The following is a 911295-nucleotide window of genomic DNA, read 5'->3' on the forward strand; positions in this document are numbered from 1 at the left end:
GTGCGACCGTGTCCGCGGTGGCGTCCGGTGTGCCGGGCAGCAGCAGGCCGAACTCGTCCCCGCCGAGGCGGGCCACGACGGCCTGTTCGCCGGTGATCGCGGTGAGCCGCCGGGCGTACCCGGTCAGCAGCGCGTCGCCGGCGCCCGGGCCCAGGCTGTCGTTGATCGACCGGAAGTCCTTGAGGTCGATCAGCACGACGGTGTGCGGGCCCTCGGCGGCGGCCACGGCCGCGGTGAACGACCGGCGGCCGTACAACCCGGTCAGCTCGTCGTGCATGGCCTGATGGGCGACGGTCTCCAGCAGTGTGGCGTTCTCGGCCAGCGCGAACGCCTGCCGGGTCACCACCAGGAGCAGCAGCAGCGTGGTGCCGGCCACCTGGACCGTGCTGAGGTGTCCGGTACTCAAGTAGACCGTCCCCACGAGCAGGCTGGTCATCCCGGTGGCGAAGAGCGGGACGGCCGCGCCGCGGCGGTAGACGGCCGGATGCGCGACCCGTGCCGAGGGGGCGCGGCGCCCGGCCCGGGCCCGCTGCTGGGCGTGCGCGGCCAGTGTCCCGAAGAGCCCGACGAACGGCAGCACCACCGCGCTGCCGTTGAGGTGCGGCCAGGGCAGCAAGGCGGTCATCAGGATCATCGACAGCGGGCCGGCGATCCCGATCGGGGACAGCCACCACAGGGCGGTTCGCGCGGCCGGGCTCCGGCTGGCTGACATGATCTTGACGACGACGGTCACGCCGGCCACACCGATCGCGACCATGGCCAGGTTGAGCCACCACGCCGGGGCCTGTCCGCCGAACCGGTCGACGGCCCAGCCCAGATACTCCGAGGCCGCCACGCCGGCGGTCACCGCGACCACGGCGAGGTCGAGCACGGCGGTGGTGAGCTGGCGCCAGCTGCGGCCGCCGCTGGGCAGGCGCAGCAGCGCGATGATGGCGAGCAGCGTGCCGACGACGTAGCAGAGCAGGGTGCGCGCGCCGAGCGGCGGCATCCCGTCGAACGGGATCACGGCGACGTCGACGGTGTGGCTGACCGACCCGACGAGCACCGCGCCCATCGCCACCGCGACGCGCCGCCAGAACACGGCGAGCGGCCCGTCGGTGTCGCGGGAGGTGACGGTGAACGCGACCACCGCCGTGGCGACGCCGCAGACCGCGGGCACCCACACCACGAGCCGGTGGAAGCCGTACCGGGTGCCGAGAACGATCAGCAGCACGTCGGCCACCGCCATCAGCACGGCGAACGGCACGTACCAGGAACGCCAGCGGGAAGGAGACGTTGCCACTGCCACGTCGCCTCCCCCGTGATGCTCGATTTCCGCCGCAAGTCGAGGATCGGCACGGCTGATTTTGATCTGAGGATTCCGGCACGGCACGGGGGCGGGACGTACGGCACAGCTCGTTTCCGATACAAGTTAGTGCGTGGACAACAACGAGCGGCCGGGCCGGCGACGGGAACCCGGGCCCCAGATCCGGGACGTGGCGGCGGCGGCCGGGGTCTCCTACCAGACCGTGTCGCGGGTGCTGAACAACTCGCCCCGGGTGCGGCCGGAGACCCGGCAGGTGGTGGTGGACGCCATGGAGCGGCTGAAGTACCGGCCGAACCGGGCGGCGCAGACGCTCGGCTCGGGGCGGGCCAACGCGGTCACCGTGGTCACCGCCAACACCACGCTGTACGGCTATGCCGGTGTCCTGCAGGGCGTAGAGGAGGCGGGCCGGCTGCTCGGGCTCGCGGTCGGGGTGCGGGTGGTGGAGTCGGAGGCGGCCGCTGACGTGCGTCAGGCCGCCGACTACGTGAGCGACCCGAGCGCCGGCAGTGTGGTGGTGGTGGCGTTCGACCCGGCGGGCGCGGCCGTGGTGCGCGCGCTGCCGGAGGAGGTGCCGGTGGTGGCCGCGACCGAGGCGGGTGGACTGTCCGGCGCGACCCGCCCGATGCTGTTCCTGGACGAGCGGCAGGCGGCGGCCGAGGCGACCCGGCATCTGCTGGAGCTGGGGCATCGCACCGTGCATCACGTGGCGATCCCGTCCGAGGCGCGGGCCAGCGCGCGGCAGAGCGGGTGGCGTGACGCGCTGCGCGGGGCCGGCCGGGAGGTGCCGGAGGTGGTGGCCGCGGGCTGGGACGTGGTGTCGGCGCATCGGGCGGGGCGGGAGCTGGCGGCCGATCCGGCGGTGACCGCGATCCTGTGCGGCAACGACGACACGGCTCTGGCCGTGCGCCGGGCGCTGTACGAGGCGGGCCGTGACGTGCCGGGCGACGTGAGCATCATCGGTTTCGACGACGTGCCGGGCGCCGCCTTCTGGACGCCGGCGCTGACCACGGTGCGGATGGATTTCCAGGGGCTGGGCCGGGCGTGCGTGTCGCAGCTGGCGGGTGAGCCGATCGTGCAGCCGCAGGTGCCGCACCTCGTGGTCCGGGAGTCGACCGCCACACCTAGGTAACAAAACCGTAACACGCTCTTCCGGTCGCGACGTGTGACCGGTCACACTGTCCTCGTCCTCACGCGTGTGACCGGTCACATGGATAACTGTCAACCCCGGACAGAGGAGCGCCATGAGACGAAAGATGGCAGCCGCGGTCGTCGCCACCACGACCGCGAGCCTGCTCACCGCCCTGCCCGCCCAAGCCGCCCCGTCCACCATCACCTTCGACCTCGCCACGAGCACCGGCGCGCTGCGCTACGGCGCGACCGGGTTCCTCTACGGCCTCGGTGACGAGGGCATCCCCAACGAGACCATGCTCGCCGCGCTCAAGCCCCAGGTCACCGCGCAGAAGGCGCCGGACGGCCTGCAGCACCCCAACGGCGACGCTCTGCGGATCGCGCCGATGTTCAAGCGCGCCGGCGGACGCGAGATCCAGATCTACATGCAGGACGTCTACGCCCAGTGGCCGTACGAGAAGCTCGGCATCAACGACTATCTGGCCAAGGTCGAGACCCAGGTCCGCAAGGTGATCGCCGACCCGTACCGCAGCTCGTACGTCTACGTGCCGTTCAACGAGCCCGACCAGATCTGGTACGGCGGCAACCTCAGCGGCCTGCTCGCCGACTGGAAGACCGTCTACCAGCGGATCCGCTCGATCGACCCGTCCGCGCGGATCGCCGGTCCCGGTTTCGCCGCCTACCGCTCGGCGGATCTGCGGACCTTCCTCACCTTCGCCCGCGACAACAACGTGCTGCCCGACGTGATGGCCTGGCACGAGCTCGGCGACGACTTCTACTCCAGTTGGCACCTGCACTACGCCGACTACCGGGCGATCGAGACGAGCCTCGGGATCAGCGCGCGGCCGATCACCATCAACGAGTACGCACGGATCAACGGCGACCTCGGAGTGCCGGGCAACCTGGTGCAGTACGTGGCCAAGTTCGAGAACAGCAAGGTCGACGGGTGCCTCGCCTACTGGACCACCGCCGGCGGCCTCAACGACCTGGTCACCCGTAACAACCAGGCCACCGGCGGCTGGTGGCTCTACAAGTGGTACGGCGATCTGACCGGCAACACGGTGGCGGTCAGCCCGCCGTCGGCCGGTGGCGCGCTGCAGGGGCTCGGTGCCGTCGACTCGGCCAAGAAGCAGGCCCGGATCATCCTCGGCGGCAACAACCCGGCCTCCGGCACCTACGACACCAACGTCGTGGTCCGGGGTGTGCCCGGTTACCTCGGGTCGACCGTGCACGCGACGGTCTGGGGTGTCGACAACACCGGCACCAACCCGTCCGGCAGCCCCTACGTCGTGTCGGAGGGGGACTTCAGCGCGACGAACGGGCAGGCGACGATACCTCTCACCGGATTGAAGGGGCAGTCGGCGTACCAGATCATCTTGACGCCCAACCAGGACCTGACCGCCGCGGTGACCAACCGCTATGAGGCCGAATATGCCGCCCTCGGCGGCTCGGCGCGGATCGCCTACGGCACCAACACCGGATATTCCGGGACCTACTTCACCGAGGGGTACGGCGCCAGCAGCACCGCCTCGACGAAGTTCGTCGTGACCGCCCCGTCCGACGGCTACTACAACCTGAGCCTGCGCTACAGCGCCGGCCCCTACACCGGCGCGCCCGCCAACCGGTCGATCCGCCTGCGGGTCAACGGCTCGGACCTGACCGACGTGGCCCTGCCCGGCACCGCGAACTGGAACACCTGGAACACCGTCACCACCAAGGTGTACCTGCCCGCCGGGATCAGCCGCGTCGAGTACAACGCCTCCGCCTCCGACGACCGGGACGCGGTCAACCTCGACTACCTGGGCCTCGCCGCCACGAGTGGCACGGTCACCGCCTACGAGGCGGAGAGCAGCGCCAACACGCGCGGCGGGACCGCGGTCGTGACCGCCGACAGCGCGGCCTCCGGCGGCAACCACGTCGGCTGGGTCGGCGCGGGCAGCGCCAACACACTGCGGTTCAACGGGGTGACCGCCCCGGCCGCGGGCCGCTACCGGCTGGTCGTGACCTACGCGAACGCCGAGGTGGTCGGCGACCACGCCTACAACAACAACATCGTCGACCGGTACGCCGAGATCAGCGTCAACGGCGGCACGGCGAGGAAGCACTACTTCCGCAACACGCTGGCCTGGAACACCTACCGCACCACGGTCGTCGACGTGGACCTGGCCGCCGGAGCCAACACGATCACGTTCGGCAACGCCTCCTCCGGCTACGCCCCGAACATCGACCGCATCCAGATCGCCGCCGTACTCGGCTGAACGCCACACCGGACCACATCTTGAGGAGTAGCCAGTGAGCTTGGCCTGGGGTCCGCTCGTCATCGACACCCCCGCCGACGGGCCGGTCACCGCACGTCTCGCGAACGCCACCGGCGCCGCGAGCCAGCCGATCGTCGAGGTGCTCACCGCCGGCAGCGGCCGCGGGCACGTCTCGGCCCGGTTCTCGCAGACCGTGATCGGCCGGCGGTTCCGGCTCGCCCACGGTTTCCCCGGTACGCGGGAACTGCGTCTCCGGCTGCACGACGCGGAGAGCGGGCTGACCGCGGAGGTGGTGCTCAGCGCGGATCCGCGTGGCACGACCACCCCGACCGGTCTCCGGGCCAGGACCACGATCATCAACGACGGCCCGGCGCCGGTTCTGCTGCTCGGCGTGACGACGTTCGCCCTCGGGCTCGGCCCGGTCGACGACCTGGACCTGGTCGCGGGGGACGGCGAATGGCTGGGCGAGGGCCGCTGGACCCGGAGGCCGCTGCGCGATCCGGTGCCCGACCTCAATCTGCGGATGCACGGCCAGGACGGCCGCGGCCGGTACGCGGTGACCAGCACCGGAACCTGGTCGACCGGCGCGCACCAGCCGACCGGGGTGCTCGCCGACCGGGTCACCGGCGCCGCCGTGGCGTGGCAGGTCGAGCACAACGGGCCGTGGCGCTGGGAGACCGGCGAGCAACTCGGCGGGGCCTACCTCGCGCTGACCGGCCCGAACGACATCGACCACCAGTGGCAGCAGCCGCTGGCGCCGGGGGAGTCGTTCACCACGGTGCCGGCCTCGATCGCGGTCGGTGACGGCGTGCACGGTGCGGTCGCGGCCCTCACCAACCAGCGGCGCGCCCTGCGGCAGCCCGATCCGGCGCTGCCGGTGATCTTCAACGACTACATGAACACGCTGATGGGCGACCCGACCACGGTCAAGCTGCTGCCGCTGATCGACGCGGCGGCGGCGGCCGGGGCGGAGGTCTTCTGCATCGACGCCGGCTGGTACGACAACGACACCACCTGGTGGGACAGCGTGGGGGAGTGGCAGCCCTCGACCACCCGCTTCCCCGGCGGCCTCGAGGAGGTCCTCGACCGGATCCGCGCGCACGGCATGATCCCCGGCCTGTGGCTGGAGCCCGAGGTGATCGGCGTGCGCAGCCCGATGGCCGACAAGTTGCCCGCCGAGGCCTTCCTGCAGCGAGGTGGCATCCGGCTGGTCGAGCACGGCCGTTACCACCTCGACCTGCGGCACCCGGCGGCGGTCGCACACCTCGACGAGGTCGTCGACCGGCTCGTCGAGCAGTTCGGTGCCGGTTACTTCAAACTCGACTACAACATCGACCCGGGTACGGGCACCGACCTCGGCACCCACAGCGCCGGGGCCGGCCTGCTCGACCACAACCGGGCCCACCTGGCCTGGCTGGACGGGGTGCTCGCCCGCCACCCCCGCCTGATCCTGGAGAACTGCGCGTCCGGCGGGATGCGCGCCGACTACGCGCTGCTCAGCCGGATGCACCTGCAGTCCACCAGCGACCAGCAGGACTTCCGCCGGTACCCGCCGATCGCCGTGTCGGCCCCGCTGTCGATCCTGCCCGAGCAGGCCGCCAGCTGGGCCTACCCGCAGCCGGACATGACCGGCGCGGAGATCGCCTTCACCATGTGCACCGGGCTGCTCGGGAGGCTCTACCTGTCCGGCCGGCTCGACGCCATGAGCCCGGATCAGCAGCGGCTGGTCCGGGACGGGGTGGACACGTTCCGGGCGATCCGGGCCGACCTGGCCACCGCGGTGCCGGTGTGGCCGCTCGGGCTGCCGGGCTGGGACGACACCTGGCTCGCCCTGGGGCTGCACACCGGCGACACGACCTACCTGGGTCTCTGGCGGCGTCCCGGAGCCGTTGCCGAGATGACCTTCGACCTCGATCATCTGCGGGGGCGACCGGTCGACGTCGACGTGCTCTACCCGGACCGGGCGCCCGCCTGGTCACACCGCTGGACGAGCGAGACCGGCTCGCTCACGGTCGCCGCCGGCCCGGACGAGCCGTATGCCGCCCGGATCCTGCGAATTCGCGTCCCCGCCTCCTGACCCCGTGTCTCCTCTCCCCGCTCCTCGCCCTCTGTCACCACCCTCCCTCTCTCACTGAAGGATCATGATGAAACGCTGGATAGCCCTCGGCGCGGCCCTCACTCTGGGGCTGGCCGCCTGCTCCGACCCGTCCGCCGCGCCCGAGACCGGCGGTGGGGCCGTCACCTGGGCCGACCCGTCCGCCAAGCTGGACGGGGTGAAGCTCGTCATCTGGGCGGCGCAGAACAGCAACACCGTGCCCAAGGCCGTCGTCGACGGGTTCCAGAAGGCCACCGGCGCCACGGTCGAGGTCGTCACGGTGCCCGACCCGTACGAGCAGAGCGTGCAGACCAAGGTCGCCACCGGCGACAAGCCGGACCTGGCGTTCTGGCAGCCCACCGCGTCGATGCTGACCGCGATCAACGCCCGGACCAACCTGCAGCCGCTGACCGGCGCGCCCTGGCTCCCGAAGCTGGATCCGGCGCTGAAGGACATCACCGGCCTGCTCGACGACACCCGGTACGCGGCGCTGGTGACCAGCCCGGCGGTCGAGGGCGTCTACTACAACAAGGAGGTCTTCGCGGCCAACGGCATCACCTCGACCCCGAAGAGCTTCGACGAGATGATCACCGTGGCCAAGACGCTCAAGGGCAAAGGTGTCACGCCGTTCTACGAGATGGGCGCCGACCGGTGGGCCACCCAGTGGTGGGTGCAGGTGCAACTCGCCGACGCCGCCAAATCCGGACTGTGGGAGCGCGTCAACACGGGTCAGGAGAAGTTCAGCGACAAGACGATCCTTGACGCGATCAACACGTATCAACAATTGATTCAGGATGGACTGTTCAATGTTGATATCAAGACGGCCAAGTTCGAGGACCAGGGCACCGCACTGCTCGACGGCAAGGCGGCCATGGTGGTGCAGGTGAACTCGTTCTTCGGACAGCTCCAGGCCAAGGCCGACACCGCCACCCTCGACTCCAGGATCGGCTTCTTCCCGATCTCGCCGTCCGGCAACGTCGGCACGTTCATCCCGGACCAGTCCAACGCCCTGGTCGCGTTCAAGACCGGTGACGCCAAGCGCGAGGCCGCCGCCCGCCAGCTGCTCGCCTACTGGATGGGTCCCGGCTACCAGGCCTTCGTCACCGACCGCAACACCGTGTCGCTGGAGCCCGCCGTGCCCAGCCCGGCCGGTGTGCCGAAGGCGCTGCTCGACGTGCACGCGTCACTGCCCACCGCGGTCGGCTCCATGCAGGCCCTGGCCGTGGCCAACCCCGACCTCTACATCAACCTGGCCGACATGATCGCCGGGACGATGACCCCGCAGCAGGTCGCCACCGCGACCCAGGACCAGTTCGTTCAGCTCGCGAAGGCTGCTGGTTACTTGAAGTGACGACGTTCTCCACGGGCGCGCCGGGTTCCATCACCCGGCGCACCCACCCCCTCTGGTTCCTCGTCCCGGCGTACGTGCTGCTGCTCGTCTTCTTCTTCCTGCCGACGGTCTTCAACTTCGTCTACGCGTTCACCGACTGGTCCGGTTTCAAAGCCGCGATCAACCCGGTCGGGTTCGACAACTTCGTACAGCTCACCTCGGACGGCACGCTGTTCCGGTCGCTGCGGATCACCATCGTCTACGCGGTGCTGGTCGCGGTCTTCCAGAACCTGTTCGGCTTCGGCCTGGCCGTCCTGCTGGAGCGCGACACCCTGGTCAACCGGGTCGCCCGGGTGTTCTTCCTGATCCCGGTGCTGATGTCGGCGCTGGCCGTGGGCTACATCTTCCAGGCGCTGCTCAAAGGCACCGGGCTGCTCGCCGACACCACGTGGACGATCCTGGTCGTCGCGCTGATCCACGCGTGGAAGTGGATGGGCCTGTCCATGCTGATCTACCTGGCCGGGCTCAAGACCATCCCGCTCGACGTGACCGAGGCCGCGCACATCGACGGCGCCTCGCAGTGGCGGACCTTCTGGTCGGTGCGGGTCCCGTTCCTGGCGCCGGCGGTCACGTTCAACGTGGCCACGGCACTGCTCGGGTCGATGAACGGCTTCGACATCGTGCAGGCCACCACCGGCGGCGGCCCCGCCCGTACCACCGAGATCCTCAACATCTTCATCTACCGGACCTTCGGGCAGGGCCTGTTCGCCCAGGCCACCACGATGAGCCTGGTGCTGTTCCTGCTGGTCGCGCTGATGGCGTTCCCGGTCATCCACGTGCTCCGCAAACGGGAGGAGATCCTGTGACCCGCCGCCTGCAACCGGTCGTCGCGCTGCTGCTGGTCGCCGTGGTGATCGGGGTGCCGCTCTGGCTGGTCGTCGCGACCGCCGGCAAGTCGCAGGGCGAGGCCGTCGACCCGGACCTCACCCCGCCGACGTCGTGGCACCTGTGGGCGAACCTGCGCCAGGTGTGGGTGGACGCCGACATCCCGGCCGCGTTCCTCGGCAGCATGATCATCGTGGTGCCGACCGTGGCCATCGTGCTGGTCATCGGCTCGATGGCGGCGTGGGTGCTGGCCCGGCGCTCGACCCGGCTCACCGCGATCCTCTACGCGCTCGGCATCAGCGGGATCATCCTGCCGCCGGCCGTCGTCACGGTCGTCCTGCTGCTGCGCCAGCTCGGCCTGGCCGGCACCGTGACCGGGATGATCGGGGTGTACGTCGGCATCTACCTGTCCACGGTCATCTTCTTCGTGACGGGCTTCGTGCGTACCATCCCCGAAGCTCTCGAAGAGGCCGCGCGCATCGACGGCGCCGGACCGGTCGCGGTCTTCCGGCAGGTGGTGCTGCCCCTGCTGCGCCCGGTGCTGGCCACCGCGACCATCCTGATCTGCCTCTACGTCTGGAACGACGTGTTCTACGCGTTCTTCGTGATCGGCGGGCGCGTCGACACCCTGCCGCTCAACCTGTTCCAGGTGGCCAGTGCCGGCCTCTACCTGAACAACTGGCACCTGATCTTCGCGTACGTGATCCTGATGAGCCTGCCGCTGGTCGTCACCTTCGCCGTGGCCCAACGGAAGATCATCGCCGGCATCACGAGCGGGGCGGTGAAGTAGCGATCTCATCGCTATAAATCTCTCTGTGCTCTCTCACGTGTTGGCAGCTCTGTTGATGCTGCCCGCGGCGCCGATCGCCGCGGAACCGATTCCCGACCCCTACGTCTTCACCGCCGACGACGTTGGCTTCGCCGACGGCGGTGACGCCGACACCGCCGTCGGCCGCATCGCGGACATGGACGAGTACCTCGGCCCGAAGACGCCGATCCTGCGCCTCGACCTGTTCTGGGAGCTCATCCAGCAGCAGCGTGGCGGCGAGATCCAGTGGAACGCCGGACGACTCGACGACCGGGTCAACGCCGCCTACGAGCAGGGCGTACGCGTGCTGCTCATCCTCGACTACGCGCCCGACTGGGCCGGTGGCCACCAAGACGCGCACAACTGGTTCCCGACGAGCGACGACGACTGGCGGGCGATCGTCACCGCGACCGTCGAGCACTTCGGGCCCAAGGTGCAGGCGTACGAGGTGTGGAACGAGCCCAACATCACGACGTTCGGCAACTACGGCGACAACAGCCTCGCCCAGCGGGCCGGTCGCTACTGGCGGCTCGTCGAGATCGCGCACCAGGTGATCGACGCGAAGTGCCCCGACTGTGTGGTTCTGGCCGGCGGGTCCGCGGGGGGCGACGCCGACACCACCGTCAGCCCGATCCGCAACGACAACGAGGCCGCCGACTGGCTCGAACACGCCTACCTCCTCGGCAAGGGCGGCACGTTCGACGCGGTCACCTACCACCCGTATCCCGACATGGGCGGCGGCCACCTGCCCACCTTCTCCCGCACCACCTGCACCGGGACGATCTGGTACCGGTTCTGGTCCGGGTTCGGCCCCGACGGCGACCCGCAGTGCGGTGGCGCGGCCGCCCTGCACGACGTGCTGAAACGGCACGGCCAGGGGAACAAGAAGATCTGGGCCACCGAGTTCGGTTTCTCCACACTCGGGCCGCGTGAGCCGCTGGCACTGCGCTACGTCCGGGACGCCCTGGAGGAGGGGGTCCGCAACTGGCGCACCCGGTCGTACGCCGGCCCGCTGTTCATCTACGCCTTCCAGAGCCCGGACCCGGCCCGGCAGATCTGCACGGACATCCCCGGTGAGTGCGCGTTCGGCCTGCGCGACGCTGGTGGGGTTCCCCGCGAGCCGATGTACACCGACGTCGGCGTGGCCCTGCGCGGCGACCCGTGGCCGTCCACCCTGGCGCCCGGTCGCTCCCTGTTCCGCGGCTCGGCGCTGCGCTCGGACAACGGGAGGTACCACCTGTGGATGCAGGGCGACGGCAATCTGGTCCTCTACGAGGGCAACCGGGTGCTGTGGGCCCGGGGCGGCCAGAAGGCGTACCGGCTGACCAGCCAGGACGACGGCAACCTGGTCCTCTACGACCACACCCGCGACCACACGGTCAAGGCCGGCGACGCCTACGCCAACCCGGCGATCTGGGCCTCCGCAACGGCCGGGAAGGGCCCGGCCACCCTGCGGCTGCAGGACGACGGCAACCTGGTCCTGCGCCGCGACGGCACCCCGCTGTGGGACACCGCCACCTACACGGTCACGCTGACCAGCGCGCTCGGCAAATGCCTGGACGTGCCCGAGTCGAACTTCACGCGTACCGTGCGGCCGCAGACGTTCACCTGCAACAACACCGTCGCCCAGCAGTGGATCCACTCCGGCGAGCGCATCCTCACCCGTAACGACCTGTGCCTCGACGTCCTCGGCGGCGCCACCGCCAACGGGGCGGTGATCCAGCTCGAGACCTGCAACGGAGGCCCCGCGCAGCGCTGGCAGCACACCGCGAACGGCAGCCTGCTCAACCCGCAGTCCGGCCGCTGCCTGGACATCCCCGGCAGCAGCCCGAACAGCAACGTCCGCCCGCAGCTCTACACCTGCAACAACACCAGCGCCCAGCGCTGGATCAAGACGCAGATCTGACATCCTGTGCCGATGTCCGTGCTCCGGAAGGCTCTCGCTGTGCTCCTGACGGCCCTCGCGGTGGTCGGAGCGGTCCGGCTCGTCGCTCCGGCGACGTCGCCGGATCAAGAGCCTTCGGGGGTACGGCTACAACTCGCGTTCCTACGAGAAAGGCTGGAGGGCGGCGCCGACAGTGAAGCGCAGGAGCTCTTCCCCGAGGGCTATCTCTTCCTCAACGCCCTCTACGGCCTGACCTGGGTCGACCTGGGCAAACGCGGCGTCGAGCCGGAGCGGGCCGCGGACGAGGCGGCGTGGGCGCTGTCCCGGATGGAGTCGCCGGCCGGCCGTGCCCCGTTCGACGCGTCGGCGATCCCGCCGTACGGCGTCTTCTACGCGGGCTGGACCAACTGGCTGCGCGGCGGCCTGCTGACGCTGCGCGACGACCCCGCCCAGCGGACCCGTTTCGACGCCGACTCGCAGATCCTGGCCGCCGCCTTCGACGCGTCGCCGTCCCCGTTCCTCACCGCCTACCCGGGCCAGGCCTGGCCGTGCGACTCGACCGTGGCGGTCGCCTCGCTGCGCCTGGCCGGCGCCCGGTTCGCGCCGACCGTGGACCGCTGGGTGACCCGGGCCCGTGGGCTCCTCGACCCGGCGACCGAGCTGCTCCCGCACTATGTGGACCCGGCCACCGGCGCTCTGCTGGACGGGTCCCGCGGCACCTCGCAGGCGATCATCCAGCGGTTCCTGGTGGACGTCGATCCGGTGTTCGCCCGCGAGCAGTACCTGCTGTTCCGGGACGAGTTCCTGGACCGGCCGCTGTGGCTGGGCCCGGCGATCCGCGAGTACCCGCACGGCGTCGACGGCACCGGGGACGTCGACTCGGGCCCGCTGATCCGGGGCATCAGCCTGTCCACGACGGTGGTCGCCCTCGGCGCGGCCCAGGCGCAGGGCGACCACGCGCTGGCCGGGGCGCTCGCCAACTTCGGGGAGCTCGCCGGGCTGCCGGTGACGACGTTGCGCACCAAGCGGTACGCCCTGGGGCTGGTGCCGATCGGTGACGCGTTCCTGGCCTGGTCGAAGACGGCCCGCCCGTGGACCACCACACCACCCGCGGCGCCCGTCGCGGTGATCGGCGCCGGGTGGCGCGTACCCCTGTTGCTGATCCTGCTGGTGATCGGTCTTCTGCCGTGGCTGCCGCTGATCCGCCGCCGGTGGTCCGCCCGGGCCGGGGCGACGTCGTGACGTTTCGGCTGGCCGCCTACGGCGTGTGCATCGAGGACGACCGGGTGCTGCTGGCCCGCTGGGTGTCCCCGCACGACGGCGCCACCCATTGGACCCTGCCGGGCGGCGGCGTCGACCTGTACGAAGACCCGTTCGACGCGGTGATCCGTGAGGTCGCCGAGGAGACCGGGCTGGAGGCCGTGGTCGAGCGCCTGCTGGGTGTCGACTCCCGGGTCATCCCGGCCGCCGAGCGTGTCGAGCGCACCGCCGACCACCAGAACGTCGGTGTCTTCTACCGGCTCCGGATCGTCGGCGGCACGCTGCGCCCGGAGCCCAACGGCGACACCGCCGAGCCGCAGTGGACGCCGCTGTCGGAGGTGCGGTCCCGCCCGCGTTCCGCTCTGGTCGACATCGGCATCACTCTGGCCCTGACGCTCCCGCCGACCGGCCACGTCCCCCCGATCCCGGTGACCGGCCTGCTGCGCCACTGACAGCGGGTTCACGAGCGCAGCGCGGTCAGGACCGCGGTGATCTCCGGGCGCGGGGTGGGCGGGCGGCGGACGGCGGCGATGATGCGCCTGGTCACCGGTGGATTCAGGGGCCGCGTGACGACGTGGTAGCGGGGATCGACGGCCAGGCTCGGCAGGAGTGTGATCGAGCGGCCCTTCTCCACGTGGCCCAGCGCCAGCATGTAGTTGTTGAAACGGCAGATCACCAACGGCTCGAAGCCGGCCTCCCGGCACAGGCGGGTGGCCAGTTCGGACATGTAGGCGCCGGGGCCTCGAAGGTCCAGCGCTGGTCGGCGCACGCGTGCACGGGCACCGCCTCGTATGCGGTGAGCGGATGATCCGGTGGCAGGACCAGGACGATCTCGTCGGCGGCGATCGGGACCAGGTCGATCGCCGGGTCGAGCTCGGCGCCGGCGAAGTCGGTCGTGGTGATGATGACGTCCACGTCGCCGCGGCGCAGGGCGGGCATGCTGTGGTGCGGTTCCAGCTCGTGCAGCACCACCGTGACGTCCGGGTGCAGCGCGGCCAGCCTGGTGATCGCCGGCTCGGCGAGGGTGTGCACGGCGCTCTGGAAGGCGGCCAGCGTGACCGTGCCGGCCGGTTCGTCGGCCAGACCGCGCAACTCGGCCTCGGCCGCGTCCATCAGGGCCAGGATCTCCCGGGCCCGGCCGGCGAGCAGCACCCCGGCGGCGGTGAGCCGGACGCGTCGGCCGGTGCGCTCCAGCAGCGTGGTCCGGGTCTCCCGCTCGAGGGTGGCGAGCTGCTGGGAGACCGCGGACGGGCTCAGGTTGCCGTGCTGGGCGACGGCCCGGACCGTGCCGTAGGTGGCCAGGTCGACGAGCAGCCGCAGACGCCACGGATTGAGGGTCACGAACCGGACTGTACGGCTGCGCTTAACAGCAGCGGCGCAAATGTGAGATGGACGTGACGCTCGGCGGGTTCTTAGCGTCGGAGCATGTCTGATTCCTTCTGGTCCGACGCCGAGCGTCACCTGGTCCGCTACATCGGTGCGAGCAGCTTCGTGCCGGAGATCATCGAGCGCGCCGAGGGCAGTTTCGTGTGGACCGCCGACGGCCGTAAGCTCCTGGACTTCACGTCCGGGCAGATGAGCGCCATCCTCGGGCATTCGCATCCGGCCGTGGTCGACACGATCCAGCGGCAGGCGGCCACCCTCGACCATCTGTTCAGCGGCATGCTCAGCCGGCCGGTCGTCGACCTGGCCCGCCGCCTGGCCGAGTCGCTGCCCGAGCCGCTGAGCAAGGTGTTGCTGCTGACGACCGGCGCCGAGTCCAACGAGGCGGCGATCCGGATGGCCAAGCTGGTCACCGGCAACCACGAGATCGTCTCGTTCGCGCGGTCGTGGCACGGCATGACGCAGGCGGCGGCGAGCGCCACCTACAGTTCCGGGCGCAAGGGGTACGGTCCTGCCGCCCCCGGCAACTTCGCGATCCCGACGCCGAACGCGTTCCGCCCCGACTTCACCACCGCCGACGGGGAGCTCGACTGGCGGCGGCAGCTGGACTTCTCGTTCGAGCTGTTCGACGCGCAGTCGGTGGGCAGCCTCGCGGCGTGCATCGTCGAGCCGATCCTCAGCTCCGGCGGGGTGATCGACCTGCCGCCGGGCTATCTCGCGGCGCTGCGGGAGAGGGTCCACGCGCGTGGTGGGCTGTTGATCCTGGACGAGGCACAGACCGGGTTGTGCCGGACCGGGGACTGGTACGCCTTCCAGCGTGACGGGGTGGTCCCGGACATCCTGACCCTGTCCAAGACGCTCGGGGCCGGTCTGCCGCTGGCCGCCGTCGTGACCAGCCCCGAGATCGAGCAGGCCGCCCACGACCGGGGTTTCCTGTTCTTCACCACGCACGTGTCGGATCCGCTGGTGGCGGCGGTCGGCAACACGGTGCTCGACGTGCTGACGGCCGAGCGGCTCGACGTGCGGGCGGGAGAGCTGGGGTCGTACCTCCGCAAGGGCCTTCTCGAATCGGCCACCCGGCACCGGGTGATCGGTGACGTGCGTGGCCGCGGTCTGCTGATCGGGCTCGAGCTGGTCGCGGACGGGGGCCGTCAGGCGGACGAGATCGGCGCCGCCGTCACCCGTCGCTGTCTGGAGCTGGGCCTGCACATGAACGTGGTGCAGCTGCCGGGGATGGGCGGGGTGTTCCGGATCGCGCCGGCGCTCACCTCGACGACGGGTGAGCTGGATCTGGGCCTGGAGATCCTGGATCAGGCGATCGGCGAGGTGACCGGCTCCTAGGCCACGGGCGGGGCGGGGCGGCCCGAGGACGATGAGCACGACCGTTACCACGACCACCTCCGTCGATGCGACGGCTTCGCCGGAGGTGGCCGTGGGCGGCAGGGCCGAAGGTCCGTCAGGCGTTGGCGCGATGCAGGACGTGGATCTCGTCCGGCTCGTCCGGCACGTCGGTGACGCCGGCGGTGACCGCCTGCTCGTGCCGCTTGCGCGCGCCCGGCAGGAGCAGCGCCGCGACGATCGCGAGGACGGCGACGCCGGCGCAGACCCAGAACCCGTCGGTGAACGCCGCATCGGTGGGCAGGCCCTGCGGCGTGGTGTTCGAGGTGATCACCGCGGCGACCACGGCCGTGCCGATGCTGCTGCCGATGGTCCGGGCGATCGCGTTGACGCTCGTCGCCTCACCGGTCTGGGACGGCGGGACGCTCTCGATGATCGCGTTCGACATGGCGGCGAACGCGAAGCCGATGCCGGCGCCGGTCAGCAGCCCGGACGCGAGCACCTGCCAGATCTCGCCGTGCCCGAGGGCGGGGATGGCGAACGCGGCCACCACCAGGATCGAGCCGAGGAGCATCGGGACCTTCGGGCCGTACTTGCGGTTGAGCAGGCCGGCGATCGGGCCGAACACCACCATCATGACGACCGTGGGCAGCAGGAACAGGCCGGCCTGGGAGACCGACTTGCCGAACCCGTAGCCGGTGGCGGCCGGCAGTTGCAGCAGCGTCGGGACGAGCAGGAACGTGCCGAACATGGCGAACCCGAGAATCAGCGCGACCAGGTCGGTCGCCCAGACGCCGCGGATGCGCATCAGCCTCATGTCGATCAGCGGCTCCTTGACCCGTAGCTCGACCAGCACGAACACGACCAGGCCGACGACTCCGGCGGCGAGCAGGCCGATCGTCTCGGGTGCGCCCCAGCCCCAGGCCTGGCCCTTGCTGATCGCCAGCAGCAGGCCGACCAGCGACACGCTCAGGATCGTCGCACCGAGGACGTCCAGCCTGCCGGGGGTGCGGACCGGGGACTCCTTCATCCCGAAGACCGCGCCGATCAGGGCGATCACGACCAGGATCAGCGGCAGCCAGAACAACCAGTGCCAGGACAGGTGCTCGACGATCGGGCCGGCCGCCACGATGCCGATGCCGGCGCCGACCCCGAAGATCGCCGAGATCATGCCGACCGTGGTAGCTACCCGCTCGCGGGGCAGCTCGTCGCGGACCATGCCGATGGAGAGCGGCATCATCGCGCCGCCGGCACCCTGCAGGATCCGGCCCAGGATCAGCACGGTTAGGTTGGTCGCCAGCGCCGCGACGATCGACCCGACGGCCAGGATCGTCAGCACCACGATCAGCATCCTGCGCTTGCCGACCATGTCGCCGAGGCGCCCGAGGATCGGCGTGAGGACCGACGCCGACAGCAGGTACGCCGTGACGATCCAGCTGACATCGCTGGTCGACACCTTCAGCTCGTGGCCGATGGTGGACAGCGCGGGGGAGACGAGGGACTGCAGACAGGCGAAGGCCAGGCCGCCCAGCGCCAGGTAGAGCACCAGCAGACCGCCGCCCGTGCCGCGCTTCTCGATGGTTGGGGTCATGGTGTCCTCGACGCTAGTAGTAAACAGCTGCTGACTTATTATCGACAGCGTCGAGGCGAAGTAAACGGTTGCTTACATCACATTCCGTTTCACTCTGCCGGGGGATCGGCGAGCGGCCAGCCACCCGCCGCGAGATGAGCCGAGACCCGGACCACGTCCTCCGGACTCGCGTCCTGCAGAACCGTGTTGCTGATCATCTCCTCGATGTCACTCGGCGTGATCGGGTCGTGCTGTCCGGCCACGCTCGCCGCGATGCCACGGATCTCGTCCTCGGTCAGCTTGCGGCGCAGCACGCCCAGCAGCGCCACGTAGTCCTGACGCGGCACGCCCTCCGGATAGCCGGCCCGCAGCCACCCGACGGCGCGTCTCACGAAACTCGACCGCTCCTCGCTCATCGCGGTCACCCCTTGTCGGTGATCGTCGGAAGCACGCCGTCGAAGGAGAGCTGCTTGCCGAGACCGGACGCCACGATGAACGTGATTCCCAACAGCACCCCGAGCAGGACCAGGGCGAAGCAGACGTACCCCGCGATCGTGCCGGCCGGCCTGCGGGTGGGGCCGTCGGCGCCGTACGCCAGCGATCGGATGCCGACGGCGAAGAGGGCCGGCAGTCCCGCACCGAGGATCAGGCCGACGAGCAGCACCTTCCAGGCGCCCTCCAAGGCCAGGGTCAGATTGTGCATGCGCTCTCTCCTCAGCTCGCCGCGCCGGCCGGCTCACGGCCGGAGACGGGCGCGTCCCACTCGTCGTTGACGTTGTTGTGGTCGATCGGGGCCCGGCGCGAGCGCAGCCACATGAACGCCGACAGTGCCAGCAGCACCACGAAGATCGTCACCGCGCCGGCCGTGCCGCCGATCAGGTCGGCCACCGTCCACATCAGCGCGCCGACGACCGCGGCCGCGGGCAGTGTGATCAGCCAGGCGGTCACCATCCGCCCGGCGACCGCCCAACGGACCCTCGCGCCCGGCCGGCCGACGCCGCTCCCCAGAATCGATCCGGTGGCGACGTGCGTGGTGGACAGCGCGAAGCCCAGGTGACTGGAGGAGAGGATCACGGCGGCGGCGGCTGACTCGGCCGCCAGGCCCTGCGGCGGGGCGATCTCGACAAGACCCTTCCCGAGGGTACGGATGATCCGCCAGCCACCCAGATAGGTGCCGAGCGCGATCGCCAGCGCACAGGAGACCTTCACCCACAGTGGGATCTCGCCGGCCCGGGTCCACTCGCCGGCCGCGATCAGCGCCAGCGTGATCACGCCCATCGTCTTCTGCGCGTCGTTGGTGCCGTGCGCCAGCGAGACCAGCGAGGCGCTGCCGATCTGTCCCCAGCGGAACCCGTTGTCGGTGAACCGGGTCGCCACGCCCACGGTGATCCGGTAGATCAGCCAGGTCCCGGCCGCGGCCACCGCCCCGGCGATCACCGGTGACATGATCGCCGGCAGGACCACCTTGCCGACCACGCCGTCGAGCTTGGAGCCGTCGCCGGTCCAGTTGACGCCGGCCCATCCGAGACCGGCGATCGCCGCGCCCACCAGACCGCCGAAGAGCGCGTGCGACGAACTCGACGGCAGGCCGAGCAGCCAGGTGAGCAGATTCCACAGGATGCCGCCGATCACGCCGGCCAGCACGATCAGCAGCAGCGCACTGCCACCGTCCGCGACCAGGTCGGGTTTCGGCGTGCCGTCGGAGCTCTGGATGCGGATGACCGCGTTCGTCACGGTCAGCGCCACCTCCACGGAGAGGAACGCGCCCACCAGGTTGAGGACGGCGGACAGCAGGACGGCCACCTTGGGCCGTAGGGCGCCGGTCGCGATCGACGTGGCCATGGCGTTCGCGGTGTCGTGGAAGCCGTTGGTGAAGTCGAACCCGAGTGCGGTGATCACCACCAGCAGCAGAATGACGGTCGTCTCGGTCACACGGTCATCGTCACGCCGTGGCCGACCGCCCGGAACGGTCGCGCGGAAGAGTTCGGCAGCAATTGGAGCTCATGGATTCATCAATTCATGAAGCCCTCACCGGGGATCAGGTTTCGATCCGGTCCCAGCCGCCCGGCAGCTCACGGGGCAGGGCCGGCCACGCCGGGTCGGGGCGGAAGTCGCGCCACGTGCCGTCGAAGGGGAACCCGCCCGACTCGGCCAGCGCGATCACCTCCCGGCCGGCGCGGCGCACCCGCTCCTCGTCGTCCACCCAGTACGCCCCGGGCATGGTCAGGCGGGACGCGAACAACTCCTCGTCCTTCCAGCGCCACGTGCGGTCCGGCTCGATCACCACGTCCAGATCCCAGTCGGTCGTGTCCAGGCCGGTCAGGTCGCCGTGACGCCACAGTGCGGGTGGCGCCTCCAGATTCGCGTACCACCGGAAGAACGTGCCGTCCGGCCGGAAGAACCAGCGGATCGAGTAGTCGCGCCCGCGCGGATGCCAGCTGAGCACCCCGTGGTCGATGGTGTGCGGCACCGGGACCCGGTCGGAGGCCGACCACTCCGGCAGCGGCACCCGGCCCATGCCGCGGCCGTCGGGCAGAGTGAAATGCCAGGCCGCGGCGTCCGGCGGCGCCCACAGCAGGACCGCGTCGCCCAGGTCGGCCACCGCACGGAACGGCACGACGAGGCCGAGCCGGCGGCGCTGGAGATGACGGAGCCAGACGGTCTCACCGGGCACGATCATGTGCCGAGGCTATCGGAGCCGAAGGCGCGCGCCGGTGAGCGTGAGATACCACTGCGAGTCGGTGAAACCGGGCCCGGTCTCCTCGCCGATGTAGGCGTCCAGGTGCTTGGGGCCGCCGAGTCCCGGGGTGAACTCGTCGGTGATCGTCCAGTCGGCGTCGCGCAGGGCCGAGCACACGGCGGCCGGCGCGGTGGAGCCGTCCTCCTGGCTGCCGCAGCCGGCGATGGTGAAGCGGGTGCCCCGAGGCAGCACACCCGGGTCGGCCGCGGCCGACACGAACGGGACCAGGGAACCGCCGCTGCTGGTGCGCGGCGCCGAATCCAGCCAGTAACCGGTGTCGTACGACCAGTTGAGATATCTTCCCGAGCGGGTGCGCCCGGTGCCCTCGTCGCGGACCGCCTCGACGAAGTCGGCCGGGTAGGTGCCCAGGGCGTCGTCACCATCCGAGCAGTCCATCGTGCGGCAGCCGGTGACCTGCTCCGGCGCTCCGTCATGGAACTCCTCGACCGCCGTGTAGTAGACGGTGATCTCCCAGTCCGAGCTGGTCCGCGTCGCGGCCGACGGGGACCGTGAAGGTGCCACGGACGCCGCGAGTGATCTCGAGGGAGAGCGGGAGGGGGAGGGGGAGGGATCGAGCGAGGGGGACGGACTCGGAGATGCGGAGGCGGACGCGGATGCGGATGTCGGGAGGGTGGGCGCCGCGACCGTCGGGTCGGCCGGCGCCGTGCCGCAACCGGCCACGGTGAGGACCAGTCCGGCGGCCCACACGTGCCGTGCGGCCATCGGTTACGCGGCCGCGGTCAGTTCGGGTAGGCCGGTGGCGGCGGGTTCCGGCACCTCGTCCACACCCCGCACCCACACATGCCGGGGCGGCAGGATCACGGCGACGCGACGGTCCAGAACGCTGGCTTCCGGAAACGCGATCATCTTGAACTTCGGCATGGTGCCTGGCATCGGCACGACCGCCGTCGGCCTTGAGCCTTTCTTGACCTTTCAGCCGTTCGGTCGACCCGGCCCCGCGGTCGTCCCGTGTCGCACCGCTGTCTCGGGCTGCTCGTCCCGGTCGCCGCGTCCCCGGCCGGGCGCCGGACAGCCCGGCGGCTCAGGGCGGGCCCGTCGGCCCACCTGACTGAGCCGCGGCTCAGGCGGGGTCCAGCGGGTTGTCCGCGGTCGCCGGGACCGCGGACGACCCGGGCCACCGGGACCGGGCCGCCGCAGACAGGTGACCGGCCAGTTCGGCGATCCGCGGCCGGTGGGTGGCGAGGCCGGCGACCACGCCGAGGCGGTGCAGCAGCCGTTCCCGGGCGGTGGCAGTGCCCCACTCCCAGTCGCGGCGGGTCAGGCGGTCGAAGTGGTCCGGGCCGTGCCGCTCGGCCCGCTGGACCAGCGCGTCACCCTGGACCAGCCAGGCGATGCAGGCGTCGGCCAGATCCTCGGCCGTGACCGGCCGGAGCGCGCGATAGGCCTCCTCGGCCTCGGCCACATGGCGCGGTGGCAGGGCGCGGACACACCAGCAGGTCGGAAAACCGGTCCGGAGGTACGCCACCTCGAGCGCGCCCGGTCCACGACGGGCGCCCTCCAGGTCGACGAACCGCACACCGGTGCCGGTGACCACGGCGTTGTCGGGGCACGGGTCGCCGTGCAACAGCGCGTCACCGGCCAGCCCGTCGAGTAACGCCTGCACCTCGGCCTCGACGGACCGGGGGACCGGCACGCCGAAACGGGCGGCCAGCCGCAGAAACGCGCCGGCACCGGTCGGCGGGCGGTAGGTGGGGACGTCGTCGCCGGGTGGCACGCCGTGCAACCGGGCCAGGGCGGTCGCGTACTCCACCGACCACGGGCGTGCGGTCGTGCCGCCGCCGAGATACTCCAGGACCAGGAGCCGTTCGGCCTCGTCGGCGGCGAGCAGCGCGGCCACCGGGGCGGGCGTCATCCGTCCGGCCGAGCGCAGCGCCGCCACCTCGATGCGGAAGCGGTCATCGGCGTCGGCGCCGCCGGTGACCCGTTTGACGACGGCGGGCTGGCCGGCGAACTCGACCACGCTCACGTCCGAGCGGGGGCTGCTCTGGATCCGGCGGACCAGCACCGGGTCGCCCAGCTCGGCGCGGATGCTCTCCGGGACGATCACCAGCGGGTGTCCGGCTGGACCACGGTCGGGCCGCCCGGGTGCGGGGTCGCCACGTGGCCGTCGGCGGGCGTGGGCAGCGCGTCGACGCAGGCCTGCGAGCACGCGTTCACCAGCAGCGGCCACACGTCGGTGCCCACGCGCAGGGAGATCCACACCTGCCGCATCTCGTCGCCGACGGGCTGGTCACAGACGCTGCACGTGCGTACCCCCTCGGTGCCGTGCCGGTAGGGGTCGAGGTCGGTGAGGTCGCCGCGGGTGACCGGGCGCAGCGCGGGGAACGGGGGCCGGTGCTTGTAGTTGCCGTAGATCGCCCGGGTGCTGACCGTGCTGTCGGCCAGCGCCGTGCACCGGGTCAACTCGTAGGGGAACCAGTGCAGGCGATACGAGGTGTACGGCTCGAACTGCTCCAGGCTGCGCATGAGCCCGATCTCCGGCGGGATCCGCACGAGATTGCTGCCGTACAGCACCAGGTGTCTGACCCTCGTCAGCCGGCCGATCTCGCGCGGCAGCGTGATCAGCTCCCGGCGCTGGTCGGCGGTCATCTCGACGAGCGGCCGGAACATCTCCCGCCCGTCCGCGGCGGCCTCGTCGATCAGCTCCAGCATCCGCAGCCACCCGGAGGACGCGGTGTCCTGGCGCTCCCCGTGGAAGGCCACCGCCACCGGCCGGGTCCGTTTCGAGTAGCCCACGCACCGGCACATCTGCCGGCTCTGGCGCTGCGGCCCCGGCCCCACCGCACCGGCGAAGCGGTTCACGAACACCCGTGGCTGTGCCTCGTCCGACGTCATGGCGGCAATATATCGACGACAGCCCGGTGAGCACCGTCCCTGGTTTCCTTCAGGTCGGCGTCCGGTTGCCGATGCGGTGGCCCGTGATCGAACCCGCCAGAGCCCCCCTGCCCCGATGGTTGCCGTTGGCCGCCGCGACCGCCGTGGGTGTCGCCGGCCTGGTCGCGGCCGCCGTCGTGGTGTGCCGCCGTGAGCCCGCCGTCGCCGAGGACGTCCCCGCGCCACCACCGCCGGCGGCCCCCGAGGAGACGGCCCGGCCGCGGCGGTCCCGGGCGGTCCCGCTGATGATCGTGGCCGCAGTCGCCGCGGTGTGGGCCCTGGCGGTCATCTACAACGACGCGGCCGAGGAGGAGTGCGCGGAGGCCCGGCGCACCGCCTACAGTGTGGGGTCCAGCCGGACGTTCATCGATATGAGTCGCATTTCGGACGCGTGCGACGACGTCCTCTGGTGAACGACGGGCCACCCGGGGCGGTTTCCTTCAGGTCGGCGTTCGGTTGCCGATGCGGTGGCCCGTGACCGAACCACCTGAACCAGGCCTGCCACGATGGCTGCCGCTGGCCGCCGCGACCGCCGTCGGTGTCGCCGGCCTCGCGGCGGCGGCCGTAGTCGTCACCTGCCGCCGCAGAGCCGACGAGAAATCCGCGCTGTCGCCGTCCCCGCCCGCGGACACGGATCCTCCGCGTGCTCTCGAGAGCTTCGTGAGGGTGGTGTCCGCCGAGCGGCGTGCTCCATCGGCGCAGCCGCCGCGCCGGGTGACGGCGCCGCTGCCGCCGGTGGACCCGAAGTCCCGGCGGAACAACGTGATCCTCCTGTTGATCGCCGCCGTCGTCGTCTGGGCATGGGTGGTCGGGTACATGCTCTGTGCCACGGCAGGTGACACGTACGGCTCCCCTCCCGCGTCGCCCACCGATTTCGATCCCGCCTACCTGGGCGATCTCGGGAGTGTCCGTTCGGACCGGTACTGAGGTGCCGGCCCGAGCCGTCGGCGGGCCGCCGGGGCCTGTCGGCGCCCGCCCGGGACATGGTCCGATGGTTTCCTTCAGGTTGGCGTTCGGTTGCCGATGCGGTGGCCCGTGATCGAACCACCCAAGCTCTCCCTGCCCCGATGGCGCACCCGACCGGCGTCTCGCCGGCTGTCTCTCGCCGCGGTGACCGTCGTGGGCCTCGGCGGCATCGCCGCGGCCGCCGTCGCCTGCCACCGCCGGTCCGCGGCGCCGCCGGAGCCCGAACCGCTTCCGGAGCCGGTGCCGCCCGTCGAGAGGCCGGATCCTCCCCGGTTCCACGCGATCCTCCTGGCGATAGCGGCGGCCGTCGTCGGAGTCTGGTCGATAGCGGTCATCCACAACGAGAAGGCCGTCTCGGAGTGCCCCTCGGCCTACGAATCGCTGAACCGCCCGGAAAGCCGGGGCGTCTGGCCCGACGACTACCGGTACAGCAGCGGGAACACCATAACGAGCACGATCTACGCCGAGGCGGCTGACGAGGGCTGCCGCTGAGCGGCGGGGCCTATCCGGCATGGACGAGGGTGCGGGGTGACGGCGCGGCACGGCGCCGGCGGCGTCGGATCAGCCACTCGGCGACCAGCATGTTGATCATCCAGGCGGCGGCCATCGTGGCGGTGCGGCTGGCCGGGGTGAACGCGCCGACCGCGGCCAGCCATGCCCCCTGGGTGAAGAACTGGGTGCCCGCGCCCATGCCGACGGCGTAGCCACGGATCATCCACGCACGGTGGGCGGTGAAGTCCCGGCGCAGCGCCGTGACGAAGCCCAGGACCAGCGCGATCACCATCCAGGCGACGACGGCGACGCGGATGGCGGCCAGGACGGCGCTGTCCACAGCGGCGGCCGGCAGGAACAGGGTCAGCCACAGGCCGCTGACCGCGGCGATCAGCCCGGCCGGGACGACGATCCGCCCGGAGATGCGGTGCCAGCGACGGAAACGGCGGCGTACGCCGGGCGCGAACTGGAACGCGCCGAGGATCCCGAAGAGGGTGACGCTGACGATGTGCGCGACCAGGGCGACCGGGGACTGGATGACCCGGTCGCCGTCGGGCAGCACCGGGGCGCCACCGGCCATCTCGGACAGCCGCAGCGCGCCGGCGGCCACCGGCACGAAGGTGAGTACGAGCAGTCCGGCCGGGATCAGCCAGTTCGAGGGAGACTTCATGAACTAGATGCTGGCCGTGGGCGGGGCCGTGTTCATCGGAGTGCGGGCCGGGATCGCCCCGGCCGAAAGTGGGGGACGGCGACCGTACTTCAGGCCAATCCGGTGAGCGTGCTCCGTGCGTACCATCGGCTCGTGCTTGAACCGCTCCGGGCGCTGCTCGCCGAGCCCCGCCCGCCGGATCCGCCGGCCCGCAGCCGCCGTGATCTGGCGCTGGTCGCCGTGCTGTTGGTCGTGGTGCCGGTCGAGGGACTGTTGCGGACGGACGTCTCCGACCGTGTCGCCACCGTGATCATGACCGCGGCGCTGGTGCCGGCGCTGCTGTGGCGCCGGGAGCGGCCGCTGCCCACGGTGGCGGTCGTGTTCGCTGGCAGCTGGATTTTCGCGGTGCTCGTCGGGCATCAGCCGGAGCTGGTGTCGGGCGCGTTCGTCTTGCTGCTCGCCCATGCGGTGGTGCGGTGGGGCTCGGGCCGGGAGATGGTGGCGGGGGTGGGCCTGATCCTGGTGAAGGTCGCCGCGACCGAGCGCGGGACCGATCTGGTGGCCGGGTTCCTGGTGATGACCGCGGTGTTCGCGTTGGCCGCGGCCATGCGGTACCGGTCACGGCTGCGGGCTCGTGAGCTGGACCAGGCGAAACTGCTGGAACGGGAGCGGCTGGCCAGGGACCTGCACGACACCGTGGCGCATCATGTGTCGGCGATGGCGATCCGGGCGCAGGCGGGGATCGCGGTGTCGAGAACGACGCCGGAGGCGGCGGTGGACGCGTTGCGGGTGATCGAGGCGGAGGCGGTGCGGGCGCTCGGCGAGATGCGCACGATGGTGCGTGCGTTGCGTGACCGTGAGCCGGCCGAGTTGGCGCCGAGCCCGGCGATCGCGGATCTGGCGGCGCTGGCCGGGCCGTCGCCGGAGGGGCCGGAGGTGACCGTGGAGATCGACGAGGGCCTGGGCGAGCTGTCACCGGCGGTGGGCACGGCGGTCTTCCGGCTGGCCCAGGAGTCGGTGACCAACGCCCGCCGGCATGCCCGGCATGCGACCCGGATCGCCGTGCGGGTGTCGGCGGAGGCGGCCAGGGTGCGGCTGTCGGTGAGCGACGACGGTGACGGCGGCGGCGTCCGGGGCGGCGGGTTCGGGCTGGCCGGGATGCGGGAGCGGGCGGAGTTGCTGGGTGGGATCTGTGAGGCCGGCCCGGCGGCCGGGCGGGGTTGGACCGTGACTGCCGTGTTGCCGCGGGGGCTGGCGTGACGGTGCGGGTGGTGGTCGCCGACGACCAGGAGATCGTCCGGACCGGGCTCACCATGATCCTCAATGCGGAGCCGGACATCGAGGTGGTGGGGCAGGCGGCCGACGGGCTGCGGGCGGTGGAGCTGGCCCGGCGGCTGCGGCCGGACGTGTGCCTGTTCGACATCCGGATGCCCGGCGTCGACGGTATCGAGGCGACCCGGCGACTGGCCGGGCCGGCGGTCGCCGATCCGCTCGCGGTGGTGGTCATCACGACCTTCGACCTCGATGAGTACGTGTATGCGGCGTTGCGTGCCGGTGCGCGGGGATTCCTGCTCAAGGACGCCGGGTCGGCGTTGCTGGCACAGGCCGTGCACGCGGCGGCGGCCGGGGACGCCCTGATCGCGCCGAGTGTGACGACCCGGCTGTTGAAGGCGTTCGCCGGTGCGGGACCGGCGGGGCCGGCGCGGCAGCCGGTCGACGCGTTGACCGAGCGGGAGGAGGAGGTGCTCGGGGCGGTGGCCCGCGGGCGTACCAACACCGAGATCGCCACCGAGTTGCACATCAGTCTGAGCACCGTGAAGACGCACGTGGCGAGCCTGATGGCGAAAATCGGGGCACGGAACAGGGTGGAGATCGCGATGTGGGCGTACGAGACCGACCGGGCCCGTTTCCGGTAGGGACGGCTCAGCTCTGTGCGTTGGCCCGCACGAACCCGTAGACCACGGCCGCGCCGATCATGACGAGCAGCGCGACGAACCGGACCAGTGCGAAGAGGGCGGCGCGTGACTTCTTGCGTGCGCCGGGCAGTCCGGTGTTCGCCGTCTTGTAGTCGCCTCGTGCGCCCTTGCGGGCGTCGAGCAGGCGGGCCAGCCGCATCCCGACGAAGACCGCGACCGCCACGCCCAGGATGAACCCGCCCACCCTGCCTCCTCGCGAAAGTCGAGCCCCAGCCTCGCGGTGGCACAGGCGCATGTCAATGCGCTGATGGGTCGTTCCCCGTCGCCCGGCGGGGTGACCCCCGCCGACCGGCTGGACTCTCTACCGGATTCGTGCCCGGCAGGCTCTGTTTCACAGGGCTTTCACAGGGTGTCGCGTGGGATCGCTTCGGACGGCCGGAGCGGGTCCGGCCACATCGAGGGGAAACGGAATGACTGACGCGCAGAACCGCCGTCGTCGATCGCGCTGGCCGGTGGTCGGCGTCGCGGCGGGCGCGCTCGTACTCGCCGGGGGTGGGGTCGGTGTGGCCGAGGCGGCCGCGACGCCGCCCGCGCTCAGCTTCGTCGCCGCGACCGGCACGGTGACGGCGGAGCGCTACGCCGCGGAGGGGGAGGTGTACGTCTCCCTGGACCTGGGTCTGCACGTGATCGCGGGCAAGGACCCGTTCGAGATCCGGGCCAAGCGGGCCGGCTACGACAAGCCGATCGTGGCCTACCGGACGGTCCGTAAGAAGGGCAAGAACACCCAGGTCAAGCTGCCGGCGGGGACGGCGAGGGACTTCACCGGCCTGGCGGACTTCACCACTATCACCATCAAGGACCGGTCGGGGAAGGTCGTCACCAGCTACAAGACGGCGTTCTGCGGCAACTCGTACAGCTCGGCGCGGACCCGGCGCGACGCTCCGGCGACCAACCCGTACCCGACCCGGTGCGGTGGGGAGAACCCGTTCACGCTCGGCTCGGTCTGGGGTGTGCAGGCCGGCTGGAACGCCCAGGTGGCCGACCAGCCCGCCACGGCGGCGCCGCTGGCGAAGCTGGTCGCCGGGAAGTACACCGCCGAGGCCACGATCAACCCGAAGTACCGCAAGGCGTTCGGGATCCCGGCGAAGAACGCCACCGCCAAGGTCACCGTCAACGTCGTCGACGTCAAGACCGACGCCGAGGGCGTGGCCGCGGCCCGGTCGGTCGACGCGCGGGAGGAGCCGGCGCTGGCCATGGCGATCACCGCCGGCGGCCACGACCGGCACACGGCCGAGGGTGACGAGAGCCGTCAGGTGTCGTCGTTCCGGTCCGAGTTCCGGGCGGCCGCGAGCCGTCCGGCCACGCTGAAGGCGGCCCCGAAGGCCGGCCCGAAGCCGGATCTGCGGTCGCTGCCGGCGTGGGGCATCTCGCTGTCGCGGGAGAACCGGCGGTGGTACGTCAACTTCGGCGCCACGGTCTGGAACGCGGGCACGTCGCCCCTGGTGGTGGACGGGTTCCGCCGGACCGGCACCGAGCTGATGGACGCCTACCAGTACTACTTCGACGCGCACGGCAAGCAGGTCGGCTCGCGGCCCGCCGGCACCATGCAGTGGGACGACCGGGACGGCCACAAGCACTGGCACTTCACCGACTTCGCGCAGTACAACCTGCTGAAGTCGGACAAGAGGTTCGCGGTTCGCAGCGGCAAGGAGGCGTTCTGCCTCGCCAACACCGACGCGGTGGACTACACGATCAAGGGCGCGAAGTGGCGGCCGGACAACACCGACCTGTCCACCTCGTGCGGCGCCAACACCGTCGTCGCGGTCCGTGAGGTTCTCGACATCGGCAACGGCGACACGTACAGCCAGGATCGTCCGGGTCAGTCGTTCGACATCACGAACCTGCCGAACGGCACCTACTACATCCAGGTCGTCGCCAACCCGGCGAAGCGCCTGGGCGAGCTGAGCACCGCCAACAACACGGCGCTGCGCAAGATCGTTCTGGGTGGTACGCCCGGGAAGCGCACCCTCTCGGTGCCGAAGGTGCACGGGATCACCGGCTGATCCAGCCCAGTGGCGGGGACGTTCCCGCCGGTCGGCGGAGTGGCCGGCCGGCGGGAACGCTCTAGGGTGCTACCGGCATTCTCAACGGGGCAGAGCGGCGGTGTACGTGATCCGGGTGGTCGTGGTCGACGACGAGGCGCTGGTGAGATCGGGTTTCCGCCTGATCCTGAACGCGGCGCCGGACATCGAGGTCGTGGCGGCCACGAGCGGGGCGGGCGCGTTCGACGCGGTCCGCGAGCATCGTCCGGCGGTGGTGCTGGTCGACATCCGGATGCCGGACGTCGACGGTCTCACCGTCCTCAGCCGGGTCCGTGAGCTGCCCGAGCCGCCGGTGGTGGCGATGCTGACCACGTTCGACGCCGACGAGTACGTGCTCCAGGCCCTGCACCAGGGTGCGGCCGGGTTCCTGCTCAAGGACACCGAGCCCGAGCACCTGGCCCAGTTGGTGCGCACCCTGGCGATGGGCGGGGTGGTGATGTCGCCGAAGGCGTCGCGGACCCTGCTGCGCAGCCTGCCCCGCACCGACGAGGCCGCCGCCGACCGGGCCGACAGCCGTGTCGAGCGGCTCACCGACCGGGAACGCGACGTGCTCGTGCTGCTGGCCGAAGGGTTGTCCAACGCGGAGATAGGGGTCCGCCTGCACCTGGGCACGGGCACCGTCAAGGACCACGTCAGCGCGCTGCTGACCAAGCTGCGGGTGTCCGGCCGGGTCCAGGCGGCGTTGCTCGCCCAGCGGGCCGGCCTGCTGGACACCGGGCGATGAAGGCACGCCTGATCGAGCTCGCCCTGATCGTCGTGGCCGCCGCGGACATCTGGGTCGACCTGTGGAGCGACCATCCGGTCAGCATCGGGTCGGCGGTCGTGGCGTGCGCCGCTCTCGCGGTCCGGCGGCGGTTCCCGCTGGCCGTCGTGCTGCTCACCCTGCCGGCCGCGCTGCTCGAGGCGGCCCTGGTGGCGCCCTGTGTCGCGCTCTACACGCTGGCCGAGCGCTCCCGTAACCGGGTGCTGCTGTCGGTCTGCGTGGTGCTGGCCGCGGTCGCCTCAGCCGCGCCGTCACCGTTGGAGCCGGACGGCGACCCGATCGGCGACAGCGTCGTCTACTTCGCCTACGCCCTGGCCACCGTGGTCCTGCCGGTGCTGCTCGGGCAGTTGGTGCAGACCCGCCACGACCTGTCGCACCGCCTCGAGGAGATCGAGGAGGTCAAGGAGCACGAGCGGGTGCTGCACGCCCAGGCGATCCTGGCCCAGGAGCGCGCGCAGCTGGCCCGGGAGATGCACGACGTCGTGTCGCACCAGGTGAGCCTGATCGCGGTGCAGGCCGGGGCGCTGCAGGTGTCGGCCGGTGACGAGGACACCCGGGACGCGGCCCGCACCATCCGGTCGTTGAGTGTCGGCACGCTCGACGAGCTGCGCACCATGGTGACCCTGCTGCGCGCGTCCGGTGACGACATCACCCAGCTCACCCCGCAGCCGACCCTCGCCGACCTGTGCACGCTGATCGCCAACAGCGGCATCGACGTGGATCTCACCGGTGACCTGGGCCTCGCGGTCGGCACGCCACGGCAGAGGGCCATCTACCGTACGGTCCAGGAGGCCCTCACCAACGTGCGCAAACACGCGCCGGGCGCCGCCGCGACCGTCGACCTGTGGCATGACGGCAAGTTCGTCGGCGTGACGGTCACGAACGGGCCGCCGTCGCGTCCGTCGCTGCCGCTGCCCGGCGCGCACCAGGGGCTGATCGGCCTCCAGGAGCGTGCCGACCTGCTGTGCGGCACGCTGGAGTCCGGTCCGACGCCGGAGGGCGGTTACCGGGTCCGGATGCGGTTGCCGATCCACACCGACTGATCGGAAGGCGTCTATCGCAGGCGGGGCAGCGCGTCGCGGGCCGAGTGGCTGAGCAGCCGCAGGTCCTCGGCGAAGCGGTTCAGGTGCTCGGGCGGCAGCGGCGTGACGAAGTAGCGACGGATGTTCTCCACGTGCACCTGCGCCGCTCGTACCACCGTCTGCTCGCCCTCCGGCGTCAGCCGGACGAGCGTGCCGCGCCGGTCGGCCGGGTCGGGAGCCCGCTCGACCAGGCTCGCCGCCTCCATCCGGTCCACCAGGCGGGTCGCGCCGCCGGTGGTCAGCACCTGCTCCTGGGCGATCGACCGCATCGGCAGCCCGGCGTCACCGGCACGCCCGAGGATGAGCAGCACCTCGAACATCAGGTGGCTGATGCCGCACTCCTCCTCCAGCGCCCGGCCGAGGATGTACTCCAGCCGGTTCGCCGCTCCCTGCAGACGCCCGAACGCGAGGACCAGCTCGTGGTTCGCCGCGTCACCGGCTGTCGTGATCTCCGCCCCTTCACCCATCGGATCATCATGCCCGAGCCGGGAGACGTCCGGGTGGTCGCAAGTCCTTGCAGCACTATCTGCACGCCATCGAGAAATTTTCATTCATTTCACAATCACAGCTCAGGGTACGGAAAAACCTGGTGAACGCGCTCCCATGAGGCGGAGCTGTGGGCTTAGCCATTGACCGGGCCACGATGCCGGGCCACTCTCCTCCGGGAATGTCACTGATGATTCTTGCAACTCGTGCAAGATCTTGCTGACTGATGGAGGATCGAGATGGAATCGCGTCGGCGCACCTACGCGCTGCTCGTGGCGGCGATGTGCGGACTCGTGCCGCTGGGGGTGACGGGCCCGGCGTCCGCCGCCCCCGTCATCGCCGCCGACGGCCTGCGGGAGGGGCAGACGTACGGCTCTTTCATCGTCACGCCGCAGCCGGGAAGGGCCGCCGCCGTGGCCGGTATGCGCACGCTCGCCACCGGCGCCAAGGTGGTCCGCCCGGTCAAGCCCCTGGACGCGGCCGGGGCCCGGGCGTACATGGCACGACTGGCCGCCGCGCCGGGCGTCGCCGCGGTCGAGCCGGACCTGCCGGTCACCCGCACGTCCACGCCCGGCGACCCCCGCTACGGCGAGCAGTGGCCGCTCTGGCAGGTGTACCCGCAGACCGACAGCGCCGTCCGCGTCGACGAGGCCTGGGACACCGGGGCCGACGGCGGCGGCGTCACCGTGGCCGTCCTGGACACCGGCGTCCGCCCGCACGCCGATCTGGCGCCCGCCCTGGTGGCCGGTTACGACTTCATCGCCGACCCGGCCAACACCGTCGACGGCGACGGACGCGACGGCGACGCCCGCGACCCCGGCGACTGGAACGACGAGGGCGACTGCGGGGCCACCGCCTTCTCGCCCAGCAGCTGGCACGGCACCCACATCGCCGGCATCGTCGCCGCCGCCCGCGACAACGGCATCGGGGTCACCGGGATCGCGCCCGCCGCCCGGGTGCAGCCGATCCGGGTCCTCGGCACGTGCGGCGGCCTGGACTCCGACATCGCCGACGCCATCGTGTGGGCGTCCGGCGCGCCGGTCCCGGGAGCACCGGTCAACACCACCCCGGCCCGGGTCATCAACATGAGCCTCGGCGGGTACGGACCGTGCGGCCCCACCGTGCAGGCCGCCGTCGACACGGCCGTCTCCCGTGGGGCGAGCGTGGTCGTGTCGGCCGGCAACTCGGCCGCCGACGCCGCCGACTACCACCCGGCCAACTGCCACGGGGTCATCACCGTCGGCGCCACCGGGGACGACGGGTACCTGGCGTCGTACTCCAACCACGGCGACACCGTCGAGGTGGCCGCGCCCGGCGGATGGGGCTACTGGCGCGACAACGATCCCGCCCACGGAGTGCTGTCGACCGTCGACGCGGGCGCCCGTGCGCCGGCCGGTGACTCGTACGCCGCCATGCGCGGCACCAGCCAGGCCGCCGCCCACGTCTCCGGGGCCGTCGCTCTGCTGCTGTCCCGGCGCCCCGGCCTGACGCCCGCACAGGTCAGCGCCTACCTGACCGGCAACGCCCGCCGGCTGCCGCTGGGTGGTGGCTGGTACAACAGCTCGTATCCGATCGGCGGTGGCCTGATCGACGTGGCCCGTACCATCCACGACGCGACCGGCACCCCGGGCGGCGAGTGCGCGGTCTGCACCGGATCCGCGGTGATCGTCGACGTGACCGTCCCCGCCGGCACACCCGCCCGGGTCCACCTGGCCGGCACCCTGGCGAGGCTGGGGACCGGCCGCCCCGACTGGGATCCGGCCGGGGTCCCGGCGATGCGCTACCAGCGGAGGTCCTGGGACGGCACCAGCACCACCGCCTGGAAGGTCCAGTTGGCCGGCGTGACCCCGGGCGCCACCGTCGACTACAAGCTCACCCTGGGCGGCTGGCCCACCGTGGAGAAGGCCCGCGACTGCGCCGAGATCCCCGACCGCACCGTGACCCTCCCGGAGGACGGCACCCTGTGGGCGTACGCCACCGCCGAGGCCTGGAACGGCATCGCACCCTGCGGGTGAGCAGGCCGGCGTGACGCTCCGTGCTCCGGCGTCGCGGACGCGCCGGAGTGATCGACGCCCTACTCAGCGGAGCAGGCCGGGTGCCGATAGGGAGTTGGTGAGCTCCATCGGCACCACCGACCGGGTCGCCCTCGACATCCTGCTGCGTGACGGCGGCCTGCACTGCATCTATCAGCCGTTCGTCGACCTGGACAGCGGGGCGGTGCCCGCCTTCGAGGCGCTGCTGCGGCCGCCCGCGGACTCCGGCTGGCAGTCGCCGGTGCAGCTGCTGGACGCGGCCCGCGAGACCGGGCGGCTCGCCGATCTGGAGCGGGCGTCGCTGCGGGCCTCGCTCGCCGACGCGGCCCGGCTGTCGCACGGGCAGCCGGTGACGCTCTTCGTCAACCTGGAGCCGGACACGCTCACCCGCCGGCGCGACGTCGTCCTCGAGGCGCTCGCGACCCGGGCCGCGCACGTCCAGGTGGTCGTGGAGATCACCGAACGGGCGCTGGCCGAGGACCTGGCGGGCGTGCTCACCGGGGCCGAGCAGCTGCGGGCGGCGGGCTGCGCGATCGCCCTGGACGACGTGGGCGTGCACCCGGAGTCGCTGGCCTTCATCCCGCTGCTGCGGCCGGAGGTGGTCAAACTCGACCTGAAGCTGCTGCGCACGGTCAAGGACCCGGCGACCGTGACGGTGGCCGGGGCGGTCCGTGCCTACGCCGAGCAGGCCGGCGCCGAGGTCGTCGCCGAGGGCATCGAGACTCCGGACGACCTGATGCGGGCGCAGGTGCTGGGCGCCAGCCTCGGGCAGGGCTGGCTGTGGGGCCGGGGGAGAGGGCGTTCGTGCCCTCGGTGTCCGCGCCGGAGCGGTTCGCGGCCCGGCCCATCGGCTCGGCGCTGGCGGGTAGCCCGTACCAGCTGATCGGCGCCGACCGGCAGATCCGGCACGCGCCGAAACATCTGCTCGTGCCGGTCTCCAAGACGCTGGAGCTGATGGCGTTGGAGGAGAGGGTGCCGCCGCTGGTGCTGGCCGCGTTCGAGGACGTGCGGTTCTTCCGGCCGTCCACGGTACGGCGGTTCACCGAGCTGGCCGTGCGGTTGCCGTTCGTGGCGGCGCTCGGGGTCGGCATGCCGTCATCGCCCGCGCCCGGGGTCCGTGGCGCCGCGCTCTCGCCACAGGACCCGCTGGCGAGAGAGTGGACCGTGGTGGTGCTGGGCGCACACATGTCGGCCGCGCTGATAGCCCTCGACCTGGGCGACGACGGCGCCGACCCGGACCGGCAGTTCGCGTTCGTGGTCACCTACGACCGGAGGCTCGTCACCGCGGCGGCGCAGTCGATGGTGGGGCGGGTCACCACCGGATAGGCCGGTGCAACCGTCCCGCACTTCGACCGGGCCGTAATCGCACCTCAAGCTGCGCACAGTCGGAAGTCACTGCCGACTGAGCTTCAGGAGCGTACACCCGGTGAAGAAGCGCAACCGTGGAATCCGTCTCGTCGCCGCCGCGGCCCTGACCCTCACCGGCGTCGCGCCCGTGGCCGGTGCCCCGGCAGCGGCCCAGGCCGCGGTGCCCGGTGTCGCGAAGTCCTACGCGAGCCTGATGTACCGCAGCCTCACCGCCGACGCCACGATGGCGAAGCTGCGTGCCACGCTGGTCACGCAGCAGGCCGACCTGAAGAAGCGCAACACCGACGCGGCCAAGGCGCAGAAGGCGAGTGTCGCCGCGCAGAAGACGCTCGCCACGGTGACCGCGGGGCACACCGCGGTCCACGAGAAGCTCAAGTCGGCCGAGCGGGCGCTCTCCGACGCGAAGAACGCGCTGGCCCGCCAGTCGAAGCAGAAGCCCCGCAGCAACGCCGCCATCGCCCGGGCCAAGCGTGCGGTGACCGCGGCGACGACTGTCCGCGACGCCCGCCGGACCCGCCTGCACCAGGCGGCCGCCGAGCTGCGCGCCGCGAAGAAGGTCGCCGGCGCCACCACCTCAGCCGTGGTCGACTCGCTCGCGGCGGTCGGCAGGGGCTCCGCGGCTGTCGAGCAGACCCAGAACCGGATCGCCACGGCGGGCACCGCGGCCGGTTACGCCACCCAGGCGGCCGCGATCAGCCGCAGTGTCGTCGACGAGGTGCGGCCGGTCTTCGCCGTCACCGACACCACCAACGTGTACGGCACGACGGTGCACAAGAACGTCGCGTTCGCCTTCAAGCGCATGATCGACGACGCGAGGGCCGACGGCGTCGTGATGTCCGGCGGTGGTTTCCGCACCAAGGAACGGCAGATCGAGCTGCGGACCATCAACGGCTGCCCGGACGTCTGGACCGCCCCCGCATCGTCGTGCCGGGTGCCGACGGCCATCCCCGGCCGGTCGTTGCACGAGCTCGGCCTGGCCGTGGACGTGACCTCCGGCGGTAGGACGCTGACCCGTAAGAGCAAGGCCTTCGCCTGGATGTCGGCGCACGCCGCCGACTACGGCTTCGTGAACCTGCCGTCCGAGGCGTGGCACTGGAGCATCACCGGCGGCTGAACGGCTGTCCACTCAGGACTCCTTGCTGTGCTTAGCTGAGCGGGTGGATCTGCTGAGTGGTACGGGCGCGCTCGTGGTGATCACGGTGGTGATCGTCGGCGTTCTGTTCGGCGTGATCCTCGGGGACCGCATCGGTCTGCTCCTGCGACCGATCGGGCTGATCGTCGCCCCGATGGTGGTGATCCTGTATGCCGGGGCCGCCCTGCTCATGTCGGCCCCGGCCGATCTGCTCATCGAGGCTTCGCCCAGCACGTCCGCGATCGGGTTGACGTTGCTGGTCGCCGGCGGGGTGGCTCTGCTGACGGCCCGGCGCCTGCGCCCGCGCCGGGCCGAGCCGGCGTCCGCCCTGTGGCTGCGGGCACTGCTCCTGCTGTCCTGCTGTTCGGGCACGAGATACCTGGCCCACGTGGCCGGCTATCCGGTCGACGGGTTCTGGCCGGCGGCCGCGGTCTCGCTCGCCGCGCTGACGCTGACCGCGGCTGTGTTCGCGTTCCTGCGCCTGCCGGGAGTCCTGCCCCTGGTCGTGCGGGCGTTCGCGGCGCTGGTGACGGCCGGGCTGGTCGCAGCCTGGGCGCGGGCCAACGGCGTCCCCGTGTTCGCGGATCCGGCGACTGCCTCGTCGCGGACGCTGTGGGTGATGCTGCTCGTCGAGCCGCTCGGCCTGCTGGCCGCGATCCTGCTGGCGGTCGCGCTGGTGCGGCACTTCGCGCCGGATGTGCTGCCGGTCCGGGAGCGGGTCCCCCGGGCGGGGGAGATCTGGAACGCGTTCGTCACGTTCGAGAACGACGACAGCCTCGGTAAGGACCGGCCGGTGCTGGTCGTCAGCGCCGGCGAGACGGTGAGCGTCCTCAAGATCACCAGTCAGGACAAGGGGCACCTGCCGGGGTACCTCCCGCTGCCCCGTAACCGGGTTCGCGGGGTGCTCGTGAAGGACAGCTGGCTGGAGTTGAAGCCGGTCACGGTCCCGCCGGCCGACTTCCGGTCCTACCGGGGCTCCTGCCCGTCCTGGTTACGAGACGATCTTCGCGGCCGCGAGTTGATGGCCGCCGTCGATGCCCCGGGCCGGCTGCGGGGCTGGCTCGCCGCGATCCGTTCCCGCTGATTCATAGCCGTTTCTCAGGTGCCGTACAGGTTTGCGCGACGTTGTTCCGGGATACCGCGTGTGACGGATTTCCCTAACCCTGAACGTTGCCGTTCCTGCTCGTTAGCCTGAGTGGAGTGAATACCGGAATGCCAGTTCCTGAACGTCGTGTCCTGCGCAGCGTGGCAGTCCTGGCCACCTGCGGCCTGATAGCCGGTCTCGTGGTCGCCGCGGCGTCCTTCCCGGCCGTCGCGATGTCCGGGCTGGCGGCCAAGGCCGGTGCCGAGGAGTTGGGCGAGCTGCCCCCGTCACTCGTCGAGCAGACGTCGCCGCAGGTCTCCCGGGTCTACGCGTCGGACGGCAAGACGCAGATCGCGCTGATGTATGACGAGTTCCGCAGCGACGTGCCCCTGGCGCAGATGTCCAGGAGCATGCAGGACGCGATCGTCGCCGCCGAGGACCACAAGTTCTACGAGCACAACGGTGTCGACCTGAAAGGTGTCGCCCGTGCATTCGTGAACAACAACCAGGGCGGCGGCAAGCAGGGCGCGTCCACTCTGACCATGCAATACGTGCGGATGGCGCTCGCCTATTCGACGACTGATCCGCAGGAGGTGGTGGATGCCACCAAGGACACCGCCCAGCGGAAACTGAACGAGATGAAGTATGCGATCCAGGTCGAGAAAGAGCTGTCCAAGCAGCAGATTCTGGAGCGCTATCTGAACATGGCCCCGTTCGGCAACGGCGCCTACGGGGTGAACGCGGCAAGCCAGGTCTACTACGGCAAGAAGCCGGCCGAGCTGACGATCGGCGAGGCCGCGCTGCTGGCCGGCATGGTGAAGGCGCCGACCGCGTTCGACCCGACCACCGAGACCGGCTATCCGCAGGCGGTGGCCCGGCGCGACTACATCATCGACAACATGGTCGACCTCGGCCAGATCACCGCGGCCCAGGGCGCCGAGGCCAAGAAGGAGAAGGTGGCGCGCACCGCGAAGCGGCCCAGCCGGGGATGCGTGTCGGTCGCCAAGAACCACTGGGGCTTCTTCTGCGACTACTTCTACCGGTGGTGGCTGGACCAGGCGGCCTTCGGCGAGACGACGTACGACCGGGAGCGCCTGCTCAAGAGCGGCGGCTACCGGATCGTCACCACCCTCGACCTGGACGCCCAGTCCGCGGCCCGTAAGCGGGTCACCGAGCACATCGCCGACACCAGCCAGAACGCGTTGATGCTGGCCGCCGTCGAGCCCGGCACCGGCGCGGTCCGGGCGCTCGCCACGAACCGCAAGTTCAAGATCGACGACGCGGACAACCCGCAGAACAGGCTGTCGTCGAACCCGGAGCAGGCCCGGGAGGGGATCCGCGGCACCTACCCGAACACCACGAACCCGATCATCACCGGCAGCACCGGCGTTCCCGGCTACCAGGCCGGCTCGGTGTTCAAGGTGTTCACCATGATCGCCGCCCTGGAGAAGGGGATGGGCCTGGACACCACCATCTACTCGCCGCCGCGCTACAAGTCCCGCTACCTGGACTCGGCGGCCCCGCCCGAGTGCGACGGCCACTACTGCCCGAGCAACGCGTCCGCCTCCGAGCAGGGCAACTTCAACATGTGGACCGGCTTCGGCAGGTCGGTGAACACCTACTTCATCCCGCTGCAGGAACGGGCCGGAGCGGAGAACGTGGTGGCCGTGGCCAAGCGGTTCGGTGTGCAGTTCCGGTCGGCCGACGACGCGACCCGGGCCGATGACCCGGCCCAGGCCCACGAGTGGGGCGCCTTCAGCCTGGGTGTGTCGGCGTCCACCCCGCTGGACATCGCCAACGCGTACGCGACGCTGGCCGCCGACGGCATGTACTGCGCGCCCACCCCGATCCAGCAGATCACCACGGCCGACGGCACCGAGGTCGACACCGGTAAGTCGGCCTGCTCCCGCGCCACCACCGCGGACGTCGCCCGCAAGGCCCTCGACGCGGCCCGCTGCCCGGTCGGCGACCGCGCCCAGCTCGGCGACTGCGCCGGCTCCACCGCCCCGCAGGTCCGCAGCGTGGTCGGGCACCCGGTCTTCGGCAAGACCGGCACCACCGACAGCGACAAGACCGCCGCCCTGGTCGTCGGCACCCGCGACCTGGTCGTCGCCGGCTACCTGGCCAACCCCGACTGGGCGGCGCACACGGACCGCATGTCGCACGGCATCGTCAACCCGGCCGTCTACGAGACGCTCGCCGACTACATGCAGGACCGGCCCGAGAAGGAGTTCCCCACCCGTAGTGGCCCTCCTCGATCGTCAGCGGCGGGTGGCCTCGCGGACGTTGACGAGCAGCACCAGCAGGGCGGCCGCCGAGAAGACGAAGGTGACCACGTAACGGCCCTCGAGCCACAGCACCGCCAAGGCCAGCACCAGCACGAACGCCAGCAGGACCCGCAGCACCACGGCCAGGAACTTCCCGCGGACCAACCCTTCCACGCCGAGCATCACCAGCAGCAGGACCAGTGCGGTCTGCTGGCCGGAGACCGGCGGCGGCGCCACCACGGCGCCGATGGCGAGCAGGATCAGCGGGGTGCTCAGCACCGCCCACCACGATCGGGCCCGCCCCAGGAAGCCGGTGACCTGCTCGATCGGCAGGCGACGGTGCATCAGGTGGGCGTGCGGGTGCTGGGCGACCGGCTCGGTCGTCGTGGCCCGGCGCAGCTCGTCGGCGAGGCGGGTGCGTTCCATCCGCAGGCCGAGCAGCTTCTGCTCCCGGGGCGCCAGCGCCCGGACCTCCGGCGCCGCGGCGGGCAGGCCCGCGGCGGCCACCGTCAGCTCGTGCCGCAGGGTGTCTATCTCGTCGTCGAGCTCGGCGAGACGATCAAGATCACGCTGGGTACGGATGGACACGAGCCGCCGCTCCTCGGACGGATCCGGGACCACCTTGGCCAGCCCGGCCCACCCGACCGGGTCCGACCACGCGGGCCGCACCGTGCCGTCGCGCGCGTAACGTGGCCCGGCCGGTCCACGCTCTCCGCCGAGCCGGTCGCGGGTGTCACGTCCCCACAGTCCGCGGAAGTCACGCACCCAGCCCGTCTCGTCGCCGATCACCACCGGGTTCCACGACTCGGCCCGGCCGGGTCCGACCGCGCGTCCGTCGCCGCGCGCGTAGTCCACGTACGGAATCCCGACGTTGCTCTGATCCTCCGGCGACCAGGGCGCGAGAAGCCGCGCCGACCACCGCAACACCCCGACCAGCCCGCGCAGCCGGGGCGGCTTGACCGTGATGAGGTAGTCGCCGGGCAGGTAGGCCCCGAGTGCGAGCCCGCGCCGACGAACACCACCGGATGCCGCCCGCCGACCGTCGTCAGATCCGGGTCGTCCCAGCGGCGCCGCAGATCGTCGCCGACCTCGTCGTGCGCCGAGAACACCACCCACGACGGCGCCGGCAGGCCGTCCGGCCCGTCCGGGGCGGCCGCGTCGACGAAGACGGTCACCTGCTCCCAGTCGGCCTCGTGCTCGTTGACCCCGCCGAACGCCGACCGCCAGTTGTTGAAGTTGTAGAAGAACCAGTACTGGCAGACGATCCACGACCCGTCCCGGACCACCCGCCCGTAGTAGGTGGGCTCCGCCGTCTCGAGATGATCGCGCTGCAACAGGAACGAACGAGCCGCCGAACCACCGGGCACGCTGCCCGGAAGAGCAGCGAGAACCGGTTGAGCGTGTCGACCATCCGCCCGGTGAGACCGACCGCCCCGAGCCGGCTGGACCGGGACAGGTGCGGTGGCCGGTCGCGCAGCGGGATGTGCGTGAGGTGCTTGTCGCCGGTGCCGATGCCGGACAGCGCGTAGCCGAGGCCCTGCTCGGCGCCGCCGGCCGCGGCCAGCCCGTCGAGGCTCAGGTCACCGGGTGCGACGATCTGCACCGGCCCCTGCCCGGGTTCGTGACGCCACAGGCTGGCGTGACTGACATACCGCTCGACCGAGACGGGGAAGAAGTACTCACCCTCGGTGAACCTGGCCACCGGCTCATAGGCGCGCAACAGCCGCAGGTCGTCCCCGTTCCCCAAGACCTCGTTGCTCCTCTCCGCACGCTTCCCGCGTGCCGAGGTTAGCGCCCGGTCACCGCCCCGCCTGATCACCACCCGCTTCCGGCGGGTCCAGGAGGTGGTCGAGACCGATCACCCGCAACACCCGGTCGACGATGCCCTGGGCTCCGGCCAGCCGAAACGTGACCCCGGCCCGTTCCGCGGCGAGGTAACCCTCGATCAGTGCGTTGATCGCCTCGGAGTCGATGAAGGTCACCCGCTGGAGGTCGACCGTGATCCGCGGACCGGGGTCGTCACCGACCAGGTCGAGCAGGGCCTTGCGCAGGTCCTCGCGGGTGCCGATGTCGAACGCGCCCCCGAGCAGGACACGCGACGTCGCGCTCCCGCCGGCCGGCTCGAGCGCGATGGTGAAGTAGTCGTCCGCCACGAATAGTTGTCTACCAGCAAATAACAACGGTCTTGTCACAGCAGGGCCAATGGACGCTGTCAAACGAACGTTTTACGCTGGCAGGGTGGGGTACGAATGGCTGACCGAGGCCTTGGCGCGTCTGCGTGACATCGAATCGCAGGAGGTCACCCAGGTTCTCTCGGCCCAGCGGCGTCTGCCGCTGGCCGCGGAGAGCGCCGGGGTGCACTTTCTCACGATCAGCGGGCGCACCACGACCGGCCGGCCGCTCGTGGTCGCCGTGCGGCTGCTCGGCGGGTACCGGCAGCAGATCATCGGCGCCCGCGAGATGACCCCCGACGAGTTGGTGCGGTTCAAGGCATGGGAGGCGGACGCGTCATGAGCCAGCAATACAGCGACGACCAGATCTCGGCGGCCGCGGCGGCGTTCGCCGCCGGAGACGTCACCTACCACGAGGGCACGCGGGTGAGCCTGCCCCCGGTCCCCGAAGCCGAGCCGATGGTGCCGCTCGGCATCCGGGTGCCGCCCGCGCTGGCGCAGCGGGTCCGAGCGGCCGCCGACCAGGCCGGCATCCCCTACTCCCAGCTGATCCGCGAGTGGATCGAGCTCGGCCTCACCGACATGGCCGGCGATCTCACGGTGTCGGTCGCGGTGCTGCGCCGGGCGATAGCCCACGCCGCCCAGTCCGGCCACGCCGCCTGATCCCCGCCCCACCTCCGACGGCCCGGCCGGGCCGGTCGGCAAGAACGACAATCCATTCTTTGGTACGGCCACGCCTCACCCGGTCCTGCGGTGTCCGCCAGGCCGCACCCGGTGCTGTGCCGGGATCGAATCCGGGCCCGTCACCGACGCGTGATCGGGTGCGAGTCAGATGGCGTTGATCGCGGCCGGTGCGCGTTCGGCGCGGGCCAGAGCACGGATCAGGGCGGTGTGGCCGTGCCGGGCCGCCGACCACCGGCACAGCAGGGTGAGAACGGTGTCGGCCGCGGACCGGGGCAGCTCCGGGGTCGGGATCCCGAGGCTGACGGCCAGATCGTCGCAGTGCACGGCGATCTCCAGCATCCGGGTCGCCAGGAAGTCGTCCAGGGTGAGAGCCCACGGCCCGAACGGCAGCGCGATCACCCGGCCGCCGGGTTGAGCGGGAAGTCGTTCGCGCAGGTCGGCCAGGACCGCGGCGGTCCGCTCGTGCAGGACCGTGTGCCCGTCGGCGGCGGTCTGCTCCCCGGCCTCACGGATGCCGGTGTTGAGATCGCTGTAGATGGCGCCGTCGGACCACGTCGACCGGGCGTAGTGGTCGACCAGCGAGATCGGCGGCGTGTCCGGGGGTGGCGCGTCCAGCACGGCGGCGACGACGGTGACCTGCCCGGCGAGGTGACCGGCGAGCCCGCGGATCCGGAACTCCCGCAGCGCGCTCGACTGTGCCCACGCCCGGCCCACCGCCGGCGCGGCCAGCAACGTGGTGGCGACCGCGGCCGTCTCCAGGAAGTCCTGCCTGATCATCGGCATCCCCCTCCTCACCGCAGTGTGGCACGGCCCGGTGCTCAGTGGGTGAGGCCGAGGCGGGTGGCGTAGCGCGCGGCCTCGGTGCGGTTGCGGGCGCCGATCTTGGCGAAGGCGCCCACGAGGGCGTTGGAGACCGTCAGCCGGACGCCTGCCGGGAGATAGGCCAGTGTCATGGTCACCGGCTCGCCGGGCGCGTGCCGCGCCGCGTTGGTGAGGGCCTCGCGGGCGGTGCGCAGCAGCGCCACCTCCGTGCCGGGTGACAGGTGTGACGGGCGCCTTCGGTGCGCAGGGTGACGGCGGTCAGGAACGCCCAGCCCATCAGGCTCGGCCGAGGATCTCCCCGGCGATGCGGGTGCCGAGGCTGCCCTGCCGGTCGCCGGTGAGCAGGTGGTCAACGGTCTTCTTTCGGTTGTCGTCCATGGCCGCGACGTTACGGAGAGTGCCGGGTGGAGCGGCACCATCGAGGGGTGGAGATCCGGGTGGAGACGAGCTGGCATGATGAGCGCCGTCGATGCGCACTGTGGACCTGGGGAGGTTGCTCGTGGCGGAACCGACGGCGACGAATCTGGACACCGGCACGCCGCATTCCGCGCGGCTGTGGAACTACTGGCTCGGCGGCAAGGACAACTTCCAGTCCGACCGTGAGGCGGGGGACGCCATCGCCGGGATGCTGCCGTCGATCGTCGCGCTCGCCCGGGAGGACCGGAGGTTCCTGCGGCGCTCGGTGGAGCACCTGGTGCGCGACGGCGGGATCCGGCAGATCCTCGACATCGGCACCGGGCTGCCGACCGCCGACAACACCCACCAGGTGGCGCAGGCGGTGGCGCCGGAGACCCGGGTCGTCTACGTCGACAACGATCCGCTGGTCCTGGTGCATGCGCGGGCGCTGCTCTCCGGCACGGCCGAGGGCGTCACCAACTATGTCGAGGCCGACCTCAACGATCCCGAGTCGATTCTGCGCGCGGCCCGGGAGACGCTCGACTTCTCCCAGCCGATCGCGCTGACCCTGCTGGGGATCGTGCATTTCATCCGGGATGACGAGACGGCTCTCGCGGTGGTCCGGCGGCTCGTCGACGAGTTGGCGCCGGGCAGCTATCTGGTGATCGCGCACGGGTGTCACGACATCAACACCGACGAGGCGCACCGGATCGTCGACTTCTGGAACGAACGCGGGACTCCGAAGATCAAGTATCGGAGCTCGGCGCAGATCGCCGCGTTCTTCGACGGTCTGCGCCTGCTGGAGCCGGGTGTCGTTCCGTGCAACCGGTGGCGGCCGGACGGCGACCCGGGCGCCGACGTGAACCAGTACTGCGGCGTGGGGGTCAAGGAGTAGGAGCGAGCGGGAGTCCAGTAGCTCGAGGGATGGACGCGGTGGCATGGCTTTGCCATCCTCGCGGGCATGATTGTCGATCGGCGGGCGCTCGCCCTCGTAGCGGTGCTGATGCTGGCGGGGTGTGCGGAGGCCACGCCGAGAACCGAGACTCCGGTGTCGGTGCGGTCGCCGATCGTGGAGGCCGTCTCGGTTCCTCCGCGGTCGGCAGCGGTGACTCCGGGAGTAGTGACTTCGGGAGCGGTGACGCCGGGGGCTGTGGAGGCGGGGCGGCAGCCGGCCGTCGTGCAGCACGGGCCGCGTCACGTCAAGCGGGTGGCGCTCACGTTCGACGCGGACATGACCGATGCGATGGCGGCGCGGCTGCGGCGGGGCGAGGTGAGGTCGTACGCGAATCTGCGCCTGCTCGGCATCCTGGAGAAGCGTCGGATCCCGGCCACGTTCTTCGTCACGGGGCAGTGGGCCGAGGAGTATCCCGAGGTCACCCGCCGGATCGTGGGCAACCCGCTGTTCGAGGTGGCGAACCACAGCTATGAGCATGCGGCGTTCACCGGCGACTGTTACGACCTGCCGCGGGTGAGGTCGGCGGACATGACCGAGGACGTGGCGAAGACGTTCCGCGTGCTGGAGCCGTTCGGTGGGCGGCAGACCCGGTACTTCCGGTTCCCGGGTCTGTGCCATGACGGGGCGGCGTTGCGGGCGCTGGCGCCGCTCGGGGTCACCGTGGTCGACGGTGACGTGGTGAGCGGCGACCCGTTCGCGCGTGGTCCGGACCCGGTGGTGAACGCGGTGTTGTCGCAGGTGAAGCCGGGCTCGGTGGTGATCATGCACGTGACCGAGGCGAACGCGCAGTACACCGATGACGCGTTGCCGGCCATCCTCGGTGGGCTCCGCCGTCGTGGCCTGGAGCCCGTCACGCTGTCGGAGTTGCTGGCGGGCTGACGCGCCGCGGATCATCCCGCTTCCGGATGCTCCGTGACGTTCTGCAGGTAGAGCGCCTCACCCAGCTTCTCGATGAGGCCGAGCTGGGTTTCCAGGTAGTCGACGTGGTGCTCCTCGTCGGACAGGATGTCCTCGAAGATCCGCGCGGACGTGACGTCGCCGACGGAGCGCATGTGCTCCAGGCCGCGGCGCAGCCGGTCGACGGCCTCCACCTCGATCTTCATGTCGCACTCGAACTGCTCCTTGACCGTCTCGCCGATCCGCAGCACGGACAGCTTCTGGTAGTTGGGCAGTCCCTCGAGGAAGAGGATGCGGTCGGTGAGGACCTCGGCGTGCCGCATCTCGTCGATGGATTCGTGTTTCGTGTGCTTCGCCAGCACGGTGTAACCCCAGTTCTCCTGCATCTTCGCGTGCAGGAAGTACTGGTTGATCGCGGTCAGTTCCGCGGTGAGTTGCTCGTTGAGGAACTCGATGACACGGGCGTCACCTTGCATGCCAAATACCCCCAGTCATGGCCTGACTGGAGTTGATCGTAACGGGTTTGTGACGCTATGCGACTTTTGATAGGCGCGTGTCGGTGCTCTCCTCCTGGATCAGGTCGCAGATCCGGTCGAGGCAGCTGCCGCACCCCGTCCCCGCGCCGCAGGCGTCGCCCACGGTCTCCTCGGTGCGCGCGCCGGCACGGATGACGGCACGGACCTCACGTTCGCGGACGTGGTGGCATATACAGACGTACATCGAGCGCGGATCCCTTGTTTTGCTTAGGCTTACCTTCGTTAGGCTGCCCTAAAACCCCTGGTCACGCAAGTCCTGCCGGGGAGAGGCGCAGATCACCGCAGTCCCGTGAATTCCACTGTGCGAGCACTGTGCATCGACTAGGAATGACGTAAGGGAGTGGCGGGATTCGTTGACGGTTTCCGCCCGGCTTTTCTACGGTCGTTCCCGACGTGATTCCGGCTCGTTCTCGGAGAGTTCCCATGTCGCTCGCCGTCCGCCAGGACATCCAATTACTCGGTCTTCGCCTGCCGGTACCGCAATGGTTCGCCGAGGAGGCCCCTGAGCTGCGGGAAGACTTCGAGTACGAGTACGACGACTTCGATGAGGATGATGTGGAGGACAATTCGCCGCGTCTATAGGCTCACGGCTGGAACGATTCCGAGGCTCCGGGGCTCGGATCGGTTCCGGCGGCGGCGTCACGGCTGCGGGCCAGCGCGAGTCCGGCTGCCGTCGCCAGGGTCACCATGACCAGCAGGATCGCGAGGAACCAGCGATGGCCCTTGCCCGATGGTGGGTCGTTGCTGTCCGTCACCGTTTCCTCCCGCGTTGGCCTCACTCGCGGCACTCTAGGGCCACGGCCGAGTCGGCAAGATCGACTGCGTGCCGGGGTGGCACGAAGCCGGTAGCGCCCGCGGCGAATCACCAGGGTTACTGACCAGAAATCAGCCGAAAGGTGGAGGCGGCATCGTCCGAACGTCGGGCGACCGTGATGTGCGTCACCTGCAAACATTGCGGCCGGTGGACGCATGATCACCCTCCGGAGGCTGCCATGGTGGACAGGCGATACGGATCAGGATCTTCCGACCGGCACCACGCCCTGCTGAGCCCATCGCAGGCCTGGCCCGCACAGCCCCGGCACGCCGCCCCACCCCGCCAGTTCCGCACCCTGCGCGGCTTCTTCCGCCGGCCCGACGCGCACCGGCGCAACTGGCTGCTGCTGATCCCGATCGTCATCCCTCTGACGCCGATGCTCTACAACCGGGTCGAGCCGACGTTCCTCGGGCTGCCCTTCTTCTACTGGAGCCAACTCGGCTTCGCCTTCCTGGCCAGCATGGTCATCGCCGTCGTGCACTCCAGGAGCCGATGACCATGGGCGATCAGAGGGTTCAACTGATCGTCTTCACACTGATCTTCGGGGTCGTCGCGATCATGGGGTTCGCGGCGTCCCGATGGCGGCGCCCCAACGACATCCACAGCCTCGAGGAGTGGGGGCTGGGCGGCCGGGCGTTCGGCAACTGGGTGACATTCTTCCTGCTCAGTGGGGACGTCTATACGGCGTACACCTTCGTCGCCGTGCCCACCCTCGTCTTCGGCGTCGGCGCCGCCGGGTTCTTCCCGGTGCCGTTCCTGGTGATCGTCTATCCGATGCTGTTCGTGGTGCTGGCCCGCTTCTGGTCGGTCTGTCACGTGCACGGGTTCGTCACGCCGGCCGAGTTCGTGCGGGCGCGGTTCGGCTCGAAAGGGCTGGGCACCGGGATCGCCGTGCTCGGCATCGTGGCCACCATGCCGTACATCGCGCTGCAGTTGATCGGCATCGAGGCGGTCTTCGAGGTGATGGGCCTGCCCAAGGGCTGGCCGCTGACCATCGCGTTCCTGGTGCTGGCGCTCTACACCTTCAACTCGGGGCTACGCGGGCCGGCGCTCGTCTCGATCGTCAAGGACACGCTGGTCCTGTGGTCGGTGCTGTCGGTCATCATGATCGTGTCGATGATGCCGGGCGGCTGGGATCCGGTGTTCCGGCTGGCCGAGGCGAAGTACGCGGGCACAGCACGACTCGACGACGGGCTGCTGCTCGCGCCGGAGAGCCAGCTCAACTACGTCACCCTGGCGCTCGGGTCGGCGCTGGCGCTCTTCCTCTACCCCCACACGCTCACCGGAGTGCTGGCCTCGCGCAACCGGGGCACGCTGCGGCGCAACCTGGCCGTGCTGCCGCTCTACACGCTCACCCTGGGCGTGCTGATGCTCGTCGGCTTCGCGGCGATCTACAGCGGCACCACGGCCGTGGGCGGGAACGCGAACACCGTCGTACCCCAGTGGTTCAACGAGAACGCGCCCTCCTGGACCGCCGGCATGGTCTTCGCCGCCATCGGCGTCGGCGCCATGGTGCCGGCGGCGATCATGTCGATCGCCGCGGCGAACCTGTTCACCCGCGACATCTACCGCGTCTATCTGCGGCCGGACGCCACCGCCAAGGAGGAGACGTACGTCAGCAAGATCGTCTCGCTGACCGTCAAGTTCGGCGCGCTGCTCGTGATCCTGCTGCTCAACACCCAGTTCGCGATCGACCTGCAGCTCATCGGCGGCGTGGTGATCATGCAGACGCTGCCGGCCGTGGCGCTCGGTCTCTACACCAACTGGTTCCATCGGTGGGCGCTCGCGAGCGGGATCGGCGCGGGCCTGCTCGTCGGAATAGTCATGCTCTATCAGATTCCGAAAACCAACGGCAGCACGGTGGTACGGGAGCACTTCGGCGGGTCGGCGTGGCCACTGGACACCATCGGCATCGACAGCGACGCCAGCATCTACGTCGGGATCGTGGCGCTCGCGGTCAACCTGATCGTCACGTTCGCGCTCACACCGGTCTTCCGCAACGCCCGTGTGCCGGACGGCCCCGACGAGACCCGCGACCACGACTACGTGGCCGACGAGGGGGACCCGACGATCCGCCGGATGACCGAGATCATCGACGGGGAGAAGGCTCCGCAGCCGGTGTCGGTGCCGACGCTCGGCGCCCGGTTCACCCCGCTGGGGCGGCCGTCTCGACGTCCGCGATCGTGAGCTCGTAGTCGTAGCCGCAGGCCAGCGGGAAGTCCCAGCTGGAGAACCAGGTGAACCGGTTGGTCCTCAGGTCGAGCACCTCGATCCCGAGGACCGCAGGGCCGGCGGCGTCCGGGCCGCCCGCGTCGGGGGCGCTGATCGACGAGCCGTGGCTGTCGGCGCCGTCGAACGTGCTGGACGAGAAGATCAGCGGGCCCCGGGAGAACGCGGCGTGGTCGGGATAGTCGGCCTTCCCACCGGACACCAGCAGGGCGGTCATGCCGTGCACGCCGGTGTAGGTCGCCTTGACGGTGGCGCGGCCCTCCCGGCAGAGGTCCTCCGCGTCGGCGCTGCGGCGCTGGGTGGCCGTCCAGGTCACCTCACCCGGGTCGGCCGCGCGGGTGGCCGCCGGAGCCGGCAGCACGGCGAGCGCCAGGCCCGCCAGCGCGGTGACGGTGCTCATCATCGTTCCAGGTCACCACGTGGTCGCGAGTACGGGGCCGGATCAGCCGAAACCTGTCTGTTCGGCTGATCCGGCCCCGTGTTCAGGTCGGTGCTCAGATCCGCGGGATCAGGGTCTTCGCGACCGCCGTGGCGTCGGCAAGGTTCCCGGCGTTCGAGGCGCCGCGCGAGTAGACGTCGATCTGCACCGTGCCCTGCAGGACGTACAGGTGACCGGAGTGGGTGTAGGCGTCCTGGCCGACCCCGTCGACCCACTCGGCCTCGTCGATCGTGATCTGGAAGTCCTCGGCGGTGGTACGGCTCAGGAAGACGGCGAGCTGGCCGCCGGACTGCTGCCACTGGCAGTAGCGGGTCGGGTCGCCGGCGTCGCCGCCGTCCTCGTCGATCTGGGTGATCTCACGGCCGGTCAGGTCGACCACCTCGGCCTCGGAGAGCAGCGTGCACGGGTCCGGGATGTCGCCGGTGCCCTTCTTCTTCGCAGAGGGGGTCGGCTCGGCGCTCCTGGTCGCCGGCTGGTTCTCGCTGGTCGAGTTCTTCTCGCTCGCCGAACTGTTCTTGCTCGCCGGGCTGGTGGAAGTGATGTCGGACGCGCCGGCGGCGGCGTTGCCGAGCACGCCGCATCCGCCGGTGAACGCGACGGCTACGACGGCGGTCAGGGCGACGAGGCGGTGCTTCATGGGTTTCTCCTGTGGAAGAAGTGAGGCGGTTGCCGTTGCCCAGAACCATCCGCCCGGCCGCCAAAGAAACCCCAAAGACTCACCGGAGCAGCGCGTTCACTACCTCCGAAAGGGTCAGGGCGTCTGCCTCGCGGTAGATGGCGGCGCGTTCGGCCGTACCCAAGGATGATCTTGCGGTGGCTTCGGCCGACTCCTTGTCGGCGATCTCGTCGGGGGTGAAGCTGGGGGCGCCGAGGGCGGCGCGCTCGCGTTCGGCCAGGGCCAGCAGGCGCAGGCCGCCGGCCGCGTCCCCCTCGGCGATGTCCAACTGTGCGAGACCCTCGACGGCGTCGAGCTGACCCTCCGTGATGCCCAACTCGGTGTAGATCGCCAGCGCCGACCGCATCGCCGCACGGGCCGGGGCGTGCCGGCCGCGCCGCCGGTCGGTGGTCGACAGGTTCGACAGCGCGGCCGCCTCACCCCGCCGGTCGCCGAGCGCGCGGAAGCCAGCGAGCGCCCGGGCGAACAGCGGCTCGGCCTCGTCCAGCCGGTTCATGCAGCGCAGGGTGCCGCCCGTGTTGTTGGAAGCGGCGGCGATCATCCGCTGGTCACCGGCCTGCTCGGCGGCCCGGATCGCCTCCTGCCCGAACTCCAGCGACGCCGGATAGTCCTCCTGCGCCTGTGCGGTGATCAGCAGGTTGTTGAGGGCGGCGAGCACGCCTGTCCGGTCGCTGATCTCACGGAAAGTCACCAGACACTGCTCACCGAGAGTGCGCGCCTGCTCCAGGTCGCCGGAGTTGCGGGCCAGCGCGGCCGCCGCCCGCAGCGCCCGGCCACGCAGTGCCGGGGCGGCCGACGGCGCGGCGTCGAGAGCACGCCCGAGCCACTCCCGGCCCTCGATCATCCGGCCGGCGATCCACCAGTACCACCACATTCCGGAGGCGACGGTCAGGCCCTTCTGCGGATCGCCGGCCCGCAGCGACCAGTCGATCGCCGCCACGATCGTGTCGTGATCAGCGGCGATGCCGCTCAGCCAGGCGGTGTGCTGCGGCCCGTCCGACGGCGGCGGCGCCGCGAGGCGTTCCACCCACAGATCGACCAGCCGCTGGTACGCGCGAACGCGCTCCGGTCCGTCCTGGTCGAGACGCTCCCGCGCGTACGCCCGGATCGTCTCGATGAGCCGGTAACGCCCGTCGCGCCACTCGACCATCGACCGGTCGACGAGCTGCGTCAGCGGATCCAGGGGGTCGGCGGCGTAGACGGCCTCCGCGGCGGCCAGGTCGAAGCCGCCCGCGAAAACCCCGAGCAGGCGCAACAGGTCCTGCTGGGGCAGGTCGAGCAGGTCGTACCCCCAGTCGATCGCGGCCCGCATCGTCTGGTGCCGGGCCACCGGCGACGTGCCGGTCAGCAGGTCGAGCCGCCGGTCCAGCCGCGACATGATCTCGGCGAGCGGCAGCGCCCGCAGCCGCGCTGCGGCCAGCTCGATCGCCAGCGGCAGCCCGTCCAGCCGTCGCACCAGCTCGGCCGCGACGACCTGCTCGGCCGGCGCGAGACCGGCCCCGCCACGCGCCGCCGCGACCCGGTCGGCGAGCAGCCGCACGGCGTCCGCCTGCGCATCGGTCACTCCGGGTGACGGTGTGGTGAGGCCCTCCAGCGTGAAGATCACCTCGCCGGGTAAGCCGAGCTGCTCCCGGCTGGTCGCCACCAGCCGCAGGCCGGGACACGCCGCGAGCAGGACGTGCGCCAGCTCCGCGGCTTCCGCCCGGACATGCTCGCAATTGTCGAGGATCATCAGCGCCCGCTCCTGGCGCGGCTCGGTCGCAGGCCCCCGCATACGGCCGCTGAGCTGCGCTATCACCGTGTCCAGGACGGGGATGCCGGGCTCCTCACGGATGCCGGCGGCCGCGGCGACCCGCACCGTGATCGGCCCGTCACGGTGCTCGGCCAGCTCGACGACGTGCACCGCCTCGTACTCGCCGGCGACCTCCCGGGCCACCTCCAGACTGATCCGGGTCTTCCCGGCGCCACCCGGACCGACCACGGTGAGCAACCGCGCCTCACCGAGCAGGCCGAGCAGCCGATCGAGCTCGGCCCGGCGCCCGATGAACCGGTTGCGCTGCGCCGGCAGACCCGGCACAGGCCGGTCCAGCGTCGGATCCTGCCGCCGCACGGCCGCCGCGAGCGCCTCCAGCTCACCGCCCGGCCGGGCGCCGAGATCCTCGAGGCCCTTCGCCGTACGGGCGAACGCGCTCAACGCCTCGCCGGCGCGTCCCGACCGGTACAGGGCCAGCATGAGCAGCCGGGCCAGGCCCTCGTCGGTGGGCTGCCCGGCCGCCCACCCCGCCAGCTCGGTCGCCGCCGCGACGTGCCGCCCCTGGTCGAGTGCCTGCCGTGCCCACCGCAGCCGGGCCGCCAGCCGCCTCTCGCCCAGCCCGGCCGCGTCCGCCGCGACCGACGGCCCAGCGGCCACGCCCTCGTAGGCGTCTCCGCGCCACAGCCCCAGGTCACCGCCGTCCTCGAACTCGGCCGCGTCGAACTCCGCGCCGGCCAGGTCGAGCCGGTAACTGCCCGGCGCCGTCCGGACCCGGTCACCGACCACCTTGCGCAGCGCCGACACGTGCATCTGAAGGGTCGCGCTCGCCGTCGACGGCGCCCCGTCCGGCCACAACTCGCCGAGCAGCCGCTCCACGGTGACCGGGCGTCCACGCGCGGCCAGAAGGACAGCCAGGAGCGCGCGCGGTTTCGGTGGCAGTGTCAGCTCACCGGAGGCGGCACACACCCGCACCGGGCCCAGCACCTCGAACCGCAGCATCCGCCGATATTACGGCCCACGGCCGTCCACACAGCTCAGGCGCGATCGAGGGTCACCGGGAAGAGCTCGGTGCGGGCGATCGCGGCGTCCCGCTCGGCGGACAGCGCGGCGCGGCGCGGATCGGCGAGGAAACCGTCGTAACCGGCCTGCCCGGCGAACTCGATCAGCTGCGTCTCGTCGGGGGCGCCGTCCGGAGCGTCCGGACGGGTGCGGGCCCGCTGCACCAGGCGGCCGTCGTGGTCGGGGAGCAGCGCGAGAACGGTGTCCTCATAGGCGGCCATCGCGTCAGAGCGGCCCGGCCGTGCCCACAGCAGCACGCAGAGTTGGATCGTCACACCGCCAGACCCTAATGCCTCCCATTTGTACGCTCTCCGAGCCGCCCTGATCCTCATGAGGGCCGACCTCACTCAATGGGATGCCGGACCCCGACGGGGAGTGTCGTACCCCGGCGGTACGGTTCGCCGACCGCCGGGGAGGACGGTGGTCGATCGAGAGCGGAGCGGCATGGGTGATTCAGGGTATGAGAGCGTCTTCGAGCTGCCCCGTGCGTGGCTGCGGCACCGGCGGCCACGGCGCGGCAGTACCGGCGTGCCCGCGTTCACACCCGACCCGAGAGCGCGCGAGCTGATCGCCCGACTGCTCGCCGACCAGCCGGCCACGGTGCCCTGGGTGCTCGACCGGCCGGCCACCGAGGCGCCGCTGCGGGCCGCCGGGCAGGCGTGGCAGGCCGGTGACGCCGGCGCGCCACCGGCCGGGGCGGGCGCGGTCGCCGCCATCACCGAGTTCTACCGCCGCGGCAACGACGACGACATCGGCCTCTTCGCCGACCTGTGGATCAGCGAGCGCGGGCTGCCGTTCGCCGCCCCGGCCGCGGTCGAGTTGGCGTCGATGCTGGTCGTCGACGACACGTTGCCGGCCAACCAGCGCCACCTTCCGAGCCGTGACGTCGGCGTCCGCTACCTGCGTCCCGGCGAGACCCGTCCCGGCTACTTCGCCGACCTGCCGCTGCTGGTGCTCCTGCGGGTGCGTGACGCGCTCGTGGCCGCCCCGGAGACAGAGTTCCAGCAGGTCGTGGCATCACTGGAGGCGTATCGGACACGCTCGGCGTACGCCCGGGTCGCCTGTTCGGTGCTCGTCCCCCGGGCGGACCGGGTCGAGGAGGAGGTCGCCGCCGTGGTGGCCGACGCCGACGGGCCCCGCGCCGCGATGCTGTTCTACGCGGCGTGCACGGGCGAGCAGGCCGCGACCCTGGCCAAGGTCGCCGACGCCTGGATGCTGCTGCGCCGCCCGTCGGCGCTGGTGGCGGTGGCCGAGGCGCTCGGCGGTGAGGCCGGTCCGGCCCTGTTCCACTGGGCCGACCAGGACGCCTCCGCCGTCCTCGGGGTCGAGGGCCGGCGCTGGGTGCTGGAGGTGCTGTCCACGCTGCCGTCCGACCCGGTGATGCGCGGCCTGGTCGCCCGGATCACCGACCGTGACGTCAGACCCGCCCTGATCGAGGCGGCCGGGCGGTTCCCGGAACGGGCCCTGCGGATCCTCGCCGCCGCGACGTCGACCCCGGCCGTGGCCGAGATGCTGCGGGTCCACGTCCTGACCAACCGTGACCTGGTCGACCGGGTGCTTCCCGGGCTGGCAGCCGAGGCCGCCGACCGGATCCGGGCCGTGCTCGCCGAGGCCGACTCGGTGGTGACCGCCCCGCTGTCGCGAGTCCCACCGGTGCTCGCCGACCCGCCGTGGTCGCGCCGCCGCGCCAAACCCGCCAAGCCACCCGTCGTGACCGGCCTGAGCTGCCCGGACGCGGCGTCCGTGGCCTGGCTGCCGGGAGAGCGCGAGCAGTGGGCGGTGACCCCGGTGCGGTTCCACCAGGACGTGCCGGCCGACTGGACACAGGTCGCCGCCAAGGTCACCGCCGGGTCGGCCTGCTGGTGGGAGCAGGCCCAGCTGTTCACCCTCGCGCCGGAGGAGATCGCCCGGCCACTGCTGGAGCACTGGCGACCGTGGCAGTTGTGGGACTTCGACACCTGGATACGTCTCACCGCCGCCAAGTACGAGACCGGCGCCCTGCCCGCGCTGCTTACCGTCGCCGAGGGCAAGCCGGCCGACTACGGGCCGCTGCTGCTTCCGTTCGCGTCGCCGCGGGTCGCCGAGCTGGTCGCCGACTGGCTGGCCCGGCTCAAGTCGATGCGCCGCCTCGCACAGACCTGGCTCGCGCGGCACCCCGCCGCCGCGGCCCGTGCCCTGATCCCGGCCGCGGTCGGCCCGGCGGGACCGGCTCGCCGGCACGCCGAGCGGGCGCTGCGGCATCTGCCTGCCGACGAGGTCCGGACAGCCGCCGCCGGATACGGCCCCCACGCCGCGGCCGCTGTCGAGACGCTGCTGACCGCCGACCCGCTGCTGGCGACGCCGGCCCGGATGCCGTCGTCGCCGTCCTGGGCCGCGCCCGTGCTGCTGCCCCCGGTGCGACTACGCGACGGATCCGGGGCGCTGCCGACCGAGGCCGCGGCGCACCTGGTCGGCATTCTGATGATCTCGCGGCCCGAGGATCCCTATGCGGGCCTGGAGATGGTCCGGGAGGCGGTCGAGCCCGCCGACCTCGCCGTGTTCGGGTGGGCGCTGTTCGAGTTGTGGCAGTCGGCCGGAGCACCCGCCAAGGAGAGCTGGGTGCTCCACGCGCTCGGCCTGACCGGTGACGACGAGACGGTGCGCCGGCTGTCGCCGATGATCCTCGCCTGGCCGGGCGACGGCGGGCACGCCAAGGCCGTCTCCGGGCTGACCGTGCTGGCCACGATCGGCAGTGGCGTGGCCCTCATGCACCTGCACCGGATCTCGCAGCGGGCACGGTTCAAAGGGCTCAAGACCGCCGCCGTCGCCCGGATCGAGGAGGTCGCCGCCGGGCTCGGGCTCACCGCGGAGCAGCTGGCCGACCGGCTGGTTCCCGACTTCGGGCTGGACGCCGACGGCAGTCTGCGGCTCGACTACGGGCCGCGGCGGTTCGTGGTCGGGTTCGACGAGCAGTTGCGGCCGTTCGTCACCGATGACACCGGCAGGAGACTGAAGTCCCTGCCCAAACCCGGAGCCGAGGGTGACGGGGCCTACCGGCGGTTCTCGGCGTTGAAGAAGGACGTGCGCACGGTCGCGACCGATCTGGTGCGCCGTCTCGAGCAGGCCATGGTGACCGGGCGCCGCTGGAGCGGCGCGGAGTTCCGGGAGTACCTCCTCGGTCATCCTCTGCTGTGGCACATCGTGCGCCGCCTGGTGTGGGCCCGTTTCGACGAGGCCGGGGCGGTGACCGGCACGCTGCGGGTCGCCGAGGACCGCAGCCTCGCCGGAGTCGACGACGAGGTCACCGGCCTCGCCGACGACGACGTCATCGGCGTGGCGCACCCGCTTCACCTCGGCGACGCCACGGCCGCATGGAGCGAGGTGTTCGCCGACTATCAGATCCTGCAACCGTTTCCGCAGCTCGGGCGGCCGGTCTTCGCCCTGACGGAGCAGGAGGCCGACGCCAGCCATCTGACCCGGTTCCAGGGGATCACCGTGCCCACCACCCGGCTGCTCGGACTGGAGCGGCGCGGGTGGCGGCGGAGCAGCCCGCAGGAGGGCGGGATGCAGGTGTATGTCGAGCGGACGGTGGCGCCCGGGCGGGTCGTCTCGATCGAGCTGGATCCGGGAATCGTGGTCGGCGAGGTCGGCATCTTCGCTGATCAGAGACTGACCACAGTGTCCCTGAGCGGCATCGGCGGTAGCGGCATCGGCGGTAGCGGCGGCAGCGGCAGCGGCAGCGGCGGCAGCGGCGGTAGCGGCAGCGGCGGCAGCGGCAGCGGCAGCAGCGGATGGGACAGGCCGGGCCGGGGCCGGCTGCGGTTGGGCGATCTCGACCCGATCACCGTCTCGGAGATCCTGCTCGATCTGACCGAGGTCGCCGGCTGACGGACAGCGCTACGCCGGCGCCCTGCCCTTTCCCTCCCTCCGCCGCTGGTCGTGGGCATGATCGGCCCGGCGGTCGGCGGGGATCCGGTTTTGTCGTACCCGGGAGATAGGTTGCGCGGCATGGAAGACACGGGGGTCTCGTTCATCGCTCCGGAGCACGTGCATCCGCGTCGTGGCGGGGCCACGACCCGGCCGTTCGTGGCCGATCCGGGGGCGGGCGTGCGGACCGCTGAGATCGTCCCCGATCGGCGGGGCGGTGTGGGTGGAGCGCTCGCGGCTCCCTCCACACCGGAGACGGTCCGGGCCGCGGTGACGCAGTGGCTGGCCGGCAACCCCGCACCGGTCGGCGCGGCCGCCGTCGCGGCGATCAAGGCCGGCGGCCGCACGAGCGATGACGTCCGCCTCTTCGCCGACCTGTGGATCGGTGAGCACGGCCTACGGTTCGCGGCGACCGCGGCCGTCGAGATGGCGTCGATGCTGCTCATCGACGACCACGCCGCGTCCGGCACCCAGCACTACCCGTCGTCCGACCGCGGTGTCCGGCATCTGCGGCCGGGCGAGACACAGCTGACCCGGTGGCCGGCGACGGCGGTGCTGCTACGGGTCCGCGCGGCGCTCGCAGTGGCGCCGGATGACGAGTTCGAGCAGGTCGTCACCGCCCTGATGCCGTTTAGGGAGGGGCTGCCGACCGCGCGGGCCGCATGCTCGACGCTGGTGCCCCGGCCGGACTGGGTGGATGCCGACGTGGCCGACACCGTCGCCTCCCGCGATTCGTGGCGGGCGCGGTTGCTGCTGCACGCCACCGCTGACGCCGGGCAGGCACGGCTGCTCGCCGAGATCCCCGAGCCGTGGCATCTGGACATCGACCGTGGACTGGTGTTCACCCTGCTCGACGGCGTCGGCCCGTCCGCCGTGTCCACGCTCTTCCACTGGCTCGACCAGAAAATCGCCCAGTTCTCCGGCGCGGGCACCGAGCGGTGGCTGTTCTCCCTGGTGGCCACCATCCCGGGCGACGACGTGATGACCGGCCTGCTGTCCCGTTCCGGCTCCCGTGCCGCCAAGGCGGCGCTGCTGGAGGCGGCCCGCCGGTTCCCCGCCCGGGCCATGCGGATCCTCGCCGAGCATGACGTCGCCGACCTGTTGCGTGGCCACGTCGTCGAGCACCTCGACCTGGTCAACGAGGTGACGCCCCTGTTGAGCCTGCCGGCGGCCGGGCGGGTTCAGGCCATCGTGCGAGCCTGGCACGAGGTGGTGACCGCGCCCCTGTCGGCGGTCCCTCCGGTGCTGGCCGATCCACCGTGGTCGCGCCGTCAGCGGGTCGCCAGACCACCGGTCGTCACCGGCCTGGCCTGCACCGATGTGCCCGCCGTCACCTGGTTGCCGGGGGAGCGGGAGGAGTGGGCGGAGCGCCGGAGGTTCCGGGAGGACCCCGCCGTCGACTGGCCGGCCATGGCGGAGAAGGTGATCAACGGAACGGGCCGATGGGACGACGAGCCGGGTCTGCTCTTCGCCCGTGCGCCGGAGGAGATCGCCCGCGCGACCCTCGTCCGGTGGGAGCCGCGGTCCAGCTGGGATGCGCCCTATTGGATGCCGGTCGCAGCGGCGCGTCTCGGGACCGACATGTTGCCGGCCCTGCTGACGCTCGCCCGGGCCACGCCCGCCGACTACGCCGCGCTGCTGCTCCCGTTCACGTCGACCGAGGTCGCGGTGCTGGTGGCCGACTGGTCGGCACGGCTCAAGACCGTGCGGGGCCCGGCCCGGCAGTGGCTGCTGCGCCATCCGGGCGCGGCCGCCCGTGCGCTGATCCCTCCCGCACTCGGCAAGCCCGGCACGGCCCGGCGACAGGCCGAGCGCGTGTTGCTCCTGCTGCACGGCCACGGCCACACCGAAGAGATCCGGCAGGCCGCCGCGGGGTATGGGCCGGAGGCCGCCGCCGGTGTGGAGGCGCTCTTCGTCGCCGATCCGCTGGCGGCCCTCCCGGCCCGGATGCCGACACCGCCGGTCTGGGCCGCCCCGGGGTGCTCCCGCCGGTGCGGCTGAGCGACGGCGCCGGAGCGCTGCCCGCCGAGGCGATCACCCACCTGGTCCAGGTCCTGATGATCTCGCGGCCCGACGAGCCGTATGCAGGCTTGGAGCTCGTTCGGGTCGCTGTCGATCCCGACGACCTGGCCGAGCTCGGCTGGGCGCTGTTCCAGCGGTGGCAGGCCGCCGGTGGTGCCGCCAAGGACGGCTGGGTGCTCGACACCGTCGCGATGACCGGCACCGACGAGACCGCCCGCCGGATCACCCCGCTGATCCTCTCCTGGCCCAGTGAGGGCTGGCATGCCAAGGCCGTCTCGGGCCTGTCCGTGCTGGTCGGCATCGGCACCGACGAGGCGTTGATGCACCTGCACCGGATCTCGCAGCGGGCCAAGTCCACGCCGCTGCGCAAGGCCGCCGCCGCACGCATCGGCGAGATCGCGGACCGGCTGGGGCTCACCGCCGACGAGCTGGCCGACCGGCTGGTTCCCGACTTCGGGCTGGACGCCGACGGGAGTCTGCGGCTCGACTACGGGCCGAGGCAGTTCGTGGTCGGTTTCGACGAGCAGCTGCGGCCGTTCGTCGTCGGCGGAGACGGTAAACGGCTCAAGGAACTGCCCAAACCCGGGGTCCGTGACGATGCCGAGCTGAGCGAGGCGGCCTATCAGCGGTTCGCCCTGCTGAAGAAGGCGGTCCGCAAGATCGCGGCCGAGCAGGTGCGCCGCCTGGAGCAGGCCATGGTCGCCGGGCGGCGATGGACCGGGGCGGACTTCCGGCGGCTGTTCGTCGACCATCCGCTGATGTGGCACATCGGGCGCCGCCTGGTCTGGGCGCGCTTCGAAGGGTCCGGGTCCGGGTCCGGGTCCGGGTCCGGGTCCGGGTCCGGGTCCGGGTCCGGGTCCGGGTCCGGGTCCGGGTCCGGGTCCGGGTCTGGGTCTGGGTCTGGGGCCTTGGCAGGGGCCGGACCCGGGTCAGCGGCTGGGTCTGGGTCAGCGGCTTTGGCAGGGGCCGGACCCGGGTCCGGGTCCAAGTCAGCGGCTGTGGCAAGGGCTGGGGCCTTGGTCGGCTCGCTAAGGATCGCCGAGGACCGCAGTTTCGCCGGCGTCGACGATGAGCCGGTCGTGCTCGCTGACGACGACGTGGTCGGAGTGGCGCATCCGGTGCAGTTGGGCGCTTCGGCTGCCGGGTGGGCGGAGTTGTTCGCCGACTACGAGATCCTTCAGCCGTTCCCGCAGCTGGGTCGGCCGGTGTATGCGTTCACCCCGGCCGAGGAGACGGTGGGGCGGCTGGCCCGCTTCGAGGGCGTCACCGTGCCCACCACCAAGGTTCTCACCCTCGACCGGCGCGGGTGGCAACGCCACGAACCGGTCAATGCCGGAATCCAGGCGGGCTTCGATCGGGAGGTGAGACCGGGGCAGGTCGTGACCGTCCATCTCGATCCGGGGATCGTGGGGAAAGTGGGGTTCCACGCCAAGCAGAGCCTGGTCGCCGTCTATCTGCACGACGGCAGCATCGGCCCATGGGACATCGCCGAGGCGAGGATGCTGCCATGGGGTGAACTCGACCCGGTCGCCGCTTCGGAGATCCTGCGCGACCTGACCGACGTGACCAGCTGAGGGTTTCGCCGTCCGGCGGGTGTCGCTGCCGGCGGGCCTCGTTGCCGGCGGGTGTCGTTGCCGGTGGGTGTCTGTTGCGGCGTGTGGCGGTTGCGGGCGTGGTGCTGGTCCGGTTTCGGGTGGATCGCAGTTTCGGGTGGTGCTCTCAGGTTCCGGGCGGTGGTGCTGGTCGCGCTTCGGGCGGTGTCGGTCGCGCTTCCGGCGGTGGCGTTGGCGGGTTTCGGGCGGCGATGCTGGTCGGGTTTCGGACGTGGTGCTGGTCGGGTTTCGGGCGTGGTGCTGGTCGCGCTTCGGGTGGTGGTGCTGGTCGTGCTTGGGGCGGGTGGCGGGTTCAGACGGCTCGGGCGGGCGGGACGGCTGTTTCGGTGATCACGCGGGCTCGGCCCGCGTGTTTGCCGGCGTAGAGCAGGCGGTCCGCGTGTTCGAGCAGTTCCTGGGCGGTCTGGTGGCCGTCCCAGCGGGCCACCCCGGCCGAGAACGTCTGGCCGTGCGGAGTCAGGGCCAGCAGGCGTTCGACCACGGCGGCTGCCTCGGTGGTCCGGCCGGTCAGCAGCACGCAGAACTCCTCGCCGCCGTAACGGGTCAGCAGATCCGCGTCGCGCAGACCGGGTGGACCAGGCGGTGGCGGCGCTGGTCAGGAGTTCGTCGCCGGCCTGGGGGCCGTGGGTGTCGTTGTAGCGCTTGACATGGTCCAGATCCAGCAGGGCCACCACCAGCGGCTCGCCGGTTCGTGTCGAGCGGTCCAGGGCGTCGGTCAGATGCCGGTCCCAGCGGCGGCGGTTCGCCACACCGGTGAGCGCGTCCTGATCGACCAGCACCGACAGGCGTCCGGCCTGATGCTCTACGCGCAGCACGAGGCGGCCATCCGGGCGCTCACCAGCAGGAACAGAACGATCGACGCGAGTCCCGCGGCGAGCCAGTTCTGCGCGATACGGCCGGTGGCACCCTGGTAGAGGCTGATGGCCGGGGCGAGCAGGATCGCCATGGACAGAATCGCCATGGACAGAAGGGTGAGGCGTGGGCGTACAAAAGCGAGAGGGACCGTGAGTTGCCGCATCGAAAGATGCATCGTGGCGGCCGCCACGAGCGAGTTCGCCAGGATCAGCGCCACGTCGGCGGCGCCACCCGGCTCGAAGGGCAACGTCCCGCTCGGCACCGTCCTGCTGGAGGAGGTGGCCTTCCGCGGCGTCCTGATGGGCCTGATCAACCGCCACCGCGGTGCCGTCGGTTGAGGGAGGGGTGCTCAGGGGGCTGGAGACGGGGCGAAGCAGGCGTCGATCACGGCGGGGGAGACCTCGGCCAGGGTGGCGGGCCGCCAGCGTGGGCGGCGGTCCTTGTCGATGATCTGGGCGCGGATCCCCTCCGCGAGGTCGGGCAGGCGCAGAAGGGCCGCCGACAGCCGGTACTCCTGGTCGAGTGCCTCTCGCAGGCCCGGCATGGTGGCCGCCGACCGCACCGACCGCAGGGCCACGACCAGGGACGTCGGCGATTTGGTGGCGATCTCCTTGGCGGCCGCCTGCGCGCCCGGGGCGGAGGACGCGGCGAGCCGGTCGACGATCGCGGTCACGTCGTCGCCGGTGTAGCACTCGTCGATCCATGTGCGGGCGCCGGCCAGGTCGCCGGGTGGGGCCGGCGCGGCGAACGACTCCACCACCGAGGCGGCGTCCCCGGTCTGCAGGGCCTCGGCCAGGTCGTCGAGGCGGGCGCTGGGTACGAACACGTCGGCGAGGCCGGCCAGGATGGCGTCGGCGGCGCCGATCGTGCCGCCGGTCAGCGCCAGATGGACGCCGATCCGGCCCGGCGCGTGGGCGAGCAGCCACGATCCGCCCACGTCGGGGTGGAAGCCGATGCCCACCTCCGGCATGGCGAGCCGGGACCGTTCGGTGACGACCCGCAGCGACGCGTGCGCGGAGACTCCGATGCCGCCGCCCATGACGAGCCCGTCCATGAACGCGACGACCGGTTTCGGATAGTCGGCCAGTTCGGCGTTGAGGCGGTACTCGTCGGCCCAGAAGTCCAGGGTCGCGGTGCCTCCGGAGACGGCGTCGGCGTGCATGGCCCGCAGGTCGCCTCCGGCGCACAGGCCTCGCGGTCCGGCGCCGCTGATCAGCACGGCCCGGACCCGGTCCGTTTCCGACCAGTCAGCGAGCCTACGCCGAAGCGCGCCGACCATCTCCGCGGTGAGGGCGTTGATCGCGGCCGGCCGGTTGAGGGTGAGCCGGCCGAGCCCGCCGGTGACCTCGGAGAGTACGGGCGGCGCGCTCGGTTCGGGCATGCTTGCGATCTTCCACGGGCCGGGTCGTCGCGTCGCTACCGGGGTGACGACGCCACGGCGAAGGCGTCGGTGAGTGGCCCGCCGGTGCGGCGCAGTGTGGTGAGCGCCCGGCTGGCCCGGCTCTTCACCGTTCCGCTGGAGCACCCGAGCTGGGTGGCGATCTCCTGCTCGGACAGGCCGGCCCAGTAGCGCAGCACCAGCACGATCCGCTGTCCGGGTGGCAGTTGGCGTAGTGCGGCGAGCACCACCGCGGCGGTGTCGCGAACGTCGAAGGCGTCACCGTCGGCGGCCCGGTCGGGTGGCACCGCCGCGGGCAGCTCACGTCGCCACAACCGGCGTCCGGCGCGCCAGGCGGCCCGTACCATCACCTGCCTGGTGTAGCCCTCCGGATCGCCGTCGGGGTGCAGTCGCCGCCAGGCGCGGTGTGTTTTGACCAGCGCCTCCTGGGCGAGGTCTTCGCCGTGGCCGTGGTCGCCGGTGAGCAGGGCGCCGTAGCGGACGAGCGCCGGGTAGCGGGCGCCGACGAACGTGGCGAATCCGTCGTCGGTCACCGGGCGCCGATCCTGAAGATCGTTTTCAGCTCGGTGACGGCCGTGTCGGTGAGCCGTACCCGTCCGCCGTGTGAGGAGACCGCCTCCTGGCAGGTGCCGAGCGCGATCACCACCCGGAACGCTGCCGGGTCCGACGGCTCGGGGGGCTGCGCGGTGCCGCCGGGCAGGAGCGTGATCTGCAGGGTCTCCTGGGACACGTTCGCGCAGGCGTCGGCGTTCTCCACCACATCGGTCGCGGCGTGCAGGGCCTGCATGAGCCGGGCGATCGCGGTGCTGTCGGCGAGTTCGGCCTGTACGTCGGGACCGGAGAGGTAGGCGTGGGCGGCGGTCTCGGGCAGCGTGAGGACGCCGGCCCGGATCGGGGCGGTACGCGAGGGCCGGAGCAGCTGCCCGTTGCCCGGGTTGTCGGCGAACAGCTCGTAGGTGACGAGCGACCACGGCATCACCATCACGGTCCGGTATTGGAGCTGTCTCGTCCGCGGGTTCCTGCTGCGGGACGGCTCGCCGAGCCAGGCGGGTTCGCCGCCGGGCAGGGTGATCATCGCGGGCGGAGGGTCGGGCATCCGGGGAACACGGCCGGAGACCTCGATGCCGAGGCGGCACCCGTCGACGCCGGTGTGGACGACCACGACGGTGTCCCTTCCCGGGGCCGGGTCGCACCGTTCCCTCTCGCCGTCGTCGAGGGCCTTCCATTCCCCGGGGATCCGCATCTCCAGTGTTCCGGCGGTGACCGTGCCGTCGAGGGTCCGGGGGACGGGCGGGGCGTCGGCGATCGGGCCGGCGGTCTGCGGGGGCTCGGGCGGCCCGGTCTCCGGACGGTTGATAGCCAGTCCGCCGGCGGTGATCGCGCCGACGGTCAGCGCCGCCACCCCGAGCCCCGCGGTCAAGGTTCGCCGCTTCGCGGTCCGTTCGCGTCGCAGGACGGAGCCGACCGGGTCCATGTCCCGTGGCTCGAGCTGGTCGACAGCGTCGTCGAGCAGCCGCCTGATCCGTTCCGTCATGCCTTCGCTCCGTTCGGGGTCCTTCGTCACCCTCCCGAAAGACATCGATCGGCCGAATGGTTCCACGAGTTCGGCCGGCAGTGCCGGTTCGCGTACTTCGACGATCAGTGACCGGTATGGTGACGGCGGCGGAAAGCGATCGCCGCTCGCGGCGGACTGTGAGGACAGGGTGCCCGACCGCGACCCGATGAGCACCGGTCACGAGGTGGCCATCGAGCGTGCCTACCTGCTCATCGAGGCTGCGCAGGGGCACAACGACCCGGCTGCGGTGGAGCGGGCCGAGGTCGAGGCGCGGGCATGCGGCTGGGAGGACGTGCGGCTGCTGCTGCACATGGCGCGGTCGCTGGCCTGCCTGGAGGACGGTGTCGACGACACCGAGCACGTCAACGCGATGCTCGACACGGCCCTGCTGCTCGGCGATCCGGATCTGCTCGCGCTGTCGATCGCGCTCAAGGCGCTGCGCTGCGCCGGTCAGCGCCGGCTCGCGACGACCGGGGAGTCGGCGGCGGCGCTGCTGGTGGAGTCGGTGGTGCTGCTCGACGAGGCGGACGGCAACGGCCTGGTGGTGCACCGGGCCAACGCACTGATCGAGGTCGCGTGTGTCGCGCACGAGCTGGGCTTCTGGGAGCTGGCGCAGGAGTATTACGAGATCACCGAGCGGACCCTGGCGGCCCGCACCGATGTCCGCTGGGCCGAGACGGTCCGCCGGCAGATCCGGGTGGTGTCGATCAACTCGTTCGATCTGGCGCTGGACTGGGCGAGTTGCCTGGCCGCGATCGGCCAGTGGGACGAGGCGGCCGCCCGGGCGCGGACGGCCCTGGCGATCGGTGACCCGACCGATGGCGGCTGGCCGCCGGGCTGGGTGGGGGAGGTGTATGGCATGCAGCACCTGCTGGCCGCGATCGCCGGTGATCCGCCGACCCCGGCCGAGGGCCGCGTCGCCCTGCTGGGCGGGGCGATCGCCGCGGCCCGCGACGGGGACGCCGAGACCGCCGCGCGACTGGCCATGGAGGCCGGCGACGACCTGGGGATCCCGGTGCCGACCGGCACGAAGCTGCTGCGCCTGGGCGTCGCCGCGAGGAGACCGGGCACCAACCCCGAGGCCATCCGGTACGGCGACGAGCTGGCCGTGCTGCGCTGGAACGACCGCCTGGACCGGATGTCCGGCATGCGCGACGCGATCGCCGTGGAGCGCCGCCGCCGTGACCACGAGCAGTTGCGCCGCGATCTGGTGGTGGACGAGCTGACCGGCCTGGCGAACCGGCGTGGCTATCAGGCCTACCTGTCCGGGCTGGGCGAGAGGACCGACGAGCAGGCCTACGCGGTCATGATGATCGACGTGGACCATTTCAAGGCGGTCAACGACACCTTCGGGCACGACGTGGGTGACCTGGTACTGGCCCGGCTCGGGCAGATCCTGGCGCTGCATGTGCGCCCGACCGACCTGGCGGCCCGGCTGGGCGGCGACGAGTTCGTGGTGATCCTGGCCGAGGTCCACACCGAGATCCCGACGGCCCGCGCGCAGCAGATCCTGGAGGCGGTCCGGTCGCATCCGTGGGACGACCTGGCGCTGGGCCTGAAGGTGTCGGTGAGCATCGGCGTGCACCACGGAAGCCGCCGTGAACTGCCCGCCCTGCTGACCGACGCGGACCGCAGCCTCTATCACGCCAAGCATGACGGTCGCGGCCGTGTCTGGGCAAATTGACCAGGGATCAGGACCTTCGACCTGTCGTTCTGGGCAATCTGCCCGGCGAAAAATGTGCTTGTTGTGCAGTGACCGGCGTCTCGTAAGGCTGGGGGCATCGCAAGGCCGCTGAAGGGAGCGCCGATGTCCGTCAACGACACGCTGACCAGCGAGGAACGTCTCGCGGAGCTTGATCTCGACACCCTCAAGCAGCTTGTGGGGCTCGTCGAGTACGACTCCGCCGGCGACCCGTTCCCGGTCACCGGGTGGGACGCGATCGTGTGGGCGGTCGGCAACGCCACCCAGACCGCGCACTTCTTCCAGTCCGCCTTCGGGATGGAGCTGATCGCCTACTCCGGCCCGGAGAACGGCAACCGCGACCACATGTCGTACGTGCTGAAGAGCGGCGCCATCCGGTTCGTGATCAACGGCGGGGTCGACCCGGACAGCCCGATCATCGCCCACCACTCGGTGCACGGCGACGGCATCACCGACATCGCGCTGACCGTCCCGGACGTCGACAAGTGCATCGAACACGCCCGCGCACAGGGCGCCACCATCCTCGAGGAGCCGCACGACGTCTCCGACGAGTACGGCACGGTCCGGATCGCGGCCATCGCCGCCTACGGCGACACCCGGCACACCCTGGTCAACCGGGCGCACTACTCCGGCCCGTACCTCCCGGGTTATGTCGCCCGGACCACGACGCACCGCAAGCGTCCCGGGGCGCCGAAGCGGATCTTCCAGGCTCTGGACCACATCGTCGGCAACGTCGAGCTCGGCGCCATGGACCAGTGGGTCGACTTCTACAACCGGGTCATGGGCTTCACCAACATGGCCGAGTTCATCGGCGACGACATCGCCACCGACTACTCGGCGTTGATGAGCAAGGTCGTGGCGTCCGGTAACCACCGGGTCAAGTTCCCGCTGAACGAGCCGGCGATCGGCAAGAAGAAGTCGCAGATCGACGAGTACCTGGAGTTCTACCGCGGGCCGGGCGCGCAGCATCTGGCGCTGGCCACCAACGACATCCTCGGCGCGGTCGACGCCCTGGTCGAGGAGGGTGTGGAGTTCCTCGCGACGCCGGACTCGTACTACTCCGACCCGGAGCTGCGGGCGCGGATCGGCGAGGTGCGGGCGCCGATCGAGGAGCTGCAGAAGCGCGGCATCCTGGTCGACCGTGACGAGGACGGCTATCTGCTGCAGATCTTCACCAAGCCGATCGGTGACCGGCCTACCGTGTTCTTCGAGCTGATCGAGCGGCACGGGTCGCTCGGGTTCGGCAAGGGAAACTTCAAGGCCCTGTTCGAGGCCATCGAGCGGGAGCAGGCCAAGCGCGGCAACTTCTGACCGGGGACGACGACGATGGCTCATTACCAGAAAGCCGGCAACATCCCGGCGAAACGGCACACCCAGCATCGCGACCCGGACGGGAAGCTCTACTACGAGGAGCTGATGGGGAGGAGGGCTTCTCCTCCGACTCGTCGCTGCTCTACCACCGGCATGTGCCGTCGGCGGTGGCCGCCGCCCGGATCTGGCAGCTGCCCGACCAGGCGACGGAGGCCAACCAGCCGCTGCTGCCCCGGCATTTGCGTCTGCACGAGCTCTTCGACGGTGAGGAGTGGAAGTCGTGCGACGCGGTTCGTGACCGGCGGCTGGTCCTCGGCAACGCCGACGTCCGGATCGGGTACGTGGTGGCCGGCACCGCCTCGCCGCTCTACCGCAACGCCACCGGTGACGAGTGCGTCTACGTCGAGGCCGGGGCGGGCACGGTCGAGACCGTCTTCGGTGACCTCGACGTCGGCAGCGGCGACTACGTGATCATTCCCCGAGCCACCACCCACCGGTGGGTGCCGTCCGGGGACGGGCCGCTGCGGCTCTACACGATCGAGGCGAACAGCCACATCGCCCCGCCGAAGCGTTACCTGTCCCGGTACGGGCAGTTCCTCGAGCACTCGCCGTACTGTGAGCGCGATCTGCGTACCCCCGGCGCTCCTCATGTCGTGGAGGGGGAGAACGTCGAGGTCTACATCAAGCACCGGGGCGACGGGCCGGCCGGGCTCGCCGGGACCGTGCACGTGCTGCCGCATCACCCGTTCGACGTGGTCGGCTGGGACGGGTGCCTGTATCCGTACGCGTTCAACATCGCCGATTTCGAGCCGATCACCGGCCGGGTCCACCAGCCGCCGCCGGTGCATCAGGTCTTCGAGGGCAACAACTTCGTGATCTGCAACTTCGTGCCGCGCAAGGTCGACTACCACCCGCTCGCGGTGCCGGTGCCGTATTACCACTCGAACGTCGACAGCGACGAGGTGATGTTCTACGTGGGCGGCGACTACGAGGCGCGCAAGGGCTCCGGGATCAACGTCGGCTCGGTGTCGCTGCACCCCGGCGGGCACTCGCACGGGCCGCAGCCACGCGCTATCGAGGGCAGCCTCGGCGCGGAACGGTTCGACGAGCTGGCGGTCATGGTCGACACGTTCCGGCCGCTGGGGCTCGGCGAGGCGGGGCGGGTCTGCGACGACGGCGTCTACGCCTGGACCTGGGCACGGAACTCGTGAACGCCCTGTTCGCCGGGCTGTTCGACGACGCGGCGATCTTCCCGCCCGGGAACGTGCCGATGCCCGAGGCCGTTTCGGCCCATCGGGCCCGGCAGGGTTCGCCGCTCGTCGGCCCCTTCGTGTGCTCGCTCGCGCGTTTCGGTGAGCTTGCCGCGTCGGCGGCCGGCACCGGCATCAAGGTGTCGCTGGTGCTGCCCGGGCCGGTCGACGAGCTGCCCACGGCCGGCGGGATCGACGTCGTCGCGGTGGAAGGGCCCCGTCTGAGCACGGACGGGACGCTGACGACGTACGTCGAGATCCCCTGCACGGAGGTGACCGCCACGCGCGTCGCGGCCCTGCGTGACGCCGGTCTGCGACTGAAGATCAGGACCGGTGGGGTACGCGCGGACGCCTTCCCGACCGAGGCCGAGCTGGCCGGCGCGATCTGGGCGGCGGTGCGCGGCGGCCTGGCGTTCAAGTTGACCGCCGGCCTGCACGACCCGATCCGCCACCGCGACCCGGCGACCGGTTTTGAACACCACGGCTTCCTCAACGTCCTGCTGGCCACGGCACGCGCTCTGCAGGGTTACGAGATCGGGCGGGCGCTCGCCGACCAGGACGGCGACCGGGTCGCGGCCGCGGTCGCGGGCATCGACGAGGTGCTGGCCAAGGCGGTCCGCCACCATTTCGTCAGCTTCGGCACGTGCAGTGTCAGCGAGCCGGCCGCCGGCCTGCGACGCTACGGACTCATCTCGGAGGCAGCGCTGTGACCTGGCTCGACATCCCGGCCGGCCACCCGTTCGGCGTCGCGGCCCTGCCCTACGGGGTGTTCAGCACGCCCACCGACCCGCACCCGCGCACCGGCGTCGCGATCGGTGACCTGGTCATCGACCTGCCCGCGACCGTCCGCCGGCTGGCCCCGTCACTGGCCGGAGCGGTGGCCGGGCCGTCGCTCGACGCGCTGCTCGCCGCCGGGCCGGGCACGTGGGCCGAGTTGCGTGAACTGCTGACGACGTGGGTCACCGACGAGGTGCACCGCGCGTACCTGGTGCTCCACGCCGACGCGATCATGCACCTGCCGTTCACGGTCGCCGACTACGTCGACTTCTACGCCTCCGAGGAGCACGCCACCAACCTCGGCCGGATGTTCCGCCCCGACCAGGCGCCGCTCACCCCGAACTGGAAGCACCTCCCGATCGGCTACCACGGTCGCGCCGGCACGGTCGTGGTCTCCGGCACCGAGATCACCCGCCCCAGCGGCCAGCGCCGTACCCCGGACGGTGAGATCACCTTCGGCCCGTCGCAGCGCCTCGACATCGAGGCCGAGCTCGGCTACGTCGTCGGCGCCGGCTCGCGTCTGGGCGAGCCGGTCGAGCTGGGGGCCTTCGACCGGCACGTGTTCGGGGTGTGCCTGGTCAACGACTGGTCCGCCCGGGACATCCAGGCGTGGGAGTACGTTCCGCTCGGCCCGTTCCTCGGCAAGAGCTTCGCCACGTCGATCTCCCCGTGGATCCTGCCGCTGGCGGCGCTCGACCACGCCCGGGTCGGCCCGCCGGAGCGGACCGTGCCGCTGCTGCCCTACCTCGACGACGAGAAGGCGCAGCCGTGGGGCTTCGACATCCACCTGGAGGTCCGGCTCAACGGGCACGTCGTGTCGCAGCCGTCGTTCGCCGGCATGTACTGGACCGGCGCGCAGATGCTCGCCCACATGACCGCCAACGGCGCGTCGCTGCGTACCGGGGACCTGTTCGCCTCGGGCACGATCAGCGGCGGCTCGCCCGGCTGTCTCATCGAGCTGAGCTGGAACGGAACCAACCCGATCCACCTGCCGGACGGCTCGCGGCGGACGTTCCTGGACGACGGTGACGAGGTGGTGATCACGGCGACCGCGCCGGGCCCGGGCGGCTCGATCGTGGGTCTCGGTGAGGTGCGCGGCCGGGTCCGGTCGCCCCTCGGCGGGTGAACGTCTCGTCCCCAAACGGTAAACAAATCGACAGTTCTTAGTTGATCTCGAACTGTCCGGGCCCGGGTTCCGTGTCATGTCGCGACGGTGGGTCGCTTCCACCCACCGCCGCCATGACATGGACGGTCGGCAGCTCCGCCACCGTCGACGACGGTGGGCCGCTTCCGCCCACCCGAGCAGGCAGGGGAAAGTCATGCTCACCACCCGTTCCCGGATCAGTGCTGTCGCGATCGCGGCGGCGATCGGCGCGACCACCGTCGCCGGCCCGGCACTGGCCGGGGTGCACAACGACAGCCCGGAGACCAGCGCCCGCACGGTCGGCGTGCCGCTGATCAAGAAGGAGATCCAGCCGCCCGCCGGGTCCAAGCTGGTCGGCGCGTACGTCGTCGTCAGCGGCACCCAGACCTACACGTGTGCGGTGCCGGCCGGCGCGACGACCGGCGTGTTCACCGGCACCCCGTCGGTGCCGGAGGCGCAGCTCATCGGCACCGGCGGGCGCATCCACCACTTCGGCGGCCCGAGCTGGCAGTCGCTGAAGGACGGTTCGCTGGTCACCGCGTCGCGTGCGGCGGGCGTGAACGTCGACGGCGCCATCCCGGAGCTGCTGCTCAAGGTCGAGACCCACTCCGGCAAGGGCGTTCTCAGCCGGGCCGACTTCATCAACCGGCTGCGCACGTCCGGCGGCGTCGCCCCGGCCGGCAGCTGCACGGCCGGGCAGAAGGCGTCGGTGCCGTACGGCTCGATCTATGTCTTCTGGGACGCTCCGGCGGTCTGAGCAACGTCGCGGGACGGGCCGGAGGCGTTCTCGCCTCCGGGCCGTCTTCCATCACTGCCAGGCGTAAACCTGCGGCGGTACGGCCACCGCGCTCGCGAACCTGCTGTTCACGGTGCGCGCCTCGGTGGCGTTCGGGTTCGCGTTGGTGCAGCTCACCGGCGCGCTGCTGCCGGACATCAGGTCGGCGCACAGGCCCGTGCGGCGGTCCGGGAGGCCGAGGATGTGGCCGAACTCGTGCGCCGAGATCCGGGGCGGGTTGTAGCCCTGGTTGACGGCCTGGCGGCCCATGTACCAGTAGCCGTTGCCGAGCGAGCTGGAGTAGGTGCGCGGCCAGCCGTTGTCGGCGTAGATCCGGATGTTCGGGGTGCGGCCGGCGGTCACCGGGAGCAGGCGCACGTTGGTGACGCTGTTGTTCCAGATCTGGGCGCCCTGGTCGACGACGGCCTTGAACTCCTGGGCCTGGCTGGCGTCGTAATACAGGATGCGGGGCGCCGCGGTGGCGGGAGCGGCGGTGACCGCCTGAACGCCACCGAGGGCGAGAACGGCGAAGACGGCCGCCGCGATCTTGCGGATCAGCATGGCTTCCTCCGGGGACGGGGGTAGGGACACCACCTTTCTATCGAGAAGCGTCGATTGATGCGGCATATCGGATCGGCCCTCTGCGCCGCATGATGCCGGGGTTTGGTAGGAAGAGACCGTGGCAGAACGCAAGGTCGACGTGCTCACGGTGCGGTGGTATGAGCGGGCCGCCCGGTCGCCCGACATCGTCACCCGCTGGCTCGGCGCCGCCCGCGAGCACCTGCCGGAGGCGATGCCCCGCCGGTTCGGTGACGTCGAGCCGCTGCGCGGGCGCCTCGACCGCGACGGCGAGGACGGGTTCCGCCGTGGTCACGAGCAGGCCGACACCCTGTTCTTCCTCGCCGGGACCGCGCCCGTCTACTCCGGCTCGCTGTCCGCCCGCAAGGCCCGATACTTCGGGCCGACCGTCGCGCACAGCCTGCACGCGGTGCTGGAGCCCGGCGACGATCGGGTGCGGCGGTTCGCGCTGGCGCTCACCCATCCGGCCACCGTGTACGTGTCGGCGTCGGTCAACGAGCAGACCCTCGATCGTGGCGAACTGTGGGGCGGTCCGGACGAGCAGCCGTTCCTCGCGCCGCTCGGCGAATGGCTGGGACTGCCACCGACGCCTCCAGCCTGGTGCTGGTTCGGTCCGGCGTACACCCGGATGGTCCGTCGCCGCGTCAGCGGCTCCGAAGTCGCCGGGGGACTGCTGTGGACCGGCGGGACATGGGTGGACGAGCGTCTGACGGCGCGGATGTCCGAGGTGGATCCGGTCCGCCGGCATGCCGCCCGGATGCCCGGTGGTCTGCGCCGCAACACGCTGCAGGTGCTCCTCGGCGCGTTCCGGTAGGCGTGGGTCCGCGGGCCGGCCCGGCTATCGAAACGGTCCCGGCGTCTGGTCGGCCCGTTCCGCGGTGTGGTCCGGCTATCGGACCGGATCCGGCGTCTGGTCGGTCCGTTCCGCGGTGTGGTCCGGGGTCTCGGTGGACGGCCAGAAACGGAACGCCCGGAACGCGTAGCCGTCCTGGCCCGCGGCCTCGAACTCCAGCCCGACCTGCTGGCCGGCGGTGAACGTCGCGTAGCCACGGACGGCCGCGTTGCTGCGGTGCGCCCAGCACCCGCCCGGCGTCTCCGTCGAGTCGAGGACGCCCCAGCCCTCGTCGTCGTTCCACTCGCGGACGAACGCGGTGATCGCCATCAAGTGCTCCTCAGGGGTCTCGTCGCGGTGCGGGGGCCTCAGGTCCGGAACGGCTCGACATGGCTCCACTCCCAGGATGCTCGCCCGCTGTCCACATGGTCACGGATGATCGGCTCGAGCGGGTCGAGCTCGACGCCCGGTGGCACGTCGACCACCACGTGCCGGTCGCCGCTCCACTCGCAGCCCAGACCCATCCGCTCCAGGGTCTCCTCGATCCCGGCGCGCAGGGTGGCGGCCTCCTCTTCGGAGCAGCGGGAGAAGTGCAGGCGGAAGGCCTGGTGCCCGGAGGAGCGCAGCAGCCGTCGCACCCGCCGGCGGTGGTTGTCCAGTCCGACGACGTCGTTGAGCGCCAGGCCGTAGGCGCGGAACGGAACGCACGCCATCGCCGCCGTGGTGCCCGACGGCGGGGTGATCCAGACCTGTTCCATCTCGCCGGGCAGCCCGAACGGCTCCAGGTCGATCATGGCGGTGATATTGGACGGGGCCCGGCGCAGCGGCGCCTCGTGAACGATGTATCGCATGTCAGAATCCAAACCCGCAGTGGCTACCAAAAATGAGCATATAGGACAAATCGCTCCATCGAGGTGCACTTAGCTACACCCTGCCCGGTAGCCTGCCGGCATGTGCTGGTGGGCGGCGCGGCGAAGACTCGGCTCATGACCCGTCACGCGCTCGGCGCGCTGCGGTGTGCCTGCCTCCTCCTGGTCACGGCCGCCGGATTCGCGTACTCCCTCCTGATGTTGATCTCCGTGACTCTCGTCGTGCCGTTCCCCGCGGCAGTCGCCGGGCAACAACGGCTCGCCGCGCTCGGACGGCGGCTCGCCCGCCGCTGGGCCGGCGCCGACCTCCCGGACGTCCCGCGCACGCCGCCGCCGCTCCCGCAGCGGCGCGCCGACGGCTGGTATGCGCACGGCTCCACCCTCTACCGCTCCCCGCGGACCGCCCGCTGGATGTCCGCATTCGATCACTACGGCAATGATCCGCTCGCCGTCGTCGAATGGCGCTGGCTCGCGCTTGCGCCGTTCACCGCCGCGGTCCCGGCGCTGCTCCCGCCCGCGCTGATCGCGGCGGGCCTCCTGGCGCTGCGCGCCGGACCCTGGGGATGGCTTGCGTCAGGCGTGGCGGTCGCCGCCGCGTTGCTGGTCGCGCCCACTTCCCTGCGGTGGTACGGCCGGAGCGCGCGATTCCTCCTGCAGGAGCGATCCCGCCCGCCCCGCACCGGCCGTACCAGCCGCTCCTGGACCGCCGCCTGGCGACTCGGCGGCCTCGCCGGACTCCACCTGGCCTCCCTCGGCGCCACCCTGCTGACCCTCGTCGCCACTGTCCTGTCGTGGGGTGGCCTGCTCCTGAGTGCCACCATGCTCACCCGCCCGTTGACCGAGACCTATCGTCGCCAGGCGCATCGCTGGACCGGTGTGCGCCTGCCCAGCCCGTACCGCCCGCTGCCCTCGCCGCCGACACCCGACGAGGACGGCCGCTACCGGTACGGCCGCACCCTCTACATCGAACCCGACTTCGCGATCAGCCTGCAGCGCCACCGCTGGGTCAGCCACGACCCGGCCACATGGCGCGACCAGCTGTGGGCGTGGGGCGCTCTGCTGTTCGGGCCGTCGACCCTGCTCCCGGCGATCCTGATCTGCGCCGGGTTCTTCGGCCTGGTCTGGCAGCCGCTCACCTGGGCGCCGTGGGCGGTCCCGATCGGCCTGTTCACCGGTTACTGGATCACCCCGTTCTGGCTGTGGCACGCCCTGGAACTGGGTGGCGCCGTCCCTGCCGGAGTCCCCGGCTGGACCAGCCTCCTGACCGGCCTGGCCCTGACCGCGCTGGGCCTGGCCCTGGCCGCACCGCTGACCCGGGCCCGTACCTGGTGGGACACCCTCCTGCTCCGCCCCACCGCCGCCACGGTCCTCGCCGGCCGGGTCTCCGAGCTGGACGCCAGCCGCTCCCGGCTCGCCGGCCGGGTCGAGGAGCTGAACAGCAGCCGTGACGTCCTCGCCGGCCGGGTGGAGCGGCTCAACAGCAGCCGGGCCGACACGGTGGACGCGGCCGCCGCCGAGCTCCGGCGGATCGAACGCGACCTGCACGACGGCGCGCAGGCCCGGCTCGTGGCCGTCGGTCTGGGGCTCGGCGCCGTCGCCCGGCTCATGGAGACCGACCCGGCGCGGGCCCGGGAGCTGCTCGCCCAGGCACAGGAGACGTCCGCGGCCGCCTTGGCCGACTTGCGGGACCTGGTCCGCGGCATTCACCCACCGGTCCTCGCCGAGCGCGGCCTCACCGACGCCGTCCGCGCGATCGCCCTGGACACGCCGCTTCCGGTGACCGTCGACACCGAACTGCCCGGCCGCCTCGACCCGGCCGTCGAGTCGGCCGTCTACTTCGCCGTCTGCGAGACCCTCGCCAACGCCGCCCGCGTCGCCTCCGCCGTCACCCTCAGCCTGCACCATCGGGACGGCGTGCTGCGTATGGTGGTCACCGACGACGGCCCCGGCGGCGCCGACCCGTCCACCGGTACCGGCCTGCACGGCATCGTACGGCGACTCGGCGCCTTCGACGGCACGGTGACCCTGCACAGCCCCGCCGGCGGCCCCACCGTAGTGATCATGGAGGTGCCGTGCGCGTTGTCCTCGCCGAAGACCTCCACCTCCTGAGAGACGGCCTGGCCCTGCTGCTGGAGAGCCACGGCTTCACGATCAGCGCCGCGGTCGCCGACGGCCCGTCCCTGCGCGACGCCCTCACCCGTCACCGCCCCGACGTGGCCGTCGTCGACGTACGCCTGCCGCCCACCTTCACCGACGAGGGCCTGCAGATCGCCCTGGAAGCCCGCCGCACCACGCCCGGCCTGCCGATTCTGGTGCTGTCCGCCCACGTCGAACAGCTCTACGCCCGCGAACTCCTCGCCGACGGCGCCGGGGCGGTCGGCTACCTGCTCAAGGACCGTGTCCTCAACGGCGACCAGTTCGCCGACGCGGTCCGCCGGGTCGCCACCGGCGGCACCGCCATGGACCCCCAGGTCATCGCCAAGCTTCTGAACGCCGGTGGCGCCGCGACGCCGGTGTCCCGCCTGACCCCACGCGAGCGCGAAGTCCTCGAACTGATGGCTCAGGGCCGCTCCAACACGGCCATCGCCCAGCGCCTGTTCCTCAGCGACAGCGCGATCAGCAAACACATCGCCGCCATCTTCGCCAAGCTTGGCCTGCCGGTCTCCGACGACGACAACCGCCGCGTCATGGCCGTGCTGACCCTCCTCAACGCCTCCTGAACCGCATTCACCGCCCCGCGCTACCGCGTTCGGGCGAAGACGTCGAGAAGTCCGTTGCCGTCGTTCGGCACCAGATTCGCGGCGTACGACACGAACGCCACGCGGCTGCCGTCGCCGCTCAAGGCGGCTGAGTTGCTGACACCGTCGCCCTGGACGCCGGAGCCGGCGACACTGACTCGCCGGGTCGAGCCGGTCCACCGGTCCTGCACGAAGACGTCCTCGACGCCGTTGGTGTCGCCGGGCACCAGGTTGGTGGCGTACGACACGAACGCCACGAACCGGCCGTCCCCACTGATCACCGGAACGGAGCTGTCGTCGTCACCCTGCACGCCCGTGCTGGACAGGCCGGCACGACTGGTGGAGGCGGTACGGAGGTCGCGTACGAAGATGTCCTGAACGGTGTTGGTGTCGCCCGCAACGACGTCCGGCGCATCGGTGTGGAAGGCCACGAACCGACCGTCCCCGCTGATCGCGCCGGCTGACCCGAGGTTGCCTCCGGCCGGCGAGCCGGTGCTGGTGACGCTGGCCAGCTCGGTCCGGTTGCGCCGCAGGTCGCGGACGAAGACTCCACTCGCGCCGCTCGGCACGAGGTTGGACGCGAAGGAGCCGAAGGCGATGTATCGGCCGTCCGCGGTGATGGTCGGGCCGATGCTGCGCCCGTCGGCCTCGGCGCCCGCGGTGGAGACGCTGACCCGCTGGGTGACATGGGCCCGCCGATCATGGACGAAGACGTCCTCGGTGGCGTTCGTGTCATCGGGCACCAGGTTGGTGGCGTGCGACACGAACGCCACGAACCGGCCGTCAGCGCTGATGGCCGGGCTGTGGCTGGTGTTGTCGGCCTCGACGCCCGCGCTGGTGACGCTCACCCGCGTCGTGGTGGCTGCCGTCCGGTCCCGGACGAAGATGTCGCCGCGGTCGTTGGTGTCGCCGGGCGCCAGGTCGGTGGCATGGGAGGAGAAGGCGACATACCGTCCGGATCCACTGATCGACGGTTCGGACGCCTCCTGATCGGCCTGTGCGCCGCCGGTGGCCACGCTGACGCGGCTGGTCGTCCGGGCCAGCAGATCCCGGACGAACACGTCGGCGGTGGTATTGGTGTCGCCGGCCACCAGCGACGAGGCCGTCGACCAGAAGGCCACATATCGGCCGTTGCCGCTGACCGAGGGGGCGAAGCTCTCGGCGTCGGACTCGGCGCCGGTGCTGGACACACTGACCCGGCTCGTGGGACTGCCGCGGGCGTGCGCTGGGGTGGCCGTCCCCATGACCAGTAGACCGGAAACCGCTATCAATGTCGTGGTCGTGCCCCGGAAGAGTTTCATCGGGTTCCCATCATTGCCACGGCGGCCGGGGTCCCGGGCCGTGGGACGACCCCAGCCTCCACCGCCCGCCGGACGGTCACAAGGCGGGCGGCATGCCAACCCGCGGCACGGTCGAGCAGCTGCCACCGCCCTCGGCGGTGAGGGCGGGCGGCCGGAATCAGAGGTCAGATGCGCGGGAGGCGGAGGACACTGCCGTCGGCGGAGGCGCCCAGCAGGACGGCGCCGTCGGGGGTGGTGGTCAGGGCGGCGAACTGGCGGGGCACGCCGGGCAGGCCCTCGATCAGCAGGGCCGGCTGGGTGGTGCGGGGCACCGCGATCGGCAGGTCGTCGGCCACGACGCGCAGCTGCGGGGCGGCCTCGACCACGCGGCGGCGACCGGCCTCGACGACCAGGATGCGGCCGTCGGCGGTGACCGTCAGGCCCTGCGGGGCGTGCAGGCCGTCGGCGACGGCGGTGGGCTTGCCGTCGTCGAGGCGGTAGACGGCTCCGTGGGCCTCGTCGGAGACGTGGCAGCGACCGTCGGCGTCGACCGCGACGTCGACCGGGCGGCCCAGGCCCTCGGCGACGACCGTGACCTCGTCGTCGGGCGCGATGGCCAGCACGCGGCCCGCGCCCGCCTCCGCGACGATCAGGGTGCCGTCCGGCCGTACCGTGATGCCCTGGGGTTGATCGAGGTTCTCGGCGCGGGTGCGGGTCTCGGCGCCCGACCGGGTCAGGACCTGGCCGTATTGGGAGGCGAAGTGCAGGTCGTCGCCGGAGGCGGCGATCGCGTGGGCGAACGGCAGGAACGCGCCGTCGATCCGGTAGTGGTCGGCGACGTGCAGCTCGCCGTCGTCGCCGACGGCGATGCCGTAGGGTCCGGCCAGCCCGCGTGGCACCACCTCGCGCAGGCTGCCGTCCGGGCGGACCTCGGTGATGCCGCCGCTGCTGAAGCTGGAGACGAACATCCGGTTGCCGGCGTCGAAGGCGGCGTTGTCGAGCCCGGCGATGCCGGTGACGATCTCGGTACGCCGTCCGCCGTCGATCCGGGTGATGGTGCCGGCCTCGTCGATCGACAGCACGTGGAGCACGCCGTCGCGGTCGAAGCGGACCGCGACCGTCTGCGCGACCTCGGCGACCAGCTCGGGTGCGCCGCCGTCGGGGCTGATCCGGTAGACCTCGCCGGGGAACATGTGCGGGTAGTAGAGGTTCCCGTCCGGCCCGGCCTGCATGGCGTTGCCCAGCATCAGGCCTTCGGTGAGAACGCGTGGTGTCGTGGCCAGTTCGAGGAGCCGCCCGCCGGGGATCATCTCGTTGACGAAGATCCGGTTGCCGATCGCGGCGATGCCGTTGGGGTTGCGGATGCCGTCGGCGGCGACGGTGAGCTCGCCGGACGGGGTGCGCCGCCACACCCGGCCGGGCGCGACGTCGGTGATCCAGAGGTTGCCGTCGGCGTCGAAGACGAGGTCGTCGGGGGACTGCAGCGGCCCGTCCGGCGCCACGATCACCTCGACGTCGCCGGTGGTGACGTCGACGGCGCTGATCCGGCCGGGCAAGTACTCGGCGACCCAGATCCGGCCGTCGGGGCCGACGGTGATTCCGTTCGAGCCGCGTAGCGGGGTGGCGGCGATCAGTCTGTCCACAGCACCTGCTCCATGCTTCCGTCGGTGCGCCATGTGCGCAGGAGGTCGTGGAAGGCGATCGGGCCCGGTCCGAAGGAGAAGCTCATCGGCAGCGGATCGCCCTCGTTGTTGTAGTAGCCGGGTGTGCACTCGCTCTGGAACGCGAGACTGCTGTGGGCGGTCGCGGCGATGGTGGCGGCCCACGCGTCCTCGGCCTCGAGGGTCGGCTCGATCCGGCGGGCGCCGCGTTCCTCCGCCGCGCCGACCATCGCGCCGATGTGCCCGGCCTGCTCGTGAAGGATGTGCACGAAGTTCACGGCGTTGGCGTTGTGCACCGGGCCGAGCTGGAACAGGTTCGGAAAACCATGAGAGGCAAAGCCGTGGAGGGTACGGAACCCGCCCGCCCAATGCTCGAAGATGTGTTTCCCGCCGCGCCCGTGCACCTGCAGGGTCCCGGACAGGATGCCGGAGATGCCGACCTCGAACCCGGTGGCGAAGATGACACAGTCGACCTCGTAGGCGGTGTCCCCGACGACGACACCGGTGGCCGTCATCCGGGTGATGCCGCCGTGCCCCGAGGTGTCGACGAGCGTCACGTTCGGCCGGTTGAACGTCTGCAGGTACTCGTCGCTGAACGTGGGCCGCTTGCACATGTAGCGGTACCAGGGTTTGAGCAGCTCGGCGACGGCCGGGTCGGTGACCACCTCGTCCACCCGGGCGCGGATGCCGTTCATCGTGGCGAAGTCGGCGAGCTCCAGCTGTTCCTCGGTCAGTTCGGCGCGGGTGCCGGCCAGGAACGTGCGCTGCAGCCTGGCGGTGGCGGTCCACCGGTCGTCGATCAGGTCGACGTCGGCGTGCCCGCCGGTCACGACGGTGAGGAAGTTGTCCATCCGCTCCCGCTGCCAGCCGGGCCGCACACTGTCGAGCACCGACTGGTCGGTGGGCCGGTTGTCACGGACGTCGACCGTCGACGGGGTGCGCTGGAAGACGTAGAGGTGCTCGGCGTCGCGGCCCAGATGCGGGACCACCTGGATGGCGGTGGCTCCGGTGCCGACGATCGCGACCCGCTTGCCGGCGAGCCCGGTGAGGCCTCCGGTCTGGTCGCCGCCGGTGTAGGCGTAGTCCCACCGGCTGGTGTGGAAGGTGTGCCCGCCGAACTCCTCGATCCCCGGGATGCCCGGCAGCTTCGGCTGGGTGAGCAGCCCCGACGACAGCACCACGTAGCGGGAGCGGAACACGTCGCCCCGGTCGGTGGTCACGGTCCACTCGCACGTGTCGTCGTCCCAGCGCAGATCGGTGACCCTGGTGTGGAACAGGGCGTGCTGGTACAGGTCGAAGCGCTTCGCGATGGCCACGGCGTGCCGGCGGATCTCGTCGCCCGGGGCGTAGCGCCACTTCGGCACGTAGCCGACCTCTTCCAGCAGCGGCATGTACACCGTCGCCTCGATGTCGCAGTGGATGCCGGGGTAGCGGTTCCAATACCAGGTGCCGCCGAAGTCGCCGGCCTCGTCGACCATCCGCAGGTCCTGGAGGCCGGCCTGGCGCAGGCGCGCCCCGGTGAGCAGGCCACCGAAGCCGCCGCCGACCACTGTCGCGTCGACCCGGTCGGTCACCGGCGCACGGTCCACCCGCTCGGTGTACGGGTCCTTGGCGTAGTAGCCGAACTCACCGGTGGCCGGCCGGTACTGCCCTCCGCCGTCCGGCCGTATCCGCCGGTCGCGTTCGGCCCGATACTTCGCGCGCAGGGTCTCGATCTCGTGCGGGGTGAGGGTCGGCACGCCAACAGTGAAGTCATAGTGACGTACGTGAATCAAGTTTTTTCTCGTGATCGGGTGTGGCAGATATCCGCCGGCCGGACAGGTAGGGGGCATGGACCAACGAGAGCGGTTCCGGGCGCTGCACCGGGACACCTACGCTGACCTGCTGCGATTCGTCGAGAGACGGATCCCTCCGGATGAGGCGGAGGACGTGGTGTCGACCGTTTTCCTCACCGCCTGGCGGCGGCTCGCCGACGTCCCTCCGGACGCCCGGCCATGGCTGTTCGCGGTGGCCCGCAAGACGATGGCCAACCAGACCCGCGGCTGGTTGCGGCGTCAGGCCTTGGACGTACGGCTGACCGCTGCCGGAAGCCACGTGCCGGACGGCTCGGCCGCCACCGCCGAGCGCATCGATCTGGAACGGGCCTGGCGGACCCTGCGCCCCGCCGACCGTGAGGTCTTGGCCCTGATCGCCTTCGACGGGCTCACCTCCGAGCAGGCCGCCACCGTCCTGGGCTGCCGTCGCTCCACCTTCGCGATGCGGCTCACCCGGGCCCGCAAGCGCCTGCAGGACGCCCTCGACCCCACCGCACCCGCCGTCGCCGTCATCAAGGAGCAGCAGTCATGGACGACCGCATGACCGACCTGGAACGTCTCGCCGTCCTCGACCCGGCCCGTGACCGGCAGCCCACGCCGATGGAGTGGGCCCGCACCGAGGCGTTCGTGGAGCGGGTGCTCGACGGCAGTGCCGAGAGTGCCGCCCGTCCGCCGATGCGGCGCTGGCTGGTCGCCGGCGTGGCCGCCACGGCGCTGGGCGCGGTCGCCGCCGTCGCGGTGCCGACCCTTGTCCCGGGGGCGGCCGAGCGGGCCGTCGCGTCGTGGACCGCGGAGCCCGCCGGCCGTACCGGGGAGCAGGTGCTGCCGCAGGCGCGGGCCTGTGCGGCGAACGGTGTCGCGGGGGAGACCGTGGCGAAGGCGTCCGACGTGCTGCTGGCCGAGCAGCGTGGTGAGGCGACCCTGCTGGTCCAGCGCAAGGGCGGCACGATCGTCGAGTGCCTGATGGTCGGCGACGGTGACCGGGCGGCCTCGATGACCCTGATCGACGAGGCCGCGATCGTCGCCCCGCCGGCGGGGACGGTCAGCCTGGAGACGATGAGCTCCTACGGTGACGACGACAGCATGTGGTCGAACATCGTCGGGCTGGCCGCGCCGGACGTGACCGCCGTCGAGGTGCGCCTGGACAGCGGCGCGCTGCTGCAGGCCAGTGTGAAGGCGGGCTGGTGGGCGGCCTGGTGGCCGGGCGCCGAGGGCGGCGAGGTCGACACCCTGACGGTGATCGTGCACTCCGGGTCCGGCACGACCACGCACCGGCCGTCCGACCTGTCCTGACGGGTCAGGCCCGCAGGCCGGCGATGAGGAATCCGACCATCCGGCGGGCGTCGTAACGGCTGTCGTCGCCGTCGCCGATGCACAGGTTGCCGACGCCGCGCATCAGCTCCAGAGCGCCCACGTCGGCGCGGATCTGGCCGGCGTCGGCGGCCGCGGCGAGCAGGTCGGCGCAGACCGGTAGCAGCCGGTCCAGGAAGTACGAGTGCAGTTTCTGGAACGCGGCGTCGTCGGAGTGGAAGGCTCCGGCGAGGCCGTGTTTCGTCACCAGGAAGTCGACGAACAGGCCGATCCACTCGGCCAGCGCGGTGTACGCGGTGTCGCTGCTCGCCAGCAGTGCAGGACCGGCCGCGGCGCACGCCTCGATCTGGTGGTGGTAGACGGCGACGATCAGGTCGGCCCGGGTCGGGAAGTGCCGGTAGATCGTGCCGACGCCCACGCCGGCCCGCCCCGCGATGTCGCGCACCGGCACGTTGACGCCGGACTCCACGAAGGCCGCGGCCGCCACCTCCAGCAGCGTCGCCTGATTGCGGCGCGCGTCGGCCCGTTTCTCCACCACTGAACTGTTACCCCCATCACGCCTCTTGGTAAACGGAACCCTGTTCCGTATGTTGGTGTCAGGCCCGGAACATGGTTCCGCTTAGGCCAGCATGCCAGACAACCAGGAGGAACGACCATGCAGTACCGCAGTCTGGGCCGTACCGGCGTCCGGGTCAGCACCCTGGCGCTCGGCGCGATGAACTTCGGCGCCATGGCTCGCACCGGGCAGGACGAGGCCACCGCGATCATCGACGCCGCTCTCGAGGCCGGCATCAACCTGATCGACACCGCCGACATGTACGGCCAGGGCGAGTCCGAGCGGCTCGTCGGCAAGGCCATCGCCGGGCGGCGCGACGACATCGTGCTGGCCACCAAGGCCGCCCTGCCGATGGGCGAGGACCGTAACCGGCAGGGCGGCTCACGTCGCTGGCTGGTCACCGCCCTCGACGAGAGCCTGCGCCGCCTCGGCGTCGACCACGTCGACCTCTACCAGATCCACCGCTGGGACCCGGCGACCAGCGACGAGGAGACCCTGTCCGCGCTCACCGACCTGCAGCGCGCCGGGAAGATCCGCTACTTCGGCTCCTCCACGTTCCCCGCCTACCGCATCGTGCAGGCCCAGTGGGCCGCCCGCGACCACCACCTGAGCCGGTACGTCACCGAGCAGCCCAGCTACTCGGCGCTGCAACGGGGCATCGAGACCCACGTGCTGCCGGTGACCCGGGAGTACGGCATGGGTGTGCTCGTCTGGAGCCCGCTGGCCTCCGGCTGGCTGTCCGGCGCGATCCGTGCCGGACAGGAGATCAGCACCCACCGTTCCGGCCTGATGCGGCAGCGCTTCGACCTCACCGTCCCGGCCAACCGCGCCCGCCTCGACGCCGTCGAACAGCTCGTCGAGGTCGCCGACGGCGCCGGGCTGACCCTGATCCAGCTGGCGCTCGGGTTCGTCACCGCCCACCCCGGCGTGACCAGCGCGATCATCGGCCCGCGCACCCTGGACCACCTGCACTCGCAGGTCGCCGCGGCCGACACGGTCCTCTCCGCCGACGTCCTCGACGCCATCGACGCCATCGTGCCGCCCGGCCTCGACCTCGCCCCGGACGAGAAGATCGACACCCCGCCGTCGCTGCTCGACGCCTCACAGCGGAGGCGCTGACATGACCCGCTTCGGCATCATGACCGCCCCGATGCAGACCGGCTACCAGGACGTCCAGCAGGTGTGGCGGGACGCCGACGGCATCGCCGAGATCGAGCACGCGTGGCTGTTCGACCATCTGCTGCCGATCGGCGGCGACCCGGACGGCCCGATCCTGGAGGGCTGGACCCTGCTGTCGGCGCTGGCCGCACAGACCCGGAGGCTGCGCCTGGGCCTGCTCGTCACCAGCAACCGGTTCCGGCCACCGGCGATGCTCGCCAAGATCGCCACCACCGTGGACATCGTCTCCGGCGGCCGTCTCGACTTCGGCATCGGCGCCGGATCACGGCCCAGCCATCCCGCCGCCCGGCGCGAGTACGACGCGCACGGCCTGCCCTACCACGACTTCGCGCACTCGGTGGCCGCTCTCGGCGAGGCCTGCACGCTGATCCGCAGACTGTGGACCGAGCGGGAGCCGTTCGACTTCCACGGCGAGCACGTGCGGGTCACCGGGGCCGTCGGCAGCCCCAAGCCGGTCCAGCGACCCCATCCGCCGATCATGATCGGGGGGCGCTCGTCGGCGCTGCTACGGGTGGTCGCCGAACACGCCGATCTGTGGAACATCCCCGGCGGCGGCGACATCGCCGACCTCGCCGGGCGCAGCGCCCTGCTGGACCGTTACTGCGCGGAGATCGGCCGCGACCCGGCGGCCATCACCCGCTCCATCCATCTACCGGTCTCCCACGACCGGCCGGCCGTCACCCGCGACGCGATCCGCGAGGCGGTCGACGCCGGGTTCGGGCACATCGTGCTCGGGCTGACCGCGCCCTACCCGGCCGGCGTAGCCGAGTGGGTCGCCGACGAGCTGATCGGGCCGACCGCGGGCTGAGTCCACGTCAGGCGACCAGGGCCCATTGGCGGCGGCGCGGCGGGTAGAGGCGGGTCACCGTCTCCAGCGCCCACCGCATCCGCGGCACGGCCAGCTCGGGATGGTCCCCGAACTCGGCGGCCATGTCCGCGGCGCAGGCACGGGTCCCGCCGTGGGTGCGGACCGCCGTGCGGATGGCCTCGTCGACGACGTCGAAGGCCGGGCTGCTGCCGGTGGCCAGACCGGTCGTGAACAGGGCCTCGGCGCGGGCGGCGGTGAGGTTGGTGGTCATCGTGGCTCTCCCTCCGGGTGACGTGCTCTACAGATATGGAGACCGGCCGGAGCCCGGTGATTCATCGCCGGCCTGTCAAAAATCTGAACACCACCACCCGGGGGTACGGTTCACGCCGGCTCGTGCCGAACCGGGAAGCTCACCGAACGGGCGATGTAGCAGAGCTCGTGGGCGCGCTCGTGCAGACCCGGCAGCCGAACGGCCTGGGCGGGATCCGCCAGCGTCACCCGGGGACGCAGCACCACCTCCTCGAAGGCGCCACCACCGTCGGCGGCCTCCACCATCACGCCCGTGGGCGCGTCGGCGTAGCCGGTGACCACCACGCCGTCGGCCGCGCACAGGTGCAGGAACCACAGCATGTGGCACTGCGCCAGCGACGCCACCAGCAGCTCCTCCGGGTTCCAGCGGGCCGGGTCACCGCGGAACGCCGGATCCGAGCTGCCCGCGATCGGCGCCTTGCCGGCGGCGGTCACCTCGTGGGCCCGCTCGTACGACCGGTACGAGCGGGTCTCCCCGGTCCAGCTGACCATCACCTCGTAGTGGTGCGAGCGCGCCATCACATCCTCCTCAGACGTACGGGCGTACGTCGATCGTGCCCTTCCACTCCCGGCTGGATCGTACGGCTGACCGTTGATCGTCCAGAGACCACCGCCGAACCGGAAGAAGACGCTGACCCCGCCCATCGAGGGATGGGCGGGGTCAGTGGCTGTGGTGGGTCAGCGGAAGCGGTCGAGGGGCAGCTTGTCGAGGATCTGCTGCCACCGGCTGCGGCGGCGCGACTGGGCGTACCGGCGACCGCCGATCACTCCGGCCGCGGCGACGGCCGCGACGGCGAGCACGGTGGCCGAGGACGCGACCGGACGCTTACGAACGGGCTCCACCGCCTGCTTGATCTTCTCCTGGGCGGCGCTCGCGTTCACCGCCGCCTTGTCGCCGATGTTCGGCCGGGCGCCAACGGTGCTGTCATAGGTCGTCATCGTTTTTGCCTCCTGGCGTTGCCTGTCCTTTCACCCATCGACATGCCCACCGATGGCGATTCCTAACCCGCGCCCCTACTCCGCCACGCGCAGCAGGGCCTTGATCGCGGTCCGCTCGTCCATGGCACGGTAGGCGTCGGCGGCCCGCTCCAGGGGCAGGGCCAGGTCGAAGACGGCGCCCGGGTCGATCGTCCGGGTGGTGATCAGGTCGATCAGGTCGGGCAGGAACCGGCGGACCGGGGCGGGCCCGCCGTGCAGGTGGACGCCGGAGAAGAACAGCTCCATACCGGGCAGCTCGACGCCGTGGGCGACGCCGACATAGCCGACGTGACCGCCCGGACGGGTGGAGCGGATGGCCTGCATCATCGACTCCTGGGTGCCCACCGCCTCGATCGTGCTGTGGGCGCCGTACCCCCGGGTCAGGTCTTTGATCTCGGCGACGCCGTCGTCGCCGCGTTCGGTGACGACGTCCGTGGCGCCGAAGTCCAGGGCGAGCTTCTGCCGGGACTCGTGCCGGCTCATCACGATGATCCGCTCGGCGCCGAGCTGCTTCGCGGCCAGCACGCCGAGCAGGCCGACCGCGCCGTCACCGACGACCGCCACGGTCTTGCCGGGCCCCACCTCGGCGGCGACCGCGGCGAACCAGCCGGTGCCGAGCACGTCCGAAGCGGCCAGCAGCGACGGGATCAGATCCTCGTCGGGGTACGCGCTGGTGGCGACGAGGGTGCCGTCGGCCAGCGGGATCCGTGCGTACCCGGCCTGGGTGCCACTCGCGCCGACCGGTTCGGCGTGCGCGCAGCGAGACTGGTATCCGGCCAGGCAGATCTCGCACGTGTTGTCGGAGGCGAAGAACGAGCCGACCACGAACTGGCCGGGCCGGATCGTGCGGACCTCGCTGCCGACCTCCTCGACCACGCCGACGTACTCGTGACCCATCGGGGTGGGCCCGTCGATCTCCTGAATGCCGCGGTACGGCCACAGGTCGGAGCCACAGACACAGGCCGCGGTCACCCGGATGATCGCGTCGGTGGGCGCGACGATCCGTGGGTCCTCGCGGTCCTCCACCCGGATGTCACCGGGGGCGTGCAGGACGACACCACGCATGATTGCTTCTCCTCGAGTCGTGTGGTTACGCCTTCCAGCACACTCCCGCGACCGTGGACGGAGAAGTCCCTGACGATGGGTGTACCAGCAGTGCATCCCTGTTTCCCGAGCGCGGTCGTACCGTCGAGGGCGTGGACAATCGAGCAGAGGTGCGGGACTTCCTCACCACCCGCCGCGCGAAGATCAGCCCGGAGCAGGCCGGCCTGCCGGCCTTCGGGCAGCGCCGGGTCAAGGGGCTGCGCCGCAGCGAGGTGGCGGCGCTCGCCGGGATGAGCGTGGAGTACTACGCGAAACTCGAACGCGGCACCCTCGCCGGAGTGTCCTCCGGGGTGCTCGACGCGATCGCCCGTGCGCTGCAGCTCGACGAGGCCGAACGGGCCCACCTCGTCAGCCTCGCCCATGAGGCCAACGGCAGCAACGCCATCCTGCGGCCGGCCCGCCGCACCCGGCAGTGGACGCTGCGGCCGAGTCTGCGCTGGTCACTCGATGCGATCACGAGCCCGGCGATCCTGGTCAACAACCGGCAGGACATGCTCGCGGCCAACCATCTGGGCCGGGCGATGTACAGCGACGCCTACACCGATCCGTCCGGGACGCCGAACTTCGCGCGGTTCACCTTCCTGGACAGCGCCGCGCACCGGTTCTACCCGGACTGGGGTGTCGCCGCGGACATGACGGTGGCGAACCTGCGCACCGCGGCCGGCAAGAACCCACACGACAAGGGGCTGCACGACCTGGTCGGTGAGCTGTCGACCCGCAGCGACGACTTCCGCCGCCGCTGGGGGTCGCACAACGTCCGCACCCACGCCACCGGGACCAAGCACTTCCGCCACCACGTGGTCGGTGATCTCACGCTGGCCTGGGAGAGCCTCGACCTGCGGGCCGAACCAGATCTCACCCTGACCGTCTACACCGCAGAGCCGGGCTCGCCGACCGCCGAGGCGCTCGGGTTGCTCGCCTCGTGGGCGCTGCAGGGCGCGGATCAGGCCGTGCGGTAACGCATCACCTGAACCCCGTCGGCCAGGGGAGTGGTGGACTCCAGCCTGAACCGGTGCGGGTGGAAACCAGCCGCGGCCAGCGGGATGCCGCCGCCGGCGATCACCGGCTTGAGCTTGAGCACCAGCTCGTCGACGGCCGGGAGCAGCTGCCCGGCCAGGTTGCCGCCCCGGCCAGCCAGATGTCGCGGCCGGGCTGCTGCTTCAGCTTCTCAGCGAAGGCGAGCGGATCCTCCGCGACGATCCGCGGGCCGGGCGATGCGGAGCCGTCACGGTCGGCCGCCAGCGTGCGGGAGAAGACGATCTGGTCGAGGTGGGCGTAGGGGCTGGTGATCCCCGCCCGCAATGCCGGCTCGTAGGTGTGGCGGCCCATCAGCACCGTGTCGAAGACCCGGTTGGGCACGTCGACGCCGAGGGCCGCCCGCACGTGCGTGGGCAGCGTCTCCGGGAAGTGCTCGACCATGAACGCGATCGACGCGTCCGGGGCGCCGAAGAACTCCCACGTGCCGTCGGGTGCGGCGATGTATCCGTCGATGGTGGTGGCGACGAAGTAGGTGAGCTTTCGCATGGGTGTCCCCTAACCACTATGCCTGTAGTGGTTTAAGGTACAGCATCATGCCGCGAAATCCGGACCGCCGCCGACTGCTCGCCGACGCGGGCCTGAGGGTCCTCGCCGAGAGCGGCGCCCGCGGGCTCACCCACCGGGCCGTCGACACCGAGGCGGGCGTCCCGGCCGGCACCGCCTCCAACTACTTCCGCTCCCGTGACGCGCTGCTCGGCGCCCTCGGGGAGCGGATCATGGAACGGTTCGCCCCGGACGCGGCGGTGGTCGCCGGCCTGGCCACCCGCCCGCCGGGCCGGGAGTTGTTCGTCGACTACCTGCGCTACATCGTCGAGCGCACCACCCGCGAGCCGGATCTGACCCGCGCCCTGATCGAGCTGCGCCTCGAAGCGGCCCGCCGGCCGGGGCTCGGTGACATCCTCGGCGGCACCCTCCGGCAGGGCTACCAGGACGACGTCGCCTTCCACGCCACCACCGGACTGCCCGGCGGGGCATTCGAGATCGCGCTGCTGCACTACGCCCTCGACGGGCTGCTGCTCGACATGCTGGGCGCCTCGATCGGCGCCGACACCGACCCCGACCGGGTGGTCACCGCGTTCGTGGACCGCCTGATCCCCTGGACCACGGCATGAGCCCGGCCGGCTGATCCCCTGGACCACCGCGTGAGCCCGGCCGCCTGATCCTCTGGACCACCGGGTGAGCCCGGCCGCCTGATCCTCTGGGCCGCCGCGTGAGCCCGGCCGGCTGATTTTCTGGACCACCGGAACGGCCCGGCGGTCGCGGTGGGGCCGTGAGCGGGCAGGTCGTCGCGGTGTAGGCCCGGGAGCAGTGGTTCGGCGCGGGGCCGGATGGCCCGTACCCCTCAAAGGATCTTCTCGAGGGTTTCGGTGAGGGCCGTGGTGCAGGGGTGCCGCCGGTCGTCGCGCGGCTCGAGCAGGCCGCGCTCGCCCGCGTCGTAGAGCTCGGCCAACTCGGTGGCGAGCAGCGGCGAGACGCCCGCCTCGATCAGCGTGGCCGCCCACGCCTCCCGCGGGACCAGCGCCACCTCGCGTTTCAGCTGGTCGGCGACCTGCCGCTCGGTGTACTCGGGCGTCTCCAGATCGACGACCTCGCTGTGCGCGGGCGGGCGCGTGAGCGCGTGGGCGACGGCCGCGCCGACGTCCCGGGTCGCGACCATCGGGAGCGGCACGTCGGCGGACGCCCCGAACACCGGATGGACCGGCGCGCCGAGCACGTCCTCGACCTTCTCCTGATGGTGCGGGGAGCGGATCGCCGTCACGACGGCGCCGGTGTTGCGCAGCAGGTTCTCCAGGTGGTGCAGCCAGCGGATCGGTCCGGTGCCCGCGGGCAGGTCGGCGCCGAACGACGACAGCAACACCACATGCGGCACGCCGCTGTCGGTGACCGCCCCGGCGATCGTGGTGGCCACCGTCCGGTGCGCGGCGTCGTCACCGGCCGGGATGGTCGGCAGCAGCACGAACGCGCCGCGGCATCCGGTGAGCGCCGCCGCCAGAGCCGCCCGATCCGTGAGGTCGGCGACGGCTCGCGTGATCGCACGGACCGGTTGGCCCGCGTCCCGCAACGCGCGGACGGTGGCGCAGGCACGGGTTGTGATCACATCAATTGCTGTCTATCCTCGCCAGGAAAGCGCTTTCCCCCCGCTTGAAGGCGCTGCCCAATCCCCACATGAAGGTGAGAGACGCAATGAGACGACCAGTCGCCCTACGGTGGTTGGCGGTCGGCGTGACGGTGACCGCGAGCGCCGCGATCACCCTGTCACTGCCCCTGACCAACGCGATGGCCGCCGACAACCTGAGCCTCAACGGCGGCGCCGACGGCTCCAGCAAGGCCAGCGGCACCAGCTACGGCAACGTCAAGGACGGCAACACCGGCACCTACTGGGCGCCGAACGCCACCACCGGCTACGTCTCGGTGAAGTGGAGCAGCGCCACGTCGGTCTCCTCGGCCGTCATCAAGCAGGCGTCCGGCGGCGGGTCGATCAGCGCCTGGCGGGTGCTCAACGGCGACTCCGGCTCGCAGTTGGCCGCCGGTAGCGGCAGCCCGAGCACCATCAACTTCTCGTCGACCTCGCTGAAGAAGCTCACCTTCGAGATCACCAGCGCGTCCGGCGCGCCGCGGATCGCCGAGTTCGAGACGTACTCCAGCGGCGGCTCGACGCCGACCAGCAGCCCGACCTCCGGCCCGACCAGCCCGACCCCGGGCCCGACCGGCGGCACCGGCACCCCGACCGGCGCGTGGCCGTCCTCGACCGGCAACGTGTCGATCTCCGGCACGGTCAACGTGTCCGGCACCTTCGACGGCGGCATGAAGACCTACTGCTGCATCGGTGACGGCTCGCAGAGCGAGTCCCAGGACCCGATGTTCAAGATCGCGAACGGCGGCACCCTGCAGAACGTCATCCTCGGCTCCCCGGCCGGCGACGGCGTGCACTGCGAGGGCACCTGCACCATCCGCAACGTGTGGTGGAACGACATCGGCGAGGACGCCGCGACCTTCAAGGGCACCGGCGGCGGTACGAGCTACGTCATCGGTGGCGGCGCACGCAACGGTAGCGACAAGACGTTCCAGCACAACGGCAACGGCACGGTCAGCATCTCCGGCTTCTACCTGAGCGGCTCGGGCAAGCTCTACCGGGGCTGCGGCAACTGCACCAACTCGTACCAGCGGCACGTGAAGATCGACAACGTGCTGCTGAACAACATCGACATGGTCGCGGGCATCAACAGCAACTGGGGCGACACCGCCACCATCACCCGGGTCACCCTCACCAGCAGCTCCGGCGCCACGGTCTGCGGCAAGTACCAGGGTGTGGCCAAGGGCAGCGAGCCGAAGTACCTCGGCGAGGGCTGGAACGACAGCAACTGCAAGGTCAGCCAGAGCGACATCACGTACAGGTAAGGATCGGTGAGGGGCGCCCACCGTGCGGTGGGCGCCCCTCAACTCGCCCGCCTGTGCCGCGGCATCATGGGTTCGAGCTCGACATGCGGGACGTCTGTGTGATGGCGGTGCCGCTTTCGCATCGATTCGGCTCTCTCGATCTTCAACAGCGCTTTCTACACTGACACCCATGACCGGCTCGCCGTACACACTGGAAAGCGCGCGAGAAGTGCTCCTCGGTGAGCGACCTAAAGTGATCAAGGTTCTTGATGCTCTGCTGGGTGTCGGCATCCTGGCCGCGGGCCCGGCCGCGCTCCTCACGGGTCAGCCGTGGTTGCTCCTGCTATGGGGATGGGTGGACCAGAAGAACGAACTGGTCACAAGGCTGGACGAACTCGTCGCGGCAGGGCGGGACAAGCTGCGTACGGCCGAGGGAAAGCAGCGCCATGAAGTGTTGGCCGCTACCCATACCGCACTGGTTGCCGAGTCGTACTTCATTGCCCTGCGAAGGACGTTCGGCCCGATTCTGACCGAAATGGGAGTGACGCACGCGGAATTGAAGCGCCTGGCCGGCCAGGGAAGTGCGACCGATGCCGGCGTTGCTCGTGATGCGGTATCTCAACTGCTGGAGGAGGAGATACCGCTGCCTTGGGCGGGCCTCGGCTTCGCCGCGAATCTCAAGAGCGGCATCGAGCCTTATTACAACCTGCTTGCTCAACGGAGCCTGCAGTTCTTTGCCGGGTTCGAGGCATGGCAACGCAAGGTCGGGCATGACGAGGCCAGACTCCGAGCTCTGCAGAGACAGATCGTCGATGAGGCCAGTGGCTGCTACCAGGCCGGTTACAAGAAGCTGATAGCGGATGTCCCGGAGTTCCGGATCTGGTCGATCTTCGGAGAGCACCGTGCGGAGCAGGATGCCCTGGGCCGCCTGGAGGCGCTGACCTCCATGATTGTTTCGCGAGTCGCCGGCCCTGCGGAGCAGGGCATCATCAACGGCATCAACCGCGCGATTCTTTTAAGCCCGATCGTGGACCTCAGTGAGACCGCCGAGGTTACCGCGGTCAGTGTGCCCACCGTTGAGCGTGGATATGTGGAGCCGGGCTTCCGGTGGGCCGAGATGCAGTCGAAGTCGCGTCCGGCGGATGAGGACTGGTGGCGTGAGCAGCCGCGAGGTGCCAACCTGGCCGCTTTCCTCGCCGCGTATTTCGCATCGCCCCAAGCGGCTTCCCGCCCCATTCTGGTGTTGGGTCATCCCGGAAGCGGAAAGAGCCTGCTGACCAAGATCTGTGCGGCTCGGCTCTCGGCTAGTAGTGCTTTCGTCACAGTACGGGTGCCACTTCGAGACGTTTCCGATCCTTCAGTCAGCGTCTACCGGCAGATCGAGGAGACACTGCGGGAATCGACGCACGGGCGGGTCGAGTGGAACCGCCTCTGTGCGAGCACCCATGAGCGAACTCGCGTGGTTCTGATCGACGGCCTGGACGAGTTGATGCAGGCCACCGGGGCGACCGAGTCGCGTTACCTGCGGAATGTGATGGACTTCCAGCGAACCGAGTCGATCACGGGCGGTCCTGTCGCTGTCATGGTCACATCTCGTACGGTGGTGGCCGATCTTGCGGCGGTTCCTGAGGGCTGCCTACTGGTGAGGCTCGAGGATTTCGACGACGACCAGATCGATGCCTGGGCGCAACGTTGGGCCAGAGCCAACGCGGCCGGAATGGAAAGCGGCGCTGTGCGTCCGATCACCGGCCAGGCACTGCGCCGCTATGGCGAGCTGGCCCGCCAGCCGCTGCTGCTACTTCTACTCGCGATAGTGGCGGCCGAACGCGACCTTCCTGCTGGAGACAACTCGGCCTCGTTGTACCGCATCCTCCTGGACGATTTCATCCGGCGAGAACTGGCGCGGCCGGATCGGCAGGCGGCAACGCTGACCGACGAGCAACGGCGAACAGCCGAGTTGTGGAAACTCGGAGTGGTCGCATTCGGGATGTTGAATCGTGGCCGTCAGCACCTCCATGAGCATGATCTCGCCGCAGACCTACTGGCGCTACCGGGACCGGTGGCCGTCCGTCTCAGCGAGGATCGAGACGTAGGACGGATCCTGGATCCAGCACGACGACTTGTCGGGCGTTTCTTCTTTGTCAACACATCGGAGGCGGAATCTGGTCGAGGTGGGCGCAGTTACGAGTTTCTTCATGCGACTTTCGGTGATTTCCTGGTGGCTCACCATACCGTGGAGTTGCTGCGGGCCGCCGCCATCGGTCTTGATCGGCCCAATGTCTTCCAGCCGTGGGACGATGATCTTCTTTTCGCTTTGCTATCCCACACCTTGCTGATTGGATTCGGCTCCCGCACCATCGCTTTTCTCCGCGAGCTGGCAACCGACGATAATTCACTGGCCAGGGTGTTGGAGCATCTCATCGGTGAGAGCGACAAACGTTGGGGTCCGGGCCGGCACGGAGACTACCGGCCCTCTGGGCGTGCCGTGACCCACCGGCTCGCCGCCTACACGGCCAACCTCGTCGCCATCCGACTTGCCGTGACCAGTGGCTCCGTTCCTCTGGCCCGGCTCTGCCCACCGTCGCAGAGTTGGCGAGCTCAAGTCAGGTTCTGGGACAGCATGCTGGGCGGTTCGTCGCTGTGGGAGAACTTCATGAGCATCATCGAAATCGATGACGACTGCGCGCGACTCAATCCGTCATCCCTACTCATCTCCGGCTACCCGGAAGACACACTCGCGCTGCTTGAAGGCGACGTGAACCGGGCCACTCAACTCACCCTCGGCCGTATGCTGATGTGGGGACCAGACTTCGGCGGCGTGATCGACCAGGTGGAACTGCTTCAAGCGCAACAGATCATGCGCATGCTTCTGAGTAGATTCGTGCCGGCATCCGAATTGACGTGGGCGGAGCGGCTCGACGAGATCCCGGTGCGCCTCGTCCCCCTCGCCGCGCTGGCTGCGGCCGCACACGCCTCGGATCTCAGCGCCGACGGAGCGCGCTTAGTGGCGGCCGAGCTCCAACGTCTCTGGACACCGGTGGCGAATGACGCGTTGGTGCGGCTCAGGGCACAGCGCCCCGAGCTCGAAGTGGCTTCGCGGAATGGGCAACTCGCTGACGTCCATAAACTGATGGGCCAATTGAGCGACTTCATCCGGCAGCGCGACGGCTCCCGGTTCGACGATCATCTCATCCGGTTTCTCCTCGACATGCCGCAGTCCCTGGCCTATCGGATCCTCCCGGAAGTGGCGTCATTCCTGATGGCTGAGGGCTCGGGGCTCGGTGAGATCCCACCGGTTTGATGTCTGTGTCGGTCGGGGTCGGCGCTGTCGTCATTCGGGGATCTACAGACACCCGACTGTCTGAGGGCAACGACCTGGACGTGCGCTGAGGAGCCAGGCGCGTGGCGCTCGGGCGGCACCGCTCAGGAAGTTCGCAGTTTCTTCGGGGGGTGGCGCGGTAACCGAAGGAGGTCATGAACAGCACTGGCCGTACCGCATGATCGACGAAGAGATCTGTCCCGCTGATCCTTGGCAGGTTCGCGAGACGCGCCTGGAGACCTCCGTGCTGGGGCCGATGGAGTCGGTTTTCGCGCTGGCCAACGGCTATCTGGGGCTGCGGGGGAACCTGGACGAGGGCGAGCCGTACGAGATCTCCGGGACCTACCTGAACTCGTTCTACGAGGAGCGGCCGCTGCCGTACCCCGAGGGTGGCTACGGGTATCCGGAGCAGGGGCAGACCGTCGTCAACGTGACCGACGGCAAGCTGATGCGGCTGATGGTCGACGACGAGCAGTTCCACGTCGGCCGGGGGACGCTGCACCGGCACGAGCGGGTTCTGGATCTGCGGGCCGGGCTGCTGCGGCGCGAGGTCGAATGGGAGTCGCCGGCGGGCAGACGGGTCACCGTGCGCAGTCAGCGGCTGGTGTCGTTCACGCAGCGTGCGGTCGCGGCGATCGCCTACGAGGTGGAGGCCGGCGACCGGGAGGTGCGGGTCACCGTGCAGTCCTGTCTGGCCGCCGACGAGGAGCAGGTCAAGGTCTCCGACGATCCGCGGGTGGCGGCGGCGCTGCGCGACCCGCTGCAGGCCGTCGAGCAGGACACCGAGCAGCACGGCGCGGTGCTGCTGCACCGTACCCGTCGCAGTGGTCTGCTCCTGGCGGCCGGAATGGATCATCTTGTCGAGACCGGCGGCGACCACGAGGAGGAGACCGACGTCCGCGAGGACTGGGCGCGCACCACCGTGGTCACCGTGCTGCCGCCGGGCGGGCGGCTGCGGATCGTCAAGTTCCTGGGGTACGGCTGGAGCACCTCCCGGTCCACCGAGGCGCTGCGTGACCAGGTCGCCGCAGCGCTGAACGGCGCCCGCTACACCGGGTGGGACGGTCTGGTGGCCGAGCAGCGCGCCTACCTCGACGACTTCTGGGACGCCGCCGACGTGGAGGTCGACGGTGACGCGAACCTGCAGCAGGCGGTCCGGTTCGGACTGTTCCACGTGCTGCAGGCGGGCGCCCGCACCGAGCGCCGGGCGATCCCGGGTAAGGGGCTGACCGGGCCGGGCTACGACGGGCACGCGTTCTGGGACACCGAGGGCTTCGTGTTGCCGCTGCTGATGTACACCACTCCGCGGGCGGCGGCCGACGCGATCCGCTGGCGGCACTCGATCCTGCCGGAGGCCCGGGACCGGGCGCGCACGCTGGGCCTGCGGGGGGCGGCGTTCCCGTGGCGGACGATCGGCGGGCAGGAGTGCTCGGCGTACTGGCCGGCCGGGACGGCGGCGCTGCACCTCAACGCGGTCGTCGCCCGGGCCGTCGAGCGGTACCGGCTGGTCACCGGCGACGAGACGCTGGAACGCGAGTGCGGCCTGGAGATCCTCGTGGAGACGGCCCGGCTGTGGGCGTCGCACGGCCATCACGACGCGGCCGGGGTGTGGCACATCGACGGGGTGACCGGCCCGGACGAGTACAGCGCCGTCGCTGACGACAACGTGTTCACCAACCTGATGGCGGCCCGGAACCTGCGGGCCGCCGCCGACGCGTGCCACCGCCATCCGGATCTGGCCGCGCGGCTCGGGGTGCGGCCGGAGGAACCGGACGTGTGGCGGGCCTGCGCGCACGCCGTGCACATCCCCTACGACGAGCGGCTGGGCGTGCACCCGCAGTCGGAGGGCTTCACCCGTTACGCGCCGTGGGACTTCCCGGAGAAGAGGTCCGACGAGCCGCTGATGATGCACGCCACCTACTTCCAGCTCTACCGGCGGCAGGTGTGCAAGCAGGCCGACCTGGTGCTGGCCATGCACTGGTGCCCGGACGCGTTCACCGCCGAGCAGAAGGCCCGCAACGTCGACTACTACGAGCGGATCACCGTGCGCGACTCGTCGCTGTCGGCGTGCACGCAGGCGGTCATGTGTGCCGAGGTCGGTCATCTGGAGGCGGCGCACGACTACGCGTGGGAGGCCGCCATGGTCGACCTGCGCGACCTGCACGGCAACACCCGCGACGGGCTGCACATCGCGTCGCTGGCCGGTGCCTGGTCGGCGATCGTCGAGGGGTTCGGCGGGCTGCGGGAACGCGATCACGGGCCGGTGCTGTCGCTGGACCCGCGACTGCCCTCCGGGATCAGCCGGTTGCGGTTCAACCTGCGGCACAGCGGGGTGCGGCTGGAGGTCGAGGCCGACCGCGAGGCGGTCCGGCTGCGGCTTCGCGAGGGCGAGATGACCCTCATGCTGTACGGCGAACGCGTGCACGTCTCCGCGCAAGAGGCGGTGACGCGTCCCGTCGTACCCCTGGAGCCGGTCCTGCCTCCACCCTGCCAGCCTCCGGGTTACGCGCCCCGCAAACCGTGAGCGACGCCGTGCCGCTACCGTGCTGTTGTGTCGATGTCCGCCCGGCTGCGCCTGCACGCCGCCCACCTGGACGAGCTACGGATTCGCCTGGGCCGGGTTCGTCTCGTGGTCCAGCGGTTCGAGAAGGACCAGGCCGCGTTCGGGGCGCTCTGCGGGTGGATCCTCACCGGACTGGGTGAGCGGCACCTCCGTCATGACGAGCTGATCGCCTATGTGGAGGAGACGCTCGTCCTCACCGTGAACGGGCTGCGTGATGTGGCCGACGGCCGGCAGAGCCTGGCCCGGTTCGTCGGCGACCCGGACGACGGCCCCCGCTCGGCCACCGAGATCATCGACGGGGTGCTGGCCACCGTGGCCGGCCGCGAGTGGGTGGAGCCGCTGCTGGCCGAGGCGGCCCCGGTCGCCGAGTTCGCGGTCCCGCTCGGCGACGGCGAGTCGGTGCTGCGCTCCCATGGCCTGGACGTGGCGATGGCCCGGATCCCGCCGCTGCGCCGGATGGTCGACGACCTGGCCGGCATGCCGGACGTGGTGGCCGAGCAGGCCCGGCTGTGGGCGGACATGGCCGGTGATCTGCGGGTCATCGGCGCCGACCTGCAGCGTTGCCTGGACGGCGACTTCGCCGGCGAGACCGGCGCGGACGTGCGCGCCTACCACACGCTGATGGCCAACAACGTCGAAGCGCTACGAGGGCTGGTCGCCACGTGCACCGCGATGACGGTGATCACCAAGGCAGCCGGTGATCTGATCCTGCTGGCCCGCGACATCGTCCGCGGCCTGATCGGCGACCTGGTGGCCCGGGTCGGCGGCTGGGTCGCCGACCCGGCCGTGGTGCCGCTGCCGGTGCTGGTGGCCCGGCTGGGCACGGTGGTGGCGACGGCGTGGCGCATCGACGCCTACCTGACGGCGCTGGTGACCAGCCTCGCGAACCTGTCGCGCACCATCGACGGATAGGGTCGGATCATGAGCGACGACTGGGTCGGGCACGTCATCTGGTGGCAGGTGTATCCCTTGGGGTTCGTCGGCGCGGAGCCCGAGGCCGGGCCGTCGACGCCGGTCACGCACCGGCTCGGCCATCTGGAGCGCTGGCTCGACCACCTGATCGGCCTGGGCTGCAACGGCCTCGCGCTGGGCCCGGTGTTCGCGTCCGGCACGCACGGCTACGACACCGTCGACTACCTGCGCATCGATCCGCGTCTCGGTGACGAGGGTGACTTCGACGCGCTGGTGGCGGCCTGCCGGGAGCGCGGCATCCGGATCCTGCTCGACGGGGTGTTCAACCACGCGGGCCGCGACTTCCCGCCGGTGCGGGCGGCCCTGGACGGCAGCGGCCCGCGCGAGTGGGTGAAGTGGAGCGGGGAGCATCCGTATCTGTTCGAGGGCCACGACCGGCTGATCACCCTGGACCACTCGTCGCCGGTCGTTCGTGACTTCGTGGCCGACGTGATGTGCCACTGGCTGGAGCGCGGCGCCGACGGCTGGCGCCTGGACGCTGCCTACGCCGTCGAGCCGGAGTTCTGGGCCGCCGTCCTGCCCCGGGTGCGCGAGCGGTTCCCGCAGGCGTGGTTCGTCGGCGAGATGATCCACGGCGACTACGGCGACTACGTCAAACGCTCCGGGCTGGACGCCGTCACCCAGTACGAGCTGTGGAAGGCCGTCTGGTCGTCGCTGAACGACCGGAACCTGTTCGAGCTGGCCTGGGCCCTGGACCGGCACCGGGAGTGGACCGCCGGCTTCCGGCCGCTGACGTTCCTCGGCAACCACGACGTCACCCGGATCGCCAGCCGGGTCACCGACGGCCGCCACCTGGGTCACGCCGAGGCGCTGCTGTTCTTCCTGCCGGGCGTGCCGAGTGTCTACTACGGCGACGAGCTCGGCTACCGCGGGATCAAGGAGGACCGGCCCGGCGGTGACGACGCGATCCGCCCGGCCATGCCTGACACCCCCGGCCCGGGCGGCGAGGGCTACCAGCGGTTGATCGGCATCCGCCGCCGCAATCCGTGGCTCAACGACGCCCGCATCAGCACCGGGGCCCTGACGAACGAGACCCTGGCCGTCGTCGCCGAGGGCGCGGCCGGTCAGCGTCTGTCGCTGCTGCTCAACCTGGCGGACGAGCCGTTCCGGCACGATCGTCACGAGCCGGTCCCGCCGCACTCGTGGGCGATCGTGGAGGGCTGACAGCCGCCGGCAGCCGGATCTCGAAGGTGGCACCGGCCCCCTCGACGCTGTGCGCCGACACGTCGCCGTCGTGGTCGCGGACGATCTGCCGCACGATCGCCAGGCCCAGACCGCTGCCCCGGTCACGGTAGGGGCGGGCCCGCCACAGCCGGTCGAAGACGTGCGGCAGATGCTCGGCCGCGATGCCGGCGCCGGTGTCGGCGACCCGCAGCACCACCCCGTCCCCGTCGGTGCCCGCCGACAGGGTGATCGACCCGCCGGCCGGGGTGGCGCGCAGCGCATTGCCGACCAGGTTGCCGACGACCTGCCGGATCCGGTCCGGGTCCACGTCGGCGATCACCGGCCCGTCGGCGGCCACCGTGAGCGTGACCCCGGCGGCGTCGGCGGCGGTCCGGTGCGCGACCCGGGCTCTCTCGATCAGCTCGGCCAGGTCGGTCGGGGACCGGTGGTAGACCAGCGCCCCCGCCTCGGCGAGCGCCAACTCCTGCAGGTCGCCGACGATCCGCTGGTTGAGGAGCACCTCCTCGTGCAGGGACGCGAACAGGTCCGGCGTCGGATCGACCACGCCGTCCTGCAGCGCCTCCAGGTAGCCGCGCACGTTGGACAGCGGATTGCGCAGCTCGTGCGCCACGTCGGCGATGAGGCGGCGCTGGTCGTCCTGGGCGGCCCGCACCGAGTCGGCCATCTGGTTGAACGCGCGGGCCAGCTCACTCAGCTCGTCGCGGCCGGACTCCGGCACCCGGCCGTCCCGGTCGCCGTCACGCAGGCGCCGGGCGGCGGCGGTCAGCGTGCCGATCGGGCGCAGCACCCGGCGGCTGACCAGCAGGGCCCGCCGGTGGACAGGGCCGCGACCACGAGGGTGATCAACAGGACCGGGCCGGCGTCGAGGGTGCGTACCGGCTCATTGCCCGCACCGATGGTGAGCAGTAGCGGCGCGGGGGCGACCTTGCCCGTGGCGATCTGCCGCCGGAAGGCGGCCCGCAGACAGTCGGCCTGCAGCGGACCGCACTGCCGCACCCGCGCCAGGTCGTCGGCGCGCTGCCAGGGCGCCGGCCCCGCCGGACGGCACCTCTCGATCGCGCCGGCCCCGCCGGCCACGCCGTGGCGGGGCACACCGTCCAGGCCGGGCGTGACGACCAGCTCGTAGCCGTGGCGGTACAGGCAGGCGGCGCGCAGTGTCTCGGTCCGGTAGATGTCGATGGCGGCGATCGTCGCCGCCCGCCCGTCGCCGTGGTCCGGGACGATCAGCTCGGGCAGCGGGTCGACGAACACCGCGACCGATCCGGGTGGCCGGGCCGTCCGGCGGTCCAGATGGTCGGTGTCGGCGATCACCTGGCCGTACGGGTCGACGAGCCGCAGCCGCTGCCCGGTCATCTCGCGCAGCCGCCGCAGCGACGTGTCGACACCTTCCCAGGTGCCGTTGCGTACCGCCTGCTCCCGCAGCTCCCGCTGGATCAGCTCGGTGGTCTCCCGGGACGCCGACGCGGCCTCGCTGACCTGGTCGCGGGCCTGCCACCAGGTGAGCGCGACGGTGGCGCCGGTCGCGCCCAGCGCCACCAGCGCCATCAGGGCGAACACGCGGATCCGGAAGCTCACGCGGTCCGCACCTCAGCGGTCGGGATCTTGGTCGGCACAGGGCGATCCAAACATCGGCCCGCAAGCCATGGCGTCACCGGCGTTCCCAAGGGGCACGATATATGGATATGAGGAGAGACCCGATCATCGCTCTGGTGGCCTCGGCCGGTGGGGTCAGCGCCTTGACCGCGGTGCTGCGCGACCTGCCGGACGGACTGCCGGTGCCGGTGACGGTGCAGCAGCATCTGAGCGCTCAGGGCAGCACGCTGGTCAAGATCCTGCGGGAGCGCAGCCGCCGCGACGTGGCGTGGGCGGAGAGCGGCGCGGGGCTGCCCGAGGGCCGGGTGCTGGTGTGCCCGCCGCGTCATCGGCTGGAGGTGCTGCCGGACGGCACGCTCGAGCTGATCGACAACGAGCCGGGCGCACGCAGCTACCCGCACGACGGATTCCTGCGGTCGCTGGCCGACGCCTACGGCGCCCGGGCCGTCGCCGTGGTCCTGACCGGCATGGGCCGCGACGGCGCGGCCGGCGCCGCCGCGGTGCGCGAGGCCGGTGGCCTGGTGATCGTGCAGGACCAGGACAGCTCGGAGTTCACCTCCATGCCGAGGGCCGCCACGGCCAGCGCCCACCTGGTGCTGCCGTTGGGCCACATCGGCGGGGTGCTCGCCGATCTGGCCAGGGGCCGTCCGCTGCCCCGGCCCCGCACGGAGATCGAGGCGGCGGCGTCGCTGTTCCGTGGTCCGGGCGAGGTGGAGCGGCTGCTGCGGGCCAAGGACTGGTCGGCGACACCGCTGGGGCCGGTCACCCGGTGGCCGGAGGTGCTGCGCGCGGTCGTGCGGATCACGCTGGACTCCGGGTTCCCGGCGGCGGTCTGGTGGGGGCCCGAGCTGATCCAGATCTACAACGAGTCGTGGCGGCAGTTCCTCGGCTCGACCAAACACCCGCAGGCGCTCGCCGGCCGGGCCGACCAGACGTGGCCGGAGCTGTGGTCGGTGGTCGGCCCGATGATCGCGAACGCCCAGTCGAGCGGGGTGGCGTCCGGCGCCGAGAACATGCCGATGCTGATGGACCGTAACGGGTCGCTGGAGGAGGTCTACGTGACCTTCACCTATTCGCCGATCACCGGCGACCAAGGCTCCGTGCTGGGTGTGCAGAACTCGATCCTGGACACCACCGCCACGATGGTCGCCGAACGGCGGATGACCCTGTTGCGTACGGTCGCGGCCGAGACCGCCGGGGCCCGCCAGCCCGAACACGCCTGCGAGATGGCCGCCGCCGCCCTCGCCAGGTCTCCCGCTGACGTGCCGTTCGCGCTGCTCTACGTGATCGACCACGCTCGACGGGAAGCCCGGCTGGCCGGTGCCGCGGGCTTGGAGCCCGGATCGTTCGCCGCCCCACGCATCCTCGATCTTGTCCACGGCGCCCCGGTGTGGCCGCTGCCGAGTCTGCTCGGCAGGCCGTCCGTGCACCGTGGCGGCCTGCTGGTGACCGGGCTCGACGAACGGCTCGGCGGTCTGCTGGCACCGCCCGTGAGCCCGGCCGGCGCGCTACCGCCGGATGCCGCGCTGCTGCTGCCGATGGTGGCCGGGCCGGACGACACCGTCACCGGGGTGCTGGTGGCCGGCCTCAACCGGCACCAGCCGTTCGACGACGCGTACCGCGGCTTCCTGGATCTGCTGACCGGGCAGATCGGCGCCGCCCTCGCGCTGGCGCACACCCGGCACCGGGAGCGGCAGAGCCTGGACAAGCTGGCCGAGCTGGACCGGCTCAAGACCGAGTTCTTCTCCAACGTGAGCCACGAGTTCCGTACCCCGCTGACGTTGATGCTCGGACCGCTGGAGCAGATGCTGCACCGCTCCGGCGACGCGACCGACCCGGACCACGCCGAGATCGCCCTGATGTACCGCAACGCGCAGCGGCTGCTCCGGCTGGTCGGCACCCTGCTCGACTTCTCCCAGGCCGAGGCCGGCCGGCTGCGGGCCGCATTCGTGCCGACTGATCTGGCGGCGCTCACCACCGACATCGCCTCGATGTTCACCAGCGCCGCCGAGGCCGCCGGCCTGAAGCTGACCATCGACACACCGCCACTGCCCGGGCCTGTCTGGGTCGACGCGGAGATGTGGGAGAAGATCGTCTCCAACCTGCTGTCCAACGCGCTCAAATTCACCTGGCAGGGCGCCATCGAGGTGATCCTGCGGCCGGTCGAGCGGCACGCGGAGCTGATCGTGCGTGACAGCGGGGTCGGTATTCCCAGCGGTGACCTGCCCTACGTGTTCAAGCGGTTCCATCGGGTCCGCGACGCGCGCGGCCGTACCCACGAGGGCGCCGGCATCGGCCTGGCCCTGGTCGACGAGCTGGTGCGCCGCCACCACGGCCGCATCCGGGTGACCAGCCGTCCCGAGGCCGGCACCGCGTTCACCGTGTGGATCCCGATGGCCCGCCGCCCCGCCACCGCCGCCGGTGAGCCGGCGCCGGCGAGAGTCGGCGGCCTGGCCGAGTCGATGGCGCGGGAGGCCGCCCACTGGAACGTGGCGCCGGGCCACGACGACGAGACGGACGGCCTGGACGATCCGGCCGCGCTGCGCGACCTGCCGGTGCGGCCCGCCTCGGACGTACGGGTGCTGGTCGCCGACGACAACCCCGACATGCGTGACTATCTGGCACGGCTGCTCGGGGCCTCGTGGAGCGTCGCCGTCGCCGCCGACGGCGAACAGGCCCTCGACGTGGCCCGGCGGGAGAGGCCGGATCTGATCCTGGCCGACGTGATGATGCCCCGGATGGACGGGTTCGCGCTGTTGCGGGAGATCCGGGCCGACGTGTCGCTCGCCGCGACGCCGGTCGTGCTGCTCACCGCCCGCGTCGGCGAGGAGACCGCGATCGAGGGGCTGCTGGCCGGCGCCGACGACTATGTGGTCAAACCCTTCACGGCGCGTGAGCTGGTGGCGCGGATCGACGCGCAGTTGCAGATGGCCCGGCTGCGGCGGGTCAGCGAACGCCGGTTCCGGACGCTGCGGGACGCCAGCTTCGATGCCGTCTACCGGATGAGCGCCGACTGGAGCAGCCTGGACACCCTCGACGGGCACGGCTTCCTCGCCGACACCACCGAGCCCATCGCGAGCTGGCTGGAAACCTACATCGACCCGGCCGATCAGCCCGAGGTCCTCGCCGCGATCGACGCCGCCATCGCGGCCAAGGGAGTCTTTCAGCTCGAACACCGGGTCCGCCGGCCGGACGGCACCCTCGGGCGGACCCTGTCACGGGCGGTGCCGCTGCTCGACGACGACGGCGAGATCATCGAGTGGATCGGCACCGCCACCGACCTGACCACGGTCAGATCGGTGGCGGACGCCGACAAGAGCTGATCAGGCGAGGTCGAAACGGTCCAGCTCGGTGACCTTCGTCCACGCCTTCACGAAGTCGTGGACGAACTTCTCCCGGGCGTCGGCGCTGGCGTAGACCTCGGAGAGGGCGCGCAGCTGCGAGTTCGAGCCGAAGATCAGGTCGACCGCGGTGGCGGTGAACTTGACCTGGTCGGTGGCGAGGTCGCGGATCTCGTACACGTGCTCGCGGTCCTTCGACGCCGCCCACCGGGTGCCGGGGGAGAGCAGGTTGACGAAGAAGTCGGTGCTGAGCACACCCGGCTTGTCGGTCAGCACGCCGTGGTCGCCACCGGCGATCACGCGCAGACCGCCGACCAGCACGGTCATCTCCGGGGCGGTCAGGTTCAGCATGTACGCCCGGTCGACGAGCAGCACCTCCGGCTGGGTCTTCTCGCCCGGACGCAGGTAGTTGCGGAACCCGTCGGCCCGCGGCTCCAGGACGGCGAACGACTCGACGTCGGTCTGCTCCTGGGTCGCGTCGGTACGCCCCGGGTGGAACGGCACGGTCACCGGCACACCGGCGTCCGCAGCGGCCTTCTCCACGGCGGCGTTACCGGCCAGCACGATCAGGTCGGCCAGCGAGATCTTCGCGCCACTGGACGCGTTGAACTCCTGCTGGATCTTCTCCAGGGTGTCGATCACCGGGATGACCGGCTGGTTGACCTCCCACGAGCGCTGCGGCTCCAGGCGGATCCGGGCGCCGTTGGCCCCGCCGCGCTTGTCGGTCGAGCGGAAGGTCGCCGCCGACGCCCACGTGGCCTGCACCAGCTGCGTGACGCTCAGACCGGAGTCGAGCACCTTCGCCTTCAGCGCCGCGATCTCGGCGTCACCGACCAGCGGGTGGTCGACGGCCGGGACCGGGTCCTGCCAGAGCTGCGCCTGCGGCACCCACGGGCCGAGGAAACGCTCGACCGGGCCCATGTCACGGTGCAGCAGCTTGTACCAGGCCTTGGCGAAAGCCAGCGCGAACGCGTCCGGGTCGGCCAGGAAACGGCGGGAGATCTTCTCGTACGCCGGGTCGACGCGCAGCGACAGGTCAGTCGTGAGCATCGTCGGCTTGTGCTTCTTCGACGGGTCGTGCGCGTCCGGGATGATCGCCTCGGCGTCCTTGGCCACCCACTGCTTGGCGCCGCCCGGGCTGGTGGTGAGCTCCCACTCGTACCCGAAGAGGATCTCGAAGAAGCGGTTGCTCCACTGGGTCGGCTTGTCGGTCCAGGTGACCTCCAGACCGGACGTGATCGTGTCCGGGCCCTTGCCGGTGCCGTGCGTGCTCAGCCAGCCGAGACCCTGGTTCTCCAGCGGCGCGCCCTCCGGCTCCGGTCCGACGTGGTTGTCGGCGACACCCGCGCCGTGCGTCTTGCCGAACGTGTGACCGCCGGCGATCAGCGCCACGGTCTCCTCGTCGTTCATCGCCATCCGGGCGAACGTCTCCCGGATGAAGTGCGCCGCCGCGAGCGGGTCGGCGTTACCGCGCGGGCCCTCCGGGTTGACGTAGATGAGACCCATCTCGGTCGCGCCGACGCCCTCGGACATCGTCTTCTCCGACGCGTACCGCGCGTCGCCGAGCCAGGTGTCCTCGGGACCCCAGAAGATCTCCTCCGGCTCCCACACGTCGACGCGGCCGAAACCGAAGCCGAACGTCTTGAAGCCCATCGACTCCAGCGCCACGTTGCCGGCCAGCACCAGCAGGTCGGCCCACGAGACCTTCTGCCCGTACTTCGCCTTCACCGGCCACAGCAGGCGGCGCGCCTTGTCCAGGTTCGCGTTGTCGGGCCAGCTGTTCAGCGGCGCGAACCGCTGCCCGCCGTCACCGGCGCCACCGCGGCCGTCCTGGATCCGGTACGTGCCGGCGGCGTGCCAGCTGAGCCGGATCATCAGGCCGCCGTAGTGCCCGAAGTCGGCCGGCCACCAGTCCTGCGAGGTGGTCAGGACCGTGACGATGTCGGCCTTGAGCGCCTCGACGTCGAGTTTCGCGAACTCGCTGGCGTAGTCGAAGTCCGGCGAGAGCGGGTTGCCCTTCGACGAGTGGGCGTGCAGCACGTTCAGGTCGAGCTGGTTGGGCCACCAGTCCCGGTTGGTGTGCGGGCGCCCGCCCGTCTTCGGCGTCGGCGAGTCGATCGCCGGGTTCTCGCTCTCACTGCCCTGGGCGGTCGCCGAATCGTGGGCGACCGGGCATTTCTCGGCGATGGTGTTGTGGTCCTGAGCGTCGCTCATTGATTTCCTTCCGAACGGGTGCTCACGCAAGCGGGGCAGATGCCCCAATAGACGACCTCCGCCTCGTCGATCACGAACCCGTGATCGTCGGAGGCGGTCAGACAAGGGGCGTTTCCGGCGGCGCAGTCGACATCGGCGATCGCGCCACACGAACGGCACACGGCATGGTGATGGTTGTCCCGCACCCGCATCTCGTAGCGGGCCGTCGCACCGGCAGGCTGGATACGCCGCACCAGACCGGTGTCGGTGAGCGCACGCAGCACATCGTAGACCGCCTGGTGGGAGACCGTCGGAAGTTCCGATCGCACCAGCGCGATCACGCTGTCGGTGTCGACATGGGGGTGGTCGCTGAGCGCGGCCATCACCGCGAGCCGGGGCCGGGTCACGCGCAACGAGACCGCCCGGAGCCGAGCCTCGAAGTCGGACGTCATGCCACCGACCTTAGCCCTTTTATCTGGAATCATTCCACTTTTGGGGCCGCTGATCACACACACGTGGCACGTCGGGGCCATCCGGCGAGGGGTGCGAGAATCCGACGATGGCGACCTGCAACCTGTGCCCGCCGGAGGACCGCGACGTCCCCGACGAACGGATGGCCGACCACCTGCGCACCGCCCACCCCGAGGTCGCCGCCGACGGCACGGACGAGCATGACGGCAGCTCGATCGTGCAGGACGTGGCCCTCGAGCCGACGACCACCGACGCGTCACCCTCCAGCGAGTGGCACGACTGACCGCCGTGCGCCCGCGTCGCCGGTCATCGCGTCTCCAGGCGCGGGGTCGCGTCGGTGCCCTCCAGTTGGTGGTCGACGTGCCGGCTCAGGGCCTGCCGGTAGTGCATCGCCAGGCCGGTGAGTTGCTCCACCTCGTCGACCAGCTCGGCCCGCCGGCCGGCTATCCCGGCCATCGCCTCGGCGTGCCGCTGCCGGGCGTCGGACTCGATGTCGGCGGCCTTGGCACGGGCCTCGGCGGCCAGCTGCAACGCCTTGTCGCGGGCGACCGAGATGACCTCCTCCGCCTCCCGCCGGGCGTCGTCGAGGTGCTCGTCGGCCGTTCTCTGAGCCATCGCCAGCACCCGCAGATGGCGGCTGTCGTCGACCGGCGCCATCTCCGCCCGCCGGGCCTGCTCGACCTGCGCGGCGAGCTCACGGGCGTGCTGTTCGGCCCGATCGCGGGCCTGCTCCAGCATGCGTAGCCGGGCGGCCAGCTCCCGTATCTCGTCGTAGTCGACATCGACGTCGTAGTCCTCCTCCACGGCGGCCCCGCCGCGGACCCGGCCCTTGAGCGCCGAGTTCTCCGCCATGAGACGGGCCAGTTCGCGTTCCACCTCGTCCAGGAACGCGTCGACCTCCTCCTCGACGTAACCACCACGGCCTGGCTTGGTGAAGGAGACGTTGTGTACGTCAGCAGGGGTGAGCGGCATGCTGCTCCCTAGAAACGCCGTCGCGAGTGGGCACACGTTACGCCGATCCGCGTCCGTCCTCTACGGCTGCATGGCGTGTCTTCACCATTACCCAAAGACAGATCAAGGTCAGGTCAGGAACAGCGCCGCGACGATCATGGCGACGGCGGACGCCAGGGTCGACAGCATGACGACGTCGCGGGCCAGCGAGGATGACTCCCGGTAGCGGAGGGCGAACACGAACACGTTCTGTGCGGCCGGCAACGCGGACGTCACCACCGCCGCGAACAGCTCGTGCCCGTCGAGGCCGATCAGTCGCCCGATCAGGTATGCCAGCAGCGGCTGCACCACGACCTTCAGGGTCACCGCGAGGTAGCGGTCCGGCGCGTCCGGGCCGGAGCGCAGCGGGCGCGCGCCGGGCAGCGACATCCCGAAGGCGAGCAGGGCGGCCGGCACCGCGGCTGCCCCCACCAACGACAACGGTTCGAGCAGCAGTGCCGGTGGGGTCCAGCCGGACGCGGCCAGGGCGACCCCGGCGGCGGAGGCGATCATCAGCGGGTTGCGGACCGGCAGCAGCGCCAGCCGGCGCAGCGACGGACGGCCCTGCCCGGACGCGAGGTCCAGGACGGTCAGCGCGAACGGCCCGGCGAGCAGGACCTGGAAGATCAGCACGGGTACGACCAGCGAGACGTCGCCGAGCACGTAGGCGGCGACCGCGAGCCCCATGTTGCCGGCATTGACGTACGACGCCCCGAGCGCCCCGATCGTGGTGGCTCCGGTGCCGCGTCCCCAGATCAGGCGTGCGACCAGCACATACGCCACGGCCACGAGAACCGTGGACGCGACGAACGCGAACAGTGCCCCGGTGAGGATCCGGTCCAGGCTGGTGTGGCTCAGCGTCACGAACAGCAGGGCGGGCGCCGCCACCGAGAACACCAGGCGCGCGAGGACCTGGGGCGCGTGCTCGCCGAGAACCCGGCCACGCGCGAGAAGGTAGCCGAGAGCGGCGATGGCCCAGACCGTCGTGAACCCGCTGAGCACCCCTGCCATGCCGCCGATCCTCCCCGTCGTCGCGCCGGCTCGCGAAACGACTGTGACCGGTTCGTCAGAATCGGTTCCGCTGCGGGACCCCTTCCCCGGTGAAGGCTCGGCGGGCGGGCGGCGGCGGGTCGCGATCTGGACGATGTCTGGATTTAAGGTCGTCTTAGGAAAGAGTTGGCTACGGTCCTGCCGTCAGTTGTCCGACGAGCCGATCGGAGTGGCTCATGGTGCCGGTAATGGTGGCCGAGAACGGTGCCGGAAGGCGTCCGCGTAAGGGGCGGTCGCTCGATCTCCTGGTCGGGCGGCGACTGGAGTACGTGTGGCTGGGGCATGCCGTCGTGCTCGGGTTCGCGGGTGGGTGCCAGGTGCTCATCGAGGCGGTCGCGCATCTGGACGGGCCCGCTGGCACGGCCGATGTGGAGCCGGGCGACGATCCGTCGGACGTGGTGGCGACGCTGCTCAGTGATGTGGTCCGGTCGGCTCGGGCCCGGGAGACGGGGGAGCTGGAGATCGGGTTCGTCAGCGGCGCGAGCCTGCTGGTCGACGCCGACGCGGACGCCGAGTCCTGGGCGGTGACCGGGCCGGACGGCTATCTGATCGTCTGTCTGGCGCACGGCGAGCTGGCGGTGTGGGGAGACGCCGCGGCCTGAAAAGCCGCCTGAGATGCCGCGGCCTGAAAAGCCGCCTGACACGCCGTGCTCCGGTGCGGTGCCGTTCGCAGGAGGGGGCCGGCCGGACGCGTCGTGACGCGCCCGGCCGGCGGTTTCTCAAGCGGGCTCGTATCCATTCAGGTGCAGGGAGAACGCCCGGATGGAGCCGGTGTCGGCGCCCACCCGGTCGGCGACGTGCAGGGTCCACGTGCCGTCGGCCGGTGACAGGCGCAGGGAGCTCAGCGGGTCGTTGGGCTTCCAGGTGCCGGTGAACGGCGCGTTGGTGGACAGGGCGGACGCGAACGGTGTCGCGGCGGCGTCGTCGAAGACGACCTGGCACAGGTTGTTGCCGCCGCCGCCGGTACGGGAGAACAGCGTCGCCGTCCGGCCGTCCGGCGCTTTGAGTGTGCCGACCAGGTCGCCGACGAACGTGTGGTCGACGCCGACCGTCGTCGCGCCGACCGTGGTGTTGCACTCGGTGCCGTCGATGGAGAAGGTCAGTGACGACGCGTATCCGACGCCGGTGACGTCGACGGTGGCGTTGACGCCGGTGGGGTCGTTGTCCGGGATCGGCAGGACCGCGCCGGCGTAGGCGAAGCTCTGCACGGTCGCCGACGGCTGCCCGGTCGCCACCGGCACGGTGCCGGTGGTGGGTGACAGGGTGCCGGCGAAGGTGACCCGCACGTTGAGGCCGACCGGCCGTCCGAGCGGGTAACCGGCGGCCAGCTTCAGGGTGTAGTCCCTGGTCTTGCTCGCGCCGGCGGCGATGTTGCCGTACGAGCGGGACCGTGGCGTGATGGTCGCGAGCGGGCTGTCGGAGTCCACGACGACACTCACGCCGGTAGCCGTACCGTCGCCGATGTTCTCTGCCGGAAGGGTGACGGTGGCCTGCTCGCCCGGCTCCAGGAAGGGATCGCCGTCCCCGGTCGTCGGGGTGACGACCGGTGTGCCGGCCCGGACCAGCGGTTGCGGTGTCGCGCCGGTGTTGCGCAGCACCAGGTCGGCGCGGATGACGCCGCTGCCGGTGCGGTTGTCGGCGCCGGCCGGGGCGAGGTCGAGGGCGGTGCCGGTGAGGGCGGCCCGGATCTCGTCGCCGGTGAGGCCGGGGTTGCCGGAGAGGGTGAGCGCGGCGATCGCGGCGGCGTGCGGCGCGGCCGCCGAGGTGCCGTAGAAGGGCTGGAACCCGGCGACCGTGGTGCCGACGCCGTCGGCCGCGGTGATCTGCGGTTTGGCCCGGACGAAGCCGCCGGTCGAGGAGAAGTTCCCGGGGTGACGGGCGTGCCGTCGGCGTTGAAGAACACGCGCCGCGGGCCGTCCGAGGTGAACCGTTCCGGCAGGCTCTGCCTGGTGAAGACGTTCGGGTACGGGCCGGCCGGGTTGGCCGGGTCGCCGGTCTCCAGGGCGAACGGCAGCGGGTCCTTGGCCGGGGCGGCGGCCACCGAGAAGGCGTTCACCGCGGAGTTGTGCCCGCGGGTGACGCCGGGGGTGGAGAAGCCCTTGAGGGTGCCGTCGGCGGAGTCGACGAACCGGCCGCGCAGGGCGGAGACCTGCAGATAGCGGTCGGCGCCGGCGAACTTGACGACGGCGAGCCGCTGCCCGGTGGCGTTGGCGGCCTGCAGGATCTCCCACGGGTCGTCGTCGCCGTCCTGCACGTCCTGGGAGAACGAGGTGACGTTGCCCAGCGAGTTGATCAGGTACAGGTCGTAGTCGTTGGCCGAGGAGAGCAGGGCGTCGGCCCACCACAGGGTGACGATGCGGCCGGCGCTGCCCGGCGACAGCGGGTTGAACTCCTGCACGCCCGGGCCGGGGTCGAAGTCGTGGGCGTCGCCGGCGAACTTGCCGATGCCGCGGCCGGAGTCGACGAAGTCACCCTCCCAGTTGCCGGAGGTGCCGTCGAGGGTGTTGCCCTCGTTGCCGGCCGAGCTGAAGTAGTACGCGCCGTCGGCGGTCACGGCGTTGACCGACTGGGCGATGGCGCCGTCCTGGAAGGGGCTTTCGTGGAAGTACAGGATGTCGTCGACGATGATGTCGCAGCCGGCGTTGAACCGCAGCGCACGGACGTTCTCGGCGAAACTCGCCTCGCTGGTGAACGCGGTCGCGAAGCCGAGCTTCGCGTTCGGCACCAGGTCGTGGATGATCTCCAGCATGGCGGTGCCCTCGTCGCCGTCGCCCTCCTGGCCGGGCAGCACGTCGACGTCGGCCGGCAGGTCGCCGCTGGCCTGGGAGTCGGCGAGCGAGTCCACGCCGTCGGAGAGGGCGCAGACCTTCACGCCGGTTCCGGTGACCTTGAATCTGGTTCGGGCGGTGTCGGCGGCGTGCGTGCGGTCGCCCTCGGAGACGACCGATCCCTGGCTGACGGTGACGGCCCTGGTCTTCGGCGCCGCCGCGGTGGCCGCGCGCAGCGCCGTCTCGATCCGGGCGGTCTTCTCGGTTTTGGACTCGCTCTTCGGCGGGGCCTTCGGGTCGGTCTGGCGGGCGGTGATCGCGCCGTGTTTCAGGCTGACGCCGGTGACGTCCTTCCATGCGGCGATCGTCGGCAGTGCGGTGAGCGGCGCCTCGACGACGACGGTGCCGGTCGACGGTGACGGGAAGCGGATGCCGGCGCCGACGGCGCGCAGGCGGCCGAGCAGGTCGTCGCCGACCTTGTCGGCCTGGATCTCCACCTCGGTGGTGCCGGATTTGCTGACCGGTACGCCGGTGGTCAGTGCCGGAAGCGCGTCGGTGGTGGCCTGTCCGGTGCGTTTGCGCAGCTCGATGGCGAGGCGGCTGTCGAGTTTGCGTTCGGCCGGGGTGAGTGACTTCTTGATGTCCTGGAGTGCGGCGATCTGCTGGTAGGCCCGCTCGGCCGGGCCGTCCTGGGCTTTCGCTGCCGCCCCCGGGGCGGTGAGCCCGATGACTGTCGCTCCGACTGCGAGGACCGTCACCGAGCGGCGGAGGTTACCTTGACTGAAGATGTTCAATTCCAGCCCCCATAGAGATCAGTAAATCTCAATGTCAGGGACTCTATCGGTCTCCGTCGATGGTGGACAGATCCTCGACGCGGGTCAGGTTCCGGACGGCGGGGATCAGCAGCAGGGCCACAGCCGAGCACCCCGACCACCACCGCCGCGCCCAGCACCCGTTCCGCGCCGAGCATCAGCGGGCGGGCCCCGAAGCGGTCCGAGAACACCCCGCCGAACAGGATGAACCGGAGGAACCTATGGGTCAGTGGCGTGCGCTCAGCAGGTGGCTCACCTCGGGCGGGCCGTCGGCCAGGGCCAGTGCCCGCTCCTCGACGGCACGGTCGGCGCCGGTCAGACGGCCGGTGTGCTGGCGCAGGTGCTCGTCCCAGCTCGGTACCTCGTACACCTCGACCATCCGCCCGGCACGCTCGCCGTCGTGGAACAGTCCCCACCGGACCGCACCGGTGCGCAGCCGGCTACGGCGTACCCCCTGCATGGCCTCGGCGAACGCCTCCTCCCGGTCGGCGCCCACCGGATAGCTCGCGACGACCACCACCGGCCCGTCGTGATCGTCGGGATCGTGCTCCAGGTGCGGTTCGGGCCAGAAGACGGCCGGGTCACGGTTGAGGTCGCTGGTGTCGCGCAACGGCCACCAGCGCAACGTGACCGCGCCGGCCAGCATCAACGCGACCGCCACCAGGTGTGCGGTGGCCAGGCCGGACACGTCGGACAGCACACCCCACACGAGCGCGCCCGCGGCCTGCGCCCCGGCGAACACGATCTGGTAGACGGCCAGGCCGCGAGCCCGCACCCAGTTGGGCAGGAACAGCTGCATGGCCGCGTTCACACTGGACAGCACCATCACCCAGGCCACTCCGGCCGGCACCAGCGCCACCACCACGGCCACCGGCGATCGGCTCAGCGCCAGCACCGTCAGGATCCCGGCGAACAGGACGCTCGCGATCAGCAGCAGCCGGTTCAGCGACCACCGGGCCCGCAACCTCGGCAGCAGCAGCGCCCCGGCCACCGCACCGGCCCCGACCGCGCCGAGCAGCACACCGTAACCGCCCGGACCGAGACCGAGACCACGGCTGGCGACCAGCGGCAGCAGCGCCCACAACGCGCTGCCCGGCACCAGGAACAGCCCGGCCCGCAACAGGATGCGCCGCACCACCGGCGAGTGCCGCACATACCGGCCGCCGGAGCGGACCGCCGCCGCGAATCGCTCCGGCGCACCCGACGTGATCGCGCCGGCCGGCCGCCACCGCCACAGGACCAGCGCGAACACCGCGAACGACAGGGTGTTCAAGCCGAACACGACACCGGCTCCGGCGCGGGCGATCAGCACCCCGGCGATCGCCGGGCCGACCGCGCGGGCCAGGTTCATGCTGATCGCGCCGAGCGCCGACGCCGACGCCAGCTGGGCGCGCGGCACCAGCTCCGGGATCAGCGACTGCCAGGCCGGGGCGGTCACCGCCTGACCGGCGCCGAGTGCGAACGTCAGCGTCAGCAGCAGCGTCGGTGGCATGTTCCCGGTCAGCGTCAACGCGGTGAGCAGGGCGCCGATCCCGGTCAGGAACGCCTGCACGGCGATCAGCAGGCGCCGCCGGTCGAAGATGTCGGCCAGCGCGCCGGCCGGCAGCGCCAGCAGCACGATCGGCAGGGTGCTGGCGGTCTGCACGACCGCGACCAGCGTGTCGGTTCCGGACTCCTCGACGAGCAGCCACTGCGCGCCGACGGTCTGCATCCACGTTCCGATGTTGCTGGCCAGCAGAGCCAGCCACAGGCTGCGGAAGGCCGCGACACGCAACGGCGCCCACGCCGACGATTCGACACTCACCCGCCGAGGGCTACCCCGGGCGGGCGTCTCCCTACCCTCGGATCCCTTTGATCGTACGATCACCGCGGCGTGCCCGGCCACGTGCGGAGGCGCCCCCACCGGGGAGGATGGGCCGGTGATCGGTGATCGGTGATCGGTGATCGGTGATCGGTGATCGGTGATCGGTGATCGGTGATCGGTTACCGGGATCCGCTGCCCGCGGCGCGGCGGCCGGTGGCTCCTCGGCCGGGCGGCTGTTCCCGAGGGCTCTGGGAGCAGCGCAACCGGGAGTGGGCGGTGGCGATCGCGGCCGACCGGGCGAAGGACGGCCACCCGGAGGATTCCGGGGCGGTCCGGCGGGTATGCCAGCGGTTCGACCGGAAGGGGAACACCGTGGACACAGAACCGGGCACCGGCGCGGGCAGCAGCACCGACCAGCACGTCACCGGGGCCGACGAGACCGAGGACATGCCGGTGGACGCCGAGCCGACCGCGGCGACGCCGTCGCACGGCAGCAGCAACGCCGAGTTCAACGCCGCCCGCTCCGACGCCCCCAGCGAGCCGGATGAGCGGGACTGACCGGGGACGCCTGATCACCGCCGACGGTCTGGGGGCGTGGCTGATCAAGGGCAACGCCGACCATGTCGACCTGTGCGGTCGTTTCGCCCGTGAGCCGCACGTGGACCGGTGGTGTGTGCAGCCCGGCTACCGGCTGGAGCTGACGGCGGCCGGTCAGCCGGTGCTGTTCTGGGGCAGCGGGAGCCGGCGCCGGGACGTCACCTACGGCATCTGGGGCCGCGGGCGGCTGCTCGGGCCGGCCCGCCGGCAGGAGGACGGGCGCGGCTGGGAACTGCCGCTGGACCTGACCATCGCCGAGCCGTCGACGTGGATCGGCCGGGACGAGCTGCGCGCCCACGACGAACTGGCGGGGCTCGAAGTGCTCCGGCAACCGCAGGCGGCCAACCCGTCGTTTCTGACGAAACGGCAGTCGGCGGCGTTGCGGGACGCGTTCGGATGGTGAGTGGGCAACCGGCCCGGCGGCCGCGTCGCGGCCTTGCGCGGGCTGCTGCTCGCGGGGTGCGGGCGGGGCGGGAATGATGCGGTCGAGGGCTTCTCCGGTCGTACGATGAACGGGTTGGCTACTGCATTTGCGGTACATTCCTGCGCTCGTCGCAGCGTTAAAGTGCGCCTATGCGGATGGCGAACTGGCTGATCGCGGCCGGCGTGACCGGCGCGCTGCTGACCACCGCGCTCGCCGGGCACCGCCCGGTGACCGTCCTCGACGTGCTCGGCTGCGTGCTGGTGGCCGCGAGCGGCCTGGTCCTGGCCGTGATGCGACGGGCGCCGGTGCTGGTGCTGGCCGTCACCGGCGTGTGTGTCGTCGGCTATACCGCGCTCGGTCTCGCGGTGCCGGCGCTCGCCTTCCTGGTCGCGGTCTACGGCGGTTTCCGGGCCGGGCGTCGGCGGGTGACGTTCGCGGCGGCCGCCGTGATGCTCGCCGCGCTGCCGCTCGCGGTCCTGGCGTCGCCGGCCGAGCAGGCGGTCAAGGAGGCGTTCGCGCAGGCCCGTGGGGTGCTGGAGCTGGCCTGGCTGGTCGCCGCCGGGTTCGCGGGGGAGGCGCTGCGGCAGGCCGAGCGTCGCGCCGACGAGGCGGAGCGCACGCGGGAGGAGACGGCCCGGCTGCGGGCCACCCAGGAGCGGCTGCACATCGCGCGTGAGTTGCACGACTCGCTGACCCACCAGATCTCGATCATCAAGGTGCAGGCCGAGGTGGCCGTGCATCTGGCACGCAAGCGCGGCGAGCAGCCGCCGGAGGCGCTGGTGGCGATTCAGACGGCGGGCCGGGCCGCGACCCGGGAGCTGCGGGCCACCCTGGAGACGTTGCGGCGTGACGACGACGCGCCGCCGCGCGGGCTGGACCATCTGGACGAGTTGCTCGCGGGGGTGGAGGGCATCGGGTTGCGGACCGAGTTGACGATCGCGGGGGAGCGGGCCGACGTGCCGGACGCGGTGGGGCGCACCGCGTACCGGATCGTGCAGGAGTCGCTGACGAACACGGCCCGCCACGGCGCCGCGTCGACCGCGAGTGTCCACATCGACTACCGGCCGGACACGCTGGCCATCCGGGTCGACGACGACGGTGGCGCGACGCCGGGCGCGGCGCCGGTGCCGGGGGTCGGGCTGCAGGGCATGCGGGAGCGGGTGACCGCGCTCGGCGGCCGGTTGCGGGCCGAGCCGCGCAGCGAGGGCGGCTTCACCGTGCAGGCGGAGCTGCCGTTGGAGCGGACCGGATGATCCGGGTCCTGCTGGTCGACGACCAGCCGCTGTTGCGCAGCGGCTTCCGGGCGCTGCTGGAGGCCGAGGACGACATCACGGTGGTCGCCGAGGCCGCCGACGGCAAGCAGGGCGTCGACCTGGCCCGCATGTGTCGGCCGGACCTGGCGCTCGTCGACATCCGGATGCCGGTGATGGACGGCATCGAGACGACACGGCGGATCGCCGCGGACCCGGATCTCGCCGCTGTCCGCGTGGTGATCCTCACCAACTACGGCGACGACGAGCACGTCTTTCAGGCGCTGCGGGCCGGCGCGGCGGGCTTTCTGGTCAAGGACATCACCCCCGACGACTTCCTTCATGCGGTACGTGTGGCCGCCCGCGGTGACGCGCTGCTGGCCCCCTCGGTGACCAGGATGCTGATCAGCCGTTACGTCAGCGAGCCGCCCGGTGGCGGGGTGAACCGGTTCGTGGCCGAGTTGACCAACCGGGAACGCGAGGCCGTGGTGCTGGCGGCGCGCGGCCTGTCCAACGACGAGATCGCCGCGAGCATGGTGATCAGCCCGTCGACGGCGAAGACCCACGTGAACCGGGCGATGACCAAACTACGGGCCCGTGACCGGGCGCAGCTGGTGGTGTTCGCCTACGAGTCGGGGCTGCTCAGCCCGCGCACCGGGGCTCGCTGAGCCGGCCCTCCGGGATGGCGTCGGCACGCCTAGGACCAGACGGAACGCACCGCGTCGGCGAGTGCCGCCCCCTGCCGGAGCCCGGCCAGCACCGATGCCGGCCGCCGGGAGACGTCCATGAAGTTGGGGCCGAACGCGGTCAGCGACTCCTGGTCCGGTTCGATCAGCAGCGTCTTGCCGGCGCCGGTGGACGCGATCTCCTCGACGATGCGGTCCCGGCCCAGCGCCGCCAGCGGGGCGATCACCACCAGGCGCTCGGCGCCCACGGCCAGGTCGGCCCCGGCACCCAGCCGCACCCCGCCGTCGATGTAACGGCGGTCGCCGATGGTCACCGGGGGCATCAGGCCGGGTACGGCACAGCTGGCCGCCACCGCCTGCAGCAGCGGCACCCCGGACGCCGAGTCGAGCACGACGTCACGCCCGTCGGCTGCGTCGACGACCACGATCCGCAGGTCGCGCTCCGGCCACTCGGGGACCGGCACGAGCTCGGCCATCCGGGTCAGATAGCGGGTCTCGTCCAGACCGGCGGCCAGCGCCATCGCCCCGACCCGCGCGCGGGCCTCCTGTGCCGGGATCGCCGGGTCGAGCAGCACCGTCATCGCGGCCAGCCATGCGGCGCCGCGGCCGGGGCCGCTCCGGGCCGGCCCGGTGGACGACTCGGTGGGCGGCTCCTGCTGCCGGGCGACGGCGGCCTCGACGTCGACGCCGGCGGCGAGCCCGGTGCCGACGACGGATCCGGCGGACGTGCCGATGATCGTGTCGGCGTCGGCCAGGGGGACTCCGGCGCGCTGCAGGCCACAGATCAGCCCGAGATGCCAGGCGATGCCGGTCACGCCGCCGCCGCCGAGAACGAGAATCCTGCTCACGAACCGGAACCGTAGCGAGCCGGGCCGCGATCGGCAACGTGCAGGAGGCAGAACTCGTTGCCCTCGGGGTCGGCCAGTACGGTGAACGGCTCGTCGCCGGTCTGGCCCACGTCGGCCCGGGTCGCGCCGAGCGCCATCAGCCGGGCCACCTCGGCGTGCACGTCCCCGTCGGCGACGACCAGGTCGGGATGGTTGCGGTTCTTGCCGGACTTCGGCGCACCGGCCGGTTGCAGCCACACGCTGAGCCCGCCGTCCAGCGGCCACAGGTGGGCGTCACCGTCGTCGCCGAACTCGACCGTGTAGCCGAGCGCCGCCGACCAGAACTCGGCCTGACGGGCGAGGTCGTGCACATCCAGGGTCCACTGGGTGAATCGGCTGGTCACAGATCCTCCTCGGTCGGCAGGGCACGGTTGGCTGGGCCTGGTCCACTCCGGTTCGGCGCCGGTGATCCGGGCGGCGAGCAGTTGGCCGGCCATCACGCCGGTGCTCATGCCCCAGCCGCCGAACCCGGTGGCCACGTACACGTTGCGGGCCCCGGGGTGCAGCCGCCCGACGTACGGCCGGGAACGGCAGCCCGGTCGCGGTCACGAACGACGCGGGCAGCCCGGCCTGTGCCGCGGCGTCGGCTTCGGCCCGGATCCGGTCGATCTGGTCGGTTGACTCGGTCCAGGTGAACGCCGGTACCCGTTCCAGGTCGGCGTCGATGCCCAGCCGGGCGGTGACGGCGGCGACTCGGTCGATGGCCTGCCGCTGCGAGCGTGCATACAGTGCTGCGGTCGCTGGTCCATGGCTGTCGCGGAGGTCGCTGTAGATGAGGGTGTGCAGGGCGGACAGCTTGGCGGTGGTGTACCCGGTGACGCCGGCGGCGATCGTCGATGTGGAGTCCATCCACCAGGACTCCTCGGTGACCCGGGGTTGCTCTGTCATGGCCGTCGGCTACCCCGATGTGCGGCGACTATTCGAGCGCCCACAGCTGATTGACAGCGGTATCTAGGTTGTGCCCGTGAAGATCAGGTATCTGTTGCACAACGCGTACGGGGTCGGTGGCACGATCCGTACGGTCTTCAATCAGGCCAACGCGCTGTGTGCCACCCATGACGTCGAGATCGCCAGCGTGTACCGGACCGCGGAGACCCCGGCCTTCCCTCTGGATCCGCGTGTACGGCTGGTCTCGGTGACCGACCTGCGCCACGACGGTTCACGATGGACCGGCAAGCCCGATCGTCGCCGCCGGCTGCTGCGCCGCACCCGGATGCTGCCCAACCCCCTGCCACACGGCCGGGACTTCCGGTACAACCGGTGGGACCCCATGGTCGACCTGAAGATCGTTCGTTACATGCGATCGCAGCATGACGGGATCCTGATCAGCACACGGCCCGCGCTGAACCTGCTCTCCGCCTGGTTCGGCCCCAAGCGGCTGACCAGAATCGGTCAGGACCACATGAACTTCAGCAGCTACAAGCCGAAGCTGAAGGCGCAGATCGTCCGCGCCTACCCCCGGCTCGACGCGGTCACCGTGCTGACCCACGCCGACCTGGAGTCCTATCGCGACGCGGTGGGCGACACGGTCGACCTCACCCGCATCCCGAACGGCATCCCGCCCCACGAGGCGGCGCCCGAGGGCGAGCGGGCGAAGGTCGTCGTGGCGGCCGGCCGGCTGTTCCGGCAGAAGGGCTTCGACCTGCTGATCGACGCGTGGGTGCAGGTCCACGAGCGACACCCGGACTGGCAGCTGCACATCTTCGGCGAGGGCAAGCTGCGCAACAGGCTGACCGAGCAGATCGCCGAGCACGGCCTCGGTGACGTGGTCAAGCTCCGGGGCCTGTCGCGCACCCTGGACGCCGAGTTCGCCAAGGCGTCGGTGTTCGTGCTCTCCTCCCGCAAGGAGGGCCTGCCGATGGTGCTGCTCGAGGCCATGGGCGCCGGGCTGCCGGTGGTCGCGTTCGACTGCCCGACCGGTCCGGCCGATGTGGTCGAGGACCAGGTCAACGGGCTGCTCATCCCGGCCGAGGACGTGCCCGGTCTGGCCGCCGGACTGTCCCGGGTGATCGAGAGCCCCGAGGAGCGGGCGACCTACGGCGCGGCGGCCCGGGTGACCGCCGCCGGCTACGAGATGCCGGTCATCGCCGCCCAGTGGGACGAGCTGTTCCAGCGAGTCTCGAGGGAACTCGCCGCCAGCTGACCCCATCCCTCCACTGATCAGCGCCGAGTCCGTACGGGCCCGGCGCTGATCATTTTTGTGCCTTGGAACTTCTGCCAGATGGCGAAAGTTTCAGTGACCGCTTCCGGGGCGTTAACTCATTTACGCACTTGAATTCAGCGATACATCTTTCGTAACGTCACGGCCAGCGCTCTCGCCGTCCCCAGGAAGGAGCTTCCCCGTGACACAGCTCCGCTCGAGAGCCATCGTGATCGCGGCATCGGTCCTCGCCGCCGCGGCCGTGTTCGCCGTCCCCACCACCGCCCGCGCGGCCGCCGTCGAGGACGACGGCGCCGACTGCCCCGTCGCCGCCTCACCCACCGTCGGCACCGCCCAACTGCCCGACCCGTTCACCCGCATCGACGGCAGCCGGATCACCACCACCGGCGACTGGCGATGCCGCCGCGCCGAGATCCGCGAGATGGCCGAACGCCACGTCTACGGCCAGAGACCCGCCCGCCCGGCCGCCGTCTCCGGCACCGTCAGCACCTCGTCCATCACGGTCGACGTCACCGATCAGGGACGTACCACGCGCTTCTCGGCGAGCGTCCAGTTGCCCACGACCGGCTCCGCGCCGTACCCCGCGGTCGTGGTCCTCGGGGGTTTCGGCGCCGACACCACCACCATCCGCAACGCCGGCGCCGCGGTGATCAGTTTCGACCCGCTTGCCGTCGGCAAGGAGGGCACCGGCCGGTCCGGCAAGCAGGGCGCCTTCTACACGCTCTACGGCTCGACCAGCACCACCGGCATCCTGATGGCCTGGGCGTGGGGCGTCAGCCGGCTCATCGACGTCGTCGAACAGGCCGGCGGCTCGGTCCTGCGTGCCGACGCCATGGGTGTCACCGGCTGCTCCCGCTACGGAAAAGGCGCCTTCACGGCAGGAGCGTTCGACCAGCGCCTCGCCCTCACCATGCCGATCGAGTCCGGCACCGCCGGCGTCCCCCTCCTGCGCGGGGTGCCCCGAGAGTCCGGCGCCCAGCCACTGAGCAGCGCCTACGGCGAGCAACCGTGGCTCGGCGACGCGTTCGGCTCCTACACCGGCAACCCCGACAGCCTGCCCGTCGACACCCACGAGCTCGTCGGCCTCGTCGCGCCACGCGGACTGTTCATCATGGAGAACCCGCACGTCGACTGGCTCGCCGCCCGGTCCGGCAGTGTGGCCGCGCTCGGCGGAGCCGAGATCTACAAGGCCCTCGGCGCCGGCGGCAACATCAGCTACTGGTCCGACGTCAGCGACGGCACCCACTGCGCCTCGCGCACCGAATGGCGCGGCCCACTCCAACAGAGCATCCAGAAGTTCCTTCACAAAACCGGGAGCAGCACGGGTACGTTCCGAATCTCCAGCCGCAAACAGGGCGACCTGGCGCAGTGGCGCTCGTGGCCGACCCCGATCCTGACCGGTGCCACCTCCACGCCGCCGTCCTCCACGCCGCCGTCCTCGCCGCCGCCGTCCTCGCCTCCCGTGCCGCCGCCGTCCTCCGGGAACTGCTCGGCCATGATCACGCCGGGGACCGTCTGGGGTGACCGCTACAACACCACCGTCACGGTCTCCGGCGCCTCCAACTGGACGGCGACCGTCGCCGTCACCGCGCCGCAGCAGGTCACCACCACCTGGAGCGGCACCTTCACGTCGAACGGGACCACGCTGACCGTCCGTCCCAACGGCAGCGGCAACACGTTCGGCTTCACGACGATGATGAACGGGAGCAGCTCCGCCCGCCCGCGCATCGTCTCCTGCATTACCGGGTAGAGGGGGCCGGTGCGGCCGGGCGATCCCCGGCCGCACCGGCGTAAACAGCCTCCGCCTCGGCTTCTGCGTTCGTGTCGGCTTCCGCGTTCGTTTCCATTTCCCGCGTTTGCGTTGGCTTCCCGCGTTTGCGTTGGCTTCCCGCGTTTGCGTTGGCTTTCGCTTTCGCTTTCGCTTTCGCTTTCGCTTCCGCTTCCGCTTTGGCTTCTGCTTCGGCTTTTCGGCGTCAGCCGAGGGTGATCTCGCCCTGGTTCAACACGCGCGGATGGAAGTACGCCGACTGGATCTCCGCGTTGGTGTTGCTGCCGCGCAACTGCTCCGACCAGATCATGAAGTACGCCCACCGCGTCTGCGACGTGAGCAGAGCCGCGTTGGGCACCTTCCCCATCTCGGCGATCGCGATCGGCTTGCCCGCCGCGATCGTCTGGATCTGCTGATAGTCAGCGGTCGACGGGTGACCCTTGTACCAGACGTCCAGCGAGACGACGTCGGCGTAGTTCGCGCCCGGGTAGTAGCCCGACCATCCACCGGCCGGGTTGTCCTGCACGTTCCACACCCAGATCAGGTTGGTCAGGCCCTGGCTGTCGAAATAGTCCTTCATCTGCTGGTAGATCTTCGCGCCGCCGTTGGCGCCGGGCCGGCCGCCCCACCAGTTCCACGTCTCGTTCATCTCGTGAAACGGCCGCCACAGCACCGGCACCCCGGCGTCACGAAGCTGCCGCAGATAGGGGACGACCTCGGCCATCCGGCTGCGCCACGTCTGATTGAGCGCCGTGCCGCCGGTGACGATCTGCTGGAACTGGGCGTTCGAGATCTGCGTCTTCACGCCACCGTCGAACTCGCACGTCCGCCCCACGGTGGGGGAGCAGGCGTGCCAGGTCAGCGCCACCAGCGAGCCGTTGGCCCACTCCTGCTTGGCCTGGTCGACGATACGCTGCCGGTTGTTGACGTCGTCGGCGCGGAACATCATGTCGCCGCCCCACAGCCCCGGCCACTGCCCGGTCACGTCGAAGACCTGACGGGTGTACTGACCGGGCGAGGTCGCCGGTTCCTTGTTGTGCTGCCCGGACACGATCTTGTTGCCGGTGATCGACCGCAGATAGTTGAGAACGGTCGCCTTGCCGGTCGCCGGGAAGGCGGTAGCGGGGACGGGGAGGAGGGCGGAGCCGACAAGCAGCGCCGCACCGATCGCCAGGGGGACTCGCACGGGTGTTACCTCCTTGCGTCATTCGTGCCGCAGGGCCGACCAGAGGTCGGTCAGAACCCACGGCGATTTGATCGAGCCCGGGTCGAGCTCGACGGGGGCCCGCACGGCGAAGACGGTGGACTCGCCGGGCAGCAGGGTGGTGAAGCCGCGATCGACGACGGCTTCGGGGTGAATGCGATCGGGTTGCAGCAGCAGGTCCCGGGCCAGACCGGTCGCGTGCACCCGCACGTCCAGTCCACCCGGAACGACCTCAGCCGTCACGGTCAGCCCCGGATCACCGCCCGACACCATCCCGGCAGCGCCCGGCCCGCCGCCATCGGCGCCGGATCGGACCTCATCGATCAGGTTGTCGTCGGCGCGGTGGGTTTGGGTGCGGTCGGCGTTGGTCCGGACTTGGTCGTTCCGGTTGTCGTCGGCGCGGTGGGTCTGGGTGCGGTCGGCGTCGGTCCGGACCTCATCGTTCCGGTCGCCTTCGGCGCGGGTCTGGTTCCGGTCGGCGTCGGTCCGGACCCGGTCGTTCCGGTCGCCTTCGGCGCGGGTCTGGTTCCGGTCGGCGCCGGTCCGGACCTCGTCGGCGAACCAGAATGCACGGCGACCGTCCATCTCGGCGACGATCACCTCTGCGCCGGGCGGCTGGGCTGTAGCGGCGGGTACGGGAACGAGCGCGACCGAGCGGGGCGATGCGGTGACCTCGATGCTCGCGTCGTCGACCTGCAGAATGCCGGTCCACGGGTCGGGGGAGTCGTTGAGCACCGCCACGACGAGGCCGCCGTCGCGGGGCTGGATGGTGAGGGCGCGGTCGGCGTACATCTCGCGCAACGCGAAATACAGCGGCTTGTGCCGTCCGGCACCGTCGATCGCCGCCCACGACGTGACCGGCCACAGGTCGTTGAGCTGCCACAGGATCGTGCCGGCGGTGTGCGGCCAGTGCGACCGCCAGTGCTCGATCCCGGTCCGCACCGCACGCACCTGGTTGAGCTGCGTCAGATAGTGCCAGGCTTCCATTGTGGACGGCACCGGGAAGTGCGGGGCGAGGCCGCGCGCGAGTTTGCCGCTGCCGTCCTCGGCCTTCTGGTGGTGCAGCACACCCGGTGAGTCGGGCCGCAGCGGCTCGTCGGTGACCGCGTCGCGCAGCGTGCGCCAGGCCGGCGGCCCCTGCCATCCGAACTCGGCGACGAAGCGTGGCGTGCTGTCCCGGTAGTGCGGATAGTCCTGCCGGTTCCACACCTCCCACGAATGGAACGTCTGGTGTGCCGGATCGTTCGGCTCGTGCTCCCACGACCCTGACCACGGGCTGCCCGCCTGGTAGGGGCGCGACGGATCCAGCTCGGACACGATCCGCGGCAACACGTCGAGGTAGTACGCCTCACCCCAGCTCTGATCGCCGCCCGGATCGTCGGCCCACCCGTGGGCATCGCGCAGCCACAGGTTCTCGTTGTTGCCGTTCCAGGTGATCAGGCTCGGGTGCGGCGACAGGCGGGTCACGTTCTCCCGGGCTTCGGCGATCACCTCCGACCGGATCGGCTCCTCCTCCGGATAGCAGGCACACGCGAACAGGAAGTCCTGCCACACCATCAACCCGAGCCGGTCGCACAGTTCGTAGAAGTCGCGATCCTCGTAGATGCCACCACCCCACACGCGGACCAGGTTGACGCCGGCCGCAGCGGCTTGACGAAGGCGCAGTTCATACCGTTCACGCGTCATCCGGGACGGGAAGATGTCGTCCGGGATCCAGTTGACGCCCTTGACCAGGACGGGCTCACCGTTGACGTGAACGACGAACCGCGTCCCCGCGTCATCTTGACTGCGATCAATGTTGACGCTTCGGAAGCCGGTCAACTGTTGATAGCGGTCAAGTTCAGTGTCGGCGTCAACATCAATCAATACGACCGTCAACATGTACAGTGCCGCTTCGCCATAGCCGATCGGATTCCACGGAGTCACGCCGGGCACGTCGAGCTCGGCGTGCAGCATGGTCTGTCCAGCGGTGACGTCCAGGACCGCGACCTCGTGATCGTCGATCAGGATCCGCGCCCGCAGCGCACGATCCCGGGTCCGCTCGATGTCGGCGGTCAGGTCGAGCTTCCCGGCGCCGTCGCTGTACGTGGCGAGCGGACGAACCGCGGCGAGCCGCGCGGTGCTCCATCCTTCAAGACGCACGGGTCGCCAGATGCCGGCGGTGACCAACGTCGGCCCCCAGTCCCAACCGAAGCTGCAAGCCATCTTGCGGATGTACTGGAACGGCTCCGGGTACGCATTCGGTCGCGGCCCCACCAGCTCACGAATCCGATCCGCCTCGGCATAGGCCGACGCAAAGTGGACGCTGAGTTCCCGCTCGCCTCTCGTCCGCGCGCCGCTTTCCCGCATCGCACCGGCGTGTTGCTGTGTGGTGGCGGGATCGGCGGCCTGTGGCTGTGTGGTTGCGGGATCGGCATCGTGTGCCTGTGTGGTGGCGGCGTTTGGCTGTGTGATGGCGGGGACGGCGGCGAAAGGCTGTGTGGTGGCGGGAATGGCGGCAGGTGGTTGTGCGGTGGCGGAGGGCGTGCGGATCAGCGCCTCTGTCACGTCGAAGCGGTAAGAGCGGTGCATGTTGCGGGTCTCGCCGACCAACTGGCCGTCGATCTCGATGCGAGCAACCGTGTCGAGGCCGTCGAAGACCAGGTCGATGCGGTCGTGGGCGGGCCCGTCCCAGCTGATCGGGCGGGTGTAGGTCCAAGCGGTACGGCCCACCCAGGCGACCTTCAGCTCGTTGTCGTCGAGGAATGGATCCGGGATGAGTCCGGCGTCGAGCAGGTCGGTGTGTACGCATCCGGGAACAGTCGCCGCAATGCCCGCGTCAGCGCCCGAAAGGCCGGCGTGGTCGGCGGCGAGAATGCCGGAGCGCCCAGGGTCTGAGGCGGAGGGCCCGGAGCGCGCAGGGTCTGAGGCGGAGGGCCCGGTGCGCGCAGAGCCTAAGGCGGAGGGCCCGGAGTGCGCAGGGTTTGAGGCCGAGGGGTTGGAGTGGGCACCGTCTGAAGCGGAGGGCCCGGGGTGCGCACGGTCTGAGGCGGAGGAGCCGGAGTGCGCACGGTCGGGGGTTGACGGGCCGGGGCGGGCAGGGCCCGAGGTGAACGGGCCCGGGCGGGCAGGGTCGGCGGTGGGGAGGCTGGAGTGGGCGTCGCCGGGGCGGTAGATGAGGGGAACGGGTGGGTGGCGCGCAGGGTCCACGTACCGCCGAGGTCTTTGATCATTTTGTTGCTCCCGCGGTGATGCCGTTGTAGATGAGCCGCTGCAGCAACAGGAAGATCACGACCGTCGGGAGGATGACGATCATGGTGCAGGCGGCGATGGTCTCCCACTGGGCTCCGTAAGGGCCCTTGAACCGGAACAGGGCCGTCGAGATCACCCCGAGGTCGGGGGATCGCAGATACAGGAACGGGATGTAGAACTCGTTGTAGATCGCGATTCCCTTGATGATCGCGACCGTGGCGATGGCCGGCTTCATCAGTGGCAGCACGATCCGCCGGTAGACGGTGAACCTCGACGCGCCGTCGATCATCGCGGCCTGGTCGAGGCTCGGTGGTATCGACTGCATGAACTGGATGAAGATGTAGATCGAGATGATGTCGGTGCCGAGGAACAACACGATCGCCGAACCGGACGTGTTGACCAGGCCCATCGATTTGACGATCTGGTATGTCGCGACCTGTGTGGTCACTCCGGGAACGAGGGCGGCGACCAGGAACGACCCGAGAACGAGACGCTTGAACGGGAACTCGAACCGGTTGATGGCGTAGGCGGCCAGGGTGCCGACCAGGATCGTGCCGGTCAGCGAGATCGCCAGGATGACCGTGGTGTTCCAGAATCCGAGCAGCATCCGCCCTTCCGACCAGGCGGTCACGAAATTGTCGAAGTTGAGCCAGTTCCGCGGCGGTGTGAGTGGACCGGACGTGCTGTATTCGGCGCGGGTCTTGAACGCCGCGAAGAACACCACGGTCAGGGGCAGCAGCACCACGATCGACGCCGCGACCAGCGACAGGTATTTGGCGACCGCTTTCATGTCAGCTGCACCTCCTCGTCGGGGACGAGCCGGCGCTGTACCCAGGTCACGATGAGCACGACGATCAGCAGCACCACGGCCATCGCCGACGCGAGGCCGATCTGCCGGAACTGGAATGCTGTCTCGTAAGCCTGGACGACGAACGTGCGGGTGCCGTTCGCGCCGCCGGTCATGATGAACGGGATCTCGAAGACCGACAGGCTCCCGGAGATCGCGAGAATGAACGAGAGACTGATGATCCGCCGGATCCCCGGCGCGATGATGTGCCGGAACTGATGCCACCGTCCGGCGCCGTCGATCTCGGCCGCCTCGTAGATCTCGCCGGGAATCGACTGGATCGCCCCGAGGAAAAGCACGAAACTCAGGCCGGTGAACCGCCACACCGACGTGCCGGCGAGCGAGATGTTCGCGACGTCCGGATCGCCCAGCCAGAACCGGGTGTGCTCGCCGAGACCGACCCAGCCGAGAACGGTGTCGAGTGTTCCGCCCGGCTGGAAGAGGTAGAGGAAGACGAAACCGACGGCGACACCGTTGAGGAGGTACGGAAAGAACAGGATCCCTTTGAACAGGTTCCGGAATCGGGTCTCGAACGACAGGACGACCGCGAAGTACAGGGCGATCGCGATCTGCGCGAACGAGGCGGCGAAGTAGTAGCCGCTGACCAGGAAGACCCGCCAGTACCGTTCGTCGGTGAACACTCGCACGTAGTTGTCGAGCCCGGCCGGCTCCATGGTGACGTCGAGGCCGTCCCACGAGGTGAAGCTGTAGACGAGCATGTTGCCGACCGGCACGTACGTGAAGGTGATGAGCAGCCCGAGCGCCGGAAGCAGATAGAGCCAGGGCATCCACCGACGTTGCGCGAGCGTCACTTCATGACCTGTGACTGTGCCTCGCTCCACCGCTTGTTCAATTCGGCGAAGTAGGACTCCTTGTCACCGGGCGCGGCGCCGCGGGCGATGTCGACGAGTCTCTGCCGGTAGATGTTGCCGGTCAGGTCGATCTCGGCGGTCTTGATGATCTGGTCCTCTTTACCGCTGTTCGTGATCGCGGCCGGGAGCTCCATCAGTTCGACGCCGGTGGCCTGGAAGTCCTTGAGGGCGGCCGGCAGTTCTTGACCGACGGCCGGGGGAATGGACTGCTGGTCGGCGGCGAACCCGGATTCGGTGACGAACCATTCCAGCCACGCTTTCGCGGTCGCCTTGTTCTTGCTGGTCTTGCTGACGGCCGCTTTGTAGTCGCCCTCGATGCGGGCGTGGAACTTCCCGCCGGTCTGATAGGGGAAGGGCCAGAACACGATGTCCTCCGGGTTGGCGCCCGCGCCTTTCGCCGCTTCTCTCATCTGGGGTACGGCCCACGACCCGAGGAGCATCGAGGCCACCTTGCCGGTCCCGAGCATCGGCTTGGAGCCCTCCCAGTTGGTGGTGAGCGGGTCGGGCTCGCTGAGCTTGCCGTGCACGATGTCGAACAGCAGCCCGTCGGTGATGTGCTGGATCTTCCCGGGCTGCCACGGGTTCGGATCGGCCGGGAACGTCTCGTTGGCGTCGGCTTCTCCGAGAATCGCTCGCTGACTGTTCCAGAAACTGAGCGGCCAGCCGTCCTTGTAGTTGGTGTAGAACGGAATCGCGTCGGTCTTCTCGTCGACGGCCTTCAACCCGGCGAGGAACTCCTCGGGCGTCTTCGGTGGTGTGGTCACACCGGCCTGCGCCCAGATCCGTCTGTTGACGACGAACCCGTTGGCGACGCCGCCGAGAGACAGGCCGAAGACCTTCCCGTCGTACGCCTTCTCGTCGGCGAACCGGTACTTCGCGCGGATCTCGTCGACCGTGCCGAGCGGCTCGAAGAACTGGCCGAGCTGGTCGACGGCGACCGTGTTGGGGATGAGCAGCACGTCGCCGTACTCGCCGGAGCCGAGCTGGGTGGTGACGTCGCCCTCGTAGTTGGTGACCGGCTCGAACGTCACCTTGGTTCCGGGGTATCTGGCCTGGAACCTCTTCGCGTACTCGGGCAGGGCGGTGGTGGCCAGGTCGGTGCGGTTGGTCAGCACCGTGATGTCGCCGGTGATCTGGCCGGAGAAGCCGGCCGGCTCCTGCTCGGCCGCGCCGCCCGTGCAGCCGGTCGCCAGGGCCAGCACGGCCGCCGCACCGAACCCGAGGAATCGCCTTCTATGGGTCATGTCGCTCATCCGTTCGTCATCTGATCGATCCGAGCGGAGGTGACGGCCGCCCGTTGAGGGCACAGCTTGGTGCCCCTGTTGCGGCCACGTCAAGGTTAAATTAATAATTTATGTAGTCAGCGCTCCACGTGCCGGGTGGGAGGAGAGGTCGATGGGGAAAGCGTGCAGAGAGCGTCGAGCAGCGTCAGGCAAGACCAGGTCAGGAGGCGGGAGATCGGGTGCTCGACCGCACCACGATGTGCGCCGGCGACGCCTGGTAGACCTCGGCCGGAGCGCCGGCCATCGCCGCCAGCACCGCCCGCGCGGCCAGCTCACCGATCCGCTCGACGTCGTGGCTCATCGCCGACAGCGCCGGCACCGCGAGTTGGCACTGCGGGGAGTCGTCCCACGCGACCACGGACAGGTCGGCCGGCACCTTCAGCCCGCATGCGGCAGCGGCTTCGAGCCCGGCGAGCGCCATCACGTCGTTGTCGAAAACGATTGCCGTCGGCCGTACGGGACCCGAGGTCAGCAACCGCAGAGCGGCGGCGCGCCCTCCGTCGTACGAATAATCGCCCTCGGCGACCAGCAACGTCATGCCGCGCTCGCTCGCCTCGGCCTGCAGCCCGCCGCGCCGCAGTTGGGTGTGCGCGAAAGCCGGCGGCCCGGTGACGTGCCCGGCCACCCGGTGCCCGAGCCCCGCGAGGAACCCGACCGCCTCCCGGGCGAACGCGACGTCATCGGTCCACACCGTCGGGAGCCCGTGCGCCGTCGACGGATCGCCGAGCACCACCGCCGGCAACCCGAGCCGCGCGACCAGCTCGACCCGCTCGTCGTCGGGCCCCAGATCGACCAGCACGACGCCGTCCACCCGCGCCTGCGCCGCCCACCGCTCGTAGGTCGCCGTCTCCGCCGCCCGGTCGGTCACCACCTGCACCAGAACCGACACCCCGGCCGGCGTCAACACCCGCTCCAGACCCTCCAGGAACTCGTGGTAGTAGGGCTCCTCGCCGAGCACCTGCGCCGCGCGCTCCAGCACCAGCCCGACCCGCCGGGGCGCCCGAGTCACCTGTTGCTCCGGGTCTGCTCCACCGATTCCTCCAGGTAGGGTGTCGCTGTCGGCACGAGACTCGGAGACACTACCTCGATGGCACGTCGCGAAACGCCCGCCGCCGGACCGGGCAGCCGGGCCCTCGTCGTCGACGTCATCCGCTCCGCGGCCTCGATCAGCCGGGTCGAGCTGGCCGATCTGACCGGCCTCACCCAGCCGTCGATCTCCAACATCGTCCGCGACCTGATCGCCGACGGGATCATCCACGAGGTCGGCTCGGCCGACTCGATCCGTGGCAAGCCGCGCAAGCTGATCTCGATCAAGCAGGCCTTCCGGTTCGGGATCGGTTTCCACCTCGGGCCGGACACGGTCACGTGTGTGGCCGTCGACCTCACCGGCGGAGTCGTCGGGCGTGAGGTGGTGCCGCGGCAGAGCACCGACCGGCTCGCCGAGCAGTTCGAGGCTTTCACGGCCGGGCTCGATCTGCCCCGCGACCGGGTCGAGGGGCTCGCCATCGTGGCGCCCACGCCGTTGCCCGGCGGTCCGGAGACCCCCGACCTGCACACGTTGCGCGCCGATCTCGCCGACCGGCTCGGGCTGCCGGTCATGGTGGAGAACGACGCGGCGGCGGCCGCCCTCGGCGAGTTCTGGAGCCGGCGCGTGTCACGCGAGCAGGCGTTCGGGTGCATCTACCTCGCCGGCGGCATCGGGGCGGGGCTCGTCTTCGGCGGCGCCCTGTTCCGTGGCGCGAGCTTCGACGCGGGCGAGCTCGGCCACATGTCCATCGACTACGACGGTCTGCCCTGCCCGTGCGGCAACCGCGGCTGCGTCGAGCGCTACGCGTCGATGACCGCGGTGGTCGACGCGGCACGGCGCGACGGCCGTCTCGCCCTCGACCCGGCGGCGACCATCACCAGCGCGTACGACACGGTGGCGCGCGCCGCCGTGCACGGTGACGCCGTCGCGCTGGACCTGCTCGACCGGGCCGCCGGGCACCTCGCGGTCGCCGTCACGTCGATGGTCAACCTGCTCGACCTGGGCCGGGTCGTGCTCACCGGCCCCGGCGTGGCGCTGGCCGGCGCCATCCACGCCCGGCGGCTGCGCGCCCACCTGGAACGCACCGCCCACGCCCGCCAGCGCCACCCGGTGCTGGTCGAGCTGTCCGCCCAGCCCCGTGACGCGGCGAGCATCGGCGCGGCCGCCCTCGTGGTGCAGGCGTCGGTCGCGCCCGGCCACACCAACACCCTGCCCGTCTGACCGCGCCCGAACGAGATCGACAGGCGCAGCGCGGGGAACTACCGTGCGTGCGTGCACAACCAGGTTCCTCCGGACCCCACGCAGCCGCCACCGTACGGCCCGCTCCCGCCCTACACCCCCAGTGATCTCCCACCGCAGGCGTACCCCGGCCCGCAGTCTTTCGTGCCGCCGCCATCGTTCGAGAACCCGCCGCCGTTCGGAAACCCGCCGCCGCCGTTCGAGAGCCCGCAGTCGTTCGGGAACCCGCCGCAGTCGTTCGGGAACCCGCCGCATTTCGGCCCGTTCCCCGGCTATCCGCCGCCTCCGCCGCCCCCGGGACCCAGCGGTCTCGCGGTCGGCGCGCTGGTGGCGAGCATCTGCGGTGGCCCGTTCCTCGGCACCGTCCTCGGTTTCGTGCTCGGGATCGCCGCGCTTGTCCAGTTGAGACGCCGCCCGCAGCCGGGGTTCGGGCTCGCCGTAGCCGCGCTGGTGATCTCCGGCATCACCCTGATCATCTCGATCGGCATCGTGACCGGGGTGGTCCTCAGCGAGGTGCGTGACCGGGTCGCCGGGATCGAGGACGTCGAGGCCACCGATCTGAAGACGGGCGACTGCATCAGCGACCTCGACGACGCCGAACGCGTCTTCGACATGCCGGTGGTGTCCTGCATCCAGCCGCACAGGGCGGAGGTCTACCACGTCTACCAGTTCCCGGCGGGTGACTTCCCCGGCCTGGCGGCCGTCGAGGAGCAGAGCGAGGAGCGCTGCGGTACGGCCTTCGAGCCCTACGACACCGAGGAGAACGCCGACCTGGAGGTCTACTTCCTGTTCCCGGAGAGCGCGCTGAGCTGGCGCCAGGACCGCAGCGTGCTGTGCCTCGTGGAGTTCCCGACGGCCCGGACGACCCCGCTGGTCAAATGACGGTCGACGTGGTGGTGCGTAGGTGCGGGAGGCGGGAGTCGAACCCGCTCAGCAAAAGCAACCGGTTTACAGCCGGTCCCGACTCTCCAACGTCGGCGCTCCCGCGCAGGGTGATCGACGGGACTCGAACCCGTGCCCCCGGATCCACAGTCCGGTGCTCTGCCTACTGAGCCACGACCACCACGCTCCCCGCTGCGACGAACGGGGTGGCTCTCTCGCCAGGACTCGAACCTGGATCTCCCGGTCCAGAGCCGGGCGTCACTGCCGATTGGACTACGAGAGAATGAAGAGCAGGGGTGACAGGACTCGAACCTGCAACCTTCGGATTTGGAAGCCGCTGCGCTACCGAATTGCGCCACACCCCTATGCGGAAATGAAAGAAGCCGCCTTCCCGAAACGGGAGGCGGCGTCGAAGCCGTGCGCGCTAGCTGCGCCTCCCGATGGGAACGGTGTGCTGATACTGCCAGCGGTACATCGGAACCCCCTTCATCGGTGCGGCTTGTGAGACAGACACTAACGGCCGCGTTTCGGCGGCGGCAATCCATTTTCCGACCTGCGGTTCTGGACTTGCCGGTCCATTTCTCGCGAGCCACAGTCGGGCCATGAACGATTACTACCTTCTCGGGCGGTCGGGGTTGCGGGTCAGCCGGCTGGCGCTCGGGACCATGAATTTCGGGGTTGCCGGCTTCCACGCCGCCTACGGCAAGACCGAGGACGAGGCCGAGGCGATCTTCCGGCGGTACGTGGAGGCCGGCGGCAACCTCATCGACACCGCCGACTTCTACACCGCCGGGGAGAGCGAGCGGATCCTCGGCCGGCTGATCGCCCGTGGTGGCGGGCGCGACCGGCTGGTGCTGACCAGCAAGTTCACCAACAGCGTCGATCCGGGTGACCCCAACGCAACGGGCGCAAGCACATGATCCGCGCGCTGGACGACTCGCTGCGGCGGCTCGGCACTGATCACCTCGACCTGTATCTGCTGCACACCTGGGACCGGATCACGCCGGTCGAGGAGGTGGTGCGGACCTTCGACGACCTCGTCCGGGCCGGGAAGATCCGGTACGCGGGACTGTCCGACGTCCCGGCCTGGTACGCCGCCCGTGCCCAGAGCGTCGCCGAGGCGCACGGGCTCACCCCGATGGTCACCGTGCAACTGCCGTACTCGCTGATGGACCGGGCGATCGAGCCGGAGTTCGTGCCGATGGCGCAGGTCCTCGGGATGGGGCTGACCGTGTGGAGCCCGCTCGGCGGCGGCCTGTTGACCGGCAAGTACCGGCGCACGGCCGGCGGGCTCGGCGGGGAAGGGCGGCTCGCCGGGGCCGCCTCGGTCAGCGACCGGGACTGGCAGGTCGTGGCCGCGCTGGAGAAGGTCGCCGACGGGCTGGGCCGGAGCATGGCGCAGGTTGCCGTCAACTGGGCGGCGACCCAGCCGGCCGTCGCGTCGGCGGTGGTCGGCGCCGGCAGTGTCGCCCAGTTGGACGCCTCCCTGACCGCCCTGGACTTCACCATTCCGGCGGACGCGCGGGCACTGCTCGACGAGGCCGCCGCGTGGCCGCTGCCGAAGCCGTACTCGATGTTCACGCCGGAGTACCAGTCGTGGATCGTCAGCCCCGGACTCACCATCGGTGACAAGCCGGCCGGTTACGCTGCACCCGTGGTGAACGGCGCAGCGGAGCCCGTGGCAGACGGCCCGGCGAAGCCCCTGGCAGAAAGCCCGGCGAAGCCTGCGGCGGAAAGCCCCGCGGAGCCCGTGGTGAACGGTGCTCACGCGTAAGGGCGAGCAGATGCGGTCGCGGATCGTCGCGGGCGCGGCCGACGAGATCCGGGAGCGCGGCGTCGACGAGGTACGCCTCGAGGATGTCATGGCCCGGACCGGGACGAGCAAGGGCCAGCTGTTCCACTACTTCCCGGACGGCAAGGAGCAGCTGCTGCTCGCGGTGGCCCAGCATGAGGCCGACCGGGTCCTCGACGACCAGCAGCCGATGCTCGGTGACCTGACCTCGTGGGAGGCGTGGGAGCGGTGGCGGCTGCGGGTCGTCGAGCGCTACCGGGAGCAGGGCCAGGACTGCCCGATGAGCATCGTGATCGGGCACACCGGACGCCGGTCGGCGGGCGCGCAGTCGGTGGTCGAGGGGCTGATGACCCGCTGGCAGGCGGCGCTGGCCGACGGGATCCGGCACATGCAGGCCTCCGGCGAGATGTCGGGCGCGATGGACGCCGACCGGGCGGCCGCCGGGCTACTCGCCGGCGTGCAGGGCGGAGTGCTCCTGTTGCTGTCGTCCGGCCGTACCGAGCATCTGGAATCTGCTCTTGATCTTGCCTTTATCGGATTGCGGGGTTCCGCGACAGATCCGCGGTGATGGACTGGACGGCCTCCAGGGTGAGGTTGGCGGCGGTGCGCAAGGCGGTGACCGCCACCACGGCGGTGTCCAGGTCGCCGGCGCGGGCGGCCTGCTCGACCCGGTCGGCGACGTCGGCCAGGTCCTGGGCGCCCAGGTTGCCGGCCGCGCCTTTGAGCTGGTGGGCGGCGTTGCGCACAGCGGTGGCGTCGTCCATCGCCAGGGCGTGGAAGGCGTCGTCGACCAGGGTCGGGACCTGGGCGATCAGGCGTTGCAGCAGGCCGGTGAGCGCGGTGTCGTCGAGGTTGGGAGCGGCGGCGCGCAGCATGTCGAGGCGCTGTTCGATCTGCCGGCGGGCTGCGGGCTCGGGCGTCGGCGGCCGGTCGGCGCCGCAGCGTTGCAGGGCGTCGGCGATGTCCTGCGGCATGACCGGCTTGGCGACGTGGTCGTTCATGCCGGCGTCCAGGCAGCGCGCCCGGTCCTCGGGCATGGCGCCGGCGGTCATCGCGATGATCGGGATGTGCCGTCCGGGCGGCTCACGACGGCGGATCTCGGCGGTGGCGGTGTAGCCGTCCATCTCGGGCATCAGGCAGTCCATGAAGATGGCGAGATAGTCGTGGGCGGCCGCCATGGAGACGGCCACCCGGCCGTCGGGGGCGACGTCGGCGCTGTAGCCGAGGCGGGCCAGGATGCCGAGGGCGACGGTCTGGTTGATCGCGTTGTCCTCGACGAGCAGCACGTGCCCCTGTTTCTCCAGACTGGCGGGCATGTCGTCGAGGGCGTGCTCGGTGGCCGGGGCGACGACGTCGACGAGCAGGTCGTAGAGCTGCGACTGGCGTACCGGTTTGGCCAGCGCCGGACCGCTGCCCTCGGGTGGCGCGCTGCCCGGCGCGGTGAGCATGACGATCTTCGGTGGTGGGGCGACACCGGTGCCGGCGATCACGGCGGCCATGCCGTTGTCACAGAGGGCCAGGTCGAAGGGGCGCCCGGCGGCCGCGGCACGGATCAGCAGGCGGGTGGCGGCGGTACCGTCCTCGGCGGTGACGGCGGCCATCTTCCAGGCGCCGAGCTTGTCGAGCAGCCCACGGCGTTCGTCGTCGTCGGCGGTGACCACCAGGACCCGCAATCCTTCCAGGACCGGGTGGTGTTGGGGAGCGCTGTCCGCGGGCGGGCCGAGCGGGATGGTGAAGGCGAAGGTGCTGCCCTGGCCGGGCCGGCTGTCGACGGTGATCACGCCGCCCATGACGGCGACCAGTTCCTGGCAGATGGCCAGGCCCAGGCCGGTGCCGCCGAAGCGCCGGGTGGTGCTGGCGTCGGCCTGGGTGAACGGCTCGAACAGGCGGCGCTGCTTGTCCGGTTCGATGCCGATACCGGTGTCGGTGACGGCGAACCGCACCGGGATCTCCGGGCCGGCCGTGTCGGCGACCGGGGTGGCGGTCACCTCGATACTGCCCTGCTCGGTGAACTTGATCGCGTTGCCGAGCAGGTTGAGCAGCACCTGGCGCAGCTTCCCGACATCGCCGCCGACCGGCTGGGAGAGCCGGGAGTCGCAGCGGGCCACCACCGTGAGGTCGCGGCTGCCGGTGGTGTCGGCGACCAGGGCGACCACCTCGTCGAGCAGCCGCCACACCTCGAAGTCGATGCGCTCGGGCAGGACTTTGCCGGCTTCGAGCTTCGAGAAGTCGAGAATGTCGTTGATCACCGAGAGCAGGCCGAGCCCGGCGTTGCGGATGCCCTCGGCATAGCGGTGCTGGGTGTCGTCGAGGGTGGTGTCGAGCAGCAGGCCGCTGAGCCCGATCACGCCGTTCATCGGGGTCCGGATCTCGTGGCTCATCGACGCGAGGAACTGCGACTTCAGCCGGGCCATCTCGATCGCCTGGTCACGGGCCTGTTCGAGCGCGACCTCGATCTGCCTGCGGGCGGTGATGTCGCGGCCGAACGCATGGAAGGTGGTCCGCCCGTCGCGCCGGGTCCGCCAGAGGGTGAGCTCGATGGGAACCTCGACGCCGTCGCAGCGCAACGCGAAGATCTCGGTAGGGCGGTCGAGCAGCCAGCCCCAGCGACCGTCGAGCACCCGGTCGAGACCGGCGGCGTAGCGGACCGGCAGGATCATGTCGAGCACGGGCCGGCCGATCACCTCGTCACGCTGCCAGCCGGAGAGCCGTTCGGCCTGGCCGTTGAACTCGGTGATGCGTCCCTGGGCGTCCATGCTGACGAACGGGTCGCTGGCCGCCGCCATGATGATCTGGAACTGCTCGCGTTCCTGGCGCAGCCGTTGCTCGGCCTCGACCGCGGCGGTGATGTCGTGGGAGATGGTGGAGGCGCCGATGATGACGCCGTTCGGGTCGCGCAGGGGGCCCATGCTCAGCGAGACGTAGATGGTCTGACCGTCGTGGCGGACCCGTTGGGTCTCGTGGTGCCGGATCAGCTCGCCGCGGCGGACCCGGGCCAGCATGCTCTGCTCCTCGGTGGGCCGGTCGGGTGGTAGCAGGACGGTGACGTCACGGCCGATCATCTCGGCGGCGGTGTAGCCGTAGAGGCGTTCCGCGCCGGGGTTCCAGGTGAGGATGACACCGTCCAGGTCCTTGCTGACGATGGCGTCGTTGGAGGCCTCGACGATCGCCGCGAGCTGCGCGTCGGTCCGGGCCTGGGCGAGCCGGTCGGTGATGTCCTGGACGGCGGCGAACACCACCGTCCCGTTGTCGCCGTCGACGGTGGCGAGGCTGACTTCGACCGGGAACTCGGTGCCGTCGCGGCGTACGGCGGTCAGACGCATGCCCCGGCCGGCCCGGTGCGGGGACGGGCTCGCCATGTACTCGCGCCGGTGGGCGAAGTGCCGGGTGCGCAGCCCGCCGGGGACGAGGGTGTCCACCGGGATGCCGAGGAGCTCGTGACGCTCGTACTGGAAGACCTCCAGGGCGCGGCCGTTGGCGAGCACGACGCGGCCCTCGGCGTTGACGCAGAGCATGGCCTCCGGCGACGCGTCGAGCAGGCCCTTGAACTTGCTCTCGGCGATGCGGACCTCGGTGATCTCGGTGATGGCGTGGCAGATCGCGAACGTGGTCCCGTTCTCGTCACGCATCGGGAAGATCGAGGTGACGAACGTACGGGACCCGATCTCGTCCTCGTAGGTCATGGCCTCGCCGCGCTCGAGGACGGCCCGGTCCCGGCGGACCATCTCGGCCAGTTTCTCCGGAGGGTGCAGGTCGTGGTCGGCGAGTCCGAGGACCTGGCCCTCACCCAGGTCGTGCAGCTTCTCGAAAGCGGTGGAGGCGAGCAGGTAACGCCCGTCGAGCCCTTTCACGGAGAAGGCGGTCGGCGTGTGGTGCAGGATGTGGCCCATCTCCTGGCGCTGGCGCAACTCCCGCCGGGCGGCGTCGGCGGCCTCCATCCGGGCGCCGGTGAACAGGCCGATGGCGGTCACCAGGGTGACGTTGGCGGCGACCATGAACGCGAACCGGGTATGCATGCTGTACCACCCGGCGTCCTGGCCCGCGATCAGCAGCAGCCCGATCAGCGGCAGGGCGATCAGTGCGGCGCCCACCAGCCGGCGGGTCAGCACCGAGCTGATCGACCGGTCGAAGAACAGGCGGGCGACCGCGGTGTCGGGACTGGCGGAGAGCGTGGCGAGGGCGAGAAGGAACGCCGTGACGGCCGAGGCGAGCGGTCTGGTCGCGGGCTCGCCGAAGAGTACGGCGTAGCAGTCGACGACACTCAAGCCGCAGGCGGCGAGGGCGAACCACTGGCTGACGACCCGGATCCAGCGCCGGTGCCCGGCGGCGAGCAGCAGCGCCTGCGCCACGGCGAGCGGGAGGAGGGCGGTGGCCCACGCCGGGTCGACGCTCACGGCGGCCACGGTGAGCAACGGGAACAGCAGGGCGGTGCGGCGTTGCCACGGCCGGCTCAGCCGGGCGATGGCGATCATCGCCGCCCCCGCCGAGATCAGGCCCCACGGGGCTACTCCGGAGGCCCCGAGAAGCAGGCCCAGCGCTCCGGCCGCGACCTGGTACATCGCAGGTGTACGCCGTGCAGCTGACGGAGGCATTTCTCTGAGTTACCACTTTCGGGGTGCTTTGAGAGGAAGATTCTGAATAGCGTTACCTATGAGGAGGCCGGCATGGCAACCGTCCTGGTCGTCGACGACGTAGCCGAGAATCGTGACCTGGTGACCATGCTGCTCAGCTGCCGTGGCCACGAGGTGCTCGAAGCCAGCGACGGCGTCGACGCGCTGGACGTGGTGCGGTCACAGCACCCCGACATCGTGGTCTCGGACGTGCTGATGCCCGGCATCGACGGCCTGGAACTGGTGCACCGGCTGCGGTCCGACGACGACCCGGTGACCGCCAGCTCGCCGGTCATCTTCTACACCGCCAACTACCTGGAGCCGGAGACCCGGCCGATCGCCGACGCGTGCGGGGTGTCGCGTGTGGTGCTGCGTGGCGCCGACCCACGGGAGCTGCTCGACGCGGTCGACGAGGTGCTCGCCGCCGGCCCGGTCGACGTCAGCGTCGGCTCGGCCGCCGACTTCGCCCGGGTGCACAGCCAGGCGGTCAACGCCAAACTCGTCGAGAAGGACCGGGCGCTGCGGCACCGGGAACGACAGTTCGAGGCGATGGCGACCGCGTCACCGGTCGGGATCGCCCTGCTCGGCGCGGACGGCGAAGCGACCTACGTCAACCCTCGGCTGGCCGAGATCACCGGGCAGGCCGCCAGACGGCTCGCCGGGAACGGCTGGCTGATCTGCCTGGACCCGGCCGTACGGAGGGAGGTGGTCGACGCCGTCCGCCACACCACGACGACGGCGGTCGAGCACCGTTACCGGACACATCTGATCCGCGAGGACCTGTCCGACCGCTGGCTGCGCGTGCACCTGCGGCCGTTCCCGGACACCGGCAGCGACATGGCCGGCGCGGTCGTCATGGTCGACGACATCTCCGACGTGGTGGCGGCCGAGCAACGGGTCGCCGACGAGGCCCGGCAGAGGCTGCAGGAGGCCGCCGGCCACGACGCGGAGCGCCTGGACAGTCTGCGGCGGATGGCCGGAGGCATCGCCCACGACTTCAACAACCTGCTCGGCTCCATGCTCGGGTTCTCGCAGCTGGTCAGCGACGCGATCAGCGACGAGAAGGAGACGGGGGGAATCGCCGACGCGGTCGCGACCGGCATGCTCGACGATCTGGAGCAGGTGACGCAGGGCGGCCGCCGGGCCACCAAACTGACCGAGCAGCTGCTGGCGTTCGGCCGCCGGGAGATCAACGAGCCGGTGATCGTCCAGCTGAAGGGGTTCATCGCCGCGTTCGCCCGGGAGCTGACCGCCGAGCACGTGAGCGTCACGGTGTGGCTGGCCGACGACACTCCGGCGGCCCGCATCGACCGGCGCGGACTGGACCGGCTGCTGCACATCCTGCTGCGCAACGCCGGCGAGGCGATGTCCGACGGCGGTGTGGTCACGATCAGCGCGTCCCACGACCCGAGGGCCGGGATGGCGGTGATCGAGGTGACCGACACCGGCTGCGGGATGACGTCCGAGGTGCAGCGGCGCGCGTTCGAGCCGTTCTTCTCCACGAAACAGGACGTGCGCTCGGCCGGTCTCGGCCTGTCCACGGCGCACGGCATCGTCACTCAGGCGGGCGGCACGATCGAGCTGTCATCGGAGCCGGGATCCGGCACGACCGTCCGGGTGTGTCTGCCGGCCGTGGCACCGGCCGGGCCGGGCGAGCAGCCCGGCGGCCCCTCGGCCGGGGCGGGCGCCCGGGCCGGGGACGTCACGGTGCTGCTCGTCGACGACGACGAGCCGTTGCGCAAGGCCGCCGAGCGGTTCATCGCCAAGGGTGGGTACCGGGTGCTCTCCGCACCCGACGGGCTGGCCGCGCTGGCGCTGGCCGAAGGACATCCCGGGCCGATCCACTGCCTGGTCACCGATGTGGTGATGCCCGGCATGGACGGCCGTCAGCTGGCGCACCACCTGCTCGGCATCCGGCCGGAGACGAGGGTCGTGTTCATCTCCGGCTTCGCCGAGGCGCTGATCGCCGAGGACGGCACGACCCTGGAACCGGGTCGCACCATCATCGCCAAACCGTTCACCGGCGCCGAACTGCGCGAGGCGATCGGCGCGGTGCTGGCATCCGGCTCGTCCGAGGCGGGTGCCACCCGCTGACCAACCCGGGCAGCCGGCCCGAGCCGAGCCGCCGAACCCGGCCCGAGCCGCCGAACCCGGCCCGAGCCGAGCCGCGGGACCCGTCCCGACCCGCCGGAACCGGCCCGGCCAGGTCCGAGCCGCGGCCGGGCGCCAACCGGGCCGCCGGGGCGCGGGTGCTGCCGGGCCCCGGCCCAAAATCAAGCGGTGATGAGCATCAGGTCCCGGATCACCTCCGAGGCGGCGACCTGGCCCAGCGCGGTGAACGGCTGCCGGCCCGGGGTGCCGTGGACGTGGACGTCCTCCAGTCTCTGATCGCCGAGGAGATCGGGTTCGCCGACGGGGATGCCCGGATCGAGCTCGACCACCACGGTGAGGCCGCCGACGATCCGCTCGATCCGGCCCTGCACCCCGGCGTCCCGCGGCGCCTCCCGACGCCAGCCGCGCCGCTCCAGCCCGAGCACCTTCGTGGAGGGCACCTCGACGCCGATCACCCGGCTGATGTCGCCGGCGGTGTAGGTCTCCCGGCCGAGCTGCGCGAACGGCTGGACGATCTCGTAGTCGGCGAAGATCGCGGCCCACTGTGCCGCGGCGGTCTCGTCCAGGTCGAGCGGGTGCGCCACACCGACCGTGACGTCCGCGGGCGGGGTGTACGGCTCGTCGGCGCCGTCGGCGTAGGTGGAGTCCTCACAGACCCGGAACGAGTCACCGTTCGACACGGCCCAGACCAGCCGCCGCACGATGTGCCGTAGCAGCGGATGCCCGGCGAAATACTGTGCGAACTCCTCCGGTGTCCACCGCCGGCCGCCGGCCATGGCCTGCTCCAGCCGCCGCACCTGATCGACGGCGACCGTCCGCACCTCCTTCTTCAGGGCGGCGAACTGTTTGTACGTCTCCTCGGCGAGTGGCGTCGACGGTTTCGGCAGGGCCGCCAGGCGCTTGCCGGCCGCATCGCTGACATACGGTTTGAGCTGCTCGTCGAAGCCGACGGTGAACTGCCGCGACCCGTAGTCGAGGGTCATGCTCCCGTCGGGGGAGAGCCCGAAGTCGGGCACGAGCCGGTCGGCCAGCTGCTCGGCGGTGAGCCCGAGAGAGTCGGCCACCTCGCTGACCTTCTCCTGGGCGGCGGTCTTGAGCGCCTTGAACCTGGCGCGCTGGGAGATCCCGTAGAGCCGCATCAGCGCCGCGCCGGTGCCGATCGTGGCCAGTACCCGGACCCCGGCGACCGCTTTGGTGTGCCCGCCCTCACCCGGCCACGCGAGGATCAACGGCGTCAGCCGCTGCACGGTCGTGTCGTCGCCGAGCAGCGCCAGCGCGTCGAGCACCCAGCTCTGCTTGGGGTCGGCGCCGGCGAGCTGCCAGGCGTCGAGCAGTCCCCACACGAACGCGGCCAGGTCGCCCGGCTCGCACGCCTCGGCGGCGAGGGCGACGCCCGCATACGGCTCGTCCATGCGGGAGATCGCCAGCATGGTGATCAGCGTGTCGACGGCGGCCGGTGGGAGCGCCCCCGAGCCGCCGCGCAGCCGAATCGGCGGCAGCATCGCGGGCACGGCCCACGCCGGATTCGCCGGGAGTCTGGCGGGCAGCAGCGTCAGCGGGTCACGGGCCAGCAGCGCGTCGACGGCCGCGGCCGCCGCCGGCCCATGCCCGGACGCCGCCGCGCGGACCGTGTCGGCGGGCAGTGCCAGCAGCGCCGTCTCGGCCTGCCGCCGCGCCGGTCCGGCTTTGCCGAGCGCGGCCGGGATCAGCGCCCGCGCCGCGGAACCGGCGTGCCGCAGCAGCCAGGCGAGCGCCGCCGGGCGGGCGCTCTTGACCCGGGCGTAGCGGTCGGCCATGAGCGTGGCGATCGCCGGTGAGGTGTAGGGCAGCAGCACGTCGGCCAGAGTGGGCACGCGCTCCGCCGCGGCCTGCAGCAGTGGCAGGGCGTCGAGCCCGAACCGTGCGGCGGCGACCTTCACCCACTGGTCGTAGACCGCCGCCCTGCCGGGCCGCCACGTCGACAGCAGCGGCTGGACCAGCTCCTCGGGGCCGCCGGTGAACAGCGTCGCCGCCCACCAGTCGTGTTCGCCCCTGGGCAGGCGCTCGGCGAGCTCCTCCCAGGTGGCCCAGGGCCGTCCCCAGTCGCCCGGGGTGTTGAGCCATCGGTCGCACTCGCCGTCGCGCCACTCCATGGTCGCCGGATCGTCGCAGCTCAGGCCGGCGATGACGACCGGCTTCGGGGCTTTGGCCCGGCCCAGCCACGGCGGGCTCGCCAGGACCGGGGGGACGGCGCTGATCGGGGCGTACTCGATGGCGGCAGCGGCGGCGGCCAGCTCGCGCACCCGCTCGGCGGCCTCGGCGCTCAGCGACGGCACGACCTCGTCGACCAGGTCGGGATGGGCCAGCACGTGGGCGCGTAGCAGCGGGGACCCGGCCTCGGCGAACAGCCGCATCGCCCGGGCGGGGAAGCGGGCGGCCGCGTCGAGCACGGCGCCGGGCACATACTTGCGGTCGAGCCGGGCCAGCAGCTCGGTGATGACCTCGTCGCCGTCGAGCTCGACGAGGACCGCCAGGATCCGCTGCTGGACGTCGGCGGTCTGGTTGGGGATGTCGAACCAGGTCAGCAGCGCTCCGGCGGCGGCCGGGCCGACCCCGTCGGCGACGGTGGCGATGAAGGGCAGCGTGGCGCGCCACCACCAGGCGCCGATGTGCGGGGCGAGCCGGTCCGCCTGCTGCTTCGTGCCCGCCGCGAGGAGCAGGTCCTCGGCCGACGCCGATCCGGCGTGGCCGGCGATGTCCTGCTCGACCCAGTCGTGCTCGCCGGGCAGCAGGACGGAGGTGGCGACGCGAGCCGTCCAGCCCAGGTCGCGGTAGGGCCGGATCACCTCGACCACCCGCGCATAGTCGCTGTCGGAGGCGACGGCCACCGCGGCACGCACCCGCAGCAGGATCTGCTGCACCGGGCCGGTGTAGCCGCTCACGCCACGGTTGCTGGTCAGATACAGGGCACCGCGGTGGAACCCGCCCTGGGGGCGTTCGCGCTCGTTGCAGATCATCAGGGCGTGCTCGACAGCGGCCCGTGCGGCGAAGACCAGGCCGCGCCGGGCGATCCAGGCGTCGGCGATCGGCGTGAGGATATCCTCCGCCGACTCCGGGTGGTCGATGTGGATGCCCAGCGCCGGGATGATCGCCGCCGCCCCGATCGGCGCCGCGTCGGGATCGCCGTCGAGCCAGGCGCGGGCCGCTGTGGCGATCTGCCCGGACGTCCCGGGCTCGTCGAGGATCGGCTGCAGAAGCGAGAGGCCGTCAGCGATCCGCTTCTCGGCGGCCGCCCCGCCGCTCGTGTCGATCACGAACGGCGGAGCGTCCACACTGCCCCTTCGTACATACCGGTTCCGTTTGACGATCGCCGGAGCTACGCCCACCTGATCCACCTCTCCCCGTGAGAACAGCCCGAAGAGTAGTGGCGGGGTACGACAAAGAATCAGGCGCCGGCGCAGACCGTTCCGTTGAGCGTGAACACGGTCGGCAGCACGTTGGGCCCGCTGTAGCTCCCGACGAACCCGACGTTGGCGGTCGCGCCCGCGGCCAGTGCGCCGTCGCTGGCCACCCGGACGGTACGCCCGTCCTGGCTCCAGTTGGCACTCCACCCGCTGCTCACGTTCTGCCAGCCGGTGGGCCAGGTGAACGCCAGGGTCCACCCGTTGATCGGGGCGGTCGAGTTGTTGGTGATGTCGATCGTGCCGACGTACCCGTTGCCCCAGTCGTTGGTGTCGAGGAACTTGACCGTGCAGGACGAGGTCGCCGGCGCCCCGGTGGTGAAGGTGACCGGCGGTGACGCCTGCGAGCGCCGCCCGGATCCGTCACGCGCGAGCACGTTGACCGTGTACCGGCGGCCGGGCTCCAGGTTCCCGACGGTCAGTGACGTCGCGGTGGTCTCGCCGAGCTGCTCGCTGATCCCGCCGTTCTGCCGGTACACCTCGTATTTCAGCCCGGCCGCGCCGGCCGGCCAGGAGATGGTCGCGGTCCGGTCGGTCACGGTGGCCGTCGGCTGCCCGGGCGCCTTCGGCGATCCCGACTCGGTACGCCCGGACCGCACCGTGACCAGCGAGATGGAGTAGGGCTCCAGCGTCTGCGCGGTGGCGCTGCCCACGGCCCCGGTGCTGACCCCGTCGTCGCCGTTGCCGAAGGACGCCACCGCGGGCGCCCCCGATGCCGGCTCGAACCCCTGGTAGTTGAGCGCGACAGTGTGCGCGCTGTCCGGGTCCTTGTTGACCAGCAGCACCGCGAGGTCCCCGTTGGCCCGCCGCACCGCGTGGGCGCTGACCAGCCCGTTGTCGCTGCCGGTTCCGACGAACCGGTCTCCGGGCCGGGCGAGGTCCCCGACCAGCGACAGCGCGTGATAGGGCGCGAACGGCGTGTTCAGCGGCGGCTGGCAGACCGTGTTGTCGGCGTTGCAGTTGCCGCTGGACAGCAGCCCGTAGTCGCCGTAGTCGGTCTCGCCGGCCACCTCGGAGACGGTGCCGAGGCCGTTGTGGACGTTCCACCACTGGACGGTGAACACGCCCTGGGCGAGCAGCCCGCCGTAGACGTCGGCGAGGAAGAGCGCGCCGGGCTGGGTGTTGCGGCCGACCTCGACATTGGTCTCGGTCATGCTGATCCCGATCCGGCTCGCTCCGGCTCCCGCGTACTGGTCGATCTGCCGGCGCAGCAGGTGGACGGCGTCCGGGATGTGCGCGGTCCGGGTGAGGGTCTCGGCGGGGGTGCCGCCGCCCGGATACCAGTGAACGTCGACGAAGTCGATGGCCGACCCGGCGCGGGTCAGCACCTCCTGGTTCCAGGTGCCGGTGTCGCCCGTGCCGACGATGCCGTCCGGCCAGTTCCCCGGCATGGTGAGCACGGCGCCGACCTTGATCGTCGGGTCGACGGCCTTCATCGCCCGCGAGTAGGCGACGACCTCGGCGGCATACTGCTTGGGGCTCTTGTCGGCGTGGTCGTCGGCCTCCCAGGCCGAGCCGTAGTGACCGTTGCCGTAGTTCTCGTTGCCGATGGTCCAGTAGGTGGCGTCGTAGCCCTTGGTGACGTTGGCGTACCGCACCCAGTCGGCGGCCTCCTGGGCGGTGCCGGTGCCGTAGTTCGCGATGATCATCGGCTCCGCGCCGGTGCGCTGCGCCCCGGCCATGAAGGTGTCGAAGTCGGTGTTCGGGGCGACGTAGCCGCCGGGCGCGGTGTGGTCGCGCCAGTGGTAGATGTCGGCGTAGGAGCCGCCCGGATAGCGCAGCATCGTCACGCCGGCGTCGCCCAGCAGGTCGGCGACGGCCGGGGTGCCGAGCTGGGAATCCCAGATGGCGTGGTTGACGCCGACGGCGGTGGCGCCGACGGTGGCGAGCCCGGCACGTACATCGATGTCGACGCGGGTGTCGGCGGCCGCGGCGGCCCGGGCGCCGCTGGGCGGGGGGAGGACGGCGGTGACGGCGGCGAGCAGGAGCGCGCCCGCAAGAGAGGGGATCTTCTTCACAGTGTCTCCACGAACGAGGGGGATGTTGGGAGCGCTCCCATCTTTGACGTAACAAAAGAAAGATGTCAATGAAACAAAACGGCTGCGGCATGCTGGACCGGTGAGGAATCAGCATGTGCTCGTGATCGTCCCGGAGGAGCCGCTGCGGGTGTCGCTCACCGACCGGCTCATCGCGGCCGGTTACCTGGTCACCCCGGTCACGACCGGGACCGAGGCCATGGCCCACGTCGACCGCGCCGACCTGATCGTCGTCGACGTCGACATCCCCGACCTGTACGACCTGGCCCGCGCGCGCCCGTTCCTCACCGACCGGCCGCCGATCATCTGCATGACCACCTGCGACGCCCTCGACCTGCTGCTGCCCGAGATCGGCACCGAGGTCGAGGACTGGGTGACCAAACCGTGCCGCATCCCCGAGCTGCTCGCCCGGGTCCGCGTGCAGTTGCGCCAGACCGTGCTGCGCCACGGCGACCTGACCCTCGACGAGGTCGTCTATCAGGCCTGGCGCGGCGACCGTCCACTCGACGTCACCCCCGCCGAGTACCGGCTGCTACGCCACCTGCTGCTCAACGCCGGGCGTGTGCTGTCCAAGGAGCAGCTGGCGCAGGGCGTGTGGGGTGAGTCCCGCGACCTCAACACCATCGAGCGCCTCGTCTCCCGGCTCCGGCAGAAGGTCGGCCCCGCGCTCATCCACACGAAGAGGGGCTTCGGCTACCGCTTGGAGTGACCTGGGTCACGTCCGGGTTCTGTCAGGTTCGTGTCCGGCTCCTGTCAGGCGACCTTGGTTGCCTGACGGGCATGTCTGACACGCCCTACTATCCGATGACACGCGAGGCCGGCTGCCCGTTCGCGCCGGCCGCCGCCATCCGCGAGGCCGAGCCGGTCAGCCGGGTCCGGATCTGGGACGGCAGCACCCCGTGGTTCATCACCCGGCACGCCGACCAGCGCGATCTGCTCAACGACCCCCGGCTGAGCATCGACGAGAAGAAGCCCGGCTACCCGCACATGACCCGCTCCCGGGCCGCGCTCGCCCCGCACATCCCCGAGCTGATCACCAACACCGACCCGCCCGAGCACACGCGGCTACGGCGTACCGTCAACGGGCCCTTCATGGTCAAACGGGTCGAGGCGCTGCGCCCGCGGATCCAGGAGACCATCGACCGCCTCGTCGACGACCTGCTCGCCGGCCCCAACCCGGCCGATCTGGTGCAGAGCATCGCCCTGCCGGTGCCGACCCTGGTGATCACGCAGATCCTCGGCGTCCCCTACGAGGACCACGAGTTCTTCCAGGCCGCCAGCCGCCGCGCGATCAGCCACGACACCGACCCCGAAGACGGCGCCCAGGCCGGTCAGGGCCTCGGTGAATACCTCGGCGCCCTGCTCACCCGCAAGATCGCCGAACCCGCCGACGACGTGCTGTCCGAGATGGGCGCCCGGGTCACCGCCGGGGAGATGACCTTCGCCGAGGCCGTCACCATGGGCAGCGCCATCCTCATCGCCGGGCACGAGACCAGCGCCAGCATGATCTCCCTCGGCACGCTCGCCCTGCTGCACGACCCCGACCAACTGGCCCTGCTGCGCGAGCACGGCGACGACCCGAAGTTCGTCGCCAACGCCGCCGAGGAACTGCTGCGCTACCTGACGATCGTGCACACCGGCATCCGCCGCATCGCGATCGAGGACATCGAGCTGCACGGCACCACCATCCGGGCCGGCGACGGCGTCATCTTCGACCTGGCCGGCGCCAACTACGACCCGGCCGCCTACCCCGAGCCCGACCGGCTCGACCTGGCCCGCCCGGCGCGCACCCACCACGCGTTCGGCTACGGCGCCCACCAGTGCCTCGGCCAGTCGCTCGCCCGCGTCGAACTGCAGGTCGTCTACGGCACTCTCTACCGCCGCATCCCGACACTCGCGCTCGCGGTGCCGTTCGAGGAGGTCGAGTTCGCCATGGAAGGCGTCGCCTACGGCCTCAAGTCACTCCCGGTCACCTGGTGAGAGGAACCGTCATGCGGATCGAGTTCGACGAGCCCAAGTGCGTCGCCGCCGGGCAGTGCGCCATGGTCGCGCCCGGCGTCTTCGACCAGCGCGAGGACGACGGCGTCGCGATCGTCCTGGACGAGACACCCGGCGACGACCAGCACGAAGCGGTCCGGGAAGCAGCGGCGGTCTGCCCGGCGGCGGCGATCCGGCTGGTCGAGGAGTGAACCGGATCGTCGTCGTCGGCGCTTCGGCGGCCGGGCTGGCCACGGTGGAGACGCTGCGCCGGGAAGGGTTCGGCGGCACGATCACCGTGGTCGGCGAGGAGACCGAGGCGTTCTACGACCGGCCGCCGCTGTCCAAACAGATCCTCGCGGGGGAGTGGGAGGCCGACCGCATCCGGCTGCGCACGCCGGAGCAGATCAGCGCGCTCGGGCTCGACGAACGACGCGGCGTGCGGGCGACCGGACTCGACACCGCCCGGCGGCTGGTCACCCTGAGCGACGGCACTGACGTGCCCTACGACGGGCTCGTCGTGGCCACCGGGGTGCGACCACGACCGCTTTCCGAGGATTCGCAACCTTTCATCCGTACGATCGAACAGGCTCTCGAATGGCGCAAGAGGCTGCGTCCCGGCACCGCCCTGGCCATCGTCGGCGCCGGGTTTCTCGGCGCGGAATGCGCCGCCGTGGCCACCCGCCTCGGATGCGCCGTCACCCTGCTGGAGCCCGCGCCCGTGCCGCTGGCCCACGCCGTCGGCGAACCGGTCGGCCGGATGCTCGCCGGCGTGCACCGGGAGAAGGGCGTCGACGTGCGCACCGGTGTCACCGTGGAATCGCTGGTCGACGGGGGAGTGCGGCTCGACGACGGCACGACGGTCGCCGCCGGCGAGGTGCTGGTCGCCGTCGGCTCGATCCCGAACACCGACTGGCTGGCCGGCTCCGGACTGACCCTCGACGACGGCCTGGTCTGTGATCGGTACTGCGCGGCGGCCCCCGGCATCTACGCGGCCGGTGACGTCGCCCGCTGGCACAACCCGCTGTTCGGCGTCTCGATGCGCCTCGAACACCGCACCAACGCCGCCGAACAGGGCATGGCCGCCGCCCGCAACCTGCTCGGCGCGAACCGCCCGTTCGCCCCGGTCCCGTATTTCTGGTCCGACCAGTACAACCTCAAGATCCACGCGTATGGCCACCTGCGTGGCCACGACGAGTTCACCGTCGTCGAAGGCGCCCTGGCCGACCGCCGTCTCCTCGCCACCTACCGCAGCAACGGCCGTCTCGTCGGCGTCCTGGCCGTCGACATGCCACCCAAGGCCGTCCGCCCCTGGCGTCAGGCCATCGCTTCCGGGGGTCGACCATGAACACACCCGATGTCGTCGTCGTGACCGGTGTCGGGGGCATGGGCGCCGCCGTCGCCCGCCGCCTCGGCAGCGGCCGCACCCTGCTGATCGCCGACACCGTCCCGGACCACCTCGACCGCACCCTCACCGCCCTGCGCGCCGAAGGCTACGACGCCCGCGGCCGGATCACCGACATCGCCGACCAGCCGGCGGTTGCCGAGCTCGCCGCCTCCGCCGCCGAGCTCGGCCGTCTCGCCGCCGTCGTCCACACCGCCGGCGTCTCGGCCGCCGGCTCCACCGTGGACACGATCATGCGGGTGGACCTGGCCGGAACTGCCTATCTGATCGACGCGTTCGAGCCACTCGCGGGCCACGGCACCGCGATCGTCTGCGTGGCCAGCATGGCCGGGCACTACGCCCGGCTCGGCGCCGACGACGAACACACCCTGGCCACCACCCCCACGGCCGGGCTGCTCGACCTCGACCTGATCACCGGCTTCACCGGCGACCCGGTCGGCGCCTACATCCTCGCGAAACGCGCCAACCAGGTGCGCGTCCAGGCCGCGGCCCTGGCCTACAGCCGTCGTGGCGCCCGCATCAACACGATCAGCCCCGGCGTCGTCTCGACGGCGATGGCGCGGGCCGAACAGCAGTCGTCGTCGGGTGAGCACATGATGGCCATGCTGCAGGCGTGCGGGGCCGGCCGTACCGGAACACCCGCCGAGATCGCCGACGCGGCCGCCTTCCTGACCGGCCCGCACTCCCTCTACATCACCGGAACCGACCTGCTCGTCGACGGCGGCCAGGCCGCCTGGTTGCGCCACCACCGGCCGAGCTGAGCCGCGCCGTATCCACCGGGCCGACCGGCCGGTCGCGCTATATCACTTTCGGTCCCGCTGAGCCGCGCGGTATCCCGCCGGGCGGTCCGGCTGTTCTTCTCAGATCGGTGCGGCGGTCGCCGTTGTAGGGGCCGTGACGAGGTCTCTGCGTGCGCGCTTGTCGGCAGTGATCGTCGTCGCGGCCGTGTTCCAGCTGATCGTGCCGTTCGTCTCGCCGCCGGCCGGACGCAGCCTCTCGGACGCGATCATCGTGTTCCTGGCCGGCGCCGCCGCCGTCGGGTTCGGCCGCCGGATCCGGGCCGAACAGGGCCGTGGCCGGGCCGCGATGACGGTGGCCACGGCTTCCACCGCCATGTGGGCGACGGCGAACGCGCTGTTCCTGGCCGGCGAGACCCATCCGCTGCCGGTCGCCGGCGTCGCAGGGGCCGTGCTCTCGGTCGCCGCGGCGCTGCTGTTGCCGGTGGGCATGCACCTGAGCAGTCCGCCGCTGGGAGCCGCCGAAGGCTTTCGGGGCCTGTTCGACGTGGCCGCGGTCTCCGGCGCTGTCCTGGCCCTGACCTGGCTGTACGTCCTCGATCCGGCGCGCGGTGCGGTCGCCGGCATCACCGACAGCGGCTACACCGCCGCCCTGATCGCGCCCGAGGTCGTCGCCGCCACGGTCGCCCTGGTGATGATGTCCCGCAATCTGCCCGAGGCGTCCGGCGACGGCCCCCGGCTGCTCGGTTCCGCCGCTGTCGTGCTGGCGATCGCCGCGCTTCTGGGCCTGCGCAACCAGGTGGTCGGCCAGCCCTGGCACACCGGTGGGGCCGGAGCCGGGTTCGTCCTGGCCGCCGGCCTCGTCATGATCGCGAGCCGGGTCCGCGTGCCCGAGTCCGCCCCGACCGGCACCGACCGTCACTTCGCCGGCCGCTGGGTGATCCTCCCGTACGTCCCGATCCTGCTGGCCGTGGTGACGACCGCCGCCGAGCTGCTGCGCGACGACATGCTGCCCGCCCCGGTCGTCTGGATCCTGCTGGTCACGTTCACGCTGATCCTGGGCCGCCAGTTCATGACGGTCGCCATCGTCGGCCGGCTGGCGGTCACCCTCGAACAGCAGCAGGCCGCCCTCGCCTACCAGGCGCACCACGACGCGCTGACCGGCCTGCACAACCGCGCCGCGTTCAACGACCTGGGCCGCCGCATGGTCGAGACCGCGGGTGCCGGAGCGGTCCTGCTGCTCGACCTGGACGGCTTCAAGCCGGTCAACGACCGCCTGGGCCACGCCGCCGGCGACGACGTCCTGGTGACCGTGGCCGCCCGCCTGACCGAGACGGCCCGTCCCGGTGACCTGGTCGTACGCCTGGGCGGTGACGAGTTCGCGCTGGTTCTGACCACACCGGCCACCGACGGAACGGCCCGCGAGTTGGGCGACCGCATCCTCACGGCGGTGGCCGCCCCGATCGGCACCCAGGGCGAGCGGGTGACGGTCGGCGGCAGCATCGGCCTGGCCGCCGGCGCCCACCCCCTGAGTGAGCTGTTGCGCAGAGCCGACATAGCGATGTACGAGGCGAAGGCCGCGGGCAAGGGCACGATCCGCCCCTACCGCGACGACGCCGCCGACCCGATCGCTCTCGCCCGAGCCGGCTGAGCCGATGCGGGATCGTGCTACGGCCGGCGCCACCGGAACAGCTCCGCCACAGCCTTGATGATGCCCGGCCGGTCCTTGGGCTCGGAACCACGCAGGGCGACCGCCGTGATGATGATCTTCCCGACCATGGGTATGCCGATGACCAGCGCGATGGCCCAGGGGCCGTGTTCAACGACCGGGGCCAGATCAGGGAGTCCCACGTTCCGCCTCTCGACCTCTGGGGCCGAGCCGATCACGGATCGCTGGTCGAGGGCGATCCGACATCAACCCGACCAGCTTCACGAACTGGTCTCGCGTTGACACGAATCGCACTCGTTTGCCGCCGAGAGCGATTGCTTCGGTGTGACACCCGGCCGCCGCGTCACCGGAGGCGGGAAACTACCGGGAGTCTATGCCACGACTGCGCTGAGTCGCCACCCTCGGCGATGCTCGGCCCAGTCGTCGCGCCGTCTGGGCATCCACCATGGCCGGTCCGGCCCCGCTCACCGGGGCGGCAGGCCACCGGGGACCGGGGTGCGGACTTCGCCGACGATGTCGCCAAGTCCGGCCAGGACACCACGCCGTGGAGGGAACTCGATTTCTCATCGGGTCCCCTAGAGTGACCTCCGTGCTCGACGTCCCTGATCCGCCGCTGGAGGAACCGAGACGGCGACCGCCGCTCCGGGTCCGGTTCTGAGGAGCGACCATCATGGCGTTCCGGGTCGAGATCGAGCGACGGTTCCCAGCCGTTCAGGGGCTGCCGTCACCGGTGCGCGCCGCCCGTGGGCGATCGCTGATCCCCGCCGGTGACAGCATCCCGGTCGTGCTCGTGGTCGCTGTCGACTTCGGGGAGGAGCAGCTCACCGAGCGGGGCTGGTTCTTCGACACCGACGCGACCGGGGAGATCGTCGACCGGTGCTGCGCCGAGCTGAGCGCGGCACCGTGGACGGCGCTGTTCGATTTCCGGCCGACCTTCGAGCTGGTGGCCCGGCATCTGTTCCGGCGGTTGGCAGACCGGATCCCGCAACTGGCCTACGTGGAGTTGAGGGACGAGACGTTCGGTGTGACCACCCGCTACTCACCGGCGGCCGGGCCGGGGCGGTGACCGGCCGCCGGTGGCGCTCAGTGGCGGACCGGCACGTCGAGCCCGGCCGCGCCCAGCACCTCGTCGGCCTCCACCTCGGCCACGGTGAGTCTCGGCCGGCGGGCTCGTGGCAGCAGCAGGCCCACGGCGGTGGCGGCGGCCGCGGCCAGGACGGCGCTGACCACGAAGACGGTCACCAGCTGTGACTCGTGCGGCAGCGGCAGCGGGCCGGGGATCGGGTTGCGGGTCGTCATGGTCACCACGAACGCGGTGCCCAGGGACATGCCGACGGAGCGGGCGATCGAGTTGACGCTGTTGGCGATGCCGGTCTCGGCGGGCTCGACGTGGGCGATGAGCAGGGCGGGCAGGGCGGCGTACCCGAAGGTGACCGCGGTGTTGACCGCCAGCGCCCCGGCGATGACCTGCCAGGTGGCCGCGTGCAGCACCGCGAGCCAGGCGAAGCCGGCGCCGGCCAGCACGGCGGCGATCACCAGCGTGGCCTTGGCGCCGAACCGGGCGACCAGCCGGCCGCCGAGTGGTGCCGTGATCACGCCGCTGGCGGTGCCGGGGAGCAGGTAGATCAGGCTGGTGGCGAGCACCGAGGCACCGAAGCCGTACCCGGCCACCGCGGGTGGGGTCTGCACCAGAGTGGAGACCGCCAGGAACACGGCGAACATCGAGAAGCCCAGGTACAGCCCGGCGGCGTTGGCCACCACGATCGGGCGATGGCTGAGCATCCGGGTGCTGACCAGTGGATGCGTGACGCGCCGTTCGAGGAGGACGAACAGGGTCAGGACGACGGCGGAGCCGGCCAGCAGGCCGAGCACGCGCGCCGAGCCCCAGCCCCAGCTGTTGCCCTCGGCCAGGGGGAGCAGGAGCAGCACGAGGCCGAGGCCGAGCAGGGCGGCGCCGGCCCAGTCGATGGTGCCGGTGGCGGCTCCGGGGCGGGCGGTCAGCAGCCAGGCCCCGGCCAGGCCGATCAGGGTCAGCAGGGTGGCCAGCCAGAACAGCCGGTGGTAGTCACCGCCGGGGCGCATCAGCAGGCCGGTGATGACCAGGCCGAGCCCGGCGCCGACCGACAGCATGCCGCTGACCATGGCCATCGCGCCGGTCAGGCGATGCGGTGGCAGCTCTTCGCGCAGCACGCCGATGGCCAGCGGGAAGAGCCCGAAGCTGGCGGCCTGGGCGACTCGGCCGAGGAGGAGCAGCGGAAGGCTGGAGGTGGTGGCGGCGAGGATCGAGCCGAGCAGGACGACGGTGAGGACGCCGAGCATCACGGTGCGGCGGCCGTACAGGTCGCCGAGACGGCCGAGCATCGGCGTGAGCACCGCGGCGGCCAGCAGGTTGGCGGTCACCACCCAACTGGCGGCGGTGGTGGAGATCCCCAGGTCGGCTTGGATGTCGGCGACGACCGGGACGACGAGGGTCTGCAAGGCGGAGACGAGCAGGACGACGTACGAGGCGACGGGCAGCGCCAACCGCGTTCTGAAGGGCATGCGCCGAACGTAGACCCGCCGCCAAGGATTTTCAACACCGCGTCAAAAACCAAAGATGCGGCGTCAATTACATTTGATGGCCTGTAGAGTCGGCGCCGTGCCAGCCATCAGAAGCCGCCGTGCCCCCACGAAAGGCGACCAGAGGGAGCAGACCCTGGTCGACGCCGCGCGGGCCGTCTTCCGCGACAAGCCGATCAGCCAGGTCACGATCGACGAGCTGGCCACCGCTGCCGGAATCACCCGCTCCGGCTTCTACTTCTACTTCGAGTCCAAGCAGGCGCTGCTCGCCGCGATCGTCGATCAGGGGATCGCCGAGGCCGACCTGGAGATGGCCGAGTGGATGGCCGCCGACGGCCTCGACCGTGAGGCCCTGCGCCGCAGCCTCGCGGCGGGTCTCGCCCGGTGGCGGGTCGACGGCCGGTGGCTGCGCGAGGCGTTCATCGCCCCCGATCCCGGCCCCGACGTGATGCAGGTCCGCGACCGGCTGCTGGACCGGGGCTGCTCACTGTTCAGCGAGCGCATCAGGCGCGACGCCCGAGCCGGGCTTACCGTCGGCGGCCCACCCGACCTGCTCGCTCGCATGGCCGTCAACCTGCGCGCCACCGTGTTCGCCGACGTCTACGCCGACCCGGACGGCTACGACGACGACGAGGTCCTCGACACCCTCACCGACGCGATCCTGCGCCTGGTCTACGGCGCGTCCGCCCGCTGAACCGGTGGTGCGGGCATGTACCGGAACCGTCCGCCGGGCAGGTTACGGTCCCGGGCATGACACCACGACCGAGCGGTGACCCCGACATCGGGGAACGCATCCGGGCACGCCGTCAGCTGCGCGGATGGAGCGTGCGGTTCGCGGCCAGCCGGGCCGGGATCTCCCATGCCACGTGGAGCCGGATCGAGCGGGGCCGGCAGGCCGCCGACAACCGGTTCACGCTTGCCGACATCGCGGCCGCACTGGACTGCGCGCCCGCCGAGCTGACCGGGGTGGCGGTCCCGGCCGCGGATCGGGACGTCGTCGCCGCGCACGCGTACGTGCACGCCATCCGGCAGGCGCTGGTCGACGTCGACCTGACCGAGCCGGCCGTCCCGTCGTCGACGCCGGTGACCGAGCTGGCCCGTACGATCACGCTGGTCGACACGCTCCGCCAGGCGTGCGACTACGCCGGTGCCGCCCGGCTGATCCCCGCCCTGCTGCGTGACCTGCACGCGGCCGCCGCCGGCCCGCAGCGGCAGACCGCTGTCCGGCTGCTGTGCGACGTCACCTTCATCGCCTCGTCGGTGCTGCGCAACCTGGGCCGTCCCGCCGACGCGTGGCTCGGGGCCGAGCGCTGCCGTGATGCCGCCGCGGCCTCCGGCGACCCGGCACTGTTGGGGTACGCCGCCTACGCCCGTGCCTGCGCAGCCACCGGCTGCGGCTCCTACCAGCGCGGACTCACCCTGGCCGAACGCGCGGTCGACGAGCTGCGCGCCCATCCCGGCCGGGCCGGCGTCACCGAGGTGCTGGGCTCGTTGCTGCTGATCTGCGCGCTGGCCTGCCGCGGGTCCGGGCGTCCCGACGACAGCCGAGCCTGGTCGGCCGAGGCCGCCGAACTGGCCGCCCACACCGGCGAGACGTCGACGATGGGCCTCTACTTCGGTCCCACCAACGTGTCCATCTGGCGGATCGGCATCGAAGCCGACGGTGGCGATCCCGACCTGGCCGCCGCGATCGCCGGTGGCACCGACCCGGCGGCGCTGCCGGTCGGCTTCCGGCAGGTCTTCTACTACGCCGACACGGCGCGGGCACTGGCCCGGCTGCGCGGCCGTGACCGGGAGGCGATCCGCTTCCTGCTCACCGCCGAACGGCTGGCGCCCCAGCACGTGCACACGTCCGCCCTGACCCGCGAGACCACCCGGACCCTGCTGGACCGCTCGAACCGCAGCGCCGGCGGCACCGAGCTGCGCGGCCTCGCCGAGCGCCTGCAGGTCACGGCATGAGCTCGTCGATGCGCCGCTGCTCGGCGTCGCGCAACCGGCGGTAGTGGCCCGACCGTTCCCGGTCGCCGACGCGGACGGCCGCTTCGGTGGCGGCCTGCAGCGCGACCAGTGACAGGTCCGGCACCACGGCCGCCTGCCGGTGGGCCTCGGCGAACACCACCCCGGCCAGGTCGTTCCCGGCCGCGCCCGCCAGCAGGAACAGCTCGTGGACGAACATCCGGCCCAGCCCCACCTCGGCCCAGTCGGACACGTCCTCCAGCGCCCGGCCGCACTCGCGCAACGCCTCCCAGGCCGCCGCGTGGTCGCCGGCCCGGCGTTCGAGCTCGGCGAGACTCACCCACGCAGACGCGCGGTCCCACGCGCTGACGGCGAACGCCAGCAGCTCCCGCTTGGCCGCGGCCGCCGCGGCGAAGTCGCCGAGATCGGCGAGCTGGTAGCGCAGCTGCGTCAACATGTCCTCGTCCCGCGGACGATCGGCGGCCCAGCGGTCCAGCCACTGCCGCGCCAGGTCGTCGTCGCCGGCCAGTTTGGCGCGTTCGATCCAGGTGAGCGGATCCTCGCCGGCCGGGTCACCCGGGAAGTCATGTCGCCGGCTCTGCGCCCACTCCGCCACGTCCTCTTCGGAGGACTCCGGCCGCCCGTCGTCGCCGAGGAGACGATCAAGGACCTCTCGGCGGTACGGGTGACCGCTGTCGCGTACGAAAGCAAGGGTCGTCTCGACGCCCGCGGCGAGCACGTGCTCGATGTCGTAGCCGCACCACGTGTCGAAGTTCGCCCGTTTCAGGTCCCACTGCGTCCAGACGTCCTCGACCTGCCGATACTCGGCGAGCAGGAACCCGGCCAACTCGGTCTCCCGGGTCAGCCCCTGGAACGGCGCCTCCCGCCGGCACTGCGCCTCCGCACCGGCCACCCACCGCACGAGCGCGAGATCGCCGGGCCGCCGGTCGTACTGCAGAGCCCACAGCACCTGCGCCCGCCGTACGGCGTTCACGTCGAAGTCGTAGCCGTCCGCCCCGGTACCTCTCTCGTACCGCAGCTCCCGCCACGCCTCCGGCGTCTCCCGCATCCGCTGCAGCTCCCGGCGCGCCTTGTCGATCATCGTCACAGGCTGCCCGACTCGGGCCGGAACGACCAGTGGGTATTCGCGCCCGGCAGGCGGGTAGCGGCTCAGTCGGCGTAGACGGGGCGGCCGTCGATGCTGACGCCGTTCTTCACCCGGCGGTACTCGGCCAGGTCGGCTTCGGAGCGTCGCTCGTGGGCGCGGACGAGCAGGTCACGGTCGCCCTCGTAGGACATCAGCGGGACCGCGTAACCACAGGAGTCGCTGACCCGCTCCACGGCGACGTCGATCACCGAGCGGACGCCGTGCGTGTCCGGCGGCGACGGGAACAGCGCCAGCATCTCGGCGAACTCCGGTGACGTCACCGGCACCGTACGGCCGTGGCCGTGCAGGCGCACGATGTTCGGCGGGCCCTGGAAGGCGCAGAACATCAGCGTGATCCGCCCGTTCTCGTCGAGGTGGGCGGTCGTCTCGGCGCCGCTGCCGTGATAGTCGAGGTAGGCGACCCGGTGCCCACCGAGCACCACGAACGTGCCCGACATGCCCTTGGGGGAGACGTTGACGTGCCCGCCCGGCCCGGTCGGCGCGGTCGCCACGAAGAACATCGGCTGCGCCTCGATGAACGCCCGGAGCCGTCCACTGATCTCGTCATGCACCTTCATGCCCCGATCGTGCCCGGCCACCGCAAGACGCCGGGACGGGATTCCCACCCACCGGTCGTCACGCGGACGGGCGAACCGGGGGACCGGCCGGGCCGTGCCACGGTGCTGCGGGCCCGCGGCAGCCGATGATGAGCCGATGCCGTCTTCTCTCGCTCTGCGCCTGACCTGCCTGGTCGCCACCGCCGCCCTGATCACCACACTGACCACGCCCGCCCGGAGCGAGCCGGGCCCGGCGAAAGGGCCGGGTGCGATTCAGGGCGGGCCCAGCGCGACGGGAGGTGTGCCGGGCGCGGCGGGAGACGGGCCGGGCCCGGTAGGGAGCGCGCCCAGCGGTGATCCGGGCTACACATCGCACACCGCGCTGAAGCTGACGCCGACGGCGGTCGGGTCGGTCAAGGTCGGCGGGTCCGCCAAGGCCGCGGAACGGATGCTGCGCCGAACCCTCGGCGCACCGGACCGGGCGGTCGACGGCAAGGGCTGCGAGCTGGATGCTTCGGCGAGCCCCCGTCGTACCCTTACCTGGGGTGCGCTGACGGTGAGTCTCGTCCCGGCCGGACCGGACCGCCTGGTCGGATGGACCATCGGCGCCGGCCGGATCCCGGCGCGGGTCACGCTGCCGCACGGCATCACGACGGCCACGACCGTCGACGAGGCGAAACGCCTGATCCCGGGGGCGACGACCCGCTGGGACGAGGTGTTCCAGATGTACTGGATCACCACGGCGGCCCAGCCCACGATGGTGTGGGCCGGCGATCACGAGGACGGCTCCGGCAGGATCGCCTACATCACCAACGCGTTCGAGCCCTGCGAATAGCGACCAGGACCCGGAGGACTGTCAGGGCGGGCTGCCCGGCCGGACCAGGCCGGACTCGTAGGCGAAGACCACCGCCTGCACCCGGTCGCGCAGCCCCAGCTTGTTGAGGATCCGGCCGATGTGGGTCTTCACGGTCGCCTCGGCCACCTGCAGGCGGCCGCTGATCTCCAGGTTCGACAGGCCCTGCGCCACCAGCAACAGCACCTCCCGCTCCCGGTCGGTGAGCCCGTGCGATCCCGGGTCGCTGTAATCGTTCGCGGCCAGCCGCCCGGCGAACCGGTCCAGCAGCCGGCGGGTCACCCGGGGTGCCACCACGGACTCTCCACCGGCCACCACCCGGATCGCCTTGAGCAGGTCGTCCGGCGGCACGCTCTTGAGCAGGAACCCGCTCGCCCCGGCCTGCAGCGCCGCGAACGCCTCCTCGTCGGTGTCGAACGTGGTCAGCACCAGCACCCGGGGCAGAGGCCCGCCGGCACAGATCCGCCGGGTCGCGGTCACCCCGTCCATCACCGGCATCCGCAGGTCCATCACGACGACGTCGGCGGGGGTGTTCCGCAGCAGCCGTAGCGCCTCCTCGCCGTCGCCGGCCTCGCCGACCACGGCCATGTCGTCCTGGTAGTCGAGGACCATCCGGAACCCGGCCCGGACCAGGTGCTGGTCGTCGACGAGCACGACCCGGATCATCCGGTCACCGCCCGTGCGCCGGTCAGCGGCAGGCCGGCGTGGACGCGCCAGCCGCCGTCCGGTCGTGGCCCGGCCTCGAAGGTCCCGCCGTAGAGCGCCACCCGCTCGCGCATGCCGACCAGGCCGAGCCCGCCGCCCGACGTCGGTTGCACGCCGGTGCCGGAGTCGGTCACCTCGATCTCGATGCGGTCCGGCCGGTAGTCGATCATCACGGCGGCGACCGGGCGCGGGCCGGCGTGTCTGCGGATGTTGGTCAGTGACTCCTGCACGATCCGGCAGACCGCGAGGGCCACCCCGCCGGGCACGTCCGGAGGCGTGCCCCGCACGGTGAGGGCGGCGGCCAGGCCCGCGTCCCGGGCCCGCTGCACCACCGCCTCGATCTGATCAAGAGCAGCGGGGGTACGGTCGACCGCCCCATCGTCACTGCGGAGCAACTCGACGAGCTGGCGGATCTCGTCGAGGGCGTCCGCCCCGGTGGCGCCGATGATCCGTAACGCCTCGCGGGCCCGCCCCTGATCGCGGTCGAAGGCGTAGGTCGCCCCGTTGGCCTGCAGGACGATCACCGACAGCGAGTGGGCGACGATGTCGTGCAGTTCCCGGGCGATCCGGGCGCGTTCCTCGGCGATCGCGATCCGGGTGTTGTCCCGGCGCTCGCGTTCGGCGCTGATCCGGCGCTCGGCCGCGTTCGCCCGGAACTGCCCGAGATAGCGCACGCTGAGCCCCACCGCCCAGATGACGCCGCCGTAGCCCACGACGAGCCCGGCTGCGCTCCCGATGTCCCACAGCCTGATCTCGGCGAGTCCGGCCGCGACGTTGTTCTGCAGGGGCAGCACGAGTGCGGCGGCCAGCGAGGCGATCAGTCCGCCGGCCACGGCGCGCCGCAGTGTCACGGCGTGCACGATGACCGCATACATCGCGCACGCCAGCGTCACCAGCAGCATGCCCTCGTGCAACTGGCTCTCGTTGACCTTGATCGTGGCCGTCGCCGTGGTCAGCGCGACCACGGCGGCAAGCACGGCCATCGGATACCGGCGGCGCCACAGCAGCACCGTCCCGGCGAGCAGCCCGAAGGCGACCCCACCCGCGCGGAACTGATGCCACCACCATGTCGACAGGCCGGCCACCGAGATCGAGACGAGCAGGTCGACCGGGGAGATCCCGCCGACGGTCGGTACGCGTACCCGCATGCCGGTCAGCCTAGGACGTTCACTCACTGCGCAGCTCCCGGACCTGTGACAGCCGGAACAGCAGCGGCAGTCCGGCCCCGGTCACCGCCATGATCATCACGGCGACCGCGGCGGCCATCAGCGTGATCGCCGGCCAGTCGACCACGACCGGCGCGCGGGTGGCCGCGAGCAGCACCGCCGACAGGCCGCTGCCGACCGCCACCGCCAGCAGCAGGCCGACCGACGCCGGAATCGCGATCTGGTAGAGCACCGACGCCGACAGGGTCCGGCGCCGGGTGCCGAACGCGGCGAGCACCGCCAGCAGCCGGCGCCGTTCCCGCAGCTGCTCGGTAACGTTGACGAGCATGCTCGCGCCGATGAACAGCAGCAGCAGGACCGCACACCCCTGCGCCACCTGCCGGGCCCCTGCGAACTGGTCGCCGATCCGGTCGTCGCCGAACAGCTGCACCGGCGCGGCCGGGGCGAGCCGCGTCATGGTGTTGCGGACCCGCTCGACGGCATCCGGATCGGCCGGATCGAGGCGGATCAGGTAGCCGTCCACGTTCAGTCCGCGCAGGTCGGGCCGGATCTTCAGAGCGGCCGGCGTCGCCAGGTACGACATGGGCCCGGCCTCGCTCGGGTAGAGCGTCACCTCGGGCAGCCCGGCCGGGACCGTCCACCTGGAGAGCGGGACCCTGTCGTCGGTGCCGTAGAAGGCGTCCCCGGTGACCTCCTCCGTGTTCTCCCAGCCCGTCATCACGGTCGCGAAGCTGTCGCCGTCGGCGCACGAGGGCAGCGGGGCGTACTGGCGCAGGACCTCGCAGTCGCCCACCCGTACCGAAGCGCCGCCTTGATCCTCCGAACCGCCCCGCAGATAGCCGTAGCCGGACGTCTCCACCGCCTTCACCCCCGGCGTGCCCGTCAGGGCCTCCGCCCAGCCGGTGCCGTCGGCGCCGTTGGTGTAGACGACGATCTGGAACCGGTCGTCCGGAGGCTGCGCCCCGCTCGTGGCCGCGATCGACGCGCCGAGCAGCCCCTGAACGGCGATGATCCCGGCGACCGAGACGGCGATGCCCGACACCGACCGGACCGCGGTGTCGCTGTCCAGCTGCAGCCGCCGCACACCCAGTTGCCACCCGACGCTCCCGGCGCCGAGCCGCCGCACCAGCGCCTGAACCAGCCAGGGCAGCAGCACCACCACTCCCACCAGCAGCAGGATCGCCCCCGCCGCCAGCTGGGCACGAGTCCCGTCACCGACCTCCTCCGGCAGTCCGCCGAGCAGCGGATACAGCAGCGCGGCACCGGCCGCCGGAGGGACCAGCCGCCACCAGAGCCGCCGACGGCGGGCGGTGCTCTGCCGGACGACGCCGAGCGGCTCGATGACGACCCGGCGCAACGCCGCGAACGTCACCAGGACCGCGCCGGCCGGCACGATCAGCAGGATCAGCGCGAGAAGCAGCGGCGCCGGGCGCAGATCGGAGGGGTACGGGCTGAAGTCCGCCGGAACGACAGTGCCCACGACGTGGCGCAGCCCGAGGAAGACCGCCCCGCCGACGGCCAGGCCCAGCATCGCCCCGACCAGCGCGTCCCCGGCCGCGATCCGTCGCGTCATCGCGCTGTCGGCGCCGACCAGCCGGATCGCGGCGAGCTGCCGTTCCCGGCTCTCACTGCCGAACCGCACCGCGGTCGTCACGAACACCAGCACCGGCATCAGCATGACGGCCGCCCCGATCACGGCGAGCACCACGATCATCGCGTCGGTCGTCGGCTGCCGGTCCGCGCCGAACGACGCGATCCGGGTGGCTCCGCCCTCCACGGTCAGGGTCGCCGAACCGGCGTAGAACCACATCTCGTCCGGGCCCGACAGCCCGTCCGGCGCGATCGTCCCGGCCACCCGTGCCGACCAGCGCTCGGCCAGCACCGCGCCACCCGGCCCGTCGATCAGCTCGGCCAGCGCGGGCGAGACGAACAGCTCACCCGCCGCCGGCAGCCGTGTCAGTCCCGGCGGCGCCGGCGCGCGGTCACCGTCCGGGCGCAGTATCCGGCCGCGGACGGCCTCCTCCCGGAACCGGGTCTCCACGGTCAGGGCCAGCAGCGTCCCCGGACCCGGCTGCTCGACGGCCGCGCCCGCCTCCCGGTCGTTGCGCCGCTCCTCCCGTGCGGCGACGGCCGTCGGGGCCGCCGCCAGCACCAGCAGCATTCCCACGCCGAGACCCACACCGGCCGCGATCAGGGCGAGCCGCAGCCAGCCGCCGCGGCCACCGGCCACGCTGAGCCGCACCCCGAGCAGCAGCTCTCTCATCAGGCGGCCGCCGGGTTCGGTCGCTTTCGGGTGCGGCTCTCGCATCGGGTGGCCGCCGGGTTCGGTCGCTTTCGGGCGCGGCTCTCTCATCGGAGGGCCGCCGTGGTCACGTTCGCGCCGTCGTGGAAGGCGACCACCCGGTCCGCGCAAGCGGCGATCCGTTCCTCGTGCGTGACCAGCACGACCGCGCTGCCACGCTCCCGCGCCGCCGCGACCAGCAGCCGGATCACCTGGTCACCGTTGCGCGAGTCGAGCGCGCCGGTCGGCTCGTCGGCGAAGATCACCCGCGGCGTGGTGATCAGCGCCCGGGCCACGGCGACCCGCTGGCCCTGGCCGCCGGACGCCTGACCGGGACGCTTTCCGGCCACGTCGCTCACCTCCAGCCGGGCCAGCAGCTCACCGGCCGCCTGCTCGGCCGGACGACGGCGTACCCCGGCGAGCCGCAGCGGCAGCGCCACGTTCTCCAGGCAGGTCAGCTCCGGCACCAACTGCCCGAACTGGAACACGAACCCGAACGCGCCCCGCCGCAGCGCGCTCCGCTCCCGGTCACCCATCGCGACCAGATCACGGCCGTCATAGGTGATCCGACCCGCGTCGGGCGCGAGGATCCCCGACAGGCAGTGCAGCAGAGTGGACTTGCCCGACCCGGACGGCCCGGTCAGCGCGAGGACCTCACCCGGATGGACCTGCAACGACGCGCCGGCCAGGGCTCGCGTGGCGCCGAACGACTTGCTCACCTCATCGGCGACGAGAAGGGGTGACGATGACACGGACGGCTCCCGAAGGTGGACGATCAAGGACATCCACGACGCTATGGAGGTACGGTCCCGGCGGCGTCCACCCCGATGATGAACCCGGGCGTACGACTTGAGGCGTACTCGTAGCCTTCGCGCATGACCGACTCCGCCCCTGTCGTGTGGCCACCCGACCCGATCCGGACCGCCCGGTTGGTGCTCCGCGAGTCACAGGCCGGAGACCGGCCGGCCTTCGTCGAACTGCTCGGCTCTCCGTCGGTGAACTCCTACCTGGGCGGCCCGAAGTCCCCGGAGACCCCGAGGCCTGCGAGGCGGCCCTGTCCTGGTTCGCCACCACGCATCCGGGCGAGCCGGTGGTCCTGGTGACCCGGTCCGCCAACGTCGCGTCGATGCGCCTTGCCGCGAAGCTGGGCTTCACCGAGGTCGAAAGGTTCCACAGGTTCGGCGCCGACCAGTGGTTCGGCGTGTGGACACCCGGGGAGCGGCTTTCTACCGTCGAGTCATGACCGGATCCGGCGGCTGTGCGAAATGATCGTCCAATGGGGTATCAAGGGTCTGTCGCTCCCCGACGATGGCAGGGCGAAGGCGATCATCGATGCTCGTGAGGGCATCCAGTCGAAGTGGTGGCTGCATAAGGGAACCATCACTCCTGCGGAGGTCTCCGAGGTGCTGACCGCTGCGAATCTGGATCTGCATGTCAACCACTTCGACGCGATCGAGCCGTCCTCGGGTGAGAAGGTCTCCCAGGTGACACCGTTCATCTCGATCGCATGCGGAACGATCCAGCGGGACACCGTGGCGCGCACCAACTACGTGCACACTGCCTTGGAGACCGCGCTCATGTACGCCACACGGTTCGGGGCGTCATCGGTCGGATACCTCTACCACTGCTGGGTGCTGGTGGGGTCACGGCCCGCGGTCGGTATCGAGGGAGTCGCCGAGGAGGTGCGTGATCTCAACGCCTATCGGCGATACTCCGCTTATCAGACCGACGGTGAGGTGACCGCCAAGATCGCGATCCCGGTCAGTCAGATACGGCGATGCGAGAAGTGGGTGTGGAATCGTCCGGCGAAGGTGTTCTCCATCGAATGGACGCACGACAATCCCCTTTTTCTCGACCCGACGACTCTGAGCAACGTTCGGGAGGTGATCTGAGTGGCCGTCGACCCGCTGGCGGAGCTGTCTCTCGAGGAGGAACAGGTCGCGCGGTTGGTGGACTTCTATGAGTCCTACGCGTCCTTGGCCCTCGGCTGGGCGGACGTCGCCGCCGACTCGGGCCGCCACAGGATGGAAGCCGCGTCCGCACTGCGGAGTGCCGGGCAATGGGCCATGCTGGTCGACCCGTCGCACGCCCTCGACCTGCTGACTGAGTCCGGGGTCATCTGGCATGACCTGGGCCACGGGTTCGGCACTTTTCTCCTGACAGCATTCGGACGACGGCCTCTGGACGACGACGAGCTCGCACAGCAACGCGAGGTCTTGGTCATGGCGTTGACGAACAGCCCTTCCGATGATGTCCCACCTCCTCTTCGCCACCCCCAGCAGCAGGCATACCTCTTTCTCGCGCTGGCGCAGATGCGGAGACGGTTCACCCCGTCCGCAGCCGGTCAGTTGGAGGAGGTCGCCGAGGGGTCCGCGCATCGGCAGGGCGTCATGCCGGTCGGATCGCTCGGCAGTCCTTTGCACACCTATTGGGACATCGGTCTGCGGCTCCTCCGGAACGGCGATGACTATGCGCCCGTGGTCGGCCACGTGGCGTCCATGTCGGGCCGATACGCGGAGTCGGTCGTGTCGGCCAAGGCCAATGAGCACCTCTGGACAGCCGGCGCAGCGCCGGTGGACGTGAGCGACTCCGATCTCGCCGCGATCACCATGGCGGGCAGGCGTCGCTGGGGACTTCGGTTCACGGAGAGCGTGGATTCGGTGACCCAGAGGGTGTCCGGCCTGGCCCGCGTCCCTGTGACTCTATCCCGGGTCATGGATGGCGAGGTCCGCGCGGGGGAGCACGATCGGGCAGCTCGAACAGACGACCGCTGGCCCAGGTCGAGTGATGAGTCCAAGCCGAGGCGCCGTATCAGTCCGAAGGAAGACTTACCTCGTCGCCTTGACGACCCCCGTGCGACGCCAGGGGACGATGACCATCCCCGTGCGACGCGAGGGGACGATGACGACCCCCGTGCGACGCGAGGGGACGATGACCATCCCCGTGCGACGCGAGGGGACGATGACGACCCCCGTGCGACGCGATGGGACGATGACCATCCCCGAGGGGGACGGTGAGTCGGCGGGCGTCGGCGCTTAGCGTGCGCAGGCCTCCACGATGAGCTCGTCGAACTGGTCTTCGATGTCCAATCCGAAAGCGGCAGCGACAAGAGCCATGCTCTCCGCCGCCTCCAGCCGTAGCCGGCGAACTGCGAAGGCTGTCCTAGGATCGAGCCGCTGTGTCCCGTCGACGGCTAGGAGACCCTGCCGGTAGGCGTCGGTGGGCGCCGCATCGAGCAGACCCAGGCATGCCTTCCTGATGCAGCGAGCCGGGCCGGCGAGGGCATCCGGTGTGATCTGGTCGCCGATGACCTCGGTCAGATAGGTGCGTATCTCAAGAATCGACTTGACCACGTCGCCGGTGATATCGCGGTCTGGATTCTGGTACAGCACCCGGCGGCCTTCCAGAAAGCTGATGAAATGCCGGGCCTTTGCCCGTTCCTCAGCCTCCGGACGAAACGTGCGCCGGTATATCGGTACGTCGTCCCTCCTGAGGACCTCGACAATCGTGTCGAATCTCATTCCCGATCCTCCTCAGCCGGCCAGCAGAGCCACGAGTGACAAAACGATGGCGACCGCACCGCAGCCGGCCGCGACGAGAAGCAGCCACCACGCCGACTCGCGACCATCGTGCACTTGAACGATGCGCTCCGGGATCCGCCGGTCGCGGCGCTGCCAGACCAGACCGGCGGCGTCGGTGAAGGTGACCTCGATGGAGAGACCGTCGAGGTTCAGGTGTCCGGGCATCCCACCCTGCTCCGGCAGGACGATCTCCTGCTCGGCGTGCTGGGTGACGACCGACAGGGCGAGGTCACTGTCGACATGCCTCTCACCGGCACGGATCCGGGCCCGGACGTCGAAGATCGGTGCCGTGCCGTGGTTGTTCACCGTCCACGTGATCGCTGTGGGCCGACCGCGCGACATCGATATCGTGGTCACGTCCGGGAGGACCAACCGCGCGGCGGTGGCCTCCGCATCACGCCGGAGTCGGATCTCTGAGCGCAGCGTCCGCACGGTCAAGAGCACGGCGATCGCCGCGATGGGAGCGGCGAGGATGGTTCCGATGCCCTGAAGCCAATCGGTGATGGTCGGTGACTCCTGCGCAAGCACACCGACAGCGTAGACACCATGACATCAGCCGGGTTCGATGGCGCGCCGTGGGAGACCTACCGCCGGTAGGCCTCCCACGGCGCGCGCACGGCGTACCGGAAAAGGGGTCTCAGGCAGTGCCACCGACTTCGGCGAGGTAGGCGGCGGCCTTCTCCGGGTCCACGAACCAGTTGAGGAAATCGTTGGGGTCGACGAATCCGGCCGCGAAGCGGCGGGCGATCCGCTCGTTCTGGGAGGCGGCGCCGAGCAGTTGCTGCACGTGCGGCGGCAGCGGCTGCAGCATCGCGTTGGTCCAGCCGGTGACGGCCTGGCCGTGCGCCGTCCAGAAGCCCTCGAACGTGTCGGTCATCCACTGCTCGTCGAACGGCTGGTCGCCGCGGGCCAGGATGGCCTTCAGGTAGTGGTCGGCGGCCTTGGCAGCGGTGTTGCTGCCCTGCCCGGTGATCGGGTCGTTGGCGATCACCACGTCGGCGAGACCGAGGACCTTGCCGCCGCCGGGCAGGTGGGCGACCGGCCGGCGTACGGTCGGGGTGTACCGACCGTGCAGGGTGGCCTTGGCGTCGGTGAGCTGCACGTTCGCGGCGCGCTCGTGGACCCAGGGGAGGTTTTCGCGGATCAGGCCGAGCGTGAGGGCCAGGTGCCGGCCGGGCTCCATCCGGCCGCTGTTGCCGGCCCACCGGTCCAGTGGTCCGCCGGGGACGGCCTCCCAGAACAGGATGTCGCACGGGCCGCTGTGGGTGAGGCCGGGGATGACGAACAGCTCGCCCAGGCCGGGGACGGCGTGGAAGCCGACGTGCGGGACCGGCCACTGCGGGTCGGGTTCGAGGCCGTGGACGTAGGCGACGGCGAGTCCCCGCTGCGGTTCGGTGTAGGGCGACCGGCCCGGATCGCGGTCGAACATCGCCACCAGGTCGCCCTTGCCGGCCGCGACCACGGTCAGGTCGTAGCGGCCCAGCTGGGTGATCGCGTCGAGGTCCTGGGTGGTGACCGCGTTGTAGATGACGTCGACGCCACGCTCCTGGGCGTCCTCCAGCCAGCGGGCCATCTTGACCCGCTGGTCGGTGGACTGGGCCGGCTTCTCCAACGGCGCGGTGATCGACAGGGCCAGCTCGCCGGGCGGTGCGGACAGGGCGACACGCAGGCCGTGGATCGGCGGGGTCTCGTCCTCCCAGTGGTTGAGGCCGTAGGCGCGTTCGGTCCCCAGCGCCATGTCGAACATCGCCTGGGTCGACATGACCCAGCCGCTGCGGATCTCGTCGGGGGTACGCGCCGACATCAGGGTGACCTCGTAGCCCTCGGCACGCAGGCTGAGGGCGAGCTGGAGGCCGGCCTGACCGGCCCCACGATGAGAATGTTGCGCAAGACACTGCCTCCTGTTGAGCTGCTCGTTCTATCCGATGGCCTGTTTCGCCGCGTGGTCGACGACCGCGAGCAGCGCCCGGGCTACCTTGCGGGCGTCGCGGATGTCGGCGGCGATCAACGGCACATGTGCGGGCAGAGCGAGCGCGTCCCGCACCTCGGACAGTTCGTGGGTGGCTACTCCGTGGAACAGATTGACGCAGACAACCCACGGTACGTCCGCGTCGTTCTCGAAGTAATTCACCGCGGCGAACGAGTTCGCCAGGTTGTTGGTGTCGACCAGGACCAGCGCGCCGACCGCGCCCCGGACCAGGTCGTCCCACATCGGCCAGAAACGGGGCTGACCGGGCGTGCCGAACAGGTAGAGCACCAGGGCCTCGTCGATGGTGACCCGGCCGAAGTCCATGGCGACCGTGGTGGTCACCTTGTCGATGCCGGGATCGAGGCGGTCGATCTGGGCGGCGGCCGCGGTCATCCAGGACTCGGTGCGGATCGCCGGGATCTCCGAGATGGCGCCGACCGCGGTGGTCTTGCCCACCCCGAAACCGCCCGCGACGACGATCTTGGCCGAGGTCATCTGGCTCATCCGCATGCCGTCGGGCGAAGCCGGGGTCATCTGGCTCATCCGCATGCCGTCAGGTGAGTCGGGCGAGGCCGGCACGGAGTCTCTCCAGAAGCGCTAGATCTTGTGAGGAGCGGGGGTCGTGAACCTCCAGCTGACCGATCTTGAGCAGATCGCTGATCAGCAGGCGGGTCAGGCCGAGTGGCAGTCCGCAGTTGGCCGACAACTCGGCCACCGAGCACATCCGGCGGGCCTGCTCGTAGAGTGTCCGCGAGGTGGGGGCCAGGCTGGCGGCGAGCACCGGGTCGTAGCGGTTGCCGGTGGAGACCAAGGTGTGGATCAGCAGCGGGCTGCGGCTGCCGGTCCGCCCGCGGGCGGTCATGTACGGGCGCACCTTCCAGTGCAGCCCCGGCCTTCGAACCATGCCGGGCCTCCTAGCGGCGTGCCGGTGCGGGCAGTGTGTTCTGGTGCAGCGCGTGGCGGGTCTCCGGGGTCAGGGCGTGACCGACGGACTGGCTGAACGTGGTCATCGCGTACCCCAGGTGGCCGATCTGGGTCTGTGGTTGTGCCGCGACCAGCAGCGCCGCGACGAAATCGCCGGACGGGTCGTCGATGCGCAGGAACGCCAGGTGGCCGTGCGGGTAGCGGATGCTGAGGTTCTCCGGGGCGCCGAGCTGGAGCAGGCCGCCGAGCTGGCCGGTGATGCCGAGGAACCCGGCGGCCAGGGCGGCGACGCTCTCGGCATGGTCGCGGCTCAGGTGTCCGGAGGAGGCGAGTTGCAGGCCGTCGGCGGAGACCAGCACGACAGCGGTGATCGTCGGCACCTCGCGGACGAGCTGGTCGATCAGCCAGGTGACGTCCGGCTGGTCGCCGTCGACGGGGGAGCGGTAGTCGGTCATCGGGGTCCTTCGACTTTCTGGGGGCGCTCGGTGCTGTGCGGGGCCTTGGCGCGGGCGGCGTCGACACCGGCGTTGAAGTCGGCGGCGTCGTCGTGCCAGGCGGTCTGGTGGACTCGGGTGGTGACCGGGGGCGGCGGCGGTTCGATGCCGCGCACGCTGGCCGGCACCCGGCGCGGCATCGCCTTCTGCACCGGGAGCACCATGGTCACCTCGTCGCCGGCGATGGCCCGGCGGCGCTGCTCGGGCACGGCGTCGAGGGCCGCCATCGGCTCCGGCTCCGCCGGGCGCGGCGTCTCACAGAGCAGGTCGGCGCCGATCAGCAGCATGGCGACGGTGCCGCGCGGCCGGCGGGGGACCAGGCGTACGCGCAGCGACCGGTGCCGGTGGGTGAGAACGGCCGCCACGGACAGTCCCAGGTGGGCCGGCTTGAGCTCGCCGGCGGCCGGCCCGTCCGGGCTGTCCAGCAGCCGCTCGATCCACGGGACGTGTGCCGGGTTGAGGCCGATCCCGTTGTCCTCGACCCTGATCACCACGTCGCCGTCGCCGGTCAGGTGCGCGGAGATGGAGACCGGCTCGGTCGGCGCGGAATAGCGGTCGGCGTTGTCGATCAGCTCGGTCAGGATGCGGATGACGTCGTCGGCGGCGACGGCGGCGACCGCGAGATCGGCGATCGGGCCGAAGTGCAGGCGCTCGTAGTTCTCCACGGCGGCGCCGGCCGCGTGGGTGATGTCCTGAAGGGACGTGACCTGCTGGTCCGGGTCGTCGAGTGGCTCGCCGGTGAGGACGCGCAGGTTCTCGGCGAGGCGGCGGACCCGGGTGACCGAGTGGTCGATGCGGAACAGGACCTTGCGGCGCTCGGCGTCCTGCTCGCGGAACTCGGCCTCCCCGATGTGGTGAACCGCCTCCCACGTGAGGGTGAGCAGCCGGAGGGCGAACTCGCCGGCGACCGGCCGCCATGGGTCGGGTGTCTCGGGTGCCGGTTCCGGGTCCGGGCTGGGCTCCGGCGGGGCCACGACCTCGACGGGTTCGGCTTGCTCCTGCTGCCGCCTGCGCCACCAGTTCGTCCAGCGGCCTGCCGCAGGCATCGATTGCTCCCCAATCAGCCTTGTGTCGTATCGGAACGGAGGAAGATCACCGAGTACGAAGTCTGTACCGTACCTGCCGGATTGCCCGACTGGCTATCGGCTCGATTCCGTGACCTTCTCCAGGGCTGCGGGGTCCTGAACGAATCCACAGTGGAACGCTCCACCGCGGGGGAGAGCCTAGCGACTTGCGTGATCTTGACGAGTGTCCAGTCGCCCGCTCGCCGAGCATGGCGCTGCGCTGCTAGCCGGTGACGGACTGTGCGTACGTTGCCAGGGTCATCGACGAACCGGAACCCGGCTCGGCGGTGAACGTCACGAGCGACTGATCCGGCTCCTGCGGCACGCGCAGCGTCTGCTGGATCACCTCCAGACGGCCCGCGACCGGGTGATCCAGCTCGTAGACGTCACGCCCGCACGGTTCGACGACGTGCTCGGCCCACATGGTGGCGAACTCGGGACTCTCGATCGCCAGCTCGCCGATCAGAGCCGTCAGACCCACGTCGCCCGGGTTGCGAGCCGTCATGATCCGCAGATTGCCCACCACGGCCCGGGCCTTCGCGGCCCAGTCCCGGTAGAGCGCGCGGGTGGGCGCGTCGAGGAACACCATCCGCGGCATGCTCGGCCGGTTCTCCGGATCGTCCGGCGCGGCGACGTCGACGTGCCCGGCCAGCAGCGCGTGCCCGGCGCGGTTCCAGGCCAGGACGTCGTTGCGCCGGCCCAGCACGAGCGCCGGCACCGTCGTCATCGCCGCCAGCAGCGCGCGCAGGTCGTCGGACGCGTGCTCGGCCGGCGACGGCGTGACCCGGGCCCGATGGCCGGCGCCCGCCGACAGCACGTGCAGGTGCTCCCGCTCGGCAGTGGTCAGCCGCATGGCCCGGGCGATCGCGTCCAGGACCTCGGGGGAGGCGTTCAACGACTGCCCCTGCTCCAGCCTGGTGTAGTAGCCGGCGCTGACCCCGGCGAGCATGGCCAGCTCCTCCCGGCGCAGGCCCGGGACACGGCGCCGGTCGCCGTAGTGCGGCAGGCCGACCGCCTCGGGGGTCAACTGCGCCCTCTTGGCCTGCAGGAACTCGCCGAGCGTCGACCGTACGTCCATGTCGTGAAGTATGGGTCGGCCCGCCCCGGCATGCCTGCACCTGTCAGGGGTAGCCACGAGCGGGCCTGGATAGCCGGCCGCCGGTTTCCCAGGATCATCGGCATGACTCACCACAAGGCCCTCGGCCTCGCCGCCGCCGCGGCACTCGCCGCCGCCGCGCTCCTGCCCGGCCTGACCGGCGCCGCGGGCGCGGCCACCCATCCGATCCGGGCCTCGTCCGTCCTGGTCCACCTCGACCTGGCCGCCGGCCAGATGCCGGAGAACATCGTGGCCGGCCGCCACGGCGGCATCGACGTCACCTTCGCCGGGGCGCGCCAGGTGGCCCGCATCGGCGCCGACGGCAGCACCCGCGTCCTGGCCACCCTGCCCGCGCCGGCCGACCCGGCCGCGGTCACGCCGCTGCTCGGCTTCCCGCTGGTCACCGGCCTGGCCCGGGTCGACCGGACCTTCTACGTCCTGTACGCCACCGGCTCGGCTCGCGAGACCGGCGTCTGGACCTTCACCGAGGGCGGCGCGCCCCGCAAGCTCGCCGACCTGCCCGCCGGCGGGCTGCCCAACGGCCTGGCCCGCGACCTGCGGACCGGCACGCTCTACGTCACCGACTCGGCGCTCGGCGCCGTCTACGCGGTCACGGCCAAGGGGCGGGTCAGCGTCTTCAGCGACAGCGCGGAACTGGCCTCCACCGGGTTCTTCGGGGTCAACGGAGCAAAGATCAAAAACGGTCGGTTGTACGTGTCCAACCTCGACAAGGGCACCATCCTGCGCACGCCGCTGACCGGTCCTGGGGCCGGCACGTTCACGACCGTCGCCACCGGGCTGACCGGGATCGACGACTTCGACTTCACTGGGCGGGGCGAGCAGATCCTGGCCGGTCTGGTCACCGAGAACCGGGTGGTGCTGGTCGACGGCGGCGCCGGCAGGACGGTGCTCACCGCGAGCGACGGCCTGTCCAACCCGACGTCGGTCCTGGTCCGCGACGGCAAGGTGTACGTGTCGAGTGCCGCCTACGTCACCCGGAAGGACCCGAACGTGGTAGTCGCTCAGCGCTCGAAGATCTCGTAGACCAACTCGTCCATGGTCATCGGCCGGGCGGCGAGCACGGCGGTCTCGAGGAGCTTCTCGTCGACCTCCGTGCTCGCCGCGGCCTTCACCACAGTGGCGCCGACCGTGCGGACGTACTCGTGTGCGCCCGGCCCGCGCCGGTAGTACAGGAACTCGCCACGCGGTTCGCAGCTGATCTCTTCCGGTCGCGGATCTGCTCGCGCACCTGGCTCATGACCCGGTCCCGGTCCTCCGAGAGCTGCTTTGCGGTGCGTCTGCCGCACCGCGTAGCCGCCATAGGCGCCGCCGGCCGCGAGCGCGAGGAGAGCGACGATCGCGACGAGGCGGATCCGGAGGCCGGTGAAGAGCGCGGCGACCAGGAGGTACGGCACCCCGGCGGTCGGCGCCCAGGGGACCATGGCGCCGTACGACACACCGAGATCGCGGGCGATCCACACCGCGACGATCACGCCCGCGGTTCCCCCGAGTGTCACCGACGCGGCCCACCGCCAGCGCTGCCGTCTCGTGGCCGGGGGAAACCCGGTCGCTGCTCCCACCACGGAGAACAGGCCGGTCGACGCGGCGAGCAGCGCGAGCAGACCGAACCCCGCCGTGGTGGTCCCGAAGGACTCCAGGATCACGAACAGGCCGACGCCGACGGGCAGCGTCAGGAGGCTGATCAGGTAGACCGCGGCCAGGTGGGCCATGGCCGGGCCGCTCTTGACGGGCACGCGGATCCTTTCGCGACGGTGGCATTCGAGTCTGCCGTACATCGACAAGGCCTGTCGTCCCGTCCACGACCGCGACCGCGGGTCCTGACCGCGAGCGCCCGGAGTCCTCGCTACATTGGCAGGCATGGTGGTCAGCAGCCGGGACGTCGAGGTGTTCGAGCAGGCCCGCCCTCGCCTCGAAGCGATCGCCTACCGGATGCTGGGCTCGGCCGGTGACGCCGAGGACGCCGTGCAGGACACGTTCCTGCGCTGGCAGGCCGCCGACCGTGAGCTCGTCGAGATCCCCGAGGCGTGGCTGACCCGGGTGCTGACCAACCTTTGCCTCAACCAGCTCACCTCGGCGCGGGCCCGCCGGGAGGCCTATGTCGGGCAGTGGCTGCCCGAGCCGCTGCTCGACGGCGACCGGATGCTCGGCCCGGCCGAGACCGCCGAGCAGCGCGACTCGGTGTCGATCGCCGTGCTCACCCTGATGGAGCGGCTCACCCCGAACGAACGGGCCGTCTACGTGCTGCGGGAGGCGTTCGGCTATCCGCACGCCGAGATCGCCGGCTTCCTCGACCTGACCGAGCCGAACTGTCAGCAGATCCACCGGCGGGCCCGGCAGCACATGGCCGACGGGCGTGCCCGTACCGAAACGGATGTCGCCTCCGCCCGCCGGATCGCCGAGCAGTTCCTCGCGGCGGCCCTCAGCGGTGAGGTGGAGCCGCTGGTGCGGATGCTGACCGGTGACGCGGTCGGCGTCGCCGACGGCGGCGGCGAGGTCCCGGCCCGCACCACCCCGATCGTCGGCGGGCTCCAGCTCGCCCGGCTGCTGCGCGGCATCCTCCGGCCGGGCGCCATCGACCGGTTCCTCCCGTCGAGCGACCTCTCCCTGCATGCCGCGGTCGTCAACGGCGGCCCGGCGCTCGTGGCGGTCGCCGGTGACCAGGTCGTCGGCGTCATCTGCATCGAGGTGACCGCCGACGGCATCGCCGCCCTGAACATCCAGGGCAGCCCGTCGAAGCTCCACCGGATCACCCGTGAGTGGGCCACCGCCCAATCGCGGTGACCCAGCTCACTGTCAGGGATCGTGAGCCTGTCCGGTTCAGGGTGTGATCGCAGCCCCACCGGACAGGAGCCCGCCATGAAGCACCGCATCGTCGTCCTCGGCGCCGGATACGCCGGCATCCACGCCGCCGGCCGCCTCGCCCGCCGCCTGCACCCCACCGACACCGAGATCACCCTGGTCAACGCCGAAGCGCACTTCGTCCAGCGGATCCGCATGCACCAACTCGCCACCGGCCAGCAGGTCGCCCGCCGCCCGCTGCGCGACGTCCTGGCCGGCACCGGCGTCACCCTGCGACAGGCCCGCGTCGTCGCCGTCGACGCCGACCACAACACCGTCACCTGCGAGGACGGCCCTCAGATCAACTTCGACACCCTGGTGTACGCGCTGGGCAGCACCGCCGCCACCGACGGCCTCAACATCGCCGGCGAACAGGGTGCGCTGGCCGTCCGGGACCGCCTGCACGCGCTGCCGGACGGCGCATCGGTCCTGATCGTCGGCGGCGGACTCACCGGCATCGAGGCGGTCACCGAGATCGCCGAGTCCCGCCCCGGCCTGGATGTGCGGATCGCCGTCCGGGGAGGTTTCGGCGACTGGCTCGGCGAGCGCGCCCGCACCCACCTGCACGGGGTGGCCGACCGCCTCGGCATCACCGTCCTCGAGCACACCGACGGTTCTTCCCGACACGCGGATCTCACCGTGTGGGCGACCGGGTTCAGCGCTCACCCGATCGCCGCGGCCAGCGGTGTCACCGTCGCCGACGGCCGGATCGTCGTCGACGAGACCATGCGCTCGGTGTCTCACCCGCACATCTACGCGGTGGGTGACGCCGCGCTCGCCACCGGCCCCGGCGGCCGGCCGCTGCGGATGTCGTGCGCCTCCGGCACCCCGATGGCGTGGCAGGCCGCCGACGCGATCGCCGCCCGTCTCACCGGAGGCCCGCTCCCGAAGAACCACATCCGCTATGTGGCGCAGTGCGTCAGCCTCGGCCGCCGGGACGGGATCATCCAGCTCGTCACCGCCGACGACCAGGCCAAACCGACGGCGATCACCGGCCGCGCGGCCGCCCGCATCAAGGAGATGATCTGCGCGGGCGCAGCCTGGAACATCGCCCACCCGCCGCTGCTGCTCCCCACCCGCCGCCGCCACGTCACCCCGGCGAACGATCTGGCCGCCGCGCTGAGGGTCGCGGAGTAGCGGCGATCGCATCGTCCGGTTCTCACCGCCGGGTCCCGGGCGCCCGAGACGACAGTGAGAGCCGGACGGATCAGGCCAGACACCTCTCGAAGCCAGGGTCTGCCGCCGCACAGCCGGGTCGGGGACGGCGGCGTCCCAGGGCGCCTACGCCGGTGTCTCGGTGATGCGGTCGAGCCACTCGATCAGCAGGCGGCGCTCGGGGTCGCTGAGGGCCGTCAGTTGCGGCGCGACAGCACGCAGGGCCACGGCCGTCGCTCGGGGGCCGGCCGGGGCCGTGGGTGGGGCGTCGCTCAGGATGCGGCCCAGAACGGCCTCCAGCATCGAGTCGCCCAGTGCCTGGTCCCGGCGCTCCGGTGGTGTCGCGAGCAGCAGCTGGACGGTGCCGACGCCGGCGGCCTGGATCACGTCGACCGCATGAGGCTCGGGGACCCGCAGCCGCCCCGCGGCCGCCAGCCGGTGGACACGTGTCTGCAGGACTTCCCGCCCGATGCGGGCGGCCGCCGAGTCCAGCACCCGGTCGGGATCGCTGAGCAGGCGGAACACGGCCGGGTTGGCGAGGCCGAAGTCGATCTGGCGTCGCCAGCTCTCCCGTAGGTCGTCGAGCGGGTCGACGTGGGCCGCCGTGGCCGCCGCCATGCCGGCGACCTTGCCCGCGACGAAGGTGGCCATCACGTGCTCGGCCACTGCTTCGAGCAGGCCGTCCTTGTCGCCGAACAGGCGGTAGATCGCCGGGGCCTGCACGCCGGCCCGCTCGGCGACACCGCGGGTCGTCACGGCGCCGGGGCCACCCTCGCGCAACAGCGCCGCGGCGGCCTCGACGATCGCGGTCCGGTTGTCCGTCCGGCTCTTGACGACCTCAGTCATGAATCAAAGATAACACTAACTTGCTATCGCTGGTCACGCGCGCTACGGTCGAGATGTTTCCACTGATAGCGTGAAAGGCGTATCAATGATTATCGTGACTGGAGCGACCGGAGCCCTCAACGGCGCGACCGTCGACCATCTGCTGGAGCGTCTGCCCGCCTCGGAGATCGCGGTGGCCGTGCGTGACACCGCCAGGGCCGACCGGTTCGCGCAGCACGGCATCGAGGTTCGTCGTGCCGACTACGCCGACGCCGAATCCCTCTCGGCCGCCTTCGCCGGGGCGGATCAGCTGCTGCTCGTGTCCTCCAACGATCCCGGCGCGGACGCGGTCGGACTGCACCGCACCGCCGTCGACGCCGCGGTCGCCGCCGGCGTGAAGCGGATCCTCTACACCAGCCATCAGGCCGCCTCCGCCGACAACCCGTTCGCCCCCGGGCGGACCCACTTCGCGACCGAGCAGCTGTTGGCCGCCTCCGGAGTCGCCTGGACCTCCCTGCGCAACGGGTTCTACGCGCACAGCCTCCAGTGGCTCGCCGGCCCGTGGCGCGAGACCGGCGTGATCGCCGTGCCCGGCGACGGCCCGGTGTCGTGGACGGCCCGCGAGGACGCCGCCGAGGCCGCCGCCCTGATCCTGACGTCGCCGGGCGCCCACGACGGCCCGGTCACCCTCACCGCGGACGCGGCGCCGACCTTCGCCGAGCTCGCCGCCGTCGCCTCCGAGTCGGCCGGGCGCACCATCCGGTACCAGCCGATGGACGAGGTGGACTGGATCGCCGCACAGTCGGCCGCCGGGCAGCCCGAGCACATGACCCGATTCCTGCTCGGCTTCTATCAGGCCGCGCGGCAGGGCTTCTTCGCCGGCGTCGACCCGCTACTAGGCAACCTGCTCGGCCGTCGCCCGCGTACCGCCCGGGAAGCGCTGTAGCCGTCGGGCGCGCTGACTGCCTCAGCCGACGGTGACGGCGGCGGGCAGGGCGGCGGCGTTGCGGAAGTCAGCCGACGGTGGCGGCGGCGAGCAGGGCGGCGGTGGGTAGTGCGAGCAGGCCGTCGGCGTCACGGAAGGCGGCGGTGTGCCGGTCGTACTCGGTGCGGATGCGGTCGACGGTGGCGGGGGCCTGTCGTCGTAGGAGTGCGCCGGCGGAGCCGATGCCGGCGGCCGGGCCGCTCCACCAGGTCTCCGGATCGACGCGGTGGGTCCAGGTGACGGTCTCGCAGACGGCGTCGAGCAGGCCGGCCCGGTGAAGGAGGCCGGTCAGACCGTCGGCGGTGCGGGGGAAGTCCTTGTCCGGGGCGACGCGGGGCAGGTCGGTGAGCCGTTGCACGCCGGCGGCGTCGAAGATCGTGGTCCAGAGCTGCTGGGCGGGCGGCTGAGGGTACGGCCAGATGGTGATCGCGACCCGTCCGCCGGGCCGGGTCACCCGCCGCAGCTCGCGGACCGCGGCCACCGGGTCACCGACGTGGTTGATCACGAAGTTGGCCACCACCGCGTCGAAGGCTCCGTCGGCGAACGGCAGCCCGGGCAGGATCGCCTCGTGCACCTCCGCCGCGGGCACCCGGTGGCGGGCCGCCTGCACCATGCTGGGCTCGGCGTCGACGGCGGTGACCCGCGCGCCACGGGCGCAGGCCAGGGCGGCGACGGTGCCGATGCCGGTGCCGACGTCGAGGAGCCGGTCACCGGTTCCGGCCCGCGCCGCGTCCAGCAGGGCGCCGGCGGGATGGGCGCAGAGAGAGGCGAAGCTGCCCTGGTACGCCGCGGCCCGTCCCGCCCACTGCTCCCGCTCGTATTCGTCGAACGCCGTCACCCGTGATCCCCTCGTCGCCGACCTTGATCGACAACGTAGCGCCACCGGTCGAGGGGGAGTGGTCGCGGGCGGTCCGAGAGTCGGGCTGTCGGCGTCACCGGTCGAGGGGGAGTGGTCGCGGGCGGTCCGAGAGGCGGGGTGTCGGCGTCACAGGTCGAGGACGAGGCGAGGGCCGGCGGCTCGGGAGACGCAGAGGAAGATGGTGTCGTTGGCGGCTCGCTCGTCGGGGGTCAGCAGGGCGTCGCGGTGGTCGACGACTCCGGACAGGACCGTCGTCTCGCAGGTGCCGCACGTGCCCTCCCGGCAGGAGGACAGGATGGCGACGCCGGCCGCCTCGACGACCTCCAGAATCGAGCGGTCGGCGGGGACGGTCAGGGTTCGGCCGCTGGCGGCCAGCTCCACCTCGAAGGGGGCTTGCGGTCCGGCCGCGGCGGCGGGGGTGAAGCGCTCGACGTGCAGGGGACGGCCCGGCCATCGGGCGCAGCACTCCTCGACGGCACGCAGCATGCCCTCCGGGCCGCAGCAGTAGACGTGCGTGCCAGGGGCGGAGCGGCTGAGCAGGGCGTCCAGGTCGATGCGGCCGCGTTCGTCCTCCGGATACAGCGTCACCCGGCCGTCGGCCTCGAGCCGGTCGCGGAACGGCATGGAGGCGGCGTCGCGGCCCGCGTAGTGCAGCTCCCACGGTGCCTCGGCGGCGGCCAGCATCGGCAGGATCGGGGTGATGCCGATGCCGCCGGCCAGGAACAGGTAGCCGGGAGCGGGTTCGAGCGGGAAGTGGTTGCGGGGCTCGCTCACCTCGATCACGTCCTGGGCGGACAGGCCGTCGTGGACGTGCCGGGAGCCGCCTCGTCCGGACTCCTCGCGGCGCACGGCGATCCGCCACGCCGACCGGTCGGCCGGGTCTCCGCACAGCGAGTACTGCCGGGTCAGGCCGGGGGCGAGCAGGACGTCGACGTGGGCGCCGGGTGTCCAGGCGGGTAGGCACGGGCCGTCCGCGCTTCGCAACTCCAGCGCGACGACGCCTCTTGCGACCTCGGTGAGCTCGTTGATCCGTACCCTCATGTCGATCTCACCAGGTGCGCCGGAGGCCGTGAGGCCGGGGGATCGGGGGTGACCGGACCGCCGGCCGGGTGTTCGGGGTGGGCGAGCAGCCACTCCCACATGGCGACCGGCTCGTCGGCCTCGGCCTGCGCGCCGCAGTGGCATCGGCCGCGCAGGCGGTCGTCGCCGGGCAGCCAGGTGATCCGCAGCGTCGCCGGGCTCATCCGCGCATCCGGTCGATCAGGCGGCGCGCGGCCAGGCCGCCGGTGTCGATGTTGATGGAGAGCTCCTGGTAGCCGTCGGGTTCGCCGGAGATGACCCGTTCCAGGACGTCGAGCGCGGCCACGTCCTGCAGCACGACGGTCCGGTTGCTGGCGGCGAGGTAGTCGCTGACGTCCTGGTCGTCGAGGGCGAAGTCGCGGGCCACCGCCCAGAAGTCGTGGGTGGTGCTCTCGGTCTCCGGCGTGATCGCGTAGACGACCTCGACGTGGAAGGCGTCCGGGTCGGTGCCGTCGTCGTTCGGCAGGACGCCGGCCGGCGCGATCCGGCTGTGCAGCAGGTAGAGGCAGGGTGGGGTGAACTCGATGTCCTGCCAGCGGGTGATGCGCCCGGTGATGCCGGTCGAGTTGGCGTAGAACGGCGGGCAGGCGGCGTCGGCCATCCGCCGTGACACGTAGACGATGCCGGCCTCCTCGTCGACCGTGGTCTCGATCGGCGTCTCGGCGACCTCCGGCGTGCCGATGTAGCCGCCGTGCAGGTAGGTCTCGTGTGACAGGTCAAGCAGGTTGTCGACGAGCAGGCTCGCCCGGGCGGCCAGCGGTTCCATGCCGGAGACGGCGGTCCAGCCGGGCAGGTCCAGCCACGGCGCCCGGGGGATGCGGGTGGTCGCGGCGCGCTCGGGGTCGCCGATGAAGACCCAGACGAAGGAGTCCTGTTCGACGACGGGGTAAGCGCGCAGCCGGGCGGTGCGCGGGACCCGAGTCTGGCCGGGGACGGCCACGCATACGCCGTCGGCGCCGTAGGTGAAACCGTGATACCCGCAGACGACGGTGTCGCCCACCAGGTGGCTGGGCTTCTCGGCCAGCGGGAAACGGCGATGCACGCACCGGTCCGACATCGCGGTCACGGCGCCGTCGCCGGTGCGCCAGAACAAGATCGATTCACCACATACGGTACGGGTGAACAGCTCCCTGTTGATTTCGCGGGTGTAGGCCGCCACGTACCACTGGTTCCGAACGAATGCCGTCGTCATGCCCGCCAGTTTGTGACCTGGGTCGCAGCGGGTCATCCTGGCTTTCCGACATACGGAAGGAGCCGGCGATGACGCGGCGCGTGGCGACCGGCCCGGTGCTCGGCCGGGCCCTGCGGATCCTGGAGGCGTTCGGGCCGCGGCACACCGTGCTCACCCTCACCGACGTGGCCCGGCGTGCGGGCCTGCCGCTGTCGACGGTGCACCGGCTGGCCGGCGAGCTGGTGGCGTGGGGCGCCCTGGAGCGTGACACCGCCGGGCGGTACAGCGTGGGACTGCGCCTGTGGGAGGTCGGCTCGCTGGCGCCGCGCGGCCTCGGCCTGCGGGAGCGGGCGCTGCCGTTCCTGGAGGACCTGTCCCAGGTCACCCACGAGAACGTGCAGTTGGCGGTACGGGAGGGCGCCGAGGTGGTGTTCGTCGAGCGGATCGCGGGCCGCCGGGCCGTGCCGGTGCACACCCGGGTCGGCGGGCGGTTCGCGCTGTCGGCCACCGGCGTCGGCCTGGTCCTGCTCGCCCACGCGCCCGCGGAGCTGCAGGAGGAGGTGATCGGCTCGGCGATCGAGCGGTTCACCCCGTACACCGTCACCGATGCACGGGCGCTGCGCCGTCTGCTGGCCGATGTGCGCTCCAACGGCTTCTCGGTCAGCGATCGCCAGGTCACCGAGGACGCCCTGTCGGTGGGGGCGCCGATCCGGGACTCGCACGGCACGGTGGTGGCGGCGTTATCGCTGGTCGTGCGCTACGGCACGGTCTCGCCGCATGCGCTGGCGCCGCTCGTGCTGTCCAGTGCGCGGGCGATCTCGCGCACGCTGACCTAGGGCCCCTCCGGGCCGACGGCGCCGGCCGGGGAACCTGCCGGGCTCGGGCCCGCCCGGCCGTTTGTGCCCGAGCCCATTTGCTGACACACATCGGGTGTGTGGCGCCTCGTGACCGGGAAGTGAGGGGAGTGAGTCACGTGGCGTAACGAGGAGAGTCATGAGCTGGGCGCAGGTGGTCCGCGAGCGGGCCCGTACCACTTTGGCATCGGCGGCCAGCCGGAACGTGCCGCCACCGTTCGTGGTCGGGCCGGAGCTGCAGGATCCGGGTGCGCCGGTCGTGGTGGTGAACAACCAGCCGGACAGCGACGACGTGCTGCCGCAGGGAGTACGGACGGCGGGCGCCTGGGCCTGGCGGTTCATCCTGTTCGTCGTTGCCACGTACCTCTTCCTGCGCCTGGTCTCGCTGCTCAGCGTCGTGATCATCCCGGTGGTCGTGGCGATCCTGCTGGCGGCCCTCTTCCAGCCGGCCAGCGCGGCGCTGGTGCGGTGGGGCGTCAAACGGTCCCTGGCGGCGGGGCTCGTGCTGGTCGGCGGCCTGATCGTGGTCTTCGGCGGGCTCAGCCTGATCGTGCGCACCTTCATCTCCCAGCTCGACGACCTGTCGGCTCGGGTCACCGAGGGCATCGACGAGATCCAGACCTGGCTGTCGCGGGGCCCGCTGCACCTGACCGACGCGCAACTGAGTCAGTACGTCGAGCAGGCCCGCACCGCGTTCACCGCCAACCAGGGCGCCGTCACCAGCGGGGCGATCAGCACCGCGGCCACGCTGGGCGAGGTGGTGACCGGGTTCTTCCTGGTGCTGTTCACCCTCTTCTTCTTCCTGCGTGACGGCGCCCAGATCTGGTCGTTCCTGTGCCGTCTGCTGCCGCGGGAGGCGCAGGTCTCCACCGCGCGCGCCGGACACTACTCGTGGCACACGCTGGTGTCCTACGTGCACGCCACCGTGCTCGTCGCCTTCGTCGACGCGGTGGGGATCGGGATCGGCCTGGCCGTGCTGCGGGTGCCGCTGGCGCTGCCGCTGGCCGCCCTGGTGTTCCTCGGCGCCTTCATCCCGGTGATCGGCGCGGCCCTGACCGGCACCGTGGCGGTGCTGGTCGCTCTGGTCGCGAACGGCCCGGTGACCGCCGTGACCGTGCTGATCATCGTGATCGCCGTGCAGCAGCTGGAAGGCCACGTGCTGCAGCCGCTGATCATGGGCCGGGCGGTGGCGCTGCACCCACTCGCGATCATCCTGGCGATCGCCGGCGGCATCGTGGTGGCCGGCATCGTCGGCGGTCTGATCGCGGTGCCCCTGCTCGCCGTGCTGAACACCGCCATCCGATACCTGGTCCGGTACCCGTCGGGCGAGCCGACCCCGGACCGGGAGCCGCCGGGCACCGAGCCGACCGACGACGAGCAGGCCGAGCGGGAGAACCGGGTCGAGGAGGCGCAGCTCGCCGCCGACCCGGCGACCCCGCCGCCGGCCCACACCTCGGTGTCCTGACGCGGCCTTGTCAGGATGGGGCGACGACCCCGCCGATGCCGGTGCGGCCGGCCGGGGTCGCCACCAACTCGACCGTGACGCCGTCGCGGACGCGCTCGCCGAAGACGTCGGCGAGCGCGTCGGTGACCACGGTGACGAGCCGGGCCACGATCTCGTCGGCGTCGGGACGGCTGAACGCGGCCTCCTTGATGCCGAACGTGACGAACGGCGGCGGCTGCTCGGCCGGCTTGCCGCCGATGCCCCATCGGTGTGGCGGCAGGCCGATCAGCCTGATGTCGACCAGGCCGCGGGCCCACTCGCCGTAGACGGTGACGACCGCGTCGGTCAATGCGCTGATCAGGGCGGTCTCGCGGCCGGACAGGTCGCTCTCCAGCACGTGGACGCTGAGGTGTGGCATACGATCCCCCGTGGCTTTGACGACAAAATAGCTTTGACCTCAAAGGTATTTGGAGGGTGCGGCGATGTCAACGGACGATGCTGTCCGGGAACTGCTGCTGGTGATGCCACGGATGGTCGGCCGGATCAAGCGCCTGCCCCTGCCCGAGCGGTTGCAGTCGCTCGACCTCGCGCCCCGGCACCTGTCGATGCTGTCCCTGCTGCTGCTCGACGGCCCGCAGACCGTCTCCCGGCTGGCCGAGGTGCTGGGCGTCGCCCCGACCACGGTCAGCCTGATCGTCAGCGATCTCAGCCGCCGGGGCGTTCTGGTCCGCCGCGAGGACGACGACGACCGCCGGCGCCGGATCGTCGACATCAGCCCGGACAGCCGCGACGCGATCGCCCAGTGGCTGTCACCGGGCGCGCAGGCGTGGCGGCAGGCGCTGGCCCCGCTGTCCCCTGCCGAGCAGCGCTCCTTCGTCGACACGCTGCTGCGCTACGAGCAGGCGGTCACAGCAGCCCGCGAGCGGTGAGGAAGCGTCGTAGCTCGTCGTCCTCGGCATCGGTCATCGCGCCGCGGGGCAGGTCGAGCACGATGCCGCCCTCCTGGCGCATCAGGTAGGCGTCGGGGCTCGCCGCGACGGCGACGACCGCCGTCCACCGCCAGGTGCGGGCCGAGCCGGGGCCGGTGACCCGGATCCCGTCGTCGGTGATCGTCCAGTGCCGGGTGACGGGTTGCGTCTCGTTCAGGCTCGTGTCGAGCCGCCGCCACGTCCGAACGCCGATCACGGCCGGCAGGAGAAGCAGCGCGACACCGGCGACGGCGAGCGCCAGGCTGCCCGACGCGGCGGCGACGGCCCCGGTCACGGCCGCCGGGGCCGCGGCGGCGATGAGTCGCCACCAGGGCATTCGGGCCATGATCTGGTTGCGGCGGTCGGATGCGGGCACGTACAACGGTGGGCTACCGGCGTCCACTTCGATCAGCATCGGTCACCGCGTGTTCCGCGCGCCCAGCAGGCCGCGTGCCGAGAGGAAGGCGTCGAGCTGCGCGTCCTGCTCCGGACTGAGCGGCCGGCGTGGGATGTCGACCATCACGTGCCCCTCTTGGAACAGCAGGAAGGCCTGTTTCGTCGCCTCGCCCGAGCGGAACGTCGACCACGCGAACTCCGCGGACGTCACCTCCGAGCTGGACTCGACGCCGTCGTCGGTGAGCAGCCACCGGCGCGGCGACTGCCAGGCCAGCGGGACGGTCATCATCGCGGCGAGACGCACCTGCCAGACGATCAGCACCGCGACCCCGGCGACCACGACGAGCGCACCGAGGAGGATCCGATCCAGCAACGCCATGACGGCGAATCCCGCTGCGACGGCGATCAGCCCGAGCAACAGCAGCGGGAACGTGGCGCGGCGCGCCCCGCGGGCGAGTTGCCCCCGGAAGTATTCGGCGTCCCGGCCGAAGGTGAATTCGATTCGCACCGATGGATCCTATGGCCCGCCGGTGCCTCGGCACCTCAGTCTGTCGGCCCACTGTGGGCGTGGGTGACCGGCGGGGACGGTGGGTGCACCCGGCGCCGGGTCCGGTTTCGTTCACCGCTTGAAGCGGGGCCGAGCGCGTCCGGACCCGGCCCGGGGCACGCGTGCCGCCTCAACCGGGCAGGGCCAGGCGCAGCAGGGCCTCGGTGGCCGGGCCGGCCGGGGTCGCGGCGGGTAGCGCGACCGCCACCCGCCAGTCCGGGACCGGGCCGGTGACCAGGGCCGCGTGCAGGCCCTTGGCGTGTGGCTTGCGGGTCACCGGGGCCGGGACCAGGGCCACCCCGAGGTCCTGGTGGACGAAGTCGAGCAGGGTGTGCACGTCGTTGACCTCGACGGCCACCCGGCGCTCGGCGCCGGCGCGGGTGAAGGCCAGGTCGTTGACCCGGCGGGCGCCCCAGTCGGCGCTGAAGTCGATGAACTCGCTGCCGGCCAGGTCGGCGACGGCGACGGTCTCGCTGTCGGCCAGCGCGTGCGACGGGTGGCAGAGCAGCATCATCTTCTCGGCGGCGACCGGCAGCAGGCGTACGCCGTCCGGCGCCGGCCCCGGCAACGCCACGAACCCGGCCTGTAGCAGCCCGGCCCGCACCAGCTCGACCAGATGTCCCGAGCCCGCGTAGCGCAACTGGACCTCGACGCCGGGATGCGCGCGCCGGAACGAGGCGACCAGCGGCGCCATGTCGATCACGCCGAGGCACTGCTCGGCGCCGATGGCGAGGTTGCCGCGCAGCAGCCCACGGACGGCGGCGACGGCGTCCCGGGCGGCGGTCGCGCTCGCCAGCGTCCGGTGCGCCTCGGTGAGCAGCGCGCGGCCGGCGTCGGTCAGCTCGACCCGGCGGGTGTGCCGGATGAACAGGTCGGCGTCGAGCTCGCGTTCGAGGGCGCGGATCGAGGCGGACAGGCCGGACTGGGCGACCCGCATCCGCTGGGCGGCCCGGGTGAAGTGCCGCTCCTCGGCGACCGCCACGAAGTATTCGAGATGCCGCAGTTCCACGACCGATCACCTTAGCTGCTTAATTCGAGCGGTTTCTTCTGTTGGACGGCGCGGAGGAGGGCATACCAGGGTGGAGACCGTACACATCTTCGGGAGGAAACCATGCAGAGCCGTCGCATCGGTGACGTGCAGGTCAGCGCGATCGGACTCGGTGGCATGCCGATGTCGATCGAGGGCCGGCCGGACGAGGAACGCTCGATCCGCACCGTCCACGCCGCGCTGGACGCCGGTATCACCCTGATCGACACCGCCGACGCCTACCACATCGGCGCCGACGAGGTCGGGCACAACGAGTCGCTGATCGCCCGGGCGCTCGCCTCCTACGGCGGTGACACCTCCGATGTGCTGGTCGCCACCAAGGGCGGTCACCTGCGGCCGGGTGACGGCAGCTGGACCCTGAACAGCTCGCCCGACTACCTCAAGCAGGCCTGCGAGGAGTCCCTCAAGCGGCTCGGCGTCGACGCCATCGGCCTGTACCAGCATCACCGGCCGGATCCGCGGGTGCCGTACGCGGACTCGATCGGCGCGATCCGGGACCTGCTGGACGCCGGGAAGATCCGGATGGCCGGCATCTCCAACGCGAACCCGGAGCAGATCCGCGAGGCGCGGGAGATCCTGGGCGGCCGGCTGGTGTCGGTGCAGAACCAGTTCTCGCCCGCGTTCCGCTCCTCCGAGCCGGAGCTGGAGCTCTGCACCGAGCTGGGCATCGCCTTCCTGCCCTGGTCGCCGCTGGGCGGCATCCAGGCGGCGGGCTCGCTGGGCGGTGCGTTCGCCCAGGTCGCCGAGAAGTACGGGGTGAGCCCGCAGCGTGTCTGCCTGGCCTGGCACCTGGCCAAGTCGCCGGTGTCGATCCCGATCCCCGGTGCGAGCCGTCCCGAGACGATCACCGACTCGTCGGCCGCCGACACCCTCGAACTGACCGCCGACGACCTCGCCGTCCTCCCGTAAGGAACCCCATGGAATATCGACGCAGCGGCCGTAGTGGCCTGAAACTGCCCGAGATCTCGCTCGGCCTGTGGCACAACTTCGGTGACGACAAGCCGCTCCAGACCCAGCGTGACATCCTGCGCCGGGCGTTCGAGCTGGGCATCACCCACTTCGACCTGGCCAACAACTACGGCCCGCCGTACGGGTCGGCGGAGGAGAACTTCGGCCGGATCCTGGCCACCGACTTCCGGCAGCACCGCGACGAGATGGTCATCTCGACGAAGGCCGGCTACGACATGTGGCCCGGCCCGTACGGCAACTGGGGCTCCCGCAAGTATCTGACCGCTTCGCTGGACCAGTCGCTGAAGCGGATGGGTGTGGACTACGTCGACATCTTCTACTCGCACCGCCTCGACCCGGAGACGCCGCTCGAGGAGACGATGGGCGCCCTGGACGCGGCCGTGCGTGCCGGCAAGGCCCTCTACGTCGGGATCTCGTCGTATTCGCCGGCGCGCACGGCCGAGGCCGCGGCGATCCTGCGTGACCTGGGCACGCCGCTGCTCATCCATCAGCCGTCGTACTCGATGTTGAACCGCTGGATCGAGGACGGCCTGCTCGACACCCTGGAGCAGGTGGGCGCCGGGTGCATCGCGTTCTCCCCGTTGGCGCAGGGCATGCTCACCGACCGCTACCTCAAGGGTGTGCCGGAGGACTCGCGGGCCGGGGCGGACAAGTCGCTGAGCACCGACCTGCTCAGCGCGGAGAACCTGGACAAGATCCGGGCGCTCGACGCGATCGCCGGTCGCCGCGGTCAGAGCCTGGCGCAGATGGCGATCGCCTGGGTGCTGCGCGATCCGCGGATGACCTCCACGGTCCTGGGCGCCAGCAGCGTGGCCCAGCTGGAGACCAACGTCGCCGCACTGGACAACCTGTCGTTCACCTCCGACGAACTGGCCGAGATCGACAAGTACGCCACCGAGTCAGGCATCAACCTGTGGGCGGGCTCCAGCAGCCAGTGACAGCGGCGGCAGCGTGAAGGTGAAGCAGGAGCCGCCTCCGGGGTCGTCGACGGCGGTGATGGTGCCGCCGTGCCGTTCCACGATGCGTTTGCAGATGGTCAGGCCGAGCCCGGTGCCCCGGTAGCCGCCGTCGGCGTGGGCCCGGTGGAAGTTGCCGAAGATCGCCTCGTGCTGGCCCTCGGGGATGCCGATGCCGTTGTCGACGATCCGCACGGCGACCATCCCGTGGTCGTCCTCGGTGGTGATGCGCAGCTGCGGGGGCACTCCGGGGGCGGTGTACTTGACGGCGTTGCCGATCAGGTTGTCCAGCAGTTGCCGGATCAGGACCGGGTCGGCCTGGACCGGCCGCAGCGGGCCGATCGTGAAGCGGGGCATCGGGTTCCCGGCGGCCGCCGCGGCGTCCGCGCGGGCGAGGGCGATCTCGGCGACCACCTCGGCCAGGTCGACCGGCGCCGGGGTGACCATCGCCTGCCGCGCGGTCGCGTAGGAGAGCAGACCGTCGACCAGGCCCCGCATCCGGGCCGACGACCGGGCGACACGGGTGAGGTCGGCGTGCGCCTCACCCACACTCGGATGGTCCGGCGCCTCCTCCAGCGCCTCCATCGCGGCCGTCGTCCACCCGTCCACGCTGGCCAGCGGGTTGAGCAGGTCGTGGGCGACCACCCCGGCGAAGCCGGTCAGCTCGTCGCGGTGCCGGCGTTCGGCGGTCACGTCGTGGAAGAGCACCACGACGCTGTGGGTGCCGTCGGGGTGCGGCAGCGCGGTGGCGGTCACCTGGATCACCCGTCTCTCCGTCTCGTCGGGGTGGTTCACGACGATGTCGCTGCTGGAGACGCCCTGGTCGACGAGGGCGCGCAGACGGGCCAGATCGTCGTCGACCATGCCGGTGACGGCCGGGTTCCGCAGTGTCACCCGGTTGTCCGGGCCGATCACCGCCAGCCCGTCGGGCATCGAGTCGATGATCGCGGCGAGCAGGTCGGCCTGGTGTTTGACCTGCTCCTTCTCCTGGGCCAGGGCGGCCAGCAGCGCGTGCCGCTCCTCGCGGCCCAGTGCCAGGGCCAGCCCGACGAGGGCGACCAGGGTGACGAAGAGCTGCACCACGACCGCGCGGAGCGGCACGTCACCGACCTGGGCGAACGGCCCGTACCCGGCCAGCGTGTACCGCAACGCGACGAAGCTGACCACCAGGTTGTGCAGCAGCACCCACGGGGTGCTGAGCCTGACCCCGACCAGCACGGTGATGCCGAGCAGGGCGAACGACACCGGGAACTGGTGCTCGTAGGCGAAGACGGCCGTGTGCCCGGCGATGCTGAGCGCCCCGATCCCGGCGGTCTCGGCGATCCGCCGGGGTGCGACGGGGGAGAGGGCGACGCCACGGCGGCTCAGGGCCGCGCCGGCGCAGATCCCGGCCGATCCGAGGATCAGGATGCTGGCGGTGTGCCGGGCCACCGACATGGCCGTGACGGTCAGCGGCAGGGCGCCGGTGACCAGCCAGCGGCCCACCAGGCTGACGGCGCTGGCCGCTATCGTCGCCCCGAACCCGGCTTTGAGCAGCGCCCACAGATCCCGTGGGGACCGCAGCGGCGCGTCACCGCCGGCGCCCCAGAGATGCGGGCCCCAGTGGCGCAGCAGTCGCAGGAAGACCTCGATCTGCACCAGCCCGACCAGCCCGGCCACGACACCGACCGCCGGTGGTGAGCCGGTAAGCCAGTTGATCACGCCCAGGATCAGGGTGAGCAGCAGCTTGTCGAGGTGGCGGGTGGGCGCCCGCCGGTGGGCGCAGAACCAGATGACGGCCACCCCGGCGGCCGGCCAGGCCAGATTGTGGTTGCCCACCACGACGAGGCTCCGTCCCGCGTAGCACGCGGCGGCGTAGGCGAGGGCGAAGCACACGGTCCGGGCCAGGGAGATCCGGTAGGCAGCTTTCACCGCTTCCTCCCGCGAGACGGTCGACCTCCCTCCATCGGCCGGTCTCGGGCGGAACTGAGGAATCAGGCGACGGTCAGTGCCGTCCAGGAGACCGGGGGCAGCGTGATCGTCACGACGTTGCCGCTGATCGCGACGGTCTCGTTGGCGCGTGGGCGGACCCGGTCCGGTTCGTCGCGGGTGTTGGCCGCGTACGGGTCGTCGTCCCAGATGCCGGTCGCGGTCGCCGACGAGTGGGCGGGGAAGCCGTTCAGGTCGACGGTCACCGTGGCCGGTGCGGTGACGTCCCGGTTCTGCAGGAACAGCCGGATCGTGCCGTGGTCGTCGACGGTGGCGGCCGCGGCCACCGCCGGGACCTCGCCGTACCGGCTGGTCGTGACGGTGTCGGCGTCGAGGTGGACGGCGAGTGACGTACCCCCGGCTGATGCGGAGGTGAGGGAGAACGGGAAGAAGGTGGTCTGGCGCCAGGCGGGGCCGCCGGGCTCGGTCATGATCGGCGCGATGACGTTGACGAGTTGCGCGAGCGACGCCGAGGTGACCCGGTCGGCGTGGTTGAGCAGGGTGATGAGCAACCCGCCGACGGTGACCGCGTCGGCGACCGTGTAGACGTCTTCGAGCAGGCGCGGCGCGACCGGCCACTCGTCGATCGCGAAGGTGCCCTCCTGCGCGTTCCAGCGGGTGAAATACCAGACGTTCCACTCGTCGAACGAGATGTCGATGCGTTTGGCCGACCGTTTGACGGCCCGCACGTGGTCGGCGGTCGCCACGACGGCCCGGATGAAGGCGTCCATGTCGGCCCCGGAGGCGAGGAAGCTGGCCAGGTCGCCGTCGTGCTCCTGGTAGTAGGCGTGGCAGGAGATGTAGTCGACGTCGTCGTAGGTGTGCTCCAGCACCGTGCGCTCCCAGGTGCCGAAGGTCGGCATGTCCCGGTTCGACGAGCCGCACACGACCAGCTTCACCCCGGTGTCGACGAGCCGCATCGCCTTCGCGACCTGGGCGGCGAGCTTGCCGTAGTCGTCGGCGGTGCGGTGCCCGACCTGCCATGGGCCGTCCATCTCGTTGCCCAGGCACCACATGGTCACGCCGAACGGCTCCTCGCGTCCGTTGGCCCGGCGCTGGTCGGAGCGGGTGGTCCCGGACGGGACGTTGGCGTACTCGATGAGGTCGACGGCCTCCTGCAAGCCGCGGGTGCCGAGGTTGACGGCCAGCATCAGCTCGCTGCCGACCAGGTCGAGCCAGTCCTGGAACTCGTGCAGCCCCACCCGGTTGGTCTCGGTCGAGTGCCACGCCAGGTCGAGCCGGCGGGGCCGCTGGTCGACCGGGCCGACGCCGTCCTCCCACCGGTGGTTGGAGACGAAATTGCCGCCCGGGTAGCGGATCGTGGTGACGCCCAGCTCCTTGACCAGCTCGATCACGTCGCGGCGGAACCCGCCCGGCCCGGCCGTCGGATGCCCCGGCTCGTGGATCCCGTCGTAGATGTGCCGGCCCAGATGCTCGACGAAGCCACCGAACAGCCGCCGGTCGACCGGGCCGACCGCGAACGACGGGTGCAGTGTGAGATCGGCACGGGTCACGCGGGAACTCCTTCACGTCGGGCCTTGATCAAGAAAGACTATGTACCCGTGACATCGTTTCGCACCGAACTGGCCTCCCCCCAGCCGGGCCGTGGCGGTCTGCCCGCCCGCGCCCACCTGCGTTCCGACGCGCCCCGCCAGGTGCTCGACGGCACCTGGCAGGTGCGCCCGCACGACGGCGGCGACTGGTCGCCGATCCGCGTGCCCGGGCATCTGCCCTTGCAGGGCCACGGCTCGCCGATCTACGCCAACGTGCAGTTCCCGTTCCCGGTCGACCCGCCGTTCCCACCGGACGACAACCCGCAATACGACCACCGGCTGGAGTTCGAGGCCGACCCCGCGGTGCTCGCCCACCCGTCGGTGCTGCGGTTCGAGGGCGTCGACGGCGCCGCGACCGTGTGGCTCAACGACGTCGAGCTCGGCACCCTGCGCGGCAGCCGCCTGACCACCGAGTTCGACACCACCGGCGTGCTCCGGTCGGGCGGCAACGTGCTCGCGGTGCGCCTCGCGCAGTGGTCGGCGCACAGCTACCTCGAGGACCAGGACATGTGGTGGATGCCCGGCATCTTCCGCAGCGTCACCCTGCTCGCGCGGCCCGAGGGCGGTATCCGCGACGTCTTCGTGCACGCCTCCTACGATCACCGCGACGGCTCCGGGACCCTTCGGGTCGACGTCGACAGCGATGCGGTTTTCACCGTCGACGTGCCGGGTCTCGGCCGCGAGGACCTGGGCGCGGGCGAGTCCCATCACTTCCGGTCCGTGGACCCCTGGACCGCCGAGACCCCTTTCCTGTACGCCGTACGCGTCCACACTCCCGCTGAGGTCGTCACCCTGCGCGTGGGTTTCCGCACGGTGCACGTCGAGGACGCGACCCTGATGCTCAACGGCCGTCCGCTGCTGCTGCGCGGCGTCAACCGGCACGAACACGACCCGCTGCACGGCCGGACCGTCGACCTGGACACCGCCCGCGCCGAGCTGCTCCTGATGAAACGACACAACATCAACGCGGTACGGACGTCGCACTACCCGCCGCAGGTGGACTTCCTGGATCTCACCGACGAGCTGGGCCTGTACGTGATGGTCGAGAACGACCTGGAGACCCACGGCTTCGAGCTGAACGGCTGGCGCGGCAACCCCAGCGACGACCCACAGTGGCGCGACGCCTACCTCGACCGGATGCGGCGCACCGTGGAACGCGACAAGAACCACGCCAGCGTCCTGTTCTGGTCGCTGGGCAACGAGGCCGGCACCGGCGCCAACCTCGACGCGATCGCCCGGTGGGCCAAGCAGCGTGACCCCGCACGGTTGGTGCACTACGAGGGTGACCGGCGTTCGCTGCACGTCGACGTGTACTCGCGGATGTACGCCACCGCCGCCGAGGTGGAGCGGATCGGCGCCGGGACCGAGCCGGAGGACGAGCACCGCCGTGAGCTGCCGTTCCTGCTGTGCGAGTACGCGCACGCCATGGGCAACGGGCCGGGTGGACTGTCCGAGTACCAGGAGCTGTTCCACCGCTATCCGCGTCTGGCCGGCGGGTTCATCTGGGAGTGGGTGGAGCACGCGCTGCACGCCGGGACCACCGACGACGGCCGGACGATCCAGTGGTACGGCGGCGACTTCGGCGAACGGGTGCACGACGGCAGTTTCGTCATCGACGGGCTGGTCCACGCCGACAAGACGCCGGGGCCCGGGCTCGCCGACGTGGCCCGGGTGTTCGCGCCGGTCGAGCTGACCATCGACCCGGCCCGGTCCACGGTGACGATCGTCAACCGCTATCACAGCCTGGACCTGTCGCACCTGGACGCGGACTTCCCGCTGCCTCATGTCCCGGCGGGGACCAGTTCGACCGTACCCCTGGAATTGTCTTCGCCTTTGACCCTGTCCGTTCGGGATCGTGAGCAGGGGCATGAGGTGGCCTGGGCGCAGTACGTCGCGCCGCGTCCCGCACCCGCGGTGGAGGCCACCGCCATGCCCTCGCCCGACCTGCGGCTTGGCCCGGCGGTGTTCGATGCACGGACCGGGATGCCGGTGCGGCTCGGTGACCTCGACCTGCACGATGTGGCGGTGAGCCTGTGGCGGGCGCCGACCGAGAACGATCGGGGCCGGGGCTGGGAGGAACACGACCTGCCGTCGATGGCCGAGCGCTGGGCGACGGCCCGGCTCGGCGATCTGCGGAGCCGCCTCGTCGACATCGTGGCCGACGGCCCGGCGCTGGTCGTGCGGACCCGCAGCGGCCCGCCGGTGATCGACGCCGGGGTGGACGTGACGTGGCGCTGGACCAGCGACGGTGACGCGCTGGCGCTCGATCTGACGATCGAGCCCTACGGCGAATGGCCGTGCGAGTGGGCCCGTGCCGGGATCGACCTACGCGTCGACCGGCCGACCTCGCGGGTCACGTGGACCGGTTGGGGTCCCGGCCCGCAGTATCCGGACACCGGCCAGGGCGCCCGCTACGGCACGTTCACCGCCGACCGCGACACCTACGCGGAACGCACCGTCCGTCCGCAGGAGCACGGGGCCCGCCGCGTCGACGACGCCACCGTGGACCTCGGCGGTCCGGCGTTGCGGGTGCGTGGCGTCGGCGTGCCGCTGACCGTGCGACCGTGGTCGAGGGAGACCGTCGCGGCGACCGCCCACGACCACGAGCTGCCGGCCGCCACGTCCACGTGGATCTCGGTGGACGCGGCGGCCTCCGGCGTCGGCACGGCGTCGTGCGGGCAGGGGGTGCTGCCGGCCTACCGGCTCACACCCTCCACCCAGCGGCTGCGGGTCGTGCTTCAGCAGCCGATCCGGGAGGTGCCGGCCGCCACGTCGTCATACCAGAGCGTGTCGGAGCCCTCGCCGTAGCTCTCCCAGCCCAGCTTCAGGTCGGTGAGCCGCGGCCGGTACGTGCGGTTGAGCCACTGACCGTCGACGTCGTGCGTGGCCACCCCGTCCTGCAGCAGGCCCGGCACCGACACGCCGTCGAGCCAGGTCTCCATCGTCCCGTCCGCGCCGTTGACCTTGAACTCGACACAGTTCCAGGTGTTCACCGGCAGCGGGCGGGACAGTGCGACCCCGGCCGGGCTCTGCTCGGGCAGGGTCGCGTCGTCCGAGGCCCGGTTCCACTGCAGAGCGCCGTTCTGCCCGCCGAACCGCAGATCCCGGTCGCCGTCGTTGGCGTCACGGAGGGCGACCATGGTGATGTGCGAGGCGGGCAGGGCGGTGGTGTGCTTCACCCAGTAGCGCACGTAGGTGGCGTTGCCCAGGATCGCGGCGTTGCGGACGAAGACGTGGTTGCAGTAGCCGGTCGCCCCGTTGACCCGCAGCGAGGTGCCGCCGGTGTGCGCGGCCGTCTTGTCGATCGTGGCCGTGCCGGCGCCCTGGCAGTCCGGGTAGGTGACCGCCCAGTCCCCGCCCGGCGTCCCGGCGGCCTGGCCCTCGAAGCCGTCACAGCGGATCCCGGTCCCACACGTCGGCGCCGGCCCGGTGGACGTGGACGGGCTCGGGGAAGCGCTCGACGACGGGCCCGGGCTGGACGGGCCCGGGCTCGACGGCGGCAGGCCGCCGGCGCAGGAGACGCCGTTGAGCGCGAAGTCGGTCGGTTTGGCGTTGGTCCCGGAGTAGGTCGCCTGGAACCCGAACGAGGCGGTCGCCCCGGTGTTGAGCGAGCCGTTCCAGCTCAGGTTGGATGCGGTGACCTTACTGCCGGACTGGCTGATCTGAGCGTTCCAGCCGTTGGACACGGTCTGGTTGCCGCCGAAGTTCCAGGTCAGCGACCAGGAGCTGACGGCCGGCCCGGTGTTGGTGAGCTTGACGTCCGCGGTGAACCCGGTGGCCCACTGGTTGACCGCGAAGTCGACGGAACAGACGGTGGCCGCCTGAGCCGCGGGAACGTGCAGCCCGGCGACGATCCCGCCGGAGGCGACGGCAACCGCCGCCACGGCGAGCAGAGGACGGAGACGCATGGGGGAGGCTCCTTCGTGAACGGGAATGGGAGCGCTCCCAAATATAGATGATGACGAGTGTCTCGGGGGTTTCGTCCCTAGACCGACTGGGCGATGGACCTGGCGATGGCCGCCCACCTCGACCGGCGACCCTTACCCGGCCGGTTGCGCAGCGCGTCGCGGGCCGTCGTGGCGTCGTAGAGCGGCGTCCGGTCGTCGAGGTGGGCGACGGGTTCCAGCCCGACGCGCCGCACCGCAGTGCGAGCCGACGCCGGGTCGAGGCCGAACTCCTCGCCGAGCTGACGGGTGGTGAGCGCCGCCCGGCCGTCCACAGTGATCACTATCTCGGTCATGAATGACACGCTAGGGAGCTTCCGAGGTCAGGGTCTGTGCCAGGTCACCGCCGCCCCCGGCCGGCCAACCTGCCGGGTTCGGGTGTTCTCGCCGCCGTCTACGGTCGGTGACCGAGCCCGGGTTCCCCTACCGGGTGCACCGGACGGCTCCGGCGATGGGCCTTGTGCCCACCCGAACCGCTGCTCGGGTGCGACTGCGGCGCGACACCAGCGTCGGCGACCCGGCCCCCGCGTGTCGGTAGTCCATACCAGCGTCGGCGACCCGGCCCCCGCGTGTCGGTAGTCCGTGTAGTCGATCTTCTCTGTGGTCGCCGGCGGTGATGGGCGCACACGTAGCGGTTGCGTGTGCGCTGGTCGTCGCCCTGGCGTTGGTGAGAGCCCACGATCGGGGTTGCGTGTGCGCTGGTGGTCGTGGGGGCGTGGCTGGGGTCGCACGATCGGTGTTCGTGTGCGCCTGTCCTCGTCCTCGTCCTCGTCCTCGGCGAAGGCAGGGAACGTCCTGGTGACGTAGTCCCCCGGGGCAAGGGCAGCGGACGTCTCGGCGACCAGCCCTTCGGGGCAATGGGCCGGAGACGTCCTGGTGGCCAGTCCCGAGGGCCGAGGGCAGCGGACGTCTCGGTGACCAGTCCGTGAACCGCGGCGTGAACGGGCTTGCGGCGACGTCATGACTTGGCTGAGCTATGGCCGGCCGACGCCGGCGCAGACCCTGATCCCGAAAGCTCTCTAGTCTAGATTCGGCGTGACGTGAGCGGGGTCGACGTGGAACACGGAGAGCGATGTCCTGGGCCCGCGCCAGATGGACCACTCATCCCGGGCCCCTTGTGGGTTCTGCGCTTCGACGGCCGTTTCATGAACCTCGCACGTTCCGGAAGTCGTTCCACAGCCGGCCGACAGCCGAACCGGCGAAATTACCCCGAAACCACTCGCAAGATCACGAGCGCTGAAGTGGCGTCGCCGTGACACGCCCCGCCAGACTGGTAGGCCACCCGTCCATCCCCACCGATTCGTTGGGAGGCGACATGTCCGATCCGGCCCCAATGACCGCTGCTGCCGAGCAGGCCGGGCTCGGCCCGCACGTCGCGAGTGCCTTCGTCCGTGAGCGGCCCACCGGGCGAGAATGGCTCGCGCTGGTGATCGGTCGCGGGCCGGCCCGACGGTGGTTCGGTCATTACGACGGCGGGCTGGTCCGCTATGTCGACGGCAACAACAGAGCCCGCGCATGGAAATGGGCCGAGCTCGAGTTCGTCTCGATCGACCCGCGGACCGAGTGGGTCCGGAGCAAGCCCCGGCAGGTACATCGGCTCGTGGTGCGGGTCGCTGGGCGGGTGTACACGAATGAGAGTCGAGCCAGGAAGTTCCGGTTGTTCGCGGTGCGCGTGGCTGTCGCATTCGCCGACGACCGCGCGGCGAGGGAGATCTCCAGGATCAAGGGCGATGAGATTCGGCGGTACGGCCCATACGCCGTTGACCTTCATGGCATCGAGGCACACGGGGAGCGCCTGCCCTGGAGCTCGGTGAACGAGATCTACCTTCGTGCTGGGACGATCGCGGTATACCGCCGAGGCGACGAGGCACGCCCGTGGTCGGAGGAGAACTGGTGGGGCGAGGTGGACGTGATGACCTTCATGTCCGTCGTCGCTGAGTTCGTGGAGGATCGCTCCTAGAGGGCGCCTGATTGCCGTTACGGCATCCGACGCGTCCGCGTACGGACTGCGGCGGTCGTGGTCAGATCGTTCTCGGTGAACCCCGGCGAGCGCCGGGCGAACCGCGCCACGTCGGCCGGCAACAGCGCAGGTACCAGCGCACCGCCATCCCGATCGCCTCGGGCGGTAACCGGAACCCCACGAACGCCTATGACGGAGCAGCTCAGTTCGTGCACGCGTATCGTCGACAAGCAGCCGGTGGCTATCTCCGTCGTGCAGTTCTCCCGGTTCGGGTCGTCGCGCCAGAGGCAGACCTGGATCGTCACCGGCTGGCCGCCGATCGTGGTCGAGACGGCCGGGGAGTGGACGTAGCCTCGTTCCGCCAGCGGCAGCGGCGACGCGCAGCTGTGCCACGGCCCGTCCGCGATCCTCCATCGGCCAGGCGAACGCCACGCCAAGCCACCTGCCACTGCGGCCAGTGCACCCACCATCGCGACGCCGCGGACCGGCACCCGGCGGCGCCGCTGCGACGGCCGGGGAACGGGTCTGGCGTCCACGATCAGGCCGGCCGACGCGCGCGGGACGGGCAGCAGGGCCGGGGCACGGACGTCGGCCTCCCTCGCCTGGGCGATCAGAATGGTGAGATGCTCGACCGCGGCGGTGAGACGCCGGGTACGGATCACCTCGGCGAGGTGTCGCAACGATGGCGGACGGCGCCGGCGGCGAGGATCCGGCCGGCCGGGCGGTGGTGTGTAGACGCCGTCCTTGCCGGCCTTCGCGGCGGCCGCGTTCACCGTCGAGACGAGAAGCTGCGCCGCCTCGTCGACCCGTTGCCACCACGGATCCGTTCCGTCCACCCCGCTCGCCCCCAGCCCATCGACCGGGGTCACTTTACTGAGCGTCGGAGTCGCGGTCACTCCCGCGTCCACAGCAACCGATCCACCGGGCCACCGCACGCGACGAGCACGCTTTCGGATTCCTCGCCACCAGCGGACCGGCACCGCCCTGATCCTGACCCCGAAAGATCAGTAGCGCGTCAATTCAAGCCGGGCTGCTCACAAGGCGTCGTATGCCTCCTCGGTGCCGGGTAGGCACCGCCGGCTGAGGTCGACGAAGACCGGACCGTACGGCGTCTCCACGCGCCAGTGCGCGAACTGATCCAACTCGAGGTCGGCGAAGCGCTTGAGCAACGTGACGAACTGCCGGATCTCCGCGTCGCTCATGCTCCCGGCCTCGCCGGACGTCCCGGTGTCGACGTAGGGGCGTTCGACACCCCGCTCCGCCAGCGTGTGCTCGTAGAACTCGAGCAGTAGGGTCATCTCACCGATGGCGTAGTCGAGGTCGTCCAGGGCCTCCGCGTCACCCGGCGCCTGTCGCAGCCGCCCGGCGGCGCCGGCCAGCGCTGCCCGCAGACCGGCGAACGTGTCCCCTTGAACGTGCACCCCCGGAAAGGCCCGCCCATCGAGATGCGTCACGGCCACGTTGCCGCCGACCGCCAGAACCCGAGCCTCGTTCTCCATCATCCGGCGATGCTCTCATTCCGGCGGCGGGTTATCGCAACCCCGAGCGCTGTCAGGGGTCGACGAATGGTTGATCAGGCGCCGAACACATACTCCAAGGTGTACGCGCCGGCGTCCAACACCATCTCGTTGACCTCGACGCACCGCTGGGTGCTGGTGTATGCGTACCTGGTCACCGCGACGACCGGCGTGCCGCGCGGCAGGCTCAGCACCTCGGCCTCGGCGGAGGTGGGCATCCGGCAGACGACCGTCTCCCGGAACGTCTCCGGTCCCAGGCCGGCCTCCGCCATGCGGGCGTACATGCCGCCCGGCCCCGGGCCCGTGTAACCCACAGCCGGGGCTGCGGCCACCACGTCCAGCGGAATGTGGCTGGTCGCCGTCTGGACGATGCGATCCTCGATGGCGAATCGGCGTGCCCGGGTGAGCACGGCCGCTCCCGGAGACATGCTGAGCGCCTCGGCCACCTCCTCCGAGGCGGGAGCCTCCTGCACGACGACGTGGACGACACGGAGCCGTCCGTTGGTGTGGTGGTCCTGGATCGACTTCCCCCGGCCCACCATGCCCGCGAGAGCCGGTCGGGCGACGACCGGACGACGCGTGCGAACGAGCGGACGTAGAGACCCCGGCCGTGGCGGGAAACGATCACTCCGTCGGCGCGGAGGATGTCGATGGCTTTGGCCACGGTCCCGGTCGGCACCCCGAAGCGCTCCGCAAGCTCCCGCACGGTCGGCAGCCGGGGGAGAACTCGGCCGTCAGGCCGCCCGTCCCTCAGGGTGCCGTCAGGTTCGGGGTCATTGCTTGAGCAGGGGTACGGCGATCTCGAGGATGCGGTCGACCGGGGCGCTGTGGGGCTGGCCGCAATCGTGGACGGTCACGGTCCATCCCGGGGCCGCCACCTCGTACTCGTAGCCGTCGTTGCAGGTCGGCAGCTCCGGCTTGCCGGCCTGGCCGGTGAACTCCGTCGAGGTGACCAATCGGCTCAGCTCCGCCACGGTGGCGGCCGGCAGGGACGTCTTCGCCGGCGGGCGGTCTCGGCTCGTCACGACCACCGAGCCGTTCGCCGCGATCTCGGCGCGGTCCTCCACGCCCGCGAAACCGCCCCGGCGGCTGATCGCCAACGGGAAGGCCGAGGCGGCCGGAGGCGCGGCCGGTGACGCCACCGTGGTGGAGACCGTCGGTGCCGGGGACGCCGTCGTCGACGACGGAGCAGGGGACACGGGCGGTGGTGTGGCGGACGACGACGGCGTGGACTCCGGGGTGGCGGACGTGCATCCAGCCAGGCCGGCTAGCAGCAGCGCGGCCAGGACTGTCGATGTGTATGACTTCTGCACCGGGATTCCTCTGCTGTCGACGACATCGGCAATGGTAAGTAATCACCCGCAGACCGCCAGCATCCACCCATGGCAACCACAGGTTCAGCACAGAGACAGTGCCGACTCTTCTCCGAAGGAGGTTCGGCGTCCGGCCGGCCCCGCCAGTCGGAGGAGAGTCACGTGAAGAAGGTCGGTTTGCTCGCCGCGGGTGCCGTCGTCGCCGGTGGTCTGGCCCTGGGCGGGGCGACCATGGCCGCCGCCGCCCCGGCGACACCCACCCCGAGCACGTCCGCCGGCGGCCCGGGCGGTGAGGCCGGCGGTCCGGGCGGTAAGGCCGGCGGCCCTCGGGGTGAGGCCGGCGGTCCTGGCGGGCGGCCGGGTGGGCACGGTCCCGGCCGCGGGACGGTGGTGACCGGTGACGAGGCGGCGAAGGTGACCGCGGCGGTGACGGCCGAGGACGCGGCGGTCACGGTCTCCCGCGTGGTCAAGGGTGCCGCCGGCGCGTACCACGTGTTCGGGACCAAGGACGGCGAGCGAGCGCATTTCACCGTGAGCGCGGACCTCACGACCGTGACGGAGGGCAAGGCGGGCCCGGGGCGGGGCCACGGCAGACCCGGCGGCGGTACGGTGGTGACCGGTGCCGAGGCGGCGAAGGTGACCGCGGCCGTGACGGCCGAGGACGCGGCGGTCACGGTCTCCCGCGTGGTCAAGGGTGCCGACGGCGCGTACCACGTGTTCGGGACCAAGAGCGGTGAGCGGGTGCACTTCGAGGTGAGCGCCGACCTCAAGACCGTCACCGAGGGTAAGGCCGGCCACCGGCCCGAGCGCGGCGACCGTCGTCCCGCACCGTCGCCGAGCAAGACCAGCTGACCCCACCCGGTAGGCTGACCGGCCGCGCACGCGAAGGAGCCGGTGAACCGATGTCGACAGCCCGCCTGCCGTACCCGGAGGAGTTGAGCTGGGCGGACGTCGACCCGGGCGGCCGGAGCTTCGACCGGGCGTCGGTGCCGGGGGTGGTGTCCGCGCTGGCCGTCGACACCACCGCGCCGTACCCGCTGCTGCAGGGGGTGTCGGCCGGGCTCGCCGAGCGGTACGGGGTGTGGACGGTCGGGTGGCGGTGGTCGTCGGGTGAGGACTCCGGTGGCCCGGTCACCGCCTGGTGCTGCCAGTCGCATTCGGTGACGAAGCCGGAGGCGACGGCCGCCGGGATCACCGCCGCGCTGCTGGAGTGGCACGACTGGCTGCTCGACACCTGTCGAGGAGGTCCGCGACGCCGCCGCAGACCTGGCGATCCGGGTCTCCCTTGACCGCGACTGATCACCTGGCGATCTGGCAGCGGGTCCGCGACCAGGTGCCGTGGCACGACGTGGTCCCGCATCCGGTCACGCCGGTGTGGGCGGTCCACGACGGATATGTGGACTTCGCCCGGCGCAGACCCGGCCTGCCGGACGCCTACGACGACGTCCGCGCCCGGGCCGGCGCCGGTGCGACCCTGACACCGGATCTGCTGGCCCGCTGGAACGGACTCACCCGCGGCATTCCGGCGCCGGGTTTCCGGCGCGGCACGGCCTACGCCAAGAACGGCCGGGAGCGGTACGCCCTGCGCGCCGACACCGAGCACGGGTTCGCCGCCTGTGTGGCGCAGGCGGCCGACCGGCGGATCCCGGTGACCGCCCGCGCCGCCCGCGTCTACCTCGACGTGGCGTTCTTCCACCCGTTCGACGACGGCAACGCCCGTCTCGCCGGCCTCGCCCTCCAGTTCGTCCTGCAGCGCGAGCAGGTGTACCTCGACGAACCGGTCCCGATCCTCACCGCGGTCCGCCGTGCCGACGACGCGGACGGGGCGGCCGGACTGGCCCGCCTCGTCCACGGCATCGCCGGCGCCACCCACCGCCGATGGATGCGGCAAAGGCCGTAGTCAGCCGCTGCCGATGGATGCGGCAAAGGCCGTAGTCAGTCACCGCCGGTGGATGCGGCGAGCGCCGTAGGCACCCGCCGCCGTCCGGACGTGGTCTATGCCCTGGTGCAGGGCGTGCCATTGAGGGTGAACGCGGCCGGCGCCGGGTTGCTGCCGGTGTGGGTGGCGTTGAATCCGAAGCTCACCGTGCCGCCCGCCGGCAGGTTGCCGTTCCAGGACGTGTTCGTGGCGGTCACCTGGGTTCCGGACTGGGTGACCGTGGCCGACCAGCCCTGCAGGACCTTCTGACCGGCGGTGTACGGGAAGGTCAGCGTCCACCCGTTGACCGCGGCCGGCCCGTTGGTGATCGTCACGGTGGCGGTGAAGCCGGAACTCCAGTCGTTGGTCGTGTAGCCGACGCGGCACCCGGCGGCCGGTGACTGCGAGGGGGACACCGACGGTGACACCGACACGGAGGGAGACGGTGACGGGGAGACGGAGATCGACGTCGAGGGCGACGGCGAAGGGGACGACCCGCCGGGCTCCGAGCCCCACACGAGTGTCGTTCCGTCGTACAGCGCAATCCTGGTGTTGGGGCCGGAGGCCGTCTGATAGGACGGATCATTGGCCGGGTTCCACACGCCACCCTCGGCGACACCGATCTTGAGTTGCACCTCCATCCGGTGTGCCGACTGGCCGGCGGGCGCGATGCGGTAGCCGGTGCAGTCGACCTCGACATACCAGATGTCGCCGGAATGCTGCTTGGCCGCGGTCGGACCGGGGCAGCCCTGGGTGTAGGGCGAGCTGACCTGCAGCGCCGTGTTGTCGTCCCGGGTGAAGTAGTACCGGAGCTTACCGGCGGTGAGCGCCCGCGCCGGGAACGCCGACTTGTTGTAGACGATCACCTTCACGCCGGTCGACCGGGTCTCGTTCTGCATGATCGTCGACTCGACCGACAGTTCCGGGATGTCCGGCGTCTCGGCGACCGGGAAGCCGGTCAGCGCCGCCCCGCCGAACTCGCCGTAGAGCCGGGCCAGCGCGGACGTGAACCCGGCGTTGTAGTCGGTGGCGACCTCGTTCATCACGTAGTCGCCACGGCTGTCGGTGTACTTGTCGTCGGGTGAGGACGGCCCGCCGACCAGGGCGCCGTAGAGCACGTGCCGGGTCTCGACCGGGACCTGCTGGCTGTCCCACCAGGAGCCGTGGGCCGTACGGTGATGGGGATTCCTGGGAGAGTTGTCGCCGAACCCGATCACATAGCTGGAGCTGCGCGGGTTGTCGCCGAGCGCGTAGTTGATCTGCCGGACCGCGAAGTCGTGATAGCGCTGCTTGCGCGTGGCGTCACCGAGGTGGTCGCTGTGCACGAGCGCGACGAACGCGGTGTTGGCGGCGTAGCGCAGCGCGCCCCACGAGTCGACGACGACCATGCCGCCCGGTGAGGTGCGCACCTTCTCGCCGTTGACACCGACGGTGAACCAGTCGAGCCACCGGTTCGCGTCGTCGAGGTACTTCTGCTTGCCGGTCAGCCGGGCGAGCAGCACGTAGTTGCCGTACTGCTTGTTGTCCCAGGAGATCGTCCACTTGTACATCTTCGTGGTGGTCTGGTTCTCGTTGCCCTGCGCGTCGTAACCGGCCTCGGCCTTCGCCAGGTAGGTGGCGTCGCCGGTGGCCCGGTGCAGCCAGATCGCGCCCCAGACCAGCTCGTCGGCGTAGCCGCTCCACGACTTGTAGAACGCGGTCGCGTCGGTGATGCACTCGTGGTAGCTCTTGCGGACCCGGTCGGCGAACGAATACAGCTGCTTGGCGTGGCTGAGCAGGGTGTCGGCGTACTGCGGGTCGGTGGGTTTGAAAACCATCGAGCTGGCTGCCATCGCGGCCGCCGTCTCCGCCGCCAGCTCGCTGCCGCCACAGGTCGCATCGATCTTGTACGCCGGGCGCGCCATCGGGAGCACCTCGGCCGGTCCCCACCACTTGTGGTCGTCGTCGCCCTTGCCGACCTGCCCGTAGAGCACGTCGGCCGAGGGGTGCGCCTTGATGAAGTAGTCGTTGGGCACCCGCAGGTTGTTCAGCAGATGGGTCAACTGCCCGGAGCTCGCGTACGCCTCCCGGTTCTCCACGGCGCCCCAGGCGAGCATCGTGGTGGTGAACGCCATCGGCAGGCCGAACTTGACGTGGTCGCCCGCGTCGTACCACCCGCCGGTCAGGTCGAGGCCCGCGTCGGCGCCGTCGGTCATCGCCGAGTCGCCGCGCCAGGACACCCGGTTCCACGACGGCTTCTTGCCGGACACCTGTGCTTCGTAGAAGAGCAGCGACTTCTGCAGCGCCTCGCCGTAGCGGTAGGGCGCGGCGGCGGCATCGGAGGGTACGGCGGTCCAGAGCAGTCCGGCGCTGAGTGCGACGGCTGTCAGGACGGTGGCGAGCTTCTTCAACTTTCACCTCTTAAGACAGTGACCAGTATCGTTACATGGGAGCGCTCCCACTTCAATGGTGTGTCGAGCCTGTTACGGAGCAGATTTCCCCCGACGGTTCCCGAGCCCGTTCGGATGGCAGCTCAGCGGCGATTGAGAGGCAGATCTCCGCCGGTCTCCCGAGAACGTGCCACCCACGGCGACATGGCCATACTTCGATCGCTTCGCAGGTCAGCCTTCTCCCCGCCGCGACGATCATGAGAGTGAGGGGCACACATGGATGTCTCCGTACCACGGCTGTCGGTGGTGGTTCCGGTCTTCAACGAGGAGGACGTGCTGCCGCTCTTCGCGCAGCGGATGCGGCCTGTCCTCGACGGGCTCGGCGTGACCTACGAAGTGCTGACCGTCGACGACGGCAGCCGCGACGCCACCCCGGCAGTGCTGCAGCAGATGCGCCGGACCTGGCCGCAACTGCGCGTCGTCCGGCTGCGCCGCAACAGCGGCCACCAGAACGCGCTCACCGCCGGCCTGCACCGCGCCCGCGGCGAGTACGTGGCGAGCATCGACGTCGACCTGCAGGACCCGCCCGAGGTCATCGCCGAGATGCTGGCGCTGGCCGAGAGCGCGAAACTGGACGTGGTCCACGGCGTCCGCACCGACCGCAGCACCGACAGCGCCTTCAAACGCGGCACCGCCGGGCTCTACTATCGCCTCGTGCGCCGGGTCGTCGGCGCGAACGTCCCGCACAACGCCGGCGACTTCCGGCTGCTGTCACGCACCGCCGTCGACGCGCTCACCGAACTGCCCGAGCACCAGCCGGTCTACCGCCTGCTCGTGCCGTGGCTCGGCCTGCCCAGCGGCGAGGTCACCTACACCCGGGAACGCCGGGCCGCGGGACACTCCAAATACCCGCTGGCCAAGATGATCCGGCTCGCCCTGGACAGCGTCACCGGCTTCTCCGCCGCGCCGCTGCGGGTCGCCACCTGGCTCGGCTGCGCGGGCATCGCCCTGTGCGTGGCGATCGGTGGGGCGGCCCTCGCGGCGTACCTCTGGGGCACCGTCGTCCCCGGCTGGACCTCGATGTTCGTGGCGCTGATGTTCGTCGGCGCCCTGCAACTGCTCTGCCTGGGACTCCTCGGCGAATACGTGGCCCGGATCTTCACCACCATGCAGGGCCGACCGCGCTACGTGGTCGCCTACGACTCGGCGGCGACCGGCCGCCCGCTGGTGGAGAGCGGCACCGGGAGCACGCCGTGGAGACTCTGACCCTCGCACCACCCCGCCCGGTGACCGCGCCGGTGGTCCGTCAGCCGTGGCGGACGGCGACCCGGACCGGCTTCGCGGTCTGGGCCACCCTCACCGTCCTGCACCTGGCGGTGAGCGCGCTCGCCGCACTGTCCCGCGGCGAGAACGACGCCCCCGGCCTGTGGTCGATCGGCCTCGCCTGGAACGGCTGGGACGCCGGCCACTACGTGCGGATCGCCGAGGAGGGCTACCACATCGGCCCCGGGTTCCCGGCGTTCTTCCCGCTGTACCCGCTGCTGATCCGCTCCTTCGACGTCATCCTGCCCGGCGGGCCGCTGATCAGCGCGCTGGTGGTCGCGAACCTCGCCGCGTGGGGCGCCCTGGTCATGCTGCACCGGCTGGCCGACCACGAGTTCGGGCCGAAGGTCGCCCAGCGCGCCACCTGGTACCTGGCCGCCTTCCCGATGGGCTTCTACCTGTTCATCGGCTACAACGAGTCACTGTTCCTGCTGCTGGCGATCGGCGCGCTGTACGCCGGCCGCCGCGGCCACTGGTGGCTGGCCGGCGTCCTCGGCGGGCTGTCCTCGGCGACCCGCCTCTTCGGGGTGCTGCTCGTGCTGCCACTGGCGATCGAGTACCTACGCCAGGTCGGATGGCGTCCGCGTCTGCTGCGAGCCGACGTGCTCGGGATCGCGGTGGTGCCGCTCGGAGCCGTCGCCTACAGCGTCTACTGCGCGATCGAACTGGGCAGCCCGCTCGCCTTCAGCATCGCCCAGGATCAGTGGGGACGGCAGTACACGGTTCCCGGTGGAGCCTGGGTGACCGCGATCCAGCAGGCCGGCGGGCATCGCGTCCTGCATCCGGCCACCATCGGCGCGGTCCTCGACGCCGGGACCGTCCTGATCGGGGCGGTGCTGCTGATCCTGTGCGTGGTGGGGCGCTTCAAGTTCCGCCGGGACCAGGTCTATCTGGTGGCACAGGGCGCCGTCACGCTCGTCATGCTGCTGTCGACCGAGGTCGGTGGCCGGTCGATGCAGTCCGCCGCCCGGTACACGATGGAGGCCGTCGCGATCTTCCTCGTCCTGGCGCGCATCGGCTCGCGACCGACGGTCGATCGGGCCGTCGTCGTCATCGGCGTCGGGTTGCAGGCCGTCCTCCTGGTCGTGTTCATGTCAGGCGCCTTCCTCGTCGCCTGACCGCCGGCGGCCCGGCACTCGGCATCGGGGGTGGCGAGTGCGCGGGTCACGGTCGCGGCACCTCGACCGTGGTGGTGATGCGGACCAGCGCCGGTGACCGCGGGGCCGAGCCGAAACCGAACCGCACCGGCGGGTCGACCGGGGCGAGATCACCCAGGTCGGCGCCGTCGAGGACCGCGCCGGCGGCGGTGACGTGGTGCAGGTCGCGGACGGCATACCACTCGCGGCGGCCGTTGCCGGCGGAGCCGAACGTGCGGACACCGCGCAACAGCCGGGCGGGCAGGTCGATCAGCCGGACCCACAGAAGGTTCTGCGCCAGCGGCACCGGCACGGCGTGCAGCAGGTTCCCCAGCATGCCACGGCCCCCGGTGGTGAACCGCAGTTGCAGCGGCCCGGCGGACACCGTCCAGTCCCGCGGTGACCGGTCGACTGTGATCGGCACCACCCGTACCTCATCGAAGGAGTAGGTCTCGGCGACGAACCCGGCCAGCTCGGCGGTCTCGGCCAGCAGCAGACGATGCCCGTCGGGTCTCTCGACCATGACGTCGGTGACCGGCCCGAACGGCGAGCCCGGCCAGTGCCCGACCACCAACCGGGTCCCCCCGGTCGTACCCATCCCGGCGATCCATCCGTCGAAACGCCACCGCACATGATCCATGCTTCTGTCATACCCGGCGGTTAGCGTTTACTCATGAGCCGATTCACCGTCAGCCGCGATGTGCGCGCCACCGCCACCGACACGTGGAAGATCCTGGTGGACTGGCCACGGCACGGCGACTGGGTGCCCTTGACCGTCCTCCGCGTCGAGAGCGAGCGGCCCGATGGGGTCGGCGCCCGGTTCGTCGCCCGGACCGGGGTGGGGCCGCTGGCCTTCGACGATCCGATGACCGTGGAGGCCTGGGAGCCACCCGGCGGCGACGCGCCGGACGACCGGCCCGGCCACTGCGCGATCCTCAAACACGGCCGGGTCGTGCACGGCAGTGCGTCGTTTTCGGTGACGCCCCTTCCCGGCGGCCAGTGCCGGGTCGAGTGGACCGAGGACGTCACCGTGTCCCCACGCCGCCTCACCCGCTACGCCGACCCGCTGGTGACGCTGATCGGCCGCGCCGGCTTCGCCGCCACTCTCCGCGGCCTGGCCCGCGACGTGGAGAAGCGCTGAGCCGATCGGCCGGCTCAGCCCGCGATCGTGAGAAGCCGCCGGTCGGCGGGGTATCGGAGCGCAAGGCGGGGCTTTGAGTCGGTTCAACCCGCGATCGTGAGAAGCCGTCAGCCCGCCGGGCAGCCCGGCGGTAGGCGGGGGCCGTGAGTCGGTTCAGCCCGCGATCATGGGAAACCGTCAGTCGGCGGGCAGCTCAGCGCAAATCGGAGGGGCCGTGAGTCAGTACTTCAAGGTGGCCGGCAGGTCAGTGTGGAATCCGGCGACCACGGCGGCGCAGCTCTTCTACCGGACCGCCGAGGCGATGACGGTTGTCGCCGGCCGGCCATCCGGCATTCTCGACCTGGAGTTCGACGAGTATGACATCGGCCTACCGGCCTACCGGGCCTTCGTGGAGGAGCTGACGCGGCGATATCTGACCAGTACGCATCCGGTGATCGTCGAGCTGGTCGGCGGGTTTCTGCCGCACGCGGTCGCCCTGCTCCGCGCCGCCGGTGGTGACCTGCCACTGCTCGATCAGGTCGCCGCCGGGCAGAGCCTGCCCCGCGGCGTCTCCGCCGCCGAGAAGGCGCGGCGGGTGCTCGCCTCGGCCGCGGACCTGGCCCCGTCGATGGCGGCATGACCCGCTGATCATCCCGCCATTGCCGAAAACAGGGGGTCGCCGCCGGCGGGATGATCCGCTGGCCGCCATCTTGCCGCCACCGGTCAGCGCCGCCGGTTTCGGCGCGATCCGCCGGTCAGTGCCGTCGGTTTCGGCGTGGCCCGCCGGTCAGCGCCGTCGGTTCAGCGTGGCCTGCCGGCTAATGCCGTTGGTTTCGGTGTGGCCTGCCGGTCAGTGCCGTCGGTTTCGGCGGGATCCGCCGGTCAGGCCTCGCCGGCGATGTCGATCCGCAGGGCCACCGGAAGGCCGTCGGCGTCAACGTCGAGGTGGACGGGGAAGAAGCCGTCACCGACCGAGGTCATCGCCATCAGGATGTCGGCTCCGGCGACCCGGATCACGCCGGCGTCGTGCTCGGACTGCCGCACCTGGGCCATCGCCTGCCAGTGATGCGAGTGCGGCCGGAAGTCGGCTGTGAACTTCGGCGCGCCCGGTTCGTCGCGGCGTGCCTCCAGGGACATCGCCCGCTGGTAGGCCTCCTCGACCGGCAGGTCCAGCCACCCGTGGAGGCTGTCGTCGAGGCGCGGCGCGCCGAACTCGGCGGCGACCTGCTCCTCGTCGCGGCCCCAGAGGACCAGGTCGGCCAGGCCGTCCAGCGGGAGGACGTGCTCCCACGAGTTGAGCGCGTCGGCGTCGGCGAAGACGAAGCGCGCGTGGTCGATCCCCAGCTCGCAGAATATCCAGGAGTCGGCCACCGGCTCGTCGCTGAACGCGATCCGCATGGAATGCCAGCCGTGCTCGCCGGGGATCGCGGTGACCGGCAGCGGCCGGTCGGCCGGCACCTCCATCGGCAGCACCGGCACACCCATGACGATGAACTCGTGCTCCCGGGCCTCGACCGCGTGCCGGACCCGTTCCCGGTGTGGGACCTGCTGCTCGAAGGCGCGCAGACTCGCGTTGTGCCCGTGCTCGCGGCAGTGCTCGCCGAACGTGGCGAGGACATCGTCGACGGCGTGGTCGGGAATGTCGTACAGCCGGGTGCCGGTCTGCCGGTCGAACGTCTCCGCGGCCTCCTCGGCGTCGGGGCCGATGATCTCGAAGTCGGTGGCCGGATGCTCCTCGTCGTCCGGCACCCGGTCGCCGGACCACATCTCCAGGTAACCACCATCCGTGATCACCAGGTGCCCGGATGGGCACGTCACCTCGCCGAGCACCACTTCGGTCGTCACGATCAAGCAGTGTACGACCGGAACGGCTTCTCGAAGACGGCGGCGAACAATCGGGCCGTGACCAGGCACAACGGCACCACCAGAGTGACGATGACCGCGAAGGCGGCCGGTCGGGAGCCGATGAGCGGCGTGACGACCAGGGTGCTGACCAGGGCGACGACCGGCATGTGGATCAGGTAGAGGCTGTAGGAGAAGTCGCCGAGGGACTGCAACGGCCCGCTGCGGAGCAGCCGCACCAGTGGGGCCGGGCGCCCGGTGGCCACCGCCGCCAGGAACAGGGCGATCGCCGGTCCCACCGCCAGGTCCACCCAGTAGTAGTTCGTGACCGTCCACACCGATCCCTTGACGGCGATCACGGCGAGCACCGGCGCGGCGGCGAGCGCGGCCAGGCCCGGCCACGGCAGCCGCCGGACCCGCTCGCCGGCCGCGACGACCCCGGCCGCCAGCACGCCCACGGTGAACAGCGGCGCCAACTCCAGGGTGTAGCCGACCGCCCGTGATCCGGTGGACAGGGCCGGGAAGAGCAGGCCCGCCACGACGACCGGCACGGTGACCACGGCCAGGGTCACCACCGCCCCGGCGCGCCGGCGTAGCAGCAGGACCAGCGGAAACGCCAGGTAAAGGCCGGCTTCGGCGGCGATCGACCAGAATGCGCCGTTCGGTGCGGGCGCCGCGACGGCGTCCTGCAGCAGCAGAGCGTAGACGGCGAACGAGCCGAACGTCGGTGGTTCGCTGTGCGGGAGGTACGGCACGAGGGTCGCGATCAGAGCGCTGGCGATGAGGGCCGCCCAGTAGGCGGGCAGGATTCGCCGGGCCCGCCGCAGGGTGTAGCGCCGGGCGCCGCCCAGCTGCCACCCGTGGCGGGCCGGCGCGATGGCCAGCGAGAACCCGGACAGCACGATGAACACGATCACCGCGAGCCGGCCGTGGACGAGCCAGCCGAGCCAGGCGGGGCCGGTGTTGGCCGGGTAGCCGGGGAACGACAGCAGCCAGCAGTGGTGCACCACCACGTAGAGGGCGGTCAGGCCGCGGATGCCGTCGAGTCCGGCCACCCGCCGGTCGTCGCGTGGTGGCTCGCCGATGGTGGCCATGCGGTCCACGGTCGATACGCTCAAGATCCGGGCCTGCCTTTCGGGCGCACGCCGGTCACCGGGCACGGCCTACGGCCGGTCCGTTACGCGGTGTGAAGGTGGGGGTTAGGGGAGGCGGACCTGCTGCCAGGTCCTTCCGTCCTTGGAGAGGTACGCGTCGGACCCCGACGACGGCATCAGGTATGGCTGGTCGGCCTGTCCCGTGGTGATCTGCACCGTCCGCATCGCGGCTTCGGGGATTCCGGACAGGGTGACCGGGGCGTACTCGCCGTCGCGGCCGGCGGTGGCCCCGGTGTCGGTCGGGATGATGTGGGAGCCGTCGGCCGCGACGTAGCCGGGCAGGAAGCCGATGCGCTCGACGGTGTCACCGGACCGCCAGGTCGTCCCGCCGTCGGTGCTGTAGTGGGTGTCGAACGCGCCGTCGTCCCGGTAGGTCAGGGCGTACGCCGTCGTCCCGGTGCCGACGGCGATCTTCGGCACGTGTGAGGTGACCAGCCATTCCTTGCCGGCGGGGGCCGCCTCGCCGTCGGTGAAGACATGGGTGCGCCAGGTGCGGCCGGCGTCGGAGCTGGTCGCCACCGCCGGCTTTCTCGTGGCCGGATCCAGCCCCGGGACCCAGAGGCGCCCGTCGATCGGCGCGCTGACCTGACTCGTCCAGCCGGGATCGACGGTGATCCCGGTGGGCTGGGCGGCCAGTGGAGCGAACCGGCCGGTGTCCGGGTCGAGCACACCGACCTTGCAGGCCGGCATCTCCACGAGGTCGCAGTCGGCCGGTCGCGCGCCTTGCGGGACGGCGGCGGCCGGTCCGGTGCCGGCCGCAGCCCGCACCCAGGTGCCGCCGCCGTTGCGGGACACCCACGTCTGCAGGATCGAGACCTGCGCTGTCGGGTCGGCCGTCGGGCCTCCCGTGCTGTGCGTCTGAACCACATCGGGGACGAACGTGCGCTGCTCACGCCAGGTGAGAAGCCCCGGGCCCTGAGCGGCCAGCGACGCCTCGCGGGAGTTGGAGGCGCCGGCCGGCGCGGGTGGCACGGTGCGCTGCTGCCAGGAGCCGCCGCCGTCCGACGACGCGTACAGCTCGGAGGCGCAGTCCTCGCAGCGCCGGACGAGGCCGTAGAGCTCCGACCCGGTGCTCGCGGACGCCGTCATCCATGGCCAGCCGCAGTCGGTGGAGCAGGTGACCTCGGGGACGGGATCGAGCGATCCGTAGTCGGGTGGGGCGTTCTGCACGGTGTATCCGAAGCTGGCCGCTGCCAGGGCGGTCACCACGAACACCGCGCTCGACGTGGCGATCCGGCGGCGGCGTATCCCGCCGGCGCGCTGCCGGACGGTGCTGAACTCGGGTTGCCGTACCGCGTCGGCGACGTCGGACCGCAGCCGGTCGAACTGTGGTTCACGCATGGCGTACCCCCTCGGGCATGGCGGCCGGCGCGTCGTCGGACAGGAAGGTCGCCAGCGCGGCCCGGCCCCGGGCGAGTCTCGCCTTGACCGTGCCCACCGGAACGCCGAGCGTGGCCGCGACCTCGGTCACCGAGAGGTCGGCCAGGTGATGCAGCACCACCGCCTCCCGTGTGGGCGGGGCCAGCCGCCGTAACGCGGCGACCAGCGCCACCCGGTCACCGGAGACGCCGGGGGCCGAGGCCGGGGTGGCCTCCACCCGGCCTGAACGGACGAGCCGGTCGAAGAGCCAGCGCCGCCGGTAGCGGGTGCGGGCGACGTTGAGCGCGGCGACCCGCAGCCATCGCTCGGCGTCGTCGGCGCGGAGGAAGGACCGGGGCGAGGCGACCACCCGGGCGAACGCCTCGTGGACCGCGTCCTCAGCTTCGGCGAGGTCACCGACCAGCCCGAAGACCTGCGTCACGAGCCGCCGGTAATAGGCCTCGTACGCTTGCCGGACCGCGTCCTCGGCCTCCACGCACCCTCCCCGTCGTCGGCGCTCGTCCCAGGAAGGACCAACACCTCAACGGTACGGTTGCATCGGGCTTGAAGATTTTCTCGGCGGCGGTGGTCAGTGCCGCGATGACGGCCCCATCTCAGGCCTGCGGCGTGGTCCCGTGGATGCGGACGAGGCCGTCGACGCCGCGCAGGAAGGTGTCGCAGATCTGGTCGGGGTCGAAGAGGCAGCCGGCGGCCATCGCGCCGTCGCGGAGCATGACGAAGTGCTGGGCGGCGGGCTCGGCCTTGGTCGCCTGTAGCTCGGCCATCAGGGTGTTGACGGTGTCGAGGAACCACTGGCGGTGGGCGAGGACGGCCTGGTGCACGGGGTGGGCGGGGTCGGGGTATTCGGCGACGGCGTTGAGGAAAGCGCATCCGCGGAAGCCGGGTGACCGGATGCCGTCGGCGATGGCGGCCGCGATCGCGCGGATGGTGTCGCCGGCCGGGGCACCGGGGGTGACGGCTGTCTCGATCTGGCTGCGGATGGCTTGGTCGGCGCTCTGCAGGTAGGCCAGGACCAGGTCTTCCTTGCCGGGGAAGTGCCGGTAGAAGGTCGCCCGGGTCACCTTGGCCTCGGCGATGATCCGGTCGACGCCGACGGAGTGGATGCCCTCGGCGTAGAAGATCCGGCTCGCGGTGGACAGCAGCCGCGTTCGTGCCTCGGAAGTCGCCATGAGCCGATCATAGCCACGCTGAGAGATAGAACGTTCGGTCTTGACAGCGAAGGCAGCGGCTTGCCATCTTTAGCGAGACAGAACGTTCGTTCTACCAATGAGGGACCGCCATGACCACCGTTACCGCTCCCGGCATCTCGACGACCGCCGCCGCGCTGCGCCGGCTGTACTTCGTCCGGTTCGCGTTCGCCATCGTCTGGGCCGGTGTCACGACCGCGGTCGCCGGCGAGCTCAACCCGCTCGTCGCCGTGCTCTTCGTCATCTACCCGCTGTTCGACGTGGTCGCCGCGGTCGTCGACGCCCGTGCCTCGCGCAGCACCGGCTCGCCCACCCTGCTCTACCTGAACATCGCGGTCAGCTCGCTCACCGCGATCGGCCTGGGTGTCGCGAGCCTCTCCGGCGTCCCGGCGATGCTGCGCGTGTGGGGCGCCTGGGCGATCGTGGCCGGCGTGGTTCAGCTGCTCGTCGGCGTGAGCCGTCGCAAGATGGGTGGCCAGTGGCCGATGATCTTCAGTGGCGGCCTGTCGGTGCTGGCCGGTGGTTCCTTCGTCGCCTCGGCCTCGGCCGCCGCGCCGTCGCTGGCCAACGCGGCCGGCTACGCCATCCCCGGCGCGATCTTCTTCCTCATCGCGGCCATCCGCCTGGGCCGCGCGGCGAAAGGCTACTGAAAATGACCAATCTGACGTACGACGTCATCGTGCTCGGCGCCGGACCGGTGGGGGAGAACGTCGCCGACCGGATCGTGCAGGGTGGCTTGACCGCCGCCATCGTCGAGCGGGAGCTGGTCGGCGGCGAGTGCTCCTACTGGGCGTGCATGCCCACCAAGGCTCTCCTGCGCAGCGCCGCCGCTCTGCGGGCGGCCCGGAGCCTGCCCGGCGCGCGGGAGGCGGTGACCGGTGACCTCGACGCGGCCGCCGTGCTCGCCCGCCGGGACGCCTTCGCCTCGCATTGGAAGGACGACGGGCAGGTCGCCTGGCTCGAGTCGGCCGGCATCGCCCTGCATCGCGGCCACGGCCGGATCAGTGGCGAGCGGGTCGTCGAGGTGACCGGTGACGACGGCGTGGTCACGGTTCTCGCCGCCCGGCACGCGGTCGTCGTCGCCACCGGCAGCGGCGCGCTGGTCCCGGACATCGCCGGCCTGCGTGCGGTGTCGCCGTGGACCAGCCGGGAGGCGGCCGCCGCGACCACGGTCCCGGCCCGGCTCGCGATCATCGGTGGGGGCGTGGTGGCCACCGAGATGGCCACGGCGTATGCGAGTCTCGGCTCCGCGGTGACGGTGCTGGCCCGCGACGGTGTGCTGCCGCAGGCCGAGCCGTTCGCGGGGGAGCTGGTCACGGCGGCTCTGCGGGAGTCGGGCGTCGCCGTCCGGATCGGCGCCGAGGTGGCGTCGGCCCACCGCGACCGCGACGGTACGGTCCACCTGACGCCCGTCGACGGCGACCGGATCGAGGTGGACGAGGTCCTGGTGGCGATCGGGCGGACCCCGAACACCCGGGACATCGGTCTCGACACGGTCGGTCTGGAGCCCGGGTCCTGGCTCACGGTCGACGACACGTTGCGGGTCGTCGACGGCGGCGGCTGGCTGTATGCGGCGGGCGACGTGAACCGGCGGGTGCTCCTCACCCACCAGGGCAAATACCAGGCACGTGCCGTCGGCGACGTCATCGTGGCGCGCGCCGGAGGCGGCATCGTGGAGGACGGCCGGTGGGGCCGGCACGCCGCGACCGCCGACGAGCGGGCCGTACCGCAGGTGGTCTTCACCGATCCGGAGATCGCGTCGGTGGGGCTGACCGCGGCCGCCGCCGAGGCCGCCGGCCTGCGGATCCGGGTCGTCGACCACGACCTGGCCGCGGTCGCCGGGTCGGCGCTGCACGCCGAGGGCTACCGCGGACGTGCGCGGATGGTCGTCGACGAGGACCGCCGGGTGATCGTCGGGTTCACCCTGGCCGGCCCGGACGTGGCGGAGCTGCTGCACGCCGCGACGATCGCGGTCGTCGGCGAGGTGCCGCTGGACCGGCTGTGGCATGCCGTCCCGGCGTTCCCCACGGTCAGTGAGGTGTGGTTGCGGCTGCTGGAGGCGTACGGCCGCTGACCGGCTCAGATGCTGACGGCGTCACCGGCCAGCTTCGCCTCGACGAGCGGGCCGGTGGCCAACGGGAACTCAAGTCGGGTGGCTCCGGCCTGGATGGTGAGCACGTGCACGCCCTCGTAGCGGCGGTGCGGCTCGACCCGGATGTCGGTGATCCGCGCCCGTGGCAGGACGGTCCGGGCCAGGGAGAGCTTGTCGCCGTTGCCGGTGAACCAGTCCCGGCGGTGGATGATCTGGATCTCGCGCTGGTCGGCCACGGTGATCGAGGCGTGCAGGGTGGTCGGCCACGGGTTGCTCCACAGCCGGTCGGTTCGGTTCAGCTGGGTGACCACCTGGCGGTCGGCGATGTTGACCAGGCGCATGCTCGGCTCCTCGGCGATGAGCCGGTGGTAGTCGGTGAGCAGGCCGGTGTCCACCGGGTCCATGGTCGGGTCGGTGCCCCGGTGCGGCTCGGCGTCCGCCGTGGAGGTCTCCGGCAGGTAGTAGCGGCGCAACAGCAGCAGCAGGTCGCGGACCGGGGCGCTCGCGGAGGCGTTGTAGACGACGGTCACCACCGGGCCGTCGACGGTGTGCACGGTCAGGCGCCCGTTGAGCAGCCGCACGCTGTCGACGATCGCCGCGATCCGGTCGAGGGGGACGTGCACCGTGTAGAAGGCCTCGTCGCGGCGGGCGAGGACGGTGAACGTCTCCTCGTTGACGGCGAGCAGGTAGTCGTACAGATGCATGGTGGGGTGGGTGTTGCGCCCCTCGATGTCCCGGGGGACCTTGAGGACCTTGCGGTACGCCGCCGGGTCGATCCCCGCCTCGCGGTAGAGCCGCGGCAGCTGGTCGACGGTCCGGACCTCGTCGATCCACGGTCCGAAGCGGTCGTACTCCGGAGTGCTATCGGTGCTGGTCACAAGGCGTGAGCCTAACAACTGAAACCGGTTTAAATCCGCGTATTCGGTGCGGGGGCCTCGCCGGCGGCGAGGTCGTCGAGGAAGCGGCTCATCGTCGTGACGTAGTCGGTGATGAACCGCTCGGCGTGGGCCAGCGCCTCGGGGGAGTGGCCGGCCATCATGGCCTCGATCCGGGCGACCAGCGGCGCGAAGAAGCAGTCGACCATCGTGTCGACGCCGTCGGCCGCGCGCAGGGTGACCACGCGTCGGTCGGCGCTGTCCCGGATCCGGATCACATGGCCGGCTTTCTCCAGGCGGTTGAGCAGCGAGGACGTCGCGCCGGCGGTGAGGCCGACCCGGTGGCTGAGGGCGGCCTGAGTCAGCGGCTCGCCACGGTCCTGTGCCGAGAGGATCTCCACGAGCGCGGCGGCGTCGGTGGTGTGCAGGCCGGTGCGGGCCCCGAAGAGCCGGCCGAGCTCGGTGAAGGCGGTCCCGTGTGCCCGTAGCGCCTGCAGCAGCCGGTCACGTTGCCCGTCGGCGTCCTCAGGTGTGCTGATCACGCGACGACCGTACCATCATCAAAAGGTTTGACGATGTAACTGTTTGACGGTAGAACTATCGCATGACGTCTCCACGCGCCCTCGTCTCCGGCGCCGGCATCGCCGGCCTGACCACCGCCTTCTGGCTCGCCCGCGCGGGCTGGGAGATCACCGTCATCGAGCGTTTCGGCGCGTTCCGCGACGGCGGGCAGAACATCGACATCCGCGGCGCGGCCCGCGACGTGCTCACCCGGATGGGGCTCGAGGACGCGGTGCGGGCCCTCGGCACCACTGAGGAGGGCACCGCCGTCCTCGACGGCGGCGGCCGCGTCATCGCGCGATTCCCCGTCGAGGACCCCGACGGGCCCACCGCCGAGCTGGAGATCCTTCGCGGAGACCTGGCCCGGGTCATTCTCGGCGCGCTTCCCGCCGGCGTCACCCTGCGTTACGACGATCAGATCGAGGGGGTACGCGATGACGGCTCCGACGTCGAGGTGACGCTGTCGTCGGGTGCCACCGAGCGCTACGACCTGCTGATCGTCGCCGAGGGAGTCCGGTCGCGCACCCGCGATCTCGTCTTCGGGCCCGCCGCCGGCCGCCGTGAGCTCGGTGTCACCATGGCCTACGGGACCATCCCCCGTGCCGGCGACGACGACCGCTGGTGGCGGTGGTATTCGGCCGAGGGCGGCAGGCAGATCACCCTGCGTCCCGACCGCACCGGCACCACGCGCGCGACCCTGGCCTTCACCACCGATCGTGACCTGACCGATCTGCCCCTGGAGCAGGCCCGCGCCGAGCTGCGCCGGACCTTCCACGACGCCGGGTGGCAGGCGCGGCGTGTCCTCGACGGTTTCGCCGGCTCCGGCGACGTCTATCTGGATCGCCTCACGCAGATCGACATGCCGTCCTGGTCGTCCGGCCGGGTCTGCGTGACCGGTGACGCGGCCTGGTGCGTGACTCCGCTGGGTGGCGGAGGCACCTCGCTGGCCATGGTCGGCGGTTACGTCCTGGCCGCGTGTCTGGGTCGGGCCGAGGTCGGCGACGCACTGCGTGGTTACGAGCAGTGGATGCGCCCGCTGATCGAGGACGCCCAGAAGCTGCCGCCCGGCACTCCCGGCCTCTTCTACCCGCGCTCGGCCCTCGGGTGCGGGCCCTGCGCCTGGCGGCTCGTGTCGGCAGCCTCGGAGTCCTGCGCAAGCTGACCTCCCGCATCGGCCACGTGGCCCGGACCGCCCGCCCGCTGCCGGAGGCGGCCGGTTAGCGCGGTGGGCCCGCGGCCGCAGCCGTGGGCCCACCGCTGAGAGGTCAGAGGTTCAGCGACCAGCTGTTGATGTAACCGGTGTCCAGGTTGGCGGCGTCCTGGACCCGCAGCTTCCAGGCGCCGTCGGCCACCTCGCCGCCGAGGTTGACCGTGTAGGTGGCGTCGATGTTGTCGGCGCTGCCGCCGCTGCGGGCGCGCAGGGAGTAGACGGAGCCGTCCGGGGCGACCAGCGACACTGCCAGGTCACCGACGTACGTGTGGACGATGTGCACCTCGACCGTGCTGCTCGACGACGCGTTGCCGGCGCAGCCGTTGATCACGATGGTCGACTCGACCGTGGTGTTGTCCGGGATCGCGACGTCGGAGGCGTTACTGCCGGAGCAGCCGGGCAGGCCGTTCACCGTGAGGGCGACGTTCGCCCGCCGGACCGTGGCCGGCGACGTGCCGGTGACCACCACGGTGTACTGGCCACTGTCGGCGTCCTCGCCGGCCGTGAGTGTCAAGGTCGAGGTCTCGCCGGCGGTCACCGACGGCGAGCTGAAGGTGGCGGTCACGCCGGCCGGCACCCCGGTCGCCGTCAGGTCGATGGTCTGGGCCTCGCCGTCGACGCTCGCCGTGGTGACCGTGACGGTGGCCGAAGCGCCCGGGTCCAGGGTCAGAGCCGTGGGGTCGACCGCGACGGAGAAGTCGTTGGCGACCGGGCACTCGAGGTCGTTGCCGGCGACGTTGACCGCGGTCCACGCTGCCTGGACCGCCTTGTACTCGGTCGAGCACAGGCCGTACAGGTCGGTGGCGGCGGACAGCGTGTAGGCGCGGGAGGTGTTCGCCGGGGTGGTGGCGTTGACGTAGCGGGTGTTGGAGGTGAAGTACACGTCCAGTGCCCGGAACCAGATCTTCTCGGCCTTCTCCCGGCCGATGCCGGTCACTCCGGCGGCGGTGCCGCAGACCGGGGAGGTGCCGTACGCGGTGGCGCCGGTGCCCTCGGCGAGGTTGAAGAAGAAGTGGTTGCCCGGGCCGGACGAGTAGTGCACGTCGACGCTGTTGGTGCTGGTCGACCAGCAGCCGTGCGACGAGCCGTCGAGCGTCGGGTTGTACATGTACCGCAGCGGCGCCCCGGTGCCCCGGATGTCGATCTTCTCGCCGATGTCGTAGTCGCCCGGGTCGCTCGTGGTGCCGGCGTGGAACTCGACCGCAGTGCCGAAGATGTCGCTGGTGGCCTCGTTCAGGCCACCGGACTCGCCGGAGTAGGTGAGACCGCCGGACACCACGTTCTCGGTGACGCCGTGGGACATCTCGTGGCCCGCCACGTCGAGGGAGACCAGCGGCTTGGCGTTGCCGGAGCCGTCACCGTAGGTCATCTGGGCGCCGTCCCAGAACGCGTTGACGTACGCGTTGCCGTAGTGCACCCGGGACGGGACCCCGCGCCCGTCGCCGAAGATGCCGTTGCGGCCGTGCACGTTCTTGAAGTAGTCGTAGGTGACGGCGGCGCCGAAGTGCGCGTCCACGGCAGCCGACTGACGGTTGGTGTTGGCGCCGGTGCCCCACACGTTGTCGTCGTCGCTGAAGGTGGTGCAGGTGCCGGTTCCGTTGTTCATGTCGCAGGTGCGCCCGTTGCCCCGGGTCGGGTCGATCAGGCTGTAGGTGGAGCCGGACAGCGTGGTCTCGACGGCGACCGGGCCGGAGTAGACGCTGGCGCCGGTGCCCGCGATCGACTCGATCTCGTCGTACTCGCCGATGTGTGCCCCGGTGATCGCGTCGGTGATGACATGCAGGTGGGAGGGGGTCTGCTTGTCGGGGGCCCAGCCGTGGACCACGGTCTCCCAGGCGAGCCGGCCGTGGCCGGTGCTGGCGTCGACGAAGAGCTCCGGTTGGTCGTTCGCGGTCCGGGTGCCCTCGAATCGGGCCTTGGCCGCCGTCAGGGCCTTGGCGCTGGAGACCTTCGGGGTGGTCGCCAGTGTCAGGGGTGCGGCGAGGCCGACCGAGGTGCCGGTGAGTGCCCCGGCGGCGTCGGTGTGCACGGCGAAGTCGCCGCCGTACACGCGCAGGCCGTGGTAGGTGCGGGTGTAGCGGACGTGGGCGTCGCCGTCGGCGTCGACCTTGGTGCGGTAGGCGGTGTAGGACTCGCCGTCGGCCGCGGCGATCGCGGCCGGGCGGGCGTCGATCAGGCTGTCGGACCGGCTGACGGCCTGGGCCTCGGTGGGGGGCTTGGGTTGCGGCGGGGCTGCCGAGGTGCTCGCGGCGGTGGCCACGAGGGCGCTGCCGACCAGCGCGGTGACGCCGGCAAGCGCGAGGGTCTTCTTCACGCGGTTCCTCCCGAACCAGACATGTACACATGGCAATGTGTAAATGAATTATGGCCCGAATATAGTGATGATCTTATATATCTTTCGGGTCATACCAGAAGGCCCCGCCACCCACGGAAATGGGATGGCGGGGCATCGGCGGTGCGATCCACTGCGACCGGCGCCGCACAACGAGGGCGTCCGGCCGTCGGCGGTCAGGTCGTGAACACGGTGAACGCCACCTCGCGGATCGCGCCGTCCGCCCGGAACTGCAGGAACATCCGCTTGTCGCCGCGCTCGGCGAACGCCGCGTGGAACGACAGGACGCCGTCGGCGGGGGCGCCGCCGGTCGCGTCGGCCGGCAGCGGATGCAGATGCTTGAGGCCCTGGGTGCGCACCTCGAAGTTGGACAGGTGGGCGTACGCGCCGAGGTACGGCTCCAACGTCGCCGGGCGGCCGTCGCGCAGCACCTGGAACTGCAGCGCCGTCTGCGTGCCGGAGGTCAGATCGGCGATCCCGTCGAGGCGGCGCACAGTGTACGGGCCGGAGCGGTCCTCGGCCTGCGGGGCGGGCACCGGCACCATCGTGGTGTCACCGGCGATCACGAACGGCACGCCCAGCACCGTGGGCTCCGGGCCGTCCGGGCCGGCGGGCCGGCCGTGTGGCACGAACTCCAGGTACACCCGGTAGGCGCCGCCGTCCGTGATGGTCACCGGTGCCGTCCACGTTCCGTCGGCCACGTCGGGGTGCAGGTGCTGATAGCCGGACAGGTCGTCGCGGAGGACGTACATGTGCACGGGTTTGGTGTGGATCCTCTGGAAGTCGGTGGCCGGGCCGCCGGGGCCGGTGACGCGCAGGGAGACCGTCGTCGTGCCGCGGTCCGTGGGCAGCGACAGCGGCTCCACGCGGAAGCCGTCGTAGGCGTCGGAGAGCCCGTCACTGTGATAGACGGCCGCTGAGGGGGCCGGTGACGGTGGTGCGGCCGGTGCGCGGCTGTCGAGGAACAGGTAGGCGGCCCCGATGAAACCGGCCAGCGTCACCGCCGCGGTGAGGCGGCGGTGACGCGTATCGTGGCCGGTCAGCTCACTGCCGCCGCGCCGGTGGGCCGGACCAGGAACAGCCCGACGCCGATGCTCTGCACGGCGACCACCCCGTTCTTCAGATACGGCAGGGCCATCCAGCTGCCGCTGTAGCCGCTGGCGTTCGAGCTCGGGTCGACGTCGAAGTAGCCGACCTCGGGCAGGCTGGCCAAGGCCGCGTTCGTGGTGTCGAGGATCCGCAGGCCACCGCGGTACGACGCCTGGAAATGCCGGTTGCCGACCGTGTAACCGTTGTGGTTGACGAACGTGCCGCGCGTGCCGACGTCCTTGCCCACGAACCGGGCGGCGTCCAGCTTCTCGATGTTGTAGACGAAGTCCGGGCTGCCACCGGCGGTGCTGATCGTCTCGTCGTTGACGATCATGTGCTTGTAGTCGCTGGTCGCGAAGCCCTGGTGGATGAAGCTCGCACCCGGGTGCGTGACGCTGGACAGCACCACGATGTTCGACTTGTTCGTCACGTCGAGGATCTGGAACCGCTTGCCCTGGCCGGTGTAGTTGAAGGCGATCTCCCGGCCGGTGTAGCGGGTGTCCGGACCGGCGTAGTTCACCACGATCGACTCGTGCGAGTACACCTCACGGCTGTAGCAGGCCGCCTGCTTGAGGGTGAGCGGCGTCTTGATGTCGTAGATCGTCAGGCCCTTGCTGCAGGTGTTCGCGCCGGAGACGTACAGGAAGCCGGTCGCCTGGTTGATCTGCAGCGTGTGACTGTTGGTCAGGCCGGTGAACCGCGCGTCGGCGGTGAACGTCTGCGTGGTCGTCACGCCCTGCAGCTTGTTGAGGTTGAAGACCTGGATGCCGTGCGACACCGAGTCCTTGCCGATGTAGGCGTAGTTCTTGTACGTCCGCACGTCGCACCAGGACGAGCTGACCCCGTTCGACGACGGCAGGTTGCCCAGGTAACGCGGGTTCGACGGGTCGGTCACGTTGACGAACGAGACACCGTTGGACCGGCAGTACAGGATGTACTCGTTGCTGTCACGGGTGTCGGTCCAATACCACATGCTCGACGACCCGCCACCGCCCAGCGACGACTGCGGCAGGAAGCTCAGCAGGTCGACGTTCTTGCACGGGTACGTCCCGGCCTTACCGTTCACACAGGTCACCGGCGCGGCGGCGACCAGCGGCGTGCCACTGCGCCAGGCGGGTTCGTAGATCCGCAACATCTCGGCCTGTTCGGCCTTGCCCTCCGCGGTGTCCGGGTCGTGCGCGGTGGCCGGCGGACCCGCCAGAGCGAGCAGGAGGACCGCGGTGGCGGCGAGTGTGATGCGACGTACTCCTCGGAGCATGGGTGGGCCCTTTCGCGCGGAGTATGCAGCGCGCGCGGGGGTCGGCACGCGCCTCGGTGCGTGCCGCAACGCTAGACACAGCTTCGATGGGCGTCAATGTGTTCGGGCATTCATCCGGCATACCGAACAGCGGATGCCAGCGATGCTATGTGCCCTTGCGGTAACGTGCGTATGTGCTTCCGGTCCTGACGCGATACCTGTCCGCCGCGATCGGGGCCCGCCTCGCCGACGAGGGCGCCCGCGTGTCGATCGTGCTGCTCGCCATCGAGAAGACCGGCCACGCCGCCACCGGCGGACTACTCGTCGCCGCCCTGATGGTTCCGCATGTGGCCGCCGCCCCACTGGCCGGCGCCCTCGCCGACCGCGCACGCCGCCGCAAGCCGCTCTACCTGACGGCCTTCGTCGTCTACGCGTTCAGCCTCGGCGGCGCGGCCCTGCTCGTCGGCCCCGCCACCTGGGCCGCCGCCGTCCTGCTCCTCACCGGCGGCTGCCTCGCGCCGCTGCTCTTCGGCGGCCTCAGCAGCCTGCTGCGCGAGCTCGCCCCCGCCAACCTGGGCCGAGCCTTCGGCTACGACGCCACCACCTACTCGGTGGCGGGCATCGCCGGGCCCACCCTCGCCGCCGTGGTCGCTGGATACGCCGGCGCCGCCTGGTCCCTCATCACCCTCGGCGGATTCGCGCTACTCGGCGCGGCAGCCTTCCTCACCCTCCCCTTGGCGACGAGACCCCCGGCGGTACGGACGACACGCGCCGTGCAGCCGCTGGCCGCCTTCACCGTCATGGTGCGCCGGCCGCGACTGGGCGCCGTGACCGCCGCCACCGGGATCAGCCAGTTCGGGTTCGGGGCACTGCCCCTGGCCGCCGCCGCCATCGCCACCACCCGGCACGACCCACCCCTCACCGGCGTCATCATGGCGGTGTGCGCGACCGGCAGCCTGATCGGCTCCCTGCTCACCACCCGCATCCCCCTCGTGCACCGCCACCCGGAACGCACCCTGCTCCTCTGCATCGCCCTGATGTCCGTGGCCTTCCTGCCCGCCGCGCTCCTGCCGGACGCGTGGCCGCTTCTCGCGGTGGCCGGCCTGCTGATGGGGCCGATCACGGTAGCCCTCTTCTCCGTCCGCGACCGTGAGTCCCCACCCGACGTGCGCACCCAGGTCTTCACCCTCGGCGCCGGCATCAAGGTCACCTCAGCTGCGGCCGGCGCGGCCGTCGGCGGCCTGATGTCCAGCGCCGGCCCGGCCCCGCTGCTGACTGTCATCGCCGCCGGCCAGTTGCTGGCCGCCACGACCGGCGCCCTCATCCTGCGCCGCGCCGGTCGGCCCGCCGACGTCCGTCCCCCGGTGCTGACACCCGAATAGGCCGCCTCCGCCGTGCAACGCCGGCCCCGCGGTGGCCCCATCCGACCGGGCCGCCTCGGTTGGGGTTACGTCGGCCCCGCGGTGGTTCGCGTGAGTGGGCGGTTTCGGCTGGGGTTACGTCGGTCTCGTGGTGGTTTCGCGTGAGTGGGCGGTCGTCGGTTGGGGTTACGTCGGTCTCGTGGTGGTTTCGCGTGAGTGGGCGGTCGTCGGTTGGGGCTACGTCGGTCTCGTGGTGGTTTCGCGTGGGTGGCCGGTCTCGGCTGGAGTTACGTCGGTCGCGCGGTGGTCTTGCCTGCATGGGCGGTCTCGGCTGGGCGGCGCCGGCCTCGCGGTGGTTTTGCCTGCATGGGTCGTCTCGGCTGGGCAACGTCGGCCCCGCGGTGGCTTCACCCGGATAGGTCTCCTTGGTTGGGCTGCGTCGGGTTTCGGTCGCGTGATCTCTCCACGCGGGTGGGTCTTTGGTTGGGCTACGCCGGACTCCGGCTGTGTGACCTCTCCCGCGGTCATGGAGTCGACGCCTGTCCTCCGTATCTCCTTCCGGTCTCCGCGCACTGCATCAGCCGTGACCGACCGAAGCCGAGGCGGGTCACTGTGCGACCAGCCGCAACGGCGCCAACCCGCGTAGCGCCTCAGCGGTGGACTCGTCGGCCGGAAGCTGCACGATCAGGCGCAACCCGTTGTCGCCGGGCAGCGTCATCATCTCGTAGCTCAGCCGCAGCGGCCCGGCCAGCGGATGCTGAAGCCGCAGCAGCCCGTGTGGTCGGGGCAGCCCTGGCACGCGGTCGGCCCGCTCGGCGAACTCGTGCCCGGCCACCGTGGTCAGCCAGTCCGCGAAATCGGGCCGGGGTGGGCCGTCCTTCAACGCCGCGACCTGCTCGTCGGCCACGTGCGCCCAATCCGGGTAGACGTCACGGGCCCGCGGATCGGTGAACACGAACCGGTTCAGATTGGGCGGATCGCCGTCGAGCAGGCCGATCGGCCCGGCCAGCCGACGGAGGCCCGAGGTGAACGCCAGCACGTCACCGACCTGGTTGACCAGCATCGCGGCGGCGGGCTCCAACTGGTCGAGCAACGCCTGCAGACCCGGCCGCACGGTGCGCAGCGGGTCGGTGACCAGCGCGCTGCAGGGCCCGGCGGACGCCCGGGTCAGCCGATACAGATGGGCGCGCTCGGCAGCGGTCAGTCGCAATGGGCCGGCCAGCGCCGCCAGCACCTCTGGCGACGGATGACGGTAGCGGCCCTGCTCGAGACGAGTCAGATACTCCACGCTGACCCCGGCCAGCATCGCCACCTCGGAACGGCGCAGGCCGGGCGTGCGGCGGCGCACCCCGATCGGCAGCCCCACCTCGGCCGGTGTCACCTCACCGCGGCGCACCCGCAGGAAAACGCCCAACTCGTTGTCGCCCACCGCTCGACTGTATCCACGCCCGAAGCGCCGAAGGTGGCCGTGTCACTACCACCCTTGCGGCTACCACCCCCACCGCTACCAGCCCCATCACGGCCTCCCTCACGGCCGCGCGCCGCAGCAGAGTCGAAGCCAGCCGAGGAAAGGTGAGTCCCGAAAATGGCTGCGAAGGTAATTGTTGTGGGCGGTGGCTACGGCGGCATCGTGGCCGCCCGGACCCTGGACGACGTCGCGGACGTGACGCTGGTCGACCCGCGTGAGACGTTCCTGCACCACGTCGCTCACCTGCGGGCGGCGGCCGACCCGGCCTGGGCCGAGCGGATCATGATTCCGTATGACGGCCTGCTGTCCCGCGGCCGGGTGGTGCGTGACACCGCGACCGTGGTCCGGCCCGACGCCGTGGAGCTGGCTTCGGGGGAGCGGCTGGAGGCCGACTACATCGTGCTGGCCACCGGTTCGACCGGCCCCTTCCCGAACAGGATCGCCGGCACCAGCCGGTCCGAGGTGACGCGTCACCTGCACGAGCTGCACTCCGCGCTCGACCAGGCCTCCGGTGTGTTGCTGCTCGGTGCCGGGCCGATCGGCCTGGAGTTCGCCGGTGAGATCGCGGCAGCCTGGCCGGGCCGTCCGGTGACCGTCGTCGACCCGGTGCCCGAGCTGCTCGTCGGCCGGTTCCCTGACCGTCTGCGCAGCGACCTGGCCCGGCAACTCGACGATCTCGGTGTGCGGATGTTGCTCGGCACGAAACTCGACACCCCGCCGGACACTCCAGCAGGCACGGTCCGCCCGTTCACGGTGACCACCGGCGACGGCACGACGATCGCCGCCGATCTGTGGTTCGCCTGCTACGGCGGGACGACACCGAGCGCCTACCTCGGCCCCGAGCTGGCCGCGGCCCGACAGCCCTCCGGACGGCTCGCGGTCACCGAACATCTACGGGTGGCCGGGCAGGAGCGGGTGTTCGCCGTCGGCGATCTCAACGACACCCCTGAGCTGAAGACCGGCCGTGCCGCCGCCCGTCAGGCCGAGGTGGCAGCGGCCAACATTCGCGCGCTGATCGAGAGCGGGCCCCTCACCACCTACGAGCCGTTCCTAGACGCCATGATCTTCTCGCTCGGCCCGTCCGGCGGCGCCGGTTACGCGCCCGAGTTCGGCTTCCTCGACGCCGAGGCGACCGCCCAGTTCAAGGGTGACTTCCTACTGGGCCACTTCCGGGCGCAGCTCGGCGCCGACTCCTGACCACCGCGGCGGCGCCCGCCGTCGAGTGCACCGTCGCACGATCGTCGACCGAACTGGTGGTGCTGGTTGGTTGGTGGTGCTGGTTGGTTGGTGGTGCTGGTTGGCTGGTGGTGCTGGTCGGCTGGTGGTGCCGGTCGGCAGTGTGCGTCGCCTGACGACCGGACCGAACGGCGGGTGGCATGGGCTGGCGGCCACGTTGCCGCATGACTGTCGCCTGGATCGCGGCGCTCCGGGGCGGACAGCCTGCAGCGTCCATCCGCTTGACGTCGGCGGTCAGCTTGGCATGCCGTTCCTTGGACGTCTTGAGCGCAACACGGCCGCCGGCCCGGAAGCCTTCGCCTCGGCGGTGAGTCGGAAGTCAGCCGCCGGTCAGTGCGTCGAGCACCTCGCGCGGGGCGGGTTTGCCGAGCATGCGGCAGGTGGCCACGGTGTCCGCGGCCGAGACGACCCGCCGGAAACGGGTGGCGCCCTCGGTCGGTGTGGTGTCGCCGATGTTGGCGGTGGCGTCGGTGACCGCGCTGCGGCGTCCGTCGGCTGTCGTCACGGCGTTGCTGTGATGTCCCAGGGTGTCGCCACCGTGGCCCCACACGGTCCCGCAGGGCGAGTCGGTCCGCATCAGGCCCAGGCCGTAACCGCCTTTGCCCCAGTCCTCGGGCAGAGCAACGGTGGTCTTCATCTGCCGCAACTGCCGTGCCGAGATCAACTTCCCGCTCAACAGGGAGGAGAAGAAGTGGGACAGGTCTTCCGAAGTGGAGATGATCGCCCCTGCCGCGCCGGCGAACCCGCCGAGCGGCCAGGTGGACACGTCGGTGTAGACGGGTTCGGGCCCGGCGAACGTGATCGAGTATCCGTGGGCGTATCCCCGGCCCGTGTTGGTCGCCCGTGGATCGGCGACGTAGGTGCGGTGCAGACCGAGCGGCGCCGCGATGCGCTGCCGTACCAGCTCCGCGAGGCTCTTGCCGGTGATCTCCCGGAGCAGCACCCCGATCACCGTGTAGTTCGTGTTGGAGTAGGACCAGTCTGTTCCGGGGGCGAAGAGCGGTTCGTGCCGGAAGGCCACGTCCAGCAGTTCCTGCTCGGTGTGGAGGCGTTGCGGGTCCCGCAGTACGGAGGTGACGAAGTCCGGATCCGCGGTGTAGTTGAACAGGCCACTGGTGTGGTTGAGCAGCATCCGCACCGTGATGTCGCGCCCGTTCGGGACGACGCCCGGCAGGTATTGCTCAATCGGAGCGTCGAGCTCCAGCTGTCCACGATCGACCAGTTGAAGCGCCAGGACCGCGGTGAAGGTCTTGGTGTTACTGCCGATCTCGAACTGGTCCCGCCCGGCCAGTGGCCGCCCGGTCCGGCGGTCGGCCACTCCGGCGGCCGTCACCGTGGTCCGCCGGCCGTCGTCGATTCGCGCCACGTATCCGGGAGCCCCGGCACCGAGCACATGCCGGGCCACCTCCCGCATCTCCGGGTCGCTCTGCGCACCGCCGGGCGCCGTGACGGGCCGGTCGGCTGCCGCGGCGGCACCGGCACCCGAGCCGGCCAGGGCGACGGTCGCCGCCAACAGGAGCGCCGGGCCTCGCAGAACGCGCATGGTCTTCGGAGCATTGACGATGTCCGTTGTCATGCATCGATCGTTGCGAGATTCCGGGGCCAGGTCATTCCGGCAGGCGCCCCTAAATCAGGTGGTGCCAGCTCTACCAGACGAGCGGCCGCGGGCCGTGTGCGGCGACCCGGTCGAGGTCAGCCCGGCCGTGGGCTCGTTTGCGGCGGCCCGGTCGAGGTCAACCCGGCCGCGGGCTCGTGTGGGACGGCCCGGCTGAGGTCAGCGCTCCCGCCGCTCGAGGTACTCGCGGATCTGGTCGGCCAGGTCGCGGGCCTTCTTGCCGCTCTCGTCCCGGGCGACACCGTCGAGTATCTCGAGCAGCGCGGGGCCGACCTCGACCGGCTCGGTGCCGGGGGACGGCCATTCGAGACGGGACTGATATCCGGTGTCCTGGGCCGACAGCTGGATGCGGACTGTGTCGCCCGCCTTCGACAGCTCGAATTGAGGCTTGGCGACGGTCGGGAAGGCGTCGATGAAGCTGTCCGGCCCGACCTGTGTCTCCTCCAGTGGCTGATCGAGGAACACGAAACGCGAGCTGATCTTCTGGTCGGTCAACGTGACCTCCTTCGTCCGGGTGCCGGCACATACGGCGGGCCCATTGGCGGCGAAGGTCGTCTTACCCCCGAGCCGGCGCGACAACCGTCGTCCGGCGGCGTAGTCGCGGGCGTGAGACGTACATCGGCGTTGGGCGCGTCGAGCACGTGGGCCGGCGACCGCGGTTGGAGAGCCGGCGGTCCCGCGACCGCGGTGGACCGATCGTGCCGGGACGGCGGTGGACCGATGGCGCCGGGACGGCGGTGGACCGATTGTGCCGCGACGGCGGTGGACCGAGGGTGCCGCTACCGCGGAGGACCGAGGGTGCCCCTGCCAGGAGCTGACCACAACAGCTCCTGGCAGGCGCGAAGAGAGCGGCACCTGCGGCGGTTCCCGCGTGACGGGCGCGGTCGCGGGCGCGGGCCTTCAGTATCCGGCGGGCGCGGAGGCGATCGGTGCCTCCGGCGGTTCCGGATGATCGTGCGGGTGGTCAGCTTCCGCGGGTGCGGGGGAATCCGGTGCGGGTGGTCAGCTTCCGGCGGGTGCGGGGAGACCGGTACCTCCGGTGGGGTTCTGCTTCCGCGGACCGCGCCGACGACCAGGTCGATGACGAGGAAGGCGAGCAGCGGAATGCCGAACAGCGGCAGCGCCCAGCCGAGCGCGAACACCACCGGCACGCCGACGACGATGCCCCACGACGGCAGCTGCTGCCAGGCACGGCGTGCCGGGGGAGCACCGGCGAGAGCCTGCCTGCCGGCGCGGGTGGGACGGCGCTGCCACCACATGCGGTAACCCCAGATGATCACGGTGATCAGCCCGATCGCCAGCGCGGCGAGGATGACCTGATTGAACAGCCCGAACAGGAGGCCCATGTGCGCCTGGACACCCCAGGAGGTGAGCTTGGCCAGGAACGGCCAGTCGGCGAAGTCGACCCGGTCGGTGACCTTGCCCGTGTTGTCGACCGCGACGCTGTCGAAACGTACCGGCCAGACGTTGTCGGTCTGGGTGACCGTCCAGGCGCCGGCTCCGTCGGTGGGCGGGCTGACCTGCACCGGACCGTCGATTCCCGTGGCGCGGGCGCCGGCCAGGACGGCGTCGACGGTGGCCGGGTCGACGGCGGGGACGGCTGCTGCGGCGCCCTCGCTGTGATGGCCACCGGACGCGTCAGCCGGTGCGGCGGTCAGTTCGGTGGCGACGTAGGGCCGGTTGCCCTTGAGCGAGTCGAGGGCGGCGCCGAAGTTGGCGCCCGCATACCCGGACCAGGTCAGGCCCGTGGCGGACAGGGTCAGCAGGCCGATGGTGATCCACAGGCCGGTGGCGGCGTGCCAGCTGCGGGTGCGGCGGACGCCCTTCTTCGCGGCCAGCTCCGGGGTGAGCATGCGGCGGGCCGTACGGTTGCCGCGCTGGCGGCGCCACCACAGCACCACGCCGCCGAGGGCGAGCACCCACAGCCAGCTGGCGGCGAGCTCCGAGTACAACTCGCCGGTCGTGCCGAGGTGCAGGTCGCGGTGGAACTGGTCGAGCCACGTGTTCAGCGGGGTCGCCGTCCACCACGTCTCGAGCTGCCCGGTGACCTTGCCGGTGTACGGGTCGACGTACACGGTGTGCAGGTGCTCCTCCGGCAGCCCCGGCGAGCTGAAGTCGACCTGGGTCGTGCTCTCGCCCTCGCCCGGGCGGACTCCGATGAAGTCCCCGTCGGGGTGGGTGGCCCGCGCGGCCGTGATCTGCTGCGACACCGGCAGGGTGGTGTCGCCGGGGTCGGCGACGACCAGCTCGGCGCTGTACACGACCTTGTCGAGGGTCGGCACCATGGTGAACAGCAGGCCGGTCGTCGCCGCGATCAGGATGAACGGCGCGACCAGGACACCGGCGTAGAAGTGCAGGCGCAGGAGCAGGGGTCCGAACGTGCGGGCGCTCGGGGCACGCCGGGCCGAGACGGTCTGCGGGACCGGTTTCTCGGTGAGCTCGGGTGTGGTGGCCATCGGCTGTCCTCGTCGAGGTGTCGGCGGCGCGCGGTAGGCACGCCGGCATCCGGGGGTTGCAGTCGACGTGCCGGTTCACCCGGTGGTACGCCGAATGGCCCCGCCCGTGTGAGCGGGGTCATCACACCAGTCGTCGGCCGATCACGAAAAGTTCCCAGGTTCTTCTCAGTCGCTGACGCCGGCAGTCCGCCGGTGACGGAGCGCGCCCACGGCGATGTCGACAGCCGGGAACGCCAGCAGCGGGACGCCGAACAGCGGCAGGAACCAGCCGACCGCGACCACGACCGGAACTCCGGCGGCGATCAGCCATGCCGGAAGCCGCAGCCACATCCCTCGCGCCGGGGTCTTCAGCGGCACCCGGGTCGGGCGGCGCTGCCACCACATGCGGTAGCCGAGCACGAGAATCGCCGCGAGGAGGGCGGGCACGATCTGGTTGACCGGGCCGAACAGGGTGCCCATGTGGAAGTCGACAACCCGGTGCGCGGTGGCTATATCCGGGCGTCAGGCCCCGGCCGGCGAGGCGGGAGAACGCGAGGGCTTCAGGCTGGCGGTCCGGCGTCGGGGAGGCGGGAGAACACGATGGTGTCAGGCTGGCGGTCCGGCGTCGGGGAGGCGGGAGAACACGAGGGCGTCGGCCCGTCGGGACGGGAGGGACAGGAAGGAGCGAAGGCGGCCCTCGTAGGCGTAGCCGCAGCGTTCCAGCACGCGGGACGAGGCGACGTTGCCGGGCTCCACCCAGGCCTCGACGCGGGCCAGAGCCGCTCCGTCGGCGGCCAGGCCCCAGGCGGTGAGCATCGTGACTGCTCGGGAAGCGTGTCCGGCGCCGCGGGCTGCCGGGGCGAGCCAGTAGCCGATGCCGGCGACCCCGCCCTGGGGGCGCCGCAGGAGCACGGCGCAGCCGAGTGCCTCGCCGGTCTCGGCGGAGCTGATGGCCAGCGACCAGCCCTGGCCGTCGGCCGTCCGGCTCCACTGGCGTTCGATGTACTGGCGGCCGGCTTCGTCGGTCCAGGTCGCCGGCACCGTCGTGCCCTCCGGGATTCTGCCTTCGCGGCTTGCCTCTCGCACGCAGGCGAGATCGTCGTGGGTCCATCGGCGCAGCCGTGTCACGCCGTCGGTCAGATCAGGAGCGGTCACGACCGTCCATTCTGGTCGGGCAATCGGATCGTGCGGGAGACGGGTCAGGGTGGCGTTGCGGCGGCCAGCCGAGCTCACGATCGGTTCGCGCGGGGGAGCGGTCAGGGTGGCGATGCGGCGGGCGGCCGGGGTTCCATCGTCGGTGGGGCGGGTCTGCCGGACTTCATCGAGCGGCTCGCACCGAACGGGCGGCTGGTGCTCGTCGGTGTGGTGGGCGGGATGCCGCCGGCCGACTTCGGGATGCGCCTGATGGCGGGGTTCCAGCCGTCGCGGTCGGTGGCCACGTTCAGCCTCGACACGGTCCCGGTCGTGGCGCGGGACGCGGTCCGGGCGGATCTGCTCGCCGCCGCGGTCCGGGGTGAGTTGCACGACGTGCTGCCCCTGGAACGGGCCGCCGAAGCCAATCGCGCATGGACGACGGCGAGGTGTTCTGGCGCTTCGTCCTCGTACCCTGAGCTGCCGGTCGTCGTCCGGTCGAGGACGGTGCGGGTGGCCGTACATCCGCGGGGGTGTTCTCTCGATGAGGGGCCTGGGCGCCGGACGGCGGAGAGGTCAGTCGGCGTCCTTGGGCTTCGTCTTCTTGGGCTTCTTCTCGGCCGCCGGCGGCGCGGGTGGGTCCTTGGGCTCCGGGACGGCGGCCGGCGCGGACTGTGCCGCCGCCGGGGCGGCCTGTGCCACCGCCAGCGCGACGCGGCATGTCGTGCCGTCGAGGTGGAAGTCCCGCGGCGGGGCGGAAGTGCCCCGCGAGGTGCCGCGGACGGTGGCGGTGTGGTCGTGGCCGGGCGCGAGGTCGGTGATGCGGGAGGTCACGGTCCGGCCCTTCTGCCGCCAGACGCCGGGTGCGCCGGCGGCCAGCCGCTGCTCGGCCGGCAGGGTGAAGGTGAGCGAGGCCGCCGGAATAGGCACGTCGCCGGTGTTGGCCACGTTCACCTTGGTGGTGAATCGCCCGTCCGCGGTGGCGACGACGAACCCGACGGTGCATTCCGGCTTCTTCACGACGACCGAGAGAGAGAGGGAGGGAGCGGGCGCGGCGGCCGGTACGGCAGCCTGCGCCACGTGTGTGGGGGAGTGCGGGAGCAGCGTCACCGCGGCGGCCGATCCTGCCGCCAGGACCGCGACCCCGGAGAGGACCAGGAGTCGCCGGTGCGGGGCGGTGGAGATCGCGACCGTCGCGGCCGGCCGGGCCGGGCGGTCCGGGACCCTGGCCGGAGCTTTACCGGGAAGTGCGAGGATCGCCGGGTCCAGGGAGACCGCGGCCGCCAGCGTCGCCGCCGCGGAGGCCGCGTCGGGTCGCTGATCGGGATCCTTGGACAGGCAGCGGCGGCACAGTCGGGCCACCTCGGCGGGCAGCCCGGCGACCGGTGGCAGACCGTGCGGCTCCTGGTAGCGGTGGGCGCGGACCATCTCGGTGGCCGTCGACGCCGCCCACGGCTGCCGCCCGGCGAGCGCCCGGTAGAGCAGCAGCCCCAGCGCGTACACGTCGGTCGCCGGGCGGACCACACCGTGTTCGAGACGTTCCGGCGCCAGGTAGGCCGGCGTGCCCAGCAGGTGTCCGGCGAAATGGTCGTCGTCGCCGGACACCGCCGAGATGCCGAAGTCGAGCAGCTTGACCCTGGCGCCGGAGACGACCACGTTGGCGGGTTTGACGTCGCGGTGCACCACGCTGCGCTCGTGGGCGGCGGCCAGCGCGGCGGCCACCTGGGCGGTGATGACGACGGCGGTCTCCCAGGGCAGGGGCCCGCCGGTCAGCAGTTGTGCCAGGGTGCGGCCTTCGGCGACTTCCATCACGAGGTACGGCAGCCCGCCCGCCTCGCCGTAGTCGTATACCTCGACGATGTTCGGGTGCCGTAGCCGGGCGACCGCCCGTGCCTCGTCGCGGATGTGCGCCAGTCGTGCCGTGTCCCGGGCCAGCGCCGGGGAGAGGACCTTGACGGCCACGTCGCGCCCGAGCACCTGGTCGTGGGCGCGCCACACCACCGACATGCCGCCGGCGCCGAGCCGATCCCGCAGCCGGAACCGCCCGTCGATCAGGTCTCCGCTGTTCATCGGGATCTTCGATGCCCCGATATCGAGGGTCGGAAACCCCGCGGTCAGGCCGCCGGACCGGGCCGCGGTCGGTGCCGGTCGATTGTCGGGCCGGAGAAATTCGGCTGTCACCTCAGTCGCAGGCCGGGTGCTGCCGAATAGTCAGACGGGACTCGGGGAGGGCCGGGGTTGGACGGGAAACGGCGTATAGGGCAGGCGGACCGGCTGGCGGCCGTGGTGTCGACCGGCCTGCTGGAGCTTCCGGCGGCGCCGGGACTGGACCGGCTGACCAGGCTGGCGTCTCGGCTGCTCGGCGTGCCGACGTCGCTGGTGTCGCTGGTCACCGACGAGCAGCAGGTGTTTGCCAGTCAGCTGGGCCTGCCGCAACCGTGGGCCGACGCCGCCCGGACGCCGCTGTCGCACTCGTTCTGCCAGTATGTCGTCGACGACGACGCGCCACTGGTGGTCACCGACGCCCGCGACGACGAGCGGCTGCACGACAACCGGGCCATCGACGAGATCGGTGTGATCGCGTACGCGGGGATGCCGATCCGGATGGACGGTCACACACTCGGCGCGTTCTGTGCCATCGACGGGCAGCCGCGGAAGTGGACCGCCGCCGAGCTGGAGACCCTGGAGGATCTGGCGGCCGCGGTCGAGTCGGAGATCGCCCTGATCAAGGCGGCCGACGATGCCCAGCGGGCCGCGGCGACGATGCGCGCGGTCCTGGAGGCCTCGCACGACGCGTACGTGTCCAGCGACGCCGACGGTCGGGTGCGGGACTGGAACCATTCCGCCGAGGTGCTGTTCGGCTGGACGCGGGCCGAGGCGATCGGCGCGCCCGCCACCGAGCTGATCATCCCGGAGGAGTATCGGGCCGACTACAACGCCGACATCGCCCGGGTGCGTGCCGGCGGCCGGTCCGAGCTGGCCGGGCGCCGGATGGAGATGCCGGTGCGCCACCGGGACGGCCACTGTCTCCCGGTCGAGTACACCGTGCAGGTCACCGACGTCGGCAGTCCCGTCTACCACGCCTTCCTGCACGACATCAGCGCCCGCCGGTCGGCTCAGCGGCAGTTGCAGCGGCAGGCCGAGCTGATCGACGCCGCACCCGCGGCGATCATCGTGCGCGGTGACGACGGCACGATCCGGTTCTGGAACAACGGCGCCGAGCAGATGTACGGGTGGCCCGCCGCCGCCGTCGCTGGACAGGACATCCACCGGCTGCTGGGCACCGAGTTCCCGGAGAGCCTCGCCCGGGTGGAGGAGGCGCTGGAGACCACCGGGACGTGGGAGGGCGAGCTGACGCACCGGCACGCGGACGGCCACACCATCACCGTCCTCAGCCGGCACGCCCGCCGGCCCGCGCCGGACGGTGGCACCGAGATCATCGAGACCAACGCCGACATCACCGGACGGTTGCAGGCGCAACGCGAGCTGCAGCAGCGCAACCGTCAGCTGGAACAGGCCAACCTGCTGAAACTCGACCTGATGGGGATGCTGTCGCACGACATCGGCACGCCGCTGGCCGCGATCGCCGGTTACAGCGAGCTGCTGAGCGAGGAGCCGTTGCCGGAGTTCGTGCTGGGTCTCATCGGCCGGATCCGCAAGTCCACGCACCGGATCGACGAGCTGCGGCACAACGTGCTGGCGATGTGCAGTCTCGACTCGGGCACGCTCACCGCCGCACGTCAGCCGGTGCTGCTCGGCCCGGCCCTGCGCGAGGCAGTCGACGCGGTGGAGACCGAGGTGCCGATCGACTGCCCCGACCACGTACGGGTGCTGGTCAACCCGGCCCACCTGACGCAGATCGTCGTCAACTTCATCACCAACGCCGCGAAGTACGGTGGTGGCGCCACCGCGATCACCGTGCGTAACGGCGACGGGGCGGCGACGGTGGCCGTGCACGACGAGGGCCCGGGCGTGCCGGCCGCGCTTCGCCCACGGCTGTTCGACCGCTACACGCGGGCCCACGAGACCGGCGGCGCCAAAGGTCACGGCCTGGGCCTGCACATCGTCGCGAGCCTGGCCCAGGCCAATCACGGCGCCGTCTCGCACCGCGACAACCACCCCCGGGGCAGTGTCTTCGAGTTGACGTTGGAGACGACACGACGCGGCCGCTCAGAAATCGACGGTGGCGAGCGTTGACAACCGCCGGTATTTAAACCGTTCGGCGCCATTTGGAACCTGTGCTACGGTTGCCGAGTTGCAGTTTTGATTTCCGTGGACGTTCCGACGCCTGGTGGGGTTACCTGAGCCCGCCGGGCTTTTTATTTTTCTGTGCCGGGGATCGGTGTGGATCATAAACATGCTGGTCAAGGGCCACATGGGCGCCCCGAGCAGCGCAGCAAGGAGTTAATGAATGGCTACCGAAACCCTGCAGTGGTTCAATGATCACCAGGATTTGCAAACAATCGGTCAGGATGGCGGCGCCGACGTGTCCGCTCATTTCTCCGCGATGGTGACGAGTGGAGTCGCCGATGATCAGCCCGTGAATTCGGCGGTGATCTCGTCCCCACCCGTGATCAGCATGGTTCGTTTCCTCGCTCCGCCGGCCGTGGAAGGCGAGCGGGCCACGCGCCACGAGCACGACAGCGGCCCGGTGTCCATGCACCGGCTGATTCATCCGTTCCGGGTTCCCGCGGCCCGCGGCGAGCCGGATCGTGCCGACGACACCCGCCGGACGTCCGGCGTCCGATGACGCCACGGCGTCTTCGCCCACGTCGTCAGAACGCTCCCACCAGTCGTCAGGACACCAGTCGTCAGGACGCTCCCACCAGTCGTCAGAACGCTCCCGCCAGGAAGGCATCGCTGTGATAGCACCCATCGAATACCCCGCCGACGTCCGTCACCCGCGCCGCGACCGCCGTCCGGCGGCACCGAGAGCCGTCGCGGTGGACCTCGGCAGCAGCACGACCGGGGTCTGGGCCAGCCATCACGGCATCGTGAACGGCCCCAACGACGACACCGTCGGCGGCCGCACCCTGATGCGTCGTGGCCGGGTCACCGATGTCGAGGGCTGCGTCACCCGGCTGGAGGAGCTCATCCGGCAGTATCCGCAGCCGATGCACGCTCCCGACCTGGTGGTGGCCTGCCGGCCGGTGCTGTCCACCGACGCTGATCTGGCCCTGCTGCGGCAGGTTCTCGACACCGCATTCGCGCCGCGCCGGACGCTGTTCATCGACACCGTCCGTGCCGCCGCGATCGGTGCGGGCGCGACGGCCGGCAGTCTCCTGATCGCCGATGTCGGCGCCGAGCTCACCGAGGTCGCCCTGCTCGAGGACGGGCACGTGACCGAAGCCCGCCGCACCGACGTGGGCACCCGTGACCTGGACGGTGGAACCACCACGAGCGCGCTCGCCGACATCGTCGCCGGGCACCTCGGGGAGTTGCGGGCGAGCTGCCCGGGCACCGTGTTCCAGCAGGCCACGGCCCGCGGCCTGCTGCTCGTCGGTGACGGAGCCGCCCATCCCCGCCTGTCGACCGAGCTGGCCACCGGCCTGGGGATGCGGGTGCACCTCGCCGTCGGCCCGCGCGCCACCGCCCTCAACGGCGCCGGTCTGGCCGCCGCGTCGGCCCTGCGCCACCCCGGCCTGAACTGATCCCTCGGACCCGGCGCCGCGAGTGTGACCGGCCGTCGGTGGACTCACTCGCCGTCAGGACCGAGCGCGACCGGCCGGCGGCTCACGGTGCGGGCAACAGGCCCGGCGCCGGGTTGCTGACCTGCTGGAAGATCACGGAGGTACGGAAGCCGGTCACCTCGCGACGTTTGCTGAGCCGGTCGAGCAGGAACGCGTGCAGCGCGTCGAGGTCGGGAACGCCGATGTGCAGCAGGAAGTCGTCACCGCCGGCGAGCACGAACACGTGCAGGACCTCCGGCATCTTCGCGGCCGACGCCTTGAACGTGTCGATGACGGCCCGGCTCAACGGTCGCACCTGCACGGACACCATCGCCTGGACGCCGCGGTTGAGCGCGACCGGGTCGATGTCGGCGTGGTAGCCACGGATCACCCCCTGCCGGGTGAGCGCCCGGACCCGTTCGAGGCAGGTCGACGGGGCGATGCCGAGCCGCCGGGCGAGCTCACGGTTCGACAGCCGTGCATCTGACTGAATCAGGCCGATGATTCGCGCGTCTAGTTCGTCCATCCACCCATTGTCGCGCTCGATTCCGGTCAAACGTTCGGCGGCAAGCTGACCACACCGAACAGATGCCTAGCTTCGTACGCATGACAAGGCATCGTTTAGGGGTGTGGCAGGGCACGGCGACCGTTCTCGGCGGCGTGCTCGGGCCGGGCATGCTGGTGCTGCCGCACCTGGCGGCGGAGACGGCCGGACCGGCGTCGGTGCTGGCGTGGGCGGCGCTGCTGGTCGTCAGCGTCCCGGTGGCGTTCACGTTCGCCCTGCTCGGGCTGCGTCATCCGGACGGCGGCGGGGTGGCGCACTTCGCCGGGGCGGCGCTGGGACGGTGGGCGTATGCGGCGGTCGGCTGGTGGTTCTTCGTCGCTGTTCCGGTCGGCACGCTCGCGGGCGGCCTGGCCGGCGGGGTGTACGCGGCGGACGCGTTCGGCTGGGACGGCCGGGCCGCCGTGCTGATCGCGTTCGGTCTGCTGACGGCGGCCCTGCTCACCAACGCGGCCGGATTGCGGGCCAGTGGCCGTACCCAGGTGGTGATGGTCGCTCTTCTGATCGCGGTGTTGACCGCGGCAATCGTGTCGAGCCTGCCGGCGGTGCGGGCCGAGCGATTCGAGCCGTTCCTCCCGCACGGCATCGCCGGGGTGGGCAGCGCGATCGGTGTGCTGATCTTCGCGTTCGTCGGGTGGGAGGCGGCGAGCCACCTGTCGGCGGAGTTCGAGGGACGGCGGCTGCTGACGGCCACCACGCTGACCCTGGTCACCGTGACCGTCATCTACGTGAGCGTGGCGATCACGGTCGTCGGCTCCGGCGCGGGGGCGTCGCCGGTGCCGCTGACCACCATGATGGCCACGAGCATCGGTACGGCCGCCGAGCCGGTGACCGGGATCGCGGCCCTCGTGCTGACGTTCGGGGCGGTCAACACCTACATCGCCGGGGCGTCGCGGCTCGGGGTGGCGCTGGCCGGGCAACGTCTGCTGCCGCACCGGATCGCGGCGCCCCACCGCAGTCTGATCGTGCTGGGCCTGGCGATCGCGGTGCTCGGTGCGGCGACGATCGCGCTGCCGATCGGGCTGGACCCGCTGCTGCGCGCCACGTCGGCGTGCCTGGCCGCGGTCATGTTCGTCGGCACCCTCGCCGCCGTCCGACTGCTGCCCGGCGGATGGATACGTGCGGTCGCGGTCACCGGCAGCGTCCTGACCTCGGCGACGCTGGTGCTCAGCGGGATCTATCTGATCGTTCCGGCCGGCATCGCGCTCGCCGGGTTCGCCGCGCGGGCGGTTCGTGCGGCGCGGGCGGTTCGTGCGGCGCGGGCGGTTCGTGCGGCGCGGGCGGTTCGTGCGACGCGGGCGGTTCGTGCGACGCGGGCGGTTCGTGCGACGCGGGCGGTTTATGCCGCGCGGGCCACCGGAGGTCATGCCGCGCGGCTCATCCGAGCGGCGCGGCTCATCCGAGCGGCGCGGGCCATCCGAGCTGCGGGGGCTACCCGAGCGGCGTCGGCCTCCCATGCCGCCGGAACCGCCCATGCCGCAGCTGCCGCGGAGGCCGCTCGGGGCGCTGGGCCAGGCGATGTCGTGGGGGCCGTGTCCGCCGGTCATGCGGGTGGTGTGTCGTCGGTGGTGGCCGTCCCGCCTGATCCGCCGGCCGAGGCGCCCTCCGTCGGCACTCAAGCATCGGTCTGAACCATGCGTACCCCCGCTCCGGACCGAGCGTGGGTACGCATGGTTGTTGATACAACTTTCGGACCGGAGTCGGCGTGCTTCGGTCAGTGACCGTACGCATGGTTGTTGATACAACTTTCGGACCGGAGTCGGCGCGCTTCGGTCAGTGACCGTACGCATGGTTGTTGATACAACTTTCGGACCGGAGCCAGCGTGCTTCGGTCAGTGACCGCCTGGTCCGCCGATGCGGCCGGACCGGTAACCGCTCTCTCACCAGGGCCTCGGCTTCCTCAGGCACACACGACGGCGGTAATCGTTATCCGACACCACCGGAAAAGCAGCGCCGCCATTTCGTTGACACTCTCGAACAGACGGTTAACTTATCGACACCGCCTTCTCAACATCCACATCGGGCGATATGCTTGCTGCGGCATCGCTCCCGTGGGCGTGCGGTGCCACTTTGTTCCTGGGGGGAATGATGTTGGCACGGGATGAAGTGCCGCCCATGTACCAATTGCCAGGCTACTGCTGTGCTGTGGGCCGGCCGTGTCACTGACGTCGTTCCAGACGTCGGTGGACGGCATTGAGACCGGCACGCTTTCGCAGGGGTAGGACCGACGCCGGTGTTCGCCGGGCGCCTCGGCCTGCCATGCCTATGACCAGCGCCGCATGCGTCCGTCAGATCGTTTCATTCCCGTCGGGAATGTGACGTGATGATTGCCGTATTGCATTCATGTGTACGCCGGCCCGGAGGGTTGTCGGGTGCTGGTATACACGGCTCTGGCATTGCGGGTCGACTGTCGTAGATCCGTACTCGGATATCGGTCATGGTGTGGTAGGTAAAGGCGCGAGTGACGACGAATAGACGACAAACGATTACTGAAGAGGGTATTTGTCCATTTTCACCACTCCGGAGCTGTGTTCTCTTTCATAGTGAGCGCCGTTGCTCATACCGAACCGCTCTGATAGATATTGTGCCGTCCAGTTCGGAGAGTCGAGTCCGAGTCGATTCCGCCGTTTAACTGGACGCATTCCATTTTGGCGAAGATCCGTTGTTCCCCATGTGCGTGATCACTGCGGCGCCCGGTGTATCAGGGCGCGTAGCCGCGTGATCTGTGAGGCGACGTCAGGGGAACAACGGCTGCTTCCCAGGGGCGGATCAGGTCGCCCGGGTGGTTCGAGCCGCCCGAGCAATGGTGACCGGAATCCACTCGACAACTCAATAGATCGCCGCATGCTGCTGGGCCGAACGGCCTATGCAGCGCAGGTCGGATCGATCGTTCGGGGGGAAATTGATGCGATTCCGTATGTTGGGGCCGTTGGAAGTCCGGGATGGGGACCGGGTCGTTCCGCTGGGCGGCACCAAGCAGCGCGCGGCGCTCGGCCTGCTCCTGCTCTGCGCCAACAAGGTGGTGGCCACGAGCAAGCTGCTCGATGCCCTGTGGCCCAACGATGATGCGCCGGCGTCGGCGCGCAAGATCCTCCAGAACGCGGTCTGCGGTCTGCGCAACGCGCTCGCGCGCAGCGACCGGACCGCGGGGGAGACGGCGCTGATCACCCAGCCGCCCGGCTACCAGCTCATGGTCGACCCGGAGGAGATCGATCTGTTCGTCTTCTACCGGCTGGTCACCGAAGGTCGCGCCGATCTGGGCCAGGGCCGTCCGGATCGCGCGGCGGCGGCGCTGCGTCAGGCGCTGGACATGTGGCGCGGGCCGGTGCTCGGCGACCTGGTGGAGATCGGGATCTCCTGGCCCGAGCTGACCACCGTGGAGAACGCCCGGCTGGACGTCATGGAGGACTATTTCGAGGCCGCCATGGCGTGTGGCCGTCAGGACGAGATCCTGCGTGAGCTCGAGACCATGGTGGAGTGCCATCCGCTGCGGGAACGGGCATGCCGGCAGCTGATGCTCGCGCTGTACCGCAACGGCCGGCACGTCGAGGCGCTCGAGGTGTACGCCCGGATGCGTACCGCCCTGGTGGATGAGCTCGGTCTGGACCCGGGCCGCGACGTCCGGCTGCTGCAGCAGGCGATCCTCAATCACGACCCGGAGCTGGCCGGCGCGCCGGTCGCCGCCGGGGAGCCACCCCCGCCTCGACCTCCGGTCCAGCCGGGCCCGGTGCGCAACACGGTGAGCGTGCTGCTGGTGCGCGGGCAGACGGATGCCGGATCTCCGTCCGAGCAGGCCGACGCGCTCCTGGACGAGACCAGTGGGCTGATCCACAAGACGGTGCGCTCCTTCGACGGGGTGCCGACGATCTCGTTCGGGTCGATGTCGATGGCGGTCTTCGAGGTGGGCGAGGCCGGCGACGGGCCGACCCGTGCGGTTCGGGCCGGGCTGGAGATCCAGCGGCAGCTCGACGCGGGGAAGCGGATGACCCAGATCGCGGTGGCGACGGGGAAGGCCTCGGTGCGTAGCGACCCGGCGACCAACGGCTGGCTGACGGTCCGCGGCTCGGCGGTGGACAAGTGCCAGGACCTGCTGACCGCGGCGGCCGGGGGTGAGCTGCTCGTCTGTCCCGACACCCGCCGGGAGTCGGAGTCGAGGTTCACCTTCCGCCGGCTCTCCGACGAGTCGGCCGGCTGGCTGGTCAACGGCATGACCGAGGACCTGCTGTCCAGCCATGCGGTGCCGCTGGTGGACCGGGAGAGTGAACTGGCGGTGCTGAACGGCCTGCTGGACCGGACGGGCTATCGGCGCCGGCCGCATCTGGTCACCGTCCTCGGGGAGCCGCGGATCGGGAAGTCGCGGTTCCTGATGGAGTTCGAGCGCCGGATCGCGAGCCAGCCCCAGATCGTGGAGTACCTGGTGAGCCGTGATCCGGCCGGCGGGCTCGTGGTGCAGGGCCCGTCGGGGTCCGCGTCGCGGCGGGAGGAGGTGTCGGCCCGGCTGCGGGAGCTGTTCGACGAGCCGGGACCGGAGCCGGACGAGGCCGGGCGGATGCAGCGGCTGTGGAAGGAGTTCCTCGCCGACACCCCGCTCGAGCGGCCGCTGATCATGGTCGTCGACGACCTGCACCGGCTGCCGGATCCCCTTCTCGACTTCGTCGAGGCGCTGGCCGGCTTCTCCGGCAACGTCCCGCTGCTCGTGATCGGAGCGGCCCGCCCCGAGCTTCTGCAACGGCGGCCGGACTGGAGCGGCGGCAGCCCGCACTCCACCACGATGACGCTGGACCCGCTGTCGGACGCCGCACTGGGTCAGCTGCTGGAGTTGCTTCAGGGCAAATTACCCGGCAATGACCCGGCGCTTGCCCGCCGCAGTTTCCGGGCGATGACCGGCTGATTCTACGGCTGTCGTTACGTTCGTCTGGCAGAACCGCGGCATCCGGCCGAAGCGTCGCGGAATCTGCGACGAGCAGAAACTGCGCGCTGAGGAGAGAAAATGAGCAGCGGTAAACCAACAAGCGCTGTCGTGCTTGGCGGAGGAATTGCGGGATTGTTCGCGACCCGCGTACTGGCCGATCAATTCGACAAGGTCACCCTCGTCGACCGCGATCACCTGACCGGTCCGAATCTGCTGCGGCGCGGTCTGCCGCAGGGACACCACCTGCACGGTCTGCTCTCCCGGGCCAGCAGATCACCGAGGAGCACTTCCCCGGCATCACCGATCAGATGGTCGCGGACGGCTCCGCGGTCGGTGACGCGTCCAATGACGTGCGATGGATCATCAACGGGAAGCGGCTGGTGCAGACCGAGTCCGGGCTGGTCTGCCTGACCGCGTCGCGGCCGTTCTTCGAGTCGCACATCCGTGACCGTGTCCTGGCGCTGCCCAACGTCGAGCTGTCCGAGCTGACCGACATCAGCCGGCTGGAGGTCAGCGAGGACGGCAAGCACGTCGGTGGCGTCTGGGTGTTCCCGGAGGGCCGGCACGAGACGCTGCTGCCGGCCGACCTGGTCGTCGACGCCTCGGGCCGCGGGTCGCGTGCTCCGGTGTGGCTCGAGGACCTCGGCTACGGGCGGGTGCAGGAGGAGAAGCACAAGATCGGCATGGGGTACGCCACCCGCTACTACCGGATCCCGGAGGAGGCGTTCGAGGGCAACATCTCGGTCAACACCGTCGCCTCCCCGGCCGTGCCGCGTGGTTGCATCTGCCAGAAGATCGACGGTGGACGGGCCATCGTGACGGCTTACGGCATCCTCGGCGACCACCCGCCCACCGACCCGGCCGGTTACCTGGACTTCATCAAGTCGCTGGCGGCCCCGGACATCTACGAGATCCTGCAGACCGCCGAGCCGCTCAACGACCCGGTGGCCTACAAGTTCCCCACCAACCAGCGCCGGCATTACGAGCTGATGACCGACTTCCCCACCGGGTTCCTGGTCATCGGTGACGCGGTGGCGAGCTTCAACCCCAGCTACGCCCAGGGTATGACGGTGTCCGCGCTGGACTCGATCGTGCTGCGCAAGCACGTCGCCGGCGGTGGCCCGGTCGACCCGATCGCCTACTTCAAGGACCTGTCGACGGACGCGATCGACGGGTGCTGGGACATGGCGGTCAGCTCGGACCTCAACTTCCCCGGCGTGGAGGGGGAGCGGACCCCGGAGATCGTCGAGACGCACGAGTTCATCTCGAAGGTCCAGGACGCCGCCGCCCGCGACGCCGAGGTCTCCCGTGCCTTCCAGCGGGTGATCGGTCTGGCCGACCACTACACGGTGCTGCACGAGCCGCACCTCGAAGCGAAGATCTTCCAGGGCTGAGGCGGCGATGACTCTTCAGCGAATCCCGCTCGGCGGCCTCACGTTCGACGTGGACGTCGACGGCCCGGCGGACGGCGCGCCCGTCCTGCTCCTGCACGGTTTCCCGCACAGCCGCCAGTCGTGGTCGGACGTCGCGCCGGTCCTGAACGACGCCGGACTGCGCACGATCGCCCCCGACCAGCGTGGATACTCCGACGGCGCGCGGCCGGCGAACGTGGCCGACTATGCGCTGCCGCTGCTCGCCGCCGACGCCCTCGGCATCCTCGACGAGCTCGGCATCGAGTCCGCGCACGTGGTCGGGCACGACTGGGGTGCCGCCGTCGCGTGGTATCTGGCCGCCCGGCACAAGGACCGGGTGCGCAGCCTGGTCGCGCTGGCGATCCCGCACCTGGACGCCTACCAGCATGCCTTCCAGGTCGACGAGGAGCAGAAGCACGGCTCGCAGTACGTCGAGATGCTGATGGCCGACGGCTCGGCCGACGTGTTCCTGGCCGACGACGCGGCGCAGCTGTGGGCCTGGTTCGCGCAGGCCGGCGAGGGCGTGCTCACCCGTGAGCAGGTCGAGCGGTACGTCCACAAGCACTCGCAGCCGGGCGTGCTGAACGCGGCGCTGCACTGGTACCGGGCGAACAACCTGCTCGGTGAGCCGTTCGAGTTCGGCACGGTGTCGGTGCCGACCACATTCGTCTGGAGCCCGTCGGACACCGCGGTCAGCAAGCTCTCGGTGGAGAAGACCGCGGAGTACGTGACCGGGCCGTACCGCCTGATCACGCTGACCGAGACGTCGCACTGGCAGCCCCAGCAGGCGCCGCGTGAGGTCGCCGGGGAGATCGTGCGGCTCGCCGCGGAGCAGGGAGATGCGCTATGACCGCGGTCGTCACCGAGGAACTGGCCGAGCCGTACCTGCTCGGCGTGCTGGCCACGGCCGGTCTCGACGTCGAGTACGTCCGGGGTGAGGGCGACACGCTCTACTACCGACGGGGCGACGAGGAGGTCCCGGTGCTGGACTTCGTCGGGGGCTACGGGTCGACGATGCTCGGGCACAGCAACCCGGAGATCATCGGGTACGCGCGGGAGCTGCTCGCCGGCGCGACGCCGATCCACGCGCAGTTCTCCCGTCACCCGTACGCCAACGAGGTCGCGGCCCGGCTGAACCGGATCATCAAGCGGGAGACCGGCTCGGACGAGTCGTACTTCGCGATCTTCGCCAACAGCGGCGCCGAGGCGATCGAGGCCGCGATGAAGCACGCGGAGTTCGAGCGCTTCGTGCGGATCGCGGGGCTGCGGGCCGAGATCGACGCGCACATCGAGGCGGTCCGGGCGGCGGTGGCCGACGGCACGGTCGCCGCGCCCGAGGCGAACGCGCTGATCGCGGACGTGACCGCGCACAACGAGGCGCTGGCCGGCCGTACGCCGTTGTTCCTGGCGCCGGTCGGGTCGTTCCACGGCAAGCTCGCCGGCAGCACGCAGCTCACCTACAACCCGATCTACCGGGCGGTGTTCTCGGCGCTCGCCGCGCAGGCCCGGTTCGTGCCGGTCGACGAGCCCGGCGCGGTCGACGCCGTGGTGGAGGCCGAGCGCGGCTGGCTGCACGACCTGGTGATCGAGGGCGGGCGGGTCACGGTCGTGCAGCGGCCGTTCCCGGTGTTCTGCGCCGTGGTGCTGGAGCCGATCCAGGGCGAGGGCGGTATCCACGAGATCCCCGAGGCGTTCGTCCGCGATGTTCAGCGGGTGGCGGCCGAGCTGGAGATCCCGGTCGTCGTCGACGAGATCCAGAGCGGGATGGGCCGGACCGGCTCGTTCCTGGCCAGCACTCGTCTCGGGCTGCGGGGCGACTACTACGCCCTGGCCAAGAGCCTGGGTGGCGGCGTCGCGAAGGCGGCGGTGATGCTGGTACGCGCTTCGCGTTACCTGCGTGACTTCGAGATGATGCACAGCTCGACGTTCGCCAAGGACAGCTTCTCGTGCCTGATCGCGGCCCGGGTGCTGGACCTGATGGAGGCGGGCGACGGCGAGGTCTACCGCACCGCCGAGTCGCGCGGGACGGAGCTGAGCAACGTCCTGCAGGACCTGATGAAGGAGTTCCCGGAGGTCGTCAAGGACGTGCGTGGGCGCGGCCTGATGATCGGGCTGGAGTTCCACGAGCAGGGCGAGGCGGGCTTCGCCATCCTGCGGGAGCTGCACGGCTCCGGGTTCTTCGGCTACTACATGTCCGGCTTCCTGCTCCGCGAGCACGGCATCCGTACGTTCCCGACGTCGAGCGCGGTCTACACGCTGCGTTTCGAGCCGTCGGTGAACATCGGCAGCGCCGACATCGCGAAGCTCGCCGGGGCGCTGCGCGATCTGTGCGAGCAGATCCGCGACACCGACGGGCAGCGGCTGGCGCCGGTCGCCTGAAGCCCACGAGCGGCACGTTCGACACCACCATCACAGGCGAGGATTGCATGCACAGTTCCCACGTCACGGTCGTCAAGCCCGGCGACGAACGCTACGCAGCACTGACCGCGAGTTTCAACGGCAGATGGGTCGGCACGCCTGATTACATCCTGCTGCCGGTCACCGCGGACGAGGCCGTCGACGCGGTCCAGCACGTGATCGACAACGGGGATCGGTTCGCGATCCACAGCAGCGGCGCGGGCTACGAGGATCTGCTCACCAACCGGAGGATCCGGGCGGTCATCAGCACGTCGCAGCTCACGTCGGTCGAGTTCGACCCGCAACGGTCCGCGTTCGCGGTCGGATCGGGTGTGTCGACCGTGGAGCTGTACCAGAAGCTGTACGACGGCTGGCAGGTGACGGTGCCCGCCGGCGCCGGCCCGCCGGTGGCGCTGGCCGGTCAGATGACCAGCGCCGGTTACGGGCCGCTGGCCCGGCAGCTCGGCCAGCTCGTCGACTATCTGGAGGCGGTCGAGGTGGTCGTCGTCGACGGCGACGGCCGCGCCCGCAAGGTCGTCGCCGGCCGGGACGCCGACGACGAGAACCACGACCTCTGGTGGGCACACACCGGTGGTGGCGGCGGAACGTTCGGGCTGGTGACGAAGTTCTGGCTGCGGTCGCCGAACGCCCGGGGCGACGACCCGGCCGCGCAGTTGCCCGCCGCGCCGCGGGAACTGATCGTCTCCGAGGTCGCCTGGTCGTGGGACGAGCTGACCGAGGAGGGATTCACCCGGCTGCTGAAGAACTTCAGCACCTGGCACGCGGTCAACAGCACCCCCGCGTCGCCGTCGGTCAACATCTTCGCCGCGCTCAAGCCACGGCACGTGTCGGCGGGGGAGTTCCTGATGTCGACGGAGCTCGACGCGGCGACGCCGGGCGCCCAGCGGCGGCTCGACGAGTTCCTGGCCGCGGTCAACGAGGGCACCGGCGTGAAGTACCGGGAGGAGCGCTCGACGGTCGGCTGGATCGAGCACGTGACCGCCTGGCGCGGTCTCGGCGGCGACGGCTGGGAGGGCAAGGGCCGGTTCAAGGCGAAGTCGGCGTACCAGCGCACGGCCTTCACCGACGAGCAGTTGCGGGCGATCCACCAGCACCTGTCCGACCCGGACTTCGACAACCCGGCGACCATGGTCGAGATCGGCGGGTACGGCGGCGCGGTCAACGTGGTCGACGCGACGGCGACGGCCACCCCGCAGCGTGACTCGATCATGCGGCTGCTCTATCTGACGATGTGGGCCGACGAGGCCGGTGACGACGCGCACCTGGCGTGGCTGCGTCGCTGGTACGCCGACGTCTACGCCGTGACCGGGGGAGTGCCGGACCTGCGGGGCTCCTCCGACGGCGCGGTCATCAACTACATCGACGCCGACCTGGTCGACGAGACGCTGAACACGTCGGGCACCGCCTGGCACGACCTGTACTTCGGCAGCGCGTATCCGCGGCTGCAGCAGATCAAGGCGAAGTGGGACCCGCGTGACGCGTTCACGCACGCGCTCGCCGTACGGCCATCCCATTCCTGAAGGAGCGACATGTCGACCGTAGAGCACATCGACTACCTCGGCGACACCTACAGCAAGGTGCGCGCCCAGCTCGGCGGGTCCCTGCCGGCTGATCTCGACGGATTCCTGACCCGCTGGTTCGCGGCGGTCAACGCGCAGGACATCGATGCGCAGCTCGAGTTCGTCACCGACGACATCTACGTCGAGGACCCGGCCATGCAGGGCCGCTTCACCCGTGGCAAGGACGAGTTCCGCCGGTTCGCCGAGATCACCTACAAGGCGTTCCCGGACATGCGGTTCACCGAGATCGGCGCGCCGTACATCGCGCTGGACGGTGACAGCCTGGCGCTGCGCTGGCGTGGCACCGCCACGCTCACCGGTGACATCTCGGGCTGGCCGCCGGAGAACCCGGGCCCGGTGGTCAAGGCCACCGGTAAGGGATTCGACCTCGAGGGGTTCGACATCTACCGGTTCACCGGCGGCAGGATCTCCACGTGGCTGATCCGCTACGACAACCTGGAGATGGGCACGCAGCTGGGCCTGGCCGGCGGGTAGCAGCCGGCGTGGCGTGATGACCGGGCTGGATCCGCGGCCCGGTCATCGGCGTGTCAGCCCTGCAACGCCTTCTGTAGCAGTGCGGTGAGTTGCTCGCGCTCGGCGTCGGTGAGGTTGGCCGCGGCCGCCCTGGGGAACTCGAAGGACTCCTCGAACTCGCCGTAGAGGTCGTCGCCGCTCGGGGTGCGCACGATCTGCCGAGAGCGCCGGTCGTCCGGGTTGGGCTCGCGGTGGACCAGCTCGCGGGCCTCCAGGCGGGCGACGATCTGGGTGATGTTGGAGGCGTCGCAGCGCAGCTCCTCGGCCAGCTCGCCCATGCTGCGGCGGGTCTCGACCCGGCCCAGCACGCAGGCGTGCGCGGTGCTGAGGCCGTGCTCGGCCGCAGCGGCCTCCCAGGCCTGGTTGTAGCGGTCGACGAAGGTGAACATCGCCTGCTCGAGGGCGGTCGCCGCGCTCGCGGGCACAGAGGGCACTGCCATGGTCAGAGTGTAGGTCAATCACTTGATTCGATGAAGAATCGAAAGGTGCTTGATTCGCTCAAGCAACCGTGCCAGGATATCCGTGATTCAATCAAGTAACTCTTGTTGAGGCACATGTTCGCCGTCAGTGAGGAGAAATTCGTGAGCACCCTGTTCAACCCGGTAACGGTGGGCAAGCTCGAGCTGCCGTCCCGCCTGGTGATGGCACCCATGACGCGGAACAGGGCGACCCCCGACGGCGTCGTCACCCCGCTGACCGCCGAGTACTATGCCCAGCGCGCCAGCGCGGGCCTGATCATCTCCGAGAGCATCCAGCCGAGCGTCCAGGGCCAGGGCTACATCCTGACCCCCGGCCTGCACAGCGCCGAGCAGATCGCCGCCTGGCGCGTCGTCACCGACGCGGTGCACGCCAAGGGTGGCCGCATCTTCGCGCAGATCACCCACTGTGGCCGCATCGGCCACCCCTCGCTCTACCCGAACGGCGAGCTGCCGGTCGCGCCGTCCGCGGTCGCCTCCGGGGAGCAGATGATCAGCTTCCAGGGCCCGCTGGACCACCCGACGCCGCGTGAGGCGACCACCGCCGAGATCGCCGGCATCGTCGAGGAGCACGTGCAGGCCGCCCGCAACGCCATCGAGGCCGGCTTCGACGGCGTCGAGATCCACGGCGGCAACGGCTTCCTGGTGCACCAGTTCCTCGCCGACAACACCAACCTGCGCACCGACCAGTACGGCGGCTCCGTCGCCAACCGCATCCGCTTCGCCGTCGACGTGGTCCGCTCGGTCGCCGACGCGATCGGCGCCGACCGCGTCGGCATCCGGGTGTCGCCGGGCAGCCCGTACAACAGCATCGTCGAGGCGGACCCGGTTCCGGTCTACACGGCGCTGGTCAACGAGCTCGCCCCGCTCAACATCGCCTACCTGCACGTGATCGAGATGGGCACCCGCGCCATCACCAAGGCGCTGCGTGACGCCTGGTCCGGCACGCTCATCCTCAACCCGCACGAGACCATGGCGATCTTCCCGGCCACCGCCGACGTGGCGCAGGAGACGGTCGACTCCGGCATCGCCGACGCGGTCGCCCTGGCGGTGCTCTGGCTGGCCAACCCCGACCTCGACGCGCGCATCAAGGCCGGCGGCCCGTACAACACCCCCGACCAGGCGACGTTCTACGGCGGCGACCACACGGGCTACACCGACTACCCGACGCTGGAGGAAGCCGGCAAGTAACCGACAGACATCGGGGCCCGGCCCGGGCCGGAAGTCTCAACCGTCCCGGACGGGCCCCGACCCCCACCCGCATCACCACCCCCCAGGCGGAGGTGATCAGGTTGCCACCCCCCAGACCTGCGCCTCCTTTACTTGTCAGCCATCGAGCAGGAGACCTTGACGACGTGATGGGTGAAGCGACAGTCCGCAAGGACGACGCCCGCTATCCGGGACTGATCAGCGGTGCGAACACCCGCTGGGTCGGGGCTCCGGAGTACGTACGACTGGTCTCGTCCGCGGACGAGGTCGTCGCAGCCGTGCAGGAGGCCGTCGATCAGGGCCTGAAGATCACGGTGCGCAGCGGCGGGCACTGTGACGAGAACTTCACGACCTCCGGGGACGTCCAGGTCGTGATCAACCTGGCCGGTCTCGACGCGGTCTACTACGACCAGGGGCGGCGGGCCTTCGTGGTCGAGCCCGGCGCGATGCTGGGCCACGTCTACGAGACGCTGTACCGGGGATGGGGTGTCACCCTTCCCGGCGGGACGTGCCCGACGGTCGGCGCCGGTGGACACATCGTCGGCGGTGGTTACGGCGCACTGTCGCGCCTGCACGGGCTCACCGTGGACCACCTCTACGCCGTCGAGATCGTCGTCGTCGACGAGGACGGGCGATGCCGCACGGTGGTCGCCACCCGCGAAGCCGACGATCCGCATCGTGAGCTGTGGTGGGCGCACACCGGCGCAGGCGGCGGCAACTTCGGCGTCATCACCAAGTACTGGCTGCGCTCTCCGGACGCCGGCGCGTCGGCGGGCCCGGGCGGCCAGCTGCCGCCCGCTCCGGCAGAGGTCCTGGTCTCCGACATCGCGTGGTCCTGGTCGGACCTGACCGAGCAGAGCTTCACCCGCCTGGTGCGCAACTTCAGCGAGTGGCACGAGGCCAACTCCGCGCCGGACTCGCCCTGGACCGGCCTCTACAGCCAGCTCAAGACCCAGCACAAGGCCGCCGGCATGTTCCGGATGAGCACGCAGATCGACGCGAGCGTGCCCGACGCGCAGAGCCGGCTCGACGAGTTCCTCGCGGCGGTCAACGAGGGCACCGGAGTCGACTACTCGGTCAACGACCGCAGTGTCCTGCCGTGGTTCTACGTCGTGCGGGAATGGTTCGGATTCGTCGAGCCCTCGCTGCCCCGCTGGAAGGCGAAATCGGCGTATCTGCGCAAGGCGATGCCGGCCGACCAGGTCGCCGCCGTCTACCGGCAGCTGACCCGCGACGACTACGACAACCCGTTCTCGATGGTCGCGCTGGTGTCCTACGGCGGGCGGATCAACGCGGTCGGCACGGACGCGACGGCGGCCGCCCAGCGTGACTCGGTGCTGAAGCTGCTCTACGTGACGTTGTGGACCGACAAGACCGAGGACGAGCGTCACGACCGGTGGATCCGGGAGTGCTACGCCGACGTCTACGCCGCGACCGGCGGTGTGCCGCGGCCCAACGACGTCACGGACGGCTGTTTCATCAACTACGCCGACGCCGATGTCGCCGATCCGGCGCTCAACGACTCCGGGGTGCCGTGGCACGAGCTGTATTTCAAGGACAACTACCGCCGCCTGCAGGCGGTCAAGAAGCAGTGGGACCCGCGGGGCGAATTCAGCCACGCGCTGTCCATCCGCCCGCCGCTCGACTGAACCGAGAAGGGCCGAACCGATGAGCCGTACCGTCTTCGTCACTGGAGCCCGCGGAAAGACCGGCCGCGAAGTGGTGGCGCAACTCGCCGAACGCGGCGACACCGAGGTCCGTGGTGGGTCCTCGCGCAGCCCGCAGAAGCCGACGACCGTCGCGTTCGACTGGCGCGACCGGTCGACCTGGCCGAAGGCGGTGGACGGGGCGCACGCCATCTACCTCGGGCGCCCGGACGTCGAGGACTCCCCGGAGCTGGTCGCGGCGCTGATCGCCGCCGCGCCCGGCGCGCACATCGTCCTGGTCTCCGAGCAGGGCGCGGAGAAGGTCGGCGCCGACGGCTGGGTGCAGCGCGTCGAGGCGGCCGTCATCGACAACGCGAGCCGCTGGACGATCCTGCGGCCCTCGTGGTTCCAGCAGGTGCTGACCGACCCGCGCTACTTCCTCGACACGATCCGCCGGGACCGGACGATCACGCTGCCCACCGGCGGCGCGCCGATCGCCTGGGTGGACACCCGCGACATCGCGGCCGTCGCCGTGCAGGCAATCGTCGACCCGGCCACCCATCACGGGCAGTTCTACACCGTGACCGGCCCGGAGGCGGTCACCACGGCCGACATCGCGGCCGAGATCTCCGCGACGATCGGCACCAAGGTCAACGCCGTGGTGCCGCCGCTGGAGGGCTCCTTCGCCGGCGCTCCGGCGTGGCTCGCCGATGTCGTCGGCGGCATGTTCGGCCGGGTTCACGACGGGACGTTCGCGCGGGTCAGCGACTCCGTGGAGAAGGTCGCGGGTAAGCCCGCGCGCACCGTCAGCGACTTCATCGCCGAGCACGCCGACCTGTGGCGCGCCTGAGCGGTCCCCGACGCAACCGGCACACACGCAGATCGGATTGACGATGGAAGCACTGGTTCACCACCGGACCGGACAGCACATGCTGCGCCTGGGCACCGCACCGGACCCGCAGCCCGGCCCCTCGGAGGCGCTGATCCGGGTGGTCGCGTTCTCCTTCAACTTCGGGGAGGTCGCGTTCCGTACGCCGGATCTGCCGGACGGCACGATCCCCGGATGGGACGCGGCGGGTGTCGTGGTCACCGCGGCCGCTGACGGCTCCGGCCCGGCGGCCGGAACGCGCGTGGTCAGCTTCGGCTGGGCGGGGGCGTGGGCCCAGCTGCGCGCGGTCGACACCAAGGAGCTCGCGGTCGTCCCGGACGGGGTGGACCTCGGCGCCGCGGCGGCGCTGCCGGTCGCCGGCGTGACCGCGCTGCAGGCCGTCCAGCGACTCGGCTCCCTGCTCGGCAAGCGGGTGCTGGTCACCGGCGCGTCGGGTGGCGTCGGCCGGTTCGCGGTGCAGCTGGCCAACCTGGCCGGGGCCGAGGTCGTCGCGTCCGTCGGCTCGCCCGAGCGTGGCAAGGGCCTGCTCGAGATCGGCGCGGCGGAGGTCGTCGTCGGCCCGCAGGCGATGACCGGCCGCGTCGACGGCGTGGTCGACAACGTCGGTGGACAGCAGCTGGCCGAGGCGTACCAGCGTCTCAACTCCGGCGGTGTCATCTCCGCGGTGGGCATGGCGTCCAAGGAGCCGACCACGATCGACTTCGAGCAGGCGCGGATCAATCACGATCGCGGGCGGATCGAGACGTTCAACATCTCCGTACCCCTCGGTGGTGATCTTCAATATCTCGTCCGTCTCGCCGACCAGGGCCGGCTGGAGATCCCGATCGGGTGGCGCGGCGACTGGCGCTCCTACGAGGACGCCGTCGGCCGGTTGCTGAGCCGGCAGGTCGCCGGAAAGGCCGTCCTCGACGTTCAGGCCGCCTGACCCTCGAACGCGCAGCCGGGCCCGGGATCCCTCGATCCCGGGCCCGGCTGTCGCCTTTCCGCTGGGCTTGACCGGCGGTTACGTCGTGTTACCGAACGATGGGCGGATGGTGGCCCGGCCCTGGCTAGCCTTCGGGCGACCTTTCGACGGTCGACGCATCGGCCTCGTGCCGTGCGGCATGACGTGACCAATGAGGAGCTGGTTGTCGTGTCCCACCCTGTCGGAGAACCGCCCGAAGTGCTCGGCGAGAGCCGGTCCTACCTTTCCCAGCCACAGATCGTCGGCCTGGCCGCCGCGAGCATGATCCCGGCCGTGGGCCTCGCGGCCGTGCCCGCGCTGCTGCTCGGCTCCGCCGGCACCGGCAGCTGGCTCGCCGCGCTGATCTCGGCGCTGGTCACCGTCGCCGTCGGGTTCTCGGTCATCGCCTTCGCCCGGCGGCACGTGGTGACCGGTGCCCTCTACTCCTACGTCTCCACCGTGTTCGGCCCGTGGGCGCGGATGGTGACCGCCGCGTCGCTGCTGCTCGGCTACGCGTGCATGGTCGCCGGCCTGACCATGGTGATCGGCGTGTACGTCGGCAGCTTCCTGCTGTCCATCGGTGTCGCGGGCGGCCTCGGCGTCGGGGTGCAGATCGCCGTCTACATCGCCGCCATCGCGATCGCCGTCTTCTGCGCCCGCCGTGGCATCGACCTGTCGGCCCGTACCGCCGTGATCCTGATGGTCGTCTCCATCCCGGTCGTGGTCGTCGTCGTGGTCGCCAGCGCCCTGCACACCGGGTTGCACCTGGGTGACCAGCTGACGTTCGCCGGTGGCTTCTCCGCTGCCGGGATCTTCTCCGGGGTGGCCGCCGGCACCACGTTCCTGGTCGGGTTCGAGAGCTGCGCGGCGCTGGCGCTGGAGACCCGGGATCCGCGCCGCAGCGTGCCCGTCGCGGTCCTGGGCATCCCGCTCGTGCTGGGCGTGGTCTACCTGGCCGCCACCGTGCTGCAGGTGCCCGGTCTGATCGCGGCCGCCGACGACCTCGCGACCGGCGCCTCACCGGCGGCCGCGCTGGCCCGCAGCGCCGGGCTCGGCCAGACGTTCGCCACCGCCACCGACCTGGTGCTGGCGGTCGCCACGTTCGCCGGGCTGATCGGCTTCGTCAACTTCGGGGCCCGTTTCGTGGCGACCATCGCCTCGGAGGGCCTGCTGCCGCGGGCGCTGGGCCGGATGCACCCCCGGTTCAACGGCCCGTCGACCGCGGTCGGTGTCCTCGGCGGGGTCGGGCTGGTCACGCTGATCGCCCTGGTGACGCTCTTCCCCGGCTCGCTGCTGGAGATCTACTCGGCCGTCGCGACGCTGATCGTGTACCTGTGGGTCGCCCCGTACGTGCTGATCTGCGCCGCCCACGTGGTCCTGATGGTCCGTGAGCGCGCGGTGCGCCCGCTGCCGATCCTGGCGGCGGTGCTCGGCGGCGCGGCGATGCTCTGGCTGTACGTCAACGGGCTGGTCAACCGTCCACCGGCGCCGGTCGACGCGATGTCGTACGTGTCCCTGGCCCTGGTCGCGGTCGTGGTGATCGGGCTGCTGCTGGTCCGCCGGGCGAGCCGGTCGCCGGAGCCGGCCGTCACATCGCAGGACACCGCCGACCGCCTCTGAACGGCCCGGCGGTTACCGCCGATTACCGGACGACCATCGGCCGGTAAGCATCGGAACCGCCGGCCCGGTCCCTGCTCGTGTGGCCGGCGGAAGACCGTCGCGTTACCCGCGGTGACCACAGTGATGCCGCCGGACGGATAGAACCGAAGGCGGCCGAACCCCACTCGAACTCGCTGGAGTGCCGATGTCCATGCCCCCGTTCTCCGACGACGTGGTCCTGCGCCTCGGCGCGGGCCCGCTGAGCGCCGAGGAGATCGCAGCGGTGACGGTGGCCGTGCTGGCCACGACCGGCCGGTCCGGCTCCGCGCCCGAGGTTCGGCCGGCGGCCCGCTGTTCGTGGCGGGGCCCGGCGACGGGTGGCCGGTTCCGGTGCCGGTGCGGCCGCGGTTGGCACTGACATCAGGGCCGGCCGGCTCCGGCATCGGTAGCGGCCGGTACTGACATCGGGCCGGCCGGCTCCGGCATCGAAAGCCGGGTGGCACGGCCGTCGGAAGCCGGGCCGTGCGGCGGCCGGCACTGACATCACAGGCCGGACCGGTGCGGTCCGGGTGGGCTCCGACCGAGGAGGAACGACGAAGTGCGCAAGGTGCTGATCGCCAACCGGGGCGAGATCGCGGTACGGGTGGCCCGGGCCTGCCGGGACGCGGGCCTGGAGTCGGTGGCGGTGTACGCCGACCCGGACCGGGACGCGCCGCACGTGCGGCTGGCCGACGAGGCGTACGCGCTGGGCGGCACGACCCCGGCGACGAGCTATCTCGACGCCGACCGGATCCTGCGGGCCGCCGCGGCGACCGGGGCGGACGCCGTGCATCCGGGCTACGGGTTCCTGGCCGAGAACGCCGACTTCGCCGAGCGGGTCGCGGCGGCCGGTCTGACGTGGATCGGCCCGCCGCCGCAGGCCATCCGGGACCTCGGTGACAAGGTCGCGGCCCGTGCCATCGCCCGGCGTGCCGGTGCGCCGCTGGTGCCGGGCACACCCGGACCGGTCGCCGGCGCCGAGGAGGTGACCGCCTTCGCCGTCGAGCACGGCCTGCCGGTGGCGATCAAGGCGGCGTTCGGCGGCGGCGGGCGCGGGCTGAAGGTGGCCCGGACGCTGGAGGAGATCGGCGAGTCCTTCGAGTCGGCGGTCCGTGAGTCGCAGGCGGCGTTCGGGCGGGGCGAGTGTTTCGTCGAGCGCTACCTGGACCGGCCGCGCCACGTCGAGACGCAGTGCCTGGCCGACCGCCACGGCAACGTGGTGGTCGTCTCGACGCGGGACTGCTCGCTGCAGCGGCGGCACCAGAAGCTGGTCGAGGAGGCGCCCGCGCCGTTTCTCACCGAGGCGCAGCGGGCCGAGCTGGTCCGGGCGTCCAAGGCGATCCTGCGCGAGGCCGGGTATGTGGGTGCGGGCACCTGCGAGTTCCTGGTCGGGGCGGACGGCACCATCTCGTTCCTGGAGGTCAACACGCGGCTTCAGGTGGAGCACCCGGTCACCGAGGAGATCACCGGGATCGACCTGGTCCTGGAGATGTTCCGGATCGCCGACGGGGAGGAGCTCGGCTACGACGACCCGGCACCGCGCGGTCACTCCATCGAGTTCCGGATCAACGGCGAGGACCCGGGCCGTAACTTCCTGCCGGCGCCCGGTGTGGTGACCCGCTTCCGGCCCGCGGCGGGTCCGGGGGTACGCGTCGACGCGGGTGTGGAGTCGGGCACGGTCATCGGCGCGGCCTGGGACTCGCTGCTGGCCAAGCTGATCGTGACCGGGCGCGACCGTACCGAGGCGTTGCGGCGGGCCGCTCGGGCGCTGGCCGAGTTCGAGGTGGAAGGCCTGCCGACGGTGCTGCCCTTCCACCGGGCGGTGGTGGCCGATCCGGCGTTCGCGCCGGCCGACCCGGCCACGCCGTTCAGCGTGCACACGCGGTGGATCGAGACCGAGTTCGCCGGTGGTCTGGCACCGCAGGAGCCGCCCGTCACCGATGCCGAGGCGGCGCCCGGGCGTCGCGACGTGGTGGTGGAGGTGAACGGCCGGCGGGTGACCGTGTCGTTGCCCGACGACCTGGGCGGCGGGCAGGCGGCTCCGGCCGCACGCCGCCGGCCGGAGCCCCGGCGGGCCCGGCGTGACGGCGGGCGGGCCGCGGCGGCCGGCGGCGCGGCGGTCGTCTCGCCGATGCAGGGCACCGTGATCAAGGTGGCGGTCGGTGACGGTGACCGGGTGGCGCAGGGTGATCTCATCGCGGTGCTGGAGGCGATGAAGATGGAACAGCCGATCACCGCGCACCGCGACGGTGTGGTGGGACGCCTCGATCTGGCCGTGGGCGCGTCGATCGCTCCCGGCGCGGTGCTCTGCGAGATCTCCGAATCCGCGTGAATCAGCCTCCCCGGCGGCCGGTAACCCCCTCACCGGCCGCCGGGGTCTCCCCGTGCCGGGGTCATGGACGGGTCATCGGGTGTCCGCCGTGGAATGTGGCCGGCTGATTACCCGGCGGCCGTAGCGTTTCGGCCGGGCCGGCCCGCGCCGGGCAGTGACCCACCGGGGCTCTTTCGAGAGAGAAGAGGGTTGCACAGTGAGCGAGCGCATCGACCGTACGATCGCCGTCGCGGAGCCGCCGACCATGGCGGACCTGCGCGAGCGGCGACACGAACTGCGCGCCGGGATCGTCGGTGACGCGGGTGCCGCACGGCAGCGGGCACTCGGTAAGCGCACCGCCCGGGAACGCCTCGACCTGCTGCTCGACGAGGACTCGTTCCTCGAGGTGGACATGTACCGCCGTCGGCCGGGTGGTCCGTACACCGACGGTGTCGTGGCCGGGTCGGGCACCATCGACGGCCGTCAGGTGTACGTGTACGCCCAGGACTTCACCATCTCCGGCGGCTCGCTCGGTGAAGCGCACGCCTCCAAGATCCACAAGGTGATGGATCTGGCGATGAGCACCGGCTCGCCGATCATCGGCCTCAACGACAGCGGCGGCGCCCGGATCCAGGAGGGTGTGATGGCCCTCAACGGCTACGGCGGCATCTTCCGCCGGCAGGTCGAGTCGTCCGGAGTGATCCCGCAGATCAGCGTGGTGCTGGGGCCGTGCGCCGGCGGGGCGGCATACTCACCGGCGCTCGCCGACTTCACCTTCATGGTCCGTGACGTGGCCAAGATGTACCTGACCGGGCCGGACGTCGTCGCGTCGGTGACCGGCGAGCAGGTCAGCCACGACGAGCTGGGCGGCGCCGACGTGCACGGCCAGCGGTCCGGGGTGGCCACCTTCATCCACGACGACGAGGAGAGCTGCCTCGCCGACGTGCGCTACCTGGTGTCGCTGCTGCCCCGTAACAATCTGCAGCCGCCGCCCTCGCTGGGGCCGTGCGGCGCCACCACCGACGACCGGCCGCTGCTGGCCGACATCGTGCCGGCCGAGTCGAACAAGCCGTACGACATGCGTGACGTGATCGCCGAGGTCGTCGACGACGGCGAGTTCCTGGAGCTGCACGCGGCCTGGGCGGCGAACGTCATCTGCGCGCTGGCCCGCATCGACGGCGAGGTGGTGGGGGTCGTCGGCAACCAGCCGATCGCGTTCGCCGGGGTGCTGGACTCCACGGCCTCGCAGAAGGCGGCCCGGTTCGTGCGGCTGTGCGACGCGTTCGGCATCCCGCTGGTCACGCTGGTCGACGTGCCGGGCTTCCTGCCCGGCACCGATCAGGAGCACGGTGGCGCCATCCGGCACGGGGCGAAGCTGCTGTACGCCTACTGCGAGGCGACGGTTCCGCGGGTCCAGGTGATTCTGCGCAAGGCGTACGGTGGCGCGTACATCGTGATGGACTCCCGGTCGATCGGCGCCGATCTGTCGTTCGCGTGGCCGACGAATGAAATCGCGGTGATGGGCGCCGAGGGTGCCGTCAACATCATTCACCGCAAACGTGTGGCGGCGGCCGACGATCCGCTGGCGCTGCGGGCGGAACTCGTCGCCGAGTACCGAGACGAATTGATGCATCCGTATTACGCCGCGGAGCGTGGACTGGTCGACGAGGTGATCGATCCGGCGCAGACCAGGGCGGTTCTGGCCCGGGCGCTGCTGTCGCTGCGGGACAAGCGCAGGGTCCTTCCGCAGCGTAAACACGGCAACGTGCCCCTGTGAGCCGCTGACGTCACCCGCCGACAAAGGGGCCCTGTCCATTAGTGGACAGGGCCCCTTTCTTCCCGCGGTAATCGTCGGGGTAATCGAACGCCCATCGGTTGCCATGATTCGCTGGATACCTTTCACTGACCGCCTCGCTGATAGAAAAGTCTGCGGAGTTTCCGTGAGTGAGAGCACGAAGAGAGGCAGTCCAACGCGATGACGAGTGAGCACGCGATCGCGGTTGTCGGGATGTCCTGCCGGCTGCCGGCGGCCCACGACCTCGACGCCTTCTGGGAGCTGCTGCGCACCGGCGCCAGTGCCGTCACCGAGGCCCCGCCGCAGCGGCAGGGGCACGTGCCCACCGAGCCCGGCACAGCCCTCGGCACCCGGTCCGGGGCGTTCCTCGACGCCGTCGGAGAGTTCGACGCCGCGTTCTTCGGCATCTCGCCTCGCGAGGCGGTCATGATGGACCCCCAGCAACGGCTCGTGCTCGAGCTGACCTGGGAGGCGCTGGAGAACGCCGGGATCGAGGCCGGCACGCTGCGGGGCACGTCGACGGCGGTGTTCGTCGGCACGCTGCGCGACGACTACGCGAGCCTGCTCCACCAGCAGGGCCCGGCGGTGCTCACCCAGCATTCGGCGGTCGGCGTGCACCGCGGCATCATCGCCAACCGGGTGTCGTACGTGCTCGGCCTGCACGGCGCCAGCCTCACCGTCGACACCGCACAGTCATCGTCGCTGGTCGCCGTGCACCTGGCGGCGGAGGCGCTGCGCTCGGGCGAGGCCACCGCGGCGATCGTCGCCGGGGTGAACCTGAACCTGCTCGCCGAGGGCGCGGTCAGCGCGGAACGCTTCGGTGGGCTCTCCCCGACCGGGCGCTGCCACACCTTCGACGCCCGCGCCGACGGCTACGTGCGCGGCGAGGGCGGCGCGGTCGTCGTGCTCAAACCGCTGGAGCGGGCGCTCGCCGACGGCGACCGCGTCCACGGGGTGATCCGGGGCAGCGCCGTCAACAACGACGGCGCGACCGCCGGACTGACCGTGCCCAGCCAGGACGCGCAGGAGCGGGTGCTGCGGGAGGCGTACCGGCGCAGCGGCGTCGAGCCGGGCGACGTGCGCTACGTCGAGCTGCACGGCACCGGCACCCCGGTCGGCGACCCGATCGAGGCCGCGGCCCTCGGCGCCGTCCTCGGCTCGGCCCGCCGCCCCGGCGACCCGCTGCCGGTCGGCTCGGTCAAGACCAACATCGGGCACCTGGAGGGCGCCGCCGGACTGGCCGGCCTGGTCAAGACGCTGCTGTGCATGTCGCACCGGCAGTTGCCGGCCAGCCTCAACTTCGTGTCGCCGAACCCGCGGATCCCGCTCGACGCGCTCAACCTGCGCGTCCAGCAGGAGCTCACCGGCTGGCCCGGCGACGACGGCCCCCTCGTGGCCGGGGTCAGCTCCTTCGGGATGGGCGGCACCAACTGTCACGTCGTGCTCGCCGAGACTCCGGTGGCCGGGCATCGGCGACATGCTCCGGACGGGGCGGGTGGCCGTACCCCCGTGTCGCCTTTGATCGTGACCGCGCGCAGCGCGACGGCCCTGCGCGGGCAGGCCCGCAAGCTGCTCGCCCACGTCTCCGCCGACGGTGGACCGTCCGTCATCGACGCCGGATGGTCGCTGCTGGACCGGACGCTCTTCGAGCACCGCGCGGTGATCACCACGACCGCCGGAATGGAGGCGCTGGCCGACGGCCGCGCCGCCACCGGCCTGGTCACCGGAACGGCGACGCCCGACAGCGCCCGGGTGGCGTTCCTGTTCACCGGCCAGGGCGCCCAGCGCCCGCAGGCCGGATATCAGTTGTATCAGCGGTTCCCCCGGTTCGCGGCGGCTGTCGACGAGATCTGCGAGCTGGCCGATCCGCTGCTGGACCGGCCGTTGCGCCCGATCCTGTTCGCCGAGCCCGGCTCGGCCGACGCCGCCCTGCTGGACCACACCGCCTACACCCAGATCGCGACGTTCACCGTCGAGGTGGCGCTGGTCCGGCTGCTCGCCTCCTGGGGTGTCCGCCCGGACGTGGTGGCCGGGCACTCGATCGGGGAGATCGCGGCCGCCCACGTCGCCGGCGTGCTGTCGACGGCCGACGCGGTGCGTCTCGTCGTGGCCCGCGGCGCGCTGATGGGCGCGCTGCCGGCCGGCGGCGCGATGGCGTCGATCCAGGCGTCCGAGCACGAGGTGACGCCGCTGCTCGACGCCGCGGACGGCCCGGTCGCGCTGGCCGCGGTCAACGGGCCGGCGCAGGTGGTCGTCTCCGGCGCCGAGCCCGCGGTGGCCGCCGTGATCGCCGCCGCCGAGACGCGCGGCTGGAAGGTCCGCCGCCTGACCGTCTCGCACGCCTTCCACTCGCCGCTGATGGACCCGATGCTCGACGAGTTCCACGAGGTGGTCGCGGACCTGACGCTGGGCGAGGCCGGGGTGCCGGCGGTGTCGTCGGTGACCGGCGCGGAGATCAGCGTCGAGTGGTCCGACCCGCGCTACTGGGTGGAGCAGGTCCGTGAGCCGGTCCGGTTCGACGACGCCGTCGCCGTCCTCGCCGGCCGGGGGATCACCACGTTCCTCGAGGTGGGACCGGGTGCGGTGCTGGCCGGGCTGGTCGCCGACGGCGTGCCCGAGCCGGAGCGGGTCGCCGCGGTCGCCGCGCTGCGGTCGGGCCGCCCCGAGGCCGAGACGATCCTGGGCGCCGTCGCCGCCGTCTTCGTGCGCGGGGCCGACGTCGACTGGCGGGCCCTCTACACCGGTAGCGGCGCCCGCCTGGTCGACCTGCCGACCTACGCCTTCCAGCGGGAGCACTACTGGTTCGACAGCACCGTCCGCCCGCCCCGTCCCGCCCCGGCGGTCGCACCCGTGCCGGACAGCGTCGTGACCGAGACGCCCGGCTGGCTCACCGGTGTGCCCGCCGAGGGCCGCCGCCGTGCCGTCACCACGTTCGTCGCCGAGCATGTGGCCGCCGTGCTGGAATATCCGGCGCACCGCCCGGTCGAGCTCGGCGTCCCCTTCCGTGACCTCGGCTTCGACTCGCTCATGGCGGTGGAGCTGCGCAACCGGCTCGCCGCCGCGACCGGTCTGCGCCTGGCGAGCGGCCTGCTCTTCGACCACCCGACGCCCACGGCGCTCGCCGCCCACCTGCACTCGCTCGTCGACGGCGCACCGGACCGGCCCGAGGAGACGGGCGTCGCGCCGGCCGCCGACGGTGAGCCCATCGCCATCGTCGGCATGGCGTGCCGCTATCCCGGCGACGTGGTCTCGCCCGACGACCTGTGGCGGCTGGTCGCCGGCGGCGTCGACGCCATCACCCCGTTCCCGGCCGACCGCGGCTGGGAAGAGGCGCTGCGCGACGGCAAGAGCTACGTGACGCACGGCGGGTTCCTGCACGACGCGGGCGAGTTCGACCCGGGGCTCTTCGGCATCTCGCCGCGGGAGGCCCTGGCCATGGACCCGCAGCAGCGGGTGCTGCTCGAAGTCGCCTGGGAGGCGGTGGAACGCGCGGGCCTGCGACCGGACAACCTGGCCGGGACGCGCACCGGCGTCTTCGTGGGCGCGACCCATCTGGAGTACGGCCCCCGCATGCACGACGCCCCGGAGAACGTCGAGGGGCATCTGCTGACGGGCAGCACGTCCAGTGTCATCTCCGGGCGTATCGCGTACCAGCTCGGCCTGGTCGGCCCGGCCGTGACCGTCGACACCGCCTGCTCGTCGTCGCTGGTGGCCCTGCATCTGGCGGCGCAGTCGCTGCGTCAGGGCGAGAGCACCCTGGCGATCGCCGGCGGTGTCACCGTGATGGCCACACCCGGCATGTTCGTCGAGTTCTCCCGCCAGCGCGGCCTCGCCCCGGACGGGCGGTGCAAGCCGTTCTCGGCCGACGCCGACGGCACCGGCTGGTCCGAGGGCGCCGGCCTGCTCGTGCTGGAGCGGCTCTCCGACGCGCGCCGCAACGGCCACCGGGTGCTGGCCGTCATCCGCGGCTCGGCGGTCAACTCCGACGGCGCCTCCAACGGGCTGACCGCTCCGAACGGCCCGTCACAGCAGCGGGTGATCCGGCAGGCGCTGGCCGGCGCCCGGCTCGTCCCGGCCGACGTCGACGTGGTCGAGGCGCACGGCACCGGCACCACCCTCGGCGACCCGATCGAGGCGGAGGCCGTGCTGGCCACCTACGGCCAGGACCGTGACGACCCGGTGCTGCTCGGCTCGCTCAAGTCGAACATCGGGCACGCCCAGGCCGCCGCCGGTGTGGCCGGGGTGATCAAGATGGTGCAGGCGATGCGGCACGGTCTGGTGCCCGCCACCCTGCACACCGGCGAGCCGACGCCGCACGTCGACTGGTCCGGCGGCGCGGCGACCCTGGTCACCGAGAACCGGCCGTGGCCGCAGCGGGACCGTCCGCGCCGGGCCGCGGTGTCGTCGTTCGGCATCAGCGGCACCAACGCCCACATGATCATCGAGCAGGGCCCGCTCGCCGACGTGGACGAGCCGGCACCGGACGTGGCGGAGACCGGCGGCCCACTGCCGTGGCTGCTCTCGGCCCACGACGACGCCGCGCTGCGTGAGCAGGCCACCCGGCTGCACGAGTGGGTGAGCGCGCGGCCGTCGCTGCGGCCCGCCGACGTGGGCCGGTCCCTGGTGACCACCCGCGCGCTGCTGGACCGCCGGGCCGCGGTCGTCGGCCGGGACACCGGTGAGCTGCTGGACGGGCTGGCCGCGCTGGCGGCCGGCACGGTGACCGGCGAGACCGCACGGGCCGGGCGGACCGCGTTCCTGTTCACCGGGCAGGGCGCTCAGCGGGCCGGGATGGGCCGGGAGCTGTACGAGACGTTCCCGGTCTTCGCCGCGGCCCTCGACGAGGTCGTCGCCGCCCTGGACGAGCACCTCGACCGGCCGCTGACCTCGATCGACGGGGCGGACACGCATCGCACCGAGTACGCCCAGCCCGCCCTGTTCGCCATCGAGGTGGCACTGTTCCGGCTGCTCGGGCACTACGGCCTGACGCCGGACCTGGTGGCCGGGCACTCGATCGGGGAGCTGGCGGCCGCGTACGCCGCCGGGGTCCTGTCCCTGCCCGACGCCGCGAAGCTGGTCGCCGCGCGAGGCCGTCTCATGCAGGCCGCCCCGGCCGGTGGCGCGATGGTCGCGGTGCAGGCCACCGAGGCCGAGATGACCGCCGCCCTCACCGGCCTGACCGGCCGGGTGTCGATCGCCGCCGTCAACGGCCCGGCGTCGGTGGTGATCTCCGGAGACGAGCAGACCGTCGACGAGCTGGCCCGGCGCTGGCGCGACGAGGGCCGGCGCACCCACCGGCTGCAGGTCAGCCACGCGTTCCACTCGCACCACATGGATCCGGCGCTGGAGGGGTTCCGGGCCGTCGCCGCGTCGATCCGGATGCGGCCGCCGACCGTGCCGATCGTGTCCACCCTCACCGGGCGGGTGATCGACGACGCGGAGATCACCTCCGCCGACTACTGGGTACGCCAGTTGCGCGGCACCGTCCGGTTCCACGACGCGGTCCTGGCGCTGCGCGACGCCGGCACGACCGTGGCGGTCGAGCTCGGACCGGACAGTGTGCTCACCCCGCTGGCCCGTGACACCCTCGACGGGCAGCCGGTGACCGTGGCCGGGCTGCTGCGGGCCGGCCGCCCGGAGGCCGACACCCTGATCACCGGGCTGGTCCAGGCCCACGCCGGCGGCGCGACGCTCGACCTGACCGCGTTCTTCCCGGCCGCCGCCACCGTGGATCTGCCCACCTATCCCTTCCAGCGGCAGCACTTCTGGCTGCTCCCGCAGGCGCGTACCGACGCGGGCAGCCTCGGCCTCGACCCGGCCCGGCATCCGCTGCTCGGCACCGCCGTCACCCTCGCCGACCGGGACGAGACCGTTCTCACCGGACGACTGTCGGCGCGCAGCCACCCGTGGCTCGCCGACCACACCATCGACGGCCGGGTGCTGCTGCCCGCGACCGCCCTGCTGGAGCTGGCGCTGACCGCCGGTGACCGGGCCGGCCGGCCGCGGGTCGAGGAGCTGACCCTGGAGGCGCCACTGACCCTGCCGCCGGACACCGCCGTCCGTGTGCAGGTGACGGTGGCCGCGCCCGACGGCGCCGGCGTCCGCCCGTTCACCGTGCACTCCCGGCCCGACGTGCCGGACTCCGGCTGGACCCGCCACGCGGCCGGCACCCTGACCACCACGACCGGCCACCCGCCGGTCACCGGCACCCCACAGCCCTGGCCCCCGGCCGGCGCCGATCCGGTCCCGCTCACCGGCGTCTACGACCGGCTCCGCGATCTGGGCTACGGATACGGGGACGCCTTCCGCGGGCTCACCGCGGCGTGGCGGCACGACGGGGACCTGCTGGTCGAGGTCGAGTTGCCCGCCGGGACCCGGGACTCCGCCGGGCAGTACGGCGTGCACCCGGCCCTGTTCGACGCGGTCCTGCACGGGGTCGTTCTGGACGCCGCCGACCGCAGCGGCGCCGACGAGATCCGGCTGCCGTTCGCGTGGAGCGGGATCGAGCTGTACGCCGTCGGCGCGGCCGCCCTGCGGGCCCGGATCACCCCGTCCGGCGCCGACACCGTCACCGTGGCCCTGTTCGACCGTGCCGGTGACCCCGTCGCCGCCGTCGAGGAACTGGCCCTGCGGCCGGTCACCAGGCAGCAGCTCGCCGCCCCGGCCCACCACGACGGCCTGTACGCCCTGGACTGGACCCCGGTGCCGGCCGCTGAGCCGGACCCCGCCGCGGACGTGCTGATCATCCGTACCCCGGCCGTCACCGGTGACGTCCCGGCCGCCGCCCACGAACACGCCCGGCGCACCCTGCACCGGGTCCAGGATTGGCTGGCCGACGAGACCGGCGCCCGCCTGCTCGTCACCACCACCCGGGCCGTCGACACCGGCGACGGCAGCCCGGTCAGCGGTCTCGCCCAGGCGCCGGTCTGGGGCCTGCTGCGGTCCGTCCAGTCGGAGCACCCCGGCCGGGTCGTGCTCGTCGACACCGACGATGACCGGGTCGCGACGGACGTGCTGCACGCGGCGCTCGCCACCGGCGAACCGCAGCTCGCGATCCGCGACGGGCGCCTCCTCGCGCCGCGCCTGACCCGGCAGCGGGCCGCCATGACCGACGGCACGGTCCTCGACCCGGACGGCACCGTCCTGGTCACCGGCGGCACCGGTGGCCTCGGCGCCCTCCTGGCCCGGCACCTGGTCGTCCACCACGGGGTGCGCAACCTGCTGCTCAGCAGCCGTCGCGGGCCGGACACCCCCGGCGTGGACGAGCTGATCACCGAACTGACCGGCCTCGGCGCCCGGGTCACCGTGGCGGCGGCCGACGCCGCCGACCGCCAGGCGCTGGCCGACCTGCTGTGGCGGGTCCCGGCCGGGCATCCGCTGACGGCTGTCGTGCACACCGCCGGTGTGCTCGACGACGCCACCGTGGGCGCGCTGACCGGCGACCAGCTCGACCGGGTGCTCACGCCCAAGGTGGACGCGGCCTGGCATCTGCACGAGCTGACCCGTGACCTGCCGCTGCGGGCGTTCGTGCTGTTCTCCTCGGTGTCCGGCATCCTCGGCACGGCCGGGCAGGCCAACTACGCCGCCGCCAACACCTTCCTCGACTCGCTGGCCGCGGCCCGTGCCGCGGACGGGCTGCCGGCGACCTCGGTGGCGTGGGGACTGTGGGACTCCACCCACGGCATGGGCGCCACCCTGTCGGCCGGCGACGTGGCCCGCTGGGCGCGGGCCGGGGTGACACCACTGCGGCCGGACCAGGGTCTCGCCCTGTTCGACGCGGCGATCGCCGGGGACCGGCCGCTCGTGGTCCCGGTCCTGCTCGACCCGGCCCGCATCGACGGCACGGACGAGCCGCCGGCGCCGCTGCGTGCGCTGGTCCGCGCCCGCCCGCGACGCGTCGCCGACGTCACGGCGCCCGCGTCGGACTGGGCGGCCGGGATCGGCGCGCTGCCGGCCGACGACCGGTTTGCGGCCGTGCTCGACCTCGTCCGTACCATCGCCGCGGTCGTGCTCGGCCATGCCACCGCCGCCGGTGTCGACGCCGACCGGGCGTTCCGCGACGCCGGCTTCGACTCGCTGTCCGCCGTCGAGCTGCGCAACCGGCTCGCCACGGCCACCGGGCTGCGCCTGTCCGCCACCGTCGTCTTCGACCATCCGTCCCCGGCCGCCCTGGCCCGCCATCTCACCGAGCGTGTCTCCGGCGAACAGCGGACGGTCACGGCGCGACGTGTCACCGGGCCCGTCGACGAGCCGATCGCGATCGTGGGCATGGCCTGCCGCTATCCGGGTGGGGTGTCGTCGCCGGACGAGCTGTGGGATCTCGTGGCGTCGGGCACCGATGCGGTGAGTGGGTTCCCGGTGAACCGTGGCTGGGATCTGGAGCGGCTGTACGACCCGGATCCGGAGCACGTCGGCACGTCGTACAGCCGGGAGGGTGGTTTCCTGCACGACGCCGACCTGTTCGACCGGGAGTTCTTCGGCATGTCGCCGCGGGAGGCCACCGCCACCGACCCGCAGCAGCGGCTCCTGCTGGAGACCGCGTGGGAGACGTTCGAGAGCGCGTCGATCGACCCGGCCACCGTGCGGGGCAGCAACACGGGCGTGTTCGTCGGCGTCATGTACGACGACTACGCCTCCCGGCTCGACCGGGTGCCCGACGAGTACGAGGGCTTCCTGCTCGCCGGTAACACCTCCAGCGTCATCTCCGGGCGGCTCGCCTACACGTACGGCCTGGAGGGCCCGGCGGTCACCGTCGACACGGCCTGCTCGTCGTCGCTGGTCGCGCTGCACCTGGCGGCGAACGCGCTGCGCGCCGGAGAGTGCGACCTGGTCCTGGCCGGCGGCGTGACGGTCATGTCCAGCCCCAACACGTTCGTCGAGTTCTCCCGGCAGCGCGGGCTGTCGGCGGACGGGCGCTGCAAGTCGTTCGCGGCGGCAGCGGACGGCACCGGCTGGTCCGAGGGTGTCGGTCTGCTGCTGGTGGAGCGGCTCTCCGATGCGCAGCGCAACAATCACCAGATCCTTGCGGTGGTACGGGGCACAGCGGTCAACCAGGACGGCGCGTCGAACGGGCTGACCGCCCCGAACGGGCCCTCCCAGGAGCGGGTGATCAGGCAGGCGCTCGCCGGCGCCGGGCTCACCACCGACGACGTGGACGCGGTCGAGGCGCACGGCACCGGCACGCGGCTGGGTGACCCGATCGAGGCGCAGGCGCTGCTGGCCACCTACGGTCAGCGTCCGGCGGACAAGCCGCTGTTCCTCGGCTCGCTCAAATCCAACATCGGTCACGCCCAGGCGGCCGCCGGTGTCGGTGGCGTGATCAAGATGATTCAGGCGATGCGTCACGGTGTCCTGCCGCAGACGTTGCACGTGGACGAGCCGTCCCCGCACGTCGACTGGGAGGCCGGCGCGGTGCAGTTGCTCACCGAGCAGCAGCCCTGGCCGGAGACCGGTGACCCGCGCCGCGCGGCGGTGTCGTCGTTCGGCATCAGCGGCACCAACGCCCACGTCATCCTGGAGCAGCCCCCGGCCCAGCCGCAGAGCGAGCCGGTGCAACCGTCGACCGTCGTGCCGTGGGTGCTTTCGGCGCGCAGCGAGGCAGCGGTCCGCGAACAGGCACCACTGCTGCAGACTGCGGCGGCCGACCTGAACCCGCTGGATGTGGGTTGGTCGCTGGTCAACGGCCGCGCGTTGCTGGACCACCGCGCGGTGCTGCTGGGCGACGAGGTCATCGTGGGCGCCCGGTCGGCGGGTAAGACGGCGTTCCTGTTCACCGGTCAGGGTGCCCAGTCGGTGGGCATGGGCCGTGAGTTGTATGAGCAGTTCCCGGTGTATGCAGCCGCGTTCGATGCGGTGTGTGAGCAGTTGGATCCGGTTCTGGATCGTCCGTTGTCGTCGGTGGTGTTCGCCCCGGAAGGTTCGGCGGACGCGGCGCTGATCGACCAGACCGTCTTCACGCAGGCCGCTCTGTTTGCGGTCGAGGTGGCGCTGTTCCGTCTGGCGGAGTCCTTCGGTGTGGTGCCGGATGCCGTGCTGGGGCACTCGATCGGTGAGGTTTCTGCTGCTCACGTGGCCGGTGTGCTGGACCTCGCGGATGCGTGTCGTCTGGTGGCGGCGCGTGGCCGGTTGATGCAGGCCGCTCGTGAGGGCGGTGTGATGGTGGCGGTCGAGGCGTCGGAGCAGGAGATCACTCTGGCTCCTGGTGTGTCGGTGGCGGGGGTGAACGGTCCGCGTTCGGTGGTGCTGTCCGGTGATGCCGATGCGGTCGACCGGGTGGTCGCGGGTTGGCGTGGCCTGGGTCGCCGGGTTCGGCCGTTGGCTGTCAGTCATGCGTTCCATTCGGCGCACATGGATGAGGTGATCCCGGAGTTCGTGTCGATCGTGGCCGGGCTGCGGTTGTCGCCGCCGCGGATCCCGCTGGTGTCGAACGTGTCCGGACAACTCGCCGGCGACGAGATTCTGACCGCTCAGTACTGGGGCGATCAGATCCGGCAGGCCGTTCGTTTCCACGACGGCGTGAACACCTTGCACGAGCAGGGCGTGACCCGGTTCGTCGAACTCGGGCCCGACGCCGTGCTGTCGGCGCTGGTTCAGCAGACCCTGGAGACCACCACCGTCGTCGCGCCGACGATGCGCAAGGGGCGCGCGGCCTTCCTGACCGCTCTCGCGTATCTGCACGTGACCGGCCGGGATGTCGACTGGACACCGCTGCTGGCCGGTGGACGCCGGGTCGATCTGCCGACCTACCCGTTCCAGCGGCAGCGTTACTGGCTGGAGGCGCCGTACACGCCCGGTGACGCCGCCGGCCTCGGGCTGGCCGCGACCGACCACCCGCTGCTGGGTGCGGCGGTGCGCCTGGCCGACCGGGACGGCCACCTCTTCTCCGGCCGCCTGTCCCGGCACACCCACCCGTGGCTGACCGACCACGCGGTCGCCGGAACCGTGCTGGTCCCCGGTGCCGCACTGCTGGAGCTGGCCCACTGCGCCGGCGACGCACTCGGCCTGGACGTGGTCGAGGAACTGACCCTGTCGGCCCCGCTGGTGCTGCCCGAGCGCGGCGGTGTCGCGGTGCAGTTGGTGACCGGCCCGGCGGAGGACGACGGACGGCGTACCTTCGAGATCTTCTCCCGAACCGATGAGGGGGAGTGGGTACGGCACGGCACCGGAGCGCTCGTCGCCGGTGAGATCGCGCCGGCCGAGGTGGGGGCGTGGCCGCCGGCCGGCGTGACCGAGATCGATCTGACCGGCCTCTACGACCGGCTGTCCGACGCCGGGTACGGCTACGGGCCGGTGTTCCAGGGCCTGGGCCGGTTGTGGCGGCGCGACGGCGAGATGTTCGCCGAGGTCGGGCCGGTGGATCAGTCGCGGTCGTTCGGGTTGCATCCGGCGCTGTTGGATGCCGCGTTGCATTCGCTGCTGGTGGACGGACGTTCGTGGCTGCCGTTCTCGTTCGCCGGTGTGCGAATCCATGCCGCCGGCGCCGCGAGCCTGCGGGTGCGTCTGTCGGTGGTCGCCGATGAGGGTGACTCGCTGGTGGTGTCGTTGACGGCTGTCGACGGTGCGGGCCTGCCGGTGGTGTCGGTGGAGCGGCTGGTGCTGCGGCCGTTGTCGGCGGAGGCGCTGCGGGCCGGACGCCGGACCGGTGACGGCCTGACCGAGGTGACGTGGGTGCCGGTGGACTCGCCGGTGGCGGTCGGTGACGGCGATGTGGTGGTGCCGTTGGTCGCTGATGGCGATGTGTCGCCGGTGGAGCGTGCGCATGCGCTCACGGCCCAGGCTTTGGAGTTGATGCAGCAGGCAGGGCAGTCGCGGTTGGTGTTCGTGACGCGGCGGGCGGTGGCGGTGGGTGATGAGGATGTGCTGGATGTGGCCGGGGCTGCGGTGTGGGGTCTGGTGCGTTCGGCGCAGTCGGAGAACCCGGACCGGTTCGTGCTGGTCGACGTCGACGAGTGGCCGACCAGCCTCGAAGTAGGCGAGCCGCAGGTGGCGATCCGGGGCGGGAAGGTTCTCGCGCCGCGCCTGACCCGGGTCGAGGCAGCCGGTGAGACCCCGGACTGGTCGCACGGCACGGTGTTGATCACGGGTGGCACGGGTGGTCTGGGTGCGGTCGCGGCGAGGCATCTGGTGGCGGCGCATGGCGCGTCGCATCTGGTGCTGCTGAGTCGTCGTGGTGCGGATGCGCCAGGTGCTGCAGAGCTCTCCGACGAATTGCGTGGCCTGGGCGCGACTGTCGATGTGGTCGCGTGTGATGTGACTGATCGTGAGTCGTTGGCGGCGGTGATCAGCGATCATCGGCCGTCGGCGGTGGTGCATACGGCTGGTGTGCTGGATGACGGTGTGGTGTCGGGGTTGACGCCGGAGCGGCTGGCGAGAGTGTTGCGGCCGAAGGTGGATGCGGCCTGGTTGTTGCACGAGCTGACTGCTGAGCTGCCGTTGCAGGCGTTCGTGGTGTATTCGTCGATCGCGGGTCTGCTGGGTACGGCGGGGCAGGGTAACTATGCGGCGGGTAACACGTTCCTGGATGCGTTGATGCAGCACCGGCGTGCAAGTGGTCTGCCGGGTACGTCGCTGGCGTGGGGTCTGTGGGAGCAGGCCAGTGAGATCACCGGTCACCTGAGTGACGTGGATCGTAAGCGGATGGCCCGCTACGGTCTGCTGCCGCTGGCCACCGAGGACGCGATGGCCCTGTTCGATGCGGCGACCGCTTCGGGCGTACCCCTGCTGGGGGTGACCCGGTGGGACACCGCGGCCTTGCGCGGCCTCGGCGAGCAGGTGCCGGCAGTGCTTCGCGGTCTTGTTCCGGCGGCCCGCCGCGCGCCGCAGGCCGCGCCGGCGGGTGGCGACCTGGCGCAGCGACTGGCCGGAGTGCCCGAGGCCGACCGTGACGGCATGCTGCTCGACCTGGTCCGTGGGCAGGTGGCGGCGGTGCTCGGCCACGCCGACGGCAGTGCCATCGCGGCCGATCGGTCCTTCCAGGAGCTGGGCTTCGACTCGCTGACCGCGGTCGAGCTGCGCAACCAGCTCAACACCGCGACCGGGCTGCGGCTGCCGACCACGCTCATCTTCGACCACCCGAGCCCGGCGGCGATCGCGGCACTGCTGCGCGACGAGCTGACCGTGGCGGAACCGGCCGCCGCCGACCTGATGACCGGCCTGGACCGGCTGGAGGAACTGGTCCGTTCCGCGCCGGAGGACGAGGCGACCCGATCCCGGGTCGAGTCGCGCCTGCGCCGGCTCCTCGACCTGCATCAGGGCGCGTCGCGGCAGGCCACCGAGCAGGAACTGGAAGCGGCCAGCGACGAGGAGCTGTTCGCGCTCGTCGACGGCCTCGACTGACCCTCACCCGAACGGTGGCCGGGCCTTGCCGGGCTCGGCCACCCATTGACCGACCGACGAACGACTGCTGGGGAGCTGAACGAACGTGGCTGACGGGGACAAGCTTCGCGAATATCTGAAGCGCGCCATCGCCGACGCCCAGGACGCGCGCAAGCGCCTGCGCGAGGTCGAGGACCGCGAGCAGGAGCCGATCGCGATTGTGGGCATGGCCTGCCGTTTCCCGGGCGGTGTGTCGTCGCCCGAGCAGTTGTGGGACCTGGTGGCGTCCGGCACCGACGCGGTGAGCGGTTTTCCGGTGAACCGGGGCTGGGACACCGACGCCCTGTTCGACCCGGATCCGGAGCAGGTGGGCCGGACGTACTGCCGGGAGGGCGGTTTCCTGCACGACGCCGACCGGTTCGACCCGGAGTTCTTCGGCATGTCGCCGCGGGAGGCTCTGGCCACCGACCCGCAGCAGCGGCTGCTGTTGCAGACCGCGTGGGAGGCGCTGGAGCACGCCGGGGTGGATCCCGATGCGGTGCGCGGCAGCCGGACGGGCGTGTTCACCGGCGTCATGTACAACGACTACGGCTCACGTCCGAAGCTGCCGGCCGAGGAGTTCGAGGGCTACCTGTTCAGCGGCAGCGCCGGCAGCGTCGCGTCCGGCCGGGTGGCGTACGCCCTCGGTCTGGAGGGCCCGGCCGTCACCGTCGACACGGCCTGCTCGTCGTCGCTGGTGGCGCTGCACCTGGCCGCGACGGCGCTGCGCCGCGGCGAGTGCGACCTGGCCCTGGCCGGCGGCGCGACCGTGATGTCCACGCCGGTCGCCTTCCTGGAGTTCTCCCGGCAGCGCGGCCTGGCGGTCGACGGCCGGTGCAAGTCGTTCGCGGCTGCCGCTGACGGAACGGGCTGGGCCGAGGGTGTGGGCCTGCTGTTGGTGGAGCGGCTCTCCGACGCGCAGCGCAACAACCATCGGATCCTTGCGGTGGTACGGGGTTCGGCGATCAACCAGGATGGCGCGTCGAATGGTCTGACCGCCCCGAACGGTCCTTCGCAGCAGCGGGTGATCCGTCAGGCGCTGTCGGCCGCGGGTCTGGACGTGTCGGACGTGGACGCGGTCGAGGCGCACGGCACCGGCACGCGGCTGGGTGACCCGATCGAGGCGCAGGCGCTGATGGCCACCTACGGCCAGCGTCCGGCGGACAAGCCGCTGTTCCTGGGCTCGCTCAAATCCAACATCGGTCACGCCCAGGCGGCCGCCGGTGTCGGTGGCGTGATCAAGATGGTCCAGGCGATCCAGCACGGCATCCTGCCCCAGACCCTGCACGTCGACGAGCCGTCCCCGCACGTCGACTGGGAGGCCGGCGCGGTCAGGCTGCTCACCGAGCAGCAGCAGTGGCCGCGGAGCGAGGCTCCCCGGCGGGCGGCCGTGTCCGCCTTCGGCATCAGCGGCACCAACGCCCACGTCATCCTCGAACAGGCGCCGGCCGCCGACCGCCGGCCGGCAGCGGAGCCCGGCGCCGTGCTGTGGCCGCTGTCCGCCCGCGACGAGACGAGCCTGCGCGAATCAGCCGGTCGGCTGCACCGGTTCGTCGCCGACCGCCCGGACATCGACCCGGCCGACGTCGGGTTCACCCTCGCCACCGGGCGGGCCCGTCACGCCGCGCGCGCCGCGATCACCGGCGGCACCCGTGACGAGTTGCTGGCCGGGCTCGCCGCCCTCGCCGACGACGGGACCGTTCGCACGACCGAATCGGCGCGCATCGCGGTGCTGTTCACCGGTCAGGGCGCGCAGCGTCTCGGCATGGGCCGGGAGCTGTACGAGGCGTACCCGGTGTTCGCCGAGGCGCTCGACGAGGTCGCCGGCCACCTCGACGCCGGCCTCGCCCGCCCGCTGCGCGAGGTGCTCTTCGCCGCACCGGGCAGCACGGAGGCGGCGCTGCTGGACCGTACCGACTTCACCCAGGCCGCCCTGTTCGCCGTCGAGGTCGCCCTGCTGCGGCTGCTCGGCTCCTGGGGGATCCGGCCCGACCTGCTCGCCGGGCACTCGATCGGGGAGGTCGTCGCCGCGTACGCCGCCGGAGTCCTCTCTCTCGCCGACGCCGCGACCCTGGTGACCGCCCGTGGGCGGCTGATGCGGGATCTGCCGGCCGGCGGCGCGATGATCGCCGTCGAGGCGGGCGAGGACGAGGTGACCGCTCTGCTCGCCGAGCACGCCGACGTGGCCGGTATCGCCGCCGTCAACGGCCCCACGGCCGTGGTGATCTCCGGCGCGGACCAGGCCGTGACCGCGGTCGCGGACGCGCTCGCCGGGCAGGGCCGCCGGACCCGGCGACTCACCGTCAGCCACGCGTTCCACTCGCCTCTGATGGAGCCGATGCTCGCCGAGTTCCGCCGGATCGTGAGCGGTCTGTCCTTCGCCCCCGCGCGCCTGCCGATCGTCTCGACCGTCACCGGCGAACTCGCCGACGCCGCGTCCTGGTCGTCCCCGGACTACTGGGTGGAGCAGGTGCGCCGGCCCGTCCGGTTCGCCGACGCCGTGCGGACCCTGGCCGGCCGGGGCGTCACCGTCTTCCTCGAGGCGGGGCCCGACCCGGTCCTCACCGGGCTGGTGGGTGCGGTCCTCGGCGACGGCGGGCACACGGCGGTCGCCGCTCTGCGGTCCGGGCGTCCCGAGGCGCGGACGGCGCTCACCGCCGCCGGCGCCGCCTTCACCGCCGGTGTCACGGTGGACCTGGCCGCGCTCGCCCCGGCCGGCAACCGGATCCCGCTGCCCACCTATCCGTTCCGGGCCGAGCGCTACTGGCTCGTGCCGTCGCAGCAGCAGGCCGACGTCGCCTCGGCGGGGCTGCTGGAGACCGGGCACCCGCTGCTCGGCGCCGGTGTCGAGGTGGCCGCGGACGGTTCGATGATCTTCACGGGCCGGCTGTCGCGGAGCGCTCACGACTGGATCACCGAGCACGTCGTCGCGGGGACCGTGCTGGTCCCGGGCACCGCCCTACTGGAGCTCACCGCCCGCGTCGGTGACGTGCTCGGCCTGGACGTGGTCGAGGAGTTGACCCTGTCGGCGCCGCTGGTGCTGCCGGAGCGTCGCGGGGTCGCGCTGCAGGTGGCGGTCGGCCCGGCCGAGGACGACGGGCGGCGGACCTTCGAGATCTACTCCCGCGCGGACGAGGGGGAGTGGGTCCGGAACGGCTCCGGCTCGCTGATCGCCGCGGATGTCACGCCGCCGGAGGTCGGTGTGTGGCCGCCGCGGGAGGCGACCGAGGTCGATCTGACCGGCGTCTACGAGCGGCTGTCCGAGCAGGGTTACGGCTACGGGCCGGTCTTCCAGGGCCTGCGCCGGATGTGGCGTGCCGGCGGTGAGTTGTATGCCGAGGTGACGTCGGCGGACCAGTCGCGGTCGTTCGGAGTGCACCCGGCGCTGCTGGACGCGGCGCTGCATCCGCTGCTGGTCGACGGCAGCTCGTCGTTGCCGTTCTCGTTCGCCGGTGCGCGCCTTCACGCTGCCGGGGCCGCGAACCTGCGGGTGCGTTTGTCGGTGGTCGCTGACGAGGGCGACTCGCTGGTGGTGTCGTTGACCGCGGTCGACGGTGCGGGTCTGCCGGTGGTGTCGGTGGAGCGGCTGGTGTTGCGGCCGTTGTCGGTGGAGTCGTTGCGGACCGGTGACGGGTTGTCCGGGTTTTCGTGGGTGCCGGTGGCTGATCCCGTGGCGGTCGGGGCTGATGACGTGGTGGTGCCGTTGATCGGTGACGGTGATGTGTCGCCGGTGGAGCGTGCGCATGCGTTGACCGCGCAGGTGCTGGAGTTGATGCAGCGGTCGGGGCAGTCGCGGCTGGTGTTCGTGACGCGGCGTGCGGTGGCTGTGGGTGACGAGGATGTGCTGGATGTCGCCGGTGCGGCGGTGTGGGGTCTGGTGCGCTCGGCGCAGTCGGAGAACCCGGACCGGTTCCTGCTGGTGGATGTCGACGAGTGGCCGGCCGAGATCAAGGTAGGCGAACCGCAGGTCGCGATCCGCGATGGGAAAGCCCTGGCTCCGCGCCTGACTCGGGTCGAGGTGTCCGGCCAGGCTCCGGATTGGTCGCGGGGCACGGTGTTGATCACCGGTGGTACGGGTGGTCTGGGTGCGGTGGCGGCTAGGCATCTGGTGGTGGAGCACGACACTTCGCATCTGGTGTTGCTGAGTCGTCGTGGGATCGATGCTCCCGGTGCCGTGGAGTTGCGCGACGAGCTGCGTGGTCTGGGCGCCACGGTGGATGTGGTCGCGTGTGATGTGACTGATCGTGGGTCGTTGGCGGCGGTGATCAGCGAGTACGAGCCGTCGGCGGTGGTGCATACGGCGGGTGTGCTGGATGACGGTGTGGTGTCGGGGTTGACGCCGGAGCGGCTCTCCCGGGTGTTGCGGCCGAAGGTGGATGCGGCGTGGTTGTTGCATGAGTTGACGCGTGATCTGTCGTTGCAGGCGTTCGTGGTGTATTCGTCGATTGCGGGTCTGCTGGGTACGGCGGGGCAGGGTAACTATGCGGCGGGTAACACGTTCCTGGACGCGTTGATGCAGCATCGGCGGGCGAATGGTCTGCCGGGTACGTCGCTGGCGTGGGGTCTGTGGGAGCAGGCCAGTGAGATCACCGGTCACCTGAGTGACGTGGATCGTAAGCGGATGGCCCGCTACGGGCTGCTGCCGCTGGCCACCGACGAGGCGATGGCCCTGTTCGACACGGCCACGGCCACGGATGTGCCCGTGCTCGCTGTCACCCGCTGGACCAGCCCCGCGCCGGCACTCGGCCGGAGACTCGTGCCGGACGGCCGGCGGACGGCCACGGTGGGCAGCCCCCTGGCGCAGCGGCTCGCCGGGCTGGCGCCGGCCGACCGCTCACTTGCCGTGCGTGACCTCGTCACCGGCCAGTTGGCCGCCGTGCTCGGCCACACCGACGCGAGCCGGATCGCGGTCGACCGGTCCTTCCAGGAGCTCGGCTTCGACTCGCTGACCGCGGTCGAGCTGCGCAACCAGCTCAACACCGTCACCGGGTTGCGGCTGCCGACCACGCTGATCTTCGACCACCCCAGCCCCGCCGACCTGATCCGCCACCTGACCGCTGAGCTGGGCACGACCACGGCGGCCCCCGCGGTCGCCGCGGCGGCACGCGCGCCGAAGGTGACCGACGATCCGATCGTGGTCGTGGGCATGGCCTGCCGCTATCCGGGTGGGGTGTCGTCGCCGGACGAGCTGTGGGATCTCGTGGTGTCCGGGACCGATGCGGTGAGTGGGTTCCCGGTGAACCGTGGCTGGGATCTGGAGCGGCTGTACGACCCGGATCCGGAGCACGTCGGCACGTCGTACAGCCGGGAGGGTGGTTTCCTGCACGACGCCGACCTGTTCGACCCCGAGTTCTTCGGCATGTCACCCCGCGAGGCGCTGGCCACCGACCCGCAGCAGCGACTGCTGCTGGAGACCGCGTGGGAGACGTTCGAGAACGCGTCGATCGACCCGGCCACCGTGCGGGGCAGCAACACGGGCGTGTTCACCGGCGTCATGTACCACGACTACGGCACCAACCTGGACCGCATCCCCGCCGAGCTGGAGGGCTATCTGGCCAGCGGCACCGCGGGCAGCGTGGCCTCGGGCCGGGTGTCCTACGCGCTCGGCCTGGAGGGCCCGGCGGTCACCGTCGACACCGCCTGCTCGTCGTCGCTGGTCGCGCTGCACCTGGCGGCGAACGCGCTGCGCGCCGGAGAGTGCGACCTCGCGCTGGTCGGCGGCGCCACGGTCATGGCGTCCCCGCAGTCGTTCGTCGAGTTCTCCCGGCAGCGGGGCCTGGCGGTCGACGGCCGCTGCAAGTCGTTCGCGGCGGCAGCGGACGGCACGGGCTGGTCCGAGGGCGTCGGTCTGCTGCTGGTGGAGCGGCTCTCCGACGCCCAACGCAACAACCACCACATTCTTGCGGTGGTACGGGGTTCGGCGATCAACCAGGACGGGGCGTCGAACGGTCTCACCGCCCCGAACGGGCCCTCACAGCAGCGCGTGATCCGTCAGGCGCTGTCGGTCGCGGGCCTGGACGTGTCGGATGTGGACGCGGTCGAGGCGCACGGTACGGGTACGCGGCTGGGTGACCCGATCGAGGCGCAGGCGTTGCTGGCCACCTACGGTCAGCGACCCGCCGACAAGCCGCTGCTGCTGGGCTCGCTCAAGTCGAACATCGGCCACGCGCAGGCGGCGGCGGGTGTCGGCGGGGTCATCAAGATGATCCAGGCGATGCGTCACGGCATCCTGCCTCAGACGCTGCACGTGGACGAGCCGTCGCCGCACGTCGACTGGGAGGCCGGCGCGGTGCAACTCCTGACGGAGCAGCAGCCGTGGCCGCAGACGGGTGGCCCGCGCCGCGCGGCGGTGTCGTCGTTCGGCATCAGTGGCACCAACGCCCACGTCATTCTGGAGCAGCCCCCCACCCAGGCCCGGCCCGAACCGGCCGAAGCACCGGAGATGGTGCCGTGGCTGCTCTCGGCTCGCAGCGAATCGGCCGTACGCGACCAGGTGCAGCGCCTGCTCGACGGCGCAGCCGACCTGAACCCGGTGGACGTCGGCTGGTCGCTGGTCCACGGCCGGACGCTGCTGGACCACCGCGCGGTCCTGCTCGGCGACGACGTCATCGTCGGCGCCCGGTCGGCCGGGAGGACGGCGTTCCTGTTCACCGGTCAGGGCGCGCAGTCGGTCGGCATGGGCCGCGAGCTCTACGAGCAGTTCCCGGTCTACGCCGCGGCGTTCGACGCGGTCTGCGAGCAGCTTGACCCGGTTCTGGACCGGCCCCTCGCCTCGGTGGTGTTCGCCCCGCAAGGGTCAGCGGATGCCGCGCTGATCGATCAGACGGTGTTCACGCAGGCGGCGCTGTTCGCGGTCGAGGTGGCGCTGTTCCGTCTCGCCGAGTCCTTCGGCGTGGTCCCGGATGCGGTGCTGGGTCATTCGATCGGTGAGGTCACGGCTGCTCACGTGGCCGGGGTGCTCGACCTGCCCGACGCGTGTCGTCTGGTGGCGGCGCGTGGCCGGTTGATGCAGGCCGCTCGTGAGGGCGGTGTGATGGTCGCGGTCGAGGCGTCGGAGCAGGAGATCGTGCCGACGCCCGGGGTGTCGGTGGCGGGGGTGAATGGTCCGCGTTCGGTGGTGCTGTCCGGTGACGCCGATGCGGTGGACCGGGTGGTCGCGGGCTGGCGTGGTCAGGGTCGCCGGGTTCGGCCGTTGGCGGTGAGTCACGCGTTCCACTCGGCGCACATGGATGAGGTGATCCCGGAGTTCGTCGAGATCGTGGCCGGTTTGCGGTTGTCGCCGCCCAGGATTCCGCTGGTGTCCAACGTGTCCGGGCAACTTGCCGGTGACGAGATCCTGACCGCCGAGTACTGGGGCCGGCAGATCCGGCAGGCGGTGCGGTTCCACGACGGTGTGGTCACTTTGCAGGAGCAGGGCGTGACCCGGTTCGTCGAGCTGGGTCCGGACGCGGTGCTGTCGGCGCTGGTCCAGCAGGGCTTGGAGACCACCACCGTGGTCGCGCCGGCCATGCGCAAGGGCCGCCCTACGTTCCTGACGGCTCTCGCGCATCTGCACGTGACCGGACGCGACGTCGACTGGTCTCCACTGCTGGCCGGCGGGCGCCGGGTCGACCTGCCGACCTACCCCTTCCAGCGCAAGCGCTACTGGATCGAAGCGTCCACCACCGCGGCGGGCGGCGCTGACACGGGCCATCCGCTGCTCGGTGTCGAGATGCCGGTGGCCGGCGCCGACGAGACGTTCTTCGCCGGACGTCTGGCACCGTCAGCCTGGCTGGGCGCCCACCGGATCGCCGGGCACACGGTCGTCCCGGCGTCGGCCGTCGTCGACCTGCTGATCCGTGCCGGTGACCAGGTCGGCGCCTCGACGCTGGCCGAGCTGACCATCGTCGCCCCGCTGCTGCTGCCGGAGGGCTCCGCACTGGCCACCCAGGTCCGGGTCGGTGCACCCGGCTCCGGCGGCCGGCGGCCGGTGACGCTGCACGCCCGCCCTGACGGCAGCGCGAACGCGTGGACCCTCCACGCCGAGGGCAGCCTGCAGGTCGAGACGGACGACTCACCGGAGCCGTTCGGAGACGACGGCGTCGAGGTGACCCTGCCGGAGGACCACCGCGCCGAGGCCGCCGCCTTCGGCGTGCACCCGCTGCTGCTCGACGCGGCAGTGGCCGGCGCGGTCGACCCGGCCGACGGCGACGCGGTCCGGGTGCCGGTCACCTGGCGTGGGGTGCGGCTGCACGCCACCGGCGCCACCGCGGTACGCGTCCGGGCCCGGGCCACCGATGACGCGACGATCAGCCTGCACCTGGCCGACGAGAGTGGCCGGCCGGTGCTGACCGTCGCTTCGCTGGAGTTCCGGGACGTCCCGTTGGAGGCGTTCACCGAGGTGGGGGCGGCGCAGGTCGTCACCTCCGCACCGGCGCGGGTACGGCCCGCGGCGCGTACCGAGAAGTCGGAACCGCTCGCCGGACTCGAGCCCGCACAGCGGCGCGAAGCGGTGGCCCGGATGATCCGTGCCGAGGCCGCCGCGGTCCTGAGCCACCCCGATCCGGACGCCCTCGACGCGGACCGCTCCTTCCAGGAGCTCGGCTTCGACTCGATGACCGCCGTCGAGCTGCGGCAGCGGCTCAACGCGGTGACCGGCACGCGGCTGTCGGCCACCGCGGTCTTCGACCACCCGACCCCGCAGGCGCTGACCGAGCACGTCCTCGCCCAGCTCACACCGGCCCGCCCGGTGCTGGCCGAGCTCGACCGGCTGGAGGCCCTGCTCACCGGGGTCGCCGACGGCGGGGAACGGGACGCGGTCACCGCACGACTGGAGGCGATGGTGTCCCGGCTGACCGGGCCCGCCCCCGCCGAGGACACCCCCGACCTGCAGAACCGCATCGCCTCGGCCTCGGCCAGCGAGATCTTCGACCTGATCGACAACGAGCTCGGGCGCCTGTCGAACTGACGCCGTCCCGACCTCGACACCCGCTCGCGCTCCCGGAAAGACAGTGACCAGTGGCTGACAACGAAGCGAAACTCGTCGAATACCTGAAGTGGGTCACCGCCGACCTGCAGAAGACCCGCGAACGTGTGCGGGAACTGGAGTCGGCCGGGCAGGAGCCGATCGCGATCATCGGGATGGCCTGCCGCTTCCCGGGCGGGGCCGGATCGCCGGAGGAGCTGTGGCAGCTGGTCCTGGAGGGCCGCGACGGGATCACCCCGTGGCCGGCCGACCGTGGCTGGGATGTGGAGCGCCTCTACGACCCGGACCCGAACGGCACCGGCACGTCGTACACCCGGGAAGGGGGTTTCCTCGACGGCGCGACCACCTTCGACGCCGGCTTCTTCGGCATCTCGCCGCGGGAGGCGCTGTCCATGGACCCGCAGCAGCGGGTGCTGCTGGAGACGGCGTGGGAGACGTTCGAGAACGCTGGCATCGACCCGGCGACGCTGAAGGGCAGCCGGACCGGGGTCTTCGCGGGCGTCGCCGGGCAGACCTACCTCGACCTGGACGGTCCTGAGGAGCTGGAGGGATACCTGACCACCGGGCGGCTCAACAGTGTCGCGTCCGGCCGGATCTCGTACTTCTTCGACTTCGACGGCCCGGCCGTCACCCTGGACACGGCCTGCTCGTCGTCGCTGGTGGCCCTGCATCTGGCGGTGGAGTCGCTGCGTCGCGGCGAGTCGACGCTCGCCCTCGCCGGTGGCGCCACGGTCAACGGGCATCCGGGCGGGTTCGTCGACTTCTCCCGGCAGCGCGGGCTGTCGGCGGACGGGCGCTGCAAGTCGTTCGCGAAGGCCGCCGACGGCACCGGCTGGTCCGAGGGTGTCGGTCTGCTGCTGGTGGAGCGGCTCTCCGACGCGCAGCGCAACAACCACAAGATCCTTGCGGTGGTACGGGGTACAGCAGTCAACCAGGACGGGGCGTCGAACGGGTTGACCGCCCCGAACGGGCCCTCGCAGGAGCGGGTGATCCGTCAGGCCCTGGCGTCGGCCGGGCTGAACGTGTCCGAAGTGGACGCCGTCGAGGCGCACGGCACCGGCACGCGGCTGGGTGACCCGATCGAGGCGCAGGCACTGCTGGCCACCTACGGTCAGCGACCCGCCGACAAGCCGCTGTGGCTCGGCTCGCTGAAGTCCAACATCGGGCACTCCGTCGCCGCCGCCGGTGTCGGCGGGGTCATCAAGATGGTCCAGGCGATCCGGCACGGCGTCCTGCCCCGGACCCTGCACGTCGACGAGCCGAACCCGATCGTCGACTGGGACTCCGGGGCGGTCCGGCTGCTGACCGAGCAGCAGCCGTGGCCGGAGTCCGGGGCGCCCCGGCGGGCCGGTGTGTCCGCCTTCGGCGTGAGCGGCACCAACGCTCACGTCATCCTGGAACAGGCCCCGGCCCAGCCGCAGCCCGAACCCGCCGACGCGCCCGAGGTGGTGCCGTGGGTGCTCTCGGCGCGGAGCGAGGCGGCGCTGAGCGAGCAGGCCCAGCGGCTGCGTGACGCCGCGGCCGGCCTGAATCCGCTGGATGTCGGCTGGTCGCTGGTGAACGGGCGGGCGCTGTTGGATCACCGGGCGGTGCTGTTGGGTGACGAGGTCGTCGTGGGTGCCCGGTCGGCCGGGAGGACGGCGTTCCTGTTCACCGGTCAGGGCGCGCAGTCGGTGGGTATGGGCCGTGAGTTTTACGAGCGGTTCCCGGTCTATGCTGCGGCGTTCGATGCGGTGTGTGAGCAGTTGGACCCGGTTCTGGATCGGCCGCTGGCCTCGGTGGTGTTCGCGCCTGAAGGGTCGGCGGATGCCGCGTTGATCGGTCAGACGGTGTTCACGCAGGCGGCGTTGTTCGCGGTCGAGGTGGCGCTGTTCCGTCTCGCCGAGTCCTTCGGCGTGGTCCCGGATGCGGTGCTGGGTCATTCGATCGGTGAGGTTGCCGCTGCTCACGTGGCCGGTGTGCTCGACCTGCCCGACGCGTGTCGTCTGGTGGCGGCGCGTGGCCGTTTGATGCAGGCCGCTCGTGAGGGCGGTGTGATGGTGGCGGTCGAGGCTTCCGAGGACGAGATCGCCCTGGTCGCTGGTGTGTCGGTGGCGGGGGTGAATGGTCCGCGTTCGGTGGTGCTGTCCGGTGACGCCGATGCGGTCGAGCGGGTGGTCGCGGGTTGGCGTGCTGAGGGTCGCCGGGTTCGGCAGCTTGCGGTGAGCCACGCGTTCCACTCGGCGCACATGGACGAGGTGATCCCGGAGTTCGTCTCGGTGGTGGCCGGGTTGCGGTTGTCGCCGCCCCGGATTCCGCTGGTGTCGAACGTGTCCGGACAGCTCGCCGGTGACGAGATCCTCAGTCCTGAGTATTGGGGCCGGCAGGTCCGGCAGGCGGTGCGGTTCCACGATGGTGTGGTCACTCTGCAGGAGCAGGGCGTGACCCGGTTCGTCGAGCTGGGTCCGGACGCGGTGCTGTCGGCGCTGGTCCAGCAGAGCCTGGAGACCACCACCGTGGTCGCGCCGGCCATGCGCAAGGGCCGCCCGACGTTCCTGACCGCTCTCGCGCATCTGCACGTGACCGGACGCGACGTCGACTGGTCTCCGCTGCTGGCCGGTGGCCGCCGGGTCGACCTGCCGACCTACCCCTTCCAGCGCAAGCGCTACTGGATCGAGGCGTCGCAGGGTTCGGCCACACCGGCCGGTGGAGCCGACACGGGCCATCCGCTGCTCGGTGTCGAGATGCCGGTCGCCGGTGGTGACGAGACGCTGTTCGCCGGCCGGTCGTCGGCGGACGTGAGCGCCGCGGCCGTCATCGACCTGCTGATCCGTGCCGGTGACGAGGTCGGCGCGGGCGTTCTGGAGAACCTGACGATCACCGTCCCGCTGGTCCGGCCCGCCGCGGCCACGCTCGCCACCCAGGTCCGGGTCGGCGCGCCCGCCTCCGACGGCCGCCGTCCCGTCGCGCTGTACGCGCGTCCCGACGGCAGCCACAACCCGTGGACCCTGCACGCCCACGGGCACCTGCACACCGGCGGCCCGGCGGGCTCCTTCGACCTCACCGAGTGGCCGCCCTCCGGGACCCGGCCGGGGGAGACGCACGCCGAGGTGGCCCTTCCGGAGGACACCGACCCCGGCGCGTACGGGCTGCACCCGGCCCTGCTGGACGCGGCTCTGCGGACCGTCGGCGAGATCCGGGACGTGGTCCGGGCCGAGCTGTACGCCACGGGAGCCACCGCGCTGCGGGTTCAGGTGCTACCGGCCGGAGCCGGCACTGTCACGGTGCGGCTCGCCGACCGTACCGGCTGTCCGGTCGCCCTCATCGAAGGTGTCACCGTGCGCCCCGCCGACGCCGGGGAGCTGGCCGACGCCACCCACCGGCCCGGCGACAGCATGTTCGCGCTCGCCTGGACACCGGCGGCCGCCCGTGCCGGGGGCCCGTCCCGCTGGGGTGCGGTGCGGGACGGCGCCGGACACCACGTGGCCACCGGCGCCGAAGCCGTCCACGCCTATCTCGAACCGCCGTCCGGTCCGCTGCCGGCGTCGGCGCACGAGGCGGCCGGGCGGGCGCTGGCACTCGTCCAGGACTGGCTCGCCGACTCCCGGCTCGCCGCGGTGCCGCTGGTGGCCGTCACTCGTGGCGCGGTCGCCGCCGTCGACGGGGAGATCGTCGACCCCGCGGCCGCGGCGGTGTGGGGTCTACTGCGATCCGCGCAGTCCGAGGCGCCCGGCCGGATCGTCCTGCTCGACACCGACCGGTGGCCGCTGCCCACCGAGACGCTGACGGCCGCGGTCGCCACCGGCGAACACCAGCTCGCGGTCCGCGGCGAGACGCTGCTGAAGCCGGAACTGACCCGGACCGCGCCCGGCGCCCCGGCCGTGGCCTGGCCGTCCGACGGGACCGTGCTGATCACCGGTGGCACCGGAGCGCTCGGAGCCGTGGTCGCCCGGCATCTGGTGACGCGTCACCGCGTACCCCGGCTGCTGCTCACCAGCCGTCGCGGCCCGGACGCCGCCGGAGCCGATCAGCTCCGCCAGGAGCTGCGCGACCTCGGCGCCCACGTCGACATCGTGGCGTGCGACGTCGCCGACCGGGACTCGCTGGCGGCGGCCCTCGCGACGATCCCGGCCGGCCATCCGCTCACCGCCGTCGTGCACACCGCCGGTGTGGTCGACGACGCCCTGATCGGCTCGCTCACCCCCGGGCGGCTGAGTGCCGTTCTGGGCCCCAAGGCGGACGCCGCCTGGCACCTGCACGAGCTGACCCGGGACCGGCCGCTGACCGCGTTCGTGCTGTTCTCCTCGATCGCCGGTGTGATCGGCGGCGCGGGGCAGGGCAACTACGCCGCCGCGAACGCGTTCCTCGACGGCCTCGCCGTCCACCGGCGTGCCCGTGGGCTGCCCGCCACCTCGATCGCGTGGGGCCTGTGGGAGCAGGACACCGGTATCACCGGGCACCTCACCGAGGCCGACCGCCGCCGCATCGTCCGCGCCGGCTTCCCACCGATCGCCGTGCCGCACGGCACCACCCTCCTGGACGCCGCGCTCCGCGCCCCGCAGCCCGCGCTCGTGGCCACCCCGCTCGACGTGGCCGCGCTGCGGGAACGCCGCGACCAAGCCACCCCGCTGCTGCGCGCGCTGATCGGCGGCATCGGCCGGCCGGCCGCCCGCAACACCGACGGCGACTCCCGCGCCCTGGCCGATCGGCTGGCCGGGCTGACCGACACCGATCGGGAGGCGCTGGTCCGTGAGGTGGTCGTCGGCGCGGTGGCCGGGGTGCTCGGGCACCGCGACACCGGCACCGTCGACGCCGGGCGATCCTTCAGCGACCAGGGCTTCGACTCGCTGACCGCGGTCGAGCTGCGCAACCGGCTCACCGCCGAGACCGGACTGGCGCTGCCGCCGACCGTCGTGTTCGACCACCCCACCCCGGCCGGGCTCGCCGGCTTCCTGCTGGGAGAGCTGAACCGGACCCCCGGGCAGGCGGACGCGGCGGGCTCCCGGATCGACTTCGCCGCGGAGGTGACCCTCGCCGACGACATCCGCCCCGCGGCGACCGTCGTGACGGTCGCCGACGACCCTCGCGAGATCCTGCTCACCGGTGCCACCGGGTTCCTCGGCGCGTTCCTGCTGCGGGACCTGATGCGCGACACCGGCGCGCGGATCCACTGCCTGGTCCGTGGGCGCGACGAAGCCGATGCGCTGGCCCGCATCCGCGAGAACATGCGCTGGTACCGGGTGTGGGACGAGGTCGACGAGGCGCGGCTCTCCGTCGTGGTCGGCGATCTGGCCGCGCCGGGCCTCGGCATCGATGCGGAGACCTTCGACCACCTGGCCCGTACGGTCGACGTCGTCTACCACGCCGGTGCGACCGTCAACTGGCTGCGGCCGTACGCCGAACTGAAGGTCGCCAATGTCGGCGGCACCCAGGAGATCCTGCGGCTGGCCGCCCGGCACCGCACCGTGCCGGTGCACCACGTGTCGACGGTCGGCGTCTTCGCCGGCCCGGTCACCGCCGGGGCGCCGCTGGCCGTCGACGACCCGACCGGCCCGCCCGAGGCGCTGCCCAGCGGCTACCTGCGCACCAAGTGGGTCGCCGAGCAGATCATCGGCCTCGCCCGCGACCGGGGACTGCCGGTGTCGGTGTACCGGGTCGACGTGATCTCCGGCGACCAGCGCAACGGCGCCTGCCAGACCCGCGACTTCGTGTGGCTCACCGTCAAGGGCATGGTCCAGGCCGGCGCGGTGCCCGACCAGCTGGCCGGCGCGTACCACCTGGTGCCGGTCGACCACGTCAGCGCCGGCATCGTCGCGCTGTCCCGCAAGGCCGACGCCGCGGGGGAGACGTTCCACTTCTACAACCGCAGCTCGCTGCCGCTGACCCGGATCGTCGAGCTGCTGCGCTCCTACGGCTACCCGCTGGCCGAGACGGAACCGGCGGCCTGGAAGGCGGCCGTGCAGGCCGACCGGGACAACGCACTGCTGCCGCTGCTCGACGCCTTCGAGATGATGATCGCCGACAGTGGCTCGTTCTATCCGCCGATCGACGTCAGCGGCACCGAGCAGGCCCTCGACGGCACCGGCGTCACCTGCCCGGAGCTCACCGCCGACCTGTTCGAGCGATACCTCGACTTCTTCGTGAGCGCCGGATACCTGCCGTCGCCGCACGCCCTCACCGCATCCGAGAGGACCACGCCGTGACCACGCCGGTCGAACCCGGCCGCTGGCTGCGCCGCCTGCACAGTGGCGCACCCACCGCCGTCCGGCTCGTCTGCCTGCCCCACGCGGGGGGCTCCGCGAGCTTCTTCTTCCCACTGTCCAAGGCACTCGCCCCCGACGTGCAGGTCCTCGCCGTGCAGTATCCCGGCCGGCAGGACCGCCACCGTGAACCCGCCGTCGACGACCTGCACACTCTGGCCGACCTGATCACCGAAGCCCTGGTCGACGACGGTCCGGGGCCGGTCGCCCTGTTCGGGCACAGCATGGGTGCCGTCCTGGCGTACGAGATCGGCCTGCGCCTGGCCGAAGCCGGGCGCCCCGCCCCACTGCGGATCTTCGCGTCCGGCCGGCGCGCGCCGTCCCGCTACCGCGAGGAACGCATCCACCTGCGCGACGACGACGGCATCATCGAGGAGATCCGGCGGCTCAGCGGCACGAAAGCCGACCTGCTCGCCGACCCGGACCTGTTGCGGATGTTCCTGCCCGCCCTGCGCGCCGACTACCGGGCCATCGAGACGTACCGGCACCGGCCCGGCGCCCGCCTCGACTGCCCGCTCACGGTCCTGATCGGCATGGACGACCCGGTGGTCAGCGGCCCCGAGGCGACCACCTGGCGTGAGCACACCACCGGCCCCGTCGAGGTGCGCACCTTCAGCGGCGGCCACTTCTTCCTCATCGACCACGCCGCCGAGATCACCGCCCTGCTCGCCGCCCTGCCGAAGTCACCCGCCGTTTCCGACCCGGTCTCGCACCCGATCTCGCACTCGGTCTCGCACCCGGTCTCGGAGCTGGCTTTCGACCCGATTTCACACCCGGTTTCCGACCCGGTTTCCGACCCGGTTTCCGACCCGGTTTCCGAACCGGTTTCCGACCCGGTTTCCGAACCGGTTTCCGACCCGGTTTCCGACCCGGTTTCCGACCCGGCCTCCGACCCGGCCTCCGACCTGATGGAGCAGCACTGATGTCCCACCTCGCCCTGCCCGCACCCCGGCTCGTCCTGGCCGACCTGCTGACCACCCGGCGTTCGGCGGTCCGTGACGTGCTGCTCGTCGCCGGGGCCGCCGCGCTCATCGGTGTCAGCGCCCAGATCAGCGTGCCCGTGCCGGGCAGCCCGGTCCCGGTGACCGGGCAGACGTTCGCCGTGCTGCTCGCCGCCGCGGCCCTCGGCCCGTGGCGTGGCCCGGCAGCGAGCCTGACCTACGTCCTCGCCGGCCTGGCCGGTGTGCCCTGGTTCGCGGGCGGCACCTCCGGCCTGCCCGGCGCCACGTTCGGCTACCTCGCCGGCATGGTGCTGGCCTCCGCCGTCGTCGGGGCGCTGGCGAGTCACGGCGCGGACCGCACCCCGTGGCGGGTGGCGCCCACGATGCTGCTCGGCAACCTGGTCGTCTACGCCGTCGGCGTGACCTGGCTGGCGGTCACCCTGCAGCTGAGCCCGCAGCAGGCGATCACCGTCGGCCTGGTCCCGTTCCTGCTCGGCGACGCCCTCAAGATCCTGCTGGCGGCCGGCCTGCTGCCCGGGGCATGGCGTCTGGCCACCCGACCCGGCCGCCACTGACGGGGGTCCACGGCCGGGGTCTCACGGCCGGGGCGTACGGTCCGGCGGGGTTTCGCGGGGTGGAGGCGCCGCCTCAGGCCGGACCCGGGAGACGATCCGTCTCGTGCTCGGCCGCACGACAGGCGGGCGCCGGGACGCCGTGCCCGGCTCCCGCCTATGACGACGGCCAGGACCGCAGCGTCATCTCGGCGATCGGGTGGAGCTGCTCGCGAGGGGTGCCGCCGGCCGCCTGGACGGCGATGCCGTTCGCGACCGTCATGAGGTATCGGGCGAGCAGGGCGGGGTCGGCGCCGGACGGGAGGTCACCTTCGTCGACGGCCCGACGGAACCGGTCGCGCAGGTGCGTCACTCCTTCCTCGCGCCAGGCGGCGAGCAGGTCACGCGCGAGGCGGCCGGAGTCGCCGGCCGCCAGGGAGCCCTGCACGCCGAGGCATCCGGTGGGGCGGTCCGGCAGGGTGGTGCAGCGGACGGCGCCGTCGAGATAGGCGGTGGCCACCTCCCGGGCGGTCGGCTGCGCCAGGGCGCGGGCGAAGTAGGACGCCGGTCCTTCGGTGTACCAGTGCAGCGCTTTGCGGAACAGCTCCTCCTTGTTGCCGAAAGCGCGGTACATGCTCATGCGGGTGATGCCCATGGCAGCGGTGAGGTCGTCGAGGCTTGCGCCCTCGTAGCCCTGCGCCCAGAAGACCCGCGCCGCCCGCTCCAGAGCCTCGTCGGCGTCGAACCCGCGCGGCCTGCCGATCGGTGCTGTGCGCTTGCTCTCCATGGTCCCAGCATACGACTTCGGTAACGATCGGTTCGGAAGTGCTACGGTTGCTTCGGTACCGATCGGTATCAAAGTTGCTGGAGGCAAGCATGGATAAAGTCGTCCTCATCACCGGGGGAACCTCGGGTATCGGCCTGAGCCTGGCGGAGGCGTTCCTCGCTGACGGTGCCGCCGTGGCGGTCTGCGGCCGGTCACCGGAAGCGCTGGCCCGCTTCACCCGGGCCCACCCGAAGGCGCTCGCGGTCCAGGCCGACGTCACCCTCCCATCGGCGCGCGACGCTCTACTGAACGCGGTCACGGAGCGCTTCGGGCGACTCGACGTTCTGGTCAACAACGCCGGTACGTTCGTGGAACGCGACTTCACCAGCGGCGACACCACCGAGACCCTGGATCAGGAGGTCGCCCTGAACCTGACGGCTCCCATCCACCTGACCGGCGACGTGCTGCGGCGGTGGCCCGCCCTCGACGCGGTCGTGTTCGTGACCTCCGGGTTCGCGCTGGTCTCTCCGACCCGCGCGCCGACGTACGGCGCCGTCAAGGCCGGACTGCACGGATTCGCCGAGGCGCTGCGCCGCCAACTCGGCTCGCGTGGCACCCATGTGCTCGAGGTTCTCCCACCGACCACCGACACCCCCATGAACGCGGCCACCACCGGGCCGAAACTGCCGCCCGCCGTGGTGGCCGCGGCGACCATCGACGCGCTGCGCCGTCGACGGCCGATGGCGCTCCCGGGTCAGACGAGGCTCATGCCGGCGATGCTGCGCCTCGCGCCGCGCTCTCTCGAGCGCATGGTCGCCAAACTCTGACCGTGCGAATGGTGCCGCTCGGGAGGCCCGCAGCCGGGCTGCGGACCTCCGTTGCGAGCTCGAACGGCGGACGGCGTCAGAGGTTGTTCAGGTCGAACTTCTCCCACGAGCCGCCGACGGTGTCCCGGTTGGCGATCAGCGGGTCGGCCCCGGCGTTGTCGGCCGTGACGAACTTGCCGTTCACCACTGCCTTGAAGCTGACGCTGCCGTCGGCGTTGCGGACGAGCAGGAACTTCTCCCACGTTCCGCCGACGTGGTCGCGGTTGGCGATCAGCGGGTTGGCCCCGGCGTTCTCGGCCGTGACGTACTTGCCGTTGACGTGCGCCCGCAGGGCGATGACGCCGTCACCGAGCTCGAACGCGTCGAACTTCTCCCACGAGCCGCCCACGGTGTCCCGGTTGGCGATCAGTGGGTTGGCACCGGCGTTGTCCGCGGTGACGTACTTCCCGTTGACCCGGGCGCGCAGGCTGACCGACTTCGCCGGCGTGACCGACAGGACCCGGAACCCCGTGCCCTGGGCACAACTGCTGGCCCCCGAGACGGTGTAGCCCGCGATGCTCAGCTTCGCGCCCACCATGACGACGGCCGGATCGCCACCGATCGGACGGTACGTCACGCCACCGGAGGACAGCAGGACGCAACCCTCGGCGCCCCGCGTCACCGTTCCGATCACGGTCTCCACGGCGTACGCCTGGGTGATCTGGATCCGGACGCCCTGGGTGCAGGAGCCGGCCGGGTTCGGTGCCCGGTAGCCGTAGACGTGGACGGTCTGGCCCGCCTTGACGACCGCGGCGTCGCCCCCGGCAAGCTGATAGGTGGTGGTGCCGTCGTTGACGACCAGGCAGCCGGTCCCGCCGGCGGCCTCCACGCGGCCGGTCAGCTCGAACTCCTTGAACTGGCCGACCCAGTCGGCGAGGCCGTCGACCCGGGTCGCCGTGGCGTCACGTCGCGTGCTGGTCTCGCCGAGACATCCGCCCTGCCAGGAGGTGCTGAGCACGGCGACCAGCTCGGCCGTGCCGTCGCTGTTCTCGCGGATCACGGGGCCACCGGCGTCGCCCTTGCAGATCGTGCCGTCACCGAGCGGCGTGACCCCCAGACCCGTCGCCGAGGCGTCCTGCACCGAGACCTGACCGGTGTGGGGCAGGGCCGGAACCCATTCGGTCGAGGTACGGCCGAAGCCGAGGACCCGTAGCGTGTCGCCGGCGACCGGGGCGGAGGCCGACACCGGAGCACTGCCCCGCACGCCGTTCACACTCTTGGCCAGATGCGCCACGACCAGGTTCCGGTCGTCGCGTACGTGCAGATAGTCGACCGCCACGGTCTGCGCGGCCGCGGGCTGGTCCGAGCGGGTCGTCACGGTGCTGCCGGACGGCGGCGGCCCGGTGACCGGCGCGGCCGATCCGACGGTGAAGCACTCCTTCGACGTGGCCACCAGGTGCGGATTCACCAGCACCCCGGTACAGCTGCGTTCCGTTCCGACGCCCACCTTGACCACGTACCCGTAGGCCGCGTCGGCCGTCGGTCCGGCCATCGCGACCGCCTGGTCGGCCGCGGCCAGACCGGCCAGCCCGACGGCCGAGGCCGCCAGCACCGCCATCACCCGGCCGCGGAGCAGCCTTCGTCCACTTGCAACCATCACTTTCCCCCGTTGTGTGTCGAGTAAATCCGCACAGGACAGTAATGGCACTCGTCGATATCCGGAAGAACGACCGGGATAGTTGGCATCCCATTACGGAGCCCGCCATTCCCGTCCGGAGTCGCATCCGTGGGCGACCGCCACGCTGCTCCCGATCGCAACCTCGTCTCCAGCGCCGTGCGTCGATACCTCATCCGAGGTCGGCCGAGCTCATCGGGGCGAGGGGGAAATATCTCTAGAATGCTCGTTATGACCTTCTGGCTCGATCCGTACACACGGTTCAAGTCGCTGACAGGGGTCGACCCCGTGCTGTACGAGCGCATGAGCTCCGTCTCCACGGAGGTGGCTGAGCGCGTCACCCGCTGCTTCGCCGGTCAGGCGTGGCTCAGACGCCGGTTCCCCGCCCACAGCCATGTGAACATGCGCCTGCTGCCGCAGAGCGACACCGCGGCCGGCGTCGAGCTCGTGAAGACCAGACGCGGCGCAGGACCGAAGACGATCCGCTGCGACCTGCGCATCCCCATTTCCTGGCTGGCCGAACCCGGCGACGGGCTGCTCAGCCTGCGCCTTTTCCAAGCGATGCTGCACGCCCTGCACGTGATCGGCGAACGATACGACATCGGCGCCCCCGCGGCCGTCGGCCCAGGTGGCCACCGCGGCGACCCCGGGGTACGCGATCCGTTCGGCCCACCGCCGCCACCGCCTTCCTACGCCGACATCAACGCCCACCTGACCCGTCTGGCCACATCGCTGGGCCCCGATCAGCTCGTGCTCGCCGTCAAGGAGCCCACCTCGGCAACCGTCGCCCGGCAATGCCGCAACGTCCGCCAGGCGCTCGGCACCGTCGTCGACCAGCACACCCTCATCGCCCCCCACGCGAAGGCGACGGCATGGACCATCCAGACCCCATCGTGACCCTGAAGGCGGACCCCGCCGGCCTCACCGCCGCGAAGGCACGGAAGCTGCAGACCGCCGTCACCACCGTCGAGCACTGCCTGGGCCTGTGGCAGCCGTTCGTCGCCGCCGCAACGACTCACGCGCTGCACATCACCGTCGGCGCCGCGGACGACCCTGAAGAGGCCACCACACCGACCGTGAGCGCCCACCTCGACGCAGACGGGGGACACCTGCGCCTGCGGGTGCCGCGCAGCCTCGTCGATGACCCACCGAGCAGGCTCGCCGCCCGGATCCTCGACATCGCCGTCCCGGCGCTCGTGACCCACGCGGAGACCCACCCGCACGAGCGACCGCCCGCCTTCTGGGTGAACACGGACATGGAGCGGCCACCCCCTGACGATCCAGAACCCGGCATCGTGCTCGACGACCTACTCGACGGCGACGTCCTGCTGATCGCCCGCCACGACGGCACACCCGCCGGCGCGGACCTCCGCCGACGCACCCTCGACGACTTCCTCTGCGATCGACTCGAGGCCCCCGGCATCGCCGGACGGGATGGCGCCGTCACCACCGACTCCGCTGTCTGCTTCACCCTGGAGCTGCTCCACAGCGATTAGCACTCAGCGCGGCGGGTGGCGAAGTCGGTCGGATCCCGGCTGGACCCGACCGGGGCCATCCGTTCTCTCGGCGGGGAATGTCGCCTGTGTGATGGTGGCGGTTCCCGTCGGAGGAGCCTGTTCGTGCATGGTGATCCGGTCGCCGGGCCGCAGGTGCCGCCATCCCTCGGGGCTGAGCGGAGCGAGGCGGACCGGTCCGTGTGCGCCTGGTTCGAGTTCGGGTGCCCGTTCGACCCAGATGCGGGCGACGCGCAGGTCGGGGTGCCCCTCCGGCATGACGATCCCGATGTTCCACAGGGGGCGCAGTATGCCGTCGCCCGGTATCGCCGTCCGGCGCCCACCTGGCTGAGCAGGACTGAGTAGTTGGAGGTCCGCGCGGATGATGCCGTGCACGGTCTCTGCCGCTCTCCAACGGCACCAGGCCTTGGCGCGGTGCAGGTTCATCTCGGCCGCCGCGTCTGCCAGCAGGTTCCAGAACGAGGTCTCGGCGGCGTAGGCATCGCCCAACTCGGTGAGGATGTCGAGCGCGATCTCGTACTCGTTGTGGTCGAGGTGGTCGACAGCGTCCGCCGCGGTGGTCCCGGCCTCGCCGGCGGCCGATCGAGGGACCATGACGGCCGCCTGGCGCAGTGGGTCGGGGAATTCCATGCGCATGATTCTTCAGTACGGCTCGATCGCGCTCTTCCGACGCTGCTGTCAGCGGGCCGGACCAGTGCGCACGGCTTCTGAGATGGACCCGTGCCGCAGCCGCTCGGCGGGGTGTGGGGCGAGTCCTCGCCCCGGCACCCCGCTCGTGGATCAGCTGCGGCCGAGCATCTCGGCGGTCAGGACATTGCCGCCCAGCCCCCAGCCGCCTTCGGCGACCTCGTCGACCAGGACGAGGGTGGTGGCTCGGGCGCGTTCGCCGTACACGTCGGCGTAGGCGTCGGTGACGGCGTCGATGAGCTTCTTCTTCGACTCCGGGGTCAGGGTGTCGGCGGGGACTTTCAGATTGGCGAACGGCATGACGGGTGTTCCTCTCGGATGGGGTGGTGCTGTCTCGTCGGCGACCGACTGTGCGTCGGCATCCGGAGGGATCAGGTCGGCAAGGCGCTGGTTGATGTCGGTGCGCAACCGGCCGTAGTGGTGGTCGTAGGCGGCCTCTCGTTCCCGGTCGTCGGGGCGACCGGCGTGGAGGAAGTGGTTGGTGCCGGAGGTGAAGGCGCCCGGATCGCTGTTCTCGCAATACCGGCAGGGCGGTACGGTTGACCCGCTGGGCACCGACGGATTCCGGCGACGACCGTGTGGCCGCCGCGGGCCGGCGCGTGCGCGGTCAACCGGCCGAAGCCGCTGGATGCGCCGGTGAGCAGGATGACGGCCATCAGATGATCCCGCCGTTGGCCCGCACGACCTGGCCGTTGACCCAGCGCCCGCCCGGCCCGGTCAGGAACGCGACGACCTCGGCGATGTCGGCCGGGGTGCCGAGCCGTTCCAGCGGGGGCTGCTTGGCCAGGTGCTCGATGGTGGCCTGGTCCTTGCCGTCGAGGAACAGGTCGGTGGCGGTGGGGCCGGGAGCAACCGCGTTGACGGTGACGTCGCGACCGCGCATCTCGCGCGCCAGGATGAGGGTCATGGCCTCGACGGCGCCCTTGCTGGCAGCGTAGGCACCGTAGCCGGGGAACTGCAGGCCGACGATCGAGGTGGACAGCATCACGATCGCGCCGCCCGGACGGATCCGGCGTGCTGCCTCGCGGGCCATGACGAACGTGCCGCGGATGTTGGTGCGGTGCAGCGCGTCGAGGTCGGCGAGGGCCAGGTCGGCGATCGGGGACAGCGACAGGCGGCCGGCGGAGTTGACGACGACGTCGACCCCGCCGAAGGACCGCTGGGCGGTGTCGAACATCCCGGCGACCGCATCCTCGTCGGCGATGTCGGCTTGAACGGCCACGGCCTGCCCGCCGGCGGCGGTGATCTCCTCCACGACCTGCTCCGCCGCGGCGTGGTCGCCGGCGTAGCCGACGACGACGGCCTGCCCGGAGGCCGCCAGGGTGGTGGCGATGGCGCGACCGATGCCTCGTGAAGCGCCGGTGACGATGGCGACTCGTTGGTTGGACAAGAGTCTCGCCTCCAAGATCATTAGTGGCGATAGCCATCTGGCTTATCGCTGATACGGCAACCGTAACAGACATCCCCGATCACCGCTAGCGCCGTGCCGTAGCATTGATTCATGAGCGATGCCTCCCACCGTCAGCGCGGCTCCAGCGGCCCTGCCAATGACGCCACCGTCCGGGCGGCGCTGATCGCGGCCGCCGAGCGGCAGCTGGCCGCGTCGGCGGACGGTGACATCGCCACCCGGGCGGTCGCCGACGAGGCGGGAGTGACCCAGCCGGTGCTCTATCGGCTCTTCGGTGACAAGCGGGGCCTGCTGGACGCCGTCGCCGACACCGGTCTCGAGCGCTACGCACTGCGAAAGACCGAGCTCGAGGTCACCGACGATCCCGTCGCCGACCTGTACGCCGGCTGGGACGACCACATGGCATTCGCCGCCGACAACCCGGCGCTCTACCAGCTGATGTTCACGCCCCGCCCACAGTCGGCCGCGACGACCTACCAGCGCATCCTGCAACTTCTCGAAGCCACACTTCTGCGCTGCGCCGCCGTCGGCGCTCTGACGACGACGCCGCGACTCGCCGCCCAGTTGATCCTGCCCGCCAACATCGGCGTCGCCCTCGGCCGCATCGCCCAGCCCCGGCTGTTCGACGACCCCACGCTGTCGCACCGGGCCCGCGACTCCGTCTTCTCCGCCGTCCTCACCCACCCGGCAGCGCCGAGCGGTCCGGACCCCGTCCGTGCCGCCGCCCGCCGGCTGCGCGCCCAGCTCTCCCTCACCGGCACCGACCGGTTGGAACCGGTCGAGGCCGCGCTGCTGGACCGCTGGCTCGACCGCCTCGACCAGCCGGACCCGGCGGTGACCACAGCCGTGGACCCGACCACTCCCCGGGCCGTCGACGCGCTGTCCCCGCTGCCGGACCGGGGCTGACCGTGCCGACCGGGGTGGCCGAGGGCGCGGGCGCCGATCCGGTCAGCCGATGATCTCCAGGTTGCGCAGCGCGACCCGGTAGGGCGCGGGGCCGCCGGCCGGGTCGCCGTGACCGCCGATCCACACCGTCCCGCCGCCCGGGGGCACGCCCTTCTCCAGGTCGACGACGGCGATCTCGTCGGCGTCCCGGTAGAACGCGGCGGTACGCCCGCGGACATCGACGGTGACTCGGTGTGTCTCGTGCAGCCGGATCCGCTCGGGCAGCAGGTAGATGCCGAGCTGCTCGACGCTGTCGCCCTCGTACCAGTTGACGATGTAGGCGTGGGCGCACACGTTCACGCCGTACGAGCCCGGCTCGGCGCTGAGGAACTTGATCGACGCGCAGCCCCCGGCGGTACGCAGCTCCGCGTCCACGGAGATCCGGTGGTCGCCGGTGTGGTCGCGCCCGGTGGACCCGCACTCGTAGACGCCGTCCCGGTCGACCGTGACCGTCAGCTCGCCGTCGTACCGGCATGAGCTGCTGCCGTCGCTGTTGGCCCGGATCACCTCGGGCCCGGTCAGCGGGTCGGCGACGTCGGCGTCCGGCGCGAAGCGGAACGAGGCCCGCGGCGACGGCGACGTGGACGGCGACGAGGACGACGACGGCGACGAGGACGACGACGGCGACGAGGGCGGCAGGGATGCCGGGGTGTCGTGGCGGGGCCGCAGCGCCAGCCCGAGCGCGGCCATCGCGACCACCGCGGTGAGTCCGGCGGCGAGTGCCCACCGGCGGCGTCGCGGGCGCGCAGGCCGGCGCCCGGTGAACGTGGTCTGTGCCTCCTGGGCCGCCTCGCGCAGCGCCGGCTGGGCCACCATGGCCGACTCGGCGCCGACTCCGGCGCTCAGCAGCAGGTCGAGCAGCTGCCGTGCGTCGGGCCGGTCGGCGGCGCGTTTCTGCAGCGCCGCCTCCACCAGATCACGCAACGGCCCGTCCAGGCCGGTGAGGTCGGGTGGCTCGGTCATGATCCGGGTCGCCGTCTCCAGGGGCGTCGCGCCGCCGAACGGGCTGCGGCCGGTGCCGGCGTAGGCGACGACGGCACCCCAGGCGAAGATGTCCGCGGCCACCGTCAGCGGCTCGCCGGGGACGCTCTGGAAGCGTTCCGGCGCCATGTACGCCACGGTGCCGACCATCTGATCGGCGAGGGTGTGCTGGGTGGAGGCGTCCATCGCCCGGGCGATGCCGAAGTCGATGACCTTGGGGGTGCCGGGCGGCAGCAGCACGTTCGCCGGTTTGAGGTCGCGGTGGATCACCCCGGCGGCGTGGATGGCGGTCAGCGCGGTGGCCACGCCGATGGCGACGCCGTGCAGGTTGGCGTGGGTGAGTGGTCCGCGGTCACGGACCACGTCGGCCAGGCTGGGGCCGTCCACGTACTCGATGACCAGGTAGGGCGGCTGGTGGTCGGGGTCGGCGTCGAGGACCTCGGCGGTGCAGAACGGCGGCACCTGCCGGGCCCGTTGCACCTCGGTGCGGAACCGGCGGCGGAACGCCTCGTCGGACGCCAGAGCCGGGCGCACCACCTTGACCGCGACCAGCCGGCCGTGGACGTCCTCGGCGAGGTAGACCGTGCCCATGCCGCCGGCGCCCAGCCTCCGCAGCACGCGGTAGTCGCCGATTCGATGCGGGTCCGGGTTGATGGTCACCGCATGGAGCTAACCCGTTCGGGCGGGCGTTGACAAAACGAGAGGTCCGGGGGCGCCGGCAGCCACCGGGCGGTGACTGCCGGCGGGTGTCACCGGGTGGCGTCGTGCTGGTCCAGCCATTTCAGGATCGCCCGGGTGGTCTCCTCCGGCAGCTCCTGCTGGATCCAGTGGCCGCAGTCCAGGTCGATCACTTCCACGCCGGGCACGAACTCCGCCAGGCGTGCCGATTTCTGGACCGCGTCCCGGTCGCCGTGGATCATGAGCGCGGGCTTGCGGATGATCGGGTCCGCGTCGGCCAGCAGGTGCCAGTTGCGGTCGAGGTTGCGATACCAGTTGATGCTGCCGGTGAATCCCGTCTGCTCGAAGGCGGAGACGAGCACGGCCAGTTCGCTGTCGCTCATCACGGGCTCGCCGAGAGGTGTGTCCGCCCGGGCGAGATCGATGAGCGCCATGCCGGGCCGGGGCTCCGCGGGTGGCTCGTTCTTCCGGTAGAGGTTGCGGAGGAACGGGAGGGTGTTCTCGTCGAACACGGCGTCCGCGACGCCCGGCTGCCGGTTGAAGTGGACGAAGTAGTAGTCACCGCCGAGCACCTGCTCCATGACCTCGATCCAGGGCGTCTCGCCGCGCTCGATGTAGGGCAGGCTCAGGTTGATCACCCCGTTCACCCGGTCGGGGTGCAGCAGCGCGAGCCCCCAGACGACCATCGCGCCCCAGTCGTGTCCGACGAAGGTGGCGTCCTCGTATCCGTAGTGGTCGAGCAGCGCGACGAGGTCACCCGTCAGGTGCTCGATGTCGTACTCCGTCACCTCGGCCGGGCGGGACGAGTTTCCGTAACCCCGCTGGTTCGGGACGATGACGTGGTAACCGGCTGCGGCGAGGGCGGGCATCTGATGGCGCCACGAGAAGGCGTGCTCCGGCCAGCCGTGACACAGCACGATGGGCTTTCCCCCGTTCGGCCGGCCGGCCTCGAAGACTTCGAGTTGCACACCGTTGACCGGGATGAGGGTGGGCTCGGGGAAATCGGCTGGATCGAACATCGTTCCTCTTCATCTCTTCGGTGGATCGCTCGGCGTTGTGCCGTGCGGCCATCCTGCCGACCGAAACCGGTCATCCCGTGACCTGTTTTCCGGGAAGAGTTGCCGGAGTGCGAGCCGACCGCCTGATGGCCATCCTCCTGTTGCTGCAGAAGCGTGAGCGGGTGACGGCAGCCGAGGTCGCGCGGGAACTGGAGATCTCCGAGCGCACCGCCCGCCGCGACCTCGACGCGCTCGCCATGGCGGGTGTGCCCGTCTACTCCCTGCAGGGCCGGGGCGGTGGCTGGCGTCTGATCGGCGGCGCCCGTACCGACCTGTCCGGCCTGACCGCCCCGGAGGCCCGCGCCCTGTTCCTGGTGGCCGGACCGGCCTCGGCGGCGACGCCGGCCGTGAAGGCGGCCCTGCGCAAGCTCGTCCAGGCCCTGCCGGAGCCCTTCCGGGCGCAGGCCGAGGCGGCCGCGTCGTCGCTGGTCACGGACCCGCGAGGATGGGGAGCGAGCCGGGTCGAGCAACGCCCGCCCCGCTTCCTCGACGCACTCCAGGACGCGGTGATCCGTGGCGTGCAGGTGCGGCTCGGCTATGTCGACAGCCGTGGCGCCGAGACCGAGAGGACGGTCCACCCGCTGGGCATCGTCGCCAAAGGCCTGGCGTGGTATCTCGTCTCCGGCACCGAGGCCGGCCGGCGTACCTTCCGGATCGACCGCGTGTCGTCCGCCGACCCGACCGGCGATCCCGTCCACCGGCCGGCCGACTTCGACCTCGCCCGGAGCTGGCGGGAGATCGCCGACGAGGTCGACCGCAGACGAACACCCCTCGAGGTTCAGGCGGTGTGTGCGCCCGACTGGATCGGCAACCTCCGGATGGCGTTCGGCGGCCGCCTCGAGGTGGGCGGCCCCACGGCCGACGGCCGTATCGAGGTCGTCATCCGCGGCCGGGACGAGTACATCGTCGCCGGTGAGATCGCCGGCCTGATCGCATGGCTGGAGGTGACCGGCCCGCCGGGCGTGCGTGACCACCTGGCCGCGATCGGCGGCGCGCTCGTCCAGCGGTACGCATCGGTGTTCGAGTGCGATCGGAATTGAACAGTGCCGATCGACCGGTGGACGTGCCGGGCCGGGCTGCCGATATTGCGGTGATGGACCTGCGGAGCAAACGGACTGTGCGAAGAATCCTCATGGCGGCGATCGGTGTCGTCGCGTTCGTCCTCGGTGGCCTGGCCGTTCCCCGGCCGGCGGCGGCCGCCACGACGCTGATCTACGCCACCTTCAAGGGCGACGGCGCCGCCGATCAGGAGCTGTGGATCTATCAGTCGACCAACGGCGGCACCAGCTACAGCGTCCTGTACGACACCAACTTCCGGGGCCCGACCGGGGTGCTGCGCGATCCGAGCATCATCAAACGGGGGAGCACCTACTTCATCGCCTACACCTGGCAGTCCTGGACGACGAACTCGACGTACTTCGCCGTCGCCCGCAGCGCCGACCTGCTGAACTGGACGAACATCGCGACCGTCCCGTCCGGGATCAGCAGCACGAAGTTCACCTGGGCGCCGGAGTTCTACATCGAGGGCTCCACCGTCAACATCATCGCCAACGTCGCACAGACCACCTGCTCCAACTGCTTCCGGCCGTACGTCTACACCGCCCAGAACAGCGACCTCACCTCGTGGAGCGCGCCGCAGCAGATGTGGGGCCTGGGCTTCAACCACATCGACGCCTACGTGGTGAAGTCGGGCGGCACGTGGCACTCGTTCGTCAAGAACGAGACCACCAAGTACATCGAGCACTGGACCAGCACCGATCGGCTCACCGGCGGCTGGATCAACCGGGGCAACCTGTGGAGCTCCGGTTACGAGGGCCCGTCGCTGGTGCGCCTGGACAACGGCCAGTACCGCATCTACGTCGACAAGTACACCAACGGCGGCCTCTGGACCGCGACCAGCTCGGACCTCAACACCTGGACCGGTCTGAGCGCGGTCGGCTGCTCCGGTTGCCGCCACGGCACGGCTATCGCGCGATGAGAAGGCCATTCATGCGGGGGTACGGCAGACCCGGCGCCCACGTCGACCAGGCGCCGGTGTCGATCAGTTCCCGGGTGGCGCGATCGACCAGCCCGTACGCCGCCTGAGCGATCGCCGTGCCGACGCTGACCCGCCGCACGCCCGCCTCGGCCAGCTCCCGGACGCTCGGGCCGCCGGGCCCGGTCATCGCGTTGACCGGCACGCTGATCGAGGCGGCGAGTGTGGCCAGGGCCCGGAGGTCGAGCAGCCCGGGCACGAACAGGCCGTCCGCGCCCGCCTCGATGTAGGCGCGGGCGCGTTCCGCGACGTCGACAGCGCTCTTCCCGGCGTCGAGCAGGAACACGTCGGTGCGGGCGTTGAGGACGAACGCGGGCACCCCGGCCTGCTCGGCGGCGGCCCGGCCGGCGCGGATCCGGGCGGCCTGGTGCTCGGGGGACAGCAGGCCGCGGCCGGGCCGGGAGTCCTCCAGGTTGATGCCGACCGCGCCGGCGTCGATGGCTGCCCGGACGGTTGCCGCCACGTCGGCCGGATCCGGCCCGTAGCCGCCTTCCATGTCGGCGGTGACCGGCACGTCGACCGCCTCCACGATCCGGCGCACGGCGTCCGCCATCTGCTCGCGGGTGAGTCCTTCACCGTCGCTGCGGCCCTGTGACCAGGAGATTCCGCCGCTCGTGGTGGCGATGGCGGGCGCACCGGCATGGGCCATGACGGCGGCGCCGGCCGCATCCCACGCGTTCGGCAGGACCAGTGGCCGGTCGTGGCCGAGTGCGCGGAACCGGAGCGCCTCGGTGTTGAGAGCGGTGTTCGACATGCCGGGTTCTCCTCTGTTCGGCCGGATGCCGGACGAGTGTCGCGTGGTGACGGGCGCCGGGTCTGGCGTGAATCGGACGTGACCACTCCCCGTCGGCCGTGGGAGTCGGCCTCTCGCATCGGGGCGCGGAAGACCCGAGGTGCCGTTGACCTACCTTCATTGACATCGAAGTTTCTCAATGCATAGGCTCGTAGTGTCCTTGTGTCATGAAACGATTCATCCCCCTCGTCTCATGACCTGCCGACCACACCGCATCCCCTGACCACCGCGGCCCGCCGGCAGACGTGCATCCCCACACGGAGGAACCATGCGCATGCTCCGGAGACTCATCGTCACCGCTCTGGCCGTACCCCTGATCCTGACCGCGCCCACCGCCGCACCCGGACTGCCCGGATGCGCCGAGCGACCCGCCGCCGCCGCGGCAGCCGCCGCGACCACCACCGTCTGGCTGGCCGGCGACTCCACCATGGCCAACCCCTCGGCCACCTGCCCGGTCGGCTGGGGCTCCCAGTTCGACGCGCTGTTCAACAGCGACGTCGTCGTCAACAACCTGGCCCTCGGCGGCCGCAGCATCCAGACCTGGCTCTACGAGGGCAACGTCACCTCCACCATCGGCTCCAACGGCGAATGCGTCCTCAACGCGACCACCGCCTCGGCACGCTGGCAGCGGGTGCTCGACGGGATGAAGGCCGGTGACTACCTGTTCATCCAGTTCGGCATCAACGACGGCTCGGCCACCTGCCCCCGGCACGTCGGCACCGCCCGCTACCAGCAGCTGATGACCATGATGGCGCAGACCGCGAAAGCCCGCGGCGCCCATCCGGTGCTGCTCACCGCGGTCGCGGCGATCACCTGCTCGGGCGGCACCGCCGTCAAGAACCGCGGCTACGTCACCCAGACCACCGCGGCCGGCGCCGCCACCGGATCACCGGTCATCGACCTGCAGACACTCAGCGTCAATCACTACAACGCGGTCAGGCTGTGCCCCAACAACGGCGACTACACGTCCGGGCTCGTCGGGCAATACTTCTGCAACGACCACACCCACTTCGAGACGTACGGCGCCCAGCGCATCGCCGGTCTCGTGGCCGGCGCCCTGCGCACCCAGAACATCCCCCTCGCCGGATACCTGCTGTGACGGCGCGCCGCCCGGCCGCGCTGAAACCACAGGTGATCACCGGCACCGGCGCCCGGACGCTGCTCGGCGACGTCAGCGAGGATCCGAACCCCACGTCGTAGTGTTCGGTGGCGGTGCCTCGTCCCGTACCCGGCAAGAATGGCGCTCACCGCACTTCATGGTCGGTGGGCGCCTTTCGCTTGTCGTGGGCGCGGTGGCTAAAGGTCACCGGCCGCCCCATTTCCGGATGTCAGCATGCCTATGGCTATCGCAGGCCGATTCTGCACATGAAATCAGATCTTCTAGTCAGAAGAATCTATCGGCGCAGGTAGAAAGCTGCCAGATATCTGCCAGACCCCCGTGTGACCGTGTCCGGCAAATAAGCCGACGATCGGGGGAAATCATGAAAATCAAAAGAACGGCCGCCGTTCTTGCAGCGACCGCCATGGCGGGATTCGGATCGATCTTCGTCGCGTCTGGTCCTGCCTACGCGGCCCCGACCTGTTCCACCACCAAGCTGTCCGAGACCTGGCTGGGAACCGGCGGCGGCTGGAGCTTCAGCTGCTACAACAGCACCAGCGGCGGCGTGTGGGTCTCCATCGCCTGTGCGAGCAGCGTGAGCACCAGCAACCGCACGTCCCGGCGTGAACACCGGCCGGTCGGCTACCCGTGGTCGTGGGGCACCTCGATTCGTTGCAGCAACCTGGAGTACGCCGCGAGTCCTCGCTGGGGAGCCCTCTGATCGACCGTCGGCCGGACGTGTCCGGATGGCGCCGTCCCCGATTCGAGGAGGATCCGCGCGGATCACGGTGACCGGCTGCGCCGGCCGGGCCCGGCACCCGATGGGCAATCACACGGCGGCGACCGCGTCGATCTCCACCAGGAAGTCGGGCCCAGGCCTGCGGCGATGTGGACCATGATGGCGGGCGGCGGATCGGCGGGGTCCCACACCTGCCGGAACGCCGCCACGCCCTCGTCGACCTGGGTGCCCTGTTCCGGTTCGATGCGGGCGCACCCTGCCTCGACTTCGTCGACTTCGGCGGTGCGGGCCGCTACGCCGTCTTCGCGACCCTCCACCAACCGGCCGACCTAACCGCCTGGTTCGCCGAGCCACCGATCGCCATCACCCTGACCGAGCCTGCGACCGCCTGCGACCTGACCGCGGCCCGGGCGCTGGCCAGGCCGTCTGGGAGATCGCACACGCCGGCGCGGACCTTCGGCCGCTCCCGGCCGCGGCGATCACGACCATCAACCGGACGGCCGTGAGCGAACTGTCGACCGGCCCACTCACCACCCGGATCCGCCAGTGCTCGGGCGACGACTGCCCGCCGGTCTTCATCGACGCGTCCCGCCCGGGCGCACGCCGCTGATGCGCAATGGAGCGCTATGGAGCGCTGCGGCAACCGCCATAAGCCGCGCACCCCAACGCCCTCACCGCACCGCGCACCCCAACGCCCTCACCGCACCGCGTCGCGCCTGCCGCGCCCGCCGCCCTCACCCCGCCGCAGTCACCGCAGTCACCGCGCCCGCCGGGTGGCGTCCGGGCTTCAGCCCTTCGCCTCGGCGAGGGTGTGCGCGACGAGCGCGTTGGCGTGCCCGTGGCCCAGTCCGTGCTCGGCCTTGAGCCACGAGACCAGTTCCCCGTGGCGGGTCAGCGGTGACGAGCGGATGAGCTGCTTCCAGTGGGCGATCGACTGCCCGTACTTCTTCTCGATCGAGGGAAAATAGCTGGCGGGGCCCTTCACCGGTTCTGTCATGCAGGGTGGACCGGCGCCGTGGCCGAAACTCATCGGTGCCCGGAGGATCAGTTGGTGGCGTGTGATCCGTGGTCGCTGACCTGGGCGTCGAACCAATGGTGCAGAGCCTCCCGCAGCGCGGTGTCGCCGGTCGTGTAGGTGACCCGGCCGCCGTCGGTGGTCGGCGCGTAGTCGATCGTGATGCGCCCGTCGTGGTCGCGGAGCTGCTGCAGGCCGGGCATCCGGGAGCCGTGGATGGCGGCCGGGTCGGTGAAGTCGCCGCGGCGGAAACGCTCGGCCTCGGCGGCCAGGTGAGCGCGGATGAGGGTGACCTGGGTGGCGTCGTGCGGGTCGTCGGCGACCACGGTCTGCACGCCGCCGGTGTCGTTCCTGGTGAACCGGTGGGTGGTGCGCTCGAGATCGAAGGGCATGACCGAGGCGCCTCGCGCGGCGATCTCGGCCTGCCGGCTCGCGGTGGCGGCCGGGGCGACCGGGGCGACGTCCTCGGCGCAGCCGACGAGCAGCAGACCGGCGGTGGCGGCGAGCGCCAGGATCCGGCGGATGTCAGGGCGGGTCAACGGCGGCCTCCGCGAGAATCTGCAGCGCGGCCACGACGGTGTCGCGCTGGGTGGCGGGAATGCGGTCGAGGACGGCGGCCAGTCGGGCCCGGCGGGCGTTGGCCTGCCGGGCCGCGGCGGTGGCGCCGTCCTCGGTGAGCAGCAGCAGGACACCGCGACCGTCCTCGCCGGCGGTCTCGCGCCGGATCCAGCCGCGAGCGGCCAGGTTGGTGACCAGCCGGCTGACGGTGCTCTTCTCCAGCCGCAGCCGGCGGGCCAGGTCGACCTGTCGGAGGCTGCCGTCACGGGCGATCTCCACCATGGCGTGCGCCTCGGAGACCGGCAGCGGCTGTCCGCACGGGGTGCGGTCGGGCTGATGGAGGCCGAACTCGCGGACGAACCGCATCAGTGCTTCCTGAGCGGCGTCCACCTCATCGGGCTGCATGGTTCGACCGTACAACCAAATGGTTCGACGATGCAACCAACCGCCGTCAGCTCGCCGTCAGCGGAGGATCCGGCTGCGGACCATCAGCGGGCTCGATTCGAGGACCTCCAGCCGTACCGGATCACCGCCCGGATTGTCGAAGAGCCTCACCCCGTCACCCAGCAGCACCGGGGTGAGGTAGACGAGGATCTCGTCCAGCGCGCCGATGGCGATGCACTGGCGGGCGACGTCCGCGCCGAGCACACTGACCAGCCTGTCCCCGGCCGCCTCCCGCGCCAGCGCGATCGCCTTGCCGAGATCGTCGACGAACGTCACGCCCGGCGGGGCGGTCGGCGGCACATGGTGGGTGAGCACGATGGTCGGCCCGGTGTACTGCCCGTCGTAGCCGCCCTCCTGTTCGGTCCCGGCGTTCGGGTCGTCGCCGCGATACGTCCGGGCGCCGCTGAGCACTGCGCCGACCTGCGCCACCAGCGGATTGGTCTCGTCGAGTGCGGTTCCGGTGTCCAGCCACGACATGTCACCGCCGCGGCCGGCGATGAACCCGTCGAGCGACATGGCGCACTGATACTGCAACGTCGTCATGCCTGCGACCCTACGGCCGGCAGCAGGCGCAGGCGGTCGTGGCTGTCGGTGCCGGGCGTGGCGGTGTAGACGCCGGCCGTATGAGCCATGCCTCCCGTCACAGGGCCGGCGGCCACGGTGTCAGCCGGTGAAGAGGGCGGCGAGCGCGTGCGGGGCGCCGGCGCCGAAGATCAGTTCGATGGTCTCGGCGGCGGCACGGGCCTCGGCCTCGCTGCGGGCGAACATCGTCTGCTCGTACGCCGCGAGGGCTTTTTCGGGGTTGCCGGGGTTTGTGGCGAGGGCCTGGCCGAGTTCCGCGCCGTCGAGCATCGCGATGTTCGCGCCCTCGCCGCCGGGCAGCGTCACGTGGGCGGCGTCGCCGAGCAGGGTCACGCCGGGAGTGCGGTTCCATCGGTGGTCGTCGGGCAGCCGGTGGATGCTGCGCAGGACCGGGTCGGTGTCGCTGTCGGCGATCAGGGAGACGAGCTCGGGGGCCCAGCCGTCGAACTCGGCGGCGATCCGTTTCCTCGTGGTGACGGCGTCGGTGAAGTCGATGCCGGTGAACCAGGGGAGTGGCCGGTCGAGGACGACGTAGGTGTGGATGACGCCGCCCGGCTCCCGGTGGGCGAGGAAGCCCTGGCCGGGGACGAGTGCGTACATGGCACCCCGGCCGACGGCCCGCGCGGCGTCCGGGTGTCGGGTGTCGACGTCGTGCAGGTGGGTGTCGATGTAGCTCATGCCCGCGTACGTCGGGGTGTGGTCCGACAGCAGCGGCCGGACTCGTGACCAGGCTCCGTCGGCGCCGACCAGCAGGTCGGAGACGACCGTCGAGCCGTCGTCGAAGCCGAGCCGGTGACGGCCCCCGCCGAGTGGGGTGGCGGAGAGCAGCCGGCGGCCCCACTGGACGGCGCCGTCGGGCAGCGAGTCGAGCAGGATGCGCCGGATGTCGCCGCGCAGGGCTTCCGGGCGGGTCAGGGAGCCGTCGTCGGGTAGCTCGGCGAGGACCGTGGCGTGCCGGTCGAGGACGCGTTGGGCACCGCCGCCCCGATGGATGATCCGGCGGTACTCGCTGGTGAGTCCGGCGATCTCCAGGGCGAGCTGGCCGTTGTGCTCGTGCAGGTCGAGTTGGCCGCCCTGCGTGCGGGCGGTGGCGGAGGAGTCGGCTTCGTAGACGGTGACCGGTGTGCCGTACCGATGAAGGACCCGCGCGAGGGTCAGGCCGCCGAGGCCTGCGCCGATGACGGTGACGGGTGTGGTCATGGGTCGATCCTTCGTCAGAAGTTTGGACCGCTGGTCCATTGCCCTCAACATTGGACCACCGGTCCAACTGTGTCAAGATGACGGCATGACCTCTCCGGCGCAGCGAAGCCCCCGGCGCACCGACGCGCTCTCCCGGGAGCGGATCGTCGAGGCGACCGTGCACCTCCTCGACACCGCGGGGGAGGACGGGCTGACCGTCCGGGCCGTCACCGCCCACCTCGCGACCGGGCGCGGTGCGATCTACCACCACGTCGCAGGCAAGGACGAGCTGCTCGCCGCCGCCGCCGACGACGTGATCGGCCGGGTGACCGCCCACACCGGCCACGACGATCCGCGGCAGGCGATCCGGGCGCTGGCGCTGGGCATCTTCGACGCGATCGACGCGCACCCGTGGGTGGGGGCCCAGCTGTCGCGCGAGCCGTTCCAGCCCGCGGTCCTGGGCATCTGGACGAGTCTCGGGACGCAGCTGAGCCGGCTCGGCGTCACCGGCGCGGCACTGTCCTCCGCCGGCTCAGCGCTGGTCAACTACGTGCTCGGCGCGGCAGCACAGCATGCGGCCGGCGCACGCCGGGCCCCCGACGAGACGGCTCGCCGCGACTATCTCGAAGCCCTCGCGAAGCGGTGGGCGCAGCACGACCCCGATCAGGCCGTCCGGGAGTCGGCGGCGCTGCTGCCCGACCACGACGACCGCGAGCAGTTCCTCGCCGGAGTGGACATCTTCCTCATCGGCGTCACCCACCAGCGGGCCGGCGGATGATCAACTCCGTGTGCTGCCCGGCGTGCCGGGTGGCGCGACCCTCTCGTCCATGCCGACGGTCTGTCCGGACAGAGCACGCAGGCTGTCGATCAGCGGCGGCAGGCGCTCCCGCTGGTCGATCGAGGTGAACCAGGTCCACAGTTCGAGGGCGTGGAACATCCGGTACAGGTCGATGCGCTCGGCACCGTACGCCGGCAGCGGGCCGTAGCCGTCGAGCAGCGCGGCCCGCTTCTCCGGCGCGTCGTCGAACTGCAGCGTCTTGGCCAGGTCGGTCATCGGGTCGGCGGCCTCGGCGTTCTCCACGTCGATGAAGCCGGTGACGGCTCCCGCCTCGTCGACCAGGACGTTGCCCTCGTGCAGGTCGTTGTGGCACAGCACCGGACCGGTGCAGGCGGCGAAGCAGTGATCGGCCGCGGCCACCCGCTTCGCGACGGCGTCGTGGAGGTCGACGGGGCCACCCGCGTCCAGGAACGCGGCCGACCGGCGGGCGAACTTACGGCGCACATACGTCGTGTTGTCGGCCACCGGATCGACGATCTCGGTGGTGAGGGAGCCGTAGGCCGGCAGGCGGATACGGTGCAGGGCGGCCTGGAACTCACCGATACGACGGTAGGCGGCCCGCACGGCGGCGGGATCGGGGGCGCGTTCCCACATCGGCTTTCCCGGCAGCAGCGTGAGGACCGTCGTCCGGGTCTCGCGGTCGACGTGCACGATGCGGGGCACCTGCGCCACACCGGCCATCAGCCCGTAGACGTACACCTCCTTGGCCTGCGCTGACCGGTCGTCGGAGGCGTACCGCTTGACGATCAACCGCTCGCCGTCGGCGAGCCGGATCTCGTGCACCGTGTGCAGCGATCCGCCGGTGCGCTCGACGACGTCGACGACCTCGAAACCGTCGGGGATCACCGGGCGGCCCGTGCGGTGACCGGCCCGCGGGCATCGCCGCCGCGCAGGCTGCGGGGAGACACCCCACGGACCCGCTTGAACGCGGCGCTGAGCGCGAACGGGCTGGCGTAACCGACGTCGCGGGCGATCGCCTCCAGTGTCGCGTCACTACGGACCAGCATGTCGGCGGCACACGACAGGCGCCACTCGGTCAGGTAGGTCATCGGCGGGACCCCCACCAGCTCGGTGAATCGACGCGCCAGCGCCGCGCGCGAGCAGCGTGCCTCGGCGGCGAGGGACGCCACCGTCCAGGCCCGGTCGGGCCGGGCGTGGATGCAGGTGAGGGCGGCGCTGACGAGCGGATCGTCCTGGGCGGTGTACCAGCGCGGCGGACGGGCGTCGGGCCGCGCCAGCCACGTACGCACGGCGGTGATCAGGATCAGGTCGAGGAGCCGGTCCAGCACGACGTCCTGGCCGGGGGCGTCGCGGTCCACCTCGTGCATGACGTGCCGGATCAGCACCGAGTCCCACTCGCCGGGCCGCAGCACGACCAGCTCGGGCAGCGCCGACAGCAGCGACCGGCTGATCTCGGCGGGGGAGTGGTAGGTGCCGGTGAGCAGCATCGTGGCGCCGTCGGCGTCATTGCCCCACGAGCGCAGCCCGAGCGGTCCCATCGGGCGGGCGCCGACCACACCGGCGAGCGGCCGGCAGACCTGGTCCGGACCGATCGCCACCTGCGGCGCCGTCGTGGCGGAGTCGGCCACCGTGTACGGGTCCGAGCCGCTCACCACGGCCACATCGCCCGGCACGATCTCGGCCGTCGCCGCACCCGACGTGAGGTATGCCGACCCCCGCACGACCGCCACCAGCGTCAGTGGAGCCTCGTCCTCGATGCGGATCGACCACGGCGCCGACAGCAGCGAGCGGAGGATGAACGCTCCCCGCGCCCGCGGATCGAGCAGGCCACCGACCGGATCCATCCTGGCAGCGTAGACGCTCGCGTATGGAATCGGGTGCCTGCCGCATGGATAAGCTCATCGACCTGCGGTGACATGGAGTCATGACTCGCCCCTGGGAAATCCTCACCGCAGCGACCGTCGCCGGGAGCGGGCTGCTCGCCGGCGTGTTCTTCGCGTTCTCCGCATTCGTCATGAGTGGCCTGCGACGGTTGCCGGAACAGGACGGCTCGGCCGCGATGCGCTCGCTCAACGTCACCGCGCAGCGTCCGCCGCTCATGATCGCCCTGTTCGGCGTCTCGGTGCTGTGCGTAGTGGTGATCGTGCGGGCGATCGCCGGGTGGCCGCGACCCGGTGCCGTGTGGTTGCTGGCCGGCGCGATCGTGACCCTCGTCGGAGCGGTCGGCGTCACCGCCGCGATCAACGTGCCCCTGAACAACCGCCTGGACGCCGGCACGGTCCTGTGGTCGCAGTTCCTGGCCGCCTGGGAACCCGCCAACCACGCCCGGACGATCCTCTGCCTGCTCGGATGCGCCCTCCTGTCGGTCGGCACGATCCGCTGGCACTGACCTCGCCGCACCCGGTGGACCATCCGTGGCCTCGAACGCCGACCCGTCTCCATCGCCGTTCGATGCGGGACCGGCGGCTGCCGTACTACAGGGTCGCTTTCAGGCAGGCGATACCCGCGGTGGCCGAGTCGACAGAGGTGGAGATCAAGCCTGCGGTGCAGGCGGCGATCCGGGCATAGCGGCCTGGGAAGGGCAACGATGCCGCTGTGCAGAAGCCCGACCGCACGCCCGTGACCTCATAGCCCAGCCTTCTCAGTTCCTCGGTGCAGGCTCCGCGGCTCAGGACCGTGATGGAATCCGCTCTCGGGGTCGCGGGTGATTCGCTGCCCGCCGCCCAGGCTGACTCGGCGGGTAGCAGCAGCGTCCCCGCGGCGACCACAGCGGTGACGATGCGGCGCGGAGCGGTGCCGCGACGCGGCGGACGCGGCCGGCGACCCGGTGCTTCAGGGGCATGCTGGGATCGCTGCATCTGGTCGCCGCGCTGGCAAGCCGGTTCCGGAAGCGGCTCTTCAGCGATCGGACCTGCGTGACGGCAGACGAGTCCTGCCGAGGGGTCACCGCTGGTTTCCCGCGCGCAGCCAGGTGATGTAGTCGGCGGCGGCCGCGGCGGTGTCGTACCGGGGCTCGAACCCGGTGTCCTCGCGCAGTCGTGTGATGTCGAGCCAGCTCACCGGGCGGTCTCCGGCCGAGGGGAGCTCGCACCGGAAGTCGGGCTCGACCGAGTTGATCGCGGCGATGACGTCGGCGTTGCTCGTGGCGCGGCCAGAGGCGATGTTGTACGTGGAGTGGTTCAGCTTTCCGGCGAGCTGCAGCAGCGCGAGTGCGCGACCGGTGTCCTTGACGTAGAGCAGGTCGAGGGCGTCGTCGGCGTGCGGCGGTGCGACGAGTCCGGACAGGTCGGGCTCGCTGCGCCGGGCTGCGGCATGAGCCAGGGACGGGGCGGCGAAGAACGGGTCGGGCAGGTGGCCGCCGGGACCCCAGGTGCCGGAGATGCGCGCGTTGACGATGTCCACGTCGGTCACGTCCGAGAGGTGGCCGGCGAGAAGCTCGGTGATCTTCTTGAACGTCGGGATGGCGTGGAAGTGTTCTAGAGGGATCGGCGCGTCCTCGGTGAGCGCGCCTTCGGAGGCGAAGCCGTACACGCCGATGGTGCTCGCGGTCACGACACGGCGCACACCCCAGATCTGCGCGGCGCGGACGATGTTGAGGAACGCCTCCAGTGCGCCCCTCGTGGCGTCGATGGGGTCGGTGTCGGTCACCGGCCACGGCAGGGCGACGGCGAGGTGCACGATGCCGGTGATCGGGTACCGCCGGCCCACGGCGAGCAGGGCGTCGAGATCGGCGACATCGGCCTGTACGGCGTGAACGGGCAGGTCGGCCAGGTGCGGCGGGACCTGTGGGGTGCGGCGCTGAAGCAGAACGCACTCCTCGCCGGCGTCGGTGAGGGCCCGGACGGTGTGGGAGCCGATGAAGCCGAGCCCCCCGGTTACGAGGATCATGGCCGTACCTTTCGCAGTTTCTCTGATCATCAGTAGTACTGACGATCAGGCTACGCCTAAGATGAGGGCCGTGTCCACCGAGCCGAGCACCACCGCTGACCCGCACGAGGTCCTGGGGTACCTCCTCAAGCACGCGACCCTGAAGCTCACCGCGCTGACGGACGCGGCGCTCGCACCACTGGGGATCGACAGCAAGGACCTCGGGGCACTCCGGGTCCTGGCCCACCGGGAACCGACGTCGCAGCTGCAGGTGGCGCAGACACTCGGCATCGACCGCACCACGATGGTGGCCCTACTGGACGTGCTCGAGCGCAAGGGCATCGTCACCCGGCGACCCGACCCCACAGACCGGCGTAGGAATGTCGTCGAGCTCACCGAACAGGGGTTGCAGACGTACGACGCGGCGCAGGTGGCGCACGGGAAGGCCGAGAGCGTGTTCCTGGCCGCGATCAGTTCGAGTGCGACCGATCAGCTCCGCCGGACCCTGCGAACCCTCGTGGAGGACCGGCCCCGGTAAGGCACCTTCCGCCGACACGACGATGGAAGGCGCGCCGAGGGCATCGCCTCGGATGGCGGCCGTCATATGACCGCCATCCCCGGCAAGGTGTGCCCATGACTCTTGACCGTTCGGGATCCAGAATCGACCACCTCAACATCGCGGTGCCCGACCTCGCCGCCGCTGTAGCGTTCTACGAGCCCGTGCTGGCCGCCATCGGGATCACGAAGATGCTGGAGATCCCACCGAATGCGACGCCGAACCAGCCGACCGCTATGACCGGCTTCGGTCTGGCGGACGTCAAGCCGTATTTCTGGCTCATCGACGGGGGCACCGTGGGCACGAACATGCATCTGGCATTCACCGTCGACACCCGCGACGACGTGGCCACCTTCTACCGCGCGGCGCTGGAGGCCGGCGCTGTCTCGCTGCTGGAGCCGGCGATTCATCCCGAGTACCACAGCGACTACTACGGTGCTTTCGTGCAGGACCCTCACGGCATCAACCTCGAGGCAGTCTGTCATCGCACCGGAGCATGACTAGTTTCGGATGATCGGTGAACCTCATGGATGCAGATCCATTAGTCGCAACCGGCGAACGTGGGGCAGACGGTGTTCAATTCCTGGGACTGAGCGCGCCTACCAGATGATGACGCCTCCCTGTATCGGCCTGGCGCGCTCCACCGCGTACAGCATGGTGGTCAGGTATCGAAGGATGCGTTCCGCATCGAGACCGGTCCCGGTGGACAGCTGCTCGATGTTCGCGGCCAGCAGCAGGCACTCCTGCTCGAAGGCATCGAGTCGGTCGGGGGGAATCTGAAGGTTCCCGCGGTTCTCCTCCGTGACGTCGGCGAGCTGCGGCAGGAATGTCGCACCGAGACGTCGAGCGGTCGCGGAACCCCACAGCTCGTAGCGGAAGCTCTCGGCTCCCACGCCGGTGCTCGTGCCCGGCGGGGCCGTGACGACGTCCCGCCCGGCATAGGCTTGGTCGTTCGGGATCCAGACCGCGATGTCCAGGCTCATTGCCGCGCCCCCGCACCTCTCGCATGACGGCCCCCGCAGCGGCGATCATAGGCGCTGACGCATCACGACGTGGCACACGATCCGTAGCGGCCGACGAGCGCGCTCAGCCCTGGTCGATGGTGGCCGGCCAGACCGGTTGCAGCACGTGCCAGTCGTGTGGATGCCGGCGGACCGCGTCCGTGAAGACGTCGGCCAGCTCCTGCGTCATCGCCGCCGTCCGGGTTCGGATGGTGCCGTCACGGTCCGGGACGATCTCCGGGTGGATGCGGACCCGTAGCCGCGCACCGTCGTACCAGAGTGACACGGGCATCAGCGCGGCGCCGGTGCGCAGTGCCAGCCGGGCGGGCCCGGCCGGGAATGTCGTCGGCGCGTCGCAGAACCGTACGCCGATGCCGGCCGCCGATGTGTCGCGGTCGGCGACCAGGCACACCACCTTGCCGGCCTGCAGCCGTCGGGTGAGCGTGGTGACCGCCCGGCGGGTCTCGTCGGCGGGCAGCACCTCGATGCCGAGGGCCGTGCGGTGGTTCACGAACCGCTGGTAGAGCCCTTCCGGGCGCAGGCGTTGCGCGACGGTGGTGAACTCGTGCCCGCTGAGCACCAGCGCGGCTCCGGCCAGGTCCCAGTTGCCGCAGTGCGGCAGCGCCAGCAGCACCCCGCGGCCGGTGTCACGGGCGGTGGTCACCCGGTCCAGCGACTCGAAGACCACGGTGTCGCGGATCCGGTCCCGGCTCCATCCGGTGAGCCCGAAGAACTCCCGCCAGTAGCGCAGGTAGGAGTGCACGCCCCGGGCGGCGGTGGTGGTCACGGCGGGACTGTCCGCGGGCCGGCCGAGCACCTGGGCCAGGTTGGCCCGCAGCTGGCGCATCCCACCCGCGCCGGTCCACCGCATTCCGATGGCGATGGAGTCGAAGACGAGCGCGGCAATCGGGTCCGGTAGCCGCGGCGTGACCCGCCAGGCGAGACTGTAGAGCCGGCTGGTCAGGTCCTCTTCCACGCCGGGATGGTAACGGTCGCCGCTGAGCGGACGATTGGCCGACCGGGGCGTGCGCCGAGAGGCCTGTCGCCCACTGACACGCTTCAGCGACGGTTACCGGGTAGCGGAGCTCAGGCCGCGGCGTCGGCTTCGCTCTGCCGCCCGGAGATCGCCCCACGACGCCGGCGGCGGTGGGGTGTGCGGCCGAGTCGACGGGCCGGAGGCTGGCGGTGGGGCCGGATCATGGGGGTGTGGATGACCAGGAGGATGTCAATCGGCTCTGCCGGAGGGTGTATTTCGGGGCGCAGGACGTCGCGGTGGACCGGGCGGACGCGTTCGATCTGGCCGGCTTGGTGCTCGCGTCGTGGCCGGGCGACCAGGATGCCACCGAGCTCGCCTCGATGAGCATCGACTACACGCGGGCCGACTGGTCGCGGATGGCGGAACTCGCCCTCGCTCTGCTGGCGGCGATCCGCTTCGAGCCGGCCTTTCCGCAGGAGCCGGGGTGGCTGCTGGGTCTCGAGGACGCCATGCGGCTGGTGAATCACGACCTGGCCGCGAGTGGCCTGTCCCAGGGTTGCCGGCTTCGGTTCCGGGAATGGGGCGACGGGCTCGGCGGCACCGTCTACGCGCAGAGCTGGGCCGGTGACGCGGGTACCGGATCGGGTATTCCGGCTGACGCCGGCGCCGACCCGGTCTCCGCGGTGGTGGCGGTGGCCGACGACGCGCAGGATGCGGTGGTGCACACGATCTGGTCGGCGTGGCCGCTGTGTCCCGTGCACCGGTTCGGTGTCCACGTCCGCGAGCACGACGGCGCGGGCGTCTGGTGGTGCACCGGCGACGGCGGCCATGTCGCGGCCGCTGTCGGGCGGTGGGCAGGGCCTTGAGCGACGGCCGGCCGACCCGGTCTCGGCCTGCCGGGCCCGGATCCGACCACCCGTCGACACGGATGGGTGAACCTGTCTGACGCGATCCTCGTCAGTGCGCCCGGTGACCCTCGCCTAGGGCAGGCGGTGTGCGGCTTCCGGGTGGACCCGCCGAACGCCAGCCCTTACTCGGGCCCGGCGGGGCGCACCCACGGTCGGTCCGGCGCGCCGCCGTGTGGCGGGCCCGGATCGAGTTCGCGGGGGGAGGTCCACCCCGCTGGCTTGATCTTGATTCCGTGTCTGGTTGTCGTGCCGCTATAGTCACCGGTGTGGCCGAGCCGATTCGCCTGATGGGCGCACACGAGATCCGTATCCGCCTCGGTGGCGTCAGCCGCCAGCGTGCCTACCAGATCACCAGCCGCGCCGACTTCCCCACTCCCGCTGCCGACCTGTCTCAGGGCAAGGTGTGGTTCACCGAGGACGTCGAGGCGTGGATCAAGGAGCGCCGACCGCATCAGGACGACGTAGACGAGTAGTCGATCCGTTCCCATCGCGAGCGTCTCCCGCGCCGGGCCGAACGTGCACGCCACGCCCGGCTGCAGGGGGACGATCCGCTGTGCGCGAGGCCGGGCGCAGGGGGACGATCCGCTGTGCGCGAGGCGGGGCGGCTCACGGCGTACCGGGAGAGGGTGGGGGAGGGGCCGCCGTGCTGGCGCGGATCACCAGGCAGGTCGGCAACAGGACGTGTCGGGGTGTCGTGTCGCCGGTCGTGCGTGACTGCGCGATGGCGGCGGTGAGTGCGGCGGCGGCCGCGCGGCCCTTGGCTTCGACGTCCTGGCGCACGGTGGTGAGCGCGGGCTGGACCTGGGCGGCGATCGGGTTGTCGTCGAAACCGACCACCGAGAGGTCGTCGGGGACCCGCAGCCCCAACTCGGCGGCGATCTGAAGGACGCCGTGGGCGACCACGTCGGAGAAGCAGAGGACCGCGGTGGGACGGTCGGAGCGGTCCAGTAGCAGGCGGGCGCCGCGGCGTGCCGGGTTGAGGCCGGTGCCGTCCTGACGGACCGCGATCGGGGTGATGCCGGCCGGGTGCAGCGCGTCCTGCCAGCCCAGCAGGCGCTGGCGGGAGGCGTGGCCGTCGAGCAGGCTCACGTCGGCGTCGACGACGCCGTGCGGGCCGTGCAGGCCCGACAGCAGCAGGCCGATGTGGCGGTGACCGAGATCGATCAGGTGTTGGGCGGCGGCCCGGGCGCCGGTGCGGTCGTCGACGTTGACGCTGGAGATCTCCGCGACCGGGTCCTGGTCGACGTAGACCAGGGGGAGCCGGCGGCGGGTCAGCACGTCGACGACCGAGGACGTCGGGTCGCAGGAGTAGACGAGGGCGCCGTCCATGGCGAGGTCGCGGGCGGGGACGATGGCGCCGCTGTCGGCTGAGGTGAGCAGGGTGATGGCCAGGCCGGTGGGGGCGAGCTGCTCGGCGATCGCGCCGAGGAAGCTGGTGGCGATCTGGTCGGTGAAGGCGTAGCGCAGCGCCGACGTCAGGACGATGCCGATGGTGCCGGTGGTGCCCTTGGCCAGGGCGCGGGCTGTCGGGTCGGGACCGACGTAGCCGAGCTCGTCGGCGGCGGCCAGGATGCGTGACCGCAGCGCCGCGGAGAGCTGGTCGGGTTTGGAGAAGGCGTTGGACACGGTCATGCGGCTGACGCCGATGCGGTCGGCGATGGTCTGCAATGTCACGCGTGCCGCCACGTCACCGCCGGTTTCCTGTGTCCCCTCGCCGTTGCTGGCCACGATAGCGCTGTGGTGGCCGCCCGGCTGCGGGGAGGTCAGGCCGGGGAGATGACGTGGGCGGCGCGGATCAGGCTGCGGGCCACGCCGGCGCGGATCGTGCGGGTGCGGCGGGGGCGTTCGGTGTGCGCGACGACCGGGGCGTCCGGGCGGGCGCTGCCGATGTTGTCACGGGTGGCGGCGACGGCGGTGACCAGGGCGACGGGGAAGTTCATGGCTGACTCCTTGGATCGGCTTCTATACCGGTACAGTAACGCTGCCTTCTTTACCGGTCAAGAGCCCTCGGCGGACCGGGCTGCGCCGCCCGGTCCGGCATTCCCGGCGCCGGCTTCCAAGAAGATCGCGGGGGTACGGTCGACGCGCTCCCGCATGTCGCAAGAGGCCGCCACGGCTTCAGGAGATGGTCGGCGCGCCGTCGATCACGGGGCGGACCCGGGTCAGCATCAGGTCGAGAAATCGCCCCGGCTCACGGAACGACGCGAAGTGGCTCGCCCCGCTGATCAGGGCGAAGTCCTTGACCGGTGCCGTGACGTCGTCGAAGAGCCGCCGGGCCGGGCCGGCCGGGGTGATCACGTCGTGCTCGCCCTGGAAGACGAAGAACGGGATCGTGAACGTGGTGCCCTCGGCCCACTCGTCGATCGTCGCCGACTCCAGCGTGAGCGGCTCGGAGAATCCCATCGCCCTGGTGTAGGCGCCCACGTCACGCAGCGTGTGCAGCGGTGAGGTCAGCAGCGAGCCGAGCACCACGGTCCGCAGGGTGTGCGAGGTCAGCGGGTCGGAGCCGCCCAGCAGCCGGTGGTAGCGCGACCACTGCTCGGCGCTCCACGCCGCCCGGTCCGGCCCGAACGCGGTGACCTCGGCCAGTTGCCTGCGTCTGCCGGCGGTGGTGAGCCGCTGCATCAGCGCGTCGTAGGCGGTGTGGTCGCGGCCGCCGGCGTTGATGTTCTGGTCGGTGCCGACGTAGGCCGAATACCGCTCGGGATGGCTGCGGGCCAGGCGCAACCCGAGGAACGTCCCGAACGAGTTGGCCACCAGCACGACCCGGTCGACGCCGAGCCGGGCGCGGACGTGGTCGGTCACCTCCAGGGCGTCGCGGGTGAGCCGGTCCAGGCTGAGCTCGCCCTGACCGCCGTGCGCGAAGGTCCGGCCGGCGCCGCGCATGTCCCAGCGCACCACGGTGAAGTGCCGCTCCCAGTCGCGGGTGCGCGGGATGAACGGCAGGTTGGAGGCGCCCGGCCCGCCGTGGATCTCCAGCATCACCGGGTTGCGCCGGTCGTCGCCGCGCACCGAGATCCACTGGTCGAGGCCACCGATGCGGACGAATCCGAACTCGTCGATGCCGTGCGGGCCGGTGACGCGTAGCCGGCGGGCGTTGGCGTGACGCCGGAGCGCACGGTGACCGAGAAGTCCGGCGGCGGGCGCGGCAAGGAGGGACGCGGCGAGGACCGTACCCAACATGGTTTTGCTCCTAAACTGTTTATGACTTAAGCGATTTCGCTTACGGTATAAACAGTTAGTGGTGGCCGTCAACCCGGCCGTGTGCCGACCCGAGGAGAGCAGCCGTGGCCAAGACCGAGAAGGCGCGTGATGCCGGCGCGGCCCTCGCGTTGCTGTGGGATGAGACCGAGCAGCCCACCCGCGGTCCGAAGCCCAGCCTGAGCCCGCGCCGTCTCGCCGAGGCGGCCGTGACCATCGCCGACGCCGAGGGCCTCGACGCGGTCTCGATGGCCCGGGTCGCCGCTGTCTTCGGCGTCTCCGGGATGGCGCTGTACCGCTACGTGCCGGGCAAGGCCGAGCTCGTCGAGCTGATGGTCGAGGCGATCCTCGCCGACCGCCCCGATCTGTCGGCCGCCGGTGACGACTGGCGCGCCCGGATCGTCGAGTGGGCCCGCCGGTCCCGGGCCGTCTACCAGGCGCACCCCTGGCTGCTTCCGGCGACCGGGATGCGCCGGCAGGCGATGGGCCCGAACCAGCTCGGCTGGATGGACGCCGCCCTGGCCGCGCTCGAGCCGACCGGGCTGGGTGCCGGCGACCGGCATCAGACGTTCCTGCTGGTCGCCGGGCTGGTACGCACCATGGCCCAGCAGTCGGCCGACTACGACGCGGAGCAGGATCGCGAGTGGAACCGCCTCAACGGCGAGCTGCTGGAGCGGCACGCCCACCGCTTCCCCGCCCTGACCAGGGCCATCGTCGGCGGCGCCTTCGATCCGATCGACGACCCGCTGGGCTTCGGCCTGGACCGTCTGCTCGACGGGGTGCAGGCCCTCATCGATCGCGCGCGTTGATCGTGCCGGGTGCGATTGGGGGAAGCGCGGGAGGCGTCAGGCGCGGTCGTGCAGGGTGATCCGGTAGCCGTCGGGGTCGGCGAAGGTGAACGTCCGCCCGAACGGCCCGTCGATCGGCGCCGCGACGATGGTGTGCCCGTCGGCGGCGAGGGCGTCGTGGATGTCCTGGACGTCGGTGGCGTGCAGCCAGATCGCGACGCCGATGCCGGGCTGCGCGGCGGCGGCCAGGTCGGTGCCGGGGACGATGTCGCGCAGGGCGAACGCGATCGGTTTCGTCTCGAAGACGACGGCGTGCGGCGGTCCGGCCGGCGAGCGGACCAGGCCGAGGTAGTGCTCGTAGAACGCGCGGGAGGCGTCGAGGTCGCGGGCCTGCAGCGAGATGAAGTCGGGGCCGGTGACGGGCATGGCGATCTCCTTAAAGGCATGTCAGTTTTCTGACACGAGGAAATGTATGTCAGAATGCTGACATGAGTCAAGACGGTGCGGGCATCGACCTCGAAACGTCCCTGGGCTACCTGCTGAAGGAGGCGTCGAGCGCCCTGCGGGTCGCCATGGAGGAGGCGCTGCGGCCGTTCGGGATGAACGTGACCCGCTACTCCTGCCTGGAATTGCTCGCCCAGCGGCCGGGGCTGTCGAACTCCGAGCTCGCGCGGGGCGCGTTCGTCACCCGGCAGTCGATGAACGTGCTGTTGCAGGCCCTCGAGCGGGAGGGCTACGTCACCAGGCCCGCCGAGGCGCCCGTCGGCAAGGTCCTTCCCACCCGGCTCACACCTCGCGGTCGGCGCAGTCTCGAGCAGGCCACCGTCGCGGTCCGATCGGTCGAGGTCAGGATGCTGGCCGGCCTGACCGGGGCGGAGCAGTCGGAGGCGTTCCGGATCCTGCAGAGCATGATCCGTTCCCTGCGCGACGGTGACCGCGCGGAGGACGGCACGCCGGGGTCGGGTGACGCTGTGATGCCGAACGGGTGACTCTCCGTGGACTCGCGGGCTCGGCGGGTAGCCGAGGGTGCACAGCCCCCGCAACGAAGGAGCCACAGTGATCACTCGGGAGAAGATCGATTCCCTGCACGGGTACGACGTGTACGACTGCACCGGAGACAAGGTCGGCAGCATCGGCGCGGTGTGGACCGACGGCGCCGGAGAGCCGGCCTGGGCGAGCGTACGGACCGGATGGTTCGGGCTGGGGGAGTCGCTCGTGCCATTGCGTGACGCCGACCTGCAAGGCGATCGGGTCGTGGTGCCGTTCGAGAAGGCCTACATCAAGGACGCGCCAGACGTCGACGCCGACGCCGACGAGCCGCTGACCAGCGACGAGGTGGTCCGGCTGTACCAGTACTACGCGATGAGCTGGGACGGCAGCGCCCGCACCGGCCACACCGGCCGCTCGGCGCCACGGCACAGCCGGGGTGCCGACGCCGACGACGCGATGACCCGCTCGGAGGAGCGGCTGGCCGTCGGGACCGAGCGGGAGCCGGTCGGGCGGGCACGGCTGCGCAAGTACGTGGTGACCGAGCAGCAGCAGGTCCGGATCCCGGTCGTGCGCGAGGAGGCCCGGATCGAGCGCGAGCCGGTCACCGACGCCAACCGGGCCCGGGCCGTCGACGGCCCGGACATCACCGAGTCGGAGCACGAGACCACCCTCTACGCCGAGCGCCCGGTCGTGGACACCGAGGTGGTGCCGGTGGAGCGGGTGCGCCTGGGCACGGAGAAGGTCACCGAGCAGCGCAACGTGCAGGGCCGGGTCCGTAAGGAGCAGATCGAGGCCGACCTGCCCGGCGACGGCCCACGCCGGATCAGCTGACCGACAGCCCGTCCGGCGTCACCACACCCGGTGGCGCCGGCCCGGCCGTTCTCAGAAGCCGGGGAAGACGGCGCGCAACTCGTCCAGGCTGATGTTGCCGGTCACGTCGGTGCCGGCCGGGGTGTGCGCCGGGGCCAGGCGGCCGTAGAGCAGCCGCAGGACCGACTCCAGCGAGCCGGTGAAGGTCGCCGTCGCGGGCAGGGCGTCGGTGGTGAACCGGACCGACTCGTCGATCACGAGGCGGTACGGCGTACCGCTGATCTCGACGACCGCGGGCTCCGGCGCCTCCTTCGGCTTGCCGATGAACCCGAGCAGGAAGCCCAGCCCGCCGGCCAGGTGCTCGGCGAGGATCTCGGCCGACTCCCCGGCGAGTGTGGCGGCCGGGTCGACGCCGACCCGGACATCCCAGGTGTGCTGGGCGACCTCGCTGAGCCGCACCGCCGCGAACAGGGCCAATGGCACCGGCTCGGGCAGGAACGTCTTGACTCGCAGCTGCTCGTGGCGCTCCTCGGGCACCGACTCCAGACCCGTGACCAGCTCCTCGTTGGCGGTGATCGAGCCGCTCGCCTGCTCCTGGGGGGCCAGCGCGTTCCACCGGTCCCAGACGCTCTGGTTGAAGTCGGGGCCGGGCTCGGCCGCCTCGCCCACGGCGGCCCGGAACCCGGCCCGGGTGATCTCGGCACCGCTGCCCAGGTGCGACAGGACGTCGGCGATCGTCCATGCGGAGGCGCCGGACGGGCCGGTCAACTGCTCGCCGGTGAGCGACGGGACGAGGCCCGCAAGGCCGTCTTGCTCGCTGCGCAGGGCCGCGATGGTGCGGCCGGCAAGGGTCGTCATGGCCTCGAGCCTAACTCGACTCCCGTCCGGTGCGGCGTTGCGTCGGGCCCTGGCCGGGGAGGGTCTCGGGGCACCCGGCGGATCATGTCCGGCCGGAACAGAAAGCGAGGGCCCACGGGGGACCCTCACTTCCTTTGACTATCCATCAACCGGGACTCGAACCCTATCCTCCTGCAACATCGGTGAGCCGAAGCACCCCGTCGCGACATTTGGATCAAGCACCAATGCTTTACTGGCTGTACACCCGATCCTACTCGTCGCGCTGATTAGTTCAAGGCTTGTTTCCGACCACATCGACGTGGGTGGCCGAGCCCTTTTTCAAACTGGTGTCCACGCAGGTCTTGGCCTTGACGGCGATGTTGTCGGAAACGCGCCACAAAGACGACGAGCCGGCCTCGATATTGTTCAGCGCCGCGGCTCGGACACCGGAGTCGAAGAAAATGAGATGGTTGCGGGAGATGAGCGCCGATCGGCCGTAGAAGCCGTAGACGCGGATGCCCTCCACCGCCAGCCGGGACGCGGTCCGAATGCGTTCGACGCCCACCATGTTGCCGTCGATCGACAGGCTGGCGTGGTTGCCGACGAAGATGCCGTGCCGGCCGCCGGTCACCGATTCCGGCGCCAGCAGGATGTTGACGATGTTGTCGGTGACCACCACTCGGCCCGCGGAGTTGCGGGGCGTCCCCTCGAGACCGGCCGGTTTGCGGACACCCTGGGTGCTGATCCCGACGCTGATGCCCCGTACCACATCGCCCACCGTGTTACCGCTGATCCGGACGTCGCGGGCGACCGCCCCGCCGACCACGATGCCGCGTGCTCCCGGCATCCGGATCCCGGTGCTCGTCGTGGCCGCACTGAGCAGTTGCTGCTGGATGAAGGTCCGGAACTCCGGCGACGTGTGCACACCGACGGTGCCGATGCCGCGCAGCAGGCTCTCGGCCAGGTTGTCGAGGAAGTCGCCGATCGCCAGGTAGTCACGGCGGCGGGGCGGCAGCTTGCGCCACTTGGCCACCGTCTGCCAGGCGTCGTTCGTCAGATCGGAGCGCAGCCAGACGCGTACGTCGCCGATTCGGATCTCCTTGAAACCCGGCTTCTCGGTGAGGCTGTGGCCGTAGAGCAGCGCGGTGCGCATCTGCCTGAGGAAACGGATGTCCTTCAGCCATTCGACCGGGAACTTCGCGTTGGCGGGATCGGCCCGCACCGTGTTGCCGGTGATGACGCTGCGCCCGTAGTTGACGACCTGCAGGCCGATCTGGTTGGCGCCGACGGTGATGTCGCAGTCGGTGATCCGTGCGGTGGTCCGCAGCGCCGACGACTGATCGACGGATCGGGTGTGCAGCGAGACGGCGGCCGAACAGGTGACCGGATCGGGAGCGCAGCCCGCGACGACGCGGGAGACGGCGACCCGGGTGCAGTCCAGGGCGGTGATCGCGCCGTCGACTGCGACCTCGGATCCGGGCCGCGGCCCGGTGACGTCGCCGCGCACGGTGAGGTCGGAGACGTCCACCGACTCGCAGCCGACGAATCGGAACACCGCCTTCAACTGGCGGCCGAAGATGCGGCTGCCGGCGCCGTCACCGTGCAGCCGTACGGTCCGGTTACGGAACTCGATCGTCCGGTCGGTGGTGTAGTCGCCGGGCTGGAAGCAGACGCAGACGTCGGCCATGCCGGCCAGCGAGTCCAGGGTGTGCTGCCAGTTCGTCGACGGTGACACGGTGACGCAGCATCCACGGCTCCGGGTCAGCGGCTCCACCGTGGGCCGGCAGTCGAAGACGGTGTGTGTGCCGCCGGGCCGCCAGTGCACGATTCCCAGCGGCGCATAGAAACGGCGGGGGCCCTCGGCGGGCATGCCGGACTCCAAGCGCCACGGCACCACTCGGGCGGGGCTCTCCGGCCGGGCCGCGATGATCCAGAAGTCGCCGGGCCGGAGCGGACCGCCGGTCAGGGTGACGGTCAGACCCGTACCGGCCAGCGGCAGCGGGGTGCCCGGGGTGAAGGCGATCTCGCCGGACGACGCGGTGTCCGTGCCACGGTTCCACACCCGCAGGTAGAAGTAGCTGTCGGCGACGGTGCTGAGGTCCGCCGCGTCGGACCGGCTCTGCCAGGTCGCACCGAAGGTGGACGGAACGGCAGGGGTGACGGCGACGGACTGGTCGGCAGGGTCGTACGAGGCGGTCACCCTGGCCAGGTGCCCGCCGTGCGTCCCGGCCACCTTCTGACCGTTCGGCAGCACCGCCGACCAGGGCAGCAGCTCGACGGTCTGCTGGGCGAGCGGCCAGTGCGCCTCATCCTTCGGCGGCTGCAGGAACCGTATCCTCTGTACACCGGCGACGTTGTTCACGCGTACCCGGTAGAGCGGTGACGCGTTGTCGTAGCTCCACAGCAGCCTGTCGCCGTTGCCGCCGATCTCCACCCGGATCGCCTGGTTCTCCGCGCCCAGGTAGCCGTCCTGGGCGGAGGGGCTGCACAGGTTGCCACCGGAACCGGCGTTCGGCTCGAACCCGACGGTGAGCAGACCCGTACTGAGCAGCTCGTGATCGTCGCTCAGGGTGCCGAGCGCGGCCCGGACCGCGGTCCAGGCGGTGGCGCAGTTCTCGGTGCCGACGCCGGGCAGCACCCGGACGCGGCGCATGAGGCGCATCCGCACCGAGGTGTCCGGGCCGCCGAGCGCGATCTCGGTCAGCTCGGCGTCCTCCACCGCGGTCACCGGTTGCTCCCACACCTCCAGGTAGACCGCGTCGATCCGCTCGGCGGCGAGGTCGGGCCGTTCCGCGGCGGGCTGCTGGAGCCAGTCCCGTTGCAGCGCGAACGACTCGGGCCGCTCCAGCGTGACGCGGTGGCCGCCGACGTACATGGTTCCGGGTTGAAGATCGAAGTCGATTCTGCCGTTGGGTGCCCGTGGCGCGGTCACCCGGAAGCCGGCGTCCGGCGAACCGGCCGGCCCGATGACCTGGGCCCGGGTACGCCGGATGTCGTCGCTCCCGATCGCCTCGGCCTCGTTCCAGTCGTCGTCGGACAGCAGCCGCCCCTGCTGCGCCCGCACCCCGGTCCAGTGTTTGGGTGCGTGCGGGTCGAACGCCGAACGGGTCACATCGTGGGCCATGGCTATGTCTCCGTGGTGAAGAGAGGGATGAGGCCGAACGGCATGAACTCGGCGACCTTCGCCTGCAGGCTGTCCAGCTTGATCGGGCTCAGCAGACGGTGGAAGGCGCCGATCTCGGTGCCGTTCTCACCGCCTCGGGTCACGGCCGGGGGAGCGACGTCGGAGAGCTGGCCGTAGCCGGAGTCGCCGAAACGCTGCGAGGTGAACAGCGACCGCGGGTCGGTGATCTCCACCGACTCGTACGGCTGCGGCACCCGGCCACCCGGACCGACGGCGCTGAATCGCAGGCAGCCGGTCTGCACGTCCTCGATCGTGACCGGTCCGGTGCAGAGCAGCTCGGAGGCCTCGATCCGGTGTGCCCTGAGCTCGCCGAGCACGGTGACGCCCCGGATGTGCAGCACACCGTCGGCATGCCGGAGAGCGACCGGCGTGGCGGCCGGATCGGTGGTCTGCACGATCGAATCGGTGATCGTGAGGGAGCCGGCGAACCCGGCCGGCGTGACCGTCACCGGGCCGGTCACGCACGCCTCGATCCGCAGGTCGTCGACCTGCGAGTCGACGGAGAGCGTGATCGGGCCCAGGGCCCCGCCGTCCACGTCGGCGCCGCCCGGATCGAGGGTGCAGTGCGTGATCCGCACCGAGGCCCAGCTCCCGTTCGCCACCGCGGCCAGCCGTATGGTGCGGGGCCCGCGCGCGCCGAGCCACCATCCGTCGAGCACCAGTTCGCTGTCCGGGGCTTGCGCCGTGAGGACCAGGTCGGCGCCGAGCTCCACGTAGGGACGCTGCTCGCCGCTCGCCTGCAGCACCAGCCGCGGGTTCGCGGCCATGTCCTCCACCGGCCCATAGGTGGCGGAGTCGGCGAGCTCCACCGCGGCGTCCGGTCCGGCCGGTGGCGCCGCGACGGGCCCGCCGCCACGGCGTTCGGCGGCCACCGGCAGGTCCACCGGCCCGGCCGCCCGATAACCGCCGGCACCGATCGGACCGCAGAGCCCATAGGCGTAACTGACCGCGACCCGGGCCGGCTGGGCGCCGGCCGCGAACACGCCGAGCCCGTTCTCCGCGTCGATCACCAGCCGCATCCCCGGCGGGCTGACGCTGCCGCCCGCGAGGTTCCCGGCGGCGGTCACCTCCTGCGGCGCCACCGACAGCGGGCCCGCGGCCGGTCCGGACTCGACCCGGATCGACCAGCGGTCGGTGCCGGCCGTCCCGGTCCCGGTCCCGGTCCCGGGCAACAGTGCCGCCTTCCCGCACGCTGGCACGATCGTGTCGGCCAGGATCCGGTTGGTGGCGGCCGTGCCCGGAACCGGCACTCCCGCGGCGGCGAAGAGATCCGCGACCCGGATGCGCAACGCGGCCTCCGAGATCAGCGGCACACCACGCAGCCTCCGCAGCACCGCGGCCTGCGCGGCGGTCACCGTGGCGTCGGCCAGCCAGACCAGAACGGCGGCCTCGGTGACCAGGTACTCCGCGTGGGCGAGCACCTCGCACCGGATCGGCGCGGGCAGCTCCCACTCCCGCGCCGGGCGCCACCCGTCGGTGAAGTCCGGCCGGCTGTGCGTGGCGAACAGCGTCACGGCACGCCCGGACGGGTCGAACGTGAAACGCCGACGGCCGCCGGCGTCCACGGCCAGCACCCGCGGCGTGGCCCGCAGCACCGGGAAGGCACGCAGCCGGTACAGGTGGAAGACCAGTTTCGTGATGCCGTGCCGGCCGTCCACGCCGCCCCGGTGACGGCGGACGTCGGGCAGGTGGGCGAACTCGTCCCACGGTCCGCCGGCGGGCGTTGCCCCGCGGGCGCGGCGCAGATCGGGCAGGCCATGGGCGGGGGTCCCGGTGTGCCGCCCTCTCGCGGCCGGCGTCGCATCCAGGCCATGAGGGGTACGGGCGAGTCGCCGGAACTGTTCGACCACGGTGCCCTCCCAGCCGGTGACGTCCGCGGTCAGCCCTTCCAGCACCGCCACCGTGCCGGCCCGACGCCGGTAGTAGATGGTGTTCGCCACGTCGACCCGCCGTGCCCGGGTGTCGAGCGCCGACACCATCCGGGTGCCGACGAGATCACCGAGGTAGGGCACCGCCCAGTCGTCGCACAGGTCGATGAAGACGTCCTCCCACAGCCGGTCGGTGCTGCGGCGCAGAACGGCGGCCTGCCCGGCGAGGGTCTCGACCAGTGCGCGCAGCACACCATCGCGGTCCTCGTCGCGATAGAGCGGCGGGATCAGCTCCCACAGCTTCTCCGCGTAGTACCGCGGCAGCCGGTCGTCGATCTCAGGCACCGGTCTCCTCCGTTCCGCTCACGGTCAGCGCCACCTGGAACCATCGGCCGGGGCCGGGCTGGTAGCCGTACTCGCTGAAGCCGCCGCCCTGCCAGGTCAGCCCGGCGACCCCGGCGACGCCCGGGACGGCCGTCAGCGCTGCCAGCAGGACGCTGCGGAACAGCGGCGTTCCCACCCCGATCCGTTCGGGGCAGAGCATTCCGGTGACCGGGCCGGTCAGGGCGTCGAGCACGTCGGCGAGTACTACGGCCCGCTGGTGGCCGGCGCGGATCCGCAGGTCGGCGTGCAGGTCGGTGGGCATCGCCTGCGCCGGCGTCACGGTGATCGGGGTGGCCGGCGCGGTGGCCGCACGCAGCGCCGCCGTGATCGGCGCGGCCAGGGTCGGCGGCCCGATGTACCAGATCCGGACGGCGGGCAGCTGACGTTCCGCGTCCCACGCCCACTGCGCCTGCACGCTCGGTACGCCGGGCTGCCCGGCTGCCAGCGCCTCCATGTCCTGGATGGACACGGCCCGGCCGAACAGCAGCGCGGACCGCGGCGCGTACGTGCGGATCCGGTCGGGTGACTCCGGGTCGGCGCCGCCGGCCGCGGGCACCGGGTTGCGGACCGCGGTGATCCCCTTGACCGGCCGGGCGAGCTGGGTGATCCCGCCCGCTGGGGGAGAGGCCGCGCCGGCGCCGAAGCGGTAGGCGGCGACGACCGGGGCCCCGGACGGCAGGCGGGCGCCGCGGGTCCCGTCGCCGAAGGTCACCGAGGTGTCGCCGGCGTCGTCCTGGCGCAGCACGTACACCCGGGCGTCCGGTGCGACACCGAAGAAGCTCGGCACCTCGGTCCAGCGGATGTCCTGCACCCAGACGGTGAGGGTGCTGCGCACGCCGCCCGGGTCGGCGCCGGTGAGCACGGACAGGTAGGTGAGCGGCTTCTTGCGCAGGGTGAACGACTGCTGGGCGACCGCGGCGTCGCCGATGCCGAGGAGCTCGGCGGGCACCGTCTCGCCCCGGGACACGTCGACCAGGTTGGCGTGCACGGTCGCCGGCGGGTTCAGGGCGACGGGCAGAGCCTGACCCTGATCCGGCAGCAGCGTGCCGGTGGTGAAGTCGACCGTGCCGGACAATTCGGCCGCGGCGCCGTCGGCGTCCTCGAGCAGGAACGCTGTGGGGCGGGAGCCGTCCGGGGGCGCCTCCACCGGTGGACGCAGCCGTAGCACGGCGCCGGGGACGATACGGCTGTCCAGTGGCAGCGTGAGGGTGCCGGCGTCGCTCAGTGCGTACCCGATGATGATCTTTCCCGGGTCGGTGCCGAGGGTCGCCGCCGGCCAGGACGGGCTGATGGTCAGGACGGTGACCGGCGTGCGCAGGTCGGGGGTGGTCACGTCGCCGACCTTGCTGCCCGCGGCCAGTCTGCGGGTCGCCTGGGCGACCGCCATGACGGTCAGTGCGGCGGTCGCGGCCGGGCCCGCGGCGATCACCCGGGCGCCGGGCCGGATCGCCGGGACCGTGCCGGTCAAGGCCACCGTGGTGGTCGTGGCGGTCAGCGTCTGCGGTTCCAGCGGTCCGTTCCACAGCGTCGTCGTCTGACCGGGCCGGGACAGCCGAGCGCCGGCCAGCGGCACCGCGACCGGCACCGTCCGGTCGAGAGTGACCAGTTGCCCGTCGCCGGTGCGGTCGACCCGGGCCGCGGTGAACACACCCACGGCCAGCCCGGCCGACTCCAGGAGCAGGTTGTCACCGGTCCGGACCCGCGACGACCGGCGTTCCACGAGCAGGCTCCGCGACCCCGGCGTGATCGTCGCGGGCCGGGTCGGTTCGAGGGCCCAGCCGTTGAGCAGCGGATGCACGGTGTGGTCGGCGCCGGCCTCGAACACCTGCGGGGCCTCGGCGCCGAACGCGGCCGAACGGAACGCGGCGCCGGCGGGCAACACCAGCGGGATCCGGCCGCCGGCCCGGACCGCGAGCCGGGCCCGGGCCGCGACCGCGGGGCGCGGGCGGTAACCGAGCAGCCCGACGAGGCGGCGCACCGACGGGGTGAGCCGGGCGGTACGCAGGTAGCACTCGTGGGCGATGGTCTCGTCGTAGAACGACACGATCTCGCAGGCGTACGCCCACATCTCCAGCAGCATGACGCCGAGGTCCTGGTCGCCGCGGGCGCGCCAGGCGGCCAACGGCGCGCTGGCCGGCAGGGCGGCGAGCATCTCCCGGCGGAAGTCCGCGAACCCGGCGATCTGCCGGGGGATCCGGGTCAGCCCGGCGTCGACGGCCAGGGCCCGCGGGTGGCCGCCGGGGTCGCACCCGCAGTGCTGCCTTCTCATGCGCCACCGTCCGTGACGAGCCGGTACGACCCGCGGCCGGGGTGCAGGGGATCGTTCTCCACGCGGATCACCTCGTCGAGACCCGGCCGGTACGCGGCTGGAAGCTCGCGCCACGCGAACAGCCCCCGCCGCCGGAAGGAGATGGACCGCACCGCGCGGACACCGGCGACGCCCTGGACGGTGGCCTCCAGGCGGGACCGGTCCAGGGCGGTGTCGAAGGTGAACCGGTCCGGGTCGAAGAAGGCGTCCAGCACGCGAGCCACCTGGACTCTCACCTCCGCGGCGTACGCGTCGGCCGCCACACAGACACCGATGATCAGGTCGAGGTCGGCGTATCTCGGGTCCAGCGCCGACGTCTCCCGCCCGGCCTGCCGGAACCGGTCGAGCTGCTCGGTCAGCTCGGCGCGTTCGGCCGCGGTCACCTCCACCCGCGACCGCGGGTCCGGGGTGACGAACGCGGTCAGCCACGACCCGGTCCAGCGGAACGAGCATCCGGCCCGCTGCACCCAGTCGAGCCGGCCGGCGGCTTCGGCGTAGTCCTCCGGCCGTACCGCCCGCAACGTGGTGGCCCGGAACGCCTCCGGCGCCAGCTGCCGGATCTCCGCGGGCGTCTCCGGGTCCACGCCGTTGTCGACCGGGAACGGGTTCTCGACGGCCGTGATCAGGGCCCCGGCGCCGTCGGCGTACCGGATCGCGCCGGCCGGAAGGTTACCGGGCCGGCCGTTGCCGACCAGATAGCTCGCCCGGAACCGGGTGCCGCGCGCCGGGATCAGCCCGAACTCGCCGTCACCGAACCGGATCGTCACGCCCGCGCCGGTGGCGTGGTCGACGTGCACGAACTCATGGTCCACCCGCTGATATCCGACGATCCGCCGCCAGAAGCCGTCGTCGAGCACGTAGTCGCGGCTCTGCGGCCCGGAGGCGGGCGCGTCCAGCAGCGAATGCCGGGCGGTCCACGGCCTGCCGTCGACGAAACCACCGGCGCCGTCGGGAATCCGTTCGGTCAGCCGCAGCTCCGGTTCGGCCAGCCGCGGGTCGTCCGGCGCCGCGGCGGACCGTCGCCGGACCAGGCCGTCGGTGTCGGTCCGGTAGAGGCTGAACAGCAGCGCGCGGCTGCCCCGCGGGCCGGTGCGTTCGACAGCCCAGGCCGGCTCCGGAGGCTCCGGCGGATCGGCCGGGTCGTCACCGGCCGCCGCCGGCAGTTCCGCGGCCCGCAGCGCGGCGGGCGCCGGCACCGAGCCGTCACCCGGGCCGATGACGAAGGTACGGGCCACGTGCTCACCGGCGACCGCGGGCAGCACGTTGCCGTACACCCGCAGGGAGGCCAGGTCGAGCGCCTCGGTGAGCGCCTGGTCCGCTGCCCATCGCACGTGTGTCGTGTCGCGCCCGAGCAGCGGATCCCGGACCACCTCGGCGGAGGTGATCCGGACCAGCCGGGCCCGCACGGGTGCCGCCGGATCGGCGGGTTCGGTGCGCAGCAGCAGCCAGCGCCCGGGCAGGTCACCGGCCGGTTCGTCGTCGAAGGGGTGCAGCGCGTCCACCACCGCCTGGCCGCCGTCCAGCGACAACGAGGTGGCACCGACCGGCAGGCACACGTCCTGCTCGTCCCACTGGTAGGGGATCAGCCGGTCGGCGTTGCGTGCCGGATCGACCGGGTAGGCGCTGCCGGCCAGGATGTCGTCCAGGTCGCGGCCGACCGAGAACCCGATCCGCTGCCCGTCGCGGAACGCGTGCAACCCGGTTCCGGCCGGCACCGGCCCGGGAGCCTTCGCGGTGACCACGATCCGGGTGTCCGCACCCAGCCCGTCGTGGATCCGGTAGTCGACCAGGCGGGCGTGCCGCCGCAGCGACCGCCGCTGGGTGGCGGTCTCCAGGTGCGCCTCCCGCCCGATCCGGTCCTGCTGGTAGGCGAGCTCGTCGGCGAGTGCGGCCATCGCCTCGGTGAGCATCACCGCGGCGTCGGCCTCGAGGCGGTCGGCCCACCTCGGGTAGCGCTGCGCCGCGAAGTCCAGCAGCGTGGTGCGCATGCTCCAGAAGTCGCGGGCCTGGTAGTCGACGGCGAGGTCCGGCGCCGGCGTGTCGTCGCATCGGTGTGCGGTGTGCTCGCAGTCGACCCCGGTCGGGCAGCCCGCCTTGAACGAGAAGTCGACGCCCGCCAGGTACGGGTCGAACAGGGGGCCGCCCGGCGGATCGGTGAGGGTCATCGTGTAGCGGGTGAAGCCGCCCGGCAGTGCCGTGGTGACCCGGAGCACGACCTCGCCGTCCACCGTGGGAAAGCCGATGCCCTGGACCGGCACCGGCGCGGCGTCGCCGGCGGTGGCGGTGATCGCGACCTGCGCGGCGGTCAGCCGGGCCTGCTGCTGCGCGGAGGGTTCGGCGAGGAAGTGCACGTCGAGCGTGGTCTGGGTGGCCGGGTCGACCGTCAGGTGATCGATGCCGAGCACCGTGTTGCCGGCGTGCAGCCGGCCGCGCCGGTCGATGCCGCCGATCACGGCGTCACCACCAGGTTGAGGATGCGGCGTGCGGCGCGTGCGTTGATCAGGTACGCGACGGTGACGTCGAGTCGCGCGCCGGTGGCCGTGACCCGGACATGGTCGACGGTGATCACCCCGGGCAGCCATCGTTGCAGCGACTCCAGCACCATCACCTGCAGCAGCGCGGCGGTGGCCGTGGAGTTCGGGGCGAAGACCATCCCGCGCAGGCCGCAGCCGAAGTCCGGCCGGTTGATCCGCTCCCCGGGCCCGGTCAGCAGCACCTGCCGGATCAGCTGGTCGACGTGCGCGGCGTAGTCCGGCTCCTGCGCCAGCCGCCCGGCCTCGGGGTCGATCGCGAACGGGAAGCGCACGCTGTCGCTGACCGGTCTCATCGGGTGCTCACCCGGCTCTGCGTGGCGACCACCGAGACCGGTCCCTGCGGCACGTTCAAGGCGTTCATGCAGAGCCCGGACGAGGACGCCGAGAGGGTCGGCGAGCCCGCCGACACCCGCAGGTCGCTGACCAGCCAGGTCACCGACAGGCACGGGCTGGGCCCGGCCGTGGTGCTGAACGCGCACCCGGCGACGGTGAAGGTGTCGCCTGTGGTCAGCAGGTAGGCGTCGCTCCCGGCCCGGGTGTTGGCCGGGGTGGCCCGCACCTGACCGCCGTGCGGGCACTGCATGGTGGTGTTCACGGTCAGTGTGTCGCCGGACATCACATCACCTCCAGGGCGCCGTCGTCGATCGAGACGCTGGACTGGGTGACGGCGACGCTCTGGCCGCCCATCTCGCTGCGTACGCCGTCGGTGGAGACGGTGTGCGTGGCATCGTCGCGCCGGGTCACGACCTCGTCGCCGACGATCAGCTCGCCGGCGTCGTCGACGGTCAGGCGTAGCTCGGACATGTCGTCGTCGAGCACCAGCGTCGACGCGAGGGTCCGCAGCACCTTCGCCGGTGCGCCGGTCGCGTCGTCGGGGAGCTCGTCGTCGGCCCAGAAGAAGCCCGACCAGATGGGGTACGACGGGTCGCCGGCCTCGAACTCGACCCAGACGCCGGTGCCCGTCTCCGGCATCAGGAACAGGCCCACCTTCACCCCGGCGTACGGGACACACGGCATCGCCCAGCTCTCCAGCTCGCCGAGCACCGCGGGCACCCGGACCTTCAGCCGTCCACGGCTGGTCGAGTCGACGTTGTCGGTCACCGTGCCCCGGAACTTGCCGAAGTGCCGGTGCCGTACCCAGTCGACGAGCTGCTCCAGCGGATCGACGTCCATGTCACACCCCCCACGCGTTGCGAAGCAGTTCCAGCTCCATCCGATGGCTACCGGCCTCGATCGTGTGCCGCACCCCGGCAACCAGGTAGGCGCCGCTGTGCCGCGAACCCGCGCCGGCCAGCTCCACGACCGTGTGCGCGCGGACCGGGTCACCGACGGCCTCGCGGGTGGTGACCGCGGTGGCGCGGACGAAGAACGACGACTCGGTCAGCGCGCCGGCCGACCGGGCCCCCAGGTCACCGGCGTCGTCGACCGGCGCGGACAGGAACATCGATCGCGTGTCACCGGTGATCGCGGCCAGGTCGTCGGCGCCGAGCGGATCCGGTGGCGCGCCGGTCGCCGTACCGGCCAGGTCGGTCTTGGTGTTGAGGTCGAGCTGGGCGCCCTCGACGCTCGTCGGCCGTTCGACGTCCCAGGTCAGGTCGAGCGATCGCAGGTGTGGTGGCTCCTTGTTGATGGCCAGGGTCACGGTGGGGCGATCGCCGGTCGGCGGCCTGCGGAAGTGCGCGGTGTGCAGACCGGCGGTGTCGGTGGTGATCCAGAACGCGTATCCGTTGCGCCGGGCCAGCCGCCGTACGAACGACAGGTCGCTCTCGCGTTGCACCAGGGTGTGCTTGTCCTCGAAGTGGCCGGCGTCGGTGGACTCCACGTCACCGGTCATGCCGTAGGAGGCGATCACACTCGCCGCCGCGTCGCTGTCGGTGAGATCCGCCCAGATCGCCGAGCGTGCCTGCCGGTCCATCACGACCGAGGTGTCCGTGCCGCGTACCTCGACGTAGCTGCCCGAGCCGCCGTGCTCGAAGTGGATCCGCTGGGCGCCGACCGGCCCCGCCACCAGGCACTGGGTGCCGGCGGCACCGGGCACCAGCACCGACAGCTCGGCGCCCGGGCCGAACCGGTCGTCGACGAGCACCCCGAAGTCGCCGTCGGCCGCCTCGAACTCGAACCGCAACCGATACACCGCCGGACGGCCGAGGCGCTCGTGGACCTCGACCCAGGTGGCGGACGCCAGCGACTCGTCGACGGTTCCGCCGACCGCGATGGCCACCCCGAGCGGCATCAGGGCCTCCGCACCGGAACGATGATCTCCCGGCGTTCGGTGAGCCACTCCGCCTGCATCGCGTCGTTCGCTTCGGCCAGCCGCCAGAAGCCGGCCGGGTCGCCGAGGTACCGCGCGGCCAGATGGTCCGGCCGCTCGCCGTCACGCAGCAGGTGGACGCCGGCCTCCGGCTGTCGCGGCGCGGGCGGCACGGCGACCACGCTGACCGGCCGGCCCTGACGATCCGGGACGGTGTAGGCGGGGGAGTCACGGTAGCGGCTGCGGTCGTCGTACTCGGACAAGGCTCTTCTCTCCTGACCTGTCAGAACGGCAGCGTGGCGAGCACGCTCTCCACCGTGGAGGCGACACCGACGGCGGCGAGGACCTTCTTCTGCTCGACGGCGGCGCGGTAGGCGGTCGCGGCGATCGACTCGGCGGCGGTGAGTCTCGCGCCCTTCTCGGTGAGCTTCGAGGTGAAGTAGTCGGCGGTCAGCACCCGGATCCCGACGGTCACCTTGGCCCTGATCGGATAGAGCGCCGAGTTGAACGCCTGCTCCTCGACGGAGAAGGTGGTGATCTTCACCGGTACGATCCGGCCCGGCCCCCACACGAACAGGACGATCGGGACCTCGGTCGTCGTGGGTACGGGATCGGCGCCGCCGCCGATCCCGAGCGCCCCCGCCAGCGCGCCCACCGCGGAGGTCAGCAGCGACGGGGTGGCCGGCGGGTACATGAGCATCTCCAGTGCGGAGATCCGGTCGGCGACCCCGCTGATCACGGTCTGCGGATGCCGGTCCGGTTCCGCCAGGTCGTCCATGGCGTCGAAGGCGATGGCGACGTCCATCTCCTCCTCGGGGTCGTAGGGGGCGGCGCGGGCGGCCGGATCCTGCGGGGTGCCCTGTTTGTCGGCCGGCTGCTCGTAGGGTTTGAGCTTGCGGGTGAGCGTCTCCGGGTTGTACTGGAAGGCGATCACCTGCGGCACGACCCCGATCCCGATCTCGTCGAGCCGCACGAACGCTCCACGTACCACCTTCGGTGCCAGCGGCGAACCACTACTCACCGTCACCCGCCTCCTCCGTGTCGAGATCGGGAACGACCGCGAGCGGCAGGTCGTCGGGATACCAGCCGAGGAATCCGAGGGGCGCATCCGGCGGGTCACCGACGAGCCGGCCCGCGGCCCTGGCGAAGCGCTCGCTGACCACCAGGCCGGTCGGTCCCAGCTCGCGGGTGTGGCAGACGTCGGCGGCGGTCCCGGGCCGGCGGTACATCGGGAAGTAGGTGGGGCCCTGCAGCGGCGCGTCGCACTCCGGGCAGCGGCGCCGGTACTGCGGCCCGGCGGGCAGGCCGAGGTCGACGTGCGAGGTGAGCAGGACGTAACGGTCGTCGCGGGTGGGGATCGTGACGGCGCCGGTCATCAGGGCCTGGGCCGTCAACGTCGCTGTGGCCGTGGTCCGGGCGAAGGTGAGCAGCCCCGATTCGGTCGTGAAGATGTCGGGCAGTCCCGAGGGGATGGTGACGTCGATCAGCGCCGCCGGAACGAGCCGGTAGTACATCGTGCGGCACCCGGGGCAGGGCTTGCGCTCGACGATGCCGCGCTCGTTGATCGCCGGCCCGATCGGTGGTGCGAACACACAGAGCCGACCCTGTCCGAAGTCGTCGCGGGTCCAGGTCGTCTCGCCGGTGACCAGCGGTGTCAGGCCGCTGTCGATCATCGAGCGGTATTGCGTACGCGCGGCGTCGATGTCCTCGGCCGGGAAACGTGAGCCGGCCGAGGCGTCGGTGGTGAGGACCAGTCGCCGCTTCATGTCGCACCGGCTTCCAGCTGTTTGAACTCCTGCTCGATGGTCTTCCTGACCTCGTCCAGCAGCCCCGGCGTCCGGGCACCCTCCCACTCGGCGTAGGCGACACGGAGGGCCGCCTTCAGCCGCTTCTGGTTCCCCGGGTCGGCGGCGAGCCAGCGTCGTACGCTTGCCTCGCCGTTGATCCGGGGTTTGGTGGCATCGGATCGGTCGTCCTTCTCGGCGAAACCCAGCCGGTCGCGCAGGACACCGTTGAGGACCTGGTGGAAACCGGGGTCGGTGGGTCCCTCGCCGAAGTTGTGCAGGATGCGCGGCACCCACAGCTCGACGTCCGGCGACTCCCGGCCGGTCAGCCATTCCGGCACGACATGGTGCATCTCCAGCTGGACGATCAGGTTCTTCCAGTTGTTCAGTGAGTCGATCAGGTCCTTGCCCGGCACGCTGCCCAGCGGTGGTTTGCCGTCGATCGCGTCCTGGATGATCTTCACCAGGTCGTCCTTCTGTGACAGCACCAGGGTCAATCTGGCCGGGCTGGAACCCAGGTCGGAGTGCAGCGTCGGCGGTATCGCCTTGAGCGTGGCGACCAGGGCCTGACGCACCTCGGGCGGCAACGGCTCGGGCCGGATGTCCGGCATCCTGATCAGCCCGTAGGTCTCGTTGTGCTCGTAGACGATGCCGGGGATGGCCTTGACGTTGCGGGGCGAGGTGGCCTGGCCGGTGGCGAAGTCGCGGGCTCTGGCGGCCGCCGCGTTGCCGGCGGCCTCCTGGAAGGCCTTCTTGAACGGACCCCCGCGGTCCTCGAGGAGTTCCTTGAACTCGGTCCGCGTGTGCGCCCGGATCTCGTGTGCGGCGTATGCGGCGGTCAGGAAGTCCCTGCCGGCCTTGGTGGCGTCGGTGATCAGGTCGAATTCCTTGCGGTCGTGCCAGAAGTACACCTTGTGCTTGTCGATCACCTCGCCGGCGGTGTTGTCCTTCACATCCGCGGTCCACTCCGTCGTCAGAATGCGAAGCCGTTCGTCGCCCAGCTTCTCCACCACCGTCCACGGCACCATCGGCAGCAGACCGAAGGCGACGTCGGCGGTCGCCTCGTCGATGCCGCCGCGGACGGTGAACTCGTGCTCCGACTTGGTCAGCCGGACGGCGGCCAGTCCGCTGCCGTCCACGATTAGCCGTCCCAATGCGGTGCCCGAGCGAGCGCCGGCGAGTTCGCCCGCTGACGCCAGGACCAGACGCAGCATGCCGCTGTCCTGGTCGAAGGTGGCGCCGGATCCGTCGCGAGCGAGCAGCCTCGCCACGTAGCCGGTGCCGGTCGCCCGGTCGATCAGCAGCTTCGGCCCGCGGTAGCCGAGGATCTCGGCGCCGAGCTCGACCGTCAGCGCGGTGATGTCGACGGGTGTCCCGGCCACGCTCAGGGCCCGGACCAGCAGCGGCTTCTCGCCGAAGAGGTCGCCGAGCTCGTCCAGGGTGTCGCGCAGTGCCTTCTCCCGCTCGGCTGCCGTCTGTGCCAGAGCCGGGTCGGGCGTTGCGGCTGCCTGCCCGGCCGCACCGGCCGTGGCGGCGGCCGAGGCGGCCTTGTCCGCGGAGCTGTCCGTCGCCGCCGCCTGGCCGCGGGCCCGCGTCAGCAGGGCGCCGGCACCCTGGGGCACCTCGGAGTCACCGGAGCCGGTCACCTTCTTCTGCAGATGGTCGAGCCAGCCGGTGACCGTCATCGGGGTGCTGGCCACCATCACGGTCGCGCCACTGCCGGCGACGTCGATGTAGAGGTGGTGGGTGTTGTCGCCTTCGGTGAAGGCGAGCCTCTCGCCGATCCCGCCGCCGGCCGGCTTCTTGTCGTCGTCGCCCTTGATGCCGAGTTTGGCGAGCAGTTTGCGGCCCATGTCGACGAGCCACTTGATGACGCTGCGCAGGACGCCCTCGACCCAGCCCTGCAGGCCCTTGATCGCGTCGGCCACCTTGCCCGGCAGCCCACCCAGGCCCATGTAGTCGGCGAGGAAGTCGATCACCGGCGAGACCAGCAGGGCGAGCGCCTTCTCGACGGTCTTGGCGACGCCGGCCACGTTGCCGGAGATGACGTCGGCCAGGCCGTTCACCACCGCCTCGACGAAGTGGAAGATCCGGGACGCGTTGGTGAAGACCCATTTCAGTACGCGGTAGATCGCCTCCAGCGCGGCCAGGATCGCGCCCGCCGGGTTGAGCAGCATGATGATCTTCTGGGCGACCTTCACGATCAGCGTCTCGCTGATGAACCGGATCGCCGCGTCCACGATCGCGTCGACGATGGTCTTGGGGTCGAGCATCTTCTGGATGTCCTCGAAGATGCCGTCCAGGCCCTTGGTGGCCACCGCGTAGATGACGCCCGCGGTCTTCTCGATGATCGCGACCGGTTTCTCGCCGAGTTGCTCGACGAGCAGTTTCCGGATCCGTGCCCACGAGACGCCCAGCAGTTGGAGGCAGAACACCACCACGCTGCGCAGCGAGATCTCCTTCGGGATCTCGATCGTGATGCCCTCCTGCTTGAGCCCGGAGAGCAACCATTCGAGCAGCCCGGTGATCAGGTGTTTGCCGACGTTGTCGAAGAACAGCTGGAAGCCCTGGCCGATGCCGTCCATCAGGTTGTTGGCGAAGGCCAGCGGCGCGTCGACGATGTCGGCCGCGACCTGCTTGACCTTCTCCAGTACGGCCCAGAACGCCGGCGGTGAGATGCCGAGGACCTCCAGCAGGCCGTCGATGACGAACTTGACCGGATCGTCGAGGAACCGGCCGACCGCGTCCAGGAAGCGGCCCCACAGTCCCTGCGCCTCCTTGCGCAGCTGCTGGATCTTCTCGCGGGCCGCCTGCACGGCGGTGCCCGCGTTCTCGATCAGCTCCTTGGTGAACGCGGTCTTCGCGGCCGTGGCCCGGTCGTGCAGCGCGTCGAGTCTCCGGCTGAACCCGGCCAGCTGTTGCGCGGCCCAGTCCCGCTGGTCGGCCGGCAGCTCGTCGGTGAAGATCGCGGTGATCCGGGCGCGGGCGCCGGCGATGATGTCGTCCGCGATCTTGATGATCCCGTTGACGTAGCTGGAGATGTCCAGGATCAGCTTGCACACGCCGTCGCCGAAATTCGACTCCGCCTGGTCGTACGCCCTGGTCACCCACTCGGGCAGCCCGGTGACCGCGTCCCAGCCGGCCACGAACCAGCCGGTGACCCCCTCGTGCCGCTCGCCGACCTGGTCCTTGACCACCTTGAGGTCGGCGTTGAACTGCTCGGTCAGCGGCGGCAGGCCGGTGTTCCACCTGCCCATCGCGGTCTCGGGCACCTTGTCGAGCAGTTCCTCGACCCGGCTCTGCGCGTCGGCGTACGTCGTGTCGGCCTCCGCGGACAGCCGGGCCCGCAACTGCTCGCCCGTCTCCTTCTGCCTGTCGTGCTGATCGCGCACGCCGCCGGTGTGCGCCGTGCGCGCCTCGGCCAGTGACGCCACCGCCCGGGCCTGCAGCGCGGCGAGGTCCTCGTCGGACTTGGCCAGCGCGGCCCGCTGCTGCTCGAGTGCCTGCGCCGGGCCGTCGGCGGCCAGCGTGGTCAACTCGTCCTGGGCCGCTCGCGCCTCGGCCACCGGGCCGCTGGTCACCAGCCTGGCCGCGTCGGTGTCGAGGCCGGCTTCACCGGCCCTCGTCCTCATCGTCGCGGTGTCCTCGTCCAGGCTCACCTGTTCGGCGGGCACCGGATCGGGGGTCGCGGTGGTGGCCGAGATCGGCGCGCCGGGTACGGCCGCCGGGATCGGTTCGACACCCGGGGCGGTGGCCGGCGCCGGTCCCTGCGGGTGCCCGCCGATCGGCCCGTAGGCGGCTTTGGTGGCGTCCACGTTCTGCTGCACGCCGGTCTGCACGCCCGCGCCGGCCTGCTTGGCGACCTCTGCCGGGCGGGTGTCGATGACGGCTTCCTCGTCGGCGGGACGTTTGCCGGCGATCAGTTCGCGGATCCGGGCGCATAGCTCGACGACCTCGATGCTCGGCTTCTCGGCGGTGGCGAGTGTGGTGACGACCTGTTCGGCGGCGCGGGCGTCGCTCTCCGCCTGGGGCACCTGCACGGCCTGCTCGCCGGCGGTCGCGTTCGCCCCGGCGTCCGGCACCGCCGTGGCGCCGGACGCGGTTGTCGCGACCCGTTCGCGTACGCCGGTGAGGCGGGACTGCTCGGCGCCGGAGAGCTCGACCGCCGGTTCCGGCATGATCGGGACGTCGGCCGGTGGCGCGGCGGGCTCCTGCTGCCCGACGGCCGGGATCACCGCCGCTGCGGCGACCACCGCTGCGGCGAGGGCCGCGGGCCCGGCGTCGGTGTCGGTGTCGGTGTCGGCATCCTCGGCGGTGGTCTCGTCGAGGAGCGAACCCTCCTCGTCATCGGCCGCGGTGTCGGCGGCCTCGGCTTCGGCGGGAGCGGCGGCGGTCATCAGGTCGGCGGTCCGGTCGGCGGCCAGCTCCAGCGGTGTGGCCTCCGTCGGTGCCACGGCCAGGAACGCCGGCCGGTCCAGCAGCCCGCGGTGGGCCTGGGCGACGTGCGCCACCTCGTGCGCGATGATCCAGTCGCCGGCGGGGGTGCCCGGCCGGTACCGGCCCGCCGCTAAGTAGATGTCGGCGCCGACCGTCACCGCGTGGGCGTCGCAGCCCGCCGCATACGCCTCGGCTGCCGCGTCGGTGTGCACCCGGGCCGCCTCGGCGACCCTGTCCCCGACCAGTGGCGCGACCCTACGCCGTACCGCTGCGGGTAGTGGACGTCCGACCGACGCGGCCGGAACCGGACCGGCATGCCGGTGATTGCCGCCCGCCGGGTCTTTGGCGGCGCCCGCCGCGGTGTGCCGGACGCCGGCGGGCCGGGGAGCTGCCGGGGTGCGCTGGACGCCGGCGGGCCGGGGAGCTGCCGGGGTGCGCTGGACGCCGGCGGGCCGGGGCGCTGCCGGGGTGCGCTGGACGCCGGCGGGCCGGGGCGCTGCCGGGTTGACGGCTGCGGCGGCAGTTCGCGCGGCACGAACGCTGGTCATCCGGCCACCTCCGCTTCGCCCCGGCGCCGCCATGAGGTGCGGACATCGCCGGATGGCCCGCTCGCCGGCGCGCTCATGGGATCACCGCCCGGAGCACCGCGGTCGCGACCGACTCGATCAGCTCTTCGCGGCTCGCGCCCGGGCGTGCCTCGATGACGATGTCGACGGCACCCAGCGACCTGGCCGGCAGCGCCGTGCTCAGGCCGTGGCCGATGCGCGCGGCGACCGCCAGCGACACCTCGCGTGCGACCTCCGCGCTGATCGCCGGCAGCCGCAGGAACAACTCCTCGATGATCACCCGGTCATGGGCCATCGGACACCAGCCGGTCCAGGATCCGCTCGCCGAGTGGGCGGCCGTCCTTGATCAGTTCGGTCTGTACGCCGTACAGCAGGTGCGGCATTGCCATCTCGGTCTGCTCCCGCCGGGCCGCGAAGGTCGCGCTGAGCACGGCGAACTTGATCTGCGCGCCGCTCATCGGCACCGCAGTGGCGAGCGAGGCGATCCGGCCGGCAAGCTTCTCCGCCCGCTTCGCCCCGGCGAGCGTGCTGACGATCGTGGTCCACAGCCGCAGCCGTTCGGCCGGGTCCGGCAGGGAGTAGTCCAGTACGTAGCGGATCCGGCGCAGGAAGGCCGGGTCGATGTCGCCGCGCCGGTTCGTCGACATCAGGGCGATGCCCTCGTAGCTCTCGATGGCCTGCAGCAGGTAGCCGGTGTCGGTGTTGGCGAAGCGGTCGTTGGCCTCCTTGATCTCGGTACGCCGTCCGAACAGCGCGTCGGCCTCGTCGAACAGCAGGATCACGTCCTGGGTGGCGGCCCGGCGCAGGAGTCGGTCGACGTTGCGGCTGGTCTCGCCCACCCATTTGCTGACGACGGTGGCCAGGTCGATGCGGAACAGGTCCTGGCCGAGTTCGGCCGCGATCACCTGCGCCGACATGGTCTTGCCGGTTCCGGGCGGCCCGCAGAGCAGCGCGAGCAGCCCGCGGCCCTGCGGGAACAGCCGCCGGGCGGCCGGCGACTCCCAGAGCGCGGCCCGGTCGCGGGCCTCGAAGAGCAGGTCGTCCAAGGCTTTGTCGACCGGCTCGGTGACGACCAGGTCGGCCCGCTCGAACGGGCAGTCCAGCCGGCGGGCCAGGTCACCGAGGACGTTGCGGCTGCCGTCCCGCAGGATCGCCCCGGCGTCCGCGGCGGTGCCGGGCCCGCGCCGCTGCAGCAGCGCCAGGTCGGCGGGCCGGGTACGGTGCTGGGTCACCAACTGTTCCAGCTCGGCGACGGGCCAGTCCCGGCTCCACGGCGCGTACGAGCGCCACAGCCGTCGCCGGGTCGTCAGCGACGGCACCGGCAGCTCGACCAGGTGGTCGACGGCGCGCCCGGGTGGCGGTGTCCACACCGGGTACTCGGCGATCACGAACTGCAGCGGGTAGTGGCTGCTCAGAGTGCTGTTCTGCCGTACACCCGTCGCCGGGTCACCGAGGAAGGCGAGCGCGCACCGGCCCAGGAACGCGCGACGTTGGGCGTGCCGGTAGACGGCCGCCTGGCGATCCGGGGACACCTCGGTGAGGTCGACGGTGAGCAGCGGCAGCCCCATCCGGTCGGCGAGCACGGCGGCGAACGAGCGGCGGCCGCTGCCCGGCAGCCCGCCGACCCGTACCCGAACCGGGGTCGGTGGCGTGTTCTCCAGCCAGCCGCGTACGGCGGTCTCGGCCTGCTCCAGCGGCCAGTCGGCGAGCGGTTTCAGCACCGGCTGGAGACGGGCGATGCCTGCCAGTTCGGGGTCGAGGGCGTCACTGCCGAGCAGCCAGTCGCGGATCGCCGGGTCGAGGGCGCGTTCGGGTGGCCGGCCGGCGTCGGTGGCTGTGCCCGGCAGCACGTCCCAGGACGTCAGCGCCGAGGCGGGGTCGATGAGCAGCGGGGCGCGGTGGTCGTACAGGCGGGCGACGAGGTGGTCGGTGACGTAGCCGCGGTGGGCGTCGTCCTGCAGGTAGGCGTACACCCGGGAGAGGTCCGGGTCGATCGCCGCGGCCAGGCAGGTATGGACCAGGTCGCGGGCCGCGGCGTCGAGGTCGAAGACCCGGCACAGCAGCGCCAGCCGCGAGGTGTCGTCGGCGGCCAGATCGGCTTCGACGGCGGCCAGCAGGGCCAGCACCTCCGGGTCGGTGTGCCGTTTGATCCACCGGGCCGCGGCCGCCGGATCGTCCTTGCCGCCGAGATACCGGTCCACTTCGGCGTGGCTGATCGCCCAGCCGGGTATGCCGCCGGGATCGTCCCGCCACAGCGAGCGCAGCCATGCGGCGCGCAGAGTCGCACGCAGCCGGACCCGGCTGACCACGGCACGCAGGATCGGGTCACCTCTCATGGGATGAACCACCAGGTCGGGGACTCGGCGCCCAGCACCGCCACCCGCAATGACACCGCGGCGCGGGGGACGAGCCCGGCGGGCAGCAGGAACCTGAGGGTGTCGGCGGCGTCGGCACGGAACTGTCCCGGCAGCAGCGGATCGCCGGATCGGCGTTGTTCGCGCAGCACGATGCCGCCGATGCTGAGCTGGATCGAGTCCGGCGGGAACAGGCCGCCGCCGACGGCGCGGAACGGTCCGCCCGTGACCGTGCCGGCGTCGGCGACCAGCGCCGGTGCGGTGACGCGTGCGGCGACCGAGAACGGGGTGCTGTTGGACAGCACCGGGATCTCCCGTACCGACCCGTCGGGCAGCGTCCGGCGGTGGATCACCCGGATCCGTGCCGTGTACGTTCCCGGCAGTACGGTCTCGGCTCCCGCCGTCTGTTGAACGGTGGCCGACAGGTGATCGCCGGTGCCCAGGACGGACCAGGTCTCGTCCACGGTGACCGGCCCGGCCCACGACGCGTGCTGGAGCACCAGCCGGCTGTCCAGGTCACCGGCCAGCCCTGTGCCGTGGAAGGTGATCCGGCCGCCGATCGGCACCTCGGCCGGCCTGGTCACGACGTCCTGCGGCGGCAGCCCGGGCACGTTGATGTGGACCGTGTTCTCCGCGCTGTCCAGCCGTGGCGCCGACCCGGCGAAGGTCTGCACGCCGTAACGCAGCACCCGCCCGGTGGCCGCGGTGGGCTTCTCGGGCTCCAGCAACACCGCCGTCACCTGGTAGTAGAGCGCGAGCCGGGTCGACAGCGGGCCCGAGTTCCAATACGCCGACGCCTCGGCCGGGATGATCGGCTGCAGGCTGATCCGCAGGCGGTTGCCGGCCCCGTCCAGGCCGGCCTGCTGGAGGACCTCCAGGGGCTGGTGCGGCGGCTTCTGGGGCAGGACGGTGTCGTCGTCGATCACCGGATGGTCGTGCAGCGCCCGCGCCGCGCAGCCGATCAGCCGTTGTTCCAGCAGGGTCGCCTGTTCGACCTGGCCTTCGCCGAGCGCGGTCACCAGATAGTGCAGCGAGACGGCCATCGGGATCAGCCGCACGGGGACGGTGCCGGGGCCGGGCGGAGGCGCGTTCTTCAGGTAGCCGTCCTCACTGAGGTGGTACAGGTAGATGCCGAGCGACCCGGCCGCGAGCTGATCCGGGGGCAGCGCACTGACCACCGGCGGCTGCGGCAGGATCCACGCGGGTGACATGCTGATGTGTGCCCTGACCAGCGACGTCAGGGCGGTGGTCACCATCGACAGATCGAGTAGCGCCATCGTTCACAACTGCCCGAGGCCGAAGTGGCGGGGCCGGTCGGCGGGCGCCGGCGCCGGGTGAGCCGGGGCCCTTGGGGCGGGCGGCGCGGCGCGGCCCGGAGCCGGTGCGGGATGTGGCGGCTGGACGACGACCGTCACGCGGCCGATCACGATCTCGGCGGGTCCGGGCGCCGGTGCCGGCGTCGGCGGCGCGGGTGCGGGCGACCGGGCCGGGCGGGGTCGCAGGACCGTCGTGGACGGGGCGGGCCGGACGGCGGGTGCGGGCGGATCCACCGGGTACGGCCGGAGCACCGTGATCGCTGCCGGCTCCCGCGCGGGCGTCGTCCGTACCGTCTGAAGGGTCGTCCGAAGGTGCTCGGTGTGCAGGTGGCTGAGGACTTCGGTGTGGGACACGGACGTGGGGGCCGGCCGTCCCGGCTCCGGCCGGGCCGGAAGCGGGGGCATCGGCGCGGGGTGGGACTCGGGCGCTGTCGGCGGCGGCGGGGCCGGCCGAGTCGTGCCGGGCCGGGTCGGGGTGGGAAGAGCCGGTGGCCGTGCCGGGGGTGGCGGGCCGGGCCTGTCGGACGGTTCGGCGGGTGCCCGGACCGCTGCCGGCGGGGTTTCCGGAGGCGACGGTGTGTGAGGTGCGCCGGGTGCGTCCGGTGTGGCGGGCCCGGTGAGGTCCGCCGGCTGTTCCGCGGTCGCGGACGCCTCGAACGGGTCGGCGATCGGGGACGGCGGCCGGGCCGCGGCCGGGCGCAGGGTCCCGATCGGAGTCCCGGACGACCGCTGGACGACCCGGCGCAGGTAGCCGGTCACGAGCGTTCCGCGGTGCGGGGGATCGGCTCGCCGTCGAGGAGCGCGACGAACGCGCGGCGGCTGCCGCGCGGCAGGGACAGGATCTCCGTCAGGCTCCAGCCGTACGCGACGGCGATGCGGTGCACGTCGTGGATGAGCGTGGCCCAGTCGCACCGGATCGTGGCGAGCAGGTAGTCCTGGATCTGGAAGCGGATGTCCGCGCCGTGGCCGCATTCGGGACAGGTCGCCGCCAGGTCCAGGTCGATGCCGGCGCCGGCCATCGCCTGCTCCACCCGCGGTCCGTGTGTCTCCGGTGCGCCGCTGATCAGGCAGCGGGCCAGCAGCGCCCGTTCCGCCTCGTCCGGGGGCAGACCGAGCACGGCCGCCTCGTCCTGGGCGGTGGGCAGCCGGAAGGTCACGCCGTCATCGAGGGTGACGACACCGGCGGGGGCCTCCGCGCGGACCCGGTCGGCCAGGTCGGCGAGACGGAAGTCGAGGTCGAACGGCGCGGCGCACGCGGCACAGGTGACCACCCCGGAGATCCGCGGACCCCACCCGAGGCGGTACGCCGCGGCAAGTAGCAGGTCCCGTTCCACCACGGTCAGTGTCGCGGCGTCGCCGGGCCGGACCGCGGACGCCGGGTCGTCGGTCAGCAACCGGTCCAGCAGCCGTACGGCGTCCGCGGTGGTGGTCCCGCCGACGCTCTGCTCGTCGGCTCCGGCCGGTTCACGCAGCATCGCCCGGCGCCGCCCGGACGGGTCCAGAGGCACCAGGTGCACGGTGTCCGGTCCGGCCGCCGATGTCATCACGGCTCCGCTTGCTCGGCCACGGCGAGGTCCCGTACCCAGCCCTCGTTCTGCAGCACGATCTTCTCAATGGCCACCACATGCGCGTTCGAGTCGAGCTCGGGCAGCGCGCTGTACTCCGAGACCCAGCAGCGGAACACGTTGTAGGCCTTCGCCACCTGGCCGGCCTCGTTCAGCAGCTCGATGGTGATCTCGCGACGGAACTGGGCCAGCGCCATGCCGGCGTCCCCGGTCATCGTGTTCACCTGGTTGGCCCAGGCCTCGAAGTCGACGTCCTGTGTCACGCCGCGCTCGATCGTGATCGGGTCGTACTTCCAGGTGCTCGGCGACAGGTACTGGACGCTGTTGTCGCCGCCGCTGCGGAACGCGACCGGCTCGGTGGCCTTCTTCAACGTGCTGATCTTGGAGACGCCGGCGATGTAGCGGCCGTCCCACTTCAGCCGGAACTTGAAGTTCTTGTACGGGTCGAACCGGGTGGCGTTGACCGTGAACGCGGGCACGGGTCCTCCTCTCAGACGGCGATCTCGCCGGCCATCTGCTGTAGGTGAAGCACGACGAACTCGGCGGGCTTGAGCGGCGCGAACCCGACCCAGACGTTGACGATTCCCTTGTTGCGGTCGTCCTGGGTGGTGGTCTCACCGTCACAGCGCACGAAGTACGCGTCGGTCGACTTCTGCCCCTGGAACGCGCCCTGGGTGAACAGCCCGTGCAGGAAAGCGCCGACGTTGAGGCGGATCTGTCCCCACAGCGGCTCGTCGTTGGGCTCGAAGACGACCCACTTCAGGCCCCGGTAGAGGCTCTCCTCCAGGAACAGTGCCAGCCGCCGGATCGCCACGTACCTGTATTCCGAGCCGGTCGAGTCGTCGCCGTCCATGGTGCGCGCGCCCCACGACACCACGCCGGTCGGGAAGATCCGGACGGTGTTGACCGCGACCGGGTTGAGCATGCCGTTCTCGCCGTCGGAGAATCGACGTTCGAGCCCGGTGATGCCACGGATGTCGGCCTCGGTCCCCGCCGGTGACTTCCACACCCCACGGGCGGTGTCGATGCGGGCCATCAGCCCGGCGATCGAACCGGAGGCGCCGATCTGCTGTGGCAGTCCGGTGAGGTTGACCGTGAGCCGCGGGTAGTAGAGGGCGGCGTGATCCTTCACCAGGCCGATCCGCAGCGCGGCGATGCCGCTCGCGGCCTCGGACGCCGACCCCCAGACCGGCGCGTCCATCACCAGGAACGCGCGTCGTTGCAGGCAGAAGACGCTTGCCGCACCCCACAGCAGCGTACGGTCGACGCCGTCCGCGTCGGGCAGCACCATCAGGTTGAACAGGTCGATCTCGCGATCGGCCACCAGGTAGGCCGCCGCGTAGTCACCGACCGCGGGCGCCACCCCGTCGTCGCCGGCCACCCCCGCGCCCTGGTAGTCGCCGGTGCCGCCGGTGCCCAGCCGGTAGCGGCGGGGTGCCAGGTCGACCCGGCTGTCGGGCGGTGTCCAGTCGACGAAGCTCGGTTTCGTCCCGGTGGCGTTGTCGTCGCCGGTACGGCGGATGAAGTTCAGCCGATGACCCCAGACGCGGGCCAGCCACGGATAGGCCGGGTCGGAGGCGGCCGCGTCGTTGACGTAGCCGGCGATCAGGTTCAGCTTCTCCCGCAGCCCGGCGTTGTTGCCGTTGCGGCTGGCCGGATCCGCGTCCCGGTACATCGCGGTCTTCCCCGGACCGGTCTGCAGGGTGCCGGCCGCCCCGCCGGTCGCGAAGTCCACCTTGGTCCCGTCGGTCAGGGTCACCGATTTGACGCGGGCGGGGTCGAGGGCCGCGAGGGTCGTTCCACTGGTGCCCTTGATCGCGTCGGGCGTTATGGAGATGCCGGTCGGTGCCGGCCGGGCGTCGGCGAAGGCGCCCTTCTCCAGCCCGCCCTGGGCGGTGCCCAGCATCATCGGGACGGCCAGGTCGTTGCTCAGCGCCGGCCGGATGAAGACGTCCGCCGCGCTGTGTTCCACCTGCAGCCACTTCGCGCCCGGCCCGCCGTCGGTGGTGGCGGGCGGGGCGGCGACCGTGGTGACCTTGATCCCGTTCCCGATCGCACCGAGCGGCGCCAGCGCCGCCTTGACCGCCGTGGTCAGCGCTGCGGTCATGGTGGTCTCGTCGGTGATGCCGTTGGTCGGCACCGTCACCGTCACGTAGCGGCCGCCACCCACGCTGATGTCGAACTGGTTGCTGGCCGGTGTGACGATCGCACCCCACGCCGCGGCGAAGTTGGCGTCGGTCATGTCGAACGGACGGCCGGCCTGGGAGAACCCGGTCGCGGCGGCGGGCGCCACCGCGACGGTGGCCGAGACGAGCCGCGAGTTGCGGCGCAGGAACTCCGGCGCGTAGGCCGGTGAGGCCGGGTTCATCGACAGGTTGCGCCATGTCTCGCCCAGCACCTGCGCCGGGGTCCCGGCCTGGTCGACGTCCTCGCGGAACAACTCGACGGTGAAGGTCGCCTCCGGCTGATCGGTGTCATACGTGACGAGCACCTTGATCCGGTCGCCGGGCACACCGGGGTTGACGGCGGTCAGGGTGAGCGCGGGCGCCTTGTTCTCGCGCATCAGGGTGACCGCGGCGGCCGTCGTGCCACCGGCGATCCGCATCACGTACGCGGTGCTGCCCCCGTTGAGGAAGAACTGCCGGACCTGCAGCGGCAACTCGCTGAGCGTGCCGTCCTCACTGAACGACGCGGTGAAGTCGGTGTAGCTGACGCAGCGCACCGGCAGGTTCAGCGGACCGTCGGCGCATCTGCCGACGATCAGCGCCGTCGACGTGCTGACCCCGGTGATCGTGCGGACCCCGCTGGGGACTTCCTGGACGTACACACCTGGATACGTGGGAGTGATCGGCATCGCCGGCAGTCCTTCCTGGACGTCACCGCTCGGGGCAGTGCCTCGAGTCTTCGTGGCCCTGCGGTGCCGGTGAATGGACCGCCGGGGTCGACGCTCGATTCATGCGGGCCCGGGCCCGGTGGATCCACCGGCACCCGATGGCATGGATCGCGCCGGCTGCCTCGGTCCTGTGCCCGACAGACTGATAGGCGGTGTTCGGGCCGGTCGTTACGTTGAGTTCGGCGCCGGCGGTGGAAGGGGACGGAATGGAGCCACACCAGAGCCCCGTCACGTCCGTCTACATCGCCGCCGCGATGCAGCTCTATCGGGAGGGCCTGGCACTGGGCCTGCGGGATGCGCCGGGCCTGCGGGTCCTGGAGTCGGCTCCCGGGCCGTTCGACTTCGTCGCCGAGCCCACCGGCCGGTGTGCCGTGCTGCTGCTCGACGTGGCCGTGGCGACCGGACCGGAGACCCTCGACGGTGTGCTGCGGGCATATCCGGGCATACGGGTGGTGATGCTCGGCCTGTCCGAGGTCACCACCGAGATCCTCGGCTGGATCGAGGCCGGCGCCTCCGGGTTCGTGACCCTGCACCACTCGATCGCCGATCTGGTGGAGGTCATCGGCGACGTGGCGCGCGACGAGTTCAGCTGCTCACCGCAGTTGGCCGCCGCGCTGATGCACCGGGTCACCGCCCTGGCCGCGACCCGCCGCCAGGAGTGGGCCGGTGACCTGCTCAGCCCTCGGGAGCTGGAGGTCGTCGCCCTCATCGAACGGGGCCTGTCGAACAAGCAGATCGCCACGCAGCTGTTCATCACGCTCGCCACGGTGAAGAACCACGTGCACAACATCCTCGACAAACTGGACGTGCGTGCCCGTGGTGACGCCGCCGCCTACCTGCGGCAGCGTCGCCACGATCCGGCCCCGCATCAGCGCCCCCGGATCGCGGCGCGCAGTGTCACGGGGGAGAGCACACCCGAGGGCGCGCAGAGGTAGGCGGAGCGCCCGTCCGGCGCGATGACGACCACACGTGGGGGTCGCGGGCCGGTCAGCAGGGAGGCGAGCACCTCGGCGGCCGTGCACACGACCACGTCGGCGTTCGTGGGGGCGGCCACGACGCGTACGCCGGCATCGTCGTCGAGCAGGGCCCGCACGATGTCGTCGAGCAGAGCGGGCAGGCCGACAAGCGCCACGTGTACCGGGTCCACGACGCCTCCTCGAACGCCGAGTCTGCGCCACGGCACCACCCGGGGGAAGAGGACCCGGGATCCACTTCGGGTCGTCCTGGATCCAGGAGGATCAGGTGCCCGGCGCGACGGGTGGACGGGCCGGCCCGGACTCGGCGGTGGCTCTCCGGTCGCCGGCGTCGAGCAGGAGACTGCGTGGCCACTGCTCCCAGCGGGTGCCGAGGACGTCGCGGTGCGGCCGTCCGGTCCGGACGAACGTGGCGATGCCGTCCATCATCACCCCCGACAGCTGCAGCCGGCCGGGGCGTTGCGGCGGCTGAAGGCGAACGTGAATATTCCGCGGTCGAAGGTGCCGAACACGAACGGCAGGTCCATGGCGTGGCTGGCGCCGTAGACGACGTCGAACGGCGCCGGCTCCTGGTTCCAGCCGAACCGGTAGTGGTACAGGTTCCTGTTCCCGGCGGCCTGCATCGCGTTCATCGAGTCGTGGGCGATGCCGGTGAAGATGGCGTCGGTCAGCGCTTGTGCCGTCTGGTTCCATCCGCCGGGCGCGTCGACCGGCAGGTACCGGTCGTTCAGGAAGTCGCTCACCTCGTACCGCGAAGGTCTGTCGGGGTCGAAGAGGTATTGGCGGGTGAAGCGCTCGTAGTCACTCGGGCGGTAGGCGCCGACCAGGGCCCCGAACAGCTTGCCCTCCTCGAGGGTGTTGCCGGCCAGGACGGGGATCCCGGCGAACCGTCCGGTTCGGATGGCGGCGTGGTAGTCGGTGGGCAGGACCGTGCCGTCGGCGATCACCGCGGGCGGGTCGCCGACGGCGGCGCCGCGGGTGACCTGGGCGCGGATGACGTCGGCGGCGGGCAGTCGCCGCAGCCGGCGCACGTCCTCGTCGCGGTTGCCAGAGCTGCCGACGGCCGCGGTCACGAGGGCGTCGGCGTAGGTGCGGGCGCGCTCTCCGGTGGAGAAGAGCAGGCCGCCGCTGAGCGGGATCACCTTGTCGATCAGGCCCTCGGCCAGCGGCGACACCATCAGCGCCCAGACGTCGACGGCGCCCGCGGACTCACCCATGGCCGTCACGTTCGACGCGTCGCCGCCGAAGACCGCGGCGTTGCGGTGCACGAACCGCAGCGCCTCGATCTGGTCGAGTGTGCCGAAGTTGCCCGAGTCGTTGACCGGATCGCCGGTCTTGAGCTGGGGCAGGTCGAGCCACCCGAACGAGCCGAGCCGGTAGTTGACGGTGACGACCACGGCGTTGGCGCGGCGGGCCAGGGTGTCGCCGTCGTACATCGGGTCGGCGGAGTAGCCGACCACGTTGCTGCCGCCGTGGATGAACACGATGATCGGCAGCTTCTTCTGCGCGGTGGCGGGACGGTAGACGTTGAGGGTCAGACAGTCCTCGGCACCGACGGGTTTGCCCAGGCCGTCGCGGATGTCGAGGCCGTAGTGCGGGCCACTGGGCGCCGGGCTGAACAGGCGGCCCTGCTGGATGCAGCCGTCGCCGTACGCGGTGGTGTCGCGCACGCCCTTCCACCGCCGGTGGGGGACCGGCGCGTGCCAGCGCAGGGCGCCGACGGGCGGCTGCGCGTAGGGGATGCCCAGCCACGAGAACGTTGCGGCGGAGCGGGTGCCGGTGATCGTGCCGAGGTCGGTGTGCCGGACCACCGTGCTACCGGCATCTGCCGGCGCGATCGGCACGACCGCGAGTGCCAGGCCGAGCAGCGCGGACAGGACACGCCGGGCCGTCATCGGACATCCTCCAGAATCGGGCCGGCCGTGAGCTTGCGGTCCTCGGTGCGGACCGCGTAGGCCAGCAGTGGAAGCAGCAGCATGCCGAGCACGGCCGCGCCCAGCAGGACGGCGTGACCGCCCGCTTCGCTGCCCCGGCCTTCGGCGTAGCCGTACAGATAGGGCCCGGTGAAGCCTCCGAGGAGGCCGACCGTGTTGATGAACGCGAGGCCGGCGGCGGCCATCAGGCCGGTCATCCGGGCCATGGCCACCGACCAGTAGAGCGGCAGGACGCCGATGAGCAGCATCATCGCGACGTCGATCAGCAGGATGCGGGCCACAGCGCCGTCGGTGACGGTGTAGATCGCGGCCACGACGGCGGTGGCGACCGTGACGCCGGTGAGGACGGTGAGCTCTCCGGTGGCCCGGCGGTGCAGCCACGGGATCACCAGCACGCCGATGAGAGCGCCGATGCCGATGCTGCCGCTGACCACGCCGATGTTGAACGATCCCTCGATGCCGAGGCTCTGGACGATCGACGGGAAGTTGTACTGGATCGCCACGCTGTTGATCTGGTTGGCGAAGTAGATGACCGCGAGCGCGAGGATGAAGGGCCTTCCGAACGCCACCTTCAGGTTGCCCTTCAGGGAGGCGTGCGACGGCGCGTTCCCGGCCGCGGCTCGTTCGTTCAGGACCTCGGCTTCCCGCTCCGACAGCCACGGCGCGTCCGAGGGCCGGTCGGGCACCATGCGCCAGAAGACGGCGGCGACCACGAGCGTGATCAGGCCCTCGATGAGGAACATCCACTGCCAGCCGTACATCCCGCCGGCGCCGTTCAGTTCCATGATGGCGCCGCCCAGCGGGGCGCCGAGCCCGAGGCCGGCGCAGACGGCCAGGTACAGGACGCCGACGACGCTGACCCGCTGTTTCTGGGAGAACCAGAGGGTGACCACGTACATCAGGGCGGGATACAGGCCGGCTTCGGCGGCTCCGAGGAGGAATCGCAGGATGTAGAAGGAGACCTCGCCCTGGACGAACATCATGCAGGCGCAGATCGTGCCCCAGGTCAGCGCGATGCGGGTGATCCAGCGACGCGGCCCGACCCGGTACATGATCAGGTTGCTGGGCACCTCCAGCAGCGCGTAGCTCAGGAAGAAGATGCCGGCGCCGGCTCCGAAGGCGGCGGCGCTGATGCCGACGTCGGCGCCGAGCGCGGTCTTGGCGAGGCCGACGTTGGTACGGTCGACGAACGCCATGAAGTAGACCAGGCACAGGATCGGCAGGAGTCGCAACGCCGCTTTCCGGCTGGCACGCGCATGTATCTGGTCGGGGTCGTCCCTCACGTCTACTCCTCTGTCAAGCGGTTCTCCCCTATGTGGTCGCCATCACTTTAGGGAGCGGCTCATGCGCTTCAGAGGTGAGTTTCATCCGCTCTTGACGGCAGTCCGGTGGAGGGAACGACCACCAGGCGTCGCAGGCTTTCCAGCCGGACCGCCAGCCGCAGGGCGAGGTCGTCGGCCGCTCGCCAGTCATGGCCCAGCACGCCGGCGACCCGGTCGAGCCGTTTCAGCAGCGTGTTGAGGTGCACCCGGAGGGCGCCGGCGGTCCGGCGCAGGTTGCCGTCATTGCCGAAGTACGCGTCCAGCGTGGCCACCAGGTCGGTCGACCGCCGGGCGTCGTAGTCCAGCAGCGGGCCGATCGTGTCGGCGAGGAAACGGTCCAGTTCGTCGCGGCGGTCGGCGTCGAAGGCCAGCGCGTACAGCGCGAACCGGTCGGTCGTGGTGCCCAGATCCCGTGCGCCCAGATGCCGGGCCACCGCCGTGCAGCCGGTGGCCCGCGAGACCGCCCGGGCCCAGTCGTGCCCGGCGACGCGTTCGCCGACGACGGTGACCGGCAGGCCGGTGGCCGCGCGCAGCCGCTGGTGGACGGTCCGGGCGAACGCGCCGGCGTCCGCGGCCGGGGCGATCAGCACCGCCCGGCCGAGGTGCTCGCCCGCGAGGCCCGCCTCCTGCCGGGCGATGGGATGCAGATGCCGGGCCAGGCCCGCCGCGGAGACGCCGTCGGCACTGGCGACGACCACCACATCAAGGGCATCAAGATCAACACCACGGGACCGGGCGCGGGTACGCTGCGTCGCGCTCACCTGAGGACCGGCGACGATGAGCTCGGTCAGCAGCTCACCGCTGAACCGTTCGGCCGCGTCGGCCACGGCGTTGTCCTTGAGGATCAGCAGGCCCACCACGTGGGAGGCGAGCTCCAGGCTCCGGACGTCCACGGCCGACGGCTCCTGGTCCTGGCTCCACACCACCGTGCCCAGCAGGCTGTCCCCGGCCCGGATCGTCGCCGCGCTGTGCCGGCGGCCGTCCGGCCCCGGCGCGGTGACCGCACGCCCGGTGCGGCGGGCCTGCTCGACGACACCGGCGATCACCGTGTCGTCGCCCGGATCCTCGCCGGTGCCGCCGCGGGCCAGCACGGCACCCCCGCTGTCCAGGATCTCGACCCGGCCGCCCAGCTGCCCGGCGAGTTCGCCGGCCACCACGGCCGGGCCGCCGCCGGCCAGCACGACACCGGTCAGGGCCTCGTGCACGGCCTGGGCCCGCTGCATGACGGCCATCTGCTCCTCGATGGTCCGGTACGCGTCCCGCAGCTCGGCCAGCGCGCCGCGGCTCTGCTCGTACAGCCGGGCATTGTCCAGGGCGATCGCGGCATGGTCGGCGAACGCGCTGAGCAGGGCTATCTCGTCGGTGCGGAACCGGCGCCGGCTGCGATGGGCGGCGAACAGGGCACCGATCACCCGGTCGCGCACGAGCAGCGGCACGCCGAGCAGCGCGACCAGACCCTCGCTGTCGACCACCGCGTCGAACTCGGGATCGTGGCGCAGGTGCCCGCCCTCGAAGTAGTGCTCGACCCAGTGCGCGGCCCGCGAGTCGACCACCTTGCCGCCGAGCCCGGTGTGCGGCGGGATGCGCGCGGACCGGAACGCCGCCGAGATGGTGCCCTCGCTGGCCGTGATGCTCAGCGTGCCGTCGTCGCCGAGCAGGGACAGGTAGGTGAAGTCCGTCCCGATCAGGTCATGGGCGTGCCGCACGACGGACCCCAGCACGTCCTCGACGTCGCCCAGCGCGGTCAGGGCCCGGGCCGTGGCATACAGCGAGGCCAGTTCGCGTTCCCGTCCGGGCCGGGATCCAGGTTCCGTCACGGTAGATGTTTCCTCCACCTTCGACACCGCAGATGGGGGTGGAGCGTACCTCCCTGCGCGCCTTTGCGGGCTTCTACGGTTGGCCGACCAGTGATGGCCGACGAAGGGGCTGGACATGGACGGACTCATGCAGCCGCGGCCGTTGACGATCGCGCACCTGTTCGAGCGGGCCGAGACGCTGCACGCGGACAAGCACGTCATCGACGCCGACGGGACACCGACCCCGTACCGCGCGTGGGCGCACCGGGTCCGCCTCCTGGCCACCGCACTGACCGCGCTGCACGTCGCGCCCGGCGCCCGGGTGGCCACCCTGGCGGCCAACCACCGGCGGCACCTGGAGGTGTACGCCGCGGTCCCGATCAGCAAACGTGTCCTGCACACCCTCAACGTCCGGCTGCCGGCCGAGCATCTCGTCCACATCGTCGAGCACGCCGGCGACGACGTCGTCTTCCTCGACCGGCGGCACCTGCCCCTGATCGAGACGTGCCTGGACCGGCTGCCCGGCGTACGGCACTGGGTGGTCTTCCCCGACGGCACCGGCCATGCCCTGCCGGACGCACGGTTCCACCACTACGAGGACCTGATCGCCGCGGCCGAGCCGTTCGAGGGCTCGTTCGAGGAGACCTTCAGTGGCCCGGAGGAGAACCTGGCGGCGGGGCTCTGCTACACCTCGGGCACGACCGGGCGTCCCAAAGGCGTGCTGTACAGCCACCGGTCGACGGTCCTGCACTGCCTGGGGACGATGGCGGCCGGGCTGATCGGCATCAGCGAACGCGACGTGGTCCTGCCGGTGGTGCCGATGTTCCACGCGAACGCGTGGGGGCTGCCCTACGGCGCCCTCATGGCGGGTGCCGACCTGGTGCTGCCCGGCCCGTCGGCCGGCCCCCGTCACCTGGCGGACCTGATCGCGCGGCACCGGGTCACCGTCGCGGCCGCCGTGCCCACCGTCTGGACCGACCTGCTGCCCGCGCTGGAGAACCGGGACTGCTCCTCGCTGCGCCTCCTGCTCGGCGGCGGGTCGGTGGTCACGCCACAGCTGTCGGCGGCCTACCAGGCCGCCGTCGGGATTCCCCTCACCCACTCGTGGGGGATGACGGAGGTCAGCCCGGTCGGTGCGATCGGCGGTCTGCGCAGCCTTCACGACCATGCAGACGAGGAGGTACGGCGCAACGCCGCGGCCGCGCAGGGTCGGCCCGCACCGCTGGTGAACCTGCGCATCGTCGACGTCGACACCGGAGAACGGCTGCCGCACGACGGGCAGTCGGTCGGTGAGCTGCAGGTCGCCGGACCGTGGGTGGCCGGCGGCTACTTCGCGGGCGAGGGAGCCGACAGTCTCACCTCCGACGGCTGGCTGCGCACCGGTGACCTGGCCACCATCGACGAACACGGCTACCTGCGGCTGGTCGACCGGATCAAGGACCTGATCAAGTCCGGAGGCGAATGGATCTCCTCGGTCGAGCTGGAGGCGGCCATCGCCACCCACCCCGACGTCGAACAGGTCGCCGTCGTCGCACGCGACCACCCCCGCTGGGTGGAACGGCCGGTCGCCTTCGTCGTCCTGCGCGCCGACGCGGACACGGCGGTGGACCAGTTGCGCGAACACCTGTCCGGCCGGATCGCCTCCTGGTGGATGCCGGACGACTTCATCGTGCTCGACAGCATTCCCCTGACGGGCACCGGCAAGCTGTCCAAACAGGCCCTCCGCGAGTCGCTGCGCACCGCTTGACCGCCGCGTCGATCCGCGGTTCGTACTGGCCATCGACCGGCGCTGCGCGTGATACTCCAGTAGCGGCTCGTGTTCGTCGATGGGAGGCTGCGCTTGGCACAGGTGCACTGGGTGCTGACGACCACGCGCAAGAACGGCGAGCCGATTCCCGACTACGTCCGCCGGACCTGGGATTGGTACGCCCGGCGGGCCCGCGCCTCGCGCTGGGCCCACCACGGCCTGGAGCTGGTCAATCTACTGATGGCCTCGGCGATCCCGGCCACTCTGGCGCTGGGCCTGCCGCCGGCGATCGCGGCCGTGCTCGGAGCGGGTGTCGTGCTGTGCGGCGGGCTGCGGCAGATCTTCGACTGGCACCAGAACTGGATCCGCTTCGCTCAGGTCAGGAGCGAGATCGAGCAGCAGGTGGCGCGGTTCGGCGCCGGGCTGGTGCCGTACGCCCGTGCGGAGGCGGCCGACCGCGCACTGGTGGCGTCCGTCAACGACATCGTGCAGGCCGATCTCGCTGGGTGGGCGGTTCGCACGCGCACCCGGCCGCTGCCACCGGAGGCGGAGCAGCCGGGCGCGTGACACCGGTCAGCCGAGACGGCTGCGGAACCTGTCGCGCAGGTCGCGGGTGATCCCGGCCGGATCCGACCGCCGTCCACGGACGACCTCGAGCACCGAGCCCATCGTGTGAATGTCCACGATCACCCGCGCGCCACCGTGTCCCGGCCTGTTCAGCGACCGGATCAGGCCGCGCGGGGAGAATCGGGCGCACCGGAAGAGGACGACGAGCGCGGAACCGTCGGCCTCGCCGAGGATGCGGGCCGCGCCGTCGTACCACGGGGCCGTCAGGGCGTTGCCGATGCCGCCGGTGGGAAAGACGACGACCGCCCGACCGGTGCTGATCAGCCGGCTCGCCCGCGTCACGGTGTGCCGGTTGAGTGCGGTGAGCTCGTCGGTGGTGGGCAGGGCGTCCCGGTGCCGCAGGCGTGCGAGCAGGTCCCGGGTCCGGATACCGGCCCGGTCACGGGCCAGCGTGCGGGGGATGACCGGCAGAACCGTCTCCGGATCGTGGCGCCCGACCATGCTGAGGATGCGTGCCGCTCGTGAGTACGGCTTCGCGATCAGTGTCGCGCTCGGTCGCCCGGTGCGGGCGAGCAAGGCGCACAGGGTGATGAACTCGTGTCGGCAGCGGTGATCGCCGACCAGGAGAAGCCCGGCGGCCGGGTCGCGCCAGCGATCGTCGCCGGTCGCCCGGACCGCGATGCCGGCCTCGTCGAACGTGGCGGCGAAGGCTGCCGTCACGCTGCCGGTGCGGGCGGCTGCCTGACGGGCCCGCCGGGCGTAGGGCGGCAGGTGGAACTGATCGGGGGCCCAGGTGGACGGTGGTGTCCTCGGGTGGGAGGCGAGCATCGGGATCACGTCCTCAGTGGTGCGGTCCGTCCCGGCGGGGCCCTCGCCCGGACGGCGGGCCGGTCGCCCGCGGGGTGGACACTGCCGCCGCACGGGGCGTCTCGGCAGACGATCCGCTAGCCTGCGAGACGTCCTCGGCGTCGCCGCTCCTGGTGCCCGCGCGCCGCGGCCGGTCTCACGAGACGGGCGAGAGGTGCGAGATGAAACCGCGCTATCCGGCGCTCAGCACCGCGATCCAGCATTTCCTGACAGCTCACTGGTCCGGGTCGGATCATCAGTTCGCCGAGGCGCTGCACGCGGCGATCGAGAAGCACAACCGGATGGCGCCGATCCCCGAGCGGATCACGACCGGGACATCCGCGCAGACCCTCAACCACTGGAAGAAGGGACGGTACCGACCGCAGGACCCGCGGATCCTGACCCTGATCGGCAGGCACTGGAGATGCGCGTGCCCGGACCGGTCCGGGAAGCCGCTACTGGAGGCCGCCCGCGCCGAGAGCACCGTGGCCCAGCAGGCACCCGACGATGAACCGGCCGACCAGAAGGTGGAAGCGTGGCTGCGGGTGCAGCGGCTCACCGACATGACCGTCAGCACGTGCGACCGCGTCGGATCCCTGACCTCCCGCCGTTCCATCAATCTCCGGGACGTCTATGTGACCCGGCAGGTGGAGAAGGAACTACTGGACCGGCTGACCGAGCCGTCCCTGACCGCGATTGTCGGTGAGGCGGGTTACGGCAAGACCGCGCTGATGTGGAACCTGCACCGATCAGCGCAGACGGTGGGTGTCACACCTTTCCTGGTACCCGCGACAGCGCTGCTGTGGGGACTGAACGACCGGGGCGGTGAGGACAGCGTCAGCATCGGCGATCTGGAGGCCGCGCTGAGCGCCGCCCGGCGCCGGCGTCGGCGGCCCGCCCTGCTCGTCGACACTCTCGACCTGCTCACCCACAGCCCGGCGGCGCGAGGCGCCGTGGATCAGGTTCTCGGTTTCGCCGGCCGCCTGGGGGTGCCGGTGGTGGTGGCATGCCGGCCGGCAGAGGCGCTCTGGCTGGGGCTGCGCGACGACGAGAGCGACGAGACGGGCGACGACGGACCGGCGGCGCTGTCGTTCGGGCTGCCACTGCGCACGATGACCTTGACACCGTTCCAGAGCAGCGGGGACCACGACGAAGTCAGCGACGCGATCGAGCGGTACACCCGCCACTGCTATCCCCGGGAGATGCGCGAGACGGTGGCGGAGACCGTGAAGAACGCGACCATCCAGGGGCGGGCGCTACGGGAGGTGGTCAGGAACCCGTTGAGCCTACGGGTCCTGTTCGAGCTCCACGCTCCCGACGATGTTCCGGCACAGGACGTCGACAGCCTCGCCCTGAACGACCGGCTCTGGCAGTGGCGAGTGGTGACCGACCGCCGGGACCACGCGACGCCGGTTACCGGGGCGGACCTGAGCCGACTGGTCGAGCGGACCGCGCTCGCCATGCTCGAGCAGGGCCGGATCAGTATCAGCTACAACGACCTGCGGGCCTGGCTGGGTGCCGCGATGGTCGAGGACGACGACGCCGTCGACTCCTTACGCAGGCGGAGCCTGTTGGTCGTACGGGCGGAAGCAGATCTGTTGTGGTTCTTTCACCAGACCCATTTCGAGCACGCCGGCGCCAGGGCGGTGGCCGCGTGTGGCCCCGACGCCGCCGAAGACCTGGCCGCCTTCGTCGCCGAGGACCCCCACGACCTGCTCTACGGCGAGGTGGCCAGCCAGGTGATCCTGCTCGCCGGCCGGCACGCCGGGAGCGGCATCCCGGTCGAGGAGGCCGAACGGCTGCTCGCCGGCTGGCTCACCGACGAGCAGCACGGCATGCAGGTCCTGGCACTGCGCACCTATGCGCGGTTCCGGGCGCCGTCACCGTGGCTGAGATCCGTCGCCCGCGAAGCCCTCGTCACCTGTGACGAACGGGTGGGACGCGACTTCCTGCGCCTGCTGCCGTCCGTCACCCATCCACGGGCCCGGCGCTGGCGCGACGATCTCGCGGTGGCCTGGCAACGTCCCGGGCTGCGTGTCGAGGCCGTCCGGACGCTGATGCGGCTGGCGAGCCAGCATCCGGGCGACGCGATCGAGTTCGCGGACGAGCAGGAGGTCATCACCTGGCTCGTCGAACAGCCGGCGTCACAGCTGCGCGCCCACGACAGCCTCTACCTGCAGCTGCTGAACGCGCTGGTCCCCGCCGACGGGGACTGGTGCCGGGAAGAGGCGATGCGGTTCTGGGCGCGGTTCGGCGAGCTCGGTGTCACCGCCGGCCTGACCGGCATCCTGCGGTTCCTCTGCGGGCACGGGCTGCGTGACCCCGTGGATCGTCCGGCCATCGAGGCGACGCTGCGCGACCTGGTCACCGACGACCTCACCGGTGACCTGCAGCGGGCGTACGTGGAATACACCGGTGTCCGGCCGGACGACGCCGAGCGGCTCACCGCGGCGATCGCCGGGCTGCTCGGTGAACGCGACGGCACGGAGTTGTGGAGGCGCATTCGGATGCGGCAGATCGGCGCCGCCCTTCTGCGGCTGCCCCCGGCGGACGCGGACCGGGTGCTCGACGCCGTCCAGGCCACGCCGTGGGAACCCGGCGCCTTCGAGATGGCCACCACGCTCGGCACCGAACTGCTGGCCGGGGCGGCGGAGTCACCTGACCTGCCGTACGCGGCACGGGTGACGCAACGATGCCACGGGGATCTCGCCTCGACCGGGACCACACGCCGTTTCTGGGTGCTCGCCCTGCGTAACGTCGAGCTGGGCGATGCCGGCCTCCGGCGTCTCACCGACGGCGTCGAGGAGGATCTGCGGGTTTGGCTGTCCCCCGACGGGCTCGGGCCGGTCGTCGCCGCAGCAGCGGCCGCGGGGGTCGAGCGCGCCTGGCAGGCTCTCGAATGGTGCTTCACCGCCGACGGCAACGCGGCGGTTCAGGCTGTGGACCAGGGTGAGAAGGCGCTGGCCCACCTGCGCACGACGATTCAGTTCCGGGTCGTGCTCAGCCCGCGGATGCTCCGGTTGCTGAGCGCCGACGCGCTGGTGACCCGCAACGCCGGTGACCTGTGCGGCGCCGTCGAGAAGGTCTCCGCGGCCGAGCTGCACGAGTTGCCCGAGGTTCGGTCGGGGCTCGTCGAGGTGCGCCGCGCCATGATCGCTGAACGGGATCCGCGGCTGCGGCGACAGGGTTACAAACTCTGGCGGCTGCTGGTGAGATACCGCGCCGACGCCCCGCCGTACCCGGACGAGCTGGCCGCCGTGCTGCGCGACACACACGACGCCGAGCTGATCAACGCGTTGCTCGCGTTCGCCGCACTACTGGTCGAGCACCTGGAATGGCAGGATCTCGAGGCCCCTGAGCTGCGCCGGGTCCTGAGGGGATATGTGGCCGACGGCGTCGCGGCGCAGCGTGACAGGGATCTTCCGCGCCAGACCGCACAGCGGCTGACCAACCGCGAGGACCTGTCCCGGCAGATCCTTGTCGGACTGCTGGCCCGCGTCGTCCCGCTCTCCGAGGACCGCCGGCAGCGTGACGAACTACGGGCGGAGATGGAGGCGCTCGTCTTCGACGCCGGATACGACGTGCGGCAGCCCGAACAGCTGCAGGCGTTCACCCCGGCCATGACCGCCCTCGGGTGGCTTCCGGAGCGGCTGCTGGCGATCGACCGGCAGGAGGCGCTCGACTCGGTCGTGTCGTTCGCCCGCCGGGTCCACGCCTGCCACCCGGGCGCCGTGAAATGGAAGGTCACCGCGGCGACGAAGTGGCGGCTCATGGTGAGCAACCTGGTGGTCGCGGCCACGTCACGCCAGCGCCGGTCCTTCGTCGAGGCGCTGCTGCCGCTGGACAGCAACCTCGCCGGTCATGCCCTGGTCGCGCTCATCACGCGCACGCCGCACCGCCCGGCCTGGTTGTACGCGGCAGTGGAACGTCTCACCGGCACGGCGCATGGATCGGTGCGATCCACCCTGTTCGAGCGTGATCGGGAGTGGAGCCGGCGTCACTGGCCGGCCGCGCACGGCTACGCGGCGCGGCTCGCCCGGCAACCGTGACCGGGTGGCCGGACCCACCCGCAGCGCCGGGACGGTCCAGGCCGAACGCCGCACCGGTCGGTGTCGTCGTGGCGGTCCCGGCCGTGATCCACTGCCGGCCGGCGAAGGACCAGGTCCCTGCCGGTACGGTGCTGCTGTGAAACGCAGTGATACGACTCGGTGGACCACGCAGGCCTGGTTCGCCTGGGTGCTCGTCGGCATGGCGGTGCTGGTCGTCGCCGGGGTGGGCCTGGGCACCCAGGTGCTGGCCGACACGACGGCCGTGTCGAACCGGCTCAGCGACCGGATCTCGCCGGCCCGCGCCGCCGTCGGGGAGCTGGACGCGGCCCTCGACGCGCAGATCACCGGCATGCGGTCCTACGTCCTGAGCGGAATCCCGGAGCTGCTCGACCCGTACCGTGACGGCATCGCCGCGGAACAGACGGCCGACGCCCGGCTACGCACTCTGCTGGACGGCGAGCCGGCCCTGCTCGCCGAGCTCGACACGCTGCGCCGCAGTGCCGCACAGTGGCGCAGCGAGACAGCCGACCCGCTGGTCGCGAACCGTCGGGCGGGCGACGTCACGACGGTTCCGGCGGGGGAGGCGGCCGCGGGCGTCGCGGCCTTCGAGGACGTACGCGCCCAGCTCGACCGGTTCGGCGCCGCGCTCACCAGCGAACGCGACCGCGGCCGTCGGGCCCTCGACGACTCCCGGCAGGTCCGTAACGCCGCCTTCATCGGCATCGCCATCCTGCTGCTCGCCGCGGTCGTCGCCATCGCGATCCTGGTGCGCCTGGTCGTGATGCGCCCGCTGGCCCGGCTGGGCGCCGCCGTGCGCATCGTCGCCGCCGGAGACTTCGACCACCGGTTGTCCCCGCACGGGCCCGCCGACATCGCCGCGCTCGGTCACGATGTGGAGGCCATGCGCGGCCGCCTCGTGCAGGCGCTGACCGCGGCCGGGGAGACCCGTGACGCCCTGGCCCGCTCGAACGCCGACCTGGAGCAGTTCGCCTACGTCGCCTCCCACGACCTGCAGGAGCCGCTGCGCAAGGTCGCGTCGTTCTGCCAGATGTTGCAGCGCCGCTACGCCGACTCCCTCGACGACCGGGCCCAGCAGTACATCACCTTCGCCGTCGACGGCGCGACCCGCATGCAGCGACTGATCAACGACCTGCTGTCGTTCTCCCGGATCGGCCGGGTCTACGACAGCAGCAAACCGGTCGACCTCGACGCGGTCCTGGATCAGGTCGAGCTGACCCTCGCCGGCACCATCGAGGAGACCGGCGCCCGCATCGAGCGGCCGCCGCTGCCACAGGTGCACGGCGACACGACTCTGCTCACGATGCTGTGGCAGAACCTGATCGCCAACGCCCTGAAGTTCCGGCACGCCGACCGGCCACCGCACGTGAGCATCACCGCCGCCGACGACGACGGGATGTGGACCTTCACCGTCCGGGACAACGGCATCGGCATCGACGCCGAGTTCGCCGACAAGATCTTCGTGATCTTCCAGCGCCTGCATCCGCGGGAGAAGTACTCCGGCACCGGGATCGGTCTGGCCATCTGCAAACGCGTCGTCGAGCACCACGGCGGCACCATCCGGCTCGGGGCCGCCCCGGAGCAGGGCGCGGTCTTCGTCTTCACCCTTCCGCATGCGCCCGCCGGTCACCCGGCACGCTGATGGCCATGACGGCGGCGTCGTCGTCGAGGCCGTCACCGAAGGCGTCGAGCAGGTCGGTGAAGGCGCCGATGACGGTGGTGGCGTCCGCGGGGGCGATCGTCCCGGCCAGGCGGGCCACGGCATCGATCCCGAAACGGTGGTCGGCGCTCTGAGCGTCCCCGGTGCGGGCCTCGGTGATGCCGTCGGTGTAGAGCAGCAGGGTGTCGCCGCCACGCAGGGTCAGGACGGTGTTGGTGTAGGCGGAGTCGGGGAAGACACCGACGAGACGGCCCCTGGTCCGATGATGGTGCGCCGTCCCGTCGGCACGCAGCACCAGGGGCTCCGGGTGCCCGCCGCTGGCGATGACGGCGGTGAACCCGTCGGGCTGCGGGGTGAGGATGCCGAAGACGACCGTGCAGTACCGGGCGTCCGCGCGATACTCCTGGTAGAGGACCTCGTTGAGGTTGAACAGCACGGCGGCGGGGTCGGGATCGTAGACGGTGGCCGCCCGCAGGGTGTAACGGGCGAGGGCCGTCACGGCGGCGGCCCCGACACCCTTGCCGCTGACGTCGCCGAGGAAGAAGCCCCAGCGGCCGTCGCGGAGGGGGAACAGGTCGTAGAAGTCGCCGCCGACCTGATCGATGGAGGCCATCCGATAGTGGGCGGCGGTCTGCAGGCCGGGTGGTGTCGGCAGCACCGACGGCAGCAGACTCAGCTGCAGTTCGGAGACCAGATGCCGCAGGCGCACACTCTCCCGTTCGGCGGTCCGGCGAGCGGTCTCGGCCGCCTGACGGGCGTGCAGCAGCTCCTGCTCGTAGGCGCGGCGCTCGCGGCCGTCGAAGACGATGGTGCGGACCAGCCGGGGCCGCCCGTCGCCGCCGTTCTCGACGATCGAGCTCATCAGGCCGGGGAAGGTGCTCCCGTCCGCGGTGCGCAGGTTGACGGCGACACCGCTGATCTCACCCCGCATCACCAGCAGTGGAGCGAGATGGGTCTCGTAGTGGATCCGCGCCCCGACGGTGAGCAGATCGCGGAACCGGCGTCCGGCGAGCTCGTCACGCGCGTAGCCGAGCCAGCCGAGCAGAGTGGCGTTGACCCTGGTGATCGTGCCGTCCGGCGACAGGGTGAGGTTGCCGCACGGCGCGTTCTCGTACAGGTCGTCGAGGCTGTCATCGAGCAATGCGGGCAAACCCCTGCTTCAGCGTGGCCGGGCCCTGCAATTTCACCAGAAAAACGTCCTTCAAACGCTCCGGGTGAAGCAGGCAGATCAAGAGCATCCTTGCGTACGCTCTGACGGCCGCTGGAGCCTGTCTTGAGGCGGCCCGCCCATCGTTGCCGACATGAACGCAACCCGCCTGGACGCGCAGCCGTCGACCGACTCGCTCACCCACCCGACCCTGGGGCGGTCGGTCGTCGACAGTGTGCTCGCCTCCGGGCGCAGCGCCCTGGTCGCGCTGACCGGGTTCGGGTTGATCATCGGCGTGGCGGTGGTCATCGCGTTCGCCCTCACGACGGCGATCGACATCCCCGGCTACGACGCGTCCGCCGACTACTGACGCCTGCTCCGGCGCCGTACGAGCACCGCCGCCAGCACGACGGCCAGCGCGACCGCCCCCAGCGCCGCCAGCAGCGGGGTGCGGTTCGGGCCGGCGTCCATCTCGCCGGTGATCCACGCGGTCAGGACGTCCGTGCGCGCGCCGAGGTCGGCTCCGGTGTGCGGGCATTCCGGCCCGGTGCTGACCAGCGCGACCAGCTCGGGTGTGCCGTCGGGACGCTCCCGGAAGTACGGGCCGCCGGAGTCGTGCGGGCAGGCGCTGGTGTCACGCCGCGGGGCACTGCCCGAGACCTCCAGCAGTGAGTCGCCGATGTGATCGACGACGAACCGGCCCGTCTGCAGCCGCGATGACGTCCCGTCGCCGCTGCTCTCCGTCCGGCCGTACCCGGTGAGCCTGATCGTCTCCCCGGCAACGGGTGGCCGGGTGGCGATCGGCAGCGGCGCGACGTCGGTGACGGCCGTCGCCAGCTCGGCGAGCGCCACGTCGCCGGTCCCGGCCTGCCGGACCCCGATGACGTCGATCTCGTGCCCGCCCCGGCTGTGCAGGTCGGTACGCCCGACGGTGGCCGTGGTGGAGCGGGCGACGGTTCGGCTGACGTGCCGCCCGTCGCCGTCGCGGAAGCAGTGACCGGCCGTGATCACCCAGCGGGGCGCGACGAGTGCTCCGGAGCACGAGCTGTCCCGGGTGCCGCCGTCGCCGTCGGGTAGCCCGGTCATGGTGAGCCGTACCGAGAAGGGGTAGTCGCCCTCGGGCACGTCGTCGCCGTAGGCGATCGCCGCCGCCGGACGAGCGCCGCCCACCACGGCGACGATGACCACCACCAGCACGTTCAACAACTTCGACACCGCGTTTCGCACCCGGCCATCGTGTCGGCCGCCCGGTCGGCGCAGCGTCAGCAGTGTCCTTATGGGATCTTTATCCCGCGGTGTGCGGCCGGGGCAGGCGCAGGCCGGACATACCGCCGTCGACCGCGAGCGACATGCCGGTGGTGGCGCCCGCCTCCGGTGACGCGAGATACGCCGCCGCGGCCGCCACCTCCTGCGCGGTGACCAGGCGGCCGGTGGGCTGCCGGGCCGCCAGCCGGGCCCGTTCTGCGTCCGGGTCGTCGGTGCGCGCGAGCAGCCGCTGGACCCAGGGCGTGTCGACGGTGCCCGGCGCCAGGCAGTTCACCCGGATGCCCTCACCGACCAGGTCGGCGGCCATCGCGAGGGTGAGCGAGTGCACGGCGCCCTTGGACGCGGAGTAGAGGGCCCGCTGCACCAGGCCGGCGTTCGCCGCGATGGAGGAGAGGTTGACGATGGCGCCGTGCCGGCTGCGGCGCAGGTACGGCAGCGCCGCCGTGGTGGCTCGGGCGATGCCGACCACGTTGACGTCGAGGACCCGGTGCCATTCGTCGTCGTCGTTGCCCTCGACCGGGCCGACCGCGCCGATCCCGGCGCTGTTGACCAGGATGTCGATGCCGCCGAACGCCGCGGCCACCTCGGCTGTCGCCGCCTCCAGGGAGCCGCGGTCGGTCACGTCGGCGGTCACCGGCAGCAGTCCGTCGGCGGGTGTGCCCGGGTTCAGGTCGAGCACGCCGACCCTCGCGCCGCGGGCCCGGAGCTCGGCGGCGACCGCGGCGCCGATGCCGGATCCGCCGCCGGTGACGACCGCGACCAGGGAGCCGAAAGAAGACATGATCAACCTTTCTCGACGGGGAATCGGTCCCGGCTCACCGGGATCGGGCCCATTCAGGGCCGTCCGGGTAGGCGAACCGGTGCAGCGTCTCGGGTCGCATCCGGGCCGAGAACCCCGGTGCGGTCGGCAGCCGGTACGCGCCGTCGCGGATCACCACCGGGTCGGTGAAGTGCTCGTGCAGGTGGTCGACGTATTCGATGACCCGGTCCTGCAGGCTGCCGGAGACGGCCACGAAGTCGAACATCGACAGGTGCTGCACGAGCTCGCACAGGCCGACCCCGCCGGCGTGCGGGCAGACCGGCCGTCCGAACTTCGCGGCGAGCAGCAGGATGGCCACGTTCTCGTTGACCCCGGCGACCCGGCACGCGTCGATCTGCACGATGTCGACCGCGTCGGCCTGCAGCAGCTGTTTGAAGACGATCCGGTTCTGCACGTGCTCGCCGGTCGCGACCCGGATGCCGGCCGGGCGCAGGGCGGTACGGACGGCGGCGTGGCCGAGGATGTCGTCGGGGCTGGTCGGCTCCTCGATCCACCACGGGTCGTACGGGGCCAGCGCCGTCATCCACCGCACCGCCTCGCCGACGTCCCAGCGCTGGTTGGCGTCGACAGCGATCCTGATGTCGCCGCCGACTGCCTGCCGGGCCAGTCGCATCCGCCGCAGGTCGTCGTCGAGGTCGTGGCCGACCTTGAGCTTGATCTGCCGGTAGCCGTCGGCGACCGCCTCGCCGGCCAGGCGCACCAGCTTGTCGTCGGGGTAGCCGAGCCAGCCCGGTGACGTCGTGTAGGCCGGGTAACCGTCGCGGCGCAGCAGCTCGATCCGCTCGTCGCGGCCGGGCCGGGCCGCTTCCAGCAGGTCGAGCGCCTCGGCCGGGTCGAGGGCGTCGCTGAGGTAGCGCCAGTCGACCAGGTCGACGATCTGCCGCGGGGCCAGGTCGGCGAGGAACCGCCACACCGGTTTGCCGGCGGCGGTGGCGGCCAGGTCCCAGGCGGCGTTGATCAGGGCGGCCGCGGCCAGGTGCATCACCCCCTTCTCCGGGCCGAGCCAGCGGATCTGCGAGTCGTGGGTCAGGCGCCGGGCGAACTCGCCGAGGTCGTCGACCGGCTGCCCGACGACCAGGGGCGCAAGCGCTTCGATGGCGGCGCGGCAGACCTCGTTGCCCCGGCCGATGGTGAACGTGAAGCCGTACCCCCGCGGTCCGGTGTCGGTGGAGAGCACGACGTACGCCGCCGAGTAGTCGGGGTCGGGGTTCATCGCGTCGGAGCCGTCGAGCTCGCGTGAGGTGGGGAAGCGTATGTCGTACGTCTCGATCGCCGTGATCCTCATCAGGCCAGCCGCAGGACGTTGCGCTGGGCGCCGAGCCCGTCGATCTCGACCTCGACGACGTCGCCGTCGGTGAGGTACGGGAAGCGGCCGGACAGTCCGACACCCTCCGGGGTACCCGTGTTGATCAGGTCGCCCGGCTCGAGGACGGTGTACTGCGACAGATGCCAGACCAGGTACGCGACGTCGAAGATCATGTCGGTGGTGGTGGAGTCCTGCCGCGGCTCGCCGTTGACCCGGCTGCGCAGGCGCAGACCGCCCGGGTCGCCCACCTCGTCCGGGGTGACCAGCCACGGGCCCAGCGGGTTGAACGTCTCGCACGACTTGCCCTTGGACCACTGACCGCCGGAGTGGTCGAGCTGGAACTCCCGCTCGGAGACGTCGTCGGACAGCACGTACCCGGCGATGTGGGCGGCCGCGTCGGCGGGGGAGTCCAGGTAGCGGGCGGTGCGCCCGATCACCACACCCAGCTCGACCTCCCAGTCGACGCGGGTGGCGCCGCGCGGGATCAGCACGTCGTCGTACGGGCCGATCACCGTGTTCGGTGCCTTGTAGAAGATGATCGGCGTGGTCGGCGGGGTGGCGCCCGACTCGGCGGCGTGCGCCGCGTAGTTCTGCCCGATGCACAGCACCACGCCCGGCCGGGTGATCGGCGCACCCAGGCGCTGACCGGTGATGTCGATCCCGGGCAGTCCGGCCGTGGTCGTCACCCCTCCGGCTGCCAGGAATGCGCCGGTGATGTCGCCGGTCACCGCCGACAGGTCGTAGTGACGCCCGTCGGACTCGGCGACCGGCCGTTCCGCGCCGGCCGGTCCGACTCGCAGGTATCTCACGTGAGCTCCAGGTGGTAGGTGCTGATGGCGGTGCCGGCGAACACATCGGCCGGGGCGCCCCCGAGCAGCCCGGTCATCGCCTCCTTGACCTCGAGGTAGGTGGCGGCCACCTCGAGGACCGGCCAGTCCGATCCGAACATGAGCCGGCCGGTGCCGAACAGGTCGACGGCGATGTCGACGTACGGCTCCAGATCCTGTGGGGTCCAGGCCGCCCAGTCGGCCTCGGTGACCAGGCCGGACAGTTTGGCGATCACGTTGGGCCGGGCGGCGACCGGCGCTATCAGCTCGCGCCAGCGCCGCAGGTCACCGGCGGCGATCCCCGGCTTGCCGAGGTGGTCGAGCACGAACACGGAGTCCGGCAGGGCGGCGGCCGCGCGGGCCACCGACGGCAGCTGCGGGGTACGGACGACGAGCTCGTTGACCAGCCCGGACGCGGCCACGGCGGCCAGCCCGGCGCGGACCGGCCCGCGGTCGAGGAAGTCGTCGGCCCGCCCCTGGACCTGGTCGCGGATCCCGGCGAGCAGGTGACCGCCCGGCCCGGCCCGGAGGTCGTCGATCGTCGCGGCCAGCCCCGGATCGAGCAGGCTCGCCCAGCCGACCACGCCGGCGATCTCCGGGGTGTCCCGGGCGATCCGCAGGAACAGGCGGGTCTCGGCGGTGTCGCAGCGGCCGCCCTCCACCAGCACGGTGCGGTCGACACCGGCCGGGCCGATCACCGCGCGCAGGTCGTCGACGGTGTAGTCGCGCCGGATCCGGGTCAGCGCCGCGTCCCGCAGCCACGGGTAGTCGGCGGTCCACAGGTGGTGGTGCGCGTCGACGATCATCGGAGGAGTCCTTCCGAGCGCAGGTCCGGCCAGAGCGCGGCCGGCACGTCGACGGCCGCCATCCGGACGGCGTCCTCGACCTCGGCCGGGTTGCGGGCGCCGACCAGCACGCAGGTGACCGCCGGGTGGGTGAGCGGGAACTGGATCGCGGCGGCGCGCAGCGGCACACCGTGACGCCGGCACACCTGGTGGATCGCGAGCGCCCGGTCGACCAGGTGCGCGTCGGCGGGCGCGTAGTCGTAGCGGGCGCCCGGCCGCGGGTCGGCGAGCAGGCCGGAGTTGAACACGCCCGCGGCGATCACGGCGACCCCACGGTCGGCGCAGAGCGGCAGCAGTTCGTCGGCGCCGGACTGGTCGAGCAGGGTGAACCGGCCGGCGAGCAGCACGGCGTCCAGGTGACCGGTGCGAACCAGGTCGGTGAGCATCGCGGCCTGGTTCATCCCGGCCGACACGGCCCCGATCCGGCCCCGCTCGCGCAGCTCCACCAGCGCCGGGAGGGCCTCGCGGACGGTCTGGTCGTAGTGCTCGTCGGGGTCGTGCAGATGCAGGATGTCGGCCCGGTCAAGACCGAGACGATCAAGGCTTTCGGCGTACGAGGTGAGCACTCCCGTGGCACTGAAATCGAAGACCGGTGTCACGCCGCTGGGCTCGGCCCAGATGTGCTGGCCACTGTCACCGCCCGGCCGCAGCAGCCGGCCGACCTTGGTGGACAGCGCGAACGCGTCGCGTGGCTTGCCGGCGAGCACCGGCCCGGCCCGGCGCTCGGACAGCCCGTTGCCGTAGAGCGGGGCGGTGTCGAACAGCCGGATGCCCAGCTGCCAGGCGTGCTCGACGGTGCCGCGGGCGGTGTCGGCGCCGACCGGGGTGAACAGCCCGCCGAGCGGGGCGAGGCCCAGCCCGAGGCGGGTGACGTGCACGCCGGTGCGGCCGAGCCGGACCCGTTCGACGGGGTTCAGCACGACCTGCCGGCTGCGTGCCGCTTCATGCGGTCCCCTCCGGTTCGTGGATCCTATAGGATCCCATCGATGTCTACCCGCTCGCGGCGGAGCACGTCAAGAGGTGCGGGGAACCGGGCGAACCAGGAGGGTGACGATGACGAAGCCCCTGCCGGTGGCTCGCCTGCACCGGCCCACCCTCGGCGACGACGTGTACGAGACACTGCGGTCCGCCGTGCTGGAGCACATCCTCGAGCCCGGCGACCGCGTCAACATCGACGCCCTCGCGCGCGAGCTGGAGGTCTCACCGACCCCGGTGCGCGAAGCCCTCGCCCGGCTGGAGTCCGAGGGCCTGGTCCGCAAGCGCCCACGGGCCGGCTACACGGTCAGCCCGCTGCTCACCGTCGCCGAGTTCAACGACATGTTCGACATGCGGCTGCTGCTGGAGTGCGCGGCCGCCCGCTGGGCCGCCGAACGCGCCACCGCCGCCCAGTGCGAGGAGCTGACCACCGAGGCCACCCGCACCGTCGAGGGCGGCGACGACCGTGTCTGGCACGCCGCGTTCACCGCGCTCGACGCCCGCCTGCACGACCTGGTGGCGCACCTGTCGGCCAGTCCGCTGCTCCGTGAGTCGATCAACCGGTTGCACTCGCACCTGCACCTGCATCGCCGCCACTTCCCGTACGACCAGACCGCCGTCGCCAACGACGAGCACCGCCTCCTGGCCGCCGCCATCCAGGCCCGCGACCCGGACCGTGCCGAGGCGGCGATGCGCCTGCACCTGACCCGGGCCCGCGCCCGCCACCTGGTCGCCTTCGAGACGTGAGGCGCGGATCGCCGCCTCCGAACCTCTCCGGGAGTCTGCCGACCACGGCGACCGCGAGCGGTCGGTCGCGACGGTTACGAGGGTGCCGAAACGCGGCTGAGCGAGGGCTTGCGCTCTCTCCCGGCAGCGCGCGCGTCGGGGGTGGCGGCTGTCTGGCGGGCGGCTGCGGAAGCCGCCCCGGGCGTGGCGGCGGGAGCGGAGGCTGTCCCGTGTGTGGTGGCGGCCGGCCGGTGGGCGCCTGCGGAAGCCGCCCCGGGCGTGGTGGCGGCGGAGGCTGTCCGGTGGGTGCCGGCGGTAGCGGTCTGGGGTGGGCGCGGCGGTGGGATCGTGGTGCGCAATGCCCGGGCCCGGTGGGGTTCGGAGTGGGCGAGCAGGCGGTGCCGGTGGCCGGCGCCGATGGCGGCGAGGAGGGTGGCCGCCTCGTTGAGCGGCAGGGCGGCCAGGACGGCGGTGGCCGTGGCGGTGGGCAGGGCGGTGAGCAGGGCCGCCGCGTCGCGGGGGTCGGCCTCGGTGAGGATGCGGCCGGCCCGCTCGGCCGGTATCCGGGTCAGCAGCTCGCAGGCGTGGCCGGAAGACAGGCCGCTGAGCAGCCCGGCGGCCGCATCGGGCGGGAGCGAGGCGATGATCTTGCCGGCGCGGGCCGTCCCGATGGTGTCGAGCACGCTGGTGGCCCAGGTGTAGTTGGCGCTGAACAGCACCTCGATGGCCAGTGCGGTGGGCAGCGCCGGGTCGGCCATCAGCGTGGTCTTCCAGCCGGTCGGCATGCCGGCGACCAGGGTGAGCGCGTTCTGGCGGGGCATCTCGTACAGCAGGCGCGCGGCGACGGCGCAGGGCAGTGCCGCGAGCACGGCCTGACCGGCGGACGGTGGCATCGACTGCAGGTGGTCCGCGGCGACGACCAGGTTGTCGGCCTGCAGCAGCCGTGCGGCGGTGGCCGGGGCCATGGCGGTGAGGCAGTCGAGAACGACGTGGGCCGGCATGGCGCGCAGGCAGTCGGCGGCGGCGTCGCCGGGCATCGCGGTCAGATACCGGCTGGCCTGGTCGGGCGGCAGCGTGGTGAGGTAACTCGCGGCCACGGGCGTCGGCATGGCGGTGAGGATGGCGGCCGTGCCGGCGGCGGGCGCCGGGAGCGCGGCCGTGGCGGGGGCGGCCGATGCCCGGCGGCGGGACCGCCGGCTGTCCGCGGCGCGCTGGCGGGCCTCGGTCCACGCCGTGACGTCGTCGTCGGGCAGTCCGCAGGCGCGGGCGAACAGGTACACGACCCGGGTGCCGGGCAGGATGCGGCCGGAGAGGGCGTTGGAGAGCGTGGCCAGCGGCACGCCGGTACGGTCGGCGAGTGCCCGCAGGGTGGGCGGGTCGTCGGCGGCTGACGGGCGGGCCCATCGGCGGAGCTGTCCCAGCGCGGCGGCGAGCTCCGCGACGGTGTTCACCGACAGCGCCGACGGCGGGGCGGACACGGAGGCGGGCGGGTTCGGCACGTATCCATCCTGTTCCACGTTCTTCGATATTGTTCCAAGATTCAATCGATCGGGTGACATCGGCGGCGCTGGTGACCGCAGCCGTTGCGACCTCCTGCCGGACCGCACAGAATGTGCGACCGTCCCGGTGGGGATCTCTGAGACGATTTCGATGAATTTCACTCCGGCTGTCATGTGGCCGGTTCTATCCGGATGCGAGAGGCAGGGCTCCGATGCCCCCGACGGGCGGTGTGCCGGGCACGACCGAGCCGGATGACAGGATCGAGCGGCCGACGCTGCTGGCCGAGGCGGTCACGCTGTGGGAGCTGCACGACGAGCTGACCCTGCACGTGCTCGGCCTGGACAGCGAGGACGAGTTCCCGGCGACGGTGCACGACTTCGTGCAGGCGGTCGCCGAGCGGCTCACCGGCTCGGCCGCGGCGCCGGGCGCGGATCCGGCCCCGGCGCGGCCGGTGTGCGAGGAGGTGCCGGACGGCCGCCGGGTCGCGTTCTGGCGCCGGCGGCGCGGGCTGACGCGACAGGAGCTGGCGCGGCGGGTGGGCCGGTCCGACGCCTGGGTCGCCGCCGTCGAGGAGGGCCTGGACCGGGTTCCCAGCGCCGCCTGCGCCCGGGAGCTCGCCGCGGCCCTGCAGATCGACGTGCCGCTGCTGATGGGCCGGGACCCGCACCCGCAGCCGCTGCCCACGGGTGATCCGGTCGGCGACAACCTGGAGCGGATCCGCGAGTTCCTGGAACGCTGTGATGCGCTGGGTCCCGCCCCCGACACGGTCGCCCCGTCCCTGGCCGCGATCGCCGTCGGGTTGCGGGACGCGTGGCGGTGCTACCGCCAGGCCGAGTACGGAAGCCTGACCGGAGCCCTGCCGCGGCTGCTGCAGGACGCGGTGGTGTCCGACGGGGCCCGCGCGGGCGGCCCCGACGGCCCCGAGGCGGCCCGGCTGCTCAGTCAGGCCTACCAGGTCACCGCCGCGGTGCTGCGCAAACTCGGCGAGTATCAGCTGTCGTGGCTGACGGCCGACCGGGCGATCGAGGCCGCCGGCCGGGGCCGCGATCCGCTGCTCACCGCGGCGGCGTCCCGGTTCGCCGCGGCGACGATGCTGGCGATGGGCCGTACGACCCCGGCGCTGAACCTGAGCATGACGGCCACCACGAGCCTTCCCACCCAGCAGCGCCCCCACCACACCCAGCTGGTCGTCGAGGGAACGCTGCTGCTGCAGGGCGCGGCGGCGGCGGCGCGGATGGCCGACACCGTCACCATCGGGACCCTACTGGCCTCGGCCGACAGTGTGGCCGCCCGCCTGGAGCAGGACACCGGCCGTTACTGGACCCGGTTCGGCCGCACGGTCACCGAGCTGTCGCGGGCGAGCATCGCCGTCGAGCTGGGTGACGGTGCCGAGGCCATCACCATCCATCGCCGTCTGCAGCAGGCGCTGCCCAGCCTGCCGCGGGAGCAGCACGCCGGTCACTATCTGACACTGGCACGGGCCTATCTGCAGACCGGGGCCACCGAGGAGGCGGCCGAGGCGCTCGCCACCAGCACCCGTCTCGCACCGGCGGAACGGCGCAATCCTCTGCATCAGGCGCTGCGGCACCAGATCCAGGCGGCCTGAGCCGGGTAGATCAATCGAAGTACTTGCCTTCACAAATGCGCCGTCCGCCCGCAGCATGGGGTAGGGACTGGTGAGGCGGAGGCCCGACGATGGCAGGTGACGAGTCCGCGGGAAGGTTGCCGCCGGTCGAGTGGCGGGGACGGGTGACCGACTACCCGGCGACGTCATCGATCGTGGATCTGTTCGTGCGGCGGGCGGTGTCGTGGTCCAGCGCGACGGCGGTGGTCGACGGTGATCGCCGGGTCACCTACGCCGAGCTCGATCGGTGGTCCGACGCGCTGGCGGCACGGCTGGCCGAGGCCGGTGTCCGGGCCGGTGACCGGGTGGGACTGCTGGGCGGCCGGTGTCTGGAGGCGCCGGCCGGGATGCTCGCGATCATGAAGGCGGGCGCCGCCTACGTGCCGCTGGACCCCGACGACCCGCCCGGGCGGCTGGCGACCCTGATCGAGCAGATCGGCATCCGGCACGTGGTCGCGCTGCCGGGTGCGCCGGGCCTCGCGGACGGTCCGACCACGATCGACGCGGCGGACCGTCGTGACGGCCCGGCGTTACGGGAACGACCGGTGACCGGCGGCGACGATCCGGCGTACGTCCTGTTCACCTCCGGATCGACCGGAGTGCCGAAGGCTGTCGCCGTACCCCATCGTGCCGTTGTCCGTCTCGTGGTCGGCGCGGATCAGTATCGGATCACCGCGACCGACCGGCTGTCGCACACCGGGCATCCCGCCTTCGACGCGTCGGTGTTCGAGATCTGGGGCGCGCTGCTCAACGGCGCCCGGCTGGTGATCGTCGACGGGCCCACCCTGCTGGACCCGGCCGCTCTGCAGCGGTTGTTCCAGCGCGAGGCCGTCACCGTGGCGTGGCTGACCGCGGGGGTGTTCCACCAGTGCGCGCGGACGCTGCCGGCGATGTTCGCCGGCCTGCGCTGCCTGATCGCCGGTGGCGACGTGCTCGACCCGGACCTGGTGCGCCGGGTGCTGGCCGGCGGCGCGCCGCAGATGCTGCTCAACGGCTACGGGCCGACCGAGAACACCACCTTCTCCACCGTCCACCACATCACCGCGGTGCCGGTGGAGGCCGACCGGATCCCGATCGGGCGCCCGGTCGCCAACTCCACCTGTCACATCCTCGACGACGAGGGCGAGCCGGTGCCGGTCGGCGCCGAGGGCGAGCTGTGGGTCGGCGGCGACGGCGTCGCGCTGGGATACGTCAACGATCCCGCTCTGACGGCCGACCGGTTCCGGGCCGATCCGTTCGCCCGCCGGCCCGGGGCGCGCCGGTTCCGTACCGGCGACCGGGCCCGATGGCTGCCGGACGGCAGCATCGACTTCCTCGGTCGCCGGGACCGGATGGTGAAGATCCGTGGCTTCCGGGTCGAGCTCGACGAGATCGAGACGGTCATCGCCGGTTGCGACGGGGTCGCCGCGGCGGCGGTCGTGGTCACCGGCGACGACCCGGACACCCGGTCGATCGTCGCCTACTACCAGCCGGCGCGCGACGGCTCGGCCGCGCCGGTGGCGCGGGTCCGCGCGCTGCTGGCCGAGCGGCTGCCCGCGTTCATGCGGCCGGCCCGCATCGTCGAGCTGGAGCGGCTGCCACTGGCCGCGACGGGCAAGGTCGACCGGGCGTCGCTGGCCGCGACCGGGCCGGACACCGCCGGCGGCACGCCACCGGCAACACCGATCGAGGTGGGGGTCGCCCGGCTGTGGGCCGACGTACTGGACGTGGACGCCGACGAGATCAGCCGCGAGACCGGCTTCTTCGATCTGGGCGGCAACTCGCTGCTGGCGGCCCGGCTGTTCGTGCGGTTGCAGACGATGTTCGGCGTCGATGCGGCACAGGGCCGGTTCCTGACGTCGCGGCTGCTGGCCGATCCGAGCCTCGCCGCCAGCGCCGCCGCGGTGCAGCAGGCGCGTACCGGTCTGCTCGACGGGGATCTCGCCGCGCTGGACGCCGACTTCCGGCGCGAGAGCGGGCTCGACACCGGCGCGGTGCCCGCGCTGGTGGTCCGGCCACGGTCACCGGCCGACGACGACGCGCCCACCGAGGCGCTGCGGCTTCGCGGCGCGGCGGTCCTGCTGACCGGCGGCACCGGTTTCCTCGGCGGCTACCTGCTGCGCCGGCTGCTGACCGAGACGGAGGCGACGATCCATTGCCTGGTCCGGGCGCGCGACGAGGATGCGGCCGGGTGGCGGCTGGCGCAGGGTCAGCGGCGGTACGGGCTGGGCGAACTGCCCGCCGACCGGGTACGGCCGGTGCCCGGCGACCTGGGACGACCGCATCTCGGACTGTCCGCGGCGGCGTTCGACGATCTCGGCCGGCGGGTGGACCTGATCGTGCACGCCGGCGCGTACGTGAACTTCACCTACCCCTACTCGCAACTGGCGCCGGTGACCGTCGGCGGCACCCGGGAGGTCGTACGGCTCGCGATGCCGCGACGGGTGCCCGTGCACTACGTGTCGACGCTGGCGGTGCTGGCCGGGTTCGGCGCCGCCGGGGTTCGCGAGGTCTCGGAGAACACGCCCCTGGCCTATCCCGAGCACCTGTTCATGGGATACACGGAGGCGAAGTGGATGGCCGAGTCGGTGCTGGCCCACGCGTCCCGTGACGGGCTGCCGGTCGCGATCCACCGGCCGTACGAGGTGTCCGGCGACGTGGTCCACGGCGCCTGGAACCTGGAGAACGCCACCTGCGCGCTGCTGCGGCTGATGGTCGACACCGGCACCGCGCCGGACGTCGACCAGTCGCTGGATCTCGTGCCGGTCGACGTGCTGGCGGCGCAGATCGTGCACATCGCGCTCACCCGGACCCGTCACGGCGGCACCTACCATCTGACCAATCCGCGGCCCGGCACGCTGCGTGACATGGTCGAGGTGCTGCGGGGGCACGGCTATCCGGTCCGGCTGCTGCCGTTCGACGAGTGGGTGACGGGGGCGGTGGCGTATGTGGCCGAGCATCCTCAGCACCCGTTCGCGCCGTTCGTGCCGCTGTGGGTGGACCGGTGCCCGCGCAGCGGCCTGGTCGTCAAGCAGATGTACTTCGCCGACCGTTTCCCCCACTTCGGGCGGGGCGCCGCCGAACGGGCGCTGGCCGGTTCGGAGGTGGCCATGCCACCGGTCGACGGCGCCCTGTTGGACCGGTACGTACGGTTCTTCCAGCGCTCCGGCTACTTCCCGGCCCCGACGGCCGCCCGCTCATGACGGCGGCGCTGCCCCGGCTGGCCGTCGTGTTCGACTTCGGCTCGGCCAGCCCGATGACGATTCTGGCGTCCGCCCGCAACCTCGCCGACGTCGTCTTCCTCTGCGACCGGGACCTGCCGCACGTGCGGCCGCTGATCGACGAGATCCGTGCCCTGGCGCGGGTCGCCGACATCACCGGCCTGACCGACGACGAGATCCTCGCGCACCCGGACTGCGCCGCGCTGGCCGGGATCGTCACGTTCAGTGAGAGTCAGATCAACCGGGCGGCCGCCCTGGCCGCCCGTCTCGGTCTGGCCTTCCTCGATGTGGACACGGCGGCCGCGGTGACCGACAAGTACACGCAGCGGCGAATGCTGGCCGAGGCGGGCGTGCAGGACACCACGTGCCGGATCGTCCGTGATCCGGCGGGCCTCGGTCCGGCCCTGGACGCCGTCGGCCTGCCCGCGATCCTGAAACCCCGGTCGGGTGCGGCGAGCGCCCGTACCTGCACGGTGCACAGCCTCGCGGAGGCGGCCGAGCGGTGGCGCAGTTTTACCGAGCCGGACGCCGGCCCGGGCGCGGTTCCGCCGAGCCGGACGCCGGTGCGGGCGCCGGCGCCGAGTTCGTCGTCGAGCAGCTGCTGCCCGGCGATGCGTCGGTGGCCGGGCCGGACTGGGCCGACTACGTCTCGGTCGAGTCGATGACCTCCCACGGCGAGGTCCGGCACGTCGAGGTGACCGGGAAGTTCCCGCTGGCGCCACCACTGCGCGAGACCGGGTACGTGGTCCCGAGCACGCTCGGCGACGACTGCCGTGACGAGGTGCTGGCGCTGACCGGGGCGGCGCTGGCCGCGCTCGGCGTGCGGCACGGGATCACCCACACCGAGGTCAAACTCACCCCGGACGGTCCGCGGATCATCGAGGTCAACGGCCGGCTCGGCGGTTACGTGGGTGATCTGGTGCGGCGGGCCCGCGGATTCGACCTGGTCCGGGCGGCGCTGACGATCGCACTGGGCCGCCCGTGCCCGCCACCGGCTGCCGGCCACCGGCGGCACGCGTTCCAGTATTTCCTCACCCCGCCGATGGAGGCGGTCGAACTGCGGCGGCTCGACGGTGTCGACGACCTCGGCCGGGTCGACGGCATCCGGCTGGTCGAGGTCTTCGCGCAGCCGGGCGCGGCGCTGGACTGGCGGCGCGGCACCCTGGCCTACGTCGGCATCGTGCACGGGTCGGCGCGCTCGCACCACGAGGTGCGCACCCTGGTCGGCATCATCGATCAGACCCTTCACCAGGAGTACGGGTACGCGCCCGACCGTACCGAAACCCGAATGCCCTGATCACTGCCAGTGGTAGCGTCGGTGCTCACCGTAGTTCGTCGCATCGGGGGCAGCCGTGTCAACGACTTCTACGGTCAGCGCGCCGCCACGGCCGTTACGAGATCTCGGCCTCCGCGGGCTCCTGCTCGTCCGTGACGCGGTCGCGGCGCGCCGGCTCCTGGCCGCCTCGGTGGCGGTCGCCGCCGTACCCGGCTGCCTACTGGCGCTACGCCGGGCCGACCGGCCGGCGGCGGTGGTGGCCGGCCTGCAGGCCGCACTGCTCGCCGGCCTCGCGATCCACGTGCGCAACGTCCTCGCCCGCGCCGAACAGGCCCGCGAGGAAGCCCGCGACGAGGCCGCCGCCAGCCACAACCAGCTCCAGAAGCTCATCGACAACACCGAGTCGAACATCTACATGAAGCGGGTCGACAACGGCCAGTACCTGCTCGTCAACAAGGAGTGGGAACGACTGTTCGGCGTCACCCGCGATCAGGTGATCAACATGACCGACCACGGCGTGTTCCCCGCCGCCCTCGCCGACCAGCTGCGCGCCAACGATCTGCGGGTCGCGGCGGCCGGGCGGACGGTGCAGTACGAGGAGACCGCCGACGGCGTGGACGGCGTCCGCACGTACATCTCGGTGAAGTTCCCCGTCCTCGGCACCGACGGCGAGCCCTACGCCGTGTGCGGCATCTCCACCGACATCACCGAACGTAAACGGGCCGAGGACGAGATCCGCCGGCTCAACACCGGCCTGGAGACCCGGGTCCGGCAGCGCACCGCCGAGCTCGAGGCCTCGAACAAGGAGCTCGACGCGTTCGCCTACTCGGTCTCGCACGACCTGCGCGCGCCGCTGCGCTCCCTGCACGGGTTCAGCGACGCGCTGCTGGAGGACTACGCCGACGTCCTCGACGACGTCGGCAAGGACTACCTCAACCGCCTGCAACGCAACGTCGGGCGCATGGGCCGGATGATCGACGACCTGCTCAACCTGTCCCGCGCCACCCGCGCCGACCTGGAACGCCGCGAGGTCGACCTCACCGCGATGAGCCAGGACATCCTCACCGAGTTGCGGGCCGCCGACCCGTCCCGCGACGTCACCCTCGTCGTCCCGGACGACCTCACCGCCGAAGGCGACCCGCACCTGCTGCGGCTCGCCCTGCAGAACCTGCTCGCCAACTCGTGGAAGTTCACCGTCCGCCGGCCCGCCGCCACCATCGAGGTGGGACGCACCGTCCGCGACGGGGAGGACTTCCTCTTCGTCCGCGACGACGGCGTCGGCTTCGACATGACCTACGCCGGCAAGCTCTTCGACGCCTTCCAGCGGCTGCACACCACCTCCGACTTCGAGGGCAGCGGCATCGGGCTCGCCATCGTGGCCCGGGTGGTGCGCCGGCACGGCGGCCGCATCGTCGCCGAGGGCGAGATCGACCACGGCGCCACGTTCTACTTCAACCTTCTCAGCACAGCAAAGGCAACGCCATGACCGTCGGTGACCGGATCCTGCTCGTCGACGACAGCCCCGACGACGTCGCGCTCACCCTGCGCGCGCTGAAGAAAAACAAGATCACCAACGCCGTGGACATCGCCACCGACGGCGAGGAGGCGCTGCGATACCTCTTCCCGCCGGACGAGCCACCCGACGGACGCGGCGACAACCTGCCCGCCCTGATCCTGCTGGACCTCAACATGCCCAAGGTCAGCGGCCTGGAGGTGCTGCGCAGCATCCGGTCGCACGACCGTACCCGCTATCTGCCGGTCGTCGTGCTCACCACCTCGACCGAGGAACGCGACATCGTCAACACCTACGACCTCGGCGCCAACAGCTTCATCCGCAAGCCGGTCGCGTTCGACGAGTTCCTCGACGCGGTCCGCCTACTGGGCATGTACTGGCTGCTGGTGAACCGCCCGGCGGGCCGGCTCCATGACTGACGAGCCGGACCGGATCCGGCTGCTGCTGATCGAGGACAGCGACGACGACGCCGTGCTCGTGGTCGACCGGCTGCGCCGCTCCGGCCTGCAGGTCACCTACGACCGTGTGCAGACCGCCGAGGCGATGTCGGCGGCCCTGCACGACCAGCAACCCGACATCGTGATCTCCGACAACGGGATGCCCACCTTCGACGCGGCGGCGGCGCTACGGCTGCTGCGCGAGACCGGCCGCGACATCCCCTTCATCGTCGTCTCCGGTCAGATCGGCGAGGAGTCCGCCACCGCGCTGATGCGCGCCGGCGCCCACGACTTCGTCCTGAAGGACAAACTGACCCGCCTGGGACCGGCGGTGCAACGCGAGCTGCGCGAGGCCCGCGACCGCCAGGAACGGCGCCGGGCCCAGTCGGCGCTACGCGACAGCGAGGAACGGTTCCGGGTCGAGCAGGTCGAGGCCGCCGAACAGCGCCGCGACCTGGAACGCAAACTGCACCAGGCGGAACGGCTCGACTCCCTCGGCCAGCTGGCCGGCGGCGTCGCCCACGACTTCAACAACATCCTCGGGGTGATCGGCGGCTACACCGGCTTCGTACTCGACGAGCTCGGCCCCGACCACCCGTGCCGCCCCGACCTGGAGAACATCGCCCACGCCGCCCGCCGGGCCACCGCCCTGACCCGCCAGCTGCTCATCTTCAGCCGCCTGCAGCCGTCCCATCCCGAGGTGGTCGACCTCAACGCCGTCGTCGGCGAGATCGAACGGCTGCTGCGCCGCACCATCGGCGAGGACATCGAGTTCCGCATCGACCTGACCCCTGGGCCGGCGTTCGTCACCATCGACCCCAGCCGGCTGGAGCAGATCATCATGAACCTGGTGGTCAACGCCCGTGCCGCGATGCCCGAAGGCGGACACCTGGCCATCTGCACCGCCGCGGACACCACGGTGCCCGACAGCGCCATCGGCGCCCCGCCCGAGCCGGGACGCTACGTGCACCTGACCGTCTCCGACAATGGCTGCGGCATGGACGAGGAGGTCCAGCGCCGCGCGTTCGAGCCGTTCTTCACCACCCGCAGCACCGGGCAGGGCAGCGGCCTCGGCCTGGCGACCGTCTACGGCGCCGTCCAGGAGGCCTCCGGCGCCATCGCGGTCGACTCGGCCCCCGGCGTGGGCACCCGGATCAGCGTCTACCTGCCCGCCGCGACCGCCCCGGCCCACGCCGGCACATCACCGGAACCGGACGGCGAGGCGCGGGCCGGCCTGGGCGAACGGATCCTCGTCGTCGAGGATGACGACGACATCCGCGCCATCACCCGGCGGATCCTGACCCGCGCCGGATACCAGGTGACCGACGCCGCCACCCGCGAGGAGGCGCTCGTGCTGGTCAACGACGACACCCTGACGTTCGACCTGCTGCTGTCCGACGTCATCATGCCGGGCATGCCGGTCCTCAAGTTCATCCAGACGGTGCTCGCCGCCCGGCCCACGATCCGCATCGTCTTCATGTCCGGCTACACCGCCGACAGCGACCGGCAGCTTCCCGAAGGCGTGCCCATCGTCGACAAGCCGTTCAACGGCGCCACCCTCCTGCGCCAGATCCGGGCGACCCTGACCGCCTGACCGCCTGACCGCCTCGTCCGGACCGCCGGGCCGCCGGGCACTGCGGACGGCCCCGGACGCGCCGAGGACCTTGAACGCGAGCAGGCGTGAGCCGGTTCAGAGCGCGGCGGCGACGGCGTTCGCGACGGCGACACGGACCGGGTCCGGGTCGGCCCAGCTCCAGTTCGGGTGGGCGCGGTTGGTGAGCAGCACGAGCACCAGCTTGCGGCGCGGCTCGACCAGCAGCGACGTGCCGGTGAACCCGGTGTGCCCGAACGTCGCCGGCCCGGCCAGCCTCCCCATGAACCACGGCTGGTTCAGGGTGACGCCGAGACCGTGGTCCGAGGGGCGGCGGGGGCGCTCCGCGTCGTACGCCTTCTTGCCCTTGTTGGCGTTGGTCAGCATCCGCGTCACCATCGCCGTGGAGAGGATCCGTCGGCCGTTGTAGGTGCCACCGTCGAGCAGCATCTGCCCGATGGCGGCGACGTCCCTGGCGGTGGCGAACACTCCGGCGTGGCCCGCGACACCACCGAGGACGTTGCAGACGTCGTCGTGGACGATCCCGCGCAGCAGGCCACGGGAGCTGCGGGCATCCGTGGCGACGAGCCGCTTCGCCTTCGCCGGGGCGCTCAGCCACTTCAGCGGCAGGAAGCCGGTGTCCGTCAGGCCGAGCGGGGTGGTCACGTTGTCGGCCAGCGCCCTGTCGAGTGACGTGCCGGTCAGCTTCTCCACCAGCTGACCCAGGACCATCAGCCCGGTGCTCGAGTAGCGGAACGCGTCGCCGGGCCTGGCGCCGGACAGCAGCGGGGTGGTGAGAACCGCCTTGCGCCGGGCGGCGTTGCTCGGCAGCCCGGTCACCTTCGCGCCGACCGGGAGCGCGCCGGTGTGCGCGAGCAGCATCGCCACCGTGACCCGGTTCTTCCCGGCGCCGGTGAACCCGGGCAGGTAGGTCTGGACCGGAGCGTCCAGGTCGAGCCTGCCGCGGTCGGCCAGTTGCAGGACGAGGATCGCGGTGTAGACCTTGGTGAGGGAGGCGGTGTCGAAGACCGAGTCGGGTCGCATGGCGACCCGTCTGCCCGCGGGCAGCTCCCTCGGGCCGGCCGCGTAGCGCAGGGCGTGCCCGACGGCGGTGTGCATGGTGACCTTGCCGTCGACCATGGCCAGCGCCACGGCCCCGGCGTACCCCGGATGCTTCGGATTCTGCGGGGTGGGCTTGAGATTCCTGGTCAGGATGCCGGTGACGGCCGTGGTGTACTGCGGTCCGGCGGCGGGCGCCGCCGCCGGGCCGGGGACGGTCCTGAGGGCATCGGGCCTGACCACCTGGGGCCTGGCGGCACAGCCGGCCAGCGCGGCGGTGGCGGCGAACCCGGCTCCGAGAAACGCACGACGGTCGACGGTCATCCCGGAGATGATCCCAGACGTTCTTCCTGCGGGGAGTTTGCCCGGGGCTGGAGGTCCGCTTGAGGTGACGGGCGGATCGTCATCGTCATGAGCGCATCGAGTGTCGACCTCCCACCGTTCCGGCCCACCCCGATCGTCTACCCGAGCCTGGGGCGCGCGATCCTGGACAGCTCGATGACCGTCGGACGTACGATCCTGGTCACCGGGGCGGGTCTCGGGTTGCTGATCGGCTTCGCGCTGGTCATCGCGTTCGGGCTGACGACGGGGGCGGGCCTGCTGGGGTTCGAGGCCGCGTCCCGTCACTGACCCGAGCCGACCGCGGTTCCCGCCGCCGTGCGGGAGGACGACGGCCGCCACTCGCGCCTGAGCAGCCCGAACACCCACGAGTCCGAGACCTCGCCATTCACGACGCAGTCTTCCCGCAGCGTCCCCTCGCGAACGAACCCGAGCTTCTCCAGCACACGGGCGGATGCCACGTTGCGTGTGTCGGTCTCCGCCTGAACCCGATTCAGATCCAGGTTGTCGAACGCCCACCGCAGCACGCCACCCGCGGTCTCCGTCGCATAGCCGTGACCCCATGCCGCTTCGCGGTAGCAGTAGCCCAGCGCCGCGCTGCGATAGTCCGGATTCCACCGGGTCAGGCCGCACCAACCGATGAACGCCCCATCGGAGAGACGATCCACGGCCAGCCGCGCCCCGGTGCCCTCCGCTGCCATCTGCCGGCACGCTGCGATGAACCGCTGCGCGCGCGCCGGGTCGGTCCAGGGCGGCGCGTCCCAGTAGCGCAGCACGGAGACGCTGCTGTGCACCGCGAAGAGGGCGTCCGCATCGGCGTCGTCGAAGGGACGTAGCCGGAGCCGAGCGGTGTGCAACGTCGGGGTGACCAGTGCCATACGCCTCATGCTCCTCCGTGACCGATGGCCGAGCCACCGGATATCCGGCGCCGGCGACGTGGCGGCCGCCGTCGATGCCGTGCGCCAGGCCTGCCCGGGTGTGCCGTCGGCGTGACCACCTGCCTGTGGATCAGCGACCGCGACCCCGCCCGGCGGCTGGCGGCCGTGTCGGGCTGGACCGCCCTGCCGACGGCGGCCCGGCCCGACGACGGGATCCTCGCCGCCCTCGACGAGGCCCGGCGAGCCGGTCACCGGCAACGCCGACCTGGTCGGCACGCCCTTCGCCGGAGGTCCCGCTCGTGGTCCGCCGGCTGATCACGATGGCCCCGGCGATGGCGGTTCTGCTGGCCGGCGCCGACCCCACCCAGGCGCTGGTCTGGTCACAGGTGGTGCTGTCGTTCGGGGTGCCGTTCGCGCTGGTCCCGTTGATCTGGCTGACCCGCCGCCGCGATGTGCTCGGCGATCAGGTGAACCGCCCGGTCACCACCGCGGTGGCGTCGATCGTAGCGGCACTGATCATCGCCTTGAACGCGTTCCTGCTGGTCAGAATGGTTGGTTGAGCCGCGTGGACAGGGGAAACCGGGCTCCCATGCCGACTCACAACAAACCGGCCCGTCCGGCCAGCGCCGCGGCCTCGGCCCGGCTGGACACGTGCAGCTTGCGCAGCAGCGCGGCGGTCAACCGTTTGACGGTACGTTCGGACACGTGCCGCTGGGCCGCGATCTCGATCGTCGACGCCCCGGCCGCGATCGAGCGCAGCAGTCCCAGCTCGTCGGCGCTCAACCCGGCCGGCACCGGTGCCGGCGCACGGTGCCGGCCGGAGTCCAGCAGTGCGGTGAGCAGGCTGTCGGGCAGCACCACCCAGCCGTTGATCGCGGCGAGCAGCGGCTGCAGGAGATCGGCGGCGTCGCTGCTCTTGGGCAGGAAGCCGTTGGCCCCGCGCCGCAGCGCCGTGACCGCCACAGCCGGGTCGTCGTCGCCGGACATGGCCAGGATCCGTGCCCGGGGCGCGGCACGGCGCACCGACTCGATGGCGTGCAGCCCGCCCGGCGGTGGCATGTGCAGATCCACCAGCACCACGTCGGGCACGCTGTGGCGGACCACGCTCGCCGCGTACGCCTCATCGCCGCTGCTGGTCACCACGGTCGCGCGGCCGTCGCTCACTTCGGGCAGCAGCAGCTCGAGTCCTCGTACGAAAAGGTCGTGGTCATCGATGACCGCGACTCTGATCCCGGTGCGCATGGCGTCGGTTTGCCCTGACCGGGCCGAGTTGACCCGGCTGGCGGCCGAGCACGTGGCCTATGCCGAGGCGATCCTGGGCCAGGCCGCCGGCACCGTGTCCGGTCTGCCGGACCGTCCGGTCGCGGCCGTCGCGCTCGGTGATCTTCTGCCGGCGGTCGCGGTGACCGCCCCGGCCGACGCGCTCACCGTCTCGGCCAGCCGCGCCGCGCTGCGCTGGCCGGTGCATCCGCGCAACACCCAGCAGATCCTGATAAACCTGGTGAGCAACGCGGTACGCCACGCGCCCGGCCCGGCCCGGCTGGTCGCCCGGGTGCGGGCCCGCCACGTCCGCATCGCCGTCACCGACCGGGGCGATCTCACCGACGGGCTGCCCACCGCCCTGCGACGGCGGACCGCACCGCCCGACGATCGTGGACTCGGCCTGTGGGTGGTCCGGCAGTTGGTCGCCGAACTCGGCGGGACCATCCGTGCCCGGCCGCTGGCCCCCACCGGCCTGGCGATGGAGGCGACGTTGCCGCGATACCGCACCTGACCCGTACAGGCCGCCGCTCGGCTCGATCGGGTCACCTCGAAGGGAAGGAGAACCCCATGAGACCGGAACTCACCGTTCGCACTCTGATCCTCGCGATGTGGCTGACCGCCCTGATCCTCGCCGGGGCCGGCGCGCTGACCGTTCCACTGGCGCTGGCGATCATTCTGACCTGGGCCGCGCCGATGGTCCGCGACCGCCGCCGACCCGTACCGGTCGTGGCCACATGACACCGGACGCCGACGTCACGTTCATCGGCAACGCCACCGTCCTGCTGCGCCTCGGCACGTTCACGGTCCTCACCGACCCGGCGTTCGGGCCGGCGGGCAGCCGCGTCCACCTCGGCTACGGCGCGTGGACCCGACGCCGCAAAGACCCGGCGATGGCGTACGCCGACCTGCCGTCCCTCGACATGGTCCTGCTGTCGCACCTGCACGGCGACCACTTCGACCGCGCCGCGCGCCGGGCGCTGCCGTCGACCCTGCCGATCGTCACCACCCCACAGGCGCAGCGCCGCCTGCGCCGCCGCGACTTCACCGCCACCGGGCTGCCCACCTGGGACGCCCGGGAGTGGCGCCGCGACGGGCAACTGCTGCGGGTCACCGCCCTGCCCGGCCGGCACGGCCCCGGATTCGTCGACCGGCTGCTGCCCGACGTGATGGGCTCGCTGCTCGAGTGGGAGGTCGACGGCGAGCAGCGGCTGCGGCTCTACATCACCGGCGACACGCTGTACCGGCCACATCTCGGCGAGATCCGGGAGCGGTGCGGCGAGATCGACGCGATGCTCATCCACCTCGGCGGCACCCGGCTGCTCGGCCTGCTGCTGACCATGGACGCCCGCCAGGGTGCCGACCTGACCGGCCTGATCCGCCCGCGGCTGACCCTGCCGATCCACTACGACGACTACTCGGTGATGAAGTCCCCGCTCAGCGATTTCCTCACCGAATGCGACAACCGGTCGCTCACCAGCATCCAGGTCCTCGAACGCGGCCGGGTGGCGAGCCTGTCCCCGGTCGCCTGACCGGCCGTGCCGCCCATCGCCGCCGACATCGGTCGGGGTGCGGCCCGATGGGATCGACATACGAGGCGGTGCTAGACATACGAGGCGGTGCTAGGAGCCGCGGACCTCGACGCGACCGTGACAGCGCTGCGCGACGCCGGGTCACCGCGACCGTGGTGCCGCGGGCGCTGACCAGCGCGTATCGCCACTGCGCCCCGGCCTCCCGGCCACCGTGGTCCCGCGGTGGCCCGGACGTCTCACCGACGTCTGAGCGAGGCGTGGAAGAACCGCCAGCCCACCGTGGCGATGTCGGTGTCCCAGCCGAGAGCGCCGAGGCTTGCCCGCAACTCGTCGGGGGAGTGCAGGACCTTGACGGCACGGAAGGCCTGACCGGTGGTGAGCTCGCGGCGGACGGCGGGTGCCGGCTGTCCCGGCGCGGGATGCTCCACGGTGGCCACCGCCGGCAGCTCGTCGATCACGAACACCCGGCCGTCCGGGGTCAGGCAGTCGGCGACGAGCGCCCAGAAGTCGTCGAAGCGCTGCGGCGGGACGTGCGACAGCCAGGCCGAGAAGAACACGAAGTCGTAGCGCTCCCGCGGCCGCCACGTGAACAGGTCGGCCTCGACGAGGTGCACCGCGGCGCCCTCGACGCGCCGGCGGCAGATGGCCAGCGCCTCGGGGGCGGCGTCGACGGCGGTCACCGTCGTGGCGTGGCGGGCGAGCTCGGCGGTCCACTGCCCGGTGCCGCACGCCAGCTCCAGCACCCTGCCGTAGGGCGCATGCCGCTCCATCGCGGCCAGCAGCTGAGCACGGGAGCCGGCGTCGGCGTGGGTGTCGAGGGGATAGGTGGCGTCGTACTCACCGGCGCGGGTGCGGTAGTAGGCGATCTGCTCGGCCAGGAGACCGTCCAATTCGCTGTCTGCCATCGGCCCAGCATGCCAGGCCGAGCGGCCCCCGGGATGCCGTGCGCCTCCCGCTTTCCCGATCCCGCCCGGCACATGCCGTGCGCCTTCCGCTTTCCTGATCCCGCGATCAGGCGGCGCGGGCGCTGTCGACCTCCGGGAGGACGGGCTGGTGAGGGGGTGTGCGAAGGCCGAGGCGGCCGCCGGTCACGACGAGCAGGAGCGCCGCGGCGGCGCCCGCGCCGATCAGGTTGACCAGGTTGGCGTCGCCGCCGTCCAGGGTGGTGAAGACCTCCGCCCAGACCAGGGTGTACGTGGTGTTGATCGCGGCGTGGAAGAACATGACGATCGGCAGGCTCTGCCCGGTGCGGTTGAAGATCCAGGTCATCACGATGCTGAGCGGGATGCAGCAGAGGACGAAGAGCACCGGGTGCGTCCACGACTTGTTCGTCCCGCCCCACTCGGTGAGGAACAGCGGCAGATGCCAGCAGCCCCACAGGAAGCCGAGGATGACCGTGCCGGGCAGTGGCCCGTACCGCTCCTGCAGCCGGGGCAGGGCGAAGTCACGCCAGCCGGGCTCCTCGGCCGCCGCCGTGGTGATCAGCTGGACGCCGAGCATCGGCAGGAACGCGACCAGGATCTGCCAGCCGGGCACGGACAGACCCGCCAGCGCGCCGGGAACGGGCAGTGTCGCGAGCATGATCGTGGCCGGGACCAGTAGCAGGATCGCGACGTACCAGCGCCAGCCGACCCGCCAGCGGACCAGGCGCTGGGCCCACTGCCGGAGACCGGCGCGGCCCTCGACGAGCGAGGTGACGATGAACGCGGCGCCGAGCGGCCCGAGGTAGGCGCCGGGCAGCATGCCGACCACTTGGCCCGCAGCCCCGGTGGGGAGCTGGAACTCCGGTTCCCAGTCGAGGCCGGTGTTGCCCAGCACGTACGGCGTCCACGCGGCCCAGCTCAGCCCGAAGGCGAGGGCGAAGAACGTCAGTACCGGGTATCGGCGGACGAGTGCGCGAACCGTCTCCACGGCTTCTCCGATCGGGACGTCAGAAGTTGCTCTGCCGAGTTGTCTCGGCGGTTCCGAGTCCATCAGCCGGAGACGGTTCGATCACTCCCGGAGACACCCGAATCGGGGTACAGCAGGCTGTACCGGTTCTCGGTGCCGCACCGATCAGTCGCTGTCCGTGATGTTCATTTCGTAGGTGTAGCCGCACGAGAACGACCATTCGTTGACCGACGACGTCAGTCGCTCGTTGCTGCCGGAGTCGTAGGAGGCGACTCCGTAGGCGGTGCTGCCGCTGGCGTCGAAGGTGCCCGACGCATACGTGCGGCTCGCGCTCAGGTACCCGGAATTGAAGCCGTCGGTCACCGATTTGAGGTCGTCATAAACGGAGTAGGAGGTGTAAGTGCTGTTGTTCATCCGAACGATGACCTTGTAATCGCCGCTGTAATTGATGACGATGCCGGCCTTGTCGTTGTTGCACTGCGAGGCGGAGTCGCTGCTCTTGTACGACGTCCAGGCCCAGTTCACGGACCCGTCGCCGGCCGAGACACCGACCGGGGAGGCCGGGCGGGCCGTGGTCGCCGCGGCGGGAGCCGCCGCCACCAGCATCACCCCGCCGAGAATCCCTGAAACTGCCGCCGTACGGCGCCATCCGCGCTTGTTGATGATTTTCGTGGTTGACATGGTCGATCCTTCTGGTCTGATTGACGAGACGTGATGCGCGCGATATCGACATCGGAATACGCAACGCCAATCCGACCACGTGGGCGCGAATTCGATGGCACTTCCCGGGATCGCCAGCCGTTCAACCGATGACGGCGATAGGCCGTTCGGGTGATGCGAGCACCGGTGGGCTGTCCGCGCTGCGCCGGGTGGCGGATCGCCGCGACGACGGTCTCAGTGGCCTCCGCTGATCACGGCGGCGGGGACGGCGAAGCGATCGCATCCGGCAAGGTGTCGCTCAGATCAGCCGGCGTCGCCGGGCAGGACCACGATGCCGTCGTCGTCGCTGACGATGTGGGCGCCGGGGGTGAAGCGGCAGCCGCCGATCTCCAGTTCCACGTCGCGCTCGCCGGCGCCGGTCTTGCCGCTCTTGCGGGGGTTGGAACCGAGGGCCTTGATGCCGATCGGCAGCTCGCGCAGGGCGCCGACGTCGCGGACGGCGCCGTTGATGATGACGCCGGCCCAGCGGTTGCCGACGGCGAGGCCGCCGATGATGTCGCCCATCAGGGCGGTGTGCAGCGAGCCGCCGCCGTCGACGACGAGCACGCGGCCGTCGCCCGGTTCGGTGAGCACCGATTTGAGCAGGGCGTTGTCCTCGAAGCAGGAGACGGTGACGGCGGGGCCGTGGAAGACGGTGGCACCGCCGTACTGGCGGAACTGGGTGTCGCAGGAGCCGAGGCTCTCGCCGTGCTCGTCGTACAGGTCGGCGGTGCTGTTCATGGGTTTCCCTTCGGTGGGGCCGTGGGCGCCGCGCGACCCGGCGGTGGGCGAGGGGCGCAGGAACAGGATGGCACCGAGCCGCAGCCCGGTCTGTCTCAGGGCGTGCCCTCGATCGTGCCGGCGCGGGCCCCGGGCTCGCCGTGCTTCAGCAAGCCTCATCGAGTAATAGAGGTCTCCATTAGTTCGCGCGCGCCACCAAGGGGGGAGTAGTGGATCCCGAAACGGACGGTGGGATCGACTCCTGCCGACGGGAGGCCGCTCCGTTTCGGCGACGTTTCGGCGACATTGATAGGACCTACCGCCCTCGCCGGCGGGCAGTGTGACCTCACCCACTGGCCAACATTTCATGGTGAAATCAAAGAGACCGGAAGGTCATCAGAAATTAACGCGCCCAGAGGGTTAGCGGCAGCTCAAGGGCGATGCAAAACAATATAGGAAGATCATAAACCCGCGCGGGAGGCGGCAATTTTATGAATTTGTAACCCGTGCTGAATATAAACGTTCAGGGCGATGGGTCGCATGTCGGCAGATCTTCCTGTTCCCTGGTCTACGGCACCGAATCCACGGTGCTGGATATCGATGGCTTTCGGGAGCATCCATGACGGCACCGCCAGTTCCGCCGGCCCGGGCAGCCCGCCTGGCATGGCGGCCGCTGCAGCGCTCGACGCGCGTAGCCATCATTGCGGCGCTCGCCGCCACGCTGTTCTACCAGCTGTTCCTGCTCAACCCGGCGTACCGCGGGCCCGGCTGGCTCTGGTTCGCCATGCTGGCTGCCGAAGGCCTGACCGCCCTGCACCTGATCGGCACGTGGTGGACCATCCTGGCCCACGACGACCGGCCCGAGACGGTGGACGCCACGGTCTGGCGCAACCGGCTGCGGGCCGGGTCGGACGTCCCGTCCATCGACGTCTTCATCACCGCGTACGGCGAGGAGCCGGCGCTGGTCCAGCGCACCATGGTCGCGGCCCGCGACATGGATCTGCCACACCGGACGTTCCTGCTAGACGACGGCGACAGCGACGAGCTGCGCGAGATCGCGGACCAGGTGGGCATCGGCTATCTGCGCCGCCCGGGCGGCGCGCACGCGAAAGCCGGCAACGTCAACGCCGGGCTGGCCCGCACCAACGGGGAGTTCGTGGTCATCTTCGACGCCGACCACGTGCCCGACGCGAACTTCCTGCTCAGCATCCTGCCGCACTTCCACGACGCGGACGTGGCCTTCGTCCAGTCCCCGCAGTTCTATACGAACAACGTGAATCTGGTCGCCACCGGCTCCGGCGAGGCTCAGCGCATCTTCTACGAGCTCGTCTGCCCGGGCAAGAACCACTTCAACGCCGCCTTCTGCGTCGGTACGAACGTGATGTTCCGGCGGGCCGCGCTGGACAGCATCGGCGGCATCTGGACGGGCAGCAACTCCGAGGACATCTGGACGTCGATCGAGCTGCACAAGCGCGGCTGGAGGTCCATCTACGTCCCGCAGGTGCTGGCTCGCGGGCTGGCCCCACAGGACGTCCCGTCGTATCTGAAGCAGCAGTTGCGCTGGGCGAGCGGTGGTTTCGAGGTGCTGCTACGCGGTCGGCTGTTCAAGCGCGGCATCGGCCTGACCATCGACCAGCGACTGCAGTACCTGTTCTGCGGCACGCATTACCTGCTGTCCGTGGCGATGCTGACCTTCATGCTCTTCCCGGCGCTCTACCTCCTCTTCGCGCTGAGCCCGATTCGCGCCGACGGCCTCGCCTGGGCGACCCACTACCTGCCGTTCCAGGCTGCCGTGCTGCTGGTCACCTGGCTGCAGTCGGGCGGGTTCAAGCTGTCGGCGATCGTGGCCAGCATCGGCGCGACGCCGGTGCATCTGCGAGCGCTCGGCGGCGTGCTGCTCGGCCGCCCGGCGAAGTGGAAGGCCACCAACGCCGGCGGCGACGGCACCCGGTCGCTGTGGGCCGTCATGCCGTTGTTCGCGCTGTTGGTGCTGAACGTCACCGCCATCGTGGTCGGTGTGCTCGTCATGGCCGATCCGGGACCGACCTGGCTGTCCGTCGGCTGGGCCTCCATGATCGTCCTGATTCTCGGCCGGATGATCCTCGAATCGGTCACCGGCGGCCGGCTCCGGCAGGGCGCGAAGCCACCGGCCGGATCGTCGCAGGCCCCGCGCCCGCCCGTCGGCGGACAGACCACGACCCGGCCGCAACAGGTCACGGCGACCGCCTGACCTCTCCGTCCACCCCATCCGCCGCCTGATCCGGTCCACACCGCCGAGAGGGTACGACCATGAGCGCCACGATCGACAATGTCAGAACCTACGACAACGACTCGACCAGGGTCATTCAGCTTGCCGCCCCGGCGGACCCGCCGCCGAAGCGCCGAGGACGCAGTGCGCTGCGAGTCGTGCGTACCAGCCTGGTCGTACTGATCCTGCTGGCGGCGGCCGGTGCGGGCGGCACCCACATCGTGCGGCAGCGCCTCGCCGAACAGAACATGGTGGATGCCGGTACGGCCGTTCTCATCGCGCAGCCGATAACCGTCGGCTCGGCCGACGCCGCCGTCGTCACCGACATGCTGACCACCGAGCGGACCAGCGTCACCGCCGGCGCGGTCCTGGCCACCATCACCCTGACCGCGGACGGCGACGGCAACGCGCGACGAGTGCAGAAACTGCAGGCGCCCGCCGCGGGCATCATCACCAAGATCAACGTTGCTCCGGGGCAGATCGCCCGAGCCGGTGAGCCGATCGTCACCCTGTACGACCCGGCCAAGGTCGCCTTCGCGGTCGACGTGCCGCTCGAGAAGCTGCGCAAGTTCCGGCTCGGGATGACCGCTTACGTGACAGGTCCCGGCCTGTCCAGCCGGATAACCGCCACGCTGGAGAAGGTCGAGCCGAAAGTCGATGCCGACCGCCCGGCGAGCGCTGTGGACGAGTTGACCATCGTGCTGCGGCCGGACCCGGCGGCCCGTGCCACCGTGCGGACGCTGGTGCCGGGACTGCAGTTCGCGGTGGTCGTCGACACCACCACGGCCGTCGGCAGCACCCCCGCCGTGAACAGCGCATGAACCGCCGCATCCTGGCGATGACCGCGATCGCGGCGCTCATCGCACCGACGGCGTGCACCTCCACTCCGGACGCCGCGCCGCCGGACCCGGCTCCGGCCGCGCCGGCACCGAACGCCGGAACGGTCATGGAGGACGCCGCCGCGTCGCCGCTCACGCTTCCCGTGGTAGCAGGCAGCGGAAGCATCGCCAAGGAACTGCCGGCCGGCTCCGCACCGGGCAAGGCCCCCGCACAGGCCGGCGACCTCACCGGCCAGGCGGTGCCGACCAACCAGTGGTGGAGCTCCGCGCTGACCGGGCCCCGCACCCAGCCGATCTGGACCCACCCGCTGGCCGTGCAGGCCGCCGCCGGCGGTCTGCAGATCAGTGGCGCGTCGCTCACCGCCTCCGCCAACGCCGTCATCACCCCGTTTCTGCCCGCCCTCACCGTCGGCGCGGCCACCGGCGCCGTGAGCGTCGTCAGCTACGGCGCCTTCCACGTCGTCCTGCGGGTCGGCCTCGCCGGCGGCGGCCGGGTCGATGTCACCCTCGCGCAGGGCAGCCCGGTGGTGTGGCTGCGCTTCGACGGGGCGGCGCCCACCCTGACCGGCACCTTCCGCGACGTCGGTAGCTCAGCCACCCGGGCCCGGTTCGACATCGCGGGCGGGCGCTGGGACGTCCTGGGCACCGACCTGGCGCAGTCCGGGACCACCGTCACCGGGTCGGGCGAGCAGATCGCCGTCGCCAGGGTCCCGATCGGCGCCGAGCAGGCGAGCTGGGAGAAGGCCAGCACCGGCGATCCGATCGTGCAGACCACGGCCACCACGGCGTACGACGCCACGGCCGGGACGGTCACTCAGACGCTCACCGCACGCCGGGCCGCCGGTGGGTCCGGAGCGTGGGCCCTGCTGCCGCACCACCAGGTGGGCCTGGTCGCCGGGCCGGTGCCACTGGCGGGCACCTTTCCGGACGCGCGGGGGACGATGTCTGTGGTCGCGGCCGGCGCGGTGCAGGTCAGGACCTCGATGCCCGGCCTGCTCACCGCCATGCCGAAGGTCTCGCTGAGCAAGGCGGCGACCAGGGCCGTGCTGGCCGACCTGGACCGTGACCTGGCCGATCCGCCCGGCGCGGGCGGCAGCTACTTCGGACTCAAGGAACTCGGCCGGCTGTCCACCGTCGCCGAGATCGCGGCCGCCTCCGGGGCGGACGGACAGCGCACGGCGGCGCTCGACCTCTTGCGGCCGCAACTCGTCGACTGGCTCACCTACACGGGGCCGTCCGACGGGCGGTACTTCGGCTACGACCCGACCTGGGGCGGGCTGATAGCCGTCCCCGCCGAGTTCGGCGCACAGGACTACAACGACCATCACTTCCAGTACGGCTACCTGGTCCGCGCCGCAGCCGTGCTGGCGACGGCCGATCCCGCATTCGCCCGGGACTACGGCGACGTGGTCGACCTGATCATCCGCGACTACGCCGGCTCGCTGGCGATCGGCCCCGCGAGCGGACTGCCGCCGTTCCGGGCCTTCAACGCCTACCTGGGAAGCTCGGCCGCCTCGGGCTTCGCCCCCTTCGCCGACGGCAACAACCAGGAGTCGTCCAGCGAAGCGGTGGCGGCCTGGGAGGCGGTGGTCCGCTGGGGAGTCGTCCGCGACAACACGCAGATGACCGGGTACGGCATCGCCCACTACGCTCTGGAGGCGGCGACGGCCCGGATGTACTGGCTTGGCGAGGGCTTGACCCGCGAGGCCGGATACGCGCACACCACCGCGGGCATCGTCTGGGACGCCAAGATCGACTATGCGACCTGGTTCGACCCCAAGCCCGAGTCCGTCCTCGGCATCCAGTTGCTGCCGTTGACCGCCGGTGCGTTCTACCGCGGTCCGTCGGCCGCCCGCCAGAAGGAGCTGGGCGACAAGCCCACGGTCTGGGGCGACCTCTTCGCCGCCGACCTCGCCCTCTCCGACCCGGAGGCCGCCCGCCGCCGACTCGACGCCGGAGTCTCCCGAGAGGAGAGCACCAGCCGGGCGATGGTCCGCTACTGGGTCGAGGCCCTGGCCGTGCTGGGACCCCCACAGCCGAAAGCCGCCGCGCCGGTGGGGTCGCTGGTGTTCGGGCCCGCGGACGCCCCCGGATCCTGCGGGCGCCCGGACGTTGACCGTCGACACCTTTCGCGGTCAGGGGCCGGCGTGGCGCTCTCGGCCAGGGATCGCACCCAGGGCCCGCCCTGGGTGCGAGCCCCGTCTTCAGCGGGGCGGCAGGAGTCCCCGGACCGACTAGGACCAGGCGTACGGATTGCGGCGGGCCGACCGGGACGTCAGGGGGTCTTGCGGCGGCGGCCGACCAGCAGGGCGAGCGCACCCACACCCACGACGACCAGCAGGCCGCCGACGACGAACGGCAGCACTCCACTGCCCTCGTCGCTGACCTTCTCGAGGTTGGGGGCCGCCTCTCCGATGATGGTCTTCTCCGGCTCCGGCTCGTCCACCGCCGCGAGGGGGCTCGCCTTCGCTGCGGGTGAGGACGATGTCCTGGTGGGCGCGGCCAGCGCGGTCAGAGTCACCTGCACGCTCGCGGTGTCACCGGCCGCGCCCTGGACGGTGGCACGGGCGGTGCGGTAGCCGTCCTTGGCCGCGGCGACCTTGATCGACCCCACGCTGATCGGCTTGGCGGCGGTCGACTTGATCGTGAACCGGCCGTTGGGCTCGCTGGTCGTACGGTATTCGTGTCCTTCGCTGTCGCGGACCGCCAGGGCCACGCCGCCGACAGCCTTCCCGCCCGCGTCGCGGACCCGGCCGGTGACCCGGTCGACCGGCTTCTCCGTCTCGGGAGCCCCGGCGCCCGAGCCGTGGACGTAGACCATCTTGAAGTCGAAGCTGTTCTGCCCGCCGAGACGCACGGCGACGGAGATGTTGAGCCCGCTCGTCTCACCCGCGGCCGCGGCGGGCGCGACGACGGTCGCCTCGAAGTCGCGGCTCTTGCCGGCGCCGAGGTTCGGCTCCGCCCGGCATCCGGTGGTGCATTTCAGGCCCGCGCCGACGACCACGATGGCCGTCTCGGCCGCGGACCCGGTGTTCGTGACGCGGAATCGCACCCGGACCTTATCGCCGGGCTCCACGTTCTCCGCCGACACGCTCAGGATCTTGATGGGGGCCGGTGCGCCGGCCGCGGGAGTAGCGGCCACCGCGAGCGTCCCGCCGGTCAGCGCGAGCAATGCGGCGGCTCGGGCCCATCGGGCACGTAGGCGCGTCGTCACGTCACATCCACCTTGAGCGCGTCGTCACGTCACAACCACCTGAAGCGCGTCGTCACGTCACAACCACCTTGAGTAAGGACAAAGCGACACCGGCCGATGACGCCGCGGGCCACTATGCCCTGTCGGGGTGGGTTCGCGCGACCCGAAGGGGCAACCGGGTCGCGCGCCACCGGCCGACAGCGGCTGTCACGCCTGGTGGGGCGCGGGCTGAGCCGCTGCGGGTTCGGATCCGCCGCATCACGGCCCCGCACAGGGCAGGAACTGTCCGCGATGGTCGTTCAGCGGCGGCGGATCGCAGGCCGCGGGGACGGGCTTGCCCACAGCCGTACCCGGGCGGGTCGATGTCTCACCGCAACCGGAGGCTGTCCAGGAGGTTGACGGTGTCGAGGGTGACGTGCGGGGCGATCGCGTGGTACGCCCACACGTGAACCCAGGCGTTGCCGGTGCGCTGGGTCAGCACCGCCTTGATGATGCCCGGCCCCAGATACTGCAGGAACAGAAGGATCACCGAGAGCAGCGCGGCGTCCGCGGTGTCGTAGACCGCCCACGACTCGAAGACGTGGATGACCGCGTAGGCGACACCGCCGAGGATCGCGGTGGTGGCCGGGGAGCCGGTCAACCGTGCGAATCGGGGCAGCAGGATCGCGTAGATGAAGATCATGATGGGCAGCACGGTCCCGAGGAAGTTGACCGTGAACGCCAGCGGGATGCCGATCATCAGCTCCCGGGGGCTGAGGTCGAAGATCGCGCTGCTCAGCCCGCCCAGTTCGGCGAGCGACTCGATCGCCAGGATGACGGCGATCAGGATCGCGTCGCCACGCCGGTCGGAGGACCGCAGGCTGAGCTGTGTGGACGTGTAGCCACGGCGGCGGAACACCAGATACGGGACGACCGCAAAACCGACCAGGTTGTACGCCACCCAGCCGATCACCCAGCCCGCGTGCAGGGTCTGGCCGTGCAGTCCGTAGATGGTGCCCGGCAGGTGCAGGCTGTACGCGTGCTCGCCGGCGAGCTTCCCGACCGCCAGGCCGCCCAGGCTGACCAGTACGCCGTACGCGATGAGGGTGAAGGTCTCGCGGCGGGCGACCGCCGGCTCGGGTGAGCGTTGCGCGAGGTCGATGCGGGGGCGCCGCCGGGTGATGGCGAAGGTGACGGCTACCAGGATCAGCGGCACCACCAGATTGATCTGCCCGCTGATCACCGCGCCGGAGGCGGTCTCCGGGTGGTGGCCGCGCTGGAACGGCAGTCCGTCGGGTGCCAGCAGGAAGACCGCGGCGCTGGCGAGCACCCAGAGGACGGCGGTGATCTGCACACTGCGCTGCCGGAGGAGTCCGCGGGCCGCTCGGGTTTCGGTTGTCATGACACTCCGTCTAGTGGCTGTAGAGTTGTCTACAACCTATAGAAAAGTGGAGTGCTGTCAAGATGGCTGGATGGGTGCCACAGGATCGCCGCGAGCCAGATACCGCGAGCAGCTCCGCGAAGAGATCAAGCAGGCGGCCAAGGGGCAGCTCGACAACGCCGGCGGGGCGGCCGGGTTGTCACTGAACGGGATCGCCCGAGAGCTCGGCATGCGTGGGCCGTCGCTCTACCACTACTTCGCGTCCCGGGACGCGCTGCTGGACGAACTGCTGCTCGACACCTACCGCGAGGTGCTCGACGGGATGCGCGAGACAGTCGCCGCCGCGCGGGCCGACGGGCTGCCGGCCCTGCAGATCCTGCGGCGGGTGGCGCTGGACTACCGCGGCTGGGCGATACGGCAGCCGGCACTCTTCGATCTGCTGTACGGGCGACCGCTGCCCGGATACCAGGCGCCGCCGGAGACAGGGCCGCTCGCCCGCGAGAATCTGATGATCATGATCGGGCTGATCCATGAGGCCCGTGGCTCCGGCGGCGACGAGTTGCGCGAGATCGCCGTGCGGTTCCTGGCCCGGCTGCACGGCCTGATGACACTGGAGGTCAACGGTCATCTGGCGCTGATGGTCCCCGACCCCGAAGGCGTCTACACCCGCGAGGTCGACGCGGTCCTGGCCTGGACGGTGTCACCCGACGCTCCGTGACGCGTCCGCGCCACGCCCTCCGACCGACATCGGCGCAGCGTGACCGGCTGCCCATGCGATCATCTCGCCTGTGGCGGTCGAGTACCACCGACGGTCTCCGACCGACAACCCGAGGACGGCGTCGCCCATGTGACCCCGTCACTGCGCGAGTGGCTCTGGACCTGGGCCGAACGCGGGAACGTGTGGGACCCGGTCCTCGAGAGCCAGGAGCTATGAGCCTTGAGCCCGCTGCGCGGCGTGCCGGCGGGAAATAGGCTGAGCCGGTGACCGGCGAGTCTCCGATCGATCGACAACGTCAGGATCCCATCGAGATCGTTCCGTACGACAGCGGCTGGCCGGCGGCATTCGACCGGCAACGGGCAAGGGTGGAAGCGGTGCTGAAGCCCTGGATCGCCGGTCCGGTCGAGCACATCGGAAGCACCTCGATCCCGGGAATGTCGGCAAAGCCGATCATCGACATGGCCGCCCGGACTCCCGACTACCAGCACACCGTCGGCCTCGCCGAAGCCATGGCGGGCATCGGCTGGGTCCACGCGCCCGAGCCCGGTGACGAACAGGCCCGGAAATGGTCATTCTGCTTCCCCGACATCGCTCGGCGCACCCATCACCTGCACATATTCGAGGTCGATGCCGACAGCTGGCAGTCGCTACTCACCTTCCGCGACCACATGCGAACCCACCCCGGCGACGCCGCCGAGTACGGACGGCTCAAGACGCTCCTCGCGGCCGCAGACGCCCACGACCGTCCTCGCTACCGCGCTGCCAAGGCGCCGTTCATCAGAGACCTCCTGAAGCGCATCGAGTCGTCAGACCCATGACCACCGGCTTCGCGTACGCCGGCCGGCGTCACCGCGATCGCCGCGGCCACACTGCCGCGCGTACGGAGCCCGGCGCTCGGTGTCCTCATGGCGCTCCGTGGGAGACCTGGCAAAATGGCCGGCGTGACGTACCAGGTGCGGCCGCTCGGGCCGGGGGATCAGCAGCTCGCGTGGGCCCTCGGAAGCCTCGCGTTCGGATACCACGAACGACCCATGCCGGAGGGTTGGGCCTCGGATTCCCCCGGCCGGCGGACGCTCGGCGTCTTCGACGCGGCCGGACGGCTGGTCGCCAAGGCGGTGGACCGCGAGCAGGGCCAGTGGTTCGGCGGCCGGGTCGTGCCGACCTGCGGCGTCGCCGGCGTGGCGACCGCGGCCGAGCTGCGCGGGCGTGGCCTGGGCAGGCTCGTGCTGACCCGCCTGCTGCAGGACGCCCGGGAGCGCGGCGCGGTGATCAGCACGCTGTTCGACACCACTCCGGGGCCGTACCGGGCTCTGGGCTGGGAGGAGGTCGGTGCGCTGGTCTACTACACGGTGCCGACCCGGGTGCTGGCCGAGATCCGCTCCGATGAGCAGACGACCCTGCGACCGGCGACCGAGGCCGATCTGCCCGCCGTCGACGACGTCTATCGTGAGGTGGCCCGGACGGGCACCGCCATGATGGAACGCTCCGGGCCCGCCTTCGCCACGACCCCCGCGCAGCAGCTGACCGATTACCACGGGTTCACCGTCGCCGTCGACGGGTCCGGCGCCGTGGTCGGGTATGCCAGGTGGGATCGCGGCCCGGGCTACGACGCGAGCGGCAAGCTCACCGTGGACGACCTGATCGGACTGACACCCGGGGCGACGCGCGCGTTGCTGGCGATGCTCGGCGGGTGGGCCAGCGTCGCGCCGACGGTGGTGATCCGGCTGGCCACCCCCGACCCGGTCTGGTCGCTGCTGGCGCGGGGCGACGCGAAGCCGGAGTCCACGCAGCCGTGGATGCTGCGCGTCGTCGACGGGTCCGGCGCGATCGCTGCCCGTGGCTGGCCGCGGCACCTGACCGGCGAGGTCGACTTGGAGTTGATCGACGACGTCTGCCCGTGGAATCAGGGCCGCCACAGGCTGGTGCTCTCCGGCGGCGACGGGCGGCTGGAGCCGGGCGGCGCGGGCACTGTCCGGCTGACACCACGCGGCCTGGCCGCCTGGTATGCGGGCGCCGCCACGCCGCAGCAGCTACGGCGCAGCGGTCTGCTGACCGGCGGGGACGCGGACACCGACGAACTACTGCGCACCGCCACCGCCGGCCCCGCGCCGACACTGCACGACTACTTCTGAGGACCGGCCTCCGGTGGGCGCCGGCCCACCGCACGGCCGAACATCGGCAGCCGGCGCTCAGGGGAGACCGGTCACATCGCTCTCGGCGACACGAAAGACGTTGCGACCGCTCTGGTCCTCGAGGTGGAAGTGCAACCGGGAGGCTCGGCGTCAACCCACCGCACGAACCGGACCTTGACGTGGTTCACGCGGCCCATGGTGAGCCCGTGCCGCGTCGCGCCGCAACAGGGACGGCTCGTGTCGGGGTGGCGGCGGCCAGGACACCGAGCAGGGCCAGCCCGGCGACGGGGCCGAGGACGGCGAGTGGAGCGCGTTCGAGGTAGGTGACGCTTGCGGCGAGTTGGACGCCCCATTCCGGGGAGTCGTGGCCGGCGCCGAGGCCGAGGAAACCGAGACCGGCGATGGTGAGCGCGGTGGCCGGCACCCGTGCCAGCGCATGCCGGGCCACCGGGCCGGACACGGCGGGCAGCAGGTGCCGGCGCAGCAGGTGGCCGGGGCCGGCGCCGCAGAGCTCGGCGGCGCGGTGGTAGCCGCTCGCGCGTACCTCTTCGGCGAGGCTGCGGGTGTGGACGGCCAGCGGGACCCATGCCACGAGACTGGCGGCGAACGCGGCCGCCGCCAGGCCGGCCCCGAGGACCGCCGCCACGACCAGGCCGACGAAGACCGGCGGCAGGGCGTTGAGGATGTCGGCGGCGCCGGTCCGGGCAGCACCGCCGCGCAGCCCGATCGCCAGGCCGGCCAGCAGGGACACGACGGTGACCGCTACGGCGGTGCCGACGGTGGGCACAGCGCCGTGACCGAGCTGGGCCAGCACGTCGCGGCCGACCGGGTCGGTGCCGAGCGGGTGGGCCCACGACGGCCCGGCCAGGCGCGCGTCGAGCCGCACCCGGTCGGCGTCGCGCAGCAGCCCGGCGACCACCCCACCGAGCAGCATCAGCGCCGCAGCCGCCGGGAGAGCCGGCCGTCCGTGATGCCGCGATGCGGGAACGGCCGGGATCAGGCCGGCGGCCGGTCCGGCGGGACCGAGGAGCAGCCGGTGTACGCCGATGCCCAGCCCACCCGCGGCCACACCCACCAGGGTCAGCAGCAGCACACAGCCCTGCACCACGGGAAGGTCCTGAGCCAGTCCGGCGTGCAGGGCGATCCGGCCCAGCCCGGGAATGGCGAACAGCTGCTCGACGGCGACCGCACCGCCGAGCAGGCCGGTGAACAGCACCGCCACCTGCGGGACGACCACGGTCACCGCCCGGCGCAGCAGGGCCCGGGCGAGCTCGGCGCGGCTGCTGCCGGCGGCGCGCCAGGTGTGCACCCACGGTTCGGCGGCGGTGGCCTCGACCGCGGTGATCAGCAGCCGGGCCAGCAGCCCACCGGTGGGTACGCCCAGGGCGAGCGCCGGGAGCACCAGATGCGACGGACCGAACCAGCCGGCGGTAGGCGCCAGCCGCCAGTTCACCGCCACGACTGTGATCAGCACGGCGGCCAGCACGAACTCCGGCAGCGCCGTCAAGGTCGCCGCGACGAGACCGGCACGAGGCCGCCGTCCGGTCGTGGCGGTCCAGGCGGCGGGTGCGGCCAGCAGCAGGCCCACGACCGCGGCGACCAGCGCCGCGACGCCGCCGAGCAGCGCCGACACCCCGGCGGCGGCGGTCACCGTCTCGGCCACCGGCGAACCGTCCACCCACGAGCGGCCCAGGTCACCGGTCACCGCGCCGGACAACCACTGGACCGCGCCGTGCACCGGTCCGGCGGGCAGGTCGAGCTCGGAACGGACGGCGGCCAGCGCTTCCGGGTCGGGTTCGCGTTCGCCGAGGCGGGCGCGCAGCACGGAGCGGGCCGGGTCGTCGCCGCGCAGCCAGGGCAGCGCGGCGACGAGCACCGCCAGCCCGCCGACGGTGGCGGTGAAGGCCACCCACCGGCGGGCGGCGGTCAACGCGGCCCACCGGCGGGTGGCGGTGAATGTGGAGGTCATCGCAGGGTGGTGGCCGCGGTGACGAGGGTGCGCTCGTACGGGTCCCCGGCGAGCCCGCCGACGCCGGCAGCCGCACCGATGCGGGCTCGTTCGTGGCCGATCGGGATGGTGATCGCGCGCCCGGTCAGGTCGGCCTCGATCTGCAGCGCGGCGCTCTGCCGGGCGGCGATGTCGGTCAGCGCGTCGGCGGCGTCGAGCCGGGAGTCGACGGCCGGGTCACAGAGGCGGGCCAGGTTGTAGCCGCCCTCGCAGGAGAAGTCGGAGCGCAGGTAGCCGATCGGGTCGGCGGCGTCGAGCAGGTAGGAACGGGTGCCGAGGACCGCGTCGAACCTCCCGGCGAGCAGGTCCGGTTCGAGCACCGTGTATTCGCGGACCACGGTCTCGACCTCGAAGCCGCGGGTCCTCCAGGCGGCGGCCACGGCGGAGGCCACCTCGGGCAGTTCCGGTCGGTCGGTGTAGGTGGCCAGGGTGACCTTGCGGCCGGCCGGTTCGGCGGCGGCGGACGAGGGCGCGGCGGACCGGGCGGTCCCGGCCCAGGCCGACGCGGGACCGAACAGTCCGCCGGGTGCGTCGGCGTGGTTCTCGTAGATGGAGGCGGTGATGGCAGCCGGGTCGATGGCGGCCTTCGCGGCGGCACGCAGACCGGCGTCGGCGAACGTCTTACCGCTCGTGGCGACCAGGTGCAGGCCGATCGTACGCGGCAGAGGGATCTCGATGATCTTCTGCTGGGTGATGTCGGGCAGTTGCGCCACGGGCACCGCGGTGACGACGTCGACCTCCCCGGCCCGCAGCGCACCGGCGCGGGCGGCTCCGTCGGTCAGGAACCGCACGTCCAGGCCGGCCAGCTGCGGGCGGCCACCCCAGTAGGCGTCGAAACGGTCGAGGGTCGCCGCGCTCGCCCCTTGGACCCGGACGATCCGGTACGGGCCGGTGCCGTGCCCGATCGGGTCCGGACGGCCCGGGTCGGCGGTGTACGCGGCGGGGGCCAGGATCACCAACTGTGGGCTGGCGAGCCGGTTGAGCAGCACAGGATCGGGCTGCTCCGTCCGTACCTCAATGGTCCTGGCATCCAATGCGGTAGCGGTGAGTCTCGCCTTCGCGATGGCCCGCGGAACGGGTGCCGCCCTGGTCGCGTGGGTGAGCGTGGCAGCGGCGGCCTTGGCCGTCAGCGTCGTCCCGTCGTGGAAGGTGACGCCGTCGCGCAGGGTCAGCCGCACGGTCCGGGCGTCCGGCTGCGTCCAGCTCGCGGCGAGGGCCGGCTCCACCGTGCCGTCGGCGGTGAGCCGCACCAGGGGTTCGGCCGCGCCGAGCTGGGTGACCAGCGTCGCGTCGTCGGTGTAGGGCGACAGCCGCCCGTCCGGCGCGAACGCCGAACCGATCCGCAGCCGCTTCTCGCCCGCGGGCGCGGGCGTGCCCGCCTGCTCGGCGAAGCAGCCGGCGCTGGTCATGCAGGTGGCGGCGGCCACGGCCGCCAGCAGGATCCGTCGTTTCACAGGATGCCTTTCGATGCCGACGGCACGAGCTCACGCCGGGCCGTCGTGGGGGTGATCAGCCAGAGCGCGGCGGCGCCCAGCAGGGGTACGGCGGACAGGACCGCCCAGGGCAGCGGCGACGACGGTGGCGCCGTGTCCATCAGAAAGCCGGTGAGGGTGCTGCCGGCCAGGACGGCCAGGCCACCGGTGGCCGCCAGCACGCCGTAGTGGGCGCCGAGCCGGTGCTCCCCGGCGAGCCGTCCGGCGACGTCGGCGGCGACCGGGGCGGCGAACATCTGGCCCACGGTGAGCAGCACGACCAGCACGACGGCCGGCAGCAGGGAGGAGGTGCGCGGGACGAGGACGGCGACCACGGCGAACGCCGCCGCGATGGTCACGAATCCGACGGTCAGGGCCGATCGCGGGCCCAGCACGGTACGGGCCAGGGAGGCGATCGGCATCTGCCCGGCGACCACCATGATCGCGGCGAGGGCGAACAACCAGCCGAGCGCGCCGTCCGCGCCGACCCGGCCGAGTTCCAGCGGCAGCGCGAGATACAGCTGGTTGTAGGCGAACAGGTGGGTGCTGTTGGCGGCGGCGAAGGCCAGGAACCGGCCGTTGCCGAAGACGGCCCGCAGCCCGGCGCCGACCGGCTCGCCGACGTGGGCGCCCGGCCCGGCCGGCAGTCGCCGCCAGTGCAGGGCCAGGATCGCCGTGAACACCACGGCGGCGGCCACACAGGTGGCCGGGAACCCGACGGTGAGCAGAAGGACACCGAGCAGTGGGCCGGTCACGGCGCCGACCTCCCCGGCGACGGCGAACATCGCGAACAACTCGGTACGGGTCAGTCGCCCGGCCCTTTCCAGAAGGATCCCCTCACGGGCGAGCGCCGACTCGACGGCGGGGGAGAACAGGGCTGCGGCGACGCCCGTGAGCATCGCGCCGGTCAGCACCGAGGGCAGGCTGTCCGCGACCGCCAGCACCACGAAACCGGCCACCCGCACCGCGCATCCGGCCAGCACGACCGGTCGTACCCCTAAATGGTCGGCGAGGAACCCGCCCAGCAGGAACAGCCCCTGCTGGCTGAAGGTCCGCAGCCCCAGGACGAGGCCGACGGTGGCGGCCGCCAGGCCGAGATCGTCGGCGAGATGCCCGGCCAGGAACGGCAGCACCAGATAGAAGCCGATGTTGAAGGCCAGTTGGGTCAGAACCAGCAGGCGGGGTACGGCGGGCAGGCGCACGATCTCGGCGAGTACCAGCCAGCGGCGTGGAAGTCGTGTCACGACGGTGTGGCCGGTAGGCGTGGCACGGGTTCCGTCCCGGTGATCCGGCCACCGTCGAGCACCGCCACGCGGGTGCAGATCCGGCGGACCGCGGCGACGTCGTGGGAGACCATGACCAGGGCGGCGCCGGTGTGTTCGCAGACGTGGCGCAGCAGGTCCAGGACGGTGACGCGGACGCTTGCGTCGAGGGCGCTGACCGGTTCGTCGGCGATGAGCACCTCGGGGCCCGGGGCCAGGGCGCGGGCGATGGCGACGCGCTGGCGCTGGCCGCCGGACAGCTCGGCGGGCCGGCGGTGGGCGAGGGCCGGGTCCAGGTCGACGGCGGCGAGCAGGTCGTCGACGCGGGCCCGGTGGTCGCCGGGGATCGCCAGGCACTCCAGCGGTTCGGCGATGATCCGGGCGACGGTCATCCGGGGGCTCAGCGATCCGTACGGGTCCTGGGGCACCAGTTGCACGGCGCGGCGGAACCAGGTCAGCGTGCCGGGACGGCCGGGCCGGACCGGTCGGTCCCGGAGCAGGATGTCGCCGTGGTCGGGGGCTTCGACGGCGAGCAGCAGGCGCAGCAGGGTGGACTTGCCGGCGCCGGAGTGACCGAGGATCCCGAGCCGGTCACCGGCGGCGATGTGCAGGTCGACGCCGTCGAGGACACGGCGGGGGCCGTACGACTTGGTGGCCCCGGTGGCCACGAGCAAGGCGGTCATGCGGCCAGGGCCCGTGCCGAGGCGACCAGTGCCCGGGTGTACGCGTGCCGGGGCGACGCGATGATCTCGGCCGTCTCGCCCTGCTCGACCAGGCGGCCGGCGTGCATCACGGCGAGGCGGGTGCAGACCCGGCTGACGACGGCGAGGTCGTGGCTGATCAGCAGCAGCGCGGGCCGGGTGCCGCCGTCGGCTGCCGGGAGGTCGCGCAGCAGGTCGAGGATGCCCGCCCGGGTGCGGGGGTCGAGGGCGCTGGTCGGCTCGTCGGCGATCAGCAGGCCGGGCCGGCCGGCGACGGCCAGGGCGATCGCGACGCGCTGGCGCTGGCCGCCGGAGAGCTGCGCCGGGTACGCCCTGGCGGTGTCGGCCGGTAAGCCGACGCGGGCCAGCAGTCGCGTGGCGGCGTGGTCGGCGTCCTTCCGGGACAGTCGGCGGCGCAGCGGGATGCGCAGGTGGCGGCCCACAGTGGCCAGCGGGTTGAGGGCGGCGAGGGCGTCCTGGCCGACGAAGCCGATGCGCGAGCCCCGGACGCCCCGCAGCCGCCGGTCGACGGCGCCGCAGATCTCGGCGCCGTCGACGGTGATGCTGCCGGCGGCGGTCGCCGTGTCGGGCAGCAGGCCGAGCACGGCCAGGGCGGTCAGTGTCTTGCCGGAGCCGGAGCCGCCGATGAGGCCGACGGACTCACCCGGCCCGACGGCGAGACTCACCTCGTCGACGGCCACGAGGCTGGGGAAGCGCACGGTCAGGCGCGACAGTCTCAACACGCCGAAGATGATAACCGTTTTCATTATCAGGTCAGCAGGCGACTCCGCCCTCGTCGCGAATTCCCGTCAGCACGCCCCGAGGTGGTCAGAGTCGACTGGTCAGGTTGAGCATGTTGCCGTCCGGGTCGAGCACGTGCGCGACCCGTTGACCCCACGGCATGTCGTTGGCCGGCCCCTGCACGGTGCCGCCGGCCGACTCGACCGTCGGCAGCAGCGCGTCGACGTCCTCGACATCGGCGCTGAGGATGACCCGTACCGGTGCCCCGATCTCGGTGCTCTCGTTCTGGGCGAGCCCGAGCGCGGTCTCGCCGATCCGCAGCTCGACGTAGAACTCGGGGCCCTCCGCAGGGACCCGCAGCGTCTGCGTCGCGCCGAGCACCTCCTCGTAGAAGGCGCGCAGCCGCGGCAGGTCGGGCGTGCTGGCGATGGGCTGGATCGAGGTCATGGTCTCTCCCTGGCAGTCGGTTTCCCAGGGTGGACCGCGCAGCTCCGGAAGACTCATCGGTGCCGGGAGAGCAGGCGTCCGCTTGGCATGGGAGGACGCCGCCGGACTCCGCCGTCCCGGTGCGGCCGGCCGGGCAGCCGGTTGGCCGGCTGTCGATCCGCCGTTCGCTCCGGGCGCGGTGACGTCTAAGTGGCGGCGATCGCGCTGGGAGAGGTCAGCAGGTGGGCCGCTCTGCGCCGGATGACGGTGCGCTGGATGTGGTCGAGCTCCGGGAAGAGCCGGATGGCGGCGTGCAGGGCGCGGTGCCGGGCCGGTTCGGTGCGGCAGAGCCCGGCGAGGTCGACCAGCGCGCAGCCGCGGTGATATTCATCGGTCATCGTCTCGGCGATCGTCATCGCCGTTGCCGTCAGCCTGGCGTGCAGTGTGGCGCCGGCCGCCGAGACGGCCAGCGCGGTGGTCATGTCGAGCAGGTTGCCCGGGTCCACTCCGGCGAGGGCGGGCAGCGTCGCGGCGACCTCGATCTGATCGTCGTCGAGGAACGGCGCCAGTGCCCGGATCAGCGTCGCCCGATCGTCGAGCGGATGCAGGCGGTCGACGATACGGAGCGCCGCATCGCGTTGAGCGCGATCGAGCCTGTGCGCCAGGGTGATCAGACCCACGGCGTCGCCCATGGGCAGCGTGAACGCGAACGGAGTCAACGCCTGATACTGCTCCTCCCGAAGCAGTTCCGCGGTGGGGAGCAGGTCTCTCCGTTCGCTGATGCCGTCGTACTGGTGGTCGTGGAGCGGTCCGATGAACTTCGGCAACGGCCGGATCGACGCGAGCCTCCTCATCTGCTCGACGACCCGGTCCTGAACCGCGGTCCGCAGCGGTGCGGACAGGTGCGGCAGGCACAGCGCCGCGGCGTCGAGCCAGTCGTGCGGGTAGGGGCCGCTCTCGCAGAGCTGCAGGACCCACGCGAGCCGGCTTTCGTCGAGCAGCGGCAGCAGCGGTCGGAGCGTCTCGGTCGGAATCCGCGGGGTCAGAGGGAAGCTCAGTCTCCGCAGTTCGGGCAGATCCTCCGCAGGTGGAGAGGCCAGCACCGTCAGCAGCTCGCTGCGATCGGCCGGCGACAGCGCCTGGGCGACCGCCGGAATCATGCGGCCCGTTCCGCGACCGTGCCGCAGGGCGTCCAAGGCGGCGGGGGCGGCTTCCGGCAGAACGGCGGTCAGCGCCGGCAACAGCTCGGCGCGCGCGTTACGGTCGAGGCCCGCCGCCAGCGGCAGCAGTTGCCGGGCCTCGTCCGGACTGAGATGGGCGATCCACTCGTCTGCCAGCGTGCGAGCCAGTGCCCAGTCGCTGGAGCAGGCCGCCCGCACCAGCGGCAGAGCGGCCCGGCGAGTCTCGGCGGGCAGCAGCGGAATCCACGGCCGGAGTGCCTGCAGCGCTCGTTGCGGGTCCTCGTCGGCGAGCAGCAGGCGCCCGATCCGGCTCACCTGGTCGGTGGAGAGCAGCGGTCGAAGCGCGACGAAGCAGGCGACATCCCGGTGGCCGGCCTCGGCCTCGGCGAGCAGCCCCTCGATCAGTTCCTGCTGCTGCTGTTGCTTGAGCCTCGGTATGAGCACGAGCTGCAGGCCGGTTCGGGTGGCGGCCGCCTCGGTGACCGCGGCGAGTCGTCGTCCATCCAGGTGGGGTAGCAGTCCCTCGATCAGGAGCTCGCGGGAACGCTCGTCCGGCATCTCCATGGCCAGGTCGAAGACCCGGTCCCGTTGCCCGGCGTCGAGATGGGGCAGCAGGTCGGCGATCGCGTGTGCGCGGTCCCGCAACCGCTCCTCGGCCGCGGCTGAGGCCAGCAGCGAATCCACGGTGATCGAAGTGGCGGGCGGGTGCACGGAGATGATCATGCCATTGCGGGCCACCGACCGTGATCCCGTCCGGCCCGAGGGTGACTCCATGGATCGAAGGTCTTGACGATCAACGCGAGACCATTGAGGATCTTGTCGACCATATGATCAGCATCGGTCGAAGTTCGAGGGCGGCCCCGCCGCTCTCACCAACGGGGAGATCTACCTATGCACCTACGTACGCTCATCGCGTCCGCAGCCACTGTCACCGCCCTCGCCACCGGCCTCGTCGCCGGCCCCGCGCAGGCGGCGGAAGACATCGCCGGCTGCCCGGACGGCGGCCTCTGTGCCTACACCGAACAGTGGTTCAACGGCACCCGTGGCGTCGTCTACGCCAACAACACCAACCTGCTGCAGTACTACGCCTTCAACAACGCCCAGTCGGTGTTCAACGACGGCCAGGACTGCAATGTGCGGATCTACTCCGGCAGGAGCTACACCGGTTCCGGCGTGACGATCCCGCGTCAGCACTACTTCCAGGCCTTCGCCCCCAGCTCGCCCTACTACAACAACATCGCTTCGAACAAGTGGTGCGTGTGACCTCATGCGTCACCTCAGCTCGCTGATCGTGGCGATGCTGGCATGGAGTGTGGCCGGGTGCTCGTCGGCGCCCGGCCCCGCCCTGCCCTGTCTCCGGTCCCAGGACCCCGGCCGTTCGGCGGCATCAGCTATCCCGACCCCGCCGAGCAGCGCCTCGTCCACACCGCGACCGAGATCATGGTCCGCGACTGCATGCGTGCCACCGGCCACGACTACCAACCGGTCCCGGCCGCCGACCTGACCCGGGTCTCCGCCGCGAACCCGTACGCGTTGCTCGACACCGCGCACGCGCACGCCGACGGGTACGGCATCGTCGGAGAGGCGCTGAGCGGATCGTCCGGATCGCCGCCCAACCCGAACAAGGCCGCCCTCGCACAGCTCAGCAAGCCGGACCGGGAGAAGTGGGAAGTCGCACTGACCGGCACACCGCGACACCGGCGCACCGTCGAGCTGTCCGACGGCGGGAAGATCATGTTCAACACGGACGGTTGCCTCCACACCGCCCGGCGCTCCCTGCTGGGTGACGACTGGGACCGGCTGTCGGCGCAGGCCGAGTCGAACACCAACCAGGTCATCGCGCGGGTCACCGAAGCCGCCACGGTGAAGAGCGCCGTTACCGACTGGTCGTCGTGCATGAAGAAGGCCGGATACGAGTACGCCGACCTGCAGGGCCCGCGTGGCGACATCGCCGACCGCTGGCAGGCCGCGACGACATCCGAGACGCGCAAGAGCGTCGCGCAGTTCGAGCTGGCAGTCGCGAAGGCCGACAGCCGCTGCGAAGAGTCCGTGAGACTGGCGGACGTCGTACGGTCCGCGCAGGAGCAGGCCGAGGCGGAACTGACCACGCCCGGCGTCACCGCGGACCATGACGCGCTCCGAAAGGCCTGGACGTCGGCCAAGGCGCACGCCGCCACCATCGCCGGCGCCTGACCGGCAGTCACGCACCCGGGCGTCTCGACGCGATCCGCCGCCACCCGGATCCTCCCGGTCAGTGAAGGATCGATCTCAGGGGTGGCGGCGGACCGGCATCGGCTCGAACGTCAGGGTCACCGTGAAGGTCGCGCCGGCGCCGGGGGTGCTGTCGACGGTGATGTCGCCGCCGTGCGCCTCGGCGATCTTGCGGGCGATCGGCAGGCCCAGTCCACTGCCGCCGGTCGAGCGGGTACGCGACTCGTCCGCCCGCCAGAACCGGTCGAACACCCGCTGCACATCCCCGGCCGCGATGCCGGGCCCGGTGTCGGCCACGGCGATCGTCATCCGCCCGGCCCCGGCTGACGCGTTCACGGACACGGTGCCGCCCGGATGGCTGTGCCGGATCGCGTTCGACAGCAGGTTGCCGACGAGCTGACGCAACCGCACCGGATCGGCGACCACCACCGGGTCGCCGCTGAACGAGGTGGTCAACGACACCCCGGCCGCCGTGGCGCTGGGGGTGTGCGCCTCGACGACCTGCTCGATCGCGTCGTCGAGGTGCAGCGGCTCGGGGTGCATGCGCAGGTTGCCGGCGTCGGCGGCGGCCAGGTCACGCAGGTCGTCGACGATGTGCTGCAGCTGCACGGTCTCGTCGTGCAGCAGTGTCAGGACCGGACCGTCGATCGTGGCCAGCCCGTCCTGCGCCGCTTCGAGCCAGTTGCGGATGTTGGTCAGCGGATTGCGCAGCTCGTGCGCCACGTCGTCGACCATCGCCTGACGCAGCTCCTCGGACCGTTCCCGGTGCTCGGCGAGCTCGTTGAGCGCGGCGGCCAGATAGCCGATCTCGTCCCGGCCGGTGACGGGCACCCGCTGATGATCCGCGGGCCGTCTCGCGGCCTCGGCCAGCGCCCGCAGCGGCCGCACGAGCCGGCCACCCACCACGACGGTGACCAGCACCGCGAGGACCAGCACGACGGCCGTGGTCGCACCGGTGCGAACGATGTTGGTGCGGGAGAACGGGGACGCCGGCGCCGCGGTCGGATCCGCCGGGTCGGTCACGAACAGCAGCACCGGGGGAGCGACGTACGGCTTGAGCTGGGCGTACCGTGCGTTGTCGAGGCAGGCGGCGGCCCGCTCGGTCCGGTCCGGGATCGGCGCGCCCTTGACCGGGTCGAGGACCGTGACGGTGAGATCGGGCGTCACCGTCACGTCCGGGTCGTTCGCGCAGCTGGCGATGAGTGTGCGCAGCGCCTCGATCGGGGCCCGTTCGCTGCGGGCCACGTCGGGGCTCAGCGGGCAGGCGTACGGCACGACGCCGGCCCTGGTGACGGCCAGCCTGGGACGGGCGTGCGGGCCGGCCGTCACGATCGCCTCGCTGCCGTACCCGCGGACGCACTCCAGCGACTCGTCGAGCTGCCGGCGCATCGTCTGCTGCTCCTTCGGCGTCAGCTGATAGGGGCCGACGATCCGGGGGTCGATGCGTTCGGTGCGCCCGGTCAGCACCAGGTCCACCTGGAGCGGGTCCACGGTCGCCGACGGCCGGGCCAGCTCCAGCGAGGGGCCGCTCGTCGAGTCCACGATCAGCCGCCGGTTCTCGGTCATCAGCGTGATCCGCCGGCCCAGCGCGCTCGCCCGGTCGGCGATCAGCGGCTGCACCCCCGACCAGTCCCGGTGCGTGGCGGCGTAGGTGAGCAGCTCGTCGTACACACTCTTGTCGTCGCTGAGTGTCTGCCCGATCTCCTGCCGGATGGCCCGTGAGGTGGACTGCGCGGCCAGCCAGGACGTCGCCACGACCGCGATGATCGCGATCGTCACCGACGTCATCAACAGGCGGAAGATCAGACTGCGGTGCAGCGGTACGTGGGTCACGCCGCGCCCGCGGTCAGCCGGTACCCGATCCCGTACACCGTGAGCAGCCGCGCCGGCCGTTTCGGGTTCGGCTCGATCTTGCGCCGCAGGTTGAGCACGTGCACGTCGATGCTGCGCTCCACCGACTCGCGTTCCACGCCGTTGGTGTGCTCCAGCAGCTGCGCCCGGGTGAACACCCGCTCCGGCTGGGCCGCCATCGCGGCCAGGATCGCGAACTCGCCGGGCGTGCACTCCACCGGTTCGCCGTCCACCCGCACCTGGTGCCGGCCGACGTCGACGACGAGCGCCCCGACCAGCAGGACCGTCTCACCCCGGCTCCCGCGGCTGCGCCGCAGTAGGGCCCGGGCCCGGGCCGTCAGCTCCCGGGCGCTGTACGGCTTGGTCAGGTAGTCGTCGGCGCCGCCGTCCAGCCCGGCCAGCAGATCGTCCTCGGCGGCTCGCGCGGTCAGCATCAGGATCGGCACCTCCGACTCCGCCCGCAGCACCCGGGCCACGGTCAGACCGTCCAGCCCCGGCATCATGACGTCCAGCACGAGCAGATCCGGCCGGCGCCGCCGCACCTGCTCCAGCGCGGCCAGCCCGTCGTGCACCACGACGGTGTCGTGGCCGTCGGCGGTCAGATACCGTCGCAGGACCTCGGCCTGGCCCCGGTCATCCTCGGCGACCAGCAGATATGCGCACACGGCGACGACCATAGCCGCGCCTTCGGGGCCGTGCGGTAAACCTAATGAGTTCCTCACACGGCCCCGCGTCGACGGTCAGCTCTCGAACGCCGTACGCCGGCACTCCTGCATCTTCTCCGACCCGAAGTCCCCGTTCGGGCCGACCTCGGTGATGCCGAACTGGCCGGTCTCCGGGTCCGGGGCGGTCAGCTTGTACCCGGCGGCCTGCGCGCACCGGTACCACTCACGCTGGTTGTCCTTGAACTCGGTCGGGTCGGTGCGCAACTGGTTCTGCTCGAACGACTCCGGCTGCTGGGGCAGGCAGGCCTTCCACGCGGCTTCCTGCCTGCCCAGGTCGGCCGTCTGCAGGTCCTTGGAGGTGCCGCCCTTGAGGACGAGAGCCAGGGCCTCGTCCGGTTTCTGCACGCCTTCGGTGGCCAGGCAGTCCGTCCACGGCTTGGCGATGGCCTTGATCTCGTCCTCGGTGGCGTCCATCCGGTAGACCGGCCGCTGCGGGCCGGCGGAAGCGCCGGCGGCCGGCGCGCCGCTCTGCAGGGTGGCCACCGACGGTGTCTCCTGCTTCTCACCCGCTCCGGAACATCCGGACAGCGCGAGGGCGAGGCTGACGGTCACAACGGCGAGACGGGTTCTGTACGACATGGCACGTACCTTGACAAACCAATGTTCAGATCTTGCTAGTGTTCCGGGATTCTCAGAGCGCCAGCGCGGTGGTCGGTGGGAGTGCGGCCGCCCGCATCGACGGGTACAGGCCGGCCACCACACCGACCAGTAGCGCGCCACCCAGCCCGGCCAGGGTCGACGACAGCGGTATCACCGGGGGCCACTGGTGGTATGCCGCGTAGCCGAGCGTGGCCAGCGCGCCGAGCAGTGTGCCGGCCAGCCCGCCCAGCGCCGACAACGTCACCGCCTCGGTCAGGAACTGGCCGCGGATCTGGCCCCTGGTCGCGCCCAGCGCACGCCGCAGGCCGATCTCACCGCGTCGCTCCAGCACCGAGATGACCATGGTGTTGGCCACGCCGATGCCACCGACCAGCAACGCCACCGCGGCCAGGCCCAGGAACAGGGCCGAGAACGCGTTCTCGGTGGCCCGTTTGGCGGCGAGCGCGTCCGAGGGCCGGGTGACCGCCACGTCGGCCGGCCGGGCCGGGTGCACGGTCTCCGGCAGCACGGCACGGACCTGTTCGATGGACGGTTCCGCGGACTGCACGTACAGGACCGTGGGGTGGCCGTCGAAGCCCAGCAGATCCCGCGCCACCGGCCAGCCCACCAGGACCGCCCGGTCGATCTCCGGCAGCAGCGGCGTCGTGGCCAGGATGCCGACGGCGGTGAACCATCGGTCGCCGATCATCAGCTGCTGGCCGCTGCCGGTGACGCCGAGCCGGGCCGCCGACACCGCGCCGAGGACCACGGCCGGGAAACGCGAGGTCGCCTCGTTGAGCCACTGTCCGTGCGCCACCCGGGCGTTGATGGCCGGCAGCAGGTCGAGGCGGGTGGCCAGCACGGTCAGCCCGGAGCCGTCCTGTGCGTCCGTGCGGTCGGAACGGCGTACGAAAGTGTGGGTGTTGGCGACCGCGCTGGCCCGTGTCACCGGCCCGATCCGCTGGACCATGCCGACGGACTCCTCCGGCAGCCGCACCGGCGGCTGCTGATCGGGCAGCGCGCGTACCTCCAGCATGTTGGTCCCCAACGCGGACAGCTCGCGCATCAGCTGAGCCTGACTGGACGCCGGGATGCCGGTGACAACGATCATGGTGGCCATGCCGATGGCGATGCCCAGCGCCGACAGCGCCGCCCGCATCTTGCGGGTCCGCAGGCCCAGCAAGCCCAGCGCGAGCAGATCGGACACGGCGAGCCGGACCGGCCGGACCGACCCGGCAGCGATGCGCACCGGCCCGGTCACGAGGCCGTCACCACCCGCACGCCCTCGGCGATGCCCGCGCCGGTCACCTCGACCAGTCCCTTGGCGAACATGCCGGTCTCGACCGCCACCAGACCACCGCCGGGCACCTGCACCGCGTAGCCGCCCTCACTGAGCGCCACCAGCGCACCGACCGGAACCGCCAGCACCCCCTCACGGGTCTCCCCGGCCAGCTCGATCCGCACCTGCGCGGAATCGATCCCGTGCAGCTCCTTCGTGCTGTCCAGGGTGACCGTGACGGTCCGCTTCGGCTCCGCGCCGCCGTCCTCGCCCGGCTGCACCTCGGTCCCGACGGCCGACACCTCACCCGGAACCGACGCGTCGCCGGGCAGCAGCACCGTCACCCGGTCCCCGGCACGGATCGTTCCCGCGACCTCGACCGCGACCGGCGCCGTGACCACCTTGGCGGTCGACGTCACCGTCATCAGCGGCGTGGCGGCGCTGTCACCCTTCAACGCGGTGACCGACTCGACCCGCACCGCGCCGGGCAGCACCACCACGTCACCCGGCCCGATCGTTCCGGTCACCGGCAGGTTCCGGTCCTGCTGCCACCGCTTGAGCGCCGCGATGAGACCCGAGGTCAAAACCCCTTCCCCCTGGCGTACGGTCGACCGCTCGATCGTCGTGCCGGGCGCGGCCGACGGCGCCGTGGCGGGGACGGCAACCGTGCGGGTGACCGTCTCCCCGACGCCCGGCTGCCGCCCGACCGGATAGCCGAGCGCTTTGAGATTGGCGGCGACGATCCGCACGTCACGGCCCACCATGTTGGGCGTCGCCAGGTCCCGGTAGAGCGGCATGGCGCCGTAGAACAGGGGCACCGGCCGGTCGTCGGCCCGGAACAACTGCTCGCCCCGGTCGATCCGCGCGCCCGACCGGGGCAGCCAGGTGACGATGCCGTCCGGGCCGCCCTTCACCGGTTGCGCCCCGCCGTATCCGAGGGAACCGGTCAGCGACTCGGTGACCGACAGATCGGTCCGCACGACGGGCGCGGTCTGCACCGCCACGGCGTCGTCGGCGACCGGAGTGGCCGTGTCGCGCCGCTCGAACCAGAGGTAACCGGCTGCGGCCAGGACGGCCGTCACTGTCAAAGCCGCGATGATGATCCAGCGGCGTTTCCGGCCCGGAGCCGGTGATGGTTGAGGCTGCTGCACGCCGAGGGATTGTGACCGTCGAATGTCAGCATCTGATTAGTCCGGCACGGTCCGACGATGCTCACGGCTTCCTGACGACCCGGTGGCATCATGCCGGACCCATGACCGTCCTTTCCGTACGCGATGCCTCGGTGATCTATCCCGGCGGTGTCGCCGCGCTGGCCGGCGTGTCGCTGGACATCGCCGAGGGGGAGATGCTGGCGATCGTCGGGCCCTCCGGTTCCGGCAAGTCGACGCTGCTCAACATCATGGGGACCCTGGACCGCCCGACGTCCGGCGGCATCGAGATCGGCGGGCTGGACGTCACCGGCCTCTCCGACCGGCGGCTGTCCGCGCTGCGCGGCCGGTGGCTCGGCTTCGTGTTCCAGCAGTTCCACCTGAGCGCCGGGCTGAGCGCCGCGGAGAACGTCGCCACCGGCCTGCTGTACGCCGGGGTGCCCCGTCACCGGCGGCGGCCACTGGCGATCGAGGCACTCGACCGGGTCGGCCTGGCCCACCGGGTGTCGCATCGCCCGCACGAGCTGTCCGGCGGCGAACGACAGCGGGTGGCCATCGCCCGTGCCCTGGTCAACCGGCCCGCCCTGCTACTCGCCGACGAACCCACGGGAGCGCTCGACACCCGTACCGGGCAGACGGTGTTGCAGTTGCTGTTCCGACTTCACGAGGAGGGCACGACGATCGCGGTCATCACCCACGACCGTGACATCGCCGCCGGGATGCCGCGCCGTGTCGAGCTACGTGACGGCCGGCTGGTCGCCGACTCCGCGCCCGGACGCCGTCCCGGAGTGGCGTGACGTCGTCACCGGAAGCGGGTCGTTCCCGCCCGGACGGCCGGGCGCCTCGACCCGGTGCTGACCGGGCTCGTCTCACCGCACGTGGCAGTCGACCTCCACACCGTCGAGTCGGGTGTCCGAGACGAGGACGGGTGCCTCCGCCCGGCAGGAGGGCCGCCCGGCCTCCGCCGGGATGCCCGTGACCACGTACTGGCCGGGCGGCACCGCGATGCTGAAACTCCCACCGGCGCCGAGAGCAGCGGTGATGGTGGTGCCCGCGGCGTCCTCGAATCGGACCGAGCCGCTCATGCCGACCGGCGGGGTGCCCATCGGTCCGCCGACCCGCTGGACCGTCCCCGTGACCTCCACGGCCACCATCGGCTTCCGGGGCCCCGCCGGGTCCTCCGGTGTCGGCCCCCGCATCACCGTGCCCGCTCCCACCGCCAGGATGACGACCGCGACCGATCCGGTGATCCTCCGGTGCCGCCGGCGGCGCTTCGCCCGCGCCCGCACGAGCTGCCGGAATTCGGGCTGCCGGGCGGGCTCCAGCCGGATCGCTGCCGGGCCCAGCAACTCGCTGATGTCAGGCATGGGTGGCCTCCTCGGAAAGGTGCAGGGCAAGAACGGCCCGGCCCCGGCTGAGACGGGACTTCACCGTTCCGGGGGCGACCCGCAGGGCACGGGCGATCTCCTCGACGCTGAGGCCGAGCAGGTGGTGCATGACCACGGCCTGCCGCTGTCCCAGCGACAGGTGACGCAAGGCATGAGCCACATCCACGCGGTCGGCGCTGGGCTCCGGCGCAGGGTCGACGGTTCCCTGTGACGACCCGGAAAGTTCGGCCGGATCACGACAGGTCCGAGCGGGCCGAAGACGAATCTACGGATCCGGGGTTGCGGGGACGCCGCATTCGGCACGTCGTCTTGACTCATCCCGGGTTCCCTCTTCGAGGGCCGGATGGGGAGTCCCATGACGACGAGACCCTTGCCGCGGGACTGCCGCGCCTTTCGGCGCTTCTGCCTCTCGAGCAGCCGTCGTGGGCCTTCCCGGATGCTCGAGGAGAATCGCCTGGGACGTCGTGACCATTCTTGTTCCTCTATGATCCGGGCGTTCGGCTCGTCGAGGGGATTCGTTCGATGTCACGCGCGTTCGGGCCGATCCGTATCGGTCTCGTCCTGATGCCCCTCCTCGCGGTAGCCGCTGTGGCCGGACCGGCGGCGGCGTCATCATGGGGCTACGCCTCGGCGGGCGCCACCAACGTCACCTTCGAGGCCGACCATGGGGTCGTCAACAAGGTCGTGATCACCCTGTCGGGGCGCACCGTCGTCATCGACGACCGGGTCAGGATCAAGCCGGGCAAGGGCTGCAAGCAGGCGGCGGGCGACAAGACCAAGGTCCGGTGTACGACCAGGAAGGCCTCGACCACCGTTGTCGTCCATGTCGGGGACCGCAACGACTCGGTGATCAACAAGAGTGACCTGAGACTGGTGGCTGACGGCGGGGCAGGCGCGGACACGCTGGTCGGCGGGCCGAAGGCCGACAGGCTCTACGGCGACCGGTGGAGCAAGACCGGCAACGACAGGATCTACGGCCGGGACGGCGACGACTACATCGATGCCGGCGACGGTGCCGACTTCGTCTCCGGCGGCAACGGCGACGACACCATCGACGGTGACACGGACATCGTCACCGAACGAGGCCGTCCCGGTGACGACGTCGTCTACGGCGGCAACGGCGACGACACCATGTGGGGCTTCGGCGGCGACGACCGGCTGTTCGGTGGCAACGGCAGCGACGGCCTTCGCGGTGGAGACGGCCGTGACGCACTCGAAGGCGGCGCGGGTGACGATGTGCTGATCGGTGACCCCGGCCCGGCCAGACTCGCAGCCGATGTGATGCGTGGCGGCGCCGGAGTGGACGAGGTGAGGTACTCCCACTACACCAAGGCCGTCACGGTCGACCTGGACGGTGCCTCTCGTGATGACGGAGCCGCCGGGGAGCACGACTCCGTCGGCGCCGACGTCGAGGTCCTCACGGGCACGAGCGGCGATGACACCCTGATCGGCAACGCCGCACCCAATGAGATCGACGGCTATGGCGGTGACGACGCGATCACCGGTGGCCCCGGCGACGACCACCTGCTCGGGTCGGACGGCGACGATCGCTTGTGGGGTTCGGAGGGCAACGACACGATAGAGACCCGCGGTGGCGTCAACCGTGCTGATGGAGGCCCCGGCAGCGACGTGTGCGTGTCCCGGGTCGTCGAGGACACTCTCGTCTCCTGTGAGGTCCATCGGCCCTGGTGACGCCGGCCCTGAAACAGCGTGCCGCGTGCCCGTCGCGGTGGTGGTGGGTCGTTCTGATCCGGAGCCGCCTGCTGCCGTCCGCCAGTCAGGCCTGGGCCGGGGAAACCGGGTGGGGGTGATGGGCCCTGTTCGCCGGTGGATCGTCCTCCTCGCCGGCGTACCTTGAGCGGGATGGGAGGCATCGAACGGTTGCGGCGGGCCGTCACCGTGTATCCGACGGCCGCGGATTCCGTGCTGGCTGCGGTGTTGTTCGCAGCGAGTCTGTTGCCGATGCATCCGCCCGGTGGGCCGCCCGTGGAGCCTCCGGCGATCGGCGCCGTGCTGTTGTCCGTGGCCGGGTGCGCGGCACTGGTCCTGCGACGCCGGCACCCACTGCCGGTTCTCGCAGTGGTGTGTGCTGCCGCTGCCGCGGTGTTGCTGACTCAGCAGTCGCGTGGGTTCTTCGTGCTCACGGTGGGGGTCGCCGCGTACACGGTGGCGACCCGGACCGATCGGCGGACCGCGGCCGCGGTGGGAGCGGCCAGTGCTGTCGCCCTCGGCATGTGTGCCGTGGTCGCGCTCGGTATCGGCTGGCTGGATCCGGCTGTCGTGGTGCTGCTGTTGTGGTTCGGCCTGGCAGTGGCGGCGGGCAGCGCGGTGCGTACCCGGCGTGCCTACATCGCGGTGCTGGAGGAGCGGGCAGTGCGGGCGGAGCAGACCCGCGAGCAGGAGGCACGCCGTCGGGTCGCGGAGGAGCGTCTACGGATCGCCCGGGAGTTGCACGACGTGGTGGCGCACCATATAGCGGTGATCAATGTGCAGGCCGGGGTAGCCGGCCATCTGGTGCGTCGACAGCCGGACGCCGCTGAGGACGCCCTCGGCCACGTTCGTGTCGCCGCCAGGACCGCGCTGGAGGAACTGGCGACGCTGCTGGGTGTGCTGCGCCGCGACGACGAACCGGATACGCCCACTGAACCGGCGCCCAGCCTCACCCGGCTCGATGGTCTCATCGACAGCTTCGCCGCGAGCCAGCCGATCCGGTGGACGACCGCCGGACGCCCGCGGGCGCTGCCGAGCGCCGTGGATGTGGCGGCGTATCGCATCCTGCAGGAGTCGTTGACCAATGTCTGCCGGCACGCGAGCGGCGCGACGGTGACGGTCCGGATCGCCTACGAGACGGCCGGTGTCACCGTTGAGGTGTGCGACGACGGCGGTACCGGACCGGCCGACCCTGGTTCGTCGGGTAGCGGCTTGGGCCTGATCGGCATGCGGGAGCGCGCGGAGTCGGTGGGTGGCACCTTCTCGGCCGGCCGGCGGGCGGAGGGCGGGTTCCGGGTGCGGGCCGTACTGCCCGCACCCCTCGTGGACGAGGTGGCGACATGACGGTGCGTGTCCTGCTCGCTGATGATCAGACTCTCATCCGGGCCGGGTTCCGTGTGCTGATCGACTCGGCGGCGGATCTGACCGTGGTGGGCGAGGCGGCCACCGGCGGTCAGGCCGTTGCTCTGGCGCGCGACACCGGTGCCGACGTCGTGCTGATGGACATCCGGATGCCGGAGATGGACGGGCTGAGCGCCACCCGATTGATCACCGCCGATCCGCAGCTCGGCGGAACCCGGGTGCTGATCCTGACCACTTTCGAGGTCGACGAGTACGTCTTCCAGGCGTTACGGGCCGGGGCCAGTGGTTTCCTCGGCAAAGGTGTGGAACCGGCCGAGCTGCTCGATGCCATCCGGACCGTGGCCGCCGGGGACGCGCTGCTGTCACCGAAAGCCGTCCAAGGGCTGATCAGCCGGTTTCTTGCCGAACCCGAACCGCAGCCCCGCGCCACGCCCGAGGTGCTGCGGGCGCTCACCGAACGGGAGCTCGAGATCATGACCCTGGTCGCCGCAGGTTTGAGCAACGAGCAGATCGCGGCGCGGCTGGTGATGTCGCCGCTGACCGCCAAGACCCACGTGAACAGGGCCATGGCCAAGCTCGGCGCCCGTGATCGCGCGCAGCTCGTGGTGATCGCCTACCAGACCGGACTGGTCCGCACCGACCCGCCGGTGCGGTAGAAACCGCGTCGGAGTACCGCGGCCGCGGTACGCCCAGGAGCCCGCAGCCGCTGGATGCGGCGGGCGCGCTACGCGGGCGACCGTGGTATCCATGATCGAAGTAGTCGAGCTGAGCAAACGCTACGGCGACAAGACGGCCGTCGACGGATTGACGTTTCAGGTCAGGCCCGGCGTCGTGACCGGCTTCCTCGGCCCCAACGGCGCCGGGAAGTCCACCACCATGCGGATGATCCTCGGGCTGGACGCACCCACGGGCGGACGTGCCACGGTCAACGGCCGCCGCTACGCCGAGCACGTCGATCCGATCCGCCAGATCGGCGCGCTGCTGGAGGCGAAGGCGGTGCACACCGGCCGCTCCGCCCGCAACCATCTGCTGGCGCTGGCCGCCACTCACGGCATCGGTGCGCGCCGGGTCGACGAGGTGATCGACATGGTCGGTCTGCGCGAGGTGGCCGCCCAGCGTGCGGGCGGCTTCTCCCTGGGCATGGGACAGCGGCTCGGCATCGCCGCCGCCCTGTTAGGCGACCCGGCGGTGGTGATGCTCGACGAACCGGTCAACGGCCTGGACCCCGACGGCATCCGCTGGATCCGCGACCTGCTCAAAGGCCTGGCCGCCGAAGGCCGGACCGTGTTCGTCTCCTCCCATCTGATGAGCGAGATGGCACAGACCGCCGAGCATCTGATCTTGGTCGGCCGGGGGCGCCTGCTCGCCGACGTCTCGCTGACCGAGTTCACCCGCCAGGCGGCGCAGGCCACCGTCCGCGTGCGCTCACCGCAAGCCGTCGCCCTGCGTGACCTGCTCGTCGGCGCCGGCGTGACGGTCACCAGCGGTGAACCCGGCCTGCTGGAGGTGACCGGCCTGAGCCTCGAGCAGATCGGCGACCGGGCCGCCGACGCCCACCTGACCCTGCACGAGCTCAGCAGCACGGAGACATCCCTGGAGGAGGCCTTCATGTCCATGACCCGCGACACCGTCGAGTACAGCGGCACCGCACCGGTGGTCGCGCGATGACGCCGCGAACCGCCGCCGAGGGGATCCCTGCTTCTGCCCGGGTCACCCTCGCCCGGGTGATCCGCTTCGAGTGGATCAAATTCCGGTCACTACGGTCGTCACTGATCATGCTTGCCGCGTCGGTGGCCGTTTTCGCCGGCCTCGGGCTCGGGTTCTCCGCCTTCCTGGCCGGCACCACGATCGAACCCGGTACCCCGGCCCCACCAGGCGGCCCTTCCTCGCTGGACCCGCTCGGCGCCAGTTTGGGCGGCGTCAACCTGGCGCAACTGCTCATCGGGACCCTCGGTGTGCTGCTGGTCGCCGGCGAGTATTCCACCGGGATGATCCGCTCCTCGCTCACTGCCGTGCCTCGCCGATGGCCGGTTCTCGTCGGCAAGGTCGCCGTGCTCGCCGGAGTCTCGGTGACGGCCCTGACACCGACGGCATTGCTGACCTTCCTCGGCGCACAAGCCGTGCTCGGTGACAAGGGCATCTCACTCACCGACGACGGGGTGCTGCGGGCGGTCGTCGGCACGGTCGGCTACCTGGCCGGCGTCGGTGTGCTCGGCATGGCCCTCGGCTTCCTGCTGCGCAACATCGCCGCAGCGCTCACCACCGTGGTCGCCGTTCTGCTGATCGTGCCCGGTGTCGCGTCGCTGCTGCCCGAAAGCTGGTCCGATACGGTCACGCCGTATCTGCCCTCCAATGCCGGGCAGGCCTTCATGAGCCTCGGCGCCGATCCCGACCTGCTTTCACCGGCAGTCGGCGCGGTGGTCTTCTCCTGCTGGCTCCTCATCCTGCTGAGCCTCGCGACCATCCAGCTCCGGCGCCGGGACGCCTGAGCAACCCTGAAGGTACGCCGGCTCGCGAAGCAGTGCGGAGCTTCGGCGTCGGGTCGCCGGCGGCACGGCGGCGCCATCGTCACCAGGGACGGCACCGGTTTCAGGGACGCCGCACGGGAAGGTCGCGGGTCAGTGTGTGGGCCACGTCGCGCCCGGCGGTACGCCGTAGTCGCTCGCCGATCGCCCGCGCTGCAGGGGCGTGCGCGAGGGCCTGCTCGATACCGGCGGCGATGTCGTCCGCCGTCGCCGTGTTCGGGTCCAGTGCCACGCCGACTCCGGCGGTCTCGATCGCCGCTGCGCCCGCGAACTGATCGGTGGAGAAGGGGAGTGCGAGCATCGGCACCCCCGCGTTGAGGGCCTCCGTGACGCTGTTGTTGCCGGCATGGGTGACGGCGAGCGAGGACCTGGCCAGCAGGGCGGTCTGCGGGAGGTAGGGGCGGACGAGCCAGGTGTCCGGCATGGGAGGCAGGCCTTCGGCCGACCCGGTGGCCAGCGCCACTCGCCGGCCCGAGCGTTGCAGAGCTGCGATGACGGTACTCAGTACGTCCGCCCGGGCGGACAGGAAGCTGCCGAAGCTGACATAGACGAACGACCGGTCCCCGGCATCCAGCCAGGACTGGACGTCGGCCGGGACAGACTCCTCGCGCACGGCCGAGCCGAGAAACGCGTGCGGCACCGGCAGCGCCGTACGGGCCGGATCGTGCAGCGCTGCGGGGTAGTTGTAGAGCACCAGGTCGCCGTGTTCGGTGAAGGCGTCCGTCGCGGGAACGGCGTTCGGCGCGAGCACGTGCAGCGCGGCGTTCCATTCGGCGGTGAACTCGTCTCGTACGGTGCGGCAGATCCGGTGCAATCCGGCGAGCTCGGCCTCGGACGGATGGAATGCGGCCGGCCATGCTGTCGGGTAGCCGTAGACCTCGTCACCGACGGGCAGGGCCGACGGGTGACCGAGCACGACATCGACGTGCGGGACGGCACCCGCGGTCAGGGCGAGCCGGGCGCTGAAGGCGAGATGGTCGACGAGGATCCGGTCCGGCTGAACCTGCTCGACCAGCTTGAGCACCGCCCGTGCCCGGTCGATCGGCTCCCAGAGCAGGTCGTTGCGCCGGGCCTCGGCCTGGAAGCGCAGCGTCTCGACCATCCCGCGGTACGTCGCGGCGAAGAAGCCCCGCAACGCGTCGTCCTCGCCGGCCGGCTGCTGCTCGGCCCGGATGACGCCCGGGTTGGAGCCGCGCCCGAGCGAGAGCTCGCTCCGCTCGAAACCGAACGAGTCGACCAGCGCGGCGGTCGCCGGGCCGGTCGCCACCACGACCCGGTCGCCCGCCAGGTGCCACGCGGTGGCGAGGGTGGCCAGCGGCAGCAGGTGGGAGGCGTAGTCGGGGGTGATCACCAGCAGGGTCATCGGGGAAGCCTCTCCGCCGTCACGGACGCGTAGATGCCCGTCAGAGTAGTCGCCATGGAATCCACGGTCAGGCCGTCGCTGATGCGGCCGCGGGCCCGCTCGACCCGCGACGGCGCGGGCCGGCCGGCCAGCTCGAGGGCGGCCCGGAAGGCGGCGGCCAGCTCGTCCGGATCACCGGCCCCGGCGAGCAGGCCGGTGACCCCGTGCTCGATGTAGGTGGCCGGACCGCCGGTATCCGGCCCGACCACGACCAGGCCGGCGGCGAGGGCCTCCACCAGAGCGAGGCCGAACTCCTCCTTGAGGCTGGCGCACACATACACGCCGCCGGCGGCGATCCGTGGCGCGTGGCCCACGTGTGCCGCGGCGAGCCACCGGGCCACCACGTCGTTGGGCCGGTGGCCGGGCATGAGAAGTCCCGCCGCGGCTTCGGGGTGCTCGCGCAGCACCCCGGCGATGAGCTCGAGCTGCTCCCGCTCGTCCGGCGAGGGATCGGCCAGGTCGCCGCCCACGATCAGCAGGTTGCACCGCTCGCGCAGGGCCGGATCGCGGGCCCACGCCTGCACCAGGGTGGCCATGCCTTTGACCCGGTGCAGGCGGCCGACACTCATCGCCAGTGGCAGTCCCTGACGGTGCGGCGGCAATGCCGCGACGAGCACGTTCAGTTCGGCCAGGGCGGGCGGGACCGCCGACCGCCGCAGCTCGGCAGCAGCCGCCCGGCTGATCTTCACATCGATGCCTTCCGCGACGACGCTGTAGCGTCCGGCGTCGCCGTCGATGTCGATGCCGGTGAGCGATGCGAGGTCGCGCGCCAGATGCGGGCGGGGGAAGAGAACGACGTGGTCGGCCTGTGCCGCGAGTCGTTGCACCAGCCGCGCCCGGAACCAGTAGTGCTCCCGTTCGTCGATCAGGCCGAAGTTGTCGCGGCGCAGACCGCCTGCGCGTTCCAGGGCCTCGATGGTCGCGTGCGGGTCGGGGGCGAGCGTGAAGACCACCGGGATCTTCATCTCCGCCGCCACCTCGGCCGCGGCCAGGCTGCCGACCTCGGCCATCCGCAGGTGGAGCACGTCCACCCGATGGGCACGCAGCAGGCGCCGGATGCCACGGCGTACAGCGACCCGGGCGGGCCACGCGTCGGCCGCGCTCACCGCCGGACCCGGCAGGGGTACGGGCGCCAGCACGTGCTCGTCGCCGCGGGCCAGGGCTGCCACCGCGTTCTGCGGAGCACCCCGGGAGATGGTCAGCACCCGGCCCACGCCGGGCTGGGCGGCGAGGGCGTCGCCGAGCCTGAGGAGGAGAGTGGCGATGCCGCCGTTGTCCCCCGCGCCGGCCCGGCTGAGCTCCCGGTCGATGTCCGCGTGCAGGAAGAGCTGGGCGATCCGCAGGCCCGGCCGGGCGGGTGCCGGTGGATCAGCGGCGACCAGGCCGAGGTCGGCGGCGGCCAGCCGGACCATCGCCCCCAGTTCCCCGTCCTCGGCGTAGAGCGACTCGATCGCCTGAACAGCCGATCGGCTGCCATGCCGGTCGCCCAGAGCGGCCACGGCACGGGACCGGGTGGCCCGGCTCTCGCCAGGATCGAGGGCGATCAGGCGTACGGCCCGGTCGGCCGACTCGGTGGAGAGCAGGCCGAGGGTCTCGACGAGGCGGGCCCGGGCCTGCGGGTCGTTCGTCCCCGCCAGAGCCCTCAGCAGAGCGGCGGTGATGTGGTCGCCGGCGGGAGCACCCCAGCTCTCCAGGGTCCGTTGCGCGAGCATGCCGGAGAACCCGCCGGTGCCGACGACCCGGATGAGGCGGTCGATGGCGTCGAGCCGCGGCAGACGCGACTGAAGCACCCAGGCCGCATTCTCGCGTAGGAAGGACCGCGGATGTGACAGCAGCCGGGAGAGTACGGCGTCGGCCTCGTCGTCGACGACCGCTCCGATGGCGTGCACGGCGGCCAGAGCGGCCAGCTCGTCGGGTCCCTCCACGGCCGCGGTCAACTGCCGCATCGCCGCCGGCGCCTGGGCCCGGGCTGCCTCATCGGCGAGACCGTGATCGTCACGGAGGACATCGAGCAGGGAGGCGCTGTGGCGTACCTCGTGCAGGACGGCGTCGACGGTTGGCGTCATAATCCTGCATTCGCTCGCGCGGCGGTCGTTGGATGCAGAGCGCGGTCGCGAAAAGGAGTGCGCTATCCCACACCGAGGCGGCGGGTGTCGCGGCATGGGTGCGGCGCGCTCGGGCCGGTGACGTGTCCGGGTGGACAGGGTGGGCCTCACCGTCGATGTGACCGCCCCGGAGGAAACGGTTGCGGGACGTCGGAGCAGCATGGGGGCATGGACGTGGAGGAGATCACCACTGAGACGGTCCGCCCGGTGGCCCGAGCGGTGCTTGGGCAGCGCTGGACCGATCTCGCGTTCCTGCACTGGGCGGTGGACCCGGCACGGGTGGCGCCGCTGCTACCGGCCGGCACGGTGCCGGACGTGCTGGACGGAGTCACCTATGCCGGCCTGATCGGGTTCCGGATGGAGCGGATCGGCTTTCTCGGTGGCGTCGCCGTGCCCTACCTCGGGACGTTCTACGAGACGAACGTGCGGCTCTACAGCGTGGACGCGCAGGGACGGCGGGCTGTGGTGTTCCGCTCGCTGGAGGCGGAGCGACTGATTCCCGTACTGGTGGCGCGGGTGGCTCTGGGGTTGCCCTACATGTGGGCGCGGATGCGCCTGACCCGCCACGGTGACGAGCTCGCCTACGTCTCCCGCCGTCGGTGGCCGGGGCCGCGGCCCGCGGCCAGCCGCATGCGGATCAGGGTCGGCGAGCCGATCGCGTCGCCCACCGCGCTGGAGCATTTCCTGACCGCCCGATGGGGCCTGCACACCCGGGCCTGGGGAGCCACCCGGCATCTGGCCAACGATCACCCGCGCTGGCCGCTGCACCGTGCCGAGCTGCTCGACCTGGAGGATTCCCTGCTGACGGCGGCCGGCCTCCCGGGTCTCGACACACCGCCCGACAGCGTCCTGTACTCCCCGGGCGTACCGGTGGTCTTCGGCCCGTACCGGCGGAGCCCCGCACCGGCGGCCTGACACTGCGGCGAGCCGGGGTCGAACAGCCGCCGCGACGCCTCATTCAGTCGCCGGTTCCTGTCGGGCGTCCTGACAGTCACCGGCCGCTAGGCTGCGGGCGTGCCGCATCGCCGAAGCCCGAAGCTCATGACCAAGCGAACCCTGGTGGGTGTCTCGCACGCCCTGGAAAGGGCCGCCGAAGCATCGGCCGAGGACGGGCCGATGCTGGTCGTCGCCCTGTTCCAGCGACTGCCCTATTTCGAGCGTGAGCGCCGAGCCTACGAGCGTATCGCTGAACTGGCCGCGGTCACGGTCGTCGGGCTGGCCGCCGACCGTCCGCCGGAGCCGCCGGCCGGCCCGCATGTCGTCCTGCTCGGTGAGGACGAGCCGCTCGCGCGGGAATGGACGCTGGTCGTACTCACGCCACGCTTCGGTGCCGTGCTGGTGGCCCACGACCGCGAGCAGGTCAGCGCGGCGGAGGACACGCTGGAAGCCGGCCGGCTGTTCGACGGGTGGTGGAGCCTGCGGCGCGACGACGCACTGCATGAGGCGTTGCGCCTGCGTGACGCCATGGCCGACCGGTTGGCGCCGCAGGCACTGGACCGGATCGCCGACGTCGTGGCCCATGTCCGCGACGTGCCGTCGGCGGCCGGGGAGAGCCGGGCCGACGCCGTCGTCGCGCTCCTTGTCGAACAGGCGGAGCGGGCCTCCGGCCGCCTGGCCGAGGCGCGTAGTCGGATAGCCGCGGCACAGGACCGGCCCGCGGTGACCGGCGACGAGGAGATCCGGCGGTGGTCCGGAGCGGCCGGGGTGACCGCGTCCGGCACCCTGCCGATGGCTTTGCTGGCCGTGCGCGTACCGCAGGCGCAGCAGTTGCCGCAGCACACCGGACGCCGCAGCGGCGCGCTACGCAACGAGGGCCTCATCGGTGTGCTGACGGCAGCGCTCACCGAGACCGGTCGGCTGTCGCGGCTCGGCGACGACGACTTCCTGCTCCTGCTGCCGGCGCTGACCTACGCAGACGCGGTGAAACTGGCGCACCGGATACACGGCGACCTTGCGGACGCCAGTCGGCACAACCCGTTCCTGTCGGCCGGTGCGCACGTGGTGGTGACGGTGAGTCGGCAACGTCCGCTGCCCCTGCAACAACTGCGGGAGGCGCTGCTGTGGGCCGAGCGGTCCGGCGTACCGGTCGCGCAACTGGACGGCGCCTGACGCCTCCGCTCCCGACCGTGAACCGCACGGGCGTCAAGGCCCCGCCTGTACGCTAGGGAGCTTCCGAGGTCAGGGTCTGTGCCAGGTCGCCGCCGCCCCGGCCGGTCTACCTGGCGGGTTCGGATGTTGTCGCCGCCGTCTGCGGTCGGTGGCCGAGCCCGGGTTCCCCTACCGGGTGCACCGGACGGCTCCGGCGATGGGCCTTGTGCCCACCCGAACCGCTGCTCGGGTGCGACTGCGGCGCGACACCAGCGTCGACGACCCGGCCACCGCGTGCCAGCAGTCCGTACCAGCGTCGACGACCCGGCCCACGCGTGTCGGTAGTCCGTGTAGTCGATCTTCTCCGTGGTCGCCGGCGGTGATGGGCGCACACGTAACGGTTGCGTGTGCGCTGGTCGTCGCCCTGGCGTTGGTGAAAGCCCACGATCGGGGTTGCGTGTGCGCTGGTGGTCGTGGGGGCGTGGCTGGGGTCGCACGATCGGTGTTCGTGTGCGCCTGTCCTCGTGCTCGTCCTCGGCGAAGGTCTCGGCGAAGGCAGGGAGCGTCCTGGTGACGAGTCCCCCGGGCAAGGGCAGCGGACGTCTCGGTGACCAGTTCGTGAACCGCGGCGTGAACGGGCTTCCGGCGACGTCATGACCTGGCTGAGCCATGGCCGGCCGACGCCGGCGCAGACCCTGATTCCGAAAGCTCTCTAGAGGGTGCCCAGGCGGCGGCGGACCCCGGTCGCCGCGGGTGGCGCCGGCGATCAGGAGCAGCAGGCACGGTGACCGCCGGGCGGATCCGTGCGCGCAGGCGGCCCAGGCCGGCCACCGCCACCACGGTGAAGCGGTCGGTGTGGACCGGAAGGCTCATGCTGGCAGTCGTGTACATCTTCAAGATCGACGACCGCGGCGCCGTCGGGCACACCGTCGACGACCTCGACCGGCTCCTCGCCGAGGACGCCGGCTTCGTTTGGGTCGACATCCCGCACTGCGATGACGACGCCGTCAGGGTGCTGTCCGAGACGTTCGGGTTCCACCGGCTGGCCGTCAAGGACATCCGGGAACGTAACCGCGTGCCCAAGATGCACGTCTACGCCGACCACGTCTTCGTGGTCCTGCACGCTCCGGAGCGTGGCGAGCGCGGGCATGTGCACTACCTGGAACTCGACCAGTTCATCGGCGGCAACTACCTGGTGACCGTGCACGGCCCGAACAATCCGGCGGTGTCAGAGGCGGCGGCCGAACGTGAGACCCGCGCGGTGCGCGAGCGTCTCGCCAACGGCCGGCTGCGCCCGGCGAGCCCGGCCGCGTTGTCGCATGCCGTCGTGGCAGCGCTGATCCGCAACCAGGAGGAGTACGTCGAACTCGTCACTGCCGACGTATGGGCGCTGGAACAGCAGGTGACCGGCGGGCAGGTCGCCGAGCCCGAGGCGTTTCTGACCGATTTGTTCCGGGCCCGGCACGGCCTGCTGTCGGTGCGGACCATGGCCGCGCTCAGTGGCGCCCTCTATTCCCACCTGGCTCAGGTGGCGGATCTTCCCGGAGGCCATCGAGGATCCGTCGACGACATCGCCGACCGGTTCACCAGGGTGCGCCGCATCACCGACGGGCAACGCGAGTACCTGCAGGGCGTGATCGACTTCTACCAGAGCCTGCTCACCCTGCGGTCCACCGTGGTCGGCCAGACCCAGAACGATCGGGTCCAGGAGCTCACGGTGGCCAGCTATGCCCAGAACGAGGAGGTCAAGAAGATCTCGGCGTGGGCGGCTATCTTCTTCGCGCCGTCGTTGGTCGCCGCGGTCTACGGGATGAACTTCATCCACATGCCGGAACTGGAGTGGATGTTCGGTTACCCCTTCGCCGTGGTGCTGATGGTCCTGGCGGGCATGGCGCTGCACTGGGCCTTCAAGAGGCGTGGCTGGCTGTGACGCCGGCGGCACTCGCCGTCAGATCGACGTTTGAAGGATAGATCTCGCCTCGAAGGCGGATGGGTGGCGGGCGTAGGCTGCTGCCATGACCGCTGACGGCCATGGCCGGTTTGACGAGCGCGGCGACGAGGCTCACCGGCGGGCAGAAGGAGCCGGCGCTCGGGTGGAGGAGCTTGCCGCGCGACGTGCCGAGTTGGAAGAGCAGGTTCGTCGTGGCCGGGGCTCCGATCGTGAGCAGGCGGATGTGGCGGGGGACAGGCTCGAGCGGGCCCGGCGCGCGGCAGAGCTGGCTGCTGAGCTGGCCGCGACGGCGGCGGACTTCTCGGCGCGTGCTCACGACGAGGCTGCCGTGATGCATGACCAGCTCGCCGATGCCGATACGGGCGATGTCGCCGTGCATCGGCTTCGGGCGCAGGAGCACCGCCGGGCCGCGGACGCCGATCGGGCAGTGGCCGAGGAGCGAGGGCGGCGCGGCTGACGGTCGTCGGAAAGGCGGCAGCGATGGTCGCCCTCGGGCAGGCATGACCGATCAGTTCCTGGGTAGCCGGCCGCACGGCAGGCGATCGTCGGCCTGCACGAGCGGAGGCCCGCCGGGGCGGATGGGGGATCACCAGTGACGACGAGTGTGCGGGGTTTCCTGGCCGATCATCGGGATGCCGTGGTCGCCGGGTTCGCGGAGTTGGTTCGGATACCGTCCGTCGCCGGGGTCCCGGAGCATCTGGTGGATCTGCGGCGGTCGGCGAACTGGCTGGCGGCGGCGTTGCGCGAGACGGGCTTTCCGTCGGTGGAGGTCTGGAACACCGAGGACAGCCCGGCGGTGTACGCGGAATGGTGTGCCGAACCGGGCGCGCCCACGGTCCTGATCTACAGCCATCATGACGTACGTGCCGCGAAGGACGAGGAGTGGGACGAGACCGCGCCGTTCGACCCGAAGGTCCGTGACGGGTATCTGTACGGGCGTGGTGCGTCGGATGCCAAAGGACAGGCTCTCGCGCACGTGTGGGGTGTCCGGGCTCATCTGGCCGCCACCGGCCGCGCCAATCCCGCAGTGAATCTGAAGCTGCTGGTGGAGGGTGAGGAGGAGACCGGGTCGGCGCACCTGCGGCAGCTGCTGCAGGACAACCGCGACCGGGTCGGCGCCGATCTGATCGTCTTCTCCGACACACTGATGTGGCGGGCGGACCATCCGGCGGTGTGCGTGAGCATGCGCGGCACGATGCTGGCGAAGCTGGAGATCCTGGGGCCGTTGCAGGACGTGCACAGCGGGGCGGTGTCCGGGCCGGCACCCAACCCGGTTCTGGAGATGAGCCGGCTGCTCGGGCAGTTGTACGACGACAAGGGCCGCATCACCGTGCCCGGCTTCTACGACAGTGTGGTGGAGCCGTCGCAGCGGTTCCGCGACGAGTTGGCCGCGCTGCCCTACAGCGACGCCGACTGGCTGGAGCGATCCCGGACCCGCAGCGTGGGTGGCGAGGCCGGGTACACGGTGCTGGAACGTCTGTGGACGCGGCCCGCGATCGAGGTGACCAGCATGATCAGCGGTGATCCGATCGGGCCGTCGCGGGCCGCGGTGCCGTCGCTCGCCACGGCTGATCTGAGCATCCGGTACGTCTGCGATCAGACCGGTGCCGAGATCGCGGAGCAACTGCGACGGTGGGTCGCCGACACCGTGAGCGAGCGTTTCGACCACCGGCTCACCGTGACACCCGAGACGGCGCAGGACCCCTATCGGACACCGGAGGACCTTCCCGCGGTCGTCGCTCTTGCGGAGGCCATGCAGGAGGGTTTCGGGCGACCGGCAGGCCGGATGGGCAACGCCGGCGGTGGCCCCGCGGTTTGGCTGACGGAGGGCGTCGGCGCGCCGGTGGTGTACTTCGGCACCGGGCTGCCGGAGGACCACTGGCACGACAGCAACGAGCGGGTCTCGATCGACGTCTTGCTCGCCGGCGCGGCCACCCTGGCCGCTTTCTGGGACCGGCTTCCCTCGGTTTGACCCTGTCCCGGCGGGGGAGGGCAGCCGCTTGCCACGTTCATCGCATGGTGGCGGCCTGCAGGCTGGGCTGCGTCTGAGCGGTGACGGCTGCAGTCGGCACGCCGTCGGCTGCGATGGGCCGTCGACCGAAATCGGGCTCGGCGACGGGACGGCTGAAGTGGTAGCCCTGCAGCAGCGTGTAGCCGAGCCGGTGGAGCGCGTCCGCCTGCTCGGCGGTCTCGACACCTTCGGCGACCGCGGTCATGCCGAGCTCGGTGCTGATCCGGATGAGCGCCTCGGCGATCACGCTGTGCCGGCCGGCCTCCGTGACGTTGTCGACGAACGACTTGTCGACTTTGAGGATGTCGACCGGCACCGTCTGTAGCAGGCCGAGTGACGAGTGTCCGGTGCCGAAGTCGTCCAGCGCGATCCGTACGCCGAGCTTCCGCAGTTCGTGCAGCGTCGTCACCGCCTGGCCGCCCTCGAAGACGGCGGTCTCGGTGACCTCGACGGCGAGGTGGTGCGGTGAGAGGCCGGTCTCGGCCAAGATGTCGGCGACGGTCATGGCGAAGTCGGGCCGGACCAGTTGCCGGGCGGAGACGTTGACGCTGATCTTGTCGGGGGCGCTGCCGGCGAGTTCGGCCCGCCATTGTGCCATTTGCCGGCAGGCCGTCCGCATGATCCACGCACCGAGTTCGACGATGAGCCCGTTCTGCTCGGCCACCGGCACGAACTGCCCCGGGCTGACCGTGCCCCGATGCGGGTGTTCCCAGCGCACCAGCGCCTCGACAGCGGCGACCCGGCCCTCCGGGAAGGCCACGATCGGCTGGTAGACCACCCGGAACTGACCGGTGTCCAGAGCGATCCGCATCTCGGCGCCGAGCCTGGCGTGCCCCGTCGACTGCTCGTCCATGGCCGGCTCCCAACGTCGGTACGCCTGCCCGGCCCGCTTGGCGGCGTACATCGCCGCTTCGGCCCGGCGCAACACCTCCATCGGGTCGCCGCGCTCGCCGCCGGCGAGACCTATACCGACGCCCACGAGCAGATCGTGGCCGCACGCGTGAACGGGTTCACGCAGCTGGGCGGCGAGCCGGGTGGCCATGGCCCCGGCTTCCGCGGCGTTCCTGCCGGGGAGCAGGACAGCGAACTCGTCGCCGCCGATGCGGGCGAGCAGAGCGTCGTCCGGCACCGTCCGCGCCAGTCGACGGGCGAGCGACGAGAGGGCACGGTCGCCGACCGAGCGCCCGAGCTCGTCGTTGACGTTCTTGAAGCCGTTCAACCCGAGCAACGCCACCTGTGCCGATCCGTCGGCCATCGCGGCGCGCAGTGCGCTCTCGAATCGTCGCCGGTTGGCCAGCCCCGTCATCTCGTCCTGCATGGCGAGCTCTTCCATGCCGTGCGACTGCGTTTTCAGTTGCGTCAGGATCAGGGCCATCCGGACGACGGTGAGCACGATGAGGACGATGGTGCCGTAGGCGATGACCGTGCTGTTGAGGGTGTTCTTCCCGGCGTAGGGGGTAAGAAGCAGCGCCGGTCCGAGTAGCGAGCATGCGGCCGGCGCGCACAAGCGGGCCACACTGTGTTCGGTGCTCGGGAGTCGTACGCCGCCGGTGTCCGTCGCCATCGTCGGGTGTAGGGCGGCCGCTGCCCAGAGCAGCGAGGAGGCGATGAACATCGCGTCCAGGGCGAACGGGTCGGCATCGAAGTAGACGATCATCACCGAGTAGCTGGTGTCCGCGGCCAGCAGTGTCGCCGCTGCGGCGTTGAGCAGCCTGCTGCTGGGGGTGCGGCCGCGCCGATCGGTGAAAAGCCATGCCAGCATCACCAACAACAACAGGTCCGCTACGGGATACACGGTGCTGATCACGCGGGCCAGGGCCGGGGCCGAGCCGTCGGCGACGGTCGGATGCAGGACGAACGTCCATAGCACCAGACCGAGCCCGATGGCGGCGATGGCCGCGTCGATGAGGCGACCGATCTCGCCGCCCGGCTGCCGGTGGCGCGACAGCAGGAAGAGACCTATGAATCGCAAGGGGTAGGAGGCGAGGTAGAAGACATCGGCGATCGAGGCGTACGGCACGCTGCCCATGCCGTACAGGTAATAGTCGTACGTGATGTCGCCGAGCACCGCCAGAACCTGTCCGGCCGCGAACCAGTACCACAGGCCGGGGCGCCGCGGCCGGTACAGCCGCACGCCGATGAGGAGGGCCCCCGCGGCCGCCAAGCCGATGACGTTGTAGCAGATCCTCGCCGCGAATGAGGAGGCCGGCAGCAGGAAATACACAGTCGTCGCCAGCACACCGGCCGCGAGCCACCAGCTCCATATCCGCGTAGAACCCACGACAAGCAATCGGCCCCATTACGACGGAATCTGAGCCCGAATACGAGGTCATTCGCAATATGTAGAGCAGCTCACTACGGTAATCGGATCGCGGCCTTCGGAATCCGGATAGCCGAATGATCCCCGAACCAGGGATGGCCTCCGGCAGCTCAGAGAATGTGGCGTCACGATTGCTCACATAGAAGAGGAACGCGATCCGGCTACCGATATAATAATGTCGAGGTGATGCAGTATGTCCGGGTACGATGTCGACGGGGCCTGCCCTGTCACGTTGCACAGCTCTGACCTGGACGAGACCCGGGTGGTGCTCGCCGAGCACTTCTACTCCAATTTCGTCGACATGCTGGAGCCCTCCGAGGATCTCGACACACAGCTCAGGGTCACCAATCTCGGCCCGGTTACGATCGGAGACGTGCGTTTCGGCACGGACCTCAAGCTGAGGCTGCACGAGCTCGGCGCCTACCACGTCGACGTGATCCTGTCCGGCCGGCTCGAATGGCAGCAGGGCAGGGATGAGCCGCGGGTCGCCACCGAAACCAGCGGGGCGGTGTTCCAGCCGGTCGGCGACACAGTCCTGCACCGGTGGACCGGCGACTGCCGGCTCCTGGCAGTGAAGATCGACCGCGCTGCCCTCGAAATGCAGTTGTCCCGCATGCTCGACACGCCTGTCGGTTCACCGATTCTACTCGGCCGCCGGCTGGATCAGTCTCACGGGCCGGGCCGTACCTGGACCAACATGGTCCGTACGCTCGCCTCGGACGCGCTCGGCGAGAACCGCGGCCTGACACAGAACCCGTTGCTCGCCGAACCCCTACAGGAGGTACTCCTGCGAGGTCTGCTGCTCGCCAGCGACCACCCGTACCGGGACCGGCTGGCCACACCCGGCAGACCCTATCCAGCGGCCCGCGCGATCCGCCAGGCGATCGACCTTCTGCACAGCCATCCCGAGCAGCCGATCACCATCGCCAAACTCGCCGACAGCACCGGCGTGAGCGAACGGGCGCTGCAGGCCGGCTTCCAGCGATACGTCGGCCTCTCGCCCACCACGTACCTGCGGCAGGTCCGGCTCGACCGCGCCCACGACGAGCTTCGGCAGGCGGAGCCCGGCCGGACGACGGTGGCCGACGTCGCGCACCGCTGGGGCTTCGCGCATCTGGGACGTTTCGCGGGCTCCTACCGTGATCGGTTCGGCGTGACACCGTCCCAGACACTCAACGCCTCCGCGTGACACGATCTGCCGCTGCCCGTGCCAGAGCAGCTGCAGATCGTGTCAGGCCTCCGCCGCTGCGGTGGCCGGATACCACGGCGGTCAGGGTTTGAGGACGACCTTCTCGCAGTCGTCCTGCTTGTTCTTGAACATCTCGAAGCCGCGTGCCGCGTCGTCGAGCGGCAGGGTGTGGGTGATGATCCGGGTCGGGTCGAGTTCGCCGCGTTCGATGCGCTGTAGCAGCGGCTTCATGTAGCGCTGGACGTGACATTGGCCGGTGCGCAGGGTCAGCGACCGGTTCATCCACGCCCCGGCGGGGAATTTGTCGAGGAAGCCGCCGTAGACGCCGATGACCGAGACCACGCCGCCGCTACGGCACGACATGATCGCCTGGCGCAGCGCGTGCGGGCGGTCGGTCTCCGACCGTACGGCCTGCTTGATCCGGTCGTAGGCGGAGATGTGGGCGCTGCCGTGGGTGGCTTCCATGCCGACGGCGTCGATGCACTTGTCCGGTCCTCGTCCGCCGGTCAGTTCCAGCAGCCGCGATCGTACGTCGACCTCGTCGAAGTTGACCGGTATGTGGCCGGCCTGTTCGGCCATCTGCAGCCGGTAGGGCTCCTTGTCGATGGCGATGACCTTCGCGGCGCCGAGGAGGCGGGCGCTGTCCATGGCGAACTGGCCGACCGGGCCGGCGCCCCAGACCGCCACCACGTCGCTGGGCTGGATGTCGCACATCTCGGCGCCCATGTAGCCGGTGGGCAGGATGTCGGACAGGAACAGCACCTGCTCGTCGCTCAGGTCGGACTCGATCTTGAGTGGGCCGACGTCGGCGAACGGAACCCGCGCGTACTGTGCCTGACCGCCGGCGAAGCCACCGGTCAGATGCGAGTATCCGAAGATCCCGGCGACCGGGTGGCCGAACATCTTCTCCGCGATGCCGGCGTTGGGGTTGGTGTTCTCGCAGCAGGAGTAGAGCTCGGCTGCGCAGGCGGCGCAGGCACCGCAGGCGATGGGGAACGGCACGACGACCCGGTCGCCGACGCGCAGTCTGTCCGCGCGGACGCCGGAGCCGACCTCGATCACCTCGCCCATGAACTCGTGGCCCAGGACGTCGCCGTCCTGCATCGTGGGCACGTAGCCGTCGACCAGGTGCAGGTCCGAGCCGCAGATCGCGGTGGAGGTGATCCGTACGACGGCGTCGCGTTTGTTGAGGATCCTCGGGTCCGGCACGTCGCGGACCTCGACGGAGTTGCGGCCCGTCCAGGTGTTCGCCCTCATGCGTCCGCTCCCTTCGCGAAGTCGGCGTCCGACAGCGGCTGCGCCGGGCGCTGCGGAAACTCCTTGCGGGCCCGTTTGCCCCACGGGGCGCCGTCGGAGCGGACCACCTCGCCGGTCTCCAGGACCTGCTTGAGCCGGCGTAGATCGTCGTCGAGTTGCTGGTGCGGTTCCTCGCCGAAGTACTTGGCGACCGCCTTGCCGATCGTGCCGCCCGGGATGTCGTAGATCAGCACGACCTGGACCTCGGTGCTGACGCCGTCCGGGGCGGGGACGAACCGGACCGTACCTGCGTTGGGCACGTCGGCGTTCCCGGTCGACCGCCACGCGATCTTCTCGCCGGGCACCTCGTCGATGATCTCCGCGTCCCACTCGACGTTCTTGCCGAACGGAGCGTCGGCTATCCAATGACTCGTCCGGTCACCGGTGGTGCGGACCTGCTCGAGATGCGCCATGAACGTCGGCAGGTTCTCCAGATCGCGCCAGTAGGTGTACACCTCGGATGCGGGCTTACGGATGGTGGTTGTCGCCGTCAACTCCATGGGTCCTCCTTCGCGTACGCCCCGCACCGTCGGCGCGACACCGGTTTCGTCGGCCTGGGTTCACACCCAGACGCTCTTGCGCCGACCTCCGTAGTCGACCGGACCCTGCCCACGTGACCGGGAGTGCGGCTGGTCCAGACCCGGCTTCCCGCGAAGAAAATGCCTAAACCGCCCTGGTCGGCGTTGGCCCTCGCGTTCCTCGCGGTCCACTCACGCCACGCGGCGATCGACGGCGCCGGCAACTCCGGCGGCATCGGCGGTACACCGGGGTATGTATGCGTGGCGATGGGGAAAGCGCCGGCACTGGAACACGTCCCCAAGCCGGCGAGGAGCTGCAATGACCCGTAGCGATCACCACCACGACCGTCCGGAGATCGTCGTCGGGCTGGTCGCCACCCCACCCGACCACCCCGCGCGGGTCACGGGGCGCCTCGCCGCCGAGCTCGCCACCCTGCTCGCCGAGCAGGTGGGCGCCGAAGTGCGATGGAAGGTCCGGCAAGGCTGGGGTGAGGTGACGCCGCCTCGCGACGGCGGCGCGGAGTCACTGCTCGACGATCTGGCCCGACGGCGTACCGAGGACCAGTGGGACGTCGCGGTCTGCCTGACCGATCTGCCGTTGCAAACCGACCGGACACCACTGATCGCTCAAGTCTCCACCCGGCGCCGAGCCGCGATGGTGTCCCTGCCCGCGCTGGGCCTGAGCCAGTTACGAACCGTCCGCGCGGTTGTCCCGGACATCGTGGGCGCCCTGCTCGCCGACACACCCGTCCATCCGCGACCGCTGGGCCGATGGGCACCGGAGAACCTGACGAGCCGGGTCGCTGTCATCAAGCGGGTGATCGGCGAGGACGACGCCGGAGAAGTGCGGTACGTCGCCTCACGGGGAGCCGGGCGGGCGCGGTTGCTGACCGGAATGGTCAGAGCCAACCGGCCGGGCCGCGCGCTGCTCGGCCTGTCCAAGCTATTGGTGGGCGCGTTCGGCACGGCCGCGTTCGCGCTCACCACCAGCACCATCTGGCAGATGGGCGATGCGCTCGGCGGTTGGCGCCTCGCCGTCATCATGCTGTTGGGGCTGTCCGGACTGGTGGCCTGGCTGATCATCGCCCACGACCTGTGGGAGAAGCCCGACGGTGACACACCGGCCGAGATGGCACGGATGTTCAACCTCGGCACGATCCTCACCCTCGCGCTGGCCACAGCAGTGTCCTATGTCGTGCTGTTCATCGGGACACTGCTCGCCGCGGCGTTGTTGATCGACACCTCAGTACTGGAACAGACCCTGCAACGGCCGGCCCACGCCTCCGACTATCTGACACTCACCTGGATCATCAGCTCGCTGGCCACCGTCGGCGGAGCGATCGGGTCCGGGCTGGAGGACGAGGCGACGGTCCGGACCGCCGCCTACGGACACCATCCCGAACCCTCCGAGCGGGCCGACGACGACCGGTGACCCGGCGTCCCGCCGACCCGGATCGGGGCCGGGTGCCTTCTCACCGGCCACCAGGTCATACCCGGCCCGCGGCGCCGGCGGGCTGCGGGGCTTTGGCGAACTCCTGCACGATGCGTTCGCAGAAGGCCGGCAGGTCGTCGGGTGACCGGCTCGTGGTGATGTTGCCGTCGGTGACGACCGGCTCGTCGACCACCTCGGCACCGGCGTTGCGCAGGTCGGTGCGCACGCTGGGCCAGGAGGTCAGCCGGCGCCCGCGTGCGACGTCGGCCTCGACGAAGTTCCACGGGCCGTGGCAGATCGAAGCGACCGGTTTACCCGACTGGACGAAGTCCCGGACGAACCGCACCGCGGCGGGCTCCATGCGCAGCTTGTCCGGGTTCACCGTCCCACCCGGCAGCAGCAACGCCTCGTAGTCGTCGACCGAGACCTCGCCGACCAGCCGGTCGACCGGGAACGTGCCGGCGTCCTCCAGGTCGTGATCGCGGGCCTGGATCTCGCCACCGTTGATGGAGACCAGGACGGTACGGGCGCCGGCGTCGTCCAGCGCCTGCCGCGGCTGCTCCAGTTCGACCCGTTCCACCCCGTCGGTGGCGAGGAGGGCGATCCGGCGTCCGTCCAGCTTCGTGGCCATGTCAGGCACCTGTCCCTGTCGTCGCCGGGTGCAGGACGACCTTCGTCCAGCCGTCGTCGCGCTTGTCGAAGTGCTCGTAGGCCTCCGGCGCCCGGTCGAGGGGCAGCTGGTGGCTGACGATGAACGACGGTTCGGCCTTGCCGCCGGCGATCAGGTCGCGCAGCTGCCGGTTGTACTTCTTCACCGGGGCCTGGCCGCTGCCGATGTGCTGGCCCTTGAACCAGAACATGCCGTAGTCGAAGGCGAGTTTGCCCTGCTTGGCCAACTCGTCACTGGCCCCGGGGTCCTGGGGCACGAAGACGCCGACGTTGCCGATCCTCCCGGTGAAGCGCACCGAGGCGACAAGCCGGTTCATCGTCAGTTCGGGCTGCTCCTGACCGTCGGGCTCGTGCGCCTGGTATCCGACGCACTCGCAGCCGTTGTCCGCCCCGAGTCCCATCGTCTGCTCGAGAACGGCCTCCACCGGATCGACCTTGGAGTCGTCGATGGCGATCGCGCCGATAGACTCGGCCAGTCGCAGCCGGTCGGGGTGCCGGTCGACGACCATCACCTTGCTCGCTCCCCGGATGGTCGCCGAGAGCGCGGCCATCAGCCCGACCGGGCCGGCGCCGTAGACGACGGTCTGGTCGCCCGGTTTCACCCCGGCCATCTCGGTGGCGTGATAGCCGGTCGGGAAGATGTCGGCGAGCATCACATAGTCTGTCTGGCGCTGCTCGGCGTCCTCTCCGAGCCGCAGGCAGTTGAAATCACCCCACGGCACGCGCAACAGTTCGGCCTGCCCGCCGCCGTACGGGCCCATGTCGGCGAAGCCGTACGCCGCACCGGCCATCTTCGGCTCAGGCTGCGCGGTCAGACAATAGTTCGTCAGCTGACGCTCGCAGTTCTTGCAATGCCCGCACGAGATGTTGAACGGCAGGACCACCCAGTCGTCCACCCGGACCTTGTCGACGCCGCTGCCGACCTCGACCACCTGACCCAGATTCTCGTGTCCGAACCACCGACCGGGCTCGAAATCGGTTCGCCCCTCGTACATGTGCAGATCGGAGCCGCAGATGTTCGCCGACGTGATCCGCACCAGCACATCGGTCGGCCGCTCGATCCGCGCATCGGGAACATCCTTGACGCTCACCTGCCGCGGACCCTCATAAACCACTGCCTTCATCACTACCTCCTCGTCGCGGACACCTCTCTTCGCCCAGAATCGGGCCAGGCTCTCCACTGAATACACTCGACGGAATGCCCGAAGTCGACATGAGCTTTCGCGTCGACTCGGCCCCCGCGTGCCGGATCCAACACCGGCACCGATACACAGACCACGCCCTTGTCGACACCGAGTACAGGAAATAGGTCGAGCGGCAACTCGGTTGCGGCGTTGCCGGTGACCGTGGCACGGTGCGGATCCTGACCTTTTCCGTTCCGAGGCTCTGGTGACGATCTACTTCTACGGTGCCGACGAGGTTCCGTACGGCTGCTTCTCGAACTTCTCCGCGCACGGCTTCGATCTGGACGGCCACTGGTGGCCGACGTCGGAGCACTACTTCCAGGCGCAGAAGTTCGCCGATGCCCGCCATCGCGACCTGATCCGCCGCGCGGCCACGCCGCTACGCGCCGCGCAGTCGGGTCGCGACCGGTCCCGGCCGCTGCGCCGTGACTGGGACCGGGTCAAGGACGACGTGATGCGTCGGGCGGTCGCGGCCAAGTTCGCCGCCCATGCCGACATCCGCGCGGTCCTGCTGGGCACCGGTGACGAGGAGATCGTCGAGGACACCGACACCGACCACTACTGGGGACGTGGCCGGTCCGGGGTCGGCAGGAACATGCTCGGCCGGATCCTGATGCGCACCCGTACCCGGCTTTGCGCCGACCAGGCGAACATCGGCGACAAGGGTCATCGCGGCGTCCGCTGATCGGCATGACAATGGCCCAGAGAACGGGGGAGCTCACCGGAGCCGAGAGTGCCTCAGACGTCGCGCCGTTCGACCAACGACGACGTCGCAGACTTTCTCATCGACCTCTAGGAGAGTTCGCCGGAAGCGCGTATGGAAATGGTCGGCGGCGTCCTGGAATGGGTGGCCAAAGCGCCGGAGGACGCCCCGCTTTCTTCCGACGCCTGACGAGCCGTCGCCGATGCGGCATTGATCGCCGCGCAATATCCCGGCGGTGCCGGAGTCCCGTCGACCTAGGGTTCAGCTGGCGGGCGATCGGCAGGCCGAGGCCGGTGCCGATGTCGAGGAACTGCCGGATCCGGCGCCGGCGGCCAGATGGTGAACCCGCGGACGAGGCATCGATTGGCATGGCTGGAGTCAGAGCCTCCCGGCGGGGTTGCCGGGGAGGCTCTGACCATTGGGGGGCCGGATCAGAGTCGCGGGTCCTCCTGGACCTTCAGGGCGTTGAGGATCGGGTCGCCCTCACCCTTCTCACGGTTGAACACGATCGTCAGATCGCCGCCGGTGTGCTCGACGGTGACCATGTTCGTGTCCGCGGTCAGCGCACCGACCTTCGCCTGCACGTCGTGGTCGTAGAGCAGGACCTTGCCGCCGGCGAGCACGTCGAAGGCACGCTTACCGGGCTTGACCTTCTCGAGCTCCGCGAAGTCGAGGTCGATCCGGTACGTCCCGGCCGGGGCGCTCTTGAACACGTAACGGAACGTCCTGCCGGTCCGCTGGGTGCGGAACAACGCGTCGTCCCTGGTGCCGGCGATGTCGGCTCGGGTGGTGTTCGCCTTGCCGCCGACGTGGCCCCAGGATCGTGAACCGAGCGCCTGGTCAGCTGACCAGAAGCCGCCGGAGCCGACGTATCCCGGCCCGCCGGCGTCGACGGCCCTCCCGTAGGCCGACGTCGCCAGGCGCACCGGCTCGAGGCGGCTCTCGCCCTTGCCTGCGTTCGACGCCACGAGCAGGTCCCCGACGAGCACGCCGGGTTTGACGCCGGTGTTGTCCGCCGTCACGGTGACCGTGGTGGCGGTGCCGGCCGCGAGCGTGACCGTGCCGGTCGTGGCCGATCCGGTGAGGGTGAGCCACGGCAGGTCGGCGGCCTCGCTGATGCGTACGTCGAGCGGTGCGGACCCGCTGTTGGTGACGGTCACGGCGGCCGTCGCCTTCCGGCCCTCGTCGAGCAGCCAGTCGAGGCTGCCCGCGGTGACGGTGGCGATGCCCGTGGTCAACGCCGTGTCCCGTACCTCGGCCTGGTCCTTCCTGGTGATGGCCACCGGGTGGGCGGCGGTGACGTAGTTCGGTGCCTCGACCTGCACGGTGTTGTCGCCGACCAGCGCCTGGGCCTTCCACCGGCCCTTCGTGTCGGTCGAGATGACGCGCTCGCCCGCGGGCCCTCGGAGCGTGACGATCGCGCCGTCGATCGGCTTGCCGTCGTTGACGTCGGTGACCGTGCCCTCGATCGTGCCCGCGGCCGGGAGGCGGTACTCCAGCCCCAGGCCGTTCTTCAGGACAGGCTGGTCGACGGAGTACTGACCCGCGGGGTTGCGGTTCAGGCTCTGTACACCGACCGTCGCCGACGACCCCCGGGTGAGCGGGTTGTCGCCGCCGACGCCGTCGCCGTAGCCGATCTGGATCCGGCCGTCGGCGATCAGGGTGACCGAGAAGCTGACGCGAGCCGTCCGGTCACTGTAGAAGGCGACGTTGCGCCATTCGACGACCTGCCCGGCGACCCCGTCCACCTCGGTCTTGCCGAAGTAGACGCCCGCCTCGTCGTCGACGACCAGGTCGTCCCAGAACGGGTGGATCGCGTCGATCGGGGCCGGGGACGGCAGCGCCGTGTTGCTGCCCGACGTGTCGGCGCGGTCGAAGGCGAGCGTGCCGTTCGTCGTCACGCACACGCCGTCCCAGGCGCTGTCGTAGAACGGCTGGAGGTAGTCGGCGTCGAACCACAGCACCCCGCAGAGGTCGTCGCCGTGCCAGCCGGACTCCTGCGTGCCCTGCCGGTAGAGGCCCTCGGTCACCGTCATCGTGTACGAGCGACCGGCCGGCGCCACCGGTACGGGACCCGGGTCCGGCTGCTCCGGCTGAGGCTCCGGCTCCGCCTGGTCGGCGCGCGGGTCGAGGGTGACCCGCAGCGCGGCGATGCTCGGGGGCTGCAGTCCCTTCGAGCCGCGCAACTCCACGGTCAGCGGGCCGCCCTCGTGCTGCACGACAGCCTTGCGCCAGTCGGCGGTGCTCGGCCCCACGGCCGCGGTCGGGTCGTAGGCGTAGTCGGTCAGCTTTCCGTCCACGAGCACGTCGAACACCCGCTTGCCCCGGGCCGTCCTGTCGATCTCGGCGAACCCGAAGTCGATCGCGTAGGTGCCCCGGGGCGCGTCCGGGAAGCGGTAGAACAGCTGCTTGTCCGTCGTGGTGCGCTGCGACTGGAACAGCGCGTCGTCGGTCGTGCCGGCGATCGGGGCCTTCGTCACGGCGACCTTCGTCCGGCCCTCGTAGCCCCACGACTTCGTGCCGGCGGCCTGGTCGGCGGACCAGGTCCAGCCGGAGCCGTCGGTGAGCTTCGCGCCGCCCGCGTTCACGCCGACCTGGTACTTCGTGGTCGTGAGAGTCACCGGGACGTAGCTCTTGGACTGACGCCCGGAGTCGGAGCGGACCACGATGTTCGCGCCCTGGACTCCGGGTGCGGCGTTCTTCGCCGAGATCGAGACCTTGACGGTCGCCGACTGGCCGGGGGCCAGCGTGCCACCGGTCGAGGACAGCGACAGCCACGGCAGGTCGGTGAGCAGGTCGTCCTCGACGTCGACGAGCACGACGTCGTCGGCGATCTGGTCCGCCGCCCACAGCGCCCCGGTGGCGTCGGTCTCCAGGCCGCCGCCCTGGCCGGCCTTGCGGCCCGGGAACCACCACGCGTTGACCAGCGAGCAGTCGACGGGGTCGACCTGCAGCAGGCGGGTGGGCCGGTTCGCGGTGAGGTCGGTGTACCAGATCGTGTCCGAGGCATGGTTGTAGGCCAGGCCCATCACCTCGGGCAGCGGGGGAGCGCAGAACGACAGCAGCGCGCCCGGGTTGTCGTGCGACGTACCGGCGACGGTCCCGATCATGCCGTTGCGGCGCCCGCCGACGTAGAAGACGTCCCGGGCCGGGTTGTACGCGAGACCGGTCAACTGCAGCGTGGACCAGTCACCCTTGACCTGCCTCGTCTCCTTGCCGGTCGTCCGGTCGAAGCAGTGGATGTAGCTGGCCGGGCTGTCCTCCATCTGGCACATGTCACCGGTCCTGGTGTCCAGGGCCATGTCGAACGCCCGGTACGCGGGGTTCCACGACGCGTCGAAGGCCTTCCCGGTCCGCTTGCCCGTCACCGTGTAGGCGGTGTTGGTCCGCGCGTTGTAGTCGTGGACCCAGACGTCGCCGTCGTAGCCGATGCCGGAGGGCTCCTTCTCCGCGATCGTGCCGGGGATGGGGATCCGGGTGACGACGTCACCGCCGGAGGTCGCGCCGACCTTGGCAGCCGCCCGCGTCTCCGCGGCGCTCGACGTGGCGGGCGTGCCGTCGACGGTCGACGGTCTCATGCCGCTCGCGCCGGCCTTCCACGCGGCGAGGTCGACCGTGCCGGCCGCACCGATGCCGGTGCGTGCGGTGGCCCCGGCGGCGTCGAGCTCGGGATGCCGCGCGGCTTCGCCCAGGTGGTACGTCAGCGGCGCGGAACCGTTGTTGGTCAGCGTGAGCGAGCCCACGCCGTTCTGGCCGGTCCCCAGCAGCGCGTCGAGGCCGTCGGCCTTCAGTCCGGCCGTACCCGTGGTCAGACGCGCGTCGATCGTGGCCTTCGCGTAGAGCTGCTTCAGCGCGAAGGGGTACGCCGTGGTCGTGTAGCGCGGCGCCTCGACCGTCATGGTGTAGTCGCCGACCGGCAGCTGCCGGTGCACGATGCCCGTCCCATTGGTGGTGACGGTCTCGACGAGCCCGTTCCCGGTGCTGAAGGAGACCTTCGCACCGGCGATCGGCAGCCCGTCGTTGCGGTCGACGACGGTGGCGTCGAGGTACCCGAAGTCCGGCATGTCGTAGGTCACGATCATGCCGTCGTGCAGCACCGGAGCGTGATCGGAGAACCGGATGCCGTCGACACCGGCCCAGCCCTGGATGCCCGTGACGGCGTGCGTGCCGGCGGTCACCGGGTCGTCGGTGCCGACGCCGTCGCCGTACCCGAGGATGATGGTGCCCGAGCGGGTGAGCGTGGCCGAGAAGCTGACCGGCTCGGTGTACTCCGACCGGCTCGGATAGGCCCACAGCCTGGCGTTGCGGTACTCGACGACGAACGCGTCCTCACCGTTGACCGTGGTGGCCGCCGTGAAGACGCCACCACCGGGAGCGAACTCGACGGGGGTCTCCACGTAGAACGGGAAGATGCCCGCCCCGCCGTAGCCGGGCCCGGTGCTGCCGTCCGGGGCGATGACGCCGCGCAGGCCGACACCGAGGGTGTCGTGGCTGCCGTTGTAGAGCGCGATCGGGAACGGCAGCTTCACCGTGGACCACACACCGCCGGTGAAGGTGACCGGGTCGGTGCCGCGCAGGTGCTCACCCTCGGAGACGGCGCAGCTGTAGCCGCCCTCGTCGACGACGAGCCCGACCGGGATCTCGGACGGCTGGTTCTGCGCGCCGACGGTCAGCGGGATCGTCGTGGGTGAGAAGCAGGCATCGGGTTCGACGGTCAGCCCGTACGCGCCCTCGGGGACGGCGGTGATCGTGAACGCGCCGGCGGCGTCCGTGCGTACCGGCTTCAATGGCGTGTCCTTGACGGAGACGTCGGCGTTGGCGACGGGCCGCCTCCTGTCGTCGACGACGCGGCCGCTGATGTCGTGCCTCGCGGCGGCGGTGAGCGGCAGTGTGACGGAGGTGTCCCGGCCGAGGGTGATCGTGACGTCGGCGGTCGCGGTCAGGTAGCCGAAGACCCGGGTGCGCAGTCGGTAGTCGCCGGCCGGGAGGCTGGTGGTGAACCGGCCGTCCTCGTCGGTTCCGATCGACCGGCTGAACGGCCCGCTGATCGTCACGTCCGCGGCCGGGACCGGCTTGCCGCCGGCGGTGACGACACCGGTGAGGGTGCCGCCCTTGCGGGGTGCGAGCTGCAGCAGGCGTACGAGGTCGAGCCGGCCCTCGCCGTACTTGTTGTTGACCTCGGCGGTGCCGCCGCACTCGGTGTCGTCGACGTCGACGGCCGACTCGCCGAGCAGGCGGCGGGTCTCGTCGACCTGCCCGATCAGGGTCGGGTCGTAGCTCCAGAGCGCCGCGACGGCACCGGCGACGTGCGGCGCCGCCATCGACGTACCGGACATCTCGATATAGCCGTCGTTCGGATAGGACGATCGCACGCCGTCACCCGGGGCGGAGATCTCGGGCTTGATCCGGCCGCCGTCGCCCTCGCCCTTGCGGGAGAACGAGGCGAGCGTGCCGTCGGACGAGGTGGCGCCGACCGAGTAGGCGCTCGTGGCGGCGCCGGGCGAGGAGACGGTGTCACAGGCGGCGTACGGCGAGGTGTTACCCGACGACCAGACGCTGAAGATGCCCGCCGCGCTCCAGGCCTCGTCGATGGCCTGGAAGAAGCCGTCGAAGTCGTGTTCGACGTTCTGACCCCACGAGTTGTTGACGACGTGGGGGCGCCGGGACGGATCGGGGTTGTCGCCCTTCACATCGGTCGGTGCGAGCAGCCACCAGCCGGACCGCAGCAGCGACTCGACACCGGTGGCGGCGCAGCAGCCGTCCGTGGCGATCCACTGTGCGTCCGGTGCGACGCCGACGTGGTCGGTGCCGTCGTCGCCGACCATGGTGCCCATGGTGTGCGTGCCGTGCCCGTTGTCGTCGCACGGCGCGTCCCCGCACGACCCGCGCGTGGCCATCCAGTTGTAGTTGTGATCGACGGTGCCGTCGGGCTTCGTGCCGCGGTACTGGCGCCGCAGGGCGGGGTGGTCGAACTGCACGCCCGAGTCGAGGTTGGACACGGTGATGCCGGCGCCGGTGGCTCCCATGGCCCATGCCTGCGGGGCGCGGATGGCCTCCAGGCCCCAGGTGACGGTGCCGGCCTCACCCGCGGCCTTCGGGGCGGCGGGCCGGGCCGGCCGGTCGGCGGGGACCTTCTCGTCCACCGGCTCGACGAGGGCGACCTGCGGCGTCGCGTGGATCTCGGCGACCTGCACCCGTGCCGCCACGTCGAGGGCGAGCTTCTCGGTGCCGCCCTTGACGAGCACGGCGTTGGCGATCGGGAAGGAGGTGTACTCGACGCCGGCCCGGTCGAGCTCGGTGGAGACCGATGCCGTGGAGCTCTTCGCCGCGGCGGTCAGCGCGTCGTAGACGAACCGGCCACGAGCGGTCCAGTCAGTGATCCTCTTCGCCGGCCCGAGGTCGGCTCCGGTCTCGAAGGTGATCCAGAAGTCGGCGGACGGCTGCGTGCGGAAGCGGTCCTTCAGGTCCGGCGCGATCTTGCCGGCGGGCGTGCCGGGATCCGGCTCCACCGCGGACACCGGTAGTGGCTGGAGCATGCTCAGGCCGACCACCGCGGCGAGCGTTGCCGCGAAAGCTTTGAGTCTCATGGGGGTCCCTTCCGCCTACAGAGGTTGGTAGGGGTCGTGGCTGTGGTGATCGGCGGCACCGGCGGCGTCGTGGGCGTCGGAGTCGTCGCGGGCGCTGTCGTGCGGATCCCGCGACAGCTCGACGGGAGGCGGATGCTCTACGGCGGAGTCGTCACGCACGACGGGTCGCTCAGGCATGCATCGCCGATGGGCTATGGATCATGCAGCCATGCTCGGGCGAACCGAGGGACCCTAGCTATCCGGCGGATACGTCAATCTTCACGAGGCGCCGTCGAGAGGGTCCTCTTCGGCGAACACACCCGCCTCCACCGCCTTGACCGCGAGCGCGGTCCGGGAGCTCACCTTCAGCTTGCGCATCGCCGCGCGCAGCTGCTGATCCACCGTGGCCGCGGACTTGGCCAGGATCCGGCTGATCTGCCGGTTCGTCTTGCCGGCGACGACCAGCTGAACCACGTCGAGCTCACGAGGTGACAGCTGGTCGCCGTACCCCCGCCGGCCGCCACGCCACAGTCGCGGGACCTCGGCGCCGTGCTCGCGAAGCCGCTGGGCGACACGGTCCGCGTCGCCGCGGGCCCCCAGCCGGAACAACTGCTCGTACTGCGCCGACAGCAGCTCACGGCCCTGATCGAGCAGCCCCGGCTCGGTCCGGCCCTGCGCCAGCAGCGCCTCGGCCTGCCGCTCGCGGGCGCGCATGGCGTCGTAGGGGCGCGGCAACGCACTCCAGGCGCGCGCCGCCCGGTCGTACGCCGTCGCCGCCCGGGAGTGGTCTCCGGCCGCGGCGAGCAGCAGGGCACGGCACACGGCGAGAGCGGCACGAGGCGCGGGCGCCGTACGGCCACGCAGTCCCCGGGCGAACCGGCCGACCAGGCGTGTCGCGCCCGTCAGGTCGCCGGCGGCGAGCAGCGCCTCGACCCGGGCGGGAACGAGGTCCGTCGCCCAGACCCAGATGCCCTTGCGTCGTACGGTGTCCATCGGCTCGTCGGTGACCCGCAGCGCCCGTCGGCTGTTGCCGTCCGTCAACCACAGCCGGGCCAGTGCGGCGGCGGCCTCCATCGTGTCGTCGACCGCGCCGAGACGGGCGGACTCCTCCAGGACCAGCCGGAACTGCTCCTCCGCGGCGCGCCGCCGGCCGGCCGTGGCAGCCAGCCGGGCAGCGAGGCGAATGCTGCCGAGGTAATGTGCCGGCCGGTCCCGGTCGGCATCGGCGAGTACGGTGCTCGTCTCGGCGAGACCGTCCCACCGTCCGGTGTTCCACGCCAGGTTGGCCTGTTCGAGTCGCACGTTGTGCTGCAACCGCGACGCCTGCTCGGCCTCGGCCAGGCGCAGGGCCACGTCGAGGTGCTGCTCGGCATCGGCGTACCGGCCCCAGATCAGCGCCCCGGTACCGATGTTGACGTGGATGCGGGCCACGTCGAGGCGCTCGGCCGTCGTCGTGCCGTCGACGGGCAGGCCGGCGACGACGTCCCAGGCCTCCTCCTCACCGAGCATGAGCAGCGCCGCGGCCCGGTTTCCGGCCAGGTTCAGCCGCTGTGCGGGGGAGTCGATCTGCGCGGTCAGCTCGGCGGCGCGATCCAGCCAGCGCCGATGAGTCGAGGCCGGCCACGGTCCCGCGTACGCCCAGCCGAGATAGGTCATCGCCCGCGCCGCCTCGACCGGATCGTGGTCGAGGTTGGCCACCGCCTGCTCCAGCTCGCTGAGCGCGGCCTGCGCCTCGCCCCCCGTGATCAGCAGCCGGCCCAGGGGGTTACGGATCTCGGCCAGCTGCCGGGCGGAGAGGCCGGGGGTTGCCAGGACCGAGCGCAGGGTACGGATCACGCGGTGGTAGACCTCGTCGACCGGTTCCCGGCGGCCCAGCGCGGCGACTCCGGCGATGCGCGCCACACGCGCCCGGTCGGCCGGCGGCAGTACGGTCCACGACAGCAGATCGACCAGCAGGTCCACCGCCTTGGTGTGGTCACCCGAGGCCATGGCCAGTTCGGCGCCCTGCTCGGCGTACCGCGCCCAGGACCGGGTCTCGCGGGCCTCGCGGAAGTGGTGGGCCAGGCGCGCCACGGGCGGCGGACGGAGGTGCTCCAAGGCGCGGCCGGCCAGCAGGTGCAGGTGCCGGCGGTCGGTCAACGGGATCGCCTCGTAGACGGCGGTGGCGGCCAGCACGTGCCGGAACCGCCACCGGTCGCGGTCGTCGCCGTCCAGGACACCGGCACCGGCCGCCTCCGCGACGGCGCCCCGGCACACGGCCGGCGACAGGTCGGCGGTCATCGCGATCGTCGCCACCGAGGAGCGCTCGGCCAACGTGGCCGCCGCCCGCAACACCTGCTGCGCCGCCGGCGACAGGCGGCTCACCCGCTCCCGGGTGGAGTCGCGGACCGTCGGCGGAACCCGGAGCTCGCGCAGCTTCAGCCGGACCCACTGACCGTCGCGGAAGACGAGGTCGGCACGGTCGCACATCAGGCGGACCGACTCCTCCACGGCCAGCGGGACACCGCCGGTCCGCTCGTGCAGGAACGTCGTGAACTCCCGCGAGATCGGGTTGCCGTCCAGCATCGAGGACACCAGCGCCGCCGTGTCGTCGGGTCGCAACGGCGCCAGGGCGATCCTCAGCTGGGTCACGCCGGCGGGCAGCCGGGACGTCAGCCGCAGCAGCAGGGATCCGTCGTCCACCTCCTCCGGCCGGTAGGAGATCACCAGGCTGGGTCCGTCCGACTGCTGCCGGGAGAGGACGAACAGCAGGAACTCCAGGGTCACCTCGTCGGCCCACTGCGCGTCCTCGAGCACGAGAACGTCGACACGCAGAGCCCGCAGCAACTCGTCGAGGGCACGGAACAGCCGATGCCGGGCCGCCTTCGCATCATCCAACGGCGGCAGTACGGGCGGCAGGTCCGAGGACCATTCCGGGAACAGGGGCCGCAACGCGCCCGCGAGCTCGGTCAGCGGCAAGCGTGGCACCGGCCGTTCGATCCCGTGGAACGCGTCGACGATCGGCCCCAACGTCAGCGACTCACGAAGAGGCGGACACACCGACACCAGGGCGGTGCGCTGATCCGGCGCGGCCGACCACTCGCGCAGCAGCCGGCTCTTGCCGATCCCCGCCTCGCCCTCCACCAGCACGATCGCCGGAGGCCTGGCCAGGGCGCCCCGCAGTGCCGTCAGCTCCCGATCACGACCGACGAAACGCGGCGTGGAAATGGCCGGTGAGGTCCCGTCGTCCTCCGGCGAGGGGTCCAGCATGCGTGGTGATCTCGCTTTCCGCGACTCGGGCATTCCGATGATCATCTAATCATCACCATGATTGTTTCCGATACGTACGGTCGTCGAGGCCGGGCTGGACGAGCGTGGGCACAATCGGGGCGTGGCGAAACCCGAAGTGCTCCTGCGCGTGGAGGCCGACCTCGCACGCGGCCACGTCCGCTCGGCGATCCAGCGGCTGGGCAGCCTGCTCGCGGACCATCCACAGGATCTCGAGGTGCGCGCCCGCCTCGCCGACGTCTGCCGCCGGGCCGGTGACGTACCCGAAGCGGGCCGTTGGGGTTTTCTCACCGAGGACGCCGAGCCGCACGAGATCGCAGCCTTCGCCAGGAAGAACCGGTCCGCCACCGACCGGCTGAGCCTGCTGCGCCTGCACGGCGAGGATCCCCGCGGACTCGGGCCACTCGCCGGGCCCCGCTACGCCGACCTGGCCGCCCGCGCCGCCGCCGAGACCCGTCTGCCCGCCGTCAGAGCGCCGGCGCACGACGCCCGACCGCCGGTCCACCGCACCGAACGGGCACCGGTGGCCCCCGCCCCGTCGCCGGGCTGGTCACTCGGCGACCTTCTCACGGCGCTCGCGGTCTTCGGCCCGGTGACCGTGGTCGTCTGCGTCGTCATCTACAAACTCGTCGCTCTCGTGTTCGCGTCCCCGTACCCGTGACGACGCCGGCCACGACTGACCCTGTGCCGGCCGACGGCCGTCACCGCGGGATGCTCTTCCCCGGGGCGCGACTGTCCTGAGCGTACGGTTGCCGCGTGTCGAGGATTGCCGCCGTGCGTGTCGCCCTGCCTGAATACGTCTACCGACAGGAGCAGGTGACCGAGGCGCTGGCCGAGGTCGTCCTCGGTGACGAGCCGCCGGGATCCGCCCGGCGCGAGTTGATGCGGCGGTTGCACACTGCGGCCGGTGTCCGGACCCGGCATCTCGCTCTTCCGCTGGAGTCCTACCGTGACCTCGGTGGTTTCGGAGCCGCCAACGACGTCTGGATCGACGTCGGCGTCCGCCTCGGTGAGCAGGCCCTGGCCGCGGCCGTCGGGGCCGCCGGTCTGGCTCCGGCCGACGTCGACCTCATCATGACCACCTCGGTGACCGGCCTGGCCGTGCCGAGTCTCGACGCGAGGATCGCGTACCGCCTCGGACTGCGCGACGACGTCAAGCGCATGCCCCTCTTCGGCCTCGGCTGCCTCGCCGGTGCCGCCGGCGTGGCCCGGGTCCACGACTACCTCCAGGGCCACCCGGACGAGGTGGCCGTGCTCCTGTCGGTCGAGCTCTGCTCGCTCACGTTGCAGCCCGGCGATGACTCGACGGCGAATCTCGTGGGCTCGGGCCTGTTCGGCGACGGTGCCGCGGCTGTCGTCCTGATGGGGGAGCGGCGCGCGGCCGCCGCCGGGTTCGATCGCGCTCCCCGTGTGGTCGCGACCCGCAGCCGCCTCTACCCCGACTCCGAGCAGATCATGGGCTGGGACATCGGTGCGTCCGGATTCCGGCTGGTGCTCTCGCCCGAGGTCCCGGACGTCGTGGATGAGTACCTGCGCGACGACGTCGACAGGTTCCTCACCGCTCACGGCTCGGCGTTGACGGACGTCACCACCTGGATCTGCCATCCGGGCGGCCCCAAAGTCATCGAGGCGATCGTCCGCGCACTCGACCTGAAGCCCGAGGCCCTGGACGTGACGCGCGACAGTCTGGCGGCCATCGGCAATCTGTCGTCGTCCTCGGTCCTGCATGTCCTTCAGGAGACCTTGGCGGTCCGCGACTCGAGCGCCCCGAGCCGCCCCGCGGTGATGCTGGCCATGGGGCCCGGCTTCTCATCGGAACTGCTGCTCCTGGACTGGTGAGAGTATCCGTCTCCCGGCCGCGGGGTTGCCGAGTTCGTCGAGGTCGGAGACCCTGGCCTCGTCGTGTGTCGGAGGTGGTCGGATGCCGGGGGGATCGGGGAGGTTGCGGCGTGCCGGTGAGCCGGGCCTTATCCTCTGTGCGGCACCGACCACGTGAAGTCGGGCGTGACGGTGCCGACGGCCGTGCGATTCCTCGGGGGAGGGGATTATCGGTGCAACCTGACAACCTAGAGGTCGATGCCGAGGTGCTGCGCGGTGTCGGGCGCACCGTCACCGACGTCGCCGCGACATTGCGGGAGGCGGTGAAGGGAGCCGGCCCCGGCCTGGCGCCCGCCGCGCGAGCGGACTCCGCCGCGGGTGCCGCCGCGCAGGAGGCGCAGCAGGTGTGGCTTGCCGCGTTGCAGGGGCTCTCCGGCCGGATCGAGGAGTACGGCACCGGTCTGACCACCGCGGCCCAGGACTATCGGAGCACCGACGAGGCGAATGCCGACGGGCTGCGGCGCAGTGGGGCGGGGACCGGACGGTGAGCGGCCTGACATTGCAGGACCTGATCGAGTTCGACGCCGGGCCGTGGCATGCCGCCGCCGAGGTCTGGGCTCGGCTGGCCCGGGGCATCGACGACACGTCGGAGGACCTGATCCGGTGCAGCCGCGACGTGGACGCGGCATGGCCACAGGGCCGCGGTTCGAGCACCGCGCTGGAGAAGGGTGTCAAGCTGCGGGCCGAGGTGGACGACACCTATCTGCCGGCCAAGCGCCTCGCCGACGCGTTCGATCAGCACGCGTACGCGATGAGGGGCTATCGCACGCAGGCGGAGCAGATCGTCGCGTCGGCGCGGCAGGCCGGCTACACCGTGGACACGGCGACCGTGTCGATCACCGCGCCCGCGTCGGCGTACATGGGCGGCGACCTGGACCGTACCGGCCGCGAGACCGGCGCGCTGCTCAACGACCTGCGGCTGGTCGTGGATTACGCGCGAGCGCAGGACGACGCGACGGCCGCCACCATCAAGGGCAACGTGCCGTCGGCCCAGAACGGCTTCGGGACCACCCCACCCAGCAAGATCACGAGGGCCCAGGAGCTGGCGAACAAGATCAAGGATCCGGCGTACGAGCCGACGGCCGCCGAGCTCGACGAGTTGCGGACGCTCGTCCAGGTGTACGGCAAGGATCCGGCGTTCGCGCACGACGTGCTCGACAGCCTCGGGCCGAAGGGCCTGCTGGAGCTGTCCGGCACACTGGCGACCTATCAGCTCGACCATCCCGGCAAGGACGGTGCGGACGGGCTGTTCGACCCGGGCACCGCCGACCTGGTGGGAGACCTGCAGAACGGGCTCGGGCTGATGCTGAGCACCGCGACCACGGAGACCGGCAGCACGACGGGCCTGCGCGGCGAGACCTACGTTCCAGGCCGGTACGAGCTGTCCAGCCAATGGGTCGGCGACCTGATGACCGCCGGGCGGAGCAAGATCGACATCGGCGACCCGTCCAGCCCGGCACGGTACGTCGAGGACGTCTACGGCTACCAGCTGCTCGGCCCGCTGCTGCGCAACAACAGCTTCGACTCCGGGTTCCTGTCCACGGTCGGCGGCGACATCGTCGACTTCGAGATGGAACAGGGTAGGGACGGCGCCCTGTGGACCGGGGCGCGCGGCGAGAACATCCGCTTGGACTGGACAGTGGATCACGACGACAACAAGGCGCCGGCCGGCTACGACCCGGTCAACTCGCTGATGAGTGCGCTGTCGCGTAATGGCGAGGCCACCCGGGACCTGCTCACCGGCGTCACGCACTTCACCGGCGACGGCCCCGAGGGCGGTCGGCTGCCCCGGCTGGACTACCTGCTCACCGACCGGGACTGGAACGCGACCCCCGACGTCCCCGGCGGGCCCGGCTGGACCGCCGAGCTGATGGCCCACGGCGAGGACTACAAGAACGGCTCCCTGGACAGGTTCGGTATCGCTCTCGAACGCGCCACGACCGACACCCCGGGCCGGAGGCGCGCCGCCTCGTCGAGTCGATCATCTACGAGACCAGCGCCGACGAGCAGGCCAGGGGATATCCCAACCGCACCGATCCGGCCGCGGGCGGCGACACCGTCGAGTTCAAGAAGAACGATCTGATCCACCCGGAGCTGCGCGACTCGATGGGCAACATCATGTCCGCGTACATCGCGGACGTGAACCACAACCTCGCCGACAGCCGCACGGTGACCGACCAGACCCTCGACGTGAACCGCACCGACCTCACCCGGTTCCTGGCCGACATCGGCAAGGACCAGGGTGCCCACCAGACGATCGCCAACGCCGAGGCCGTGTACGCGGCGGCCAGGTACGACGAGATCCTCTCCGGCCGGCAGAACCCGAACGACGACATCAACGGCAACCTGCGCTCGATGGAGGTCGTCTCCCGCAACTACGGCAGCGTGCTCGGCGCCATCGACTTCGGGGCCAACGAGGCGCAGCACGCGACCAGCGCCGACCTCGACGACAAGCACAACCAGAGCGTCGAGGACCGGTACAAGGTCGTCGGCCCGCTGGTCGAGGGCGTGGTGGGCGCGGCGACGTCGAAGGTTCCCGGCCTCAGCGACCTGGCCAACGGGTTCGTCGGCAACGTGATGGAGGACCTCGAAAAGGGCGCGAAGGTCGACAACACCGGCCGGGTGGCCTACGACATCGGCACCGCGCTCGGCGCCGGCCGTACCACCGCCGTCGATCTCACCGAGGTGGGGCTCTACAACAGCGGCAGACTCGAGGGACTGCCGGCCGGCCTGATCCAGGACGGCCAGCCGAAACCGGTGAGCCAGTGGACCGACGAGGACTACCGGGACTGGCAGACCTACAAGGGTGGGCTCGGTCAGAGCACGCTGGGCAGCGCCGCCGTCCACGCCGGAGACTCCTATCAGAGCGGGTACGAGTGGACCAAGGGCACACTGGCCGAGTGGAAGAACGAGGTGTCCAAGTGAAGCTGCGCGCTACGGCGGTCCTCGCCGTGACGGTGGCCCTGGCGACCGCGGGATGCACCGACTCCGACGAGCCCCCCGCCCCGGGCCCGTCCGCATCGAGCGCGCCGAGCAGCCCGGCCCCGTCCTCGATGACCATCGAGGAGGCGTACCGGAAACTGCCGATCGACGGGCCCACGAACGCCCCGATCACCTGGGAGAGGTCCCAGGAGCCGGAATCGGAGGAGGTTCTCGCCGCCCGGCGGAGCCTGGCGTTCTGGTACTGGCAGGGAAGCTCGACCGACTGGACCCCGATCGTCCCGGTCGGCCGGTTCCTGTTCACCGACCGGTTCTACGAGCAGTCCCTCGCCCCGTTCGCCGACGTGACGGACAACGAGGAACCGTCGAGCGGGCCGCTGTGGGTGAAGACCATGGGCGTGGAGAAGACCGGCCAGGACGAGGCCAGGGTGACCTTCTGCACCGACCGCGGCCACTGGCGCGACGCCGGCGTGACCGGCGTTCCGCAGGACCGGGCGAACCTCGAGTCCTACGTGCTCAAGCACGAGCAGACCGGCGACGGCGAACGCCGCTGGCTCACCGACCGCCTGATCGACAACGCCGTCGACCGCGAGGCCCGGTACGGCGCCGACTGCACGAAGTGGGCGCGGCACCAGCCGTGAACCACCCGCCCGTGAACGGCGGGCGTCGTGCTGTCCTCACCGGAGGCGCACGTCTGCCTGTCGCGTGATGGGCCTCGCCAGCCGGGCCGAGAGCCAATCCAGGGCCGGCGCCTCCATCTGGCGCCAGGTGGCGTGGCTGTGACCGCCGTGCGGGACCACCGCGGTCTGCACTGTCAGCGGCGGCCTGACCGCCTTGACGACCTGCTGGGAGCCGATGCGGGCGTTCTTCTCGTCGGCGGCCCAGCCGATCCACAGTGAGACCTGCGGCTGCGGCAGATGACGCAGCCGCCACGGGATGTTGTTGGTGGTGTCCTCGCTCTTGTCGCCGACCTTGATACCGGGCCCGGCCAGCCCGGACAGCGCGGCGGCCGCCACGTAACGGTCCGGGTGCTTGAGGACGAGGTTCATCGCGCAGTACGCACCGGCGGAGTAGCCGATCAGACCCCACGCCGCGCGGTCGTCGCGTACCCGCAGATTGGCCAGCGCCCAGGCGGGTACGTCCTGGGTGATGTAGGTCTCGGCCTTCGGCCCGCCGGTGAGGTCGAGGCATTCGGTGTCGAGCAGCCGGTCCGGTGTCTGGCGGGGGAGCAGCACCACGGTCGGCGCCATCCGGCCCGCGGCGATCTCCCGATCCAGGTGCCCGGCTATGTCGAGGCGGCGGACCCAGGTCTCCGGGGTGCCCGGATAGCCGTGCAGCGCCTCGATGACCGGGAATTCGACGGTCTGCTGCGCGGGATCGAAGTAGGCCGCCGGAAGGTACACCAGCATCGGCATGTCCAGGCCGCTGGCCGGGCCCGCCACCTGATAGGTCATCAGGCGTCCCCGGTCCGGAGCGGTGTCCGGCAACGCTGCCTCGTCGGGGTCCGGTGGGCGAGGAGTGGCGTCCACGAGCGCGTCCCAGCTGGGGTACGCCTCGGTGAGCTGGTTGAGTCGCAGCGCCGCCGTGCCGGTGAGGCTCACCACGACGGCGAGCGACGACAGGGCACGTCCGAGGATCCGCAGCCGGTCCCACCACCAGGCCAGCCCGACGGTGAGAAGCAGCACCAGCAGCACCGCCAGAGTGAGCGTCCACGCGGAGTCGATGCTCATGACGGCAGTCTCATGGGAGCGGCCAGCGGCGGTGGCGACATGCGTACCGCCTCGTCGAAGGTGGCGAAGGAGGCGTGCTGTGGCCACGCGGCGGTCAGCCGGCGCCACGCGGGGTCGGCCACGACCGCGATGCCGTCGGCGGTGCGGGCGTCCGCGGACAGGACGGCGGGCAGGCCGGACAGGGCGGCGACGGTGGTCTGCCGGGTCGGCACCAGGACGACGGTCAGAACTCCGGTGGCCCGGGCCGCGGCGTCCTTGACGGCCGCCGCCGCGTGCTCGGTGGTCAGCACCATCACGACGGGGAAGCGCCGGTCCGGGTGCTGCGCATAGTCGCGGGTGGCGATCAGCGCCGGTGGTACGGCCAGATGCCAGCCGGTGGCCTCGGCCGGTGACCAGGCGACCGTGCCGGCGTCCAGTGACACGTCGAGCCGGCCCGCACCGGTCGGCTCGGTCACCGCGGCGGCCGTCTCGCTGCCCACGAGCGACTGCCAGGACGGGTAGAAGCCCTCGACCCGGTTGACGATCAGAGCGATCCCGAGTACGGCCAGCACCTCGATCAGCACCAGGCCGCCGAGACGGGCCGGCAGGCGACGCCACAGCCGTACGGTGACGACCACCGCGACGGCCAGCAGAGCCCAGGCGGCCAGGATCAGTGGTAGGCCGGTCAGCCTCATGCGACACCGGAGGGCAGACGCGGCCCACGGGCGGGCAGGAACGACTCGGCGGTCAGCGCGGCGATCGCGATCCGGGGCAGGTCACGTGCGGACGGGAAACACAGGAAACGCGGCTGCCAGTCCGGCTGGTACTTGGCGTTGGCCCGGTACAGAGACTCGATCTGCCACAGCCGCGACGCCGCCTTCAGGATCCGCGACCACAGCCGGATCACCGGCCCGGCACCAAGCTCCTCGGCACGCGCGAAGACCGACCGCAGCACCGCGAAGTTCAGCGAGATCCGCTCCACCCCGAAGCCGGCGGCGGCCTCGACCGCGGAGACGACCATCAGCTCGGTCAGGCCGTTGGGCGCGGTCCGGTCACCGCGCATCAGATCCAGCGACAGTCCACGACGGCCCCACGGCACCAGCTGCAGCAGACCGCGCAGAGTGCCGGCCTCGTCGCGGCACAGCACGAGCAGGCATTCGCCGTCGGCGGGATCGCCCAGACGTGACAGCGCCATCGAGAAACCCCGCTCCACCTTCCCTTCGCGCAGTGCGGTGGCGCAGGCCACCGCCTCGGCGAGGGTTTCCGCGGGCAGGTCGCGCTGGCGTACCACCGTGCAGGTGTAACCGGCCCGCCGCATCCGCGCCACCGCCTGCCGCACGCCCCGCATCGGCCGGCCCTCCAGTGAGAAGCCGGCGACGTCGACGATCGCCTCGTCGCCCAACTCGATCACGTCGAGGCCGGCCTTCTGGTAGCCGCGGCCACCCGCGGTGCCGCACGCCAGCACGGCGGGAGTCCAGCCGTGTGCGGCGCAGTCGGCCAGCCACGCGGCGATCGCCCGGGGCCACTCCGACAGCAGGCCGATAGGGTCGCCCGAGGCGAGACTCACGCCGTTGACCACGCGGTACGCCACGGCGGCCTTCCCCGACGGCGCCCAGATCAGCTGTTTGTCCATGCGGAGCGCGAAGTAGCCGAGGGAGTCGCCGTCGCCGTACCGGTCGAGCATCTCCCGCAGCCGGGGATGCTGGACCGCCGGTGCACAACCGGTCCCGCTGCTGGGGCGGAGCAGCAGCAACGCCCCGGACGCGAACGCCAACAGCCCGAACGTGCCGGTGGTGATCGACACGGTGAGATCACCCAGCGGGTGGGCGAACCGGACCGGCCCGGTCACCCCGATCAGGCCCAGTGCCGCGTGCTCGGCCCAGCTCCACAGGGTGAACTGACCGTCGAGGCGGTTGCCGCGTACCCCGATCTCCGCGAATCCCAGCAGGAAACCGGCACCGAGGAACGTGGCGCACGCCCGTGCCGCCCGCCACCGGTTACGCGGGTCGCCCGGTGCGGTGAACTCGTCGCGTTGCCACATCAGCACCGCGACGATCGAACCGGCGATCAGCACCGGGACCAGACCGCCCTTGACCAGGTGCAGAACGACACTGACCGACGACAGCAGGAGAGCCAACTGCCAGGCGCGACGTTTGCCGCGCCGTAGACCGGCACCGAGGTAGACCAGCAGCACGCCGATCACGGCGGACGCGACCCGCGCGGTGATCAGCCCGGCGGTCGGCACCACGTCGGCGAGCAACGTGACCCGGTGATGGTGGCGTACCGGCAGCACGGACATCATCGCGCCGACCGCGCCGACGAACTGGACCAGCCGGGCGACCATTCGCCGTGGTGACGGAGGCCGCGACCATCGACCGGCCGGTGCCTCCTCGCCCACTTCCACCACCGTGACCGCTTGCCGAGTCGTTGACATTCGCTTCTCCCGTTTCCGTGCACCGTGCAGCATGCCGCCCCGGAGCAAGGGGGTGGAGGTGCGGAGCCCGCTGAGGAGACGAAGAAATGCCTGGTCGCTTTCGCGGCGCCGGCCGGCCGTCGGCCGAAAGGCATAGAGACATCCCCGCCGATCGGCGGGGGTGTTCCCGCCGATCGGCGGGGTGGTCGAAAGGAGCGAAAGCGGTGCTGAGCCGGCGCAAGACGACCGGAAACGGCGGAGACTGCGCCTGCTCACTTCGCCAGGAACGAGTCGGTGGTGTTCGGACCGGTCCACGCCGAGACCGGTGTGAAACCCTGCACCTCGCCGGTCTCGTCCACCCAGGCGACGCCGACGATGTGCAACGAAGCGGGCGTGACGTCCTGATCATCGCCCGGGTCGGCGGTCGGCGGAGTCAGCTCGTAGCTGACGCCGTTACCGTCGGGGCTGTCCGCGGTGAAAGTGGCGCCCGGATCGACCTGCTCACCCTTCCAGGCGACGTCCTGCTTCTCACCGCCGTAGGTGAAGGTCAACAGGTCCTGGAAGGGAACCCCGTACAACTCCTGACCCGCGTTCAGGCCGGGAAGTTCCACCACCGTGACGAGGGCGGACGGCACCTCGGGCTCAGCGTTCGTCACCAGCAGCAGTCGCCCGGTCGCGTCGCTCAGGACGAGTCCGGCGTCGCCGCGGTTGGTCAGTGAGATCCGCAGCTGCGCCCAGGAGGCGGGCTCCTCGTCGTCCCCCTTCTCCGGCCAGTACACCCACGAGTTGTAGTGGTCGACGCGCATCTTGACCGGCCCCGCCGCCCATTGCGCCATCGCCTCCTTCCGGCCGAGCGACACCGGCGACGGAGACGGAGACGGCGACGGCGGCGACGGCGGAGCGGGGCTGATCATGTCCGACGACGCCGAGGTCGGCGTGGTGTCCCGGTGGGTCTGGCCGACGATCAACGGCACGGCCATCGCGGCGGCCACCAGCACTCCCGCAGCCGTGACGGCGAAGACCCGTCTGCGGGAACCGTCCGCTTCCGGGGGCGCAGCGGCGACCGTGGCCGGCGGCGGCCGACGTTGCGCCGCGACGGCCGCCAGCCACCGCGCCGCGGACGGCCGGGGACGCACCAGGCCCAGACCCGCGCCCAGCAGCTCCTCCAGTTCCGGCAGGTGCGGTGCGTCGTCCGGCAGCAGGATCCGGCCCTGGTCCTGATCGACCGAGGCGGTGACGCCGTAGAAGACGCGGTAGAAGAAGACCGCCAGTGCGAACCGGTCACTGTCGATGTCCGGCCGATCGTCCGGGCCGAGCAGCGGATCACGCCAGCCCTCGTTGCGAGCCATCACCGAGCCGGCGTGCGGGCTGTCGGCCGGGCGGGCGTTGTCACAGTCGATCAGGTACACCCGGGGCGTGCCCCGGACCGTCCACAGCACGTTCTTCTCGCTGATGTCGCCGTACACCATGTGGTGGGTGTCGAAGAGCGCGAACAGGGCGGCCAGGTCACGCACCAGCCGCAACCGTTCAGAGCGGTCCGGAACGTCCAGCCCAAGACGCTTGGCGGCGGCGGTGTGGATCAGATGCTGCAGTTCGACGGTGTGCCGCTCGCCGAGCATGTCCGCCCAGAAGACGTCGGGTGCCGGCGTCATCAGGAAACCCGTGGTCCGGCCGTCCCGGTGAACCCGGCGCAGAGGCCAGGCGCAGTGCTCGTCGAGGAAGTCCCGCTCGGACTGCGGCAGCGACCGCCGCCAGCCGATCAACTCGTCGAGAGGGGACGCGTCGTCGACCGGCTCCAGATACTCCTTGAAATAGCAGGACGCGTCGACGACGTACACGACGCCTTTGGCGCCCGGGTCTCCCACCGACTCGCCGGACACCGGCAGCAGGTCACGGTCGAGCGGCTCGGCCGGCCCGGTCCAATCGGTCATCGGTCGCCGTCCTCGGTCCGGAACCACACACAGACCGCGGTACGGTCGTCGGCCTCACCCCTGCGGTCGAACGAGATGTCGTGCAGGAACTCCACGACGGTCGGCGCGTCGCGCCAGCGGTGCGTGAAGTGGTCGGCCACCTCCGGGGACCGCATCGGCACCGACAGCCCGTCGGTCACCACCACCAGTGCGGACCCGGGTTGCAGCCGGCCGGAGAACTCCTCGGCGACCGACCAGGAGCCGGGAAGCGCCGCCGTCTCGGTGAAGTCGCCGCTCCCGCCCGGCCCGGCCGGCTGCAGCCCCGCCGCGGTGAGGGTGAACAGTTCGCCGTCCCCGACCCGGAAGCCGCCGAAGGCCCCACCGGTCGAGACCCACGCCACCGTGAGCGTGGTGGACAGCGACCGATGATCGAACTCCTCGGGCACGAACCGGCCGGCGCCGTCCATCATCGCCGTGCCGATCTGCCGGCACAGGTCGTCCGCGACGATCCGCCACCGATTGTCCAGCGCCGCCGACACCAGCCGGCACGCCTCCACCACGGCCAGCTGGGCGCCGACCGCCGAGAAACGGGCGTCGGCGCTGCCCACACCGTCGGCCACCGCCACCACCACGCCGCCCGCCGCGGGAGTGATCGCGTACGCGTCCTCGCGGCTCGTGCCGACGCGGGCGTGCCGGCGCCCGACCGCGGAGGCCGCCCGCACGGTGAGCGGACCCAGCGAACCGCCGTCGGCGCAGACCCGCGGCTGTGTCGTCCACGAGGTGACGCCCAGGGCGTCCGCCTCCGGTGAGGGCAGGATGGGCTCGCCCACGGTGAACGCCCGGCCCACCTGACGGTCGTCGCGGCCGTCGATCGAGGTCTGCGGGCCGGTTCCCGGCACGCCCAGCAGGTCCAGCATGCGGCGGACCACGCCGGGACCCGGAGGCGGGGCGGTCACCGTTGGATCTTGATGGCGCGCCAGCCGGTCGGCGCGGCCGGCGGGACGACGAAGACGTCGTCCCGGTCGTGCCTGCCCCCGGACATCGAGTTGGTCAGCGAGCTGAGCAGGAAGGTCATGAAGGTGTCCAGCTTCGCCGAGGGCGCGCCCTCCTCCGGCATGTAGGCCGCCTTACGGCCGACCACCTGGATGGTCTCGGCGGTCGCCTCGCCGAACCCGAACGCCACCACGTTCGGCGCGCCGTAGAAGGCGGAGCGGTCGGTCAGCCGGTCCAGCGGAGCGAGCCAGTCGTCCGCCCGGTTGTGCTGGCCGTCGCTGAGGAAGAACACCACCGGGCGGTACGGGCGCCGGCCGGTGCGATACAGCTCGTAGAGGTCCGCCGCGATCGTGGTGCGCAGCAGCTCGAAGACGTACGCGTAGTTGGTGCCCCTGCCCTCCGCGGTCAACCCGGGCAGCTGCATGTCGGCGATGTCGGTCAGCGGTGCGTGCACGGCCGCCGTCTCGTCGAACGTCACCACCGACAGCTGGCAGACCTCGGCCAGTTCGGGTTCGCGCAGCATCTTCGCGCGCAGCCGCGGCAGCTCGTGATTGACCTGGCCGATCGGCTCACCGCGCATCGAGGCCGAGGTGTCCACCGCCAGATAGCAGGGAAGCACCCGGTAGGCCGACGGCACGACTGTCGCGTCCGCCGCCGACCGCTGGCGGCCGAATCTGCCCAGCAGTCCGGATCGTGCGGCGGTCCGGACCTCGACGAGAAGGCGATCGTCGGTCCGCGCCCCCGAAGACGCGAAAGGGGCTCGCTGATCGACCGGGGAGCCATCGTACTTTCGGATTGTCAGATCGCTACCGTCCGGCAGGCCCAATGACCGGGTGATTGTTTTCCGTTGTGCCGAAAGGGAAATATCATCGGCGAGCGCGACGCGCGCGAAAACGCCTTCCGGGCCGAGGAGCAGAATGTGAACCTGGGACATACGACCTTCTCATGTTCTCGTCTCGGATAGACGAACTATGGCGGTTGGAACGACCGAACGGAAGTCTTCAGTATTCTGTTTCAGAATGCTAACGTCCGGACTCGGCAACTTAAATCGCGTACGCCGTCGAAGGGTTATTCATGTCTGACTACGCCGTTTCCCCCGAAGCGATCCGGGGCGTCGCCGCGCAGGTCTCCGCCGGTGCCTCGGAAATCGACGCGCAGCGGGCCAACCTGCTCGCGCAGATCCAGGGACTCGGCGACAGCTGGCAGGGATCCGCCTCCGCGGCGCTGCAGTCGCTCTACGCGCAGTGGGACGCCGACGTGCGCTCCCTGCACGACACGCTCACCCAGATCGGGCAGACCATGCAGTCCGCCGCCGGCAACTACGAGAGCACCGAGTCGGCCGTCCGCGGCACCTTCTCGTGAGCGTCTTCTCCGTCGACCCGGCAGCCGTGCAGGGCATGTCCGCCATGGTGCTGTCGGCGAGCTCCGACGTCGCCCACCTCTGGGGCATGCTCGACCGCGGAGCCAGGCAGCCGGAGTCGAAGGACGTCAGCGGCAGCAGCGAGGCGGCCGGCGACTACCGCGAGGTGCTCAGCTCCGGCGTCGACACCCTCAAGCAGCTCGAGGCGGCCCTCGAAGGTCTCTCCCAGCGCCTGTCCGCCGCGAGCCGTCTCTACGCCGAGACGGAGACCGCGAACACGGTCCGGCAGGAACCGTAGGGCCCATGACTGACGCACCGGCCGGCACCGTCGACGACGATCCGCCGCAGGACATGGAGGTCCCGCACTTCCCCCGGTTCGACGCCGACGCCCTGCGCGCCACCGCCCAGCTGTGGCGCACCGTCGCCGGCGGGCTGCGCGCCACCACGGACACCACACAGTTCCAGGTCAACACGGCGGCCGCGGTGTGGACGGGCGAGGCCCACGACGCCTTCGCCCAGGAGTGGGCGACGCTGGCCGGCACCGTTCAGGAGCTCAGCGTAGAGCTCGACGCCGTCGCCCGGCATCTGGACCAGCTCGTCGAGGAGCTCGAACACCAGCGGCGCGAGTTCGAGCTGCTGCTGGCCGAGATCGGGCTCACCCTGCTCATCGGCGCCGGCCTGTCGGTCTTCACCTTCGGCGGTGCGGCCGCGGTCTCCGGCGTCAAGGCGGCCTTCACGATCAGGCGGCTGTGGGCCATCATCGAGCTGGTCGGCCAGGCGGCGGCCCGGTTCGCCCTGCGCGCCGCGGGCGGCAGCCTGCGCGCCATGTCCACCCGCTTCGTCGTCAACGCCGGTATCTACGGCGGTACGCAGGTGGCCGGCAACGTCATCACCGACCCGGGCGGCAACCCGTTCCGCGACATCAGCCCGGCCGATCTCAGCCTGGCCGCCGTCATCGGCGTCTTCCTGCCCTTCCACGGCGCGGGCCACGCCGTCTTCCGCGGCGCCGCCAACAACGTGACGACCGAGGCGCTGATCGAGCTCTACAAGAACCACAGACTCGACCCCGGCAGCCTGGCCCTCGCCGGCGTCGTGGGCGGCGTCGGCGGCAAGCTGCCGGCCGTCGTCGGCCGGGTCCGGCCCAATAGGGGAACGGCCCCCGGCGAATCGGCGGACGTTCTCCGGTCCGAACTCGCCAAGAATGGAGTGAAACACACGCCGGAAGGCATCGTCGACATCCGCCGAACGTCCAGCGGAAAGATCGTTTTCATGGAAAATGGAAACTCCGTCGCCGGGCTTACTCACATTTTGGAGCGGCACGGACCCGAGTTCCGGGCCGCAGGTATTCCCGATGAGAAGGTTCCGGACCTGGTGATGAGTGCGATCACTGACGGAAAACACGTCGGTGATCAGGTGACCGGCCGGGGTTCCCGGCCGATCTACGAAGTGCTCTTCGAGGGTCAGACCTACAATGTCGCCGTCACGGTTTCCGACAACGGATTCGTGGTCGGCGCGAACCTCAAGGGCGGGACACTGAAGTGACCATCAAAGTCATGTCCGATTACGACTGCTACCCGCTATGGTCCTCGACCTCCGAGGGGACCTTCAACACGGACCCTGCAACGCTGCCGCTTCCGGAGGACCTGGTACGTGACCTGATCGACTGGTCGGTCCGTTACGACGAGACCCTGAACTCCGACGATCCACTTTCCTCAGGTTTTGCGACCGCTCAGGCCGAGGAGCAGTTCGCCATTGACGGGCTGGCTCTCGCGCAGCGCCTCGCGCAGGCTCTCCCGGATGACGAGATCAGGTACTTCGACAGTCGTGTGCGAGCGGACTACGCGGTTCCCCTTGGCAGCGGAAGTTAGCGAGCGGCCACCCCACGATGGCGACTGACGAGCTGGAGCCGGTTCATCGGCGGGGGCGGTGGCTGGGGGCTCTGCCGGCGGTCACGACGTTCGAGCTGCCGGCGCCGCCCACCGTGGAGCAGCCGCAGCCGCCGCAGGCGGCGATGGTGTTCCTGCCGGTGCTCACCACCGGGACGATCCTGGTCTTCGGGATCGTGAGCGGCCACACCCAGATGATCGTGCTCGGGGTGCTCGTCACGGTGGCGGCGATGGCCACGCCGCTGATCATGTACCGCGGCAACCGTAAGGCCGCCGACAAGCGCAACGGCAAACGCGCCGAACGCTACACCGCCATGGTCGACGACGCGGCGGGTCAGGTGGCGACCGCGCAGGGGCAGATCCGCTCGGCCCTGGAGCTGGCCCACCCGGCGCCCACCCAGCTCAACGACTGGATCAACGGCGGCCGGCTGTGGGAGCGGCGCCTCACCGACGCCGACTTCCTGCACCTGGCGGCGGGTGTCGCGGACGTGCCGTCGGGGCTGACCGTCGACATCGGCAAGATCGCCGCCCTCGAGGCGGACGTCATGACGGACCTGCAGGACCGGGCAGAGCAGATCAAAGACGCCGCCGCCACCGTACGCGACGCGCCGTTCGCCGTATCGCTGACCGAGCACGCGGTCATCGGGGTGGAAGGGCCGCGCGCCGCGGCGTCCGCGCTGGCCCGATCGATGCTGCTGGAGGCGCTCGTCTGCTGCGGGCCGGACGAGCTGTCGTTGCTGGTGGCGGCCCCTCCGGTGCTGGCGGGGGAGTGGGCCTGGACGGCCGGCATCCCGCACATGGTGCATCGGGCCGACGCGGCGGCGGGACTACCGGGCATCGCCACCGACGCCACGTCGCTGGCGACCGCGCTCGCCCGGGTCGTCGAGCCGCGCGCGCAGCTGCTCGACGAGACCGGCTGGTCGACCGCCAAGGCCGGACTGACGCATTTGATCATCGTGCTGGACGCCTATCACCCGCTGTCGGAGCTGCAGGAGATCCCGCTGCTGCAGAACGCGCTGTCCCGTGCCGGGGAGCTCGGTATCACGGTGCTCACGATCGCGGAGAGCACGCGTGACAGCCCCGCGGAGGCGTCGGCGGTGCTGGTGGTGGACGGTCGGGGTCACGGCACGCTGCAGCCGGTGCGCAGTTCCGTACCGCCGATGCGGTTCGCCGCGGTCGGCGCGCCGGTCGCCGAGGCGCAGCGGGTGGCCGATGTGATCGGGCGGCGGCAGCTGGTCAGCGACCTGTCGTTCGTCGGTGACTCCGCCGGTGACCTGCTGTTGGACCTGCTCGGCCAGCGTCCGGTCGAGCCGCGCTGGGACCGCCGGGATCCGGCCGGTCTCCTCACCGCCACCTTCGGTGTGCAGGCCGACGGCCGCCCGTTCGTCCTCGATCTGAAGGAGGGCGCCGCCAATGGGGACGGGCCGCACGGTCTGCTGGTCGGCGCGACCGGATCGGGCAAGAGCGAACTGCTCCGCTCCATGATCACCTCCCTGGCGCTGGCCCACGGCCCGGACGTGCTGCAGATGTCGTTCGTGGACTTCAAGGGTGGCGCCGCGTTCGAGCTGCTCGCCGAGCTGCCGCACTGCACCGGCCTGATCACCAACATCCTCGACGATCCGACCCTGATCGAGCGGATGCGCAGCTCGCTCACCGGTGAGCTGCTCGCCCGGCAGCGGCTGCTCGCCGCCGCCGGCCAGGACCTTCAGGGCATCCGCGACTATCGGGCGCTGCGCGAGCAGAGCCCGGACCTGCCGAACCTGCCGTACCTGCTGCTGGTCATCGACGAGTTCGCCGAGCTGCTGGAGGCGGACCCGAAGTTCCTCGACCTGCTGCTGTCGATCGGGCGGCAGGGCCGCAGCCTCGGGATCCACCTGTTGCTCGCGAGTCAGCGCCTGGAGGCGGGCCGGATCCGCGGCCTGGAGACGTACCTCAGCTACCGGATCGCGCTGCGCACCTTCACCGCAGAGGAGAGCAGTGCGGCGATCGGCTCCAAGGCGGCCGCCGAACTGCCCCCGTTGCCCGGTCACGGCTTCTTCCGGGCGGCCGCCACCCTCCGGCGGTTCCGGGGCTCGCAGATCTCGGTCACCACCGAGGGCAGCGGCGCCGGGACGGATCTGGCTCTCGTCGTGGACCGGCTCCGCGGTGTGCCGCAGGCTCCGCCGCTGTGGTTGAAGCCGCTGCCGAGCTCGGCGCGGATGGAGTTCCTCACGCTGGACGACCCGCGGCTCGACCTGCCGGCCACCGCGATCGAGGACGGCCTGCCGGTCGTGGTCGGCCTGCTCGACGATCCGCTGCGACGCCGTCAGGACCCGGTCGTCGTGGACGTCGCCCGTCTCGGCGGTCACCTGGCGATCGTCGGGGCGCCCCAGACGGGCAAGAGCTCGGCGATGACGACCGGGCTCGTACAGGCGGCGCGACGCTTCCCTCCGTACCTGCTGATGTTTCATGTCCTGGACTTCGGTGGTGGTCTGCTCGCGGCGGCGAGCCGTCTGCCGAATGTCGGCGCCTATGCCACCGCGCAGGAGCCGCATCGGGTGGCGCGGATCCTGACCGAGATGGTGACGCTGCTCGACGAGCGGGCGGTCCAGTTCCGCCGCACCGGCGTGAGCAGCATGTCCGGGCAGCGCGGGCTGGCCGCCCGGTCGGCGGACGGCGTCACGCAGGCGCACACCGTTCTGGTGATCGACAACTATGCGGCATTCAAGGAGCGGTACGCCGAGTACGAGCCGGTCGTCGAGCGGCTGCTGATCGAGGGCGCGAACTTCGGGCTGCACCTGCACCTGACGACCGCGCGGTGGACCGACGTCAACGCGCGCAAGCTGGAGCAGATCGCCACCCGGTTCGAGTTGCGCCTCAACGAGCCGGCCGACTCCCAGCACGGCCGTGTCAAGGGCGCGACGCTGGCCGGCGCCGGTCCAGGGCGTGCCCTCGGCGCCGGTGGCATGCAGATGCAGCTCGCGGCACCTCAGATGGGCGCCGGTTCGTCGGCACCGGGTGGTGTCGACGACGTGGTCACCGCGGTCGCCGCGGCTTCGTCGGCGCCGCCGGCCGGGCGTCTGCTGCTTCTCGACGACCTGTCGGCGGGGGAGTTCCGCCGTGCCGAGGCGCAACGCCAGGGTGACGAGGGGATCCTGCTCGGCCTCAGCGAGTCGGGGTTCCGGCCGGCGTCGTTCGTGCCCGGCCGCGACGGTCACCTGCTGGTCTTCGGGGATGCGGAGACCGGCCGCACGTCGACGCTGGCGCGGATGGTGGGGGAGGCGGCCCGGGCCGGCACGCAGACGTTCGTCGTCGACTTCCGCGGCCGGCTGCTGGAACTCCTCGGCCCGGGTGCACCGATCAGTGGTTCCGCCACCTCGATCGGGGAGTTGGAGAGCATGGTCGCCGCTCTCAAGCAGGTTCTCGAGGAGCGGATGACGATCGCCGCCCGCGCCGGGGACCGGCCGCTGCTGGTCGTCGTCGACGATTTCGAGCTGGTGCAGGCGTTGAGTCCGTTGGGCCGGCCCGGCCTGCTGCCGGATCTGTCGGCGTACGCCCTGGTCGCCGAGCGGGTGCGGCTGAGCATCGTGGTGGGCCAGGTCGCTGCCAACGCCGCGATCCGGGCCAGTGACCTGCTGGTCAAGCGGACGCTGGAGTCGTCGGCATGGCGGATGCACTTCTCGGTGGCGGCCCGTAACGAGATGCTTCCCGGCAACATGCGCGGTCGCCCGCTGGCCCCGGTGTGGCCCAGTTGCTGCGTCCGGGGCGGCCGGACACGCTGATCCAGACCCTGTGCCCGCGGTGATCGACCGCCCGGCCCTGCCGGGTTGCCACGTCAACGCCGCCGTCGGTTGCGGTACACAGCCGTGATGATGAGAAACAGTGTGCCGGCCAGGACGATGGTGATCGCCGCGTTGACGATCACCGGCCAGTCCTGGATGAGGTACTGCTTGGCGTAGTTCGCGCCGACGATGATCACGACGTAGACCCACCAGGGCGCCCATCGCCCGTTCGGCTGCTTCCTCGTTGTCATGGTGTCTCCGCCTCCGATGTGGGCCCTTTGCCGGTTTCCCGGCCTGCCCCCATCGTTTCCGGGACCGCCGCTCCTGCCATCCCTCAAGGGATGGACGACCACATCATCATTCAGCCGTACGCCGCCAGGTGTGCCGCCGATCGTCGAGCCGACGCGATCTCGGACCGACGGGCACATCGAGGAGTCCGTGTCCGCATAGGATTCGCGACACATCGATCCTTCCCGGACGGAGTTCCTCGTGCCCTCACCGGATCCCGCGCTGCACCTTGCCGGGCTCGTCAAGCGTTTCGGTCCCAAGACGGCGGTGCACGACGTGACGTTGTCCGTTCCGGCCGGGTCGTTCTACGGTCTCGTCGGACCCAATGGAGCCGGTAAGACCACGTCGCTGTCGATGGCGGTCGGCCTGCTGCGGCCCGACGCCGGGCACGCGCGGATCTTCGGCGTCGACGTGTGGGCCGACCCTCTGCGGGCGCGGGCGCTGGCCGGTGTGCTGCCCGACGGGCTGGCGCTGCCGGAACGGCTGACCGGCCGGGAGATGCTGGTCTACCTGGCCCGGTTGCGTGGCCTGGACCCGGTCACCGCGGCCGCCCGCGCCGAGGAGCTGCTCGACGTGCTCGATCTGCTCGACGCCGAACGCACGCTGGTCAACGACTACTCCACCGGCATGCGTAAGAAGATCGGCCTGGCCACCGCGCTGTTGCACGGCCCGCGCCTGCTGGTGCTCGACGAGCCGTTCGAGGCCGTCGATCCGGTCTCCGCCCTGACCATCCGCGGCATCCTGCAGACGTTCGTCGCCGGTGGCGGGTCGGTGGTGTTGTCCAGTCACGTGATGGCGCTGGTCGAGCAGCTCTGCGACCACGTCGCCGTGATCGACACCGGCCGCGTCGTGGCCGCCGGCACGTTGGCCGAGGTGCAGGACGGCGGCAGCCTGGAGGACCGGTTCGTCGAACTGGTCGGCGCCGCGGACGCGATCCGGAAGGCGCCGTCGTGGCTCGGATCCTGATCGCGATGCGGCTGCGGGTGCTCGCTCACTCGCTCAGCGGAGCCCGCGCCGTCAACATGATCACCGGTGGGATCGCCGGGCTGCTGCTCGCCGCCGGCACCGTGGTGCTGGCGGGCAGCGACCTCGTGCCCGGGGTCGTCCGGGGTGATCTGCTCGCGGTGGTGCTGGCCTGCTGGATGTTCGGCTGGGTCCTCGGGCCGGTCTACACCGGCGGCGACGACAGCCTGCGGCCCGAGCACTTCGCTCTGCTGCCGTTACGGCCGGTGCGTCTGGCGTTCGGTCTGCTCGTCGCCGGGTCGGTGGGGATCGCGCCGCTGGTCAGCCTGATCGCCTTCACGTCGCTGACCGCCTACGCCACCGGGCTCGGGGCGGCCGCTGTCGTGGTGTCGGCGCCCGCGGCCGTACTCGGGCTGGTCTTCGTTCTCGTTCTGTCCCGGCTTGTCGTGGGCCTGCTGGCGGTGGCCGTCCGGTCCCGGCTCGGCGCGATCCTGGCTGCGCTGGTCAACGCCGGCATGGCGGTGCTGCTCAACCAGTCGTGGGTGCTGATCTGGGCAGCGGCCCAATCGGAGCTGTTCACCTACGGCTTCCCGCCAGGTTTCGCCTCCGTGCTGTACTGGCTGCCGTCGTCATGGGGCCTGCTCGCGGTCGAGGCGGCCGGGCGCGGTGACTGGGCGCTGGTCGCGGCGGCGCTCGGTGGCCTGGTCGTGGTGATCGCCGGTGTACTCGTGCTGTGGGCGCGATTGCTGGTCCAGCGCATGACCACCCGTCCGTCCCAGTGGGCGCCGAAGGGCAGCGGCGCGACCGGGACGGTTCTGGACCGCCTCGCCGCCCGGGGCATGGTCGGCGCGGTCGCGGCGAAGGAACTGCGTACCTGGTCGCGAGACTTGATGCGCACGCATCTGTTCTTCTACGCGCTGTTCTTCGGCACGCTCTACACACTCGTCCCGGTGATCGCCGGTTGGTGGGCGATGCTGCCCTGGGCCGGCCTCATCGTCGTGTCGATGGCCGCCGCCACCTCGGCGAACCTGATCGGCCTCGACGGGACCGCGCTGTGGTTGAGCCTGGTCAACCCCGGCGGGGAACGGGCCGAGATCCGCGGCCGCCAGCTCGCCTGGCTGCTGCAGGTCGCTCCGGTCGGTGTCGTGCTCACGGTGGCCGGCACCATCGCCGGTGGGGATGCGCAGACCTGGCCATGGGTGCTGGCATTGCTGCTCGCGATGCTCGGCGGCGGTGCCGGCCTGATCGTCCTGGTATCGGTCTATGCCCTGGTCCCGGTGCTGGAGCCGAAACGCCGCACCGGGAATCCTCTCGAGGCCGGCCAGATCTTCGGCCAGCTCATCGTCACCCTGCTGCTGACCGTTCTCACGGCCGTCCCGGCCGCCGCGGTGGCCTGGGCCGGGACCCACTTCGACCGACCACTCGTCAGCTGGTCGGCTGTCCTCGTCGGCCTGCTGACCGGCGTTCTGCTCACCCTCTGGGGCGGACGCCAGGCCGGTACGCGCCTGCGCGCCACCGGGCCGGAACTGCTCGCCGCCATGCGCGGCGGCGGCACGGTCACCCTGACCGTCGCCAAGCGTGGGGCGGCGGCGTCGAAACTGCCGAAGGGCAAGTCGGCACTGGTCACCGCGATGTGGACGCTGTGCTGGATCCCGCTGATCCCGCAAGGCCTCATTCCGCTGTTCATGATCTTCAACGGCAGCGAGGACCGCGTGTGGTTCGCCGCTCTCTACCTGCCCGACGCGTGGCGCATCCCGGCCGCGGTGGCGTTCATCCTGCTCGGCGTCGCCATGCTCACCGTCGGCGTGACCGTCCCGATCCGCCATGAGCGGGCGCGGAACAGGGTGCCTGCCGAGCAGCCGGAACGCGTACTCGAGAAGGTTTGACAGCCACATCGGGCCGGCACCGCTGCGCTGAGGCAGCACAGCAGTGCCGTTCGATGTGGCCTGCGAGGACTCAACGGCTCCGGATGTCAGGCGACCGGCACGAGGCCGATGTCGACGACGGCCTCACCGGCGTCGGTCACCTCCACCACGGCGCTCCAGCCCCGGTTGTAGTAGTCACCGGTGCTGCCGATGACATCCGAATCGGTGGTGTCGTCACCCGCGTCCGGCACCGTGAACACGTACGGCGTCCCGGCCGCCAGATAGACGTCAACCACGTAGCGGCCCGGCTTCAGCCGCATGGAGTAGGCGCCTCGTTCGTCGAGGTGGCCGCGGGGGACGTCCCAGTCCGGCTCGGTGCCCTCCAGCACGAACTCGATCTTGCCGACCTTTCCGTACGCGCTCGGCTCGTCCGCGTCCCGCCGGCCGTCCCGGTCGTCGTCGAGCCAGGCCCGACCGCTCATCACCCCTTCGGCGTGGTAGACCGTGCCGCCACCGGCGGTGTTGTTCTCGGTGCTCTCCTCCGGGCTCGTCGTGGCGGCGGTGGCGGTGAAGACCAGCGGCCCGTCCGGCGTGCCCGGTCCGGCGACCAGCCGCAGCCGCAGCCAGTTGTACGGCTGGGTCACGTCGTACGCGCTGTCGCGGGCACACTCGACAGCCTGCCCGGCATCCCCACCGACCAGGGCGCAACTCCACCCGGGGTACTCGGGGTCGAGGGATGCCGCCCGGACGGCCGTGGGCAGCGGAACCCGCACCGTGACGTCGTGAGCCGGGCTCCCCCCGACGTTGTCCACCTCGACGAGCACGTCGAACTGCTCGTGCGCCTTCACCCGCTGGGCGGGAACGACGGAGACACTGTTGACCGCGATGTCGGCGGGACGCGGCACGACGTACCGGAACGTCGTCTCGCCGCTGTTGTTGCGCAGCGAGCGCTCGAGTGTGGTGGTGGACACCGATCCCCTCATGGTCACCGTGTCGCCCACGGTCCCGGCGGGGAGCAGGACCGTCAGGTTCAGGCCCTCCAGTTCACCGGCGCCGAGCGTACGCCCGTTGGTGCAGGCCCACGTCGGGGTCGAGGTGTCGCAGGTCCAGCCGAACTGCTCGTTCTCGGCGGGATCCATCGTGCTGCCCGGCGGCGGGGTGAAGTGGAACGTCACCCGGGATGCGGGTCTTGTCCCGACGTTGGTGGCGACCGCCTGCACGAGCGCGCGTGCACCCATGCCGCCCAGGTAGGACACGTCGGTGGAGTCCGGACGCCAGGCGAACTCCAGGTCCGCCCGGGCGGGAGCCGCCCCGGCCACCCCGCCGACGGGCGCGGCGCTGGCCGCTGCGGGAGCCGCGAGGACCTGCGCCGCCGACAGCGCCACCGCCAGAGCCGGCAATGACGCCAGGATCGCTCGTACGGATACCGGTTTTCTGATCATGATTCCCCCGTGGAAGCCGGTCTGTCGATGCACACCGCGCCCGACGCCCACCATCTACATAGGTCATCGGGAACAAGCGCATCGTAAGCCCTCGATCCGTCGGGCACCGGCTCGCCGAGAACTCGTTCCATGATCGCCTTGACGCGCAGAGGCCGGGCATAACCGACACCGGCTGCGCCGCCCTCAACGCCGGCCTCGATCGCTGCGACCACGCCCTCGCCGTCTTCCACGACCGGCTCACGCCACAGCAATGGCACACCTTGCAGCAACTGTTGACCCGGCTCGCCGGCGGCCCCGAACCCGACGAGAAGTCGCCGACGGCGTGAAAGCGGCCGGCACATACCGTGCCGGCCGCCGAGTCGATCAATCAGACGCCGGGTCGCTCGACGTCCCCACGCCACGCACCGGTAGCGGTGCCACGGCTCTCGATGAACTCCTTGAACCGCTTGGCGTCAGCCTTCACCTGGTGGCTGTCGACACCCACGGCACTGCCGACCTTCTCCGCAAGGCCCTCGGGCTTCCAGTCGAGCTGGATCGTCACCCGCGTCTCGGCGTCGGAGAGGCGGTGGAACGTGACCACACCGGCGTGCGTGGTGTCGCCGCCCACGCTCTTCCACGCCACCCGCTCGTCGGGGTGCTGCTCAGTGATCTCCGCGTCGAACTCACGGGTCTGACCGGCGATCTTGGTCACCCAGTGCGTACGTCGGTCGCCGATCTGGGCGATCGACTCGACACCGTCCATGAACTTCGGGAAGTCCTCGAACTGGGTCCACTGGTTGTAGGCGGTGCGGATCGGCACGCTCACGTCCACGGACTCGGTAACGGTACTCACGATTCTTCTCCTCCACTCAGGGTGTTCAAGCACTACCCGGGGCAGGAGCAGCGAAACGAGTGGCGTCGGCCACTCGACGGGCACGCCGGCCGGCTCATCGACGGAGCCGGATCTCGGAGGCGCGATCGGGGGTGACCGGCTCGCCCGTGGCGCTGGGATCGTCATCGGCGGCGATGCGCTGCCGGGCGGCGGCGGTCCGGGCGGCGAGGTCCGCGGCACGCGCGGCGGCCTCGTGGGCCCGGGCGATGCGTTCCTGCCGGGTGGCATCCGCCATGCGCGCGTAGTTGCGCCTCCCACGCCATCACCCGGGAGCCGTCGGGCGCCACGGCGAGCACATCGGCGCGCCAGGGGCTGGGATGGACAGCGACGAACACCAGCAGGCTCCCTCGTCTCGCTGTGCCCCGAGTACGGTCTACTTTCGCGCATCGATGGAATGATCGAGGCCGGGACCGGATCGCGGTGTCGCAGAGAACCGACATGAAGTGGCAGACGGATGGATGTTCCCGAGTGGGCCCGGAAGGCCGTCGAGGCGTCCGCCGGGCCGCCGCTGCGGGATTTCGGTGGCTGGGTGGCCTGCCTGGTTGCGCCGGCGATGTTGAGGTGGTGGGTCGACCGCGGTGAGCCGCCGGAGCGGCGCACCAGCATGAACGACTTTCGGAGGGACGTCAGGCGAGGCCCGGCCGGCGCGGCCGACGTTGCGTCGGCGAACGGAGATCGCGCGTACGCCTGGATGTTCGTCGCCGCTGGTCCATTCCTGCTCTTTGTGGCGGTGACGTTCGTCCCGCGGGGCGTGCCGTCGCTCGCCGGTCCCGCCGGCGTGGTGGCGACGGTTCTCATCGGTGTCACCATGTTCGCGGTCGGTGCCGCCCTGGCGAGTTGTCTGCGCTGGACGCTCACCATTGTTCTGGGTGGCCGACTGGATGACGCATTCGCCCGGGTGTCGCCGGGGAAGCGCCCCGGCGGCCTGGCCGTGTGGTCGTGCATGCCGTCGAACGTCGATCTCTTCCTCGCCCTGACGTGGGCCGCATGCTTCACGCCTGCGCTAATCGACCCGGCCGGCTAGGGGACGCACGGCATCCCGCTCCGAACGGTGTGTCCGCCGTCGATGCGGTAGTCGACGCCCATGCTCCAGGCGTACCGGCGTCCGAAACCGACTTCCTGCGAGGACCCGCAGCGCCGATGTCCATCTCGGTGGGTTCAGCTCACTACGGCAACCGCGTCGACCTCGACGAGCTGTCCCCTGTAGCCGAGCACTGTGACGCCGAGCAAGGTGCTCGGCGCGTCGTGGTCGCCGAAGCGGGCGCGCACGACGTTCCAGGCTGTGACGAGGTCCGCCTGGTCGGTGCTGGCGACGTAGACGGTCGTGCGCACGACGTCTGTCAGTGCGGCCCCTGCCGCCTGCAGCGCCACCTCAAGGTTGTCCATGACCTGTTCGGCCTGCCCGGAGATGTCTCCAAGCGCTACGACCTGGTCGTGGACGTCGATCGGACACGCTCCGGCGGTGTGCACGAGCCGGGCACCGGCGGGTACCACCGAAGCGTAGGCGTACGGGACGGCATCGGTCAGGCGGCTCGCGCGAATCAGTTCGACAGACACGGGGCCGACGATGGCACATCCCCGCCCGCCACACCACCGGATTCACGGCCGCCCCGGCGGAGGCGCACGCCGCGGACCGACCGGCCCGGCTCTCCTGGCCTCGGCGGTGGTCACTGTCCTGCCGGTCCGCCGCGTGCGTTTCATCGCCCCCAAGGACGGCCCGGCCAAGGGCGTCATACGGTACGGCTTCTTCGGCACCGACAGGATCGGCTTCGGGCGTGGGCCGAGGTCGGGCACCCTGATGTCGTCAGGCCGTGGGCCGGTCTTTCCGATAGACGAAATGCCGGCGGTCGTCGATCGGGTTGTCCGGATCGATCTCGCCCTGGGCGACACGAGCCAAGCCCGCCTTCTCCAGCGCCCGCCACGAACGGCGGTTGTCGGCGTGCACCGGCACGATCACGCACTCGGCGTCCTGGTGGTCGCGCCACAGGTGCTCCAGCGCCGAGCGGATCATCCGGGTGCCGATGCCGTGACCCACGTTCGCCGCGTCGCCGATCAGATAGTCGATCGACATAGCGCGCGGCGGCACCGCGGTGAGCGGCGTCAAGTCGTCGACGTATTCGGGGTAGTCGTGCAGGAACGAGCGTTGCAGCAGCCCGATCGGTGTGCCGTCGAGGATCGCCAGGAGGTCCTCGTTCGGTTCCTCGCGGCGCGCGGTGGGCCCGAAGTCGCGCTCCACGGCCGCCGCCGACGTCTCGTGATGCCACCAGCGGGCCACGTGCGGCTGCGCCAGCCAGTGCGCCAGCAGCGGGAAGTCATCAGGAGTGACGTGCCGCCAGGTCATCATGCGGCTGACGGTAGCAGTCCGTCCGTACCGTCAGCATAGAATTATCGGGTGGGTGATGTGGAGCTGCCGATCCTGGGCACCGAACCGCTGGTCGTGGAGTTCGCCAACACGCTGTATGGCGACGACGACTTCCTCGGCACGACCGCTCTGGCCACGCTGTGGTTCACGGAGGCAGGCGCCCAGCCGGCGCGGGACACGTCGGCGGCCAGGGCGCTGCGGGACAGCATCCACACCCTGTTCGCGGCGACGGTCACCGGCACCACGCCACCGGCGGCCGCGATCGTGCACGTCAACGCGGTCGCCGCCGAGGCGCCGACGTCCCCGCAGATGATCCGGCGATCCAGTGGAGCGCTCGTCGCGGACAGCCGCCGAGGCGCCGCGACCGGGGATGCCGCGCTTCTCGGCGGCCTGGCCACCGCCTGCATCGAGTTGCTCACCGGAGGCCGGACCCGGTTGTTGCGCCGCTGCGAGGGCCCGGACTGCTGCCTGTTCTTCGTGCAGCACCATCCGCGCCGGCGTTACTGCCATGAGTCGTGCGCCCACCGCGATCGCCAAGCGAGGTATTACCGCCGACGCGCCACGACCGCGGCGCCGGCCGGCGAGTCGTCGCCGAAGTAGCCCCCGGCAGCCGACACGCGGTCGGGAGAGTGCCCGTGCGCCCCGTCTGGTGACCGAAGAGCTCCAGGGCGGGAAGCTGTGCTCGCCGAGATGCCGCGGCGACCCGACACCGCGAGGACCGGAACGCGCGCCGGCCTGAGCTTTCGGCGCGGCCGCTGAACGGGGCTCCGCGGCCACCGGCTCACCCGACCGTGTCAGACGCGCCCGGCCGCCGCCCACGCCGCGGCGGTGACATCGAACGGCCCCGGCCCGAAGTCTGCCGCGCACCGCTCGCGCAACGCCTCCCGGCGCACCGGGTCGAGGCCGCGCACGTGGTCACCGGCCGGGCCGACGCCGAACGTGTACGGCTCCCACCACTCGTCGAAGCCGGCGAACCGGGTGGTGACCGTCAGCACGGCGCAGCTCACGTCGCGCAGGCCCGCGGCGGTCAGCAGATCGCCCAGCTCCCCCTCCCGGGTGCCGGCGAGCCGTGACTCGTCGCGGGCTCCCGGGTCGAGGTCGTGGACCGCCCGCCAGAACGGTGACAGCGGTCCGCGGCCACCGGCGTGGTCCCACACGCAGGCTGCCACCGTCCCGCCGGGGCGGGTGACCCTGGCCATCTCGCGCAGTCCCGCCACCGGGTCGGCCATGAAGTGCACCACCAGCTGCGCCAGCGCACAGTCGAAGGCGTCGTCGCCGAACGGCAGGTCCTCCGCCGGGCCGAGCCTGATGTCGACACCGGGAAACCGTGCCCGGGCCGCGGCGACGAACGCCTGCGACGGATCGATCCCGGCGACGGCCCCGCCACCGTCCCCGCCGTGCCCGCTGCCGAGGCGCCGGATCAGTTCCGCCGTCAGCGCTCCCGGTCCACACCCGACGTCGAGCGCCCGGCGCGCCGGGCCGATGCCGGCGAAATCGGAGAACGTCGCGGCCAGCGGTTCGGAGAAACGGCCCATGAACTTCCCGTACGCCTCAGCGGCGACCTCGAAACCCATGCTCGCGAGCCTAGCCGCGCTCGGCCCCCTCATGAGTGACACGTTCGGTCGACGACGGAGAGAACACCGCCACGGCGCGAGCCACGTATCCACGGTCGGGGTATTGATGTTCCTGATTCGGTAGGACACTCTTAATAAACCTTACTGATTCGCGCTGCGAGGGAGCTCGTCCATGCGGAAGTCTTTGATCGCGGCCGCCACGGTGCTGGCCGTCTCCCTCGGAGCGTCGCCGGCCCCGGCCGCCGCCGCCCACGGGGAGTGCGCCACCCCATCGATCAACCGCTACCAGCAGTGGCTGGCCAGCGGAGAGGGCACCACCGTGCCGGCGACCGGCAGCCTTCTGGTCCCGGCGCGCGGTCACTCGAAGTACGCCGCACGGATCTCGTTCCTCGGTACCGAGTGGCACGTGGCGGTCCTGTGGCTGGCCAACCGGTTCGAGGCGCAGGCCGACCTGTCCCGCTCGGCCGGCTTCCTGCTGACCTACAGTGCCACCGACGACCTGTACCTCCAGCTGAGGCCGGCCTCGCACTGGAGCGGCGGGGCCCAGTGGGCCACCCGGATCCCGTCCACCCACGGCCGGACGGTGACCCGGTTCTTCAGCCTCCGGCCGCACGCCTGGACCTCGGTGCCGGAGCTCGGCACGCCGGCGCACCCGTTCGCGGTCGCCCGAGCCGAGGCGCGAGGGTTCGTCTTCGTCGGAAAGACGGCCAACGACATCGAGTTCCGCGGTCTGCGGATCGACCGTTACACGCCATCCTGCCTCTGACCCAAATGCCCCGTCCCACCCCGAGGCTTCGCGACCGGCCATGGCGGCCGACGAGGGGGACAGCCTTCGGCCGGCCGGCAAGGGGTCACCGGCCGGCCGAAGAGACGGTCAGGCGTACGGGCTCCGAGTGAGCAGGTGCGCCTTGTACCCCTCGCCGATGCCGGGTTCGGGTGTGCCGTTGTAGTCCTTGATCAGTACGGCGCCGGTGGTGCAGCCCCACGGGCTCCAGGTCCAGGGCAGGTAGCCGATGGCGTGGGCGTCGGCCCAGTCCACCAGCCGTTTCATGTAGTCGAAGCCGCAGTCGTCCTGCCCGAACTCGCCGATCACGACCGGCACCTGTTGCGCGAGCGGGGCGATCTGGATGTCCCAGCACGACTCGGTGGCGCAGGCGTTGAAGCTGTACGCGTGCCAGGACGCGGCCAGGTTGTTCAGCGGATCGGCCGGCCGGTACGTCAGCCATTCGCGCATGTCGTTGGCCCACTCCAGGCCGCCGATCATCAGAACGTTGGTGGCGCCGGTGGCCCGCACCGCGTCGACCAGGTCCTGCATGCCGGCCACCTCGTAGGCGATGCCGGGGCAGGTGCCGCCGTCGCGCAGGCACTGCCAGCCCGCCGTCTTGTTCCAGTCGACGGCGATCTCCGGGTACGGCTCGTTGAACAGGTCGAAGACCACCGCGTCGTTGCCCTTGAACGTGTTGGCCACCCCGGTCCAGAACTGCGGGGTGTACCGGGCGTCGGGCATCGGCTTCTGGCAGGTCGCCTGTTCGTCCTTGCAGTGCCAGTCCGGCCCGGTGGTGTAGGCGCCCCACGTCCAGTGCAGGTCGAGGATCACGTTGATGCCGTTGGCGACCAGCAGGTCCACGTACTCCTTGACGCCCTGTTGGTAGGCGGGCCCGCTGGGCGAGCCGTTGACGCCCAGCCAGCATTCCTCGTTCAGCGGGATGCGTACGGCATGGATGTTCCAGGTCTTCATCGCGTCGACGGAGGCTTGGTCGACCGGTCCGGAGTCCCACAGGCCCTTGCCCTGTACGCAGGCGAACTCACTGCCGGAGCGGTCGACGCCGAGCAGCCGGTACGGTCGGCCCTGCGGGGTGACGATCTTGTTGCCGGCGACCTTGAGCTCGGGAGCGGGTCCCGCGGGCGGCGGGGTGCTCGGCCCCGGGGAGCTCGGGCTCGCGGACGGCGAGGTCACCGCGCCGGTGCAGGCGGTGCCGTTGAGCGCGAAGGAGGCGGGCGACGGGTTCGTGCCGTTCCACTGGCCGAGGAAACCGAGCGAGGTGGTCGCGCCGGTTCTCAGGGAGCTGTTCCAGGTCATGCTCGAGGCGGAGACCCGAGCGCCGGTCTGTGTCCAGGTCGCGCTCCAGCCTTGGCTCACCCTCTGACCGCTGTCGGGGAAGTCGAACGTGAGTGTCCAGTCGGTGATGGCCGAGCCGAGGTTGGTGACGGCCACGTCGGCGGTGAAGCCGGCCGGCCATTGGCTCTGCACCCGGTAGGTGACCGAGCAGCCGGTGGCGGCTGCCGCGGCGGGAAGGGTGGCGGCTGCTGCGCCGGCCAGGGCGAGGGCGCCCGTGGCCGCCGTGGCCAGCAGGGCGTGCCGATGTCTCATGCGAGGTCCTCGTTGCCGTAGGGGATCGATGGGGGATCGACGGAAGACGATATCGATTGACTTTATTCGGCAGGTTACGAAAGTCAAATCAGCTGGTACGGACATGGATGGTGATCGAGGCACGCGTGGGTCGGATTCGCGCCGGCCGGCAAGTAGGGTGGCGTGACACGGAGGCGGACGAGGGAGGGCATGTGGGCACCAGCCCGATCTGGGGCAGCCGGCCGAAGACGCGTGGCCTTGTTCTCGACGTCATCCGCGCGGTGCGGGCGAGCAGCCGGGTCGAGTTGGCGGCGGCGACCGGGCTCACCGGGGCGACGATCTCCGAGGTGGTGCGCGAGCTGATGGCCGACGGCCTGGTGATCGAGGCCGGCCGTGGCGGGCCGACCGGGGGCAAGCCGCGCACGCTGGTTCAGCTCAACCCGCAGGCCCGGTACAGCGTAGGGGTCCAGTTCGAGCGCAACACCTGCGTGATCGTGGTCGTCGACCTGGCCGGGCGGCAGGTGGCCCGGACGTCGTTCCGGGGCCTGGTGAAACCGCCGGAGCAGGCATTGGCGCTGGTGGCGTCGCAAGTGGAGGCGCTGCTGGCCACGGCGGGAGTCGACCGCGACAAGGTGCTGGGCGTCGGCCTGGTCGGCTACGGCCCGCAGGATCGGCGTACCGGAAGCCTGCTGACCCCGCAGCCCACCGACGAGTGGCTGGGCTACCCGGTAGCGCCGCGGCTCGCTGAAGACCTGCGGCTGCCCGTGCTGCTCGACAATGACGCCGCCGCCGCCGCGATAGGCGAGTACTGGCTGGGGGCGGTCGATGCGCGCAGCACCTACGCCTGCATCTACATGGCCACGGGGATCGGCGGTGGGGTCGTGGTCGCCGGTCAGGTGTATCGCGGCAGTTCCTCCAACAGCGTGGAGATCGGTCACATCTCGGTCGACATCGACGGTGACGAGTGCTCGTGCGGCAATGCCGGCTGTCTGGAGAACTACGCCGGTCCGTCGGCCGTGGTCCGTCAGGCCCTGGCGATGCCCGGGCTGGCGCAGCGGCTGGCGCTCGATCCGGCCGGCGATGACTTCCTCATGGAGTTCGCGCGGATCGCGGCCGCCGCGAACGCCGGTGACGGCGAGGCGCGGGGCCTCGTCGAGCGGTCGGCCCGCTATCTGGGGTGTGCGGCCGTCACCCTGGCCGGCCTCTTCGACGTGGACACGATCGTGCTGGCCGGGCCGAGCTTCGCCGTGGCCGGGTCGATCTACCAGGCGGTGATCCAGCGCGAGGTGGACCGCCGTACCTTCGCGCGCCGGGCGCATCCGGTGCGGGTGGTCCCGTCGGTCAACGGGGCCGACGCGGCGGCGATCGGCGGGGCGGCCCTCGTCCTGCAGAGCGAGCTCGTCCTCGGCCCCCCTGAGGAGAGCCTCCGGCCGGCGCTTTCGTGAGGTGACGCTTCCGCGCCCTCGCACCGGCGCGCGTATCCGGCGACCTACTCACGTTCTCCACCATGCTCGCGATGGTGGAGGCCCGTCCGGTAGGTGCCGGGTGACTCGGTGTTCCACTGCGCCGAGGTGGTCCCGGTCACGACGAAACATCAGGCCACCCCGGCGGTCGCCTCCTGGGCCATCGCCCTGTCCGGCATCCTGTCCACCACCGCCCTCGCCGTCGTCACCGCCGTGAGCGCGCTGGCCTCCGACGGCGACGTCCACTGGTACGGCCTCACCGGCCTCGCCGCGGTCATCCTGGTGCTCGTCGTCGGCGTACAGCGCGTCAGCAACGATCCGACGATCGTGGACCCGGTCGCCAGAGCCATCCTCGCCCTGGTCAACCGGCTCCGCCGCCGCCCCGCCGACCACGGTCTCGACCAGGTCCGCGCCTTCGTCGGCCAGCTCGGTGGCGCCCGCCTCACGCCCGGCCGCGGAATCGCCGCCGCCGTCTTCGCCGTCCTCAACTGGGGCCTCGACGCCGTCTGCCTGTGGATGTGCGTGCGGGCCGTGAGCGGCGAGCCGATCAACCCGGCCCAGCTGCTGCTCGCGTTCTGTGCCGGGATGGCCGCCGGCACGGTCACCATCGTCCCCGGCGGGCTCGGCATCATCGACAGCGCCCTGATCCTCGGACTGATGGCCGGCGGCATCACCGCGTCCACCGCGATCGCCGCGGTGGTCCTCTACCGGATCATCAGCTTCGGCTTCATCATCGGCGTCGGCTGGATCTCCTGGCTCATCATGCGCCGCCGCCACCGCCTCCATACGGCCGGGAACTGACCGCTATCCGGGCGATGCCAGAGCTCCACTGCAACACCCGGAGGTGAGGATGCGCATTCCCGGCGGCAAGTCGACCGTGACCCCGTACGGCGGGCGAGGTCGTCGCACGAGGGCTGGACGCCGGCGCCACCCTGGTCACCGAGGTCCGGACCTCCCGGATCGTTCGACATCGAGATGCGTGGCGCTCAGGGGTCCGCTGTCACGCCGGGATGGTGACGAACGCCGGACTCAGAGGGTGTAGACCTGCCCGGTCTGTGCCCCTTCGACCGACCGGACATACGCCTCGGCCACGTCGGCGACATCGACCGAGCCCATGCCCGGGAACAGATTGCCGTAGCTCGCCAGGCTCTCGGTGAACACGGTGGGGCTGACCGCGTTGATCCGCTGCGGGGCGATCTCGATCGCGGCGGCCCGCACGAACGCCTCCACCGCGGCGTTGGCCATCGAGGCGGCGGTGCCGGTGACGATCGGCTCACGCGCCAGGATCCCGGTGATCAGCGTGAACGACCCACGTTCGGCGACGTGGGGGAGACCCTGGCGGACCAGCTCGATCTGGCTGAGCACCTTGCCGTGGAACGCCGACAGATAGTCCTCCGGGCTCATCGCGGTGACCGGTTTGAACGGCACGTGACCGGCGGCGCTGACCACGGCGTCCAGCGGGCCGGCGGCCCGGTACAGGGCGGCGACCGCGGCCGGGTCGGTGATGTCGTACCGCAGCTCCCCACCGCTGCGGGCGACGGGCAGAACGTCATGGCCGCGGGCCGACAGGGCCTTGTGCAGGAACGAGCCGAGAGTGCCGGTGGCCCCGGCGAGCAGAATCCTCATGCCCACGACGCTAGGTCGCCGGCCGGCGGCCACGGAAATGCCGTTCACACAGGCAGTTATGCTCGACGGTTATGAATGTGGAGTTGCGGCACCTGCGGGCGCTGGCGGCCATCGGCGACGAGGGCACCATCAGCGCCGCCGCGGCTGTGCTCCGGATCAGCCAGCCCGCCCTCTCCCGCACCCTCGACCAGCTGGAACGGCGCATCGGCACGACACTCGTGGAACGCACGACCCGCAGGCTCGCCCTCACCGACGCCGGCCGGCGACTGCACGAACGCGCCCACCTGATCCTCAACCAGCTCGACGACGCGCTCGCCGAAGCCGCCGCCGGGCCACAGCCACTGCACGTCGGGTTCGCCTGGGCGGCCCTCGGCGACCACACGGTCAGCCTGCTGCGGACCTGGCGCGACGAGCACCCGGCGGCCCCGGTCCGGGTGCACCGCCGCGACGATCCGGAGACCGCGCTGCGCCGCGGAGAACTGAACGCGGCGATCGTACGCCTGATGCCGTCCCCGCCCGGCGATCTGCTGTCGGCGGAGCTCTACCGTGAGCCCCGACTGGCTGCCGTCCCGGATGGTCATCCCCTCGCCGGCCGGCCGTCGGTGCGGCTGGCGGACCTCAGCGACCAGCGGGTGGTGCTCTGCTCCACCTCGGCCACCACCGGGCAGCTGTGGCCCCGCGACCAGCGCCCGCACACCTTCGACGTGGCGAACGTCGACGAGTGGCTGACCACCATCGCCACCGGCGAGGCCGTCGGTGTCACCGCCCAGGGCACCGAGCGCAGCCATCCGTACCCCGGCATCCGCTATCTGCCCATCACCGACGGCGGCACCGTGACGGTGTGGCTGCTCTGGCCCCGTGTGCCGACCCATCCCGCGACCGGCGCCTTCATCGACCATGCCCGCCGCGCGGTCGCCGCCGTACCGCCGCCGGGTTCTTAGGATGGCCTCGTGGCCGAGATCGAGAGTCGGCATCAGGCCGATGTCGCCCAGGGCGACCGGGAGGGATTCGTTCTGGTACGCCCGGACGGCTCCCTGACCGACGAGGTCGTGCACATGCATTCGTGTATCCGCCGGATGACGGGGTAGCCGCCGCGGGACAGCAATCCGACGTGGAGGACCTCTTGGCGGGCGGTCGGCGAGCCGATCAGCAGCCGTTCAGCCGGCGCTGGTCCAGCCCGCCAGGGATTCCAGCACCACGCGGATGTCGCCGGTCGCACTATGCAGCCGGCGCTGGCGGGACGCTCCGTCCCCGGCGTACCGAAGCCGGGCCAGCCCGTCCATCACCAGGCTCAGATCGCCGCTGGCCAGAAGCGCCGGGCTGACCGTGGCGAAGAACTCGTCAACCAGGTCCCACGCCGGCCGGGCCTGACCGAGCCGCAGATCGATGAGCTGGCCGCTGAGTCCGTCCCGGGCGGCACGCCAGTGCGCGGCGTCGACGACACAGTCCCGCAGGGCCGGCGTGGGACGCCCGTCCGTGACATCAGCGGCGGCGGTGGCGACGGCGGCCCGCACCAGCGCGGCGACGAGGACGGCGTCGTCGACGTCGGTGCACACGTCACCGACGCGGATCTCCACAGTCGGGTAGGTGGGGGAGAGACGGGCGTACCAGTAGACCGATGCCTCGTCGAGGAGAACGCCGGCAGTGACGAGCTCCGTGACGGTGGCGTCGTACTCGGCAGCCGTGTCGAAATGCGGCGTCGGCTCCACTCCGGGCCAGCGCCGAAGTTGCACTGACCGCCAACTGGCGTAGCCGGTGTCGGTTCCCTCAAAGAACGGCGAGTTGCTGGTGAGCGCCTGGATGACCGGCAACCACACGCGCAGATGATTGCAGACGCCCACCGCGAGATCCCGCTCCGGGATACCGACGTGCACATGCATGCCGCAGACCGCCGGATCGAGGGCCACCGGTCCGAACCGGTCGACGATGTCACGGTAACGCGGTTCGGCCGGCACCTCCCGGTCGGGCTCGCCGACCGGGGTGGCGCCGATGGCGACGAGGCGCGCCCCGACCTGATCCGCCACATCGGCTGCGACCTGACGTGAATCGACCAGCTGGTCGCGAAGGTCACGAAGATCGGTGCACACCCCGGTGACCAACTCCATCATGCTGCGGCGCATCTCCTGCCGGCTCCGATCGCGGATCCGCTGCGGCAATCCTGCGCGCACCCTTTCGGCGAGCGGAACGTTGTCGCCGGCCGCCGGGTCGAGCAGCAGGAACTCCTCCTCCACCCCGACAGTCAGCACCGCCATGTCCTGATAACGCGCCGACGCCGAAGCATTGGTGATCATGGAGGTCATCGAGATCGTCCTTTCGCACCGCGCCGGTTTCGGCGCGGGCCACGGCTACCCCCGTCGGATCCCGGCAAACGAGGACGATCGGTGTGCGTGCCGGTGTGCGGCCTCTGTCTTGTCCAGCTGTGCCGGCAGAAGGCATCACCCGTAGCCGGCTTTGCTGGCTCTACGTGGGTCGGCGCCGGCGGCGGTGCTTCGGGTGTCGCCGTGACCGGCGTGCCAGTCGATGACCAGCAGGCAGGCGTCGTCGGGCAGGACGGGTCCGGCGACTTCGAGGACGAGGTCGCCGAGGACTCGGACCACCTCCCGGGGGTGCAGCGCGTTCAGGTGTGACAGCCGCGTGGGCAGGTCCATGCCGGCGGCGCCGCGTTCAAGCATGCCGTCGGTGAGCACCACCAGCCGGTCGCCGGCCCGCAACGCGATCTCACCAGCGCGGTAGGGCTGGGCCGGCCGCACCCCGAGAGGCTGGTTGATGGGCAGGTTCACGGGTTGTACGGCTCCGTCGCGGACCAGCAGCGGTGCGGGGTGCCCAGCGTTGACGGCGGCGAGGATCCCGGTGGACAGGTCGAGCCGGCCGAGAAACCCGGTGACGAAAGAGGACCCGGCCGCGGCGTTGGCAGCGACTGCCTCGTGCGCGGCGTGAGCCTGTTCGAGCAGGGTGGCGCCGCGGCGCCGGGCGTTGCGCAGCCCGCCGACGCACAACGTCGCGGTGAGAGCGCTGTTCACTCCGTGGCCCACCGCGTCGGTGACGCTGAAATGCAGCAGGTCCCGGGCCAGGCTGTAGTCGAAGGTGTCGCCGCCGATGCTGGCCGCCGGCTCGAGCCATCCCGCGAGGGTGAACGAGTCGGCCTCACAGGTGAACGACGCGGGCAGCAGCCGCCGCTGGATCTCCCCGGCAAGGGTGAACGGCATGGTCCGCTGACCCCACTCGAACAGGTCGGTGTGTCGTCGGTTGGCGATCACCACGAACGCCAGCGTGTGCGCCGCGTGCGACACCCGCTGCAGGACCGCATCGGTCGGCGCCACCGGCAGGACCATTTCCAACAGCCCTATCGCCTCACCGCGCTGGGTGACCGGCGCCCGCACCACGTGCCGGCCGCCGATGTCCTCGACCAGGACCTGCTGTGTGCGCAAAGCCTGTTCCTGCGGGCCACCGTCGAACGGCAGCACCACCGCCACGTCCTCGTCCTGCCGGCGGCTGTCAGGCACCTCGCCGATCGGGACGTGGACCAGGCGCACCAGGGCGCGGCCGCTCATGTCGGCCACCAGGAACGACACCCACGACGCGTGCAGGTTCGCCGCCGCGCTGCGAGTCACCGCCTCCACGGCGTCGACCGGGGCGGCTTTCTCCGCCGCGAGCAATACCTCGGTCAGATTCATGCCGCTTCTCTCGATGTCGCTCACTCGGGGCAGCATAAACGGGGGACCGTGTGCCGGCACGGACGACGGCATCCGATCAGCCGGGCCCACGGTCGGGCTTCGGCTGGGCGACAACCGTTCGGCCCTACGTTTCGAGAATGGCCTTGAGAGGTCGTCTGACCTTGACGGTGCTAAATCGGCGCCCGCCTCGGCCAAACTGAGCGGTGAGCATTCTTGACGTCGAGCCTTCGAGTTCGCATCACCGCGGCGCGGGCCGCATGGAGGAATCCCGATGATCACCCTCACTGATGCGGCCGCGCCGCGCATCGCGCAACGCCGTGGCTTCGCCGACCTCAGCGTGAAGATCAAGGTACTCGCGGCTGTGAGCGTCGGGGTGCTAGCCGCCATGGTCGTGGGTGTGGTCGGGCTGAAAGCGTTGAGTAGCACCAGCGCGTCGGCGCAGTTGATCTACACCAGTAATGTGGCCAGCATCAAGGCGATCTCCCGGGTGGACGCGGTGATCCGGCAGGCGCGCCTCGACGCCGTCAACCAGGCGCTCGCGCAGGACGCGGCCTCCACCGCCAAGTTCACCGAAGCCTTCAACGCGGCGGCGGATTCGTTCGACGACGCGATCACGGCGTACCGCAACAGCATGCCGGCCGGCGATCCCACGGTGATCGACACGTTGCAGAAGAACTGGGACGCCTACATAGAGCTCGCTCGGACCAAGCTGCTCGTATCCGGCAAGGCCAAGAACATCGCCGAGTGGCAGAAGGTCCGCGACACCGAGGGCGCACCGCTGCTGGCAGCGATGAGGGAAGCGACCGACACCCTGACGGCGACGGAGACGGCGGACGCCGCGAAGAACGCCGCTTCAGCGATCTCCGTTCACGACAGCGGCCAACTCATGTCGGTCATCGCGATGGCGGTGGGCAGCCTGCTCGCCCTCGCGCTGGGATATCGGGTCGCCACGATGATCGTTCGGTCGCTGGGCCGGGTGAAAGACGTGTGCGCGGCGCTCGCCACGGGCGACCTGACCCGGACGACGGGTCTGCGGACACGTGACGAGCCGGGCCAGATGGGCCAAGCCCTGGACGAGGCCATGGTGCAGCTCCGGCAGACGGTCACCACCATCAACGACTCGGCGGCGTCGCTCGCGGCAGCGTCGGAGCAACTGTCGGGCACCACTCACCAGATCGCCGCTTCGGCTGAGGAGACCTCCGTGCAGGCGCAGGCCGTGGCGCACGCGACCGAGGAGATCTCCCGCAGCGTCGACAGCGTCTCGGCAGGCAGCGAGGAGATGGGCGCCGCGATCCGGGAGATCTCCATGAACGCCAGCGAAGCCGCCCAGGTCGCCGGGCAGGCCGTCACCGTGACCGCCGCGACCTCGCAGACCATGGCCAAGCTGGGCCAGTCGTCGATGGAGATCGGGAACGTCGTCAAGACGATCACGGCGATCGCCGAGCAGACGAACCTACTCGCGCTCAACGCCACCATCGAGGCTGCGCGCGCCGGTGAGCTCGGCAAGGGCTTCGCCGTGGTGGCTTCCGAGGTCAAGGATCTGGCGCAGGAGACCGCCCGGGCGACCGAGGACATCTCCCGGCGAGTCGAGATCATCCAGGCCGACACCAGCGGCGCGGTCGCCGCGATCGAGGAGATCAGCCACGTGATCGGCAAGATCAGCGACTTCCAGACGACCATCGCGTCGGCGGTCGAGGAGCAGACCGCGACCACCGGCGAGATGAACCGCAGCGTCGCCGAAGCGGCCAGCGGAACCGGCGAGATCGCCCACAACATCACCGGAGTCGCCGAAGCCGCCCGGCTCACCAGCCAGGGCGTCACCCAGGCGCAGGAGGCCACCAACGACCTCGCCCGCATGTCCACCGAGCTCAGCGCGCTGGTCACGCACTTCCGCTACTGACGCTGCCGCGCCCGAAAGGGCCCCCGGCCGTACGATCCGCGGACTCGTCACCGCTGTTCGGCGAGGCCGCCGTTTCCGGACCGCGTTGCGCGCGGGGCAGGCAGAGTACGAAGCGGCTGCCATGCGGGACGACATCCTCGTACCAGAGACGGCCCTGATTCACATCGGCGAGGAGCTTGGACAGGTACAGGCCGAAACCGGCGCCCTTCCTCAACGCGCCGGCCTGCTCGTCCTGGGTGAAGCGATCGAAGAGGTGCGCGACGAAGGCCGGTGGTACGCCGTTGCCCTCGTCGCTGACAGCGAACAGGACCTTGCCTCCGGTGTCGTCGAGGGCCGCGGAGATGTGGATGCTCCCGGGGCTGTACTTGACCGCGTTGGTGACGAAATTGGTCAGTACCTGATGGGTGTGTACCGGGTCCGCCCACACCGCTGCGCCCGGTGGGCCGTAACTGGTGACGACCCGCCCGCGGGCCTGGCTGGTCAGGTTCTCGGTGACCCGCGACAGTGCCTGCTCGACGGGCAGGACGACGGGTTGCGTATGGATTTGACCTCGCTCGGCGCGACAGAGGGAAAGCAGATGCGCGGCCATGTCGAGCAATTCGTTGACCCGTCTGCCCAGTGCCTCGACGGAGGCGCGCCGTTCGTCGTCGGTGGCGGTGTCCCAGTCGTGTTTCAACTCCTCGGAGCAGGCCGAGATCACGGCCAGGGGCTGGTTGATCTCGTGGGAGAGGGCGGCGAGGACGTCGCTTTTCCAGGCGCCCGCGGCCTCCAACTCGACATTGGCGGCGGCGAGGTGCTCGGCTCGCTGACTCAGGTCGCGGTGCGCCTGATCGAGGTTCTGATGGGCTGCCGAGAGCCGGCGGTACAGACTCGCGGTCTCGGCGAGCAGCGCCGTCAGAACCACTCCGGAGGAGACCAGGAGGGTGACGCGTGCGGTATAGAAGCCGAGCGTGTAGCGGTGCGGAGCCGCCACGAACAGGATCGCGGTGGCCAGGGACGCGCTGATCGCCACCACCACCCACCGTTCTACCGGTGGCCGGTGGCGCAGGCTCCTGACCACGGCCAGGAGGCTGACCGTCGTGGTCAGCAACAGCACGGACACCATCATCCGGCCGAACGCTGTCGGCGAACCGCTCTGATAGAACGGGGGTAGCCTGTCCGCGGCTCCGACGATGGTGGCGGTCACCGTCACTGCCAGCGTGAGCACCGCGGCGACCGCGGTCGCCACGGCGGCCCTCCGGCGGGTCTGAGCCAGTCGGCTCAACCGGGCCGGTAGCGCCGCCAGAACCCACCGATGCGTCGCCGCCAGCACCGGGAACCCGCCGATGACTGCCAGGGCCATCCACGGTGCGCAGACCTCGGAGAAGGTCGAGTCGGCTCTCGAGCGCTGCATGAGGGTGAAGACGATGGCGTACGGCACCATCACCATGCTGGAGAAGAGATAGGCCATCGACAGGCCGAGCGCCGACAGCCGCCCGGTGGCCAGAAACTGCTGCACCAGCAGGTGCCCGGTCAGCAGCTCAGCCGTCGGCATGAGGACGAGGAAGGCGACGATCAGGTCCGGGTGAGCGGCCAAGCGGAGATCGGCGATCGGCACGACGGCCAGGGAAGCCGCGATCACCGCCGTCGCGTACAGCCACAGGCCTCGGCCTACGGGGTCTTCTTCCGGCGGCACTGCTGCATTTCCTGGGCTCACGACTACCGCCCCCAAAACCGCATGAAATACCCATTTTGAAGCCTAGCGTGGCTGCTGCCGGACGGGTCGGAATTCCGGAACAGGCGGGCTCGCCGGGGCAGTACAGGCCGCAATGCACTGAACCCGCCGCCGGTCGCATGCAACCTTCCAGCCGTCTGCGGAGTAGATGGTGTGGTCGATGAGAGGAGGCTTGGTGGTCCAAGCCGGCTGGGAGGACCAGTTCGTCGAGTACTTCGGCGCGCGTGCGCAGCCGCTGCGCCGACTCGCCTACGCGTTGTGCGGTGACTGGCACACCGCCGAGGACCTGGTGCAGCTCACGTTCGTCCGGCTGTACCGGCGCTGGTCGGGCATCCGCGAGGAGTCGATCGATGCCTATGCCAGGCAGGTGCTGGTCAACGCGTTCCTGACGCATCGGCGTGCCCGGCGGCGAGAGTCGCTGATGGCCGATCCGCCGGAGCGGGCGGCAGGTGCCTCCGACCCCACCGACGGGCTGGCGGTGCGCCGTCTGCTGGCCGACCTCGCGCCGCGGCAACGGGCAGCGGTGGTGTTGCGATACCTGGAAGACCTGCCGGTGGCCGAAGTGGCCGCCCTGCTGGACATCAGCGAGGGCACGGTGAAGAGCCAGACCGCGCGAGGCCTCCGATCCATGCGCGGGACATTCGACGGCGCCGCGCTCACCAAGGAGTAGACGATGAACGAGACGAGGATGCGGGACGCTCTGCAGGCGTTCGTACACGACGGTGAGCCGGTCATGGGTTTGACCGCCTCTGAAGTCCTGGCAGCGGGACGGCGGTCGCGCCGGACCCGGCGGCTCGCCGGTCTCGCGGGGGCGGGCCTGGCGGTCGCCGTGGCCGGGGCAGGCATCCTCATGGTGTCGGCCGGCGGTTCCACCGGAACGGACTACGCGGCGGCAGCCTCGTGCCCCGTCCCGCCGGGGTCGCGTCCGCCGGGGGTGATCGCGGCCGACCGTCCGCTGTCACCGCAGCAGGTGGAGTGGGCGGCAACGAGCCTGACCTGCCACCTCAACCGGCAGGTGCCCCGGTTGCTGCCGACCGCACGTTTCGCGCAGGTGCCGGGTGCACCGGCTGGTCCCCTGGTGGGGTTCAGTCACGGTGGCGAACCGCCGTGGGGCAATCGGGTCGACGCACTGGCGCTGATCCGTGACGCCGAAGGAACCGGCGACCTCACGATCAGTATCGGCGTGGTGGAGCAGTCGGCGGCAGCGCGGGCCGAGGGCGAATGCCGTCGCAGCACCGTGGGCCGATGCTCCGTCCAACGTGGGCCGGACGGGGAGACCGTGCTGCTGAGCACCGAGGCCGACAGCGGCCCTCCGTTGTCGCAGCGCGATGTCATCGTCCGGGTCTACCGGGGACACAACGAGATCAACCTGCAGGCGTCGAACACGGACCGGCAATCGGTGAACGGTCTTCCCCCGGCCGCGACCCGCCCCGACCCGGTGCTCTCCGCGGAGCAGGCTGTCCAGCTGGCACTCTCGCCAGAGCTGTACCTTTTTCCCTAGGGCCGAGCTGAGATAAGGCCGAACTGAGATAGGGCCGAGCTGAGATCGATGATGCCGTGAGCGGACTGCGGTCCGCGAGGTCCTGCCGCCGTTCAGTGCAGCACTGCAGCGGGCGGGTGCGTGACAGGATGCTCAGGTGGTCGACATCTATGATCTGCTGCCCCGCGAGCGCACGCCTGTCGACTACCGCAACCTCGTCAGCGATCCGCGCATTGATCAAGAAGGCTTGCGTCAGCTGGGGCGGAACCCGTTTCCGTTCGTCCGTAGCGCTGTAGCTCGGTCTCCACTCGCCGACGCGACCACGCTGGCCGCTGTCTCCCTCGACGGGCTCGATCGGTGGACCCGGAACAGCATCTTGATCGCGATAGCACGACACCACAACGCAGATCGGTCCACGCTGTCGGGAGTGTTGCGTGAGACCCGTGCGCTGCTCAACCAGCCGAACGAACGCCCCTTCGCTGCGGCATTGGCGTTGGCCCGACGTACGGAGCTCAGCGAGGTCGAGGTGCTCGACCTCATCGACCAGCCCAACGCCTCCCGGAGGATGGCTCGCGGCGTCCGTCGCGCGCTGGCCGAGCGTAAACCGGGTTAGCGGCAGCGGTCCGGCTTGACGTCTGTTCTCTCACGGAACATGGGCAGGTTGAGGGAAGGCGGCATCCGGAGTGGCTTCGGGTACGCCGTCATGGACCAGCCCTCTTGCCCGGACCCGGGGGTGCGGCTCAGGCCACGGCCTCGCTCGCGTCGTCCGCCGTCGGCGCGGAGTCCGACGGCTCCGGCCGGCGAGGTCGCCACAGCACGCTGACCACGGCCGCCAGGGACACCAGGGTGAGGAAGGGGTGGATCAGGATGAGGTCGACCCTGATGTTGTAGCCCTTGCCCTTCAGGTCGGCCTCCCACAGCGCATACAGCGCCCACAGGGCGGCCACCACGAAGCAGGGCCAGGATCTGGACACGATCGGCGGTCGCCGTCGCCGGCCGGCGAGCGCCAGGACTCCCGCCGCCGCGAAGCCGCCGGCGACCATGAGAACGAGGTCCGGCCGCTCCACCAGGAAGGGGTGGATCATCGGGAAACCGGTGAAATCCCCACGGTTACCGCTCCTTCAGGCGAAAGAACCATGACGGTACGGCACACCCGCCCGACTTCATAGGATCCGGCGGGCGTGATCGCGGGTGGGGCGGGGGCGCACCAGGGTCGGCGGAGATTCGCCGGTGCGCGGCACGGTGGTCCGGTCAGCCGCCCTTCGGCATGGGCTTGGCGCTGCGGAGGCGCTCGTCGGAGATCGGGGCGCCGGGGCTCACCCGGTGTTGGGCCGGGTCGGCGGGGGAGGGGGTGCCGGGATCCGGGTCGGTCGCGGGGCGTGCGGCGAGGACGACGGCGACCGTGACGGCGGCAACGGCCGCGGCGGCGGCCAGCCACCTGAGGCGACTCATCGACGAATCCTCCGGAGTAGGGCGGGCGGGGCACAGTCCAGTGTGCCCCGCCGTGGGGTGGGTCAGGTGGTGTAGTTGGCGACCAGGTTGTAGAGGTTCTGGACGTCGGTGTCGAAGTACGGGCTGTAGCTGGTCTCCGGAGGCCCGTTGCTGACCACACCGTTGACGTACCCGAGAAGGCTCGTGTTGTTGTATTCGTAGAGGAACGGGCCTCCGCTGGCGCCGCCGGTCAGCAGGCAGTCGAAGCCGACCTGGTCACTGAACCAGCGGGGGTAGATGTTGCCCTGGCAGTAGTACTGCCATTCGCCGTCGAACGGGTCCTCGGCCGGATATCCGATGACGGTGACGTAGACGTCGTCGGGGTAGTTGAAGGCGAGGCCGTTGCCGCCGACCCGGTCGACGAGGCGGGTGTTGGAGGTGCGCCACACGTTGACGAACGCGACGTCCCAGTCGTAGTCGCCGTCGTCGAACCAGCCGTTGAAGGTGGTGAGCTGGGCCGCGTACCAGGTGCCGTACGGCCGGGCGCCGTGGTCGTAGTAGGGCACGAACACCCAGTTGTCCATCCAGTTGTCGTTGTCCGGGTCGTAGACGCAGTGACCGGCGGTGGAGACGACGTTCTTGGACGTGCTGTTGACGGCCGATCCCGAGCAGACGTAGTCGCTACCGTCGCCGGGGTTGTGGAAGAAGACCTTGCCGACCGTCGGGGACGCGTTGATGGCCGCGGCACTGGCGTCCGGTCGGGCGTTGCGGCCGGCGGTGACCGTCGGCTTCTTGCCGGGTTCGGCCGGAGCGACGCTGCTCACGGGGCCGGTCGGGGCGGGTGCCGGCTTCTCGGATTTGACGGGCACGTCGGGTGCGTCGGCCGGGATGGCCCGGGCCATCCGCTCGGCGGTCCAGTAGGCGCCGACGGTCTTCTGGATGGTCGCGGCGTCGGTGCCGCTGGTTCCGGCGGCCCGCGCCACCGAGGACGCCGGGGTGGCCGGGTCGGTTCCGGCCAGGGCGGGCGCCGGGGCGGTGAGGACGGTGACGGCGGTCAGGGCCGCGGTGATCCCGGCGAGGAACGTTCTGGTTCGCACACGTTCTCCTTCGGACAGAGCACACGAAGGAGAGCGGTCCTCCCCCGTGTGGGGTGAGGTCACGCCTCACCCAGGACTCAGCCGACCGACCATATCGATAGACATAGATCGATTGCCGCGCGCCGGAATACTTTTCGCCATACGGAAAGGTCGAGGTGCGCCTCGTCATGGTCGGGAGGGGGAGGTCGGTGCTGCGCGGCGCAGCCGACGATCCGGCGGCGATGGACTCCGGCGAGTCAGCGCGCGCGGCGGTAGTGCATGGCCACCGCCCCGTTGCGCAGCGGCTCCGCCGAGATCAGGTCGAGCCGGCGCGTGCCGGGCAGCCCGCCCTGGTGCAGCGTCGGGCCGTGGCCGGCGATCCGGGGATGCACGAGCAGCCTGTACTCGTCGATCAGGTCCAACCGGTCGAGCTCGGTCGCGAGCGTGCCGCTGCCGAGGAGGACGCCGGCCGGGGTGGCGTCCTTGAGCTTCTGCACGCCCTCGCGCAGATCGCCGGCGATGTGGTGGCTGTCGTTCCACGGGAATTCGGTGCGCGTCGACGACACCACGTACTTGGGTTTGGCCTCCAGCTTGACCGCCCATTCGCGGAGCGCCGGCGGCGCCTCCTCGTCGCCGCGGGCGACGGCCGGCCAGAAGTCCTCCATCATCTCGTAGGTGACGCGACCCCACAGCATCGCTCCGCTCTCGTCCATGAGGCGCGTGAACAAGGCGTGCGTCTCGTCGTCGGCGATTCCCTCCCGGTGGTCGACGCAGCCGTCCAGGGTGATGTTGAGGCTGAAGGTGAGAAGGCCCATGGCCAGCGACTCTAACGCCCCGACGGCGTCGCGGCCCGAGTCGGCGCAGACCCGCACCCGGCGGGACGACACCCGCAGTCTGGACAAGACTGTAAAGCTACTTAATAATTAGGCCTCCGTCGATCCCTGCGGAGGTTCCCCCTTGCGTACCCGTTCCCTTCTGCTGTCCATGGCCGTGGCGATCGTCGCCGCCGGCCTGGCCCTCTCCGCGGTGAACCCGGCCTCCGCGGCCGCCACCACCGCCACCTTCGCCAAGACGTCCGACTGGGGTTCGGGCTGGCAGGGCGAGTACACGATCACCAACGGCGCCTCGTCCGCGATCACCTCCTGGAAGGTCGAGTTCGACCTGCCGGCCGGCACCGGAGTCGGCTCCTACTGGGACGCGCTGCTCACCACCTCCGGGCAGCACTCCACCTTCACCAACCGCTCCTGGAACGGCACCATCGCACCCGGCGCGACAGTCAGATTCGGCTTCCTCGGTACGGGGTCCGGCGCGCCCACGGGATGCAAGCTGAACGGCGTGTCCTGCACCGGAACAAGCGGCCCGTCGCCGTCACCCTCGTCCCCGACCCCGTCCTCGTCGGTCACCACACCGGTGCCCGGCGCGACTCCGCTGGCCCGCAACGGTCAGCTGCGCGTCTGTGGCCGGCAGCTGTGCAACCAGATCGGCAAGCCCATCCAGCTGCGCGGCATGAGCACCCACGGCCTGCAGTGGTATGCGAACTGCGTCAACGACAGCTCCCTCAACGTGCTCGCCAGGGAGTGGGGCGCCGACGTCCTGCGGATCTCGATGTACATCCAGGAGGGTGGCTACGAGACCGACCCGGCCGGCTTCACCGCCAAGGTCAACGACTACATCCAGAAGGCTTACGACCGCGGAATGTACGCCATCGTCGACTGGCACATGCTCAGCCCCGGCGACCCCAATGTCAACCTGGCCCGCGCCAAGACGTTCTTCCAGCAGGTCGCCGCGAAGAACAAGGACAAGACCAACATCCTGTACGAGATCGCGAACGAGCCGAGTGACGTGCACTGGTCGGCCATCAAGTCGTATGCCGACCAGATCATCCCGGTGATCCGCGCTCAGGACTCCGACGGTGTCGTGCTGGTCGGCACCGAGGACTGGTCGTCGCTGGGCGCTTCCGGCGACGGTCAGGGCGTGGCGCGCATCCTGGCGAACCCGGTGAACGCCACGAACATCATGTACACGTTCCACTTCTACGCCGCCTCGCACGACGACTACTACCTCTCCACGTTCCGTGACGCGATCAGCAAGCTGCCGATGTTCGTCACCGAGTTCGGCACCCAGGAGGCCACCGGCGACGGCGGCGACAACTTCAGCCGAGCCCAGCAATACCTCGACCTGATGGCCCAGAACAAGGTCAGCTGGGTGAACTGGAACTACTCCGACGACATGCGCTCCGGCGCCGTCTTCACCGAGGGCACCTGCGCGGCCGGCGCGTACTCCGGCACGGCCCGTCTCAAGCCGGCAGGCGCCTGGATCCGCGACCGTATCCGTACCCCAGACGACTTCTGACCGCCGGCGCGCACCCCGGCATCAGGGGCGCGGCCGGGTCGGCAGAGGAGGCGTGGCACGAGCCCACGCCTCCTCGCCGGCGAATCAGTGCGGGCAGCGGTTTGCCACGCACAGCGGTATGACGACGCGAGGCCCCGAGCCGTTGTCGCCCGGGGGCAGCGGGCTCGGGTCGTCCGGCATCGGCGGGGGATTGCCGGGTGCGGGACCGTCGACGGCCTGGTTGTTGAACCAGGCGCGGACATCGCCCTGGTCGTCGAGGACCAGGTAGTCGGCGCGCCGGTCGCCGTTGATCTCGGCCAGTTCGACCTGGCGACCGGGGTGCCCGACCCCGGAGGCGATCTGGCCCCGCGACAGCCACGCCGAACCGTCACCACCACGGTTGTTGAGCCAGGCCCGGATCTGGCCGTGCTCGCCCATGACCAGGTAGTCGTCGCGACGGTCGCCGTTGATGTCGGCGAAGAACACGGTGCCGCCGGCTGCGCCCACCCCCGTGGCGATCTCGCCCTGGGATGTCCAGGTCACCTGGTTGCCGGTGCCGGAGTTGAGCCACGCCTTCACCTGGCCCTGGTCGCCGATGACGAGGTAGTCGTCGCGGCCGTCGCCGTTGAGGTCGGCGAATCGCAACTGGTCACGGCCGCCCGCGCCGGTGGCGACATCGCCTATCGAGGTCCAGGCCACGCCGGTGCCGGTGCCCGCGTTGAGCCACGCCTTGACCTGGCCCTGGTCGCCGATGACGAGGTAGTCGTCGCGGCCGTCGCCGTTGAGGTCGGCGAAGCGCACCTGGTCGCGAGGTGCCGAGCCGGACGCGACCTCGCCGCGCCAGTCCCAGGTGACGTCGTCGCCGGCGCGGACGTTGAACCACGCCTGGACCTGCCCCTGACTGCCGACCACCAGGTAGTCGTCGCGGCCGTCGCCGTCGAGGTCGGCCAGTCGCACCTGATCACGGGGGCGCCGGCGGTAGCGATCCGGCCCTGCCAGTCCCACGGATCCGGGCGGCCGTAGCGGTCGTTGAGCCATGCCCGGACCTGTCCGTCGGAGCCGATCACCAGGTAGTCGTCGCGGCCGTCGCCGTTGACGTCGGCCAGGACGAGCTCGGTGCTGGTGGCGCCGACGCCACCGGCCACGCCGCCTTGATAGCTCCACGACCGCCCGCTGCTGCCGCCGATGTTGTTGAGCCAGCCCCGGATGCCTGCCTGATCGTCGACCGTCAGGTAGTCGTCGCGGCCGTCGGCGTCGAGGTCGGCGAAGCGCACCCGATCCTGGGCCGAGCCGACGCCGGATGCGATCTCACCCTGATACCTCCAGGCTGCACCACCGGCACCGTACGCGTTCAGCCAGGCCCGTACCTGGCCCTGGTCACCGACCACCAGATAGTCGTCGCGGCCGTCCACGTCGATGTCGGCGAAGCGCACCTGACCGCGGGTCGCACCCACACCCGTGGCGACCACACCCTTGGCCGTCCACCCCACCGCGTCGCCGCTGCCGGTGTTGAGCCACGCCTCTACCTGGCCCTGGTCGCCGACGAGCAGGTAGTCGTCGCGGCCGTCGCCGTCGAGGTCGGCGAACCTCACCTGCTCGCGCGGCACGGAGCCGGAGGCGACCTCGCCGCGGGATTGCCACCCGATGCCTTCGCCGCTGCCGCGGTTCAACCACAACCGCACCTGGCCCTGGTCGCCGACGAGCAGGTAGTCGTCGCGGCCGTCGCCGTCGAGATCGGCGAACCTCACCTGCTCGCGCGGGCCGGCACCCGAGGCGATCTGCCCGGCGTAGTTCCACCCCGCCGGCCGAGGGGTGCTCGCCGGCGGATTGGCGGGCGCCGGGCCGCACGGCCCGGGGTCACCGGCCACCGCGGGCCGGATCAGGCCGGCGGCGCGTGCCTCGGAAACCGCCTGGGTGAAGGCATCGGCCATCTTGCGATAGCCGCTGTTGCCCGGATGCAGCGAGTCGTTCATGTCGGCCGCCGTAACCGCGCTCATACTGACCAGCCGTACCGGCCGGCCACCGGCACGGAGGTCGTTCACCAGGCGGGTGACGCGGGTGTTGTACTGCTGGATCCGGTTGTTGGTCGCCGGCGTCAGCGACGGGACGAGGGTGGCCACCAGCACGGTCGTCTCCGGCGCGCGGCTGACCAGGTGCTCGATCAACGCCCGCAACCGGTCCGGCGCCGACGCAGCCAGCTCGGCGTCGCCGGTCATGTCATTGGTGCCGATGTGCAACGTGATCACGTTGGGCCGGTAGCGGTGCATCGTGCAGTCACTGATCAAGCTGGTGATCCGGTTGATCCGCCAACTCGGGTGCCCCTCGTGATCGGTGTCGGGCAGCTGCCCGGAGTCCATCGAGCCGACGAAGTCCAGCGAGCCCGGCAGGCCCGACAACTGGTCCCACAGACGAGCCCGGTAGCCGGTCCCGCCCGGGCTTCCGCCGACACCATGGGTGATGGAGTCACCCAGCGGCAGCACTCGAAGGGCACCCAGCTGGGCGTTCGGTCGGGCACTTCGCGCGACCCGGCTGACAGCAGGAGCCAGGTTGTCCATCACCGTGGCGAACTGCCCTACCGGGTCTCGCAGCCAGGCGAACCAGCCGCCCAGCCTCCGTCCCGCATCGGCGACACTCCGGGCGGCGCTCTGAATCAGCCCCGGGAGCGTGCTCTCGGCCCACACGTTGATCCCGGCCTCCCAGGCGGCCGCACCCGCGGCCACCAGGAGGCCGTCGACGATCATCTGGGGCCAGGTCGTCGGCTGGGAGTTGTCTCCGTCGATCGCTTTGACGATCCCGCCTCGGGTGATGTATCCGAGGAACGCGCCGAGGGCGGCGCACACCGGCTTCGCCACGGCGAGCGCCAAGGGCGCCGACGGACCGGTGATCGCCAGGATGCCACCCATGCACAAGGCCCGCGCCACGATGCCGACCAGGACCCCGATCCCGGTGGACACGATCTCCGCGGTCCAGCTGGCATCGTTGTGGACCTCCGGTGTGGTCACCGTGAGGGACAGGGCGGTCTCGGTCACCGCCAGCGTTCCGTCGAAGTCTGGCGAAGGACGCGGCAGGTCGGGGCTGATCGCATGCGACCGCGCCTGGGTCTGCAGCGCCTCGCCGAGCGTGTCGCCGTCGGCGCGGAACTCCCGCACCGCCTCGCGCACACGTTCGGCGTCGAAATCCGTACCGAGTTCGAGGGTGATCACCACCTCGTCGTCCTCGACCGCGACCCGGGTCAGGGCGGGCGCTGAAGCTTCTGCGGCTGCCGGGGGCACGGCCGTGCCGCCGACCAGCGTGATCACCAGGAGCATCGCCGTGACGGCTACCGATCTGGCTGTTGTCGTGAGTTGTGCGGACACCTGATCTCCTCCTCGGGCGGCCGGCAGGCCGCCAGAGCTCAGCAAACGAGACCGGCGTGAACGGCGATCCACGACCCCCTGTATTCAAGGCGATCACTGTCCGATGGGTGCATTCCGAGAGGCGGTGGCGAAAGTCTCCACCGCGCTCCTGTCCGGTTTGCTGGATATTCGCCCCGCCCGAGCGCTGAGCGGTGCTGCATCCGGCCGTGCCGGGCGCCGCCGTGACCGTTGGTCCCTCAGGTTGCCGATCCGCGCGCCGATCCGCATAGGGCCGTGTCCCCGCCCGCTGGAAGACAGATGCCGAACTCTCCCGATTCGTCAGCCCGGCCCACCCTGGCCGACCTGGCCGTCACGATGCCGGTGTGGCCGCCCCACACCGACATCCGCACCGTCGAAGAAGCCCTGCGCGCCGACCCCGCTTCGCCGGGAGTGATCACCGTGCTCAACGACGTGATCTATCTCGTCGACCGGCAACGCTTCGAGTCGGCCCTGACCGGACGGCTCGGCTTCGGACGGGCACTGCTGCACCACCGGCCACTGGCCGACATCGTGTCCGAACCCGCTCTGCTGCTGCCGGAGACGATGACCTGGGACGACGCCGCCCGGGCGGCTCTGGCCCGGCCCACCGGCCGCAAGGCGATCCCGCTGGTCGTCGCCTTCGGCGGTGGCGAACTGGGGATCGCCCCCATCGGTCCGCTGGTCGACTACCTGAGCAGTCGCTACGCGGCGATGGCCCTGCGTGACGACCTGACCGGTCTGGGCAACCGGCGGATGCTCACCGAGCAGGCCACCCGCTTCGGGCCGGCGGGCACGACGGCTGCATTGATGCTGATCGACCTGAACCGGTTCAAGGACATCAACGACACCCTCGGCCACGTTCGCGGCGACGAGCTCCTGCGGCACGTCGCGGCGGCCCTGCAACTGGTGTGCCCGCCCGACACCGCGTACCGGCTCGGCGGCGACGAGTTCGTCATCCTCCTGAACACGACCGATGGCATACCGCCCGCTCACAGCCCGCTGGCCGAACGCCTCGAACGCCTCGGCGGCTACCTGCTGAACGCCATCAGCGGCCCATTCGAGATCGCCGGCGTGCCGATCAGCGTGGAAGCCTCGATCGGCATCGCCCACACCGGGCTGCCCGGCATGGACGGCATCGACGCTCTGATGGTCGCCGCCGACACGGCCATGTACGCCGCCAAACGCGACCGGACCCAGGTCGAGGTCTGGAGCCCTGATCTGGCCTCCACGTCCGCCCCCGACCTGGGCCTGCAGACCGAACTGCGCAGAGCCATCACCGCCGGCGAGCTCGTCCTGCACTATCAGCCGTTGGTCGACGCGCGCACTCACGAGATCATCTCGATGGAAGCCCTCGTCCGGTGGACACATCCCCGGCGTGGGCTGCTCGCGCCGGGTCTGTTCGTGCCGCAGGCCGAGGCATCCGACATCATCCACCTGCTGACCGACCAGGTCCTGTCCGACGCCATCGAGCAGGCCGCACGCTGGCATCACGCGGGCTGGACGGTGCCGGTCGCCGTCAACCTCGCCGCACCCGTGTTGGCCAAGGACCGGATCGTGACCGAGATCGAGCAGCTGCTCGCCCGGACCGGCCTTCCGCCGCACACGCTGATCGTCGAGATCACCGAGAGCGCGGTGATGACCCGGCCGCGGGAGAGCGCACAACGGCTGCAAGCCATCCGAGACCTGGGCGTACGCATCGCGATGGACGACTTCGGCACCGGTTACACCTCACTCGCCCTGCTCAGCCAACTGCCTTTGGACGAGCTGAAACTCGACCGCAGCTTCGTGATGCGAGTGCACCAGCACCACGGTCGTGCCATCGTGGAAGCCGTCGCCCGGATGGCCGGTCAACTCGGCCTCATCTCCGTCGCCGAAGGCGTCGAGGACGAGCAGACCGCCCGTACTCTCGCCGAGATCGGCGTCGATTTGTTGCAGGGCTACCACTTCAGCAGACCTCAGCCCGCCGGGTACTTCGCCCATCCCGCGCTGAGCATCGCCACCGGCGTCTCGACGACATAGCGGATCCTCTGTCGTGTCCATGGTGTGCTCGACCCGGGTGCCGGGTGCCGGGTGCCGGGGGCCACGACCACGTTCCGGTCGGCGGCGGCCGGGTCCCCTGACCGGTCAACGGCGGCGACTCCGGTGGCCCAGCGCCTCAAGAGCCTCGCAGAACCCTGAGCCCGGGCCGGACCTGGAAATGGAATACAAATGGCGAGCATGAATGTCATGTGAACGGCCGGAGTAGCGTGCGTCGTCGACCGGCGATCGGGTAACGGCGGCACATGACCAATACGCCGGGCGGCCCGTCCAACGCCGTTGCCCGCCCTCTGCGGATCCGAAGACGATGACCGAGTCTGCCGGTCACACCCACGACTCTGCGACGACGTGGTGATCTCGCCAAGCGGCCGGCCGTGCCCCTGTCGGTGGCGTGGTTCGCCCGCGCTGAGCACGGCGGCAGTTGATCGCCACACGGATGGGAACCACCACCAGGCGGCGTCAGACGTCGCCGATCCGCTCGACTGTGACCCGGACCGGAAGGTCGGACCGACATGATGCTGTCCTTGGTGATGCTGGCCTTGCTCGGTGGCACCACATGGCTGGCAATGAATCAATCAATCGCCCGCAACGCGGTCCTCAACCATCGCCTCACAGCGATAGGACTGACCCTGTGCGTCACGTCCGGACTCGTCGTGCTGGTCGCATCTGTAGCGGCATCCCGATGACGCCCACAGGCCCGAACCTCCGCTCCGACGAGATGACGAGCGGCTGTCCGCGGGGCATGCGCGACAGCTGAACGAGTCAGGCGCCGACATGCTGACAGCGGCCGGTGCGGAGGAACATCGGCCGCTGTCAGCATGTCGGCGAGAACTGCCGATGAGTGATCGAGGAACACTCCGCTTCGAGGACACCGCGCGGGTGGATGACCAGAAGTGCCGTCGGAGCCGATGGTGACGTCGACCGTGGTGGCCGTCATCTCGTCACCTCTCGTTACCCGATGTTCGACAGTCCTGTCCGTGCGCATCACGACCAGCAAAGCCCTGATGCAGCCTCTGCCGACAGTGGATGCTGAACGGCTCCAATGTGTGACCACCCGTTCATCCAGTCCATCCTCGCGGGTCAGATCCGGAGAGAAAGATGGATGGATTGGCGATCGGGTTCACCCGGGGCGACGGCCGACATCGTGGTCGGCGGGGCTCTACCTGGGGCGAGGGGAGTGGTGGCGGTGACTTCCGTCCTGGTGGACTGGCTCAGCGCCCAACAGGGTGTCGGCAGTCTCATTGCCGCGCTCGTGCTGGCGCTCGGGCTCACCGCGTTCAACCAGTTCCAGGCCCGCCGCAGACGGGTGCTGTCGTTTCGGGTGCGGTTCAACTCGCCGCTGGGGTTCAGTCCCGTTTACGCCAAGCTCGTCGCGCGCGTCATGGACCAGGAGAACACCCACATCGCGGACCCGGCGCTGGTGGTGGCGCGAGTCAAGAACGTCGGCCGCACGGCGATCTCCCGGCGCGACTACAAGTCACTCGAGCTCGACTTCTCCGGGCGCCGCACCATCGCGGCCGGCCTCACCGAGGAGAAGCCGGAAGCACTGATCAAGGAATTCAAGGACTTCCAGTGGCAGCTCGGCCACTCGACTCTCGAGTTGCCGCGTGTGGACCTCAACCCCAACGAGGAGTACAAGGTCGTCGTTCTGCTCTCCAACGAGGGCGCCGGCACCAACCCGCCGGCGAAGGCGATCGGCCGGCTGTCCGAGGGCGGCCTGGTCACTGCGGCCGACACGCCACGAACCCGGCGCACCACCATCGCCGGCGCCGCGGTGAGTACCCTCCTGGCAGGTGCCCTGGTGGCCACCCTGCTGTTCGCCAGCTCGGAGCAGAAGGCGGGCACCTCGGCCAGCGCGCCGGTGTGCGCGTCGGGTGAGCTGACCGTAGAGGGATCCAGCGCCTTCGCCGGAATCGCCGCCCATCTCGCCGGGCAGTACATGACCTACTGCGACGACGCGAAGATCACCGTGGTCGCGGCGGGTAGTTTCGAGGGTCTCGACCATCTGCAGAACGCCGCCCCCGAGCAGCGGCCCCGCCGGCTCGCGCTGGCCGACGGCAAGTTCATCGGGTTCGCTGATCTGGTACCCAGCCGGGGCATTGCCGTCGTGCCGTACAGCGTGGTGGTGAACAACGGTGTCGCCGTCACCGACGTCTCCCTCGCCACCCTGCGCCGGATCCTCCGGGGCGAGGTGGCGGACTGGCAGGAGGTCGACGCCACGGCGGACTCGGCCCCTATCCGTGTGGTGGCCCGCGACGACCGGTCGGGTAGCCGCCGGGCGCTGGAGACATATGTCCTGCAAGGCCGGCAGGCCGGAGCCACCAGCGATTCCTGCGACGTCCTGCGGGAGGGGGTGGTCAGATCACAGCCGGTGATCTGCGAACAGACCACGACCAGCGACGTGCTGGTGAAGGTACGGTCCCGGGCCGGTGCGGTGGGATACGTGGACACTCCCAATGCGTTGCTGACCCCCGGGGTGAAACAGGTCAGACTCGGCGGGCGGGCCGCCACCATCGACGACATCCGGGCCGGCTACCCGTTCTGGACCGTCGAGTATCTGTACAGCTGGGGTGACCTGGACAAGACCGACCCTCTCACCCGGTCGTTCGCCAACTATCTCGTCGGTGCCGAAGCCCGATCGATGATCGCGGCGCAGCAGTACGCGCCGTGCGTACGCGCCGACGGCACACCAGAGCCGCTGTGCACCACACCGCGGGAGTGACGAACCGGCCGATGAACGGCTTGTTTGACCAGCTCGCGGCCGATGGTCGGCAGTTGACGCCCGGTCGCGAACATCGGCCGCTCCTCGATCCGCACGCCGGTGTCGTCATCGCCGGCGGTGCCGCCGTGGACGTACCGGCACGTCGGCGGGTGTGGCCGATTGTTCATCGCCGACTCATGTCGGCGCCGGGTACGCCGCCTACCGTGATGGCCATATCGATGCCCTGCGATGGAGGCTGCGATGATCAAGGTACGCGACCTGGTGACCGTTCTGGTGGTTCTGGCCGTCACGGCCATGCCGGGCGTGGCCTACGCCGGTGATGCCCGGCCGTGGAAGGCGCCCTTCGACCTTCAGGCCCATCGCGGCGGCATCGGCATGACGACCGAGGGGTCACTGGAGGCGTTCGGTAAGGCGATGCGCCTCGGCGTCAGCACACTTGAGCTGGACACCCAAGTGACGCGGGACCTGAAGGTGGTCGTCACCCACGACCGCCAGGTCAGCGCCCAGAAATGCCGGGACACCGGGCCGGTGACGCCGGGTGACCCGATGTATCCGTACGTGGGCAGGTACATCAAGGATCTCACGCTCGCGCAGATCAGGACCATGGACTGCGGCTACCGGCAGTTGCCCGGCTTCCCCGACCAGGAGCAGATCGCGGGCTTCCGGATGGTCGAGCTCCGGGACGTCTTCGATCTGGTCAAGCGCTACCGCGCCGACCGGGTGATGCTCAACATCGAGACCAAGGTCGAGGCGGGCGCGCCGGAGCAGACCGCGCCACGGGAGTTGTTCGTCCGCCGGGTCTTCGAGGAGATCCGCGCTTCCGGCCTGCAGCGGCAGGTCACCGTCCAGTCCTTCGACTGGGGTGCGCTGGCCGTCATGCACCGTCTGGCGCCGCATCTCCCGTTGGTGGCGCTGACCAACTACGACTTCCTGCAGGTCGGCATGCCCGGCGCGTCACCGTGGCTGGGCGGCATCGACGTGGACGACTTCGGCGGCGACGTCGTCCGCGCTGCCGCCGCCGTCCGCGGCGTACGGACGTTGTCGCCGGTCTACGGCTTCCCGCAGAACGGCAAGGTCGGCGACGAGGGCTTCCGGTTCTACCCGGACAGGGCCATGATCGCCGGGGCGCACGCGCGCGGCCTGCGCGTCGTCCCCTGGACCTGCGACGACCCGGCCACCGTCGCGGCGCTCATGGATCTGGGCATCGACGGCATCATCACCAACTACCCCAATCGGGTCCGCGACATCATGTCCGCACGCGGTATGCGACTCCCCAGGTCGTACCAGCCACGGTGATCCACCAGTGGCGCCGAGAGCCCGATCCGGCCAGACGGCCGCACGGCAACCCCGGCTACACGTGGAGAGCGCTGAGGCGGTCCCGATCAGCCGGGCGGAGCGCCCGGGATCGCGCTGACGGCACACCGGCACGGTTTGCGCGGAGGTGAACATATCACCAGATGCCTCAGTTGCGGCCGTGCCTGTGCCGAACAGGCAGTTGCGGACAGGAGGTCAATGGTGACTGCAGGTCGTGGTTTGGGTCAGTGGTGCCGGGACCGGAAGGTCTCCACCAAGGTGCTCGCGGTGGCCGGAGTGGCGATCGCCGGGACGATCGTGACCGGTGTGTTGAGCGTGGCGGGCATCAACGACATGGCGAGCACCCGCAACGCCGAGGTCGGCCAGATGATGCCCTACATCACCAACTTGAACGACGCCGCGCTGTCGCTCAAAGCAGCCGCCAACGACGAGCGCGGCTATCTACTCGAAGGCGACGAGAAATTCGCCGCAGAGGCGCTCGGCCGGCAGGAGAAGGTCGGCGCGTCGTTCGCTGCGGCTCGTGAGGCCGCCGGTGGCCAGAGCGCCACGGTCGACGGGATCGAGGCGGCCAGCGACACCTGGTTCGATGCCGTGAAGTCCGAGTTCGACCTCTTCAAGAGCAAACCCGCCGCCGCGATAGATCTGGCACTGGGAACCAACCGTGACCTGCGCAAGGCGTACGAAGCGCTGCTCTCCGAGGAGATCACGTCGGCCAACCAGGCGATGCTGGCCGGTAAAGGCTTCGACGAGGCGGTGACGCGTACCCGCACTCTGGTGATCGTCGCGCTCGCCGCGGCCCTGCTCCTCGGTGTGGCCAGCGCGCTCTACGTCGCGCGGCTGATCATCGTGCCGTTGCGCAAGGTCAGCCGGGTTCTGGACCAGGTCGCCGAGGGTGATCTCTCCGGTGACCCGGACGTACGACAGCGCGACGAGCTCGGCCACATGGCCGACTCGCTCCGGGCCGCGACCACCTCGCTGCGGCAGACCGTCGCCGACCTCACCGCCCACTCCGACTCGTTGGGGCGGGAGGCCAGCGCGCTCGCCGAGACCAGCCGGCACAGTTCCGGTAACGCCGAGCGGGGCGCCCAGCAGGCCGCGACCGTGGCCGAATCGGCGGCGACGATGTCGCTGAACATCCAGACCGTTGCGGCCGGCTCCGAGGAGATGGGCGCCTCGATCCGCGAGATCAGCGAGAGCGCCACCCAGGCCGTGCACGTCGCCAACCGGGCGGTCGAGGTCACTCAGAACACCAGCGAGGTGATGGCCAAACTGGGCGCGTCGTCGGCGGAGATCGGTGAGGTGATCAAGACGATCACCGCCATCGCCGAGCAGACGAACCTGCTCGCGCTCAACGCCACCATCGAGGCGGCACGTGCCGGTGAGATGGGCAAGGGCTTCGCGGTGGTGGCCAGCGAGGTCAAGGAGCTGTCGCAGGAGACCGCACGGGCCACCGAGGACATCGGTGCCCGGGTCGCGGCGATCCAGTCGGACACCGCGGGCGCGATCACCGCCATCGAGGAGATCAGCGAGATCATCAGCCGGATCAACGAGTTCCAGACCACCATCGCCTCCGCGGTGGAGGAGCAGACCGTGACCACCAACGAGATGAGCCGCAACGTCAGCGAAGCCGCTCAGGCGGGCACCCGGGTCGCCGACACGATCTCCGGTGTGGCCACCTCGGTGCAGCTCACCACGGTCGGCGTCGCCGAGGCCGACAAGGCGGCCACCCAGCTCGCCGGGATGTCGACCGACCTGCGCCACATCGTCGACCGATTCCGGGTCTGAAGCGGCGGGCGGAGGCCGGTACGATCGCAGCCGGCCGTTCTTCGGTGGCCCGGAGGGCTGCTCGGGATCAGAGCAGTGCGTTCTCGTAGGCGTAGATGACGGCCTGGACCCGGTCGCGCAGCCCCAGTTTCGTCAGCAGGTGCGACACGTGCGTCTTGGCCGTCTGCTCCCCGACGTACAGTCGTTTCGCGATCTCGGCGTTGGAGTGGCCGCGGGCCACATCGAGCAGGATCTCGCGTTCCAGGGTGGTCAGCCGGTCGAGCGCGGGAGGCTTGTCCACCGTCACCGGGGCGAGGCCGTTGGCGAACCGGGTCACCAGGCGACGCGTCACCGACGGGTCGATGAGCGCGTCTCCGCGCGCCACCACCCGGATGGCACCGAACAACTCCCTCGACGGGCATGCTCTTGAGACAGAACCCGCTCGTCCCGGCACACAGGCCCCGGTAGACGTATCTGTCGTCGTCATAGGTGGTGAGCAGCAGGATACGGGTCGTCGTGCCGCGCGACAGGACGGTCTCGGCCATCGTCAGGAGGTTCCTCCGCGATCGATGTGGCGCGCTGTGCTTGACGAGATCCATGCTCGGCGTCCGCGGCGGCCACGTCGTCCATCGACGGCGGGAGACCTTCTCCCTCTCGCGGGGGAGATGCACACCCTCCCCGGCGTGACGTTCCACGATCTCCCACTCGACAGCTGGACGGCGCTCGGGTCCTCCCGGTTCGGTTCTCGGGGGCGATGTTCGGGTAGTCGCTGGCGGCAGAGGCCGGCATCCGGTGCCCCTGGCGTGTACAAGTGGAATAAGAATTCAACTTGGAATATTTATTCCACTTGGCTAGGCTGCTGACGTGAGCGATGCAGACCCGCCGTTGCGCAGCGATGCCGCACGCAACCGCCGGCTGGTGTTGCGTACGGCGTATGAGCTGATGGCTGCCCACGGACTGGACGTGCCGTACGAGGACATAGCGCGTGCCGCCGGCACCGGGATGGGCACCGTGTACCGCCGCTTCCCGAAGCGGGAGGACCTGCTCGACGCGTTGTTCAGCGAGCACATCGACACGGTGATCGACCTCGCCGAGCAATCCGCCCTCGACGACGACGCCTGGCGCGGCCTCACCCGGTTCCTCGAGCGCCAACTCGAGATCGAGGCGCAGAGCCGGGGGCTGGGCCAACTGCTGCGCAGCCGCAACCATGCCACCGCCCTGGTGCAGCGGGCCCACGAGCGGATGACTCCACTGATCGCCCGGCTCATCGCGCGGGCCGTGCGTGCCGGGCAGTTGCCGGCCGGGGTCACCCCGGCCGACTTCGTCGCGGTGCACGTGATGGTGGGCAGCGTGCTGGACGCCTCACGTGACTTCGCTCCCCAGCTGTGGCGTCGCGCCCTGACGATCGCCCTGGCCGGCCTGCGTCATGCCGACCTCCCCGGCGACCCACCCGACGAGACAGTCATCAACCGGCTCTACGACAACCCGAAGAAATGAAGGCTCATCTCCTCATGACACTCCCCGCTGACCTGCTCGACGTGCTCCACGCCAAAGCGATCTGCTTCGTCACCACCCTCATGCCCGACGGCTCGCCGCAGATCTCGCAGACCTGGGCCGGCACCGACGGCGAGCATGTCCTCATCAACACCGTCGACACCCACCAGAAGACCCACAACATCAAGCGCGACCCCCGCATCGCGCTCGGCATTGCCGATCCGGCCGCCCCCGCGCGGTACTGGGCATTGCGGGGCCGGGTTGTGGGCGTCACGACAGACGGGGCTCGCGAGAACATCGACGAGCTGTCGCAGAAGTACCTCGGCCGTCCGTATCCCGGCTTCGGCGGCGGCCACCAGCAGCGTGTCCTGCTCACCATCGAAGTCGACAAGCTGCACACACCCTGATGCGGCGAGGTCCGTCCTCCTCGTGTGTCGCAACCCGTTGCGGTCGCGGCGGCCTGCTCCGCATCGTCTAGGTGATCGTCGCCTGGGCCGGCTGGTTCGCGGGAAGGAAGATGGCCAGGCTCCGGCCCCGCACATCGGTGACCACCCACGGGTGACTGACGTAGGTGGGCTGCTGGCGTGTGTCCCCGCTGGCGAGGACGTCGTAGCGTTCCCGCGTCCCGTGGTAGTCGAGCCAATGGATGACGACGGGCTCGTCCCGGTTGTTGACGAAACCGATCTCGGTCCACTGCTCGGCCTTCAGTGAGCGCAGATACCGCTCCCGAAGCGGCGAGAGGGCGGTCACGCCGGCCGGAGCGCCGGTTGTCGTCGGCCCGCCGGCCGCCGTCGGCGACGGACCCGTCCGGTGTGATGGCGCCGACGACGCCCGCGACGGCGGGCGTGAACCAGCCGCGCCGCTGCTCGACCGGGCTGCGGGCGAGAGGGTGTCCGGAGCCGGCTGGCCGGGGACGGGGGCTCCGGCGTCGATCGAGTCGCCGTGCCATTCGCCGGGCTCAGTGGCGGACCGCAGCAGGGTCATGGCGGATCCGGCGAACACGAGACCGGCCAATCCTGCGACCAGGGCCCGGCGCTTGATGGGCGACGGACGTCCGGCCCGCCGCGGCGGGCCGGACGGCGCTGGAGGCGGTGGCGACGCGGGGCCTACCGGCTCGCGGCGGGCGGGCGAGCGGCGACCGGCATGAAGGTGGGCGTCGCCGAGTTGCGCATCCTCGGTCATGGCGGGTAGCCACCGGCCGATGCGCAGACCCGAATTCGGCGGCGCATCGTCGTCGGGCGTCATCGGGCGTACTCGAACAAGGTCGGCCTCACGAAGGTGTCAGGGCGGGAATCGAGCTTGATCTTGCAGTTGGCGGAATGTGTTGTCAACTTCGATTTATCGAAGAGCTTGACCGACTCCGGTGCCTGGAACGCGTCCGACCGTGGTTATGGGTGTGCATTTGTTCAATGGTGCGCGACTGCACGCGGATTGTCCCCACCGTGCTGGGAGGGCTCCCATTCTGCGAGGGGTGACGGCGGCATATCTGTAAACATTCCGTTGAACTAGATCACTTGATCCACAACTCTCTCCGCTGCGTATTGCCGATCAGCAGATCGGTTGATGTCCGCCGTTGAGAGGAGTGGTTTTGTTCTCCGTTGGTCGAATGCCCCGGCGTCGTCGACAATGGACAGCAGCAACGCTGGCCGCCCTGGCTCTGATCCTCCTTGGCCCGCAGAGCGTTCGCGCCGAACCCGGCGTTCCGGAACCCCCGAGTGGGCTGTTGTCCGACCGTGGCAAGGGCGAGGTCTCGGAAGCGGACCGAGACTTTCTCGTCAAGGTACGCCTCGCCGGACTATGGGAGATGCCGGCCGGGGACATGGCGCAGGTGCAGTCGAAGAGCCGGCGGATCCAGTCCATCGGACGTGACATCGCCCTACAGCACGCGACGCTGGACAAACTCGTCGTCGAGGCGGCCGGCAAGCTCGCCGTGACCCTGCCCGACAGCCCGAACAGCGACCAGCAGGGCTGGCTCGAGGAAATGCGACAGGCGCGGGGGAGCGTCTTCGATGGCATCTACATCGACCGGCTCCGCGCGGCGCACGGAAAGATCTTCCCGGCTATCGCAACAATCCGGGCGAGCACCCGCAACGACACCGTTCGGAAACTCGCTCAGCGCGCCAATCAATTCGTCATGACCCACATGACTCTGTTGGAGAGCAGCGGCATCGTCGACTTTGCTGCGCTGCCCACCGCGCCGGCACCGGCGGCGGCTGTGAGCGCGTCGCCCGCGACCGCGCAGGCCTTGCAGGGAGACGATCGCAGCGATGGGTCGACCGCTATCGGAGGGCCCGCACTCGTCACCATCCTCGCCATCGTCGTCGGGGTGGGGTTACTCGTCACCATGAGATTCCTCTCGCCGCGCAGCCGAGTGGGCTCTCGGTATCGCGGCAGATATCGCCATACGCCGCCGCCGGTGGTGACGACTCGTCGAGCGCTGCGGTCTCTCGGCAATCAGGAATTCGCCGGCAGGTCGATCCGGGCCGCCGCGGATTTGTTGAAATCATGGCGTCAGGCGGGTCGCCGGAAATGATTTCTCTGCAGATTCAGAGGCGTGCATCAGTGACCGCCTGCGCATCCGCGAACCTCACCGGTGGACCGTCACGATCTGTTTCCCGAAGGTCTGACAGCGACGACCGCGGCCGGGCGATCGCACCGCACATGCCGAGGCGCAAGATCGGCCTCCGGGTGGCCACCTCCGCTCCGGAGTCTTCGTTGTGACGGGACGTGCGAGCTCCCGCGAGAGAACCGAGGGCACATCGGGTCACGCCGACATCGACCACACGGCCTTCCGCGCGTCCTCGGTACGCACACGAAGCTACGACCGGGACCAGGTCGACGCCTTCGTCGAGGAGGCATCCCGGGAGATCGCCCGCATCCGTGCGGAGAATCGAGAGCTTCGCGCGGCACTGCGGCACAGCGGCCCCTCGAAACGCGAGCTCACCGCCGAACTGGAGCATCTGCAGAAGGCCCTGGCCGGCGCGCAACAGCGCGCCCGGGACGTCCAGGCCGACCTCGATCGCACCCGGGCGATGGCGCGTGCCGAGGCGCCGCCGTCGGGCGAGGCGCCCGGCGATTTCGTCGCCATGGCCCAGCGATTCGCCGACCAGCACGTGCGTGAGGCCGAATGGGATGCGCAGGCGCTGCTCAGCGCTGCCCGCGCCAAAGCCGGCAAAATGCTCGGCGAGGCGGAGTTGCTGGCCTCCACGATCGACAGCGACGCCAGGGCGCGTCACACCGAGGCGGTCGGCCGGCTGGTAACCGACCGAGCCGTCGTCCGCGAGGAGGTCGACCGGCTCACCGCGGAGTTGGCCGATCTGCGTACCTCCCTGCGCGTGCAGATGTCGCGGGAAGTGCCCGCACTGCTCCCGTCGGAGCGGATGTGACAGCTTCTCCCGCCGTGCTCACCGGGACCCCGCCGGCGTTTCGGTACGGCGGCCGTCTCGCCGTCGTACCGGAGAAATCGGCCGCGGCTCACGGCTGGTGAACGTTAACAGTTCTTATTCGGCTCGACGGGCGTAGAGGGGTGGTGCCGCTCCATGTCGTGGGGAAACGCTGATCCTATTGCGCTGGGAGCGCACCCAAAGTGAAATTCTAACTACAGAAAGCGATGTACGCTTCTGCGGCGCTTGAGTTAGCGCTAACATTCCTATCGTCGGATGCCTTCGTGTTGATGGCGAGGCTCAGGACTGCCCAAGACTTCGGGCGGCTCGCCGCTTGCCTGAAAAGCGTCGCATCACCCATGTCCCCGACCCGCCGAGGTGACCTGATGAATTTCTCGATTCGTGCTCTATCTGCCCGTGCCGGCGTCATTGTCGCCGCTGTCGGCGTATCGCTCGGCGTGCTCGCGGCGCCGGCCGCGGCCGCCGACGAGCCGACCTGCCTCCGGGGGCCGAATCCCCGCGTCTATTACAAGATCACCAATGTGGCGACCGGTAAGTCCCTCAACGTCGCCCGTAAGTCCCGGGTGAGCGGCGCACCGATCATCCAGTGGGCGTACGCCGGTGGCACGAACGAGCAATGGCGCGCCGTCTGCGCCGCGAATTGGCAGTACAAGCTCGTCGCCCGGCACAGCGGAATGGTGCTCGAACTGGCCGCCGGCGCCGCCGTGCAGAAGACCTACACCGAGGTCCTGAGCCAGAAGTGGGGCATCTCGCGAGTCGGCCAGGAGGGCGCTCTCGCGACCTTCCACCTGCACAACCAGGGAGCGAACACGGTCATCCAGGCGGCAGCCGACGGCGTCGCCGTGGAGCCGACCGATCCCGAAGACGGCAACCGGCGGCAGCTGTGGACGTTCGAGGAGACCGGAGCGGTGTGAGTCACACCCGCCCGCGGGAGCCACGTGCGACATCGGGTGGGGCGGCGACTCTCGCGGCAACGGTGCCCTCGACGGTGAGCGGACGCGGTAACCGACCCGGCTCGGCCTGCCCCACACGTCCTCGAGTGGCACGGTCAATGGCGACATGGCGGCGAACTCCCACGACGGCGCGCTGTCGGTCAAGGTGGCCCGCACGAGATGGCCGCCGAACTCCAGGGACACCGCGACACCGCCGATGACGGTCGCCGTGTCCGGCGCGACTGCCGGAGGGGCGGAGCGTGAGCCGCCGGGCAGGACGGCCACCGGCGTCACGGCCGCCGCCGTCACGGCCGCCGGCCCATGCGGCCGACGGGTGCGGGGCGCCGCGGATCCGGAACCGTCCGTGACACCGCGTCCCGCATCGCGGTGCTGTCAGGCCCGCACGGCGGCAGTGGACGGATCCCTCGTCGGCCGGGCCAGCACCAGCAGGCCCACCATGGACAGCACCGTGCAGCCGATCATGAGGAGCGCCATCGGTACGGCGGTGTCCTGCCCGCCGAGCCCCGCGATCGGTGCGATGACGCCCGCTGCCACCCAGGTGACGAATCCGAGCATCGCCGATCCGGTGCCGGGGTGCTCGGGCACCTCCGCCGATGCCAGGGCGCCGCCGTTGGGGCCGATCAGGCCTTGCGCGGTCATCAACACGAAGAAACAGACGATCACCAGAAGCAGCGGGGTGCCGAACCACAGCGCACCCACCAGCATCGCCACACCGGCGGCGAGCGCGGCCACCTGTCCGGTCAGGATGATCCTCCGCGTGGCGATCCGGCCGGCGAGGCGGGCCGCGACCAGCGCGGCGATGGTCATGCCGGCGGCGTTGGCGGCGAAATCGATCGAGTACGCCACCGGTGACAGGCCGTTCATCGACTGCAGTACGAACGCCGACGTCGCCACGTACGCGAAGATCGCACCCATTCCCGAGCCGCTCACCAGCACGTATCCCATATATCGGCGCCGGGCGAGGACCTGCCGGCCGGCGACCGCGACCGTACGCAGACCGCCGCCGCGCCGGGACTGCGGCGGCAGCGACTCGGGCACCGCGACCACCACCGCCACCACCATCGCCACGCCCAGCACGACGACGGCCCAGAACGACATCCGCCAGCCGGAGAGCTGCAGAACAGCGGCGCCGAGTAGCGGCCCGGCGATCGGCGCGATGCCACCCACCCCGGCGATCACGTTGAGAACCCGGATCAGCTGGGCGCCGCTCGCCAGGTCGACGATCACCGCCCGGCCGATCACCATGGCCCAGCCGCCGGCGAAGCCCTGCACGAACCGGGCGGCCATCATGACGCCGATCGACGGCGTCAGCGCGCACACCGCGGATGCGAGGGTCATCACCACTACCGCGGCCAGCAGCAGCCGGCGTCGGCCGTACTGGTCGGAGACCGGCCCGCCGATCAGCTGACCCAGCGCCATGCCGACGAAGAACGTGGTCAGGGTGAGCTGCACCTGCGTCGCCGTCGCCGACAGGTGATCGGCGACAGTGGGGAACGCCGGCACGTACATGTCGGTGGCCAGCGGCGCGATCGCGGTCAGGAAGATGACGGTGGCGATCAGCGCCGTGGTGAGCCGTGCTTGACGTCGAACCCGGTCCGGGGCCGACTGCTCGGCGATCGCTGCACTCATCCGCCAACAACACACGCGCCGAGCGGGCCGAGGAAGTCATCAAGAATGGGTGTACCAGCAGTACGTCCCTGTCACCGGACGACGGCGTCGGAGTTGCATCCGGTACCCGGGTACAGGCTTACCGTCGTTGCATGACCACCACCGAAGGCCAGGTGCGGGTGCCCGACGCGTGCACTCTGCCCACCGCCGAGCAGCCCTTGCGGCTGGCCGAGCTCGATGATCTGTTCGTCACCGTGCTGCGCGGGCAGCAGCGCCTGTCGTCCACAACACTGCGTTGGGAGCTCGATCCGGCCGCCGAGGCGACCGTCCGCGAGTTGGCGGCCCGGGAGAGCGACTGCTGCTCGTTCTTCGTCTTCACCGTCCATCCGGGCGATGACGTGCTGCGACTGGAGATCGCGGTTCCGGGCGCACAGGCCGACGTTCTGGATGCGTTGCAGCGGCGGGCCGCCGACCGGATGCGGTCATGAGCGAACTGCGTAGCAGCCAGGTCGCCGACGCGGCCGGGGTCAATCTGCAGACCCTGCGCTACTACGAACGGCGGGGCCTGCTCGCCGAACCGGAGCGCAGCCTCGGTGGCCACCGGCTCTATCCGGCTGAGGCGGTCACCGTGCTGAAGGTGATCAAGGCGGCGCAGCGACTCGGGTTCACCCTCGCCGAGGTCGCCGACCTGCTCGACACCGCCGGCCACCGGCACGGCCGCCCGGACGCCGGCCTTCAGGCGCGAGCGAGGACGAAACTCGCCGAGGTCGAGGCGAAGATCGACGACCTGCACGTGATCGCCGCGACGCTGCGGGCGGCCGTCGACGCGGGCTGCGACGACCTGGTGGCCTGCGCCGGCCAACCGTGCTGCCCGATCCCGTTCGCCACCATCGCGGTGGGAGTGCCCGATGCCGACCCTCGCTGACCGTGCCCGCCGCCTGTTGCCGTCCGGGCTGGCCGGTCTGGCCGGGCTTGCTTGCGCCGCCTGCTGCGTCATCCCGGTGCTGCTCGCCGCGGGCCTGCTGTCCGGTGCCGGGTGGGCTGCTGCCGGTGCCTGGATGCCGGGCATCGCCGTCGCCCTCGCCACGAGCGCCGGTGGCGCCTGGTGGTGGACGGCACGACGCCGCCCCGGTGCCGGATGCGCCGGAGACGGGTGTGCCTGCGCCGGCCGAGGTCAGGCTCGGGCCCACCCGTCACCACCGACGCGTCGATGGGTGTGAGGGGCTGTCGCCCCGACGGCGAAGGTGAGAAAGCCTGGCTTGTTGCAAGTAATTGGCAACTGCCACATCATGGTGGAAGGAATGGGTGTTGCTTGGCCGTGACCCTGTCGTTCCTGAGCTGAAGGGCACGCCGGCCCGCGATGATCCAGCAGCCGGTGTGCCCTTTCGCCGTCTCATCCGCCGCGCGGTAGCCGGCCGCCGGGATGCTGCGGAGCCACTGGATGCGGTACGCGCCGGTGCTGACCCGGGCCGATCCGGTCGACCGGCGACGGACCGGTGCCAGGTCCCATGGCGGTCACCTTCTGGTGACCCAGTCACAAAAAAGTGCGTTCTTCCGCTGCTCCGCCTAGATCTCTTATGGTTTCTCGGTAACCAAAAGAGAGTGCGAGGTACGCGTCATGGCCGTAACGCTGGTGAACCCGAGTGGGCTGCCGGAGATCCCGATCTACCGGCAGGTCTCGGTGGCGACCGGATCGAAGCTGATCCACGTCGCGGGCCAGGTCGCCTGGGACGAGACGGGCAGGACGGTCGGTGAGGGCGACCTCGCCGCCCAGGTCGAGCAGGCCTACCTCAACGTCGGCGCCGCCTTGGCCGGCGTGGGCGCGAGCTTCGCCGACGTGGTGAAACTGACCGTGCACGTCGTGAGCTGGCAGCCCGAGCAGATGCCGCTGCTGCTGGACGGGATCGCCCGCGCCGCGGCCAGGCTGGGTGTCACCCCGGCCGCGCCGGCATCGCTGTTCGGCATCGTGGCGCTGGATGTGCCGGAGCACCTGGTCGAGGTGGAGGCCGTCGCCGTCCTCGACTGATCAGCCGGCTGGTGCGCGGAAACTGCTGCGGGACGCCTCGATGTGGCCCAGGTAGCGCTGGGTCCAGCCGCACATGCCGTCGACAACCGCACGTAGACCAACGCCGGCCTCGGTGAGTGTGTACTCGACGCGCGGCGGGATGGTGGGGTGGACAGTGCGCTCCACCAGCCCGTTGCGCTCCAGCATCCGCAGGTTCTGGGTGAGCATCTTGTGGCTGATGCCGCCGACCTCGTTGCGAAGCTCGCTGAAGCGCATGGTGCGCTGCCCCAGGAACTCGATGATCAGGAAAGCCCACTTGTTGGCGACCTCCGAGAAGATCTCGCGCGCCAGCGAGTCCGCTCGTGCCAGGTCGGCTTCCGGAGGGAGAGCGCTGATCTCCTGTCGCGTTCCCATCGGGCACTCTCCTTTGGTTTCTGACTAACCGGTGGAGAGTAACGCAACGTGGGCCCATGCCGGCACTTCGAGCCTGTGGGGGAGGAGGTCGCCGCTGCACTCGTTCGGCTGAGCCTTTCTGCCGCGGGGATGTCCGCGACGACGAAGCTCTGGTGCAAGACCCTCCCCGTCGACCGGGCGATTACCAGAACGGCATCGGGTGGGGTGGTGCCGTCACGCCGGCGGGCGTCGGACTCGTCCACCCCTCGAGCGCCCGGAAGCTCCGCTGAGAAATCTATGCCGACGGGACTAGACATTCTTGGGAGCATTGGTTAGTGTTTCTCTCGTTGACAACAGAGATCGTTGAAGACGCAGACGATTCAGGCCGAGCGTCAAGCAGGGCCCGGATGGTTTCGTGGCTCGCTCGGGCCGGCGGTGGCACAGCTTCACCGCGAGCAGTTCAGTAAGGCAGGTGCACGACAAGACCTTGACGAAATTCCAGGTCAGGGCAGACGCAGGTGGGGCCGATGCGACTTCGGGGCTCAACCTGATGCAGCAAGATCAGCCGTACGTGTGCGGGGCCGTGAAGTTTGCGTGGGGCTCCGACACCGGCAGGTGGTACGACAGCACCACAGGAATGGCAAGCAGAGGAAAGGGAGGGCCGAGCACCGTTGGATCGCCCGCCGTCAGAGCAGTTCTCGGGCTCTGGGGTGGACACCGCAGTCTCCATCGAACGTGAGGTGGTCTCCGGTCACGCTTATGCGATCCTCGCACCGCAAACCGCGACGAGCGGCAGGTGCGGAAAAGGCAAGCCGACGATCCTGTCGGTAGATGGTGTTGTGAACCCGTAAACCCTGGGCCCCGGCGCTTCCTGCGCCGGGGCCCTCGTCATAGGGAGAGGTGCGTGAATGGCCCAACCTGACGACATGCTCGACGACGAGCACTACCCCGCCTACACGATGGGTCGCGCCGCGGAGATGACCGGCGTCTCGCAGGACTTTCTGCGCCGCCTCGAGAAGGCGAGACTGTTCAGCCCGTTCCGGTCGGCTGGCGGGCATCGGCGCTACTCGCGCCACCAACTGCGGCTCGCCGCACGGGCACGCGTGATAGTCGGTCAAGGCATCGCCCTGGAGGCCGCCTGCCGCATCATGTTTCTCGAAGACCAACTTCAGGAAGCCCTCCAGCGCAACCACCGGCACCAGCGGCCGGCACAGGCAGCCTGATCCGGATCTCCCTTCACGGTCCTTCTCTGTCGAAGAGGAGGACCGTTTCGCAGGGTCAGGCGGCGGGGGAGAGCGCGAGGGAGATGCCGATGCAGTGGGCGGCGAAGGCGGCGATCGTCAGCGCGTGGAAGAGCTCGTGGAAGCCGAACCAGCGCGGACTCGGGTTCGGCCGTTTCAATCCGTAGACCACGGCGCCGAGGGTGTAGAGCGCGCCGCCGAGGAAGATGAACGTGACGACCAGCGCGCCGCCGGACCGCCAGAACGCGGGTATGTAGATCACGGCGACCCATCCCAGGGCGATGTAGACCGGCACGTACAGCCAGCGGGGGGCATTGACCCACAGGACCCGGAATGCGATGCCGGTCAGCGCCCCGGACCACACGATCCACAGCAGGGTGCGGGCCTGCTCGGGCGGTAGGACGAGCACGCAGAACGGTGTATAGGTGCCGGCGATGATCAGGAAGATGTTGGCGTGGTCCCATCGCCGCAACATCCGCTGAGTTCGCTCGGACCAGCGCCCGCGGTGGTAGACGGCGCTGACGCCGAACAGTAGCCCCGCCGACAGCGTGTACAACACCAGCGCCCATCGGGAGCGGGCGTCCGGCGACAGCGCGATCAGGAGCACCCCGACAACGACGGCGAGGGGCAGGGTTCCGGCGTGTAGCCACCCTCGCAGCCGAGGCTTGATCACGGCGGTCACATGGTCCAAGCCCTGACCGACCTGTGCCTCGAGGCGATGGAGCGCCTCGCCCAGGTCGGTGTCAGGACGGTCGCCGGCTTGCTGCTGCCAGGAACGGTCCGTACTCATGCGACGAGATTACTGAGCCGCGGGGTCCGTCGCAGCCGAGTGCTGTCCGCCGGGTGTGGAGCCCGCTGCGGCTGCCGTCCTTGGTGAGAGACCGGCGGAGCATGCGATGCCAGACGAGCTTTACAGTCGTTGCCTTACATGCGTATAGTTACAGCCGTAAGGTAAAACACTGCGAAGGGACAATCCGATGTACGCCATCACCACTGCCGGGCGCTTCGTTCTCGCCACCGCCGTCGCCACCTCGATCGCGGCGGTCCCGGCCATCACCGTGAGCACCGCGGCGCAGGCCACCCCGGCCGCCCAGGTCGCCACCGCCCACTCAGCGATCGCCCACTCCGCGATCGTCACCGCATGGGAGCAGGCGTGGAGCGGCACCGATCCGGCCCGGCTCGGCCGGCTGTTCACGGCCGACGGCGTCTACACCGACCACGCCATCGGCGTCACCATGAACGGCCGCGACCAGATCTCCGGGTGGAAACAGCGCACCGACCAGATGATCAGCGACGTCCAGGTTCGAGTGCTCCGGTCGTTCCGCAGCGGCAACCACATCACCATCGAGTCGATCTACTCCGGTCACATCAAGGGCGCACCGACCCCGTTCGCCGTTCCCATCTGCACGGTCCTCGACCTACGCCATGGCAAGATCGCCAAGAATCAGGACTACTACAGCCTGGCCTCCGTGCTGGCCCAGTCCGGCCTGCCCGCCGACTGGACCCCGGGCCGGCAGTGAGGACAGCCCATGACAGGCCGTACCCGTAACCGCCGCGGCGACGGCGGACGGCTCCGCACCGACATCATCGCCGCCGCCATCGACCTGCTCGACGAGACCGGCGACGAGCACGCCGTGACCCTGCGTGCGGTGGCCCGGCGGGTCGGTATCACCGCACCCTCGATCTATCCGCACTTCACCGACCGGCCCACCCTCATGCTCGCCGTCGTCCAAACCGCCTTCGCCGAGCTCACCGACTGGCTCGAAACCGCCCACCGCAACGCCGGCGACGACCCACGCCGGCAACTCCATGCCCTCAGCGCCGCCTACCTGGACTTCGCGCAAGCCCGCCCCCAGCGGTACCGCACGATGTTCGGCGGCCAGTTCGATCCGACCCCCGGCCTGACCGGCAACACCCTCACCTTCGAGGACGTGGCCGCACTCGGCATGCAAGCCCTCCAACTCTTCACCGACGCGTTGGCCGGCTGCGTCGCCGCGCGCCAGTCGACGAGCACCGACCCCGGCGCCGATGCCGTCGCACTCTGGCTGGGACTGCACGGCCTGGCCCATCAACGTGCCGTCACCCACGCCTTCCCCTGGCCGGCCGACATCGCGGAGCGTCTCATCACGTCCCTTGCCCACCTCGGGCCGATCCGTTGATGATCGGAGTGCCTCGTCGTCCACGCTGCCCGGCGGTCCGGCGAGCGGCGGCCCGGATCGCCCGTCGAGGGGACGTGACGGTGGGCATGCGGTTCCAGCGTCGTCGTCCGGGCACTCACGGCGACGAGCGGTCACCCGTACGCCTGGGTGAGGTTTGATCGATGACCGCATCGCATTGCCGGCAGCCTTCGGAGACGTCCTGCCTGGGGTGGTTCGGTGTGCGGTTCCTGAGGGGCGCCGCCGCCGGCTGGGGGTAGCGTGTGAGGAGTGTTGATCTCTGAACGGCGGCCGATGGGCGCCGCCGCTGCCCGTTGACGCCGCTTGCGGGGTGCTGTTCACGTCGTCATCGCAGAGCGAAAGTCATCGCAGAGCGAAAGTCATCGCATAGCGGGGATCATCGGCAGGGCGGGAGTCATCGGCAGGGCGGGAGTCATTGATGTCCGAGTTCACGCGTGACGACCGGGCGCGCCCCGCACACGAACCCGGCGCGTGGCCCTGGCGTGAGGCGATCGTCGACCTGCTCGCCCGGACGCGGATCGCGCACCCGGACGAGCTCGCGGCGGCGGTCAATGCCGCCGTGGCCGCTCTGGGCATCGTCGCCACCGTCTATCTGATCGATCACGAGCAGTGCCTGCTGCATCCGGTTCCCGAGGCGGGCAGGGAGGTCGGTGGCCCGCTACGGGTCGATGCCACGGTGGCGGGGCGGGCGTTCATGGACAGCGCCGCCCGTACCGACCCGGCCGGTGAGGGTGGTTCGCCGCTGTGGACACCGCTGGTGGACGGTGTCGAGCGCCTCGGCGTCATCAAGATCGAAGCGAGGGACCCCACTCTGGTCGGGAGCGCCGAGTTCCAGCAGCAGTGCGACATGCTCGCCGCTCTGCTCGGGCATCTGGTCTCGATCAAAGCGCGGTACGGGCCACATCTGGCCCGGACCCGGCGGACCCGGCGGATGTCGGTGGGATCGGAACTGCTGTGGCGGCTGCTGCCCCCGCTGACGTTCGCCGACGCCCGGTTCACCGTGTCGGCGATCCTGGAGCCGTGTTACACCGCCGGTGGTGACGGCTACGACTACGCCGTGGACGGCAGCACGGCGTTCATGGCGATCTGCGACACCACCGGGCACGGTCTGCGCGCGGGGATCGGGACGGCGGTGGCGTTGTCGGCGATGCGTACGGCCCGTGTCGACGGCGGTGACCTGTACGCGACGGCCCGGGCGGTGGACGCCGCGTTCGCCGAGCAGTTCACCGATGCCAGGTTCGCCACCGCCGTACTCATGGAACTCGATCTTCGGTTCGGCCGTTTACGGTACGTCAACGCCGGGCACCACCCGCCGGTGATCCTGCGAGACGGCAAACCGGTCGGTCGGCTCGACGGCGGCCGGCGCCTGCCGCTGGGCCTGGACGATCCGCAACCGGCCGTCGGCGAGACCGTGCTCCAGCCGGGGGACCGGATCCTCGCCTACACCGACGGGGTCACCGAGGCCCGCGACACCCACGGCGAGCTCTTCGGCGAACCGAGGCTGCTGGACCTTGCCGCCCGGCACACCCTTGCCGGTAAGTCGGCGCCGGAGACGTTGCGCCGGCTCTCGCACGCGGTGCTGGACCACCTCGACGGTCCACCCGCCGACGACGCCACCCTGCTGCTGGCCGAATGGTCCGTCGACACCGCTGCGGAGCTGCTGCCATGACCTACCCTCTGGCCTTCGACATCCACGAGGACAACGGTGTCGCCCTGGTCCGGGTCGGCGACAGCGTCTTCTCCGACAACCGCGACGAGCTCATGGCCGTACTACTGCGGTTGGCCGACACCCCCGGCACGCGCATCGTGATCGACCTGTCGAAGGTGGCGATGTTCGACTCGGCGGCTCTGAGCATGCTCGTGCTGGTCCATCAACGCACCACCGCCGGGGGCGGGTGGCTGCGTCTGTCCCATGCGCAGCCGCTGGTCCGCAAGCTCCTGCACGTGACCAACCTGGACCGGCTCATCCCCACCGCACCCGACGACGAGGAGGATCCGGGCGTCGACGCCGGCTGACGGTGGGCCGGGTGCGGCTCGGTGCGTCGGGGCGGGGCGGGGTCAGGCGCTGATACTCCGGTCGTGCGGGGATCGGTGCGTGGACACTCCGCTGGGTGCGGTGGTGGCGACGATCAGGGCGATGTCGTCCTCGCGGGGCCGGGCGTCGGCATGGGCGACGAGCAGGTCGGCCAGGGTGTCCGCGGTCATCTGCAGGCGGCCGCCGAGGAGCCGGTGCAGACTGTCGAATCCGTCGTCGATGACGGCGTCGCGGGTTTCGACGAGTCCGTCGGTGTGCAGGAGCAGGCTGGCGCCGGGCGGAAGCCGGTCGCGGCGGGTGGTTCGGGATCGGCGGTGGCGGGCGCCGAGCAGCGGGTCGGTTCCGGCCAGCGTGGTGACGTGTCCGTCGGCGGTCAGGACGCTCGGCGGTGGGTGCCCGGCATTGGACCAGGTCAGCGTGTGGCTGCCGTCGGGTTGCCGGTCGAGGTAGGCCAGGAGCACGGTGGCGATGGTGTGGGCGCCGAGGGCTTGGTTGGCGTGGTCGAGGCGTTCCAGGACGGCCGCGGGAGCCTCGGCGCGGTCGATGAGGATGCCACGCAACATGCTGCGTAGCTCGCTCATCGCGGCGGCGGCGGTGAGGCTGTGGCCGGAGACGTCGCCGATGACCAGAGCGAGCCGGCCGTCGGGAAGGGCGATCGCGTCGTACCAGTCGCCGCCGACGAGGTCACCGTGGTGAGCGGGCAGGTAGCGGGCGGCGAGCCCCACGGTCGCGGCTGCGGGGAGCCGGGTCAGCAGTGCCTGTTGCAGGGTGTGGGCGGCGGTGTTCTGGTTTTGCAGGTGGGTGACGCGTTGCAGGGCCTGGCCGACATAGCCGGCCATGGTGACCATGACGCTGCGCTGGTCGGCGTCGAGCTCGTGGGGATGCTCCCAGGAGAAGGTGAGCGCGCCGAGGCGGCCCTGCACGCCGGGCACGGGCGCGCAGGCGATCGCCTGCCAGCCGAGGGCGGCCACCTCGTCGGCGAGTTGCGGGTAGCCGTCGCGGATCGCCGCGGGGTCCGGCAGAGCCAGTAGCTGCCCGGTGCGGAACACCTCGGCGGCCGGCAGCGGCGCCGAGGCCGGGAAGCTGGGCCAGCGGGCGGTGACGTCGGTCGGTAGCGGTTCGGTGCCGTGGACCTGCAGCCGTTGTTCGTTGTCGAGCAGGACCATCCCGATGTGGGACGGGCTGAACGCCGGCGAGGTGAGCTCGGTTAGCGTGGTGACGATCTGCCCGACGGTCCGGGCCCGGGCCAACAGCTCGCTGGCCTTGAGGAGCAGCTCACTGCGCAGTGAAGCTGCCTGCGCCCGGCGGCCGGCCGCTGCGGCGGCGGCTCGGCCGGTCTCGGCACGGCGGGTGGTGATCCGTAGACGCAGACTGTCGGAGCAGGCCAGCGCCATGTCGGCCAACAGCGACAACTCCGTCGGCGTCCATTGGCGTGGTTCGTGGTCGATGGCGCACAACGCGCCCAGCGCGGTGCCGTCGGCGTCGGTCAGGGGCATCCCCGCATAGCCGACGATGTCCAGTTCGGTGATCGCCGGGTTGCCGCTGCATCGGGGATCGTCGCGGGCGTCAGCGGACACCAGCGGCCCCTGTGCCACCACGACGTGGTGGCAGATGGCGTGGCTCAAGGGAGTCTGCCGGGTGGTGGCCCACGGCTCGGCCAGCCCGGCCTGGCCGGGGAAGAACTGCCGCCGCTCGTCGAGCAGCGATATCAGGGCCACCGGCACGTCGAGCAGGGTGCGCACCAGACCGGCGATGCGGTCGAAAACCGGTTCGCCGGCTGCGTCGAGGCCCGTGTCGGTCACGGCCCGCACCCGGGCGTCGCTCTCGTGGCCTTCGCACCCCGGGGCCGCGACGCCATCGTGACGCTGATCGTTCACACGGCGATCCGGGCAGCGCGGGTGACACCGGAGCACGTGCGGTCGGGATGGATCATGCTGACCGGGACACCGAGTCCGAGCGGAGCCCGCTGGTCGGCGTCCAGGCGTGCTTGCCGGCAAGGTGACGGGCGAATCCGATCTTGGTGCCCATGCCCTCGAGCCTACCGGACGACCATCGCATCACCGGACAGCCGTTGAGCTACAGGTTGATGTCGGCAGGAGTGGCCCTCTATGCCGGGGAGCTTGCGGTCCACGACGCGACCGCCTGCGCGGACGATTCCCCGGATCGTGTCAGCTGCCGGGCCGTCGTGAGCCGGGCCGCCCGGTACGTCGGGGCGCCGATCGGCGCTGCTGTGCCGACTGCTCGTTCGGTGCGTCGACAGCCCCGGGGTTGGAGAACACCATCGGCGGCGCCGCGGGCCGGCCGGCCGCCAGCGGAGCCCAATCCGGCGCCACGATCGCCGCCGCGGTGATCGGGACCGGCGGCGAGATGTGGTCCAGCAGCTGCTGTGCCTGGCCGGCATCGATACCTCGTGCCGGGTCGATACGCACGCCCGTGGTGTCGGCCAGGTCCTCGATGTCGTCGCTGGACACCGCTGTCGGGCTGACCTCGGTGAGCCTGCGGGCGAACTCCTGCACGCTGATCATCAGATTCCTTCCGTGGATACTTCGGCCTTCAGGCCGGGGGGTGGCGAGGAGGTCGCCTTCTTGACATCTCCCCGCGCTGAAGGTGTGGGGTTTCCACTGGGTCGCCCCAGAGTATTTCCTGCCTCATCGCCGGCTGCCCGCCCGGGAGGGGTTCCCCGTTGAGGTCTCGCGTCAGCTCCGCAGGCCGTCACCGCCAGCCCGGCGACCTGAATGTTACGGGCCGCGTTCACCTCCCGATCATGCGAGGTGTCGCACCACCCATCACGACGCGCCTGTAGTGAGTGGTGTGCCCCGCCGATCCGCCGTCCAGTGAATCGGACATCCCCAGGATATTCTGACTCCCCGCCGGTTTGAAGTCCGCAGCGAGGGCCGGCCTTAAGCCCGCAGCGACCGGCCTGTCGGCGGCGTCGTGTGCATCCGGTCAGCGCAGCAGCCGTTCGAGAACCTCGGCCAGTGCGCCGGCCGTGGCGTCCGGTGAGCCGGTGGGCAGCATGATGTGGCTGACGGTCAGGCGGACGATCGATTCGCCGGCGAGCGCGACCTTCGCCGTGTCGGTGCCGGGCAGGCACGTGGCCGCCCATTCCTCGATCACGGCGCCCGCGGTGCTCAGCAGCAGATCGGAGCGGGTGGTGAGATAGGGGAGCAGTTCCCCGGAGCCGCCGGGTGTGCTCGTCAGGATGGATCTGATCAACGGGTTGCGGTCGGCTTCGTGCAGGGTGTGGGAGATCGCCGCGTGTCCGGCGGCCCGGATGTCGTCGCCGTTGTCGAGCAGCAGGACGCGGACGGCGGCGGTGAACCGCTCGATCTCGCGCCTCGCGAGCGCGTCGGCGAGGCCGGCCCGCCCGTCGAACTCGTTGTAGACCGTCTGCCGGCTGACACCGGCGGCCTTCGCCACGTCGGCCATCCGGACCTTGTCCCAGCCGTGGTCCACCGCGAGTTCCCGGGCCGCGCCGATCAGGGCATCACGCAGGCGTGCGCGGCCGGCGTCGCGGTACGAGAGCGTGGATCCCATGGCGGGACCAGCTTAGATCAGCGCGGTGGGCCACCGGTCGCGCGCTGTCCGACGGTGAACGGCCGGTACCCGGCGACGGTGTTGGCGCGGCTGACGTCGCCGCCGTAGTGGGCCAGCACCCGCGGATCCATGACGCGTCGCCAGAGCGGCGGGATCAGGGCGGTCAGCAGCATGGTGGCGTACCCGGCCGGGAGCTGTGGTGAGACGTCGAAGCTGCGCAGCGTCTGGTAACGGCGCAGCGGGTTGGCGTGATGGTCGCTGTGTCGTTGCAGCTGGAAGAGGAACACGTTGGTGGTGAGCCGGTCGCTGTTCCAGCTGTGCCGGGGATCGACCCTCTCGTACCGGCCGGCGGTGTTGCGCTGTCGCAGCAGTCCGTAGTGTTCCAGGTAGTTGACCGCTTCCAGGACCGAGAAACCGACCACCGCCTGAAGGATCAGGAACGGCACCACCGCGATCCCGAAGCCCATGGTCAGCGCGGCGAACAGCACGACGGTCATGGCCCACGCGTTGAGAACGTCGTTGTCGGCGCGCCACGGGCTGCGTCCCCGCAGCCGGTGCCGGGAGGTCTCCAGGCGCCAGGCGGACCGCAGGCTGCCCAGGACGGTACGGGGCCAGAAGCGCCAGAAACTCTCACCGAGCCGTGAGCTCGCGGGATCCTCGGGCGTGGCGACGCGCACATGGTGACCGCGATTGTGCTCGACGAAGAAGTGCCCGTAACCCGTCGGCGCGAGGGCGATCCTGGACAGCCAGCGCTCGACCGTCTCCCGCTTGTGCCCCAGTTCGTGGGCGGTGTTGATGGCGATGCCGTTGACCAGTCCCGCGGTCAGCACCAGCCCGGCGGCACCGGCGACACCCGGGCTGCGCGTCCAGGCGGCGCAGGTCACCACCAGGGCGCCGTATTGGGCGGGCAGGAACAGGTAGGTGATCCACCGGTAGTAGGGCGACGCCTGCAGGGCCGGGACCGCCTCCTCCGGTGGGTTGTCCCGGTCGTCGCCGACGAGCAGGTCGATGACCGGGATGAGGCCGAGGATGACGGCCGGGGTCAGCCACCACGCCCACGACGGTCCGGTGACCGTGCTGAGCCCCAGTGCGGTGAAGGGGAGTGCGGGGACGACGAGGGCGAGGGGCCACAACGGTCGTCTGGTGTCGCGCCAGAGCACATCGGCGTCCATGAACCCATGGTTTACATCTATGCGTCTTGTGTCAAGTGATAGATGTCCAACCTGCGAAAACTGTGGCACTCAGTGGCTGAACTGCTCCGAGACCAGGCGCAGCTGATGCGACAGTTGGGCGAGCTCGACCGCTGCCGCCTCGGTCTGGCGCGCCGCCTCATGGGTCAGCGTCGTGGTCCCGGCCACCCGGCTTATCGAGTCGGCCACACCCTCCGCCGACCGCACGGCCGTCGCCACGCTGGCGACGATCTGGCCGGTGGACGACATCTGGCGCTCCAGCGCCGCGGAGATCGAGCGCTGCAACTCGTCGATACGCCCGATGACCTCGCTGATCCGGCTGATCGCCTCGAACGCCCCGGCGGTGTCACGCTGCATCGCCGCCACCTTGTCGGTGATGTCGCCGGTCGCCGACGCCGTCTCCTGCGACAGGTCCTTCACCTCACCGGCCACGACGGCGAAACCCTTGCCCTGTTCGCCGGCCCGGGCGGCCTCGATCGTCGCGTTGAGCGCGAGAAGGTTCGTCTGCTGGGCGATTCCGGTGATGATGCTGACCACCGCGGAGACCTCCTCGCTGGAGGCGCGCAGCCGCTCGATCGTGTCGTTGGTGGTCAGGGCGAGACCCACGGCCTCCTTGGTCACCGTGTCGGCCTCGGCGACCGCGGTGGTGATCTCGTCGATGGACGACTCCAGCCCGCGTGCCGCCGCCGTCGTGTCCTCGACACTGCTCGTCACCTGACCGATGTCCTCGCTGGCGCGGGTCGCCTCCGCCGATGCCGTACCGGCGCCCTCGGACAACTGGCGGCTCGTCGCGGTCAGCTCCTCCGAAGCCGCGGCGACCGCGTTGGCGTTGCCGGCGATGTCGTTCATCGCGGTGCGCAGCGACTCGACGATCGCGTTCAGGCTCTTGCCGAGCTGGGACAACTCGTCACTGCCGGGCAGCGACGCGTCGACGGTCAGGTCGTAGGCGGCGATCGAGCCGGCAGCGACCAGGCTACGGTCCATCCGTGCCGCGATCCGGCGGGCGAGCACGAGCGCGGCCCCGCCCAGCACCAGCGCGGCCAGGATGCCGACGATCAGCGTGAGACGTTTCGCCTGCGTCGCGGTGGAGGAGGCGCGATCGTACGACTGCTGGACCTGCGCGGTGATCGCGGCGTTCAGATCGCCCAGAGCCTCGGCGGCCTTCGCGTCGACCGCGTCGTATGCCGGCCGCGCCGCCAGGGCCGCCTTGCGCGTCGGATCGGAGGCGACCCGGCTGGCGAGCGTCACCATCCGCTGCCCGGAGGCGATCAGCTCGTTCATCACGGCCAGAACCGCATCCGCCTTCGGCCGCATCTGCGGCATGTACCGGATCACGTCGTCGATGCCGACCCGGGCCTGCCCGACATTGGCGCCCAGCTGATCCAGTGCCGCTTGGCGCTCGGTCGCGTTGTTGGTGACCAGCGTCGCCAGCACATTGCCCCGAAACAGCGCCCGGGCGACGTCGGCCGACTGCACGGCCTGCCGCGCGGCGGCCGCATCCCGGGCGGCGACCTGCTGATCGGCGATGGCCGAGATCCCCTGATAGCCGATGGCGCCGGCCACGATGACCAGGACGAAGCCGGCTACAGCCAGGGCCGCGATCTGGCGCCGGATGGTGAATCCCACGGTGCCTCCCTCATTCGCACGCTAACGTCCTTCGGGGGCCGTCCGGGGGCGATTCGCCGCTAAGGACCGGACGAGGACGGCCGATGGGAGGTCGGCGGGCTTTCGCGCGGGAGGCGTCATGCGAGTGCGTTCACTGTTGCTGGCCACGGTGCTGACCTTGACGTCGGCCACCGCGTGCGCCGACTCGGACGAGGCTTCCGGCCGGCCGATCGACCGATTGGCCGAAGCGCGGGCCGCGCTCCCGGAGGAGATCCGCAAAGCCGGGGCGCTGGTCGCCGGGACCGACCCGACCTTCGAGCCGATGACGTTCAAGAACGGAACGGACTACGACGGCCTCGACATCGACATCGCGGAGGCGATCGCCGCGAAACTCGGCCTGACGATCCAATGGAAGACCACGTCGTTCGGCGAGCTGCTCGATCAGGTCGAGAAACACGACATCGACATGTCGATCTCGTCGATGTTCGACCGGGCCGTGCGCCAGGAGAAGGCGGACTTCGTCAACTACCTCAACGCCGGTACGTCGATCGTGGTGCCGAAAGGTGTCGGCGACATCGGCGGCATGCCGGGACTCTGCGGCCGCCGCGTCGCCGCCCAGCCGGAGACCGTCTTCATCGAGATGGCCACCGCCCAGAGAAGCGACTGCGGCCGTAAAGGGCTGACGGTGGTGCCGTCGAACAAGCCGTCCGCGGACGTCAGCGAGGGAAGGGCCGACGCGGCGCTCAACGACTTCCCGATCGCCGCGCTGGACGTCGAGAAGATGCAGAACCTGGAACTGTCCGGCCCGCAGATCGAGGCGATCCCGTACGGCATCGGCATCGCCAAGGACCGCAAGGAGCTCACCTCCGCCGTGCAGACCGCCCTGTACTCGCTGATCGACGACGGCGGCTACGACGCCCTGCTCGCCAAGTGGAAGGTCAAGGAAGGCGCCCTGCGCACCGGCGCGATCAACGGCGGCGCCTGACGGGACGATGCCGTGTCGGCGTGCGGAACCTTTCACCGGCGGCCTCCCCTGCCGATGGTCAGGAGGTCCAGTCCCGCCCGGCGCAGGAGGCAACCATGATCCCAGCCGCTCACGCCCCGACGCCCGCCCGCCGCCTCACCGTCGAGCAGGTGCTGACCGGGCGCCTGGTGCAACCCCTGTTCCAGCCGATCGTGGACCTCACCACCGGCATGGTCGTCGGCCTGGAGGCACTGGCACGCGGGCCCGCCGGCACCGTGCTGGAGTTCCCCGACCGCCTGTTCGCGGCCGCCATCGACGCCGGCTGTCTCGGCGCGCTCGACCTGCTCTGCTCCGAACGCTCCCTGGAATGCGCGATCGCCGCCACCACCCCGCCGCCGCTGCTGTTCACCAACGCCGAACCGGCGGTCCTGGACCAGCCGCTCTCGCCGCACCTCATCGAGCTCGTCGGCGGCGGTCTGCCGTTTCGTCAGGTCGTCGAGTTCACCGAACGTGCGCTGTCCGCGGTCCCCGGCAGCATGCTGCGCATCGCCGGGCAGACCCAGCGCTGGGGCAACGGACTCGCCCTCGACGACGTCGGCGTAGACCCGATGTCGCTGGCCTTCTTGCCACTCGTCGAACCCGAAGTGATCAAGCTCGACATGAGCCTCCTGCGCGACCCGGACGGCGATCACACCCGGTCGGTCTGCGCGGTCGTGCGGGCCGAGGCCGACCGTACCGGCGCGCTGGTGGTAGCCGAAGGCATCGAGACCCCCGGCGACCTGGACACCGCCCGGCTGCTCGGCGCTCAATGGGGTCAGGGCTGGCTGTTCGGCCGGCCGGCCGGGATAGAGCAGCGGCATCGGTACGACGCGAGCGCCGCCGACCTGCTGCGCCCGGCGCGGCCCGGCTTTCACGAGAGGTCGGAGCGGGCGTACGACTGCGCCGTTGACGCCGCGACACCGTCCGTGGCCACCCGTGCGGAGGTGGTCGCCGCGTTGAGCCGCCTGCGTGACGTCGTCGCTGCTCACGACACCGCGGTGGTGGTGATGTCCAGCGCCGACACCGGCCTGCCGGGTGTGGCCCTGTCGCTGGCCGAGCTGGCGAGCAGTGGCCGGCCCGTGATCGTCCTGGACCAGCCGGCCACCACGGAGTTCGTGGTCGCGGCGATAGCCCCCGGCCGGGGCTGCGCTGTCGGCCTCCGTACGTCGAACGTCCTCGAACTGGTGACCGTCGACGACCTGCCGACCGTCGCCGTCATGGCCCGGGCGCTGCTGAACCGGCACCGCTGAGCCGGTGCCGACCGGAGCGCCCGGCTGCTCGTCCGGCGCCGCGGCGGTGGCGGAAGCGGGCCCACACCACCGTGCCGCCGGCGAGACGGCGGTGCGCCCGCCCGGCGCGACGACCGTATGCTGCTGGACATGGATCCGTCGGGTGAGGCCGCGCTGGCCGCGATGCTGACGGCGGCCGAGGACGCCAGCCCGGTGCAGGCCGTCGAAGCCGTCACCCGTGAGCTGGGAGTGGCCCTGCACGCCCGGGCGGTGTCGTTTCTGATCGCCGATCTCAGCGGCCGGGCGATGGTCCGGCTGGCGCACGTCCCGTTCGGGGAGGTCACCACCGGGCGCCGCGACGGCGGCGAGGTCGCCACCGTCCTGCCCTTCGACGGCGGCCCCCGGGAAGAGGCGCTACGAACGCAGCAGGTGCAGGTGGTCGGCGGCGACGCCGGGTGGCTGGTGCTGGCCCCGGTCACCGAGCGCGGCGAAGCGATCGGCCTTCTGGAGATAAGCCTCGACATGAGGCCGGAGCCGCGGGTGCTCGCGGAGATCGCCCGGACCGCGCATGCGCTGGCGTTCGTCGTGATCGCCAACCGCCGCCACACCGACCTGTTCGAGTGGGGACAGCGCACCACCCCGTTCAGCCTGTCCGCCGAGATCCAGCGCCGGCTGCTGCCGAGCGCCTTCACCTGTGAGGGTGGCTCCTTCACCCTCTCCGGGTGGCTGGAGCCGGCGGCGAGCATCGGCGGCGACACCTTCGACTACAGCCTGGCCCGCGACACCCTGCACTTCAGCGTCACCGACGCCATGGGCCACGGCGTGACCAGCGCGCTGATCGCGACCCTCGGGATCGGGAGCCTGCGTAACTCTCGCCGGTCCGGGCACACCCTGGCGGAGCAGGCCGACCGGGCCGGCGACGCCATCGCGAGACACGCCCCGGCCCGGGGAGCCTTCATCGCCGCGGTCCTCGGCCGCCTGGACCTCGCCACCGGAACGTGCGAGCTGATCAACGCCGGTCACGTGCCACCGATCCTCCTCCGCGGTGCCGACCTGCGGGAAACGGCTCTACCCCGCAACTTCGCGCTGGGGATGTTCCCCGAGACGCCGTTCACCGCCGGCACGGTCACGTTGCAGCCCGGCGACCGTCTGGTGATCGTCACCGACGGTATGCGCGAGCGGAAGGCCGCCGCCCTGGACCTGCCCGCCAAGCTGCGGTCGCTCGCCGGTCTGCACCCCCGCGAAGCCACCCGCGCCCTGGCCGACGGGGTCCTCGCCGTGGCCGGCCCGATGCTGCAGGACGACGCCACACTGTTGATCATCGACTGGCACGGCAACCACGAGCGGCCACGCCGCACCAACGCGGGCGCGGACGTCTCGGCCGCCACCTCAGCCGACCACCGCTGAGGCGCCGACACCCTCAGCTCGGTAGTGGTGGGCCGCTCGCTTCGGCCGCCGCCACCGAGGCGTACCGGTCCACCGCCCGGTCCACCGCTGACACCTGCAGCACGTACGCGACCAGCTGTTGCACCCCGGCCAGACGCAGCCAGCCGCCCGCGGCGCTCAGCTCCTTGAGCCAGGCCACCAGCAGGCCCAGGCCACTGGAATCCAGGAACGACACGTCGGTGAGGTCCAGCACCACCCGCGCGGCACCGTCGTCGGCGACGTCACGCAGGAAGCCGTCCAGCTGCGGAACCGTATCCATGTCGAGTTGCCCGCCGACCTCCACCACGGTGCAGGACTCGCCCGCCCGTGACGCCAATCGCAGATCCACGACCACCTCCGACATCCACCCATGTTCCCGGACAACCCATGGAGTCCCGGACACTCAATAACCTAATTCGGAGGCCACCGAAACATGGCCATCGTCACCGAACGGGCGGAACGTGTCGATCACGGGTCGATGGTGAGCGCGAGGATCGCCACGTCGTCGCGGCGTGGCGCCGAACCGACACCGGCGCTCAGGATGTGGTCGATCAGAGCGTGCGGGTCTCCGGCCGGCGCGGTGCGCACCGCGGCGTACAGCTCGGCTGTGCCCTGATCGATGGTGGTCTGGCGGTCTTCGACCAGGCCGTCGGTGTAAAGGATCAGATCGCTGTGGGCCGGCAGCGGGAAAACGGTCTCGGAGAAGCGGGCCCTGCGGACCCCCAACGGAGGCCCGGCCCGCAGCGGCAGCTGGTCGACTGATCCGCCACAGCGCAGCACCGGGGCCGGATGGCCTGCCAGCACCCCGGTCGCGGTGCCGCCGGCCAGGTCCAGCTCCAGGTAGCAGCAGGTCGCCATGGCACCGGGTTCCAGCCGGACCAGCAGGTCGTTGAGGCGCCGCATCACTCCGGCCGGCCCGTGGCCGTCGACGGCGTAGGCGCGCAACGCGTTGCGCAGCCGCCCCATCGTGGCAGCGGCCGTGACGCTGTGCCCGGCGACGTCCCCGATCACCAGCGCTGCGGTGTCCGGGCCGAGCGGTATGACGTCATACCAGTCACCGCCGACGTCGGCTCCCCGCGTCCACGGGAGATACCGTGTCGCGTGCCGGGCCCCGCGCAGCGGTGGCAGCTCGGCCGGCAACAGCGTCCGCTGCAGATCCGCAGCGATCGACATCTGTGCCTGGAAAGCAGCGACCGCTGCAGTGCCTGAGCGGCGAGCCGACTGAACGCCACCAGGTTGGCCCGCTCCTCGGCGTCGAAGTCGCGGGGTTCGGCATACCCGATCACCAGCGTTCCCAGTATCTGCCCGCCGGTGCTCAACGGCAGGAACGCCCACGCCCGGCGACCGCCGCCGGAGACCGGGTCGCTGCTCTCGCGTTGCACAGCGGCGAACTCCGCCGGTGATCCGAGATAGCGTGGCTCGCCGGTGACGCTGACCCGCGTCGCCGGGTACGGGTGGGCCGGCGGCAACTCCCGCAGCTGGACCAGGACGTCCGGCTCGTAGCCGGCGTGGTAGCGCAGGACCAGCCGGCCGTCCTCGGCCAGCAGCACGATCAGGCCGTGCCCGCCGGCCGAGGGCCGCACCACGGCGCCCATCGCCGCGTACACCTGCTCGGGGGTGCTCGCCGCCACCAGCGCCGCGGTGACCGCCTGCAACGCCGCGGTGCGCACCGCGGCCGCCTCGACCGCGGCGGCGCTGCGGGCGAGCTGCTCCTGATGGTCGACGTGCTCGGTGATGTCGCGGTACGAGACGGCGACCACATCACCGTCGACCCGGGCGATCTTCAACTCCCACACCTGCGTGGAGCCGGGCGCCGACAGTCGCTCATGCCACGCCTCGCCGGTGTCGGTCGTCCGGCGCAGGCGCTCGAACAGGTCCGTCTCGGCGTCGTCGCCGGTCTCGCGGATCCGCCCACCGACGAGATCCTCCACCGTACGCCCCGCGAGTTTCGCGCCGACCTGATTGACGTACTCACGGGTGAAGTCGACGATCACGCCGTCGTCACGGACGGCACGCAACAGCGCGAACCCGTCGAACGCCGCGTCCAGCGCGTCATACAGGCGCGCGCCGCCGTCGGTCTCCAGCCCCAGAGTCAGTTTCGTCAGGTCGACGAACCGTGCCACGAACCCGTCACCGAACGGCACGACCCGGAACTCGAAGTGCCCCGACACGGACGGCCGGTCGTAGTAGACCGTACGCGTCAGAGGGACACGGTCCAGAACCACCCGCCGGTACATCGGCAGCGTGCCGTCGGTGACCGTTTCCGGCCATAGTTCCCGGTAGGTCCGCCCGATCAGGTCACCCTGAGGGCGACCCAGGAACCGCGCACCGGACTCGTTGAGGTGAACGAGGAGGAAGTCGACGATCTCACCGTCATCGTCGCGCACCGACCGGGCGAGCGCACATCCGTGCGGGTCGGCGTCCAGTAGAGCATGCAGGTCCGGGCCGTTCGTCATGCGCTGCACCCCGCCTCCATCACCGACAGCCTACGCCCACACCGTGTCTGCTCCGTCTGTCGGATCGACGGGGCTGAACCGGGCATGGGCGGGTCGTCTCCGGGTAAGACATAGACCGACCCCGTGGTTGCACGAGGGGCCGTCAGCCCGCTGGCCGGCACCTCCCGCAGCCGTCAGTCGAGGAGAGACGACATCACCCACCGCACCGGTACGATCCCCGCCGATCAACTCGACTTCCCGCCCGAGCGCCGTGACGCCCGGCAACGGATCGGCGGCCGCGCCATCGCCTACACGATCGCCGGCCACGGAGAGCCACTGCTGCTGTTGCACGGGCTCGGCGGCACCCGCCGTACCTGGGACCGCATGATCGACACCCTCGCCGCGACGCACACCGTCATCGCCCCGGACCTGCCCGGTCACGGCGACTCCGATGCACCGGCGGACTACTCCCTCGGCGCGCACGCCGCCGCTCTGCGCGACCTGCTCGTCGCCCTGCACCACCCGTCCGTCTCCGTCGTCGGGCACAGTCTCGGCGGTGGGATCGCGCTGCAGTTCGCCTACCAGTTCCCCGACCGGGTCAGCCGGCTCGCCCTGATCAGCAGCGGCGGCCTCGGCTCCGAGCTGACGCCCCTGCTGCGCGGCGCGACCTTGCCCGGCGCGGAGGCCGTCGTGGCGGCGCTGGCGCTCGTTCCTCAGCCGGTGACCCGGTGGGCGCTGCCCCGGCTGGTCCGCGTCGTGCCCCTGCTGGCCCGCCCGGACGCCGACGCGGTCGCCGAAGGCCTGCACCTGCTCGCCCACCGCGGACGGCGCCGGTCGTTCGTGCGGACCGCACGGACGGTCATCACCTGGCGTGGGCAGGCCGTCAACGCCGTCGACCACCTCCAGCAGCTCGCCGGGCTGCCGGTGCTGCTGGCCTGGGGCGCCGACGACAGGACGATCCCGCCGAGCCATCACCGTGCCGTCGCGGACCTGCTGACCGATCCGCATCTCGTCGAGATCGCGGGGGCCGGCCACTACCCGCACGAGACCGCACCGGAACGGCTACTGCCGCCACTGCAGCACTTCCTGACGACCAGCACACCCTTCCGGTACACCGAGGACCGCTGGCGGCGACTCCTGACACCGGATCCGGAGGCCGCCTGACGACGCCGCGGGCTCACCGCCGAACAGCTGCCACGGCACGTGTTTGCGGCGGGGCCGAGCCGGAAGGCGTGCCGGCGCTTCACTCTGGACGGCGATAGTCGACATAGGTAGAGTTTTCCCGTGCCCCGACGACCCGACACCCATCCGCGGACCCTTGCGGTCTTCGACCTGCTTGCCGCAGACCCCGATCACTGGTGGTACGGCTACGACATCGCCCGCCGCACCGGACTCAGCTCCGGCACGCTCTACCCCCTGCTGGCGCGGCTCGCCGACCGCTCCTACCTGGAGGCGCGGTGGGAGCCCGACCCGCCTCCCGGCCGGCCCCGCCGCCACCTCTACCGGCTCACCGCCGACGGTGTGCAGCGCGCCGCCGAGCTGGCCCAGCCGGCGCCTTCACCGAGCCCCATCCGGATCCGGCCCGTTCTCGGAGGCGCCTGATGAGACGCCGGCTGACCGAAGGAGTGTGCCGGCTCGTCGCCCGGCTGGCAGCCGGCCTTCCACCCGGCCGCCGGGAGTGGGGCGAGGCGATCGTGGCCGAGCAGGCGGCGGTGCCCGACGGGGAACGCCGGTTGCGGTGGGCGCTGGGCGGCCTGTGGTTCATGATCGCGCACCGCGGCCCGGCGGCAACCCCCGCGCTCGAGACACCGGCACGGTCGTGGACCCGACCGATCTGCGTGCTGACCGGCATCCTGACCGTCAGCCCATGGCTGGCCGTGTCGGTCCAGGGCCTGGCCGAGCGCGACGCGCCGGACGGCACCTTCCGCTCGATGGCCGTCATGCTGGCTGCGCAGATCCTCGTCGTGGTGGCGTTCCTGGCGAACTGGCGCCGGACGAGCGGCCGGGTGTCACGGATCGCCCTGCTGGCCGGCCTCGTCGGCTACGGGGCCGCGGCGGCGATGTCCTCGCTGGACAACGTGGGTGAGCCGGTGCTCGCCGTGGTCGCCTGCCTGCTCTTCGCCGGCCCGCCACTGCTGGCGGCGGTTCCGCTGCTCATCGGTTCCGCCATGGCGCCGGATCACCCGCGACCCGCCGACTGACCAGCTGATCGGTCTCGCGGGTGGCGGTGGCGCTCGACGTCACGATCGGTCCCGCCGACCGGGCGGATCCTGTCCGGTGCGATGGGGGCGGGTGGACACCCGTCCCCACTGCGCCGGCTCACGACCGTATTCGCACAGGACCGGGCGTCGGCACCTCGCTCAGCGAGGTGGTCATCAAGCTCGCCGGGGCAACCGGGTTGCGCACTGTCGCCGAGGGCGTCGAGACAGCCGAGCAGGCCAGCACGCTGCGGTTGCTCGGCTGCCATCGTGGCCAGGGATACACCTGGTCACGGCCGGTCCCGCAGCACGTCCTGACCGACGTCGCCAGGATGCTCTCCGCCATCAACGTCTGAAGCCGCTGAGCCGGGCCGTCACCTCGGCCGAACTACCCGGATCTAGTCACCTTGCGGCGAGCATCTGTCTGACCTGCGGCGGGTACGCCCATCGAGTGACGATCGAGGAGACGATGCCGGAGCTCGTCGCGCCGATGCTGGCGGCCGCGGGGACACTGCCCGTGGGTGCAGGATGGGCATTCGAGTTCACATACGACGGTTCTCCTCACCATCAGGAACCGGCCGTCCGTTCCGTGCTGAGTCTTGATCCGCGCCCCGGCGGTCAGCCGTCGATGCTGGCCATGTTCACCTCGTCGTGGCGTGCGCCCGCGGCCGGGGTGAGGTTGTTCAAGCGGTCGAGTTGCGCGGCGCTGAGTTCGACGGCGTCGGCGGCGGTGTTCTCCTCAACGCGTGAGACGCGCCGGGTTCCGGGGATGGGGGCGATGTCGTCGCCGCGGGTCAGTAGCCACGCCAATGCGGTCTGGGCCGGGGTAGCTCCGATCTCGGCGCCGATGGCCTGTACTTCGTCGACGATGGCCAGGTTGCGCTGGAAGTTCTCGCCGGTGAAGCGGGGGTTGGTCTTGCGCCAGTCGTCGTCGGTGAAGTCGTCGACGGTGCGGATCTGCCCGGTCAGCAGGCCGTGCCCGAGCGGCGAGTACGGCACGAACCCGATGCCGAGTTCGCGCAGCAGCGGGAGGATTTCGGCTTCGACGTCACGGGTCCAGAGCGAGTATTCGGTCTGCAGCGCGGCGACCGGGTGCACGGCGTGTGCCCGGCGGATCGTGTCCGGGCCGGCCTCGGACAGGCCGATGTGGCGTACCTTGCCGTCGGCGACCAGGTCGGCCAGGGCGCCGACGGTCTCCTCGATCGGTGTGCTCGGGTCGACGCGGTGCTGGTAGTAGAGGTCGATGTGGTCGGTGCCGAGCCGCCGCAGCGAGCCTTCAACAGCGGCTTTCACGTTGGCGGGGCTGCTGTCGGTGACACCGGGGCCGCCACCCGCGTGGGAGACGAGCCCGAACTTCGTGGCCACGACGACGGCGCCGCGCCGGCCTTTGATGGCCTTGCCGACGAGCTCCTCGCTGTGGAAAGGGCCGTAGATCTCGGCGGTGTCGATGTGGGTGACCCCGAGGTCCAGCGCCCGGTGGATGGTGCGGATCGACTCGGTGTCGTCAAGGCCGCCTCCGGTGGTGTAGACGCCGGCCATGGTCATGGCCCCCAGACCGATGCGGGAAACATCCAGCCCGCCCAGTGATACGTGCTTCATCAGGTACTCCTTGTCCAGCGGCCGGCTTCGCAGCCACGGCGGCAGGTCACGGCGGCCGCGGCTCTGCCGGGATGCGGGTGTGTTGTTCGGTAACAGCGGGTGTTCCGGTCAGGCTGACGACGTCGACGTCGACGTCGACGTCGACGTCGACGCCGTGGCCGTGGCCGTTGAGGGGTTGGCCGGCTGCGTCGGGTCAGGCCGCCGCGCCGTGGCGTCCGTTGCCCGGGCGGTTTCTCAGGGGCCGGAGATCCGTAGGCTGACCATGGTCGTGCCTGATCAGTGGGGCCCGGCTGCCGGTTGCAGGAGCGGGATCTCCCGGTCGGTCTTCTTCTGGTACTCGGCGTAGTCGGGGAACGCCTCGACGGCGCGGGCCCACCACACGGCTTTCTCGTCCCCGGTCACCTCGCGCGCCAGCATGTCCCGGCACTGCGGGCCGTCCTTCTGAAGCGTCGTTCCTTGCGTACCACCGGAGCTTTCGTACAGCTCCACCTGGTCACGGACGAACCGCACCGGGTTCGGCTCGTACTCGCCGTCCAGCGGCATGGTGTCTCTCCAAGCTGTCGATGTCTCAGGCCCGAACGTCTCGGCCATGTCCCCGCGTCCTCCACCATCGCTCGAAACCCCGCGTCGGACGGCCGGTCACCCGATCTCCCAGGCCCGGCCCGCGGCGGCAACACCAGAAAACCGCTTGCCGCCGATTCGGAGAAGTCGCTGCTGGACCACGTACTGACAGCCCACCCTTCGTCCCCGGATTCCGACCTAGCCTGGACCGGTGGACAACCAGGACCAGGTCAAAGCCTTCCTCAGCTCCCGCCGGGCGAAGATCACCCCCGAACAGGCGGGCCTGCACCACTACAACCGCAACCGGCGGGTACCCGGACTACGCCGCAGTGAGGTCGCCGACCTGGCCGGCGTCAGTGTCGAGTACTACGCCCAACTCGAACGCGGCAACCTCAGCGGTGTCTCCGACACCGTGCTGGACGCCCTGGCCCGAGCATTACAGCTCGACGAAGCCGAACAGGCCCACCTGGCCGAACTCGCCCGCGCCGCAGGCCCCGCCGCCCGCACCCGCCGCCGTAAGCCGACCGTCCAGCAGATCCGGCCCACGATTCAGCGCATCCTCGGCGGAATGACGGAGGTGCCAGCACTGGTCAACAACGGGCGCCTTGACGTCCTCGCCACGAACCCCCTGTCACGAGCACTGTTCGCGCCGATGTTCGCCGCACCCACAGCACCCGCCGGCCGACCCGTGAACCACGCCCGGTTCAACTTCCTCGACCCGCGGGCCCGCGACTTCTGGCTCAACTGGGAGGCAACCGCCGACGACAGCGTCGCCATCCTGCGCGCCGAAGCCGGACGGGACCCCTACGACAAGGCACTGACCGACCTGGTCGGCGAACTGTGCACCCGCAGCGAAGACTTCCGCCGCCGCTGGGCCGCCCACGATGTCCGCCTGCACCGCACCGGGCTCAAACACATCCACCACCCCGTCGTCGGAGACCTGCACCTGGCCTACGAGGTCATGGAACTACCCGCCGACCCTGGCCTCGCCCTGACCGCCTTCAGCGCCGAAGCAGGATCCCCAACGACGACGCGCTGAGACTCCTCGCCAGCTGGGCCGCCACCCACAACCCCGCCGACGCTCTGCCGACACCGAACCAGCCCTGACCCTCACCCGCCCCGGACGACGGTCACGATGCTACGAAACCACCCGGCGCCACGACCTCCGCGTCGCAGGGCGTCATCGGCATGACGATCATCCCGTTGACCGTCGCTTGACCCTGGCGGTGCTGATCGCCGGCTGTGGCTTGGCGTCATCCGGGCTGAAGGGCGTCGTCGCCAAACGACTGGACTCGCCGTACCCGCGCCGGACGCAGGTCGGCGGACTGGACGAAGATACCGCTGGTCCGTACCCAGGAGGTGTTGGTGATCGGCTGGAAACCGGGCGAAGGCCGTCGCGCGGCGCCCCCCCCCATCGCTGCTGCTCGCCGTCCATGACAACGACGGCACGATGCGGTTCGCCGGGCAGGTCGGCACCGGGTTCACCGACCTGATGCTGCGCCGGCTCCCACCGCTGGGCCGTACGACGCCACCCGTCTCGGACGTGCCGCGCGTGCATGCCCGCCACGCGCGGTGGGTCGAGCCGACCCTGGTCGGTAGGTCGCGTTCCGCAACTGGACACCCCGACGGGCGGCTGCGTCACCCGTCCTGGCGGGGACTGCGCACCGACCGCAGCGTCAGCTCCGCCCGCCGGCATCCCGACCCGGCCGTGCCACCGGCGACCGGCCGGGTGCAGGGAGCTTACGAGACACCGGACGGCCGGTGGCGCGTCGAAGCCGCCCGCCGCGGGCGATTAACTGTTGATCCGCGGGCCGTCCCGCGGGGCGAAGGGCGGCCGGTTGCCGCCCTTCGCCCTGAAGCGGCATATCAGGGACATACCGGATGGTACGGCTACAACCGGCCCGAACGTGACCGCGGCGTTCGTACTAGGTACGAGGCCGTCGCGATCGTGGCACGGCTGGGCCGACGGCGATGCGGGTGCTAGGAGACGATGCAGTTCCGGCCGTTCGCGCCGGTGCCCGTCTTGGTGGGCTCGGCACCGGTGTTGTTGCCGGTGTAGAGCCAGCAGGTCGGGATGCTGCCGATGCTGTTGCTCTTCAGCGTCGCGACGTCGCCGTAGTTGGTGTTGACCCCGGCGATCACCTTGCCGCTGGTGGCGGTGACGTTCTGGATGGTCACCTTGCGGGCGGCCTGGGTGGAGCAGTTGCCGCAGGAGCGGTAGAGCTTGCCGAAGTTGGAGACCTTGAAGTTCTTGATGGTCACCGATCCGCCGGCGCCGCGGTTGTCCTGGAACACCTTGTCCGAGGCGCTCGCCGCGCTGCCGCCGTCGATCACGACGGTGGCGTTGGTGCCGCGGAAGGTCGCGGCGTCCTCGCCGACGTCCTGCCAGACGACGTTCGTCAGGTTGCAGCTGCCGGCGCAGTGCACGCCGTCGGCGGACGGGGCGCCCAGGATGACGTTCTTCAGGGTGGCGCCGGCGGCCAGGTCGAAGATCGGGTCCTGGCCCTCGTTCTGGCCGCCGCTGCCGAGGGCGCCGGAGCCGATGTAGCGTTTCCCGCCGCCGTCGAAGGTGCCGGTCACCTTGATCGACGCGGTGACCTTCACGTCCGTGGCGGCTGACGCCATGTCCACCATGGCGACGGAACCGGCCAGGGCTGTGGCCAGCACGGCGGCGCCGATGAGCAAGCGCGGTCTTCTCATGTGGGACCTTCCTTGGGGGAGGCCCACCTTCTCCACGAAGGTGGGCGGCACCGGCGGTCGTCACAGCAGCGTGTGACTTTCATGGGGATGAGGCCGGTGGGGTCTCGGAGGACCCGTCCAAGATGACATCGCCGATCGATTTGAGTCAATGAGAATCGTTTGCAGCTTTGTTGCAGGATTTGGGGCTATTGAGCGCTCCGCGCCGCGGGCAACCCGGTAGTGGCCCGAGAAAGTCGCGGACCGCCGGACTTCCGCCGGGTTCCCGCCGGATTCAGCCGGATTCAGCCGGCGGGAGCGTGTGCTCTGTCGCCACTCGAGATCAATGCCACACGTCATGCCGGATCCGCCGGTCGCGGAGCGTCGGCCGCGTGGCTGCGGTCAGCAGATCGCCGGTGGATGCGATTCCAGCCGAAAGGGCGGCCACCTGGCCGAGATGGCCGCCGCCGCGACCCGTTCGAGACCGTTGACCGACTCACCTACCGGCCCGCGGACGTGCCCGCCCGCCCTAGGGTCAGCCAAATGATCAAAATGCGGTTCCCGGCCGCCGGGACTGTCGCCGTGATGGCCCGACGCGGCGCGGCACTCGCCGCCGGTGGGATGCTCGCCCTGGCCGCCGCCGGCTGCGCGGGCCAGGTCAGCCGTACCGGAGCGGCGGACGCGCAGTCGCTCACCTCGGCCGAGCCCGCGCCGGATTCGCGGCCGTCCAGCGCACCGCAGATCCACCCACGCTGGCGCTCGTGTGCGGGCGAGCCGTCGATGCAACCTCAGGACGAGGGGTACGACGAGGCGCCGCTCGCGGGTTTCGCCGGCGCCTTCGAGCCGGTGGCAGCCGTCATGTGCAGGGAGGACACGCAGCGGCGGCCGGACGGTGGCACGGACGCGATCGCCGTCGAGGACCGCGCCGACGACGTGGTCGCCCTGCTCGCCGCGCTGCGCCTACCCGACACGCCGCCGCCGTCACCGGATCCGGACCTGATCTGCACCGCGGACGGTTACTACTCGCCGCGATTGGTGCTGCTCGACGGCCAGGGTCGATGGGTGCGACCCCGGCTTCCCCGCGACGCCTGCGAGAAGCCCCTTGCCGAGGCCACCGCGGCCATGGACGACCTGTCCTGGACGCGAGTCACCACTCGGGTGCTCGGCGAGGTCGAGTCGGCCGAGGCCGCCGCGAGCGGATGCGAGCAGGTCCACACCGACATGGTCTGGTTCACCGGCGTCTACCCGTCCAACCGGCGGGGCGACCTCGCCCCGCTGGCCGAGGACGCCGCGTCGGTACGACTGTGCATCTACCAGGTCAAGGAGAGTGGCCGGGACAGCGAGAAGCCGCGGGGCGAGTTCGTCACCGGCGGCTTGCTGCCGACCGGGCGGTGGGCCGCCGTCAAGCGAGAGGTCCAGACCTCCGGACAGGCGAAGACCTGCACCACCCCGGCGAACCGGTTCGCCCGGCTGCAAACGCCCCGGGGCGACATCTACGTGGAACTCGACGGCTGCCGGCGCCTCGTCGCCCAGGGCGCCCTCACCGGCGACGGCACCAGCTTCGACACGATCTGGCAGGCCCCCACGGACCTGCCCGCACTGCTCACCAGGCCGTGAGTCGCGCGGGGCAGCCACGGTTGCCGTACTGCGGGCGTCGTCTGTGGGCTCATCGGTACGGTCAGTCGCCGCTGGACCGTGGGGCGAGGATCTCGTAGACGCCGGTGATGTCCAGGATGCGCCGGACCGGGCGGGCCGCGTTGATCACGTGGAACTGGCGGCCGATGGTGCCCGCGTGGTTGTGGACGCCGATGAAGGCGCCGAGTGCCGCGGAGTCGAGAAACGTGACCTCTGCCAGGTCGGCGACGACACAGGCGGCGCCTGGGGTGTCGAGTTCGGCACACAGCAGGCGAAACAGCTCATCGGCCGCGGTCAGATCGAGCTCGCCGGTCAACGAAACGGTGCGGACGGTGTCGTGTGCGGTAACGGATGCCGTCCATAACGGGATGTTGGACATTGGGGTGGGTCCTCGCGTCGGTGACGATGCGCTTCGGCCTGCCGGCACCGCGACGCTTGGATGGTCAACGCTACTCCCACCGGGTGCGGAACGCCTGATGGGCCGCAAGTCAGCCCGGTGGGGTACGAACCGCGAGCATCGCCACGTCGTCCTCGTGGTCGGTGCCGGCGAACACGGTGTACAGCACGTCGAGCAGTCGGGGCAGCGACAGATCGGCGTGGGCGGCGGCCGTCTCGTACAGGCGCCGCTCGCGCTCCTCGAAGGAACGGCGGCGGTCCTCGATGAGCCCGTCGGTGTAGAACAGCACGGTCGAGCCCGGGGGCACGTGCCGGATGTGGTCGGTGCGAGCGGTCCCGCGCAGCACGCCGAGCAGCGGATCGTTGCCGGTCAGCACACTCGTGTCGCCGCCGGTGATCAGCAGCGGACTGGGGTGCCCCGCATTGGACCAGCGCAGCTGATGCCCGGCGCCGTCGGGCGCGCGGTGCAGGTGTGCCAGGACCGCGGTGGCGGTGATCCGGTCGCCCAGCGCCTGGGTGGCGAGGTCGAGGCGGTGCAGCAGCGCGGCCGGCGGTTCGTCCCGGTCGACCAGCAGCAGGCGCAGTTTGCTGCGCAGCCGTCCCATCCGGGCGGCGGCACGCATGTCGTGGCCGGTGACGTCGCCGATGACCAGAGCCAGATGATGATCGCCCAGGCGGACCGCGTCGTACCAGTCGCCGCCGACCTGCTCGCTGCGCACGGCGGGCTCGTAGCGGGTGGCCAGCTCGAACGGCGCCGTGTCGGGCAGGTCGGGCAGCAGCGCCCTCTGCAGGACCCGGGCGGCGTTCTCCCGGGAGAACAGGTGATCGGCGCGTTGCAGAGCCTGCGCGACATAGCCGGCCAGCGCGGTCAGGACGGCCTGCTCGGTGGCGTCGAGGGCGTACGGCTGCTTCCAGACGAACGTCAGCGCCCCGACCGGACCGCCCGGGCCGGGTAGCGGCACGCTGGCGCCGGACTGCCAGCCCATCTCCAGGAAGGTCTGTACCGCGTCCGGGGTGAGCGCCTGAACCGCTGGCGGGTCGGGCAGCAGCACCGGGACACCGAGGCGCGCTGCCAGCGCGGGTGGGGTCGCGGCGCTGCCGGCGGACCGGTTCCAGCTCTCGACGACCCGGGAGGGCGACGACGGGCCGGACTGCAACATCACCCGGCCGGTGCGATCCCGCAGGGACAGCCCGACATAGGCCGGGTCCAGGCTGCCGGTGACCAACTGCCGCACGACGTCGATCACGTCCTCGGCCGTGCCGGTGTCGGCCAGGGCGAGGCTGGCGCGCAGCAGAAGCTGACTACGGTCGAACGCCGCACCGGCCGTCACGCTGCGCACGTCGGCCTGTTCCTCGCGTCGCTGCAGCGCGCTGTTGGCGATCCGCAGCCGCAGCATGTCCGAGCAGGCCGCCGCGAAGTCCGCCAGCAACCGCAACTCCTCGGCGGTCCACCGGCGCGGGACGTCGTCGATGGCGCACAACGAGCCGAGAACGATGCCGGCGGCGTCGGTCAGCGGCATTCCGGCATACCCGATCACATTCAGGTCGGTGATCGCGAGGTTGCCGGCGACGCGCGGATCGGTGCGGGCGTCCTCGACGATCAGCGGAGCCGCGCTCGCCACGACATGCCGGCAGAACGAATGCGACAGCGGGGTCTGCCGGGCGCCGTTCCACGGCTCGGCCAGCCCGCACGCGCCGGGAAACACCTGACGGTGCGCGTCGACCAGGCTGACCAGAACGACCGGGACCCGCAGCACGGTACGCACCAGTGCCGCGAAACGGTCGAACGCCGGCTCCGCAACCGCCGTCAGGCCGGTCTGGCCCAACGCCGCGAGGCGATCGACCGCTTCCGGCCCGTCTCCGCTGATCACACGACTCCTGTACCCCGTGCCCCGGCGGGACGCCCATCGCCGAGCACCGGGCGCGGCAGCACATCATGACCCCCCGATGGTCACACATCGACGGGCGCGCTCCCACTAACGAACCCGTAACACGTCGACGTCGGTCACCTCCGCGGCACCCCAACTCGCTGCGGCGGGCCTCGGCATCGCGATGAGCCCGGTCAGTGCCGTCAGCGCGGGCTTCCCCGGCACGGTGCGCTCCTTCTCGCCCCGGTGGGCCCGGCAGTTGGTCGCGGTGACACCGGGGGAGCCCGACCCGCTGGCCGCCCGCTTCATCACCGACCCGCGTACCCACGGTGTTCGGGTGCCCCGGGACGTGAAGAAACAACTCAAAGGCTGAGAGGTGGTGCGCCGGGTCGATCCCCACCCGGTGCAGGCCCAGGCTTCGCGGGGCGCCGGGACGACCGGCATGACGCCGAGCCGAGCGCTTCGTACGGTGGGATCCGCCGTGCCTCGAGCCCCTGCCGTCAGTGATCGCCGAAAATGGAGCGACAGCGGGATCGTGCCCGCACTAGCCTCCGGCGGATGCGCGAAGCATTGAGCACCATCACGTGGCGGCCGCTGGCCCGCGAGGACGCCAAGGGGTCCGCTGACCTGCTCAACGCCATGGAGGCCGCCGACAGGATCGGCGAGTACTACGACGAGCAGGACACGCTCCAGGAGCTCATCGACCCCTATACGGACCTGGAACGTGGCAGCCTCGCCGCCTTCGACGGCGACGTGATGGTCGGCTTCATGAAGACCCGGTACCAGGCGACGCCGGAGGGAGTCCACCGGATCGTCATGGACGGTGGCGTGGCGCCGGACCACCGGCGCAGAGGCCTCGGCACCCGGCTGGTCAGGGCCGGGGTGGCGGCCGCGAAAGAACTGCACGCACGGCACCACCCGACGCTGAGGCTCGCCGTCGACATCCACAAACCCGAGACCATGGCCGGCCTGGCGCAGATCCTGCACTCCGAAGGGTTCCAGCAGGTCAGCTACTACCAGCACTTCGAGCACCGTCTCGGCGACGCGATCCCCGGAACGGCGATTCCCGCCGGGCTGCGGGTCGAGCCCTGGTCGGAGCAGAACGACGAGGAGTTCCGGCTGATCCGGAACGAGGCGTTCAGCGAGGACCGGCTCCGGGCTCCGATGACGGTGGAGTCCTGGACCAGCAAGATCACCAACCAGACGTTCCGGCCCACGGTCAGCTTCCTGCTCCGCGACGAGGCGAACGGCACCCCGCGGGCATGCTGGTGACGATGTCCTGGGACGCGGACACGGAGGCGACCGGCATCCGCGACGCGCGCTTCATGTTCATCGCCACGCAGGCGGACTATCGAAAGCGCGGCGTCGCCGGCGCGCTGATCGCCCACGCGCTGAGGACCGCGGCCGACGAGGGCTACGACCGGGCCCTCGTGGAGGCGGACTCGGCGAACCCCTTCGGCGCTTCCAGGGTCTATGAGAAGGCCGGATTCACGCCGAAGCTGCGATTCGTGAGCTGGGCACTCGACGTCTGACAACCCCGCAGACAGAGACTTGCCGGGGGTACGGCCCGAGCAGTCCGATGCTGGTCGGCGTCTACGAGCTCGGCGTTCGACTCGGTGGATCACGCGGCGGGTCGGCTCCCCGCGCCGGTGGCGGAGTCGGTCCGAGGGCGCGCTGAAGTACCTGATCGGGTGGCCTGCACCGGAGTGGCCTTCTCGCCTGCGAGGGTCGTCTGTACAGTTGGCCCATGACAATTAGCGTAGAGCAAGAGGCGACCGGAAAAGAGCTCGTCGGTGCCCATGAGCTTCGGATGATGTTCGGGGAGATCAGCCGGCAGCGGGTTCATCAGATCACCGCCCGCCCGGATTTCCCGCGGCCCGTTGCTGACCTGGCCCAGGGCAAGGTCTGGCTGGCCGGCGAGGCGGCGGCTTGGCGGGCCCGTCGCCGGCCCGCGACTCGGTAGGGTGGTTTCGGCGGTGGGGACGTGATCCGGGCCGTCCTCGTCGCTGGAGTGGCCACCTCGACCGCCGACGGTCCTTCACCACCCCGGACGCACCGCTCACCGTGTCCCGGCGCTCCACGGTGGCCTGGTCGGTGCTGCTGGAGGCGATCGTGCCGCATGGAGGGTGATCGGCCGCTACCGGCTCAGGCGAGCAGTTTCGCCTTGGCCGCGGTGAACTCCTCGTCGGTGAGCAGGCCGGCGGTCTTCATCTCGCCGAGCTGGACGAGCTGGGCCATCAGGTCGTTCGGGGCGGGAGCGGGAGCGGGAGCTGGGGCGGGCTCCAGCGCAGGCTTCGCCACCACGGCCGGGTCGGGGGCGGCCACCACGGTCGGCAGGACGAGGTTGGTGGAGACCGCACCGGCGCGCCGCAGCTCGACGTCGCGCTGGTAGTGGTGCTGGGACCAGTACCGGCGGACCGTGTTCGCCTGCTGGAGGATCAGATCGCGTACGTCGGAGGGGTTCTCGATCGACAGGAGTGTGAGCTCGTTCTGCCCGAACCTGCCGGCGTGGGCCCGGTCCAGGCGCAACGTGAGGTCGCCGACCCCGCGTACCCGTTGGGTGATGTGCTGGGTGATGTCGGCGTCGACGACCAGCCAGATCGGGATGATCTCTTCGCGGGTGGAGATGACCCCGGAGGAGAACCTGATCGCGTCGGCGGTGACGGTGTAGGAGGCCGTCTGCACGCGGCCACCGGTGGCGAGCGCGGTGAGATCCTGAGAGGACCCGGACCAGAGCACGTTGCCGAACGCGGGGTTCATCTCGGTCATCGGTCCTCTTCCTCCAGCGCGCCGACGAAAGGCGAGTCATTCTTGCGTACGGCACGATAGCCAGCCCGCGCCCGCCCGGTTCGGGCCAGGAGCCCTTTCGGCCCCGGCTTCGCGGATTCCGGGCCGGTCCGCGCGGGTACGGCAGGGCGGGTCCCGGACGAGCGGATGCCTCAGGTGACGGCCCCGTCGTCCGATGAGCGACAGGCCGTCGTTGCGACACCCGGGGGAGCGCCCGTTGAGACTGGGCCGTGCACTGTGCCTCGCCGTGCTCGCCTTTCTGCTGGTCGGCGCTCTCGGCACCGGTTGGTGGAACACGAAGGCCGGCGACCTGATGCAACGCGAGCGGACCGCGCTGGGGCCGGTGATCGGTGCGGTACACGTCATCCGGTTCGCCCCCACGAATTTCGTTCCGGACCTGCGGGGTCGTGGTCTGACCGACTTCGCGGCCGTCGATGAGCTGGTGGCGCAATTCGACGGAAGAGACGCGGTGTACGAGGCCCTCGACCGCCTCGACGCCGCCGACCTGACATTCGAGGAACGTGCCCTCCGGAAGCCGCTGCGGCCGATCGCCGACGACTACTTCACCGCCCATAGCAGGCTGGCCGAGCGGAACCTCCACTACACCGGCATCGACGGGATAGCCGCCGGTAATCTCCTGCTCGGCGCCCACGATCGTCACATCGCCGAGTTGGGGACGGTGGCCGGGGAGTTGGCGGCGTCGCTCGAAGCGCGTGACGCCCGACTGTGCACGGACCTCGAAGCGGCCCGTACGATCCGCAACGCGGCCTTCGCGTCAGCAGTCCTGATCGCCCTGCTGGCGGTGGGCCTGGTGACCCGCTGGAGGCTGCGTCCCCGACGCTAACCGGCCGGCGTCAGGGGCTCGGTGGAGCCCGTGTCGATGGCGTCGCGAACCTTGTCGGCGGCGCCGCGGATCATGGCGCCGTAGTCGTCGGCGGGCAGTGCGTCGAGGGCGGCGGCCGCCTCGGCGAGGTGATGGCGGGCCTGTTCCTCGTTGCCGGCGCGCCGGTGCACGTCGGACAGGTTGAGGTGCAGCGTGGGAAGGAATGCCCTGGCCCGCCAGGTGTCGTCGTATTCGCGGGCGCGCGCGTCGGTGAGGTCGGGGAACGCCTGCAACGCCCGCTCGTCCCAGCGCAGCTCGTCCTGCACGGATCCCTGCAGATCAGCGAGGTAGTGCGCGATGGCGCACCGGTGCAGCGCGTCGTCGGTGGTCTCCCACAGGCGTTCCAGCGTCGCGCGGGCCGCGGGCGGGTCGCCGGCGGCGCTCATCTCCAGCGCTCTGCTGATCTCTTCCATCACGGCGTCGGTCACCGTTCGTCCTCCGAGTCCTCGTATCTCTGGACCTTCTCGGAGTTGATCGTGAGCGCTCGACCAGGTCGAGGGTCAAGCCGGGCCGGCGGGAGCGGCGGCGGTGGAGCGGGTCGGGCCGGCGAGGCGACCCACCATCGGATGCCGCTTTCCGCCCGGGTGGGGCATGTGGGATGGCAGGTCGCCGAATCCGGTGGTGGCCGGCCCGCGGCTCACTCCCGGGTGGCAGCCGACGTCAGGATCGAGACGGCGGCGGCGCCCAGCACCATGATCACGGCGCCGGTCACGACATTGTTGATCATGATCGAGGTGGTGCTGGGGGACTGTTGGATGATCCACTGAGAGACCACCACCCACGCCCCGATCACGGCGGTCGCCCAGCTCAACCGCACCATCCGCTGAGGCATCAGGGTGAGGCCGAGCGCCGTGACGGCCACCGCGATGCCCATGACCAGATTGCTGACCCGGACGCCCGGCGCGGTCGCCTCGAAACCGACCACCCAGGGTGAGATGGCCAGCCACAGGCCGGCCAGCAGTGTGGTGCCGTCGGTGATCACCGCTGGACCGCTGGCGGCGGCCCGCTCGTACCGGACCTGCATCTCCATCAGGTCCGGGTGGGTGGCCATGGGTGCGTACCCGATCTTCTCCATCGTCGTCTCCTCCGTTGCGCAGTACTGACACCTTCCCGGTGGAAGTACCCCCTGACCAGCAGAAACAACAGAGGTCTACGCTGATGTGACGGGTGTTGAGGCGGTGGCCGGTGTGGTGACCGCCGAGCCGGGCCCGGCTCGGAGGGGGCCAGGGACGCGCGGTCAGCCCACCGCACGATCGGCGGGCACCACGTCGCGCATCGCGGCGGTCAGATCGTCGCGGGCCCGGGCGACCCGGGAACGGATGGTCCCGATCGGGCAGCCGACCACCTCGGCGGCTTCGGCGTACGACAGCCCGGCGACCTGGGTCAGCACGAACGCGTCACGGCGCTCCGGGGACAGGCCACCGATCAGGTCGGCGAGCGCCTGCTGCTCCTCGAAACGCGGCCCACCCGGCCAGGACACCGACTCGGCGGCGGCCTCCCAGTCGGGCAGTGTCGCCGCCCGCGGCCGGCGGGAGACGGCCCTCGCGTGGTCGGCGGCGACCCGGCGGGCGATCGCGAACAGCCACGTACGCACCGTGGACCGCCCGGCGAAGCCCGGTAACGAGCGCACCACGCGGATGAACGTCTCCTGCGTCAGGTCCTCGACGTCGGCCGTGGGGGCCAGCGTGGCCATGAAGCGCATGACGTCGCGCTGGGTGGCGCGGATGAGAGCCGTGACGGCCGCGGCGTCGCCCCGGACGGCGCCGTCGACCAGCGGAGCGAGGACATCGGTGCGCGCCCCTGAGTCCGGATGCTGCCGGTCGGCCGTCACACCGCGACTTCGATCTGCCGTGCCGGGAACCCTGTGAGATACACACCGTTACAGTCGTCGCGTCCCGCGGCGCAGTTCCCGTGATCGCGGCGGAGTCCCGGCGGGAGGCGCGGGTCACGCCGGGAACCACAGCGCCGTGCCGGGCGACTGATGATCACGTGCGAAGTGCGTGGAGAACCCCGACGGTGGCGCTGGCCGCCGCCGCGGCGACGGTGTCCGCCCTGATCGTGGCGTTGCGTTTCGGTGGCGCGGTCGACGACACCGTGCTGCCGGGCATCCCCGGGCCCGGGGCGTTCACCGTGTGGATGCTGCCGGTCGTGCGGATGCTGGCGAACGTGCTCGGCGTGCTGACCGCCGGTCTGAGCGTCACCGCGGCGTTCCTGCTCCCCGGTGACGGGCCCAGCGTCGCCGCGCACGGCTGGCTGCTGCTGCGCCGGGTCACGTTCCTCGCCCTGGCCTGGGCTCTCGCGTCCGCCGCCCTGATCGTGCTGACCGTCTCCGACGTGCTCGGCACGCCGGTGGACCGGCTCGGCGGCGCCAGCGTGGCGAGCTTCGCGCTCTCGATCGACCAGGGGCGGGCGCTGCTGCTGCAGGCCGGACTCGCACTGGTGGTGGCGGTCCTGAGCCGCGGTGGGGTGTCGCGTGGACCGGCCGCCGTCACGGCCGCCCTGGCGATGGCCGCGCTGCTGCCGCCCGCGTTCACCGGTCACGCATCCGGGGCGGGCAACCACCAGGTCGCGGTGACCGGGCTGGCGCTGCACATCCTGGCGGCGTCACTGTGGATCGGCGGGCTGGCCGGTCTGCTGCTGGTACGCCGACACCGCCGGTTCGCCGACACCGCCGCCCGCTACAGCCGGCTCGCGCTGGCGTGTTTCGCGGCGACCGCGATCAGCGGGACGGTCAGCGCGGCCGTACGGCTCGGCGGCCTCGACGCCTTAGGGGAGTCACGGTACGGCGTACTCGTACAACTGAAGATCTTGGCGCTTGTGACCGTCGGGGTGATCGGCGCGGCGCATCGCAGCCGGACCCTGCCGGCGTTGCGTGCCGGATCGCCGTGGGGGTTTCTGCGGTTGGCGGCCGGTGAGCTGGCCGTGCTGGCCGCGGCGCTCGGGCTGGCGGTGGCGCTGTCACGCAGTCCGACGCCGGTGCCGCAGGAGCCGGCCGGCCCCGATCCGCTGGTGGAGCTGCTCGGTTTCGGCATGCCGGCCGAGATGACCGCGGCCCGGCTGCTCGGCGGCCCGCTGCCGGACATGTTCTTCCTGACCGTCGTCGTGGTCGGGATCCTCGCCTACCTGGCGGGGGTGCGCCGGATGTACCGGGCCGGGCACGGCTGGCCGGTCGCCCGGACCGTGTCCTGGATCGCCGGGATGCTGCTGCTGGCCGCGATCACCGGCCTGGGTGTGGCCCGGTACGCCTACGTGCTGTTCAGCGTCCACATGGTGCAGCACATGGTGCTGTCGATGGCGGTCCCGATCCTGCTCGTCGGCGGCGCCCCGGTGACCCTCGCCCTCCGGGCCCTGCGCCGACCGGCCGATCCGCAGGTCCGCGGCGCCCGCGAGTGGCTGCTGATCATCCTGCACAGCCGCGCGGCACGGCTGCTCAACCACCCACTGACGGCCCTGGGTATCTATGTGACCAGCCTGTTCGGCCTCTACATGGGTGATCTGCTCGGCACGCTGATGCGCTACCACCTCGGCCACCTCGCGATGCTGGTGCATTTCGTGTTCGCCGGATACCTGCTGTTCTGGGTGCTGATCGGCGTCGACCCGGGCCGCCGCCGGGTCCACCCGGCGATGCTGACGGTCGTGCACCTGCTGGCGATGGCGGCGCACGCCTTCTTCGGGTTCGTGATGTTGCAGTCCACCACGGTCATCGCCGCCGGCTGGTACACCGCCGTCCACCCGCCGTGGGCCGCCTCGCTGCTCGCCGACCAGCGGCTGGGCGCGAGCCTGGCCTGGTCGTTCGGCGAGATCCCGGCCGTGATCATCATGTTGGTGCTGGTCCGCCAGTGGATCCGCTCCGACGAGCGCGAACAGGCCCGCCTGGACCGGGCCGCCGACCGCGGCGACGACGAGCTCGACCGGTACAACGCCTTCCTGGCCGCCGCCGCGGCGAACGACGGCACACGGCGGGAACCATGATCGCCATCGCGGCGACTACCAGGTATGAGCACGATGCAGCGGCCGGTACTACGCCTGGTCGGACCGGACGAACGGGCGCCACGGCCGCGGCCGCGGGGCGACCCGGTCCGGTGGGCGCTGGCGGTCGTCGCGACCCTGCAGATCCTTCTCGGCCTCGGCCAGGCCGGCGGGGGTCACGTCAGCAACGAGTCGATGGCGTGGAACATCGCGCTCGGAGCGGCGTTCCTGAGCGTGGCCCGGGCCGGGCGCTGCCCGCCGGGTCTACTCGCGGTCCTCGGCGCGTTCGTCGCCACCCTGCTTCTGCTGAGCGTGGGCGATCTGTTCAGCGGGCGGGTCGACGCCGGCCGGCTCGCCACCCACGCGCTCCTGATCACCGGTTCGGGCCTGGTGCTCGCCCTGACCCGCCGCCGATAGAGATTCTCGGCGCCCCCGGGAACTCGCCGGACCCGAACAGCTGACCAACGAGTAACCACCCTTCAACGAAACGGGCATCATGCGACTCACCTCCCTCACCGGCTCCCAGCGGCGCACCGTAGCGTCGGTCCTGCTCGCCGGGCTCCTGACCGCCGGCACCCTCACCGGGTGCGGCGGCAACGACGAGAACACCACCGGCGGCGGTACGACGCCGAGCCCGGCCCCGTCGGCCACGGTGGCGTCCGCGTTGACCGTCAAGGACCCGTGGGTCAAGGCCTCCGCGGCGGGCGAGATGACCGCGGCGTTCGGCACGCTGGTCAACGGCACCGGCGCCGACATCACGGTGACCGGGGTCGAGTCGCCGGCCTCGCCGATGGAGCTGCACGAGATGGCCATGAAGGACGGCAAGATGGTCATGCAGGAGAAGCAGGGCGGCTTCGTGATCAAGGCCGGCGGCACCCACGAGCTCGGTCCCGGCGGCGACCACCTGATGCTGATGAAACCGGCGCAGGAGATCAAGGCGGGCGACGAGCTGACGTTCACTCTCAAGCTCGCCGACAGCTCGACCGTGTCGTTCACCGCGCTCGCCAAGCCGTTCGCCGGCGCCGAGGAGAGCTACGCGCCCGGCCACGGCTCGCCGTCGGGCATGCCGATGGGCAGCATGGCGCCGTGACGTCCCAGCCCTTTCCGGTGAGCAGGCGCGGCCTGCTCACCGGCGGTGCGGCAGCCGGCCTCGGTGCGATCACCGTGGCCGGCGCTCCCGCCGCGGCCGCCGCCGTCGGCGACCTCGGCACCGCCGCCGTCGGATTCCACGGTCCCCGGCAGGCCGGGGTGGCCGAGGACCCACCGGCACACGCCTCGTTCGTGGCGTTCACCCTCGCCCCCGGCACCGACCGGCAAGCCCTCGGCCGGATGATGCGGCTGCTCACCGACGACGCGTCGCGCCTCACCCGCGGCACACCGGCGCTCGGCGACACCGACGCGACCCTGGCCGTGCTGCCCGCGCGGCTGACCGTCACGTTCGGATTCGGGCCGGGCCTCTACCGGGCGGCCCGGCTGAGCCCCCCGGTCGCGGACCTGCCCCGGTTCTCCATCGACCGGCTGCAGGACCGCTGGTCCGGTGGGGACCTGCTGCTGCAGATCTGCGCCGACGACCCGCTGACGGTCGCGCACACCCAGCGCATGATGATCAAGGACGCCCGGCCGTTCGCGAAGGTGCGCTGGGTGCAGCAGGGCTTCCGGCGCAGCCCCGGCGTGCAGGCCCCCGAGCACACCCAGCGCAACGTGATGGGCCAGCTCGACGGCACCGCCAACCCGCGCGGCCCCGAGATCGACCCGGCGGTGTGGAACCCGGACGGCTCCACCACCCTCGTGGTCCGCCGGGTCCGCGCCGAGATGGAGACCTGGGACAAACTGTCGGTCACCGACAAGGAGAACGCCGTCGGCCGGCGGATGGACTCCGGCGCGCCCCTGAGCGGGACTCTGGAGCACGACAAGCCCGACTTCGTGGTCCTCGACGAGTTCGGGCTGCCGAAGATGCCGGACTTCTCGCACGTCACCCGGGCCCGCGTCGAGGACCCGAGGCTGAAGATCCTGCGGCGGCCGTACAACTACGACGGGGTTCCGGACGCGGCCGGCGTGCCGGACAGCGGCCTGATCTTCGCCGCCTACCAGCGCGACATCGTCGAGCAGTTCGTGCCCATCCAGCAGCGCCTCGCCGAGAAGGACCTGCTCAACGAGTGGATCACCCCGATCGGCTCGGCCGTGTTCGCGATCCCGCCCGGCTGCCCCGAGGGAGGCTGGATCGGGCAGCAGGCACTGGGATGAGACGACTGTTCGCCGCCGCCGCGGTGCTGTCGGCGACTCTGGCACCGGGGACTCCGGCGTGGGCGCACGCCACGCTGGTCTCCGCCGACCCGGCCGAGGGCGTCACCCTCGTCACCGCGCCGTCGGCCGTCACGCTGGAGTTCAACGAACGGCTCAACCCCGACTTCACCACCATCGTCGTCAGTGACACGGCCCAGCAGCGGGTCGCGGCGTCACCGGCGACGGTCGACGGCGCCCGCGGCACGCTCACGCTGACCGCGGCGCTGAGCAACGGCGGCTACACGGTGGCGTACCGGGTCGTGTCGGTCGACGGGCACACCGTCCAGGGCTCCTACCCGTTCACCCTCGCCGATCCGAGGCTGCCCGCCGCCGTACCGGCTCAGGCGTCCGTGGCCGCCGCGCCGCCGCCGGTCGACGGGTCCGGCGGCGGTCTCACCGGTGTGCTGATCGGAGTCGGGGCCGGGGGAGTGGTCCTGGTGACGGTGGCTGCCCGGCGGTACCTCTCCGGCCGGCGGCGCACGGCCCACCGGTAGAGCCGAACCGCCCGCCGGTCAGGCCGCTGACCAGCGCCGATCGATCGCCTCCGTGGGGCCGGCGGGCGGCGGCCACGAGTGGTGTGCGCACTCCGCGTCGCACCAGCGGGTGTGGTGACCGCGCTCGACGAGCTCGGCGCGGGCGACACGCAGCCACGCCGGCGGTTCCTTCGGGCTCTCCCGCCCGGTCAGGAACGCGGGGTAGCGGGGATCGCCGAGCGGGTTGGCGCGTTTGTGGATGCACAGCTGGGCCAGGACGTCGTCGACCTGGTGGGGGCTGGCGGCGATGTGCAGCACCCACTGGTCGTCGACCGGCGGTGGCGGCTGGGACCACATCGATGATCACCTCCTGGTGTGCTGTCGGGCTGACGGATCGAAGAGACCACCCACGGTCACGGCCGACCGTCGGGCGACGATGCGACGTGACCGCGGGCGTCGAATTCCGACGCTTCGGCCAACCGTCGCCACAGTGCCTGCTCCCGCGCTGATGCGGGCGCCGGCACGACGACCTTGACCTCGGCGTACAGGTCACCGGGCGAGCCGTGCGGGTGCGGCATCCCACGGCCACGCAGCCGCAGCCGCCGGCCCGTCGACGAACCGGCCGGCACGCGCACCTGCACCGGGCCGCCGGGCGTGTCGACCGGAACGCTCGCACCGAGCGCGGCCTCCCACGGCGCGACCGGCAGGGCGACCGTGACGTCGCGGCCGTCGACCCGGTAGCGCGGGTGCGGGGCCAGACGCACCACCAGAGACAGATCGCCGTACGGGCCACCGCCGGCGCCCTGCCCCACCAGACGGATGCGCTGTCCCTCGGTCACACCGGCGGGAATGTCGATGTCGTAGCTGCGCGGGCCGGTGACGGTCTGCAGGGTGATCCGCCGCCGCCCGCCGGTGCACGCCTCCTCGACGCTCAGTTCGAGCGTCACCTCGGCGTCCGGAGCGGGCGACCATGTGCCGGAACCGGGGAGCCCGCCGCTGAAAAGGCCGCCCAGCAGGTCATCGAATCCGCCGGCGCCGAACCGCACCCGCCGTGCGCCGCCACCCGGAGCGCCGGCGGGCCCGGCCGCCGACACGGGGCTGTCGTGGTCCTGCGGGATCTGCCGCCAGCGCTCGCCGTACCGGTCGTAGCGGAGGCGGCTCTTCGGGTCCGACAGCACCGCGTACGCCTCGTTGATCTGTTTGAAGCGTTCCTCGGCGCCCGGGTCCTTGTTGAGGTCGGGATGATATCGGCGGGCCAGCCGGCGGTAGGCGCGCTGGATGTCCTGCTGCCCGGCCGACCGGTCCACTCCCAGCGCCTGGTAGTAGTCACGTGTCGTGGTCGCCACCGCCTCGTCCTCTCCCTCTGCGTCCCGACCGTTGCGCCGCTCGAAGAGCTCCTCCATTCCACCAATAAAACCTGGGCTGAGCAGTGTCAAGTCTGGTCGGGTGTCACCGGTGAGGATCCCCTTGGCGAGGTGTGCCCGGGCGTCCCGGATGATCACCGCGCGATGGCCGCCCCGGACGGGAACGTCACGCCGGTGAGCTCTTCGGAGGCGGCCCAGAGCCGCTGCTGGACGGCGATGTCGTACGACTGCGCGCTCGAGGTGACCAGCCGCGGGTGGCCCTTGACCTCGTAGCGTCCACCGGGACCGTAGTACTGGCCGCCGAGCGCCGCCGGGTCGGTGGCGGCGCGCAGGGTCGGCAGGGCGCCCATCGCCGGAGTCTGGGTGACCACCGGCGTGATCCAGCCGAGCGGGATCCGCAGGGCCGCGGGGGTGTTACGGGCGAGCTCGGTGCCGGACAGGCCGGGGTGCGCGGCCAGAGCGGCGGTGGTGCCGTAGGCGGCGAGGCGGCGCTGCAGCTCGTAGGTGAACATCAGGTTGGCCAGCTTGGACTGACCGTAGGCGCCGACCCGGCTGTACGAGCGCTCCCACTGCAGGTCGTCGAAGTGGATCGCGGCCTGGATGCGGTGGCCGGTGCTGCTGACCGTCACCACGCGGGAGCCGGGCACCGGCAGCATCAGGTCCAGCAGCAGCCCGGTGAGCGCGAAGTGGCCGAGGTGGTTGGTGCCGAACTGCATCTCGAAGCCGTCCCGGGTGGTCTGCTTCGGGGTGTACATCACGCCGGCGTTGTTGATCAGCAGATCGATCCGGTCATGTCTCGCCCTCAGTGCCGCCGCCGCGGTGCGGACGGAGTCGAGCGAGGTCAGGTCGAGCGCCTGCACGGTCACGTCGCCGGTCATGCCGGCCGCGGCCCGGGCGCCCTTCTCGACGTCGCGCACGGCGAGCACCACCGACGCACCGCGCTCGGCCAGCGCCTTGGCCGTCTCGTATCCCAACCCGGTGTTGGCCCCGGTCACCACGGCCACCCGTCCGTGCTGGCCCGCAATGCTCGCCGTCGTCCACGTCGCGCTCATGTCAGTGTCTCCCGCATCTAAAGTACCGAAGGTATCTTGCAAGGACGACATTAAAGTACCTGCGGTACGCTGTCAACGTACCGCAGGTACTTAAGTTAGGCTGGTGATCGTGAGTTTCCAGCGGGCACGAACCCAGGAGCAGCGCGAGATCCGTCGCCGGGCCATCCTCGACATGGCCTCGGCGATGCTCGACGAGATGCCCGTCGCCGCGGTCACCCTCAACGAGCTCAGCCGCCGCGTCGGCCTGGCCAAGCCCAACGTGCTGCGCTACTTCGAGTCCCGCGAGGCGGTCCTGCTCGAACTGCTGGACCACTTCCTGCAGCAGTGGCTCACCGAGCTCGCCGACGACCTGGCCGCCGGCGTCGACGACGACCTGCCCATGGCCGCCCGCGCGACCGCCGTGGCCGCGATCCTCAGCCGCTCACTCGCCGGCCGCACCGTGATGTGCGACCTCTTCGGCGCCCAGGGCAGCGTCCTGGAGCACAACGTCTCCGTCGAGGTCGTCGCCCGCTACAAACGCGCCTCGCTGCAACGCCTGGCCACCATGACCGACCTGCTCCGCGACCACCTGCCGGAGCTCGGAGAGAACGCGACCATGTTCAGCCTGCAGACCATGGTGCTGGCCGGTGCGCTGTCCGCCTACAGCACACCCCCACCCAGCCTGCAGGCCGCCTACCTCGCCGAACCCGACCTGGCCCGCTTCCACCTGGAGCTGAAGGACTCCCTCGAGCTGGCGCTGACCGCCACCCTCCTCGGCGTGCTGCCCCGCCCACTCTGAGCCCTCGCCTACGTGGACACGCCGGTAGTGTCATCGTCCCGGGCGTGGACGGCAGGCAGCGCGAGCACAATCCGGGGAACGAGGAGAGGCGCGGGAGATGACGTTGGCCGAGGGCCGGGAGACTGCAGGTTCGGGAGCGCACGCGGGGGAGTGGCTGGCCGACACCCGGACGTCGTACGACACCGTCGCCGGCAGCTACGCCGACTTCGTCCGTGATTCGCTGGCCGAGGAGCCGTACCTTCGCGCTGTCCTGACGCTGTTCGCGGACCTGGTCGACGCCGCCGGCGGCGGGCCGGTGGCCGATGTGGGCTGCGGACCGGGGCATGTGACGGCCCACCTGCGCGGACTCGGCGTGGACGCTTTCGGCGTGGATCTGTCGCCGGGCATGGTCGACATCGCCCGGCGTGACCACCCGGGTGTGCGGTTCGAGGTCGGCTCGATGACGGACCTGCGGCTCGCGGACGCGTCGGTCGCCGGCGTGCTCGCCTTCTGGTCGCTGATCCACATCCCCGACGACATGATCCCCACGGTCTTCGGCCACTTCCGGCGTGTGCTGCGCCCCGGCGGGCCGCTGCTGATCGGCTTCCACGTCGGAGACGGGTCCCGGTTGAAGTCGGAGGGCTACGGCGGCCACCCGATGAGGGTCCACGTTCATCGACGACAGCCCGACCAGATCGTCACCCGGCTACGCGACGCCGGCTTCACGGTCGACGCCCAGATGGTCTTCGGCCTCGACGAGAGCCGCCCCGGGGCGGTCGTCACAGCGCACCACGACTGAGGTGGGGCCGGCACCTGAGTGCCGGCCCCACCAACGATCACATGATCAGCGGATGACGAAGGTTCTGCTGGTGGCCGAGGACGCCTTGCCGTAGGCGTCGCCGGAGAACCTGGCGACGAGGTGGTACTGGACGTTCCTGTTCGCCGAGACGAGCCCGATGTAGTAACGGCCGGAAGCGTCGAGCGTGAAGTCCTTCGTGTGCAGCGTCCGCCACTTCTTGCCCGACCTGCCCTGCAGTACGGCGGTGAACGTGCGACCGGCGACGGGTGAGGACACGGCGACCTTGATGACGATGTTCTTCCTGTCGCGGAAGTAGGCGATCTTCTTCACCGTCTTGTACTGCCCCGACACGGTGACCGTGGTCTTCGTGACGGTCTTGTAGGTGGCCGAGGCCGACGACGGCTTGTTGCTGTCGTCGCCGTCGTAGTAGGCGGTGATCGTTCCGCCCGCCGGCGCCGGGATGTCGACTGTCGCGGCGCCCGCCGGATCCGTCGTCGCGGTCATGGTGAGCTCACCGGCCGGGCCGGAGCGGACGAACCGGACCGTCACGCCCGGGCGGCCGGCCACGGTGGCGGTGGCACGGACCTTGGCGCCGGCCTTTGCGGGCTTGACGAGCTTCAACTCGGTGCTGGTCACCGCGAGGTCGGGCAGTGTCTCGAAGCCGCCGGCGAGGTAGTAGACGTGCGGCTGCTCGGCACGGCCGGTGAAGTCGTCGAGGATCGAGTAGAGGCGCGTGTCGTCGGCGGACCAGGTCAGCGTCCCGGACAGCGGCGCCGGCCGGTTGTAGGCGGCCTTCGGGTGGGCGTTACCGGACAGGACCTGGGTGCCGGCGGCGACGTCGAACGCGACGATGTTGCCGCCCGGCCCGTAAGTGCTGTCCACCCCGCCGCCGATCATGTCGCCGCCGTGGGAGTAGGCGACGTCGGCCGGGTACGGGCCGGTCTCGAACGACCCGGCCACGGCCAGGGTGGCGGCGTCATACTGCGCCAGGTGGTACGGGGAACCGGCGGCCGTGGCCACCTTGCTGCCGTCCGGGCTGACCGAGACCCGGGCGAGGTAGCCGTCGGTGTTCCTCTGCGCCATCGGGGCGACGGTGGCCCCGTCGACGGAATAGGTGAACACCGGGCCACTGCTGATCCCGCCGACTCCCGCCACGAGAGTGCCGCCGGCGCCGGCGAGAAGCGGTGCGGCGTACATGATGGTGGTCTTCACGGTCTGCGGGTCGGTGCCGGTGGCGGCGTCGACCGAGCCGATGCTGCCGTCCCCCTGGTCGCAGCCGGCGCCGTAGAACAGGCGGGACCCGGCGAAGGCGAGGTGGACCGGGCACTCACCGGTCGGGTAGCGCCCCACCTCGGCCAGCGTGCCGGTGTCGAGGACGGCGATCGCACCGGCCTGGCTGAGCGCGACATAGACCCGGTCGCCGGACGGCGACGCCAGCACGTCACCTGCCCCGAACATCCCGGTGACGCTCTTCTGGGTCACACCGTCGGTGCCGAGGACGGCGACGGTGTTGCCATCGGAGACGAACAGCTTCCCGTTCGCGGCCGCCATGCTCTTCGGCGCGGCCAGCGTCGTGGGTCTCGTGGGAATGTCGGTCACCGCGGCCGCTTGTGCCGGCGCGGCAGCGAACAGGGTGGCGGCGACGACACCGGCGGTGGCCAGTGCGGCAGCCGCCGGGCGGGAGCTCAGGGGCATTACATCGGGTCCTTCGGTCGGTCGCGGGGCGTGGCCGTCCTGCGATCGGCGGTGGACCGTGTGTGCTTGAGAAGAACCCGGTGAGTGAGACTTCAGCCGCCCTCCCGGTTACCGGTGGCTCGCTCGTCGAACGGGCCCGCGCCGGCTGCCGGCCGCCACGTCGCCGCGACTGCGCTGGGCTTGAAGGCGCGAGCCACAAGTCTCGGGGCCAGCCGCCCTCGATCCGTGGCCGGTTGCCCCGGTCATCGACTAGTCATGCCGATGACAGCCGGCGCCGGACAGGGGTGGATGCCTTGACCGGCTGTCGCGGACGTGAGTAAGCGTTCGAGTGGCGGCAGGTCAGCCGCTTCGACGGTTGCCGTACTGGCGAGGGTTCTGCACCGTGCCGGAACGGCCGTGGACGGTGCCCGCGGCACCGCTGACGTGGCCGGCGGCCGCCTTGCCCTTGGACCGGCGTGCCGCCCGGTTCTCGAAGGGCTGCGGCTGCTCCTCGGACTCCTCTTCGGCGGTGGCGGTGGGATCGGCGTCGCCGGTAGCGTCGGTCATCGGTGTCTCCTCGTGCTGTTCGGGAACCGCCCAATCACTGCGGACCTTCAGGCGGCCGCCGCGATAACCAGACGGTAGCGCAGACCGAGCCGGGCCGTCGGACCGCCCTGACGCACAGGCCGGACGAGATCCGGACGGCCCCGACACGATGTCCACGAGAGCAGTAACACACTTCAGTCCTCGAAACCGGGCATCCGCCCGACGTATTCTCATGCCGCCGACGGTGCGGCCTTCCTGCCTTCCGGGTTCATCGCGGCGGCGCTCGGCCCAGCCGAGTTGTCGGGTTTCGAGCCGGCGCTACAGGCCGTGTTCGCCGAGTTCATCAACGAATGGGACACCCCGCGCCCGGTCCGGCGGCTGTTGGGCGAGCGGTATGGCACGGCCATCTGGCGGATCACCGGTGAGTTGCCGCCGGACCTGACACCAGGTACCTGAGGGTCGTTGCCGGGCCGCGGCGGCGAGTTCAACGGGGTCATCGGCTTCAACGTCACGGCCCGGCCTGTCGGTGGCTCAGGACCACCGCGGTTCGCGGAAGACGATTGATGGATATCGAACGGTCGCGGTCACATGTCGGCGACGGTCAGCCATTCGGCGGAGCGTGGCCGGTAGCCGTACCGTTTCGTCAGACCGTGCACGATGGCGGGCATGTGAGCGGCGCCGTAAACGACGGCGACCTCGATGCTCTCCCCGCTGCGGTCCTCATGCAGACGGCAGAGAACGGAGAGCAGCCGATCGTCGCGCTCACCACCGAAGGCGGCCTCGAGTCGTGGCGACAAGTCGGCGCGGTCCTCCTCCGCCGTCGAGGGCAGGTCGTTCTGCTCCATCGACCGCGTCCAGATCATCCGGGTGCCGCCGAACAGGCGCGTCACCACGACGAAGGGAAGCACGCACCACACCACCAGCCGGTGCGACAGCGGCACTCGGCGCCAGCCGACCGTGAACTCCTCGAGGCTGACGTCCGGGCGTAGCACCGGAACGCCCAGCGCGGCGTAGTCGATGTCCTGCGGCACCAGCTTCGCGCGCCGATTGAACCGGAGCACCGTATAGCTCAGTGTCAGCGCGCCGGCCACGACCGAGCGCTTCCGCCGGCCGCCGCCCACGCCCTCGACCACTACGACGTCCGCCCGCTTGAGCCGGGCGGTAACTGCCGTATAGAACGCGGGCTTCGCCACATGGATCATCGGATACAGCACGAATTGCAACGCCGAGTCACGACGCCGCAGCCGGATGACCGCCGACCGGACCCCGAATTCCGTCACCTCGATGATCTGCATGTCGCCCCCGCGCCGCATCTGAAGTGTGTCCGTCATAGTGGCAGCGGTCGTCCATGGCGGACCGGCGAGAGAGCCGGCAGACGCTGTGGAGGGAGCCGGCTTCGACCTCAGCTGCGCCTGTCGCCGCCCTTGTTGCCGGCGACGGGTAGCGTCCGGGTGTGGAGTTCATGGATGGGGTCAACGTCATCATGGCGGTCATGGGCCTGGGTGAGCTTCTTCTCGGCTCCTATGTCCTGACCACCGGACGGGTTCCCGGTGGTCGCGCGAGGACCCCCGATCGGACTCGGAAGCTCGGTGTGTACTTGATCCTCTTCAGCGGATTCTTCCTGTTGCAGGTGGTCGGCTATGTCGGTGTCCGGCTCGATCTCTTCTCCTCGGTCATCCGGGGTGTGCTGGTTCTGCTGGCCTTCGCCCTCGGCGTGATCGCGTTGACGAGGTACCGGCCACAGTTCGCGCTGACCAGGTTTCGCCGGCGGACGAAAGACACCCTCTGACGACCACCCTGGCGTTCGCTGGACATGCTGACGGCGAGCCGGCAACTGTGGCCGGCGGAAGTCGAGGCATTCGGTCGGGGCCGCGATTGTCACCGTGGGCCAACTGCTGAGCAAGCCGGACCGGATCGGATATGCGGATGCCGAGGTCGGGTCCTACGCCAGATCTCCAACGCGCCGGCATAGCGGTGAGCCCTGAGCCGTGGTCACGGGCTCCCGGCGAGGCGGGCCAGGGACGTTCGGGTGCTCTCGATCAGGGCCTCGCCGAGCGCCTCCAGGTCGTCGCAGGGACGCGACGGCATGTCGGCGTTGGCGCCGAGAGCGGTGCTGAGCCTCAGGTTCGAGTCGAGCACGTCCAGGGACACGGAGCAGACCGTCCCCCCGTCGACGTTCCTCGTCTGCGAGACGAGACGTGCGGCTCGTCCCAGGTTCGGGACGTCCCGCGGGCTGCCTTCGGTTTCGTCGTACCGCCACCCGACCCACGCGACGGCCGCGTTCGCGCCGTACGTGAACTCCACGGTGCCGTAGCTAGCCCAGAAGCCGTCCTCGTCTTCGACGACGTAGGCGCAGGTGTCGGGGTTCGCGGACGGCTTCGGTCGCAGCGCGGGATCACCGAGGCGGGTGGCGACGGCTGAGATGTCGAGAAGGGAACAGGCGTCGGCGGTCTCGCGGTAGCGTTCGTCGTTCCATGCGTGGGCGACCACGCCGCCCGCGGCGACGAGCACGAGGATCATCACGGCCGAGAGGGACGCGCCGATCCGGGCCGGCGTCAGGCTGGGCCGGGACGGTGGTGGGTCCCACAGCCCGGTCGAGGTATCGATCACCGCGAAACGGTATGCCATCGGGCCGTGGTGTGTGGACCGGCCTCGACCCGGAGTGGCCTGGCGAACAGGACCTCCGTGACCATCAGCGGCGACGCCCGCCCGGGTGGGCCGGTCCAGCCGGTCACCGGCTCGGGGCCTGCCAGCGGCGTTCGATCGTGACGGTGGTCCCGGTGGCTGTCGGTACGACCCGGACGTCGCCGTAGGCGCTCATCAGCAGGGCGCCGCGGCCGCGGTCGCGAGCCGTCGGCCGGGCTCGCCACCCGCCGAAGTCGCGCACCACGATGAGGACCGTGCCGTCGAGGACCCGCAACTCGACCTCGACTTCGGGCCGGCTGGGCTGCTGCGCATGCTCCACGGCGTTGTTGACCGCCTCGGTCGCGGCGACCTGTAGGTCATACAGCAGGTCGGAGTCGATGTCGTGGCCGCTGAGGGCGGCGCGCAGATCGCGGCGCAGCAGGCCGGAGGTCGACGGGTCCAGCGGGTACGACCACGTGAGGTGCAGGTCCGGCACGTCGACCACGAGTGGCGCGTCCGGAGTCCGGCGCCGGCGCAGGACGACCGCCGCGATGTCGTCGCGCTGTGGTTCGGTTTTGTCGGCCAGCAGGGCGTCGAGCAGAGCGGTGGGGGAGACGCCGGCGGCGTACAACTGCCGGCTCTGCCGCTGCAACCGGTCGAGCCCGACGTCGATGGGGGACGGGAGGTCCTCGGCCAGGCCGTCGGTGTAGAGCAGCACCTGGGCGCCGGGCGGCAGGCGGCCGTCGTTCTGCCGGTACGACGCCCGGCGCAGTCCGAGGGGCGGCCCGACGATCCCCTGCACCGGATGGGTGTCCTGCCCGGGTCCGGAGTACAGGGGAGTGAGATGCCCGGCGCTGCACCAGGTGAAGTCGCCGGTGTCCGGGTGCAGGTGCAGCACGAGCAGCGTGGCCATCGCCGGCGTGCCGAGGCGGGAGATCAGTTCGGCCACCCGGGTGACGATGGTCGCGGGCGCGGCGTCCTCGACCGCGTAGGCCCGGACCGCGGTGCGCAACTGGCCGGTCGTCACGGCGGCACGCAGCCCGTGGCCGGCCACATCACCGATGCTGATAACGACACCACCGCCGGGAAGCACCACGACGTCGTACCAGTCACCTCCGGCACGTCCGCCGGCCGGCCGGTAGGCGGCCCGCAGATCCCAGCCGTCCAGGGTGGGCAGATCCTCCGGCGGAAGGCTCTGCTGCAGGGTCGGCACGAGCCGGCGGTCGTGGTCGAGTCGCCAGCCGGTCTGCGCCAGCGAGGCGATCATGTTCGCCATCGGCTCGAGCAGGTCCCGGGCCTGATCGTCAGGCCGGCGCGCCGGGTCGACCAGCACGGTGAGCATGCCGATCTGCTCGCCGTCCCGGCCGCGGATCGCCGCACGAACGGTGCCGGCCCCCGCGGTGGGCATGCGATCCACGCCCGAGGAGAACCGCAGCGGGGGACGGTCGTCGTCGCCGGTGACCACGACCTCGGCGGCGGTGCCCTCCAGCAGGGCCCGCGCCTGTTCGGTGACGGCCTGGAACGCCTCCTCGATGGCGCGCCCGGAGGCGATCACCGCGGCGGTGTCGGCGAGCGCGGACAGCTGCCGGGTCTGTGCGGCGCGGACCCGGGCCAGGCGCAGGGTGTTGCGGACCCGCGCCACCAGTTCCGCGGCGGTGAACGGCTTGACCACGTAGTCGTCGGCGCCGGCCTCGAGGCCCTCGACGCCGGACTCGTCGCCGGCCCGGGCGGACAGCATGACCACCGGGAGCGCCCGGGTGGCCTCGTCGGCCCGGACCGCCCGAACGAGGGCGAAGCCGTCCATGCGCGGCATCATCACGTCGGTGAGCAGCAGGTCCGGCGCGGACCGCCGGATCGCCTCCAGCGCCGCGCGCCCGTCCGGCGCGAGCTCCACCGTCCATCCCTGGTCGCTGAGCAGCCGCTTCAGGTAGGCGCGCATGTCGCTGTTGTCGTCGGCGACGAGGATCCGGGCCACGTCCGCCTCCGGTGGCCGGGACGGCTCGGCCGTGACCTGCGGGACGGGGTGCGGGACGTCGAGCCAGGCGACCGCCTCCCGGGCCGCCGCCCGCGCGGCCGCCGTGTCCGGGAGTGGTTCCGCGGCCGCGCCTTCGACCAGCGGCGCGGTCACCGTGAAGGTGGTGCCGACGCCGGGGGTGCTCGTCACGGTCACCTCACCGCCGTGCAGCCGGGCCAGCTCACGGACCAGCGCCAGGCCGATTCCGCTGCCCTCGTGGCTGCGGGACTGCACACCCCGGACGCGGTGGAAGCGGTCGAACAGCTGAGGCAGATCCTGCTCGGCGATGCCGATGCCGGTGTCCGCGACGATCAGCCGTACCGTGGTGGCGTCGGCCTCCAGCCGGACCCGGATCTCGCCGACGAAGGTGAACTTGAGCGCGTTCGACAGCAGGTTGGTGACGATCTTCTCCCAGTTCAGCGGATCGACGGCCACCGTGTGCGGCAGCGGTGGGCAGTCCACCACCAGGCGCAGGCCGGCGCGTTCGACCGCCGCCCGGAAGACGCCGGCGAGCTCGGCGGTGTAGCGGGCGAGGTCGATCGGGCGAGGCTGGTGCTCCGCCCGGCCGGCCTCCAGGCTGGAGAAGGTGAGCAGATTGTTCACCAGCGAGAGCAGCCGGTCGGCGCTACGCAGGGCGATCTCCACCCGGTCCCGCTGGGCCGGCCCGAGCGGCTCGCCGCCGTCGGCGAGGGCGTCGGTCAGCGGACCCATCATCAACGTCAGCGGCGTACGGAACTCGTGGCTCACGTTGGTGAAGAAGTCGGTCTTGACGCGGTCCAGCTCGGCCAGCGCGGCGGCGCGGTCACGCTCCTGCTGGTACGCCTGAGCGTTGCGCACCGCGACGGCCACCTGCTGTGCGAGCAGCTCGAAGAACGACCGGTACGTCTCGTCCAGGCCCCGGCTCGGGCTGACGCCGGCCAGCAGCACCCCCAGCGGCTGCGACTGCTCGGCCGACGGCAACGCGACGGCCACCGCCGTGCGCACCGGGTCGTCCCAGGCGCCGCCGGTGACGGCCCATCGCTCGGTGACGTCCTCGACGTCGACGCTCCCGCCGCCGGCCGCGACATGCAGACGCCACCCGTCCTCGGCGGGGGAGACGACATCCGGCAGCACCGCGTCGACATCGTCGGCCCCGACGGCTGCGGCCCGCCGGAGCAGGGCGCCGTCGCGCAGGTAGATGGCGGCGAACGGGACGTCGATCCGGTGCTCGCCGATCACCGCGCAGAGCTGCGCGCAGACCTGCTCGACGTCGGCGGTGCGGCCACCGGCCGGCACCGCGAGATCGCGCAGCAGGCGCAGCCGGCGCTCGCCGACCACCTGCTCGGTGACCTCGCTGCACACGGTGAGGATGCCCGCGGTGGTGCCGTCGTCGTCGCGGGCGGGCGCGTGGGAGACACTGAAGTACGCCTCCTCGCGGTAGCCCGACCGATCCAGTGCCAGCTGCAGTGCCGGCACCCAGCTGGCCACGCCGGTCGCCTTGGCGTCGACGATCAACGGCTCCAGGACGTCCCAGCCCTCGGCGAGCGTCACCCGGACGTCTCCGCCCAGCGCATCCGGATGCTTGTCGCCGATCAACGCGGAGTAGGCGTCGTTGTAGAGCTGGGTGTGATTCGGTCCCCAGAGCAGGAGCATCGGATAGCGGGACGACAGCACGATCCGGACGGCCGCCCGCAGACTCTGCGACCAGGTGTGGACCGGCCCGACATCGGTGGCGGACCAGTCGAGCCGGCTCATCGACTGCCCCGTGGCGCCGCCGCCGGCGAAAAGCTCGTCCATCACAGGATCACGCTACCCACCTGTGACCGGCGAATATCCCACCGGTCTATCCGCACAGCCTCCGATCGCGTCACATCATGGCCGGCACCACCTGCCGATCACTCCGGGTTCGAGCGGTTCAGGACGCGGATGCCGGTGGCATACCGGATCAGGTCGGCGTCACTGACGGTGAGGCCGTTGCCGACGGTGATCCGCAGGGTCGCATTCCAGTCCTCGACGTCGATCGACAAGGTCACCTCATCGGCCCCACGGGTCAGCTCGGCGTCGTACCCGTTGATCTTCTCGGTGGGATCGGTGAGCTGCCGCCGCTTGAGCAACACCGTACTGAAACCGCCCGTCCCCGGCACCGCGCCGGGCAGCCGGAAGACCATCCGCGACGCGGTGACGGTCTCGGTCACCAGTCCCTTCGGGCTCAGATCGAGATCAAATGGCGGGGGTACGGCGACCGCAGCGCCCGTCATCGAGTCGGCGAGCGCGACCACCTCGTCCGGACGGTACGTGTCGTCGGTCGCGAGCTGGATCCACCGGGCCGGCGACTCCTTCCAGTACAGCGTGAGCTGCTTGGCGGGAGACACGTTCCTGGTCCGCAGGGTGCCGGCGTGTCCGCGTACCGACACGGGGGTCTCCTCGGCGGTGGCGCTGAACGCCGGCCTGGTCGCGGTGACGGTGATCGTGACATCCGCGTGCTCGCGCAGTTCGGTCGCCTCGAAGAAGGCGATCTGGGCGCCGCCGTTCATCGAGGCCGTCGGGGCGCGCATGCCGTCGCTCGCGGGCAGCGTGTACGGAAATGGCGGCGCCGTCCACCCGGAGGTCAGCTTCACCGCCGTCGACTCCGCCGATCCGTCGCCCGACGGGGTCGACGGGTCGGGACGGGCCGGCGCACTGCTCGCCGCCGGCCGCGTGGAGGGTGCCGGCCCGGGGGTCGTCGCGGTGGGTCCGGGCACGGACGCGATCGGCGGCACGACGGGATCCGGGTGGCCGGTGAGCACGGTCACCAGCGGGATGCCGGCGGCCGTCACGACGACGGCGGCCGCCGCGGCCATGGTGACCAGGCGACGCCGGCGATGGCGGCGGGACCGCTCGTGCACCGCGCTGAGCAGCCCCGCCTCCGACGGCGCGTCACCGGCGGCGTCGTGCATGGTCTCGGCGAGCATGCGGTTCAGGTCATCCATCGCCACCGGCTCCTCTCTCGCTCAGAATCGTCCGCATCCGGGCGAGCGCGCGGGCGGCCTGCGAGCGCACCGTCGATTGTCCGCAGCCCAGCAGGGCGGCGATCTCCTCGTCCGGCAGATCGCAGTAGAACCGCAGGACCAGCACGGCCCGCTGCGCCCGGGGCAGCCCGCGCAGCAGTCCCCACATCTGGTCGCGGGCCAGGACCCGATGCTCGGGCGCGTCGACGCCGGCGGGTTCGGGCACCTCGGCGAAGATCGCTTCCCGGTACGCGCGACGCCGGCGCCAGGACAGGAACTGCCGCACGATCGAGGTACGGACGTACGCCTCGGCGTTGTCCATGGCGGTGATCCGGTCCCATCGGCGGTGCAGCCGGGCCAGCACCTCCTGGACGAGGTCCTCCGCCAGGTGCGCGTCGCCGGACAGCACGTACGCGAATCGCAGCAGAGCCCGGCCGCGGCCGTGGACGAAGTCGTCGAACTCGTCCGTGCGGCCGGGGGAGTGGGCTGCCGGTTCGGTGGTCATCGTGGCCTGTTCGCCTCGACGCCGGAGACCTCCGGGCGCGACGGGGGCGCCGGAGGTCTCGGGGGCGTTGCGGATGCGGGACAGCGGTTCAGCACGCCTCATGGAGGTACGGCTTCGATCCCGGGGTGGTGACGTCGACGTCGCGCAGCACGATCGACAGGCGGCTGCCGTAGGCGTTGCACGCTGTGGCGAACCCGCTGCGCGAGTACTCGATCACGATCACATTGTCGCCGTAGGAGGTGGTGTAGGCGTCGCACTCGTCGAAGTCGGCGCACTCCTCGGCGACCGCGAAGTCGAGCCCGGCCTTCCTGACGTCGGCCCTGCTCAGCTCGGCGGTGTTCTTCTGCCCGATGGCCAGGCCCTTGGCGTGGCTGCGGGTGGCGAGCGATGTGACGTACGCGATCGCCTGGGTCCTGGTCAGAAGCCCTTGGGAGCGGGTGTACGAATCCAGGTTGTCCGGCTCGACGGCCTGGAACCCCTTGGCGGCGCACCGGTCGATCCAGCCGCCGACGATCGTGGTCAGCGCGGCGCGTTTGGCCTCGGTGGAGAAGTCGAGCATCAGCTCGTCCCAGTCCTCGTCGATGACGAGCTCACCGTCGGCGTCGCGCAGCAGCAGGTCGGGGTGGTTGGTCTTCCACCACGACTCGGCGCCCGGCTGGGCCTGGAAGGCGTTCACGTAGCAGATGTTGTAGAGGCCGGCGACGGGTGCCGCCTCACTGTCGCGGCTGACCACACTCACCCCGGCAGGTGGCTTGTAGGCGCCGCCGATCTGGTAGTCGAACGTCGCGTTCGCCGGCGGTGGCGCCCACTTCACCGTGGGCGCGCCGGCGGTGGCGGACGGCGAGACGACGGGCGACGCCGTAGCGGCCGGCGTGGTGGCCGGCTTCGTGGGGCGGCCTTCGAGGGTGTGGCCTGGGAAGGTGTGGCTTGGGACGGTGTGGTTCTGGAGGGTGTCGCCTTCGCCGGTTTGGCGCTGCGCCAGGGGCCGTGCATGCCGGCGTTCGCGGTGCCGATGCCGGCACCGAGAGCGACCATGACGACGGCTGCGACGGCTATCCCCAGCTTGAGCTTCTTGCGGTTGGCTGCCATCGGTGTGACTCCTCGGGTGCTGGGGGCGTGGTCCTCCCCTTGAACGCGATGGGCCCCCGTGGCTGCTGCCGCCGGATCCACAATTCTTCGCTCCGGCCCACTCGTGGTGGACTCGTCACGGATGGTGACCGAGGGTGACAGGCCTAGGTGTCCAGTGCCTTGCCGCCCGCGGAGCGGTCCGACGCCTCCTGAGGAGACCGGGGCGCCTGTGTCGTCCGTACGATGCGAGGCGCCTCGAAATCCTCGTTGTCGATCAGGATGTCGGCACGCTGCTGCGGCGTGCACGCGGCGAAATAGATGCGCTGGGCCTCGACGTAGCGTCGCATTCCCTGATGGCCCGGATCGGGGCTCGTGCCGTCGCGGTGGGCCATCCGTCCCGCCGTCACGCCGAACGGGACGTCCAGGAACACCGACAGGTCCCACACGTCGCCGATCTCGTCGCGGTGAAGAAACAACCCGTCGACGATCAGGACGCTCGCGGGCCTCGCGGTCCGCGGCGGCGGGTCGAGAACCGTGTCGGTGTCCACGTCATGCGCGGCCGGCCGGTACCTCCGCGTGCCACCGGGAGCGAACGGCTCCAGAACGTCACCGCGGAACCGCTGGTAGTCGTACGAGTCCTGCCAGAAGCCCTGTGGGGAGTCACGGCCCTGCCGGTAGCGCACGGCCCGGACGTGATGGAAGTCGTCGACCGACACCCGGACGACCGGACGGCCGAGCGAACGCACCGCCGCGGCGAGCTCGTCCGCGAAGACGGTCTTGCCGGCACCGTCCGGCCCGTCGACGGCGACCCGAGGGCAGGCGCCACCCGGACGCACCGGAATCCGGCGCGCGACATGGCCGATGACATCGTGTCGTCGCACAGAACCTGGCACCGGCCCAGGATGCCAGGCCACACGACACCCCCTGAGCCATGGCCGGGCCGCCTGGCCGGGCTCACTCGCCGGCGGCGTCTCCGGTTCGCGTCGGGCGGTCGCGACTCAGATACCGGACCGGCTTGCCGAGCGACTCCGCGTAGGCGATCTCCCGTCGGGTCGACTCACCCAGGTAGCCGCCGGGATCCACGATGTAGACCTCGTCAGCCATGCGGATCTTCTGGAAGTGCACGCCGCCGAGCCGTCCCTTCAGGTCCGAGCTGTCGGCTGTCCAGTCGTAGCCGGGCAGATCGGGGAGGCTGAACATGCCGAGGCTGATCACGACGCAGCCCTCCATCGTGAGCCGCTGGTTGACCTCGGCGAACTCGGCCTCGAACCTGGTCGAGCCGCAGAGCGTGACGACCTTCGCCTCGTCCTCGGGCGGCCGCGGTGCCTGGTGCTCCATGAGGTTCATGATCGGTCGCCGGGCGGGACGGGTCCATCGGGCTGTGCCGTGTCGCTCCACTCGTCGGCGAGCATGGCGTAGCCGACGCAGTCGAGCCACTCGCCGGATCGGTGCAGGGAGTCCCGGACGGTGTAGAGCTCGCGGCGCATTCCGACGCGTTCCATGAGACGCCACGACGGCTCGTTGGCGGCGAAGCAGGTGGCCGTCACACGGTGCAGGCCGAGGTCCTTGAAGCAGAGCCGCAGCAGCTCGCGGACAGCCTCGGTGGCATAGCCGTGACCGGCGTGCTCCGGGTCCAGCACCCAGCCCAGCTCGGCCTGCATGCCGCGGGCCTGCTCGGCGATCTCCGCCTGGGCCCAGGCGTCCTCGATCCTCACGAGGAGGTCGCCGATGACCGTGCCGCTGTGCTCGACCACGAGGGTCCGGGCAAGACCGTCCGGGGTCCGGAACCAGGTCCGGTGCTCGTCCAGGGTGGCGGAAGCGCGGGTGATCCAGCGGCTGACGTCCTCGCGACGGCGGAACCGCCAGGTGGCGTCGGCGTCGTCCGGGGTGGCCGGCCGCAGCGTCAGGCGGTCGGTGTGCCGGGGCCATGCCAACGAGGCGAGTCCGGTGCCCGCGGTCATGCGCTCGCCTTGCGGACGGCGTACCGGTGGAGGGTGACGCCCTCGTCGAAGCCTGCCTGCTCGATCAGGTCCAGTTCCAGCGGCCCGTCGTGGCCGTCGAACAGCGGTCGGCCGGTGCCGAGGATGACGGGGTGGGTGAACAGCAGCAACTCGTCCAGCAGGCCGGCCCGCAGCAGCGCGGTGGCCAGCGTGGCGCCCCCGACGCCGATGTCGCCTTCGCTCTGCGCGCGCAGCTCCGCGAGTGCGCCGATGGTGTCGTCGCCGCCGATCACCCGCGTGTTGTGCCCGGCGCTGGTCCGCGTGCGCGACACCAGCACCTTCGGCATCGAGGTCCAGATCTCACCGTACTCACGAAGGTAGCCGGGCAGCGAGGCGTCGTCGCGTGCCGCCGGCCAGAACCCCTCCATCGTCTCGTAGACCGTGCGGCCCTGGACCATGAGCGACAGTGCTCGCGCTCGTGCGTTGAACTCGTGGTGCAGGGACTCTCCGATGCGCATCCACGATCCGCCGCCCTGCTCGTCGACGGCGTGCTCGATCCGCAGATCGAGCGACACGTTCATCCAGTACACGAACCGGCCTGGCATCGACCCTCCACGTGACATCGATCGGCAACCGCTAGCCGTCAACCTAGGGAAAGTGATAGTAATCCGCAATCACTTCGAGGAGGACGTCGATGGTCTCCGCCCCGCGCTCGGGCTGCCCGATCAATCAGGCGGTCGAGGTCCTGGGCGACCCATGGGCGATGCTCGTGCTGCGCGACATCGTGTTCGGCAACCGGCGTCACTTCCGTGAGCTGCTCGCCGGCAGTGAGGAGGGCATCGCGCCCAACATCCTCAGCAGCCGTCTGCGGCGGCTCTCGGAAGGCGGTCTGCTCACCCGGGAGCAGGCCCGGCGCGGACAACGCGCGGCCTACTCGCTCACCGAGGCCGGCATCCAGACATTGCCGATCATGGTCGCGTACGGCACGTGGGGCCTCGCCCACCGCGCGGGCGACCGTCGTCTGCGGGTACGCGCCGAGCTGCTGCGCGACGGCGGCCCCGACCTGCTCGCTCGTCTCATGGACGACCTGCGCCACCTGCACCTCGGCGTGCCCCGCCCGGACCCCCACGCCCCACGGGCGGCCGACGAGTTGCGCGCGGCCTACGAAGCCGCATTGCACGAGTAGGGTTCCCCACCGACACCCGCCCCGACCCCGCGTCGGCGCGGTCCCACCCGCCACGCCACCCGGTCGTGCCTGCTGCCCTTCCTGGATCAGTGCCGGAACACCTGATCAGAAACGCGGAAGACGGTGTTGCACTGCGTGCACTCGGCTCGGCCGAAAAGGTACCTCAACGCGGTGGCGATAGACGTCTGGCCGGCCTGCAGGCTGGCGTGGTAGAGCCGACGACCTGCACCTTCAAGCTCCGTGTCGGTGGCCGGCTGCAAAGGTGACTTCTCGACGACGGGTCTGGTCGCGTAGTCCTCGTGAGTCGCAAAGCGGCCCGCACCGCCGAAGACCACGAAGAGCACCGTCCCGCAGGTGGGGCATTCGATCTCCATCTCCTCGTCGGCGATGCGGTGCAGCTCCGCGCCCCATAGTTCGTCGCCTTCAAGCGCCGCCATCGCCTGCAGCCGGTAGAGGAAGAGCCCGGGATCGGCCGGAGCGGCGAGCCAGTCACCGGCCAGGGAATGCAGGGCTTTCAACTCTTCGGCGAATCGGGGCCAGGACTCCTCGTCCACATCAGCCGCGATCTGGCCGGCAAGGAGTAGGACGTTGTCGCGGTCGCCTGCGGGATAACGGGAGGCGATTGCGGGCAGGCTGTCGATGAGACGCGTTCGGTCGTCCTCGCCGATGCCGACATGACAGACCTGCTCGATCAACTGGTCCCAGTGATGGGAATACGGGTCGGCCTCAGCGCCCGCGAGCATCTGTTCGATCGTCGTCACACCGGAATCGAACCACAGCGATGTGAGGGCGGGCTCCACGCGGTGACGCCCGGCGGGGAGCACGACGTCGCCATCGGCCGGGGCGTGTAACACGCTCGCGTGGCGGCGGCTCGATCGTTAGCCTCGTCTGGTGATCGCCGACCTGCCGACATTCGAGTTCGCCTTTCCGGGCCCGCTGCGCGACAAGCTGGTCACCGCCGTGCTCGACGGGACCAAGACCACGACCACCGGGTTGCTTCAGGACTACGAGATCGACGGCGAGCCGCTGCCGGTCGTCGGCACCCGGGCGGCCGTGGTCGACTCCGCGGGCCGCCGGGTCGCGGTGATCGAGTTGGTCGAGGTGCGGGTGCTCCGCCTCGGCGACGTCGACGTCGACCATGCCCGGGCCGAGGGTGAGGGCGACGACACCGTCGCCTCCTGGCGAGCCGGCCACGAGGGCTTCTGGCACGGTGCGGACTACCGGGGCTGGCTGGGTGACCCGACGTTCACCGTGGACGACGACACGCAGGCGGTGCTGGAGAGGTTTCGCCTGGTAGAGGTGGTCTGACCCGCCGCAGCGAGAAACGGGCCGGCCGCTGCGAGAAACGGGCCGGGATCACGCCGGGATCTTCGGGTGGCCGGCACGAGAACCATGGGCGCAGCCGTCACGCGGGCACCAGCACGCCTTCGGTGAGCAGGCGGCGGACCAGCACCAGACGATCCGCGTCGTCTTCGAGGGGCAGATCGCCGACCCGGTGCGATTCGCCGTCGAGGACCAGGCGCAGAGCCGGCTCGCAGAAGTCCGGGAACGTCAGCGTCCGCTGGGGCGAATGCAGCGTGACCTGGCCGTCGTTCTCCCGGTCGAGACGCCATCGCAGGCCGGGGCGGGCGGTCACCATGCCGGCCGGGGCGAGCGCGTCGGCGAAGTCGAGCTGCGCGAGGGGGCTGATCGGCGCCGGGCGGGCGGCCGGCCAGGACCGCCGGCGCAGCCGGTCGGCGATCTGCGCCGGTTCGACCGTGGTGAGCCAGGACCGCAGCGCGTCGACCGTCTCGGTCAGCTCACCGTCGACCGCCTCCGGGTCGGTGGGGTCGAAGCCGTACGGCAGACTCGCCCGCAGCCGCGGGTCGGCCATCGCGAGCGTGAGCAGCTCCTCGACCAGGGCGTAACGGGTCAGGCCGCGGATGCCGACGGTCAGGTGCAGTGACCGGCCGCCCTGCGCCCGCGCCGAGTGCAGCCAGCCGCGCGGCAGGTAGAGGGCGTCGCCGGGGGAGAGCACGACGTCGAGCGCGGGTTCGCCCTGTGCGGTGGCGGCCACCTCGTCGGCCCGGCCGCCCCAGGCCTGCTTCTCCAGCGGGTCGGGCAGGACCGGCGGGTGGATGCACCAGTGTTTGGTGCCCTCGACCTGCAGGACGAACACGTCATGGGTGTCGTAGTGGGTGCTGAATCCCTGACTCGACGGCGGGGTCAGGTAGGCGTTGATCTGCAGCGGGCGGTTCAGCTCGGTGCCGAGCCGGCCGGCGAACTCGATCAGCGGCGGCCACAGCCGGTGCAGGCCCTGCAGCACCAGGGTGGCGCCTTCCGCGTACAACCGCATGACCTGCTCGTCGAGGACCTGGTCGGAGATCTCCGCGCCGACGCCTCCGCCGCCGGTGTAGCGGCCGCCGGGCAGGACCTTGCCCTGCTGGGCCACTCGGAGGAACGGAGTCCGCAACCCCCGGCGGCTGAGTAGCTCGTCGACGGCGGCCGAGGAGAGCAGGTCGGTGAAACCGTCCGGGCCGCCGATGTCGGCGGCCCGGGACAACAGTGGTTCCCGACCCCAGTGTGTGGCGGCGAACTCGTCCGGGGCGACCGTGATCACCCGGGGCAGAGCGGTGGCCGGCCGGTTCTGGGTCGTGGTCATGCGATCGCTCAGGAGGCGCTGCCGTCGGCGCCGCCGTCGGCACCAGCGGGGTTGGCGCCGCCGTCGGCCGGTCCCTCCTCCGACGCGCCGCCGTCGGCGCCGCCGTCGTGGGTGCCCGGGTCGGCTCCACCGTCCGCGGGGCCCTCGCCGGAGGCCCCGCCGTCAGCGCCGCCGTCGTGGCCGGCAGCGTTCGCGCCGCCGTCGGCCGGTCCCTCGTCCGAGGGGTCCGACGGGCCGGAGTTGATGTCGTCGTTGCTGAGTGTCATGTGGATCCCTCGCCGTGCCGGGGCTCTCGAGGATCGAAAGCCGTCGGCCCGCTCATACCCGACCATGACGAGTTCATGCGATCCCGAGTCAAAGATCATCACAGTCGGCCGTTCGGCGCGACCTGCGGATTCGGGACTGATCCGCCCTCGTGACCGCCCGTCGCGGCTCGCCCCGGTTTCATACCCCCAGGGGGTATGGGTATAGTGGTGTCCGGGCGGCGGCACCAGCCACAGTTCCCTGTGAAGGAGAAGCGACATGACAACCCAGAGCATCTACACCGTGACCGGCATGACCTGCTCGCACTGCGTCAACTCCGTCGACACCGAGGTCCGGCGCCTGCCCGGGGTGACCGACGTCCAGGTCGACCTGCCCTCCGGTGCGGTCACGGTCACCAGTGACCAGCCCCTCGACGAGACCGCGGTCGCCGCGGCCATCGACGAGGCCGGCTACGAGCTCGTGAGGTAGAGGTGAACACCCCCACCAGACTGGCAGCCTTCGGCCTGGGGCTGGCGGTCGTCTTCACCGCGGCCCTCGGCCTCGGCCGTGCCGCCGGCCCCACGGCGGCCCCCGCCGCCCCCGCAGCACACGACCAGCACAACGAGCCCGCCACGGCCGCGGACGTCACCGCGCTGCCAGCGGGGCTGCAGGTCACCCAGGACGGCTACCGGCTCCAGCCGATCAGCACCGACCTGGCCGTCGGCGACGCCGCGCCCTTCCGGTTCCGGATCCTCGGCCCCGACAACCGGCCGGTCACCGACTACACGGTCAGCCACGACAAAGACCTGCACCTCATCGTCGTACGCCGTGACCTGTCCGGATTCCAGCACGTGCACCCCGAGCGCACCGCCGACGGCACCTGGTCGGTCCCGCTCGCCGTCACCGCACCCGGCCAGTACCGGGTGTTCGCCGACTTCCAGCCCGCCGCCCGCAGCGACGGTCTCACCCTCGGCGCCGACGTGCCCGCCCCCGGCGACTACCGGCCCCGCCCACTCCCGGCGGCCGAGCGCAGCACGACCGTCGACGGCTACACCGTCACCCTCACCGGCGACCTCGTGCCCGGCGGCTCCTCCCCACTGACACTGAGCGTCAGCAAGGACGGCGCGCCCGTCACCGACCTGCAGCCCTACCTCGGGGCGTACGGCCACCTCGTCGCCCTGCGCGAGGGCGATCTGGCCTACCTGCACGTGCACCCCGACGGCGCACCCGGCGACGGCAGGACGACGGCCGGACCCGACATCGTCTTCCACGCCGACGTGCCCTCCACCGGCGACTACCGGCTCTACCTCGACTTCCGGCACGACGGCACCGTGCGTACCGCCGAGTTCACCGCCACCGCCGGCACCGCGGCGGCCTTGCCCGAACCACCTGCCGCAACCCCTGTTCCCGCCGCCCCGTCGGCAGAGCCGAGCGCGACCGGGCACGGCGCCGACGGCCACACCCACGGCTGAGGAGAAGCACCGATGGCGAGCACGCTGCCCCTGCCGACCGCACCCCACCGGATCGAGTTGTCGATCGGTGGCATGACCTGCGCCTCCTGCGCGTCGCGGATCGAGAAGAAGCTCAACCGCATGGACGGGGTCACCGCCAGCGTCAACTACGCCACCGAGAAGGCGTTCGTCACCTACGACGACGCCGTCACCCCCGACGCGCTGATCGCCACGGTCGAGAAGACCGGCTACACGGCGGCCCTGCCACCGCCACCGGTGCCCGACGACCCGGCCGCGCCGGCCGAACCCACCGACGAGTTGCGGGCGCTGCGCACGCGGCTGTTCACCGCTATCGCGCTCAGCGTCCCGGTCATCGTCCTCGCGATGGTTCCGGCCTGGCAGTTCACCTACTGGCAGTGGGCGTCGCTGACCCTGGCCGCCCCGGTCGTCGTCTACGCCGGGCTGCCCTTCCACCGGGCCGCCCTGATCAATCTGCGTCACGGCGCCGCGAGCATGGACACCCTCGTCTCGCTCGGCACCCTGGCCGCGTTCGGCTGGTCGCTGTGGGCACTGTTCCTCGGCACCGCGGGCGTCCCGGGCATGACCCATCCGTTCACCCTGGACATCGGCCGTACCGACGGCGCCGGTGCCATCTACCTCGAAGCCGCCGCCGGGGTCACCACGTTCCTGCTGGCCGGCCGCTACTTCGAGGCCCGCTCCAAGAAACGCGCCGGCGCCGCCCTGCGCGCCCTGCTCGAGATGGGCGCCAAGGACGTCACCGTCCTGCGCAACGGGGCCGAGGTGCTGATCCCCGTCGGGCAGCTGAGCGCGGGCGACCGGTTCGTGGTCCGGCCGGGGGAGAAGATCGCCACCGACGGCGTCATCGAGGACGGGACCTCCGCCGTCGACGCGAGCATGCTCACCGGCGAGTCCGTTCCCGTCGAGGTCAGCCCGGGGGACACCGTGGTCGGCGCCACCGTCAACGCCGGCGGACGCCTGATCGTACGGGCCACGCGTGTCGGCGCCGACACCCAGCTCGCGCAGATGGCCGACCTCGTCGAACAGGCCCAGAACGGCAAAGCCGCAGCCCAGCGGCTCGCCGACCGGATCTCCGGGGTGTTCGTGCCGATCGTCATCGCCCTCGCCGTCGCCACCCTCGGCTGGTGGATCGGCACCGGCAACGGCCTCACCCCCGCGTTCACCGCCGCCGTCGCCGTGCTGATCATCGCCTGCCCGTGCGCGCTCGGCCTGGCCACCCCCACCGCGCTGCTGGTCGGCACCGGCCGCGGCGCCCAGCTCGGCATCCTCATCAAAGGCCCGGAGGTCCTGGAGTCCACCCGTCGCGTCGACACGATCGTGCTCGACAAGACCGGCACCGTCACCACCGGCCGGATGACCCTCGCCGCCACCGTGGCCGCCGACGGAGAGGACGCCGACGAGCTGCTGAGACTGACCGCCGCCGTGGAGGCCGCGTCGGAGCATCCGATCGCCCGCGCCGTCGCCCACGCCGGCGCCGACCGCGGTCCGCTGCCCCCGGTCACCCTTTTCACGAACCTGGAAGGACTGGGCGTCAGCGGCACCGTCGACGGCCACGACATGCTCGTGGGCCGGCCCCAGTTGCTCCGTGAACGCGGCTACACGATCAGCGCCGACATCGAACAGGCGCTCCGGGCCGCACAGCAGTCCGGGCAGACCGCGGTGGTCAGCGGCTGGGACGGGCGTACCCGGGGATTATCGCCGTCGCCGACGCCGTCAAACCGACCAGCCGCGAGGCGATCACCGCGCTGCGTGGCCTCGGCCTGACGCCGGTCCTGCTCACCGGCGACAACGAGACCGTCGCGCGGGCGGTCGCGGCCGAGGTCGGCATCGACGAGGTGATCGCCGACGTCCTCCCGGCCGGCAAGGTCGACGTCGTCAAACGACTGCAGGCCGAAGGCAAGGTCGTCGCCATGGCCGGCGACGGCGTCAACGACGCCGCAGCGCTGGCTCAGGCCGATCTGGGGCTGGCCATGGGCACGGGTACGGACGTCGCGATCGAAGCGTCCGACCTGACGCTGGTCCGCGGTGACCTGCGCGCCACCGCCGACGCGATCCGGCTGTCACGGCGAACCCTGCGCATCATCAAGAGCAACCTGTTCTGGGCGTTCGCCTACAACGTGGCCGCGCTGCCGCTGGCCATGGCCGGCCTGCTCAACCCGATGATCGCCGGCGCGGCGATGGCGTTCAGCTCGGTGTTCGTCGTCGGCAACAGTCTCCGGCTGCGCCGCTTCACCAGCATCATCACCCCGTGAGCGGGCCCTCCTGAAGGACCGGCAGGCCGACGGCCGGCGCGGGCACGACTCCGCGCCGCCGTCACCTGCCGGCCGGCGGCGGTCGGCCATCAAGCGTGGCGTCGCAGCGTGCCGCGCGACCGAGGGACGAGCCGGATAGGCTGCGGCATGCTGAACAGTGCCGCGCCCGAACCGATCGAGGGAGTCATCTTCGACTTCCATGCCACGCTGGTGGGAGGCGGCGACGCCGGTCATTGGATCGAGGCGGCCTTCCGTCGTCTGAGGGACGACGCAGATGCGGACCCCGGCCTGAGTACGGACCAGATCGCGGGCCTTCGTGAGCATCTCGATCAGATCTGGCAGCACGCGCACACCATCGATCCCGGAAGCGAGCGGGATCTGAGCCGGGATCGTCACCGGGAGGTCTTCACCAGGACGGTCGCCCTGTTTCCCGGCGTCAAACCCGATCTGATCGCCGCACTGTATGCAGTCATGCCGGAGCAGTGGGCACCCTTCGACGACACCCTGCCGGTCCTGCGGGAACTGAAGTCGCGCGGTGTGAGGATCGTGGTGCTGTCCAACATCGGGCTGGACATCCGTCCCCATCTCGATCGAGCGGGCGTGAGCGGCCTGCTCGACGGGGTCGTGCTCTCCTTCGAGGTGGGCCTGGTGAAGCCCGACCCGGCCATCTACGCTCACGCGCTGGAACTGCTCGGCGTTCCCGGCGACCGGACCTTGATGGTCGGTGACAGCCCCAGAGACGACGTCGGCGGCGTCCCCCTCAAGATCCGAACACTGATCCTGCCGCGTACCGACGGCCCGGTCCATGGCCTGGGCATGGTGCTGCGGATGGTCGGAAACGAAAGGGGGAGCACAGCGTTGTCGTGACATCGAGCGACATCCGGCCCGGACGCCGCTCGATCTCGACGCGGAGAGACAGGCGCTCGGTCGTCATGGATGGCCGGTGTGGCTTCGACTTATTCCGGGGGTTTGGTGGGCAGCTCGACGGTGAAGGTGGTGCCGGGGCCGTCGTGGTCGGCCAGGGTGATGCTGCCGTGGTGGCGTTCGAGGATGGTGCGGGCGACGACCAGGCCGAGGCCGGTGCCGGGGATACGCCGGTCGAGTGCCGTGGAGGCGCGGTAGAAGCGGCGGAACAGCCGGGGCCGTTCGGCGGCGGGGATGCCGATGCCGGTGTCGGCGACCGACCAGGTGATCCATTCGCCGCTGTGGTCGGGGTCGCTGCGGGTGCCGGTGGTGACGGTGATGGTGACGGTGCCGCCGGCCGGGGTGTATTTGATCGCGTTGGACAGCAGATTGTCGGAGACCTGCCCCAGCCGGCAGGCGTCGGCGTACAGCGGCAGCCGGGCCGGCATCGTCACGATGACGGTGAGGCTCTTCGCGGCGGCGGCACCGGCGAGGGCCTGCACCGACGCGTCGATGATCTCGGTGAGGTCGGTGTCGGCCAGGTGGATGGCCAGATGCCCGGACTCCAGACGGGCGAGGTCGAGCAGGTCCTCGGTCATCACGGTGAGCCGTCGGGCATGGCGGTTGATCGTGTCGAGGTAGCGGCGCAGGTCCTGCTCGGAGAGGGTGTCGGCTTCCTCGCCGACCATCTCCGCGGTCGCGGTGATGACGGTGAGCGGATTGCGCAGCTCGTGGGTGACCAGGGCCAGGAACTCGTCCTTGGTGCGGGCCAGTTCCACCGCCAGTTCCTCGGCGCGGCGGCGTTCCAGGTACTGCCCGACGTGCGCGGCGATGCCGGACAGCAGCCCGATGAGGGTGTCCTCGGGCTCTTCGGCGCGGTCGCCGTAGACGCACAACGCGCCGAGGACACGGCCACCGGCCCACACCGGCACGCCGACCGCGAGATGCAGGCCGACCGCGGCGGCGGCACGGCTGCGCAGCAACGCGGTGTCGGCGGCCAGGTCCGCCACCCACCACGGGCGGCGCCGCGCGTAGACGCGGCCGGGCAGTCCCACGCCGTAGTCCATCTCCGCCAGCGCGAAACCGCGTAGCCTCAGGCCCGGCGCCGAGTGCCGGCCGGCGCAGACCAGCAGCTGCCGCTCGGCGTCGGCCAGCCACAACTCGGTCACCGGCCAGCACATCTTCACGCCGAGTGCCTCGACCACCCGGGCCGCGGCCGCGATGCTGGACGCGGCTTCGACCAGCCCCCGCGAGACCGCGGCCTCCACGGCGGCGAACTGGCCGGCCCGGACCCGGGCGCTCACGTCGTGCGCGAAGGCGTGGAAGACCGGCCCGTGCGGGGTGGTGGTGACGGTCAGGGTCATCTCGATGGGGAACTCGTGGCCGTCGCGGTGCAGCGCGGACAGTTGCAGCCGCTGTCCCAGCAGCCGCCGGGGCCCGCCGGCGGCCACCCGTGCCAGGCCGTTGCGGTGCCGGACCCGATAGCGCTGCGGAATGATCAGGTCGGCGACGACCTTGCCGCACACCTCGGCGTGCCCATAACCGAACAGCTTTTCGGCGGCGGCGTTCCACCCGACCACCCGATCGTGCGCGTCGACGGCGACGTACGCCTCCAGTGCCGCGGCGAGAACGGCCTGCGGCTCGTGCAGCATCTGGTGATCGCAGCTGACCGGTGTCACGTCCGTCTGGTCCATGGCCGTTCCCTCCTCGCCGCCCTGTTACCAGGCGGTGCAGTCCCGCGCGGATGCCCGTCTTCGGGGGAGGTGGAACAGTCGCTTTCCCGGCAGCGTACCGCCGATGTCCCTTCGGGGACCCCGCAACGGACACCTCGCCGCGGGGCCCGTGGGGTCGACGTGTCCGGTGGTCAGGTGGCCGGGACCAGGTCGGCGAGCAGGGCCTCGATGCGGGTCTTGATCTCGTCGCGGATGGGGCGGACGGCGTCGACGCCCTGGCCGGCGGGGTCCTCGAGTTTCCAGTCCTCGTAGCGTTTGCCGGGGAAGACCGGGCAGGCGTCGCCGCAGCCCATGGTGATGATGACGTCGGATTCCCGGGCGGCGTCCCAGGTGAGTCTCGTGGGCGTCTGGTCGGTGATGTCGATGCCGACCTCCTTCATCGCCTCGACGGCGGCGGGATTGATCGTCTCGGCGGGCTCCGAGCCGGCGGAGCGGACCTCGACAGTGTCCCCGGCCAGGTGGCGCAGCCAGCCGGCGGCCATCTGGGAGCGGCCGGCGTTGTGGACGCAGACGAACAGGACGGTGGGCTTGGTGTCGTTCATGAGTTTGTCCCTCTCGAGAATCGGTACGGCTGGGGCAGGGTCAGACGGTGTGGCCCGGTTCGGCGACGACCTTGCCGGCGGTGTCGCCGACGCTGGGGTAGAGGGCGAGCAGGACGCCGACACCGAGGATCAGGCCGAGGATCTGTGCGATGACGAAACCGGGCACCGAGGCCGGGGCGATGCCGGCGAACGTGTCGGTGAAGGCGCGGCCGATCGTGACCGCGGGATTGGCGAAGCTGGTGCTGGAGGTGAACCAGTAGGCGGCGCCGATGTAGGCGCCGACCGCGGCGGGGGCGACCGGGGTACGGCCGGACCGGGCGAGGGCGAAGATCAGCAGGAGCAGGCCGGCGGTGGCGACGATCTCGCCGAGCCACAGGTTGCCGGCGGCACGGTCCTTGGCCGACAGGGTGACGGGAGCCAGGTCGAACATCAGGTTCGCCAGGATCGAGCCGCCGATCGCGCCCAGGGTCTGCGCTACGGCGTACCCCCGAGGTCCTTGATCTTCAGTCCGGTGCCGGATCGGCGGCCCAGGAACCAGTCGGCGGCCGAGACGGCCGGATTGAAGTGGGCGCCGGAGACCGGGCCGAACGTGAGGATCAGCGCGCAGAGGGCGAGCGCGGTGGCGACCGAGTTCTGGAGCAGTTGGAGGCCGACGTCGTCGGGCGACAGCTCCACCGCCATGATGCCGGAGCCGACGACGGCGGTGACCAGCATCGCGGTGCCGAGGAACTCGGCGAGAAGCCGCCGCCACAGGGTGATCTGGTGCATGGGTCGAGGAGCTCCGGTTCAGTCGACGGGAAGTGCGGGCTTGATCCGGTCGATGCGGCCGGCGAGGTCGGTGTAGACGGCCTCGAACGCCTCGTCGGTGTCGGCGCGTGCGGGGTCGGGAATCGACCAGTGCAGCCGGGGGCGGATCGGGCCGGTGAGATCTTCGTGGGCGTTGTCGCAGACGGCGATGACCAGGTCGCCGTCGTGCAGCACGTCGCCGACGTGGCGGGTGCCGGTCGGGTCCAGGGCGAGGCCGTGCTCGTGGGCGACCCGCACCGCGCGGGGGTGCACCCGCTGGGCGGGTGCGGTGCCGGCGGAGGTGACCTCGCCGCCGATGCGGTCACGCCACAGGGCGGCGGCCAGCTGGGAGCGGGCGGAGTTGTGGGTGCAGACGAACACCACCCGGTCTGCGGCGTCGAGCCGTGGCGTGGTCAGCGAGGACAGCACGCCGGGCACCAGGCGTAGGTAGGTGCGGCGGCGGTCGCCCTCGGAGCGGGTGCGGACCAGCAGGCCGGCGTCCTGCAGCACTCTCACGTGGTGGGCGATCAGGTTGGTCGCCATGCCGAGCTCGGCGGCGATCTCGCCGGGGGAGGCGTCGCCGAGGGTGAGCGCGTCGACGATAGCCAGCCGGGCTGGATCACCGAGCGCGGCGTGGAGGCGAGCCCGTGCCTGCAGCGAAGAAGAGTCAGCGTTCATTGACTCAATTCTTACTGACCTATGGGGTACGGATCAAGGGCTGGGCGTGAGCAGGGTGGCGAGCTGGCGCATCAGGGCGGGGCGGGGCGGTAATACACCCAGCTCGCGCGGCGCTCGGCGTCGACCAGGCCGGCCTCACGCAACGTCTTGAGGTGGTGGGAGATGGTCGAGCCGGAGACCTCGAAGGCGGGGGTGAGGTCGCAGACGCAGATCTCACCGTCGGGTGCCGACGCGATCATCGACATCAGCTGCAGCCGGACCGGGTCGCCGAGCGCCTTGAACGCCGCCGACAGGTTCACGGCGGCGGCCGAGTCGATGCGCTGCTGGGCCATGGGCGGGCAGCAGGGCGCCTCGGCTGGAGTGCTCGGAGCGGTGGGGGTGGGCGCGGCCGGTTTCGACATGGGTCGAGTTTGACAATTATCGAATCGGCGTGCAACTCTCGATTTCGAGAACGATCGAATCCAATGGTTGTCGAAACAGCTTCGTGTTCGACCGCCGTACCCCGGCACGAAGGAGGGCTGCGCATGGATCTCCTCGTGCGGCCGATGACCGCCGACGACGCCGCACCGGTCCTGGCGATCTATCAGGCCGGCCTGGACAGCGGCGAAGCCAGCTTCGAGCACACCGCGCCGACCTGGGAGGTCTTCGACAGCACCCGGCTACCCGACCACCGGCACGTCGCCGCCGACAGCGGCACCGTACTCGGATGGATCGCCGTGTCCCCGGTCTCCGCCCGCGCCGTCTACGCGGGCGTGGTCGAGCACTCCGTCTACGTCCACCCGCGAGCGCAGGGCCGTGGCGTCGGCCGGCTCCTGCTCCAGACGCTCATCGACTCCACGGAGGCGGCCGGCGTCTGGACCATCCAATCCGGGATCTTCCCCGAGAACACCGCCAGCCTCGCCCTGCACCACGCCTGCGGCTTCCGCACCGTCGGCATCCGGCAGCGCATCGCCCGCCACGCCGCCCACGGCGACCGGTGGCGCGACGTGGTCCTGCTCGAACGCCGCAGCCCGCTTCTCTAGGAGTCAATCATGTCCAGCCAGCTCTCCACTCTTCCCGTCGTGGTCATCGGCGCCGGCCCGGTCGGCCTCGCCGCCGCCGCCCAGCTCACCGAACGTGGCCTGCCGTTCCTCGTCCTCGAATCCGGCGACGGCCCGGCCGACGCCGTCCGCCGGTGGGGCCACGTCCGGCTGTTCTCGCCGTGGCGCTACGACATCGACCCGGCCGCCGCCCGCCTGCTGACCCACGCGGGCTGGGTACGACCCGACGACGACAAGCTGCCCACCGGCGCCGAGCTCGCCGCCGACTACCTCCAGCCGCTCGCCGACCTGCCCGCGATCAAGCCGTACCTCCGCTACCGGGCCCGCGTCGCCGCGATCACCCGCCTCGGCCTCGACCGCGTGCGCAGCCTCGGCCGCGAGCAGGCCCCGTTCCTGATCCGCCTCACCGACGGCGAAGACGTCCTCGCGAGCGCGATCATCGACGCGTCCGGCACCTGGGACACCCCGAACGTGCTCGGTGCCTCCGGCATCCCCGCCCACGGTGAGACGGCCGCCGCCCGCTTCGTCGAGTCCGCCCTGCCGGACGTGCTGGGCCGTGACCGCGACCGGTTCGCCGGCAAGCGGGTGCTCGTGGTCGGCGCCGGCCACTCCGCCGCCAACACCCTGCTCGCGCTCGCCGACCTCGCCGGCCGGGTCCCGGGTACCAGCGTGAGCTGGGCCATCCGTGCCACCAGCCCGGCACGCACCTACGGCGGGGAGGCGGCCGACGCGCTCCCGGCCCGCGGCGCGCTCGGCTCCCGGCTGCGCGAGCACATCGAGAACGCCACGATCACCCTGTACACCGGCTTCTCCGCACGGCACCTCACCACCGACGGTGACACGGTGACGGTCTCCGACGGCGAACGGTCGATCACCGTCGACCGGATCGTGTCGGCCACCGGATTCCGCCCCGACCACACCATCACCGGCGAGCTGCGCCTCGACCTCGACCCGATCCTCGGCTCGACCCGCGCGCTGGCACCGCTGATCGACCCGAACGAGCACTCCTGCGGCACCGTCCCACCGCACGGCGTCGACGAGCTCACACACCCGGAGACCGGCTACTACGCCATCGGCGTCAAGAGCTACGGCCGCGCTCCGACGTTCCTGCTGGCCACCGGCTATGAGCAGGCCCGCTCGGTGGTCGCGGCGCTCGCCGGGGACTGGGCCGCAGCCCGTGACGTGCAGCTGGACCTGCCGGAGACCGGCGTCTGCAACAGCGACCCAGTCGAAGGCGACGACACCGTCACCGGCGGAGGCGGCTGCTGCGGGACCCCCGCCTCCGCCGTGGCGGAACCGGCCGGGCGCGGGCCGGCCACCGGGATCTCCGGCGGGCTGCTCACCGCCCCGCTGAACCTGATCACCCTCGGCGCCGAGCCCGCCGAGAGCCAGGGCGGCTCCTGCTGCTGAACCCGGTGAACATCAGCGATCCGCCGGCCACCCCGGGTGGCCGGCGGCCGTTCCACGGGTGGCGGATCGTCGCCACCTTCGCCGTCACCCAGACCCTCGGGTACGGCACCCTCTACTACGCCTTCGCCGTCCTGCTGCACCCGATCGCCACCGCCCTGCACACCACACCCGCAGCCGTGACCGGGGCGTTCACCACCGCCGTCCTCGCTCAAGCCGCGGCCGCGATACCCGTCGGGCGCCTGCTCGACCGGCACGGCGGCCGCGCCCTGATGACCACCGGCACCCTCCTCGGCGCCGGCATGCTGGTCGCCTGGTCCCAGGTCGGCACCGTGTGGCAGCTGTACCCGATCTTCGCCGGGCTCGGCGTCGCGATGGCGATGGCCCTCTACGAGGCCGCCACCCCGGTCCTGGTGTCCTGGTTCGACGCGGCACGACGGCCGACGGCGATCCTCGGCATGATCGTCGTCGCCGGGTTCGCCAGCACCATCTTCATGCCACTGACCGGGTGGCTCACCGACCGGCACGGCTGGCGTACCACGCTGCTCGTCCTCGCCGGCCTGTACGCGGCCGTCGCCGCCCCGCTGCACCTGCTCGTCGTACGCCGCCCGCCGCGAACCCCCGACGCGGCGCGCCGCGGCGTCGCGCATCGCCGGACCCTGATCCGGGCCGCACTCCGCGACGCACGGTTCTGGTGGCTGGCCGTCGCGTTCGTCGCCCACGCCGCCGCGATGACCACCATGACCGTCCACCTCGTCGGCTACCTGGTCAGCCGGGGCCACCCCGCCACCTTCGCCGCCGGCGTCGCCGGTCTTCTCGGCGTCCTGTCGGTCACCGGCCGGCTGCTGCTCACGGTCACCGCCCGCCGTGCCGGGCTGCACCGTACCGTCGCCGCCGTCTTCGCCCTGCAGGCCGCCGCGGCCCTCAGCCTGCCGGCGGTCGCCGGCACCCGGACCGGGGCCGTCGCCGCCGTCGTCGCCTTCGGGCTCGGCTTCGGCATCGCCAGCCTCGCCACACCCCAACTGCTCGCTGACCGCTACCGGAATGCATGCCAGTGCTCCGGCCTTCAGGCCGGGGGTGAAGGCATGCGCGGGAGGGCCGCCAGGCCCGAGCGTGCTCTAACCCGGCGGCTGGTCGATCTGCTCGGCCATGGGTACCGGCACGATGGCTGCGATCCGGCGGCCGTTGCGGGTGACATAGGTGATCTTGCCGTGAACGGCGGTGCTGTTCAGGATCTCGGCCAGGTTCTGTCGCAGGTCGGCCACGCGGATCTCGTTCGAGTCAGTCACGGCGCCCAGCGTACATTGGTGTACGTTGTTGTACATGCAGCTCCGCTACAACTTCCGGATCACCCCGGACGCCGCCCAGCGCACCGCGCTGGCGCAGGCGTTCGGGTGTGCCCGGGTGGTTTTCAACGACGGGCTGCGTCTGCGTCAGCAGGCCCGCGAGGCGGGCGAGAAGTATGTCTCGGACGGCGATCTCTCCAAGATGGTCATCACCCGGGCCAAAGCCACCCCGGAACGGGCGTGGCTGGGCGAGGTGTCCTCGGCCGTGCTGCAACAGGCCCTCGCGGATCTGAACGTGGCCTACCGCAACTTCTTCGCCTCGGTCACCGGAAAGCGCAAGGGCCGCAAGATTGCCACACCCCGGTTCCGGTCCCGCAAGGACAACCGGCAGGCGATCCGGTTCGCCAGGAATGCCCGGTTCAAGGTCCTCGACAACGGCCGACTCAGGTTGCCGAAGATCGGCGACCTGCCCGTGCGCTGGTCGCGGACCCTGCCCTCGGATCCGTCCAGCGTGACGATCATCAAGGACGCGGCAGGGCGGTACTTCGCCTCGTTCGTCGTGCAGACCGGCGGGGACGAGGTGTTGCCGCCGGTCGACTCCGAGGTTGGCATCGACCTGGGGTTGACCCACTTCGCGGTCATGTCCGACGGTACGAAGGTCACCGCCCCGAAGTTCCTGCGCCGGGCGGCCCGCAAGCTCAAACGGTTGCAGCAGGCCCTCTCCCGCAAGCAGAAGGGCAGCAACCGCCGCAAGAAGGCCGTTGTTCAGGTCGCTCGCGCTCATGCGCGGGTGGCCGACACCCGGCGGGACTGGCAGCACAAGCTGTCCACGGCGATCATCCGCGACAACCAAGCGGTGTACGTCGAGGACCTGTGCGTCCTCGGTCTCGGCCGGACCCGGCTGGCGAAGTCCGTGCACGACGCGGGCTGGGCCGCCTTCACCGGCATGCTGGAGTACAAGGCGACGCGTTATGGGCGCACGTTCGGCCGGGTGGACCGGTTCTTCCCGTCCACCCGGATGTGTTCCGACTGCGGCCGGATCAACGACAAGATGGCGCTGAACGTCCGGGAGTGGGACTGCCTGTGTGGCAGGCACCACGACCGGGACGTCAATGCCGCCATCAATATCAAGGCCGCCGGACAGGCGGACTTCAACGACCGTGGAGCGCAGGTAAGACCAGGACTCGTCCCGGCACCGCGCAGCGAAGCGGTAACCCACCCGGACGTTGCGTGTTCCACGCGCAGCGTGGAGGGACTCTCCGTCCTTTAGGGCGGAGAGGATGTCAAGGAACCACCGCCTACGCCGGTATCGCCGGCACCCTCGCCGCCCTGGTGACCCTCGCCAAGGCCGGCGCGCCCCTGGCCGCCGCCGGTCTGCTCACCACCACCGGCGGCTACCCGGGCGTCCTGCTCGCCGTCGGCGCCGCCGGCCTGACCGCCGCCGCCGGCATCCTCACCCGCGCGGAGTCTCCACCGCCGGCTCTCACCACGAACGCCGCGGCGCGCAACGCAGGCCACGGCCGGCGGTTCAGCGCCGGAGTCCGTGCACGTACGGTCCCCGAGCCGCCGACCGATCGCTAGGCGGCGGGGGTGCGGTCCGCGTCCGCCATGACGCCGGCGTACGTCGTCGAGCCGTCCGTGCCGGACACGTACGGGGCCGATCCGAGGTGCGACGGGCAGCCGGGTCATCGCGGGCAACCATGAGCGGAGGCCGAGGCCCGCCCACCCTGTCGTACGGCCTCACCGGGCGCCACCCGCATGAGTCGGGGAAGCCGGGGTAGCCGGGCCGGGACGGAAACCGGGGAAGGGGGTTCTGATGGCCGGCATGTGGCTGCTCGGAGCAGGGGTCGGTGACTCGGGGGACCGGCCGAGGGTCGTACTGGTCGCCGTGCGGCGCGCCGACGACGACGATGCCGCGGCGCCCGGCACCGAGACGTCGCTGGCGGAGTTGCGCCGGCTGGCGGACACCGACGGACTGGCGGTGGTGGGTGAGCTGGTGCAGAACCGGGAGCACCCGGACCCGGCGACCTTCGTCGGGTCGGGCCGTGCCGGTGACCTGGCGGAGCTGGTGGCGGAGCGGGCCGCCGCACTGGTGATCGCCGACGGCGACCTGGCTCCGGGACAGGCGCGGAACCTGCGCGAGGTGGTGGGGGTCCCGGTGGTGGACCGGACCGCGCTGATCCTGGACATCTTCGCTGAGCACGCCCGGTCCAGTGAGGGCCGCCTCCAGGTCGAGCTGGCGCAGATCGCCTACCAGTTGCCGCGGCTGCGCGGCGAGGGCCGGGGACTGTCGCGGGTCGGCGGCGGCCGGATGGCCGGCGGTGCCGGCATGGGCGTCCGCGGCCCCGGTGAGATGCGCCTGGAGGTGCAGCGCCGCAGGCTGCGTCAACGGGCGTCGCGGCTGCGGGCGGAGGCCGCCGAGCTGGGCCGTCGCCGGGAGCGGGTCCGCCGTCGCCGATCGCGTAACCAGGTGCCGTCGGTGGCGATCACCGGGTACACCAATGCCGGGAAGTCGGCGCTGTTGAACCGGCTCACCGGCGCCGGGACGCTGTCCGAGGACGTGCTGTTCGCGACCCTGGACCCGACGGTGAGGCGGACCGCCGCCGACGGCCGGGACTTCACGCTGACCGACACCGTGGGTTTCGTCCGGAACCTCCCGCACCAGCTCGTCGACGCGTTCCGCTCGACCCTGGAGGAGGTGACCCGCAGCGACCTGGTCCTGCACGTGGTCGACGCCTCCGCCCCGGACGCCTTCGGGCAGATCACCACCGTGCACGGGGTGCTGCACGAGATCGGCGCCGGGCAGCTTCCCGAACTGCTGGTGCTCAACAAGATCGACGTCGCGCTACCGGAGTACGTGAGCGCGTTGCACCGGGCACACCCTGAGGCGGTCGCCGTCTCCGCACTGACCGGTGAGGGGATCCCTCCGTTGCGTACCGCGCTGAGCACCTGCCTGCGGCGGTTGGGGGCGGTCGCCCCGGCGGTGGCGCGATGAACCGAGCGGTCGGGCGCGAACGCGGGTGGGCTTCCTTCGATGGTCGTGTTTCCATCGTCGGACTCCCACCCGCGGGCGGCGGAGACTGCCGGAGGGGCCGGCCGTTCGTGTCAGGCGGTCACAGTGAGGAGTCGCCGGTGGGCAGTGTCGAGGCGCGGCCGGCACGCGGCTTGCGGCGGGGGGTGCTGGGCTCGCCGACCACGGCCAACGGGGTGGTCGGCGGCTGCTCGACCGCCGCCGCGTCGAGTTTGGCGTTCACGGCGTCGACACCGTTGCCGAGCAGTGACTTCGCCTTCTCCTGCGCCTGCACGGCGGTCGGGTGCGCGGCGACCTTACGGGCGGTCGCCGTGATCTGCTCGTACCGGTCGCGGCCCGCACGGCTGCCCAGGACGTATCCCACCGCAAGGCCGGCTGCCAGCTTAATCAATGCCATTGCTCTCTCCGAACTCTGTGGCTACTTCAGGTCTTCGACGTGCTCGAACGACGCGGGGGATCAGCGGTACCGGTCGAGCCAGGTCGCCGGCCAGGAACGGGCGTTGCGGGCGTTGCGGGCGGCCGTGGCGGCGCGACGCCGCTGGACGACGACGAGCACCGTGCCGGCCACGACCGCCACCGCGACTGCCGCGGCTGTCGGCGGCGCTGCCCGCCGTACGGTGGGATTCCGGCCGGCCTCGGCCACCCGCTGTTTCGACGTGCCGGCGACCTGCGCCGTCCGGGTCTTCGCGACGGCGAGCTGCTGACGCGTACGGTCGGCAACGTCACCGAGCGCCTGCTTCGCGCGAGCCTTGACGTCGGTCTTGGCCGCGAGGGCCTCGACGGTGTCGCCGAGCTCGGCGCGGGTCTGCTCGATCTCCTCGCGCAGCTGCTCCGGCTGGGCGGGAACCTGGGGGAAGTCATGATGTGTGTCGTCCTCGCTGTGCGGCGTTCTTGACGGTCTGCAGGTCGCTCTCCACGCCGGCGACTGCCTGCTCCGGAATGAGCGGCCCGGCCTTGGCCAGTTCCTTCTTGCCGATCAGGGCGGCCGCACCGGCGGCGGCGAACACCACGACCATCACGGTCAGGACGGCCAGCCACAACGGCCACACCAGGTCCAGGGCGACGACGGCGAGCGTGATCAGCAGGCCGATCCCGAACCAGGCCAGCACTGCGGCCGCACCGAACAGGCCACCGCCGATCCCGGCTCGCTTGCCCTTCTCCGTCAGCTCGGCCTTGGCCAGCGCCAGCTCGTCGCGCACCAGGGTGGAGATCTGAGCCGCAGCGGTGCTCACGAGATCCGCTGTGGACGCCGTTGCAGGACTTGTTGTCCGATATGAATCATCTATCGTCACGATGCGTACCTCCTCGCTGTCACGACGATGCTGATGCCCTGCCTGTCAGCAGGCGAAACCGCTCTGACGACTCGCCCACGATTACGAGAAGTGCTCGTCTCTCGGTGTGGCGCTCTCCGCCGGCACCAGCGGTCCCGCTCCAGCGATCCGCCCGCGTCGCGAACCGAGTCCCGGCCCCGGACACACCGGGCCGACCACATCGCCGGACCCGGCCGTCGCCACTCGTTCGTGGACGCCTGAAACGGCGGACCTCATCGCCGAGACGGCGGTGGGTGGTCGGTCATGAGCGCGATGGGCTCCGACCCTCACCTTTCCTAGGTTGGACAGGCCGCCGGCCACGTCCCGCGTTTCTCATCCCGCTGTGAACAGCGACCCCGGGCGCGAACGCCGCCGGGGGTGCAGGACGGCAGTCACCCAGCGGCAGGGTCCGGCCCGCGCCCGGTGGGCCACCGATCGCCGGTGGGTCACCGCCCGGTCGTGCAGCTGATCTGGAGGGATGCGGGACGTGGCGATTGCTGGTGAACGAGAACGGCCCCACGATCCCGAGCGGTCCTGGTACGCCTTCGCCGAGGCGATGACCATGCAGCTGCCCCAGATCGAGGCCCGATCGCGCCCGGACGGCCCCCGCGCGGACTGGGCCGATCTGGCCAAAGGACTGTGCATCATCCTGGTGGTGCTCTGGCACGTGATCATGAAGCACTACCTGCAGATCGACTGGCACATCCCGGTGCCGCTCCCGGGCGCCTGGGGGACGTTCGGCGAGCAGTTGCTGCCGTTGCGCATGCCGGTCTTCTTCACCATCTCCGGCATGTTCGCCGCCGCCGCCGTCCAGCGGCCGTGGCGTGTCGTCCGGCGCAGCCGGATCGCGACGTTCTACTACCTGTACGCGATCTGGTTCACCGTCCACACCGTCGTGCTGGCCATCGTGCCGCGGTTCGACACGCTCGCCGCCCACAGCATCCTCGACGTGCTGCAACAGCTCACCGTCACGCCGACGAACCTGTGGTACCTGAGCGCGCTCGCCGTCTACTTCGTGATCGCCAAGGCGACCCGCCGCCTCCCCACCACGGTGGTGCTGAGTGCCGCGTTCGTCCTCTCCGCGGCGGCGTCGGCGGGTCTGCTCGCCGGACCGGGCAACCGCGGTCAGATGTACCAGAACCTGCTGTTCTTCCTCGCCGGGCTGCGGCTCAAGCCCTGGGTGGAGAGGCTGGCCGCCGCGTCGACGCCACCGCTGGTGATCGTCGGCGGCCTCGGCTATCTCGGCTTCATGGCGCTCCTTCAGGTGCTCGGGGCCCGGCAGTGGTTCGGCGTGTGGCCGGTGGCCGGCGCACTGGCCGTGATGCTCGGGGTCGCCGGCGCCGCCCAGTTGCAGCGATGGCGGTGGCTCGCCAGGCGCCTGACCCGCCTGGGCCGCCGTACCCTGCCGATCTATGTGATCCACATGCCGCTGCTGGCGTTGCTGCACTGGGCGCTGCTGGGACCGTTCTCCCGGCTGGGCACCCCGGCCCAGCTCGTACTCGCCACGGTTCTGCCGGCGGCGCTGACCGCGGTGATCATCTGGCTGTCACTACTGCTGCATCGCGCTCTCACCCGTACCGGCGCCTCCTGGTTGTTCGCTCTTCCGGCTCCTCGCCCGGTGCAGGGTCAGCCGAGCTGGATGGACGAGCCGACGCAGGTGCTGCCCGTGCTGTGGGCGGACGAGCCGACCCGGGTCCTGCCGGTGGTGCGGGCGCGTAAGCCCGCCCGGGTGCCGGCGACGGTACCGCGATGACCAGGATCGTCCGTGCCGCCCCGGCGCTCGCCGGCGCCGCGCTGCTGCTGATCGTCCTCGCCACCACGGTCGAGGGCCACTACCTGCAGATCGAGTGGCAGGCGACCGCCGTACCCCTGGCCTGGTGGTATGCGGCGGACGTCGCCGGGACGGTGGCCGTCCCGGCGTTCCTCGGCGCCGTGGGGCTCGGCCTCGGCGGCCTCGCCGACCGGCCGCTGGCCGACGTGCTGCGCACCCGGGTCGCGCCGAACCTCACCTGGTACGCCGTGTCCGTGTCGGCGACCCTGATCGTGCTGTGGCGGCTCGGGCCGGTGTACGGCCTGCCGCCGGTCCGGGACCTGCCCGAGCTCCTCCGTCTTCTGCTGCTCCCGCCGACCGGCCTGGCTCTGACCTACGCTCTGGCCCTGTTCCCGCTGCTCGCCTGGACGGCCCGCGGTCTGCCACGGCCGCTCCTCGTCGCCGCCGCCGTCACCCTTGCGGTCGTGGCCGGTGTGGCCGCCGCCCGCAACCCCACCTGGGCCACGGCCGCCGGACTCACCCGGAATCTGCTGTTCTTCCTGGTCGGATGGCATCTCGCGGTGCCGGCCCACCCGGTGGCCGGTGCGCTCGCGGCGGTCGGCCGGGCGGCAGCGCCGATCGCCGCCCTCGCGCTGCCCGCGACCGCTGCCGTCGGCGGCGCCCTGGTGAGGCGACTGTCGGCTCTGGACGGCCCGCTCCAGATCCTCGCCGCCGTTGCCGAACCCGTTCTGGTCGTCGCCCTCGTCGTGGTGGCCGGCCTGGCCGGACACCGGTGGCGTGCACGCGTCCCCCGGCCGGTGACCCGATGACGCCGCCGCGCCTGCCGGGCCGCGCCGCGCTGATCGCGACACTCGCCCTGAGCCCCGTGGCATGCGAGGCACAACCCGCCCGCCCGGAGCCCGAGGTGGTGATCGCTTTCGGCGGCGACGTCCACTTCGAAGGCCGGGTCCAGCGCCTGCTCACCGACCCCGGCTCGGCGTTCGGACCGGCCGCGCCACTGCTGTCGGCAGCCGACCTGACATTCGTCAACCTGGAGACCCCCATCACCCGGCGCGACGAACCGGAACCCAAGCGGTACGTCTTCCGCGCCGACCCGGCGGCGGCGACGGCCCTGCAAGCTGCCGGGATCGACGCGGTCAGCCTCGCCAACAACCATGCGATGGACCACGGCCGGGGCGGTCTCACCGACACCATCACGGCCGCCCGCGCTGCCCGGGTCGGCGTCTTCGGGGCCGGCCAGGACATCGGCGAGGCATACCGGCCATGGCGTACGGAGGTCCGCGGCGTCCGCGTCGCCGTGTTCGGTTTCAGTCAGGTCGACGATCTGGCCGACAGGTGGACCGCGGGACCCGACCGGGCCGGCATGGCGATGGCCTTCGACACCGATCGGGCGGTACGGGCGGTGGCCGCGGCCCGCACGGACAACGACCTCGTGGTGGTCATGCCGCACTGGGGCGTTGAAGGAGACCAGTGCCCGTCCCGCGAGCAGCAGGACCTCGCCCGGCGGCTGGCCGACGCCGGCGCCGACATCGTGGTGGGCGCCCACGCCCACGTCCTGCAGGGCGCCGGGCGGCTCGGATCGACTTTCGTGGCGTACGGCCTGGGCAACCTGCTGTGGTACAGCTCCGGCCTGTTCCCACCGTTCAGCGCACGCTCCGGAATCCTGACCCTGACCGTACGCGGCCGCACCGTCGTCCGATCCGACTTCACCCCGGTCCTCACCTCCGACTCCGGCCGCCCCCAGCTGCTCACCGGCGCCCGGGCCGACATCGCCAGGCACAACTACGCGACGCTGACCCGATGCGCGGAACTCGCCGATCCCGCGGCGGACTCGTCCGGCCTGTTCGGCCCATGACCCCGGTCGCGGGCCGGAGGGGCAGCATCGCCGGCACCCAGATCGCGGCAAGCAGACGGCCGCCGGCCCGCCGACCCTGAACACGGCGGCGATCACCGCGTGCAGCGCCGCCGAAGCCGACTCCGGTCCGGTCTTCGACGACGGACCTCGCGGCAGCGAGATCTCCGCCGAGGTGGAGGCCTCCCTCGGCCCCAGGATCACCCTGAAGTTCGACATCACCGGCGCCGAGACCTTCAGGGGTACGACCACCGCGCTCGCCCCGTCCGGTGGCGCACACTTCCTCAAGACCTGCGCGGAGTACGCAGCCGGCACCGCCGACCGGCAGTACCTGGCGCCCGGCCTGCTCGACGGCCCGATCGGCGACCACGAGATCACCCTGGAGATGTGGATCGCCGACTACGCCGGTCCCGGCACGTACCCGAAGGACCGGCTCGTCGCACCCGGCTCGCGCCCGAGCATCGCGATCGACAGCTCGCCGTCATGACGAACGACTGGAACGGCCCGCTCGCCGTGCCGGGCCGCCCGCGCAGCGATCTCGACGACGCCCCGATCGCGGCTCCACCGCGGCGACCAGGTTGTTCACCCGGAAATCTCGCGTGCGAGTCTGGGTGGCGTGGCCACGCGGCGTGGGCACGCCGGCTGACGCAGGAGGTACCGCAATGCAGTACACACGGCTGGGACGTACCGGCTTGAAAGTGAGCCGGGTCGGGCTGGGCTGCATGAGCTACGGCCGGGCCGCGGCCGGCATGCACCGGTGGACCCTGGACGAGGACGCGGCCGCGCCGTTCTTCCGGCAGGCCGCCGAGTCGGGGGTGACGTTCTGGGACACCGCCAACGTCTACCAGGGCGGCACCTCGGAGGAGTTCGTCGGGCGGGCGATCAGCCGGTTCGCGCGGCGCGAGGAGATCGTGCTGGCCACCAAGGTCAGCGGGAAGATGCACGACGGACCGGGCGGCAGCGGCCTGTCCCGTAAGGCGATCCTCGAGCAGGCCGACGCCTCGCTGCGCCGGCTGGGCACCGACTACATCGACGTCTACTACCTCCACCGGTTCGACACGGAGACGCCGGTCGAGGAGACCATGCAGACCCTCGACGATCTGGTACGAGCCGGCAAGGTCCGCTATCTCGGCGCGTCGTCGATGTGGGCCTGGCAGTTCGCGAAGCTGCAGCACACCGCCGTGGTCAACGGCTGGACGACGTTCGCGGCGATGCAGGACCAGTACAACGTGCTCAAGCGCGAGGAAGAACGGGACATGATCCCAATGTGCCTCGACCAGGGTGTCGGCCTGACTCCGTACTCCCCGTTGGCCAAGGGCCGCGCCGCCCGCCCATGGGGTCAGCAGACGTCCCGGTCCGCGTCGGACGACGTGGCCAAGGCGTTCGACCGTGACGTCGACGAGCCCGTGGTGAACGCGATCCAGAAGGTCGCCGAGGCGCGTGGCACCGCGATGGCCCAGGTGGCCCTGGCGTGGCTGCTGTCCAAGCCCGCCGTCTCCTGCCCGATCGTCGGGGCCACCAAGCCACACCACCTGCAGGACGCGGTCGCGGCCCTCGACATCGAGCTCACCGACGGTGAGATCGCCGCACTCGAAGCCCCCTACCTGCCCCAGGACAACTACTGGTGGTGACGACCGCGGTGCGGCCGTTACTCGTAAACGGGTCGAAACCGTTGTGGATCTTCGATATCTTGCGGGTCCCGAGAACCCGGCTGTTGGAGAAGCGTATGAGCTCTGTCATCAACCACCTCACCGTCGACTGTGTCGGTGACCCCTACGACCTGGCGCAGTTCTGGAGCGCGGTCACCGGCAACCCGCTGAGCGACGACGATCAACCGGGAGATCCGGAGGCCGTGGTGATCCCGCCGGCCGGCACCGGCCCTCTGATGCTGTTCGTCCAGGTGCCCGACGCCAAGACGGTGAAGAACCGGATGCACGTGGACCTCAAGCCCACCGACCGCACCCGCGACGAGGAGGTCACCCGCCTGCTCGAGATCGGCGCCCGCCTGGTGGCCGACCACCGCCGGACCGACGGCACCGGCTGGGTCACCCTCGCCGACCCGGAGGGCAACGAATTCTGCGTCGAGCGCTCAGACCGCGAACGCGACGGCCACCGCTCCGACGGCACGCCGACCTGACCGAACACGGTCACTCCCACGTCCGGCTCACCCCTGCGGCGGGCCCCGCCTGGCCGGCCTCGGTGGGTGTCGGCCCGCCGGGCCCGTTGGCGGCCCGATGCCTTCACCTGTCACGCAAGGTGACGCGCGTGGGCGGTGAGAGGCGTGCTCAGGCGGATGGGGGAGCGGGCTTGGCCGTGGAGTCCCAGCGCCAGGCGTGTCCTCGGCTATCGGGAGTGCGCCCGGTCGCGGCCAGCAGGTCCTGCCAGGGGTCATCAGTGCGTTCGGCGTGGGCGAAGATGCGATCGAGGCACGGTGCCACGAGCTCCGCCGGAGCCCGATAGTCGATGTGGTGCGCGCCCAGGATGTCGCTGGTGTGCAGGACCAGCTCGACGATGCCCATCGCGGCCAGAGCCGAGCGGTCGGGGTTTCCGTACGGGTGCCAGCCGATGCGGTCGGCGGGCGCGCTGGCGATCACCGCGACCAGAAGACCTCCGACAGCGTCCAGGCAGTCGAGCACCGCCCGTGTCCCGCCCGCCTCCTCCGGCCAGAACATGCACGCGATTCGCCCGGGGCCCGGCGAGAACTCCATCAGCGGGGTCCAGCCCTCACGGCGGTGTATCCCGGACAGCTGCATCGCATAGGAACCCAGGTCGTCCAGAACGTGTGCGATCGTCTCCCGGCAGGTCCATTCCAGACCGGACGCCTGCAGCACCCACCCGTCGTCGGGCACCTGTCGAAGACTCGCTCGGGCATGCTCGAGCGCCGCCGAGACGAGACTGCTGTCGGGAATGCCGATCAAGGTCACCATGGGAGCAGCTTCCCAGCCCTCACGACTTCCGGCCAACGAGAATCACGTGGCGTCGTCTCCGCGAATCGAGGCCGTGGTTCCGGCCGCTTCATCGGTGACGAGAAGCTGCCGGTCGGGCTTCAGGCGGACGCTACCGCTGTCGAAGACGGCTTGAAGCCTCGCCACGCCATCTCGCCACCACGAACGGGGCGGGACACCCAGGAACTCGGCATCGGGAGTAAACCGTACTGAGATATCGAGGTCGATCCAGACCAGTTCGTCACGGACGGTCTCCGCTGTCGTCGGCGGTGTGCTGTTGCGGCTCACGACCACCGTCAGGGAGGAGCCGAGCTCGTGCCACCACATTCGCTGGCGGATCACGTCTTCCACCGGCCGCGGCTCGGCGCTCACCGGCCAGCTGTGCCATGCGCCGGTGACTGCGGCCGAGACATCACCGTCTCGATGCAGCGTCACCATCGCACGAGGCTCGGGCGTGGCCACGTATTCGAGCAGATCGACGGCCGTCAAGGCTGCGATCAGCAATGGCCATTCCCCGGCCGGATGGCTCCCGAAGAACATCGCCGGGTGACGCGCGACGGTTTCACGAAAGGTCAGCGACCCTATGCCGACAGTCGAGTACGTGCGGTCGTCATCCACGCGTCAATCATGGCACCGAGCGGCATCCGGACCCGCCGCCGACAGCTCGCACAGCCGCTCCGCTCCGGTCCGCTCCTGCGCCGGGGCGACGATGTGACACCGGCGCTCCGGCTCCCTCCACGCCGTCACCGGGCAGGCGATCTGGGGTGCTCCTCGCCTGCCCGGTCACGGCGTCGGTGGTGCCGCGGTGAGCCGCGCCGTCGGGTGCCGGTCGGCGTTGGCTCCCGGAGTCGCCGGGGCGTCAGCCCGGCTTGACGGCAGGCTGCTTCTTCTCGAAGGAGAGCTGGTTGTACGGGGAGTCGCCGTAAGAGTCGATCTCGTGGTAGCCGCTGCTGCGGTAGAGCGCTATCGCCTCACCGAGCGTGCGGTGTGTTCCGAGCCGGATGGTGTCGACGCCGTGCGTTGCGGCGTCCGTCTCCACCTGGCGCAGCAGCCGTCGGCCCAGGCCGATGCCGCGGGCCCTGCCGTCGATCCACAGGTGCCGGATCTCCGCGGTGCGGCGGCCCAGCCGGATCCAGGCGCTGCAGCCGACCGGTTCGCCGTGTTCGCGGGCCAGGAGCAGGCTGCCGTCGATGTCTTCGGGCCGGGTCAAGCTCGCGTCGTCGTAGCCCTCCGGGAAGAGTGTCGCCAGTTCGGTCGCGTACCGCTTGAGGCAACGCCACGCCTCCGGGTCGTCGGTCGCCACGGGTGTGATCGTGACGGTTGCCAGGCGCAGCAGCCGTCGCACCTGGTCCTGCGCGGTCGCCAGTCGCTCCTGTTGCCCGGGGTCGAGTCCGCCGAGCAGGGCGGCGACGTCGGCGCGTGATCGTCGCTCGAGCGTGTCACGCTCTCGCCGGCCGGCCGCGGTGAGCTCGGCGATCCTGGCGCGGCCGTCGCGCGGATGGGCCACGACACGGACGAGGTCCTGTTCTTCCAGGCTGCGCAGGAGCCTGCTCAGGTAGCCCGAGTCGAGGCCGAGGTGATCGCGTAGCTCGCGAAGATCCCGGCGGTCGCCGATCTCCCAGAGCAACCGGGACGGCCCGAGTGCACGGTCACTGCCGAGGTAGCGGTCAGTGAGCAGGCCCAGGCGTTGAGTGTAGAAGCGGTTGAAATCGCGTATCTGCTCGATCAGGTCCGGCTCCATCGGCCGAGATTACCTGACTCAGGTCAGGTAATTCCGGATCTTCTCGCGGTCGGCGTCGTGGAGGGCGCTGCCGGCCGCGTCGGAATGCGCCGGGTGCGCCTCGGGTGACGCCGCGGGGCGTGGGGCCGGCGGGGTGGTGCCGGCGGGGTGGTGCTGGCGGGGGTGGGGCTGGCACCACCATCGGCCGGGTGTCCGCACCATCGTGTCCGAGTGCGGATCGCGGAAGGCTGGACCACGTCGAACAAGACGGGGGAGGAACAGTGCGAAGCTCACAAGGTCGAAGCTCACAAGGTCACGTGATCAGCCGGCGGGCCGTTCTCGGTGGGGCGGTCGCCGCGACCGCGGGGTCGTGGCTCGCGTCGACCGGGGCGGCCTCGGCGGCCGACCGGGGGCCGTGGCGGTGGAGCGCGAGGCCGCCCGGCTGGACGGCGCGCTCGTCGCGCTGCGCCGCGACCTGCACGCCCATCCGGAGCTCTCCGGTCAGGAGCGGCGGACCGCCGGGGTGGTGGCGGCGCGTCTGCGGGCGGCGGGGCTCGACGTCACGACCGGTGTCGGCGGGCACGGTGTCGTCGGCGTCCTGACCGGGGCCCGTCCGGGGCGGACGGTGGCCTACCGGGCGGACATGGACGCGGTCGGCCCGGACGACGGGGCCGGCGGCGCCACCGGCCCGGCCCACCTGTGCGGTCACGACATCCACACCACCATCGGGGTGGGGATCGCCGAGGTGCTGACCCGGCTGAGGGAGCGGCTGTCCGGCCGGGTGGTGTTCCTGTTCCAGCCGGCCGAGGAGAGCCTGACCGGCGCCGCCGCGATGATCGCCGACGGCGTCCTCGCGGCCACCCGGCCGAGCGAGATCCACGCGCTGCACTGCGGTCCGTTCCGGGTCGGCCGGTTCGCGACGATCGCCGGCGTCGGCCTGCCCGGCCAGGACAAGGGCCAGATCCTCCTCGCCGGCGCCGATGCCCCGGCGCGGGCGGAGCGGTTGGCCGAGAGCATCAACGGCATGAGTTCGGTACGGCGCCCGACCGGTCCCGCCGACCTGGAGCAGTTGCTGGCCGACCTGCAGACCCCCGGTGGACCGCTGGCCCGGTTCGTCTTCGTGCAGGCGCGGGCCGACGGCGCGACCGTGCGGGTGTCGTCGCGGTGCTGGCCGGAGCACCGCTACGCGGACGTGCGGGCCGAGATCCGGCGCCGTGCCCGGTCGGTGGGCCCGGCCACCGTGGACTTTTCGGCAGACCCGTTCCCTGCGATGCACACGCCTCAGCGTGAGGGGCGGGCCCTGGAACGGCATCTGCGGCGCACGCTGGGCACCGAGCAGGTGGTGCCGCTGCACGCCGCGATCCCGTTCAGCGGGGAGGACTATGCCCACTTCCTGAACCGGATGCCGGGCACCTACACGTTCCTCGGTGTCCGGGCGCCGAATGCCGGCATCGAGACCGGCTATCCGCACCTCGCGACCTTCCAGCCGGACGAGAGCGCCATCGGTCACGGCGTCCGGGCCATGTCCGGCTGGCTGCTCACCCGCACCCGCTCCTGAACGGGCATCCCGGCCGGGCCCGGCCCCGCCCGGTCCCGGGCCCGCCCGTCCGGTCCCGGGCCCGCCCGTCCGGTCCCGGTCCCGGGCCCGGGACCGGGCCGGGCCCGGGTGAGGTCTATCGCGGTACGGGCCGCGGTTCGATCGCGAAGCGCAGCCGGATGATCGTCTCCTCGTCGCCGGCGATGGCCTCGACCGGGCCGCACAGCCGTTCGACGATGGCGAGGCCCCTGCCCCGCTCCGCGTCGGCGGCGGGCATCGGGGCGCCGAAGGCACGGATCGAGCCCTGGTCGATGACGTCACAGAGGACCTGACCGTCGTCGGCCCGGATCCGGACCCGGCCGCCGCCGGAGGTGTGCTGCAGCGTGTTGGTGACCAGCTCACTGACGGCGATGACCAGCGACATCACCTGGTCGGCGGTCAGGCCGAGCTCCTCGCCGTGGTGTTGCGCGAAGGCCCGTACCCGCGGAAGGTCCTCTGCCCGGCCGTAGGCCATCGTCTCCGGCATGGTCGGCTCAGCCATGCTGATCGGCCTGCCGGGACTCCGCGGCGTCCGCCGGCGGGGTGGGTGGTCGAAGCAGCTGAAGGATGCCGGTGATCTCCAGGACGGTCGCGACGGACCCGGTGGCGTTGACGACGTGCAGGGTGCCTGACCGCTCGAGCGCGGCATGGTGGGCGGTGACGAGCGCGTGCAGACCGCTGGAGTCGAGGAATCGGACCCCGACCAGATCGACGACGACCGCACCGCCGGATCGGACCGCCTCCAGCAGGGCCGCCGTCAGCTCGTCGCGGCTGCTGAGATCGCAGTCACCGGCCAGCGCGACCACGAGTGTGTCGCCGTCTCGCTTCGTGTGAGCCTGGAAGTCGGACATTCTTGGTGTGCGCGACCTTTCCGAATCGACGGTGGGGGCGGCCCGAAATGCCCCCGTCAGCATGATCGGCGACAACTTCGGGTGTCAACCGGTGCCGTGGGGGACCATGGCGGATCCGGCCGTCACGGTCGCTGCCGTGGCGGGCGCCGAGCCGGTGAACTGGACGCACAGGATGACGGTGTCGTCGCCGAGATCCCGGTCGCCGACCATGTGGGCGAGGATGTGCCGGCACAGCGCCGCCGCGTCCGGGTGGCGCAGGCTGCCGGCGGCGTCGGCGAGTCGCTGCAGGTTGACCGTGAGTTGCTCGTCCGGGCGTTCGACGAGGCCGTCGGTGAACCAGACGAGCACGGCGTCCTGCGGTACGACGAGCGTGCCCTGCCCGCGCACGCCCCGACCGACTCCGAGGGGCAGCGACCGGCCGTCCCACAGATAGGCGGCGCCGTCGCCGGTGACCAGCAACGGCGGCAGGTGCCCGGCACAGGCGTACCGCAACAGCCGGGTCGACGGATCGTAGTCGGCGTATCCGACGGTGGCCGTCCCGGAATCGGGGATCAGCGCGCTCGCCCGGTCGAGATCGTCGAGCACCCTGGCCGGCTCCGGCGCGGCCTGCGCCAGGATCCGCAGTGCCGACTGCAGGCGGGCCATCGCCGCGGCCGCGGCCAGCTGGTGCCCGACGACGTCGCCGACCGCGAAGCCGATCCGGCCGCCCGGCACGGCGAACACGTCGTACCAGTCGCCGCCCACCTGATGGGCCACGTCGGCGGGCCGGTAGTCGGCGCAGACCTCGATGCCCGCGAGTCCCTTGCCGAGTGCCGGAAGCAGCGCCTGCTGCAGCTGCTGTGCGGCGGCGTGTTCGCGTTCGTAGATCTGTGCGCGGCGCAGGGCCTGCCCGGTCAGGCTGGCCAGCGTCTCGGCGAAGGTCAGGACCCCGGCGTCGGCGGCGTGCTCCCGATGGAAGCTGAAGGCCAGCGAGCCGAGCGTCGCCGCGTCCTCCCCGCCGATCGGCACGCACACGCTGCTGTGCACGTCGAGCACCTGGTAGATCTCTTCGAGATGCGGATAGGCGGCGACCGCGTCGGCCCGGGTGTGATGCAGCAGCCGCCGTCCGGTACGGATCACGTCGTCGTGCGGTGTCACCGTGCCGAGCGGTATCCGCCGGTACGCGCCGGTCACGCCGTCGGGCCGGCCCGCAGAGGTCCACAGGACGGTCTCGCCGCCGGGCGCGATGATCGCGACGCTGCCGTGGTCGGCGATCAGTCCGATCCCCTCGCGCACGACGGCCTCGGCGATCTCGTCGGAGGTGACCGCCGTGGCCAGGTCCGACGTGAGGACCTGCAGAGCGTGCAGACGCAGCCGGGCGGCCCGCTCCACCGAAGTGTCCCAGCGGGCCCGGTCACGTTCGGCGACACCGACGGCCAGAGCCCAGGCGCCGAGGATCGTGGTCGCCAGGAACAGCTGCAGCGACAGGGTGATCAGCTGCTCGGACGTCTGCATCGCCGCCCACGGGCCGTGGCCGGTGCTCGTCATCAGGTTCGCCGTCACGGTGGTCGCGATGCCCGCCGCGAGCGTCACCACGAGCGGCTGGCTGAACGCCAGCGCGAACAGCACCGGGATGGGCAGATAGAACAGCGGGACGTCGTACGGCCAGAACCCGATCACGGTCGCCGCCACCGCTGATCCGACGCTCACGAGCCAGCGGAGGGGGCCCGGCCGGTCCTCCGGGGCGAACCGCCATGCGAGGACACCACCGGCCACGGTGAGCACGCCGGTCGCGTCGCCGGCCCAGAACGACGCGAACGACTGCGGCCACGGCACGGAGAGGCTCGTGGCCAGCAACGTACCACCGATCATGCCGCCGACGACCGGCCCGGCGCCGACGCAGCAACCGAGGAACGCCAGGAGGTCGCGGCGACGCCGCGGGTCGACCTCGGCCGGTACGAATCGACGTAGCAGCCAGGCCCCGACCAGCGGTTCGGCCGTGTTGGCGAACGCGAAACCCGCGGCCCCGCGCACCGACATGCCGTGCGTGACGTCGATGAGGATCTCCGTGACGGCCACCGCGGCGAGGATCCACGGCCATCTGCGGCGCGGGTTGAGCACCAGGGCCGACAGGGTGACACCGGCCGGCAGGAAGAGCACCACGATCGACGGGGCGCCGAAACTGACGAACGCGAGAGAGGCGCCGGCCGCGTACGCCGTCACCACCATGGCCAGCACCAGCCACAACGGCACCCGGCTCGTGCTCGGCAGAGCCGGCGAGCCGGTGGTATCGGCAGACCCGGTCACGGGGATCGGACACTCCACGGGCGCGACGATGTCACCCGGCGCAGATGACCGGCCCCACACTACGCGACGGCCCCCGTGTGCCGGATCCGCGCGATGGCCCGGGTGGCAGGTCGTCACGCCCGGTTGCGGGTATGCGGCCGACAGCGAGCGTTTGCCGACCACGGGACGGGGAAGACGGGCGGTCCCCAGGAGAGGCGGACGACGATGGCGCGTCGTGACGTGGTGGTGATCGGCGGGTCGGCGGGCGCGCACAAGCCATTGGCTCAGGCGCTGGCCCGTCTGCCCGCCGACCTGCAGGCCACGATCCTGGTGGTCCTGCACGTCGCGCCCGGCGCCCGCGCCGCCCTGGCCGATTCGCTGGCATCGTCGTGTGCCCTGCCGATCCGGGCCGCCGCCGACGGTGACCGCATCGAGCCGGGCCGGGTGTACGTGGCGGTTCCGGATCGTCACCTGCTCGTCGACGAGGGCGACGTGCTGCGACTCAGCGGCGGCCCACGGCAGAACCGGGTGCGCCCGGCGGTGGACGCGCTGTTCCGGTCCGCCGCCCGCTGGTGCGGCTCCCGCGTGGTGGGCGTGGTGCTGTCGGGCAGCCTGGACGACGGGTCGGCCGGCCTCGCCGCGATCACCGCCGCCGGTGGGGCCGGGCTCGTGCAGGATCCCGCCGAGGCCCGGTTCCCCGGCATGCCGCGGGCCGCGCTGCGTGTCACACCGGACGCCCTGGCGGTGCCGTCGGCCGACCTCGGCGAGGCCATCGCGAAACTCGCCGGCGTGCCGGCCGACATCGCGAACGGTCCGGCGGAACCCCTGATCTGGGAGACCGACATGCTCGCCTACGGCGCCTCGAACATCTCCGATCGTGGACAGCCCGTGGGGCTCGGCTGCCCGGAGTGCCGGGACGGGCTGTACCTGGTCCGCACCGGCCTCGCCGCGCACTACGTCTGTCACGTCGGCCACTCGTACTCGCCGCGGTCGTTGCTGGCGGTCCGCGACGACGACATCGAGGAGTCGATCTGGGCCGCGGTCAGCGCCCTCCAGGAGAAGGTCATGATCATGGAGGAGCTGGTGGATCAGTCGGAGCGGGCGGGCGACACCGCGGCCGCCGACGCCTACCGGGCACGGGCCGAACGCGCCGGCCACGCGGCGAAGGTGCTGCAGAAGCACGTGGACCTGTCGGCCGACACCCGTGACACCCGCCGGCCGGACACCGATCGAACTCGTTCCGCCTCCGCGTGACACGCGCTCTTCCCCCGGACCAGGCGTTGCGCCTGCTGATGTAACCGTGGTTACATCACCCTCGAGGCCGACGGCTCGGCCACGGTCTTGCCGGCCACCCCGTCGGCACCGGCCCAGGAGCAGCAGATCGCCACCGACATGCAGGCCGCACGGGCCGCCGAATACCTGCTGGTGATCGAGGAGGCGACGGTCGCGCGGCACGGCTCCGACGCCGATCGCGCCCGTGCCCAGCGGCGCCTGCGCGGCGAGCTGCACCGGATCACCCGCCGCGACTTCTTCCCCCCGCTGCAGCGCGAGACGGCGACGCAGGCCGTGCACGCCCTCGCCGCCGGCGCCACGCCGTTCGACATGCGCGGCGCCGACCTGAGCCATCACGGTGACGACTGCACGTTCGAGACCGCCGGGCGATGCTGCTCGACCGCCCGCCCGCCTGACCCGTCCTCCGCCGGACCCGTACCTCCGCCCGACCCGTACCTCCGCCTGATCTGTTCCTCCGCTCGAGCCGCTCCGGAGCACCGCGATGACCGCCACTGACACGCCCCGCGACGTCGTCCCCTTCCGTGACGCCGTGCGCGCCTGGTTCGCCATCAGCCTGCAGACCTTCGGCGGCCCGGCCGGGCAGATCGCCGTCATGCAGCGCCACCTGGTCGACGAGCGCCGCTGGATCGGCCAGCGCCGGTTCCTGCACGCCCTCAACTACTGCATGCTGCTGCCCGGCCCGGAGGCCCAGCAGCTCGCCATCTACGTCGGCTGGCTGCTCAACGGCCTGCGCGGCGGCCTGGTCGCGGGCACCCTGTTCGTGCTGCCCGGCATGCTGGCCCTGCTCGTGCTGTCGGCGATCTACGTCGGGTTCGGCGACACCACCGTGGTCACCGCGGTGTTCGCCGGGCTGGCCCCGGCCGTCGTGGCGATCGTCGCCCAGGCGGTGTGGCGGGTCGGCAGCCGCGCCCTGAACAACCCGGTCCTGATCGGGTTCGCGGTGGCCGCCTTCGCCGCGCTCGCGGTCTTCGCGGTGCCGTTCCCGATCGTGATCGCCCTGGCCGCGCTCGCCGCCTGGGCCCTGCACCGGATGCGACCGGACCTGGTGGTCGGCGGCGGCCACGGATCCGCCGCCGACGACGGCCCGGCGCCGCTGATCTCCGACGACGCCCTGCACCACGACCGGCCCTCGGCCCGTCGGACGGTGACGATCCTGGCTGTCGGCCTGGTCGCCTGGTTGCTGCCGGTCGCGCTGTTCGCCGTCCTCACCGGCGCCGACAGCGTCTACACCCGGCAGGGGCTGTTCTTCTCCGGCACGGCCGTGGTCACCTTCGGCGGGGCCTACGCGGTGCTCGCCTTCGTCGCGCAGCGAGCCGTCGAGCACTACGCCTGGCTCTCGGCCGGAGACATGGTCCGCGGGCTGGCCCTGGCCGAGTCCACGCCCGGCCCGCTGATCATGGTGGTGCAGTTCGTGGCGTTCCTCGGCGCCTACCACCACCCCGGCGCGCTGGACCCGTGGACGGCCGGTGTGGTCGCGTCGCTGTTGACCACGTGGGTGACGTTCGTGCCCTGCTTCCTGTTCATCCTGCTCGGCGCGCCCTATGTGGAGCGGCTGCGCGGCAATCAGTCCCTGTCGGCGGCACTGACCGGCATCACCGCCGCGGTCGTCGGGGTCATCGCCAACCTGGGGCTGTACTTCGCCGTGCACACCCTGTTCAGCCGGACCACGACGATCACCGGTGGGCCGCTGAGCATGCAGGCCCCCGAGCTCGACTCGGTTCGATGGACGCCGGTGGTGATCGCGGTGATCGCCGGGGTGCTGATCTTCGCGGTGAAGTGGTCGGTTCTGCGGGTCCTCGGTGTCTGCGCGGTTCTCGGCCTGGCCGCCGGTCTCGCCGGGCTGCCCGGCGTCTGATCCGGCGGGCGGGGCCGTTCGGCCTCGCGATCGGCACCGACCGGCAGCCGCGACGGGTGTCGGCCATCGCCTGGGCGCGCGGGAGTTATCGCGTACGCCGGTGGCGGAATACCTCGCGCGATATAGTTGGACGTCCTACTATCCTCGGAGGAGATAGTAGGACGCCCAAGTATTCGTGCCGCCCGATGGCGGCGAGGGAAGCCAGGTGGAGCATGCACGTTCCGGCCAACGCCGTCCGGTTCGTCACGGCAGCGAGTCTGTTCGACGGCCATGACGCGGCGATCAACGTGATGCGGCGACTGCTGCAGGCCCAGGGCGCCGAGGTGATCCACCTCGGCCATGACCGCAGCGTCGACGCCGTCGTGCGCGCCGCCGTCGAGGAGGACGTGCAAGGCGTCGCGATCTCCTCCTACCAGGGCGGCCACGTCGAGTACTTCACCTATCTGACCCAACGACTCGCCGAGGCCGGCGCCGGGCACGTCCGCGTGTTCGGCGGTGGCGGTGGCGTGATCGTGCCCGAGGAGATCGCGGCCCTCCGCGAGCACGGCGTCACCATCTTCTCGCCCGAGGACGGCCAGCGCCTCGGCCTGCCCGGCATGATCAACCAACTGATCCAGGCCTGCGACGTCGACCTCACCGGCACCGCCCTCGACGTCGAGGCCGTCCAGTCCGGCGACGTGGCGGCCCTGGCCCGGGCGATCACGGTCCTGGAGGCCGGCCGGTCACCGGAGACCGCGGCCCGGCTGCACCGGATCGCCGCGGACCGTACCGTTCCGGTGCTCGGCATCACCGGCACCGGCGGATCCGGCAAGTCCTCGCTGACCGACGAGTTGCTGCGCCGTTTCCGTCTGGACCAGCAGGACCGGCTGCGCATCGCCGTCCTCGCCATCGACCCCACCCGCCGCCGCGGCGGCGGCGCCCTGCTCGGCGACCGCATCCGGATGAACGCGCTGGACAGCGGCGAGGACAGCCGCACCTTCTTCCGCTCGCTCGCCACCCGCAGCGCCGGAGCGCAGCTGCCCGAGCGGCTCGACGACATCCTGGCCGCGGTCAAGGCCGCCGGATTCGACCTGGTCATCGTCGAGACCCCGGGGATCGGCCAGGGCGACGCCGGCATCGTGCCGGTCGCCGACGTCGCGCTGTATGTGATGACACCCGAGTTCGGCGCCGCCTCCCAGCTCGAGAAGATCGACATGCTCGACTTCGCCGACGTCGTGGCGATCAACAAGTACGAGCGGCGCGGCGCCGAGGACGCCCGCCGCGACGTGGCCCGCCAGCTGGTGCGCAACCGGACCGCGTTCGGCGTGGCCTGGCAGCAGATGCCCGTGTTCGGCACCAGCGCCGCACGCTTCAACGACGACGGAGTCACCGCCCTCTACCAGGAGCTGCGTGATCTGCTCGCCGCCAACGGCCTGCCCGCCGGAGCCGGGAGCGGGACACTGCCGGCCGTCGATGTGCGCGCCTCCTCCGGCCTGACCAGTGTCGTGCCCGCCGCCCGCTCGCGGTATCTCGCCGACATCGCCGGCACGGTCCGCGGCTACCACCACGCCACCGAGGAGCAGGCCGGCATCGTTCGCCGCCGCCAGGCGCTGCGCCTGAGCGCCGACCTGCTCGGCGACGACCCGGCCGCGGTCCGCGTCAAGGAGCTGGCGGGCACGGCCGACGGCGAGCTGCTCCCGGACGTGCGCGACCTGCTGGAGCAGTGGCCGGCCCGGGTCGCCGACTACTCCGGCGACGAGTACGTCTACCGCGTGCGCGACCGCGAGATCCGTACCCCGCTGACACGCACCACCCTGTCCGGCTCGACGATCCGCCGCGTCGCGCTGCCCCGCACCCGCGACGAGGCCGAACTGCTGTCGTTCCTGCGCCGGGAGAATCTGCCGGGCTTCTTCCCGTTCACCGCCGGCGTCTTCCCGTTCAAACGCGAGGGCGAGGCCCCGGCCCGGATGTTCGCCGGCGAGGGCGACGCGTTCCGTACCAACCGGCGCTTCAAACTGCTCAGCCGCGGCGGCGACGCCACCCGCCTGTCGACCGCGTTCGACTCGGTCACCCTCTACGGCCGTGACCCCGACCCACGCCCCGACATCTACGGCAAGGTCGGCACCTCGGGTGTCTCGATCGCCACCCTCGACGACATGAAGGCGCTGTACGACGGCTTCGACCTGTGCTCACCGACGACCTCGGTCTCGATGACCATCAACGGCCCGGCCCCGGCGATCCTGGCCATGTTCCTCAACACCGCCATCGACCAGCAGATCGCGGCACACCCGGACGAGCCCCGCGAGCAGGTCGTCGCCCGCACCCTGGCGACCGTGCGCGGCACCGTGCAGGCCGACATCCTCAAGGAGGATCAGGGCCAGAACACCTGCATCTTCTCCACCGAGTTCGCGCTGCGCTGCATGGGCGACATCCAGCAGTGGTTCATCGACCACCGGGTCCGCAACTTCTACTCGGTGTCGATCAGCGGCTACCACATCGCCGAAGCCGGGGCCAACCCGATCAGCCAGCTCGCGTTCACCCTCGCCAACGGCTTCACCTACGTCGAGTCGTACCTCGCCCGGGGTATGAAGATCGACGATTTCGCCCCGAACCTGTCGTTCTTCTTCTCCAACGGCATGGACGCCGAGTACTCGGTGATCGGCCGGGTCGCCCGCCGGATCTGGGCGGTCGCGATGCGCGACTGGTACGGGGCGGGGGAGCGCTCGCAGAAGCTCAAATACCACGTGCAGACGTCCGGCCGCTCCCTGCACGCCCAGGAGATGGACTTCAACGACATCCGCACCACCCTGCAGGCGCTGTGTGCCATCTACGACAACGCCAACAGCCTGCACACCAACGCCTACGACGAAGCCGTCACCACCCCCACCGAGCAGTCCGTGCGCCGCGCCCTGGCCATCCAGATGATCATCGACAAGGAATGGGGCCTGGCCGGCAACGAGAACCCGCTGCAGGGCTCGTACATCATCGACGAGCTCACCGACCTGGTCGAGGAAGCCGTCCTGACCGAGTTCGAGCGCATCGCCGAGCGCGGCGGCGTGCTCGGCGCCATGGAGACCGGCTACCAGCGCGGCCGCATCCAGGACGAGTCGATGCTCTACGAGCACCGCAAACACGACGGCACCCTGCCCCTGGTCGGCGTCAACACCTTCCTCGACCCGAACGCCGACCAGACCACCGCGCCGACCGTCGCCCTGGCCCGCGCCACCGAGGCCGAGAAACAGTCCCAGCTCGACCGGCTCGCCGACTTCCAGACCCGCCACGCCGCCGACGCGCCCGCCGCCCTCGACCGGCTCCAGCAGGTCGCCATGTCCGGCGGCAACATCTTCGGCGAGCTCATGGAGGCCGTCCGCCACTGCTCGCTCGGCCAGATCAGCGACGCGTTCTTCACCGTCGGCGGCCAATACCGCCGCAACGTGTGAACGACGACCTCGGCCACCCCGTACCCCTGGCCACGACACCCCGGCGCATCGTCTCGCTCGTCCCCTCACTGAGCGAGGCGCTCGCCGTCACCGTCCCCGAACGGCTCGTCGGCGTCACCGACTGGTGCACCCACACCGCAGATCACCACCCCGCGAGGGTACGGGGGACGAAGAACCCGGACCGGGCGGCGATCACAGCCCTGCGCCCGGACCTCGTCATCGCCAACCAGGAGGAGAACCGGCGACTCGACGTGGACCGGCTGCGCGCCGCCGGCATCCCGGTGTGGGTGACCGTCATCGAATCCGTCGACGACGCGCTGCACTCCCTGCGGCGACTCTTCACCGACGTGCTCGACGCCGGCGAACCCGAGTGGCTGCGCGCCGCCACCACGACCTGGCGGCGACCGGCCCCACGCCCACACCGGACGGTCGCCGTCCCGATCTGGCGCGACCCGTGGATGGTCGTCGGCGCGAACACCTTCACCGGGGACCTGCTGGCCCGCCTCGGCCTGGACAACGTCTTCGGTACGGGCGCCGACCGCTACCCCCGGGTCGACCCCGACCGCATCCACACCGCCGCACCCGACCTCGTCCTGCTGCCCGACGAACCGTACGCCTTCACCCCCGCCGACGGCCCCGAAGCATTTCCCGGCATGCGGACAGTCCTCGTCTCCGGCCGGTCTTTGACCTGGTACGGCCCCTCGCTCGTCACCGCCCGCGACGAGCTGCTCCAGCTCACCCAATGAGATGCCGGAACGCTCCGTTAGCATCGGCACGTGTCCGTGCCTGATCGACCACGCCTCGACCCCATCGCCGAGGCCCGCCGCCTATGGGCCGAGCAGGGATGGACGGCCGCCGCCGACGGCATGGCGGCCGTCACCTCCCTGATGCGCGCCCAGCAGATCGCCCTGGGCCGTGTCGAGGCCGTGCTGCGCGCCTACGGCGTCACCTTCGCACGGTACGAGGTGCTCATGCTGCTGTTCTTCAGCCGCCACGGCTCCCTGCCGATGGGCAAGATCGGCCAGCGACTCCAGGTACACCCGACCAGCGTCACCAACGCCGTCGACCGCCTCGAGGCAGCCGGCCTGGTACGCCGCTCGGCGCACCCCGTCGACAGGCGCGCCACCCTCGTCGAACTGCTCGATGCCGGGCGCACCCTGGCCCTGGCCGCCACCGAGGACCTCAACACCCACGTCTTCGGTGCCCCCGGCGTCTCACCGCCCGGCGTCACGGCCCTGGTCGACATCCTCACCGAGCTGCGCCGCGACGCCGGCGACTTCTGACCCCGCACTACCCCTTCGGCTCCCGGCGCTGCCTTTCGGCGCCGCCTTTCGGACGTGGCGCTGCCTTTTCGGACGTGGCGCTTTTCGGACGTGGCGCTTTTCGGACGTGGCGCTACTTCTTCGGGCCGGCCGGGTGCCGCCAGCCGACGGTGACCGTCACGCCCGCATGGTCGGACGTGTAACGCGGCGCGGCCGCCCGGAACGGCTCCGCCCCGACGACCCGGGCCGACTCCGCCCTCGCGGCCCCGCCCAGCAGCACCAGGTCGATCCGGGACGTCAACTGCGTGGCGGCACCGTTCAGGTCGGCGCTCTGACAACAGGTGTACCCCGGCCCATGCGGTGACGCCTCGCTCCAGGCGTCCCGGAACCGCCCGGTCAGCAGCCGGTACGTGTCGGTCGAGCTGCCGTCCGCGGCGGAGTTGAAGTCACCGGCCGCGATGACCGTTCCCGGACCGGCGGCCGGCCCGGCGAGGAACTCGGTGGCCTGGGCACCCTGCACGGCCGGGAACTGCGCGGTCTCCAGATGGGTGGTGACGAACCGGAACGGCACACCGTGATGCTTCGCCTCGACCGACGCCCAGCCGTGCACCAACTGGACCGGCGGCACACCGGGAGCCGGCAGCGGAACACTCAGCCGTGCCTGGTAGAGACCGTTCTTCGGCGTCGACCAGCGCAGACCCGGCGTGCGGTCGTTGGCCAGCACGACGTCGCTGTCCCGCAGCCGCAGCGTGCACGCCCCCACCGTCGGGGAGGCGCACGGCGCGGTCAGCGGGATCGGGCCGACGTCGAACCCGGGCGACGTGGACGCGACCGTGTAATGCAGGCCACGGCGTGCCAGCGCGGACCGCAGGATGGCCAGGAAGTCCTGCGACGGCCCGGCGCCCGGACCGGCCGTCGTCCACGTGGTCACCTCCTGCAACCCGATCAGGTCGGGACTCTCCCGCTCGATCTCAGCGGCCAGACCCTCGGCTCGTACGGCGAAGTCGGTCGCCCGTACCCCCGCAAAGATCTTGGAAACGGCCGTGAGCAACGCGGGCGTGTCCCGTGCCGTCAGCGCTGATGCCAGGTCGGCGCCGAGATAGACGTTGCGGGTCATCACCCGCAGATCGTGCCGGCCGACGGGCTTGACCGTCGCGGGCTCGGCCCAGGCCGTCCCCGTCAGGGCCACGACGCCGGTGACGGCAGCCGCGACGATCGGAGTCCAATGGTGACCGGCGCGACGCCGGAAGAGACCAAGACGCGTTTTCACCGGCGAAGGCTCCCAGAAACGGGCCCACGCTGCCGATGCCCCGATCGGGGACGGGCGAGCACGGCCATTCGCCGGAGACGATCGACTGATCCGGCGGCGTCATCGGGCTCGCTGCTCATACGTCACGCGGACCCGCTGTCGGCGTGTCAGACGACCGGATCGAACCCTCGCACGGTGTGCACGAGCAGACACCCCGAACCGCCCGGACAAGCGATCCGGAACGAGTGAGTCTCACTCGAGGTCGGCATAGGGTGGCACGGCGAAGACGTTGTCGGACCGCAGACAATCCCCACGGGGCGACGTCGACAACGGCCACGGCTCATTCGGCACCGCCTCAGCCCGCACACCGCCCGCCTTCAACCCGTCCGGCAGATAGCCGGCGAGCCGATCATCAACGGCCGGGCCGAAGACGCCCGCATGCTCCAGAACGACGAAGAGCGCATCCGCGGCACACGACACCGACTCCTCGGCATCGGCGGCCGTCGCGCCCGGATAGAGCTCCTGATAGAGACGGCGCGCGGTCGCCAGTAGACGCTCGGCGTCGGTGACGACGAAGTCGAACCGCAGGCGCACCGACAGGTCCATACCGTCGACCAGGGGAGCGTCACCGATGACACCGTCGGACTCAGCCATCCCGCCACGATAGCCACCGCACCGCACCGCACCGTCGGCATACAGGGCGTCGTGTTCGGCGGGCCCCTGGAGCGGCTCCGGCAGGCCGCCCGGGTCGACCTGCCGCGCCTACGCGATCGTGCGACATCGGCCTGCAAGACGACACCGCCGGGAGGGACCGTCAGTGCCTGGTGGCGGGGAAGTTGGGGGGTGTCCGCCCCGCACGGGGATCCGGGGCGGACCTGCCAAGCATCCTCCGGACCGGCCACCGCCGACGGTAGGCACACGGTGCGTTTTCGCTGGCCGAACAGCCGACAACCGTCTCCGGACAGCGGCTCGCGGCAACCCTTTCGTTTCGGGCTCCGCGGCGGCTGACACCATGAGGCACCACAGCATCGATCCCGGGAGGGAAACCGTGGCAGACGTCGTCGCTCCGGCGCGGACCGAGGTCTCGCGCGGGTGGGTAGGGACCCTGGTCGGTGTTCAGCTGTATGTGCTGACCTCGTATCTGGCCACCGCGATCGTCCCGTACCTGTGGGCGCCCCGGGAGTATCCGCCCACCTGGCTGTGGATCGTGCCCGGCTGGCTGCTCGGCGTGCCGGGTTACTTCATCACTGTGCTTGGCGCGGCGCTGGCCGTACCCCTCGCCGTGGCGGGTTTGATCGTCGCGGTGACCGTGCGGCGCCGGGTATCGGACCGCCTGTTCGCGTGGTGCGCCGGCACCGCGGTCGCGATGACGTTGTACGCGATCTTCACGTTCACCGCGCTCGGCAGGGATCTCATCCTGTTCGTCGCCGACTGACGGCTCACCGCCGGGAGGACCCTCCGGCCGCGTCCCGGGCCCACGAGGACCGGCGCGGTCCTCAGCCGGCCAGCGCCTGCCGGGTGGCGTCGACGAACGTCCAGAACGGCGGCAACGTCGAGGACCTACGGCCGGCGCGGGTGTTCACCCCGAACATCTGCGTACGCAGCGGGGTGGTCAGCTCCAGTTGGGCCCCGGCGCTGCGCAGCGTGCGGTTGACGATGTTGGCCGGGTCGTCGCCGTTGAGGGCGGGCACCCCGGCCGCGTCGATCGCCGGGATCCCGGCCGTCGCGTACGCCTGCAGCAACGCGGCCTTGAGGGCGGCGTCGCGCCCGCCGACCAGCACGGCGGCCGTGCCGGTGGGCAGTCCCGCCGCGTCGGTCGAGCAGCCGTGCAGCGACACCGCCCGGCGGCTGCCCGCGACCGTCGCCAGCGCGACCGGGTCGTCGCAGTGCGACGAGGTGACGTGCAGGTCGCCGTTCCCCGTCGAGAGCAGGCCCTCGAACATCCAGTAGTCGTGGACCGCGCCGCCGGTGGCGCCGCCGGCCGGGTGATAGCCCGCCACCGCGAGACACAGCTCGGAGGTTCCGGGCTCGATGCCGCCGCCGTGCAGGGCGAGGACCGCGGTGTCCGGGAAGCTGCCGCCCGGCGCCTCGCTGTCGTCGAGCGCGGCGTGCCGCCGGAACCGCCGGGCGTAGTGGACGCCTTCGGTGCGGGCGGGATCGGCGTAGAGCGCGGTGTTCGACGGGTAGACGTCGTCGGCGGCAGCTGCCGGACGGGCGCCGACCGCGACCAGCGGTGGAATCGTGGCCGCACCCACGGCGGCCAGCATGCTACGACGGCTGAGCTTCGTCACGGTGTTCTCCCCGTTCAAGGTATCGACATCGGATGATTCCACAATCGGTCGTCGGCGGCGGGCCCTCGCCCGGCCCCTGCAACCCAGCCTCCTAGGATGCGCTAGTGGTTGTGACGTGGCTGGGCACGGCACAGTCAACGGTCAGACGGTCGTCTTCAGCTGAGCCAGCGCCGCGTGGGCCTGGGCGAGCTGGGTCGTTGCGGTCAACATCGCGAGGTCGGCACCGGGGACGTACGGCTCCTCGGAGTGGTCGTCCTCGTTGACATTGGTCTCGTAGTCGACCAAACAGATCTGGTAAAGCCGCTCCGCCTCGGCGACGAGCTCCTCGGCACGGGCGGCATGTTCCTCGGGGGTCATGTCGATCATGATTTCATCCCCACCGAGGAGGGCTCTCGCGATCCTTGCGCGGGTCCTGAGAGCGTCCAGAGGTTGTCTTGAGGTGGCGATCCGATCTGAGCGGGCATGAACGCCACCGCAGTCGCCGCCGCCGCTCCCACCACCACCGCCACCGGTCGTGCCGGAGTCGAGCTCAGCGTCGTCGTGCCGTTCTACAACCCCGGTGCGGCACTGCGCCCGACCGTCGAGCGGCTGGTCGCCTGCCTCACCGACGCCGGGATCGCGTTCGAGGTCATCGCGGTGTCCGACGGCTCGACCGACGGCTCCGCCGCCACCATCGCCGGCATCGCCGGGGTCACCGTCCTGGACAACCCCATCAACCAGGGCAAAGGCGCCGCACTGCACCAGGGCTTCGCCGCCGCCACCGGCGCCTGGATCGGCTTCATCGACGCCGACGGCGACATCGACCCCCACCACCTGGTCGACTACCTGCTGCTCGCCCGCACCGGCGGCCACGCCGTCGTCTACGCCGACAAACGCCACACCGCCTCGGTCAGCGGCGCCACCCGCACCCGCAAACTGATCTCCATCACCTACTCCACCCTGGTCAGCACCATGTTCGGCCTCGACGTCCGCGACACCCAGACCGGCTGCAAAATCATCCGCCGCGACGTGCTCCACACCGTCCTGCCCCGCCTGCGCGAACGCCGCTTCGCCTTCGACCTCGAACTGTTCGTCGCCACCAAGGCTGCCGGCATCACCGACGTCAAGGCAGCCCCGGTCCGCCTCGAAACCCGCACCGCCGGCTCCACCGTCAGCAGCTCCACCATCATCCGCACCCTCCGCGACACCCTCGTCATCCACGGCCGCCGCCGCGCCGCCCACTACGCCGCCTACGCGCTGGCTGCTTGATCCTGGTGGGCTGCGTTCCGTTCAACCTCGTAAGGGCGCCTTTCGAGGGGTTGTGGGCGATTTCCCGGATGTGCGGCGATCATCGACGCACGCCACGCTCAGAACCAACGCGGAGCTGTTGAGATACGACTTCACGACGCATGCCCGTACCGGCGCCGATCCGATTCGCCCGGGTGGGCGCGAGCCGGTCGTCCTCGTGGTGTCGCCTCGGTGGCCGAGCGTTCACCGGCGCCTATGCCGGTGTCGCGCCCCGTCGCCCGGGTGTGCCGAGGGAGAGAAGGCCGCACCAAGGTGGCGCGATACGCCCGGCCCGCAGCGTGATGGAGCCGACGGGCGGGAAGGGTCAGGGCGGGTTCATGACGGTGAGCAGCGTGTCGGCGGGTTCGGTGGCGGAGAGCGCACCGGCCGCCACGACGAGCAGTAGCAGGCTCCCGGTGAGCGCCATGATGACGCCGACGGTCCGTCGCATGAGCCTCATCCGTGAGTCGACGGCGGCGCGCCGCCTCCACAGGGCTGCGCCCACGAGGCCGATCGCCACGATCGCCGTGGCGGCCGTCGCCACCATGGTCCAGTGGTAGCGCTGCGTCTCGCCCAGAAGCACCGACAACGCGGGTGAAGCGGCGTGCGCGCCGGCCGGCTCCGTCAGGCCTTCGCGGATCTCGTGCAGAGTGCGGCCGAGGTCGCTGCCGGGTGCTGCGCCGTCCACCAGCGGCAGCAACGCGACCAGCGGTACCGCCGTCGCCTGGATGTTCAGCATCAGCAGTCCCGTCGCGAGGACCGTGAATCCGGTCGCGCCGATGGCGGCCACCGCGTACCGGGCCGCGCCGTGCAGGTATCGGCGCCACAGAGCGACGGCGAGCAGGGCGAAGACGACGAGCATCAACGCGCTGATCACCACCTTGATCGCATGCCACCGGAACCAGTAGTCGACCAGCCTCGCCAGGAGCGCGGGAAACCGCGGTCCGCCGTCGCGCCAGTACTCGGCGAGACCGCGCCCGACCTCGCTCCGCAGCACCGCCTCGTCGTCGAGAGCCCCGTCGGCGCCATCGAGGAGCGCGGCCGGTGCGAGTACGAAGGCCGCCACGAGCGCCGAGCCGGCGGCCAGCAGCATTCCGATCATGGACCGGGAACTCAGTCGAACCGCGCTCATCGTTGCCATTGCGCCACCCCGGATGCCGTCGCGGTGGCCCGGCGCGAGGAGACGAACCCGACGCCGGCACCCGCGGTGGGAGACAACGGGGGAGGGGCATCGAGGGGAGCGCCGGCCGTGGTGGCCGTACGAGAGGATCGCATGGGTCCGAGTAGATCAGCGGCGCCGCGTCCCGAGCACTACGGCAGATACCCGTGACCCGGGTATGGCCAGCCATACCCGGCCAGGACCGGCGATGCCGCTCAGCTGCGATCGAGCTCCGGATTGGACACCGCGAGGGAACGCCGCCGGCTACCAAGACGATCGGCTCGGCCGGCCGCGAGACGCGGACGCGGACGGCCGTGAGCGACGGTGGCCGCCGCGTTCGGCTGTGCCGGCACGTCTGTGCCGGTCAGGCGGAGGTGTGAGTGGAATGGCGTGGCTGCGCCGGCTCTGGGTAAGGCAGAGACATAGCTGAAAGCAACGATGGATGAGAGGTGGACCCGCGTGGCCGCGACCAAGAACGCCAAGAACCCGACGAGCGGTAATGACACTCCCAATACGCCTGAGGTGGGTGAGACCGCGATCGCTGAGATGAAGGTCGGCGAGTTGCGGCGTGCGTTGGCCGGTCGTGGGGTGACGGGCACGGCGGAGTTGAAGAAGCCGGAGCTGGTCAAGAAGCTGATCGCGTTGGAGACTGCCGGCAGCAGGAAGCGTTCCGGTGCGAAGAAGGCGACGTCCGCATCGAAGAACCCGACGAGCGGTAATGACACTCCCAATACGCCTGAGGTGGGTGAGACCGCGATCGCTGAGATGAAGGTCGGCGAGTTGCGGCGTGCGTTGGCCGGTCACGGCGTGAAGGGCACGGCGGAGCTGAAGAAGCCCGACCTGGTCAAGAAGCTGATCGCGCTGGAGACCGCCGGCACGAAGAAGACGAGCGCCAAGCGCCGGTGATCGGCTCGCTGCCCTGTGGTCCCCGGAAGACCGCAGGGCAGCAGTGTCATCCGGTTTGCCGGGAGAGACGGCGGGTAGCCAGTCGCTTGCCCATCCCGTCGGCGTGTTCTCCGGAGGCTTCCGTGCAGGCAATGGTCTATCGAGGCCCGTACCGGGTGCGTGTCGAGGAGAAGGACCGTCCCACGATCGAACACCCCAACGATGCGATCGTACGGGTGACCCGCGCGGCCATCTGCGGCTCGGATCTGCACCTCTACCACGGCATGATGCCGGACACCCGGGTCGGCATGACGTTCGGCCACGAGTTCGTCGGTGTGGTCGACGAGGTCGGGCCGTCGGTGCAGCGGCTCGCGGTCGGCGACCGGGTGATGGTGCCGTTCAACATCTTCTGCGGCACCTGCTTCTTCTGCAGCCGCGGCATGTACGCCAACTGCCACAACGTGAACCCGAACGCGACAGCGGTCGGCGGCATCTACGGCTACTCGCACACCGCCGGTGGGTACGACGGCGGCCAGGCCGAGTACGTGCGGGTGCCGTTCGCCGACGTCGGTCCCAGCCTCATCCCCGAGTGGATGGACGAGGACGACGCCGTGCTGCTCACCGACGCGGTCGCCACCGGCTACTTCGGTGCCCAGCTCGGCGACATCAGCGAGGGTGATGTCGTGGTGGTCTTCGGCGCCGGCCCGGTGGGTCTCTACGCCGCGAAGTCCGCCTGGCTGATGGGCGCCGGCCGGGTGATCGTCATCGACCATCTGCAGTACCGGTTGGACAAGGCGGAAGAGTTCGCGCACGCCGAGACCTACAACTTCACCGAGTACGACGACATCGTCGTGCACATGAAGAGGATCACCGACCATCTGGGTGCGGACGTGGCCATCGACGCGGTCGGCGCCGAGGCGGACGGCAACCTGACCCAGCACGTCACGTCGGCGAAGCTGAAGCTGCAGGGCGGCTCGCCGGTGGCGCTGAACTGGGCGATCGACTCGGTACGCAAGGGCGGCACCGTCTCGGTGATGGGCGCCTACGGGCCGATGTTCAGCGCGGTCAAGTTCGGCGACGCCGTGAACAAGGGCTTGACGCTGCGGATGAACCAGTGCCCGGTCAAACGCCAGTGGCCTCGGCTGTTCGAGCACGTGCGTGCCGGTTACCTCAAACCCAGTGAGCTCGTGACGCACCGGATCCCGCTCGAGCACATCGCCGAGGGCTACCACATCTTCTCGGCGAAGCTCGACGAGTGCATCAAACCGATCATCGTCCCGAACGCGGCGTGAGGGAGACGGCCATGGCCTACACATCGGACAAGCCGAAGCCGGCGGAGTCCAGCGACGAGCTGCGCGCCCGCATCCCCGGCTGGGGTGTCGATCTCGACCCGAAGGACCGCCCGGCGGTGCCGCAGGAACGCGTCGACCCGGACTTCAGCGGCGCCCACTGGGAGTTTCCCGAGCGGCAGCCGGAGAAGTGGCCACGGGAACGTTCCATCGAGCACAGATTCCTCACCCCGGTCTTCGGTACGGCGTGCCCGCCCCGCGGTCTGTCGGGCCGGATTCGCCGCCACGCGTACGCCAGGTACAGCGAGGCCCGCGCCGCGCATTGGCTGCTGCTGCTCGGCGCCGACCGCGTCGACGAGCTGGAGAGCACGTTGCGCTCGTTCGTGAGCCGCCGGCCGGACAATCTGGTCGCCGAGACGGGGGTGCGGGCCGAACTGACCAGGCGCGGGCTCTCCTCGAGGTTGGGCCACAATCGGGCCGACGTGGTGCATCACCCGATCGACCCGGTCATCGTGGTCGCCCCGTGGGTGGTGGGCGCCGGACTGGCGTACACCCTGGTCCGCCGGTTGGCCCGCCGGCGTCGCGGTTGACGGCCGCACCGCACCCGGACCGCACCGGGACGCCCTCCGGCGGCGCCGATCGCCACGGGTGCCCGGCGACGGCGGGGCCGCAACGCATCGCGGGCCCGCCGTCGCCTCGGGGGTGATCAGGATCGGCGGTCGGCGTGTGGCCGGGTGAGCGGGTCGGCGCGCGCGTCGATCATCTTCGCCTGCGCCGTCACCTCGTCGCCCAGCGCGTGTAGACGCCGACGAGTCGCCGGATCCGGTGACTCGTCGGCGCTGTGGTGCAGGATGGCTTCCGCCACTTCCAGCTGCTCCGCGGTGCTGTGCAGGGCCGCGGCCGTCCGTTTCCGTGGGGAGCTCTCGTCATGGGAGGTCATGCCGTAGAGCTACCCGGCTCGTCGCCTGGTGACACAACGTAGGGGCGAGCCGGCGTCAAGCGCGGCCCGGCACACGTCAGAGGTCGGCGGTGCCCAGCTGCTTGCGCAGCTTGGTGAGGGCGCGGGCGAGCAACCGGGACACGTGCATCTGCGAGACGCCGATCTGCTCGGCGATCTGCTGCTGGGTGAGGTTGCCGTAGAAGCGCAGGCTCACGATCTTCTGCTCGCGTTCGTCGAGGCCGGCCATGGCGGGGCCGAGGGCGGCACGCAGCTCCGCGGACTCGAAGCCGGTGTCCTCGCTGCCGAGGGTCTCGCCGAGCTCGGTGCCGCCCTCACTGATCGGCGTGGACAGGCTGGTCGAGTTGTAGGCACGGGCGCCTTCCAGGCCCTCGATCACCTCGTCCTCGCTGATGCCCAGGTGGTCGGCGATGTCAGCGACGGTGGGGGAGCGCCCGAGACGGTGGCTCAGCGTGCTGTTGGCGCCGGTGATGGCCAGCCGCAGCTCCTGCAGACGGCGCGGTACGCGTACCGACCAGGTCTTGTCCCGGAAATGCCGCTTGAGCTCGCCGACGATCGTCGGGATCGCGAACCCGGCGAAGTCGATGCCCCGATCGGCGTCGAACCGGTCGATCGCCTTGATCAGGCCGATGACCGCGACCTGGTAGAGGTCGTCACGGGGCTCGCCCCGGTTGGCGTACCGGCTCGACAGGTGCCGCGCCAGCGGCAGCCAGGCCTCGATGACCCGGTCACGCAGGCCCGGCCGGGACGGATGACCGGTCGGCAGAGCCGCCATCGCGGTGATCAGCTCGCTGGCCCGGTCGGTGCTCGTCGCAGCGTCGGCGGAGGCGGGGGCGGCCATGACGGTCATCGGGAGTGCTCCTTGCGGTCGGATCCTGGCCCGGCAGGACGGGCGAGCGTCCATGGGAGCGTGACCACCCCCTGCCGTGCCCCTCTCTTCCCCCGGCGAGCACCAGGCTGAAACCAGCCGTTCGGACGGCAAATATCAACCGTAGAGCTGTTGCCTGAGTGATCGCTTCTGGACAAGGCCCCAACGTCGGTTCACATACCCGAACGGGCTCGACGCTCACTCCTCCGGCGTCACCACATCGGACCCGGCGTGCGACTCGCGCCCGGCGCGCAACTCGTCCAGACGGGCCTGCGCCCGCTCGACCGCGGCCCGGGAACGCCCCAGGAACGCGTCACTGCGATCGAGCCGTGACACCTCACGCGCGAACGACCCCTGCACCTGCCGCATCGGATCGGGGGACTCGTCGGTCCCGTCCCGGCGGCGTGTACGGCGCTCGTCGAGGTCGTTCTCTCGCGCCGTGGCGTGGGCTTCCCGGGCATCCGCGATCGTCTCGCGCTCGTCAGCGACGTGGTCGCGCTGCTCCGCGGCGAACTCACGCGCGGCGAACCGCCGCGCCCGCTCCTCCAGGGACTCCCGCACCGCGGTCAGCTCGTCGGCGAGGTGGACGAGCTGATGCTCGCGGGCGTCGAGCTGCCGCTCGCGGGCCTCGAGCTCCCGCTCGCGCTCGGTCAGGTGGCGGGCACGCTCGTCCGCGCTGTCGTCCGGAAGCACCAACCCATCGTAGAGCCCCTGCCCGGTCGTCCCGTGTGCTCTACCGCTACGGCCGCTGACCGGCGACACCGGGGGCAGCGGCGGCACCGGGGGCACCGGGGGCAGCGGCGACACCGGGGGCGGCGGGGGCGCCGGGGGCGGCGGAACCCGGCGCCGCGCCGCTGTAGCCCGGCTGCGGCGCCTGGGCGCGCGCCGGCATGTAGTCCTCCAGCAGCGCCGGGGTCAGGCCCGCCCGGTGAATGGCCTTCAACGCGCCGACGAAATCGTCACGGAACGCCTCCCGGAAATGCATCAGGATGATGTCGCCCGGCTTGACCGGCTTGCCCTCCTGATAGCGCACCTTGCCCTTGTGCACCGTCTCGGTCCACATGAAAGCCGCCGTCATCCCGCAATCCCTCGCCGCCCGCAACGTGGTGGCGTCCTTCTCACCGAACGGCGGACGAAACAGCGTCGGCCGGCGTACGAACCACTTCTGCAACTCGTCTGCCGACCCGCAGATCTCCCGCTTCTGGAATTCGTAGGACCGCCCGCGCAGCCCCGCATGGGTGATCGTGTGCGCCTCGACGACCGCGCCCGCGTCGATCATCGGCCGGAAGTAGCCGGGATCGTCACGTACGGCGTCCGTGGTCAGAAACAGCGTCACCGGCACCCCCGCCGCAGCGACCAGCTCCTGACCCTCCGGCAGTTTGAGGTAGCCGTCGTCGATGGTCAGGAACGCCACCTTCTGGTCCGTCGGGATCCGGTGCAGGTATTCCACCGAGTCACCCTCGGGCAGGGTGATCGGCTGCGGCGGCGGGGCCGCGGCGAAGTCGGGGATGCCATACCGTGCGCGCCGCGCGGCCAGCTCGACGGCGGGATCCGGCCCGGGCGGCGCAGCCGAGCCCACCGGCGCCCCGGAGGACACCGCGGGTGACGGGGCCGTCACCGGGCCGGGCGTCGCCGAGCAGGCGGCCAGCACCACGACCGCACCCACCGCCGTCATCGAATGAACAATCCTCGCGTAACGCACCGCGCGATCCTGGTGGGTCCCCCGTGAAGCGGCGGTGAAGGGGCTCCCCGCGGTGGCGTTGCTCACCTTGCACACGGCGGGTGCGCCACCGTGGTGGCACACCCGCCGCGCGAGGCCCGCGGAACCGACGTCCGTCGATCGACCCGCTTACCGGTGAATAGTGCTCAACAGCCGCCGCGGTCGCGCCACGGACCGTGCGGGTCGCCCGGCTCCTGGTTACGGGTCCACCACTTCGCCTCCCACACGCGGCCGTCGTGGTGCACGATCTCGCCGCCCGTGTAGATCCACGACGGGGTCCAGGCCGGGTGAGTGGCGTCGCCGCAGGTGACCGGAGCACCGACTTCGGCCCATGCGCCCCAGGGGGAGGAGCCGGGCTTCTGCCCCAGGGTCCACCACTGTGCCTGGTAGTCGCGCCCGTCGTAGCGGACCAGGCTGCCGGTGGGGTAGACCGTGGTCGCCGACCAGGCCGGCGCGACCACGGTGACCCGGTGCGCCGTGGTGATCTGCGGGGCCGCGACCGACGTCGCCGTGATGACCACCGAACCGTGGGCGGTCCCGGTCACGACACCGCCGGCGGAGACCGCGGCGACCGACGGATCCGATGACTGCCAGGTCACCCTCTGGTCGGCCGGGGCCGGCGAGATCACGGCCGCCAGCGTGACCTGCCGGCCGAGCGTCACCTCAGCCGGCCCGGTGACGGCGACGCTCCTGGGCAGCCAGAACGGCGTGACCGGTGCGGACGGCGCGGAGGCCGGCGAGGTGCCGGCGGCGTTGTGGGCGACGACAGTGAAGGTGTACGCCGTACCGTTGTCGAGCCCCGGCACGAGGCATCCGCTCACGTCCGTGGCCGTGCACGTGGCGTCTCCCGGTGAGGCGGTCACCGTGTACCGGGTGATCGGCGAGCCGCCGTCGGAGCCCGGCGCCGCCCACGTCACCCGCGCGCTCGCGTCCCCGGCGACGGCCGTGACCCGCACCGGAGCGTCGGGCGTGATCCGGTGGACGGCCAGCCAGCTGATCACCGGGTCCTGTGAGCCGGTCTTCGCGACCGTGTAGGTGACCACGGTCGGCGTGGTGACCGTGAACGGCACCGTCCCGGTGGCGCGCGGGGTGGTGGAGCTCAGACTGACCGGCGTCCCGGTGACCGTGGCGCCGTCGACCGTCACGGTCTGCGACATCGGCCGGGTCTGTGCCCACCACTCGGTGAACCCGGCGGTCAGCACGTACCTGCCGGGTTCGAGCGGCAGCCGGTAGCGGATCGTCTTGTTGCCGCCCGCCCAGTTGCCGGTGGAGAACTTGTCCGCCGGGTCGGTACCGCTCTTGACCGTGATCCCGTCGTTGACATGACCCCACTGGTCGGCGGCGGCCGAGACCTGATCGGCCGTCCTGTTCACCACGAGGCCGGACACCGCCTGGTACTGCGGCGACGTCTGCCCGGCGGTCAGTCCCGCGTCGATGTAGTAGACCAGCGACGGCGGCACGACCTCGTAACGGACCGTGAAAGCCTGCTTCCTGCCGTCGACGTAGGCGTCGTCGGTCCAGCCCTCGACGGTCACCGTCGTGTAGGCGGCCCGAGCCGTGGCCCGGCTCGCCGCGGTCCAGGTGACCCGGTGTGCCTGGCCGTCGATGACGACCGTGTTCGGGAGGTCTCCGCTGGTCAGGGCGGCCCCGGCGAGACCCAGGTCGCGTTTGACGTCGGTGACGTCGGCGGGCCGCAGGTCGCCGACGGCCGCGGTGAGTCGCGCCGCGATCTGCTCCACACCGATGGTGTCCAGCCCGGGCAGCCCGGGCAGGGCCGCCGTCGCCTGGGCACGGGTCGCGGCGAACACCGCCCACGTCGGCGGCGACCAGTCGCTCTCCACCGGCGTTCCGGCCGCGGCCAGCGCCTGCCGGATCGGCGCGGTGTCGACGCTGCCGTCCACGTCACCGGAGATCGCGGTGAAGGCATCGAGCACCAGCGTCCCCGACCGCAGCGTGAAGGTCGCCGTGTGCGGTCCGTCGGCGAGACCCCTCAGGGTGTACGCGGCCTGGCGCTTACCGGTGCTGCGGGTGACGGCGCCGGCGGCGAGCGGTACCCCGTCGACGTCGACGTCCAGGGTGGCGGTCCCGTTGTTGCCGCCGATCAGGTCGAGGCCGGTGCCGGTGAACCCGACCGTGAACGTCGACCCGGCGGTGGCACTCGTGGACGTCGTCCGGTGCCAGTCCATCGCGTCACCGGCCGCCGCCTTGTGACTCCACGTCCCCGTGTAGCCGACGGTGCCGTCCATGTTGTCGACGAGCGTCACGGCGTACGGCGCAAAGCCCTTGATCTTCTCGATTCTGAGATCGTCGAACCCGGTCCGGTAGAAGTCGCTCGACAGGTTGACCCGCCCGGCCGGTTCGGGGGAGGGGTCGACGTAGCTGTGGACCGCCGTGCCGTCGACGAACGCGGTGATGGTGGCGCCCTTGGCCTCGACGGCGAGACGGTAGCCGCCGGCGGCGGCACGGGTGCCGGTCGCGATCGTGGTGCCACGCTTGGCGAACGTCCAGGCTCCGGCGCGGTTGATGCGGATCTGGTAGGCGGCGCTGTCGGCGGTCATGCCGGTCTGCTGGCGCACCCCGAGCCCGGCCGATCCACCGGCGGCGTCCGGGAACGACACGTCGACACTCGCCCGGTAGTTGTGCCAGCGGAAGTCACCGACGAGCGTGTTGGGCGTCGTGCGGTTCCAGGCGGCGGTGTCCTTCATCGACTGGTCCATCAGCTGGTACAGGACGCCGTCGTCGACCTGCCACGCGCCGGTCTGGTCGACCAGGTAACGCGGCTCGCCGCCCCGCGAGGCCAGGTAGGGCAGGGTCCTGTCACCGACCCTGACGTCACCCTCCTCGGCATAGGCGAAGTCGTCGGCGTACAGAACGGTGTCGTCGGTGTCGTGGTTCCGGCCGGTCGCGTCGGTGTCCAGGACCGTCCGCGGCGACGTCTCCGGCAGCGGCTCCCCGGCGGTCGTGTCGAGCGTGGTGAACGTGACGATCGACCGTGGCCGCACCTGGTACGTGTAGTAGCCGTCGCCGTCGGGCCGCAGCGTCGCGGTCCGCTGCATGTAGTGACCGGCCCGGGTCTCCCACACATTGACGACTGGATCCGTACCCAGATTCATGTCGTCAACATTGATCCGGTACATCTTGATCAAGTCACTGTCATTGACGGCGATGGTGGAGAAGTCACGCCGCTGTGGATCGGCGAGCGTCAGGTAACTGGCCGCGCCGTTGGAGCCGTCGATGTTCTCGGTGCCGTTGACGCCGCTGTAGCTGGCCTGCGGCACGGTCCGCCAGATGCCGGCGGTGTTCGTGTCGTTCTCCCAGCCGGTCGTCGCGAACCGGGTGAAATGCTGCATCACATAGATCGCCGCGTCGTAGTGGATGCTGCCCGACCACGGGTCACGGGCACTGAGCAGCTCCTTGTGGCTGTACTGGGCGCCCTCGTAGAACGAGCCGATCGCCGGCTGGAAGATGTAGTGCGTCCGCTTCGACCGGTGGTAGCCCTTCACGCTGCGGTTCGCGAGATCCAGCGCGCTCTGCAGACCGCCGATGCCGGTGCTCGCGCCACCCGGGCCCTCGGTGTTGTTGACCCGGTAGTCGGTGAACCCGAACGACCCGACGCCCTCGCTGTACCAGACGTCCTTGTCACGTACGGTCGCCAGCTTCGTGTACGGCTCGTAGGTGTTGGCGCCGGGCGCGCCGTCGTACCGGTCGTCGGTGTTGTAGTGGTACCCGACCGCGTCGACCATCTCGAACAGCGACTGGTCGTCGAGCAGCGCCGGCCCGATGTTCTTGGTCTGATTCTCGTCAGAGGCGACAATCTTGATCCGGTGGTACGCGTCAGCGACGGCCGCCTGCTCCGCGGCGGGGATCCCGAACCGCGGATCGGCGAAGTCGGTGTCCGTGACCAGGGCGTTCTTGTAGTACTTGATGAACGCGAGGTCCGGACTGCTCGTCTCGTTGGTGTCCGGGTTGACGTAGTCGACCATGTACCCGTACTTCTCGTACGCGTCGAGGATCGTCTCCTTGTACCACCGGTACATCTCGTCGCGGCCGGTCCCGGCACTCCACGCCGTCTGCACCCAGTACGGCATCGTCCACCGCAGAATCGACACCTTCAGATCGGGATTGACCGTCTTGGCGTCCGCGGCCAGCTGAAAGCCGGGCGAGCGGGAGGCGTCGGCGAGCTCCGTGGCGGTACGCATGGTGGCCGCGTCCGCGCCGGTCGAGTTGTTGGTGTCCGAGCCCATCTCCATCTTGACGTGATTGATCAGCGGCCGCTCCCCGCCGAACAACACGTCGATCATCTGCCAGTAGCGGGCGGGCTGCTCGGCCTTGTAGTCCATCAGCAGGTTGCTGGTGCTGTTGGCGCTGATCAGCCCGAGCCCCTTGTAGGGCAGGCCGTGCACGTTGTCCGGCCGGACGTCGTCACCGTCCACGACCACGTCGACCGTCTCCTCGGCGGCCGTCGCGGGCGTCCCCACCAGGCCCCAGGCCAGCGCCACCGACACCGCGGCACACCCTGCCATCCACCGTTTGCTCCACCGTGCGCCCACGCAGCGACTCCCGAGGTGATCAGTGACGATCCTGTTACGGGAGTAAACCGCTCACAACAAAACACGTCAATGCCCAAACGACCAGAACCGATCGCACCCGCTCACGCAGGGGCCGTGCGACGGTCAGAGTGATCGGAAATGATCAGTTGTCAGCTCTCGTCACGGCTCAAATCGGCACGGCGGCGGCCGGCGGGTGGCAGTGGATACCGATCGGCCGCGTGCGCCCTGAGGAGCTCCTGCCGGCTCAGTCCCGGCGTTCCAGCGCTCGATCGGCGGAGCTCTTCAAGCCGTGCTCGGCCACGAACTCCAGGAAATCCGCTGCGACGAGCTCGTCGTCGGGGTCATCGTGGAAATGGAACCAGACCGCGTCGTGGCAGCGTCCGTCGGTCACGGGGAAGCCCCAGTGGTCACCGGTGCCCACCGGGGATACGACGACGAAACCACGGTCGGGGAACTCGTCATCGTTGACGGTCTCGAGGTCGTCGTATCGGCCGGGTGTGGACACGATCGGGAACAGGTCGAGGAAACCGAACATGCCCCCGCCGTGACGCATCATGAAGGCCTTGTACTTGTCCGGGAGAACGACCCCCATACTGAGCTCCACGGCGGTGATCTCCTCCGCCGTGGCGGTCCGGCCCTCGATGAGGCTGAACCCGTGCTCGGCCGCCATGGCAGCGGATCTCTCGCGCAGGGGCTCGGCGAGCGCGTCGAACTCGGTCGGATCCACCGTTGGATCTTAAGCGCGGCGGCCGTTGCCCGCGGGTGCCGACTGAGCGGGCCTCTACCCGGCAACGGTCGGGGCGACGTGGCCCGCATGATCAGCGGGGCACGCGGCCGAGCCCGGTCAGCATCTCCTCCACGGTGTGGGCCTCGATCCGCCGATGGGTCTGCTCGTCGTCGGCGGCCACGGTGCGGACGTACTGTTCGGCCGGGCGCGCCAGTCCGTCGTACACCGCGACGAACACCTCCCGGGCACGTCGGCGAGGCCAGCCCTCCGGCATGAGTCTCGTCGGCAGCATGGGATCGATCGACGGAAAACGGCGGTACGTGTCCATCACCTCGGTACGGGCGCGTACCGCGTCGGCTCCCCTGATCCTTCCCGCGGCGATGGCGGGCTTCAACTCGCTCCACCGCCGGATGAAGGTCTCGTAGTGCTCGGCGATCGCCGCGACGTCCCACGCCTCGACCGGGCTGCGATCCGCGTCGGTGTCCAGGGCGATGTGCTGGGCCCGGACCACCGTGAGCCGGCCGGAGGACGCTCCCGCCGCGTCGGCCAGATCCCGCGACCGCAGTGGCCGTGGGGAGACCCAGACCCCGTCGTACAGCGGTGCGCAGCCGTTCCAGCGCAGATGGACGCGCAGGGCGTTGCGCTGGGTGGTCTCCTCCTTGGGCATCGAGAAGGTGACGAAGGTCCAGAACCCGTCCCAGGCGTCCTCCTCGACCGCGAAGTCGGCGATCCCCAGCCCTCCGACCAGCAGCTCCTCGGCGGCCTGTCGGGTGAGCCGGTAGGAGCTGTACCGGCCGCGCCGGCGGCTCTCGAGCACCCCGCGGCGCGTGAGCCGGCTGATCGCCATCCGGGCGGCGGCGCTGGTCACCCCGAACTCGCCGAGCAGGGCGATCAGCGCGGTCGCCGGGAGCCAGGCGTCGTTGCGCAACGTGTAGTCCGCGATCAGCGTGACCGTCAAGCCCTGCGGCGAGCTGCCGGCCTGCCTGCGGGGCAGGCGTGCCGCCCCGGTCAGGACGTCGGAGAAGATCTCCCCGATCGGGAACGGGCTGGCCACGGTGCGCTCCGGCGTGATGGGAGTGGCGGTGCGACTCGACTGTAACGGTTCCTCACGGTTCCGAGGACGTGGTGTGACGGACCCGGCGTGGGGCCGCGCTCTGCCGGACGGCCGTCACTCCTTGACCGATCCGATCAGTACGCCCTTGGCGAAGTGCTTCTGCAGGAACGGGTAGACCAACAGGATCGGCAGGGTGGCGATCACGACGACCGCGAACTTCACGCCCTGCTCCGGGAACGCGGTTCCGGACAGGGTGTCCAGCACGTTCGCCGAGTCCGCGTTCGGAGCGGTGAGCTGGCGGACCAGCACCTGCAACGTCCACTTGTCGCTGTCGGCGATGTACAGCAGCGGCGACATGTAGTCGTTCCAGATGCCGACCGCGTAGAACAGCGAGAACGTGGCGATGATCGGCTTGGACAGCGGCAGCACGATGCGCAGGAAGACGTTGAGGTCGTTGGCGCCGTCGATGCGGGCCGCCTCCTCCAGCGCGTCCGGCAGGGCCTGGAAGAACGTCTTCACGATGATCAGGTAGAACGGGTTGATCGCCAGGGGCAGGATCAGCGCCCAGTACGAGTCCAGCAGCCCGAGATCGCGGACCACCAGGTAGGTCGGGATCATGCCGCCGCTGAAGACCAGCGTGAAGATCACCAGGTTGAGGACCAGCGTGCGGCCGGGCAGGCGGTTGCGCGACAGCGGGTAGGCCATCGTCAGCGTCAGCGCCACCTGGACGACCGTGCCGACCGCCGTCACCGCGATGGTGGTGAGCAGCGCGCGGACGAACGTGTCGGTGCCGAAGATGAAGTCGTACGTGTCCGTGACGACCTTCTCCGGCCACAGGAAGAACGGCCGGGACGCGATCTCGGCCTCGCCGGCGAACGACCCGGCGAGCACGTACAGCAGCGGTAGGACGGTGATCGCGCCCAGCGCCAGCAGGAACACGGCGTTCCCGATGTCGAAGAGGCGGCTTCCCGCCGAGGAGTAGTGCCGGACCGGGTTGCCCTGGCGGATCTTCTCGCCGGTTGTCTCGTCGATGGTCATTCGCGGTTGCGTCTCCTCAGTACAGTCCGCGCTCGCCCAGGCGTTTGGCCAGCCAGTTCGAGCCGAAGATCAGGATCACGCCGAGGACGCCCTTGAAGAGGCCGACGGCGGTGGAGTAGCTGAAGCTGCCCTGGGTGATGCCGACCAGGTACACGTAGGTGTCGAAGACCTCGGCGACCGACCGGTTCAGCGACGTGGTCATCAGCCAGATCTGCTCGAAGCCGGTGTCCAGCAGGTTGCCGGAGGCGAGGATGGTCATCACCACGATGGCCGGACGGATCGCCGGAAGCGTGATGTGCCAGAACTGGCGCCACCGGCCGGCACCGTCGACCTGCGCCGCCTCGTACAGCTGGGTGTCGACGTTGGCCAGCGCCGCCAGATAGATGATCGTGCCCCAGCCGGTCAGCTTCCACAGCTGCTGAATGACGATGATCGGCCGGAACCACGCCTCCTGCGCCACGTAGTCGACCTTGCGGCCGCCGACGAAGTCGTGGATGAGCTCGGCAAGCACGCCGTAGTCGACCGAGAACAGCAGGTACGTCAGTGACGCCACGATCGTCCACGACAGGAAGTACGGGATGTAGATCAGTGACTGGACCGAGCGTTTGACGACGTTGTGGCGCAACTCGTTCAGCAGCAGCGCCACCACGATCGGCGCCGGGAACACGAAGATCAGGGTGACCAGTGCCAGCAGGAACGTATTGATCATGACCCGCGCGAAGTCCGGGCCGGTGAACAGCGCCTCGAAGTGCTTGAGGCCGACCCAGGGGCTGCCCTCGTAGCCCAGGAAGGGGAGATAGTCCTGGAAGGCGATGCTCAGGCCGTACATCGGCCAGTAACGGAACAGTGCGAAATAGGCCAGGCCCGGCAGCAGCATCAGATAGAGCCACCGGTTGCGGCCGATGCGGGCCAGGCGGGTGGCCCACTTGCCGGGCGGCGGGTCTGCCGGTGGCCGGGTGGACGGTGGTGTCTCCGGCGCCACGCCCGGGACGAGATCGGTGGCCACGGCGGGCTCCTATCGAACGCGGGACGGGCCCGGCCTCGGCGACCGGGCCCGTCGAATCCGTTGAGGTCGGGGCTACTTGGCCATCTCGTTGACCTCTTGGACGATCTTGGTGCCGCCACCGTCGTACCAGCGCTTGACCTCGGCCTTGAGCTGTTCCTCGGTGATGGTGCCGGACAGGAACTTGACCCGCGCGTCCGGGACGATCGGATCGAGCGTGCCACCCTGCTGGATCTGGGTCGGGGCGAGCACCGAGGCCGCGGGGTTGTGCACCGCGGTCTTCAGGTCCTCGGTCATCAGGGTGCCGAAGCTCTCGTACAGCTTGAGCTTGGCCGGGTCCGAAGGCTTCCACGGGTACGTCTCCATGCCGATGCTCGCCCGCGTGCCGAGCTGGATGAAGGCCTTCTCCACGTCGTTCTTGATGACCTTGATCTGCGGGTCGTCCTGGTTGATCGGCACCGCGTAGTTCCCGTCGAGCTCGAAGTTGCGGCCCGCGATGCCGTTGGTGAGCAGCGTCGTGCCCTCCTTGGACTGGAGCCTGTCGAGCACCTGCAGGACCTGGTCGAGCTGCTCCTCGGTGCGGATCCGCTGCTTGGAGATGGCGATCGAGTCCCGGTAGCCGATGCCAGGGGCGGAGAACTTCTGGCCGTCGGCCCGTTTCAGGTTGCCGACCATCGCCACCTTGTCCGGGTCCTTCGGGTCCTTCTCCCGGAACAGGTCGAACAGCTGGGTGGCGCGCAGGTTGACGTCGATGATGATCCCGCCCTTGCCCTGCACGAACGGGTCCATCCAGTTGGCCGTGTCAAGCGTCGCGAAGTCCGGGTTCACCAGTCCCTCGTCGACCCACTTCTTCAGCTCGCGGTTGGCGGCGAAGAACTCGTCGGTGTCGAAGCCGGGCACCAGCCTGCCGCCCCGCTCACCCCAGGCGCTGGGCGCGCCGAACCAGGTCTCGAAGATGTCGTACGGGCTACCGCTGGCGTAGACCGGGTTCCACTTCGGGATGATCAGGCCGTACGTGTCCTTCCTGCCGTTGCCGTCCGGGTCCTGCTCGGTGAACGCCTTGGCGACGTTGTACAGGTCGGGCACCGACTCGGGCAGCGGCAGGCCGACCTTGGCCAGCCAGTCCTTGCGGACCGAGACCGCCGAGCGCAGCAGTGGGCGTACCCGGTAAATGCTGTAGGTCTTGCCGTTGACCTGGACGTTCTTGCCGGTCTGCGGGTCGGCGGGCTTGAGGTTCGGGTATTTGTCGAGCTTGCCGGTGAGATCCCAGAAAGCGCCGGCCTCGGCCGTCTTGGCGAAGGTGGGCGACTTCTCGTTGAGGATCATGACGTCCGGGATGTTGTTGGACCCGAGTGTCACGTTGACCTTGTCGCGGTAGTCGGCGTCGGGCACCCAGGAGATGTCGAGCTTCTTGCCGATCAGCGCCTCGACGCCCTTCTGGATCTCCCCGTTCGGGTCCGGTGCGGTGCCGAACAGCGGCGACATCACGGTGATCGTGTCGAGGGTGGCCGCCGACTCGTCGTCACCGCAGGCGGCGAGCGGAAGAGCGGTGGTGAGGGCCAGGGCAGCCGCCAGCAGACGACGGCGTGGGTTCATCGTTGTCATGATTTCCGTTCCACTCGTAGGCGCTCCTCGTTCTCGGCGAACAAGCGCTGACACAGCCAGGTGCTGAACTGGATCCATCCGCCGACGGCGATCGTCGGCAGCAGGAAGGGGAACGTCACGGCGGCGTACGCGATCGCCGTGAAGCTGAACAGCAGCAACACGGACGCGGCCGGACGGGTGAGGGCGAAGAGTGACGCCGTGGGCAGATAGGCGCGAGTGCGGAGGTGATAGTGCGCGGCCATCGGGAGCAGGTAGCCCGTGATCACCACCACCGCCGCCAGGGCTACCGCTGTGACCAGCCGAAAGATCATGCCGGCGGATCCCATGGACGCGAACCAGAAGTAGTTGGTCAGCAGGAAAGCGCTTGCCGCCAGCGACGGCAGAAAGAGCGCCGTGCCTCTCAGGATGTCCTGCCGGAAGGCGGCGAGAAACGCGGGAAATACTCGAAACGTTTCATTGCGAGCGTGTCGGCGAGCCAGGGAGTACGCCGCGACGGTCGCCGGGCCGATGCTCGGCACGACTCCGCCGACCACGGTGAACAGCAGCCAGAGCAGGTTCAGCCGGATCGCCCAGAACACCTCGTCAGCCGCCTCGTACAGCCGGATGACCAGCGGTTGCGCGGGTCCCGGGGAGGTCGCCGACGTGCCCGCCCGCGGCCCTCCGGTCGCCGGCGGGGCAGGCGGAGCCGAGTTCTGCCCGTGCATCACTGCCCCTCCGCAACTGTCGTCAACGGCCGTTCACGAGCCGATGGAATCGTTCCAACTGCCTGAAATAACAGCCAGTGTTGCGACGGAAAGGCTGCGTGTCAATCGACGAACCTAACTAGATTCACCGGGCCCGGACAGGGGAGGCCGTCGGCTCGCGCGGTGTTCACGCCCTCCTGGTCGAAGGCGCCGATCAGAGGGCGCAGGCAGCGGGCCGGCCCAGTGCCTCGGGCTCGCCGCCGGGCGACGACGTCTCACACCGGCGGGCGGCTCTGATCGGGTGCGACGGCTGGCGGGCCGGTCTGATCGGGTGCGACGGCCGGCGGCCCAGCCTGATCGGGTGCGACGGCTGGCGGGCCGGACTGATCAGGCGCGAGTCCGAGGGTCTCGCCGGCGCGACCCATCGCCGCCCAGAATCGGGTGTTACCCGGCCACCGCACGTGACCGAGGCGTTCGAGTTGCCGGTGCGCCTCGACGAGGCGGCCCGTTCGCAGGCGTGTGCCCAAACCGATCGCGGGCCCGCTCGGGACTCCGGGCACCGACCTCAGCGCCGCCTGCAGGTGCACCAGAGCCGCCTGCTGCCGGGCGTCGAGCGCTACATCCGCCTCGAAATAGCCGTGCGAGATCATCAGATCGACACCCAGCGCCTCCTCACCGGGCTGGATCACCTCCCACAGACTCGTGAACTGTTGCAGCCGATCGACCGCCTCCTCGTGCGTGGACCCGGCCGCGACACACACGGCCACCGCGGCGACCGCAGGCGAGGCACCGTCTCGCAACAGACCCAGGAACGCCGCACGCACATCGTCACCGTCGGCCAGTCTCCGAGCGGCAGACTCGGCCCACGGCGCATCGACCGGCTCGGCAGGCATCACACGACCCTACCGCGGCAGCCCTCTGTGCCATCCGCGGTCAGGTGGCGGGGAGCTGGACCTCGAACCGGCACCCGTGGCCGACGTTGCGGACCCCGACCCGGCCGCCGTGTGCCTCGACCAGGCCGCGCACGATCGCCAGACCCAGGCCCCCGCCGCCGCCCGGGGTGGCGGCCGCCGGGGTGCGGGCGCGTTCGCCGCGGAAGGCGACGTCGAAGACGCGGGACAGGTCGTTCTCCGGGATGCCGCCGCACGTGTCGGAGACGGTCAGCCACACGTGACCCTGATCCTGGCCGGCGGCGATCTGCACGGTGCCGTCCTCCGGCGTATACCGCACCGAGTTGATCAGCAGGTTGCTGACGATGCGGGCGAGCTCGCGCTCACCGCCGCGCACGACCGGCCAGCCGCTGTCGGCGGCGACCAGGTGGATGCGGCGGCGGGCGGCCAGCGGCGCGACACCGGCGAGCGCGTCGGACACCAGCTCGCCCAGCGGCACCGTCGTCGGCGTCAGCCGTAGCGCGCCGGCGTTGATGCGCGACAGCTCGAACAGGTCGTCGACGAGCCGGGTCATCCGGTCGGTCTCGACCCGGATCCGCCGGTGGTACTCGTCGACGGTCGCCGGGTCGCGGATGATCCCGTCCTCCAGGGCCTCGGCCATCGCCCGCAGCCCGGCCAGTGGGGTGCGCAGATCGTGCGACACCCAGGCGACCAGCTCACGGCGACCGGCCTCCAGCTGCCGTTCACGGTCGCGGGCGGCCTGCGCCCACACCGCCGACGCGGCCAGCCGGCTGCCGAACACCGCCCCGACACCCAGGCTGATCAGCGCCGACGCCGACACCGTGACCAGCACGACCCACAGGTCGTGCGGGGACAGGAACATCGCCTGCGCGACCGTGGCCACCCCGGCGACCACGGCCAGCACGGTGACGGCCAGCATCACCAGCACGTGCACCAGGATCGACCGGCCCCGCAGCAGCCTCAGCGCGCCGGCGCCGGCCAGGCCGACCACACCCCCGGCGAGCAGCGCGTAGAGGCCGATGAGCATGGTGTCCTTCACGCGGTGGCGCTCCCGTCGAGCGGGTCGAAACGGTAGCCGACACCCCAGACGGTGCGGATGCGCGCGGGGGCGGCCGGATCCTTCTCGATCTTCTCCCGCAGCCGGCGCACGTGGACGGTGACCGTCGACTGATCGCCGAACTGCCAGCCCCACACCTTCTCCAGCAGCTCCGTGCGCGACCAGGCGCGCCCGGGATGGCGCAGGAAGAACACCAGGAGCTCGAACTCGCGGACGGTCAGCGCCAGCGGCATGCCCCCGACCTCGGCGATCCGGCGGGCCGTGTCGACGACCAGCTCCGCGTCGATCAGCGTCTCCGTGGCGGCCGGCGCGGCGGTGTGGGCGGCGGTGCGGCGCAGCACCGACCGGATCCGCAGCACCAGCTCCCGCGGGGAGAACGGCTTGGTCACGTAGTCGTCGGCGCCGACCTCCAGACCCAGGACCCGATCGGCCTCCTCACCGAGGGCGGTGAGCATGATGATCGGCAGGTGCGGCAGGTGACGCCGCAACCGGCGGCACACCTCGAGGCCGTCGATGCCGGGCATCATCACGTCCAGGACCACCAGGTCCGGCTGCTGGGCGGCGACCGCGGCGAGCCCGTCGGCGCCGTCGGCGGCCAGCCGCACCTCGCAGCCGGCCTCCTCCAGATAGCGCCGCACCACGTCACTGACCGTCGGATCGTCGTCGACGACCAGCACCCGATGTCCCATCCTCGTCACGTTACCGAGCACGCGGTCCCGTACCCCTCGGCCGGGGTCTTTCGGATTCCTTACGACCGCGTCGCGTCGGTCCCGGCGCAGAACGCGGCGGCATGCGAGCATCGATCGATGACTCCCGATCAGCATGCGGTTCGTGCCGAAGCTCTGCTCGAGCAGTCCGCCCGCGACGAGCAGAACGCCGACCGACTCATCGCCCGCGCCCACGTCCACGCTCTCCTCGCGTTACGCCGCCGCGCGGCCGGCGCCTCACCAGCCCGCGCCGAGGACTCCGTGGTCATCCACTACGGCGACGGCGACCCCACCCACGACCGGATGTGACCGCCGCCCCCACCACGGCGGCCACGACGACCAGCACCAGGACCAGAGCGAGATTGCGGGGGTACGGCAGAGGCAGCGCCGACGGATTGCCGGCGGGCCGGCCGAACCCCAGGACCAGCGGGAACGCCACCAGTGTGACCGCCGCGGCGCTGATCGCGGCGGCACACGTCACCGCCCGCCACCGGACCGGGACCAACCGGGTGATCACCGCGCCCACGGCCAGGACCAGCGCCATCCACAGGACGTCGTGACCGGCCAGCACGGCCGCCATGAACAGCAGCACACCGGCCGGATCCACGTCGGGGTCGGCGCCCGCCCCGACCACGGCCCAGCCGATCAGTGCCACGCCGGCGACCACCAGCGCCGTCCGGACCCTCATGACCGCTCCCGTACGGTGATCGCGCCCACCCATTTGGTCTGCAGCACGCCGGGCCGGTTCGGGGCGATCAGCCGGGCCGGATACCCGTGGTCGGGATGCAGCGGCTCGCCACCCAGCCGCAACGCGATCAGGGTTAGCGGGTCGCGTACGTGCGGGGTGGCCACCGTCGACGTGCGGTAGCGGCCGCGGGCCTCCAGGGACTCGACCACGACGGTGGACCGCTCGGGGTCGGCGCCGACCAGTGCCACCAGGTCACGCAGGCGCACCCCGGACCACGTGCCGACGGCGCTCCAGCCCTCCACACAGGCGATCGGCAGGTCGGCGGTGTACTGGTCGAGGGCGTTCAGGGCGGTCAGATCCAGGTCGACGTGCCGATCCGGGCCGGTGATGCTCAGCCGGAACGCCGGGTCGAGCGCGGTGGACCGTACCCCCGCGTCGTCTGCGGTGTTGTTGACCGGAAGGCCCTGGGGGCCGACGTCGGGCCGGCGCGGGGCGAGCAACGCCAGGCCGGACAGCGGCCGGACCGTCTGCCCGGCCGTGACCACGGTGATCAGCCCGGCCGCCGCGGCGACGGCGCCGAGCAGCCCGCGCCGGGTCAGGCCGGCCGCGTCCGGTTGCGGTTCGGGACGGCTCAGCGCGGCCCGGACGGTCGGCAACTGCACACCGATGTGTACGAGCAGCGCGCCGACGGTCAGCCAGCCCACCCAGTAGTGGGCGGCGGTGAAGAAGAACGGCATCGGCGCATACCAGCGGGAGACGTTGAGGACACCGCCGACGACCTGGAACAGCGCCGCGGCGACGAGCACGGCGACACCGGCGCGTTCAGCGGCGTGGGCGATCGACCGGACCGGCGGCCACTGGAACAGCCGCGGATACACCGACCACAGCTTGGCGCCCAGCAGCGGCACCGACGCCAGGCCGGTGATCACGTGCAGGCCCTGGGTGAACCGGTAGAGCCCGGCCGGACGCGACGGCCACGCGAACCCGGCCGGCGGATGCTGCAGGAGGTGGCTGTACAGGCCGGTGAGGAAGCAGATGCCGAAGCTGACGCCGAGCGCGATTCCCAGCACGCTGGTCAGCCGGTGCGAGCGCAGCGGGCTCACCGGGGGAGCAGGGTGGCGAACCATCGGCCGGCCTCCGTCCACGTGTCGATCGCCCGCATGGCCGCGGCCCCGGCCACGCCGGGCAGGTCGTCGAAGGGCACGCACGCCCACCGCAGCGATCCACCGGCCGAGCCGTGCACGGTGGCCGTTCCGGACCAGGCGGCAGTGCCCGGCGGCGCCACCTCCGCATGCACCCGGCCGTCCGGAGCGAGCAGCTGCCGGCAGCGGGCCAGCAACGACCGCGGGTCGCCGCCGATGCCGATGTTGCCGTCGGCCAGCAGCAGATGCCGCCATCGTCCGCTGCCGGGGACCGGCTCGAACACGTCACGCTGCAGTGCGACCGCGCCGCGCCGCCGGGCCAGGCGCACCGCGGTGGCGCTGACGTCGATGCCGAGCGCCGGCCGACCGGTTGCGATCAGGGCGCCGGTGAGCCGGCCCGGCCCGCAACCCACGTCCAGGGTGGGGCCGGTGCAGCGCTCCAGCAGCCCGTCGTCGCCCGCGATCGTGTCGCGGCACCACACCGCCGGGTCGAAGTGCTGCACCGCGCCGCTCGGGTGCCGGGCCGTGAACCCGGCGGGCACCCCGGCCGCGGCCCGGCTGAACGCCGCGTCGAAAACGGTGGCCGTCATCGGGCGACCCCCGGCGCCACGGCCCGGCCGGAGCCGGCGTCCCCCCGCGCCACGGCTCGGCCGGAGCCGGCGTCGCCGAGAGCCGCGGGCGCCGGGGTCGCCGCCCGGCCGGCTTCGCCGGTGTCGCCGACGTCGGACGGCAGCCCGGTGTCGCCGACGTCGGGCGGCAGCCCGGTGTCGCCGACGTCGGGCGGCAGCCCGGTCGCGGCGGCGGCGAACCGGCTCTGCGGTGGGCACAGCGCGGCCACCGTACGGACGTCGTCCGCCGTGTCCACGTCGCGCAGCTCCGGCAGCAGCGCGACACGCAGCCCACGGCCCCGCAACGCGGCCAGGGTGCTCGCCCCGGTGTCGGCGGTGGACGTGACGATGCCACCCAGCACCGTCGCGTCCCCGGCATCACGCAGGCCCAGCGCCCACCACCCGCCGTCGACGGCCGGGCCCAGCACCGCCCCCGGACCGTCCGGCTCGTGCAGCAGCGCCAGCGCCGCCTCCAGGTGCCCGGCCGTGACCTGCGGGGTGTCCATGCCGATCAACACCGTCACCGCGCCGGCCGAGCGCGTGTCGGCGAACGCGTTGACCAGCCGTTCGTCCAGGGGGCCACCACGCTGGCGGAGGGTCACCCAACCCTCCGGGGCGGGGTGGTCGCCGTCGACGACCAGGGTCCGTACCGCCGCGGCGGTCGCCGTGACCGTGTCGAGGGTGTCGGCGAGCGCCGCCGCCGCGATCCCGGCCGCCTGCTGCGGGGTGCACGGCGGGCACAGCCGGGTCTTGACCCGCCCGGGCACCGGCGCCTTGGCCAGCACCACGATCTGCGAGACGCTCACCGGGCCAGCACCGCACTCATGTCACGGACCGCGCGGACCGTGCCGAGCACCGTGCCGGTCACCTTGGATTTGGTCCCGGCGGCCCGCGGGTGGTAGTCGACGTCGACCTCCACCACCCGCCACCCGGCCCGGCCCGCCGCGATCAGCAGCTCCAGCGGATAGCCGAAGCGCCGGTCACGCAGCCCCAGCGCCAGCAGATCCTCGCGGCGTGCCGCCCGCATCGCGCCGATGTCGTGCACCGGCAGGCCACTGGTACGGCGCAGCCGGTGAGCCAGCACGGCGTTGGCGGCCCGCGCGTGCAACGGCCACACCCCGCGGGCGGCGGGGCGGCGCCGGCCCGTACCCAGATGAGCCCGGCCGGACCGGACCGGTGCCGCCACCCGCGGCAGTTGCGCCGGATCGAAGGAGCCGTCGGCGTCCATCACGCACACGATCCCGTCGGCCGGGTCGGCGGCCACCACACCGGCGTGCACGGCCGCGCCGTAACCGGGCTCGGTCACGGTGATCACCTCGGCGCCGCAGGCCCGGGCCACATCGGCCGTGCCGTCGGTCGAGCCGTTGTCCACCACGATCGGCCGGTAGCCGGCCGGCATCCTGGCGAGCAGGTCCGGCAGGGCCGCGGCCTCGTCGCGGCAGGGAAGAACCACATCGGTCATGCCGTCGGACGCTAATCACGAACCGGCCCGCGAATCCTTACCCGCCGATGACGAATCCTTACGAGACGATGACGTGACCAGCCATTCCTTACGAACCGCTGACGGTCGGCCGCGATCGGCGCCGACCGGCGTGCTCCGGCCCTACGGTCGGCGCCGTGACCCATGTGCTCGTGACCGGCGGAGCCGGCTTCATCGGAACCCATGTCGTGACGGCCCTGCTGACGGCCGGCCATGACGTGACCATCGTGGACGCCGGCCACCCCGGCGCCCACCGCACCCCGCCGGACGGCGTGCCCGGGGCGGCGCTGCACCGCATCGACGTCACCGACCGGGCCGCCGTCGCCGCCGCCCTGTCCGGCGTCGACGCGGTGATCCACCAGGCGGCCATGGTCGGACTCGGCGTCGACCTCGGTGACCTGGCGGAATACGTCCGCTGCAACGACCTCGGGACGGCGGTGCTGCTCGCCGAGATGGCCGGCGCGGGCGTTCACCGGCTGGTGCTGGCCAGCTCCATGGTGGTCTACGGCGAAGGCGTCTACACCTGCCCGGTGCACGAGGCGGTACGCCCGGCCCCGCGTGACGTCGCCGACCTGGCCGCCGGCCGGTTCGAGCCCGCCTGCCCCGACTGCGGAGCGGCCCTGGCGCCGGGGCTGATCGGCGAGGACGCACCGCTCGACCCGCGCAGCGTCTATGCGGCGACCAAGGTCGCCCAGGAACACCTCACCGCGGCATGGGCGCGGCAGACCGGCGGCAGCGTGACGGCCCTCAGATATCACAACGTGTACGGGCCTGGCATGCCCCGCGACACCCCGTACAGCGGGGTCGCCGCCCTGTTCCGGTCGGCGCTGGAAGCCGGGCGGCCGCCCCGGGTCTTCGAGGACGGCGGTCAGCGCCGTGACTTCGTGCACGTACGTGACGTGGCCGCGGCCAACCTCGCCGCACTGGACGCGACCGGAGCCCGTACCGGCTGGCGCGCTTACAACGTCGCCTCCGGCCGTCCCGCCACCGTCGGGCAGCTGGCCGCCGAGCTGGCCCGGGCCGCCGACGGTCCGGCCCCGGTGGTGACCGGCGAGTTCCGGCTCGGCGACGTGCGCCACGTGGTCGCGTCCCCGCGGCGGGCCGCCGAGGAGCTCGGGTTTCGGGCCGCCGTGGGTCTCCCCGAGGGCGTTGCCGAGTTCGCGCACGCGGCCCTGCGCGGATGAGCAGCCGCTCCGGCCCCGCGCGGGTGGGCAGCGGCTCCGGCCCCGCGGGGTGGGCAGTCGCCCGGATCGGATCGCCGCCATGGCAGCGGTCGGCCTGTTCGCGCTGGCGTCGATCACCGGGGCCGTGCTGACCCTGCTGGATCGGCCGGTCTACGCCACCGCGGCCCCCCTGTTCGCCAAATGGCTCCCGCACCTCGGCCCCGGCACACCCCTGGCCCTGCTGGTGGCCGTCCTGGTCGTCAGCCGCGGCCCGGACCTCACCGCCCGCCTGCCCTGGCGACGGCTGCTCGGCCTGTCCTACCCGGCCGCCGTCGCCTGGACGCTGTCGCTGGCCCTGATCGACGGCTGGCAGCGTGGTGTCGCCGGCCGGCTGACCAGCGAACACGAATACCTGCACGAGGTCCCCGGCATCACCGACATCCCGGCCACCCTGGCCGTCTTCACCACCCGCATCCTGGACTTCCAGCCCGACTCCTGGACCACCCACGTGTCCGCGCACCCGCCGGGAGCGCTGCTGGTGTTCGTCTGGCTGGACCGGATCGGCCTCGGCGGCGGCGCGTGGGCCGGGCTGCTGTGCATCCTGGTCGCCGGGCTCGCCGCGATCGCGGTGCCGCACACGGTACGGCTGCTCGGCACCGACTCCGCGGCCCGCGCGGTGCTGCCGTTCACGGTGCTGTTCCCCGGCGCGGTGTGGGCCGGTGTGTCCGGTGACGGCCTGTTCATGGGCGTCACCGCCACCGGAGTCGCGCTGCTGGCCCACGGCGCCGTCCGCGGCCGGGCCCTGGCCGCCGTCGCCGGTGGGACGCTGCTCGGGTTCGGCTGCTACCTGTCCTACGGGCTCGTCCTGATGGCCCCGCTCGCCCTCACCGTGGTGGCGCTGTCGCGGCGGTGGAGCGCGCTCGGATGGGCGCTGGCCGGGGCGCTGCCGGTGGCGGGTGTGTTCACCGCCTACGGGTTCGACTGGTTCACCGGCTACCACCTGCTGATCGAGCGCTACTACCAGGGCATCGCCACCGACCGGGCGTACGCCTATTGGGTGTGGGCCGACCTGGCCGCCGTGGTCGCCGCCGCCGGACCGGTCGCCGCCGTCGTCCTGCGCCGCGCCGTCCTGACCGCACGCCGGCCGGGCGCCGCGCTGCTGCCGCTGGCCGCCCTGGCCGCGATCGTCGCCGCTGACCTGTCCGGATACAGCAAGGCCGAGGTGGAACGCATCTGGCTGCCGTTCAGCGTGTGGCTGCTGTCGGGCACGGCCCTGATCCCGGCGGTGGACCGGCGTTTCTGGCTCGCGGTGCAGGTCACGGTGGCCCTCGCGGTGAACCATCTGCTGCTGACCAACTGGTAGTGCGGCTATTTCTTACCAAACAATGACGTACCAGTAGAAAAGTGACCCGTCCGCTCCCCGGGGGCCGTACCCCACGGCGACACACCTTCGAGGAGGACCGATGAAACGCAACCTCAACCGGCCCGCCCGGATCGCCATGGCGGCGGCGGTGCTGGCGGCGACCGGGGCGCTCACCGTCACGTTCGTCACCAGCGGCGGCAACGGCACCGCCGACGCCGCCACCAGCCTCGACCAGTACGTGCCGATCCAGCAGGTCCAGCCGAACGTGCGGGCGCCGAAGCCCGGCCCGGGCGCCTCCACCGGCCGGTTCACCGTCGACTGCGGCACCAACGGCAACGGCAAGTTCAGCCCCGACAACCCGGTCGCGCAGCCCGGGATCAAGAACGGCGCCGAGCACGTCCACGACTTCGTCGGCAACAAGGCCATCACCGCGAGCTCGTCGAACGCCGACCTCGACGCCTCCGGCACCACCTGCCGCAACGGCGACAAGTCGTCGTACTTCTGGCCGGTGGTGCGCATCGACCGCAGCGTCCGCGGCAGCGACCAGGTGAAGCAGGCGCTCGCCCGTACCCAGCCGATGGTCGTCTGCCCCTCGGTCCGCGACCGCCTGCCGGCGGTCCCCGCACGCGCACGGGCCACCGTCGACCGGCTGCTGACCGAGTTGGACCGCCTGACCGCCGACGCGAACCAGCGGATGACCGCCAGCCGTGGCCGGATCGACACCCGCCTCAACAAGCAGATCCTCGACGGGCTGCGCGAGCGCCGCGCCGGCCTGACCATGCGGATCAGCTCACTGATCGGCGGCCGCGCCGGCCTGGTCTCCCTGGTCGACTGCGACGTCAGCTACGACGGCATGCACGCCGCGATGCACGGCGCCTCGCACAGCACCGCCACCCCGGCCGCGACCCCGCAGGTCCAGTGCCCGACCGTCCGCGACAGGCTGCCCGGCGTCCCCCAGGCGGCCGTCGCCGAGGTCGACCGCAACCTCGACGAACTCGACCGGCAGATCTCCGAGGCCAACGAGCGCCTGGTCAGCAGCCGGGCAGACGCCGGCAACGCCGTTCTCGGACCGCTGCGCGCCAAGCGGGTGGCCGTGCTCGACCGCATCGCCATCGCCATCGGTCGGCACACCGCCCGCCCGCAGGGCCTCGCCGCGCTGGCCACCTGCACCCTCAACCAGGCGCCGGCCACACCGGCGCCCAGCACGTCCGCGCTGCCCGACCCGCAGGGCCCGAACCTCGAGCTGCCCGGCAACACCGGCGGCATCGTCCGCCCGGCGCAGGTCCTCATCGAATACCGCGGCAACGCCACCGGCAAGGTCGTGCCGATGCCGAAGTTCCTGCGCGCCCTGACCGGCGACGCCAAACCGACCAGCCGTGGCCCGGCCAACGCCCGCGCCGGCTGGACCTGTTCCGGCTTCACCGACCGGCTCTCCGACAAATACACCGTCTGCCCCGCCGGCAGCCGCGTCCAGCGCGTGCACGACTTCCCCGGCTGCTGGGACGGCGCCAACATCGACAGCGACAACCACCGCAAGCACGTCGCCTTCGCCGACAGGACCACCGGTGCCTGCCCGCAAGGCTTCACGGCGATCCCCCAACTGCGGATCACCATCTCGTACGACATCCCGCGCGACGTGCAGACCCGGGGCCAGTACGCCCTCGACTCGTTCCCGGAGGAGAACCACAATCCGTTCTCCGACCACGACGACTTCATCAACGTCAACTCGGCCCGGACCATGCAGCGCATCGCCACCTGCATCAACAAGGGCAGGAACTGCTCCTGACCCACTGACGGGGCTGCCGGGAGGTCGGCTGATGATCGTGCATTCCGCTCGACATCGACACCGCCGACCCGCCCGGCAGACCGGCCCCGGCGTGGTGGGTCAGGACCACGTCCGTGCCGACCCACCCGACAGGCCGGCTCCGGCGTGGTCGGTCAGGACCACGTCCGTGAGGCCCAATAGCTGCCACTCCAGCTGCGTGCCGACCACGACCGGGCCGACCAGGACCGGGCGGACCAGCCGTCCGCGGTCCACCCCGCGGCGCTCCACGAGCGGGCGGTCCAAGAGATGCCCGACCAGCTGCGCGCCGCCCAGACGGTGCCGTTCCACGTCTTGCTCGTCCAGGAGGTGCCGGTCCAGGCCGATCCGGCCCAGACGGTGCCGTTCCAGGATCCGCCCGTCCAGGATCGGCCGGCCGCCGCTGCCGCCGTCCACGTTAAGGGCTTCCACGGCTGGTTCATGATGTCGCGCTCGCCGGTCAGTTCGACGCCCGAATCCGGGTCGGCGACGTGGGCGGAGCCGCGGGCGCCCTCGAGGGTCCCGAGGCCCAGCGCCCGGGGAAACACCTGCAGAGCGAGGGCCGGGGTCGACGCCGCGACCGCTGCCTGCACGTTCAGTTGGCCGGCGCCCTGAGCGATGGCATCGATGCCCTTCATCGGCACGGCGGTGCTCGTCAGCAGCTTCTTGACCTGGTCGGGTGTCAGGTTCGGGCGTTGCTGCAGCAGCAGCGCCGCTGCGCCGGACACCACGGCGGCGGCCTGAGAGGTGCCGCTGCCCTTGAAGTAGCGGCCGGTGCCGTCGGCGACCAGGCCCTCCGGGTAGGTGGCGTCGACGAAGGATCCGGGGTCGCGCAGGGAGGAGATCGAACGACCGGGTGCGACCAGGTCGGCGTGGCGGAGCAGGTTGCCCCGGGTGCTGAACGTGCCGATGGTGTCGTCGTCGCGGGTGTTGCTGGTCCCGGCGATGTCCGAGCCGCCGACCGCGATGACGTACGGGTTGATCGCGGGGTTGCCGACCCGGGTGGCGGTCGGTCCGTCGTTGCCGACCGAGACGACGACGACGATCCCGGCGCGCCAGGCGGCCTCCACCGCGTACGACAGCGGGTCGAGCAGCGGGTCCTGCACGGAGTCCGTGCCGAACGACAGGTTGAGCACGCGGATGTTGACGCCGGGATCGTTGCGGTGGGCCACGGCCCAGTCGATCGCGGCGATGACCTGGGACACGTCGACCGCACCGTCGGCGGCGGCCACCCGGAGGTTGACCAGATGGGCGCCGGGGGCCACGCCGACGTATCCGGTGAACTTGCCCTCCTGACCCGCTGCGACCTCCGGGTCCCGCCCGGCGATGATGCCGGCCATGTGGGTGCCGTGCCCGAAGGTGTCCTGGTTGCGCAGGTTAGGGGCCTGTGACTCGAACGAGAGGTCCGGCCCGTTGATCACCTTGCCGGGTTGGGCGAGGCCCTTGACCGGGGCGATGCCGGAGTCGATCAGCGCCACACCGATCCCCTGCCCCGTCAGCTGCCGGCCCGCGGTGTCCTTCTTCCCCCATACGGCCGGTGCCCCGATGACGGTGGTGACCTCCGGCAGTGTGGTCACCGTCGGGTCGACCAGCCATGACTTCTTCGACGTCTTGATCGTGGTCGTCGCGGCCTGTGCCGGCCCGGCGAGTGCCGGCGCGGCGATCGTGCCCGCGGACACGGCCAGTGCCGCGGACAGCACGGCCGTCGGCCACCTTCTGTCGGGGCCGAGGCGTCGTCGGGCTTCGGTGCTCATGCGTTCTCCTTCGATAGCCGCCACGGGATGCCGGTCCCGCTTTCGGTGGCCTCGTCGTCGGCAGGTGAGCGGAGGACCTGAGCCTTTTCCGCCGGACCCTTCGGGCGCCGCCGGTGACCGATTGCGGATGTCCGGGCGCCGGATCCTCAACCGGCGGTGGCGACGGCCGATGAGGCTGGCTCTGAACCGCACAGGATTCGAGGAGACATGACGCGACGTTGGTCTCGGCCGGATCGGCAGGTCGCGGCGCTGACCATGGTGTTGGCCGCGGCGGCGCTGGCCGCCGGCGGGGTGCTCCTGGCCGCCAACGACGGGCCACTGCTGACCGGGTCCGGGTCGCTGGCCTGCCTCGTGGGCCTGGCGGTGGTGTTCGGCCTCACCGAGGGCTTCGCGATCCACGTGCGGGTCCGTCGTGGCGGTCACGCCATGAGCGTCACCGAGATCCCGATGGTGATCGGCCTGACGGTGCTGAATCCGCTGCTCGTGGTCGTCGCCCGTACCGTCGGCGCCCTCGTCGGCCTTGCGGCCCTGCGGCGCCAGCGCGGGCGGAAGCTGGCGTTCAACATCGCGCAGATCAGCCTCCAGGCCACGGTGGGCGTCGCCGTGTTCGGCGCGCTGGCCGGAGCGGCCGACGGGATGGCCGGCCCGCGCGAATGGCTGGCCGCGTACGCGGCCATGGTCGCCGCCGACCTGCTCGCCATCATCATGCTCACCGCGGTGATCAGCCTGTACGACGATCCGTCGGAGTGGCGGCGCCTGCCGTCGGCCATGCGTGACCTCGGATTGGTCCTGATCGCCACCAGCATCGGCCTGATCAGCGCGATCGTCATCCAGAGCAACCCGTTCGCGGCGGCGATCCTCGCCGTCCTGTACGCGGTCGTCTACGTCGGCTACCGCGGGTACGTGCGGCAGAGCCAGGGCAACGAGCAGGTCGAGAACCTCTACGCCTTCACCAGCGCCCTGGACAACTCGCTGGAGACCGATCAGCTGATGGGCGTGATCCTCGAGCAGGTCCGCGACGAGTTGCGCGCCGGCGAGGTCGAGCTGATCCTGCCGGGCAGCGCCACGGAGGCGGGACTGCGGGTCCGGCTGTCCGGCCCGGGACGGATCGACGAGACCCTGACGTACGAAGCCGAGCCGGACTCGTGGTGGAGCCCGGCCGCCACCGGTCAGATGGTCCTGATCCCCGCCGATCCGGCGCGGCCGGGCGGGCCGGTGGACGCCATGGCGGTACCCGTCCCGGTCGGTGGCGGCGTGACCGGCGTGCTCCTGGTGACCGACAGCCTGCCCGACATCGACACCTTCACCGCGGAGCATCTGCGGCTGCTGCACGCGATGGCCAACCACGCCAGTGTCGCTCTGGCCAACGCCCGGCTGGTGGACCGGCTCCGCCACGAGGCCGTGGAGAAGGAGCACCTCGCGCTGCACGACCCACTCACCGACCTGCCGAACCGGCGGCACCTCTACCGCCTGCTCGACGCCGCACTGGCACCACAGGGCGGCGCCACCGCGCTCACCGCCGTGCTCATGATGGACCTCGACCGCTTCAAGGAGATCAACGACGGGCTCGGTCACGATGTCGGCGACGTGCTGCTGCGCGTCGTGGGGGAACGGCTGCGGAGCCGGTTGGACGGCCGCGGCACCGTCGCCCGTCTCGGCGGCGACGAGTTCGCCGTCATCATCCGGGTCGCCTCACCGGACGACGCGACCGCGATCGGACAGGATCTCGCCCGCGACCTCGAACGGCCCGTACACGTCGACCACCTCACGCTGTATCCGCGCGCCACCGTCGGTATCGCGTTGGCCCCTGAGCACGGCCTGGACAGCGGCACCCTGCTGCGCCGCGCGGACGTCGCGATGTACGCGGCCAAGCAGAGTCGCGGCGGAGTGCGCGTCTACCGGACCAGCGACGACCAGAACACCCCGCACCGGCTCGCGCTGATGGGGGAACTGCGCCAGGCCATCGACAACGACGAGACCACGGTGGTGTTCCAGCCGAAGATCGACCCGGCCACGGGTGCGGTCGTCGGAGCCGAGGCGCTGTCGCGATGGCATCACCGTGAACACGGGTTCATCACGCCGGACCTGTTCGTGCCGCTCGCCGAGCATTCCGGCCTGATCCGGCCGTTGACCGTGCACGTGCTGGGTGTGGCGCTGCGCAACTGTGCGGCATGGCGCCGTGCCGGCCACGACATGCACATCGCCGTCAACCTGTCGCCCAACACCCTGGTGGACGAGACGCTCCCGGACATGGTTCTGCGGCTGCTGGCCGAGAACGACGTTCCGCCCACGGCGCTCACCCTCGAGATCACCGAGGGCATTCTGATGGCGGACTCCGACGACAGTCTCGAGACCCTTCAGCGTCTGCGCCGCCTCGGGATCAAGATCTCCATCGACGACTTCGGCACCGGTTACTCCTCTCTCGGCCGGCTACGCGACCTTCCCATCGACGAAGTCAAGATCGACAAGTCTTTCGTACGCCACGCGGCGCACGATCAGCGTGATCAGGCCCTCGTCCGCTCCATCGTGCAGCTCGGTCACGCCCTCGGCCTGTCCGTCGTCGCCGAAGGCGTGGAGGACGAGACGACCTACGGCTACCTCGCCGACACCGGATGCGATGTCGTGCAGGGATATCACGTCTCGCGGCCACTACCGGAGGACAAGTTCGCCGTCTGGCTGCGCGACATTCCGGCGTCAGGCGTCGACCACGAAGCCGGCCGGGTCGCGGTGGCGGGGTAAGACCGCTCGGCACCGCGACTCGGCGTGCGCACCCGGCACGTCCCCGAGTAGGTTCGCGATAGCAGGCAGTCGGCTGTCCGGATCTCGCGGTGACGGCAAAGGAGCTGTGCATGTTCTTCCACCTGGGTGTTCGTGACTTCCTCGACCGCGCGGAGCTCGTCTACGGCGACCGGACCGCGGTCGTCGACGAGCCGGATCAGCCCGCACCCTCGTGGGGCGCGCTCACCTACCGCGAGATGGCCGCCCGCGCCCGTGGGCAGGCCGCCGCCCTGGACGAGCTCGGCGTGCCGGCCGGTGGGCGGGTCGCGATCGTGTCGCACAACTCGGCGCGGATGCTCACCTCGTTCTTCGGGGTGTCCGGCTGGGGGCGGATCCTGGTGCCGGTCAACTTCCGGCTGGCCGCCGCCGAGATCGGCTACATCGTGGAGCACTCCGGTGCCGACGTCCTGCTGGTCGACCCGGAGCTGCGCGGACTGCTCGACACCGTCCGTACCAAACATGTCTTCGTCCTCGGCGACGACGACCAGGCGGTCTTCGGCAACCGGGAGCAACCGCGGCCGTGGGCCGGCGACGAGGCGGCCACCGCGACCCTCAACTACACGTCCGGCACCACCGCCCGGCCCAAGGGCGTGCAGCTCACGCACCGCAATCTGTGGCTGAACGCGGCCGTGTTCGGCCTGCACACCACCGTGACCGACAACGACGTGCTGCTGCACACGCTGCCGATGTTCCACGCCAACGGGTGGGGGATGCCGTACATCGTCACCGGTCTCGGTGGCCGCCACATCGTGCTCCGCAAGATCGACGGCACGGAGATCCTGCGCCGTATCGCCGGGCACGGCGTGACACTGCTGTGCGCGGCCCCGGCGGTCGTCAACGCCGCCCTCGACGCGGCACGGACCTGGGACGGTGAGATCCCGGGCCGCGACCGGGTCCGCATCGTGGTGGCCGGGGCACCGCCGCCGACCCGCACCATCGAACGGGTCCGCGCCGAGCTGGGCTGGGAATTCATCCAGATCTACGGGCTCACCGAGACGTCGCCGCTGCTGACGGTCAACCGGATGCGTACGGAGTGGGCCGCCGCCGAGCCCCACGAGCAGGCCCGCCTGCTGGGCCGTGCGGGCACACCGGCTCTCGGGGTCCGGCTGTCGGTCGACGCCGGAGGCGAGGTGCTGGCCCGGTCGAACCACAACCTCGACGGCTACTGGGACAACCCGCGCGAGACCGCCCGCGTGCAGGAGGGCGACTGGTTCCACACCGGCGACGGGGGCACGTTCACCGACGGCTATCTGACCATCTCGGACCGGAAGAAGGACGTCATCATCAGTGGGGGCGAGAACATCTCCTCGATCGAGGTGGAGGACGCGCTCAGCTCGTACCCCGCGGTCCGTGAAGTCGCGGTGATCGGCATCCCGGACGAGAAGTGGGGCGAGCTGGTGACCGCGCTGGTCGTCACCGACGGCTCACCGGTGACCGCCGAGGAGCTGATCACCCACTGCCGCGAGCACCTGGCCGGCTACAAGTGCCCCAAACGCGTGGAGTTCCTGGACGCGCTGCCGCGTACCGCCACCGGGAAGGTCCAGAAGTTCAAGCTCCGTGAGCCCTTCTGGCAGGGCCGGGACCGGCAGGTCAATTAGGACGCACCGGCGGTGGTCCACCGATGCGCCGCGGTCGGCTACCATCCGAGCCCTGCCACCGGCGAGGGGAGAGCGATGTCGACCGCCGAGGAACCGGAGCGGGCCGAGGAAGCGTACGAGGGCGACTTCCGCATCAGGGGCGACGGAAAGGTCGAGGTCTTCGACGGTGTCGCCTGGCGCCTCTACCGGCTGCTGCCGAGCGCCGATCCGGGGCCGATCGTGCGCGAGGCGATACCGCCGGAGCATCGATGACCCTGCCCGCCGGGCCGGAGGTCCCGCGAGCCGGTAACCCGCTCGACGCCGTACCCGACATGCGCGCGACGGCGAAATGGACGGTTGCGGCCTTCGGTGCCGTCGGCGCGGCCCTCCTCGGCGCGGTTCCACCGGCGGCGTTCGGCAAGATCGACACGGTCGGTGGCGTCCTCCTCGCCGGCAGCGGGCTGCTGCTCGCGCTCGCCGGGGTCGGCTGGGCGATCTGGCACACCGCCGACGCCCTCACCCCGCCGGTCACCGTGCTGTCCACGATCGAGGAGCTACCCGAGCTCAAGGCACAGGTCGACGCCTCGCCCCGGTCGTTCTTCGGCGAGTTCGGCGGATCGGTCACGGAGCTGGGCGCCGCGCGCCGCCTGCACGCCGCCGCCGAGGCCAACTTCGAGGCGGCCCTTCCCGGCGAGTCCGACCCGGCCCGCCGGTCGGCGATCGAGCAGGCGCTGACCGCGGCGCGGGCCAACGCCAGCCAGGCGCTGGCGCTGCAGACCCGGCTGCTCGAGTTCGCGCACGCCTGGCAGGTGCGGGCGGCGCTACGGCGTGCCCAGGTCCAGGCCGCGGTCGGCGCCGGGGTGACCGTGCTCGGCGTCGTGCTGCTGCTCGGCGCGGCCGTCCATCTGCCCGCCGGCACCTCGCGGCCGGCGCCGTCGGCGAGTGTCTCGAGCCATCCGTGATCGAGTGGCCGGAACCGGCCCGGATCCCGGACGGCGTCGACGGGGCCGACGCGCTCATTCCGGCCCACATCCGTACGCCGCTGCATGCGGTGCGAGCCGCGATGGCCGACCGGAACATGGTCGCCGCCCGGCCGGCGTTGGTCGAGTTGATCGCCCGGGCCGGGGAGGATCCCGACTACCGGTGGATCTGGGCGGCCGCTCAGCAGGAGCTCGGCGAGATCTCCTCGGACGACCTGCCGGCGGCCATCGCGGCGCTCGAGGCAGCGGCGACCTACTATTCGCCCACGGTCGTCCCGGCCGAGTTCGCGAAGATCCAGAACAATCTCGGCGCCGCCTACCTCGCGCTCGGCAGCGGCGATCGGCGGGCCGACGTGGAGCGCGCGCTCGCCGCCCTGCGGGCCGCGGTCGACGTGCGCAGGCGCCTGGGCGACGGCTACGGGACGGGTCGCAGCCTCAACAACCTCGGCAACGCCTACCTCGAACACGGCGATCGGGACCGCGGCATCGAGTGCTACCGGGCCGCACTCGCCGAACACGATCTCCTCGCCCACCCGGGCGACTTCGCGATGGAGCACACCAACCTCGCTCTGGCCTACCAGGCACGGGCCGCCGCACACGCCGACAGCGCCGAGGCCGTCCGCGACCTGGATCTCGCCATCCGGTCGTTCTGCCTGGCCCTGCTGGTCCGGCGCCCGGGCCGTTCGCCGGCCCATCGAGGCCTGGTCGGCAGCCTCCGGGACACCGTGACCGCCCGGCTCGACGCCACTCCCGAGCCGGCCCGCGCCGGCGTGTGCGCGGCTCTGCACCAGGCCGTACGCGAGGCGGGCGGGTCCTTCGAGCCGGCCACCGGGGCCGATCCGCAATGGCTGCCCGACCCGGCACTGTTCGACGAGTACGCCGATGCCCTGGGCCGGATCATGGCCCTTCCCGACCTGCTGATGGAGCTGCTGCCGTCGCCCGCGGTGCAGTCCGACGCCCGGTTCCGGGCAGCCCTGCTGCGCGGCGCACTCGACAGCCCCGACGTGCTGGCTCCGGGCTTGCGCGGGCTCCTGCTGATCGAGCTGGCCGCCGCCCTGGGCGAGACCTCCGGCGCGCGTCAGGAGGTGATCGAGACGCTCACCGCCGCCGTCGAGCTGATCGACCCGGACTCCGACCGCGTCCGCTCGGCCGATGCGCGGGTGAGGCTGGCCGGCGAGTACTCGATTCGCCCGGACGGCGATCACGCGGAGAACATGGAGCACGCCCTCCGTCACGGCCTGGCCGGAGCCGCGGCCCTCCGGCGGGAGACCGAGCCGATGCTGTGGGCGGCGGCGCAGCAGCAACTGGGCCGGATCTACCGCGACCGGGTGTTCGGCGACGCCCGCGACAACGCGGGGCGCGCCCTCGATGCCCTCGTCGCGGCGCAGGAGGTGTTCACCCGGGTCGATCACCCCCGCGAGTGGGCGCTGCTCCGCAACACCGTCGGCACCCTTCTGCGTACGGGGCCGTTCCGCCGGGAGGCGCCGCCGGCCCGCGTCGTCGAAGCGTTCACCGACGCGCTCACCGTCATCACCCGCGAGGACGCCCCCGACGAATGGGCCGGCATCACCGGCAACCTCGGGCTGGCGTTACTCGACGACGGTGCGCCGGAGCCGGCCATCGAGGCGTTCACCGCGGCACTGGCGGCCCGATCCCGCCGGGACACGCCGCGCGAGTGGGCCGAGCTCCAGCACAACCTCGGCAAGGCGTACGCCCGTGCCGGCCGCGACCCCGACCGGGCCCTGTTCCACTACACGCGCGCCCTCGAGGTGCAGACGCTCGCGGAACGCCCGTTCGACCACCGGGTCACGATGGGGTCCATCGGCATGGTTCACGCCGGACGCGGGCACTGGCAGCAGGCGCACGAGGCTTTCGCCGAGGCCCGGCGGGCGAGCGATCTCCTGCTGAGCCGGGTGACCACCGGCACGCACGGCGTCGACGAGGTGGTCCGCGCCGGCCACGAGGCGAACGAGCTCGACGCGTACGCCCTCGCCATGCTCGGACGCGACGCCGAGGCGGTCATCGCGGTGGAGCAGGGGCGTTCCCACGACATGGCCGAGGCGCGCAGGCTGCGGTCGGCCGATGCCTCCACGATCGCCGATCCGGGCCTTCGGGAGCGGTTCGTGGTGACCCGGGATGCGCTGCTGGCCGCCCGCCGGGCGGTCGACGCCGTGCCGTGGCGGCAGTCCGGCAACGACCCGGAGGTGCTCGCGGCGACCCGGGCGCTGGACGCCGCCGTCCGGGCCCACGCCGCCGTCGCCGCCGAGGCCGGCGCCCCGGTCGCGCCGGACGACGAGATCCCGGACGACGTCGTCTACCTGCTGCACACCGAGTGGGGCGGCCTGGCGCTCACGGCCCGGGGCGCCCTTCCCCTGCCGGGCCTCACCGACGCGCTCGTCGACGACCTCGTGCAGCAGACGCTGCCCGACCGGCGGGTGATCGGCGGCTTCGCCGTCGCGCAGGAGGGCGTGACGCTCAACTGGGTCGCCAACCAATGGCCGGGCGCGACCCTCGCCGACCGCTTCACCGCGCTGATCGGGCACTCCCCGCACGCCCCGGTCTCGGTGGCCCTGCGCGTGGTGCTCGACGACGAGCGCCTGGCCGATGCACTGGGCACACCGCCGGCGGAGCTGGACCGCGAACGCCTGGGCGCCGTGCGCGGTGCCGTGGCCCGGGCCCACCTGCGGGTCGAGACCGATCGGTGCCTGCGGGCGCTCGGCACGACCGTGGTCACGCCGGTGGCCCGGCACGTCGAGAGACTCGGGCTCGCCGCGGTGACGGTGGTGCCGTGCGGCCTGCTGCCCGCGCTCCCGATCGCCGCCGCACCGGTCGGCGCCGGCCCCGACGACGAGCCGGAGACCTGGACGACCTTCGCCGACCGGCAGCCCGTCATGATCGCGCCGAGCGCCCGGCGGATGCCGGCGGCGTCACACCCCGGGCCGGGGTGTTCGCGCTCGGTGACCCCCGCCCGACCCATCAGCCGCTTCGCTGGGGCGAAGCCGAGGCACACACCCTGGCCGAGCTGGGCGGTGACCCCGGCCGGGCCCGGGTCGGCGATGCGGCGACGCGTGCCTGGCTCCTCGACGCCATGCGCGACGGCGAGCTGGTCGGCGCGGCGTGCCACGGCTACTTCGACGGCCGCGACATCCTGCGCTCCGGTCTGATGCTCGCCGGCGGCGAACGGTTCACCCTGGCCGACGCGTTCGCGCTGCACGACGAGGTCAGCGGCCTGCCCCTGCTCATCCTGTCGGCCTGCCAGGCGGCGGTCGTCGACCTGCGGGGTCGGCCGGCGAGGTGCGCAGCCTGCCGACCGGGTTCCTGCAGGCCGGCGTACGGTCCGTGCTCGCCCCGCTCTGGACGGTCGACGACCACGCCACCTACCTGCTGGTGACCCGCTTCGCCCACGAATACCTGCCGACCGGCCGGGCGACGCCCGCCGCCGCGCTGGCCCGCGCCCAAAAATGGCTACGCACCGTCACGAACGGCGAATTGGTCGGCGCCCGTGCCGGCGGGTCCTCCGACCGATACTCGGCCGACCTGGCGAAGCAGCTCACAGCAGCTGTCTTCGCGGCCGCCGACCCCACCGGCCGCCCCTATGCCGACCCGATCTTCTGGTCCGGCTTCCAGGCGTACGGCGTCGAGAACTGTCAGGTTTCTGACTCTCAGTGATCAACTCTGATCGGTAGCCGGCCCGGCTCCGTACCTCGGCGCGGAGGGGTCATGAGTGCTCACGGTTTGGATGATCGGTCCGAGGAGTTACGCACGGCGATAGCTCGCGCCGTGGACGACACCGCCGGGCTCGCCCGCTGGCTCGGTGAGGTGATAGACGACCTGGCCCGGTCGATGCGGGCGAGCGTGCCCCGCGGCCGGGCGACAGCCGCCGACGAGGGTGTCGAGGAGCTGTGGCAGCGTCTGGACGGCGCCGTCGAGGAGGTTCTGGGCCGGCTCGGCGCCGTGGTCGCGGCACAGATGTCGACCATCGACCGGTTCACCATCGCGTTCTTCGGCCGAACCAACGTCGGCAAGAGCACCACGATCGAGGCCCTCGCCGGTGGCAGCGGCCTCACCGTCTCGGACGGCAGCAACGACTTCACCCGGCACGTGTCCGAGTCGGCCTGGTCGCACTGCGTCCTGCTCGACATGCCCGGCATCAATGGCTGGGGCGGCAACGGCACCGACCGGGAGAAGCTCGAGCGCGAGGCGCGGCGAGGTGTGGAACAGGCCGACCTGGTCGTGCTCTGCTTCGAGGACGCCGGCCAGCACGAGATGGACTTCGCGAAGGTCAGCCAGTGGGTGGCCGAGTTCGGCAAGCCGTCGGTCGCGCTGCTCAACGTCAAGACCATGGCCTGGCGGATGCCCCCGCGCAAGGCGAAGCGGGCGGACCGGCAGACACTCTCGCGCGCCGTCGCCGAGCACGACGGCCGCATCCGCGACGAGCTGACCGCGATGGGGCTGCCCGGCGTCCCCATCATCGCGATCAGCGCCAATCTCGGCTTCCTGGCCCAGGCCGACCCGGCGCGGGTGCGCGTCAACGCCCGCCGGGCCCGCGATCACGCCGACCGGCTCGCCCGGAGCGACGCGGCCGACAGCGAGCTCAAGCAGGCCATCGACCGGGCCGACGCGCTGGACGAGCTGGCCGGGGCGGCCGAGATCTATCCGGCCAGATACGGGCGGCAACGGCTGCGCCGCTGGTCCAACCTCGACGCGTTCGCGCTGCTCGTCATCACCGCGCTGAACCGGCATGCGCGGAGCCTGCGGTTGCACCGGCTCTTCCGGGACGTGCACGGCGCTCTCGGCCAGGCCGACGCCGTCTTCGCCGAGGCCATCCAGTCTCCGGCCCTGGAACTGGCCACCCCGGTGCGGACGGCGTTGCAGAGCATGGCCGACCTGCTCGGCCCGGAGCTGCTGGCCGACGCCGACGTGGCGGCCGCGTTCGTGCGGCTGGCCGACCACCGGGTGCGGATCGCGCTGCCCGAGATCGGGTCCGCGCAGCGCTACGCCGACAATCTGGTGTCCTCGAGTCTGGCTCCGCTCCGCGAGGCCGCCCGGCAACGCGCCGACGAGGCGATCGCCGACGCCATGCGGGAACGCCGCGACCTCGACGGCGAGCGGTTCACCGCCGAGGTCTTCCAGCCGGACGCGCTGGTCGGCAAGCAGGAGGAGATCCTGCGGACGCTGGGCGCCTATCTGGCCGACAGCCTCGGCTCGGCCGTGGAGGACCTCGACACCGAACTCGAGGTGATCATCGAGCAGGGCAGCCGGGTCGACGGCGAGGCCGGCCGGACGCTCCAGCGCATCGGCACCGGAATGGCCATCGGCGGCATCGTCGTCGGCCTGCTCGCCCTTGCCACCCCGGTTGGCTGGGCCGGGCTCGCGGTCGGCCTGGTCGGCGTCGGCGTCCGCACGATCGCCCGCCACCTGCGCCGCAAAGGCGCGGCCGAGCGCCTGGCGGCACAGACGAACGCCTGGGCCAACGGCCGGAAGCAGGTCGACGACACCTTCGACAGCATTGCCGCCGGGATCCACGAATGGTTCGCCGAGAGGCGAGCCGAAGCGGTCAGGGAGACGGTTCGGCCGGCCGCCGAGCGGCTACTCGCCCTGTACGACGTCGCCGGTGCGGCCGCGTACGGGCGGGCGCTGATCGACCTGACCGTGGACCAGATGCGCAACGCCGAGAACGTCAACGCGCTCGCCCGGCTGTTCGCCCCGCCGCAGATCATGGCGGAGGCGACCCGGCTCGCCGAGGAACGCGCACGGATGGGTGGCCCGTCCCTGTGGCTGGGCGAGTCGTGGATCGACGATCCGGACGGACTGGAGGTGGGGGAGACCCGCGAGCGAACCCGCCCTCGTCGCCGGCGGCCGATCCGCCCCCGGGCGCGCCCGATCGCCGGCCTCGTGGACCGCCTGACCGCCAGCCCACGGCCGGGCAGCGGGGCCCGCTGGCTCCACGAGGTCGCGGAGTCGCTGCGCGACGAGCCCGAGTTCGCCGCGGACCTGCGGCGGCTGAAGGCCCTCGCGCTGGGCCCGCCACGGCTCGCGTTCTGTGGCGACTACTCCACCGGCAAGTCGTCGCTCATCCGCCGGCTGCTCGTCGACAGCGAACTGCCGATCCCGCCCGGCCTGGAGATCCGGGCCGACCCGACCACCACCCACTGGGCCGAGTATCCGTGGCTGGACGTGGTGCTGGTGGACACGCCCGGCCTGCGCAGCGGCAAGGCGGAGCACGACGAGCGAGCCCGGGAGGCCCTGACCGAGGCGGCCGGCGTGCTGTTCCTGTTCGACAACGACCTGATGACCGACGCGCCCGAGGGAGTCGCCGAGGTCGCCCGCGAACGGGCGCTGTACGTGATCAACCGGGCCGACCGGCTGGGCGACCCGGTCGACGATCCCCGCACCTTCGGCGGCCGGGTCCGGCGCAAGCGGGCCGAGCTGCGCGACGCGCTCGCCGCGCACGGCGCCGACGTGCCGATCGAGCGCATCTTCTGCGTCGCCAGCGACCCGTCCGGCCTGGCCGGCTCGCGCACCGATGTGGACGCCTCGCACTTCGACCGGTTCCGTGACTGGGACGGCCTCGCCGACGTCGCCGAGGCCCTGACCGACCTGCGCGCGACGGTGCTGGTCAACGGGGTCGACGTCACGGTGTTCTCGGCCGGGATCGAGCGCCTGCGCGGCCGGCGGGCCCGCCTCGGCGACGCCCTCCGCCTGGCGCGCCGGCAGGAGGGACAGCACCGGCGGCTGCGCGAGGACCTGGAGCGCCGGGTCAACACCGGTGAGGCCATCGCGGCCGACTGGCGCAGCCGGTTGCGGCATCAACTGACGGATTTCGCCGGCCGGCTGGTGGCCGAGGCCGTCGCAGAGACCGACGAGGAGCGACGGGCGATCCGCGCCGACCGGCTCGCCCACTTCGCCGCCGATCCGGGCACCCAGAGCATCATCGCCGACTGGTCCAGGGACGTCGCCGACGACGTCGAGCGGTGGCGCGCGGAGACACACGACATCGTGCAGGAACGGATGCGGCACCGTGCCTTCGCCGCCGCCTTCACCGACGGCGGCGGCCTCGACGTGACCGTGTTCCGCCGTTACCGGACGAGACACCACCTCACCGAGGCCGCCCGCTTCGGCTCGATCCTCGGTGAGCTGGCCATCCGCTACGGCACCCGGGAGATCGCCGACGCGACCGCGCAGCAACTGCGAAGCGCCGCCAACTGGAGCGGGTTCGGCGCCGGACTCCAGAGCGCCCTCGCGCTCGCCGACGCCGTCAACCTCTACCGGGAGCTCAGGCAGGAGGAGACCCAGGCACGGGAACGGCTGCGGCTGCGCGACGAGGCCGTCCAGCTGGCCCGGCAGCTGGCCGACCGCTGCATCGCCGCGAACGCCGGTCTCCAGGAGCTCCACCGCCTGCTGAGTCTGACCGCCGAACGGGCACGCGAGCGAGGTGTCGACGAGGAGGCCGCGCGGACGCTCGTCGGCCGGATCGAAGACCTGATCGCCGTCGGCGACGAGCACATCACGAACGCCGAGAAGAAGCTCGGTACGAAGGGACGATGATGACCGAGGACATCCGTGTCGCCGCCTGGATCGACCGGCTGACGATGGCCCTGACCGAGATGTCGGGACCCGAGGTGGCCGAGAGCGCGGCCGGGCCGTGGCGGGAGCGCTCGTCGTCGCCGGCGCTGCACGTCACCGCGTACGGGCCGTACGACGCCGGCAAGACCACCCTCATCAAGCGGCTGCTGCTGACGGACGGCGTACGGCCACCGGGCTGGCTCAAGGTCAGCGCCCGGCCGGAGACCACGACCACGCGATCGGTCGAGGCCGGGGCGGTCGCCTACGTGGACACGCCCGGCACCGCCAGCGGCAACGCGGAGGCCGACCATCTGGCCGAGACCGCCGTCCTGCTGACCGACGTGCTGCTCGTCGCCATGACGACCCGGCTGATCGCCACCGCCGGGGTCGAGGGACGCCAGGTGATCGACGCCGTCCGCGACCACCGGCACGCCGTCCGGATCGCCGTCACGCAGACCGACCGGCTTCCCCTCGACCCGGTCGAGCAGCCCGACGAGCACCGTCGGCGCCGCGGGCGCAAGGCGGACGAGCTGCGCCGTCTGCTGGCCGGGGCGGGCGTCGAGGTGGAGCCGGCGATGATCCATCCGGTCAGCCCCGACCCGGCCCGGCTGCTCTCCGGCGACGAGCCGCCGGAGCGGTACCCGGACGAGGAGTGGGACGGCATGGTGGCGCTGCACGACGACCTGGCGAGCTTCGTGCCGCGCCGGGCGGAGCTGCGTGACGTCGCCGCGCACCGCTACTGGCGCGCCGTCGGCGAGCACGCCCTCACCGCCGCCGGGCGGGCGCTCGACGAGCTCACCGCCGCCATCGCCGAGGGCGAGCAGGTCCGCGCGGCGGCGCGGCGCCGATGCGCGGAGATCGACGCGATGGACGAGGACGCCCGCCGTGACCTGCAGGTCAGCATCGTCGCGGAGCTCACCTCCACCTCCCACCGCTCGTCGGACACGACGGTCCAGGACGTTCTGCCCGAGGTCGAGCAGCGGATCCTCGCCCGGCTCGAGCGGTGGGCCGGCGTGTGGGGCGGACGCCTCCAACTCGCCGCCACCCAGGGCGGCGAGGAGCCCGGCGAACTGGACAGGCCCGTGATCAACCTGGAGGCGCACCTGAGGGACCTGCTGCGCCAGGCGGCGCCGAGACCGCGACGTGACGGCGAGCAGTGGAAGCTCGTCGCCATATGGAGCCGGCTCGAGACGGATGGCAGGAAGATGAGCGACGCCTGGTTCCGCCATCGCAGCGGCATGACGCCGGAGGCCGCCCGCACCGAGCTCAACAAGCTCAAGGACATGGCGGAGGACGCCCGTGAGGAGTACTTCAAGGCCGGCAACAAGATCGCTGATGCCGGCAAGATGAACAAGATCGAGAAGTCGGTCAGCCGTTCGGAGATCCTCAGCGAGATCGGACCCACGCTGTTCCAGCTCGGTGGATTCCTCTGGGACGACGCCCGCAACAAGGCTCGCGAGCTCCTCGAGAAGAAACGCGAGAAGGAGCTCGGTACGCAGATCGACGCAGCCGCGGAGAAGTTGGCCGCCCGCATCGTCGCCGATCCACTCGTCGGCGGCATCGGCTGGACCGCCGAGGTGGCCTCCCTCAAGGCGGCCATCATGAACAGGGCCTTCGCCGAGGACGCCCTCGCGGACATGCGTGCGGAGCGGGCAGCCCTGACCGTATCCCGGGAGAGGTTCGCGGCGGTCGTCGCCGAGGAGCCGCTGGGCTGAGGCGACGGGCCTTCCGTGGGACCGGCCATCCGCGCGTCGGTCGCCGGTCACCGCCGGAGGGCTTCGGATCGGTTCCATCCGGCCTCGAACCGCGACCATGACCACGGACGGCGGCTGCCGTACTGGTCACGTCGTCTCGGGATCTCGCGGTCGGGGAGTCCGGAGCCCGATCGTCAGAGCCAGCTCCGCTCGAAGACGATCTTGTGGCGGTCGCCGGGCAGGACGTTGACCGTGCAGCGAACGGGCCGGCCGTCGGTGGTGTAGCCGGTGTCGTAATGGACCGCGACGGGCGTGCCCGGGCCGAGGCCCAAACGGTGGATCTCGTCCGGCGTGGGCATCCGGACGAGGATCTCGTCGATCGCGCGGTCCTGCCGGTGCCCGAGGTCGGCCAGCACCTGGTCGGTGCCCCGCGGGATGTAGGCCGGCGACATGATCTCGGAGTCCTTGACCAGCTCCAGCGGGAAGTGCGAGTCGTTGATGTTGGTCGGCTCGCCGTTGATGAACCGCACCCGCCGCCGCGCCACGATCGGGACACCCGGCTCGACCCGTAGGCGTTCGGCCAGGTCGGGCCCGGCCTGCACGAGGGTCACCTCGATGCGCTGGCTCGGCACCCGGCCCTCGTCGGCGATCTGCTGGGAGAACCGGTCCACCATCTCCGGGGTCACCGGCCGGGGCCGCGACTTCTCCTGTGGCCGGTAGATCATGTGCTCGCGCCGCCGGACGAAGTAGCCGTGCGGGCGCCGCGCGACGATGAGGCCTTCGGCGACGAGCAGGCTCAACCCGGTACGGACGGTCTGGCGCGCCACGCCGAACCGGTCGGCGATCGCGTGCTCGGTGGGCAGCTGGTCCCCGGGGCTCAGCTCACCCGACGTGATCCCGGTCCGGTAGGTCGCGGCGATCCGCTGATAGGCGGGAGTGCCGGGGTTGGCGTGGGCTTCCACGGGCCGCCTCCGTCGTCGATCGCGAATGGTCTAGTCAATCTAATCATTGACCGTTGACGGGGCGGCGGGCGGCTGCCACCATCGATGTACACATTGTCTAGTCAATCGGGTGGATCGATGTTCTGGATCATCATCGGCGTGATGCTGCTGGCCGTGATCGTCATCGCCGTCGTCGGCGAGATCCTGCGCGGCTCGGGCGGCGGCGGATTCGACCACCCGTCATCCGGAGGGTCCGACGACGGCGATGACGGCGGCGACGACGGAGGTGACGGTGGTGATGCCTGATCCCGGCGTATGCGGCAGGCTGGGGGGATGGAGTCGGTCTGGGACTACCCCCGCCCGCCGCGTGTGGAGCGCGCCGCGGCCAGGGTGACCATCACGCACGCCGGTCGGATGATCGTCGACAGCGTCCGCTGCCTGCGGGTCCTGGAGACGTCGCATCCGCCGGTCTACTACGTGCCCCGCGACGACATCGCCGACGGTGTCCTGGAGGCCGGCGCCGGCCGCTCGTACTGCGAGTTCAAGGGCGTCGCCACCTACTGGGACCTCGTCGCCGGTGACGTCCGGGTGTCACAGGTCGGCTGGTCCTACGAGCACCCGACGCCGGGATACGCGGAGATCGCCGGCGCCGTGGCGTTCTACCCGAGCCGGGTCGACGAATGCCGCGTGGCCGGCGAGCTCGTCCAACCCCAAGAGGGCGATTTCTACGGCGGCTGGATCACCGCCGGCATCGTCGGCCCCTTCAAGGGCGGCCCGGGTACGACCGGCTGGTGAGCCCTTAGATCAAGCGCCGCCCAGCAGCCCGGTGAGGACCCGCGACACCGTGTCCTCGAAATGCGGCGCCGGCGCCAGGGGGCTGCCGGACAGCGCCGCCGCGAGGTGGGGATGCCGGCCCGCGGTGAGGGCATGCGCCAGATACGCGCCCTGTCTTTCGGCGGAGCCTCCGCCGCGCTCGTTCAGCGCCAGTGCCGCGGTCAGTGTGGTCATCACCCCGAACGCCTCCAGCTTGCGGCCCGGGCCGGCCGGGTGGCCGGCGAGGATCGCCAGCACGTGCTCCAGCAGGTCGGTGCCGTGCGGGCCGAGCGCCGAACGGGTCAGCACCAGCTCCGGCAGCCACGCGTGCCACCGCATCAGCTCGCGCCCCTGACGGCACACCTCCAGCAACCCCGGCAGCCATGGACCACCCGGCTCGGGCAGCCGGTAACCGGACGCCACCTCGTCGGTCATCAGATCGAGCAGGTCGTCACGGCTGTCGACATAGCGGTACAGCGACGCCGCTCCGGTGCCCAGCTCGGCGGCGACGCGACGCATGGAGACCGCGGCCAGGCCCTCACGGTCGGCCAGCGCGATCGCCGCCGCGGTCACCTCGGCCCGGGACCGTTCGGCGGGGCGGCCCACTCCCGTACGCCGCTCCCGGAGCCACACCGGCACCGCGTCCATGCCACCCCTTTCGTTGCACCGAGCCTACCGGATTGGATACGGTGTTCGCGAACACTGTTCTCGAATGATGGAGGCGGCGATGAACCGAACCCCGTACACCGCCCGCAACGGCGACGTCCGACTCGCCGTCGACGACCTCGGCGGCGCCGGCGGAGATCCGCTACTCCTTGTCATGGGCCTCGGCGTCTCCCGGTTCTGGTGGCCCGACGGCCTCGTCGCCGCGCTGATCGACGCCGGCTTCAGCGTCGCCTCCTTCGACGGGCGCGACGCCGGCGGATCCACCCACTTCGACGACATCCCCGCCGGGAACCCGCTGACCGGACTGCTGCGCGGCCGGTCGTACGCCTACACCGCCGAGGACATGGCCGATGACACCGTCGCCGTGCTCGACGCGCTCGGCTGGCAGCGCGCCCACCTCTTCGGCGTCTCCCAGGGCGGCCTGGTCGCCCAGCGGACGGCACTGCGTCATCCCGACCGGGTGCACACGCTCACCACGTACGCCGCCGTGCCCAGCGACGCCCGCGGCGCCGCCGCCCTGCGTTACGTGCGGCTGCCGTTCCTGGCCCGGCTCGCCCGCATGCGCCACCCCGGCGGGCGCGACGGGGACCTCGCCGCCGGACTCGACCTGGCACGGGCCGTCGCCTCACCCGGCTACCCCTTCGACGAGCAGGACGCCCGCCTCCGGGTGGAGCGCGAGCTCGACGCGGGGCTACCCAGCGGCGTCCGCGACAGTCGCGCCCAAGCCCGCCAGACCAGCGCCTCGTGGCACGGGCCGCGGCTGCGCTCGATGCGCGTACCCACTCTGGTCCTGCATGGTGAGCTGGACCCGCTGGCCCGCCCTGCCGCCGGCCGCCGCATCGCGTCGTCGGTGCCCGGCGCCCGATACGTCGAGCTGCCCGGCACCGGCCACGATCTGCCCCGGGAGATCTGGCCTACGGTGATCCGCGAACTACGCGGTCAGGTGGCCCGGATCGTGGAGTAGGCGGTCCGTCCCAGCCGGCCGCATGAACGCTCCATCCGCCCGGCCGAGGTGATCGGCTGTGGCATTCTGCTCAGTCTGAACCGCACGGGAATGAGGCTTCATGGGAACCGGCGCCACCCCTGCCACCGCTGATCCTTCCGCCCCGGACGAGGCCCTGGCCGCTCAGCCGATCGGCTATTGGAGCGGTGCTGCGCACAAGGCCGTCATCAAGCGGCTTCGCGACGTCATGGCCACGATCGACGTCACGCAGCCACAATGGTGGACGCTCACCCGTGTCGGCTCCGGTGAGGGCCCGACACGTGAGGAGGTCACGGCGCAACTCGCGGACGTGGCTGACAGCCCGGACGACATCCCACGGGCCGTCGATCAGCTTCTGCACCGCGGATGGATCGTCGCGGACGGATCGCGACGGCTGCACCTGACCGACGCCGGCCGGGCCGGTCAAGGGCGGACCAGGAAGCTGGTGACCGAGCTGCGAGCACAGATCCACGACGGAATCCCGGACGAGGAGTACGTGGTGGCCCTCAAGGTCCTGCGGCGCATGATCGCGAACAGTCTGGCCGGCGGCGTACCCACGTGAGAATGAAGAAGTACCTCTCGCCGGGTCTCGGGTGCCGCCCGTTTCCGGGGCCGCCGGCGGGTCGCCGTATGCTCCACGGCGCCAACTGAGTGATCTTCCGGGGGAGTGTCGTGAGCGACCTCAAGACCTACATCCAGAACGTTCTGGAAGCCAACCACGCCGACAACGAGAAGATCGACGAGCGGATCGCGCAGCTCGAGAACGACGGATACCGGATCGTGGACGGCGGTCAGATCGGCGAGACCGCGTGGGACATCGTCGACTGGCGGACCAACGAGATCCTCGCCGCCGGTGACGACGGCATCGAGGGGTTCGAGGCTGCCGGGCAGGAGCTCGACCCCGACGACAAGTGGATCCACTACGACCGGGTCCTGGAGGACGTCGAGCTCACCGAGATCGACACCGAGCTGCCCGAGGGCCTCGCCGCCGCGGTCGAGGACTGGGCGCTGTCCGGGAACATCGAGGAGATCGCCGGGTTCATCGGCTGGACGGCCGAGAAGGTGGAGCGCTACCAGGACGCGCGTTGACACCGGGGGAGGGGCTGATCCTGCTCGGCGGCGGCCTGGTGGCGGGTGCCATCAACGCCATCGCCGGCGGTGGTTCGCTGATCACCTTCCCGCTGCTGGTGTGGCTCGGACTGCCCGGTGTCGCCGCCAACGTCAGCAACGCGCTGTCGGTGGCGCCGGGCTACGCGGCCGGGGCGCTCGGCAGCCGCCCGAGCTGGCCGGTCAGGGCCGCCGTATCCGCGCCATCATTCCGACGATCATCGTGGGCGCTCTGTGCGGCAGCGCGATCCTGCTCCTCACGCCACGTTCGGTGTTCGACTTCGTCGTACCGTTCCTGCTGCTGGCCGCCGCCGGAATGCTCGCCTTCCAGGACCGCCTGCGTGCCCTGACCGGAAACCCGGCGGCCGAGGGCCAGCGGCGGGCCACGGACACCGTGAGGGTGAACTCGCCGCGCAAGACCGCCGTGCTGGTGCAGGTGGCGGTGTTCGCCTGCGGCGTCTACGGCGGCTACTTCAACGCCGCCATGGGTGTCCTGCTCGTCGCCGCGCTCGCGCTCGTCCTCGACGAGACGATGCAGCGGCTCAACGCCCTGAAGAACGTCTTCTCCGCCGTGGTCGGGGTGACCACGGTGCTGATCTACAGCGTGTTCGGGCCGGTCAACTGGGCGGTCGTCGCGGTGCTCGTCCCCGGCACCGTCGCCGGCGGCTTCCTCGGCGCCCGGTTGGCCCGCAAGCTGCCCGCACCGATCCTGCGCTGGACGATCGTGGTGTTCGCGGTCGTGGTCGCCGTGATCCTGCTATTCACCGGGACGTAGCGCGGCCGGACGGCATGTCTGTCCAGCTCGTCGAGCCCCGGTGTTCTGGGGGAGCTATCGCGGTGTCAGCCGGCCCTCGGCCGCGTCGGTGAGCCTCTTCTCGAGCTCGGCGGCGGTCATGGTGGCGCCGCCGGCCCTGATCTCGGTCACGATCGCCCGGATCTCCTCGCTGAAACGGGGATAGTACGGCGTCTGCAACCGCTGCCGGCTGTACTCGACCGCGGCGCGGATCGTCGACGCGTACGGATGAGTGGCTTTGATCTCCGCCCGGTCATAGGTGGCCGCGGTGGCCGCCGCGAAGCCCCCGACCTGCATCAGCAGCCGCTGCGACGGCTCGCTCGCCAGGAACGCGATCAGCTCGCGGGCATCGTCGCCGCGGGGCGAACCGGCCACCACCGCCAGGTTCTGGCCGCCGAGGACGGCCGGGCCGGGCAGGGGTGTCATCACGATGTCCGCGGCCGTCACGGTGGCCTGCTGGTCGGTGTCCTCGACGAGGGTCCGGAACGCGGTCGGCCAGTTGCGCATGAAGACGACACGCCGGTGCAGGAACTCCTCGGTGGTCTCACCCTCCCGGTAGGCGGTGGACGCCGGGTCGACGACGCGGGCGTTGTCGCCCGTCCCGTACAGGCGGGTCACCGCCGCCGTCCAGATCGCCGGATCCGTCGACACCTCCAACGGCAGCCGCTGGGTCGCGGCCGGTCCGCCCGTCTCCTTCAGCACCGCCCAGAGGGCCTCCAGCGCGTTGACCGTCAGGCCCTCGTAGCCGTCGAGCTGACCCGCATACGCGGCCTTCGGCGTCGCCGAACCCTCGGCCGGCGCCTGTTCGAGCACGTCGTTCCAGGTGAACGCCAGCGGCGTCGTCGACGGTTGCGGCTGCAGCAGACCGCGCCGCGCGAAGAGCACCCCCACGTCGGTGTTGAACGGCAGCGCCCACAGCCTGTCGTCGTAGTAGCAACTCTCACGGGGCTTCTCCAGCAGTTCGGCCAGCAGCGGCCCGGGCGCCCGGTCGGCCGGCCACTCGGCGATGTAGCCGAACTCCGCGAACTCGGCGATCGCCGTCACGTCGAGGTTGAGGATGTCCGCCTTCACCGGTTCCTCGCCCTTGGCATACCGGACCATGGCGCCGTGCTGCTCGTCGGCGCTGCCGGACACCGGCTCGATCCGGGCCCGCTTGTCGGGGTGCTGCTGGTTCCACAGGTCGACGAGGGTCTGCCGGGCGCTGCCCGCGCCGTCCTCGACCCCGCTGACGATCACCAGGTCGCCGGGGGTGTCGGCGGAGGGTCGCAGCAGGTGCGGAACGGTCCCGCCGAGCAACGCGCCGACGCCGAGTCCCGCGCAGAGCACCAGCCACGGTCGCCGTGCCACCCAGCCGATCACGTCACGTCCTTCTGCCAGAGTCGTTCGATCTGCTGGCCGACCTCGACGTCGACCGAGCCGGACGAGACACCGACGCAGTCACCGTGCCGGCTCGTGAGGGCGGCCAGCCGGGCGTCCGGGCACCCCGACACGCCCACGTTGACCACGACGACGTCGATGCTGTCGTCGTCGAGGCGGGGCAGCCGGTGCCGGGTGGTGTCCCTGCCGTCGGTGAGCACCACCAGGATTCGGTGCCGGTCGTCGCCGTCCGCCTCCCGCTGCTGCCTGAGCCTGCGCACACCGTGGTCCACCGCCTGGTAGAGCGGCGTGCCACCGGCGGGCGGATAGCCGCGGGCCCGCTCGGTGGTCTTCGCGCCGGCGCCGGTGAACTCGATGATCCCGCCCTCGATCGCCGAGGAGAAGATGAACAGCCCGAAGTCGTCGCGGGGACCCATCGTGGCCACCGACGCCGCTATCCCGTCGAGGGCCGCGCCGAACCGGGTCCGCCCGCCGCTGCGTGCGGTCATCGATCCCGAACCGTCGACGGCGACCAGGACCGTCGCCGGTTTCCTGGCCATCCGGTAGGCCTTCTCGGCGCGTGCCAGGTCGCCGGCCCCGGTGTCGTAGCCGTCCCTGGCATACCAGTTGGCCAGGGCCCCGTTCTGGCTGATCAGCCCGGCGTCCGGGCCGGTGTTGCGGGGGCGCAGGCCGTGGTCGGCCATCGCCTTGCCGCCGGCGGGGGAGCGGATCCACGCGGTGAAGGCGTCGGCGGTACGCCGTATCCGATCGCCCGGCGCGCGGGCCCACTGTGGCTGGACCATCGGGTAGTCCAGCCACCGGGTGTCACCCGGATACCAGCCGTTCCACGTCCCGGCCCCGCCGCATCGCCCGCCGGCCCGGTGCCGCATGTTGTGCCGGACCAGCTGCCACTCCGCGACGATGACGCCGGTGTCGCGCTGCGCGTCGCCGAACGTGCCGCACAGCAGGCCCGCGATGTCGGGTGCGCCGATGCCCTGTCCGGCCTGCGCCGCGGCGGTGTCGAGGGTCTGCTGCACCCGGGTGCGTGCCGTCGCCGCGCTCTGGCCCGGCGGATACAGTGCCACGTCGACCAGCCGGCCGATCGTCGTGGTCTCCGGGTCCGGGCGGACGACACCGGTGACCCGGAGCCGTGACTCGCGCTCCCGGCCGCCGATCAGGTCACCCCAGGACGGGGCGAGGCGGGACGCCGGAGTCCCGGCGGGTTCGCCGGGCTCGGCCAGCACCAGCGGGGACTCGGCGATCGGCCACTCGTCCGGGCCACCCGGGATCCGCACCTCGGCGCCGTCGATCGCGGCCACCTCGGCCTGCACCGCCGTCATGTCCGCGCCGATGTCGGCGATCCACACGTCCGGCGGCAGGCCCACCCTGCGCATCAGCCGCCGGTCGTCGTCGGAGGCGCCCGGCGGGGTGCGCCAGGACAGTTGGAAGGCCCTGGTCACGTCGTCGCGGGCCGCGCCGGCGATGTCGACGCGCACCCGCTGGCAGTAGCCCGCACCCCGGGTGGCGTACTCGTAGGAGTCGGCGATGTCGGTGAACATCTCGACCGTGTCCGGTGGGACCAGCATCCGGATCGCGGTGGGGGCGGCGCAGGACGCCGCCGGTGACGGACCGGCCGCGGTGGTCACGGTCGCGGTGAGTACCACGACGCCCAGGCCCGCGCCGGCCGCGCGGCGCCAGGCGGGCCGGACCGCCGGGAGGGTGACGACCCTCGTCCTCGGGACCTTCTTGAGGCCGGGTACGGCGGGGACGCCCGCAGCGTGGGCACGGTTACGGAACAGTGCCGCCTCACTGGTGAGGTTGCGGGTGTACTGCTGTGGCAGGGGCAGCCGGTCATCGCCCATGGCCTGCCGAACGGCCGTGTAAAGCGCCCGCATCGTCAGCAGGTCCCGGCCGTCGGGCAGCCCTTCGTCGATGAGCTTCAGCAGCTGACCGGTGAACGCGGTGAACTCGTAGCCGTCGCGAGCCACGGACGCCTTGTTGGCGGCGCTGGAGGTGAGCACATACAGGCCGCTGATGTCGCGTCTGGCGATGGTCCGTCTGGCCAGCCAGTCGCCGGACATGAACAGGTATTTCATCGCGCGGCCGCTGTAACAGCAGTCCAGAATCACGATCTTGCTGCGGGCGTCGCTGTCCCGGATGAGATCGGCCAGATCGCCGACTCGCAGACTCGACCAAGTCTCATCGCGGTGCGTTCTCCGCAGGCCCAATTGCAGATGCCCGTGGGGATCCAGCAGCCCGTGGCCGGCGAAATACACCAGCAGCAGGTCCTTCGCCTCCTCGGCCGCCTTCTTCACGGGCCTCAGCACGTCGCCCGGCACCTCCGGGTCGATCGCGTGGCTGCAATGGTCGGGGGAGAAGCCGGACAGCACCGGATCGGTCAGGCGAGCCCGCAGGGCGGTGACGTTGTTGGCGACCGCGGGCAGGTCGATCAGGTCGTCGCTGTCGTATCCGGCGGTGCCGATGAGCACGGCGCGCGACCGGTCGAAATCGGGGAGCCGCATGTCACGGTGCCTCGCCCAGGTCGGTGCGCAGACGGCGCGCCACGCCCTCCGGGTCCTCCAGCGCCGGCCCCTCGAACTCCACCTCGCGGTCACCGACGCGCACCCGGATCCGGGTGCGCCGGCTGGACGCCCGGGCGGCGGCCCACCCGCCCACCCCGGCGAAGAGCGCACCCAGCAGACCCGGGTCGGCGACCGTCGCGATCAGCGCCTCGACGAGCCCGCCCGACATCTCCTCCGGGCCGGGCACCGAGGTCACCGGATCCACCCGGACATCGGCGAGATCCTCATCGCCACGCAGCCATTTCCGCAACTCGATGAGAGCGCCGTCGGCGTCGCCGCCGGTAAGAATGATCTCCACTCGGATCGGGTCACCGGAGTCTGGGCTGATGAGCATTCCGACACGGTAACCGAACGAGACGATCACCAGGTGCCGGCAATGCGTGAATCGCCGTCCCGCAAGATCGAAAATGGTCGGCAGGCGGAGACCGGTGCCAATGTGAAAAGCTCCCGGGATACGGCCGAAAGGCCAGGGTCAGGCTTCGGGTGCCAGTGGATCTCCTTCGACGATGCGGTGCATGACCGCGACGGGGAGCCCGGGATTGGCGGCGGCCGCCGTCGCGGTCGAGAGGGTCGTGAGCAACTCGGGCAACCGTGACGAAGGCAGCCTCGGGTCGGCCGTGGCCCGGGCCCGCACGACCGGGTCCGGGTCGCGGCTGAGCCGGTCGACGACCTCCGGAGTAGCGCCCGGATCCCGCACGACCAGGGCGCGGGCCTTCGGATCGGGGGAGTCGGCGAGGCGGGCCAGGCCGGCCCGGGGAAAAGCGGGATGGCCGGGCAGACGGAAGTTCGTCATCGTCGTGCTCTCCAGGTAGACCCCGAGGATCGTCTCCGGCGGGACCTCCCGGTGCCGTTCGCAGAGCATGAGCCGGACCGCGAAGTCGGGATCCCCGGCCAGCAGCGTGACGAGGTCGACGGCCAGCTCGGGGTTGCCGGCGACACTGCGCCGCAGCCCGACGTGTGCGGAGGTGGCGCACCGGCGCTGCACTTGCGGGTCGGTGGTGGTGGCCGCCCACCCGGCCGGCTGGATCCGGTCGTCGCGGCCGACGTGGTAGTCGATCGCGGCCCGCTGCTCCTCGGTGAGCTCCGGGCGCATCGACACGGCCAACCGCACCAGCGGTGACAGGTCCCGGGCCAGCCGGGCCACCAGATCGTCCGGCAGTCGCGGATCGGCGGCGATGTCGGCCCGTTCGCGCTCGTCGTCGGAGTTGGCCGGCCCGGGTCCCACGGCTTCCCGACGGGTTCGGCGGTCCGGGGCCCGGACTCGCCGGAGGGCAGCAGCCAGGCGAGATCCGGGTTCCGTTCGGCCAGCCGCCGGTACGCCCAGTCGGGCATCGCCGGCGGTGGAGTCCAGGTGTGTGCCGACAGCACGAAGTAGTCCGGTCCCTCGGCGAGCGCGAGCAGAACCCGCAGGGAGGGGTCCTCGATCAGCCTGACCCGCTGCTCCGCAGTGATGTGCAGGGCCTCGGCCAGCATCGCCCGGACCTCCGCGTCGGGATGCACGGCAAGGGCGTCGAACTGCTCGTCGGTCCACACCTCACGGTCGAGGTAGGGCCACCGCAGCACGTCGCGGTGCTCGTCGACGAGCCGCCGCAACAGCGCGGCGGGGATGTTCGGGTTGCGGGTCAGGCCGTACCGCTGGGCCCGGGTCAGGTCGCCGTCGTTGCTCAGTAGATCCTCCATCCATCGGCGAAGGACCACAGTAGAAGGTGTTTCCCCAGCTCAGAATGGGTGAAACGGCCGAGTGCGCGGCGTCGCGGCCCCGACTAGACTCGAGGTGACACCCGGCCGTCAGTTGCCGACGCCGACGGACGCCATCATGGCGGGCGGGTACCGGTCGCCTCGGGCCGATCCGGCCGGGACGGCCTCCTCGATCACGGCGAGGTCCTCGGCGGTCAGCTCCACGCCCAGCGCGGGCAGGGCTTCGGACAACCGCTTTCTGGTACGCGCTCCGACCACCGCGACGATGTCGGATCCCCGGCCCGCCACCCAGGCGATGGCCAGCTGCGCCACCGTGCATCCCTTCGCCGCCGCGACCCGCCGCAACGCCTCGACCAGCGCCAGGTTGTGGCGGCCGTTGTCACCGGAGAATCGGGGCATCATCGCCCGGTGGTCGCCGGGACCGATCGCGGCCGGATCCCAGTGACCGGAGATCAGGCCCCGGCTCAGCACCCCGTACGCGGTCATCCCGATGCCCAGCTCACGCAGGACCGGCAGCACCTCGGCCTCCACGGCACGGGAGATCAGCGAGTACTCGATCTGCAGGTCGGCGATCGGATGTACGGCGTACGCCCGGCGGATCGTGTCGGCGCCGACCTCGGACAGCCCGATGTGCCGCACGTACCCGGCCTCGACCATCTCCTTGATCGCACCGATCGTGTCCTCGATCGGCACCGCCGGATCCAGCCGGGCCGGCCGGTACACGTCGATGTGGTCGACGCCGAGCCGGGTCAGCGACTGCGCCAGCCGGTTCTTCACCGCGGCCGGCCGGTTGTCCTGCCCGAGGAAGGCGCCACCCGGCCCGACCATCGCCCCGAACTTCACACTCAGCTGATACCCGTCACGCGGCCGGCCGCGCAGTGCCTCGGCCAGCAGCATCTCGTTGTGGCCGGTGCCGTAGTGGTCGCTCGTGTCGATCAGGGTGACGCCCGCGTCCAGGGCGGCGTGCACGGTGGCGATGCTCTCCGCCCGGTCGGCCGCCCCGTACGCCCCGCCGGTCATGCCCATCGCACCCAGCCCCAGCGCGGAGACGACGGGACCGGTGCTTCCAAGATCTCGTTTCTGCATGCCACCGAGGTTGCACCGATCCGGCCGGGCGGGGGAGAGGAGTGTTCATCGTGGGAGTGGCGCTCCCTGTCTCGCGGGCCGTGGGCGCGGCAGCATGGACCCATGCAGCGTGACGAGTTGGCCGACTTCCTGCGCCGTCGGCGGGCCGCGATCCGCCCCGCCGAGGCCGGCCTCACCGACGGGCCCCGCCGCCGCACCGCCGGCCTGCGACGTGAGGAGGTGGCGATGCTCGCCGGCATGTCGGTCGACTACGTCGTACGCCTGGAGCAGGGCCGCAGCAGTCAGCCCTCGACGCAGCTGCTCGCCGCGCTGTCCCGGGCCCTGCGCCTGTCCGACGACGAACGCGCCCACCTGTTCCGCCTGGCCGGGCATCAGCCGCCGCCGGAGACCGGCCCGGCCGTGCTGGCCCGGGCGGGCCTGGTCCGGATGCTCGGCCTGCTCGGCGACACCCCCGCCATGGTCATCTCCGACCTCGGCGAGGTGCTCGCCCAGAATCGGGCCTCGATGCTGCTCAGCGGCGACCACACCGGTCTCTCCGGCGACCGGCGTTACCTGATCTACCGCTGGTTCACCGAGCCGCAGTCGCGTGTCGTCGCCGCCCCCGAGGACCAGGACCGGCACTCCCGGCAGCACGTGGCCGACCTGCGTGCGGTCGCCGGCCGCCGGGCCGGCGATCCGGAGGTCACCCGCCTGGTCGAGCGGCTGCTCGCGGTGAGCCCGGAGTTCCGGCGGCGCTGGGCCGAGCACGAGGTCGCGGTGCGGCGCGCCGACCGCAAGACGTTCCTGCATCCGCGGGTCGGCCCGCTGACCATGGACTGCGAGACCCTGATCACCCCGATCAGGGGCAGAGACTGCTGGTGCTGACCCCGGCCGACGCCGATTCCCGCGAGCGCCTGGACCTGCTGCGGGTGCTCGGTGTCGAGGAGTTCCCGGTGCTCACCCCCTGACGGCGGCGATCGTGTCGTTCGCCGGCTCGGGCAGGGGCGGCCCCGCGTACGGCAAAGTGATGATCATGCGGGTGCCGCCGCCCGGGTTGTCGGCGGCCCGGATCGTTCCGTCGTGCCGTTGCAGCACCCGCTTGCAGATCGCCAGGCCCAGCCCCGTCCCGGTGTAGGCCGTGGTGTGCGCGGCGACCCGGTGGAACTGGTCGAAGACGTGCGGCTGCTCCTCGGCCGGGATGCCGATGCCCCGGTCGGCGATGGTCACGCAGATCGCCGCCGGATCACCGTTCGGGTGGTGGGCGGTGATGTCGACGCAGGCCGGCTCGCCCGCCCGCGTGTACTTCAGGGCGTTGCCGATAAGGTTGTCGAACACCTGCCGGATCATGCTGGCGTCGGCGTCCACGACCGGCAGCGGCCCGACGCGGAACCTCGGCTTCGGCGCCGAGCCGCGCGCGGCGACCCGCAGATGGGTGGTCCGCTCGGCGATGATGTCGGCCATCACCGCCTGCAGGTCGACCGGCCGCACGTTGATCCGCGCGTCCCGGGCGGTGGCGTAGGCGAGCAGGTCCTCGATGAGCTGCTGCATCCGGTGCACACCGACCCGGATGCGCGACAGGGTCGGCAGCATCGACTCCGGTTCGACGCCGTCGGCCATGTCCTGTTCGAGTAGCTCGGTGTAGCCGGCGACGACCATCAGCGGGGCTCGCAGGTCGTGCGCGGCGACACCGGCGAAAGCGGCCAGGTCGGCTTCGCGTTCACGCAGCGCGGTGATGTCGTAGGAGGATCCGACCGCGCCGATTCGTGCGCCGTTGCGGTCCAGCAGCGGCCGGGCGTTGAGCACCACGGCCCGGGTCTTGCCGGTCGCGAATCGGATCATCGCCTCCAGGCGTACGGCATCGGCGCCTCGCAGCACCCGGGGAACCGGCATGTCGTGGGCGTCGACCACCTGCCCCTCCAGGTCGGTGACCGTGAGCCCGGCGCTGATCTCGTCGATGTGCCGGCCGCTGAGGCTCGGCTGCCCGACCCGCGCGCCGCCGGTCGCGTTGGTGTGCACCAGCATCCCCGCGTTGTCGCAGGTGATCACCGTGATCTGCAGCGCGTCTAGCACCTGGGTCAGATAGTCCTTCTGGGCGGCGAGCTCGTCACGGGCCGCCTCGATCGCCGCGGTGTCGGCGCGCCGGGCCGTGACGTCGTGGAAGACGGCGACCGCGGCGGCCAGACCACCTCGCAACCGCACCGGCCGCGCCGACACGCTGATCATGAGCCCGTCCGGGTGGGTCTCGTTGCGGATCAGCATGTCGACGAGATCGCACTGCTCCCCGGCGAGCGCCCGCACCAGCGGCAGCCGATCGGTGGGGAAGGGCCCGCTGTCATCGGGCAGGAAGATGCCGTAATGCGCCTGCCAGTGCTCGGCGCCGTTGCGATCCTCGGCGATGCCGAGCATGCTCTTGGCGGCCGGATTGTGCAGCAGGAAGTCACCGTTGCCGTCGACCACGCCGACGCCGTCGCTCATCGCGTCGAGAATCGTGGTCAGCAGGAACGCCTGCTCCCGGGCGCGGGTCTCGGTCGCGGCCAGGTCGGCGGTCGCCTGCTCGACGGCCCGGCGCGCCCGGGCCCCGCCGGTGGCCAGCACGTGCACCAGGGCTGCCAGGACGAAGCCGAGCGCGAGCACGGCCACCGTGACGACCCGGGGCAGGGCGCCGGAGCCGATCAGGTCACGCCGGGACGCGTCGATGCGCAGCCGCCAGGTCCGGTCGGCGACCTCCACCGTGCCGGAGTCGCTCATGTCGGCGGCACCGCTGTCGGCCTGCGGATGCACGGCGGCCACCGGAGCCTGATCCTCGGCATCGGTGAGCAGAGTCGCCCCGCGCAGCCCGTCAGTCAGGCTCGGCAGCACGTTGCCCAGGAAGTCCTGGCTGCGCAGGCTCATCACCACCCAGCCACGGAACTCGCGTTCGCCGGACGGGCCGGGCAGCCCGTGCACCGGCGCGGCCAGGGTGAACGACAACTGCCGCAGCGGCGCTGGCACGGACTGGTCGACGACCAGCGCGTACGGCTCGGAGACCGCGGGCCGGCCGGTGTCGCGTGCCGTGCGCAGCGTGTCCAGCAGGGGCCGCGCCTGGGTGGCGTCGACGCCGGCCCGGTTGGTCACCTCGTCGAACGGGCGCACCATCACCGCGAAGACGTGCTCGCCGTCGCCGACCGGCTGCAGTCGCAGATCCGGCACGCCCCGGGAACGCCACAGCGCCTGAGCGGCGGTGATCTGATCGTCGGCGACCGGCAACAGATAGGACACGGCGGTCGCCCCGGACAGCCGCATCCCGGCCAGCGGAGCACTCAGCTGCTGGAACTTGGCATTCGTCAGGGTGTCGTGGGCGCCGGTCGCGGCGGCCGTGGTCGCGACCGCGCCGAGATACCGGTCGACCTCGGCCTGCACCGCGGCGGTGACCTGACTGGCACGCCGCTGCAGCAGCCGCCGGGCCGTGTCGTCGTCGCCGCGGGTCATCGCCGCGAACGTGGCCCCGGCGATCATCAGGGTCACCACGATGACCGCAACCGTCAGCGCGCCCGCGGAACGCAGCCGCGCCGCCACCGCGTTCGTTGCCGTCACCCAGTACCCATCGTCAGGTCGGCGGGCGCGCTGAGCGTGGACCCTTCCGTACGGTGACGGCCGGCGCCCGGAGCACGAGGCATGTGATGCCGGACCGATGCGGGGGATACTGGACCGGTGGCTGTGGTGCGATGCGACGTCGAGTCCGTGGGGACCCGTCTGCTGGTTCACGTTCGGGGCACGCTGTCGGTGGCGTCGGCTCCGACGGTGCGTGCCGCCCTGCTGAAGTGCCTGGTGGAGCAACCGGACGCGGTCGTGGTCGATCTCGCGGAGACGGTCGTCACCGATCCGATCGCGACCTCGGTCTTCCGGGCGGTGGTGCGGCACGCCTCGCTGTGGCCCGGCACGCCGCTGCTGCTCGCCGTCCCCGACCCGGAGCTGGCACGACAGCTCGCCACGAGCTATGGCAGGGGACTGGTGCATCCCTCGGTGGAGGCCGCTCTCACCGCGCCCGCCAAACAGCGGATGCCGATCATCAAGGACATGCTGCTACCGGTGAGCGGAGCCGCCCGCCGCGCCCGCGAGCTCGCCTCCGAGGGGTGTCTGCGGTGGGACCTGGCGCAGTTGGTCGGCCCGGCGAGTGTGATCGCCGGCGAGCTGGTCACCAACGCGGTCGTGCACGCCCAGACGATGATCGACCTACGGATCACTCTGGGCCGCCGGTATCTGGTCGTGGCCGTCCGCGACGGCAGCGACCTGCGGCCGGCCCTCCCCGACCCCGCTTCGATGGACCCGGCCGGTCCGCGCGGGCTGCTGCTGGTGAAAACCATGGCGTACCGATGGGGAACCGCGCCCTCGTACGGTGGCAAGGTCGTCTGGGCGACGTTGCGGCGCCGGGAGCCACCGGACTGAGGCGCCGCCCGCCGACGCATCGACGTTTGATCATGTCCGGACCGGTTACTGGCCATTCCGTCGTACGGCGATAGGAAAGCAGTCTCCAGGAGGCTCTCATGATGACGTCTTTCGCCGTGACCGCCCACGATGTCGGCGCGGGCCGGATATGGCTCGCCGTCTCCGGCGAGATCGACCAGGACACCGGCGGCGAGTTCGCCGATCTGATCGCCTCCGTGGCCGGCCAGGACGGAGTGACCGAGGTGATCGTCGACCTGGAGCATGTCATCTTCCTGGCCGCCGCCGGGATCCGTGCCCTGTTGCGGGGACGCGCCGCCGCGTCCGCCGCCGGGCGGGTGTTCTGGGTGGTCAACGCCGGCGGCATCGTCCGGCGGGTGCTCGAGATCGGTGGGGTCCTCGACGTGCTGGGCGCCGCCACGACGGCCGTCCGGCCGGCGCGGCCGCTCAGGCCCGATCCTCCGGCGCCAGCATCGGCGTGAGCCCGGCGACCGCGGCGATCCGGCGGACCAGCGGGTTGAGGCCGGCCGCCCTCACCGTGACACCGCGCACCTGCGCCGCCTCGTAGACCGCCAGCAGCACCCGGACGCCCGCGGCGTCGAGCAGCGGCACCCCGCCCAGGTGCACGACGACCCGTCGGCCGGCCGGCTGCCGGCAGACCAGCTCCAGCAACGTGGCCCGCAGTCGTCCGGCGTTGTCGCGGTCCACCTCGCCGCGGACACGGATCTCCAGACAGCCGGTCGGCAGGAGGGCCGTACCGACGCCGAAGCTCTCCTCCGCCCCCGGCCGGAAGCACCCGGCCAGCGCGGCACCCGGTCGGTCAGCAGACCCTCGCGCATCCAGGTCAGCGTGCGCGACAGGATCCGGGAGACCTGCATCTGCGAGATGCCCAGCTCGGCGGCGATGTCGGCCTGGGTGCGGGCGCCGTAGAACGACGACAGCACCACGTGGCGCTCCCGCTCGGGAAGACAGGCGATCAGATCGGCTACCGTCAGCCGGTCGGCGAGCGCCTCCACACCGCTGTCCACCTCACCGAACATGTCACCGAAGCTGGCGTCCCCGTCACCGACCGGCGTGTCGAGCGAGACCGAGCGGTAGCTGCTCGCCGTCTGCCTGGCCCGGTCCAGCGCTGCGAGGGTGATCCCGGCCCGCCGCGCCGTCTCGACGTCGGTCGGCCGCCGGCCCAGCTCCCGGGTCAGGTCCGTCTCGTGCCGGGTGACGGCCATCGCCAGTTCCTGCATCGGGCGCGGCACGTGTACGGCCCAGCTGCGGTCCCGCAGGTGACGTTTGAGCTCTCCGGCGATGGTCAGCACCGCATACGCGGTGAAGGAGCCCCGCTCGGGGGAGTAGCGATCGACCACCTTGACCAGTCCCAGCCGGGCCACCTGCTCCAGGTCGGCCAGCGGTTCCGTGCCGCCCCGGTAGCGGCGGGCCAGACGTGCGGCCATCGGCAGCGCCACCCGGATCATCTCGTCGCGTAACCGGCTCGCCCGTACCCGGTCGGCGCCCTCGCGTTCCCGTGCGTAGCGCTCCGCGATCGGGTCGAGCTCTTCCAGGTCGGGACCCGCGGTGCGGGCACCGCCGAGGATCGCGACCTGTTGCTCGAACGGCATGCCGTCCTCCTCATCCTGACCCTGCTAGCCGCCAAGTGCCCCCGGGGATCCACCCAAACGACCGACGCGGACCAGGCCTCGCGGGGCCTGGTCCGAGCAGAGCCTCGTACGGGCGTGGTCGGTCGGTCACCGCGGCGCCTCTTCTTCGGTCAGCTCGTACCAGTTTGCGTCGTTTCGTGCGTCGATTTGCGGTAGATTGCCGGAAGCGTGCGACCGTCGACAACGCAGTCCTCGACCCGAAACCAGCGGGAGGTCCCCGTGCCGCTCAACGCGTCCGATACGGCTCCGGAGGGCGCCGGCCACACAGCACACGCCCTCGTCGAGAGCCTGCCGCCACTGCCCGGCGCACCACGCCACGCCCGCGACCTCGTCACCGAGGCCTGCGTCCGCTGGGACCTCGGCCACCTCACCGGGCCGGCGACCCTGATCACCAGTGAGCTGGTGAGCAACGTCCTCGACCACGCCCACACGACCATGACGCTGCACATCGCGTTGCGCCCGGCCTGCCTCTATCTCGCCGTCGAGGACGGCAGCGCGTCACCGCCGGCGCCGGTCCGCCATCCCTCCACCGGGCCGGCCGGGCGGGGACTGCATCTGGTCGAGGCGGTCAGCACCACGTGGGGATACTCGCTCGGCGCCGGCGGCAAGACCGTCTGGGCGACCTTGAGCCTGCCCCACCCGTGACGAGCCCCGGCCGACCTCACCCGGCGTCTCGGTGCATGATCTCCCGCGGGAAGCGCAGCCGTACGCTGGTGACGCCCGGCCCGCTGTGCACATCGACCGTGTCGGCCAGTTGCCGGGCGAGCCACAGCCCACGGCCGCCGACCTTCGACGTGACCTCCGGACGCCGGTAACCGGCGAACGGCGACACCGGCCGCCCGCCCGCGTCGTCGACCTGAACGACGAGAACGCCGTCGTCGTGCCAGGCCCGCACCCGAGCGGGGCTGCCGCCGTGCACCAACGCGTTGGTGGCGATCTCGGTCACCGCCACACCGACGTCCTCCGCGGCGGCATCCCGGAAGCCGTGGCGCCCGGTCCACCCCGCGATCATGGCGCGCAGCGCGCGCAGGTCGGCGAGCTGATGAAGACCGACGTCATGGTCGACGACGACCGGCGGTTGCGGCGGCGGCAGCTGGGCGCGGCCGGCCAGGTAGTCCTCGGGTGCGCGATAGCCGGCGTACGGGACCGGCCCGCCCTCGGTCAGCTCGTGGCCGTGAACGTTGCGCGCCTCCTCGATGATCGCCGCAGAATGCCGCCGGGTGTCCCATACGCAGGTCACCGGGGATCCGTACGGCGCGTACGTCTCGTTGCACACCGACTCGTAGGGCAGGTACGCGCGGGCCCGGTCGACGGCGGTGCCCATGGCGACGTCGTCGGCGAACTCCGGTTCGGCGACGACATGAACCGGCTGGCCGGCGGCGTGCCGATCGGCCAGATACCGGCGGAAGCACTCGAAGGCGGCCCCGAGCCGCGTGTAGAAACCGGCCGGATCACCCCACACGATGCCGGGGGCGTGCGTGCCGACATCGGCGCGGACCAGGCCGGCGATCGGGTCGCTGACGACCATCAGCACCGGGACGCCCCCCTCGATCGAGCGGTGAATCTCCGGAAGAAGGCGCGCCCGTACCGTCGCCTCGGAATCGATCACCGCGATGGTGTGTGCGAAACCGACAGGCGGCTGAACCTCGAGGACACGCGTCAAGGTCGTGCGCATTCGCGGCAGGCCATTCAGGACCGTCGAGCGGTGCCGCGCTCCGCCACCCGACCGCGCTGCCGTCCAACTCGCGGCATGCTGCCTCCTCGTCTCGGCATCGTCGACGGTCAAATGCCCGCCCGTGGCGGCCCGAAACGACCTCCGCTGATCCGCACGTCGTGGAGTGTCGGCGCGAGCGGCATCGCGGGCGCCCGGAAGCCCGGCGTCCCCACCGGGTGAGGGCGTTCCGGCATCCGCCCCCGGGGCGGCGATCGCGCTCGTTGACCGCGGGCGGCACGATGGGCGCATGGTCGACACCGCCACGCTCCTGGCCGCCTATGACGAGCAGATGCGCATGCCGTCCAGCATCGTCCCGGCCGGCATGACCTACGAGCACGACGGCCCGGTGCTGCGCATCGTCGGCGGGCACGTGGGACGGATCCGGGCGCCCCGCGACACCGGTGTCACCGGCGACGAACTGGACCGTCTGATCGCCCGCCAGCGCGACTACTTCCGGGCCCGCGGCGAGGGCGTCGAGTGGAAGGTCCGAGCCCACGACCTGCCCACGGATCTTCCGCAACGCCTGGTCGCGGCCGGGTTCCTGCCGCAGAGGCCGTCGACGGTGCTGATCGGCGTCGCCGCGGAGGTGGCCGCCGACCCGGTGCTGCCCGACGGCGTGCGACTGCGGCAGGTCGACGAGCCCGCCGACCTGCGCCGCATCGCCGACCTGCAGACCGCGGTCTTCGGGACCGACTGCTCCTGGGTCGCCGACGACCTCGCCGCGCGGGTGACGGCCGACCCCGGCCACATCACCATCCTGGTCGCCGAAGCCGACGGCCGGGTCGTCTGCAGCGCCCTGGCCGTCTACGACGCCGGCACCGACTTCGCCGCCCTGCTCGGCGGCGCGACCCTGGCCGCCTGGCAAGGACGCGGCCTCTACCGCGCCATGATCGCCGCCCGCGCCGGGGAGGCCGTGGCCCGCGGCTACCGGCTGCTGCACGTCGACGCGTCCCCGGCCAGCGCCCCGGTCCTGCGCCGATGCGGATTCCACGAGATCACCACGTCCACCCACTACGAATGGCTTCCGCCGTCGTGAGGCGTCACCGTATATCCAGGGATATAGGTCGGCGACCACGAATGTCGAACCGTGAGCAGAGCCGGAGGAAAGGGTCGCGGATCTAGCATTTTCGGCATGGCCCTCGAATTCAATCCCACCATTCGCACCGCGAGCGCACTCGACCTCGCCGCCGGTCTGGGCGACGAGATCAGCACCGCGCACCTGCTGGCCGGGCTCGTCACGGCGGCCCCGTCGATCGCCCGGATCCTGGACGCCTTCGACGTCACGCCCACCGTCGCCGTCCACGTGGTCCGTGAATGCGACAAGGAATGGAACGGCCCCGACGGCGTCGCGCAACCGGATGCCGAGATCGTGCTCCCGAAGGCCCTCCGCGTCACCGACGGCGCCGCGGCCGCCCTGCTGCACGCCACCCGCGAGTCCCCGGGCCGGGAATGCCGGCCGGAGACCCTTCTCCTCGCCGTTCTCCGTGACGACCGTGCGCGGGCGACGGCGGTCCTGCGGGCCTGCGGCATCGACCCCGAGACGGTACGCGCGGCCGCGGCCGGCGGTGACATCCCGCCACGGACCGATCCGGTCAGCGCCGACCTGCGCCCGATCCGCGACCGGATGATCGGGCGCGAACGCTTCCGCGGCAACGGCCTGCGCGCCTTCCTCTTTCAGAAGATCTTCAAGAACCCCTATCCGTACGCCGCCGCACCGACCCTGTGGATCTCGTTGGAGTCCGAGCAGATCGCCCGGCAGCGGGGCGGCGCCCGGCGCACCGACGACCTCCTGATCGCCATGCTCGCCACCTACCGGGTGGCCACCGCCTACCCCCACCTGACCACCGACAACGCCGAGGGGTACGACGGCAGCCGCGAGCTCGCCGCGGCGGGCCTCGACCATCGGCGCCTGGAGGAGGCCGCCGCCACCCTCGACCTGGGCGAGGACGGGATCAGCGTCAAGTCCCTGCTTACCCGCGACGATTGGCCCCGCACCACCACCGACCTGCTGGCCCGCCTCACCGCCCACGACGACACCCGGTCGGCGCGGCTGCTGAAAGCCCTGCGCGCTTAGCCGATCGCGGCGCGCATCAGGTCGAGCGCCCGCTGGTGCCCGCCGGCCTCCGCCCACTCCAGCGCGGTGCGCCCGAGCCCGCCGTCCTCACGCTGCCGGGGATCCGCACCGGCTGACAGCAGCGCCCGCACCGCCGCGTCGTGCCCCCAGCAGGCGGCCGCACACAACGGCAGACCTTCAGCGCCGGTGCCGCTCTCCCGGCCCGGGTCGGCGCCCGCGCCGGTGAGCACCCGGACGTTCTCGGCCACACCGTGCACACTGGCCGCGTACAGCGGCGTGGTGCCCTCTGGGTTCGGCGCATCCGGGTCGGCGCCGGCCCGCAACAGCCCACCCACGTCGAGCGGGGTCCCCCAGGTGGCCGCCTCGACCAGTCGTCGCTGCAACTTCTTACGCCGGCGCTGCTTCACCGCGCCATTGTGCCGCCCGCCGTGACGGCCGGGGGCGCCGGAGCCGGGCCGTCACGGCGGGGCCGCCGGCGCCGGGCCGTGGTCAGCGGGCGAAACCGGGCAGCGGGACCAGCAGGCCGTCGGGGCGGCGCTCGGCCAGGACGGTCAGCTCGCCGGCGATCCAGTGCGGGGTGAGCCCGCGGCCCGCCTCCAGCACGTCGTCTGCCTCAGCCGGGGTGTCGCGCGCGTTCACCCGTACGATATCGGTCGTGGAAAGCACCTCGCCCACCGTGACCCGGCCGGACGACGTCGACCGACCGCGGTAATGGATCGCCCGGCCGGACCGGCCGGCGGCGTGCGCCGAACCGGCCGCGATGGCGGCCTGCATGAACGCCGTGCCCGCGACCTCGGCCGGAAGGGCGAGACCGGCCGGCAGCGCCACACTGATCGCGACGTGCGGAAACGGCAGTTCGGCCGGGTGGGTGCAGGCCTGCGCGTCGGCGGGCAGCCGCAGCGAGCGAACCCACGCCTCGGCGGAGCCCTCGGTCAGGTGCCCCAGGCTGACGCCGAAGTGCCGCAACGGGCGGTCTTTGGCGGGTTGCGCGCGTTCCAGCAGCGCAGACCCGGTGGTGACGGTCATGGCACCCACCGTCGCCGCCGCAGAAGAACTCCCGGTGAGCGCAACCTCATCGCCACATGAACGAGTGTGGCGCGGGGGATCATCGTGTCGCGGCCAGGTCGACCGTTCGCCCGACGGCGCTCGTGGCGGTCAGCGCGGCGGCGAACAGCAGCACCTGGTTGACGGCGTTGAGGAAGACCAGCAGGCCGACCGAGCCGGCGACCAGCCCGTACACCGGATTCGCCTCGACCGCCCGCACGTAGAAGCCGCCGATGGTCTTGAGCAGTTCGACCGCGACACCGGTCATCAGCGCCGGGCCGATCAGGCGGCGCCACGACATCCGCACCCGCGGCAGCCCGGCCAGCGCGCCGAACGCCAGAGCGGTGGTGACGCCACCGCCGACCACGAACCCGACCACCTCGAGCGCCACCTGCGACAGGGTGTCACCGGCGTCGGTGACCTCGGTGATGCGGCCCGCGACGATGGTCGTCGCGTAGGCCACCGACACCGACGCGACCAGCAGGACGCCCAGGCCGGCGAGCACGGCCAGGTCGGCGAGGATCCGGGCGACCAGCCGGCCCGGGTACTCGGGCAGCTCCCAGATCCGGCGGATCGACGAGCGGAACGCGTCGGTCCAGAACCATCCGGTGACCGGCAGACCCACGAAAGCGACGACCCCGACGGTGGTACGGGCGTCCCGCAACGCCGCCACGTCGACGTTCGGCAGGTCCTGGGCCAGGTAGTGTTCCACCGCGTGCAGCACTTCCGGGTCGTCCAGGACGAACCCGAAGACCGCGAAGCCCATCAGCCACGCCGCGAACGTGCCGAAGAACGCGTAGTACGTCACCGCGGCGGCCAGTCGTCCACCGTCGGCCTCGTCGTAGCGCCGCCCGGCCCGGATCACGTGCTCGACCCAGCCGGCATGCCGCAGCCGCCGCCACGCCGCCGCGGCCCACCCCCGGAAACGCCCAGCCGTCACAACGGCGTCCCTTACCCACCGGCGAGTTGCGCCGAAACGATCGAGTGCCGCAAGGTACCGCAGGAATCCGCCCACGGATGGAGCCGCATGCCCCCGAGCCTTTCGTTCTGCTGTCCGACCGTCGCATCGACGCCATCGAGGCGGGCGAGTCCGGTGAGCCCCTGGTGGACGTGGGCCGGATCCCGGACCTGCGGCTCGACCGGCGTTACGCCGACTCCGACGGCGCGTTCGGCCACCTGCGTGAGGGCGTGGTGTCGCGGCTGCTCGACGCCCAGGCGGCCCTGCCCGCCGGCCTGCGGTTCCTGATCATCGAAGGCTATCGTCCTCTGGACCGGCAGCAGGCGATCTTCGACGGCTACCTGCGTGAGCTGGGACAGCGGCACCCCGAATGGGACGCCGACCGGGTGTACGTGGAGGCCACCAAGTTCGTCTCACCGGTGCACGTCGCCCCGCACAGCACCGGCGGCGCCGTCGACCTGACCCTGTGCGCCGACGACGGCACCGAGATCGACATGGGCACCGAGGTGGACGCCACCCCGATCGCCAGCGCCGACGCGTGCTTCACCGGCGCGCTGAACATCCCGGACCGGGCACGGCAGCACCGGCGTACGCTCGTCGCCGCCCTCACCTCAGCCGGGCTGGTCAACTACCCGACCGAGTGGTGGCACTGGTCCTTCGGCGAGCGGTACTGGGCGTTCACGACCGGAGCCGGGCGCACCCGCTACGCCCCGATCCGGCTCACCGCGGCCGCGCCCCGATAGAGACATCACCGCGGCGATCTGGTCCCCCGACTCCCGTTCCGCCGCGAAGTGATCCTTGCTGCCCGGGGATGGTGCCGGTGCGGGTCAGACGGCGGGTGCCGGTGCGGGTCAGATGGCGGGTGCCGGCGCCGCCAGTTCGCGGAGCGCTCCCACGATGGCCTGCTGCAGCTCGGCCGCGGTCAGGTCGTCCCGGTCGCCGGGCAGGGCCGCCACCAGCATCGGCGCCAGTGCCCGGGCCAGCGCGACCTCGTCCACACCGTCCCTGGTGGCGAGACCGGCGACCGCGGCACGGGCGTCGAGCAGATGGCGGTACGTCCACTGCGCGTACGCCGCCAGCGACCAGTGGGTGTTGAGGCTGCCGTCCTTGCTGCGGTTGCCGGGCGGCGCCGGGATCAGGCCGTCGGTCTGCAACATGGCGCCCGCCAGCGCGGCCCGCACCTCCCGGTCCTTCAGCATCGTCAGGAACTCGGCCTTGGTCATGGTGCCCTCCTCAGGGATCAGCCCGATGTGCCGCAGCCACCGCCGGGCCAGCCGGATCATGCGGTGACCGTCGGCGTCGCGATGCTCCGACAGGTGCGTGTGCGTCAGATGGCTGTCGTCGCCGGTGGTGCGCCGGCCGAGCCGGTCCCAGCGGCGTACCGTCCGGCCGTCCGGGCTGTAGATCACCTCCCGCAGGTCACGGGTGTCCGGGTCGTCGGCCGTGCACAGCGGGATCAGCCAGGCGTTGAAGTCGTACAGGTCGAAGGCGCCGCGCGGCGTGGCGACCCTGAAGAACCCGATGTCCATGGCCGACGCGTGCTCGTCGAGCCCGTCCCGGTCCCGGCTCGACTCGTCGACCGAATACCGGTCCCGCCCGGCCCGGAGGTGGTCGCGGCCCAGGTGGTAGGAGTCGCCCCCGACCGCGTGACCGGCGTCGCCGACGATCCCGGCCTCCACCGGATCAAGATCGTCATTCACGGTACGGCCGGGATGCCGGTCGAGATGCTCCAGCAGCAGACGCCGTGCCGTGAGGTGATCGACCTTCGCGACCGTCATCGGGATGTTCCTCTCGCCGGCGGGATGACTGTGCCCTGGACAACGCACGGGCCGGCCGCCGGTGATGTCGCTTCACCCGGCCGTCGCGCGGTGAGCGATCACGGGGCGTGAAAGGACCGACGATCGGTGAGCGATCACGGGGCGTGAAAGGGCCGACGCTCGGTGAGCGATCATGGGGGCGTGGAATGGACCGATGATCTTGCCGTACGCCTGGCTCGCGGGACGACGGCGCAGGCCCTCGTCCGGTTCCTCCGAGCGGCGGACGGCGACGGTCTGAGCCGTCGTGAGGTTCTCGCCGTGCTGACCGAGCGGTTCGCCCTGTCGTTCGACGACGCCCGACTCGCCCTGGACCGCGTCCAGGGTGGCGTCGTCCGGGCCTCGTCCGGAAACCCCGCGAACGAGCCGGACCCGGTCAAGGACCCCCTGGCCTGGATGTCGTACCGGCTCGAACTCGGGCTCCCCGTCGACCAGGATCCCCCGTGGCCGTCGGCAGACCAGCGGGCGGCGGCGGAAGCCCTCCTCGAAGGAGCCGGGCGCGGCGAGCCGACCCGCGGCACCGAGGACGTCGCCGTGGCGCTCGAGGTGGCCCGTCTCGCCGTCGCCTCGCAGGAGCCGGGGAGGGTCCGTTTCCACCTGCTCCTCGAAGCGGCCACGGCCCTGTCGACCGCGGCCGAGGCGTGCGTCCGGCGCCGGGGCGAGATGCCCTGTGCCCCCGAGGGATCGCAGGAATGGGTGGACGGGGTCGCCCTCGCCACCGCTGCCCGTGCGGTCACCGCCCGGTTCGCCGCCCAGCCCGACCCGCAGCTGGAGCAGCGGGGGTACATGCTGGTGGGAAGCATCGTCACCCGGCTGCTGGGCCAGTCCTACGCCTTCGTCGGCCGCGCAATGATCGACTCGGCCCGCTGTCTTCAGCGCAACGGCGATCCGGAACGCGCCGCCCGGCACAGTGACCACGTGGTGGCCGACTTCACGGTCCTACTCGATCGTTTCGAGGCCGACGATCCCTTCGACGAGTACGTCATCGCTCTCGAAAGCCTGCTGGCCGCCATCGAGATCCTCACCGAGGTTCGTGGCCCCTCCGCGGACCTGACCGCTCTCGCCACCCGGACCAGGCAGACCCTCGCCCGCGCCGAGACCGACTGAGCCGATTCACAGCAGGCCCCGCTCCCGCGACCGCGCGAGCCGGCCCGGCGACAGGCCAGTCGGCCAGGTTCCGCCACCGCGCACAGCGGCCACCGCCACGATCGGGCACCCGGACCGGGAGTCGCTGCCGATCGGCCGCTCGCAGGAGAGTGGAAACCCCACCACCCCACCGGGGTTGACCGGATCCTGCGCCGAGTTTCGGCGGATCTTGAGGTCGGCTGCCGACTGTACGGCCATGGAGTCGTCCAGGATGTCGGTTTTCGCCCCGCCTGTCCGCCGTGCCGTCGGCGCCGGGCTGCTGTCGCTGCTGACCGTGCCGGTGCTGGCCGCACCGGCACGGTCCGGCGATGACCCGCCACCCGGCTACCCACTGGCCTATTCGCTGGCGGCGACGGTCAGCCCGGCCCCGCTGACGGCTGCCGGGTGCACGGCCGACCCGAACTGTCTCACCGCGCCCGCGCCGGTCGCCGACAGCAAGGTCAATCACACCCGGCTCACCGACCTGATCGAGGCGGCCCGGGTGCGTACCGGCCTGGCTGCGGACGGCACCGTCCGCTCGGGCGGCCCGGTCCCTGTCACCGTGTTCCTGCCCGCGGGGGAGTGGCTGCTCAGCAAGGGCCTGCGGCTGCCGCCGTACGTCAGCCTGCGCGGCGCCGGGATCACCGCCACCGTCCTGCGGATGGACCCCGGCATCCCGGCGAACTGGCAGTACAGCAGCATCGTCCGGCACAACGACGTCAAATCGGCGGGCAGCACGCAACTGGTCGCCGACCTCACCGTCAACGGCGACTGCCGCGCCGGCGCCGGCGCACCCACCCCGGCCGCGCTGCCGGCCCGGCCCGGCCAGGACTGCGACTTCCGCAGCCGGGCGGGCGCCACCACCAACACCGGCGGCGGCGTGGCGCCCGGCGACGGCTGGACGGTGCGCCAGGTCCGGATCACCAACGTCGAATACTTCAAGATCTGGGTGTACGACGCCAAGGACGTCCGCATCGTCGACAACCGGTTCGACAACTGGGGTGGCGCGGAGTCCGGCGACGAGGACAACATCGGCGGCGGCCGCAACGAGAACGTCGTCATCGAGCACAACCAGTTCGACCGGACCATCCGCGGCAACGGCATCGACTTCACCAACTCGCTGCGCCCGACGATCCGCAACAACACCGTCTTCACCGACCGGGCCGTCGCGGACGCCCGGGACGTGTCCGACTACGGCACCTTCTACATGGAGGGCGTGCCGGAGGCGGCCATCACCAGCAACCTGCTCTACGGGGCGCACATCGTGCTGCAGTCCAACAGCGGCTACGAGCCCGTGGGCAACAACAGGGACATCACCAACCCGCGCGCCTCGACGGTCACCGCCAACCGGATCGTCGACTCGTTCGACGCGGGCATCACCGTCAGCTACGGCGACTACACCGGCCAGGAGCACGTCACCCGCGCCGGCGGCGGCAACGTCATCCAGGGCAACACGATCGTCCGGTCCGCCGAGACCGGTGTCCTGATCATCGGACAGGCCGACCGGCTCAAGACCACACCCGACACGGTCACCAGCAACCTCATCGAGAACGCGGGGGCGAGCGGCTCGCACGAGTACAACACCGGCGCGGGCATCTTCGACACCAGCGGCATCGCGATCGGCATCGGCGTCGGCGACCGCGTCTACGGCAACACGATCACCGACCGGATCGACGACAGGCACCGCCGCCCGACGACCTGGTTCGGGATCCAGACCGGAGGACGCAACGCGCCCACCACGGTCCGCGCCACCGCGCTGACCAGCGCGAGCGGCACGACCAACACGGTCACCGGCGTCATCGGCCAGGCCTACCGCGGCCCGGCCGTCCCGTCCGCGCCCGGCGATCCCGTCGTCACCGCGGGCACCGTCACCTGGCAGGAGAGCGACCCGCAGGCGGGCCTGCCGATCGCCGGATACCGGGTGTTCCGGGACGGCCGGATGGTCGCCGACCTGCGCACCGGCAGCCCGGTCGTCCCCGGCAACCTGCTGCCCACCGGCGACGCCGGCTCGTACACGCCGGTCACCGCCACGACCGTCGGCAGACAGGGCGAGACGCTCGCGCTGACCGCCACGGCCGACGGAACCGTCGCCGCCGCCGGCCGCCTCGTCCCGGTCACCGCCGGCCGCGAGTACACGTCGGTGGCGTCCTACCAGGTCTCGACCGGCCGGGGACAGCGCCCGGCCCGGACCGGCATCGAGTTCTACGACAGCCGCAAGGTCCGCCTCGCCCGGTGGGCCACCGGCAACAGCGGCTCGATCGAGACCGCGGGCCGGTGGATCACCAGCTCGTACACCGGGGTCGCGCCGCCCGGCGCCGCCTGGGCCAAGGTGTACGTCTCCGTCGACGACACCACCAAGGGCGACGTGCACCTCGTGGACCGCATCGGGCTGGTGAACGGCACACGGACCGAGCAGTACACCGACCCCAATGCCACCGCCGGAGCCGCCTACCACGTCGTCGCCTACCAGCCCAACGGCGACCTCGGGGCGATCGCGGCGGGCCGGGCCGGCAGGGCATGACGTATCAAGAACGCCGCTTGACCCGCACTTGAGCTTCGGCCGTCAGATTGGTTGAAGTCACCACGAACCAAACGGGGTTGTTGAACATGAAGTTTTGGCGTCACACCGCAATGCTGGGCCTCGCCGTCGCCGGAGGGCTGCTCGCCGTGCCGCAGGCGGCGTCCGCGGCGCCCGTCTCCGTCGCCGAGGTGCCCAGCACGCCGATGGGCGTGCAGCAGGTCCGCTCGACGGTCAACGCGTCCCAGACCGACGTCTACTGGAAGCCGGCCGCGCACGCCACCCGCTACCGGGTCAAGGTCACCGACGGCAGCACCATCACCAACTACCTGGTCCAGGGGACGCAGGCGCAGGTCAACGGCCGGTACAAGCTGACCGTCGCCACCGCCGACAAGTGCGCCACCTACCGGATCACGGTCCGCGCCGAGGACAGCCTCGGCCAGGGCGCGTCGGTGTCGGTCGTCGAGAAGTCGCTCGCGCCGACCATCGTCACCAAGGCCCGCGCCTACCGGGCCGCCGACCGGACCCGGGCCACCTTCGAGATGGCCACGCCGCAGTGGAAGGGCTACCTCGGCGGACCGACCGGCGGTGCCCGGCCCGACAACCTCAAGGCCCCGACCATCGGCGTCACCCTGAACCTGCAGCTGGTCCGGATCATCGACAAGAAGGTCATCACCACCACCACGGCCACCCAGAGCGGCTGGACCAACGCCAAGTTCTCCAAGATCTTCACCGGGCTCGACCCCAAGCGGGCCTACTACCTGAAGGTGACCACCGCCAACGGCTGGGGCACCTGCACCCGCCAGGACGGCAAGATCAAGCTCAACGCCGTCCCCAACTGACGATCACCGTACGACGGCGGGCGACCAGGCGTTCTCGATGAGCACCTCGGGCGACCCGCCGCCGTCGGCGTCGGCCACCCACACGTCCGAACGCTGCTCACCGATCGCGCCGGTACGCAGTCCGTACAGCACACGCTCGTCGTCGAGCCACTCCGCCTGGTCGTCGACGCTGCGGGTCTCGGCCAGCACCGTCTCCCGCCCGGTCCGCAGGTCGAGCACCGCGAGCCGCCACTGCCCGTCGGGCAGGTCGCCGTGCCGCTTGTAGGCGACACGGGTGCCGTCCGGCGACAGCGACGGGCACTCGACATCCTGATGCAGCGCGGTCAGGGTACGCGCCGACACGCTGCCCCGGACCAGCCACGTCCGCCCGTCCGAAGCGCCGGTGGCGTAGAACGTGTCACCGTCCGTCGTGAACGTGACACCCCAGAAGTTGCGGTCGGCGCGCCGGTTCACCCGCCCGTCGACACGGAACTCGAAGTCCTCCAGCTCCACCCGCCCGTCGCCGGCCACGTCGCTGATCGTGGTCCGGGTGGAGAACCGGCCCGGCGAGTTGTACGAGTCGCCGTAGACGAACGCCGTGGTCGTCACCCGTGCCGAGTCCCGCGCCAGCCGGGTGCGGCTGGACAGGCCGGAGAAGCCGTCCAGCTCACGGTCGACGGTCCAGTCGGGGCGCAGCAGCCGCACCCGGTAGGTGCGGCTGACCGCGGTGGCATGCGCGGCCAGGCAGACGGCCCGGACCCGGGTCGCGTACACCCGGTCACAGACCGCCGGCGTGATCGCCCGCGCCCCGCCCGGCGCGTCCACCGGCACCAGGGCGACATGCCCCTCGTCCGGACCGGCCGCGGTGTTGCGGAACACCACGTGCGGCCCGGCCGCCACCGTCGCCGCGTCCGCCCCGGTGTCGGTGCCCGTGTCGCGGACGGCGCCGGCGCGGTCGGCGTACGCGTCGGCGACATACGCCACCGACCCGGTCAGGGTGACCGCGGTGAACGCCACGAAGGCCAGCAGGCGGACCCGCCCCGTACTGCTCGTCATCGTCAACCCCCGGTCGTCTGGAATCCCGACTCTCCCGTGGCGGCGGTGTGCCCCGGGTCGCCTCCGAGTTGCCGGGCAGGAGTGAGCGGCCCGCAACCGGATCGCACCCGGGCCCGCGCCCGGACGGCCACCCGGACCGCTGATCGTGGTCGCCGTGGGTTTCTCACTGAGCCGGCGCCGACGGCGCCAATCCGGTCTCGTCGCCGGTCTGCTGGTCGCCGTGCTCCTGCCGACCGCGGGCTATGCCGCCCTGGGCGGTGACGACGGCGCCAAGACCGGCCCGACCCGGACCGCCGCGCCGCAGGTCGCCGCGAACGCCGACGGGGAGCTGATCGCCGCCGTCGGCGACATCGCCTGCGCGCCCACCAACATGGTGTACCGCGGCGGCGAGGGCAGCCCGGCCGGCTGCCGGGAGAACAGCGTCGCCGACCTGCTCGCCGGTCAGCGCCTGGCCGCGTTCCTGCCGCTGGGCGACCTGCAGTACGAGAAGGGCCGGCCCGAGGAGTTCATCAACGTGTACGACCAGTTCTTCGGCCCCTACAAGGCGATCAGCCGTCCGGTGCCGGGCAACCACGAGTACCAGACGGCCGGGGCCGATGGCTACTACGGCTACTTCGGCAAGCAGGCCGAGCAGGAGAACAACTACGGGGTGCCGGGCGCGTACAGCTACGACATCGGCAGCTGGCACATGATCGCGGTCAACTCGAACCTGTGCGGCCCGGCCGCCCCCTGTGGCCCCGGCAGCAAGATGATGAACTGGCTCAAGTCCGACCTGGCCGCCCACCCCAACCGGTGCACCCTCGCCTACTGGCACCACCCGCTGTGGTCGGCCGGCCACCACGGCGACTACGCGCCGCTCACCCCGGTCTGGAACGCTCTGCTCGCCGGCGGCGTCGATGTGGTCCTGGTCAGCCACGACCACAACTACCAGCGGTTCGCGCCGCTCGGCCGCGCCGACACGGTCAACGGCACGTCGATGGCCCCACCGGTCGTCGTGCCGGAGAACGAGGGCATCCGGCAGTTCATCGTCGGCACCGGCGGCGCCAACAACTACGACGTCGCCGACGAGCACGAGCGCCCCGACCTGGCCGGGCGGATCGAGGCCAAGTACGCCGACACGTCGGTGGCGCTGTTCGGCATGCTGTTCATGCGTCTCGCCGAGGGCGCGTACACCTGGGAGTTCGTCCAGGCCGAGCCCGCCCCGATCGACTTCCACGACGCAGGGACCGGAACATGCCGCTGAACCGCGCCGCATATCGGCGGCCCACGGCGTACCTCCTCGCCCTGATCCTTCTCGGCGTCTTCGGCGTGACCGCGGAGGCGATGGCGGCCGGCTCCAGCATCGCGCCACCGAGCGGCTTCACCGCGGTCGCCGGTGACGGCACCGTCACCCTCACCTGGAAGAAGGCGTCCGGCTCAGTCGGTGTCGACGTCATCCGCAACGGGGCCGTCTTCGCCAAGCAGGTGACCGGCAGCCGGTGGACCACCGAGACCGTCCGCAACGGCGTCACCTACAAGTACGCGCTGCGCAGCATCGACGCCAAGGGACGCCGCTCGGCCAAGAGCGCCACCCGGACGGTCACCCCCCAGGCGCCGCCGCCCGCCCTCAACGGCGTCGCGGTCCGTAACCAGAACGGCCAGGCCACGCTGAGCTGGCAGAAGCCGAAGAACACCATCGCCGACACGGTCCGCGCCCGGGTCGACGGCAAGGTGGCCGCCACCGCCCGGGTCGGCGACCAGGCACTGACCGTCGGCGGGCTCACCAACGACAAGTCCTACCTGATCAGCCTCGAAGCAGTGAACAAGATCGGTGTCGCCGGGAAGTCGGTGCAGGTCACCGCTATCCCGACCGAGGAGGAGCAGCGCTCCCCGTTCGGTCTCCTCGCCACCGGCGGTGCGGCCCGGGTGGACCTGGTCTGGAACGCGGTCGCCGGGGCTCAGCGCTATCACGTCTACCGCGACGGCACGATGCTCTCCACGGTCGCCGCGCCGGGCGTGACCGCGGCCGACGTCGACCTCACCAACAACGTCACCTACCGCTACCAGGTACGCGTCGTCGTGTCGGGGCAGCTGTCCGGCCCGTCGCCGATCCGGGTCGCCACACCGCTGGCGATCCCCGCAGCGCCCGGCCCCGTCACGGCCCAGCCCCGCGACGGCGCCGTCCTGCTGAGCTGGCCCGACCCGGTCGACCCGGTGGCCTCCTACGAGGTGTACCGCAACAACACCAGGGTCGCCGAGGTGCCCGGAGACGCGCTCGGCCACACCGACTCGGGGCTGGTCAACAAGAAGACGTACCAGTACCAGGTGGTGGCCTACAACGCCAACATGGCCGCCGGGCCGCGCAGCGCCACGGTCTCCGCCGTACCCGGTCCCGCGCCCGGAGCCCCCGCGGCACCCGCCGTCGTCGCCGGCGACAGCAAGGTCACCCTCTCCTGGCCGCGCGGCGGCACCGGCCGATGGGTGCTGCTGCGCGACGGCAACGCCCTCGGCGGGGTGATCACCGGCACCGGCTTCGTCGACACGTCCGCGATCAACGACATCACCTACCGGTACGCGCTGGTGGCCGTCGGCGCCGACCAGCAGTGGTCCCCGCCGTCCCCGACCGTCGCGGCCACCGCGCGGGCGATCCCACCGAACGCGCCGACCGGCCTGCGTGCCGTCGCCGGCAACACCGAAGTGACCCTGACCTGGGACATGCCCCTCCCGTCGGCGGCACGCTACCGGGTGTACCGCAACGGGACGCGGGTCGCCGAGGTGCCCGCCTCCCCGGCCCGCGACGGTGCCCTCGACAACGACACCGCCTATGAGTACCGGGTGACCGCGCTGGACGCCCGCGGCGTCGAGTCGGCGCCGTCGGCCACCGTCACCGCCCGCCCGGCCCCACCGGCCGAGGACGCGCCCTCGGTCACCGCCACCGGGCTGCACGAGGCCGCGCAACTGACGTTCACCGCGCCCAAGGGCCGGACCGTGGCGCAGTGGCGGGTGCTGCGCGACGGTGTGGAGATCGCCCGTACCGCCCTGCCGGCCAACACCGACCGGCAGCTCACCGACGGCCGCGCCTACCGCTACCAGGTGCAGAGCGTGTACGACGACGGCACCGTCTCGCCGCTGTCGGTCGTCGCCGTGGCGGCGCCCCGCGCGCCGTGGCAGTCCGTGTCGGTCGGCACCGCGTTCACCTGCGCCGTCCACGTCGCCGGCACCGCCCGCTGCTGGGGCGCCAACGAGAACCGCCAGCTCGGCGACCTCTCCACCGTCAACTCCACCACCGGACCGGTCGTGGTGGCCGGCCCCACCCGTGTCGTCCAGGTCGCGGCGGGCGCCCGGCAGGCCTGTGCGGTCACCGACCGTGGGGTGCTCTGGTGCTGGGGAGCGGTCCTCGGCAGACCGGACCAGACCAGCCGCCCGGTCGTGGTGGCCGGCGTGTCCGGGGTCACCGCCGTGGACACCGACGGCGGCACGGCCTGCGTGGTGGCCGGCGGCGCCGTCTGGTGCCTCGGCGACGGCTCCCGCGGCCAGCTCGGCGGCCCGGCGTCCAGCGCCGTCCCGGTGCGGGTCACCCTGCCCGACGCCGCCACCGCCACCGCCGTCACGGTCGGCGGCGGCCACGCCTGCGCGCTGCTCACCGGCGGCACCGTCGCCTGCTGGGGTGCCGACGAGCACGGCCAGCGCTCCGGCACGGTGTCGTCGGCCCGTACCCCCGCCCGGGTCTCCGGGTTGACCGGCGTGTCGGCGGTCTCCGCCGGCGCCGACCACACCTGTGCCCTGACCGGCATCGCGGTGTCCTGCTTCGGCGCCAACGACGCCGGCCAGCTCGGCCGCACCGTCGCCACGACCGGCGGCCCCGCCGCGGTGACCGTGCCCGCCGCCACCGCGGTCAGCGCCGGTAACCGATACACCTGCGTGACCCTGCTCTCCGGGCAGGCCCGGTGCTTCGGCGCGGGCCGGGCCGGACAGCTCGGCGACGGCGCCGGCCTGGACTGGGCCGTCCCGATGACCGTCCTCAACCTGGACACCGCCACCTCCGTCGCCGCGGCCGGCGGAACCGGCGCCACCACGTGCGCGCTGACCCGCGACGGCTCCCTCTGGTGCTTCGGCGCCAACGGCTCCGGCCAGCTCGGGACCGGCGCCGACAGCCGCTCGTCACGGGCCAGCGGACCGATCGCCGGCCTGGGCGGCACGACCCGGATCGCCGTGGGTGACGACGCCGGCTGCGTCATCCGCGACGCCGGGGTGTGGTGCTGGGGCGACAACCGGTGGGGCGACGCCGGTGGTGTGGCCGGGGTTCCGGTCCCGCACCCGACTCGCGTGCCGCTGCCCGACGGTGTCAAGGCCCGCACGGTCGTGGTCGGCGCCGGCACCACGTGTGTGCTGTCCGAGGCCAACGAGGTCTACTGCTGGGGCGCCAACGACGCCGGCCAGGCCGGACAGCCCGCGGCCCCGACCGTCACCCCGGCCCCGGTGCCGATCAAGGGCGCGAGCGAGATCTCCGTCGGCGACAAGGTGACCTGCGTGCGGCGGGCCAACGGCACCCTGTGGTGCTTCGGCCGCGCCGACCTGCTCGGCGCCGGCCTGACCGAGAGGACCCCCAACCCCGAGCCCGTCCAGGTCGTCGACGACGCCGGCCAGCCTCTGACCGGGATCTCCCAGGTCGCGGTCGGTCCCGGGCACGTCTGCGCCACCGAGCGGTACGTCGAGACCACCCCCACCTCCGGCGGGATGTGGTGCTTCGGCGCGAACACCGACGGCCAGCTCGGCCACTCCGGTTCCGGCACGGCGATCGCCCGGCGGGTTCCCGGCCTGTACGGGGTGATCGCGCTCGGTGTGGGCCGGGCCCACACGTGTGCCGTGGCGCTGCTGCCGTCGCGGGCGCTGTGGTGCTTCGGCGCCAACGAGTCCGGCCAGTTGGGCCTCGGCGACCTCGAGGGCCGCACCTCACCCACCCTGGTCGCCGACGTGAAGGCCTCCCGCCTCGCCGTCGCCGGTGACCTGACCTGCGTCAAGAGCCCCAACCCGCAGGGGTGGTGCTTCGGGGCGAGTGCCGGCGGCCAGACCGGTAACGGGCTGCTGCGCGCCGGTGAGCCGCTGGCACAGGTGCTCTACGACCGCGACGGCATCATGCTGGTGGCCCATCTGGCCACCAACGGCACGACGACGTGCGCGGCCCGCACCGACGGCACGGTGACCTGCTGGGGCGCCCGGACCCTGACCTCCTTCGGTGAGGGCCCGGTTCTCGGTTACCCCAACGAGCACGTCGTCGACTGACGGGTGACGGGTCAGGCCAGCCAGCGTTCCAGGTCGCGGGCCCGGTCCTCGGTCTGCTCGATCACCGCCGCCATCACGGTGGCGGTGATCCGGTCGAGCTCGTCCGGGGTGTACTCGCCCAGGCGGACGATCCGCTGGATCCACCTCCGGGCGGCACGGTCGGCGGCCAGGCCGGAGCTGCTGGTGACCGCGCCGATCGCGAAGCTCGCAAGCTGCGGGTCCAGCGACGGCGCGAACCTGGCCCGGGCCCGTTCGATGGCCGAGCCGAACGCCTGGTTCGCCGCCTCGCGCGGAACGCCGAGCTGGCTCAGCAACCCCGGTGTGCTGTGCTCGGTGAGACGTTCGGCCCGGTGGACGCGGTCGAGGATCAGGTCCAGGCGGTCGGAGAACAGATCCGGCAGGGCCAGTTCCAGCCGCACCCGGTCGACCGGGACACCGTGCCGCCGGCAGATCCGCTCCACCCGCATCGACAGGTAGTAGGTGAGCGAGTCGGCCAGAGCACGCGTCGCCTCGTACATCCCGAACTTGATGTGGCTCGTGAGAGCGGCGGCCGAGCCGTGCGACTCCAGCATCTGCCCGGCGACCTTGTCCTTCAGGGTGTTCAGCGCCTGCACCGCCTCGGCCCGGACCGTCTCCCTGGTCGCCGGCGCCTCGACCAGCTCGCTCACCTCGCGCCGGAAGCGGCGCACACCGGAGCGATGCTGCCCGTTGCTCACCAGCCCTCGGGCGACCGCGAACGCCGGCTCGTCGTCGTGCTCGACGATCGAGGTGGGGAAGACCTCGCGGCACAGGCGGCCGGCGAGCGGCATGCGCGAACCGCCGCCGGTGAGCACCAGCAGATGCGGGCGGTCACCGAGCAGGTCGGCGACCTCGACGAGCACGGTACGGAAGCGGTCGCCCCAGCCACCGGGCGCCGCCACCGTCTGCGGAATCTCCAGGTCGAGCAGCCACGTCCACGCGCCGGCGACGATCGGCCGGAAGCGCTCCTCGCACGACTCGCGCAGGTCCATGATCCGGCGGGGCACACCGGAGAACTGGGCCTCCTTGGCCCACCGGCAGGCCAGCAGGAGGAAGTCCGATCCGCCGTCGCCGGCCAGCGCCTCGGCCAGTGCCGCGTCGTGACTCAGGGCGGCCCGGACCAGACCGGCGAGCTGCTCGTCGATCTGCCGGCAGCCGAGGGCGGCCCCGACCGGCAGGTTCCGTGGCGACAGATCCTCGACGACGGTGAAGTCCGTGGTGGAGGAGCCGATGTCGACGATCAGGACCCGTTCGAGCTCTCGCTGGTCACGGCCCCGGTCACGGACGTGGAGCAGGGCGGACTGCGACTCCGGCATCAGCTGCACCGGCACGCCGAGACATTCGAGGTGCCGGCCGTACGCGTCAACGACCTCGGGTGACCAGCCCGCCGGGTGCCCGACGTACACCACACCGTCGCGCAGGACCTCCGGATGCCGGCCCCCGAACTCCGCGAGCAGGGTCTGCGCGAACAGGACGGCATCGGGGATCCCGGGCGACAGCACGTCCGGAGCGGTCTTGAAGTTGACGCCGAAGCGGGCCGCCCCGCGGCTGGTCACGGCCTCGTCGCCGATGAGCCTGCCGGCGCCGAACGGCGATCGCGTCATGGCGGTCACGATGCTGCGCTCGCCGGATCGTGGCCGCGTATGGATCCGCGTGGGTTGGGAACGGTCGGCCGGCGCCCAGGCCAGGCAACTCTCGCCGTCGCCGATGTCCAGACCGATCACATGGCCGGGCTCGCCGGTCATGGCGGGTCTCCGGGCCCGCCAGTCACCGTCAGCACCTGGGTGACCACCTCGATCTGCGCCTTCGTCGGGATGGACGGGAACGAGCAGCCGCTGCGCTCGCCGGGCCTGATCGTGAGCAGCAGGTCGGACAGGGCGGGCTCGGCCGAGGCCAGCTCCACCTCGTCCTGGCGCAGCCCGGCGTTGTTCTGGGTACGGGCGGCCTCGTCCAGCCGTACCCACACCGCCGGGTTCGCCTGCACCCGCCGGAAGAAGTCGGGAAAGCGCATCCGCAAGGCCAGCAGGATCGCGGCCTGCATCAGCCGGTCCCGGCTCGGCCGGGAATGCAGGCGCAGCGTCGCCGTGGTGAGGTTGAGCGCCGAGATGAACCGCCGGATCCGCCGGGGATTGTCGCCGAACGCGCCCTCGGCGAGTTGCCACAGCGCCGGGTCGCCTCTGAGCTCGGTCACCACGGAATCCTGCAGTTGCCGGAACACCGCCTCGAACCGCACCTCCGGCAGGTGATACGGAAAATGGATCAGCTTTTCCAGATATTGACGGCCGCGGGCCTGATCGCCGTCGACCCGTTTGGCGGCCGCCGTCGAGATCACGTCGAAATCCATGGCGAGCACGAAAACGCAGGAGGCCTCGCCGAGAAAGAGTTTGAGAGCGTCGAGGACGGCGATGGCCGTGTCGCCGTGACACCGGTCCAGGTCGTCGACGAACACCACGAGCCGGCCCCGGTCGCCGAGGAAGGTCTGCACCACCTCGGCGAAGTCGGCCTCGAAGTGATTGATGTGCCGGTAGTTCTCGACGCCCCGGCTCTGCCAGGCGTCGCGGGCCGTCGTCACGTCGTCGCCGTCGACGAGACCCGCGGTCAGCGGCCCGGCGGCGTGCCGCAGCAGCAGCCAGGTCGCGGTGCTGCTCAAACGGCGGGCCTTGGCCGCCAGATCGTGACGCCTGCCCTCCGGCTCGTCGGCGACCTCGGTGAGGATCGTCTGGATCAGGGCGTGCCAGATCGCCTCCTTGTCGTCGTACTTCCACGGATTGAAGGCGATCGTGGGAATGCCACGCTGCTCCAGCATGTCGCGGCAGATGTTGAGGAAGCTCGACTTGCCCGTTCCCCACGGACCGAAGACGCCGACGGTGAGAGGCAGGTGAACGGCGGCCTGAATGGCATCGCAGAGCACACGGCCGTGCGTGCTGAAACCGAATTGGTCGTCTCCCCGGCCGGTAACCGGATTGTCGGTCAAGAGAAGCGGCGGATCAGCGATGGCATGCATGAGGCGCTCCGGAGACGTGCGGATGCCTGACGATACTGCTGACGCCTGAACCTTGTTCGTGGAATCGGTTTCTCCGTCGAACAACCGGTTCGCGAATGCACCCGAACGGACGAGCGGTCAGCTCACGGCGACGGTGAATGCCGCGACGTGGACCTTTCCGGCGACCTGGAACTCGGCGAACACGCGGTACCGGCCGGGGGCCGGCGGGGCGACCTGGAAACGGGCGGCGCCCGGCGGGGAGTCCGGTTTGGCATGGGTGTGCTGGTACGCCACGTCGCCCTCGCGGAACGACACGAGGTGGCCGCTCGCGCCCAGGTACGGTTCCAGGCTCGCCGGCGAGCCGTCGGCGCCGGTCACCGCGACCGTCCAGCCGTCCAGCCGTACCGTCAGATCATCGGTCTCGACCGGGGAGGCCGGCGCCGGAAGCGGAGTCGGCCGGTGATCTCCGGTGACCGTCAGGTCGACGCCCAGGGCCACCGGGACCGGGCCGCCGCCGACGACCGCCGTGAAGTCGGCGATCGCGCGGTAGCTGCCCGGTGCGGCGAGGGCCAGGTCGGTGCTCCAGGTGCCGTCCGGCGCCATCGTGGGGTGCAGGTGCTGGAAGCCGGTGAGATCGCGCCGGATCACGATCAGGTGCAGCAGACGCTCGTGGGCCGTCGTGTATGTGGTGACCGCCGCGCCGCCGCGCGCGACGATCCGGAAGCGGAACGGGCTGCGGCGGCCGGGCGTGAACGCGGTCGTCTCGGTGGTGAGGGTCAGCCCGGCCGCGGTGCGGGTGAGACCTGCCGTGTCCGTGGTCGCCACTCCGCCGTGCTGATGGAGCGGCGCGTCGCTCACGAAGAACGCCGAGCCGGGCGTCGGCGCGTCCTGGGCGGCGGGCTGCGACGGCGAGGGGGCGGTGACGCGGCCGCCCACGAACCCGGCCAGCAGCGCGATGCCGAGGGCGGCGCCGATCCGGAAGCCGGCCCAGCCGCCCGGGCCGTCGTCTTCGCTGTCGGGCACCGGCACGGCAACCAGACTGGGTGATGACGCCACGATCGTGTCGCTGATTCGCCGATTCCGTCCTTGACGCATTCCGTTATGGGAATATGATGGCTGCCGTGGCACGAGCAGCGACGACGTCGGACGCGTTCAACGCGATCGCCGAGCCGCAGCGCCGGGACATCCTGGTGCTGCTGCGGGCGGGGGAGTGGCCGGTGACCGACCTGGCCCGGCAGTTGGGGATGAGCCAGCCGCGGGCCTCCAAGCACCTGCGGGTGCTGCGGGAGGTCGGTCTGGTCCGGGTTCGCGAGGCCGGCAAGCAGCGGCTGTACGGGCTGGATGCCCGCGCGCTGCAGCCGGTCCACGAGTGGCTCGGTGGATTCGAGCGGTTCTGGGCCGGCGGCTTCGACCGGCTCGACGCGTATGTGCAGGAGCTCAAGCAGGCACAGGAGGAGTGATCGTATGGCAGACACCGATCGGGAGATCGTGATCTCCCGGGTCGTCGACGCGCCACGGGAGCTGGTGTTCACGGCGTTCACCGAGGTCCGGCACCTGTCACGGTGGTGGGGGCCGGAAGGGTTCAGCACCACCACACGGTCCTTCGTCTTCCGCGAGGGCGCGGTGTGGGACTTCGTGATGCACGGGCCGGACGGCACCGACTACCAGGAGTGGATCACCTGGACCGAGATCGTCGCGCCGGAGCGGATCGCCATGCTCCACGGTGAGCACAGCGACGACCCGAACGCGTTCGAGTCGATCCTGACCTTCGCCGCCGAGGGTGCGGCGACGCGGATCGAGATGCGCACCGTCTTCCCCACCAAGCAGCTGCGGGACCAGGCGGTCGAGAAATACCACGCGATCGAGGGCGGCCGGCAGACCCTCGAACACCTGGCGGCGTACGTCACCGGGACCCTGTTCACGGAGGTGGAGGCCTGATGGCCGGCAAGGTCTTCTTCAGCGTGTCGATGTCCCTGGACGGCTACGTCGCGCCGGTGCCCGCGCCGGTCGACAATCTCTTCGCCAAGGAGAGTCAAGACCATCCGGAGGTACGGCGGTGGATGGCCCAGTGGATGGCGCTGCAGCAGTGGATCTTCCCACTGCGCTTCTTCCGGGAGAACCTCGGCTTCGGTGACGGCGGCGAGGAGGGGGTCGCGAACGACATCGCACGGGCGACGTTCGAGCGCACCGGCGTGACCGTCATGGGCCGTCGGATGTTCGACCTCGGCGAGCAGTCGTGGCCGGAGGACGCGCCCTTCCACACCCCGGTCTTCGTCGTCACGCATCGCAGACGTGACCCGTGGGAGCGGCCCGGCGGGACGACCTTCCACTTCGTCACCGACGGCATCGAGTCCGCGCTCGACCAGGCCCGCGCGGCCGCCGGCGATCGCGACGTGCGCATCGGGGGCGGCGGCGAGACGATCCTGCAGTACCTGAACGCCGGTCTCGTCGACGAGTTCACGATCGCGTTGTCCCCGGTCTTCTTCGGCGCCGGCACCCGCCTGTTCGACGGCGTGGACACGTCCCGGGTCGAGCTGCGGCAGATCCGCTCCGAGCCGTCGGAGCGGGTGACGCACCTGACCTACGCGGTGCACCGGCGACAATAAACTCTGTATACTGCACGGAGTTTCTTGCCAGTCCGTGGAGGGGATCGCCTTGACCGACCAGAACCCGCTCACCACCGTCCCGTTCGAGGCCACCGCGGAGCAGACCCGTGCACTGTTGGATTGGTTCGACCGGTATGACGCGTATGCGCGCGACAACAACACCGCCGCCATGGCCGACGTGGCCCGTTTCCCGCTGACCGTGACCACGAACGACTCCCGCGGGGAGTGTGTCACCCAGCAGTGGGACCGGGAGACGTTCATCCAGAGCATGAGCATGGCCGCCACCTCGGCGACGATCGACAACCGGCGTCGTCCGGCGTTCCTCAACGCCGACCTGGCCGTGGTCGTCACGGACTCGACGGTGACCACCGACGGGCAGACCCTGCACATGCGCTACGCCGACGTGATGGCCAAGGTCGCCGGCGAGTGGCGCTTCACCGCCATGATCCAGGCCGGCTGGGGCGACATGCTGAACCAGTACGCGCCCGGCGGACAGTGATGGGTGTGGACCGACGGATCGAAAAGGCCGGTGCGGCGTACGAGCGGGCGGTCTTCGGCGGTGAGGCGAGCGAGCTGGCCGGCGCCGAGCGCGGGCTGGACGCGGTGGAGGCAGACGTCGCGCTGGCCCGGGGCAGGATCCTGCACGCGAGATATCTGGCCGCCCGCGCCGCGGGCTCGACACCGGCCGAGGACCCGGCGGAGTTGCCGCTGTTCGAGCGTGCGGCGGCGCTCTACCGGCAGGCCGGCGACGAGCGCGGCGAGGGTGCGGCACTGTTCTGGATCGGGTGCCTGCACCAGGTGATCCGGCGCGACGAGGACCTAGCGATCCCGCACCTGGAACAGGCCCGGCAGCGTGCGGCCCGGACCGGTGACAAGCCGACGCACGCGGAGACGCTGCGTCATCTCGGCATCGCCGCACACGCGGCCGGTCGGCTCGACGAGGCACGCGAGCGGTTGGAGGAGTCGTCGCGGCTGTGGCGTGAAGCGGGGACGCCGGCCGGGGTGGGGGCCAACATGGTCGGCCTGGCCTACATCGCCGCGGCGCAGGATCGCGGGGCGGACGCGTCGGCGATTCTCGACGAGGCGCACGCCATCGCGCGGTCGCAGCAGGCGCACGCCGTCGTGGAGCAGGTCGAGCAGGCGCGGGCCGCCGTCCGAGGGTGACGAGCGCGGCCCGGCCCCGGCATCCACTGTGCCGGGGCCGGGCCGCGTCAGGTCACTGCGCGTAGATGTACTTCACGCCCGAGACCGGGGTGAGCCAGCGGTACGTGGTGGTGTACGGGTTCGGGAAGTTCCACTCGGAGACGTAGATCTTGTTGCCGTCGATCTTCTCGACCCAGGCCGCGTGGCCGTACTGGTTACCGGCGCCGTTCTGTCCACCCTGGAAGATGGCGATGCTGTTGACGCGCGGGGTCGAGCCGGTGGCCCAGCCGTTGGAGGCGGCACTGTCGGCCAGGTACTTGGCGTCACCGAACGCCTTCGGGTACACGCCGGTCAGCGTCTTGAAGCGGTCCAGCACGTAGAAGACGCACGTGCCGGCGTACCCCTGGTTGTAGGTGATCGTCGCGCCCCGCGGCGCCGAGGTCACCGGCGGCGTGGTCGGCGCGGGGGTCGTCGGGGCCGGCGTGGTGGGAGCCGGGGTCGTCGGTGCGGGAGTGGTCGGTGCGGGCGCGGTCACCGGCGGGGTCGTGGTGGAGCAGGTCGCCTCACCGCGCAGGAACCAGTCGGAGCGGCGGATGTCGGTGTGGTAGCCGGCCACATATCCGTTGACCGGCGCTGTGATGTGGTGCCAGACCGTGTCGCGGTAGCCGTTGCGCACCCGGACGCCACAGTCGATGGTGAGCGCGGTGCCGTCGGCGAGCTTGGCGACCTGGGTTGCGTTGGTGTTGCGCGGGTCGCTGACGACACGGGTTCCAGAGCCTCCGGTGCCCGCCACGTGGTAGCCGGTGATGCCGGCGGCGTGCGCGGGAACGGCGAAGCTAACGGCTGCACCCGCGGCGACGGCTCCCAGGGCGAGCGACCGGGTCAGCAGACGGCGGAGGCGGGCGGGGGCGGTCTCGATCACGTCGGTGTGCAGGTTCGTCATGCGGGTCCTCCTGTCGAGAGGCCGGATCAGTGCGATCCGAGCCGGTCACCCATCAAGTCGGCGCGCGGCGGGTGAGCCTGGTTCGATCGACGGTGTAAGCGGGTTGCCACTGTGGTCGCGGGCGGGGATGTCGTACCGGGGCGGCGAAATCGGTCCATGGACCGCAACGACCTTCGGGCAACGCACGCCATGCGGGATCGCGTTTCCCGCAACGTTGAACTCTTAGGTTCAGTGTCATAAGGTGAACCATATGGTTCAGCAAGCTGTTCTGGATCGGGTGTTCGCCGCCCTGTCCGACCCCACGCGCCGCGGCGTGCTCGTCCGGCTCGGCGAGGGCCCGGCCACCGTCGGCGAGCTCGCCGAGCCCACCGGCATGACCCTGACCGGCATGAAAAAGCACGTCCAGGTCCTCGAGGACGCCGGTCTCGTCGTCACCGAGAAGGTCGGCCGCACCCGGCAGTGCCGTCTCAGCGCCACCCCGCTCGACGACGCGATGGCGTGGATCAGCTTCTACCAGCGACTCTGGGCGCGCCGGCTGGACGGCCTCGACGCCTATCTCACCTTGCGCACCGAATCGAGAGGAACTCCGGAATGACACTGGAGATGCGGACGGCGCGGCAGTTGCCGGCCACGCCGGAAGAGGTGTTCGACGCCTACACCGACGCCGAGAAGCAGAAGATCTGGTTCAGCATCCTCGACGAGACACCCGGCATCGTCGAGATCGAGGTCGACCTGCGCGTCGGCGGCGTCCAGACCGCCGTGTGGGGACCGAGCCCCGACGTGCTGTTCCGGGAGACGCAGACGTTCCTCGAGATCGACCGGCCGCACCGGCTCGTCACCGAGTCGGTCGGCGTCAGCCCGGACGGACAGACCATGACGACCCGCATCGAGGTGTCGTTCGAGGCGGCCGACGGTGGCACGCTGATGACCGTGGTGCAGAGCGGGTTCCCCGTGCCCGAGGTCCGTGACTTCTTCGCCGCCGAGGTCTGGGTGGGCGCGCTCGCCCGCATCGAGGCCTACCTGAACCACCGGGCCGCCGCCGATGTCTAGGGCTTCGGTCGTCGCCGCGGCCGCCGGTGTCGCCGCCGCCGTCAACCTGCTCGTCTATCTGGTCGGGCGTCTGGCCGGCGGCGACTTCCGGTTCACGTCACCGTCCGGCCCCGCCCGGGTGGACGCGGTGACGGTCGTCGGGTTCAGCGTGATCCCGCTGGCCGTCGGGTTGGCCGCGGTCGCGCTGCTGGCGCCTCGCGCGCCCTGGGCGGTCCGGGCCGCGCAGGTCACCGGGCCACTGCTGGCCGTCGCCACGATCGCCGGGATGACATTGCCGGCCGACTTCGACACGATCAGCAAGGTCAGCCTCGCCCTGTGCCACCTGACCCTGGTCCCGATCATCGTGGTCGCGGCAGCCGTGATCGGCCGCGCGCGGGTCACCGCGGAGGCGGTGCCGTGATCTTGCCGTAGACGTCCTTGGCGACGATGCGCCCGTCACGCGTGCGATAGACGTCCACGCCCCGCAGGACCGTGCCGTCCTCGGCCGGCGGCCACGCCCACTCACAGACGGCCCGGTCGCCGGAGGCGAACACGTCCCCGAGAACCGGACCGTCGCCGTGCTCGTCGTGCTCGGCTTCGCCGGGATCGGCCCGCCCAGGTTCGCCGTGCTCGGCCTGGTCGGCTTCGCCGGGATCGACCCGGTCGGCTTCGCCGTGCTCGACCTGTGCGGCTTCGCCGGGGTCGGCCAGCCAGGGTTCGGTGGGGCCGATCTGTTCGGCGAAGACGGCCACCACCGCGTCCCGGCCGTGCACCGCTGAGGCCGGGCCGTCCCAGGCGTTCGGGCAGTACACGACGTCCTCGTCGAGCAACGACGACAACGTGCGCAGGTCGCCGTGCTGCCAGGCCGCGTTGAAACGCTCGATCAGCCCCCGTGAATCCGTCACGGCCGCCGACGATAGACCTCCGTCGCAATCGCGGTGGCCCGCCACTGCCGTGGACTGAGGCCGTAGGCGGCCCGGAACGACTTGCTGAAGTGGGCCGCGTCGGCGAACCCCCGGCGCCGGGCCACGGCCGCGACCGGCGTGCTGCTCCGGGCAAGGTCACTGCGGGCGCCCTCCAGCCGACGGTGCCGCACCCACTCGCCGAACCTGATGTTCTCCCGCTGCAGGATGCGGTGCAGGTAGCGCACCGAGATGTGATGCCGGGCGGCGACCAGGGCCGGGGAAAGCCCCGGATCGGCGAGATGTGCGCGCATGTCGGCCACGATCCTGGCGGCGAGAGTGTTCGCCAGCGGCTCACGGCTGATCCGGTCGTCGCCGCTCTGCACGGCCAGCGCTCCCCGGATCAGCTCTATCGTCGGAACGACGACGGCCGGGCCGTACCCCCCGCTGAGGATCGCCGGGTCGTCGGCGAGACCGGCCAGATACCGCGAGGTGAGCGCGGCCAGTGGGTTGCCGGCGCCGATGCGGACCGCGCACACGTCCCGGACGGCGTCGCCGGGCAGTGCCAGCGCCGCTCGCGGTATGCGGAAGAAGGTGGTGTCGATGCCGTCCTCGAAGAGCAGGCTGTACGGCGACGCGGTGTCGTAGACCGCGAAGTCGCCCGGCGTCAGCACCGCCTCCCGCCCGTGCTGGACGACGATGCTGGAGCCGGTTCGCTGCAGACTGAGGAACACCATCGGCTCGGTGTCCTCGCGGGCCAGGCGTGGCGTACGGCGTACCGTCGCCGGGGTGGCCCGGGCGGCGCAGACCCCGATGTCGCCGCACTGGCCGAGGGCGAGCGCGACGGTCAGATCGGACGGCGTGACGTGGTGTTCGATCTCGACCCGCACCACACTGCCGCGGACCATCGAGCGGACCGCCTCCTCTCGGTCCGGCGGGGCCAGCGTGACGGTATCGAGTGTCGCAACCACGGCTCACACCGTGGCATGCGCTGCCCGTCGGGGACAACGGCGTCCCGTAACCGGTCCCGGACGGACATGAGCCGTGCGCTGACGGCCAACTTCGCCGTGCCGCCCGCCGCCTAGTCTGCTGCCGCGTGCCGGCGCTGGACCGGTGTGCCCGACGAGGAGAACCGACATGAGCCTGCGTACCGACCTGGCGCAGATCGACGCCGCCAACGCCTCCGGCAAGCCACCGGTGGTGTTCATCCACGGGCTGTGGCTGCTGCCGTCCAGCTGGCAGCGGTGGGCGCGACTGTTCGCCGACGCCGGTTACGCGCCGGTGGTGCCGGGCTGGCCGGACGACCCGGACACCGTGGAGGAGGCCCACGCGCACCCCGAGGTGTTCGCGAACAAGAGCGTCGGGCAGGTCGCCGACCACTTCGGCGACCTGATCGGACGGCTCGGCCGGCGGCCGGCGGTCGTCGGGCACTCGTTCGGTGGGCTGATCGCGCAGATCAGCGCCGGCCGGGGCCTCTCGGCGGCATCGGTGGCGATCGACCCGGCCCCGTTCCGTGGCGTGCTGCCGCTGCCGATCTCCGCGCTGCGGGTCGCCGGTGCGGTCATCGGCAATCCCGCCAACTACCACCGGGCCGTCCCGCTGACCTACGACCAGTTCCGGTACGGCTTCGCCAACGCCGTCAGCGAGCAGGAGGCCCGGGAACTGTATGCGACGTACGCGGTTCCCGCCTCGGGAGAGCCGCTGTTCCAGGCGGCCACCGCCAACCTCAACCCGTGGACCGAGGTCAAGGTGGACACTGGCAACCCCGACCGCGGCCCTCTGCTGATCATCTCCGGCGAGCAGGACCACACCGTTCCGTGGTCCATCGCCAACGCCTCCTACCGGCGGCAGAAGGAGAATCCCGGGATCACCGAGATCGTGACGATCCCGGGCCGCGGGCACTCGCTGACCATCGACGGCGGCTGGCACGAGGTCGCCGGCAAAGCCCTCGACTTCGTCCGGCGTTTCCACTGATTGACAGCGGGGAACGGGCGCCGATAGTTTGCTGCTGACCGCGACACCACCCGAGGAGGTGAGACCCATGACCGTTGTATCGATGTGGGTGCTCCCCGTCCTGTCCCGGTCGGGCGATTGACGTAGTTGTCGCCGGGAGCGCCCCACACTCCCGAGAGGCAACACCGATGGAATTCGACGTCATCATCGCCGGGTGCGGCCCGACCGGCGCGATGCTCGCCGCCGAGTTGCGGCTGCACGACGTCCGCGTGCTGGTCGTGGACCCCGATACCGAGCCCGCGTCGTTCGCCCGCATCGTCGCGCTGCACATCCGCAGTATCGAGCTGATGGCCATGCGCGGCCTGCTGGACGGACTGCTCGCCCACGGCCGCCGACGGCCGCCCGGCGCCTACTTCGCCGCCATCGACAAACCGGCGCCCGCCGGCCTGGACCCGGCGTACGCCTATCTGCTGGGCATCCCGCAGCCGGTGATCGTGCGCCTGCTCGAGGAGCATGTGATCGATCGCGGCGGCGAGGTCCGGCGGGGCGTCGGGATGGCCGGGTTCGCGCCTGACGACGACGGGGTGACCGTCGAGTTGACGGGTGGGGAGCGGCTGCGTACCCGCTATCTCGTCGGCTGTGACGGCGCCCGCAGCACCGTCCGCAAGCTGCTCGGTGTCGGTTTCCCCGGCGAACCGTCACGCAACGACACGCTGATGGGCGAGATGGCGGTGGACCGGATCCCGTCCGGCGTGGCCGGCAGGCGGTTCGACATCCGGCCGTCCGGGGCCGGGCTCTACCGCGTGATCATCCCGGTCGCCGGGTCCGTCGACCGGGATGAGCCGCCGACGCTCGACGACTTCCGGGAGCGGTTGCAGGCGATCGCCGGCTTCGATCCGGGCGTGCACTCGCCGCGCTGGCTGTCACGGTTCGGTGATGCGACCCGGCTGGCCGAGCGGTATCGGGTGGGCCGGGTGCTGCTGGCCGGCGACGCGGCCCACATTCATCCGCCCATCAGTGGCCAGGGCCTCAACCTGGGCCTGCAGGACGCGGTCAACCTCGGCTGGAAACTGGCCGCCGAGGTTCGCGGCGGGGGGCCGGACGGTCTGCTGGACACCTATCAGGCCGAGCGCCGGCCGGTCGCCGAGGGGGTGCTCGACCTCACGCGGGCCCAGACGGCGCTGCTGTCCGACGAGCCGGGCGCGCGGGCGGCGCACCGGCTGTTCACCGAGTTGATGGACGTCGACGAGGTGAACCGGCGCCTGATGGAGAGGACGTCCGGGATCGGCATCCGCTACGACCTCGGCGCGGGCCCGGACCTGGTCGGCCGCCGCCTGCCCGATCTCGACGTGAAGGTGGGCCGTCTCTACGACCTGCTGCATCGGGGCCGTGGCCTGCTGTTGGACCGTACCGAGCGCCTGACCGTGGGTGCTCGGGCGGACCGCGTCGACCTTCTCGCCGACGCGACCGCGGCGCTGGACGAACCGGCGGTCCTGGTGCGCCCCGACGGCTATGTCGCGTGGGCCGGTGACGATCAGCGAGACCTCGACACCCAGTTGAACCGCTGGTTCGGCTAGGGGGTTGAGCGGTCGCTCAAAAGGTGTAACCTGATATTTGAGCGACCGCTCAATAAGGGGGGAGGCGACCTGATGAGGTCTCCACGTATGGCGAGCGTCATCGAGCGACGCCTGCTGATGAACTACCGCACCGACCCGGAGCTCACCGCGCGGCTGCTGCCCGCCCCGCTGCGGCCACAGGTGGTCAACGGCTGGGCGGTCTCGGGTCTCTGCCTGATCCGGCTGAGCGGCGTCCGCCCCGCCGCGATTCCCGTGCCGTTCGGCCTGCGCAGCGAGAACGCCGCCCACCGGATCGCGGTCGAGTGGGACACCCCGGACGGGGTCGCGCGCGGCGTCTACATCCCGCGCCGCGACACCGGCTCCCGGCTCACCACCTGGGCCGGCGGCCGGATCTTCCCGGGCCGCCACCACCGCAGCCGCTTCGACGTCCGTGAGAGCGCGGACGAGCTTCAGATCGACATCAACGACCACACCGAGGGGGTACGGGTGAACGTCCACGTCCGCACCACCGCCACCCTCGTGGGCAGCCACCTGTTCACCGGCACCGAGGCAGCGTCGGAGTTCTTCCGCTGCGGGGCCGACGGGTTCTCGGCCACCCCCGACCCGGCGCACCTCGACGGCCTGCGGTTGCGCAGCAAGGACTGGCGGGTCAGCCCGGTCGAGCCGGTCTCGGTGCGGTCCAGCTTCTTCGACGACCCGGTCCGCTTCCCGCCCGGGTCGGCGATCCTCGACTGCGGGCTGCTGATGCGCGACATCGCCGCCGTGTGGGACGCGCTGCCGTCGATGACGGTGCGCCCGGCCGCCGCCGCGATCCGATGAAGGTCGTCATCGCCGGCGGCTCCGGCGCGCTCGGGCAGCGGATCGCCCGTGACCTGGTCGGCCGGGGCGACGAGGTGGTGGTGCTCAGCCGTTCGGCGACGCCGGTCCGCTGGGGCCGTCACGTGCGCTGGGACGGGCGTACCGTCGGATCCTGGTCTGCCGAGCTGGACGGTGCCGTGCTCGTCAACCTCTGCGGCGAGCTGGTGTTCCGGCGGGCGACGCCGGCCGGCATCGAGCTGCTGACCCGCTCACGCACCGAGCCCACCCGCGCGCTGGCCGAGGCGTGCGCGACCCTGGACCGGCCGCTGCCGATGCTGGTGCAGATGAGCACGCTCGCCATCTACGGCGACGCGGGCGAGCCGGTTCTCGACGAGTCGGCGCGACCCGCCGACGATCCTCCGCAGATGGCCGGTGTGGCCCGCGCCTGGGAGTCGGCCGCCGCGGAGATCACCGCGGCGCGCCGGGTCATCCTGCGCACCGGAATCGTCTTCGAGCCGGGCACACCCGCGTTCGACCGGCTGACCGGTTTCGTGCGGTGGGGGCTCGGCGGCCGGATGGGCGGTGGCCGCCAGTGGATCAGCTGGCTGCACATCGACGACCTGTGCGCGATCGTGCGCTACTGCATCGACGAGCCGGTGATGTCCGGCGTCGTGCACGCGACCGCGCCGTTCCCGGTGCGCAACCGCGATCTGATGACGACACTGCGACGGGCGCTGCACCGTCCGTTCGGCGTGCCGAGCCCGGCGCCGATTGTCCGGTTCGGATCAGTCTTCCTCCGCGCCGACCCGATGCTGGTGCTGACCGGCCGCCGCTGTGTCCCGCGCCGCCTGCTCGACGCCGGTTTCACGTTCACCCACGCCGATCTGGAGTCGGCCGTCACCGATCTCCTCGACCGCCGGGCGACGCCGGTCAGCGCCGCCCGGTAGAGCCTGCCGGGATCAGGCGACCTGCTGCCACCAGGCGTCGATCTCCGGCGCGTTGTCCACGTCGACACGCTCGCCGGGGCGCGGGATCGCCAGCCGGACGCCCCGGGCCTTCGCCTCACGCCAGGTCCGCTCGGCGGGCTCCGACCACTGGTGCGGCGCCAGGTCGAAGGTCGCCCAGTGCACCGGCACCATCAGGCCGCCGCGCACGTCGACGTGGGTGGCGACGCCGTCCTCCGGGACCATGTGGATGTCCGACCAGTCCTGGCCGTACGCCCCGACCTGCACCAACGTGGCGTCGAACGGACCGTACGTCTCCCCGATCTCGGCGAAGCCGGGGAAGTAGCCGGTGTCGCCGGAGTAGAAGACCTTGCGCGTCGGCCCGTTGATCACCCAGCTGGCCCAGAGGGTCTCGTCGCGGCTCAGCCCGCGGCCGGAGAAGTGCCGGGCCGGGGTGGCGACCAGCTCGAGGCCGGCGATCCGTGTCGACTCGTGCCAGTCCAGCTCGGTGATGCGCGACGCCGGCACACCCCAGCGCTCCAGGTGGGCGCCGATGCCCAGCGGCACCACGAACATGGTGGTCTGCAGGTCGGCGAGGATCTGGATGCTCGGCATGTCGAGGTGGTCGTAGTGGTCGTGCGAGATCACCACGGCGTCGATCGGCGGCAGGTCACGCAGTGCGACCGGCGGCTGGTGCAGGCGGCGCGGCCCGGCCAGCGGGGTGGGGGAGCAGCGGTCGCTCCACACCGGGTCGAGCAGGACACGACTGCCCTCGATCTCGACCAGGGCGGACGAGTGCCCGTACCACGTGATGTGAAGTCCCTGAGCATCGTCACCGGGAGTGGCGTCGGCCAGCGGAACCGGATGGTGCGGTCGCCGGGTGTCGCCGCCGGTGAAGGCGGCGACCGCGACGCGGGGTACGGCCGACAGCGAGATCCCGGTGCTGGTGGGCACGTTGTTGCGGAATCGGCCGCCGGAGTACTGAGGTGAGGCCTCCATGCGGGCGCGGCGGGCTCCGGTGGCCTTCCCGCCGATCTGCGCGGCGATGTTGAACCGGTTGTCCATGAGCGGCGACTCCTTCTGCTGGGCCTGTCGGTCAATCGGCCGCGATGGCGAGGCCTGTAGGCTGCTCCAAATGTAGGCACCGATAACAATGTAGTCAACGCCCACAATGTGTTCGTCGTCTACATCACGCTAGGATGGGGATCATGAAAGCTCGCCCTTACCATCACGGAGACCTCCGCGCCGCCCTGCTCACGCTCGCCGAGGACACCCTGCGCGCCCGCGGCCCGGCCGAGCTGTCCCTGCGCGAGCTCGCCCGTGAGGCAGGGGTCAGCCCCGCCGCGCCCAGCCGGCACTTCAAGACCAAACAGGCACTGCTCGACGCCCTCGCCATCGAAGGCTTTCAGCGCCTCACCAGCGCGATGGACACCGCCCTCGAACAGACCGGCGAGACCTTCGCGCACCGGCTGACCGCGCTCGCCCGCACCTACCTGGGCTTTGCCACCGCCAACGCCGCCCTGCTCGACCTGATGTATGGCCGCAAGCACGATCCGGACGCCAGCACCGACCTCATCACCGCCATGCACCGCCTCAAAGACCTGGCCACCGACCTGATCGCCGACGGCCAGCGCCGCGGCGAGGTCCGCGAGGGACCGGTCGACCTGCTGTCGCTGCCGCTCTTCGTCGCCCTGCAGGGCCTCACCCAACTGGCGGTGAGCGGCGGCTTCCCCGCCGACCAGATCGAAGCCGGCGTCGACGAGACGATAGCGTTCATCCTGCGGGGGTACGCCCCTTCCCGCAGCGAATAGCCCGCCCGTCATCCCCACCCGTCACCACGGTGAGTGGAGGTCTCCCCACATGGGCGATGCGCTCGTATCCGATACGACCGCGTACCCCCTGCGGGGTCTACGGTTTCGTCAGCAGGTCGAGTGGAACAGGCCCGCAACGGCAGCGCCGCGGGTGGCCAGATCGTTGTAGATCTCCACCGCCTCCGAGGTCTCCGCCACATGGACGGTGATCGCACGCTCGTTCAGCAGTTCATGGGTACGCGGATCGACCTGCAGTTGCAGGTGCATGCCGCGTGACAGCACGACGATCGTGGCGCCGTGCGCCAGAAGCTCCTCGACGTCCTCAGGCTGAACGCCCGGGCTGTGCCGAGTGCCGGTTTCGGACCAGTCCCACGGCCGGCCACCGCCGGGGTAGACCTTGAAGTCCTTGCCGACTCCCAGGTCTTCGACGTCCATACTCCCCCACGAGATCGACAGGACGCGTGGTGAGGGCGGTGTTTCGCTGGACACGTCTTCCTCGTTTCAGGCCTGCCGCGTGGGCCGTGGGCAACCGTTGCGTACCGGTCGCCAGAACCTACCCGCATGTGGCCACCGATCAAGCATCGACGCACTCACGTAGTCGGGTCGAGTGCGGTGAAGACCGACTTCGGGGTGGTGACGATCCAGGCGGCCCGCTGCGGGGTGACCAGCGCTCGCAGCACCGGATCGGTGAGCAGCGTCAACGGCGCGATGCGCAGTGGGTCGTCGCTGTGCCACCGCGGCACCGCTGCCGCCACCGCCGACCAGGCCGCATCGGAGTCACCTCGGCGCGCCAGATCCCGGGCCTGGTCCAGTGCTGCGGCGAAGTCCGGTGTTTCGGGCAAAACCGGCGCCTCGCCGAGCTCACCGAGCGCGTCCTTCACCAGCCGCCCGGCCCAGGCGCCGGACTCACGCCGCAGGAAAAGCGGTACAAGCTCGGCGTGTACCCGCCCGGCGCCGACCGCCTCGATCACGTGCGGATGCCCGAGCACATCGTTTCGTATCCGGTGGTGGACCTGGGGTTGCAGGAACGCCGCCATGACGACGGCGAGGTACTGCCCCGCTCCCGACCCTTTACGGGCCGCCGTCTCGAAACACTCGGCCGCTCGCTGCGCCTCGCCCCGCAGAGCCAGTTGCCGCCCCTGGGTTACGAGCTCGGCCGCCCCGGCCGGCTCAACCGCCCGGCCCTCGCCGGCATTGAGCTCCTCGAACGACTCCCGCTCGGCGGCGACCAGATCGGCGAACGACTCGAAACGATCGCCCAGGCCCGGGTACCACGATGCCCAGATGTACGCCGCCCATTCGCCGTCGTCGCTGACATCCGCGGGGTCGAGTAGCCAGTAGCACGCATCCGCGTCGGCGGACACCAGCAGCGCACGGGCCAGCAACTCGTCGGTCTTGTCACCCATGTCGCACAGGTCGGGCTCGATGTCGCGCAGCCATCCGACGTCGGCCGTGGTCCGCATCGTCCACACGAACGGCCCCATCTCGAGCCATCCGTCGGAGGCCTCCAGGAACGCGCGGTACCCCGGAGGGAGCGCCGCTCCGAGCCGCTCCTCGACGGCAGTGAGCGCATCCTGATCCGCGCCGGCGAACCCGAGCCAGCCGGAGCTTCGCCGTTCAGCCCCAAGCTCTTGAAGGCGATCGGCGTCGGCGACGCGGAGAAAATCCGCGCTGTACCCGGCAAGGTAGACCCGCCACTGCTCGGCCGTGTGGGGCCGACTATTCAGAGCCACGCCCCACCTTAAGATCATGCACAGACCGCGCGTGATCCGGCACTCGTACGTCGCGGGTGCTTACCGTAGGACGAGGTTGAGCAGTACGGTCAGTCCGACCGACAGCAAGATGGACACTGCGATCATGCCGAGGCAGCCGGCCGGCCCGCCGAGGAATCGAACCCGCGTGTTTCCGATGCGCATGGTTGCCCGTCTACCCGCTCAGGGCCCGAGCACACGCGAGAATCGCTGCTCCGCCTGCCGTTGCCTGGACGCTGTTGTCCGCGGGAAATGAGACCTTCTCTAATCAGAGTCGCCCAGGTGATTGCCGTTGCGAGGTGGCCCCTTAATGACAATCTGGGAACGGGCTGTGATTTGGTTGATTGCCGCCTCGAAAGCCGGGTAGTCACCTGGCGCGCCGTTGCCAGACGGCATGAACGCAACCCTCCAGGAGATAACCGTGGCTACCAGCACTCACGCCCATAATGAGAACGTCACCGTGAAGGGCGCCCGTTTCCGGGGCGAGGAGACCAAGCCCTCGTTCAAGACCACTGAACTGGTTGTCTACGTGGTCGCGGTCATCGGTGTGCTCGTTGCCTCTTACGCCGTCGGGGACGGCGCCGCCAACAACGGCGCCGACTACTTCGCCGCCGACAAGGCCTGGTGGTACGTCACCCTGCTGACCATCGGCTACATGATCAGCCGTGGTCTGGCCAAGGCCGGCAGCCGCAGCAGCGACGTCGACCCGCGCACGCACTGATCATCATTGCAGGACACGCAGGCGCGGTCGAGTCTCCGGACTCGGCCGCGCCCGCGGCGTTCGGAAAGCGTTGCCGTTTCGTCGTCCGGCCGACTCATGCCGAGAAGTCCATCCGGGGTGCATTTCGCTCCGCTGCCACAGGGGCACGGCGAGGTCAACGGCACCGCCCTCCACCTCCGGTGCGCCGACGGGTCACGGCTACCGGTGCCGATCGCGTCCGCGGTCACAACCGGCGATGCGGCGGCCATCATTCGGGGAAATGATGTCATGCGGCCGTCGGCCACCCATGACTCAGCGATCTGAATTGCCGAGTCGGGTGTGCTGGCGCTCACGTTGGCATCTGGGAAAGAGGTGGCCGAACCGGCGTCGACGTCCGAGGGGTGAAAAACGGTGGTCGTTGTTTGAATGACGAGTGGCGGATCTCCGTGAATCACTCAGCGTGAATAGTGAAACCTTGTCGACCGTCTGAGGTCGACAGGACGATCGTTGGTTTCATCCCGGCCGCGCGAAGGGGGATGGTAGCCCGCCACCGGCAGTTCCGGACGGGCCGTAGCGCGGCGGAAAGGGCCCTCGGCAGGCTGGGAGCGGGCCACGTTTTGACCGTGAACGATCGCCGGATCATCGCCGATGGTGAATGCGGTCGTGACAGGCCGGTGCCGGACGTGCGAGGCTACCCGTCGGTAACGTCGTCGGAGGAAGGTGGCGCTATGTCGGGTTCGGTAGAGGGTGCTTGGCAGGAGCCGTCCGTGCTCGATCCGGGGCTGGTGCGCCGGACGTGGCGGTCGGCCGAGGCGTTGCACGGGCTGATCTACTTCGCGCCCGAGGCGCACCAGCGCTATGCGGCGCTGGGCATCGATCCGCGATCGGGGTATTTCGCGTCGCGGGCGGCGGCCATGGGGTCGGTCGGGTCCGGGGCGGTGGCGGGCGCCTTCTTCAACTTCAACCCGGAACTGGTCTCCCGTGCGCTGCCGGCCGTGTGGGAGCGGGCGACTCCGGCGGCTGTGCTCGCCGCCCGGCTGGATGCCGCCGATGCCGCACTGAGGCGTGTGCTCGGCGACGCGGTGGACTCCGAAGAGATGCGGGAGGCCGCCGGGCTGGCCCGGACGGCCGCTGAATCCGTCGGTGAACGCCCGGAAGGGCGGGCACTCTTCGCAGCGCATGCCGCCCTGCCGTGGCCGGACCGACCACACCTGGTTCTCTGGCACGCCCAGACGGTCCTGCGCGAGTTCCGTGGCGACGGGCACGCGGCCGCACTGCTGGTGGCCGGGCTGACCGGGTTGGAGGCGCTGGTCCTGCACGTCGCGTCCGGTGAGGTGCCGCGCCGGTTTCTGCAGCGCAGCCGTGGATGGAGTGACGAGCAGTGGGACGAGGCAGCCGGGCGGCTTCGCGGGCGCGGGCTGATCGAGGGTGACGAGCCGGCGCTGACCGACGCGGGACGGTCACAGCGGACGTGGATCGAGGCGGCCACCGACCGGCTCGCCGCTCCTGCCTACGAGGTGCTCGGTGCTGAGAGGTGCACGCGGTTCGTCGAACTGGCACAGCCGATGAGCCGGGCCGTCGTCGAGTCCGGTTCACTGAATGTCGCAGCCGCAAGCCCGCGTGACGTGCCGAAGCCAACGTGACGCATCGAAGCCGGAAGTTCGAGGGACGAGGCGCCTCCTCCCGGCATGACGCTGGGCCGATTGCGCGGGCGTTGAGGTGCGGGGCGGGAGTGCTCGCGGCGAGACTCGGCGGCACAGGAACGCGGCGGGACTGGCGATGATGTGAATCCGTCTTCGCGTGCAGCGCCGCCTATCCCTTCGTGCCTCGATCGACCTCGCTCCTCATTCCCGGCCGTGCCGCCAATCGACGGTTCTCCTTTTCGTCGGCCCGATCGTCGTCCCCGCCGTTCTCACGCGCCGACGGTAAGGGTGCCCGGCCGTATCCTCCTGCCGCGTACGGGTGTGCCGAGTGGTAGATCGTGATCACTACTGTCGGCCGTATGCCGATGTCGTCCTACCTCGCCGGTCTTCGTGCTCGTGTCGGCCACGACCTGGTGATGCTGCCCGGAGTCAGCGCCGTCGTCCGCAACGGGCGAGGGCAGATCCTGCTCGGCCGACGCAGCGACGACGGGTCCTGGGGACTTCCGGCCGGCGCCATCGACCCTGGTGAACAGCCGGCCGATGCTGTTGTTAGGGAGATCTACGAGGAGACGGGCGTGCTCGCCGAGATCGACCGGATCGGCGGGGTCGCCTTGAACCGGGCCATATACCCGAATGGCGATGTCTGTGAGTACCTCAACGTATGGTTCCGTTGCCGTGCGGTCAGCGGGGAACCCCGGGTGAACGACGACGAATCCACCGAGGTCGCCTGGTTCGATCCCGATGCCCTGCCGGAGCTCGACCCGCTGTCGAGGCTGCGGATCGACACGACGCTTGCCGCCGATGCTCCGGCGTGGTTCGCCAGGCCCGGTGAACGCCACCCCGCACTCGACCGCCCTCAACGTGGCGGAGCACCGGCGGACGAAGGCGGACGCCGAGCGTACTGATGTGTGCGGCCCTCCACCATCGGACCGGCCGCCGCCCCGATGGGTTGAGTGCGACCACCGGTCCGGGCCCGTCAGCCGACGACCCAGTCCACGGTCTCTACCGTGGACGCCACCCGTAGCCGGGCGAGCCGGCTGCCCGGCGCCACCTCGAATACGACATACTGGTCTCCTTCGGCACTCGGCGGGAGCCAATCGGTGGACTCCCACGACTCCACCGGAAACATCCAACCGGTGTCTTGAGCAGCGCCGAGCACCCAGCTGCGCGACGTCTGGGACCGGGCGTCGCCCAGATTGCGGATGTGCAGGCGGAACGTTATCCGGGTCCCACCGGGCGACGGCAGCTCCGCGGTCTCCGACAGGGTCGCGGTGATCTCTGTCAGACGGTTGGTGAAACCTCCGACGATCGCGGTCGTACCGAGGATAAGCGTCTTGCAGGGTTGGGAGGCGATCGCGTCCAGTGTCAGGACCGAGGCGGGGCTCGGGTTGCGGTATGCCGGGATTCCGCCCTCAGGCGTCGTGCATCTCTTGTCCGCGTCGGGGACGGCGACGAATCCGTCATGGGTCGTGCCGAACGCGTTGAGAGTCGGCGACGGAGAGGGAGACGGGCTCGGGAGTAGCGCCGGAGAAGCGGCACGGGCTTTCCGGAGGGCCGCCAGGACGTCCGGGTCGAGACGCCGGGTCAACGGGTTCGGCTCCCGGGGCAACCGGTCGGCGGGGGTCCGCCCGGACGCCGACGGGCGGTTCGCCACCAGAGCGGCTGACAGGACCATGATGGCCAGGAGGGGAGCCGCGATCACCGAGGTCCAGTCACGACGAGTGCGTGACGCTGCCGGCATCAGGTGGCGAGGCGTCGATGGTTCCGGAACGGCTGGTTCGGCGACCGGACCGGCGATGCCCCGTTTGCTGCGGTGGGCGCGCACCATCATTCTCACGCCGGCGACGGCGGCGACTCCGCCGACGATGAGGGCGGCCCAGCGTCGCGACGGCATGGTCACCAACTACCGTTCGGCAGGCTGCGGCCTGATCTGAGCCGGCCCGTTCTGGGGGCGGTACGGCCGGGAGTCGCTCAGATCGGGCCGGTTCTGGTCGATCGGCTCAGTTGTGGCCACGCCATCGGGACACCGCGCCGGCCGTACGTGGGCACGGCTCGGCGCGGTTCCGGTCGTACTCATCCTGGTCTCGGCAGCCCTGATCGTCACCTGGTGGCGTCCCTGGCATCCGCGGACCGCGTCCACCGGGAGTGGCGGCACCGCGGGGGAATGTCCGGCAGCCCCGCTCGCGGAACCGGAATTCCGGCTGCCCGGCTCGCTGGCCACCGACAGTCGAGTCGCCCTCAGCCGCGCGGCCTGCCGAACAGTCGAGCTCGGCGAGACAGCACAACTCGGGCGTCACCCCGATTCGATGATGGAGGCGACCGCCCTCTGGGCCGTGCGCCCCGACGAACATCCGGCGACGCCGCCGGTGCCGCCGGGGATGCAGCGGAAATGGTTCCGGCTGCAGTTCAGGAACACCGGAACGGCAGACTTCCACCTGCCGTACGTCTGGGTGTGGGCGGCATCTCCGGAGGAGGGCTGGAACGCCGGCGTCGACCTGCCGATCGCCGCCGGTACCGTCCATCCGGGCGACGTGGGTGAGCAGCTCACGGCGTTCGACGTCACCGACGGCACCCGGCTGACCCGGCTCCGGCTGGGCCGCGACGGCACTGCCGACTGGGTCATCGCCTGATGACGCTCCGCATTGGTGGGACGGGTGAATCATCGACCGGATTAGCTTTTCGACGTGTTGGGTACAAGGCGGCCGGCGGGAAACGCCCGCCGACGAAACGGAGCACGTCATGCTGGTTCTGGGACTCATTCTCCTGCTGTTGGGCATCTTCCTGAAGGTGTCGATCCTGTACACGATCGGCATCGTTCTACTGGTGATCGGTGCGGTGCTGTGGGTTCTCGGCGCCATCGGCCGCCCGGTTGGTGGTCGAAAAGTCTGGTTCTAGCCTCCCCGGTCAGTCCACGCTGAAAAGGGCGCCCCACCTCGTGTGGGCGCCCTTTCGCGTACGTGGACGGTCTGACGTGGACCACGAGGAACGGATCACGTCGACGTGGTGGCCGCGGCGCCCGTGATCACCACGTCCAGGCACTCCCGGAACAGGTCGTCCACCGTCCGGCCGGGCTCGAAGTACTCGGTGATGGCGGCCATCACCGTCGGGTGCCGCTCGGTGAACGCGGTCATGTCGAAGGCCTCGAGCGCTGCCGTGTCCGGCCGGGGCGCCTGCTCCTCGAGCACGTGGCCGACCGTGAACCGCTCGACGGTCAGGACGATCACGCGGGCCTGTCGCAGCGGGACGCCCCGCGCCACCAGCGTGCTCATGGCCAGTTCGGAGATCGCGGCCATGGTGACCGAGAGCTGCGACGACGAGACGACCCGGGCGCCGTCCGGATGGGCGAGCAGTGCCCGGCGCAGCCGTTCGGCCAGCTCGCTCAGCCACTCCTGCCAGAGCTGATCCGGCTCCGGTGGTGACAGGTCGCTGAACTGTTGGTCGAGGATCGCGTCGGCGAGCGCCGTGACCAGAGCCGCCTTGTTGGGCAGATGCCAGTAGAGCGTCGGCGATCGCACCCCGAGCCGCGCCGCCAGCTTGCGCGTGGTCACCCCGTCGAAGCCCTCCGCGTCGAGCAGGGCCACCGCCTCGGCGACGATCCGCTTTCGGTCCAACGCCAATTCCGGCACCTCCGGCCGTACTCTATCAGTGCTAGAGTCGCCCTATCAGTGATAGATAGCGGGGTTGACGATGACAGATCAGCGCACGTTCCGCGGCCTCCTGCACCGGGCGACACATCGGATCCCCGGGGTCCCCGCCCACACCGACCACCCGGGCGGCCACCGGCACGCACCGCACCCATCGCGAGCTCACCGGCGAAACCACTCGCCCGGCCGTCCACCGCGGTTCATGCCGGCCTGGCAGCGCCGGATCGCCGCGCTCTTCAACCAGCAGCCGTGACCGGCTCGGCGGTGTCGTCACCGCCGAGCCGGCACCACGGTGAGTCGGCGACCAACTCCTCCAACGCTGCAAGACGATGCGGAGCGCGGGTCGAAATGGCACCGTAGCGTGGCCCGGTATGAGCGACTGGGATCGGGCCTTCCACGCCTACGGCCCGGCCCGCGGCGGCGAGGAACTGCTGGACGTGCTGCGCCACGGTGGCGAGGAGGCCTACGTCCGGGAGTATCCGGAGGCGGTCTGGCAGCCCTACTCGTTCCTGTGGTCGGCGCTGTACTGCGGAGGGCGGATCACCCCGGCGACGGTTCTCGCCCTGCGGTACCTCACGGACGCGGTGATCGCCGACGACTTCGGAGGCACGGATCGGACGCTGCGTGAGGCCGCCGTGTGGTGGATCCGCGACGTGGCCCGGGCCGCGGTCACCGCCATCGACCCGGACGGCGACCGCCGCACGGCGGCCCGCCGCGACGAACCCGCCGTCAGCGCATGGCTCGACGGCCATCTGAGCCGGGAACGGCCGATCTTCGATGGGGGCGACGGATCCGGCGAGGTGCTGCTCGCCGCGGCTCGCGCCGACTGCTTCGACCTGCTGCCCGCGTGCCACGCACGGCTGTCGACCTTGCCGGGGCGGGAACTGCCGGACCGGCTGAGGGCCGCCCTCGCGAGCGCCCTCGCCACCCTGGTCGCCCATCCCCGCCTGCGCCACCATCGCGACGAGGTCGTCGCCCGTCACACCGAGGAAGCCCGGCACGGCACCCCCTACCACCGGGCCTCGATGCTGATCGGCCTCGGCGAGCTCGGCGCGGCGACGATCGGGTGGCTCACCGATCAGGACGTGGTGGTACGGGTGTGTGCCGCGCTGGCTCCGGGGCTGGCCACCGACGACGCGGCAACCGAGGTGTTGCGCCGGGCCACCCTCGATCCGCCGGCACTGGACCGGGACCTCGACGGAATGCACCTGCACCAGATGCCGTTCCACCAGCGCGCTGTCGCCGAGGCCCTGTGCAGCCGGTTCGACCGGTTCGATCCGCTGGTGGACAGCGCCGTCGCCGCCGTCGGCTACGACGGGATCCAGGGGCCCGGCATTCTGGCGGAGCCCTATCTGCGTAAGGCGTTCCCGGCGGGGCTGCCGATTCGCGGTACGGCGGCGCAGCGAGCTCTGGCCCGGACGGTCGCCGACCACGACGGACTATGGCGGGACTCCGGCAGCCCGACGCGCTCGTTCGCCCGGATCGGCCTTCCGGCGGACCGGGCTGCCTGGGTACGGGCCTCGTGATCGAATATTGACAACCGGCGCTTTGATGAAGTGATCACCGGAGCGGGGGAGTGGGATGGCGGAGAAGGACACACTGACGACCGCGGTCGAGGAACTGGCCTGGCAGGTCGCCCGGCAGCGGGGCGTGGGGGAGCGGCGGATGGAGTCCGCGTCGCCGTGGGAGCCGGGTCTCGGGCAGGAGCAGCGGCGCGAGGCGTGGCTGGCGACTCTGGCCGCGCTGGAGGCCATCGAGGCCGAGGCCGCCCGGCTGGCGGAGACCGCCGCGAGCCGGGCCGCCGAGTTCGGGGCCGACCCGCGGGAGATCGGCGAGGTGACCGGCCGGAGCGGGCGACGACGCTGGTCCCGGTTGTTCGGGCGGGAGAGCGGCGCCGGGCTGGGGACGCTGTCGGCGCACGGGCGGGCGGCGATCAGCCGTCTGGACAACCTGCCGCCGGTGTAGCTCTGCCGGCACACCGAGATCGCCGCGCAACCATGGCGCCGAGAGTCTCACAACCGCGCTACCAGCAGCGGCGGCCTGTGGACCGGTGGGCGGCGAGATCGCCTAATCGACACCGAAGTGCGAGAAGACGACGCGGTGATCGTTCTCGTGGACTTCGTCATAGCACACCACCGGCCGGCCGTCGATCTGTACCGGGCGCCGGTGCCGGTCGTACACCGCGACTTTGACCGGGAAGTAGTCGTCCAACATCCCCTCCTCCTCGAACGGCGGGAGTGGTCGCGGTCGGGACGCCCTGGCGTTCGGCGGGGCGCCGGAACCAGTCGGACAGCCAGGTCCAGTCGATGCGCGGGTCATCACCGCCGCGGCGAGCGATCTGCCAGGCGCTGGAGATCTGCACCAGCGACCAAAGGTCGGCTGTGGTCTTCGTCCCCTCATCTGCGAACTCGGCGGGGTTGCGATCAGGCGCCCACGCCCTGCCGATCCGGAAGGGACGCGCCCGACGGATAGGCTGCGCCGATGGTCATCGACGTCGTGGACCGGGCCGCCGCCGCCATCGCCGCCCGTGAGCCGGTCAACGGCATACGCATCGTCGGCATCGACGGCCCGAGCGGCTCGGGGAAGAGCCACCTCGCCCGCGGACTGTCCCGAGTGCTGACGGCGCCGATCATCGAGATCGACGACTTCGTCTCCTGGGACGACTTCGCCGGATGGTGGCCACGCTTCGACGCCCAGGTGCTCACCCCGCTGCTGCGCGGCGAGGACGCCCGCTACCAGGCCAGAGACTGGACGGACTGGTACGGCGGCACGCTCGGCGAGTGGAGGATCCAGCCCTGGGCCTCCACCGTGGTCCTCGAGGGCGTCACCTGCACCCGCCGCGAGACGATCGACCGACTCGTCTACGCGATCTGGGTCGATGCGCCGGCACCGTTACGGCTGGCGCGTGGCCTCGCCCGCGACGGCGCCCTCCCCGGCGCCGAGCAGCTCTGGCAGAGATGGATGGCCGAGGAGGAGGAGTTCTTCGCCTCCGACGGCACCCGGGACCGCGCCGACCTCGTCCTCGACACGTCCCATCACCGTTGACGGCCGGTCAGGACTGCTCGTGCGGCGACGACTCCCGGTTGCGGGCCGGCTGCTCGTGCTGCACGACGGCGCGGCGCGGCCCGGTCCTCGCCCGGCTGCGACGACGCCGCGGGCGCGCGTCCGAGTGCGGGAAGACGAACCGCTTGAAGGCCCAGAGCCGGAAGCACATGGCGATCAGCGTGCCGATGATGATGCCGCTGACGAAGTCGGCGATCTCCTGCACCGGGCGGCTCACATCGGGCTCGCGCAGCAGCAGGACGTAACGGGAGACGTAGAGCGGCAACGAGTTGAGGACCACGCCGACCGCGCTGACCGAGAAGAACAGCGCGGCCTCGTGATGCCGTTCCCGGCCGCCCCGGGTGCGGAACGACCACTCCCGGTTCAGCACATAGGACAGGATCGTGGCGACGATGGTGGCCAGAGCCAGCGCGGTCACCGGCTTGTCGGTGAGGACGGTCAGCTTCAGCGCGTAGTTGATGACGGTCGTCACGAGGAAACAGACCCCACCGACCAGCAGGAACTTCACCGCTTCGTGATGTCTGCGCAGGATCTTCGGAAGCCGCATCCCGCCGAGCCTAGCCCGGCCGCGCCACCGCCGCGCTCCCGCAGACAGGGCGAGGACGACCCCGCCCTGTCTCATCGGCCACGAGAGACCGTTGTTCCTTCTCAGTTGACGAGGCGCGCAGGTTGCGGCGCCGGCAGCGCACCCTGCTGACCGTCGGCGGCCCCGGACACCTCGGCTTCCGCGGCGCGGACCTCGGCGGTGACCCTCTCGGCCTCGGCGGCCGCTGCTTCGGCCGCCTCCGTCGCCTCGCGTTCGACGGCCACCGGGTCGAGGCCGCCGTGCCGGGGCTCGTCGCCGACCATGTTCGCCAGGCCACCGAGCGCGCCGCCGAGACCCTCGAGGGCCTTGGTCAACTCGGTCGGCAGGATCCACACCTTGTTGGCGGTGCCGTTGGCGATCTGCGGCAGCGATTGAAGGTACTGATAGGCGAGCACCTTCTGGGACGGGTTGGCCTGATGGATGGCGTCGAAGACGGTACGGATCGCCTTGGCCTGGCCCTCGGCCTGCAGGATCCGGGCCTGCCGGTCACCGTCGGCACGCAACACGGCCGCCTGCTTCTCACCCTCGGCGGTCAGGATCTGCGCCTGCTTGTGACCCTCGGCGTTCAGGATCGTGGCCCGGCGCTCCCGCTCGGCGCGCATCTGCTTCTCCATCGAGTCGCGGATGCTCGGCGGCGGCTCGATCGCCTTGATCTCCACCCGGGTGACCTTGATGCCCCAGCGGCCGGTGGTCTCGTCGAGCACGCTCGACAGATGCTTGTTGATCTGGTCACGGCTGGTCAGCGCACGCTCCAGGTCGAGGGAACCGATCACGTTGCGCAGCGTGGTCACGGTGAGCTGCTCGATCGCCTGCAGGAAGTGCGAGATCTCGTAGGTGGCCCGCACCGGGTCGACGACCTTGAAGTAGAGCACCGTGTCGATCGAGACGACCAGGTTGTCCGACGTGATCACCGGCTGCGGCGGGAACGAGACGACCTGCTCACGCATGTCGACCTTGGTCCGGACCGCATCGACGAACGGCACCAGCAGGTTGAGACCGGGCGACAGGGTCCGCTTGTACTTACCGAGCCGCTCGATCACATCCGAGCGCTGCTGGGGAACTATTCGCACGGATTTCAGGAGAGTGACGACGGTCAAAAGAAAGAAAGCGGCAAGAATGATGCCGAGGACAGCGTCCATATGCGCGAACCACCTCGTTGTCCGATAGAACGAAAATCAAATACGCGGGCCGTCGACACCGGGCAGATCGTCACGCCACACCAGAACGGTGCCGTCACTGACGTCGACGATTCGGACCCGCTCGTCGAGAGCGTGGACATCGCCACCGTCGACGGCACGCGCCTGCCACAACTCGCCGTCCACCCGCACCATGCCGTGCTCGGCGTCGACCTGTTCGACCACGACGGCGGAGGCGCCCCGCATCGTCGCCGTGCCCATGCGGACCACGTCATCGCCGCCCAGGTGACGACGCAACGCCGGGCGGACGGCCACCAGCGTCAGTGCCGAGATCACCACGAAGACGCCGCCCTGCACGGGCACGGGCGCGCCCAGCCCGGCCGCCGCCGCGGCGGCCAGCGCCCCGGCGGAGAACATCAGAAGGAAAAGGGTCGTCGTGAAGATTTCCGCCGTGGCCAGCGCAACGGCGGCGATAATCCACAGCAGAACATCCATGAATCGATAGTGACACGGCCACAGGCAATCTGCCACCGATCCTCCGCCGACCGAATTCCGAAACCGTCACGAGATTGTCATCGATCCGTTGGGCGACACCTACGAAGTCGGGTGACCCGTGCAAAAAGGGGGTCATCGGTGGTCGTACAGCAGGGCGGCGATCGCCTCGTGGCCGGCCGCGTTCGGATGGTCGCCGTCCGGGCCGAGGAAGCCGGTGGGGTCGCTCGCGAACGCCGCCGACGTGTCGAGATAGGTCGCCCCACTGCGTTCGGCGGCCTCCCGGAGCGCGTCGTTGCAGTACCGGGTGGCCCGCTTCGCCTCCTCGAGCCCCTCCGCGCCGTACGTGTCCAGCCCCACCGCGCCGTCGCGGACCACGTTCCAGTAGCCCAGTACCAGGACGTCGACCGGGCCGTCGTGTTCACCGTGCACCGTGTCGACGATCGACGACACGGTGCTCCGCACGGCCCGTGCCGTCTCCGGATAGTCCTCACCGGCGTCGAACGCCTCGGCCATGTCGTTGGCGCCGGCCATCACGACCACCAGGGTCGCCGACCTGATCTCGTCGCGGACGTCGGTCGTGCCGACCTGTTCCCGCACGTCAGCCGCGGTGAAGCCGGGCTCGGCCAGATTGACCGATGCGGCGCCCGGTGACAGCAGTCCCGCGTACCGATCGGGGAACGGCACACATTCGCATCCGGTGCCGGCCGGGACGGAGTCGCCCAGGGTGACCACCACCGGCTCCCGCGGCCCCGGGGCCGGCTCCGGTGCGGTGCACGCGCCCAGCAACAGCAGGGTCGCCACCGCGACCCGCCGCAGGATCAAGACGTGGTGAGAGCGAGCGCGGCGGTCGGGTCGGTCGCGCGGCGGGCGGGCAGGAACGCCTCCGCGGTCAGCGCCGCGACGGCGATGCGCGGCAGATCCCGGGCGGTGGGGAAGCACAGATACCGAGGTTGCCACAGGGGAAGGAGCTTGGCGTTCGCCCGGTACAGCGACTCGATCTGCCACACCCGCGAGAACAGCCGCAACAAGCGGTGCCACAGGCGCAGCACCGGCCCGGCGCCCAGCTGCTCGGCGCGGGCGAAGACCGAGCTGCGTGCCGGCCGCGGCTCACCCGGCCGCACGAGCAGCACCACCGCGGCCAGCACCGCCAGCAGCCCGAACGTGCCGGTGGTGTAGCTGACCGTGTCGGCGGCCCACGGCCGGGCGAACCGCACCGGCCCGGTGATGCCGATCAGGCCGAGCGCGGCGTGTGCGACCCAGGCCCGGACACCGGGCGTGCCGATCAGATGGTCGGCCCGGACGGCGATCTCGAACAGGCCGAGAAGAAAGCCGGCGCCGGCGAATCCGGTGAGCGCGGTCACCGCGCGCCATCGGCTGCGCGGCCCGGGAAGAGCTTTGAATTCCTGGCGTACGGCCACCAGCACCGCCAACAGCATCGCCGACGCCTACGAGGTCGACGACCACCGCGTCAGCGTGCCCCTGGCCTCCGGCGACACCGCCTGGATGTCCGTGGTGCGCCGGCCCGCCCGGCACTGAGCGGACCCTGGCCGGCTCGTGTCACGGCCCGGCGGGTAGCGGCGGGGCCGGTGGACGATCCTGCCTCTGCCAGGTCACCGTGCCGGCCCACCGACGGCAGGACGTCTCCCGCGGGCGAGCACCAGAGCAGCCTGGGACACCAGCACCCCGGCGACCGCCACCACGAACGCGAGGCCGACACCGGCCGGAACGAGCAACACCGAGATCAGGAAACAGAACACCGCGAACCCGGCCAGCCCGTGCAGCACCCCCGCCATCGTCCGGATCACCGCCGGCGCGCCCTGCTGGGCGTGCACGAATCCGGCCACCACACTCGTCGCGATCGGGAAGGGTGCCAGGATGCCCGTCACCACCGGCCCCGCCGTGGCCGCGATTCCCGTCACGAACAGCACGAGCGCAGCCGTCGCCACCGCGCGCCCCGGTAGATCCCACCACGGTGACCGCACCGTACCGGCGCTGGACGGGCCCTCATCGATGACCGCGACCAGCCGCCGTCCGGCCCAGATCGTCGCCATCACCAGCAGCAGTGCCCAACCCGCCGCCAGACTCTGGCCGGCGAGCACGATGTCGGCGAGCCCGGTCGCCAGCCAGGCCACTGCCAATGCGCCCGGCCACCGCCATCGGCGGCCGGCGTAGGCGAAGACGACCGCGAAGACCGCCAGCGACACCAGGCCCAGCAGTGAAGCCGCGGCCGCCCGGGCGCCGAACGCCACACCGTGCTCCACCGAGATGATCAGCAGGATCGGACCGGCCACGATCGGGAACGCCACCAGCACACCCGTCACCCGATCGCCCCACCGGCGGCCCGCCAGCGACGACCCCACCACCAGCAGCGGAGCGAGAACGAGCTTCAACAGCAGCGTCACCGCCACACTCTAGTCAGCCGCTCCCGTCCCGGCCGCGGTGGCGTTCTCCCGCTCGGTGCCGCCGTGATCACCGCGGCGCCCGCACCCCACGAAGACGGGTGCGGACGCCGCGGCCATGTGCAACGGGGTGCCGGTGGCTCAGACCAGACGCCGGACGACGTAGCTCTTGCTCCAGATCTTCTGCTTGGAGACGGTCTTCCCGGTCCGCGGCGCCGACCACATCTTGCCGCCGCCGGCGTAGATGCCGGCGTGCGTGCCGCGCGTGCCCTTGCGGATGATGATCAGGTCACCCACGCGGGCCTTCGACTTCGCCACCGCCTTGCCGTACCGCTGCTGCAGATTGGCCTTGTGCGGCAGCTTCTTGCCGGCTGCCTTCTTGTAGACGTACATCGTGAAACCGGAGCAGTCGAACCGCTTGGGCCCGGCGGCGCCGAACTTGTACTTCTTGCCCTTGTGCCGGGCCGCCTCGCTCACGACCCGGTTGCCGGCAAGCTTCGACTTGGCGGCTGCCGAGGTGGTGGTGACGGTGGACAGGCTCACCGCCAGGGTGGTCTGCGGCAACGTCTGGACGGCGGCGACGGTCGCCACCTGCGGGGCGGCGGAGACCGACTGTGGAGTGCCGAGCCCGCCGGTGAGCAGACCGAGACCCACGGACAGGGCGAGAGTGCCGGTTCCCACGGTACGGGTGGGCCGGCTCAGGGTACTTACGCGCACGGTGAAGGAATCCCTCCGGCACGCCTGCGAGGTTAGCTGTCGGGTTCGGGCGCGAAGGATTGCCCGGCCGCACGCTGGCGGCTTCACCCCGAGGCCCTCACGTCCCGGACCGCCGCGAACGGCGTGCCGGTCGAGGACCGATGAATGGTTCCCCCGTCCCTGCCCCCGATCGCCTCATGACTCGTCATGCGGGCTCGTGCCGTCGGACCGGGGCAGGGCTCGGCGTGGTCCAGGTCGACACGACCGGCGGGCAGGTGCCCGCCGCCTCTCCTTGATAGCCCGGCCCGCGGCGGTACCGGCCCGCCTCCTCGATCACGCACCGTGACGTACGCCCGGGATCGTGTCCGTTTTGGACGCCCGTTGCGAGGTTTGTCGAAACGCCCCGCTCATGTGTGATCACACGGTGGTGGTGTGGATCTGTGAAGGGGAACACGGCGAAATGTGGCCGGTCGCTCTGCGTAGTCTCGACAGTGGTCGCCCGATCCGCCGCGCCGGAATGGCCGACCAGTCGGGCGGCACCGCCCCGTAGGGCAACCGACCCGCAACCTGCGGATGTCTCACCCCGCCGTCCCGCCGAACGATGAGGCAGACCCGATCGACCGCACCGGCCGGCGATGGAGCCGCGCCGACGCCGGACGGCAACCGTGAGGAGACACGTTGATGACCCGTCCCCGCAGCGGGCACGCAGCCGGGCCGGTCGCCGCGCTGGTGGCGCTGACCCTCGCCGGCGGCGTGAGTGCCGGCGCCACGCCCGCGGCCGCGGCCGTGAGCGGTCACACCGTCTCGGCGGCCGCCGCCGACATCCGGGCGGGACTCACAGCCGATGCCGCCACCACCGCCTTCCAGGACCGGCTGGACAGCGCCCTGCAACGCATGCTGGACACCGTGCTCGGCCCCGGCCGGTCGACGGTCGCCACCAACGTCGAGCTCGACCTCGACCAGGTCACGACATCCAGCACCACCTACACCCGTGATGCGTCCGCCGGTGCCCTGTCCGAGCGGGTCAGCGAGCGCTCCTACACCGGCGACAGCGGCGCCGCCCGGTATCGGAGCAGCAGCGCGTCGCGTGTCAACGCACTCGACGAGCTGCACGAGACCCGCCGCGAGGCACCCGGCGACATCGTCAGACTGAGCGTCGCCGTCCTCATCGACGATGCCGCCGCGGCGAACGTCGACCTGGCTCAGGTCCGGGAGCTGATCGGCGTCGCCGCCGGTATCGACGTCAGTCGCGGCGACCAGCTGACGGTCACCGCCATGCCGTTGCGATCCGGTACGGCCACCCCCGCCGACAGTGCCGTTGCGCAGTCCGGTGCCGCGTCGCACGCCGGGCCACGAACGGCGCTCGTCGTCGCCGCTCTGATCCTGCTGATCGGGGGCATGCTGGTGGCCGTCCGGCGGCGGCGCGCCCGGGCAGCGGCGGCCTCGGCGGCAGCGGACCGGCACGGGTTGCTACGAGCCGAGCTGTACCACCACCGCCCACCGGTTCCGGCCGCCACCGTGCCGATCGCCGCGGCACCCGACCGCGGCCGGGAACAGCAACGCGCGATCATGCCGGTTGATCCGGCCCGGGCCGCGCAGCATCTGCGAGGCTGGATCGGCCCGGCCTCGTAGCACTACCGGGTGCGGTCGCCGTCTCCGCCGTGGCCGGTCGGTGGTTCGGGTCGGGGCGGCGGGTGTGCCGTGATCCGTCGTAGAGCCCGGCTCGGCGTCTCGTGTCGACGGGACCGTCTCTCACCGGTCTCTCATCGACGGCGGCGCAGATCGGCGTCATCACCGGCGCCGTCGACGAGATGAGAGACCATGCCCCTGACCGGCATACCCCTCATCCTCGTGGCGGGGCTCGGGGTGATCCTCTGTGCGGCCGGCACCGTGCTGGCCTGGCGGCGGGAGTGGCGGCCACGGCAGTTGGTGCGGCCGCTCGGGATCCTGCCCACCGAGGCGCTGCTGATCACGGTCGGTCTGGTGGTCAATCGGTCCGAGCTGTTCTACACGTCGCGGTCCGGGTGGCCGCCCTGACGGCCTCCTCTGACGCCTCGACCCGCAAGCCTGAGCCCCACCACGAGATATAGGGGTTTCGATATCTTGTGGTGGGTGCCGCATCGCTGTTCTCCTACGGCCAGCCAAGAATCGGTCTCGACCCTAGGAAGCCCCCCATGAACCTCAGAACGGTGACGGCAAGACCTGCCGTAGCTGTCCTCGCCGTGGTGACGCTGGCGCTCGGCGCCCTGCCCGCCTCGGCCGGAACGCGATCGCCCGGCACGACCCGGCCGGCGCTCGCCGCCGCAACACTGGCCGCCGCGCCCACCGTGGACGTCGCCAACGTCAACGCCCACCTGCAGCAGCTGCAGACCTTCGCCACCGGCAACGGCGGCAACCGGGCCACCGGCACGGCCGGCCACACCGCGACGACGACCTATCTGCAGCAGAAGCTGCAGGCGGCCGGCTACACCGTCACCGTGCAGACCTGCACCACCTGCGCCGGCTCGGCGAAGAACATCATCGCCGACTGGCCCGGCGGCGACACCGCCAACACCTACATGTTCGGGGCACACTCCGACAGCGTGTCGGCGGGTCCGGGCATCAACGACGACGGCTCGGGTACGGCCACCCTGCTCGAAGCCGCACTCCAGCTGGCCGCGAACAGGCCGACCATGGCCAACCACCTCCGGTTCGGATGGTGGGCCGGTGAGGAGCAGGGGCTGATCGGCTCCAAGTTCTACGTCAACTCGCTGACCACGGCCCAGAAGAGCGCGATCAAGGCGTACGGCACGTTCGACATGATCGCCTCCACCAACGGCGGTTACTTCGTGACCGGCACCGACGCCGTCGCCGTGAAGCTGCGCGAGTACTTCACCTCGATCAACGTGCCCACCGAGACGTCGACCGAGTGCTGCAGCGACGACGGCTCGTTCCGCAACGCCGGCATCCCGTCGTCGATCAACTCCACCGGAGCGAGCTACACCAAGACCAGCGCCCAGGTGACCAAGTGGGGCGGCACCGCCGGGCAGGCCTACGATCCCTGCTACCACAGGGCGTGCGACTCGTACCCGTCGAACGTCAACACGACCTCGCTGGGCCGCTGGGCCAACGCCGAGTTGTACGCCGCGTGGAACCTCACCACCGGCACGCCGACGGGCAACGACTTCTCCCTGTCGCTCAGCCCGGGCACCGGCGCGGTGACTCCGGGCTCGTCGGCCACGGCCACCGTGAGCACCGCCACCACCTCCGGCAGCGCGCAGACCGTCACCCTGACCAGCTCGGGTGCACCCGCCGGGGTCTCGGTGACCTTCAGCCCGGCGTCGGTCACGTCCGGTGGGACCTCGACCATGACTCTGGCGAGCACCACGGCCACCACGCCCGGCGCCTACACGATCACGGTCACCGGAACGGGCACGGCGACACGCAGCGCGTCGTACACGTTGACTGTCGACTCGACCGGCGGATGCGCCGGCGCCGGTCAGAAGCTCGGCAACGCCGGTTTCGAGAGCGGCACGACACCGTGGACGGCCACGACCGGTGTCATCGGAGCGAACACCGGTGACGCGGCGCCGAGGACCGGCACCCGGGACGCGAAGCTCGGTGGCTACGGCTCGACCCGTACCGACACGCTGACCCAGTCGGTGACCCTTCCCGCCGGGTGCGGCTCCTACCGGCTGACCTTCTACCTGAAGATCGTCACCTCGGAGACGACCTCCACCACCCAGTACGACAAGCTGACCGTGAAAGTCGGCACCACCACGTTGCAGACGTTCTCCAACCTCAACGCCGGCGCGTACACCCTGCGCTCCTATGATCTGGCCGCCTTCGCCGGGCAGACCGTCACCGTCGGCTTCACCGGGACCGAGGACTCGTCGCTGAAGACGTCCTTCGTCATCGACGACACCGCCCTGACCGTCGCCTGACCCCGGATCCCTCATCCGGCGCGCCGGGTCCGCCGCCCGGCGAACCCGGCGCGCCGGGCGGCGACCCAGACGAAGAGCATCGCGGTGATCGCCCCGACCGCGAGGCGGGCGGTCCGCCCGGGCCCGATGTGCTGCAGGCGGCGATCGCGGTCTGCCACACCGCCGAAGACCGATGGGGTACGCATCAGCGCGCTCCACCAGGCCCTGGAGCGCCTGCTCCCGACCCCGCCGGCCGGTCCGGCCCCCGCACGGCTGGCCGAGATCTTCGCCCCGAGCTGGCCGGACGTGTCGCCGCGCACCGCCTGCGAGCGGGGTGCCCGCCGTCCGCGCCGGGTGCAGTCGTATCGGGCAGGCGCCACGTCTAGGGCGTTCCCGGTCGGGTGCAACCCCGCGAGGTGTCTCCCATACCTACCTTGAGCTGCGTCGATGCCGTTCGCCGACGATTTCGCCGAAACCTCGGGAAAGGGGTTGGGAGCCCTCTCTACGGGGATTCGTGTGGCGATTCGATCGTCGGCAGGAGGCATGGTGAGTGATTCGGTGGGCACGGCGCACGTGTCCGGCCCTTCGCGGTCGAACGGCACGTCCGCGGCCGGGCGGGGCAGGGACGCCGGGCGAGGCAGGGACGCCGTCACCCACGCGGCGGCGGAGGTCAAGGACACCGCCAGGGAACAGGCGCAGCGCGTCGGCGCCGAGGCGCAGGCACAGATACGCACGATCGTGGCCGAGGTGCGCGACAAGCTCGGCGAGCAGGCCCGTACCCAGAGCGAGACGCTGGTCGGCTCGCTCCGGCAGGCCGCCGACAACCTCGACGAGATGCGGGGCGACCGGCAGGACTCACCGGCCGCGACCGTGGTCGCCCGGGTCGCCGACGGTGGCCGCCAACTCGCCGACTATCTGGACCGGCACGGTCCCGACGGTGTCCTGCAGGAGGTCCAGGACTTCGCCCGGCGCCGCCCCGGAGCGTTCCTGGCGACCGCCCTGGCGGCCGGCTTCGTCGTCGGCCGGCTGGGCAAGAGCGTCGCCCAGGCCGAACCCGCGGCCCGGGTCGGCTCGCCCGAGCCCGCGCCCGTCGCCGAGGCCGGTACCGCGGCCCCCGCGGGATCGGGCGTTGCCGCCGCGCCGCGTCGCGGCACCACCGAGGCCTCGACGGCCCCGGATCGGGCCGAGGCCCCGCCGCCCCGGGATCGCGCCGAGGCCTCGCCGGTCCGGGATCGCGCCGACGACTCGCCGGTCCGGGATCGCGCCGACGACTCGCCGGCCCAGGACACCACGGCGGATCCGCAGGCCCTGCTCGACCAGTTCACCCGCCTGCAGCGGAGCCGGATCACGCGGCCGTGACGACCCGTACCGCGACGTCGACCGACGGTATCAAGAGGTTGATACTGTTGCGAGGTGAGAGTCGTCGTCTGTGGAGCCGGCATCGGCGGGCTGTCGCTCGCGCACGCCCTCTCCCGCCACGTGGAAGTCGTCGTGGTCGAGCGGGACGTGACCGCAGCCGACACCGGCGGGTACAGGATCAGCATCGACGACGAGGCATGCCGGGCCCTCGGGAGACTGCTCCCCGGAGCGCTCCTCGACGAGGTACGTTCGTTGTCCGACACCGGCAGCGCGTTCGAGCAGTTCACGATCGCCGACTCCCGATTGCGGCCGATCGTCGTGGCTCCCGAGCCGGCCGGCCAGGACCGGATCCTGGCACAACGCCAGTTGCTGCGGGTCCTCCTCGCCCGTGACATCACCGCCACGATCAGGTTCGGCTCGACCGTTCGAGCGGTGTCGCAGGATCAGTACGGCGCAGCCGTCACCCTGACCGACGGCTCGGTGATCGAGGGTGACCTGGTCGTCGCGGCGGACGGCGCCGACTCGGCGGTCGTCGCCTCGATACTCGGCCGCTCACCGACCCGCGACCTGGGGCTCACCGGCATCGCGGGCTGGACCCCGCTGAGCGACGCGAGTCCTCCCGGCTACCTCCGGCGCGGGCCGGCCCTCGCGTTCGGCCCCGACGGCACCGGAGTGTTCCTCTCACTCCACCACCCGCCGGCCACGCCGACGGCGGACCCCCTGATCGCGGGACTGCTCGGAGAGCCGGCTCTCATCTGGGGAACGATCACCCGGAGCTCCCGCCTCACCCCGACCCGGGACGCGGCTGCGGAAGCGCTCGTGCACCAGGCGACGACCCTGCTCGACAGGTGGTCACCGTGGCTCCGCGAGCGGGTGTCCCACTCCGACGCGTCCCGTACCGCGGCGTTCAGGTTCCGTGCGGTCGACCCGGCCGGACCGATCGCGGGCTGGACACCCGGCGTCGTGACCGCCCTCGGAGATGCGATCCACGCGATGCCGCCGACCGGCGGTCGAGGCGCCTCCACCGCCATCTGCGATGCGGCCGACCTCGCCCGCGCCGTCGACGACCACCTGCAGGGAGCACCCCTCGACCAGGTGCTCGCGAGGTACCAGCGCCGCATCGTTCCCCGCGCACGATCGGCGGTCCGCGACTCGCTCGGCCCCGTGCGCGTCATCAACGCCCTGAGGCATCGCCCGGCCCGACTCCTCGCCCGACCGGTGCTGAACGCTGCGGGCGCACTCGGCGCCTGGCGCTACCGAGACGCCCGATGACCCCACGATCCCGGTCCGGCGGCGACCCTGCTCCCACGCTCTTGCTCTGGGAGATCCAACAGACCGCCCGGGTCGCAGCACGACATTTTGAACGGGCCGTGCAGGGCGCCGGCATCAGCACGGCCGAGTTCGGTGTGCTGGCGTGCGCCAACGACGAGCCCGGGATCACGCAGGCGGAGATGGCGCGCCAGCTTCACATCCGGCCGCAGGCGCTCACCGCCCCCATCGACAAGCTGCAACGACGGGGACTGCTCGAGGGGACCGCAAGCGGGCGTGGCCGCAAGTCGCGGCTGACGATCACCGTCGCAGGCCGGGGCGCCCTCGACGCCGCCTGGCCTGCGATCATCGCGCTCAACGCACCCGGGAACCTCGACATGACCGAGCAGACCGCGCGGGCCCTCGCGACCCGGCTCGATCGGCTGCGCCGCCACCTGACCGGGGCCCCCGGGCCGGCACACCGGGACGGATCGTCCTGAGCGCCGCCATCCCCGGCGTGGACGTGCCGGACCGCTGTGTGTGGGCGGCTACGGTGGTCGGATGTCTACCAGACTGTCTCCTGCGGAATGGGTACGGCGACGTCGGGCCGATCTCGTCGACCGGCGGCTGGAGGTCGCCGGCGCGCGCGCGTTCGGCCGGCTCGACAGCCTCGGCGAGAGCTGGCACATCGTGGACTGGTCGGAGACCGGCCTGTCGCGGCGGCACGACGAGAACGACCCGCTGGGCGCCCGCGCCGGGTTTCTGGCTGTCGGCCCCGGCGGGGTGTATGCGGTCACCGTCGCTGACCAGGGACTGTTCCGGGTCCTGATCGTCGGCGACGTGGTGCAGATCAACGGCCGGCGGCTGTCGTATGTGGCCGAGGCCCGCCGCGCCGCCAGCCGTGCCGCCGAGGCGCTCTCGGCGGCGGCCGGCGTCAACGTGCCGGTCGTCCCGGTCCTCGCCTTCACCGGTGCGGGCGCCATGAGCACCAACGGCGTGCCCACCACCTGCCTGGTCACCACCGATCGCGAGCTCGACAGGGCTCTCACGTCCGGTGGTCACCGGATCAATCAGGACACGGCGTCGCGCCTCGCGAAGATCGCCCGCGACTGTGCGCCGACCGCCGACGAGTCGCCGGGACGCCCCACCCCGCGGCAGCCCGGTCGCTGACCGGCTCTGCCGCCGGCGCTGTGTAGCTCGGGCGAGCTACACGGAAAGTGTCCGCTGTACGGGGACATTTTCCGGCGTACGAATCCGTAGGTTTCCCCGCAGTCGCGGCGGGCTGTCGCGGAATCCTACGAAGGGTGCGTCATGCGGTTCGTTCTTCAGCTCGTCGCGGTGGTCGCGGTGTCGTGGGCGGCCGGCCAGGCGATCGCGCTCGCCGACGGTCACGCCTGGCTGTCGCTGGCCGTGGGCGTCGGCGCCGCGGTGATCGCCACACTCGTCTACTTCGCGGTGGTACGGGCCACCGAGAAGCGCCCGGTCACCGAGCTCGCCGCCCGTACCGCCGCCTCGGGTCTGATCCGTGGTCTGCTGTTGGGGGTCGCGGTCTTCGCGGCGGTGATCGGTCAGATCGCCGTCAACGGCGGCTATCGGATCACCGGGATCAGTGACAGCCCCGTCGATGCGGCGGGCCTGTTCGGGTTCATGGCCGGCGCGGCGACGACCGAGGAGTTGCTCTTCCGGGGTGTGCTGTTCCGGTATCTGGAGAAGGTCACCGGCACCTGGCTCGCGTTCGCGGCGTCCGCGCTGGTCTTCGGTGGCGTGCACCTGCTGAACCCGAACGCCACGTGGTGGGGCGCGCTGTGCGTTGCGATCGCCGGCGGGGGGATGCTGACGTCGGCCTACATCGCCGCCCGCACGCTGTGGCTGCCGATCGGGCTGCATTTCGGCTGGAACTACGCCCAGTCGGCGATCTTCGGCTCGGAGGTCTCCGGCAACGGTGTGCGGCACGGGATCCTGGAGTCGGAGTCGACCGGCGACGCGCTGGTCAGCGGCGGGCGGTTCGGCCCGGAGGCGAGCGTCTTCACCCTGATCGCGGGCGTCCTGGTCACCGCGGTGTTCCTGTGGCTGGCCCGCCGCCGCGGTCATCTCGTGCCGATGCGCCGCGCCGCCCGTACCGTGGAACCCGCCCCCGCGCGGCCCTCTAAAATCGCCGGGTGATCGACTTCGCCGGGCTGCGCGACCGGTGGCGCCGCTACGACGTCGCGGTCCAGGACCTTCCCCTCGCCCTCCTGCTGACGGCGTTGTCGCTGGTCCCGGAGTGGCACCGGCACGGCACCCGGATCGCCGATGCGGTGCCGTCCCGGCCGTTCGACGCCTGGGGTGTGCTGGTCATCGTCCTCGAGTGCCTGCCGCTGGCGCTGCGCCGTACCCGCCCGACCCTGACCCTCGCCCTGGTGTTCACGGGGTTCGCCGCCGATCAGCTGTGCGGGTACAACACGCTGGGCGGCATCGCCCTGTCGCTCGCCCTGGTCAGCGCCGGACTGTACGCGGCACGGCACCGCCGGACCATCGTGATCACGGCGACCGTGGCCTTCCTCGCCCTGGCCGGGGCGCTGGCGCGGGTCGGGCAGCTCGGGCCGGACGCTGTCGCGCTGTTCTACGGGATCCTCGGTTCGATGTGGGCGATCGGGGCGACCCTGCGGCGCAGCCGGCGGGCCGAGCTGGAGCACCGGCGGCATCTGGCGGAGTCGACCCGGGCCGCCGAGCGCACCCGCATCGCCCGGGACCTGCACGACGTGGTGACCCATCACGTGACGGCGATGGTGGTCCAGGCCGAGGCGGCGCGATATCTGACCGGGGCGCCGGAGCGGCTCGACGGGGCGCTGGCCGCGATCTCGGACACCGGGCGGCAGGCGATCACCGACCTGCGGCACGTGCTCGACCTGCTCGATCCCGGTCACGGCGGTGAGCTGCGGGCCTTGGTCGAACGGACCCGGCGGGCCGGGCAGCCGGTGGAGCTGATCGAGCAGGGCGATCTGCCGGACATCGCGGGCGATGCGTCGGCCACCGTCTACCGGGTGGCGCAGGAGGCGTTGACGAACGCTTTGAAGTACGACCACGGCGCCCGGACCAGCGTCACCGTCCGATACGGGGCAGGGGAGATAGACATGCGCATCAGTACGGACGGGTCAGGCGCCGGGACGGACTCGACCGGTGGCAGTGGGCGTGGCCTGACCGGGCTGCGTGAACGGGTCCGGACGCTCGGCGGCGACTTCAGCGCCGGGCCGGGAGCCGAGGGCGGCTTTCTGGTCACCGCGCGGATCCCGACCGGGGCGACGCCGTGATCCGGGTGCTGGTCTGTGACGATCAGCCGCTGATCCGGACCGGGTTCGCCACCATCATCGACGCGCAGCCGGACATGATGGTGGCCGGGGAGTGCGGCGACGGCCACACCGCCGTCGAGCTGGCGCGCGAGCTGACGCCGGACGTGGTCGTCATGGACGTGCGCATGCCCGGTCTCAACGGCATCGAGGCAACCTCTCGACTGGCGGGCGCCGGTGTGGCGTACCCCATCAAGGTCTTGGTGGTGACGACCTTCAATCTCGACGAGTACGTCTACGAGTCGCTGCGGGGCGGCGCCAGCGGATTCCTGCTCAAGGATGCTCCGCCGGCGCAGCTGCTGCACGGCATCCGGACGGTGGCGACCGGGGCGGCGCTGCTCGCGCCGGAGGTGACCCGTCAGTTGGTCGGCCGTTACGCGTCGCGGATCCTGCCGTCGCACGGTGGTCCGGGTGACACGCCGTTGAGCGCGCGGGAGCTGGAGGTGCTGCGGCTGATCGCGAACGGTCTGTCGAACACCGAGATCGCGGCGACCCTGGTGATCAGCCACGAGACCGTCAAGACGTACGTCTCGCGGATCTTGAACAAGCTGGACCTGCGTGACCGGGTCCAGGCGGTGGTCTACGCCTACCGCAACGGCCTGGTGACCTGATCACGGTCGCTCGCGCCGACAGAATCCGGATCGTGACCGCTCTCGTCACCAGGCGACGACCCTTCGTCCCGTGAGTCACCCCCCCCGGAGGGCGACGTGACGAACAGTCGTTCGGTGGGGCGCCGGCATCGCCGCCGCCCCACACGGGCGTCCTCGTCAGCGGAAGGCGAAGACCGGGGGCAGGACCAGGACGACGATCCACATCCATCCTGCGTACACCGGCAGGTACGTGGTCTGCCAGCGCTCGATCGCCGCGAAAGGCTGCCGCCGGCGCACGAAACGCAGCAGCAGCCAGGCCGTCCAGACCAGGTTGACCAGCAGCACGATGTTCGCGCCGAGCGCCGTCATGTTGTTCGGGGTGCTGCCGTACTGGGCGACACGGCCGGTCATCGTGAACAGCACGAGCGCATCCATCACCAGGGCGCTGGTCACCAGCACCAGCTGCATGATGTCGAACTTGCCGGCCGGGGCCAGCGGGTCCCGGGCCGACATCGAGTACAGCAGCAGCCCGAGGACCAGGACCAGGAGCATGTCGAACAGCACCAGGTTGTCCCGGTCGACCTCGATGCGCCGGCCGTTCCAGCCGACGGTGGCCAGGAACGCCAGTAACCCGATGGTGAACAGCGGCGTGAACAGCCGGGTCAGCACCGGCGCGATGTTCTCGATGACGCCCTGCTTGGCCTCGACGAGCCACCCGGCGACCACGACGGCGGCGACCAGACCGCACGGCAGCAGCCACTCCTCGGTGAGGACGTAGAGCTCGATGTCGATGGCGTTGAACGCTCCGACCGCGAACGCCATCAGCACACCGCCGCCGAGCGCGATGAGGACGAGGTAGATGAACCACTCCCCGCTGAAACGGATGAAGTCCATCCGTCGGCGGGCCGAGCGCAGGTTGTCGGACACGTAGGCGAGGCCGACGACGAACCACAGCGCCACCGGGAGATGGCTGGAGATGACGCCCATCGACTGGGAGTCGGTGTCGACGGGATAGAGGTTCGCCGCGGCGGCGCCGACCACGAACATCGCGAGTACGACGGCACACACCAGACGGCCGGCGCGCCGACGCCACAGGAGGAAGGCGGCCAGCCAGGGCAGCGCGAACAGGGAGTAGTTGAGGCTGTAGAAGCCGTCCTCGTCGACGTCGACGTGGTGGGCGAACAACTCGGGGATCTTGATCGACACCGCGGCGCCGATCGCGCAGACGAGCATGACGATCAGGTCGTGGTGGGTCCGGCTCCTCGGACCGGCGTCACCGGTGAGAACCAGCTGCTTCCACAGCCGTTCGGAGTGTTCCCGGGCGAATTCCCGTGACAGCTCGTCCAGGCCGCCCATACGTTTCACGGCCACGAGGAACGCCTCGTCGCTGTGCAGGCCCAGGGCGGTGAGCTGGTCGACCGAGCCGCGCAGGTGATCCTCGAGCTCGTCGGCGTCGCTCTCGTTCAGCTCGGGGCGGCGGCGTACGTACTGTCGCCACTGCGCGAACTGTGCCTCCAGCTCGTCCGGATCGTTGGTGACGGTCATGCGGTGCCTTCCCGGGGAATCATCAGCGGGCTGAAGTCGCCGACGTTGGGCCAGATCTGCTTGAGTGCCTCGACCACGGTCGCCCACTGGCGGCGTTGCTCGGCCAGTTCGGCGAGGCCCTGCTCGGTGAGCCGGTAGTACTTTCGCCGGCGTTCGCCGGTCGCGGCCCGCCAGTCGGATTCGACGTGGCCGAGTCGTTCGAGGCGGTGCAGCAGGGGATAGAGGAAGCCCTCGGTCCAGTCCAGCTCGCCGCCGGACAACTCGTTGATGCGTTGCAGGATGGCGTAGCCGTAGTTGTCGCCGTCGGCCAGAATGCCGAGCACGATCGGTGTGGCTGACGCAGCGACCAGATCTTTGGCAACCCGCATGTCGTACCCCCTCCGCCTATACCTAGAAGTGCTATGCCTAGGAGTGCAATGCATAGTAGATCTAGGTATCAGCGAAAGCAACGTCCGCTGCCTCCTCGGTCGAGGGCGGCAGCGGACGTCGTCGGAGGGCTATCCGAGCGGTTCGATCCGGATGTTGCGGTAGCGGACGTTCGCGCCGGCGTCACCGTGGTCCTGCAGGCGGATGGGGCCCGGTGTGGCGCTCTCGGCCGCACCTCCGCCGGTGGGGCCGTCGATTGCCACGTTGTTGTGGACGGTGGCGCCGTTCCACACGACGGTCACCCGGGCGTTCTCGGTCTTGGCGCCCGAGCTGTTGAAGCGGGCCGCCCGGAACGTGATGTCGTAGGTCTGCCACGTCTCCGGCGCCCTCGCGGCGTTGCTGTCGGGTGCCTTCTTCAGGTAGATGCTGCCGGCCTCGTCGTTGGCGAGCGTGGTGTCGCCGTACGAGTCCAGGACCTGGAGCTCGTAGCGGTCCTGCAGGTAGATGCCGCTGTTGCCGCGCTGCTGACCGGTCACGTTCGACGGCAGGGTGGGCTCCCACCACTCGACGTGCAGCTTGAAGTCGGTGAAGGTCTGCTTGGTCCGGATGTCACCGCCGAGGACCTCCATCGACCCGTCGGACAGCGGCCAGCCCGCCGCGGCGCCGTCGGGCTTCTGCCACGAGTTCAGGTCGTCGCCGTCGAACAGCACGACCGCCGCGGACCCGCCGCCCAGGATCCAGTGCTGGCTGGCGGCGCCCACGTACTCCCAGAGGTGTGCCTGGGTGCCGTCGGCGGAGCTGCCGTTGAGGGCGTCCAGCACCTTGCCGGACTGCGGGTTCAGGATCGAGCCGTTGGACTGCGGCTGCCAGACCTGCGCGGCGGAGTTGTTGCAGGTCCACAGTTGCACCTTGGTGCCGTTGGCGGTGCCACCGTTGTCGATGTCCAGGCACTTGCCGAGGGCGCGGAAGCTGGTGCCGACGCGGCTCCAACTCTGGGCGCTGCTGGTGTTGCACGTCCACAGCTGGATCTTGGTGCCGTCGGCGGTCCCGGCGTTGTCGACGTCCAGGCACTTGCCGGCCACGCCGATGATCGGCCCGGTGCCGCCGCTGACGGTGATGGCGTCCAGGTTGACGTGGCCGTCGTCGCCGGTGTCGTACCGGTAGGCGATGGTGTTCGCGCCGGCGTTGAGCGGGATGCTCTCGGTCTTGGTGGTCCAGTTCGCCCAGGCCCCGGTGTCGGCCAGGCTGGTCTGCCCGACCTTGACGCCGTTGGCGTACACGCTGATCTTCTTCGTGCCGGTGAACGGGTTGGGCCCGTTGGCGTAGCGCAGCGCCACGTCGTACGTGCCGGCCGCGGCGACGTTGACGGTGAACGTCGTGGTCGCGCCCACGGTGCCGTAACCGGCCACGAACCCGGAGCCGGTGTATCCGGCGTGCTCGGTGGCCACACCGGCGCCACCGGCCAGGCCGGCGTTCTCCGCCTGATAGGTGTTGCCGGTCGGCGGAGGGCCACTGGTCAGCGAGTTGAGGGTGTACCAGGCTTCGGTGCTCCAGAGCGACTCGCCGGTGTCCGCCGAGAACGGGCGCGGCGATCGTACGTACACCACGTGCCCGGCCTTGAGACCGTCGATGGCGAGGGTGACCTTCTTGCGGTCGGCCGACAGGGTGGCCGAGGTGACGTTCAGCGCCTGCTCGTCGATCTTGGGACCGCCGTAGGAGGCGGTCGGCTGATAGCGCCACTGCTTCACCACGTACCGTGCCGCCAGCGCGTTCGCTGTCTCGGTGGACAGCGGCTTGGTGTACTCGAGCTCGAAGCCGCCGTTCTTCGCGCGCATGGCCAGGATGTCGAAGGCGCTCTTTCCGTTGGGGCTCAGCTTCTGCAGGCCGTAGCTGAGCTTGCCGGTCTGCCCCCAGTTGCCGCCCGCGCCGAGGCCGCCGGCGTAGATCGCCCCGTCAGGTCCGATGCTGAGCTCCGCCACGCCCGCTTCCAGGCCCTGGGTGAGCCGGAACAGGGCGCCCTGGTACTCGCCGTTGACCTTCTCGAGGTAGGCGCGCTGGATACCGCCGTAGGTGACGTCGCCGATCAGCATCTGCCCGGCGAAGACGCCGTCCTTGACCAGCACCGGCGTGCTGGGGGAGTTGGCGATCTCGTTCTGCGGCATCCACAGCACCGGCGCGGTCACCGGCTTGGAGTCGAACGGGCCGGGCGGGGTCATGTAGTGGTTGAAGAAGCGGTCCTGCTTGATGTGCAGCAGCTTGGACGAGGGCAGCCAGCCGCCCTGGTTGTCGGTGACGAACAGGCCGTTCTCCGGGCCCCAGCCGATGCCGTGCGGGGTGCGCAGGCCCCCTGCGACGTACGAGACCGCGCCGGTGTCCTTGTTGACCTTGACGGTCGTACCACGGTTGGCGGCCGGCTGCGGGTTGGTGGTGTTGCCGCCCAGGTTGATCGACACCGACAGGTTGAGGTAGAAGTTCGGCGCCTCGTAGAGCAGTCCGAACGCGAACTCGTGGAAGTTCCCGCCGTACGGCCAGGTCGCGACGGACTGGTACTGGTCGGTCACCCCGTCGCCCGTGGTGTCGACGAGCCGGGTGAGCCGGGCCTTCTCCGACACGTAGATCACCCCGTCGACGATCTTGAGGCCCATCGGCTCCTTGAGCCCACCGGCGACCTTCTTGACCGTCACGTTGCCGGGGCTCGTGCTGCCGGTGGCGTTGCCGAGGATGTAGACCTCGCCGGCCGACGACGTGCCCGAGTCGTCCGAGCCACCCCAGGTGAGCACGGCGAGCCGGCCGTCGGGGAACCAGTCCATGCCGGTGACCTTGGGCTGGAAGGTGCCGGGCCGCAGGTTGGTCAGGGTGTAGCCGGGATGCACCGCGGTCAGCGGCAGGCCGTCACCGGGGGAGTCGCCCGCGCTCTCGCACTCCTTGCGGCCGGGCGCCGTCACCCGGACGACGCCGGCGTCGGTGCTCAGCGCCGAGTTCGGCACCAGCGTGAAGGCCGAGGCCCCCGGGGCGCGCCACTCCAGGGTGAGCGTCTGCCCGCCGCCACGCTCGAAGTAGTCGATGCGCAGCGGGTGGATGCCGGCGGCCAGGGTGATCGCGCCCTCCTTGGCCGTCGCGCCGTGCAGTCCGTCGTGGTTGATCACGAGGGTGTCGGCGACGCTCAGACGGGAGCCGTCATCGCTGGTCAGGCGGAACGTGTAGGCCCCGGCCGCCGGGACGGTCACGTTGCCGAGCACCTGCGCGACGAAGTTGTCCTCGATGCCGAAGTCGCCGCCGGTCCAGTTGATCGTCGGCATCAGCTTGTCGATGTTCGGCGTCTGCGCGGGCTTCAGCGTGCAGATCTTGTCCAGGGCGGTCTGCACGTCGAAGATCCGCAAGGTCACGCCGGGTTCCTGCGGGGGCGGTGCGGCGTGGGCCGGCACGGCGGTGAGCAGGCCCGCCGTGACGGCGAGGCCGAGAGTCAAGAGCGACGAGAGGATCTGCCGGTACGGCCGTATGAGCATCCGTTCTCCTCGGGATGGAGGCGCACGGGCGACGGAGGTGGATCCGTGAACGCCGTACGGCGTCACATGCCCGTAACAAGAAGGTGTGGTGGGCGTCACCGTAGGACTCCTTTCGCGCAGTGGTCCAGATCTTCGATGCGGCTGAACGGAACTTTCATCGGTGCATGCGAAAGTAGGTCTTCTGGAACGAATTCATGATTCACGCGCTTGACAAGGCATCGAAAAGTGTCGACTGTGAACGTTCTTTCCGGAACCGGCGGACCCACCCCGCCACCGGCTGTGTCGACCCTCTCCCGCACGCCGGGCCCCCCACGATCTCGCGATGCCGGCGGCGCCGAGGTGACGGGCGCCGATCCCCGCGGTGTCGGCAGGCAGCCGGTCGGGCATGCTGGACGGGTACGACGACGAGAGGGGTGCGCGATGGCTTCGGAGAAGGCGGTTCTGGCCGGTGGCTGTTTCTGGGGGATGCAGGACCTGATCCGTAAGCGTCCCGGTGTGCTGTCGACCCGTGTCGGCTATACCGGCGGCCACGTGGACAACGCGACCTACCGCAACCACGCCGGCCACGCGGAGGCCATCGAGATCGTCTTCGACCCGGCGGTCACGTCGTACCGGGAGGTGCTGGAGTTCTTCTTCCAGATCCACGATCCGAGCACGATGAACCGGCAGGGCAACGACATCGGCGACAGCTACCGCTCGGCGATCTTCTACGACGGCGACGAGCAGAAGCGCGTCGCCGAGGACACCATCGCCGACGTCGACGCCTCCGGGTTGTGGCCGGGCAGGGTCGTCACCGAGGTCACCGCCCTAGGCCCGTTCTGGGAGGCCGAGCCCGAGCACCAGGACTACCTGGAGCGCATCCCCAACGGCTACACCTGCCACTTCCCCCGCCCCGACTGGAAGCTTCCCCGCCGTACGCAATGAGGCGTCCGGTCCGGCGATCGCCGGACCGGTCGGAGGACCGCGAGCCACAAGGGCCGGCGCGGGTTGACCAGAGACGCTGATCAACCCGCGCCGACCGTGGTCCGTCAGGCCGGCAGCCCGCCGGTCCGGGTGCTCACCCACGCCCGGATCGCGGGCAGGTCACCGTAGATGGACGGGCCCGTCGCGCAGACCGGGCTGTTGTCGCCGGCACGGCTCGTCACACCTATCAGCGCCCACCGGCCGTCGATCAGGCGCACCTGCGGGCCGCCCGAGTCGCCGTAGCAGGCGCCGGCGACGCCGCGGGGGTTGTCGGTGCAGATCTCGTAGGCGCCGTCGATGCCGACGCAACGGTCGTCCGCGACGATCGAGGTGTCCAGCTCGTTGGCGACTCGTGGGGTCGACCCGCAGCCACGGTCGGGGCAGGTCTGGCCCCAGCCGATGAGACGGGTGGCGGTGCCGACAGCGCCGGACGCGACCGGGATCCGCGCGGGCGCATGGGTCACCGGTGTGGCGAGCTGGAGCAGCTTGACGTCGATGCGGGGGTGGTCGACGGCGCGCCGGACCGCGACGACCGTGCCGCCGCTGGTTCGGTCGACGCTGCCGACCCGGACGGTGCGTGGCGTGGCACAGTGCTTGGCGGTGACCACCCAGTTCTCCTTGATCAACGTGCCGGTGCAGCCGGACATGTAGACCATGAACGAGTAGTTCTGGCCGGCGGGTGTGCCGCCGATGACCGGCGGTGCCGCCACGGCGGCGGCGGGTGCGAGCAGGCCGCCGAGGGTGACTGCCGTGGCCAGGAGGAAACGGGCGGGAATGCGCATGGGAACGTCCTTCTCTAACGACGGGAACGGTGGATCGACAGGGCGCGCGAACCGTGGTCATCGGGGTGCGGGGTTCCGCCGGGCGGGTGCCCGACGGGATCCGAGGAAGGGGTTCGTGTTGCCGGCCGGTGACACCAGAAGACGCCGCTCAGACGGTGTTCACCGCGAGCGGGTGAACACTTTTCACGCTCGACCACGCGGGAGCAGGGAAGTGTCGCCGCAGCGGTGGGCGCGCCGGTGAGCACCCTGAACGCCGGGACGGGTGAGCTCAGCGGGCGCCGGCGCGACAAGAGCCTCGCAGCCATACGGCGGGCATTGTCATCTATTCGTCACGGAGGTGTAGGAATACCGCGGTTTGATGGTGGGAATCTCGAAGATCCGGTTCGCGGTGAACGTGATGAGGAGCCGATCATGGAGATTGTTCGCGATGTCGTCGAGGCCACCCGGATCACCGTGCACGCCATGGACGGCGCGTCGGTGATCCGGATCATCGGGGATCTGGACCTCGACGTGGCGGCCCGGCTGCGTGCCACCCTGGAGTCGACCGTCGCGCGGTGCCCGTGGGTCATCGTGGATCTGCGGCACACGGGAGGCGTCGACTCCGTCGGGCTCGGCATTCTCGCCGCCGCCGGCCAGTCGGCGCGCCGGCAGGGCGGCGACCTGCTGCTGGCCGCCGCGCCGCCGTTCTTCCTATCGGTCGTGCACGCCGCCCGCCTCGGAGCGCACTTCACCACCTTCGACACCGTGCCCCAGGCGATCACCTTCGCGCTGACGCCACGCGCCGCCGTTCCGCCGTCCGGTGACCGCCACTCGCGGTGAATGGCGGTCACCGGGTAGCGGCCATCACGTGGCGGGTGCGTCCCAGAACACGTAGATCGCCTTGTACGGCACGGCGGCAGTCTGCCCGGCTGTGCAGGCGCCGGTCGGCCGGAGCCCTCCGGAGGTCTGCAGCCGGCTGATCTGGTCGGCCTTGTCGAGCAGCCCGGAGCCGCTGTGGCCGTTGACGTCGAGCAGCAACTCGGGAATGGCGCCCTCCCGCTCCGCCTCCTTCACCTTCGTCGCGGTGACCAGTGAGCCGTCGCGTTCGTACTGCCAGCTCGGCCCCGCGAAGTGGTGGATCAGCCCACCGGCCCCGGCCAGCCGCGCCTCGGGTGTCGACTTGGCGGCGAAGGTGCCGGTGGCCGCATCACACGTGTACGTCTGGGTGCCGGTGGTCACCCGGAAGACACCGATCGCCGTCGAGCCGGCCTTCGGCGCGATCGACTCCGGTACCGGCGGAACCGGGATTCCCGGCGAAGCCGCGGTGCCGACCTCGGCGGCCGAGGCGTTCAGAGCCACGGTGGCGACCGTCGCCACGACTCCGGCCATGCCCACGGCTGCGAGGACACGGACGCTGGTACGAGATGCACGAAGCATCGACTTCTCCCTGAGGCAGTTGACGGCGGACTCCTGAACGGCCCGCTCAGAAGGAGTCCACGCGGCCACGGCCCCCGCGGATCGGCGCCGGCCGGGAACCCGTCCGAACATCCGCCCGGGCCGGGCGATCGACGTACCCCGCGGGAGTGATCAGGGCACCAGCACGAGGCGTTCGGACGTCACAGGCCGAGGCTCCCGGCGGCGCGCACTCGGGCGTCGAGTGAACTGATGGGTAACTTACGCCGTACCTCCTCCTGATCGCGCCAACGGAGACCGACCGTCGCGGAGGTGGCATGTCCATGTTGCTCACCGGTCTTGGCCTGGGCCGCCTGCTCCATCGTGCCGCGCACGCCCCCATGACCCGCCGGCGGTGGATGATCCGCGCCGGTGCCGGCGTCACCGTGCTGGTCACCGTCGGCGTCGCGGCGTACGCCCTGCCCGTCCCCTTCCTCGACAACCTGCTCGCCGGCCAGGTCGCCGAGCGGGTGAGCGCCCAGGTCGCCTGCGCGCAGGTCACCGTCGGCGGTGACCGTCTCCTGGCGCAGGTCCTCCGTGGCCACCTGTCCGAGGTGCGTCTCACCGTGCCCGACGCGACGCTCTCCGGAGTGCAGCACGCATCGTTCACGGCCACCCTGCGCGACGTGAGCCAGCCGGCAACCGACCAGACCCACGTCGGGGCCATGGACGCGTCGATCACGGTCGGCTTCGCGAACATGCCGGCGGTCGAAGGGACCACGGCGCCGACCTATCGGCGGGCGGCCGACGGGGGCCTGATGATCGAGACGGTGGTGCCGGCCGAGGCGTCGGACGACGTCACCGCAAAACTGTTCCTCAAGATGCGCATCGCCGGGGACAGCGCCGAAGCGGTGCCACAGCAGCTCGAGATCTTCGGCCGCAAGGTGCCGGCCGGCAGAGCCGCGGCGCTCACCGGCGGCGTACGAAAGCAGGACCTGCCCGAACTACCCGACGGCGTGACCTACCGGTCGATCACCCCGCGCGCCGACGGCCTGCACGTGGCGCTCAGCGGGGTCGCCACCCAGGCGCTCGACACCCTACCGACGCGGGTGGGCGACCAGACGGTCACCTACTCGGCCGCGGACGGACTGCTCGGCATCTCCACCGCCATCAAGGTCGAGCCGATCGTCGACGTGCCGCTGACCATCCGCGCCGAGCCACGGCTGGACGGCGACTCGCTCACTCTGGTACCGCGTCTGGTGCGCATCCTCGGAAAGGACCGGCCGACCGGCGACGTGCTCTCCAGGATCGTGCTCTCCCGGATCGACGAGAAGGACCTGACCCGCAAACTGCCGGCTCTGCCCCCGGGTGTGCGATACCGGGCGGTCGAGGTGGACCCGGACGGCGTGCACGTGACCGTCAGCGGCACCACGGTTCAACCGTTCTCGGTGCTCAAGCAGCCCGAGGGCGGCCAGCCGACCACCTTCGGCGCCGAGGGCGGCTTCCTGACCGCATCGACCAAGGGATCAAAGCAGGACACCCGGATCCAGCTGTACGCCCAACCGAAGATCACCGGCAATGTCCTGGACATCGCGCCGCAGGAGATCGAGATGTTCGGCACCCGTTTCCCCGCGGCCCGGGTGCTCGCCCAGGTGAAGTCGGCGCCGACCAGCCACCCCCTGCAGGAGCTGCCCGCCAACCTCACCTACCGGGGCGTCGAGGTGACCCCCACCGGACTGCTGATCCGGCTGGAAGGCAGCGACGTGACCCTGGCCGAGGGCGCTCTCGGAGGCGGCTCTTGCTAGCGCCGTCGACCCGCGGCCGGAACACCTACTCCGGGCGTCCGGTCCGGCGGCCGGAATGCCTTCTGGCCCAGACCACATAGATCGCGCAGAGCACCAGCATGAGAACGGCGGTGGCGGCCCAGACCCAACGGGCCGAGGGCTCGTCGGCCAGGAGAGCGCGAATGCCGGCCAGGACCGCGAGCGCCAGCGGCCCTAGACCGAACCATTCGGAATGCTCGGAGAAGGTCAGATCCTTCAGCGACTGACGCATGCCGACAGTCTAAAGGGCCTTCCGGTCGTGGTCTGCCCTCCAGCGACCCGGCGCTGCACGTGCGTTGTGCTCCAGCCCGGCACCAGCCACAGCCGGTGCTGTTCCTCGCCGAGCTGATCGGTCCGGGTGAGAAGCTGAAACAGCACCGCGTCCATCGATCCTTCGTACCACCTCGCCACCAGGACGGGGAGACGGCACCGTCCGGGACGACCGCTGCCGCCCGCGGTATCGGAAGGCGGAATCCGGGTCCACCGATCGCGGTACGGCCACCACCTCACACGGGACCGGGGACACCCTCCGACGTACCCCCGACGTGGTCGGAAACCGCAGGTGAAACCGGTCGAGGACGGCCCGCCGGGAGGGCTGGACCGGCCGGCGCCGGGACGGGCGCGACCGGCCATGATGCGCCGGTGTCGCGTACACGGTTGGCTATCACTGCGGCGGCGTTGTTCGTGGCGGCCCTGAGCGGCTGGGCGGTGTTCCTGTCCGGTCAGGGGCTGGAGGACGCCGATCGATGGGTGACGGTCGTCGGATTCTTCGTCACCACGGTGCTCGCGGCGGGATCCATCGCCGCGGCGTGGTGGGCGTCGCGGCCACCCATCCCGGCACGGCCGGCGGCAACGGATCGGGTGGACGGCAGTGGCGCGGCACTCGCCTGTGACGGAGGGCGGGCCAACACCGGGATCGATGGGTACGGCGACGACCGTACCGCTCAGGTGAATCGCTCGGGGAATGCGACCGCGAGGGGGCCGGGGTCGGTGGCGAACACGGGTGTCTCCCGATCGTCGCGGACGTGACCGTCGACGAGACGCCGCCACCGGCGTCCACCGTGTCCCAGTCCGGTGGTGGACGGGCCGACCAGGGTGGGGTCGCCAACACCGGCGTCATTCACGGCGGCGTGCGATCCGAATTCCACGTGCACCACGAGCACCACCACTATCCGGCGCCGGGATGGCGTCCCCGGTTTCATCGGAGCGTGTCGCGGCGGTCGCTGATCAGGGCGGCCGCCGGGTGGGGCCTCGGCGCCTCCGCCACGGCCGTCGCCTGGAGGTACGCGCCCGGGCCCGGGCACCGGAGCCTCTTGAAGCCGGACGTGACACCACGGGCGCGTCCCTCGGCGACGGCGATGTCGGAGACGGATGAGCCGTACGACACCGAGGGCCGGCTGATCGGCCCGGCGGGTGCCACGGTCTGGTCCGTGGCTCTCGGCACGCTGCGAGGTGAGCCGCTGGCCGTGGTCGGGCGCTCCGACGGTTCCCTCCAACTGTGGAACCCGGTCGCGGGGAAGGCTCGCGGCCGGCCTCTCCCCGGCCACCGCGACAAGGTGTTCGGCCTCGCGCTGCACGGCGCCATGGCCGTGTCCGGGAGTATCGGCGGCGACCTGCTGGTGTGGGACGTGACGTCGGACCCGCCGCGCAGCACGGTCCTGGCCGACGGGATCACCGACGGGGTCAACGGGGTCGCGCTCGGCACGGTCGAGGGGCGGATCGTCGCCGTGTCCGCGTCCGGTGACCGAACCGTGCGGGTGTGGGATCCCGCGAACCCCGGGCGGAGCGGCAGGGTTCTGGGGTCGGTGCTCACCGCCGCGGTCAACAGCGTCGCGGTGGGCGTCGTCGACCGGCGGACGATCGCGGTCACCGGGAGCGCCGACGGCGCCGTCACGCTCTGGGACGTGACCGGCGAGCGCATGCTGCGCAGGCTCGGCTCGCACCGGGCCAAGGTGTGGGCTCTCGCCGTCGGCGCCGTGGACGGTGTGCCGGTCGCCGTCTCGGGCAGTGAGGACGGTGTGCTGCGCAAGTGGGCTCTGGGAATGGCGCAGTCACCGGGGGAGACGCTCGTGAGACTGCCGAAGGCCGTCAAGTCCGTCGCCATCGGTGAGCTTGCCGGCCGGACCGTCGCCGTCGCCGCCTGCGACGACAGCAGTGTCAGCGTCTGGGACCTCGGCACTGGTGACACGTACGGCCGTGGTCTCACCGGCCCGACCGCGGCCGCCCAGGCCATCGCGATCAGCGACTTCACCGGCCGGCCCACCGTCGTGTCCGGCCACTACGACGGCACCATCTGGGCCTGGACCCCCTGACGGCCGGCTGCCGTCGGCGTCGCTACCGGACCATGGCACGCCGGTACGCCGCATCCGCGACCTCCGGCTGCGGGTGGGCGCGCAACCGCCGCAGCTCGTCCGGCCACGGCTCGTCCCAGCGCTTCGCCTGGCCGGCCGCGGCGACCAGTGCCAGCGCGAACAGCCCGCCGGGGAGGTCGCCGCGCTCACCGAGCCGCCGCGCCGTGGCCGGGATGTCGTCGAGCCGGGCGGCGACCGTTCGCCCGCCGGCGATCTGCTCGGCCAGCCTCGCCGCCAGGACGGGACGGTCGGCGACCAGATCGGCGACCTCGGCCAGCGCGTCCGCATCCGGCCCGGCCAGAGCGCGGAGCAGGTCGGCGCCGTCGGCCAGGAACGCCGGTTCCGCGGCGAGCGATCGGGCCGCCTCCCGGATCGGTTGCGGGTCGCCGGTCCGGTGGTTCTGAACCCACTGCACGACGTCCTCGACGATCCGGGTCAGGTACCGGCGGGCCGGGTGGTCCCGGTCGGGAGTGCCCGGCCCGGGATCCCGCCGGTCCTGCTCCACGAGCCGCTCGAAGATCTGCGCCAGGGCGGCACGGCCCTCGGCGCCCGGACGGTCCAGCAGCGCCGCGACCAGCGAACGCCGCAGCTCGGCGTGCCAGAAGACCGGCGAGTCGATGCGTTCGGCGAGTACGTCGACGATCACGGCGATCGCCTCCGGCGCCCACGGGATCCAGGACGACAGCGCGCGGTACGCCTCGACGGCGACCCTCGGGTGCGGCCGGGTGCAGGCGCTCACGACCAGCGACGCGTACCCGGGCCGGTCGGCCTCCCGCAGATCCTGCGGGCCGGCGGCGAGCAGCGCACGGACCTCGGCGGGAGCCGTCGAGCGGGCCGCGTCGGCGAGGACCGACCAGGCGTCCGGGGACGGAGTCCTGCCGCGAAGGGCGGTGACGACCGCTGCGCGTACGTCCGGATGGGTTCCCGGGGTGTGCCAGACGTCGACGAACAGGTGGGCCACGTCCGGCGGCCCGTAGCGGGCGAGGATCCGGATCGCCGCCTTGCGGCTGGACACCCGCACCGGCGACGACGACGGCGCGAGCAGCACCTCGCGCAGCACGCCCGCGAGGGCGGACGCGTTCACGAACCGGGACGCCCGGTCGGCCGCCGACAGCGCGACCAGGGCACGGTCACCGCCGGCATGGCCGAGCAGGACCGGCAGCGCCTCGTCCGGCCGGTCGGTCCAGGGCAGCGCGCCCAGCGCCGCCTCGGCGACCGGAGTCTCCGGTGCGTCGAGGAACGCCGCGAGCAACTCACGACCGGCGACCGGCACCCGGGCGAGGCTCTTCACCGCGGTGGTACGGGCTACCGGCTCCGCTTCGGTGTCGGCGGCCACCCCGGCCAGCGTCGCGGCATAGGCGCGCTGCTGCCGGGGCGTCCAGCGGCGCACGTGGGCCGGCGGGCCGATCAGCGTGGGGTCGTGCAGGACCGTGTCCAGCAGCGTGGTGCTCCAGCCGGAGATCTCCCGCCACACCGGGGCCAGCCGTGCGGCCGACGGATCCTCGCGCAGCAGTTCGGCGGCGCGCGCGGCCCGGGTCCGCGGATCGTCGAGCCACAGCTGCACGGCCCGGGCGCGCACGTCGGCCGGTGACGACGGTCCGGCGGCGCGGCGGAGCAGCTCCTGCAACTCGGGCACCTGCCGGGCGCGGGTCTCCAGCAGGTCGACGAGGTCGAACAGCACGGCGGTGTCGACGGCGAGCCGCTTGCGCAGCGCCGCGGTGACCAGCCGCTCCTGGCCCCGGCGCAGCGGAGTCTCCAGGTAGTACGGAATCGGCAGCCGGGCGATCATGCCGAGCGCCCAGTCGGCCGACTCGTCACCGGGATCGCCGGCGGGCCGCGCCGCCAGGGCCGCCCACGCGAGCTCGACCAGCTGATCACGCGTGCGCGCGGACAGGTCGCGGGCCTCGATCGCCGCGTCGGTGATCGCTGTCAGGGCGGCCGCGTCCGCACCGGTGAAGTGGGGGATCAGCGTGCGCAGCGCCTCCACCACCACCCGCCGCACGGCGTCGCGTTCGTTGCGCACCCGCCGCAGCCGCCCCAGCACCTGCGGCACGGCGGCCGGTTCCCGCCGGGCGACATCGACCATCGAGGTGTACGCCGAAGCGCGCTCGCGGGGTTCGTCGTCGTGCACCTCCTCGTCCAGGATCGGTAGCGCCTCGGCGGCCGGAAGGTACAGACGCCAGCGCCGGGTCCGGTGCGGGGCGGCGGCGACGTGCGGCAGGGCGAGCACCCGGCGCACCTCTCGGGTCCGCAACGGCTCCGGCAGCGACTCGATGTGCCTCGCCCACGGCTCGTCGGTCTGCGGAACGGCCGCGTAGACCTCGGCGCGCCGGGCCGGTGGCAGCAGGGCCAGCAGGTCGGGGTTGATCGCGGTGAGAGCGGCCAGGTCGTCGACGCCGAGCGACACCAGATGCGGCAGCACCCTCGAGTGCAGGTGCCGCAGGCGGTGGGCGGTCGGGTCCATAGTGATCACCAGCGCGGCGGTCCGGGCCGGGAACCGGGCGGCGAGCGGCGTCAGGTCGATGTCCGGCAGGGTGCCGGCGGTGTGTCGTTCCAGCAGGTCGAGCACCCGGGCCGGCTCGGTCCGCGAACACGCGCCGACCGCGGCCGTGAACGCCGGCCAGTCCGGTTCCGGGGTGGCGGCCAGTCCGGCGTGCGCCCAGTCGAGGACGGCCGCGCTGTGCCGCCGGGCAAGCACCTTCCACGAGACGAGCGACCGGGCCAGCCCGGGCAGCAGCCGGGACACCGTCGCAGTGGTGCAGGCCGGGAGCAGGACGGCGGCCTCCCGGTCGCCGTACCGTTCGCGGACCAGGTCGATCACCGCGTCACCGGACCCCGGCCGCTTCCGCAGCAAGCGAAGAATCAGGTGACGCAGCACGGGTGGGGCGTCGGCCAGCAGGTCCCCGCCGGTCGTCCAGCCCGCTCGCAGCGCCTGTCGCACGGCCTCCGCCCGTACCGCCGGATCCGGGTCCTGAAGGGCCTGGACCACGATCGGCCGGAAACCGAGGGCGGCCGCCGCCGTCACCGCGAGGAAGCGCTCGTAGGGACCGCCGGTGGCGAGCTCGGCCGTCCGGGCCTCCGGGTCCGGTCGCCGGCGCAGCAGTTCGAGAAGCGCCGGAATCCTTTGCGGGTACGGCAGAAGGTCGAGCTCGTCGGACAGCACCAGCGAATTGTGCCGTATCGGCCGCACCTGTCCGCCGGGCGGATCACGACGGGAGGATGCGTGGCTCACCCGCGCTCGGTGTTCCGTAGCCTCCCCGTGTGGAGATTCCGGGCAGGATCGCGGAGTGGCTGTCGGCAGGTCCACATCTGGCGGGCGAGCCGGGGTTGTCGGAGGCCGAGTTGCGCCGCGCCGAGCGGACCTTCGGGCTGACCTTCCCGCCGCTGCTGCGCGAGGTGCTCACCCTGGTCCACCCGGTGCGGCGGTTCGTCGCCCCGCAGCCGGGGGCCTATCAGGCGCCGTCCCAGTCTCCGGACTGGCGCCTGCGCGACGTGGAACGCACCCGGACCCTGATCGGGGTTCCGGCCGACGGCGTGCTGGACGACGTCGAGGAGAACGACTTCTGGTGGAACGCGTGGGGTCCGCGCCCGGAGACGATCGCGGAGCGGACGGCCGTCGCGGAGCGTGAGCTGGCGACGGTTCCGCGGCTGATTCCGCTCATCGGCCATCTCTACGTGGCGGCCTCCGACGACTCGCCGGTGTTCGACCTCATCCAGACGCGGGCGAGCGTGTACGCGGTCAGGCTCTCCGATCTCGGTGACGACGAGACCCGGAGGGCTGCGGTGCGATTCGCGACGTGGCCGGTCGGGGCGGTGCCGTTCTGGAGCGAGCTGTGTGCCTACGCCACCCACCGGGACACCGACAGCCCGCTGGGCCGCCTGGGAAGTGGTGGCTTCTGACGAGCGGGCGCATCCCGGTCGGCTCAGGCCGGGTGGGCCATGGTGAGGTCGGCGTAGACGACGATGTTGTCCTCGTAGTGGCCGGCGGTGCTGTCGAAGTCGCCGCCGCAGGTGATCAGGCGTAACCCGGCGTGGCTGATGGGACCGTAGACGGCGTCGGTGGGGAACCGCGCCTTGGCGTACCGCTCGACCTTGGAGACGGCGAACATGGCCATGCTGCCGTCCTCACGGGCGACGTTGACGGTGTCGCCGGGTTCGAGGTCGGCGAGGCGTTGGAACGTACCGGGCTGTTTCTTGTAGTCGACGTGACCGGCGAGCACGGCCGGGCCGAGGGAGCCGGGGGTGGGTGCCCCGGTGTACCAGCCGACGGTCCTCGCGTCGGCGGGCACCTGCATGGTGCCGTCGGCCTCCTGGTCGAGGCCGGTCAGCGGCACGTCGACGTCGAGGGCGGGGATGACGACCCGGGTCGGGTTCGACGTACCCATCAGCGGCCCGGTGGTCAGCTCGCCGCCGCCGCTGCCGGAGGGGGTGCCGCCGACAGAGGGGGCGGCCGTGACCGCGAGGGGGATCTGGCGCGGTCGGTCCTGATCACCACCCCGGACGAGGGCGGTGACGCCGATGATGCTGAGGACCAGGACGGCCGCCGAGAGCGCGTAGCGCCCCCAGCGGTTCCCGGCCGGCCGCGTGATGCCGGTGTCGGTCATGGGTCAGGCCAGACGGCGACGGGCGATGAAGGCGCCCGCGGCGCCGAGCAGGGCGAGGCCGCCGAGAGCGTAGAGCGGGGTGGAGTCGTGCCGGGTGCTGCCGTCGCCGGTGTCGACGCCGCCGACCGGGACCGAGCCGGCCGCCGCGCCGGTGACCATGCCGCACAGTGCGGGGTCGGTCGCCTCCTGCGGGATTCCGGTGAGGCCGGCCGATTTGGCGAGGGTGGATTCGCCGAGGCCGTCCATGTCGTACTTGCCGTTGCCGTTGGCGTCGATGCCGTGCTCGACGACGTGCAGGTCCCTGAGGTGCTTGATGGTGCCGGTGGGCAGGTCGGCCGCCGGGATGACGCGTTCGTAGGTCAGGTTGCCCTTGGCGTCGGCGGTCGGCATCCGGTCGACGGCCAGGCCGCTCTTGGGGGTGGTGTCGCCCTTGGTGGTCAGCGAGATGAAGATGTTGCCGTAGTCGGGCATGCCCTCCTCGGTGCTGACATAGCCGTTGCGGTCGGTGTCGGCGGACATGTCGGGGCAGTGGAAGTCCATGCCGTCGGTGGAGCCGTGCAGGTGCTGGGCGTGCGGGGAGTTCGGCACCAGGCCGGTGGACCGGATGCTCACCTTGAGGTCGCCGTCGGACATGGCGGTCAGAGTGGCGGTGCCGGAGGCGCCGGAGTGATTGAGCGGGTCGAGTTTGACGCGGACGCTCTCGTCGGCGTAGGCGGCGGCCGGGACGGCGAGCAGGATCGCGGTCGCGGCGGGTACGGCCACGAGTATGCGGGAGAGTTTCACGAGGGCTCCTTGCCAAAGCGGGTGGGGTTGTCCGTCAGCAGGGATTCGTAGCCGAGAGTCGCTCGGATTGGTCCGGTCGGCGGATCAGTTCCGCGGACCGGGGATCGTCCACGTCACTGTCGGACGCGACGAGTCGCGGAACCCGTTGGTGAGGGTCCGCTGGATCGGCAGGTCGAGGCTCCAGTCGGCGTCGCGGGTGGTCCAGCTCAGCGCATACGAGCGGTCGTTCCCGGCGGCCAGCAGCATCCGATAGGTGTGCAGGCGCGGCCCGGTGCCCGGCTGCCAGGAGTACTCCCAGTCGGCGCCGCCGCCGGTGACCAGCAGCGGTCCCATGCTGACCTTCCGATAGCCGGGCGGGGCGTTGCGTTCGGCGTCCTGCCACCTGCGCAGCGGCCGGCCGTCGACCGGGCCACCGGGTGCCACGGTGAAGGACCGGACGCCGCCGGGGTCACCGAAGCACACGTCGCCGTCGTCCGAGCCGCGATGCCAGCCGCGCGGCACCGCCAGAGCGAACCCATCGGTGTCGACATGCCACAGCCAGCCGTCGGGCAGGGAGATCGGCGCCTCTTTACCGGAGTCGCTCACCGGCCGCGACTGCGCTGTGGGGCAGGCGCCCATCGGGCTGGCGACGGCCACCGGGGCGGGTGACGGCGGCGGCACCGGACCGTCGTCGCCGGCGCCGCGGACCGCAGCGGTGGTGCCCGCGGCCACGACGGCCGTGGCGACGCCCGCGAGGAGCAGGCCCCGCCATCGTGGTGACGCCGCTTCCGTCGCGGGTTCGGCGGCCGGGGTGGGCGCCACCGGCGCGGCGGCGGAACGATAGTGGACGGCGTTGTCGGCCGGGCGGCGCGGTGCCGGCACCGCGTGGACCCCGACGGCCCTCCGTGTCAGGTCCCGCAACGCCGATCGGGTGGCGCCCGCGGTCAGCCGCTGTCGCGGGTCGGCGGTGAGCAGGCCGGCGATGACGGTGTGCAGTGGTCCGGGGCGCTGCGGAGGATCGGGCGCCTGGCTGAGCAGGGCCGCCAGAGACTCGGCGACCGTGGGCCGGGCGTACGGCGGGCGGCCCTCCACCGACATGTAGAGGGTGGCGCCCAGCGACCACAGGTCGGCTTCCCGGCTGGACACGCCGGCACGCAGCCGTTCCGGGGCCATGTAACGCGGGGAGCCCAGCAGCGGCTCGTCCTGACCGGCCGGAACGGCGACGATGGTGGCCAGCCCGAAGTCGGTGAGCACCACCCGCCCGTCCTCGGCGATCAGCACGTTGTGCGGTTTGACGTCGCGATGCAGCACACCGGCGCGGTGGGCGGCGTCCAGCGCGTCCAGCAGCGTCGACCCGATCCGGGCCGCGTGCCGGTGGGTCAGCGGCCCGTCGCGGGTGACGATGTCGTGCAGCGAGCGCGACGGCACGTACTCCATGACGATCCAGGACCGGCCGGCCGCGCGCACCACGTCGAAGATCCGGATGACGTTGGGATGGTCGAGGCGGGCCGCGGCCCTGGCCTCCCGGATCGTGTTGCGCAGGATCTCGGTGCGGTCCAGGTACGGCAGGCCGTCCGGCGCCAGGACCTCCTTGACCGCCACCTCGCGGTCCAGCAGATCGTCGTGGGCGCGCCACACCCGGCCCATGCCCCCGGCCCCGGCCAGGGCGATCAGCCGGTAGCGGTCGGCCACCACCAGATCGCGAGCCTGCTCCTCGGCGGCATTGTCGTTGTCCGGTTCCACGCCGTCACCCGTCTCCTCGCGTATCGATCACCCGATACGCAGGGATTCGGAGCCGATCGTCCGGTGGATTGGTCGTTCGGGCGCCGACCTCGATCACCGTCCGGTGAGGGTGCTCAGGCGACGGTGACACTGATCGTGTGCCAGCCGGTCGCGCCGTCCGGGAACGGGGTGGCCCGCGTCTCGGGCTGGACCGTCCCGTCGCTGTCGGTGGCGCGCACGGCCAGCGAGTGGGGTCCGCCGGTCGCCCGCCAGCTGAAACGCCATTGCGTCCAGGTGTCGGCCGAGGCGGTGGGAAGCAGCTCGGCCGCCGCCCACGGGCCGCCGTCGACACTGACCTCCACGGCGGCGATGCCGCGCCGCTGGGCCCAGGCGACACCGGCGACGGTCACCGTTCCGGCCGGCATCCGGTCGAACGGTTTCGGCTTGTCGATGCGCGAGGCGGTCTTCACGGTGCCCTGCGAACCCCAGCCCCGTTTCACCCAGTAGGCGTCGAACTGATCGAAAGTGGTCAACTCCAGCTCGGTCACCCACTTGCAGGCGCCCGCGTAGCCGTACAGGCCGGGGGTCAGCATCCGCACCGGGAAGCCGTGCTCCAGAGGAAGCGGCTCGCCGTTCATGCCGACGGCGAGCATCGTGTCGCGGCCGTCGAGGGTGGTCGCGACAGGCGTGCCGATCGTCATCCCCTCGACCGAGCGGGCCACGATCTGGTCCGCTCCGCTGCGCACGCCGGCCTCCCGCAGCAGGGCGGCCAGGGGCACCCCGAGCCACCGGGCTGTACCGATGTAGGGGCCGCCGACCTCGTTGGACACGCAGTTGAGGGTGATGTCGCGCTCGATCAGCGGCCGTCGCAGCAGATCCGCGAACGACCACTCGATCTCCCGGTCGACCATCCCGTGGATCCGTAGCCGCCACGTCGACGGATCGATGCTCGGCACGTTCAGCGCGGTGTCGACGCGGTAGAACGTACCTCCGGGTGTGATGAAATCGGAGGTGACGCCGGTCGGCAGTGGCGGAGCCGGATCGGCCGCCGCCGGCAGCCGGACCGCTTCCCGGGACCTGCCGGCCGCGTTCTGCCGCTGACCGGAAACGGCCAGTCCAGCGGCTTGCATCGCCCCGGCCCCGGCCGCCAGCAGCGACAGGCGGAGAACCAACCGTCGATCAACACCATCATCGGGTACGGCCGCCGCCGCGCCCCGTCGTCGCAGCAGCCACCACAGCGCCAGACCGGCCAGCACCGCGGCGAGCAGGGCCGGAACCGCGTCCAGCACGGTCGCGGCCGGCCGGGACAGCGCGGCGGCCACCCCGACCGTGCCGAGCACGCCCGTGCCGACCGGAATCGCGGACCGCCGCCGCGTCGCCACGACACCGGTGACCGCGGCCAGGCCGGCCACGACGACGCCGATCACGGCCAACAGCACCGGCTTGTCGCTGGTGCCCAGCTCGCGTACGGCGAGCTCCTTCACCACCGTGGGTGTCGCGTCGATGACCGCGCCGCCCACCATGACCAACGGGCCGGCCCCGGGCCGGATCGCGGCCGCGAGAAGTTCCGCGGCCGCGATCCCGGAGCCCGCCGCGACGATCCCACTGATCGCCCCGCGCAGACGGTGACCCATCAGCTCTTCGGCATCAGCACGGAGTCGATGATGTACACGGTGGCGTTCGCCGTCTGCACGTTGCCGCAGACCACCGACGCCGTACCGCCGACCTTGAAGCTCTCGCCGCTGCCGGTGACCGTCACCTCGCCGCCCTGCAGCGTCTTGTGGGTGCCGGCCAGATCCGCCGGGGTCAGCTTTCCGGGAACCACGTGGTAGGTCAGTACGCCGGCCAGGGCCTTCTTGTCGGCGAGGACCTTGTCCAGGTCGACCTTCGGGATCTTGCCGAAGGCGTCGTTGGTCGGGGCGAAGACGGTGATCCCGTCGGCGGAGTTCAGCGAGTCCACCAGGCCGGCCTTCTTCACCGCGGTGACCAGCGTGGACAGCAGCGGGTTGCCGGAGGCGGCGGTGGCCACCGGGACCTTGCCCATCGCCTCGAAGCTGCCGGCATCGGTCGGGTCGGTCGGCACCGCCGCACAGCCCGGACCGAAGTTGACCATGTCGGTCGTCATGCTCGGCGTCATGCTCGGGGCCATGCTGGTCGCCGCGGTGGTCGGCATCGGAGCCGCCGACCCGGTGTCGGCGCCGTTGTCACCGGAGTCACTCCCGCAGGCAGTGAGGGAGATCGCAAAGACCGTCGCGGCGGCCAGGGCGGTGAGCTTCGTTGCACGCATGATGCGTTCCTCTCATTTCGGTACCTTCACCCTTGATTCGGAGCGAACCGCGCGCCGGATTGGTGGGATCTCAGATTGTTTTCACGCCGGCCACCGTCACCGTCGGCGCCGGCGATCCACCGGGCGGCTCCACCGAGACACCGACCGCGGACGCCGCCGACATGCCCGCGACCACCGTCACGACCGAGGTCTGACCGACCGCGAGGACACTCTCCGACACGGGGGTTCCGGAGCGAACCGTCCACAGCTGGAACACCCGGCCGTCCGCCGGCGCCGCGTCCGCGGCCATCAGGATCACCCCGGAGTCACGCAACCGTGAGAACGCCACGGTGACCTTGCCGCCGCCGGTCAACGGCTGATCCCGCAGCACCACATCGGGCGCCGCCAGGATGTCGCGCACCTCGGCCTCACGCGCACCCGCGGCCTCGGCCACCGAACGCTGATCGCGGACCCGCTGCTCCTGAACGGTGAAGACAGCCGTGCCCGTACCGGCGGCGACGACCACCGCGGCGGCCGCGGCGACCCACCGCGACCTCGCCGGCTGCCGCGACCGACGGGACGGCTCCGCCGGCACCTGGCGCGTGGTCGCGACCGCGGCCAGGACGTCGTCGCGCAGCCGTGGCGGCGGCACCGACCAGGCGCCGTCCGCCAGGCGTGCCGTGGCCTCCCGCAACTCGGCGGCATCGCTCCGGCACGAGTCGCACTCCCGCAGGTGACGATCGACGGCGGCCCGTTCCAGGTCGTCGACGGCGTCCAGCACATACGCGCCGACCAGCGAGTGAACGTCGGCGGTCATGCCGTCACCTCCACACTCAGGCAATCGCGCAACCGGATCAGACCGTCACGCATCCGGGTCTTCACCGTGCCCAATGGCGTCTTCAACAGCTCCGCGACCTGCGGATAGGAGTGCCCCTGGTAGTACGCCATGGTGACCACCTGCCGTTGCAGGTCGGTCAGGTCGTCCAGGCAGTTCCGCACCTGCCGGCGCTCGAACCGTTCGGCCACCTCGTCGGCCACCTCGTCGTACGGGGTGTCGATGGCCGCCGCGCCCGCCCTGACCGTCCGTTGCACCGACGCCTGCTCGGCACGGACGCGGTCGACCGCCCGCCGATGGGCGATCGTGAACACCCACGACGTCGCCGATCCGCCACCCGGGTCGAACCGGGCCGCGGTGCGCCACACCTCCACCAGGACCTCCTGGGCCACCTCCTCGGCCTGCGCCGGATCCCGCAGCACCCGCCGGATCAGCCCGTACACCCGTGGCGCCACCAGGTCGTAGAGCCGGGCGAAGGCCTCCTCGTCGCCGCGACCGACCGCCTGTAACAGGTCGCTCGCATCCGCGGGTCCCGTCGGGGCCGGGTCGGGAACCCGGCTCAGATGCTCCGCCCGGCGGCTCGTGCCGTATGGGGCCATCGACAACCATCCCTCGTAGCGCTCGATACCTACGCGGTGATTCGGAGCCGAAGGATCACCGGATGGGTCCGAGCGCCGGGAAGAGGGGGGTGACGGTCTGGCCGTTGGCGAAGGTCGGTTTCGCCGCCGCGGTGACGGTTGCCGACGGTATCGACGCTCTTGAGCGTGGAGCTATTGGCACATTGCCAACAGGCTGTTAATTTCATTCACACGGCGGCCGCCACGCGGACTGCCAGGACCACTCTCACTGTCGGCAGACGATCCACCGTCGCTGCCGAGTGGTGCCCGGGGCGCCGGCCGGCCGTCGCTGCCGGTGATCACCGTGCCTAGTGCGCAGTTGTGTCCCGACGGCTGTGACCGGGAGGTCCGGCCGTACCCCTCGTGTCGATGGGGATTCTCCATGTCCAGATTCGCCGCTCTCGTCGCCGTCATCGTCATCGCTCTCGTGCCCTCCCCGGCCGTCGCCGCCCCACCGGGGCCGGCCCTGGACACCTCACCCGCCGTCCTCGCCGCGGCTCTGCACTGCCCTTCGCCTCTGTCCGGCTCGGTCGGAGCGCCGGTGCTGCTGGTGCACGGCACGAGCAGCACCCCGGACGAGTCGTGGGCCTTCGGCTACGCCCGCGTGCTGCCCGCCCTGGGGCACCCGGTGTGCACCGTGGCGCTACCCGCACGGGGCTGGAACGACATACAGACCTCGGCCGAGTATGTCGTCCACGCCATCCGGGAGATGGCGTCTCGGTCCGGACGGGCCGTCTCGGTCATCGGCCACAGCCAGGGCACCCTGCAGCCACTGTGGGCACTGCGCTTCTGGCCCGACATCGCCGGGCTCGTGGACGACTACGTCGGTCTCGCGCCGCCGCTGCAGGGAACGGTGCCCGCGATCGGGGTGTGCCGCCTTCCGGGACGCTGCCCCGAGGCGGTGTGGCAGTTCCGCACCGGCTCCGACTTCATTCGCGCGCTCAACAGTGCTCCACTGCCGACCGGCCCGTCCTACACGGCCGTCGCCACCCTGTTCGACGAGTTGGTGGTGCCGCAACCCGCCGCCAGCCGGCTGCCCGGTGTCACCACCGCCGTGGTGCAGAGCATCTGCCCCGGCCGGGTGGTCGAACACGTCGGCCTGCTCGGCGACGCGGTGGCCTACGCGCTGACGATCGACGCCCTGGGTCATCCGGGACCGGCTGATACGCGGCGAGTGCACCGTTCGGTGTGCTGGAGGGCCCTCATGCCCGGCATCGACACCGGCGCCTATCTGGCCGCCCTGCCGGTCTTCGTGGCCAACTTCGCCAGCAGTGCTCTGACCGCCACCTGGGTCGCCGCCGAACCTGAGCTGCGCCCCTACGCCGGTCTCGCCGGGCCCGCCGGACAGCGAGGCGACTGAGCGCGGTCGCCCTTGCTTAAGTCGCTGAAGATAGTCGGGGGCAGGGCGGCGGGCAAGGCCACGGGGCGATTTTGTATCCATGGGCTGCTTGGGCAAAGAATTCGGCATCGTCGATGTGAGCGCGCTTGACCACTTAGTTAAATAATTTTAGATTCCCCGGCATCCCCGTACGTGGATGACGACCCCCGCCATCCTCAGTCGACCGCACTCCCCGATGCGGTCCGGAAGGAGATCCCCCATGAGACGCCTCCCGGCGTTGCTCCTGGCCGTACTGACGGCCGTGCTGCTCGCCCCCGCCCCCGCCCGGGCCGCCGACCGCGGCTCCTACACCGTCTTCGGACTCGGCAGCCGCAAACAGGCAGTGCTCAACAACGGCGGCACCGTGCTCGACCTGGCCATCGCCATGCTCGAGACGGACCGGATGACCACCGACTACACCTACGGTGACGGCAAGACCGGAGACGCCGCGAACTTCGGCATCTTCAAACAGAACTGGCACATGATCCGCCAGTCGGTGTCGCAGTACCGCGGCTACGGCGCGAACGAGTGGAACGCCGGCGCCGCCCTCAACAGCAACCTCAGCTGGGATGTCCAGGTCCGCCGCGCGGCACAGGGCAAGTGGGGCGAGTACACCTGGTTCGCTGGTCACCGCAACGGCCAGACCGGCCTGAACAACCCGAACACCCAGGACATCGCCAACTACCGCAACGCCGTGTACTGGATCCGCGACCAGATCAACTCCAACTCCCGCTACCGCACCGACGACACCCGCTTCTGGGTGAACGTGCCGCCGATCTGACCTCGCGGCCCGGGCAGATCTCCCATCGAACGGTGTCGATGTACCCGAAATCTGTGGATACAGGAGTTGGAGGACGGATGCGAACAAGAACACGTATCACCACACTCGCCGGTGCCACTCTGGTGGTCGCCGCGGCCGGATCGGTGATCGCCACGAACGCTCAGGCGGCCGCCGGTTGCCGCGTCGCGTACACCATCACGAGCTCATGGCAGGGCGGCTTCGGCGCGGACGTGGCGATCACGAACCTCGGTGATCCCATCAACGGCTGGAACCTCACCTTCACCTTCCCGTCGGGCCAGACCGTCAGCCAGATGTGGAACGGCAGCCACACCCAGACAGGAGCAGCGGTCACGGTTCGCAATGTCGCCTACAACGCGGCCGTCGCCACGAACGCGACGACAGGCTTCGGCTTCAACGGCACCGGATCAGCGGCGACACCCACCGGCTTCGCCCTCAACGGCACCGCGTGCACCGGCACCGTGCCCAACCCGCCCACCAGTTCACCGGCCACCCCGCCCGGCGGCACCTGTACGGTCGCGCCCGTCGATCCGCAGGCCACCCCGGCGGCCCGCCGCCTGCTCTGCTACCTCTACAGCCAGTACGGCAACCACATCCTCAGCGGGCAGCAGGAGTCCACCTGGATCGGCGGCCCGGACTACGAGATCAACCACATCCAGCAGAACACCGGGAAGTACCCCGCCATCAGGGGCCTCGACATGGGAGATTCCCCCGACTTCGGCGCCCGCGCCGCTGCCTGGTGGAACGCCGGCGGCATCCCCATGGTCGGTTACCACATGGGCTCACCGGCACTCGACGCCGACGGCTACGACAGCTCGCGCCAACGAGCCGACATCTCCGCCGCGCTCACCGCGGGCACCGCCGACAACCGGCGACTCAACCAGCGCCTCGACGCCGTCGCCGCGCAACTCAACCGGGTCTCCGGCGGTGCGGTGATCTTCCGCCCGTTCCACGAGGCGGGCGGCACCTGGTTCTGGTGGAGCATGGAGGGCGGCGCCCAGTACAACAGGCTCTGGCAGTACACCTTCAACTATCTGACGAAAACCAGAGGACTGCACCACCTCGTCTGGCTGCACGGGTACAACGGGCAGCCGAACTCCGCGTTCTACCCGGGACGGCAGTGGGTCGACGTCGGAGGCGCCGACACCTACGCCGGAGACGGCAACTACGACCCTCAATTGGCCATGTACAACGCCTCGCGCGGAATCTACGGCACCAGCCTGCCGATCGCGCTGCACGAGAACGGCCCGATCCCCGACCCCGGCCGACTGCAATCGACCGGCGCTCGATGGGTGCTGTTCGCAACGTGGCACGGCAACCATCTGACCGTCAGCAATTCCCTGAGCCACCTGCGCACCGTGTACGGGCACAGCTACGTCGTCACGCGCGACGAGCTACCGAACCTCCGCGGCTGAGTGATGGAGGGGCCTGGCGGGTGCCGGAGCGTTCGACACCCGCCAGGCCCCGTTGCCACCATCGTTGTCAGGGCGGCTGCCGGCGGTCCCCGTCGGTGGGGTGCGGACGGCTACGGACGTGGGGCGCTGGTCACTCTGTCTCGGCCGTTGGCCTTCGACTCGTACAACAGCATGTCGGCCTCTCGCAGCATGTCGGCCACGGTGCCGTGGCCACGGGAGGAGTCGCTGATGCCGATGCTGGTCGTCACCGGCAGGTCACCGGTGATCGGGTGCCAATCGTGTTGTCGGATCGCCTGCCGCAGAGCGGACATCTCCGCGGCGGCGGCGACTCCGTCGACCCCGGGCATCACCAGTAGGAACTCCTCGCCACCCAGGCGAGCGCCGAAGGCTCCGTCGAGCGTCTGGGCGCGGGCCGTGATCAGATCGGCCACTGTTCGCAGCACCTTGTCGCCCGCCTCGTGGGAGCACGTGTCGTTGATGCGCTTGAAGTGGTCGAGGTCCAGGACGGCGACGGAGAGCGAGGTGCCGGTCTCGGCGGTGCGGTGCAGCAGCAGCGGTAGCTCGGTGTCGACGAACCGCCGGTTGTAGAGGCCGGTGAGCGGATCCCGTACGGCGAGCTGACGCGCCAGTTCACCGGCCTGACGTGCTTCCTCCGTCTCGTACATCACCTGCAGGACACGGGCTCGCGCATCGCGCTGGGCGGAGTGCAGCCGCATCGACGCTGCGTGGAAGGCCTTGTGGGTCGTGAAGGCCTCCTCGAACAGGCCGGCCACGCCGAGCAACTCCGCTTTCAGCTGCTGTGCTTCGAGACCTACGGAGGCGAGACCGCGCTGCTCGCACAGTGCCCGGCAGCGGTCGAGGGCTGCGTTCGCCTGAACGAGATCGCCGGCCATGCGGTACGCCTCGGCGAGCGTCACCAGGCAGCTGGCGACCGAGTTCGCTTCCTCGTACTGGTTGTCGAACTCCTCGTTCGAGGAGTGAAGCAGCGTGATGGCCTCGGCGTGGCGGCCCGTGGCCAGCCACACCTTGGCGATGGTGTCCCGGCTGCTGTCGTCGAGAGGGAACCCGTGATGGTCGATGAGCGCCAGAAGGCGGTCCGCCGCCTCGGTGGCCGCCCCGAGCTCACCGGCCTGACACTCGGTGTAGGCGAGGTTGTTCAGGATGATCAGCCTCGCGTGGACCTCGGGCAACGCGATGGCCAGTCGCTCGGCCTCCGCGTAGCGATCCCTGGCCGCGGCAAAGTCACCGGCGTCGCCGTACGCGTCGGCCAGCGCCATGGTGCACCGGGCCCGCAGCATCGGGGATGCTTCCGGAACGATCGCGTTGACGGACTCCATGGCCCGCACGGCATGCTCCAGCATGCTGGTGGCGTCACCGAGCTGACCGAAGAGGATCGCCAACTGCCAGTGGCTGAGGGTCAACAGATGCGGGTGTGAGTGGGTCGCGGCCCACGCCTGAACGTCGTGCAGGATGCGCCCGGCAGCCGCAAGATCACCCTGGCGGCCCAGCATGTCGGCCTCGATCACCCGGGTCCGCTGGTACAGATCGAGCCGGTCGACGCCCTGCGCCTGGTGTTGGAGCTCACGGATCCGGACGATTCCGTCGACGGGATCGCAGTCCTGCCGAGGCCGCCCCTCGATCGCCTCGATCTCGGCCGCCAACTGCTCTTCCGTAGCCTCAGCCCCGCCGAGCCCCGCCCGTACCACCATGTCGCTCCCATCGGCGGGCTTTCGCCGTTCATGACGATTCCGGGCGCATGCCGCCGACCTGCACGCCCGAATCGGGCCGCGCGGCCGCCGGCCGCTCATCCCGGGAGTACGCAACCAGGTTGTCAATCGCCGCGTGCTGCACTACGGTCGTCGTGTGGAGGACCTCACCGGCGCCCGGTTCGCGCGGCTCCTGCTGGGCGCGTTCGATGCGATGGCCGCCGAGGTGCGTGCCGAGCTCACCCGGGCCGGGCACCCCGGCCTGACCGTCGCCAACGAACTGGCCATGCAGGCCATCGACGCCGGTGCGGACAGCGCCTCCGACCTCGGGCGGGCGATCGGCGTCAGTCGCCAGGCCGCGGCCAAGACGATCGCCTCCCTCGAAGCGCTCGGATATGTCGCCCGTGCCGCCGACGCAGCGGACGGCCGGCGCAAACAGCTCGCCGTGACCGATCTCGGCCGCGAGGCCGTCGCGGTCGGCGCCGCTGCCTTCGACGCGATCTACGAGCGCTGGAAGGCCACGCAAGGAGCCGAACGGGTGGCGACGGTCGTCAAGGCGCTCGACGCGCTGGCGCTCGACGCGCTGGCGCTCGACGCGCTGGCGCTCGACGCGCTGGCGCGCTGATTCGGCGCCGACTCGATGGCGGCGATCTCCTCGACACCCGACCCGGGAAGGAATGATCGACATGGCGTACGGGGTGGTACTGCGGCCGGACGTGGAGACCTCACGCTCCCTGGTCGACCTCTCACACGCGATCGGCGACGGTCACGAGCCGCTGATGCTGCTGGGGGAGAACGCGCCACCGCATGTCTCCGTCCTGCACGTCGAGTGTGCCGAGGACCGGACGGCCGGAATCATCGCGGCGACGGTTCCGCACCGCGGCCGGGTCTTCCCGGCGACGATCATCGGACTGCTCTACTCGGTCGTCCCGCCCGGTGATCACTATGTCCCGACCGGCGGCTACTACTTCGGCCTGGAGGTCATCCGCAGCCCCGCGCTGGACGACCTCCACCAGCAGTTCCTACGGCTCGGGCATCAGCCCTTGGGCCTGGTCGGCGACGACTACCGTCCGCACATCACCCTCGGCATGACCGCCGCGCCACCATCGCGGCCGCCGCTGTCGAAGGTCCCCACCGGAGTCGTCAACCTGACGATGACCAGCGGTCCGGTCGGCCCCTTCGGAACATTCCCGGACCTCCGCGGGTGACGCCTGCCAGGATCTCGGGAAGCCGTCGAGGGATCACCAGTCGTGGATCGTCCCGTCGGGCAGACGGTTGACCGGCAGATAGGCGCGCCTGTACGGATGCGCCGCCGCCAGGTCCTCGTCCAGCTCCACGCCGAGGCCGGGTTCCGAACCCGGGTGCAGATGGCCGTCGGCGAACACGTACCCGTGCCGGAAGACCTCGTTCGTCAGCGCCGTGTGCCCGGAGTACTCCTGGATGCCGAAGTTGTGGATCGCCAGGTCCAGGTGGATCGCGGCGGCCATACCGACCGGCGAGATGTCCTCCGGCCCGTGGATCGCGCTCTTGATCTGCCGGGTCGCGGCGTAGTCGAAGAGCTTGCGCAGCGGCGTCACCCCGCCGAAGTGGGTGACCGCCGAGCGCACGTAGTCGATGAGCTGCTCGTCGATGAGCGTCTGATAGTCGAAGACGGTGTTGAACACCTCGCCGATCGCCAACGGGACGCTCGTGTGCTGGCGGACCATGCGCAAGGCCCGCTGGTCCTCGGCCGGAGTGCAGTCCTCGAGCCAGAACAGGTCGAAGCGCTCGATCTCCCTGCCCAGGCGGGCGGCCTGCTGTGGGGTGAGACGGTGGTGGGCGTCGTGCAGCAGCGGCAGGTCCGGGCCGAACTCGTGGCGCACCGCCTCCAGGACCTTGGGCAGGTGCCGCAGGTACGCGCCGGTGTCCCAGTCCTCGACCACCGGCAGCGCCGCCGCGTCGACGCGCTGCCCGTCGACCACCTCGGCGATCGCCGTCCCGGCGTGCACACCGTAGACGGTCCGCAGGCCGGGGACGCCACTCTGGACGCGGATGCTCTGGTATCCCTCGGCCAGCCGCGCCCGGACCGAGTCGAGCAGCTCCGGGATGTCCCGGCCGTTCGCATGCCCGTAGGTGCGGACCCGCTCCCGGGACGCGCCGCCGAGCAACTGGTAGAGGGGCAGCCCACACACCTTGGCCTTGATGTCCCAGAGCGCGACGTCGACCGCCGCGATCGCGGCCATGCTCACCGGCCCGCGCCGCCAGTAGGCGCCGCGGTACAGCGTCTGCCAGGTGTCCTCGATGCGATGCGGGTCGAGACCGATCAGCAGGGGTACGACGTGGTCCCGCAGGTAGGACACGACCGACAGCTCACGGCCGTTGAGGGTGGCGTCGCCGAGCCCGGTCACACCCTCGTCCGTGGTGATCTTCAACGTGACGAAGTTGCGTCCCGGACTGGTCACGATGACCCGGGCGTCGACGATCTTCATGTGAGGGTGGTCCCTTTCAACCTCTGGCACCGGCGAGACCGCCGTGAGTGGCACCGACGCTACTGCCCGGTGACCCCGCCGGCACCGGCGACCGTCCGTCAGTCCGTCGCGGGGTGCCACAGCTGAGCGGACGTGGTCGCGCAATCGGCGATGCCGATCACCCGGCCGTTCACCCACGAGAACGGCTTCAGCGCCAGGCACGAGTCACCCCACGGCGTGGTGTTGACCAGCACCTGGTTACCGAAGGCGTCGGCCGGCAGCCAGCGCCAGGCCTGCTGACCGTCCGTGGAGTTGCAGGGCTCCTGCGTGACGTTCGTCGTGCCCCAGACGGCGGCCAGGCACATGTTGCTGTTGAGGTTGGAGTACTGGACGTAGCCACCACCGAGATCGTTGTGGTTCCACCGTCGATGCGTGGCGGTTCCGCAGGCCCACTGCTGGATGCGTGCTCCCCGGCGGGTGGACGCGTCAGCGACCTGCACGCACAGCTTGGAGACGCTGTTGACGATCATCACGCCGCTCGCCATGAGCGACGGCGCCGCGCGCCGGGTGGCCTGGGCGGGGTTGGCGAGCGCGGTCACGGCTACGACGGCTGCAGCGAAGACCGCTGCCGTCCGGAGACAGGTTCTCATGGTCGCGGTGCCGTCCTTCGGTCGTCGGGAAACGGAGCCACCGGACCCGGCCGGTGACAGGAGTCAGCTTCGGCCCTCGGCCCGACACCGCGCCGTGGCGCTGGCCCGCCAGGACGAGAGGGAAACCCGCCAGGGCCGCCGTGGCCCTACCGGTCCATCAGCCGCAGATTGCCGTCCTCCTCGGCGACCGTCACGGACACGTGGGTGGCCGCGGCTGCTTGACGGCATTCGTGATCGCCTCGCAGGCGACGAAGCTATGTGGAGCGTGACGATCACGCGGTGCAATGGGCATTCGGGACCGTCGGGGCACACCGCATCCGACATCCACCCGAACGGCCTACGCGCCACCGCCGTGCGGGGCACCCGTGCGCCTCGGCCGGCCGCGTGGTCCGCACGGGAGGGACGGTCACCCGTCCCGCCCGGCACCTCGGCGTCCGCTCAGATCGGGATGTCGTTGTCGGGCGTGACGGTCCGGGCAACGCTGTCCGCCTTCACCCACAGCAGATGCAGGCCGGTCTCGGTGATCGCGGCGGATGCCGATTGCGTCGCGGAGCCGTCCGGAGCGACGAGGTCGACCAGGCCCCGGGCGGCCATGGCCCGCAGCTCCCGGGTCAGCGCGACGGCGGCCATGCCGGTCCGTTGCCGCAGTTCATCGAAGGGGGTACGGTCATCGCGCTCCAGGACGGCCAGGATCCGCAGCTCTCTGTCGCGGAGCACCTGGGTGAACAACTCCAGGAACAGTCTGGCGTTGTGCCGGGACCGCGCCGACAGCGAAAGATCCGAGCGATCGGCCATGGCCAGCCGGAGCCGATAGGTGAGCCCGGCCGGAAGCCGTCCACCGTCCACGTCGGTGACGTCGCCGCGGAACGGGCTGAGCAGCCGGTACACCGTACGTACGAGTCGGGCCGAGTGAATGTCGCCGAGCGGCAGCTCGTGAGAGAGCTCGTACCGGCCCCGGGTGCGGCGCCACACTGTCAGCGACACCGTCGACAGCGCCAGCGTGACCGGGCCGGGCGGGGCGAGCGCGTCGGACATCCGCCGAGCCGTGCAGGAGCACCGGCCCGTCTCGCGGCGCGGATGCAGAGACTCCACGGCGCTGACCGGGAGCACCGCGAGACAGATCTCCGCCGTGCGGCGCTCCCGCTGCAAGGCCTGTCGCACCCGTCGTAGCCGGTGACGTTCACCGACCTCGCCGATATTCAGGCGCCTTCCCGGATCAGTCGCCGGAGCAGGCGGATGGGCGACGCCGGACGCGGAGTGCGGGGTTGCACCTTCCGTAGCGGCATGTGATCCAGTGGACCCACGTCCCGATCCCTGGAGAGAGGTCCCTGCTCATGCCTTCGTCCTTTCTCCCACCCCGCCGGGTCAAGATCGGTGACGCGGCGGCCTTCGTGGGCATCACGCCACGGGCGATTCGCCATTACCACGACATCGGCCTGCTCCCGGAGCCCGAGAGGGGCGGTGACGGCCGGCGTCGCTACGGGTACGAGGACATGATCCGTCTGCTGTGGATCCGCAAGATGGCCGACGCCGGGATCGCCCTGGACGACATCCGTGACGCCTTCACCACCGGCATGGCCTTCGCCGGTGCGGACAGCGGAGACGGTGTCGCGGGGATCCTGGAGCGGTTGGAGGAGACCCTCGCCGAACAGGAGGCGGAGTTGCGGCGGCAACGGGCCGCCGTGCAGCGGATGCGCGCCGACGGCAGCCGGATGGGCCTGCTCTCCGACTTCGTCACCGAACGCCTCAAGAGCCTGCCCGACGGCTCCCTGCGCCAGGCGGACCTGGACACTCTGCTGGTCACGGAGCGGATCTTCGGCCCGCTCGGCGCGGCCGTCCAGGCCACCCGCTTCGTCGCCCTGGCCACGCACCCCTCTCTGCGGGAGGCCTCCGACCGCGTCGACGACGCCGAGGAGGCACTCGACGACAGCGTCGCCGTCGATGATCCCCGGGTGGCCCGGGTGGCCGTCGAGCGGCACGCCTTCGAGAGCGCCCTGCAGGCCTTCATCGAGGAGTCCGGCCTGGACAAGGACGACGACGCCCTCTTCGACGCCTGGGACACTCTGCACCCGCCTCCCGCCGACGACGAGGCGGGCCTCAGCTCCGGTAGACGGGAGGCCGGCTCCATGAGCGCGGTCCAGGCCATCGGCAAGATGCCCTACGACTTCTCCCCGGCCCGCCTGCGCTGCCTGGAACTGACCGGCGAGATGTACGCCCAGGACCCACCCGATTCCTTAGACGCCGACGCGCAGTCGGCCGGGCCGGGCAGCGGAGGCCGGCGCCGGGCCGGCGATCACCAGCGCGCTGGTCGGTAGTAGTGCGGCGGTCGCGAGCAGGCGGAGGGCTTGCGGATCACCATGGGTCCTTCCCGGTGGCCTGCCGGTCGGCCAGGTCGCGGGCGGCACGTCGGCGTACGGGGCTGAAGGGATCCGGCGGGCTGCCGGTGACCGTGCCGCCGAGCCGGCCGGCGGTGCGGGCTAGGACCCGGTCGTGGGGTGACGTGGTGATGCGGAACAGCCCCTCACAGGGGTCGTCCCGGTCGTCGCCACCCCAGCGGACCGTGCCGGCGCAGTCGGCCAGGATGTCGCGCACCACGGCCAGCTCGTGCGGGAACAACCCGCCGCGGGCGCCGGCCGGAAACCGGTGCGGGTGGACCACCAGCGCGGTCCCCGAGCGGGACGGTCGGACGTCGCCGAGGCCGACGGGGGCGATCTCGTAGTGGAAACGGCGCACCACGTGCAGCAGGACGGTCGCCGTCGCCCCGGGAAGCAGGGCCACCGAGGCGTCGGAGCCCTCCACCACGAACGTGGTCAGGCGCGGAGGCGGTGCCGCGACGGCGGGCAGGGGCGCCACCGTCACCGCGGCGGCGGCACCCAGACCGCCGAGGAGAATACGTCGAGAGGGGGCCATGGGGGTTCGCTCCTCGGTTCGGCGGCAGCGGTGCGGTTCGGCAGCGGTACGGGCGGGTCAGCCCTCGGCGAGCAGGCGCAGGGTCTCCGCCCAGCCCTCGAGGAACGGGTCGAGCTTGTCGGCCGGCATGTCCGCCGGCATCAGGCAGTTCCAGCCGCCGGTGCTGCGGATCGCCGCCGCGCACAGGAGGGCGAGATCCTCGTCGTCGTAGTTGCTGGTCAGCATGTTGCGGGCGACGGTGACCGTACGCCCTGGATCGCCGCCGAAACGGCCGTGGAAGCGGATGAAGCGGCCGGTCGTGCCGTTGGTGAGCCGGGAGCGGAGCACGTCGTTGATCCGGCCGCCGTAGAGACGCAGCTGGGAGCCGACGAAGTGCCCGTCGGCGTCTTCGATGAGGTCGCTGAGCGGGAACGACGATGCCACGTCGACCTTGGCCAGCCGGTCCCGGCAGAAGGCGTAGCCGGACGCGTACGAGTCGGCGTTGTTGCGCCACTCGCCGTAGAACGTCGCCAGGTCACCGCCCCAGCCGGAGAAGTCCCCTCGGGTGGGCACGTCGCTGAAGCCGCCGCCGACCAGGAACTCGCCGTTCGCGGTCGCGCCGAGGTGGTCGGCGTTGATGGTGACGCCGAACTGCGGATCCCGGAACGTCGGCAACCGGCTCGGCCCGTTGTCCTCGGCCCACGCGATCCAGGCGCGGTCGACATCGCCCATCAGCAACTGGAATCCGGTGTAGAGATCGACGTAGGTGGGATAGCGCAGGAACTCCATGACGCGCAGGTTCGGGTCGCCGACGCCGTACGCGACCGCCGTCTCATAGAGGTCGTCGATGTAGCGCAGGAAGACCTCGATGGTCGAGTAGTCGTCGCCGACGTTGCCCACGCCCGGGTCGCTGAACGGCCGGTGCACCACCCGGTCCAGCGGGAACGCGTCGCCGTTCGCGTTGAACGAGATCTCCTTGATCTGGTTGAACGACCAGTTGCCCGGCAGCGGGAAACCGAGGTTGCCGGAGAAGCCGTAGGACATGCCGGAGACGAAGGAGAAGCGGGTGTACGCCTGCGAGGTGACCCGAGTGCACACGTTGCGGGACCCGTACACGCCGGCGACGTAACGCCGGCCCATCTCGGCCAGTGCCGCCTGCACGCCGTGGAAGTACGGCAGGATGTTGCTGTCGATCTGGTCGTCGGTGGCGTCGAAGTCGACCGCGAAGTAGATCACGGTGCCCCGGTTGAAGCCGTGACCGACAGCCCGCTCGTGCGCCCGCTTCCCGTGCAGGTACCCGGTGGAGTAGGTGAAGTTGTCGATGCTGCGGCCGTCGTACTGCGAGATCGGGAACACGCGCAGGCCACCGGTGAAGATGTCGGCCAGCTCGCCGGGCTTGATCTGCTTGTCCAGCGCGTCCGGGGATGCCGAGGCGTTCTCCAGGTACCGTCCGACGACGGTGAAGTTCGCCGCCCGCAGGGCCTGCGCCCGGGCCAGGGTGATGCGCTGGCTGGTGTCACAGGCCGTGGCCGTACGGTCCGGGTCGCCGGTGGACACCAGCAGCTGCGCCCAGGTGGGGTAGTCGCCCCTGCCGTACGGCGGGTTCAGTGCCGAGAACATCTGGAAGGCGCGGACGTACTGTTCGAGGGCGCCGTCCCAGCCGGACTTGAACACCGTGCTCGTGTTGTCGACCGTGCCGTTGAAGACGCAGGCGGCGCTGAACAGCCGTACCCAGATCTGCGGTGATCCCGGCCCGACGGTGTTGCGCCGCAGGCTGTCGCGGGTCGCCGGGCCGAAACTGCCGGTGGCCTGGGCGTCGGGGATCCCGCTCTCGTACTGGATGGCCTTCATCAGGGCGGTCTGCACGTCCCGGGAGAAGTGCCCGTCACAGGGCCCGATGAAGAACGTCGACCGGTTGCGGTAGCGCTCGTTGAGCCACTGCTGGATGGTGCGGATCTCGGCGCTACCACCGGAGAGCAGCACGTACGCGTCCATGTTGAGGATCGCCTTGAACCATTTCGCCGTGATGTCGTTGAAGCCGGTGGCCCCGATGGCGTTGGTCTGCAACTCCCGGACGGCGTTCTGCGTGTAGATGCCGTACGTCCCGGTCGTCGTGTCGCCGGCGTAGTAGCCCTTGCAGAACAACCCGTGCTGGGCGATCTTGACGATGTTGGTGTTCGGGAAGCCGGGGCCGATCGGCCCGCGCTGTTCCAGCCGGGCCAGCGTGGTCGGGCCGAAGCTGTCGGACAGGGCGGTGATGCCGAGCTCGTGCTGAAGGCCACGGGTGAGCGAGTACATCGTCGCCCATCCGGTACGGCCGGTCTCGGCACAGGGGACGTAGCCGGGGACCGCCCGGTAGGTGGCGTTCACCCATTGCTGCGCTTCCAGGACCCTCGGATCAGCCATGCCGCCGAGTGTGATGGCGCCCGCTACACACTTCCTACACATCACCCGCGGGCCTGCCCTGAGCCGGCCCGGCCCGCGACGCCGGCCGACCGGCGTCGCGGGAGGGACCGTGCTCGTTATCGCATCGCTCCGCCGTGTCGGAGATAGTGCAGGTCGCACAGCAGTTCCGAGAGGATCACGGGATCCAGGGCCGCGAAGCTCTCCGCCCCGGAGAGGCGCGCGTCACGGAAGGTCTGCACAGGATCCTCGTTCGGGAACTGGACGCTGATCCCCGGGTCGAGGGGAAAGGTCAGTCCGCCCCGGCCCGGCAGGTGGCACTCCACGGTGTCCTGGATGCCCGCGTCCATCGGAGCGCTCCGCAACCACCATCCGCGCCGTTCCAGCTTCAGTAGGCGGTCGACCGCGACGTTCGCCCCGACGAACTCGGTCAGTCGCTGCTGGGCGGCCTGTTCCGCGGTGAACCGCCGTACCGGCCGTTGGAGCTGCGGGAACGGCTGGAGGATCTCGTAGTCGACGAACAACCGCGTCCAGGTGGTCAGGTCCGACTCGATGTGCAGCGGGTGCGCGACACCGATCGAGGACTCGTCGGCCAGGGTGAGCTCCTTGTCGTCGACGTCCGCCGGGCTGCCGTCCTCGGCCACCCGGAACGCGGTGCCCACCGCCCCCTCCGCGGTGAACGTCGCCCACACCAGGCGCGACACCACGTGCCGCATCAGCGGGTGCTCCACGAGCAGCCGCCGAAACTCGTCGGCGGTCCACCGCCGCTGAACCACCATCGCCGTCTCCAGCCGGTGGATCAGGCCCGCGGCCACCGTGCGGACGTCCTTCTTCAGCCCGGCCAACGTCTTGTAGGCCGCCGGGGCGAGCGTCTCGTCGTCTCGGGCCCCGGGCTTGGGCAGGTCCTTGCGCCGCATGCCGTCGTCGTCCACCACGTAGGGCCTGAGCTGCTCGTCGAAGCCCACCACGAAGCGGCGCGGTCCGTAGTCGAGGGTGAGCCGGCCCTGAGCGTCCAACCCGAAGTCGGGCACCAGCCGGTCGGCCAGCTGCTCGGCGGTGAGGCCCAACTCCCCGGCGACGACGTCGATCCTCTCCTGCGCGGCATACTTCAGCCCGGCGAACCTCACCTTCTGCGCGATGCCGTGCAGATGCATGAGCGCCACCTCGGAGCCGATCTCCCGGAGCACGTCGAGCCCGGTCACGGCCCGAGCGTGACCGCCTTCGCCGGGCCAGGCGCGGATGATCGGGGCGAGCCGGCGGACCGTGTCGTCGTCACCGGTCAGCGCCAGCGCCTCCAGAGCCCAGCTCTGCTTCGACGGGCGTCCGGCCGACTCCCAGCTCTGGAACAGCGACCAGCCGAACTCAGCCAGCGAGGCCCGGTCCAGGGTCTCCCGCACGATCGCGACGCCCGGATACGGCGTGCCGATGCGGGACAACGCCAGCATGGTGCACAGGTGCCGTACGGCAGTCGCCGGCAACGCATGGCGGCGATCAAGCAGGAGGACCGGGGCGTGGGCCGCGACGTCCTCGGCCCACGCCGGCAGGTCCGGCATCCGCTTCGGCAGGATCTCGACCGGGTCGATCGACAGCAGCGCGTCCACGGCGGTGGCGGCGGCGGGGCCGTAGGCGACCGCGGCATCGCGGACGACGGCCTCGTGACCCGCCGCGGCCGCCGTGCGCAGCGCCTGCTCAGCGGCGCGGCGTGCCGCACCGGCCGGACCGGCCGCGGCGGGCACCAGCTCGCGGGCCGCCGACTCCGGGTGCCGGCGCAGCCAGGACACCGCGATCCGCCGCACCGACTTCCCGCCGCCCAGCCATTCCGCCATCAGGGTGGCCACGTCGAGGCCTTCGGCGGGAAGCAGCAGGGGGCCGTAGAGGTCCGCCTGGTCCGTGCGGCGGGCGCAGTGCACCAGCACCGGCACGGCGTCCACGTCGAAGCGGGCGAGCAGGCGGGGCATGGTCCACCTCGGGGACCAGAAGCCCGCCGGCCGCCAGCGAGCCAGGAACTCGTCCGTCATCGAGCGCGGCGCTTCGATGAAGAACCTCTCCTCATCGGCCGGATGCTGCTTGCGTCCCTCGCGCAGGTTGGCCGCCGTACGCTCCCAGTGCTCCGGGCCGCTCAGTGGTGCGTCCTTCGCGAACTGCGCCAGTTCCGCCTCACGCTCGCCGGGAAGCCGGCACACCCGGGTCACGTCCGGCGGGGTGAGGCCGTCGACCACGATCGGCTTGTCCACCGTGCGCGCCCTGGTCCACGGCGGCGTCGCCAGCAGCGGATGCAGCAGCTCTGCCGGTGCGGACGGCAGTGTGGACAGCGACGCGAGGATCGGCTCGATCTGTCGGCGGGAGGCCTCCGGCAGCACGGGCAGCGCCGCGCGTGCGATCTCCGGGTTCGCGGTGACGCGGCGGTGCAGCAGCTCGGTGATGCGCCGGTGGCTGCCCGGGGCATCGGCCGCGAGCCCTAGCAGACGCAGGGCACGCACCGGGAACCGTTCCGCGGCCTCCAGCAGCGCGGGTTCCGTCAGGTCGTCGTCGGCGTGGCTGACCAGCGCCTCGAACGCCTCGTCGGTGGGAATCAGCGTCAGGCCGTTGAACACCGCACGCCGCTCCTCGGAGTAACCTTTCCTACCCACCAACTCGAGTAGACGCGCCCCCACCATCGGCCCGATCACATCGAGGACCGTGGCCAGCAGTCCGAGCGACGGCGCCATGTCGAAGGCGCGGACGCGGTGGCTGATCCGCTCCCACTCCTGCGGGGTGGACACCACGAACGCGGCCAGCGAGTCGTCGCGCAGCTCTGCCGGACAGTCTTCGCCGAGCCAGCCGGGCTCGGTGGGGAGCAGGAACGCCGCAAGCATGTGCTGCTTCGTGGACCGGTAGGCCTCGATCGCCTGCCGAGCCCGCGCGTATGCCGCATCGTCGGCGACGGCGAGGCGGGCCCGGACGCGCTCCGCCGCCAGCCGCCACGGGGCGCCCAGCCAGTAGGAGATGCGCTCATTGCGGCCGAGGTGGCCGCCGCGTCCGTTCTGCAGACCGCTCAACTCCAGGACCGCCTGCGCCGCGAAGTCGAGCCCGTGCGCCGCGATCCACCCGTCGGCGACCGCCGCTTTGACGTGCTGATGGGCGAAGACGTCCCAGGACGCCCACGCGGTCGCCGCCGCGCCGAGTGGGGTGATCCGGCTCCCGTCGAGGAACGCACGGGCGGCGGCCACCAGATCCGGTTCGCTGCGGCCGTCCGCCAGCACCCGTTCACGGTGACCGCGTGCCTCCGCCAGGATGTCGTCGGCCTTGGCCACCGCGCCGGCCAGCGAGGGCGGCCGGGTGCCCGGCCGTCCGCCACGCCGCGGCCGGATCCTGCGCACCCACGCGTCGGGAAGGACGAACGTGTCCTCGTCCGGAAGCTCGACCGGCTCGTCCTGCACCGGCTCGTCCTGCACCGGCTCGTCCTGTGCCGGCCCGGCCTCGCGTGCGGAACGGGCTGCCGCGGGCGGTGCGGCCGGGTCGGCGGCGGAGGTCACCTCCAGGTATCCCTTCCCGGCCTTCTCCGCGATCAGGCCGGCCACGTGCAGGCTCGCCGCCTCCTCGGTGGCGAGCTCTTTCGTCCGCGTCTGCCCGGCGGTGCCGACGCGTCCGAACCGGACCGTGACGGCGGCACCCTCCTGCGACACCTGCCAGAACTTCGCGGACCCCGCGCTCCGGTGCTCGAAACTGCGCACCCTGTCTCCCCAGCTCGATGGATGATGGGCGGCACAGTATCGATGGGTTACGACAAAACAGATCCGGCCCGCACCGCGAGAGTCGATGTGGTGTCCACGATGCTCGGACGAGCCCGCGCAGGTCACCTGCGAACGGCGGTCTGGCGTTCACGTCACGTTCGCAGGGCGTTGCCTAGCGTCGCGGTATGGGGATGCTCAGTGCCGTACGGATGAGGGTGCCGGCTCTGCTGATCGGTGTGCTGGTGGCCGGGGCGGCGGGCTGTGCCGTCGAGGAGAGACCGGTGCCGGCGCAGTGCGACGCGACGCTGGACGCGGTGTTCGCGGCGTGGGCGCGGGCCGGGTTCAGCGGCGCGGTCGCCGTGTCGACCGGCGGACGGTTCGACTGCCTGGCAGGGTACGGCGTGGCCGACGACACCACCGGCGCCCGCAACAGCGCCGACACGGTGTTCAGCCTCGGTTCGGTGAGCAAGGTGCTCACCGCCACCGCGATCCTGCAACTCGCCGAGGCCGGGAGACTGTCCCTCGACGACCGGGTCGGCGAGCTGGTGCCGGCGGTCACCGGCCCGGCGGCCGAGGCGACGGTGCGTCACCTGTTGCTGCACACCAGCGGGATCGACGGCTCGATCGGCGCCGACGACGAGCCCCTCGACCGGGCCGGCGCGATCGCCGCGATCAACAGGCTCGAGCCCGCGTTTCCGCCCGGCACCGACGACGCGTACTCCAACGCCGGCTACACGTTGCTCGCGATCATCATCGACACCGTTTCCGGGAAGTCGTACCGGGACTACACACTCCAGCACGTCCTCACCCTTCCCGGCGGCGTCGCCGGCGGCTTCTGGCACGGGCGGCCGGCTGCTGCCGGGCCCGTCGCCGCCGGGTATCTCGACGACGGCGAACCCGGCCGGTCGAACGACTTCGCCGGTCCCTATTGGACGACCGAGGGCAACGGCTCACTGGCGATGACCACCGAGGAGCTGGCCACGTGGACCTACGCGCTGTTCAAGGGCGGGCCGGCCGGGCTCGCGGGTGAGCCGGGACATGCGGTGGGGGAGGGGCGGTCGCACACGCTGGGCGGCTGGATGGCCTTCGACGCCTCGGTCTACGGCCTGCCGATCGTGGCCGCCGCCGGCGGAGGAGGCGACGTCGGCCACGACACGGCGGTCGTCTGGATCCCCGGGCGCGACCGGGTGATCGCCCTGTCGTCCAACCGGGCGGTGCTCACCGCCGAGGAGCTCCTGGCGGCGACGCTGCCGGCGCTGGTGGCCGGCGACCCGCTACCGGTACCGACCGCGTCGTCCGGCGGCGGCGACCCGGCCGCGCTCGCCGGACGATACCGCCTCGACACGGGCGGATCGTTCCAGGTCACGGTCGCCGACGGCCGGGCGCGGATCGCGGCGAACGGCGCCGACGCGGTGGGTGTGCTCTTCCCGCCGCGGGGCCGGTTCACCGCCGCGGATCTGCGACGACATGAGGAGCGGGTGCTGGGCATGCTCGCCGGAGGCACCCGGGAGGGTCGCGAGGAACGCGAGGCGGTGGCGGACCGGTTCGGGCCGGTCACGGCGGTCACCGGTGGCGGCACCGTCGTGGCCGACGGGGAGATGCGGACGTACGTCACGATGACCACTCGCGACGGTCCGCAGCTGGGCTGGTACGCGGTCGACGAGCACAGCACCATCGAGGGGGCGGAACTGCCGACCGTGCCCCCGGCTCTGACGCTGGCACCGGTCGGGGCGGACAGGTACCGGCCGGACGATCCAGCCGGGACCGGGCCACTGGTGACGCTCGACTTCGACGGTGGACGGGTGACCGTCACCGGGGCGGCGGGGACGGCGACGGCACAGCGGCCGGGGTGAGGCGGGAGTGCTCCGCCCGTACCCCCGAGGGAATTCGATCTTGAAGAGGGAGTCTGTCATGCGTGTCCTGCTGGTCGAGGACGACCCGGACCTGGCCGACATCGTCGCGCTCGGCCTGCGCAACGAGGCGTATGCCGTGGATGTGGCCGGGACCTACGCCGGCGCCGAGGAGTTGCTGGGCGTGACCGATTACGACGTGGCGTGCCTGGATCTCGGCCTGCCGGACGGGGACGGCCTGACTCTGCTGCGGCGCTGCGCCGACGACCCGGTGCTGCGCCGGCCCAGGCGCTGCCTGGTGCTGACCGCCCGGGACGCGGTGGCCGACCGCGTCGCCGGCCTCGACGCCGGCGCGGACGACTACCTGGTCAAGCCGTTCCACTTCGACGAGCTGGTGGCGCGGCTGCGGGCGCTGAGCCGTCGCGAGGACGGCGCCGGGTCGACTTTGCGGGTGGGTGAGCTGACGCTCGATCTCGCCACCCACCGGGTCTGGCGGGCGGCGACACTGCTCGACCTGACCGCCCGGGAGTTCTCGTTGCTGCGCTACTTCATGCACCATCCGGGGGAGGTCCTGCCGGCTGAGGCGCTGCTCGAGCACGTGTGGGATGCCAACGTCAACCCGTTCACCTCGTCGGTGCGGGTGATCCTGAGCCGGCTGCGGCGCAAGCTCGGTGACCCACCGCTGATCGTCACGGTCACCAACGCCGGCTACCGGCTGCAGTCGCCGTGACGTCGCTGCGCGCCCGGTTCACGATCCTGGTCTTCCTGGCCGGCTACCTGCCCGCGCTCGTGCTGTTCGTGGTGGTCGTGATCAGCGACGTCGAGGTCGAGACGACCGCCGACGGCCTCGTCACGACCAGCACCGGGCCACGGTCGCCCTGGGTGGCCTGGACGGTCTTCGTGCTCGCCCCGATGGCCGGCGTGATCGCCTGGGCCCTGGCCGGCTGGGCCGTGCGCGGCCTCGACCGGGTCCGCGCGGTCGCCGAGAACGTGGAAGCGGTCGATCTGAGCCCCCGCGTCGGGCTGGACCGTGGAGCGATCGAGGTCGTCCGGCTCGCGGCGAGCATCGACGCGATGCTCGGCCGGCTGCAGGGGGCGGCCGAGATCCAGCGCCGGCTGATCGAGGAGGCCAGCCACGAACTGCGTACGCCACTGGCGGTGCTGATGGCCAACGCCGAGGTGCTGCTGGCCCACCCCGACCCGACGATCGAGGTGTACCGGGGCGGGCTGCGCAACACCGCCGCCGCGGCCGCGCGCATGCAGGCGACCATCGACGAGCTGCTGGTGGACGCCCGTGGCCGGGCGCGCACGATCGCGCGGCACCCGGCCGACCTGATGGTGGTGGTCCGTGCGGTCGCCGACGAGGTCGCAGTGCTCTCCGCGGCGAAGGCGATCACCCTGTCGGTCACCGGGCCCGAGGTGGCGGAGTGCGCGTTCGACGAGCCCACCGTACGGCGGGCGGTGACGAATCTCGTCGACAACGCCGTGCGGTACGCACCGGCCGGCACCCCGGTCGAGATCGATGTGGACGTGACGCCGTTCGAGGTCGCCGTGGTGGTGACCGATCACGGCGCCGGTATCCCGCCGGCCGAGCAGGAGAGCGTCTTCCAGCGGTTCCGGCGCAGCCGCACCGACGTTGCCGGCACCGGACTCGGCCTGCCGATCGCCGGCCAGGTGGCGCTGGCACACGGTGGCACGCTCACCCTCGCGTCACCCGGCCCGGCCGGTGACGGCTGCGCGTTCCGCCTCACCCTGCTCCGGCAGGCGCCGACGACATAGGCGGCTATCGGTGACACGGCCTACCCGGTGGCGGCTCCGGTCTCGCGGTCCCACAGCCACTCGGTCATCCGGAGGACGGCCTTGTCCCGGTGCCGCCGGTAGGTGTTGAACGACAGGTGAGGCGGCGGATCGCGCCGGCGTCGAGGTGTTGCCGGGCGACGCACTGGTCGTCCGCGGCGGCCGGCACCTGACCGACGAATGGAGTGCCAGCGAGCCCCTGCCCGGCATGACGGTCGACGCCGTCCGCTGGATGCACGACCACGGGATCGCCGTCTACGCCGGTGACATCGGTGACGCCCATCCGCCCCTGCCGGGCGAGGTTCCGGGCGCTCTGCACCGCTTCGGGCTCGGCCGGCTCGCCATCCCGCTGATCGACGGCTGCGACCCGACCGAGCTCGCCGGAACGTGCACGCGCCTGGGCCGGTGGACCTTCCAGTTCATCGTCGCGGTGCCCCGTTTCACCGGCACGACCGGCCACCGGTCACTCGGATGGCGGGGGCTCGGGTGCCGGCCGGCGGGTGAGAAGTCGGATGATCGCGGCGAGGATCAGGGTGCCGAGGACGTACCGGGAGGTGTGCAGGGCGCGACGGTCCATCAGCTCTCCCGGGTGGACGCGAGGTAGGCGAGCCAGCCGCCGTGGGCGGTGATGTCGGGAGTGCCGTCGGTGGCGACGGGCTCGCAGAGGAAACCGGTGACCGAGGCTCCGCCGGCGAGGCGTACCTGACCGAGGGCCATCGGCGCGGGCAGCGTGGCGAGGAAGTGGCCGAGCGCCGCCGGGGGCAGTTCCCATATCTCGCCGGTGACGGTGGCGCCGCCGGTGGCCACGCGGACCAGGCCCGGTTTCGGCGGCCGGGTGGGCAGGGCGTGCAGGCGGTACTCGGGGGCGGTGCGGGCCGGACCGACCAGGCGGCCACCCGCCGAGGTGAGCTGGTGGTTGAGGGGCTGCCCGCTCAGGTGGGCGCCGACCACGAGCAGCCGCAGGCCGGGTGCGGCCGGCGGGGGAGTGGGAGTCGCGGTGAGCATCGCGGCGACACCGGCGGCGACGGCGTCGGCGTGCCCGCGGGCGATGATCTGGACGCCCAGCGGCCCGGCGGGCACGGCCACGGCGGCCAGGCCGAACAGGTTGCAGAAGTTGGTGTACGTGCCGACCCGCGCGTTCACCCCGACCGGGTCGGCGGCGACCTCGGCGATCGTCGGGTGGATCGGGGCGGTGGGCAGCAGCAGCGCGTCCGCGTCGCCCCACTCGGTCATGGCCTCGACGCGCAACCGGTCGAGGTGCTCGGTGTCGGCGACGAGCCGGTGCGCCGGGATGTCACGGGCGGCGGTGACGATGGCCGCCACGACCGGATCGGCGCCGTCCGGGTGCCCGTCGAGGAACGCGCCGACGGCGGCGTACCGTTCGGCGACGAAGCCTCCGTCGTAAAGCAGTCTCGCGGCGGCCAGGAACGGCGCGAGCCGGATCGGGCGCAGCACCGCCCCGGCCGTCTCCAGCGTCTTCGCGGCCTGCTCGAACGCGTCGAGCCACTCGTCGGACATGCCGGTGAGCTGGTCGCGGCCGGGCACGGCGACGACCGGCCGCGGTGGGGCGGCCAGTGGCGCGTCGGCCGGCCACTCCGGGTCGCTCATGATCGTCATCGCCTGGTTGGCGGCGGCGAGGTCGCGGGCGAAGACGGTGACGCAGTCGAAGCTGCGGCAGGCCGGCACCACACCGGTGGTGGGCACCCGGCCGGGGGTCGGCTTGATGCCGACGATGCCCTGGAAGGCGGCCGGCACCCGGCCGGAGCCGGCGGTGTCGGTGCCGAGCGCGAGGTCGGCGATGCCCAGGGCGACGACGACCGCGGAGCCGGAGCTGGACCCGCCGGCGACCTTGTCCGGGTCGTCGGCGTGACGGACCGCGCCGTACGGGCTACGGGTGCCGACGAGGCCGGTGGCGAACTGGTCCAGATTGGTCTTGCCGAGCACGACCGCCCCCGCGTCGATCAACCGCTGGACTGCCGGAGCGTTACGGGACGGACGGTAGGCGTACCCAGGATGTCCCGCGGTCGTCGGAAGCCCGGCCACATCGATGTTGTCCTTGACCGCCAACAACGACCCCGCCAGGGGAAGGTGGGCGGCGACCGCCGCGGCGTCGGCCAACACGTCCGCCTCGTCACGCAGCGTGATCCAGGCTTCGGGGCGCTCGCCGAGGGCCAGCCGGGCGTAGGCGGCGCGGACACGGTCCTCAGGGGTCATCGGGTGGCCTTTCCGGCGAGGACGAGCAGCGGGCTGCCGGGCGAGACCTGGCTGCCCGGGGTGACCAGGACGTCGGCGACCCACCCGTCGGTGGGCGCGGTGAGCACCGTCTCGAGTTTCATGGCCTCCAGTGCGAGCAGCGGCTGACCGGCGGTGACCCGGTCGCCGGGGCGCACGTCGACGCGCCACACGCTGGCGACGAACGGCGCCTCGACCAGGGCGCCACCCGGGGGTACGGCGACGGCACCGGCCGCCGGTGGCGCGACGGGCTCCGGGCGTGGGTCGAACTCGCCGGCGGCCGCCCAGTCGTCACGTTCCCGGCCGAAGGCGGCCGCCTGGTCGTCACGGAACGCGGTGATGGATCCGGCGTTGGCAGCGAGGAAGTCCTCGTGGTCGCCGAGACGGAAGGCGCCGTCCTCGATGCGGAGCCGGTGCCGGCCGGCGGCCACGTCGGCGCGCAGGTCGAGCAGTTCCTCGGCGCCGACCGGGTACCAGGAGATGCGGTCGAAGTGGCGCAGCAGCCACGGGTCGCCGGGTTCACGCTGCCAGCGGCTCCACACCTGCACGGTACGGCCGACGAACTGGTAGCCGCCGGGTCCCTCCATGCCGTAGATGCACAGGTAGGCGCCGCCGATGCCGACGGCGTTCTCCGGTGTCCAGGTACGGGCCGGGTTGTACTTGGTGGTGACCAGCCGGTGCCGCGGGTCCAGCGGGGTGGCGACGGGCGCGCCGAGGTAGACGTCACCGAGCCCGAGGACCAGATAGCTGGCGTCGTAGACGGTCCGGTGGACGTCGTCGACGCTGTCCAGCCCGTTGATCCGGCGGATGAACTCGATGTTCCAGGGGCACCAGGGGGCGTCGTCGCGGACCCCGGCCATGTAGCGGGCGATCGCCTCCCGGGTGGCCGGGTCGTCCCAGGACAGTGGCAGGTGCACGACCCGGCTCGGGACCTCCAGGTCGCGGGTGGCGGGCAGCTGGTCCTCGATCTCGCGGACCAGCCCGAGCAGCCGGCTCACCGGCAGCCGGTCCGGGTCGACGTGGATCTGCAGGGAACGGATGCCGGGCGTCAGGTCGACCACCCCGCCCAGGCTCTCGGCGCGCAGCCGCTGCATCAGGGCGTGCCCGCGCATCCGCAGCCCGAGGTCGAGGGTCATCGGCCCGTACTCGACGAGCAGGTTGTCGTCGCCGCTGCGGCGGTAGGTGACCGCCGGGGTGGCGCCGGTGGCTTCGCGGCGGCCCAGTACGCCGTCGTCGCCGGTGACGATCGGTGTCACCGGGGCGAGTGGCCGGGCCCGCAGGTCACGGGCGGTGTCGTCGGAGACGGGCACGAATCGGACGGTGTCGCCGGGGGCGAGCTGGCCGAGTTTCCAGCGTTCGGCGGTGACGACGGTGGCCGGGCAGACGAACCCGCCGAGGCTGGGGCCGTCCGGTCCGAGCAGGATCGGCACGTCGCCGGTGAAATCGACGGCACCGACCGAGTACGGGGTGTCGTGGATGTTCGACGGGTGCAGGCCGGCCTCGCCGCCGTCGGTGCGCGCCCACCGGGGTTTGGGGCCGACCAGGCGGACCCCGGTACGGGCCGAGTTGAAGTGCACCTCCCACGACGCGGCGTAGAACTCGTCGATGTCGTCGCGGGTGAAGAACTCGGGGGCGGCGTGCGGGCCCTCGGTGACGGCGATGCGCCAGTCCCGGCCGATCACCGGTCGCCGGTCGTGCGGCACCGGCCCGCCGACCGGGCCGGTGGTGGCGCCGGAGCGCAGCACGTCGCCGAGCCGCAGCGCCCGTCCGCCGTGCCCGCCGAACCGGCCGAGGGTGAACGTGGCCGCGCTGCCCAGATAGCCGGGCACGTCGAGACCCCCGGCGACCAGCAGGTAGGCGCGCAGCCCGCCGTCGGTGGCCCGGCCGATGTCGAGCACCGCGCCGGCCGGCACCTCGATCGGCTCCCACCGGGGCGCGGGCACGCCGTCGACGGTGACCGGCACGGCGGCGCCGGTGACGCAGACGGTGGTGGCGGCGGTGAACCGCAGCGCCGGCCCGTCGACCGTGCATTCCAGCCCGGGCGCGCCGTCGGGGTTGCCCAGGGCCCGGTTGCCGAGCCGGAACGACAGGTCGTCCATCGGCCCGGACGGTGGCACGCCGACCTCCCACAGCCCGGTACGGCCGGGCCAGTCCTGGACGGTGGTGAGGGTGCCGGGCCGCTCCACGACGATGCGCGGCTCGTGGTCGTGCACGCCGGCGAGCGTCGCCGTCGAGTGCCGGGCGGCCAGGACGTCGCCGTCGACGGCGGCCGCGCGCAGCAGCCCGAGGTTGGTCTCGATCCCGTCGACCCGGGTCGCGTCGAGGGCCTCGCGCAGGGCCGCGAAGGCGGCGGGCCGGTCCGCGCCGGTGACGATCACCTTCGCCAGCATCGGGTCGTAGGAGGTGGTGACCTCGGTGCCGGCCTCCACCCAGCCGTCGACTCGCACGCCGTCGGGGAGGGTGACCGCGGTGACGAGCCCGGCGCTGGGCCGGTGTCCCTGCGAGGGGTCCTCGGCGTAGACGCGGGCCTCGACCGCCGCTCCGGCGGGCCGCGGCACGTCCAGGTCCAGGTCTCCCTGGGCCAGGCGGAGCATCCACTCGACCAGGTCGATCCCGAAGATCGCCTCGGTGACCGGGTGCTCGACCTGCAGCCGGGCGTTGACCTCGAGGAACGACGCCTGCTCCCGTTCGGCGTCGTAGACGAACTCGACGGTGCCGGCCGACCGGTAGCCGACCGACGCGCACAGCGCCACCGCCGACGCGTGCAGTCCCGCCCGGATCGCGTCCGGCAGGCCCGGCGCGGGGGCCTCCTCGATCACCTTCTGGTTGCGCCGCTGCAGGCTGCAGTCGCGGTCGCCGAGCGCCACCACCCGGCCGTGCCCGTCGCCGAACACCTGCACCTCGACGTGCCGGGCACGCTGCACGAACCGTTCCAGGAACACGCCGCCACTGCCGAAGCTGGCGATCGCCATCCGCTCGACCTGGGCGTAGGACAGCGTGAGCTCCTCCGGGGTGAAGCAGGCCCGCATGCCGATGCCGCCGCCACCGCCGGTCGCCTTGACCATCACCGGGTAGCCGATCTCCCGCGCCGCCGCGAGCGCCTCGTCGAGGCCGGACAGCAGCCCGGTGCCCTCGATTATCGGCACCCCGGCGGTGCGGGCCAGGTCACGGGCGGTGTGTTTGGCGCCGAACGCGGTCAGCTGCGCCGGGGTGGGCCCGACGAACGCGAGCCCGGCCTGCTCGACGGCGGTGGCGAACCCGGCGTCCTCGGAGAGGAACCCGTATCCGGGGTGCACGGCCCCGGCGCCGGTGGACAGCGCCGCGTCCAGGACCCGGTCCACGCGCAGGTAGCTGTCGCGGGCCGGGGCGGGGCCGAGCCGTACCGCCATGTCGGCCATCCGCACGTGGGGCGCGGCCCGGTCCGGGTCGGAGTAGACCGCGACGGTCTTCAGGCCGATCCGGGCCGCGGTGCGGATGATGCGGCAGGCGATCTCACCGCGGTTGGCGACCAGCAGGGTGTCGAACACGCTCACTCCCCGGTGACGATCATGCGGACCGGTGTCGGGTCGAACCCGTTGCACGGGTTGTTGATCTGCGGGCAGTTCGACACCAGGACCAGCACGTCGGTCTCGGCGCGCAGGGCGACGCGCAGGCCGGGCGCGGAGATGCCGTCGACGATGCCGAGGCTGCCGTCCGGGTCGACGGGCACGTTCATGTACCAGTTGATGTTGCTGACCAGGTCCCGTTTGCCGAGCCCCCACCGCGCGCCCTCGATGAGGAAGTTCTCCACGCAGGCGTGCTGGTGCTTGGTGTGGTGGCCGTACCGCAGGGTGTTCGACTCGCGGCTGCAGGCGCCGCCGACGGTGTCGTGGCGGCCGACCTCGTCGGCCACCACGGTCATCAGCGGGCGGCCCTCGCTGGAGAGCAGCACGCTGCCGGTGGTCAGGAAGATCCCGCCCTGCGCGGCCAGCGTGTCCGGCGCCGAGTAGCGCTCGGCGGTGTCGGCGGCGTTGTAGAGCAGGCAGTCGACGGCCTGGTTGCCGTGCAGGTCGACGATGGTCAGCACGTGACCCCGGCGGACGACCGCCGACCAGGGCGCGCGTGCCGCGACGGTCTCGTCGAGCACGACCGGGCCGGCGACCAGGGCCGTGCTCGTCGCGGCGGTCAATCGAGCCCCCTCGCGGTCAGGTAGTCGGCTGTGTTGAGCAGGGCACGCTCGCCTTCCGGCGAGCGCGTCCAGAGATGGTCACCGGGGGCGGCCGGCGGGGATTTCCAGGCCCGCAGCTGTACGGCCGAACTCGTGTACGCCGGACGCGGATCCAGCGGGTGCGGGACGTTGACGAGCAGCACGATCAGGGGCATCTCGGCCCGGAGTTCGACGTTCGCCCCGGCGCCGGCCGAGCCCAGCCAGCGGAACCGGCCGTCGGCGTCGACGCGTACCCCCTGGAAGAAGGAGATGCTCGGCGGCAGGTCGCGCCGGGTCAGGCCGTGTTTCGCCGCGGCCAGCGTGAACAGTTCCCGCCCGGCCGGTGTGGGGCCGTGGGGGCTGCCGTCGCCGTACCGATCGACGTTGGCCTTGAGGGTGGAGGTGCCGCAGAACGTGTCGGAGCGGTCGAGCGCCCCGGCCGTCACCGACGCGAGCGCCCGGCCCTGGTCGGACAGCAGCAGGTGACCCTCGCCGACGTAGGCCTGCCACAGCACCTTGACGGTGTCGGCGACGTTGAGGCGTTCCCACGGCTCGTCGGCGTTGAACAGCAGCACCGAGACGCAGGCGTCGCCGTAGAGGTCGGTCAGGCGCAACGCGGTGCCCCGGGCGAGCCGTCTGCTCGCGTAGCCGCCGCCGGGGATCGTCTCGGCCCAGACCAGGCCGTCGCCGAGCCGGTCGGCCGGAACCGTCGGCATGCATTCGACGACGGTGCCGCCCTGGGCGCGGGCGTGTTCGCGGGCGCCGGCCGTGGTGGCGGTGCTCATGCGGTCTCCGCCAACGGCAGGGTCAGATGCCGGCTGCGGGTACGGGCCCGGTAGCGCAGGTAGACCAGGCCACCGACCAGCACCGCGCCGCCGACGAACAGCAGCGAGAAGTAGTGCAGGTACCAGTGGGTGCCGGCCGGGTCGTACACCTCCTGGCGCGGCCAGCCGAGGTTGAGGATCATGCCGATGCCGTAGACCACGGCCAGCACGTTGACGACGATGCCGAACCGGCCGAGAGCGAACAGCCGGCCCCCGCGCTCGGTGCTCAGCCCCTCCTCGCCGTTAGGCCAGCCCTTCAGCCGGCGGGCCAGCAGCGGGATGGTGACCAGGGCGTAGGCGATGTAGAGCATGACGATGCAGACGCTGGTGATGGCCGTGAACAGCGCCGCCTGGCCGATGTTGACCAGCAGCACGGCGATCGCGCCGACGCCGACGACGACGGCCGGGACGACCGGGGTGCCGGTCCGGGCCGGCACCTTGGCCAGGACGGACGAGAACGGCAGGACACCGTCACGGGCCATCGAGAAGATCATCCGGCTGCCGGCGGTCTGGATCGCCAGGGTGCACACGGCGACCGCGATCGCCACGTCGATCAGCAGGATCCGGCCGCCGGTCTCACCGAGGCGGCTGGTCAGCACGTACGGCAGGCCCTCGGTGGCCAGACGGCCGTCGGTGAGGCTGGGCGCGGCCATCAGGGCGACCAGCAGCATCAGCCCGCCGCCGATGCCCGCCGCGGCCAGCGCCCGCAGGATGGTGCGGGGCGCGGTGTGCCGGGGGTCGCGGGTCTCCTCGCTGAGCTCGCCGGCGCTGTCGAAGCCGACCACGACGTACGCCGCCATCAGCGCCGAGACCAGGAACGGGCCGACGTAGGACAGCCCGGCGCCGGTGCCGCCGGTGTCGAACACGACGCCGGGCCCGCGCTCGGCGTGGAACAGCAGCAGCCCGATCACCGCGACCACGCCGATGATCTCCAGGGTGACGCCGGTGCTGTTGACGACGGCCATCAGGCGTACGCCGATGACGTTGATGATCGTGGTGATCGCGATCAGGATCGAGCCGAGGATGACGGCGTTGGTGGCGCCGCTGGTCGAGGTCAGCGTGGGGTCGTCGCCGACCAGCTGGAACCCGGACCAGATCTGCGGGAGCACCACCTGCAGCGCGATCGCGGCGGCGGCGACCGTGGCGATCTGCGCGATGATCATCACCCAGCCGGCGAACCAGCCGACCGTGGCGCCGGCGAGTCGCCGTGACCACTGGTAGATGCACCCCGAGAGCGGATAGCGGGCGGCGAGCTCGGCGAAGTTGAGCGCCACCATGAACTGGCCGGCGAAGACCAGCGGCCAGGTCCAGAAGAAGGCCGGGCCACCGAACGAGAAACCGAACGCGAAGAGCTGGAAGACGGTGGTGAGGATGGAGACGAAGGAGAAGCCCGCGGCGAACGACGCGTAACTGCCGATGCCGCGGCGCAGTTCGGGCTCGTACCCGAATCCGCGCAGGTCAGCCGCGTCGGCCTTCTCGGTCGAGGGCGCGGGAAGGGTGGGGGTTGTGGACAAGACCGCCTCCTCGGGGCCGGAATACCTGTCAGTTGACAGATTTACGGCCCCGGTCTCGGCGGCGGTTTCTGCTCGGTAAATCCTGGGTTGCCGCCGATGTCGGCGGTGTTACACCGCGGCCGGATCGGTGGTGACGTCACGACGTGCGACGATGCAGACGTGAGCGCCACGTCCCCGACCGCCGGCCGTCCCCGATCCGGAGCCCGGCGGATGCCGGACGCCACCGCCCGCGAGGAGATCCTCGACGCCGCGGCCGAGTTGTTCGCCCGGCGCGGTTACGCCGCCACGTCCACCCGGCTGATCGCCGAGACCGTCGGCATCCGGCAGGCGTCGCTCTACTACCACTTCCCCAACAAGGAGCAGATCCTCGCCGAGCTGCTCGAGGCCACCGTCCGGCCCTCGCTGACCTACGCCGATGAGCTGTCCGGCAAGGAGCTGCCGCCCGCCACCGCCCTGCGCGACCTGGTGGAGTACGACGTCGGCGTGCTGGTCGGCGCCCGGTGGAACATCGGCATCCTCTACGCCCTGCCGGAGATCGCGACCGAGCCGTTCGCCCGCTTCCGCCGCGAGCGCGAACAGCTGCGTCTGGCCTACCGGGCGCTGGTGGAGGCGGTCGCCCCGGACACCGCGGCCATCACCGGCGACCTCGTCTTCGGTCTGGTCGAGAGCGTCATCGGGATGCGCCGGGACCTGCCCGGCCTCCCCGACCCGTCGGAGCTGCGGAGGACGATCGGCGCCGCCGCGATGCGCCTGGTCGGCCGGTGAGCCGGGCGGGCGGTGCCGTCCCGGCCCATCCGTCGCCGCCGATGGTCGGCCGCTATCCTGCCGCGTGTGACCTATCCGATGATGCCGAACGATCCAAGGTGGCTGGGTCACTATGAGCTGATCGGTCGTGTCGGCGAGGGCGGCATGGGCACCGTCTTTCTCGGGCGCTCGCCCGAAGGCCAGCTGGTGGCCGTCAAGATGCTGAGGGCCGAGCATGCCTGGGACACCGAGTTCCGGGGGCGCTTCCGCAGCGAGGTCAACCGGGCCCGCGAGGTGCCCGGCTTCTGCACGGCGGCGGTGCTCGACGCCGACCCGGATCACCAGACGCCGTACCTGGTGGTCGAGTACGTCGACGGGCCGAGTCTCTCCGAGGTGATCCGGGAGCGGGGGCCGCTGGACGGCGGCACGCTGCACAGCGTGGCGGTCGGGGTGGCCACGGCGCTGGCGGCGATCCACGGCGTCGGCGTCATCCACCGGGACCTGAAACCGCAGAACGTGCTGTTCTCCCTGGGCACGCCCAAGGTGATCGACTTCGGGATCGCGCGGGCGCTCGAGGTGACCAGCCGGCACACCAGGACCGACCAGATGGTCGGCACGGTCGCCTACATGGCGCCGGAGCGGTTCGACAACGACTCGGACCGTACGGTGGGGCCGCCCGCGGACGTGTTCGCGTGGGGTGTGGTGGTGGCGTACGCGGCGACCGGGCGTACCCCGTTCTGGGCCGATTCGCCGGCCGCCACGGCGGCTCGCATCCTGACCCAGCCACCCGACCTGACCGGGCTCGACGGGTCGTTGCGCGACCTGGTGGGCCGCACGCTGGCGAAGGATCCGGCCGACCGGCCGACCGCCCATCAACTGCTCGACCTGCTGCTGGAGGCGGAGACCGGGGGAGCGCTCACCCACCGGCCGGAGCTGCTCCGAGCCGCCGAGGCGGCACAGCACACGGGTCGGGCACAACTCTCCGGCGTCCGCGAGCCGGCCGCACCCGTTCGTCGCCGGGCCGGGCGCCTGGTGGCCGTGGGCGCGGCGGCGACCGTCCTGTGTGCCGGTATCGGGTTCGCGTTGTCACGCCACCAAGAGGGTCAGGAGCGGGCCTCGTTCGCGGCCGGCACGTCGCCGTCGACCGCACCCCCGTCGACGTCAGCCGTCTCGGGCACGGCCCGGATCCAGGGTCCCGGGGTGTCCGACCGCCTCGACCGGCGCGGCCTGTGGAAGGCAGACCGGACTTCCGACAGCGCCGACGGGTGGTGCACCTTCCGGCAGCGGATGCTGGCGACGACCCACATGTCCACCCTCTATCGGTGCAGGGGCCCGCAGGACTCGTTCGCCGGCGACCAGACGATCGCGGTCGACGTCGGCATCGTCACCAAGGGCGCCTGCGCGTTGATCTGGTTCCGGTCGGTCGACGAACGCGGTTACGTGGCCTCGTTCTGCGAGAACGAGATCCGGCTGGGGATCGACGAGAGCTCGGGGAACGGGTTCAACGGTGAGGAGCGGGTCGCCTCGAACGCGTTCCGGGTCGGGCAGACGCACCGGGCCGGCATCACCGTGCAGGACGGCACGGCTCAGGTGACGGTCGACGGCACGCCCGCGCTGAGCATGCCGGTCACCGACCCGCAGCTGGTCGCGGGCCGGGTCGTGCTCGGGGCACTCAACGAGGCGTCCGACGGGGACGCCACGGTGGCCTTCGCGAACGTCGACCTCCGGTCACCGGTGCTGGATCAGCCGGCGCAGTTCACCGATCCGAGGACCGGCTCCAGCCGGTCGATCGTGGAGCTTCACTCCTACGATCCGGCCGGGCGCTCGGCGGTGGCTCAGCCGGTGCTCGTGATGGACAGTGCCGACTACTGCGAGCAGTTCAAGATCGACCCGAGCGACATCAGATGCAGCGACCCGTTCCAGATCGTCGAGAGCCGGACGAAGGTGACACTCCCGGTCCGCTCCGCGCCGAAGCTGACGTCGTGGAAGAACGTCGGCGGTGGGGACGGCATCGTCTCGGTGCAGGCGGGCGCCGGTCAGTCGATCTCCGCGTCCGAGCTCACCGGGTGGCTTGCCGACCAGCAGGGTGGTGGTCTGGTCGCGATCACCGTCACCGATGGCGAGGTCACCACGCTGACGAGGATCGACAACTCCTGACCTCCCCGGAGACACCCCGGCGACGATGACGACGTACTGACGCCGGGCTGACGGGTGCCGACGACGCTCTACCCACCACCGATCCGGTGGCCCCGGGACCGCGACACGTGAGCCCGGCAGAACGTCTCTGGAGGCACCATCATGAGCAAGCGAAAGACCCTGGCCACGACCGCCGCATTCCTGTTCACCTCAGTGGCGCTGGCGATGTCGGGCGCAGCGCCGGCCCACGCCGACGAGGAGCCGCACTGCCTGCCGCAGGGACCCGGGGCGGTCATCATCGGCGACCTCGCGGCCAACAACCTCATCGGCACCCCGCTCGACGACTTCATCGACGGGCGCGGCGGCGCCGACTTCATCGACGGACGCGGTGGCAACGACGTCATCCTCGGTGGTGACGGCAACGACGTCATCCTCGGCGGCGACGGCGCGGACACCATCGACGGCGAGAACCACAACGACCTCATCTTCGGCGGCCGGTGCGACGACGTCGCCGGTGGCGGCAACGACAACGACACCGTCGACGGCGACGAGGACGACGACACCCTGACCGGAGGCGCCGGCGTCGACGTGGTCGGCGGCGACGGCGGCGACGACCAGATCGCCGGAGAGGCCGGCGCCGACGTGCTCGATGGTGGGACCGGCCAGGACCGGATCCACGGCGGACCGGGCAACGACGAGCTCGCCGGCAACGAGCAGAACGACCGGCTCGACGGCGACGGCGGTGACGACGTGCTCAACGGCGGCTTCGGCAACGACGACCTGTTCGGCGGTGACGGCGACGACGTCGTGCGGGGCAACGACGGCGACGACGCGATGGACGGCGAGGCGGGCACCGACACCGGCAACGGCGGACCGGCCGGCGGCGTCGACGTCTGCAGCGCGGCGACCGAGACGCAGATCAACTGCTGACCACGGCGCCCCGTGGAGGGATCGAGGAAGGACGCGGCGCGCGTCCTTCCTCGAACATCGCGTGGTCGCGCCGTGATGACGCCACGATGACGGGGTGGTGCGATGGTGCCCGCATGTCTGACAACCTGCGCAAGGGAATGGCCTTGCTGAGCGCAACGATCCTCGCCACCGCCGGTCTCACACTCTCGACCGTGGGGCCCGCGGCCGCGATCGACCCCTGCGAATCACCCGGGTCCGGCTTCGTCATCGAGGGCACACCCGGCGACGACGTGCTCAACGGATCCCCCCGCGACGACGTCATCCGCGGCCACGGCGGCGACGACGTGATCCACGGGCTCGGCGGCAACGACGTGATCCACGGGGGCAACGACGCCGACACCCTGTACGGCGACGACGGATGCGACGACCTCTCCGGCGGCAAGGCTGGCGACCTGCTGGACGGCGGCGCCGGCAACGACTGGCTGTCCGGCGACGACGGGATCGACACCGGTTTCGGTGGCACCGGCTCCAACCTCTGCTACGTCGAATCCGCCCAGGTGTACACGCACATCGTCCAATACCTGCACTGGTGCGCGAGCGAGCCCATCCTGCTGTGACGGTCGCCGGCCGGGTCGTCAGGCCCGGCCGGCGAGGACTCTGGCGGTCGGCACCGGCGCGTCGATCGACCGCATCGCCTGGCACCAGCGGTCGAAGGCGCGCCGGGCCTCGCCGTGCCGGCCGGCCCGCACCAGGACCTCGACCAGGTTACGGTGCACCGTCTCGTCGTAGGCGTCGATGGCGAGCAGCCGCACCAGGTAGGTGACCGCCTGATCGAGGTCGCCGGCGGCCCGGCTGAGCCCCGCCAGGTCACGCAGCGCGCGCAGCCACACCGCACGCGCCTCCTCGCGCAGCCCGTCTGCCCATTGCTCGTACGGCTCGTCGCTGAACGCGTCACCGCGATACAACTCGTCGAGCTCGACCAGCACCTCCCGCGCGTGTGCCCGGTCGCCGGTCCGGATCAGCAGTGCCGCGTGTGCCGCGTCGCTCAGCAACTCCTCGACGTCGACCGCCACATGCCCCGGATCGAGCGAGATCCCCGCCAGGTCGGCCCGGACGTGGTGGTCGGTGGGCCAGCGGCGCGCCGGATCCAGCACGGTACGCACCACGGACAGCAGAACCGAGAGCCGGTGCGCTGTACGGTGCGGCTCGTCGTCGGGCCAGAGCAGCTCACGAAGCTCCAGGCGTGCGACGGGCCGGCCACGTCGCGCGACGAGGATCTTGACCAGTGACCTCGCCTGCCGGGAACGCCACGCAGGCAGCGGCACCGGCCGTCCGTCGACGAACACCTCGAACCCGCCCAGGACCCGCATCCGCACCGGCGTCGACCCGTCCTCGCTCGCCGGCAGACGGGTGCCGTCGATGGCCGGCACCCCCAGATCCATCAGCCGGCGGGCGGCGGCCTTCGCGGCGGAACGTTGCGCGCCGTCAGCGCCGGGCACCCGGCCGAGCAGCACCAGGGCCCGGTCGGCGGCGGGCAGCGCCCCCGCGGCACGCCAGATCGCCTCCGCCTCCCGCAGCGCCGCCACCGCGCCGCCCGTGTCGGTGCCCACCGCGGCTACGAGCTCGAGCGCGTTGGCGAGGCAGTCCGCGCGCCGGCTCGCCCGGGCGGCGGTGACCGCAGCGGCGGCCCGCTGCTGAGCGACCGGCAGGACCCCCTCGGCGAACGCGACCCAGCCGGCGGCCACCAGGGCGAGGGGCAGCAGGATCCGCGGCGCGGCGCGCTCCGCCTCCTCGGCCGCGCGACGAGCCGCGGCGAGGTCCGGGTCCGGCCCGTCCAGCAGCACCCGGGTGAGACCGGCCAGCGCCGGTACGAGCACCTGCGTGTCGTCGACCGCGCGCGCCGCCTCGACCGCCTCCTCGAACGCGGTCCGGCTCTGCTCCCGCCGGCCCAGCTGCCTGCGGACCTCGGCGATGCCCCACAGCCCGGAAGCCGCGCGACTCAGGCCGGCCCGGTGCGACACCGCGACGACGCGCTCGAAGTGCCGCTCCGCCTCGTCGTACCGGCCGAGCCGCAGCAGCGCGTCGCCGGCGTTGGACAGCGCCGCCACCAGCAGACCGGGTGGGCAACTGTGCTCCGCGGTGGCCACCGCCCGCGCGGCGACGCGCAGCGCCTCCGGATACCGGGCGTCGCGGATCAGCCCTTCGGCGCGGTTCACCAGGACCCGGACCACGGTGACCACGTCACCGGCACGCTGCGCGGCCTCGAGGGCAGCGGCCAGGTGCTCGTCGCGCCGGGCACCCACCGCCCCGAGCGCGGCGGCGATGTGCGCGGCGGCCTTCGCCCGATCGTCGCCGCCGCCGTCCGCGCAGCGCAGCGCATCCGCCGCCACGGCAGCCGAATCAGCGGACCGGCCCAGCATCATCAACGCGCCGGCCCGGCAGGCCAGCAGCAGCACATCGTCGACGGTCCGCCCGGCGTCGGCGGGTGGCGTGCACAGCTCCAGCGCCGTCGCGTACTCGCCGCGCATGTAGTGCACCATCGCCGCCCGCCAGCGCAGCCCGGCGTCACCGCATCGTGCCGGATCCTCCAACAGCGGAGCGAAGACGCGCAGCGCCCCGGCGGCATCGCCGGTCATCCGCAGCGCGTCGCCGTGCACCAGCCGAACCGCGAAGGACCGTTCCGCATCCGGGATGGCACGCAGCAGACGCACGACCTGCTCTCCGCCTCCGGCGGCCAGCATCCGGTCACCGTGTTCGGCGAGCACGGCCGCGCACTGTGCCGGGCGACCCGCCCGGTGCAGGAGCGCGGCGGCGGCGAGCGGGTGCCCGTTGCCCGAATACCACCCGGCAGCGAAGTCGACGAAGGCGTCGGAGCGGACTCCGGTGCCCGCACAGCCGGCCCGGCGTCGCTGACCGAGCACCGCCGACACCGCCGGCACCAGCCGCGGCGCCCCACCGGCGCCCGCCACGAGCAGCCCCGCGCGCCTCAACCAGCGCAGCGACTGCAGTGGACCGGCCGGTACGCCGGTGTCGAGCAGCCCCGCGTCCGCCAGCCCGATGCACAGCGCCTCGGGCAGCGGGCCGAGCGTGACGGCCGCATCCATCAGTACGGCGGCGTCCTCCGGCTGCTCGGCCAGCACCTGCTCGCCGATCCAGCTCGCGGCCGGGGTACCGGGTTCGGTGAGCGCCGCGAGCAGCTCCTCCGAGCCGACGCCGTGCCGGCCGAGCGCCTCACCGGCGAACTGGACCAGCGCCGGCCATCCCGCCGTGACGTCGTACACCCGTACGGCCGGCTCGGCATCGACGATGCCGTGCTCCTCCCGCAGGACCCGGGCGACCTGATCGAGGGACAGAGCGAGATCGGCGGCACCGCGCTCGACGGCCGTCCCCGGCAGCGCGGAGTAGAACCCGGGGTCGAGGGGCCGGCGGGCCGCCAGCCAGAGCTCGACCTCGGCCGGCAGCTCCGCCAGGTCCCGCGCCAGCTGCCGTTGTGCCGGGCCGGGCAACGCGCACAGATCGTCGACGACCACACGGGCCCCGGCCGTCCGCGGATCACGGTACGGCCGAGCGAGCAGGGCCTCAGCCGTCCAGTACGTCCCCGCGCCGTCCGCGCACAGCGTTTCGAGCGTCGTCGACTTGCCGTATCCGGCCGCGGCCACATAGATCAGGCAGCGTCCGGCTCGGCGCATGCGACGGGCCTGTTCCGCCATGCCGGCTCCCTGTCCGTCGTCGAACCATCGACGTCAATCGCAGCACGGATCGCCGACGGCAGCGCCGATTGTCGGCAACCCGCCAGAGGCGATGGGGCTCGGCAGCCCGGCGGCCCGGTACCTCACCGGTACTGACGCGGGACTGACGCCACGATGAGGACCCTTTCCGACACTCATCGCGGGCCCGGTCACCGGACCGGGGCCACGACGAAGTAGGGGGACAGCAATGCGCTGGCAGAGAACGGGGCTACGCGCCCTCGTGGTCGCACTGGCCGTCACGATGAGTCTGGGCATCGCCGGGGTCGCGCAGGCGACGGTCCACCGGGTCGACGAGTTCAAGATCACCGAGTCGCACTTCGACTTCGGGGACGGCCGGCTCCACGACGTGTCCGGCCGGCCGACCGACGACGGCCGGCTCGACTGGGTGATGAACACCGCCGGGGTCTGGGAGCCGACGCTGGTCGGGCGGATCTGGATCAACAACGCCCGCAACGAGTGCGTCCGGGTGCAGATGACGGTCGAGTACGACAACGGCTTCACCGAGACGTACACCGACTACGGCTCGGACTTCTGCGCGCCGACCGGGCAGACCTGGTTCGAGGACGTCAACTTCCGCCCGGTGGCCAGCCAGTACGTGCACGCGGTCACCATCAGGCTCCAGTGCGCGGAGTCGAGCGGCGATCCGTGGGTGACGGTGGGCTGGAGCGCCCGGTACCTCGAGCCCTGAGCGGCGGCGGGCACCCTCGGGTGCCCGCCGGCACAGCCCCAGCCGCGCGCGGCTGGGGTTGGACTTGCTGCTAGTAGACCAGTCGTCTAGAGTTCGGGACGTGGCCGACACGGGTCGCAGAGACGAAAGGCTCCGACATGAACGTCCTGGTCGTTCTGACCTCGCACGACGAGCTGGGTGACACCGGACTCAAGACCGGCTTCTGGCTGGAGGAGCTCGCCGCACCGTATTACCGGCTCAAGCAGGCCGGCGCCACGATCACCCTGGCATCACCGAAAGGTGGCCGTCCGCCGCTGGATCCCAAGAGCAACGAGCCCGGCTCCCAGACCGACGACACCCGCCGCTTCGAGGCGGACGCCGAGGCCTCGGCCGCGCTGGACTCCACGGTCGTGCTGAGCACGGTGGACCCGGCCGATTACGACGCGGTGTTCTACCCGGGGGGCCACGGCCCGCTGTGGGACCTGGCCGAGGACGCCGACTCGCGCAACATCATCGAGACCACGTTGCGGTCGGGTAAGCCGGTCGCGCTGGTCTGCCACGCGCCGGGCGTGCTGCGGCACGTCACCGGCGAGGACGGCTCGCCGCTGGTTCAGGGCCGTCCGGTGACCGGTTTCGCCAACACCGAGGAAGAGGGCGTCGGCCTGACCGAGGTGGTGCCGTTCCTCGTCGAGGACATGCTCAAGGCCAACGGTGGTGTCTACTCCAAGGGGGCGGACTGGGGCTCCTACGTGGTGCGCGACGGCCTCCTGATCACCGGGCAGAACCCGGCCTCGTCGGCTGAGGCCGCCGACGTGCTGCTCACCGTGCTCGCCACCGCCTGACACTCACCATCGAAGCGACAGGGAGACCCTCATGCCTCACATCACCGTCGACGGCGGCGTCGAGATCCACTACGAGGACTTCGGGACCGGCGACCCGGTCGTGCTGATCCACGGCTGGCCGCTGTCCGGCCGCAGCTGGGAGGCGCAGATCGCGCCGCTGGTCGAGGCCGGCAAACGGGTCGTCACCTATGACCGGCGCGGCTTCGGGCAGAGCGGTCAGCCGTGGGGCGGCTACGACTACGACACGTTCGCCGCCGACCTCGACGCGCTGCTCACCACCCTCGACCTGACCGGCGTCACGCTCGTCGGCTTCTCGATGGGTGGTGGCGAGGTCGCCCGCTACCTCGGCGCCTACGGCAGCGCACGCATCGCACGGGCGGTGTTCGCCGCCGCCGTCCCGCCGTACCTGTACAGGAGCGACGAGAACCCCGGCGGCGGCCTCGACGACGCCACGATCAAGGGCTTCCAGGACGGAGTGGTCGCCGACCGGATCGCGTTCGTCGACGGCTTCGCCCGCAACTTCTTCACCGCCGGGGGTACGCCGAAGGTCAGCGAGTCCCAGGTTCGGTATGCGCAGGAGCTGGCGCACGTGGCGTCGGCCAAGGGCACCCTGGACAGCATCGCGGCGTTCAGCTACACCGACTTCCGCCCGGACCTGGCCAGGATCGACGTGCCGGTGCTGGTCATCCACGGCGACAGCGACGCCATCGTGCCGTTCGAGGTCAGCGGTGCACGGACCGCCGAGACGGTTCCCGGCGCGAGGCTGGTCGTGATCAAGGACGGGCCGCACGGCATCAACGCGAGCCACCCCGTCGAGTTCAACCGGGCGCTGATCGACTTCATGACCAGCGCGGACTGAAAGCCGACCGGTCTATTTGCGGCGTAGAGTGGGAGCCATGACGACCAGGAGCCGTGACACGCGTACGGACCTGCTGCTCGCCGCCGAGCGGTCCTTCGCGCACAAGGGCTACGCCGCGGTCGGCATCAACGAGGTGCTCTCCAGCGTCGGCGTGCCGAAGGGCTCCTTCTACCACTACTTCAACTCGAAGGACGCCTTCGGCGAGGCCGTCATCGCTCGCTACTTCGAGCAGTATCTGGCCGAGATGGACGAGATCCTCAACGCCGCCGACCAGGACTGGGGCGCGAGGATCCTGGCCTACTTCGCGTCGTGGCGGGCCTCGCAGAGCTTCGGCGACTGCGAGGGCAAATGCCTGGCGGTCAAGCTCAGCGCCGAGGTCGCGGACATGTCCGAGCCCATGCGCCTGGCTCTGAGGGCCGGGACCACACAGATCGTCGATCGGCTCGAGCACGCGATCACCGGTGCCGTCGGGGACGGCTCAGCGCCGTTCACCGGCGACGCCCGGTCGACCGCCGAGGCGCTGTACCAGCTGTGGCTGGGCGCCAGCGTGATGGCGAAGGTCCACCGGAGCCTGGCTCCGGTGGACACCGCCACCGCGGTGACACGTCAGCTGCTCGGCATCTGACCGGTCACTGCGGATCGGACCGCTCGAGGATGCGCACCCCGGCGCGTACCGGCGAGCCGCCAGCGGTGTGACGGTCAGTAGTCGTCGTCGAACTGGTCCCAGATCTGCTCCGTGCCGCCGTTGCACGTCCACTGGATGGCCTGCTCACCCACCCGATGCGAGCCGGCCGGGATGGCGAGGCACTTGTTGCTGTTGCGATTGAGCAGGTAGACGCGGGTGCCGCCGGCCGACACCACGTCCCATTGCTGATCCCGGTTGTCCTCTTCGTACTCCCACTGGATGATCTTGGCGCCGTTCGCCTTGCTGCCGCCGCTGACTCCCAGCACCTTCCAGGGCGACGTGCCCGCGTTGAACAGCGTGACCCACTGGCCCTCGCGCGGCACGATGCGCCAGTCCTGGTCCGGGATCGGCTGGTCGGTGGGCTCCTGCACCTCCTCGTGGTACTGGATGATCTTCGCGCCGTTGGCGTCGCTACCGCCGTTCACCGCGAGGAACAGCAGGCTGTTGGTGTTCTGGTAGGAGAACCAGCCGTCGCCGGGGTCTGCCTGGGCGGCGCTCGGGACGGCCACCGCGATCGCCGCGACGACGGTGGTCACGACACCATGAAGAAGCTTCAACTCGCGCTCCCGATCAGATCGACCAAGCCCGATGGCCTGGGTGATCGGCACGCTACCCGACGCCGTCCACAGGGGTCATCGCTCGCGGACGCGCTCGGCGATGGCGTGGCCCAGCTCCACCGTGGTGCCGGTGCCGTGCAGGTCCGGGGTGAGCGGCGCCCCGCCCGGGCCGAGGGCGAGGACGTCCTCGATGGCGCCGAGCAGGTGTGCGGCCGCGTCGGGGTGGCCCAGGTGCTCCAGCATCATCGAGGCGCACCAGATCTGGCCGACCGGGTTGGCGATGCCCTTGCCGGCGATGTCCGGCGCCGAGCCGTGCACCGGCTCGAACAGGCTGGGCGACGAGCGGTCGGGGTTGATGTTGGCGCTGGGGGCGATGCCGAGTGTGCCGGTGCAGGCCGGGCCCAGGTCCGACAGGATGTCGCCGAACAGGTTGCTGGCCACGACCACGTCGAACCGGTCGGGGTGCAGCACGAACTGCGCGGCCAGCGCGTCGATGTGGAACCGGTCGACCCGTACGCCGGGGAAGCTCTCGCCCATCGCGGCGACCCGCTCGTCCCAGTACGGCATCGAGATGGCGATCCCGTTGCTCTTGGTGGCCGAGGTCAGGTGCCGTCGCGGCCGCCGGTCGGCCAGCTCGTAGGCGTAGCGCAGCACCCGGTCGACGCCGATGCGGGTCATCACGGTCTCCTGGAGCACGGTCTCCCGCTCGGTGCCCTCGAAGATCCGGCCGCCGACGCTGGAGTACTCACCCTCGGTGTTCTCCCGCACGACCATGAAGTCGATGTCGCCGGCCACGCGCCCGGCCAGTGGGCTGCGCACGCCGGGCATCAGCCGGCAGGGGCGCAGATTGACATACTGGTCGAAGGTGCGCCGGAACTGCAGGAGGCTGCCCCAGAGCGAGACGTGGTCGGGCACCACCGCGGGCCAGCCGACCGCGCCGAAGAAGATCGCGTCGAACCCGCGCAGCGTCGCCTCCCAGTCGTCCGGCAGCATCTTCCCGTGCCGCTGCCAGTAGGCGGCGCCGGCGAACCCGAAGTCGGTGAGCTCCAGGCGCAGCCCGAACCGCGCGGCGGTCGCCTCGAGGGCCTCGACGCCGGCCGGGACGACCTCCTGGCCGATGCCGTCGCCGGGGATGACGGCGATCCGGTACGCACTCACCTTCCCTCCCGGAGTGCGGCGAGCCCACCCTGGGCGTCGGTCAGCGCGATCTGCTCGGCGGCGGCCGAGTCGCCCGCGCGCAGGGCCCGGACCAGGGCCCGGTGGCTGGTGTAGCGCTCCAGCCCGAACGTCTCGTCCTCGTGCACCCTCTGCAGCAGCAGCTCACGGCGGCGGGGGCGGGAGAAGACCCGGCTCTGCTCCAGCATCCGGATCAGCACCGGGTTGTGCGCGCACGCGTCGACCGTGTCGTTGAACTCCTGCATGGTGTCGAGCAGGGCGGTGAGATGTCGGTCGGTCGGGCGGTCGTGGCGGCGGTGCTCCTTGAGCAGGATCAGCAGGTCGTCGGCCCGGTCGAGAATCCGGTCTAGGGCGTCGAGTTGGGCGGTGGTGGCGTGCCGGGCGGCGAACCGGGCGACCAGGCCGCGCAGGCCGACCTCGACCTCGGCCAGGTCGTCGATGGCGGCGTCGCGGATGGCGGCGACGAGCACCGTGCGCGGGCCGATCCGCTCGATCAGCCCGTCGAGCTCTAGCCGGCGCAGCGCCTCCCGCACGGGTGTCGGGCTGATCGCGAGACGCTCGGCGACGCCGCGCTCGGTCACCTTCTGTCCGGGCGGCAGCTCGCCGGAGGCGATGGCCGTGCGGACGTGGCGATAGGCCTGGTCGGCGAGCGTCTCGGTGACTGTCATGCCGGCACTCTAACGCATGCCATGGCTAACTGATTTTGCCACTGTTGACGATTTTGCTGTAGCAAATTAGCGTGACGGCGGACACACGGAGGCGACATGGCCGAAACCCGCAAGATCACTTTCTTCGTCGCTCTCACCCTGTTCGCGCAGGAGGCGACCTGGAACTTCTACGACAGCCAGGTGCCCGCCCTGCTGCGCGACCACATCGCCAGCGCGGCGCTCATCGGCGTCCTGATGGGCATGGACAACCTGCTCGGCATCGTCGTCCAGCCGTGGATCGGCAACCGGTCCGACCACACCCGGACCCGCTGGGGGCGGCGCATCCCGTACCTCGTGGTGGGCATGCCGATCGCCGCCCTGCTCTTCCTGCTGCTGCCCTGGACCCCGTCGCTGCCCGCGCTGATCCTGGTGATGGTCGGCTACGCGCTGGTCATGAACACGATGCGACCGCTCGCCGAAGCCCTCACCCCGGACTTCATCGCTCCCGAGTGGCGCGGCCGGACCAACGCCATCGTCAAGATCGCCACCTCGCTGACCATCATCGTCGCCTCCCTGATCAGTCTCTTCGTCGTCGACGACCATCCGCGGGCGGCGTTCGCCATCCCGGCCACGATCCTGCTGGCGGTCACCCTCGTGCTGGTCGCCAAGGTGCGCGACAACCGGTCCCCGGGCTACCTGACCGCCGTGGCCGAGGACGAGCCGGGGCGGGAGCGGTCACCGCTGCGGCGCGTCGTCACCGAGCTCGTCACCAGCCGTGACCGGCGCCGCGTGCTCCTGCTGCTCACCGTCTTCCTGTTCGGCGGAGCATGGTTCGCGTCCCGGTCGCTGATGACCCCGTACGGCATGGAAGCCCTCGCCCTGACCCGCGGGGAGGCCGGCGGGCTCACCCTGCCCAGCGGTATCGCCTTCCTGCTCGCCGCCTATCCGGCCGCGCTCGCCGCCGAGCGTTTCGGGCGGCTGCGGGTGATCGCCGCGGGCATGGCCGTCTTCGCCGCCGCCCTCGTCGCCGGCGCCGCCGTCCCGTCGGCCACCGGCACCGTCGTGGCGCTCTGCGTCGGCGCGGCCGGCGCCGCCTGCTTCTCGATCAACGCGGCCGTCGCCCTCTGGAACCTCGCCCCGTCCAGCCGGATGCTCGGCGCCTACACCGGCCTCTACGCCGTCACCTGGTATCTCGGCGGATTCGCCGGACCGGCCCTGATCGGCGCCGCCGTCGACCTGCTCGGCTGGCGCTGGATGCTGCTCGACACCGCCGTGCTCGCCGCCCTCGCCGTGCTGGTCGCGACCCGCCTGGCCCGACTGCAGAAAGCCCACGAGTCCACCCCGGCCGCCGCCTGACCTCTTGAGGAAGCGAGACATGCCGACCGTTCTGATCACCACCGATTACCTCCACCCCGGCGACGAGGTGGACTCCTACCTCATCGAGCGGGGCTTCGTGACCCGCCACGACCCGATGCGCGGGCCACGCCGCCCGGAAGACCTGATCGCCGCCCTGACCGGCGCCGACGGGGCGCTGATCGCCAACGAGCCGATGACCGGGCAGGTCCTGGCCGCCGTGCCCACGCTGCGGGCCGTCGTGCGCACCGGCGTCGGCTACGACTCGGTCGACGTCACGGCCGCGACCCGCCTCGGCATCAGCGTCAGCAACCTACCCGGCATCAACGCCAACGCCGTCGCCGAATACACCATCGGGCTGCTGCTGACCCAGGCCCGGCGACTGGTCCAGGTGGCCACCGGGGTCGCGGCCGGAGCATGGCCGAGACGGCAGGGGTACGAGCTGAGCGGAAAGACCGTGGGACTGATCGGCCGGGGCCCCGTCGCGCGGCGGGTGGCGCCCCTGGCCGGCGCCTTCGGGATGACCGTCCTGTGCACCGGCGACATCCCCGGCGCCCGCCGGACCACCCTGGACGAGTTGCTGCACGAGTCCGACTTCGTGTCGATCCACACCGCGCTCACCGACCGTACCCGCCATGTGATCGACGCCGCCACGCTCGCCCGCATGAAGCCGTCCGCCCACCTGATCAACACCGCCCGCGGCGGACTCGTCGACGAACCGGCCCTGGCCGAGGCGGTCCGCAGCGGCCGGATCGCCGGAGCCGCCCTGGACGTGACCGACGTCGAGCCGCTGCCGGCCGACAGCGTGCTACGCGGTGTCGACGGCATCACCGTCTGGTCGCACATGGGCGGCCAGACCGCCGAGGCCCGCCGCGCCTCCGGCCTCGACGGCGCCCGTGAGCTGGTCGCGGCCCTCGCCGGGAAGCCCGCCTCCTCGGTCAACGCCCACCTTCTGCACGGCCACGCATGACCTCCACCACCGAGAACGTGACCGTCGCCGGAGCGGAGCCCCGGCGGGCCGCCCGCCCGCACCATCGCCGCGAGTTAGGAAACCGATGAGCAACAATGCTGTACGCGTGCTGGTCCCCACCGGAATGCTGGGCGGGGGATTCCCTCCGGAGACCGTCACCCGCGGCCTGCAGCTCGGGGCGGACGTGATCGCGGTGGACGGTGGCTCCACCGACTCCGGTCCCTACTATCTCGGCGCGGGAGTCGCCAAGACGGCCCGGGCGGCCGTCGCCCGTGACATGCGGCTGCTCCTGCGGGCCGCCGCCACGGCCGGCATCCCGCTGATCGTCGGATCGTGCGGGACCAGCGGAACCGACACCGGCGTGGACTGGGTCGCCGCGATCACCCGGGAGATCCTCGCCGAGGAGGGCCTGTCGCTGCGGGTGGCCACCATCTACAGCTCGCAGAAGGCGTCCGACCTGGCCGCGTTGCCGATCCTCGCACTGCCGCCGGCCGGGCCGCTCGACCCGGCCGTGCTGGAAGGCTGCGAGAACATCGTGGGGATGATGGGCCACGAGCCGATCGTCGCCGCCCTGGAGTCCGGCGCCGACGTGGTGCTCGCCGGGCGGGCCACCGACACCGCTCTGGCCGCCGCGTACCCCCTGATGAGAGGCGCGCCGCCCGGCCCCGCCTGGCATGCCGCGAAGATCGTCGAGTGCGGGGGGCAGTGCACGACCAATCCACGGGCCGGGGGAGTGCTGGCCACGATCGACGACGACGGGTTCACCATCGAGCCCCTCGACCCGGCGGCCGCGTGCACACCGACGTCGGTGGCCGCGCACATGCTCTACGAGACCGTCGACCCGTTCACCATGCGCGAGCCGGCCGGCACCATCGAGGTCGGCGATGCCGTCTACACGGCTCTCGACGACCGGCGGGTACGCGTCACCGGCTCCCGCTTCGAGCTTGCCGACCGGCACACCATCAAGCTGGAGGGCGCCCGCCTGACCGGCTACCAGACCATGTCGTTCACCGCGATCCGCGACCCGCACATCCTGAGCCGGATCGACACCTGGACCGCACTGCTGCGCAAGATGATCACCGAATGGGTGTCCAACACGCTGCACCTCGGCCCCGCCGACTACTCGTTCGACATCCGGCTGTACGGCTACGACGCGATCCTGGAAAGACTCGACCCGTCCCCGGCGCCACCCCGCGAGGTCGGCGTGATGCTGCTCGTGCAGGCCGCCACGCAGGAGACCGCCACCGCCGTCGCCAAGGTCGCCAACCCGCTGATGCTGCACCTGCCCACCCCCGACATGGACCACCTGCCGAGCCTCGCGTTCGCCACGTCACCGGCCGAGACCGAGCGCGGGCCGGCGTACGAGTTCGTGCTCAACCACGTCGTCGAGGTCGACTCGCCGACCAGCCTGTTCCGCGTCCACCTGGAGGAGAGCCGATGAGGGTCGTCGCCGACCTGGCCCACGAGGTCCGATCGAAGAACGCCGGACCGTTCTGGGTCACCCTGGAGGTGTTCGCCCGCGACGCCGAGGGATATGCGATCGTCGCCGACCCGGGCTTCCTCGACGAGTCGGTGATCGCCCGCCTCTACGCCGTCGACGACCCGCGGACGATCCGGATGTTCCGGATCCCGCAGCTCAACGTCGTCAAGATCTCCTTCCCCCGGCCGGTCGTGCAGGGCAGCCTGCTCGACCGGGACATCCACGCCGGTCAGCACCACGTGCCGCTCGCGCTGCTGCCCCTGCCCGCCTGACCGGCCGGGACCCGCCGAGACGGGGCGGTCACCTGAGCGGGCGACCACTCACGCGACCGCCCCGGCCGACGTCGACCGCTGCGCGGCGAGCAGCTCGTGCAGCCGGCCGACCGGCGCCGGACGGGCGAAGTGGTAGCCCTGGGCCAGGTGACAGCCGAGCTCCTGCAGCCGCCGCGCCTGCGCCTCGGTCTCCACCGCCTCGGCGAGAGTGCACAGATCCAGGCTGCGCCCCAGCTCCACGATCGTCCGCACGAAGGCGATCTCCCGGGGACCGCCGTCCTCGATCTGCTGGGACGTGAACGAGCCGTCCATCTTCAGGATGTCCACCGGCAGCTCCCGCAGATAGGCCAGCGAGGAATAGCCGGTGCCGAAGTCGTCGATGGCGATCCGGACCCCGTGCTCCCGCAACTGCTCCAGCTGCCCGGTCGTGGTGGCCGCGTCGGTCACGGTGGTGACCAGGACCGTCTCGGTGATCTCGACGATCAGGGCCTCCCCGGGCAGGCCGGCGTCGCCGAGACGGTCGAGCAACCGGGCAGCGAACCCGGTGTCCCGCAGCTGATGCGCCGACACGTTGACCGTCACCGGCAGCCGGTACGTGCCCCACAGCCCCACCAGATCCGCGCACACCCGCCCGAGGACCCACTCACCGATCACCAGGATGTCCCCGCTCTGCTCGGCCAGCGGGATGAATCGGGCGGGGGAGACCGATGTGCCGTCGGGCCGCAACCACCTCAGCAGCGCTTCCGCCGCGACGATTCGGCCGTCCTCCAGCTCGACGATCGGCTGGTAATGCATGCTCAGCTCGTCCGTGCCGATGGCCTGCTGCAGTTGGGCGACCAGATCACGGTTGGCACGCCACTGCGCGTACGCGGCCGGATCGAAGACCGCCAGGCCGTCACCCTGGGTCCGCGCCTCCTCCAGCGCCAGCTCCGCGTCACGCAGCGCGGTCGTCGCCTCGTCACCGACCGAGATGATCACCGCGCCGACGGCGGCCTGAATCCGGCGGCTGGTCAGGCCGGGCACCGGATACGGCTCGGCGACCGCCTCGAGCAGACGCCCGGCCAGGCGGTGCAGCACCCCCTCGTCACCATGGGTGAGCACGGCGAACGCGTCGGCGTCGAGCCGGACCACCACGGCGTCACTCGGCGCCGCCGCCCGTAGCCGATGACCGCTCTCCACCAGCACCGCGTCACCCGCCTTGTGGCCGAACGCGGCGTTGATGTCCCGGAAGCCGTTCAGGTCCAGCACCAGCAGGACCCGGTCATGCGGTCGGTGCCGGTTCAGCTCGTTCTGCAGGACGATGCGATTGCCCAGGCCGGTCAGCGGGTCGACGTGCGCCCGCTCGTCGAGCGCCGCTCCCACCTGCGCCAGCCGGCCGATCAACAGCACCGAGGTGATGCAGCCCAGGCACAGCACCACGATCATCCGGCCCCCGTGCCCGGGCGGCGCCGCGGCCACGACCCGCACCGCGTCGAGCCCGGCGATGAGCACGATCAGCACGACGTACGCGACCAGCCGCGTCCGGGTCAGCAGGCTCGCGTTGCGGGGCATGGACCCGGTGCTGCGCGACATCGACGGGTGCAACGCCGCGGCGCCGATCATGAGGTACGCCGACAGCCAGCCGACCTGGATCCAGGCGCCCGCCTGCGCCTGCCCGCGGAACAGCGCTGCGTAGAAGACGGTGTCGGTGACCACCCACAGCGTCGCCGCGCCGACCATCAGCCGGTAAGCCACGGTGCGCACACGCGTGACGACGACGACCCGGACGGTCAACGCGAGGATCAGCAGATCGTTGGTGACGTAGAGCAGATAGCCGAGCAGGTGCGCTCCCTCGAACGCGCCGCCGAACAGCAGGGGCTCCGCCACGGCCACCCAGACGACGGCGCCGCCACCGGTCAGCGCGATCGCGGCGTCGAGCAGCCCACCGCGATACCGGCCGGGTTGTACCCACCAGAAGACGCTGGCCGTCAGCAACCCCATCGAGGCGCAATAGAACAGGTCGCCGATCGACGGGTACCGCGGCGGACCGGTCGCCGTGACCGTGACCGCCCAGCCGAAGCTCGCCACCACGGACATGCCCACGGCGGCCACCAGCAGCCACCACGGCCGTGCCCAGACGGGCCGGTGCCGGCGGATCCCGGTCGCCAGAGCGGTCAGCACCATGAGGGCGACCAGGATGTACCACCACAGGCGGAGAGCCGGAACGAGCAGGACGGCGGCCATCAGCGACACGCCGGCAACGAGGTACCAGCGCAGCACGTCGCCGCTGGTCAGCCGGTCCCGTGTCGTCACAGGGGTAAGCACAGCACACCGGGAGCGCGGCGCCGGCTGAAATCGACTGCTGGCCCGGCAGTGCCCGGCAGGCTGGTCGTCATCGTTCGGCGGCCGCCCACCCGGCGACCCGGCCGGCCCAGGCCCGGACCACCTCACGCAGCTCGGCCGGCTCCCGGATGACGAACGGCCGGCCGAGCCCGGCGAGCACCCCGGGCAGCCAGTCGAGACGCTCGGCTCGCAACCGGACGAGCACCCACCCGTCCTCATCGCCGCGCTCGACGGTGGCCAGCTCCCGCGGCAGGGCGTCGCGGACCTGCTCTGCCGGCCCCTGGACGGCGACCGCCACCGCGTAGCGCCACGGTGTCCCGGCCAGACCGGTCAGCACCGTGTCGGCGGCCCGGAACCCCTCGGGGACCGTGAAGGCGCCGTCGACGACCCGGACCCGCCGGATCCGGTCCAGCCGGAACGTCCGCACGTCACCGGAGGCGGAGTCGAGGCCGGTGACATACCACCGGCCGGCGTGGGCGACGATCCCGTACGGGTGCAGGGTGCGGTCACTGTCCCGGTCGGCCCGGTCGGTGTAGCCGATCACGGCCGGCCGCTGCTGCCGGGTCGCCTCGGCGAGCGCCAGCATCACCGCGGTCTCGGGGGACTGCTCCGGGCGTACCGCCGCGGTGAAGTCGGTCGAGGCGAACAGGGCGGCCAGCCGGGCCGCGAGCGTCTTGGGCAGCACCCGCCGCACCTTCGCGGCGGCCGCCGCCGAGGCCTCGCCCGGCACGGAACCGAGACCCAGCAGGACCGCCAGGGCCTCGTCGTCGGTGAACATCAGCGGCGGCATGCGGAAACCGGGCGCCAGACGGTACCCACCGAACCGACCGCGGACCGACTCGACCGGCACCTCCAGATCGATCAGGTGACCGGCATAGCGGCGGACCGTGCGCTCGTCGACGCCGAGGCGCGCGGCCAGGTCGCCGAGCCGGTGGGTGCCGCCGCCCTGCAGGATCTCCAGCAGGGCCAGCACCCGCGCCGTCGGATGGGTCATGGCTGTCATTGTCCTCCGATACCGGGCGGATCCTGTCCGGTATCGCCTCTACCGTTCGCGGCGTAACCCCCTCACGAAGGAGAACGCCGTGCACTTCGCCTCGGTCCGAGTGATCACCGCCGACGTCGCCCGCCTGACCGGCTTCTACGAGGCCGTCACCGGCTGTGACGCCCGCCGCCACACCCCCGACTTCGCCGAGATCGCGCTGCCCGGCGCCACCCTCGCGATCGGCGGCACGGCCACGGTCGCCCTGTTCGGCGCCGGGTCGGCCGAGCCGGCGAGCAACCGGACCGCCATCGTCGAGTTCCGCGTCGACGACGTGGACGCCGAGTTCGCCCGGCTCGCCGACGTCATCGACGACCTCGTCCAGCCGCCGACCACGATGCCGTGGGGCAACCGGTCCCTGCTGTTCCGCGACCCCGACGGCACCCTCGTCAACCTGTTCACCCCGCCGGGCCGATGATGAGCCGGTGCTGCCACATCCCGTTCAACGTGCCGGAGCACATCCGCCGGTTCACCTGAGATCGCCGCATCGATCAGCATCCCGGCGCACAGCACCGCGACCGGCCACGGCAGCAACCGGAGCCGCTGTCGTGGCCCATCCCCGTTGTTCACACCGCTGAAAGTAGACGACGAATGTGGTCGATCCGTGTGCGTGGCGTGGAGACTCAGCTCGGAGTCAGCAGACAGAACTCGTTGCCCTCCGGGTCGGCGAGGACCCGCCACGGAACGCTCTGCTCACCCAGATCGACGGCAGTGGCACCGAGCACCCGCAACCGCTCCGCCTCGGCGGCCAGGTCGTCGCCCGGATACGGCCGGACATCGAGGTGGACCCGATTCCACACCGACTTCACCCCAGGGGTACGGGCGAACTGCAGGTATGGCCCGACGCCCTCGCCCGACCGCAGCACCGCGACGTCATCGCTCACGCTGTGCACCGTCCAGTCCATCGCCTCACCCCAGAACCCCGCCATCGCCCGCGGATCCGCGCAGTCGACCACCACCGACCCGATCGGCCCGGTCTGCTCGTAGAGCGAGTCCAGCACACAGAACTCGTTGCCCTCCGGGTCGGCCATCACCGTCCACGGCACGTCCCCCTGCCCCACGTCGGCGAGGGTCGCACCCAGCTCGGTCAGCCGCGCCACGGTCTCGTCCCGATGGGCGGCCGAGGTGGACGCCAGGTCGACGTGCACCCGGTTCTTCACCGTCTTGGGCTCGGCGGAGACGACCAGGTCGACACAGACCGCGATCGGATCGGGATAGACGAAGCCCCCAGGCTCCAGGTTGGTCACGCCGGGCCCCTCACTGGACATCTCCCAGCCGAGCGCCCGAGCCCAGAACCGGCCCAGCGCCACCTCGTCGTGCGCCTTCATGGTGATCTGCACCAGCCGTGTCGCCATGCCCCCGATGCTATCGATCACCCGTCCGTCGGAAGACCGTGGTGAGCGTCGATGTGCGGGTTGACGCCGGAGCGCCTCATGCCCGGCCTGTCCTGACCCCCGCCGGCGGAAGCCGATGTGGGGCCGTCAGACGAGGGCGGCGGCCAGCAGGGCGAACGCGGCGATGATGACGGCCACGCGGACGTAGTGGTAGCGATCCCAGCGGTTGGCCTGCCGCTTCCAGTCGGCGGGCCGGTTCTCGGGGGTCCACGTCTTGGCCTGGTTGTTGATCGGGACGAGCAGCAGGACCGACATGATCACGCTGACGATCAGCAGCCCGCCCGCGGTGACGACGAGGCCGGTGCCCGGTTGCTGCCATCCGGCGACGGCCCAGATCGTGACGAGGACGAGCGAGCCGACATACCAGACCGGCATCACGGCGCCGAGCATCCGCCCGCCGTGGGCGCGGCCGAGCTGGCCGCTGTCGCCGGGGAGCGCGTCGAGGATCCGGTTGATGACGAAGGCGACGGCGAACTCCACTCCCACCATCACGCCGACGACCACGATGGTGATCACCTGAAGTGTGTCGAGCATGCTGACCCTCCTGAGATCTAGCGCTGACAACTGACCTAGCAACGCTAGCATTGCACCCGCTCGATTTGCTAGCGGTGCTAGGATCAGGGCATGTCGGTACGGGAACGCAAGGAACGCGAACGCGCGGATCGGGAGCGCCTGATCCTGGCCACGGCCCGTGAGCTCGCCGAGCAACATGGCTGGGACGCGGTCACCACCCGCCGGCTCGCCGAACGCATCGAGTACAGCCAGCCCGTGCTGTACAGCCACTTCCGCGGCAAGCGGGAGATCATCGGAGCCGTCGCCGTCCAGGGCGCCGCCGAGATGGCCGTGCAGTTACGCGCCGCGGCCGCGGCCGCCGACGGTCCACGCGCCCGGGTCGTCGCCCTGGCGCGCTCCTATCTCGACTTCGCCACCCGCAGCCCGGCCGTCTACGACGCGATGTTCCAGCTCGACGGCGGCCTGGCATTCGCCGCCGAGGACACTCCCGAGCCGTTGAAGGACGCCTTCGCCGCTCTGCTGGAGAGCCTCGGCGAGGTCGCCGGTGACGGCGTCGACCCGGGGCTGTTCACCGAGCTGTTCTGGGCCTCCCTGCACGGCCTGGCCACCCTGACCCGGGCGGGCCGCCTGCCCCGCGAAGAGACCGAACGCCGGACCCAGCTGCTGGTCGACCGCCTCGCCGTGCTCTGATCCCCGCGCCCGCACTCGCACCCGCACTCGCGCCCGCACCGGAACCAGAACCAGAACCAACGCCAGCACGGCACCCGCACCGGAACCAGAACGAGCACCAACGCCAGCACGGCCGCCAGCACTGGTATCGGCACCAGCGCCAGCACGGCACCGGCACCCGGCACGGGCACCGGCTGCACCGCGGCGCCGAGCCGATTGGCTGGCGGCACCGGAGGTGACAAGCCGATCAGTCGGCGGCACCCGAAGCGACGAGCCGATCGACCGCCGCCACCGGAAGCGACGAGCCGACCGGCCGCCGGGAGCGAAGCGACAAGTCGATCGACCGGCGACGTTTCATCAGGCACGTCGTGGATACCCTGGCCGTGCACTGCGGCAACGGACGGCTTCAGGAGGCACCCCCGTGACGGCCTTCACGGCGACCAAGCGCGATGACGGCGCGGGTGTGTTCCGGCTGTTGATCGCCGGCGAGCTCGATGAGGACGTCGACGACGTGCTGGCCTGCCTGATCGTCGACGCCGTCGAGCAACCGGAAGTGTCGGAGATCGTCGTCGACCTGCGCCGGGTCACCTTCCTGGCCGCCGCCGGGGTGCGCGCCCTGCTGCGGGGCTACGAGGCCGCGATCGCGCGTGACCGGGGATTCCGGGTTCTCAACGCCACCGGCGTGGTCTACCAGGTGCTGCGGATCAGCGGCGTCCACCGGATGCTGATGGTCGCCTCCGAGTCAGCCGTTACAGCTCCCTGAACCACCGCGTCACCTGCCGCCCAACCCGGGGCGGCGGGCGGCGAGCGATGCGGCGACGCGGCAGTGGGCGACGCGGCGATGGGCGGCGGGCGATACGGCGGTGGGCGATGGCCGGGATTCCGGCGGCCCGTCGTCATCGTGGTCAGCCCTGGACGGTGAGCTGGGCGAGAACGGTCAGCAGTGTTCGCGCGCCGGTGGTGCGCTGGGCGATCCGCCGTTGTCGTTCGGCGCCGGTGCCCTCGGCCCGCAGTCGTGCCAGGCCGTTCTGTACGGCCAGGTGGGCGGTGTCGACCGGCGTCACCGTCTCGGCGAATCGGTCCAGCATCTGCCATCCGGGCGTCGCCCGCCCGGTGCGCGGGTCGGTCAGCCAGCCGGTGAGTCCCTGCCGGGCCGCCTGCCACTGCGCTCGGCGTACCGTCTCCGGATCCACCGGCGTCTCGGGCTTTCCGGTACGGGCGTCGTGCACCGCGAGGGCGACGGCGGCTCGCAGCAGCCCGGTGGCCACGATGGTGTCGTCGACGCTCAGCCCGACGTCGCCGGCCCGGATCTGCACGACCGCCCCGGCTCCCGGCCGCGCGTGCGGGTAGCGCAGCGACTCGGGCAGCCGTGCCTCCGCCGCCTCGCACATCGCGGAGACGTCAGTGGCGGCCGGCAGCGATCGCGGTGTCGCCACGTATGCGCCCAGCGCCCGCTGGTGCACCCGCACGAACCGCCAGGACGCGTGACCGGTGTCCGTCCCGGACTCGAACGGTGAGTTGGAGGTCAGCGCGCCTGCCACGGGAAGCCACGCCTGCAGGGCACGGCACACCCGGACCGCGATCCGGCCGTCCGGCACCTGGACCCGGATCACCAGCCCGCCGCCGACCGGGCCGTGCGCCGGTGAGGCGCCGACGGCCAGCAGGCGTGCGCCGCCACGCGCCGCCACCGACGCGGCCACCCGTCGGCGGCCCAGGAGCTCTTCGCGCAGGGCGGTGAGATCGGTGGCCGGCGACGACACCAGCGTCATCAGGCGTGGGCCCGGCCCCGGGCCTGACGGCGGTGGCCAGGTGGCCGATACGGCGCCGTTACCGTGCTCATCGATCAGGAGCAGTTCCTCCTCGACCACGACCGGTGGTTCGGTGAGGCGGGCCGACGAGGGCAGGGGCGCCGGCACGGTTATCGTGTTCATGGAGTCCTCCAGGGGATGCGGCGACTCAAACCACGATCAGGCCCGACAGGGTGGCGTTGCGGGCGATGTGCCGTACGGCGTCGCCGACGGGTAACGGCTCCGGCCGGTGGTACTCCATCGAGGCGTAGCGGAAGAAGCGGGTCGCGTGCCCGGCGGGCGTCGGCAGCATCGGGTACCGGCTCGCGATCAGTTCGTCCACCATGCCGCCGCGTCCGGCGAACGCGGCGATCGACCGCCAGTGCACCATGGAGGCGAGCTTCTCGTGCGATGAGCCGGGCGGTTCCGGCAGCACGCTGATCCGGTCGAACGGGGCGACTCCGGCCAGCCACAGCTCCGCGGCCTCGGTGGCGGCCCGTGACGAGGACTCGCACCAGTACGGCACGATGCCGGTGTCGAGGCCCAGCCACGGATCGGTCAAGCGCCCGGTGCTCACCACGGCGTGCCACTCGCGGTGTCGCGGATGCAGCCACGACCGGTACAGGTCGGCGACGGCGCCGCTGAACGCCTGTGGATCGGTGTAGAACATGCGGTGCCCGGTGTGGCCGGTCTCCGCGGCGATCCTGCGAAGTTCCGGTTCGAGGGAGGCCTCGCCGCTGGTCTCCGCGTACTGCCGGGTCATGCCGGTCGGCGGCGATACCCAGTCGTCGGCACCGGCCCGGCGCAGCAGACGCCGGACGGCGTCGTCGTCGCCGTAGTCGGCCGGGGCCCAGCCCGCGGTCGGCGAGCCGATCTGGAAGGTGTATCCCGCCGGTCCGCTCAGCACCGGCCAGGTCCGCAGGTCACGCACCAGTACGACGGTGCCGTCGGCCGTGAGCCGGGAACGCAGGAGGCGGCGGTACGCGTCGGGCAGCGTACGCCAGCGCACCTGCAGTGACACCGTCGTGCCGCACAGTGGGCCGCGCAGCACGGGATCGTGCACCTGTCGCACGGTGACCCCGGGATTGTGGGCCATCACGCGTTCGGCCAGCCGGGTGCCCCACGCCATGGCTTGCGGCCAGTTCCCGGCGGATCCGTCCGGCCACGGCACGGTCACGGTGAACTGGGTCGGCAGCCAGGCCGCGCCGCACGCCACGGCCAGGTGCACGGCCGCACCGTGCGGCGACCCCAGGACCACTGCGGGATAGGCCGGCGACTGGTGATGGCCGACGATCCACTCGGCGACCGCCTCGGCGTCCAACTGCTCGATCTGGGCCGCCGGGAGGGCCTCCGCGACCGCGTCCGCGGCCAGGGCCGGCCGGCGTAGCTGCTCCGGGAGCTCACCACGCCGGCCCAGCACCGGAACCCTCGACAGGGCGCGGCCGCGGCGCTGCTCGGGCGGTACGGCCATGGCGAGCAGGGCACGGCCGACGCTGTCGGCGCACATCACCCGCCCGGCCTGTGGCGCCGGCGTCCGGACCGGGTTCTGGTTCGTTCTCATCGCCGGGTGATCAGGGCCGCGTCGCGGGGCGGCGCACCAGAGCGGCGGTACGCACAGGGATGGGCACTGTCGCGACGGTGCCACCGGTGTTGCCGTGGGTGGTCATGTCGGTCCTTTCGCGGAAGGGGGACGTCACGGCTTCCCCGGCCTTCCCGGCGGTAAACGGACGACCTTTGAGGACGGTCGCCAGGTCTCCACGGGGTGGCCACGGCGGGTTTACCGGTCCGGGGCCGGGGAAGTCGCGGCTGATGAGCGATGAAGAACGACGTGCCGACCGGCACCCGACCGACGAACCCGACGGCACACCGGCTCACCAGGCGTCGCTGCGCCGGCCGGGGGAGTCGGTGACCGGTGGGGCCGCCGAACCGGAGGTCACCGAGGACGCCGGGTTCGCCGACCGCGGCGGCTACGACGCGGACGCGGTGTCCGGTGACAGCGCCGCCTATCGCCCCGACTGAGCGATCACGCCATCGATCTCTCTCGAGCTGGTGGAGGAGATCGCCGCCCGGGTCCTCGGCGCGCAGCAGGTCGTCCTGGTGCACTTCGACAGTTGGGCGCATTTCACCGAGGGCCGCGACGACCTGGCGAAGGCGTTCACCGCCGCCGGCCTGGCGGATCGGGCGGGGCTCGACCGGTGACGGCGCCGGCCATGGTGGCCGGCGCCGTCGTCGATCGAGCTCTGCCTGGAGGCCGCGTGTCTCAGCCTGCCGCGCAGGTGGGTGTGACGGTGGGCCCGGCGCCGGTGCCCTGGAACCCGAACTCGGTGGAGCCACCGGCGGGGACCTGCCCGTTGTAGGAGACGTTACGGAAGGCGACCGTGCCCGTGGATCCGGTGTTGCTCGCGCTCCACGCGCTGGTCACCGCGCCTCCGGACGGCAGCGTCACTCCCACGGTCCAGCCGTTGAGCGCCGACCCGGCGGTGACCCGGACGGTGGCCACATAGCCGCCGTTCCAGGAGTTCAGTGACACCGTCGCGGTGCACCCGCCGCCGGGCTGCGGCGAGGTGCTGGTGCTGGGCCTGGGGCTGACGCTGACGCTGACGCTGGGCGACGGCGGCGTGGTGCCACCGGCGTTGAGCGCGTTGAGCACCGAGGTGTACGCGGCCTTCTTGTTGCCCGAGTTGTCGAACAGCAGCGGGTTCTCGCCGGTACGCCACGAGTCGCTGTCGCGGATGCCCCAGACCGTGATGCCGGTGCACCGCGACACCGCCAGGCAGGCCCGGGTCACGGTGGCGTAGATGTTGGCCTGGTTGCCGCCCTGGGCGACGTCCAGCTCGGTGATCTGCACGTCCACGCCCAGGTCGGCGAAGCGCTGCAGGTTGGCCTGGTAGTCGCCGGCGATGCCGGTGCCCAGGTGGGACTGGAAGCCCACGCAGTCGATCGGCACACCGCGGGCCTTGAAGTCGCGGACCATGTTGTAGATGCCGGTGGACTTCGCGTTGACGCCGTCGGTGTTGTAGTCGTTGTAGCAGAGCTTGGCGGCCGGGTCGGCGGCCCGGGCGGCGCGGAAGGCGGCTTCGATCCAGTCGTTGCCGGTGCGCTGCAGGTTGGAGTCACGCCGGGCGCCGCTGCCACCGTCGGCGAAGGCCTCGTTGACCACGTCCCAGGCGTAGATCTTGCCCCGGTAGTGGGTGGCGACCTGGGTGACGTGGTTGATCATGGCGCTGCGCAGCGCGCTGCCGGACATCGACTGGGCCCAGCCCGGCTCCTGCTGGTGCCACAGCAGGGCATGGCCGCGGACCTTGGCGCCCATGGCGATGCCCTGGTTGAGGATGCGGTCGCCGTTGGTGTAGGTGAACCGGCCCTGGGACGGCTCGGTGGCGTCCCACTTCATCTCGTTCTCGGCGGTGACCGAGTTGAACTCGCGGTTCAGGATGCCGGTGTAGGTGCCGTCGCCGAGCCGGCCGGCCGCGATCGCCGCGCCGTAGTAGCGGCCGGTCTGGGCGGCGGAGGCGCCGAGTGTGGTGGCGGCCTCGGCGGTGCCGACCGCGGCCAGGCCGGAGGCGACGACGACCCCCGCCACGGCGGAGGCCAGCAGCAGGGTTCGGCTTCTCTGTAACAGGGACATGGGGGAACCTTTCCGGCGGGGACCGAACAGGATGGGAGCGTTCCCATCGGGGATTTCCCATGTTGCCAGCGCATTTCGTGAAAATGCGAGCCCGACAATCAGCGGTTCAGCCTCATAACACTTTCGCTGAAACGACTTCTGGCGCGATGTGAACCCGAAGGAGGGTCGAGGAAAAGTCACCCTTGAATGTCTCGAAACATCCTGGCAACCTGCCAAGGCAGAGTGTTAGCGCTCTCATCCCCTCTTCGCGTCCGCCCCGACGCAAGCGTGTGAGCGATAACGAGCCTGTTCGTTCCCCCAGGAGGCTTGCCATGCCCACTCGAAGACGGCGATTCGGTTCGACCGTACTCATTGCCGCCCTTGCTCTTCTCGGTATTCTCTTCCAGCCCGTCGCCGCAGCGGCGGAATCCAACGGCGGCACCCGCGTCATGCCCCTCGGTGACTCGATCACCGAAGGCACCCAGGTGCCCGGCGGTTACCGGATCGGGCTCTGGCAGCGCCTCGCGTCCGCCGGATACCGCGTCGACTTCGTCGGCACCCAGTTCAACGGGCCGGGCAACCTCGGCGACCACGACCACCAGGGTCACCCCGGCTGGCGCATCGACCAGATCGACGCCAACATCGCCGGCTGGCTGCGCACCACCACACCACGGACCGTGCTGCTGCACATCGGCACCAACGACATCCTGCAGAACTACAACGTGTCCGGCGCGCCCGGCCGTCTCTCCACCCTGATCGACCGGATCACCAGCACCGTGCCCTCGGCGGACGTCTTCGTGGCCACGATCATCCCGCTGGCCAACTCCGGTCAGGAGGCCGCCGCCCGCACCTACAACAGCGCCCTGTCCTCGATCGTGCGCGGCAAGGGCTCGCGGGTGCACCTGGTCGACATGCACGCGGCCCTCACCACCGCCGACCTGATCGACGGCGTCCACCCGACCGCCGCCGGCTACGACAAGATGGCCGCCACCTGGTACTCCGCCCTGCGCTCGGTCCCCGGCACCATCGGTGATCCGAGCAGCGGCGGCACCGGCAACGCGCTGGTGGGCGCCGCCTCCGGCCGCTGCCTGGACGTTCCCGGCAGCAACACCGCCAACGGCACCCAGCCGATCGTCTGGGACTGCAGCGGTGCGGCCAACCAGCAGTGGGCCTACGACGGGCAGACCCTGCGCTCGCTCGGCAAGTGCCTCGACTCGCCGACCGGCGCCACCAGCGGGGCCAAGGCCCAGCTGTGGGACTGCAGCGGCGCCGCCAACCAGCGGTGGAGCCACACGTCCGGCGGCACGATCCGCAACGCCCAGTCGGGGCTGTGCGTGGAGCCCGGCGGCACCGCGAACGGCTCGACCGTCACCCTCCGGACCTGCACCGGGTCCGCCGCACAGAACTGGACGAGGCGATGAGAAGAGCACTGGCGATCCTGCTGGCCGTGGCGCTGAGCCTGGTCGGCGCCCCGGCCGCCCATGCGCTCGACAACGGCGTGGCCCGTACCCCGCCGATGGGCTGGAACAGCTGGAACACGTTCGGCTGCAACATCAGCGAGTCGCTGATCCGCGGCATGGCTGACGCGATGGTCAGCAGCGGCATGCGCGACCGCGGCTACCAGTACGTCGTCGTCGACGACTGCTGGATGAACCCGAACCGGGACTCGTCCGGCAACCTGCAGGGCGACCCGACCCGGTTCCCGAGCGGCATGAAGGCGCTCGGCGACTACCTGCACGCCCGGGGGCTGAAGTTCGGCATCTACCAGGCGCCGCTGGACAAGACCTGCGCCCAGTACTTCAACAGCTACCCGGGTGCCACCGGCAGCCAGGGCCACGAGGCCCAGGACGCCCGCCAGTTCGCGGCGTGGGGCGTCGACTTCCTCAAGTACGACTGGTGCTCCCCGTCCGGATCCATCAACGACCAGGTCACCACGTTCGCGAAGATGCGCGACGCACTGGCCGCCACCGGCCGGCCGATCGTCTACAGCATCAACTCCAACAGCATCCACTCCAAGACCGGGCCGCAGCGCAACTGGGGCGACGTCGCCAACATGTGGCGCACCACCGAGGACATCAGCGCCGCCTGGGACACCGGCCAGACCAACGGCTACCCGATGGGTGTCAAGAACATCGTCGATGTCACCGTGCCGCTCGCCGGGTACGCCCGCCCCGGATCGTTCAACGACCCGGACATGATGGAGGTGGGCCGGGCCGGTCTGAACGAGACCGAGCAGCGCAGCCACTTCGCCCTCTGGGCGATCATGGCCTCGCCGCTGATCGCCGGCAACGACCTGCGCTCGATGAGCACCACCACCCGTGACATCCTCACCAACCCCCGGCTCGTCGCGATCAACCAGGACACCCTCGGCCTGCAGGGGACCCAGGTGTCGTACGACGGTACCCGCCGCGTGCTGGCCAAGAGGCTCGCCAACGGTGACGTGGCCGTCGCCCTGTTCAACCAGGGCGGATCCACCACCACCGTCTCGACCACGGCCGCGGCGATCGGCAAGTCGGGCAGCTCCTTCACCCTGCTGGACGCCTGGACCGGGGCCACCAGCAGCAGCACCGGGACGATCAGCGCCAGCGTGCCCGCACACGGCACCGCCGTCTACCGGGTCAGCGGCGGCGGCACCGACCCGACCCCGACCGGCTCCACCCTGGTCAGCGCCGCCTCCGGCCGTTGCCTGGACGTGCCGAACAGCAACACCGCCAACGGCACCCAGCCGGTCGTCTGGGACTGCAACGGGCAGGCCAACCAGCGCTGGACCGTCAGCGGCCAGAGCATCCAGGCGCTCGGCAAGTGCCTCGACGCCCCGGCCGGTGCCGTCGCCGGAAGCAAGGTCCAGCTCTGGGACTGCAACGGACAGACCAACCAGCAGTGGACCTTCAACGGCGACGGCACCGTACGCGGGACGGCCTCCGGTCTGTGCCTGGACGTCGACCGCAACCTCACCGCCAACGGCACCCCGGTTCTGCTGTGGACCTGCAGCGCCGCCGCCAACCAGCGATGGAGCCGAGTCTGATGCCCAAGAGGATCCTCACCGGCCTGCTCTGCCTGGCCGTCACCCTGCTCGCCGCGGTGGCGCCCGCCCCGGCGCGGGCGGACAACCCGATCGTGCAGACCGTCTACACGGCCGACCCGGCGCCGCTGGTCCACAACGGCCGCGTCTACCTCTACACCGGCCACGACGAGGACGGCTCGACCTGGTTCACCATGAAGGAGTGGCGGCTCTACTCGTCGGCCGACATGGTGAACTGGACCGACCACGGCTCCCCGATGAGCCTGGCCACCTTCAGTTGGGCCAGCAAGGACGCCTGGGCCGGCCAGGTGATCCAGCGCAACGGCAAGTTCTACTGGTACGTGCCGGTCACCAACCGGGCCACCGGGCGGATGGCCATCGGTGTCGGCGTGGCCAACAGCCCCACCGGCCCGTTCACCGACGCGCTCGGCCGGCCGCTGGTGGAGAACGGCGAGATCGACCCGACCGTCATGATCGACGACGACGGGCAGGCCTACCTCTACTGGGGCAACCCGAACCTGTGGTACGTACGGCTGAACAGCGACATGATCAGCTACAGCGGCAGCGCCACGAAGATCGCGCTGACCACCGCCGGGTTCGGCACCCGCACCGGGGACGCCAACCGCCCGACGTTGTACGAGGAAGGCCCCTGGGTCTACAAACGCAACGGCCTCTACTACAACGTCTTCGCCGCCAAGTGCTGCTCGGAGTTCATCGGGTACTCCACCGCGCCGGGCCCGACCGGACCGTGGACCTACCGCGGCACCGTCATGCCCACCCAGGGCAGCAGCTTCACCAACCACGCGGGAATCGTCGACTTCAACGGCGGGTCGTACTTCTTCTACCACAACGGCGCGCTGCCCGGCGGCGGCGGTTTCACCCGCTCCGTGGCCGTGGAGAAGTTCAGCTACAACGCCGACGGCAGCATCCCGCAGATCACCATGACCACCGGGGGAGCGCCCCAGAACGGCACGCTCAACCCGTACACCCGGCAGGAGGCCGAGACGATCGCCTGGAGCTCCGGCGTCGAGACCGAGCGGGCGAGCGAGGGCGGCATGAACGTCGGCTTCCTCGAGAACGGCGACTACATCAAGGTCAAGGGCGTCGCCTTCGGATCCGGCGCGAACTCGTTCTCGGCACGGGTCGCGTCCGCCGCGGCCGGCGGTCGCATAGAGGTACGGCTGGGCGGTCCCACCGGCACGCTCGCCGGGACCTGCACCGTGGCGGGCACCGGCGGCTGGCAGAACTGGGCAACGGTCAACTGCCCGGTCAGCGGTGTATCCGGCACCCAGGACCTCTATCTGCGATTCACCGGCGGCAGCGGCTACCTGTTCAACGTCAACTGGTGGCAGTTCGCCGGCAACTCGGGAGTGAGCAACCGATGAGAAGACTCGCCGCGGTCGTCCTGACCGCGATCCTCGGTGTGGCCCTCGGCCTCACCGCCACCACCCCCGCCTCCGCCGCGACGATCGACACCAGCGCCTCCTACGTGCTGGTCAACCGCACCAGCGGCAAGGCCCTGGACCTGTACAACCTGGCCACCAACGACGGCGCCCGGATCACCCAGTGGACCCGCAACGACCAGGCCCAGCAGCAGTGGCAGTTCGTCGACTCCGGCGGCGGCTTCTACCGGCTGCGGTCCAAGCACTCGGGCAAGGTCCTCGACGTGTCCGGGGCGTCCACCGCCGACGGCGGCGCGATCGTGCAGTGGGCCGACAACAACGCCGTCAACCAGCAGTTCAGCGTCCAGGACATCGACGGCTACATCCAGCTGATCAACCGCAACAGCGGCAAGGCCCTCGAAGTGCAGGGCGCGTCCACCGCCGACAACGCCAACATCGTCCAGTACACCGACTGGAACGGCGCCAACCAGCAGTGGCAGCTCGTCAAACTCGGCACCACCACCCCCGGCACCGGCACCTTCACCAACCCGGTGGTGTGGCAGGACTTCGCCGACGGCGACATCATCCGGGTCGGTGACGCCTACTACTACTCGGCGTCGACCATGCACTACTCGCCGGGCGCGCCGATCCTGCGCTCCTACGACCTGGTCAACTGGGAGTACGCCGGACACTCGGTGCCCCGGCTCGACTTCGACTCCTCCGCCTACGACCTGTCCGGTGGCCGCGCCTACGTCAAGGGCATCTGGGCGTCGGCGTTCAACTACCGGCCGAGCAACAGCACCTACTACTGGCTGGGCTGCACCGAGTTCAACCGCACCTACGTCTACACCTCCACCGCGGTCGACGGGACCTGGTCGAAGAAGGCGCGGATCAACAACTGCTACTACGACGCCGGGCTGCTCTTCGACGGCGACACCCCGTACGTGGCCTACGGCAACGGCACGATCAGTGTCGCCCAACTGTCGTCCGACCTCACCTCGCAGGTACGGGCGCAGAGCGTCTACACGACCCCGTCGAACATCGGCACCCTCGAAGGCGCCCGCATGTACAAGCGGGGCAACTACTACTACATCTGGCTGACCCGGCCCGCGAACGGCCAGTACGTGCTGCGGTCGACGAGCCCGTTCGGCCCGTACGAGCAGCGTCAGGTCCTGCTCGACCTTCCCGGCCCGATCTCCGGCGGGGGAGTGCCGCACCAGGGCGGACTGGTCCAGACGCAGGCCGGTGACTGGTGGTACATGGCGTTCACCGACGCCTACCCCGGTGGCCGGGTGCCGACGCTGGCCCCGATCACCTGGAGCAACGACTGGCCGGTGCTGACCACGGTCAACGGCCGCTGGGGCGCCACCTACCCGAAGCCGAACATCACCACGTCGAAGACGGTGCAGCCGATGACCGGCCCCGACACGTTCACCAGCCTGGGCCACCGATGGGAGTGGAACCACAACCCCGACACCGGCAGGTACAGCGTCGGCAACGGGCTGCGGCTGTCCACCGCGACCGTCACCAACGACCTGTACAGCGCCCGCAACACGCTCACCCACCGCATCCAGGGACCGTCGTCGACCGCCACCATCGAGCTCGACTACTCGCAGATGGCCAACGGCGACCGGGCCGGGCTGGCGATGCTGCGCGACTCGTCGGCGTGGGTCGGCGTCCGTAAGGACAACGGCGTCACCCGGGTGTCGATGACCAACGGGCTGACCATGAGCTCCAGCTGGGCCACCACCGGCACCGGCAGCGAGGCGGCCGGCGCGGGCGTCTCCGGCGGGAAGATCTGGCTGCGGGTCTCCGCCGACATCCGGCCGGGCTCCGGGCGTACCGCCACCTTCTCCTACAGCACCAACGGCAGCACCTTCACCAGCCTCGGCCCGGCGTTCACGCTCAACAACGCCTGGCAGTTCTTCATGGGCTACCGGTTCGGCATCTTCAACTACGCCACCCAGTCCCTGGGCGGCGCCGTCACCGTCAACCGTTTCGACCTGACCACGCCCTAGGAGGATTCATGACCAGATCTCGATCCGTCCAAGCCGGGCTGGCGTCGGCCGCCCTGCTGATGGCCTCGGCGGGGGTCGCCATGGCCCTGCCCGCGGGCGCGGCGGCGGCCGGCTGCTCGGTCAACTACACCGTGTCGTCGCAGTGGCAGGGCGGCTTCAACGCCGACGTGTCCGTCACCAACCTGGGCGACCCGCTCTCCGGGTGGACGCTGACCTGGGCGTACAGCGCCGGGCAGAAGGTCAGCCAGGCCTGGAACGCCTCGGTGAGCCAGAGCGGCACGACGGTGACCGCGGCCAACGTGGCCTACAACGGCTCGGTGCCGACGAACGGCGCGGTGTCGTTCGGCTTCACCGGCTCGTGGACGGGCAGCAACCCCGTCCCGTCGGCCTTCAGCCTCAACGGCGTGGCCTGCACCGGAGCGCCGGTGCCGAGCTCGCCGTCCAGCCCGTCGCCGTCGCCGTCGACCTCACCGTCCACGCCTGGGGGCAACTGCACGCTGCCGTCGAGTTACCGGTGGTCGTCGAGTGGTGTGCTGGCGAACCCGAAGAACGGCTGGGTGTCGCTCAAGGACTTCACCAACGTCGTCCACAACGGCAAACACCTGGTGTACGCGTCGAACGTGAACGGCTCCTCGTACGGCTCGATGAACTTCACCCCGTTCACCAACTGGTCGGACATGGCGAGCACCGGCCAGAACGGGATGAGCCAGGGCACCGTGGCGCCCACGCTGCTCTACTTCGCCCCGAAGAACATCTGGGTGCTGGCCTACCAGTGGGGCGCGTGGCCGTTCATCTACCGCACCTCCAGCGATCCGACCAACCCCAACGGCTGGTCCGCGCCGCAGCCGCTGTTCACCGGCAGCATCTCCGACTCCGGCACCGGCCCGATCGACCAGACCCTGATCGCCGACGGGCAGAACATGTACCTGTTCTTCGCCGGTGACAACGGCAAGATCTACCGGGCCAGCATGCCGATCGGGAACTTCCCCGGCAACTTCGGATCGTCCTACACCACGATCATGAGCGACACGAGGAACAACCTGTTCGAGGCACCCGAGGTCTACAAGGTCCAGGGCCAGAACCAGTACCTGATGATCGTCGAGGCGATCGGGTCCGGCGGCCGGTACTTCCGGTCGTTCACCGCCACCAGCCTCAACGGCAACTGGACACCGCAGGCCGCCACCGAGAGCAACCCGTTCGCCGGTAAGGCCAACAGCGGCGCCACCTGGACCAACGACATCAGTCACGGCGACCTGGTCCGGGCCAACCCCGACCAGACCAAGACCATCGACCCCTGCAACCTGCAACTGCTCTACCAGGGCAAGAACCCGAGCGCCGGCGGCGCCTACGACCAGCTGCCCTGGCGGCCGGGGCTGCTCACGCTGCAGCGTTGACCCCACCGTAAGTTTTGAAGCCCGTGACAGCCTGAGAATGCCGGAAGTCCAGCGATACTCGTCGGAAGTTTCGCTGGACTTCCGGTCTCTCGGGCTCCTACGCTACGGCGATCCCCCGTACGCTCGCGACCGGAGAGTCACCGTGACGGCATCCCCGTACCAGCACCGCATCGGCGAAGCCCTGATCACCGTCGTCGACACCGACGGGCAACCGCTGGCCGACCGGGACGTCACCGTCGAACAGCGCGGCCACGCCTTCGGGTTCGGCAACATCGGCTTCGACTTCGTCCCGGTCGCCAACGACGAGCCCGCCGCCGTCACCGGCCAGGACGCGCTGTGGTTCGACCTGTTCAACACGGCGACCCTGCCGTTCTACTGGAGCCTGTTCGAGCCCGGGCGCGGCCGGCCCGACACCGACCGGCTGCACCGCGCCGCGCAGTGGTTCACCGACCGCGGCGCCCGCGTCAAGGGACACCCGCTGGTCTGGCACACCCTGGCGCCCGACTGGCTGCGCGAGCTGTCCACCGACGAGGTCGAGGCGACGGTCCGCGCCCGCATTCGGCGCGAGGTCACCGAATTCGCCGACGTCGTGCACACCTGGGACGCCATCAACGAGGTCGTGATCATGCCGGTGTTCCGCAACGAGAAGCACCCCAACGCGATCACCCGGCTCGCCATGGACCGGGGCCGGATCGCCACCGTGCGGCTCGCGTTCGAGGAGGCCCGCGCCGCCGACCCGACCGCCACGCTGCTGCTCAACGACTTCGACATGTCCGCGGCGTACGAATGCCTCATCGAAGGCGTCCTCGAAGCCGGCATCCGCATCGACGCGATCGGCCTGCAGAGCCACATGCACCAGGGCTACTGGGGCGAGGACCGGACCCTCGCCGTCCTCGACCGGTTCGCCCGTTACGGCCTGCCGCTGCACCTGACCGAGACCACCCTGGTCTCCGGCGATCTGATGCCCCCGGAGATCGACGACCTCAACGACTATCAGATCCCGTCGTGGCCGACCACGCCCGAGGGCGAGCAGCGGCAGGCAGACGAGATCGTGCGCCACTACCGCACCCTGGTCGGCCACCCGTCGGTGCAGGCGGTCACCTACTGGGGCTTCACCGACCACGACGCGTGGCTCGGCGCGCCCGCCGGAGTCGTCCGCGCCGACGGCACCCCCAAACCCGCCTATCACGCGCTGCGCGACCTGGTGAAAGGCGAGTGGTGGCTGGCGCCGACCACCCTGCGCACCGACCACGCCGGCCGGGTGGAGGTCCGCGGCTTCCTCGGCGACTACCGGCTGAACTGCGACGGCCGGGCCGCCTCTTTCGCGCTCACGGCGGCCGGTCGACCCGTACGCATGGAAGGTTTTCTCCGTTGATCCTGGAAACAGTCGTCAACCTGGACATCGACGGGCCGCGGATCAACCGGCACCTCTACGGCCACTTCGCCGAGCACCTCGGCCGCTGCGTCTACGGCGGCTTCTATGTCGGCGAGGACTCCCCGATCCCGAACGAGGGCGGCATCCGCCTCGACGTCGTCGACGCGCTGCGCGCCCTCGACATCCCGAACCTGCGCTGGCCCGGCGGCTGCTTCGCCGACGAATACCACTGGCAGGACGGCATCGGCCCGCGTGCGCAGCGCCCGGTCATGGTCAACACCCACTGGGGCGGCGTCGAGGAGAACAACCACTTCGGCACCCACGAGTTCATGGCCCTCTGCGAGCTGCTCGGCGCCGAGCCGTACATCAGCGGCAACGTCGGCTCCGGCACCGTGCGCGAGATGAGCGAATGGGTCGAGTACCTGACCCGCGACGGCGACTCGCCGATGGCGAGACTGCGCAAGGCCAACGGCCGCGACGAGCCCTGGAACGTGCGGTTCTGGGGGCTCGGCAACGAGGCGTGGGGTTGCGGCGGCAACATGACCGCGTCGCAGTACGCCGTAGAGGCGCGCCGATATGGCACGTACTGCCGTGACTACGGCGACAACAAGCTGTACAAGATCGCGGCAGGGGCCAACGGCACCGACTACGCGTGGACCGAGACCCTGATGAAGCAACTCGGGCACCTCGGCTGCCAACGGATCACCAGCAGCGTCTACCACGCCCTCTCCGTGCACCACTACACCCTCACCGGCCCGTGGGAGAGGAAGGGCTCGGCCACCGCCTTCGACACCGACGAGTACTACACGACCATGGCGGCGGCGGCCCGCATCGACGAGATCCTCGCCGGACACGCCGCGGTGATGGACTGCTACGACCCGAACCGCAGCGTCGGCCTCGTCCTCGACGAGTGGGGCACCTGGTTCGACGTGGAGCCCGGCACCAACCCCGGCTTCCTGTACCAGCAGAACACCCTCCGGGACGCCCTGGTCGCGAGCGTCCACTTCGACGTCTTCCACCGCCACGCCGACCGCCTCGTGATGGCCAACATCGCCCAGACCGTGAACGTCCTCCAGGCCATGATCCTCACCGACCCGGATACGAACGCCCTGGTCCTGACCCCCACCTACCACGTCTTCCGGATGAACCGCGCCCACCAGAACGCGACCTCGCTACGCGTCGACATGCGCACCGCGCCGCCGTCACGCCCCGTCGGCGACACCACCCTGACGACCGTTTCGATGTCGGCGAGCCACCGCGACGGCCGGCTGCTGCTCTCCCTGTCCAACCTCGACGCCACCGCCCCCGCCGACGTGACCGTCGACCTGCGCGGCGGCACCGTCACCGACCTCGAGTCCCTGATCCTGACGGCCGGCGCCCTCCAGGACCACAACACACCCCAGACCCCGGCGGCGGTGCAGCCCCGCCCCCACGACGGCGCCACCCTGGCCGACGGTCGCCTGCGGGTGCACCTGCCGCCCCACTCGTTCGTCACGGTGAGCGGCGCCCTGGGCGGTTAAGCTGCGTGCGTGTCCGCCGAGATCGAGGTCGTCTCCGTCATCAACGCGGCCGCCTCCACGGTCTTCGACCTGGAACTCGACGTGGACGTGCACGCCGCTTCCCTGGCGGAAAGCCACGAGACCGCCACGACGGCCACCGGCCGGCGCCGTCTCGGCCCGGGCGACGAGGTGACGTTCCGCGCCCGTCACTTCGGCCTGCACTGGCGGATGACCAGCCGGATCACCGCCTACGACCGGCCGGTCCACTTCGTCGACGAACAGACGCGCGGCCCGTTCCGCGCCCTGCGCCACGAACATCATTTCGAGGCCCTCGGGAACGGCCGGACCCGGATGACCGACCGCATGACGATCCGGGCCCCGTTCGGCCCGCTCGGCGCCCTGATCACCAGGTTCCTGCTCGCCCCGTACCTGCGACGCCTCCTGGTGGAGCGCGCCGCCCACATCAGGCGCATGGCCGAAGACGCCCGTCACGGCCCCTGACACGACACGGCCCGATGCCCGGTCCGCCTCTCTCGGTAAAATCCAGGTCGTCTGGTGGTCACGCACGGAGGGCCGGGTCCGAGCACATGACGGTGATCGTTTCACCCTGGCGGCAAACCCGTGACCGGATCGAGGAAGCCATCAACTCCGTCGTGGCCGACGTTCGGGTCGACCATGCGGTCTTGTGGGCGGGTACCGAGAGATGCCTGGTGGCCAGGCTCCTCGCTCCGCTGGAGACGGCGCTGCGCGAGGCGACCGGCAGAGCCGAGGACTTCCACCTCGACATGGAGTACGAACGGCACGGCACCGCACCGAAAGGCTTCGATCGCAGCGCACGGTTGCCCGCGAAGTTCGTCCCCGATCTCATCTTCCATCGCCGCCTCACCGGCGAGAACATCCTGGCCATCGAGGTCAAGCTGTCGCGCCGTGCCTCGACCTGGAAAGACGAGCAGAAACTCGCCCTGCTGACCGGCGAGATGACGTTCGCCGCATGGAGCGCTGCGGGCGACGACGTGGTACGCCTGCCCCGGAACTTCTCGCCATACCGATACGGTGCCCTGCTGCGACTGGACCCCGGCCTCGCGGACGAGCCGATCACATGGTTCGGCAACGACCCGGATTCGCCAGGCCCGTCTCCCGGAACGTGACGAGGCCGCACCCGGCGCGAGAGAGCGCCCGGACTGCCGTCACATCCGGGCCGGGCCGTGGTGGCCGCCCTCAGCCCCGATGTCACGGGTTACCGGCTGGTGCGGGAGCCGCCGGAGGAGGTGAGCAGGGCGTCGGCGACCAGGGTGGCATCGGCGTCGGCCAGGGCGGACGGGTATTGCGGGAGGAGGTCGTCCCAGACCGGGAGCCAGGAGCCGAACAGTTGGGCCTGGCCCTCGGGACGCGCGAAGAACCACAGGTGCATGTGGGAGGCGCCGTCGCCGAAGCGGTACATGTGGGCGCGCGCGACGTGCGGCACCGCCTGCATGTGGCGGACGATGCGGGTGCTCAGCAGGCCCATCTCGGCGGCCATGTCGTCGGGGAGGTCGGCCATGTCGCAGTGGTCGCGCGGGTAGAGCATCAGGATCAGCGGCACCCCGTTGCCGGAGATGCGGTCGAGCCGCCAGCGCGCGTTGAACCAGATGCCCTTGTCCCGGTCGGCGCAGATGCTGCAGGTGGCGGGATCCTCACCGTGCCGCGGCGGCTCGGGCAGCACCGGCGGGCGCAGCGGGGTGACACGCAGGCCGTCCTGCTCGAACGGGCTGATCTCCCAGCCCGTCATCCGTGACAGCGGGAGGCGTTTGTCGCTGTCGGTGGCGGCGAGCGCGTGCTGATAGAACTCTTCCGGAGTCATCGCCATGATCGCAGCCTAGTGAGCGTCAGATCTCCAGCCGCAGTCCGGCCCACCGGGCCGGCCATCCCTTGGTCTCCATGCGACGCCGGACCTTCGCCCGGCCCTCGCTGTCGTCGAAGGCAGGCGAGGGGCGTACGACCATCCCGACCAGGTCGTCCAGCCCGTGGCAGCACACCAGCTGCACGGCGCCGTCCCGGAGGGTCACCGCGACACACGTCGCGGTCTCGGGCCAGCGCGACATCGCGTCCAGGGTGGACGTGTACGGCTCGTCGCCGTTGCGCAGGTGCATCCGTGCCTGGTTGCGGATCTCCCACGGCACATCCGGCAGGATCGCCACGGCTCGGGCCTCCGCGCGTACCTCCTCGCCGGGGTCGGGGTTTGCGGGGTCGAAGTAGGCGACGTCGACGTCGCGCTCCGGGGAGGCCGGGCGGCCGCTGATCGCATCCCAGACCCGGTTGCGCACGAAGCCGGCGCCGATCCACCAGTCCGGCAGACCGAGGCCGGCCGCCGCCCGGAGGGTCCTCATCGCCGCCGGGTCCGACTCGATCACTGCCACGACGTCCTGTGCGCTCATCACCACCCCGCGAACCCTAGAGCTTTTCGGAGTCAGGGTCTGCGCCGGCGTCGGCTGGCCATGGCTCAGCCAGGTCATGACGTGGCTGGCAGCCCGTTCACGCCGCGGTTCACGGACTGGTCGCCGAGACGTCCGCTGCCGTCGGCCCGGGGGACTGGCCGCCAAGACGTCTCCGGCCCCTTGCCCCGGGGGGCTGGTCGCCGAGACGTCCGCTGCCCTTGCCCCGGGGGACTCGTCACCAGGACGTTCCCTGCCTTCGCCGAGGCCTTCGCCGAGCACGAGGACGAGGACAGGCGCACACGAACACCGATCGTGCGACCCCAGCCACGCCCCCACGACCACCAGCGCACACGAAACCCCGATCGTGGGCTCTCACCAACGCCAGGGCGACGACCAGCGCACACACAACCGCTACGTGTGCGCCCATCACCGCCGGCGACCACAGAGAAGATCGACTACACGGACCACTGACACGCGGGGGCCGGGTCGCCGACGCTGGTACGGACCACTGACACGCGTGGGCCGGGTCGCCGACGCCGGTGTCGCGCCGCGGTCGCACCCGAGCAGCGGTTCGGGTGGGCACAAGACCCATCGCCGGAGCCGTCCGGTGCACCCGGTAGGGGACCGGGCTCGGTCACCGACCGTAGACGGCGGCGAGAACACCCGAACCCGGCAGGTAGGCCGGCCGGGCGGCGGTGACCTGGCACAGGCGGCGGCGACCTGGCACAGACCCTGACCTCGGAAGCTCCCTAGACCGGCCCCTCGACCACGGATCAGCCGGTGGTGTAGACGGCCCGGTCGAAGTCGGCGTAGCCGCCCTCGGCGCCCAGGTCCTGCACCCACAGTCCGACGAACGCGCCGGTGAAGCCCCACGCCTCCGGTTCGCCGGGGACCAGCGTCACCGCGTACTCGTCGGAGAGGGTGGTGGCGTCGAAGGTGCGGCCGAGCTCCTGCCACTCGCCGGGGGTGGTCTCGTACGCGAAGGTCAGCGCCGCCTCGTCCATCCGGGCGCGCAGGCCCACCCGCCGTACGCCCAAGGGGGTCCGCAGGCCGGGTGCGGCGGTGACGCGCCCGCTGTCGCAGCAGAGCACGTCGAGCACCGGCGTGCCGTCGTCGTCGGCGGTGACGTGCAGGTAGTACCAGTTGCGGGAGTTGTAGTACGCCGTGATGCCCGCGAGCTGCCGGAAATTGCGGGGCACGAACTCGAGCGTCGCCTCGAACGTGCAGCGCGGATCGGTGACCCGGCGCGCCACCAGGCTGGGCCGGTGCCGGGCCATCGGCGACTGGCCGCCCCGGATCCGCAGATACGACGGCCGGGCGGTGAGGTCGATCCAGTCGGGGCCGGCGGGCCGGCGCAGCGTCGACCAGTCGGGTCCGAGCACCGGGGTGTCGAACTGATCGATCGCGGACACGACCTGCTGCGGCGTGGCGGTGACACCGGCCGGCGCCGGGATCTCCTCGGCCGGCACCCCGTCGCGGATCCGCGGCCATCCGTCGACCGGCCACTCCACCTTCTGCAGGGCGGTCTCGCGGCCGAGCACACACCGTCCGGAGGGCGCGTACGGACGGGCGACCAGGTGGGCCATGTACCACTCGCCGTCGGGGGTCTCCACGAGACTGCCGTGCCCGGCCTTCTGCAGGGCCAGGTCGGGGTGCCCGGCGGAGGTCAGCATCGGGCCGGACGGGTCCACCGTGTACGGCCCGAGCAGCCGCCGCGACCGGGCGACCGTGACCTGATGGGTCAGTGTGGTGCCGCCCTCTGCGGTGACCAGGTAATACCAGCCGTCGCGGCGGTAGATGACGGGCGCCTCGGTCAGCCCGGCGTCGGTGCCGTCGAAGATGACCTGCTCGGGTCCGACGAGGCGGCGCAGTCGGTGGTCGTACCGCTGGATCGAGATTCCCGCGAAGCGGTTGTTCCCGGGCCGCCAGTCGGCGCGCATCGACAGCATCCAGGTCGTGCCGTCGTCGTCGTGGAACAGCGACGCGTCGAAGCCCCGCCCGTGCAGCACCACCGGATCCGACCACGGCCCGGCCATGTTCGGCGCCGTGACCAGGTAGTTCTGCGGATCCCAGTAGCCTCCGGCGAACGTCGCCACGTCGGTGTAGAGCAGGTGGAACAGCCCGTTCGCGTACGTCAGGTTGGGCGCCCAGACGCCGCACGAGTCCGCGGTCCCGGTGAGATCGAGCAGCCGCCGCTCGGTGAGCACCCCGCCGAGGGGTCGCCAGTCGACGAGGTCGGTCGAGTGGTGCACCCGGACACCCGGGTACCACTCGAACGTCGACGTGGCGATGTAGTAGTCGGCGCCGACCCGCAGGATCGACGGATCCGGGTGGAAGCCCGGCAGCACCGGGTTGCGGATCGTGGAGACGGCGGCCTTGGCGATCGTCATCGAGAGCCTTTCAAGGGTGGTGGCGCGGCGGCCGGAGCCGCCGCGCCGTGGGTCTCAGCTCGTTCGGCAGGTGACGGTCGGCCATGTCCAGTTGCCGTTGGACATGATCGTCACGCCGAAGTTGTTTCCGCTGCCGTTCGGCCGTGCCGTCACCGATCCGCTGCTGCCGCTGACCGAGGCGTTCCAGCTGTTCTGGATGCTCTGCCCACCGTTGAGGTTGAGCGTCACCGTCCAGTTGCTGGCGTTGCTGACCGCGACATTCAGGTTGAACCGGTCACCGAACTGCTCGCCGGCCGACAGCGTGGCGGTGCAGTTGCCACCGCCACCCGGTGCCGGGCTGGTCGGCCCGGTGCCGCCACCGGTGCCCTCACGGACGGTGATGTCCGAGCTGCCCTGGCTCTGGTAGCCCTCGGTCGCCATGATCTGGTAGCTGTGGTTGGTGCCGAGGTTGAGCCCGGCCCGCGCCCACGCGTCGAAGTGGTTGGCGATCGTGATCGTGCCGGAGCTGCGCTTCGACTGCCGGACACTCCAGAACTGGTAGAACGTCTGGTTCCCGTCGATCGACGGCGCGTTGACCCGCTGGCTGCGCAGGATGTCGTAGGTGCCGCCGTCGGTGGTCACGGTGCCCATCCGGGTGGCGCCGCTGCTCGGGTTGTAGCTGCCGAAGTTCTCGACGATGTAGTACTCGATCAGCGGGCTGCGGGTCCACCCGTACAGCGCCAGGTAGGTGTTGTTGTTGCCCGGGTTGTAGGAGCCCGAGTAGGTGACCGTGCGGCGCGTGCCGGTGGCCCAGCCCTTACCGCCGACCCAGTTGTTGGTACTACGGTCCCAGCTGCTGGAATACCGGCCGTCGGCGCGCAGCGTCATGCTGGCGTTGCCGCTGTCCTTCCAGAACGAGAAGTAGTAGCCGTTGTGGGTGCCGGTGGTGTTGGAGCTGACCGTCCGGTCGGCCTCGGCGTGCGCGGCGCCGGCGACCATCACGCCGGACACGGCCATCGCCGCGGCGCAGGCGGCGCCGAGCATCAGACGGATGCGGCCTCGTCTGCTGCGTTTCGGCTGGGGGAGATCTGCGGTCATGTGAGTGCGCCTCCTGATGAAGGGCGTGCGGGGAACGGCCCCACGGGCGCGCGGGGGGAGATCTGTGCCGCACCCGTGGCGGGGAACGACGGCCATTGAGGCCCGTCATTGCGAGATGGTGGCCTGCCGACCGCGCGCTTGTCAACAACTTACGGAAACCCCACGGAAATACCGAGCATGATCTCCGCGAGCGGCGCCGGCGAGAAAGGCCAGCTTAAGGCATACAAAGCCTGCAGATGTACGCGCTACGTGCACCGCCAAGCGCAAGAGGTTGACACACAGTTCCCGAAACTTACGGAGGCTCCCGGGCGATCGCTCAGGCGGCGTCGCGCAACGCGGGCCCCCGCACCGCGTAGACAGCCGCCCCCACGACCGCGACGACGACGGCCGTGACCGCCGCCGCACGGCTGTCGGCGGGCTGCGACGGCCACGTGAGGACCCGGCCCACCACCGAATCGCCCGCGAACGGGAACACCAGCGCCGGCAACGTCCAGGCCAGCGGCAGGAACCACGACCGGGCCGCGCCGAGCACCGCCGCACCCAGAGCCGCCAGCCCGAGCAGCCCGGCCGCGTCGCGTACCACCATGGCGGCCGGACCGAACCGGGCGCCGGTCAGCAGCGTCGCCGACACCAGACCGACGATCACCGCGAACGCGGTGAGCAGGTGGGCGGCGCGCAGCGGCGGCCAACGCCGGGAACCGGTGCGTTCCAGCGCGTCGTCGGGCCCGCCGAGCGTGTGCGCCGACGACGCGGCCGGCAACAGCACCAGCAACACGACCATGGTGACGTCGGCGTCGGGGCTCTCCGAGAAGGCGGCCACCGTCGACCACATCAGCAGCGTGCCGCCGGCCGCCGCGATCAGAGCCGTCGGCACCCGCCGGGACCGCAGATAGAGCACCGGATACCTCACCGGGCGTCCCCGTCCAGCAGACCACTCGCGTCGCCGCACTCCAGGGCCGCCTCACGGACCGCGACCACCCTGGCCAGCGCCTCCGCCTCCGGCAGTTTGCGCAACCCCTCCCACAGCCGCGTCGCCTCGACGTCGTCGCTGGGCGGCGGCGTGCCGCCCGGCTCCACCACATAGCTGCCGGCATCCGGGTCACGGACCGGCCGCTGCCCGGACAGCCAGGCGCCCGCCGCCATTCCCGCCGCCACGTCGAACCCGTTCGGGCAGCCGGCGGCGCTCGCCCCGGCCGCGTCCAGCATCCGGTGCAGCAGGAGATCGGGATGCTCCACGTGGCCGTCCGCACCCACCTCGACGTCGAACGCCACAGTGTCCGCGCCGTACCGGACGATGGTGTTCTCGTCGAGGTAGGTGTTGGTGTTCTCCACGGCCGACGTCGGCGGGTCCGGCAGCCTCGCCAGCAGAGCCAGCGCCTGCCGGGCGTGTGGTGTGACCTCGTCCAGGAGCCCGGCGTGCGCCCGCGCCACACACACCCGGGGCGTGTCGGCCGTGCACACCGGCCGCTGCGCCACCGGGTCGATGGTGACCCGGCGGTGGTCGTGCGGCATCACCGCGACACCGAGCGCCAGCCCGAGCGCCACCGGCAACAGGGCCGCGGCACGCGTACGCCACCGGCCCGCCGCCAGCAGCACCACGGCCGCCGCCGCGACGCCCGCCGCCAGAATCGCCTGCGCGGCACTGACCCGGCCGGGGACGGTCTGGAACTCGATGAACTGGTTCATCCCCCACGCCGGTGACGCGAGAGTGGACTGCCAGTCCTCGTGGAACGCCATCGGCAGCGCCAGGATCGCCGCGAGACCCGCCACGGCCAGCACCGGCGCCGTCACCGGTGTGGGCGCCAACCGCCCGAGGGCCAGGCCGAGCCAGGCCGACGCGATCACCGCGAGCGCACCCACCGCGGCCGCGGCGATCGCCTCGCCGGGCAGGTAGCGGGCCGTCGGGGCGATCCACAGCCCGGTCACCACCAGCACCGCCACCTGGGCGAGGCCGACCGCGCCGCCGACCGCCGCCAGGGTCAGCAGGATCCGCTGATACCGCGGCCGGGGCGTGCCGGCGAACAACTCGGCCACCCCGGCCCGGTGCTCCCGGCGCGCCAGCCAGGCACCGACCGCGATCGCCACCGGGCACGACAGCACGAGGTACGTCCGCTGGCTCATCACCAGCGACATCCACCCCGCCGCCCACTCCCAGCGGACGATGTAGAGCAGGCCCGCACCGGCCAGCACGAGCAGCGCCGCCCCCGGCAGGCCGAACCGGCGGAACTGCAGCGACAGCATCCGGCTCATGCGACGCCCCCGCGATGACGGCGCAGCAGCGCGGAATAGCCACGCTCGGCCGGGCTGTATCCGGCGTCGCCCTGCTCCCCGTGGGCCATCAGCGCCTGCGGGGCGCCCTGGAACACCAGCTTCCCCTCATTGACCAGCACCACATCGGTGCAGGCCGCGACCACGTCCTCGACCAGATGGGTGGAGACCAGCACACAACTGTCGACGCCGATGTCGGCCAGCAGCTCCCGGAAGTCGAGACGCTGCTCCGGGTCGAGGCCCACGGTCGGCTCGTCGAGCAGCAGCACCTGCGGGTCGTTCACGATGGCCTGCGCGATCCCGGCCCGGCGCACCATGCCACCGGACAGCGTCTTCATCCTCGCGTCCGCCTTCGCCGTGAGCCCGACCCGGTCGATGGCCCGCTGCGCCGCCGCCGGGACGGCCGCCTTCGGCATCTCCTTGAGCCAGGCCATGTACTCCACGAACTCCCGCACCGTGAACCGCGGATAGAACCCGAAGTCCTGCGGCAGGTAGCCCAGTCCCCGCCGGACCCGACGCAGATCCCCACGGCCGCTGACCGGCTCGCCCAGCAGCGTCAGCTCCCCTCCGGCCGTCTTCAGCACGGTGGCCAGCGCTCGCATCAGGGTCGTCTTCCCGGCACCGTTCGGCCCGAGCAGACCGTGCACTCCCGTCTGCAGCCGCAGGTCGAGCCCGTCGACGGCCAGATGCCGCCCGGCCCGGACCTTCAACCGCTCGGCGTGCACCGCCCACGCGTAGGTGGCAGGCGCCGTCTCCGCCGCGCTCATCGTTCGCATCTCACTCCCTGTGTCGTTCCCCGAAGACCCGGCGACGAACTCGTGGTCGCTCAGACCGGTCCGGTGCCGCGGGTCAGTTGGCCCGGCTCAGCCGGTTCGTTGTCGGTGGTCGGTTGGCGCTGTGCAAGCCGGTCTGGTGCCGCTGGTCGGTTCGCGTTGGTCGGTTCGCGTTGGTCGGTTCGCGCTGGTCGGTTCGCGTTGCTCAGTTCGTGTTGCTCGGTTCGCGCTGGCCCGTCGCGTTGCTCACTTCGCGCTGGTCAGCCTGTGGAAGAGGTCGGCGCGGGCCGCGGTGAGGCCGGCCATAGCCACGGCGGCCACGGCCCAGGCTCCGGCGCCGCCGGGATGCAGAACGGCGGGCAACTGCGCGGTCGCCAGGCTGGGCACCACGACCACCGCCGCCCACGCTGCGGCCAGCCCGGCCGCCGCCCGGCGGACCCCGATCACGGAGCCGAGCCCGATCGACGCCGCGGTGAACGCCAGGCACGGCGTGAGCAGCACGGCGAGCGGCGCACCGGTACGGGCCCCGGCCAACGCGAGCAGCGGAATCACCACGGCCAGCACCACCGTCGTACGCCGCAGCAGCATGCCGAGGCCCGCGGCCGGAGTGCCGGCGACCAGCTCCCAGGCCGGGTCGGTCCGCCGGTTCCACGACACCGCCACACCCGGCAGCGGTGCCACCGGCGCGAGCAGCAGCACCAGCGACGGCAGATCCGGCATCAGGAAGTGCAGCAGGACCGCGCAGCCCAGCACTGCGGCCGTCATGCCCAGCCACGGCGCCAACGACACCGCGAACCACCGCCGGCGCACCGTCGGGCGTCGGCGCACCGGAGCCGGACCGGCCGCGATCCCCCGATCGACGGCGGCGCCGACCAGGTCGAGCAGAGCGCGCGTGTCGCCGGGCACGCTCCCGGCCAGCTGCGCCCGGCAGCCCGCACACGTCTCCAGATGCGATTCGACCGACCACACGCTCGCCTCGTCGAGACCCGGGTCGCCGTCGGCGTAGCGGGCCAGCACGGCGACATCAGGGTGCATGCTCACGACAGCGCCTCCCGCAGAGCGATCCGGGCCCGCCGAGCCCTTGACTTCACCGTGCCCTCCGGCACATTCAGCAGCACCGCGGTGTCGCGCGCGGACAGCCCGTCGAGGACCATGGCGCGCAGCACCTGCCGTACCTCCGGTGGCAGCCGCAGCAACGCCTGTTCCAGGTCCTGACCGACCCGACCGGCCATCACCTCGTCCTCGGCCGCCGGAGCGACCGTCGCGGCGGTCGGCACCGATGGCACCTGCGCCTGCCGGGCCCGCCGCCGGAACGCGTCGACCATCCGGTTGGCGGCGATCGTCCACAGCCATCCGACAGCGCTGCCGTCGGTGGCCGCCCCGGCGAAGCTCCCGGCCGCCCGCCACACCGAGAGATAGGTCTCCTGCATCACGTCCGCCACGATGTCGGCGTCCGCGCACCGGCGGCGCAGCCGAACGGCGAGCCACGGCGAGGTCCGCCGATACAGCTCGTCGAACGCCCGCCGGTCGCCCGCAGCGGTGCGGCGCACGAGTTCTTCCTCGTCAGCCGCGTCCAGACTCTCTCTCACGCCCTGATAGACGACCACCGACCCACGATCGGATCTGTCCCTGCTGTGATCCAAGCCACATTCGCACCGGCGCCGATCCGGCATGCCCTTGCCCACGACCAGCTCATTCGGGGGCTTCGTGAGTGACCGGCTCATCCCCGCTTGCGGCCGGCTCATCCGTGCGCGACTGGTCGTCCCCGGTCGGCTTATCCGTGCGCGACTGGTTCGTCCCGGCTTGCGGCCGGCTCATCTGTGCGTGACTGGTTCACGCGGCGCGTGACCGGACATGGGGCGGCGGTGCGGATCCGCTGTGCGGCCGCGGGTAGGCATGGACACTTCCGCGGTCGAGGTTCGCCGGTGGATGCGATGAAAGTCCCGGCCCGCTCCGCGCGACCACCGAGATGGGCGGCGCTGGGATGGGCGGCGCTGGGATGGGCGGCGCTGGGATGGGCGGCGCCGGAGTGGAGACGGGTGTCCATCGGGTCCGAGGGCACCGGCGGACGCCCTGACCAGCCGCCGGCTTTCGAGCCGGGAAACCGTCCGCGGCGCCTCACCGAGGTCCGTGGTCACTGTCGAACACGGCATCCTGCTCTCACCCGGCTGATTCAGCCGGGTGAGAGGTGCCGCGGGCCGGGCCGACGTCCAGGCCCCCGCCACGGGATCGCTTGTCGAAGGCCCAGTCTCAACTGGCCGCGCGGTGCAGCTCGTCGCGGAGCACGCTCAGCCGCACGCTGCCGGGCTCACCGTCGGCGATGTCCGCGATCTGGTCACCGGACGCGTAGGTGTCGTTGGACAGCGCCCCGGTGCCGTCGACGCGGAGATATCCGGCGCCCATGAGCGCTTCCGCGATTCCGGCCACGGTGTCCGGGCGGACGTCCGTGCCGGGCATCTGGACGGCGCTCACCGTGCCGGCATCGTCGCCCGCGGAGTCCACGACGACCATGCCGATCTCGGCCCGGGCGAGGAGCGGGGTCTCGGTGGGTTCCACTGTCTCGAACTGATCGATTGGCTGCATGACCCGTTGTTTCCCACCCCGAACCACACCAAAACGGAGCCCGGCGAGCCGTCTGGCCCCTCGGGCGACGAGCACGGAGGGTCCGAGAGCCGACGTGAGGCGGTGGTGGCGGCGCTGGGCGAGGCGGGCCCGGCGGAGGGCGACGTGAGGCGGTGGCGGGGCCGATGGGCGAGGCGGGCCCGGCGGAGGGCGACGTGAGGCGGTGGTGGGGCCGATGGGCAAGGCGGGCCCGGCGGAAGGCGATGTCAAGCGGCGATGGCGGCGACGAGCAAGGCGTAACCGGGAGCGCGACGTCAGCCGGCGATGAGTAAGGCAGGCCCGCGGAAGCGCGACGTCAAGCGGCGACGCGGGGCGCGTCGTCAGGCGGCCATGACAAGGGCGAACGCCGCTCGGACCCGGGTGCGCAGCCAGGCGTGCGCCGGGTCGGTGTCGAATCGCTGGTGCCAGCCGCAGACGATCGGCGGCTCCGGCAGCGTGATCGGCAACGGCACGGTGACCAGCCCGAACGCATCGGCCAGCGGACGCAGCGCGAGATCCGGCGCGGTCAGCACGGCGTCGCTTCGCGCGACGATGTGGGCGGCGGTCGCGGTGGCGCCGACCGCGGCGAGCACCCGGCGGTGCAGGCCGTGCTGTTCCAGGACGCCGTCGACCGGGTCGCTCAGCCGCCCCCGCCGCGACACCAGCACGTGCGGCAGGGCGGCGAATCCTTCGAGATCAAGCCCTTGGGCGTACGGATGACCGGCTCGCATGACCACGACGAAGCGGTCGTGGCCCACCACCTCGTGCCGGATCTCCGGCAGTGCCGGCACGGCCGAGCCGATCTCCAGGTCGACGCGCCCGTGCCGTAGCTCGTCGGTGTCGGCGGCCGCCTCGGTGGGGAAGCGGAACCGCACGCCCGGGGCCGCGTCGGCGACGTCGGCCAGCAGGATGGGGGCGAGGACGAGGGCCAGCGCGTCGTGGCATTGCAGTGTGAAGACCCGGTCGAGCTCGGCCAGGTCCAGCTCCCGGCTCGGCGTCAGCACCTGCCGGCTCTGTCGTAGCAGCTCGCCGACCTGCTCCCGAACCGCCAGCGCATACGGGGTGGGGGTCATCGTGCGCCCGGTGCGCACCAGGATGTCGTCGCCGGTCAGCCGGCGCAGACGACCCAGGCTGCGGCTGACCGCGGGGGAGGAGAGCCGCAGCCGCTGGGCCGCCCCGGCCACGCTGCCCTCCTGCAGGAGCGCGTCGAGCACCGTGAGCAGGTTCAAATCCAGTTGCATGACGGTAAATCCTAGCTTAACAACGTTGCACTGGACTCAACTGAAGTGGGGCGGCAGGGTGGAGGCATGACCACCGAACAGCAACTCCTGACCGTCGTGACCGCCGCCGTCCACACCGCCGCCGCGCTGGTCACCCGCCCCTCCACGACCCCCACGACCGGGGCTGAGCTGATGGCCGCGCTGGCCGCCAACGACGACGCCGTCAGCGGGGTGCTCCGGCCGGCCCTGACGGCGGCGCTGCCGGGCTCACAGTGGACCTCCGACGAGCACGGGTCCGGCCCGATGCCCGGCGGCGACTGGTGGGTGGTCGACCCGGTCGGCGGCAACATGAACGCCGTGCAGGGCATGCCGGACTGGAACATTGGCGTCAGCCTCGTCCGTGACGGGCGGCCGGTGCTGGCCGTGCTGTACATGCCGGTCGCCGGTGAGACGTTCACGGCCGTCGCGGGTCACGGGGCGAGCGCGAACGGCGTACCGCTGAGGGTGTCGGCCAAGACCGATCTGAGCCTGGCCCTGACCGGAACCGGTCAAGCGCGTCCCGGCCGGGAGGCCGACCGGGCCGACCGGGCCGGCGCCGCCGTCGCCGCGATGATGCGGCAGGCGCTGTATGTGCGGGTCTCCGTGCCGGTCGGCCACCTGTTGGCGCAGGTCGCGGCCGGGCGGATGGACGTGCACTGGCAGTTCGACAATCTGCGGTCCCATATCGCGCCGGTGCTGCTGGTCCGGGAGGCCGGCGGCACGGTCACCGACCTCGACGGCAAGCCCTGGGACATCACGAGCGACGGCTACCTGGCCGCGGCGCCCGGTGTCCACGCGGCCGCGCTCGAAGCGCTCCGGTGACCGGCATGGAGATCACCGTGCTGGCGGCCTCGGGCGCGACCGGCCTCGAGTTGACCCGCCAGGCCCTGGCCCGCGGCCACACCGTCATCGCCGTCTCCCGTAACCCGGGCCGCATCCCCCTGCCGGATTCGGCGCGTCTGGTCCGTACCGCCGCCGACGTCCTCGATCCGGAGGGCATCGCCGCAGCGCTCCGAGACCGTGAGGCGATCGTTTCCGGTCTCGGGGTCGCCAAGGGTGACCGGCCCGGCGTCCTGACCGCGGGCGCTCGTGCGGTGGCCGCCGCCCGTCCCGGCCGGATCGTCTGGCTCGGCGCCTTCGGCACCGGACCGTCGGCGGCGGCAGCCGGCCCGCTCACCCGGACCCTGCTCCGGATGCTTGCGGACCGGGCCGACAAGGAGACCGCCGACGCGATCATCGGGGAGGCGGGCGGAACCGTCTTCCACGCCGGACCGCTGGCGAACGGACCGGCCGGTCCGTCCCGGCGCACCGTCGCCCTGGACGCCGTGCCGCGCCGTGTGTTCCCGGCCCGGGTGAGCCGGGCGACAGTCGCCGCCGCGATGCTCGACGAGGCCGAGAACCCGGCACACGCCGGCGCTGTCGCCGTCCCGCTGCAGCAGTGAAACCCGGTGGCGGCGGGCGGGCCGTAACGGGCAGGCTCTGCGGCGGCCCGACCCGGCGGGTGATGGCAATGGCGGCGGCATCACCGGCGGCGACGGCCCCGGTGCCTGTCGGGCCTGAGGCGGGGTGGAGTCCCCGGTGATCGGGCTCAGACGAGAAGCCCGCCGGTGGCGCGGATGTTCTGACCGGTGATCCAGGCCGCATCCGGCCCGGCCAGCCAGGCCACGACCACCGCGATGTCGGCGGGCTCGCCGAGCCGTTGCAGGGCGGTCAGAGCGGCGGTCCGGGCGAGTGCTCCGGCGTCGTTGGCCGACCGGAGCATGTCGGTGTCGACCGCTCCCGGCGACACCGTGTTGACGGTGATGCCGCGCGGTCCGAGCTCGCGGGAGGCGACAGCGGTGGCCTGTTCCAGGGCGCCTTTGCTCATCGTGTAGAGCAACCGGCCGGGTGCCGGCACGACCGTGTTCAACGTCGACACGTTCACGATCCGCCCGCCCCGGCCCATGCGCTCGGCAGCAGCACGCATCGCCAGCAGCGGCACCTTCGTGTTGACGGTCAACACCCGGTCGAACTCCTCCGCGGTCACCGTGTCCAGAGGCGTACGCGGATTGACCGCCGCGTTGTTGACGAGGATGTCGAGGCGCTCACCGACGGTGTCGAACATCGACCGGACACTGCCGACGTCCTCGTGATCGGTTCGGATCGCGACGGCGCCGGTCACACCCGGATCCGTGCGGCAGGTGAAGAACACCCGGGCACCGGCGTCGGTCAACCTCTCCACGATCGCCCGCCCGATGCCGCGCGAGCCTCCGGTGACCAACGCGATCCTGCCGTCGAGTGTCATGCCGGGCACGCTACGAGAGCATCACCGGCGAGGTCTTGAACGATTGCGCAGCGTGCAGATGTCGACGCAGCTCACCGGGCGTACATCCGCTCATCGCACCGACTTCGCGGGTCAGATGCGGCTGGTCGGCGTAGCCGCATTCGGCCGCCACCCGGCCGAGTGCGGTGTGCCCGGCGAGCATGCCGACGGCACGCTGGAAGCGGGCGACACAGGCGACCGCTCCGGGCGCGACCCCGACGTACCGCTGGAATGCCTGTTCGAGCCGGCGTCGCCGAACACCGAGCAGCGCCGCCACCTCGTCGACCCCGGGTGGACCGCTGCGCTGCAATCGTCTCCACGCCGCGACCAGGCCGGGGTCGGCCCGGTGATCCGCATCGCGGGCCGTCCGTCTCATCCAGCCGTCCAGGACCGCGAACCGGTCCGCCCAGGCTTCCGCGGCGGCGACGCGTTCGACCAGGTCGGGTGCCTCGAACGGCACGATGGCCCCGGCCAGTTCCCCCATCGGCATGCCGAGCACGGTGGCGACCCCGGCCGGAGTCAACCCGGCCGTGACCCCATGACCCCACCGCTCCGCGGCGAGCACCGCCCTGGTCCGCGGCCCGGTGACGAAAGCGTCACCGCTGTCGACGTCGATGACGAGCACGGCCGCGACGGCGGGCAGCACCCGATGCCTGAGGGCAACGCCGTCCCCGGAGCGGAAACCGCCGTACCCGAGCACGTGACGTCGCAGGTCGGCACCGACCGGTGCCGCCGCGACGGTCGTGCACGGTGCGGGTTGCGGCTCGACCGGCAACGAATGCACCCGCATCCCTCGAACCCTATGGGGTCGGGCCGGGGATGCGGGGCTCGCCTCGACGATTTCCCGTTCTGCCCGGGCCGACACCGGCCCGCGTGCGTCCGAGCACCGTTCGTGATAGACCAACGTCGTTGTAAGGAAGCTGAAACGGACGCGAAACATTGGAGTCGGCATGACTGCTCCCGTCACCCGTCGTACCGTTCTCGCAGCGGGACTCGCGCTGCCCGTCGCCGCACATGCGCCCGGTCACGTCGGTGCGAAGGTGGGGTTCACGCTCGACGCCCGGGTCCTCGACGGCGGCGAGCAGGTCGTCTCGGTCACCCTGGACACCGCCCGGCTGAGGATCGACCCGGCCTCCCTGACGGCCGGCACCTTCACGGTGCACGCCAAGGCCACCAGCCCGATCCCTCTCGAGCCGGGGGAGCTGATCTTCAGCGAGTACGACCTGGACCGTACGGTGACGGCGGCGCGGCTCGACCGTCACGGGAACGTGGTCCTCGACCTTGCGCACGGTGAGGGCCAGGTGGGCGGCGGGACCCTCGGCTACATCGTGAGCCGCGGCCGCAACGTCCGGCTGAACCTCACCTACACGATCACGCAGACCGCGCCGGTGCGCACCCGTCACGGGCGCCCGGTCACCATCACGGCGTTCGTCCAGGGGCGGCTGGCCGACCCGGAGGTCGACGCGTTCAGCCACCACGTCTCCAGCTCGGGCATGAAGTACCGCCTGTTCTCGCCGGGTGAGAGGCGGCGCCCGCTCGTGGTGTGGCTGCATGGCGGGGGAGAGGGCGCCTCGCTGCGCGACGGCTACTACGACAACGAGACCACGTTGCGGGCCAACCGCGGCGCGCTCGGGTTCGCCACCCGCGAGGCGCAGCGGATCTTCGACGGCGCCTACGTGGTGGCGCCGCAGAGCACGTCGTTCTGGATGGAGGACGGCCCCCGGTTCGCGCCGCAGATTCAAGAGATCGTTCAAGAGGTGGTACGCCGGCACGCGATCGACCGACGGCGGATCTACGTCGCGGGGTGCAGCAACGGCGGATACATGAGCCTGAAGATGACCACCGCGTACCCGAACCTGTTCGCCGCCTCGGTGCCGGTCTGCGGGGTCGTCGCCTCGCTGCAGCCGGGCGGCCCCCGCCTGATCACCGACGCCGAGCTGGCCGGGATCACCACGCCCACGTGGCTGGTCACCTCCCGCGACGACACGACCGTGCCGCCTGAGCCGAACACCATCCACGCCCACGATTTGATCCCGGGCTCGTTGATGAGCCTCTACGACCAGGTGGTCTGGGACGGCTACCGGTTCAACGGCCACTGGTCGTGGATCTACCTCGCCCACAACGACCCGCGGATCGACGGGACCCGCGTCTGGCAGTGGATGGCCCGGCAGCGCGCGCTCAGATGACGGGAAGCGGTTGCGGAGCGCGGGACAGCGCGACCGAGACCGCGCCGAACGCCGTGGTGAGCAGCAGGTTGACCAGGACGGCGAGCCAGCCGACGTCGGCGATGTGCGCGACCGGCCAGATCAGCGCGCTCACCGCGAGCAGCCCCACCGCCCAGGCCGGCGCCCTACCACGCAGCACCACCGCGCCGAGCAGCAACGTCAACGGCAGACACAGACCCAACGGCTTGATGAGTACGGCCGCCCCGCTCGCGTCGACCAGGTCGGTGTCGCCCAGGGAGACGTGGATCGTGTTGAACCCGTACGCCACGTCGCCGGCCGCCCCGAACACGCCGACCACGAGCAGCACCGCCGCGAGCAGCCCCTCCCCGAGAGTGGCCAGGCGGAACATCACGACGGTGTAGCCGACCGCGCCGAGCACGTGGACCACGGCGGCGACCGGGTCGTCCCAGCCACGCGTCGCGTACAGCAGATCGGCGATCAGATAGACGGCGGGCGCGACCAGCAGCGACCCGGTGAGCACCCGTTGCAGAGGTGTGGAAGTCATGCCCCGACTGTCGTCGCGGCGCGCCGCCGGCGGATCCGGGCCGGCCCTCGAACATCGGCAGGGTTAACCCTCATCACAGGTCGGCGACGCGCTGGCACGATACAGGCGTGGAGACCGGAGCGGCGCTGCGCTGGACGACCGGCGCGGTGACCGCCGTGCTGGTCGCCGCCGGGTTCGTGCTCGGCCCGCACGTCGGCAACCTGCACAACGGGCTGATCGCGGCGTCGTTCACCACCGTCGGGCTCTACGTGGTGGCCGAACGCCCCGGCAACCGGGAGGGCCGGCTGTTCGTCGCGGTCGGCGTCGCCCACGCGGTCATGTTCGCCGGCCGGGAGTACGGCCTGCACCCCGGCCCGCTCCCGGGCGCCGCCTGGATCGGCTGGCTCGGTGTCTGGCCGCTCCCGCTGGTGCTGGTCCTGGTCGGCGTCGCGGTGATGTGCTTCCCGACCGGGCGGCTGCCGTCACGCGGGTGGGTGCCGGTCGTCGGCGTACTCCTCGCCCTGGGGTTGATCCTCTCGACGGTGTCGGCGCTGTGGCCGGTCGAGTACGCCCGCACCGGCCTGATCGCCGCCCACCCCCTCACGGTTCCCGGGCGCACGGTCGCCGAGGCCTTCTACCGGGTGGCCCGGCCGGTGTCCTACCTGCTGTTCCAACTGACCTGGGTGGTCTGTGTGGCGGTCCGGGTGCGCCGGGCCCGCGGCGACGAGGCCCGGCAGATGCGCTGGTTCCTCTACACGGTCACGGTGTCGGCCGCGGTGATGGTCGCCGGGCTGGCGGTGTGGGGCTCGCCGGTGCCGGGCACGCTGACGGCGCCGCTGCTGGCTCTCGCCGCGGGCGCCGCGATCCTGCGGTACCGGCTCTACGACATCGACCCGGTGCTGAACCGGTCGCTGGTCTTCGGGACGATGGCGGTGCTGGTCACGGCCGGGTACGCGATCGTCGTCACCGGCGCAGGCCACCTCGTCGACGGGTACGGCACGTGGCTGTCCCTGCTGGCCACCGGGCTCGTCGCGGTCGCCTTCGAGCCGGTGCGCGCCCGGGTGCAGCGGCTGGCCGACCGGCTCGTCTACGGGCGGCGGGCCACCCCGTACGAGGCGCTGGCCAGGCTGTCCGCGCATTTCACCGCCCCGGCCGGCGGGCTGCTCGACGGCATCTGCGGCACCGTGGCGGACGCGGTCGGGGCGCGGGCGGTGACGCTCTGGACCGGGACGGCCGAGGAGCTGCGGGTGGCGTCGGTCTGGCCGGCCGGCGAGCCACTGCCACCCGGCACGCGGACGCTGGCCGAGCTGACGGCCGTACCGGTGCTCCACGACGGCCGGCTCCGTGGCGCGATCACCGTGCGCAAGCCACCCGGCGAGGCGCTGTCGTCGGCCGAGTCGCGGCTGGTCGGTGACCTGGCCGCCCAGGCCGGGCTGGTCCTGGAGCTACGGGCCACCGCCCAGCGCCTGGTCGTGGCCGGTGACGCGGCCCGCCGCCGACTGGAACGCGATCTGCACGACGGCGCGCAGCAGCGTCTGGTGACCGTGGCGATGGAGTTGGGCGCCGTGGTGCGGCTGGCCGCCGGCACCGGCCCGGCGGAGATCGCCGACCGCGCCGACGACGTGCGCCGGCACCTGCTGGAGGCGATCGCCGAACTGCGCGAGACAGCCCGCGGACTGCACCCGGCCGTGCTGACCCAGGACGGTCTGGCGCCCGCGATCGGGTTCCTCGCCGACCGGTCGCCGCTGCCGGTGCGCCTGGCCGTGTCGGTGCCCCGGCGGCTGCCGCCCGAGGTCGAGTCCACCGCCTATTTCGTGGTCAGCGAAGGGCTGACGAACGCCGCGAAGCACTCCGGATCGGCGACCGTCGCGGTGCGGGTCGAGCTCGATGGGCCGGGCCTGATCGTCGAGGTGTCCGACGAGGGCCGCGGCGGCGCCGAGTTCCGGCCCGGCAGCGGCCTCGAAGGGCTCGCCGACCGGCTCGCCATCCTCGACGCGCGCCTGACCGTCGACAGCGGCCCGGCCGGCACCGGCCTGCGGACGGTGATCCCGTGCGCGTGATGCTCGCCGACGACGCCGTGCTGTTCCGCGAGGGCATGGCCCGGATCCTCACCGACACCGGCTTCACGGTGACCGGCCGGGCCGGTGACGGCACCACCCTGATCGGCCTGGTGCGCGCCGACCCGCCGGACGTCGCCGTGATCGACCTGCGCATGCCACCGGACTTCGCGGCCGAGGGCATCGACGCCGCGGCCGCCATCCGGGCGGTCGCGCCGGGCGTCGGGCTGATGCTGCTCTCCCAGTACGTCGAGGTGCACCACGCCCTGCGGTTGATGACCGACTTCGACGGGGGAGTGGGTTACCTGCTCAAGGACCGGGTCTCCGACCTGACCGCGTTCGCCGCCGACGTGCGCAAGGTGGCCCGCGGCGAGACCGTCATCGAGGCCGAGCTCGTGGCCCGGCTGGTGGCCCGGCGGCGCGAACGCGATCCGCTCGACGCGCTCACCGACCGCGAACGTGCTGTGCTCGCCCTGATGGCCCGCGGCCTGTCCAACGCGGCGGTCGCCGGCGACTTGCATCTCTCGATCAAGACCGTCGAGGCGTACGTGACGTCGATCTTCACCAAACTGGGTCTGGTCCAGCACGAGCGCGAACACCGCCGCGTGCTGGCGGTCCTCACCTTCCTGCGCGCTTAGTGGTCCGGGTGTGCTCTCACTACCCTGATCGACGTCTCAGCGTCACCAGCAGCCGGTCCGCCTCCGCGGCCCCTCCCGTGTCGCCGAGGCGGGTGAACAGATCGGCCGCCTCGGCGAGCGCCGCCTCACCCTCGTGATCGCTCAAGGCCCGTCCCAGCAACACGAGCGCCTGCGCCTGGAACCGCAACCACCCCCGCGTCCGCCACAGCCCCACCGATTCCCGCAGATGGACCGCCGCCTCGGCCGAATGCCCCGCGTTCAGCTCGATCTCCCCGAGCACGTCCAAGGACTCCGCCACGTGATGGGTCATCCGATACTCCCGCGCCGCCGCCAGCGCGGCCCGAGCGGTCGGCCCGGCCGTGTCGTCGCCACTGCCCATGGCCACCCGGGCTTTCACGATCATGGTCAGGATCAGCGTGTACGTGTCCTGGTGCTGCTGTGAGATCGCCAGCGCCTCGGCGAGGTACCGGCCACTCTCCTCGAACTGCCCGGCTCGCCCGTGCGCGATGCCGAGGAACTGCAGGGCGGTCGCCACCCAGCGTGGATTGCCGAGTTCCCGGGCGCACCGCAGAGCGTCGTGCAGATGGCCCACGGCCTCCATCAGCCGCCCCGACTCGCCGGACGCGACCGCCAGCGCGAGATGTGCCCGCGCCTGCCCGCCCAGGTGCCCGGCCCACATCGCCCGCTCGAGTGCCACTCCGGCGACCTCGAGCGCTTCGCCGTGCCGTCCGGTGGCGGTCAGCGACCACGACCGCATCACCGCCGTGTCCGCCATCCCGCCCACCTCGCCGGCCTCACGGAACAATTCCTCGACCCGCTCCGCCTCGGCGTACGACCGGGCCATCGCCTCCCCGCTGTGGTCCTCGGTCACCCAGGTCGTGAGGTCGGCCAGCCCTCGGCGCACGACCGCCTCGCCCCGCCGGTTGCCGGCGACCCGGCAGGCGTCCAGCGCCAGCCGGCTGCACGTCTCCCACTCGGTGTACATGCCGCGTACGTCGAAGTACTTCTCCATGCGCTGGGCCAGGTCGAACGCCGCCTCGTCGTCACCGGTCTCGCACGCCTGCCGGATGAGTGCCTGCATCGCGAGCTGCTCGGCGTCGAACCAGGCGAGCGGATCCTTCTCCGCCAGCGTGTTCACGACCTGCTCCACGTCGGGCCGGGGAACCCGCCCGGGAATCGAGGCGAAGCAGGTCCCCGGCATCCGGTCCGACAGCCGCTCGGCCACCGCTATCCACGCCCCGGCGCCGCGGCTGACCGCCGCCCGCAACCGCTCCGGCGGGTCCTCGGCGCGCGCCCGGTCCCGGGCGAACAGCCGCACCAGGTCGTGGAAGCGGTACCGGGCCTGCCCGACGGCGTCTATCCCCACCGGCGTCAGCAGGTGGGTGTCGACCAGGGTGTCGACCAGGGTGTCGAGATCGTCGCCGGCCGGGTCCGACAGCACGCCGGCCAGCCAGCCCGGGAAGTCCGGTACGTCGAAGGCGCCGAGCAGCCGGAACAGCAGGCGGGCCGTCGGTGGGAGACCCTGATAGCTCAGGGTGAGCGATGCGCGTACGTGCAGGTCCCCGATGTGAAGCCGGTCGAGCCGGCCCTGCTCGTCGCGCAGCAGCGCCACCAGATGCGACAGCGTCCACTGCGGCCGGGACGTCAGCCGCGCCCCGGCGATGCGCACCGCCAGTGGCAGGCCGTCGCAGAGCCGGACCAGGTCTGCCGCGGCCCGCGGGTCACCGTCGACCCGGGTGTCGGGCAGGATCCGTGCCAGCAGCCGCACACCCTCGTCGCCACCGAGCACGTCCAGCTGTGTCCAGCGGACCCCGGCGAGACCGGGCAGCCAACGGCGGCTGGTGAGCAGGACGGCACAGCCGGCACCGCCCGGCAGTAGCGCTTCGACCTGCTGCTCGGACGCGGCGTTGTCGAGCACCACGAGCACCCGACGCCCCGCCAACCTGCTGCGATACAGCTCGGCGCGTTCGCCCGCGTCCGGCGGCACGGCCGGGCCCGGCACTCCCAGCGCACGCAGGAACCGGCCGAGCACCTCGGTGGGCGTCGGCGGGAACAGGTCGGTGCCGGCCAGGTCGGCGTACAGCTGGCCGTCGGGGTAGAACGCGGCGATGCTGTGCGCGAAGTGGACGGCGAGGGTGGTCTTGCCCACGCCGGCCATGCCGGTGATGCCGACGACGGTGAGCCCGGCAGGATCGGTGCCGGGCGGTATCACCTTCGACAGTTGCCCCAACTGCTCCTCGCGGCCGGTGAAGTCGGCGACGGCGGGTGGCAGGTGAGCGGGCACGGCGCGGTCTAATCCGGTGGCCGGCTGTTCGGCCGGGTCGTCGGAGAGCAGGCGCAGGTGTGCCTCCTGCAGCTCCCCGCTGGGGGCGACGCCCAGCTCGTCCCGCAGCGTCGCCTGCAACGCGGCATACTCGGTCAGCGCTTTCGCCCGCGCCCCGCTGCCGTGCAGGGCATGGAGATACGGGATCCAGAGGGTCTCCCGTAGGGGGTGCTCGGCGACCGCCGGCGCGAGCTCGGTCGCCAGCGTGGCGTGCTCGCCCAGCGCCAGGCGGGCCCGCGCGTGGTCCTCCAGCGCCGCCAGCCTCGCCTCGGTCAGCCGGGCCGCCTCGGGCACGAACCATTCCAGGTCGCTCAGATCCTCCAGCGGAGGACCGCGCCACAACGCGAGCGCCCTGCCCAGCCGGTCGGCGGCGCGTAACGGCTGATCCTCCCGTAGGGCCTGGCGACCCTCGGCGGCCAGGGCGGCGAACAGCATCGCGTCGTACTCGTCCTCGGCGACGTCGAGCCGATAGCCCCCGACGGCCTGGGTGAGCTTCCGCCCTCCGGTCTGCCCGCCGGCGGCATCGAGGATCCGGCGCAGATTGGAGACGTACGAGTGGAGGTTGGCGCGTGCCGACACGGGCGGATCCTCGCCCCACAACGCCGCGGTCAGCTCACCGGCGCGCACCACGCGACCGGCCCTCAGCAGCAGCACGGCCAGCAGCGCCCGTTGCTTGCGCCGGCCCATCACGACGATCTCACCGTCGGAGCGCCGCACCTCGAGACCGCCCAGAACGCGGAACTGCACGGCATCCCCACAGTCCACTGTCGACGACCGATTGTTCCGACATTGTGTCGCCTCGCGGCGGTTCGTACAACGGCTACACGGCATTGTGTAGGGCCGGTATGGGCATCGATGTTTTTCTCTGTCTGTGCCTCGCCGCCGGCTGAGAAGGGATTCAAGATGAGACTGAGAATCGGCAAGGCCCTGCGGGTCCTCGTCGTGGCGTTGATCGCCGCGGCGTCGACGACCGTGGTGACGGCCACCCCGGCATCGGCCGACACGGTGCAGACCTTCCGCAACCGCGCGACCGGATTGTGCCTCGACGACAGCATCGAGTTCTCGCTCCGCCAATTCACCTGCAACAACAGCCTCTACCAGCGGTGGAACGTGCACGTCTTCGGTGACGGCACCCGCCAGCTGCGCAACGAGGAGACACGACGGTGCTTCGGCAGCCGGCGCAACGGCAGCACGGTGGAGCTGATCGTCGGCGCGTGCACCGCGACCCCGTCGAAGAGCTGGATCGTCGTCCGCCAGCCGAACGGCATCCAGTTCTACAGCGAGGTGACCGGCAATCACTGCCTGTCCGACGCGGGCGGCAGCTACTACGGCGGGAAGTACGTGTACGCGGCTCCGTGCATCGCCACCGTCACGTACAACACGACCGTCTGGTACTGAGACGCCACGTCACGGCGTTGCGCCCTACGGGGGTCAGGCGCCTGCCCGGATCTCCGGTGCAGGCGCCCGGCGGTGGGCGCCGGGCGCGAACCGGATCATCAACTGGACGGTTTCGGGGCGGCGACCGGGCTTCGGTGGCCGGTGGAGTCGACCGCCCGTACGCCGAAGAAGACGTTGTCCTTGGAGAGGTCGACCGTCACCGTGGTCACCTTGCCGACCGGCAGGGTGTGCTGCCAGTCCGAGGCGGTCGTCTCGCGCCACACCACCTCGTATCCGGCGAGGTCCGGCTCGGTGCCGGGCTGCCAGCGCAGCGTGGTCTCGTTCGTGAGCCGCGTGGTGTCGATGACCACGCCCTTCGGGGTGCCGGGGGCCTGCGCCAGCGACCACAGCGCGGACGCGTTCACCCGGGCCACCCGGGCGATGTACGACCAGTCGCAGAACTCGGGGAGGTCGCCGAACTGGACGCCGTTCTCCACCCGTACATCCTGGTGCTCGTGGTTGAAGTTCTCCCGCGGCTCGGTGAAGCGGGCCGCCGGATAGCCGCGCAGCAGGAACGAGATGTGGTCGCTGCCGCGCAGATAGCGGTCGCGGCGCCAGATGACCCGCACGTCGGCGCCGTCCGGCTCGACCTCCTTGACGAAGCGGCCCAGCTGGCGGGAGGGGCCGTCGTTCTCGCCGCCGACACTCCTGCGGGTGCCGGCCTCGGCGGCGGTCTCCGAGGTGGGCACGCCCTCGACGAAGAGCCGGACGGTACGCGGGTCGTTGCGGGTGCCGTCGTGGGCGTTGCCGGTGCCGACGATGTCGTTGCTGAACATGGCCTGGATGTCCGTGCCGGCGTCGAAGTACTGCTGGGCCATGTGGTCGGAGCCGTAGAGGCCCTGCTCCTCGCCGGCGACCGCGGCGAACACGAGCGTCGACTCCGGCTGCCGGGTGGCCAGCACCCGGGCCAGCTCCATGATCACGGCGACGCCGGACGCGTCGTCGTCGGCGCCGGGGGCGTCCTTCACCGCGTCCATCACGTCGGTGACCCGGGAGTCGTAGTGGCCGGTGACCACGTAGACGCGCTCCGGGGTGACGCTGCCGCGCAGGGTGGTGATGACGTTGGTGATCCGGGTCGGCGCCGGGATCCGCGGGGAGACCGGCTGGACGAACGACTGCAGCTCGACGGTCATCCGCCCGGCACTGGCCGCGGCGTGGCGCTGCAACTCGGCGAAGATCCAGTCACGGGCGGCGCCGATGCCCCGGACCGGGTCGTCCTGCACCGACAGGGTGTGCCGGGTGCCGAAGGAGACCAGCTTGCGGACGATCGCCTCGATGCGTACCGGATCGATCTCCTTGAGGATCCTGCGCAGCTCCCGATCGGGGGACGCGGCTCGGGCCGGGGTCGAAGCGGCGACGCCGGCGGCCGTCGCCGCACCCGCCACCAGAAACGTGCGCCTCGTGGACATGCGCCCCACCCTGCCACAAATGTCGACGTATATCGATGTCTTGGTGCGTTCCCGGTGCGCACCGGCGGGGGAGGAGACGCGGACTATCCGGCGCCGGCGGGCATCGCCTCGTCGCCGGCCAGCATCGCCTCGCAGCTGCGTAACACCACCGCCGCGGCCCGCCGTTGCGCCGGGGTCCGCTCGCCCAGGGCTGCCTCCCGGCGCCAGCGGGCCGCGCTGTCCTCGGCGACCGCCCAGATGTCGTCGACGGTGGCCTCGGTGGACAGGCCGAGCCGCTCACCGAGGCTGGTGCCGGCACCGCCGACCAGGCGTACCGCCTCGAGCGCCCGTTCCGCCGGAAGCGCCACCCGCCCGGACCGCAACGCCGACAGCAACCGCAGCTCGGCGAAATCGTGCGCCCCCGCCAGCAGCAGCTCCAACTCGGCGAGCAGATGCCCGGACGGCGGGAGCCGTTCGGTACGCAGCAGATGGTCCAGCACGATCAGCGCCGACCGGGACTTGAGCGCCGCCCGCCGCGCCACGAACAGCTCCGCCACCGACGTCTGCAGGTCCTTGAGCCCGCTGTAGTCCTGCAACCGCTCCGCCAGCACGGCCGCCGTGCCCGCGCCGGTCCGCACGAGCGTGAGCGCCAGGCGGATCCCGCCGAGACCGAACCGCTGCAACAGCTCCAACCGGGCTCGCGCGTCGACGCCGGGCAACGATCCGGCCGCGGTGAACCGGTCGGTCGACAGCAGAGACGGATCGGCGGCGGTACGCGGAAGCGCCGCGATCGAGGCGAGCATCCGGAACTCGTCGTCGCGCAGGGTCCGCGCGGCGTGCCCGATCAGTGGCGACACCGCCACCACGTCCTGGCACAGCGCGCCGGTCAGCGGCTCACGACGGCGGCGCCGGGCGATCCGGCGCGCCTCCAGCAGCCCGTCGGGAAGCCCGTCACCGTGGGTGTCCGCCTTGGTCAGCACCACGATCGCATGCACCGGCCACACCGACGGCCCGCGCAGCCCCCGGCCGGCGCGCAGGAAATCCAGGTCCGGCTCACCGATGCGCGGCGTGAGCAGCAGAACCGCATCGGCCTCGGCGAGCACCTGGCCGGGCGGCGTGGACGGGCCGGTGTCGATCAGCTCGGTGCGCCGCAGCACCCGGCTCGGCCACTGCACCACGACCCGGGGCGCCGCCGCGTCCAGCCGCAACCCGCCGGAGCTCCGGGCGACCGGCACCTCGTAGGGCCGGCCGTGCTCCGGATGGCTCCAGGCCCGCAGGTCGACGCCGTCCCGATAGGTCACGAACCCGGCCTGCTCGACCGGCGCCACGTCCTCCCCGACGAGCGCGTTGACCAGCGTCGACTTCCCGGTCCGGGCGGCACCGGCGACGGCCAGGCGCAGCGGGCCGGTGAACCGGTCCAGAGTGTGCCGCAGCCGCGCGTCGGCGAGCGGATGACCTCGGTAGACGTGCGCCGCCCGCAGCAACAGGTCGTGCGTACGCCGTTCGAGCTCCTCGCTGATCAAGCCCGCGCCCGTTCGCTCAGCGCCTGCGCCTGGGCGTGCAACTCGGCCAGCCGGGTCAGCTCCTCACGCAGCCGCCGGCCGTGCGCCTCGCGGGCGGCCGCGTCCCGGTCGGCGGCCGCCTTGGCGTTGCGCAGCGACTCCATGGTCTCTTCCTGCAGGTCCTCGGTGACAGCGGTGAAGTGGTCACGCAGCGCACGCTGGGCGCGCCGGACACTGTCCCGGGCATCCTTGTTGAGCTTGGTGAAGATGTCGTCGACGTGCTGGCGGATGGCGTTGCGCGCCTCGGTCTGCCGCCGTTTCAGCAGCGTCTTGCTCTCGTCGCGCACGCTCTTGCCCCCGAACAGGGCGCCACCGCCGATCGAGATCGGGTTGATCAGCGACATCCCGGCGAGGCTGGTCGCCAGGCCGAACATCACCACCCCGCCGTACGAGCCACGCAACCCGATGAACAGCTTCTGCCCCGGCGTGAAAGAGGCCACCGGCGGCGCGTCCAGCGGCGACACGCCCTGCAGCACGCCCCCGTCGGTGATGGCCAGCGCGGTCGGCGGCAGCACGTCACCGGCCTCCGGCGGGAACATGTCGGCGGTGCGGCGGGCCATCCACTCGGTCCGCTCGGCCAGCCACGTCATGCTGGTCGTGGCCAGCTCCTGCAGGGAGTCGCGCAGCCACGGCTCGAACTCGTCCCAGCTCTTCGCCGGGTCGTTGGTGGCGAAGAACTCGTCGGCTTCGGCGAGCAGCGCCTTCACCCGCTCCCGCAGATCGTGCTCGATGTCCGACATCAGGTCACCGACCTCGTCGGACAGCCGGTTCTGCCAGCGGACCGTACATTTGCGCAGGTCGTCGAGGCGCCGATGGGTGGCCTGCAGATGCGCCGCGGCATCCGACGAGCCGCCTTGGCCGTGGCGTTCCAGCTCGGCCCGCAACGGCACCGCCAACTCCTGGAGCGCGATCCGCCCGAGCGCCCCGGCGGTCGCCCGGGCCAGACGGTCCGGCTTCGCCTCGACCATCTTGCGCAGATGGACAACCAGATCAGCGAACCCGGACTCCCGGTTGAGGGTGTCGTCGCCGGTACGGACCGCGTGCAGCCGCAACGACGACGACACCGCGGCGACCGCCGCCCCGATCCCGGCCCGGTTCAGCCGCAGCCGGCACTCGGCCAGGTCACGACGCCAGTCGGGGGCGTAGTCGGCCTTGGTCAGCACCACCAGCAGACCGGGGAACACCTGACCGAGCCCGGCCAGCAGAGCCAGCTCGTCGTCGGCGAGATGCCGGCCCGCCTCGCACGTGTAGAGCACCAGATCGGCGCCGGCCTGGTCGGCCAGATCACGGACCGCGGCCACCCGGTCCGTGCCACCGGGCAGCGCCGGTGCGTCGATCAGCACCAGACCGCCGGCCAGCAGCGACCGCGGCACACCGACCTCGACGTGCACCGGCGCACCGGCCGGAAGCGACGCGGCCGCCTCGGCCAGCGACACCCCGAGCCGCTCCACACCCAGCGGGATCCGGGCCTGCAACCCGACCGCGGCCGTCCAGTCGGCGGCCGGCGAGTCACGCCGGATCAGGTGGGCGGTCGGGGTGTCGGCGTGGCACACCACGGTCGGCACGGCGGCGTCACCGTCCGGCAGCACCCCGCACACCGACGCGTTGATCAACGCGTTGATCAGCCGGCTGCGGCCCTGCTGGGCGGCGCCGGCCACCAGCACCCGCAGCTGCGGGTGCAGCAGCCGGGCCCGGCGACGGGCGAGCCGGTCGGCCAGATCCGCCCGGCCGTGCGCCCGGCACGTCCGGATCACCGCGTCCATGGTGTCCATCCACCACGGATCGACGTCGACGGCGGCACCGCGCAGCGGATCGGGCGCCGGCCGCGGATGCGGAATCAGGGAAGCGGGACCCGTCGGCGCCGTCGTCCCGGCTTCCCAGCTCGTCATCCGCGTCCGTCAGCCTCTCGTCGTGGCGCCTCTTACAGGCCGTCACCGAACAACTCGCCGTGCGTGGCCGGCTGCTCGACGTCGTGGCCGCCGCCCAGCAGGCCACCGGTCAGACTCCCGGTCAGGCCGCCGGTCAGCCCGTCCAGCGTGCCACCGACACCGGAGACCGTACCGGTCACGGTGTCGGTCAGCCCGTCGACGGCATCGAGCGACGTGACGCCGCTCAGGTCCGGCTGGATCAGCGATCCGATCGAAGAGGTTGCCCCGTGGACCCCGGCCACGTCAAGCAGCCCCGAAGTGGCCGGCTCGACCACCGACGGCACGTTCGTCACCGTGTCGAGCACGCCACCGACGTCACCGGTGAGGCCGGCGTCGTAGGGCACCGGCTCGGCGACGAAGGTGGACGAGGTGGTCACGGCGCTGTGCACCGCACTGTCCACGACGAGCTCCGGGTCGTGGTCGGCCGACAGCCCACCGACCGACACCGACGTGCCCAGGCCCAGATCCAGATCGCCCGTCAGCCCGTCGGTGCTCAGGCCGAGCGCCGTGACGTTCACGCTGCTCGACGCGTTGACCTCGGCCAGCGTGTCGTGCGGCGCGACGTGCGCGGCGATCGCCTGCAACTGGGCCACCGCACCGGCGACGTCCAGACTGGCCACCCCCGTGGTCAGGTCGTCCAGCCCGTCCGGGCCGGTCAGTCCGGCCACCGGTGCCGAGTCGATCACCAGCGGCAGCACCTGCTGCACGTCGGTCGCGGTGATGTCGTCCAGCCCGGCGTGCCGCAGGGTGGCCTCCGGGTCCAGCTCGAACGCCGACCGGGCAGCCGGGTCGTAGATCAGGTTGAGAACGAAGTCCTGCAGGGTGGGCGAAGTCATGTCGAGCTCCTAGACGCTGATGCGGATCGAACGGCGCGGGCCCGGCGCCGAGGAGAAAACTACGGACGGGGCCACCCCCGGGCATCGGGGACGAGTCCCCCACTCCACCGGCGGGCCGGTTAGGGGATTAGGGGATCTCCGGCCCGCCATTTTTGGGGGGACGATTCACCACCGCATTTTGGTACGAACGTCGGGTACCGACCTCTGAGGAGTTGAACGCGTGTCCTACGTGCTGGGAATCGACATCGGTGTCGGCACCGTCAAAGCGGCCGTCTGCCGGCGCGCCGAAGGTCCCGGCGGTCCCGGCTGGGGCCCGGCGCAGCCGATCTCCCTGGGCGCCCGCTCCCCGGTGGTCGCGTCCGCGCTGCGGATGACCGCGGACGGCAGCGTCGTCCCGGCCGAGGTCGGGCAGCACCCGGCCGACGCGGTCGCCGGCTACCTGCACCGCATCGGCGACCCGCTCCCGATGTACTTCGGCGGCGGCTACTTCCCGGCGCACGGCCTGACCGCCGCCATGGCCCGCTGGGTCGTCGACCGCGTCTGGGAGCTCCTGGGCGAGCCCCCGGTACGGGTCGCGATCGCGCACCCGTCCGGCTGGGGCGCCGGGCGTCTCGGGCTGCTGCAGGCCGGGCTGGCCGAGGCCGACCTGATGGGCTGCGTGCTGGTGACCCGCGCCCGTGCCGTCGTCGAGTGCCACCAGGCCGCCGGCCGCGCCCCCACCGCCGGCGGGCTGCTCGGCGTCTACCGGCTGGGCGGGTCCACGGCCGAGGTGGCCCTGGTCGCCCCGCAACAGCCGGGCCGCATGGAACTGCTCGCCTCGGCCGAGCTCAGCGACGTCGGCGGGTTCGAGGTGGACGGTCTCACCCCGGCCGACGCCCGCGCCCTGATCCGGCCGACCGTCGACCTTGCGGCGGCCCTGGTCCACAGTCGTGGTTACGGAACCGGCGATCTTTCCGCCATGTTGATCGCCGGAGCGGATGGCGCCGTATGTACGTACGTGTCCGATCTGCTCACCGGGGTGTTCCCCGCCCCCGTCGTGCGCGACCCGCAACCCCGCATGACCGTGGCCATCGGCGCCGCCCTGGCCGGGCGTCCGCCCGTACCCCGCACGATCCGGCCGTGGCCGGGCCCACCGACGCGTTCGCCGTCCTCCCGGCCGCCTCGTCCCCGCAGCTCGCCCCGCCCCGCCCGCCGGTCCAGCGCGTCGCGATCCGGGCGGACGCCCGATGACCACCTCCGTCCTGGCCCGGGTCACCGCCGACCCGGCCGCGCCGCTGCACGCCGGCATCGCCGGGCCCGGCGGCTACGGCAAGACCACCCTGTTGCGGCAGCTCACCGACGTCTACCGCGACGCCGGGATGACGGTGACCGGCCCCTGGCCGCCGCGCACCCCCGACACCGCCCACGTCCTGCTCATCGACGACGCCCACCTGCTCACCGCCGAGCAGCTCGACGACCTGCGCGCGTACGCCGAGCACCCGGACGCCCGGATCGTGGTCGCCCACCGGCCGTGGCCCCGCCGCCCCGAGCTGCTACGGCTGCTCGAAGTGCTCCGCCGCGGCGGCCCCGCCATCACCCTGACCACGCTCACCCCCATCGAGATCGCCGCACACCTGGCCACGCCCACCGATGAGCTGGTCGCCTGGGTGGCCGCGCAGACCGCGGGCATCCCGCGCTACGTGACCCGGCTGGCCGGCGCCCTCACCACCACCGCCGCCGGCCCGCGGCAGGTCCCGGTCGCGGCGCTCGCCCCGTTCGCCGCCGACCTCGACGAGCTGGAACCCGCCGTCCGCACCCTGCTGCTCGCCGTCGAAGCCGGTGCCGGACTGTCGTTCGACCTGGTCGCAGCCGTCCTCGACGCGGACGCCGACGTCGCCGAGCTGGTCGACGCCGGCCGCGCGACCGGCATGCTCGCCGCCGACGGCACCCTCGTGCCCCTGGCCCGCCGCGCGATCGCCGCGCTCGGCCCGATCAGCCAGCGCATCGACGTACGCCAGCGTCTCGCCGCCCTGCAGATGGCCCGCGGCGGCCCGGTCCTGCCGCTGGTCCGCCCCCTGCTGCGGGTCGGCGCCGCACCCGGCCTGGTCCCCGGCGCGGCCGGCAGCGGTCTCGGCCACGTCTACGAGGCCGCCGGTGAGGAAGCGCTCGGCGACGACCCGGCCCTGGCCGCCGAGCTGTTCGCCGCGGCGGCCGGCGCCGGGCGCACCACCGGTTCCCGCCGCGCCCTGGCCACCGCCCTGGCCGGCGACCTCGACCACGCCTCGCGCCTCACCGACCAGGTCCTCGCCGCCGGAACACCGCAGCAACGCGCCGAGGCCGCCTACGTCTCGGCCACCATCCTGGCCCACCGCGGACAGACCGCCCAGGCCGTCCGCCTCTACGAATGGGCCGGCACCGACGTGGCCGCCGGATTCGCCGCCGTCGGCCTGATCGCCGTCGGCCGCCTCGCCGACGCGCAACGCCTGATCCAGCCGGACGACACCGCGGCCCGGCCGCCCACCTCACTGAGCGCCGCCGCGACCCTGACGGCCCGGCCGCCCACCTCACTGAGCGCCGCCGCGACCCTGATGGCCCGCGGCACCGCCGAGTCGGTGACCGGCCCACCCGCCGCCGCCCTGTCCACCCTGGTCCAGGCCGCCACGCTGATCGACCCGGCCGGCCCCGCCGTGCTGCTGCCGGACAGCCCCGCCGCGACCGGCGCCCTCCTGGCGATGCACTGCACCGAGCTCGACGTCGCCGACACGCTGCTCACCCGCGCCGAACACCGCGGCACCGGCGGCGCCCTGCTCGCCACCCGCCACCACCTGCTGCGCAGTTGGGTGCTGATGCTGCGCGGCCGCCTCGCCGACGTCGAACAGCGCCTGCCCGCCGCCGTCGCGGCCACCGCCGCCCAGGGCCGCGACGACCTGCTCGCCGCCGCGCTGCGCGTCGGACTGGCCCGCCGCAACGGCGACCTGATCGGTCTGCGCAGCGCCTGGCCGGACGCCTGCCAGGCACTCATCGGCCAGCCCGTCGAGCTGTTCAACCTGCTGCCGCTCGGCGAACTGGCGGTCGCCGCGGCCCGCCTCGGCGACTCCCACCGGGTCGCCGGGCACCTCGCCGACGCCGACCGCCTCCTGGCCGACCTCGGCGACCCGCCGGTGTGGACGGTCCTGCCGCACTGGTACCGGCTACAGGCCGCGATCCTCGCCGACGACCGGGACACCGCTCGACGGCACGCCGACCACCTCGACGCCGCCCGCACGGCCGGAGCCTACGCCGCCGCGTTCGCCGCCGCCGCCGCCGTCTGGCTGGACGTCCTCGCCGGAACCGCCGACCCCGAATCCGTCGTCGCCGCCGCCCGCACCCTCAGCCTCGCCGGTCTCACCTGGGACGGCGCCCGCCTCGCCGGGCAGGCCGCGATCCGCACCTCCGACCGGCGCGCGATGGCCCTGCTGCTCGACTCGGCCCGCGCCATGCAGGACCGCGGCACCCGCCCCGACCCCGCCGGCGGCCAGCACCTGCTCAGCGCCCGCGAACGCGAGGTCGGCGCCCTCGTCCTGGCCGGAATGACGTACAAGCAGATCGCTGACCGGCTCTACCTGTCGGCGAAGACCGTGGAGCATCACATGGCACGCATCCGGCAGCGCCTCGGCTGCAGCGACCGGCACGAACTGCTCAGCCGCCTGCGCGAGCTCATCGGCGAGCCCGAGGCGACCGCGTGAGCCGCCGGATCAGGACGATCGGCGCTGTGCTGCTCGTCGCCTTCTGGGCCGCCGCGGCCGTGCCCGCCGTCACCGACGCCGTCCGGGCGCTCGCCGACCGCATCACCGCCGACCGGCTCGACCGTCCGATCGACGAGGCCGTCCTCGCCCTCGAAGCCGAACGCCGGCTGTCGGTCACCGACCGGCCCATCCTGGAGCTCACGGCCCAGCGCGGACGCACCGACGACGCGGCCGAGCGGTTGCGGCAGGCGGACCGGTCCTGGCTCGACCGTCTCACCACCTCCGCCTCCGACCGTACGGCCGACGACCTCCTGGGACGGATGGAGGCGCTCACCGGGCTCCGGGCCTCGGTCGACGCCGGCCGCCTCGACCGGCGCGAGACCGTCACCGCGTACACCGACGTCATCGACCCCGCCGGAGCGGCGCCGCAGGACACCATGGTCGGCGGCATCCTCGCCCTCAGCCGCTCCCGGGAGATCCTCGCCGAGGAGGACGCCCTGCTCGCCGCCGTCTCGGCCGGCCGCGGTCCGACCGACGACGACCGGATCCGTCTCACCCGGCTGGCCGGCGCCCGGCGGGTCCTGTTCACCACCGCCGGCGCCGCCCTCCCCGACTCCGCCGCACGACGCCACCGGGACGTGGCCGGCTCGACGGCGATGATCCGTCTGCAGCGCATCGAGGACGACCTGGCCGCCTCCTCCGACGGCATCCCCGACCCGTCCGCCTGGTCACCGGCGTTCAACGAGCTCAACACCGCGCTCTGGGACCTGCAGGACAGCGCCAACCGGGAGGCCGCCGACGCCGCCACCCCGCGAGCCGTCACCGCCACCGTGTGGGCCGGAGCCATCGGCGGCATCGGACTCGTCGCCCTGCTCGGCCTGCTGATCGCCGCCCGCCGCGGTCGCGGCGCCGGCACCTCGGCCGCCACGACCGCGCAGACGACGGCCGTGTCCGGGCCCTGGCACCGCCCCGGCGGCCTGCTGCAGGACCTCGACCGCCGCAACCAGGGCCTGCTGCAGCGGCAGTTGCGGCTGCTCGACGCGCTGGCCCGCCGTGCCGGCGACGAGGAGACCGCCGCCGATCTGCGCCGCGCCGGCAACTTCGGCACCCGGCTGCGCCGCAACGTGGAGAAGGGCATCACCCTGACCGGCGGGGTCCCCGAACGACAGTGGCAGCGACTGGTGCCGATGACCGACGTCGTCCGCGACGCTGCCGCCGAGATCGGCGACCACGACCGGATCGCCGGCACCGACGTGGAGTCGGCCTACCTGGCCGGCACCGCCGCCACCGACCTGATCCACCTGCTCGCCGAGCTGCTGGAGAACGCCGCCACGTTCGCCCCCGCCGACTCGCGGATCGTGGTCGACGGCCGGCACGACCCGTCCGGATACCTGCTCACCGTCACCGACTCCGGGCCCGGCATGACCGACGACGACCTCGCCACCGGCCACGAGGTGATGGCCGCCCCCGAACCGCCACCCGGGGGAACCTGGTGGGGCCTGTGGGCGACCGGCCGGTTCGCGGCCCGCCAGGACGTCACCGTGCAACTGCACAACGGCTTCGACGGAGGCCTGGTCGCCGCCGTGCACATCCCGCCGAGCCTCGTCACCGGCCGCCCCGCCAACGGCGCCGAACCACGCGCCGACCTGCAGTCGGTCGTCGAATGAGCGGGCGGCGCACCCCGATGGACGTGATCCGCGACGCCGTGTGGCGGCTGGCGACGGGCCTGCTGACCGGGCCGTCACCCGAGCCCCGGGTTCGTCCGGCCCGGGGCGAGCGGACCACCTCCGGGCGGTTCCTGCTGGTCGTCGCGGCACTCGGGGCGGTCGCGGTCACGGTGCTGCTGGTCGTGCTGGTGGTGGTCCGGCCGTACCGGGACTCGGTCAGACCCGAGCAGGCCGCCGGACTGCCAGACCGGCCCCCGCACCGGCCGACCCGTCGCCGTCGGCCGCACCGACCTCGGCCGTCACCTCGCGACCGCCCGTGTCGGCGTCACCACCGGCCCGCGCCGCGGGCATCGCGACCTCCCCGACGGCGTCACCGTCGGCCGGCGCGAGCGAGGTCCCCGCGCCGCTGGCCGCCACCTACACCACCACGCCGTACGTGGTCGGCCTGCTCGGCTACCGGACGGAGGTGACGGTCACCAATCCCGGCCCGGCCGTGCGCAAGGGCTGGACCCTGACCGTCACGCTGCCCCGGTCGACCCTCCGGATCAACCAGGTGAAGGGCGCGACCGCCACGCAGAACGAAGCCGTGTGGACCTTCGTCCCCGACGACACGACCACGTCGGTCCCGGCGGGTGAGCAGGTGGCGATCTCCTTCGAGGTCCACGGCGCCACCCTGATCGACGCGGCCCCCGCCGACTGCCGCATCGACACCGTCCCGTGCGCCTCGTGACGTCCCCGGGCCGCGGAGGTCCCGCCGGGTCAGCGCTATCCCGTTCGCCTCGTGGCGTCCTCGGGCGGCGGAGGCCCCGCCGAGTCAGCCGGTGATCCCGCCGACGCGGACGGGGTGGGCGACTACGGGCTCCCGCGCAGCCCTGCCCGGCTCGCCGGTCAGGACGTCCATGGACCCTGCGGCGGGTACGGGGCGTACGGGGCGGGCTCCGGCCGGCGGGGGAAGAACCCGCGCACCGAGCGGGGCACGGTCAGCCCCAGCAGCACGGCCAGCGGCGCGAGGAACATGGCCAGGCCCAGCAGCACGGATCCGGCCGCCAGCATGACGAGCAGCATGAACGCGCCCACGATGGTGGTCAGGGAGACCAGCACGATCGCCGTGACCCACGCCCACGGCCGGCCCCGGTCCAGCTGATAGGCCAGCGGCAGGAAGAAGATCGAGACGGCGAGCGGGATGACGTTCAGGATCAGGAACATCGCCCGAGCCCCGGTGGACCACTCGTCGCCGACGAACGTCAGCGCCGTCTGCACGACGAACCGGATGATGTTCAGGATGCCCAGCAACGCCAGACCTGCCGCCACCAGGTGAACGCTGCGTGGTGTCGCCGCTTGTCTCCCGTACCCGAACGTGCCCTGTGCCATGGTGGATCCTCCCCGTTGGTGGCCGCCCGGAGGTGCCGACCGGCGCCGGTGACGATCGTAGATGTATCGGAGCGTCACCCTCGTCGCGGCACCAGCGGCAGCGCCAGATGCCAGAAGCCCTCGCCGCCCGGATCGCACATCACCCAGAAGACGCCGACATCGCTGTGCCGCTGCTCGAACCGGACACCGACCGTCTCGACCTCGTCGTCGGCGGTGCAGGTCAGCAGACCGGGCCCGACGACCGACCAGGTGAACCGCTCGACGATCTCCCCGCCGAGCATGCTGTCGCTGCGGGTCTCGCCGGTGCCGTCGGCCGCGAACCGGACGGTGTCGAACATCAGCGCGGTGTGCGTGCCGGGCAGCGTCTCCCAATCCCCGACGGGCCCCGCCGCCAGCAGCCGGCGCCGCACCTCAGCATCCGTCAGGTCCACTGTCGTCCTCCCCAGCCCACCGCACCCGCCGCGACTGTAGACCGGCCTCGCTCGGGGCCGGTAGAGAGCGAACGCGCCGTGCCGGCCGGGGTCAGCGGCGCAGCGAGCCCGTGCCGGCCGCTGCCAGGTCGACGATGCACACTACGTTGTGGGTCTCGGCGCGGTTGCGCGAGCTCAGTGTCCAGCCGGTCACGAACTGGCGGTCCTCCTGGAGCCTCGTCCCGGCGTAGGCCTCGAAGCGTGACACGCAGCCCGCGGTGGCCTCGTCGGTCGGGAGGAACGGCTTCACCCGCGAGCCGTCGGGCAGTGTGTACAGGGCGAAGACCTCGCCGTAGTGGGGTGACGTGCACGGCAGCGCCACGAGGTCGTGCTCGGCGGTACCCCGGTTGCCCTTGACGCAGTCGCCGGGCCGCAGGTCGGCGAAGCGGATCGGCTGTTCCATCCGGATGACCCCGGAGGCGTCCCGCTCCGACTGGTCCGGGACGGTCCTGGTGAGCGCCTTCATCGTGGTGAAGGCGAAGAACGCGAACCAGCCGACGGCGACGATCAGTGACAGGATCGCGAAGACACGTCCGCGGCGGTCGCCGTTACGGCTGGTCTGCCGCAGCCCGATGATCCCGAAGATCAGGCCGAGCGGGCTGCCACAGCCGATCATCGACAGTGTGAGACCGGCGACCGAGAAGCCGTTGGTCTTGCCGTTCCAGCCGGGGGCGGCGGGCGGGAGCGGGTAGGCCACCGGGAGCGGCGTGGGATGGTTCTGGTGATCCACCAGCGAGACCCTACATCGACGGGTTCCACCAGGTGGTCCCGCATGGATCCGGCGTCGCCGTGGAGCACGCTGAGCGGCCGAGGGGAGGAGGCGCTCGCGGTGGCCGCCCGTTACCCCATGCCTGACGACGACGACTGCTGAGCGTTTCGGTCCCGGATACCGGATGCGCGCGATGAGCGGTGGCGGCCGGCGGCCCGGTCAGGATGCGACCGTCACCACGCGACGGCCGGCCCGCCCTCCGGACAGCAACGAGTCGGGTGGCCGTACCACCTCGGGGGTGAAAGGCCCGGGACCGCGGACGGTGAGCAGGTCGCGCACCTGTGCCCGCGGATGCCGGGTCTCGGTGTGCCGGCGCGGCCGGTCGCCGGCGAGATGGGGCGGCAGGCGCCGCGCCACGTCGTCGAGCTCGGGCGCGCCGGCGGGTGGCGCGGTGGCTGGAACGGCTCGTGCAGGTCCGGGAGGGGCCTGGTGGGTCAGAACAGGCCGTTGCCGTGCGGGAGGGTGCCCGGGATCTGCGGGGTGATGTCCCAGTGTTCGACGATCCGGCCGTCCGCGACGCGGAACAGGTCGTAGAACGCGGTCGGCGTGGGCCCGAAGGCGCCCTCGGAGACGGTGAGGACGAGGTCGCCGTCGGCGATGACCCGGTGCAGCTCGGTGTAGACCATGCTGACGCCCTGGTCGGCGAGCGCGGCCAGGGCGGCGCCGAGGCCGTCGAGGCCGTCACCGATGCCGACGTTGTGCTGGTGGTACGTCTCGGTGCTGAGGAAGTCGGTGACGGCGTCGGTCTTGCCGCCCTTGAGGACGGTCTCGACGAAGCCGGTGACCAGCGCGCGGTTGGCCTCGGTGTCGGCGCGGGCGTCGATCGCGGTGGGCCCGTCGGTCTGGGAGCGGCCGGAGACGGTCCGGGGGACGACGGGGGTGAGGGCGTCCCAGTGCTCGGCCAGCCTGCCGTCCTCGACGCGGAAGACGTCGAAGGCGACGAGCGGCTCGGGGCCGAAGCCGTGGTAGGTGCCGTGCAGGGCGACCAGGTCACCATCGGCGAGGACCCGGTGCAGGTCGTAGCGGAAGTCGTCGGGCAGGCCGGCGACCAGGGCGCGCAGCCCGTCGGGACCGTCGGTGGCGAGAGCGCTGTGCTGGCGGTAGGTGGCGGAGACCCAGCGGTCGACGGCGGACGGGTCGCGGTCGCCGAAGAGCTGAGCGGCGGCGGTGAGGACGGTTTCCTTGGCGGTCATTGCTGCTCCTTCGTGCTGTGCTGTTGCGTCCACGGTAGGAGCGAAAAACGGACGTAACCGGGTAGCCTGGCGACTCATGATGGTCAAAAACCGACAGGGCATCGCCGAGCTGGGGTTCGCGGCGCCGGTCGGCACGCCGGGCGGGGTCGAGGTGCTGGAGCTGGCACGGCTGCGCGGGCGGGCCACGGCCGAGCCGCGGCGGCCCACCTTCCACCACCTGCTGTGCCTGCGCAGCGGGTCGCTGGAGCACACCCTCGACTTCACCGGGCACACGCTCACGCCCGGCCGCTGGATGTGGGTGCGGCCCGGTCAGGTGCAGCAGTGGGGTGACCTGGGCGGGGCCGAGGGGACACTGGTGCTGTTCGAGCCGGAGTTCCTCGACGCCGCCACGGCCGCCGCGGTGCGCCTGGACGATCCGCACGCACGAGTCGTCCACGACCCGGATCCGGTGGACCGGGCGGCCCTCGCCGACTCGGCGGCCCACCTGAGCCGGGTCTTCGCCGCGCCGGGGCGGGGACCGATCGAGGCACGGCAGGCGGTGCTCCGGCATCTGCTGGCGGTGCTGGTGTTGCAGTTGGCGCCGACCGCCGACGGCCCGTCCGGTGACGACACGTTCCTGCGCTTCCGGGACGCGGTGGAGCGGGATTTCGCCCGGACCCGGCGCGTGGACGACTACGCGCGCCGGCTCGGCTGGTCGGCGCGGACCCTGTCACGGGCGACCCGGGCCGCCGCCGGTGTCGACGCGAAGGACTTCATCGACCGCCGCCTGATCCTGGAGGCCAAGCGGCTGCTGGCGCACAGCGACCGGACCGCGGCACAGATCGCCGCCGGGCTCGGGTTCACCAGTGCCACCAACTTCAGCAAGTACTTCCTGCAGCGGGCGGGCGTCACCCCGATCGCCTTCCGCGCGGCCGTCCGGCGGCCCGGCTGACGTCAGCCGGGCCGCCGCTGGTGGGGCGGTCGGTCAGGCGCCGACGTGGATGCCGGGTCGCCGGGCCGGATCGGTCTCGTGCTCGCGGATGATCTCCCGGGTGACCGGGGCGGTGTCGCCGCGCCCGAGCAGGAAGTAGCGGACCATGTGGACCAGCGGGCTGCCCTCGGCCCAGGCGAAGTGACAGTGCGGGCGGACCCCGGTGCTGTCGCGCAGGGCGAGCAGGATCGCGGCGATGGCGTTCGGCGCGGCCGGGGCCTCGGCCCGCAGCACCCGGTGACCGTCGACCTCGACCCCGTGCACGCTCAGGACGTCGCTGAACGCGGACGGGTCGACCACGTCGATCTCCAGGAAGATGACGTCGGCGGTGCCCGGCACCGGGTTGTCGCCGCGCTGCTCGCGTTCCTTCTGGGCGTACTCGTCGGCGTCGCCGGCCTGACGGCGGTTGGCGATCAGGTTGATCCGCCCGTCGTAGGCCAGCGTATCGGTGATGAACCGGCGTGCGGCGTCGTCGAACTCGATGCGGTCGGTGCGCAGCTCGGTGGTCCTCGACACCCGTGAGATCAGTGAGACGACGATGATCCCGGCGATGAACATCGCCGAGATGGCGATGCCGTCCGGCTTGTCGATCACGTTCTCCACCAGGGCGTACGCCAGGATCGCGGTGAGCAGCCCGAACCCGGCGCCGACGAGCGGCCGGTGGTGGCGGAACGTGGACACGGTGACCGCGAACGCGCCGGAGACCATCATGGCCAGGATGCCGGTGGCGTAGGCGCCGGCCTGCGCGTCCACGTCGGCGTCGAAGGCGATCGTGATGGCGACGCTGATGACCGTGTAGACCAGCACGACCGGGCGGACCGCGCGGCCCCACTCCGGGGCCATGCCGTACCCGGGCAGGTAGCGCGGCACGATGTTGATCAGCCCGGCCATCGCCGACGCGCCGGCGAACCAGAGGATGAGCACGGTGCTGATGTCGTACACCGTGCCGAACGCCTCGCCGAGCTGCTCGTGCGCCAGCCACGCCAGGGCCCGCCCGTTGGCGTCGCCGCCCTCGGCGAACTCGGCGGCCGGGATCAGCAGGGTCGTGACGAAACTGCTCGCCAGCAGGTAGACGCTCATGATCAGGGCGGCCACGGTGAGCAGCTTGCGGGTGTTGTGGATCCGCGAGCTCAGCCGCTGCTCCGCGTTCTCGCCGTCCGCGGCGACCAGCGGCATCATGCTGACCCCGGTCTCGAACCCGGACAGGCCCAGCACCAGCAGCGGGAACGCGACGAGCGCCGGAACGAGCAGGTCACCGAAGCCGCCACCGCCGGAGGTGAGCTCGGCCGTCCACGCCGACCAGGCGTCCGGTGATCCGATGATCTCGGCGACTCCGACGCCGATGATGACCGCGTTCAGCGCCAGGAAGATCGCGACGAGCGGGATCGCGACACTGACCGCCTCGCTGAAGCCGAGCAGGAACACCCCGCCCAACAGCAGCAGCAGGGTCACGGTGAGCGCCACCGCGTGCCCGTGCAGGGCCTGCGGCGCGTGCGGGTTCTCCAGCACGTGCAGGCTCGCGTCGGCGGCGGACAGCGTGATCGTGATGATCCACGAGGTCGCGACGAACCCGAGCAGCACGAGCACGAAGACCTTGCCCCGCCAGAACGGCAGCAGTCGCTCCAGCATCGCCACCGACCCGGCGCCGTGCGGGCTCTCCCGGGCGACGTGCCGGTACATCGGCAGCATCCCGAGCAGGGTCAGCGCCACGATCAGCAGGGTCGCCAGCGGGGACACCGCACCGGCCGCGGCCGCGGCGATCGCCGGCACATAGGCGAGGCTGGAGAAGTAGTCCACGCCGGTCAGGCACATCACCTTCCACCAGGGATGCTGCTCGGCGTGCGCCTCCCCGGCAGCCGGGCCGACCGGCTGCACCCGGTGCTTGAGCAGCCACGTCGCCAGTGTCCCGGTGTGTGGGTGCTCCTGCGCCGGAGTGTCCAGGACCGCGGGTATCGCATACCCCGGTTCGGCGGGCTCCTCGGTGGTGGTCTTCTCCATGGCTCACTTCCACACTGTCGTCGGCGGCGTCGTGCCGCCGGGGTCACGCTACGACCGGACGTCCAGCCACGATCACCCGAGGCCCGTTTCTCTAAACTGCCGCCATGCTGCATGTACGGGTCATCACGCCGCCGTCGCTGAGTGGGCGCCTCCAGCAGTTCCTCCTCAGCGATCAGGCGGTCACCCATCTGGTGGTGCTGCCGTCGGCGGCGAAGGACCCGGCGGGCGACGTGGTGGAGTTCGACGTGGTCCGGGAGGGCGCCACCGCCGTGCTCGACCGGCTTCGCGAGCTGGGGGTCGGCGGTCGGGGCGCCATCGTCGTGGAGAAGGTCGACGCCGCGATGTCCGCTTCGGCCGAGCGCGCCGCGCGGCGTACCCCCGGATTGGGTGTCGACGCCGTGGTGTGGCACGAGATCGAGCAGCAGACGGGGGAGGAGACCCGCCTGTCGGTGGCGTTCCTCACCTTCATGAGTGTCGCCATGGTGATCGCCGCGATCGGGGTGCTGCTGGACCAGCCGATCCTCATCGTCGGATCGATGGTGGTCGGGCCGGAGTTCGGTCCGCTCGCCGCGCTCTGCGTCGGTCTCGTGCGGCGCAAGCCGTTCCTGATCCGCCGGTCCACGGTGGCGCTCGCCGTCGGATTCCCGGTCGGCATGGTCGTCACCGTCATCGCGGTGTGGCTGCTCACCGCGGCCGGTCTGGTGAACGAGTCGATGCTGCTGGCCGAGCGGCCGCTGACCGACTTCATCTGGCGGCCCGACGCCCTGTCGTGGGTGATCGGCTTCCTCGGCGGCATCGCCGGGATCCTGTCGCTGACCTCGGCCAAGGCCGGCACCCTGGTCGGCGTGCTGATCTCGGTCACCACGGTCCCGGCCGCGGCCAACGCGGCCGTCGCGGTGGCCTACGGCGTGAGCGACGAGGCGTACGGGTCGATGCTGCAACTGGTGATCAACATGGCGTCGATCATCCTCGCCGGCGTGCTGACCCTGCTCGTCCAGCGTCTGGCCTGGCGCCGCCGCTGACCTCAGATGTCGAGGTCCTCCACCTCCGGCTCCTCCCGGATGGTCTGCAGAGCGAGGGCGTAGAGCTCGGCAGGCAGCAGCGGCTCCAGCTCCTCGACGGTGTCGACGACGGAGAACGTGGCCTGGGCCGGGGTGCGCATCCAGGCCTGGTCGGGTGACCAGTCGCCGATCCAGCCACGCCATCCCGTCGACCATTTCCGGCTGCGCTCGGCGTTGGGCCCGACCGGAGTGGTCAGCTCGGAGCGGGAGTGGTGCACGGCCAACCGGCCTCCGCTGGTGCGGAACAGCGAATACGTCTCCTCACCCTCGTTGGCCGACGCCGTCCACTCGCCCAGGGCGATGCCGAGGAACCGCTTGATCGACGAGCTGCCGACCCCGACCTTGACGGTGATCTCGTCATATCCCGCCTGTTTGGCCCGCTCGACCTGGACCAGGCGGCGCAGCGCCGTGACGATGGCTCCGGACAGGTTGCCCCCGGTCAACTCCTGGGCCTGCTGCAGCAGCGGCAGATCGTCGTCGGCGATGTAGATGGTCTTGTTCGGCATGGGACCCCCTCTGGACAGGAGTGTACTCATACGTGTACGACTACGTACATGCATACGTACACGGATCCGGTTCTCGTGGAGGACCTGGCAGTGGCCTACGGCAAGGTCACCGCTTTGAACGGTGTGAACCTGCGCATCGGCGCGGGCACGGTCCTCGGCGTCCTCGGCCCCAACGGCGCCGGCAAGACCACCCTGGTCCGGGTGTTGTCCACCTTGCAGCGCCCGTCCCGCGGCACCGCACGCGTGATGGGCCACGACGTCGTGGCCGACCCGCTGTCGGCCCGCCTCTCCATCGGCCTCGCCGGCCAGTACGCCGCCGTCGACCAGGAGCTGACCGGCCGCGAGAACCTCGAGATGGTCGGCCGCCTCTACCGGCTGCCCCGCGCCGAGGCCCGCCGTCGCGCCGGCGACGTGCTCGAGCGCTTCGACCTCACCGGCGCTGCCGACCGGCGCGTCGGCACCTACTCCGGGGGCATGCGGCGACGCCTCGACCTGGCCGCCAGTCTCACCGGCCGCCCACCCGTGCTCCTGCTCGACGAGCCCACCACCGGCCTCGACCCCCGCGCCCGCCTGGAGCTGTGGACGATCATCGACGAGCTGCGCGCCGAAGGGACCACCGTGCTGCTCACCACCCAGTACCTGGAGGAGGCCGACCGGCTCGCCCAGCGCATCGCCGTCGTCGACGCCGGCCGGGTGATCGCCGAAGGCACCCCCGAACAGCTCAAAGCCGGCATCGGCACCGACATCCTGCACATCCGGCTGCACGACCCGGCCCGGGTCGAGGACGCGGCGACGCTGCTGGCCGACGTCGGCGCGGCCGTCACCACCGACCCGCATTCCGCAGATCTGACGGTACGGGTGACGCGCCCCGAAGCCTCGGCAGAGGCCCTCCGGCGTCTCGACCGCGGCGGCGTCACCGTGGCCACGATCCAGCTCACCCGGCCCAGTCTCGACGACGTGTTCCTGTCGCTGACCGGCCGCGCCGCCACCACCGTCCTCGAGGAGACCCGATGAGCACCGGCATCGTCACCCGCGCCGGCCGGCAACGGCTCACGCTCGCCGCCGTCCTGTCCGACAGCCGCGTGATGGCCGCCCGCCAGTTGCGCCGCACCCTGCGCCGCCCCACCTACATCGTGTTCTCGTTCGTCCAGCCGGTCATCTTCGTCCTGCTGTTCCGCTTCATCTTCGGCGGCGCCATCGACACCGGCGCCACCTCCTACGTCAACTTCCTGATGCCCGGCATCATCGTGCAGACCGCGATCTTCGGTGCCCTCGTGACCGGTCTCGGCCTGACCGAGGACCTCGGCAGCGGCGTCGTCGACCGGCTGCGGTCCCTGCCGATGGCGCGCTCGGCGGTGCTCCTCGGCCGTACCGTCGCCGACCTCGTCATGAACATCGGAACCCTGACCGTCATGATCGCCGTCGGTCTGCTCGTCGGTTTCCGCCCCACCCAGCCGGCCTGGCAGTGGGGTGCCGCCTTCCTGCTGGTGCTGGCCTTCTCGTTCGTCTTCTCCTGGATCAGCGCCTGGATCGGCCTGTCCGTCCGCAACCCGGAGACCGCCCAGTCCGCCGGCTTCGTCTGGGTGTTCCCGCTGACGTTCGCGTCGTCGGCGTTCGTCCCGACCGCCACCATGCCCGGCCCGGTCCGCGCCTTCGCCGAGCACAACCCGGTCACCCACGTCGTCGATGCCGTCCGCGGCCTCACCATCGGCGGCGCCGCCCCCGCCGGCCCGGCCACCTGGGCGCTGCTGTGGCTCACCGCCCTGCTGCTGATCTTCGTCCCGCTGGCCGTCCGCACCTTCCGCCATGCCCGTTCCGCCTGATGGCAGCCACCGGGCCGCCGCCGGGACCGCCCTACCATGGCCTCGATGACTACTCCTGAGTTTCGACCCGACGGCCCTTCGCCCGCCCTGGCCCGGGCGGAGGCCGCTCTACGCCTGCTGTCGGAGCCGCCGGTGCGGCTCGACGCCGCCGTCAAGAGACTCGGCCGTGGCGGCGGCGTGTACGCCTGGTGGGCGGCTCCGTCGGTCCTGCCCGACCTGCCCGGCCCGCCGAACGCGAGCGTGCCGTCGCTGCGGCTGCTCTATCTCGGCCGCGCCGGCAGCCTGCGGGCCCGGATCCTGCGCAACCATCTGAGGCGTTCGGGCAGCTCGACGCTGCGGCGCACCCTCGCCGGCCTGCTCCTGTCCGAGGGCTACCGGACCACCTGGACCGACCGGGTCGTCCTGATCCCCGAGGACGAGACGCGGCTGACCGCCTGGATGCACGCGAACCTGCAGCTCACCTGGGCACAGGACGCGGAGCCGGTGTCCGTCGAGGCCACTCTCGTCCGGCGCCTGCACCCGCCACTGAACGTGAGTGGCGTCGACCCCGATCACGTCCAGCCGGCCGTGGTCGCCGCCAAGAAGGCGTACAACGCCTCGAGCCATCCGCCCGCCGAGTCGTGACGGCACGCTCCCCGGGGGAGGTTTCGATCCACCGCGACCAGGCAACCACAGGGCCGGAATCGAGGGTCGCGAATGGAGGCTGCCGATGGGGGACACGGCGAGAGCGGAGGGCGACCGCCGGCCGGGCCGCGCCGCCTTTCGGAAGGTCTGGTGGTTGCGCTTCCTGCTGCCGGGGATCGCCGTCGGCGCCTGGTGGTACTTCGCGGGTACCGCGGTGACCGCATACCACCTCGCCGAGGAGGGCGTGGTGGTCACCGGCGAGGTCATCAGGACCGACAGGTTCGGCCAGACGGAGAACCACACCGTCAGGTTCACCACGTCCGACGGCAGGCTGATCGAGACCAACACCGTGCCGGCGACCTGTGAGGTGAAGGATCCCGGCGCCACGGTCGAGATCCGGTATGTGGCCTCGGATCCGTACACCATCCAGGACACCTGTGACGCGCCGCGTCATCGCATGTCGGTCGGGGCCGCGCTCGCGGCGATCGGGACCACCGCTCTCAGCGTCCAGGCATGGCGACTGTGGTTCCGGTACCGCAAGGAGGGCCGCCTGCCGCCGCAGTATCCCGTCTGACCACCGGGCGTCCGGGGGTCACAGGCGGCCGGGCCCCGCAACCCGGGTCGGCCTGAGGCTGCCCGTCTGTAGTTGGCAGGGCCAGCATCGGATCTGCATTCTCATATGTCAACGCGACTATTCCGGGGCCGCGTTCGTGACATTTTTTCCGGCACCAGATTGGCCGGATTCCGGAATTCATTGATTGACGTTCTTCGCTTGACAGGACGGAAACGCCGTCTTAACGTCGGCCTGGCAAAGGTCATACGTCATATGCGGGCACTCAGCGTCGCCGAGCGCTCCCGCCATCCCCACACCGCGTTGCCATCACCTCTCCGCCGACGGGCGAGCGGGTGACGATCCGACCGCACGCTCCCCGACCTCCCCCGTGCGATGGAGTCCCTCATGCCCTTTTCTCTCAGCCGCCGCGCGCCCGGTGCGCGCCTGGTGCGCGAAGTCCGCACCGCTGCGCCCCCGCGGCGCGCGATCTCGGCGGCAGCGGCCGCCGTTCTTCTGATCACCGGCATGCTGGCGGCCATCGCCGGCCCGGTGTCGCCGGCCACCGCCCATCCGGTCGTCGCCGCCGACTTCCAGCAGGTCGAGCTCGCTCGCGGAGTCTCGGAGATGGGCGAGCCGATGTCGATGGCGGTGCTTCCCGACCGCTCGGTGCTGCACACGGCCCGCAACGGTGTCCTGCGCCGCACCACCGCGGCCGGTGTCACCACCGTGATCGGCACGCTGCCCGTCTACACCCACGACGAGGAGGGCCTGCAGGGGGTGGCGGTGGATCCCGGATTCACCACGAACCGGTTCGTCTACCTCTTCTACGCGCCACCTCTGTCGACTCCCGCCGGTGACGCGCCGGCGACCGGCACCGACTTCTCCGCGTGGAACGGAGTCAACCGGCTGGCCAGGTTCACCCTCAACGCCGACTTCACCCTCAACACCGGCAGTCAGGTGACCGTGCTGGAGGTTGCGACCAGTCGTGGCATGTGCTGCCACGTCGGCGGCGACCTCGACTTCGATGCGGCCGGCAACCTCTACCTGTCCACCGGGGACGACTCGAACCCGTTCGACTCGGGCGGCTACACGCCCATCGACGAGCGCTCCAACCGCAACCCGGTCTACGACGCGCAGCGCACCGCCGGAAACACCAACGACCTTCGCGGCAAGGTGCTGCGGATCAAGGTGAACCCGGACGGGACGTACTCGATCCCGGCGGGCAACCTGTTCCCGCCGGGAACCGCCCGGACCCGGCCGGAGATCTACGCGATGGGTCTGCGCAACCCGTTCCGGCTCAGCGTCGACAAGCCGACCGGCGCGCTGTATGTCGCCGACTACGGACCCGACGCGGGCACGACCACGTCGACGCGCGGCCCGGCCGGCCAGGTCGAGTTCAACCGGATCACCTCCGCCGGCAACTACGGCTGGCCCTACTGCACCGGGTCGAACACGACGGCGGAGACCTATGTCGACTACACGTTCCCGTCCGGGCCCTCGGGGAGCCGGTTCAACTGCGCCGCGCCGGTCAACAACTCGCCGCGTAACACCGGGCTGACCAACCTGCCGGCGGCCCGGCCGGCGTGGATCAAATACGACAACTGCTCACTGGCCGCGTTCGGCTGCGGCTCGGAGTCGCCGATGGGTGGCGCGGTGTACCGCTACGACGCGGCGAACCCGTCCACCGTCAAGTTCCCGGCGGCCCTCGACGGTCACTACTTCGCGACGGAGTTCGGCCGGCGCTGGATCAAGAGCATCGACGTCAACGCCGACGGGTCGGCCGGGCAGATCAGCGAGTTCCCCTGGCGCGGCACCCAGATCATGGACAGCGCCTTCGGACCCGACGGAGCCCTGTACGTGCTGGACTACGGCACCGGCTGGGGCAGTGGCGACGCGAGCTCCGCCCTGTACCGCATCGAGTACAACCAGGCCGGCAACAACCAGACCCCGACCGCCCGCATCGCTGCCGACCGGACCTCGGGCGCCACACCCCTGACCGTCGCCTTCTCCTCCAGTGGTTCGGCGGACCCCGAGGGCGGCGCCCTGAGCTACGCGTGGAGCTTCGGCGACGGTGGCACCTCCTCGGCGGCGAACCCCAGCCACACCTTCACCGGCAACGGCCAGCGCACCGTGACGCTCACCGTGACCGATCCCGCCGGACTGACGGCGAACGCCTCGGTGACGATCACCGTCGGTAACACCGCACCCACGGTCACGCTGAACACGCCGGCGGACGGAGCGCTGTTCACCTTCGGTGACAACGTGCCCTACACGGTCACGGTCTCGGACCCCGAGGACGGCACCGTGGACTGCAGCCGGGTGAAGGTGAGCTACTACCTCGGTCACGACGACCACGCGCATGCGATCACCTCGAGCACCGGGTGCTCGGGAACGCTGCAGATCCCGGTGGACGGCGAGCACGACACGGCGGCCAACCTGTACGCGGTGTTCGACGCGGAGTACACCGACCGGGGCGCCGGTGACCAGCCCGCTCTGACCACGCACACGCAGCAGATCCTGCAGCCCCGGCACCGGCAGGCGGAACACCGCACCACCCAGTCGGGCACCGGCCTCTACGACAAGGCGACCGCGGAGGGCGGCCGGACCGTCGGCGACATCCAGAACGGCGACTGGATCGCCTTCCCGCGCTACGCCCTCGGCACCGAGAACCGGTTCACGGCCCGGGTCTCGTCCGGTGGGGCCGGCGGCACCCTCTCGGTCCGCACCGGTTCGGCCACCGGCACGGTGCTCGGGACGGTCACGGTGCCGGTGACCGGCAGCTACGAGACCTTCACCGAGGTGTCGACGACCCTGTCCGGGGTCCCGGCCGGCACCACCACCCTCTACCTGACCTTCCAGGGCGGCACCGGCACGCTGTTCGACCTCGACGCCTTCACGTTCGGGGCCGTCCCCGGCGGCGGGGCGACCGGCCGGATCGTCGGCGCGAGCGGTGCCTGCGTCGACGTCAACGGGGCGAGCTCGGCCGACGGCGCGAAGATCCAGCTGTGGACCTGCAACGCCGGGACCAACCAGCAGTGGACCCGCAACGGCACCACCTGGCGGTCGCTGGGCAAGTGCATGAGCGTCGCCGGCGGCGCGACGGCCGACGGCAGCCTGGTGCAACTGTCGGCCTGCAACGGCTCCGGAGGGCAGAACTGGACCGCCGGATCCAACGGCTCCCTGGTCAACACCCCGTCGGGTAAGTGCCTCGACGCCAACGGCAGCAGTTCGGCCAACGGCACTCAGTTGATCATCTGGAGCTGTCACGGCGGCACCAACCAGCGCTGGACCACGCCATGAGAGGAACCCCGGCCATGCGATCACTGATCCGCACCGCTCTCGGTGCCACGGCCGCGGTGCTGCTGAGCATCGCGAGCCTCGGCGGCACCCCGGCGAGCGCCGCCGACACACCGTACGACGTGCTCGTGTTCTCCAAGACCGCCGGCTTCCGGCACGACGCCATCCCGGCCGGCATCCAGCTGATCCGTGACCTCGGGGCGGCCAACAGCTTCACGGTGACCGCCACCGAGGACTCCGGCCAGTTCAACGCCACCAACCTGGCCCGGTTCGAGGCCGTCGTCTTCCTCAACACCACCGGCGACGTGCTCGACAACACCCAGCAGAGCGCCTTCGAGAACTACATCCGCGCCGGTGGCGGGTACGTGGGTGTCCACTCGGCATCCGACACCGAATACGACTGGCCGTTCTACGGCGAACTGGTCGGGGCCTACTTCTCCTCGCATCCCGCGATCCAGCAGGCGACGGTACGGGTGGAGAACCGGGCACACGCGGCCACCGCCGGACTGGCGCCGACGGTGGCGCGCACCGACGAGTGGTACAACTTCCGGACCAATCCGCGCTCGTCGGCCCGGGTCCTGTCGGTACTCGACGAGTCGACCTACTCCGGCGGCACGATGGGCGCCGACCACCCGCACACCTGGTGCAAGACCCTCCAGGGCGGGCGGTCGTTCTACACCGGCAGCGGCCACACCCAGGCCTCCTACACCGAGGCGGGCTTCCGGGCGCAGGTGCTCGGCGGCATCCGGTACGCCGCCGGCCGCACCAGGGCCGACTGCCGTCCGGAGACCGGCTACACCACGCTCTACAACGGCTCCACCACCGGTTGGTCGCAGGCGGGGCCGGGCGGGTTCGCCAACGGCAACGCGACACTGACGACCTCCGGCGGACCGGGCATGCTGTGGTACAGCACCAGGGAGTTCCGCTCCTACTCGCTGAAACTCGACTGGATGATGCCGGGCGACGACAACTCCGGCGTGGTGATCGGCTTCCCGGCCGGCAGCGACCCGAACGCGGCCCTGGCCAACGGCTACGAGGTGCAGATCGACGCCACCGACACCACGGACCGGACGACCGGCTCGGTGTACGGGTTCAAGTCCGCCGACATCACCGCCCGTGACGCGGCGCTGAACCCACCCGGTGAGTGGAACACCTACGAGCTGCTGGTCGAGGGGGAGCGGCTGCAGGTCCTCCTGAACGGCGTCAAGATCAACGACTTCACCAACACCGATCCGGTACGGTCGTTGACCTCCGGGTACATCGGCATCCAGAACCACGGAACCGGCGACGACGTGTCGTTCCGCAACATCCGGATCAAGGAGTCCGGGGGCACGGGCCCCCGCACCGGGCCGATCACCGGCACTGGCGGCAAGTGCGTCGACGTCAGCGGTGGAAGCTCCGCCGACGGCACGAGGATCCAGCTGTGGCGCTGCACCGGCGCCACCAACCAGCAGTGGACCTCCGAGGGGACCACCCTGCGCTCGCTCGGCAAGTGCATGGGCGTCGCCGGCGGCGGCACCGGGAACGGCGCCCTGGTCCAACTGTCGTCCTGCACCGGCTCCGGTGGCCAGAACTGGACCGTGGGCGCCAACGGCTCCCTGGTGAACCCCCAGTCGGGTAGGTGCCTGGACGCCAACGGCGCCGGCTCGGCCGACGGCACCCAACTGATCATCTGGAGCTGCCACGGCGGCGCCAACCAGCGCTGGACCCTTTCATGACGTGCCGCGGAGGAGTCATCCGATGACCGACATGACACGCAGAAGAGTGCTCGCGGCCGGGATGGCCGGGGCCGGAGCCGGCATGCTGCCGGGCGGGTGGACCGCGGCCGCCCGCGCCGGTGCGGTGCCACCGGCGGCCGCGCAGGCCGCCGGGGACCTGGCACTCTGGTACGACGAGTCGGCCGGCACGGACTGGCTGCGGGCGCTGCCGATCGGCAACGGACGTCTCGGCGCCATGGTGTTCGGCAACGTCGACACCGAACGGCTGCAGCTCAACGAGGACACCGTGTGGGCCGGCGGACCCTACGACTCGGCGAACACGCGGGGCGCCGGCAACCTGGCGGAGATCCGGCGACGGGTCTTCGCCGACCAGTGGATCCCTGCCCAGGACCTGATCAACCAGACGATGATGGGCAGCCCGGCCGGGCAACTGGCGTACCAGCCGGTCGGTGATCTCCGGCTCGCCTTCGGCAGCGCCACCGGGGCGTCGCAATACCAGCGGGCCCTCGACCTGACCACCGCCACCGCGACCACCACGTACGTGCAGAACGGTGTGCGCTATCAGCGCGAGGTGTTCGCGAGCGCCCCCGATCAGGTGGTGGTGACCCGGCTGACCGCCGACCGGGACGGTTCCATCTCCTTCACCGCCACGTTCGCCAGCCCGCAACGGACGACCGTGTCCAGCCCGGACTCCGCGACGATCGCCCTCGACGGAGTCTCCGGCACGATGGAGGGCATCGTCGGCTCGGTCCGGTTCCTGGCCCTGGCCGGGGTGAGCGTCACCGGGGGGACGGTCAGCAGCTCCGGCGGCACGTTACGGGTCTCCGGCGCCACGAGCGTGACCGTGCTGGTGTCCATCGGTTCCAGCTACGTCGACTACCGCACGGTCAACGGCGACTACCAGGGCATCGCGCGACGTCACCTGGCCGCCGCCCGGACCGCCGGGTTCGACCAGCTCCGAGCCCGGCACGTGGCCGACCACCAGGCGCTCTTCAATCGGGTCACGATCGATCTCGGGCGCACCCCGGCCGCCGAACAGACCACCGACGTGCGGATCGCCCAGCACGCGGGCGTCAACGACCCGCAGTTGTCGGCACTGCTGTTCCAGTACGGCCGGTACCTGCTGATCGCCTCCTCCCGGCCGGGCACCCAGCCGGCGAACCTGCAGGGCATCTGGAACCAGGAGATGGCCCCGTCCTGGGACTCCAAGTACACCGTCAACGCGAACCTGCCGATGAACTACTGGCCGGCCGACACCACCAACCTCGCCGAATGCCTCCTGCCCGTCTTCGACATGATCGAGGACCTGACGGTGACCGGGGCCCGCACCGCCACCGTGCAGTACGGGGCCGGCGGCTGGGTGACCCACCACAACACCGACGCCTGGCGCGGGTCGTCCGTCGTCGACGGCGCACTGTGGGGCATGTGGCAGACCGGCGGCGCCTGGCTCGCCACGATGATCTGGGACCACTACCTGTTCACCGGCGACGTCGATCTCCTGCGCGCCGGCTATCCCGCGATGAAGGGCGCCGCACAGTTCTTCCTCGACTCGCTGGTGACCCACCCGTCGCTCGGGTACCTGGTCACCAACCCCTCCGACTCCCCGGAGTTGCCGCACCACGCGAACGCCAGCGTGTGCGCCGGCCCGACCATGGACAACCAGATCCTGCGCGACCTGTTCAACGGCGTCGCCCGCGCCGGTGAGGTCCTCGGCGTGGACACCGCCTTGCGTACCCGCGTCCTGGCGGCCCGCGACCGGCTGGCTCCGACCAGGGTCGGCTCGCGCGGCAACATCCAGGAGTGGCTCGCCGACTGGGTGGAGACCGAGCGCACCCACCGGCACGTCTCCCACTTGTACGGCCTGCACCCGAGCAACCAGATCACCCGGCGGGGCACGCCCCAGCTGTACCAGGCCGCCCGCCAGACGCTGGAACTGCGCGGCGACGACGGGACCGGCTGGTCACTCGCCTGGAAGATCAATTTCTGGGCGCGGCTGGAGGACGGCGCCCGCGCCCACAAACTCCTCCGCGACCTGATCCGCACCGACCGGCTCGCGCCGAACCTGTTCGACCTGCACCCGCCGTTCCAGATCGACGGCAACTTCGGTGCCACCTCGGGGATCGCCGAGATGCTGTTGCACAGCCACAACGGCGAGCTGCACGTACTGCCCGCGCTGCCGTCCGCCTGGCCGGCCGGCAGCGTCACCGGCCTGCGCGGACGCGGCGGATACACCGTCGGCGCCTCGTGGAGCACCACCCGGATCGAACTCGTCGTCACACCGGATCGCGCCGGTACGGTCCGGGTCCGCAACCGGATCTTCACCGGCGCCTTCGAGTTGCGCGACGACACGACCGGTGTCGCGGTGCAACCGGCACGACCGGAGGCCGACGTCGTCGAGTTCGCGGGCCAGGCGGGCCACACCTACCGCGCCTCGGCCACCGCGTCAGGGCCGGTGGAGACCGGCGTCCACTACCGGCTGGTGGCACAGCACAGCGGGAAGGCCGCCGACATCAACGGCGCGTCGACCGCCGCCGGCGCGCAACTGATCCAGTGGCAGATCGGCAGCGCCGCCAACCAGCAGTTCGACTTCCTGAGCTCCGGCGCGGGCTACTACCGGATCCGGGCCCGGCACAGCGGCCTGGTGCTGCAGGTGGCCGGAAACGGCACCGGCACCGACATCACCCAGCAGCCCGACGTCGACGCCGCCGGCCAGCAGTGGCGGGTGGAGGACCGGGGCGGCGGCATCGTCGTCCTGATCAACCGCCAGAGCGGACTCGCCATGGACGTGTGGCAGGCCGCCACCGCCGACGGCGCCCGCATCTCCCAGTGGACGCCCGGCACCGGCGCCAACCAGCGTTTCCAACTCCAGCGCAGCTAGGGAGCCTCCGAGGTCAGGGTCTGTGCCAGGTCACCGCCGCCCCCGGCCGGTCTACCTGGCGGGTTCGGGTGTTGTCGCCGCCGTCTGCGGTCGGTGGCCGAGCCCGGGTTCCCCTACCGGGTGCACCGGACGGCTCCGGCGATGGGCCTTGTGCCCACCCGAACCGCTGCTCGGGTGCGACCGCGGCGCGACACCGGCGTCGACGACCCGGCCCACGCGTGCCCGTAGTCCGTACCAGCGTCGGCGACCCGGCCCCCGCGTGTCGGTAGTCCGTACCAGCGTCGGCGACCCGGCCCCGCGTGTCGGTAGTCCGTGTAGTCGCTCCTCTCCGTGGTCGCCGGCGGTGATGGGCGCATACGTAGCGGTTGCGTGTGCGCTGGTCGTCGCCCTGGCGTTGGTGAGAGCCCACGATCGGGGTTTCGTGTGCGCTGGTGGTCGTGGGGGCGTCGCTGGGGTCGCACGATCGGTGTTCGTGTGCGCCTGTCCTCGTCCTCGTCCTCGTCCTCGGCGAAGGTCTCGGCGAAGGCAGGGAACGTCCTGGTGACGAGTCCCCGGGCAAAGGCAGCGGACGTCTCGGCGACCAGCCCTTCGGGGCAATGGGCCGGAGACGTCCTGGTGACGAGTCCCCCGGGCCGAGGGCAGCGGACGTCTCGGCGACCAGTCCGTGAACCGCGGCGTGAACGGGCTTGCGGCGACGTCATGACCTGGCTGAGCTATGGCCAGTCGACGCCGGCGCAGACCCTGATTCCGAAAGCTCTCTAGCCTGGAGATTTGCCGGTGGGTACGGGCAGGGTGTGAGCATGCGAGAGGGCTGGCGGGAGCTCGTTGCGGGCGACAGCCGGATCGCGCGTGCCGCGATCGCGGTCGGTCGGATCGGCGGGGACCTGTGGACCGACGGGGACGACCTGCTGTTTCCGGCGTGCTCGATCAGCAAGCATGTCGCCGCGTTCGGGGTGCTGCGGCTCGTCGCCGACTCGGTGCTCGGCCTCGACGACGACGTCAACGACCATCTGCGCGGCTGGCGGCTGCCGGGGGAGGGGACGGTCACCGTACGCCAGCTGCTGTCGCATACCGCGGGGCTGACCGAGAACTGGTTTCCCGGATACGCCGCCGGTTCACCCGTACCCTCGCTGGATCAGGTTTTGCGGGGTGAGCCGCCGGCGAACACGCCTGCCGTTCGCCGGGAGCTGGCGCCTGGAGCGGTGTTTCGCTATTCGGGCAGCCACTATGCCGTTCTGGAGAAGCTGCTCGACGATGTGACCGGGACGCCGTTCGACGAGCTGATGGATCTGCTCGTGCTCTCGCCGGTGGGCATGGTGGACAGCAGCTATGACCAGGCGTTCCCGCATGCGCATCGGCAGCGTGTCGCGCACGGGCGCCGCGGTGGTGTGCCGGTGCCGGGTGGCTGGCACACCCAGCCGGAGCGGGCCGGCGCGGGGCTGTGGAGCACCCCGGCGGATCTGGTGCGACTGGAGCTGGAGATCGCCCGTGCCGTCGCCGGTGAGTCACCGCTGCTGCCGGGGATCTGGCCGGGCAGATGGTGACGGCGCAGGTGCCGGGCGGGTTCGGCCTCGGTGTCGAGCTCGGTGCCGGGTGCTACGGGCACACCGGGCAGAACACCGGGTTCAGCTGTTTCTCGTTCGTGTGGCCGGCGTCCGGGACGGCGGCCGCGGTGATGACCGATGCCGAGGACTGCCGGGACACGCTACGGGCCCTCATCGCGCTGGGTGACGCGGAGTGGACCTGACGCACCTCGGCACGCCGGCCGGCCCGATGGTCCGGGTTCACGGTGGGTACGCCAACCGGATGTACCGGCTCGACACCGACCGGGGGTCGTTCGCGGGGAAGCAGATGAGCCGCGCCGGCTATCGCGCCGAGGACGTGTTCCGGTTCGAGCGGGCGGCCTTCGCGGCGAGCATCCCGATGCCGGAGCCGATCTCGGCCGGCTCCGGCCTGCTGGTGCACCGGTGGGCCGGCGGCGAGAAGGTGCCCGAAGCGCCGGTGTCGCCGGCGTACGCGTTCCAGGTGGGGGAGATCCTCGCCCGCCTGCACACCCTCGACGTCGCGTGGCCGCCCGGCCCGGCCGAGGACCCGGCACCACGGGACTGGCGCGAGCTCGCCGCCCGGGCGACGGCCACCCGGCAGCCGTGGGCCGGCGAGCTCACCTCCCGGGCCGGGACGTTCGCGATCGCTGACTTCGTCGACACCTGCGAGCGCCCGGGCCCCGTCGTCCTGACCCACCGGGACGTCCAACCGGCTGCCGCAGCTGGAGGACCTGCTCAGCGACCGCCGTCGAGGATCCGGGTCGGGCGGCCGGCCCCGGTGACCTGGTGGCACGCCGCCGCGGAAGGCCGCCGACACGGACGGTTCGGGCTCGCCGTTGCGGGGTTCAGCGGTAACCCGCCGCGACGATGTCGGCCTGCACCGCGTTCTCGGTAGCGTCCGTGGGGTAGCCGGCGACGATGGCACCCTCGTAGAACGTGCCGGCGCTCTGGTTGGCGCCGCCGTCGGGTTTGCAGCAGTCACCGCCGCTACCGAGCACGATGGCGCCCTGTTTCCTCATCGGGCTGTAGCCCGCCGGCAGCGAGCCGTCCCAGAGCGTGAACAGGCCGCCGCTCTGGGCGTTGCTGCCCTTGAGGGCGAACCGTGAGGTCCCGTTGTTCTTCAGCGTGGCGGTGACGAACCTGCTCGTGAAGGCGCGCTGGTTGGGGTTCCAGGTGCTGCTGCCGCCGGGGAACAGGCCCCACTCCAGATCGGCCTGCACCCAGGGCCCGGATCCCGAGCAGCCACCGAACCAGCAACTGGTGCCGAAGTAGATGGCGTCCATGGCTCCGGCGGCGTCGGCTTTGCGCGTGGTCTCGCTGTTGCCGTAGTCGAAGCAGCAGCCGCTGTTGACGTGCGTGCCGCTGGTGACCATGTACACGCCCTGGGGTGCGCTTCCGGTCGGCACTCCGGTCAGGTGCCCGTCGCGCCAGTAGCTGTTGCCCGGATTGATGTAGAGCGAGTACGCCTTCGCGCCGCCGACGGTCAGTGACTCGGTCGTCGCGACGGCGGGCCTGCTCTGTGGTGATCCGGGCACGACGGTCGAGCCCTGGTACCACAGGTCGTTGCCGCGTCCGGACTGGTCGTAGAGGACGGTGGTGACGCAGGTGGTGCCGGCGCAGAACGCGTCCTGGCTCGCGGCGTCGGCCGTACCGCCGGTGAGGGCGCCGATGTTGCGGGTGCTGTTGTCGGAGCTGCGCCGGACCTGGTAGAGGTTGCCGCGGTACGAGCTGTAGAGGGCCCGTACGGTGCTGTGCGCCGCCACGCAGGGTGTGCCGCCGGCGGCGTAGATGTCACAGGGCCGCCCTCCGGTGCCGCCGCCCGGTGTGACCTGCGCCCACTGCTGGTTGGCCTGGCCGTTGCAGGCCCACAGGTGAATCCTGGTCCCGTTGGTGGTGGCCGCTCCACTGGCGTCGAGACACAGGCCCGACTGCACCCCCGTGATGGTGCCGTTGTCGTTGACGTTCCACTGCTGGTTGGACTGGCCGTTGCAGTCCCAGATGACGGCCGCGGTGCCGTTCATAGTGCCCCGGCCGGAGGCGTCCAGGCACTTGGTGCCGTACACCGTCAGTTGCCTGCCGCTGGTGTACGTCCACGACTGGCCGGTGGCACCCGAGCAGTCGTACAGCTGGGCCTGCAGGCCGTTGGTGGTGCCGGAGCCCGGGATGTCGATGCAGCGGCCCGACTGGCCGCCGACGATGCGGGTGGGCGTGCCGACGGTGGCGGCCTCGGCGGCGCTGACGGCGCCGCCGGTGAACAGGAGAGTCAGGACCGCGGTGACGACGAGTCCGCGGCGCGTTCTACCGGTCATGGGTCTTCCTCCGGAGGGGATCATCGGCCGAGCAGTCGCCAGGTCTGGTTGAGCGGGCTCGCCTGCGTGGCCGGGTTGCAGGGCCACTGGTGGATGAGCGCCCGCGCGGCGGTGGAGACCCCGCTGACGTCGACGCACTTGCCGCTGTGTCTGGCGACGAGTTGGTAGTCGTGCGGATCGTTGCCCGCGTAGGTGACCCGGCGCAGGGTGAACTGCTGGTTCTGGCCGCTGCCGCAGGTCCACTGGTGCACGGCGGCGCCGTCGGCGGTGGACACCCCGCTGACGTCGAGGCACTTGCCGCTCTGCTGGTTGACGACCGTGTACGTGTCGGCGACCCCGGCCACCGGGCGGAAGACCCACTGCTGCTGGTCGCCGCCCTCGCAGAGGTACTGCTGCTGCCGGTTGCCGTCGGTGGTGCGCAGGTCGCTGTTGTCGAGGCACTGCCCGCTGTGCTGGGCCACGGCGACGGTCGGGAAGCTCGTGTCGGTGGGCGGCAGCACCGTGATGGTGTACGCGTCGTTGATCGTGCTGTTGGCGATGGTGACCGCCGTGGCGTCGCCGGTGAGGGTGACGACCCGGTCCTGGACGGTGACCGGGCCGGGCACCGCACCGCCACTGTTGTACGGGATGCGCTGCACCCGCACACGGACCTGGTTGCCGACGACGACGCCGCTGGTGCTGCCGAGGTTGCGCAGGTTGACGGTGACGGTGCCGGTGGTGCGGCCCCCGCCGACGAGGACCTTGGCGTTTCCGCTGCTCCTGGTGGCGTAGGCGTCGTAGCCCGCGGACGCCGTGGTGGACACGCCGGTGCCGGTCTGCCCGGCGTAGAAGCGGTAGACCCACCATTCGCCCTTGGGCCGGTACTGCCCGGCCGAGTCGTGGGTGAGCAGGTTGCCGAGGTCGTTGTGCAGGTTGCCGCCGCTGGCCCAGTTGGCGCGCAGGCCGTCGGCGCCGGCGCGTTCGAGCCGGGCGATGTACCAGGCGCCGTCGCCGGGGTTCTGCTCGTCGGAGGCGCCGTACTCGTTGATCTGATACGGCCTGGGGTGCGCGATGCCGCGGGAGTCGAGTGTCGTGTTCGCCGCGGCGACGTTGGCAACCGGGTCGCTGGGCAGGGCGTGCCAGCTGACGATGTCCGGCACCGTGGCGGTGGCCTTGACGTGGTCGAGGTACTGGTTCCACCAGGCGCCGGTGGTGGTGGGTACGCCGGCCAGGCTCGGGCCGACGATCAGGGTGCCCGGCATGTCGGCCCGCAGCCGCTGATAGGTCCGCCGCCAGAGCTCGAGGTACTGCGCCTGGGTGCGGTTCCAGAACAGGGTGATGTTGGGCTCGTTCCAGATGTCCCACTGCACCGGGACCCCGGTGGCCTTCACGTCGGCGATCACCCGGGTGAGGAAGGCGTCGTAGTCGGTCCAGGAGCCGTTGTCGCCGGGGAACCGGGAGATGGGCGCCCCGTCGGCACCCCACAGGTCGTGGGGCAGCAGGACGAACGTGCCACCGAGAGCCCTGGTGCGCAGCATCTGCGCGCGGGTGGCGTTCCACCGGCGGTCGTATCCCCCGCCGACCCAGCCGCTGCCGGCCAGCTGGGCGCCCCCGGCCCGCATGGCCCGGTATCCGACGTCGGTGAAGAAGTGGTCCGGTGGCGCGGCGCCGTTCTCGGTCATGCCGTAGATCCAGCCGGACGCCCGGTGGGTGGGCGCGGTCGTGGCGGCGGCGAAGTCGACGCTGATGCTCTGGTCGTCCGCGCGTGCCGGTGAGGCGGCGGTGAGCAGGCCGAGGGTGACGAGCGCGCCGGCCAGCAGGCGGCCGAGGCGGGCACGGGTGCGGGATGCGGGTCTCACGGTGCCTCCGGTCGGGGGAGAGGGCAGCAGGAGCCGCGGGAGGAGCCGGTGGCTCTCCCGGGGGAAAGGGGCGGTTCAGCCGGTACGGGCGGGTCCGGTGCTGTCGCGCAACGAGATGGGGGTGTGAGCAGCAGGTGGCGCGGCGGTGCGGTGGGCGCGGCGATGCGTTCGAGGAGCAGGCCGACGGCGTGCGCGCCCATTTCGAGGGTGGGGACGTCGGCTGCGGTGAGCTGCGGGCGGAAGCCCTCGGCCCAGTGCCGGGCGGCGACTCCGGCGATCGACATCTGGCGCGGGACGGCGACGTTGCGCCGCTCGATGCCGCGCTGCAGGCCGGGCAGGGCCGCCTCGTTGATCGTGGTGATGGCGGTGACCCCGGGGTGCAGGTCGAGGAGTTGCTCGAACCACTCCTCGCCGGCGGCGGGGTCGTCGGCGCACGGCAGCTCGACGCCGGTCAGGCCCCGCTGCAGGACCGCCTCGGCGAAGGCCGCCTGAGCGCGGTGCGCCGGGCCGTACCCGGCGGCGATCAGTTCGGCGGAACGGTTCAGCAGGGCGATGCTGCGGTGCCCGAGATCGGCGAGGTGGTGCACACAGCGGGCCACCAGCGCGCCGTAGTCGACGTCGACCCAGCAGGTGCCGTGTGGGTGGGCGGTGTGACCGATGGTGACGAAGGGAAGCCGTTCGCGTTGCAGCCGGATGACACGTTCGTCTTCGAGCCTGATCTCCATGAGGATGACTCCGTCGACCCGGTTGCCGGAGATCAGCCGCTCGAACGACCGGTCGTGGTCGCCACCCGACGGGGAGAGCAGCACGTCCAGGTCGGCTCGCGCGGCGGCCTCGACGACGCTGGCGACGAAGCCGAGCTGCATGTCGGTCAGCCGCGTGCTGGCCGGCGGGATGACCAGTCCCAGGGTGCGGGTGCGGCCCTCCTTCAGTGCGCGGGCGGCGGCGTTGGGCCGGTAGCCGATCTCGTCGATCACCGCCTGGATCCGCTGCCGGGTCTCCGGCCGGACCGGCCGTCGCCCGGTGAGCGCATACGACACCGTGCTGCGTGACACTCCGGCCCGGCGGGCGATCTCCCCGATGTTCACGAGCACCTCCCTACCTCGGCTCCGCACCGGCGAGCAGGCCCTGCCGGGCGACCGAGGGGGTCGCCAGGGCGTCGAATCGGTTCGAGGCCGAGGCTAGGCAGTGCGATTCATGGATGTCAATAGTGCGTCGAAGCGGTCACCGGGATGTTTCACCACGCGGCAATACTGCCGGGGTGGAGCGTTGACCACCAGGCGGCGGCGGGCCTAGATTTTGGCGAACCGAGTGGTCGAATCGATTCGATTCCCGGTGCACGCCTCCGCACACGGGCGGGCCGTCGAGGACCGCTCCGGACCCGACGAAAGGTGTTGCCCCGTGACCACACCCTTCTCCGTGCAGGAGATCCCGTTCAGCTACCCGGGATCGTGGTTCGACATCTCCCCGGTCGTGGCGGAGGGGACCTACGCCGACGACCTGCATCTGGTCTCGCACCAGCGGGGCATGCACGCGATTCTGCGCTTCGAGCCCCGCCACGCCGATGCCCGCGCCGTGACCCGGGTGACGGCGCGACCGGAGACGCTGCGGTGGGAGCATCGGGCCGGCGGCGTCGAAGTCGTCTACGAGACCGCTGACACGGTCCGTCTCCGCGGCACCGGCCTGGGCATGCGCATCGGGGCCGCGGCGACGAGCCTGACACCGTTCTCCGGCACCTACCTCTACCGGGACCCGCGTGACGGGTCGTTGGTGTTCACCTCCTACGAGACCGGCCGTCGTTACCGGATCACCGTCCTCGCCGGGACTCCGCAGGCGCCGGCCGGCACCGGCCTGCTCGGCTCCGGCGACCGGCATCTCGAGCTGCCCGGCGGATCGGCCTGGGAGCTGGTCGTCGAGGAGTACGAGACCAGCCGCGACCCGTACCGTGCGGCGGCGTCGTTCGAGGAGGTGTCCCGCGGCACCGCCGAAGCCTTCCAGAGCTACCTCCAGGCGATCGCGCCCTGGCGCGACGCGGGCACGCCGGCCGCGGAACTCGCCACCTATGTGCTGTGGTCCGCCACCGTGGCGCCGGGTGGCTTCCTGCGCCGCCCGGCCGTGCTGATGTCCAAGCACTGGATGGACAAGGTGTGGAGCTGGGACCACTGCTTCACCGCGCTCGCGCTCGCCGAGGGCGATCCCGGGCTCGCCTGGGACCAGTTCACCATCCCGTTCGATCACCAGGACGCGACGGGGGCGCTCCCGGACTCGGTGGCCCATTCGGAGGTGCTCTGCAACTTCGTCAAACCACCGATCCACGGCTGGGCGTTGCGTCGCCTGCGGGAGCGGCTGCCCGAGCCGCTGAGCCGGGACCAGTTGACCGAGACCTACCGGCGGCTGAGCGACTGGACCACGTTCTGGCTCACTCAGCGCCGTGCCCCGGGGCAGCCGCTCCCGCATTACCAGCACGGCAACGACAGCGGCTGGGACAACGCCACCGTCTTCGACGCCGGGCGCGTGCTGGAGACCGCCGATCTCACCGCTTTCCTGGTCATGCAACTGCGGGAGGTGGCCGCCCTCGCCACCGAGCTCGGCGACGAGCAGGCGGCCGGCACGTGGGCGGCGACCGCCGATCAACTGCACACGGCCCTGCTGGGTACGTTGTGGGACGGCAGCCGCTTCCTGGCCCGTGACCCGGAGACGGGCGTGACCACGAGCAGTACCAGCCTGCTCGCGCTCATGCCCGTCTGCCTCGGCGCCGACCTTCCCGACGAGGTCCGCACGGCGCTGGCCGCCGGTCTCAAGGCGCACCTCACGCCGTACGGGCTGGCCACTGAGCCCCTCGACTCGCCCCGGTACACCAGCGACGGCTACTGGCGTGGCCCGATCTGGGCACCGGTCACCCTGCTGATCGAGGACGGCCTGCGACGGGCCGGGCACGACGACCTGGCCGACGACGTCAGCAGCCGGTTCCGGGCGCTCTGCGAGACCTCGGGCTTCGCCGAGAACTTCGACGCCGGCACCGGAGCCGGTCTCCGTGACCGGGCCTACACCTGGACCGCCGCCGTCTACCTCGTCCTGGCCGCGGATCACCAGCGCCGCCGGTGACCCGCGGCCCCGCGTCACGTCACGTCACGGAGGTGCACGCCGGGGTCATGCCGGAGGCGCTGCCCTCGCCCTGGAACCCGAACTCGGCGGCCTGACCGGCACCGAGCCGGCCGTTGTGGGCGACGTTGGTGAACCGGACCGCGCCCGAGGCGCCACCGGCCGTGGCGTTCCAGGTGCTCGTCACCCGGGCGCCGCTCGGGAGGGTCAGCGCCACGCTCCAGCCGGTGGTGCCGACGGGGCCGGCGGTCACCCGTACCGTCGCCACGAATCCACCGGTCCACGAGTTCACCGTCACCGACGCCGCGCATCCAGCGGAGCCGGAGGGGGATGAGCTGGGACCGGGTGAGCTGGGGCCCGGCGAGCTGGGACCGGGCGAGCTGGGGCCGGGCGAGCTGGGACCGGGCGAGGTCGGGCCGGTCGTGTCGAGGCCGAGGAAGCGAACGGCCTGTGCCCCGTCGAAGGGGATCGAATGGCCGTACCCCTGGAAGCTGATCGCCTCGACCGGGGGCGTGCCGCCGCTGCTGCCGTAGCGGGTCCGGGTGGCGCTCGCCTGCGGGGAGTCGGTGAGGACGGGCGTCGAGGACACACCGTGCAGGTTGGTCCACTGCTTGATCTGCTCGCCGAAGTTGACGTAGCTCAAGGTGGTGTCGGTGGTGCCGTGCCAGATCTGTATCCGCGGCCGCCGTCCGCTGTAGCCGGGGTAGGCGTTGCGCACCAGATCACCCCACTGCTGGGGTGTCCTGTTGATGCGCCCGCCCGAGCACTCGCTGTTCCACTCCGAGCCGTTGGTGGTGGCGAAGCAGCCGAACGGGACGCCCGAGGAGCTGACGCCGGCCGCGAAGACGTCCGGATAGAGGCCGAGCATGACGTTGGTCATCATGGCGCCGGACGAGAAGCCGGCGGCGGTGATCCGTCCCTGGTCGACCGGGTACCGCTGACGTACGTAGTCGATCATGGATTTGAGACCGACCGGATCGCTGCCGCCGTCGCGCCGCAGCGCCTGCGGGGAGGAGACGTCCCAGCACTTGCTGCTGCGGGTCACCGACGGGTAGATCACGATGTAGCCGTATCGGTCGGCCAGGGAGCTGAGCGGGTAACCCGTGTGCAGCGCCGGTCCGCTACCGGTGCAGTAGTGCAGAGCCAGGAGCAGGGCCGGCCGTGCCGCGACGCGATCTGGCACGTAGAGGTGCATCTGCAGGTTGGTCGGGTTGGCGCCGAAGTTCGTCACCGGGACGAGGGCGGCGGCCGACGCCGGGGCCGGACTCACGATCGTGGTAGCGACCATGGCCACCGCCGTCGCCAGCGTGGCGAGCAGCAACGTGATCCTGATTCTCATGAGCTCGCTCCGGTCTCGGGAGTCGTCCACGGCCCGGCAGGCGCCGTCCTGTCCTATGGTCGACACGGCCAGCATGTGATTTGCATTGCTCAATGTCAACGCGACTATTCGAGGGCTGCCGCCGTCACAGTTTTTCCGGTATCACATTGCCTGAATCTCGTGATTCTTCAATTGACCGCCTTCGCTTGACATGGCGGAAACACCGCCTTAACGTCGGCCCAGCAAAGGTCATACGTCATATGCAGCTGGGGCGGCCTCGCCGGCCCGTCCCACGATCCCCACTGCGCTGACGTCGCGCCGCTCGTCGACGTGTGAGCCGGCCGGCCCCCTCATCCCCCTGCGCTGGAGTTCCCCCATGTCGTCCTCCCTGAGCCGTCGTCACCTGCTGCAAGCCGCCGGTCTCGGTGCGGCCACGGCCGCCGGTGGCGCCGCCGTCCTGCGGCCCGGACCCGCCGCCGCGGCGGTCGTCCCACCCGTCCGGACCGACATCGGTGTGTCGGCCCATCCGTTCGAGCTCGGTCAGGTCCGGCTCACGGCCGGGCGGTTCATGGACAACCAGACCCGCACGCTGAACTACCTGCGATTCGTCGACGTGAACCGCCTGATGTACGTATTCCGGGCCAACCATCGGCTGTCCACGAACGGCGCCACCGCCAACGGCGGATGGGACGCGCCCAGCTTCCCGTTCCGCAGTCACATGCAGGGTCATTTCCTGACCGCCTGGGCCCAGGCGTACGCCGTACTGGGCGACACCACCTGCCGCGACAAGGCGAACCAGATGGTCGCCGAGCTTGCCAAGTGCCAGGCCAACAACGCCGCCGCCGGATTCACCGCCGGTTACCTGTCGGGATTCCCGGAGGCCGACTTCACCGCCCTGGAAGCGGGCCGGGCCGTCTCCGTCTCCTACTACTGCATCCACAAGACCCTCGCCGGCCTGCTCGACGTGTGGCGGTACACCGGTAACACCCAGGCCCGCGACGTCCTGGTGAGCCTTGCCGGGTGGGTCGACTGGCGCACCGGACGGCTGAGCCACTCGCAGATGCAGGCCGTTCTGAACACCGAGTTCGGCGGGATGAACGAGGTGCTCACCGACCTCTACCAGCAGACCGGCGACGCGCGATGGCTGACCACGGCGAAACGCTTCGACCACGCGTCGGTCTTCGACCCGCTGGCCGCCGGCCAGGACCAGCTCAACGGCAAGCACGCCAACACCACGATCCCGAAGCTGATCGGGGCCGCGCGGGAGTACAAGGCCACCGGGACCACCCGCTACCGCGACATCGCCGGCAACTCGTGGAACATGATCACCGGGTCGCACACCTACGTCATCGGCGGCAACAGCCAGGCCGAGCACTTCCGGCCGCCGAACGCGATCGCCGGGTACCTCGGCAACGACACCTGCGAGCACTGCAACACGTACAACATGCTGAAGTTGACCCGCGAGTTGTGGCTGCTGGACCCGAACCGGAGCGACTACTTCGACTACTACGAGCGTGCCCTGCTCAACCATCTGATCGGCGCGCAGAACCCGGCCGACAGTCACGGCCACATCACCTACTTCACGCCGCTGCGGCCGGGTGGGCGCCGGGGCGTCGGGCCGGCCTGGGGCGGGGGCACCTGGTCGACCGACTACAACAGCTTCTGGTGCTGCCAGGGCACCGGCATCGAGACCAACACGAAGCTGATGGACTCGATCTACTTCCACAACGGAACCACGCTCACGGTGAACCTGTACGTGCCGTCGGTGCTGACCTGGGCTCAGCGCGGCATCACGGTCACCCAGGCCACCACCTATCCGGTCAGCGACACCACCACGCTGACGCTGTCCGGCTCGATGAGCGGCTCGTGGAGTCTCCGGCTGCGCATCCCGTCCTGGACCACCAACGCGGTGATCAGCGTCAACGGCGCCGTGCAGGACGTCACCGCGACACCGGGCGGCTATGCGACGGTCACCCGGACCTGGGCGGCCGGTGACACCGTGACACTGCGCCTGCCGATGCGCGTGATCATGAGCGCGGCGCCCGACAACGCCAACCTGCAGGCCATCACGTACGGCCCCGCGGT

General features: G+C 71.3%; 821 protein-coding genes, 4 tRNA genes, 19 pseudogenes and 1 riboswitch (2 of these 845 only partly in view). Of the genes and pseudogenes, 416 read left to right on the top strand and 428 right to left on the bottom strand.

The annotated features are described in order from the left end of the window. On the bottom strand, positions 1-1288 hold the 5' portion of the coding sequence (locus ACQPZW_RS17540; RefSeq protein WP_433795962.1) for a putative bifunctional diguanylate cyclase/phosphodiesterase. The gene continues 971 nt to the left of window position 1, outside the view; the window shows 1288 of its 2259 coding nt (coding positions 1-1288); its start codon is at positions 1286-1288; its stop codon lies beyond the left edge, outside the window. 130 nt (positions 1289-1418) lie between these two features. Between ACQPZW_RS17540 and ACQPZW_RS17545 the strand changes: the two genes are divergently transcribed. The 9 genes from ACQPZW_RS17545 to ACQPZW_RS17585 all read left to right on the top strand — a co-directional run bounded on the left by ACQPZW_RS17545 (position 1419) and on the right by ACQPZW_RS17585 (position 13407). Further along, on the top strand, positions 1419-2435 hold the full coding sequence (locus tag ACQPZW_RS17545) for a LacI family DNA-binding transcriptional regulator (protein WP_433795963.1): 1017 nt from the start codon (positions 1419-1421) through the stop codon (positions 2433-2435). A 112-nt stretch (positions 2436-2547) separates the two neighbouring features. Beyond that, complete coding sequence (locus ACQPZW_RS17550) at positions 2548-4692, top strand: carbohydrate-binding protein (protein ID WP_433795964.1); 2145 nt, start codon at positions 2548-2550, stop codon at positions 4690-4692. Positions 4693-4726: 34 nt separating this feature from the next. Continuing rightward, positions 4727-6769 (top strand): alpha-galactosidase, encoded by a 2043-nt coding sequence (locus ACQPZW_RS17555; protein ID WP_433795965.1) that lies wholly within the window; start codon positions 4727-4729, stop codon positions 6767-6769. A gap of 64 nt (positions 6770-6833) precedes the next feature. Beyond that, a complete protein-coding gene (locus ACQPZW_RS17560) occupies positions 6834-8138 on the top strand; it encodes an ABC transporter substrate-binding protein (protein WP_433795966.1) in 1305 nt (434 codons plus the stop codon). Next, a complete protein-coding gene (locus ACQPZW_RS17565; protein ID WP_433795967.1) occupies positions 8135-8983 on the top strand; it encodes a carbohydrate ABC transporter permease in 849 nt (282 codons plus the stop codon). Before ACQPZW_RS17560 ends, ACQPZW_RS17565 begins: the two co-directional genes overlap by 4 nt. Continuing rightward, the gene (locus tag ACQPZW_RS17570) at positions 8980-9792 is read left to right on the top strand and encodes a carbohydrate ABC transporter permease (RefSeq protein WP_433795968.1); all 813 of its coding nucleotides are present in this window, start codon (positions 8980-8982) and stop codon (positions 9790-9792) included. The genes ACQPZW_RS17565 and ACQPZW_RS17570 overlap by 4 nt, the downstream gene beginning before the upstream one ends. Before the next feature lie 37 nt (positions 9793-9829). Continuing rightward, positions 9830-11716 carry a ricin-type beta-trefoil lectin domain protein gene (locus ACQPZW_RS17575; RefSeq protein WP_433795969.1) on the top strand — a complete coding sequence of 629 codons (1887 nt, stop codon included), beginning with the start codon at positions 9830-9832 and terminating at the stop codon, positions 11714-11716. A 12-nt stretch (positions 11717-11728) separates the two neighbouring features. Then, positions 11729-12937 (top strand): hypothetical protein, encoded by a 1209-nt coding sequence (locus ACQPZW_RS17580; protein WP_433795970.1) that lies wholly within the window; start codon positions 11729-11731, stop codon positions 12935-12937. Then, complete coding sequence (locus ACQPZW_RS17585) at positions 12934-13407, top strand: NUDIX hydrolase (RefSeq protein WP_433795971.1); 474 nt, start codon at positions 12934-12936, stop codon at positions 13405-13407. Before ACQPZW_RS17580 ends, ACQPZW_RS17585 begins: the two co-directional genes overlap by 4 nt. A gap of 8 nt (positions 13408-13415) precedes the next feature. Here ACQPZW_RS17585 and ACQPZW_RS17590 read toward each other — a convergent pair whose 3' ends face one another. After that, a complete protein-coding gene (locus ACQPZW_RS17590; RefSeq protein ID WP_433795972.1) occupies positions 13416-13682 on the bottom strand; it encodes a LysR substrate-binding domain-containing protein in 267 nt (88 codons plus the stop codon). Continuing rightward, positions 13628-14296, bottom strand: a complete 669-nt coding sequence (locus tag ACQPZW_RS17595) for a LysR family transcriptional regulator (protein ID WP_433795973.1) — start codon at positions 14294-14296, stop codon at positions 13628-13630. Before ACQPZW_RS17595 ends, ACQPZW_RS17590 begins: the two co-directional genes overlap by 55 nt. Positions 14297-14380: 84 nt before the next feature. Here ACQPZW_RS17595 and ACQPZW_RS17600 point away from each other — a divergent pair, with 84 nt between their 5' ends. Further along, positions 14381-15679, top strand: coding sequence for an aspartate aminotransferase family protein (locus ACQPZW_RS17600; RefSeq protein ID WP_433795974.1), 1299 nt, complete (start codon positions 14381-14383; stop codon positions 15677-15679). A gap of 115 nt (positions 15680-15794) precedes the next feature. Here ACQPZW_RS17600 and ACQPZW_RS17605 read toward each other — a convergent pair whose 3' ends face one another. The 9 genes from ACQPZW_RS17605 to ACQPZW_RS17645 all read right to left on the bottom strand — a co-directional run bounded on the left by ACQPZW_RS17605 (position 15795) and on the right by ACQPZW_RS17645 (position 22842). Further along, the gene (locus tag ACQPZW_RS17605; RefSeq protein WP_433795975.1) at positions 15795-17267 is read right to left on the bottom strand and encodes an MFS transporter; all 1473 of its coding nucleotides are present in this window, start codon (positions 17265-17267) and stop codon (positions 15795-15797) included. A gap of 89 nt (positions 17268-17356) precedes the next feature. Then, on the bottom strand, positions 17357-17662 hold the full coding sequence (locus ACQPZW_RS17610; protein ID WP_433795976.1) for a DUF3349 domain-containing protein: 306 nt from the start codon (positions 17660-17662) through the stop codon (positions 17357-17359). Positions 17663-17667: 5 nt separating this feature from the next. Further along, on the bottom strand, positions 17668-17949 hold the full coding sequence (locus ACQPZW_RS17615; protein WP_433795977.1) for a hypothetical protein: 282 nt from the start codon (positions 17947-17949) through the stop codon (positions 17668-17670). Between the two features lie 11 nt (positions 17950-17960). After that, positions 17961-19178, bottom strand: a complete 1218-nt coding sequence (locus ACQPZW_RS17620; protein ID WP_433795978.1) for an anion permease — start codon at positions 19176-19178, stop codon at positions 17961-17963. A gap of 106 nt (positions 19179-19284) precedes the next feature. Beyond that, entirely contained in the window at positions 19285-19926 is a 642-nt protein-coding gene (locus ACQPZW_RS17625; protein ID WP_433795979.1) for a DUF402 domain-containing protein, read from the bottom strand. A 9-nt stretch (positions 19927-19935) separates the two neighbouring features. After that, positions 19936-20508 (bottom strand): hypothetical protein, encoded by a 573-nt coding sequence (locus ACQPZW_RS17630; protein ID WP_433795980.1) that lies wholly within the window; start codon positions 20506-20508, stop codon positions 19936-19938. 204 nt (positions 20509-20712) lie between these two features. Next, a complete protein-coding gene (locus tag ACQPZW_RS17635; RefSeq protein ID WP_433795981.1) occupies positions 20713-20868 on the bottom strand; it encodes a hypothetical protein in 156 nt (51 codons plus the stop codon). A 199-nt stretch (positions 20869-21067) separates the two neighbouring features. Then, on the bottom strand, positions 21068-22054 hold the full coding sequence (locus tag ACQPZW_RS17640) for a phosphotransferase (protein ID WP_433795982.1): 987 nt from the start codon (positions 22052-22054) through the stop codon (positions 21068-21070). Then, a complete protein-coding gene (locus ACQPZW_RS17645) occupies positions 22051-22842 on the bottom strand; it encodes a leucine-rich repeat domain-containing protein (protein WP_433795983.1) in 792 nt (263 codons plus the stop codon). The genes ACQPZW_RS17640 and ACQPZW_RS17645 overlap by 4 nt, the downstream gene beginning before the upstream one ends. Positions 22843-22967: 125 nt before the next feature. Here ACQPZW_RS17645 and ACQPZW_RS17650 point away from each other — a divergent pair, with 125 nt between their 5' ends. From ACQPZW_RS17650 to ACQPZW_RS17660, 3 genes are all read left to right on the top strand, one after another. Then, positions 22968-23294: a hypothetical protein gene (locus ACQPZW_RS17650; RefSeq protein ID WP_433795984.1), complete on the top strand. Its 327-nt coding sequence runs from the start codon at positions 22968-22970 to the stop codon at positions 23292-23294. A 61-nt stretch (positions 23295-23355) separates the two neighbouring features. Then, positions 23356-23808, top strand: coding sequence for a hypothetical protein (locus tag ACQPZW_RS17655; RefSeq protein ID WP_433795985.1), 453 nt, complete (start codon positions 23356-23358; stop codon positions 23806-23808). Positions 23809-23916: 108 nt separating this feature from the next. Then, positions 23917-24339, top strand: coding sequence for a hypothetical protein (locus ACQPZW_RS17660; RefSeq protein WP_433795986.1), 423 nt, complete (start codon positions 23917-23919; stop codon positions 24337-24339). Positions 24340-24349: 10 nt separating this feature from the next. Here ACQPZW_RS17660 and ACQPZW_RS17665 read toward each other — a convergent pair whose 3' ends face one another. Further along, positions 24350-25009, bottom strand: a complete 660-nt coding sequence (locus ACQPZW_RS17665) for a DUF2306 domain-containing protein (protein ID WP_433795987.1) — start codon at positions 25007-25009, stop codon at positions 24350-24352. A 132-nt stretch (positions 25010-25141) separates the two neighbouring features. Here ACQPZW_RS17665 and ACQPZW_RS17670 point away from each other — a divergent pair, with 132 nt between their 5' ends. Beyond that, positions 25142-26248, top strand: a complete 1107-nt coding sequence (locus tag ACQPZW_RS17670) for a sensor histidine kinase (RefSeq protein ID WP_433795988.1) — start codon at positions 25142-25144, stop codon at positions 26246-26248. Then, a complete protein-coding gene (locus ACQPZW_RS17675) occupies positions 26245-26904 on the top strand; it encodes a response regulator transcription factor (protein ID WP_433795989.1) in 660 nt (219 codons plus the stop codon). Before ACQPZW_RS17670 ends, ACQPZW_RS17675 begins: the two co-directional genes overlap by 4 nt. 7 nt (positions 26905-26911) lie before the next feature. Here ACQPZW_RS17675 and ACQPZW_RS17680 read toward each other — a convergent pair whose 3' ends face one another. Then, positions 26912-27148, bottom strand: a complete 237-nt coding sequence (locus ACQPZW_RS17680) for a hypothetical protein (protein ID WP_433795990.1) — start codon at positions 27146-27148, stop codon at positions 26912-26914. A gap of 226 nt (positions 27149-27374) precedes the next feature. On the opposite strand from ACQPZW_RS17680, the gene ACQPZW_RS17685 reads away from it, so the two are divergent. From ACQPZW_RS17685 to ACQPZW_RS17695, 3 genes are all read left to right on the top strand, one after another. Then, complete coding sequence (locus ACQPZW_RS17685) at positions 27375-28967, top strand: lysyl oxidase family protein (RefSeq protein WP_433795991.1); 1593 nt, start codon at positions 27375-27377, stop codon at positions 28965-28967. Positions 28968-29073: 106 nt separating this feature from the next. Next, positions 29074-29730 carry a response regulator gene (locus ACQPZW_RS17690; RefSeq protein ID WP_433797567.1) on the top strand — a complete coding sequence of 219 codons (657 nt, stop codon included), beginning with the start codon at positions 29074-29076 and terminating at the stop codon, positions 29728-29730. Continuing rightward, positions 29727-30812, top strand: a complete 1086-nt coding sequence (locus ACQPZW_RS17695) for a sensor histidine kinase (protein ID WP_433795992.1) — start codon at positions 29727-29729, stop codon at positions 30810-30812. The genes ACQPZW_RS17690 and ACQPZW_RS17695 overlap by 4 nt, the downstream gene beginning before the upstream one ends. An 11-nt stretch (positions 30813-30823) precedes the next feature. Here ACQPZW_RS17695 and ACQPZW_RS17700 read toward each other — a convergent pair whose 3' ends face one another. Then, positions 30824-31318 (bottom strand): MarR family winged helix-turn-helix transcriptional regulator, encoded by a 495-nt coding sequence (locus tag ACQPZW_RS17700; protein ID WP_433795993.1) that lies wholly within the window; start codon positions 31316-31318, stop codon positions 30824-30826. A gap of 258 nt (positions 31319-31576) precedes the next feature. On the opposite strand from ACQPZW_RS17700, the gene ACQPZW_RS17705 reads away from it, so the two are divergent. From ACQPZW_RS17705 to ACQPZW_RS17730, 6 genes are all read left to right on the top strand, one after another. After that, a complete protein-coding gene (locus tag ACQPZW_RS17705; RefSeq protein WP_433795994.1) occupies positions 31577-33352 on the top strand; it encodes a S8 family serine peptidase in 1776 nt (591 codons plus the stop codon). Positions 33353-33449: 97 nt separating this feature from the next. After that, the gene (locus ACQPZW_RS17710; RefSeq protein ID WP_433795995.1) at positions 33450-34253 is read left to right on the top strand and encodes an EAL domain-containing protein; all 804 of its coding nucleotides are present in this window, start codon (positions 33450-33452) and stop codon (positions 34251-34253) included. Further along, positions 34175-34696: a DICT sensory domain-containing protein gene (locus ACQPZW_RS17715; protein ID WP_433795996.1), complete on the top strand. Its 522-nt coding sequence runs from the start codon at positions 34175-34177 to the stop codon at positions 34694-34696. Before ACQPZW_RS17710 ends, ACQPZW_RS17715 begins: the two co-directional genes overlap by 79 nt. A gap of 100 nt (positions 34697-34796) precedes the next feature. Further along, positions 34797-35852, top strand: a complete 1056-nt coding sequence (locus tag ACQPZW_RS17720; protein WP_433795997.1) for a D-alanyl-D-alanine carboxypeptidase family protein — start codon at positions 34797-34799, stop codon at positions 35850-35852. A gap of 43 nt (positions 35853-35895) precedes the next feature. Continuing rightward, positions 35896-36954 carry a type II toxin-antitoxin system PemK/MazF family toxin gene (locus ACQPZW_RS17725; protein WP_433795998.1) on the top strand — a complete coding sequence of 353 codons (1059 nt, stop codon included), beginning with the start codon at positions 35896-35898 and terminating at the stop codon, positions 36952-36954. A gap of 128 nt (positions 36955-37082) precedes the next feature. After that, entirely contained in the window at positions 37083-40463 is a 3381-nt protein-coding gene (locus ACQPZW_RS17730; protein WP_433795999.1) for a transglycosylase domain-containing protein, read from the top strand. Here ACQPZW_RS17730 and ACQPZW_RS17735 read toward each other — a convergent pair. Together ACQPZW_RS17735 and ACQPZW_RS17740 are read right to left on the bottom strand one after the other, a co-directional pair. After that, positions 40393-40968 carry a hypothetical protein gene (locus ACQPZW_RS17735; RefSeq protein WP_433796000.1) on the bottom strand — a complete coding sequence of 192 codons (576 nt, stop codon included), beginning with the start codon at positions 40966-40968 and terminating at the stop codon, positions 40393-40395. The genes ACQPZW_RS17730 and ACQPZW_RS17735 overlap by 71 nt on opposite strands. Before the next feature lie 52 nt (positions 40969-41020). Further along, positions 41021-41374, bottom strand: coding sequence for an STAS domain-containing protein (locus ACQPZW_RS17740; RefSeq protein WP_433796001.1), 354 nt, complete (start codon positions 41372-41374; stop codon positions 41021-41023). A gap of 85 nt (positions 41375-41459) precedes the next feature. Here ACQPZW_RS17740 and ACQPZW_RS17745 point away from each other — a divergent pair, with 85 nt between their 5' ends. Continuing rightward, the gene (locus ACQPZW_RS17745) at positions 41460-41735 is read left to right on the top strand and encodes a hypothetical protein (RefSeq protein WP_433796002.1); all 276 of its coding nucleotides are present in this window, start codon (positions 41460-41462) and stop codon (positions 41733-41735) included. Next, complete coding sequence (locus ACQPZW_RS17750; protein WP_433796003.1) at positions 41732-42055, top strand: hypothetical protein; 324 nt, start codon at positions 41732-41734, stop codon at positions 42053-42055. Before ACQPZW_RS17745 ends, ACQPZW_RS17750 begins: the two co-directional genes overlap by 4 nt. Before the next feature lie 165 nt (positions 42056-42220). On the opposite strand, the gene ACQPZW_RS17755 is transcribed toward ACQPZW_RS17750, so the two are convergent. Then, on the bottom strand, positions 42221-42853 hold the full coding sequence (locus ACQPZW_RS17755) for a maleylpyruvate isomerase N-terminal domain-containing protein (protein WP_433796004.1): 633 nt from the start codon (positions 42851-42853) through the stop codon (positions 42221-42223). 41 nt (positions 42854-42894) lie between these two features. After that, a complete protein-coding gene (locus tag ACQPZW_RS17760; protein ID WP_433796005.1) occupies positions 42895-43101 on the bottom strand; it encodes a hypothetical protein in 207 nt (68 codons plus the stop codon). A gap of 266 nt (positions 43102-43367) precedes the next feature. Between ACQPZW_RS17760 and ACQPZW_RS17765 the strand changes: the two genes are divergently transcribed. Together ACQPZW_RS17765 and ACQPZW_RS17770 are read left to right on the top strand one after the other, a co-directional pair. Continuing rightward, positions 43368-44189, top strand: coding sequence for an SAM-dependent methyltransferase (locus ACQPZW_RS17765; RefSeq protein ID WP_433796006.1), 822 nt, complete (start codon positions 43368-43370; stop codon positions 44187-44189). A gap of 66 nt (positions 44190-44255) precedes the next feature. Further along, positions 44256-45128, top strand: coding sequence for a polysaccharide deacetylase family protein (locus ACQPZW_RS17770; RefSeq protein ID WP_433796007.1), 873 nt, complete (start codon positions 44256-44258; stop codon positions 45126-45128). Between the two features lie 11 nt (positions 45129-45139). On the opposite strand, the gene bfr is transcribed toward ACQPZW_RS17770, so the two are convergent. Together bfr and ACQPZW_RS17780 are read right to left on the bottom strand one after the other, a co-directional pair. Continuing rightward, the gene (bfr, locus tag ACQPZW_RS17775) at positions 45140-45622 is read right to left on the bottom strand and encodes a bacterioferritin (RefSeq protein ID WP_433796008.1); all 483 of its coding nucleotides are present in this window, start codon (positions 45620-45622) and stop codon (positions 45140-45142) included. A 55-nt stretch (positions 45623-45677) separates the two neighbouring features. Continuing rightward, entirely contained in the window at positions 45678-45866 is a 189-nt protein-coding gene (locus tag ACQPZW_RS17780) for a (2Fe-2S)-binding protein (protein ID WP_433796009.1), read from the bottom strand. Positions 45867-46105: 239 nt separating this feature from the next. On the opposite strand from ACQPZW_RS17780, the gene ACQPZW_RS17785 reads away from it, so the two are divergent. Continuing rightward, positions 46106-46264 carry a hypothetical protein gene (locus ACQPZW_RS17785; RefSeq protein WP_433796010.1) on the top strand — a complete coding sequence of 53 codons (159 nt, stop codon included), beginning with the start codon at positions 46106-46108 and terminating at the stop codon, positions 46262-46264. Between the two features lie 2 nt (positions 46265-46266). Here ACQPZW_RS17785 and ACQPZW_RS17790 read toward each other — a convergent pair whose 3' ends face one another. Continuing rightward, positions 46267-46437 (bottom strand): hypothetical protein, encoded by a 171-nt coding sequence (locus ACQPZW_RS17790; RefSeq protein WP_433796011.1) that lies wholly within the window; start codon positions 46435-46437, stop codon positions 46267-46269. Between the two features lie 237 nt (positions 46438-46674). Here ACQPZW_RS17790 and ACQPZW_RS17795 point away from each other — a divergent pair, with 237 nt between their 5' ends. After that, positions 46675-46992 carry a DUF3311 domain-containing protein gene (locus tag ACQPZW_RS17795; protein ID WP_433796012.1) on the top strand — a complete coding sequence of 106 codons (318 nt, stop codon included), beginning with the start codon at positions 46675-46677 and terminating at the stop codon, positions 46990-46992. 2 nt (positions 46993-46994) lie between these two features. After that, the gene (locus ACQPZW_RS17800; protein WP_433796013.1) at positions 46995-48683 is read left to right on the top strand and encodes a sodium:solute symporter family protein; all 1689 of its coding nucleotides are present in this window, start codon (positions 46995-46997) and stop codon (positions 48681-48683) included. Here the strand turns inward: ACQPZW_RS17800 and ACQPZW_RS17805 are convergent. The 4 genes from ACQPZW_RS17805 to ACQPZW_RS17820 all read right to left on the bottom strand — a co-directional run bounded on the left by ACQPZW_RS17805 (position 48643) and on the right by ACQPZW_RS17820 (position 52927). Further along, the gene (locus tag ACQPZW_RS17805) at positions 48643-49128 is read right to left on the bottom strand and encodes a hypothetical protein (protein WP_433796014.1); all 486 of its coding nucleotides are present in this window, start codon (positions 49126-49128) and stop codon (positions 48643-48645) included. The genes ACQPZW_RS17800 and ACQPZW_RS17805 overlap by 41 nt on opposite strands. A 91-nt stretch (positions 49129-49219) precedes the next feature. After that, positions 49220-49801 (bottom strand): hypothetical protein, encoded by a 582-nt coding sequence (locus ACQPZW_RS17810; RefSeq protein WP_433796015.1) that lies wholly within the window; start codon positions 49799-49801, stop codon positions 49220-49222. Between the two features lie 79 nt (positions 49802-49880). Beyond that, entirely contained in the window at positions 49881-52592 is a 2712-nt protein-coding gene (locus ACQPZW_RS17815) for a BTAD domain-containing putative transcriptional regulator (protein ID WP_433796016.1), read from the bottom strand. 35 nt (positions 52593-52627) lie between these two features. Continuing rightward, entirely contained in the window at positions 52628-52927 is a 300-nt protein-coding gene (locus ACQPZW_RS17820; protein WP_433796017.1) for a hypothetical protein, read from the bottom strand. 169 nt (positions 52928-53096) lie between these two features. On the opposite strand from ACQPZW_RS17820, the gene ACQPZW_RS17825 reads away from it, so the two are divergent. From ACQPZW_RS17825 to ACQPZW_RS17835, 3 genes are all read left to right on the top strand, one after another. Continuing rightward, positions 53097-56519 carry a DUF4132 domain-containing protein gene (locus tag ACQPZW_RS17825; RefSeq protein WP_433796018.1) on the top strand — a complete coding sequence of 1141 codons (3423 nt, stop codon included), beginning with the start codon at positions 53097-53099 and terminating at the stop codon, positions 56517-56519. A gap of 120 nt (positions 56520-56639) precedes the next feature. Beyond that, complete coding sequence (locus ACQPZW_RS17830) at positions 56640-58559, top strand: hypothetical protein (protein WP_433796019.1); 1920 nt, start codon at positions 56640-56642, stop codon at positions 58557-58559. Continuing rightward, entirely contained in the window at positions 58550-60154 is a 1605-nt protein-coding gene (locus tag ACQPZW_RS17835; protein ID WP_433796020.1) for a DUF4132 domain-containing protein, read from the top strand. The genes ACQPZW_RS17830 and ACQPZW_RS17835 overlap by 10 nt, the downstream gene beginning before the upstream one ends. 331 nt (positions 60155-60485) lie before the next feature. Here the strand turns inward: ACQPZW_RS17835 and ACQPZW_RS17840 are convergent, their stop codons facing one another. The 3 genes and pseudogenes from ACQPZW_RS17840 to ACQPZW_RS17850 form a co-directional block, all read right to left on the bottom strand. After that, positions 60486-60710 (bottom strand): hypothetical protein, encoded by a 225-nt coding sequence (locus tag ACQPZW_RS17840; RefSeq protein WP_433796021.1) that lies wholly within the window; start codon positions 60708-60710, stop codon positions 60486-60488. A gap of 115 nt (positions 60711-60825) precedes the next feature. Then, a pseudogene (locus ACQPZW_RS17845) lies at positions 60826-61008 on the bottom strand (diguanylate cyclase domain-containing protein); the annotation flags it as partial. Beyond that, positions 60996-61154, bottom strand: a complete 159-nt coding sequence (locus ACQPZW_RS17850) for a hypothetical protein (protein WP_433796022.1) — start codon at positions 61152-61154, stop codon at positions 60996-60998. The gene ACQPZW_RS17850 and the pseudogene ACQPZW_RS17845, both read right to left, overlap by 13 nt. Before the next feature lie 70 nt (positions 61155-61224). Between ACQPZW_RS17850 and ACQPZW_RS17855 the strand changes: the two genes are divergently transcribed. Continuing rightward, positions 61225-61386, top strand: coding sequence for a hypothetical protein (locus ACQPZW_RS17855; protein WP_433796023.1), 162 nt, complete (start codon positions 61225-61227; stop codon positions 61384-61386). Between the two features lie 11 nt (positions 61387-61397). Here the strand turns inward: ACQPZW_RS17855 and ACQPZW_RS17860 are convergent, their stop codons facing one another. Genes ACQPZW_RS17860 through ACQPZW_RS17870 form a run of 3 tightly spaced genes read right to left on the bottom strand, consistent with a single transcriptional unit; the run spans position 61398 to position 63981 of the window. Then, a complete protein-coding gene (locus tag ACQPZW_RS17860) occupies positions 61398-62429 on the bottom strand; it encodes an enoyl-CoA hydratase/isomerase family protein (protein WP_433796024.1) in 1032 nt (343 codons plus the stop codon). A 35-nt stretch (positions 62430-62464) separates the two neighbouring features. Beyond that, the gene (locus ACQPZW_RS17865) at positions 62465-62980 is read right to left on the bottom strand and encodes a SigE family RNA polymerase sigma factor (RefSeq protein ID WP_433796025.1); all 516 of its coding nucleotides are present in this window, start codon (positions 62978-62980) and stop codon (positions 62465-62467) included. Next, a complete protein-coding gene (locus ACQPZW_RS17870) occupies positions 62977-63981 on the bottom strand; it encodes a hypothetical protein (RefSeq protein ID WP_433796026.1) in 1005 nt (334 codons plus the stop codon). Before ACQPZW_RS17870 ends, ACQPZW_RS17865 begins: the two co-directional genes overlap by 4 nt. A 187-nt stretch (positions 63982-64168) precedes the next feature. Here ACQPZW_RS17870 and ACQPZW_RS17875 point away from each other — a divergent pair, with 187 nt between their 5' ends. The 6 genes and pseudogenes from ACQPZW_RS17875 (at position 64169) to ACQPZW_RS17900 (ending at position 70943) form a co-directional block, all read left to right on the top strand. Beyond that, positions 64169-65686, top strand: coding sequence for a diguanylate cyclase (locus ACQPZW_RS17875; protein ID WP_433796027.1), 1518 nt, complete (start codon positions 64169-64171; stop codon positions 65684-65686). A 123-nt stretch (positions 65687-65809) separates the two neighbouring features. Further along, a complete protein-coding gene (hppD, locus tag ACQPZW_RS17880; RefSeq protein ID WP_433796028.1) occupies positions 65810-67015 on the top strand; it encodes a 4-hydroxyphenylpyruvate dioxygenase in 1206 nt (401 codons plus the stop codon). 15 nt (positions 67016-67030) lie between these two features. After that, positions 67031-68226: pseudogene (locus ACQPZW_RS17885) on the top strand (homogentisate 1,2-dioxygenase). Further along, the gene (locus ACQPZW_RS17890) at positions 68223-68975 is read left to right on the top strand and encodes a hypothetical protein (RefSeq protein WP_433796029.1); all 753 of its coding nucleotides are present in this window, start codon (positions 68223-68225) and stop codon (positions 68973-68975) included. The pseudogene ACQPZW_RS17885 and the gene ACQPZW_RS17890 overlap by 4 nt, the downstream one beginning before the upstream one ends. After that, positions 68972-70168 (top strand): fumarylacetoacetase, encoded by a 1197-nt coding sequence (gene fahA / locus ACQPZW_RS17895; protein WP_433796030.1) that lies wholly within the window; start codon positions 68972-68974, stop codon positions 70166-70168. Before ACQPZW_RS17890 ends, fahA begins: the two co-directional genes overlap by 4 nt. Before the next feature lie 193 nt (positions 70169-70361). Continuing rightward, positions 70362-70943 (top strand): DUF3455 domain-containing protein, encoded by a 582-nt coding sequence (locus ACQPZW_RS17900; protein ID WP_433796031.1) that lies wholly within the window; start codon positions 70362-70364, stop codon positions 70941-70943. A gap of 51 nt (positions 70944-70994) precedes the next feature. On the opposite strand, the gene ACQPZW_RS17905 is transcribed toward ACQPZW_RS17900, so the two are convergent. Beyond that, complete coding sequence (locus ACQPZW_RS17905) at positions 70995-71522, bottom strand: snapalysin family zinc-dependent metalloprotease (protein WP_433796032.1); 528 nt, start codon at positions 71520-71522, stop codon at positions 70995-70997. Positions 71523-71640: 118 nt separating this feature from the next. Between ACQPZW_RS17905 and ACQPZW_RS17910 the strand changes: the two genes are divergently transcribed. Beyond that, entirely contained in the window at positions 71641-72354 is a 714-nt protein-coding gene (locus ACQPZW_RS17910; protein WP_433796033.1) for a hypothetical protein, read from the top strand. Between the two features lie 75 nt (positions 72355-72429). Here ACQPZW_RS17910 and ACQPZW_RS17915 read toward each other — a convergent pair whose 3' ends face one another. Both ACQPZW_RS17915 and ACQPZW_RS17920 read right to left on the bottom strand, forming a co-directional pair. Continuing rightward, positions 72430-72702, bottom strand: a complete 273-nt coding sequence (locus ACQPZW_RS17915) for a cold shock domain-containing protein (RefSeq protein WP_433796034.1) — start codon at positions 72700-72702, stop codon at positions 72430-72432. 38 nt (positions 72703-72740) lie between these two features. Continuing rightward, the gene (locus ACQPZW_RS17920; protein ID WP_433796035.1) at positions 72741-73223 is read right to left on the bottom strand and encodes a DUF4265 domain-containing protein; all 483 of its coding nucleotides are present in this window, start codon (positions 73221-73223) and stop codon (positions 72741-72743) included. A gap of 135 nt (positions 73224-73358) precedes the next feature. On the opposite strand from ACQPZW_RS17920, the gene ACQPZW_RS17925 reads away from it, so the two are divergent. Continuing rightward, the gene (locus ACQPZW_RS17925; RefSeq protein WP_433796036.1) at positions 73359-75350 is read left to right on the top strand and encodes a sensor histidine kinase; all 1992 of its coding nucleotides are present in this window, start codon (positions 73359-73361) and stop codon (positions 75348-75350) included. Further along, complete coding sequence (locus ACQPZW_RS17930; RefSeq protein ID WP_433796037.1) at positions 75314-75961, top strand: response regulator; 648 nt, start codon at positions 75314-75316, stop codon at positions 75959-75961. The genes ACQPZW_RS17925 and ACQPZW_RS17930 overlap by 37 nt, the downstream gene beginning before the upstream one ends. Positions 75962-75981: 20 nt before the next feature. Here ACQPZW_RS17930 and ACQPZW_RS17935 read toward each other — a convergent pair whose 3' ends face one another. The 3 genes from ACQPZW_RS17935 to ACQPZW_RS17945 form a co-directional block, all read right to left on the bottom strand. Continuing rightward, entirely contained in the window at positions 75982-77280 is a 1299-nt protein-coding gene (locus tag ACQPZW_RS17935; RefSeq protein ID WP_433796038.1) for a TolB family protein, read from the bottom strand. 164 nt (positions 77281-77444) lie between these two features. Then, a complete protein-coding gene (locus ACQPZW_RS17940; RefSeq protein WP_433796039.1) occupies positions 77445-78902 on the bottom strand; it encodes a Vgb family protein in 1458 nt (485 codons plus the stop codon). Further along, positions 78890-80659 (bottom strand): flavin-containing monooxygenase, encoded by a 1770-nt coding sequence (locus ACQPZW_RS17945; RefSeq protein ID WP_433796040.1) that lies wholly within the window; start codon positions 80657-80659, stop codon positions 78890-78892. The genes ACQPZW_RS17940 and ACQPZW_RS17945 overlap by 13 nt, the downstream gene beginning before the upstream one ends. 91 nt (positions 80660-80750) lie before the next feature. Between ACQPZW_RS17945 and ACQPZW_RS17950 the strand changes: the two genes are divergently transcribed. Together ACQPZW_RS17950 and ACQPZW_RS17955 are read left to right on the top strand one after the other, a co-directional pair. Next, entirely contained in the window at positions 80751-81278 is a 528-nt protein-coding gene (locus ACQPZW_RS17950; RefSeq protein ID WP_433796041.1) for an RNA polymerase sigma factor, read from the top strand. Then, positions 81263-82027, top strand: a complete 765-nt coding sequence (locus ACQPZW_RS17955; protein WP_433796042.1) for a hypothetical protein — start codon at positions 81263-81265, stop codon at positions 82025-82027. Before ACQPZW_RS17950 ends, ACQPZW_RS17955 begins: the two co-directional genes overlap by 16 nt. A gap of 4 nt (positions 82028-82031) precedes the next feature. Here ACQPZW_RS17955 and ACQPZW_RS17960 read toward each other — a convergent pair whose 3' ends face one another. Beyond that, positions 82032-82583 carry a TetR/AcrR family transcriptional regulator gene (locus ACQPZW_RS17960; protein ID WP_433796043.1) on the bottom strand — a complete coding sequence of 184 codons (552 nt, stop codon included), beginning with the start codon at positions 82581-82583 and terminating at the stop codon, positions 82032-82034. Between the two features lie 117 nt (positions 82584-82700). On the opposite strand from ACQPZW_RS17960, the gene ACQPZW_RS17965 reads away from it, so the two are divergent. Further along, positions 82701-83720, top strand: coding sequence for an aldo/keto reductase (locus ACQPZW_RS17965; protein ID WP_433796044.1), 1020 nt, complete (start codon positions 82701-82703; stop codon positions 83718-83720). A 1-nt stretch (position 83721) separates the two neighbouring features. Further along, complete coding sequence (locus ACQPZW_RS17970) at positions 83722-84588, top strand: LLM class flavin-dependent oxidoreductase (RefSeq protein ID WP_433796045.1); 867 nt, start codon at positions 83722-83724, stop codon at positions 84586-84588. 7 nt (positions 84589-84595) lie between these two features. Here ACQPZW_RS17970 and ACQPZW_RS17975 read toward each other — a convergent pair whose 3' ends face one another. From ACQPZW_RS17975 to ACQPZW_RS17990, 4 genes are all read right to left on the bottom strand, one after another. Further along, positions 84596-84859 (bottom strand): hypothetical protein, encoded by a 264-nt coding sequence (locus ACQPZW_RS17975; RefSeq protein WP_433796046.1) that lies wholly within the window; start codon positions 84857-84859, stop codon positions 84596-84598. A 110-nt stretch (positions 84860-84969) separates the two neighbouring features. Beyond that, positions 84970-85416 carry an OsmC family protein gene (locus ACQPZW_RS17980; RefSeq protein ID WP_433796047.1) on the bottom strand — a complete coding sequence of 149 codons (447 nt, stop codon included), beginning with the start codon at positions 85414-85416 and terminating at the stop codon, positions 84970-84972. Between the two features lie 159 nt (positions 85417-85575). Continuing rightward, the gene (locus ACQPZW_RS17985; RefSeq protein WP_433796048.1) at positions 85576-85836 is read right to left on the bottom strand and encodes a hypothetical protein; all 261 of its coding nucleotides are present in this window, start codon (positions 85834-85836) and stop codon (positions 85576-85578) included. A 75-nt stretch (positions 85837-85911) separates the two neighbouring features. Continuing rightward, entirely contained in the window at positions 85912-86940 is a 1029-nt protein-coding gene (locus tag ACQPZW_RS17990; RefSeq protein ID WP_433796049.1) for a zinc-dependent alcohol dehydrogenase family protein, read from the bottom strand. A gap of 131 nt (positions 86941-87071) precedes the next feature. Between ACQPZW_RS17990 and ACQPZW_RS17995 the strand changes: the two genes are divergently transcribed. Beyond that, positions 87072-87938: a helix-turn-helix domain-containing protein gene (locus ACQPZW_RS17995; protein WP_433796050.1), complete on the top strand. Its 867-nt coding sequence runs from the start codon at positions 87072-87074 to the stop codon at positions 87936-87938. On the opposite strand, the pseudogene ACQPZW_RS18000 reads toward ACQPZW_RS17995, so the two are convergent. Beyond that, positions 87923-88503: pseudogene (locus ACQPZW_RS18000) on the bottom strand (dihydrofolate reductase family protein). The gene ACQPZW_RS17995 and the pseudogene ACQPZW_RS18000 overlap by 16 nt on opposite strands. A 47-nt stretch (positions 88504-88550) precedes the next feature. On the opposite strand from ACQPZW_RS18000, the gene ACQPZW_RS18005 reads away from it, so the two are divergent. Continuing rightward, entirely contained in the window at positions 88551-89129 is a 579-nt protein-coding gene (locus tag ACQPZW_RS18005; protein WP_433796051.1) for a TetR/AcrR family transcriptional regulator, read from the top strand. A gap of 230 nt (positions 89130-89359) precedes the next feature. On the opposite strand, the gene ACQPZW_RS18010 is transcribed toward ACQPZW_RS18005, so the two are convergent. After that, the gene (locus ACQPZW_RS18010; protein WP_433796052.1) at positions 89360-90115 is read right to left on the bottom strand and encodes an NAD(P)H-binding protein; all 756 of its coding nucleotides are present in this window, start codon (positions 90113-90115) and stop codon (positions 89360-89362) included. 86 nt (positions 90116-90201) lie between these two features. On the opposite strand from ACQPZW_RS18010, the gene ACQPZW_RS18015 reads away from it, so the two are divergent. The 5 genes from ACQPZW_RS18015 to ACQPZW_RS18035 all read left to right on the top strand — a co-directional run bounded on the left by ACQPZW_RS18015 (position 90202) and on the right by ACQPZW_RS18035 (position 99413). Further along, positions 90202-91416, top strand: a complete 1215-nt coding sequence (locus ACQPZW_RS18015; RefSeq protein ID WP_433796053.1) for a pectate lyase — start codon at positions 90202-90204, stop codon at positions 91414-91416. A 169-nt stretch (positions 91417-91585) separates the two neighbouring features. Next, positions 91586-94696 carry an NACHT domain-containing protein gene (locus ACQPZW_RS18020; protein ID WP_433796054.1) on the top strand — a complete coding sequence of 1037 codons (3111 nt, stop codon included), beginning with the start codon at positions 91586-91588 and terminating at the stop codon, positions 94694-94696. Between the two features lie 196 nt (positions 94697-94892). Then, entirely contained in the window at positions 94893-97238 is a 2346-nt protein-coding gene (locus ACQPZW_RS18025) for a glycoside hydrolase family 65 protein (RefSeq protein ID WP_433796055.1), read from the top strand. 27 nt (positions 97239-97265) lie between these two features. After that, positions 97266-98189 carry a hypothetical protein gene (locus tag ACQPZW_RS18030; RefSeq protein WP_433796056.1) on the top strand — a complete coding sequence of 308 codons (924 nt, stop codon included), beginning with the start codon at positions 97266-97268 and terminating at the stop codon, positions 98187-98189. 9 nt (positions 98190-98198) lie between these two features. After that, a complete protein-coding gene (locus ACQPZW_RS18035; protein WP_433796057.1) occupies positions 98199-99413 on the top strand; it encodes an alpha-amylase family protein in 1215 nt (404 codons plus the stop codon). Here the strand turns inward: ACQPZW_RS18035 and ACQPZW_RS18040 are convergent. Together ACQPZW_RS18040 and ACQPZW_RS18045 are read right to left on the bottom strand one after the other, a co-directional pair. Continuing rightward, complete coding sequence (locus ACQPZW_RS18040) at positions 99334-100221, bottom strand: sensor histidine kinase (protein ID WP_433796058.1); 888 nt, start codon at positions 100219-100221, stop codon at positions 99334-99336. The genes ACQPZW_RS18035 and ACQPZW_RS18040 overlap by 80 nt on opposite strands. After that, positions 100197-101009: a hypothetical protein gene (locus tag ACQPZW_RS18045; RefSeq protein ID WP_433796059.1), complete on the bottom strand. Its 813-nt coding sequence runs from the start codon at positions 101007-101009 to the stop codon at positions 100197-100199. Before ACQPZW_RS18045 ends, ACQPZW_RS18040 begins: the two co-directional genes overlap by 25 nt. 107 nt (positions 101010-101116) lie before the next feature. Here ACQPZW_RS18045 and ACQPZW_RS18050 point away from each other — a divergent pair, with 107 nt between their 5' ends. Then, positions 101117-104350 carry a chemotaxis protein CheB gene (locus tag ACQPZW_RS18050; RefSeq protein WP_433796060.1) on the top strand — a complete coding sequence of 1078 codons (3234 nt, stop codon included), beginning with the start codon at positions 101117-101119 and terminating at the stop codon, positions 104348-104350. Here ACQPZW_RS18050 and katG read toward each other — a convergent pair whose 3' ends face one another. Beyond that, positions 104351-106582, bottom strand: a complete 2232-nt coding sequence (katG, locus tag ACQPZW_RS18055; protein ID WP_433796061.1) for a catalase/peroxidase HPI — start codon at positions 106580-106582, stop codon at positions 104351-104353. Further along, on the bottom strand, positions 106579-107013 hold the full coding sequence (locus ACQPZW_RS18060; RefSeq protein ID WP_433796062.1) for a Fur family transcriptional regulator: 435 nt from the start codon (positions 107011-107013) through the stop codon (positions 106579-106581). The genes katG and ACQPZW_RS18060 overlap by 4 nt, the downstream gene beginning before the upstream one ends. Before the next feature lie 107 nt (positions 107014-107120). Here ACQPZW_RS18060 and ACQPZW_RS18065 point away from each other — a divergent pair, with 107 nt between their 5' ends. After that, entirely contained in the window at positions 107121-107315 is a 195-nt protein-coding gene (locus ACQPZW_RS18065) for a hypothetical protein (RefSeq protein ID WP_433796063.1), read from the top strand. Positions 107316-107338: 23 nt separating this feature from the next. Here the strand turns inward: ACQPZW_RS18065 and ACQPZW_RS18070 are convergent, their stop codons facing one another. Beyond that, positions 107339-108004, bottom strand: coding sequence for a DivIVA domain-containing protein (locus ACQPZW_RS18070; RefSeq protein WP_433796064.1), 666 nt, complete (start codon positions 108002-108004; stop codon positions 107339-107341). A gap of 108 nt (positions 108005-108112) precedes the next feature. Beyond that, on the bottom strand, positions 108113-109033 hold the full coding sequence (locus ACQPZW_RS18075; RefSeq protein WP_433796065.1) for an AEC family transporter: 921 nt from the start codon (positions 109031-109033) through the stop codon (positions 108113-108115). A 227-nt stretch (positions 109034-109260) separates the two neighbouring features. Here ACQPZW_RS18075 and ACQPZW_RS18080 point away from each other — a divergent pair, with 227 nt between their 5' ends. Further along, entirely contained in the window at positions 109261-109674 is a 414-nt protein-coding gene (locus tag ACQPZW_RS18080; protein ID WP_433796066.1) for a DUF6188 family protein, read from the top strand. Between the two features lie 117 nt (positions 109675-109791). Here ACQPZW_RS18080 and ACQPZW_RS18085 read toward each other — a convergent pair whose 3' ends face one another. The 3 genes and pseudogenes from ACQPZW_RS18085 to ACQPZW_RS18095 form a co-directional block, all read right to left on the bottom strand. Next, on the bottom strand, positions 109792-110511 hold the full coding sequence (locus ACQPZW_RS18085) for a proprotein convertase P-domain-containing protein (RefSeq protein ID WP_433797568.1): 720 nt from the start codon (positions 110509-110511) through the stop codon (positions 109792-109794). Between the two features lie 237 nt (positions 110512-110748). Further along, positions 110749-111417: pseudogene (locus tag ACQPZW_RS18090) on the bottom strand (S8 family serine peptidase); the annotation flags it as partial. Between the two features lie 1461 nt (positions 111418-112878). Beyond that, a complete protein-coding gene (locus tag ACQPZW_RS18095) occupies positions 112879-114456 on the bottom strand; it encodes an MFS transporter (RefSeq protein ID WP_433796067.1) in 1578 nt (525 codons plus the stop codon). Positions 114457-114828: 372 nt separating this feature from the next. On the opposite strand from ACQPZW_RS18095, the gene ACQPZW_RS18100 reads away from it, so the two are divergent. From ACQPZW_RS18100 to ACQPZW_RS18115, 4 genes are all read left to right on the top strand, one after another. Continuing rightward, positions 114829-115014 carry a hypothetical protein gene (locus tag ACQPZW_RS18100; RefSeq protein WP_433796068.1) on the top strand — a complete coding sequence of 62 codons (186 nt, stop codon included), beginning with the start codon at positions 114829-114831 and terminating at the stop codon, positions 115012-115014. Next, positions 115001-115456: a hypothetical protein gene (locus ACQPZW_RS18105; protein WP_433796069.1), complete on the top strand. Its 456-nt coding sequence runs from the start codon at positions 115001-115003 to the stop codon at positions 115454-115456. The genes ACQPZW_RS18100 and ACQPZW_RS18105 overlap by 14 nt, the downstream gene beginning before the upstream one ends. A gap of 170 nt (positions 115457-115626) precedes the next feature. Then, a complete protein-coding gene (locus tag ACQPZW_RS18110; RefSeq protein WP_433796070.1) occupies positions 115627-116730 on the top strand; it encodes a sensor histidine kinase in 1104 nt (367 codons plus the stop codon). After that, complete coding sequence (locus ACQPZW_RS18115; protein WP_433796071.1) at positions 116727-117395, top strand: response regulator; 669 nt, start codon at positions 116727-116729, stop codon at positions 117393-117395. The genes ACQPZW_RS18110 and ACQPZW_RS18115 overlap by 4 nt, the downstream gene beginning before the upstream one ends. Positions 117396-117424: 29 nt before the next feature. Here ACQPZW_RS18115 and ACQPZW_RS18120 read toward each other — a convergent pair whose 3' ends face one another. Both ACQPZW_RS18120 and ACQPZW_RS18125 read right to left on the bottom strand, forming a co-directional pair. Continuing rightward, on the bottom strand, positions 117425-118261 hold the full coding sequence (locus tag ACQPZW_RS18120; protein ID WP_433796072.1) for a patatin-like phospholipase family protein: 837 nt from the start codon (positions 118259-118261) through the stop codon (positions 117425-117427). Continuing rightward, entirely contained in the window at positions 118258-118644 is a 387-nt protein-coding gene (locus ACQPZW_RS18125) for a VOC family protein (RefSeq protein ID WP_433796073.1), read from the bottom strand. Before ACQPZW_RS18125 ends, ACQPZW_RS18120 begins: the two co-directional genes overlap by 4 nt. A 620-nt stretch (positions 118645-119264) precedes the next feature. Between ACQPZW_RS18125 and ACQPZW_RS18130 the strand changes: the two genes are divergently transcribed. Continuing rightward, positions 119265-120443: a glycosyltransferase family 4 protein gene (locus ACQPZW_RS18130; RefSeq protein WP_433796074.1), complete on the top strand. Its 1179-nt coding sequence runs from the start codon at positions 119265-119267 to the stop codon at positions 120441-120443. A gap of 199 nt (positions 120444-120642) precedes the next feature. Further along, on the top strand, positions 120643-122211 hold the full coding sequence (locus ACQPZW_RS18135) for a glucuronyl esterase domain-containing protein (RefSeq protein ID WP_433796075.1): 1569 nt from the start codon (positions 120643-120645) through the stop codon (positions 122209-122211). Positions 122212-122434: 223 nt separating this feature from the next. On the opposite strand, the gene ACQPZW_RS18140 is transcribed toward ACQPZW_RS18135, so the two are convergent. The 6 genes from ACQPZW_RS18140 to ACQPZW_RS18165 all read right to left on the bottom strand — a co-directional run bounded on the left by ACQPZW_RS18140 (position 122435) and on the right by ACQPZW_RS18165 (position 130675). After that, a complete protein-coding gene (locus ACQPZW_RS18140) occupies positions 122435-123415 on the bottom strand; it encodes a glycosyl hydrolase (protein WP_433796076.1) in 981 nt (326 codons plus the stop codon). Between the two features lie 18 nt (positions 123416-123433). Next, positions 123434-126208, bottom strand: coding sequence for a glycosyl hydrolase 2 galactose-binding domain-containing protein (locus ACQPZW_RS18145; protein ID WP_433797569.1), 2775 nt, complete (start codon positions 126206-126208; stop codon positions 123434-123436). Between the two features lie 433 nt (positions 126209-126641). After that, positions 126642-127454, bottom strand: coding sequence for a carbohydrate ABC transporter permease (locus tag ACQPZW_RS18150; protein WP_433796077.1), 813 nt, complete (start codon positions 127452-127454; stop codon positions 126642-126644). Continuing rightward, positions 127451-128299 carry a carbohydrate ABC transporter permease gene (locus ACQPZW_RS18155; protein WP_433796078.1) on the bottom strand — a complete coding sequence of 283 codons (849 nt, stop codon included), beginning with the start codon at positions 128297-128299 and terminating at the stop codon, positions 127451-127453. Before ACQPZW_RS18155 ends, ACQPZW_RS18150 begins: the two co-directional genes overlap by 4 nt. 20 nt (positions 128300-128319) lie before the next feature. Further along, positions 128320-129636 (bottom strand): ABC transporter substrate-binding protein, encoded by a 1317-nt coding sequence (locus tag ACQPZW_RS18160; RefSeq protein ID WP_433796079.1) that lies wholly within the window; start codon positions 129634-129636, stop codon positions 128320-128322. 190 nt (positions 129637-129826) lie between these two features. Continuing rightward, complete coding sequence (locus ACQPZW_RS18165; protein WP_433796080.1) at positions 129827-130675, bottom strand: LacI family DNA-binding transcriptional regulator; 849 nt, start codon at positions 130673-130675, stop codon at positions 129827-129829. 78 nt (positions 130676-130753) lie between these two features. Here ACQPZW_RS18165 and ACQPZW_RS18170 point away from each other — a divergent pair, with 78 nt between their 5' ends. After that, complete coding sequence (locus ACQPZW_RS18170; RefSeq protein WP_433796081.1) at positions 130754-131914, top strand: ROK family transcriptional regulator; 1161 nt, start codon at positions 130754-130756, stop codon at positions 131912-131914. 51 nt (positions 131915-131965) lie between these two features. Beyond that, complete coding sequence (locus ACQPZW_RS18175) at positions 131966-132814, top strand: DUF4190 domain-containing protein (RefSeq protein WP_433796082.1); 849 nt, start codon at positions 131966-131968, stop codon at positions 132812-132814. Positions 132815-132837: 23 nt separating this feature from the next. On the opposite strand, the gene ACQPZW_RS18180 is transcribed toward ACQPZW_RS18175, so the two are convergent. The 4 genes from ACQPZW_RS18180 to ACQPZW_RS18195 all read right to left on the bottom strand — a co-directional run bounded on the left by ACQPZW_RS18180 (position 132838) and on the right by ACQPZW_RS18195 (position 133179). Beyond that, positions 132838-132919: transfer RNA gene (locus ACQPZW_RS18180), tRNA-Tyr, on the bottom strand. 4 nt (positions 132920-132923) lie between these two features. Further along, a tRNA-His gene (locus tag ACQPZW_RS18185) sits at positions 132924-132995 on the bottom strand. A gap of 26 nt (positions 132996-133021) precedes the next feature. Beyond that, a tRNA-Gln gene (locus ACQPZW_RS18190) sits at positions 133022-133097 on the bottom strand. A gap of 8 nt (positions 133098-133105) precedes the next feature. After that, positions 133106-133179, bottom strand: a tRNA-Trp gene (locus ACQPZW_RS18195). Positions 133180-133416: 237 nt separating this feature from the next. Here ACQPZW_RS18195 and ACQPZW_RS18200 point away from each other — a divergent pair. From ACQPZW_RS18200 to ACQPZW_RS18210, 3 genes are read left to right on the top strand one after another with little or no spacing between them, the layout of a single operon-like run. Then, a complete protein-coding gene (locus ACQPZW_RS18200; RefSeq protein ID WP_433796083.1) occupies positions 133417-133734 on the top strand; it encodes an aldo/keto reductase in 318 nt (105 codons plus the stop codon). Continuing rightward, a complete protein-coding gene (locus ACQPZW_RS18205; protein ID WP_433796084.1) occupies positions 133731-134588 on the top strand; it encodes an aldo/keto reductase in 858 nt (285 codons plus the stop codon). Before ACQPZW_RS18200 ends, ACQPZW_RS18205 begins: the two co-directional genes overlap by 4 nt. Then, positions 134575-135174: a TetR/AcrR family transcriptional regulator gene (locus ACQPZW_RS18210; protein ID WP_433796085.1), complete on the top strand. Its 600-nt coding sequence runs from the start codon at positions 134575-134577 to the stop codon at positions 135172-135174. Before ACQPZW_RS18205 ends, ACQPZW_RS18210 begins: the two co-directional genes overlap by 14 nt. Here the strand turns inward: ACQPZW_RS18210 and ACQPZW_RS18215 are convergent. Beyond that, a complete protein-coding gene (locus ACQPZW_RS18215; protein ID WP_433796086.1) occupies positions 135137-139165 on the bottom strand; it encodes a PAS domain S-box protein in 4029 nt (1342 codons plus the stop codon). The genes ACQPZW_RS18210 and ACQPZW_RS18215 overlap by 38 nt on opposite strands. A 105-nt stretch (positions 139166-139270) precedes the next feature. On the opposite strand from ACQPZW_RS18215, the gene ACQPZW_RS18220 reads away from it, so the two are divergent. After that, on the top strand, positions 139271-141310 hold the full coding sequence (locus ACQPZW_RS18220) for an ATP-binding response regulator (protein ID WP_433796087.1): 2040 nt from the start codon (positions 139271-139273) through the stop codon (positions 141308-141310). A gap of 179 nt (positions 141311-141489) precedes the next feature. Here ACQPZW_RS18220 and ACQPZW_RS18225 read toward each other — a convergent pair whose 3' ends face one another. Both ACQPZW_RS18225 and ACQPZW_RS18230 read right to left on the bottom strand, forming a co-directional pair. Continuing rightward, the gene (locus tag ACQPZW_RS18225; RefSeq protein WP_433796088.1) at positions 141490-144639 is read right to left on the bottom strand and encodes a DUF4132 domain-containing protein; all 3150 of its coding nucleotides are present in this window, start codon (positions 144637-144639) and stop codon (positions 141490-141492) included. A 113-nt stretch (positions 144640-144752) separates the two neighbouring features. Next, on the bottom strand, positions 144753-146786 hold the full coding sequence (locus tag ACQPZW_RS18230; RefSeq protein WP_433796089.1) for a cellulose binding domain-containing protein: 2034 nt from the start codon (positions 146784-146786) through the stop codon (positions 144753-144755). A 100-nt stretch (positions 146787-146886) separates the two neighbouring features. On the opposite strand from ACQPZW_RS18230, the gene ACQPZW_RS18235 reads away from it, so the two are divergent. The 6 genes from ACQPZW_RS18235 to ACQPZW_RS18260 all read left to right on the top strand — a co-directional run bounded on the left by ACQPZW_RS18235 (position 146887) and on the right by ACQPZW_RS18260 (position 152574). Next, on the top strand, positions 146887-147513 hold the full coding sequence (locus ACQPZW_RS18235; RefSeq protein ID WP_433796090.1) for a response regulator transcription factor: 627 nt from the start codon (positions 146887-146889) through the stop codon (positions 147511-147513). A gap of 71 nt (positions 147514-147584) precedes the next feature. Then, positions 147585-148784: a cytochrome P450 gene (locus ACQPZW_RS18240; RefSeq protein WP_433796091.1), complete on the top strand. Its 1200-nt coding sequence runs from the start codon at positions 147585-147587 to the stop codon at positions 148782-148784. 11 nt (positions 148785-148795) lie between these two features. Beyond that, positions 148796-148993, top strand: a complete 198-nt coding sequence (locus ACQPZW_RS18245) for a ferredoxin (RefSeq protein WP_433796092.1) — start codon at positions 148796-148798, stop codon at positions 148991-148993. Continuing rightward, positions 148990-150129 carry an NAD(P)/FAD-dependent oxidoreductase gene (locus ACQPZW_RS18250; RefSeq protein ID WP_433796093.1) on the top strand — a complete coding sequence of 380 codons (1140 nt, stop codon included), beginning with the start codon at positions 148990-148992 and terminating at the stop codon, positions 150127-150129. The genes ACQPZW_RS18245 and ACQPZW_RS18250 overlap by 4 nt, the downstream gene beginning before the upstream one ends. After that, entirely contained in the window at positions 150126-150947 is an 822-nt protein-coding gene (locus ACQPZW_RS18255; RefSeq protein WP_433796094.1) for an SDR family oxidoreductase, read from the top strand. The genes ACQPZW_RS18250 and ACQPZW_RS18255 overlap by 4 nt, the downstream gene beginning before the upstream one ends. Before the next feature lie 166 nt (positions 150948-151113). Continuing rightward, the gene (locus ACQPZW_RS18260; protein WP_433797571.1) at positions 151114-152574 is read left to right on the top strand and encodes a diguanylate cyclase domain-containing protein; all 1461 of its coding nucleotides are present in this window, start codon (positions 151114-151116) and stop codon (positions 152572-152574) included. A 17-nt stretch (positions 152575-152591) separates the two neighbouring features. On the opposite strand, the gene ACQPZW_RS18265 is transcribed toward ACQPZW_RS18260, so the two are convergent. Beyond that, complete coding sequence (locus ACQPZW_RS18265) at positions 152592-152774, bottom strand: hypothetical protein (protein ID WP_433796095.1); 183 nt, start codon at positions 152772-152774, stop codon at positions 152592-152594. A 488-nt stretch (positions 152775-153262) separates the two neighbouring features. On the opposite strand from ACQPZW_RS18265, the gene ACQPZW_RS18270 reads away from it, so the two are divergent. Beyond that, positions 153263-153658: a 6-carboxytetrahydropterin synthase gene (locus tag ACQPZW_RS18270; RefSeq protein ID WP_433796096.1), complete on the top strand. Its 396-nt coding sequence runs from the start codon at positions 153263-153265 to the stop codon at positions 153656-153658. 17 nt (positions 153659-153675) lie between these two features. Here ACQPZW_RS18270 and ACQPZW_RS18275 read toward each other — a convergent pair whose 3' ends face one another. Next, entirely contained in the window at positions 153676-155133 is a 1458-nt protein-coding gene (locus ACQPZW_RS18275) for an MFS transporter (RefSeq protein WP_433796097.1), read from the bottom strand. A 97-nt stretch (positions 155134-155230) separates the two neighbouring features. Between ACQPZW_RS18275 and ACQPZW_RS18280 the strand changes: the two genes are divergently transcribed. Continuing rightward, the gene (locus ACQPZW_RS18280; RefSeq protein ID WP_433796098.1) at positions 155231-155845 is read left to right on the top strand and encodes a TetR/AcrR family transcriptional regulator; all 615 of its coding nucleotides are present in this window, start codon (positions 155231-155233) and stop codon (positions 155843-155845) included. Positions 155846-155901: 56 nt separating this feature from the next. Then, positions 155902-157110, top strand: coding sequence for a helix-turn-helix domain-containing protein (locus ACQPZW_RS18285; RefSeq protein ID WP_433796099.1), 1209 nt, complete (start codon positions 155902-155904; stop codon positions 157108-157110). On the opposite strand, the gene ACQPZW_RS18290 is transcribed toward ACQPZW_RS18285, so the two are convergent. Together ACQPZW_RS18290 and ACQPZW_RS18295 are read right to left on the bottom strand one after the other, a co-directional pair. Continuing rightward, positions 157100-158209 (bottom strand): hypothetical protein, encoded by a 1110-nt coding sequence (locus ACQPZW_RS18290; RefSeq protein ID WP_433796100.1) that lies wholly within the window; start codon positions 158207-158209, stop codon positions 157100-157102. The two genes, ACQPZW_RS18285 and ACQPZW_RS18290, sit on opposite strands and share 11 nt — an antisense overlap. Before the next feature lie 68 nt (positions 158210-158277). Next, entirely contained in the window at positions 158278-158832 is a 555-nt protein-coding gene (locus ACQPZW_RS18295; RefSeq protein WP_433796101.1) for a pyridoxamine 5'-phosphate oxidase family protein, read from the bottom strand. 136 nt (positions 158833-158968) lie between these two features. Here ACQPZW_RS18295 and ACQPZW_RS18300 point away from each other — a divergent pair, with 136 nt between their 5' ends. After that, complete coding sequence (locus tag ACQPZW_RS18300; RefSeq protein WP_433796102.1) at positions 158969-159646, top strand: hypothetical protein; 678 nt, start codon at positions 158969-158971, stop codon at positions 159644-159646. A gap of 21 nt (positions 159647-159667) precedes the next feature. Here ACQPZW_RS18300 and ACQPZW_RS18305 read toward each other — a convergent pair whose 3' ends face one another. The 4 genes from ACQPZW_RS18305 to ACQPZW_RS18320 form a co-directional block, all read right to left on the bottom strand. After that, entirely contained in the window at positions 159668-160330 is a 663-nt protein-coding gene (locus ACQPZW_RS18305; protein ID WP_433796103.1) for a response regulator, read from the bottom strand. Continuing rightward, positions 160327-161517 carry a sensor histidine kinase gene (locus tag ACQPZW_RS18310; RefSeq protein WP_433796104.1) on the bottom strand — a complete coding sequence of 397 codons (1191 nt, stop codon included), beginning with the start codon at positions 161515-161517 and terminating at the stop codon, positions 160327-160329. Before ACQPZW_RS18310 ends, ACQPZW_RS18305 begins: the two co-directional genes overlap by 4 nt. A 19-nt stretch (positions 161518-161536) precedes the next feature. After that, complete coding sequence (locus tag ACQPZW_RS18315) at positions 161537-163798, bottom strand: FtsX-like permease family protein (protein ID WP_433796105.1); 2262 nt, start codon at positions 163796-163798, stop codon at positions 161537-161539. 86 nt (positions 163799-163884) lie between these two features. Further along, the gene (locus ACQPZW_RS18320) at positions 163885-164601 is read right to left on the bottom strand and encodes an ABC transporter ATP-binding protein (RefSeq protein WP_433796106.1); all 717 of its coding nucleotides are present in this window, start codon (positions 164599-164601) and stop codon (positions 163885-163887) included. A 314-nt stretch (positions 164602-164915) separates the two neighbouring features. On the opposite strand from ACQPZW_RS18320, the gene ACQPZW_RS18325 reads away from it, so the two are divergent. The 3 genes from ACQPZW_RS18325 to ACQPZW_RS18335 are packed head-to-tail and all read left to right on the top strand — an operon-like array spanning position 164916 to position 166833. Next, on the top strand, positions 164916-165059 hold the full coding sequence (locus tag ACQPZW_RS18325; RefSeq protein ID WP_433796107.1) for a hypothetical protein: 144 nt from the start codon (positions 164916-164918) through the stop codon (positions 165057-165059). 22 nt (positions 165060-165081) lie between these two features. Further along, positions 165082-165708 carry a hypothetical protein gene (locus tag ACQPZW_RS18330; RefSeq protein ID WP_433796108.1) on the top strand — a complete coding sequence of 209 codons (627 nt, stop codon included), beginning with the start codon at positions 165082-165084 and terminating at the stop codon, positions 165706-165708. After that, positions 165709-166833, top strand: a complete 1125-nt coding sequence (locus ACQPZW_RS18335) for a hypothetical protein (protein WP_433796109.1) — start codon at positions 165709-165711, stop codon at positions 166831-166833. It abuts the gene before it with no gap. An 18-nt stretch (positions 166834-166851) separates the two neighbouring features. On the opposite strand, the gene ACQPZW_RS18340 is transcribed toward ACQPZW_RS18335, so the two are convergent. The 8 genes and pseudogenes from ACQPZW_RS18340 to ACQPZW_RS18375 all read right to left on the bottom strand — a co-directional run bounded on the left by ACQPZW_RS18340 (position 166852) and on the right by ACQPZW_RS18375 (position 172926). Further along, positions 166852-167337 carry a hypothetical protein gene (locus tag ACQPZW_RS18340; RefSeq protein WP_433796110.1) on the bottom strand — a complete coding sequence of 162 codons (486 nt, stop codon included), beginning with the start codon at positions 167335-167337 and terminating at the stop codon, positions 166852-166854. A 12-nt stretch (positions 167338-167349) separates the two neighbouring features. Beyond that, complete coding sequence (locus tag ACQPZW_RS18345; protein WP_433796111.1) at positions 167350-167925, bottom strand: hypothetical protein; 576 nt, start codon at positions 167923-167925, stop codon at positions 167350-167352. Positions 167926-168034: 109 nt separating this feature from the next. Continuing rightward, positions 168035-169287: pseudogene (locus ACQPZW_RS18350) on the bottom strand (styrene monooxygenase/indole monooxygenase family protein). Between the two features lie 28 nt (positions 169288-169315). Further along, a complete protein-coding gene (locus ACQPZW_RS18355) occupies positions 169316-169900 on the bottom strand; it encodes a GTP-binding protein (protein WP_433796112.1) in 585 nt (194 codons plus the stop codon). Between the two features lie 19 nt (positions 169901-169919). Continuing rightward, the gene (locus ACQPZW_RS18360; RefSeq protein ID WP_109593244.1) at positions 169920-170270 is read right to left on the bottom strand and encodes a DUF742 domain-containing protein; all 351 of its coding nucleotides are present in this window, start codon (positions 170268-170270) and stop codon (positions 169920-169922) included. A gap of 10 nt (positions 170271-170280) precedes the next feature. Further along, positions 170281-170745: a roadblock/LC7 domain-containing protein gene (locus tag ACQPZW_RS18365; protein WP_433796113.1), complete on the bottom strand. Its 465-nt coding sequence runs from the start codon at positions 170743-170745 to the stop codon at positions 170281-170283. After that, positions 170742-171830, bottom strand: a complete 1089-nt coding sequence (locus ACQPZW_RS18370; protein ID WP_433796114.1) for an ATP-binding protein — start codon at positions 171828-171830, stop codon at positions 170742-170744. Before ACQPZW_RS18370 ends, ACQPZW_RS18365 begins: the two co-directional genes overlap by 4 nt. 241 nt (positions 171831-172071) lie before the next feature. Further along, the gene (locus ACQPZW_RS18375; RefSeq protein ID WP_433796115.1) at positions 172072-172926 is read right to left on the bottom strand and encodes a helix-turn-helix domain-containing protein; all 855 of its coding nucleotides are present in this window, start codon (positions 172924-172926) and stop codon (positions 172072-172074) included. Positions 172927-173028: 102 nt separating this feature from the next. Between ACQPZW_RS18375 and ACQPZW_RS18380 the strand changes: the two genes are divergently transcribed. Continuing rightward, positions 173029-173988, top strand: a complete 960-nt coding sequence (locus ACQPZW_RS18380; RefSeq protein ID WP_433796116.1) for a hypothetical protein — start codon at positions 173029-173031, stop codon at positions 173986-173988. Here ACQPZW_RS18380 and ACQPZW_RS18385 read toward each other — a convergent pair. Then, on the bottom strand, positions 173967-174698 hold the full coding sequence (locus ACQPZW_RS18385) for a hypothetical protein (RefSeq protein WP_433796117.1): 732 nt from the start codon (positions 174696-174698) through the stop codon (positions 173967-173969). The genes ACQPZW_RS18380 and ACQPZW_RS18385 overlap by 22 nt on opposite strands. Positions 174699-174822: 124 nt before the next feature. Here ACQPZW_RS18385 and sigJ point away from each other — a divergent pair, with 124 nt between their 5' ends. Both sigJ and ACQPZW_RS18395 read left to right on the top strand, forming a co-directional pair. Continuing rightward, positions 174823-175746 carry an RNA polymerase sigma factor SigJ gene (sigJ, locus tag ACQPZW_RS18390; RefSeq protein WP_433796118.1) on the top strand — a complete coding sequence of 308 codons (924 nt, stop codon included), beginning with the start codon at positions 174823-174825 and terminating at the stop codon, positions 175744-175746. A gap of 75 nt (positions 175747-175821) precedes the next feature. Then, positions 175822-176940 (top strand): NAD(P)/FAD-dependent oxidoreductase, encoded by a 1119-nt coding sequence (locus ACQPZW_RS18395; RefSeq protein ID WP_433796119.1) that lies wholly within the window; start codon positions 175822-175824, stop codon positions 176938-176940. A gap of 144 nt (positions 176941-177084) precedes the next feature. Here ACQPZW_RS18395 and ACQPZW_RS18400 read toward each other — a convergent pair whose 3' ends face one another. Beyond that, a complete protein-coding gene (locus ACQPZW_RS18400) occupies positions 177085-177804 on the bottom strand; it encodes a TetR/AcrR family transcriptional regulator (protein ID WP_433796120.1) in 720 nt (239 codons plus the stop codon). A gap of 85 nt (positions 177805-177889) precedes the next feature. Between ACQPZW_RS18400 and ACQPZW_RS18405 the strand changes: the two genes are divergently transcribed. Next, entirely contained in the window at positions 177890-178729 is an 840-nt protein-coding gene (locus ACQPZW_RS18405) for an NmrA family NAD(P)-binding protein (protein WP_433796121.1), read from the top strand. Positions 178730-178796: 67 nt separating this feature from the next. Here ACQPZW_RS18405 and ACQPZW_RS18410 read toward each other — a convergent pair whose 3' ends face one another. The 4 genes from ACQPZW_RS18410 to ACQPZW_RS18425 all read right to left on the bottom strand — a co-directional run bounded on the left by ACQPZW_RS18410 (position 178797) and on the right by ACQPZW_RS18425 (position 181899). Next, positions 178797-179606 carry a class I SAM-dependent methyltransferase gene (locus ACQPZW_RS18410; protein ID WP_433796122.1) on the bottom strand — a complete coding sequence of 270 codons (810 nt, stop codon included), beginning with the start codon at positions 179604-179606 and terminating at the stop codon, positions 178797-178799. A 147-nt stretch (positions 179607-179753) separates the two neighbouring features. Beyond that, the gene (locus ACQPZW_RS18415; RefSeq protein ID WP_433796123.1) at positions 179754-180668 is read right to left on the bottom strand and encodes a PDR/VanB family oxidoreductase; all 915 of its coding nucleotides are present in this window, start codon (positions 180666-180668) and stop codon (positions 179754-179756) included. Next, entirely contained in the window at positions 180665-180871 is a 207-nt protein-coding gene (locus tag ACQPZW_RS18420; protein WP_433796124.1) for a hypothetical protein, read from the bottom strand. Before ACQPZW_RS18420 ends, ACQPZW_RS18415 begins: the two co-directional genes overlap by 4 nt. After that, complete coding sequence (locus tag ACQPZW_RS18425; protein ID WP_433796125.1) at positions 180868-181899, bottom strand: Rieske 2Fe-2S domain-containing protein; 1032 nt, start codon at positions 181897-181899, stop codon at positions 180868-180870. Before ACQPZW_RS18425 ends, ACQPZW_RS18420 begins: the two co-directional genes overlap by 4 nt. Before the next feature lie 68 nt (positions 181900-181967). Between ACQPZW_RS18425 and ACQPZW_RS18430 the strand changes: the two genes are divergently transcribed. Together ACQPZW_RS18430 and ACQPZW_RS18435 are read left to right on the top strand one after the other, a co-directional pair. After that, positions 181968-182714, top strand: coding sequence for an IclR family transcriptional regulator (locus tag ACQPZW_RS18430; RefSeq protein ID WP_433796126.1), 747 nt, complete (start codon positions 181968-181970; stop codon positions 182712-182714). Positions 182715-182871: 157 nt separating this feature from the next. Next, entirely contained in the window at positions 182872-184197 is a 1326-nt protein-coding gene (locus ACQPZW_RS18435; RefSeq protein WP_433796127.1) for an AI-2E family transporter, read from the top strand. A 10-nt stretch (positions 184198-184207) separates the two neighbouring features. Here the strand turns inward: ACQPZW_RS18435 and ACQPZW_RS18440 are convergent, their stop codons facing one another. Beyond that, positions 184208-184594, bottom strand: a complete 387-nt coding sequence (locus ACQPZW_RS18440; RefSeq protein ID WP_433796128.1) for a tautomerase family protein — start codon at positions 184592-184594, stop codon at positions 184208-184210. Positions 184595-184658: 64 nt separating this feature from the next. On the opposite strand from ACQPZW_RS18440, the gene ACQPZW_RS18445 reads away from it, so the two are divergent. Beyond that, positions 184659-185105 (top strand): MarR family transcriptional regulator, encoded by a 447-nt coding sequence (locus ACQPZW_RS18445; protein ID WP_433796129.1) that lies wholly within the window; start codon positions 184659-184661, stop codon positions 185103-185105. On the opposite strand, the gene ACQPZW_RS18450 is transcribed toward ACQPZW_RS18445, so the two are convergent. The 3 genes from ACQPZW_RS18450 to ACQPZW_RS18460 all read right to left on the bottom strand — a co-directional run bounded on the left by ACQPZW_RS18450 (position 185083) and on the right by ACQPZW_RS18460 (position 187096). After that, entirely contained in the window at positions 185083-185559 is a 477-nt protein-coding gene (locus ACQPZW_RS18450; protein ID WP_433796130.1) for a YcxB family protein, read from the bottom strand. The two genes, ACQPZW_RS18445 and ACQPZW_RS18450, sit on opposite strands and share 23 nt — an antisense overlap. 3 nt (positions 185560-185562) lie before the next feature. Then, positions 185563-186048 carry a YcxB family protein gene (locus ACQPZW_RS18455; RefSeq protein ID WP_433796131.1) on the bottom strand — a complete coding sequence of 162 codons (486 nt, stop codon included), beginning with the start codon at positions 186046-186048 and terminating at the stop codon, positions 185563-185565. Positions 186049-186217: 169 nt separating this feature from the next. Beyond that, the gene (locus tag ACQPZW_RS18460; protein ID WP_433796132.1) at positions 186218-187096 is read right to left on the bottom strand and encodes a LysR family transcriptional regulator; all 879 of its coding nucleotides are present in this window, start codon (positions 187094-187096) and stop codon (positions 186218-186220) included. A gap of 102 nt (positions 187097-187198) precedes the next feature. Here ACQPZW_RS18460 and ACQPZW_RS18465 point away from each other — a divergent pair, with 102 nt between their 5' ends. Together ACQPZW_RS18465 and mgrA are read left to right on the top strand one after the other, a co-directional pair. After that, positions 187199-188044, top strand: coding sequence for an aldo/keto reductase (locus ACQPZW_RS18465; RefSeq protein ID WP_433796133.1), 846 nt, complete (start codon positions 187199-187201; stop codon positions 188042-188044). Positions 188045-188052: 8 nt separating this feature from the next. Continuing rightward, a complete protein-coding gene (gene mgrA, locus ACQPZW_RS18470; RefSeq protein WP_433796134.1) occupies positions 188053-189042 on the top strand; it encodes an L-glyceraldehyde 3-phosphate reductase in 990 nt (329 codons plus the stop codon). Here the strand turns inward: mgrA and ACQPZW_RS18475 are convergent. Both ACQPZW_RS18475 and ACQPZW_RS18480 read right to left on the bottom strand, forming a co-directional pair. Beyond that, positions 189004-190971 carry a sensor histidine kinase gene (locus tag ACQPZW_RS18475; protein WP_433796135.1) on the bottom strand — a complete coding sequence of 656 codons (1968 nt, stop codon included), beginning with the start codon at positions 190969-190971 and terminating at the stop codon, positions 189004-189006. The two genes, mgrA and ACQPZW_RS18475, sit on opposite strands and share 39 nt — an antisense overlap. A 62-nt stretch (positions 190972-191033) precedes the next feature. Further along, positions 191034-192542 carry an alpha-N-arabinofuranosidase gene (locus ACQPZW_RS18480; protein ID WP_433796136.1) on the bottom strand — a complete coding sequence of 503 codons (1509 nt, stop codon included), beginning with the start codon at positions 192540-192542 and terminating at the stop codon, positions 191034-191036. A 48-nt stretch (positions 192543-192590) separates the two neighbouring features. Here ACQPZW_RS18480 and ACQPZW_RS18485 point away from each other — a divergent pair, with 48 nt between their 5' ends. Further along, the gene (locus ACQPZW_RS18485) at positions 192591-195389 is read left to right on the top strand and encodes a glycoside hydrolase family 2 TIM barrel-domain containing protein (RefSeq protein ID WP_433796137.1); all 2799 of its coding nucleotides are present in this window, start codon (positions 192591-192593) and stop codon (positions 195387-195389) included. Here ACQPZW_RS18485 and ACQPZW_RS18490 read toward each other — a convergent pair. Beyond that, positions 195320-196489, bottom strand: coding sequence for a cellulose-binding domain-containing protein (locus ACQPZW_RS18490; RefSeq protein ID WP_433796138.1), 1170 nt, complete (start codon positions 196487-196489; stop codon positions 195320-195322). The two genes, ACQPZW_RS18485 and ACQPZW_RS18490, sit on opposite strands and share 70 nt — an antisense overlap. Before the next feature lie 77 nt (positions 196490-196566). Then, positions 196567-196821, bottom strand: coding sequence for a hypothetical protein (locus ACQPZW_RS18495; RefSeq protein ID WP_433796139.1), 255 nt, complete (start codon positions 196819-196821; stop codon positions 196567-196569). A 1019-nt stretch (positions 196822-197840) separates the two neighbouring features. Between ACQPZW_RS18495 and ACQPZW_RS18500 the strand changes: the two genes are divergently transcribed. Beyond that, entirely contained in the window at positions 197841-198485 is a 645-nt protein-coding gene (locus tag ACQPZW_RS18500; RefSeq protein WP_433796140.1) for a hypothetical protein, read from the top strand. A gap of 17 nt (positions 198486-198502) precedes the next feature. On the opposite strand, the gene ACQPZW_RS18505 is transcribed toward ACQPZW_RS18500, so the two are convergent. From ACQPZW_RS18505 to ACQPZW_RS18525, 5 genes and pseudogenes are all read right to left on the bottom strand, one after another. Continuing rightward, entirely contained in the window at positions 198503-199381 is an 879-nt protein-coding gene (locus ACQPZW_RS18505) for a hypothetical protein (protein ID WP_433796141.1), read from the bottom strand. Between the two features lie 138 nt (positions 199382-199519). Then, a complete protein-coding gene (locus ACQPZW_RS18510) occupies positions 199520-199987 on the bottom strand; it encodes a DUF6959 family protein (protein ID WP_433796142.1) in 468 nt (155 codons plus the stop codon). A gap of 71 nt (positions 199988-200058) precedes the next feature. After that, positions 200059-200544 (bottom strand): UTRA domain-containing protein, encoded by a 486-nt coding sequence (locus ACQPZW_RS18515; RefSeq protein WP_433796143.1) that lies wholly within the window; start codon positions 200542-200544, stop codon positions 200059-200061. Positions 200545-200654: 110 nt separating this feature from the next. Beyond that, positions 200655-200708: pseudogene (locus ACQPZW_RS18520) on the bottom strand (hypothetical protein); the annotation flags it as partial. A gap of 67 nt (positions 200709-200775) precedes the next feature. Then, complete coding sequence (locus ACQPZW_RS18525; RefSeq protein WP_433796144.1) at positions 200776-201315, bottom strand: hypothetical protein; 540 nt, start codon at positions 201313-201315, stop codon at positions 200776-200778. A 162-nt stretch (positions 201316-201477) separates the two neighbouring features. On the opposite strand from ACQPZW_RS18525, the gene ACQPZW_RS18530 reads away from it, so the two are divergent. From ACQPZW_RS18530 to ACQPZW_RS18540, 3 genes are read left to right on the top strand one after another with little or no spacing between them, the layout of a single operon-like run. After that, entirely contained in the window at positions 201478-202167 is a 690-nt protein-coding gene (locus ACQPZW_RS18530; protein ID WP_433796145.1) for a hypothetical protein, read from the top strand. Between the two features lie 50 nt (positions 202168-202217). Then, on the top strand, positions 202218-202604 hold the full coding sequence (locus ACQPZW_RS18535; RefSeq protein WP_433796146.1) for a hypothetical protein: 387 nt from the start codon (positions 202218-202220) through the stop codon (positions 202602-202604). After that, entirely contained in the window at positions 202601-203215 is a 615-nt protein-coding gene (locus ACQPZW_RS18540) for a Fic family protein (protein WP_433796147.1), read from the top strand. The genes ACQPZW_RS18535 and ACQPZW_RS18540 overlap by 4 nt, the downstream gene beginning before the upstream one ends. Positions 203216-203310: 95 nt before the next feature. Here ACQPZW_RS18540 and ACQPZW_RS18545 read toward each other — a convergent pair whose 3' ends face one another. Next, positions 203311-205623, bottom strand: a complete 2313-nt coding sequence (locus ACQPZW_RS18545) for a glycoside hydrolase family 9 protein (protein WP_433796148.1) — start codon at positions 205621-205623, stop codon at positions 203311-203313. Positions 205624-205878: 255 nt separating this feature from the next. On the opposite strand from ACQPZW_RS18545, the gene ACQPZW_RS18550 reads away from it, so the two are divergent. Together ACQPZW_RS18550 and ACQPZW_RS18555 are read left to right on the top strand one after the other, a co-directional pair. Further along, a complete protein-coding gene (locus ACQPZW_RS18550; protein ID WP_433796149.1) occupies positions 205879-206868 on the top strand; it encodes a glycosyltransferase family 2 protein in 990 nt (329 codons plus the stop codon). Continuing rightward, positions 206856-208043, top strand: a complete 1188-nt coding sequence (locus ACQPZW_RS18555) for a mannosyltransferase family protein (protein ID WP_433796150.1) — start codon at positions 206856-206858, stop codon at positions 208041-208043. Before ACQPZW_RS18550 ends, ACQPZW_RS18555 begins: the two co-directional genes overlap by 13 nt. 46 nt (positions 208044-208089) lie before the next feature. On the opposite strand, the gene ACQPZW_RS18560 is transcribed toward ACQPZW_RS18555, so the two are convergent. After that, entirely contained in the window at positions 208090-208701 is a 612-nt protein-coding gene (locus ACQPZW_RS18560; RefSeq protein WP_433796151.1) for a hypothetical protein, read from the bottom strand. A gap of 33 nt (positions 208702-208734) precedes the next feature. On the opposite strand from ACQPZW_RS18560, the gene ACQPZW_RS18565 reads away from it, so the two are divergent. Both ACQPZW_RS18565 and ACQPZW_RS18570 read left to right on the top strand, forming a co-directional pair. Continuing rightward, positions 208735-209202 (top strand): SRPBCC family protein, encoded by a 468-nt coding sequence (locus ACQPZW_RS18565; protein ID WP_433796152.1) that lies wholly within the window; start codon positions 208735-208737, stop codon positions 209200-209202. A gap of 214 nt (positions 209203-209416) precedes the next feature. Beyond that, positions 209417-209821, top strand: coding sequence for a DUF6086 family protein (locus ACQPZW_RS18570; protein ID WP_433796153.1), 405 nt, complete (start codon positions 209417-209419; stop codon positions 209819-209821). Positions 209822-210063: 242 nt separating this feature from the next. Here the strand turns inward: ACQPZW_RS18570 and ACQPZW_RS18575 are convergent, their stop codons facing one another. The 5 genes from ACQPZW_RS18575 to ACQPZW_RS18595 all read right to left on the bottom strand — a co-directional run bounded on the left by ACQPZW_RS18575 (position 210064) and on the right by ACQPZW_RS18595 (position 214726). Beyond that, positions 210064-211026: a hypothetical protein gene (locus ACQPZW_RS18575; RefSeq protein ID WP_433796154.1), complete on the bottom strand. Its 963-nt coding sequence runs from the start codon at positions 211024-211026 to the stop codon at positions 210064-210066. Positions 211027-211028: 2 nt separating this feature from the next. Next, a complete protein-coding gene (locus ACQPZW_RS18580; protein ID WP_433796155.1) occupies positions 211029-212117 on the bottom strand; it encodes an acyltransferase family protein in 1089 nt (362 codons plus the stop codon). 105 nt (positions 212118-212222) lie between these two features. Beyond that, positions 212223-213518 (bottom strand): sialidase family protein, encoded by a 1296-nt coding sequence (locus ACQPZW_RS18585; RefSeq protein ID WP_433796156.1) that lies wholly within the window; start codon positions 213516-213518, stop codon positions 212223-212225. Further along, entirely contained in the window at positions 213511-214032 is a 522-nt protein-coding gene (locus tag ACQPZW_RS18590; protein ID WP_433796157.1) for a sigma-70 family RNA polymerase sigma factor, read from the bottom strand. The genes ACQPZW_RS18585 and ACQPZW_RS18590 overlap by 8 nt, the downstream gene beginning before the upstream one ends. 118 nt (positions 214033-214150) lie before the next feature. Continuing rightward, entirely contained in the window at positions 214151-214726 is a 576-nt protein-coding gene (locus ACQPZW_RS18595) for a TetR/AcrR family transcriptional regulator (RefSeq protein WP_433796158.1), read from the bottom strand. A 110-nt stretch (positions 214727-214836) separates the two neighbouring features. On the opposite strand from ACQPZW_RS18595, the gene ACQPZW_RS18600 reads away from it, so the two are divergent. Next, on the top strand, positions 214837-215394 hold the full coding sequence (locus tag ACQPZW_RS18600) for a hypothetical protein (protein WP_433796159.1): 558 nt from the start codon (positions 214837-214839) through the stop codon (positions 215392-215394). Between the two features lie 2 nt (positions 215395-215396). Continuing rightward, positions 215397-216818 carry a dihydrolipoyl dehydrogenase family protein gene (locus tag ACQPZW_RS18605; RefSeq protein ID WP_433796160.1) on the top strand — a complete coding sequence of 474 codons (1422 nt, stop codon included), beginning with the start codon at positions 215397-215399 and terminating at the stop codon, positions 216816-216818. 5 nt (positions 216819-216823) lie between these two features. On the opposite strand, the gene ACQPZW_RS18610 is transcribed toward ACQPZW_RS18605, so the two are convergent. Both ACQPZW_RS18610 and ACQPZW_RS18615 read right to left on the bottom strand, forming a co-directional pair. Beyond that, on the bottom strand, positions 216824-217714 hold the full coding sequence (locus ACQPZW_RS18610; protein WP_433796161.1) for a hypothetical protein: 891 nt from the start codon (positions 217712-217714) through the stop codon (positions 216824-216826). A 29-nt stretch (positions 217715-217743) separates the two neighbouring features. Continuing rightward, positions 217744-218253 carry a MarR family winged helix-turn-helix transcriptional regulator gene (locus ACQPZW_RS18615; RefSeq protein WP_433796162.1) on the bottom strand — a complete coding sequence of 170 codons (510 nt, stop codon included), beginning with the start codon at positions 218251-218253 and terminating at the stop codon, positions 217744-217746. A 62-nt stretch (positions 218254-218315) separates the two neighbouring features. On the opposite strand from ACQPZW_RS18615, the gene ACQPZW_RS18620 reads away from it, so the two are divergent. Continuing rightward, positions 218316-219434 carry an FAD-dependent oxidoreductase gene (locus tag ACQPZW_RS18620; RefSeq protein WP_433796163.1) on the top strand — a complete coding sequence of 373 codons (1119 nt, stop codon included), beginning with the start codon at positions 218316-218318 and terminating at the stop codon, positions 219432-219434. Positions 219435-219537: 103 nt separating this feature from the next. Here ACQPZW_RS18620 and ACQPZW_RS18625 read toward each other — a convergent pair whose 3' ends face one another. The 3 genes from ACQPZW_RS18625 to ACQPZW_RS18635 all read right to left on the bottom strand — a co-directional run bounded on the left by ACQPZW_RS18625 (position 219538) and on the right by ACQPZW_RS18635 (position 224161). Then, positions 219538-221796, bottom strand: coding sequence for a M4 family metallopeptidase (locus ACQPZW_RS18625; RefSeq protein ID WP_433796164.1), 2259 nt, complete (start codon positions 221794-221796; stop codon positions 219538-219540). A 194-nt stretch (positions 221797-221990) separates the two neighbouring features. Beyond that, the gene (locus ACQPZW_RS18630; RefSeq protein WP_433796165.1) at positions 221991-222815 is read right to left on the bottom strand and encodes a hypothetical protein; all 825 of its coding nucleotides are present in this window, start codon (positions 222813-222815) and stop codon (positions 221991-221993) included. 38 nt (positions 222816-222853) lie between these two features. Continuing rightward, on the bottom strand, positions 222854-224161 hold the full coding sequence (locus ACQPZW_RS18635) for a choice-of-anchor B family protein (RefSeq protein WP_433796166.1): 1308 nt from the start codon (positions 224159-224161) through the stop codon (positions 222854-222856). 173 nt (positions 224162-224334) lie between these two features. Between ACQPZW_RS18635 and ACQPZW_RS18640 the strand changes: the two genes are divergently transcribed. Further along, on the top strand, positions 224335-225522 hold the full coding sequence (locus tag ACQPZW_RS18640; RefSeq protein WP_433796167.1) for an MFS transporter: 1188 nt from the start codon (positions 224335-224337) through the stop codon (positions 225520-225522). 586 nt (positions 225523-226108) lie between these two features. Here ACQPZW_RS18640 and ACQPZW_RS18645 read toward each other — a convergent pair. Next, positions 226109-226930: a helix-turn-helix domain-containing protein gene (locus ACQPZW_RS18645; RefSeq protein WP_433796168.1), complete on the bottom strand. Its 822-nt coding sequence runs from the start codon at positions 226928-226930 to the stop codon at positions 226109-226111. Between the two features lie 156 nt (positions 226931-227086). Between ACQPZW_RS18645 and ACQPZW_RS18650 the strand changes: the two genes are divergently transcribed. Further along, positions 227087-228166, top strand: coding sequence for an NAD(P)/FAD-dependent oxidoreductase (locus ACQPZW_RS18650; RefSeq protein WP_433796169.1), 1080 nt, complete (start codon positions 227087-227089; stop codon positions 228164-228166). A 358-nt stretch (positions 228167-228524) separates the two neighbouring features. On the opposite strand, the gene ACQPZW_RS18655 is transcribed toward ACQPZW_RS18650, so the two are convergent. From ACQPZW_RS18655 to ACQPZW_RS18680, 6 genes are all read right to left on the bottom strand, one after another. Then, entirely contained in the window at positions 228525-229781 is a 1257-nt protein-coding gene (locus ACQPZW_RS18655) for a serine hydrolase domain-containing protein (RefSeq protein ID WP_433796170.1), read from the bottom strand. A 198-nt stretch (positions 229782-229979) separates the two neighbouring features. Continuing rightward, positions 229980-230315 (bottom strand): hypothetical protein, encoded by a 336-nt coding sequence (locus tag ACQPZW_RS18660; protein ID WP_433796171.1) that lies wholly within the window; start codon positions 230313-230315, stop codon positions 229980-229982. A gap of 284 nt (positions 230316-230599) precedes the next feature. Further along, positions 230600-232276, bottom strand: a complete 1677-nt coding sequence (locus ACQPZW_RS18665) for a PepSY-associated TM helix domain-containing protein (protein ID WP_433796172.1) — start codon at positions 232274-232276, stop codon at positions 230600-230602. 165 nt (positions 232277-232441) lie between these two features. Then, the gene (locus ACQPZW_RS18670) at positions 232442-232735 is read right to left on the bottom strand and encodes a hypothetical protein (RefSeq protein WP_433796173.1); all 294 of its coding nucleotides are present in this window, start codon (positions 232733-232735) and stop codon (positions 232442-232444) included. Between the two features lie 126 nt (positions 232736-232861). Further along, positions 232862-233410: a GNAT family N-acetyltransferase gene (locus tag ACQPZW_RS18675; protein WP_433796174.1), complete on the bottom strand. Its 549-nt coding sequence runs from the start codon at positions 233408-233410 to the stop codon at positions 232862-232864. Between the two features lie 552 nt (positions 233411-233962). Continuing rightward, the gene (locus ACQPZW_RS18680; protein WP_433796175.1) at positions 233963-235456 is read right to left on the bottom strand and encodes a serine/threonine-protein kinase; all 1494 of its coding nucleotides are present in this window, start codon (positions 235454-235456) and stop codon (positions 233963-233965) included. Between the two features lie 168 nt (positions 235457-235624). On the opposite strand from ACQPZW_RS18680, the gene ACQPZW_RS18685 reads away from it, so the two are divergent. The 3 genes from ACQPZW_RS18685 to ACQPZW_RS18695 all read left to right on the top strand — a co-directional run bounded on the left by ACQPZW_RS18685 (position 235625) and on the right by ACQPZW_RS18695 (position 239037). Beyond that, on the top strand, positions 235625-237583 hold the full coding sequence (locus tag ACQPZW_RS18685; RefSeq protein ID WP_433796176.1) for a sensor histidine kinase: 1959 nt from the start codon (positions 235625-235627) through the stop codon (positions 237581-237583). A 214-nt stretch (positions 237584-237797) separates the two neighbouring features. Continuing rightward, entirely contained in the window at positions 237798-238136 is a 339-nt protein-coding gene (locus tag ACQPZW_RS18690) for a hypothetical protein (RefSeq protein WP_433796177.1), read from the top strand. Positions 238137-238248: 112 nt separating this feature from the next. Continuing rightward, entirely contained in the window at positions 238249-239037 is a 789-nt protein-coding gene (locus ACQPZW_RS18695; RefSeq protein WP_433796178.1) for a rod shape-determining protein, read from the top strand. A gap of 82 nt (positions 239038-239119) precedes the next feature. Here ACQPZW_RS18695 and ACQPZW_RS18700 read toward each other — a convergent pair whose 3' ends face one another. Continuing rightward, complete coding sequence (locus tag ACQPZW_RS18700) at positions 239120-239581, bottom strand: Lrp/AsnC family transcriptional regulator (protein ID WP_433796179.1); 462 nt, start codon at positions 239579-239581, stop codon at positions 239120-239122. 80 nt (positions 239582-239661) lie between these two features. On the opposite strand from ACQPZW_RS18700, the gene ACQPZW_RS18705 reads away from it, so the two are divergent. Continuing rightward, positions 239662-241248: an APC family permease gene (locus tag ACQPZW_RS18705; RefSeq protein WP_433796180.1), complete on the top strand. Its 1587-nt coding sequence runs from the start codon at positions 239662-239664 to the stop codon at positions 241246-241248. A 1298-nt stretch (positions 241249-242546) separates the two neighbouring features. Further along, positions 242547-244508, top strand: a complete 1962-nt coding sequence (locus ACQPZW_RS18710) for a BTAD domain-containing putative transcriptional regulator (protein ID WP_433796181.1) — start codon at positions 242547-242549, stop codon at positions 244506-244508. Here the strand turns inward: ACQPZW_RS18710 and ACQPZW_RS18715 are convergent. Further along, complete coding sequence (locus ACQPZW_RS18715) at positions 244452-244769, bottom strand: hypothetical protein (RefSeq protein WP_433796182.1); 318 nt, start codon at positions 244767-244769, stop codon at positions 244452-244454. The genes ACQPZW_RS18710 and ACQPZW_RS18715 overlap by 57 nt on opposite strands. 68 nt (positions 244770-244837) lie before the next feature. On the opposite strand from ACQPZW_RS18715, the gene ACQPZW_RS18720 reads away from it, so the two are divergent. The 5 genes from ACQPZW_RS18720 to ACQPZW_RS18740 are packed head-to-tail and all read left to right on the top strand — an operon-like array spanning position 244838 to position 250413. Beyond that, positions 244838-245923 carry an NAD(P)/FAD-dependent oxidoreductase gene (locus tag ACQPZW_RS18720; protein ID WP_433796183.1) on the top strand — a complete coding sequence of 362 codons (1086 nt, stop codon included), beginning with the start codon at positions 244838-244840 and terminating at the stop codon, positions 245921-245923. 7 nt (positions 245924-245930) lie between these two features. Further along, the gene (locus ACQPZW_RS18725) at positions 245931-246791 is read left to right on the top strand and encodes an alpha/beta fold hydrolase (protein WP_433796184.1); all 861 of its coding nucleotides are present in this window, start codon (positions 245931-245933) and stop codon (positions 246789-246791) included. Beyond that, a complete protein-coding gene (locus tag ACQPZW_RS18730) occupies positions 246788-248320 on the top strand; it encodes an aspartate aminotransferase family protein (protein ID WP_433796185.1) in 1533 nt (510 codons plus the stop codon). The genes ACQPZW_RS18725 and ACQPZW_RS18730 overlap by 4 nt, the downstream gene beginning before the upstream one ends. Before the next feature lie 47 nt (positions 248321-248367). Then, entirely contained in the window at positions 248368-249879 is a 1512-nt protein-coding gene (locus ACQPZW_RS18735) for an FAD-binding protein (protein WP_433796186.1), read from the top strand. 9 nt (positions 249880-249888) lie between these two features. Beyond that, positions 249889-250413 (top strand): ester cyclase, encoded by a 525-nt coding sequence (locus tag ACQPZW_RS18740; RefSeq protein WP_433796187.1) that lies wholly within the window; start codon positions 249889-249891, stop codon positions 250411-250413. A gap of 53 nt (positions 250414-250466) precedes the next feature. Here the strand turns inward: ACQPZW_RS18740 and ACQPZW_RS18745 are convergent, their stop codons facing one another. Continuing rightward, positions 250467-250892, bottom strand: coding sequence for a MarR family winged helix-turn-helix transcriptional regulator (locus tag ACQPZW_RS18745; RefSeq protein ID WP_433796188.1), 426 nt, complete (start codon positions 250890-250892; stop codon positions 250467-250469). Between the two features lie 141 nt (positions 250893-251033). Here ACQPZW_RS18745 and ACQPZW_RS18750 point away from each other — a divergent pair, with 141 nt between their 5' ends. The 13 genes and pseudogenes from ACQPZW_RS18750 to ACQPZW_RS18810 all read left to right on the top strand — a co-directional run bounded on the left by ACQPZW_RS18750 (position 251034) and on the right by ACQPZW_RS18810 (position 291432). Then, the gene (locus tag ACQPZW_RS18750) at positions 251034-252119 is read left to right on the top strand and encodes an alkene reductase (protein ID WP_433796189.1); all 1086 of its coding nucleotides are present in this window, start codon (positions 251034-251036) and stop codon (positions 252117-252119) included. Between the two features lie 167 nt (positions 252120-252286). Then, entirely contained in the window at positions 252287-253786 is a 1500-nt protein-coding gene (locus tag ACQPZW_RS18755) for an FAD-binding oxidoreductase (RefSeq protein ID WP_433796190.1), read from the top strand. Between the two features lie 19 nt (positions 253787-253805). Beyond that, positions 253806-254633 carry an NAD(P)H-binding protein gene (locus ACQPZW_RS18760; RefSeq protein WP_433796191.1) on the top strand — a complete coding sequence of 276 codons (828 nt, stop codon included), beginning with the start codon at positions 253806-253808 and terminating at the stop codon, positions 254631-254633. A 43-nt stretch (positions 254634-254676) separates the two neighbouring features. Then, positions 254677-255597, top strand: coding sequence for a zinc-binding dehydrogenase (locus tag ACQPZW_RS18765; RefSeq protein WP_433796192.1), 921 nt, complete (start codon positions 254677-254679; stop codon positions 255595-255597). Positions 255598-255804: 207 nt separating this feature from the next. Further along, positions 255805-257235 carry an APC family permease gene (locus tag ACQPZW_RS18770; RefSeq protein WP_433796193.1) on the top strand — a complete coding sequence of 477 codons (1431 nt, stop codon included), beginning with the start codon at positions 255805-255807 and terminating at the stop codon, positions 257233-257235. A gap of 184 nt (positions 257236-257419) precedes the next feature. After that, positions 257420-257632, top strand: coding sequence for a hypothetical protein (locus ACQPZW_RS18775; RefSeq protein WP_433796194.1), 213 nt, complete (start codon positions 257420-257422; stop codon positions 257630-257632). A 180-nt stretch (positions 257633-257812) separates the two neighbouring features. Beyond that, positions 257813-259585 carry an acetyl/propionyl/methylcrotonyl-CoA carboxylase subunit alpha gene (locus tag ACQPZW_RS18780; RefSeq protein ID WP_433796195.1) on the top strand — a complete coding sequence of 591 codons (1773 nt, stop codon included), beginning with the start codon at positions 257813-257815 and terminating at the stop codon, positions 259583-259585. Between the two features lie 244 nt (positions 259586-259829). Continuing rightward, positions 259830-261341 (top strand): acyl-CoA carboxylase subunit beta, encoded by a 1512-nt coding sequence (locus tag ACQPZW_RS18785; protein WP_433797572.1) that lies wholly within the window; start codon positions 259830-259832, stop codon positions 261339-261341. 198 nt (positions 261342-261539) lie between these two features. Then, the gene (locus tag ACQPZW_RS18790) at positions 261540-274694 is read left to right on the top strand and encodes an SDR family NAD(P)-dependent oxidoreductase (protein WP_433796196.1); all 13155 of its coding nucleotides are present in this window, start codon (positions 261540-261542) and stop codon (positions 274692-274694) included. Positions 274695-274779: 85 nt separating this feature from the next. Then, positions 274780-283659, top strand: coding sequence for an SDR family NAD(P)-dependent oxidoreductase (locus ACQPZW_RS18795; RefSeq protein WP_433796197.1), 8880 nt, complete (start codon positions 274780-274782; stop codon positions 283657-283659). 68 nt (positions 283660-283727) lie between these two features. Beyond that, positions 283728-289859 (top strand): annotated as a pseudogene (locus ACQPZW_RS18800) (thioester reductase domain-containing protein); the annotation flags it as partial. Next, positions 289856-290584: pseudogene (locus tag ACQPZW_RS18805) on the top strand (thioesterase II family protein); the annotation flags it as partial. The pseudogenes ACQPZW_RS18800 and ACQPZW_RS18805, both read left to right, overlap by 4 nt. Positions 290585-290838: 254 nt before the next feature. Then, positions 290839-291432: a biotin transporter BioY gene (locus ACQPZW_RS18810; protein WP_433796198.1), complete on the top strand. Its 594-nt coding sequence runs from the start codon at positions 290839-290841 to the stop codon at positions 291430-291432. Positions 291433-291586: 154 nt separating this feature from the next. On the opposite strand, the gene ACQPZW_RS18815 is transcribed toward ACQPZW_RS18810, so the two are convergent. Continuing rightward, positions 291587-292195: a TetR/AcrR family transcriptional regulator gene (locus tag ACQPZW_RS18815; protein ID WP_433796199.1), complete on the bottom strand. Its 609-nt coding sequence runs from the start codon at positions 292193-292195 to the stop codon at positions 291587-291589. Between the two features lie 89 nt (positions 292196-292284). Between ACQPZW_RS18815 and ACQPZW_RS18820 the strand changes: the two genes are divergently transcribed. Further along, positions 292285-293001, top strand: coding sequence for an SDR family NAD(P)-dependent oxidoreductase (locus ACQPZW_RS18820; protein ID WP_433796200.1), 717 nt, complete (start codon positions 292285-292287; stop codon positions 292999-293001). A gap of 76 nt (positions 293002-293077) precedes the next feature. Here ACQPZW_RS18820 and ACQPZW_RS18825 read toward each other — a convergent pair whose 3' ends face one another. Beyond that, positions 293078-294637, bottom strand: a complete 1560-nt coding sequence (locus ACQPZW_RS18825; RefSeq protein ID WP_433797573.1) for a trypsin-like serine protease — start codon at positions 294635-294637, stop codon at positions 293078-293080. Positions 294638-294886: 249 nt separating this feature from the next. Here ACQPZW_RS18825 and ACQPZW_RS18830 point away from each other — a divergent pair, with 249 nt between their 5' ends. Continuing rightward, complete coding sequence (locus tag ACQPZW_RS18830; protein WP_433796201.1) at positions 294887-295552, top strand: hypothetical protein; 666 nt, start codon at positions 294887-294889, stop codon at positions 295550-295552. Beyond that, positions 295528-296151: a hypothetical protein gene (locus ACQPZW_RS18835; protein WP_433796202.1), complete on the top strand. Its 624-nt coding sequence runs from the start codon at positions 295528-295530 to the stop codon at positions 296149-296151. Before ACQPZW_RS18830 ends, ACQPZW_RS18835 begins: the two co-directional genes overlap by 25 nt. Before the next feature lie 3 nt (positions 296152-296154). On the opposite strand, the gene ACQPZW_RS18840 is transcribed toward ACQPZW_RS18835, so the two are convergent. The 3 genes from ACQPZW_RS18840 to ACQPZW_RS18850 all read right to left on the bottom strand — a co-directional run bounded on the left by ACQPZW_RS18840 (position 296155) and on the right by ACQPZW_RS18850 (position 298246). After that, positions 296155-296799, bottom strand: coding sequence for a hypothetical protein (locus tag ACQPZW_RS18840; RefSeq protein WP_433796203.1), 645 nt, complete (start codon positions 296797-296799; stop codon positions 296155-296157). Positions 296800-296949: 150 nt separating this feature from the next. Beyond that, on the bottom strand, positions 296950-297411 hold the full coding sequence (locus tag ACQPZW_RS18845) for a 4-oxalocrotonate tautomerase family protein (RefSeq protein WP_433796204.1): 462 nt from the start codon (positions 297409-297411) through the stop codon (positions 296950-296952). A 100-nt stretch (positions 297412-297511) separates the two neighbouring features. Further along, on the bottom strand, positions 297512-298246 hold the full coding sequence (locus ACQPZW_RS18850) for an SDR family oxidoreductase (protein WP_433796205.1): 735 nt from the start codon (positions 298244-298246) through the stop codon (positions 297512-297514). A 111-nt stretch (positions 298247-298357) separates the two neighbouring features. On the opposite strand from ACQPZW_RS18850, the gene ACQPZW_RS18855 reads away from it, so the two are divergent. Beyond that, complete coding sequence (locus ACQPZW_RS18855) at positions 298358-299170, top strand: TetR/AcrR family transcriptional regulator (protein WP_433796206.1); 813 nt, start codon at positions 298358-298360, stop codon at positions 299168-299170. 42 nt (positions 299171-299212) lie between these two features. Here the strand turns inward: ACQPZW_RS18855 and ACQPZW_RS18860 are convergent, their stop codons facing one another. Both ACQPZW_RS18860 and ACQPZW_RS18865 read right to left on the bottom strand, forming a co-directional pair. After that, positions 299213-300850 carry a serine/threonine-protein kinase gene (locus ACQPZW_RS18860; RefSeq protein WP_433796207.1) on the bottom strand — a complete coding sequence of 546 codons (1638 nt, stop codon included), beginning with the start codon at positions 300848-300850 and terminating at the stop codon, positions 299213-299215. Positions 300851-300939: 89 nt separating this feature from the next. Continuing rightward, entirely contained in the window at positions 300940-301887 is a 948-nt protein-coding gene (locus ACQPZW_RS18865) for an alpha/beta fold hydrolase (RefSeq protein WP_433796208.1), read from the bottom strand. Between the two features lie 107 nt (positions 301888-301994). Here ACQPZW_RS18865 and ACQPZW_RS18870 point away from each other — a divergent pair, with 107 nt between their 5' ends. Then, on the top strand, positions 301995-302966 hold the full coding sequence (locus ACQPZW_RS18870; protein WP_433796209.1) for a helix-turn-helix transcriptional regulator: 972 nt from the start codon (positions 301995-301997) through the stop codon (positions 302964-302966). A 92-nt stretch (positions 302967-303058) separates the two neighbouring features. Further along, positions 303059-303904 carry a family 43 glycosylhydrolase gene (locus ACQPZW_RS18875; RefSeq protein WP_433796210.1) on the top strand — a complete coding sequence of 282 codons (846 nt, stop codon included), beginning with the start codon at positions 303059-303061 and terminating at the stop codon, positions 303902-303904. Here the strand turns inward: ACQPZW_RS18875 and ACQPZW_RS18880 are convergent. Further along, positions 303891-304715: an isocitrate lyase/PEP mutase family protein gene (locus ACQPZW_RS18880; RefSeq protein ID WP_433796211.1), complete on the bottom strand. Its 825-nt coding sequence runs from the start codon at positions 304713-304715 to the stop codon at positions 303891-303893. The two genes, ACQPZW_RS18875 and ACQPZW_RS18880, sit on opposite strands and share 14 nt — an antisense overlap. 307 nt (positions 304716-305022) lie before the next feature. On the opposite strand from ACQPZW_RS18880, the gene ACQPZW_RS18885 reads away from it, so the two are divergent. The 4 genes from ACQPZW_RS18885 to ACQPZW_RS18900 all read left to right on the top strand — a co-directional run bounded on the left by ACQPZW_RS18885 (position 305023) and on the right by ACQPZW_RS18900 (position 307202). After that, entirely contained in the window at positions 305023-305853 is an 831-nt protein-coding gene (locus ACQPZW_RS18885) for a GDSL-type esterase/lipase family protein (RefSeq protein WP_433796212.1), read from the top strand. Between the two features lie 424 nt (positions 305854-306277). Next, positions 306278-306574 (top strand): hypothetical protein, encoded by a 297-nt coding sequence (locus ACQPZW_RS18890; RefSeq protein ID WP_433796213.1) that lies wholly within the window; start codon positions 306278-306280, stop codon positions 306572-306574. Between the two features lie 167 nt (positions 306575-306741). After that, positions 306742-307098, top strand: a complete 357-nt coding sequence (locus ACQPZW_RS18895; protein ID WP_433796214.1) for a hypothetical protein — start codon at positions 306742-306744, stop codon at positions 307096-307098. Next, complete coding sequence (locus ACQPZW_RS18900) at positions 307095-307202, top strand: CGNR zinc finger domain-containing protein (protein ID WP_433796215.1); 108 nt, start codon at positions 307095-307097, stop codon at positions 307200-307202. The genes ACQPZW_RS18895 and ACQPZW_RS18900 overlap by 4 nt, the downstream gene beginning before the upstream one ends. A 177-nt stretch (positions 307203-307379) precedes the next feature. Here the strand turns inward: ACQPZW_RS18900 and ACQPZW_RS18905 are convergent, their stop codons facing one another. The 5 genes from ACQPZW_RS18905 to ACQPZW_RS18925 all read right to left on the bottom strand — a co-directional run bounded on the left by ACQPZW_RS18905 (position 307380) and on the right by ACQPZW_RS18925 (position 310391). After that, complete coding sequence (locus ACQPZW_RS18905; RefSeq protein WP_433796216.1) at positions 307380-307589, bottom strand: DUF4287 domain-containing protein; 210 nt, start codon at positions 307587-307589, stop codon at positions 307380-307382. A gap of 47 nt (positions 307590-307636) precedes the next feature. After that, positions 307637-308146 (bottom strand): hypothetical protein, encoded by a 510-nt coding sequence (locus ACQPZW_RS18910; RefSeq protein WP_433796217.1) that lies wholly within the window; start codon positions 308144-308146, stop codon positions 307637-307639. Beyond that, positions 308133-308570 carry a MarR family winged helix-turn-helix transcriptional regulator gene (locus ACQPZW_RS18915; protein ID WP_433796218.1) on the bottom strand — a complete coding sequence of 146 codons (438 nt, stop codon included), beginning with the start codon at positions 308568-308570 and terminating at the stop codon, positions 308133-308135. The genes ACQPZW_RS18910 and ACQPZW_RS18915 overlap by 14 nt, the downstream gene beginning before the upstream one ends. 57 nt (positions 308571-308627) lie before the next feature. Continuing rightward, entirely contained in the window at positions 308628-309152 is a 525-nt protein-coding gene (locus ACQPZW_RS18920) for a dihydrofolate reductase family protein (protein ID WP_433796219.1), read from the bottom strand. A gap of 120 nt (positions 309153-309272) precedes the next feature. Continuing rightward, entirely contained in the window at positions 309273-310391 is a 1119-nt protein-coding gene (locus tag ACQPZW_RS18925) for an FAD-dependent oxidoreductase (RefSeq protein ID WP_433796220.1), read from the bottom strand. An 85-nt stretch (positions 310392-310476) separates the two neighbouring features. Between ACQPZW_RS18925 and ACQPZW_RS18930 the strand changes: the two genes are divergently transcribed. Beyond that, positions 310477-311148, top strand: coding sequence for a TetR/AcrR family transcriptional regulator (locus tag ACQPZW_RS18930; RefSeq protein ID WP_433796221.1), 672 nt, complete (start codon positions 310477-310479; stop codon positions 311146-311148). On the opposite strand, the gene ACQPZW_RS18935 is transcribed toward ACQPZW_RS18930, so the two are convergent. Then, positions 311149-312054 (bottom strand): phosphotransferase family protein, encoded by a 906-nt coding sequence (locus tag ACQPZW_RS18935; protein WP_433796222.1) that lies wholly within the window; start codon positions 312052-312054, stop codon positions 311149-311151. Beyond that, positions 312051-313013, bottom strand: a complete 963-nt coding sequence (locus ACQPZW_RS18940) for an AraC family transcriptional regulator (RefSeq protein ID WP_433796223.1) — start codon at positions 313011-313013, stop codon at positions 312051-312053. The genes ACQPZW_RS18935 and ACQPZW_RS18940 overlap by 4 nt, the downstream gene beginning before the upstream one ends. Before the next feature lie 80 nt (positions 313014-313093). Between ACQPZW_RS18940 and ACQPZW_RS18945 the strand changes: the two genes are divergently transcribed. Continuing rightward, positions 313094-313558 (top strand): DUF1772 domain-containing protein, encoded by a 465-nt coding sequence (locus ACQPZW_RS18945; RefSeq protein ID WP_433796224.1) that lies wholly within the window; start codon positions 313094-313096, stop codon positions 313556-313558. Between the two features lie 554 nt (positions 313559-314112). On the opposite strand, the gene ACQPZW_RS18950 is transcribed toward ACQPZW_RS18945, so the two are convergent. Beyond that, positions 314113-315057: an NAD-dependent epimerase/dehydratase family protein gene (locus tag ACQPZW_RS18950; RefSeq protein ID WP_433796225.1), complete on the bottom strand. Its 945-nt coding sequence runs from the start codon at positions 315055-315057 to the stop codon at positions 314113-314115. Between the two features lie 70 nt (positions 315058-315127). On the opposite strand from ACQPZW_RS18950, the gene ACQPZW_RS18955 reads away from it, so the two are divergent. Both ACQPZW_RS18955 and ACQPZW_RS18960 read left to right on the top strand, forming a co-directional pair. Further along, positions 315128-315574 carry a MarR family winged helix-turn-helix transcriptional regulator gene (locus tag ACQPZW_RS18955; protein WP_433796226.1) on the top strand — a complete coding sequence of 149 codons (447 nt, stop codon included), beginning with the start codon at positions 315128-315130 and terminating at the stop codon, positions 315572-315574. 95 nt (positions 315575-315669) lie between these two features. Further along, positions 315670-316092 carry a VOC family protein gene (locus tag ACQPZW_RS18960; RefSeq protein ID WP_433796227.1) on the top strand — a complete coding sequence of 141 codons (423 nt, stop codon included), beginning with the start codon at positions 315670-315672 and terminating at the stop codon, positions 316090-316092. A 99-nt stretch (positions 316093-316191) separates the two neighbouring features. On the opposite strand, the gene ACQPZW_RS18965 is transcribed toward ACQPZW_RS18960, so the two are convergent. Together ACQPZW_RS18965 and ACQPZW_RS18970 are read right to left on the bottom strand one after the other, a co-directional pair. Continuing rightward, positions 316192-316575, bottom strand: coding sequence for a hypothetical protein (locus tag ACQPZW_RS18965; protein WP_433796228.1), 384 nt, complete (start codon positions 316573-316575; stop codon positions 316192-316194). Positions 316576-316678: 103 nt separating this feature from the next. After that, positions 316679-317569 carry a phosphatidylinositol mannoside acyltransferase gene (locus ACQPZW_RS18970; protein ID WP_433796229.1) on the bottom strand — a complete coding sequence of 297 codons (891 nt, stop codon included), beginning with the start codon at positions 317567-317569 and terminating at the stop codon, positions 316679-316681. A gap of 230 nt (positions 317570-317799) precedes the next feature. On the opposite strand from ACQPZW_RS18970, the gene ACQPZW_RS18975 reads away from it, so the two are divergent. Both ACQPZW_RS18975 and ACQPZW_RS18980 read left to right on the top strand, forming a co-directional pair. Beyond that, positions 317800-318435, top strand: a complete 636-nt coding sequence (locus ACQPZW_RS18975; protein ID WP_433796230.1) for a hypothetical protein — start codon at positions 317800-317802, stop codon at positions 318433-318435. A 329-nt stretch (positions 318436-318764) separates the two neighbouring features. Further along, complete coding sequence (locus ACQPZW_RS18980; RefSeq protein WP_433797574.1) at positions 318765-318950, top strand: DNA-binding protein; 186 nt, start codon at positions 318765-318767, stop codon at positions 318948-318950. A 133-nt stretch (positions 318951-319083) separates the two neighbouring features. Here ACQPZW_RS18980 and ACQPZW_RS18985 read toward each other — a convergent pair whose 3' ends face one another. The 3 genes from ACQPZW_RS18985 to ACQPZW_RS18995 all read right to left on the bottom strand — a co-directional run bounded on the left by ACQPZW_RS18985 (position 319084) and on the right by ACQPZW_RS18995 (position 321660). Then, entirely contained in the window at positions 319084-320205 is a 1122-nt protein-coding gene (locus ACQPZW_RS18985; RefSeq protein ID WP_433796231.1) for a LacI family DNA-binding transcriptional regulator, read from the bottom strand. Positions 320206-320240: 35 nt separating this feature from the next. Continuing rightward, positions 320241-320417 carry a hypothetical protein gene (locus tag ACQPZW_RS18990; protein ID WP_433796232.1) on the bottom strand — a complete coding sequence of 59 codons (177 nt, stop codon included), beginning with the start codon at positions 320415-320417 and terminating at the stop codon, positions 320241-320243. 178 nt (positions 320418-320595) lie between these two features. Continuing rightward, positions 320596-321660: an alpha/beta fold hydrolase gene (locus tag ACQPZW_RS18995; RefSeq protein WP_433796233.1), complete on the bottom strand. Its 1065-nt coding sequence runs from the start codon at positions 321658-321660 to the stop codon at positions 320596-320598. A gap of 104 nt (positions 321661-321764) precedes the next feature. Between ACQPZW_RS18995 and ACQPZW_RS19000 the strand changes: the two genes are divergently transcribed. Further along, entirely contained in the window at positions 321765-322487 is a 723-nt protein-coding gene (locus tag ACQPZW_RS19000; RefSeq protein ID WP_433796234.1) for a TetR/AcrR family transcriptional regulator, read from the top strand. Positions 322488-322523: 36 nt separating this feature from the next. Here ACQPZW_RS19000 and ACQPZW_RS19005 read toward each other — a convergent pair whose 3' ends face one another. Continuing rightward, positions 322524-322892, bottom strand: coding sequence for a VOC family protein (locus ACQPZW_RS19005; protein WP_433796235.1), 369 nt, complete (start codon positions 322890-322892; stop codon positions 322524-322526). A gap of 62 nt (positions 322893-322954) precedes the next feature. On the opposite strand from ACQPZW_RS19005, the gene ACQPZW_RS19010 reads away from it, so the two are divergent. Next, positions 322955-323455, top strand: coding sequence for a MarR family winged helix-turn-helix transcriptional regulator (locus ACQPZW_RS19010; protein WP_433796236.1), 501 nt, complete (start codon positions 322955-322957; stop codon positions 323453-323455). A gap of 67 nt (positions 323456-323522) precedes the next feature. Continuing rightward, positions 323523-324287: a DUF2382 domain-containing protein gene (locus ACQPZW_RS19015; protein ID WP_433796237.1), complete on the top strand. Its 765-nt coding sequence runs from the start codon at positions 323523-323525 to the stop codon at positions 324285-324287. Positions 324288-324338: 51 nt separating this feature from the next. Here ACQPZW_RS19015 and ACQPZW_RS19020 read toward each other — a convergent pair whose 3' ends face one another. The 20 genes and pseudogenes from ACQPZW_RS19020 to ACQPZW_RS19115 form a co-directional block, all read right to left on the bottom strand. After that, on the bottom strand, positions 324339-325124 hold the full coding sequence (locus ACQPZW_RS19020; RefSeq protein WP_433796238.1) for a maleylpyruvate isomerase family mycothiol-dependent enzyme: 786 nt from the start codon (positions 325122-325124) through the stop codon (positions 324339-324341). Positions 325125-325395: 271 nt separating this feature from the next. Further along, positions 325396-328227 carry a DUF6519 domain-containing protein gene (locus tag ACQPZW_RS19025; RefSeq protein ID WP_433796239.1) on the bottom strand — a complete coding sequence of 944 codons (2832 nt, stop codon included), beginning with the start codon at positions 328225-328227 and terminating at the stop codon, positions 325396-325398. A gap of 2 nt (positions 328228-328229) precedes the next feature. After that, positions 328230-330500, bottom strand: a complete 2271-nt coding sequence (locus ACQPZW_RS19030) for a hypothetical protein (RefSeq protein ID WP_433796240.1) — start codon at positions 330498-330500, stop codon at positions 328230-328232. Continuing rightward, the gene (locus ACQPZW_RS19035; protein WP_433796241.1) at positions 330493-332808 is read right to left on the bottom strand and encodes a hypothetical protein; all 2316 of its coding nucleotides are present in this window, start codon (positions 332806-332808) and stop codon (positions 330493-330495) included. Before ACQPZW_RS19035 ends, ACQPZW_RS19030 begins: the two co-directional genes overlap by 8 nt. Continuing rightward, entirely contained in the window at positions 332805-335300 is a 2496-nt protein-coding gene (locus tag ACQPZW_RS19040) for a hypothetical protein (RefSeq protein WP_433796242.1), read from the bottom strand. Before ACQPZW_RS19040 ends, ACQPZW_RS19035 begins: the two co-directional genes overlap by 4 nt. Further along, positions 335297-335674, bottom strand: a complete 378-nt coding sequence (locus tag ACQPZW_RS19045) for a GPW/gp25 family protein (RefSeq protein WP_433796243.1) — start codon at positions 335672-335674, stop codon at positions 335297-335299. The genes ACQPZW_RS19040 and ACQPZW_RS19045 overlap by 4 nt, the downstream gene beginning before the upstream one ends. Further along, on the bottom strand, positions 335671-335997 hold the full coding sequence (locus tag ACQPZW_RS19050; RefSeq protein WP_433796244.1) for a hypothetical protein: 327 nt from the start codon (positions 335995-335997) through the stop codon (positions 335671-335673). The genes ACQPZW_RS19045 and ACQPZW_RS19050 overlap by 4 nt, the downstream gene beginning before the upstream one ends. Then, the gene (locus ACQPZW_RS19055) at positions 335997-336554 is read right to left on the bottom strand and encodes a phage baseplate assembly protein V (protein ID WP_433796245.1); all 558 of its coding nucleotides are present in this window, start codon (positions 336552-336554) and stop codon (positions 335997-335999) included. The genes ACQPZW_RS19050 and ACQPZW_RS19055 overlap by 1 nt, the downstream gene beginning before the upstream one ends. Before the next feature lies 1 nt (position 336555). Next, positions 336556-337614 carry a phage late control D family protein gene (locus ACQPZW_RS19060; protein ID WP_433796246.1) on the bottom strand — a complete coding sequence of 353 codons (1059 nt, stop codon included), beginning with the start codon at positions 337612-337614 and terminating at the stop codon, positions 336556-336558. Next, positions 337614-337895: a hypothetical protein gene (locus ACQPZW_RS19065; protein ID WP_433796247.1), complete on the bottom strand. Its 282-nt coding sequence runs from the start codon at positions 337893-337895 to the stop codon at positions 337614-337616. Before ACQPZW_RS19065 ends, ACQPZW_RS19060 begins: the two co-directional genes overlap by 1 nt. A gap of 20 nt (positions 337896-337915) precedes the next feature. Next, complete coding sequence (locus ACQPZW_RS19070) at positions 337916-338659, bottom strand: hypothetical protein (RefSeq protein WP_433796248.1); 744 nt, start codon at positions 338657-338659, stop codon at positions 337916-337918. Beyond that, positions 338646-339398: a hypothetical protein gene (locus tag ACQPZW_RS19075; RefSeq protein ID WP_433796249.1), complete on the bottom strand. Its 753-nt coding sequence runs from the start codon at positions 339396-339398 to the stop codon at positions 338646-338648. Before ACQPZW_RS19075 ends, ACQPZW_RS19070 begins: the two co-directional genes overlap by 14 nt. Next, a complete protein-coding gene (locus ACQPZW_RS19080) occupies positions 339395-343927 on the bottom strand; it encodes a phage tail protein (protein ID WP_433797905.1) in 4533 nt (1510 codons plus the stop codon). Before ACQPZW_RS19080 ends, ACQPZW_RS19075 begins: the two co-directional genes overlap by 4 nt. A gap of 30 nt (positions 343928-343957) precedes the next feature. Further along, a pseudogene (locus ACQPZW_RS19085) lies at positions 343958-344434 on the bottom strand (eCIS core domain-containing protein); the annotation flags it as partial. Positions 344435-344474: 40 nt separating this feature from the next. Next, positions 344475-344714 (bottom strand): hypothetical protein, encoded by a 240-nt coding sequence (locus ACQPZW_RS19090; RefSeq protein WP_433796250.1) that lies wholly within the window; start codon positions 344712-344714, stop codon positions 344475-344477. Beyond that, a complete protein-coding gene (locus ACQPZW_RS19095; protein ID WP_433796251.1) occupies positions 344704-346755 on the bottom strand; it encodes an AAA family ATPase in 2052 nt (683 codons plus the stop codon). Before ACQPZW_RS19095 ends, ACQPZW_RS19090 begins: the two co-directional genes overlap by 11 nt. After that, entirely contained in the window at positions 346752-348050 is a 1299-nt protein-coding gene (locus ACQPZW_RS19100; protein ID WP_433796252.1) for a DUF4255 domain-containing protein, read from the bottom strand. Before ACQPZW_RS19100 ends, ACQPZW_RS19095 begins: the two co-directional genes overlap by 4 nt. Positions 348051-348844: 794 nt before the next feature. Then, entirely contained in the window at positions 348845-349633 is a 789-nt protein-coding gene (locus ACQPZW_RS19105; protein WP_433796253.1) for a hypothetical protein, read from the bottom strand. Further along, positions 349633-350133, bottom strand: a complete 501-nt coding sequence (locus ACQPZW_RS19110; RefSeq protein ID WP_433796254.1) for a phage tail protein — start codon at positions 350131-350133, stop codon at positions 349633-349635. The genes ACQPZW_RS19105 and ACQPZW_RS19110 overlap by 1 nt, the downstream gene beginning before the upstream one ends. A gap of 11 nt (positions 350134-350144) precedes the next feature. Then, positions 350145-352508 (bottom strand): phage tail sheath subtilisin-like domain-containing protein, encoded by a 2364-nt coding sequence (locus ACQPZW_RS19115; RefSeq protein WP_433796255.1) that lies wholly within the window; start codon positions 352506-352508, stop codon positions 350145-350147. Positions 352509-352753: 245 nt separating this feature from the next. Here ACQPZW_RS19115 and ACQPZW_RS19120 point away from each other — a divergent pair, with 245 nt between their 5' ends. Then, positions 352754-353482: a LuxR C-terminal-related transcriptional regulator gene (locus tag ACQPZW_RS19120; protein ID WP_433796256.1), complete on the top strand. Its 729-nt coding sequence runs from the start codon at positions 352754-352756 to the stop codon at positions 353480-353482. Here ACQPZW_RS19120 and ACQPZW_RS19125 read toward each other — a convergent pair. From ACQPZW_RS19125 to ACQPZW_RS19145, 5 genes are all read right to left on the bottom strand, one after another. Further along, positions 353416-353694, bottom strand: a complete 279-nt coding sequence (locus ACQPZW_RS19125) for a hypothetical protein (protein ID WP_433796257.1) — start codon at positions 353692-353694, stop codon at positions 353416-353418. The two genes, ACQPZW_RS19120 and ACQPZW_RS19125, sit on opposite strands and share 67 nt — an antisense overlap. Positions 353695-353785: 91 nt before the next feature. Further along, entirely contained in the window at positions 353786-353950 is a 165-nt protein-coding gene (locus ACQPZW_RS19130) for a hypothetical protein (RefSeq protein ID WP_433796258.1), read from the bottom strand. After that, positions 353950-355416 (bottom strand): carboxylesterase/lipase family protein, encoded by a 1467-nt coding sequence (locus ACQPZW_RS19135; RefSeq protein WP_433796259.1) that lies wholly within the window; start codon positions 355414-355416, stop codon positions 353950-353952. Before ACQPZW_RS19135 ends, ACQPZW_RS19130 begins: the two co-directional genes overlap by 1 nt. Further along, entirely contained in the window at positions 355413-356738 is a 1326-nt protein-coding gene (locus tag ACQPZW_RS19140) for an MFS transporter (RefSeq protein WP_433796260.1), read from the bottom strand. The genes ACQPZW_RS19135 and ACQPZW_RS19140 overlap by 4 nt, the downstream gene beginning before the upstream one ends. A gap of 68 nt (positions 356739-356806) precedes the next feature. After that, positions 356807-358594, bottom strand: a complete 1788-nt coding sequence (locus ACQPZW_RS19145; RefSeq protein ID WP_433796261.1) for a helix-turn-helix domain-containing protein — start codon at positions 358592-358594, stop codon at positions 356807-356809. A gap of 115 nt (positions 358595-358709) precedes the next feature. Between ACQPZW_RS19145 and ACQPZW_RS19150 the strand changes: the two genes are divergently transcribed. Together ACQPZW_RS19150 and ACQPZW_RS19155 are read left to right on the top strand one after the other, a co-directional pair. After that, on the top strand, positions 358710-360320 hold the full coding sequence (locus ACQPZW_RS19150; RefSeq protein WP_433796262.1) for a long-chain fatty acid--CoA ligase: 1611 nt from the start codon (positions 358710-358712) through the stop codon (positions 360318-360320). A 111-nt stretch (positions 360321-360431) separates the two neighbouring features. Continuing rightward, on the top strand, positions 360432-360887 hold the full coding sequence (locus ACQPZW_RS19155; protein ID WP_433796263.1) for a DUF4231 domain-containing protein: 456 nt from the start codon (positions 360432-360434) through the stop codon (positions 360885-360887). Positions 360888-360893: 6 nt separating this feature from the next. On the opposite strand, the gene ACQPZW_RS19160 is transcribed toward ACQPZW_RS19155, so the two are convergent. Continuing rightward, entirely contained in the window at positions 360894-361724 is an 831-nt protein-coding gene (locus tag ACQPZW_RS19160) for a hypothetical protein (RefSeq protein WP_433796264.1), read from the bottom strand. A gap of 191 nt (positions 361725-361915) precedes the next feature. Between ACQPZW_RS19160 and ACQPZW_RS19165 the strand changes: the two genes are divergently transcribed. Continuing rightward, positions 361916-365782 carry a hypothetical protein gene (locus ACQPZW_RS19165; protein WP_433796265.1) on the top strand — a complete coding sequence of 1289 codons (3867 nt, stop codon included), beginning with the start codon at positions 361916-361918 and terminating at the stop codon, positions 365780-365782. A gap of 136 nt (positions 365783-365918) precedes the next feature. Further along, on the top strand, positions 365919-367442 hold the full coding sequence (locus ACQPZW_RS19170; RefSeq protein WP_433796266.1) for a sensor histidine kinase: 1524 nt from the start codon (positions 365919-365921) through the stop codon (positions 367440-367442). On the opposite strand, the gene ACQPZW_RS19175 is transcribed toward ACQPZW_RS19170, so the two are convergent. Further along, complete coding sequence (locus ACQPZW_RS19175; RefSeq protein ID WP_433796267.1) at positions 367402-368610, bottom strand: PP2C family protein-serine/threonine phosphatase; 1209 nt, start codon at positions 368608-368610, stop codon at positions 367402-367404. The two genes, ACQPZW_RS19170 and ACQPZW_RS19175, sit on opposite strands and share 41 nt — an antisense overlap. Positions 368611-368761: 151 nt before the next feature. On the opposite strand from ACQPZW_RS19175, the gene ACQPZW_RS19180 reads away from it, so the two are divergent. After that, on the top strand, positions 368762-368977 hold the full coding sequence (locus tag ACQPZW_RS19180) for a hypothetical protein (protein ID WP_433796268.1): 216 nt from the start codon (positions 368762-368764) through the stop codon (positions 368975-368977). Here the strand turns inward: ACQPZW_RS19180 and ACQPZW_RS19185 are convergent. The 6 genes from ACQPZW_RS19185 to ACQPZW_RS19210 form a co-directional block, all read right to left on the bottom strand. Beyond that, positions 368971-369822 carry a S1 family peptidase gene (locus ACQPZW_RS19185; protein WP_433796269.1) on the bottom strand — a complete coding sequence of 284 codons (852 nt, stop codon included), beginning with the start codon at positions 369820-369822 and terminating at the stop codon, positions 368971-368973. The genes ACQPZW_RS19180 and ACQPZW_RS19185 overlap by 7 nt on opposite strands. A 70-nt stretch (positions 369823-369892) precedes the next feature. Then, positions 369893-370654 carry an SDR family NAD(P)-dependent oxidoreductase gene (locus ACQPZW_RS19190; protein ID WP_433796270.1) on the bottom strand — a complete coding sequence of 254 codons (762 nt, stop codon included), beginning with the start codon at positions 370652-370654 and terminating at the stop codon, positions 369893-369895. A 34-nt stretch (positions 370655-370688) separates the two neighbouring features. Further along, positions 370689-371978, bottom strand: coding sequence for an enolase C-terminal domain-like protein (locus tag ACQPZW_RS19195; RefSeq protein ID WP_433796271.1), 1290 nt, complete (start codon positions 371976-371978; stop codon positions 370689-370691). Continuing rightward, positions 371978-372808, bottom strand: a complete 831-nt coding sequence (locus ACQPZW_RS19200) for a fumarylacetoacetate hydrolase family protein (protein ID WP_433796272.1) — start codon at positions 372806-372808, stop codon at positions 371978-371980. The genes ACQPZW_RS19195 and ACQPZW_RS19200 overlap by 1 nt, the downstream gene beginning before the upstream one ends. After that, entirely contained in the window at positions 372805-373632 is an 828-nt protein-coding gene (locus tag ACQPZW_RS19205; RefSeq protein ID WP_433796273.1) for an amidohydrolase family protein, read from the bottom strand. The genes ACQPZW_RS19200 and ACQPZW_RS19205 overlap by 4 nt, the downstream gene beginning before the upstream one ends. Continuing rightward, positions 373629-374591, bottom strand: coding sequence for an aldo/keto reductase (locus ACQPZW_RS19210; protein WP_433796274.1), 963 nt, complete (start codon positions 374589-374591; stop codon positions 373629-373631). The genes ACQPZW_RS19205 and ACQPZW_RS19210 overlap by 4 nt, the downstream gene beginning before the upstream one ends. A gap of 133 nt (positions 374592-374724) precedes the next feature. Here ACQPZW_RS19210 and ACQPZW_RS19215 point away from each other — a divergent pair, with 133 nt between their 5' ends. Continuing rightward, positions 374725-375393, top strand: a complete 669-nt coding sequence (locus tag ACQPZW_RS19215) for a GntR family transcriptional regulator (RefSeq protein WP_433796275.1) — start codon at positions 374725-374727, stop codon at positions 375391-375393. Between the two features lie 74 nt (positions 375394-375467). Here ACQPZW_RS19215 and ACQPZW_RS19220 read toward each other — a convergent pair whose 3' ends face one another. Next, a complete protein-coding gene (locus ACQPZW_RS19220) occupies positions 375468-376871 on the bottom strand; it encodes a magnesium transporter MgtE N-terminal domain-containing protein (protein ID WP_433796276.1) in 1404 nt (467 codons plus the stop codon). Between the two features lie 212 nt (positions 376872-377083). On the opposite strand from ACQPZW_RS19220, the gene ACQPZW_RS19225 reads away from it, so the two are divergent. The 7 genes from ACQPZW_RS19225 (at position 377084) to ACQPZW_RS19255 (ending at position 386516) form a co-directional block, all read left to right on the top strand. Then, positions 377084-378478 (top strand): helix-turn-helix domain-containing protein, encoded by a 1395-nt coding sequence (locus ACQPZW_RS19225; protein ID WP_433796277.1) that lies wholly within the window; start codon positions 377084-377086, stop codon positions 378476-378478. An 89-nt stretch (positions 378479-378567) separates the two neighbouring features. Beyond that, positions 378568-381678, top strand: coding sequence for an amino acid adenylation domain-containing protein (locus tag ACQPZW_RS19230; RefSeq protein WP_433796278.1), 3111 nt, complete (start codon positions 378568-378570; stop codon positions 381676-381678). Next, entirely contained in the window at positions 381675-382361 is a 687-nt protein-coding gene (locus ACQPZW_RS19235) for a hypothetical protein (protein ID WP_433796279.1), read from the top strand. Before ACQPZW_RS19230 ends, ACQPZW_RS19235 begins: the two co-directional genes overlap by 4 nt. Then, positions 382358-382993, top strand: a complete 636-nt coding sequence (locus ACQPZW_RS19240; protein WP_433797575.1) for an ATP-grasp domain-containing protein — start codon at positions 382358-382360, stop codon at positions 382991-382993. The genes ACQPZW_RS19235 and ACQPZW_RS19240 overlap by 4 nt, the downstream gene beginning before the upstream one ends. Before the next feature lie 55 nt (positions 382994-383048). Beyond that, positions 383049-384458, top strand: a complete 1410-nt coding sequence (locus ACQPZW_RS19245) for a sensor histidine kinase (protein WP_433796280.1) — start codon at positions 383049-383051, stop codon at positions 384456-384458. After that, entirely contained in the window at positions 384455-384904 is a 450-nt protein-coding gene (locus ACQPZW_RS19250) for a response regulator (protein ID WP_433796281.1), read from the top strand. Before ACQPZW_RS19245 ends, ACQPZW_RS19250 begins: the two co-directional genes overlap by 4 nt. Beyond that, positions 384897-386516 (top strand): response regulator, encoded by a 1620-nt coding sequence (locus ACQPZW_RS19255; protein WP_433796282.1) that lies wholly within the window; start codon positions 384897-384899, stop codon positions 386514-386516. Before ACQPZW_RS19250 ends, ACQPZW_RS19255 begins: the two co-directional genes overlap by 8 nt. A gap of 96 nt (positions 386517-386612) precedes the next feature. On the opposite strand, the gene ACQPZW_RS19260 is transcribed toward ACQPZW_RS19255, so the two are convergent. Then, positions 386613-387896 (bottom strand): serine hydrolase domain-containing protein, encoded by a 1284-nt coding sequence (locus tag ACQPZW_RS19260; protein WP_433796283.1) that lies wholly within the window; start codon positions 387894-387896, stop codon positions 386613-386615. 87 nt (positions 387897-387983) lie between these two features. On the opposite strand from ACQPZW_RS19260, the gene ACQPZW_RS19265 reads away from it, so the two are divergent. After that, on the top strand, positions 387984-388202 hold the full coding sequence (locus ACQPZW_RS19265; RefSeq protein ID WP_433796284.1) for a hypothetical protein: 219 nt from the start codon (positions 387984-387986) through the stop codon (positions 388200-388202). On the opposite strand, the gene ACQPZW_RS19270 is transcribed toward ACQPZW_RS19265, so the two are convergent. Then, positions 388196-388789: a GNAT family N-acetyltransferase gene (locus ACQPZW_RS19270; RefSeq protein WP_433796285.1), complete on the bottom strand. Its 594-nt coding sequence runs from the start codon at positions 388787-388789 to the stop codon at positions 388196-388198. The two genes, ACQPZW_RS19265 and ACQPZW_RS19270, sit on opposite strands and share 7 nt — an antisense overlap. 111 nt (positions 388790-388900) lie before the next feature. On the opposite strand from ACQPZW_RS19270, the gene ACQPZW_RS19275 reads away from it, so the two are divergent. Together ACQPZW_RS19275 and ACQPZW_RS19280 are read left to right on the top strand one after the other, a co-directional pair. Beyond that, the gene (locus ACQPZW_RS19275; protein ID WP_433796286.1) at positions 388901-389104 is read left to right on the top strand and encodes a hypothetical protein; all 204 of its coding nucleotides are present in this window, start codon (positions 388901-388903) and stop codon (positions 389102-389104) included. Further along, positions 389089-389349: a divalent metal cation transporter gene (locus tag ACQPZW_RS19280; protein WP_433796287.1), complete on the top strand. Its 261-nt coding sequence runs from the start codon at positions 389089-389091 to the stop codon at positions 389347-389349. Before ACQPZW_RS19275 ends, ACQPZW_RS19280 begins: the two co-directional genes overlap by 16 nt. A 37-nt stretch (positions 389350-389386) precedes the next feature. On the opposite strand, the gene ACQPZW_RS19285 is transcribed toward ACQPZW_RS19280, so the two are convergent. Next, positions 389387-390031 carry a response regulator transcription factor gene (locus ACQPZW_RS19285; protein ID WP_433796288.1) on the bottom strand — a complete coding sequence of 215 codons (645 nt, stop codon included), beginning with the start codon at positions 390029-390031 and terminating at the stop codon, positions 389387-389389. On the opposite strand from ACQPZW_RS19285, the gene ACQPZW_RS19290 reads away from it, so the two are divergent. From ACQPZW_RS19290 to ACQPZW_RS19300, 3 genes are read left to right on the top strand one after another with little or no spacing between them, the layout of a single operon-like run. Then, complete coding sequence (locus ACQPZW_RS19290; protein ID WP_433796289.1) at positions 390003-390563, top strand: sensor histidine kinase; 561 nt, start codon at positions 390003-390005, stop codon at positions 390561-390563. The genes ACQPZW_RS19285 and ACQPZW_RS19290 overlap by 29 nt on opposite strands. Before the next feature lie 56 nt (positions 390564-390619). Continuing rightward, positions 390620-390790 (top strand): hypothetical protein, encoded by a 171-nt coding sequence (locus ACQPZW_RS19295; RefSeq protein WP_433796290.1) that lies wholly within the window; start codon positions 390620-390622, stop codon positions 390788-390790. Next, positions 390787-391581, top strand: a complete 795-nt coding sequence (locus ACQPZW_RS19300) for an MBL fold metallo-hydrolase (RefSeq protein ID WP_433796291.1) — start codon at positions 390787-390789, stop codon at positions 391579-391581. The genes ACQPZW_RS19295 and ACQPZW_RS19300 overlap by 4 nt, the downstream gene beginning before the upstream one ends. Before the next feature lie 236 nt (positions 391582-391817). Here ACQPZW_RS19300 and ACQPZW_RS19305 read toward each other — a convergent pair whose 3' ends face one another. The 4 genes from ACQPZW_RS19305 to rraA form a co-directional block, all read right to left on the bottom strand. Beyond that, positions 391818-392486, bottom strand: coding sequence for a class I SAM-dependent methyltransferase (locus tag ACQPZW_RS19305; protein ID WP_433796292.1), 669 nt, complete (start codon positions 392484-392486; stop codon positions 391818-391820). 106 nt (positions 392487-392592) lie between these two features. After that, the gene (locus ACQPZW_RS19310; protein WP_433796293.1) at positions 392593-393492 is read right to left on the bottom strand and encodes a CPBP family intramembrane glutamic endopeptidase; all 900 of its coding nucleotides are present in this window, start codon (positions 393490-393492) and stop codon (positions 392593-392595) included. A 144-nt stretch (positions 393493-393636) separates the two neighbouring features. Next, positions 393637-394080, bottom strand: coding sequence for a hypothetical protein (locus ACQPZW_RS19315; RefSeq protein ID WP_433796294.1), 444 nt, complete (start codon positions 394078-394080; stop codon positions 393637-393639). Between the two features lie 354 nt (positions 394081-394434). Next, positions 394435-394911 carry a ribonuclease E activity regulator RraA gene (gene rraA / locus ACQPZW_RS19320; protein ID WP_433796295.1) on the bottom strand — a complete coding sequence of 159 codons (477 nt, stop codon included), beginning with the start codon at positions 394909-394911 and terminating at the stop codon, positions 394435-394437. A 598-nt stretch (positions 394912-395509) separates the two neighbouring features. On the opposite strand from rraA, the gene ACQPZW_RS19325 reads away from it, so the two are divergent. From ACQPZW_RS19325 to ACQPZW_RS19335, 3 genes and pseudogenes are all read left to right on the top strand, one after another. Then, complete coding sequence (locus tag ACQPZW_RS19325) at positions 395510-397120, top strand: glycosyltransferase family 2 protein (protein WP_433796296.1); 1611 nt, start codon at positions 395510-395512, stop codon at positions 397118-397120. 59 nt (positions 397121-397179) lie between these two features. Then, on the top strand, positions 397180-397959 hold the full coding sequence (locus ACQPZW_RS19330; protein WP_433796297.1) for an HlyD family efflux transporter periplasmic adaptor subunit: 780 nt from the start codon (positions 397180-397182) through the stop codon (positions 397957-397959). A 1022-nt stretch (positions 397960-398981) separates the two neighbouring features. Continuing rightward, positions 398982-399857, top strand: a pseudogene (locus tag ACQPZW_RS19335) (glycosyl hydrolase); the annotation flags it as partial. Positions 399858-400252: 395 nt separating this feature from the next. Here ACQPZW_RS19335 and ACQPZW_RS19340 read toward each other — a convergent pair. Together ACQPZW_RS19340 and ACQPZW_RS19345 are read right to left on the bottom strand one after the other, a co-directional pair. Then, positions 400253-401191: a carboxypeptidase-like regulatory domain-containing protein gene (locus ACQPZW_RS19340; protein WP_433796298.1), complete on the bottom strand. Its 939-nt coding sequence runs from the start codon at positions 401189-401191 to the stop codon at positions 400253-400255. A gap of 346 nt (positions 401192-401537) precedes the next feature. Further along, positions 401538-402551: a hypothetical protein gene (locus ACQPZW_RS19345; RefSeq protein WP_433796299.1), complete on the bottom strand. Its 1014-nt coding sequence runs from the start codon at positions 402549-402551 to the stop codon at positions 401538-401540. 70 nt (positions 402552-402621) lie between these two features. On the opposite strand from ACQPZW_RS19345, the gene ACQPZW_RS19350 reads away from it, so the two are divergent. The 3 genes from ACQPZW_RS19350 to ACQPZW_RS19360 all read left to right on the top strand — a co-directional run bounded on the left by ACQPZW_RS19350 (position 402622) and on the right by ACQPZW_RS19360 (position 405380). Further along, a complete protein-coding gene (locus ACQPZW_RS19350; protein ID WP_433796300.1) occupies positions 402622-403248 on the top strand; it encodes a TetR/AcrR family transcriptional regulator in 627 nt (208 codons plus the stop codon). 263 nt (positions 403249-403511) lie between these two features. Continuing rightward, positions 403512-404066 (top strand): GrpB family protein, encoded by a 555-nt coding sequence (locus ACQPZW_RS19355; protein WP_433796301.1) that lies wholly within the window; start codon positions 403512-403514, stop codon positions 404064-404066. Between the two features lie 123 nt (positions 404067-404189). Next, positions 404190-405380, top strand: coding sequence for a GNAT family N-acetyltransferase (locus ACQPZW_RS19360; protein WP_433796302.1), 1191 nt, complete (start codon positions 404190-404192; stop codon positions 405378-405380). Between the two features lie 184 nt (positions 405381-405564). Here ACQPZW_RS19360 and ACQPZW_RS19365 read toward each other — a convergent pair whose 3' ends face one another. From ACQPZW_RS19365 to ACQPZW_RS19395, 7 genes are all read right to left on the bottom strand, one after another. Next, on the bottom strand, positions 405565-407349 hold the full coding sequence (locus ACQPZW_RS19365; protein ID WP_433796303.1) for an ABC transporter permease subunit: 1785 nt from the start codon (positions 407347-407349) through the stop codon (positions 405565-405567). Next, positions 407346-408842, bottom strand: coding sequence for an ABC transporter substrate-binding protein (locus ACQPZW_RS19370; RefSeq protein WP_433796304.1), 1497 nt, complete (start codon positions 408840-408842; stop codon positions 407346-407348). The genes ACQPZW_RS19365 and ACQPZW_RS19370 overlap by 4 nt, the downstream gene beginning before the upstream one ends. Next, the gene (locus tag ACQPZW_RS19375) at positions 408839-410104 is read right to left on the bottom strand and encodes an MFS transporter (protein ID WP_433796305.1); all 1266 of its coding nucleotides are present in this window, start codon (positions 410102-410104) and stop codon (positions 408839-408841) included. The genes ACQPZW_RS19370 and ACQPZW_RS19375 overlap by 4 nt, the downstream gene beginning before the upstream one ends. Further along, complete coding sequence (locus tag ACQPZW_RS19380) at positions 410101-410805, bottom strand: ABC transporter ATP-binding protein (RefSeq protein WP_433796306.1); 705 nt, start codon at positions 410803-410805, stop codon at positions 410101-410103. Before ACQPZW_RS19380 ends, ACQPZW_RS19375 begins: the two co-directional genes overlap by 4 nt. Beyond that, positions 410802-411566: an ABC transporter ATP-binding protein gene (locus ACQPZW_RS19385; protein ID WP_433796307.1), complete on the bottom strand. Its 765-nt coding sequence runs from the start codon at positions 411564-411566 to the stop codon at positions 410802-410804. The genes ACQPZW_RS19380 and ACQPZW_RS19385 overlap by 4 nt, the downstream gene beginning before the upstream one ends. An 85-nt stretch (positions 411567-411651) precedes the next feature. Next, on the bottom strand, positions 411652-412011 hold the full coding sequence (locus tag ACQPZW_RS19390) for a VOC family protein (protein WP_433796308.1): 360 nt from the start codon (positions 412009-412011) through the stop codon (positions 411652-411654). 185 nt (positions 412012-412196) lie between these two features. Continuing rightward, complete coding sequence (locus ACQPZW_RS19395; RefSeq protein ID WP_433796309.1) at positions 412197-413945, bottom strand: hypothetical protein; 1749 nt, start codon at positions 413943-413945, stop codon at positions 412197-412199. Between the two features lie 117 nt (positions 413946-414062). On the opposite strand from ACQPZW_RS19395, the gene ACQPZW_RS19400 reads away from it, so the two are divergent. Together ACQPZW_RS19400 and ACQPZW_RS19405 are read left to right on the top strand one after the other, a co-directional pair. Further along, entirely contained in the window at positions 414063-414434 is a 372-nt protein-coding gene (locus ACQPZW_RS19400; protein WP_433796310.1) for a peptidase inhibitor family I36 protein, read from the top strand. Between the two features lie 42 nt (positions 414435-414476). Then, positions 414477-415364 carry a hypothetical protein gene (locus ACQPZW_RS19405; RefSeq protein WP_433796311.1) on the top strand — a complete coding sequence of 296 codons (888 nt, stop codon included), beginning with the start codon at positions 414477-414479 and terminating at the stop codon, positions 415362-415364. 75 nt (positions 415365-415439) lie between these two features. Here ACQPZW_RS19405 and ACQPZW_RS19410 read toward each other — a convergent pair whose 3' ends face one another. From ACQPZW_RS19410 to ACQPZW_RS19430, 5 genes are all read right to left on the bottom strand, one after another. Further along, positions 415440-417215 (bottom strand): sensor histidine kinase, encoded by a 1776-nt coding sequence (locus ACQPZW_RS19410; protein ID WP_433796312.1) that lies wholly within the window; start codon positions 417213-417215, stop codon positions 415440-415442. Next, positions 417212-417898 carry a response regulator gene (locus ACQPZW_RS19415; protein ID WP_433796313.1) on the bottom strand — a complete coding sequence of 229 codons (687 nt, stop codon included), beginning with the start codon at positions 417896-417898 and terminating at the stop codon, positions 417212-417214. Before ACQPZW_RS19415 ends, ACQPZW_RS19410 begins: the two co-directional genes overlap by 4 nt. Positions 417899-417973: 75 nt before the next feature. Beyond that, complete coding sequence (locus ACQPZW_RS19420) at positions 417974-418537, bottom strand: hypothetical protein (RefSeq protein ID WP_433796314.1); 564 nt, start codon at positions 418535-418537, stop codon at positions 417974-417976. A 52-nt stretch (positions 418538-418589) separates the two neighbouring features. After that, the gene (locus ACQPZW_RS19425) at positions 418590-419798 is read right to left on the bottom strand and encodes an ABC transporter permease (protein ID WP_433796315.1); all 1209 of its coding nucleotides are present in this window, start codon (positions 419796-419798) and stop codon (positions 418590-418592) included. Beyond that, positions 419795-420904, bottom strand: a complete 1110-nt coding sequence (locus tag ACQPZW_RS19430; RefSeq protein ID WP_433796316.1) for an efflux RND transporter periplasmic adaptor subunit — start codon at positions 420902-420904, stop codon at positions 419795-419797. The genes ACQPZW_RS19425 and ACQPZW_RS19430 overlap by 4 nt, the downstream gene beginning before the upstream one ends. A gap of 164 nt (positions 420905-421068) precedes the next feature. On the opposite strand from ACQPZW_RS19430, the gene ACQPZW_RS19435 reads away from it, so the two are divergent. Further along, a complete protein-coding gene (locus tag ACQPZW_RS19435; protein ID WP_433796317.1) occupies positions 421069-421761 on the top strand; it encodes an ABC transporter ATP-binding protein in 693 nt (230 codons plus the stop codon). A 72-nt stretch (positions 421762-421833) separates the two neighbouring features. Here ACQPZW_RS19435 and ACQPZW_RS19440 read toward each other — a convergent pair whose 3' ends face one another. Together ACQPZW_RS19440 and ACQPZW_RS19445 are read right to left on the bottom strand one after the other, a co-directional pair. Further along, complete coding sequence (locus ACQPZW_RS19440; protein WP_433796318.1) at positions 421834-422331, bottom strand: hypothetical protein; 498 nt, start codon at positions 422329-422331, stop codon at positions 421834-421836. Continuing rightward, a complete protein-coding gene (locus ACQPZW_RS19445) occupies positions 422324-422518 on the bottom strand; it encodes an RNA polymerase sigma factor (protein ID WP_433796319.1) in 195 nt (64 codons plus the stop codon). The genes ACQPZW_RS19440 and ACQPZW_RS19445 overlap by 8 nt, the downstream gene beginning before the upstream one ends. A gap of 356 nt (positions 422519-422874) precedes the next feature. Between ACQPZW_RS19445 and ACQPZW_RS19450 the strand changes: the two genes are divergently transcribed. From ACQPZW_RS19450 to ACQPZW_RS19470, 5 genes are all read left to right on the top strand, one after another. Continuing rightward, on the top strand, positions 422875-424044 hold the full coding sequence (locus ACQPZW_RS19450; RefSeq protein WP_433796320.1) for a calcium-binding protein: 1170 nt from the start codon (positions 422875-422877) through the stop codon (positions 424042-424044). A gap of 171 nt (positions 424045-424215) precedes the next feature. Beyond that, positions 424216-425406: a sensor histidine kinase gene (locus tag ACQPZW_RS19455; RefSeq protein WP_433796321.1), complete on the top strand. Its 1191-nt coding sequence runs from the start codon at positions 424216-424218 to the stop codon at positions 425404-425406. Continuing rightward, positions 425403-426080: a response regulator gene (locus ACQPZW_RS19460; protein WP_433796322.1), complete on the top strand. Its 678-nt coding sequence runs from the start codon at positions 425403-425405 to the stop codon at positions 426078-426080. The genes ACQPZW_RS19455 and ACQPZW_RS19460 overlap by 4 nt, the downstream gene beginning before the upstream one ends. Positions 426081-426171: 91 nt before the next feature. After that, on the top strand, positions 426172-427092 hold the full coding sequence (locus tag ACQPZW_RS19465) for an ATP-binding cassette domain-containing protein (protein WP_433796323.1): 921 nt from the start codon (positions 426172-426174) through the stop codon (positions 427090-427092). Then, on the top strand, positions 427089-427913 hold the full coding sequence (locus tag ACQPZW_RS19470; protein WP_433796324.1) for an ABC transporter permease: 825 nt from the start codon (positions 427089-427091) through the stop codon (positions 427911-427913). The genes ACQPZW_RS19465 and ACQPZW_RS19470 overlap by 4 nt, the downstream gene beginning before the upstream one ends. Positions 427914-428013: 100 nt before the next feature. On the opposite strand, the gene ACQPZW_RS19475 is transcribed toward ACQPZW_RS19470, so the two are convergent. Beyond that, complete coding sequence (locus ACQPZW_RS19475; RefSeq protein ID WP_433796325.1) at positions 428014-429312, bottom strand: nucleotide disphospho-sugar-binding domain-containing protein; 1299 nt, start codon at positions 429310-429312, stop codon at positions 428014-428016. Next, the gene (locus tag ACQPZW_RS19480; RefSeq protein WP_433796326.1) at positions 429309-431417 is read right to left on the bottom strand and encodes a glycosyltransferase; all 2109 of its coding nucleotides are present in this window, start codon (positions 431415-431417) and stop codon (positions 429309-429311) included. Before ACQPZW_RS19480 ends, ACQPZW_RS19475 begins: the two co-directional genes overlap by 4 nt. A 207-nt stretch (positions 431418-431624) precedes the next feature. On the opposite strand from ACQPZW_RS19480, the gene ACQPZW_RS19485 reads away from it, so the two are divergent. The 5 genes from ACQPZW_RS19485 to ACQPZW_RS19505 all read left to right on the top strand — a co-directional run bounded on the left by ACQPZW_RS19485 (position 431625) and on the right by ACQPZW_RS19505 (position 437467). Continuing rightward, a complete protein-coding gene (locus tag ACQPZW_RS19485; protein ID WP_433796327.1) occupies positions 431625-432371 on the top strand; it encodes a YqjF family protein in 747 nt (248 codons plus the stop codon). A gap of 126 nt (positions 432372-432497) precedes the next feature. Further along, positions 432498-433565 carry a DICT sensory domain-containing protein gene (locus ACQPZW_RS19490; RefSeq protein WP_433796328.1) on the top strand — a complete coding sequence of 356 codons (1068 nt, stop codon included), beginning with the start codon at positions 432498-432500 and terminating at the stop codon, positions 433563-433565. Positions 433566-434415: 850 nt separating this feature from the next. After that, complete coding sequence (locus ACQPZW_RS19495) at positions 434416-435474, top strand: magnesium transporter CorA family protein (RefSeq protein ID WP_433796329.1); 1059 nt, start codon at positions 434416-434418, stop codon at positions 435472-435474. Positions 435475-435559: 85 nt separating this feature from the next. Next, on the top strand, positions 435560-435952 hold the full coding sequence (locus ACQPZW_RS19500; protein WP_433796330.1) for a hypothetical protein: 393 nt from the start codon (positions 435560-435562) through the stop codon (positions 435950-435952). Between the two features lie 135 nt (positions 435953-436087). Next, entirely contained in the window at positions 436088-437467 is a 1380-nt protein-coding gene (locus tag ACQPZW_RS19505; protein ID WP_433796331.1) for a M20/M25/M40 family metallo-hydrolase, read from the top strand. Between the two features lie 37 nt (positions 437468-437504). Here the strand turns inward: ACQPZW_RS19505 and ACQPZW_RS19510 are convergent, their stop codons facing one another. Further along, positions 437505-439787 (bottom strand): putative bifunctional diguanylate cyclase/phosphodiesterase, encoded by a 2283-nt coding sequence (locus ACQPZW_RS19510; protein WP_433796332.1) that lies wholly within the window; start codon positions 439785-439787, stop codon positions 437505-437507. 232 nt (positions 439788-440019) lie between these two features. On the opposite strand from ACQPZW_RS19510, the gene ACQPZW_RS19515 reads away from it, so the two are divergent. Next, entirely contained in the window at positions 440020-441015 is a 996-nt protein-coding gene (locus ACQPZW_RS19515) for an AraC family transcriptional regulator (protein ID WP_433796333.1), read from the top strand. Between the two features lie 81 nt (positions 441016-441096). On the opposite strand, the gene ACQPZW_RS19520 is transcribed toward ACQPZW_RS19515, so the two are convergent. Both ACQPZW_RS19520 and ACQPZW_RS19525 read right to left on the bottom strand, forming a co-directional pair. After that, positions 441097-442272 (bottom strand): zinc-dependent alcohol dehydrogenase, encoded by a 1176-nt coding sequence (locus ACQPZW_RS19520; protein WP_433796334.1) that lies wholly within the window; start codon positions 442270-442272, stop codon positions 441097-441099. Beyond that, positions 442269-442811 (bottom strand): SRPBCC family protein, encoded by a 543-nt coding sequence (locus ACQPZW_RS19525; RefSeq protein WP_433796335.1) that lies wholly within the window; start codon positions 442809-442811, stop codon positions 442269-442271. Before ACQPZW_RS19525 ends, ACQPZW_RS19520 begins: the two co-directional genes overlap by 4 nt. A 337-nt stretch (positions 442812-443148) precedes the next feature. On the opposite strand from ACQPZW_RS19525, the gene ACQPZW_RS19530 reads away from it, so the two are divergent. Next, complete coding sequence (locus tag ACQPZW_RS19530; RefSeq protein ID WP_433796336.1) at positions 443149-444261, top strand: hypothetical protein; 1113 nt, start codon at positions 443149-443151, stop codon at positions 444259-444261. Between the two features lie 55 nt (positions 444262-444316). Here ACQPZW_RS19530 and ACQPZW_RS19535 read toward each other — a convergent pair whose 3' ends face one another. Both ACQPZW_RS19535 and ACQPZW_RS19540 read right to left on the bottom strand, forming a co-directional pair. Beyond that, positions 444317-444892 (bottom strand): type 1 glutamine amidotransferase domain-containing protein, encoded by a 576-nt coding sequence (locus ACQPZW_RS19535; RefSeq protein WP_433796337.1) that lies wholly within the window; start codon positions 444890-444892, stop codon positions 444317-444319. Between the two features lies 1 nt (position 444893). Then, positions 444894-446054 carry a glutathione-independent formaldehyde dehydrogenase gene (locus ACQPZW_RS19540; RefSeq protein WP_433796338.1) on the bottom strand — a complete coding sequence of 387 codons (1161 nt, stop codon included), beginning with the start codon at positions 446052-446054 and terminating at the stop codon, positions 444894-444896. A gap of 265 nt (positions 446055-446319) precedes the next feature. Here ACQPZW_RS19540 and ACQPZW_RS19545 point away from each other — a divergent pair, with 265 nt between their 5' ends. Further along, positions 446320-446799 (top strand): NADAR family protein, encoded by a 480-nt coding sequence (locus ACQPZW_RS19545; RefSeq protein ID WP_433796339.1) that lies wholly within the window; start codon positions 446320-446322, stop codon positions 446797-446799. Between the two features lie 449 nt (positions 446800-447248). On the opposite strand, the gene ACQPZW_RS19550 is transcribed toward ACQPZW_RS19545, so the two are convergent. From ACQPZW_RS19550 to ACQPZW_RS19560, 3 genes are all read right to left on the bottom strand, one after another. Further along, the gene (locus tag ACQPZW_RS19550) at positions 447249-453404 is read right to left on the bottom strand and encodes a S8 family serine peptidase (RefSeq protein WP_433796340.1); all 6156 of its coding nucleotides are present in this window, start codon (positions 453402-453404) and stop codon (positions 447249-447251) included. 15 nt (positions 453405-453419) lie between these two features. Beyond that, the gene (locus tag ACQPZW_RS19555) at positions 453420-453581 is read right to left on the bottom strand and encodes a hypothetical protein (protein ID WP_433796341.1); all 162 of its coding nucleotides are present in this window, start codon (positions 453579-453581) and stop codon (positions 453420-453422) included. Between the two features lie 81 nt (positions 453582-453662). Then, positions 453663-456632, bottom strand: a complete 2970-nt coding sequence (locus tag ACQPZW_RS19560) for a helix-turn-helix transcriptional regulator (RefSeq protein ID WP_433796342.1) — start codon at positions 456630-456632, stop codon at positions 453663-453665. Positions 456633-456753: 121 nt separating this feature from the next. Here ACQPZW_RS19560 and ACQPZW_RS19565 point away from each other — a divergent pair, with 121 nt between their 5' ends. The 6 genes from ACQPZW_RS19565 (at position 456754) to ACQPZW_RS19590 (ending at position 462109) form a co-directional block, all read left to right on the top strand. Further along, positions 456754-457311, top strand: coding sequence for a DUF6584 family protein (locus ACQPZW_RS19565; protein ID WP_433796343.1), 558 nt, complete (start codon positions 456754-456756; stop codon positions 457309-457311). A 95-nt stretch (positions 457312-457406) separates the two neighbouring features. Beyond that, on the top strand, positions 457407-458489 hold the full coding sequence (locus ACQPZW_RS19570) for a type III polyketide synthase (RefSeq protein ID WP_433796344.1): 1083 nt from the start codon (positions 457407-457409) through the stop codon (positions 458487-458489). A gap of 212 nt (positions 458490-458701) precedes the next feature. After that, positions 458702-459016: a type VII secretion target gene (locus ACQPZW_RS19575; protein WP_433796345.1), complete on the top strand. Its 315-nt coding sequence runs from the start codon at positions 458702-458704 to the stop codon at positions 459014-459016. Further along, positions 459013-460611: a hypothetical protein gene (locus tag ACQPZW_RS19580; protein ID WP_433796346.1), complete on the top strand. Its 1599-nt coding sequence runs from the start codon at positions 459013-459015 to the stop codon at positions 460609-460611. Before ACQPZW_RS19575 ends, ACQPZW_RS19580 begins: the two co-directional genes overlap by 4 nt. 23 nt (positions 460612-460634) lie before the next feature. After that, on the top strand, positions 460635-461453 hold the full coding sequence (locus tag ACQPZW_RS19585; protein WP_433796347.1) for a hypothetical protein: 819 nt from the start codon (positions 460635-460637) through the stop codon (positions 461451-461453). Next, a complete protein-coding gene (locus ACQPZW_RS19590) occupies positions 461450-462109 on the top strand; it encodes a hypothetical protein (RefSeq protein WP_433796348.1) in 660 nt (219 codons plus the stop codon). Before ACQPZW_RS19585 ends, ACQPZW_RS19590 begins: the two co-directional genes overlap by 4 nt. Before the next feature lie 36 nt (positions 462110-462145). Here the strand turns inward: ACQPZW_RS19590 and ACQPZW_RS19595 are convergent, their stop codons facing one another. From ACQPZW_RS19595 to ACQPZW_RS19620, 6 genes are all read right to left on the bottom strand, one after another. Continuing rightward, positions 462146-463198 (bottom strand): alpha/beta hydrolase, encoded by a 1053-nt coding sequence (locus ACQPZW_RS19595; protein ID WP_433796349.1) that lies wholly within the window; start codon positions 463196-463198, stop codon positions 462146-462148. After that, positions 463195-463872 (bottom strand): hypothetical protein, encoded by a 678-nt coding sequence (locus ACQPZW_RS19600; RefSeq protein ID WP_433796350.1) that lies wholly within the window; start codon positions 463870-463872, stop codon positions 463195-463197. Before ACQPZW_RS19600 ends, ACQPZW_RS19595 begins: the two co-directional genes overlap by 4 nt. Further along, a complete protein-coding gene (locus ACQPZW_RS19605; protein WP_433796351.1) occupies positions 463869-465521 on the bottom strand; it encodes a phosphatidylglycerol lysyltransferase domain-containing protein in 1653 nt (550 codons plus the stop codon). The genes ACQPZW_RS19600 and ACQPZW_RS19605 overlap by 4 nt, the downstream gene beginning before the upstream one ends. Positions 465522-465862: 341 nt before the next feature. Then, positions 465863-467521 carry a hypothetical protein gene (locus tag ACQPZW_RS19610; RefSeq protein ID WP_433796352.1) on the bottom strand — a complete coding sequence of 553 codons (1659 nt, stop codon included), beginning with the start codon at positions 467519-467521 and terminating at the stop codon, positions 465863-465865. Further along, on the bottom strand, positions 467518-468456 hold the full coding sequence (locus ACQPZW_RS19615) for a protein phosphatase 2C domain-containing protein (protein WP_433796353.1): 939 nt from the start codon (positions 468454-468456) through the stop codon (positions 467518-467520). The genes ACQPZW_RS19610 and ACQPZW_RS19615 overlap by 4 nt, the downstream gene beginning before the upstream one ends. Next, a complete protein-coding gene (locus ACQPZW_RS19620) occupies positions 468453-469427 on the bottom strand; it encodes a vWA domain-containing protein (RefSeq protein WP_433796354.1) in 975 nt (324 codons plus the stop codon). The genes ACQPZW_RS19615 and ACQPZW_RS19620 overlap by 4 nt, the downstream gene beginning before the upstream one ends. Positions 469428-469567: 140 nt before the next feature. On the opposite strand from ACQPZW_RS19620, the gene ACQPZW_RS19625 reads away from it, so the two are divergent. The 5 genes from ACQPZW_RS19625 to ACQPZW_RS19645 are packed head-to-tail and all read left to right on the top strand — an operon-like array spanning position 469568 to position 475500. Next, a complete protein-coding gene (locus ACQPZW_RS19625) occupies positions 469568-469855 on the top strand; it encodes a WXG100 family type VII secretion target (protein ID WP_433796355.1) in 288 nt (95 codons plus the stop codon). After that, complete coding sequence (locus ACQPZW_RS19630) at positions 469852-470151, top strand: hypothetical protein (RefSeq protein ID WP_433796356.1); 300 nt, start codon at positions 469852-469854, stop codon at positions 470149-470151. The genes ACQPZW_RS19625 and ACQPZW_RS19630 overlap by 4 nt, the downstream gene beginning before the upstream one ends. A 5-nt stretch (positions 470152-470156) precedes the next feature. Beyond that, a complete protein-coding gene (locus ACQPZW_RS19635) occupies positions 470157-471395 on the top strand; it encodes a WXG100 family type VII secretion target (RefSeq protein ID WP_433796357.1) in 1239 nt (412 codons plus the stop codon). An 11-nt stretch (positions 471396-471406) separates the two neighbouring features. Next, positions 471407-471721 (top strand): hypothetical protein, encoded by a 315-nt coding sequence (locus tag ACQPZW_RS19640; protein WP_433796358.1) that lies wholly within the window; start codon positions 471407-471409, stop codon positions 471719-471721. A 17-nt stretch (positions 471722-471738) separates the two neighbouring features. Beyond that, entirely contained in the window at positions 471739-475500 is a 3762-nt protein-coding gene (locus ACQPZW_RS19645) for an FtsK/SpoIIIE domain-containing protein (RefSeq protein WP_433796359.1), read from the top strand. Between the two features lie 53 nt (positions 475501-475553). On the opposite strand, the gene ACQPZW_RS19650 is transcribed toward ACQPZW_RS19645, so the two are convergent. Further along, a complete protein-coding gene (locus ACQPZW_RS19650) occupies positions 475554-475751 on the bottom strand; it encodes a hypothetical protein (RefSeq protein ID WP_433796360.1) in 198 nt (65 codons plus the stop codon). A 238-nt stretch (positions 475752-475989) separates the two neighbouring features. On the opposite strand from ACQPZW_RS19650, the gene ACQPZW_RS19655 reads away from it, so the two are divergent. Together ACQPZW_RS19655 and ACQPZW_RS19660 are read left to right on the top strand one after the other, a co-directional pair. After that, a complete protein-coding gene (locus ACQPZW_RS19655) occupies positions 475990-476754 on the top strand; it encodes an ABC transporter ATP-binding protein (RefSeq protein WP_433796361.1) in 765 nt (254 codons plus the stop codon). Then, positions 476739-478637, top strand: a complete 1899-nt coding sequence (locus tag ACQPZW_RS19660) for a hypothetical protein (protein WP_433796362.1) — start codon at positions 476739-476741, stop codon at positions 478635-478637. Before ACQPZW_RS19655 ends, ACQPZW_RS19660 begins: the two co-directional genes overlap by 16 nt. 86 nt (positions 478638-478723) lie before the next feature. On the opposite strand, the gene ACQPZW_RS19665 is transcribed toward ACQPZW_RS19660, so the two are convergent. The 4 genes from ACQPZW_RS19665 to ACQPZW_RS19680 form a co-directional block, all read right to left on the bottom strand. After that, entirely contained in the window at positions 478724-480016 is a 1293-nt protein-coding gene (locus ACQPZW_RS19665; protein WP_433796363.1) for a hypothetical protein, read from the bottom strand. 38 nt (positions 480017-480054) lie between these two features. After that, positions 480055-480309 (bottom strand): hypothetical protein, encoded by a 255-nt coding sequence (locus tag ACQPZW_RS19670; RefSeq protein ID WP_433796364.1) that lies wholly within the window; start codon positions 480307-480309, stop codon positions 480055-480057. A gap of 116 nt (positions 480310-480425) precedes the next feature. Next, complete coding sequence (locus tag ACQPZW_RS19675) at positions 480426-480890, bottom strand: SRPBCC family protein (RefSeq protein ID WP_433796365.1); 465 nt, start codon at positions 480888-480890, stop codon at positions 480426-480428. 94 nt (positions 480891-480984) lie between these two features. Further along, positions 480985-481164, bottom strand: coding sequence for a hypothetical protein (locus tag ACQPZW_RS19680; RefSeq protein ID WP_433796366.1), 180 nt, complete (start codon positions 481162-481164; stop codon positions 480985-480987). Positions 481165-481383: 219 nt separating this feature from the next. Here ACQPZW_RS19680 and ACQPZW_RS19685 point away from each other — a divergent pair, with 219 nt between their 5' ends. After that, positions 481384-481953: a hypothetical protein gene (locus ACQPZW_RS19685; protein WP_433796367.1), complete on the top strand. Its 570-nt coding sequence runs from the start codon at positions 481384-481386 to the stop codon at positions 481951-481953. Between the two features lie 134 nt (positions 481954-482087). On the opposite strand, the gene ACQPZW_RS19690 is transcribed toward ACQPZW_RS19685, so the two are convergent. Together ACQPZW_RS19690 and ACQPZW_RS19695 are read right to left on the bottom strand one after the other, a co-directional pair. Further along, a complete protein-coding gene (locus tag ACQPZW_RS19690; protein ID WP_433796368.1) occupies positions 482088-482486 on the bottom strand; it encodes a RidA family protein in 399 nt (132 codons plus the stop codon). Between the two features lie 247 nt (positions 482487-482733). Continuing rightward, positions 482734-483273 (bottom strand): GNAT family N-acetyltransferase, encoded by a 540-nt coding sequence (locus ACQPZW_RS19695; RefSeq protein WP_433796369.1) that lies wholly within the window; start codon positions 483271-483273, stop codon positions 482734-482736. A gap of 48 nt (positions 483274-483321) precedes the next feature. On the opposite strand from ACQPZW_RS19695, the gene ACQPZW_RS19700 reads away from it, so the two are divergent. Then, positions 483322-483891, top strand: a complete 570-nt coding sequence (locus ACQPZW_RS19700) for a CGNR zinc finger domain-containing protein (RefSeq protein WP_433796370.1) — start codon at positions 483322-483324, stop codon at positions 483889-483891. A 194-nt stretch (positions 483892-484085) separates the two neighbouring features. Here the strand turns inward: ACQPZW_RS19700 and ACQPZW_RS19705 are convergent, their stop codons facing one another. Then, on the bottom strand, positions 484086-484865 hold the full coding sequence (locus ACQPZW_RS19705) for a class I SAM-dependent methyltransferase (protein ID WP_433796371.1): 780 nt from the start codon (positions 484863-484865) through the stop codon (positions 484086-484088). A gap of 172 nt (positions 484866-485037) precedes the next feature. Between ACQPZW_RS19705 and ACQPZW_RS19710 the strand changes: the two genes are divergently transcribed. Further along, positions 485038-485631, top strand: a complete 594-nt coding sequence (locus ACQPZW_RS19710) for a hypothetical protein (RefSeq protein WP_433796372.1) — start codon at positions 485038-485040, stop codon at positions 485629-485631. Positions 485632-485739: 108 nt separating this feature from the next. Here ACQPZW_RS19710 and ACQPZW_RS19715 read toward each other — a convergent pair whose 3' ends face one another. Continuing rightward, a complete protein-coding gene (locus tag ACQPZW_RS19715) occupies positions 485740-487236 on the bottom strand; it encodes a cellulase family glycosylhydrolase (RefSeq protein ID WP_433796373.1) in 1497 nt (498 codons plus the stop codon). A gap of 191 nt (positions 487237-487427) precedes the next feature. Here ACQPZW_RS19715 and ACQPZW_RS19720 point away from each other — a divergent pair, with 191 nt between their 5' ends. Together ACQPZW_RS19720 and ACQPZW_RS19725 are read left to right on the top strand one after the other, a co-directional pair. Beyond that, positions 487428-488660 carry an ROK family protein gene (locus tag ACQPZW_RS19720; protein WP_433796374.1) on the top strand — a complete coding sequence of 411 codons (1233 nt, stop codon included), beginning with the start codon at positions 487428-487430 and terminating at the stop codon, positions 488658-488660. A 93-nt stretch (positions 488661-488753) separates the two neighbouring features. Then, positions 488754-489479: a lysylphosphatidylglycerol synthase transmembrane domain-containing protein gene (locus ACQPZW_RS19725; protein WP_433796375.1), complete on the top strand. Its 726-nt coding sequence runs from the start codon at positions 488754-488756 to the stop codon at positions 489477-489479. A 228-nt stretch (positions 489480-489707) separates the two neighbouring features. On the opposite strand, the gene ACQPZW_RS19730 is transcribed toward ACQPZW_RS19725, so the two are convergent. Then, entirely contained in the window at positions 489708-490304 is a 597-nt protein-coding gene (locus ACQPZW_RS19730) for a short chain dehydrogenase (RefSeq protein WP_433796376.1), read from the bottom strand. A gap of 71 nt (positions 490305-490375) precedes the next feature. Here ACQPZW_RS19730 and ACQPZW_RS19735 point away from each other — a divergent pair, with 71 nt between their 5' ends. After that, positions 490376-491245: a LysR family transcriptional regulator gene (locus ACQPZW_RS19735; RefSeq protein WP_433796377.1), complete on the top strand. Its 870-nt coding sequence runs from the start codon at positions 490376-490378 to the stop codon at positions 491243-491245. A gap of 9 nt (positions 491246-491254) precedes the next feature. Next, positions 491255-491392, top strand: coding sequence for a hypothetical protein (locus tag ACQPZW_RS19740; RefSeq protein ID WP_433796378.1), 138 nt, complete (start codon positions 491255-491257; stop codon positions 491390-491392). Between the two features lie 69 nt (positions 491393-491461). Here ACQPZW_RS19740 and ACQPZW_RS19745 read toward each other — a convergent pair whose 3' ends face one another. After that, a complete protein-coding gene (locus ACQPZW_RS19745; protein WP_433797577.1) occupies positions 491462-492595 on the bottom strand; it encodes a carboxylate-amine ligase in 1134 nt (377 codons plus the stop codon). A 144-nt stretch (positions 492596-492739) separates the two neighbouring features. Then, positions 492740-494002: a PP2C family protein-serine/threonine phosphatase gene (locus ACQPZW_RS19750; protein ID WP_433796379.1), complete on the bottom strand. Its 1263-nt coding sequence runs from the start codon at positions 494000-494002 to the stop codon at positions 492740-492742. A gap of 247 nt (positions 494003-494249) precedes the next feature. On the opposite strand from ACQPZW_RS19750, the gene ACQPZW_RS19755 reads away from it, so the two are divergent. After that, positions 494250-495878: a methyl-accepting chemotaxis protein gene (locus ACQPZW_RS19755; RefSeq protein ID WP_433796380.1), complete on the top strand. Its 1629-nt coding sequence runs from the start codon at positions 494250-494252 to the stop codon at positions 495876-495878. On the opposite strand, the gene ACQPZW_RS19760 is transcribed toward ACQPZW_RS19755, so the two are convergent. Next, complete coding sequence (locus ACQPZW_RS19760; protein ID WP_433796381.1) at positions 495859-497499, bottom strand: sensor histidine kinase; 1641 nt, start codon at positions 497497-497499, stop codon at positions 495859-495861. The genes ACQPZW_RS19755 and ACQPZW_RS19760 overlap by 20 nt on opposite strands. Positions 497500-497752: 253 nt before the next feature. Between ACQPZW_RS19760 and ACQPZW_RS19765 the strand changes: the two genes are divergently transcribed. From ACQPZW_RS19765 to ACQPZW_RS19775, 3 genes are all read left to right on the top strand, one after another. Further along, on the top strand, positions 497753-498262 hold the full coding sequence (locus ACQPZW_RS19765; protein ID WP_433796382.1) for a SigE family RNA polymerase sigma factor: 510 nt from the start codon (positions 497753-497755) through the stop codon (positions 498260-498262). Between the two features lie 3 nt (positions 498263-498265). Further along, positions 498266-499093, top strand: coding sequence for a hypothetical protein (locus ACQPZW_RS19770; RefSeq protein WP_433796383.1), 828 nt, complete (start codon positions 498266-498268; stop codon positions 499091-499093). A gap of 136 nt (positions 499094-499229) precedes the next feature. Further along, complete coding sequence (locus ACQPZW_RS19775; protein ID WP_433796384.1) at positions 499230-499685, top strand: hypothetical protein; 456 nt, start codon at positions 499230-499232, stop codon at positions 499683-499685. Between the two features lie 127 nt (positions 499686-499812). On the opposite strand, the gene ACQPZW_RS19780 is transcribed toward ACQPZW_RS19775, so the two are convergent. From ACQPZW_RS19780 to ACQPZW_RS19795, 4 genes are all read right to left on the bottom strand, one after another. Then, entirely contained in the window at positions 499813-500157 is a 345-nt protein-coding gene (locus tag ACQPZW_RS19780; RefSeq protein ID WP_433796385.1) for a hypothetical protein, read from the bottom strand. A gap of 166 nt (positions 500158-500323) precedes the next feature. Then, a complete protein-coding gene (locus tag ACQPZW_RS19785) occupies positions 500324-500524 on the bottom strand; it encodes a hypothetical protein (protein ID WP_433796386.1) in 201 nt (66 codons plus the stop codon). 62 nt (positions 500525-500586) lie between these two features. Beyond that, complete coding sequence (locus ACQPZW_RS19790) at positions 500587-501600, bottom strand: hypothetical protein (RefSeq protein ID WP_433796387.1); 1014 nt, start codon at positions 501598-501600, stop codon at positions 500587-500589. A 236-nt stretch (positions 501601-501836) separates the two neighbouring features. Further along, positions 501837-502394, bottom strand: coding sequence for a dihydrofolate reductase family protein (locus ACQPZW_RS19795; protein WP_433797578.1), 558 nt, complete (start codon positions 502392-502394; stop codon positions 501837-501839). Between the two features lie 169 nt (positions 502395-502563). Here ACQPZW_RS19795 and ACQPZW_RS19800 point away from each other — a divergent pair, with 169 nt between their 5' ends. Beyond that, positions 502564-503931 carry a cellulase family glycosylhydrolase gene (locus ACQPZW_RS19800; RefSeq protein ID WP_433797579.1) on the top strand — a complete coding sequence of 456 codons (1368 nt, stop codon included), beginning with the start codon at positions 502564-502566 and terminating at the stop codon, positions 503929-503931. Between the two features lie 84 nt (positions 503932-504015). Here ACQPZW_RS19800 and ACQPZW_RS19805 read toward each other — a convergent pair whose 3' ends face one another. From ACQPZW_RS19805 to ACQPZW_RS19815, 3 genes and pseudogenes are all read right to left on the bottom strand, one after another. Continuing rightward, on the bottom strand, positions 504016-504711 hold the full coding sequence (locus ACQPZW_RS19805; RefSeq protein WP_433797580.1) for an FG-GAP repeat domain-containing protein: 696 nt from the start codon (positions 504709-504711) through the stop codon (positions 504016-504018). Positions 504712-504723: 12 nt separating this feature from the next. Further along, positions 504724-504948, bottom strand: a pseudogene (locus tag ACQPZW_RS19810) (hypothetical protein); the annotation flags it as partial. Between the two features lie 86 nt (positions 504949-505034). Continuing rightward, positions 505035-507218: pseudogene (locus tag ACQPZW_RS19815) on the bottom strand (FG-GAP-like repeat-containing protein); the annotation flags it as partial. Positions 507219-507494: 276 nt separating this feature from the next. Between ACQPZW_RS19815 and ACQPZW_RS19820 the strand changes: the two are divergent. The 5 genes from ACQPZW_RS19820 (at position 507495) to ACQPZW_RS19840 (ending at position 515142) form a co-directional block, all read left to right on the top strand. Then, positions 507495-509303, top strand: coding sequence for a putative bifunctional diguanylate cyclase/phosphodiesterase (locus ACQPZW_RS19820; protein WP_433796388.1), 1809 nt, complete (start codon positions 507495-507497; stop codon positions 509301-509303). 530 nt (positions 509304-509833) lie between these two features. Next, the gene (locus ACQPZW_RS19825; RefSeq protein WP_433796389.1) at positions 509834-510007 is read left to right on the top strand and encodes a hypothetical protein; all 174 of its coding nucleotides are present in this window, start codon (positions 509834-509836) and stop codon (positions 510005-510007) included. A 500-nt stretch (positions 510008-510507) separates the two neighbouring features. After that, the gene (locus ACQPZW_RS19830) at positions 510508-512043 is read left to right on the top strand and encodes a PstS family phosphate ABC transporter substrate-binding protein (RefSeq protein WP_433796390.1); all 1536 of its coding nucleotides are present in this window, start codon (positions 510508-510510) and stop codon (positions 512041-512043) included. A 240-nt stretch (positions 512044-512283) separates the two neighbouring features. Further along, positions 512284-513339, top strand: coding sequence for a glycerophosphodiester phosphodiesterase family protein (locus ACQPZW_RS19835; RefSeq protein ID WP_433796391.1), 1056 nt, complete (start codon positions 512284-512286; stop codon positions 513337-513339). Between the two features lie 237 nt (positions 513340-513576). Beyond that, positions 513577-515142, top strand: a complete 1566-nt coding sequence (locus ACQPZW_RS19840; RefSeq protein WP_433796392.1) for a methyl-accepting chemotaxis protein — start codon at positions 513577-513579, stop codon at positions 515140-515142. A gap of 67 nt (positions 515143-515209) precedes the next feature. Here the strand turns inward: ACQPZW_RS19840 and ACQPZW_RS19845 are convergent, their stop codons facing one another. Continuing rightward, complete coding sequence (locus ACQPZW_RS19845; protein ID WP_433796393.1) at positions 515210-515506, bottom strand: response regulator transcription factor; 297 nt, start codon at positions 515504-515506, stop codon at positions 515210-515212. A 479-nt stretch (positions 515507-515985) separates the two neighbouring features. Here ACQPZW_RS19845 and ACQPZW_RS19850 point away from each other — a divergent pair, with 479 nt between their 5' ends. Both ACQPZW_RS19850 and ACQPZW_RS19855 read left to right on the top strand, forming a co-directional pair. Next, positions 515986-516618 carry a TetR/AcrR family transcriptional regulator gene (locus ACQPZW_RS19850; RefSeq protein ID WP_433796394.1) on the top strand — a complete coding sequence of 211 codons (633 nt, stop codon included), beginning with the start codon at positions 515986-515988 and terminating at the stop codon, positions 516616-516618. Between the two features lie 14 nt (positions 516619-516632). After that, positions 516633-517022, top strand: coding sequence for a PPOX class F420-dependent oxidoreductase (locus ACQPZW_RS19855; protein WP_433796395.1), 390 nt, complete (start codon positions 516633-516635; stop codon positions 517020-517022). Positions 517023-517089: 67 nt separating this feature from the next. On the opposite strand, the gene ACQPZW_RS19860 is transcribed toward ACQPZW_RS19855, so the two are convergent. After that, complete coding sequence (locus tag ACQPZW_RS19860; RefSeq protein WP_433796396.1) at positions 517090-517599, bottom strand: hypothetical protein; 510 nt, start codon at positions 517597-517599, stop codon at positions 517090-517092. 622 nt (positions 517600-518221) lie between these two features. Between ACQPZW_RS19860 and ACQPZW_RS19865 the strand changes: the two genes are divergently transcribed. From ACQPZW_RS19865 to ACQPZW_RS19875, 3 genes are all read left to right on the top strand, one after another. Then, entirely contained in the window at positions 518222-519148 is a 927-nt protein-coding gene (locus ACQPZW_RS19865) for a DUF4142 domain-containing protein (protein ID WP_433796397.1), read from the top strand. 184 nt (positions 519149-519332) lie between these two features. Continuing rightward, complete coding sequence (locus ACQPZW_RS19870; RefSeq protein WP_433796398.1) at positions 519333-520001, top strand: DivIVA domain-containing protein; 669 nt, start codon at positions 519333-519335, stop codon at positions 519999-520001. A 383-nt stretch (positions 520002-520384) separates the two neighbouring features. Beyond that, positions 520385-520933 carry an RICIN domain-containing protein gene (locus ACQPZW_RS19875; RefSeq protein WP_433796399.1) on the top strand — a complete coding sequence of 183 codons (549 nt, stop codon included), beginning with the start codon at positions 520385-520387 and terminating at the stop codon, positions 520931-520933. A 411-nt stretch (positions 520934-521344) separates the two neighbouring features. On the opposite strand, the gene ACQPZW_RS19880 is transcribed toward ACQPZW_RS19875, so the two are convergent. Beyond that, entirely contained in the window at positions 521345-522601 is a 1257-nt protein-coding gene (locus ACQPZW_RS19880) for a multidrug effflux MFS transporter (RefSeq protein WP_433796400.1), read from the bottom strand. 131 nt (positions 522602-522732) lie between these two features. Here ACQPZW_RS19880 and ACQPZW_RS19885 point away from each other — a divergent pair, with 131 nt between their 5' ends. The 4 genes from ACQPZW_RS19885 to ACQPZW_RS19900 all read left to right on the top strand — a co-directional run bounded on the left by ACQPZW_RS19885 (position 522733) and on the right by ACQPZW_RS19900 (position 524606). After that, positions 522733-523068 carry a hypothetical protein gene (locus ACQPZW_RS19885; RefSeq protein ID WP_433796401.1) on the top strand — a complete coding sequence of 112 codons (336 nt, stop codon included), beginning with the start codon at positions 522733-522735 and terminating at the stop codon, positions 523066-523068. Then, on the top strand, positions 523065-523505 hold the full coding sequence (locus tag ACQPZW_RS19890; RefSeq protein ID WP_433796402.1) for a MerR family transcriptional regulator: 441 nt from the start codon (positions 523065-523067) through the stop codon (positions 523503-523505). Before ACQPZW_RS19885 ends, ACQPZW_RS19890 begins: the two co-directional genes overlap by 4 nt. Continuing rightward, positions 523489-523800, top strand: a complete 312-nt coding sequence (locus tag ACQPZW_RS19895; protein ID WP_433796403.1) for a hypothetical protein — start codon at positions 523489-523491, stop codon at positions 523798-523800. The genes ACQPZW_RS19890 and ACQPZW_RS19895 overlap by 17 nt, the downstream gene beginning before the upstream one ends. 398 nt (positions 523801-524198) lie before the next feature. Continuing rightward, the gene (locus ACQPZW_RS19900) at positions 524199-524606 is read left to right on the top strand and encodes a RidA family protein (protein WP_433796404.1); all 408 of its coding nucleotides are present in this window, start codon (positions 524199-524201) and stop codon (positions 524604-524606) included. Here the strand turns inward: ACQPZW_RS19900 and ACQPZW_RS19905 are convergent, their stop codons facing one another. Continuing rightward, the gene (locus ACQPZW_RS19905; RefSeq protein WP_433796405.1) at positions 524607-524999 is read right to left on the bottom strand and encodes a winged helix-turn-helix transcriptional regulator; all 393 of its coding nucleotides are present in this window, start codon (positions 524997-524999) and stop codon (positions 524607-524609) included. It lies immediately after the preceding gene. 905 nt (positions 525000-525904) lie between these two features. Between ACQPZW_RS19905 and ACQPZW_RS19910 the strand changes: the two genes are divergently transcribed. Further along, a complete protein-coding gene (locus ACQPZW_RS19910; RefSeq protein ID WP_433796406.1) occupies positions 525905-526201 on the top strand; it encodes a MerR family transcriptional regulator in 297 nt (98 codons plus the stop codon). A gap of 55 nt (positions 526202-526256) precedes the next feature. Here the strand turns inward: ACQPZW_RS19910 and trhA are convergent, their stop codons facing one another. After that, positions 526257-527009 carry a PAQR family membrane homeostasis protein TrhA gene (trhA, locus tag ACQPZW_RS19915; protein WP_433796407.1) on the bottom strand — a complete coding sequence of 251 codons (753 nt, stop codon included), beginning with the start codon at positions 527007-527009 and terminating at the stop codon, positions 526257-526259. A gap of 187 nt (positions 527010-527196) precedes the next feature. Here trhA and ACQPZW_RS19920 point away from each other — a divergent pair, with 187 nt between their 5' ends. From ACQPZW_RS19920 to ACQPZW_RS19935, 4 genes are all read left to right on the top strand, one after another. After that, the gene (locus ACQPZW_RS19920) at positions 527197-527739 is read left to right on the top strand and encodes a nuclear transport factor 2 family protein (protein ID WP_433796408.1); all 543 of its coding nucleotides are present in this window, start codon (positions 527197-527199) and stop codon (positions 527737-527739) included. 9 nt (positions 527740-527748) lie between these two features. Beyond that, positions 527749-528378: a TetR/AcrR family transcriptional regulator gene (locus ACQPZW_RS19925; RefSeq protein WP_433796409.1), complete on the top strand. Its 630-nt coding sequence runs from the start codon at positions 527749-527751 to the stop codon at positions 528376-528378. Between the two features lie 436 nt (positions 528379-528814). Then, positions 528815-530065 carry a PP2C family protein-serine/threonine phosphatase gene (locus tag ACQPZW_RS19930; protein ID WP_433796410.1) on the top strand — a complete coding sequence of 417 codons (1251 nt, stop codon included), beginning with the start codon at positions 528815-528817 and terminating at the stop codon, positions 530063-530065. Further along, the gene (locus ACQPZW_RS19935; protein ID WP_433796411.1) at positions 530062-530412 is read left to right on the top strand and encodes an STAS domain-containing protein; all 351 of its coding nucleotides are present in this window, start codon (positions 530062-530064) and stop codon (positions 530410-530412) included. Before ACQPZW_RS19930 ends, ACQPZW_RS19935 begins: the two co-directional genes overlap by 4 nt. A 42-nt stretch (positions 530413-530454) precedes the next feature. Here the strand turns inward: ACQPZW_RS19935 and ACQPZW_RS19940 are convergent, their stop codons facing one another. The 5 genes from ACQPZW_RS19940 to ACQPZW_RS19960 all read right to left on the bottom strand — a co-directional run bounded on the left by ACQPZW_RS19940 (position 530455) and on the right by ACQPZW_RS19960 (position 536784). After that, the gene (locus tag ACQPZW_RS19940; protein ID WP_433796412.1) at positions 530455-532233 is read right to left on the bottom strand and encodes a GAF domain-containing SpoIIE family protein phosphatase; all 1779 of its coding nucleotides are present in this window, start codon (positions 532231-532233) and stop codon (positions 530455-530457) included. A gap of 366 nt (positions 532234-532599) precedes the next feature. Further along, the gene (locus ACQPZW_RS19945) at positions 532600-532956 is read right to left on the bottom strand and encodes a hypothetical protein (RefSeq protein ID WP_433796413.1); all 357 of its coding nucleotides are present in this window, start codon (positions 532954-532956) and stop codon (positions 532600-532602) included. A 421-nt stretch (positions 532957-533377) separates the two neighbouring features. Further along, positions 533378-533968 carry a TetR family transcriptional regulator gene (locus ACQPZW_RS19950; protein WP_433796414.1) on the bottom strand — a complete coding sequence of 197 codons (591 nt, stop codon included), beginning with the start codon at positions 533966-533968 and terminating at the stop codon, positions 533378-533380. Positions 533969-533985: 17 nt separating this feature from the next. After that, positions 533986-535140, bottom strand: a complete 1155-nt coding sequence (locus ACQPZW_RS19955) for an alkane 1-monooxygenase (RefSeq protein ID WP_433796415.1) — start codon at positions 535138-535140, stop codon at positions 533986-533988. Between the two features lie 69 nt (positions 535141-535209). Beyond that, a complete protein-coding gene (locus tag ACQPZW_RS19960) occupies positions 535210-536784 on the bottom strand; it encodes a methyl-accepting chemotaxis protein (RefSeq protein ID WP_433796416.1) in 1575 nt (524 codons plus the stop codon). A 118-nt stretch (positions 536785-536902) separates the two neighbouring features. Here ACQPZW_RS19960 and ACQPZW_RS19965 point away from each other — a divergent pair, with 118 nt between their 5' ends. The 3 genes from ACQPZW_RS19965 (at position 536903) to ACQPZW_RS19975 (ending at position 540402) form a co-directional block, all read left to right on the top strand. Then, the gene (locus ACQPZW_RS19965) at positions 536903-537748 is read left to right on the top strand and encodes a transporter substrate-binding domain-containing protein (protein ID WP_433796417.1); all 846 of its coding nucleotides are present in this window, start codon (positions 536903-536905) and stop codon (positions 537746-537748) included. 95 nt (positions 537749-537843) lie between these two features. Beyond that, on the top strand, positions 537844-539016 hold the full coding sequence (locus ACQPZW_RS19970; protein WP_433796418.1) for an EAL domain-containing protein: 1173 nt from the start codon (positions 537844-537846) through the stop codon (positions 539014-539016). Between the two features lie 129 nt (positions 539017-539145). After that, positions 539146-540402: a PP2C family protein-serine/threonine phosphatase gene (locus ACQPZW_RS19975; protein ID WP_433796419.1), complete on the top strand. Its 1257-nt coding sequence runs from the start codon at positions 539146-539148 to the stop codon at positions 540400-540402. A 13-nt stretch (positions 540403-540415) separates the two neighbouring features. Here ACQPZW_RS19975 and ACQPZW_RS19980 read toward each other — a convergent pair whose 3' ends face one another. The 3 genes from ACQPZW_RS19980 to ACQPZW_RS19990 all read right to left on the bottom strand — a co-directional run bounded on the left by ACQPZW_RS19980 (position 540416) and on the right by ACQPZW_RS19990 (position 542876). Further along, complete coding sequence (locus ACQPZW_RS19980; RefSeq protein WP_433796420.1) at positions 540416-540784, bottom strand: STAS domain-containing protein; 369 nt, start codon at positions 540782-540784, stop codon at positions 540416-540418. Between the two features lie 104 nt (positions 540785-540888). Beyond that, complete coding sequence (locus ACQPZW_RS19985; protein ID WP_433796421.1) at positions 540889-541431, bottom strand: PP2C family protein-serine/threonine phosphatase; 543 nt, start codon at positions 541429-541431, stop codon at positions 540889-540891. Continuing rightward, positions 541428-542876 (bottom strand): PAS domain-containing protein, encoded by a 1449-nt coding sequence (locus ACQPZW_RS19990; protein WP_433796422.1) that lies wholly within the window; start codon positions 542874-542876, stop codon positions 541428-541430. Before ACQPZW_RS19990 ends, ACQPZW_RS19985 begins: the two co-directional genes overlap by 4 nt. A gap of 123 nt (positions 542877-542999) precedes the next feature. Between ACQPZW_RS19990 and ACQPZW_RS19995 the strand changes: the two genes are divergently transcribed. From ACQPZW_RS19995 to ACQPZW_RS20010, 4 genes are all read left to right on the top strand, one after another. Next, on the top strand, positions 543000-544019 hold the full coding sequence (locus ACQPZW_RS19995) for an alpha/beta fold hydrolase (RefSeq protein ID WP_433796423.1): 1020 nt from the start codon (positions 543000-543002) through the stop codon (positions 544017-544019). A 120-nt stretch (positions 544020-544139) separates the two neighbouring features. After that, on the top strand, positions 544140-544457 hold the full coding sequence (locus ACQPZW_RS20000; protein WP_433796424.1) for a PadR family transcriptional regulator: 318 nt from the start codon (positions 544140-544142) through the stop codon (positions 544455-544457). Continuing rightward, on the top strand, positions 544457-545056 hold the full coding sequence (locus ACQPZW_RS20005) for a hypothetical protein (RefSeq protein WP_433796425.1): 600 nt from the start codon (positions 544457-544459) through the stop codon (positions 545054-545056). The genes ACQPZW_RS20000 and ACQPZW_RS20005 overlap by 1 nt, the downstream gene beginning before the upstream one ends. Positions 545057-545223: 167 nt before the next feature. Next, the gene (locus ACQPZW_RS20010; protein ID WP_433796426.1) at positions 545224-545409 is read left to right on the top strand and encodes an EAL domain-containing protein; all 186 of its coding nucleotides are present in this window, start codon (positions 545224-545226) and stop codon (positions 545407-545409) included. 262 nt (positions 545410-545671) lie between these two features. On the opposite strand, the gene ACQPZW_RS20015 is transcribed toward ACQPZW_RS20010, so the two are convergent. Next, a complete protein-coding gene (locus tag ACQPZW_RS20015) occupies positions 545672-546652 on the bottom strand; it encodes an aldo/keto reductase (protein ID WP_433796427.1) in 981 nt (326 codons plus the stop codon). Between the two features lie 276 nt (positions 546653-546928). Next, on the bottom strand, positions 546929-547195 hold the full coding sequence (locus ACQPZW_RS20020) for a nitroreductase/quinone reductase family protein (protein WP_433796428.1): 267 nt from the start codon (positions 547193-547195) through the stop codon (positions 546929-546931). 229 nt (positions 547196-547424) lie between these two features. Here ACQPZW_RS20020 and ACQPZW_RS20025 point away from each other — a divergent pair, with 229 nt between their 5' ends. Then, on the top strand, positions 547425-548252 hold the full coding sequence (locus ACQPZW_RS20025) for a helix-turn-helix domain-containing protein (protein ID WP_433796429.1): 828 nt from the start codon (positions 547425-547427) through the stop codon (positions 548250-548252). A gap of 411 nt (positions 548253-548663) precedes the next feature. Next, the gene (locus ACQPZW_RS20030) at positions 548664-549197 is read left to right on the top strand and encodes a hypothetical protein (RefSeq protein WP_433796430.1); all 534 of its coding nucleotides are present in this window, start codon (positions 548664-548666) and stop codon (positions 549195-549197) included. Here ACQPZW_RS20030 and ACQPZW_RS20035 read toward each other — a convergent pair. Continuing rightward, entirely contained in the window at positions 549194-549913 is a 720-nt protein-coding gene (locus ACQPZW_RS20035; RefSeq protein ID WP_433796431.1) for a pectate lyase, read from the bottom strand. The two genes, ACQPZW_RS20030 and ACQPZW_RS20035, sit on opposite strands and share 4 nt — an antisense overlap. Before the next feature lie 519 nt (positions 549914-550432). Here ACQPZW_RS20035 and ACQPZW_RS20040 point away from each other — a divergent pair. Further along, positions 550433-551506, top strand: coding sequence for a hypothetical protein (locus ACQPZW_RS20040; RefSeq protein WP_433796432.1), 1074 nt, complete (start codon positions 550433-550435; stop codon positions 551504-551506). 61 nt (positions 551507-551567) lie between these two features. Here ACQPZW_RS20040 and ACQPZW_RS20045 read toward each other — a convergent pair whose 3' ends face one another. Continuing rightward, a complete protein-coding gene (locus ACQPZW_RS20045; RefSeq protein WP_433796433.1) occupies positions 551568-551903 on the bottom strand; it encodes an STAS domain-containing protein in 336 nt (111 codons plus the stop codon). Positions 551904-552012: 109 nt separating this feature from the next. After that, the gene (locus tag ACQPZW_RS20050; protein WP_433796434.1) at positions 552013-553791 is read right to left on the bottom strand and encodes a GAF domain-containing SpoIIE family protein phosphatase; all 1779 of its coding nucleotides are present in this window, start codon (positions 553789-553791) and stop codon (positions 552013-552015) included. A 181-nt stretch (positions 553792-553972) separates the two neighbouring features. Here ACQPZW_RS20050 and ACQPZW_RS20055 point away from each other — a divergent pair, with 181 nt between their 5' ends. From ACQPZW_RS20055 to ACQPZW_RS20070, 4 genes are all read left to right on the top strand, one after another. Then, entirely contained in the window at positions 553973-554161 is a 189-nt protein-coding gene (locus ACQPZW_RS20055; protein ID WP_433796435.1) for a hypothetical protein, read from the top strand. Between the two features lie 185 nt (positions 554162-554346). Further along, positions 554347-555060, top strand: a complete 714-nt coding sequence (locus tag ACQPZW_RS20060) for a GNAT family N-acetyltransferase (protein ID WP_433796436.1) — start codon at positions 554347-554349, stop codon at positions 555058-555060. Next, the gene (locus ACQPZW_RS20065) at positions 555051-555320 is read left to right on the top strand and encodes a GNAT family N-acetyltransferase (protein ID WP_433796437.1); all 270 of its coding nucleotides are present in this window, start codon (positions 555051-555053) and stop codon (positions 555318-555320) included. The genes ACQPZW_RS20060 and ACQPZW_RS20065 overlap by 10 nt, the downstream gene beginning before the upstream one ends. A 215-nt stretch (positions 555321-555535) precedes the next feature. Then, complete coding sequence (locus tag ACQPZW_RS20070) at positions 555536-555751, top strand: DNA-binding protein (protein WP_433796438.1); 216 nt, start codon at positions 555536-555538, stop codon at positions 555749-555751. Positions 555752-555933: 182 nt separating this feature from the next. Here the strand turns inward: ACQPZW_RS20070 and ACQPZW_RS20075 are convergent, their stop codons facing one another. Next, the gene (locus tag ACQPZW_RS20075) at positions 555934-556557 is read right to left on the bottom strand and encodes a PH domain-containing protein (RefSeq protein WP_433796439.1); all 624 of its coding nucleotides are present in this window, start codon (positions 556555-556557) and stop codon (positions 555934-555936) included. Between the two features lie 235 nt (positions 556558-556792). Between ACQPZW_RS20075 and ACQPZW_RS20080 the strand changes: the two genes are divergently transcribed. Then, on the top strand, positions 556793-557419 hold the full coding sequence (locus ACQPZW_RS20080; protein ID WP_433796440.1) for a hypothetical protein: 627 nt from the start codon (positions 556793-556795) through the stop codon (positions 557417-557419). Here ACQPZW_RS20080 and ACQPZW_RS20085 read toward each other — a convergent pair. The 3 genes from ACQPZW_RS20085 to ACQPZW_RS20095 all read right to left on the bottom strand — a co-directional run bounded on the left by ACQPZW_RS20085 (position 557416) and on the right by ACQPZW_RS20095 (position 559289). Beyond that, the gene (locus ACQPZW_RS20085; protein ID WP_433797581.1) at positions 557416-557871 is read right to left on the bottom strand and encodes a hypothetical protein; all 456 of its coding nucleotides are present in this window, start codon (positions 557869-557871) and stop codon (positions 557416-557418) included. The genes ACQPZW_RS20080 and ACQPZW_RS20085 overlap by 4 nt on opposite strands. 224 nt (positions 557872-558095) lie before the next feature. Further along, entirely contained in the window at positions 558096-558533 is a 438-nt protein-coding gene (locus ACQPZW_RS20090; RefSeq protein ID WP_433796441.1) for an SPW repeat protein, read from the bottom strand. 162 nt (positions 558534-558695) lie between these two features. Continuing rightward, positions 558696-559289, bottom strand: a complete 594-nt coding sequence (locus ACQPZW_RS20095) for a sigma-70 family RNA polymerase sigma factor (RefSeq protein WP_433796442.1) — start codon at positions 559287-559289, stop codon at positions 558696-558698. Positions 559290-559447: 158 nt separating this feature from the next. Here ACQPZW_RS20095 and ACQPZW_RS20100 point away from each other — a divergent pair, with 158 nt between their 5' ends. The 5 genes from ACQPZW_RS20100 (at position 559448) to ACQPZW_RS20120 (ending at position 564204) form a co-directional block, all read left to right on the top strand. After that, complete coding sequence (locus ACQPZW_RS20100; protein WP_433796443.1) at positions 559448-561430, top strand: cytochrome c oxidase assembly protein; 1983 nt, start codon at positions 559448-559450, stop codon at positions 561428-561430. A 24-nt stretch (positions 561431-561454) separates the two neighbouring features. Next, on the top strand, positions 561455-561844 hold the full coding sequence (locus ACQPZW_RS20105; protein WP_433796444.1) for a hypothetical protein: 390 nt from the start codon (positions 561455-561457) through the stop codon (positions 561842-561844). A 79-nt stretch (positions 561845-561923) separates the two neighbouring features. Continuing rightward, a complete protein-coding gene (locus ACQPZW_RS20110; protein ID WP_433796445.1) occupies positions 561924-562517 on the top strand; it encodes a copper chaperone PCu(A)C in 594 nt (197 codons plus the stop codon). Positions 562518-562534: 17 nt separating this feature from the next. After that, positions 562535-563671, top strand: coding sequence for a Dyp-type peroxidase (locus ACQPZW_RS20115; RefSeq protein WP_433797582.1), 1137 nt, complete (start codon positions 562535-562537; stop codon positions 563669-563671). Beyond that, a complete protein-coding gene (locus tag ACQPZW_RS20120; RefSeq protein WP_433796446.1) occupies positions 563668-564204 on the top strand; it encodes a copper resistance CopC family protein in 537 nt (178 codons plus the stop codon). The genes ACQPZW_RS20115 and ACQPZW_RS20120 overlap by 4 nt, the downstream gene beginning before the upstream one ends. Before the next feature lie 18 nt (positions 564205-564222). Here ACQPZW_RS20120 and ACQPZW_RS20125 read toward each other — a convergent pair whose 3' ends face one another. From ACQPZW_RS20125 to ACQPZW_RS20135, 3 genes are all read right to left on the bottom strand, one after another. Then, a complete protein-coding gene (locus tag ACQPZW_RS20125; protein ID WP_433796447.1) occupies positions 564223-564540 on the bottom strand; it encodes a hypothetical protein in 318 nt (105 codons plus the stop codon). Positions 564541-564596: 56 nt separating this feature from the next. Beyond that, complete coding sequence (locus tag ACQPZW_RS20130; RefSeq protein WP_433796448.1) at positions 564597-565529, bottom strand: DnaJ C-terminal domain-containing protein; 933 nt, start codon at positions 565527-565529, stop codon at positions 564597-564599. 152 nt (positions 565530-565681) lie between these two features. After that, positions 565682-566599, bottom strand: coding sequence for an SDR family NAD(P)-dependent oxidoreductase (locus ACQPZW_RS20135; protein WP_433796449.1), 918 nt, complete (start codon positions 566597-566599; stop codon positions 565682-565684). Positions 566600-566708: 109 nt separating this feature from the next. Between ACQPZW_RS20135 and ACQPZW_RS20140 the strand changes: the two genes are divergently transcribed. Continuing rightward, positions 566709-567377 carry a TetR/AcrR family transcriptional regulator gene (locus ACQPZW_RS20140; protein WP_433796450.1) on the top strand — a complete coding sequence of 223 codons (669 nt, stop codon included), beginning with the start codon at positions 566709-566711 and terminating at the stop codon, positions 567375-567377. A 97-nt stretch (positions 567378-567474) separates the two neighbouring features. After that, the gene (locus ACQPZW_RS20145) at positions 567475-568155 is read left to right on the top strand and encodes a class I SAM-dependent DNA methyltransferase (protein ID WP_433796451.1); all 681 of its coding nucleotides are present in this window, start codon (positions 567475-567477) and stop codon (positions 568153-568155) included. 45 nt (positions 568156-568200) lie between these two features. On the opposite strand, the gene ACQPZW_RS20150 is transcribed toward ACQPZW_RS20145, so the two are convergent. Both ACQPZW_RS20150 and ACQPZW_RS20155 read right to left on the bottom strand, forming a co-directional pair. Further along, positions 568201-569850 (bottom strand): hypothetical protein, encoded by a 1650-nt coding sequence (locus tag ACQPZW_RS20150; RefSeq protein WP_433796452.1) that lies wholly within the window; start codon positions 569848-569850, stop codon positions 568201-568203. A gap of 339 nt (positions 569851-570189) precedes the next feature. Next, positions 570190-570396 (bottom strand): hypothetical protein, encoded by a 207-nt coding sequence (locus tag ACQPZW_RS20155; protein WP_433796453.1) that lies wholly within the window; start codon positions 570394-570396, stop codon positions 570190-570192. Positions 570397-570702: 306 nt separating this feature from the next. Here ACQPZW_RS20155 and ACQPZW_RS20160 point away from each other — a divergent pair, with 306 nt between their 5' ends. Then, positions 570703-570831: a hypothetical protein gene (locus ACQPZW_RS20160; RefSeq protein ID WP_433796454.1), complete on the top strand. Its 129-nt coding sequence runs from the start codon at positions 570703-570705 to the stop codon at positions 570829-570831. Between the two features lie 128 nt (positions 570832-570959). On the opposite strand, the gene ACQPZW_RS20165 is transcribed toward ACQPZW_RS20160, so the two are convergent. After that, on the bottom strand, positions 570960-571670 hold the full coding sequence (locus tag ACQPZW_RS20165) for a hypothetical protein (RefSeq protein ID WP_433796455.1): 711 nt from the start codon (positions 571668-571670) through the stop codon (positions 570960-570962). A 158-nt stretch (positions 571671-571828) separates the two neighbouring features. On the opposite strand from ACQPZW_RS20165, the gene ACQPZW_RS20170 reads away from it, so the two are divergent. Continuing rightward, the gene (locus tag ACQPZW_RS20170) at positions 571829-572164 is read left to right on the top strand and encodes a hypothetical protein (RefSeq protein WP_433796456.1); all 336 of its coding nucleotides are present in this window, start codon (positions 571829-571831) and stop codon (positions 572162-572164) included. Between the two features lie 203 nt (positions 572165-572367). Here ACQPZW_RS20170 and ACQPZW_RS20175 read toward each other — a convergent pair whose 3' ends face one another. From ACQPZW_RS20175 to ACQPZW_RS20215, 9 genes are all read right to left on the bottom strand, one after another. Then, positions 572368-572985: a hypothetical protein gene (locus ACQPZW_RS20175; RefSeq protein WP_433796457.1), complete on the bottom strand. Its 618-nt coding sequence runs from the start codon at positions 572983-572985 to the stop codon at positions 572368-572370. A 121-nt stretch (positions 572986-573106) separates the two neighbouring features. Next, positions 573107-576790: a SpoIIE family protein phosphatase gene (locus ACQPZW_RS20180; RefSeq protein ID WP_433797583.1), complete on the bottom strand. Its 3684-nt coding sequence runs from the start codon at positions 576788-576790 to the stop codon at positions 573107-573109. A 98-nt stretch (positions 576791-576888) separates the two neighbouring features. Beyond that, on the bottom strand, positions 576889-577962 hold the full coding sequence (locus ACQPZW_RS20185; RefSeq protein WP_433796458.1) for a hypothetical protein: 1074 nt from the start codon (positions 577960-577962) through the stop codon (positions 576889-576891). Beyond that, on the bottom strand, positions 577955-578587 hold the full coding sequence (locus ACQPZW_RS20190; protein ID WP_433796459.1) for a SigE family RNA polymerase sigma factor: 633 nt from the start codon (positions 578585-578587) through the stop codon (positions 577955-577957). Before ACQPZW_RS20190 ends, ACQPZW_RS20185 begins: the two co-directional genes overlap by 8 nt. Beyond that, positions 578574-579299 (bottom strand): endo alpha-1,4 polygalactosaminidase, encoded by a 726-nt coding sequence (locus tag ACQPZW_RS20195; RefSeq protein WP_433796460.1) that lies wholly within the window; start codon positions 579297-579299, stop codon positions 578574-578576. The genes ACQPZW_RS20190 and ACQPZW_RS20195 overlap by 14 nt, the downstream gene beginning before the upstream one ends. A 418-nt stretch (positions 579300-579717) precedes the next feature. Beyond that, entirely contained in the window at positions 579718-580446 is a 729-nt protein-coding gene (locus ACQPZW_RS20200; RefSeq protein ID WP_433796461.1) for a uridine kinase, read from the bottom strand. A 61-nt stretch (positions 580447-580507) separates the two neighbouring features. Then, the gene (locus ACQPZW_RS20205) at positions 580508-580891 is read right to left on the bottom strand and encodes a hypothetical protein (protein ID WP_433796462.1); all 384 of its coding nucleotides are present in this window, start codon (positions 580889-580891) and stop codon (positions 580508-580510) included. Between the two features lie 5 nt (positions 580892-580896). Then, positions 580897-581514, bottom strand: coding sequence for a GNAT family N-acetyltransferase (locus tag ACQPZW_RS20210; protein ID WP_433796463.1), 618 nt, complete (start codon positions 581512-581514; stop codon positions 580897-580899). Continuing rightward, entirely contained in the window at positions 581511-582098 is a 588-nt protein-coding gene (locus ACQPZW_RS20215; protein WP_433796464.1) for a dihydrofolate reductase family protein, read from the bottom strand. Before ACQPZW_RS20215 ends, ACQPZW_RS20210 begins: the two co-directional genes overlap by 4 nt. 89 nt (positions 582099-582187) lie before the next feature. On the opposite strand from ACQPZW_RS20215, the gene ACQPZW_RS20220 reads away from it, so the two are divergent. Next, positions 582188-582679: a winged helix-turn-helix transcriptional regulator gene (locus ACQPZW_RS20220; RefSeq protein WP_433796465.1), complete on the top strand. Its 492-nt coding sequence runs from the start codon at positions 582188-582190 to the stop codon at positions 582677-582679. Between the two features lie 86 nt (positions 582680-582765). Here ACQPZW_RS20220 and ACQPZW_RS20225 read toward each other — a convergent pair whose 3' ends face one another. Further along, positions 582766-583440, bottom strand: a complete 675-nt coding sequence (locus ACQPZW_RS20225) for a hypothetical protein (protein ID WP_433796466.1) — start codon at positions 583438-583440, stop codon at positions 582766-582768. A 130-nt stretch (positions 583441-583570) separates the two neighbouring features. On the opposite strand from ACQPZW_RS20225, the gene ACQPZW_RS20230 reads away from it, so the two are divergent. Then, the gene (locus tag ACQPZW_RS20230) at positions 583571-583987 is read left to right on the top strand and encodes an ASCH domain-containing protein (protein WP_433796467.1); all 417 of its coding nucleotides are present in this window, start codon (positions 583571-583573) and stop codon (positions 583985-583987) included. Positions 583988-584084: 97 nt separating this feature from the next. On the opposite strand, the gene ACQPZW_RS20235 is transcribed toward ACQPZW_RS20230, so the two are convergent. Next, the gene (locus tag ACQPZW_RS20235) at positions 584085-585320 is read right to left on the bottom strand and encodes a cupin domain-containing protein (protein ID WP_433796468.1); all 1236 of its coding nucleotides are present in this window, start codon (positions 585318-585320) and stop codon (positions 584085-584087) included. 8 nt (positions 585321-585328) lie between these two features. After that, positions 585329-585586, bottom strand: coding sequence for a BatC protein (locus tag ACQPZW_RS20240; protein ID WP_433796469.1), 258 nt, complete (start codon positions 585584-585586; stop codon positions 585329-585331). Positions 585587-585842: 256 nt separating this feature from the next. On the opposite strand from ACQPZW_RS20240, the gene ACQPZW_RS20245 reads away from it, so the two are divergent. The 4 genes and pseudogenes from ACQPZW_RS20245 to ACQPZW_RS20260 all read left to right on the top strand — a co-directional run bounded on the left by ACQPZW_RS20245 (position 585843) and on the right by ACQPZW_RS20260 (position 590172). After that, complete coding sequence (locus ACQPZW_RS20245) at positions 585843-586052, top strand: heavy-metal-associated domain-containing protein (RefSeq protein WP_433796470.1); 210 nt, start codon at positions 585843-585845, stop codon at positions 586050-586052. A 2-nt stretch (positions 586053-586054) separates the two neighbouring features. After that, positions 586055-587035, top strand: a complete 981-nt coding sequence (locus tag ACQPZW_RS20250) for a hypothetical protein (protein WP_433796471.1) — start codon at positions 586055-586057, stop codon at positions 587033-587035. Between the two features lie 12 nt (positions 587036-587047). After that, positions 587048-589305, top strand: a pseudogene (locus ACQPZW_RS20255) (heavy metal translocating P-type ATPase). 147 nt (positions 589306-589452) lie between these two features. Beyond that, positions 589453-590172, top strand: coding sequence for an HAD family hydrolase (locus tag ACQPZW_RS20260; protein WP_433796472.1), 720 nt, complete (start codon positions 589453-589455; stop codon positions 590170-590172). 89 nt (positions 590173-590261) lie between these two features. Here ACQPZW_RS20260 and ACQPZW_RS20265 read toward each other — a convergent pair whose 3' ends face one another. The 6 genes and pseudogenes from ACQPZW_RS20265 to ACQPZW_RS20290 all read right to left on the bottom strand — a co-directional run bounded on the left by ACQPZW_RS20265 (position 590262) and on the right by ACQPZW_RS20290 (position 594348). Further along, positions 590262-591902, bottom strand: a complete 1641-nt coding sequence (locus ACQPZW_RS20265) for an ATP-binding protein (RefSeq protein WP_433796473.1) — start codon at positions 591900-591902, stop codon at positions 590262-590264. A gap of 170 nt (positions 591903-592072) precedes the next feature. Next, complete coding sequence (locus ACQPZW_RS20270) at positions 592073-592483, bottom strand: arsenate reductase ArsC (protein ID WP_433796474.1); 411 nt, start codon at positions 592481-592483, stop codon at positions 592073-592075. A 40-nt stretch (positions 592484-592523) separates the two neighbouring features. After that, on the bottom strand, positions 592524-592913 hold the full coding sequence (locus ACQPZW_RS20275) for a hypothetical protein (protein ID WP_433796475.1): 390 nt from the start codon (positions 592911-592913) through the stop codon (positions 592524-592526). Positions 592914-592957: 44 nt separating this feature from the next. Beyond that, the gene (locus ACQPZW_RS20280; RefSeq protein ID WP_433796476.1) at positions 592958-593251 is read right to left on the bottom strand and encodes an aquaporin; all 294 of its coding nucleotides are present in this window, start codon (positions 593249-593251) and stop codon (positions 592958-592960) included. Positions 593252-593269: 18 nt separating this feature from the next. Beyond that, the gene (locus ACQPZW_RS20285; protein ID WP_433796477.1) at positions 593270-593947 is read right to left on the bottom strand and encodes a helix-turn-helix domain-containing protein; all 678 of its coding nucleotides are present in this window, start codon (positions 593945-593947) and stop codon (positions 593270-593272) included. A 33-nt stretch (positions 593948-593980) separates the two neighbouring features. After that, positions 593981-594348, bottom strand: a pseudogene (locus ACQPZW_RS20290) (ArsR/SmtB family transcription factor). Positions 594349-594471: 123 nt separating this feature from the next. Between ACQPZW_RS20290 and ACQPZW_RS20295 the strand changes: the two are divergent. The 3 genes and pseudogenes from ACQPZW_RS20295 to ACQPZW_RS20305 all read left to right on the top strand — a co-directional run. After that, the gene (locus ACQPZW_RS20295; protein ID WP_433796478.1) at positions 594472-594969 is read left to right on the top strand and encodes an N-acetyltransferase family protein; all 498 of its coding nucleotides are present in this window, start codon (positions 594472-594474) and stop codon (positions 594967-594969) included. A gap of 9 nt (positions 594970-594978) precedes the next feature. After that, positions 594979-596397 (top strand): FAD-dependent oxidoreductase, encoded by a 1419-nt coding sequence (locus tag ACQPZW_RS20300; protein WP_433796479.1) that lies wholly within the window; start codon positions 594979-594981, stop codon positions 596395-596397. 5 nt (positions 596398-596402) lie between these two features. Next, positions 596403-597374 (top strand): annotated as a pseudogene (locus ACQPZW_RS20305) (MFS transporter); the annotation flags it as partial. Between the two features lie 138 nt (positions 597375-597512). On the opposite strand, the gene ACQPZW_RS20310 reads toward ACQPZW_RS20305, so the two are convergent. Continuing rightward, a complete protein-coding gene (locus tag ACQPZW_RS20310; RefSeq protein ID WP_433796480.1) occupies positions 597513-597683 on the bottom strand; it encodes a type II toxin-antitoxin system prevent-host-death family antitoxin in 171 nt (56 codons plus the stop codon). A 34-nt stretch (positions 597684-597717) separates the two neighbouring features. On the opposite strand from ACQPZW_RS20310, the gene ACQPZW_RS20315 reads away from it, so the two are divergent. The 3 genes from ACQPZW_RS20315 (at position 597718) to hflX (ending at position 600675) form a co-directional block, all read left to right on the top strand. Next, the gene (locus ACQPZW_RS20315; protein ID WP_433796481.1) at positions 597718-598950 is read left to right on the top strand and encodes an RNA-guided endonuclease InsQ/TnpB family protein; all 1233 of its coding nucleotides are present in this window, start codon (positions 597718-597720) and stop codon (positions 598948-598950) included. A gap of 62 nt (positions 598951-599012) precedes the next feature. Next, positions 599013-599261: a hypothetical protein gene (locus ACQPZW_RS20320; protein WP_433797906.1), complete on the top strand. Its 249-nt coding sequence runs from the start codon at positions 599013-599015 to the stop codon at positions 599259-599261. Positions 599262-599496: 235 nt separating this feature from the next. Next, complete coding sequence (gene hflX / locus ACQPZW_RS20325; protein ID WP_433796482.1) at positions 599497-600675, top strand: GTPase HflX; 1179 nt, start codon at positions 599497-599499, stop codon at positions 600673-600675. 118 nt (positions 600676-600793) lie between these two features. Here hflX and ACQPZW_RS20330 read toward each other — a convergent pair whose 3' ends face one another. From ACQPZW_RS20330 to ACQPZW_RS20340, 3 genes are read right to left on the bottom strand one after another with little or no spacing between them, the layout of a single operon-like run. After that, on the bottom strand, positions 600794-601108 hold the full coding sequence (locus tag ACQPZW_RS20330; protein WP_433796483.1) for a hypothetical protein: 315 nt from the start codon (positions 601106-601108) through the stop codon (positions 600794-600796). Between the two features lie 60 nt (positions 601109-601168). Then, positions 601169-601537 carry a DUF3618 domain-containing protein gene (locus ACQPZW_RS20335; protein ID WP_433797584.1) on the bottom strand — a complete coding sequence of 123 codons (369 nt, stop codon included), beginning with the start codon at positions 601535-601537 and terminating at the stop codon, positions 601169-601171. A 31-nt stretch (positions 601538-601568) separates the two neighbouring features. Further along, positions 601569-601997: a phage holin family protein gene (locus ACQPZW_RS20340; RefSeq protein ID WP_433797586.1), complete on the bottom strand. Its 429-nt coding sequence runs from the start codon at positions 601995-601997 to the stop codon at positions 601569-601571. 511 nt (positions 601998-602508) lie between these two features. Here ACQPZW_RS20340 and ACQPZW_RS20345 point away from each other — a divergent pair. The 6 genes from ACQPZW_RS20345 (at position 602509) to ACQPZW_RS20370 (ending at position 607781) form a co-directional block, all read left to right on the top strand. After that, positions 602509-603774 carry an acyltransferase family protein gene (locus ACQPZW_RS20345; RefSeq protein WP_433796484.1) on the top strand — a complete coding sequence of 422 codons (1266 nt, stop codon included), beginning with the start codon at positions 602509-602511 and terminating at the stop codon, positions 603772-603774. Further along, a complete protein-coding gene (locus ACQPZW_RS20350; protein WP_433796485.1) occupies positions 603771-604601 on the top strand; it encodes a hypothetical protein in 831 nt (276 codons plus the stop codon). Before ACQPZW_RS20345 ends, ACQPZW_RS20350 begins: the two co-directional genes overlap by 4 nt. Continuing rightward, entirely contained in the window at positions 604598-605647 is a 1050-nt protein-coding gene (locus ACQPZW_RS20355; RefSeq protein WP_433796486.1) for a CapA family protein, read from the top strand. Before ACQPZW_RS20350 ends, ACQPZW_RS20355 begins: the two co-directional genes overlap by 4 nt. 172 nt (positions 605648-605819) lie before the next feature. Continuing rightward, complete coding sequence (locus ACQPZW_RS20360) at positions 605820-606131, top strand: hypothetical protein (RefSeq protein ID WP_433796487.1); 312 nt, start codon at positions 605820-605822, stop codon at positions 606129-606131. Positions 606132-606306: 175 nt separating this feature from the next. Continuing rightward, complete coding sequence (locus tag ACQPZW_RS20365; protein ID WP_433796488.1) at positions 606307-607275, top strand: aldo/keto reductase; 969 nt, start codon at positions 606307-606309, stop codon at positions 607273-607275. Positions 607276-607370: 95 nt separating this feature from the next. Next, on the top strand, positions 607371-607781 hold the full coding sequence (locus ACQPZW_RS20370; protein ID WP_433796489.1) for a VOC family protein: 411 nt from the start codon (positions 607371-607373) through the stop codon (positions 607779-607781). Positions 607782-607929: 148 nt separating this feature from the next. Here ACQPZW_RS20370 and ACQPZW_RS20375 read toward each other — a convergent pair whose 3' ends face one another. From ACQPZW_RS20375 to ACQPZW_RS20385, 3 genes are all read right to left on the bottom strand, one after another. Continuing rightward, positions 607930-608571, bottom strand: coding sequence for a DinB family protein (locus ACQPZW_RS20375; RefSeq protein WP_433796490.1), 642 nt, complete (start codon positions 608569-608571; stop codon positions 607930-607932). A gap of 42 nt (positions 608572-608613) precedes the next feature. Further along, positions 608614-609207, bottom strand: coding sequence for a hypothetical protein (locus ACQPZW_RS20380; protein ID WP_433796491.1), 594 nt, complete (start codon positions 609205-609207; stop codon positions 608614-608616). A gap of 241 nt (positions 609208-609448) precedes the next feature. After that, positions 609449-610330, bottom strand: a complete 882-nt coding sequence (locus tag ACQPZW_RS20385; protein ID WP_433796492.1) for a bifunctional helix-turn-helix transcriptional regulator/GNAT family N-acetyltransferase — start codon at positions 610328-610330, stop codon at positions 609449-609451. Positions 610331-610679: 349 nt separating this feature from the next. Here ACQPZW_RS20385 and ACQPZW_RS20390 point away from each other — a divergent pair, with 349 nt between their 5' ends. Next, positions 610680-611867 (top strand): M20 metallopeptidase family protein, encoded by a 1188-nt coding sequence (locus tag ACQPZW_RS20390; protein WP_433796493.1) that lies wholly within the window; start codon positions 610680-610682, stop codon positions 611865-611867. A gap of 115 nt (positions 611868-611982) precedes the next feature. On the opposite strand, the gene ACQPZW_RS20395 is transcribed toward ACQPZW_RS20390, so the two are convergent. The 3 genes from ACQPZW_RS20395 to ACQPZW_RS20405 all read right to left on the bottom strand — a co-directional run bounded on the left by ACQPZW_RS20395 (position 611983) and on the right by ACQPZW_RS20405 (position 615040). Further along, a complete protein-coding gene (locus ACQPZW_RS20395; RefSeq protein WP_433796494.1) occupies positions 611983-612387 on the bottom strand; it encodes an ATP-binding protein in 405 nt (134 codons plus the stop codon). Continuing rightward, on the bottom strand, positions 612380-612736 hold the full coding sequence (locus tag ACQPZW_RS20400) for an STAS domain-containing protein (protein WP_433796495.1): 357 nt from the start codon (positions 612734-612736) through the stop codon (positions 612380-612382). The genes ACQPZW_RS20395 and ACQPZW_RS20400 overlap by 8 nt, the downstream gene beginning before the upstream one ends. Before the next feature lie 84 nt (positions 612737-612820). Next, on the bottom strand, positions 612821-615040 hold the full coding sequence (locus tag ACQPZW_RS20405; protein ID WP_433796496.1) for a SpoIIE family protein phosphatase: 2220 nt from the start codon (positions 615038-615040) through the stop codon (positions 612821-612823). 186 nt (positions 615041-615226) lie between these two features. On the opposite strand from ACQPZW_RS20405, the gene ACQPZW_RS20410 reads away from it, so the two are divergent. From ACQPZW_RS20410 to ACQPZW_RS20435, 6 genes are all read left to right on the top strand, one after another. Next, positions 615227-616255: a chemotaxis protein CheB gene (locus ACQPZW_RS20410; protein WP_433796497.1), complete on the top strand. Its 1029-nt coding sequence runs from the start codon at positions 615227-615229 to the stop codon at positions 616253-616255. Between the two features lie 87 nt (positions 616256-616342). Further along, the gene (locus tag ACQPZW_RS20415) at positions 616343-616789 is read left to right on the top strand and encodes a chromate resistance protein ChrB domain-containing protein (protein WP_433796498.1); all 447 of its coding nucleotides are present in this window, start codon (positions 616343-616345) and stop codon (positions 616787-616789) included. Then, positions 616776-618149: a chromate efflux transporter gene (gene chrA, locus ACQPZW_RS20420; protein WP_433796499.1), complete on the top strand. Its 1374-nt coding sequence runs from the start codon at positions 616776-616778 to the stop codon at positions 618147-618149. The genes ACQPZW_RS20415 and chrA overlap by 14 nt, the downstream gene beginning before the upstream one ends. 212 nt (positions 618150-618361) lie before the next feature. After that, positions 618362-621568 (top strand): fused isobutyryl-CoA mutase/GTPase IcmF, encoded by a 3207-nt coding sequence (gene icmF, locus ACQPZW_RS20425; protein WP_433796500.1) that lies wholly within the window; start codon positions 618362-618364, stop codon positions 621566-621568. Further along, positions 621565-622314, top strand: a complete 750-nt coding sequence (locus tag ACQPZW_RS20430) for a helical backbone metal receptor (protein ID WP_433796501.1) — start codon at positions 621565-621567, stop codon at positions 622312-622314. The genes icmF and ACQPZW_RS20430 overlap by 4 nt, the downstream gene beginning before the upstream one ends. Before the next feature lie 30 nt (positions 622315-622344). Beyond that, positions 622345-622851 carry a MarR family winged helix-turn-helix transcriptional regulator gene (locus ACQPZW_RS20435; RefSeq protein ID WP_433796502.1) on the top strand — a complete coding sequence of 169 codons (507 nt, stop codon included), beginning with the start codon at positions 622345-622347 and terminating at the stop codon, positions 622849-622851. Between the two features lie 112 nt (positions 622852-622963). On the opposite strand, the gene ACQPZW_RS20440 is transcribed toward ACQPZW_RS20435, so the two are convergent. Both ACQPZW_RS20440 and ACQPZW_RS20445 read right to left on the bottom strand, forming a co-directional pair. Then, entirely contained in the window at positions 622964-624100 is a 1137-nt protein-coding gene (locus ACQPZW_RS20440; protein ID WP_433796503.1) for an endonuclease/exonuclease/phosphatase family protein, read from the bottom strand. Between the two features lie 231 nt (positions 624101-624331). Continuing rightward, a complete protein-coding gene (locus ACQPZW_RS20445; RefSeq protein WP_433796504.1) occupies positions 624332-624733 on the bottom strand; it encodes a hypothetical protein in 402 nt (133 codons plus the stop codon). 394 nt (positions 624734-625127) lie between these two features. Between ACQPZW_RS20445 and ACQPZW_RS20450 the strand changes: the two genes are divergently transcribed. Further along, positions 625128-625514, top strand: a complete 387-nt coding sequence (locus ACQPZW_RS20450; RefSeq protein ID WP_433796505.1) for a hypothetical protein — start codon at positions 625128-625130, stop codon at positions 625512-625514. A 61-nt stretch (positions 625515-625575) separates the two neighbouring features. On the opposite strand, the gene ACQPZW_RS20455 is transcribed toward ACQPZW_RS20450, so the two are convergent. Beyond that, positions 625576-626370, bottom strand: a complete 795-nt coding sequence (locus ACQPZW_RS20455) for a poly-gamma-glutamate hydrolase family protein (RefSeq protein ID WP_433796506.1) — start codon at positions 626368-626370, stop codon at positions 625576-625578. A 141-nt stretch (positions 626371-626511) separates the two neighbouring features. Then, a complete protein-coding gene (locus ACQPZW_RS20460) occupies positions 626512-626736 on the bottom strand; it encodes a hypothetical protein (RefSeq protein WP_433796507.1) in 225 nt (74 codons plus the stop codon). 96 nt (positions 626737-626832) lie between these two features. Here ACQPZW_RS20460 and ACQPZW_RS20465 point away from each other — a divergent pair, with 96 nt between their 5' ends. Further along, on the top strand, positions 626833-627618 hold the full coding sequence (locus tag ACQPZW_RS20465; RefSeq protein WP_433796508.1) for a glycosyltransferase family 2 protein: 786 nt from the start codon (positions 626833-626835) through the stop codon (positions 627616-627618). A gap of 343 nt (positions 627619-627961) precedes the next feature. Here ACQPZW_RS20465 and ACQPZW_RS20470 read toward each other — a convergent pair whose 3' ends face one another. Next, a complete protein-coding gene (locus tag ACQPZW_RS20470) occupies positions 627962-628768 on the bottom strand; it encodes a hypothetical protein (protein WP_433796509.1) in 807 nt (268 codons plus the stop codon). Between the two features lie 486 nt (positions 628769-629254). On the opposite strand from ACQPZW_RS20470, the gene ACQPZW_RS20475 reads away from it, so the two are divergent. The 3 genes from ACQPZW_RS20475 to ACQPZW_RS20485 all read left to right on the top strand — a co-directional run bounded on the left by ACQPZW_RS20475 (position 629255) and on the right by ACQPZW_RS20485 (position 631559). After that, positions 629255-629701 carry a hypothetical protein gene (locus tag ACQPZW_RS20475; protein ID WP_433796510.1) on the top strand — a complete coding sequence of 149 codons (447 nt, stop codon included), beginning with the start codon at positions 629255-629257 and terminating at the stop codon, positions 629699-629701. A gap of 131 nt (positions 629702-629832) precedes the next feature. Continuing rightward, on the top strand, positions 629833-630972 hold the full coding sequence (locus tag ACQPZW_RS20480; protein ID WP_433796511.1) for a zinc-dependent alcohol dehydrogenase: 1140 nt from the start codon (positions 629833-629835) through the stop codon (positions 630970-630972). An 11-nt stretch (positions 630973-630983) separates the two neighbouring features. Next, complete coding sequence (locus ACQPZW_RS20485; RefSeq protein ID WP_433796512.1) at positions 630984-631559, top strand: hypothetical protein; 576 nt, start codon at positions 630984-630986, stop codon at positions 631557-631559. A gap of 116 nt (positions 631560-631675) precedes the next feature. Here ACQPZW_RS20485 and ACQPZW_RS20490 read toward each other — a convergent pair whose 3' ends face one another. The 14 genes from ACQPZW_RS20490 to ACQPZW_RS20555 form a co-directional block, all read right to left on the bottom strand. Continuing rightward, positions 631676-631909, bottom strand: a complete 234-nt coding sequence (locus ACQPZW_RS20490; protein ID WP_433796513.1) for a hypothetical protein — start codon at positions 631907-631909, stop codon at positions 631676-631678. A gap of 76 nt (positions 631910-631985) precedes the next feature. After that, positions 631986-632777, bottom strand: coding sequence for an RNA polymerase sigma factor SigF (locus tag ACQPZW_RS20495; RefSeq protein WP_433796514.1), 792 nt, complete (start codon positions 632775-632777; stop codon positions 631986-631988). Between the two features lie 216 nt (positions 632778-632993). Next, positions 632994-633488 (bottom strand): hypothetical protein, encoded by a 495-nt coding sequence (locus ACQPZW_RS20500; RefSeq protein ID WP_433796515.1) that lies wholly within the window; start codon positions 633486-633488, stop codon positions 632994-632996. A 46-nt stretch (positions 633489-633534) separates the two neighbouring features. Further along, a complete protein-coding gene (locus ACQPZW_RS20505) occupies positions 633535-634470 on the bottom strand; it encodes a polysaccharide deacetylase family protein (RefSeq protein ID WP_433796516.1) in 936 nt (311 codons plus the stop codon). 191 nt (positions 634471-634661) lie between these two features. Then, positions 634662-639020: a fibronectin type III domain-containing protein gene (locus tag ACQPZW_RS20510; protein WP_433796517.1), complete on the bottom strand. Its 4359-nt coding sequence runs from the start codon at positions 639018-639020 to the stop codon at positions 634662-634664. 289 nt (positions 639021-639309) lie between these two features. Further along, positions 639310-639792, bottom strand: a complete 483-nt coding sequence (locus tag ACQPZW_RS20515; protein ID WP_433796518.1) for an SMI1/KNR4 family protein — start codon at positions 639790-639792, stop codon at positions 639310-639312. Positions 639793-639883: 91 nt separating this feature from the next. Then, positions 639884-640846, bottom strand: coding sequence for a PaaX family transcriptional regulator (locus ACQPZW_RS20520; RefSeq protein WP_433796519.1), 963 nt, complete (start codon positions 640844-640846; stop codon positions 639884-639886). A gap of 114 nt (positions 640847-640960) precedes the next feature. After that, positions 640961-641884 (bottom strand): carbohydrate ABC transporter permease, encoded by a 924-nt coding sequence (locus ACQPZW_RS20525; protein WP_433796520.1) that lies wholly within the window; start codon positions 641882-641884, stop codon positions 640961-640963. Between the two features lie 16 nt (positions 641885-641900). Next, positions 641901-642890: an ABC transporter permease gene (locus tag ACQPZW_RS20530; RefSeq protein ID WP_433796521.1), complete on the bottom strand. Its 990-nt coding sequence runs from the start codon at positions 642888-642890 to the stop codon at positions 641901-641903. A 72-nt stretch (positions 642891-642962) separates the two neighbouring features. Next, positions 642963-644483, bottom strand: coding sequence for an extracellular solute-binding protein (locus tag ACQPZW_RS20535; RefSeq protein ID WP_433796522.1), 1521 nt, complete (start codon positions 644481-644483; stop codon positions 642963-642965). Positions 644484-644488: 5 nt separating this feature from the next. After that, positions 644489-645070 carry a YesL family protein gene (locus ACQPZW_RS20540; RefSeq protein ID WP_433796523.1) on the bottom strand — a complete coding sequence of 194 codons (582 nt, stop codon included), beginning with the start codon at positions 645068-645070 and terminating at the stop codon, positions 644489-644491. Between the two features lie 380 nt (positions 645071-645450). Continuing rightward, positions 645451-646068: a hypothetical protein gene (locus ACQPZW_RS20545; RefSeq protein WP_433796524.1), complete on the bottom strand. Its 618-nt coding sequence runs from the start codon at positions 646066-646068 to the stop codon at positions 645451-645453. 40 nt (positions 646069-646108) lie between these two features. Beyond that, entirely contained in the window at positions 646109-647125 is a 1017-nt protein-coding gene (locus ACQPZW_RS20550) for a sensor histidine kinase (protein ID WP_433796525.1), read from the bottom strand. Next, on the bottom strand, positions 647122-647832 hold the full coding sequence (locus ACQPZW_RS20555) for a response regulator transcription factor (RefSeq protein WP_433796526.1): 711 nt from the start codon (positions 647830-647832) through the stop codon (positions 647122-647124). Before ACQPZW_RS20555 ends, ACQPZW_RS20550 begins: the two co-directional genes overlap by 4 nt. Positions 647833-647949: 117 nt before the next feature. On the opposite strand from ACQPZW_RS20555, the gene ACQPZW_RS20560 reads away from it, so the two are divergent. Next, on the top strand, positions 647950-648159 hold the full coding sequence (locus ACQPZW_RS20560; RefSeq protein ID WP_433796527.1) for a hypothetical protein: 210 nt from the start codon (positions 647950-647952) through the stop codon (positions 648157-648159). Here the strand turns inward: ACQPZW_RS20560 and ACQPZW_RS20565 are convergent. The 5 genes and pseudogenes from ACQPZW_RS20565 to ACQPZW_RS20585 form a co-directional block, all read right to left on the bottom strand. Next, on the bottom strand, positions 648116-648538 hold the full coding sequence (locus tag ACQPZW_RS20565; protein ID WP_433796528.1) for a hypothetical protein: 423 nt from the start codon (positions 648536-648538) through the stop codon (positions 648116-648118). The two genes, ACQPZW_RS20560 and ACQPZW_RS20565, sit on opposite strands and share 44 nt — an antisense overlap. Beyond that, positions 648535-649665, bottom strand: a complete 1131-nt coding sequence (locus ACQPZW_RS20570) for a molybdopterin-dependent oxidoreductase (protein WP_433796529.1) — start codon at positions 649663-649665, stop codon at positions 648535-648537. Before ACQPZW_RS20570 ends, ACQPZW_RS20565 begins: the two co-directional genes overlap by 4 nt. Continuing rightward, positions 649638-650270 (bottom strand): methyltransferase domain-containing protein, encoded by a 633-nt coding sequence (locus ACQPZW_RS20575; protein WP_433796530.1) that lies wholly within the window; start codon positions 650268-650270, stop codon positions 649638-649640. The genes ACQPZW_RS20570 and ACQPZW_RS20575 overlap by 28 nt, the downstream gene beginning before the upstream one ends. A 176-nt stretch (positions 650271-650446) precedes the next feature. Then, positions 650447-651094, bottom strand: a pseudogene (locus ACQPZW_RS20580) (TIGR04282 family arsenosugar biosynthesis glycosyltransferase); the annotation flags it as partial. After that, a complete protein-coding gene (locus tag ACQPZW_RS20585; RefSeq protein WP_433796531.1) occupies positions 651091-651750 on the bottom strand; it encodes a glycosyltransferase family 2 protein in 660 nt (219 codons plus the stop codon). The gene ACQPZW_RS20585 and the pseudogene ACQPZW_RS20580, both read right to left, overlap by 4 nt. Positions 651751-651905: 155 nt before the next feature. On the opposite strand from ACQPZW_RS20585, the gene ACQPZW_RS20590 reads away from it, so the two are divergent. The 3 genes from ACQPZW_RS20590 to ACQPZW_RS20600 all read left to right on the top strand — a co-directional run bounded on the left by ACQPZW_RS20590 (position 651906) and on the right by ACQPZW_RS20600 (position 656080). Next, positions 651906-652952 (top strand): NAD-dependent epimerase/dehydratase family protein, encoded by a 1047-nt coding sequence (locus ACQPZW_RS20590; RefSeq protein WP_433796532.1) that lies wholly within the window; start codon positions 651906-651908, stop codon positions 652950-652952. 79 nt (positions 652953-653031) lie between these two features. After that, a complete protein-coding gene (locus ACQPZW_RS20595) occupies positions 653032-654294 on the top strand; it encodes a hypothetical protein (RefSeq protein WP_433796533.1) in 1263 nt (420 codons plus the stop codon). Between the two features lie 100 nt (positions 654295-654394). After that, entirely contained in the window at positions 654395-656080 is a 1686-nt protein-coding gene (locus ACQPZW_RS20600; RefSeq protein WP_433796534.1) for a DUF1996 domain-containing protein, read from the top strand. Positions 656081-656232: 152 nt separating this feature from the next. Here ACQPZW_RS20600 and ACQPZW_RS20605 read toward each other — a convergent pair whose 3' ends face one another. Further along, positions 656233-657849 carry a S8 family serine peptidase gene (locus ACQPZW_RS20605; RefSeq protein WP_433796535.1) on the bottom strand — a complete coding sequence of 539 codons (1617 nt, stop codon included), beginning with the start codon at positions 657847-657849 and terminating at the stop codon, positions 656233-656235. Positions 657850-658056: 207 nt separating this feature from the next. On the opposite strand from ACQPZW_RS20605, the gene ACQPZW_RS20610 reads away from it, so the two are divergent. The 8 genes from ACQPZW_RS20610 to ACQPZW_RS20645 all read left to right on the top strand — a co-directional run bounded on the left by ACQPZW_RS20610 (position 658057) and on the right by ACQPZW_RS20645 (position 672465). Beyond that, the gene (locus tag ACQPZW_RS20610; protein WP_433796536.1) at positions 658057-660588 is read left to right on the top strand and encodes a putative bifunctional diguanylate cyclase/phosphodiesterase; all 2532 of its coding nucleotides are present in this window, start codon (positions 658057-658059) and stop codon (positions 660586-660588) included. Positions 660589-660698: 110 nt separating this feature from the next. Further along, positions 660699-662225, top strand: coding sequence for an AMP-binding protein (locus ACQPZW_RS20615; protein ID WP_433796537.1), 1527 nt, complete (start codon positions 660699-660701; stop codon positions 662223-662225). Positions 662226-662300: 75 nt separating this feature from the next. Continuing rightward, positions 662301-662477 (top strand): hypothetical protein, encoded by a 177-nt coding sequence (locus ACQPZW_RS20620; RefSeq protein ID WP_433796538.1) that lies wholly within the window; start codon positions 662301-662303, stop codon positions 662475-662477. After that, a complete protein-coding gene (locus ACQPZW_RS20625) occupies positions 662474-663166 on the top strand; it encodes a hypothetical protein (protein ID WP_433796539.1) in 693 nt (230 codons plus the stop codon). Before ACQPZW_RS20620 ends, ACQPZW_RS20625 begins: the two co-directional genes overlap by 4 nt. 2512 nt (positions 663167-665678) lie before the next feature. Beyond that, positions 665679-666575: a CHAT domain-containing protein gene (locus tag ACQPZW_RS20630; RefSeq protein ID WP_433797587.1), complete on the top strand. Its 897-nt coding sequence runs from the start codon at positions 665679-665681 to the stop codon at positions 666573-666575. After that, entirely contained in the window at positions 666479-666853 is a 375-nt protein-coding gene (locus ACQPZW_RS20635) for a CHAT domain-containing protein (RefSeq protein ID WP_433796540.1), read from the top strand. Before ACQPZW_RS20630 ends, ACQPZW_RS20635 begins: the two co-directional genes overlap by 97 nt. Positions 666854-666964: 111 nt before the next feature. Then, positions 666965-670732 (top strand): GTPase, encoded by a 3768-nt coding sequence (locus ACQPZW_RS20640; RefSeq protein WP_433796541.1) that lies wholly within the window; start codon positions 666965-666967, stop codon positions 670730-670732. Beyond that, entirely contained in the window at positions 670729-672465 is a 1737-nt protein-coding gene (locus ACQPZW_RS20645) for a GTPase domain-containing protein (RefSeq protein WP_433796542.1), read from the top strand. Before ACQPZW_RS20640 ends, ACQPZW_RS20645 begins: the two co-directional genes overlap by 4 nt. 173 nt (positions 672466-672638) lie before the next feature. On the opposite strand, the gene ACQPZW_RS20650 is transcribed toward ACQPZW_RS20645, so the two are convergent. Further along, complete coding sequence (locus ACQPZW_RS20650) at positions 672639-673406, bottom strand: GntR family transcriptional regulator (protein ID WP_433796543.1); 768 nt, start codon at positions 673404-673406, stop codon at positions 672639-672641. A gap of 117 nt (positions 673407-673523) precedes the next feature. On the opposite strand from ACQPZW_RS20650, the gene ACQPZW_RS20655 reads away from it, so the two are divergent. Both ACQPZW_RS20655 and ACQPZW_RS20660 read left to right on the top strand, forming a co-directional pair. Beyond that, a complete protein-coding gene (locus ACQPZW_RS20655; protein WP_433796544.1) occupies positions 673524-673691 on the top strand; it encodes a hypothetical protein in 168 nt (55 codons plus the stop codon). 27 nt (positions 673692-673718) lie between these two features. After that, entirely contained in the window at positions 673719-674180 is a 462-nt protein-coding gene (locus ACQPZW_RS20660; protein WP_433796545.1) for a DUF427 domain-containing protein, read from the top strand. Positions 674181-674189: 9 nt separating this feature from the next. Here the strand turns inward: ACQPZW_RS20660 and ACQPZW_RS20665 are convergent, their stop codons facing one another. Continuing rightward, on the bottom strand, positions 674190-674846 hold the full coding sequence (locus ACQPZW_RS20665; protein WP_433796546.1) for a TetR/AcrR family transcriptional regulator: 657 nt from the start codon (positions 674844-674846) through the stop codon (positions 674190-674192). A gap of 79 nt (positions 674847-674925) precedes the next feature. On the opposite strand from ACQPZW_RS20665, the gene ACQPZW_RS20670 reads away from it, so the two are divergent. The 4 genes and pseudogenes from ACQPZW_RS20670 to ACQPZW_RS20685 all read left to right on the top strand — a co-directional run bounded on the left by ACQPZW_RS20670 (position 674926) and on the right by ACQPZW_RS20685 (position 677728). Beyond that, positions 674926-675828: an alpha/beta fold hydrolase gene (locus ACQPZW_RS20670; protein ID WP_433796547.1), complete on the top strand. Its 903-nt coding sequence runs from the start codon at positions 674926-674928 to the stop codon at positions 675826-675828. Positions 675829-675928: 100 nt separating this feature from the next. Then, positions 675929-676408: a MarR family winged helix-turn-helix transcriptional regulator gene (locus ACQPZW_RS20675; protein WP_433796548.1), complete on the top strand. Its 480-nt coding sequence runs from the start codon at positions 675929-675931 to the stop codon at positions 676406-676408. Between the two features lie 110 nt (positions 676409-676518). Further along, a complete protein-coding gene (locus ACQPZW_RS20680) occupies positions 676519-676935 on the top strand; it encodes a hypothetical protein (RefSeq protein ID WP_433796549.1) in 417 nt (138 codons plus the stop codon). After that, a pseudogene (locus ACQPZW_RS20685) lies at positions 676932-677728 on the top strand (sulfite exporter TauE/SafE family protein). The gene ACQPZW_RS20680 and the pseudogene ACQPZW_RS20685 overlap by 4 nt, the downstream one beginning before the upstream one ends. A 54-nt stretch (positions 677729-677782) precedes the next feature. On the opposite strand, the gene ACQPZW_RS20690 reads toward ACQPZW_RS20685, so the two are convergent. The 4 genes from ACQPZW_RS20690 to ACQPZW_RS20705 all read right to left on the bottom strand — a co-directional run bounded on the left by ACQPZW_RS20690 (position 677783) and on the right by ACQPZW_RS20705 (position 682909). Then, complete coding sequence (locus ACQPZW_RS20690; protein WP_433796550.1) at positions 677783-679105, bottom strand: extracellular solute-binding protein; 1323 nt, start codon at positions 679103-679105, stop codon at positions 677783-677785. Next, positions 679102-681624 (bottom strand): caspase, EACC1-associated type, encoded by a 2523-nt coding sequence (locus ACQPZW_RS20695; RefSeq protein WP_433796551.1) that lies wholly within the window; start codon positions 681622-681624, stop codon positions 679102-679104. The genes ACQPZW_RS20690 and ACQPZW_RS20695 overlap by 4 nt, the downstream gene beginning before the upstream one ends. 1 nt (position 681625) lies before the next feature. Further along, a complete protein-coding gene (locus ACQPZW_RS20700; RefSeq protein ID WP_433796552.1) occupies positions 681626-682018 on the bottom strand; it encodes an effector-associated constant component EACC1 in 393 nt (130 codons plus the stop codon). Between the two features lie 138 nt (positions 682019-682156). Continuing rightward, positions 682157-682909 carry a hypothetical protein gene (locus ACQPZW_RS20705; RefSeq protein WP_433796553.1) on the bottom strand — a complete coding sequence of 251 codons (753 nt, stop codon included), beginning with the start codon at positions 682907-682909 and terminating at the stop codon, positions 682157-682159. A gap of 128 nt (positions 682910-683037) precedes the next feature. Between ACQPZW_RS20705 and ACQPZW_RS20710 the strand changes: the two genes are divergently transcribed. Further along, the gene (locus ACQPZW_RS20710) at positions 683038-683355 is read left to right on the top strand and encodes a hypothetical protein (protein ID WP_433796554.1); all 318 of its coding nucleotides are present in this window, start codon (positions 683038-683040) and stop codon (positions 683353-683355) included. A 117-nt stretch (positions 683356-683472) separates the two neighbouring features. On the opposite strand, the gene ACQPZW_RS20715 is transcribed toward ACQPZW_RS20710, so the two are convergent. Continuing rightward, positions 683473-684468, bottom strand: a complete 996-nt coding sequence (locus tag ACQPZW_RS20715) for an aldo/keto reductase (protein WP_433796555.1) — start codon at positions 684466-684468, stop codon at positions 683473-683475. 102 nt (positions 684469-684570) lie between these two features. Here ACQPZW_RS20715 and ACQPZW_RS20720 point away from each other — a divergent pair, with 102 nt between their 5' ends. Next, complete coding sequence (locus ACQPZW_RS20720) at positions 684571-685332, top strand: helix-turn-helix transcriptional regulator (RefSeq protein ID WP_433796556.1); 762 nt, start codon at positions 684571-684573, stop codon at positions 685330-685332. 72 nt (positions 685333-685404) lie between these two features. On the opposite strand, the gene ACQPZW_RS20725 is transcribed toward ACQPZW_RS20720, so the two are convergent. Then, a complete protein-coding gene (locus tag ACQPZW_RS20725; RefSeq protein WP_433796557.1) occupies positions 685405-688020 on the bottom strand; it encodes an ATP-binding protein in 2616 nt (871 codons plus the stop codon). Between the two features lie 117 nt (positions 688021-688137). On the opposite strand from ACQPZW_RS20725, the gene ACQPZW_RS20730 reads away from it, so the two are divergent. Further along, entirely contained in the window at positions 688138-688872 is a 735-nt protein-coding gene (locus tag ACQPZW_RS20730) for an STAS domain-containing protein (protein WP_433796558.1), read from the top strand. Positions 688873-688970: 98 nt separating this feature from the next. Further along, the gene (locus tag ACQPZW_RS20735) at positions 688971-689351 is read left to right on the top strand and encodes an STAS domain-containing protein (RefSeq protein ID WP_433796559.1); all 381 of its coding nucleotides are present in this window, start codon (positions 688971-688973) and stop codon (positions 689349-689351) included. Here the strand turns inward: ACQPZW_RS20735 and ACQPZW_RS20740 are convergent. Together ACQPZW_RS20740 and ACQPZW_RS20745 are read right to left on the bottom strand one after the other, a co-directional pair. Further along, the gene (locus ACQPZW_RS20740; RefSeq protein ID WP_433796560.1) at positions 689317-689577 is read right to left on the bottom strand and encodes an STAS domain-containing protein; all 261 of its coding nucleotides are present in this window, start codon (positions 689575-689577) and stop codon (positions 689317-689319) included. The genes ACQPZW_RS20735 and ACQPZW_RS20740 overlap by 35 nt on opposite strands. A gap of 179 nt (positions 689578-689756) precedes the next feature. After that, positions 689757-690482: pseudogene (locus ACQPZW_RS20745) on the bottom strand (sigma-70 family RNA polymerase sigma factor); the annotation flags it as partial. 258 nt (positions 690483-690740) lie between these two features. On the opposite strand from ACQPZW_RS20745, the gene ACQPZW_RS20750 reads away from it, so the two are divergent. Further along, complete coding sequence (locus ACQPZW_RS20750; protein WP_433796561.1) at positions 690741-691166, top strand: ATP-binding protein; 426 nt, start codon at positions 690741-690743, stop codon at positions 691164-691166. A 16-nt stretch (positions 691167-691182) separates the two neighbouring features. Here the strand turns inward: ACQPZW_RS20750 and ACQPZW_RS20755 are convergent, their stop codons facing one another. After that, positions 691183-692130 carry an ATP-binding protein gene (locus ACQPZW_RS20755; protein WP_433796562.1) on the bottom strand — a complete coding sequence of 316 codons (948 nt, stop codon included), beginning with the start codon at positions 692128-692130 and terminating at the stop codon, positions 691183-691185. A gap of 352 nt (positions 692131-692482) precedes the next feature. Here ACQPZW_RS20755 and ACQPZW_RS20760 point away from each other — a divergent pair, with 352 nt between their 5' ends. Then, positions 692483-693271 (top strand): GNAT family N-acetyltransferase, encoded by a 789-nt coding sequence (locus tag ACQPZW_RS20760; RefSeq protein ID WP_433796563.1) that lies wholly within the window; start codon positions 692483-692485, stop codon positions 693269-693271. 96 nt (positions 693272-693367) lie between these two features. After that, positions 693368-694309, top strand: a complete 942-nt coding sequence (locus ACQPZW_RS20765) for a Clp protease N-terminal domain-containing protein (protein ID WP_433796564.1) — start codon at positions 693368-693370, stop codon at positions 694307-694309. Here ACQPZW_RS20765 and ACQPZW_RS20770 read toward each other — a convergent pair. The 3 genes from ACQPZW_RS20770 to ACQPZW_RS20780 form a co-directional block, all read right to left on the bottom strand. Next, a complete protein-coding gene (locus tag ACQPZW_RS20770) occupies positions 694306-694716 on the bottom strand; it encodes an ankyrin repeat domain-containing protein (RefSeq protein WP_433796565.1) in 411 nt (136 codons plus the stop codon). The two genes, ACQPZW_RS20765 and ACQPZW_RS20770, sit on opposite strands and share 4 nt — an antisense overlap. 82 nt (positions 694717-694798) lie before the next feature. After that, positions 694799-695335, bottom strand: coding sequence for a hypothetical protein (locus ACQPZW_RS20775; RefSeq protein ID WP_433796566.1), 537 nt, complete (start codon positions 695333-695335; stop codon positions 694799-694801). A gap of 79 nt (positions 695336-695414) precedes the next feature. Beyond that, complete coding sequence (locus ACQPZW_RS20780; RefSeq protein ID WP_433796567.1) at positions 695415-696293, bottom strand: YihY/virulence factor BrkB family protein; 879 nt, start codon at positions 696291-696293, stop codon at positions 695415-695417. A gap of 77 nt (positions 696294-696370) precedes the next feature. Here ACQPZW_RS20780 and ACQPZW_RS20785 point away from each other — a divergent pair, with 77 nt between their 5' ends. Continuing rightward, positions 696371-697054, top strand: a complete 684-nt coding sequence (locus ACQPZW_RS20785) for a M15 family metallopeptidase (RefSeq protein WP_433796568.1) — start codon at positions 696371-696373, stop codon at positions 697052-697054. Between the two features lie 108 nt (positions 697055-697162). On the opposite strand, the gene ACQPZW_RS20790 is transcribed toward ACQPZW_RS20785, so the two are convergent. Continuing rightward, positions 697163-698089, bottom strand: coding sequence for a hypothetical protein (locus tag ACQPZW_RS20790; RefSeq protein ID WP_433796569.1), 927 nt, complete (start codon positions 698087-698089; stop codon positions 697163-697165). A 180-nt stretch (positions 698090-698269) separates the two neighbouring features. Between ACQPZW_RS20790 and ACQPZW_RS20795 the strand changes: the two genes are divergently transcribed. Continuing rightward, entirely contained in the window at positions 698270-699232 is a 963-nt protein-coding gene (locus ACQPZW_RS20795) for a hypothetical protein (protein ID WP_433796570.1), read from the top strand. Between the two features lie 6 nt (positions 699233-699238). Here the strand turns inward: ACQPZW_RS20795 and ACQPZW_RS20800 are convergent, their stop codons facing one another. Then, complete coding sequence (locus tag ACQPZW_RS20800; protein ID WP_433796571.1) at positions 699239-699469, bottom strand: hypothetical protein; 231 nt, start codon at positions 699467-699469, stop codon at positions 699239-699241. Positions 699470-699482: 13 nt separating this feature from the next. Between ACQPZW_RS20800 and ACQPZW_RS20805 the strand changes: the two genes are divergently transcribed. Further along, positions 699483-701771, top strand: coding sequence for a right-handed parallel beta-helix repeat-containing protein (locus ACQPZW_RS20805; RefSeq protein ID WP_433796572.1), 2289 nt, complete (start codon positions 699483-699485; stop codon positions 701769-701771). A gap of 86 nt (positions 701772-701857) precedes the next feature. Beyond that, positions 701858-702610, top strand: a complete 753-nt coding sequence (locus tag ACQPZW_RS20810; protein ID WP_433796573.1) for a hypothetical protein — start codon at positions 701858-701860, stop codon at positions 702608-702610. 3 nt (positions 702611-702613) lie between these two features. On the opposite strand, the gene ACQPZW_RS20815 is transcribed toward ACQPZW_RS20810, so the two are convergent. Further along, a complete protein-coding gene (locus ACQPZW_RS20815; RefSeq protein ID WP_433796574.1) occupies positions 702614-703645 on the bottom strand; it encodes a hypothetical protein in 1032 nt (343 codons plus the stop codon). Positions 703646-703799: 154 nt separating this feature from the next. On the opposite strand from ACQPZW_RS20815, the gene ACQPZW_RS20820 reads away from it, so the two are divergent. Together ACQPZW_RS20820 and ACQPZW_RS20825 are read left to right on the top strand one after the other, a co-directional pair. Continuing rightward, positions 703800-704888 (top strand): metallophosphoesterase family protein, encoded by a 1089-nt coding sequence (locus ACQPZW_RS20820; protein WP_433796575.1) that lies wholly within the window; start codon positions 703800-703802, stop codon positions 704886-704888. Beyond that, the gene (locus ACQPZW_RS20825) at positions 704879-708907 is read left to right on the top strand and encodes a hypothetical protein (protein ID WP_433796576.1); all 4029 of its coding nucleotides are present in this window, start codon (positions 704879-704881) and stop codon (positions 708905-708907) included. The genes ACQPZW_RS20820 and ACQPZW_RS20825 overlap by 10 nt, the downstream gene beginning before the upstream one ends. An 11-nt stretch (positions 708908-708918) precedes the next feature. On the opposite strand, the gene ACQPZW_RS20830 is transcribed toward ACQPZW_RS20825, so the two are convergent. The 3 genes from ACQPZW_RS20830 to ACQPZW_RS20840 all read right to left on the bottom strand — a co-directional run bounded on the left by ACQPZW_RS20830 (position 708919) and on the right by ACQPZW_RS20840 (position 712937). After that, positions 708919-710670 (bottom strand): Hsp70 family protein, encoded by a 1752-nt coding sequence (locus ACQPZW_RS20830; protein ID WP_433796577.1) that lies wholly within the window; start codon positions 710668-710670, stop codon positions 708919-708921. After that, a complete protein-coding gene (locus tag ACQPZW_RS20835; RefSeq protein WP_433796578.1) occupies positions 710667-711836 on the bottom strand; it encodes a KAP family P-loop NTPase fold protein in 1170 nt (389 codons plus the stop codon). Before ACQPZW_RS20835 ends, ACQPZW_RS20830 begins: the two co-directional genes overlap by 4 nt. A gap of 210 nt (positions 711837-712046) precedes the next feature. Then, entirely contained in the window at positions 712047-712937 is an 891-nt protein-coding gene (locus tag ACQPZW_RS20840; RefSeq protein ID WP_433796579.1) for a hypothetical protein, read from the bottom strand. Between the two features lie 92 nt (positions 712938-713029). Between ACQPZW_RS20840 and ACQPZW_RS20845 the strand changes: the two genes are divergently transcribed. From ACQPZW_RS20845 to ACQPZW_RS20865, 5 genes are read left to right on the top strand one after another with little or no spacing between them, the layout of a single operon-like run. Further along, positions 713030-713368 (top strand): ArsR/SmtB family transcription factor, encoded by a 339-nt coding sequence (locus tag ACQPZW_RS20845; RefSeq protein ID WP_433796580.1) that lies wholly within the window; start codon positions 713030-713032, stop codon positions 713366-713368. 4 nt (positions 713369-713372) lie between these two features. Continuing rightward, the gene (locus tag ACQPZW_RS20850) at positions 713373-713846 is read left to right on the top strand and encodes an SRPBCC family protein (RefSeq protein WP_433796581.1); all 474 of its coding nucleotides are present in this window, start codon (positions 713373-713375) and stop codon (positions 713844-713846) included. Beyond that, positions 713843-714514: a dihydrofolate reductase family protein gene (locus ACQPZW_RS20855; RefSeq protein WP_433797588.1), complete on the top strand. Its 672-nt coding sequence runs from the start codon at positions 713843-713845 to the stop codon at positions 714512-714514. Before ACQPZW_RS20850 ends, ACQPZW_RS20855 begins: the two co-directional genes overlap by 4 nt. A 49-nt stretch (positions 714515-714563) precedes the next feature. Continuing rightward, positions 714564-715013, top strand: coding sequence for a hypothetical protein (locus ACQPZW_RS20860; protein WP_433796582.1), 450 nt, complete (start codon positions 714564-714566; stop codon positions 715011-715013). Continuing rightward, positions 715013-715678, top strand: a complete 666-nt coding sequence (locus ACQPZW_RS20865) for a tetratricopeptide repeat protein (protein ID WP_433796583.1) — start codon at positions 715013-715015, stop codon at positions 715676-715678. The genes ACQPZW_RS20860 and ACQPZW_RS20865 overlap by 1 nt, the downstream gene beginning before the upstream one ends. A gap of 52 nt (positions 715679-715730) precedes the next feature. Here the strand turns inward: ACQPZW_RS20865 and ACQPZW_RS20870 are convergent, their stop codons facing one another. After that, complete coding sequence (locus ACQPZW_RS20870) at positions 715731-716600, bottom strand: CHAP domain-containing protein (protein ID WP_433796584.1); 870 nt, start codon at positions 716598-716600, stop codon at positions 715731-715733. A gap of 250 nt (positions 716601-716850) precedes the next feature. On the opposite strand from ACQPZW_RS20870, the gene ACQPZW_RS20875 reads away from it, so the two are divergent. The 3 genes from ACQPZW_RS20875 to ACQPZW_RS20885 are packed head-to-tail and all read left to right on the top strand — an operon-like array spanning position 716851 to position 718050. Then, positions 716851-717195 carry an ArsR/SmtB family transcription factor gene (locus ACQPZW_RS20875; RefSeq protein ID WP_433796585.1) on the top strand — a complete coding sequence of 115 codons (345 nt, stop codon included), beginning with the start codon at positions 716851-716853 and terminating at the stop codon, positions 717193-717195. Beyond that, a complete protein-coding gene (locus ACQPZW_RS20880; RefSeq protein WP_433796586.1) occupies positions 717192-717650 on the top strand; it encodes an SRPBCC family protein in 459 nt (152 codons plus the stop codon). Before ACQPZW_RS20875 ends, ACQPZW_RS20880 begins: the two co-directional genes overlap by 4 nt. Continuing rightward, the gene (locus tag ACQPZW_RS20885) at positions 717643-718050 is read left to right on the top strand and encodes a DUF6069 family protein (RefSeq protein ID WP_433796587.1); all 408 of its coding nucleotides are present in this window, start codon (positions 717643-717645) and stop codon (positions 718048-718050) included. The genes ACQPZW_RS20880 and ACQPZW_RS20885 overlap by 8 nt, the downstream gene beginning before the upstream one ends. Here ACQPZW_RS20885 and ACQPZW_RS20890 read toward each other — a convergent pair. Both ACQPZW_RS20890 and ACQPZW_RS20895 read right to left on the bottom strand, forming a co-directional pair. After that, positions 718028-718534, bottom strand: a complete 507-nt coding sequence (locus ACQPZW_RS20890; protein ID WP_433796588.1) for a nuclear transport factor 2 family protein — start codon at positions 718532-718534, stop codon at positions 718028-718030. The two genes, ACQPZW_RS20885 and ACQPZW_RS20890, sit on opposite strands and share 23 nt — an antisense overlap. Further along, the gene (locus ACQPZW_RS20895; RefSeq protein ID WP_433796589.1) at positions 718531-719502 is read right to left on the bottom strand and encodes a helix-turn-helix domain-containing protein; all 972 of its coding nucleotides are present in this window, start codon (positions 719500-719502) and stop codon (positions 718531-718533) included. Before ACQPZW_RS20895 ends, ACQPZW_RS20890 begins: the two co-directional genes overlap by 4 nt. A gap of 166 nt (positions 719503-719668) precedes the next feature. On the opposite strand from ACQPZW_RS20895, the gene ACQPZW_RS20900 reads away from it, so the two are divergent. From ACQPZW_RS20900 to ACQPZW_RS20915, 4 genes are all read left to right on the top strand, one after another. Then, positions 719669-720505: an alpha/beta hydrolase gene (locus tag ACQPZW_RS20900; RefSeq protein ID WP_433796590.1), complete on the top strand. Its 837-nt coding sequence runs from the start codon at positions 719669-719671 to the stop codon at positions 720503-720505. Between the two features lie 167 nt (positions 720506-720672). Continuing rightward, the gene (locus tag ACQPZW_RS20905; protein WP_433796591.1) at positions 720673-722061 is read left to right on the top strand and encodes an FAD-dependent monooxygenase; all 1389 of its coding nucleotides are present in this window, start codon (positions 720673-720675) and stop codon (positions 722059-722061) included. Between the two features lie 72 nt (positions 722062-722133). Beyond that, entirely contained in the window at positions 722134-722880 is a 747-nt protein-coding gene (locus ACQPZW_RS20910) for a DUF2071 domain-containing protein (protein ID WP_433796592.1), read from the top strand. After that, complete coding sequence (locus ACQPZW_RS20915) at positions 722826-723806, top strand: TIGR01777 family oxidoreductase (RefSeq protein WP_433796593.1); 981 nt, start codon at positions 722826-722828, stop codon at positions 723804-723806. The genes ACQPZW_RS20910 and ACQPZW_RS20915 overlap by 55 nt, the downstream gene beginning before the upstream one ends. Positions 723807-723818: 12 nt before the next feature. Here ACQPZW_RS20915 and ACQPZW_RS20920 read toward each other — a convergent pair whose 3' ends face one another. Beyond that, positions 723819-724868, bottom strand: coding sequence for an MBL fold metallo-hydrolase (locus tag ACQPZW_RS20920; RefSeq protein WP_433796594.1), 1050 nt, complete (start codon positions 724866-724868; stop codon positions 723819-723821). A 143-nt stretch (positions 724869-725011) separates the two neighbouring features. On the opposite strand from ACQPZW_RS20920, the gene ACQPZW_RS20925 reads away from it, so the two are divergent. Beyond that, on the top strand, positions 725012-725614 hold the full coding sequence (locus tag ACQPZW_RS20925; protein ID WP_433796595.1) for a TetR/AcrR family transcriptional regulator: 603 nt from the start codon (positions 725012-725014) through the stop codon (positions 725612-725614). A gap of 108 nt (positions 725615-725722) precedes the next feature. Here ACQPZW_RS20925 and ACQPZW_RS20930 read toward each other — a convergent pair whose 3' ends face one another. Both ACQPZW_RS20930 and ACQPZW_RS20935 read right to left on the bottom strand, forming a co-directional pair. Continuing rightward, on the bottom strand, positions 725723-726103 hold the full coding sequence (locus ACQPZW_RS20930) for an Mth938-like domain-containing protein (RefSeq protein ID WP_433796596.1): 381 nt from the start codon (positions 726101-726103) through the stop codon (positions 725723-725725). A 101-nt stretch (positions 726104-726204) separates the two neighbouring features. Then, the gene (locus ACQPZW_RS20935) at positions 726205-727365 is read right to left on the bottom strand and encodes an SMI1/KNR4 family protein (protein WP_433796597.1); all 1161 of its coding nucleotides are present in this window, start codon (positions 727363-727365) and stop codon (positions 726205-726207) included. Between the two features lie 421 nt (positions 727366-727786). Here ACQPZW_RS20935 and ACQPZW_RS20940 point away from each other — a divergent pair, with 421 nt between their 5' ends. From ACQPZW_RS20940 to ACQPZW_RS20950, 3 genes are all read left to right on the top strand, one after another. Beyond that, the gene (locus ACQPZW_RS20940; RefSeq protein WP_433796598.1) at positions 727787-728086 is read left to right on the top strand and encodes a hypothetical protein; all 300 of its coding nucleotides are present in this window, start codon (positions 727787-727789) and stop codon (positions 728084-728086) included. Positions 728087-728793: 707 nt separating this feature from the next. After that, positions 728794-729708 carry an SCO6745 family protein gene (locus tag ACQPZW_RS20945; protein ID WP_433796599.1) on the top strand — a complete coding sequence of 305 codons (915 nt, stop codon included), beginning with the start codon at positions 728794-728796 and terminating at the stop codon, positions 729706-729708. Between the two features lie 359 nt (positions 729709-730067). Next, a complete protein-coding gene (locus ACQPZW_RS20950) occupies positions 730068-730613 on the top strand; it encodes an NUDIX hydrolase (protein WP_433796600.1) in 546 nt (181 codons plus the stop codon). A gap of 71 nt (positions 730614-730684) precedes the next feature. Here ACQPZW_RS20950 and ACQPZW_RS20955 read toward each other — a convergent pair whose 3' ends face one another. Beyond that, a complete protein-coding gene (locus ACQPZW_RS20955) occupies positions 730685-731602 on the bottom strand; it encodes a hypothetical protein (RefSeq protein ID WP_433796601.1) in 918 nt (305 codons plus the stop codon). 112 nt (positions 731603-731714) lie between these two features. Between ACQPZW_RS20955 and ACQPZW_RS20960 the strand changes: the two genes are divergently transcribed. Both ACQPZW_RS20960 and ACQPZW_RS20965 read left to right on the top strand, forming a co-directional pair. Then, complete coding sequence (locus tag ACQPZW_RS20960) at positions 731715-732338, top strand: hypothetical protein (protein WP_433796602.1); 624 nt, start codon at positions 731715-731717, stop codon at positions 732336-732338. Between the two features lie 109 nt (positions 732339-732447). Beyond that, positions 732448-732603, top strand: a complete 156-nt coding sequence (locus tag ACQPZW_RS20965; protein WP_433796603.1) for a hypothetical protein — start codon at positions 732448-732450, stop codon at positions 732601-732603. A gap of 95 nt (positions 732604-732698) precedes the next feature. Here the strand turns inward: ACQPZW_RS20965 and ACQPZW_RS20970 are convergent, their stop codons facing one another. Next, a complete protein-coding gene (locus ACQPZW_RS20970; RefSeq protein WP_433796604.1) occupies positions 732699-733325 on the bottom strand; it encodes a TetR/AcrR family transcriptional regulator C-terminal domain-containing protein in 627 nt (208 codons plus the stop codon). Positions 733326-733723: 398 nt separating this feature from the next. Here ACQPZW_RS20970 and ACQPZW_RS20975 point away from each other — a divergent pair, with 398 nt between their 5' ends. Next, positions 733724-734878, top strand: a complete 1155-nt coding sequence (locus tag ACQPZW_RS20975) for a hypothetical protein (protein ID WP_433796605.1) — start codon at positions 733724-733726, stop codon at positions 734876-734878. Between the two features lie 55 nt (positions 734879-734933). Continuing rightward, complete coding sequence (locus tag ACQPZW_RS20980; RefSeq protein WP_433796606.1) at positions 734934-735317, top strand: hypothetical protein; 384 nt, start codon at positions 734934-734936, stop codon at positions 735315-735317. Positions 735318-735419: 102 nt separating this feature from the next. Here ACQPZW_RS20980 and ACQPZW_RS20985 read toward each other — a convergent pair whose 3' ends face one another. Continuing rightward, positions 735420-735566: a hypothetical protein gene (locus tag ACQPZW_RS20985; protein ID WP_433796607.1), complete on the bottom strand. Its 147-nt coding sequence runs from the start codon at positions 735564-735566 to the stop codon at positions 735420-735422. Positions 735567-735833: 267 nt separating this feature from the next. On the opposite strand from ACQPZW_RS20985, the gene ACQPZW_RS20990 reads away from it, so the two are divergent. Then, on the top strand, positions 735834-736397 hold the full coding sequence (locus ACQPZW_RS20990) for a uridine kinase family protein (protein WP_433796608.1): 564 nt from the start codon (positions 735834-735836) through the stop codon (positions 736395-736397). 7 nt (positions 736398-736404) lie between these two features. Here the strand turns inward: ACQPZW_RS20990 and ACQPZW_RS20995 are convergent, their stop codons facing one another. From ACQPZW_RS20995 to ACQPZW_RS21015, 5 genes are all read right to left on the bottom strand, one after another. Then, on the bottom strand, positions 736405-736962 hold the full coding sequence (locus tag ACQPZW_RS20995; RefSeq protein WP_433796609.1) for a GtrA family protein: 558 nt from the start codon (positions 736960-736962) through the stop codon (positions 736405-736407). 101 nt (positions 736963-737063) lie between these two features. After that, positions 737064-738140: an SPFH domain-containing protein gene (locus ACQPZW_RS21000; protein ID WP_433796610.1), complete on the bottom strand. Its 1077-nt coding sequence runs from the start codon at positions 738138-738140 to the stop codon at positions 737064-737066. 36 nt (positions 738141-738176) lie between these two features. Beyond that, the gene (locus ACQPZW_RS21005) at positions 738177-738632 is read right to left on the bottom strand and encodes an NfeD family protein (RefSeq protein WP_433796611.1); all 456 of its coding nucleotides are present in this window, start codon (positions 738630-738632) and stop codon (positions 738177-738179) included. Positions 738633-738764: 132 nt separating this feature from the next. Next, positions 738765-739454 (bottom strand): SGNH/GDSL hydrolase family protein, encoded by a 690-nt coding sequence (locus tag ACQPZW_RS21010; protein ID WP_433796612.1) that lies wholly within the window; start codon positions 739452-739454, stop codon positions 738765-738767. After that, the gene (locus tag ACQPZW_RS21015) at positions 739451-739993 is read right to left on the bottom strand and encodes a phosphatidylglycerol lysyltransferase domain-containing protein (RefSeq protein ID WP_433796613.1); all 543 of its coding nucleotides are present in this window, start codon (positions 739991-739993) and stop codon (positions 739451-739453) included. The genes ACQPZW_RS21010 and ACQPZW_RS21015 overlap by 4 nt, the downstream gene beginning before the upstream one ends. Before the next feature lie 34 nt (positions 739994-740027). Between ACQPZW_RS21015 and ACQPZW_RS21020 the strand changes: the two genes are divergently transcribed. Continuing rightward, positions 740028-740168, top strand: a complete 141-nt coding sequence (locus ACQPZW_RS21020; protein WP_433796614.1) for a hypothetical protein — start codon at positions 740028-740030, stop codon at positions 740166-740168. A 74-nt stretch (positions 740169-740242) separates the two neighbouring features. Here ACQPZW_RS21020 and ACQPZW_RS21025 read toward each other — a convergent pair whose 3' ends face one another. Both ACQPZW_RS21025 and ACQPZW_RS21030 read right to left on the bottom strand, forming a co-directional pair. Beyond that, a complete protein-coding gene (locus ACQPZW_RS21025) occupies positions 740243-741034 on the bottom strand; it encodes a hypothetical protein (protein WP_433796615.1) in 792 nt (263 codons plus the stop codon). Between the two features lie 138 nt (positions 741035-741172). Then, positions 741173-741748, bottom strand: coding sequence for a C40 family peptidase (locus ACQPZW_RS21030; protein WP_433796616.1), 576 nt, complete (start codon positions 741746-741748; stop codon positions 741173-741175). Between the two features lie 6 nt (positions 741749-741754). Next, positions 741755-741933, bottom strand: a riboswitch (cyclic di-AMP (ydaO/yuaA leader). Between the two features lie 475 nt (positions 741934-742408). Between ACQPZW_RS21030 and ACQPZW_RS21035 the strand changes: the two genes are divergently transcribed. From ACQPZW_RS21035 to ACQPZW_RS21045, 3 genes are all read left to right on the top strand, one after another. Next, positions 742409-743359, top strand: coding sequence for a flagellar M-ring protein FliF C-terminal domain-containing protein (locus ACQPZW_RS21035; RefSeq protein WP_433796617.1), 951 nt, complete (start codon positions 742409-742411; stop codon positions 743357-743359). Between the two features lie 189 nt (positions 743360-743548). Beyond that, positions 743549-743764, top strand: coding sequence for a hypothetical protein (locus ACQPZW_RS21040; RefSeq protein ID WP_433796618.1), 216 nt, complete (start codon positions 743549-743551; stop codon positions 743762-743764). Positions 743765-743901: 137 nt separating this feature from the next. Further along, complete coding sequence (locus ACQPZW_RS21045) at positions 743902-745650, top strand: M28 family peptidase (protein WP_433796619.1); 1749 nt, start codon at positions 743902-743904, stop codon at positions 745648-745650. Between the two features lie 11 nt (positions 745651-745661). Here ACQPZW_RS21045 and ACQPZW_RS21050 read toward each other — a convergent pair whose 3' ends face one another. Further along, the gene (locus ACQPZW_RS21050; protein ID WP_433796620.1) at positions 745662-745835 is read right to left on the bottom strand and encodes a hypothetical protein; all 174 of its coding nucleotides are present in this window, start codon (positions 745833-745835) and stop codon (positions 745662-745664) included. A gap of 340 nt (positions 745836-746175) precedes the next feature. On the opposite strand from ACQPZW_RS21050, the gene ACQPZW_RS21055 reads away from it, so the two are divergent. From ACQPZW_RS21055 to ACQPZW_RS21085, 7 genes are all read left to right on the top strand, one after another. Further along, positions 746176-746988: a hypothetical protein gene (locus ACQPZW_RS21055; protein ID WP_433796621.1), complete on the top strand. Its 813-nt coding sequence runs from the start codon at positions 746176-746178 to the stop codon at positions 746986-746988. Between the two features lie 54 nt (positions 746989-747042). Next, positions 747043-748260 carry an FAD-dependent oxidoreductase gene (locus ACQPZW_RS21060; protein WP_433796622.1) on the top strand — a complete coding sequence of 406 codons (1218 nt, stop codon included), beginning with the start codon at positions 747043-747045 and terminating at the stop codon, positions 748258-748260. Continuing rightward, positions 748257-748736 (top strand): MarR family winged helix-turn-helix transcriptional regulator, encoded by a 480-nt coding sequence (locus ACQPZW_RS21065; protein ID WP_433796623.1) that lies wholly within the window; start codon positions 748257-748259, stop codon positions 748734-748736. The genes ACQPZW_RS21060 and ACQPZW_RS21065 overlap by 4 nt, the downstream gene beginning before the upstream one ends. 61 nt (positions 748737-748797) lie before the next feature. Continuing rightward, positions 748798-749406 (top strand): hypothetical protein, encoded by a 609-nt coding sequence (locus ACQPZW_RS21070; protein ID WP_433796624.1) that lies wholly within the window; start codon positions 748798-748800, stop codon positions 749404-749406. Between the two features lie 141 nt (positions 749407-749547). Continuing rightward, a complete protein-coding gene (locus ACQPZW_RS21075) occupies positions 749548-750399 on the top strand; it encodes a lysostaphin resistance A-like protein (RefSeq protein ID WP_433796625.1) in 852 nt (283 codons plus the stop codon). Beyond that, positions 750396-751526: a sensor histidine kinase gene (locus tag ACQPZW_RS21080; protein ID WP_433796626.1), complete on the top strand. Its 1131-nt coding sequence runs from the start codon at positions 750396-750398 to the stop codon at positions 751524-751526. Before ACQPZW_RS21075 ends, ACQPZW_RS21080 begins: the two co-directional genes overlap by 4 nt. After that, the gene (locus ACQPZW_RS21085; protein ID WP_433796627.1) at positions 751523-752173 is read left to right on the top strand and encodes a response regulator; all 651 of its coding nucleotides are present in this window, start codon (positions 751523-751525) and stop codon (positions 752171-752173) included. Before ACQPZW_RS21080 ends, ACQPZW_RS21085 begins: the two co-directional genes overlap by 4 nt. A gap of 156 nt (positions 752174-752329) precedes the next feature. Here ACQPZW_RS21085 and ACQPZW_RS21090 read toward each other — a convergent pair whose 3' ends face one another. The 3 genes from ACQPZW_RS21090 to ACQPZW_RS21100 form a co-directional block, all read right to left on the bottom strand. Next, a complete protein-coding gene (locus tag ACQPZW_RS21090; RefSeq protein WP_433796628.1) occupies positions 752330-753697 on the bottom strand; it encodes a permease prefix domain 1-containing protein in 1368 nt (455 codons plus the stop codon). Beyond that, positions 753694-754065, bottom strand: a complete 372-nt coding sequence (locus ACQPZW_RS21095) for a PadR family transcriptional regulator (RefSeq protein ID WP_433796629.1) — start codon at positions 754063-754065, stop codon at positions 753694-753696. Before ACQPZW_RS21095 ends, ACQPZW_RS21090 begins: the two co-directional genes overlap by 4 nt. A gap of 129 nt (positions 754066-754194) precedes the next feature. Next, positions 754195-757569 (bottom strand): family 16 glycoside hydrolase, encoded by a 3375-nt coding sequence (locus tag ACQPZW_RS21100; RefSeq protein WP_433796630.1) that lies wholly within the window; start codon positions 757567-757569, stop codon positions 754195-754197. A gap of 420 nt (positions 757570-757989) precedes the next feature. On the opposite strand from ACQPZW_RS21100, the gene msrA reads away from it, so the two are divergent. Then, positions 757990-758493, top strand: coding sequence for a peptide-methionine (S)-S-oxide reductase MsrA (gene msrA / locus ACQPZW_RS21105; RefSeq protein WP_433796631.1), 504 nt, complete (start codon positions 757990-757992; stop codon positions 758491-758493). Between the two features lie 104 nt (positions 758494-758597). Here the strand turns inward: msrA and ACQPZW_RS21110 are convergent, their stop codons facing one another. Next, the gene (locus tag ACQPZW_RS21110) at positions 758598-759314 is read right to left on the bottom strand and encodes a S1 family peptidase (RefSeq protein WP_433796632.1); all 717 of its coding nucleotides are present in this window, start codon (positions 759312-759314) and stop codon (positions 758598-758600) included. A 411-nt stretch (positions 759315-759725) separates the two neighbouring features. Between ACQPZW_RS21110 and ACQPZW_RS21115 the strand changes: the two genes are divergently transcribed. Beyond that, entirely contained in the window at positions 759726-760133 is a 408-nt protein-coding gene (locus ACQPZW_RS21115; protein WP_433796633.1) for an STAS domain-containing protein, read from the top strand. Between the two features lie 24 nt (positions 760134-760157). Here the strand turns inward: ACQPZW_RS21115 and ACQPZW_RS21120 are convergent, their stop codons facing one another. Further along, positions 760158-760730 carry a DUF3455 domain-containing protein gene (locus ACQPZW_RS21120; protein ID WP_433796634.1) on the bottom strand — a complete coding sequence of 191 codons (573 nt, stop codon included), beginning with the start codon at positions 760728-760730 and terminating at the stop codon, positions 760158-760160. A 293-nt stretch (positions 760731-761023) separates the two neighbouring features. Between ACQPZW_RS21120 and ACQPZW_RS21125 the strand changes: the two genes are divergently transcribed. After that, positions 761024-762490, top strand: coding sequence for an LmeA family phospholipid-binding protein (locus tag ACQPZW_RS21125; protein ID WP_433796635.1), 1467 nt, complete (start codon positions 761024-761026; stop codon positions 762488-762490). A 25-nt stretch (positions 762491-762515) separates the two neighbouring features. Here ACQPZW_RS21125 and ACQPZW_RS21130 read toward each other — a convergent pair whose 3' ends face one another. Together ACQPZW_RS21130 and ACQPZW_RS21135 are read right to left on the bottom strand one after the other, a co-directional pair. Next, positions 762516-762740, bottom strand: a complete 225-nt coding sequence (locus ACQPZW_RS21130) for a hypothetical protein (protein WP_433796636.1) — start codon at positions 762738-762740, stop codon at positions 762516-762518. Next, the gene (locus ACQPZW_RS21135) at positions 762725-762895 is read right to left on the bottom strand and encodes a hypothetical protein (RefSeq protein ID WP_433796637.1); all 171 of its coding nucleotides are present in this window, start codon (positions 762893-762895) and stop codon (positions 762725-762727) included. The genes ACQPZW_RS21130 and ACQPZW_RS21135 overlap by 16 nt, the downstream gene beginning before the upstream one ends. A 270-nt stretch (positions 762896-763165) precedes the next feature. On the opposite strand from ACQPZW_RS21135, the gene ACQPZW_RS21140 reads away from it, so the two are divergent. Continuing rightward, positions 763166-763537 carry a hypothetical protein gene (locus ACQPZW_RS21140; RefSeq protein WP_433796638.1) on the top strand — a complete coding sequence of 124 codons (372 nt, stop codon included), beginning with the start codon at positions 763166-763168 and terminating at the stop codon, positions 763535-763537. Next, the gene (locus tag ACQPZW_RS21145) at positions 763534-764820 is read left to right on the top strand and encodes a WD40 repeat domain-containing protein (protein WP_433796639.1); all 1287 of its coding nucleotides are present in this window, start codon (positions 763534-763536) and stop codon (positions 764818-764820) included. Before ACQPZW_RS21140 ends, ACQPZW_RS21145 begins: the two co-directional genes overlap by 4 nt. A gap of 22 nt (positions 764821-764842) precedes the next feature. Here ACQPZW_RS21145 and ACQPZW_RS21150 read toward each other — a convergent pair whose 3' ends face one another. Continuing rightward, positions 764843-768022: a HEAT repeat domain-containing protein gene (locus ACQPZW_RS21150; protein WP_433796640.1), complete on the bottom strand. Its 3180-nt coding sequence runs from the start codon at positions 768020-768022 to the stop codon at positions 764843-764845. A gap of 98 nt (positions 768023-768120) precedes the next feature. On the opposite strand from ACQPZW_RS21150, the gene ACQPZW_RS21155 reads away from it, so the two are divergent. Continuing rightward, the gene (locus tag ACQPZW_RS21155; protein WP_433796641.1) at positions 768121-768759 is read left to right on the top strand and encodes a hypothetical protein; all 639 of its coding nucleotides are present in this window, start codon (positions 768121-768123) and stop codon (positions 768757-768759) included. 23 nt (positions 768760-768782) lie between these two features. On the opposite strand, the gene ACQPZW_RS21160 is transcribed toward ACQPZW_RS21155, so the two are convergent. From ACQPZW_RS21160 to sigK, 7 genes are all read right to left on the bottom strand, one after another. Then, a complete protein-coding gene (locus tag ACQPZW_RS21160) occupies positions 768783-769463 on the bottom strand; it encodes a class F sortase (RefSeq protein WP_433796642.1) in 681 nt (226 codons plus the stop codon). Positions 769464-769466: 3 nt separating this feature from the next. Continuing rightward, positions 769467-770246, bottom strand: coding sequence for a hypothetical protein (locus tag ACQPZW_RS21165; protein ID WP_433796643.1), 780 nt, complete (start codon positions 770244-770246; stop codon positions 769467-769469). 84 nt (positions 770247-770330) lie between these two features. Continuing rightward, positions 770331-771968, bottom strand: a complete 1638-nt coding sequence (locus tag ACQPZW_RS21170; protein WP_433796644.1) for a serine/threonine-protein kinase — start codon at positions 771966-771968, stop codon at positions 770331-770333. Between the two features lie 113 nt (positions 771969-772081). After that, positions 772082-773581 (bottom strand): molybdopterin-dependent oxidoreductase, encoded by a 1500-nt coding sequence (locus ACQPZW_RS21175; RefSeq protein WP_433796645.1) that lies wholly within the window; start codon positions 773579-773581, stop codon positions 772082-772084. After that, positions 773581-774234 carry a fasciclin domain-containing protein gene (locus tag ACQPZW_RS21180; RefSeq protein WP_433796646.1) on the bottom strand — a complete coding sequence of 218 codons (654 nt, stop codon included), beginning with the start codon at positions 774232-774234 and terminating at the stop codon, positions 773581-773583. Before ACQPZW_RS21180 ends, ACQPZW_RS21175 begins: the two co-directional genes overlap by 1 nt. Before the next feature lie 70 nt (positions 774235-774304). Further along, a complete protein-coding gene (locus ACQPZW_RS21185; RefSeq protein WP_433796647.1) occupies positions 774305-775030 on the bottom strand; it encodes an anti-sigma factor in 726 nt (241 codons plus the stop codon). Beyond that, complete coding sequence (gene sigK / locus ACQPZW_RS21190; protein ID WP_433796648.1) at positions 775027-775647, bottom strand: ECF RNA polymerase sigma factor SigK; 621 nt, start codon at positions 775645-775647, stop codon at positions 775027-775029. Before sigK ends, ACQPZW_RS21185 begins: the two co-directional genes overlap by 4 nt. A gap of 400 nt (positions 775648-776047) precedes the next feature. Here sigK and ACQPZW_RS21195 point away from each other — a divergent pair, with 400 nt between their 5' ends. The 3 genes from ACQPZW_RS21195 to ACQPZW_RS21205 all read left to right on the top strand — a co-directional run bounded on the left by ACQPZW_RS21195 (position 776048) and on the right by ACQPZW_RS21205 (position 779257). Next, entirely contained in the window at positions 776048-777025 is a 978-nt protein-coding gene (locus ACQPZW_RS21195; protein WP_433796649.1) for an esterase/lipase family protein, read from the top strand. A gap of 238 nt (positions 777026-777263) precedes the next feature. Further along, positions 777264-777824 carry a hypothetical protein gene (locus ACQPZW_RS21200; protein ID WP_433796650.1) on the top strand — a complete coding sequence of 187 codons (561 nt, stop codon included), beginning with the start codon at positions 777264-777266 and terminating at the stop codon, positions 777822-777824. 77 nt (positions 777825-777901) lie between these two features. Continuing rightward, positions 777902-779257 carry a glycosyl hydrolase gene (locus ACQPZW_RS21205; protein ID WP_433796651.1) on the top strand — a complete coding sequence of 452 codons (1356 nt, stop codon included), beginning with the start codon at positions 777902-777904 and terminating at the stop codon, positions 779255-779257. A gap of 110 nt (positions 779258-779367) precedes the next feature. Here ACQPZW_RS21205 and ACQPZW_RS21210 read toward each other — a convergent pair whose 3' ends face one another. Beyond that, positions 779368-780966, bottom strand: a complete 1599-nt coding sequence (locus ACQPZW_RS21210) for a tetratricopeptide repeat-containing diguanylate cyclase (protein WP_433796652.1) — start codon at positions 780964-780966, stop codon at positions 779368-779370. A gap of 154 nt (positions 780967-781120) precedes the next feature. Here ACQPZW_RS21210 and ACQPZW_RS21215 point away from each other — a divergent pair, with 154 nt between their 5' ends. Then, positions 781121-781588: a MarR family transcriptional regulator gene (locus ACQPZW_RS21215; RefSeq protein ID WP_433796653.1), complete on the top strand. Its 468-nt coding sequence runs from the start codon at positions 781121-781123 to the stop codon at positions 781586-781588. Between the two features lie 61 nt (positions 781589-781649). Then, on the top strand, positions 781650-782171 hold the full coding sequence (locus ACQPZW_RS21220) for a hypothetical protein (protein WP_433796654.1): 522 nt from the start codon (positions 781650-781652) through the stop codon (positions 782169-782171). A 33-nt stretch (positions 782172-782204) separates the two neighbouring features. Here ACQPZW_RS21220 and manD read toward each other — a convergent pair whose 3' ends face one another. The 3 genes from manD to ACQPZW_RS21235 all read right to left on the bottom strand — a co-directional run bounded on the left by manD (position 782205) and on the right by ACQPZW_RS21235 (position 785221). Beyond that, a complete protein-coding gene (gene manD, locus ACQPZW_RS21225) occupies positions 782205-783431 on the bottom strand; it encodes a D-mannonate dehydratase ManD (RefSeq protein WP_433796655.1) in 1227 nt (408 codons plus the stop codon). Between the two features lie 98 nt (positions 783432-783529). After that, entirely contained in the window at positions 783530-784060 is a 531-nt protein-coding gene (locus tag ACQPZW_RS21230) for an RICIN domain-containing protein (RefSeq protein ID WP_433796656.1), read from the bottom strand. Positions 784061-784498: 438 nt separating this feature from the next. Further along, a complete protein-coding gene (locus ACQPZW_RS21235) occupies positions 784499-785221 on the bottom strand; it encodes a hypothetical protein (RefSeq protein WP_433796657.1) in 723 nt (240 codons plus the stop codon). A 173-nt stretch (positions 785222-785394) separates the two neighbouring features. On the opposite strand from ACQPZW_RS21235, the gene ACQPZW_RS21240 reads away from it, so the two are divergent. After that, entirely contained in the window at positions 785395-786375 is a 981-nt protein-coding gene (locus ACQPZW_RS21240; RefSeq protein ID WP_433796658.1) for a MerR family transcriptional regulator, read from the top strand. A 37-nt stretch (positions 786376-786412) separates the two neighbouring features. Here ACQPZW_RS21240 and ACQPZW_RS21245 read toward each other — a convergent pair whose 3' ends face one another. The 3 genes from ACQPZW_RS21245 to ACQPZW_RS21255 form a co-directional block, all read right to left on the bottom strand. Continuing rightward, positions 786413-786970: a hypothetical protein gene (locus ACQPZW_RS21245; protein ID WP_433796659.1), complete on the bottom strand. Its 558-nt coding sequence runs from the start codon at positions 786968-786970 to the stop codon at positions 786413-786415. Between the two features lie 57 nt (positions 786971-787027). Continuing rightward, positions 787028-789355: a glycoside hydrolase domain-containing protein gene (locus ACQPZW_RS21250; protein WP_433796660.1), complete on the bottom strand. Its 2328-nt coding sequence runs from the start codon at positions 789353-789355 to the stop codon at positions 787028-787030. A 116-nt stretch (positions 789356-789471) separates the two neighbouring features. Next, complete coding sequence (locus ACQPZW_RS21255) at positions 789472-793065, bottom strand: DUF4132 domain-containing protein (protein ID WP_433796661.1); 3594 nt, start codon at positions 793063-793065, stop codon at positions 789472-789474. A gap of 185 nt (positions 793066-793250) precedes the next feature. Here ACQPZW_RS21255 and ACQPZW_RS21260 point away from each other — a divergent pair, with 185 nt between their 5' ends. The 4 genes from ACQPZW_RS21260 (at position 793251) to ACQPZW_RS21275 (ending at position 797316) form a co-directional block, all read left to right on the top strand. Then, positions 793251-794918: a serine hydrolase domain-containing protein gene (locus ACQPZW_RS21260; protein WP_433796662.1), complete on the top strand. Its 1668-nt coding sequence runs from the start codon at positions 793251-793253 to the stop codon at positions 794916-794918. 58 nt (positions 794919-794976) lie between these two features. Then, positions 794977-795645, top strand: coding sequence for a response regulator transcription factor (locus ACQPZW_RS21265; RefSeq protein WP_433796663.1), 669 nt, complete (start codon positions 794977-794979; stop codon positions 795643-795645). Continuing rightward, a complete protein-coding gene (locus tag ACQPZW_RS21270) occupies positions 795642-796694 on the top strand; it encodes a sensor histidine kinase (protein WP_433796664.1) in 1053 nt (350 codons plus the stop codon). The genes ACQPZW_RS21265 and ACQPZW_RS21270 overlap by 4 nt, the downstream gene beginning before the upstream one ends. A gap of 148 nt (positions 796695-796842) precedes the next feature. Then, positions 796843-797316, top strand: coding sequence for a hypothetical protein (locus ACQPZW_RS21275; protein WP_433796665.1), 474 nt, complete (start codon positions 796843-796845; stop codon positions 797314-797316). Here ACQPZW_RS21275 and atzF read toward each other — a convergent pair. The 5 genes from atzF to ACQPZW_RS21300 are packed head-to-tail and all read right to left on the bottom strand — an operon-like array spanning position 797289 to position 805468. Continuing rightward, positions 797289-798926 carry an allophanate hydrolase gene (gene atzF / locus ACQPZW_RS21280; RefSeq protein ID WP_433796666.1) on the bottom strand — a complete coding sequence of 546 codons (1638 nt, stop codon included), beginning with the start codon at positions 798924-798926 and terminating at the stop codon, positions 797289-797291. The two genes, ACQPZW_RS21275 and atzF, sit on opposite strands and share 28 nt — an antisense overlap. Beyond that, on the bottom strand, positions 798923-802471 hold the full coding sequence (uca, locus tag ACQPZW_RS21285; protein ID WP_433796667.1) for an urea carboxylase: 3549 nt from the start codon (positions 802469-802471) through the stop codon (positions 798923-798925). Before uca ends, atzF begins: the two co-directional genes overlap by 4 nt. A gap of 2 nt (positions 802472-802473) precedes the next feature. Continuing rightward, on the bottom strand, positions 802474-803112 hold the full coding sequence (locus ACQPZW_RS21290; protein ID WP_433796668.1) for an urea amidolyase associated protein UAAP2: 639 nt from the start codon (positions 803110-803112) through the stop codon (positions 802474-802476). Further along, on the bottom strand, positions 803109-803915 hold the full coding sequence (locus ACQPZW_RS21295; protein WP_433796669.1) for an urea amidolyase associated protein UAAP1: 807 nt from the start codon (positions 803913-803915) through the stop codon (positions 803109-803111). The genes ACQPZW_RS21290 and ACQPZW_RS21295 overlap by 4 nt, the downstream gene beginning before the upstream one ends. Continuing rightward, entirely contained in the window at positions 803912-805468 is a 1557-nt protein-coding gene (locus tag ACQPZW_RS21300; RefSeq protein ID WP_433796670.1) for an amino acid permease, read from the bottom strand. Before ACQPZW_RS21300 ends, ACQPZW_RS21295 begins: the two co-directional genes overlap by 4 nt. Positions 805469-805627: 159 nt before the next feature. Between ACQPZW_RS21300 and ACQPZW_RS21305 the strand changes: the two genes are divergently transcribed. From ACQPZW_RS21305 to ACQPZW_RS21320, 4 genes are all read left to right on the top strand, one after another. Continuing rightward, a complete protein-coding gene (locus ACQPZW_RS21305) occupies positions 805628-806233 on the top strand; it encodes a TetR/AcrR family transcriptional regulator (protein WP_433796671.1) in 606 nt (201 codons plus the stop codon). A gap of 66 nt (positions 806234-806299) precedes the next feature. After that, the gene (locus tag ACQPZW_RS21310; RefSeq protein ID WP_433796672.1) at positions 806300-808369 is read left to right on the top strand and encodes a serine/threonine protein kinase; all 2070 of its coding nucleotides are present in this window, start codon (positions 806300-806302) and stop codon (positions 808367-808369) included. A 141-nt stretch (positions 808370-808510) separates the two neighbouring features. Continuing rightward, entirely contained in the window at positions 808511-809278 is a 768-nt protein-coding gene (locus tag ACQPZW_RS21315; protein ID WP_433796673.1) for a calcium-binding protein, read from the top strand. Between the two features lie 113 nt (positions 809279-809391). Continuing rightward, positions 809392-809874, top strand: coding sequence for a calcium-binding protein (locus tag ACQPZW_RS21320; protein WP_433796674.1), 483 nt, complete (start codon positions 809392-809394; stop codon positions 809872-809874). Positions 809875-809892: 18 nt separating this feature from the next. Here the strand turns inward: ACQPZW_RS21320 and ACQPZW_RS21325 are convergent, their stop codons facing one another. Further along, complete coding sequence (locus ACQPZW_RS21325; protein ID WP_433796675.1) at positions 809893-812967, bottom strand: tetratricopeptide repeat protein; 3075 nt, start codon at positions 812965-812967, stop codon at positions 809893-809895. Positions 812968-813193: 226 nt separating this feature from the next. On the opposite strand from ACQPZW_RS21325, the gene ACQPZW_RS21330 reads away from it, so the two are divergent. The 4 genes from ACQPZW_RS21330 (at position 813194) to ACQPZW_RS21345 (ending at position 815999) form a co-directional block, all read left to right on the top strand. Next, positions 813194-813694, top strand: a complete 501-nt coding sequence (locus ACQPZW_RS21330) for a hypothetical protein (RefSeq protein WP_433796676.1) — start codon at positions 813194-813196, stop codon at positions 813692-813694. A gap of 137 nt (positions 813695-813831) precedes the next feature. Next, complete coding sequence (locus ACQPZW_RS21335) at positions 813832-814515, top strand: type 1 glutamine amidotransferase domain-containing protein (RefSeq protein WP_433796677.1); 684 nt, start codon at positions 813832-813834, stop codon at positions 814513-814515. Positions 814516-814546: 31 nt separating this feature from the next. Continuing rightward, positions 814547-815374 (top strand): alpha/beta fold hydrolase, encoded by an 828-nt coding sequence (locus ACQPZW_RS21340; RefSeq protein ID WP_433796678.1) that lies wholly within the window; start codon positions 814547-814549, stop codon positions 815372-815374. Between the two features lie 37 nt (positions 815375-815411). After that, complete coding sequence (locus tag ACQPZW_RS21345) at positions 815412-815999, top strand: TetR/AcrR family transcriptional regulator (protein ID WP_433796679.1); 588 nt, start codon at positions 815412-815414, stop codon at positions 815997-815999. A gap of 74 nt (positions 816000-816073) precedes the next feature. Here the strand turns inward: ACQPZW_RS21345 and ACQPZW_RS21350 are convergent, their stop codons facing one another. The 3 genes from ACQPZW_RS21350 to ACQPZW_RS21360 all read right to left on the bottom strand — a co-directional run bounded on the left by ACQPZW_RS21350 (position 816074) and on the right by ACQPZW_RS21360 (position 818460). Next, entirely contained in the window at positions 816074-816595 is a 522-nt protein-coding gene (locus ACQPZW_RS21350) for an RICIN domain-containing protein (protein WP_433796680.1), read from the bottom strand. A gap of 96 nt (positions 816596-816691) precedes the next feature. Next, positions 816692-817774 (bottom strand): tartrate dehydrogenase, encoded by a 1083-nt coding sequence (locus ACQPZW_RS21355; RefSeq protein WP_433796681.1) that lies wholly within the window; start codon positions 817772-817774, stop codon positions 816692-816694. Continuing rightward, a complete protein-coding gene (locus ACQPZW_RS21360; protein WP_433796682.1) occupies positions 817771-818460 on the bottom strand; it encodes a GntR family transcriptional regulator in 690 nt (229 codons plus the stop codon). The genes ACQPZW_RS21355 and ACQPZW_RS21360 overlap by 4 nt, the downstream gene beginning before the upstream one ends. Positions 818461-818556: 96 nt before the next feature. Between ACQPZW_RS21360 and ACQPZW_RS21365 the strand changes: the two genes are divergently transcribed. The 4 genes from ACQPZW_RS21365 to ACQPZW_RS21380 all read left to right on the top strand — a co-directional run bounded on the left by ACQPZW_RS21365 (position 818557) and on the right by ACQPZW_RS21380 (position 822514). After that, entirely contained in the window at positions 818557-819795 is a 1239-nt protein-coding gene (locus ACQPZW_RS21365; protein WP_433796683.1) for an MFS transporter, read from the top strand. A 19-nt stretch (positions 819796-819814) separates the two neighbouring features. Beyond that, entirely contained in the window at positions 819815-820762 is a 948-nt protein-coding gene (locus tag ACQPZW_RS21370) for a phosphoglycerate dehydrogenase (protein ID WP_433796684.1), read from the top strand. Between the two features lie 85 nt (positions 820763-820847). Next, a complete protein-coding gene (locus ACQPZW_RS21375) occupies positions 820848-822203 on the top strand; it encodes an acyclic terpene utilization AtuA family protein (RefSeq protein WP_433796685.1) in 1356 nt (451 codons plus the stop codon). Beyond that, complete coding sequence (locus ACQPZW_RS21380; RefSeq protein WP_433796686.1) at positions 822200-822514, top strand: DUF4387 domain-containing protein; 315 nt, start codon at positions 822200-822202, stop codon at positions 822512-822514. Before ACQPZW_RS21375 ends, ACQPZW_RS21380 begins: the two co-directional genes overlap by 4 nt. Before the next feature lie 48 nt (positions 822515-822562). On the opposite strand, the gene ACQPZW_RS21385 is transcribed toward ACQPZW_RS21380, so the two are convergent. Both ACQPZW_RS21385 and ACQPZW_RS21390 read right to left on the bottom strand, forming a co-directional pair. Next, positions 822563-824806, bottom strand: coding sequence for a putative bifunctional diguanylate cyclase/phosphodiesterase (locus ACQPZW_RS21385; protein ID WP_433796687.1), 2244 nt, complete (start codon positions 824804-824806; stop codon positions 822563-822565). Positions 824807-824885: 79 nt separating this feature from the next. Then, a complete protein-coding gene (locus ACQPZW_RS21390; RefSeq protein WP_433796688.1) occupies positions 824886-825830 on the bottom strand; it encodes a helix-turn-helix transcriptional regulator in 945 nt (314 codons plus the stop codon). A gap of 88 nt (positions 825831-825918) precedes the next feature. Between ACQPZW_RS21390 and ACQPZW_RS21395 the strand changes: the two genes are divergently transcribed. After that, entirely contained in the window at positions 825919-826293 is a 375-nt protein-coding gene (locus ACQPZW_RS21395; RefSeq protein ID WP_433796689.1) for a VOC family protein, read from the top strand. 205 nt (positions 826294-826498) lie between these two features. Here ACQPZW_RS21395 and ACQPZW_RS21400 read toward each other — a convergent pair whose 3' ends face one another. Both ACQPZW_RS21400 and ACQPZW_RS21405 read right to left on the bottom strand, forming a co-directional pair. Beyond that, positions 826499-827230: a VOC family protein gene (locus ACQPZW_RS21400; RefSeq protein WP_433796690.1), complete on the bottom strand. Its 732-nt coding sequence runs from the start codon at positions 827228-827230 to the stop codon at positions 826499-826501. 126 nt (positions 827231-827356) lie between these two features. Next, positions 827357-827803 (bottom strand): anthrone oxygenase family protein, encoded by a 447-nt coding sequence (locus tag ACQPZW_RS21405; protein WP_433796691.1) that lies wholly within the window; start codon positions 827801-827803, stop codon positions 827357-827359. Between the two features lie 90 nt (positions 827804-827893). Between ACQPZW_RS21405 and ACQPZW_RS21410 the strand changes: the two genes are divergently transcribed. Together ACQPZW_RS21410 and ACQPZW_RS21415 are read left to right on the top strand one after the other, a co-directional pair. Then, positions 827894-828472 carry a TetR/AcrR family transcriptional regulator gene (locus tag ACQPZW_RS21410; protein ID WP_433796692.1) on the top strand — a complete coding sequence of 193 codons (579 nt, stop codon included), beginning with the start codon at positions 827894-827896 and terminating at the stop codon, positions 828470-828472. A 400-nt stretch (positions 828473-828872) separates the two neighbouring features. Beyond that, on the top strand, positions 828873-829214 hold the full coding sequence (locus tag ACQPZW_RS21415) for an STAS domain-containing protein (protein ID WP_433796693.1): 342 nt from the start codon (positions 828873-828875) through the stop codon (positions 829212-829214). 142 nt (positions 829215-829356) lie between these two features. On the opposite strand, the gene ACQPZW_RS21420 is transcribed toward ACQPZW_RS21415, so the two are convergent. Continuing rightward, the gene (locus ACQPZW_RS21420; protein ID WP_433796694.1) at positions 829357-830382 is read right to left on the bottom strand and encodes a carboxylate-amine ligase; all 1026 of its coding nucleotides are present in this window, start codon (positions 830380-830382) and stop codon (positions 829357-829359) included. A gap of 25 nt (positions 830383-830407) precedes the next feature. Continuing rightward, positions 830408-831799, bottom strand: a complete 1392-nt coding sequence (locus ACQPZW_RS21425; RefSeq protein WP_433796695.1) for a hypothetical protein — start codon at positions 831797-831799, stop codon at positions 830408-830410. Between the two features lie 248 nt (positions 831800-832047). Here ACQPZW_RS21425 and ACQPZW_RS21430 point away from each other — a divergent pair, with 248 nt between their 5' ends. Further along, entirely contained in the window at positions 832048-832257 is a 210-nt protein-coding gene (locus ACQPZW_RS21430) for a hypothetical protein (RefSeq protein ID WP_433796696.1), read from the top strand. Between the two features lie 42 nt (positions 832258-832299). Continuing rightward, a pseudogene (locus tag ACQPZW_RS21435) lies at positions 832300-832437 on the top strand (MBL fold metallo-hydrolase); the annotation flags it as partial. Positions 832438-832498: 61 nt separating this feature from the next. Here the strand turns inward: ACQPZW_RS21435 and ACQPZW_RS21440 are convergent. Next, positions 832499-833866, bottom strand: coding sequence for an endo-1,4-beta-xylanase (locus tag ACQPZW_RS21440; RefSeq protein WP_433796697.1), 1368 nt, complete (start codon positions 833864-833866; stop codon positions 832499-832501). Positions 833867-834177: 311 nt separating this feature from the next. Here ACQPZW_RS21440 and ACQPZW_RS21445 point away from each other — a divergent pair, with 311 nt between their 5' ends. From ACQPZW_RS21445 to ACQPZW_RS21485, 9 genes are all read left to right on the top strand, one after another. Further along, positions 834178-835266: a ricin-type beta-trefoil lectin domain protein gene (locus ACQPZW_RS21445; protein ID WP_433796698.1), complete on the top strand. Its 1089-nt coding sequence runs from the start codon at positions 834178-834180 to the stop codon at positions 835264-835266. Then, a complete protein-coding gene (locus ACQPZW_RS21450) occupies positions 835263-836870 on the top strand; it encodes a glycoside hydrolase family 27 protein (RefSeq protein WP_433796699.1) in 1608 nt (535 codons plus the stop codon). Before ACQPZW_RS21445 ends, ACQPZW_RS21450 begins: the two co-directional genes overlap by 4 nt. Further along, complete coding sequence (locus tag ACQPZW_RS21455) at positions 836870-838252, top strand: glycoside hydrolase family 43 protein (RefSeq protein ID WP_433796700.1); 1383 nt, start codon at positions 836870-836872, stop codon at positions 838250-838252. The genes ACQPZW_RS21450 and ACQPZW_RS21455 overlap by 1 nt, the downstream gene beginning before the upstream one ends. Next, positions 838249-840267 carry a family 43 glycosylhydrolase gene (locus ACQPZW_RS21460; RefSeq protein WP_433796701.1) on the top strand — a complete coding sequence of 673 codons (2019 nt, stop codon included), beginning with the start codon at positions 838249-838251 and terminating at the stop codon, positions 840265-840267. The genes ACQPZW_RS21455 and ACQPZW_RS21460 overlap by 4 nt, the downstream gene beginning before the upstream one ends. Positions 840268-840275: 8 nt before the next feature. After that, positions 840276-841661, top strand: coding sequence for a non-reducing end alpha-L-arabinofuranosidase family hydrolase (locus ACQPZW_RS21465; protein WP_433796702.1), 1386 nt, complete (start codon positions 840276-840278; stop codon positions 841659-841661). A 142-nt stretch (positions 841662-841803) separates the two neighbouring features. Further along, the gene (locus ACQPZW_RS21470) at positions 841804-843036 is read left to right on the top strand and encodes an endo-1,4-beta-xylanase (protein ID WP_433796703.1); all 1233 of its coding nucleotides are present in this window, start codon (positions 841804-841806) and stop codon (positions 843034-843036) included. Next, the gene (locus ACQPZW_RS21475; protein ID WP_433796704.1) at positions 843033-844556 is read left to right on the top strand and encodes an alpha-N-arabinofuranosidase; all 1524 of its coding nucleotides are present in this window, start codon (positions 843033-843035) and stop codon (positions 844554-844556) included. Before ACQPZW_RS21470 ends, ACQPZW_RS21475 begins: the two co-directional genes overlap by 4 nt. Before the next feature lie 9 nt (positions 844557-844565). After that, the gene (locus ACQPZW_RS21480) at positions 844566-845036 is read left to right on the top strand and encodes an SRPBCC family protein (protein ID WP_433796705.1); all 471 of its coding nucleotides are present in this window, start codon (positions 844566-844568) and stop codon (positions 845034-845036) included. A gap of 209 nt (positions 845037-845245) precedes the next feature. Continuing rightward, positions 845246-845683, top strand: coding sequence for a hypothetical protein (locus ACQPZW_RS21485; protein ID WP_433796706.1), 438 nt, complete (start codon positions 845246-845248; stop codon positions 845681-845683). Between the two features lie 89 nt (positions 845684-845772). Here ACQPZW_RS21485 and ACQPZW_RS21490 read toward each other — a convergent pair whose 3' ends face one another. The 11 genes from ACQPZW_RS21490 to ACQPZW_RS21540 form a co-directional block, all read right to left on the bottom strand. Further along, complete coding sequence (locus ACQPZW_RS21490) at positions 845773-846381, bottom strand: hypothetical protein (RefSeq protein ID WP_433796707.1); 609 nt, start codon at positions 846379-846381, stop codon at positions 845773-845775. A gap of 19 nt (positions 846382-846400) precedes the next feature. Next, the gene (locus ACQPZW_RS21495) at positions 846401-846949 is read right to left on the bottom strand and encodes a nucleotidyltransferase family protein (RefSeq protein WP_433796708.1); all 549 of its coding nucleotides are present in this window, start codon (positions 846947-846949) and stop codon (positions 846401-846403) included. Between the two features lie 773 nt (positions 846950-847722). Further along, positions 847723-849339 carry a glycoside hydrolase family 43 protein gene (locus tag ACQPZW_RS21500; RefSeq protein ID WP_433796709.1) on the bottom strand — a complete coding sequence of 539 codons (1617 nt, stop codon included), beginning with the start codon at positions 849337-849339 and terminating at the stop codon, positions 847723-847725. 54 nt (positions 849340-849393) lie between these two features. Then, on the bottom strand, positions 849394-850416 hold the full coding sequence (locus ACQPZW_RS21505; RefSeq protein ID WP_433796710.1) for a glycoside hydrolase family 11 protein: 1023 nt from the start codon (positions 850414-850416) through the stop codon (positions 849394-849396). Positions 850417-850732: 316 nt separating this feature from the next. Next, on the bottom strand, positions 850733-851326 hold the full coding sequence (locus tag ACQPZW_RS21510; protein ID WP_433796711.1) for a hypothetical protein: 594 nt from the start codon (positions 851324-851326) through the stop codon (positions 850733-850735). Beyond that, positions 851323-852666 (bottom strand): hypothetical protein, encoded by a 1344-nt coding sequence (locus ACQPZW_RS21515; RefSeq protein WP_433796712.1) that lies wholly within the window; start codon positions 852664-852666, stop codon positions 851323-851325. Before ACQPZW_RS21515 ends, ACQPZW_RS21510 begins: the two co-directional genes overlap by 4 nt. Continuing rightward, positions 852663-853460 (bottom strand): ATP-binding cassette domain-containing protein, encoded by a 798-nt coding sequence (locus tag ACQPZW_RS21520; RefSeq protein WP_433796713.1) that lies wholly within the window; start codon positions 853458-853460, stop codon positions 852663-852665. The genes ACQPZW_RS21515 and ACQPZW_RS21520 overlap by 4 nt, the downstream gene beginning before the upstream one ends. A 243-nt stretch (positions 853461-853703) precedes the next feature. Beyond that, positions 853704-854492 carry a hypothetical protein gene (locus tag ACQPZW_RS21525; protein WP_433797589.1) on the bottom strand — a complete coding sequence of 263 codons (789 nt, stop codon included), beginning with the start codon at positions 854490-854492 and terminating at the stop codon, positions 853704-853706. 2 nt (positions 854493-854494) lie between these two features. Continuing rightward, positions 854495-855046: an RNA polymerase sigma factor gene (locus ACQPZW_RS21530; protein ID WP_433796714.1), complete on the bottom strand. Its 552-nt coding sequence runs from the start codon at positions 855044-855046 to the stop codon at positions 854495-854497. A gap of 661 nt (positions 855047-855707) precedes the next feature. Beyond that, complete coding sequence (locus ACQPZW_RS21535) at positions 855708-856040, bottom strand: hypothetical protein (protein ID WP_433796715.1); 333 nt, start codon at positions 856038-856040, stop codon at positions 855708-855710. Positions 856041-856399: 359 nt separating this feature from the next. Then, the gene (locus ACQPZW_RS21540) at positions 856400-857299 is read right to left on the bottom strand and encodes a LysR family transcriptional regulator (protein ID WP_433796716.1); all 900 of its coding nucleotides are present in this window, start codon (positions 857297-857299) and stop codon (positions 856400-856402) included. A gap of 66 nt (positions 857300-857365) precedes the next feature. Here ACQPZW_RS21540 and ACQPZW_RS21545 point away from each other — a divergent pair, with 66 nt between their 5' ends. Then, positions 857366-858139, top strand: coding sequence for an inositol monophosphatase family protein (locus ACQPZW_RS21545; protein WP_433796717.1), 774 nt, complete (start codon positions 857366-857368; stop codon positions 858137-858139). A 5-nt stretch (positions 858140-858144) separates the two neighbouring features. Continuing rightward, complete coding sequence (locus tag ACQPZW_RS21550) at positions 858145-858759, top strand: NAD(P)-dependent oxidoreductase (RefSeq protein WP_433796718.1); 615 nt, start codon at positions 858145-858147, stop codon at positions 858757-858759. A 146-nt stretch (positions 858760-858905) separates the two neighbouring features. On the opposite strand, the gene ACQPZW_RS21555 is transcribed toward ACQPZW_RS21550, so the two are convergent. After that, positions 858906-859601, bottom strand: coding sequence for an SDR family NAD(P)-dependent oxidoreductase (locus ACQPZW_RS21555; RefSeq protein WP_433796719.1), 696 nt, complete (start codon positions 859599-859601; stop codon positions 858906-858908). Positions 859602-859611: 10 nt separating this feature from the next. Continuing rightward, positions 859612-860409: a helix-turn-helix transcriptional regulator gene (locus ACQPZW_RS21560; RefSeq protein ID WP_433796720.1), complete on the bottom strand. Its 798-nt coding sequence runs from the start codon at positions 860407-860409 to the stop codon at positions 859612-859614. Positions 860410-860569: 160 nt separating this feature from the next. On the opposite strand from ACQPZW_RS21560, the gene ACQPZW_RS21565 reads away from it, so the two are divergent. Then, positions 860570-861805, top strand: coding sequence for a prolyl oligopeptidase family serine peptidase (locus ACQPZW_RS21565; RefSeq protein ID WP_433796721.1), 1236 nt, complete (start codon positions 860570-860572; stop codon positions 861803-861805). Here the strand turns inward: ACQPZW_RS21565 and ACQPZW_RS21570 are convergent. Then, positions 861798-862349 carry a hypothetical protein gene (locus tag ACQPZW_RS21570; RefSeq protein WP_433796722.1) on the bottom strand — a complete coding sequence of 184 codons (552 nt, stop codon included), beginning with the start codon at positions 862347-862349 and terminating at the stop codon, positions 861798-861800. The two genes, ACQPZW_RS21565 and ACQPZW_RS21570, sit on opposite strands and share 8 nt — an antisense overlap. Positions 862350-862456: 107 nt before the next feature. Between ACQPZW_RS21570 and ACQPZW_RS21575 the strand changes: the two genes are divergently transcribed. Both ACQPZW_RS21575 and ACQPZW_RS21580 read left to right on the top strand, forming a co-directional pair. Then, positions 862457-864388, top strand: a complete 1932-nt coding sequence (locus ACQPZW_RS21575; protein ID WP_433796723.1) for a GAF domain-containing sensor histidine kinase — start codon at positions 862457-862459, stop codon at positions 864386-864388. Further along, positions 864388-865023 carry a response regulator transcription factor gene (locus tag ACQPZW_RS21580; RefSeq protein ID WP_433797590.1) on the top strand — a complete coding sequence of 212 codons (636 nt, stop codon included), beginning with the start codon at positions 864388-864390 and terminating at the stop codon, positions 865021-865023. The genes ACQPZW_RS21575 and ACQPZW_RS21580 overlap by 1 nt, the downstream gene beginning before the upstream one ends. A 19-nt stretch (positions 865024-865042) precedes the next feature. On the opposite strand, the gene ACQPZW_RS21585 is transcribed toward ACQPZW_RS21580, so the two are convergent. Then, entirely contained in the window at positions 865043-868093 is a 3051-nt protein-coding gene (locus ACQPZW_RS21585) for a BTAD domain-containing putative transcriptional regulator (protein ID WP_433796724.1), read from the bottom strand. Between the two features lie 156 nt (positions 868094-868249). Between ACQPZW_RS21585 and ACQPZW_RS21590 the strand changes: the two genes are divergently transcribed. Next, positions 868250-868744 carry an RICIN domain-containing protein gene (locus tag ACQPZW_RS21590; protein WP_433796725.1) on the top strand — a complete coding sequence of 165 codons (495 nt, stop codon included), beginning with the start codon at positions 868250-868252 and terminating at the stop codon, positions 868742-868744. A 98-nt stretch (positions 868745-868842) separates the two neighbouring features. Here ACQPZW_RS21590 and ACQPZW_RS21595 read toward each other — a convergent pair whose 3' ends face one another. The 5 genes from ACQPZW_RS21595 to ACQPZW_RS21615 form a co-directional block, all read right to left on the bottom strand. Next, complete coding sequence (locus tag ACQPZW_RS21595; RefSeq protein ID WP_433796726.1) at positions 868843-870192, bottom strand: M20/M25/M40 family metallo-hydrolase; 1350 nt, start codon at positions 870190-870192, stop codon at positions 868843-868845. Between the two features lie 83 nt (positions 870193-870275). Next, entirely contained in the window at positions 870276-871694 is a 1419-nt protein-coding gene (locus ACQPZW_RS21600) for a hypothetical protein (protein ID WP_433796727.1), read from the bottom strand. Further along, entirely contained in the window at positions 871691-873622 is a 1932-nt protein-coding gene (locus tag ACQPZW_RS21605) for a GTP-binding protein (RefSeq protein ID WP_433796728.1), read from the bottom strand. Before ACQPZW_RS21605 ends, ACQPZW_RS21600 begins: the two co-directional genes overlap by 4 nt. A gap of 32 nt (positions 873623-873654) precedes the next feature. Continuing rightward, on the bottom strand, positions 873655-874497 hold the full coding sequence (locus ACQPZW_RS21610) for an IniB N-terminal domain-containing protein (RefSeq protein WP_433796729.1): 843 nt from the start codon (positions 874495-874497) through the stop codon (positions 873655-873657). 127 nt (positions 874498-874624) lie between these two features. Further along, a complete protein-coding gene (locus ACQPZW_RS21615; protein WP_433796730.1) occupies positions 874625-875548 on the bottom strand; it encodes a hypothetical protein in 924 nt (307 codons plus the stop codon). Between the two features lie 175 nt (positions 875549-875723). Here ACQPZW_RS21615 and ACQPZW_RS21620 point away from each other — a divergent pair, with 175 nt between their 5' ends. The 3 genes from ACQPZW_RS21620 to ACQPZW_RS21630 all read left to right on the top strand — a co-directional run bounded on the left by ACQPZW_RS21620 (position 875724) and on the right by ACQPZW_RS21630 (position 880598). Beyond that, complete coding sequence (locus ACQPZW_RS21620) at positions 875724-878201, top strand: LuxR C-terminal-related transcriptional regulator (protein ID WP_433796731.1); 2478 nt, start codon at positions 875724-875726, stop codon at positions 878199-878201. Beyond that, complete coding sequence (locus tag ACQPZW_RS21625; protein ID WP_433796732.1) at positions 878198-879868, top strand: nitrate- and nitrite sensing domain-containing protein; 1671 nt, start codon at positions 878198-878200, stop codon at positions 879866-879868. The genes ACQPZW_RS21620 and ACQPZW_RS21625 overlap by 4 nt, the downstream gene beginning before the upstream one ends. A 316-nt stretch (positions 879869-880184) precedes the next feature. After that, a complete protein-coding gene (locus ACQPZW_RS21630) occupies positions 880185-880598 on the top strand; it encodes a cellulose binding domain-containing protein (protein WP_433796733.1) in 414 nt (137 codons plus the stop codon). Positions 880599-880756: 158 nt separating this feature from the next. Here ACQPZW_RS21630 and ACQPZW_RS21635 read toward each other — a convergent pair whose 3' ends face one another. The 5 genes from ACQPZW_RS21635 to ACQPZW_RS21655 all read right to left on the bottom strand — a co-directional run bounded on the left by ACQPZW_RS21635 (position 880757) and on the right by ACQPZW_RS21655 (position 883671). Then, on the bottom strand, positions 880757-881179 hold the full coding sequence (locus tag ACQPZW_RS21635) for a hypothetical protein (RefSeq protein ID WP_433796734.1): 423 nt from the start codon (positions 881177-881179) through the stop codon (positions 880757-880759). A 134-nt stretch (positions 881180-881313) separates the two neighbouring features. After that, a complete protein-coding gene (locus tag ACQPZW_RS21640; protein WP_433796735.1) occupies positions 881314-881670 on the bottom strand; it encodes a hypothetical protein in 357 nt (118 codons plus the stop codon). A gap of 91 nt (positions 881671-881761) precedes the next feature. After that, positions 881762-882439 (bottom strand): hypothetical protein, encoded by a 678-nt coding sequence (locus tag ACQPZW_RS21645; RefSeq protein WP_433796736.1) that lies wholly within the window; start codon positions 882437-882439, stop codon positions 881762-881764. Positions 882440-882637: 198 nt separating this feature from the next. Further along, the gene (locus ACQPZW_RS21650) at positions 882638-882835 is read right to left on the bottom strand and encodes a hypothetical protein (RefSeq protein WP_433796737.1); all 198 of its coding nucleotides are present in this window, start codon (positions 882833-882835) and stop codon (positions 882638-882640) included. A 77-nt stretch (positions 882836-882912) separates the two neighbouring features. Further along, positions 882913-883671 (bottom strand): nuclear transport factor 2 family protein, encoded by a 759-nt coding sequence (locus ACQPZW_RS21655; protein WP_433796738.1) that lies wholly within the window; start codon positions 883669-883671, stop codon positions 882913-882915. A 76-nt stretch (positions 883672-883747) separates the two neighbouring features. Between ACQPZW_RS21655 and ACQPZW_RS21660 the strand changes: the two genes are divergently transcribed. Next, positions 883748-884602, top strand: coding sequence for a helix-turn-helix domain-containing protein (locus ACQPZW_RS21660; RefSeq protein ID WP_433796739.1), 855 nt, complete (start codon positions 883748-883750; stop codon positions 884600-884602). 33 nt (positions 884603-884635) lie between these two features. Here ACQPZW_RS21660 and ACQPZW_RS21665 read toward each other — a convergent pair whose 3' ends face one another. Further along, on the bottom strand, positions 884636-886639 hold the full coding sequence (locus ACQPZW_RS21665; RefSeq protein WP_433796740.1) for an amino acid transporter: 2004 nt from the start codon (positions 886637-886639) through the stop codon (positions 884636-884638). 104 nt (positions 886640-886743) lie between these two features. On the opposite strand from ACQPZW_RS21665, the gene ACQPZW_RS21670 reads away from it, so the two are divergent. Beyond that, positions 886744-887661 carry a DUF389 domain-containing protein gene (locus ACQPZW_RS21670; RefSeq protein WP_433796741.1) on the top strand — a complete coding sequence of 306 codons (918 nt, stop codon included), beginning with the start codon at positions 886744-886746 and terminating at the stop codon, positions 887659-887661. A 2-nt stretch (positions 887662-887663) separates the two neighbouring features. On the opposite strand, the gene ACQPZW_RS21675 is transcribed toward ACQPZW_RS21670, so the two are convergent. Continuing rightward, positions 887664-888206, bottom strand: coding sequence for an EXLDI protein (locus tag ACQPZW_RS21675; protein ID WP_433796742.1), 543 nt, complete (start codon positions 888204-888206; stop codon positions 887664-887666). Between the two features lie 48 nt (positions 888207-888254). Between ACQPZW_RS21675 and ACQPZW_RS21680 the strand changes: the two genes are divergently transcribed. The 10 genes from ACQPZW_RS21680 (at position 888255) to ACQPZW_RS21725 (ending at position 901538) form a co-directional block, all read left to right on the top strand. Next, positions 888255-889220 (top strand): ATP-binding cassette domain-containing protein, encoded by a 966-nt coding sequence (locus ACQPZW_RS21680; protein ID WP_433796743.1) that lies wholly within the window; start codon positions 888255-888257, stop codon positions 889218-889220. Further along, the gene (locus ACQPZW_RS21685) at positions 889217-890029 is read left to right on the top strand and encodes an ABC transporter permease (RefSeq protein ID WP_433796744.1); all 813 of its coding nucleotides are present in this window, start codon (positions 889217-889219) and stop codon (positions 890027-890029) included. Before ACQPZW_RS21680 ends, ACQPZW_RS21685 begins: the two co-directional genes overlap by 4 nt. A gap of 45 nt (positions 890030-890074) precedes the next feature. Beyond that, positions 890075-890653, top strand: coding sequence for a GIY-YIG nuclease family protein (locus tag ACQPZW_RS21690; protein WP_433796745.1), 579 nt, complete (start codon positions 890075-890077; stop codon positions 890651-890653). A 154-nt stretch (positions 890654-890807) separates the two neighbouring features. Next, positions 890808-891227: a hypothetical protein gene (locus ACQPZW_RS21695; RefSeq protein WP_433796746.1), complete on the top strand. Its 420-nt coding sequence runs from the start codon at positions 890808-890810 to the stop codon at positions 891225-891227. A gap of 504 nt (positions 891228-891731) precedes the next feature. Continuing rightward, positions 891732-894506, top strand: a complete 2775-nt coding sequence (locus tag ACQPZW_RS21700; protein WP_433797591.1) for a PQQ-dependent sugar dehydrogenase — start codon at positions 891732-891734, stop codon at positions 894504-894506. A 14-nt stretch (positions 894507-894520) separates the two neighbouring features. Continuing rightward, positions 894521-896221 (top strand): ThuA domain-containing protein, encoded by a 1701-nt coding sequence (locus ACQPZW_RS21705; RefSeq protein WP_433796747.1) that lies wholly within the window; start codon positions 894521-894523, stop codon positions 896219-896221. 22 nt (positions 896222-896243) lie between these two features. Beyond that, entirely contained in the window at positions 896244-899099 is a 2856-nt protein-coding gene (locus ACQPZW_RS21710) for a glycosyl hydrolase family 95 catalytic domain-containing protein (RefSeq protein WP_433796748.1), read from the top strand. Positions 899100-899899: 800 nt separating this feature from the next. Next, positions 899900-900643 (top strand): serine hydrolase domain-containing protein, encoded by a 744-nt coding sequence (locus ACQPZW_RS21715; RefSeq protein ID WP_433796749.1) that lies wholly within the window; start codon positions 899900-899902, stop codon positions 900641-900643. Further along, on the top strand, positions 900637-900846 hold the full coding sequence (locus ACQPZW_RS21720) for a hypothetical protein (RefSeq protein WP_433796750.1): 210 nt from the start codon (positions 900637-900639) through the stop codon (positions 900844-900846). The genes ACQPZW_RS21715 and ACQPZW_RS21720 overlap by 7 nt, the downstream gene beginning before the upstream one ends. Beyond that, positions 900837-901538 (top strand): phosphotransferase, encoded by a 702-nt coding sequence (locus ACQPZW_RS21725; RefSeq protein ID WP_433796751.1) that lies wholly within the window; start codon positions 900837-900839, stop codon positions 901536-901538. The genes ACQPZW_RS21720 and ACQPZW_RS21725 overlap by 10 nt, the downstream gene beginning before the upstream one ends. Here the strand turns inward: ACQPZW_RS21725 and ACQPZW_RS21730 are convergent. Genes ACQPZW_RS21730 through ACQPZW_RS21740 form a run of 3 tightly spaced genes read right to left on the bottom strand, consistent with a single transcriptional unit; the run spans position 901489 to position 905878 of the window. After that, the gene (locus ACQPZW_RS21730; RefSeq protein WP_433796752.1) at positions 901489-902952 is read right to left on the bottom strand and encodes an arabinofuranosidase catalytic domain-containing protein; all 1464 of its coding nucleotides are present in this window, start codon (positions 902950-902952) and stop codon (positions 901489-901491) included. The two genes, ACQPZW_RS21725 and ACQPZW_RS21730, sit on opposite strands and share 50 nt — an antisense overlap. A gap of 20 nt (positions 902953-902972) precedes the next feature. Beyond that, positions 902973-904790, bottom strand: a complete 1818-nt coding sequence (locus ACQPZW_RS21735) for an RICIN domain-containing protein (RefSeq protein ID WP_433796753.1) — start codon at positions 904788-904790, stop codon at positions 902973-902975. Continuing rightward, positions 904787-905878 (bottom strand): LacI family DNA-binding transcriptional regulator, encoded by a 1092-nt coding sequence (locus ACQPZW_RS21740; RefSeq protein WP_433796754.1) that lies wholly within the window; start codon positions 905876-905878, stop codon positions 904787-904789. The genes ACQPZW_RS21735 and ACQPZW_RS21740 overlap by 4 nt, the downstream gene beginning before the upstream one ends. Before the next feature lie 313 nt (positions 905879-906191). Here ACQPZW_RS21740 and ACQPZW_RS21745 point away from each other — a divergent pair, with 313 nt between their 5' ends. After that, a complete protein-coding gene (locus ACQPZW_RS21745; protein ID WP_433796755.1) occupies positions 906192-907895 on the top strand; it encodes an amylo-alpha-1,6-glucosidase in 1704 nt (567 codons plus the stop codon). Between the two features lie 19 nt (positions 907896-907914). Here ACQPZW_RS21745 and ACQPZW_RS21750 read toward each other — a convergent pair whose 3' ends face one another. Beyond that, positions 907915-909231 carry an extracellular catalytic domain type 1 short-chain-length polyhydroxyalkanoate depolymerase gene (locus ACQPZW_RS21750; protein WP_433796756.1) on the bottom strand — a complete coding sequence of 439 codons (1317 nt, stop codon included), beginning with the start codon at positions 909229-909231 and terminating at the stop codon, positions 907915-907917. A gap of 355 nt (positions 909232-909586) precedes the next feature. Between ACQPZW_RS21750 and ACQPZW_RS21755 the strand changes: the two genes are divergently transcribed. Next, positions 909587-911295, top strand: the 5' portion of a protein-coding gene (locus tag ACQPZW_RS21755) for a beta-L-arabinofuranosidase domain-containing protein (protein WP_433796757.1). It continues 622 nt past the right edge of the window; 1709 of the gene's 2331 nt are visible here — the first part of the coding sequence; it begins with the start codon at positions 909587-909589; its stop codon lies beyond the right edge, outside the window.

Source organism: Actinoplanes sp. CA-252034 (assembly GCF_050956125.1).
Lineage (GTDB): Bacteria > Actinomycetota > Actinomycetes > Mycobacteriales > Micromonosporaceae > Actinoplanes.

Coding starts and splice junctions, on each gene's coding strand:
- ACQPZW_RS20900 (WP_433796590.1), top strand. CDS start 719,669: ATGAGCCTGCGTACCGACCTGGCGCAGATCGACGCCGCCAACGCCTCC.
- ACQPZW_RS19855 (WP_433796395.1), top strand. CDS start 516,633: ATGACACTCCCCGCTGACCTGCTCGACGTGCTCCACGCCAAAGCGATC.
- bfr (WP_433796008.1), bottom strand. CDS start 45,622: ATGCAAGGTGACGCCCGTGTCATCGAGTTCCTCAACGAGCAACTCACC.
- ACQPZW_RS20980 (WP_433796606.1), top strand. CDS start 734,934: ATGGCGGAGAAGGACACACTGACGACCGCGGTCGAGGAACTGGCCTGG.
- ACQPZW_RS19325 (WP_433796296.1), top strand. CDS start 395,510: ATGACGGCACCGCCAGTTCCGCCGGCCCGGGCAGCCCGCCTGGCATGG.
- ACQPZW_RS19010 (WP_433796236.1), top strand. CDS start 322,955: ATGAGTCAAGACGGTGCGGGCATCGACCTCGAAACGTCCCTGGGCTAC.
- ACQPZW_RS20145 (WP_433796451.1), top strand. CDS start 567,475: ATGACGTTGGCCGAGGGCCGGGAGACTGCAGGTTCGGGAGCGCACGCG.
- ACQPZW_RS19405 (WP_433796311.1), top strand. CDS start 414,477: ATGGAGTGTGGCCGGGTGCTCGTCGGCGCCCGGCCCCGCCCTGCCCTG.
- ACQPZW_RS18375 (WP_433796115.1), bottom strand. CDS start 172,926: ATGGACGTACGGTCGACGCTCGGCGAGTTCCTGCAGGCCAAGAGGGCG.
- ACQPZW_RS20085 (WP_433797581.1), bottom strand. CDS start 557,871: ATGGAAGAGATCAGCAGAGCGCTGGAGATGAGCGCCGCCGGCGACCCG.
- ACQPZW_RS17600 (WP_433795974.1), top strand. CDS start 14,381: ATGTCTGATTCCTTCTGGTCCGACGCCGAGCGTCACCTGGTCCGCTAC.
- ACQPZW_RS21125 (WP_433796635.1), top strand. CDS start 761,024: ATGTCCATGTTGCTCACCGGTCTTGGCCTGGGCCGCCTGCTCCATCGT.
- ACQPZW_RS21520 (WP_433796713.1), bottom strand. CDS start 853,460: ATGCGAACGATGAGCGCGGCGGAGACGGCGCCTGCCACCTACGCGTGG.
- ACQPZW_RS18050 (WP_433796060.1), top strand. CDS start 101,117: ATGAGGAGAGACCCGATCATCGCTCTGGTGGCCTCGGCCGGTGGGGTC.
- ACQPZW_RS19935 (WP_433796411.1), top strand. CDS start 530,062: ATGACCTACCCTCTGGCCTTCGACATCCACGAGGACAACGGTGTCGCC.
- manD (WP_433796655.1), bottom strand. CDS start 783,431: ATGAAGATCGTCGACGCCCGGGTCATCGTGACCAGTCCGGGACGCAAC.
- ACQPZW_RS19130 (WP_433796258.1), bottom strand. CDS start 353,950: ATGATGGACGGCATCGCCACGTTCGTCCGGACCGGACGGCCGCACCGC.
- ACQPZW_RS18650 (WP_433796169.1), top strand. CDS start 227,087: ATGGCTGCGAAGGTAATTGTTGTGGGCGGTGGCTACGGCGGCATCGTG.
- ACQPZW_RS17875 (WP_433796027.1), top strand. CDS start 64,169: ATGAGCACCGGTCACGAGGTGGCCATCGAGCGTGCCTACCTGCTCATC.
- ACQPZW_RS19215 (WP_433796275.1), top strand. CDS start 374,725: ATGACGAAGCCCCTGCCGGTGGCTCGCCTGCACCGGCCCACCCTCGGC.
- ACQPZW_RS18075 (WP_433796065.1), bottom strand. CDS start 109,033: ATGGCAGGGGTGCTCAGCGGGTTCACGACGGTCTGGGCCATCGCCGCT.
- ACQPZW_RS21560 (WP_433796720.1), bottom strand. CDS start 860,409: ATGCGGGTGCATTCGTTGCCGGTCGAGCCGCAACCCGCACCGTGCACG.
- ACQPZW_RS17635 (WP_433795981.1), bottom strand. CDS start 20,868: ATGCCGAAGTTCAAGATGATCGCGTTTCCGGAAGCCAGCGTTCTGGAC.
- ACQPZW_RS19035 (WP_433796241.1), bottom strand. CDS start 332,808: ATGAGAAGGCAGCACTGCGGGTGCGACCCCGGCGGCCACCCGCGGGCC.
- ACQPZW_RS21065 (WP_433796623.1), top strand. CDS start 748,257: ATGACCCCACGATCCCGGTCCGGCGGCGACCCTGCTCCCACGCTCTTG.
- ACQPZW_RS17805 (WP_433796014.1), bottom strand. CDS start 49,128: ATGATGAGCACCGTCACCGCGCTGGCGGGCCTGGCGCTCGCCGTGCTG.
- ACQPZW_RS19465 (WP_433796323.1), top strand. CDS start 426,172: ATGATCGAAGTAGTCGAGCTGAGCAAACGCTACGGCGACAAGACGGCC.
- ACQPZW_RS18600 (WP_433796159.1), top strand. CDS start 214,837: ATGACCACCGTTACCGCTCCCGGCATCTCGACGACCGCCGCCGCGCTG.
- ACQPZW_RS20790 (WP_433796569.1), bottom strand. CDS start 698,089: ATGACGGTCGCGAAGGTCGATCACCTCACGGCACGGCGTCTGCTGCTG.
- ACQPZW_RS21050 (WP_433796620.1), bottom strand. CDS start 745,835: ATGCGTACCCCATCGGTCTTCGGCGGTGTGGCAGACCGCGATCGCCGC.
- ACQPZW_RS19270 (WP_433796285.1), bottom strand. CDS start 388,789: ATGGCACTGGTCACCCCGACGTTGCACACCGCTCGGCTCCGGCTACGT.
- ACQPZW_RS18355 (WP_433796112.1), bottom strand. CDS start 169,900: ATGACCCCGGCTTCGCCCGACGGCATGCGGATGAGCCAGATGACCTCG.
- ACQPZW_RS19645 (WP_433796359.1), top strand. CDS start 471,739: ATGGCGACTGACGAGCTGGAGCCGGTTCATCGGCGGGGGCGGTGGCTG.
- ACQPZW_RS18915 (WP_433796218.1), bottom strand. CDS start 308,570: ATGCAGCCCGATGAGGTGGACGCCGCTCAGGAAGCACTGATGCGGTTC.
- ACQPZW_RS21070 (WP_433796624.1), top strand. CDS start 748,798: ATGTCTACCAGACTGTCTCCTGCGGAATGGGTACGGCGACGTCGGGCC.
- ACQPZW_RS17610 (WP_433795976.1), bottom strand. CDS start 17,662: ATGAGCGAGGAGCGGTCGAGTTTCGTGAGACGCGCCGTCGGGTGGCTG.
- ACQPZW_RS18340 (WP_433796110.1), bottom strand. CDS start 167,337: ATGAGATTCGACACGATTGTCGAGGTCCTCAGGAGGGACGACGTACCG.
- ACQPZW_RS18255 (WP_433796094.1), top strand. CDS start 150,126: ATGAACACACCCGATGTCGTCGTCGTGACCGGTGTCGGGGGCATGGGC.
- ACQPZW_RS18665 (WP_433796172.1), bottom strand. CDS start 232,276: ATGGCCACCACACCCGAGCTCACCGAGAAACCGGTCCCGCAGACCGTC.
- ACQPZW_RS17900 (WP_433796031.1), top strand. CDS start 70,362: ATGCTCACCACCCGTTCCCGGATCAGTGCTGTCGCGATCGCGGCGGCG.
- sigJ (WP_433796118.1), top strand. CDS start 174,823: ATGGTGGTCAGCAGCCGGGACGTCGAGGTGTTCGAGCAGGCCCGCCCT.
- ACQPZW_RS18875 (WP_433796210.1), top strand. CDS start 303,059: ATGGCGGCGATCGGTGTCGTCGCGTTCGTCCTCGGTGGCCTGGCCGTT.
- ACQPZW_RS17625 (WP_433795979.1), bottom strand. CDS start 19,926: ATGATCGTGCCCGGTGAGACCGTCTGGCTCCGTCATCTCCAGCGCCGC.
- ACQPZW_RS20905 (WP_433796591.1), top strand. CDS start 720,673: ATGGAATTCGACGTCATCATCGCCGGGTGCGGCCCGACCGGCGCGATG.
- ACQPZW_RS20410 (WP_433796497.1), top strand. CDS start 615,227: ATGGCGCGTCGTGACGTGGTGGTGATCGGCGGGTCGGCGGGCGCGCAC.
- ACQPZW_RS19190 (WP_433796270.1), bottom strand. CDS start 370,654: ATGTCTTCTTTCGGCTCCCTGGTCGCGGTCGTCACCGGCGGCGGATCC.
- ACQPZW_RS19460 (WP_433796322.1), top strand. CDS start 425,403: ATGACGGTGCGTGTCCTGCTCGCTGATGATCAGACTCTCATCCGGGCC.
- ACQPZW_RS18215 (WP_433796086.1), bottom strand. CDS start 139,165: ATGTACCAGGTCGCGGCCGGAGCGCTGGGCCTGCTTCTCGGGGCCTCC.
- ACQPZW_RS18060 (WP_433796062.1), bottom strand. CDS start 107,013: ATGACGTCCGACTTCGAGGCTCGGCTCCGGGCGGTCTCGTTGCGCGTG.
- ACQPZW_RS19380 (WP_433796306.1), bottom strand. CDS start 410,805: ATGACCGCCTTGCTCGTGGCCACCGGGGCCACCAAGTCGTACGGCCCC.
- ACQPZW_RS20885 (WP_433796587.1), top strand. CDS start 717,643: ATGTCTAGGGCTTCGGTCGTCGCCGCGGCCGCCGGTGTCGCCGCCGCC.
- ACQPZW_RS20560 (WP_433796527.1), top strand. CDS start 647,950: ATGACTCCCGATCAGCATGCGGTTCGTGCCGAAGCTCTGCTCGAGCAG.
- ACQPZW_RS21440 (WP_433796697.1), bottom strand. CDS start 833,866: ATGTCCCTGTTACAGAGAAGCCGAACCCTGCTGCTGGCCTCCGCCGTG.
- ACQPZW_RS17915 (WP_433796034.1), bottom strand. CDS start 72,702: ATGGCGATCACCGCGTTCGTCCGCGAGTGGAACGACGACGAGGGCTGG.
- mgrA (WP_433796134.1), top strand. CDS start 188,053: ATGGAATATCGACGCAGCGGCCGTAGTGGCCTGAAACTGCCCGAGATC.
- ACQPZW_RS19895 (WP_433796403.1), top strand. CDS start 523,489: ATGCCGACCCTCGCTGACCGTGCCCGCCGCCTGTTGCCGTCCGGGCTG.
- ACQPZW_RS17850 (WP_433796022.1), bottom strand. CDS start 61,154: ATGGCGATTCTGTCCATGGCGATCCTGCTCGCCCCGGCCATCAGCCTC.
- ACQPZW_RS21430 (WP_433796696.1), top strand. CDS start 832,048: ATGAGCGATGAAGAACGACGTGCCGACCGGCACCCGACCGACGAACCC.
- ACQPZW_RS19975 (WP_433796419.1), top strand. CDS start 539,146: ATGGATCCGTCGGGTGAGGCCGCGCTGGCCGCGATGCTGACGGCGGCC.
- ACQPZW_RS19650 (WP_433796360.1), bottom strand. CDS start 475,751: ATGACAACGAGGAAGCAGCCGAACGGGCGATGGGCGCCCTGGTGGGTC.
- ACQPZW_RS21540 (WP_433796716.1), bottom strand. CDS start 857,299: ATGCAACTGGATTTGAACCTGCTCACGGTGCTCGACGCGCTCCTGCAG.
- ACQPZW_RS19115 (WP_433796255.1), bottom strand. CDS start 352,508: ATGCCGATCACTCCCACGTATCCAGGTGTGTACGTCCAGGAAGTCCCC.
- ACQPZW_RS20925 (WP_433796595.1), top strand. CDS start 725,012: ATGAAAGCTCGCCCTTACCATCACGGAGACCTCCGCGCCGCCCTGCTC.
- ACQPZW_RS19435 (WP_433796317.1), top strand. CDS start 421,069: ATGACCGTCCTTTCCGTACGCGATGCCTCGGTGATCTATCCCGGCGGT.
- ACQPZW_RS19260 (WP_433796283.1), bottom strand. CDS start 387,896: ATGACCGTCGACCGTCGTGCGTTTCTCGGAGCCGGGTTCGCCGCCACC.
- ACQPZW_RS18155 (WP_433796078.1), bottom strand. CDS start 128,299: ATGCCCTGGCTCTATCTGCTTCCGGCGCTCGGGCTGCTCATCACCTTC.
- ACQPZW_RS20545 (WP_433796524.1), bottom strand. CDS start 646,068: ATGCCTGCCGAGCCGGTCGATGCGCCGTGGGCCGAGTCTGCCGCTCGG.
- ACQPZW_RS19865 (WP_433796397.1), top strand. CDS start 518,222: ATGCCCCGGCGTCGTCGACAATGGACAGCAGCAACGCTGGCCGCCCTG.
- atzF (WP_433796666.1), bottom strand. CDS start 798,926: ATGACCCCTGAGGACCGTGTCCGCGCCGCCTACGCCCGGCTGGCCCTC.
- rraA (WP_433796295.1), bottom strand. CDS start 394,911: ATGAACAGCACCGCCGACCTGTACGACGAGCACGGCGAGAGCCTCGGC.
- ACQPZW_RS19605 (WP_433796351.1), bottom strand. CDS start 465,521: ATGGTCGCCCGGCTGGTCCAGTTCGTCGGCGCGGTCGGCGCGATGATG.
- ACQPZW_RS21405 (WP_433796691.1), bottom strand. CDS start 827,803: ATGCTCGACACACTTCAGGTGATCACCATCGTGGTCGTCGGCGTGATG.
- ACQPZW_RS19195 (WP_433796271.1), bottom strand. CDS start 371,978: ATGAGGATCACGGCGATCGAGACGTACGACATACGCTTCCCCACCTCA.
- ACQPZW_RS20165 (WP_433796455.1), bottom strand. CDS start 571,670: ATGCAGATCATCGAGGTGACGGAATTCGGGGTCCGGTCGGCGGTCATC.
- ACQPZW_RS20035 (WP_433796431.1), bottom strand. CDS start 549,913: ATGAGAAGACCGCGCTTGCTCATCGGCGCCGCCGTGCTGGCCACAGCC.
- ACQPZW_RS17700 (WP_433795993.1), bottom strand. CDS start 31,318: ATGGGTGAAGGGGCGGAGATCACGACAGCCGGTGACGCGGCGAACCAC.
- ACQPZW_RS19880 (WP_433796400.1), bottom strand. CDS start 522,601: ATGAGTGCAGCGATCGCCGAGCAGTCGGCCCCGGACCGGGTTCGACGT.
- ACQPZW_RS19795 (WP_433797578.1), bottom strand. CDS start 502,394: ATGGGCCTTCTCACCTTCAGCCTCAACATCACCCTGGACGGCTGCGTC.
- ACQPZW_RS21375 (WP_433796685.1), top strand. CDS start 820,848: ATGAGCAACAATGCTGTACGCGTGCTGGTCCCCACCGGAATGCTGGGC.
- ACQPZW_RS20465 (WP_433796508.1), top strand. CDS start 626,833: ATGAACGCCACCGCAGTCGCCGCCGCCGCTCCCACCACCACCGCCACC.
- ACQPZW_RS21590 (WP_433796725.1), top strand. CDS start 868,250: ATGAGACTGAGAATCGGCAAGGCCCTGCGGGTCCTCGTCGTGGCGTTG.
- ACQPZW_RS19835 (WP_433796391.1), top strand. CDS start 512,284: ATGATCAAGGTACGCGACCTGGTGACCGTTCTGGTGGTTCTGGCCGTC.
- ACQPZW_RS19300 (WP_433796291.1), top strand. CDS start 390,787: ATGACACCGGACGCCGACGTCACGTTCATCGGCAACGCCACCGTCCTG.
- ACQPZW_RS18755 (WP_433796190.1), top strand. CDS start 252,287: ATGGGTGAAGCGACAGTCCGCAAGGACGACGCCCGCTATCCGGGACTG.
- ACQPZW_RS18885 (WP_433796212.1), top strand. CDS start 305,023: ATGCGCATGCTCCGGAGACTCATCGTCACCGCTCTGGCCGTACCCCTG.
- ACQPZW_RS18585 (WP_433796156.1), bottom strand. CDS start 213,518: ATGCGTGAACCACAGTTCGACCGGCTGCGGTCCGACGTCGCCGACGCG.
- ACQPZW_RS20735 (WP_433796559.1), top strand. CDS start 688,971: ATGATGACGTCTTTCGCCGTGACCGCCCACGATGTCGGCGCGGGCCGG.
- ACQPZW_RS18765 (WP_433796192.1), top strand. CDS start 254,677: ATGGAAGCACTGGTTCACCACCGGACCGGACAGCACATGCTGCGCCTG.
- ACQPZW_RS18395 (WP_433796119.1), top strand. CDS start 175,822: ATGAAGCACCGCATCGTCGTCCTCGGCGCCGGATACGCCGGCATCCAC.
- ACQPZW_RS19595 (WP_433796349.1), bottom strand. CDS start 463,198: ATGAGCATCGACTCCGCGTGGACGCTCACTCTGGCGGTGCTGCTGGTG.
- ACQPZW_RS19555 (WP_433796341.1), bottom strand. CDS start 453,581: ATGCCTGAGCGACCCGTCGTGCGTGACGACTCCGCCGTAGAGCATCCG.
- ACQPZW_RS19165 (WP_433796265.1), top strand. CDS start 361,916: ATGAAACCGCGCTATCCGGCGCTCAGCACCGCGATCCAGCATTTCCTG.
- ACQPZW_RS20695 (WP_433796551.1), bottom strand. CDS start 681,624: ATGCGGCTCCCCGATTTCGACCGGTCGCGCGCCGTGCTCATCGGCACC.
- ACQPZW_RS18560 (WP_433796151.1), bottom strand. CDS start 208,701: ATGGATCATGTGCGGTGGCGTTTCGACGGATGGATCGCCGGGATGGGT.
- ACQPZW_RS20975 (WP_433796605.1), top strand. CDS start 733,724: ATGAGCGACTGGGATCGGGCCTTCCACGCCTACGGCCCGGCCCGCGGC.
- ACQPZW_RS19825 (WP_433796389.1), top strand. CDS start 509,834: ATGATGCTGTCCTTGGTGATGCTGGCCTTGCTCGGTGGCACCACATGG.
- ACQPZW_RS19695 (WP_433796369.1), bottom strand. CDS start 483,273: ATGATGACCTGGCGGCACGTCACTCCTGATGACTTCCCGCTGCTGGCG.
- ACQPZW_RS20665 (WP_433796546.1), bottom strand. CDS start 674,846: ATGGACGCGGTGCCGGTGTGGCTCCGGGAGCGGCGTACGGGAGTGGGC.
- ACQPZW_RS20365 (WP_433796488.1), top strand. CDS start 606,307: ATGCAGTACACACGGCTGGGACGTACCGGCTTGAAAGTGAGCCGGGTC.
- ACQPZW_RS19330 (WP_433796297.1), top strand. CDS start 397,180: ATGAGCGCCACGATCGACAATGTCAGAACCTACGACAACGACTCGACC.
- ACQPZW_RS18310 (WP_433796104.1), bottom strand. CDS start 161,517: ATGCGGGTACGCGTACCGACCGTCGGCGGGATCTCCCCGGTCGACCTG.
- ACQPZW_RS21000 (WP_433796610.1), bottom strand. CDS start 738,140: ATGGACGCTGTCCTCGGCATCATTCTTGCCGCTTTCTTTCTTTTGACC.
- ACQPZW_RS19045 (WP_433796243.1), bottom strand. CDS start 335,674: ATGAGACCGGTCAGCGACAGCGTGCGCTTCCCGTTCGCGATCGACCCC.
- ACQPZW_RS17770 (WP_433796007.1), top strand. CDS start 44,256: ATGATTGTCGATCGGCGGGCGCTCGCCCTCGTAGCGGTGCTGATGCTG.
- ACQPZW_RS18945 (WP_433796224.1), top strand. CDS start 313,094: ATGACTCGCCCCTGGGAAATCCTCACCGCAGCGACCGTCGCCGGGAGC.
- ACQPZW_RS19150 (WP_433796262.1), top strand. CDS start 358,710: ATGGACGGACTCATGCAGCCGCGGCCGTTGACGATCGCGCACCTGTTC.
- ACQPZW_RS20370 (WP_433796489.1), top strand. CDS start 607,371: ATGAGCTCTGTCATCAACCACCTCACCGTCGACTGTGTCGGTGACCCC.
- ACQPZW_RS18070 (WP_433796064.1), bottom strand. CDS start 108,004: ATGCCGCTCACCCCTGCTGACGTACACAACGTCTCCTTCACCAAGCCA.
- ACQPZW_RS19095 (WP_433796251.1), bottom strand. CDS start 346,755: ATGAGAGGTGACCCGATCCTGCGTGCCGTGGTCAGCCGGGTCCGGCTG.
- ACQPZW_RS21365 (WP_433796683.1), top strand. CDS start 818,557: ATGGCCGAAACCCGCAAGATCACTTTCTTCGTCGCTCTCACCCTGTTC.
- ACQPZW_RS19970 (WP_433796418.1), top strand. CDS start 537,844: ATGATCCCAGCCGCTCACGCCCCGACGCCCGCCCGCCGCCTCACCGTC.
- ACQPZW_RS18270 (WP_433796096.1), top strand. CDS start 153,263: ATGGCGTTCCGGGTCGAGATCGAGCGACGGTTCCCAGCCGTTCAGGGG.
- ACQPZW_RS19440 (WP_433796318.1), bottom strand. CDS start 422,331: ATGCCTGACATCAGCGAGTTGCTGGGCCCGGCAGCGATCCGGCTGGAG.
- ACQPZW_RS19600 (WP_433796350.1), bottom strand. CDS start 463,872: ATGAGGCTGACCGGCCTACCACTGATCCTGGCCGCCTGGGCTCTGCTG.
- ACQPZW_RS17985 (WP_433796048.1), bottom strand. CDS start 85,836: ATGACGACCTATGACAGCACCGTTGGCGCCCGGCCGAACATCGGCGAC.
- ACQPZW_RS18565 (WP_433796152.1), top strand. CDS start 208,735: ATGAGCCGATTCACCGTCAGCCGCGATGTGCGCGCCACCGCCACCGAC.
- ACQPZW_RS18940 (WP_433796223.1), bottom strand. CDS start 313,013: ATGGATCCGGTCGGTGGCCTGCTCGATCCGCGGGCGCGGGGAGCGTTC.
- ACQPZW_RS20215 (WP_433796464.1), bottom strand. CDS start 582,098: ATGCCAGGCCGGTTCGTGTACTGGATGAACGTGTCGCTCGATCTGCGG.
- ACQPZW_RS20720 (WP_433796556.1), top strand. CDS start 684,571: ATGCAGCGTGACGAGTTGGCCGACTTCCTGCGCCGTCGGCGGGCCGCG.
- ACQPZW_RS20585 (WP_433796531.1), bottom strand. CDS start 651,750: ATGACCGATGTGGTTCTTCCCTGCCGCGACGAGGCCGCGGCCCTGCCG.
- ACQPZW_RS20700 (WP_433796552.1), bottom strand. CDS start 682,018: ATGCTCATCAGCCCAGACTCCGGTGACCCGATCCGAGTGGAGATCATT.
- ACQPZW_RS19765 (WP_433796382.1), top strand. CDS start 497,753: ATGAGAGGAGGCTTGGTGGTCCAAGCCGGCTGGGAGGACCAGTTCGTC.
- ACQPZW_RS20670 (WP_433796547.1), top strand. CDS start 674,926: ATGAACCGAACCCCGTACACCGCCCGCAACGGCGACGTCCGACTCGCC.
- ACQPZW_RS18580 (WP_433796155.1), bottom strand. CDS start 212,117: ATGGCCACCATCGGCGAGCCACCACGCGACGACCGGCGGGTGGCCGGA.
- ACQPZW_RS20120 (WP_433796446.1), top strand. CDS start 563,668: ATGAGACGACTGTTCGCCGCCGCCGCGGTGCTGTCGGCGACTCTGGCA.
- katG (WP_433796061.1), bottom strand. CDS start 106,582: ATGAGCGACGCTCAGGACCACAACACCATCGCCGAGAAATGCCCGGTC.
- ACQPZW_RS20265 (WP_433796473.1), bottom strand. CDS start 591,902: ATGGACCAGACGGACGTGACACCGGTCAGCTGCGATCACCAGATGCTG.
- ACQPZW_RS18620 (WP_433796163.1), top strand. CDS start 218,316: ATGACGTCTCCACGCGCCCTCGTCTCCGGCGCCGGCATCGCCGGCCTG.
- ACQPZW_RS20300 (WP_433796479.1), top strand. CDS start 594,979: ATGTCCAGCCAGCTCTCCACTCTTCCCGTCGTGGTCATCGGCGCCGGC.
- ACQPZW_RS18865 (WP_433796208.1), bottom strand. CDS start 301,887: ATGTTCGATCCAGCCGATTTCCCCGAGCCCACCCTCATCCCGGTCAAC.
- ACQPZW_RS21335 (WP_433796677.1), top strand. CDS start 813,832: ATGAACGTCCTGGTCGTTCTGACCTCGCACGACGAGCTGGGTGACACC.
- ACQPZW_RS17965 (WP_433796044.1), top strand. CDS start 82,701: ATGCAGTACCGCAGTCTGGGCCGTACCGGCGTCCGGGTCAGCACCCTG.
- ACQPZW_RS19100 (WP_433796252.1), bottom strand. CDS start 348,050: ATGGCGCTACTCGATCTGTCGATGGTGACCACCGCCCTGACGTCGCTG.
- ACQPZW_RS20810 (WP_433796573.1), top strand. CDS start 701,858: ATGAAGTTTTGGCGTCACACCGCAATGCTGGGCCTCGCCGTCGCCGGA.
- ACQPZW_RS21710 (WP_433796748.1), top strand. CDS start 896,244: ATGACCGACATGACACGCAGAAGAGTGCTCGCGGCCGGGATGGCCGGG.
- ACQPZW_RS17615 (WP_433795977.1), bottom strand. CDS start 17,949: ATGCACAATCTGACCCTGGCCTTGGAGGGCGCCTGGAAGGTGCTGCTC.
- ACQPZW_RS20830 (WP_433796577.1), bottom strand. CDS start 710,670: ATGACCGGCGAGCCCGGCCATGTGATCGGTCTGGACATCGGCGACGGC.
- ACQPZW_RS21200 (WP_433796650.1), top strand. CDS start 777,264: ATGAGACGCCTCCCGGCGTTGCTCCTGGCCGTACTGACGGCCGTGCTG.
- ACQPZW_RS20285 (WP_433796477.1), bottom strand. CDS start 593,947: ATGAACGCTGACTCTTCTTCGCTGCAGGCACGGGCTCGCCTCCACGCC.
- ACQPZW_RS18670 (WP_433796173.1), bottom strand. CDS start 232,735: ATGGGCACCCTGTTCGGCCCGGTCAACCAGATCGTGCCCGCCCTCCTC.
- ACQPZW_RS18550 (WP_433796149.1), top strand. CDS start 205,879: ATGGATGTCTCCGTACCACGGCTGTCGGTGGTGGTTCCGGTCTTCAAC.
- ACQPZW_RS18740 (WP_433796187.1), top strand. CDS start 249,889: ATGTCGACCGTAGAGCACATCGACTACCTCGGCGACACCTACAGCAAG.
- ACQPZW_RS21750 (WP_433796756.1), bottom strand. CDS start 909,231: ATGAGAATCAGGATCACGTTGCTGCTCGCCACGCTGGCGACGGCGGTG.
- ACQPZW_RS21345 (WP_433796679.1), top strand. CDS start 815,412: ATGACGACCAGGAGCCGTGACACGCGTACGGACCTGCTGCTCGCCGCC.
- ACQPZW_RS20490 (WP_433796513.1), bottom strand. CDS start 631,909: ATGACCTCCCATGACGAGAGCTCCCCACGGAAACGGACGGCCGCGGCC.
- ACQPZW_RS17550 (WP_433795964.1), top strand. CDS start 2,548: ATGAGACGAAAGATGGCAGCCGCGGTCGTCGCCACCACGACCGCGAGC.
- icmF (WP_433796500.1), top strand. CDS start 618,362: ATGCACGTTCCGGCCAACGCCGTCCGGTTCGTCACGGCAGCGAGTCTG.
- ACQPZW_RS20595 (WP_433796533.1), top strand. CDS start 653,032: ATGGCAGCGGTCGGCCTGTTCGCGCTGGCGTCGATCACCGGGGCCGTG.
- ACQPZW_RS21455 (WP_433796700.1), top strand. CDS start 836,870: ATGCCCAAGAGGATCCTCACCGGCCTGCTCTGCCTGGCCGTCACCCTG.
- ACQPZW_RS18785 (WP_433797572.1), top strand. CDS start 259,830: ATGGCGGACCTGCGCGAGCGGCGACACGAACTGCGCGCCGGGATCGTC.
- ACQPZW_RS19290 (WP_433796289.1), top strand. CDS start 390,003: ATGACCGCGACTCTGATCCCGGTGCGCATGGCGTCGGTTTGCCCTGAC.
- ACQPZW_RS21045 (WP_433796619.1), top strand. CDS start 743,902: ATGAACCTCAGAACGGTGACGGCAAGACCTGCCGTAGCTGTCCTCGCC.
- ACQPZW_RS18855 (WP_433796206.1), top strand. CDS start 298,358: ATGAGCGATGCCTCCCACCGTCAGCGCGGCTCCAGCGGCCCTGCCAAT.
- ACQPZW_RS19560 (WP_433796342.1), bottom strand. CDS start 456,632: ATGCTGGACCCCTCGCCGGAGGACGACGGGACCTCACCGGCCATTTCC.
- ACQPZW_RS18240 (WP_433796091.1), top strand. CDS start 147,585: ATGTCTGACACGCCCTACTATCCGATGACACGCGAGGCCGGCTGCCCG.
- ACQPZW_RS18995 (WP_433796233.1), bottom strand. CDS start 321,660: ATGTTGGGTACGGTCCTCGCCGCGTCCCTCCTTGCCGCGCCCGCCGCC.
- hflX (WP_433796482.1), top strand. CDS start 599,497: ATGGCCGGCATGTGGCTGCTCGGAGCAGGGGTCGGTGACTCGGGGGAC.
- ACQPZW_RS19265 (WP_433796284.1), top strand. CDS start 387,984: ATGAGCGCATCGAGTGTCGACCTCCCACCGTTCCGGCCCACCCCGATC.
- ACQPZW_RS18305 (WP_433796103.1), bottom strand. CDS start 160,330: ATGATCCGGGTCGTGCTCGTCGACGACCAGCACCTGGTCCGGGCCGGG.
- ACQPZW_RS18725 (WP_433796184.1), top strand. CDS start 245,931: ATGACTCTTCAGCGAATCCCGCTCGGCGGCCTCACGTTCGACGTGGAC.
- ACQPZW_RS20945 (WP_433796599.1), top strand. CDS start 728,794: ATGTCGGGTTCGGTAGAGGGTGCTTGGCAGGAGCCGTCCGTGCTCGAT.
- ACQPZW_RS21425 (WP_433796695.1), bottom strand. CDS start 831,799: ATGAGAACGAACCAGAACCCGGTCCGGACGCCGGCGCCACAGGCCGGG.
- ACQPZW_RS21115 (WP_433796633.1), top strand. CDS start 759,726: ATGGAGATTGTTCGCGATGTCGTCGAGGCCACCCGGATCACCGTGCAC.
- ACQPZW_RS21420 (WP_433796694.1), bottom strand. CDS start 830,382: ATGAACACGATAACCGTGCCGGCGCCCCTGCCCTCGTCGGCCCGCCTC.
- trhA (WP_433796407.1), bottom strand. CDS start 527,009: ATGAGTACGGACCGTTCCTGGCAGCAGCAAGCCGGCGACCGTCCTGAC.
- ACQPZW_RS20270 (WP_433796474.1), bottom strand. CDS start 592,483: ATGAACGACACCAAGCCCACCGTCCTGTTCGTCTGCGTCCACAACGCC.
- ACQPZW_RS19910 (WP_433796406.1), top strand. CDS start 525,905: ATGCTCGACGACGAGCACTACCCCGCCTACACGATGGGTCGCGCCGCG.
- ACQPZW_RS20180 (WP_433797583.1), bottom strand. CDS start 576,790: ATGGACGAGCTTTTCGCCGGCGGCGGCGCCACGGGGCAGTCGATGAGC.
- ACQPZW_RS18405 (WP_433796121.1), top strand. CDS start 177,890: ATGATTATCGTGACTGGAGCGACCGGAGCCCTCAACGGCGCGACCGTC.
- ACQPZW_RS19875 (WP_433796399.1), top strand. CDS start 520,385: ATGAATTTCTCGATTCGTGCTCTATCTGCCCGTGCCGGCGTCATTGTC.
- ACQPZW_RS18200 (WP_433796083.1), top strand. CDS start 133,417: ATGAACGATTACTACCTTCTCGGGCGGTCGGGGTTGCGGGTCAGCCGG.
- ACQPZW_RS18925 (WP_433796220.1), bottom strand. CDS start 310,391: ATGACCACACCCGTCACCGTCATCGGCGCAGGCCTCGGCGGCCTGACC.
- ACQPZW_RS19470 (WP_433796324.1), top strand. CDS start 427,089: ATGACGCCGCGAACCGCCGCCGAGGGGATCCCTGCTTCTGCCCGGGTC.
- ACQPZW_RS17800 (WP_433796013.1), top strand. CDS start 46,995: ATGGGCGATCAGAGGGTTCAACTGATCGTCTTCACACTGATCTTCGGG.
- ACQPZW_RS18825 (WP_433797573.1), bottom strand. CDS start 294,637: ATGGTTGCAAGTGGACGAAGGCTGCTCCGCGGCCGGGTGATGGCGGTG.
- ACQPZW_RS18105 (WP_433796069.1), top strand. CDS start 115,001: ATGAGCGGGACTGACCGGGGACGCCTGATCACCGCCGACGGTCTGGGG.
- ACQPZW_RS18025 (WP_433796055.1), top strand. CDS start 94,893: ATGATCGACGAAGAGATCTGTCCCGCTGATCCTTGGCAGGTTCGCGAG.
- ACQPZW_RS20150 (WP_433796452.1), bottom strand. CDS start 569,850: ATGCCCCTGAGCTCCCGCCCGGCGGCTGCCGCACTGGCCACCGCCGGT.
- ACQPZW_RS18950 (WP_433796225.1), bottom strand. CDS start 315,057: ATGATCCTCGTAACCGGGGGGCTCGGCTTCATCGGCTCCCACACCGTC.
- ACQPZW_RS18595 (WP_433796158.1), bottom strand. CDS start 214,726: ATGGCGACTTCCGAGGCACGAACGCGGCTGCTGTCCACCGCGAGCCGG.
- ACQPZW_RS20935 (WP_433796597.1), bottom strand. CDS start 727,365: ATGATCTTAAGGTGGGGCGTGGCTCTGAATAGTCGGCCCCACACGGCC.
- ACQPZW_RS17755 (WP_433796004.1), bottom strand. CDS start 42,853: ATGATCAGGCAGGACTTCCTGGAGACGGCCGCGGTCGCCACCACGTTG.
- ACQPZW_RS21465 (WP_433796702.1), top strand. CDS start 840,276: ATGACCAGATCTCGATCCGTCCAAGCCGGGCTGGCGTCGGCCGCCCTG.
- ACQPZW_RS19520 (WP_433796334.1), bottom strand. CDS start 442,272: ATGAGGGCGAACACCTGGACGGGCCGCAACTCCGTCGAGGTCCGCGAC.
- ACQPZW_RS20805 (WP_433796572.1), top strand. CDS start 699,483: ATGTCGGTTTTCGCCCCGCCTGTCCGCCGTGCCGTCGGCGCCGGGCTG.
- ACQPZW_RS19770 (WP_433796383.1), top strand. CDS start 498,266: ATGAACGAGACGAGGATGCGGGACGCTCTGCAGGCGTTCGTACACGAC.
- ACQPZW_RS21705 (WP_433796747.1), top strand. CDS start 894,521: ATGCGATCACTGATCCGCACCGCTCTCGGTGCCACGGCCGCGGTGCTG.
- ACQPZW_RS20040 (WP_433796432.1), top strand. CDS start 550,433: ATGATCAAAATGCGGTTCCCGGCCGCCGGGACTGTCGCCGTGATGGCC.
- ACQPZW_RS18535 (WP_433796146.1), top strand. CDS start 202,218: ATGTCGACAGCCCGCCTGCCGTACCCGGAGGAGTTGAGCTGGGCGGAC.
- ACQPZW_RS17695 (WP_433795992.1), top strand. CDS start 29,727: ATGAAGGCACGCCTGATCGAGCTCGCCCTGATCGTCGTGGCCGCCGCG.
- ACQPZW_RS19135 (WP_433796259.1), bottom strand. CDS start 355,416: ATGACGGCCCGGCGTGTCCTGTCCGCGCTGCTCGGCCTGGCACTCGCG.
- ACQPZW_RS19120 (WP_433796256.1), top strand. CDS start 352,754: ATGGAGCCACACCAGAGCCCCGTCACGTCCGTCTACATCGCCGCCGCG.
- ACQPZW_RS20570 (WP_433796529.1), bottom strand. CDS start 649,665: ATGGTTCGCCACCCTGCTCCCCCGGTGAGCCCGCTGCGCTCGCACCGG.
- ACQPZW_RS19900 (WP_433796404.1), top strand. CDS start 524,199: ATGGCCGTAACGCTGGTGAACCCGAGTGGGCTGCCGGAGATCCCGATC.
- ACQPZW_RS19225 (WP_433796277.1), top strand. CDS start 377,084: ATGCCCCCGACGGGCGGTGTGCCGGGCACGACCGAGCCGGATGACAGG.
- ACQPZW_RS21400 (WP_433796690.1), bottom strand. CDS start 827,230: ATGGCGACACGGCTGGTGCAGATCACCATGAAGGCGCACGACGAGGTG.
- ACQPZW_RS19640 (WP_433796358.1), top strand. CDS start 471,407: ATGTCCGATTACGACTGCTACCCGCTATGGTCCTCGACCTCCGAGGGG.
- ACQPZW_RS19305 (WP_433796292.1), bottom strand. CDS start 392,486: ATGGCAGACAGCGAATTGGACGGTCTCCTGGCCGAGCAGATCGCCTAC.
- ACQPZW_RS20950 (WP_433796600.1), top strand. CDS start 730,068: ATGCCGATGTCGTCCTACCTCGCCGGTCTTCGTGCTCGTGTCGGCCAC.
- ACQPZW_RS19295 (WP_433796290.1), top strand. CDS start 390,620: ATGAGACCGGAACTCACCGTTCGCACTCTGATCCTCGCGATGTGGCTG.
- ACQPZW_RS20505 (WP_433796516.1), bottom strand. CDS start 634,470: ATGACGGCGGTGGGTGCGGTCGTGGTGCTGGCCGCCTGCTCGGCGACG.
- ACQPZW_RS20395 (WP_433796494.1), bottom strand. CDS start 612,387: ATGGCTGAGCCGACCATGCCGGAGACGATGGCCTACGGCCGGGCAGAG.
- ACQPZW_RS20125 (WP_433796447.1), bottom strand. CDS start 564,540: ATGTGGTCCCAGCCGCCACCGCCGGTCGACGACCAGTGGGTGCTGCAC.
- ACQPZW_RS20825 (WP_433796576.1), top strand. CDS start 704,879: ATGCCGCTGAACCGCGCCGCATATCGGCGGCCCACGGCGTACCTCCTC.
- ACQPZW_RS20800 (WP_433796571.1), bottom strand. CDS start 699,469: ATGGCCGTACAGTCGGCAGCCGACCTCAAGATCCGCCGAAACTCGGCG.
- ACQPZW_RS21250 (WP_433796660.1), bottom strand. CDS start 789,355: ATGGCTGATCCGAGGGTCCTGGAAGCGCAGCAATGGGTGAACGCCACC.
- ACQPZW_RS20220 (WP_433796465.1), top strand. CDS start 582,188: ATGGTCTCCGCCCCGCGCTCGGGCTGCCCGATCAATCAGGCGGTCGAG.
- ACQPZW_RS18295 (WP_433796101.1), bottom strand. CDS start 158,832: ATGAAGGTGCATGACGAGATCAGTGGACGGCTCCGGGCGTTCATCGAG.
- ACQPZW_RS21550 (WP_433796718.1), top strand. CDS start 858,145: ATGGAGATCACCGTGCTGGCGGCCTCGGGCGCGACCGGCCTCGAGTTG.
- ACQPZW_RS20955 (WP_433796601.1), bottom strand. CDS start 731,602: ATGCCGTCGCGACGCTGGGCCGCCCTCATCGTCGGCGGAGTCGCCGCC.
- ACQPZW_RS21500 (WP_433796709.1), bottom strand. CDS start 849,339: ATGACGATCGCCAAGGCCGCCGTCTCCACGATCCGCAACCCGGTGCTG.
- ACQPZW_RS17920 (WP_433796035.1), bottom strand. CDS start 73,223: ATGCGATACATCGTTCACGAGGCGCCGCTGCGCCGGGCCCCGTCCAAT.
- ACQPZW_RS18160 (WP_433796079.1), bottom strand. CDS start 129,636: ATGAGCGACATGACCCATAGAAGGCGATTCCTCGGGTTCGGTGCGGCG.
- ACQPZW_RS18415 (WP_433796123.1), bottom strand. CDS start 180,668: ATGAGGGTACGGATCAACGAGCTCACCGAGGTCGCAAGAGGCGTCGTC.
- ACQPZW_RS19965 (WP_433796417.1), top strand. CDS start 536,903: ATGCGAGTGCGTTCACTGTTGCTGGCCACGGTGCTGACCTTGACGTCG.
- ACQPZW_RS19090 (WP_433796250.1), bottom strand. CDS start 344,714: ATGGCCCATGACCGGGTGATCATCGAGGAGTTGTTCCTGCGGCTGCCG.
- ACQPZW_RS18450 (WP_433796130.1), bottom strand. CDS start 185,559: ATGCTGATCGAAGTGGACGCCGGTAGCCCACCGTTGTACGTGCCCGCA.
- ACQPZW_RS18745 (WP_433796188.1), bottom strand. CDS start 250,892: ATGGCAGTGCCCTCTGTGCCCGCGAGCGCGGCGACCGCCCTCGAGCAG.
- ACQPZW_RS19705 (WP_433796371.1), bottom strand. CDS start 484,865: ATGGGTTTCGAGGTCGCCGCTGAGGCGTACGGGAAGTTCATGGGCCGT.
- ACQPZW_RS21670 (WP_433796741.1), top strand. CDS start 886,744: ATGCTGCATGTACGGGTCATCACGCCGCCGTCGCTGAGTGGGCGCCTC.
- ACQPZW_RS21570 (WP_433796722.1), bottom strand. CDS start 862,349: ATGACTTCCACACCTCTGCAACGGGTGCTCACCGGGTCGCTGCTGGTC.
- ACQPZW_RS20190 (WP_433796459.1), bottom strand. CDS start 578,587: ATGAGGCGTGCTGAACCGCTGTCCCGCATCCGCAACGCCCCCGAGACC.
- ACQPZW_RS17580 (WP_433795970.1), top strand. CDS start 11,729: ATGTCCGTGCTCCGGAAGGCTCTCGCTGTGCTCCTGACGGCCCTCGCG.
- ACQPZW_RS19685 (WP_433796367.1), top strand. CDS start 481,384: ATGGATGTTCCCGAGTGGGCCCGGAAGGCCGTCGAGGCGTCCGCCGGG.
- ACQPZW_RS18440 (WP_433796128.1), bottom strand. CDS start 184,594: ATGCCACACCTCAGCGTCCACGTGCTGGAGAGCGACCTGTCCGGCCGC.
- ACQPZW_RS20185 (WP_433796458.1), bottom strand. CDS start 577,962: ATGGATGACCTGAACCGCATGCTCGCCGAGACCATGCACGACGCCGCC.
- ACQPZW_RS18400 (WP_433796120.1), bottom strand. CDS start 177,804: ATGACTGAGGTCGTCAAGAGCCGGACGGACAACCGGACCGCGATCGTC.
- ACQPZW_RS20910 (WP_433796592.1), top strand. CDS start 722,134: ATGAGGTCTCCACGTATGGCGAGCGTCATCGAGCGACGCCTGCTGATG.
- ACQPZW_RS19550 (WP_433796340.1), bottom strand. CDS start 453,404: ATGAGACTCAAAGCTTTCGCGGCAACGCTCGCCGCGGTGGTCGGCCTG.
- ACQPZW_RS21220 (WP_433796654.1), top strand. CDS start 781,650: ATGGCGTACGGGGTGGTACTGCGGCCGGACGTGGAGACCTCACGCTCC.
- ACQPZW_RS20630 (WP_433797587.1), top strand. CDS start 665,679: ATGGCCGGGCGCGACCCTCGCCGACCGCTTCACCGCGCTGATCGGGCA.
- ACQPZW_RS17750 (WP_433796003.1), top strand. CDS start 41,732: ATGAGCCAGCAATACAGCGACGACCAGATCTCGGCGGCCGCGGCGGCG.
- ACQPZW_RS20090 (WP_433796441.1), bottom strand. CDS start 558,533: ATGGAGAAGATCGGGTACGCACCCATGGCCACCCACCCGGACCTGATG.
- ACQPZW_RS20575 (WP_433796530.1), bottom strand. CDS start 650,270: ATGACGGCCACCGTTTTCGACGCGGCGTTCAGCCGGGCCGCGGCCGGG.
- ACQPZW_RS21100 (WP_433796630.1), bottom strand. CDS start 757,569: ATGCTCATACGGCCGTACCGGCAGATCCTCTCGTCGCTCTTGACTCTC.
- ACQPZW_RS21380 (WP_433796686.1), top strand. CDS start 822,200: ATGAGGGTCGTCGCCGACCTGGCCCACGAGGTCCGATCGAAGAACGCC.
- ACQPZW_RS17665 (WP_433795987.1), bottom strand. CDS start 25,009: ATGAAGTCTCCCTCGAACTGGCTGATCCCGGCCGGACTGCTCGTACTC.
- ACQPZW_RS21040 (WP_433796618.1), top strand. CDS start 743,549: ATGCCCCTGACCGGCATACCCCTCATCCTCGTGGCGGGGCTCGGGGTG.
- ACQPZW_RS19680 (WP_433796366.1), bottom strand. CDS start 481,164: ATGGCGGATGCCACCCGGCAGGAACGCATCGCCCGGGCCCACGAGGCC.
- ACQPZW_RS20815 (WP_433796574.1), bottom strand. CDS start 703,645: ATGACGAGCAGTACGGGGCGGGTCCGCCTGCTGGCCTTCGTGGCGTTC.
- ACQPZW_RS21245 (WP_433796659.1), bottom strand. CDS start 786,970: ATGGCCCCCTCTCGACGTATTCTCCTCGGCGGTCTGGGTGCCGCCGCC.
- ACQPZW_RS20875 (WP_433796585.1), top strand. CDS start 716,851: ATGGTTCAGCAAGCTGTTCTGGATCGGGTGTTCGCCGCCCTGTCCGAC.
- ACQPZW_RS21130 (WP_433796636.1), bottom strand. CDS start 762,740: ATGCGTCAGTCGCTGAAGGATCTGACCTTCTCCGAGCATTCCGAATGG.
- ACQPZW_RS21160 (WP_433796642.1), bottom strand. CDS start 769,463: ATGACCGACACCGGCATCACGCGGCCGGCCGGGAACCGCTGGGGGCGC.
- ACQPZW_RS18905 (WP_433796216.1), bottom strand. CDS start 307,589: ATGACAGAACCGGTGAAGGGCCCCGCCAGCTATTTTCCCTCGATCGAG.
- ACQPZW_RS18300 (WP_433796102.1), top strand. CDS start 158,969: ATGCCGTCTTCTCTCGCTCTGCGCCTGACCTGCCTGGTCGCCACCGCC.
- ACQPZW_RS19250 (WP_433796281.1), top strand. CDS start 384,455: ATGACCGTCGGTGACCGGATCCTGCTCGTCGACGACAGCCCCGACGAC.
- ACQPZW_RS19480 (WP_433796326.1), bottom strand. CDS start 431,417: ATGACGCCAACCGTCGACGCCGTCCTGCACGAGGTACGCCACAGCGCC.
- ACQPZW_RS17935 (WP_433796038.1), bottom strand. CDS start 77,280: ATGAAACTCTTCCGGGGCACGACCACGACATTGATAGCGGTTTCCGGT.
- ACQPZW_RS20020 (WP_433796428.1), bottom strand. CDS start 547,195: ATGCCGCTGGACGGCGAGTACGAGCCGAACCCGGTGCGGTTCGTCCGT.
- ACQPZW_RS21360 (WP_433796682.1), bottom strand. CDS start 818,460: ATGACAGTCACCGAGACGCTCGCCGACCAGGCCTATCGCCACGTCCGC.
- ACQPZW_RS21655 (WP_433796738.1), bottom strand. CDS start 883,671: ATGACCGCCAAGGAAACCGTCCTCACCGCCGCCGCTCAGCTCTTCGGC.
- ACQPZW_RS20480 (WP_433796511.1), top strand. CDS start 629,833: ATGGTCTATCGAGGCCCGTACCGGGTGCGTGTCGAGGAGAAGGACCGT.
- ACQPZW_RS21445 (WP_433796698.1), top strand. CDS start 834,178: ATGCCCACTCGAAGACGGCGATTCGGTTCGACCGTACTCATTGCCGCC.
- msrA (WP_433796631.1), top strand. CDS start 757,990: ATGGCTTCGGAGAAGGCGGTTCTGGCCGGTGGCTGTTTCTGGGGGATG.
- ACQPZW_RS20400 (WP_433796495.1), bottom strand. CDS start 612,736: ATGTCCGACTTCCAGGCTCACACGAAGCGAGACGGCGACACACTCGTG.
- ACQPZW_RS18515 (WP_433796143.1), bottom strand. CDS start 200,544: ATGGTGGGCCGGGGGAAGTCGATCCAGGACCACCACACCAACGGACGG.
- ACQPZW_RS18465 (WP_433796133.1), top strand. CDS start 187,199: ATGCAGAGCCGTCGCATCGGTGACGTGCAGGTCAGCGCGATCGGACTC.
- ACQPZW_RS21265 (WP_433796663.1), top strand. CDS start 794,977: ATGCGTGTCCTGCTGGTCGAGGACGACCCGGACCTGGCCGACATCGTC.
- ACQPZW_RS18500 (WP_433796140.1), top strand. CDS start 197,841: ATGTCCGATCCGGCCCCAATGACCGCTGCTGCCGAGCAGGCCGGGCTC.
- ACQPZW_RS19885 (WP_433796401.1), top strand. CDS start 522,733: ATGACCACCACCGAAGGCCAGGTGCGGGTGCCCGACGCGTGCACTCTG.
- ACQPZW_RS18435 (WP_433796127.1), top strand. CDS start 182,872: ATGAGCTGGGCGCAGGTGGTCCGCGAGCGGGCCCGTACCACTTTGGCA.
- ACQPZW_RS19905 (WP_433796405.1), bottom strand. CDS start 524,999: ATGGGAACGCGACAGGAGATCAGCGCTCTCCCTCCGGAAGCCGACCTG.
- ACQPZW_RS21035 (WP_433796617.1), top strand. CDS start 742,409: ATGACCCGTCCCCGCAGCGGGCACGCAGCCGGGCCGGTCGCCGCGCTG.
- ACQPZW_RS20280 (WP_433796476.1), bottom strand. CDS start 593,251: ATGCACCAGATCACCCTGTGGCGGCGGCTTCTCGCCGAGTTCCTCGGC.
- ACQPZW_RS21175 (WP_433796645.1), bottom strand. CDS start 773,581: ATGGGTCACCGTCTGCGCGGGGCGATCAGTGGGATCGTCGCGGCGGGC.
- ACQPZW_RS18635 (WP_433796166.1), bottom strand. CDS start 224,161: ATGCTCCGAGGAGTACGTCGCATCACACTCGCCGCCACCGCGGTCCTC.
- chrA (WP_433796499.1), top strand. CDS start 616,776: ATGACCGCCACTGACACGCCCCGCGACGTCGTCCCCTTCCGTGACGCC.
- ACQPZW_RS21715 (WP_433796749.1), top strand. CDS start 899,900: ATGCGAGAGGGCTGGCGGGAGCTCGTTGCGGGCGACAGCCGGATCGCG.
- ACQPZW_RS18150 (WP_433796077.1), bottom strand. CDS start 127,454: ATGAAAGCGGTCGCCAAATACCTGTCGCTGGTCGCGGCGTCGATCGTG.
- ACQPZW_RS20655 (WP_433796544.1), top strand. CDS start 673,524: ATGTTCTGGATCATCATCGGCGTGATGCTGCTGGCCGTGATCGTCATC.
- ACQPZW_RS19350 (WP_433796300.1), top strand. CDS start 402,622: ATGGGTGCCACAGGATCGCCGCGAGCCAGATACCGCGAGCAGCTCCGC.
- ACQPZW_RS20610 (WP_433796536.1), top strand. CDS start 658,057: ATGACGCGACGTTGGTCTCGGCCGGATCGGCAGGTCGCGGCGCTGACC.
- ACQPZW_RS19755 (WP_433796380.1), top strand. CDS start 494,250: ATGATCACCCTCACTGATGCGGCCGCGCCGCGCATCGCGCAACGCCGT.
- ACQPZW_RS19710 (WP_433796372.1), top strand. CDS start 485,038: ATGCGGAAGTCTTTGATCGCGGCCGCCACGGTGCTGGCCGTCTCCCTC.
- ACQPZW_RS20060 (WP_433796436.1), top strand. CDS start 554,347: ATGCGCGAAGCATTGAGCACCATCACGTGGCGGCCGCTGGCCCGCGAG.
- ACQPZW_RS20660 (WP_433796545.1), top strand. CDS start 673,719: ATGGAGTCGGTCTGGGACTACCCCCGCCCGCCGCGTGTGGAGCGCGCC.
- ACQPZW_RS20645 (WP_433796542.1), top strand. CDS start 670,729: ATGATGACCGAGGACATCCGTGTCGCCGCCTGGATCGACCGGCTGACG.
- ACQPZW_RS19635 (WP_433796357.1), top strand. CDS start 470,157: ATGACTGACGCACCGGCCGGCACCGTCGACGACGATCCGCCGCAGGAC.
- ACQPZW_RS21075 (WP_433796625.1), top strand. CDS start 749,548: ATGCGGTTCGTTCTTCAGCTCGTCGCGGTGGTCGCGGTGTCGTGGGCG.
- ACQPZW_RS20715 (WP_433796555.1), bottom strand. CDS start 684,468: ATGCAGAAACGAGATCTTGGAAGCACCGGTCCCGTCGTCTCCGCGCTG.
- ACQPZW_RS18490 (WP_433796138.1), bottom strand. CDS start 196,489: ATGCGTCTCCGTCCTCTGCTCGCCGTGGCGGCGGTTGCCGTCGCCTCC.
- ACQPZW_RS17730 (WP_433795999.1), top strand. CDS start 37,083: ATGCCAGTTCCTGAACGTCGTGTCCTGCGCAGCGTGGCAGTCCTGGCC.
- ACQPZW_RS19735 (WP_433796377.1), top strand. CDS start 490,376: ATGAATGTGGAGTTGCGGCACCTGCGGGCGCTGGCGGCCATCGGCGAC.
- ACQPZW_RS19860 (WP_433796396.1), bottom strand. CDS start 517,599: ATGACCCTGCTGCGGTCCGCCACTGAGCCCGGCGAATGGCACGGCGAC.
- ACQPZW_RS19055 (WP_433796245.1), bottom strand. CDS start 336,554: ATGGACGTCGATCCGCTGGAGCAGCTCGTCGACTGGGTACGGCACCGG.
- ACQPZW_RS18680 (WP_433796175.1), bottom strand. CDS start 235,456: ATGAACAGCGGAGACCTGATCGACGGGCGGTTCCGGCTGCGGGATCGG.
- ACQPZW_RS21295 (WP_433796669.1), bottom strand. CDS start 803,915: ATGAGCACCGCCACCACGGCCGGCGCCCGCGAACACGCCCGCGCCCAG.
- ACQPZW_RS19745 (WP_433797577.1), bottom strand. CDS start 492,595: ATGATCACCAATGCTTCGGCGTCGGCGCGTTATCAGGACATGGCGGTG.
- ACQPZW_RS21240 (WP_433796658.1), top strand. CDS start 785,395: ATGCCTTCGTCCTTTCTCCCACCCCGCCGGGTCAAGATCGGTGACGCG.
- ACQPZW_RS21505 (WP_433796710.1), bottom strand. CDS start 850,416: ATGACCGCAGATCTCCCCCAGCCGAAACGCAGCAGACGAGGCCGCATC.
- ACQPZW_RS21095 (WP_433796629.1), bottom strand. CDS start 754,065: ATGCGGGTTGCCAAAGATCTGGTCGCTGCGTCAGCCACACCGATCGTG.
- ACQPZW_RS21680 (WP_433796743.1), top strand. CDS start 888,255: ATGCATACGTACACGGATCCGGTTCTCGTGGAGGACCTGGCAGTGGCC.
- ACQPZW_RS18245 (WP_433796092.1), top strand. CDS start 148,796: ATGCGGATCGAGTTCGACGAGCCCAAGTGCGTCGCCGCCGGGCAGTGC.
- ACQPZW_RS19105 (WP_433796253.1), bottom strand. CDS start 349,633: ATGACATCGGCGGCCGGACCGGACACCGTGCACCTGGTGCCTCTGGAC.
- ACQPZW_RS18360 (WP_109593244.1), bottom strand. CDS start 170,270: ATGGTTCGAAGGCCGGGGCTGCACTGGAAGGTGCGCCCGTACATGACC.
- ACQPZW_RS20865 (WP_433796583.1), top strand. CDS start 715,013: ATGGGTGTGGACCGACGGATCGAAAAGGCCGGTGCGGCGTACGAGCGG.
- ACQPZW_RS20355 (WP_433796486.1), top strand. CDS start 604,598: ATGACGCCGCCGCGCCTGCCGGGCCGCGCCGCGCTGATCGCGACACTC.
- ACQPZW_RS18370 (WP_433796114.1), bottom strand. CDS start 171,830: ATGCCTGCGGCAGGCCGCTGGACGAACTGGTGGCGCAGGCGGCAGCAG.
- ACQPZW_RS20240 (WP_433796469.1), bottom strand. CDS start 585,586: ATGACACTCAGCAACGACGACATCAACTCCGGCCCGTCGGACCCCTCG.
- ACQPZW_RS21620 (WP_433796731.1), top strand. CDS start 875,724: ATGACCACCTCCGTCCTGGCCCGGGTCACCGCCGACCCGGCCGCGCCG.
- ACQPZW_RS17825 (WP_433796018.1), top strand. CDS start 53,097: ATGGGTGATTCAGGGTATGAGAGCGTCTTCGAGCTGCCCCGTGCGTGG.
- ACQPZW_RS18510 (WP_433796142.1), bottom strand. CDS start 199,987: ATGATGGAGAACGAGGCTCGGGTTCTGGCGGTCGGCGGCAACGTGGCC.
- ACQPZW_RS20850 (WP_433796581.1), top strand. CDS start 713,373: ATGGCAGACACCGATCGGGAGATCGTGATCTCCCGGGTCGTCGACGCG.
- ACQPZW_RS18835 (WP_433796202.1), top strand. CDS start 295,528: ATGGACCATCCAGACCCCATCGTGACCCTGAAGGCGGACCCCGCCGGC.
- ACQPZW_RS20785 (WP_433796568.1), top strand. CDS start 696,371: ATGGAGCCGCATGCCCCCGAGCCTTTCGTTCTGCTGTCCGACCGTCGC.
- ACQPZW_RS17815 (WP_433796016.1), bottom strand. CDS start 52,592: ATGCTGCGGTTCGAGGTGCTGGGCCCGGTGCGGGTGTGTGCCGCCTCC.
- ACQPZW_RS18655 (WP_433796170.1), bottom strand. CDS start 229,781: ATGACAACGGACATCGTCAATGCTCCGAAGACCATGCGCGTTCTGCGA.
- ACQPZW_RS18330 (WP_433796108.1), top strand. CDS start 165,082: ATGATCGTCCAATGGGGTATCAAGGGTCTGTCGCTCCCCGACGATGGC.
- ACQPZW_RS21325 (WP_433796675.1), bottom strand. CDS start 812,967: ATGGCGGAACAGGCCCGTCGCATGCGCCGAGCCGGACGCTGCCTGATC.
- ACQPZW_RS21230 (WP_433796656.1), bottom strand. CDS start 784,060: ATGAGAACCTGTCTCCGGACGGCAGCGGTCTTCGCTGCAGCCGTCGTA.
- ACQPZW_RS19500 (WP_433796330.1), top strand. CDS start 435,560: ATGACCGCTGACGGCCATGGCCGGTTTGACGAGCGCGGCGACGAGGCT.
- ACQPZW_RS19945 (WP_433796413.1), bottom strand. CDS start 532,956: ATGATCAGCGTGCAGGAGTTCGCCCGCAGGCTCACCGAGGTCAGCCCG.
- ACQPZW_RS18115 (WP_433796071.1), top strand. CDS start 116,727: ATGATCCGGGTCCTGCTGGTCGACGACCAGCCGCTGTTGCGCAGCGGC.
- ACQPZW_RS19610 (WP_433796352.1), bottom strand. CDS start 467,521: ATGACCGATTGGACCGGGCCGGCCGAGCCGCTCGACCGTGACCTGCTG.
- ACQPZW_RS19420 (WP_433796314.1), bottom strand. CDS start 418,537: ATGTCGTACAGAACCCGTCTCGCCGTTGTGACCGTCAGCCTCGCCCTC.
- ACQPZW_RS19785 (WP_433796386.1), bottom strand. CDS start 500,524: ATGAGTCGCCTCAGGTGGCTGGCCGCCGCCGCGGCCGTTGCCGCCGTC.
- sigK (WP_433796648.1), bottom strand. CDS start 775,647: ATGGCCCCATACGGCACGAGCCGCCGGGCGGAGCATCTGAGCCGGGTT.
- ACQPZW_RS20600 (WP_433796534.1), top strand. CDS start 654,395: ATGAAACGCAACCTCAACCGGCCCGCCCGGATCGCCATGGCGGCGGCG.
- ACQPZW_RS19540 (WP_433796338.1), bottom strand. CDS start 446,054: ATGAAGGCAGTGGTTTATGAGGGTCCGCGGCAGGTGAGCGTCAAGGAT.
- ACQPZW_RS20065 (WP_433796437.1), top strand. CDS start 555,051: ATGCTGGTGACGATGTCCTGGGACGCGGACACGGAGGCGACCGGCATC.
- ACQPZW_RS18730 (WP_433796185.1), top strand. CDS start 246,788: ATGACCGCGGTCGTCACCGAGGAACTGGCCGAGCCGTACCTGCTCGGC.
- ACQPZW_RS21120 (WP_433796634.1), bottom strand. CDS start 760,730: ATGCTTCGTGCATCTCGTACCAGCGTCCGTGTCCTCGCAGCCGTGGGC.
- ACQPZW_RS18775 (WP_433796194.1), top strand. CDS start 257,420: ATGTCCATGCCCCCGTTCTCCGACGACGTGGTCCTGCGCCTCGGCGCG.
- ACQPZW_RS20920 (WP_433796594.1), bottom strand. CDS start 724,868: ATGGACAACCGGTTCAACATCGCCGCGCAGATCGGCGGGAAGGCCACC.
- ACQPZW_RS19955 (WP_433796415.1), bottom strand. CDS start 535,140: ATGGACGCCGATGTGCTCTGGCGCGACACCAGACGACCGTTGTGGCCC.
- ACQPZW_RS18810 (WP_433796198.1), top strand. CDS start 290,839: ATGTCCCACCTCGCCCTGCCCGCACCCCGGCTCGTCCTGGCCGACCTG.
- ACQPZW_RS18890 (WP_433796213.1), top strand. CDS start 306,278: ATGGCGGGATTCGGATCGATCTTCGTCGCGTCTGGTCCTGCCTACGCG.
- ACQPZW_RS18445 (WP_433796129.1), top strand. CDS start 184,659: ATGTCAACGGACGATGCTGTCCGGGAACTGCTGCTGGTGATGCCACGG.
- ACQPZW_RS19455 (WP_433796321.1), top strand. CDS start 424,216: ATGGGAGGCATCGAACGGTTGCGGCGGGCCGTCACCGTGTATCCGACG.
- ACQPZW_RS19485 (WP_433796327.1), top strand. CDS start 431,625: ATGGACGTGGAGGAGATCACCACTGAGACGGTCCGCCCGGTGGCCCGA.
- ACQPZW_RS18065 (WP_433796063.1), top strand. CDS start 107,121: ATGGCGACCTGCAACCTGTGCCCGCCGGAGGACCGCGACGTCCCCGAC.
- ACQPZW_RS20485 (WP_433796512.1), top strand. CDS start 630,984: ATGGCCTACACATCGGACAAGCCGAAGCCGGCGGAGTCCAGCGACGAG.
- ACQPZW_RS21565 (WP_433796721.1), top strand. CDS start 860,570: ATGACTGCTCCCGTCACCCGTCGTACCGTTCTCGCAGCGGGACTCGCG.
- ACQPZW_RS17990 (WP_433796049.1), bottom strand. CDS start 86,940: ATGCGTGGTGTCGTCCTGCACGCCCCCGGTGACATCCGGGTGGAGGAC.
- ACQPZW_RS17810 (WP_433796015.1), bottom strand. CDS start 49,801: ATGAAGCACCGCCTCGTCGCCCTGACCGCCGTCGTAGCCGTCGCGTTC.
- ACQPZW_RS18990 (WP_433796232.1), bottom strand. CDS start 320,417: ATGAACTTCCCCGTCGCCCTGGTCACCGCCGTCGCCGCCACCCGTGAC.
- ACQPZW_RS18170 (WP_433796081.1), top strand. CDS start 130,754: ATGGCACGTCGCGAAACGCCCGCCGCCGGACCGGGCAGCCGGGCCCTC.
- ACQPZW_RS18380 (WP_433796116.1), top strand. CDS start 173,029: ATGACTCACCACAAGGCCCTCGGCCTCGCCGCCGCCGCGGCACTCGCC.
- ACQPZW_RS19490 (WP_433796328.1), top strand. CDS start 432,498: ATGACCAAGCGAACCCTGGTGGGTGTCTCGCACGCCCTGGAAAGGGCC.
- ACQPZW_RS18220 (WP_433796087.1), top strand. CDS start 139,271: ATGGCAACCGTCCTGGTCGTCGACGACGTAGCCGAGAATCGTGACCTG.
- ACQPZW_RS20385 (WP_433796492.1), bottom strand. CDS start 610,330: ATGGAGCCGGACCTGATCGAGCAGATACGCGATTTCAACCGCTTCTAC.
- ACQPZW_RS20030 (WP_433796430.1), top strand. CDS start 548,664: ATGCGGTTCGCCGGGCAGGTCGGCACCGGGTTCACCGACCTGATGCTG.
- ACQPZW_RS21410 (WP_433796692.1), top strand. CDS start 827,894: ATGTCGGTACGGGAACGCAAGGAACGCGAACGCGCGGATCGGGAGCGC.
- ACQPZW_RS21390 (WP_433796688.1), bottom strand. CDS start 825,830: ATGACCCATCCGACGGCGCGGGTGCTGGCCCTGCTGGAGATCCTGCAG.
- ACQPZW_RS21690 (WP_433796745.1), top strand. CDS start 890,075: ATGACTACTCCTGAGTTTCGACCCGACGGCCCTTCGCCCGCCCTGGCC.
- ACQPZW_RS21135 (WP_433796637.1), bottom strand. CDS start 762,895: ATGGACGCGGTGCTGTTTCAGCTTCTCACCCGGACCGATCAGCTCGGC.
- ACQPZW_RS21205 (WP_433796651.1), top strand. CDS start 777,902: ATGCGAACAAGAACACGTATCACCACACTCGCCGGTGCCACTCTGGTG.
- ACQPZW_RS18815 (WP_433796199.1), bottom strand. CDS start 292,195: ATGGAGAGCAAGCGCACAGCACCGATCGGCAGGCCGCGCGGGTTCGAC.
- ACQPZW_RS20330 (WP_433796483.1), bottom strand. CDS start 601,108: ATGGCATTGATTAAGCTGGCAGCCGGCCTTGCGGTGGGATACGTCCTG.
- ACQPZW_RS20470 (WP_433796509.1), bottom strand. CDS start 628,768: ATGAGCGCGGTTCGACTGAGTTCCCGGTCCATGATCGGAATGCTGCTG.
- ACQPZW_RS17785 (WP_433796010.1), top strand. CDS start 46,106: ATGTCGCTCGCCGTCCGCCAGGACATCCAATTACTCGGTCTTCGCCTG.
- ACQPZW_RS20205 (WP_433796462.1), bottom strand. CDS start 580,891: ATGGAGCACCAGGCACCGCGGCCGCCCGAGGACGAGGCGAAGGTCGTC.
- ACQPZW_RS20625 (WP_433796539.1), top strand. CDS start 662,474: ATGACCCTGCCCGCCGGGCCGGAGGTCCCGCGAGCCGGTAACCCGCTC.
- ACQPZW_RS19240 (WP_433797575.1), top strand. CDS start 382,358: ATGACCTCCCACGGCGAGGTCCGGCACGTCGAGGTGACCGGGAAGTTC.
- ACQPZW_RS18275 (WP_433796097.1), bottom strand. CDS start 155,133: ATGCCCTTCAGAACGCGGTTGGCGCTGCCCGTCGCCTCGTACGTCGTC.
- ACQPZW_RS20620 (WP_433796538.1), top strand. CDS start 662,301: ATGTCGACCGCCGAGGAACCGGAGCGGGCCGAGGAAGCGTACGAGGGC.
- ACQPZW_RS20765 (WP_433796564.1), top strand. CDS start 693,368: ATGGCCCTCGAATTCAATCCCACCATTCGCACCGCGAGCGCACTCGAC.
- ACQPZW_RS18690 (WP_433796177.1), top strand. CDS start 237,798: ATGGCTACCGAAACCCTGCAGTGGTTCAATGATCACCAGGATTTGCAA.
- ACQPZW_RS21730 (WP_433796752.1), bottom strand. CDS start 902,952: ATGACCGGTAGAACGCGCCGCGGACTCGTCGTCACCGCGGTCCTGACT.
- ACQPZW_RS18080 (WP_433796066.1), top strand. CDS start 109,261: ATGGTGGCCGAGAACGGTGCCGGAAGGCGTCCGCGTAAGGGGCGGTCG.
- ACQPZW_RS18015 (WP_433796053.1), top strand. CDS start 90,202: ATGAGACGACCAGTCGCCCTACGGTGGTTGGCGGTCGGCGTGACGGTG.
- ACQPZW_RS21495 (WP_433796708.1), bottom strand. CDS start 846,949: ATGAGCGCACAGGACGTCGTGGCAGTGATCGAGTCGGACCCGGCGGCG.
- ACQPZW_RS21660 (WP_433796739.1), top strand. CDS start 883,748: ATGATGGTCAAAAACCGACAGGGCATCGCCGAGCTGGGGTTCGCGGCG.
- ACQPZW_RS21185 (WP_433796647.1), bottom strand. CDS start 775,030: ATGACCGCCGACGTTCACTCGCTGGTCGGCGCGTATGTGCTGGACGCC.
- ACQPZW_RS21005 (WP_433796611.1), bottom strand. CDS start 738,632: ATGGATGTTCTGCTGTGGATTATCGCCGCCGTTGCGCTGGCCACGGCG.
- ACQPZW_RS20615 (WP_433796537.1), top strand. CDS start 660,699: ATGTTCTTCCACCTGGGTGTTCGTGACTTCCTCGACCGCGCGGAGCTC.
- ACQPZW_RS18965 (WP_433796228.1), bottom strand. CDS start 316,575: ATGAGCCTGGACATCGCGGTCTGGATCCCGAACGACCAAGCCTATGCC.
- ACQPZW_RS18920 (WP_433796219.1), bottom strand. CDS start 309,152: ATGACGACGTTGCAGTATCAGTGCGCCATGTCGCTCGACGGGTTCATC.
- ACQPZW_RS18290 (WP_433796100.1), bottom strand. CDS start 158,209: ATGATCGACAAGGCGCGCCGGGAGCTGCAGCGGATGCGGGAGACGCCG.
- ACQPZW_RS18735 (WP_433796186.1), top strand. CDS start 248,368: ATGCACAGTTCCCACGTCACGGTCGTCAAGCCCGGCGACGAACGCTAC.
- ACQPZW_RS20155 (WP_433796453.1), bottom strand. CDS start 570,396: ATGACCGACGCTACCGGCGACGCCGATCCCACCGCCACCGCCGAAGAG.
- ACQPZW_RS19450 (WP_433796320.1), top strand. CDS start 422,875: ATGTCACGCGCGTTCGGGCCGATCCGTATCGGTCTCGTCCTGATGCCC.
- ACQPZW_RS20565 (WP_433796528.1), bottom strand. CDS start 648,538: ATGAGGGTCCGGACGGCGCTGGTGGTCGCCGGCGTGGCACTGATCGGC.
- ACQPZW_RS18315 (WP_433796105.1), bottom strand. CDS start 163,798: ATGAGAGAGCTGCTGCTCGGGGTGCGGCTCAGCGTGGCCGGTGGCCGC.
- ACQPZW_RS21665 (WP_433796740.1), bottom strand. CDS start 886,639: ATGGAGAAGACCACCACCGAGGAGCCCGCCGAACCGGGGTATGCGATA.
- ACQPZW_RS20870 (WP_433796584.1), bottom strand. CDS start 716,600: ATGACGAACCTGCACACCGACGTGATCGAGACCGCCCCCGCCCGCCTC.
- ACQPZW_RS19980 (WP_433796420.1), bottom strand. CDS start 540,784: ATGTCGGAGGTGGTCGTGGATCTGCGATTGGCGTCACGGGCGGGCGAG.
- ACQPZW_RS21490 (WP_433796707.1), bottom strand. CDS start 846,381: ATGGCGATGACTCCGGAAGAGTTCTATCAGCACGCGCTCGCCGCCACC.
- ACQPZW_RS20775 (WP_433796566.1), bottom strand. CDS start 695,335: ATGACCGTCACCACCGGGTCTGCGCTGCTGGAACGCGCGCAACCCGCC.
- ACQPZW_RS19585 (WP_433796347.1), top strand. CDS start 460,635: ATGGGCAACATCATGTCCGCGTACATCGCGGACGTGAACCACAACCTC.
- ACQPZW_RS19535 (WP_433796337.1), bottom strand. CDS start 444,892: ATGGCCACGAAGCTGGACGGACGCCGGATCGCCCTCCTCGCCACCGAC.
- ACQPZW_RS20995 (WP_433796609.1), bottom strand. CDS start 736,962: ATGCGGCTTCCGAAGATCCTGCGCAGACATCACGAAGCGGTGAAGTTC.
- ACQPZW_RS19990 (WP_433796422.1), bottom strand. CDS start 542,876: ATGACGAACGGCCCGGACCTGCATGCTCTACTGGACGCCGACCCGCAC.
- ACQPZW_RS18720 (WP_433796183.1), top strand. CDS start 244,838: ATGGTCGCGGACGGCTCCGCGGTCGGTGACGCGTCCAATGACGTGCGA.
- ACQPZW_RS21525 (WP_433797589.1), bottom strand. CDS start 854,492: ATGCACCCTGATGTCGCCGTGCTGGCCCGCTACGCCGACGGCGACCCG.
- ACQPZW_RS19625 (WP_433796355.1), top strand. CDS start 469,568: ATGTCTGACTACGCCGTTTCCCCCGAAGCGATCCGGGGCGTCGCCGCG.
- ACQPZW_RS18365 (WP_433796113.1), bottom strand. CDS start 170,745: ATGACCGACTACCGCTCCCCCGTCGACGGCGACCAGCCGGACGTCACC.
- ACQPZW_RS21340 (WP_433796678.1), top strand. CDS start 814,547: ATGCCTCACATCACCGTCGACGGCGGCGTCGAGATCCACTACGAGGAC.
- ACQPZW_RS19395 (WP_433796309.1), bottom strand. CDS start 413,945: ATGGAGTCACCCTCGGGCCGGACGGGATCACGGTCGGTGGCCCGCAAT.
- ACQPZW_RS19800 (WP_433797579.1), top strand. CDS start 502,564: ATGGCCGTGGCGATCGTCGCCGCCGGCCTGGCCCTCTCCGCGGTGAAC.
- ACQPZW_RS19515 (WP_433796333.1), top strand. CDS start 440,020: ATGTCCGGGTACGATGTCGACGGGGCCTGCCCTGTCACGTTGCACAGC.
- ACQPZW_RS20990 (WP_433796608.1), top strand. CDS start 735,834: ATGGTCATCGACGTCGTGGACCGGGCCGCCGCCGCCATCGCCGCCCGT.
- ACQPZW_RS21685 (WP_433796744.1), top strand. CDS start 889,217: ATGAGCACCGGCATCGTCACCCGCGCCGGCCGGCAACGGCTCACGCTC.
- ACQPZW_RS20375 (WP_433796490.1), bottom strand. CDS start 608,571: ATGGTGACCTTGATCGGCATTCCCGACAGCAGTCTCGTCTCGGCGGCG.
- ACQPZW_RS20275 (WP_433796475.1), bottom strand. CDS start 592,913: ATGTTCGACCTGGCTCCCGTCACCCTGTCGGCCAAGGACCGTGCCGCC.
- ACQPZW_RS20495 (WP_433796514.1), bottom strand. CDS start 632,777: ATGACCGTCATGGCCGCCCCCGCCTCCGCCGACGCTGCGACGAGCACC.
- ACQPZW_RS19060 (WP_433796246.1), bottom strand. CDS start 337,614: ATGCCGCTCGGGGTGGCCATCGCGGTCGGCGGAACCGTCGACGAGTCG.
- ACQPZW_RS21515 (WP_433796712.1), bottom strand. CDS start 852,666: ATGAGCCGGATGCTGTCGCTGCAGTTCCGCCGGTTCGGCCTGCCGGGG.
- ACQPZW_RS18960 (WP_433796227.1), top strand. CDS start 315,670: ATGACTCTTGACCGTTCGGGATCCAGAATCGACCACCTCAACATCGCG.
- ACQPZW_RS17970 (WP_433796045.1), top strand. CDS start 83,722: ATGACCCGCTTCGGCATCATGACCGCCCCGATGCAGACCGGCTACCAG.
- ACQPZW_RS20880 (WP_433796586.1), top strand. CDS start 717,192: ATGACACTGGAGATGCGGACGGCGCGGCAGTTGCCGGCCACGCCGGAA.
- ACQPZW_RS19530 (WP_433796336.1), top strand. CDS start 443,149: ATGACCCGTAGCGATCACCACCACGACCGTCCGGAGATCGTCGTCGGG.
- ACQPZW_RS20675 (WP_433796548.1), top strand. CDS start 675,929: ATGGGAACCGGCGCCACCCCTGCCACCGCTGATCCTTCCGCCCCGGAC.
- ACQPZW_RS18425 (WP_433796125.1), bottom strand. CDS start 181,899: ATGACGACGGCATTCGTTCGGAACCAGTGGTACGTGGCGGCCTACACC.
- ACQPZW_RS18880 (WP_433796211.1), bottom strand. CDS start 304,715: ATGTCGAACACCGCTCTCAACACCGAGGCGCTCCGGTTCCGCGCACTC.
- ACQPZW_RS18420 (WP_433796124.1), bottom strand. CDS start 180,871: ATGAGCCCGGCGACGCTGCGGATCACCTGGCTGCCCGGCGACGACCGC.
- ACQPZW_RS21580 (WP_433797590.1), top strand. CDS start 864,388: ATGCTCGCCGACGACGCCGTGCTGTTCCGCGAGGGCATGGCCCGGATC.
- ACQPZW_RS17980 (WP_433796047.1), bottom strand. CDS start 85,416: ATGGCGCGCTCGCACCACTACGAGGTGATGGTCAGCTGGACCGGGGAG.
- ACQPZW_RS21460 (WP_433796701.1), top strand. CDS start 838,249: ATGAGAAGACTCGCCGCGGTCGTCCTGACCGCGATCCTCGGTGTGGCC.
- ACQPZW_RS21450 (WP_433796699.1), top strand. CDS start 835,263: ATGAGAAGAGCACTGGCGATCCTGCTGGCCGTGGCGCTGAGCCTGGTC.
- ACQPZW_RS19390 (WP_433796308.1), bottom strand. CDS start 412,011: ATGACCTCGATCCAGCCCATCGCCAGCACGCCCGACCTGCCGCGGCTG.
- ACQPZW_RS18020 (WP_433796054.1), top strand. CDS start 91,586: ATGACCGGCTCGCCGTACACACTGGAAAGCGCGCGAGAAGTGCTCCTC.
- ACQPZW_RS20295 (WP_433796478.1), top strand. CDS start 594,472: ATGGATCTCCTCGTGCGGCCGATGACCGCCGACGACGCCGCACCGGTC.
- ACQPZW_RS19365 (WP_433796303.1), bottom strand. CDS start 407,349: ATGACCTCCACATTCACCGCCACCCGCCGGTGGGCCGCGTTGACCGCC.
- ACQPZW_RS17705 (WP_433795994.1), top strand. CDS start 31,577: ATGGAATCGCGTCGGCGCACCTACGCGCTGCTCGTGGCGGCGATGTGC.
- ACQPZW_RS19235 (WP_433796279.1), top strand. CDS start 381,675: ATGACGGCGGCGCTGCCCCGGCTGGCCGTCGTGTTCGACTTCGGCTCG.
- ACQPZW_RS19475 (WP_433796325.1), bottom strand. CDS start 429,312: ATGACCCTGCTGGTGATCACCCCCGACTACGCCTCCCACCTGCTGCCG.
- ACQPZW_RS21110 (WP_433796632.1), bottom strand. CDS start 759,314: ATGCGCATTCCCGCCCGTTTCCTCCTGGCCACGGCAGTCACCCTCGGC.
- ACQPZW_RS19920 (WP_433796408.1), top strand. CDS start 527,197: ATGTACGCCATCACCACTGCCGGGCGCTTCGTTCTCGCCACCGCCGTC.
- ACQPZW_RS17950 (WP_433796041.1), top strand. CDS start 80,751: ATGGACCAACGAGAGCGGTTCCGGGCGCTGCACCGGGACACCTACGCT.
- ACQPZW_RS18285 (WP_433796099.1), top strand. CDS start 155,902: ATGACACCACGACCGAGCGGTGACCCCGACATCGGGGAACGCATCCGG.
- ACQPZW_RS21090 (WP_433796628.1), bottom strand. CDS start 753,697: ATGACCGTCACCAACGATCCGGACGAGCTGGAGGCACAGTTCGCGCAG.
- ACQPZW_RS21260 (WP_433796662.1), top strand. CDS start 793,251: ATGGGGATGCTCAGTGCCGTACGGATGAGGGTGCCGGCTCTGCTGATC.
- ACQPZW_RS20965 (WP_433796603.1), top strand. CDS start 732,448: ATGCTGGTTCTGGGACTCATTCTCCTGCTGTTGGGCATCTTCCTGAAG.
- ACQPZW_RS18705 (WP_433796180.1), top strand. CDS start 239,662: ATGACAAGGCATCGTTTAGGGGTGTGGCAGGGCACGGCGACCGTTCTC.
- ACQPZW_RS19005 (WP_433796235.1), bottom strand. CDS start 322,892: ATGCCCGTCACCGGCCCCGACTTCATCTCGCTGCAGGCCCGCGACCTC.
- ACQPZW_RS18820 (WP_433796200.1), top strand. CDS start 292,285: ATGGATAAAGTCGTCCTCATCACCGGGGGAACCTCGGGTATCGGCCTG.
- ACQPZW_RS20445 (WP_433796504.1), bottom strand. CDS start 624,733: ATGGCTGAGTCCGACGGTGTCATCGGTGACGCTCCCCTGGTCGACGGT.
- ACQPZW_RS20245 (WP_433796470.1), top strand. CDS start 585,843: ATGACAACCCAGAGCATCTACACCGTGACCGGCATGACCTGCTCGCAC.
- ACQPZW_RS20210 (WP_433796463.1), bottom strand. CDS start 581,514: ATGACCGCGGGCACCGGACTCGCCTCGTTGGCATGGCCCCGGCACACC.
- ACQPZW_RS19950 (WP_433796414.1), bottom strand. CDS start 533,968: ATGGGATCCACGCTCTCGTACCGCGACGCCGGCCGCGCACGCCTGCGT.
- ACQPZW_RS19075 (WP_433796249.1), bottom strand. CDS start 339,398: ATGAAGCGGCGACTGGTCCTCACCACCGACGCCTCGGCCGGCTCACGT.
- ACQPZW_RS18320 (WP_433796106.1), bottom strand. CDS start 164,601: ATGTCCTTGATCGTCCACCTTCGGGAGCCGTCCGTGTCATCGTCACCC.
- ACQPZW_RS20055 (WP_433796435.1), top strand. CDS start 553,973: ATGAGCCCGGTCAGTGCCGTCAGCGCGGGCTTCCCCGGCACGGTGCGC.
- ACQPZW_RS19495 (WP_433796329.1), top strand. CDS start 434,416: ATGCTGGCAGTCGTGTACATCTTCAAGATCGACGACCGCGGCGCCGTC.
- ACQPZW_RS18605 (WP_433796160.1), top strand. CDS start 215,397: ATGACCAATCTGACGTACGACGTCATCGTGCTCGGCGCCGGACCGGTG.
- ACQPZW_RS21545 (WP_433796717.1), top strand. CDS start 857,366: ATGACCACCGAACAGCAACTCCTGACCGTCGTGACCGCCGCCGTCCAC.
- ACQPZW_RS19205 (WP_433796273.1), bottom strand. CDS start 373,632: ATGATCGTCGACGCGCACCACCACCTGTGGACCGCCGACTACCCGTGG.
- ACQPZW_RS19255 (WP_433796282.1), top strand. CDS start 384,897: ATGACTGACGAGCCGGACCGGATCCGGCTGCTGCTGATCGAGGACAGC.
- ACQPZW_RS17560 (WP_433795966.1), top strand. CDS start 6,834: ATGATGAAACGCTGGATAGCCCTCGGCGCGGCCCTCACTCTGGGGCTG.
- ACQPZW_RS20350 (WP_433796485.1), top strand. CDS start 603,771: ATGACCAGGATCGTCCGTGCCGCCCCGGCGCTCGCCGGCGCCGCGCTG.
- ACQPZW_RS19285 (WP_433796288.1), bottom strand. CDS start 390,031: ATGCGCACCGGGATCAGAGTCGCGGTCATCGATGACCACGACCTTTTC.
- ACQPZW_RS17780 (WP_433796009.1), bottom strand. CDS start 45,866: ATGTACGTCTGTATATGCCACCACGTCCGCGAACGTGAGGTCCGTGCC.
- ACQPZW_RS20260 (WP_433796472.1), top strand. CDS start 589,453: ATGCTGAACAGTGCCGCGCCCGAACCGATCGAGGGAGTCATCTTCGAC.
- ACQPZW_RS19020 (WP_433796238.1), bottom strand. CDS start 325,124: ATGACGACCCTTGCCGGCCGCACCATCGCGGCCCTGCGCAGCGAGCAA.
- ACQPZW_RS21210 (WP_433796652.1), bottom strand. CDS start 780,966: ATGGTGGTACGGGCGGGGCTCGGCGGGGCTGAGGCTACGGAAGAGCAG.
- ACQPZW_RS18760 (WP_433796191.1), top strand. CDS start 253,806: ATGAGCCGTACCGTCTTCGTCACTGGAGCCCGCGGAAAGACCGGCCGC.
- ACQPZW_RS18700 (WP_433796179.1), bottom strand. CDS start 239,581: ATGGACGAACTAGACGCGCGAATCATCGGCCTGATTCAGTCAGATGCA.
- ACQPZW_RS21595 (WP_433796726.1), bottom strand. CDS start 870,192: ATGTCCACGAGGCGCACGTTTCTGGTGGCGGGTGCGGCGACGGCCGCC.
- ACQPZW_RS21605 (WP_433796728.1), bottom strand. CDS start 873,622: ATGACGAGCTGGGAAGCCGGGACGACGGCGCCGACGGGTCCCGCTTCC.
- ACQPZW_RS21195 (WP_433796649.1), top strand. CDS start 776,048: ATGTCCAGATTCGCCGCTCTCGTCGCCGTCATCGTCATCGCTCTCGTG.
- ACQPZW_RS17925 (WP_433796036.1), top strand. CDS start 73,359: ATGACCCGTCACGCGCTCGGCGCGCTGCGGTGTGCCTGCCTCCTCCTG.
- ACQPZW_RS17685 (WP_433795991.1), top strand. CDS start 27,375: ATGACTGACGCGCAGAACCGCCGTCGTCGATCGCGCTGGCCGGTGGTC.
- ACQPZW_RS18790 (WP_433796196.1), top strand. CDS start 261,540: ATGACGAGTGAGCACGCGATCGCGGTTGTCGGGATGTCCTGCCGGCTG.
- ACQPZW_RS17590 (WP_433795972.1), bottom strand. CDS start 13,682: ATGTCCGAACTGGCCACCCGCCTGTGCCGGGAGGCCGGCTTCGAGCCG.
- ACQPZW_RS20605 (WP_433796535.1), bottom strand. CDS start 657,849: ATGAGCACCGAAGCCCGACGACGCCTCGGCCCCGACAGAAGGTGGCCG.
- ACQPZW_RS20105 (WP_433796444.1), top strand. CDS start 561,455: ATGAGCACGATGCAGCGGCCGGTACTACGCCTGGTCGGACCGGACGAA.
- ACQPZW_RS17955 (WP_433796042.1), top strand. CDS start 81,263: ATGGACGACCGCATGACCGACCTGGAACGTCTCGCCGTCCTCGACCCG.
- ACQPZW_RS17795 (WP_433796012.1), top strand. CDS start 46,675: ATGGTGGACAGGCGATACGGATCAGGATCTTCCGACCGGCACCACGCC.
- ACQPZW_RS20045 (WP_433796433.1), bottom strand. CDS start 551,903: ATGTCCAACATCCCGTTATGGACGGCATCCGTTACCGCACACGACACC.
- hppD (WP_433796028.1), top strand. CDS start 65,810: ATGTCCGTCAACGACACGCTGACCAGCGAGGAACGTCTCGCGGAGCTT.
- ACQPZW_RS18830 (WP_433796201.1), top strand. CDS start 294,887: ATGACCTTCTGGCTCGATCCGTACACACGGTTCAAGTCGCTGACAGGG.
- ACQPZW_RS20235 (WP_433796468.1), bottom strand. CDS start 585,320: ATGACCACGACCCAGAACCGGCCGGCCACCGCTCTGCCCCGGGTGATC.
- ACQPZW_RS17605 (WP_433795975.1), bottom strand. CDS start 17,267: ATGACCCCAACCATCGAGAAGCGCGGCACGGGCGGCGGTCTGCTGGTG.
- ACQPZW_RS17975 (WP_433796046.1), bottom strand. CDS start 84,859: ATGACCACCAACCTCACCGCCGCCCGCGCCGAGGCCCTGTTCACGACC.
- ACQPZW_RS19715 (WP_433796373.1), bottom strand. CDS start 487,236: ATGAGACATCGGCACGCCCTGCTGGCCACGGCGGCCACGGGCGCCCTC.
- ACQPZW_RS17870 (WP_433796026.1), bottom strand. CDS start 63,981: ATGACGGAACGGATCAGGCGGCTGCTCGACGACGCTGTCGACCAGCTC.
- ACQPZW_RS21675 (WP_433796742.1), bottom strand. CDS start 888,206: ATGCCGAACAAGACCATCTACATCGCCGACGACGATCTGCCGCTGCTG.
- ACQPZW_RS20070 (WP_433796438.1), top strand. CDS start 555,536: ATGACAATTAGCGTAGAGCAAGAGGCGACCGGAAAAGAGCTCGTCGGT.
- ACQPZW_RS20525 (WP_433796520.1), bottom strand. CDS start 641,884: ATGACCATCGACGAGACAACCGGCGAGAAGATCCGCCAGGGCAACCCG.
- ACQPZW_RS20110 (WP_433796445.1), top strand. CDS start 561,924: ATGCGACTCACCTCCCTCACCGGCTCCCAGCGGCGCACCGTAGCGTCG.
- ACQPZW_RS17645 (WP_433795983.1), bottom strand. CDS start 22,842: ATGACGTCGGACGAGGCACAGCCACGGGTGTTCGTGAACCGCTTCGCC.
- ACQPZW_RS20760 (WP_433796563.1), top strand. CDS start 692,483: ATGGTCGACACCGCCACGCTCCTGGCCGCCTATGACGAGCAGATGCGC.
- ACQPZW_RS17860 (WP_433796024.1), bottom strand. CDS start 62,429: ATGCCCGAACCGAGCGCGCCGCCCGTACTCTCCGAGGTCACCGGCGGG.
- ACQPZW_RS17830 (WP_433796019.1), top strand. CDS start 56,640: ATGGAAGACACGGGGGTCTCGTTCATCGCTCCGGAGCACGTGCATCCG.
- ACQPZW_RS20315 (WP_433796481.1), top strand. CDS start 597,718: ATGCAGCTCCGCTACAACTTCCGGATCACCCCGGACGCCGCCCAGCGC.
- ACQPZW_RS20075 (WP_433796439.1), bottom strand. CDS start 556,557: ATGACCGAGATGAACCCCGCGTTCGGCAACGTGCTCTGGTCCGGGTCC.
- ACQPZW_RS18205 (WP_433796084.1), top strand. CDS start 133,731: ATGATCCGCGCGCTGGACGACTCGCTGCGGCGGCTCGGCACTGATCAC.
- ACQPZW_RS19180 (WP_433796268.1), top strand. CDS start 368,762: ATGAACGCAACCCGCCTGGACGCGCAGCCGTCGACCGACTCGCTCACC.
- ACQPZW_RS18495 (WP_433796139.1), bottom strand. CDS start 196,821: ATGACCGAGATAGTGATCACTGTGGACGGCCGGGCGGCGCTCACCACC.
- ACQPZW_RS19525 (WP_433796335.1), bottom strand. CDS start 442,811: ATGGAGTTGACGGCGACAACCACCATCCGTAAGCCCGCATCCGAGGTG.
- ACQPZW_RS19890 (WP_433796402.1), top strand. CDS start 523,065: ATGAGCGAACTGCGTAGCAGCCAGGTCGCCGACGCGGCCGGGGTCAAT.
- ACQPZW_RS19345 (WP_433796299.1), bottom strand. CDS start 402,551: ATGACAACCGAAACCCGAGCGGCCCGCGGACTCCTCCGGCAGCGCAGT.
- ACQPZW_RS18980 (WP_433797574.1), top strand. CDS start 318,765: ATGGGCGCACACGAGATCCGTATCCGCCTCGGTGGCGTCAGCCGCCAG.
- ACQPZW_RS21535 (WP_433796715.1), bottom strand. CDS start 856,040: ATGCAGCCAATCGATCAGTTCGAGACAGTGGAACCCACCGAGACCCCG.
- ACQPZW_RS20015 (WP_433796427.1), bottom strand. CDS start 546,652: ATGAAGCACGTATCACTGGGCGGGCTGGATGTTTCCCGCATCGGTCTG.
- ACQPZW_RS21700 (WP_433797591.1), top strand. CDS start 891,732: ATGCTGGCGGCCATCGCCGGCCCGGTGTCGCCGGCCACCGCCCATCCG.
- ACQPZW_RS20135 (WP_433796449.1), bottom strand. CDS start 566,599: ATGAGCGCGACGTGGACGACGGCGAGCATTGCGGGCCAGCACGGACGG.
- ACQPZW_RS18430 (WP_433796126.1), top strand. CDS start 181,968: ATGACGCGGCGCGTGGCGACCGGCCCGGTGCTCGGCCGGGCCCTGCGG.
- ACQPZW_RS19025 (WP_433796239.1), bottom strand. CDS start 328,227: ATGGCCCACGATGTGACCCGTTCGGCGTTCGACCCGCACGCACCCAAA.
- ACQPZW_RS18110 (WP_433796070.1), top strand. CDS start 115,627: ATGCGGATGGCGAACTGGCTGATCGCGGCCGGCGTGACCGGCGCGCTG.
- ACQPZW_RS18035 (WP_433796057.1), top strand. CDS start 98,199: ATGAGCGACGACTGGGTCGGGCACGTCATCTGGTGGCAGGTGTATCCC.
- ACQPZW_RS20985 (WP_433796607.1), bottom strand. CDS start 735,566: ATGTTGGACGACTACTTCCCGGTCAAAGTCGCGGTGTACGACCGGCAC.
- ACQPZW_RS21180 (WP_433796646.1), bottom strand. CDS start 774,234: ATGCGTGCAACGAAGCTCACCGCCCTGGCCGCCGCGACGGTCTTTGCG.
- ACQPZW_RS17905 (WP_433796032.1), bottom strand. CDS start 71,522: ATGCTGATCCGCAAGATCGCGGCGGCCGTCTTCGCCGTTCTCGCCCTC.
- ACQPZW_RS18930 (WP_433796221.1), top strand. CDS start 310,477: ATGACCTCTCCGGCGCAGCGAAGCCCCCGGCGCACCGACGCGCTCTCC.
- ACQPZW_RS21720 (WP_433796750.1), top strand. CDS start 900,637: ATGGTGACGGCGCAGGTGCCGGGCGGGTTCGGCCTCGGTGTCGAGCTC.
- ACQPZW_RS20555 (WP_433796526.1), bottom strand. CDS start 647,832: ATGGGACATCGGGTGCTGGTCGTCGACGACGATCCGACGGTCAGTGAC.
- ACQPZW_RS21315 (WP_433796673.1), top strand. CDS start 808,511: ATGAGCAAGCGAAAGACCCTGGCCACGACCGCCGCATTCCTGTTCACC.
- ACQPZW_RS18840 (WP_433796203.1), bottom strand. CDS start 296,799: ATGGAATTCCCCGACCCACTGCGCCAGGCGGCCGTCATGGTCCCTCGA.
- ACQPZW_RS19930 (WP_433796410.1), top strand. CDS start 528,815: ATGTCCGAGTTCACGCGTGACGACCGGGCGCGCCCCGCACACGAACCC.
- ACQPZW_RS21370 (WP_433796684.1), top strand. CDS start 819,815: ATGCCGACCGTTCTGATCACCACCGATTACCTCCACCCCGGCGACGAG.
- ACQPZW_RS19400 (WP_433796310.1), top strand. CDS start 414,063: ATGCACCTACGTACGCTCATCGCGTCCGCAGCCACTGTCACCGCCCTC.
- ACQPZW_RS21320 (WP_433796674.1), top strand. CDS start 809,392: ATGTCTGACAACCTGCGCAAGGGAATGGCCTTGCTGAGCGCAACGATC.
- ACQPZW_RS20535 (WP_433796522.1), bottom strand. CDS start 644,483: ATGAACCCACGCCGTCGTCTGCTGGCGGCTGCCCTGGCCCTCACCACC.
- ACQPZW_RS19230 (WP_433796278.1), top strand. CDS start 378,568: ATGGCAGGTGACGAGTCCGCGGGAAGGTTGCCGCCGGTCGAGTGGCGG.
- ACQPZW_RS19730 (WP_433796376.1), bottom strand. CDS start 490,304: ATGAGGATTCTGCTCGCCGGGGCCACCGGCACTCTCGGCTCGTTCCTG.
- ACQPZW_RS20460 (WP_433796507.1), bottom strand. CDS start 626,736: ATGATCGACATGACCCCCGAGGAACATGCCGCCCGTGCCGAGGAGCTC.
- ACQPZW_RS21555 (WP_433796719.1), bottom strand. CDS start 859,601: ATGACACTCGACGGCAGGATCGCGTTGGTCACCGGAGGCTCGCGCGGC.
- ACQPZW_RS19925 (WP_433796409.1), top strand. CDS start 527,749: ATGACAGGCCGTACCCGTAACCGCCGCGGCGACGGCGGACGGCTCCGC.
- ACQPZW_RS20005 (WP_433796425.1), top strand. CDS start 544,457: ATGAGACGCCGGCTGACCGAAGGAGTGTGCCGGCTCGTCGCCCGGCTG.
- ACQPZW_RS19780 (WP_433796385.1), bottom strand. CDS start 500,157: ATGATCCACCCCTTCCTGGTGGAGCGGCCGGACCTCGTTCTCATGGTC.
- ACQPZW_RS21330 (WP_433796676.1), top strand. CDS start 813,194: ATGCGCTGGCAGAGAACGGGGCTACGCGCCCTCGTGGTCGCACTGGCC.
- ACQPZW_RS17765 (WP_433796006.1), top strand. CDS start 43,368: ATGCGCACTGTGGACCTGGGGAGGTTGCTCGTGGCGGAACCGACGGCG.
- ACQPZW_RS19620 (WP_433796354.1), bottom strand. CDS start 469,427: ATGTCCCAGGTTCACATTCTGCTCCTCGGCCCGGAAGGCGTTTTCGCG.
- ACQPZW_RS18005 (WP_433796051.1), top strand. CDS start 88,551: ATGCCGCGAAATCCGGACCGCCGCCGACTGCTCGCCGACGCGGGCCTG.
- ACQPZW_RS19050 (WP_433796244.1), bottom strand. CDS start 335,997: ATGTCCGGCGACACACTGACCGTGAACACCACCATGCAGTGCCCGCAC.
- ACQPZW_RS21610 (WP_433796729.1), bottom strand. CDS start 874,497: ATGACTTCGCCCACCCTGCAGGACTTCGTTCTCAACCTGATCTACGAC.